842 protein-coding genes, 24 tRNA genes, 2 other RNA genes, 12 pseudogenes and 1 riboswitch (2 of these 881 running past the window's edge) are annotated in these 891,138 nt (G+C 69.0%); of the genes and pseudogenes, 391 read left to right on the top strand and 489 right to left on the bottom strand.

Features of this window, described 5'->3' with window-relative positions; genetic code table 11:
* A protein-coding gene (gene metH / locus IEX13_RS06730; protein ID WP_188662424.1) for a methionine synthase crosses the window boundary here: on the bottom strand, positions 1 to 974 show its start. Its footprint begins 2,737 nt before the window's first position; only the first 974 of its 3,711 coding nucleotides appear in the window; its start codon is at positions 972 to 974; its stop codon lies off the left edge, out of view.
* A pseudogene (locus tag IEX13_RS06725) lies at positions 974 to 1,900 on the bottom strand (ArsR/SmtB family transcription factor); the annotation flags it as partial. The gene metH and the pseudogene IEX13_RS06725, both read right to left, overlap by 1 nt.
* Before the next feature lie 133 nt (positions 1,901 to 2,033).
* On the opposite strand from IEX13_RS06725, the gene IEX13_RS06720 reads away from it, so the two are divergent.
* The 4 genes from IEX13_RS06720 to IEX13_RS06705 all read left to right on the top strand — a co-directional run bounded on the left by IEX13_RS06720 (position 2,034) and on the right by IEX13_RS06705 (position 10,034).
* Entirely contained in the window at positions 2,034 to 3,209 is a 1,176-nt protein-coding gene (locus tag IEX13_RS06720; RefSeq protein WP_425489019.1) for an acyl-CoA dehydrogenase family protein, read from the top strand.
* A 135-nt stretch (positions 3,210 to 3,344) separates the two neighbouring features.
* Positions 3,345 to 8,252 carry an NAD-glutamate dehydrogenase gene (locus IEX13_RS06715; RefSeq protein WP_188662418.1) on the top strand — a complete coding sequence of 1,636 codons (4,908 nt, stop codon included), beginning with the start codon at positions 3,345 to 3,347 and terminating at the stop codon, positions 8,250 to 8,252.
* A 33-nt stretch (positions 8,253 to 8,285) separates the two neighbouring features.
* Positions 8,286 to 9,065, top strand: coding sequence for an NAD kinase (locus tag IEX13_RS06710; RefSeq protein WP_188662416.1), 780 nt, complete (start codon positions 8,286 to 8,288; stop codon positions 9,063 to 9,065).
* 42 nt (positions 9,066 to 9,107) lie between these two features.
* Positions 9,108 to 10,034, top strand: a complete 927-nt coding sequence (locus IEX13_RS06705) for a 5'-nucleotidase (protein WP_188662415.1) — start codon at positions 9,108 to 9,110, stop codon at positions 10,032 to 10,034.
* On the opposite strand, the gene IEX13_RS06700 is transcribed toward IEX13_RS06705, so the two are convergent.
* The 19 genes from IEX13_RS06700 to asnS form a co-directional block, all read right to left on the bottom strand.
* Positions 10,031 to 11,188: an MFS transporter gene (locus IEX13_RS06700; RefSeq protein WP_188662413.1), complete on the bottom strand. Its 1,158-nt coding sequence runs from the start codon at positions 11,186 to 11,188 to the stop codon at positions 10,031 to 10,033. The genes IEX13_RS06705 and IEX13_RS06700 overlap by 4 nt on opposite strands.
* Positions 11,189 to 11,280: 92 nt before the next feature.
* Entirely contained in the window at positions 11,281 to 12,501 is a 1,221-nt protein-coding gene (locus IEX13_RS06695; protein ID WP_188662411.1) for a DUF4785 domain-containing protein, read from the bottom strand.
* A gap of 3 nt (positions 12,502 to 12,504) precedes the next feature.
* Entirely contained in the window at positions 12,505 to 13,359 is an 855-nt protein-coding gene (locus tag IEX13_RS06690; RefSeq protein ID WP_229668473.1) for a hypothetical protein, read from the bottom strand.
* 225 nt (positions 13,360 to 13,584) lie between these two features.
* Entirely contained in the window at positions 13,585 to 14,268 is a 684-nt protein-coding gene (locus IEX13_RS06685) for a DUF2461 domain-containing protein (protein WP_188662409.1), read from the bottom strand.
* Positions 14,265 to 15,701 carry an exodeoxyribonuclease I gene (gene sbcB / locus IEX13_RS06680; RefSeq protein WP_188662407.1) on the bottom strand — a complete coding sequence of 479 codons (1,437 nt, stop codon included), beginning with the start codon at positions 15,699 to 15,701 and terminating at the stop codon, positions 14,265 to 14,267. The genes IEX13_RS06685 and sbcB overlap by 4 nt, the downstream gene beginning before the upstream one ends.
* Complete coding sequence (locus IEX13_RS06675; protein WP_188662405.1) at positions 15,698 to 17,050, bottom strand: FAD-dependent oxidoreductase; 1,353 nt, start codon at positions 17,048 to 17,050, stop codon at positions 15,698 to 15,700. The genes sbcB and IEX13_RS06675 overlap by 4 nt, the downstream gene beginning before the upstream one ends.
* Entirely contained in the window at positions 17,047 to 18,330 is a 1,284-nt protein-coding gene (kynU, locus tag IEX13_RS06670; RefSeq protein WP_188662403.1) for a kynureninase, read from the bottom strand. Before kynU ends, IEX13_RS06675 begins: the two co-directional genes overlap by 4 nt.
* Positions 18,327 to 19,334 carry an amidohydrolase family protein gene (locus tag IEX13_RS06665; RefSeq protein ID WP_188662401.1) on the bottom strand — a complete coding sequence of 336 codons (1,008 nt, stop codon included), beginning with the start codon at positions 19,332 to 19,334 and terminating at the stop codon, positions 18,327 to 18,329. The genes kynU and IEX13_RS06665 overlap by 4 nt, the downstream gene beginning before the upstream one ends.
* A gap of 54 nt (positions 19,335 to 19,388) precedes the next feature.
* Positions 19,389 to 20,348: a sodium-dependent bicarbonate transport family permease gene (locus tag IEX13_RS06660; protein WP_188662399.1), complete on the bottom strand. Its 960-nt coding sequence runs from the start codon at positions 20,346 to 20,348 to the stop codon at positions 19,389 to 19,391.
* Between the two features lie 3 nt (positions 20,349 to 20,351).
* Positions 20,352 to 20,876: a 3-hydroxyanthranilate 3,4-dioxygenase gene (locus tag IEX13_RS06655; protein ID WP_188662398.1), complete on the bottom strand. Its 525-nt coding sequence runs from the start codon at positions 20,874 to 20,876 to the stop codon at positions 20,352 to 20,354.
* Complete coding sequence (locus IEX13_RS06650) at positions 20,873 to 21,307, bottom strand: RidA family protein (protein WP_188662396.1); 435 nt, start codon at positions 21,305 to 21,307, stop codon at positions 20,873 to 20,875. The genes IEX13_RS06655 and IEX13_RS06650 overlap by 4 nt, the downstream gene beginning before the upstream one ends.
* Positions 21,304 to 21,966 carry a carbonate dehydratase gene (can, locus tag IEX13_RS06645; RefSeq protein WP_188662394.1) on the bottom strand — a complete coding sequence of 221 codons (663 nt, stop codon included), beginning with the start codon at positions 21,964 to 21,966 and terminating at the stop codon, positions 21,304 to 21,306. Before can ends, IEX13_RS06650 begins: the two co-directional genes overlap by 4 nt.
* A gap of 4 nt (positions 21,967 to 21,970) precedes the next feature.
* On the bottom strand, positions 21,971 to 23,416 hold the full coding sequence (locus IEX13_RS06640; RefSeq protein ID WP_188662392.1) for an aldehyde dehydrogenase: 1,446 nt from the start codon (positions 23,414 to 23,416) through the stop codon (positions 21,971 to 21,973).
* A gap of 47 nt (positions 23,417 to 23,463) precedes the next feature.
* Entirely contained in the window at positions 23,464 to 24,279 is an 816-nt protein-coding gene (gene nei / locus IEX13_RS06635) for an endonuclease VIII (RefSeq protein ID WP_188662390.1), read from the bottom strand.
* Positions 24,280 to 24,294: 15 nt separating this feature from the next.
* The gene (locus IEX13_RS06630; RefSeq protein WP_188662388.1) at positions 24,295 to 24,606 is read right to left on the bottom strand and encodes a PilZ domain-containing protein; all 312 of its coding nucleotides are present in this window, start codon (positions 24,604 to 24,606) and stop codon (positions 24,295 to 24,297) included.
* Positions 24,607 to 24,616: 10 nt separating this feature from the next.
* Complete coding sequence (locus tag IEX13_RS06625; protein ID WP_188662386.1) at positions 24,617 to 25,405, bottom strand: SDR family oxidoreductase; 789 nt, start codon at positions 25,403 to 25,405, stop codon at positions 24,617 to 24,619.
* A gap of 34 nt (positions 25,406 to 25,439) precedes the next feature.
* The gene (locus tag IEX13_RS06620) at positions 25,440 to 25,772 is read right to left on the bottom strand and encodes a hypothetical protein (protein WP_188662385.1); all 333 of its coding nucleotides are present in this window, start codon (positions 25,770 to 25,772) and stop codon (positions 25,440 to 25,442) included.
* Positions 25,773 to 25,782: 10 nt separating this feature from the next.
* Positions 25,783 to 26,079, bottom strand: coding sequence for a hypothetical protein (locus IEX13_RS06615; RefSeq protein WP_188662384.1), 297 nt, complete (start codon positions 26,077 to 26,079; stop codon positions 25,783 to 25,785).
* A 2-nt stretch (positions 26,080 to 26,081) separates the two neighbouring features.
* A complete protein-coding gene (gene asnS, locus IEX13_RS06610; protein ID WP_188662383.1) occupies positions 26,082 to 27,482 on the bottom strand; it encodes an asparagine--tRNA ligase in 1,401 nt (466 codons plus the stop codon).
* A gap of 123 nt (positions 27,483 to 27,605) precedes the next feature.
* Here asnS and IEX13_RS06605 point away from each other — a divergent pair, with 123 nt between their 5' ends.
* The 14 genes from IEX13_RS06605 (at position 27,606) to msrA (ending at position 39,650) form a co-directional block, all read left to right on the top strand.
* Positions 27,606 to 27,947 (top strand): HesB/IscA family protein, encoded by a 342-nt coding sequence (locus IEX13_RS06605; protein ID WP_188662382.1) that lies wholly within the window; start codon positions 27,606 to 27,608, stop codon positions 27,945 to 27,947.
* A 101-nt stretch (positions 27,948 to 28,048) separates the two neighbouring features.
* On the top strand, positions 28,049 to 28,207 hold the full coding sequence (locus tag IEX13_RS06600) for a DUF3309 domain-containing protein (RefSeq protein ID WP_188662381.1): 159 nt from the start codon (positions 28,049 to 28,051) through the stop codon (positions 28,205 to 28,207).
* Positions 28,208 to 28,321: 114 nt separating this feature from the next.
* On the top strand, positions 28,322 to 28,819 hold the full coding sequence (locus IEX13_RS14220) for a CsbD family protein (protein WP_229668472.1): 498 nt from the start codon (positions 28,322 to 28,324) through the stop codon (positions 28,817 to 28,819).
* The gene (locus tag IEX13_RS06590) at positions 28,816 to 29,280 is read left to right on the top strand and encodes a hypothetical protein (protein WP_188662380.1); all 465 of its coding nucleotides are present in this window, start codon (positions 28,816 to 28,818) and stop codon (positions 29,278 to 29,280) included. The genes IEX13_RS14220 and IEX13_RS06590 overlap by 4 nt, the downstream gene beginning before the upstream one ends.
* 165 nt (positions 29,281 to 29,445) lie before the next feature.
* The gene (rpsF, locus tag IEX13_RS06585; RefSeq protein ID WP_188662379.1) at positions 29,446 to 29,862 is read left to right on the top strand and encodes a 30S ribosomal protein S6; all 417 of its coding nucleotides are present in this window, start codon (positions 29,446 to 29,448) and stop codon (positions 29,860 to 29,862) included.
* Positions 29,863 to 29,876: 14 nt separating this feature from the next.
* Positions 29,877 to 30,107, top strand: a complete 231-nt coding sequence (gene rpsR / locus IEX13_RS06580) for a 30S ribosomal protein S18 (RefSeq protein ID WP_034220475.1) — start codon at positions 29,877 to 29,879, stop codon at positions 30,105 to 30,107.
* A gap of 61 nt (positions 30,108 to 30,168) precedes the next feature.
* Positions 30,169 to 30,618: a 50S ribosomal protein L9 gene (gene rplI / locus IEX13_RS06575; protein WP_188662378.1), complete on the top strand. Its 450-nt coding sequence runs from the start codon at positions 30,169 to 30,171 to the stop codon at positions 30,616 to 30,618.
* A 485-nt stretch (positions 30,619 to 31,103) separates the two neighbouring features.
* Entirely contained in the window at positions 31,104 to 32,492 is a 1,389-nt protein-coding gene (locus tag IEX13_RS06570; RefSeq protein WP_188662377.1) for a replicative DNA helicase, read from the top strand.
* A gap of 25 nt (positions 32,493 to 32,517) precedes the next feature.
* The gene (gene alr / locus IEX13_RS06565) at positions 32,518 to 33,663 is read left to right on the top strand and encodes an alanine racemase (RefSeq protein WP_188662376.1); all 1,146 of its coding nucleotides are present in this window, start codon (positions 32,518 to 32,520) and stop codon (positions 33,661 to 33,663) included.
* Between the two features lie 45 nt (positions 33,664 to 33,708).
* On the top strand, positions 33,709 to 35,280 hold the full coding sequence (locus tag IEX13_RS06560) for a cryptochrome/photolyase family protein (RefSeq protein WP_188662374.1): 1,572 nt from the start codon (positions 33,709 to 33,711) through the stop codon (positions 35,278 to 35,280).
* Between the two features lie 32 nt (positions 35,281 to 35,312).
* A complete protein-coding gene (locus IEX13_RS06555; RefSeq protein ID WP_188662372.1) occupies positions 35,313 to 36,053 on the top strand; it encodes an SDR family NAD(P)-dependent oxidoreductase in 741 nt (246 codons plus the stop codon).
* Between the two features lie 6 nt (positions 36,054 to 36,059).
* Positions 36,060 to 37,508, top strand: a complete 1,449-nt coding sequence (locus IEX13_RS06550; protein WP_188662370.1) for a cryptochrome/photolyase family protein — start codon at positions 36,060 to 36,062, stop codon at positions 37,506 to 37,508.
* Positions 37,509 to 37,555: 47 nt separating this feature from the next.
* Complete coding sequence (locus IEX13_RS06545; protein WP_188662368.1) at positions 37,556 to 39,019, top strand: WS/DGAT/MGAT family O-acyltransferase; 1,464 nt, start codon at positions 37,556 to 37,558, stop codon at positions 39,017 to 39,019.
* Positions 39,009 to 39,650, top strand: a complete 642-nt coding sequence (msrA, locus tag IEX13_RS06540; RefSeq protein ID WP_188662366.1) for a peptide-methionine (S)-S-oxide reductase MsrA — start codon at positions 39,009 to 39,011, stop codon at positions 39,648 to 39,650. Before IEX13_RS06545 ends, msrA begins: the two co-directional genes overlap by 11 nt.
* Before the next feature lie 20 nt (positions 39,651 to 39,670).
* Here msrA and IEX13_RS06535 read toward each other — a convergent pair whose 3' ends face one another.
* From IEX13_RS06535 to aptA, 3 genes are read right to left on the bottom strand one after another with little or no spacing between them, the layout of a single operon-like run.
* Positions 39,671 to 41,173 (bottom strand): CoA-acylating methylmalonate-semialdehyde dehydrogenase, encoded by a 1,503-nt coding sequence (locus IEX13_RS06535; RefSeq protein ID WP_188662364.1) that lies wholly within the window; start codon positions 41,171 to 41,173, stop codon positions 39,671 to 39,673.
* A 3-nt stretch (positions 41,174 to 41,176) separates the two neighbouring features.
* Positions 41,177 to 42,292 carry an alanine dehydrogenase gene (gene ald, locus IEX13_RS06530; RefSeq protein ID WP_188662362.1) on the bottom strand — a complete coding sequence of 372 codons (1,116 nt, stop codon included), beginning with the start codon at positions 42,290 to 42,292 and terminating at the stop codon, positions 41,177 to 41,179.
* Between the two features lie 51 nt (positions 42,293 to 42,343).
* Positions 42,344 to 43,708: an omega-aminotransferase AptA gene (gene aptA, locus IEX13_RS06525; RefSeq protein ID WP_188662360.1), complete on the bottom strand. Its 1,365-nt coding sequence runs from the start codon at positions 43,706 to 43,708 to the stop codon at positions 42,344 to 42,346.
* 106 nt (positions 43,709 to 43,814) lie between these two features.
* Between aptA and IEX13_RS06520 the strand changes: the two genes are divergently transcribed.
* The 4 genes from IEX13_RS06520 to IEX13_RS06505 all read left to right on the top strand — a co-directional run bounded on the left by IEX13_RS06520 (position 43,815) and on the right by IEX13_RS06505 (position 47,842).
* On the top strand, positions 43,815 to 44,360 hold the full coding sequence (locus IEX13_RS06520) for a cupin domain-containing protein (RefSeq protein ID WP_188662358.1): 546 nt from the start codon (positions 43,815 to 43,817) through the stop codon (positions 44,358 to 44,360).
* A 9-nt stretch (positions 44,361 to 44,369) separates the two neighbouring features.
* On the top strand, positions 44,370 to 45,872 hold the full coding sequence (locus IEX13_RS06515; protein WP_188662357.1) for an aldehyde dehydrogenase: 1,503 nt from the start codon (positions 44,370 to 44,372) through the stop codon (positions 45,870 to 45,872).
* Between the two features lie 92 nt (positions 45,873 to 45,964).
* Positions 45,965 to 47,224, top strand: a complete 1,260-nt coding sequence (locus IEX13_RS06510) for a ferredoxin reductase family protein (protein WP_188662356.1) — start codon at positions 45,965 to 45,967, stop codon at positions 47,222 to 47,224.
* Positions 47,225 to 47,305: 81 nt separating this feature from the next.
* The gene (locus IEX13_RS06505) at positions 47,306 to 47,842 is read left to right on the top strand and encodes a hypothetical protein (protein ID WP_188662355.1); all 537 of its coding nucleotides are present in this window, start codon (positions 47,306 to 47,308) and stop codon (positions 47,840 to 47,842) included.
* 48 nt (positions 47,843 to 47,890) lie between these two features.
* Here IEX13_RS06505 and IEX13_RS06500 read toward each other — a convergent pair whose 3' ends face one another.
* Genes IEX13_RS06500 through IEX13_RS06485 form a run of 4 tightly spaced genes read right to left on the bottom strand, consistent with a single transcriptional unit; the run spans position 47,891 to position 49,737 of the window.
* The gene (locus IEX13_RS06500) at positions 47,891 to 48,358 is read right to left on the bottom strand and encodes an SRPBCC family protein (protein WP_188662354.1); all 468 of its coding nucleotides are present in this window, start codon (positions 48,356 to 48,358) and stop codon (positions 47,891 to 47,893) included.
* Positions 48,355 to 48,876, bottom strand: a complete 522-nt coding sequence (locus IEX13_RS06495) for an SRPBCC domain-containing protein (protein WP_188662353.1) — start codon at positions 48,874 to 48,876, stop codon at positions 48,355 to 48,357. Before IEX13_RS06495 ends, IEX13_RS06500 begins: the two co-directional genes overlap by 4 nt.
* Position 48,877: 1 nt before the next feature.
* Entirely contained in the window at positions 48,878 to 49,339 is a 462-nt protein-coding gene (locus IEX13_RS06490; protein WP_188662352.1) for a VOC family protein, read from the bottom strand.
* Positions 49,340 to 49,374: 35 nt separating this feature from the next.
* A complete protein-coding gene (locus IEX13_RS06485; protein WP_188662351.1) occupies positions 49,375 to 49,737 on the bottom strand; it encodes an ArsR/SmtB family transcription factor in 363 nt (120 codons plus the stop codon).
* A gap of 132 nt (positions 49,738 to 49,869) precedes the next feature.
* On the opposite strand from IEX13_RS06485, the gene IEX13_RS06480 reads away from it, so the two are divergent.
* On the top strand, positions 49,870 to 51,372 hold the full coding sequence (locus IEX13_RS06480; RefSeq protein WP_188662350.1) for an FAD-binding oxidoreductase: 1,503 nt from the start codon (positions 49,870 to 49,872) through the stop codon (positions 51,370 to 51,372).
* A 30-nt stretch (positions 51,373 to 51,402) separates the two neighbouring features.
* Here the strand turns inward: IEX13_RS06480 and IEX13_RS06475 are convergent, their stop codons facing one another.
* Together IEX13_RS06475 and IEX13_RS06470 are read right to left on the bottom strand one after the other, a co-directional pair.
* Positions 51,403 to 52,692, bottom strand: coding sequence for an NAD(P)/FAD-dependent oxidoreductase (locus IEX13_RS06475; protein ID WP_188662348.1), 1,290 nt, complete (start codon positions 52,690 to 52,692; stop codon positions 51,403 to 51,405).
* Position 52,693: 1 nt separating this feature from the next.
* A complete protein-coding gene (locus tag IEX13_RS06470) occupies positions 52,694 to 54,061 on the bottom strand; it encodes a glutamine synthetase family protein (RefSeq protein WP_188662346.1) in 1,368 nt (455 codons plus the stop codon).
* Between the two features lie 134 nt (positions 54,062 to 54,195).
* On the opposite strand from IEX13_RS06470, the gene IEX13_RS06465 reads away from it, so the two are divergent.
* The 10 genes from IEX13_RS06465 (at position 54,196) to msrB (ending at position 64,234) form a co-directional block, all read left to right on the top strand.
* Positions 54,196 to 54,966, top strand: a complete 771-nt coding sequence (locus IEX13_RS06465) for a gamma-glutamyl-gamma-aminobutyrate hydrolase family protein (protein WP_188662344.1) — start codon at positions 54,196 to 54,198, stop codon at positions 54,964 to 54,966.
* Between the two features lie 5 nt (positions 54,967 to 54,971).
* Complete coding sequence (locus IEX13_RS06460) at positions 54,972 to 56,357, top strand: glutamine synthetase family protein (RefSeq protein ID WP_188662342.1); 1,386 nt, start codon at positions 54,972 to 54,974, stop codon at positions 56,355 to 56,357.
* Positions 56,358 to 56,371: 14 nt separating this feature from the next.
* Positions 56,372 to 57,745, top strand: a complete 1,374-nt coding sequence (locus tag IEX13_RS06455; protein ID WP_188662340.1) for an aspartate aminotransferase family protein — start codon at positions 56,372 to 56,374, stop codon at positions 57,743 to 57,745.
* A gap of 60 nt (positions 57,746 to 57,805) precedes the next feature.
* Positions 57,806 to 58,939, top strand: coding sequence for an extracellular solute-binding protein (locus IEX13_RS06450; protein WP_188662338.1), 1,134 nt, complete (start codon positions 57,806 to 57,808; stop codon positions 58,937 to 58,939).
* Between the two features lie 54 nt (positions 58,940 to 58,993).
* A complete protein-coding gene (locus tag IEX13_RS06445; RefSeq protein WP_188663053.1) occupies positions 58,994 to 60,091 on the top strand; it encodes an ABC transporter ATP-binding protein in 1,098 nt (365 codons plus the stop codon).
* A gap of 5 nt (positions 60,092 to 60,096) precedes the next feature.
* The gene (locus IEX13_RS06440; protein WP_188663051.1) at positions 60,097 to 61,005 is read left to right on the top strand and encodes an ABC transporter permease subunit; all 909 of its coding nucleotides are present in this window, start codon (positions 60,097 to 60,099) and stop codon (positions 61,003 to 61,005) included.
* Complete coding sequence (locus IEX13_RS06435; protein WP_229668471.1) at positions 61,002 to 61,847, top strand: ABC transporter permease subunit; 846 nt, start codon at positions 61,002 to 61,004, stop codon at positions 61,845 to 61,847. Before IEX13_RS06440 ends, IEX13_RS06435 begins: the two co-directional genes overlap by 4 nt.
* Before the next feature lie 4 nt (positions 61,848 to 61,851).
* A complete protein-coding gene (locus tag IEX13_RS06430) occupies positions 61,852 to 63,210 on the top strand; it encodes an NAD-dependent succinate-semialdehyde dehydrogenase (RefSeq protein WP_188662336.1) in 1,359 nt (452 codons plus the stop codon).
* Between the two features lie 146 nt (positions 63,211 to 63,356).
* Entirely contained in the window at positions 63,357 to 63,785 is a 429-nt protein-coding gene (locus IEX13_RS06425; RefSeq protein WP_188662335.1) for an efflux RND transporter periplasmic adaptor subunit, read from the top strand.
* A gap of 2 nt (positions 63,786 to 63,787) precedes the next feature.
* Complete coding sequence (gene msrB, locus IEX13_RS06420) at positions 63,788 to 64,234, top strand: peptide-methionine (R)-S-oxide reductase MsrB (RefSeq protein ID WP_188662333.1); 447 nt, start codon at positions 63,788 to 63,790, stop codon at positions 64,232 to 64,234.
* Positions 64,235 to 64,285: 51 nt separating this feature from the next.
* Here the strand turns inward: msrB and ssrA are convergent.
* Positions 64,286 to 64,637, bottom strand: a transfer-messenger RNA (tmRNA) gene (gene ssrA / locus IEX13_RS06415).
* Between the two features lie 142 nt (positions 64,638 to 64,779).
* The gene (gene smpB / locus IEX13_RS06410; RefSeq protein WP_188662331.1) at positions 64,780 to 65,295 is read right to left on the bottom strand and encodes an SsrA-binding protein SmpB; all 516 of its coding nucleotides are present in this window, start codon (positions 65,293 to 65,295) and stop codon (positions 64,780 to 64,782) included.
* A gap of 66 nt (positions 65,296 to 65,361) precedes the next feature.
* On the opposite strand from smpB, the gene IEX13_RS06405 reads away from it, so the two are divergent.
* A complete protein-coding gene (locus tag IEX13_RS06405; protein WP_188662329.1) occupies positions 65,362 to 65,787 on the top strand; it encodes a type II toxin-antitoxin system RatA family toxin in 426 nt (141 codons plus the stop codon).
* Between the two features lies 1 nt (position 65,788).
* Entirely contained in the window at positions 65,789 to 66,073 is a 285-nt protein-coding gene (locus tag IEX13_RS06400; protein WP_188662327.1) for an RnfH family protein, read from the top strand.
* Here IEX13_RS06400 and IEX13_RS06395 read toward each other — a convergent pair.
* Entirely contained in the window at positions 66,070 to 66,468 is a 399-nt protein-coding gene (locus IEX13_RS06395) for an outer membrane protein assembly factor BamE (RefSeq protein WP_188662325.1), read from the bottom strand. The two genes, IEX13_RS06400 and IEX13_RS06395, sit on opposite strands and share 4 nt — an antisense overlap.
* 99 nt (positions 66,469 to 66,567) lie before the next feature.
* Between IEX13_RS06395 and fur the strand changes: the two genes are divergently transcribed.
* Entirely contained in the window at positions 66,568 to 66,975 is a 408-nt protein-coding gene (gene fur / locus IEX13_RS06390) for a ferric iron uptake transcriptional regulator (RefSeq protein ID WP_188662323.1), read from the top strand.
* A 2-nt stretch (positions 66,976 to 66,977) separates the two neighbouring features.
* On the opposite strand, the gene recN is transcribed toward fur, so the two are convergent.
* Positions 66,978 to 68,651, bottom strand: a complete 1,674-nt coding sequence (recN, locus tag IEX13_RS06385) for a DNA repair protein RecN (RefSeq protein ID WP_188662321.1) — start codon at positions 68,649 to 68,651, stop codon at positions 66,978 to 66,980.
* A 145-nt stretch (positions 68,652 to 68,796) separates the two neighbouring features.
* Here recN and hrcA point away from each other — a divergent pair, with 145 nt between their 5' ends.
* From hrcA to dnaJ, 4 genes are all read left to right on the top strand, one after another.
* Positions 68,797 to 69,846 carry a heat-inducible transcriptional repressor HrcA gene (gene hrcA / locus IEX13_RS06380; RefSeq protein WP_188662319.1) on the top strand — a complete coding sequence of 350 codons (1,050 nt, stop codon included), beginning with the start codon at positions 68,797 to 68,799 and terminating at the stop codon, positions 69,844 to 69,846.
* A 45-nt stretch (positions 69,847 to 69,891) separates the two neighbouring features.
* Positions 69,892 to 70,410 (top strand): nucleotide exchange factor GrpE, encoded by a 519-nt coding sequence (gene grpE, locus IEX13_RS06375; RefSeq protein ID WP_188662317.1) that lies wholly within the window; start codon positions 69,892 to 69,894, stop codon positions 70,408 to 70,410.
* Between the two features lie 100 nt (positions 70,411 to 70,510).
* Positions 70,511 to 72,433: a molecular chaperone DnaK gene (dnaK, locus tag IEX13_RS06370; RefSeq protein WP_188662315.1), complete on the top strand. Its 1,923-nt coding sequence runs from the start codon at positions 70,511 to 70,513 to the stop codon at positions 72,431 to 72,433.
* Positions 72,434 to 72,569: 136 nt separating this feature from the next.
* The gene (gene dnaJ / locus IEX13_RS06365) at positions 72,570 to 73,694 is read left to right on the top strand and encodes a molecular chaperone DnaJ (RefSeq protein WP_188662313.1); all 1,125 of its coding nucleotides are present in this window, start codon (positions 72,570 to 72,572) and stop codon (positions 73,692 to 73,694) included.
* A 69-nt stretch (positions 73,695 to 73,763) separates the two neighbouring features.
* Here dnaJ and IEX13_RS06360 read toward each other — a convergent pair whose 3' ends face one another.
* The 3 genes from IEX13_RS06360 to IEX13_RS06350 are packed head-to-tail and all read right to left on the bottom strand — an operon-like array spanning position 73,764 to position 77,019.
* The gene (locus tag IEX13_RS06360; RefSeq protein ID WP_188662312.1) at positions 73,764 to 74,606 is read right to left on the bottom strand and encodes a M48 family metalloprotease; all 843 of its coding nucleotides are present in this window, start codon (positions 74,604 to 74,606) and stop codon (positions 73,764 to 73,766) included.
* On the bottom strand, positions 74,603 to 75,142 hold the full coding sequence (locus IEX13_RS06355; RefSeq protein ID WP_188662310.1) for an SH3 domain-containing protein: 540 nt from the start codon (positions 75,140 to 75,142) through the stop codon (positions 74,603 to 74,605). Before IEX13_RS06355 ends, IEX13_RS06360 begins: the two co-directional genes overlap by 4 nt.
* 14 nt (positions 75,143 to 75,156) lie before the next feature.
* Positions 75,157 to 77,019, bottom strand: coding sequence for an adenylate/guanylate cyclase domain-containing protein (locus IEX13_RS06350; protein WP_188662309.1), 1,863 nt, complete (start codon positions 77,017 to 77,019; stop codon positions 75,157 to 75,159).
* A 54-nt stretch (positions 77,020 to 77,073) separates the two neighbouring features.
* Between IEX13_RS06350 and dapB the strand changes: the two genes are divergently transcribed.
* The 13 genes and pseudogenes from dapB (at position 77,074) to IEX13_RS06285 (ending at position 97,156) form a co-directional block, all read left to right on the top strand.
* Complete coding sequence (gene dapB / locus IEX13_RS06345; protein ID WP_188662308.1) at positions 77,074 to 77,814, top strand: 4-hydroxy-tetrahydrodipicolinate reductase; 741 nt, start codon at positions 77,074 to 77,076, stop codon at positions 77,812 to 77,814.
* 148 nt (positions 77,815 to 77,962) lie between these two features.
* Positions 77,963 to 79,087 (top strand): glutamine-hydrolyzing carbamoyl-phosphate synthase small subunit, encoded by a 1,125-nt coding sequence (gene carA / locus IEX13_RS06340; protein WP_188662307.1) that lies wholly within the window; start codon positions 77,963 to 77,965, stop codon positions 79,085 to 79,087.
* 21 nt (positions 79,088 to 79,108) lie between these two features.
* On the top strand, positions 79,109 to 81,016 hold the full coding sequence (locus IEX13_RS06335) for a S9 family peptidase (RefSeq protein ID WP_188662306.1): 1,908 nt from the start codon (positions 79,109 to 79,111) through the stop codon (positions 81,014 to 81,016).
* Between the two features lie 16 nt (positions 81,017 to 81,032).
* Positions 81,033 to 81,674 carry a hypothetical protein gene (locus IEX13_RS06330; protein WP_188662305.1) on the top strand — a complete coding sequence of 214 codons (642 nt, stop codon included), beginning with the start codon at positions 81,033 to 81,035 and terminating at the stop codon, positions 81,672 to 81,674.
* A 7-nt stretch (positions 81,675 to 81,681) separates the two neighbouring features.
* Positions 81,682 to 84,924: a carbamoyl-phosphate synthase large subunit gene (carB, locus tag IEX13_RS06325; protein ID WP_188662304.1), complete on the top strand. Its 3,243-nt coding sequence runs from the start codon at positions 81,682 to 81,684 to the stop codon at positions 84,922 to 84,924.
* Entirely contained in the window at positions 84,921 to 85,397 is a 477-nt protein-coding gene (gene greA / locus IEX13_RS06320; protein WP_188662302.1) for a transcription elongation factor GreA, read from the top strand. The genes carB and greA overlap by 4 nt, the downstream gene beginning before the upstream one ends.
* Before the next feature lie 10 nt (positions 85,398 to 85,407).
* Entirely contained in the window at positions 85,408 to 86,313 is a 906-nt protein-coding gene (locus tag IEX13_RS06315) for a phosphoglycerate mutase (protein WP_188662300.1), read from the top strand.
* On the top strand, positions 86,310 to 88,037 hold the full coding sequence (gene recJ, locus IEX13_RS06310; RefSeq protein ID WP_188662298.1) for a single-stranded-DNA-specific exonuclease RecJ: 1,728 nt from the start codon (positions 86,310 to 86,312) through the stop codon (positions 88,035 to 88,037). Before IEX13_RS06315 ends, recJ begins: the two co-directional genes overlap by 4 nt.
* An 85-nt stretch (positions 88,038 to 88,122) precedes the next feature.
* A complete protein-coding gene (locus IEX13_RS06305; RefSeq protein ID WP_188662296.1) occupies positions 88,123 to 91,002 on the top strand; it encodes a VIT domain-containing protein in 2,880 nt (959 codons plus the stop codon).
* Between the two features lie 109 nt (positions 91,003 to 91,111).
* A protein-coding gene (gene prfB, locus IEX13_RS06300) for a peptide chain release factor 2 (RefSeq protein ID WP_188662294.1) occupies positions 91,112 to 92,234 on the top strand; the annotation gives its coding sequence in 2 pieces (ribosomal slippage) (positions 91,112 to 91,183 and positions 91,185 to 92,234; 1,122 coding nt in all).
* Positions 92,235 to 92,246: 12 nt separating this feature from the next.
* The gene (lysS, locus tag IEX13_RS06295; protein WP_188662292.1) at positions 92,247 to 93,764 is read left to right on the top strand and encodes a lysine--tRNA ligase; all 1,518 of its coding nucleotides are present in this window, start codon (positions 92,247 to 92,249) and stop codon (positions 93,762 to 93,764) included.
* Positions 93,765 to 93,903: 139 nt separating this feature from the next.
* Positions 93,904 to 94,959 (top strand): annotated as a pseudogene (locus IEX13_RS06290) (HD domain-containing phosphohydrolase); the annotation flags it as partial.
* Between the two features lie 25 nt (positions 94,960 to 94,984).
* A complete protein-coding gene (locus IEX13_RS06285; protein WP_188662288.1) occupies positions 94,985 to 97,156 on the top strand; it encodes an ATP-binding protein in 2,172 nt (723 codons plus the stop codon).
* 19 nt (positions 97,157 to 97,175) lie between these two features.
* On the opposite strand, the gene IEX13_RS06280 is transcribed toward IEX13_RS06285, so the two are convergent.
* Both IEX13_RS06280 and IEX13_RS06275 read right to left on the bottom strand, forming a co-directional pair.
* Positions 97,176 to 98,096: a crotonase/enoyl-CoA hydratase family protein gene (locus IEX13_RS06280; RefSeq protein WP_188662286.1), complete on the bottom strand. Its 921-nt coding sequence runs from the start codon at positions 98,094 to 98,096 to the stop codon at positions 97,176 to 97,178.
* A 158-nt stretch (positions 98,097 to 98,254) separates the two neighbouring features.
* Positions 98,255 to 99,934, bottom strand: a complete 1,680-nt coding sequence (locus IEX13_RS06275; RefSeq protein WP_188662284.1) for a long-chain fatty acid--CoA ligase — start codon at positions 99,932 to 99,934, stop codon at positions 98,255 to 98,257.
* On the opposite strand from IEX13_RS06275, the gene IEX13_RS06270 reads away from it, so the two are divergent.
* Entirely contained in the window at positions 99,933 to 100,481 is a 549-nt protein-coding gene (locus IEX13_RS06270) for a hypothetical protein (RefSeq protein WP_229668470.1), read from the top strand. The two genes, IEX13_RS06275 and IEX13_RS06270, sit on opposite strands and share 2 nt — an antisense overlap.
* Before the next feature lie 91 nt (positions 100,482 to 100,572).
* Here the strand turns inward: IEX13_RS06270 and acnA are convergent, their stop codons facing one another.
* From acnA to IEX13_RS06245, 5 genes are all read right to left on the bottom strand, one after another.
* A complete protein-coding gene (gene acnA / locus IEX13_RS06265; protein WP_188662282.1) occupies positions 100,573 to 103,323 on the bottom strand; it encodes an aconitate hydratase AcnA in 2,751 nt (916 codons plus the stop codon).
* A gap of 84 nt (positions 103,324 to 103,407) precedes the next feature.
* Entirely contained in the window at positions 103,408 to 104,019 is a 612-nt protein-coding gene (gene hflD / locus IEX13_RS06260; RefSeq protein WP_188662281.1) for a high frequency lysogenization protein HflD, read from the bottom strand.
* The gene (gene mnmA, locus IEX13_RS06255) at positions 104,016 to 105,176 is read right to left on the bottom strand and encodes a tRNA 2-thiouridine(34) synthase MnmA (RefSeq protein WP_188662279.1); all 1,161 of its coding nucleotides are present in this window, start codon (positions 105,174 to 105,176) and stop codon (positions 104,016 to 104,018) included. Before mnmA ends, hflD begins: the two co-directional genes overlap by 4 nt.
* Positions 105,173 to 105,637 carry an NUDIX hydrolase gene (locus IEX13_RS06250; protein ID WP_188662278.1) on the bottom strand — a complete coding sequence of 155 codons (465 nt, stop codon included), beginning with the start codon at positions 105,635 to 105,637 and terminating at the stop codon, positions 105,173 to 105,175. The genes mnmA and IEX13_RS06250 overlap by 4 nt, the downstream gene beginning before the upstream one ends.
* Positions 105,634 to 106,098 (bottom strand): hypothetical protein, encoded by a 465-nt coding sequence (locus IEX13_RS06245; RefSeq protein ID WP_188662276.1) that lies wholly within the window; start codon positions 106,096 to 106,098, stop codon positions 105,634 to 105,636. The genes IEX13_RS06250 and IEX13_RS06245 overlap by 4 nt, the downstream gene beginning before the upstream one ends.
* A 58-nt stretch (positions 106,099 to 106,156) precedes the next feature.
* Here IEX13_RS06245 and clpS point away from each other — a divergent pair, with 58 nt between their 5' ends.
* Both clpS and clpA read left to right on the top strand, forming a co-directional pair.
* Positions 106,157 to 106,483, top strand: coding sequence for an ATP-dependent Clp protease adapter ClpS (gene clpS, locus IEX13_RS06240; RefSeq protein ID WP_188662274.1), 327 nt, complete (start codon positions 106,157 to 106,159; stop codon positions 106,481 to 106,483).
* 38 nt (positions 106,484 to 106,521) lie between these two features.
* Positions 106,522 to 108,798: an ATP-dependent Clp protease ATP-binding subunit ClpA gene (gene clpA, locus IEX13_RS06235; protein ID WP_188662272.1), complete on the top strand. Its 2,277-nt coding sequence runs from the start codon at positions 106,522 to 106,524 to the stop codon at positions 108,796 to 108,798.
* On the opposite strand, the gene infA is transcribed toward clpA, so the two are convergent.
* From infA to trxB, 4 genes are all read right to left on the bottom strand, one after another.
* Complete coding sequence (gene infA, locus IEX13_RS06230) at positions 108,799 to 109,017, bottom strand: translation initiation factor IF-1 (RefSeq protein ID WP_034220409.1); 219 nt, start codon at positions 109,015 to 109,017, stop codon at positions 108,799 to 108,801.
* A gap of 80 nt (positions 109,018 to 109,097) precedes the next feature.
* Complete coding sequence (gene aat / locus IEX13_RS06225; protein ID WP_188662271.1) at positions 109,098 to 109,844, bottom strand: leucyl/phenylalanyl-tRNA--protein transferase; 747 nt, start codon at positions 109,842 to 109,844, stop codon at positions 109,098 to 109,100.
* Positions 109,810 to 110,961 carry a GNAT family N-acetyltransferase gene (locus IEX13_RS06220; protein ID WP_188662269.1) on the bottom strand — a complete coding sequence of 384 codons (1,152 nt, stop codon included), beginning with the start codon at positions 110,959 to 110,961 and terminating at the stop codon, positions 109,810 to 109,812. Before IEX13_RS06220 ends, aat begins: the two co-directional genes overlap by 35 nt.
* On the bottom strand, positions 110,958 to 111,908 hold the full coding sequence (trxB, locus tag IEX13_RS06215; protein ID WP_188662267.1) for a thioredoxin-disulfide reductase: 951 nt from the start codon (positions 111,906 to 111,908) through the stop codon (positions 110,958 to 110,960). Before trxB ends, IEX13_RS06220 begins: the two co-directional genes overlap by 4 nt.
* A 223-nt stretch (positions 111,909 to 112,131) precedes the next feature.
* On the opposite strand from trxB, the gene IEX13_RS06210 reads away from it, so the two are divergent.
* The 3 genes from IEX13_RS06210 to IEX13_RS06200 all read left to right on the top strand — a co-directional run bounded on the left by IEX13_RS06210 (position 112,132) and on the right by IEX13_RS06200 (position 116,529).
* Positions 112,132 to 114,414 (top strand): DNA translocase FtsK, encoded by a 2,283-nt coding sequence (locus IEX13_RS06210; RefSeq protein WP_188662265.1) that lies wholly within the window; start codon positions 112,132 to 112,134, stop codon positions 114,412 to 114,414.
* 103 nt (positions 114,415 to 114,517) lie between these two features.
* Entirely contained in the window at positions 114,518 to 115,165 is a 648-nt protein-coding gene (gene lolA, locus IEX13_RS06205) for an outer membrane lipoprotein periplasmic chaperone LolA (protein WP_188662263.1), read from the top strand.
* A gap of 95 nt (positions 115,166 to 115,260) precedes the next feature.
* The gene (locus tag IEX13_RS06200; protein WP_188663045.1) at positions 115,261 to 116,529 is read left to right on the top strand and encodes a replication-associated recombination protein A; all 1,269 of its coding nucleotides are present in this window, start codon (positions 115,261 to 115,263) and stop codon (positions 116,527 to 116,529) included.
* Between the two features lie 6 nt (positions 116,530 to 116,535).
* Here IEX13_RS06200 and IEX13_RS06195 read toward each other — a convergent pair whose 3' ends face one another.
* A complete protein-coding gene (locus tag IEX13_RS06195; protein ID WP_188662261.1) occupies positions 116,536 to 118,305 on the bottom strand; it encodes a M14 family metallopeptidase in 1,770 nt (589 codons plus the stop codon).
* Positions 118,306 to 118,363: 58 nt separating this feature from the next.
* On the opposite strand from IEX13_RS06195, the gene crcB reads away from it, so the two are divergent.
* Positions 118,364 to 118,753 carry a fluoride efflux transporter CrcB gene (crcB, locus tag IEX13_RS06190; RefSeq protein WP_188662259.1) on the top strand — a complete coding sequence of 130 codons (390 nt, stop codon included), beginning with the start codon at positions 118,364 to 118,366 and terminating at the stop codon, positions 118,751 to 118,753.
* 7 nt (positions 118,754 to 118,760) lie between these two features.
* Here crcB and IEX13_RS06185 read toward each other — a convergent pair whose 3' ends face one another.
* Positions 118,761 to 119,483, bottom strand: coding sequence for an RNA pseudouridine synthase (locus IEX13_RS06185; protein WP_188662258.1), 723 nt, complete (start codon positions 119,481 to 119,483; stop codon positions 118,761 to 118,763).
* Positions 119,484 to 119,736: 253 nt separating this feature from the next.
* Between IEX13_RS06185 and serS the strand changes: the two genes are divergently transcribed.
* The 17 genes from serS to IEX13_RS14400 all read left to right on the top strand — a co-directional run bounded on the left by serS (position 119,737) and on the right by IEX13_RS14400 (position 136,034).
* Positions 119,737 to 121,017: a serine--tRNA ligase gene (gene serS, locus IEX13_RS06180; RefSeq protein WP_188662256.1), complete on the top strand. Its 1,281-nt coding sequence runs from the start codon at positions 119,737 to 119,739 to the stop codon at positions 121,015 to 121,017.
* Positions 121,014 to 121,985 carry a LysR family transcriptional regulator gene (locus IEX13_RS06175; RefSeq protein ID WP_188662253.1) on the top strand — a complete coding sequence of 324 codons (972 nt, stop codon included), beginning with the start codon at positions 121,014 to 121,016 and terminating at the stop codon, positions 121,983 to 121,985. The genes serS and IEX13_RS06175 overlap by 4 nt, the downstream gene beginning before the upstream one ends.
* 22 nt (positions 121,986 to 122,007) lie before the next feature.
* Positions 122,008 to 122,097, top strand: a tRNA-Ser gene (locus tag IEX13_RS06170).
* 70 nt (positions 122,098 to 122,167) lie between these two features.
* Positions 122,168 to 123,214 carry a tyrosine-type recombinase/integrase gene (locus tag IEX13_RS06165; RefSeq protein ID WP_188662251.1) on the top strand — a complete coding sequence of 349 codons (1,047 nt, stop codon included), beginning with the start codon at positions 122,168 to 122,170 and terminating at the stop codon, positions 123,212 to 123,214.
* Between the two features lie 446 nt (positions 123,215 to 123,660).
* A complete protein-coding gene (locus tag IEX13_RS06160) occupies positions 123,661 to 123,993 on the top strand; it encodes a hypothetical protein (protein WP_188662249.1) in 333 nt (110 codons plus the stop codon).
* A gap of 99 nt (positions 123,994 to 124,092) precedes the next feature.
* The gene (locus IEX13_RS06155) at positions 124,093 to 124,302 is read left to right on the top strand and encodes a DNA-binding protein (RefSeq protein WP_188662247.1); all 210 of its coding nucleotides are present in this window, start codon (positions 124,093 to 124,095) and stop codon (positions 124,300 to 124,302) included.
* 174 nt (positions 124,303 to 124,476) lie between these two features.
* A complete protein-coding gene (locus IEX13_RS06150) occupies positions 124,477 to 124,761 on the top strand; it encodes a hypothetical protein (RefSeq protein ID WP_188662245.1) in 285 nt (94 codons plus the stop codon).
* On the top strand, positions 124,758 to 125,033 hold the full coding sequence (locus IEX13_RS06145) for a hypothetical protein (RefSeq protein WP_188662244.1): 276 nt from the start codon (positions 124,758 to 124,760) through the stop codon (positions 125,031 to 125,033). Before IEX13_RS06150 ends, IEX13_RS06145 begins: the two co-directional genes overlap by 4 nt.
* A 4-nt stretch (positions 125,034 to 125,037) precedes the next feature.
* The gene (locus IEX13_RS06140) at positions 125,038 to 125,547 is read left to right on the top strand and encodes a DNA primase (protein WP_188662242.1); all 510 of its coding nucleotides are present in this window, start codon (positions 125,038 to 125,040) and stop codon (positions 125,545 to 125,547) included.
* Positions 125,544 to 126,638, top strand: a complete 1,095-nt coding sequence (locus IEX13_RS06135; protein ID WP_188662240.1) for an AAA family ATPase — start codon at positions 125,544 to 125,546, stop codon at positions 126,636 to 126,638. The genes IEX13_RS06140 and IEX13_RS06135 overlap by 4 nt, the downstream gene beginning before the upstream one ends.
* Before the next feature lie 165 nt (positions 126,639 to 126,803).
* Complete coding sequence (locus IEX13_RS06130) at positions 126,804 to 127,196, top strand: hypothetical protein (protein ID WP_188662238.1); 393 nt, start codon at positions 126,804 to 126,806, stop codon at positions 127,194 to 127,196.
* Positions 127,180 to 127,773 (top strand): hypothetical protein, encoded by a 594-nt coding sequence (locus IEX13_RS06125; RefSeq protein ID WP_188662235.1) that lies wholly within the window; start codon positions 127,180 to 127,182, stop codon positions 127,771 to 127,773. The genes IEX13_RS06130 and IEX13_RS06125 overlap by 17 nt, the downstream gene beginning before the upstream one ends.
* A gap of 16 nt (positions 127,774 to 127,789) precedes the next feature.
* Complete coding sequence (locus IEX13_RS06120) at positions 127,790 to 128,398, top strand: hypothetical protein (RefSeq protein WP_188662234.1); 609 nt, start codon at positions 127,790 to 127,792, stop codon at positions 128,396 to 128,398.
* 14 nt (positions 128,399 to 128,412) lie between these two features.
* On the top strand, positions 128,413 to 130,107 hold the full coding sequence (locus tag IEX13_RS06115) for a hypothetical protein (RefSeq protein ID WP_188662232.1): 1,695 nt from the start codon (positions 128,413 to 128,415) through the stop codon (positions 130,105 to 130,107).
* Positions 130,094 to 135,157, top strand: a complete 5,064-nt coding sequence (locus IEX13_RS06110; RefSeq protein WP_188662230.1) for a hypothetical protein — start codon at positions 130,094 to 130,096, stop codon at positions 135,155 to 135,157. Before IEX13_RS06115 ends, IEX13_RS06110 begins: the two co-directional genes overlap by 14 nt.
* A 292-nt stretch (positions 135,158 to 135,449) precedes the next feature.
* Positions 135,450 to 135,788, top strand: a complete 339-nt coding sequence (locus IEX13_RS06105) for a DUF1902 domain-containing protein (protein WP_188662228.1) — start codon at positions 135,450 to 135,452, stop codon at positions 135,786 to 135,788.
* Positions 135,789 to 135,800: 12 nt separating this feature from the next.
* Positions 135,801 to 136,034, top strand: coding sequence for a type II toxin-antitoxin system HicA family toxin (locus IEX13_RS14400; protein ID WP_188662226.1), 234 nt, complete (start codon positions 135,801 to 135,803; stop codon positions 136,032 to 136,034).
* A gap of 224 nt (positions 136,035 to 136,258) precedes the next feature.
* On the opposite strand, the gene IEX13_RS06095 is transcribed toward IEX13_RS14400, so the two are convergent.
* From IEX13_RS06095 to IEX13_RS06070, 6 genes are all read right to left on the bottom strand, one after another.
* Positions 136,259 to 136,747 (bottom strand): hypothetical protein, encoded by a 489-nt coding sequence (locus tag IEX13_RS06095; RefSeq protein ID WP_188662224.1) that lies wholly within the window; start codon positions 136,745 to 136,747, stop codon positions 136,259 to 136,261.
* Between the two features lie 1,009 nt (positions 136,748 to 137,756).
* Entirely contained in the window at positions 137,757 to 138,395 is a 639-nt protein-coding gene (locus IEX13_RS06090) for a hypothetical protein (protein WP_188662222.1), read from the bottom strand.
* Complete coding sequence (locus IEX13_RS06085) at positions 138,392 to 139,243, bottom strand: glycosyltransferase family protein (protein ID WP_188662220.1); 852 nt, start codon at positions 139,241 to 139,243, stop codon at positions 138,392 to 138,394. The genes IEX13_RS06090 and IEX13_RS06085 overlap by 4 nt, the downstream gene beginning before the upstream one ends.
* A gap of 368 nt (positions 139,244 to 139,611) precedes the next feature.
* Positions 139,612 to 139,797 (bottom strand): hypothetical protein, encoded by a 186-nt coding sequence (locus tag IEX13_RS06080; RefSeq protein WP_188662218.1) that lies wholly within the window; start codon positions 139,795 to 139,797, stop codon positions 139,612 to 139,614.
* 81 nt (positions 139,798 to 139,878) lie between these two features.
* A complete protein-coding gene (locus IEX13_RS06075; RefSeq protein ID WP_188662216.1) occupies positions 139,879 to 140,412 on the bottom strand; it encodes a hemerythrin domain-containing protein in 534 nt (177 codons plus the stop codon).
* Between the two features lie 218 nt (positions 140,413 to 140,630).
* Complete coding sequence (locus IEX13_RS06070) at positions 140,631 to 141,617, bottom strand: CPBP family intramembrane glutamic endopeptidase (RefSeq protein WP_188662214.1); 987 nt, start codon at positions 141,615 to 141,617, stop codon at positions 140,631 to 140,633.
* A gap of 268 nt (positions 141,618 to 141,885) precedes the next feature.
* Between IEX13_RS06070 and IEX13_RS06065 the strand changes: the two genes are divergently transcribed.
* Positions 141,886 to 142,536, top strand: coding sequence for a response regulator (locus IEX13_RS06065; protein ID WP_188662212.1), 651 nt, complete (start codon positions 141,886 to 141,888; stop codon positions 142,534 to 142,536).
* Positions 142,537 to 142,605: 69 nt separating this feature from the next.
* Here the strand turns inward: IEX13_RS06065 and IEX13_RS06060 are convergent, their stop codons facing one another.
* A complete protein-coding gene (locus IEX13_RS06060; RefSeq protein ID WP_188662210.1) occupies positions 142,606 to 145,620 on the bottom strand; it encodes an Rne/Rng family ribonuclease in 3,015 nt (1,004 codons plus the stop codon).
* A 365-nt stretch (positions 145,621 to 145,985) separates the two neighbouring features.
* On the opposite strand from IEX13_RS06060, the gene IEX13_RS06055 reads away from it, so the two are divergent.
* Positions 145,986 to 146,948: an RluA family pseudouridine synthase gene (locus IEX13_RS06055; protein WP_188662208.1), complete on the top strand. Its 963-nt coding sequence runs from the start codon at positions 145,986 to 145,988 to the stop codon at positions 146,946 to 146,948.
* A gap of 15 nt (positions 146,949 to 146,963) precedes the next feature.
* On the opposite strand, the gene IEX13_RS06050 is transcribed toward IEX13_RS06055, so the two are convergent.
* The gene (locus IEX13_RS06050; RefSeq protein ID WP_188662206.1) at positions 146,964 to 147,308 is read right to left on the bottom strand and encodes a 4a-hydroxytetrahydrobiopterin dehydratase; all 345 of its coding nucleotides are present in this window, start codon (positions 147,306 to 147,308) and stop codon (positions 146,964 to 146,966) included.
* Positions 147,309 to 147,365: 57 nt separating this feature from the next.
* On the opposite strand from IEX13_RS06050, the gene IEX13_RS06045 reads away from it, so the two are divergent.
* Together IEX13_RS06045 and IEX13_RS14215 are read left to right on the top strand one after the other, a co-directional pair.
* Positions 147,366 to 147,953 carry an NfuA family Fe-S biogenesis protein gene (locus IEX13_RS06045; RefSeq protein ID WP_188662204.1) on the top strand — a complete coding sequence of 196 codons (588 nt, stop codon included), beginning with the start codon at positions 147,366 to 147,368 and terminating at the stop codon, positions 147,951 to 147,953.
* A gap of 87 nt (positions 147,954 to 148,040) precedes the next feature.
* Entirely contained in the window at positions 148,041 to 149,570 is a 1,530-nt protein-coding gene (locus IEX13_RS14215; RefSeq protein ID WP_229668469.1) for a procyclic acidic repetitive family protein, read from the top strand.
* Positions 149,571 to 149,631: 61 nt separating this feature from the next.
* On the opposite strand, the gene IEX13_RS06035 is transcribed toward IEX13_RS14215, so the two are convergent.
* Together IEX13_RS06035 and IEX13_RS06030 are read right to left on the bottom strand one after the other, a co-directional pair.
* Positions 149,632 to 149,985: a c-type cytochrome gene (locus IEX13_RS06035; protein WP_188662203.1), complete on the bottom strand. Its 354-nt coding sequence runs from the start codon at positions 149,983 to 149,985 to the stop codon at positions 149,632 to 149,634.
* Positions 149,986 to 149,996: 11 nt separating this feature from the next.
* Positions 149,997 to 150,323 carry a c-type cytochrome gene (locus IEX13_RS06030; RefSeq protein WP_188662201.1) on the bottom strand — a complete coding sequence of 109 codons (327 nt, stop codon included), beginning with the start codon at positions 150,321 to 150,323 and terminating at the stop codon, positions 149,997 to 149,999.
* Between the two features lie 207 nt (positions 150,324 to 150,530).
* Here IEX13_RS06030 and IEX13_RS06025 point away from each other — a divergent pair, with 207 nt between their 5' ends.
* From IEX13_RS06025 to IEX13_RS06015, 3 genes are read left to right on the top strand one after another with little or no spacing between them, the layout of a single operon-like run.
* Positions 150,531 to 151,697 carry an efflux RND transporter periplasmic adaptor subunit gene (locus IEX13_RS06025; RefSeq protein WP_188662199.1) on the top strand — a complete coding sequence of 389 codons (1,167 nt, stop codon included), beginning with the start codon at positions 150,531 to 150,533 and terminating at the stop codon, positions 151,695 to 151,697.
* A 1-nt stretch (position 151,698) separates the two neighbouring features.
* Positions 151,699 to 155,133 (top strand): efflux RND transporter permease subunit, encoded by a 3,435-nt coding sequence (locus IEX13_RS06020; protein WP_188662197.1) that lies wholly within the window; start codon positions 151,699 to 151,701, stop codon positions 155,131 to 155,133.
* A complete protein-coding gene (locus tag IEX13_RS06015; RefSeq protein WP_188662195.1) occupies positions 155,130 to 158,222 on the top strand; it encodes an efflux RND transporter permease subunit in 3,093 nt (1,030 codons plus the stop codon). Before IEX13_RS06020 ends, IEX13_RS06015 begins: the two co-directional genes overlap by 4 nt.
* A gap of 6 nt (positions 158,223 to 158,228) precedes the next feature.
* On the opposite strand, the gene IEX13_RS06010 is transcribed toward IEX13_RS06015, so the two are convergent.
* The 7 genes from IEX13_RS06010 to IEX13_RS05980 all read right to left on the bottom strand — a co-directional run bounded on the left by IEX13_RS06010 (position 158,229) and on the right by IEX13_RS05980 (position 162,978).
* Positions 158,229 to 159,443 carry a TraB/GumN family protein gene (locus IEX13_RS06010; RefSeq protein ID WP_188662193.1) on the bottom strand — a complete coding sequence of 405 codons (1,215 nt, stop codon included), beginning with the start codon at positions 159,441 to 159,443 and terminating at the stop codon, positions 158,229 to 158,231.
* Positions 159,440 to 160,327, bottom strand: a complete 888-nt coding sequence (locus IEX13_RS06005) for a carbon-nitrogen hydrolase (RefSeq protein ID WP_188662192.1) — start codon at positions 160,325 to 160,327, stop codon at positions 159,440 to 159,442. The genes IEX13_RS06010 and IEX13_RS06005 overlap by 4 nt, the downstream gene beginning before the upstream one ends.
* Positions 160,324 to 161,355 (bottom strand): agmatine deiminase family protein, encoded by a 1,032-nt coding sequence (locus IEX13_RS06000; RefSeq protein ID WP_188662191.1) that lies wholly within the window; start codon positions 161,353 to 161,355, stop codon positions 160,324 to 160,326. The genes IEX13_RS06005 and IEX13_RS06000 overlap by 4 nt, the downstream gene beginning before the upstream one ends.
* Before the next feature lie 6 nt (positions 161,356 to 161,361).
* A complete protein-coding gene (locus tag IEX13_RS05995) occupies positions 161,362 to 161,706 on the bottom strand; it encodes a hypothetical protein (protein ID WP_229668468.1) in 345 nt (114 codons plus the stop codon).
* A 152-nt stretch (positions 161,707 to 161,858) separates the two neighbouring features.
* Complete coding sequence (gene ykgO / locus IEX13_RS05990) at positions 161,859 to 161,984, bottom strand: type B 50S ribosomal protein L36 (RefSeq protein ID WP_005913193.1); 126 nt, start codon at positions 161,982 to 161,984, stop codon at positions 161,859 to 161,861.
* A 100-nt stretch (positions 161,985 to 162,084) separates the two neighbouring features.
* The gene (locus tag IEX13_RS05985; protein WP_034220376.1) at positions 162,085 to 162,711 is read right to left on the bottom strand and encodes a TetR/AcrR family transcriptional regulator; all 627 of its coding nucleotides are present in this window, start codon (positions 162,709 to 162,711) and stop codon (positions 162,085 to 162,087) included.
* Positions 162,712 to 162,720: 9 nt separating this feature from the next.
* The gene (locus IEX13_RS05980) at positions 162,721 to 162,978 is read right to left on the bottom strand and encodes an acyl-CoA-binding protein (protein WP_188662189.1); all 258 of its coding nucleotides are present in this window, start codon (positions 162,976 to 162,978) and stop codon (positions 162,721 to 162,723) included.
* A 162-nt stretch (positions 162,979 to 163,140) separates the two neighbouring features.
* Here IEX13_RS05980 and IEX13_RS05975 point away from each other — a divergent pair, with 162 nt between their 5' ends.
* Positions 163,141 to 165,129: an SDR family oxidoreductase gene (locus tag IEX13_RS05975; RefSeq protein ID WP_188662187.1), complete on the top strand. Its 1,989-nt coding sequence runs from the start codon at positions 163,141 to 163,143 to the stop codon at positions 165,127 to 165,129.
* Positions 165,130 to 165,132: 3 nt separating this feature from the next.
* Here the strand turns inward: IEX13_RS05975 and IEX13_RS05970 are convergent, their stop codons facing one another.
* The 3 genes from IEX13_RS05970 to IEX13_RS05960 all read right to left on the bottom strand — a co-directional run bounded on the left by IEX13_RS05970 (position 165,133) and on the right by IEX13_RS05960 (position 168,481).
* A complete protein-coding gene (locus tag IEX13_RS05970; RefSeq protein WP_188662185.1) occupies positions 165,133 to 166,206 on the bottom strand; it encodes a restriction endonuclease in 1,074 nt (357 codons plus the stop codon).
* 191 nt (positions 166,207 to 166,397) lie between these two features.
* Positions 166,398 to 167,087: a phasin family protein gene (locus IEX13_RS05965; protein WP_188662183.1), complete on the bottom strand. Its 690-nt coding sequence runs from the start codon at positions 167,085 to 167,087 to the stop codon at positions 166,398 to 166,400.
* 119 nt (positions 167,088 to 167,206) lie between these two features.
* Positions 167,207 to 168,481: a patatin-like phospholipase family protein gene (locus IEX13_RS05960; RefSeq protein ID WP_188662181.1), complete on the bottom strand. Its 1,275-nt coding sequence runs from the start codon at positions 168,479 to 168,481 to the stop codon at positions 167,207 to 167,209.
* Between the two features lie 109 nt (positions 168,482 to 168,590).
* On the opposite strand from IEX13_RS05960, the gene IEX13_RS05955 reads away from it, so the two are divergent.
* Entirely contained in the window at positions 168,591 to 169,364 is a 774-nt protein-coding gene (locus IEX13_RS05955) for a DUF8198 family protein (RefSeq protein WP_229668467.1), read from the top strand.
* Here the strand turns inward: IEX13_RS05955 and IEX13_RS05950 are convergent.
* On the bottom strand, positions 169,309 to 169,584 hold the full coding sequence (locus IEX13_RS05950; protein WP_188662179.1) for a polyhydroxyalkanoic acid system family protein: 276 nt from the start codon (positions 169,582 to 169,584) through the stop codon (positions 169,309 to 169,311). The two genes, IEX13_RS05955 and IEX13_RS05950, sit on opposite strands and share 56 nt — an antisense overlap.
* A 98-nt stretch (positions 169,585 to 169,682) precedes the next feature.
* On the opposite strand from IEX13_RS05950, the gene IEX13_RS05945 reads away from it, so the two are divergent.
* Positions 169,683 to 170,549, top strand: a complete 867-nt coding sequence (locus tag IEX13_RS05945) for an FHA domain-containing protein (RefSeq protein ID WP_188662177.1) — start codon at positions 169,683 to 169,685, stop codon at positions 170,547 to 170,549.
* On the opposite strand, the pseudogene IEX13_RS05940 reads toward IEX13_RS05945, so the two are convergent.
* A pseudogene (locus IEX13_RS05940) lies at positions 170,488 to 171,157 on the bottom strand (protein-methionine-sulfoxide reductase heme-binding subunit MsrQ). The gene IEX13_RS05945 and the pseudogene IEX13_RS05940 sit on opposite strands and share 62 nt — an antisense overlap.
* Positions 171,148 to 172,113 carry a protein-methionine-sulfoxide reductase catalytic subunit MsrP gene (gene msrP / locus IEX13_RS05935; protein WP_188662173.1) on the bottom strand — a complete coding sequence of 322 codons (966 nt, stop codon included), beginning with the start codon at positions 172,111 to 172,113 and terminating at the stop codon, positions 171,148 to 171,150. The pseudogene IEX13_RS05940 and the gene msrP overlap by 10 nt, the downstream one beginning before the upstream one ends.
* 74 nt (positions 172,114 to 172,187) lie before the next feature.
* Here msrP and IEX13_RS05930 point away from each other — a divergent pair, with 74 nt between their 5' ends.
* The 15 genes from IEX13_RS05930 to IEX13_RS05860 all read left to right on the top strand — a co-directional run bounded on the left by IEX13_RS05930 (position 172,188) and on the right by IEX13_RS05860 (position 189,978).
* Complete coding sequence (locus IEX13_RS05930) at positions 172,188 to 175,391, top strand: PAS domain S-box protein (protein ID WP_188662171.1); 3,204 nt, start codon at positions 172,188 to 172,190, stop codon at positions 175,389 to 175,391.
* A gap of 62 nt (positions 175,392 to 175,453) precedes the next feature.
* Entirely contained in the window at positions 175,454 to 176,539 is a 1,086-nt protein-coding gene (gene serC, locus IEX13_RS05925; protein ID WP_188662170.1) for a 3-phosphoserine/phosphohydroxythreonine transaminase, read from the top strand.
* Between the two features lies 1 nt (position 176,540).
* The gene (gene pheA, locus IEX13_RS05920; RefSeq protein WP_188662167.1) at positions 176,541 to 177,659 is read left to right on the top strand and encodes a prephenate dehydratase; all 1,119 of its coding nucleotides are present in this window, start codon (positions 176,541 to 176,543) and stop codon (positions 177,657 to 177,659) included.
* Positions 177,660 to 177,661: 2 nt separating this feature from the next.
* A complete protein-coding gene (hisC, locus tag IEX13_RS05915; RefSeq protein WP_188662166.1) occupies positions 177,662 to 178,777 on the top strand; it encodes a histidinol-phosphate transaminase in 1,116 nt (371 codons plus the stop codon).
* On the top strand, positions 178,774 to 180,099 hold the full coding sequence (aroA, locus tag IEX13_RS05910; RefSeq protein WP_188662165.1) for a 3-phosphoshikimate 1-carboxyvinyltransferase: 1,326 nt from the start codon (positions 178,774 to 178,776) through the stop codon (positions 180,097 to 180,099). The genes hisC (IEX13_RS05915) and aroA overlap by 4 nt, the downstream gene beginning before the upstream one ends.
* Before the next feature lie 10 nt (positions 180,100 to 180,109).
* The gene (gene cmk, locus IEX13_RS05905) at positions 180,110 to 180,805 is read left to right on the top strand and encodes a (d)CMP kinase (RefSeq protein WP_188662164.1); all 696 of its coding nucleotides are present in this window, start codon (positions 180,110 to 180,112) and stop codon (positions 180,803 to 180,805) included.
* 152 nt (positions 180,806 to 180,957) lie between these two features.
* Complete coding sequence (gene rpsA, locus IEX13_RS05900) at positions 180,958 to 182,640, top strand: 30S ribosomal protein S1 (protein ID WP_188662163.1); 1,683 nt, start codon at positions 180,958 to 180,960, stop codon at positions 182,638 to 182,640.
* An 84-nt stretch (positions 182,641 to 182,724) separates the two neighbouring features.
* Positions 182,725 to 183,051 (top strand): integration host factor subunit beta, encoded by a 327-nt coding sequence (locus IEX13_RS05895; RefSeq protein ID WP_188662162.1) that lies wholly within the window; start codon positions 182,725 to 182,727, stop codon positions 183,049 to 183,051.
* 56 nt (positions 183,052 to 183,107) lie between these two features.
* Positions 183,108 to 183,380, top strand: coding sequence for a lipopolysaccharide assembly protein LapA domain-containing protein (locus tag IEX13_RS05890; RefSeq protein WP_188662161.1), 273 nt, complete (start codon positions 183,108 to 183,110; stop codon positions 183,378 to 183,380).
* Complete coding sequence (lapB, locus tag IEX13_RS05885) at positions 183,373 to 184,545, top strand: lipopolysaccharide assembly protein LapB (RefSeq protein WP_188662160.1); 1,173 nt, start codon at positions 183,373 to 183,375, stop codon at positions 184,543 to 184,545. Before IEX13_RS05890 ends, lapB begins: the two co-directional genes overlap by 8 nt.
* Positions 184,546 to 184,550: 5 nt before the next feature.
* The gene (locus IEX13_RS05880; protein WP_188662159.1) at positions 184,551 to 185,558 is read left to right on the top strand and encodes an MraY family glycosyltransferase; all 1,008 of its coding nucleotides are present in this window, start codon (positions 184,551 to 184,553) and stop codon (positions 185,556 to 185,558) included.
* A complete protein-coding gene (locus IEX13_RS05875) occupies positions 185,555 to 187,438 on the top strand; it encodes a nucleoside-diphosphate sugar epimerase/dehydratase (RefSeq protein ID WP_188662157.1) in 1,884 nt (627 codons plus the stop codon). The genes IEX13_RS05880 and IEX13_RS05875 overlap by 4 nt, the downstream gene beginning before the upstream one ends.
* A 10-nt stretch (positions 187,439 to 187,448) precedes the next feature.
* Positions 187,449 to 188,327, top strand: coding sequence for a UTP--glucose-1-phosphate uridylyltransferase GalU (galU, locus tag IEX13_RS05870; protein ID WP_188662155.1), 879 nt, complete (start codon positions 187,449 to 187,451; stop codon positions 188,325 to 188,327).
* Positions 188,328 to 188,344: 17 nt separating this feature from the next.
* Positions 188,345 to 189,628: an NAD(P)/FAD-dependent oxidoreductase gene (locus IEX13_RS05865; RefSeq protein WP_188662153.1), complete on the top strand. Its 1,284-nt coding sequence runs from the start codon at positions 188,345 to 188,347 to the stop codon at positions 189,626 to 189,628.
* Positions 189,625 to 189,978 (top strand): tRNA-binding protein, encoded by a 354-nt coding sequence (locus IEX13_RS05860; RefSeq protein WP_188662151.1) that lies wholly within the window; start codon positions 189,625 to 189,627, stop codon positions 189,976 to 189,978. The genes IEX13_RS05865 and IEX13_RS05860 overlap by 4 nt, the downstream gene beginning before the upstream one ends.
* Before the next feature lie 58 nt (positions 189,979 to 190,036).
* On the opposite strand, the gene IEX13_RS05855 is transcribed toward IEX13_RS05860, so the two are convergent.
* From IEX13_RS05855 to IEX13_RS05845, 3 genes are read right to left on the bottom strand one after another with little or no spacing between them, the layout of a single operon-like run.
* On the bottom strand, positions 190,037 to 191,233 hold the full coding sequence (locus IEX13_RS05855; protein ID WP_188662150.1) for an acetyl-CoA C-acyltransferase: 1,197 nt from the start codon (positions 191,231 to 191,233) through the stop codon (positions 190,037 to 190,039).
* 20 nt (positions 191,234 to 191,253) lie between these two features.
* The gene (locus IEX13_RS05850) at positions 191,254 to 193,623 is read right to left on the bottom strand and encodes a 3-hydroxyacyl-CoA dehydrogenase/enoyl-CoA hydratase family protein (RefSeq protein WP_188662147.1); all 2,370 of its coding nucleotides are present in this window, start codon (positions 193,621 to 193,623) and stop codon (positions 191,254 to 191,256) included.
* A 45-nt stretch (positions 193,624 to 193,668) separates the two neighbouring features.
* Positions 193,669 to 194,289, bottom strand: a complete 621-nt coding sequence (locus tag IEX13_RS05845; RefSeq protein ID WP_188662145.1) for a TetR/AcrR family transcriptional regulator — start codon at positions 194,287 to 194,289, stop codon at positions 193,669 to 193,671.
* A 232-nt stretch (positions 194,290 to 194,521) separates the two neighbouring features.
* Between IEX13_RS05845 and ndk the strand changes: the two genes are divergently transcribed.
* From ndk to moeB, 10 genes are all read left to right on the top strand, one after another.
* A complete protein-coding gene (gene ndk / locus IEX13_RS05840; protein ID WP_188662144.1) occupies positions 194,522 to 194,947 on the top strand; it encodes a nucleoside-diphosphate kinase in 426 nt (141 codons plus the stop codon).
* A complete protein-coding gene (gene rlmN, locus IEX13_RS05835; RefSeq protein ID WP_188663041.1) occupies positions 194,935 to 196,107 on the top strand; it encodes a dual-specificity RNA methyltransferase RlmN in 1,173 nt (390 codons plus the stop codon). The genes ndk and rlmN overlap by 13 nt, the downstream gene beginning before the upstream one ends.
* Positions 196,097 to 196,870: a type IV pilus biogenesis/stability protein PilW gene (pilW, locus tag IEX13_RS05830; RefSeq protein ID WP_188662142.1), complete on the top strand. Its 774-nt coding sequence runs from the start codon at positions 196,097 to 196,099 to the stop codon at positions 196,868 to 196,870. The genes rlmN and pilW overlap by 11 nt, the downstream gene beginning before the upstream one ends.
* Positions 196,867 to 197,736, top strand: a complete 870-nt coding sequence (locus tag IEX13_RS05825) for a RodZ domain-containing protein (protein WP_188662140.1) — start codon at positions 196,867 to 196,869, stop codon at positions 197,734 to 197,736. The genes pilW and IEX13_RS05825 overlap by 4 nt, the downstream gene beginning before the upstream one ends.
* Before the next feature lie 68 nt (positions 197,737 to 197,804).
* Complete coding sequence (locus IEX13_RS05820; protein ID WP_188662138.1) at positions 197,805 to 198,455, top strand: YfgM family protein; 651 nt, start codon at positions 197,805 to 197,807, stop codon at positions 198,453 to 198,455.
* Positions 198,456 to 198,459: 4 nt separating this feature from the next.
* Positions 198,460 to 199,683, top strand: a complete 1,224-nt coding sequence (bamB, locus tag IEX13_RS05815; RefSeq protein ID WP_188662136.1) for an outer membrane protein assembly factor BamB — start codon at positions 198,460 to 198,462, stop codon at positions 199,681 to 199,683.
* Positions 199,684 to 199,718: 35 nt separating this feature from the next.
* Positions 199,719 to 201,119, top strand: coding sequence for a ribosome biogenesis GTPase Der (gene der, locus IEX13_RS05810; RefSeq protein WP_188662134.1), 1,401 nt, complete (start codon positions 199,719 to 199,721; stop codon positions 201,117 to 201,119).
* Positions 201,116 to 201,688 (top strand): NTP transferase domain-containing protein, encoded by a 573-nt coding sequence (locus tag IEX13_RS05805; RefSeq protein ID WP_188662131.1) that lies wholly within the window; start codon positions 201,116 to 201,118, stop codon positions 201,686 to 201,688. Before der ends, IEX13_RS05805 begins: the two co-directional genes overlap by 4 nt.
* Complete coding sequence (locus tag IEX13_RS05800; RefSeq protein ID WP_188662129.1) at positions 201,685 to 202,911, top strand: molybdopterin molybdotransferase MoeA; 1,227 nt, start codon at positions 201,685 to 201,687, stop codon at positions 202,909 to 202,911. The genes IEX13_RS05805 and IEX13_RS05800 overlap by 4 nt, the downstream gene beginning before the upstream one ends.
* A 9-nt stretch (positions 202,912 to 202,920) precedes the next feature.
* Positions 202,921 to 204,021 carry a molybdopterin-synthase adenylyltransferase MoeB gene (gene moeB / locus IEX13_RS05795; RefSeq protein WP_188662128.1) on the top strand — a complete coding sequence of 367 codons (1,101 nt, stop codon included), beginning with the start codon at positions 202,921 to 202,923 and terminating at the stop codon, positions 204,019 to 204,021.
* Here the strand turns inward: moeB and IEX13_RS05790 are convergent.
* The 3 genes from IEX13_RS05790 to IEX13_RS05780 all read right to left on the bottom strand — a co-directional run bounded on the left by IEX13_RS05790 (position 204,018) and on the right by IEX13_RS05780 (position 205,678).
* Entirely contained in the window at positions 204,018 to 204,575 is a 558-nt protein-coding gene (locus tag IEX13_RS05790) for a BLUF domain-containing protein (RefSeq protein WP_188662127.1), read from the bottom strand. The genes moeB and IEX13_RS05790 overlap by 4 nt on opposite strands.
* A 68-nt stretch (positions 204,576 to 204,643) precedes the next feature.
* A complete protein-coding gene (locus IEX13_RS05785) occupies positions 204,644 to 205,141 on the bottom strand; it encodes a hypothetical protein (protein WP_188662126.1) in 498 nt (165 codons plus the stop codon).
* 87 nt (positions 205,142 to 205,228) lie between these two features.
* On the bottom strand, positions 205,229 to 205,678 hold the full coding sequence (locus tag IEX13_RS05780) for a DUF305 domain-containing protein (RefSeq protein ID WP_188662125.1): 450 nt from the start codon (positions 205,676 to 205,678) through the stop codon (positions 205,229 to 205,231).
* A 74-nt stretch (positions 205,679 to 205,752) separates the two neighbouring features.
* Here IEX13_RS05780 and IEX13_RS05775 point away from each other — a divergent pair.
* A pseudogene (locus IEX13_RS05775) lies at positions 205,753 to 205,923 on the top strand (HupB); the annotation flags it as partial.
* A gap of 69 nt (positions 205,924 to 205,992) precedes the next feature.
* Here the strand turns inward: IEX13_RS05775 and IEX13_RS05770 are convergent.
* The 4 genes from IEX13_RS05770 to IEX13_RS05755 all read right to left on the bottom strand — a co-directional run bounded on the left by IEX13_RS05770 (position 205,993) and on the right by IEX13_RS05755 (position 211,577).
* Positions 205,993 to 206,547 carry a DUF2058 domain-containing protein gene (locus IEX13_RS05770; RefSeq protein WP_188662124.1) on the bottom strand — a complete coding sequence of 185 codons (555 nt, stop codon included), beginning with the start codon at positions 206,545 to 206,547 and terminating at the stop codon, positions 205,993 to 205,995.
* A gap of 24 nt (positions 206,548 to 206,571) precedes the next feature.
* Entirely contained in the window at positions 206,572 to 208,122 is a 1,551-nt protein-coding gene (locus IEX13_RS05765) for a diguanylate cyclase domain-containing protein (RefSeq protein ID WP_188662123.1), read from the bottom strand.
* 477 nt (positions 208,123 to 208,599) lie between these two features.
* Positions 208,600 to 209,430, bottom strand: a complete 831-nt coding sequence (locus IEX13_RS05760) for an alpha/beta hydrolase family protein (RefSeq protein WP_229668466.1) — start codon at positions 209,428 to 209,430, stop codon at positions 208,600 to 208,602.
* 1,490 nt (positions 209,431 to 210,920) lie between these two features.
* Positions 210,921 to 211,577 carry a VC1465 family Xer recombination activation factor gene (locus IEX13_RS05755; protein ID WP_229668465.1) on the bottom strand — a complete coding sequence of 219 codons (657 nt, stop codon included), beginning with the start codon at positions 211,575 to 211,577 and terminating at the stop codon, positions 210,921 to 210,923.
* A 92-nt stretch (positions 211,578 to 211,669) separates the two neighbouring features.
* Here IEX13_RS05755 and IEX13_RS05750 point away from each other — a divergent pair, with 92 nt between their 5' ends.
* The 6 genes from IEX13_RS05750 (at position 211,670) to IEX13_RS05725 (ending at position 217,673) form a co-directional block, all read left to right on the top strand.
* The gene (locus IEX13_RS05750; protein ID WP_188662121.1) at positions 211,670 to 212,644 is read left to right on the top strand and encodes an acyl-CoA desaturase; all 975 of its coding nucleotides are present in this window, start codon (positions 211,670 to 211,672) and stop codon (positions 212,642 to 212,644) included.
* Complete coding sequence (locus IEX13_RS05745) at positions 212,641 to 213,660, top strand: SRPBCC family protein (protein WP_188662119.1); 1,020 nt, start codon at positions 212,641 to 212,643, stop codon at positions 213,658 to 213,660. Before IEX13_RS05750 ends, IEX13_RS05745 begins: the two co-directional genes overlap by 4 nt.
* Positions 213,661 to 213,718: 58 nt before the next feature.
* Positions 213,719 to 214,069: a CopL family metal-binding regulatory protein gene (locus IEX13_RS05740; RefSeq protein WP_188662117.1), complete on the top strand. Its 351-nt coding sequence runs from the start codon at positions 213,719 to 213,721 to the stop codon at positions 214,067 to 214,069.
* Positions 214,070 to 214,158: 89 nt separating this feature from the next.
* Positions 214,159 to 215,862 carry a TolC family protein gene (locus IEX13_RS05735; RefSeq protein ID WP_188662115.1) on the top strand — a complete coding sequence of 568 codons (1,704 nt, stop codon included), beginning with the start codon at positions 214,159 to 214,161 and terminating at the stop codon, positions 215,860 to 215,862.
* Positions 215,859 to 217,166, top strand: coding sequence for a multicopper oxidase family protein (locus tag IEX13_RS05730; RefSeq protein ID WP_229668464.1), 1,308 nt, complete (start codon positions 215,859 to 215,861; stop codon positions 217,164 to 217,166). The genes IEX13_RS05735 and IEX13_RS05730 overlap by 4 nt, the downstream gene beginning before the upstream one ends.
* 15 nt (positions 217,167 to 217,181) lie before the next feature.
* Entirely contained in the window at positions 217,182 to 217,673 is a 492-nt protein-coding gene (locus IEX13_RS05725) for a DUF411 domain-containing protein (protein WP_188662113.1), read from the top strand.
* 125 nt (positions 217,674 to 217,798) lie between these two features.
* Here the strand turns inward: IEX13_RS05725 and IEX13_RS05720 are convergent, their stop codons facing one another.
* Both IEX13_RS05720 and IEX13_RS05715 read right to left on the bottom strand, forming a co-directional pair.
* On the bottom strand, positions 217,799 to 218,125 hold the full coding sequence (locus IEX13_RS05720; RefSeq protein ID WP_188662111.1) for an antibiotic biosynthesis monooxygenase family protein: 327 nt from the start codon (positions 218,123 to 218,125) through the stop codon (positions 217,799 to 217,801).
* A gap of 63 nt (positions 218,126 to 218,188) precedes the next feature.
* Entirely contained in the window at positions 218,189 to 218,443 is a 255-nt protein-coding gene (locus tag IEX13_RS05715) for a heavy-metal-associated domain-containing protein (RefSeq protein WP_188662109.1), read from the bottom strand.
* Positions 218,444 to 218,609: 166 nt separating this feature from the next.
* On the opposite strand from IEX13_RS05715, the gene IEX13_RS05710 reads away from it, so the two are divergent.
* Together IEX13_RS05710 and cueR are read left to right on the top strand one after the other, a co-directional pair.
* The gene (locus tag IEX13_RS05710) at positions 218,610 to 221,069 is read left to right on the top strand and encodes a heavy metal translocating P-type ATPase (protein ID WP_188662107.1); all 2,460 of its coding nucleotides are present in this window, start codon (positions 218,610 to 218,612) and stop codon (positions 221,067 to 221,069) included.
* Between the two features lie 15 nt (positions 221,070 to 221,084).
* A complete protein-coding gene (cueR, locus tag IEX13_RS05705) occupies positions 221,085 to 221,534 on the top strand; it encodes a Cu(I)-responsive transcriptional regulator (RefSeq protein ID WP_188662105.1) in 450 nt (149 codons plus the stop codon).
* Between the two features lie 21 nt (positions 221,535 to 221,555).
* Here the strand turns inward: cueR and IEX13_RS05700 are convergent, their stop codons facing one another.
* The 24 genes from IEX13_RS05700 to ppsR all read right to left on the bottom strand — a co-directional run bounded on the left by IEX13_RS05700 (position 221,556) and on the right by ppsR (position 240,616).
* Entirely contained in the window at positions 221,556 to 222,239 is a 684-nt protein-coding gene (locus tag IEX13_RS05700; RefSeq protein WP_188662103.1) for a 4'-phosphopantetheinyl transferase family protein, read from the bottom strand.
* Between the two features lie 9 nt (positions 222,240 to 222,248).
* On the bottom strand, positions 222,249 to 222,686 hold the full coding sequence (locus tag IEX13_RS05695; RefSeq protein ID WP_188662101.1) for an excinuclease ATPase subunit: 438 nt from the start codon (positions 222,684 to 222,686) through the stop codon (positions 222,249 to 222,251).
* Positions 222,687 to 222,709: 23 nt separating this feature from the next.
* A complete protein-coding gene (locus IEX13_RS05690; RefSeq protein WP_188663033.1) occupies positions 222,710 to 223,942 on the bottom strand; it encodes a beta-ketoacyl-ACP synthase in 1,233 nt (410 codons plus the stop codon).
* Between the two features lie 11 nt (positions 223,943 to 223,953).
* Positions 223,954 to 224,682 carry a 3-ketoacyl-ACP reductase FabG2 gene (gene fabG, locus IEX13_RS05685; RefSeq protein WP_188662099.1) on the bottom strand — a complete coding sequence of 243 codons (729 nt, stop codon included), beginning with the start codon at positions 224,680 to 224,682 and terminating at the stop codon, positions 223,954 to 223,956.
* A complete protein-coding gene (locus tag IEX13_RS05680) occupies positions 224,679 to 225,140 on the bottom strand; it encodes a hotdog family protein (RefSeq protein ID WP_188662097.1) in 462 nt (153 codons plus the stop codon). The genes fabG (IEX13_RS05685) and IEX13_RS05680 overlap by 4 nt, the downstream gene beginning before the upstream one ends.
* Positions 225,137 to 226,321, bottom strand: coding sequence for a beta-ketoacyl-ACP synthase (locus IEX13_RS05675; protein ID WP_188662095.1), 1,185 nt, complete (start codon positions 226,319 to 226,321; stop codon positions 225,137 to 225,139). The genes IEX13_RS05680 and IEX13_RS05675 overlap by 4 nt, the downstream gene beginning before the upstream one ends.
* Complete coding sequence (locus tag IEX13_RS05670) at positions 226,318 to 226,857, bottom strand: DUF3261 domain-containing protein (protein ID WP_188662093.1); 540 nt, start codon at positions 226,855 to 226,857, stop codon at positions 226,318 to 226,320. Before IEX13_RS05670 ends, IEX13_RS05675 begins: the two co-directional genes overlap by 4 nt.
* Positions 226,845 to 228,086 (bottom strand): NAD(P)/FAD-dependent oxidoreductase, encoded by a 1,242-nt coding sequence (locus tag IEX13_RS05665; protein ID WP_188662091.1) that lies wholly within the window; start codon positions 228,084 to 228,086, stop codon positions 226,845 to 226,847. The genes IEX13_RS05670 and IEX13_RS05665 overlap by 13 nt, the downstream gene beginning before the upstream one ends.
* A 23-nt stretch (positions 228,087 to 228,109) precedes the next feature.
* A complete protein-coding gene (locus tag IEX13_RS05660) occupies positions 228,110 to 230,419 on the bottom strand; it encodes an MMPL family transporter (RefSeq protein ID WP_188662090.1) in 2,310 nt (769 codons plus the stop codon).
* On the bottom strand, positions 230,412 to 231,035 hold the full coding sequence (locus IEX13_RS05655; RefSeq protein ID WP_188662088.1) for an outer membrane lipoprotein carrier protein LolA: 624 nt from the start codon (positions 231,033 to 231,035) through the stop codon (positions 230,412 to 230,414). The genes IEX13_RS05660 and IEX13_RS05655 overlap by 8 nt, the downstream gene beginning before the upstream one ends.
* Positions 231,035 to 231,451, bottom strand: coding sequence for an acyl-CoA thioesterase (locus tag IEX13_RS05650; RefSeq protein ID WP_188662086.1), 417 nt, complete (start codon positions 231,449 to 231,451; stop codon positions 231,035 to 231,037). Before IEX13_RS05650 ends, IEX13_RS05655 begins: the two co-directional genes overlap by 1 nt.
* Positions 231,441 to 232,985 (bottom strand): HAL/PAL/TAL family ammonia-lyase, encoded by a 1,545-nt coding sequence (locus IEX13_RS05645; RefSeq protein WP_425489002.1) that lies wholly within the window; start codon positions 232,983 to 232,985, stop codon positions 231,441 to 231,443. Before IEX13_RS05645 ends, IEX13_RS05650 begins: the two co-directional genes overlap by 11 nt.
* Positions 232,975 to 233,919 (bottom strand): lysophospholipid acyltransferase family protein, encoded by a 945-nt coding sequence (locus tag IEX13_RS05640; protein WP_188662082.1) that lies wholly within the window; start codon positions 233,917 to 233,919, stop codon positions 232,975 to 232,977. Before IEX13_RS05640 ends, IEX13_RS05645 begins: the two co-directional genes overlap by 11 nt.
* Positions 233,919 to 234,668, bottom strand: coding sequence for a glycosyltransferase family 2 protein (locus IEX13_RS05635; protein ID WP_188662080.1), 750 nt, complete (start codon positions 234,666 to 234,668; stop codon positions 233,919 to 233,921). The genes IEX13_RS05640 and IEX13_RS05635 overlap by 1 nt, the downstream gene beginning before the upstream one ends.
* Complete coding sequence (locus tag IEX13_RS05630) at positions 234,665 to 236,347, bottom strand: ApeI family dehydratase (RefSeq protein ID WP_188662078.1); 1,683 nt, start codon at positions 236,345 to 236,347, stop codon at positions 234,665 to 234,667. Before IEX13_RS05630 ends, IEX13_RS05635 begins: the two co-directional genes overlap by 4 nt.
* Positions 236,337 to 236,870 carry a COG4648 family protein gene (locus tag IEX13_RS05625; RefSeq protein WP_188662076.1) on the bottom strand — a complete coding sequence of 178 codons (534 nt, stop codon included), beginning with the start codon at positions 236,868 to 236,870 and terminating at the stop codon, positions 236,337 to 236,339. The genes IEX13_RS05630 and IEX13_RS05625 overlap by 11 nt, the downstream gene beginning before the upstream one ends.
* Before the next feature lie 2 nt (positions 236,871 to 236,872).
* Positions 236,873 to 237,142, bottom strand: coding sequence for an acyl carrier protein (locus IEX13_RS05620; protein WP_188662074.1), 270 nt, complete (start codon positions 237,140 to 237,142; stop codon positions 236,873 to 236,875).
* A 34-nt stretch (positions 237,143 to 237,176) separates the two neighbouring features.
* Complete coding sequence (locus IEX13_RS05615) at positions 237,177 to 237,437, bottom strand: phosphopantetheine-binding protein (protein ID WP_188662072.1); 261 nt, start codon at positions 237,435 to 237,437, stop codon at positions 237,177 to 237,179.
* Complete coding sequence (locus IEX13_RS05610) at positions 237,418 to 238,203, bottom strand: lysophospholipid acyltransferase family protein (RefSeq protein WP_188662070.1); 786 nt, start codon at positions 238,201 to 238,203, stop codon at positions 237,418 to 237,420. The genes IEX13_RS05615 and IEX13_RS05610 overlap by 20 nt, the downstream gene beginning before the upstream one ends.
* The gene (locus tag IEX13_RS05605) at positions 238,196 to 238,930 is read right to left on the bottom strand and encodes a beta-ketoacyl synthase chain length factor (RefSeq protein ID WP_188662069.1); all 735 of its coding nucleotides are present in this window, start codon (positions 238,928 to 238,930) and stop codon (positions 238,196 to 238,198) included. Before IEX13_RS05605 ends, IEX13_RS05610 begins: the two co-directional genes overlap by 8 nt.
* Before the next feature lie 97 nt (positions 238,931 to 239,027).
* A tRNA-Glu gene (locus IEX13_RS05600) sits at positions 239,028 to 239,103 on the bottom strand.
* A gap of 21 nt (positions 239,104 to 239,124) precedes the next feature.
* Positions 239,125 to 239,200 (bottom strand) — tRNA-Ala (locus IEX13_RS05595).
* A 43-nt stretch (positions 239,201 to 239,243) separates the two neighbouring features.
* Positions 239,244 to 239,744: a DUF1249 domain-containing protein gene (locus IEX13_RS05590; protein WP_188662067.1), complete on the bottom strand. Its 501-nt coding sequence runs from the start codon at positions 239,742 to 239,744 to the stop codon at positions 239,244 to 239,246.
* Between the two features lie 50 nt (positions 239,745 to 239,794).
* On the bottom strand, positions 239,795 to 240,616 hold the full coding sequence (ppsR, locus tag IEX13_RS05585) for a posphoenolpyruvate synthetase regulatory kinase/phosphorylase PpsR (protein ID WP_188662065.1): 822 nt from the start codon (positions 240,614 to 240,616) through the stop codon (positions 239,795 to 239,797).
* Between the two features lie 84 nt (positions 240,617 to 240,700).
* Between ppsR and ppsA the strand changes: the two genes are divergently transcribed.
* Both ppsA and IEX13_RS05575 read left to right on the top strand, forming a co-directional pair.
* Positions 240,701 to 243,073, top strand: a complete 2,373-nt coding sequence (gene ppsA / locus IEX13_RS05580; protein ID WP_188662063.1) for a phosphoenolpyruvate synthase — start codon at positions 240,701 to 240,703, stop codon at positions 243,071 to 243,073.
* Positions 243,073 to 244,065 (top strand): mechanosensitive ion channel family protein, encoded by a 993-nt coding sequence (locus IEX13_RS05575; protein ID WP_188662061.1) that lies wholly within the window; start codon positions 243,073 to 243,075, stop codon positions 244,063 to 244,065. Before ppsA ends, IEX13_RS05575 begins: the two co-directional genes overlap by 1 nt.
* Positions 244,066 to 244,071: 6 nt before the next feature.
* Here IEX13_RS05575 and orn read toward each other — a convergent pair whose 3' ends face one another.
* Positions 244,072 to 244,653 (bottom strand): oligoribonuclease, encoded by a 582-nt coding sequence (gene orn, locus IEX13_RS05570; protein WP_188662060.1) that lies wholly within the window; start codon positions 244,651 to 244,653, stop codon positions 244,072 to 244,074.
* 67 nt (positions 244,654 to 244,720) lie between these two features.
* Between orn and IEX13_RS05565 the strand changes: the two genes are divergently transcribed.
* The gene (locus tag IEX13_RS05565; RefSeq protein ID WP_188662059.1) at positions 244,721 to 245,188 is read left to right on the top strand and encodes a DUF2721 domain-containing protein; all 468 of its coding nucleotides are present in this window, start codon (positions 244,721 to 244,723) and stop codon (positions 245,186 to 245,188) included.
* Here IEX13_RS05565 and tadA read toward each other — a convergent pair whose 3' ends face one another.
* The 8 genes from tadA to folD all read right to left on the bottom strand — a co-directional run bounded on the left by tadA (position 245,189) and on the right by folD (position 253,322).
* Positions 245,189 to 245,671, bottom strand: a complete 483-nt coding sequence (tadA, locus tag IEX13_RS05560) for a tRNA adenosine(34) deaminase TadA (RefSeq protein ID WP_188662058.1) — start codon at positions 245,669 to 245,671, stop codon at positions 245,189 to 245,191. It abuts the gene before it with no gap.
* A complete protein-coding gene (gene guaA / locus IEX13_RS05555; protein ID WP_188662057.1) occupies positions 245,668 to 247,236 on the bottom strand; it encodes a glutamine-hydrolyzing GMP synthase in 1,569 nt (522 codons plus the stop codon). Before guaA ends, tadA begins: the two co-directional genes overlap by 4 nt.
* Positions 247,237 to 247,244: 8 nt before the next feature.
* Complete coding sequence (guaB, locus tag IEX13_RS05550; RefSeq protein WP_188662056.1) at positions 247,245 to 248,702, bottom strand: IMP dehydrogenase; 1,458 nt, start codon at positions 248,700 to 248,702, stop codon at positions 247,245 to 247,247.
* A gap of 73 nt (positions 248,703 to 248,775) precedes the next feature.
* Positions 248,776 to 250,056 (bottom strand): TRAP transporter large permease, encoded by a 1,281-nt coding sequence (locus IEX13_RS05545; protein WP_188662055.1) that lies wholly within the window; start codon positions 250,054 to 250,056, stop codon positions 248,776 to 248,778.
* Positions 250,053 to 250,538: a TRAP transporter small permease gene (locus IEX13_RS05540; protein ID WP_188662054.1), complete on the bottom strand. Its 486-nt coding sequence runs from the start codon at positions 250,536 to 250,538 to the stop codon at positions 250,053 to 250,055. The genes IEX13_RS05545 and IEX13_RS05540 overlap by 4 nt, the downstream gene beginning before the upstream one ends.
* A 3-nt stretch (positions 250,539 to 250,541) precedes the next feature.
* Positions 250,542 to 251,528 carry a TRAP transporter substrate-binding protein DctP gene (gene dctP, locus IEX13_RS05535; protein WP_188662052.1) on the bottom strand — a complete coding sequence of 329 codons (987 nt, stop codon included), beginning with the start codon at positions 251,526 to 251,528 and terminating at the stop codon, positions 250,542 to 250,544.
* A gap of 13 nt (positions 251,529 to 251,541) precedes the next feature.
* On the bottom strand, positions 251,542 to 252,429 hold the full coding sequence (locus IEX13_RS05530) for a TRAP transporter TatT component family protein (RefSeq protein ID WP_229668463.1): 888 nt from the start codon (positions 252,427 to 252,429) through the stop codon (positions 251,542 to 251,544).
* Positions 252,430 to 252,446: 17 nt separating this feature from the next.
* Positions 252,447 to 253,322 carry a bifunctional methylenetetrahydrofolate dehydrogenase/methenyltetrahydrofolate cyclohydrolase FolD gene (gene folD / locus IEX13_RS05525; protein WP_229668462.1) on the bottom strand — a complete coding sequence of 292 codons (876 nt, stop codon included), beginning with the start codon at positions 253,320 to 253,322 and terminating at the stop codon, positions 252,447 to 252,449.
* Positions 253,323 to 253,359: 37 nt separating this feature from the next.
* On the opposite strand from folD, the gene IEX13_RS05520 reads away from it, so the two are divergent.
* A complete protein-coding gene (locus IEX13_RS05520) occupies positions 253,360 to 253,653 on the top strand; it encodes a DUF1244 domain-containing protein (protein ID WP_188662049.1) in 294 nt (97 codons plus the stop codon).
* A 64-nt stretch (positions 253,654 to 253,717) separates the two neighbouring features.
* Here the strand turns inward: IEX13_RS05520 and IEX13_RS05515 are convergent, their stop codons facing one another.
* Entirely contained in the window at positions 253,718 to 254,050 is a 333-nt protein-coding gene (locus tag IEX13_RS05515) for a hypothetical protein (RefSeq protein WP_188662047.1), read from the bottom strand.
* Positions 254,051 to 254,195: 145 nt separating this feature from the next.
* Between IEX13_RS05515 and IEX13_RS05510 the strand changes: the two genes are divergently transcribed.
* Complete coding sequence (locus IEX13_RS05510) at positions 254,196 to 255,053, top strand: tetratricopeptide repeat protein (RefSeq protein WP_188662045.1); 858 nt, start codon at positions 254,196 to 254,198, stop codon at positions 255,051 to 255,053.
* Between the two features lie 59 nt (positions 255,054 to 255,112).
* Here the strand turns inward: IEX13_RS05510 and IEX13_RS05505 are convergent.
* The 25 genes from IEX13_RS05505 to IEX13_RS14205 all read right to left on the bottom strand — a co-directional run bounded on the left by IEX13_RS05505 (position 255,113) and on the right by IEX13_RS14205 (position 275,278).
* A tRNA-Val gene (locus IEX13_RS05505) sits at positions 255,113 to 255,188 on the bottom strand.
* A 55-nt stretch (positions 255,189 to 255,243) separates the two neighbouring features.
* A complete protein-coding gene (locus IEX13_RS05500; protein WP_188662044.1) occupies positions 255,244 to 256,872 on the bottom strand; it encodes an FMN-binding glutamate synthase family protein in 1,629 nt (542 codons plus the stop codon).
* A gap of 21 nt (positions 256,873 to 256,893) precedes the next feature.
* A tRNA-Leu gene (locus tag IEX13_RS05495) sits at positions 256,894 to 256,980 on the bottom strand.
* Between the two features lie 74 nt (positions 256,981 to 257,054).
* Positions 257,055 to 257,128 (bottom strand) — tRNA-Cys (locus IEX13_RS05490).
* Positions 257,129 to 257,208: 80 nt separating this feature from the next.
* Positions 257,209 to 257,284 (bottom strand) — tRNA-Gly (locus tag IEX13_RS05485).
* 53 nt (positions 257,285 to 257,337) lie between these two features.
* On the bottom strand, positions 257,338 to 257,898 hold the full coding sequence (gene pgsA, locus IEX13_RS05480; RefSeq protein ID WP_188662043.1) for a CDP-diacylglycerol--glycerol-3-phosphate 3-phosphatidyltransferase: 561 nt from the start codon (positions 257,896 to 257,898) through the stop codon (positions 257,338 to 257,340).
* Between the two features lie 27 nt (positions 257,899 to 257,925).
* Positions 257,926 to 259,758, bottom strand: a complete 1,833-nt coding sequence (gene uvrC, locus IEX13_RS05475; protein WP_188662042.1) for an excinuclease ABC subunit UvrC — start codon at positions 259,756 to 259,758, stop codon at positions 257,926 to 257,928.
* Complete coding sequence (locus IEX13_RS05470; RefSeq protein ID WP_188662041.1) at positions 259,755 to 261,173, bottom strand: redoxin family protein; 1,419 nt, start codon at positions 261,171 to 261,173, stop codon at positions 259,755 to 259,757. The genes uvrC and IEX13_RS05470 overlap by 4 nt, the downstream gene beginning before the upstream one ends.
* 28 nt (positions 261,174 to 261,201) lie before the next feature.
* Complete coding sequence (locus tag IEX13_RS05465; protein ID WP_268235885.1) at positions 261,202 to 261,654, bottom strand: low molecular weight protein-tyrosine-phosphatase; 453 nt, start codon at positions 261,652 to 261,654, stop codon at positions 261,202 to 261,204.
* Positions 261,655 to 261,680: 26 nt separating this feature from the next.
* Positions 261,681 to 262,454, bottom strand: a complete 774-nt coding sequence (kdsB, locus tag IEX13_RS05460; RefSeq protein ID WP_229668461.1) for a 3-deoxy-manno-octulosonate cytidylyltransferase — start codon at positions 262,452 to 262,454, stop codon at positions 261,681 to 261,683.
* Entirely contained in the window at positions 262,441 to 263,460 is a 1,020-nt protein-coding gene (gene lpxK / locus IEX13_RS05455; protein WP_229668460.1) for a tetraacyldisaccharide 4'-kinase, read from the bottom strand. The genes kdsB and lpxK overlap by 14 nt, the downstream gene beginning before the upstream one ends.
* Positions 263,457 to 265,211, bottom strand: coding sequence for a lipid A export permease/ATP-binding protein MsbA (gene msbA / locus IEX13_RS05450; protein WP_188662038.1), 1,755 nt, complete (start codon positions 265,209 to 265,211; stop codon positions 263,457 to 263,459). The genes lpxK and msbA overlap by 4 nt, the downstream gene beginning before the upstream one ends.
* Positions 265,208 to 265,630 carry an ExbD/TolR family protein gene (locus IEX13_RS05445; RefSeq protein ID WP_188662036.1) on the bottom strand — a complete coding sequence of 141 codons (423 nt, stop codon included), beginning with the start codon at positions 265,628 to 265,630 and terminating at the stop codon, positions 265,208 to 265,210. The genes msbA and IEX13_RS05445 overlap by 4 nt, the downstream gene beginning before the upstream one ends.
* On the bottom strand, positions 265,627 to 266,247 hold the full coding sequence (locus IEX13_RS05440) for a MotA/TolQ/ExbB proton channel family protein (RefSeq protein ID WP_229668459.1): 621 nt from the start codon (positions 266,245 to 266,247) through the stop codon (positions 265,627 to 265,629). Before IEX13_RS05440 ends, IEX13_RS05445 begins: the two co-directional genes overlap by 4 nt.
* On the bottom strand, positions 266,135 to 268,651 hold the full coding sequence (locus IEX13_RS14210; RefSeq protein ID WP_229668458.1) for a DNA internalization-related competence protein ComEC/Rec2: 2,517 nt from the start codon (positions 268,649 to 268,651) through the stop codon (positions 266,135 to 266,137). Before IEX13_RS14210 ends, IEX13_RS05440 begins: the two co-directional genes overlap by 113 nt.
* Position 268,652: 1 nt before the next feature.
* Entirely contained in the window at positions 268,653 to 269,354 is a 702-nt protein-coding gene (gene lolD / locus IEX13_RS05435) for a lipoprotein-releasing ABC transporter ATP-binding protein LolD (protein ID WP_188662032.1), read from the bottom strand.
* A complete protein-coding gene (locus IEX13_RS05430) occupies positions 269,347 to 270,591 on the bottom strand; it encodes a lipoprotein-releasing ABC transporter permease subunit (protein ID WP_188662030.1) in 1,245 nt (414 codons plus the stop codon). Before IEX13_RS05430 ends, lolD begins: the two co-directional genes overlap by 8 nt.
* A gap of 6 nt (positions 270,592 to 270,597) precedes the next feature.
* Positions 270,598 to 270,990, bottom strand: coding sequence for a hypothetical protein (locus tag IEX13_RS05425; RefSeq protein WP_188662028.1), 393 nt, complete (start codon positions 270,988 to 270,990; stop codon positions 270,598 to 270,600).
* Positions 270,991 to 271,012: 22 nt separating this feature from the next.
* Positions 271,013 to 271,261, bottom strand: a complete 249-nt coding sequence (locus tag IEX13_RS05420) for an FAD assembly factor SdhE (protein ID WP_188662026.1) — start codon at positions 271,259 to 271,261, stop codon at positions 271,013 to 271,015.
* Positions 271,258 to 271,674: an MAPEG family protein gene (locus IEX13_RS05415; RefSeq protein WP_188662024.1), complete on the bottom strand. Its 417-nt coding sequence runs from the start codon at positions 271,672 to 271,674 to the stop codon at positions 271,258 to 271,260. Before IEX13_RS05415 ends, IEX13_RS05420 begins: the two co-directional genes overlap by 4 nt.
* 2 nt (positions 271,675 to 271,676) lie before the next feature.
* A complete protein-coding gene (locus tag IEX13_RS05410) occupies positions 271,677 to 272,459 on the bottom strand; it encodes a succinate dehydrogenase iron-sulfur subunit (protein WP_188662022.1) in 783 nt (260 codons plus the stop codon).
* An 18-nt stretch (positions 272,460 to 272,477) separates the two neighbouring features.
* The gene (sdhA, locus tag IEX13_RS05405) at positions 272,478 to 274,268 is read right to left on the bottom strand and encodes a succinate dehydrogenase flavoprotein subunit (protein WP_188662020.1); all 1,791 of its coding nucleotides are present in this window, start codon (positions 274,266 to 274,268) and stop codon (positions 272,478 to 272,480) included.
* Between the two features lie 7 nt (positions 274,269 to 274,275).
* Positions 274,276 to 274,653: a succinate dehydrogenase, hydrophobic membrane anchor protein gene (sdhD, locus tag IEX13_RS05400; RefSeq protein ID WP_188662018.1), complete on the bottom strand. Its 378-nt coding sequence runs from the start codon at positions 274,651 to 274,653 to the stop codon at positions 274,276 to 274,278.
* Positions 274,650 to 275,045: a succinate dehydrogenase, cytochrome b556 subunit gene (gene sdhC / locus IEX13_RS05395; RefSeq protein WP_188662016.1), complete on the bottom strand. Its 396-nt coding sequence runs from the start codon at positions 275,043 to 275,045 to the stop codon at positions 274,650 to 274,652. The genes sdhD and sdhC overlap by 4 nt, the downstream gene beginning before the upstream one ends.
* Before the next feature lie 56 nt (positions 275,046 to 275,101).
* The gene (locus IEX13_RS14205) at positions 275,102 to 275,278 is read right to left on the bottom strand and encodes a DUF1674 domain-containing protein (RefSeq protein WP_229668457.1); all 177 of its coding nucleotides are present in this window, start codon (positions 275,276 to 275,278) and stop codon (positions 275,102 to 275,104) included.
* 24 nt (positions 275,279 to 275,302) lie between these two features.
* Between IEX13_RS14205 and ygfZ the strand changes: the two genes are divergently transcribed.
* Positions 275,303 to 276,172, top strand: a complete 870-nt coding sequence (gene ygfZ / locus IEX13_RS05385) for a CAF17-like 4Fe-4S cluster assembly/insertion protein YgfZ (protein WP_188662014.1) — start codon at positions 275,303 to 275,305, stop codon at positions 276,170 to 276,172.
* A 66-nt stretch (positions 276,173 to 276,238) separates the two neighbouring features.
* Positions 276,239 to 277,144, top strand: coding sequence for a phosphate/phosphite/phosphonate ABC transporter substrate-binding protein (locus IEX13_RS05380; protein ID WP_188662012.1), 906 nt, complete (start codon positions 276,239 to 276,241; stop codon positions 277,142 to 277,144).
* A 47-nt stretch (positions 277,145 to 277,191) separates the two neighbouring features.
* Here IEX13_RS05380 and IEX13_RS05375 read toward each other — a convergent pair whose 3' ends face one another.
* From IEX13_RS05375 to IEX13_RS05355, 5 genes are all read right to left on the bottom strand, one after another.
* Positions 277,192 to 278,094: an adenylate/guanylate cyclase domain-containing protein gene (locus tag IEX13_RS05375; RefSeq protein ID WP_188662010.1), complete on the bottom strand. Its 903-nt coding sequence runs from the start codon at positions 278,092 to 278,094 to the stop codon at positions 277,192 to 277,194.
* Positions 278,095 to 278,110: 16 nt separating this feature from the next.
* Positions 278,111 to 280,375: a thiamine pyrophosphate-dependent enzyme gene (locus IEX13_RS05370; RefSeq protein ID WP_188662009.1), complete on the bottom strand. Its 2,265-nt coding sequence runs from the start codon at positions 280,373 to 280,375 to the stop codon at positions 278,111 to 278,113.
* A gap of 22 nt (positions 280,376 to 280,397) precedes the next feature.
* Positions 280,398 to 280,952 carry a GNAT family N-acetyltransferase gene (locus IEX13_RS05365; RefSeq protein ID WP_188662007.1) on the bottom strand — a complete coding sequence of 185 codons (555 nt, stop codon included), beginning with the start codon at positions 280,950 to 280,952 and terminating at the stop codon, positions 280,398 to 280,400.
* A gap of 28 nt (positions 280,953 to 280,980) precedes the next feature.
* A complete protein-coding gene (locus IEX13_RS05360) occupies positions 280,981 to 282,144 on the bottom strand; it encodes an acyl-CoA dehydrogenase family protein (RefSeq protein ID WP_188662005.1) in 1,164 nt (387 codons plus the stop codon).
* A gap of 124 nt (positions 282,145 to 282,268) precedes the next feature.
* Positions 282,269 to 282,952 (bottom strand): glycine zipper 2TM domain-containing protein, encoded by a 684-nt coding sequence (locus IEX13_RS05355; protein WP_308423891.1) that lies wholly within the window; start codon positions 282,950 to 282,952, stop codon positions 282,269 to 282,271.
* Between the two features lie 140 nt (positions 282,953 to 283,092).
* On the opposite strand from IEX13_RS05355, the gene IEX13_RS05350 reads away from it, so the two are divergent.
* Positions 283,093 to 283,323 (top strand): DUF6116 family protein, encoded by a 231-nt coding sequence (locus tag IEX13_RS05350; RefSeq protein WP_188662003.1) that lies wholly within the window; start codon positions 283,093 to 283,095, stop codon positions 283,321 to 283,323.
* Positions 283,320 to 284,081, top strand: coding sequence for a TatD family hydrolase (locus IEX13_RS05345; RefSeq protein WP_188662001.1), 762 nt, complete (start codon positions 283,320 to 283,322; stop codon positions 284,079 to 284,081). Before IEX13_RS05350 ends, IEX13_RS05345 begins: the two co-directional genes overlap by 4 nt.
* 3 nt (positions 284,082 to 284,084) lie before the next feature.
* Here the strand turns inward: IEX13_RS05345 and IEX13_RS05340 are convergent, their stop codons facing one another.
* Positions 284,085 to 284,873 carry a tRNA threonylcarbamoyladenosine dehydratase gene (locus tag IEX13_RS05340; protein ID WP_188661999.1) on the bottom strand — a complete coding sequence of 263 codons (789 nt, stop codon included), beginning with the start codon at positions 284,871 to 284,873 and terminating at the stop codon, positions 284,085 to 284,087.
* Positions 284,874 to 285,002: 129 nt separating this feature from the next.
* Here IEX13_RS05340 and IEX13_RS05335 point away from each other — a divergent pair, with 129 nt between their 5' ends.
* Both IEX13_RS05335 and IEX13_RS05330 read left to right on the top strand, forming a co-directional pair.
* Positions 285,003 to 285,485, top strand: a complete 483-nt coding sequence (locus tag IEX13_RS05335) for a glycine zipper 2TM domain-containing protein (RefSeq protein ID WP_188661997.1) — start codon at positions 285,003 to 285,005, stop codon at positions 285,483 to 285,485.
* A 93-nt stretch (positions 285,486 to 285,578) separates the two neighbouring features.
* Positions 285,579 to 285,977 (top strand): hypothetical protein, encoded by a 399-nt coding sequence (locus IEX13_RS05330; protein WP_188661995.1) that lies wholly within the window; start codon positions 285,579 to 285,581, stop codon positions 285,975 to 285,977.
* On the opposite strand, the gene IEX13_RS05325 is transcribed toward IEX13_RS05330, so the two are convergent.
* Positions 285,967 to 286,806: an alpha/beta hydrolase family protein gene (locus tag IEX13_RS05325; protein WP_188661993.1), complete on the bottom strand. Its 840-nt coding sequence runs from the start codon at positions 286,804 to 286,806 to the stop codon at positions 285,967 to 285,969. The genes IEX13_RS05330 and IEX13_RS05325 overlap by 11 nt on opposite strands.
* Positions 286,807 to 286,987: 181 nt before the next feature.
* Here IEX13_RS05325 and IEX13_RS05320 point away from each other — a divergent pair, with 181 nt between their 5' ends.
* Both IEX13_RS05320 and IEX13_RS05315 read left to right on the top strand, forming a co-directional pair.
* A complete protein-coding gene (locus IEX13_RS05320) occupies positions 286,988 to 287,494 on the top strand; it encodes a fasciclin domain-containing protein (protein WP_188661991.1) in 507 nt (168 codons plus the stop codon).
* A gap of 69 nt (positions 287,495 to 287,563) precedes the next feature.
* Positions 287,564 to 288,052 (top strand): DUF456 domain-containing protein, encoded by a 489-nt coding sequence (locus tag IEX13_RS05315; protein WP_188661989.1) that lies wholly within the window; start codon positions 287,564 to 287,566, stop codon positions 288,050 to 288,052.
* 3 nt (positions 288,053 to 288,055) lie between these two features.
* Here the strand turns inward: IEX13_RS05315 and IEX13_RS05310 are convergent, their stop codons facing one another.
* Complete coding sequence (locus IEX13_RS05310) at positions 288,056 to 290,551, bottom strand: ABC transporter permease (RefSeq protein ID WP_188661988.1); 2,496 nt, start codon at positions 290,549 to 290,551, stop codon at positions 288,056 to 288,058.
* On the bottom strand, positions 290,548 to 291,246 hold the full coding sequence (locus IEX13_RS05305; protein ID WP_188661986.1) for an ABC transporter ATP-binding protein: 699 nt from the start codon (positions 291,244 to 291,246) through the stop codon (positions 290,548 to 290,550). Before IEX13_RS05305 ends, IEX13_RS05310 begins: the two co-directional genes overlap by 4 nt.
* Before the next feature lie 82 nt (positions 291,247 to 291,328).
* Between IEX13_RS05305 and IEX13_RS05300 the strand changes: the two genes are divergently transcribed.
* Both IEX13_RS05300 and IEX13_RS05295 read left to right on the top strand, forming a co-directional pair.
* On the top strand, positions 291,329 to 291,943 hold the full coding sequence (locus IEX13_RS05300) for an arylesterase (protein ID WP_188661984.1): 615 nt from the start codon (positions 291,329 to 291,331) through the stop codon (positions 291,941 to 291,943).
* 24 nt (positions 291,944 to 291,967) lie between these two features.
* Positions 291,968 to 293,101, top strand: coding sequence for a PQQ-dependent sugar dehydrogenase (locus IEX13_RS05295; RefSeq protein ID WP_188661983.1), 1,134 nt, complete (start codon positions 291,968 to 291,970; stop codon positions 293,099 to 293,101).
* Between the two features lie 7 nt (positions 293,102 to 293,108).
* Here the strand turns inward: IEX13_RS05295 and IEX13_RS05290 are convergent, their stop codons facing one another.
* The 7 genes from IEX13_RS05290 to IEX13_RS05260 form a co-directional block, all read right to left on the bottom strand.
* Positions 293,109 to 293,789 (bottom strand): Rossmann-fold NAD(P)-binding domain-containing protein, encoded by a 681-nt coding sequence (locus IEX13_RS05290; RefSeq protein WP_229668456.1) that lies wholly within the window; start codon positions 293,787 to 293,789, stop codon positions 293,109 to 293,111.
* 4 nt (positions 293,790 to 293,793) lie between these two features.
* Positions 293,794 to 294,426 (bottom strand): glutathione S-transferase family protein, encoded by a 633-nt coding sequence (locus IEX13_RS05285; protein ID WP_188661982.1) that lies wholly within the window; start codon positions 294,424 to 294,426, stop codon positions 293,794 to 293,796.
* A gap of 110 nt (positions 294,427 to 294,536) precedes the next feature.
* On the bottom strand, positions 294,537 to 294,746 hold the full coding sequence (locus IEX13_RS05280) for a cold-shock protein (RefSeq protein ID WP_188661981.1): 210 nt from the start codon (positions 294,744 to 294,746) through the stop codon (positions 294,537 to 294,539).
* Positions 294,747 to 295,011: 265 nt separating this feature from the next.
* The gene (locus tag IEX13_RS05275) at positions 295,012 to 296,529 is read right to left on the bottom strand and encodes a fumarate hydratase (protein ID WP_188661980.1); all 1,518 of its coding nucleotides are present in this window, start codon (positions 296,527 to 296,529) and stop codon (positions 295,012 to 295,014) included.
* 85 nt (positions 296,530 to 296,614) lie between these two features.
* On the bottom strand, positions 296,615 to 297,208 hold the full coding sequence (locus IEX13_RS05270; RefSeq protein ID WP_188661979.1) for a hypothetical protein: 594 nt from the start codon (positions 297,206 to 297,208) through the stop codon (positions 296,615 to 296,617).
* 71 nt (positions 297,209 to 297,279) lie between these two features.
* Positions 297,280 to 299,178: an ATP-binding cassette domain-containing protein gene (locus IEX13_RS05265; RefSeq protein ID WP_188661978.1), complete on the bottom strand. Its 1,899-nt coding sequence runs from the start codon at positions 299,176 to 299,178 to the stop codon at positions 297,280 to 297,282.
* A gap of 38 nt (positions 299,179 to 299,216) precedes the next feature.
* A complete protein-coding gene (locus IEX13_RS05260) occupies positions 299,217 to 299,606 on the bottom strand; it encodes a hypothetical protein (protein WP_188661976.1) in 390 nt (129 codons plus the stop codon).
* An 83-nt stretch (positions 299,607 to 299,689) separates the two neighbouring features.
* On the opposite strand from IEX13_RS05260, the gene IEX13_RS05255 reads away from it, so the two are divergent.
* Positions 299,690 to 300,823, top strand: a complete 1,134-nt coding sequence (locus IEX13_RS05255; protein WP_188661975.1) for a sterol desaturase family protein — start codon at positions 299,690 to 299,692, stop codon at positions 300,821 to 300,823.
* On the opposite strand, the gene IEX13_RS05250 is transcribed toward IEX13_RS05255, so the two are convergent.
* From IEX13_RS05250 to IEX13_RS05230, 5 genes are all read right to left on the bottom strand, one after another.
* A complete protein-coding gene (locus tag IEX13_RS05250; RefSeq protein WP_188661973.1) occupies positions 300,773 to 302,326 on the bottom strand; it encodes an ABC transporter permease in 1,554 nt (517 codons plus the stop codon). The genes IEX13_RS05255 and IEX13_RS05250 overlap by 51 nt on opposite strands.
* A 1-nt stretch (position 302,327) precedes the next feature.
* Positions 302,328 to 303,209 carry an ABC transporter ATP-binding protein gene (locus IEX13_RS05245; protein WP_188661971.1) on the bottom strand — a complete coding sequence of 294 codons (882 nt, stop codon included), beginning with the start codon at positions 303,207 to 303,209 and terminating at the stop codon, positions 302,328 to 302,330.
* A gap of 129 nt (positions 303,210 to 303,338) precedes the next feature.
* Positions 303,339 to 303,785, bottom strand: coding sequence for a CoA-binding protein (locus IEX13_RS05240; protein ID WP_188661969.1), 447 nt, complete (start codon positions 303,783 to 303,785; stop codon positions 303,339 to 303,341).
* Between the two features lie 3 nt (positions 303,786 to 303,788).
* Positions 303,789 to 304,271: a peptidylprolyl isomerase gene (gene slyD, locus IEX13_RS05235; protein ID WP_188661967.1), complete on the bottom strand. Its 483-nt coding sequence runs from the start codon at positions 304,269 to 304,271 to the stop codon at positions 303,789 to 303,791.
* A gap of 167 nt (positions 304,272 to 304,438) precedes the next feature.
* A complete protein-coding gene (locus tag IEX13_RS05230) occupies positions 304,439 to 304,648 on the bottom strand; it encodes a cold-shock protein (RefSeq protein ID WP_034220063.1) in 210 nt (69 codons plus the stop codon).
* A 176-nt stretch (positions 304,649 to 304,824) separates the two neighbouring features.
* Here IEX13_RS05230 and IEX13_RS05225 point away from each other — a divergent pair, with 176 nt between their 5' ends.
* A complete protein-coding gene (locus tag IEX13_RS05225) occupies positions 304,825 to 305,601 on the top strand; it encodes a ferredoxin--NADP reductase (protein WP_188661965.1) in 777 nt (258 codons plus the stop codon).
* A gap of 9 nt (positions 305,602 to 305,610) precedes the next feature.
* Here the strand turns inward: IEX13_RS05225 and IEX13_RS05220 are convergent, their stop codons facing one another.
* The gene (locus IEX13_RS05220; RefSeq protein ID WP_188661963.1) at positions 305,611 to 306,093 is read right to left on the bottom strand and encodes a glutathione peroxidase; all 483 of its coding nucleotides are present in this window, start codon (positions 306,091 to 306,093) and stop codon (positions 305,611 to 305,613) included.
* A 161-nt stretch (positions 306,094 to 306,254) separates the two neighbouring features.
* Between IEX13_RS05220 and IEX13_RS05215 the strand changes: the two genes are divergently transcribed.
* Positions 306,255 to 308,414 (top strand): M3 family metallopeptidase, encoded by a 2,160-nt coding sequence (locus IEX13_RS05215; protein ID WP_188661962.1) that lies wholly within the window; start codon positions 306,255 to 306,257, stop codon positions 308,412 to 308,414.
* 78 nt (positions 308,415 to 308,492) lie between these two features.
* On the opposite strand, the gene IEX13_RS05210 is transcribed toward IEX13_RS05215, so the two are convergent.
* Together IEX13_RS05210 and IEX13_RS05205 are read right to left on the bottom strand one after the other, a co-directional pair.
* A complete protein-coding gene (locus IEX13_RS05210; protein WP_188661960.1) occupies positions 308,493 to 308,936 on the bottom strand; it encodes a PA2169 family four-helix-bundle protein in 444 nt (147 codons plus the stop codon).
* A 227-nt stretch (positions 308,937 to 309,163) separates the two neighbouring features.
* Entirely contained in the window at positions 309,164 to 309,649 is a 486-nt protein-coding gene (locus tag IEX13_RS05205; protein ID WP_188661958.1) for an NUDIX hydrolase, read from the bottom strand.
* A gap of 43 nt (positions 309,650 to 309,692) precedes the next feature.
* Between IEX13_RS05205 and IEX13_RS05200 the strand changes: the two genes are divergently transcribed.
* Positions 309,693 to 310,973, top strand: coding sequence for a TIGR03862 family flavoprotein (locus tag IEX13_RS05200; protein WP_188661956.1), 1,281 nt, complete (start codon positions 309,693 to 309,695; stop codon positions 310,971 to 310,973).
* Here the strand turns inward: IEX13_RS05200 and IEX13_RS05195 are convergent.
* Complete coding sequence (locus IEX13_RS05195; RefSeq protein WP_188661954.1) at positions 310,936 to 311,826, bottom strand: FKBP-type peptidyl-prolyl cis-trans isomerase; 891 nt, start codon at positions 311,824 to 311,826, stop codon at positions 310,936 to 310,938. The genes IEX13_RS05200 and IEX13_RS05195 overlap by 38 nt on opposite strands.
* A 49-nt stretch (positions 311,827 to 311,875) precedes the next feature.
* Positions 311,876 to 312,589 (bottom strand): pseudouridine synthase, encoded by a 714-nt coding sequence (locus IEX13_RS05190; protein ID WP_188661952.1) that lies wholly within the window; start codon positions 312,587 to 312,589, stop codon positions 311,876 to 311,878.
* 244 nt (positions 312,590 to 312,833) lie between these two features.
* Here IEX13_RS05190 and IEX13_RS05185 point away from each other — a divergent pair, with 244 nt between their 5' ends.
* Complete coding sequence (locus IEX13_RS05185) at positions 312,834 to 313,016, top strand: hypothetical protein (RefSeq protein ID WP_188661950.1); 183 nt, start codon at positions 312,834 to 312,836, stop codon at positions 313,014 to 313,016.
* 66 nt (positions 313,017 to 313,082) lie between these two features.
* Here the strand turns inward: IEX13_RS05185 and dbpA are convergent, their stop codons facing one another.
* Genes dbpA through IEX13_RS05170 form a run of 3 tightly spaced genes read right to left on the bottom strand, consistent with a single transcriptional unit; the run spans position 313,083 to position 315,550 of the window.
* Positions 313,083 to 314,453 (bottom strand): ATP-dependent RNA helicase DbpA, encoded by a 1,371-nt coding sequence (dbpA, locus tag IEX13_RS05180; RefSeq protein ID WP_188661948.1) that lies wholly within the window; start codon positions 314,451 to 314,453, stop codon positions 313,083 to 313,085.
* Between the two features lie 34 nt (positions 314,454 to 314,487).
* The gene (locus tag IEX13_RS05175; protein ID WP_188661946.1) at positions 314,488 to 315,093 is read right to left on the bottom strand and encodes a rhomboid family intramembrane serine protease; all 606 of its coding nucleotides are present in this window, start codon (positions 315,091 to 315,093) and stop codon (positions 314,488 to 314,490) included.
* Positions 315,094 to 315,118: 25 nt separating this feature from the next.
* The gene (locus tag IEX13_RS05170; protein WP_188661944.1) at positions 315,119 to 315,550 is read right to left on the bottom strand and encodes a hypothetical protein; all 432 of its coding nucleotides are present in this window, start codon (positions 315,548 to 315,550) and stop codon (positions 315,119 to 315,121) included.
* A gap of 82 nt (positions 315,551 to 315,632) precedes the next feature.
* Between IEX13_RS05170 and IEX13_RS05165 the strand changes: the two genes are divergently transcribed.
* The gene (locus IEX13_RS05165; RefSeq protein WP_188661943.1) at positions 315,633 to 316,844 is read left to right on the top strand and encodes a lytic murein transglycosylase; all 1,212 of its coding nucleotides are present in this window, start codon (positions 315,633 to 315,635) and stop codon (positions 316,842 to 316,844) included.
* Positions 316,845 to 316,880: 36 nt separating this feature from the next.
* Positions 316,881 to 317,750: a KPN_02809 family neutral zinc metallopeptidase gene (gene ypfJ, locus IEX13_RS05160; RefSeq protein WP_188661941.1), complete on the top strand. Its 870-nt coding sequence runs from the start codon at positions 316,881 to 316,883 to the stop codon at positions 317,748 to 317,750.
* A gap of 16 nt (positions 317,751 to 317,766) precedes the next feature.
* Here ypfJ and IEX13_RS05155 read toward each other — a convergent pair whose 3' ends face one another.
* The 4 genes from IEX13_RS05155 to IEX13_RS05140 are packed head-to-tail and all read right to left on the bottom strand — an operon-like array spanning position 317,767 to position 320,192.
* Positions 317,767 to 318,339: a DUF922 domain-containing protein gene (locus IEX13_RS05155; RefSeq protein ID WP_188661939.1), complete on the bottom strand. Its 573-nt coding sequence runs from the start codon at positions 318,337 to 318,339 to the stop codon at positions 317,767 to 317,769.
* Positions 318,336 to 319,277: an acyltransferase gene (locus tag IEX13_RS05150; protein WP_229668455.1), complete on the bottom strand. Its 942-nt coding sequence runs from the start codon at positions 319,275 to 319,277 to the stop codon at positions 318,336 to 318,338. The genes IEX13_RS05155 and IEX13_RS05150 overlap by 4 nt, the downstream gene beginning before the upstream one ends.
* On the bottom strand, positions 319,270 to 319,638 hold the full coding sequence (locus IEX13_RS05145; protein ID WP_188661937.1) for a DUF6164 family protein: 369 nt from the start codon (positions 319,636 to 319,638) through the stop codon (positions 319,270 to 319,272). Before IEX13_RS05145 ends, IEX13_RS05150 begins: the two co-directional genes overlap by 8 nt.
* A gap of 2 nt (positions 319,639 to 319,640) precedes the next feature.
* Entirely contained in the window at positions 319,641 to 320,192 is a 552-nt protein-coding gene (locus tag IEX13_RS05140) for an SRPBCC family protein (RefSeq protein WP_229668454.1), read from the bottom strand.
* A gap of 122 nt (positions 320,193 to 320,314) precedes the next feature.
* Between IEX13_RS05140 and IEX13_RS05135 the strand changes: the two genes are divergently transcribed.
* The gene (locus IEX13_RS05135; RefSeq protein ID WP_229668453.1) at positions 320,315 to 321,271 is read left to right on the top strand and encodes a DUF808 domain-containing protein; all 957 of its coding nucleotides are present in this window, start codon (positions 320,315 to 320,317) and stop codon (positions 321,269 to 321,271) included.
* Positions 321,272 to 321,278: 7 nt separating this feature from the next.
* Here the strand turns inward: IEX13_RS05135 and IEX13_RS05130 are convergent, their stop codons facing one another.
* The gene (locus IEX13_RS05130) at positions 321,279 to 322,613 is read right to left on the bottom strand and encodes a M24 family metallopeptidase (RefSeq protein WP_188661933.1); all 1,335 of its coding nucleotides are present in this window, start codon (positions 322,611 to 322,613) and stop codon (positions 321,279 to 321,281) included.
* A 133-nt stretch (positions 322,614 to 322,746) separates the two neighbouring features.
* Here IEX13_RS05130 and IEX13_RS05125 point away from each other — a divergent pair, with 133 nt between their 5' ends.
* Positions 322,747 to 323,583: a PhzF family phenazine biosynthesis protein gene (locus IEX13_RS05125; RefSeq protein WP_188661931.1), complete on the top strand. Its 837-nt coding sequence runs from the start codon at positions 322,747 to 322,749 to the stop codon at positions 323,581 to 323,583.
* 3 nt (positions 323,584 to 323,586) lie between these two features.
* Here IEX13_RS05125 and IEX13_RS05120 read toward each other — a convergent pair whose 3' ends face one another.
* The 3 genes from IEX13_RS05120 to IEX13_RS05110 all read right to left on the bottom strand — a co-directional run bounded on the left by IEX13_RS05120 (position 323,587) and on the right by IEX13_RS05110 (position 326,369).
* Positions 323,587 to 324,795: a GGDEF domain-containing response regulator gene (locus tag IEX13_RS05120; RefSeq protein ID WP_188661928.1), complete on the bottom strand. Its 1,209-nt coding sequence runs from the start codon at positions 324,793 to 324,795 to the stop codon at positions 323,587 to 323,589.
* Positions 324,796 to 324,881: 86 nt separating this feature from the next.
* Positions 324,882 to 325,457, bottom strand: coding sequence for a hypothetical protein (locus IEX13_RS05115; RefSeq protein ID WP_188661913.1), 576 nt, complete (start codon positions 325,455 to 325,457; stop codon positions 324,882 to 324,884).
* A 45-nt stretch (positions 325,458 to 325,502) separates the two neighbouring features.
* The gene (locus IEX13_RS05110) at positions 325,503 to 326,369 is read right to left on the bottom strand and encodes a transporter substrate-binding domain-containing protein (protein WP_188661911.1); all 867 of its coding nucleotides are present in this window, start codon (positions 326,367 to 326,369) and stop codon (positions 325,503 to 325,505) included.
* Between the two features lie 245 nt (positions 326,370 to 326,614).
* Here IEX13_RS05110 and IEX13_RS05105 point away from each other — a divergent pair, with 245 nt between their 5' ends.
* The 4 genes from IEX13_RS05105 to IEX13_RS05090 all read left to right on the top strand — a co-directional run bounded on the left by IEX13_RS05105 (position 326,615) and on the right by IEX13_RS05090 (position 332,891).
* Positions 326,615 to 327,409, top strand: a complete 795-nt coding sequence (locus IEX13_RS05105) for a histone H1-like repetitive region-containing protein (RefSeq protein ID WP_188661909.1) — start codon at positions 326,615 to 326,617, stop codon at positions 327,407 to 327,409.
* A gap of 68 nt (positions 327,410 to 327,477) precedes the next feature.
* Entirely contained in the window at positions 327,478 to 328,524 is a 1,047-nt protein-coding gene (locus IEX13_RS05100; RefSeq protein ID WP_188661907.1) for a diguanylate cyclase, read from the top strand.
* 70 nt (positions 328,525 to 328,594) lie between these two features.
* Complete coding sequence (locus tag IEX13_RS05095; RefSeq protein ID WP_188661905.1) at positions 328,595 to 330,274, top strand: dipeptidyl-peptidase 3 family protein; 1,680 nt, start codon at positions 328,595 to 328,597, stop codon at positions 330,272 to 330,274.
* Between the two features lie 64 nt (positions 330,275 to 330,338).
* The gene (locus tag IEX13_RS05090) at positions 330,339 to 332,891 is read left to right on the top strand and encodes a hypothetical protein (protein ID WP_188661904.1); all 2,553 of its coding nucleotides are present in this window, start codon (positions 330,339 to 330,341) and stop codon (positions 332,889 to 332,891) included.
* On the opposite strand, the gene IEX13_RS05085 is transcribed toward IEX13_RS05090, so the two are convergent.
* The 3 genes from IEX13_RS05085 to IEX13_RS05075 form a co-directional block, all read right to left on the bottom strand.
* Positions 332,892 to 333,524 (bottom strand): DUF6445 family protein, encoded by a 633-nt coding sequence (locus IEX13_RS05085; protein ID WP_188661902.1) that lies wholly within the window; start codon positions 333,522 to 333,524, stop codon positions 332,892 to 332,894. It abuts the gene before it with no gap.
* 52 nt (positions 333,525 to 333,576) lie between these two features.
* Complete coding sequence (locus tag IEX13_RS05080) at positions 333,577 to 333,843, bottom strand: DksA/TraR family C4-type zinc finger protein (RefSeq protein ID WP_188661900.1); 267 nt, start codon at positions 333,841 to 333,843, stop codon at positions 333,577 to 333,579.
* 89 nt (positions 333,844 to 333,932) lie between these two features.
* Positions 333,933 to 334,172 carry a hypothetical protein gene (locus IEX13_RS05075; RefSeq protein ID WP_188661898.1) on the bottom strand — a complete coding sequence of 80 codons (240 nt, stop codon included), beginning with the start codon at positions 334,170 to 334,172 and terminating at the stop codon, positions 333,933 to 333,935.
* 210 nt (positions 334,173 to 334,382) lie between these two features.
* Here IEX13_RS05075 and IEX13_RS05070 point away from each other — a divergent pair, with 210 nt between their 5' ends.
* The 3 genes from IEX13_RS05070 to IEX13_RS05060 are packed head-to-tail and all read left to right on the top strand — an operon-like array spanning position 334,383 to position 340,275.
* Complete coding sequence (locus IEX13_RS05070) at positions 334,383 to 336,143, top strand: diguanylate cyclase (protein WP_188661896.1); 1,761 nt, start codon at positions 334,383 to 334,385, stop codon at positions 336,141 to 336,143.
* Complete coding sequence (locus tag IEX13_RS05065; protein ID WP_188661894.1) at positions 336,140 to 339,181, top strand: ligand-binding sensor domain-containing diguanylate cyclase; 3,042 nt, start codon at positions 336,140 to 336,142, stop codon at positions 339,179 to 339,181. Before IEX13_RS05070 ends, IEX13_RS05065 begins: the two co-directional genes overlap by 4 nt.
* 32 nt (positions 339,182 to 339,213) lie before the next feature.
* On the top strand, positions 339,214 to 340,275 hold the full coding sequence (locus IEX13_RS05060; RefSeq protein WP_188661892.1) for a serine hydrolase domain-containing protein: 1,062 nt from the start codon (positions 339,214 to 339,216) through the stop codon (positions 340,273 to 340,275).
* Between the two features lie 12 nt (positions 340,276 to 340,287).
* On the opposite strand, the gene IEX13_RS05055 is transcribed toward IEX13_RS05060, so the two are convergent.
* The 10 genes from IEX13_RS05055 to IEX13_RS05010 form a co-directional block, all read right to left on the bottom strand.
* Positions 340,288 to 341,367: a c-type cytochrome gene (locus IEX13_RS05055; protein ID WP_188661890.1), complete on the bottom strand. Its 1,080-nt coding sequence runs from the start codon at positions 341,365 to 341,367 to the stop codon at positions 340,288 to 340,290.
* Between the two features lie 89 nt (positions 341,368 to 341,456).
* Positions 341,457 to 342,599, bottom strand: coding sequence for an NAD-dependent epimerase/dehydratase family protein (locus IEX13_RS05050; protein ID WP_188661888.1), 1,143 nt, complete (start codon positions 342,597 to 342,599; stop codon positions 341,457 to 341,459).
* Positions 342,600 to 342,692: 93 nt separating this feature from the next.
* Positions 342,693 to 343,340, bottom strand: coding sequence for a peroxiredoxin-like family protein (locus IEX13_RS05045; RefSeq protein ID WP_188661886.1), 648 nt, complete (start codon positions 343,338 to 343,340; stop codon positions 342,693 to 342,695).
* Between the two features lie 139 nt (positions 343,341 to 343,479).
* Complete coding sequence (locus IEX13_RS05040) at positions 343,480 to 344,007, bottom strand: type 1 glutamine amidotransferase domain-containing protein (protein WP_188661884.1); 528 nt, start codon at positions 344,005 to 344,007, stop codon at positions 343,480 to 343,482.
* A 126-nt stretch (positions 344,008 to 344,133) separates the two neighbouring features.
* Positions 344,134 to 345,057: a M14 family metallopeptidase gene (locus tag IEX13_RS05035; protein WP_188661882.1), complete on the bottom strand. Its 924-nt coding sequence runs from the start codon at positions 345,055 to 345,057 to the stop codon at positions 344,134 to 344,136.
* A gap of 89 nt (positions 345,058 to 345,146) precedes the next feature.
* On the bottom strand, positions 345,147 to 346,406 hold the full coding sequence (locus IEX13_RS05030; protein ID WP_188661880.1) for a PA2928 family protein: 1,260 nt from the start codon (positions 346,404 to 346,406) through the stop codon (positions 345,147 to 345,149).
* Between the two features lie 10 nt (positions 346,407 to 346,416).
* Positions 346,417 to 347,229 carry a formate dehydrogenase accessory sulfurtransferase FdhD gene (fdhD, locus tag IEX13_RS05025; RefSeq protein ID WP_188661878.1) on the bottom strand — a complete coding sequence of 271 codons (813 nt, stop codon included), beginning with the start codon at positions 347,227 to 347,229 and terminating at the stop codon, positions 346,417 to 346,419.
* Positions 347,222 to 349,498: an FdhF/YdeP family oxidoreductase gene (locus IEX13_RS05020; protein ID WP_188661877.1), complete on the bottom strand. Its 2,277-nt coding sequence runs from the start codon at positions 349,496 to 349,498 to the stop codon at positions 347,222 to 347,224. Before IEX13_RS05020 ends, fdhD begins: the two co-directional genes overlap by 8 nt.
* 58 nt (positions 349,499 to 349,556) lie before the next feature.
* Positions 349,557 to 349,937, bottom strand: a complete 381-nt coding sequence (locus tag IEX13_RS05015; RefSeq protein WP_188661876.1) for an STAS/SEC14 domain-containing protein — start codon at positions 349,935 to 349,937, stop codon at positions 349,557 to 349,559.
* A 14-nt stretch (positions 349,938 to 349,951) separates the two neighbouring features.
* Complete coding sequence (locus tag IEX13_RS05010; RefSeq protein ID WP_188661875.1) at positions 349,952 to 351,376, bottom strand: SPFH domain-containing protein; 1,425 nt, start codon at positions 351,374 to 351,376, stop codon at positions 349,952 to 349,954.
* 331 nt (positions 351,377 to 351,707) lie between these two features.
* Here IEX13_RS05010 and IEX13_RS05005 point away from each other — a divergent pair, with 331 nt between their 5' ends.
* The 7 genes from IEX13_RS05005 to IEX13_RS04975 all read left to right on the top strand — a co-directional run bounded on the left by IEX13_RS05005 (position 351,708) and on the right by IEX13_RS04975 (position 356,272).
* Complete coding sequence (locus IEX13_RS05005; RefSeq protein ID WP_188661874.1) at positions 351,708 to 352,061, top strand: DUF1428 domain-containing protein; 354 nt, start codon at positions 351,708 to 351,710, stop codon at positions 352,059 to 352,061.
* A gap of 53 nt (positions 352,062 to 352,114) precedes the next feature.
* Positions 352,115 to 353,218: a cyclopropane fatty acyl phospholipid synthase gene (cfa, locus tag IEX13_RS05000; protein WP_425488999.1), complete on the top strand. Its 1,104-nt coding sequence runs from the start codon at positions 352,115 to 352,117 to the stop codon at positions 353,216 to 353,218.
* 28 nt (positions 353,219 to 353,246) lie between these two features.
* Entirely contained in the window at positions 353,247 to 353,840 is a 594-nt protein-coding gene (trmY, locus tag IEX13_RS04995; RefSeq protein ID WP_188661871.1) for a tRNA (pseudouridine(54)-N(1))-methyltransferase TrmY, read from the top strand.
* Positions 353,841 to 353,966: 126 nt separating this feature from the next.
* Positions 353,967 to 355,034 carry a serine hydrolase domain-containing protein gene (locus IEX13_RS04990; protein ID WP_188661869.1) on the top strand — a complete coding sequence of 356 codons (1,068 nt, stop codon included), beginning with the start codon at positions 353,967 to 353,969 and terminating at the stop codon, positions 355,032 to 355,034.
* A complete protein-coding gene (locus IEX13_RS04985) occupies positions 355,031 to 355,411 on the top strand; it encodes a hypothetical protein (protein ID WP_188661867.1) in 381 nt (126 codons plus the stop codon). The genes IEX13_RS04990 and IEX13_RS04985 overlap by 4 nt, the downstream gene beginning before the upstream one ends.
* The gene (locus IEX13_RS04980) at positions 355,411 to 355,938 is read left to right on the top strand and encodes an RNA polymerase sigma factor (RefSeq protein ID WP_188661865.1); all 528 of its coding nucleotides are present in this window, start codon (positions 355,411 to 355,413) and stop codon (positions 355,936 to 355,938) included. Before IEX13_RS04985 ends, IEX13_RS04980 begins: the two co-directional genes overlap by 1 nt.
* The gene (locus IEX13_RS04975) at positions 355,928 to 356,272 is read left to right on the top strand and encodes a hypothetical protein (protein WP_188661863.1); all 345 of its coding nucleotides are present in this window, start codon (positions 355,928 to 355,930) and stop codon (positions 356,270 to 356,272) included. The genes IEX13_RS04980 and IEX13_RS04975 overlap by 11 nt, the downstream gene beginning before the upstream one ends.
* 15 nt (positions 356,273 to 356,287) lie before the next feature.
* On the opposite strand, the gene IEX13_RS04970 is transcribed toward IEX13_RS04975, so the two are convergent.
* The 6 genes from IEX13_RS04970 to IEX13_RS04945 are packed head-to-tail and all read right to left on the bottom strand — an operon-like array spanning position 356,288 to position 362,262.
* Positions 356,288 to 357,046 (bottom strand): MBL fold metallo-hydrolase, encoded by a 759-nt coding sequence (locus tag IEX13_RS04970; protein WP_188661861.1) that lies wholly within the window; start codon positions 357,044 to 357,046, stop codon positions 356,288 to 356,290.
* Between the two features lie 16 nt (positions 357,047 to 357,062).
* Positions 357,063 to 357,806, bottom strand: a complete 744-nt coding sequence (locus tag IEX13_RS04965) for a proteasome-type protease (RefSeq protein WP_188661860.1) — start codon at positions 357,804 to 357,806, stop codon at positions 357,063 to 357,065.
* Between the two features lie 27 nt (positions 357,807 to 357,833).
* Complete coding sequence (locus IEX13_RS04960; protein ID WP_188661859.1) at positions 357,834 to 358,649, bottom strand: transglutaminase family protein; 816 nt, start codon at positions 358,647 to 358,649, stop codon at positions 357,834 to 357,836.
* A complete protein-coding gene (locus IEX13_RS04955; RefSeq protein ID WP_188661858.1) occupies positions 358,649 to 359,590 on the bottom strand; it encodes an alpha-E domain-containing protein in 942 nt (313 codons plus the stop codon). Before IEX13_RS04955 ends, IEX13_RS04960 begins: the two co-directional genes overlap by 1 nt.
* Positions 359,590 to 361,014, bottom strand: a complete 1,425-nt coding sequence (locus tag IEX13_RS04950; protein ID WP_229668452.1) for a circularly permuted type 2 ATP-grasp protein — start codon at positions 361,012 to 361,014, stop codon at positions 359,590 to 359,592. The genes IEX13_RS04955 and IEX13_RS04950 overlap by 1 nt, the downstream gene beginning before the upstream one ends.
* Before the next feature lie 54 nt (positions 361,015 to 361,068).
* Entirely contained in the window at positions 361,069 to 362,262 is a 1,194-nt protein-coding gene (locus tag IEX13_RS04945) for a N(5)-(carboxyethyl)ornithine synthase (RefSeq protein ID WP_188661857.1), read from the bottom strand.
* A 216-nt stretch (positions 362,263 to 362,478) separates the two neighbouring features.
* Here IEX13_RS04945 and IEX13_RS04940 point away from each other — a divergent pair, with 216 nt between their 5' ends.
* Both IEX13_RS04940 and IEX13_RS04935 read left to right on the top strand, forming a co-directional pair.
* Entirely contained in the window at positions 362,479 to 362,958 is a 480-nt protein-coding gene (locus IEX13_RS04940) for a VOC family protein (protein WP_188661856.1), read from the top strand.
* Positions 362,959 to 363,018: 60 nt separating this feature from the next.
* Entirely contained in the window at positions 363,019 to 363,480 is a 462-nt protein-coding gene (locus IEX13_RS04935) for a hypothetical protein (RefSeq protein ID WP_188661854.1), read from the top strand.
* 36 nt (positions 363,481 to 363,516) lie between these two features.
* On the opposite strand, the gene IEX13_RS04930 is transcribed toward IEX13_RS04935, so the two are convergent.
* Complete coding sequence (locus tag IEX13_RS04930; RefSeq protein WP_188661852.1) at positions 363,517 to 364,107, bottom strand: TetR/AcrR family transcriptional regulator; 591 nt, start codon at positions 364,105 to 364,107, stop codon at positions 363,517 to 363,519.
* Positions 364,108 to 364,295: 188 nt separating this feature from the next.
* Here IEX13_RS04930 and IEX13_RS04925 point away from each other — a divergent pair, with 188 nt between their 5' ends.
* On the top strand, positions 364,296 to 365,024 hold the full coding sequence (locus tag IEX13_RS04925; protein WP_188661850.1) for an oxygen-binding di-iron domain-containing protein: 729 nt from the start codon (positions 364,296 to 364,298) through the stop codon (positions 365,022 to 365,024).
* 16 nt (positions 365,025 to 365,040) lie between these two features.
* On the opposite strand, the gene IEX13_RS04920 is transcribed toward IEX13_RS04925, so the two are convergent.
* Both IEX13_RS04920 and IEX13_RS04915 read right to left on the bottom strand, forming a co-directional pair.
* Positions 365,041 to 366,276 carry a cation:proton antiporter gene (locus IEX13_RS04920; RefSeq protein WP_188661848.1) on the bottom strand — a complete coding sequence of 412 codons (1,236 nt, stop codon included), beginning with the start codon at positions 366,274 to 366,276 and terminating at the stop codon, positions 365,041 to 365,043.
* Positions 366,277 to 366,428: 152 nt separating this feature from the next.
* Positions 366,429 to 366,653: a tautomerase family protein gene (locus IEX13_RS04915; protein ID WP_188661846.1), complete on the bottom strand. Its 225-nt coding sequence runs from the start codon at positions 366,651 to 366,653 to the stop codon at positions 366,429 to 366,431.
* A 138-nt stretch (positions 366,654 to 366,791) separates the two neighbouring features.
* On the opposite strand from IEX13_RS04915, the gene IEX13_RS04910 reads away from it, so the two are divergent.
* The 4 genes from IEX13_RS04910 (at position 366,792) to IEX13_RS04895 (ending at position 371,213) form a co-directional block, all read left to right on the top strand.
* Positions 366,792 to 368,348, top strand: coding sequence for a winged helix-turn-helix domain-containing tetratricopeptide repeat protein (locus IEX13_RS04910; RefSeq protein ID WP_188661844.1), 1,557 nt, complete (start codon positions 366,792 to 366,794; stop codon positions 368,346 to 368,348).
* A 142-nt stretch (positions 368,349 to 368,490) separates the two neighbouring features.
* Positions 368,491 to 369,642 (top strand): SPFH domain-containing protein, encoded by a 1,152-nt coding sequence (locus tag IEX13_RS04905; RefSeq protein WP_188661842.1) that lies wholly within the window; start codon positions 368,491 to 368,493, stop codon positions 369,640 to 369,642.
* Positions 369,643 to 369,648: 6 nt separating this feature from the next.
* The gene (locus IEX13_RS04900) at positions 369,649 to 370,965 is read left to right on the top strand and encodes a TFIIB-type zinc ribbon-containing protein (RefSeq protein ID WP_188661840.1); all 1,317 of its coding nucleotides are present in this window, start codon (positions 369,649 to 369,651) and stop codon (positions 370,963 to 370,965) included.
* Positions 370,965 to 371,213 (top strand): hypothetical protein, encoded by a 249-nt coding sequence (locus tag IEX13_RS04895; RefSeq protein WP_188661838.1) that lies wholly within the window; start codon positions 370,965 to 370,967, stop codon positions 371,211 to 371,213. Before IEX13_RS04900 ends, IEX13_RS04895 begins: the two co-directional genes overlap by 1 nt.
* A 62-nt stretch (positions 371,214 to 371,275) precedes the next feature.
* Here the strand turns inward: IEX13_RS04895 and IEX13_RS04890 are convergent, their stop codons facing one another.
* The 10 genes from IEX13_RS04890 to IEX13_RS04845 form a co-directional block, all read right to left on the bottom strand.
* Positions 371,276 to 372,970 carry an ATP-dependent nuclease gene (locus tag IEX13_RS04890; protein ID WP_188661836.1) on the bottom strand — a complete coding sequence of 565 codons (1,695 nt, stop codon included), beginning with the start codon at positions 372,968 to 372,970 and terminating at the stop codon, positions 371,276 to 371,278.
* Between the two features lie 490 nt (positions 372,971 to 373,460).
* The gene (locus tag IEX13_RS04885) at positions 373,461 to 374,096 is read right to left on the bottom strand and encodes a hypothetical protein (protein WP_188661834.1); all 636 of its coding nucleotides are present in this window, start codon (positions 374,094 to 374,096) and stop codon (positions 373,461 to 373,463) included.
* Between the two features lie 78 nt (positions 374,097 to 374,174).
* Entirely contained in the window at positions 374,175 to 377,816 is a 3,642-nt protein-coding gene (locus IEX13_RS04880; protein ID WP_188661832.1) for a methylmalonyl-CoA mutase family protein, read from the bottom strand.
* A 62-nt stretch (positions 377,817 to 377,878) separates the two neighbouring features.
* Positions 377,879 to 379,453, bottom strand: a complete 1,575-nt coding sequence (locus IEX13_RS04875) for a tetratricopeptide repeat-containing sulfotransferase family protein (RefSeq protein WP_188661830.1) — start codon at positions 379,451 to 379,453, stop codon at positions 377,879 to 377,881.
* Between the two features lie 42 nt (positions 379,454 to 379,495).
* Positions 379,496 to 380,146, bottom strand: coding sequence for a hypothetical protein (locus IEX13_RS04870; protein ID WP_188661828.1), 651 nt, complete (start codon positions 380,144 to 380,146; stop codon positions 379,496 to 379,498).
* 62 nt (positions 380,147 to 380,208) lie between these two features.
* On the bottom strand, positions 380,209 to 380,760 hold the full coding sequence (locus IEX13_RS04865; protein WP_229668451.1) for a group I truncated hemoglobin: 552 nt from the start codon (positions 380,758 to 380,760) through the stop codon (positions 380,209 to 380,211).
* 15 nt (positions 380,761 to 380,775) lie between these two features.
* Positions 380,776 to 381,675, bottom strand: coding sequence for a DUF3034 family protein (locus tag IEX13_RS04860; RefSeq protein WP_188661826.1), 900 nt, complete (start codon positions 381,673 to 381,675; stop codon positions 380,776 to 380,778).
* Positions 381,676 to 382,242, bottom strand: coding sequence for a COG4315 family predicted lipoprotein (locus IEX13_RS04855; protein WP_188661824.1), 567 nt, complete (start codon positions 382,240 to 382,242; stop codon positions 381,676 to 381,678).
* 71 nt (positions 382,243 to 382,313) lie between these two features.
* Positions 382,314 to 382,805 carry a cupin domain-containing protein gene (locus tag IEX13_RS04850; protein WP_188661822.1) on the bottom strand — a complete coding sequence of 164 codons (492 nt, stop codon included), beginning with the start codon at positions 382,803 to 382,805 and terminating at the stop codon, positions 382,314 to 382,316.
* Positions 382,802 to 383,410, bottom strand: a complete 609-nt coding sequence (locus tag IEX13_RS04845) for a sigma-70 family RNA polymerase sigma factor (RefSeq protein WP_188661820.1) — start codon at positions 383,408 to 383,410, stop codon at positions 382,802 to 382,804. The genes IEX13_RS04850 and IEX13_RS04845 overlap by 4 nt, the downstream gene beginning before the upstream one ends.
* 442 nt (positions 383,411 to 383,852) lie before the next feature.
* Here IEX13_RS04845 and IEX13_RS04840 point away from each other — a divergent pair, with 442 nt between their 5' ends.
* Genes IEX13_RS04840 through IEX13_RS04830 form a run of 3 tightly spaced genes read left to right on the top strand, consistent with a single transcriptional unit; the run spans position 383,853 to position 386,708 of the window.
* Positions 383,853 to 384,953 carry a Glu/Leu/Phe/Val dehydrogenase gene (locus tag IEX13_RS04840; RefSeq protein WP_188661818.1) on the top strand — a complete coding sequence of 367 codons (1,101 nt, stop codon included), beginning with the start codon at positions 383,853 to 383,855 and terminating at the stop codon, positions 384,951 to 384,953.
* A 1-nt stretch (position 384,954) separates the two neighbouring features.
* Complete coding sequence (locus tag IEX13_RS04835; protein ID WP_188661816.1) at positions 384,955 to 385,539, top strand: hypothetical protein; 585 nt, start codon at positions 384,955 to 384,957, stop codon at positions 385,537 to 385,539.
* An 11-nt stretch (positions 385,540 to 385,550) separates the two neighbouring features.
* A complete protein-coding gene (locus IEX13_RS04830) occupies positions 385,551 to 386,708 on the top strand; it encodes an isovaleryl-CoA dehydrogenase (protein ID WP_188661814.1) in 1,158 nt (385 codons plus the stop codon).
* Here the strand turns inward: IEX13_RS04830 and IEX13_RS04825 are convergent.
* Together IEX13_RS04825 and IEX13_RS04820 are read right to left on the bottom strand one after the other, a co-directional pair.
* On the bottom strand, positions 386,705 to 388,027 hold the full coding sequence (locus tag IEX13_RS04825; RefSeq protein ID WP_188661812.1) for a tetratricopeptide repeat protein: 1,323 nt from the start codon (positions 388,025 to 388,027) through the stop codon (positions 386,705 to 386,707). The genes IEX13_RS04830 and IEX13_RS04825 overlap by 4 nt on opposite strands.
* Before the next feature lie 111 nt (positions 388,028 to 388,138).
* Complete coding sequence (locus IEX13_RS04820; protein ID WP_188661810.1) at positions 388,139 to 389,908, bottom strand: serine hydrolase domain-containing protein; 1,770 nt, start codon at positions 389,906 to 389,908, stop codon at positions 388,139 to 388,141.
* A gap of 309 nt (positions 389,909 to 390,217) precedes the next feature.
* Here IEX13_RS04820 and IEX13_RS04815 point away from each other — a divergent pair, with 309 nt between their 5' ends.
* The 12 genes from IEX13_RS04815 to yeiP all read left to right on the top strand — a co-directional run bounded on the left by IEX13_RS04815 (position 390,218) and on the right by yeiP (position 403,042).
* Positions 390,218 to 391,393: a thiolase family protein gene (locus IEX13_RS04815; RefSeq protein ID WP_188661809.1), complete on the top strand. Its 1,176-nt coding sequence runs from the start codon at positions 390,218 to 390,220 to the stop codon at positions 391,391 to 391,393.
* A 191-nt stretch (positions 391,394 to 391,584) separates the two neighbouring features.
* Positions 391,585 to 391,968 (top strand): hypothetical protein, encoded by a 384-nt coding sequence (locus tag IEX13_RS04810; RefSeq protein ID WP_188661807.1) that lies wholly within the window; start codon positions 391,585 to 391,587, stop codon positions 391,966 to 391,968.
* 150 nt (positions 391,969 to 392,118) lie between these two features.
* On the top strand, positions 392,119 to 392,460 hold the full coding sequence (locus tag IEX13_RS04805) for a hypothetical protein (RefSeq protein WP_188661805.1): 342 nt from the start codon (positions 392,119 to 392,121) through the stop codon (positions 392,458 to 392,460).
* A 95-nt stretch (positions 392,461 to 392,555) separates the two neighbouring features.
* Entirely contained in the window at positions 392,556 to 394,163 is a 1,608-nt protein-coding gene (locus IEX13_RS04800) for a carboxyl transferase domain-containing protein (protein ID WP_188661803.1), read from the top strand.
* A gap of 118 nt (positions 394,164 to 394,281) precedes the next feature.
* Positions 394,282 to 395,067, top strand: coding sequence for an enoyl-CoA hydratase-related protein (locus IEX13_RS04795; protein ID WP_188661801.1), 786 nt, complete (start codon positions 394,282 to 394,284; stop codon positions 395,065 to 395,067).
* 59 nt (positions 395,068 to 395,126) lie between these two features.
* Entirely contained in the window at positions 395,127 to 395,471 is a 345-nt protein-coding gene (locus IEX13_RS04790; protein ID WP_229668450.1) for a GxxExxY protein, read from the top strand.
* A 99-nt stretch (positions 395,472 to 395,570) separates the two neighbouring features.
* Complete coding sequence (locus IEX13_RS04785) at positions 395,571 to 397,571, top strand: acetyl/propionyl/methylcrotonyl-CoA carboxylase subunit alpha (protein WP_188661798.1); 2,001 nt, start codon at positions 395,571 to 395,573, stop codon at positions 397,569 to 397,571.
* Entirely contained in the window at positions 397,568 to 398,140 is a 573-nt protein-coding gene (locus IEX13_RS04780; RefSeq protein WP_188661796.1) for a hypothetical protein, read from the top strand. Before IEX13_RS04785 ends, IEX13_RS04780 begins: the two co-directional genes overlap by 4 nt.
* Entirely contained in the window at positions 398,137 to 399,033 is an 897-nt protein-coding gene (locus tag IEX13_RS04775) for a hydroxymethylglutaryl-CoA lyase (RefSeq protein ID WP_425488998.1), read from the top strand. The genes IEX13_RS04780 and IEX13_RS04775 overlap by 4 nt, the downstream gene beginning before the upstream one ends.
* 79 nt (positions 399,034 to 399,112) lie before the next feature.
* Complete coding sequence (locus IEX13_RS04770) at positions 399,113 to 401,644, top strand: sensor domain-containing protein (protein ID WP_188661794.1); 2,532 nt, start codon at positions 399,113 to 399,115, stop codon at positions 401,642 to 401,644.
* A gap of 50 nt (positions 401,645 to 401,694) precedes the next feature.
* On the top strand, positions 401,695 to 402,462 hold the full coding sequence (locus IEX13_RS04765; protein WP_188661792.1) for an SDR family NAD(P)-dependent oxidoreductase: 768 nt from the start codon (positions 401,695 to 401,697) through the stop codon (positions 402,460 to 402,462).
* 16 nt (positions 402,463 to 402,478) lie between these two features.
* Positions 402,479 to 403,042 carry an elongation factor P-like protein YeiP gene (gene yeiP / locus IEX13_RS04760; RefSeq protein WP_188661790.1) on the top strand — a complete coding sequence of 188 codons (564 nt, stop codon included), beginning with the start codon at positions 402,479 to 402,481 and terminating at the stop codon, positions 403,040 to 403,042.
* Here yeiP and IEX13_RS04755 read toward each other — a convergent pair.
* Positions 403,005 to 403,574 carry an NUDIX hydrolase gene (locus IEX13_RS04755; protein ID WP_188661788.1) on the bottom strand — a complete coding sequence of 190 codons (570 nt, stop codon included), beginning with the start codon at positions 403,572 to 403,574 and terminating at the stop codon, positions 403,005 to 403,007. The genes yeiP and IEX13_RS04755 overlap by 38 nt on opposite strands.
* 95 nt (positions 403,575 to 403,669) lie before the next feature.
* Between IEX13_RS04755 and nhaC the strand changes: the two genes are divergently transcribed.
* Together nhaC and IEX13_RS04745 are read left to right on the top strand one after the other, a co-directional pair.
* A complete protein-coding gene (nhaC, locus tag IEX13_RS04750; RefSeq protein ID WP_188661787.1) occupies positions 403,670 to 405,157 on the top strand; it encodes a Na+/H+ antiporter NhaC in 1,488 nt (495 codons plus the stop codon).
* A gap of 30 nt (positions 405,158 to 405,187) precedes the next feature.
* Positions 405,188 to 406,543 carry a sodium-dependent transporter gene (locus tag IEX13_RS04745; RefSeq protein WP_229668449.1) on the top strand — a complete coding sequence of 452 codons (1,356 nt, stop codon included), beginning with the start codon at positions 405,188 to 405,190 and terminating at the stop codon, positions 406,541 to 406,543.
* 141 nt (positions 406,544 to 406,684) lie between these two features.
* On the opposite strand, the gene IEX13_RS04740 is transcribed toward IEX13_RS04745, so the two are convergent.
* From IEX13_RS04740 to IEX13_RS04720, 5 genes are all read right to left on the bottom strand, one after another.
* Positions 406,685 to 406,963 (bottom strand): hypothetical protein, encoded by a 279-nt coding sequence (locus tag IEX13_RS04740; protein ID WP_188661785.1) that lies wholly within the window; start codon positions 406,961 to 406,963, stop codon positions 406,685 to 406,687.
* Positions 406,964 to 407,017: 54 nt separating this feature from the next.
* Positions 407,018 to 407,329: a hypothetical protein gene (locus tag IEX13_RS04735; RefSeq protein WP_188661784.1), complete on the bottom strand. Its 312-nt coding sequence runs from the start codon at positions 407,327 to 407,329 to the stop codon at positions 407,018 to 407,020.
* 275 nt (positions 407,330 to 407,604) lie between these two features.
* On the bottom strand, positions 407,605 to 409,140 hold the full coding sequence (locus tag IEX13_RS04730; protein ID WP_188661782.1) for an alanine/glycine:cation symporter family protein: 1,536 nt from the start codon (positions 409,138 to 409,140) through the stop codon (positions 407,605 to 407,607).
* 85 nt (positions 409,141 to 409,225) lie between these two features.
* On the bottom strand, positions 409,226 to 410,572 hold the full coding sequence (locus IEX13_RS04725) for a DNA recombination protein RmuC (RefSeq protein WP_188661779.1): 1,347 nt from the start codon (positions 410,570 to 410,572) through the stop codon (positions 409,226 to 409,228).
* An 81-nt stretch (positions 410,573 to 410,653) separates the two neighbouring features.
* The gene (locus tag IEX13_RS04720) at positions 410,654 to 410,974 is read right to left on the bottom strand and encodes a high-potential iron-sulfur protein (RefSeq protein WP_188661777.1); all 321 of its coding nucleotides are present in this window, start codon (positions 410,972 to 410,974) and stop codon (positions 410,654 to 410,656) included.
* Between the two features lie 122 nt (positions 410,975 to 411,096).
* On the opposite strand from IEX13_RS04720, the gene IEX13_RS04715 reads away from it, so the two are divergent.
* From IEX13_RS04715 to mtnC, 4 genes are read left to right on the top strand one after another with little or no spacing between them, the layout of a single operon-like run.
* Positions 411,097 to 411,732 carry a methylthioribulose 1-phosphate dehydratase gene (locus IEX13_RS04715; RefSeq protein WP_188661775.1) on the top strand — a complete coding sequence of 212 codons (636 nt, stop codon included), beginning with the start codon at positions 411,097 to 411,099 and terminating at the stop codon, positions 411,730 to 411,732.
* Positions 411,729 to 412,286, top strand: a complete 558-nt coding sequence (locus tag IEX13_RS04710) for a 1,2-dihydroxy-3-keto-5-methylthiopentene dioxygenase (RefSeq protein WP_188661773.1) — start codon at positions 411,729 to 411,731, stop codon at positions 412,284 to 412,286. Before IEX13_RS04715 ends, IEX13_RS04710 begins: the two co-directional genes overlap by 4 nt.
* A gap of 8 nt (positions 412,287 to 412,294) precedes the next feature.
* Positions 412,295 to 412,669, top strand: a complete 375-nt coding sequence (locus IEX13_RS04705) for a GFA family protein (protein ID WP_188661771.1) — start codon at positions 412,295 to 412,297, stop codon at positions 412,667 to 412,669.
* A 25-nt stretch (positions 412,670 to 412,694) separates the two neighbouring features.
* Positions 412,695 to 413,384, top strand: a complete 690-nt coding sequence (gene mtnC, locus IEX13_RS04700) for an acireductone synthase (RefSeq protein ID WP_188661769.1) — start codon at positions 412,695 to 412,697, stop codon at positions 413,382 to 413,384.
* Between the two features lie 7 nt (positions 413,385 to 413,391).
* Here mtnC and IEX13_RS04695 read toward each other — a convergent pair whose 3' ends face one another.
* From IEX13_RS04695 to IEX13_RS04650, 10 genes are read right to left on the bottom strand one after another with little or no spacing between them, the layout of a single operon-like run.
* Positions 413,392 to 414,984 carry a calcineurin-like phosphoesterase C-terminal domain-containing protein gene (locus IEX13_RS04695; protein ID WP_188661767.1) on the bottom strand — a complete coding sequence of 531 codons (1,593 nt, stop codon included), beginning with the start codon at positions 414,982 to 414,984 and terminating at the stop codon, positions 413,392 to 413,394.
* 54 nt (positions 414,985 to 415,038) lie between these two features.
* Positions 415,039 to 415,653, bottom strand: coding sequence for a bifunctional phosphoribosyl-AMP cyclohydrolase/phosphoribosyl-ATP diphosphatase HisIE (hisIE, locus tag IEX13_RS04690; protein WP_188661765.1), 615 nt, complete (start codon positions 415,651 to 415,653; stop codon positions 415,039 to 415,041).
* A complete protein-coding gene (gene hisF / locus IEX13_RS04685) occupies positions 415,643 to 416,419 on the bottom strand; it encodes an imidazole glycerol phosphate synthase subunit HisF (protein ID WP_188661763.1) in 777 nt (258 codons plus the stop codon). The genes hisIE and hisF overlap by 11 nt, the downstream gene beginning before the upstream one ends.
* Complete coding sequence (gene hisA / locus IEX13_RS04680; protein ID WP_188661762.1) at positions 416,413 to 417,162, bottom strand: 1-(5-phosphoribosyl)-5-[(5-phosphoribosylamino)methylideneamino]imidazole-4-carboxamide isomerase; 750 nt, start codon at positions 417,160 to 417,162, stop codon at positions 416,413 to 416,415. The genes hisF and hisA overlap by 7 nt, the downstream gene beginning before the upstream one ends.
* Positions 417,162 to 417,758, bottom strand: coding sequence for an imidazole glycerol phosphate synthase subunit HisH (hisH, locus tag IEX13_RS04675; RefSeq protein WP_188661760.1), 597 nt, complete (start codon positions 417,756 to 417,758; stop codon positions 417,162 to 417,164). The genes hisA and hisH overlap by 1 nt, the downstream gene beginning before the upstream one ends.
* Positions 417,755 to 418,843: a bifunctional histidinol-phosphatase/imidazoleglycerol-phosphate dehydratase HisB gene (gene hisB / locus IEX13_RS04670; protein WP_188661758.1), complete on the bottom strand. Its 1,089-nt coding sequence runs from the start codon at positions 418,841 to 418,843 to the stop codon at positions 417,755 to 417,757. Before hisB ends, hisH begins: the two co-directional genes overlap by 4 nt.
* Positions 418,840 to 419,922 (bottom strand): histidinol-phosphate transaminase, encoded by a 1,083-nt coding sequence (gene hisC / locus IEX13_RS04665; protein WP_188661757.1) that lies wholly within the window; start codon positions 419,920 to 419,922, stop codon positions 418,840 to 418,842. The genes hisB and hisC (IEX13_RS04665) overlap by 4 nt, the downstream gene beginning before the upstream one ends.
* Positions 419,919 to 421,217 (bottom strand): histidinol dehydrogenase, encoded by a 1,299-nt coding sequence (gene hisD, locus IEX13_RS04660; protein ID WP_188661755.1) that lies wholly within the window; start codon positions 421,215 to 421,217, stop codon positions 419,919 to 419,921. Before hisD ends, hisC (IEX13_RS04665) begins: the two co-directional genes overlap by 4 nt.
* Positions 421,214 to 422,113, bottom strand: a complete 900-nt coding sequence (hisG, locus tag IEX13_RS04655) for an ATP phosphoribosyltransferase (protein ID WP_188661754.1) — start codon at positions 422,111 to 422,113, stop codon at positions 421,214 to 421,216. The genes hisD and hisG overlap by 4 nt, the downstream gene beginning before the upstream one ends.
* Before the next feature lie 29 nt (positions 422,114 to 422,142).
* Entirely contained in the window at positions 422,143 to 422,469 is a 327-nt protein-coding gene (locus tag IEX13_RS04650) for a YerC/YecD family TrpR-related protein (protein ID WP_188661753.1), read from the bottom strand.
* Positions 422,470 to 422,588: 119 nt separating this feature from the next.
* Here IEX13_RS04650 and IEX13_RS04645 point away from each other — a divergent pair, with 119 nt between their 5' ends.
* A complete protein-coding gene (locus IEX13_RS04645) occupies positions 422,589 to 424,400 on the top strand; it encodes a sensor domain-containing diguanylate cyclase (RefSeq protein WP_188661752.1) in 1,812 nt (603 codons plus the stop codon).
* Here the strand turns inward: IEX13_RS04645 and IEX13_RS04640 are convergent, their stop codons facing one another.
* Positions 424,401 to 426,299, bottom strand: a complete 1,899-nt coding sequence (locus IEX13_RS04640) for an HAL/PAL/TAL family ammonia-lyase (RefSeq protein WP_188661751.1) — start codon at positions 426,297 to 426,299, stop codon at positions 424,401 to 424,403.
* 1 nt (position 426,300) lies between these two features.
* Positions 426,301 to 427,674, bottom strand: a complete 1,374-nt coding sequence (gene hisS / locus IEX13_RS04635; protein WP_188661750.1) for a histidine--tRNA ligase — start codon at positions 427,672 to 427,674, stop codon at positions 426,301 to 426,303.
* 130 nt (positions 427,675 to 427,804) lie between these two features.
* Between hisS and IEX13_RS04630 the strand changes: the two genes are divergently transcribed.
* Positions 427,805 to 427,881, top strand: a tRNA-Pro gene (locus tag IEX13_RS04630).
* A gap of 71 nt (positions 427,882 to 427,952) precedes the next feature.
* On the opposite strand, the gene IEX13_RS04625 is transcribed toward IEX13_RS04630, so the two are convergent.
* The 3 genes from IEX13_RS04625 to IEX13_RS04615 all read right to left on the bottom strand — a co-directional run bounded on the left by IEX13_RS04625 (position 427,953) and on the right by IEX13_RS04615 (position 431,813).
* Entirely contained in the window at positions 427,953 to 428,864 is a 912-nt protein-coding gene (locus IEX13_RS04625; RefSeq protein WP_188661749.1) for a hypothetical protein, read from the bottom strand.
* Positions 428,861 to 430,273: a glycosyltransferase family 2 protein gene (locus tag IEX13_RS04620; RefSeq protein WP_229668448.1), complete on the bottom strand. Its 1,413-nt coding sequence runs from the start codon at positions 430,271 to 430,273 to the stop codon at positions 428,861 to 428,863. The genes IEX13_RS04625 and IEX13_RS04620 overlap by 4 nt, the downstream gene beginning before the upstream one ends.
* A 130-nt stretch (positions 430,274 to 430,403) precedes the next feature.
* On the bottom strand, positions 430,404 to 431,813 hold the full coding sequence (locus IEX13_RS04615) for a glycosyltransferase family 2 protein (RefSeq protein ID WP_229668447.1): 1,410 nt from the start codon (positions 431,811 to 431,813) through the stop codon (positions 430,404 to 430,406).
* 215 nt (positions 431,814 to 432,028) lie between these two features.
* Here IEX13_RS04615 and IEX13_RS04610 point away from each other — a divergent pair, with 215 nt between their 5' ends.
* From IEX13_RS04610 to IEX13_RS04600, 3 genes are read left to right on the top strand one after another with little or no spacing between them, the layout of a single operon-like run.
* Entirely contained in the window at positions 432,029 to 434,746 is a 2,718-nt protein-coding gene (locus IEX13_RS04610; protein ID WP_188661747.1) for a DUF2339 domain-containing protein, read from the top strand.
* Between the two features lie 4 nt (positions 434,747 to 434,750).
* Positions 434,751 to 436,091 carry a DUF3999 domain-containing protein gene (locus IEX13_RS04605; protein ID WP_188661746.1) on the top strand — a complete coding sequence of 447 codons (1,341 nt, stop codon included), beginning with the start codon at positions 434,751 to 434,753 and terminating at the stop codon, positions 436,089 to 436,091.
* Between the two features lie 27 nt (positions 436,092 to 436,118).
* Positions 436,119 to 436,922 (top strand): CPBP family intramembrane glutamic endopeptidase, encoded by an 804-nt coding sequence (locus IEX13_RS04600; protein ID WP_188661744.1) that lies wholly within the window; start codon positions 436,119 to 436,121, stop codon positions 436,920 to 436,922.
* 115 nt (positions 436,923 to 437,037) lie between these two features.
* On the opposite strand, the gene argH is transcribed toward IEX13_RS04600, so the two are convergent.
* The 8 genes from argH to IEX13_RS04560 all read right to left on the bottom strand — a co-directional run bounded on the left by argH (position 437,038) and on the right by IEX13_RS04560 (position 445,319).
* Entirely contained in the window at positions 437,038 to 438,336 is a 1,299-nt protein-coding gene (argH, locus tag IEX13_RS04595; protein ID WP_188661743.1) for an argininosuccinate lyase, read from the bottom strand.
* Positions 438,333 to 439,283: an N-acetyl-gamma-glutamyl-phosphate reductase gene (gene argC / locus IEX13_RS04590; RefSeq protein ID WP_229668446.1), complete on the bottom strand. Its 951-nt coding sequence runs from the start codon at positions 439,281 to 439,283 to the stop codon at positions 438,333 to 438,335. Before argC ends, argH begins: the two co-directional genes overlap by 4 nt.
* Positions 439,280 to 439,885 carry a GNAT family N-acetyltransferase gene (locus IEX13_RS04585; protein WP_188661741.1) on the bottom strand — a complete coding sequence of 202 codons (606 nt, stop codon included), beginning with the start codon at positions 439,883 to 439,885 and terminating at the stop codon, positions 439,280 to 439,282. Before IEX13_RS04585 ends, argC begins: the two co-directional genes overlap by 4 nt.
* Position 439,886: 1 nt before the next feature.
* On the bottom strand, positions 439,887 to 441,185 hold the full coding sequence (locus tag IEX13_RS04580; RefSeq protein ID WP_229668489.1) for an acetylglutamate kinase: 1,299 nt from the start codon (positions 441,183 to 441,185) through the stop codon (positions 439,887 to 439,889).
* 5 nt (positions 441,186 to 441,190) lie between these two features.
* Positions 441,191 to 442,282, bottom strand: a complete 1,092-nt coding sequence (locus tag IEX13_RS04575; RefSeq protein WP_425489077.1) for an acetylornithine deacetylase — start codon at positions 442,280 to 442,282, stop codon at positions 441,191 to 441,193.
* Positions 442,283 to 442,287: 5 nt separating this feature from the next.
* On the bottom strand, positions 442,288 to 443,484 hold the full coding sequence (locus tag IEX13_RS04570; RefSeq protein ID WP_188661738.1) for an argininosuccinate synthase: 1,197 nt from the start codon (positions 443,482 to 443,484) through the stop codon (positions 442,288 to 442,290).
* Between the two features lie 16 nt (positions 443,485 to 443,500).
* Positions 443,501 to 444,505, bottom strand: coding sequence for an N-acetylornithine carbamoyltransferase (locus IEX13_RS04565; protein ID WP_188661737.1), 1,005 nt, complete (start codon positions 444,503 to 444,505; stop codon positions 443,501 to 443,503).
* Positions 444,506 to 444,752: 247 nt separating this feature from the next.
* Positions 444,753 to 445,319 carry a glycine zipper 2TM domain-containing protein gene (locus IEX13_RS04560; RefSeq protein WP_188661735.1) on the bottom strand — a complete coding sequence of 189 codons (567 nt, stop codon included), beginning with the start codon at positions 445,317 to 445,319 and terminating at the stop codon, positions 444,753 to 444,755.
* 119 nt (positions 445,320 to 445,438) lie between these two features.
* Here IEX13_RS04560 and cysS point away from each other — a divergent pair, with 119 nt between their 5' ends.
* Genes cysS through IEX13_RS04545 form a run of 3 tightly spaced genes read left to right on the top strand, consistent with a single transcriptional unit; the run spans position 445,439 to position 449,000 of the window.
* Complete coding sequence (gene cysS, locus IEX13_RS04555) at positions 445,439 to 446,809, top strand: cysteine--tRNA ligase (protein WP_188663009.1); 1,371 nt, start codon at positions 445,439 to 445,441, stop codon at positions 446,807 to 446,809.
* Complete coding sequence (locus IEX13_RS04550; RefSeq protein ID WP_188661733.1) at positions 446,809 to 447,240, top strand: SufE family protein; 432 nt, start codon at positions 446,809 to 446,811, stop codon at positions 447,238 to 447,240. Before cysS ends, IEX13_RS04550 begins: the two co-directional genes overlap by 1 nt.
* A 14-nt stretch (positions 447,241 to 447,254) precedes the next feature.
* Entirely contained in the window at positions 447,255 to 449,000 is a 1,746-nt protein-coding gene (locus tag IEX13_RS04545; protein WP_188661731.1) for a DUF885 family protein, read from the top strand.
* 55 nt (positions 449,001 to 449,055) lie between these two features.
* Here IEX13_RS04545 and dksA read toward each other — a convergent pair whose 3' ends face one another.
* A complete protein-coding gene (gene dksA / locus IEX13_RS04540; protein WP_188661729.1) occupies positions 449,056 to 450,033 on the bottom strand; it encodes an RNA polymerase-binding protein DksA in 978 nt (325 codons plus the stop codon).
* 101 nt (positions 450,034 to 450,134) lie between these two features.
* On the opposite strand from dksA, the gene yidD reads away from it, so the two are divergent.
* From yidD to IEX13_RS04520, 4 genes are all read left to right on the top strand, one after another.
* Positions 450,135 to 450,371: a membrane protein insertion efficiency factor YidD gene (gene yidD / locus IEX13_RS04535; RefSeq protein WP_425488997.1), complete on the top strand. Its 237-nt coding sequence runs from the start codon at positions 450,135 to 450,137 to the stop codon at positions 450,369 to 450,371.
* Entirely contained in the window at positions 450,368 to 451,210 is an 843-nt protein-coding gene (locus IEX13_RS04530; protein ID WP_188661725.1) for a M23 family metallopeptidase, read from the top strand. The genes yidD and IEX13_RS04530 overlap by 4 nt, the downstream gene beginning before the upstream one ends.
* A 69-nt stretch (positions 451,211 to 451,279) precedes the next feature.
* Positions 451,280 to 452,836 carry a peptidoglycan DD-metalloendopeptidase family protein gene (locus IEX13_RS04525; RefSeq protein ID WP_188661723.1) on the top strand — a complete coding sequence of 519 codons (1,557 nt, stop codon included), beginning with the start codon at positions 451,280 to 451,282 and terminating at the stop codon, positions 452,834 to 452,836.
* 36 nt (positions 452,837 to 452,872) lie between these two features.
* Positions 452,873 to 454,426, top strand: a complete 1,554-nt coding sequence (locus IEX13_RS04520) for a peptidoglycan DD-metalloendopeptidase family protein (protein ID WP_188661721.1) — start codon at positions 452,873 to 452,875, stop codon at positions 454,424 to 454,426.
* Positions 454,427 to 454,451: 25 nt separating this feature from the next.
* On the opposite strand, the gene folE2 is transcribed toward IEX13_RS04520, so the two are convergent.
* From folE2 to efp, 6 genes are all read right to left on the bottom strand, one after another.
* Entirely contained in the window at positions 454,452 to 455,426 is a 975-nt protein-coding gene (gene folE2 / locus IEX13_RS04515; RefSeq protein WP_188661719.1) for a GTP cyclohydrolase FolE2, read from the bottom strand.
* A gap of 102 nt (positions 455,427 to 455,528) precedes the next feature.
* Entirely contained in the window at positions 455,529 to 456,296 is a 768-nt protein-coding gene (locus tag IEX13_RS04510) for an isoprenoid biosynthesis enzyme family protein (RefSeq protein ID WP_188661717.1), read from the bottom strand.
* Entirely contained in the window at positions 456,293 to 456,949 is a 657-nt protein-coding gene (gene gph, locus IEX13_RS04505; RefSeq protein ID WP_188661715.1) for a phosphoglycolate phosphatase, read from the bottom strand. The genes IEX13_RS04510 and gph overlap by 4 nt, the downstream gene beginning before the upstream one ends.
* The gene (gene ubiG, locus IEX13_RS04500; protein WP_188661713.1) at positions 456,946 to 457,656 is read right to left on the bottom strand and encodes a bifunctional 2-polyprenyl-6-hydroxyphenol methylase/3-demethylubiquinol 3-O-methyltransferase UbiG; all 711 of its coding nucleotides are present in this window, start codon (positions 457,654 to 457,656) and stop codon (positions 456,946 to 456,948) included. The genes gph and ubiG overlap by 4 nt, the downstream gene beginning before the upstream one ends.
* Positions 457,653 to 458,999 (bottom strand): TRZ/ATZ family hydrolase, encoded by a 1,347-nt coding sequence (locus IEX13_RS04495; protein ID WP_188661711.1) that lies wholly within the window; start codon positions 458,997 to 458,999, stop codon positions 457,653 to 457,655. The genes ubiG and IEX13_RS04495 overlap by 4 nt, the downstream gene beginning before the upstream one ends.
* 4 nt (positions 459,000 to 459,003) lie before the next feature.
* Positions 459,004 to 459,570 (bottom strand): elongation factor P, encoded by a 567-nt coding sequence (efp, locus tag IEX13_RS04490; RefSeq protein WP_188661709.1) that lies wholly within the window; start codon positions 459,568 to 459,570, stop codon positions 459,004 to 459,006.
* A gap of 43 nt (positions 459,571 to 459,613) precedes the next feature.
* On the opposite strand from efp, the gene epmB reads away from it, so the two are divergent.
* Together epmB and IEX13_RS04480 are read left to right on the top strand one after the other, a co-directional pair.
* Entirely contained in the window at positions 459,614 to 460,636 is a 1,023-nt protein-coding gene (gene epmB, locus IEX13_RS04485) for an EF-P beta-lysylation protein EpmB (RefSeq protein ID WP_188661708.1), read from the top strand.
* 98 nt (positions 460,637 to 460,734) lie between these two features.
* A complete protein-coding gene (locus IEX13_RS04480) occupies positions 460,735 to 462,810 on the top strand; it encodes a GGDEF/EAL domain-containing response regulator (RefSeq protein WP_188661706.1) in 2,076 nt (691 codons plus the stop codon).
* Positions 462,811 to 462,941: 131 nt separating this feature from the next.
* Here the strand turns inward: IEX13_RS04480 and htpX are convergent, their stop codons facing one another.
* A complete protein-coding gene (htpX, locus tag IEX13_RS04475; protein WP_188661704.1) occupies positions 462,942 to 463,829 on the bottom strand; it encodes a protease HtpX in 888 nt (295 codons plus the stop codon).
* Positions 463,830 to 463,910: 81 nt separating this feature from the next.
* On the opposite strand from htpX, the gene gluQRS reads away from it, so the two are divergent.
* Entirely contained in the window at positions 463,911 to 464,798 is an 888-nt protein-coding gene (gluQRS, locus tag IEX13_RS04470) for a tRNA glutamyl-Q(34) synthetase GluQRS (protein WP_188661703.1), read from the top strand.
* An 84-nt stretch (positions 464,799 to 464,882) separates the two neighbouring features.
* Positions 464,883 to 465,374 carry a polyhydroxyalkanoate synthesis repressor PhaR gene (phaR, locus tag IEX13_RS04465; RefSeq protein WP_188661702.1) on the top strand — a complete coding sequence of 164 codons (492 nt, stop codon included), beginning with the start codon at positions 464,883 to 464,885 and terminating at the stop codon, positions 465,372 to 465,374.
* 7 nt (positions 465,375 to 465,381) lie between these two features.
* Here the strand turns inward: phaR and IEX13_RS04460 are convergent, their stop codons facing one another.
* Positions 465,382 to 467,295: a formylglycine-generating enzyme family protein gene (locus IEX13_RS04460; protein WP_188661701.1), complete on the bottom strand. Its 1,914-nt coding sequence runs from the start codon at positions 467,293 to 467,295 to the stop codon at positions 465,382 to 465,384.
* 93 nt (positions 467,296 to 467,388) lie between these two features.
* Between IEX13_RS04460 and rnd the strand changes: the two genes are divergently transcribed.
* The 8 genes from rnd to IEX13_RS04420 all read left to right on the top strand — a co-directional run bounded on the left by rnd (position 467,389) and on the right by IEX13_RS04420 (position 473,687).
* Entirely contained in the window at positions 467,389 to 468,477 is a 1,089-nt protein-coding gene (gene rnd, locus IEX13_RS04455) for a ribonuclease D (protein ID WP_188661700.1), read from the top strand.
* Between the two features lie 41 nt (positions 468,478 to 468,518).
* Positions 468,519 to 468,594 (top strand) — tRNA-Ala (locus tag IEX13_RS04450).
* Positions 468,595 to 468,718: 124 nt separating this feature from the next.
* Positions 468,719 to 468,795, top strand: a tRNA-Arg gene (locus IEX13_RS04445).
* Positions 468,796 to 468,836: 41 nt separating this feature from the next.
* Positions 468,837 to 470,369 (top strand): L-piperidine-6-carboxylate dehydrogenase, encoded by a 1,533-nt coding sequence (amaB, locus tag IEX13_RS04440; RefSeq protein ID WP_188661699.1) that lies wholly within the window; start codon positions 468,837 to 468,839, stop codon positions 470,367 to 470,369.
* An 11-nt stretch (positions 470,370 to 470,380) separates the two neighbouring features.
* On the top strand, positions 470,381 to 470,680 hold the full coding sequence (locus IEX13_RS04435) for a DUF4190 domain-containing protein (protein WP_188661698.1): 300 nt from the start codon (positions 470,381 to 470,383) through the stop codon (positions 470,678 to 470,680).
* Between the two features lie 12 nt (positions 470,681 to 470,692).
* Positions 470,693 to 471,727, top strand: coding sequence for a quinone-dependent dihydroorotate dehydrogenase (locus IEX13_RS04430; RefSeq protein ID WP_188661696.1), 1,035 nt, complete (start codon positions 470,693 to 470,695; stop codon positions 471,725 to 471,727).
* Positions 471,724 to 472,767 carry a UDP-N-acetylmuramate dehydrogenase gene (murB, locus tag IEX13_RS04425; protein ID WP_188661694.1) on the top strand — a complete coding sequence of 348 codons (1,044 nt, stop codon included), beginning with the start codon at positions 471,724 to 471,726 and terminating at the stop codon, positions 472,765 to 472,767. Before IEX13_RS04430 ends, murB begins: the two co-directional genes overlap by 4 nt.
* Positions 472,764 to 473,687 (top strand): DMT family transporter, encoded by a 924-nt coding sequence (locus IEX13_RS04420; protein ID WP_229668445.1) that lies wholly within the window; start codon positions 472,764 to 472,766, stop codon positions 473,685 to 473,687. The genes murB and IEX13_RS04420 overlap by 4 nt, the downstream gene beginning before the upstream one ends.
* A gap of 19 nt (positions 473,688 to 473,706) precedes the next feature.
* On the opposite strand, the gene IEX13_RS04415 is transcribed toward IEX13_RS04420, so the two are convergent.
* Both IEX13_RS04415 and IEX13_RS04410 read right to left on the bottom strand, forming a co-directional pair.
* A complete protein-coding gene (locus tag IEX13_RS04415; protein ID WP_188661692.1) occupies positions 473,707 to 473,964 on the bottom strand; it encodes a hypothetical protein in 258 nt (85 codons plus the stop codon).
* 78 nt (positions 473,965 to 474,042) lie between these two features.
* The gene (locus IEX13_RS04410; RefSeq protein ID WP_188661690.1) at positions 474,043 to 476,796 is read right to left on the bottom strand and encodes a serine/threonine-protein kinase; all 2,754 of its coding nucleotides are present in this window, start codon (positions 476,794 to 476,796) and stop codon (positions 474,043 to 474,045) included.
* Positions 476,797 to 476,925: 129 nt separating this feature from the next.
* Here IEX13_RS04410 and IEX13_RS04405 point away from each other — a divergent pair, with 129 nt between their 5' ends.
* Positions 476,926 to 477,822 carry a GGDEF domain-containing protein gene (locus tag IEX13_RS04405; RefSeq protein ID WP_188661688.1) on the top strand — a complete coding sequence of 299 codons (897 nt, stop codon included), beginning with the start codon at positions 476,926 to 476,928 and terminating at the stop codon, positions 477,820 to 477,822.
* Here the strand turns inward: IEX13_RS04405 and ispG are convergent.
* A complete protein-coding gene (gene ispG, locus IEX13_RS04400) occupies positions 477,819 to 479,054 on the bottom strand; it encodes a flavodoxin-dependent (E)-4-hydroxy-3-methylbut-2-enyl-diphosphate synthase (protein ID WP_188661686.1) in 1,236 nt (411 codons plus the stop codon). The genes IEX13_RS04405 and ispG overlap by 4 nt on opposite strands.
* On the bottom strand, positions 479,051 to 480,736 hold the full coding sequence (locus IEX13_RS04395; protein WP_188661684.1) for a hypothetical protein: 1,686 nt from the start codon (positions 480,734 to 480,736) through the stop codon (positions 479,051 to 479,053). Before IEX13_RS04395 ends, ispG begins: the two co-directional genes overlap by 4 nt.
* Positions 480,737 to 480,838: 102 nt before the next feature.
* On the opposite strand from IEX13_RS04395, the gene xseA reads away from it, so the two are divergent.
* The gene (gene xseA / locus IEX13_RS04390) at positions 480,839 to 482,185 is read left to right on the top strand and encodes an exodeoxyribonuclease VII large subunit (RefSeq protein ID WP_188661682.1); all 1,347 of its coding nucleotides are present in this window, start codon (positions 480,839 to 480,841) and stop codon (positions 482,183 to 482,185) included.
* Here xseA and IEX13_RS04385 read toward each other — a convergent pair.
* Complete coding sequence (locus IEX13_RS04385; protein WP_188661680.1) at positions 482,182 to 483,639, bottom strand: diguanylate cyclase domain-containing protein; 1,458 nt, start codon at positions 483,637 to 483,639, stop codon at positions 482,182 to 482,184. The two genes, xseA and IEX13_RS04385, sit on opposite strands and share 4 nt — an antisense overlap.
* Before the next feature lie 78 nt (positions 483,640 to 483,717).
* Between IEX13_RS04385 and IEX13_RS04380 the strand changes: the two genes are divergently transcribed.
* The 5 genes from IEX13_RS04380 to IEX13_RS04360 all read left to right on the top strand — a co-directional run bounded on the left by IEX13_RS04380 (position 483,718) and on the right by IEX13_RS04360 (position 489,309).
* Positions 483,718 to 484,266, top strand: a complete 549-nt coding sequence (locus IEX13_RS04380; protein WP_188661679.1) for an RNA polymerase sigma factor — start codon at positions 483,718 to 483,720, stop codon at positions 484,264 to 484,266.
* Between the two features lie 65 nt (positions 484,267 to 484,331).
* Entirely contained in the window at positions 484,332 to 486,035 is a 1,704-nt protein-coding gene (locus IEX13_RS04375) for a vWA domain-containing protein (RefSeq protein WP_188661677.1), read from the top strand.
* A gap of 9 nt (positions 486,036 to 486,044) precedes the next feature.
* Positions 486,045 to 486,941, top strand: coding sequence for a hypothetical protein (locus IEX13_RS04370; RefSeq protein WP_188661675.1), 897 nt, complete (start codon positions 486,045 to 486,047; stop codon positions 486,939 to 486,941).
* Positions 486,938 to 487,543: an IMPACT family protein gene (locus IEX13_RS04365; RefSeq protein ID WP_188661673.1), complete on the top strand. Its 606-nt coding sequence runs from the start codon at positions 486,938 to 486,940 to the stop codon at positions 487,541 to 487,543. Before IEX13_RS04370 ends, IEX13_RS04365 begins: the two co-directional genes overlap by 4 nt.
* Positions 487,540 to 489,309: an ABC transporter transmembrane domain-containing protein gene (locus IEX13_RS04360; protein ID WP_188661672.1), complete on the top strand. Its 1,770-nt coding sequence runs from the start codon at positions 487,540 to 487,542 to the stop codon at positions 489,307 to 489,309. Before IEX13_RS04365 ends, IEX13_RS04360 begins: the two co-directional genes overlap by 4 nt.
* A 2-nt stretch (positions 489,310 to 489,311) precedes the next feature.
* On the opposite strand, the gene IEX13_RS04355 is transcribed toward IEX13_RS04360, so the two are convergent.
* From IEX13_RS04355 to IEX13_RS04315, 9 genes are all read right to left on the bottom strand, one after another.
* A complete protein-coding gene (locus IEX13_RS04355; protein ID WP_188661670.1) occupies positions 489,312 to 490,529 on the bottom strand; it encodes an FAD-dependent oxidoreductase in 1,218 nt (405 codons plus the stop codon).
* 66 nt (positions 490,530 to 490,595) lie between these two features.
* Positions 490,596 to 490,799 (bottom strand): cold-shock protein, encoded by a 204-nt coding sequence (locus IEX13_RS04350; protein ID WP_188661668.1) that lies wholly within the window; start codon positions 490,797 to 490,799, stop codon positions 490,596 to 490,598.
* Between the two features lie 99 nt (positions 490,800 to 490,898).
* Positions 490,899 to 491,642 carry an S-methyl-5'-thioinosine phosphorylase gene (locus tag IEX13_RS04345; RefSeq protein WP_425488996.1) on the bottom strand — a complete coding sequence of 248 codons (744 nt, stop codon included), beginning with the start codon at positions 491,640 to 491,642 and terminating at the stop codon, positions 490,899 to 490,901.
* A 2-nt stretch (positions 491,643 to 491,644) separates the two neighbouring features.
* Positions 491,645 to 492,196, bottom strand: coding sequence for a hypoxanthine-guanine phosphoribosyltransferase (locus IEX13_RS04340; protein WP_188661664.1), 552 nt, complete (start codon positions 492,194 to 492,196; stop codon positions 491,645 to 491,647).
* 1 nt (position 492,197) lies between these two features.
* Positions 492,198 to 493,208 carry a beta-N-acetylhexosaminidase gene (gene nagZ / locus IEX13_RS04335; RefSeq protein WP_188661662.1) on the bottom strand — a complete coding sequence of 337 codons (1,011 nt, stop codon included), beginning with the start codon at positions 493,206 to 493,208 and terminating at the stop codon, positions 492,198 to 492,200.
* On the bottom strand, positions 493,208 to 493,711 hold the full coding sequence (locus IEX13_RS04330; RefSeq protein WP_188661660.1) for a CYTH domain-containing protein: 504 nt from the start codon (positions 493,709 to 493,711) through the stop codon (positions 493,208 to 493,210). The genes nagZ and IEX13_RS04330 overlap by 1 nt, the downstream gene beginning before the upstream one ends.
* A 3-nt stretch (positions 493,712 to 493,714) precedes the next feature.
* Positions 493,715 to 495,034, bottom strand: coding sequence for a 23S rRNA (uracil(1939)-C(5))-methyltransferase RlmD (rlmD, locus tag IEX13_RS04325; protein ID WP_188661658.1), 1,320 nt, complete (start codon positions 495,032 to 495,034; stop codon positions 493,715 to 493,717).
* A 61-nt stretch (positions 495,035 to 495,095) separates the two neighbouring features.
* Positions 495,096 to 495,701: a YdbL family probable chaperone protein gene (locus IEX13_RS04320; RefSeq protein ID WP_188661656.1), complete on the bottom strand. Its 606-nt coding sequence runs from the start codon at positions 495,699 to 495,701 to the stop codon at positions 495,096 to 495,098.
* Positions 495,702 to 495,712: 11 nt separating this feature from the next.
* Positions 495,713 to 497,734 (bottom strand): intermembrane phospholipid transport YdbH family protein, encoded by a 2,022-nt coding sequence (locus tag IEX13_RS04315; protein ID WP_188661654.1) that lies wholly within the window; start codon positions 497,732 to 497,734, stop codon positions 495,713 to 495,715.
* Between IEX13_RS04315 and IEX13_RS04310 the strand changes: the two genes are divergently transcribed.
* The gene (locus tag IEX13_RS04310; protein WP_188661652.1) at positions 497,733 to 498,404 is read left to right on the top strand and encodes a response regulator; all 672 of its coding nucleotides are present in this window, start codon (positions 497,733 to 497,735) and stop codon (positions 498,402 to 498,404) included. The genes IEX13_RS04315 and IEX13_RS04310 overlap by 2 nt on opposite strands.
* A gap of 42 nt (positions 498,405 to 498,446) precedes the next feature.
* On the opposite strand, the gene recO is transcribed toward IEX13_RS04310, so the two are convergent.
* The 11 genes from recO to rpoE all read right to left on the bottom strand — a co-directional run bounded on the left by recO (position 498,447) and on the right by rpoE (position 507,970).
* A complete protein-coding gene (gene recO, locus IEX13_RS04305; RefSeq protein WP_188661650.1) occupies positions 498,447 to 499,160 on the bottom strand; it encodes a DNA repair protein RecO in 714 nt (237 codons plus the stop codon).
* Positions 499,161 to 499,163: 3 nt separating this feature from the next.
* Positions 499,164 to 500,075, bottom strand: coding sequence for a GTPase Era (gene era / locus IEX13_RS04300; RefSeq protein ID WP_188661648.1), 912 nt, complete (start codon positions 500,073 to 500,075; stop codon positions 499,164 to 499,166).
* Complete coding sequence (gene rnc / locus IEX13_RS04295; RefSeq protein WP_425488995.1) at positions 500,072 to 500,728, bottom strand: ribonuclease III; 657 nt, start codon at positions 500,726 to 500,728, stop codon at positions 500,072 to 500,074. Before rnc ends, era begins: the two co-directional genes overlap by 4 nt.
* Positions 500,721 to 501,101, bottom strand: coding sequence for a DUF4845 domain-containing protein (locus IEX13_RS04290; RefSeq protein WP_188661646.1), 381 nt, complete (start codon positions 501,099 to 501,101; stop codon positions 500,721 to 500,723). The genes rnc and IEX13_RS04290 overlap by 8 nt, the downstream gene beginning before the upstream one ends.
* 26 nt (positions 501,102 to 501,127) lie before the next feature.
* Complete coding sequence (gene lepB / locus IEX13_RS04285) at positions 501,128 to 501,940, bottom strand: signal peptidase I (RefSeq protein ID WP_425489076.1); 813 nt, start codon at positions 501,938 to 501,940, stop codon at positions 501,128 to 501,130.
* 35 nt (positions 501,941 to 501,975) lie between these two features.
* Positions 501,976 to 503,769 (bottom strand): translation elongation factor 4, encoded by a 1,794-nt coding sequence (gene lepA, locus IEX13_RS04280; protein WP_188661644.1) that lies wholly within the window; start codon positions 503,767 to 503,769, stop codon positions 501,976 to 501,978.
* A gap of 99 nt (positions 503,770 to 503,868) precedes the next feature.
* Entirely contained in the window at positions 503,869 to 505,359 is a 1,491-nt protein-coding gene (locus IEX13_RS04275) for a Do family serine endopeptidase (RefSeq protein ID WP_188661641.1), read from the bottom strand.
* The gene (locus tag IEX13_RS04270; protein ID WP_188661639.1) at positions 505,356 to 505,808 is read right to left on the bottom strand and encodes a SoxR reducing system RseC family protein; all 453 of its coding nucleotides are present in this window, start codon (positions 505,806 to 505,808) and stop codon (positions 505,356 to 505,358) included. Before IEX13_RS04270 ends, IEX13_RS04275 begins: the two co-directional genes overlap by 4 nt.
* The gene (locus tag IEX13_RS04265; RefSeq protein WP_188661637.1) at positions 505,801 to 506,733 is read right to left on the bottom strand and encodes a MucB/RseB C-terminal domain-containing protein; all 933 of its coding nucleotides are present in this window, start codon (positions 506,731 to 506,733) and stop codon (positions 505,801 to 505,803) included. The genes IEX13_RS04270 and IEX13_RS04265 overlap by 8 nt, the downstream gene beginning before the upstream one ends.
* Complete coding sequence (locus IEX13_RS04260) at positions 506,730 to 507,380, bottom strand: RseA family anti-sigma factor (protein WP_188661636.1); 651 nt, start codon at positions 507,378 to 507,380, stop codon at positions 506,730 to 506,732. Before IEX13_RS04260 ends, IEX13_RS04265 begins: the two co-directional genes overlap by 4 nt.
* Positions 507,377 to 507,970, bottom strand: coding sequence for an RNA polymerase sigma factor RpoE (gene rpoE, locus IEX13_RS04255; protein WP_188661634.1), 594 nt, complete (start codon positions 507,968 to 507,970; stop codon positions 507,377 to 507,379). The genes IEX13_RS04260 and rpoE overlap by 4 nt, the downstream gene beginning before the upstream one ends.
* A 150-nt stretch (positions 507,971 to 508,120) precedes the next feature.
* On the opposite strand from rpoE, the gene IEX13_RS04250 reads away from it, so the two are divergent.
* A complete protein-coding gene (locus IEX13_RS04250; protein ID WP_425488994.1) occupies positions 508,121 to 510,157 on the top strand; it encodes a 3-hydroxyacyl-CoA dehydrogenase NAD-binding domain-containing protein in 2,037 nt (678 codons plus the stop codon).
* Positions 510,158 to 510,759: 602 nt separating this feature from the next.
* Here the strand turns inward: IEX13_RS04250 and IEX13_RS04245 are convergent.
* Positions 510,760 to 512,226 carry an amidohydrolase family protein gene (locus tag IEX13_RS04245; protein ID WP_188661629.1) on the bottom strand — a complete coding sequence of 489 codons (1,467 nt, stop codon included), beginning with the start codon at positions 512,224 to 512,226 and terminating at the stop codon, positions 510,760 to 510,762.
* Positions 512,227 to 512,302: 76 nt separating this feature from the next.
* Positions 512,303 to 513,736, bottom strand: a complete 1,434-nt coding sequence (locus tag IEX13_RS04240) for a transglycosylase SLT domain-containing protein (protein ID WP_188661627.1) — start codon at positions 513,734 to 513,736, stop codon at positions 512,303 to 512,305.
* A gap of 127 nt (positions 513,737 to 513,863) precedes the next feature.
* Here IEX13_RS04240 and IEX13_RS04235 point away from each other — a divergent pair, with 127 nt between their 5' ends.
* Positions 513,864 to 515,360, top strand: a complete 1,497-nt coding sequence (locus IEX13_RS04235) for a helicase HerA-like domain-containing protein (RefSeq protein ID WP_188661625.1) — start codon at positions 513,864 to 513,866, stop codon at positions 515,358 to 515,360.
* A 7-nt stretch (positions 515,361 to 515,367) separates the two neighbouring features.
* Here IEX13_RS04235 and IEX13_RS04230 read toward each other — a convergent pair whose 3' ends face one another.
* Together IEX13_RS04230 and IEX13_RS04225 are read right to left on the bottom strand one after the other, a co-directional pair.
* Positions 515,368 to 517,095 (bottom strand): DUF2207 domain-containing protein, encoded by a 1,728-nt coding sequence (locus IEX13_RS04230; protein WP_188661623.1) that lies wholly within the window; start codon positions 517,093 to 517,095, stop codon positions 515,368 to 515,370.
* Positions 517,092 to 517,637 carry a LemA family protein gene (locus tag IEX13_RS04225; protein ID WP_188661621.1) on the bottom strand — a complete coding sequence of 182 codons (546 nt, stop codon included), beginning with the start codon at positions 517,635 to 517,637 and terminating at the stop codon, positions 517,092 to 517,094. Before IEX13_RS04225 ends, IEX13_RS04230 begins: the two co-directional genes overlap by 4 nt.
* Positions 517,638 to 517,761: 124 nt before the next feature.
* On the opposite strand from IEX13_RS04225, the gene IEX13_RS04220 reads away from it, so the two are divergent.
* Positions 517,762 to 519,387: an AbgT family transporter gene (locus tag IEX13_RS04220; RefSeq protein ID WP_188661619.1), complete on the top strand. Its 1,626-nt coding sequence runs from the start codon at positions 517,762 to 517,764 to the stop codon at positions 519,385 to 519,387.
* A gap of 3 nt (positions 519,388 to 519,390) precedes the next feature.
* A complete protein-coding gene (greB, locus tag IEX13_RS04215; protein ID WP_188661617.1) occupies positions 519,391 to 519,900 on the top strand; it encodes a transcription elongation factor GreB in 510 nt (169 codons plus the stop codon).
* A 26-nt stretch (positions 519,901 to 519,926) separates the two neighbouring features.
* On the opposite strand, the gene rimO is transcribed toward greB, so the two are convergent.
* Entirely contained in the window at positions 519,927 to 521,261 is a 1,335-nt protein-coding gene (gene rimO, locus IEX13_RS04210; RefSeq protein WP_188661615.1) for a 30S ribosomal protein S12 methylthiotransferase RimO, read from the bottom strand.
* A gap of 99 nt (positions 521,262 to 521,360) precedes the next feature.
* Here rimO and IEX13_RS04205 point away from each other — a divergent pair, with 99 nt between their 5' ends.
* Genes IEX13_RS04205 through IEX13_RS04195 form a run of 3 tightly spaced genes read left to right on the top strand, consistent with a single transcriptional unit; the run spans position 521,361 to position 522,622 of the window.
* A complete protein-coding gene (locus tag IEX13_RS04205) occupies positions 521,361 to 522,023 on the top strand; it encodes a dienelactone hydrolase family protein (protein WP_188661613.1) in 663 nt (220 codons plus the stop codon).
* Between the two features lie 2 nt (positions 522,024 to 522,025).
* Positions 522,026 to 522,448: an HIT domain-containing protein gene (locus IEX13_RS04200; RefSeq protein WP_188661610.1), complete on the top strand. Its 423-nt coding sequence runs from the start codon at positions 522,026 to 522,028 to the stop codon at positions 522,446 to 522,448.
* 12 nt (positions 522,449 to 522,460) lie between these two features.
* The gene (locus tag IEX13_RS04195) at positions 522,461 to 522,622 is read left to right on the top strand and encodes a LiaI-LiaF-like domain-containing protein (protein WP_188661608.1); all 162 of its coding nucleotides are present in this window, start codon (positions 522,461 to 522,463) and stop codon (positions 522,620 to 522,622) included.
* Positions 522,623 to 522,637: 15 nt separating this feature from the next.
* Here IEX13_RS04195 and dcd read toward each other — a convergent pair whose 3' ends face one another.
* The 3 genes from dcd to apbC are packed head-to-tail and all read right to left on the bottom strand — an operon-like array spanning position 522,638 to position 524,948.
* Positions 522,638 to 523,207, bottom strand: coding sequence for a dCTP deaminase (gene dcd / locus IEX13_RS04190; protein ID WP_188661606.1), 570 nt, complete (start codon positions 523,205 to 523,207; stop codon positions 522,638 to 522,640).
* Positions 523,204 to 523,860 (bottom strand): DUF1287 domain-containing protein, encoded by a 657-nt coding sequence (locus IEX13_RS04185; protein ID WP_188661604.1) that lies wholly within the window; start codon positions 523,858 to 523,860, stop codon positions 523,204 to 523,206. The genes dcd and IEX13_RS04185 overlap by 4 nt, the downstream gene beginning before the upstream one ends.
* Positions 523,860 to 524,948 carry an iron-sulfur cluster carrier protein ApbC gene (gene apbC, locus IEX13_RS04180; protein WP_188661602.1) on the bottom strand — a complete coding sequence of 363 codons (1,089 nt, stop codon included), beginning with the start codon at positions 524,946 to 524,948 and terminating at the stop codon, positions 523,860 to 523,862. Before apbC ends, IEX13_RS04185 begins: the two co-directional genes overlap by 1 nt.
* 77 nt (positions 524,949 to 525,025) lie before the next feature.
* On the opposite strand from apbC, the pseudogene IEX13_RS14395 reads away from it, so the two are divergent.
* From IEX13_RS14395 to rsxB, 5 genes and pseudogenes are all read left to right on the top strand, one after another.
* Positions 525,026 to 525,679: pseudogene (locus tag IEX13_RS14395) on the top strand (TonB-dependent receptor plug domain-containing protein); the annotation flags it as partial.
* 582 nt (positions 525,680 to 526,261) lie between these two features.
* Positions 526,262 to 527,950, top strand: coding sequence for a TonB-dependent receptor domain-containing protein (locus IEX13_RS14390; RefSeq protein ID WP_425489075.1), 1,689 nt, complete (start codon positions 526,262 to 526,264; stop codon positions 527,948 to 527,950).
* A 104-nt stretch (positions 527,951 to 528,054) separates the two neighbouring features.
* Positions 528,055 to 530,148, top strand: coding sequence for a methionine--tRNA ligase (gene metG / locus IEX13_RS04170; protein WP_188661598.1), 2,094 nt, complete (start codon positions 528,055 to 528,057; stop codon positions 530,146 to 530,148).
* Between the two features lie 7 nt (positions 530,149 to 530,155).
* Complete coding sequence (rsxA, locus tag IEX13_RS04165; protein WP_188661596.1) at positions 530,156 to 530,737, top strand: electron transport complex subunit RsxA; 582 nt, start codon at positions 530,156 to 530,158, stop codon at positions 530,735 to 530,737.
* Positions 530,653 to 531,288: an electron transport complex subunit RsxB gene (rsxB, locus tag IEX13_RS04160; protein WP_308423889.1), complete on the top strand. Its 636-nt coding sequence runs from the start codon at positions 530,653 to 530,655 to the stop codon at positions 531,286 to 531,288. The genes rsxA and rsxB overlap by 85 nt, the downstream gene beginning before the upstream one ends.
* Here rsxB and IEX13_RS04155 read toward each other — a convergent pair.
* The 6 genes from IEX13_RS04155 to IEX13_RS04130 form a co-directional block, all read right to left on the bottom strand.
* Positions 531,267 to 532,151 carry a TraB/GumN family protein gene (locus IEX13_RS04155; protein ID WP_188661592.1) on the bottom strand — a complete coding sequence of 295 codons (885 nt, stop codon included), beginning with the start codon at positions 532,149 to 532,151 and terminating at the stop codon, positions 531,267 to 531,269. The two genes, rsxB and IEX13_RS04155, sit on opposite strands and share 22 nt — an antisense overlap.
* Positions 532,152 to 532,167: 16 nt before the next feature.
* Entirely contained in the window at positions 532,168 to 533,112 is a 945-nt protein-coding gene (locus IEX13_RS04150; protein ID WP_188661590.1) for a DUF1684 domain-containing protein, read from the bottom strand.
* The gene (gene mutL, locus IEX13_RS04145; protein WP_188661588.1) at positions 533,112 to 534,914 is read right to left on the bottom strand and encodes a DNA mismatch repair endonuclease MutL; all 1,803 of its coding nucleotides are present in this window, start codon (positions 534,912 to 534,914) and stop codon (positions 533,112 to 533,114) included. The genes IEX13_RS04150 and mutL overlap by 1 nt, the downstream gene beginning before the upstream one ends.
* A 53-nt stretch (positions 534,915 to 534,967) precedes the next feature.
* Positions 534,968 to 536,317, bottom strand: a complete 1,350-nt coding sequence (locus tag IEX13_RS04140; protein WP_188661585.1) for an N-acetylmuramoyl-L-alanine amidase — start codon at positions 536,315 to 536,317, stop codon at positions 534,968 to 534,970.
* 109 nt (positions 536,318 to 536,426) lie between these two features.
* Positions 536,427 to 536,888, bottom strand: coding sequence for a tRNA (adenosine(37)-N6)-threonylcarbamoyltransferase complex ATPase subunit type 1 TsaE (gene tsaE / locus IEX13_RS04135; RefSeq protein ID WP_188661583.1), 462 nt, complete (start codon positions 536,886 to 536,888; stop codon positions 536,427 to 536,429).
* A complete protein-coding gene (locus IEX13_RS04130; protein WP_188661581.1) occupies positions 536,885 to 538,363 on the bottom strand; it encodes an NAD(P)H-hydrate dehydratase in 1,479 nt (492 codons plus the stop codon). Before IEX13_RS04130 ends, tsaE begins: the two co-directional genes overlap by 4 nt.
* Positions 538,364 to 538,386: 23 nt before the next feature.
* On the opposite strand from IEX13_RS04130, the gene queG reads away from it, so the two are divergent.
* Positions 538,387 to 539,484 carry a tRNA epoxyqueuosine(34) reductase QueG gene (gene queG / locus IEX13_RS04125; protein ID WP_188661579.1) on the top strand — a complete coding sequence of 366 codons (1,098 nt, stop codon included), beginning with the start codon at positions 538,387 to 538,389 and terminating at the stop codon, positions 539,482 to 539,484.
* A 60-nt stretch (positions 539,485 to 539,544) separates the two neighbouring features.
* Here the strand turns inward: queG and pgi are convergent, their stop codons facing one another.
* From pgi to pcnB, 5 genes and pseudogenes are all read right to left on the bottom strand, one after another.
* On the bottom strand, positions 539,545 to 541,059 hold the full coding sequence (pgi, locus tag IEX13_RS04120; RefSeq protein WP_188661577.1) for a glucose-6-phosphate isomerase: 1,515 nt from the start codon (positions 541,057 to 541,059) through the stop codon (positions 539,545 to 539,547).
* A gap of 28 nt (positions 541,060 to 541,087) precedes the next feature.
* Positions 541,088 to 541,939: a pantoate--beta-alanine ligase gene (panC, locus tag IEX13_RS04115; RefSeq protein WP_188661575.1), complete on the bottom strand. Its 852-nt coding sequence runs from the start codon at positions 541,937 to 541,939 to the stop codon at positions 541,088 to 541,090.
* The gene (panB, locus tag IEX13_RS04110) at positions 541,936 to 542,763 is read right to left on the bottom strand and encodes a 3-methyl-2-oxobutanoate hydroxymethyltransferase (protein WP_188661573.1); all 828 of its coding nucleotides are present in this window, start codon (positions 542,761 to 542,763) and stop codon (positions 541,936 to 541,938) included. Before panB ends, panC begins: the two co-directional genes overlap by 4 nt.
* 24 nt (positions 542,764 to 542,787) lie before the next feature.
* Positions 542,788 to 543,291 carry a 2-amino-4-hydroxy-6-hydroxymethyldihydropteridine diphosphokinase gene (gene folK / locus IEX13_RS04105; RefSeq protein ID WP_188661571.1) on the bottom strand — a complete coding sequence of 168 codons (504 nt, stop codon included), beginning with the start codon at positions 543,289 to 543,291 and terminating at the stop codon, positions 542,788 to 542,790.
* Positions 543,288 to 544,628, bottom strand: a pseudogene (gene pcnB, locus IEX13_RS04100) (polynucleotide adenylyltransferase PcnB); the annotation flags it as partial. The pseudogene pcnB and the gene folK, both read right to left, overlap by 4 nt.
* A 154-nt stretch (positions 544,629 to 544,782) precedes the next feature.
* On the opposite strand from pcnB, the gene IEX13_RS04095 reads away from it, so the two are divergent.
* Positions 544,783 to 544,858 (top strand) — tRNA-Glu (locus tag IEX13_RS04095).
* 93 nt (positions 544,859 to 544,951) lie between these two features.
* Entirely contained in the window at positions 544,952 to 545,275 is a 324-nt protein-coding gene (gene fdxA / locus IEX13_RS04090) for a ferredoxin FdxA (RefSeq protein WP_188661568.1), read from the top strand.
* Between the two features lies 1 nt (position 545,276).
* On the opposite strand, the gene IEX13_RS04085 is transcribed toward fdxA, so the two are convergent.
* Both IEX13_RS04085 and dapA read right to left on the bottom strand, forming a co-directional pair.
* Positions 545,277 to 545,822, bottom strand: a complete 546-nt coding sequence (locus tag IEX13_RS04085) for a hypothetical protein (protein WP_188661566.1) — start codon at positions 545,820 to 545,822, stop codon at positions 545,277 to 545,279.
* A 58-nt stretch (positions 545,823 to 545,880) separates the two neighbouring features.
* Entirely contained in the window at positions 545,881 to 546,771 is an 891-nt protein-coding gene (gene dapA / locus IEX13_RS04080) for a 4-hydroxy-tetrahydrodipicolinate synthase (protein ID WP_188661564.1), read from the bottom strand.
* Between the two features lie 115 nt (positions 546,772 to 546,886).
* Between dapA and IEX13_RS04075 the strand changes: the two genes are divergently transcribed.
* The 8 genes from IEX13_RS04075 (at position 546,887) to IEX13_RS04040 (ending at position 553,703) form a co-directional block, all read left to right on the top strand.
* Positions 546,887 to 547,447 (top strand): glycine cleavage system transcriptional repressor, encoded by a 561-nt coding sequence (locus IEX13_RS04075; RefSeq protein WP_229668443.1) that lies wholly within the window; start codon positions 546,887 to 546,889, stop codon positions 547,445 to 547,447.
* 7 nt (positions 547,448 to 547,454) lie between these two features.
* Entirely contained in the window at positions 547,455 to 547,937 is a 483-nt protein-coding gene (locus tag IEX13_RS04070) for a peroxiredoxin (RefSeq protein ID WP_188661560.1), read from the top strand.
* A 92-nt stretch (positions 547,938 to 548,029) separates the two neighbouring features.
* The gene (locus IEX13_RS04065) at positions 548,030 to 549,427 is read left to right on the top strand and encodes a PhoH family protein (protein ID WP_188661557.1); all 1,398 of its coding nucleotides are present in this window, start codon (positions 548,030 to 548,032) and stop codon (positions 549,425 to 549,427) included.
* Positions 549,424 to 550,236, top strand: coding sequence for a bifunctional hydroxymethylpyrimidine kinase/phosphomethylpyrimidine kinase (gene thiD, locus IEX13_RS04060; protein ID WP_188661556.1), 813 nt, complete (start codon positions 549,424 to 549,426; stop codon positions 550,234 to 550,236). Before IEX13_RS04065 ends, thiD begins: the two co-directional genes overlap by 4 nt.
* A gap of 88 nt (positions 550,237 to 550,324) precedes the next feature.
* Positions 550,325 to 550,579 carry a helix-turn-helix domain-containing protein gene (locus IEX13_RS04055; RefSeq protein ID WP_188661554.1) on the top strand — a complete coding sequence of 85 codons (255 nt, stop codon included), beginning with the start codon at positions 550,325 to 550,327 and terminating at the stop codon, positions 550,577 to 550,579.
* Entirely contained in the window at positions 550,576 to 552,291 is a 1,716-nt protein-coding gene (locus IEX13_RS04050; protein WP_188661551.1) for a SulP family inorganic anion transporter, read from the top strand. Before IEX13_RS04055 ends, IEX13_RS04050 begins: the two co-directional genes overlap by 4 nt.
* A 69-nt stretch (positions 552,292 to 552,360) precedes the next feature.
* Positions 552,361 to 553,119, top strand: a complete 759-nt coding sequence (locus tag IEX13_RS04045; RefSeq protein ID WP_188661549.1) for a Bax inhibitor-1/YccA family protein — start codon at positions 552,361 to 552,363, stop codon at positions 553,117 to 553,119.
* A gap of 146 nt (positions 553,120 to 553,265) precedes the next feature.
* The gene (locus tag IEX13_RS04040) at positions 553,266 to 553,703 is read left to right on the top strand and encodes a hypothetical protein (RefSeq protein WP_188661546.1); all 438 of its coding nucleotides are present in this window, start codon (positions 553,266 to 553,268) and stop codon (positions 553,701 to 553,703) included.
* 77 nt (positions 553,704 to 553,780) lie between these two features.
* On the opposite strand, the gene IEX13_RS04035 is transcribed toward IEX13_RS04040, so the two are convergent.
* The 3 genes from IEX13_RS04035 to grxC all read right to left on the bottom strand — a co-directional run bounded on the left by IEX13_RS04035 (position 553,781) and on the right by grxC (position 555,550).
* The gene (locus IEX13_RS04035) at positions 553,781 to 554,791 is read right to left on the bottom strand and encodes an isocitrate dehydrogenase (RefSeq protein WP_188661545.1); all 1,011 of its coding nucleotides are present in this window, start codon (positions 554,789 to 554,791) and stop codon (positions 553,781 to 553,783) included.
* A 109-nt stretch (positions 554,792 to 554,900) separates the two neighbouring features.
* Complete coding sequence (locus tag IEX13_RS04030) at positions 554,901 to 555,308, bottom strand: carboxymuconolactone decarboxylase family protein (RefSeq protein WP_188661543.1); 408 nt, start codon at positions 555,306 to 555,308, stop codon at positions 554,901 to 554,903.
* Positions 555,305 to 555,550 carry a glutaredoxin 3 gene (gene grxC, locus IEX13_RS04025; protein WP_188663001.1) on the bottom strand — a complete coding sequence of 82 codons (246 nt, stop codon included), beginning with the start codon at positions 555,548 to 555,550 and terminating at the stop codon, positions 555,305 to 555,307. Before grxC ends, IEX13_RS04030 begins: the two co-directional genes overlap by 4 nt.
* A 164-nt stretch (positions 555,551 to 555,714) precedes the next feature.
* Here grxC and IEX13_RS04020 point away from each other — a divergent pair, with 164 nt between their 5' ends.
* From IEX13_RS04020 to IEX13_RS03990, 7 genes are all read left to right on the top strand, one after another.
* Positions 555,715 to 557,331: a M48 family metalloprotease gene (locus IEX13_RS04020; protein ID WP_188661541.1), complete on the top strand. Its 1,617-nt coding sequence runs from the start codon at positions 555,715 to 555,717 to the stop codon at positions 557,329 to 557,331.
* A gap of 93 nt (positions 557,332 to 557,424) precedes the next feature.
* Complete coding sequence (gene phoB / locus IEX13_RS04015; RefSeq protein ID WP_188661539.1) at positions 557,425 to 558,117, top strand: phosphate regulon transcriptional regulator PhoB; 693 nt, start codon at positions 557,425 to 557,427, stop codon at positions 558,115 to 558,117.
* 14 nt (positions 558,118 to 558,131) lie between these two features.
* Positions 558,132 to 559,490: a phosphate regulon sensor histidine kinase PhoR gene (phoR, locus tag IEX13_RS04010; RefSeq protein ID WP_188661537.1), complete on the top strand. Its 1,359-nt coding sequence runs from the start codon at positions 558,132 to 558,134 to the stop codon at positions 559,488 to 559,490.
* Between the two features lie 4 nt (positions 559,491 to 559,494).
* Positions 559,495 to 561,585, top strand: coding sequence for a polyphosphate kinase 1 (gene ppk1, locus IEX13_RS04005; protein WP_188661535.1), 2,091 nt, complete (start codon positions 559,495 to 559,497; stop codon positions 561,583 to 561,585).
* 4 nt (positions 561,586 to 561,589) lie between these two features.
* Positions 561,590 to 563,110, top strand: a complete 1,521-nt coding sequence (ppx, locus tag IEX13_RS04000; RefSeq protein WP_188661533.1) for an exopolyphosphatase — start codon at positions 561,590 to 561,592, stop codon at positions 563,108 to 563,110.
* A gap of 78 nt (positions 563,111 to 563,188) precedes the next feature.
* Complete coding sequence (locus IEX13_RS03995) at positions 563,189 to 564,322, top strand: glycosyltransferase family 4 protein (RefSeq protein WP_188662999.1); 1,134 nt, start codon at positions 563,189 to 563,191, stop codon at positions 564,320 to 564,322.
* 17 nt (positions 564,323 to 564,339) lie between these two features.
* Positions 564,340 to 564,852: a phosphatase PAP2 family protein gene (locus IEX13_RS03990; RefSeq protein WP_229668488.1), complete on the top strand. Its 513-nt coding sequence runs from the start codon at positions 564,340 to 564,342 to the stop codon at positions 564,850 to 564,852.
* Positions 564,853 to 565,352: 500 nt separating this feature from the next.
* Here IEX13_RS03990 and IEX13_RS03985 read toward each other — a convergent pair whose 3' ends face one another.
* Together IEX13_RS03985 and IEX13_RS03980 are read right to left on the bottom strand one after the other, a co-directional pair.
* Positions 565,353 to 565,955: a GNAT family N-acetyltransferase gene (locus IEX13_RS03985; RefSeq protein ID WP_188661529.1), complete on the bottom strand. Its 603-nt coding sequence runs from the start codon at positions 565,953 to 565,955 to the stop codon at positions 565,353 to 565,355.
* Positions 565,952 to 567,772, bottom strand: a complete 1,821-nt coding sequence (locus IEX13_RS03980) for a DUF885 domain-containing protein (protein WP_188661527.1) — start codon at positions 567,770 to 567,772, stop codon at positions 565,952 to 565,954. The genes IEX13_RS03985 and IEX13_RS03980 overlap by 4 nt, the downstream gene beginning before the upstream one ends.
* Before the next feature lie 73 nt (positions 567,773 to 567,845).
* On the opposite strand from IEX13_RS03980, the gene IEX13_RS03975 reads away from it, so the two are divergent.
* Together IEX13_RS03975 and IEX13_RS03970 are read left to right on the top strand one after the other, a co-directional pair.
* On the top strand, positions 567,846 to 568,706 hold the full coding sequence (locus IEX13_RS03975) for a 23S rRNA (adenine(2030)-N(6))-methyltransferase RlmJ (RefSeq protein WP_188661525.1): 861 nt from the start codon (positions 567,846 to 567,848) through the stop codon (positions 568,704 to 568,706).
* A gap of 2 nt (positions 568,707 to 568,708) precedes the next feature.
* The gene (locus tag IEX13_RS03970) at positions 568,709 to 569,722 is read left to right on the top strand and encodes a zinc-dependent alcohol dehydrogenase family protein (protein WP_188661523.1); all 1,014 of its coding nucleotides are present in this window, start codon (positions 568,709 to 568,711) and stop codon (positions 569,720 to 569,722) included.
* Positions 569,723 to 569,741: 19 nt separating this feature from the next.
* Here IEX13_RS03970 and IEX13_RS03965 read toward each other — a convergent pair whose 3' ends face one another.
* Genes IEX13_RS03965 through IEX13_RS03950 form a run of 4 tightly spaced genes read right to left on the bottom strand, consistent with a single transcriptional unit; the run spans position 569,742 to position 573,611 of the window.
* Entirely contained in the window at positions 569,742 to 570,962 is a 1,221-nt protein-coding gene (locus tag IEX13_RS03965) for an ABC transporter permease (RefSeq protein WP_188661522.1), read from the bottom strand.
* Position 570,963: 1 nt separating this feature from the next.
* Entirely contained in the window at positions 570,964 to 571,659 is a 696-nt protein-coding gene (locus IEX13_RS03960; RefSeq protein WP_188661520.1) for an ABC transporter ATP-binding protein, read from the bottom strand.
* A complete protein-coding gene (locus IEX13_RS03955) occupies positions 571,656 to 572,897 on the bottom strand; it encodes an efflux RND transporter periplasmic adaptor subunit (protein WP_188661518.1) in 1,242 nt (413 codons plus the stop codon). Before IEX13_RS03955 ends, IEX13_RS03960 begins: the two co-directional genes overlap by 4 nt.
* Before the next feature lie 24 nt (positions 572,898 to 572,921).
* Positions 572,922 to 573,611, bottom strand: a complete 690-nt coding sequence (locus IEX13_RS03950; protein WP_188661516.1) for a YIP1 family protein — start codon at positions 573,609 to 573,611, stop codon at positions 572,922 to 572,924.
* Positions 573,612 to 573,799: 188 nt separating this feature from the next.
* Here IEX13_RS03950 and IEX13_RS03945 point away from each other — a divergent pair, with 188 nt between their 5' ends.
* The 3 genes from IEX13_RS03945 to IEX13_RS03935 all read left to right on the top strand — a co-directional run bounded on the left by IEX13_RS03945 (position 573,800) and on the right by IEX13_RS03935 (position 577,172).
* A complete protein-coding gene (locus tag IEX13_RS03945; protein ID WP_268235869.1) occupies positions 573,800 to 574,579 on the top strand; it encodes a DUF3667 domain-containing protein in 780 nt (259 codons plus the stop codon).
* A 214-nt stretch (positions 574,580 to 574,793) separates the two neighbouring features.
* Positions 574,794 to 576,272 (top strand): SulP family inorganic anion transporter, encoded by a 1,479-nt coding sequence (locus IEX13_RS03940; RefSeq protein WP_188661512.1) that lies wholly within the window; start codon positions 574,794 to 574,796, stop codon positions 576,270 to 576,272.
* A 15-nt stretch (positions 576,273 to 576,287) separates the two neighbouring features.
* Entirely contained in the window at positions 576,288 to 577,172 is an 885-nt protein-coding gene (locus IEX13_RS03935) for a universal stress protein (RefSeq protein ID WP_188661511.1), read from the top strand.
* A 10-nt stretch (positions 577,173 to 577,182) separates the two neighbouring features.
* Here IEX13_RS03935 and IEX13_RS03930 read toward each other — a convergent pair whose 3' ends face one another.
* On the bottom strand, positions 577,183 to 578,181 hold the full coding sequence (locus tag IEX13_RS03930) for a pepsin/retropepsin-like aspartic protease family protein (protein ID WP_188661510.1): 999 nt from the start codon (positions 578,179 to 578,181) through the stop codon (positions 577,183 to 577,185).
* A 107-nt stretch (positions 578,182 to 578,288) separates the two neighbouring features.
* Between IEX13_RS03930 and IEX13_RS03925 the strand changes: the two genes are divergently transcribed.
* Entirely contained in the window at positions 578,289 to 578,942 is a 654-nt protein-coding gene (locus tag IEX13_RS03925; protein WP_188661509.1) for a winged helix-turn-helix domain-containing protein, read from the top strand.
* Here IEX13_RS03925 and IEX13_RS03920 read toward each other — a convergent pair.
* The gene (locus IEX13_RS03920; protein ID WP_188661508.1) at positions 578,927 to 580,390 is read right to left on the bottom strand and encodes a hypothetical protein; all 1,464 of its coding nucleotides are present in this window, start codon (positions 580,388 to 580,390) and stop codon (positions 578,927 to 578,929) included. The two genes, IEX13_RS03925 and IEX13_RS03920, sit on opposite strands and share 16 nt — an antisense overlap.
* A 303-nt stretch (positions 580,391 to 580,693) precedes the next feature.
* Between IEX13_RS03920 and IEX13_RS03915 the strand changes: the two genes are divergently transcribed.
* Together IEX13_RS03915 and IEX13_RS03910 are read left to right on the top strand one after the other, a co-directional pair.
* Entirely contained in the window at positions 580,694 to 581,401 is a 708-nt protein-coding gene (locus tag IEX13_RS03915; RefSeq protein ID WP_188661507.1) for a pirin family protein, read from the top strand.
* On the top strand, positions 581,398 to 583,020 hold the full coding sequence (locus IEX13_RS03910) for a serine hydrolase (RefSeq protein WP_188661506.1): 1,623 nt from the start codon (positions 581,398 to 581,400) through the stop codon (positions 583,018 to 583,020). The genes IEX13_RS03915 and IEX13_RS03910 overlap by 4 nt, the downstream gene beginning before the upstream one ends.
* A 110-nt stretch (positions 583,021 to 583,130) precedes the next feature.
* Here IEX13_RS03910 and IEX13_RS03905 read toward each other — a convergent pair.
* Positions 583,131 to 584,057 (bottom strand): annotated as a pseudogene (locus tag IEX13_RS03905) (LysR family transcriptional regulator); the annotation flags it as partial.
* A 245-nt stretch (positions 584,058 to 584,302) separates the two neighbouring features.
* Between IEX13_RS03905 and IEX13_RS03900 the strand changes: the two are divergent.
* Genes IEX13_RS03900 through IEX13_RS03890 form a run of 3 tightly spaced genes read left to right on the top strand, consistent with a single transcriptional unit; the run spans position 584,303 to position 589,371 of the window.
* Positions 584,303 to 585,022, top strand: a complete 720-nt coding sequence (locus tag IEX13_RS03900) for an SDR family oxidoreductase (protein WP_188661503.1) — start codon at positions 584,303 to 584,305, stop codon at positions 585,020 to 585,022.
* The gene (locus tag IEX13_RS03895) at positions 585,019 to 586,188 is read left to right on the top strand and encodes an efflux RND transporter periplasmic adaptor subunit (protein ID WP_188661502.1); all 1,170 of its coding nucleotides are present in this window, start codon (positions 585,019 to 585,021) and stop codon (positions 586,186 to 586,188) included. The genes IEX13_RS03900 and IEX13_RS03895 overlap by 4 nt, the downstream gene beginning before the upstream one ends.
* 12 nt (positions 586,189 to 586,200) lie before the next feature.
* Positions 586,201 to 589,371: an efflux RND transporter permease subunit gene (locus IEX13_RS03890; RefSeq protein WP_188661500.1), complete on the top strand. Its 3,171-nt coding sequence runs from the start codon at positions 586,201 to 586,203 to the stop codon at positions 589,369 to 589,371.
* 39 nt (positions 589,372 to 589,410) lie between these two features.
* Here the strand turns inward: IEX13_RS03890 and IEX13_RS03885 are convergent, their stop codons facing one another.
* From IEX13_RS03885 to IEX13_RS03870, 4 genes are all read right to left on the bottom strand, one after another.
* Positions 589,411 to 589,659, bottom strand: coding sequence for a hypothetical protein (locus IEX13_RS03885; RefSeq protein WP_188661499.1), 249 nt, complete (start codon positions 589,657 to 589,659; stop codon positions 589,411 to 589,413).
* A gap of 133 nt (positions 589,660 to 589,792) precedes the next feature.
* The gene (locus IEX13_RS03880) at positions 589,793 to 591,067 is read right to left on the bottom strand and encodes a hypothetical protein (RefSeq protein WP_188661498.1); all 1,275 of its coding nucleotides are present in this window, start codon (positions 591,065 to 591,067) and stop codon (positions 589,793 to 589,795) included.
* A 78-nt stretch (positions 591,068 to 591,145) separates the two neighbouring features.
* Positions 591,146 to 591,853, bottom strand: a complete 708-nt coding sequence (locus IEX13_RS03875) for a DUF481 domain-containing protein (RefSeq protein WP_188661497.1) — start codon at positions 591,851 to 591,853, stop codon at positions 591,146 to 591,148.
* Positions 591,854 to 591,940: 87 nt separating this feature from the next.
* Positions 591,941 to 593,590 carry an isovaleryl-CoA dehydrogenase gene (locus IEX13_RS03870; RefSeq protein ID WP_188661496.1) on the bottom strand — a complete coding sequence of 550 codons (1,650 nt, stop codon included), beginning with the start codon at positions 593,588 to 593,590 and terminating at the stop codon, positions 591,941 to 591,943.
* A 70-nt stretch (positions 593,591 to 593,660) separates the two neighbouring features.
* Here IEX13_RS03870 and IEX13_RS03865 point away from each other — a divergent pair, with 70 nt between their 5' ends.
* The 5 genes from IEX13_RS03865 to IEX13_RS03845 all read left to right on the top strand — a co-directional run bounded on the left by IEX13_RS03865 (position 593,661) and on the right by IEX13_RS03845 (position 599,622).
* On the top strand, positions 593,661 to 594,068 hold the full coding sequence (locus IEX13_RS03865) for a VOC family protein (RefSeq protein ID WP_188661495.1): 408 nt from the start codon (positions 593,661 to 593,663) through the stop codon (positions 594,066 to 594,068).
* A 57-nt stretch (positions 594,069 to 594,125) separates the two neighbouring features.
* Positions 594,126 to 594,689 (top strand): GNAT family N-acetyltransferase, encoded by a 564-nt coding sequence (locus tag IEX13_RS03860; protein WP_229668442.1) that lies wholly within the window; start codon positions 594,126 to 594,128, stop codon positions 594,687 to 594,689.
* 13 nt (positions 594,690 to 594,702) lie between these two features.
* Entirely contained in the window at positions 594,703 to 598,167 is a 3,465-nt protein-coding gene (gene mfd, locus IEX13_RS03855) for a transcription-repair coupling factor (protein WP_188661494.1), read from the top strand.
* 65 nt (positions 598,168 to 598,232) lie between these two features.
* Positions 598,233 to 598,748: a SixA phosphatase family protein gene (locus IEX13_RS03850; RefSeq protein WP_188661493.1), complete on the top strand. Its 516-nt coding sequence runs from the start codon at positions 598,233 to 598,235 to the stop codon at positions 598,746 to 598,748.
* Positions 598,749 to 598,758: 10 nt separating this feature from the next.
* A complete protein-coding gene (locus IEX13_RS03845; RefSeq protein ID WP_188661491.1) occupies positions 598,759 to 599,622 on the top strand; it encodes a pirin family protein in 864 nt (287 codons plus the stop codon).
* Positions 599,623 to 599,625: 3 nt separating this feature from the next.
* On the opposite strand, the gene IEX13_RS03840 is transcribed toward IEX13_RS03845, so the two are convergent.
* The gene (locus IEX13_RS03840) at positions 599,626 to 600,474 is read right to left on the bottom strand and encodes a pirin family protein (protein WP_188661488.1); all 849 of its coding nucleotides are present in this window, start codon (positions 600,472 to 600,474) and stop codon (positions 599,626 to 599,628) included.
* Positions 600,475 to 600,736: 262 nt separating this feature from the next.
* Between IEX13_RS03840 and IEX13_RS03835 the strand changes: the two genes are divergently transcribed.
* Together IEX13_RS03835 and IEX13_RS03830 are read left to right on the top strand one after the other, a co-directional pair.
* A complete protein-coding gene (locus tag IEX13_RS03835; RefSeq protein WP_188661487.1) occupies positions 600,737 to 601,267 on the top strand; it encodes a GNAT family N-acetyltransferase in 531 nt (176 codons plus the stop codon).
* Positions 601,268 to 601,349: 82 nt separating this feature from the next.
* Positions 601,350 to 602,501: a polyamine ABC transporter substrate-binding protein gene (locus tag IEX13_RS03830; protein WP_188661486.1), complete on the top strand. Its 1,152-nt coding sequence runs from the start codon at positions 601,350 to 601,352 to the stop codon at positions 602,499 to 602,501.
* 12 nt (positions 602,502 to 602,513) lie between these two features.
* On the opposite strand, the gene IEX13_RS03825 is transcribed toward IEX13_RS03830, so the two are convergent.
* Positions 602,514 to 603,143: a class I SAM-dependent methyltransferase gene (locus IEX13_RS03825; protein ID WP_229668441.1), complete on the bottom strand. Its 630-nt coding sequence runs from the start codon at positions 603,141 to 603,143 to the stop codon at positions 602,514 to 602,516.
* Between the two features lie 90 nt (positions 603,144 to 603,233).
* Here IEX13_RS03825 and IEX13_RS03820 point away from each other — a divergent pair, with 90 nt between their 5' ends.
* Positions 603,234 to 603,641 (top strand): DUF6491 family protein, encoded by a 408-nt coding sequence (locus tag IEX13_RS03820; RefSeq protein ID WP_188661482.1) that lies wholly within the window; start codon positions 603,234 to 603,236, stop codon positions 603,639 to 603,641.
* A gap of 38 nt (positions 603,642 to 603,679) precedes the next feature.
* On the opposite strand, the gene rlmKL is transcribed toward IEX13_RS03820, so the two are convergent.
* Positions 603,680 to 605,815 (bottom strand): bifunctional 23S rRNA (guanine(2069)-N(7))-methyltransferase RlmK/23S rRNA (guanine(2445)-N(2))-methyltransferase RlmL, encoded by a 2,136-nt coding sequence (rlmKL, locus tag IEX13_RS03815; RefSeq protein ID WP_188661480.1) that lies wholly within the window; start codon positions 605,813 to 605,815, stop codon positions 603,680 to 603,682.
* Positions 605,812 to 606,333, bottom strand: a complete 522-nt coding sequence (locus IEX13_RS03810) for an alpha/beta hydrolase (RefSeq protein ID WP_188661479.1) — start codon at positions 606,331 to 606,333, stop codon at positions 605,812 to 605,814. Before IEX13_RS03810 ends, rlmKL begins: the two co-directional genes overlap by 4 nt.
* Positions 606,334 to 606,398: 65 nt before the next feature.
* Here IEX13_RS03810 and IEX13_RS03805 point away from each other — a divergent pair, with 65 nt between their 5' ends.
* Genes IEX13_RS03805 through IEX13_RS03790 form a run of 4 tightly spaced genes read left to right on the top strand, consistent with a single transcriptional unit; the run spans position 606,399 to position 609,496 of the window.
* Positions 606,399 to 606,974 carry an N-acetylmuramoyl-L-alanine amidase gene (locus IEX13_RS03805; RefSeq protein ID WP_188661477.1) on the top strand — a complete coding sequence of 192 codons (576 nt, stop codon included), beginning with the start codon at positions 606,399 to 606,401 and terminating at the stop codon, positions 606,972 to 606,974.
* 39 nt (positions 606,975 to 607,013) lie between these two features.
* Positions 607,014 to 607,895 carry an acyl-CoA thioesterase II gene (tesB, locus tag IEX13_RS03800; protein ID WP_188661475.1) on the top strand — a complete coding sequence of 294 codons (882 nt, stop codon included), beginning with the start codon at positions 607,014 to 607,016 and terminating at the stop codon, positions 607,893 to 607,895.
* A complete protein-coding gene (locus IEX13_RS03795) occupies positions 607,895 to 608,293 on the top strand; it encodes a pathogenicity-like protein (protein ID WP_188661474.1) in 399 nt (132 codons plus the stop codon). Before tesB ends, IEX13_RS03795 begins: the two co-directional genes overlap by 1 nt.
* Positions 608,294 to 608,353: 60 nt before the next feature.
* Positions 608,354 to 609,496 (top strand): RNA polymerase sigma factor, encoded by a 1,143-nt coding sequence (locus IEX13_RS03790; protein ID WP_188661473.1) that lies wholly within the window; start codon positions 608,354 to 608,356, stop codon positions 609,494 to 609,496.
* Positions 609,497 to 609,505: 9 nt separating this feature from the next.
* Here IEX13_RS03790 and IEX13_RS03785 read toward each other — a convergent pair whose 3' ends face one another.
* The 14 genes from IEX13_RS03785 to IEX13_RS03720 all read right to left on the bottom strand — a co-directional run bounded on the left by IEX13_RS03785 (position 609,506) and on the right by IEX13_RS03720 (position 620,743).
* Positions 609,506 to 609,865 carry a PilZ domain-containing protein gene (locus tag IEX13_RS03785; RefSeq protein WP_188661472.1) on the bottom strand — a complete coding sequence of 120 codons (360 nt, stop codon included), beginning with the start codon at positions 609,863 to 609,865 and terminating at the stop codon, positions 609,506 to 609,508.
* Entirely contained in the window at positions 609,862 to 610,860 is a 999-nt protein-coding gene (locus tag IEX13_RS03780; RefSeq protein ID WP_188661471.1) for a DNA polymerase III subunit delta', read from the bottom strand. The genes IEX13_RS03785 and IEX13_RS03780 overlap by 4 nt, the downstream gene beginning before the upstream one ends.
* Positions 610,857 to 611,483 (bottom strand): dTMP kinase, encoded by a 627-nt coding sequence (gene tmk / locus IEX13_RS03775; RefSeq protein WP_188661470.1) that lies wholly within the window; start codon positions 611,481 to 611,483, stop codon positions 610,857 to 610,859. The genes IEX13_RS03780 and tmk overlap by 4 nt, the downstream gene beginning before the upstream one ends.
* Positions 611,483 to 612,514 carry an endolytic transglycosylase MltG gene (gene mltG / locus IEX13_RS03770; protein WP_425488991.1) on the bottom strand — a complete coding sequence of 344 codons (1,032 nt, stop codon included), beginning with the start codon at positions 612,512 to 612,514 and terminating at the stop codon, positions 611,483 to 611,485. The genes tmk and mltG overlap by 1 nt, the downstream gene beginning before the upstream one ends.
* Before the next feature lie 12 nt (positions 612,515 to 612,526).
* The gene (gene pabC / locus IEX13_RS03765) at positions 612,527 to 613,339 is read right to left on the bottom strand and encodes an aminodeoxychorismate lyase (RefSeq protein WP_188661469.1); all 813 of its coding nucleotides are present in this window, start codon (positions 613,337 to 613,339) and stop codon (positions 612,527 to 612,529) included.
* A complete protein-coding gene (locus tag IEX13_RS03760) occupies positions 613,336 to 614,676 on the bottom strand; it encodes an aminodeoxychorismate synthase component I (protein WP_188661468.1) in 1,341 nt (446 codons plus the stop codon). The genes pabC and IEX13_RS03760 overlap by 4 nt, the downstream gene beginning before the upstream one ends.
* A gap of 23 nt (positions 614,677 to 614,699) precedes the next feature.
* On the bottom strand, positions 614,700 to 615,938 hold the full coding sequence (gene fabF / locus IEX13_RS03755) for a beta-ketoacyl-ACP synthase II (RefSeq protein ID WP_188661466.1): 1,239 nt from the start codon (positions 615,936 to 615,938) through the stop codon (positions 614,700 to 614,702).
* 135 nt (positions 615,939 to 616,073) lie between these two features.
* The gene (acpP, locus tag IEX13_RS03750; RefSeq protein WP_034210536.1) at positions 616,074 to 616,313 is read right to left on the bottom strand and encodes an acyl carrier protein; all 240 of its coding nucleotides are present in this window, start codon (positions 616,311 to 616,313) and stop codon (positions 616,074 to 616,076) included.
* A gap of 131 nt (positions 616,314 to 616,444) precedes the next feature.
* The gene (fabG, locus tag IEX13_RS03745; RefSeq protein ID WP_188661464.1) at positions 616,445 to 617,188 is read right to left on the bottom strand and encodes a 3-oxoacyl-ACP reductase FabG; all 744 of its coding nucleotides are present in this window, start codon (positions 617,186 to 617,188) and stop codon (positions 616,445 to 616,447) included.
* A 16-nt stretch (positions 617,189 to 617,204) separates the two neighbouring features.
* A complete protein-coding gene (gene fabD / locus IEX13_RS03740; RefSeq protein WP_188661462.1) occupies positions 617,205 to 618,146 on the bottom strand; it encodes an ACP S-malonyltransferase in 942 nt (313 codons plus the stop codon).
* Between the two features lie 73 nt (positions 618,147 to 618,219).
* On the bottom strand, positions 618,220 to 618,939 hold the full coding sequence (locus tag IEX13_RS03735; RefSeq protein ID WP_188661460.1) for a BUD32 family EKC/KEOPS complex subunit: 720 nt from the start codon (positions 618,937 to 618,939) through the stop codon (positions 618,220 to 618,222).
* Positions 618,940 to 618,941: 2 nt separating this feature from the next.
* Entirely contained in the window at positions 618,942 to 619,916 is a 975-nt protein-coding gene (locus tag IEX13_RS03730) for a beta-ketoacyl-ACP synthase III (RefSeq protein ID WP_425488990.1), read from the bottom strand.
* A gap of 106 nt (positions 619,917 to 620,022) precedes the next feature.
* Positions 620,023 to 620,217: a 50S ribosomal protein L32 gene (gene rpmF / locus IEX13_RS03725; RefSeq protein ID WP_188661456.1), complete on the bottom strand. Its 195-nt coding sequence runs from the start codon at positions 620,215 to 620,217 to the stop codon at positions 620,023 to 620,025.
* Between the two features lie 13 nt (positions 620,218 to 620,230).
* Positions 620,231 to 620,743, bottom strand: a complete 513-nt coding sequence (locus IEX13_RS03720; protein ID WP_188661454.1) for a YceD family protein — start codon at positions 620,741 to 620,743, stop codon at positions 620,231 to 620,233.
* Between the two features lie 117 nt (positions 620,744 to 620,860).
* Between IEX13_RS03720 and IEX13_RS03715 the strand changes: the two genes are divergently transcribed.
* Entirely contained in the window at positions 620,861 to 621,343 is a 483-nt protein-coding gene (locus tag IEX13_RS03715; RefSeq protein WP_188661452.1) for a hypothetical protein, read from the top strand.
* Positions 621,340 to 621,918, top strand: coding sequence for a Maf family protein (locus tag IEX13_RS03710; protein WP_188661450.1), 579 nt, complete (start codon positions 621,340 to 621,342; stop codon positions 621,916 to 621,918). Before IEX13_RS03715 ends, IEX13_RS03710 begins: the two co-directional genes overlap by 4 nt.
* Here the strand turns inward: IEX13_RS03710 and IEX13_RS03705 are convergent.
* Positions 621,862 to 623,772 carry a glycosyltransferase family 39 protein gene (locus IEX13_RS03705; protein ID WP_188661448.1) on the bottom strand — a complete coding sequence of 637 codons (1,911 nt, stop codon included), beginning with the start codon at positions 623,770 to 623,772 and terminating at the stop codon, positions 621,862 to 621,864. The genes IEX13_RS03710 and IEX13_RS03705 overlap by 57 nt on opposite strands.
* A 50-nt stretch (positions 623,773 to 623,822) precedes the next feature.
* Here IEX13_RS03705 and IEX13_RS03700 point away from each other — a divergent pair, with 50 nt between their 5' ends.
* Genes IEX13_RS03700 through IEX13_RS03685 form a run of 4 tightly spaced genes read left to right on the top strand, consistent with a single transcriptional unit; the run spans position 623,823 to position 628,181 of the window.
* Complete coding sequence (locus IEX13_RS03700) at positions 623,823 to 624,776, top strand: AAA family ATPase (RefSeq protein ID WP_188661446.1); 954 nt, start codon at positions 623,823 to 623,825, stop codon at positions 624,774 to 624,776.
* A 3-nt stretch (positions 624,777 to 624,779) separates the two neighbouring features.
* A complete protein-coding gene (locus tag IEX13_RS03695) occupies positions 624,780 to 625,748 on the top strand; it encodes a DUF58 domain-containing protein (protein WP_229668440.1) in 969 nt (322 codons plus the stop codon).
* Entirely contained in the window at positions 625,741 to 627,708 is a 1,968-nt protein-coding gene (locus IEX13_RS03690) for a transglutaminase TgpA family protein (RefSeq protein ID WP_188661444.1), read from the top strand. The genes IEX13_RS03695 and IEX13_RS03690 overlap by 8 nt, the downstream gene beginning before the upstream one ends.
* Positions 627,705 to 628,181 carry a Slp family lipoprotein gene (locus tag IEX13_RS03685; RefSeq protein ID WP_229668439.1) on the top strand — a complete coding sequence of 159 codons (477 nt, stop codon included), beginning with the start codon at positions 627,705 to 627,707 and terminating at the stop codon, positions 628,179 to 628,181. The genes IEX13_RS03690 and IEX13_RS03685 overlap by 4 nt, the downstream gene beginning before the upstream one ends.
* Positions 628,182 to 628,193: 12 nt before the next feature.
* Here IEX13_RS03685 and IEX13_RS03680 read toward each other — a convergent pair whose 3' ends face one another.
* The 4 genes from IEX13_RS03680 to dnaX are packed head-to-tail and all read right to left on the bottom strand — an operon-like array spanning position 628,194 to position 631,245.
* Positions 628,194 to 628,535, bottom strand: a complete 342-nt coding sequence (locus IEX13_RS03680) for a histidine triad nucleotide-binding protein (protein WP_188661442.1) — start codon at positions 628,533 to 628,535, stop codon at positions 628,194 to 628,196.
* A gap of 10 nt (positions 628,536 to 628,545) precedes the next feature.
* Positions 628,546 to 629,148, bottom strand: a complete 603-nt coding sequence (gene recR / locus IEX13_RS03675; protein ID WP_188661440.1) for a recombination mediator RecR — start codon at positions 629,146 to 629,148, stop codon at positions 628,546 to 628,548.
* 7 nt (positions 629,149 to 629,155) lie between these two features.
* Entirely contained in the window at positions 629,156 to 629,482 is a 327-nt protein-coding gene (locus tag IEX13_RS03670) for a YbaB/EbfC family nucleoid-associated protein (protein ID WP_188661438.1), read from the bottom strand.
* A gap of 17 nt (positions 629,483 to 629,499) precedes the next feature.
* Entirely contained in the window at positions 629,500 to 631,245 is a 1,746-nt protein-coding gene (gene dnaX, locus IEX13_RS03665) for a DNA polymerase III subunit gamma/tau (RefSeq protein ID WP_188661436.1), read from the bottom strand.
* Between the two features lie 140 nt (positions 631,246 to 631,385).
* On the opposite strand from dnaX, the gene IEX13_RS03660 reads away from it, so the two are divergent.
* A tRNA-Ser gene (locus IEX13_RS03660) sits at positions 631,386 to 631,478 on the top strand.
* 60 nt (positions 631,479 to 631,538) lie between these two features.
* Positions 631,539 to 631,635, top strand: an RNA gene (gene ffs / locus IEX13_RS03655) — signal recognition particle sRNA small type.
* A 123-nt stretch (positions 631,636 to 631,758) separates the two neighbouring features.
* Here ffs and IEX13_RS03650 read toward each other — a convergent pair.
* Genes IEX13_RS03650 through IEX13_RS03625 form a run of 6 tightly spaced genes read right to left on the bottom strand, consistent with a single transcriptional unit; the run spans position 631,759 to position 635,451 of the window.
* Positions 631,759 to 632,175: a molybdenum cofactor biosynthesis protein MoaE gene (locus IEX13_RS03650; protein WP_188661434.1), complete on the bottom strand. Its 417-nt coding sequence runs from the start codon at positions 632,173 to 632,175 to the stop codon at positions 631,759 to 631,761.
* Entirely contained in the window at positions 632,172 to 632,408 is a 237-nt protein-coding gene (locus IEX13_RS03645; protein ID WP_188661432.1) for a MoaD/ThiS family protein, read from the bottom strand. Before IEX13_RS03645 ends, IEX13_RS03650 begins: the two co-directional genes overlap by 4 nt.
* Positions 632,405 to 632,893 carry a cyclic pyranopterin monophosphate synthase MoaC gene (gene moaC, locus IEX13_RS03640; protein ID WP_188661430.1) on the bottom strand — a complete coding sequence of 163 codons (489 nt, stop codon included), beginning with the start codon at positions 632,891 to 632,893 and terminating at the stop codon, positions 632,405 to 632,407. Before moaC ends, IEX13_RS03645 begins: the two co-directional genes overlap by 4 nt.
* A 1-nt stretch (position 632,894) precedes the next feature.
* On the bottom strand, positions 632,895 to 633,917 hold the full coding sequence (gene moaA, locus IEX13_RS03635; protein WP_188661428.1) for a GTP 3',8-cyclase MoaA: 1,023 nt from the start codon (positions 633,915 to 633,917) through the stop codon (positions 632,895 to 632,897).
* A complete protein-coding gene (locus IEX13_RS03630) occupies positions 633,914 to 634,681 on the bottom strand; it encodes an MBL fold metallo-hydrolase (protein WP_188661425.1) in 768 nt (255 codons plus the stop codon). The genes moaA and IEX13_RS03630 overlap by 4 nt, the downstream gene beginning before the upstream one ends.
* Positions 634,678 to 635,451 (bottom strand): 3-deoxy-D-manno-octulosonic acid kinase, encoded by a 774-nt coding sequence (locus IEX13_RS03625; protein WP_188661422.1) that lies wholly within the window; start codon positions 635,449 to 635,451, stop codon positions 634,678 to 634,680. The genes IEX13_RS03630 and IEX13_RS03625 overlap by 4 nt, the downstream gene beginning before the upstream one ends.
* 16 nt (positions 635,452 to 635,467) lie before the next feature.
* Between IEX13_RS03625 and IEX13_RS03620 the strand changes: the two genes are divergently transcribed.
* Positions 635,468 to 636,514 carry a glycosyltransferase family 9 protein gene (locus tag IEX13_RS03620; protein WP_188661419.1) on the top strand — a complete coding sequence of 349 codons (1,047 nt, stop codon included), beginning with the start codon at positions 635,468 to 635,470 and terminating at the stop codon, positions 636,512 to 636,514.
* Between the two features lies 1 nt (position 636,515).
* Here IEX13_RS03620 and IEX13_RS03615 read toward each other — a convergent pair whose 3' ends face one another.
* The 3 genes from IEX13_RS03615 to IEX13_RS03605 form a co-directional block, all read right to left on the bottom strand.
* Positions 636,516 to 636,923, bottom strand: coding sequence for a DUF6165 family protein (locus IEX13_RS03615; RefSeq protein ID WP_188661417.1), 408 nt, complete (start codon positions 636,921 to 636,923; stop codon positions 636,516 to 636,518).
* Positions 636,924 to 637,016: 93 nt separating this feature from the next.
* A tRNA-Ser gene (locus tag IEX13_RS03610) sits at positions 637,017 to 637,107 on the bottom strand.
* A 68-nt stretch (positions 637,108 to 637,175) separates the two neighbouring features.
* Complete coding sequence (locus tag IEX13_RS03605) at positions 637,176 to 639,179, bottom strand: caspase family protein (protein WP_188661414.1); 2,004 nt, start codon at positions 639,177 to 639,179, stop codon at positions 637,176 to 637,178.
* 108 nt (positions 639,180 to 639,287) lie between these two features.
* Here IEX13_RS03605 and IEX13_RS03600 point away from each other — a divergent pair, with 108 nt between their 5' ends.
* On the top strand, positions 639,288 to 643,409 hold the full coding sequence (locus tag IEX13_RS03600) for an autotransporter domain-containing protein (protein ID WP_188661411.1): 4,122 nt from the start codon (positions 639,288 to 639,290) through the stop codon (positions 643,407 to 643,409).
* An 86-nt stretch (positions 643,410 to 643,495) separates the two neighbouring features.
* Positions 643,496 to 644,197 carry a PP2C family protein-serine/threonine phosphatase gene (locus IEX13_RS03595; protein WP_188661408.1) on the top strand — a complete coding sequence of 234 codons (702 nt, stop codon included), beginning with the start codon at positions 643,496 to 643,498 and terminating at the stop codon, positions 644,195 to 644,197.
* 6 nt (positions 644,198 to 644,203) lie between these two features.
* On the opposite strand, the gene IEX13_RS03590 is transcribed toward IEX13_RS03595, so the two are convergent.
* Genes IEX13_RS03590 through IEX13_RS03575 form a run of 4 tightly spaced genes read right to left on the bottom strand, consistent with a single transcriptional unit; the run spans position 644,204 to position 647,625 of the window.
* Entirely contained in the window at positions 644,204 to 645,709 is a 1,506-nt protein-coding gene (locus tag IEX13_RS03590) for a serine/threonine-protein kinase (protein WP_188661405.1), read from the bottom strand.
* 44 nt (positions 645,710 to 645,753) lie between these two features.
* A complete protein-coding gene (dnaQ, locus tag IEX13_RS03585) occupies positions 645,754 to 646,473 on the bottom strand; it encodes a DNA polymerase III subunit epsilon (protein WP_188661402.1) in 720 nt (239 codons plus the stop codon).
* A gap of 8 nt (positions 646,474 to 646,481) precedes the next feature.
* A complete protein-coding gene (gene rnhA, locus IEX13_RS03580) occupies positions 646,482 to 646,925 on the bottom strand; it encodes a ribonuclease HI (RefSeq protein ID WP_188661399.1) in 444 nt (147 codons plus the stop codon).
* Between the two features lie 7 nt (positions 646,926 to 646,932).
* Complete coding sequence (locus IEX13_RS03575; protein WP_188661397.1) at positions 646,933 to 647,625, bottom strand: methyltransferase domain-containing protein; 693 nt, start codon at positions 647,623 to 647,625, stop codon at positions 646,933 to 646,935.
* 75 nt (positions 647,626 to 647,700) lie between these two features.
* On the opposite strand from IEX13_RS03575, the gene gloB reads away from it, so the two are divergent.
* The 3 genes from gloB to IEX13_RS03560 all read left to right on the top strand — a co-directional run bounded on the left by gloB (position 647,701) and on the right by IEX13_RS03560 (position 650,553).
* Positions 647,701 to 648,468: a hydroxyacylglutathione hydrolase gene (gene gloB / locus IEX13_RS03570; RefSeq protein WP_188662989.1), complete on the top strand. Its 768-nt coding sequence runs from the start codon at positions 647,701 to 647,703 to the stop codon at positions 648,466 to 648,468.
* Positions 648,465 to 649,676, top strand: a complete 1,212-nt coding sequence (locus IEX13_RS03565; RefSeq protein WP_188661394.1) for a transglycosylase SLT domain-containing protein — start codon at positions 648,465 to 648,467, stop codon at positions 649,674 to 649,676. The genes gloB and IEX13_RS03565 overlap by 4 nt, the downstream gene beginning before the upstream one ends.
* Before the next feature lie 85 nt (positions 649,677 to 649,761).
* Positions 649,762 to 650,553, top strand: coding sequence for an enoyl-ACP reductase FabI (locus tag IEX13_RS03560; RefSeq protein ID WP_188661391.1), 792 nt, complete (start codon positions 649,762 to 649,764; stop codon positions 650,551 to 650,553).
* An 81-nt stretch (positions 650,554 to 650,634) separates the two neighbouring features.
* On the opposite strand, the gene IEX13_RS03555 is transcribed toward IEX13_RS03560, so the two are convergent.
* From IEX13_RS03555 to IEX13_RS03455, 21 genes are all read right to left on the bottom strand, one after another.
* On the bottom strand, positions 650,635 to 652,575 hold the full coding sequence (locus IEX13_RS03555; RefSeq protein WP_188661389.1) for a peptidyl-prolyl cis-trans isomerase: 1,941 nt from the start codon (positions 652,573 to 652,575) through the stop codon (positions 650,635 to 650,637).
* 84 nt (positions 652,576 to 652,659) lie between these two features.
* Positions 652,660 to 652,736 (bottom strand) — tRNA-Asp (locus IEX13_RS03550).
* A 14-nt stretch (positions 652,737 to 652,750) separates the two neighbouring features.
* A tRNA-Val gene (locus IEX13_RS03545) sits at positions 652,751 to 652,825 on the bottom strand.
* Between the two features lie 16 nt (positions 652,826 to 652,841).
* Entirely contained in the window at positions 652,842 to 653,114 is a 273-nt protein-coding gene (locus IEX13_RS03540; protein WP_188661386.1) for an HU family DNA-binding protein, read from the bottom strand.
* 207 nt (positions 653,115 to 653,321) lie between these two features.
* Positions 653,322 to 655,754, bottom strand: coding sequence for an endopeptidase La (gene lon / locus IEX13_RS03535; RefSeq protein ID WP_188661383.1), 2,433 nt, complete (start codon positions 655,752 to 655,754; stop codon positions 653,322 to 653,324).
* A 136-nt stretch (positions 655,755 to 655,890) separates the two neighbouring features.
* Entirely contained in the window at positions 655,891 to 657,180 is a 1,290-nt protein-coding gene (gene clpX, locus IEX13_RS03530) for an ATP-dependent Clp protease ATP-binding subunit ClpX (RefSeq protein ID WP_188661380.1), read from the bottom strand.
* 117 nt (positions 657,181 to 657,297) lie between these two features.
* The gene (gene clpP, locus IEX13_RS03525; RefSeq protein WP_188661376.1) at positions 657,298 to 657,921 is read right to left on the bottom strand and encodes an ATP-dependent Clp endopeptidase proteolytic subunit ClpP; all 624 of its coding nucleotides are present in this window, start codon (positions 657,919 to 657,921) and stop codon (positions 657,298 to 657,300) included.
* A 25-nt stretch (positions 657,922 to 657,946) separates the two neighbouring features.
* On the bottom strand, positions 657,947 to 659,248 hold the full coding sequence (gene tig, locus IEX13_RS03520; protein WP_188661375.1) for a trigger factor: 1,302 nt from the start codon (positions 659,246 to 659,248) through the stop codon (positions 657,947 to 657,949).
* 88 nt (positions 659,249 to 659,336) lie between these two features.
* Positions 659,337 to 659,421, bottom strand: a tRNA-Leu gene (locus IEX13_RS03515).
* A gap of 31 nt (positions 659,422 to 659,452) precedes the next feature.
* Positions 659,453 to 659,528 (bottom strand) — tRNA-Lys (locus tag IEX13_RS03510).
* A 52-nt stretch (positions 659,529 to 659,580) separates the two neighbouring features.
* Positions 659,581 to 659,657, bottom strand: a tRNA-His gene (locus IEX13_RS03505).
* A 38-nt stretch (positions 659,658 to 659,695) separates the two neighbouring features.
* Positions 659,696 to 659,772: transfer RNA gene (locus IEX13_RS03500), tRNA-Arg, on the bottom strand.
* 69 nt (positions 659,773 to 659,841) lie between these two features.
* Positions 659,842 to 659,918: transfer RNA gene (locus IEX13_RS03495), tRNA-Pro, on the bottom strand.
* A 132-nt stretch (positions 659,919 to 660,050) separates the two neighbouring features.
* Positions 660,051 to 660,127, bottom strand: a tRNA-Arg gene (locus IEX13_RS03490).
* A gap of 132 nt (positions 660,128 to 660,259) precedes the next feature.
* Positions 660,260 to 660,352, bottom strand: a tRNA-Ser gene (locus IEX13_RS03485).
* Positions 660,353 to 660,408: 56 nt separating this feature from the next.
* Positions 660,409 to 660,627 (bottom strand): carbon storage regulator CsrA, encoded by a 219-nt coding sequence (gene csrA, locus IEX13_RS03480; protein WP_188661372.1) that lies wholly within the window; start codon positions 660,625 to 660,627, stop codon positions 660,409 to 660,411.
* Between the two features lie 139 nt (positions 660,628 to 660,766).
* Entirely contained in the window at positions 660,767 to 663,436 is a 2,670-nt protein-coding gene (gene alaS / locus IEX13_RS03475) for an alanine--tRNA ligase (protein WP_188661371.1), read from the bottom strand.
* A gap of 108 nt (positions 663,437 to 663,544) precedes the next feature.
* Positions 663,545 to 664,027, bottom strand: a complete 483-nt coding sequence (locus tag IEX13_RS03470) for a regulatory protein RecX (protein WP_188661368.1) — start codon at positions 664,025 to 664,027, stop codon at positions 663,545 to 663,547.
* Positions 664,028 to 664,034: 7 nt separating this feature from the next.
* The gene (recA, locus tag IEX13_RS03465; protein WP_188661365.1) at positions 664,035 to 665,069 is read right to left on the bottom strand and encodes a recombinase RecA; all 1,035 of its coding nucleotides are present in this window, start codon (positions 665,067 to 665,069) and stop codon (positions 664,035 to 664,037) included.
* A 182-nt stretch (positions 665,070 to 665,251) separates the two neighbouring features.
* Positions 665,252 to 665,896, bottom strand: coding sequence for a transcriptional repressor LexA (gene lexA / locus IEX13_RS03460; protein ID WP_188661362.1), 645 nt, complete (start codon positions 665,894 to 665,896; stop codon positions 665,252 to 665,254).
* A gap of 54 nt (positions 665,897 to 665,950) precedes the next feature.
* The gene (locus IEX13_RS03455; RefSeq protein ID WP_188661359.1) at positions 665,951 to 666,457 is read right to left on the bottom strand and encodes a CinA family protein; all 507 of its coding nucleotides are present in this window, start codon (positions 666,455 to 666,457) and stop codon (positions 665,951 to 665,953) included.
* Between the two features lie 41 nt (positions 666,458 to 666,498).
* Here IEX13_RS03455 and mutS point away from each other — a divergent pair, with 41 nt between their 5' ends.
* Positions 666,499 to 669,075 (top strand): DNA mismatch repair protein MutS, encoded by a 2,577-nt coding sequence (gene mutS, locus IEX13_RS03450; RefSeq protein ID WP_188661356.1) that lies wholly within the window; start codon positions 666,499 to 666,501, stop codon positions 669,073 to 669,075.
* Here mutS and IEX13_RS03445 read toward each other — a convergent pair.
* On the bottom strand, positions 669,059 to 670,243 hold the full coding sequence (locus tag IEX13_RS03445; protein WP_188661353.1) for a trans-sulfuration enzyme family protein: 1,185 nt from the start codon (positions 670,241 to 670,243) through the stop codon (positions 669,059 to 669,061). The genes mutS and IEX13_RS03445 overlap by 17 nt on opposite strands.
* A gap of 92 nt (positions 670,244 to 670,335) precedes the next feature.
* Here IEX13_RS03445 and IEX13_RS03440 point away from each other — a divergent pair, with 92 nt between their 5' ends.
* Positions 670,336 to 670,812 carry an Lrp/AsnC family transcriptional regulator gene (locus tag IEX13_RS03440; RefSeq protein ID WP_188661350.1) on the top strand — a complete coding sequence of 159 codons (477 nt, stop codon included), beginning with the start codon at positions 670,336 to 670,338 and terminating at the stop codon, positions 670,810 to 670,812.
* Position 670,813: 1 nt separating this feature from the next.
* On the opposite strand, the gene IEX13_RS03435 is transcribed toward IEX13_RS03440, so the two are convergent.
* The 7 genes from IEX13_RS03435 to ffh all read right to left on the bottom strand — a co-directional run bounded on the left by IEX13_RS03435 (position 670,814) and on the right by ffh (position 676,033).
* Positions 670,814 to 671,230 carry an RNA-binding S4 domain-containing protein gene (locus IEX13_RS03435; RefSeq protein WP_188661349.1) on the bottom strand — a complete coding sequence of 139 codons (417 nt, stop codon included), beginning with the start codon at positions 671,228 to 671,230 and terminating at the stop codon, positions 670,814 to 670,816.
* Between the two features lie 31 nt (positions 671,231 to 671,261).
* A complete protein-coding gene (locus IEX13_RS03430; protein WP_188661346.1) occupies positions 671,262 to 672,365 on the bottom strand; it encodes an alpha/beta hydrolase family protein in 1,104 nt (367 codons plus the stop codon).
* A gap of 110 nt (positions 672,366 to 672,475) precedes the next feature.
* Complete coding sequence (rplS, locus tag IEX13_RS03425) at positions 672,476 to 672,844, bottom strand: 50S ribosomal protein L19 (RefSeq protein WP_425488988.1); 369 nt, start codon at positions 672,842 to 672,844, stop codon at positions 672,476 to 672,478.
* Between the two features lie 137 nt (positions 672,845 to 672,981).
* A complete protein-coding gene (gene trmD / locus IEX13_RS03420; protein WP_188661343.1) occupies positions 672,982 to 673,740 on the bottom strand; it encodes a tRNA (guanosine(37)-N1)-methyltransferase TrmD in 759 nt (252 codons plus the stop codon).
* A gap of 14 nt (positions 673,741 to 673,754) precedes the next feature.
* Complete coding sequence (rimM, locus tag IEX13_RS03415; protein ID WP_188661342.1) at positions 673,755 to 674,261, bottom strand: ribosome maturation factor RimM; 507 nt, start codon at positions 674,259 to 674,261, stop codon at positions 673,755 to 673,757.
* Between the two features lie 34 nt (positions 674,262 to 674,295).
* The gene (gene rpsP, locus IEX13_RS03410) at positions 674,296 to 674,553 is read right to left on the bottom strand and encodes a 30S ribosomal protein S16 (RefSeq protein WP_188661339.1); all 258 of its coding nucleotides are present in this window, start codon (positions 674,551 to 674,553) and stop codon (positions 674,296 to 674,298) included.
* A gap of 106 nt (positions 674,554 to 674,659) precedes the next feature.
* Positions 674,660 to 676,033 (bottom strand): signal recognition particle protein, encoded by a 1,374-nt coding sequence (ffh, locus tag IEX13_RS03405; protein ID WP_188661338.1) that lies wholly within the window; start codon positions 676,031 to 676,033, stop codon positions 674,660 to 674,662.
* Between the two features lie 111 nt (positions 676,034 to 676,144).
* Here ffh and IEX13_RS03400 point away from each other — a divergent pair, with 111 nt between their 5' ends.
* Complete coding sequence (locus tag IEX13_RS03400; protein WP_188661336.1) at positions 676,145 to 676,942, top strand: cytochrome C assembly family protein; 798 nt, start codon at positions 676,145 to 676,147, stop codon at positions 676,940 to 676,942.
* A gap of 504 nt (positions 676,943 to 677,446) precedes the next feature.
* Here IEX13_RS03400 and radA read toward each other — a convergent pair.
* Positions 677,447 to 678,844, bottom strand: a complete 1,398-nt coding sequence (radA, locus tag IEX13_RS03395; RefSeq protein WP_188661333.1) for a DNA repair protein RadA — start codon at positions 678,842 to 678,844, stop codon at positions 677,447 to 677,449.
* Between the two features lie 147 nt (positions 678,845 to 678,991).
* Here radA and lexA (IEX13_RS03390) point away from each other — a divergent pair, with 147 nt between their 5' ends.
* The 4 genes from lexA (IEX13_RS03390) to IEX13_RS03380 are packed head-to-tail and all read left to right on the top strand — an operon-like array spanning position 678,992 to position 684,730.
* Positions 678,992 to 679,597, top strand: a complete 606-nt coding sequence (gene lexA / locus IEX13_RS03390; protein WP_188661330.1) for a transcriptional repressor LexA — start codon at positions 678,992 to 678,994, stop codon at positions 679,595 to 679,597.
* Position 679,598: 1 nt separating this feature from the next.
* On the top strand, positions 679,599 to 680,219 hold the full coding sequence (gene imuA / locus IEX13_RS03385; protein WP_188661327.1) for a translesion DNA synthesis-associated protein ImuA: 621 nt from the start codon (positions 679,599 to 679,601) through the stop codon (positions 680,217 to 680,219).
* Positions 680,220 to 680,231: 12 nt separating this feature from the next.
* Complete coding sequence (locus tag IEX13_RS14200; RefSeq protein WP_229668437.1) at positions 680,232 to 681,650, top strand: Y-family DNA polymerase; 1,419 nt, start codon at positions 680,232 to 680,234, stop codon at positions 681,648 to 681,650.
* Positions 681,647 to 684,730 carry an error-prone DNA polymerase gene (locus IEX13_RS03380; RefSeq protein WP_308423888.1) on the top strand — a complete coding sequence of 1,028 codons (3,084 nt, stop codon included), beginning with the start codon at positions 681,647 to 681,649 and terminating at the stop codon, positions 684,728 to 684,730. The genes IEX13_RS14200 and IEX13_RS03380 overlap by 4 nt, the downstream gene beginning before the upstream one ends.
* Positions 684,731 to 684,734: 4 nt before the next feature.
* On the opposite strand, the gene IEX13_RS03375 is transcribed toward IEX13_RS03380, so the two are convergent.
* From IEX13_RS03375 to IEX13_RS03345, 7 genes are all read right to left on the bottom strand, one after another.
* Positions 684,735 to 685,265: a hypothetical protein gene (locus IEX13_RS03375; RefSeq protein ID WP_188661321.1), complete on the bottom strand. Its 531-nt coding sequence runs from the start codon at positions 685,263 to 685,265 to the stop codon at positions 684,735 to 684,737.
* Positions 685,262 to 686,077: a S1 family peptidase gene (locus IEX13_RS03370; RefSeq protein ID WP_188661318.1), complete on the bottom strand. Its 816-nt coding sequence runs from the start codon at positions 686,075 to 686,077 to the stop codon at positions 685,262 to 685,264. The genes IEX13_RS03375 and IEX13_RS03370 overlap by 4 nt, the downstream gene beginning before the upstream one ends.
* An 81-nt stretch (positions 686,078 to 686,158) precedes the next feature.
* Positions 686,159 to 686,842 (bottom strand): SOS response-associated peptidase, encoded by a 684-nt coding sequence (locus tag IEX13_RS03365; RefSeq protein WP_188661315.1) that lies wholly within the window; start codon positions 686,840 to 686,842, stop codon positions 686,159 to 686,161.
* 43 nt (positions 686,843 to 686,885) lie between these two features.
* Positions 686,886 to 687,638, bottom strand: a complete 753-nt coding sequence (locus IEX13_RS03360; protein WP_188661312.1) for a MauE/DoxX family redox-associated membrane protein — start codon at positions 687,636 to 687,638, stop codon at positions 686,886 to 686,888.
* 107 nt (positions 687,639 to 687,745) lie between these two features.
* Positions 687,746 to 688,348, bottom strand: a complete 603-nt coding sequence (locus tag IEX13_RS03355; RefSeq protein WP_188661309.1) for a hypothetical protein — start codon at positions 688,346 to 688,348, stop codon at positions 687,746 to 687,748.
* A gap of 98 nt (positions 688,349 to 688,446) precedes the next feature.
* The gene (locus IEX13_RS03350; protein WP_188661306.1) at positions 688,447 to 689,262 is read right to left on the bottom strand and encodes an FkbM family methyltransferase; all 816 of its coding nucleotides are present in this window, start codon (positions 689,260 to 689,262) and stop codon (positions 688,447 to 688,449) included.
* Between the two features lie 26 nt (positions 689,263 to 689,288).
* A tRNA-Thr gene (locus IEX13_RS03345) sits at positions 689,289 to 689,364 on the bottom strand.
* 159 nt (positions 689,365 to 689,523) lie between these two features.
* Here IEX13_RS03345 and IEX13_RS03340 point away from each other — a divergent pair.
* A complete protein-coding gene (locus IEX13_RS03340; RefSeq protein WP_188661303.1) occupies positions 689,524 to 689,961 on the top strand; it encodes an OsmC family peroxiredoxin in 438 nt (145 codons plus the stop codon).
* Between the two features lie 60 nt (positions 689,962 to 690,021).
* On the opposite strand, the pseudogene ispH (IEX13_RS03335) reads toward IEX13_RS03340, so the two are convergent.
* Positions 690,022 to 690,171: pseudogene (gene ispH, locus IEX13_RS03335) on the bottom strand (4-hydroxy-3-methylbut-2-enyl diphosphate reductase); the annotation flags it as partial.
* Between the two features lie 182 nt (positions 690,172 to 690,353).
* Here ispH (IEX13_RS03335) and IEX13_RS03330 point away from each other — a divergent pair.
* Genes IEX13_RS03330 through IEX13_RS03320 form a run of 3 tightly spaced genes read left to right on the top strand, consistent with a single transcriptional unit; the run spans position 690,354 to position 692,263 of the window.
* Positions 690,354 to 691,199: a DUF2167 domain-containing protein gene (locus IEX13_RS03330; protein ID WP_188661299.1), complete on the top strand. Its 846-nt coding sequence runs from the start codon at positions 690,354 to 690,356 to the stop codon at positions 691,197 to 691,199.
* A gap of 42 nt (positions 691,200 to 691,241) precedes the next feature.
* Complete coding sequence (locus tag IEX13_RS03325; protein WP_188661296.1) at positions 691,242 to 691,913, top strand: hypothetical protein; 672 nt, start codon at positions 691,242 to 691,244, stop codon at positions 691,911 to 691,913.
* A complete protein-coding gene (locus tag IEX13_RS03320) occupies positions 691,910 to 692,263 on the top strand; it encodes a J domain-containing protein (RefSeq protein ID WP_188661294.1) in 354 nt (117 codons plus the stop codon). The genes IEX13_RS03325 and IEX13_RS03320 overlap by 4 nt, the downstream gene beginning before the upstream one ends.
* Positions 692,264 to 692,278: 15 nt before the next feature.
* On the opposite strand, the gene ispH (IEX13_RS03315) is transcribed toward IEX13_RS03320, so the two are convergent.
* From ispH (IEX13_RS03315) to murJ, 6 genes and pseudogenes are all read right to left on the bottom strand, one after another.
* Entirely contained in the window at positions 692,279 to 693,229 is a 951-nt protein-coding gene (gene ispH, locus IEX13_RS03315; protein WP_188661292.1) for a 4-hydroxy-3-methylbut-2-enyl diphosphate reductase, read from the bottom strand.
* A 7-nt stretch (positions 693,230 to 693,236) separates the two neighbouring features.
* The gene (gene lspA, locus IEX13_RS03310; protein WP_188662986.1) at positions 693,237 to 693,740 is read right to left on the bottom strand and encodes a signal peptidase II; all 504 of its coding nucleotides are present in this window, start codon (positions 693,738 to 693,740) and stop codon (positions 693,237 to 693,239) included.
* Positions 693,737 to 693,859 (bottom strand): annotated as a pseudogene (locus IEX13_RS14385) (zinc finger domain-containing protein); the annotation flags it as partial. The gene lspA and the pseudogene IEX13_RS14385, both read right to left, overlap by 4 nt.
* A gap of 65 nt (positions 693,860 to 693,924) precedes the next feature.
* A pseudogene (ileS, locus tag IEX13_RS03305) lies at positions 693,925 to 696,502 on the bottom strand (isoleucine--tRNA ligase); the annotation flags it as partial.
* A 68-nt stretch (positions 696,503 to 696,570) separates the two neighbouring features.
* Positions 696,571 to 697,527, bottom strand: a complete 957-nt coding sequence (locus IEX13_RS03300) for a bifunctional riboflavin kinase/FAD synthetase (RefSeq protein ID WP_188661290.1) — start codon at positions 697,525 to 697,527, stop codon at positions 696,571 to 696,573.
* Between the two features lie 23 nt (positions 697,528 to 697,550).
* Positions 697,551 to 699,131, bottom strand: coding sequence for a murein biosynthesis integral membrane protein MurJ (gene murJ, locus IEX13_RS03295; protein WP_268235867.1), 1,581 nt, complete (start codon positions 699,129 to 699,131; stop codon positions 697,551 to 697,553).
* 125 nt (positions 699,132 to 699,256) lie between these two features.
* Between murJ and rpsT the strand changes: the two genes are divergently transcribed.
* Positions 699,257 to 699,526, top strand: coding sequence for a 30S ribosomal protein S20 (gene rpsT, locus IEX13_RS03290; RefSeq protein ID WP_188661288.1), 270 nt, complete (start codon positions 699,257 to 699,259; stop codon positions 699,524 to 699,526).
* A 136-nt stretch (positions 699,527 to 699,662) separates the two neighbouring features.
* Here rpsT and cgtA read toward each other — a convergent pair whose 3' ends face one another.
* The 3 genes from cgtA to rplU all read right to left on the bottom strand — a co-directional run bounded on the left by cgtA (position 699,663) and on the right by rplU (position 701,497).
* On the bottom strand, positions 699,663 to 700,736 hold the full coding sequence (gene cgtA / locus IEX13_RS03285; RefSeq protein ID WP_188661286.1) for an Obg family GTPase CgtA: 1,074 nt from the start codon (positions 700,734 to 700,736) through the stop codon (positions 699,663 to 699,665).
* 170 nt (positions 700,737 to 700,906) lie between these two features.
* On the bottom strand, positions 700,907 to 701,167 hold the full coding sequence (gene rpmA / locus IEX13_RS03280) for a 50S ribosomal protein L27 (RefSeq protein WP_188661283.1): 261 nt from the start codon (positions 701,165 to 701,167) through the stop codon (positions 700,907 to 700,909).
* A gap of 18 nt (positions 701,168 to 701,185) precedes the next feature.
* Positions 701,186 to 701,497, bottom strand: coding sequence for a 50S ribosomal protein L21 (gene rplU / locus IEX13_RS03275; RefSeq protein WP_188661280.1), 312 nt, complete (start codon positions 701,495 to 701,497; stop codon positions 701,186 to 701,188).
* A 325-nt stretch (positions 701,498 to 701,822) separates the two neighbouring features.
* On the opposite strand from rplU, the pseudogene uvrA reads away from it, so the two are divergent.
* Both uvrA and IEX13_RS03265 read left to right on the top strand, forming a co-directional pair.
* Positions 701,823 to 704,666, top strand: a pseudogene (gene uvrA, locus IEX13_RS03270) (excinuclease ABC subunit UvrA); the annotation flags it as partial.
* A gap of 11 nt (positions 704,667 to 704,677) precedes the next feature.
* Positions 704,678 to 705,076 carry an acyl-CoA thioesterase gene (locus IEX13_RS03265; protein ID WP_188661274.1) on the top strand — a complete coding sequence of 133 codons (399 nt, stop codon included), beginning with the start codon at positions 704,678 to 704,680 and terminating at the stop codon, positions 705,074 to 705,076.
* Between the two features lie 5 nt (positions 705,077 to 705,081).
* On the opposite strand, the gene IEX13_RS03260 is transcribed toward IEX13_RS03265, so the two are convergent.
* Positions 705,082 to 705,549, bottom strand: a complete 468-nt coding sequence (locus IEX13_RS03260; RefSeq protein ID WP_188661272.1) for a copper chaperone PCu(A)C — start codon at positions 705,547 to 705,549, stop codon at positions 705,082 to 705,084.
* A gap of 38 nt (positions 705,550 to 705,587) precedes the next feature.
* Between IEX13_RS03260 and IEX13_RS03255 the strand changes: the two genes are divergently transcribed.
* The 3 genes from IEX13_RS03255 to IEX13_RS03245 are packed head-to-tail and all read left to right on the top strand — an operon-like array spanning position 705,588 to position 708,195.
* Positions 705,588 to 707,057, top strand: coding sequence for a DUF4139 domain-containing protein (locus IEX13_RS03255; protein ID WP_188661271.1), 1,470 nt, complete (start codon positions 705,588 to 705,590; stop codon positions 707,055 to 707,057).
* Between the two features lie 8 nt (positions 707,058 to 707,065).
* Complete coding sequence (locus tag IEX13_RS03250; protein WP_188661269.1) at positions 707,066 to 707,815, top strand: enoyl-CoA hydratase/isomerase family protein; 750 nt, start codon at positions 707,066 to 707,068, stop codon at positions 707,813 to 707,815.
* Positions 707,812 to 708,195 carry a hypothetical protein gene (locus IEX13_RS03245; protein ID WP_188661267.1) on the top strand — a complete coding sequence of 128 codons (384 nt, stop codon included), beginning with the start codon at positions 707,812 to 707,814 and terminating at the stop codon, positions 708,193 to 708,195. Before IEX13_RS03250 ends, IEX13_RS03245 begins: the two co-directional genes overlap by 4 nt.
* Before the next feature lie 3 nt (positions 708,196 to 708,198).
* On the opposite strand, the gene IEX13_RS03240 is transcribed toward IEX13_RS03245, so the two are convergent.
* From IEX13_RS03240 to IEX13_RS03230, 3 genes and pseudogenes are all read right to left on the bottom strand, one after another.
* Positions 708,199 to 709,044: a sulfurtransferase gene (locus IEX13_RS03240; RefSeq protein WP_188661266.1), complete on the bottom strand. Its 846-nt coding sequence runs from the start codon at positions 709,042 to 709,044 to the stop codon at positions 708,199 to 708,201.
* Positions 709,044 to 709,843, bottom strand: a pseudogene (locus tag IEX13_RS03235) (CoA pyrophosphatase). The gene IEX13_RS03240 and the pseudogene IEX13_RS03235 overlap by 1 nt, the downstream one beginning before the upstream one ends.
* Positions 709,844 to 709,900: 57 nt before the next feature.
* Positions 709,901 to 710,617 carry an FKBP-type peptidyl-prolyl cis-trans isomerase N-terminal domain-containing protein gene (locus IEX13_RS03230; protein ID WP_188661264.1) on the bottom strand — a complete coding sequence of 239 codons (717 nt, stop codon included), beginning with the start codon at positions 710,615 to 710,617 and terminating at the stop codon, positions 709,901 to 709,903.
* Positions 710,618 to 710,773: 156 nt separating this feature from the next.
* Between IEX13_RS03230 and IEX13_RS03225 the strand changes: the two genes are divergently transcribed.
* From IEX13_RS03225 to nth, 6 genes are read left to right on the top strand one after another with little or no spacing between them, the layout of a single operon-like run.
* A complete protein-coding gene (locus IEX13_RS03225) occupies positions 710,774 to 711,556 on the top strand; it encodes an enoyl-CoA hydratase/isomerase family protein (RefSeq protein ID WP_188661261.1) in 783 nt (260 codons plus the stop codon).
* 17 nt (positions 711,557 to 711,573) lie between these two features.
* A complete protein-coding gene (rsxC, locus tag IEX13_RS03220) occupies positions 711,574 to 713,073 on the top strand; it encodes an electron transport complex subunit RsxC (RefSeq protein WP_229668436.1) in 1,500 nt (499 codons plus the stop codon).
* Positions 713,070 to 714,134 (top strand): RnfABCDGE type electron transport complex subunit D, encoded by a 1,065-nt coding sequence (locus tag IEX13_RS03215; RefSeq protein ID WP_229668435.1) that lies wholly within the window; start codon positions 713,070 to 713,072, stop codon positions 714,132 to 714,134. Before rsxC ends, IEX13_RS03215 begins: the two co-directional genes overlap by 4 nt.
* Positions 714,131 to 714,805 (top strand): electron transport complex subunit RsxG, encoded by a 675-nt coding sequence (gene rsxG / locus IEX13_RS03210; RefSeq protein WP_188661258.1) that lies wholly within the window; start codon positions 714,131 to 714,133, stop codon positions 714,803 to 714,805. The genes IEX13_RS03215 and rsxG overlap by 4 nt, the downstream gene beginning before the upstream one ends.
* A complete protein-coding gene (gene rsxE / locus IEX13_RS03205; protein ID WP_188661255.1) occupies positions 714,802 to 715,446 on the top strand; it encodes an electron transport complex subunit RsxE in 645 nt (214 codons plus the stop codon). Before rsxG ends, rsxE begins: the two co-directional genes overlap by 4 nt.
* On the top strand, positions 715,443 to 716,090 hold the full coding sequence (nth, locus tag IEX13_RS03200) for an endonuclease III (RefSeq protein ID WP_188661252.1): 648 nt from the start codon (positions 715,443 to 715,445) through the stop codon (positions 716,088 to 716,090). Before rsxE ends, nth begins: the two co-directional genes overlap by 4 nt.
* An 18-nt stretch (positions 716,091 to 716,108) precedes the next feature.
* Here the strand turns inward: nth and IEX13_RS03195 are convergent, their stop codons facing one another.
* Together IEX13_RS03195 and IEX13_RS03190 are read right to left on the bottom strand one after the other, a co-directional pair.
* Entirely contained in the window at positions 716,109 to 716,960 is an 852-nt protein-coding gene (locus IEX13_RS03195) for a 2OG-Fe(II) oxygenase (RefSeq protein WP_188661249.1), read from the bottom strand.
* A gap of 139 nt (positions 716,961 to 717,099) precedes the next feature.
* Entirely contained in the window at positions 717,100 to 718,404 is a 1,305-nt protein-coding gene (locus tag IEX13_RS03190; protein WP_188661246.1) for an OprO/OprP family phosphate-selective porin, read from the bottom strand.
* 243 nt (positions 718,405 to 718,647) lie between these two features.
* Here IEX13_RS03190 and pstS point away from each other — a divergent pair, with 243 nt between their 5' ends.
* From pstS to IEX13_RS03155, 7 genes are all read left to right on the top strand, one after another.
* The gene (gene pstS, locus IEX13_RS03185; RefSeq protein WP_229668434.1) at positions 718,648 to 719,664 is read left to right on the top strand and encodes a phosphate ABC transporter substrate-binding protein PstS; all 1,017 of its coding nucleotides are present in this window, start codon (positions 718,648 to 718,650) and stop codon (positions 719,662 to 719,664) included.
* Positions 719,665 to 719,749: 85 nt separating this feature from the next.
* Complete coding sequence (pstC, locus tag IEX13_RS03180) at positions 719,750 to 720,718, top strand: phosphate ABC transporter permease subunit PstC (RefSeq protein WP_188661240.1); 969 nt, start codon at positions 719,750 to 719,752, stop codon at positions 720,716 to 720,718.
* Entirely contained in the window at positions 720,718 to 721,581 is an 864-nt protein-coding gene (pstA, locus tag IEX13_RS03175; RefSeq protein ID WP_188661237.1) for a phosphate ABC transporter permease PstA, read from the top strand. Before pstC ends, pstA begins: the two co-directional genes overlap by 1 nt.
* The gene (pstB, locus tag IEX13_RS03170; RefSeq protein WP_188661234.1) at positions 721,574 to 722,392 is read left to right on the top strand and encodes a phosphate ABC transporter ATP-binding protein PstB; all 819 of its coding nucleotides are present in this window, start codon (positions 721,574 to 721,576) and stop codon (positions 722,390 to 722,392) included. The genes pstA and pstB overlap by 8 nt, the downstream gene beginning before the upstream one ends.
* A gap of 16 nt (positions 722,393 to 722,408) precedes the next feature.
* On the top strand, positions 722,409 to 723,122 hold the full coding sequence (phoU, locus tag IEX13_RS03165; protein WP_188661230.1) for a phosphate signaling complex protein PhoU: 714 nt from the start codon (positions 722,409 to 722,411) through the stop codon (positions 723,120 to 723,122).
* A 39-nt stretch (positions 723,123 to 723,161) separates the two neighbouring features.
* On the top strand, positions 723,162 to 724,070 hold the full coding sequence (locus IEX13_RS03160) for a YihY/virulence factor BrkB family protein (protein ID WP_308423887.1): 909 nt from the start codon (positions 723,162 to 723,164) through the stop codon (positions 724,068 to 724,070).
* A gap of 235 nt (positions 724,071 to 724,305) precedes the next feature.
* Complete coding sequence (locus IEX13_RS03155; protein WP_188661224.1) at positions 724,306 to 724,857, top strand: hypothetical protein; 552 nt, start codon at positions 724,306 to 724,308, stop codon at positions 724,855 to 724,857.
* 351 nt (positions 724,858 to 725,208) lie between these two features.
* Here the strand turns inward: IEX13_RS03155 and IEX13_RS03150 are convergent, their stop codons facing one another.
* Positions 725,209 to 726,654 carry an NAD(P)-binding domain-containing protein gene (locus IEX13_RS03150; protein WP_188661221.1) on the bottom strand — a complete coding sequence of 482 codons (1,446 nt, stop codon included), beginning with the start codon at positions 726,652 to 726,654 and terminating at the stop codon, positions 725,209 to 725,211.
* Between the two features lie 66 nt (positions 726,655 to 726,720).
* A complete protein-coding gene (locus IEX13_RS03145; RefSeq protein ID WP_188661218.1) occupies positions 726,721 to 727,236 on the bottom strand; it encodes a MarR family winged helix-turn-helix transcriptional regulator in 516 nt (171 codons plus the stop codon).
* 195 nt (positions 727,237 to 727,431) lie between these two features.
* Positions 727,432 to 727,532: riboswitch (glycine riboswitch) on the top strand.
* Positions 727,533 to 727,572: 40 nt separating this feature from the next.
* Between IEX13_RS03145 and gcvP the strand changes: the two genes are divergently transcribed.
* The 7 genes from gcvP to IEX13_RS03110 all read left to right on the top strand — a co-directional run bounded on the left by gcvP (position 727,573) and on the right by IEX13_RS03110 (position 739,636).
* Entirely contained in the window at positions 727,573 to 730,437 is a 2,865-nt protein-coding gene (gene gcvP, locus IEX13_RS03140; protein ID WP_188661215.1) for an aminomethyl-transferring glycine dehydrogenase, read from the top strand.
* Positions 730,438 to 730,509: 72 nt separating this feature from the next.
* Complete coding sequence (locus IEX13_RS03135; RefSeq protein ID WP_188661213.1) at positions 730,510 to 731,151, top strand: winged helix-turn-helix domain-containing protein; 642 nt, start codon at positions 730,510 to 730,512, stop codon at positions 731,149 to 731,151.
* Between the two features lie 51 nt (positions 731,152 to 731,202).
* On the top strand, positions 731,203 to 732,372 hold the full coding sequence (locus tag IEX13_RS03130) for a M23 family metallopeptidase (protein ID WP_188661211.1): 1,170 nt from the start codon (positions 731,203 to 731,205) through the stop codon (positions 732,370 to 732,372).
* Between the two features lie 448 nt (positions 732,373 to 732,820).
* Positions 732,821 to 735,862, top strand: a complete 3,042-nt coding sequence (locus tag IEX13_RS03125; RefSeq protein ID WP_188661209.1) for a CheR family methyltransferase — start codon at positions 732,821 to 732,823, stop codon at positions 735,860 to 735,862.
* A 122-nt stretch (positions 735,863 to 735,984) separates the two neighbouring features.
* Complete coding sequence (locus IEX13_RS03120) at positions 735,985 to 738,063, top strand: hybrid sensor histidine kinase/response regulator (protein ID WP_188661207.1); 2,079 nt, start codon at positions 735,985 to 735,987, stop codon at positions 738,061 to 738,063.
* Entirely contained in the window at positions 738,060 to 738,908 is an 849-nt protein-coding gene (locus IEX13_RS03115; RefSeq protein WP_188661204.1) for a response regulator, read from the top strand. Before IEX13_RS03120 ends, IEX13_RS03115 begins: the two co-directional genes overlap by 4 nt.
* Positions 738,905 to 739,636 (top strand): Crp/Fnr family transcriptional regulator, encoded by a 732-nt coding sequence (locus IEX13_RS03110; RefSeq protein WP_188661202.1) that lies wholly within the window; start codon positions 738,905 to 738,907, stop codon positions 739,634 to 739,636. Before IEX13_RS03115 ends, IEX13_RS03110 begins: the two co-directional genes overlap by 4 nt.
* On the opposite strand, the gene IEX13_RS03105 is transcribed toward IEX13_RS03110, so the two are convergent.
* Both IEX13_RS03105 and chrA read right to left on the bottom strand, forming a co-directional pair.
* Complete coding sequence (locus IEX13_RS03105; protein ID WP_188661199.1) at positions 739,633 to 740,208, bottom strand: chemotaxis protein CheB; 576 nt, start codon at positions 740,206 to 740,208, stop codon at positions 739,633 to 739,635. The two genes, IEX13_RS03110 and IEX13_RS03105, sit on opposite strands and share 4 nt — an antisense overlap.
* Before the next feature lie 74 nt (positions 740,209 to 740,282).
* Complete coding sequence (gene chrA / locus IEX13_RS03100; protein WP_188661196.1) at positions 740,283 to 741,467, bottom strand: chromate efflux transporter; 1,185 nt, start codon at positions 741,465 to 741,467, stop codon at positions 740,283 to 740,285.
* Between the two features lie 114 nt (positions 741,468 to 741,581).
* On the opposite strand from chrA, the gene IEX13_RS03095 reads away from it, so the two are divergent.
* The 10 genes from IEX13_RS03095 (at position 741,582) to cysK (ending at position 749,117) form a co-directional block, all read left to right on the top strand.
* Positions 741,582 to 741,908, top strand: a complete 327-nt coding sequence (locus IEX13_RS03095; protein WP_188661193.1) for an ArsR/SmtB family transcription factor — start codon at positions 741,582 to 741,584, stop codon at positions 741,906 to 741,908.
* A complete protein-coding gene (locus IEX13_RS03090) occupies positions 741,905 to 742,909 on the top strand; it encodes an ArsJ-associated glyceraldehyde-3-phosphate dehydrogenase (protein ID WP_188661190.1) in 1,005 nt (334 codons plus the stop codon). Before IEX13_RS03095 ends, IEX13_RS03090 begins: the two co-directional genes overlap by 4 nt.
* Positions 742,906 to 744,123, top strand: coding sequence for an organoarsenical effux MFS transporter ArsJ (gene arsJ, locus IEX13_RS03085; protein WP_188661187.1), 1,218 nt, complete (start codon positions 742,906 to 742,908; stop codon positions 744,121 to 744,123). Before IEX13_RS03090 ends, arsJ begins: the two co-directional genes overlap by 4 nt.
* A gap of 76 nt (positions 744,124 to 744,199) precedes the next feature.
* Positions 744,200 to 744,739, top strand: a complete 540-nt coding sequence (locus IEX13_RS03080; RefSeq protein ID WP_188661184.1) for an RNA polymerase sigma factor — start codon at positions 744,200 to 744,202, stop codon at positions 744,737 to 744,739.
* 51 nt (positions 744,740 to 744,790) lie between these two features.
* Positions 744,791 to 745,210 carry an HvfA family oxazolone/thioamide-modified RiPP metallophore gene (locus IEX13_RS03075; protein WP_188661181.1) on the top strand — a complete coding sequence of 140 codons (420 nt, stop codon included), beginning with the start codon at positions 744,791 to 744,793 and terminating at the stop codon, positions 745,208 to 745,210.
* 10 nt (positions 745,211 to 745,220) lie between these two features.
* Positions 745,221 to 746,075 (top strand): HvfB family MNIO-type RiPP peptide maturase, encoded by an 855-nt coding sequence (locus tag IEX13_RS03070; protein WP_188661178.1) that lies wholly within the window; start codon positions 745,221 to 745,223, stop codon positions 746,073 to 746,075.
* Positions 746,062 to 746,841 (top strand): HvfC family RiPP maturation protein, encoded by a 780-nt coding sequence (locus IEX13_RS03065; protein WP_188661175.1) that lies wholly within the window; start codon positions 746,062 to 746,064, stop codon positions 746,839 to 746,841. Before IEX13_RS03070 ends, IEX13_RS03065 begins: the two co-directional genes overlap by 14 nt.
* Positions 746,841 to 747,494 carry an HvfX family Cu-binding RiPP maturation protein gene (locus IEX13_RS03060; RefSeq protein ID WP_188661172.1) on the top strand — a complete coding sequence of 218 codons (654 nt, stop codon included), beginning with the start codon at positions 746,841 to 746,843 and terminating at the stop codon, positions 747,492 to 747,494. The genes IEX13_RS03065 and IEX13_RS03060 overlap by 1 nt, the downstream gene beginning before the upstream one ends.
* A 55-nt stretch (positions 747,495 to 747,549) precedes the next feature.
* Positions 747,550 to 748,158, top strand: a complete 609-nt coding sequence (gene rnt, locus IEX13_RS03055; RefSeq protein ID WP_188662977.1) for a ribonuclease T — start codon at positions 747,550 to 747,552, stop codon at positions 748,156 to 748,158.
* A complete protein-coding gene (gene cysK / locus IEX13_RS03050) occupies positions 748,155 to 749,117 on the top strand; it encodes a cysteine synthase A (protein WP_188661170.1) in 963 nt (320 codons plus the stop codon). Before rnt ends, cysK begins: the two co-directional genes overlap by 4 nt.
* Positions 749,118 to 749,137: 20 nt before the next feature.
* On the opposite strand, the gene IEX13_RS03045 is transcribed toward cysK, so the two are convergent.
* From IEX13_RS03045 to rnr, 4 genes are all read right to left on the bottom strand, one after another.
* Positions 749,138 to 749,608, bottom strand: coding sequence for a DUF1036 domain-containing protein (locus IEX13_RS03045; protein WP_188661167.1), 471 nt, complete (start codon positions 749,606 to 749,608; stop codon positions 749,138 to 749,140).
* A 68-nt stretch (positions 749,609 to 749,676) separates the two neighbouring features.
* Positions 749,677 to 749,976 carry a CBU_0592 family membrane protein gene (locus IEX13_RS03040; RefSeq protein ID WP_188661163.1) on the bottom strand — a complete coding sequence of 100 codons (300 nt, stop codon included), beginning with the start codon at positions 749,974 to 749,976 and terminating at the stop codon, positions 749,677 to 749,679.
* The gene (gene rlmB, locus IEX13_RS03035; RefSeq protein ID WP_188661161.1) at positions 749,973 to 750,728 is read right to left on the bottom strand and encodes a 23S rRNA (guanosine(2251)-2'-O)-methyltransferase RlmB; all 756 of its coding nucleotides are present in this window, start codon (positions 750,726 to 750,728) and stop codon (positions 749,973 to 749,975) included. The genes IEX13_RS03040 and rlmB overlap by 4 nt, the downstream gene beginning before the upstream one ends.
* Before the next feature lie 22 nt (positions 750,729 to 750,750).
* The gene (gene rnr / locus IEX13_RS03030; RefSeq protein ID WP_188661159.1) at positions 750,751 to 753,249 is read right to left on the bottom strand and encodes a ribonuclease R; all 2,499 of its coding nucleotides are present in this window, start codon (positions 753,247 to 753,249) and stop codon (positions 750,751 to 750,753) included.
* A 128-nt stretch (positions 753,250 to 753,377) separates the two neighbouring features.
* Here rnr and IEX13_RS03025 point away from each other — a divergent pair.
* The 12 genes from IEX13_RS03025 (at position 753,378) to IEX13_RS02970 (ending at position 767,916) form a co-directional block, all read left to right on the top strand.
* A tRNA-Leu gene (locus IEX13_RS03025) sits at positions 753,378 to 753,462 on the top strand.
* Positions 753,463 to 753,634: 172 nt separating this feature from the next.
* Positions 753,635 to 754,870: a tyrosine-type recombinase/integrase gene (locus tag IEX13_RS03020; RefSeq protein ID WP_188661157.1), complete on the top strand. Its 1,236-nt coding sequence runs from the start codon at positions 753,635 to 753,637 to the stop codon at positions 754,868 to 754,870.
* Between the two features lie 66 nt (positions 754,871 to 754,936).
* A complete protein-coding gene (locus IEX13_RS03015; protein ID WP_188661155.1) occupies positions 754,937 to 755,203 on the top strand; it encodes a hypothetical protein in 267 nt (88 codons plus the stop codon).
* Positions 755,204 to 755,205: 2 nt separating this feature from the next.
* Positions 755,206 to 755,766, top strand: a complete 561-nt coding sequence (locus tag IEX13_RS03010) for a hypothetical protein (protein ID WP_188661153.1) — start codon at positions 755,206 to 755,208, stop codon at positions 755,764 to 755,766.
* Positions 755,767 to 755,852: 86 nt separating this feature from the next.
* A complete protein-coding gene (locus tag IEX13_RS14195) occupies positions 755,853 to 756,083 on the top strand; it encodes a hypothetical protein (protein WP_229668433.1) in 231 nt (76 codons plus the stop codon).
* Between the two features lie 769 nt (positions 756,084 to 756,852).
* Positions 756,853 to 757,362 carry a hypothetical protein gene (locus IEX13_RS03000; RefSeq protein WP_188661151.1) on the top strand — a complete coding sequence of 170 codons (510 nt, stop codon included), beginning with the start codon at positions 756,853 to 756,855 and terminating at the stop codon, positions 757,360 to 757,362.
* Positions 757,359 to 757,832 carry a hypothetical protein gene (locus IEX13_RS02995; RefSeq protein ID WP_188661147.1) on the top strand — a complete coding sequence of 158 codons (474 nt, stop codon included), beginning with the start codon at positions 757,359 to 757,361 and terminating at the stop codon, positions 757,830 to 757,832. Before IEX13_RS03000 ends, IEX13_RS02995 begins: the two co-directional genes overlap by 4 nt.
* Positions 757,833 to 758,566: 734 nt before the next feature.
* Positions 758,567 to 760,567: a head maturation protease, ClpP-related gene (locus IEX13_RS02990; RefSeq protein WP_188661145.1), complete on the top strand. Its 2,001-nt coding sequence runs from the start codon at positions 758,567 to 758,569 to the stop codon at positions 760,565 to 760,567.
* 155 nt (positions 760,568 to 760,722) lie between these two features.
* Positions 760,723 to 764,013 carry a phage tail length tape measure family protein gene (locus IEX13_RS02985; RefSeq protein WP_188661142.1) on the top strand — a complete coding sequence of 1,097 codons (3,291 nt, stop codon included), beginning with the start codon at positions 760,723 to 760,725 and terminating at the stop codon, positions 764,011 to 764,013.
* A 211-nt stretch (positions 764,014 to 764,224) separates the two neighbouring features.
* Complete coding sequence (locus IEX13_RS02980) at positions 764,225 to 764,719, top strand: hypothetical protein (protein ID WP_188661139.1); 495 nt, start codon at positions 764,225 to 764,227, stop codon at positions 764,717 to 764,719.
* Positions 764,720 to 764,785: 66 nt separating this feature from the next.
* Positions 764,786 to 765,895, top strand: coding sequence for a hypothetical protein (locus IEX13_RS02975; RefSeq protein WP_229668432.1), 1,110 nt, complete (start codon positions 764,786 to 764,788; stop codon positions 765,893 to 765,895).
* Between the two features lie 32 nt (positions 765,896 to 765,927).
* On the top strand, positions 765,928 to 767,916 hold the full coding sequence (locus tag IEX13_RS02970; protein ID WP_188661136.1) for a BCCT family transporter: 1,989 nt from the start codon (positions 765,928 to 765,930) through the stop codon (positions 767,914 to 767,916).
* Here IEX13_RS02970 and IEX13_RS02965 read toward each other — a convergent pair whose 3' ends face one another.
* From IEX13_RS02965 to putP, 9 genes are all read right to left on the bottom strand, one after another.
* A complete protein-coding gene (locus IEX13_RS02965) occupies positions 767,917 to 768,774 on the bottom strand; it encodes a PA4780 family RIO1-like protein kinase (RefSeq protein ID WP_188661133.1) in 858 nt (285 codons plus the stop codon).
* Positions 768,775 to 768,799: 25 nt separating this feature from the next.
* Positions 768,800 to 770,095, bottom strand: coding sequence for an adenylosuccinate synthase (locus tag IEX13_RS02960; RefSeq protein WP_188661130.1), 1,296 nt, complete (start codon positions 770,093 to 770,095; stop codon positions 768,800 to 768,802).
* Between the two features lie 165 nt (positions 770,096 to 770,260).
* On the bottom strand, positions 770,261 to 770,446 hold the full coding sequence (locus IEX13_RS02955; RefSeq protein WP_188661128.1) for a DUF2065 family protein: 186 nt from the start codon (positions 770,444 to 770,446) through the stop codon (positions 770,261 to 770,263).
* Positions 770,447 to 770,449: 3 nt separating this feature from the next.
* Entirely contained in the window at positions 770,450 to 771,322 is an 873-nt protein-coding gene (gene hflC / locus IEX13_RS02950) for a protease modulator HflC (RefSeq protein ID WP_188661125.1), read from the bottom strand.
* Between the two features lies 1 nt (position 771,323).
* Complete coding sequence (gene hflK, locus IEX13_RS02945; RefSeq protein WP_425489073.1) at positions 771,324 to 772,427, bottom strand: FtsH protease activity modulator HflK; 1,104 nt, start codon at positions 772,425 to 772,427, stop codon at positions 771,324 to 771,326.
* 14 nt (positions 772,428 to 772,441) lie between these two features.
* Positions 772,442 to 773,758, bottom strand: a complete 1,317-nt coding sequence (gene hflX / locus IEX13_RS02940) for a ribosome rescue GTPase HflX (RefSeq protein WP_188661118.1) — start codon at positions 773,756 to 773,758, stop codon at positions 772,442 to 772,444.
* A 15-nt stretch (positions 773,759 to 773,773) separates the two neighbouring features.
* The gene (gene hfq, locus IEX13_RS02935; protein WP_188661117.1) at positions 773,774 to 774,049 is read right to left on the bottom strand and encodes an RNA chaperone Hfq; all 276 of its coding nucleotides are present in this window, start codon (positions 774,047 to 774,049) and stop codon (positions 773,774 to 773,776) included.
* A 91-nt stretch (positions 774,050 to 774,140) separates the two neighbouring features.
* Complete coding sequence (gene miaA / locus IEX13_RS02930) at positions 774,141 to 775,088, bottom strand: tRNA (adenosine(37)-N6)-dimethylallyltransferase MiaA (protein WP_188661114.1); 948 nt, start codon at positions 775,086 to 775,088, stop codon at positions 774,141 to 774,143.
* A 3-nt stretch (positions 775,089 to 775,091) separates the two neighbouring features.
* Entirely contained in the window at positions 775,092 to 776,579 is a 1,488-nt protein-coding gene (gene putP, locus IEX13_RS02925; RefSeq protein ID WP_188661111.1) for a sodium/proline symporter PutP, read from the bottom strand.
* A gap of 103 nt (positions 776,580 to 776,682) precedes the next feature.
* Between putP and IEX13_RS02920 the strand changes: the two genes are divergently transcribed.
* Positions 776,683 to 777,783 carry an alkane 1-monooxygenase gene (locus IEX13_RS02920; protein WP_229668431.1) on the top strand — a complete coding sequence of 367 codons (1,101 nt, stop codon included), beginning with the start codon at positions 776,683 to 776,685 and terminating at the stop codon, positions 777,781 to 777,783.
* A gap of 132 nt (positions 777,784 to 777,915) precedes the next feature.
* On the opposite strand, the gene folP is transcribed toward IEX13_RS02920, so the two are convergent.
* From folP to rlmE, 3 genes are all read right to left on the bottom strand, one after another.
* On the bottom strand, positions 777,916 to 778,815 hold the full coding sequence (gene folP / locus IEX13_RS02915) for a dihydropteroate synthase (protein WP_188661108.1): 900 nt from the start codon (positions 778,813 to 778,815) through the stop codon (positions 777,916 to 777,918).
* 68 nt (positions 778,816 to 778,883) lie between these two features.
* On the bottom strand, positions 778,884 to 780,791 hold the full coding sequence (gene ftsH / locus IEX13_RS02910; protein ID WP_188661105.1) for an ATP-dependent zinc metalloprotease FtsH: 1,908 nt from the start codon (positions 780,789 to 780,791) through the stop codon (positions 778,884 to 778,886).
* Positions 780,791 to 781,420 carry a 23S rRNA (uridine(2552)-2'-O)-methyltransferase RlmE gene (rlmE, locus tag IEX13_RS02905; protein WP_188661101.1) on the bottom strand — a complete coding sequence of 210 codons (630 nt, stop codon included), beginning with the start codon at positions 781,418 to 781,420 and terminating at the stop codon, positions 780,791 to 780,793. Before rlmE ends, ftsH begins: the two co-directional genes overlap by 1 nt.
* A 66-nt stretch (positions 781,421 to 781,486) precedes the next feature.
* Between rlmE and IEX13_RS02900 the strand changes: the two genes are divergently transcribed.
* Together IEX13_RS02900 and IEX13_RS02895 are read left to right on the top strand one after the other, a co-directional pair.
* Positions 781,487 to 781,792, top strand: a complete 306-nt coding sequence (locus IEX13_RS02900) for a YhbY family RNA-binding protein (protein ID WP_188661099.1) — start codon at positions 781,487 to 781,489, stop codon at positions 781,790 to 781,792.
* A gap of 16 nt (positions 781,793 to 781,808) precedes the next feature.
* Positions 781,809 to 782,183, top strand: a complete 375-nt coding sequence (locus tag IEX13_RS02895; RefSeq protein WP_188661098.1) for an Mth938-like domain-containing protein — start codon at positions 781,809 to 781,811, stop codon at positions 782,181 to 782,183.
* Between the two features lie 16 nt (positions 782,184 to 782,199).
* Here the strand turns inward: IEX13_RS02895 and IEX13_RS02890 are convergent, their stop codons facing one another.
* The 4 genes from IEX13_RS02890 to surE are packed head-to-tail and all read right to left on the bottom strand — an operon-like array spanning position 782,200 to position 785,086.
* Entirely contained in the window at positions 782,200 to 783,051 is an 852-nt protein-coding gene (locus IEX13_RS02890) for a peptidoglycan DD-metalloendopeptidase family protein (RefSeq protein WP_188661097.1), read from the bottom strand.
* Positions 783,048 to 783,632, bottom strand: a complete 585-nt coding sequence (locus tag IEX13_RS02885; RefSeq protein ID WP_188661096.1) for a YqaA family protein — start codon at positions 783,630 to 783,632, stop codon at positions 783,048 to 783,050. The genes IEX13_RS02890 and IEX13_RS02885 overlap by 4 nt, the downstream gene beginning before the upstream one ends.
* Positions 783,633 to 784,310: a protein-L-isoaspartate(D-aspartate) O-methyltransferase gene (locus IEX13_RS02880; protein ID WP_188661095.1), complete on the bottom strand. Its 678-nt coding sequence runs from the start codon at positions 784,308 to 784,310 to the stop codon at positions 783,633 to 783,635.
* Positions 784,307 to 785,086 carry a 5'/3'-nucleotidase SurE gene (gene surE / locus IEX13_RS02875; protein WP_188661093.1) on the bottom strand — a complete coding sequence of 260 codons (780 nt, stop codon included), beginning with the start codon at positions 785,084 to 785,086 and terminating at the stop codon, positions 784,307 to 784,309. The genes IEX13_RS02880 and surE overlap by 4 nt, the downstream gene beginning before the upstream one ends.
* An 85-nt stretch (positions 785,087 to 785,171) precedes the next feature.
* Here surE and IEX13_RS02870 point away from each other — a divergent pair, with 85 nt between their 5' ends.
* The gene (locus tag IEX13_RS02870) at positions 785,172 to 785,753 is read left to right on the top strand and encodes a Smr/MutS family protein (protein WP_188661091.1); all 582 of its coding nucleotides are present in this window, start codon (positions 785,172 to 785,174) and stop codon (positions 785,751 to 785,753) included.
* On the opposite strand, the gene IEX13_RS02865 is transcribed toward IEX13_RS02870, so the two are convergent.
* From IEX13_RS02865 to pyrG, 9 genes are all read right to left on the bottom strand, one after another.
* Entirely contained in the window at positions 785,754 to 785,957 is a 204-nt protein-coding gene (locus IEX13_RS02865) for a putative periplasmic lipoprotein (protein WP_188661088.1), read from the bottom strand.
* A 71-nt stretch (positions 785,958 to 786,028) separates the two neighbouring features.
* Positions 786,029 to 787,069 carry a tRNA pseudouridine(13) synthase TruD gene (truD, locus tag IEX13_RS02860; protein WP_188661085.1) on the bottom strand — a complete coding sequence of 347 codons (1,041 nt, stop codon included), beginning with the start codon at positions 787,067 to 787,069 and terminating at the stop codon, positions 786,029 to 786,031.
* Positions 787,066 to 787,548 carry a 2-C-methyl-D-erythritol 2,4-cyclodiphosphate synthase gene (gene ispF / locus IEX13_RS02855; protein WP_188661082.1) on the bottom strand — a complete coding sequence of 161 codons (483 nt, stop codon included), beginning with the start codon at positions 787,546 to 787,548 and terminating at the stop codon, positions 787,066 to 787,068. The genes truD and ispF overlap by 4 nt, the downstream gene beginning before the upstream one ends.
* Positions 787,549 to 787,657: 109 nt before the next feature.
* The gene (gene ispD, locus IEX13_RS02850; RefSeq protein ID WP_188661079.1) at positions 787,658 to 788,353 is read right to left on the bottom strand and encodes a 2-C-methyl-D-erythritol 4-phosphate cytidylyltransferase; all 696 of its coding nucleotides are present in this window, start codon (positions 788,351 to 788,353) and stop codon (positions 787,658 to 787,660) included.
* Positions 788,350 to 788,673: a cell division protein FtsB gene (ftsB, locus tag IEX13_RS02845; RefSeq protein ID WP_188661076.1), complete on the bottom strand. Its 324-nt coding sequence runs from the start codon at positions 788,671 to 788,673 to the stop codon at positions 788,350 to 788,352. Before ftsB ends, ispD begins: the two co-directional genes overlap by 4 nt.
* 9 nt (positions 788,674 to 788,682) lie before the next feature.
* A complete protein-coding gene (eno, locus tag IEX13_RS02840) occupies positions 788,683 to 789,969 on the bottom strand; it encodes a phosphopyruvate hydratase (RefSeq protein ID WP_188661074.1) in 1,287 nt (428 codons plus the stop codon).
* Between the two features lie 31 nt (positions 789,970 to 790,000).
* Positions 790,001 to 790,351: a hypothetical protein gene (locus tag IEX13_RS02835; RefSeq protein WP_188661072.1), complete on the bottom strand. Its 351-nt coding sequence runs from the start codon at positions 790,349 to 790,351 to the stop codon at positions 790,001 to 790,003.
* Positions 790,348 to 791,181 carry a 3-deoxy-8-phosphooctulonate synthase gene (gene kdsA, locus IEX13_RS02830; RefSeq protein ID WP_188661070.1) on the bottom strand — a complete coding sequence of 278 codons (834 nt, stop codon included), beginning with the start codon at positions 791,179 to 791,181 and terminating at the stop codon, positions 790,348 to 790,350. Before kdsA ends, IEX13_RS02835 begins: the two co-directional genes overlap by 4 nt.
* Positions 791,181 to 792,866, bottom strand: coding sequence for a CTP synthase (gene pyrG / locus IEX13_RS02825; protein WP_188661069.1), 1,686 nt, complete (start codon positions 792,864 to 792,866; stop codon positions 791,181 to 791,183). Before pyrG ends, kdsA begins: the two co-directional genes overlap by 1 nt.
* A gap of 175 nt (positions 792,867 to 793,041) precedes the next feature.
* Here pyrG and parE point away from each other — a divergent pair, with 175 nt between their 5' ends.
* The 7 genes from parE to IEX13_RS02790 all read left to right on the top strand — a co-directional run bounded on the left by parE (position 793,042) and on the right by IEX13_RS02790 (position 800,092).
* Positions 793,042 to 794,931, top strand: a complete 1,890-nt coding sequence (parE, locus tag IEX13_RS02820; RefSeq protein WP_188661067.1) for a DNA topoisomerase IV subunit B — start codon at positions 793,042 to 793,044, stop codon at positions 794,929 to 794,931.
* Between the two features lie 372 nt (positions 794,932 to 795,303).
* Complete coding sequence (locus IEX13_RS02815; protein WP_188661065.1) at positions 795,304 to 795,891, top strand: hypothetical protein; 588 nt, start codon at positions 795,304 to 795,306, stop codon at positions 795,889 to 795,891.
* A 59-nt stretch (positions 795,892 to 795,950) separates the two neighbouring features.
* Positions 795,951 to 796,601 (top strand): hypothetical protein, encoded by a 651-nt coding sequence (locus IEX13_RS02810; RefSeq protein ID WP_188661062.1) that lies wholly within the window; start codon positions 795,951 to 795,953, stop codon positions 796,599 to 796,601.
* Positions 796,598 to 797,059, top strand: a complete 462-nt coding sequence (locus tag IEX13_RS02805; protein WP_188661059.1) for a hypothetical protein — start codon at positions 796,598 to 796,600, stop codon at positions 797,057 to 797,059. Before IEX13_RS02810 ends, IEX13_RS02805 begins: the two co-directional genes overlap by 4 nt.
* Complete coding sequence (locus IEX13_RS02800) at positions 797,056 to 797,841, top strand: hypothetical protein (RefSeq protein WP_188661056.1); 786 nt, start codon at positions 797,056 to 797,058, stop codon at positions 797,839 to 797,841. The genes IEX13_RS02805 and IEX13_RS02800 overlap by 4 nt, the downstream gene beginning before the upstream one ends.
* A 65-nt stretch (positions 797,842 to 797,906) precedes the next feature.
* Complete coding sequence (locus IEX13_RS02795; protein ID WP_188661053.1) at positions 797,907 to 799,811, top strand: carboxypeptidase-like regulatory domain-containing protein; 1,905 nt, start codon at positions 797,907 to 797,909, stop codon at positions 799,809 to 799,811.
* Entirely contained in the window at positions 799,808 to 800,092 is a 285-nt protein-coding gene (locus tag IEX13_RS02790) for a hypothetical protein (RefSeq protein ID WP_188661050.1), read from the top strand. The genes IEX13_RS02795 and IEX13_RS02790 overlap by 4 nt, the downstream gene beginning before the upstream one ends.
* Here the strand turns inward: IEX13_RS02790 and hutG are convergent.
* Genes hutG through IEX13_RS02770 form a run of 4 tightly spaced genes read right to left on the bottom strand, consistent with a single transcriptional unit; the run spans position 800,023 to position 803,852 of the window.
* Positions 800,023 to 800,802 (bottom strand): N-formylglutamate deformylase, encoded by a 780-nt coding sequence (gene hutG, locus IEX13_RS02785; protein WP_188661047.1) that lies wholly within the window; start codon positions 800,800 to 800,802, stop codon positions 800,023 to 800,025. The genes IEX13_RS02790 and hutG overlap by 70 nt on opposite strands.
* A gap of 10 nt (positions 800,803 to 800,812) precedes the next feature.
* Positions 800,813 to 802,066 carry an NAD(P)/FAD-dependent oxidoreductase gene (locus tag IEX13_RS02780; protein ID WP_188661044.1) on the bottom strand — a complete coding sequence of 418 codons (1,254 nt, stop codon included), beginning with the start codon at positions 802,064 to 802,066 and terminating at the stop codon, positions 800,813 to 800,815.
* 10 nt (positions 802,067 to 802,076) lie between these two features.
* On the bottom strand, positions 802,077 to 803,330 hold the full coding sequence (locus tag IEX13_RS02775) for a DUF418 domain-containing protein (RefSeq protein ID WP_188661041.1): 1,254 nt from the start codon (positions 803,328 to 803,330) through the stop codon (positions 802,077 to 802,079).
* A gap of 42 nt (positions 803,331 to 803,372) precedes the next feature.
* Complete coding sequence (locus IEX13_RS02770; RefSeq protein ID WP_188661038.1) at positions 803,373 to 803,852, bottom strand: FKBP-type peptidyl-prolyl cis-trans isomerase; 480 nt, start codon at positions 803,850 to 803,852, stop codon at positions 803,373 to 803,375.
* A 39-nt stretch (positions 803,853 to 803,891) separates the two neighbouring features.
* Between IEX13_RS02770 and IEX13_RS02765 the strand changes: the two genes are divergently transcribed.
* Positions 803,892 to 804,464 carry a C40 family peptidase gene (locus IEX13_RS02765; RefSeq protein WP_188661036.1) on the top strand — a complete coding sequence of 191 codons (573 nt, stop codon included), beginning with the start codon at positions 803,892 to 803,894 and terminating at the stop codon, positions 804,462 to 804,464.
* Positions 804,465 to 804,474: 10 nt separating this feature from the next.
* Here the strand turns inward: IEX13_RS02765 and IEX13_RS02760 are convergent, their stop codons facing one another.
* Genes IEX13_RS02760 through IEX13_RS02750 form a run of 3 tightly spaced genes read right to left on the bottom strand, consistent with a single transcriptional unit; the run spans position 804,475 to position 805,907 of the window.
* A complete protein-coding gene (locus tag IEX13_RS02760) occupies positions 804,475 to 804,858 on the bottom strand; it encodes a YbaN family protein (protein ID WP_188661033.1) in 384 nt (127 codons plus the stop codon).
* Positions 804,855 to 805,337 (bottom strand): acyl-CoA thioesterase, encoded by a 483-nt coding sequence (locus tag IEX13_RS02755; protein ID WP_188661029.1) that lies wholly within the window; start codon positions 805,335 to 805,337, stop codon positions 804,855 to 804,857. Before IEX13_RS02755 ends, IEX13_RS02760 begins: the two co-directional genes overlap by 4 nt.
* An 18-nt stretch (positions 805,338 to 805,355) precedes the next feature.
* Entirely contained in the window at positions 805,356 to 805,907 is a 552-nt protein-coding gene (locus tag IEX13_RS02750; protein WP_188661027.1) for a YkvA family protein, read from the bottom strand.
* A 293-nt stretch (positions 805,908 to 806,200) separates the two neighbouring features.
* Here IEX13_RS02750 and IEX13_RS02745 point away from each other — a divergent pair, with 293 nt between their 5' ends.
* Entirely contained in the window at positions 806,201 to 807,538 is a 1,338-nt protein-coding gene (locus IEX13_RS02745) for a DEAD/DEAH box helicase (protein WP_188661024.1), read from the top strand.
* 63 nt (positions 807,539 to 807,601) lie between these two features.
* On the opposite strand, the gene IEX13_RS02740 is transcribed toward IEX13_RS02745, so the two are convergent.
* The 3 genes from IEX13_RS02740 to IEX13_RS02730 form a co-directional block, all read right to left on the bottom strand.
* A complete protein-coding gene (locus tag IEX13_RS02740) occupies positions 807,602 to 809,014 on the bottom strand; it encodes a M16 family metallopeptidase (RefSeq protein ID WP_188661022.1) in 1,413 nt (470 codons plus the stop codon).
* A 4-nt stretch (positions 809,015 to 809,018) separates the two neighbouring features.
* Complete coding sequence (locus tag IEX13_RS02735) at positions 809,019 to 810,401, bottom strand: M16 family metallopeptidase (protein ID WP_188661019.1); 1,383 nt, start codon at positions 810,399 to 810,401, stop codon at positions 809,019 to 809,021.
* An 82-nt stretch (positions 810,402 to 810,483) separates the two neighbouring features.
* Positions 810,484 to 811,758 (bottom strand): dicarboxylate/amino acid:cation symporter, encoded by a 1,275-nt coding sequence (locus IEX13_RS02730; RefSeq protein WP_188661016.1) that lies wholly within the window; start codon positions 811,756 to 811,758, stop codon positions 810,484 to 810,486.
* A 122-nt stretch (positions 811,759 to 811,880) separates the two neighbouring features.
* Between IEX13_RS02730 and IEX13_RS02725 the strand changes: the two genes are divergently transcribed.
* Positions 811,881 to 812,954: a calcium/sodium antiporter gene (locus IEX13_RS02725; protein ID WP_188661011.1), complete on the top strand. Its 1,074-nt coding sequence runs from the start codon at positions 811,881 to 811,883 to the stop codon at positions 812,952 to 812,954.
* A 377-nt stretch (positions 812,955 to 813,331) separates the two neighbouring features.
* Here IEX13_RS02725 and IEX13_RS02720 read toward each other — a convergent pair whose 3' ends face one another.
* Positions 813,332 to 813,751, bottom strand: a complete 420-nt coding sequence (locus IEX13_RS02720; RefSeq protein ID WP_188661008.1) for a CopD family protein — start codon at positions 813,749 to 813,751, stop codon at positions 813,332 to 813,334.
* A 22-nt stretch (positions 813,752 to 813,773) separates the two neighbouring features.
* Positions 813,774 to 814,571: a M48 family metallopeptidase gene (locus IEX13_RS02715; protein WP_188661005.1), complete on the bottom strand. Its 798-nt coding sequence runs from the start codon at positions 814,569 to 814,571 to the stop codon at positions 813,774 to 813,776.
* Positions 814,572 to 814,739: 168 nt separating this feature from the next.
* Here IEX13_RS02715 and IEX13_RS02710 point away from each other — a divergent pair, with 168 nt between their 5' ends.
* Complete coding sequence (locus IEX13_RS02710) at positions 814,740 to 816,617, top strand: DEAD/DEAH box helicase (protein WP_188661002.1); 1,878 nt, start codon at positions 814,740 to 814,742, stop codon at positions 816,615 to 816,617.
* A 6-nt stretch (positions 816,618 to 816,623) separates the two neighbouring features.
* Here the strand turns inward: IEX13_RS02710 and IEX13_RS02705 are convergent, their stop codons facing one another.
* On the bottom strand, positions 816,624 to 817,292 hold the full coding sequence (locus tag IEX13_RS02705) for a hypothetical protein (protein WP_188660999.1): 669 nt from the start codon (positions 817,290 to 817,292) through the stop codon (positions 816,624 to 816,626).
* A gap of 66 nt (positions 817,293 to 817,358) precedes the next feature.
* Between IEX13_RS02705 and IEX13_RS02700 the strand changes: the two genes are divergently transcribed.
* The 3 genes from IEX13_RS02700 (at position 817,359) to IEX13_RS02690 (ending at position 822,583) form a co-directional block, all read left to right on the top strand.
* The gene (locus IEX13_RS02700) at positions 817,359 to 818,537 is read left to right on the top strand and encodes a BaiN/RdsA family NAD(P)/FAD-dependent oxidoreductase (RefSeq protein WP_188660996.1); all 1,179 of its coding nucleotides are present in this window, start codon (positions 817,359 to 817,361) and stop codon (positions 818,535 to 818,537) included.
* Positions 818,538 to 818,601: 64 nt separating this feature from the next.
* Positions 818,602 to 820,686, top strand: a complete 2,085-nt coding sequence (locus IEX13_RS14190; RefSeq protein ID WP_229668430.1) for a VWA domain-containing protein — start codon at positions 818,602 to 818,604, stop codon at positions 820,684 to 820,686.
* A 118-nt stretch (positions 820,687 to 820,804) separates the two neighbouring features.
* On the top strand, positions 820,805 to 822,583 hold the full coding sequence (locus IEX13_RS02690; protein WP_188660991.1) for an acyl-CoA dehydrogenase C-terminal domain-containing protein: 1,779 nt from the start codon (positions 820,805 to 820,807) through the stop codon (positions 822,581 to 822,583).
* 4 nt (positions 822,584 to 822,587) lie between these two features.
* On the opposite strand, the gene IEX13_RS02685 is transcribed toward IEX13_RS02690, so the two are convergent.
* The 4 genes from IEX13_RS02685 to IEX13_RS02670 form a co-directional block, all read right to left on the bottom strand.
* Complete coding sequence (locus IEX13_RS02685) at positions 822,588 to 823,160, bottom strand: DUF1415 domain-containing protein (protein WP_229668429.1); 573 nt, start codon at positions 823,158 to 823,160, stop codon at positions 822,588 to 822,590.
* A gap of 4 nt (positions 823,161 to 823,164) precedes the next feature.
* Entirely contained in the window at positions 823,165 to 824,472 is a 1,308-nt protein-coding gene (locus tag IEX13_RS02680) for an NADH:flavin oxidoreductase/NADH oxidase family protein (protein WP_188660988.1), read from the bottom strand.
* Positions 824,473 to 824,561: 89 nt separating this feature from the next.
* Positions 824,562 to 825,467, bottom strand: coding sequence for a sensor domain-containing protein (locus IEX13_RS02675; protein WP_188660985.1), 906 nt, complete (start codon positions 825,465 to 825,467; stop codon positions 824,562 to 824,564).
* Entirely contained in the window at positions 825,464 to 825,829 is a 366-nt protein-coding gene (locus IEX13_RS02670) for a PadR family transcriptional regulator (protein ID WP_188660982.1), read from the bottom strand. Before IEX13_RS02670 ends, IEX13_RS02675 begins: the two co-directional genes overlap by 4 nt.
* Positions 825,830 to 826,016: 187 nt before the next feature.
* Between IEX13_RS02670 and ygiD the strand changes: the two genes are divergently transcribed.
* Genes ygiD through IEX13_RS02645 form a run of 5 tightly spaced genes read left to right on the top strand, consistent with a single transcriptional unit; the run spans position 826,017 to position 830,232 of the window.
* Positions 826,017 to 826,808 carry a 4,5-DOPA-extradiol-dioxygenase gene (ygiD, locus tag IEX13_RS02665; RefSeq protein WP_308423885.1) on the top strand — a complete coding sequence of 264 codons (792 nt, stop codon included), beginning with the start codon at positions 826,017 to 826,019 and terminating at the stop codon, positions 826,806 to 826,808.
* On the top strand, positions 826,808 to 827,677 hold the full coding sequence (locus tag IEX13_RS02660; RefSeq protein WP_188660974.1) for a bile acid:sodium symporter family protein: 870 nt from the start codon (positions 826,808 to 826,810) through the stop codon (positions 827,675 to 827,677). The genes ygiD and IEX13_RS02660 overlap by 1 nt, the downstream gene beginning before the upstream one ends.
* Positions 827,674 to 828,267: a class I SAM-dependent methyltransferase gene (locus tag IEX13_RS02655; RefSeq protein WP_188660971.1), complete on the top strand. Its 594-nt coding sequence runs from the start codon at positions 827,674 to 827,676 to the stop codon at positions 828,265 to 828,267. The genes IEX13_RS02660 and IEX13_RS02655 overlap by 4 nt, the downstream gene beginning before the upstream one ends.
* Positions 828,267 to 829,247, top strand: a complete 981-nt coding sequence (locus IEX13_RS02650; protein ID WP_188660968.1) for a serine/threonine protein kinase — start codon at positions 828,267 to 828,269, stop codon at positions 829,245 to 829,247. The genes IEX13_RS02655 and IEX13_RS02650 overlap by 1 nt, the downstream gene beginning before the upstream one ends.
* A 46-nt stretch (positions 829,248 to 829,293) precedes the next feature.
* A complete protein-coding gene (locus IEX13_RS02645) occupies positions 829,294 to 830,232 on the top strand; it encodes a peptidylprolyl isomerase (protein ID WP_188660966.1) in 939 nt (312 codons plus the stop codon).
* Positions 830,233 to 830,238: 6 nt separating this feature from the next.
* Here IEX13_RS02645 and IEX13_RS02640 read toward each other — a convergent pair whose 3' ends face one another.
* Entirely contained in the window at positions 830,239 to 831,132 is an 894-nt protein-coding gene (locus tag IEX13_RS02640; RefSeq protein WP_188660963.1) for a DUF2785 domain-containing protein, read from the bottom strand.
* 63 nt (positions 831,133 to 831,195) lie between these two features.
* On the opposite strand from IEX13_RS02640, the gene IEX13_RS02635 reads away from it, so the two are divergent.
* Both IEX13_RS02635 and IEX13_RS02630 read left to right on the top strand, forming a co-directional pair.
* Positions 831,196 to 831,447 (top strand): GIY-YIG nuclease family protein, encoded by a 252-nt coding sequence (locus IEX13_RS02635; protein ID WP_188660960.1) that lies wholly within the window; start codon positions 831,196 to 831,198, stop codon positions 831,445 to 831,447.
* On the top strand, positions 831,444 to 832,370 hold the full coding sequence (locus IEX13_RS02630; protein ID WP_188660957.1) for a DMT family transporter: 927 nt from the start codon (positions 831,444 to 831,446) through the stop codon (positions 832,368 to 832,370). The genes IEX13_RS02635 and IEX13_RS02630 overlap by 4 nt, the downstream gene beginning before the upstream one ends.
* Here IEX13_RS02630 and IEX13_RS02625 read toward each other — a convergent pair.
* Positions 832,367 to 832,912: a YaeQ family protein gene (locus IEX13_RS02625; RefSeq protein ID WP_188660955.1), complete on the bottom strand. Its 546-nt coding sequence runs from the start codon at positions 832,910 to 832,912 to the stop codon at positions 832,367 to 832,369. The two genes, IEX13_RS02630 and IEX13_RS02625, sit on opposite strands and share 4 nt — an antisense overlap.
* Before the next feature lie 129 nt (positions 832,913 to 833,041).
* On the opposite strand from IEX13_RS02625, the gene IEX13_RS02620 reads away from it, so the two are divergent.
* Positions 833,042 to 833,629 carry a response regulator gene (locus IEX13_RS02620; protein WP_308423884.1) on the top strand — a complete coding sequence of 196 codons (588 nt, stop codon included), beginning with the start codon at positions 833,042 to 833,044 and terminating at the stop codon, positions 833,627 to 833,629.
* A gap of 6 nt (positions 833,630 to 833,635) precedes the next feature.
* Here the strand turns inward: IEX13_RS02620 and IEX13_RS02615 are convergent, their stop codons facing one another.
* The gene (locus tag IEX13_RS02615) at positions 833,636 to 834,886 is read right to left on the bottom strand and encodes a putative bifunctional diguanylate cyclase/phosphodiesterase (RefSeq protein ID WP_188660952.1); all 1,251 of its coding nucleotides are present in this window, start codon (positions 834,884 to 834,886) and stop codon (positions 833,636 to 833,638) included.
* 16 nt (positions 834,887 to 834,902) lie between these two features.
* The gene (locus tag IEX13_RS02610; protein WP_268235865.1) at positions 834,903 to 836,096 is read right to left on the bottom strand and encodes an HD-GYP domain-containing protein; all 1,194 of its coding nucleotides are present in this window, start codon (positions 836,094 to 836,096) and stop codon (positions 834,903 to 834,905) included.
* Between the two features lie 87 nt (positions 836,097 to 836,183).
* Here IEX13_RS02610 and IEX13_RS02605 point away from each other — a divergent pair, with 87 nt between their 5' ends.
* The 3 genes from IEX13_RS02605 (at position 836,184) to IEX13_RS02595 (ending at position 840,018) form a co-directional block, all read left to right on the top strand.
* Positions 836,184 to 837,698: an esterase/lipase family protein gene (locus IEX13_RS02605; protein WP_188660948.1), complete on the top strand. Its 1,515-nt coding sequence runs from the start codon at positions 836,184 to 836,186 to the stop codon at positions 837,696 to 837,698.
* A gap of 93 nt (positions 837,699 to 837,791) precedes the next feature.
* Positions 837,792 to 838,703 carry an aldo/keto reductase gene (locus tag IEX13_RS02600; protein ID WP_188660945.1) on the top strand — a complete coding sequence of 304 codons (912 nt, stop codon included), beginning with the start codon at positions 837,792 to 837,794 and terminating at the stop codon, positions 838,701 to 838,703.
* Position 838,704: 1 nt separating this feature from the next.
* The gene (locus IEX13_RS02595) at positions 838,705 to 840,018 is read left to right on the top strand and encodes an NTP/NDP exchange transporter (protein ID WP_188660943.1); all 1,314 of its coding nucleotides are present in this window, start codon (positions 838,705 to 838,707) and stop codon (positions 840,016 to 840,018) included.
* 300 nt (positions 840,019 to 840,318) lie between these two features.
* Here the strand turns inward: IEX13_RS02595 and IEX13_RS02590 are convergent, their stop codons facing one another.
* Positions 840,319 to 841,227: a DMT family transporter gene (locus IEX13_RS02590; protein WP_188660941.1), complete on the bottom strand. Its 909-nt coding sequence runs from the start codon at positions 841,225 to 841,227 to the stop codon at positions 840,319 to 840,321.
* 101 nt (positions 841,228 to 841,328) lie between these two features.
* Here IEX13_RS02590 and IEX13_RS02585 point away from each other — a divergent pair, with 101 nt between their 5' ends.
* The 3 genes from IEX13_RS02585 to IEX13_RS02575 are packed head-to-tail and all read left to right on the top strand — an operon-like array spanning position 841,329 to position 842,963.
* Positions 841,329 to 842,225 (top strand): LysR substrate-binding domain-containing protein, encoded by an 897-nt coding sequence (locus IEX13_RS02585; protein ID WP_188660939.1) that lies wholly within the window; start codon positions 841,329 to 841,331, stop codon positions 842,223 to 842,225.
* Between the two features lie 43 nt (positions 842,226 to 842,268).
* Positions 842,269 to 842,745 (top strand): YaiI/YqxD family protein, encoded by a 477-nt coding sequence (locus IEX13_RS02580; protein WP_188660937.1) that lies wholly within the window; start codon positions 842,269 to 842,271, stop codon positions 842,743 to 842,745.
* Positions 842,742 to 842,963 (top strand): RNA-binding S4 domain-containing protein, encoded by a 222-nt coding sequence (locus IEX13_RS02575; RefSeq protein WP_188660935.1) that lies wholly within the window; start codon positions 842,742 to 842,744, stop codon positions 842,961 to 842,963. Before IEX13_RS02580 ends, IEX13_RS02575 begins: the two co-directional genes overlap by 4 nt.
* A 4-nt stretch (positions 842,964 to 842,967) precedes the next feature.
* Here the strand turns inward: IEX13_RS02575 and IEX13_RS02570 are convergent, their stop codons facing one another.
* From IEX13_RS02570 to IEX13_RS02525, 10 genes are all read right to left on the bottom strand, one after another.
* Positions 842,968 to 844,650: an ABC1 kinase family protein gene (locus tag IEX13_RS02570; protein ID WP_188660933.1), complete on the bottom strand. Its 1,683-nt coding sequence runs from the start codon at positions 844,648 to 844,650 to the stop codon at positions 842,968 to 842,970.
* A 6-nt stretch (positions 844,651 to 844,656) separates the two neighbouring features.
* A complete protein-coding gene (locus tag IEX13_RS02565; RefSeq protein WP_188660931.1) occupies positions 844,657 to 845,028 on the bottom strand; it encodes a VOC family protein in 372 nt (123 codons plus the stop codon).
* A gap of 94 nt (positions 845,029 to 845,122) precedes the next feature.
* Positions 845,123 to 845,908, bottom strand: coding sequence for a TonB family protein (locus tag IEX13_RS02560; RefSeq protein WP_188660928.1), 786 nt, complete (start codon positions 845,906 to 845,908; stop codon positions 845,123 to 845,125).
* Positions 845,905 to 847,587 carry a urocanate hydratase gene (gene hutU / locus IEX13_RS02555; protein ID WP_188660924.1) on the bottom strand — a complete coding sequence of 561 codons (1,683 nt, stop codon included), beginning with the start codon at positions 847,585 to 847,587 and terminating at the stop codon, positions 845,905 to 845,907. The genes IEX13_RS02560 and hutU overlap by 4 nt, the downstream gene beginning before the upstream one ends.
* 54 nt (positions 847,588 to 847,641) lie before the next feature.
* Positions 847,642 to 848,331 carry a molybdate ABC transporter permease subunit gene (gene modB, locus IEX13_RS02550; RefSeq protein WP_188660921.1) on the bottom strand — a complete coding sequence of 230 codons (690 nt, stop codon included), beginning with the start codon at positions 848,329 to 848,331 and terminating at the stop codon, positions 847,642 to 847,644.
* Positions 848,331 to 849,092, bottom strand: a complete 762-nt coding sequence (modA, locus tag IEX13_RS02545) for a molybdate ABC transporter substrate-binding protein (RefSeq protein WP_188660918.1) — start codon at positions 849,090 to 849,092, stop codon at positions 848,331 to 848,333. Before modA ends, modB begins: the two co-directional genes overlap by 1 nt.
* Positions 849,093 to 849,102: 10 nt before the next feature.
* Positions 849,103 to 849,861, bottom strand: a complete 759-nt coding sequence (locus IEX13_RS02540; protein WP_188660915.1) for a LytR/AlgR family response regulator transcription factor — start codon at positions 849,859 to 849,861, stop codon at positions 849,103 to 849,105.
* Positions 849,858 to 851,114: a sensor histidine kinase gene (locus IEX13_RS02535; protein WP_188660913.1), complete on the bottom strand. Its 1,257-nt coding sequence runs from the start codon at positions 851,112 to 851,114 to the stop codon at positions 849,858 to 849,860. The genes IEX13_RS02540 and IEX13_RS02535 overlap by 4 nt, the downstream gene beginning before the upstream one ends.
* 23 nt (positions 851,115 to 851,137) lie before the next feature.
* Positions 851,138 to 852,514: a serine hydrolase domain-containing protein gene (locus IEX13_RS02530; RefSeq protein WP_188660910.1), complete on the bottom strand. Its 1,377-nt coding sequence runs from the start codon at positions 852,512 to 852,514 to the stop codon at positions 851,138 to 851,140.
* Between the two features lie 111 nt (positions 852,515 to 852,625).
* On the bottom strand, positions 852,626 to 853,894 hold the full coding sequence (locus tag IEX13_RS02525) for a formimidoylglutamate deiminase (protein ID WP_188660907.1): 1,269 nt from the start codon (positions 853,892 to 853,894) through the stop codon (positions 852,626 to 852,628).
* A gap of 48 nt (positions 853,895 to 853,942) precedes the next feature.
* On the opposite strand from IEX13_RS02525, the gene IEX13_RS02520 reads away from it, so the two are divergent.
* Both IEX13_RS02520 and hutI read left to right on the top strand, forming a co-directional pair.
* Positions 853,943 to 855,103 (top strand): CaiB/BaiF CoA transferase family protein, encoded by a 1,161-nt coding sequence (locus IEX13_RS02520; RefSeq protein WP_188660904.1) that lies wholly within the window; start codon positions 853,943 to 853,945, stop codon positions 855,101 to 855,103.
* Entirely contained in the window at positions 855,100 to 856,332 is a 1,233-nt protein-coding gene (gene hutI / locus IEX13_RS02515; RefSeq protein ID WP_229668426.1) for an imidazolonepropionase, read from the top strand. The genes IEX13_RS02520 and hutI overlap by 4 nt, the downstream gene beginning before the upstream one ends.
* A gap of 78 nt (positions 856,333 to 856,410) precedes the next feature.
* On the opposite strand, the gene IEX13_RS02510 is transcribed toward hutI, so the two are convergent.
* Complete coding sequence (locus tag IEX13_RS02510; RefSeq protein WP_188660901.1) at positions 856,411 to 856,584, bottom strand: 30S ribosomal protein THX; 174 nt, start codon at positions 856,582 to 856,584, stop codon at positions 856,411 to 856,413.
* Positions 856,585 to 856,664: 80 nt separating this feature from the next.
* Positions 856,665 to 857,111, bottom strand: a complete 447-nt coding sequence (locus IEX13_RS02505; protein WP_188660898.1) for a MerC domain-containing protein — start codon at positions 857,109 to 857,111, stop codon at positions 856,665 to 856,667.
* A 74-nt stretch (positions 857,112 to 857,185) separates the two neighbouring features.
* On the opposite strand from IEX13_RS02505, the gene IEX13_RS02500 reads away from it, so the two are divergent.
* Entirely contained in the window at positions 857,186 to 859,285 is a 2,100-nt protein-coding gene (locus IEX13_RS02500; RefSeq protein ID WP_188660896.1) for a TonB-dependent receptor, read from the top strand.
* Positions 859,286 to 859,312: 27 nt separating this feature from the next.
* Here the strand turns inward: IEX13_RS02500 and IEX13_RS02495 are convergent, their stop codons facing one another.
* From IEX13_RS02495 to gltX, 3 genes are all read right to left on the bottom strand, one after another.
* Positions 859,313 to 860,584, bottom strand: coding sequence for a succinylglutamate desuccinylase/aspartoacylase family protein (locus IEX13_RS02495; RefSeq protein ID WP_229668485.1), 1,272 nt, complete (start codon positions 860,582 to 860,584; stop codon positions 859,313 to 859,315).
* Complete coding sequence (locus IEX13_RS02490; RefSeq protein ID WP_188660891.1) at positions 860,569 to 861,063, bottom strand: transcriptional repressor; 495 nt, start codon at positions 861,061 to 861,063, stop codon at positions 860,569 to 860,571. Before IEX13_RS02490 ends, IEX13_RS02495 begins: the two co-directional genes overlap by 16 nt.
* 64 nt (positions 861,064 to 861,127) lie before the next feature.
* A complete protein-coding gene (gene gltX, locus IEX13_RS02485) occupies positions 861,128 to 862,528 on the bottom strand; it encodes a glutamate--tRNA ligase (RefSeq protein WP_188660888.1) in 1,401 nt (466 codons plus the stop codon).
* A gap of 104 nt (positions 862,529 to 862,632) precedes the next feature.
* Here gltX and IEX13_RS02480 point away from each other — a divergent pair, with 104 nt between their 5' ends.
* The gene (locus IEX13_RS02480; RefSeq protein WP_188660885.1) at positions 862,633 to 863,268 is read left to right on the top strand and encodes a peptidylprolyl isomerase; all 636 of its coding nucleotides are present in this window, start codon (positions 862,633 to 862,635) and stop codon (positions 863,266 to 863,268) included.
* On the top strand, positions 863,265 to 863,993 hold the full coding sequence (gene lpxH / locus IEX13_RS02475; RefSeq protein ID WP_188660882.1) for a UDP-2,3-diacylglucosamine diphosphatase: 729 nt from the start codon (positions 863,265 to 863,267) through the stop codon (positions 863,991 to 863,993). Before IEX13_RS02480 ends, lpxH begins: the two co-directional genes overlap by 4 nt.
* Positions 863,994 to 864,002: 9 nt before the next feature.
* On the opposite strand, the gene IEX13_RS02470 is transcribed toward lpxH, so the two are convergent.
* From IEX13_RS02470 to folC, 6 genes are all read right to left on the bottom strand, one after another.
* Positions 864,003 to 864,716 (bottom strand): hypothetical protein, encoded by a 714-nt coding sequence (locus IEX13_RS02470; RefSeq protein ID WP_188660879.1) that lies wholly within the window; start codon positions 864,714 to 864,716, stop codon positions 864,003 to 864,005.
* A gap of 4 nt (positions 864,717 to 864,720) precedes the next feature.
* On the bottom strand, positions 864,721 to 865,521 hold the full coding sequence (locus IEX13_RS02465; protein WP_188660876.1) for a ferritin-like domain-containing protein: 801 nt from the start codon (positions 865,519 to 865,521) through the stop codon (positions 864,721 to 864,723).
* Positions 865,514 to 866,983 (bottom strand): amidophosphoribosyltransferase, encoded by a 1,470-nt coding sequence (gene purF, locus IEX13_RS02460; RefSeq protein ID WP_188660874.1) that lies wholly within the window; start codon positions 866,981 to 866,983, stop codon positions 865,514 to 865,516. Before purF ends, IEX13_RS02465 begins: the two co-directional genes overlap by 8 nt.
* Before the next feature lie 3 nt (positions 866,984 to 866,986).
* Positions 866,987 to 867,553 carry a CvpA family protein gene (locus IEX13_RS02455; RefSeq protein WP_188660871.1) on the bottom strand — a complete coding sequence of 189 codons (567 nt, stop codon included), beginning with the start codon at positions 867,551 to 867,553 and terminating at the stop codon, positions 866,987 to 866,989.
* Between the two features lie 5 nt (positions 867,554 to 867,558).
* Positions 867,559 to 868,551 carry an SPOR domain-containing protein gene (locus tag IEX13_RS02450; RefSeq protein WP_188660869.1) on the bottom strand — a complete coding sequence of 331 codons (993 nt, stop codon included), beginning with the start codon at positions 868,549 to 868,551 and terminating at the stop codon, positions 867,559 to 867,561.
* A gap of 62 nt (positions 868,552 to 868,613) precedes the next feature.
* Positions 868,614 to 869,870: a bifunctional tetrahydrofolate synthase/dihydrofolate synthase gene (folC, locus tag IEX13_RS02445; protein ID WP_425488978.1), complete on the bottom strand. Its 1,257-nt coding sequence runs from the start codon at positions 869,868 to 869,870 to the stop codon at positions 868,614 to 868,616.
* A gap of 74 nt (positions 869,871 to 869,944) precedes the next feature.
* Here folC and IEX13_RS02440 point away from each other — a divergent pair, with 74 nt between their 5' ends.
* Positions 869,945 to 872,623 (top strand): cation-transporting P-type ATPase, encoded by a 2,679-nt coding sequence (locus IEX13_RS02440; protein WP_188660864.1) that lies wholly within the window; start codon positions 869,945 to 869,947, stop codon positions 872,621 to 872,623.
* Positions 872,624 to 872,638: 15 nt separating this feature from the next.
* Here IEX13_RS02440 and IEX13_RS02435 read toward each other — a convergent pair whose 3' ends face one another.
* Positions 872,639 to 873,628 carry an AraC family transcriptional regulator gene (locus tag IEX13_RS02435; RefSeq protein ID WP_188660861.1) on the bottom strand — a complete coding sequence of 330 codons (990 nt, stop codon included), beginning with the start codon at positions 873,626 to 873,628 and terminating at the stop codon, positions 872,639 to 872,641.
* A 124-nt stretch (positions 873,629 to 873,752) separates the two neighbouring features.
* Between IEX13_RS02435 and mddA the strand changes: the two genes are divergently transcribed.
* Positions 873,753 to 874,499 (top strand): methanethiol S-methyltransferase, encoded by a 747-nt coding sequence (gene mddA / locus IEX13_RS02430; protein WP_188660858.1) that lies wholly within the window; start codon positions 873,753 to 873,755, stop codon positions 874,497 to 874,499.
* Entirely contained in the window at positions 874,496 to 874,969 is a 474-nt protein-coding gene (locus IEX13_RS02425; RefSeq protein WP_229668425.1) for a GNAT family N-acetyltransferase, read from the top strand. The genes mddA and IEX13_RS02425 overlap by 4 nt, the downstream gene beginning before the upstream one ends.
* Here the strand turns inward: IEX13_RS02425 and IEX13_RS02420 are convergent.
* Positions 874,966 to 876,015, bottom strand: a complete 1,050-nt coding sequence (locus IEX13_RS02420; RefSeq protein ID WP_229668424.1) for an AraC family transcriptional regulator — start codon at positions 876,013 to 876,015, stop codon at positions 874,966 to 874,968. The genes IEX13_RS02425 and IEX13_RS02420 overlap by 4 nt on opposite strands.
* Positions 876,016 to 876,220: 205 nt before the next feature.
* Here IEX13_RS02420 and IEX13_RS02415 point away from each other — a divergent pair, with 205 nt between their 5' ends.
* Positions 876,221 to 877,294 carry a class I SAM-dependent methyltransferase gene (locus IEX13_RS02415; RefSeq protein ID WP_188660856.1) on the top strand — a complete coding sequence of 358 codons (1,074 nt, stop codon included), beginning with the start codon at positions 876,221 to 876,223 and terminating at the stop codon, positions 877,292 to 877,294.
* A gap of 25 nt (positions 877,295 to 877,319) precedes the next feature.
* Positions 877,320 to 877,523 carry a nickel-binding protein gene (locus IEX13_RS02410; RefSeq protein WP_188660853.1) on the top strand — a complete coding sequence of 68 codons (204 nt, stop codon included), beginning with the start codon at positions 877,320 to 877,322 and terminating at the stop codon, positions 877,521 to 877,523.
* Here IEX13_RS02410 and IEX13_RS02405 read toward each other — a convergent pair.
* Positions 877,508 to 878,155: a histidine phosphatase family protein gene (locus tag IEX13_RS02405; protein WP_188660851.1), complete on the bottom strand. Its 648-nt coding sequence runs from the start codon at positions 878,153 to 878,155 to the stop codon at positions 877,508 to 877,510. The two genes, IEX13_RS02410 and IEX13_RS02405, sit on opposite strands and share 16 nt — an antisense overlap.
* Positions 878,155 to 879,717 carry a phosphoglycerate dehydrogenase gene (serA, locus tag IEX13_RS02400; RefSeq protein WP_188660848.1) on the bottom strand — a complete coding sequence of 521 codons (1,563 nt, stop codon included), beginning with the start codon at positions 879,715 to 879,717 and terminating at the stop codon, positions 878,155 to 878,157. Before serA ends, IEX13_RS02405 begins: the two co-directional genes overlap by 1 nt.
* A gap of 305 nt (positions 879,718 to 880,022) precedes the next feature.
* Here serA and IEX13_RS02395 point away from each other — a divergent pair, with 305 nt between their 5' ends.
* The 3 genes from IEX13_RS02395 to rapA all read left to right on the top strand — a co-directional run bounded on the left by IEX13_RS02395 (position 880,023) and on the right by rapA (position 887,247).
* On the top strand, positions 880,023 to 882,122 hold the full coding sequence (locus IEX13_RS02395) for a M13 family metallopeptidase (protein ID WP_188660845.1): 2,100 nt from the start codon (positions 880,023 to 880,025) through the stop codon (positions 882,120 to 882,122).
* Positions 882,123 to 882,171: 49 nt separating this feature from the next.
* Complete coding sequence (locus IEX13_RS02390; protein ID WP_229668423.1) at positions 882,172 to 884,274, top strand: M13 family metallopeptidase; 2,103 nt, start codon at positions 882,172 to 882,174, stop codon at positions 884,272 to 884,274.
* A gap of 129 nt (positions 884,275 to 884,403) precedes the next feature.
* The gene (gene rapA, locus IEX13_RS02385) at positions 884,404 to 887,247 is read left to right on the top strand and encodes an RNA polymerase-associated protein RapA (RefSeq protein WP_188660841.1); all 2,844 of its coding nucleotides are present in this window, start codon (positions 884,404 to 884,406) and stop codon (positions 887,245 to 887,247) included.
* Between the two features lie 39 nt (positions 887,248 to 887,286).
* On the opposite strand, the gene IEX13_RS02380 is transcribed toward rapA, so the two are convergent.
* The 3 genes from IEX13_RS02380 to IEX13_RS02370 are packed head-to-tail and all read right to left on the bottom strand — an operon-like array spanning position 887,287 to position 889,277.
* Entirely contained in the window at positions 887,287 to 888,207 is a 921-nt protein-coding gene (locus tag IEX13_RS02380) for a hypothetical protein (RefSeq protein WP_188660839.1), read from the bottom strand.
* Positions 888,204 to 888,860 (bottom strand): rhomboid family intramembrane serine protease, encoded by a 657-nt coding sequence (locus IEX13_RS02375; RefSeq protein WP_188660837.1) that lies wholly within the window; start codon positions 888,858 to 888,860, stop codon positions 888,204 to 888,206. Before IEX13_RS02375 ends, IEX13_RS02380 begins: the two co-directional genes overlap by 4 nt.
* Positions 888,861 to 888,911: 51 nt before the next feature.
* The gene (locus tag IEX13_RS02370) at positions 888,912 to 889,277 is read right to left on the bottom strand and encodes an MGMT family protein (RefSeq protein WP_188660835.1); all 366 of its coding nucleotides are present in this window, start codon (positions 889,275 to 889,277) and stop codon (positions 888,912 to 888,914) included.
* 42 nt (positions 889,278 to 889,319) lie between these two features.
* On the opposite strand from IEX13_RS02370, the gene IEX13_RS02365 reads away from it, so the two are divergent.
* Positions 889,320 to 889,727: a hypothetical protein gene (locus IEX13_RS02365; RefSeq protein ID WP_188660834.1), complete on the top strand. Its 408-nt coding sequence runs from the start codon at positions 889,320 to 889,322 to the stop codon at positions 889,725 to 889,727.
* 1 nt (position 889,728) lies between these two features.
* On the opposite strand, the gene IEX13_RS02360 is transcribed toward IEX13_RS02365, so the two are convergent.
* Both IEX13_RS02360 and IEX13_RS02355 read right to left on the bottom strand, forming a co-directional pair.
* A complete protein-coding gene (locus IEX13_RS02360) occupies positions 889,729 to 890,856 on the bottom strand; it encodes an inorganic phosphate transporter (RefSeq protein WP_188660831.1) in 1,128 nt (375 codons plus the stop codon).
* A gap of 3 nt (positions 890,857 to 890,859) precedes the next feature.
* Positions 890,860 to 891,138, bottom strand: partial view of a DUF47 domain-containing protein gene (locus IEX13_RS02355; protein ID WP_188660829.1) — the final stretch only. It continues 351 nt past the right edge of the window; 279 of the gene's 630 nt are visible here — the last part of the coding sequence; its start codon lies off the right edge, out of view; it ends in the stop codon at positions 890,860 to 890,862.

The following is an 891,138-nucleotide window of genomic DNA, read 5'->3' as shown; positions in this document are numbered from 1 at the left end:
ATATGCGCGGGCGTGGTGCCGCAGCAACCGCCGACCAGGTTCAGCAGCCCGGCCTCGGCGAACTCGCGCAGGATGCCGGCGGTTTCCTCCGGGCCTTCGTCGTAGCCACCGAAGGCATTGGGCAGGCCGGCATTGGGATGGCAGCTGACATGCGTATCGGCGACCTGGGACAGCATGTGCACGTGTGGACGCAGGTCGCGCGCGCCCAGCGCGCAGTTCAGGCCCACCGACAGCGGCCTGGCGTGGCGCACCGAGTACCAGAAGGCCTCGGCGGTCTGGCCCGACAGCGTGCGGCCGCTGCGGTCGGTGATCGTGCCCGAAATCATCACCGGCAGGCGCGCGCCCAGGGACTCGAACAGCACGTCCAGTGCGTACAGCGCCGCCTTGGCGTTGAGCGTGTCGAACACCGTCTCGACCATCAGGAGGTCGGCGCCGCCCTCGACCAGCCCGCGCGCGGCGACGGTGTAGTCGGCCACCAGGGCGTCGAAGCTGGTGTTGCGGTAGCCGGCGTCCTCGACCTTCGGGCTGATCGAGGCCGTGCGGCTGGTCGGGCCCAGCACACCCGCGACCCAGCGCGGCCGGGACGGATCGGCGGCCTCGGCCCGGGCGGCGCAGTCGCGGCCCAGGCGGGCGGCCTCGCGGTTGAGTTCCGGCACCAGGTCCTCGAGGCCGTAGTCGGACTGCGACACGGCCGTCGAATTGAAGGTGTTGGTTTCGATGACGTCGGCGCCGGCGTCCAGGTAGGCCTGGTGGATGCCGGCGATGACGTCCGGGCGCACGAGCGTGAGCAGGTCGTTGTTGCCCTTGAGGTCGCGCGGGGAGTCGGCGAAACGTTCGCCGCGGTAGTCGGCTTCGCCCAGCTCGTGGCGCTGGATCAGGGTGCCCATGGCGCCGTCGAGCACCAGGATGCGTTCGGCCAGCGCCTGCAGCAGCCGGCCGGTGCGGCCGGGGTCGTGCCAGGGCAGGTTGCTCATGGCTTGCGTGCCAGCAGGGTCAGTACTTCGAAGTGGGGCGGGCGTTTTTCACGGGTCACGGCTTCGCAGACCGTGACTTCGAGCCCGGCCTTCTCGGCATGCCGGCGCAGTTCCTTCACCGTGAAGCCCAGGTTGACGTGGCCGTAGGGCGTGACCGCGGCGCGGTGTTCGTGCTTGCCCAGGCAGGTGGCGACCAGGCGGCCGCCCTTGCGCAGGACCCGGGCGGCTTCGGCGATGGCCTGGGCCGGGCGCTCGGCGTAGGTCAGCGCGTGCATCAGCAGCACCAGGTCGAACTGGGCGGCCGGGAAGTCCAGGGCCTGCATGTCGCCTTCCAGGACCTCGACGTGGCGGTACTTGCTCAGCCGTTCGCGGGCGGCGTTGACGACGCGGGTGCTGGAGTCGACGCAGACGTAGCGGCGCGCATGCGGCGCCAGCAGCTCTCCCAGCACGCCGTCGCCGGAGGCGACGTCGAGCACGTCGCCCGGCTCGAGCAGGGGCAGGGTGGAGCGGGCCAGGGCTTCCCAGGTGCGGCCGGGGGAATAGTGCCGCTCCATGTCGCCGGCGACCGAGTCGGCCCAGTTCTGGTCGGCGGCGCGGGTGGCCAGCACGGCGGGCAGGCGTTCGGCGTCCTGGCGCAGCAGCGGGTCGTCGGTGCTGTCGCGCAGGGCTTCCCACAGGCGCGCCTCGCCCGGGTCCAGGGTGTCGCCGTTGAAGCGGTAGTAGGCCGAAACACCGGCGCGGCGGTCGCGCACCAGGTCGGCTTCCTTGAGCCGGGCCAGGTGGGTGGAGACGCGCGGCTGGGCCAGGCGGGTGATGGCCGCCAGTTCGGCCACCGTCAGTTCCTCGCCTTCGAGCAGGGCCAGCAGGCGGACCCGGGTGGGATCGGAAAGGACCTTCAAACAGGCCGACCAGGCGTCCAGGTCCATGATTTATCCTTCCATCCGGATTCAAAGATATGGCGAGGTTAGGCCGGCTTGCCGAAGGCGTCAAGCCGCGCCCGCACGCGCTTCACGCCGCGTGGACCTGCCGAGGACGGCGGCAGCCGCTACAATTGCGTTCTTGTCCGAAACGAACCGAAGGTGCCCCGTGGATTTCCGATTCACCGAAGAACAGCTGATGATCCAGGACGTCGCCCGGCGCATCTCCCGGGAGAAGATCGCCCCCAGCGCCGAACACCACGACCACACCGGCGAATTCCCGCTCGAGAACATCCGCACCCTCGGCGAAAACGGCCTGATGGGCATCGAGGTGCCGGCCGAATACGGCGGCGCCGGCATGGACCCGATCAGCTACGTGCTGGCCATGGTCGAGATCGCGGCGGCCGACTGCGCCCACTCCACCATCGTTTCGGTGAACAACTCGCTGTTCTGCAACGGCATCCTCAAGTTCGGCACCGAGGACCAGAAGCAGAAGTACGTGCGCGCCATCGCCGAAGGCAAGGAAATCGGCGCCTTCGCGCTGACCGAGCCGCAGTCGGGCTCCGACGCCACCGCCATGCGTTGCAAGGCCGTGCGCCAGGACGACGGCAGCTACGTGGTCAACGGCAAGAAGAGCTGGATCACCTCCGGCCCGGTCGCCAAGTACATCGTGCTGTTCGCGATGACCGACCCGGACAAGGGCGCCAAGGGCATCACCGCGTTCCTCGTCGACACCACCAAGCCGGGCTTCCACCGCGGCAAGACCGAACCCAAGCTGGGCATCCGCGCCTCGGCCACCTGCGAAATCGAGTTCCAGGACTACGTCGTGGCGCCGGAGGACGTGCTGGGCGAAGAAGGCCAGGGTTTCAAGATCGCCATGGGCGTGCTCGACGCCGGCCGCATCGGCATCGCCTCCCAGGCCATCGGCGTGGCGCGAGCCGCCTACGAGGCCACCCTGGAATACGTGAAGGAACGAAAGGCCTTCGGCAAGCCGATCGGCGCCTTCCAGATGACCCAGGCCAAGATCGCCGACATGAAGTGCAAGCTCGACGCCTCGCTGCTGCTGACCCTGCGGGCGGCCTGGCTCAAGGGCCAGGACCAGAAGTTCACCACCGAGGCCTCGGTGGCCAAGCTCACGGCTTCGGAAGCGGCCATGTGGATCACCCACCAGGCCGTGCAGATCCACGGCGGCATGGGTTATTCCAAGGAAATGGCCCTCGAACGTTATTTCCGCGACGCCAAGATCACGGAAATCTACGAGGGCACCAGCGAGATCCAGCGGCTGGTCATCGCCCGCAACGAAACCGGCCTGCGCTGAGGCCAGGCCCATACCCCGGCGTATCCGAAGCCCCGCTGAAGCGGGGCTTCTTTTTTGCGCCCGATTGCGCTGGCCGGGCGTAGTCCCCGCGACTACAATTCACGTTTTACCCACGCCCCTGCGAGAAAGCAGCTGATGAACGCCCACGCCCTGGCTTCCGCCGAGTCCCTTGACGCCATTGCCGCCGCCCTGGCCGGCCCCGCGTCCCAGCCCGACGGGGGCCTGCTGGAGGCGTTCACCCGAAGCTTCTACGTGCGGGTGCCCGACGACGAACTGCGCAGCCGCGACGCCGGGGAATGGGCCGCGATCGCGCGAAGCTTCCTGGGTTTCGCGCGCCAGCGCGCGCCGGGCACGGTGTCGGTGTCCATCGGCAGCCCGTCCCAGGCCGGCGACGGCTATGAAAGCACCCACACGGTCGTGCGCATCGTCAACGACGACATGCCTTTCCTGGTCGATTCGGTGCGCATGGCGTTGTCGAAGTTCGACATCACCCTGCACCAGATCGCCCACCCGGTGATCACGGTGCGCCGCGACGCCGCGGGCAAGCTGCAGGCCGTGGGCGAGGGCGAGGCCGAATCGCTGATGTACCTGGAAATCGACCGCCAGGCCGATGCCCAGGCCCTGGCCGCCATCGAGGAAGCCATCCGCGAAGCCCTGGCCGACGTGCGTTCGGCGGTGGCCGACTGGTCGCAGATGCGGGAAAAGATGCTGCAGATCGCCGGCGAGATCGAAACCCGGCCCATGCCGGTGGAACCGGCCTGCCGCACCGAAACCGAAGCCTTCCTGCGCTGGGCCGCCGACAACCACTTCACCTTCCTGGGCTACCGCGAATACGAAGTCGTGGATCGCGAGCTGCGCGCCGTGCCGGGCACCGGCCTGGGCCTGCTGCGCGGCAAGGACCAGCAGGCGCAGTCGCGCCCGATCACCGGCCTGGCCGCCGCCGACCTGCCGCCGGGCGCTTCGCTCGACGTGCTCATCCTGACCAAGACCAATGCCCGCGCCACCGTGCACCGGCCCGGTTACATGGACTACATCGGCGTGCTGGCCTTCGACAAGGACGGCCGCGCCGTGCGCGAGCAGCGCTTCCTGGGCCTGTACACCTCCAGCGCCTACAACCGCAGGCCCTGGGAAATCCCGATGGTGCGCCTGCGCCACGAACACGTCATGGCGGCGTCGGGGCTGGCCCCGACCAGCCACAGCGGCAAGGCCCTGCGGCACATCCTGGAAACCCTGCCGCGCGAAGAACTGTTCCAGTCCAGCGCCGAGGAACTCCAGCGCACCGCCATGGGCATCCTGGGCCTGCAGGAACGCGCCCGCACCCGCCTTTTCCTGCGCCGCGACCGCTACGGGCGTTTTTTCTCGGCCCTGGTCTACATCCCGCGCGACCGGTTCAACACCAGCATCCGCCACCGCATCGAAGCGGTGCTGATGCGCGAACTGGGCGGCGAGCGCCTCGACCACAGCGTGCAGATCGGTGAATCGCCGCTGGCCCAGCTGCACCTGGTCATCCGGCCCAAGGCCGGCTGCCGGGTCGACTTCGACCAGGACCAGCTGGAAGCCGAACTGGCGCGCATCGTGCGCGACTGGCACGACGAGCTGCGCGAGATCCTGGTGCGCGAAGCGGGTGAAGAACAGGGCCTCAAGCTGGCCCAGACCTACGGCCGCGCGCTGCCGGCCGGCTACGTCGAAGCCGTGTCGCCGCAGGTGGCCGCCGCCGACGTGCTGCAGGCCTCGCGCCTGGCCGGTCCGGGCGACCAGCGCATTTCCTTCTACCGCCACGGCGAGGACCTGCGCCTGAAGCTGGTGCGCCGCAGCGGCGACATCGCGCTGTCGGACGTGCTGCCGGTGATGGAAAACCTCGGCCTGCGCGTGCTGACCGAACACCCCTACGAAATGGAAGTCGAGGGCGAACGCATCTCGATCCAGGATTTCGAGGTGCAGGCCCGCCACGGCGAGATCGACGTCGACGCCGCCCGCCAGCCCTTCGAAGAAGCCTTCACTGCCGTCTGGAGCGGTGAAGCCGAAAACGACGGCTTCAACCAGCTGCTGCCCAGCGCCCGGCTGGAGTGGCGCGACATCGCCATGCTGCGCGCCTACACCAAGTACGCCCTGCAGACCGGCGTGCCGTTCTCGCAGCCGTACATGGAAGAAACCCTGCAGCGTTACCCGGTCATCGCGCGCTTGCTGTGGGAACTGTTTGCGGCGCGCTTCGAGCCAGGCCGCGAGGCGCCGCTCGACGCCGCCGGCCGCCAGGCCCTGCACGACCAGATCGCCTGGCTGCTGCCCAGCGACCGCCGCAAGGCCCTGGACACGATTCCGCAGGAAATCGCCGCGGCCCGCGTGCTCGACCGCGCCGCGCAGATCGACGCCGTCACCGACGCGCTGGAAATCCTGCTCGACAGCGCCGTGCAGAGCATCGACGACGACCGCATCCTGCGGGGCTACCAGTCCCTGATCAACGCCACCCTGCGCACCAATTTCTACCAGCGCAAGGGCGGCGCCTTCCGCGACTACATCGCCTTCAAGTTCGACCCGGCCCTGGTGCCCGACCTGCCCAAGCCGCGTCCCTACCGCGAAATCTTCGTGTATTCGCCCTGGGTCGAGGGCGTGCACCTGCGCTTTGGCCCGGTCGCGCGCGGTGGCCTGCGCTGGTCCGATCGCCGCGAGGATTTCCGCACCGAGGTGCTGGGCCTGGTGAAGGCGCAGATGGTGAAGAACACCGTCATCGTGCCGGTCGGTTCCAAGGGCGGCTTCGTGGTCAAGCGGCCGCCGGTCGGCGGCGATCGCGACGCCCAGCTGGCCGAAGGCATCGCCTGCTACAAACGTTTCATCAACGGCCTGCTCGACATCACCGACAACCTGGTGGACGGCGAGCTGGTGCATCCGCAGGACGTGGTGCGCCATGACGGCGACGACCCCTACCTGGTGGTCGCGGCCGACAAGGGCACCGCCACCTTCTCGGACATCGCCAACGGCATTTCCGCCGAACACGGCTACTGGCTGGGCGATGCGTTCGCCTCCGGTGGTTCGGTCGGCTACGACCACAAGGGCATGGGCATCACCGCCCGCGGTGCCTGGGAGTCGGTCAAGCGCCATTTCCGCGCGCTGGGGATCGACAGCCAGTCGCAGGACTTCACCTGCGTCGGCATCGGCGACATGTCCGGCGACGTGTTCGGCAACGGCATGCTGCTGTCGCGCCACATCCGCCTGGTGGCGGCCTTCGACCACCGGCACATCTTCCTCGATCCCAACCCGGACTCGGCGCGCAGCTACGCCGAGCGCGAGCGCATGTTCGCGCTGCCGCGTTCGAGCTGGGAAGACTACGACGCCTCGCTCATTTCCGAAGGCGGCGGCATCTTCCCGCGTTCGCTCAAGTCCATCCCGGTCAGCCCGCAGGTGCGCCAGGCCCTGGGCCTGGCCGAAGACGTCGAGCAGCTCAGCCCGATGGCGCTGATGAACGCCATCCTCAAGGCGCCGGTGGACCTGCTGTGGAACGGCGGCATCGGCACCTATGTCAAGGCCAGCAGCGAAAGCCACGCCGACGCCGGCGACCGCGCCAACAACGGCCTGCGCGTGAACGGCAACGAGCTGCGCTGCCGCGCGGTGGGTGAGGGCGGCAACCTGGGCCTGACCCAGCGCGGCCGCATCGAGGCCGCCATGAACGGCGTGCTGGTGAACACCGACTTCATCGACAACTCCGCCGGCGTCGACACCTCCGACCACGAGGTGAACATCAAGATCCTGCTGGCCGGGCCGGTGCAGCGCGAGGAACTGAGCCTGCCCCAGCGCAATGAACTGCTGGCCAGCATGACCGACGAAGTCGCCGAGCTGGTGCTCAACGACAATTACCGGCAGAACCAGGCCATCAGCCTGATGGAGCGCATGAGCGCGGCCCGCCTGGGTTCGTTCGGGCACTTCATCCGCGTGCTCGAAGGCCAGGGCCTGCTCGACCGCGCCATCGAGTTCCTGCCGTCCGAAGCGGAGCTGGGCGACCGCAAGGCGCGTGGCCAGGGCCTGACCCGGCCCGAGCTCTCCGTGCTGCTGAGCTACGACAAGATCGTCGTGTTCAACCAGATGCTCGATTCGGACGTGCCCGAAGATCCCTACCTGTCCAAGGAGCTGGTGCGTTATTTCCCCAATGCCCTGCAGGAACGCTTCGCGCAGGACATGGAAAACCACCGCCTGCGCCGCGAGATCATCGCCACCGCGGTCACCAACTCCACCGTCAACCGCATGGGTGCCACCTTCCTGCTGCGCATGCAGGAAGACACCGGCCAGTCGGCGGCGCAGATCGCCAAGGCCTTCACCATCAGCCGCGAAGTGCTCGACGCCCGCGAGCTCTGGGCCGGCATCGACGCCCTGGACCTGAAGGTCAGCGAGACCGCCCAGCTCGAGGCCCTGTCCAGCATCTGGCAGCTGCAGCGCAACCTCACCCGCTGGTTGCTCAATCGCCCCGGCGAAGTGCTCAACATCGCCGAAAAGGTGGAACGTTACGCCGGTGGCGTGGCCGAACTGCGCGCCTCGCTCGGCCGCGTGCTGCCCGAGGGCGCCCGCGCCGAACTGGCCGCCGACGTGGCCCGCTGGCAGGGCCACGGCTACCCGGAGGACATGGCCCGGGCCTTCGCCAGCCTGCCGTTCCTGGCCTATGCACTGGACATCGTCGAAGTGGCCATCGAACGTTCGCTGCCGGTGGTCGAGGTGGCCGCGAGTTATTTCAGCCTGTCCGATGCCCTGCACACCAAGTGGCTGATGGACGCGGTCGAGGCGCTGCCGGTGGGTGGCCGCTGGCACGCCCAGGCCCGCGGCGTGCTGCGCGACGAACTGCAGGCCCAGCAGCGGGCCCTGGTCGGCCAGGTGCTGGTGGCCGGCGCCGGGCTGCCGGCGGAACAGCGCGTGGAGCGCTGGCTGGAACGCGACGATGCCGCGCTGCGCTACACGATGGCGATGTTCGCGGACATGCGCGACCTGCGCGACCTCGACTATCCGACGCTGTCGGTGGCGGTGCGCCGCCTGGCCCAGGTCGTCGCCTCCGGCGCGGCCTGAGCACGGCGGGCTGGCTGGGGTATCCTCGGGCCCATGACGAGCCTGCCCGCCCAGCCCCGCATCGCCTTCCTCGCCAGTTCCACGCCCGAGGCGCAGGCGGCCCGGGAGCATTTGAGCGCCGGCTTTGGCCAGGTGGCGCCGGAAGACGCCGACGTGCTGTGCGTGCTGGGCGGCGACGGCTTCATGCTGCACACCCTGCACCGGCACGGTGCGCTGGGAAAGCCCGTATACGGCATGAAGCTGGGCACCGTCGGCTTCCTGATGAACCAGTACCGGCCCGAGAACCTGCTCGAGCGCCTGCAGGCCGCGCACGCCACCGTGCTGCGGCCGCTGGAAATGACCGCCACTTCGGAATCGGGGGCGACGGTGTCGCTGCTGGCCTACAACGAAGTGTCCATGCTGCGGCAGACCCGCCAGACCGCGCACCTGCGCATTTCGCTCAACGGCCAGGTGCGCCTGGACGAACTGGTCTGCGACGGCGCGCTGGTGGCGACGCCGGCCGGCAGCACGGCCTACAACTTCTCGGCGCACGGCCCGATCCTGCCGCTGGGCTCGCAGGTGATCGCGCTGACGCCCATCGCCGCCTTCCGGCCGCGGCGCTGGCGCGGTGCCCTGCTGCGTTCGGACACCATCCTGCGCATCGAGGTGCTCGACGGCCACAAGCGTCCGGTCAGCGCCACCGCCGATTCCCACGAGGTGCGCGACGTCACCGAAATCACCGTGCGCGAATCGCTCGAGCGCACGGTCACCCTGCTGTTCGACCCCGAACACAACCTCGAGGAACGCATCCTCAACGAGCAGTTCATCACCTGAGCCGTCGCGGCTGCTGAGACAGCTGCCGGCGACAATGTCCCCATGGCCCCGAATTCCGTCCCGCCCGAATCGCCCTCCGACCGCCTGGTCGTCGCCATCACGGCGCGGGCCCTGTTCGACCTCGAAGACAGCCATGCGCTGTTCCAGGCCAGTGGCCTGGAGGCCTACGCCCGGTTCCAGCGCAGCCGGGAAAAGGAGGTCCTGCCCCCGGGCATCGCCTTCACGCTGGTGCAGAAGCTGCTGGCGCTCAACGAAGGTTGCCCGCCCGAGGCGCCGCGGGTCGAGGTGGTGCTGCTGTCGCGCAACTCGTCCGACACCGGCCTGCGCATCTTCAATTCCATTCGCCATTACGGCCTGGGCATCGTGCGCGCGGTGTTCACCAGCGGCGCCGAGGTCTGGCCCTACATCCGGCCCTTCGGCGCCCAGCTGTTCCTGTCGGCCAACCCCGATTCGGTGCGCAGCGCGCTCGAACACGGCGTCGCCGCGGCCACCATCCTGCCGTCCAAGCCGCCCGAACGCACCCACGACCAGCTGCGCATCGCCTTCGACGGCGACGCCGTCATCTTCGGTGACGAATCCGAGCGCGTCTCGCGCCAGTCCGGGTTGGCGGCCTTCCACGACAACGAAACCAACCGCGTCGGCGAAGCCCTGTCGGGCGGGCCGTTCAAGGGGTTCCTGGCGGCGCTGCACAAGCTGCAGGAAGCCTTCCCGGCCGGCGAGGCCTCGCCCATCCGCACCGCCCTGGTGACCGCGCGTTCGGCGCCGGCGCACGAACGGGTCATCCTGACGCTGCGCGAGTGGGGGGTGCGCCTGGACGAAGCCATGTTCCTGGGCGGGCGCGACAAGGGTCCGTTCCTGGAAACCTTCGGCGCCGACATCTTCTTCGACGACTCCCAGCACAACGTCGACAACGCCCGCCGGCACGTCGCCACCGGCCACGTGCCCTTCGGCGTCACCAACGAAGGCTAGGCGGGCGTCGCCGCCGGCGTGGGCCGGCGCATCGCGTGGATGCCCCAGGCAACCAGGGCCACGACGGCGCCGGCCGCGAAGGCCGCGGGGCCGGCGCCCACCCGCTCCCACATCAGCGCCGCCAGGCCGGCGCCCAGCACGCCGCCGACGCCCGAGCTGAAGCCATAGAGCAGGCTCTGGCCCGCCACCGCGCGACGGCCGGGGAAGTAGTCGGTGATCAGGCGCATGCAGCAGGCGTGGAAGGTGGCGAAGCTCAGTGCGTGCGTGGTCTGCGCCAGCGCCATCACCCAGAACAGGTCGGCGAAGGCCGCCACCAGCGCCCAGCGCAGCACCGTCACGCCCAGGCAGACGCTGAGCAGCCGCCCGGCGCCAAAGCGCGCGATCAGCCTCGGCGCCTGCCAGAACATCGCGATCTCGATCAGCACGCCGATCGCCCACAGTGCGCCGATGGCGGCGCCGGAGTGGCCGGCGGCCTGCAGGTGCAGGGTGTAGAACACGTAGAAGGGCCCGAAGCCCAGCTGCATCAGCATCGCCACCAGCAAGAAGCGGCGCACGCCCGGGCGCTTGAACAGGTGGCCGGCTTCGGCGATCGCCGGGCCGGCGATTTCCGGCGGTCGGTCGTGCCGATGCGGCCAGGCCGAAACCGCCATCGCCACGAACAGGGGCAGGGTCAGCCAGGGAAAGCTGTCGGCGCCGAAACGGTCCATCAGCGCGCCGTAACTCGACGCCACCGCCAGGAAACCGACCGAACCCCAGACCCGCAGGCGGCCGTACAGCTCCGGGCTGGGGCCCAGCGCGGTCAGGGTCATGGCTTCGAACTGCGGCATCACCGCGTTGTAGAACAGTCCGAACACGGCCATCACGCCAAGCAGGGCCCAGGCCTCGCGGGTGACCAGGAAGCCAGCGAAACACAGTGCGGTGACCACGCAGCCGGCGACGAACCACTCGCCGGGCCGCGCGCTGCGGCCGGCCAGCGCCGCCCAGGCCGGCGGCGCGACGATGCGCGTGCCGTACCACAGCCCCAGCATTGCGCCGATCACGAAGCCGCCGTGGCCCAGCGCGTCCACCCAGCGGCCCACGTAGGGCGTGTAGGCCCCCAGCGCGGCGTAGTACCAGAAATAGAAGGCGGCGAATCGCCAGAGTGAGCGGGGCATGTCGGCCGGGCAGGAAAAAGAAAGGCCGGGCCCGAAGGCCCGGCCGTCACATCATCGCCGTTTCCGCGAAGCCGCGGAACCGGGTCCTGCGATCAACGCTCCCGCGGCCCGGCGATAACCGGACGCGGCCGCCGCACGCCTTCGCGCAGGGCCAGTTCGCGGGTTTCCAGCGTGCCCAGGCGGGTCTGGTCCTTGAGCTCGAGGAAGCGCAGTTCAAACGGGGCGCCATAGCCCATCGGCAGGTTGGCCGGGCCGAAGGTGAGGTCCAGCTTGCGCTGGCCTGCCTCGAGCCAGTTGGCCGAGTGCGCCTGGGCCACGGGCTGCATGACGCCGCGAGGACCCGTGGCATAGAGCACGCCACGAAGCTCGTAGCGGCCCGGGGCCGCCACCTGCACCGGCAGGCTGAAGCTCACCGCCCCCGGATCGAAGGCGTAGCCACCGCCCAGGCGGGCCGTGGGACGGCTGACTTCGATCGCGGTGCGGGCGTCACGCTGCACCGGGCCGTCCTTGCTGGCCGCACCGGCGAACAGCTGGACTTCCCACAGGCCGGGCGTCGGATCGGCATCGAGCGGCAACTGCCCCGTGGCCTTGCCGTTCCTGACCGCCAGCGGCCAGGACCGGCCCGAGGGCGACACCAACTGGGCCTGCATGACGTTGCCGGCCAGGGCCGACTTGCCCCGCTGCAGGCTGGCCGCCACTTCGATCCGGTCGCCGGCGAGCAGTCGGCTGCGTTCGGACTGGGCCACCAGCACCAGCTCGCTGTTGGGTTCGAAGACGTGCACGAGGTAGCGGCCGGACGCCTGGCCCAACTGCAGGTCGAAACGGCCCTGGCCCGTCGACGGGTCGAGCTGCACGATCGCGGTGCCGTCCGAGACGTCCATGCCCGCCTTCCTTAGCTGGTCCGTGGTCGCCAGGCGCTTGAAGGCCGTGGCCGGCAGCGGCCGGCCATTGCGCAGCAGGCGCACTTCGCCCGGATCCACCGCCGCCGACTTGGCGCCGGACTGCGGGCTGATGCGCACCAGGGCGCCCGGTGCCGTGGTGGTCAGCGGAAAACCGGACTTGAGCTGGCCGGCGTCCACCGCCGCCCAGTACTCCCGGCTTTGCACCCGGTGGGGCGGCGCGGTGGCGAGTTCCGCGGCAGGGTCCATGGCCCAGGCCACGGCCACCGGTTTGCGTTCGAAGTCGCCCTTGGGCAGCGGCGCGGCGATGAGTTGCGAAGGTTGCTGGTCGGCGGTGCCCGGTGGCAGCAGGGTGCCGGCCTGGGCCGAGGAAAAGGCGAGGGTGGCAAGGCAGGCGACAAGGGTCTTTTTCATGGCTCAGGCCCCCATGTCCGAACGCAGGATGGTGTCGAGCCCGAAGCAGGCCCGGCGGCTTTGGTTGTGCGAAAGCGGTTCGCGGCCGCGCATGCGCGCCTTGTCCTGGAACCAGACGCTGCCGGCGGCGGACTGGCTCGAACACTCCAGGAAACCGTCGGAACACGAGTTCAGCCAGTTCTGCGTGGTTTCCAGGCCGACGTTTTCGGCGTAACCGCCGCAGTAGCTGTCCGGATCCCAGATGGCCGACTCCACGTCGGTGCCGACCACGCTGCGGAAGGGCCTGGGCAGGGCCGGGCGGCCGCTGGTGCCGTAGAGCCAGCTGCTGTTGTAGCTGGCCATCCAGCTGGTCTGCTGCATGCGCACGGCGTCGTTCTGGAAGCCCAGAAGCCAGCCCAGCGCGCCTTCGAAGACGTTGCCGTTGATCACCGCGTTGGCCAGCGGCGTGCCCGCGGAGGACGGGGCCAGGGCGTTCACGCGCACGGTTTTGCTGATGATGTTCGGGTAGCGGCTGTCCCAGGTCGGGTTGGACAGGATCCAGCGCATGACGTTGCCGCCGTTGCTGTGGGTGATGACGATCAGCCGGGTGATGCCGCGGTTGTTGATGAAGGTGTCGAGCTGGCCCGCCAGGCAGCCGGCCGCCGCGCTGTCCCACATGTACTTGGTGAAGTCGCAGTTGATCACCACGTAGTTGGCCGAGTTGGGCAGCCCACCCCGGACGTTGTTGACGAAGGTGGACGTCCAGTAGTCCGCGGTGGCGTTGGTTTGTTTGCCCGTGCCATGCACGAAGGCGACGCCGGTGTTTGCGTTGCACACGCCCGAAAGTGCCGCCAAGGCAGCGAAGATTAGATAGCGCACGATCCCTCCCCAGGAATTCGATGCGAAACGTGGTGTCCCCGTCCTTGCGTAACCCCGCCCGGTGGAATCCGGCGCTCCCCTGCGCCGGCGTATGGAGACCCACCCTACGGCCAAATCCGTGATGGTCAACACATTTCGATGCTGCAATGCGGCAGCGTATGGCGCCGCAGGTCCCGCCAGGTACAGCACTGCTTACCCCGTATGGAAATCAGTAGGGTTGTGCTGTCAGAACTCCAGTTCCAGCGCCGCGCACAGGTAATCCACCAGCGGCACGACGCCCTTGAAGCCCGAAACCACGGCCTGGCGCAGGCGTGGGCCCAGCACGACCTCGTCGTCCAGGGCGTAGCCGGCGGTGAAGTCCTTGCGCCGGAGGTCGTCGATGAGCGGATGGTCGGCGGGGAAACCGCGCGGCGCCCGCACCAGGCTGTCGCCCCACATTTCGTAGCGGCGCCGGAAGGCCGCGCTGCGCACGGCCTGCGTCCAGCCAGAGGGATTGTCGACCAGGAACTCGCGGATCCGGCGCTGCACGTCCGGTTCGGGATGCCAGATGCCGCCGCCCAGGAAACTGTTGCCGGGCTGGATATGCAGGTAGAACGACGGCGCCGGCACCTGCTTGCTGCGGGCATGGAAGAAACGTGCGCCGCCCCAGGTCTTGTAGGGCGTCTTGTCGTTGGAAAAGCGGGTGTCGCGATGGATGCGGAACAACGAACCGCCATTGCCGCGCGGGTCGGCGCGGTAGTGCGGGCTGATCGCCAGCAGGTCGGGTTCCAGGTCGCCGATCAGCCGCTGGAACGGGCCTTTGAGGTGGGCCTCGTAGTCCTTGCGGTGGTCTTCGAACCAGGGCCGGTTGTTGTTGCGCGCCAGGGCCCGCAGGAACTTGAAGGTCTTGTCGCTGAAGTAGGTGCTCATGCCAGGGACCGCTGGATGTCGTGGCCCCAGGCGTCCAGGGCGTCGAGCCAGGCCTGCTTCGGGCCCGGCGGGTTGTCGGCACGCAGTCTGGCGATGGCGGCGTAATAGGAAGTGAAGTCGTATTCGCTCAGGCCGTCGCCGCCGCCCAGCCGGGTGCGGCGGTAGAGGTCCCAGCGCTCGCGCTCATCGGCATCGAGGCTGTCGGGCCAGTTGCGCGCGCGGTACCGGAACAGCAGCTCGCCGTAGCGCGGGTCGGTGAACTGCCCGGCCAGCGCAGCCAGGCCGGCAGGGGCCGTGCTGCGTACCTTCGGAAACAGGCGTTTGTCGCCCTCCGCCGGGAAACCGTCGTACAGCGCCGCATCGGCATCGGCGGGTTCACGCGCGGCTTCCACCGCAAAGGCCCGGCGCACGCGTTCGCCCAGGCCCGGGGTGGCGCGCAGGGTGTCGGCATGGGCCAGGCTGGCGGCCCGGTCAATGCCCAGGCGCTCGAAGTCGGTCCCGCGCAGGTGCGCCAGCGGCAGCAGCACCGGGCACTTGTTGGTGTGCACTTCCTTGAGCGGGATGCGGTGTTCGCCCTCGGGCAGGTCGGCTTCGCGTACGAACAGCCGCTCGGCGATGTCCTCGGGCGACATGTCCAGCCAGCGCGTGGGGTCTTCGTCCAGGCTGGCAACGATCACCCGCGACTCGATGCGCGGGTGCCGGGCGATCGGCGCCACCAGCGCCGCGCAGTGCCGGCTGGCCGGGTAGCGCGAGGATATGTGCAGCAGCGGCGTCATGTTGGCCACGTCCAGCAGGCCGCCGACCTGGCGCTTGTTGCGCAGGGAAAACGCGTAGTCCCACAGGCGCGGCTGCGCGGCCTTGAACTTGCGGGCCAGGCCGATCAGCGCGCGCACGTCGCTCAGGGCCTCGTGGGCGTCGCCCTCGCGCACGCCGTTGACCAAGGCCAGGTGTTCGAGCTTGAAGCTGGGCGCGCCGTCCTCGCGTCTGGGCCATTCCAGGCCCTCGGGGCGCAGCGCCTCGGCCAGGCGCAGCACGTCGAGCAGGTCCCAGCGCGAATTGCCGCTGCGCCACTCGCGTTCGTAGGGGTCGTGGAAGTTGCGGTACAGGCCGAAGCGCACGAACTCATCGTCGAAGCGGATCGAGTTGTAGCCCACGGCGCAGGTGCCGGGCTTGGCGAATTCCTCGTGCAGCCGGGCCATGAACTCGGCCTCCCGCAGGCCCTCGGCCAGGGCGTGCTGCGGCGTGATGCCGGTGATCATCGTCGCTTCGGGCGAGGGCAGCAGGTCGTCGGCCGGCTGGCAGAACAGGCTGAGCGGTTCGCCGACGGGATTGAGGTCGGCGTCAGTGCGCTGGGCCGCGAACTGGGCGATGCGCGTGCGCCGCGGGTCGCGGCCGAAGGTTTCTAGGTCGTACCAGAGGAAGCTGGCTGTCATGCCAGGGGAGCCAGCCTTGCCTCCACCGCGGCGTCGGCGGCGACCAGGTCCACCTGGTCCAGTCGCTGCAGGCCCTGCGTGGCCTCGACCAGGATCGCGCGCTGGACCTTGCCGCGTTCAAGCGCCACCGAATAGGGCACCCGGCCGAAACTGACCATCGAATAGCGCGGCACGAAACGTCCGGGATGGCGGTCGGCCAGCGTCACCTCGAGCTGTCGCTGCAGCAGGTAGTCGGCGTCGTCGACGCGGTCGCGCATCTCGATGTAGTTCTCCAGCGCCATCGCCTGGATGGCTTCGGCATTGGGCCGGCGTTCGGCCTCGAAGGCCGCGAAGGCCGCTTCGAAATCCGGCTCGGCGGCCAGGTGGGCATCGAGCGCCACGCAGTCCTCGAAAGCACAGTTCATGCCCTGGCCGTGGAACGGCACCATGGCATGCGCGGCGTCGCCCAGCAAAACGGCCCGGCCGTCCAGCCGCCAGTTCTGCAGGCGCAGCGTGCCCAGGCCGCCGATGGGGTTGTTGGTCCAGTCGGCGTCGAAGTCCGGCACCAGCGGCAGCGCGTCGGCAAAGTCGCGGGCGAAAAAGGCGCGGGCGCTGGCCAGGTCGGGCAGGGTGGCGAAACTGGGGTCGCCTTCGTTGGGCAGGAACAGCGTCACCGTGAAGGTCTTTTCGGTGTTGGGCAGCGCTATGCACATGTAGCCTCCGCGCGGCCAGATGTGCAGGGCATTGGGGTCGATGCGGAAGCCGCCGTCGGCCGCGGGCGGGATTTCCAGTTCCTTGTAGCCGTGGCCCAGCGGTTCGAAGCGCTCGCCCAGGTCCACGTGCGGCGCCATCGCCGCGCGCAGGCCGGAGCCGGCGCCGTCGCAGCCCAGCAGCACGCTGAAGGCCTGGTCGCGACGCTGGCGGTCGTGGTCGTTGACGAAGCTTGCCTGGCGGCTTTCGAAATCGACGCCGTCCAGGCGCTGCGAGAAATGCAGGCGGGCGCCGGCTGCTTCGGCGGCCTCGAGCATGGCCATGTTGAGCCGGCCACGGTGCACCGACCAGATCACTTCGCTGTCGTCGCGGCCATAACGCTGCAGCATGGTGTCGTCACCGAGCGGGTGCACCATGCGGCCGCGCATCATCACCGCCTGGGCCATCACCACGTCCTGAAGCCCGGCCTGGCGCAGGGCATGCAGGCCACGTTCGGCCAGCGCGAGGTTGATCGATCGCCCCCCCTCGTAACCCCGGCGGCGCGGGTCGGGGCGCTTTTCGAACACGTCCACCGACTGCCCGCGGCGGGCCAGCAGGGTCGCCAGCAGCGCGCCGGCAAGGCCGGCACCGACGAGGGTGATCGCCGGGCGCGTGCTCATGCGACGCTGCCGGCTGGGGCCGACCAGGTTTCGACGGCGGCGATGAAGCGGCTGACATCGCCGAACCGGTTGTACAGCGGCACCGGCGAGATGCGGATGACGTCGGGTTCGCGCCAGTCGCCGACGATGCCCTGGGCGACGAGGTAATCGAACAGCGCGCGGCCCTGGTCGCGGCCGCCGCGCACGCGCAGCGACAGCTGGCAACCGCGGCGTTCCGGCTGGGTCGGGGTGACGATTTCCAGCACGTTCGGCAGGCGCGCCAGCACCTGGGCTTCGAGGTAGGCGGTGAGCTTTTCCGACTTGGCACGCAGCGCCGGCAGCCCGGCCCGGGAGAACAGGTCGAGCGACACGCGCAGCGGCGCCAGCGCCAGGATCGGCGGGTTGCTCAGCTGCCAGCCGTCGGCGCCGGGCGTGGGCTGGAATTGCGGGCCCATCCTGAAGCGGCTGGCCTGGTCGTGGCCCCACCAGCCGGCGAAACGTGGCCGGTCGCTGGTGGCGTGGCGCGCGTGCACGAAGGCGCCGGAAACCGCGCCCGGACCGGAGTTCAGATATTTGTAGCTGCACCAGGCGGCGAAGTCGGCGCCGCTGTCGTGCAGGGCCAGCGGCAGGTTGCCGGCCGCGTGCGCCAGGTCGAAGCCGACCACGCAGCCCTTGGCATGCGCCAGTCGGGTGATTTCCTTCAGGTCGAAGGCCTGGCCGGTGCGGTACTGCACGCCCGGCCACATCACCAGGGCGATGCGGTGGCCGTGCTGGTCCAGCGCCGCTTCGATGGCCGCCATCGAAATGGTGCCGTTGGCCTCGTCGGGCTGGACTTCGATGACGTCCGTCGCCGGGTCGAAGCCGTGGAAGCGCACCTGCGAAGCCATCGCGTACTGGTCGGACGGAAAGGCACCGGCTTCCATCAGGATCGCCGGGCGCTGCGCCGTCGGCCGGTAGAAGCTGACCATCAGCAGGTGCAGGTTGGCAGTGAGCGAATTCATCGCCACCACTTCCGAAGGTTCGGCGCCGGCGATGTGGGCCAGGCCGTCGCGCACTTCGTTGTGGTAGGGCATCCACGGATGTTTGCCGTGGAAATGCGCCTCGACGCCCAGCGCCGCCCAGTCGTCGAGCTCCTGCAGCAGGGCCTCGCGCACGCCGCGGGGCTGCAGGCCCAGAGAATTGCCGCAGAAATAGGCCTGTTCGCCGTCGCCGTGGCGGGGGATCAGGAACTGGTCGCGGAAACTGGCCAGCGCATCGTCGGCGTCCAGGCGTTCGGCCGGGATCGTGTGCAGGTCGTTCATTCGAACCTCGAACGTGGCAGGCCCAGCCACTCCAGCGCGGTGCCGTGGTAAAGCCGCGCCTGGTCCGATTCGTTCAGGCCCAGGTTGGCGATGCCGGCGCCGGGCACCTGTTCGCCCAGTGGGAAGGGGTAGTCGGTGCCCAGCATCACCCGCGGCACGCCGACGGTGTCGAGCAGGTAGCGCAGCGCGCGGTCGTCGGCCACCCAGGAATCGAAGTACAGCCGCGGCAGGTAGCTGCGCGGATTGTGCGGGTTGTCGGTGGCCACCAGGTCCGGGCGCATGTTGAAGCCGTGTTCGATGCGGCCGATGGTGTAGGGAAAGCTGCCGCCGCCGTGGGCCAGGCAGACCTTCAGGCGCGGGAAACGCTCGAGCACGCCGCCGAAGATCAGCGCGCAGGCGGCCCGGCTTTGTTCGGCCGGCATGCCCACCAGCCAGGGCATCCAGTACTTGGGCATGGACTCGGTGCCCATCATGTCCCAGGGATGCACCAGGATCGCCGCACCCAGGTCCTGCGCCGCTTCGAAGAAGGGCTGCAGTTCGGCCGCGTCGAGGTTCCAGTCGTTGATGTGCGAACCGATCTGCACGCCCTGCAGGTCCAGCTGGTCCATGCAGCGCTCGAGTTCCTGCACGGCCAGGCGCGGCGACTGCAGTGGCACGGTGCCGATGCCGGCGCAATGCTTGCGGTGGTCGCGGCAGGCTTCGGCCATGTGGTCGTTCAGGGCCTGGTGCAGTTCCAGCGCGTGCTGGGCCTTGGCCCAGTAGCTGAACATCACCGGCACCGTGCTCAGCACCTGCACCTGCACGCCAAAGCGCGCGTAGTCGGCGATGCGCTCGGCCGGGTCCCAGGTCTTGGACCAGATTTCCCGGAAGAACTTGCCGTCCTTGTAGATGCGGGCGCGGCCGTCTTCGTGGTGGATCACCGGAAAGCGGACGTCGCCGTACTTCTCGGCAAGGTTCGGCCAGGTCCGGGGCAGGTAGTGGGCGTGGCTGTCGATCTTTAGCATGGGCGCGATTCTAGCCGCTTTGGCGCCGGGCCCGGTCCGGCGCCGGCCATGGGTTCAGGTTGCAAGCCAGCCGGAAAAGGCCGCGTACAGGGGAATGCCCAGGGCGAGGTTGAAGGGGAAGGTGAGGCCCAGCGCCGCGGTGATGCAGCGGCCGGCGTCGGCCTCGGGCAGCGAGGCGCGCACCGAGGCCGGTGCGGCGATGTAGGAGGCGCTGGCGAGCATGGCGCCAAAAACCGTGGCACCGTCCGGGCCCAGGCCGACCGCGTGCCCGATCGCCACGCCGGCCAGGCCGTGCACGACCGGCAGCACGGTGGCATACACCAGCAGGCGGCCGAAGCCGCGCCCGAGCTGGCGCAACTGGCCGGCGGCCACCAGCCCCATGTCGAGCATGAACAGCATCAGCATGCCCTGGAACAGCTGGAAGTACATCGCATCCACCGCCTGCACGCCGGCCTTGCCGGCGATGGCGCCGATGGCCAGGCCGCCGAGCAGCAGCATCGAGGTCCGTCCGGTCAGGACTTCACGCACCTGTTCCCAGTTCGGTCGCCCGCCGCCGCGCGCCAGGCCGATGCCGACCAGGATGGCCGGGATTTCCAGCGCCACCACCAGCGCGACCAATACCTCGACGGGCTGGCCGCCGGTGCGTTCGACGAACTGTTGGGCGGCGATGAAGGTGACGGCCGAGACCGAACCGTAATGCGCGGCGATCGCACCCGCCTGCAGCGGCACGTCCCGCAGCCAGGCGCGGGCCAGGAAATAGGCGGACGTGGCCGTCGCCAGGCCGGCGAGGATGGTCACGCCAAGCAGCAGCCACAGGTCGTCCGGCGGGTCCTGGCGCAGGGCCACGCCGCCCTTGAGGCCGATGGCCAGCAGCAGGAAGATCGACAGGTAGGCCTGGATGGCCGGCGGAATGTCCAGGTCGCTGCGTATGCTGCGCGCGACCACGCCCAGGGCGAAGGCCAGCACGACCGGTGAAAGCAGGTTGGCCGTGAAAAGATCCAGCTCGAAGGGCATGGCTCAGCCCGCGTCGTACTTGGCAGGGGCCGGGTTGAGGTGCTTGCAGTCCGGGCAGGTGCGGTTTTCGATGGAACCGTAGAAGCGGTCGAAGATGGCCTGGAACTGGGTCTCGATGTTCTCGAGTTCGAAATATTCCGAGAACAGGGGGTGGTTGCACTTTTCGCAGTACCACAGCAGGCCGTCCTTCTCGCCGGCGCGCCGTTTGCGTTCGATCACCAGGCCGACGCCGCCGGCCAAACGCTGCGGCGAATGCGGCACCTTCGGCGGCAGGTAGAAGACTTCGCCGGCCTTGATCGGGATGTCGCGCACCTTGCCGTCTTCCTGGATCTTCAGGACCATCTCGCCTTCGATCTGGTGGAAGAACTCCGGGCCTTCCTCGATGTGGTAGTCGGTGCGCTGGTTGGGCCCGCCGACGATCATCACGATGAAATCGCCATCCACGATGCACTTGTTGCCCACGGGCGGCTTGAGCAGGTGCCGGTGCTCGTCGATCCACTGCTGCAGGTTGAAGGCGTTGCCAATCATCGGTGCGACTCCGGGTAGGCCGCCACGCACTTGAGCTCGATGGCGATCGGCGTGGGCAGGGCGCTGATGCCCAGCGTGGTGCGGCAGGGCGCCTTGTTGATGTCGGGGAAATATTCGGCCCAGACGCCGTTGTAGGCCTGGAAATCCCGGCTCATATCGGTCAGGTAGACGGTGACGTCCACCAGCCACTCCCAGCGGCAGTGGCTGGCCTCGAGCACGGCCCGCACGTTGGCGAAGACCGAATGGCACTGGGTGACGATGTCGTAGTCGATCAGGCGGCCGGCGGCGTTGTAGACGTTGCCGGGGATGGCGTTGCTGCCCGGCGTGCGCGGGCCGATGCCCGACAGGAACAGCAGCTGGCCGACCCGTCGTGCGTGTGGGTAGGCGCCGACCGGGTTGGGCGCGGTGTCGGTGCGGAAGATGTCGCTCATGCTTCGTCCTTGAGACGGCCGCGGATGTGCTTCATGGCCAGGGCATAGGCTTCGGGCAGCTCCTGTTGGTCGTCCACGCCCATGCCCAGTTCGCGCACGCGGCCGTCGAGCAGCGAATAGACCCAGCCGTGCACGCTAAGCTTCTGGCCCCGGGCCCAGGCATCCATGACGATGGTGGTCTCGCAGACGTTGACCACCTGTTCGACCACGTTCAGTTCGCACAGGCGGGCGTGGCGCAGGGATTCGAGGTCGACCTCGGCCAGCAGCGCCTCGTGCTTGCGGGCGACGTCGCCGACATGGCGCAGCCAGTTGTCGGCCAGGCCGACGCGGGTGCCGGTCAGCGCGGCGTGCACGCCGCCGCAGCCGTAATGGCCGACCACCAGGATGTGTTCGACCTTCAGGACGTCCACCGCGAACTGGATGGTGCTCAGGCAGTTGAGGTCGGTATGCACCACCACGTTGGCGATGTTTCGGTGCACGAAGACCTCGCCGGGCATCAGGCCGGTGATCTGGTTGGCGGGCACGCGCGAATCCGAACAGCCGATCCACAGGTACTTGGGCGCCTGCAGTCCGGACAGGCGCTTGAAGAACTGCGGGTCCTCGGCCCGCACCCTCTCGGCCCACTCCTTGTTCTTGTCCAGCAGTTCCTTCAGCGGCATTGCTTCATCCCAGGTCGATGGTGACGTTCTTGGCTTCGGTGAAGAAGCGCATGGCTTCCCAGCCACCTTCGCGACCGATGCCCGACTGCTTGACGCCGCCGAAGGGCGTGCGCAGGTCGCGGTTCATCCAGGTGTTCACCCAGACCACGCCGGCCTCGATGGCCGCAGCCAGGCGATGGGCGCGGCGCAGGTCGGTGGTCCAGATGCTCGCGGACAGGCCGTAGGGCGCCGCGTTGGCCAGGGCCAGGGCTTCTTGATCGGTGTCGAAAGGCTGCAGGGTGAGCACCGGTCCGAAGATTTCTTCGGTATTGGTGCGGCAGGCGGGCCCCAGGCCTTCGATGAGGGTCGGCGCGATGAACCAGCCGTCGGCGCAGCGACCTTCCGGCCTTACCGGCTCGCCGCCGCAAAGAACACGGCCGCCTTCGGCGCGGGCCAGTTGAATGCAGCCCATCACCTTGTCGAAGTGCGCCTTCGACACCACCGGGCCGACCTGGGTGGCGGCGTCTGCGGGATCGCCGACCACCATGGCCCGCGCCCGCGTCACCAGTTCGTCGCGAAAGCCGTCGTAGATGCTGCGTTCGACCAGCAGGCGCGAACCGCACAGGCAGATCTGCCCGGAATTGAGGAAGGCCGAACGCTGCACGGTGTCGAGCAGCTTTTCCCGCGGCGCATCGGCGAAGACCAGGGTCGGGTTCTTGCCGCCCAGTTCCAGCGACACCTTCTTGAGCGAGCGCGCACAGCCTTCGGCGATGTGGGTGCCGACCGCGGTGCTGCCGGTGAAGCTGACGGCCTTGACGTCCGGGTGGTCCACCAGCGCCTGGCCGACCTCGGCGCCGCGGCCCTGCACGATGTTGAGCACGCCGGCGGGGAAGCCGATGTCGCGGGCCAGTTCGCCCAGCATCCAGGCGGTGACCGGGGTCACTTCCGACGGCTTGCCGACCACGCAGTTGCCCGCGGCCAGGGCCGGGGCGAACTTCCAGGTGAACAGGTACAGCGGCAGGTTCCAGGGGCTGATGCAGGCCACCACGCCCAGCGGCTGGCGCAGGGTGTAGTTGACCACGCCCGGGCCGGCGTGGGATTCGCTGGCGAACTGGGTGGCGGCGGCGGCGAAGAAGCGCAGGTTGCTGGCCGCGCGCGGGATGTCGAGGCTGCGCGCCAGCGCCAGCGGCTTGCCAACGTCGCGGGACTCGGCGGCGGCGAAATCCTCGAGCCGGGCTTCCAGTGCATCGGCCAGGCGGTTCATCCAGGCGGCGCGTTCGGCCGCGGGCAGCGCCGACCAGGCCGGGAAGGCCTCGCGGGCGGCCGCCACGGCGGCGTCCACGTCGTGCGCGGTGCCGGCGGGGCAGTGGGCGTAAACGCCGCCGGTGGCCGGGTCGAATACCTCCAGCCAGCCGCCGTCGGAGGCGGACCGGGCGTCACCGCCGATCAGGTGGCTCAGTCGCAGGCTCATGCGTGCAAGCTTACCCGGCCGCGTCGCCGTACGGACAGGTCAGGAGCCTAGGCCTGGCAGTGGCGGCACCAGTACAGGCGACGGCCGCCCAACTCCTGGCGAACGACCACGTCGCCACAGCGCGGGCAGGGCTCGCCTTCGCGATCGAAGACCTGGAAGCGGAAGCCCGTCGGGGTGTCGGTGAGGTAGTCGCTTTTCATGCCCGAGGCCGCTTCGATGCCGCGGGTGCGGTAGCTGGCGCGCGGCACGTCGAGCAGGGCCCGGGCCAGGCGCTTGCGTTCGGGCGCGCTGAGTTCGCCGGGCCGGCGTTCGGGCGCGATGCCGGCCGTGAACAGCACTTCCGAGCGCAGGTAGTTGCCCATGCCGGCCAGGAAGCCCTGGTCGAGCAACAAGGCCACCAGCGAACGACCGGCGAAACGCGGGTCCTGCAGGCGTTTGCCGACGGTGGCGGCGGTCAGCGAAGCGTCGAGCACGTCCGGGCCCAGCTTGGCCAGGAAGGGATGTCGGGGCAGGTCGGCGGTTTTCCACATGGCCACGTCGGACGCGGAATAAAGCAGGATCGCGCGCTCGTCCGTTTCCAGGGCCACCCGCAGCGACCGCGCGCCTTCGGCCGGGCGTTCGCCGGCGGCGGCGACTTTCCAGACGCCGTAGAGCTGGTTGTGCGAATACAGGCTCAGGCCATGGTCGAAATGGGTCAGCAGGGCCTTGCCGTGCGGCTCGATCGCGGTGATCGTGCGGCCCACCAGGGTCTTGTGGTGGCGCTTGAGCTCGGGGAAGTGGAACCAGGCCGCGGCCAGGGGGCGGCCAACCACGGCTTCGGCGAGGCGGTCGGCGGCGCGGCGGATTTCGGGACCTTCAGGCATGCCGCCAGCCTGGCCTCAGGCGCGTGCAGGCAGCGTCGTGGCTTCGGCGCGCACCGGCGGCACCTGCTGCGGGTCGTGGTATTCGAAACCCAGCAGGCCTTCCTGGACGCGGGCGACGCGGGCGCCGACCAGCACGGCCGGTCCCGGTTCATCGAAAAACACCAGCTGCACGACCTCGGCCACCTGCAGGGGGCAGCCCTCGGGCCGGAACAGGCCGCAGCCGCCTTCCGAGAGGTCGACGACCTCGCCCAGCCAGGCTTCGTCGTCGCGCACCACCATGACCCGCGCGGCGTAGGGGACCCGCGGATTGAAGCGATGGTCGTTCATCGGGCCCGCCTCACAGCGATTTCGTACGCCCGCCGTCGACCGGCAGGTTGATGCCATTGACGTAGCCAGCCGCCGGCGAGGCAAGGAAGGCGATGGCGGCGGCGACCTCGGCCGGTTCGGCGAAGCGCCCCGCCGGCACGGTGGCCAGCATGCCGCTGGCGATGTCCTGTTCGGACTTGCCGGTGGCGCGGGCGCGCTCGGCGAGGATCTGGCCAAGCCGCTGCGTGCGTGTGTAGCCGGGCAGTACGTTGTTGACCGTGATGCCGAAGGAGCCGAGTTCGCTGGCCAGGGTCTTGGCCCAGCTGGCCACCGCGCCGCGGATGGTGTTGGACACCCCGAGGTTGGCGATCGGTTCCTTCACCGAGGTCGAAATGACGTTGACGACGCGGCCCCAGCCGGCGGCCTTCATGCCGGGCAGCACGGCCTGCACCAGTACCTGGCCGGCCACCAGGTGCTGGCGGAAGACGTCCAGGTAGGCCTGCGGGTCGGCGGCGTGGGCCGGGCCGCCCGGCGGGCCGGCGGTGTTGTTGACCAGCACGTGCACCGGCCGGGTTTGGCACAGCGCGGCGACCTGCGCACCCAGGGCCTCGGTGTCACCGGCGTCGGCGGCCACGAAGCCGTGGCGCTGCGACTCATGCACGCGCGGGAGGGCGGCGGCGACTTCCGAAAGCCGGCCCGGCCGGCGCGCCAGCACCGTCACGTCGGCGCCGAGTTCGGCCAGGGCGGTGGCGGCCGCCAGGCCGATTCCTTCCGAGCCCCCACATATCAGGGCATGTCGCCCGGCCAGGTCCGTTTGCATCGGTGCTGCTCCTTGTCCGGATTGCCTTTGCCCGCTACCAGTCTTGCCCCGACAGCGGATTTTTCATCGGCTGCATCATGCGCTCGCGCAGTTCGTCGTCGCTTTCGGCCCGGGGCGGTTCGATTTCTTCCAGGTCCAGGCCCCAGGCCTCGGCATCCTCCTCGTCCATGCCGGCAAATTCGCGGAATTCGGCGTCCATCAACATGGATCGGGCGACGTCCTCGCTTTCATAGATATTGATGCGGCCGTCGCAGTCGAACACCTCGGCGACGCCGCTTTCGAGCACGCGCAGCCGGGACCAGACCAGCATGCGGGGCAGGGCGGCCAGCCACCACTGGTCGTTGTCGCGGTTGCTTTCATCGTTCATCGGGTCATCCTTATTGCAGGGCGATCAGCAGCAGGACGCCGACGCTGCCGACCAGGGCCAGCCAGCCGCTGCCGGCGGCGATGCCGCCGAAGAAGTTCAGGGACGGGTCGGCGTGCACGCGGTGTTTCCAGCGCATCAGCCACCAGCTGTAGCCCCAGCCGCCGTCCTGCGTGTCGGGCGCGAAGGCGTAGGCCTTGTCCAGCTGCTGCCGGTAGGCCAGCACGCGGAAGCCGAAATGCGCCGGCGCCGCGGATCCGGCCAGGCCCAGCATCAGGAAGATCAGCAGCGAACCGGCGCCCGTCTGCATCGTCAGAAGGTCGCCAGGCCCGGCGCGCGCGGGTAGGGGATGGCATCGCGGATGTTGGCCAGGCCGCAGGTGTAGACCACCAGGCGTTCGAAGCCCAGGCCGAAGCCGGCGTGCGGCACGCTGCCGTAGCGGCGGAAGTCGCGGTACCAGCCGTAGTGGTCGCCGTCGAGGCCGAACTGGGCCATGCGCTTGTCCAGCACGTCCAGGCGTTCCTCGCGCTGGCTGCCGCCGATGATCTCGCCGATGCCGGGCGCCAGCACGTCCATGGCCGCGACGGTCTTGCCGTCGTCGTTCAGGCGCATGTAGAAGGCCTTGATCTGCTCGGGGTAGTTCATCACCACCACCGGCCGGCCCACGTGCACCTCGGTGAGCCAGCGTTCGTGTTCGGTCTGCAGGTCCAGGCCCCATTCGACCGGATAGTCGAACTTGTGGCCCGAGTCCCGCAGCAGCTTCACGGCCTCGGTGTAGTCGATGCGCTCGAAGGGCGAGTCGATGAAGTTCTCCAGCCGGGTGACGGCGTCCTTCTGTACGCGTTCGGCGATGAAGGCCATGTCGTCGGCGCGTTCGGCCAGCACCGCTTCGAACAGATACTTCAGGAAGGCTTCGGCGAGGTCTGCGTTGGCCACCAGGTCGGCGAAGGCGATTTCCGGCTCGATCATCCAGAACTCGGCCAGGTGCCGGGTGGTGTGGCTGTTTTCGGCGCGGAAGGTCGGTCCGAAGGTGTAGACCTTGCTAAGCGCCAGGCAGTAGGCCTCGACGTTGAGCTGGCCCGACACGGTGAGGAAGGTTTCCTTGCCGAAGAAGTCCTTGGAGAAGTCCACGTCGCCCTTGCCGTCGCGTGGCAGGTTGGCCATGTCCAGGGTGGAGACGCGGAACATCTGGCCGGCGCCCTCGGCGTCGGAGGTGGTGATGATCGGCGTGCTGATCCAGTAGAAGCCCTGTTCGTGGAAGAAGCGGTGCACCGCCTGCGCCAGGCAGTGCCGGATGCGGGTGACCGCGCCGAACAGGTTGGTGCGCGGGCGCAGGTGGGCGACCTCGCGCAGGAATTCCAGCGAATGCGCCTTGGGCTGGATGGGGTAGGTTTCCGGGTCTTCGACCCAGCCGACCACTTCGATCGTGCTGGCCTGGATTTCGAAGCCCTGGCCCTGGCCCTGGGACGGCACCAGGGTGCCGGTGGCCACCACGGAGCAGCCCGCGCTCAGGCGGCGGACCTCGTCCTCGTAGTTGCCCAGCGTGGCCGGCGCCACCACCTGGATGGGCGCGAAGCAGGAACCGTCGCTGACATTGACGAAACTCAGCCCCGCCTTGGAGTCGCGCCGGGTGCGAACCCAGCCGCGGACCGTGACTTCCCCGCCCGGGGCGACTTCGCCGCCGAGCGCCTGCTGGACGCTGACCACTGCCATGCCTTGATTCCCTGCCCGTCCGGGCCCATCTGGTTAAGAGCGCAAGGATACCCGCAGGCGCGCCCCGGCGCAGCGGCGTTATACTTCGCACTGCCTCGCCCCCGACTAAGCACGGACCCCGCCATGGCCATCACGCTGACCCCCGCCGCCGCCGACCGCATCCGCAAGTTCCAGGCCCAGACGCCTGGCACGCTGGGCCTGCGCTTCGGCGTCCGCAAATCCGGCTGCACCGGTTTCGCCTACGTAGTGGACATGGCCCAGGCGGCGGCTCCCGACGATACGGTCTTTGAAACCGACGGCGTGGCGGTCTATGTCGACGCCCACAGCCTGCCCCAGGTGGACGGCACCGAGATCGACTTCGTCAGCCAGGGCCTGAACCAGCAGTTCGTGTTCCGCAATCCCAACGTCGAAGATGCCTGCGGCTGCGGCGAATCCTTCAGCACCAAGGCCGACCGCGCCGCCTGAGCCCCGTCCGGCGGGGCCGGGCCGCGCTATGTGCGCGAACGCACCGAAGCAGGTGCCACGACTGGCTAGATTGCTCCCAGGTCATCCACTGGGAGTTCGCCATGAGCGTCGCAATGATTCTTCTGATCCTGCTTGTCCTCGTGCTCCTGGGCACCTTCCCGACGTGGCCGCATAGCCGCAACTGGGGCTACGGCCCGAGCGGCGTGGTCGGCATCATCCTCGTGATCCTGCTCGTGCTGTGGATGCTCGGGAAGATCTGACCGGAGTTCGGGCGGGAAAGCGCCTCTCTCCGCTTTCCCCGACAGGCCCCGCCCGGTCACGGACGGAAAGGGCGGGGCCGCCCCGAGGCGCGCGCGTTGCCAGCGAGGTCCAGCATGGACGATCACTCCGATTCACCCAGGATTTCCGCCCAGGCCAGCGACGGCGGCTTTCGACCGCGCAGCGCGGTCGGCGGATTCCTGCTGTCCCTCAAGTCGCTGCTGTGGCCGCTGGAAGCCGGCTCCGCGCCGGTTCCGCAACGGGCGCCGGATGAGCCTCCGGCAAGATCCCTGCGTCAGCTTCGGGCCATGCCCAAGGCGCCCGGCACCGATCGCCCGGTGCCCCTGGCTTCCCCGTCCGGGGAGGACCCGCATCCGCTGCGCCGGGTCGCCGGTTCGGCCGGGCGCTGGAAGAAGCGCCTGGCCGAGGCCAGGGAAACCTGGCCGCGGGCGACGGTGGCCGAACTCATCGCCACCGATGGCCACGCAAGGCGGCTGGCCGGCCTTATCCAGGAACGTTATGGGCTGGCCCCGGAAGCCGCCGAACAGCAGGTAACCCGATTCCTCGGCGCCCACGATGGGCGCCCCCCGCCGAACCAGGAGCAAGCCCCATGATCCGTCCGCTGATTCCGCTCGCCCTCGCCATCACCCTGGCCCTGCTTGCCGGCTGCCAGGAAAGCGCATCCGAAACCTCGCGTGACGTCGCCGAGGCCCGCGTCGAGGCGGCCGAGTCCAACGACGACGCCCGCGAAGACGCCGCCCGGGACATGTCCGATGCCGGCAGCGAGCTGGCCGAGGCCCGCCAGGACTACCGCGAGGCCGAAGGCGACGCCCACGAGGACCTCAATGAATCGGAGTCCGAGGCCATGGTGGCCGCCGCCCATGCCCGCTACGACGTCATGCACACCGCCGCCCAGGGTCGCCACAAGGTCGCCATGGAACGCTGCGACGGCATGCGCCGCGGCGAAGAGCGCGACGCCTGCGAAACCGAAGCCGACGGCGTGCTGGCCGTCAGCGAGTCCGAGGCCGAGCAGGCCCGTGACCAGGCCCTGCTGGCCGCTTCGCGTAACCGCTAGGCCGGTAAATTCCTTTGTGGGTCAGCGCCTTGCGGCCGCCGGGCGAGTTCTGGCATAATGCGCGGCTCCCCATTCCGGGGAGACCTTGCTCCACGGCGGATGGCCATCCATCCCGGCCGGGGGCTGCCAGGCCGAATCCTCGGCCGCATCCACAAGGAAACAACAATGCGCCATTACGAAGTCGTCTTCATGGTCCATCCGGACCAGAGCGAGCAGGTGCCGGCCATGATCGAGCGCTACAAGTCGCTGATCGAGGGCGGTGAAGGCAAGATCCACCGTCTTGAAGACTGGGGTCGCCGCCAGCTCGCCTACGCCATCGACAACCTGGTCAAGGCCCACTACGTGCTGATGAACATCGAAGTCGGCAAGAACGAGCTGACCGAGCTGGTCGACGGTTTCCGCTTCAACGATGCGGTGCTGCGCCACATGATCATCGCCCGCGACGAAGCCGTCACCGAGCAGTCCCTGATCATGAAGAGCAAGGACGAGAAGACCGAGCGCCGCCCGCGCCGTGAGGACGAAGAGTCCGGCATCGGCAGCAGCGACAACGACAACCGCAATTCCAACGCCGACGCGGCCTGAGCCAGGAGAAACCCATGAGCAAGTTCTTCCGCCGCCGCAAGTTCTGCAAGTTCACCGCCGAAGGTGTCAAGGAGATCGACTACAAGGATCTCAACACCCTGCGCCAGTACCTGACCGAGAACGGCAAGATCGTTCCCAGCCGCATCACCGGCACCAAGGCCAAGTACCAGCGCCAGCTGCAGACGGCGATCAAGCGCGCCCGCGAGCTGGCCCTGATCCCGTACACCGACAACCACCAGAACTGATCCTGACGGACAGCCTTAGTTGCGGGGCCGCGTGCCCCGCTAACGTTACGGAGTTAAAAAAATGGAACTGATCCTCCTGCAGAAGGTCGTCAACCTCGGCGGCCTGGGCGACAAGGTCAAGGTCAAGCCGGGTTTCGGCCGCAACTACCTGATCCCCTACGGCAAGGCCGTGCCGGCGACCGCCGACAACGTGGCCGCGTTCGAAGCCAAGCGCGCCGAGTACGAAGCCAAGGCCAACGCCCAGCTGGCTGACGCCGAAGCCCGCAAGGCCAAGCTCGAGGGCGCGACGGTGACCATCGCCGCCAACGCCTCGACCGAAGGCAAGCTGTTCGGTTCGGTCGGCCCGCGCGAAATCGCCGAGGCCTTCACCGCTGCCGGCTTCCCGCTGGAAAAGAACGAAGTGGTGCTGGGCGAAGGCCCGCTGCGCCGCACCGGCGAGTTCGACATCGAAGTGCGCATGCACGCCGACGTCGGCACCACCGTCAAGGTGGTCGTCGAAGCCGAAGCCTGAGTCCGGGCTGCAAGCAATTCGCAACGGGCGCCTTCGGGCGCCCGTTGTCTTTCCGGGCCCCGGATTTGCCCCCGACCTTGCAGGAGCGCCTCCTGGCGCGAATCTTTTGCCTTGGCCTTCGGCCAAGTGTCGCCCCCGCTTGTTTCGCGGGTGGAGGCAGCGTGCATTCGCCCTGACCGCGACCGTGAACGCATTGCAGGGGGCTTCTCGTCGACATCCATGTCTCCGACGGTCGGCCAGGGCGAACGCACGCTACCTCCTTGAATGGACATCGGGGCCGCCAGGAGATCAAGCCCGAAAGCGGCGGAACTGAATCCACTGATACAGGCGACCGGGCAGTCTCGGCTGGTGAGACAGCCGGGGAGTATTGAGATTCCCACCGGTTATGCACAGGGTTATGCCTAACGCTCCCGGGGCCGGGGCCTTAGGATGACCGACCGGGCTCCAGAGGGCCCCGCCACGTCGCATCCAATAACAAGGCGAACATGTCCGCACGTCCCGAATCCTTCCGCACCGACGCCAAGATCGACGCCCTGCGCCTCCCGCCCCAGTCGGTCGAGGCCGAACAGGCCGTGCTGGGCGGGCTCATGCTCGCCCCCGACTCGCTCGACCGCGTCGGCGACTTCCTCACCGAACACGATTTCTACCGGCGCGACCACCGGCTCATCTACCGCGCCATCCGCGAGCTGAGCGAAAAGAACAAACCCTTCGACGCCGTCACCCTGGGCGAGTGGTTCGAATCGAACTCGCTGAGCGAGCAGATCGGCGGCACCGGTTACCTGATCGAACTGGCCAGCACCACGCCCTCGGCGGCCAACATCCGTGCCTACGCCGAGATCGTGCGCGAGAAGGCCGTGCTGCGGCAGCTGATCGAGGCCGGCACCGAGATCGTCAACGACGGTTTCCAGCCCGAAGGCCGCGACAGCCAGGAAGTGCTGTCGGCCGCCGAGATGCGGGTGTTCAAGATCGCCGAGCAGGGCCGCCGCGGCCGCGCCGATTTCGTCAGCCTGCGCGACGCCATGAAGGACGCCTTCCAGGTCCTGCAGGAACGCTACGAAAACCAGGGCAACGTCACCGGCCTGCCCACCGGCTTCGCCGACCTCGATGAACTCACCGCCGGCCTGCAGCCTTCCGACCTGATCATCCTGGCGGCGCGTCCGGCGATGGGCAAGACCACGTTGGCGCTCAACATCGCCGAATTCGCCGCGCTCAAGACCAAGAAGGCGGTGGCGGTGTATTCGATGGAAATGTCGTCCTCGCAGCTGGCCTTCCGCCTGATTTCCTCGATCGGCCGCATCAACGCCACCCGGCTGCGCACCGGCCAGCTCGAGGACGAGGACTGGTCGCGGGTGAACATGGCCATCAAGATGCTGTCGGAGGTGAAGGTCTTCATCGACGACACCCCGGCGCTGTCGCCCGACGTGCTGCGCTCCAAGGCCCGCCGCATCAAGCGCGAACACGACCTGGGCCTGATCGTCGTCGACTACCTGCAGCTGATGCAGGTGCCGGGCACCGGCGAGAACCGCACCAACGAGATCTCCGAGATCTCGCGCTCGCTCAAGGCCCTGGCCAAGGAACTGAACGTGCCGGTGGTGGCCCTGTCCCAGCTCAACCGCGGCCTGGAATCGCGCACCGACAAGCGTCCGGTCATGGCCGACCTGCGTGAATCAGGCGCCATCGAGCAGGACGCCGACATCATCATGTTCATCTACCGCGACGAGTACTACCACAAGGACTCGGGCGACAAGGGCCTGGCCGAGGTCATCATCGCCAAGCAGCGTTCCGGCCCCACCGGCACCATCAAGCTCAAGTTCTTCGGCGAATACACCCGCTTCGACAACCTGGCCCGGGACGGCGTCGGCAGCTTCGAATAAGCCGGCGCCGGGCTAGAATCCCGGCATGGACCCCGCCACCCACCGCGACGACATCTTCGGCCAGCGGCCCACGCGCATCCGCGTGGACCTGGACGCGATCTCGCACAACCTGCGCGCCCTGGCCGCCCACGCCGGCGTGCCGGTCATGCCCATCATCAAGGCCAATGCCTACGGACATGGCCTGGCCCGCGTGGGACTGCACCTGCAGGCACAGGGGGCCGGGCAGCTGGGCGTGGCCTTCCTGGAGGAGGGTATCGCGCTGCGGCGCGCGGGGGTACGGCTGCCGATCCTGGTGATGGGCGGCATCTTCGGCCACCAGGCGGCCGAGGTGATCGCCAACGACCTGGAGGTCACGGTATCGTCGATCGACAAGCTGCGCCAGGTCGAGGCCGCGGCCGGGTCGCTGGGCCGGCGCGCCACGGTGCACCTGAAGATCGACACCGGCATGGAACGCATCGGCGTGCACAGCTACCACGCCGGGCCCTTCATCGAAGCGGCACTGGCCTCGCGCTGGTGCGACATCAAGGGCATCTATTCGCACCTGGCCTGCGCCGACGACCCGGACTCGCCGGTGACGGCGCGCCAGCTTGAACGTTTCCTCGACGCCTGCGCCCACTTCGAACGGGTCGGCGCGCCGATGCCGCTGCGCCACCTGGCCAACTCCGGCGGGGTGCTGCATTTCCCGGGAACCCACCTGGACATGGTCCGGCCCGGCATCGCGCTGTTCGGCGTGCTGCCCGACGCCGCCTCCCGGCCCACGGTGGAGCTGCGGCCGGCGATGTCGCTGCTGTCCCAGGTCGTGTACTTCAAGGTGGTGCCGGCCGGCGACCCGGTCAGCTACGGCGCCACCTGGGCGCCGGCGACCGACACCCGCGTGGTGACGGTGCCGATCGGTTACGGCGACGGTTTCCCGCGGGCGTTGTCCTCGCGCGGGCAGGTGCTGGTGCGCGGCCAGCGCCATGCCATCGTCGGGCGCATCTGCATGGACCAGTTCATGGTCGACATCGGCCCCGACGGCACCGCCTACAACGAAGACGAGGTCGTGCTTATCGGTCGCCAGGGCGACCAGGCCATCCGCTGCGAAGACGTGGCCCTGGCCGCTGGCACGATCCCCTACGAAATCCTGGTCGGTCTCAACGGCCGCATCCCGCGCGAATACCGCGGCGGCTGAGCGGCCTTGCCGCCGCCTGCACGGCGACGGCCCGACACTGCGCGCATGTCAGAACCCCTGCGCCACCTGGTGCTGGTCCTGGGCGACCAGCTCGACCGCGATTCCGCGGTCTTCGATGACTTCGACCCGGCAACGGACGCGGTGTGGATGGCCGAAGTCCACCACGAAGCCACCCAGGTCTGGTCGGGCAAGCCGCGCATCGCGCTGTTCCTGGCCGCGATGCGGCGCCTGCGCGATCAACTGCGTGGACGCGGCTGGACCGTGCACTACCGCGCCCTGGGCGAGCATGACGCCGCCAGCCTCGACGAGGCGTTGGCGGCCGACCTGACCCGCCTGCGGCCGCGCAAGCTGGTGGCCGTGCGCCCCGGGGAATGGCGCCTGGCGCAGTCGCTGCCGGCGGTGTGCAAGGCCGCGGGCATCCCCTGGGTCGAGGTGCCCGACCGCCACTTCTACTGCGACGGCGACGACTTCGCGGACTGGGCCAGGGGTCGGCGTGAGTACCGCATGGAACATTTCTACCGCTGGCTGCGGCGGCGCGAGGGCGTGCTGCTCGACGACGGCGAACCGGCCGGCGGCCGCTGGAACTTCGACGCCGCCAACCGCGGCCGCTTCGACCGCCGCGGTCCCGGCTGGCTGCCGGCGCCGCGGTCCTTCGCGCCGGACCCGCAAACCCGCGAGGTGCTGGCCCTGGTCGAAGCCCGCTTCACGGGGCATCCCGGCAGGCTCGATGGCTTCGACTGGCCGCTGGACCCGGCCCAAGCCCGGGAAGCGCTGGATGATTTCATCGCCCACCGGCTGCCGCTGTTCGGGCGCTACCAGGACGCGATGTGGGCCGGCGAACCCTGGCTCTACCATTCGCGGCTGTCGGCGGCGATGAACCTCAAGCTGATCGGGCCGCGCGAGGTCGTCGCGGCGGTGGAAGCCGCCTGGCGCGAGGGGCAGGTGCCGATCGAAGCCGCCGAAGGCTTCATCCGGCAGGTGCTGGGCTGGCGCGAATTCGTGCGCGGCGTGTACTGGCTGCGCATGCCGCATTTCCTGGACCAGAACACGCTGGGCGCCGACCAGCCACTGCCGGCCTTCTACTGGACCGGCGAAACCGACATGGCCTGCCTGCGCGATGCGCTGCGGCATACGCTGGACCTGGGTTACGGCCACCACATCGAACGCCTGATGGTGCTGGGCCTGTTCGCGCTGCTGCTGGGCGTGCGGCCGCGGGAGCTGCACGCCTGGTTCCTGGCCGTCTACGTGGACGCCGTGGAATGGGTGGAACTGCCCAACGTACTGGGCATGGCGCTGTACGCCGACGGCGGCCGCATGGTCAGCAAGCCGTATGCGGCGTCGGGCAAATACATCCAGCGCATGTCCAACCACTGCACTGGCTGCCGCTTCCGCCCGGACGAAGCCACGGGCGAATCGGCCTGTCCGTTCACCACGCTGTACTGGGATTTCCTGGTCCGCCACCGCGAACGTTTTGAACGGCACCCGCGCACGGCCCTGCAGTGGTCGCACCTGGGGCGTCGCCCGGCGGGCGAGCTTGACGCCGTGCAGGCGCAGGCGGCCGGAATCCGGGCCCGCCTGGCCGCCGGTTCACGGCCGCAACACGGGGGCGAGGGCTAGGCTTCGGGCTGGTCAATGACGCGGAACCCACCATGCCCACCTGCCTGATCACCGGCGCCACCGGCGGCGTCGCCACCGCCCTGGCCAGCCGCCTGCGCGAGGCCGGCTGGCGGCTGGCGCTGGTGACGCGCCAGCCCGACAAGCTGTCGTCCGACCCGGCCGATCTTGTCATCGAAGCCGACGTGTCCACCGCCGCCGGCGCCGACCATGCGCTGTCGGCCGCCGAAGGCGCCTTCGGCGCACCGCCCACGGCCCTGGCGCACTGCGCCGGCGCGGTGGTGCTGGGGTCGCTGCCGCGCACCACCGAGGCGATGTACCGCGACTGCCTGGCCGCCAACCTCGACAGCGCGTTTTTCGTCGCCCAGGCCTACGCGCCGCGCGTGCAGAAGGCGGGGCAGGGCGGCAGCCTGCTGTTCTTCAGCTCCGTGGCCGCCGGCATGGGCGTGGCCAACCACGCCGCGATCGCGGCCGCCAAGGGCGGCGTCGAGGGCCTGGTGCGCGCCCTGGCGGCGGACTATTCCGCCGCCGGCCTGCGCATCAATGCCATCGCCCCGGGCCTGCTGCGCACGCCGGCCACCGCCCGCCTGCTGTCCAGCGACGCCTCGAGCAAGGCCATCCGCGCCCAGTATCCGCTGGGCCGGCATGGCGAAGCCGAGGACGCGGCGGCGCTGGGCGCCTTCCTGCTCTCGGACGAGGCCGGCTGGGTCACCGGCCAGGTGATCGCCCTGGACGGCGGCTTCCAGGCCGTGCGACCGATGGTGCGGGCGGGCTGAGCGGGCATGTCCAACGCGATCGTCTGGTTCCGTCGCGACCTGCGCCTGGCCGACAACCCGGCCCTGCAGGCGGCGCTGGATGCGGGCCACGTGCCGGTGCCGGTCTACATCCATGCGCCCGAAGAAGAAGCGCCCTGGGCACCCGGCGCCGCCAGCCGCGCCTGGCTGCATCGTTCGCTGCAGGCGCTCGACGCCGACCTGCGTGCGCGCGGTTCGCGCCTGGTGGTCCGCCGCGGCGACAGCCTGGCCGAACTGGAAAAGCTGATCAGTGAAACCCGCGCCGAAGCCCTGCACTGGAACCGCCTGTACGAACCGGCCAGCATCGCCCGCGACACCCGCATCAAGCAGGGCCTGAAATCACGCGGCCTGGAAGTGCAGAGCCACAACGCCGCGCTGCTGGTCGAACCCTGGACGGTGCAGACCGGGCAGGGCGGCCCCTACCGCGTGTTCACCCCGTTCTGGAAGAACGCCCGGCAGGTGCTCGAATCGGTGCGCGCCGCGCCGCCACCCGAGCGCCTGCCCGACCCCCCGGCCACGCTGGCCGGCCTGGACCTGAAGGACCTGGCGCTGTCGCCGCCGGCCCACGAGCCGGCCTGGGACGCCGGCTTCTGGAAGCATTGGACGCCCGGGGAATCCGGGGCGCTGGAGCTGCTGGACGTCTTCCTGGACGGCGCCCTGCACGGGTACAGGCGCCAGCGCGACATGCCGGGCCGGGTCGGCACCTCGCGGCTGTCGCCGCACCTGCACTTCGGCGAAATTTCGCCGCGGACCCTCGTGGCCGCCCTGCAGGCCGGCGACTGGCCGGCGGCGATCCGGCCCGATCTGGACCACTATCTGTCCGAACTGGGCTGGCGCGAATTCAGCCACCACCTCATTTTCCATTTCCCTGACACGCCCACGGACAACCTCAACCCGAAGTTCGGGGACTTTCCCTGGGCCGACCCCGACCCGGCGCTGCTGCAGGCCTGGCAGCAGGGCCGCACCGGCGTGCCGATGGTGGACGCGGGCATGCGCGAGCTCTGGGCCACCGGCTGGATGCACAACCGCGTGCGCATGGTGGTGGCGAGCTTCCTGACCAAGAACCTGCGGATGCACTGGCGCCACGGCGCCGACTGGTTCTGGGACACCCTGGTCGACGCCGACCTGGCCAACAACACCCAGGGCTGGCAGTGGACCGCCGGCACCGGCGCCGATGCCGCGCCGTACTTCCGCATCTTCAGTCCGGTGTCGCAGACCCAGCGTTTCGACGCCGAAGGCGCCTACCTGCGACGCTGGCTGCCGGAGCTGGCGAAGCTGCCCGATGCGGCGCTGGCGGCGCCCTGGGAACAGCCCGGCCTGATGCGCGAGAAGGCCCCCGATTACCCGCGCCAGCCGGTGGTGGACCTGCGCGCGAGCCGCGAAGCCGCGCTGGCCGCCTACGCGTCCGTGCGCGCCGACGGCCCGGCCCGGCGTTGACGCCCTGGCGCCGCGGCCGGCATCCTGCCCGGAACCGGGGAGGAAACATGGCCGTGGCGCGCAGCAAGGGTAAGAAGACGCCGATGTCCCGGGTGGACACCGCCTGGCTGCGCATGGAGCGCGCCACCAACCTGATGATGATCACCGGCGTGATGATGTTCGAGTCCCACCTCGACATCCGCACCCTGCGCAAGGTGATCGAGACCAAGTTCCTGGCCTACCCGCGCTTCCGGCAAAAAGCCGTGGACGGGCCCACGGGCGCGTTCTGGCAGGACGACACCGATTTCGACCTCGACTGGCACATCCGGCTGACCGCGCTGCCCGGCAAGGGCGGCAAGCGCGAACTCGAGCGCCTGACCAGCCAGCTGGCCTCGACGCCGCTCGACAAGTCCAAGCCGCTCTGGCAGTTCCATCTGGTCGAACGCTACGACGGCGGTTCGGCGCTGATCTCGCGCATCCACCACTGTTACGCCGATGGCATCGCCCTGGTGCAGGTGCTGTTGTCGCTGACCGAAATGGGCGAGGACGACAAGCGCAAGAAGTCGCTGGCCCGGCGCTGGCTGAAGAAGGAAGAACACGCCCCCGTGGCCAAGCGCGTGGGCGCCATCGACCGCTACGTACAGCTGGGCAACAAGATGCTCGAGAAGGGCATGGATTTTTATCGCGACCCGTCGCTGGCCGCGGTGCTGGCCAGCGAAGGCGTGGACATCGCCCGGGAAATCGGCCTGGCGCTGTCGCTTTCCGACGACCCCGACACCGTGCTCAAGGGCCGCCTGGGCGTCAGCAAGCGCGTCGCCTGGGCCGAACCGCTGGCGCTGGAGGAAGTGAAGTCGGTCAGCCGCGCCCTGCGCTGCACGGTCAACGACATCCTGCTGGCGTCGGCCACCGGCGCCCTGCGCAGCTACATGATCGAACGCGGCGAGCAGCTCGAGGGCATCACCATCCGCGCCACCGTACCGGTGAACCTGCGGCCGCTGGAGCATGCCAAGCAGCTGGGCAACCACTTCGGGCTGGTTTTCCTGGACCTGCCCGTGGGCGAAGCCAACCCGATGCGCCGGCTCGAGCGCGTGGCCGCATCCATGAAGCTGCTGCGCAAGTCGCGCCAGGCCGTGGCCACCTTCGGCGCCCTGGCGGCGGTGGGCATGGCGCCACCCGCGGTGCAGTCCTTCGCGCTGGAGATGTTCAGCCGCAAGGCCTCGGCGGTGGCGACCAACGTGCCCGGGCCGCAGATGCCCCTGTACCTGGGCGGCAGCAAGATCCGCGACCTGATGTTCTGGGTGCCGCAAAACGGTTCGATAGGGCTGGGCATTTCCATCCTGAGCTACAACGGCGCCGTGCATTTCGGACTGATCGCCGACGCCAAGCTGATGCCCGACCCGGACTCGGTGATCCGCCGGTTCCGCCCGGAGTTCGAGAAGCTGCTTTACCTGGCGCTGATGGCGCGCTGGGAGGGCGAGTTCTGTGCCGAGGCCGCCGAAGCCCTGCTGCAGGACACCACGCATGGCGAATGAATCCTGCGACATTCCCGGCCAGGGCCTGCGTGTCCCGCCTTCCGAGGTGCCCGACCCTGCCCAGGACATCGCCACCGCCGACGACCGCGGCGAAGTCGTGCTGGCCGGCGGCTGCTTCTGGTGCACCGAGGCGGTGTATCGCCAGCTGGCGGGGGTCACCGAGGTGCTGCCGGGGTATGCCGGCGGCAGTGCCGACACGGCCAACTACGAAGCAGTGTGCAGTGGCCGCACCCGCCACGCCGAAGCCATCCGCATCCGCTACGAGCCCGCGCGCATCAGCTTCGGCCAGTTGCTGAAGGTGTTCATGGCGGTGGCGCACGACCCGACCCAGAAGGACCGGCAGGGCAACGACGTCGGCCCGCAGTACCGCTCGGCGATCTTCCCGCTCGACGCCGACCAGCGTTATGTCGCCGGCGCCTACCTCGCGCAGCTCGAGCAGGCGGGCATCTACGCCGCGCCGATCGCGACCACCATCGAGGACATGGACACCTTCTTCGTGGCCGAAAGCCACCACCACGACTACGCGGCGCGCAATCCCGGGCAGCCTTACATCCAGTACGTGTCGACGCCGAAGGTGGAGAAGCTGCGACGGTATTTTGCCGACGGGCTTGGCGAAAAGATTCGCGGCTGACACCCCTGCTTCAGGGCGGCCTATTTCATCGTGGGCATGACGAACTCGGGGTCGCGCACCCCGGTCGGCCAGCGCGCGGTGATCGTCTTTAGCCGCGTGTAGAAACGCACCCCGTCCGGGCCGTGCATGTGCAGCGGGCCGAACAGGCTGCGCTTCCAGCCGCCGAAACTGTGGAAGGCCATGGGCACCGGGATCGGCACGTTGATGCCGACCATGCCGGCCTGCACCCGGTGCGCGAATTGGCGCGCGGCGTCGCCGTCGCGGGTGAACACCGCGGTACCGTTGCCGTATTCATGCGCATTGACCAGCGCCAGCGCGGCCTCAAAATCGGTCACGCGCAGCACGCACAACACCGGCCCGAAGATTTCCTCGCGGTAGATGCGCATGGCCGGCGTGACCTGGTCGAACAGGCAGCCGCCCAGGAAAAACCCGTCCGGCGCGCCGTCGACCTCCAGGCCGCGGCCGTCCACCACCAGCGTGGCGCCTTCGGCGACGCCGGCGTCCACGTAGCCGCGCACCCTGTCGCGATGGGCGGCGGTGACCAGCGGGCCCATGTCCGGTTCGCCCTGGTGGCCCGGGCCGATGCGCAGGCCTTCGACCATGGGTTTGAGGCGGGAAATCAGGGCGTCGGCGGTGGCGTCGCCGACGCACACCGCCACCGAGATCGCCATGCAGCGTTCACCGGCCGACCCATAGGCCGCGCCCAGCAGGGCCGCCGCGGCCTGGTCGAGGTCGGCGTCGGGCAGAACCACCATGTGGTTCTTGGCGCCGCCCAGGGCCTGCACCCGCTTGCCGTTGGCGCTGCCGCGGGCATAGATGTATTCGGCGATCGGCGTCGATCCGACGAAGCTGATGGCCTGCACGCGCGGGTCGTCGAGCAGTGCGTCCACCGCGGTCTTGTCGCCGTGCACGACGTTGAACACGCCGTCGGGCAGGCCGGCTTCCTTCAGCAGCCTGGCCAGGATCATCGGCGCCGTCGGGTCGCGTTCGCTGGGCTTGAGCACGAAGCTGTTGCCGCAGGCCAGGGCCACCGGGAACATCCACATCGGCACCATGCACGGGAAGTTGAACGGCGTGATGCCGGCGACCACGCCCAGCGGCGCGTGTTCGGACCACGAATCGACGTCGCGGCCGACGTCCATGGAATGTTCGCCCTTGAGCAGGTGCGGCGCGCCGCAGGCGAACTCCACCACTTCGATGCCGCGGGTCACTTCGCCGCGGGCGTCGGCCAGCACCTTGCCGTGTTCGGCGGTGATGGCGGCGGCGAGCTCGTCGGCGTGTTGCTCGAGCAGGGCCTTGTAGCGGAACAGCACCCGCGCCCGGGCCAGCGGCGGCGTGGCCGCCCAGGCCGGGAAAGCCGCCTGCGCGGCGGCCACCGCGGCCGACGCTTCCTCGGCCGAGGCCAGGGCCACCTGTGCCTGCACGGCGCCGGTGGCCGGGTCGAAGACCTCGCCCCACCGCCCCGACGTTCCATCCCGCGGCTGGCCGTGGATGAAATGCGGGATGCGGCGAGGGTCGGCCATGGCTCAGCCCTTCAGGGCCGTGGCGGCCGGCACGTAGTCGTAACCCAGGTCGCGGGCGACGGCTTCGTAGGTGATCTTGCCGGCGTGCACGTTCAGGCCGTTGAGCAGGTGCTCGTCGTCGAGCATCGCCTGCACGCCCTTGTTCGCCAGCTTCACCGCGTAGGGCAGGGTGGCGTTGGTCAGCGCGAAGGTCGAGGTGCGGGCGACGCCGCCGGGCATGTTGGCGACGCAGTAGTGGATGATGCCGTCCACTTCGTAGGTCGGGTTCTGGTGGGTGGTGGCCTTCGAGGTTTCGAAGCAGCCGCCCTGGTCGATGGCCACGTCCACCAGCACCGAACCCGGCTTCATCAGCGCCAGCTGCTTGCGGGTGATCAGCTTGGGGGCGGCGGCGCCCGGGATCAGCACCGCGCCGACCACCAGGTCGGTGTGCGGCAGCAGGTATTCGACCGTGTCGACGGTGGAATACAGGGTGTTCATGCGGTCGCCGTAGAGTTCGTCGATGTACTTGAGGCGGTCGAGCGAACGGTCGAGGATGGTCACGCGGGCGTTCATGCCCATGGCCATGCGCGCGGCATTGAGGCCGACGACGCCACCGCCCAGCACCACCACGTTCGCGGGCTTCACGCCCGGCACGCCGCCCAGCAGCACGCCGGCGCCGCCCTGGGCCTTTTCAAGCGCGTGCGCACCGGCCTGGATGGACATGCGGCCGGCCACTTCCGACATCGGCGCCAGCAGCGGCAGACCGCCCTTGCGGTCGGTGACGGTTTCGTAGGCGATCGCGGTGCAGCCCGACTTCACCAGGGCCGCGGTCTGGTCCGGGTCCGGGGCCAGGTGCAGGTAGGTGTAGAGGATCTGGCCCGGGCGCAGCATGGCGCACTCGACGGGCTGGGGTTCCTTGACCTTGATGATCATCTCGGCCTTGGCGAAGATCGCCGCCGCGCTGTCGACGATGCTGGCGCCGGCGGCTTCGTACATCTCGTCGGTCAGGCCGATGGCCTTGCCACCGTCGCGCTGCACCATCACCTGGTGGCCGTGGGAGCACAGTTCGCGGACGCCGGCCGGGGTCAGGCCGATGCGGTATTCGTGGTTCTTGATTTCCTTGGGGACGCCGATAAGCATGAAACTGCCCTCCCGGGGCGGGTCTGAACTGGTGGGGGAACGGTCCGCCGGTCAGGCGGTGGCGCGTATGGTAGCCGCCAGCCGGTCGAAAATCCGGTCTATGTGTTCCTTGTTCAGGATCAGGGGCGGGGACAGGGCGATGACGTCGCCGGTGCAGCGCACCATCAGGTTCTGCTCGAAGAAGGCCCGGTTGAAGACCTCGTAGCCCCGTTGGCCGGGCCCCTCGGGCCGTGCGGCCAGCTCCACCGCGCCGACCAGGCCGACGTTGCGGATGTCGATGACGTTGGGCAGGCCCTTGAGGGCATGGATGGCCTGCTCCCAGTAGGGGGCCATTTCGATGGCCCGCTGGAACAGGCCTTCGCTCTGGTACACGTCCAGGGTGGCCAGCGCCGCGGCGCAGGCCAGGGGGTGGCCGGAATAGGTGTAGCCGTGGAAAAGTTCGATGGCGCCTTCCGGGCCATGCATGAAGGCGTCGTGGATGGCCGCGGTGGCGAACACCGCGCCCATCGGCACCGAACCGTTGGTCAGGCCCTTGGCGGTGGTGATCATGTCGGGCACCACGCCGAAGCGCTGGGCGGCGAAGGCCTCGCCCACGCGGCCGAAGCCGGTGATGACCTCGTCGAAGATCAGCAGGATGCCGTGTTTCGTGCAGATGTCCCGGATGCGCTTGAGATAACCCTCCGGCGGCAGCACCACGCCGGCGCTGCCCGACACCGGTTCGATGATCACGGCGGCGATCGTGCTGGCGTCGTGCAGGGCGACCAGGCGTTCGAGTTCGTCGGCCAGTTCGACGCCGTGCGCCGGCAGGCCGCGGCTGAAGCCGTTGCGGGCGATGTCCAGGGTGTGCGGCAGGTGGTCGACGCCCGGCAGCATGGCGCCGAAGAACTTGCGGTTGTTGACCATGCCGCCGACCGAAATGCCGCCGAAGCCGACGCCGTGGTAACCCTTCTCGCGGCCGATCAGGCGGGTGCGCTGGCCCTCGCCGCGCACGCGGTGGTAGGCCAGTGCGATCTTGAGCGCGGTGTCCACCGACTCCGAGCCGGAATTGGTGTAGAAGACGTGCCTGAGCGGGTCCGGCGCGATCGCCGCCAGGCGCTCGGCCAGCACGAAGGGCAGGGGGTGGCCCATCTGGAACGTGGGCGCGAAGTCCAGTGTCGCCGCCTGTTTCTGGATCGCCTGCACGATGTGCGGGTGCCCGTGCCCGGCGTTGACGCACCACAGGCCGGCAGTGCCGTCGAGGATTTCGCGGCCGTCGGTGCTGCGGTAGTACATGCCTTCGGCGCTGGCCAGCAGGCGCGGCGTCTTCTTGAACTGGCGGTTGGCGGTGAAGGGCATCCAGAACGCGCCGGTGTGTTCGGGCGTCGTGGTCGCCCCGGCCAGCGGGTCGGAGAAGGCGGGTGTTTCGGAAGCGGGCATGGCGGGGCTCGGGCAAGGGTATAGGGCTGCCGGCAACGCTATCAGCGTTGAATAAACTTTACAAAGGGTGTCAAATATTCAGCAAATCCCGCGGCGAGGTGATCCATTGGATATCGGCATCCGGCTCCAGGCCGTGCGCAAGGGCAAGGGGCTCAGCCAGCGTGAACTGGCCAAGCGGGTGGGGGTCACCAACTCCACCATCTCCCTGATCGAACAGAACAAGGTCAGCCCCTCGATCAGTTCCCTGAAGAAGGTGCTCGACGGCATCCCGATCTCGCTGGCCGACTTCTTCACCCAGGACCTGGAAGACGCCGGCGACGGTCCCTTCTACGCCGCCGCGGAATTGCCCGACGTCGGCAACAACGACATCCACTACTTCCTGGTCGGCCACCGCCGGCGCAACCGCCGCATGTGCGTGCTGCGCGAAGTGATGCCGCCGGGCAGCGACACCGGCGAATCCATGATCCAGCACGAAGGCGAAGAGGGCGGCGTGGTCGTCAGGGGCCAGGTGGAGATCACCGTGGGTGCCCAGCGCAAGGTGCTGGGCCCGGGCGAGGCTTATTATTTCGAATGTCGCCAGCCGCACCGTTTCCGCAATGTTGGCAAGGATGACGCCGTGATCATCAGCGCCAGCACGCCCCCCACTTTCTAAAGGCCCGCCATGACCGACCCCAAGACCCGCGCCGACTGGGAAGCGCTTGCCAAACGCCTGGCCATCCGCAGCCAGGCCTTCGTCAACGGCCGCTACGTGGACGCCGCGTCCGGCGAAACCTTCGATTGCCTCAGCCCGGTCGATGGCCGGGTGCTGGCACAGGTGGCCTCGTGCAAGGCCGCGGACGTCGACGGCGCCGTGCGCGCCGCGCGCCGTGCCTTCGACGCCGGCGACTGGGCGAATTCCAAGCCGTCCTGGCGCAAGAAGGTGCTGGTGCGCTTGGCCGAGCTGGTGCGCGAACACGCCGACGAACTGGCGCTGCTGGAAACCCTGGACATGGGCAAGCCCATCTCCGACGCCCTGAACGTGGACATGGCCGCCACCGCACGCTGCCTGGCCTGGACCGGCGAGGCCATCGACAAGGTCTACGGCGAAATCGCCAGCACCGGCTCCGACGAGTTGGGCCTGGTGACCCGCGAACCCCTGGGCGTGGTCGCCGCCATCGTGCCCTGGAACTTCCCGCTGCTGATGGCGGCCTGGAAGCTGGCGCCGGCGCTGGCGATGGGCAACTCGGTGGTGCTCAAGCCTTCGGAAAAATCGCCGCTGACCGCGATCCGCTTCGCCGAACTGGCCATGGAAGCCGGCCTGCCGCCGGGCGTGCTGAACGTGCTGCCGGGTTTCGGCAGGGACACCGGCGAGCCACTGGCCCGGCACAGGGACGTTGACGGCCTGGTCTTCACCGGTTCGACGGCCGTCGGCAAACACCTGCTGGTCTGCGCCGGCGAATCGAACATGAAGCGCGTGTACCTCGAATGCGGCGGCAAGAGCCCGAACCTGGTCTTCGCCGACGCGCCCGACCTGGACAAGGCGGCGAAGGCCGCGGCCAGCGGCATCTTCTACAACCAGGGCGAGGTCTGCACCGCGGCCTCGCGGCTGCTGGTGGAGCGTTGCATCAAGGACGAGTTCGTCGCCCTGGTCGCCAAACACGGCCAGGCCATGCAGCCCGGGCATCCGCTCGACCCCGGCGCGCCGATGGGCGCGATGGTGGACGAAGGCCAGACCCGTCGCGTGCTCGACTACATCGCCAGGGGCCGCGAAGAAGGGGGCCGGGTGGTGATCGGCGGCGACCGGCTGGCCACGGTGGAGGGCGGCTGCTACCTGGCGCCGACGATCTTCGACAACGTGGCCGCCGGGCACACCATCGCCCGCGAGGAGATCTTCGGACCGGTGCTGAGCGTCATCGCCTTCGACGACGAAGCCGAGGCCCTGGCGATTGCGAATGACAGCGACTACGGCCTGGCCGCGGGGGTGTTCACTGCCGACCTCAGCCGCGCCCACCGCGTCGCACGCCGCCTGCGCGCCGGCAGCGTCTGGGTGAACTACTGGGACGGCGGCGACATGACCGCGCCCTTCGGCGGCTACAAGCAGTCGGGCAACGGCCGCGACAAGTCGCTGCACGCCTTCGACAAGTACACCGAACTCAAGGCGACCTGGATCAACCTCGAGCCCTGAACGAAGCTGGCATGGCTTGATGCGGGTCAAGCCGCGCCCGCACCCGCGGGGGCATGCTGGTAGCCCTTGGAACAATCGCTGGGTCCGTACGCATGCGAGTGACCACCGCGCCCTTCCTGTCCGCCCTGGCCGGGGTGTCGGCCGCCGTGCTGCTGCCCGCGCTGCCTGCCGCGACCTGGGCGAGCACTGCGACGCTGAGCCTGTTCTCCGGTGTCGCCGCCCTGGTGATGATGGCGATGGCGGCGCTGCTGGGCTCGCGCTGGCGCTGGCTCGAAGACCTGTTCGGCGGCCTGGACCGGGTCTACGAAGTGCACAAGTGGCTGGGCGTCTGGGCGCTGGTGCTGGCCTCGGTGCACCTGGTGTTCAAGGCCGGGACGCCGGCCTGGGACGTGGCCGCGATCCTGCCGCTGCCGCCTTACTGGACGCGCCTGGTGCGCCAGCTCAGTTACGTGGCGCTGGTGGTGATCGTGCTGCTTGCGCTCAACCGCAAGATTCCCTACGGCCAGTGGCGCTGGTGGCACAAGCTGTCAGGGCCGCTGTTCGTCGTGGTGGTGCTGCACTGGCTGAGCTTCAGGTCGCCGATAGCCCTGGCTTCGCCGGCGGGTGTCTGGCTGGTGCTGTGCGCGGGGCTGGGGCTGGCGGGCGCAGCCTACAAGCTGCTGCTGTATCCGTTCCTGTCCGGACACGCGGAATACCGGCTGGTGCGGGTGGAGGCCGGCGTGGATTCCGTGCGCCTGGAACTGGTGCCGGTCGGACGCGTGATTCCCTTCGAGCCGGGACAATTCGCCTTCCTGCGTTTCCTGCATCCGGGCCTGCGCGAACCACACCCGTTCACGATCGCCAGCGGAGGCGACCAGCCCGTGAAGTTCGTGGTGCGGGCGCTGGGCGACTACACCGAACGCCTGGTGGCTGGCGTCGAGCCGGGAATGCGGGCGGAGGTCTATGCGCCGTTCGGCCGATTCAATCGCCCGCCACACGGAGGCTTCGAGGTCTGGGTTGGCGGCGGCGTCGGTCTTTCGCCCTTCATAGCCTGGTTGCAGGACCCTTCGAGGCAGGACCTGGCCAAGGTGACGGTCTTCAACTTCCAGACCCCGGGACGTGGCTTCCCGGGCGTCGCCGAGATCGCGGCCGATGCCCGTCGTCGTGGCGCGGACTGGGTGGACGTGGCCGACGGCCCGCGTTCGGCCGTGTTCGAGGACCGCTTTGCCTGGCTCGTGGCTCAGGTCGGTGCCGAGAACGTGTCGGTGAGTTTCTGCGGACCGGCCGGCCTGCTCGCGATAGTGCGTGCCGCCATGGCGCGCCAGGGCATACCGGAATCGCGCCTTCACCACGAAAAGTTCGAATTCCGCTGAGTTGGCGGCCATGGGCCGGGCATGGCCGGGGCGAGGCCTGTCGCGCGTTGTGTGCTTGCAGGCAGCCAGCAGGAGCCAGCCATGTTCAGCCGGACAACCGCCGTTCCAACCCTCGTGGTCTACCTTGTGGCCCTTGGCATGCTGGTGCTCATCGCCATGGTGGTCGCCCTGGTCACCGACCGGAACCCGCTGCCGTTCCCCGACCGGGATTACCACGTGTTTTCGGCCAGCTCGCCCGAGGCGCTCGTGGCGCTGGAGCAGCTGATGAAGCAGCACGGGCATCGGCCGCGCTTCCGCATCGATTCGCAGGAGGTCGACCGCACGGTCTTCAGTAACGGCACGATCATCAATTATCCGCGTCCACAGATAATCGGCGCGCTGGGCCAACCCGGCGGTGCGCTGGGGTTCGTCGTGGATGACCCGGATGCGTCGGCGCGCGAGACTGCACGCATGCTCAAGGCTGCCGGTCTGCAAGCGGAGGTGGTGCTCAACGCCGAACCCGGCCTTCCCATCGCCTTCGTCAAGACCGACGCGCTTGTCAGCGGCGCCATCGTCTTCCGCAAGCACGTGCTGAAAATGGGACAGAAACCTCCGGCCTGGACGCCGCGCTCACCATGAGCTGTGGCTCAGGTCACACCAGGGCGTGAGCCGGGAGCAGGCCACTTTTCAACCCAGCAGCTGGTCCAGACGATTGAAGCAACTACTCCATCCGCCACGATGGTCGTCGCGTTCGAATTCGGACACGAAGCGCTGCTGGTGGAAGTGCATCCGGGTGCCATCGGCCGTATCGGACAAGGTCACCGTCACAACCGAGTCCTTGTCCGGCCGTCGCGTGACATCGTCCCAGACATGGGTGAAGACGATGCGCTCGTTGGGTTCGATCTCCAGGAACTCGCCCTGCATCCACCACTCGGTGCCACTCTCGCGGCCACGCAGGCAGACCCGGTAGCTGCCGCCGACCCGCGGGTCGAAACGCTGGAAAGGCAGGTCGCAGCCCTCCGGACAGAACCAGCGCGGCAGCATGGCCGCGTCGGTCCAGGCCTTGAACACCAGGGCCCGCGGGGCGCGGAACTCGCGGACGATGACCAGTTCGTCCCGGCCTTCCTCGACCGGGGCAAGGGCGCTCGCGCTCATGGCGTTTCCAGCACGGCGTCGAGCTTCTCGAAGCTCTCGCCCCAGCCGTCGTTCATGCCGGCCTCGACCAGGCCGTCGCGCAGGCGGTTGCTGGTGCAGGTGATCTGCATGCGCATGCGGGTGCGGCCGTCGCCCAGGTCCTCGAAGGTCGTGACGCTGGTGTTGAGGATGGTTTCGCCGCGGGCGATTTCCTCGGCGGCGTACTTTTCCAGCCACTCCGGCGGCATGCAGCTGCAGTCGTCGGTCATCACCAGGCGCGAGGGCGGCGTCACCTCGGTGTATTTCCCCTGCACCGGATAGGCATTGCCTTCGGCGTCGCGCATCACGAAGTGGTAGCTGCCGCCGGCGCGCGCCTGGTTTTCGACGATTTCGGTCTGGAAGCCATGCGGTCCCCACCAGCGCGCCAGCGCCGCCGAATCGGTGAAGGCGCGGAAAACGAGCTCGCGCGGCGCCTTGAAGTCGCGGGTCAGGATGACCTGGCGCTCGGCCAGGTCGGCTTGCAGGGTCGTGCGCGCCATGTCAGCCCTCCCGGCTGCAGTTGACCATCCAGGGCGTGCCGAAACGATCCACGCCCATGCCGAAGCGTTTGGCCCAGAAAGTTTCGCCCATCGGCATCTGGATGTCGCTGCTGCCTTCCATCAGGCCGGCGAACAGGCGTTCGGCCTCGGCTTCGTCGCTGACCTGCAGGGAGACGGTCATGTTGCCGCCTTCGCGCCACATGGCTGGCGGGCAGTCGCTTCCCATCAGCATCAGGTCACCGAGCACCAGGCAGGTGTTCATCACTTTGTCGTCGAAGCCCGGCGGCAGGTTCGGGTTGCAGCCTTCGGGAGACGAGTGCGATTTGTCGTCGGGCTCCGGCGGCGCTTCGCCGTAGCGGAAGATGCCGGTGTTCCTCGCGCCGAGCACCTTGGCGTAGTGGGCGAAGGCTTCTTCGCAGGTGCCTTGGAAGCTGAGGTAGGGGTGCAGTGCGGTGATGGCCATATCGGGCTCCTGGGGAGGGGGTGGCGGGGTTGGGGTCAGCGGGACTTGCGGGGACGGGGCGGTTTGGGCGCCGGGGACTGCGCCTGCAACTCGGCCAGGTAGGCGTCGAGGCGGTCGAAGCGTGCTTCCCACAGGCGGCGGTAGGGCTCGAGCCAGTCGGTGGCGTCCTTGAGCGGGCCGGCGTCGATCCGGCAGGGCCGCCACTGGGCCTCGCGGCCCCGGCTGACCAGGCCGGCACGTTCGAGCACCTTCAGGTGCTTGGACACGGCCGGCTGGCTCATCGCGAAAGGCTCCGCCAGCTCGGTGACGGAACAGTCGCTTTCGATCAGCCGCGCCAGGATGGCGCGCCGGGTCGGATCGGCGAGTGCGGCGAAGGTGGCGCTGAGGGGGTCGGCCATGGGGCTGTCTATAAATAACCAAGTGGTTATATAAACCTGGTCAGTCGTCCCCGTCAAGCAAGCCGTCGACGGCCGGGACAGGTCCCCTTGCGCGTTCCACCGATAAACAGAGCCCGAGGCGGGGAGAGAGTCATGCAAAGACGTCGTTTCATGCAGACTGCTTTGGGTGCCGCGGCCGTGGCCGCGCTGCCCTCGTCCACGGCGCTGGCGCAGGCCGTGCAGACACTGGCGCAAGTTGGTGGGTCCGTCGATGCCGCGAGTCGCACCGGCCGCCAGCTCACCCTGCAACAGGCCGAACTGGAGGAACTGCGCGACAGCCTCCAGGGGCGATTGCTGCTGCCGGGCCACGAGGGCTACGAACAGGCGCGGCGCGTCCTGAACCCGAGCATCGACAAACACCCGGCCCTGGTGGTGCAACCCACCGGCGCCGCCGACGTCATGCGCGCCGTGGATTTCGCCCGCGAGCGGGAGTTGCTGTTGGCGGTCAAGTGCGGTGGACACAGCTACGGCGGCAAGTCCACCTGCGACGGCGGCCTGCAGATCGACCTCTCCACGCTGCGCGGCACCCATGTGGATGCCGGCACCCGCCGGGCCCACGTCGCGGGCGGCAGCCTGCTGGCCTCCCTCGATCGCGAGGCGATGGCGCAGGGCCTGGTCACCACCGCCGGCACCGTGTCGCATACCGGCGTGGGCGGCCTGACCCTGGGCGGCGGCTTCGGTCGCCTGGCGCGGCGGTTTGGCCTGGCGCTGGACAACGTGACCGCGGTCGACGTCGTTACCGCCGACGGCAAGCTGGTGCACGCCAGCGCGAACCACAACCCGGACCTGTTCTGGGGCGTGCGCGGTGGCGGCGGCAATTTCGGCGTCGTCACACGCTTCGAGTTCCAACTGCACCCCATGGCCCGCACGATCGTCGGCGGCGATCTGGTGTTCCCGCTGTCGCAGCTGCGCGATGTGGTGCGCTTTTATGCGGACTATTCACGGCAGGCGCCGGACGAGCTGTACCTGGACCTCTTCGCGCGCTCGCCGGTCGGCAGCCCGGACGGCATCGTGGCGCTGCACGCCTGCTATTCCGGCCCGGAAGCGCAGGCCGAGAAGGTGCTTGCGCCGCTGTACAAGGCCGGTACGCCGGTGCAGGACGGCATCCAGCGGCGGGATTACGTCGCCATCCAGCGCTCGCACGACAACGCCGATCCGCGTAACCACGCCGAGTACCTGAAATCGGGGTTCATCAATGAATTCCCCGAGGCCCTGGTCGACGTCATCGCCGAGAATTTCGAAGGTTTCGTCGAACGCGGCACCATGCTGCTGTTCCAGCACTCCGGCGGTGCCATCGGCCGGGTGCCGGTTGACGCCACGGCGTTCGCGCAGCGCAAATCCCTCGCCAACATGCTGTTCTTCGTCGAGTGGCCGCTGGCGGAATCGCCGGACCAGCACGTCGCCTACATCCGGGAGCAATGGACGCGGTTCGAGCCATTCACCGACGGCTGGTATGCGAACGAAGTGGACCAGGAATCCGCCCACGTGGTCGACCGCAACTACCAGGGCAACCACGCCCGCCTGGTGCAGGTGAAGAATCGCTACGATCCGGGCAACCTGTTCCGGCTCAACGCCAACGTCGTGCCAACGACCTGAGCAATCCAGGGGCAGCCAGGCGCGGCGCGCTCACCACAGCGCGTCGCGCAGCTTGAACCAGGCCATCGCCGCCACCAGCAGTGGCGTGCGCAGCGCGCGCCCGCCGGGGAAGGGTCGGTGCGGGATACGCGCGAACACGTCCAGGCGCCCGGCCTGGCCGCGGATCGCTTCGGCGATGACCTGGCCAGCCAGTCCCGTCGCCGCCACGCCGTGGCCGCTGAAGCCTTGCGCGAAATAGACGTTGTCGCCCAGCCGGCCCCAGTGCGGGGCGCGGTTTAGGCTGATGTCGATCAGCCCGCCCCAGACCTGTTCGAAGCCCACGCCCTGCAGCTGCGGAAACACCCGCACCATGCGCCGCGCCATCACCCCGGGCAGGTTGGGCGGGGGCAGGGTGGAGTAGCTGGCGCGACCGCCGAACAGCAGGCGGTGGTCGCGGCTGAGCCGGAAGTAATCCAGCGCCCAGTTGATGTCAGCCACGGCCATGTCGTTGCGGATCAGTTCGCGCGCGCGCTCGGCGCCCAGCGGCGCAGTGGCGCCGATATAGGTGCCCACCGGCATCACCCGCGCGTCGAGCTCGGGCGCGATGCCGTGCACCAGCGCATTGCCGGCCAGCACCACGAAGTCCGCCTGCACCTCGCCGCCGCCGGTGCGCAGCAGCGGCCGGGTGCCGCGCTGCAGCGACGTCACCCGGGATTGTTCGAAGATGCGCACGCCGGCCTGCGCCGCCGCGCGCGCCAGGCCGCGCGTGTAGTTGAGCGGGTGCAGGTGGCCCGAACACGGGTCGTAAAGCGCGCCAATGTAGCGCGGGCTCGACACCACGGCCTGCAGCGGTTCGCGCTCCCACCACTGCAGCGGGTAGCCGTAGTTATCCGCCAGGTCGGCCTGCCAGGCCTTGAGTTCGGCCACGTGCCGCGGCTTGATCGCCACGTGCGCATGGCCGTCGCGCCAGTGCGCGTCGATGCGGTGTTCGATGATGCGCCGGCGCACCTGGTCGACCGCGTCGACCGACCATCTGAAGAGCTCGCGCGAGGCTTCCAGCCCCAGCATCCCGGCGATCTTCGCCTGGTCGCAGCCGTAGCCGAAGATCACCTGGCCACCGTTGCGGCCGCTGGCGCCCCAGCCGACCTCGCGGGCCTCGAGCACGATGACGTCCAGGCCGGCCTGGGCCAGTTCCAGCGCCGCGGAAAGGCCGGTCAGGCCGGCGCCCAGCACCACCACGTCGGCGGTCTCGCGGCCGGCCAGCGGCGCGAACGCCTGGCCCGGGCCGGCGCTGCGCGCATACCAGGAGTCGGCGTGCGCGGACGGTTCGCGCAGGCTCATGTCAGACCTGGCGCAGGTACCAGTCCACTTCCAGCGTGGTCACTTCGCGATGGAAGCTGCGCAGTTCCTTGAGCTTCTGCTGGCCGTAGATGTGCCGGAAGCCTTCGCCGAAGTGGCGGGCGACGAAGTCGCTGGCCAGGAAATCGCGCAGGGTGTCGCGCCAGAACAGCTCGCGGTGTTCGCCCTGTTCGTAGGCATTGCCCACGGTCGGCGGACCCGGGTCGCCCTTGTCGCGCAGGCCCTGCAGCATGCCGGCCAGCACCGCGGCGGTGACCAGGTAGGGGTTGGCGTCGGCGCCGGCGATGCGGTGCTCGATGCGCACGTTGGCCGGGTCGCTGTGCGGCACGCGCATGGCGACGGTGCGGTTGTTGAAACCCCAGGCGTCGTTGAGCGGCACGAAGGCATTGAGCACGAAGCGCCGGTAGCTGTTGGCATGCGGTGCGAACAGCAGCATGCAGTCGCCACTGGCCCGCTGCAGGCCGGCGATGGCGTGCCGCAGCGGGTCGGCCGGGGCGTCGGGCGTGCAGGCGAAGATGTTCTTGCCGCTTTCATCAAGCAGGCTGACGTGGATATGCGCACCGCTGCCGGCCTGGCCGGCGAAGGGTTTGGCCATGAAGCTGGCCATCAGGCCGCGCTTGGCTGCCACCGCCTTGACCGCGCGCTTGAGCATCAGCGCGTCGTCGCAGGCCTGCAGTGCGTCGGCGCGGTGCCGCAGGTTGATCTCGAACTGGCCCGGGGCGTATTCGGCCACCGCGGTGTCGGCCGGGATGCCCTGGGCCTGGCAGGCGGCGCTGACGTCGTCGGTGAAACCGCGGTAATCGTCCAGGTCCTGGATGTAATAGACCTGCGTGCTGTGGTTGCGTTCGCCGGTGGCCGGGTTGCGGGCGACCTGGGGCCGGCCCTGGGCATCGAGCGCGGCGTCGAGCAGGTAGAACTCCAGCTCCACCGCGACGACCGGCGTCAGGCCGATTTCGGCAAAACCGGCCAGGACCCGCCGCAGCACTTCGCGCGGGTTGGCTTCGAACAGCCCGCCGTGGCCGTCTTCCATCTGCAGCAGCAGCTGCGCGGAAGGACGGTCGTGCCAAGGCACCGGGCGCAGGCTGCCGGGAACCGGGCGGCACAGGCGGTCTTCGTCGCCGATGTCGTAGCCCAGTCCGGTTTCTTCGACGGTATTGCCGGTGATGTCGGTGGCGATCAGCGACATCGGCAGGCAGACGCCGTCGCGGTAAACCTTTTCCAGGGTGTCCCGGGTGATGCGCTTGCCGCGCAGCAGGCCGTTCATGTCCGGCAGCAGCAGGTCCACCTGCTCGCAGGCCTGCAGCTGGGCCAGGGTGGCGGCGTCTTCGGTGGGCAGGGCGAGCTGGTTCATGGCAAGGCGTCGGCGGCGGTCGCGGGAGTTTATCACCGCGGCCCCGACTGTAAAGAATAATCATCACTTTGGCCAATGCGTTGATAAAATCGAACGCCGGGCGTAATGTCGGTTTTCCCTTCGCCGAGGCCCTTATGCGTTCGAGCCCGCTGGTCGGCCTGCCTTCCGATCGCAAGCAGATCGGACCCCATCCCTTCCATGCGGTGGGCGAAAAGTACATCCGGGCGGTGGTGGATGGCGCCGGTTGCCAGCCGGTCCTGCTGCCTTCGCTGTCGCCCCCGCTCGACCTGGGCGCCCTGCTCGACGAACTCGATGGCCTGGTCCTGACCGGCGCGCACAGCAACATCGAACCGCATCACTACAGCCACGAAGCCGGCTACGAAGGCAATCCGCTCGACCCGGCCCGCGACGCCAACACCTTGTCCCTGGTGCCGCTGGCGATTGCGCGCGGCCTGCCCGTGCTGGCCATCTGCCGCGGCATGCAGGAAGTGAACGTGGCCCTGGGCGGCAGCCTGCACCAGAAGGTGCACGAGGTGCCCGGCTTCGCCGACCACCGGGAGAATCCCGATGACCCGCTGGGCGTGCAGTACGCGCCGGCGCATCCCGTGCAGCTGGCCGCGGGCGGCTGGCTTGAAGGCATCGCCGGGGCCAGCGAGGCGAAGGTCAACTCGCTGCACGGGCAGGGTATCCGCGAGCTGGCGCCAGGCCTGGTGGTCGAGGCCACCGCGCCGGACGGGCTCATCGAGGCGGTGCGCCTGGACCGCGGCAATCCCGGAACCCCCGACCCCTTCCTGCTGGCCGTGCAGTGGCATCCGGAGTGGCGGGTCACCGAGAATCCGTTTTACCTGGGCATCTTCCAGGCATTCGCCGCCGCTTGCCGGCACCGTTCGCAAAAAAGGCACTGAGCCCCATGGCCAGGAAAAAACCGAGTCCCCAGGAAGAACAGGCGCAGCAGGAAAGTGCGATCAAGCGCTGGCTCAAGGAACGCCGCATCACCGAGGTCGAATGCCTGGTGCCCGACATCACCGGCAATGCCCGCGGCAAGATCATCCCGGCCGCGAAGTTTTCCCACGACTACGGCACGCGGCTGCCCGAGGGCATCTTCGCCACCACCGTCACCGGCGATTATCCGGACGAATACGACGACCTGGTCAGCCCCTCGGATTCGGACATGGTGCTGCGGCCCGACCCGGACACCATCCGCATGGTGCCCTGGGCGACCGACCCGACCGCGCAGGTGATCCACGACTGTTTCACCAAGGACGGTCGCCCGCACGAGCTGGCGCCGCGCAACGTGCTGCGCCGGGTGCTGGCCCTGTACGAGGCCATCGGCCTGCAGCCGGTGATCGCGCCCGAGCTGGAGTTCTACCTGGTCCAGCGCAACACCGACCCCGATTTCCCGCTGCTGCCGCCGGCTGGCCGCAACGGCCGCCCGGAAACCGCAAGGCAGTCGTATTCGATCGACGCCGTGAACGAGTTCGACCCCATCCTCGACCTGATGTACGACTACTGCGAGGCCATGGACCTGGACGTGGACACGCTGGTGCACGAGTCAGGCGCCGCCCAGCTGGAAGTCAACTTCGTGCACCTCGACCCGCTGTCGCGCGCCGACCAGGTGTTCCTGTTCAAGCGCACCATGCGCGAAGCCGCGATGCGCCACGGCGTCTACGCGACCTTCCTGGCCAAGCCGATGGAAAACGAGCCGGGCAGCTCGATGCACATCCACCAGAGCCTGCACAGCGTCAAGACCGGCAAGAACGTGTTTTCCGCCGGCAAGTCGGGCGCCCACACCGAAGTCTTCCTCAACTACATGGGCGGCCTGCAGAAGTACGTGCCGGCGGCCATGGCCTTTTTCGGCCCGAACGTGAATTCCTACCGGCGCCTGGCCTTCGGCGAGGTGTCGCCCAAGAACGTGCAGTGGGGTTACGACAACCGCACCTGCGGCCTGCGCGTGCCGCTGGACACGCCGGAAAACGCCCGCGTCGAAAGCCGCTTCGCCGGTTCCGACGTCAACCCCTACCTGGCGCTGGCCGCGACCCTGGCCTGCGGCTACCTGGGCATCCAGGAAAAGCTGCAGCCCACCGAACCGCTGGCCGGCAGCGCCCATGCCAAGGGCTACGACCTGCCGCGCTCGCTTGAGGAAGCCATCGCCGCGTTGCGCGCCTGCAAGCCGCTGCGCGAACTGCTGGGCGAACGCTTCGTGCGCGCCTACACCGCCGTCAAGGACAAGGAACACCAGACCTACCTGCGCGTGATCAGCAGCTGGGAGCGTGAGTTCCTGCTGCTCAACGTCTGAACCCGGAATCCACCATGACCGAAATCGACACCGCCACCCTGCAGCGCCTGGACGCCGCCCACCACCTGCACCCGTTCAACGACAACGCCGCCCTGGCCAAGCGCGGCACGCGCATCCTGACCCGCGGCGAGGGCTGCTACGTCTGGGATGCCGAAGGGAACCAGCTGCTCGACGCCTTCGCCGGCTTGTGGTGCGTGAACATCGGCTACGGCCGCCGCGAACTGGGCGAGGCGGCGTCGCGGCAGATGACCCAGCTGGCCTACTACAACAGCTTCTTCCAGTGCACCACCGAACCCACGGTGCGGCTGTCGGCCAAGCTGGCCGAACTCACGCCGCATGACCTCAACCATGCCTTCTTCACCAATTCGGGTTCCGAGGCCAACGACACCATCCTGCGCCTGGTCCGGCACTTCTGGGCGGTGCAGGACCAGCCGGAAAAGAACATCTTCATCGGCCGCCACGACGGCTACCACGGTTCCACCGTGGCCGGCGCCAGCCTGGGCGGCATGAAGGGCATGCACAAGCAGGGTGGCCTGCCGATCCCGGGCATCGTGCACATCGATCCGCCTTACTGGTTCGGCGACGGCGGCGACATGGACGAAGAAGCCTACGGCCGGCACTGCGCGAAGCGGCTCGAGGACAAGATCCTCGAGCTCGGCCCCGAGCGCGTCGCCGCCTTCATCGGCGAACCGGTGATGGGCGCCATCGGTGTCTACATCCCGCCGCGCAACTACTGGCAGGAAATCGAGCGCATCTGCCGCAAGTACGACGTGCTGCTGGTGGCCGACGAGGTCATCACCGGCTTCGGCCGCACCGGCGAGTGGTTCGCCAGCCAGACCTTCGATTTCCGCCCCGACGTGATGACCCTGGCCAAGGGCATCACCTCGGGCTACATCCCGCTGGGCGCGGTGATGTTCAACGACCGGGTCGCGGACGTGCTGTCGGGCCGCGGTGGCGAGCTGGCCCACGGCTACACCTATTCAGGCCACCCCGTCTGCGCGGCGGTGGCCCTGGAAAACATCCGAATCCTGCAGGAAGAACACATCGTCGAAACCTGCCGCAACAACATCGGGCCCTACCTGGGCGAGAAGTGGAAGGCCCTGGCCGGGCATCCGCTGGTCGGCGAGGCCCGGTTCCTGGGCATGGTCGGGGCCCTGGAGCTGGTGCCGTCCAAGCCTTCACGGACCTACTTCCCGGACCGGGGCAGGGTGGGCCAGCTGTGCCGCGACTTCGCCCTGCAAAACGGCCTGATCCTGCGCGCCACCAACGACGCGATGCTGCTGTCGCCGCCGCTGGTGATCAGCCGGTCCCAGGTCGACGAACTCGCCGAAAAGACCTGGAAAGCCCTGGACATGACCGCCCACGCGCTGGGCATGGCGCAGGGCTGAGCTGTGGTTATGATGTTCGAGCCGTCCAACCGCTTCAGTCACCCCGAGGGGAGTGTGCCGATGAAAGCCAGGATGTCCGCCCTGTTCCTATGCCTTGCCCTGGCCGCTTGCGGCGGGGACCCGCCCGCCGGCGACACCGGTGTCGCCGCGGCACCCGCGCCTGCCGGCGACAAGGTGCTCAACGTCTACAACTGGTCCGATTACATCGGCGAGGACACCATCGCCGGTTTCCAGGCCGAGACCGGCATCAAGGTCACCTACGACGTCTTCGACTCCAACGAAGTGCTCGAGGCGAAGCTCATGGCCGGCAACACCGGCTACGACATCGTGGTGCCTTCGCTGACCTTCCTGTCGCGCCAGGTCCAGGCCGGCGTGTTCCAGGAACTGGACAAGTCACGCTTGGGCAACTACGACAACCTCGATCCGGCCTTCATGGCCCTGCTGGCCAGCAACGACCCGGGCAACACCCATTCCATCCCCTACCTGTGGGGGACGACCGGCATCGGCTACAACGTCGACAAGGTGCGCGAAGCCCTGGGCCAAGACGCGCCGGTGGACAGCTGGGCGCTGGTCTTCGAGCCGGAGAACCTGGCCAAGCTCAAGGGCTGCGGCGTCGCCATCCTCGACACGCCGTCGGAGATCATCCCGCCGGTGCTGCATTACCTGGGCGAAGATCCCAACAGCTTCGACGAGGCGGTGATCCAGAAGGGCGTGGACCGCCTGAAGGAACTGCGGCCGCACGTCACCTACTTCCACAGCTCGCAGTTCATCAACGACCTGGCCAATGGCGACATCTGCGTCGCGGTGGGCTGGTCGGGCGACATCATCCAGGCCCAGGCCCGGGCGGAGGAAGCCGGCAAGGGCGTCGACGTCGCCTATTCGATCCCGAAGGAAGGCGCGCCGATGTGGTTCGACATGCTGGCGATCCCCAAGGACGCGAAGAACGTCGACAATGCCTACCTGTTCCTGGACTACCTGCTGCGCCCGGAGGTGATGGCCGGCATCCAGAACTACGTGATGTACGCCAGCGCCAATACCGCCGCCCTGCCGATGGTGGACGCGGCGGTGCTTGAAGACCCGGGCATCTACCCGCCCGAAGACACCCGGGCCAAGCTGTTCACCCTGGCGGTGCTGCCGCCCGAGGTCGACCGGCTGTTCAACCGGCACTGGACCACGCTCAAGACGGGGCAATAAGCCACGATGGCAAGCACGGCGAGCGGCGCCCTGGCGGGCGCCCCCAAGAACGACATGCTGGGGGCCGAGGGCTACCTGCGCATCGAAGCGGTGCGCAAGGAATTCGACGGCTTCGTCGCCGTCGACGACGTCAGCCTGTCGATCCGCCAGGGCGAGATCTTCGCCCTGCTGGGTGCCTCGGGCTGCGGCAAGTCCACGCTGCTGCGCTGCCTGGCCGGCTTCGAGAAGCCCACCCGGGGCCGCATCGTGCTCGACGGCCAGGACATCACCGCGCTGCCGCCCTACGAGCGGCCGCTGAACATGATGTTCCAGTCCTACGCGCTGTTCCCGCACATGAGCGTCGAGCAGAACGTCGGCTTCGGCCTGCGCCAGGACGGCATGGCCAAGGCCGAGATCGCCCGCAAGGTCGCCGAGATGCTGGCCCTGGTGCAGATGGAAAAGTTCGCCAGGCGCAAGCCGCACCAGCTTTCCGGCGGCCAGCAGCAGCGCGTGGCGCTGGCGCGGTCGCTGGCCAAGGGTCCTAAGCTGCTGCTGCTCGACGAACCCATGGGTGCGCTCGACAAGAAGCTGCGCTCGCAGATGCAGCTTGAACTGGTGAACATCGTCGAACGCCTGGGCGTCACCTGCGTCATGGTCACCCACGACCAGGAAGAGGCGATGACCATGGCCCACCGCATCGCGGTGATGGACGCCGGCTGGATCCGCCAGGTCGGCAGCCCGGACGAAATCTACGAACAGCCCAGCTGCCGCTTCACGGCCGAATTCATCGGGTCGGTGAACCTGATCGAGGGCCGGATCCTCGAGGACGAAAACGACTACGTCACCATCTCCAGCCCGGCGCTGGCGTTCCCGGCCTACGTCGGCCACGGCGTCACCGGTTTCGAAGGCCAGGAAGTCGCGCTGGCGATCCGCCCGGAAAAGATCCAGGTGGACAAGGACGAACCCGCCCAGCCGCACAACAAGGTGCAGGGCATCATCGAGGACATCGCCTATTTCGGCAGCCACTCGGTTTTCCACGTGCGCCTGCCGGGCGGCACGAAGGTGCTGGCCAACATGATCAACAGCCAGCGCTGGGCCAGCGAGAAGTTCACCTGGAACGACCCGGTGTGGCTGAGCTGGGACGACCAGGCCGGGGTGGTGCTGACCACGTGAAAAACCTGCCGCGCTCGATCCGCAGGCGCCTGCCGGGCCCGCGCTGGCTGGTGATCGCGGTGCCCTACCTGTGGATGCTGCTGTTCTTCGCCGTGCCGTTCGCGATCGCGCTCAAGATCAGCTTCGCCAGCGCCGTCATCGCGATGCCGCCCTACACCGACCTGGTCAACTGGTCGGGCGACAAGTTAGAGCTGAGCATCAACACCGCCAACTACCTGTTCCTGGTGCGCGACAGCCTTTACGTGAAGGCCTACCTGAGCTCGCTCGAGATCGCCGTTGTCTCGACCGCGCTGTGCCTGCTTATCGGCTACCCGATCGCCTACGCGATATCGCGCATGGACCCGGCCACCCGCAACGTGGCGCTGATGCTGGTCATCCTGCCCAGCTGGACCTCCTTCCTTATCCGCATCTACGCCTGGGTCGGCATCCTCAAGAACAACGGCCTGCTCAACAACGCGCTGATCGGCATGGGGCTCATCGACGAGCCGCTGGCGATCCTGCACACGCCGGTGGCGGTGTACATCGGCATCGTCTACGCCTACCTGCCGTTCATGGTGCTGCCGCTGTACGCCAACCTGGTAAAGCACGACCACCGGCTCATCGAGGCCGCCACCGACCTGGGCGCGCCGCCCTGGAAGGCCTTCCTGACGGTCACGCTGCCGCTGTCCAAGGCCGGCATCATCGCCGGGTCGATGCTGGTGCTGATCCCGGTGGTGGGCGAGTTCGTCATTCCCGAAATGCTCGGTGGCCCCGACACGCTGATGATCGGCCGGGTGCTGTGGCAGGAGTTCTTCAACAACCGCGACTGGCCGGTGGCCTCGGCGGTGGCGATCGTGATGCTGGTGCTGCTGATCGTGCCGATAACCATCTTCCACCGCTACCAGTCGAAGGAACTGGAGTCGCGGCTGTCATGAGCCAGCCGGGGCGCAATTCCGCGTTCACCAAGGGCATGCTGGCCCTGGGCTTCGTTTTCCTCTACGCGCCCATCCTCAGCCTGATGGTGTATTCGTTCAACGAGTCGCGGCTGGTGACGGTGTGGTCGGGCTTTTCGGTGAAGTGGTACGGCGAACTCTTTCGCGACCAGCAGATGATGGACGCGGCCTGGGTCAGCATCCAGGTGGCCTTCTGGACGGCCTGGGCCTCGGTGGTGCTGGGCACGATGGCGGCGATGGTGATGACCCGTTTCCGGCATTTCCCCGGCAAGACACTGTTCGGCGGCCTTATCACGGCGCCGCTGGTGATGCCCGAGGTGATCACCGGCCTGTCGATCCTGCTGCTGTTCGTGTCCATCGGGCCGGTCATCGGCATCGGCGGCCAGCGCGGCATGCTGACCATCTGGATCGCCCACGTCACCTTCTGCATGGCCTTCGTCACGGTGGTGATCAGCTCGCGCCTGGGCGAACTGGACCGGTCGCTGGAAGAGGCCGCCATGGACCTGGGCGCCAACCGGCTGAAGGTGTTCTTCGTGATCACCCTGCCGATCATTGCACCGGCGCTCATCTCCGGCTGGCTGTTGGCGTTTACCCTGAGCCTGGACGACCTGGTGATCGCCAGCTTCGTCTCCGGTCCTTCGTCGACGACCTTGCCGATGAAGGTGTTTTCCTCCGTGCGCCTTGGCGTGAGCCCCAAGATCAACGCCCTCGCCACGCTGATGATCGCCGCGGTTTCCGTGGCCGCGGTCATCGGCTGGTGGGTCATGCACCGCGAAGAACGTAAACGCCAGCGCGACGCCCGCCTGGCGCTGCAGAAGGGTTGAAACCATGAGCCAAGCCAATCGAGATCCCTGGACCGGGGAAGTCCGCCCGTTCCCGCGCCAGACCGACGCCGAGGTCGAAGCGCGGCTTGCCGCCGCGCAAGCCGCGTTCCCGGCCTGGTCGGGGCGCGGGATCAACGAGCGCGCCGTCCTGATGCACCGCGTCGCCAAGGGCCTGCGCGATGCGCGCCGCGACCTGGCCATGACCCTGACCGCCGAGATGGGCAAGCTGCGCCGCGAGGCACTGGCCGAAGTCGAAAAGTCCGCCGCCGCCTGCGACTACTACGCCGACAATGCCGCGCGTTACCTGCAGGACCAGGCCATCGGCACCGAAGCCAGCCGCAGCTACGTGCGCTACGCGCCGATCGGCTGCGTACTGGCGATCATGCCGTGGAACTTCCCGGTCTGGCAGGTGTTCCGTTTCCTGGCGCCGGGCCTGATGGCGGGCAACGTGGCCCTGCTCAAGCACGCCACCAACGTGCCCAGCTGCGCCGACGCGATCGCCGAAGTGCTGGCCGCCGCCGGCATTCCCGAAGGCGTGTTCGGCGTGCTGCACATCGACAATGAAAAGGCCGCGGACGTGATCGCCGATCCGCGGGTGAAGGCGGTCACGCTGACCGGCAGCGAACGCGCCGGCCGCTCGGTCGCTTCGACCGCGGGTCAACACCTGAAGAAATGCGTGCTTGAACTCGGCGGCTCCGACCCCTTCATCGTGCTCGACGACGCCGACCTCGACGCCACGGTGAAGGTCGCCGTCGCCTCGCGCTTCGGCAACGCCGGCCAGACCTGCATCGCCGCCAAGCGTTTCATCGTGACGCCGGGCATCGCCGACCGCTTCGTGCAGGCCTTTGCCGACGCGGCCTCGAAGCTGGTGGTGGGCGACCCCAACGACGATGCCAGCAGCCTGGCGCCCATGGCCCGCGCCGACTTGCGCGACGAGCTGCACCGGCAGGTACAGGACAGCGTCGCCAAGGGCGCACGCGTGCTGCTCGGCGGCCAGCCGGGGCAGGGCGAAACCCACTACCCGGCGACGATCCTGGACGCCGTGAAGCCGGGTATGCCGGCCTGGGACGAAGAACTGTTCGGCCCGGTGGCCTCGGTCCTGCGGGTTGCCGACGAGGCCGAAGCGGTGCGCGTGGCCAACGACACCCGCTATGGCTTGGGTGCCAGCGTCTGGACCGCGGATGCCGCGCGCGGCGAGCGGGTTGCCCGACAGATCGACGCCGGGGCGTGTTTCGTCAACTCGCTGGTCAAGTCCGACGTGCGCCTTCCGTTCGGCGGCACCAAGGCCTCGGGTTTCGGTCGCGAACTCGCCGAACACGGCATGCACGAATTCACCAATATCCAGACCATTTACGTCGCCTGAGCCCCAGGGGGGTCGCAGACGCGGCAAAAAAAGCTAGACTCGGCCCGTTGGCGTGGTCCGAAGGGGGCGGCCTGCCTGATAACAGGAGGTGACGCTTGGATACGAAACAGACGCGGCTTCATGCCGCACGGGGTTGGGGATTGGCCGTGGCGTTTGCCCTGGCCGTGCCGGCGTGGGCACAGGTGGGCGGTGATCGCGGCGCGGTCGAGGCCCAGCTTGCGCAAGCCGCCGCGGCGGTGGACGCCGCCAGCCAGGAGGTGCAGGCCCGCCAGGCCCAGCTCGAGGCCGCACGCGAAAGCCTGTCCCGGGCCGAACGCGCCCGTGACCAGGCCGCCGACCGCTTGGCGCGGGCGGAAACGCAGGCCGCCAAGGGACGGGTGACCCGCCGGCAGGTGGACCAGGACCGGCAGTCGGCCGACCGGGCCATCGAGGCCGTGCGCCGGGCCAGCGAGGAAATCCGGGCCCTGGAGTCGGCCATGAACGACGGCCAGGCCAGCCTGCTGGCGGCCAAGTCGGCCGTGGACGCCGCCAGCGCCAGCGTGGCCAGCTACCTGGGCGACGAGCCGGGCGCCTGAGCGTGCACGACTGGCGCCTGGTGACCGAGCGGGCGGCGCGGGGCAACCCGCCGCCTGCACGCCGCGTGGAAAAGACGCCGGACCAGTGGCGCACGCTGCTGACCCCCGATGTCTTCCAGGTGACCCGCCTGGCCGGCACCGAGCGGCCCTACAGTTCGGAAATGTGCGGCCTGTTCGAACCCGGCCGCTACGGCTGCGCCTGCTGCGGCACGCCGCTGTTCGACGCCGGCACCAAGTTCGAGTCGGGCTCGGGCTGGCCCTCGTTCACCGCACCGCTCGCGGACGAGGCCGTGGCCTACAAGGCCGACGAAAGCCACGGCATGGTCCGCATCGAAATCCTCTGCAACGCCTGCGACGCCCACCTGGGCCACGTCTTCCCGGACGGGCCGGCGCCCACCGGCCTGCGCTACTGCACCAACGCGCTGTCGCTGCAGAAACTTCCCGACTGACGTGGGGACCCCAAACGACAACGCCGCCCGGGTGGGCGGCGTTGGCGTGTTTGGTGGAGGTGGGGGGAGTTGAACCCCCGTCCGAGAGCACTCGATCTCCGGCACTACATGCTTAGCTCGTTGTTGATTCTCGTACGACGGCAACACAACGTGCGAGGCACACCGTCGTCCACACCCGCTAAGTTCACTACCGGTTGGCGGGTCGCCGCCGGCAGCTGTTCCGTGATAATGACCCTACATCCACGAGCACGGGCACAAGTGGGTTCGGGGCTTACGCCTTAAGCGGCGAGAGCGTAGTTGTCGTCGTTGGCAACTAAATTTTGCAGCTGGATTAACGAGGAAAGCTACCCCCTCGGCATGCGCCAGTCGACTTCGCAACCCCCGTCGAAGCCAGGTCACCCCCGGAAACGTTGGGAACACATCGATCAACCGACGTCCGAAGTATGGGGGTCGGGAGTGCAGTCCACAAGCCGCTCGTTCATCTGCGGTTTGCCCAACCCCCCTGGTCAAGGGGCGCGCCGAAGGCGCGGGGAGACGCCGGTCGACTACGCGTCCTTGTTGTGTTTTCGCATGACGCGCTGCTTGTCGCGCTCCCAGTCGCGGTCCTTGGAAGCCTGGCGCTTGTCGTGGCTCTGCTTGCCCTTGGCCAGGGCCAGTTCCAGCTTCACCTTGTTGCCCTTCCAGTACACGGCGGTGGGGATCAGGGTGTAGCCGTCGCGTTCGACCTTGCCGACCAGCTTGTCGATCTCGTGCCGGTGCAGCAGCAGCTTGCGGGTGCGGCGGTCGTCGGCCACCACGTGGGTGGACGCCTGGCTGAGCGGGGTGACCTGGGCGCCGAACAGGAAGATCTCGCCGCGTTTGACCACGGCGTAGGCGTCGCCCATGTTCATGCGGCCGGCGCGGATGGACTTGAGCTCCCAGCCCTGCAGGGCGATGCCGGCCTCGAAGCGGTCCTCGAGGTGGAACTCGTGCCGGGCGCTGCGGTTGAGGGCGATGGTCTTGTTGCCTTCCGCCTTGGGCTTGCCGGTTCCGGTATTCTTGGCGTTGTTTTTCTTAGACATGTCCTTTCCTTGGCGGTCATTGTCGCCCATCGCGGGCCGGCTGGGGGAGGGTGCGGCAAGGAGCCCATGACAAGCATCCATCGGCACGCCCTGGTCCGGCATTCGGCGCGGCGCATGTACGACCTGGTCAACGACGTCGCGTCCTACGCGGCGCGCTTCGCCTGGTGCGAGGCCTCGGAAGTCTTCGAAGCCTCCGAGACGCACATGCTGGCGCGGCTGGACCTGCGCCTGGCCGGCCTGCGCACCAGCTTCACCACGCGCAACCGGCTCGAGGCGCCCACGCACATCCACCTTGAACTGGTGGAGGGGCCTTTTCGCAAGTTCAGCGGCCACTGGCATTTCCACACCCTGGCCGAAGACGCCTGCAAGGTCGGCCTGACCCTGGAGTTCGACGTCGCCGGCAAGGTGCTGGGCACGGCCATGGCCGTGGGCTTCCAGGGCCTGGCCGACCGCATGGTCGACGATTTCTGCCGCGAGGCCGACCGGGCCTGACATGGCCGCCGCGCCGCTGCGCATCGAAGTGGTCTGCGCCCAGCCGGGTCGTGCCTGGCGGCTGCCGGTTGAAGTGCCGCCGGGCGCCACGGTGGCCGACGCACTGGCGGCCGCCGACCTGCCGGCCAAGGTGCCGGGGCTGGTGGTGGATCCGGAGTGCCTGGCGGTCTTCGGCCGGACGGTGACGCCGGCCGAGGCGCTGCGCGACGGCGACCGCGTCGAGGTGCTGCGGCCGCTGCTGATCGACCCGATGCAGGCCCGGCGGCGCCGGGCGCGCGACGCCTAGCCGCCGCTGGGCGGACGGCGCGGCTTGTTCTTGTCGCGGGCCAGGTTGCCGAAACGGCGCATCTCGGCGGCCAGTTCGGTGTCGGCCTCGGGGAAGTATTCACCCTCCCAGCGCGCCAGCGAATCACCTTCGAACCACAGCGTCAGGTTCTTGATTTCCGTGTCGCCGGTGCGACGGCGCTCGGTGGCGACGTAGTCCCAGCGCGACTGGTTGAAGGGGTCGGCCAGCGGCGGCGAACCGAGCAGGCTGAACACCTGCGCGCGGGTCAGGCCGACCTGCAGCTGCTCGACGCTCCTGGTCTCAAGCAGGTTGCCCTGGAAAACGGGCTGGCGGTAGACGATGCCGCAGCCGGCGATCAGGGTGGTGGCGAGCAGGAGCGTGAAAGCCTTGCGCATTGCGTGGGTATCCGGGACTGTCCGGGGCCGATGATACACTACGGCCCGGCGACGCCAGCCAGGGCGGCGCCCTGCGACGGCAGGCATTCAGGAGACGACATGGAATCCCAGGACCTGCGCAAGGCCGGACTCAAGGTGACCCACCCGCGCATGCGCATCCTCGACGTGCTCGAGTCCACCGGGCGCAAGCACCTGACCGCCGAGGACATCTACCGCCAGTTGCTCGACCACGGCGACGACATCGGCCTGGCGACGGTGTACCGGGTGCTTACCCAGTTCGAATCGGCCGGCCTGGTGCTCAAGCACAACTTCGAGGGTGGCCAGGCGGTGTACGAACTCGACCACGGCCAGCACCACGACCACATGGTCGACGTGGACACCGGCAAGGTCATCGAGTTCACCAGCCCGGAAATCGAGCGCCTGCAGCACGAGATCGCCGCCAAACACGGCTTCGAAATCGAGGACCACTCGCTGGTCCTGTACGTGCGCGCCAAAAAGAAGAAGTAGCCCTACCTGGCGTTGGCCCGCGCCAGCAGCTGGCGGGCGTTGGCGCGTACCTCTTTGGTGATCTCGACGCCGCCCAGCATGCGGGCGAGTTCTTCGACGCGGGCCTTTTCCGAAAGCGCTTCGACCTGGCTGTGCGTCGCGTCGGCTTCGACCGCCTTGCTGACCCGGTAGTGGTGGTGGCCCTGGGCCGCCACCTGGGGCAGGTGGGTGACGCACAGCACCTGGCGCTCGCCGCCCAGGGCCCGCAGCTTCTGGCCCACGACTTCGGCCACGGCGCCGCCGATGCCGGTGTCGACTTCGTCGAAGACCATGGTCGGCACGGCGTCGAAGCCCAGGGCCGCGACTTCGATGGCCAGGCTGATGCGCGCCAGTTCGCCGCCCGAGGCGACCTTGCGCAGCGCCCGCGGCGGCTGGCCGGGGTTGGCCGAGACCAGGAACTCGCAGCGTTCGGCGCCCTGCGGCGTCGGGCGGGTGGTGTCCAGCGGTTCCAGGGCGACGGTGAACACGCCGCCGCCCATGCCCAGTTCGCCCATCAGGCCGGCCACGGCCTCGCCCAGCTGGGCGGCCGAACGGGCGCGGGCCTGGCCCAGGCGGGCGGCGGTTTCGTTCCATTCGCGGGCGGCGGCCTCGCGTTCGCGGCCGAGGCGGGCGGCGCGTTCGCCAGCGCCGGCCAGGCCCTCGAGCTCGGCCTGCAGCTGGTCGCGGCGGCCGGCCAGGTCTTCCAGCGGCACGCGGTGCTTGCGGGCGAGGTCGTGCAGGCGGGCCAGGCGGTCTTCCAGCGCGCGCAGGCGGTCCGGGTCGAGGTCGAAATCGTCGTGCAGGCGTTCGATGCCGGCGGCGGCTTCTGCCAGCTGGATGCCGGCTGATTCAAGCAGGGCAAGCACTTCGGCCAGGCGGGGTTCGTCGCCGGCCAGGCGGGCCAGTTCGGCCTGGGTCTGGTGCAGCAGGCGCTGCAGCGACAGGCCTTCGTCGCCGGCCAGGCGGGCCAGGGCGACTTCGCAGCCCTGCAGCAGGCCGGCGGCGTTGGCCTGGCGGCGGTGGGCGGCGGCCAGCTCTTCGAGCGATTCGGGGTCCAGGGTTTCGGCGGACAGTTCCTGGACCTGGTGTTCCAACCAGGCCAGGCGTTCGCCGACGTCGCCGGCGCGGGCCAGGTCGGCCAGCTCGCGGTCGATGCCGGCCCAGCGGCGGGCGGCTTCGCGCACGGCGTCAAGCAGGGGGCCGTGCTGGCCGAAGGCGTCGAGCAGCGCCAGCTGCTGGCCGCGGTCGAGCAGGGCCTGGTGTTCGTGCTGGCCATGGATTTCCACCAGCAGCCCGCCCAGGGCCGAAAGCTGGCCCAGCGTGGCCGGACGGCCGTTGATCCACGCCCGCGAGCCTCCGTCGGCGCGCATGACCCGGCGCAGCTGGCAGGCGTCGCCATCGTCGAGTTCGTTTTCGCGCAGCCAGGCCAGCGCCGCCGGGGCGTCGCCCAGGTCGAACTCGGCCGCCAGCTCGGCGCGTTCGGCGCCGTGGCGCACCACGCCGGCGTCGGCGCGGGCACCGGTCAGCCACATCAGCGCGTCCACCAGCAGCGACTTGCCGGCGCCGGTTTCGCCCGAAACCACGGTCATGCCCGGCCCGAAGGCCAGTTCCGCACGGCTGACGACGGCAAAATCCTGGAGGGTGAGGTGGCTGAGCATGCTGGCGGCGATTCTGCCTGAAAGCCCGAGCTTCGGCTGCCCCTGTCTCAGGAAACAAGACGCGGGCCGCCCACCGGCAGGTAGGGCATCACCCCGTCCGCCGCCACGCCTTGCGCCGGGGCGCCAGCGGCCTTATCTATGGGCCATGGACTTCGACCTCGACCCACGCGCCCGGCGCCTGCTGCGCACCCTGATCGCCCAGCACATCCGCGACGGCGAACCGGTGGGCTCGCGCACGCTGGCCAAGCGCTCGGGCCTGGACGTCAGCCCGGCCACCATCCGCAACATCATGTCGGACCTTGAAGAAATCGGCCTGGTGTCGGCGCCGCACACCTCCGCCGGGCGCATCCCCACGGCCCAGGGTTACCGGGTGTTCGTCGACAGCCTGCTGCCCATGAAGCCCCTGCAGGACACCGAGGTGCAGCAGCTGCGCGCCCTGCTGCCGGCCGGCGCCGGCACCCAGGCCCTGCTTTCGAACACCAGCGAACTGCTGTCGGCGATGAGCCAGTTCGTCGGCGTGGTCACCGTGCCCCAGCGCAGCCAGTTCGCCTTCCGCCACATCGATTTCGTGCCCCTGGACGGCCAGCGCATCCTGGTGATCCTGGTCTTCACCGACAACGAGGTGCAGAACCGCATCATCAGCCCGCGCCGGACCTATACGACCTCCGAGCTCGAGCAGACCGCGAACTACCTCAACGCCCATTTCGCCGGCCAGCCGCTGGCCGAGATCCGGGCCCGGCTGCTGCGGGACCTGCGCGACACCCGCAGCGAGATGGAGCAACTGCTGTCGGCCGCGGTCGAACTCTCCGAACAGGCCCTGGGCGGCGGCGGCTCCTCGCCCGAGGACATGCTGCTGGCCGGCCAGACCCGGCTGATGGGCGTGCAGGACCTGTCGGACATGGAGCGGCTGCGCGACCTGTTCGAGGCCTTTTCCCGCAAGCGCGAGATCCTGCAGCTGCTCGAGGGCACCCTCAAGGCCCAGGGCGTGCGGGTGTTCATCGGCGAAGAAACCGGCCTGGCCCAGCTCGATGCCTGCACCGTGGTCACCGCGCCCTACCACGCCCACGGCAAGGTGCTGGGCGTGCTGGGCGTCATCGGACCCACCCGGATGGCCTATGAGCGGGTGATCCCCATGGTCCAGGCCACCGCCGACCTGCTCGGCGCCGCCTTGAATCCCGAGCCGCCGACCCCATAGGGAGTTCCGACCCCCGCCGGACGCGGGGCAGCCACCGGATATCCCATGCAAAACCAGAACCCGAACCCGGACGCGCAGGCGCCCGACGACGTCCCCGATTTGGACACCGATTCGCTGGCCAACGAGCTCGAGCAGCTGCGTTCGGCCCTGGGCGACCTGCGCGAAGAAGCCCTGCGCGAACGCGCCGAGCTCGACAACCAGCGCAAGCGCCTGGCCCGCGACGTCGACCAGGCCCGCCGTTTCGCCAACGAAAAGCTGCTCTCGCAGCTGCTGCCGGTGCTCGACAGCCTCGAGGCCGGCCTCAAGGCCGCCGGCGACGCCACCGGCCCGCTCAAGGACGGCCTGGAGCTGACCCTGCGCCAGCTGCTGAAGGTGGGCGAGGACAACGGCCTGGCCCAGATCAACCCCGAAGGCCAGGCCTTCGACCCCGAGTGGCACCAGGCCATCAGCCAGCTCGAGTCCCCCGGGGCCGAGCCGGGCAGCGTCGTACAGGTCTTCCAGAAGGGCTATGCCCTGAACGAACGCTTGCTGCGACCGGCCCTGGTGGTGGTCGCCGCCGGCTGAGGGCTTCACGCCCCTTGAACAACCCGCGGCGGGCCCCATTTACCGAACATCCGCGGCCGCCGCCGCCAACACAGATACTGATCCTTCAGGGAGTAACACCATGGGCAAGATCATCGGCATCGACCTGGGCACCACCAACAGCTGCGTTTCCGTGATGGAAGGCGGCGTGGCCAAGGTCATCGAAAATTCCGAGGGCGACCGCACCACGCCTTCGATCGTCGCCTTCACCAAGGACGGCGAGGTCATCGTGGGCGCCTCGGCCAAGCGCCAGGCGGTCACCAACCCCAAGAACACCTTCTACGCCGTCAAGCGCCTGATCGGCCGCAAGTTCACCGACGCCGAAGTCAAGAAGGACCTCGACCTGGTGCCCTACGGCATCCTCGCCCATGAAAACGGCGACGCCTGGGTGCAGACCGCCGACGGCAAGAAGATGGCCCCGCAGGAAATCTCGGCCAAGGTGCTCGAGAAGATGAAGAAGACCGCCGAAGCCTACCTGGGCGAGACGGTCACCGAGGCCGTGATCACCGTGCCGGCCTACTTCAACGACAGCCAGCGCCAGGCCACCAAGGACGCCGGCCGCATCGCCGGGCTGGACGTCAAGCGCATCATCAACGAGCCGACCGCGGCCGCGCTGGCCTATGGCATGGACAAGAAGGGCGGCGACCGCAAGATCGCGGTCTACGACCTGGGCGGCGGCACCTTCGACGTCTCGATCATCGAGATCGCCGAAATCGACGGCGAGAAGCAGTTCGAAGTGCTGGCCACCAACGGCGACACCTTCCTGGGCGGCGAAGACTTCGACGCCCGCGTCATCGACTACCTGGTCGACGAGTTCAACAAGGAACAGGGCATCGACCTGCGCAAGGACCCGCTGGCCCTGCAGCGCCTGAAGGACGCCGCCGAGCGCGCCAAGATCGAGCTCTCGTCCAACCAGCAGACCGAAGTGAACCTGCCGTACGTCACGGCGGATGCCTCGGGCCCGAAGCACCTGAACATCAAGCTCACCCGCGCCAAGCTCGAGGCGCTGGTGGATGACCTGATCAAGAAGACCATCGAACCGTGCCGCGTGGCGCTCAATGATGCCGGCCTGCGTGCCAGCGACATCGGCGACGTCATCCTGGTCGGTGGCCAGACCCGCATGCCCAAGGTCAAGGCCGCGGTCGCCGAATTCTTCGGCAAGGACCCGCGCCAGGACGTCAACCCGGACGAGGCCGTCGCCATCGGCGCCGCGGTCCAGGGCGGCGTGCTCGCCGGCACCGTCAAGGACGTGCTGCTGCTCGACGTCACCCCGCTGAGCCTGGGCATCGAGACCCTGGGCGGCGTGATGACCAAGATCATCGAAAAGAACACCACCATCCCGACCAAGGCCTCGCAGGTGTTTTCCACCGCCGAGGACAACCAGTCGGCCGTCACGGTGCACGTGCTGCAGGGCGAGCGCGAACAGGCCCGCTTCAACAAGTCGCTGGCCAAGTTCGACCTCTCGGGCATCGATGCCGCGCCGCGCGGCATGCCGCAGGTCGAGGTGTCCTTCGACATCGACGCCAACGGCATCCTGCACGTGTCGGCCAAGGACAAGAAGACCGGCAAGGAACAGAAGGTCGAGATCAAGGCCGGTTCGGGCCTGAGCGAGGAAGAGATCGCCCAGATGGTCCGCGACGCCGAGGCGCACCGCGAAGAGGACAAGAAGTTCCACGAGCTGGTGACCGCCCGCAACGCCGCCGACGGCCTGATCCACGCCACCCGCACCGCGATCACCGAGCACGGTTCCAAGGTGCCCGGCGAGCAGCTGGCCGGCATCGAAACCGCGCTGTCGGAGCTCGAGACCGCGATGAAGGGCGACGACAAGGCCCAGATCGAAGCGAAGACCCAGTCCCTGCAGCAGGCGGCGCAGTCGCTCTACGCGGCGGCCGCCGGTGGCCAGGAAGGCGCGCCGGAAGGTGGCGCCGAGCCGGGTCCGCAGGCGCAGGCCGAGGACGTGGTGGACGCCGAGTTCACCGAGGTCAAGGACGACGAAAAGAAATAAGGTTATTCCTTGTCGCGCTTTGCGCAACGGAATAACTGCCGCCGTTCGAGCCTCACGTACGTGAGGCTCAACGCCGGCTGAGGCGGGCCGCAGTAGCGGCCCTTCCTCGTCATGTATGGGAAGGCCTGGGGATTCGATGAGCAAGCGTGACTACTACGAGGTGCTGGGGGTTTCCCGCACTGCCGCCGAGGACGAGCTGAAGAAGGCTTACCGGCGCGCGGCGCAGAAATTCCACCCGGACCGCAATCCCGGCGACAAGGCCGCCGAGGCCAGCTTCAAGGAGGCCAAGGAGGCCTACGAAGTGCTGTCGGACGGCGGCAAGCGCCGCATCTACGACCAGCACGGCCACGCCGCGTTCGAAAACGGCATGGGCGGTGGCAACCCGGGCGGCGGTTTCCACGACGTCAACGACATCTTCGGCGACATCTTCGGCGACATCTTCGGCGGCGGACGCCAGCGCGGCCCGCGCCGCGGCGCCGACCTGCGCTACGTGGTCGAACTCGACCTCGAGGAAGCCGTGTTCGGCGTCGACAAGCGCATCGAAGTGCCCACGCTGGTGGCCTGCAAGCCCTGCGACGGCAGCGGCGCGGAAGACGGCAAGGTCGAAACCTGCGGTACCTGCCGCGGTCGTGGCCAGGTCCGCATGCAGCGCGGCATCTTCGCCGTGCAGCAGGCCTGCCCGGCCTGCGGCGGCCGCGGCCAGACCATCGCCAAGCCCTGCAAGACCTGCCACGGCAACGGCCGCGTGCAGGACGAAAAGGTGCTGCAGGTGAAGATCCCGGCCGGTGTCGATACCGGCGACCGCATCCGCCTGGCCGGCGAAGGCGAGGCCGGCCCGCCGGGCGCGCAGCCGGGCGACCTGTACGTTGAAGTGGACGTGCGTGCGCACCCCATCTTCCAGCGCGAGGGCAACGACCTTTACTGCGAAGTGCCGGTGCGCTTTTCCCAGGCCGCGCTGGGCGCCGACATCGTGGTGCCCACGCTCGAGGGCGAGGCGCTCATCAAGGTCCCGCACGGGACCCAGACCGGCAAGCTGTTCCGCCTGCGCGGCAAGGGCGTCAAGTCGGTGCGCAGCCACGGCACCGGCGACCTGCTGTGCCGGGTGGTCGTGGAAACCCCGGTCAACCTGACCGCGCGCCAGCGCGAGCTGCTCAAGGACTTCGACGCCACGTTCGAAGGCGAGCACGGGGCCCGGCATTCACCGCGCTCGAGCGGTTTCCTCGACGGCGTGAAATCCTTCTGGGACCGCATGACCTCCTGACCGGGAGGTCGCGGGCAAGAACAAGGGCGCCCTCGGGCGCCCTTGTCGTTTTCGTGCCTGTCGGGCCGCCTATTGCCCCGGGCGCACCATGCGCGCCGGCGCCTCGACGGCCGCAAAGGCCTCGAGCTTGTCGCCCACGACGTTCTCCAGGTGTTCGATGCGGCTTACCGCGGTCGGATGGGTGGAGAACATCAGCGCCACGCCGGCATCGTCGGCGGCGGTGCCGTCCAGGGTGTGCAGCACCGACGCCAGGGCGTAGGGGTTGTAGCCGCCCCGGGCCGAGATGACCATGCCGTGCACGTCGGCCTGGTGCTCGTCGCCCTTGTCCAGGCCCCGCACGAAGATCTCGGTGCCGGCCTGGAAGGCCTTCTGGCCGAACATGCGCACCGCCTGGTTGTCGCTGCGGCCAGCGGCTTCGCCGGCCAGTTCGGTGGCGAAGGCCGTGCCCATTTCCTTCTTGATCGCCTTCACCTGGTGGCGTTCGACGACGTGGGCGATTTCGTGCGACAGCACCGCGGCCAGCTCGGCCTCGTCGCGCAGGCGGTCGTACAGGCCCTGGGTGATCAGGATGGTGCCGCCGGGCAGGGCGAAGGCGTTGACGTCGGTGCTGTCCATGACGCCGAAGCGCCAGGGCAGGTTCGGTCGTTCGGTCTGCAGGGCCAGCCACAGGCCGACCCGGTTCACGTACCGCTGCATGGCCTCGTCGCGCACCAGCGGGCGGGCGGCGAGCAGGCGGGCGGCGATGCCGCGGCCCAGTTCGATTTCGTCTTCGTCGGTGATCGGCGCGCTGGCGTCGGCCGCCTTCTTGCCGAAGTTAAGGAGTTTTTCGGCGTCGCCGAGGCGACCGAAGCCGGCGGCCGGCGAGGCCAGGGCCAGCGCGACCAGCGCCGCCAGGAGATATTTGGGTTTCATCGCTGCTTCCTCCGGCTGCGGCGGTCGGACTTGAGGTAGTCGACCTGGTGGGCTTCAAGGCTGGCGGACGTGGCGAACGAGCGGGCGTCGTCGGGCCCGACGGCCAGCTGGTCGAGCATCGCGACCTCGGACGGTGCCGAGCCGGCGTTGCGCAGCTTGTCCGGCGACAGGCCCTTGACGCCGGTACTGACGGTATTGCCGCTCGAACCGGTGAGGAAGGCCGCCGCCAGCTGGTTGCCGCCGCCGGCCGACTTGCCGTCGGACGTGCCCGTGCGCAGGTTCAGCACGCGGACCCAGCCGTCCAGGCCTTCGGCGTTCTTGACGCCGGCCCAGGCGCCCTTGCGACCAGTGATGTCCACGGACGCCTTGGCGCCCAGCTTGGCCACGACTTCGGCCGAGCCCAGGGGCTCGCTGCGCATTTCGGTGGCGCGCAGGGTGGTGGCGGTTTCGGCGAAGGCCAGGCCACTGGCCAGGGTGGCGGCCAGCGCAAGGGCCAGTGCCAGCCTTGGGGTGGGGTTGCTGCGTCTTGTCTTCACGGCATGCCTCCTGCTCAGGATGGGTCGGTGTTGCGTACCGGTTCGTAGAGTTCGACCGGCTCTTCGCGGCCTTTCACCTTGAATTGCCCGCGATGGTGGAAGTTGAAACGGGAATTGTTGCCGCAGGCGGACTTGGTGGCCCCCGACACCAGCACCCGGGCCACGCCCTTGGTGGTGCCCTCGATGCGGCTGCCCAGGTTCACCGTGTCGCCGATGGCGGTGTATTCCATGCGCGTGTCGCTGCCCAGGAAACCCACCACGGCCGGGCCGGTATGCAGGCCGATGCCGACGTCGAAGTCGCCCAGGCCTTCATTGTTGGCCGCCAGTTCGCGTTTGAAGTCGTCAAGGGCCAGGGTCATGTCCAGCGCCGCCTCCACCGCCTTTTCCGCGTGACCCGGGGTCTGGGTCGGGGCGTTCCAGAAGGCCATGATCGCGTCGCCCATGAATTTGTCCAGGGTGCCGCCGTGGCGGAAGATCACGTCCACCTGGCGGCTGAAATACCGGTTGAGCAGGTCCACCACCTGTTCCGGTGTGCGCGACTCGGACAGGGTGGTGAACCCGCGGATGTCGGAGAACAGGATGGTGATCTCGCGTGATTCAGGCTTGCGTTCGCGGTCGAGTTCACCGCTTTCGACCAGGCCTTCGACCACCCGGGGGTCCAGGAAACGCCCGAAGATGCCGACCGTGGCCTCGCGCTGTCGGCGTTCGAGCCACTGCGATTCGACCGTGAGCAAGCCAAAACCCACCCAGGCCAGCGCCAGTGCGGCACCCACCGGCAAGTAAAGATTGGCCTGGAACGCGAACCAGGCGGCGGCCAGGGCGCCCACGCTGGCCAGGCCCAGGCCCAGGCCCGACTGCAGCGGGCTGGCGCGACGGTGGAAGGCCAGGGCGGTGCCCCCGGCCAGGACCAGCAGCAGGGGCCAGCGTGCGGGCCAGTCGCTGAGCCAGTCGCCGGCGCGCAGGTTGGCGACGGCGGTGGCGATGATGTGCGGCCCGGGCGTGTGCTGGCCCAGCGGGGTCGGGCGGTTTTCGTGCATGCCCGGCGCGGTGGCCGCGATCAACACGATCTTGCCGGCCAGGGTGGGGGCAATCGCCGGCTCGCGCTGTTCCAGGTCCCTGAACAGGTCCACGTAGGGAATCGTCGCCGGCGGCTCGCCGAACCAGTGCAGGCGGATGCGTTCCTGGTCGGGCAGGGCGGTGCCCGAGTACCGGGCCAGGTTGGCGGCCATGGAGTGCAGGTGCCAGCCGGCGATGTCCTGGTAGAGGCGCGCGTGCCGGCCGGTTCCGTCGCGGTCGGCTTCGAAGTTGATCAGTCCCCCGCGCCAGCTTTCAGGCGGCAGCGTCGCCGGCACCAGCAGGGTGGCGCGGGCCCCGGGGTCCGCGGCGGCGGTTCTTTCGGCGCCAAAGCTGGGCGGCAGCAGCGCCAACGGGGCCTGGTTGCCGTCGACCAGGCGCAGCGAGGCGAAAAAAAGGTTGTCCAGGCTGGCCACGACCTCGCGGAAGGCGAGGTCGCTGTCGATGCCCAGCTTGTCTTCTTCGTTGAACATCAGGTCGAAGGCCACCGCACGCGGCGCGTGCGGCGCCATGCCCGCCAGCAGTTCGGCGTGGATCGCGCGCGGCCAGGGCCAGTTTCCGGCGGTTTCCTGAAGCTCGTCCAGGCTCTTTTGGTCGATCGCCACCACGACGATGTCATCGGGCGGAACCCGGGACTGGGCGTGGTGGGCCAGCAGCCAGTCGCCCAGCCGGTCGTCGGCGCGGTCCAGGGCCCCGGTGAAATGCAGCACCAGGGCAAGCACGGCCAGCGCCAGCAGCGGAAGGCGGATCGGCACGTGGCGGGCGGTGGTCGTCCGGGGCGGGACGCTGGCGCGTTCAGGCATGGCCGCGAGTGTAGCGGTTTGCCAGCGCCGGGCGCTTTCCGCTAGCGTCCGGCCATGGAAGAACCGCTCCCCATCCGCATCCTCATCCACGGCGCCAGCGGGCGCATGGGCCGGGCGCTGTTGCGCCTGGTCGCCGAACGACCCGAGCTCCAGCTTGTCGCGGCCGTGTCGCGCAGCGGCCAGCCGCTGGCCGAGGCGCCGGCCGGCGTGCCGGTGCTGCCGGTGGAAAAGCTGGCCGATGCGCCCGATTTCGACCTGGCCATCGACTTCAGCCTGCCCGAAGGCTTCGGGCCGCTGGTCGCGGCCTGCCGGGCCAAGGGGGCCGGGCTTGTCAGCGGCACCACCGGGCTGTCCGAGGCCCAGCTGGCGGCCATGGACGAGGCTTCGGAGCTGGTGCCGGTGCTGTGGTCGGCCAATTTCAGCGTGGGGGTGGCGGTGCTGCGCGCCCTGGTGCACCAGGCGGCGGCGGCCCTGCCGGGCTGGGACGCCGATATCGTCGAATCCCACCACGTGCACAAGAAGGACGCGCCCTCGGGCACCGCGCTGTCGCTGGGCCAGGCGGTGGAGCAGGGCCGGGGCAGCCCGCCGCATTACGCCAGCCTGCGCTGCGGCGACATCGTCGGCGAACACCTGGTCCAACTCACCGGCGCTGGCGAGCGCCTGGAGCTGGTGCACCGCGCCAGCAACCGCGACATCTTCGCCCGGGGCGCCCTGGAGGCGGCCGTGCGCCTGTCGGGGCGGGGCCCGGGCCGCTACGACTTCGGCGAGCTGCTGCTGGCCGGCGGCCGACCCTGAACCAGCGGCCGCCTCGTTTCCTTTTCGGGTCAGTTTCGCTAGACTTCCGGCTCGCCTGAACCCTCATCCGTCCGGACATGGTCCTGCCCAGTCCGCGGGTGTTCGCACACCCTGTGAACGGGTTCCCCCTTAGCCAAGGCGATAGCCCGTGAACCAACCCGCAATCCTCGCGCTCGAAGACGGCACTGTATTCGAGGGCTTCTCCGTAGGCGCCACCGGCAGCCGCACCGGCGAAGTGGTGTTCAACACCGCCATGACCGGCTACCAGGAGATCGTCACCGATCCCTCCTATGCCCGGCAGCTGGTCACCCTGACCTACCCGCATATCGGCAACACCGGCTTCACTGCCCAGGACGACGAGGCCGAAAAGCCCTGGGCCTCGGGCCTGATCGTGCGCGACGTGCCGCGCCGCCCCAGCAACTGGCGCAGCCAGGCCTCGCTGCCCGAATGGCTGTCGGCCCGGGGCGTGGTGGCCATCGCCGGCATCGACACCCGCAAGCTGACCCGCCTGCTGCGCGACCGCGGTGCCCAGAACGGCTGCCTGGTCGCCGGCGAGATCGACCGCGAGGCCGCCATCGAGGCGGCCCGCAAGTTCCCCGGCCTCAAGGGCATGGACCTGGCGAAGGAAGTTTGCACGCGGGAACGCTACAGCTGGACCGAGGGTTCGCTGGACCTCGACGCCAATGAATTCGCGCGGGTCGAACCGCGCTTCCACGTGGTTGCCTACGATTTCGGGGTCAAGCGCAACATCCTGCGCATGCTGGCCGACCGCGGCTGCCGGGTCACCGTGGTGCCGGCGCAGACGCCGGCCGCCCAGGTGCTGGCGGAAAAGCCCGACGGCGTTTTCCTGTCCAACGGCCCCGGCGACCCGGAGCCCTGCGACTACGCCATCGCCGCCATCCGCGAGGTGCTGGCGGCGAAGGTGCCGACCTTCGGCATCTGCCTGGGCCACCAGCTGCTGGGCCTGGCCGCGGGTGCGCGCACGATGAAGATGAAGTTCGGCCACCACGGCGCCAACCACCCGGTGATCGACCTCGATTCGCAGCGGGTGATGATCACCAGCCAGAACCACGGCTTCGCGATCGACGAGGCCAGCCTGCCGGCCGGGGTGCGCGTCACCCATCGTTCGCTTTTCGACGGATCCAACCAGGGCATCGAGCTGGCCGATGCCCCGGCATTCAGCTTCCAGGGGCACCCGGAAGCCAGTCCCGGCCCACGCGACGTGGCCGGATTGTTCGACAAATTTGCCAGCATGATGTCAGCCAGGGGCTGACCTTTACTCGGGGAAAGAACAATGCGTATTTTCGGGAAACTGCTGCTCGCCGCGCTGATCGCGCTGCCGGCGACCGTGCTGGCCAAGCCAGTGGAGCTGCCGATCGGCGACTTCTTCAAGGACCCGGAGTTCACCTCCGTGTCGTTGTCGCCCAGCGGCAAGTACATCACCGTCTCGGTGCCCCAGGGCGACCAGACCGTGCTGGCGGCCTTCGAGGTCGATGGCATGAAGCTGGTCGGCAAGTGGAACTACGGCTCCAAGAAGCACATCGACCGCGTCAGCTGGGTCAATGACGAACGCTTCCTGATGTACGTCAGCGAAAAGCTGGGCCGCTTCGATTTCCGCGTCGGCACCCCTGACGTCTACGCCAGCAACGTCGACGGCACCCAGCGCGCCGACATGCCCAACCTGGGCTTCTACGGCATCGTCGACAAGAACTGGGACGATCCGCGCACGATCCTGGTGCAGCGCTCGGTCGACTCGGCTTTCCTGTCCAAGTACGACGTCTACAACGGCCGCGTCACCACGGTCGCCACGGCGCCGGTGCGCTTCGGCAGCTTCATCCTCGACCACGACCGCAAGGTCCGCTACGTCGTCGGCCAGGAAGAAGACCTCGAGACGGTGACCATGCGCCGTGACGGCGACCGCTGGACCACCATCCACTCCTCGGAGATGGGCGGCGCCGTGCGCAACCCGGTGACCTTCGACAGCGAGAACAAGCGCGTGTTCTTCCAGGTCAGCGAGGACGGCGAACCCGCCAGGCTGGTGCTGCGCGATCCGGAAAGCCGCGAAGAAACCCCGGTGGCCTCCAACCCCAACGTCGATTCGATCGGCTACCTGTACAGCAGCGACGAACGCGAGCTGCTGGCCGTGGCCTACATGGACGGCGTGCCCAACTACGTGTTCGTCAACCAGGACCACCCGGAGTCCAAGACCTACGCCGGCCTGATCAATGCCTTCCCGGACAAGGCGGTCAGCTTCGGCGGCATCAGCCGCGACGGCCGCAAGGTCCTGTTCCGCGCCTACAGCGACGTCGACCCGGGCGCCTACTACCTGTTCGACCGCGAGACCGGCCGCGCCCAGTTCCTGCTGGCCTCGCGCGACTGGATCAAGCCCGAGCAGATGAGCGAAATGACCCCGATTTCGTTCACCGCGCGCGACGGCACCCGCGTGCACGGCTACCTCACCATCCCGCAGGGCAGCAGTGGCACCAACCTGCCGCTGATCCTGCACCCGCACGGCGGTCCGCACGGCCCGCGCGACATGTGGGGCTTCAATCCGGAAGTGCAGTTCCTGGCCAACCGCGGCTACGCGGTGCTGCAGGTCAACTTCCGCGGTTCCGGCGGCTACGGCACGGCGTTCGAGCGCATGGGCTACCGCAACTGGGGCACCACCATGATCGACGACATGACCGACGCCGTTGACTGGGCGATCGGGCAGGGCGTCGCCGACAAGGACCGCATCTGCACCTACGGCGCTTCCTACGGCGGTTACGCCGCGCTGCAGACCGTGGTGCGCGAGCCCACCAAGTACCGGTGCACCATCGGCTACGTCGGCGTCTACAGCCTGCCGCTGATGTTCAAGGACGGCGACATCCCGGAGCGCGAAGAGGGTCGCAACTACCTCAACCGCGTCATGCCCGAAGGCCTGGCGGCGCAGCAGGCGCAGTCGCCGGCCTACAACGTCGACAAGATCCGCATCCCGGTGATGCTGGTCCAGGGCGCCAAGGACGAGCGCGTGCCGATCTCGCAGTACGAACTGCTCAAGAAGAACCTCGAGAAGGCCGGCCGCCCGCCGGAAGTGACCATCGTCGAGGCCAAGGAAGGCCACGGTTTCTACGACTACGACAACCAGGTCGAGCTGTACACGGCCATGGAAGCCTTCCTCGACAAGCACACCGCGCCCGCCAAGGCCGGCGACGCACCCTGACCCGCAGGAGCCACCCATGACCCCGCGCCTGACCTCGCTGCTGCTGGCAACCCTGCTGGTCGTCGTGCCGGCCTTCGCCGGTGCGACCGGCCCAGACCGCGTCGACCGCCTCACCGACCTGGTGGTGCAGGCGATGCCGATGCACGTGGTGTTCGAGCAGTTCGCGGCCAAGGACCCGCAGTGGCCGGTCCAGGAAAATCCCGGCGCCCTCGACGCCGGGCAACTGGCCTGCCTGCGCGGCGAACTGAGTACCGCCGGTTATCGCAGGGTGCTGCGGGAAAAGGTCCAGGCCTATGCCGGGCACGGCGACGACGTGATGGACCGGTCCATCCGCCTGCTGGAATCCGGGGCCGCCCAGCTGATGGGCGCGTTCGTCATCGCCGGCGTGGAGCAGGAAATGACCGGCCGCAAGGTCGACGAGGCCGAGATCGTCGGTGCTGCCCGCCCCGAGGTCGTGCAGGCCTTCATGGAGCTGATGACCCATCCGGACAACGCGCACCTGCGCCGCCTGGTGGGCATCGGCGACGCGTTCGATCCCGGCGAGTCCGCGGAAGAAAACCACGCGCGGGGCGAAAAGGTGGGCGGCAGCCTGGCCGTCAGCCTGATGCTCGGCGGGATGGGTCGCTGCGATATCCCCACATCCGTGCTGTTCAACTGAGTCCGCCATGCCCAAGCGCACAGACATCCAAACGATCCTGATCATCGGCGCCGGCCCGATCGTCATCGGCCAGGCCTGCGAGTTCGACTACTCGGGCGCGCAGGCCTGCAAGGCGCTGCGCGACGAGGGCTACCGGGTGGTGCTGGTGAACTCGAACCCGGCGACGATCATGACCGACCCGGACATGGCCGACGCCGTCTACATCGAGCCGATCAACCCGGCCACGGTCGAGCGCATCATCGCCAAGGAAAAACCCGACGCGCTGCTGCCGACCATGGGCGGCCAGACCGCGCTCAACTGTGCGCTGGACCTGGCCGACGCCGGCGTGCTCGACAAGTACAACGTGGAACTGATCGGCGCCAAGCGCGAAGCGATCCGCATGGCCGAGGACCGCGAGCTGTTCCGCGTGGCCATGCGCGAAATCGGGCTGGACTGCCCGAAGGCCGAGGTCGCCAAGTCGCTCGACGAAGCCATCCGCATCCAGGCGACCGTGGGCTACCCGACCATCGTGCGCCCCAGCTTCACGCTGGGCGGCAGCGGTGGCGGCATCGCCTACAACCGCGAGGAGCTGGTCGAGATCGTCACCCGCGGCCTGGAGCTTTCGCCCACGCACGAAGTGCTGGTCGAAGAATCGGTGCTGGGCTGGAAGGAGTTCGAGATGGAGGTGGTCCGCGACACCGCGGACAACTGCATCATCGTCTGCTCCATCGAAAACCTCGACCCGATGGGCGTGCACACCGGCGACTCGATCACCGTCGCGCCGGCCCAGACCCTGACCGACAAGGAATACCAGCGCCTGCGCGATGCCTCGATCGCCGTGCTGCGCAAGATCGGCGTCGACACCGGCGGTTCCAACGTGCAGTTCGGCATCAACGCCGAGAACGGCCGTGTCGTGGTGATCGAGATGAACCCGCGCGTGTCGCGGTCCTCGGCCCTGGCCTCGAAGGCCACGGGTTTCCCGATCGCCAAGATCGCCGCCAAGCTGGCGGTGGGTTACACCCTGGACGAACTGCGCAACGAAATCACCGGCGGCGCCACTCCGGCCTCGTTCGAGCCGGCGATCGACTACGTGGTCACCAAGATTCCCCGCTTCGCCTTCGAGAAGTTCCCGGCCGCCGATTCGCGCCTGACCACCCAGATGAAGTCGGTGGGCGAGGTGATGGCGATAGGCCGCTGCTTCCAGGAGTCGATGCAAAAAGCCCTTCGCGGGCTGGAAACCGGCAAGGTCGGCTTCGACCCCACCGGGGACGCCGGCCGGGGCGAAGAAGGCCTGGTCAAGATCCGCCGCGAGCTGAAGGAGCCGGGTCCCGACCGCCTGTTCCAGGTGGCCGAAGCCTTCCGCGCCGGCCTGTCGGTCGACGACGTGTTCAAGCTGAGCTTCATCGACCCGTGGTTCCTCGACCAGATCGAGGAAATCGTCGCCGCCGAGAAGGACGTCGCCGACGCCGGCTTGGCCGGCCTGGATGCGGCTTCGCTGCGTCGCCTGAAACGCCTGGGCTTTTCGGACGCCCGCCTTGCCCAGCTCACCGGCACCGGCGAACCGGCGGTGCGCGCCCTGCGCCGCGCCTTCGGGGTCCGCCCGGTCTACAAGCGCGTCGACAGCTGCGCCGCCGAGTTCGCCACCCAGACCGCCTACCTGTATTCGACCTACGAGGATGAATGCGAGGCGGAGCCCACCGACCGCCAGAAGATCATGGTGCTCGGCGGCGGCCCCAACCGTATCGGCCAGGGCATCGAGTTCGACTACTGCTGCGTGCACGCCGCGCTCGCCCTGCGCGAGGATGGTTATGAAACCATCATGGTCAACTGCAACCCGGAAACGGTGTCGACCGACTACGACACCTCCGACCGCCTGTACTTCGAGCCGCTGACGCTCGAGGACGTGCTGGAGATCGTCGAGGTCGAAAAGCCCGTGGGCGTGATCGTGCAGTACGGCGGCCAGACCCCGCTCAAGCTTTCGCGCGCGCTGGAAGCCGCCGGCGTGCCGATCATCGGCACCAGTCCGGACAGCATCGACCTGGCCGAAGACCGCGAACGGTTCCAGAAGCTGGTCGACGACCTGGGCCTGCTGCAGCCGCCCAACCGCCTGGCCCGCAACCCCGACGAAGCCGTCGCCCTGGCCAACCAGGTCGGCTACCCGCTGGTGGTGCGCCCCAGCTACGTGCTCGGTGGCCGCGCCATGGAAATCGTCTATACCGACGCCGACCTGTCGCGCTACATCCGCGAGGCGGTGCAGGTTTCCAATGATTCGCCGGTGCTGCTCGACCGCTTCCTCGACAACGCGGTTGAAGTGGACGTGGACATCATCGCCGACGCCGAAGGCAACGTGCTGGTCGGCGGCATCATGGAACACATCGAAGAGGCCGGCGTGCACTCGGGCGATTCGTCCTGCTCGCTGCCGCCGTATTCGCTGTCGGCCGAAGTGCAGGACAAGCTGCGCGTGCAGGTGGGCCAGCTGGCCCGGGCGCTCAAGGTCGTGGGCCTGATGAACACCCAGTTCGCTATCACCTTCGACGAGGACGGCAAGGACACCATCTACCTGCTGGAAGTGAACCCGCGCGCCTCGCGCACGGTGCCCTTCGTGTCCAAGGCCATCGGCGTGCCGCTGGCCAAGATCGCCGCGCGCTGCATGGCCGGCAAGTCCCTGGCCGAGCAGGGCGCCACCCGCGAGGTCGTGCCCGATTATTACTCGGTGAAGGAAGCCATCTTCCCCTTCGCCAAGTTCCAGAACGTCGACCCGATCCTGGGCCCGGAAATGCGTTCGACCGGCGAAGTGATGGGCGTGGGCCGCACCTTCGCCGAAGCCTTCGGCCGCGCCGAGGAAGCCGCCAACATCCGCGCCCCGCGGCCGGGCAAGGCCTTCCTGTCGGTGCGCGACCCGGACAAACAGCGCCTGCTGCCGGTCGCCCGCGAACTGGTCGAACGCGGTTACACGCTGGTGGCCACCGATGGCACCGCGCGGTTCCTGCGCGAGCAGGACATCGCCTGCGACCGCGTCAACAAGGTGATCGAGGGCCGGCCGCACATCGTCGACCTGATCAAGAACGGCGAGATCAGCTACATCGTCAATACGACCGAGGGCAAGCAGGCCATCTCCGACTCGTTCTCGATCCGGCGCGAGGCGCTGCAGCACCGCGTCACCTATTCCACCACCATTCCGGGCGCCCGCGCCCTGATCCGCAGCACCGACACCCGTGACAATCCCCGGGTCTGGTCGCTGCAGGAACTGCACAAGGAGCTTCACGGATGAGAGCCCCCCTGACGACCCAGGGCGCTGCGCGCCTGCGCGAGGAGCTCGAGCACCTCAAGTCGGTCAAGCGCCCGGCGGTCATCAGTGCGATCGCCGAAGCGCGTGCCCACGGCGACCTGAAGGAAAACGCCGAATACCACGCCGCCCGCGAACAGCAGGGTTTCATCGAAGGCCGTATCCAGGAACTCGAATACACCCTGTCGCACGCCCAGTTGATCGACGTGTCCACGCTCAACGCCGGCAGCCGCGTGGTGTTCGGCGCCACGGTCGAACTGGCCGACTGCGACAGCGGCGACGAAGTGACCTACCAGATCGTCGGTGACCTGGAGGCCGACATCAAGAAGGGCCTGGTGTCGGTGTCGTCGCCGCTGGCGCGCGCGCTGATCGGCAAGCACGAAGGCGACACCGTCACCATCCAGGCGCCCGCCGGCACCCGCGACTACGACATCGTCGCCGTTCGCTACGAGGCCTGAGCCGCCCAGGATGAGCGCCCCGCGCCAGGCCCTGCTGCTGCCCGAACGCCGGCGCTTCGCCGGCCAACCGCTGTCGAAGCCGGTGGCCCGGGCCCTGGGCCGCGCCGACCGCCTGCCCGACGGCGAAGCCGGCGAACGTGCCCAGCTGCAGCGCTGGTTCGAGCTGCTGCCGCGCGGCTGGCCGATGGCCGCCATCACCCGCCAGCGTGACGCCGGCGATGCCGTGCTGCACTGCTGGCTGCGCGCCGACCCAGCCTACGTTCGCCCGGACATGACCGGCGCGCGCGTGCTGGCGGTCGGCGAACTGGGCCTGACGGTCGAAGAAGCCAAGGCCCTTTCCGACGCCCTGCGGCCGCTGTTCGGCGACACCGGCTTCCCGATCTCGGCACCGCACCCGGCGCGCTGGTACCTGGCGCTGCCGGTGGAAGCGCGTTTGCCCGCATTCGCCGAGCCCGAGACGGTGCTGGGCGACGACCTGTTCCTGCACCTGCCCGACGGTCCGGAAGGCCGCCGCTGGCGCGCCCTGCTCAACGAAGCCCAGGTCATCCTGCACAACCATCCGGTCAACGCTGCGCGCGTGGCCAGTGGCCGGGTGCCGGCCAACAGTCTGTGTTTCTGGGGCGCCGGGCGGTTGCCCGACCAGGTGCAGGGCCGCCTGCGCACGGTGCGTTCGGAGGAAGCGCAACTGGCCTCGCTGGCGGCGCTGGCCGCCGCCGGGCCACCGGGCGCCGAGGGCGAACTGCTGGACCTGCGCGAGACCCGCGACTGGGCCACGGTGGAAACGGTCGTGCATGAACGCCTGGCCAGCCTGGATACCGCCGGCCTGGTGCTGGATTTCGCCGACGGCGCGGCCTGGTGGCTGCGTCCGGGCCAGCGCTGGCGCCTGCTGCGCCCGGCGCTGGCCAAGCTGGCATGAGGCCACCGGCCACGCGTATCGTCCGGCGCGCCGTTCCCGCATTCGGCCCCTGGCCCGACTCGGTGCCGGCGGTGCTGCAGCGCATCTACGCCGCCCGCGGCGTACTCACGCCGGCCGACGGCGAGCTGCGGCTGGCGCGCCTGCTGCCGCCCGACGCCCTGGGCCAGGTGGACCAGGCGGCGGCGATGCTGGCCGACGCGATAGCCAGCGACGCCCACGTGGTGGTCGTGGGTGACTTCGACTGCGACGGCGCCACCGGCACCGCCGTGGCCGTGCGCGGCCTGCGCCTGCTCGGCGCCCGGCGCGTGTCCTACCAGGTGCCACACCGGGCCCGCCATGGTTATGGCCTCAGCCCGGCCCTGGTGGACGACCTGGTGCCGATGGCGCCCGACCTGCTGCTGACCGTGGACAGCGGCATCGCCTGCCATGCCGGCGTCGCCGCCGCCAAGGCGCGCGGCTGGCGCGTGCTGGTCACCGACCACCACCTGCCGGGCGAAACCCTGCCCGACGCCGACGTGATCGTGGACCCCAACCTCGGCGACGACGGCTTTCCCAGCAAGGCCCTGGCCGGCGTCGGCGTCGTGTTCTATCTATTGCTGGCCCTGCGCCGCCATCTGCGCGACGCGGGCGCGTTCACCGGGCCCGAGCCCGATCTCTCGGTGCTGCTCGACCTGGTCGCGGTGGGTACGGTGGCCGACCTGGTGCCGCTGGACTACAACAACCGGCTGCTGGTGTCGGCCGGCCTCAGGCGGCTGCGCAACGGCCAGGGCCAGCCCGGGCTGCGCGCGCTGATCGAACTGGCGAAACGCGACGAGTCCTCGCTGACCGCCGCCGACATCGGTTTCGCGATCGGGCCGCGGCTCAACGCCGCCGGCCGGCTCGAGGACATGGCGCTGGGCATCGAATGCCTGCTTTGCGACGACCCGCACCGGGCCCGCGAGCTGGCCGGCGTGCTCGAGGGCATCAATGCCGAGCGCAGGGACCTGCAGCAGCAAATGGTCGACACCGCCGAAGCCCTGGTGGCGAACCTGCCGCTGGGCGAGGGCGAGCTGCCGCCGGTGCTGTGCCTGCACGAACCGGACTGGCACCCTGGCGTCGTCGGGCTGGTGGCTTCGCGCCTCAAGGACCGTCTGCATCGCCCCGTCTTCGCCTTCGCGCCCGCCGAGCCGGGCAGCCCGCAACTCAAGGGGTCGGCCCGTTCGATTCCCGGCCTGCACATCCGCGACGTGCTGGCGGCGGTAGACGCCTGCCACCCGGATCTGATCGAACGATTCGGTGGCCACGCCATGGCCGCGGGACTGAGTTTGGACGCGGCGAAGCTCGACGCCTTCCGCGCCGCGCTTGAAGCCCGCGTGGCCAGCTTGCTGACAACGGAACAGCTCAGGTCCGAATTGCTCAGCGACGGCGAACTCGGCGTGCAGGAGCTCGCGCGCCCGCTGGCCGAACAGCTGCGCCTCGCCGGTCCCTGGGGCCAGGGCTTTCCCGAACCGGTGTTCGACGGCGTGTTCAAGGTGCTGCAGTCCAGGCTGCTTTCGGGTGGGCGCCACCTCAAGCTCAGCCTGCTGTGCGAGCGCGGCGGCGTCCCGCTGTCGGCCATCCACTTCGGCGGTGGCACCGGCGAACCGCTGCCGCCACGCATCCATGTCGCCTACCAGCTCGAGCTTGATGACTGGAATGGCCGGCAGGGCGTGCAGCTGCTGGTGCGGCACTGGCAGCCCGCCTGAGCGGAGCGGTAGCCCCGTTCCTGCCTGCGGGCCGTTAACCTAGGACAGCGTGGCCGCCGGCCGCGCCCAGACGCCCGGGGATCCCATGCGCCATTCCGCATTTGCCTTGTCCTGCCTGCTCCTGCTGGCCGCGCCCGCCGCCGCGCAGGCACCCATCGATCGGCCACTGCCGCCGCTGCTGGTGTCACCGGGCGCCGAACGACCTGTGCAGTTGCATGCCGCCCGCATTGACGTGGACGTCGCCGGTGGCCAGGCACAGACCACCATCGAACTGGTGCTGCGCAACCCGGGCAACCGAGCGCTGGAGGGCCAGCTGGCTTTCCCGCTGCAGCCCGGCCAGGAAGTGTCGGGCTTCGCGCTCGACATCGACGGCCGGATGCATGACGCCGTGCCCGTGCCCAAGCAGCGCGGGCGCGAGGTTTTCGAGGCGATCGAACGCCGCGATGTGGATCCGGCCCTGCTCGAGCGCACCGAGGGCAACTATTTCCGCCTGCGCGTGTTCCCGGTGCCGGCCGGCGGCGAGCGCCGCGTACGCCTGCAGCTGGTCGAGACCCTGGCGCGCGTGGCGGGCGAACGCCGCCTGTCGCTGCCGCTGGACTTCGCCGCCGGCCTGGCCGCGGTGCCGCTGCGGGTGCAGGGCGAACCGGCGAAGGCCGGAGGCGAGATGGGCGCGCTGGCGTTCGATGAAACTTCCGCGGGCCAGTCCGCGCTGCTCGGCCCACGCCAACTCAAGGCCGCCGGTGGCCTGGTGCTGCGCTGGCCGCTGGCCGGGGGGCCGCAGGTGCAGGTGCAGGAGCACCAGGGCCAACGCTGGTTCCATGTCGAGGTGCCGCTGCCGGGCGTGGCCGCGCCGCGCCCGCTGCCGGACCACGTCGGCCTGCTCTGGGACGCCTCGGGATCGGCGGGCGAACGCGACCAGGCGCTGGAGTTCGCCCTGCTCGACCGCTATTTCGCCGCGGTTGGTGATGCCGACGTGGGCCTGCAGGTCTTGCGCGACCGGGCCGGACCGGTTCGGCGTTTCCGGGTCCGCGGCGGCGACTGGTCGGCACTCAAGGCCGCCCTGCGCGCCGAAGTCGCCGACGGCGCCACCGCCCTGGGGGCGTGGACGGTGCAGGCGAACGTGCAGGAGTACCTGTTGGTCGGCGACGGCCTGGCCAACTACGGCGACACCGCCGTACCGACGCTGGCCGCCGGCCAGCGCCTGTATGCGATCAGCACGGCCGGGGCCCGCGCCGATTCGGTGCGCCTTCGTGCACTGGCGGAAGCCCGCGGTGGCCGCCTGGTGGAACTGGCGGCGCCGGCTGACCTGGCCCGGGCCGAAGCCGAACTGCTGCGTGACGGTCCGCGCCTGCGCAGCATCGACGCCACCGGCGCCCGGGACGTGGTCGCGGCATCTGTGTTTCCCCGTGGCGGCGTGATCAGCCTGGCCGGGCAACTGGTCGCCGGCGGCGGTGAACTCGTGCTGGGGCTGGAAGAGGGCGGCCGCGTTCGCGAACTGCGACTGCCGCTGGGCGAAGCCAGGGCGCGTCCCGGGCGGTTCCTGGCCCAGGCCTGGGCCGGCTACCGGCTGCGCGAGCTTCAGGCCGAGCCGGAACGCAATCGCACCCATATCCGCCAGCTCGGCCAGGAGTTTGGCCTGGCCACGCCGGAAACCTCGCTGATCGTGCTCGAGACCCTGGACGATTACGTGCTCTACGACATCCCGCCGCCGCAAGCATTGCACGAAGCCTTCCTTGCCCGCCGGCGCGACCTGGCCGCAGAGGAGCGGGACGCGGCGCGCGTGCATCTGGAGGAACTGGTCGCGGCCTTCGAAGAAAAGCAGGCCTGGTGGCGCACCGATTTCAGCGCCGGCTCGAGCGCGCGCGCCAGGCGGAACCGCTCCTTGCCCGAACCCGCTGCGCCGCGGATTGCCGGTGAAGTGCCTGTCCCGGCGCCCCTTGAGCCGACAATGCCGTCCAGCGCCTTCGTCGGTGGTGATGACTCCGACGTGCTGGAGACGATTGAAGTCACGGGCTCGCTGTTGAACATGGAGGACGTGGCCGACGGCGAAGGCTCGGGCGCGGTTATCGTATTGCAGCCCTGGGCGCCGGACTCGGACGTGGCGCGACGCCTGCGCGCCGCCCCGGCCGACCAGGTTTACGCGCTTTACCTGGACGAGCGCCCGGCGAACGCCGGCAGCAGCGCCTTCTTCCTGGACGTGGCCGACATCCTGCTCGAGCGCGGCCAGCGGGGCCTGGCCCTGCGGGTGCTGTCGAACCTGGCCGAGATGCAGCTGGAGAACCGCGCCCTGCTGCGCGTGCTCGGTTACCGCCTGATGCAGGCGAACGCGGCGGAGCAGGCGGTGCCGGTGTTCCGGCGCGTGCTCGAGATTGCCGGTGAAGAACCGCAGAGCTACCGCGACCTGGGCCTGGCCCTGGACGCCGTGGGACGTGCGCAGGAGGCGGTGGACGCGCTGCGGGTCGTGGTCGAACGCCCCTGGGATGGTCGCTTCGGGGGCATCGCCCTGATCGCCCTGGCCGAGCTCAATGCCATCGCCCGACGCGAGCAGGGAAGGATCGACCTCGGCCAACTCGACCCGCGCCTTCGCCACAACCTGCCGCTGGCGCTGCGCGCCGTGCTCAGCTGGGACGCCGACAACACCGACATGGACCTGTGGGTGACCCAGCCCGACGGCGAACGCTGCGGCTACAGCAATACGCGCACCGCGGCGGGTGGTCGCATATCCGAGGACTTCACCGGCGGCTACGGCCCCGAGGAGTACTCGATCCGCCGCGCCGCGCCCGGCAAATACCGGGTCGAAGTGGACTATTTCGGGGACTCGCAGGCCCTGGTCAGCGGGGCCGTGACGGTGCAGGTGTGGCTGAGCGCGGACTTCGGCACCTCGCGTCAGCGCGACCAGCGCCTCACCGTGCGCCTGGCCCCGGACGAGGACAACCTCCTGGTCGGCGAATTCGAGGTGCGCTGAGGCGGCAGGGGCGCGGGCGGCACGGCCTCGCGCCGGGCCGCCCCGGGGGCTGGGCGGGGCAGGCGGTCTGTTATCATTCGCGGCCGATCCAACACCACCGCGGAACACCATGGAACTCAATCCCATCCGCCAGCGCATCGCCGACCTCATTGGCCGGCTTGATTCGCTCAGGGGGTATCTTTGACTTCGACCTCAAGGTCGAACGTCTCGAAGAAGTAAACCGGGAGCTGGAAAGCCCCGACGTCTGGAACGATCCCGAACGCGCCCAGGCCCTGGGCCGTGAACGCGCCTCCCTGGAAAAGGTCGTCGACGGCATCCGCACGCTGACCGCCAGCCTGGAAGGCGGCGCCGAGCTGGTCGACCTTGCCGAGATGGAGGACGACGCCGACACCGTCGATTCAGTCGTCGAGGACGTCGAAAAAACCGCCCGCGAGGTCGAGCAGCTCGAATTCCGGCGCATGTTCTCCGGCAAGATGGATTCGGCCAACGCCTTCGTCGACATCCAGGCCGGCGCCGGCGGCACCGAGGCCCAGGACTGGGCCGAGATGCTGCTGCGCATGTACCTGCGCTGGTGCGAATCGCGCGGCTGGAAGACCGAACTGATGGAAGTCAGCGGCGGCGACGTCGCCGGCATCAAGTCGGCCACGTTCCGGGTCGAGGGCGAATACGCCTATGGCTGGCTCAAGCTCGAAACCGGCGTGCACCGGCTGGTGCGCAAGTCGCCGTTCGATTCCGACAACCGCCGGCACACCAGCTTCACCTCGGTGTTCGTGTCGCCGGAAGTCGACGACAACATCGACATCACCATCAATCCCGCCGACCTGCGCACCGACGTCTATCGTTCGTCCGGCGCCGGTGGCCAGCACGTCAACAAGACCGAATCGGCGGTGCGCATCACCCACGAGCCCACCGGCATCGTGGTGGCCTGCCAGACCGGCCGCAGCCAGCACGCCAACCGCGACACCGCGATGAAGATGCTGGCCGCCAAGCTCTACGAGCTCGAAATCCAGAAGCGCAACGCCGAAAAGGACGCGGTGGAAGCCACCAAGTCCGACATCGGCTGGGGCAGCCAGATCCGAAACTACGTGCTCGACCAGAGCCGCATCAAGGACCTGCGCACCGGCATCGAACGCTCCGACACCCAGAAGGTGCTCGACGGCGACCTGGATGAATTCATCGAAGCCAGCCTCAAGGCCGGCCTGGAAGTCGGCGCCAAGCGCTCCGACGCCTGAGAAACCAAGACCATGACCGACAAGCCCAGCCAGCCCGCGCCCGCCGCCGACGAAAACGCCCTGATCGCCGAACGGCGCGGCAAACTCGCCGCGCTGCGCGACGCCGGCGTCGCCTTCCCGAACGACTTCGTGCGCGCCGACTACGCCGGCGACCTGCAGGCCGAATACGCCGACAAGGACGCCTGGACCGCCGAATCCCTGGAGGCGCTGGACCGCAAGGTCTCGGTCGCCGGCCGGCTGATGGCCAAGCGCGTGATGGGCAAGGCCAGCTTTGCCCAGGTCCAGGACATGTCCGGCCGCATCCAGCTGTACCTGCAGGGCGCCGACCTGGGCGAGGCCTACGAGGCCTTCAAGGGCTGGGACGTGGGCGACATCGTGGCGGTGCAGGGCGGCCTTACCCGCACCCGCACCGGCGAACTGTCGGTCAAGGCGACGGCGCTGCGGTTGATGACCAAGTCGCTGCGGCCGCTGCCGGACAAGTTCCACGGCCTGGCCGACGTCGAGCAGCGCTACCGCATGCGCTACGTCGACCTGATCATGAACCCGGAGGCGCGCGAGGTGTTCGTGCAGCGCTCGCGCATCGTCTCGGCGATGCGCGCCTGGCTCGACGGCCGGCGCTTCCTGGAAGTGGAAACGCCGATGATGCATTACATCCCCGGCGGCGCCACGGCCAAGCCCTTCGCCACCCACCACAACGCGCTGGGCCTGGATCTGTACCTGCGCGTGGCGCCCGAGCTGTACCTCAAGCGCCTGGTGGTCGGCGGCATGGAGCGGGTGTACGAGATCAACCGCAACTTCCGCAACGAGGGCGTGTCCACCCGGCACAACCCCGAGTTCACCATGCTCGAGCTCTACGAGGCCTACGCCACCTACCACGAGGTGATGGACCTCACCGAGGAACTGATCCGCGAAGTGGCCCTGCGCGTGCGCGACACCACCCACCTGGAATGGGAGGGCATGGCCATCGACCTGGGCCCGCCGTTCCGGCGCTGGTCCATGACCGACGCCGTGCTCGAGCACAACCCCGAGATCCACCGCGAAGAACTGCGCGACCTCGCCGCCATGCGCGCGCACTGCGCCCGCCTGGGCGTGAAGGTCAAGGACGGCTACGGTTGGGGCAAGCTGCTGCTGGAGATCTTCGAGAAGACCGTCGAACACACCCTGGTGCAGCCGACCTTCATCACCGACCATCCGGTCGAAGTGAGCCCGCTGGCGCGCGCCTCCGACTGCGACCCGGGCCTGACCGACCGCTTCGAGCTGTTCATCGGCGGCCGCGAAATCGCCAACGGCTTTTCCGAACTCAACGACCCCGAGGACCAGAAGGCGCGCTTCCTGGCCCAGGTCGAGGCCAAGGAAGGGGGCGACGACGAAGCCATGCATTTCGACGCCGACTACATCCGTGCCCTGGAGTACGGCATGGCGCCGACCGGCGGCCTGGGCATCGGCATCGACCGCCTGGTCATGCTGGTCACGGACTCGGCGTCCATCCGCGATGTGCTGCTGTTCCCCTACATGCGGCCTGAATCCTGAGCATCGGCAGGGGATTTTCCCCGCCCCTGACCGGTAATCGGGTAGCAAGAATGTCCAGCAAGTCCTTGCCGGCGTTGAAAACTCAGGAGTAAGCTGGGGCTGAGCCGCGATCCGCGGCAATCACGGTGTCCGCACCCGGGAGCTTCACGTGAACGTACTGATCGTCGATGACCAGCCTTCGCAGCGGACGATGTTCCGCCACCTGCTGGAGGACATCAGCCCGGAAGTGAAGGTCACCGACTTCGGTGACCCGGTGGAGGCCCTGCTGTGGTCGCAGCGCAGTTCGCCCGACCTGCTGCTGCTCGACTACCGCATGCCCAAGCTCGACGGCCTGGAGTTCGCGCGCCGCTTCCGCCGCCCGCTGTCGCACCGCGACGTGCCCATCATCCTCATCACCGTGGTTGGCGACGAGCCGATCCGCAACGCTGCGCTCGAGGCCGGCGTCATCGATTTCCTGGTCAAGCCGGTGCGTCCGCGCGAATTGCGCTCGCGCTGCCGCAACCTGCTGGCGTTGCGCCAGCAGCAGCAGAACCTCAAATCGCGCGCGCACGAGCTCGAGCGCCAGCTGCTGGCACGCATGCACGAACTCGACGAACGCGAGCGCGAAATCCTGCATCGCCTGGCCAAGGCCACGGCCTTCCGCGACGCCACGTCGGTCGCCAGTTTCGAACGCATGGCGCGCTATGCCGGCGTCATCGCCGAAGCGATGGGCCTTTCGGAAGACGAAGTGCGCATGATCGAACTGGCGGCGCCGCTGCACGACATCGGCAAGCTGGGCATCTCCGACGCCATCCTGCGCAAGCCGGGGCCGCTGGACGAGGCCGAGTTCGCCGAAGTGCGCCGGCACCCGCAGCTTGGCTTCGACCTGCTCAGCGACAGTTCCAGCAAGTTCGTCCAGACCGGCGCCACCATCGCGCTGGGCCACCAGGAACGCTGGGACGGCAGCGGCTACCCGTCCGGCCTGGCGGGCGAAGACATCCCGCTGGCCGCCCGCATCGTCGCGGCCGCGGACGTGCTCGACGCCATGAGCTCCGACCGCCCCTGGCGCCCGGCGCATTCCTTCCAGGACGCCCTGGACTTCGTCCACAGCCACGCGGGCGTCCTGTTCGATCCGGCCGTCGTCGATGCCTTGACGGCGCGACGCGAGCGCGTGCAGGAAATCCACGCGCTGCTGGCACCGCAGCCGGCCGGCTGACCAGACCGGCCGCAGGCGCCGCCCCGTGAATTCCCCCTTGCAGGCCCTGGCCGCCCGCTTCCGGAACCGAAGCGACAGCGAGCACGGCCAGGCGATTACCCGCGTCGTGGTGACCGCGGTGATCCTGGTCTACCTGCTGGGCGTCACGTCGTCCTCGGAAGTAAGCAACGAGCCGCTTCGGCTCGTCTTCGCGTTCTTCGCCATCGAGTTCGTGGTCGGCCTGGGCATCCTGGTCGGCATCGCGCTGCGACCGGGCGTGTCGCATCCGCGCCGGGTGGTGGGCATGTTGCTCGACTACGGCATGATGGGCGCGGCCATGCACGTGCTCGGCGAATCCCTGGCGCCGGTTTACGTGGTGCTGATGTGGGTGACGATCGGCAACGGCCTTCGCTTTGGCGAACGTTACCTGGTGGCGGCCATCCTTATCGCCAGCGCCAGCTTCCTGGGCGTGCTGCTCACCACGCCCTACTGGCAGCAGAACCTGATGCTGGGCTGGGGCCTGCTGCTGGGCCTGACCGCGATCCCGGCCTACCTCACCTCGCTGCTGCGCGCGCTGACCCGCGCCACCGAAGAAGCCAAGCGCGCCAACGAGGCCAAGAGCCGCTTCCTTGCCAACATGAGCCACGAGTTCCGCACGCCGCTCAATGGCATCGTCGGCATGTCGCAGCTGCTGAGCACCACGCGGCTGAGCAAGGAACAGCGTGAATGCACCGAGGTCATCCAGACCTCGGCGCGGGCGCTGCTGGCCCTGGTCGAGGACGTGCTGGACATTTCCGCCATCGAGGCCGGCAAGCTGCGCCTGAACGTCGAGGACTTCAGCCTGCGCGAGCTCACGCGCGGCGTGCAGGTCATGCTCCAGCCCGCCGCCGCCGCCAAGGGACTGGGCTTCACCGTGCAGGTCTCGGACCGCGTGCCCGACACCCTGCGCGGCGACGTCGACCACCTGCGGCAGATCCTGGTGAACCTGCTCAACAACGCCATCAAGTTCACCGACGTCGGCCGGGTCACGCTGGACGTGGGGCCGGCGGCACCGCGAAAGCGCGAGCTGGCCGAAGCCGGCAAGGGCGCGCCGTCGGAAATCATGCTGCGCTTCTCGGTGCGCGACACCGGCATCGGCATCCCGCTCGAGGCGCAGAAGCGCCTGTTCGAGGCCTTCGAACAGGTCGACACCGCCAAGACCCGCCGCCACGGCGGTACGGGCCTGGGCACCACGATCGCCAAGGGCCTGGCTGAAACCATGGGTGGCCGCCTGGGTTTCGAGAGCGAGGAAGGGCAGGGTTCGCACTTCTGGGTCGAGCTGCCCTACGAACTGGCTTCCGCCGAAGCCGCCCGGGCGCTGCCGTCGCCGGCCAATGTCATCGCCTTCGACGACCCCTTCGTGCGCCACCGTGCGAGGGTCAAGCCGCTGCATACGCTGATCGCCGACGACCATGCCGCCAACCGGATGGTGCTGCGCCGCCTGTTGGAGAAGGCCGGCCACCACGTCGAAGAGGTCGAAACCGGGGATGAAGTGCTGAACGTGCTCACCGAACGTGACTTCGACGCCGTGCTGGTGGACCTGCACATGCCCGGCGTCAGCGGCCTGGACGTGATGCGCGAGGTGCGGGTGATGGAAGCGGGCGGCAAGCACCGCACGCCGTTCCTGGTGCTCACCGCCGACGTCACGCCCGAAGCCATCCAGGCCTGCGAACAGGCCGGCGCGCGGGCGTTCCTGCCCAAGCCCATCGTCGCCGGACGCCTGCTCGAGGCCCTGGCCGACGTCGCCCTGGGCGGCAGCGAGCCGGCGACGTCGGCCGCCGAAACCGCAGCTTCCGCGGACGCGGTCGTGCTTGACGACACCGTGCTGGGTGAACTGGCCGAACTGAACCTGGGCAAGGACTTCGTGGCCAACTTCGTGCAGCAGTGCGTGCGCGATGCGCTGCGCTGCCTGGGTTCGCTGGAAACGGCCGGCCAGGCCGGCGACTGGGATGGGTTCCGCGACCACTGCCACGCGCTCAAGGGCGTCGCGGGCAACCTGGGCATGTCGCGGGTGGCGACGCTGGGTTACGAGATCATGCAGCTGCCGAACTGGCAGTTGGCCAAGGACTGGCGCGCGCGCGAACGCCTGCTGCGCGAGCAGTTCGAACTGGCCCGGGAGGCCCTCGCCCGGCTGCCCTCCCGGTCGGGAGGGCAGCACTCGGACGACGCCTCGGGGTAGGCCCCGGGCCCGGGGCGCGTCAGAGGGCGGCGGCGAGCGAAGTGGCGGCGCCGGCTTCGCTGGCGCGACGCTCCTGCGCCCGGACCAGTCGTTCCATCGTGCGCAGGGACTTTTCACCCAGCTGCAGCGCGGTATCCACCCAGATCTCGGTGATGCGCATCAGCTCTTCCAGGGTCACCGGCTGGGCGTAGTCGCGCACCCGCTGCATCGCCAGGCGGGCGTGCGGGGCACGGCGATGGCAACGCAGCAGGTCCTGCACCGCCTGCACGCCCTGGCCCTTGGGCACCACCAGGTCGACGATGCCCATCTCGAACATCTGTTCGCTGGTGTAGACCGTGCCGTCGAGCATCAGCTTTTCGGCCTGGGCCGGGCTGACCCGGCGGCACAGGAAGGAATAGGCACCCATGCCCGGGAACAGGTCGAACAGCACCTCCGGGAAACCCATGCCCACGCCTTCTTCGGCAACGATGGTCTGGCAGGACAGGGCCAGTTCGAGGCCACCGCCCAGGGCGTCGCCCTGGACCAGGGCCACGGTGTCGACCCGGCCGCCGAGCTGGGTGTGCAGGTGGTAGACGCCTTCCACGCACATCCGGGCATAGGCCAGCAGCGAGCTGCGGTCGCGCTCGCGGATGAGCCGGGCGAACAGCTCGAGGTCGCCGCCCAGGTTGAAGGCGCTGGCGTCCGAGGTCACCACCAGGTGGTCCAGGCCCGGCTCGCGGCCATCGATGGCGGTCTGCTGGCTGCGCTGGCCGACCCCGGCCAGGTAGTCACGCATGTCCTTCATCAGGTCCAGGGTGAAACAGGGACGACGGCGCTCGCCGTCGTGGGCACGCTCGGCGTGCATGTACATCCAGCTGGTGCGCGTCCCGGGATCTTCCTGGGTGCGCAGCGTGCGGTAGGAGAAGGGGCGTGGGTTGTGAAGTTCGACTACGGGGCTCATGGGCGTGTCCTCGGGGCTCGGGGCTCTGAAGCCGCCCGCATGGCACGTGGAGCCGGGCGGCGGTTAAGGACCCGTTTAGGGCCCTGCGCCCGATTCTAGACCTCATTCAGCCCAGGTTGTAAACCGCCCCCGAGATGGTGTAGGGGCGGCCCCGGTGTTCAGGCCTTCGCGGCGGAGTCCCTGAGTTCACGGCGCAGGATCTTGCCGACGTTGGACTTGGGCAGCTCGTCCCGGAATTCGACGTAGCGCGGAAGCTTGTAACCGGTGAGGTTCTCCTTGCAGAAGGCCTTCACCTGGTCGGCCGTCAGCGCCGGATCCTTGCGCACGATCACCACCTTCACGGCTTCACCGGACTTGTCGTCGGGAACGCCGACCGCAGCGACCTCGAGCACGCCCGGCATCAGCGCAATGACGTCCTCGACCTCGTTCGGGTACACGTTGAAGCCCGAGACCAGGATCATGTCCTTCTTGCGGTCGACGATGTAGAAGAAGCCCTGCGGGTCCATCTTCGCCATGTCGCCGGTGTGCAGCCAGCCGTCGGCGTCGATCACCTTGGCGGTTTCCTCGGGACGCTGCCAGTAGCCCGCCATCACCTGCGGGCCGCGGATGCAGAGTTCGCCGACTTCGTCGACCGGCAGCATCCTGCCGTCGTCATCCTTGATGCAGGCGTCCGTGGACGGGATCGGCAGGCCGATCGAGCCGTTGTACTCGGGCAGGTCCATGGGATTGATGCAGGCGGCCGGCGAGGTCTCGGTAAGGCCATAGGCCTCGACCAGGGTGACACCGGTGGCCTTCTTCCAGCGCTCGGCGACCGCGCGCTGCACGGCCATGCCGCCGCCGAGGGTCAGGTGCAGGCGCGAAAAGTCGATCTTGTCGAAGCCCGGGGTATTGAGCAGGCCGTTGAAGAGGGTGTTGACGCCGGTGATGGCGGTGAACGGAATCCGGCTCAGTTCCTTCACGAAGCCGGGCATGTCGCGCGGATTGGTGATCAGGTAGTTGAGCCCGCCGAATTTCATGAAGACCAGGCAGTTCGCCGTCAGCGCGAAGATATGGTAGAGCGGCAGCGCCGTGACGATGACTTCCTGGCCCATCGTGGCGTTGGTGCCGATCCAGATCGACGACTGCTGCATGTTCGCCACCAGGTTTCGGTGGGTCAGCATGGCGCCCTTGGCGACGCCCGTGGTGCCGCCGGTGTACTGCAGGAAAGCGATGTCCTCGCCGCGCAGTTCGATGGCGGGCAGGGTCTTGCCAACGCCCTTGGCAAGGGTGTCGTTGAAGCGAACGTGGCCGGGCAGGCTGTATTCGGGCACCTGCTTCTTGACGTGGCGCAGCACGAAGTTGACCAGGGCCCCCTTGGGGAAGGCGAGCATGTCGCCGACGCCGGTGACGATGACCTGCTTGATCGGCGTATCGGCCACGACTTCTTCGACCACGTGGGCGAAGTTTTCCAGCACGACGATGGCGCTGGCGCCCGAGTCGGTGAGCTGGTGGCGCAGTTCGCGCGCGGTGTACATGGGGTTGGTGTTGACTACCGTCAGCCCGGCGCGCAGCACGCCGAAGATGGCGATGGGGTACTGCAGGATGTTGGGCATCATCAGGGCGACGCGGTCGCCCTTCTTGAGCTTGAGCTCGTGCAGGAGGTAGTTTGCGAACCGGGTGCTGAGCTCATCGACCTCGGCGTAGGTGATTTTCTTGCCGAAGTTGGCGAAGGCCGGGTTGTCGCGGTAGAGACGACAGGTTTCCTCCAGCACCGAGACGATGGAGGCATACTTTTCAAGGTCGACCTCCGGACCGATGCCCTTCGGATAATTGGCCAGCCAAGGACGTTCGAAATCCATGCACTTCCCCTCGATACCCGATGCCGGTACTCCCCGCAGCGCGCTGCGCGCACATGAACGGAATTGGAGTATTCGCTCGATTGGAGCATACCGTCCGGGGCCAGGCAAGGCGCATGGCGTATGGTTTCGCGCCGTCTTCACGGCCCTGGCCCTGGGGCTGCTCGCCCTGGCCGCAGGCTGTTCCAGGACGCCACCGGAACAGGCCCTGCGCGAGACCATCGCGGCCATGGAGGCGGCCGCCGAAGCGCGCGACAGCGACGCACTGGTGGAAAATTTCGCAGACGATTTCGCCGGCCCGCAGGGCATGGACCGTGACCGCTTCCGACGCTATCTGGCGTTGCTGTGGCTGCGAAACCGGCAGGTGGGGGTGACCCTGGGGCCGCTGGACGTGGAACTGGTCGGGCAGGACCGGGCCCGCGTGAATTTCACCGCCGCGGCCCGGGGCGGCACCGGCTGGATGCCCGAACGCGCCGAGGTCTACCAGGTGAAAACCGGCTGGCGCCGGGAAGGCGACGACTGGAAGCTGATCTCGGCGGACTGGGAATAATTCTCGCGTCGGCGAATACCGAAAGAAGAACGGCCCGCTTGCGCGGGCCGTTCGTTCGGGGCTGAAGCCCTCCCACCGGTGGTTGGCGGGATCAGGCGGCCTTGCGGGCCGCCAGCTGGCGCAGCACGAAGTGCAGGATGCCGCCGTGGCGGAAGTATTCGACTTCCTTCGGGGTCAGCAGCAGCACCTGCACCTGGAAGCGGATCTCGGTGCCGTCCGGGCGCGTGGCGACCACCGTAGCCTGGCGGGCCTTGCCGTCGTCCAGCCCGGTGATCTGCACCACCTCGTCGCCCTTGAGGCCAAGCGTCTTCGCGTTCTGGCCGTCCAGGAACTGGCAGGGCAGCACGCCCATGCCGACCAGGTTCGAGCGATGGATGCGCTCGAAGGATTCCGCCACCACCGCCTTCACGCCCAGCAGGTTGGTGCCCTTGGCCGCCCAGTCACGCGACGAACCGGTGCCGTATTCCTTGCCCGCGAACACCACCAGCGGCACGCCCTCGGCCTTGTACTTCATGGCCGCGTCGTAGATCGGCATCTTTTCGCCCGACGGGTAGTGGATGGTGTTGCCGCCTTCTTCGCCGCCCAGCATCAGGTTCTTGATGCGGATGTTGGCGAAGGTGCCGCGCACCATCACGTCGTCGTTGCCGCGGCGCGAACCGTAGCTGTTGAAGTCGGCCGGCTGCACGCCGCGACCCTGCAGGAACTTGCCGGCCGGCGAGCTGGCCTTGACGTTGCCGGCCGGGCTGATGTGGTCGGTGGTGATCGAATCGCCGAACAGGCCCATCACGCGGGCGCCGTGGATGTCGGTGATCGAACCGACTTCCATCTTCATGCCGTCGAAGTAGGGCGGGTTCTTGATGTAGGTGGAGGCTTCGTCCCAGGCGAACTTGGCGCCGTCCGGCGACTGGATCTCGTTCCATCGGCTGTCGCCGGCGAAGACGTTGGCGTAGTTGGCCTTGAACATTTCCGGGCCGACCGTGCGCGCGATGAAGTCGCCGATCTCCTTGTTGGTGGGCCAGATGTCCTTCAGGTACACCGGCTTGCCGTCACTGCCCGTGCCCAGCGGTTCGGTGCTCAGGTCGATGTCGACGGTGCCGGCGATGGCGTAGGCGACCACCAGCGGCGGCGAGGCCAGGTAGTTCATCTTCACTTCCGAGTGCACGCGGCCCTCGAAGTTGCGGTTGCCCGAAAGCACCGACGCCGCCACCAGGTCGTGCTCGGCGATGGCCTTGGACACTTCCTCGGGCAGCGGGCCGGAGTTGCCGATGCAGGTGGTGCAGCCGTAGCCGACCACGTAGAAGCCCAGCTTCTCGAGGTCGTCGAGCAGGCCGGCCTTCTTCAGGTAGTCGGTGACCACCAGCGAGCCCGGGCCGAGCGAGGTCTTCACCCACGGCGCGGCCTTGAGGCCCTTGGCCGCGGCGTTGCGCGCCAGCAGGCCGGCGCCCAGCATCACCGCCGGGTTGGAGGTGTTGGTGCAGGACGTGATGGCGGCGATGACCACCGAACCGTCGGTGATTTCGACGTCCTGGTCCTGGATGCGCAGCTTGCCCTTCGGGCGTGCGGCCAGGTGGTCGGCCTGCGGCTGGTGGCCGCCTTCGGCGTCCATGCGCGCCACTTCTTCGTTGGCCGGCTTGCGCTTGGCGGTCAGGCCGGCCAGGTTTTCCTCGAAGTTGCGCTTGAGGTCGGTCAGCAGCACGCGGTCCTGCGGGCGCTTGGGGCCGGCCAGTGACGGCTTCACGTCGGCCATGTCCAGGTGCAGGGTGGCGCTGTAGTCGGCTTCCGGCTGGCCGGGGGTGCGCCACAGGCCCTGGGCCTGGGCATAGGCCTTCACCAGCGCGACCTGGTCTTCGTCGCGGCCGGACAGGCGCAGGTAGGTGAGGGACTCTTCATCGACCGGGAAGATGCCGCAGGTGGCGCCGTACTCCGGGGCCATGTTGGCGATCGTGGCGCGGTCGGCCAGGGGCAGGTGGTCCAGGCCTTCGCCGAAGAATTCGACGAACTTGCCGACCACGCCCAGGCTGCGCAGCATCTGGGTGACGGTGAGCACCAGGTCGGTGGCGGTGGCGCCCTCGGGCAGCTTGCCGGTGAGCTTGAAACCCACGACCTGCGGGATCAGCATCGAGCTCGGCTGGCCCAGCATGGCCGCTTCGGCCTCGATGCCGCCGACGCCCCAGCCCAGCACGCCGATGCCGTTGATCATGGTGGTGTGCGAGTCGGTGCCGAAGACGGTGTCGGGGTAGGCGACCAGTTCGCCGTCCTTTTCGCCGGTCATGACAACGCGGGCAAGGTGTTCAAGATTGACCTGGTGCACGATGCCGGTATTGGGCGGCACGACCTTGAAGTTGTCGAAGGCCTTCTGGCCCCAGCGCAGGAAGCTGTAGCGCTCCTGGTTGCGCTGGAATTCGATCTTGCCGTTGAGGTCGAGCGCTTCGGGCTTGCCGAAGACGTCCACCTGCACCGAGTGGTCGATGACCAGTTCGGAGGGGATCAGCGGGTTGATCTGGTCGGCATTGCCGCCGAGCTTGACCACCGCGTCGCGCATCGCCGCCAGGTCCACCACGCAGGGAACGCCGGTGAAGTCCTGCAGCACCACGCGCGCCGGCATGAAGGCGATCTCGGTGTCCGGCTCCTTCTTCGCGTCCCAGGTGGCCACCGCCTCGATGTGTTCCTTGCCCACCGTCATGCCGCCGTCTTCGCAGCGCAGGAGGTTTTCGAGCAGGATCTTCATCGAATAGGGCAGGCGCTTGAGGTCGAAGCGCTGGCCCAGCTTTTCGAGGCTGTAGAAGGTGTAGGACTTGCCGTTGACGGCCAATTGGTCGCGCGTGGCGAAGGAGTCGCTCATGGACAGGCTCCGGGGGCTGGTTAGCCCCGTATTATGCCCCAAACCGTACCCTCCCGTCCGGGCCGCGACCGCGGCGCGCCGGCGTCAGGCCGTGGCCGCGAGCCACTCCCTGGTGGCCTGCGCGAGGGCACGGCGGCCGACCAGGAAGTCCCAGTAGCTGCCGCCCAGCTGGCGCCACAGCACGGCCGCGCGCAGCGCCGCCAGCAGCGTGGCGCGGACCTCGCCGACTACGTCGGGCTGGCCCAGGTAGACCGGGTTGCCCTGCACCAGCACGCGCGGACCGACCGGCGAGACTTCATTGGCGTACAGCTCGCCCAGCCGCGCCAGCACGGTGGGATGGGCCGCGCCGAAGTGTTCACGCTGGCGGGCGATGTCTTCCAGGCCGTCGTGCACGGCGCCGGGCGCCCGCGGGTGGTTGATGAACTTGCGCTCCAGGTGCAGCACGGTCATGGCCATGCGGGTCAGGGCCGCGTCGCGGCCGGCGCCGCCGTCGAGCTGGCCGATCAGGCGTTCCAGCCCGGGCCGCAGTTTGTGCGCGCCATCGAAGACGGCTTCGGGTGATTCGGCGTCGAAGCGGAACAGGCTGTCGATGCTGGCGGCCAGCGGTTCCGACTGGGCCTGGCCGGTCTGGGCCATCTGCTGGACCAGCTGCACGGCCTGCAGCAGGCCGGCGAGGGCAAGGGCGCGATCCTTCATGGCGGGGCGGTTTTCCTTTCCAGGGGGGCGTCGGTGGCGGCGATCACGGCGCCACCCAGGCATTCATCGTCGCGGTAGAACACCACGGACTGGCCGGGCGTGACCGCGCGCTGCGGGGACGCGAAGGCTACGGAAAGCGCACCGTCCGCGTCCACCTCCACCGTGCATGCCTGGTCGTCCTGGCGGTATCGGGTCTTGGCGGTGCAGTCGAAACGGGCCGATTCGGGCGCGCCGGCGACCCAGTGCGCCGGCTCCGAACGCAGCCGGGTCGAAAGCAGGTAGGGGCTGGAGCTGCCCTGGTCGACGACCAGGACGTTGTTGGCCACGTCCTTGGCCACCACGAACCAGGGCGCGGCCGAGCGGCCGCGCACGCCGCCGATGTGCAGGCCTTCACGCTGGCCCAGGGTGTAGTACCAGCAGCCGGCGTGTTCACCGACGACCACGCCGTGCGGGTCGCGGATCTCGCCGGGGCGGGCGGGCAGGTAGCGGCCCAGGAACTCGCGGAAGTCGCGTTCGCCGATGAAACAGATGCCGGTGGAATCCTTCTTGGCCGCGGTCGGCAGCCCGGCCTCGGCGGCCAGCCGGCGCACCTCGGCCTTGGGCAGGTGGCCGATCGGGAACAAGGTGGCGGCCAGCTGTTCCTGGCCAAGCTGGTGCAGGAAATAACTCTGGTCCTTGCCGGTATCGACGCCGCGCAGCAGGGCCCAACGGCCCTCGCGTTGTTCGACCCGGGCGTAGTGGCCGGTGGCGATGGCCTCGGCGCCCAGGGCGCGGGCTTCGTCGAGGAAAGTCTTGAACTTGATCTCGCGGTTGCACAGCACGTCCGGGTTGGGCGTGCGCCCGGCGCGGTATTCGTCGAGGAAATGCTGGAAGACGTCGGCCCAGTACTGGGCGGCGAAATTGCGGCTGTGGAAGGGGATGCCGAGCAGGCCGGCGATGCGCAGCGCGTCCCGGCGGTCGTCTTCGGCCCGGCAGTTACTCTTGTCTGCCGCTCCCGGCATCCTGCCTCCCGCGGCACTAGCACCTCCCTGTGCGTCGTCGTCCCAGTTCTGCATGAACAGCCCGGCCAGGGACTCGCCCTGGCGCTTGAGCAGCAGGGCGGCCACGGAAGAATCGACGCCGCCGGACAGGCCGACGATGACCCGGGCGGGAGTCATGCGACGTGGATCGTGGCGTTCAGGGGCAGGCGGCGCCCGGCCAGGAAGTCCTCGGCGACCCTCCAGACCATCGGGCTGCGGTGCCGGGCCGATTCGGCCGCCAGTTCGCCCGGCGTCAGCCAAAGCGCGCGCACGATGCCTTCGTCCAGCGGCCGGTCGGGGTGGTGCCGGCGCGGCTCGGCGGCGAAGGCCATGCGCAGGAAATGTTTGCCGTCACGCGGCGACGCCCACTGGTAGGCGCCGATGAAGGCGGTCAGTTCGACCTCCCAGCCGGTTTCTTCCAGGGTTTCGCGGCGCGCCGCCTCGTGCAGGCTTTCGTCGGGCTCGAGGTGGCCGGCCGGCTGGTTCAGCACCAGCGCGCCCTGCACCTGTTCCTCGACCACCAGCAGCCGGCCCCCGCGCACGACCACGGTGGCGACGGTGACATCCGGTTGCCAGAAGCGGCCGCTGCGGTAGTTCAAAGTTCGTCGGAACCCAGCAGCTGGCGCTCGACCGCGTCGGCCGCGGCGGCGGCCAGGTCGATCGCCTCGTCCAGGGCGTCGGCACTGGCATCGGCCGGCACCTTGATGACCAGCATGGCCACGTCGTCCTGCTTCACCCAGGCGCCCAGCTTGAGGTTGTTGCTGCGCTCGAGCAGGTCGTTGGCGATGGCGGCGGTGAAATCCCCGGTCGGCGCGCGGTAGCCCGGCGACCAGATCTCGCGGACCTTGAACTGGCCGGTGGCCTGGACCGTGGACCGGACCCAGACCAGCTGGGTGCGGTCGCCGGCGACGCGTACGGTGATCTGGAAATCGCCGTCTTCATCGATCGTGAAGGGTGTTCCCTTGGATTCGAGCTGGGCTTTCACGACGGCGTCATGGTCCGCCGCCAGGGCGGGGGCGGCCAGCAGGGCGAGGGTGATCAGGGCGAGGCGGAAAGGCATGTGGGCGCTCCGGGTCGGTTGCCGGCGGGATCCGGCCCGACCATCTTATACTTGCCCCATGTCCCAGAATCGCCCACCCGAACGCGAACACGACCATGGCGTGGCGGTCGAGACCGCCAAGCCCGAGGTTGTCCGGCCGCCCCTGTACCAGGTCGTGCTGCTCAACGATGACTTCACGCCCATGGACTTCGTGGTCGAGGTCCTGCAGGTTTTCTTTGCGCTCAACCGCGAACAGGCCACCCAGGTGATGCTGCATGTCCACACGCGGGGCAAGGGCGTTTGCGGCGTCTACACGCGCGAAGTGGCTGAATCGAAGGTAACGCAAGTCAACGAGTTCTCCAGGGAGCACCAGCACCCCCTGTTGTGCACCATGGAAAAAGCCTAGGCTGGCCCCATATCGGAGCAAACGTTCCGGAGCAGAGCATGTTCAGCAAGGACCTCGAGTACACCATCGGCCAGTGTTACAAGCAGGCCCGCGAAGCCCGCCATGAATTCATGACGGTCGAGCACCTGTTGCTGGCGCTGTTGGACAACCCGTCCGCCGCCGGCGTGCTCAAGGCCTGCGGGGCCGACCAGCCGCGCCTGGCCACCGGGCTGCGCCAGATCATCGCCGACACCGTGCCGGTGCTTCCGGCCGACGACCCCCGCGACACGCAGCCGACGCTGGGTTTCCAGCGGGTGCTGCAGCGCGCGGTCTACCACGTGCAGTCCTCGGGCAAGAAGGAAGTCACCGGCGCCAACGTGCTGGTGGCGATCTTCGGCGAAAAAGACTCGCACGCGGTGTATTTCCTCAACCAGCAGGAAATCACCCGGCTCGACGTGGTCAATTACCTTTCCCACGGCATCGCCAAGATCGGCGAAGGTCCCGAGGACAAGCCCGCGCCCGAGGCCAAGCCCGAGGGCGAGGAGGGCGTGGAAAGCAAGGGCAATCCGCTCGAGGAATTCGCCGCCAACCTCAACGATCTCGCCCGGGAGGGCAAGATCGACCCGCTGATCGGCCGCGAGGAAGAGGTCGAACGCACGATCCAGGTGCTCTGCCGCCGCCGCAAGAACAACCCGCTCTACGTCGGTGAAGCCGGCGTGGGCAAGACCGCGTTGGCCGAGGGCCTGGCCTGGCGCATCGTCGAGGGCAAGGTGCCCGAGGTGCTCAAGGACGCCACCATCTACTCGCTCGACCTGGGCGCGCTGGTGGCCGGCACCAAGTACCGCGGCGACTTCGAGAAGCGGCTGAAGGCGGTCATCCAGCAGATCAAGAAGGAGCCGGGCGCGATCCTGTTCGTGGACGAGATCCACACCATCATCGGCGCCGGTTCGGCCTCGGGTGGCACCATGGACGCCTCCAACCTCATCAAGCCGGTGCTGCAAAGCGGCGAACTGCGCTGCATCGGTTCGACCACCTTCCAGGAATACCGCGGCGTGTTCGAAAAGGACCGCGCGCTGGCCCGCCGTTTCCAGAAGATCGACGTGGTCGAACCCACCGTGGCCGAAACCGTCGCGATCCTGCACGGGCTCAAGACCCGCTTCGAGCAGCACCACGACGTCGAATACGCGTCAGACGCCCTGCAGGCGGCGGTCGACCTGTCGGTCAAGCACATCAACGACCGCCTGCTGCCGGACAAGGCCATCGACGTCATCGACGAGGCCGGTGCCCGCCAGCGCCTGCTCACCGACGAGCTGCGCAAGAAGATAGTGGACGTCGAGGAAATCGAGCTGATCGTGGCCAAGATGGCGCGCATCCCGACCAAGCAGGTCAGCGCTTCGGACAAGGACGTGCTGGAAAACCTCGAACGCAACCTCAAGATGGTCATCTTCGGCCAGGACCCGGCCATCGAGACCCTGGTGTCGGCGATCAAGCTGGCCCGCTCCGGGCTGGCCAGCCCGGACAAGCCGATCGGCAACTTCCTGTTCGCCGGCCCCACCGGCGTGGGCAAGACCGAGGTGACCAAGCAGCTGGCGATGCAGCTGGGCATCGAGCTGGTGCGCTTCGACATGTCCGAATACATGGAAGGCCACTCGGTGAGCCGCCTGATCGGCGCGCCCCCGGGTTACGTCGGCTTCGACCAGGGCGGCCTGCTGACCGAAAAGATCGTCAAGACCCCGCACTGCGTGCTGCTGCTCGACGAAATCGAGAAGGCGCACCCGGACGTGTTCAACATCCTGCTGCAGGTCATGGACCGCGGCGTGCTCACCGACACCAACGGCCGCGAAGCCAACTTCCGCAACGTGGTGCTGGTGATGACCACCAATGCCGGCGCCGCCCAGGCCTCGCGCCGCACCATGGGTTTCGTCGAACAGAACCACACCACCGACGCGATGGAAGTGATCCGCAAGGCGTTCACGCCCGAGTTCCGCAACCGCCTGGACGGCATCATCCAGTTCGGCTCGCTGGGGCTGGACCACATCCTGCGCGTGGTCGACAAGTTCCTGATCGAGCTCGAATCGCAGCTGCACGAAAAGCACGTCAGCCTGTCGGCGACGCCGGAAGCGCGGCAGTGGCTGGCCCAGCACGGATTCGACCCGCAGATGGGCGCGCGCCCGATGGCGCGGCTGCTTCAGGACAAGATCAAGAGGCCGTTGGCGGACGAGCTGCTGTTCGGCAAGCTGGCCAACGGTGGTCGCGTGTCCGTGGACGTACGCGACGGGGAGCTGGTGGTCGATTCCCAGGCCGAGCCCGAGAAGCTGCTCCCCGCTACCGTCTGATTATTTCATGCGGTAGGTGATGCGACCCTTGGTCAGGTCGTAGGGGGTCATCTCGACCTTGACCTTGTCGCCGGTCAGGATGCGGATGTAGTTCTTGCGCATGCGGCCGGAAATGTGGGCCGTGATGACATGGCCGTTCTCGAGCTTGACCCGGAACATGGTGTTCGGGAGGGTCTCGAGAACCGTACCTTCGAATTCAATGCAATCGTCTTTGGACATTCTCTGTTTCGCTGGGCGGGGGAACCGCGCTTGGAAGCCGGTGATTCTGCCATCTCCTTGCCCCACTTGCAAAAATTTGGTTAACCGCCGCTGACGCCTGCCAGTGATGCTGCCGCCAGCGGCGGTAGTGCGGACCAGTTTCCCGGGCGCCCCGGACGCCCGGCCAGGTCCGCCAGGCGCGCCAGGTAGGACGCCCGCGGCATTTCATGAGCCCCGAGCGACATCAGGTGCGGGTTGCCGACCTGGGCGTCGATCAGCGGCCAGCCCCAGCCGGACAGCCAGTGGCCCAGCGCCGCCAGCGCCACCTTCGAGCCCCCGGATTGGCCACTGAACATGCTTTCGGCGCTGAACATCTCGCCCGAGGCCACGCCGTACAGGCCGCCGACCAGGGTATCGCCGTCGAAGACTTCGATGCTGTGGGCGTGCCCGAGCCGGTGCAGGCGGCCGTAGGCCTCCTGCATCGCGGGTAGGATCCAGGTGCCGTCCTGGCCGGGGCGCGGGGCGCGCGCGCAGGCATCGACGACGGCGTCGAAACAGGTGTCGGCGCGCACCGTCCAGGGACTCTTGCGCAGCTGGCGACGAAAGCGGCCGGGCAGGCGGATGCCGCGGGTGTCGAACACGGCGCGCGGATCGGGGCACCACCACAGCGGCGGCTGGCCTTCGCTGAACCACGGGAAGATGCCCTGGCGGTAAGCGGCGCCCAGGCGTTCGGGCGACAGGTCACCGCCCCAGGCCAGCAGCCCGTTGGGTTCTTCAAGCGCCTGCGCCGCCGGCGGGAAGGCCGCGGGGTGGTCAGGATGCAGGCGGGGGATCGGCAGGAAGTTCACGGTAGGGATGATGCCGCAGCACCACCTCCCGGTGGGCCGCCACGGCGCGACGCTCCTGGTCGCACCAGTCCGCCAGCGCCGCGCCGAAGGCGGCTTCGGCCACGTGGTGGTGGCTGCGGGTGAGCACCGGCAGGAAGCCGCGGGCGACCTTGTGTTCGCCCTGGGCGCCGGGTTCGAACACCTTCAGGCCTTCGCGCAGGCAGTAGTCGATGCCCTGGTAATAGCAGGCCTCGAAATGCAGGCCGGGCGACGCCTCGACCGCGCCCCAGTAGCGTCCGTACAGGGTGTCGCCGCCGCGCAGGCACAGCGCGCCGGCGGCGATCTCCCCGTGGCGCTGCGCCAGCACCAGCACCAGCTGCCGCGGCATGGCCCGGGCCAGGTGCTGGAAGAAGGCCAGGGACAGCGCCGGGTGGTTGCCGTAGTCGGCGAAGGTGCGGCAATAGAAGTAGTACATCGCCTCGAGTTCGGCTTCGCTGGCCTCGTCGCCGTGCACGCATCGGAAGGCGAAGCCATCGCGGGCGACGCGGGCCCGTTCCTGGCGGATGTTCTTGCGCTTGCGGGGCTGCAGGTCGGCCAGGAACGCATCGAAATCGGGCCAGCCGCGGTTTTGCCAGTGGTACTGGACGTCGTCGCGCCGCAGCCAGCCTTCGCCGAAGGCCGCTGTTTCGTATTCCGGATGGAAATTCACGTGCAGGGACGACAGGCCGTCGCGTGCCGACCGTAGCCGCATCGCCTGCGCCAGCGCGGCGCGGTCTTCGGGTTCGCGGGCCAGCAGGCGCGGTCCGGTGACGGGCGAGTAGGGCACCGCCACCAGCCACTTCGGGTAGTACTCCCGGCCCAGGCGGTGGTGGGCCGCGGCCCAGGCCTGGTCGAAGACGAACTCGCCGTGCGAGTTCGACTTCAGGTAGGCCGGCGCGGCGGCGACCAGTTCGCCGCCCCGCCAGAGGCTGGCGTGCCGCGGCGTCCAGCCCCAGGCCGGGCGCAGGCAGCCGTGGCGCTCCAGCCCGGCCAGGAAGGCATGGGCGATGAAGGGGTTGCTGCCGTCGTGCAGCGAATCCCAGGCCTGCGCCGGGATGTCGTCGAGCTGGTCGTGGAGGCGGAGGGTCCCGCCGGTCATTCCTTGTCGAGGAACTTCTCGGCGTCCAGCGCCGCCATGCAGCCGAAGCCCGCCGAGGTGATGGCCTGGCGGTAGACCTGGTCGGCCACGTCGCCGGCGGCGAACACGCCCGGCACCGAGGTGGCGGTGGCGTTGCCGTCCAGGCCCGACTTGATGGTCAGGTAGCCGTTGCGCATGTCCAGCTGGCCCTCGAACAGCGAGGTGTTGGGGGTGTGGCCGATGGCGACGAAAAAGCCCTGCACGGCGATCTCGCGGGCCACGTCGTCCTTGGTCGAACGGATGCGCATGCCGGTGACGCCGGTGTTGTCGCCCAGCACTTCGTCCACCGTGTGGTCCCAGATGATCTCGACCTTGCCGGCCTGGGCCTTGGCGAACAGCTTGTCCTGCAGGATCTTCTCCGAGCGCAGCTTGTCGCGGCGGTGCACCAGGTACACCTTGCGGGCGATGTTGGACAGGTACAGCGCCTCTTCGACGGCCGTGTTGCCGCCGCCGATCACCGCCACGTCCTGGTCGCGGAAGAAGAAGCCGTCGCAGGTGGCGCAGGCCGAGACGCCCTTGCCCATGAAGGCCTGTTCGCTGGGCAGGCCCAGGTACTTGGCGCTGGCGCCGGTGGCGATGACCAGCGCGTCGCAGGTGTATTCACCGCTGTCGCCGACCAGGCGGAAGGGCCGGCGCGAAAGGTCGGCGGTGTGGATCTGGTCGAACACGATCTCGGTCTCGAAGCGCTCCGCGTGGGCCTGCATGCGCGCCATCAGGTCGGGCCCCATCAGGCCGTGGGCGTCGCCCGGCCAGTTGTCCACTTCGGTCGTGGTCATCAGCTGGCCGCCCTGCTGCAGGCCCGTCACCAGCACCGGCTTGAGGTTGGCGCGGGCACCGTAGACGGCGGCGGAGTAGCCGGCCGGGCCGGAACCGAGGATGAGCAGGCGGCAGTGTTTGGGGGCGGTCATGTATGATTCTTCAGGTTCGTGGGGAGTTGTCGCGAAGGCCACGTAGCTTGTAGGCCGCGGCCAGGCAAATCAAGGCGAACCCCCGGACCTCAGCGTTCCGGGGTCTGCCCGGGGGGCAGTGGGCGCGAAATCGCAAACTGCTGTATAAACAGCCAGCTATAACGACCTTCTGAGGCATTTTCTCTCGGTGGCGCGCACTCCAGATCGAAGCACCAACGCCGGCATGGACCGCCGCCAGAAACTCTGGCGCGAACTCGCGCTGGTCGCTCTCTCGCCGCTGCTGCTCTATCTGCTGGCGAGCCTGCTCAGTTACCACACCGACGACCCGGGCCTGTCGCGCACCGGTTCGGTGGCCGGCCCGCTGCACAATGTCGGTGGCGTCGTCGGCGCCCACCTGGCCGACCTGGCCTTCTGGTTCTTCGGCTATGTCGCCTACACGGTGCCGCTGGTGCTGGGCGGCGTCGCCTGGATCGCGCTGTTCGGGCTCGACTCCGACGGCGACGGCCGGGTCGATTTCGGTCCCGCGCTGCGCCTGGTCGGCATCGTCGGCTTCCTGGTCTCGGCCTGCGGCCTGGCCCACATCCTCGGCGGCCCCGCACCCGACCTGCCCGAAGGTTCCGGCGGCATCCTGGGCCAGCTGGTCGGCACCTCGATGCGCCGGGTGTTCGGCGGCATGGGCGGCAACCTGTTCCTGGTCTCGGTCGTGCTGATGTCGGTCACCCTGGCCACGGGGCTCAGCTGGTTCGCCCTGATGGACTGGATCGGCGGCAAGGTGCTGGCCCTGTACGAACGCCTGGGCAAGCGCACCCGCCAGGCCGCCGAATGGCAGCGTGCCCGCGCCCTGCGCGAAGAGCGCGAGGAAGTGCGCAAGGTCGATTCGGCCAAGCGCGCCAAGCGCGAGCCGGTGCGCATCGAGCCGCCAGCCAAGCCCGTCATCGAAAAATCCGAACGCGCCCAGCGCGAGCAGCAGATCCCGCTGTTCAACGTCGGCGGCGGCGAGGGCCTGCCGCCGCTGTCGCTGCTCGACGACCCCAAGGAACAGCCCAAGGGCTACTCGGAAGAAACCCTGGAAACCCTGTCGCGGCAGATCGAGTTCAAGCTCAAGGACTTCCGGGTCGAGGTGCAGGTGGTCGGTGCCTATCCGGGCCCGGTGATCACCCGCTTCGAGATGGAGCCGGCACCGGGCGTGAAGGGCAGCCAGATCAGTTCGCTCGACAAGGACATCGCCCGCGGCCTGAGCGTGAAGTCGGTGCGCGTGGTGGACGTCATCCCCGGCAAGTCGGTGGTGGGCCTGGAAATCCCCAACAGCCACCGCGAGATGATCTACCTCAGCGAGATCCTGCGCTCGAAGGAATACGACAAGCTGGCCTCGCCGCTGGCGATGGCGCTGGGCAAGGACATCGCCGGCCGCCCGGTGGTGGTGGACCTGGCCCGCATGCCGCACCTGCTGGTCGCCGGCACCACCGGCTCGGGCAAGTCGGTGGGCGTGAACGCCATGGTGCTGAGCCTGCTGTACAAGGCCAGCGCCAAGGACGTGCGCATGCTGATGATCGACCCGAAGATGCTGGAACTGTCGGTCTACCAGAACATCCCGCACCTGCTGGCGCCGGTGGTCACCGACATGAAGGAGGCCGCCAACGGCCTGCGCTGGTGCGTGGCCGAGATGGAGCGCCGCTACAAGCTGATGAGCGCCGTCGGCGTGCGCAACCTGGCCGGCTTCAACCGCAAGGTCAAGGACGCCCAGGACGCCGGCCAGCCGCTGATGGACCCGCTGTTCCGGCCCAACCCGGACCTGGACGAAGTGCCGCGCCCGCTCGAGGCGCTGCCCTACATTGTCGTGTTCATCGACGAATTCGCCGACATGATGATGATCGTCGGCAAGAAGGTCGAAGAACTGATCGCCCGCCTGGCGCAGAAAGCCCGCGCCGCCGGCATCCACCTGATCCTGGCCACCCAGCGCCCGTCGGTGGACGTGATCACCGGCCTGATCAAGGCCAACATCCCGACCCGCATCGCCTTCCAGGTCAGCTCCAAGATCGACTCGCGCACGATTCTCGACCAGTCCGGCGCGGAGACCCTGCTCGGCAACGGCGACATGCTCTACCTGCCGCCGGGCACCGCTATGCCCGAACGCGTGCACGGCGCCTTCGTCAGCGACGAGGAAGTGCACCGCGTGGTCGCGCACCTGCGCCAGAACAGCAAGGGCCCGGACTACATCGAGGGCGTGCTGGAGGAAGTGCAGTCCATGGGCGACGGCGTGGTGATCGGCCCGACCGGCCTGCCCGAGTCCGGCGCGGCCGGCGACGAGTCCGACCCGCTGTACGACGAGGCGGTGAGGGTGGTCACCGAAACCCGGCGCGCGTCCATCTCGGGCGTGCAGCGGCGGCTGAAGATCGGCTACAACCGCGCGGCCCGCCTGATCGAAGCCATGGAAGCCGCCGGCATCGTCACCCCGCCCGAACACAACGGCGACCGCCAGGTGATCGCCCCGCCCCCGCCGCGCTGAAGCGGCTTCCGGCCGGATGGTTTAAGCCACCGTTCAAGCGCCGCAAGCGCCGTTCAGGCAAGCCGCGACACACTGGCCACCAAAGCAAACCGAGGTCACTTCGATGCGCCTGTTCGTTCTCTTCCTGCTTGCCCTTGCCGCGCCCCTGGCCCACGCCGGTGCGCGCGACCAGCTAGACGCCTTCGGTGCCGGCATGACGGGCATGGCGGCGGATTTCGAGCAGCGCGTGCATGCCCCCGATGGCGAACTGCTGGAGTCGTCCAGCGGCACGCTCAAGCTGCGTGCGCCGCGTGAGTTCCGCTGGGAAGTGGTGCAGCCCTTCCCGCAGGTGATCGTCGCCGACGGCACCCACGTCTGGATCCACGACCCGGACCTGGAACAGGTGACCGTGCGCATCCAGAGCCTCGAAGAGCAGGGCAGCCCGCTGTCGGTGCTGGTGGACCCGAGCGAGCTCGACCGCCAGTTCGAGGTGGTCGAGGGCGTGCAGTCCGACGGCATGTCCTGGCTGGCGCTGACCCCGCGCAAGCCCGAGGAGTCCCCGTTCGAAAGCGCCCGCCTGGGCTTCGACGCCAATGGCCTGGTGGTGATGGAGATGAGCGACGGCCTGGGCCAGCGCACCGAGGTGCGTTTCAGCGGCTGGCAGCGCAACCCGGACTTCGATGCCGGCACCTTCGCCTTCACGCCGCCGCCGGGCACCGAAGTGGTGGGCGAAATGGCCCAGGCCGCCGAAGTGATGCCGCTGGCCGATTGAGGGAACGGGGCTAAACTGAGCCCGTGAGCCGAAAAGCCTCCCCGTCCGCCCCGCTGTTCGCACCGCCCGAGGGCCTCAAGCCCCTGGCCGAGCGCATGCGTCCGGCCAGCCTGGACGACATGGTCGGCCAGCGCCGGCTGCTGGCGCCGGGTTCGGCGCTGCGCCGCGCGGTGGAATCGGGGCGCGTGCATTCGATGATCCTCTGGGGCCCGCCGGGCTGCGGCAAGACCACGCTGGCCCTGCTGCTGGCGCGATACGCCGAGGCCGAGTTCGTCGCCATTTCGGCGGTGCTCTCGGGCCTGCCGCAGGTGCGCGAAGTGCTGGCGGCCGCCGAGACGCGCTTCAACGAAGGCCGGCGCACGGTGCTGTTCGTGGACGAGGTGCACCGCTTCAACAAGACCCAGCAGGACGCCTTCCTGCCGCACATCGAACGCGGCAGCATCCTGTTCGTCGGCGCCACCACGGAAAACCCCAGCTTCGAGCTCAATTCGGCGCTGCTATCGCGCTGCCGGGTGCACGTGCTCGAAGCCGTGTCGGTGGACGACATCGTCGCCGCCCTGCATCGCGCCCTACAGGACGAGACGCGCGGCCTGGGCGGGCAGGGCATCGCGGTGGACCAGGCGCGCCTGCGCGACATCGCCGGCGCCGCCGACGGCGACGTGCGCCGGGCGCTGACCTTGCTGGAAATCGCCGCCGAGCTGGCCGCCGACGAGGGCGGCCACATCACCGAAACCACGCTGGCCCAGGTGCTGGCCGACCGCACCCGGCGCTTCGACAAGGGCGGCGAGCAGTTCTACGACCAGATCTCGGCCCTGCACAAATCGGTGCGCAGCTCGAACCCGGACGCGGCGCTTTACTGGTTTGCGCGCATGCTCGACGGCGGCTGCGACCCGGGCTACCTGGCCCGGCGCATCACCCGCATGGCGGTCGAGGACATCGGCCTGGCCGACCCGCGCGGCCTGCAGATCTGCGTGGAGGCCTGGGACACCTACGATCGCCTGGGCAGCCCCGAAGGCGACCTGGCGCTGGCGCAGGCGGTGATCTACCTGGCCAGCACCGCCAAGTCCAACGCCGGCTACGTGGCCTTCAAGGCGGCGCAGTCCGACGTTCGCGAAACCGGCACCCAGGACGTGCCGCTGCACCTGCGCAACGCGCCGACCAAGCTGATGAAATCCTTGGGTTACGGCAGCGGCTACCAGTACGACCACGACGCGCCCGAGGGCATCGCGCTGGGCCAGACCGCCTTCCCGGACGCCATGGGCGAGCGCGTCTATTACCAGCCGGTCGAACGGGGCCTGGAAATCAAGCTCAAGGAAAAGCTCGACCGCCTGCGCGCCGACCGCGAGGCAGCGCGCAAGGGCTGAGCCGGTTCAGCGCGGGTCGCTGTCCACGCGCAGCACCGGGTAGCGGTCCAGGGCCTGGTCGTAGGACGGGTGCCGGCGGTAGAAGAAGTCCAGCCGCGCCGCCGGGCTGGCGGCGAAGGCAGCGTCTTCGGCCAGGCGCTTCCGGAAAGCCTCGCGGAGCGCCGGGTCTTTGGCCAGCATCTCCCGCGCCACGTCTTCGGCCACGTAGGCCTCCATGTATTCCTTGGCTTCGAAGTGGTTGTTGAACCAGCCCCAGGCCAGCAGGGAGTCGGGCGCCCGCGGTTCCAGCAGCGCCATCACCAGGCGCGAGCGCGGCTGGCGGATCGGGACGTACAGGGCACCCTTGCCCAGCGCCACGCGCTCGCCGGCCCATTCGCCGGTGACCGCCAGCGTCTGCCGGCCTTCCAGCGGTGTGGCGCCGAACGTCTTGCTGGCGGCGCGGAAGGACTGCACCTGGGTTTCCGCCAGCCCCGGGAGTTCATGGAAGACCAGGTCATGCAGGCGCAGCTTGGCGGCCACCCGTGCCGCATGTTCGGCCGGCACCAGGTAACCCGCGCCGGGCCGCGGCACGGTGATCGCCGGCTGCACGTCGTCGCGCAGGGGCACCTGCCAGACCTGCGGCGTGGATTCGTCGTAGCGGGTCATCAGCGCGCCGGAGACGTCCGAGGGTTCGCGGGTGTAGGCGTAACCGCGGAAGTCGATGGTGCGCAGCTTGTCGCTGGCGGCGAAGGACAGCGGTGCCGGGGTGGGGTCGGGCTGGCTGGCGGCGACGTCGGCGTCGCGCGCGGCGCGTAACCAGTCCTGCCCGTGTTCGGCGATCTGTTCGATCACCGACACCACCGTGTTGCGGGTGCTGCGCACGCGTTCGGGGTAGGTGCGCCAGGAGTGGGTTTCCACCAGCATGCCCAGGCGGTTGCGCATCCAGAAGTAGCCGGTGGAAAAACGCGGCGGCGCCACCGAGTCGGTGAACCCCGAGGCCGGGTCGTCGTAGACCACGAAGGACGGGTAGAAGGGCAGCGGCAGCGAGCCCTGTCCGGCCAGGTCGGCGATGACGGCGTCCCGCCACTGGCGGCCAATGGCCTGCAGGGCCGGGTCGCCGGCGTAGAGCGGTTCGACCATGATCGCGATGTCGTGTTCGAACTGGGCGCCGTTGGTGGCGTGCAGGTCCACCACCGCCAGCGGGTCCCAGGCGTTCACCAGGGCCAGCATGGCCTGCATTTCCGGCGCCTCGGCCTTGAGGTAGTCGCGGTTGAGGTTGAGGTTCTGCGCCGTCGTGCGCCAGCCCATTTCGACCGGACCGCGCTGGTTGGGGCGGTTCCAGGCGCTGAAGCGTTCGTGGCCGTCGACGTTGAACACCGGCACGAACAGCAGCACCTGTTTGTCCAGCGCCCCCGGCGCCGCCTCGCCTTCGAGCAGTTCGCGCAGGGCCAGGAAGCCGGCGTCCTTGCCGTCGATCTCGCCGGCGTGGATGCCGCCCTGCACAAGCACCACCGGCAGCCCTTCGCGGCGCGCGGCCAGCGGGTCGAGCGCGCCCGAGGTGGACGCCACCAGCGCCTTCATCGGCCGGCCCTGGGGCGTGGTGCCGAAGTCGAAGCAGCGCACCGCCGTCGGGTAGCGGGCGGCGAAGGCTTCGCACAGCGCTTGAACTTCCGCGTAGCGGCCTGTGCGGGTGAAGCCCGATTCTTCGGCCACCGTCGTCAGCGGCGGCGCGGCGAGGGCGGGCAGGGTGGTGAGCAGCAGCACGGTGGCGAAAAGGCGCATGGCGGTCCGGGGCAAGCGGCGGAAGCCTGAAGCGTACAAGCTTCCGCGGCCTGGATTCGATTAACCTTGGCCCATGAACTGGACCCTGCTCTGGCTGGTGATGGCCGGTGGCGCACTCGGCGCCGGTGGCCGCCATCTCATCGGCGCCTGGCTGCTGCGCCAGATCGGCGACGGCCTGCCCTGGGGCACGCTGGCGGTGAACCTGCTGGGCAGCCTGGCCGCGGGCTTCCTGTTGATATGGCTGGAAGGGCGCGGGCCGGGCGCGGCCTATGCGCGCGCCTTCCTGGTGGTCGGCGTGCTCGGCGGCCTGACCACCTATTCGGCGCTGATGCTCGAATGCCTTCTGTATGCGCGCACGGCCAAACCCGGCGTGATGCTGGGCTACCTGGCGATCACCCTGGTCGGCGGCCTGGCCCTGGTCTGGGCCGGCGCGCGCCTGGCCACGTGGCTGCGGCCGGTCTGAGTTCCGATCAGAAGCGTTCGAGCACCGGCAGGTAGCGCCACTGCCCGGCCGGCATCTTCGACAGGCCGACGCGGCCGATGCGCAGGCGATGCACGGCGGTGGCCTTCAGGCCCACCTCGGCGCACAGGTATTCAAGCAGGCCCGGGCGCACGCCCTTGATGGCGAAGCGCAGGCGCTGTTCGCTCTGCCAGCTGACCCGGAACGGCGCCACCGGCCAGCCCTGGAAGCTGGTGCCGCCGGTGAGGCGTTTCCAGCCGTAGGGGGCCAGTTCGCCTTCGACCTCGACGTTGAACTCCTGTTCGATGCGTTCGCCGTCCTGCTTTAGCTTCTGCAGCACGCGGCCGTCCTGGCTGAAGACCATCAGGCCGCTGGCTTCCGCCGGCAAGGGCATCGCCGGCTGCAGGCGCGGGAAGTGGCGCTGCAGCAGGCGCCAGCCGGACGGGTCCTGGGCCCAGCGGTTCGCGGGCACCAGCAGGGCCTCGGCCGGGTTCGCGCCCGGGCCCGGGTCGTGGCCGGCCGGCTTGTGCAGCAGCATCGTCGCCGGCTCGGCCGGGTCGGGCCGGGCGTCGGGCAGCAGGGCCACGTTTTCGACGGTGACCGGATGTTGCGGCGCCTCGACCACGACGCCGTCCACGGTCACCCAGCCGCCCTGCACGTAACGTTCGGCCTCGCTGCGCGTGCAGCCGGTGATCTCGACCACGCGGCGTGCCAGGCGGACCGGATCGGTCATGACTTGCGGGCGGCCTTCTTGAGGTCCTTTTCCGCGCGCTTTTCCTTCGGGGTTTTCTCCGGCTTCTTCTTTTCGTTCTTTTTCTGGTTCAGGCCCTTGGCCATGGGGGTGCTCCGTCATGCCGCCGCGCGGATGCGCGGCCCGGCGGGCGACAGCATGCGCCCACGGCGCCGGAATCGCCATGATTTTCGTTGCACGGGTGTCCGGCGCGGCGCGATAATGCACCGGCCTGTTTCATTTATGGAATGACCCCATGCTCGACCCGAACCTGCTGCGTGGCCATCTCGCCGACACCGCTGCGCGCCTGAAGCAGACCCGGGGTTTCGACCTCGACGTGGCCGCGTTCGAGGGCCTCGAGGCCGAGCGCAAGGCCATCCAGGGCCGCACGCAGGAACTGCAGAACCTGCGCAACACCCGTTCCAAGGCCATCGGCCAGGCCAAGGCCAAGGGCGAAGACGCGGCCCCGCTGATGGCCGAGGTCGCCGGCATCGCCGACGAACTCAAGGCCTCCGAAGCCCGCCTGGATCAACTGCGTGCCGGGCTCGAGGCCATTGCCCTGGCCATTCCGAACCTGCCCGACGCCAGCGTGCCGGCCGGCGCCGACGAAAGGGACAACCTCGAAGTGCTTCGCTGGGGCACGCCGCGCGCCTTCGAATTCGCCGTGAAGGACCACGTCGAGCTGGGCGCCCGCGACGGCTGGCTCGACGGCGACACCGCCGCCAAGCTCAGCGGGGCGCGATTCACCGTGCTGCGCGGCCCGCTGGCGCGGCTGCACCGGGCCCTGGCCCAGTTCATGCTGGACCTGCACGCCGGCGAACACGGCTACCAGGAAACCAACGTGCCGCTGATCGTCAACGCCGACAGCCTGCGCGGCACCGGCCAGCTGCCGAAGTTCGAAGACGACCTGTTCGCCACCGACCTGGGTGACGACCGCCGCTACCTGATCCCGACCAGCGAAGTGCCGCTGACCAACATCGTGCGCGACAGCATCGTCGAGGACGCCGACCTGCCGCTGCGGATGACCGCGCATTCCATGTGCTTCCGCGCCGAAGCCGGCAGCCATGGCCGCGACACCCGCGGCATGATCCGCCAGCACCAGTTCGAGAAGGTCGAGCTGGTGTCGATCGCGCGCCCGGAAGAGTCGGCCGCCGAACACGAGCGCATGACCGGTTGCGCCGAAGCCGTGCTGCAAAAGCTGGGCCTGCCTTACCGCAAGGTGCTGCTGTGCACCGGCGACATGGGCTTTTCGGCCGTCAAGACCTACGACCTGGAAGTCTGGCTGCCCAGCCAGGACACGTACCGCGAGATCAGCAGCTGCTCGAACTGCGGCGACTTCCAGGCCCGGCGCATGCAGGCGCGCTGGCGCAACCCGGCCACGGGCAAGCCCGAGCCGGTGCACACCCTCAATGGTTCCGGCGTGGCCGTTGGCCGCGCCCTGATCGCGGTGATGGAAAACTACCAGCAGGCCGACGGCAGTATCGAAGTGCCGGCCGCGCTGCGGCCCTACATGGGCAACCTGGAGCGCATCGGATGAACCACCCCGACCTCAACGACCTGCAGTTCTACGCGATGGTGGTCGAACACGGCGGCTTCGCCGCGGCCGAGCGCGCCCTGGGCGTGCCCAAGTCGCGCCTGAGCCGCCGCATCGCCCAGCTGGAAAACGAACTGGGCGTTCGGCTGTTGCAGCGTTCGACCCGCAAGTTCGCGGTCACCGAGGTCGGCCAGAGCGTCTACCGCCACGCCCAGACCATGCTGGCCGAGGCCCAGGCGGCGCGCGAGGCGGTCGACCGGGTGTCGGCCGCCCCGCGCGGCACCATCAAGGTCAGCTGCCCGGTGGCCCTGGCCCAGGAACTGCTGGCGCCGCTGCTGCCCACCTTCATGAAGACCCACCCACAGGTGCGCATCCAGCTGCACGTCAGCAACCGCCGGGTGGACGTCATCCAGGAAGGTTTCGACGTGGCGCTGCGGGTGCGGTCGCAGCTCAACGACGACGGCGAGATGGTGGCCCGAAGCTTCGGCCAGCTGCGCGAACTTCTGGTCGCCAGCCCGCGCTACCTCGACCGCATCGGTCGCCCGCAGGTGCCCGCCGACCTGGCCGGCCACACCACGCTGTCGATGAGCGACGACGACGCCCGCCAGCGCTGGACCCTGCACGGCCCCGAAGGGCAGGTGCAGCGCGTGGAGCTGACGCCGGCGCTGATGGCGCAGGACTTCCCGCTGCTGCTGGCCGCCGCGCGCGACGGCCTGGGCGTGGTGCTGCTGCCCGAACTCAGCTGCGCCGAGGCGATCCGCCAGGGCGAACTCGAGGTCGTGCTGCCGCAGTGGAGCCTGCCCCAGGGCATCTGCCACGCCATGTATCCTTCGCGCCGCGGCCTGCTGCCGGCGGTGCGGGTGTTCATCGACTTCCTGGCCGAACACTTGCCGGCGAAGATCCAGGACAGCAAGCTCAAGTGCGGCACGCCCGGCGGCGTGCCCTGCGAAAAGGGCGCCGCGGCTCCGTAGCCGCGAACGCGCGAGTTTTTACGGAAGAGTGGCCGAGCGGTTTAAGGCACCGGTCTTGAAAACCGGCGACGGGTCAAACCGTCCGTGGGTTCGAATCCCACCTCTTCCGCCATCTACAAGGCTTTCAGGCTTGCAACGGGCCTGAGCCTGTGCCCAAATGGCCATTCGTTTTGGGACAACGAATGGCCACCATCGAAAAGCGATCCGGCAAGGGCGGCACCACCTGGCGGGTGCGCGTGCGCCGCCTGGGCCAGCCCCAGCTCACCAAGTCCTTCGAGACGAAGAAGGCCGCCCAGGAATGGGCCACCGAGCAGGAGGCCAAGGTCTTCGCCGGCGAGCAGCTGGCATCGAGCGAGGCTCGCAAGCGCACCGTGGCCGAGGCGATCGACCGCTATCTCGAAGTGACCCTGCCGCGGTCCAAGCATCGGAAGAACGCATCGGAGCAAGCCAGGCTGCTGGCCGTGTGGCGCGACCTGCTGGGCCACCGTGCGCTGGCTGGCCTTACCCCTGCGGTGGTGGCCGAGGCCCGCGACGAGCTCGCCAAGCGCACTAACAAGGCGAAGCGACCGATCAGCGGCGCCACCGTCAATCGGCACCTGACGGCCCTTAGCGCCGTCCTGCGCGTGGCGTCGAAGGAATACGGCTGGCTCAACAAGAACCCGGTGGCGAACGTCTCCCGCCTGGAGGACTCCAAGGGGCGCGAGCGGTTCCTGAGCGATGCCGAGCGCGTCCGGCTGCTGCAGGCCTGCGACAAGTCCGCACTCGACGCCCTGGGCCCGCTGGTGCGCCTGGCGCTGGCCACCGGCGCGCGGAAGGGGGAGCTCGCCTCGCTGGAGTGGGCGAACGTGAACCTCGAGCGCCGCACCGTGCGCTTTGTGGACACCAAGAACGGCGAGAACCGGACCGTGCCCCTGGCGCAGACCGCGGTCGACGTCCTGCGGGAGTGGCGCAAAGGGCGCCTGCCGGTGGGTCCGGTGTTTCCCCTGTCCAAGGACCAGGTCGACAAGCCGTGGCGGGAGGCGAGGGCAGAGGCCGGCCTGACCGATTTCCGCTTCCACGACCTGCGGCACAGCGCGGCCAGCTATCTGGCGATGTCGGGGGCTTCCCTGATGGACATTGCCGCCATCCTGGGCCACAAGACCCTGGCGATGGTGAAGCGATACAGCCACCTAAGCGAGCAGCACACCACCGCTGCCGTTGACCGAATGGCCGAGAAGTTCCTCGGCTGAAAGCGGCCGGCCCGGGTGGGTTCAGCACCCGGGCGGCCTACCACCACCCGTTCTAGGAGAACGAACGATGGCCGGCAGGATTGTAATCCCCGAGGGCGCTTCCAGCGCCACGATCATTCCCTTCCCGGGCAGGGAAATAATGCGTGACCCCGATCCCTCACACCCGGACTTCATCGCCTGGGCGATGCGCGGCATCGAGCACATGCACGCCATCCGCGATTGGTGCAGGGACAACAATGGCTGCACCAACGTCCCATGCACATGCGACACCAGATTCGAACCCTGCGACCGCAACCAGCGGGGCCCCGTGATCTTGGTGCCGCGGCGCGATCCATCGATGCCCGTCGCCTGACACAATCGAACCGCCACGGCTAGGCCGGCCAGCCGAAAGCAGCGCACCTTCCGCTGTTGCCGTGGCTCCCTTTGAAGGGCGCGGAGGTGCGCGCATGCCTTACAAGAAGACCGGCGGAAAGCCTGGCCGTCCACCCGGAAAGTCCGCGCGCGCGCTCCTTGAGAAGCTGCAGATCGATGCTTCGATCCACCTGCTGCGGCTCAATGCCGGGCTGCGCGGCAAGCCGATCTCCATTGACGAGGCGCGAGCTGAGCTAGCCAAGAAGCTGGGTGTTGTGGGCAGCGGCATTGAGAAGAAGCACAAGCGACTGCTCTCCGATGAGGCGAAGCTCGCGAAGGAGGCAGAAGGTCACTTTCTGACGGGTGATTCTCCGGGAAGCCGGCAGGTTCGAAAGGGCAAACCCAAGATCTCTGGTAATAAGCCCTAGATCGACCGTAGGGGTTTTTTGGGCCCTGATTTTCGTGCAGGGGATTGCCATTGTTGGTCTCGATTGCGGGCACACGCCCAATAACGGAGACCACACCCCATGCTTCCGACCCTTTCTCGAGTTTCGCAGATCGCCCAGGACACGGGCACCACTGAGGCCCAATGGCGCTGGTGGATCCACCGCGCGCAGGAAAACGGCCTCGCGTCGTCCGGCGCTCTGATCCGCATCGGCCGCTCGGTTTTTCTTGATCGAGAGAAGGCAGCTGCCTGGCTGCAGCAGCTTGCCGGCTGCCAGGCTCGGGCTGCCTGATATGGCCAGCCTTGAACCGCACGTTTCGCAGCTGCCGCGGGCACCGCTCTGGAATCCCGAGCACCAGATGCGCACCCGCTCACGGCCGCTGAATGCCCGCGACCTGGCTGCTATCGCCACCCTCCTGGGCCCGGCGTGGCAGCCGCCGGCACGGGGTCCGCAAGGGGTAGCGGCATGAAGCCCGCCGCGGATTTCGGATGGCTTGTGGCTGACGCCCTGCAGGAAGCTGCCAAGGATGGGCTCGAGCCGCTGGGCGCCGTCACACGGGCACTGGGGGGCACGCTGCTGCTACTCGGTGACGCCGGCCGGCAGGTAACCCAACAGGCGCCGCGCGTCCCGGACGAGGCACAGCTTTCCAAGATCGGGCGCCTGGCCCGGGGTGTGCAGGGTGCTGAGCGCTGGCTCCACGCGCACACCGCCGAGGCCATGGCGAATCGCCCCAAGCGGGGCATCCATTGAACGCCGCCGCCCGCCTGCACGCCCAGCTCTACGGGCCCACGCCGGCCGAACTGGTCGCGCCCCTGCCAACCATCGCCGACGTGCTCCACGAGCGCCTGGATGCCATCCACACGGCGCCGACCGTAACGGACGTCGACGCCGCGCTGCGCGAGCTGGGCGGGCTCACCGCCTCGCTGATGAAGCTGCGGCTGGCGCTGGTTCGGGAGGCTGAAGAAAGTCAGGAAGCTGACCGCCGGAACACGGAATCATCGCCGGACGCCCAGAGGCCCTGACCCGATGAGCATCGACAGAATCCAGCATGTTCTCGACCGATTGGATGGTGTACAGCGCTCCGGCGGAGGGTGGCGCGCACGTTGCCCCGCGTGTGAGGGCCGGTCTCGGAAGCTGAGTATCAGCGAAGCCGACGAGGGGCGCGTACTGCTCCACTGCTTCGGCGGCTGCGATGCCGCGGCGGTGATCCAGGCCGTCGGCCTGACGCTCGCCGACCTGTTCCCGGAGCGCCTGGCCGCTCAGACCCCGGAAGCCCGGCGCATGGCGCAACGGATGGCCCGACTCACGCAGTGGGGCGCCGCTCTTGAGGTGCTGGCCGAGGAGTCGACCATCGTTTCGATCGCAGCGGCCGACCTGGCTCAGGGGCTCACGCTCTCTGACGAGGACCTGGCCCGCCTGGAGCTGGCTCGCCAGCGAATCGACAGCGCCCGCGGCCTGCTGCGCGACAGCCCGAAGTGGCGCCCACAGTTCGCCCCGACCAACCGCCCGAAGCCGCAGCTGGTGGTGTCCAAATGAACAACCTCCAGCAGCGCGCCGAAATGCTGCTCCTGAGGGATGAGCCCCGAAAGCCTCGCGCGCTTATCCGGTTCACGCCGGCCGCGGACCTGCTGAGCGAGCCGAAGCCGCTCGCCTGGCTGATCCGGAACATCTTCGAGCAAGACGCGGTATGCCTGGTCAACGGTGCCCCTGGGTCGTTCAAGAGCTTCTTCGCCTTCGAGATCGCCTGCTGCGTGAGCAGCGGAACCCCCTGGCACGGCAACCGGGTTCACTCCGGGCCGGTGTTCGTGATTGTCGGGGAGGGCCACTACGGTGTTCGCCGACGCCTCAAAGCCTGGGCGAATGCCAACCAGGTGGATCTGGCCGCGGCGCCGCTGTTCGTCTCCGAACGTGCCGTGACGCTCACGGACCCCGACGCATCCGGCGACCTGGCAGAGGCCATTCAGGGGTTGCGTGAGATCGCCGGCGCCGATCCGGTGTTGATCGTAGTGGACACGGTAGCCCGCGCATTCCGCGGCGACGAGAACAGCTCCCAGGACATGGGCGCATTCCTACAGGCGGTGGACGAGGTGCGCAGCCACTGGCGGGCGTCGGTGCTGCTGGTGCACCACGTCGGGCACGGAGCCAACGATCGAGCCCGCGGCTCCAGCGCACTGCGCGGCGCGGTCGATTGGGAGTACCTGGCAGAGCGGGATGGCCTGCACGTCACGCTCCGTTGCACCAAGGCCAAGGATGCACCGATGCCCGAGCCTCAGCACTTCAAGCTCCAGCAGGTCGAACTGCCCTGGCGCGACGAGGACGGCGACTTCCAGACCAGCGCGGTGCTGGTGCCGGCAGACGCTCCGGAGGGCGGGACGGAAGCCTCAGGCCGCGGGCTTGGGCAGCGGCAGCAGCGAGCGCTCGATGCTCTGGGAAAGCTCTACAGGACGCAGGGCGACACCCTGGAACGCGCAGGCCATCCGAGGGAACGAGCCCTGGTCACCGTCGAGGACTGGAAGCACGCCTGTGCTGAGTTCATCCCGGATCGCCGCGACTTCGATCGCGTCAAGAAGTCGCTCATCGAACGCAAGACCATCCACGTGGAGATGCCCCATGTTCGGCTCGTTTGACCGTCGGCAAGTGTCAGCGTCGGCTTCTGTCGGCTCCCCTAAAGGGGAGAGCCGACAAATGCCGACACCTCCGAGGCACTCGGAGCCGACGAAAGCCGACGCCTGCCGACAGAAAAAGCCGACGAATGCCGACACCGATTACCGACACCAAGCCAGGAGAACGCCATGAACCGCAAGCCCGTCACCCCCGAATCGCTGATCCCTCGGGGCAGCGCTCAGAAACGCCCAGGCCCGCGCGAGCAATTCGGCGCTCGGGTGACTAATTCCGTCGAGCAGACGGGCAAGGCTGCGGCGCAGCAGGCCAAGGCCCAGGCCGAACGAGCCCGACTGGAAAAGGCGAACGCCAGCAAGCCGGCGACCCGCGAGCAGCTCCTCGGTGCACGCATGTACCCCGGGGAGTCCAAGCCCGAGCACGTGGCCCAGGCCAGGCGGCCCGGCGCGGTGCTCTGGACCGTGACGCCACAGGCGAAGGTCGAGCCGGGCTGGAACCCGCCGCCCGACACCCGCCGCCCGACACCCGCCGGAACCACGAGGACTGAGCATGGCCGCTGCGCTTAAAAAAACCAGCAGAAAGCCGCCGCCGGCCCCTGGTCCCGGGCGGCCCAAGGGCTCCAAGAACAAGGTTCCCGCGGAGCTCAAGAAGGCTTTGCAGATGGCACTCGACGGGTTCGCCACGGAGATACCGAGTTTGTTGCGGAAGGTGGCGGCGAAGGATCCGGCACGAGCGCTGGAGCTGGTGGCGCGCCTTGGCGAGTACGTCGTTCCGAAGCTCGGCCGAACCGAACACGCCCTCAGCGGCGCCACACTCGAATCGCTGGTGGCGGGTGCTGTCGGCCCCGAGACGCCGCGGCCCGCGCTCAACGCAACGCCCAGCGGTGAGCAGGGACGCTACACCGTGCCCCTGGAGTCGAACCCGGCGGGAAACCGGGAGCCGCTCGGATACGCCCAGCTTGCCGGGCCTGTGCGGAACACCGAGAGCGCCGCGCCCACCGAGCCGCGCCCGTCGGACATCACCCCGTCGCTGCCGAATCTGCCCCGCGAGGGCCTGACCGAGAACGAACGAACCGTCGCGGACCTGAGAGCCAAGGCATGCCGGCCACTGTTCGAGCCTGATTACGACCCGCACAACATCTGACCAAGGAGATTTGACAATGCAGACCGAAGAATCGAAGGCGCCCAGCACCGCCCAGGAGGCCGTGGAAGCGGCGAAAGCCCGCCGCGAGGAGCTGGCCAAGCGTCGGCAGGAACTGACGGCACGCCGCGGCACACTGGCCCGTGAGGTGCTGCTGAAGGGGGACGAGGCCAAGCGCGCCGAGCTGCAGCAGGTGATCGTCGAGCTCAACGCCCTGGGCGCCGAGGACGAGGTGCTCGACCAGGTAACCCGCGAGGCGCAGGTCGACTGGGAGCGCGAACGCGACGAGGACACCTTGGCCCGGCTCTATGCCGGCCTGGACGAGGCCGAGGGCCTGCTCACCGAGTTGGAGGAGCTGACCGGCCTGGCCGCCAAGGCCATGACCCGGTTCCTTGAGGCCCAGCAATTGGCCGAGGACATCGGCGCCAGCGTGCAGGCTCGCCTTTACGAGGTGAGCAGCAACGCGAGCGGGCGCAGCGCCGAGCCGGTGAAGTCTGACCAGGTGACCGGCATGTGCCTGCCCGGCAGCGAAGCCACCCGCGCCACCGTACTGGCCCACGCCCGCCGCCGCATTGCCGCCCTGCGCGGTGACCTGGACCGCGGGCTCAAGGGCCCGAAGGCCGCCTGAGAGGAGATGCCCCGATGCCCGTAGTTCCCCGAGTAGAAGGTCTGAGCGTTGCGCAGGCGCCGCTGCCGAACGCACGCTTCACCGTCCGTGCCGATGGTCGTGCCGGCGAGGCGATGGCCGGTGCCTTGCGTCAAGCGAGCGCCGTTGCCGCAGAGATCGGCCAGCGTGAACAGCAGAAAGCCGACGATGCGGCCATGTTCGAGGCACGCTCCCGCTTGGCCGAATGGGAGCGGCAGCAGTTCGATTCCGAGAACCCGAAGGGCGTCACTGCCCGTCGTGGCCGGGAGGCGCTCGGGCTTGGGGATGATCAGGCCCGGGCCTACGAAGAGACCCGCTCCCGAATCGAGCAGGACCTACAGCCTCGCCAGCGCCAGGCATTTCGCAACCTCTCCGGCGAGTTCGGCCTGCGCTATCGCGAGCGTGTGGATCGCTACAGCTCCCAGCAGTACGAGGGCTATCTCGCTGCGAATGAAGAAGCGACGCTCACCTCGCTGAGCGAGCGTGCTGCGCTCGCCGGGCGCGAGGGGCGCCTCGATGCCATGGCCGACGAGCTCCTGCTCGCGGAGGCGGCGATCGAGGAACAGGCCCAGCGGCTGGGGCTTGGACCGGAGGTGGCAGCAGCCCGGAAGGCAGACTTCACGAGCCGCGCCATGGTCGCCACCACCAGCGGATTCCTGGAGCAAGGAGACTACGCCGGGGCGGTGAACTTCTACCGTGCGAATGCGGACGACATGACGGAAACCGACCGTGCCAGGATGGACGGCACGATCCGGAACGCCGAGCTGGAACTGCGCGAGGTCGAGGAAGCGGCCGGAATCATGGCCAGCCACGGGACCGGCCCGGGTGCGGTTCGGGCTGCCGAGCGCATCTCCGACCCGATGCTCAGGGATCGCGTGGTCGCGCGCATCGACGCCGAGTCTCGCCGGCGCCAGCAGGCACAGGCGCAGGCGGAAGCGGCGGTGATCGCCCAGGCTTACAACGCAGTGGCCGGCACCGACCCCGCCACGCCCATCGACCGAGCCGTGCCACCGGATCTGCTGGTGGCGATGAACCCGCGGGACCGCATGGCGCTGCACAACTTCCAGTCGGCCCGACTGCGGGGCGAAGAAATCCAGACCGACCCGAGGGTGTACACCGACCTGTCCCTGATGCCGTCGGAGAAGCTGCTCGAGGTCGACCTCAATCGCCTGGTGATCGAGCGCCAGCTGCACCCGGACCACGCCAACCGCTTCCGCGCCAGGCAGGAGGAAATCCGCAACCCGAAGGCGGCGAGCTTTCGGTGGTCGAGCGAGGAGGACATGAATCGCCAGATGGTCCACACGCTCGGGATTGCCGAGGACAAGAAGGCCCAGGGCAAGTACCGCATGGCCGTGGATGCGGCCGTCGCGCAGCGCGAGCGCGAGCTCGACCGCAGCCTCACCAAGCAGGAGCACTGGCAGCTGCTCAACGAGCTGGCCGTCCCCGTCATGCGCGAGCGGTCCTTCCTGGGCATCGAGCTTTCGCCGGCACGGGAGCGCTACTACCAGGTGCAGGGTGAGACCGAGGGCTTCTACCTCGACCCCGCCATCACCGAACGGGCACGCAACGCCCTGACGGCCTCTCGCCAGGCTGCGGGACTGCCGCCGCCGACCGATGCGGACGTGAGCACCTTCGTCCGCGCCAATGCCGAGCGCTTCAACCGGGAGGGTTTCACCGATGGCGACGAATGACGACTGGCTGGCACAGGCCGCCGAGGACTTCGTGCAGCAGCAGAAGACGCAGGCTCGCTCCAGCGCCTTCGGCCAGCAGGACATCGAGCTCGGCCCGGACGAGGCGGCCCAGGTGTGGCAGGAGGGCCAGGCCCAGGGCATCCCGCCCGAGGTGGCGCTTCGCAATGTGGACGAGATCCGCGCCGAAGCCGAGCGCAAGCGCATGGACGCACTCGCTCAGACTGCGCCCGGAGTGGCAGGCTGGATCTCGGCTCGTCCTGAGCGGCTTGCCGTGGCCCGGGACGACTTGGGCACCATGGGCGAAATCGAGAGGTTTCTGGACGCATGGACTCCCGACCGCCGAGGTGGGGGCACCCCGTGGGGTCTTTACGCCGAGCTGCAGCTGGCCGGCTTCGACAACCTGGTGCGGGCTCCACTGTCGGGGATGGCCGATTACGCGGGCATGGCGCTTTCGGGAACAGGTGACCTGCTCGACGCGGGTGCGCGCAGCCTCGATCGGGCTTTTCGCTCGGTGGCCGGTGACCAGGCGGCGGACGCCATGTGGGTCGAGGGGCCTTGGTGGATGAACCCCGCCGAGATCGTCCGCCAGCCGGGCCAGACCATACGCGAGGGCGCCGGCTTGATGGCCGTGCCGGAGGAGAGCCGTACCTTCCTGACGGACGTCACGGGAGGGGTTGGCCAACTGGGGGGCATGGCCCTGCAGTCGATCGTGGCCCCCCCGACGCTCCTACCATCTCTGTTCGGCGTCGGCGCTGCCCAGCAGAGTGACCGCGCACGCGAGCAGGGCGTGGAAGGGACCGCCGCGGCAGACCTGGCCACACTCGCCGGCGCGCCCACGACGGCTCTGCTCGAGCGCTTCGCCCTGACCAAGCTCCTGGAGCGGGTGCCGCCGAAGATCCGCAATGAGCTGGGCCGCAAGCTCACTGACCTGGGGACCGCCTTTGCCATCGAAGGCACCCAGGAAGCCGTGGAGGCGGTCGCACAGAACGCCATTACCGCGGCCACCACGAACCCGGACCAGACGCTCACCGAGGGCGTTGCTCGCGAAGCCACTGTCGCCGGCACTGCGGCCACCGTGGTGCGGACCTTGCTCGGTGTGCGCAGCCCCCTGCGCCCCGTAGTGGAATCGCAAGACGACCAGCGCACGCTCGATCAGCTCCATGCCATCGGGAGCCAGCTCAAGGTCGCTGCGCGAGCGCCAGCAGAAGCCGAGGCCCTGGTCGAAGAGATCCTCGCCCGCAGCGGTCGGGGACCACAGCACGTCTACGTCGACGCGCAGGCCCTTGCGGCGGAGTGGCAGCGCCAGGGTTTCGACCCGGTGGACCAGGCTCGGACAGTCTTTGGCAATGCCGAAGCCTTCACCGATGCGGCCACCGCAGGCCACGACCTGCCGGTGCCGATGCCGCGCTACCTGGTGCACGCCACGCGGGCGCCGACAGCCGACGCAATCCGCCACGCCTCTCGCCTGGCGCCCCAACGGCTCACGGCCACCGAACTGGACGGCCTGGACCTTGAGACCGTTCTGGCCCGGAAGCTGCCGGAGGTCACGCCGGCGCAACCCCGAGAGGAGACCGAAGCCCAACTCCGAGACCAGCTGATTGCGGCTCGTGTGGGGCCGGAGGAGGCCACAAGCCGCGCTAGGGAAGTGGCCGCCCGGATCATCGCTGCCGAAGACGAGGTGACACTGGCTGAGTCTGACTTCGCCGGCCTGGACCTGGGCCCTGAGCCGGGGAACCTAGGCATCACCGACAGCCAGTGGAACGGCTACCAGGCGCATCTGGACGCAGCCCACGAGCAGGCCCGCAGCGCCGTCATGGAACGGCTCATGTCGGCCGAGCAGCGCAAGCGCGAACGCTGGTACACCGAGGAGCAGGCCCGCGTGCGCGCCCAGGTCGAGGACGAGCTCGAACTACCGCGGACCATGCGCGCGTGGCAGATCCTTGCCGGCCGGGCCGAGGTCAATGGCGAACCCGTGCCGGCGAACCTGGCCGGGCTTAAGCTCGACCGGGCCGCCCTGGTCGAGGCCTTCGGCAAGGACTACGTGCAGACCCACCTCAAGCCGCTGGGCGTGTATCGCACGCAGGGCGGCCAGAACCCCGACGCGGTAGCGGTCGCCCTGGGCTTCCCCTCCGGTGACGCATTGGTGCGCGCCCTGGGCGAAGTGAAGGCGGCGCAGGTACGCGCCGCGGTCGAAGTCGAGCGCAAGATGCGCGGCCGCGTTCCCGACGCCCTGTTCGATGGCAGTCTGCCCGACGTGGCTGCGGAAGCACTGCACAACGATGCCCGGTTCCAAGCCTTGGACGCCGAGCTCGGGATCCTCGCGCAGCTTGCCAACGAGCCCCGCCCCGATGCCGGCAACCTGCGCCGCATGGCCGAGACCAAGGTCGACCAGGTGCAGATCGCCGACCTGAGACCCGGGGTCTACCTCGCCGCCGAACGCAAAGCGGCCAGGGAAGCGCAGCAGGCAAGCACGCGCCGTGAGTTCGCTGCCGCTCTGGAGGCCAAGCGCAGGCAGGCCCAGAACGCGGCCCTCTACGCGGCCGCACGCCGCGCTCAGTCGCAGATCGAGATGCAGGTGCGCTACGCCCGCAGCCTCGGAAAGAAGGCGGCACGCGAGCGCCTGGGCCGTGCAGGGGCGGACATGCTGGCGACCATGGACGAGGTGCTCAGCGCCTATAACTTCCGGCCGGTGTCGGATGCCCAGCGCCGGCGAGAGGGCCGGCTGCGCCGCTGGTACGACCGCATGATTCAGGCCGGCGTGCAACCGCAGGTGCCCGAGCACATGATGGCCCACCTCGATTCGGTCGACCGCGTGCACTATCGCGAGCTCACGCCCGCCCAACTGCGCGACGTTACCGAAACCCTGCAGCAGCTCGACCACCAGGCCACCACCTTGAGTGAGCTCCGCCTGGCCGGCGAGCGCCTGCAGCTGGACGAGACCGCTGCCGAGCTGGCCGGGGCAATCCGCACGAACCTCAAGGACCGCGGCCCGCCGCCGGCGTCGGATCTGCTGCGCAAGACCACGCTCCAGAAGGCCAAGCGAGCCTGGCGCATGGCGGGCGCCATTCTGACCCGGCCACGGGCTCTGGCCGCGTGGGTCGATGGCGATGGCAACGTCGAAGGCGTGTTCCACCGCCGGGTGATCCGCCCGCTCGACAAGGCCCAGGCCGACTACCTGGACGCGATGCACGAGTACGGCAACAAGGTGACCCGACTGTTCGAGACGCACCTCAAGGGTCGTGACCTGAGCCGTCCGATCTGGATCCCGACTATCGGCCAGAACATGGCAAAGGCCGACCTGCTGGCGGTGGCGCTCAACCTGGGCAACGCCGGCAACATCCAGCGCCTCCGCGACGGCCGCCAGTGGGGCGACGTGCAGCTCATGGACATGACCCGGCACCTGGACAAGGCCGACTGGGATTTTGTGCAGGGTGTCTGGGACACGCTGGAGACGCTCTGGCCGAAGATTGCCGATCAGCAGAAGCGGTTGACCGGCATCGAGCCTGGTCGCGTGCAGGCGCGCCCGGTGAACACGCCCTTCGGCACGTACCGCGGCGGGTACTACCCAATCGTGTACGACCGCGAGTCGCCCGAGTGGCGCCAGTTCGGCCGCGAGGATGCCGATAGCTGGTTCGATCAGGTGGCCATGATGGCCCTCCCGCCGAGCGGTCACACCGAGTCCCGGGTGCGCAAGGCCCGCATCCCGGTAAAGCTCGATCTGGGTGTAGTGCCCCAGCATCTTTCGAGCATCCTCAAGGATCTGACGCACCGCGAAACGGTGATCAGCCTGCGCAAGCTGGTCCAGCACCACGACGTGATCGGAGCGCTGGGCGAGACGGTAGGCGTGGAGTTCCAGGCCATGCTCGAGGACAAGCTCAAGCAGGTGGCTACCGACCAGGTGATCGAGGCGGCGCGCTCAATGGACGGCCTGCGCAAGGTATCCCGGGCGATCCGCCGGCACGTGGGGGTCATGGCCATGGGTCTGAACGTGGTCACCGGCCTCAAACAGCTGATCGGCCTGACCAACTCGGTCGAGGTGCTCACGGCTCGACACGGGGCCAAGGCGCCGCGCCTGCTGCTGCGCGGCTATCACCAGCTCCTGCAGGGTTGGGGCGGCGCCGTGGATGCGGTGACAGCGCTCTCGGGCGAGATGCGGCACCGGATGAACAATGCCGACGCCGACATTCGCCTGGCGATGGATCGCTATCTCAGCGGCAGGATGCGACCCGGCATCCGCGGTAAGGCGGGCACCGCCATCGATGGTGCCCGGGTGCATGCCCATGTGCTGATCCGCTACGCCCAGTTCTACCTGGTGGACCTCCCGCTCTGGCTGGGTGCGCACTCAGGCGCGCTGCAGCAGGGCAAGAGCGCAGCCGATGCCATCGCGGCGGCCGACGATGCGGTGATCGTCTCCCAGGGCGCAGGCGGGGCCAAGGACACGGCCTTGATCGAGGGCAACGTGCCCGGGGTTGAGCTGTTCACGATGTTCTATAGCTACGCCAGCGCCTTCCTGCAGCGACAGGTGAGCATGGGTCGCCAGCTCGGCAAGGCCCTGGAGGGCGGGCCCAAGCAGCTGGCCAGCGAACTGCCGCTGCTCTCGGCGCGCATGACCATGCTGCTGGTGCTCCCGGTGATCCTGGACGATCTGATCAGTCGGGCGGCTGGCGCGGCGGAGGAGCCGGACGAGCCCGAGGGCTGGGCCAGCTACTACTTCATGCGCGTGCTGGCCTACCAGTTCTACGGCCTGCCGGGCTTCCGGGACATCGTGGGCGCGAAGTTCGGCTATCGAGCCACCCCGGCCGATGCCATCGGCAATGCGTATCTGAGGCTTGCCAAGGACGCCGAGGACACCCTGGCGGGCGAAGACGTGGAGGCCAGGCGCGCGGCCCGTAACACGGTGACCGCAGTGGGCTACACCACGGGTCTGCCGCTGGCCGGACCCTGGCGCCATGTCGACTACATGTGGCGGGTGCTCGCCGGCGAGGAAGAGCCAGAGACGGTGCCCGAGTTCGCGGCGGCGGCGCTCATCGGCAAGCGCGAGGAGAGGTAGCGGGTGGGTCGAGGGTAGGAACCGGGGCACGCCCCGTCTAAAGGCGGGGCTGATCCTTGGGGCTACCCTTGTCCATAGGAGCGGCGGGCCCGGGAGGAAGTCAGCTTCGCCGGCGGCGGGTAGCCGCTGGTTCCACGTGAACGGATCCGGGGCCGGGGGCGCCCAACCTGAACGGCCGGCCGCCCTTAACCCCCCGGACTAGCAAGCTTTGCTATAGTCCCGCCAGCTCAGGGGAGAGCTGGGGAGGAGTGAACCGAGTCCTTGTTCCACGTGGAGGGCAGGTTCCATGGCTATGAAACACAAAGCGAAGCGACTTCGATTCGTCGCCCGTCGCACGCGTTCCGGTCTATGGATCGCGCATTGCGTCGACTTCTCGCTATCGGCCCAGGCAGACACGTTCGCGGAGGCCCGCGACAAGATCCATGCGCAGGTCACCGACTACTGTGCCTACGTGGCCGAACAGCAAGATCCCGAGTACCGCCGACAGCTGCTAAGCCGCAAGTCGCCTCTCGGCGTGCGCGCCCTTTGGCTGTTCAGCTACTTCGTGCATCGACGCTCGAAGCCCCCACAGGCCAACCCGGACGGCCAGGCCAGCGCCTGGGTGGAGCGCGGGGCAGCCATCGCCTGCTGAGAATCGGGGCGCATGGAGAGGCCTGTCACCCACAGGGAGATGGTCTCCCTCCTCAAATCGCTTGAGTTCACCAAGGTTCGATCCAATGGCTCCCACGAAATGTGGGAAGGCACGTACGGCGGACAGCGGCGCGTCGTGACCCTAGACGAGCATCACGCCCCATACCACCGCGCGCTGCTCAGGGATATCCGGAACCAGATCGGGATGTCTAAGAAGGAATTATTCGCCGCCTTGGCCAGCCTGTAGCGGCAGCGGCGCTTCGAGACTGCCATTCTTCCCCTGGGGCGCGCTGGTGAGGTCGCTACCGTCTCCGCCGTGACTTGGTCTTCCGCTTCCCTACCCAAGGCAGGTCGTCCTTGACAGGCCTGGGCCGCGGAATCACCTCGCCCTCGGGTAGCGGAGGCAGTCCCTGGTAGGTGGGCGAGGTGGATCCTGGGGCTTGTCCATTCCGGCGGAATCTGGCCGCACGCTCAGACGCTACCAATCGCGTTCTGGACCCACTGAACCGCGTTCGGCAGCTGGCGCAGTCCCGCGTCGATCGCCTGCTGCGCAACCCGCTGCATGGCGGCGGCAGGCAGGTCCTTGAGCGCGGAGACCATTCGGCCCTTCACGGATGCATCGGCCGTGGAGTCCTCTATCCTGGCGACCAGCAGATCGCGCACGGTGTCGTGATGGAGCTTCACAATCACCACGTCCAGGATCGCCCCCAATCCACCATCATCGGCCAAGAAGTCGAGCCCCTTCGCCGTGATCTGGCCGGTGAACGTCTGGAGGCTGTTGTCGAGGTAGCGCTCTAGGGTCAGCTTGGCCAGGCGGTGCTCGTGGAGGTAGGCCAGGGTGGCGTGGATCTCGTTGATGGAGCGCTCGCCGTTGTGGCCGCTGAAGTCGACCGCGGAGGGATAGGCCGCGGCCATCCGCTCAAGTAGCTCGTTTTGCAGAACACGATCGAGTGCAGACATGTTGCCTCCGAAACGCAGTTGATCCGGGCCGTGTCCCGGGAGCCACAACCATAGCCGCAGCTGGTCGCATTTCCCGAGACGGTCGCCTCAGATTGCTGGGGGTAGATTTGGGGGTACAACCCGCCCTGCCTTAGTTGGAGCCCCGTGCAGTTCGCGCCGGCAGACCGTGGGGCGAACTACGGCCTAGCGCGACTTGCGGCGCCGCTTGGGATTTCTGAGAGGGCGGCGTGCTCTAGACTTGCCCTCGCCAGGGTGGCTCTTTGTCGGCACCCTCTACCACTTCCCAAAGCTTTTCGGCAGCAGCGAGAACTGCATTCCGAGAGGCTTGAGCGCGCACAGGAATTGCGTCGGCTAACGCGATCAAATCAGCTTCATTTGCAGATGGGAGCGCCGCTAAATAGGCTTGGTCTCGGTGGATCGCTGTTGCCGCAAGGCGAACACTCCCAGTTATCTCCGCAGACAAAGCGGACAAGTCCGCATGGGCAGAGATTCCACTTATGGTTAGGCGCATGAACCCGTCACGCATCTGAATTGCAAATTCTCCCTTTGGGTCAACTCCGTGCGCCCTGACCCTTTGGTACTCAAGCATCGCTGAGATGGTGGCAGTCGCGTGATTGAACTCTGGTAGAAGGGAAGACGCACGCGCTCGCTCAGCTTCCTTGCGACTGAGTTCGCGTTCCGAACGGTCACGGTTCGCAATGCGGAAGACTCCCCACGCTGCGAAGGCGGTGGCGGCAAATCCCGCCCAAGTCGCAACGTCGCCCCAAGCGACCTCTTGAGGGCAAAACTCGATTGCCATGGTTCACCTCGCGCAAATTGGGACAAATTTGGGACAACGCCGCCCCAAACCCACATTAACGGCCAATGTTGGCTATTGCGGAAGTCCTTGATTTCTCAGTGGGCGAGAGTTGGCACAAGTTGTTGATTGTTGGGATATTTCGCTCTTGAAAACCGGCGACGGGTCAAACCGTCCGTGGGTTCGAATCCCACCTCTTCCGCCAGTTCGCCTCTAGGGTGCCTGGAAGCCGAACCTATCGCGCATTGCGGCATCGGTTGCGTGCACCGGCGCATGCCGACTGAGCCAATCGAAGATGTACTCGTCGTGGTCGACATGGTTCCTGACGGTGTCGTCGGCTATGTAGAAGTGGCCGGACGTTAGCGAGAAGCCACACAGGTCAATTCTGCTCGCGCCCGACGTAGCGGTTAGCAGTGCGGCGAGCGCGCCATTTGACGGCGCGGACGGTCCGGTCAAGCCCGGAAGTTCATAGCCCGTCAGTTGTCTAACCAATACCCGCCTGCGCTCGGAGCGAAGTACCTCAGACTCGCGCCAATCGAAACCGAAATCCCGGTAACGATCCTCGAAATCCTTCATTTCGCCTGGATGCACCCACAGCATCCGCTCGGAGTACCTGCCACCGAGGTTGCGCAGTGTATGGCGGCAGGTACGTGTGGCTGCCCTGCAGATCTGGGCCCCCATCACCGTGATGTCGGCATGCCGCTCCAGGCCAAGGCCGGAACCATTGACGCAGACGATCGTGTTTCGGGCATAGCCGGTTGGCGGTAAGCGTCCGGGCGCCGAGCCGAACACGGTGCAGTGGCGACCGGCGACGAAACCGAAAACCGAAGGCAGTGCTTCTTCCTTGTTCATGGCCGCCAGGGTTCCTGCCTTTCCATCCACCCGAACAGGGCCGCGTAATCGTAGGTCCGCCACGCCTCGCTGCGGAGGGCCCGCAATGCTTCGGGATAGCTGTCGAACACCGGTATGTCGACGCCTGACGTGGCGATCAGGCCCTCGATCTTGTGGGTGTTTCCCTTCAGGGCAATGAAGGGGGTCCGCGCGCGGCATGCGGCATATACGGCATGGTGGCGGCCGGTGAACAGCACGCCCGCGGTCCTCAAAGAGCGAACCAGCGTCGACCAGTCCCATTCGTGCATCTGCACATAAGGAACCGTGCGGGTCCATTGCGTGGTGATCCGGGCGAAGGTCGCCAGGTCCCGTGAGTAGAAGTCGGTCAGCACCGTCGTGCCGCCAAAATCATGCATTGGCCCTTCGGCAGCCACGTCAAGGAAGAAGGACTGGTCGATGCAGACATCCGAAACCACGCCGATCGCGGCGAGCTCAGCCTGCGACATGCTCTCGCGCACGGTGACCCGCTCGCATCGCCTCAGGAGGTCGGCGTGCTCTGACGGGTTTTCCTGCCACACGGTGTTGACCAGGTAAACCTTCTTGCCGGTGTCGATCGCCCGCCGGATCTCCGCCATCTTCTTTCGGAAGCTTGTCGAATCATGGTGCATCGAACCCTCGCCGTTGACGACGAGGATCTCGTAGCTGTCTTCGTTCGGGGTGATGTGGCCAAATTTCCTGCAGGAGGCAAGGATCGCCTCGAATGCCGCCGCCGATCCGCAGTGGTAGGCGGAATGGTCGCCGATGATGCGGACTCTAGGCCGATCTGCGTCCCGACGGATTTGTAACGAATCGATATCTGTATTGGGCATACTGCCTCGGCATCATCATGGGTCGGGTCGGCAATCGCGTCGTCCTGCGGAACGATGGTCAGCGCTGCCGCCGCGTGGGCCTGGCGGATGTTAAATCATCCCGGCGGAAGGGACACGCGGGAACGGAGTATTCGGTCGGTTTCAATGCCGGCCTGCCCAGCGCGGCAGCCTGACCATATTGCCGACAACAAGAGGATGGCCGAGCGGTTTAAGGCACCGGTCTTGAGAACCGGCGACCGGTCAAACCGTCCGTGGGTTCGAATCCCCCCTCTTCCGCCAGTTGATCCTGCAGGGCAGGGCACAAAAAGGGAGGCCCCGATCGGGTGATCGGGGCCTCCTGTCTGGATCAGGTGCTCAGGCGCCTGGGATCAGCGCTTTTCGTTGACCTGGGCCGGATCCTTGCGGTCCGACTCGCCGGCCTGCTTCTTGCCGCCCTGCTGGTCGTTGTGCTTCGGGTCGGTGCCCTGCTTCTTCTGGTCGGCCTGGGCCTGACCGTCACGATCCTTGTTGCCCGGGGCGTTGTGGTTGGTCTTCTGGTCGGTGTTGTTGGTCATTTCGACTTCCTCGTCGTGGGGGGATGGGCCGGCGTCATTGCTGGCCCGGTGACGCACTGCAAAGGGCCGTGCGCACGGCCCTCAATCGGTGAACTTGTCGGAAACCCTCTTCGCGGTGGCCTGAACGGCGGTCTTGACCTGGGCTGCGGCCAGCGATGCGGCGGCGACGGGTGACTGCTTCCACGCCGCGTAGTCTTCGTCGAACTGCGCAAGTTCGGCGGGGGAAAACATCTCGCGCGCCATCTTGAACATGGTCTTTTCTTCTTCCCTGGCGTGGTGGTCGACCAATTCGCCGAACACCTTCGCGCGCCCGGCGAACTCGGGCGTGCCGACATCGGAAGCCTTCACGTTGGGAATGACGGTCTGTTCGACCGAGGCGTGTTCCAGCACGGCCTCGGCCAGGGTCTTGAGGCCCTCGCGGTCCGCACGCGCCTTGAACGCCGGGTAGAACACCTGCTCTTCCCACTTGGCGTGTGGCATCAGGTTGGCTTCGATCTTCGCCAGCAGGTCGGCGCGACCCTTTTCCGCGCGATCAGTGCTGCCCTCGATCTGCTTGAACAGATCACGCAGGACGGTGTGCTCGGACTTGAGGGTCTTGAGGATGTCGCGGGCCATGGATTACCTCGCTTGGCGATGGGGGGCAGCCAAAGAGGCTGCAAGGGGCGTGCCACGACGACGACTGACGCGGCGGAGCGTCCGGAGACGCCGCTGGGTGGCGGTCCTGGGTTGGTTGGCCGGATTCCGGCAGGTTCGAGCCGCAGGCCCGGCTTCGTGCAATGTGAGCGGCCCGCCGGATCCGGATCAGGCAGAGAGCCCGACGCGGGCGCCTGGGCTCAACCTGAAACGGTGACGTGCAAGCCCAGCGCCAGTACGTTGTAGCCGCCGTGGGCGATCAGGCAGGCGGGCAGGGAGCGGGTAAGCGCATAGACGGCGGCGAAGATGGCGCCCAGCACCAGCGTGCCCAGCAGTTCGGGACCGGAGAACGGGAGGTGGATGGCGGCGAAGGCGAGCACCGACAGTGCGCAGGCCGGCCACAAGCCGACGGCACGCTCGGCGACCGGGATCAGCCAGGCGCGGAAGGCCAGTTCTTCCAGAAAGGGCACGTACACGCCCACCAGCAGGATCACCGGCAGCGCCAACGGGTCCGGCCCCAGGCCCGATATGGCGTCGCTGCCGACCGACGCGGCCGGCCAGGCCAGGCGCAGCATCCGTTCGACCAGCGTCACGGCCAGAAGCCCGGCGACGGCGCCGCCGGCACCCAGGCCCAGGGTGCGCAGCAACGGCCGGGGCAGGTGCCAGGGCGTGGGCAGGGCATGGGCCAGCCCGAAACCCCAGTAGGCGATGAGCAGGGTGCCGGTGGGCAGGAACAGCGCCAGCAGCAGCGTGACCAGGGAATCGTCCCAGGCCGTGGAGTCGAGCGGGCTGGGCAGGTCGTTGTAGATGAAGACGTGCGCATCGCAGGCACGCACGCCCGATTCGTGCACCAGTTCGTCCAGCGTTTCCTTGGCGGCGGAGAGTTCGAACTCGCGCAGTCGCGAGAAGCCGACCGCGAGCTCGTGGCCGGCACATTCGGCGGGACGGTGGTCCGCGTAGCCGCCCTGGGCGAAGTCGCCTTCCGGGAACACCGGGTGGTCCAGCACCGCCTCGCGCAGGGACGCCAGCTGCGCCGGAGTGCCCTGCACCCAGACCAGGGTGCGGTCGTGGTGGCTGAGCGTGGTCAGCGCCAGGAACCATACGGCCATCAGCCCCACCAGCAGCGCCGGGAGCAGCAGCGAGAGGGCCAGCAGGCCGAAGCGATGGGCGAGGCGGGGAGGAGTCATGCCGGGCTGGTGCTTGGAAGGAAGGCCAGTGTTCACGCGCCGGGGCGCCGGGTCTGTCGGTCGCGGGCGCTGGCGGGGGTAGGCATTTTCAGCGGCCGGGCCGGGGCCGGGGCGATCGCGGGTGCAACTTGTCCGGCAGCGATAACGAGGTTCGCGCCTTTGTCGCCGCGTAGGAAATAACCTAGCGAACAGGCGGCAAGTTGCCGTAGCCGCGCCCACGCCGCCTCGCCTAGCGTGGACATCGAACCCCGGGGGGAGGGACGAACAAATGATCCGAGTCTTCATCGTTGACGACCACGCGCTGGTGCGCACGGGCTACCGGCTCATCCTCGAGCAGGGTGGCGCCGTCGAAATCATCGGCGAAGCCACCACGGGCGAAGAGGCCCTGCCGCAGATCCGCCGGCTGCAGCCCGACGTGGTGCTGTGCGACCTGCACCTGCCGGGCATCAGCGGCCTGGACGTCACCGAACGCATCGTGCGCGCTGACATCGGCACGCGCGTGATCATCGTCTCGATCCAGGAAGACGGGCCCATGCCGCGCCGGCTGATCGAAGCCGGTGCATCGGGCTACCTGGGCAAGGGCTGCGATCCGCAGGAACTGGTTCGCGCCGTCAGCGACGTCTTCCGTGGGCGGCGTTACCTGGCCAGCGATGTCGCCCAGCGCATGGCGCTCGACGGGTTCGGCGGGCAGTCGTCCCCCTTCGACCTGCTGTCGCCGCGCGAACTGCAGGTGGCGCGCTTGCTTTGCCAGGGCCTGCGCATGGAGGAAATCGGTCGCCGCCTCAGCCTCAGCGGCAAGACCGTGGCGACGCACAAATACCGCCTGTTTGAAAAGCTGGGCATCCGCGACGCGATTTCACTGGCCCGGCTGGCCGGCCAGCACGGTATTTCCGACCCGGCGTCGGCGCTCACGGCCTGAGGCCGGACCCACCAACAACAAGGGCGCCCTGGGGCGCCCTTGTTGTTTGCGTGCGGGTTGAGCCAGGGCTCAGCCGGCCTTGTCGGTCGGCGCCTGCTTCGGCTCGTCCGGATCAGCCAGCGACCAGTCCGGGGCCGACGGGGCCTGGGCCAGTGCCGGCTCGTCTTCGGCTTCGGGCTTAGTTTCAGGCTCGGCTTCGGTCCTGGCGACCGGTGCAGGTTCTTCGACCGGCTTGCTTTCCTGCACGACCGGCGGCGCCGGGTGCTTGGGCGGCGAATCGAACTGCGCCGGCTGGGTGCGCAGGTACGGATTCACCGGCTCGGGGTCGGGGATCAGGCTCTGCTGCACCGGCGGTGGTGCCGAACGCGGGGTTTCGGCAGCCGGCGCCGGCGCAGCTTCGGGCACGACGGCTTTGGCTTCAGCGGCGACGGGCGGGGCGACGACCGGCTCGGGCATGGTCTCGATGGCCACGGCCTGCACCGCCGGCTGCGGGGCCGGTTGTGCTTCCACGACCGGCTTGGCCACGGCCTCGGCAGGCTTGGCTTCTGGCCGGGGCGCCTCGCTGGCCGGCGGCGGAACCGCCTTGTCGGGCGCCGGCACGTCCACCGACACCACGGCGGCCGCCGTGGCGGCTACCGCCGGCACGACGGCCGGGGTTGGCGGGGTGATGTCGTCGAAATCGGACTCCGCGGCGGTTACGGCAGGGGCCGAGGTGTCGGCGGACCTGCCGCCCTGGGCCGGGCTGCCGGTCTCGCCGGACTCTTCGTCGTCGTTGCCCGATTCTTCGTTGCCATTGGCTTCGGTGCCGGTGTCCGCACGACGGCGGCGACGGCCACCTCGTCGGCCACGGCGGCGGCGGCTGCTGCCCTCGGTGGCGTTCGCGGCTTCGTCGCCGTTGCCTTCCCGGCCTTCGTCCTGGTCCAACGTCGCGTCGGCCTTGTCGGCCTCGGCATCCTGGCCCTCGTCCAGCTCGGAGGCCACGCCCCCGGCAGCCAGCGCGGCCTGCCGCGCTTCGCGGGCCGCACGACGCTCTTCTTCGCGCTTGAGGTTCTCCAGGCGCTGCTGCTCGCGGCGCTCGGCTTCCTTCTTCTGGTTTTCTTCGCGGCGCTGCTGGGCCTCGGCGCGCTTGGCCTCGTCCTGGCGCTTCTGGTCTTCGCTGCGCTCGGCCTTGGGCGTCCGGGCCTTGGCCGGCTGCTGCGCGGCCTTGCCGCCGCGGTCGCGCTCGATGCGGTCGCGACGACCGCCGCGCTCGCGACGACCGCCGCGTTCGCCGCGTTCACTGCGCTCGCCGCGGTCGGGGCGTTCATTGCGATCGCCGCGGTCGTTGCGACGGGGCTTCTTGCCTTCTTCGGCCGCCGGCGCGTCGTCGCCGGCAAACAGCGCCGCCAGGCGCGCGAAGAAACCGCGCTTGGCCACCGGGGCCTGGATGGCCGCGGGCAGCGCCGCCGCCACCGGCTCCGGTGCTTCTTCGCGAACCGGTGCCGGGTTCGGCGGGCGCACGGCGGTCACGGCCGGCATGTCGGGCACGTTGATGTGGGACTTGGTCAGCGCGTGCACGGCCAGCTTGCGCGGCGTGGTGCGGTGGTAGCTGGGACGGGCACTGTCCTCGCCCAGCTCGTTGTCGCGCAGGCGGCTGATGTTGAAGTGCGGGGTCTCGAGCTGGTCGTCGGCGACCACCACCACCGGTGCGTCGTGCCGGGTCTCGATCTCGACCAGGGCACGGCGCTTTTCGTTGAGCAGGTAGTTGGCGATTTCCGGCGGGGCCTGCACCAGCACCTGGCCGGTGTTTTCCTTCATCGCGTGTTCTTCGGCCAGGCGCAGGATCGACAGCGACAGCGATTCGACGCTGCGCATGCGGCCATGGCCTTCGCAGCGCGGGCAGACCACCTGGCTGGACTCGCCCAGGCTCGGGCGCAGGCGCTGGCGGCTCATTTCAAGCAGGCCGAAGCGGGAAATGCGGCCGATCTGGACGCGGGCGCGGTCCTGCTTGAGGGCCACTTGCAGGCGTTCTTCGACCTGGCGCTGGTGCTTGCCCGAGGCCATGTCGATGAAGTCGATGACCACCAGGCCGCCCAGGTCGCGCAGGCGCATCTGGCGGGCCACTTCGTCGGCGGCCTCGAGGTTGGTGTTGAACGCGGTTTCCTCGATGTCGCCGCCTTTGGTGGCGCGCGCCGAGTTGACGTCGATCGCGGTCAGCGCCTCGGTCTGGTCGACCACGATGCTGCCGCCCGAGGGCAGGCGCACCTGGCGCTCGTACGCGCCTTCGATCTGCGATTCGATCTGGTAGCGGTTGAACAGCGGGGTGGGGTCTTCGTAGAACTTGAGCTTGCGCAGGTTCTGCGGCATCACCGACTGCATGAAGTCGCGGGCCTCGTCGTACATTTCCTGGGTGTCGACCAGGATCTCGCCGACGTCGGCGCGCAGGTAGTCGCGCAGGGCGCGGATGATCAGGCGCGATTCCTGGTAGATCAGGAACGGGGCCGGCTTGGAGAGCGCGGCGTCGGTGATCGACTTCCAGACCTGAAGCAGGTAATCGAGGTCCCACTGCAGTTCGTCGGCGGCGCGGCCGACGCCGGCGGTGCGGATGATCACGCCCATTTCCTCGGGAATGGTCAGCGCGTCCATCGCTTCCTTCAGGGCGGCGCGGTCGTCACCCTCGACCCGGCGCGAGACGCCGCCGGCGGTGGGCGAGTTGGGCATCAGCACCATGTAGCGGCCGGCCAGGGAGATGAACGTGGTCAGGGCGGCGCCCTTGTTGCCGCGCTCTTCCTTTTCCACCTGCACCACGACTTCCTGGCCTTCGCGCAGGAATTCCTTCAGGCCGGCCTTGTTCGGGTCGACGCCGGGGACGAAGTAGTCGCGGGAGATTTCCTTGAGCGGCAGGAAGCCGTGGCGCTCGCCGCCGTATTCGACGAAGGCGGCTTCAAGCGAGGGTTCGAGCCGGACGATTCGGCCCTTGTAGATGTTGGACTTCTTTTGTTCCTTCGAGGGCTGCTCGATGTCGATGTCGTACAGGTTCTGGCCATCGACGATCGCCACGCGCAGTTCTTCAGCCTGCGTGGCATTGATCAGCATACGCTTCATGGTGGATTCCTCACGCGCTCGTACCGCGAGGAACGCCGGGGTCCGCGCCCGATGTTTCTGGTCCGGGGCGCGTTGCGCACCCGGGCCTGGCAGGAACTTCCAGCGCTACAGACCTTGGGCGTACCCACGGGAGCGCTTGTTTTGTTTGTTCGGTCTTAGGGCCCGGACCCCGCCTCGCGGCGTCCGGTGTTCGCAGGCTCGCAAGCCGGCGGCAATATCCGTCCGCCTTCGGCACCGGCTAACATGGTCACCCCCGTGGGGTGTGGTAGCGGTTCCTCGGGATTCTCAGGGGTCGGCTTTTGGCCGGGGAGCCCCTGCGAAATCAGGACGTTATCTCGCCCAGTGATTGTATAGGTGCAACCCCCATGGCGGCAAACCAAGACGTCTCGACCGGCGTGAGACTGGTCCGGGTCCCGGAGGACCGGGACGGCCAGCGGCTGGACAATTTCCTGCTGCTGCAGCTCAAGGGCGCCCCCCGGAGCCTGGTCTACAAGCTCGTGCGCAGCGGCCAGGTGCGCATCAACGGCAAGCGGGCCAAGGCCGACAGCCGCCTGAGCGGGGGCGACGAGGTGCGCATCCCGCCCGTGCGCCTGGCCGAACCGGGCGAGGTCCGGGCGCCGCCCAAGGGCATGCTCGAACGCCTGGCGGCCAGCATCGTCTTCGAGGACAAGGCCCTGCTGGCGATCAACAAGCCCAGCGGCATCGCCACCCACGGCGGCAGCGGCATCAGCTTCGGCGTCATCGAGGCGCTGCGGGCCATGCGCCCGGGCGAACCCCTGGAGCTGGTGCACCGTCTCGACCGCGACACCTCGGGCGTGCTGGTGCTGGCCAAGAAGCGTTCGGCGCTGCTGGAGCTGCAGGCCCTGATGCGCGCCGGCGAGGACGACGAAGGCCCGTCCAAGCGCTACCTGGCGCTTCTGGTCGGCCGAGTGCCCAACGGCACCCTGACCGTGGACGCGCCGCTGCAGAAGTCGGTGCTGCAGGGCGGCGAACGCATGGTGCGGGTCGATGCCTCCGGCAAACCCTCGGTCAGCCACGTGAAGGTGCTCGAACGCCGCGGCGGCCACAGCTTCTGTGAAGTGCGCATCGAAACGGGCCGCACCCACCAGATCCGGGTGCACGCCGCCCACCTGGGGCACCCGGTGGCGGGCGACGAGAAGTACGGCGACCGCGAGGCCAACAAGCGCCTGGCTGAACAGGCCGGGCTGCGCCGGCTGTTCCTGCACGCCGCCTCCATCGAGTTCGCGCTGGAGAAGGGCAGCAAGCCCTACCTGCTGAACGCGCCGCTGTCGGACGACCTGGTGGCGGTGCTCGACCGCCTGGCCTGAGCAGGGGCCGGCTGCTTATTCGCCGGCCAGCAGTTCGGCCTTCGCGGCACAGGTGAAGTCGTTTTCGCTCAACCCGCCGACGTCGTGGGTGGAATAGCGCACCACGGCGCGGTCGTAGTGCACGCCCAGGTCCGGGTGGTGGTCTTCGGCGTGGGCGACATAGGCCAGGGCGTTCACGAAGGCCATGGTCCGGTAGTAGTCCTTGAAGCGGAAGGTCCTGGTGATGGCCTTGCCCTCGTCGGCCAGCGTCCAGCCGGGCAGGGCGGACAGGCGTGCGGACACGGACGGGGCGTCGAGCTGGTGCTGGGGGCCTTTGAGCGGCTGGCAGCGGCGATCGGCGAGTTCGTTGATCGTGGTCATGACAGCGTTCCGGTGCGGGGGCAGCCAAGTATAGGCCCCGGGGCTAGAATGCACGGCATGATCAACCTGTCCGAAAGCGCCCAGACCTATTTCCGCCGCCTGCTCGATACCCAGGGCGGCGATGCCGTCGGCATCCGCCTGTCCGCGGTCGAGCCGGGCACCCCGCGCGCCGACGCCCGCCTGGAGTTCTGCGACAACGGCGACCTGCTCGGCGACGAGTGGGCGATCGAGTGTGAGGGTTTCACGCTGTTCGTGGATGGCGCCAGCGTGCCCTACCTCGATTCGGCCGAGATCGACTACGCCAGCACGGCGACCGGCGGCCAGCTCAATATCCGCGCACCGCGCATCAAGGGCGAAACCCCGGCCGCCGACGCCAGCCTGGTCGAGCGCGTGCGCTGGCTGATCGAGTCCGAGATCAATCCGCAGCTGGCTTCGCACAAGGGCCGGGTGGCGCTGGATTCGATCGACGCCGATGGCGTGGTCTACCTGCGCTTCGGCGGGGGCTGCCATGGCTGCGGCATGGCCGACGTGACGCTCAAGCAGGGCATCGAGACGCAGATGATGGCCCGTTTCCCCGAGGTCACCGCGGTGCGCGATGCCACCGACCACAGCACCGGCGCCGCGCCTTACATAGCCCGGGGCTGAACGCCTCGCCGGGTCGTTCGCCGGCTTAACCGTTTTTTTTCAGGGTAGGCCGTTAGTCTCTCCGGGCCTATTACCTGCGCGTGGACCGTGACCGAAGACATCGAGACACCCGATCCCGCGCAGGCCCTGGTCGATGCCAATCACCCTTGGCGACCGATCCCCGACGCCGATCCCATGCCGATGCGCCTGCGCATCGGCTTGTGGCTGATCATCACCGGCGGCCATTTGCTGGCGTTCTGGGTCCTGGACTCGGGTCGTTGGGTGGACCCGCTGCCACCGACGCCGCGTGAAACCACGCTGGTGTTCCTGGAGCCCATCCCGGAACCCGAGCCCGAGCCGGAACTAGAGCCGGAGCCGGAACCAGAGCCCAAACCTGTTCCGGAGCCGGAACCGCAACCCGAGCCGGAACCAGAGCCGGAACCAGAGCCAGAGCCCGAGCCGCAGCCGGAACCCGAGCCGGAGCCCGAGCCGGAGCCCGAGCCCGAGCCCGAGCCCGAGCCCGAACCCGAACCCGAACCCGAACCCGAACCCGAACCCGAGCCCGAGCCCGAGCCCGAGCCCGAGCCGGTGGAACCTGAGCCCGACCCCGAGCCTGAAATCGAGGTCGAACTCCCGGCCCTCGATCGCCCGGTGCTCGACGCCGTGGAAGTCCCCGAGCCCGTTTTTGATTCCCCGGTACCGCGGCCGTCGCCGGTCACCGTGGACATCGCCGTCGAAGACGCGCCGCCGCCGCCCGAGCTGGCGCGCGTCCAGGCGCAGGCCCCGACCATCGAACCTACCCCGCGCACCGACCTGCCCAGGCCGACGCCCGGCGTTGCCCTGGCCCCGGTATTCGATGTCACCGATGTCGAACGCACCCGGCCGAGCGTGGACTTCGAGCCGCTGGACCCGGACAAGAAAAAGAAGACCCGCATCGTCATCGATCCGATCACGCTCGAGCCGATCGAAATCGACGAAGCGATGGCGGCCGGCGACCCGCCGCCGCCGCCGTCCCCGGCGCAGCAGGCGGCGGATGTCTGGGCGCCGGAATCACGATCCGGCTCACCCGCGCTGCAGGCCGTCGAACCCTCGCCCAGCCGCGGATCGCTGTCGCTCTACAACCCCGACGGGTCCCTGGCGCTGCCCGACGAGGTGCGCGAACAGATCGCCGAATCCGGCGGCGACGACCGCCGCTTCGGCTTCCGGCAGCCGGGCCTGGAAGAGTCCGCCGAGTTCATGAAGCGGCGCAAGGTGCTTGAATACGAGCCCACGCGCTTCGACGCCGCCTGGCGTCCGAACAAGGACCTGCTGACCGAACTGCTGGAAAGGGCGGTCGAGGCCTCCACCATGTACGTGGATATCCCGATCCCGGGCAGCCCGGGTTCCAAATTGCGCTGCGGCGTGGTCCTGCTCGCCGCCGGCGGCGGCTGCGGCATCGTCAACGCCAATGACAACGATGCCGTGGTCAATGCCGGAGACGACCCCAATACGCTCAGCCCGGAAGAACAGCGCCAATGCGACCAGTGGTGGGAACAGATCGTCGACCCGCAAAGCCACGCCGCCTGGCGGCGCACGCGCGCGCTGTACGAAATCGAGTGCCGCAAGCCGCCGCTCAAGGACACGATGCCCCCGGGCTAGCCGACCAAGACAAAAGGCCCCGCGATGCGGGGCCTCCTGGGTTGCGGCAGTTGCCTGGTCCTCAGCGCTGGTCGACGTCGCTCAGGTCCTGCAGGTCGCCTTCCTGGGCCGCGTAGAACGCCGACAGGTCGTCGATGTCTTCGTCGGTCAGGGCGGCGGCCATGCCGGCCATGATCGCGTTCTGGCGTTCGCCGGAACGGTAGTCACGCAGGGACTTGGCCAGGTATTCCGGGTACTGGCCGGCGAGCTTGGGGTAGGTCGGATCCAGCGATTCGTTGCCGGTCGGGCCGTGGCAGGACGCGCAGGTCTTGGACTTTTCCTGGCCGGCGGCAACGTTGCCTGCCGGGCCGGCGGCGAGCACCGGGCTGGCCAGGGCCAGCAGCGACAAGGCGGTGAGGGTGCGGATGGACTTCATATGCGTGGCCCTCACTTCTGCTTCTTCACACTGGACAGGTAGGCGGCGATGTCGGCGATCTCCTGGTCGGAGAAGGACTCGGCCTGGGCCTGCATGGTCGGGTGCTTGCGCTCACCCTTCTTGTACGCGGCAAGCGCGGCCACGAGGTAGGCCTCGTTCTGGCCGCCGACTTTCGGCACCCGGTAGGTCGGGTAGGCGTTTTTATAGTCTTCGATGCCGTGGCAGCCGGTGCAGGTGTAGAACAGGGCCTTGCCGTTCTCGGCGTCGCCACTGGCGGCGGCGGGCAGGGCGGCAAGGGCGAGCGCCAGGCTGGCGGCGGGCAACAGGATTCGCTTCATCAGGGTTTGTTCCGGCTCGATAGGGTCGGATGGTGCGGCGTAAACCGAAAGTATAGCCGGAGCATCCTTCCCGAGACGAGGGGGCAGGCCCCGGACGTGGCAACCCTTCTTCACCGGTCGGCATCCTGACTTCCGGCATGTGCGGGTCTCCGGGCCTGTCCTGTACTGTTCTATTCAACTACAACACCCCAGCCAGAAGCCGCCCCCATGAAGACTTCCCGTACCGTGCCGCCGTCCCGTTCCCTCGCCGCGCTGGCCCTGGCCATTTCCCTGGTGCTTGCGGGCTGCGGCGGCGGTGAACCGCCGGCCGAAGGCGAGGCCAGCGAAGCCAAGACCACCGCCCAGGCCGAAAAGGGCAAGACCGACGAAAAGAAGGTCGAAGCCGTGCCGGTGGAAGTCGCGGCCGTCGCCAAGCGCCCGATCGCGGCCAGCTTCACCGGCACCGCCAACCTCGAGGCGCCGGGCGAAGCCCAGGTCGTCGCCAAGACGTCCGGCGTGTTGCTGCAGCTGCTGGCCGAGGAAGGCGACCAGGTGAAGGCCGGCCAGGTGCTGGCCCGCATCGACCCGGAGCGTCCGCGCCTGGAAATGGAGCGCGCCCGCGCCACCGTGCGCAAGCTCGAGAACAACTACCGCCGCTCGCAGGAACTGCTGGAATCCAAGCTCGTCAGCGCCGAGGCCAGCGACCAGATCCGCTACGACCTCGAGGCCGCGCGGGCCCTTTACCAGCTGGCGCAGCTGGAACTGTCCTACACCAACATCGTGGCGCCGATCGACGGCGTCATCGCCGCCCGTGCGGTCAAGCCGGGCAACCTTATCCAGCTCAATTCCAGCCTGTTCCGCATCGTCGACACCTCGCGTCTGGAAGCGGTGCTCAACGTGCCCGAGCGTGACCTGGCGACGATGCAGGAAGGCCTGGTCGTGCGCATGACCGCCGACGCCATGCCCGGCGCGGTGTTCGAGGGCGTCATCGATCGTGTCAGCCCGGTGGTGGATGCCGGCAGCGGCACCTTCCGCGTGGTCACCGCCTTCCCCGGCGGCGAAGGCCTGCGCCCGGGCATGTTCGGCCGCATCGAAGTCGTGTACGACCAGCGCAGCGACGCGCTGACCGTGCCGCGCTCGGCGCTGCTGCAGGACGCCGGCGAAACGGCGGTGTTCGCCGTTCGCGACAGCAAGGCCGTGCGCGTGCCGGTCGAAATCGGGCACCTCAGCGGCGAACTGGCCGAGGTCCGCAAGGGCCTGGCCGAAGGTGACCAGGTGGTCACCGCCGGCAAGGTCGCACTGCGCGACGGCGCCGCGGTGGAAGTGTTGAATCCGCCGACCGCCGCCAGCATCGAAGCGGCCCGGGTCGCCGACGCGTCCAAGGCCGGCCGCTGACATGAGTCTCGCCGAGTTCTCCGTCCGCCGTCGTGTCACCGTGTTCATGGTGACGCTGACCTTCGTCCTGTTCGGCCTGATCGGCTTCGGCGCGCTGCCGGTCAACCTGTTGCCGGACCTGAGCTATCCCACGCTCACCGTGCGCACCGACTACACCGGCGCCGCACCGACCGAAATCGAAACCCTGATCAGCGAACCGGTGGAAGAGGCCGTGGGCGTGGTCAAGGGCCTGCGCAAGCTCAAGTCGGTGTCGCGCACCGGTCAGAGCGACGTGGTGCTCGAGTTCGCCTGGGGCACCGACATGGACCGGGCGGGCCTGGAGGTCCGCGACAAGCTGGAAACCCTGAACCTGCCGCTCGAAGCCGACCAGCCGGTGCTGCTGCGCTTCAACCCGTCCACCGAGCCGGTGATGCGCCTGGTGCTGTCCGATTCCGGGCAGGAAACCAGCGATGCCTCGCTGGTGCGACTGCGCCGCTACGCCGACGAGGAACTCAAGAAGCAGCTCGAGCCCGTCGAAGGCGTGGCCGCGGTCAAGGCCGGCGGTGGCCTCGAAGACGAGATCCAGGTGGACATCGACCAGCAGAAGCTGGCGCAGCTCAACCTCGGCATCGGCACCATCATCGACCGCCTGGGCGCCGAAAACGTCAATATCTCCGGTGGCCGAATCGAAGACGGCAGCCAGCGCTACCTGGTGCGCACGGTCAACCAGTTCGCCGATATCGAAGAAATCCGCAACATGCTCGTCACCGCGCGGACCGCCGGTGGCGGCAACTCCGCTGCCCAGGAAGCCGCGGCTGCCGCGGCGCGTGTTGCCGCGCTCACGGGTTCCGCCGAGGCATTGGCCGCGTCGGCGTCGGCGCAGAGCGCCGCCAGCGGCGGTGCGAACGTTGCCGGCGGCGGCCAGGCGATACGCCTGGGCGATGTCGCCAACGTGACCCAGGGCTTCAAGGAACGCGAGTCGATCATCCGCCTGGCCGGCAACGAAGCGGTCGAGCTGGCGATCTACAAGGAAGGCGACGCCAACACCGTCAGCGTCGCGGATGCCGTGCACGCCAACCTCGAACGCCTGCGCCGCGAGCTGCCGGCCGGCGTCGAACTGACGGTGGTCGACGACCAGGCCGTCTTCATCCGCCAGGCCCTGGCCGACGTGCGCTTCGACGCGCTGTTCGGCGGCGGCCTGGCGATCCTGCTGATCTTCTTCTTCCTGCGCGATGGCTGGAGCACCTTCGTCATCTCGCTGTCGCTGCCGATCTCGCTGATCGCCACGTTCTTCTTCATGGACCAGTTCAGCCTCAGCCTGAACGTGATGTCCCTGGGCGGGCTGGCCCTGGCCACCGGCCTGGTGGTGGACGACTCGATCGTGGTGCTCGAATCGATCGCCAAGGCCCGCGAGCGCGGCCTGGGCATCGTCGAAGCGGCGGTGGCCGGCACGAAGGAAGTCAGCATGGCCGTGGTCGCCTCGACGCTGACCAACGTCGCTGTGTTCCTGCCGCTGGTGTTCGTCGAGGGCGTGGCCGGCCAGCTGTTCAAGGACCAGGCGCTGACCATCTCGATCGCCATCCTGATGTCGCTGGTGGTGTCGCTGACGCTGATTCCGATGCTGTCTTCGCTCAAGGCCAAGCCGCCGCTGGCGTTCCCGCAGGAGGCCCCGGCCCCGCGCTGGCAGCCGCGCAACCCGGTGCTTCGCGTCGTCGCCACGATCCGGCACGTCCTGGCCCTCGTGTTGGGCTTGCTGGTGATGGCCCTGTCCTACGTGGTGATCACGTTGTTCCGCGGCGTCATGGTGCCGGCCGGCAAGCTGCTGTCCTGGGTCGGCGGCTGGGTCATGGTTCCCTACTACTGGGCCGAACGTCGTTATGCGCGCCTGCTGCCGGCCGCGCTGGCCCGCCCGGGCCGCGTGCTGGGCTTCTCCGCGCTCGCCTTCGTGCTGGCCATCGCGCTGGTTCCGACCCTGGGCCTGGACATGATCCCGCAGCTGGCGCAGGACCGCTTCGAGATGACCGTGAAGCTTCCCGCCGGCACCCAACTGCGCGACACCGACGCACTGATGCGCACGGTGCAGCGGCAGCACGCCGACGAGCCGGGCGTTCGCGCGCTCTACGGCGTCAGCGGCAGCGGCACGCGGCTCGACGCCAGCCCCACCGAATCGGGTGAAAACATCGGCACCCTGACCGTGGTGCTGGGCGAGGGCTACGACGAGGCCACCGAAGCGGCCGCGACCAACAGCCTGCGCCGGACTATGGAGCAGCGCTTCCCGGGCGCCGAAGTCAGCTTCGGCCGGCCGGAGATCTTCAGCTTCTCCGTACCGCTGGAAATCGAACTGCACGGCGCCGACCTGGGTGACCTTGAGCAGGCCGGCCAGCGCCTGGTGGCGCTGATGGAAGGCTCCGACCGTTTCGTGGACATCAAGTCCTCGGTGGCCGAGGGCTACCCGGAAATCCAGATCCGCTTCGACCAGCAGCGGGCCGCCGCGCTGGGCATGACCACGCGCCAGGTCGCCGACCAGGTCGTTCGCAAGGTGCGCGGCGAAGTGGCCACCCGCTACAGCTTCAACGACCGCAAGATCGATGTGCTGGTGCGCTCGCGTGTAGCCGATCGCGCCTCGGTCGAAGACATCCGCAAGCTGATCGTCAACCCCGAAGCCGCCGTGCCGGTGACCCTGGACGCCGTGGCCGACGTGATCCAGACCACCGGCCCCGGCGAGATCCGCCACGCCAACCAGGGCCGGGTCGCGGTCGTATCCTCGAGCCTGGCCTACGGCGACCTGGGTAGCGCGGTGGCCGAGGTCGAACGCCTGGTGGCGGAGAACCCGCTGGGCGCCGGCGTCGGCATGCGCATCGGCGGCCAGGGCGAAGAACTGGCCGCCTCCGTGGCTTCGCTGGTGTTCGCCTTCGGCCTGGCGATCTTCCTGGTCTACCTGGTGATGGCCTCGCAGTTCGAATCGCTGCTGCATCCCTTCGTGATCATGTTCACCATCCCGCTGGCCCTGGTGGGTGCGGTGCTGGCGCTGTTCATCACCGGCGCGACGCTGTCGGTGGTGGTCTTCATCGGCCTGATCCTGCTGGTGGGCATCGTGGTCAAGAACGCCATCATCCTGATCGACAAGGTCAACCAGCTGCGCATCGCCGGCGTGCCCAAGCACGACGCCATCCTGCAGGGCGCTTCCTCCCGCCTTCGCCCGATCGCGATGACCTCGCTGACGGCCTTGCTGGGCTTCCTGCCCATGGCGCTGGCCACCGGCGAGGGCGCCGAGGTGCGCGCGCCGATGGCGATGACGGTCATCGGCGGCCTGGCGGTGTCGACGCTGCTGACCCTGGTGGTCATCCCGGTGGTCTACAACCTGCTGGACCGCCGCAGCGACGAAAGTTACGTCGCCCGCGCCAAGCCCATCGTCATCGAAGAAGACGGCGGCGAACCCGAGGGTGTGCGCGCATGACCATCGCCGAACTCAGCCTGCGCCGGCCGGTGTCGGCGATCATGTTCTTCGTGTCCATGGTGGTCATCGGCCTGATCGCCGCCTTCCGCCTGCCGCTGGAACAGTTCCCCGACCTCAATGCGCCCTTCATCGCGGTCGAGCTGCCGTACCCGGGTTCGACCCCGGACGAGGTCGAACAGAGCCTGGTGCGCCCGGTCGAGGAGGCCCTGTCCACCCTGCAGGGCATCAAGAACCTCAACTCGATGAGCCGGGCCGACGGCGGCAGCGTCTGGATCGAGTTTTCCGACTGGGACCGCGACGTCGAAGTACTGGCCTCGGAGGCGCGCGAGCGCATAGACGCCATCCGCGACGAACTGCCGGACGACTTCCAGCGCTACCGGGTGATGAAGTTCTCGACCAGCGACGAACCCGTGCTGCGGGTGCGCCTGGCCAGCGAACGCGACCTGACCAGCGAATACGACCTGATCGACCTCAAACTCAAGCGCCGGCTCGAGCGCATGCCGGGTGTCGCCCGCGTCGAGATTTCCGGCGCCACGCCCAGCGAAGTGGAGGTGGCGATCGACCCCAACCGCCTGTCCGCCCATGGCCTGAGCCTCAACGAACTGGCCATGACCCTGCAGGGCGTGAACTTCTCGGTCTCGGCCGGCACCATCGAGGACGGCGCCCGCCGTCTTCGCGTGCAGCCGGTGGGCGAACTGCGCGACATCCAGGAGCTGCGCGAGCTGGTGGTCGGCGCCAACGGCCTGCGTCTGGAACAGGTCGCCGACGTGCGCCTCAAGCCCCAGCGCATGAACTACGGCCGCCGCCTGGAAGGGCGCCCGGCGGTCGGCATCGACGTCTTCAAGGAGCGCAACGCCAACCTGGTGGAAGTCTCGCGCACGGTCCTGGCCGAGATCGAGCAAATCGGTCGCGAGTCCGATTTCAGCGGCGTGCGCATGATCCTGATCGACAACCAGGGCGACAACGTCACCGGTTCGCTGCTCGAGCTCACCGAAGCCGGCATCATCGGCCTGGTGCTTTCGGTGGCGGTGCTGTTCTTCTTCCTTCGCCACTGGCCGTCCACACTGATGGTGAGCCTGGCGATCCCGATCTGCTTCATCATGACCCTGGGCTTCATGCACTTCCTGGGCGTCACGCTGAACGTGCTGACGATGATGGGGCTGCTGCTGGCGGTAGGCATGTTGGTGGACAACGCCGTGGTGGTGGTGGAAAGCATCTACCAGGAACGCGAAAAGCACCCGGGCAACCCGCGCTATGCCTCGATCATCGGCACCAAGCACGTGGCCATCGCGCTGTCGGCCGGCACGCTGTGCCACTGCATCGTGTTCGTGCCCAACCTGTTCGGCGAAACCAACCAGATCAGCATCTTCATGGTGCAGATCGCGGTCACGATCACGGTGTCGCTGCTGGCCTCGTGGCTGGTGGCGATCAGCCTGATCCCGATGCTGTCGGCGCGCATGAAGACGCCGCCGGCGGCGACGGCCCGCACCGGCATGATCGCGCGCATGCAGGACCGTTACGCCAGCTTCCTGGACTGGACGCTGCGCCATCGCTGGACCAGCGTCGGCGGCATCCTGCTGATCGTCGCGGTCAGCATCGTGCCGATGACCCAGACCAAGACCGACTTCTTCTACCAGGAGCCGGGCCGCGAACTGGACATGTTCTACCGATGGAACGGCGCCTACGCGCTGCCGCAGGTGTCCGAGGAAGTCCTGCGGGTCGAGCGCTACCTGGACCAGAACCGGGAGGAGCTGCAGATCGAGCAGATCTATTCCTGGTACAGCGAACAAGGCTGGGCCGGCACCAAGATCACGCTGCGCAGCGAGGGGCGCGGCCTGCGCGATCCGCTCGAGATCATGGAGCAGATCCGCGAGGGCATGCCCAAGTCGGCGCGCGCGACCGTTGGCTTCGAGCAAGGCGGTCGGCAGGGCGGGCAGGGCGGCGGCCAGGACACCGTGCAGGTCTCCCTGATCGGCGACTCGTCGGAACAGCTGAAGCTGCTGGCCGCGGAGATCGTGCCGCTGCTCGACCGTCGCGACGAACTGCGCGACGTGCGCGTGGATACCGGCGACGAAAACTCAGAGCTGGCGATCAGCGTCGACCGCGACAAGGCGCTCACCTACGGTTTCAGTGCCGAGGAAGTCGCCCGCTACGTGGGCACCGCCCTGCGCGGCACGCCGCTGCGCGAATTCCGCCGCGGTGAATCCGAAGTCCCGGTCTGGGTGCGTTTCGAGGGCTCGGAAAACTTCGGCGTCGAAGACCTCGCCGGTTTCACCCTGCGTGCGCCCGACGGGACCTCGATCCCGCTGCTGGCCCTGGTGCGGGTCGACACCCAGGCGGCTGCGACCCAGGTCTTCCGGCAGAACCGCCGCACCACGCTCAACATCCAGTCCAACCTGGGCGAAGGCGTGACCGCGCCGGATGCCCGCAAGGCCATGGAGGAAGTGCTGGGCGCGCTCAGCCTGCCCCCGGGCTACCACTGGAGCTTCGACGGCGTGTTCCGTCGGAACGACGAAGCCGGCGCCCAGATGGCCTTCAACACGCTGATCGCGCTGCTGATGATCTATGTGGTGATGGCGGCGGTGTTCGAGTCGCTGCTGTTCCCGGCGGCGATCATGTCCAGCATCGTGTTCTCGATCTTCGGGGTGTTCTGGTTGTTCTGGATCACCGGCACGGTGTTCACGATCATGGCGTCGATCGGGATATTGGTCTTGATGGGCGTGGTGGTGAACAACGGCATCGTGATGGTCGAGCACATCAATACGCTGCGCCGGAAGGGCATGGACCGGACGACGGCCCTGGTGCAGGGCAGCCGCGACCGCCTGCGGCCGATCCTGATGACCATGGGCACGGCGATCCTGGGCATGGTGCCGATCGCGCTCAGCACCACCCAGATGGCCGGCAGTGGCCCGCCGTACTACCCGATGGCCCGCGCCATTGCCGGTGGCCTGGCGTTCTCGACGCTGGTGAGCCTGCTGTTCCTGCCGACGATCTACGCGATCCTCGACGACTTGAGCCTGGCCGTCTCCCGCCGCATCGCCCAGGCCCGCGGTTTGGCTCCGCTGGGCGGGGCGGTGGCCCGCACCTGAGGGGATTCAGGCCAGCTTGCTGAGCAGGGTGGCACCGCCGATCCATACGGCGATGGCGGTGCCCAGGCTGGTCAGGAAGAAGTTGACCAGCACGCGCGCAACGCGGTTCTTCCACCAGCCGCTGATGTGGCCGGTGTCGTCGCGCAGGCGCAGGAAGTCGGCATAGGTGGGTTTGCGCACCCAGGCTTCGACCGCGGCGCTGACCGTGCCCGAGGCCAGGGCCGGGTGCAGCGGCGTCAGCGGTGACGACACCGCCGCGGCGACGATGCTCAGCGGATGCCCGCCGGCCGCCAGGCAGCCCAGCGCGCCGCCGGCGGCGGTGATCAGGGCCCACTGCAGCACCAGTTCGCCGCCCAGTTCGGCGCCACCCTGCCAGAAACCCCAGGCGAAGCCGCCCAGCAGGAACACCGCCAGCACGATCGTGAACCAGGGGATGTCGCTGCTGCGCGGAAGTTCGTTGAGCGCATCCAGCGCCGGCTGCGGCGCGTCGTCGTTTCCGCGCAGGTGCTCGGCCAGGCCCTTGAGGTGGCCGGCGCCGACCACCGCCAGCACCTCGCGGCCGCCTTCGGCGCCGACCTGGCGCAGGCGGTTGGCCATGTACTGGTCACGCTCGGCGATGATGGCCCGGTACAGCGGCGGGCTACCGGCGGCGAATTCGCCGAAGCTTGCCTCCAGGAAGTCGCCCTTCTTAAGGCGCTCGATTTCTTCTTCTTCCACCGACTCGTCGGCCAGCAGGCTGGCGCCCAGGCCGGCGATGAGCTTGGTGCGGCCCCAGAAGCCCAGCGCGCCGAACGCACGCCGCAGCGTGATGCCGACATCGCGATCGACCAGGGCCAGGCGCAGGCCGCGGGCCTGGGCGCCCACGGCGGCGGCCTTGAGTTCCGCGCCGGGTTCGACCTTAAGCTGTTCGGCGAGGCGGCGCTGGTAGGCCGCCAGCGCCAGGTTGGCGGCGACCAGGCCGGTCTTGCCTTCGCGCAGGATCTGGAACAGGTCGAGCCTGGACAGCGCGTCCGGGTCGGTCAGGGCGCGATGGCGCTGGGCGTCGAGTTCGACCGCGATGGTGTCGTAGCGGCCGCTGGCAAGCGCGGCTTCCACCGCGTCGATGCTGGCTTGGGACACGTGCGCGGTGCCCAGCAGCGTGTAGCGCACGCCGTCGCGTTCAACGATGGCGTGGGGCTGGTCGAGCAGGCCGTCGGGGACGGTGCCTTCGACGGCGTTCAATCCCGGTACCGCTTGAGCAGGTCGCCATAGGCGTCGATGCGGCGGTCGCGCAGGAAGGGCCAGATGCGGCGCACGTCCTCGCTGCGGGCCAGGTCGACGTCGGTGACCAGCACTTCCGGATCGTCGGTGCCGGCTTCGGCCAGGAATTCACCCTGCGGGCCGAGCACGTGGCTCGAGCCCCAGAAACGGATGCCGGAGGCGCCGATCGGCGAGGGCTCGTGGCCGACCCGGTTGCAGCTGAGCACGGGCAGGCCGTTGGCCACCGCGTGGCCGCGGTGGCTCAGGATCCAGGCGCCGCGCTGGCGGTCCTTTTCACCGGGTTCGTCGTCCGGGTCCCAGCCGATGGCGGTGGGGTAGAGCAGCAGTTCGGCGCCGGCCAGCGCCATCAGGCGCGCCGCTTCGGGATACCACTGGTCCCAGCACACCAGCACGCCCAGGCGGCCGACCGAGGTATTGATGGGTTCGAAGCCCAGGTCGCCCGGGGTGAAATAGAACTTTTCGTAAAAGCCCGGGTCGTCCGGAATGTGCATCTTGCGGTACTTGCCGGCGATCGAGCCGTCGGTTTCAAAAACCACCGCGGTGTTGTGGTACAGGCCGGCGGCGCGGCGTTCGAACAGCGAGGACACCAGCACCACGGCGTGCTTCTTCGCCAGCGCGCCCAGGCGGTCGGTGCTGGGGCCGGGGATCGGTTCGGCGCGGTCGAATTCGCTGGTGGCCTCGTGCTGGCAGAAGTAGGCGCCGTTGTGCAGTTCCTGCAGCAGCACCAGCTTCGCGCCGGCGGCCGCGGCGTCGGCAACGCGGGCCTCGATATTGGCCAGGTTGGCTTCGACGCTGCCGTGGTCGCGGTCCTGGACCAGGGCAACGCGCAGGGAGTTCTTCTTCATGCCAGCAGGCCTTCGGGTAGTTGCATGGTGACGCAGTGCAGGCTGCCGTTCTGCCAGATCAGCGGACGGCAGTTCACCGGCACGATCTCGCGGCCCGGGAAGGCGTCGGCCAGCACCTGGGCGGCGGCCTCGTCGGCGGCGTCGCCGTAGGCCGGCATCAGCACGGCGTCGTTGATGATCAGGAAATTGGCGTAGGACGCCGCCAGGCGGCGTCCTTCGTCCAGCACCGGCCGGGCCCAGGGCAGCGGGAACAGGCGGTAGGGCTGGTCGTCGGCGGTGCGCAGGGCGGCCAGCTCCGCGGCCATGGCCTGCAGCTCGGCGTAGTGGCTGTCGTCCGGGTCGTCGCAGGCCTGGTAGACGATGGCGTCGGGCGCGGCGAAACGCGCCAGGGTGTCGATGTGCGCGTCGGTGTCGTCGCCCTCGAGGTAACCACGGTCGAGCCAGAGCGTGCGCGACTGCACCAGCTCGTTCTCGAGCAGCGCGGTGATTTCAGCGCGCGACTTGCCCGGGTGGCGCTCGTGCAGGCAGCGCCAGGTGCTGAGCAGGGTGCCTCGGCCGTCGGTTTCGATCCCGCCCCCCTCCAGTGCGAAATCAACGCGGCGGTGGCTGGCATCACGGAACAGGCCGGCGGCGTGCAAGCGGGCCACCAGCTGGTCGTCGCGCCCGGCTTCGAACTTGCCGCCCCAGGCGGTGAAGTGGAAATCGAGGAGCCGGTATCCCGGGCCTTCGCGCAGGGTGATCGGGCCGGAATCACGCAGCCACGTGTCGTCGTAATCGACCTCGAAAAACCGCACCTGGTCCAGGTCCACGCCGGCGGAGGCGAGCTGGGCGGCGGCGCGCGCGCGCAGGGCCGGGCCGGCCACGCAGACCAGCGCGGGCTGGAATCGCGTGATGGCGGCCACCAGGCCGACGTAGGTCTGTTCGACCTGGGCCAGGCGGTCGGCCCAGTCGGTGCCTTCGTGCGGCCACGCGAGAAGCACGGCGGACTGGGGTTCCCATTCCGCCGGGAAGCGAAGGAGTTGTGACATTAGGCTCTACTGGATGGGCTTGGGGCCGATCTCTTCGGGCTGGCTCTTGGCGGCCACGGCGTCCACGACGTGGTCGTACTCGAAGTAGACCGAGAAGCCGGCGTAGTCCCAGCGGGTGATCGGCGGGTTGTGCTTGCGCGAGTTCGGACCCGCCACCGGGGCGTGCTTGCGAACCGGGGCGCCGTAGGCGGCCTCGATCTGCGCCATGGTCTGGCCACGGGCGGGCAGGGCGCCCGATTCGGCCCGGACGCGTTCGACCAGCAGGATGTCGGCCGAGGCCGGGGACGCCTGCAGCAGCAGGCCGGTCGCCAGGGCAAGGGCCATGGCCAAGGTGTGGGATTGGGCCTTCATGGAACACCTCCGCAGGATCGTCGGGATGACGGGTAGGGTCGGGATCATCGCAAAACCGGCCTGAACGCGCCATCCGCCCCGGGGCAAGGGGGGCCGGGAAACGAAGACGCCGGCTTTCGCCGGCGTCTTCGGATCCAACCTGGCTGCCGCGCTTAGCGCTGGCGGGCCTTGAAGCGCGGGTTGGACTTGCAGATGACAAAGACCTTGCCGCGACGGCGCACGACCTTGCAGTCGCGATGGCGGGTCTTCGCCGACTTCAGGGACGAGAGCACTTTCATGGCAGTTCCTTAAAGGGGTTGGGGCGATAAAGAAGCGGGAGTATAGCCCAGTCCAAAACGGCTTGCAATACAAGCGTTTGGGGGCAAAACCCGACCCGGATCAGCGCAGGTAGGCCTGGGTCAGGGTGTTCAGGTGCAGGCGTTCGGCGTCGCGCAGCAGGGGCGAGAGCAGCATCATCACCTGGACGATGCCGCGCCGGATGGCCTCGTTTTCGTCCTTGTCGCCCCGGACCGAGGCGTAGTTGAGCCAGAACGTGGCCAGCACCAGGATATTGGTGGCCGTGGCCTCGACCTCGGCCGCCGAGGCCCGCATCACCCCGGCCTGGACCAGGCCGCGCATGCCCGAGGTGGCGTTGTCGGCCGCACGCTTGAGGATGCGGGCGAAACGCAGGCGCAGGCGCCGGTTGCGGCTGAGGATGTCCACCAGGTCGCGGTAGAGGAAGCGGTAGTCCCAGATCGCCTCGAACACCAGGTGCAGCTGCAGCCAGATGTCCTCCAGGTCCCGCAGCCGGCCCTCGGGCGCCACCAGGGCGGTGTCCATGCGCTCTTCATAGCGCGCGAACAGCTGCTCGATGATGTCGTCCTTGTTGCGGAAGTGGTAGTAGAGGTTGCCCGGGCTGATCTCCAGCTCGTCGGCGATGTGGTTGGTCGTGACGTTGGGCTCGCCCTGTTCGTTGAACATGGCGAGCGAGGCATCGAGGATGCGCTGGCGGGTCTGCCTGGCCATCGGGCGGCGTCAGCCGCGAAGCGTCTTCACGAGGGCCACGTACTTCTTCATGGCTTCCTCCTGCTTCATGCCGGCCAGCTTTTCCCAGGCCTCGTACTTGGCGGTGCCGACAAAATCGAAGAACCCGGGCTTGGGCCCGCTGACGTCGCCTTCCGAGCCCTGCTTGTACAGCGCGTACAGGCGCAGCATGGTGTCGTTGTCGGGCCTTTCGGCCAGGTCCATCACGTCCTTGGCGGCATTTTGGAAGTCGGCTTTCAGGTCGGCCATGGTCTTGGATCCCCGCAATCGAAGCCCCGGTGATAACACGGCCCCAAGGGAAGTTCAATTGAAGTTCAACGCGGGGTTTGCCGCCCGCGCCGGGCTCTGGCAACTTAGCCCCATCGCCGGCCGCTTCGGGCCGGTCCCGGGGTCAAGGGCAGGGGAGAGGTCATGTCTTATTTCGTAACGGGCGCCACGGGTTTCATCGGGCGCTACCTGGTCAGCAACCTGCTCAAGCGCAAGGGCACGATCCACGTCCTGGTGCGCAAGGGCTCGGAGAAGAAGCTCGAGGCGATCGCCAGCTCGATGGGCTGGGACCGCAAGCGCATCGTCTTGGTCGCCGGCGACCTGTCCAAGCCCAGGCTGGGGCTGGCCCCGGCCAAGGTGAAGGCGCTGTCGGGCAAGGTGAAGCACTTCTTCCACCTGGCCGCCATCTACGACCTGTCCGCCGACGCCGCCTCCCAGCAGGTGGCCAACATCGACGGCACCCGCCACGCCATCGAGCTGGCGGCGGCCATCAAGGCCGGCTGTTTCCACCACACCAGTTCGATCGCGGCCGCCGGCCTGTACCCCGGCGTGTTCCGCGAGGACATGTTCGAGGAAGCCGAAGGCCTGCGCGACCCCTACCTGCGCACCAAGCACGAGTCCGAGGGCATCGTGCGCAAGGAGTGCAAGGTGCCGTTCCGCATCTACCGCCCGTCGATGGTCATCGGCCATTCCAAGACCGGCGAAATGGACAAGATCGACGGCCCGTATTACCTGTTCACCCTGGTCAAGAAGATGCGCCAGGCGCTGCCGCAGTGGGTGCCGACCCTGGGCATCGAAGGCGGGCGCATCAACGTGGTGCCGGTGGACTTCGTCGCCGACGCCATGGACCACATCGCCCACAAGCGCGGGCTCGATGGCCAGTGTTTCCACCTGGTCGACCCGGACCCCAAGCGCTTTGGCGAGCTGATGAACACCTTCTGCCGCGCCGCGCACGCGCCCGAGATGACCATGCGCCTGGACGCGCGCATGCTGGCGGTGGTGCCCGGCGCGGTGCGCAACGCGGTCACCAACCTGCCGCCGGTCAAGCGTTTCACGGCGATGCTGCTGCGCGACCTGAAGCTGCCGCCGGCCACCCTGTCCTTCATCACCTACCCGACCAAGTTCGACACCCGCGTGGTCGAGCGTGCGCTCAAGGGCAGCAAGATCTCGGTGCCGGACCTCGACTCCTATGCCTGGCGCATCTGGGACTACTGGGAGCGCCACCTCGACCCCGACCTGTTCGTCGACCGCACCCTGCGTGGCCACGTGACGGGCAAGGTGGTGCTGATCACCGGCGGTTCCTCGGGCATCGGCAAGGCCACGGCGATCAAGGTCGCCGAGGCGGGTGCGAAGGTGATCATCGTCGCGCGCGGCGAAGAAGAGCTGTTCTCCACCCGCGACGAAATCCTCGCCGCCGGCGGCAAATGCTGGGCCTATACCTGCGACCTGACCGACCTGGCCAGCTGCGACAAGCTGGTGGCCACGGTGCTGGCCGAGCACAAGGCGGTGGACATCCTGGTCAACAATGCCGGCCGGTCCATCCGCCGGTCGGTCGAGCTCAGCTACGACCGCTTCCATGACTACGAGCGCACGATGCAGCTGAACTACTTCGGCTGCCTGCGCCTGATCATGGGCTTCCTGCCGGCCATGACCCAGCGCCGCAAGGGCCACGTGGTCAACATCAGCTCCATCGGCGTGCTGGCCAGCTCACCGCGCTTTTCGGCCTACGTGGCGTCCAAGGCGGCGCTCGATGCCTTCAGTCGCTGCGCCCAGGCCGAGTTCAGCGGCAAGAACATCGCCTTCACCACGGTCAACATGCCGCTGGTGAAAACCCCGATGATCGCCCCGACCAAGATGTACGAGTCGGTGCCGACGCTGACGCCCGAAGAGGCCGCCGACCTGGTGGTGAAGGCGATCATCGAGCGGCCCAGTCGCGTGGCCACCCGCATGGGCATCTTCGCCGCCACGCTCAACGCCGTCGCGCCCAAGGCCTACGAAGTGATCATGAATACCGCGTTCGAGATGTTCCCGGACTCGGCCGCGGCCAAGGGCGACCGCAAGGCGCTCAGGGACGAGAAGCCGACCAACGAACAGGTGGCCTTCGCCGCGCTGATGCGCGGCGTGCACTGGTAGCACCTACTGGCACTGCCTCCAGCGCACCTGGCCGGCAGTGCCGGCCGGGGGCTCGAGCTGCAGGCGGGTGTAGCGCAGCTCTTCGTACTGCACGAGCACGGCGCAGGCCTCGTTGACCAGGCCGGTGTCGATGCCGTCGGCCCGGCTCATCCGGATCACCAGGGTCGACTGGGTGGACCAGTTGGCGTGTTCGGCTGCGTCCAGTTCGCCGACTTCGGCGGCGGCGGCGAGGCGGCGTTCGATGCGCTGCTGTTCGGTCAGCCTGGCCACCTCCTCGAGCTCGCGCAGCGCGCCTTCGGCGTCGCGCGAAGCCTGGTCGGTGAAACGCGACACCGGGGCCTCGGGTTCGCCCGCCGACGCGGCTGAAGTTTCGCCGGCGGCTTCGTTCGCGGGCCCTTCGGTGCCGGCCGCGGTCGCGGCGGGGCTCGTGTTTTCGGGCGTGCTGGCCGGCGTGCCGACCATGGCGTCGGGTTCGCCGGGCTGCATGGCGTAGCCGGCGGCGAACACCAGCAGGCCCAGCACCACGCTGGCGAAGATGCCCAGGCGCTGGCCCTTGCGGATCTCACTGGCGGCCTGTTCGCGGATCGCCAGCACCATCTGCGGCGCCGCGAAGGGCTCCACCTGCGGCCAGAGGCTGCGGCCATCGGTGAGGTCGACGCCGTAGCGGCGCGCCAGGTCGCGGGCGAAGCCTTCGGCGCTGCCCAGGGTCACCAGCATGCCGCTGGTGGCGCCCTGCAACTGCACGGCGTTGGCGAAGTCACGGACGTTGGCCTCGCCCAGCCGGTAGGCGGTGCCGTGCTTGTAGCCCAGAAGGCAGCGTTCGTCGCCCTTGACCAGCAGGAACTCCGCGCCGCCGTCGCCAGGCTGGCGGCTCGAGGGCAGTTCCTTGTAGCCCTTCTCTTCCATGGCCTGGAGCACGAGGCCGGCGCATTCACGCCACTTCATGCCGGCCAGCGCCTGGATGCCGACCTGGGTTTCGGCCAGGCGACGGCGGTGTACGCCGAACCACCAGGTGCTGCCGACCAGCGCGGCAATGGTGACGACAAGGGCGGCTACGAGGGGGCTGAGGCCGAACATCCGGTCACTCCGATTCAGGGGGGCGGGCAGGGTGCAAGAGGATAACGCGGAAAGCCGGGGGCAATGGCCGCCAAAACGCGACGGGCCCGGCAGTGCCGGGCCCGAAGGTCATCTGATTCCGTCCGCCAGCCGGGAGCCGCAAGGGGAGGGAGCGTGCGGTTTCCCGAGCTGGCTGGCGGACGGGAAGGGGGTCAGGCGCTCGGCGCCTGCGGGGCGACCGGCTTCGGGGCCTTGGGCAGGCGGCGCTTGCTGGCGGCCTTGGCGGGCTTGCGCGTGGCCTTGGCCGGGGCGGACTTGCGCGCCGGCTTGCCGGCCTTCTTCGCGGCGGGCTTGCGGGCGGCCGGCTTGGCGGCCTTCTTGCCAGCCTTCTTCGCGGCCGGCTTGCGGGTGGCCGGGGCCTTGCCGGCACCGGACTTCGCCGCCGGGCGGGACAGCTTGCGCAGCTCGCCGTTGAGTTCATGTACGCGCTGGTTCAGTTCGGCCAGGTCCTCGCGGCCGGGCACGCCAAGGCGGTTGAGGGCGCGCTGGACGCGGTCCTCGAACACCTTCTCGAGGCGGTCCCAGGTGTCCACGGCGCGTTCGCGCACCACGCCGACGCGGTCCTCGACGGCGTCACGCACGGCGTCGACGCTGCCGGTGGCCAGCTTGCGGGTGTTCTGCTCGATGCTCATGCCCTCGTGGACCAGCGCTTCGAACAGCTTCGAACCTTCGCCCTGGGCGCGGTGGAAGGCACCCATGCCGGCCATCCAGATCTGCTGGGCGGAGCCGACGATCGAACGCGACACCTGCTCGGCGCGGGCCTGCAGGTCGGCGGCGGAAGCGGCGGACGGCTTGCGCTTGGGCGAGGCCTTGGCGCGGGCGTTCTTCTTGAGCTTGGCCATGCTGCGTTACTCCATCTGTTCGGTTTGGGCACGAGTGCCGAGTGGCCCCAATCTGGGCCTTGTGTCTAGAGTTTTCACACCATTGGCGGCGCGCCGTCCGGGCGGTGTCGCCCTGGCCTTCAGCGTCGGCGGTTGCCGGCCTGGCGTCCACCCTTGGCCCGCGCGCCGGGCTGGCGTTCGCGGACCACCAGGTCGACGTCGTCCAGGGCCCGGCGCAGGCGCGCGGTGGCTTCGGTCGGCCGCGGCGGCGTGCCCAGGTCGTCCATGATCGAAACGCCGGGATCATCAAGGATTCCGGCGCGCAGCTGCAGGCCGTGCCGGGCCAGCACCGGCGCCAGTTCGGCGCGACGGCGGCGCAGGTCGTTGAGGGTCGAACGAAAGGCGTGCTCGCAAACGCGCTGGCGCGAGGAGTAGCTGAAGACGTTGGTGAAGAACATCTCGCCGTCGTCCTCGTTGGGCTCGAACACCACCTGGTCCACGTCCGGGTAGCGTTCGGCGTATTTTTCCAGCCCAACGCGCATGCGCGACTGCAGCAGGGTGCGGAAGGTCTGCGACAGCACCACCGGCAGGCCACCTTCGCTGATCATGTTCATGCCCTCGGGCGGGCGCCCGGCGGTCTTGGCGTTGAAGGGCACGAAGGGATTGACGCCCAGCATCAGGTCGATGCCGTGGTCGAGCACCGTGGAGGCATGCATCGTGCGGCGCAGCGCGCCGTCGACGAAGTGATGGCCGCGGATGTCCACCGGCGGGTACAGGCCGGGCAGGGCCGAACTGGCCTGCACCGCGCGCGAGATGCTGACGTCGTCCCAGCCCGGGCCGCCGAAGCGCACCGCTTCGCCGCTGTCGAGGTCCACCGCCACCACGTAGAGCTTTGCGGCCAGTTCACGGAAGTCGTTGCTGCGGCCGCGCATGGTGAAGACCTTGCGCAGGAAGCTTTCGATGCCGCGGTTGTCGAACAGTCCGGTCGGGATGGCCCCGCCGAAGCGGCCGACCAGTTCGCTCAAGTGCGAACCGGTGGGGTCGGTCAGCAGGTCCTTCCACCAGTCGAAGGCCAGCCGGGGAACCGAGGACGCCCGGCGCACGTATTCCATGAAGGCCGGGCGCAGGAACATCTGCGGGTGGAACTTCACCTGGTCGCTGTCGCCGCTGATGAAGATCCGGCACATCTCCGCGGTGTCGAGCCGGTTGGCCAGGCCCGCGGCCAGGAAGGCGCCGGAGCTGACGCCCACGTAAACGTCGAGCCGGGTCAGGTCCAGGCCCTCGATGGCGACGTCCAGCGCCCGCAGGGCGCCCAGTTCGTACATGCCGCCGATCGGCCCGCCGCCGGCAATGGCCAGGCCGATGCGGCGCTGGCTGGGCGGTTGGCGCTTCCGGGCTGGCTGCAGAACGAGCATGCTATGGAATCATCCTTGTATGGCGCGGCGATTGTAGCCGCATGAATACCCTGCCCAGTGTGAACCGCCTCCATTTCCCGGCCTCCGGCCCCCGTCCGGGCACCGCCCGATGAGCCAGGTCCTGCTGCGCCAGCGCCTGGCGAAACGGCTGGCCTGGCAAAAGGCCGTCAACGACCCGGTGCGCGACCCGCGCAACCGGCTGCCGCAGCTGCAGGCCCTGCAGGCCTGGCAGGCGCGGCGCCTGTCCGAGAGTTTCACCGACTTCAAGGACAACGCCCGCATGCGCCCGGCGGCGGAGTTCTTCCTGACCGACCTCTACGGCGAGCGGGACTTTTCCGGCCGCGACCGCGACGTCGCCAAGGTGATGCCGCTGATGTCGCGGCTGCTGCCCGACACCCTGCTGGTGGCCGCGGCCGACGCCATCGGCCTGGCCGTGCTCAGCCACGCCTTCGACCTGCGCATGGCCCAGCAACTGGCCGCACGCCGGCGTCCGGGCGCCCCGATCACGTTGGCCGACTATGGCCAGGCCTACCGCGCCGTGGGCTGCCCCCGGCTCCGCCGCCGGCAGATCGAACTGATCCTGGGCGTGGGCTGGACCCTGGACGCGGCGGTGAAAAAACACGGCGTCTACAAGATCCTGCGGGCATCGCGTTTCCCGGCCAGGGCGGCCGGGCTGTCCGAGCTGCAGGGGTTCCTGGAGCGCGGTTTCGGGGCCTTCGACGCCCTGGGGGGTGCCGGCGACTTCCTGGAAGCCATTGGCCACCGTGAGCGCGAGGCCTCGCGCCGGCTGTTCGCCGGCCACGCCGATCCCTTCGGCCATCCGGGCCCTAACCGAACTCGCGGTCGAGGTACTGGTGGATCTCGCGCTCGATCGGACCCTTGATCGCACCCAGCAGGAAGCCGAGCTTGGCGGTCACGTGCACGTCCTTGGCCGTGACGGCGATGTGCCCGTCGACGCCGCCGCGGGTGAAGGCCAGGGTATTGCCCTCCCAGCCGTACTCGACGTCGAACTTCTCGGCCAGGTGTTCGGCGACCCGTTCGATCGCGGCCTTGGCTTCCTTGAGCGGACGAGAATGTTTGCGTTGGATGTCGATATGGGACATGGCTTTCTCCTGGACGGCCTATTCTGCTTGGCTTCGCCGTATCCACCAAGCAGGCCCGGCGCGACGGCCATGCTAGATTCGCGGCCGGAGGAGGCCGGATGCAACTGACGTTCCCCAATGGCGAACACCCCAGCGTGCCCCTGCAGGGCGAAGTGGCCGTGGGCACGCGCCCGGGGCTGCGGGTCAGCCTGCCCGGCAGCGGCCTGGCCGCCCACCACGCCAGCTTCGTGAGCGATCGCCGCGGCCTCTGGCTGCGCGTGCCCAATGGCGCGCCGGGCGTCCACCTCAATGCCCGCCCGGTATCCAGGCTGGCCCAGCTGCGCCCGGGCGACCTGGTTTGCCTGGACAAGCTGCGCGTGGTGGTGAAGGGCGACGAGCAGCCGGCCATCGAGCAGCGCATCCCGTCCGCGGCCCCGGCCAGCCTGGGCGACGCCCAGCGCGTCGCCGCCTCGCGCGTCGTGCTTCGTGGGCTCAGCGGCCCGCATTTCGGGCGCTGCCATACGCTGACCGATCCGCGGGTCCTGGGCCGGTCGTCGGCGGCCGACATCCGGCTCGAAGACCCGGCGGTGGCCGAACGCCACGCCGTGGTGGAACTTCACGGCGACCGGGTCATCCTGCGTTCCCTGGCGCCGGGCAAGGACGCCACCTGGGTCAATGGCGTGCCGGTGGCCGATGCCGTGCTGTCGCCGGGCGACCAGGTCGTGATTGAACAGCATCGTTTCGTGCTCGAGGCCCCGGGCCTGCCGCTGCGCGGCCAGGCGGGCCTGGGCAAGTCGGCGGCGACGCCGCACACCCAGACCATGCGGGCCGTGGACGTGCCGGTGGCCCCGGACCCGCCGCCGGCGGCAGACCCGGCCGATCCCAATGCGCCCCGGGAGCGGGATCCCAACAGCCTGTGGTGGCTTATCGCCGCGGCCACGATCCTGGCGGCATCCCTGACGATGCTGCTGGTCTACGCGCCCTGAGCCCTGCGGCCGCGCCAGCGCCAGAAGCCGCGCAGCCCCAGCAACACCGTCAGGATCGCCGCGTACACCAGCGGTTCGCGCAGGTCGACTTTCACCAGCCACAGGTAGTGCGCCACCGCCAGCGCAGCGGCGCCGTAGACAAGCCGGTGCAGCTGGCCCCAGCGCCGGCCCAGCCGCCGCATCCAGCCGCGGGTGGACGTGACGGCCAGCGGCAGCAGGCACAGCCATGCGGCGAAACCCAGCATGATGTAGGGGCGCTTGACCAGGTCGTCGAACACCTGCATCCAGAAGCCGCCCAGGTCCAGCACCAGCCAGGTCGCCAGGTGCAGGCAGGCGTAGAAGAACGCATACAGCCCGACCAGTCGCCGGAACCGGATGGGCCAGGCTTGCCCGGCCAGCCGACGCAGCGGCGTCAGCGCCAGGCCCAGCAGCAGCAGGCGCAGGGCCCAGGTGCCGGTGGCGTGGGTGATTTCAGCCACCGGGTCGGCGCCCAGGCTGTCGTGCACCACGCCGCGCACCAGCAGGGCCAGCGGCAGCAGCGCCAGCGCATGGGCCAGGGCCTTGAGCCCGACCCAGCGCCAGTCGATGCCGCGCTTTCCTAGAACCACTTGCGCAGGTCCATGCCTTGGTAAAGGGACGCGACCTGCTCGCCGTAGCCGTTGAAGGGCAGGGTGGCGATGCGGTTGGCGAACACCCGGTTGCCATCGCCGGCGATGCGGCGTTCGCTGGCCTGGCTCCAGCGTGGATGGTCGACGTCCGGGTTCACGTTCGAATAGAAGCCATATTCATTGGGCTGCGACTGGTTCCAGCTGGTCACCGGCATTTGTTCGGTGAAGTGGATGCGCACGATGGACTTGATGCTCTTGAAGCCATACTTCCAGGGCACGACCAGGCGCAGCGGGGCGCCATTCTGGTTGGGCAGGTCCTTGCCATACAGGCCGGTGGCCAGCAGGGTCAGCGGATTCATCGCTTCGTCCATGCGCAGGCCTTCGCGGTAGGGCCAGTCCAGCGCCGGGTATCGGATGCCGGGCATCTGGTCGGGTTCGGCCAGGGTGGTGAAGGCGACGTAGCGCGCCCGCGAGTTCGGATTGAATCGCCTGATCACCTCGGCCAGCGGTATGCCCTGCCAGGGCAGCACCATGGACCAGCCTTCGACGCAGCGCAGGCGGTAGATGCGCTCCTGCACGGCGTGCGGTCGCAGCAGGTCTTCAAGCGCGAAGGTGCCGGTGGTCCCGGCCTCGCCGCTGACCACCACGGTCCAGGGCGCGGGCCTGAGCGTGTGGGCGTTGCGCGCCGGATCGGCCTTGCCGGTGCCGAACTCGTAGAAGTTGTTGTACGTGGTGGCGTCCTGCCAGGTGGTCAGGGTTTCGCTGGTGCGGAAACCGTCGGCCGAATCGGTGGCGGCCGGTGCCGCGGACGGTGCGGCGTCCTCGGCGCCGGCGCAGCCGGCCAGGGCCAGCAGCGGGCTGGCCAGGCCCAGGCCCATCAGCTGGCGCCGGGCACGATAGACCGGCTCGGGCGTGATTTCAGAGGCAGGTGGCTGGGGGTAGCGCGGGCGGCTCATCGTCGTCTCCGTTGTCCACGTTCGGGTGGACCAGGTGGATATACTCCCCACAGAGGTCGCCACCGGGGGGAAGGATGCGCCTGGTCGAAGCGTTTGATTCATCCACCAGCGTGGTCGCGGTGATGCGCGCCAGCGACGGGGTGTTCCTCGGCGTCAATCCTGCGTTCGAGCGTAGCACCGGCTACCGTCGCGACGAGGTGATAGGCAAGATCCCCAACGAAATCGGGCTGTGGCCCGACCCGGGCTTCCGCGCCCTTGTCTGGAGCGTCCTGCGCACCGAACACCGTGCGGCCTGCCTGCCTGCCGATATCCGCTGCGCGGACGGCCGGGTCCTGCCGGCGCAGCTGAGCTGCGAATTCGCCGAAGACCCGGAAGAGGGCACGGTCGTCTTTTGCCTGCTGCACCTGGCCGGCCAGGCCCGCGGCGACGACGAAGATTCCGCAGGGTCCGCCCCCGGCATGCCGGCAGGCTTCTACCGGGCGCTTTACCTCGCCGCCGCCGAGGGCATCTATCGCAGCCTGCCCGGCGGCGGGTTCCTGGACGTCAACCCGGCCATGGCCCGGATCCTGGGCTTCGAATCGCCGGCGCAGATGCTGCTCGAATGTGCCCGCGATGCGGCCAGCCTGTACGTGGACCCGGACCGGGCGGCGCAGAGCCACGCCCGCCTGCAGGCCGGCGAGCGCCTGGAGAGGGTGCGGGCGCGGGTCCGGCGGCGCGACGGCAGCATCATCTGGGTCAGCGAAAACGCCCGCGCCATCTACGACGAGCAGGGCAAGGTGCTGTTCTACGAAGGTTCGCTGGTCGACATCACCGCCCAGGTGGAGGCCGAAGAAGCGCTGCGGCAGTCGCGCACGCTCTACCAGGTGCTGGTCGAGAACAGCCGCGACGGCGTTTTCCTCATCCAGCGCGGCGCGGTCGCCTTCGCCAACCGGGCGCTGGCGGACATCCTGGGCTACACGGTCGAAGAACTGACCGGCATCGAATACATGTCGCTGGTCGATCCGGCCGACCTGGAAGCCCAGCAGGCGCGGCGCGCCGCGCGCGAGGCCGGGTCGGACGAGCCCCAGGTCTATGAAATCCACCTGCGCCGGCGCGACGGCCAGGTCATCCTGTGCGAAGTCCGCGCCGACGCCGTCGAATACGAAGGCGACATCGCTTCCACCGGGACCCTGCGCGACGTCACCGAAGAACGCGCCCGGCAGCGCGCCGTGGCCGAGGCCGAACTGCGCTATCGCGAACTGTTCGAAAACTCGCCGGCGGGCCTGTTCCGGACCGGGCTCGATGGCCAGATCATGGAGGTGAACCCCATGCTGGCCCGGATCATGGGCTACGACAGCGTCGCGCAATTGCGGGCGTCGGCCACCAACATGCAGTCGGTCTACATCGACCCGGGCGAACGCCAGGCGCTGGTGGCGCAGGCACTGCGCGATGGGTCGTTCGAACACTACGAAACCAGGATCCACTGTCGCGATGGCAGCCCCAAGTGGGTCAGCGCCAGCGTCCGCGTGGTATTCGACGAACACGGCCAGCCGCTGCACTTCACCGGTTCGGTGCTGGACATCGACGAACGCCAGGAGGCCCGCCTGGCGCTGGCGCGGTCGGAAAGCAAGTACCGCACCCTGGTCGAACACAGCCAGGTGGGCGTGTTCGTCATGGACGGCGAACAGTACACCTACGCCAACGGTGCCTTCGCCCGCATGCTCGGCTATCGCGAATCCGAGCTGGTCGGGCGCAGCTACCGCGACATCATGGCGCCCGAAGCGGTGGCGCAGTCCGAGCGCCGCGATGCCGACCGGCTGGCGGGCAGGGCGGTCAGTCCGGATTTCGAAAGCTGCCTGCTGCACCGGGACGGCCAGCGGGTCTATGTGCGGGTCAGCATCGGGCCGGTCCTTCTCGACGGCGTCGAACACCTCACCGGCACGGTGCTCGACATCACCCGCCAGCGCGAGGCCGAGGACCGCCTGCGCTTCCACGCCACCCACGACCCGCTGACCGGCCTGCCCAACCGCATGTTGTTCAACCAGAAGCTGGCCTCGGCGATGCTCGGCGCCAGTCGCGCCGGCGGCACGCCCTACGCGGTGCTGTTCCTGGACCTGGACGGGTTCAAATGGGTCAACGACAGCCTGGGCCATGGCGCCGGCGACCGCCTGCTGGTGCAGATCGCCCGGCGGCTCGAGGACAGCCTGCTCGCCGACGTGCTGATCGCCCGCTACGGCGGCGACGAGTTCACCCTGCTGCCCGATGGCTCCTGCGACGGTGACCGCGCCCGGCAGATCGCCCGCACCGTCATCGGGCTGTTCGAGCAGCCCTTCGACATCGGCGGCCAGCAGGTGTTCTCGTCGGCCAGCATCGGCATCGTGCTCGGGCGGCGCGACTACGAGTCGCCCGACCAGGTGCTGCGCGACGCCGACACGGCCATGTACCGGGCCAAGTCGGCCGGGAATTCCGGCTTCGTCGTCTTCGACGAGGGCATGCACCAGGAGGCCCTTAGCCGCCTGCAGCTGGAAACCGACTTCCGCCTGGCCTTTGAACGCGCCGAGTTCCGCGTGCATTACCAGCCGATCGTCGAGCTGCACGGCGGCCGCCTGGTGGGCGCCGAAGCGCTGGTGCGCTGGCAGCATCCGCGCCGCGGCCTGCTGGCGCCGGCCGAGTTCCTGCCGCTGGCCGAGGAAACCGGCCTGATCATGGACCTCGATGCCTGGGTGCTCCGGCAGGCCTGCGCGCAGCTGGCGCGCTGGCGCGCGGCGCACCCGGCGCTCGCCGACCTGTCGATGAACGTCAACGTGGACGAACGCCAGATGGTGTCGCCGGACATCGTCGACGAGGTGCTTTCGCTGCTGCGCAAGCACCAGCTGCCGCCGGCCTGCCTGCGCCTGGAAGTCACCGAAACCGCCTTCCGCGGCGGCCGCGGCCAGGCCGAACAGCGCCTGCTGGCGCTCAAGGCCCTGGGCGTGGGCCTGGTGGTGGACGATTTCGGCACCGGTTATTCGTCGCTGGAATCCTTCGCCTCGTCCCCCTTCGACGCGCTGAAAATGGACCAGGTGTTCATCCGCGACATCCAGAGCAACCCGCGCCACCGCGCCATCGTGCGCACGATCAACAGCTTCGCCACCGAGCTGGGCCTGGCGTTGACCGCGGAAGGCATCGAAACCACCGGCCAGCGCGACGCCCTGCGCGACATCGGCTGCCAGTTCGGCCAGGGCTTCCTGTTCGCCCGCGCGCTGCCGCCGGAGCAGTTCGAGCAAATGCTCTCGGGGATCGAGGGCATCGTCGGCTGACCGCCTTCCGGGGCTTCGCGGCCCCGTGATAACTTGCCGATGCACGTTTCCCGAGGACTTCCATGACACGCGCCTACAACTTCAGCGCCGGCCCCGCCGCGCTGCCCGAACCGGTCTTGCTGCAGGTCCGCGAGGAGCTGCTGGAATGGCAGGATGAACGTGCGTCGGTGATGGAGGTCAGCCACCGCGGCAAGGCCTTCGTCGCGTGCGCCGCCCGCGCCGAGGCCGACCTGCGCGAATTGATGGCCATCCCGGACGATTACCACGTGCTGTTCCTGCAGGGCGGCGCCACCACGTTGTCGGCGCTGCTGGCGCTCAACCTGGCCCGCCCGGACCAGGTGGCCGACGTCGTGCTGACCGGCCACTGGGGCGAAAAGGCCCTGGACAACATCGCGCCCTCGGTGAAGGCGAACGTGGCCGCCAGCGGCAAGGGCCAGGGTTACACCGGCATCCCCGACCGCGCCGGCTGGGCGCTGACGCCCGGCGCCGCCTTCGTGCACTACACGCCCAACGAAACCATCCACGGCGTCGAGTTCCACGACATCCCCGACACCGGCGGCGTGCCGCTGGTGGCCGACATCAGTTCCAACGTGCTGTCGCGGCCGATCGACGTTTCCCGCTTCGGCGTGCTCTACGGCGGCGCCCAGAAGAACCTGGGCCCCTCGGGCCTGGCCATCGCCATCATCCGCAAGGACCTGCTGGGCCAGCACGGCCGCAATCTGCCGCCGATCTTCGAGCTGCAGAACCAGGCCCGCAACGATTCGATGTTCAACACGCCGCCGACCTTCGCCTGGTACGTGCTGGGGCTGGTGCTGGAGTGGCTCAAGGCACAGGGTGGGGCGGTGGCGATGGGCGAGCGCAACCGGCGCAAGGCGGAAAACCTGTACGCCGCCATCGACGGCTCCGGCGGGTTCTACCGCAATCAAGTCCAGGCCGGGGCACGCTCGTGGATGAACGTGCCGTTCTTCCTGCCCGACGAGGACCGCGAGAAGGCGTTCCTGGCCGAGGCCCAGGCCGCCGGCCTGGTCGGCCTCAAGGGCCACCGCGCCCTGGGTGGCATGCGCGCCTCGATCTACAACGCCATGCCCGAGGCCGGCGTGCAGGCGCTGGTGGACTTCATGGGCGACTTCGCCCGGCGCCACGGTTGAAATGGCCGCCCGCAAAGGCAGCGCCGGCAAGTCCGCGCCGGCCACCCCCGACCTGGCCCAGGTGCGCGAACGCATCGACGGCATCGACCGCCAGATCCAGGAACTGATCGCCGAACGCGCGCGCTGGGCCCACCAGGTCGGCCGCGCCAAGGGACCGCTGCAGGCCGCGATCGACTATTACCGCCCCGAGCGCGAGGCCCAGGTGCTGCGCCGGGTGCTCGACCGCAACGAGGGCCCGCTCAACGACGAAGTGCTGCTGCGGCTGTTCCGCGAAATCATGTCCGCCTGCCTGGCCCAGCAGGAGCCGCTGAAGGTCGGCTTCCTCGGCCCGGAAGGCACGTTTTCCCAGCAGGCCCTGCACAAGCACTTCGGCCACTCGGCCAAGGGGCTGCCGCTGGCGAGCATCGAGGAAGTCTTCCAGGAGGTCGAGGCCGGCCACGCCGACTTCGGCATCGTGCCGGTGGAAAACTCGGGGCAGGGCACCATCCAGTCCACGCTGGACATGTTCCTGACCTCGCCGCTGAAGATCTGCGGCGAGGTCGAGCTGGCCGTGCACCAGTTCCTGATGTCGCGTACCGGCCGCATCGAGGACATCGAACGCGTTTATTCGCATCCGCTGTCGCTGGCACAGGCCAAGGCCTGGCTTCGGCAGAACCTGCCCAGGGCCGAGAAGATCCCGGCTTCGAGCAATGCCGAGGCGGCGCGCCGGGCGCGCAATGCCGATGACTCGGCGGCCATCGCCGGCGAGAACGCCGGCCACGTTTACGGGCTCAAGACCATCGCCGGCCCCATCGAGGACCATCCGGACAACACCACGCGTTTCCTGGTGCTGGGCCGCGAACTGCTGCCGCCCTGCGGCCACGACCGCACTTCGCTGATGGTGTTCGTGCGCGACCAGCCCGGCGCGCTCTACAACGTGCTCAGCCCCTTCGCCCGCCACGGCGTCAGCATGAACCGCATCGAGTCGCGCCCGGCGCACACGGGTCGCTGGCAGTACGCCTTCTTCATCGACGTCGACGGCCATGCCCAGGACGGCCCGGTGGCCGCGGCCCTGGCCGAACTGGGCGAGTTCGCCGCCGACATCCGCATCCTCGGGGCCTATCCCGTGGCCCTGCTCTGAGCATGGACGAGGCGGCCTTCTCCGCGCTCGCCCAGCCGGGCCTGCAGCGGTTGCGCGCCTACGATCCGGGCCTGGACCTGGTCGCCCTGCGCCAGTCCCATCCCGGCCTGGTCGAACTGGGCTCGAACGAAAACTGCTACGGCCCCAGCGCCGCCGCCCGCGCCGCGGCGGTGGCGGCGATCGACACCGCGTTTGTCTACCCCGACCCCCTGGGTGGCGCGCTCCGTCGCGCGCTGGCCGTGCATCACGGCGTCGGGCCGAACCAGCTGATGCTGGGCAATGGCTCGCACGAACTGCTGATGATGCTGGGCCAGGCCTTCGCCGGGCCCGGGCTGGACGTGGTGGCCTCGCAGTTCGGTTTTGCGGTGTATGCGCTGGCCGCGCAGGCCGCCGGCGCCACCCTGGTGCAGGCGCCGGCCCTGCCGGGCGGGCGGCCCATGGCGCGCGGGCACGACCTGGCCGCGCTGGCCGCGGCGGTCGGGCCGCGCACTCGCCTGGTCTACCTGGCCAACCCGAACAACCCCACTGGCACCTGGTTCGGCGCCGGTGAGTTCGGGGACTTCATGGCCGAACTGCCGCCGACGGTGCTGGTGGTGGTGGACGAGGCCTACCTGGAATACGTCACCGACTCGTCAATCGGCACGGCGCTGGACCTGCTGCCGCGGTTCCCGAACCTGGTCGTGACCCGCACCTTTTCCAAGGCCCATGGCCTGGCCGGGCTGCGCCTGGGTTACCTGGTGGCAGCGCCGGGCCTGGTGGCGGTGCTGGAACGGCTGCGCGAGTCCTTCAACGTCAACGGCCCGGCGCTGGCCGCGGGGGAAGCCGCCCTGGCCGACACGGCCCACGTGGCGTACGTGCGCCAGGCCAACGCGGACGAGCGCCAGGCGCTTGCCGATGCCCTGCGCGCCCGGGAACTCGGCGTATCGCCATCGCAAACCAACTTCCTGCTGGTGGATTTCGGCCGCGACGCGGCGCCGGTGGAGCAGGGCCTGGTGGCCCGTGGCGTGGTGCCAAGGCCGATGGGCGGCTACGGGCTGCCGACCTGCCTGCGCATCACCGTGGGCACCCGCGACCAGAACCGCCGCTTCCTGCAGGCCCTGGACGAGGTGCTGGCATGACGGCGCCCCGGCTGGACTGGCTGGCCGGCACCGGCGGCCCGCTGCGCGGCGACCTTCGGGTGCCGGGTGACAAGTCGGTGTCGCACCGCGCGGTGATGCTGGGTGCCCTGGCCGGGGGCACCAGCGAAGTCGAGGGTTTCCTGGAAGGCGAGGACACGCGCGCCACCGCGGCCATATTCGCCCGCCTGGGCGTGCGCATCGACGCACCTTCGCCCAGCCGGCGGGTGGTGCACGGCGTCGGCCTGCACGGCCTGCAGCCGGCCCCCGATGCCCTGGACTGCGGCAACGCCGGCACCGGCATGCGCCTGCTGGCCGGTCTGCTGGCCGGCCAGGCCTTCGACAGCACGCTGGTCGGCGACGCCTCGCTGTCGCGCCGCCCCATGGGCCGGGTCATCACGCCCCTGCGCGCCATGGGCGCGCACGTCGAGGCGGGCGAGGGCGGACTACCGCCACTTAGAATCTACGCGAATAAAGGCTTGCAAGGCATTGATTTCAAATCGCCTGTAGCGAGCGCCCAGGTCAAGTCGGCGGTCCTGCTGGCCGGGCTTTACGCCCGCGGGACCACCCGGGTCCGGGAGCCGCACCCGACCCGCGACTACACCGAACGCATGCTGGCGGCCTTCGGCTGGCCGGTCCGGTTTTCGCCCGGCGAGGCCAGCCTCGAAGGCGGGCACCGGCTGCGCGCCACCAGCGTGGTGGTGCCGGCGGACTTTTCCTCGGCGGCGTTTTTCCTGGTGGCCGCTTCGGTGGTGCCGGGATCGGACCTGCGCCTTCGCCAGGTCGGCATGAACCCGCGCCGCACCGGATTGCTAGATGCCCTGCGGGCGATGGGCGCGGACATCACCGTCGAAGCCGCCGGCGAACAGGGGGGCGAGCCGGTGGCCGATCTGCGCGTGCGCCACTCCCGCCTTCGCGGCGTCCACGTGCCCGAGTCCCTGGTGCCGGACATGATCGACGAGTTCCCGGCGCTGTTCGTGGCCGCCGCCCTGGCCGAAGGCGAAACCCGCGTGTCCGGCGCCGCCGAGCTGCGGGTGAAGGAGTCCGACCGCATCGCCGCCATGGCCGCGGCACTGCAGGCCCTGGGCGCGCGCATCGTCGAAACCCCGGACGGCGCCATCATCCAGGGCGGCCGGCTGCGGGGCGGGGAGGCCGACAGCCACGGCGACCACCGCGTCGCTATGGCCCTGGCGGTCGCCGCCCAGCGCGCAGACGGCGAAGTGCGGATCCGCGACTGCGCCAACGTCGCCACGTCCTTCCCGGGCTTCGAGGCGCTGGCCAAGGGCGTCGGCCTGGGCCTGCAGGCCGACGGCCCGGTCGGCTAGAATCCCGGCCATGCCACGCATCCCCGTACTGACCATCGATGGGCCCTCCGGCTCCGGCAAGGGCACCATCAGCCGGGCCGTGGCCGACCGCCTGGGCTGGCACTACCTCGATTCGGGCGCGATCTACCGCGCCGTCGGCCTGGCCGCCGCCTGGGAAAACGTCGACCTCAGCGACCCCGAGGCCGTGGCCCACTGCGCCGCCCGCACCGAAATCCGCTTCGAAACCGCCGAATCGGGCGAATTGCACGTCATCGTGAACGGCAAGGACGCCACCCGCCAGCTGCGCATGGAAACCGCCGGCGCGGCGGCTTCGGCCATTGCCGCCCATCCCCCGGTCCGGGCCGCCCTGGTGGACCTGCAGCACCGTTTCCGGCGCCTGCCGGGGCTGGTCGCCGACGGCCGGGACATGGGCACCGTGATCTTCCCGGATGCCCCGTACAAGGTCTTCCTGACGGCCAGCGCCGGGGAACGGGCCAAAAGGCGCCATAAGCAGTTGAAGGAAAAAGGGGTTTCGGTTAATCTTGACAGTCTGCTGCACGAAATCGCCGCTCGTGACGAGCGCGATGCCGGGCGTGCGGTGGCGCCCCTGAAACCCGCGGACGACGCGGTTGTCGTGGACTCCACCGGCACGCCCATCACCGAGGTGATCGAGCGCGTGCTGTCGGTGCTGCCGGAAAAACTCCGCCAGCCGCGACAGGCCTCCTGATCCCCCGGCGCATTCCGTTCCCCCGGGCGCGGTTTCCGAATGCAGAAAACAGCTCCCGCGCCCGATGGCGCGGGGTAAATCCACGCGCATTTGCGCCAACAGGTGGGTCGCGGCGGAGCCGCCGGCCCGTATGTCCAACCGAGTATCCAACAATGACTGAATCTTTCGCTGAACTGTTCGAGCAGAGCCAGAGCGCCCTCTCCAAGCTCAAGCCGGGTGCCATCGTTTCCGGCACCGTGGTCGAGATCCGCAACGACGTGGTCGTCATCAATGCCGGCCTCAAGTCCGAGGGCATCATTCCGATCGAACAGTTCCGTAACGAAGAAGGCGAGCTCGAGGTTTCCGTCGGCGAGACCGTCAAGGTCGCCCTCGAATACCTCGAGAACGGCTTCGGCGAGACCGTGCTGTCGCGCGAGAAAGCCAAGCGCGCCATGGTGTGGGACGAACTCGAAGCTTCCATGGAAGCCGGCGAGATCGTCACCGGCCGCATCTCCGGCAAGGTCAAGGGCGGTTTCACCGTCGACATCCGCGACGTTCGTGCGTTCCTGCCGGGTTCCCTGGTGGACGTGCGCCCCGTGCGCGACCCGGGCTACCTGGAAGGCAAGGAACTCGAGTTCAAGATCATCAAGCTCGACCGCAAGCGCAACAACGTCGTGGTCTCCCGCCGTGCGGTGGTCGAGTCCGAGTCGAGCGTGGAGCGCGAGCAGCTGATGGAGCGCCTGCAGGAAGGTGCCGTCATCAAGGGTGTCGTCAAGAACCTCACCGATTACGGCGCGTTTGTGGACCTGGGCGGCATCGACGGCCTGCTGCACATCACCGACATGGCCTGGAAGCGCGTCCGCCACCCGTCCGAAGTCGTCAACGTCGGCGACGAGCTGGACGTGCGCGTGCTGAAGTTCGACCGCGAGCGCAACCGCGTGTCGCTGGGCCTCAAGCAGCTGGGCGACGATCCCTGGGACAATATCGCCCGTCGTTACCCGACCAGCGCCCGCCTGTTCGGCAAGGTCTCGAACGTCACCGATTACGGCGCGTTCGTCGAGATCGAGCCGGGCGTGGAAGGCCTGGTGCACGTGTCCGAGATGGACTGGACCAACAAGAACGTCAACCCGTCCAAGGTCGTCCAGCTGGGCGACGAACTGGAAGTGATGGTGCTCGACGTCGACGGCGAACGCCGCCGCATCTCGCTGGGCATCAAGCAGTGCACCCCGAACCCGTGGGAAGCCTTCTCGGCCCTGCACAAGAAGGGTGACAAGGTCTCCGGCCAGATCAAGTCGATCACCGACTTCGGCATCTTCATCGGCCTCGACGGCGGTATCGACGGCCTGGTGCACCTGTCCGACATCTCCTGGAACACCACCGGCGAAGACGTCGTGCGCAACTTCAAGAAGGGCGACAACCTCGAAGCCGTCGTGCTGGCCGTGGACCCCGAGCGCGAGCGCATCTCGCTGGGCGTCAAGCAGCTCGAGCAGGATCCGGTGGGCCAGTACATGGCCGGTACCCAGAAGGGCACCATCGTCAACGGCGTCGTCAAGGAAGTCGATGCCCGCGGTGCCACCATCGAGCTCGAGGGCGGCGTCGAGGGTTACCTGCGCGCCAACGACATCGCCAAGGAACGCGTCGAAGACGCCACCACCTACCTCAAGGTCGGTGATGCCGTGGAAGCCAAGTTCATGGGCATGGACCGCAAGGGCCGCACCATGCAGCTGTCGATCCGCGCCAAGGACGAGGCCGAGCTGGCCGACACCCTGGCCGAGGTCAACAAGGCCTCCGACGCGGCTGCCGGCACCACCAAGCTCGGTGCGCTGCTGCGCGAACAGCTGAGCAAGGGCGAGTAAACCGCCCCGTTGTTGTACCGGCGCGTGGCCCGGGTTTTCCCGGGCCACGCCGCCACCCCAAGAAGACCGAGGGATCGCCCGGAGATGACCAAGTCCGAACTGATCGAGGTGCTGTCGCGGCGCCAGGCGCATCTCAAGGCCGACGACGTGGACCTGGCCGTCAAGACCCTGCTCGAAATGATGAGCAGCGCCCTGACCCAGGGCGAGCGCATCGAAATCCGCGGTTTTGGCAGCTTCTCGCTGCATTTCCGCCCGCCGCGCCTGGGCCGCAACCCCAAGACCGGCGAGTCCGTGGCCCTGCCCGGAAAGTACGTCCCGCACTTCAAGCCGGGCAAGGAACTCCGCGACCGGGTCAACGCGCGCAATGCGCCCGACGCACCCATCGCCGCAACACCGCACGCCGAAGGCTGAGCCCACCGGCCCGGATCGGCTAAGCTTTCCGCCGACCGGCACCGGGAATTCCGCGCATGCGACTGATCAAAGCCCTGCTCGCACTGCTGTTCGTCGTTTTCGGCGTGCTGTTCGGCGCGCTCAACCGCGATCCGGTCAGCATCGACCTGGGCGTCTGGCAGGTCCATAACCTTTCCCTGGGCACCAGCCTGCTGCTGGCCGTCCTGGCCGGTGCGATCCTGGCCGGCTTCGTGCTGACGGCATCGGTGATCTGGCCGCTACGCCACCGCATGCGTCGCGAGAAGCCCGCGGCCCAGGCCCCGGTCCCCGGCCCGGAAGACCATGACTGAACTGGCCTGGCTGTTCCTGCTGCTGCCGGTGGCGGTGGCCTGCGGTTGGCTGGCGGGCCGTCGCGGCGGCGAACGGCGGGGCGGGGCGCGCGTCTCGCGCCTGTCCAACACCTACTTCCGCGGCCTGAACTACCTGCTCAACGAACAGCAGGACAAGGCGATCGAAGTGTTCCTGCAGATCGCCGCCGTGGACAAGGACACGGTCGAGACCCAGTTCGCACTGGGGCACCTGTTCCGCCGTCGCGGCGAAGTCGACCGCGCCATCCGCCTGCACCAGAGCCTGGTCGCCCGCCCGGGCCTGAGCGACGAACAGAAAACCCGCGCCGTGCTGGCCCTGGGCGAGGACTACATGCGCGCCGGCCTGCTCGACCGGGCCGAAACCCTGTTCACCGACCTGGTGCGCATGGGCGTGCTTGCGCCGCAGGCGCTGCGGCACCTGATTTCCGTCTACCAGGCCGAGCGCGACTGGGCCAAGGCGATCGAACACGCCCGCAAGCTCGAAGACGCCGGCGGCGAGCCGATGGGCAAGCTGATCGCCCAGTTCCACTGTGAGCTGGCCGAAATGGCGCGTCTTGACGGCGACCTCGCCAGCGCCCGCACGCACGTGGCCGAGGCCTACGCGGCCGACAGCCACTCGGTGCGCGCCGGCCTGGTCGAAGCACGGCTGGAACTGGCCCAGGGCAACGACGCCGCCGCCATCCGCGCCTTCGAGCGCGTGGCCCGCCACGACATCGAGTTCCTGCCCGAAATCCTCGAGCCCCTGCTGGCCTGCTACGAACGCCGGGGTGAATCGGCGCGCGCGCGTGGCTTCCTGCTCGAGATGATCGAACACTACCCCGGCGTGTCGCCGGTTTTGGCCCTGACCCGCATATACGAGCGCGAGGAAGGCAAGGGCGTGGCGCTGGAGTTCCTGTCCGGCCAGCTGCGCCAGCGGCCTTCCGTGCGCGGCGAGGCCGCCTACATCGAGCTCAGCCTGCGCGATGCCGATTCCGATCCGGCCGTGGCCCTGAAGACGCTCAAGCAGATCACCGAACAGCTGGTGGTGCGCACCCCCGGCTATCGCTGCCAGCGCTGTGGCTTCGGCGCCCGCGCCCATCACTGGCAATGCCCGGGCTGCAAGAGCTGGGGCAGCATCAAGCCCGTGCATGGCGCGGTAAGCGAGTGACACCCATGGCGCCGCTGTGGCTGCTGGCGATGCTGTCGCTGGCCGGCGGATTCGGCCTGGCGCTGGGTTGGCGCGCCTGGGCACGGCACCGGGGCGTGGTCGACGCGCCCGACGAACGCCGGCTGCACGCCACGCCCACGCCGCGCGGCGGTGGCATCGGCATCGCCATCGTGCTGCTGGCCGCCGCACCCTGGCTGGGGCAGGGCAGCGCCTGGTTCGCGGCCGGCCTGGTGCTGTGCGCCGGCGCCGGGCTGGTGGACGACCTGCGGCCGCTGTCGCCCCTGGCCAAGGGCCTGCTGCAGGCCGCGGGCGCGGCCTGCCTGGCGGTCGCCTACCCGCTGTGGCCGGACCTCTGGGGCGCGGCCGTCGGGCACGTGCTGGCCGGGGTGGTGGTGCTGGTGATGGTGAACTTCTGGAATTTCATGGACGGCAGCAACGGCCTGGCGGCGAGCCAGGCCCTGTTCGCCGCGCTGGGCCTGGCGGCGCTGGCGCCCACGCTGGCACCGGCCGCCTGGCTGGCGGTGGCGCTGGCGGCGTCTTGCCTGGGTTTCCTGCCGCTGAATTTCCCGCGGGCGCGACTGTTCCTGGGTGACGTTGGCAGCCATGCCCTGGGTTTCGCGATCGCGGCACTGCTGCTGATGGTGGCCGGAACCTCCGGTGGCTCCCCCTGGCTGCTGGTGCTGCCGGTTTCGGCGATGGTGCTCGACGCCAGCCTGACCCTGCTTTCGCGCGCTCGCCGCCGCCAGGTGCTGTGGCGCGCGCACCGTGAACACCTCTACCAGCGCGCCGTGGCCCACGGCTGGAGCCATGCCGGCATCTGCGCGCTCTATGCCGCCTGGACCCTCGCAGCCACCGGCCTGGCGCTTTGGCTGGCGCGCCAGCCGGCGCCGTGGGCCATGGCGGGCAGCGGGATGGCCCTTGGTTTTGGCATCATTGCGTATTCGCTCCTGGGGCGCGCCTGGCCACGGCCGGCCGCGACCGGGCGTACCCCCCATGGAAGTCCCACCGGATGACTCGCCCGACCCGAAGCTTCACCCGCTTGCTGCCGCGGCTGCTGATCGTCCTGCACGACCTGGCGATGATCGTCTTCGTCTGGCTGGCGCTGCGTTGGCTGGCGTCCAAGGCGGGCGCGCCGGCGGCCCCGTCGCTGGGCACCGAGCTGATGGTGGCCGTCCTGGTCCAGGGCGTCGTGCTGCGCCTGGTTGGCCTCTACCAGGGGCTGTGGCGGTTCGCCAGCGTGCCCGACCTGGCCAACCTGGTGCGGGGCGCCCTGGTGGGCGTGCTGCTGATCGTCGCCATCCTGTTCCTGATCGGCCTGCTGCCGGACGTGCCTCGTCGCGTGCTGTTCCCCTATCCCGTGGCCCTGGTGGTCATGCTCGGGTTGCCCAGGGTCCTGTACCGGCTGTGGAAGGACCATCGCCTTCGCAGCACCCATGCCGACGCCAAGCGCGTGCTGGTGCTGGGCGCCGGCCGGACCGCCGAGAACCTGCTTCGCGAACTGGCCAGCGATGGCCGCTATGCACCGGTGGGCCTGCTCGACGACAACCCGGCGCTGAAGGGTGCCAAGGTGCGCGGGGTGCCGGTGCTGGGTTCGATCGGCGACCTGCCCTACATCGCCCAGGAAACCGCGCCCAACCTGATCGTGATCGCGATGCCCTCGGCCAGCGCCAGCGAAATGCAGCGCGTGGTCGAACTGTGCGACCACACCGGCCTGCCTTTCCGTGCGGCCCCGCGCCTGACCGACGTCCTTGCCGGCCGGCCGCAGCGGCTGGAACTGGCCGAAGTCCGCATCGAGGACCTGCTGGGCCGGCCGCCGGTGGAATTCGATCCGTCCCTGGGGCTTGCCTCGGTGGCCGGAAAGCGCGTCCTGGTGACCGGCGCCGGTGGTTCGATCGGCTCCGAGCTGGCTCGCCAGTGCGCCGCAGCCGGGGCTGCCGAGCTGGTCGTGCTCGAACGCGCCGAGCTGCCGATGTGCGAGATCACCGAAGAACTCCAGCGCCGATTCCCCGAGGTGCCGGTGGTGTCGCTGCTTGCCGACTGTGGCGATCCCGTGGCCTGCACCATCGCCCTGGCCGGCAAGGTCGACTATGTCTTCCATGCCGCGGCGTGCAAGCAGGTGCCCCTGCTGGAGACGCAGGTGCGCGAGGCGCTGCGCAACAACGTCGTCGTTTCCTCGGTGCTGGCCCGCGCCTGCCGCGAAGCCGGCGTCGAGAACTTCGTGTTCATCTCGACGGACAAGGCGATCTGCCCGGTGAACGTGCTTGGCGCCAGCAAGCGGTTCGCCGAGCTGGCTTGCCAGGCGGAGCTCGACGGCAGCGCGGTGCGGCTGTCGGTGGTGCGTTTTGGCAACGTGCTCGACTCGGCGGGCAGCGTGGTGCCGCTGTTCCGCCAGCAGATCGCCGCGGGCGGGCCGGTCACGGTCACCCATCCCGAGGTGACGCGCTACTTCATGACCATTCCCGAGGCCTGCCAGCTGATCCTGCATTCGGTGAGCCTGGCGAGCGAGAACGGCGCGGTTTACGCCCTGGACATGGGGCGCCCGGTGGCGATCCGTGAACTGGCCGAACAGATGATCCGCCTGAGCGGCAAGCGTCCGGGCATCGACATCGCGGTGAGTTACACTGGCCTGCGCCCGGGCGAAAAGTTGCACGAAATCCTTTTCCATCCGCAGGAGCGCTACCAGCGCACCCGCCACCCGCTCATCCTCCAGGCCAAGCCACGCGACATCGGCGTCGGCCACCTGCAAGCGCTGTTGGCACGCCTGGACGCGCTGCTCGCCGACCCGGGCGCCAACACCGCGCTGACCGACCTGCTCCGCGAGGCGGTGCCGGAATACCGGCCGGAAACCCACAATGGCGACGACCCGTACCCGGCGGACCTGAAACCCGACTGACGAGAACCGCATGACGTCCCGAATCAGAAAGGCTGTATTCCCCGTCGCTGGCCTCGGCACCCGCTTCCTTCCCGCCACCAAGACCGTGCCCAAGGAAATGCTGCCGGTGGTGGACAAGCCGCTGATCCAGTACGCGGTGGACGAAGCGATCGAAGCCGGCTGCGACACCCTGGTCTTCATCACCAACCGCTACAAGCACGCGGTGGCCGATTATTTCGACAAGGCCTACGAGCTCGAGCACAAGCTCGAAAAGAAGGGCAAGTCCGAACTGCTTTCCCTGATCCGCGACGTGCTGCCGCGCCACGTGCGCGCCGTCTTCGTGACCCAGGCCGAAGCCCTGGGCCTTGGCCACGCCGTTTTGTGCGCCGAGCCGGTGATCGGCAACGAGCCCTTTGCCGTGGTGCTGCCCGACGACCTGATCTGGAACAAGGGCCCCGGCGCGCTCAAGCAGATGGCCGACCTGGCGCAGGCCCAGGACGCCAGCGTGATCGCGGTGCAGGACGTGCCCCGCGAACAGACCGGCAGCTACGGCATCGTCGCGACCCGGGATTTTTCCGGGCGCTTTGGCGAGATCGAGGCCATCGTCGAAAAGCCGCACCCGGAGGACGCGCCGAGCACGCTGGCCGTTGTCGGGCGATACGTGCTCGACGGCAGCATCTTCGACCTGCTGCGCAAGACCGCGCCCGGTGCCGGCGGCGAGATCCAGCTCACCGATGCCATCGCCGCGCTGATGGCGAACAAGCGCACGCTGGCCTACCGCTTCCAGGGCCGCCGCTTCGACTGTGGCAGCCGCATCGGCCTGGTCGAGGCCACGATCGAGTTCGCGCTCGACCACGAGGACCTGGCCGAACCGGCGCGCGAGTACATGCGCGCCGCTCTGGCGCGCTGAACCCGGCCGCGCGCCGCATGCACGCCGACAGCTTCTACCGCGCCCGTTCGCCGGCGCCGCCGGCGCGTGCGGCGCTGGCCGGCCGGCACGAGGTCCATACCTGCATCGTCGGCGGCGGTTTCGCCGGCCTGAACACGGCGCTGGGCCTGGCCGAGCGCGACAACCGGGACGTCATGCTGCTCGAGGCCCGCGACATCGGCCACGGAGCTTCGGGTCGCAACGGAGGCTTCGTCTTCGGCGGATTCTCCCGTGGCGAAGCCGAACTGCTGGCCGAACTCGGCCCGCAGCGGGCGCAGGCGCTGTACCAGGGCACGGTGGATGCCGTCGACCTCATCCGCCGGCGCATCCAGCGCCACGCCATCCGCTGCGATGCCACCGACGCCGGGGTGATCTGGGCTAACTGGTTCCGTGACCCGGCCGTGCTGCACGGGCGCCAGCGCCTGCTGGCGGAGCATTTCGGCGTGGAGTGGCAGTGGCTGGATCGCGAGCAGATGGCGCATCGCATCGCCAGTACGCGCTACTCCGAGGGGCTGCTGGAAGCCAATGCCCTGCATTTCGATCCCCTGGCCTATGCCCGCGGGCTGGCCGACGCGGCCACGCAGCAGGGCGTGTGCGTGCACGAAGGCAGCCCGGCGCTGTCGCTGGACCGCGACGGCAGCGGCTGGCGCGTGCGCACGCCCGACGGTGAAGTGCACGCCCGTCACGTGGTGCTGGCCTGCGGCGGCTACCTGGCTGGCCTGCGCCGCGAGGTGGACGCCGGGGTGATGCCCATCGCGACCTACGTGATGGTCACCGAACCCCTGGGCCCGCGCCTGGACGAGGTGCTGCGCACGCGTGCGGCGGTCTACGACAGCCGCTTCGCCTTCGACTATTACCGGCCGCTGCCGGACACGCGGCTGCTGTGGGGCGGACGCATTTCGGTCCTGGACCGCTCGCCCGGCGCCGTGCGCCGCCTGCTGCGCCGCGACCTGCTGCGGGTGTTCCCGCAGCTGCATGACCTGCAGATCGAGCGCGCCTGGTCGGGCCTGATGAGTTACGCCCGCCACCAGATGCCGCAGGTGGGCAAGGTGGACGAGGGCCTTTGGCTGGCCCAGGCCTTCGGCGGCCACGGCGTGGCGCCGACGACGTTCGCGGGCGAGCTGCTGGCCTCGGCGATCGCGCATGGTGATCCGCGCTGGCGCGAGATGGCGGACTACGGCCTGGTGTCGGCGCTCAAGCCGGCCGGTTTTGCCGGTGCGCAGTTAAGCTACTGGTGGTACCAGGCCCGGGACGCCTGGAAGGACTGGCGGGAATCGCGATGACAGACCAGGAACAGCAGGCAGGCCTGATCAGCTGGGCCGATTTCGAGAAAGTGATGCTGTGCGCCGGCACGGTGCAGCGGGTCGAGGACTTCCCCGAGGCGCGCAAGCCGGCCTGGAAACTGTGGGTGGATTTCGGCCCGCACGGGGTGCGCAAGACCAGCGCCCAGGTCAAGACCCTCTACAGCGCCCAGGACCTGGTGGGCCGGCAGATCGTCGGCGTCATCAACTTCCCGCCCAAGCAGGTCGGCCCGGTGCGCTCCGAATTCCTGCTCACCGGCTTCCCGACCGAAGCAGGCGTCGTCATCACCACCCTCGAACGCCCGGTCCCCAACGGGACGCGGATGGCGTGAGATTGGCCAAAAAAACGGGCCCCGAAGGGCCCGTTTTCTCTCAGCGCCAGCGTATTCGTCAGAGGGCTTCGAAGATGCCCGCGGCGCCCATGCCGGTGCCGATGCACATGGTGACCATGCCGTATTTCTGCTGACGACGGCGCAGGCCATGCACGATGGTCGCGGTGCGGATCGCGCCGGTGGCGCCCAGCGGGTGCCCCAGGGCGATGGCGCCGCCCAGCGGATTGACCTTGTCCGGGTCCAGTTCGCAGGTGCGGATCACCGCCAGGGCCTGGGCCGCGAAGGCCTCGTTGAGCTCGATCCAGTCCAGCTGGTCCTGGTTCAGCCCGGCCTGCTTGAGCGCCTTCGGGATCGCCGCGATCGGGCCGATGCCCATCACTTCCGGGCGCACGCCCGCGACCGAGAAGCTGACGAAACGCGCCAGCGGGGTCAGGCCGTACTGCTTGATCGCCGATTCCGAGGCCAGCATCACCGCGCCGGCGCCGTCGGACATCTGCGAGCTGTTGCCGGCCGTCACCGAGCCGCCGTTGCGGAACACCGCGCGCAGCTTGGCCAGGCCTTCGGCGCTGGTGTCCGGGCGCGGGCCTTCGTCATGTTCAACCACCAGCTCGCGCTGCTGAACGGTGTCACCGCCCAGCACCGGCTGCCGGGAAACCACGCCATAGGGCGAGATTTCTTCCTTGAACTCACCGGCGGCCTGCGCGGCCAGTGCCTTGCGGTGCGAGGCCAGGGCGAATGCGTCCTGGTCTTCGCGGCTGACCTTCCATTCCTCGGCGACCTTTTCGGCGGTGATGCCCATGCCGTAGGCGATCGCCACGTTGTCGTCCTGGAAGACCTTGGGGCTCATGGCCACCTTGTTGCCCATCATCGGCACCATGGACATGGACTCGGTGCCGCCGGCCAGCACCAGGTCGGCGTTGCCCAGGCGGATCTGGTCGGCCGCCAGCGCCACGGCCTGCAGGCCCGAGGAGCAGAAGCGGTTGATGGTCTGGGCGGCCACCACGTCGGGCAGGCCGGCCAGCAGCACGCCGATGCGCGCCACGTTCATGCCTTGCTCGCCCTCGGGCATGGCGCAGCCGATGATGGCGTCGTCGATGCGGCTGGTGTCGATGCCCGGGCACTGTTCGACCACGGCCTTGAGCACGTGGGCCAGCATTTCGTCGGGGCGGGTGTTGCGGAAGACGCCACGCGGGGCCTTGCCTACCGGGGTGCGGGTGGTGGCGACGATGTAGGCGTCCTGGATTTGCTTGGTCATTTGTTTGTCCTCGTCGTCGCTCAGTTACGCAGCGGCTTGCCGGTCTTGAGCATGTGGGCGATGCGTTCCTGGGTCTTGGGCATCTGGGCCAGCGCGACGAAATGCTCGCGCTCGAGCCGCAGCAGCCACTCTTCGTCCACCAGGGCACCGCGATCCACGTCGCCGCCGCACATCACCGTGGCGATGCGCTTGCTGACCTCGTAGTCGTGTTCGGAAATGAAGCGGCCTTCGATCATGTTCTCCAGCATCATCCGGAAGGTGGCGATGCCGACGTCGCCGGCCACCGCGATCGCACGGGCGGGCAGGGGCGGGCGGTAGCCCGACTCGGCCAGCGCCAGGGCCTGGGCCTTGGCCACGTGAAGCAGTTCGTAGGCATTGAAGACCACCGGGTCGGCGTCGCGGGCCAGCTTCAGTTCCTTGGCCTCGAAGGCCGAGCTCGACACCTTGCCCATCGCCACGGCCTCGAAGTAGGGCTTGAGCTCGGCGAACACGTCGCCGCCCGGGCCCGCCGCCTGCGCGGCGCGCACGGCGATTTCCTTCAGGCCGCCGCCGGCCGGCAGCAGGCCGACGCCGGCCTCGACCAGGCCGACGTAACTTTCCAGCGCGAACACGCTGCGCGCCGCATGCATCTGGAACTCGCAGCCGCCACCCAGGGCCAGGCCGCGCACGGCCGCGACCACCGGCACCAGCGAATACTTGATGCGCTGGCTGGTGGCCTGGAAGGTGGCGACCATGGCCTCGAACTCGTCGAGCTTGCCGGCCTGCAGCGAGCCCAGGGCCCCGGCCAGGTCGGCGCCGGCCGAGAACGGTTCGCTGGGCTGCCAGATCACCAGGCCGCGGAAACCTTTCTCGGCGCGGTCCACGGCTTCCTGGATGCCGGCCAGCACGCCGTCGCTGACGGTGTGCATCTTGGTCTTGAAGCCCAGCACGGCGATGCCGTCGCCGTCGGTCCACATCCGCACCGCGTCCGTTTCGAAAACGGTGTCGCCGGCGCCGGTGCGTTCCCCCAGCACCGGGTCGGGGAAACGCTGGCGGTTGTAGACGGCCAGGTTCGAGCGCGGCAGCTTCTCGCCCTTGGCCGGGCTGAAGCTGCCCTCGGCGGCGTGCACGCCATCGCGGCCGTCGAACACCCAGTCGGGCAGGGGCGCGCTGGACATGGCCTTGCCGGCCACGATGTCCTCGGCGATCCATTCGGCCACCTGCTTCCAGCCGGCGGCCTGCCAGGTTTCGAACGGGCCCAGCTTCCAGCCGTAACCCCAGCGGATGGCCAGGTCGACGTCACGGGCGGTGTCGGCGATGGAGGACAGGTGGTAGGCGCTGTAGTGGAACAGGTCGCGGAACATCGCCCACAGGAACTTCGCCTGGGGGTGTTCGCTGGCGCGCAGCTGGGCGAACTTTTCGGCCGGGTCCTTGTTCTTGAGGATGGCCACCAGCTCGGGGTCGGCCGCGCCGGTGGCGGGGCGGTAGTCCTGTGCCTTGAGGTCCAGGACCTGGATTTCCTTGCCCTTCTTCATGAAGATGCCGGCGCCGGTCTTTTGCCCCAGTGCGCCCTTCTCGATCAGCGCCTTGAGCCAGTCCGGGGCCTTGAAGTAGCCGTGCCAGGGATCCTCGGGCAGGGTGTCGGCCATGGTCTTGATGACGTGGGCCATGGTGTCGAGGCCAACCACGTCGGAGGTGCGGTAGGTCGCCGACTTCGGGCGCCCCAGCAGCGGGCCGGTCAGGGCATCGACCTCGTCGAAACCGAGCTTGCATTCGGCGGTGTGGTGCAGGGTGGCCAGGATCGAGAACACGCCGATGCGGTTGCCGATGAAGTTCGGGGTGTCCTTGGCGTAGACCACACCCTTGCCCAGGGTCGTGACCAGGAAAGTTTCAAGCCCTTCAAGGACTTCGCGGTCAGTCTTCGCGCAGGGGATGAGCTCGGCAAGGTGCATGTAGCGCGGCGGGTTGAAGAAGTGCACGCCGCAGAACCGCGAGTGAAGTGATTCTGGAAGAACCTCCGCCAAGCCATTGATTGACAAGCCGGAAGTGTTCGAGGCCAGGATGGCGTGTGGGGCCACATGGTTCTCGATCTTGTCGTACAGGTCCTTCTTCCAGTCCATGCGCTCGGCGATGGCCTCGATGATCAGGTCGCAGTCCCGGAGCAGGTGCAGGTGCTGGTCGTAGTTGGCGGCGGTGATCGCCGCGACTTTCGACTTGCTGGCCAGCGGCGAGGGGGAAAGTTTTCCCAGGTTGGCGATGGCCTTGTCGACGATGCCGTTGGGTTTGCCTTCCTTGGCCGGAAGGTCGAACAGCACGGTTTCGACGTCGGCATTGGCGAGGTGGGCGGCGATCTGCGCGCCCATCACGCCGGCGCCGAGCACGGCGACCTTGCGAATGAGTAGTTGAGGCATGGGAACAGCTCCGTGGGAGGAGAAGGGAGAGGGTGGGTGCCGGGCTCAGCCGGCGCGCAGGCCGGCGGCGGCGAACCGGATAAGGGCCTGGGCGGCCTTTTCGCAGTGGGCCTTTTCGGAGACGCCCGCCGGGCGCTTGATCAGGCCGAAGTCGGCCATGGCGTAGGTGAGCGCGCCGGCGGTGAAATCCAGCCGCCAGTACAGGTCTTCCTTGGCCAGGTCGGGCAGGGCCTGGCCCAGGGCCCTGGCGAACTCGCGCAGCACGTGGCCGTAGTTGTCGGACAGGAACTTGCGCAGGCGGTCGTTCTTTTCGGCAAAGGCCCGGGCCAGCACCCGCACGAAGGCCGAGCCGCCGTGGCGGTCGATGGTCAGGGCCAGGGGCGGTTCGATGAAGGCCGAGAGGATGGCCTCCAGGTCGCCCGGCTGCTTGTCCTGGGCCTGCCGCAGCAAGGCCAGGCGACGTTCGCTCATCTCGTCCATGCGGCGCCGGAAGACCTCGTTGACCAGGTTTTCCTTGCTGCCGAAGTGGTAGTTGACCGCCGCGATGTTGACGTCGGCCCGGCTGGTGACCTGCCGCAGCGACGTGCCTGCGAAGCCGTGCTGGGCGAACAGTTCTTCGGCGGCGCCGAGGATGCGTTCCTTGGTGTTGAAATGGCTCGTGCTCATGGCTTGCCAGCGTTCGATTGAAACAGGTGTTGGCGAGTGTACCCGGAGCCGGACCAGGGTCAAATGGGCAATTCAAACGAGTGCAACACCGGAGGCTCCCCGGAGGAGGGTGAGGGCGGGGTGGCCGATACTGCTGGAAATAATCAGGGAATTGCGCTAAACCCTCGCCGTACCGGGGAATTGTGGTAAATTCATGGGCTCCCAAAACCCTTGCAACCTACGGAGTTAGACCATGGCGCTGGAGCGCACCATTTCCATCATCAAGCCCGACGCGGTCGCCAAGAACGTCATCGGCGAGATCTACGCCCGCTTCGAAAAGGCCGGCCTGAAGATCGTCGCGGCCAAGATGAAGCACCTTTCCCGCAAGGAGGCCGAAGGCTTCTACGCGGTGCACCGCGAACGTCCCTTCTTCAACGCCCTGGTCGAGTTCATGACCTCGGGTCCGGTGATGATCCAGGTGCTCGAAGGTGACAACGCCGTCGCCAAGAACCGCGACCTGATGGGCGCCACCAATCCGAAGGAAGCCGCGCCGGGCACCATCCGCGCCGACTTCGCCGAAACCATCGACGCCAATGCCGTGCATGGTTCCGACAGCCTGGAGAACGCCGCGATCGAAACCGCGTACTTCTTCAGCGCCACCGAGCTCTGCCCGCGTTGAGTGATGCCGTGACCGAGGCCGTCGCCAAGACCAACCTGCTCGACCTCGATCGCGAGGGCATGGAGCACTTCTTCGCCGACATCCTCGGCGAGAAGCGCTTCCGCGCCCACCAGGTGATGAAGTGGATCTACCACCAGCACGTCACCGACTTCGGGCAAATGACCGACGTGGGCAAGGCGCTTCGCGCCAAGCTCGAGGCGGTCGCCGAAATCCGCCCGCCGAACGTGCTTTTCGACAAGCCGTCGGCGGACGGTACCCACAAGTGGCTGCTGGGCATGGACGCCGGCAACGCCATCGAGGCCGTGTTCATCCCCGACAAGGGCCGCGGCACGCTGTGCGTGTCCAGCCAGGTCGGCTGCGGCCTGAACTGCCAGTTCTGCTCCACCGCCACCCAGGGCTTCAACCGCAACCTCAGCACTGCCGAAATCATCGGCCAGGTGTGGGTGGCCTCCAAGCACCTGGGCAACAAGACCCATCTCAACCGCAAGCTCACCAACGTGGTGATGATGGGCATGGGCGAGCCGCTGCTGAACTTCGACAACGTGGTGCGCGCCATGAGCATCATGCGCGACGACCTGGGCTTCGGCCTGGCCAACAAGCGCGTCACCCTGTCCACTTCGGGCCTGGTGCCGATGATCGACCGCCTGGCCGTCGAATCCGACGTCGCCCTGGCCGTGTCGCTGCACGCGCCCAACGACGAACTGCGCACCGAGCTGATCCCGCTCAACAAGAAGTACCCCGTGGCCGAGCTGATGGACGCCTGCGTGCGTTACCTGCGCAACAAGCGCAAGGGCGACTCGGTCACCTTCGAATACACCCTGATGAAGGGCGTCAACGATTCCCCGGCCATCGCCCGCGAACTGGCGAAGCTGATGAAGTCGTTCTCCAACAAGATGCAGTACGCGGACGCGGGCAAGGTCAACCTGATCCCGTTCAACCCGTTCCCCGGCACGCGCTTCGAGCGCAGCGGCGAAACGGAAATCCGCGCTTTCCAGAAGATCCTGCTCGACGCCGGCGTGCTCGCCATGGTCCGGCGTACCCGCGGCGACGACATCGACGCGGCCTGTGGCCAGCTCAAGGGCCAGGTCATGGACCGTACGCGCCGCCAGTCCGAATTCAAGCGCAAGCTCGAACAACAGGGGGTTTCCGATGCAGCTTAAGTCGTTCCCGTTCCTCTTCGCCGGCGCGCTGGCGCTGGTCCTGGCCGGGTGTGCCGGCACCGGGGGCGTCACGCGCGCCACCAAGGCGCAGCCGGAGATGAGCAACAAGGGCATGGCCAACCTGCAGCTGGCGCAGAACTACCTTTCCGCCGGCAAGCTCGACGTCGCCATGGACCGCGCCCAGCGCGCCCTTCGCAGCGACCCGGGCTCGGCCGACGTCCAGGTGGTCATGGGCATGATCCGCCAGGCCCTGGACGATTCCACCCGGGCCGGCGAGCATTTCGCCCAGGCCGCCAAGCTGGCCCCCGACACCGGCCACATACTCAACGCCTACGGCGCCTGGCTGTGCGAACACCGGAAGTACGACGAAGCCGATGCGGTGTTCGCCCGTGCGGTGCTCGACCCTTTCTACGAGGCCAAGGCGCAGGCGTACTTCAACGCCGGGCGCTGTTCCGTTCACGCTGGCCGGCTGGACCGGGCCGACGTTGCCCTGCGCAAGGGCCTGGCCATCGACCCAAAGAGCGCTTCGCTGCTCGAGCAGATGGCGCGCCTGCAGTACCAGCAGGGCAATTTCATGGGCGCCCGGGCCTTCTTCCAGCGTCGTGAATCGGTGGCCGAAGTGGGCGCCGAGCTGCTCGAGCTGGCCATCGCCATCGAAGAAGGTGCCGGCGACCGCGCCGCTGCCGAGCGCTACCGTACGCGCCTGCGGCAGGGTTTCCCGGACCACACGCCAACCGCCCGCAAGGAATCCCCGCAGTCATGACTACCGAAGGCCGGCAGGAAGGTTTGTTTGTAGATCCCCTTGGCCAGCGCCTGCGCGCGGCCCGCGACAAGTGTGGGCTGACCCGGGAGCAGGCCGGCCAGCAGCTGCGGCTGCCGGTCGCCATCATTGAAGCGATGGAGCGCGAGGACTGGCAGCGACTGGGTGCGCCGATCTACGTGCGCAGCTACCTGGGCAGCTACCTGCGCCTGCTGGACCTGCCGCAGGAGTTGCTGCAGCCAGTGGTCGCGCCGGCGCCGACGCCGGCCCTGGTGCCGCTGACCTCGCGGTCCGGGCTGCGCCGTACCCTGGACAAGTCCCTGCGCAACGTCGTCTACTTGGTGATGACCGCGGTGCTGGTGGTTCCCGTGGTGCTGGTCGCCCGGCACTACCAGAACGCCGACCGGCCGCAGTCGCTGACCCTTGAGCCCGATGCCTCGGTGTTGCCCGCGCTCGACCCCGCGCCGGCTGTCGCCGGCGCCGACCGCACCATCGCGCTGCCTGCCGTCACGCCTGAACCGGTCACCCCGGAGCCGGTGATGGCTTCCATGGCCCCGGTCCCGGCCAAGACCCCGGCGCCGGAACTCCCGGCTGCGATCACCGGCCAGGACGGCCTCGTGCTGCGCTTCAGCGGCCAGAGCTGGCTGGAAGTGAACGACGCCCAGGGTCGCAGCCTGGAGCGCGCGCTGCTCGACGCCGGCGCCGAGCGCCGCTACGCAGACGGGGAAGTGGGCTACATCACGCTGGGCAATGCCGCCGCCGTGGAAGTGCTGCACGATGGCCAGCCGGTGAACCTCGAGCCCTTCCGCACGGCGAACGTCGCCCGCTTTACGGTATCCTCTGGCGGCGAACCCGAGCCTGCCCGGTAATCCACCGGCGCCCCGGCCACCCGACCCACTGCCCGCGCCGTCCGTGCGCCGGCCCGAAGAAGTGATCCATGGACCAGATTGACGAATACGAACAGGGCGAACGCGTTCGCGCCTGGCTCAAGAACAACGGCTCTTCCCTGATCACCGGCGTTGCGCTGGGCCTGGCGGCCCTGGGTGGCTGGCAGTGGTGGCAGAACCAGGGGGAAGCGCGCAAGGTCGAGGCCGCCGCCGAATTCCTGGCCTACAGCCGCGCCTCGGACGGCGGGCAGACCGACAAGGCCCTGGCCCATGCGCAGGCGCTGCGCCAGAACCATCCGGAAACGCCCTACATCGCGATTGTCGCGCTCAATGAAGCGCAGCGCCTGCAGGCCGAGGGCAAGGCCGAGGAGGCGCTGGCCAAGCTCGACGCCGTGTCGCCCGAACACGTCGACCCGGCCATGGCCGAGCTGCTGCAGCTGCGCGCGATGCGCCTGCTGGCCGGCCTTGGCAGGCACGAAGACGTCATCAAACGCCTCGACGCGCATCCGCTGCCCAGTTACCCCGGCGTCGCCGGCGAGCTGCGGGGTGATGCCGAACTGGCGCTGGGCAACCGCGAACAGGCCCGAGCGGCCTACGAGCAGTCGCTTGCCGCGCTTGACCTGGCGTCGCCGACCCGCGGCATCGTCGAAATGAAGTTCACCGCGGCCGGCGGCCGCCTGCCCGATTCCCCGGAGGCCTGAGCGCATGCTGCGTCGTACCCTGATCATCGCGGCGCTACTGGCGTCCACCACGGGCTGCACCACCCTCAAGGGCTGGTTCGGCGACGACAAGAACAAGGCCAGCGATCCGGCCGAGCTGGTTGAAATCGCCAGCCCCATTGCCGTCAACAAGGCCTGGTCGCGCAAGCTCGGCGATGAAAACGCCAGGCTGGGCCTGCGCCAGCGCCCGGCCATAGAAGGCGACCGCCTGTACGTGTCCAACGACGAAGGCCGCGTGCTGGCGATCAGCGCCACCAACGGCGACGTGCTCTGGGATTCCGAAGTCGCCCCGACCCGCAAGGAGGGCAGCCGCCTGTTCTTCTGGCGCCGCAAGTCCATCGACGGTGGCCTCAGCGGTGGTCCGGGCGTGGGCAACGGCATGGTGGTCGCCGGCGGCCGCAATGGCGAAGTGGTGGCCCTGGACGCCGAAACCGGCGCCGAGCGCTGGCGCGCCAAGGTCACCTCCGAGGTGATCGCCGCGCCGCTGGTCACCCCCGATCGCATCATCGTGCGCAGCAACGACGGCCGCACCTTTGGCCTGGACCCGGCCGACGGCACCCGCAAGTGGGTGTTCGACCGCGGCATCCCGGCCCTGAGCGTGCGCGGCAACGGCGCGCCGGTCAGCGACGGCCAACTGGCCTACCTGGGGTATGACGACGGCACCGTCGTCGCCCTGCGCATCAACGACGGCCTGGTCGCCTGGACCCAACTGGTCGCCGAATCCGAAGGCCGCAACGACCTCGACCGCATGGCCGACGTCGACGGCGAGCTGGCCCTGGGCTTCTCCGAACTGTTCGCCACCAGCTTCGCCGGCCAGACCATGGCCATTTCGACCCAGAACGGCCGCCCGCTGTGGAACCGCGATACCGGCGGTTATTCCGGCCTGGCCCTGCTGGGCGACCGCGTGGTGCTGTCCGACACCGCCGGCACGGTCTGGGCGCTGGATCGCAACACCGGTTCGGCCCTCTGGCGCCAGGAAGCCCTGGCCCGCCGCTGGCTGACCACGCCGGCCATCCATGGCAACTACCTGGTGGTGGGCGACCTGGACGGCTACGTGCACTGGCTGCGCAGCGACGACGGCGTCATCGTCGGCCGCAACCGCGCCGGCAAGGCACCGATCCGCGGCACCCCCCAGGTCACCCCGACCGGCACCTTGATCGTGCTGGACGCCGAGGGTCGCCTGTCCGCTTACCCGTCGCCGGCGCAATAAGAAGCCGGTTGACGTAATCCACGGGAGAGTTCCGCGTGTTGCCATTGGTTGCTCTCGTGGGCCGTCCCAACGTCGGCAAGTCAACGCTGTTCAATGCGTTGACGCGCAGCCGTGACGCGCTCGTGCACGACGAACCCGGGGTCACCCGGGATCGCCACTACGGATTCTGCCGGCTGGTCGAAGACCGGCCCTTCGGCCTGTGCGACACCGGCGGCCTGTCCGGCGACGAAGAAGGCCTGGCCGGCGCCACCGCGCGCCAGGCCCGCGCCGCCGTGGAAGAAGCCGACCTGGTGCTGTTCGTGGTCGATGGCCGCGAAGGCCCTTCGGCCGTCGACGACGCCATCCTGGCCTGGCTGCGCAAGACCGGCCGGCGGTTTTTCCTGGTCATCAACAAGGTCGACGGCCTGGAGCTGCAGCCGGTGCTGTCCGAGTTCGCGCGCTACGGCGTCGAGAAGGTCATCCCGGTCGCCGCGGCGCACCAGCGCGGCGTGCCCGAGCTGCTTGAACAGGTCATCCCGGAGCTGCCCGAAGACGGCGACGCCGCGGTGCTGGCCGACGACCCGCATCGCATCCGCATCGCCTTCCTGGGCCGGCCCAACGTCGGCAAGTCGACGCTGGTGAACCGCCTGCTGGGCGAGGAGCGCATGATCGCCTCCGACGTGCCCGGCACCACCCGCGATTCGATCGCGGTGGACCTGACCCGCGACGGCCGCGACTACCGCCTGATCGACACCGCCGGCCTGCGCCGGCGCTCGAAAGTGGAAGAAGCGGTCGAGAAGTTCTCGGTATTCAAGACCCTGCAGGCGATCGAAAACTGCCAGGTCGCGGTGGTGCTGCTCGACGCCGGCGAAGGCGTGACCGAACAGGACGCCACCGTGCTGGGCCTGATCCTGCAGGCCGGCAAGGCGCTGGTGATCGCGGTCAACAAGTGGGACGGGCAGAGCAAATACCAGCGCGAGCAGACCGAAGGCATGCTGGTGCGCAAGCTGTCGTTCTGCGAGTGGGCCGAGCGCCTGCCCATTTCGGCGCTGCATGGCACCGGCATGCGCGAACTCTTCCGCGCCATCCACCGCGCCCACGCCTCGGCCACCAGGGAATTCAGCACCTCGGAGGTCACCAAGGCGCTGGAAATCGCCTACCAGAGCTTCCCGCCGCCGGCCGTGCGCGGGCATGTCTCGAAGCTGCGCTATTGCCACCCGGGCGGCGCCAACCCGCCCACCTTCATCGTGCACGGCACCCGCCTGCGCGTGCTCAGCGAAAGCTACCGGCGTTACCTCGAGAACTTCTTCCGCAAGCGCTTCAAGCTGGTCGGCACGCCGGTTCGCTTCATCTTCAAGGAAGGCGAAAACCCCTACGAGGGCAAGAAGAACCCGCTCAGCGACCGGCAGATCAAGGCCAAGCGCCGCCTGATGCGGCACGTCAAGCGCGGGAAGTGATCGCGGGCGCCGACGTCACCCTGGGCCTGCTGGCCGGAGGACGCGGCGAACGCGTCGGTGGCCGGGACAAGGCCTGGCTGCCGCGCGCGGGCAAACCGGCGCTGGACGCCGTGCTGCAGGAACTCGGAACTCCGGCCTTCGCCCAGCGGCTCGCCAGCGTGCGAACGCCCGATCCGCGTTGGGCCCGGCGCGAATTCACCTGCGTGCAGGACCTTCGCCCCGGCCAGCCGGGTCCACTGGCCGGCCTGGAAGCACTGGCCGCCGCCTGCCGCACGCCCTGGCTGCTGGTGCTGCCGGTGGATGTCCACGACCTGCCGGAAAACCTGTTCGACCGGCTTGCGCAGCTGGCGTCGCCGCAAGGGGCCTGGCTGCGCGATGGCGGCGGGCTGCAGCCGCTGGTGGGCCTGTGGCCGGGCGCCGGGCTGCAAGCCGCCACGCGGTCCGCGCTCGATGCCGGTGAAGCCGTCGTACACCGCGCCCTGGCGACGCTGTGCCCGGCCACGCTGGATATTTCGCCCGCCCGCCTGGGCAATGCCAATACGCCCGAGGCCTATGATCAAACCCCATGAGACCTGACTTCCCCACACGCATCAGCTTCGACGAGGCCGCCGGAATCATCGACCGGGTTGCCGCCAGTCGCCGGCTTTCCAGCGAACGCATCCCGCTGCAGCGTGGGCTGGGCCGGGTGCTGGCCGAAGACCTGGTGGCGCCGATCGCGCTGCCCAACTTCGACAATTCGGCCATGGACGGCTTCGCCGTGCGCGGCCTGCCGATGCCCGACGGCGGCTGGCAGCTGGTGGGCGAACAGTTCGCCGGCGCCGACCGGGGCCTGGCGCTGGCGCCGGGGCAGGGCAGTCGCATCACCACCGGCGCGTCGCTGCCGGCCGGCGCTGAAGCGATCGTCATCAAGGAGAACGCACGGCTGGACGGTGATCGCCTGACCACCGACCGCGCGCCGTCCGCGAACGACCATATCCGCCGCGCCGGCGAAGACGTGCAGCCCGGGACGCAGCTGCTGTCTGCCGGCGACGTGCTGACCCCCGCGCGCCTGGGCCTCGCTGCGGCGCTTGGCCTGGCCGAGCTCGCCGTTGCGCGCCGCCCGACCGTCGCCGTTTTCACTACCGGCGACGAGCTGAAGCCGCCTGGCCAGGCGCTGGCGCCGGGCGAAATCCACGATTCCAACCGCGCCCTGCTGCAGACGCTGCTGCTGGCCGAAGGCCTGGAGCCGGTGGCCTGGCCGATCCTGCCCGACGAACCGGCGCGCATAACAGCGATGCTTGAAGACGCGGCGTTTTCCTTCGACCTGGTGATCACCTGCGGCGGCGTCAGCGCCGGCGAAAAGGACCATCTGCCGGCGCTGCTGCAGGCCCGCGGTGAAACCCACTTCTGGAAGGTGCGCATGAAACCCGGCATGCCGCTGCTGTTCGGGCGCCTGGGCGAGGCGAGGCTGCTGGGCCTGCCCGGCAACCCGGTGTCGGTGCTGGCGACCTTCCTGACGCTGGGACGCCGCCTGATCGATGGCCTGCAGGGACGCAAGGAGCCACGCACGCACTGGCGCGCCAGGCTGGCCCAGCCCGTGCACAAGCGCCACGACCGGCGCGAGTTCATGCGCGGGCGCCTGCAGGTGGATGCGGGCGGCCAGCTGCACGTGGTCCCCGATGCCGCCACCGGCTCGCACCGCCTGGCCGCCGCCGCGGGCAACGACGTGCTGCTGGTGTTGCCCGAAGGTGCCGGCGAATTCGACGCCGGGACCGTGGTCGACTGCCTGCCCTGCGCGGCGGGTCGCGGCTAGACTGGCCCGATGCCCCCGATCGAAGAAATCACGCCCGCCGAAGCCCGCCGCCGCATGGCGCGCGGCAGCCGGCTGCTGGACGTACGCGAACCCGATGAACACGCGCTGGGCCTGCCCGAAGGTGCCCTGCCGGTGCCGCGGGCCGCGCTGGAAGCCGAACCTGCGCGCATCACCCCCGACACCGATGCCGAGCTGCTGCTGATCTGCGGCAGCGGACGGCGTTCGATGATGGCGGCGCAGGCGCTGCAGGCCCGGGGTTACACGCGCCTGTGTTCGGTGGCCGGCGGCTTCGAAGGCTGGTGCCGCGAAGACCTGCCCACGACGGGTGGCGCCCCCGACGACGCCGATTTCCTGGAGCGTTATTCGCGCCACCTGCGCCTGCCGCAGGTCGGGCTGGAAGGCCAGCGGCAGCTGGCGCAATCACGCGTGCTGCTGGTGGGTGCCGGCGGCCTGGGTTCACCGGCGGCGCTGTACCTGGCCGCGGCCGGCATCGGCCGGTTGGTAGTCGCCGATGACGACGTGGTGGATCGCAGCAACCTGCAGCGCCAGGTGCTGCACACCGAAGACCGCATCGGCCAGCCAAAGGTCGAGTCCGCGCGCCGGGCGCTCAATGCGCTGAACCCGCGCGTGCAGGTGCAGGCCGAACGGGTTCGTGTCACCGAGCAGACCGTGGACGCCCTGGTGCAGGCGGCCGACGTGGTGGTGGACGGTGCCGACAATTTCCCCGTGCGCTACGTGCTCAACGCCGCCTGCCTGCGCCATCGCAAGCCGCTGGTGTACGGCGCCGTGCATCGTTTCGAAGGGCAGGTGAGCGTTTTCGATGCCGGACGCCGGCGCGGCGAAGCGCCCTGTTACCGCTGCCTGTTCCCGGAACCGCCGGCCGCCGAAGACGCGCCCAACTGCGCCGAAGCCGGCGTGCTGGGCGTGCTGCCCGGTGTGATCGGCCTGCTGCAGGCCACCGAAACGATCAAGCTGCTGCTGGGCATCGGCGAACCCCTGTCGGGCCGCCTGCTGCACTTTGATGCGCTGGCGATGCGGTTCCGGGAAACCCGCCTGCGTGCGGACCCCCAGTGCCCCGGCTGCGGACCGGAAACGGCGGGCAGGGACTAGCGCAGCCAGTTCGCCGCCGCCGCACCCACGGCCGCGACCAGGCCGGTGGCCACCGCCACCCGCGCCAGCAACATGCGCCGCGCGGTGGGTTCCAGGCCGGCGACCGGTTCGCCGGGCGGCGCGACATCGGAGCGTTCAAGCAGCAGGCCGACCATGGCGTCCACCAGGGCCGGCGGGAAGGAGTGCGGATCGAAGCCGCTGCGGCCGTGGCGGGCCAGCAGCTGCTGGACTTCGGGCGCGTTGGGTACGTGTTTCATGGCCCACTCGCCGAAGCTGGGTTCGTCGATCTCGCGGCGGTCGAGCAGGCGTACGTCGCGGTGACGGTCGTCCCCGGCCAGGCGCTCGTAAAGTGCCTGCACCTCGGCCGCGCGCCCCTCGAGGCACTGGAAGAAGCTGCCGTCGGCGAAATACAGGCCGCCATAGATGCGCTGCCTGGCGTTGTTGCGCCGGGATTGCGCCAGGATGCGGGCGACTTCCGGATGGATGCCGGCCCCTTCCCGGATGGGCGGGAAGGTGGACCGGCTGGCGTAGACGAGTCGGAGATGACGGGACATGGGGCACCTGACGGCGATGGCAGGCCTGCAGCTTGCCCCGCCGTGCGCATTCGGACCGTGAAACCGGCTCAGGTCATCTGCGAGCTTTCTTCGAATGCCAGTCGGCGCGTCCCGGCCTGGACAAGCAGCGGCTCGAGCTTCGCATGGTCTTCAACGCTGGCATCCACGACCACCAGGACCCGGCCCGCCTTGACCTCGTCCTCGAACTGCTGGCGCACCGGGTCGGGCAGGGCGGAGCCCATCAGGGCCGCCGACCAGGTGCCCGCGGCCGCGCCCACCGCGGCAATGGCGGCGGCGCCCGCCAGGGTGACGCCCAGCGGGGGGATGGCCACGGCGACCAGGCCGGCGACCAGGCCGGTGGCGCCGCCGCCCAGCGCGCCCTTGACCGCCGCCGGCATGAAGTCGGTGCGCGATTCGCGGAACTCTTCGGGAATGGCTTGCATTTCCAGGTCGGAACGGGCGATCAGGGCGATGTCTTCGTCCGCGACGCCGGCCTGGCGCAGCGCGCCGACGGCGCGTGCGGCGACATCAACGTCCCGTGCAAGGAATACATGTTTGGTTCTCATGGTTCGTACCTCCACCGTGCTTGCAGTGAAACAAGCCTTGCATGGCGGCCGTTCCCCGAGGGTGAACGGCGACGATGCGCATCGTGCCTAGCGCGATTCCAGTTCATCGATGAGCGCCTTCATTTCGGCGATCTCGCGTTCCTGCGCGGCGATGATCTCGTCGGCGAGCTTGCGGACCCGCGGATCGTCGATGCGGGCGCGCTTGCTGGTGAGGATGGCGATGGAGTGGTGCGGGATCATCGCCTTCATGTACGACACGTCGTCCACCGTGGTCTGGCTGCGCAGCAGCCACAGGCTGCCGGCGAAAACCGCCAGCGCCAGGCCCAGGATGCTTACGTTCAGACGCTTGTCCTTGTACATGCCCCACATGAAGCCAAGCATCACCAAGGCCATGCCGGCGACCATGATCACCGTCATCCAGGCGCGCGTCTGGCTGAAGAAGACGTGGCTCATTTCATAGGTGTGCAGGTACATCAGCCCGTACATCAACAGGCCGGACGTGAGCAGCATCAGCGCGAAGCGGATATAGGGGTTCATGCGGTCTCCCGGGTGGCATGGTTTTTGGATTGCACCAGATGCCTTCCAAGTTCCGTACCAACAAGGAGTCCGCCATGCCACGCGGAGACAAATCCAGCTATACCGACAAGCAAAAGCGCAAGGCCGAACACATCGAAGAGAGCTACAAGGAGCGCGGTGTGTCGCAGGACGAGGCGGAAAAGCGCGCCTGGGCCACCGTCAACAAGGAAGACGGCGGCGGCAAGAAGTCCGGATCCGGGCGCAAAGGTTCATCCTGAGCGTGGAAATTGCACGACGGCCCTTGCAGCCTGCACGGGCCGCCTGGCCCCTGGCGTTCACCAGATGAGGTCGTCGGGCACCTTGAACCGCGCGTAATAAGCGTCGTCCTCGGAGGAGGGCGCATCGGCCTGGCTGCCGGCAGCCAGGCCGTGGTCGAGCACGATCAGGCTGGCGTGGCGCTCGCGAACCTTGTCGCCGGCGGCGCGCGGCAGCAATACGTAGCGGTCATCCAGGCGGGCGATGACCAGGTGGCCGGCCGAGAGCTTGCGGCGCAGTTCGTCGTTGACCAGGAGGGTGCGGATGGCGCCGTTGGCAGTGAAGCGGTATTCGCTGTCGCCGGCGGGCGGCAGCTTCTTGTCCTTGATGATCTGCCGGGCCTGGGCCTTGAGTTCGGCAGCCTGCGACTTGGCCTTGGCCTCGGCGGCGAGGGCACGGTCGCGGGCCACCTTTTCTTCGCGGACACGCTCGGCTTCACGGCGGATGTCGTCCGGGTCCTTGCTGCCCTTGGCATGGCGCGCCTTGTCCTGCGCACGCGCGACTTCGGCCATCTTGGACTTCTTGGCCAGGCCGGCCTTGAGCAACTGTTCCTGCAGGGGATTGGGTTTGGCCATGCGGGCATTGTACCCGCCGTTCGCTCAGCCCTCGACGCGGTTCCTGCCGCCGGCCTTGGCGCGGTAAAGCTGCTGGTCGGCCTTTTCCACCAAGGTGGTGGGCGCCGCATCGTGCGAGGGGGTCACGGTGGCCACGCCCAGGCTGATGGTGACCACGCCCACGGCGTCGTTGCCGTCGTGGGGCAGGGCCAGTTCCTCGACGCGGCGGCGCAGGGCCTCGGCCACGGCCCGCGCCGCCGCCGGGTCCGCGCCGGGAAGGATCACGGCGAACTCCTCGCCGCCGTAACGGGCCACCAGATCGCCGCCCTGGCGAATGCCGGCCTTGAGCGCCGCCGCCACCTGCTGCAGGCAGGTGTCGCCAGCGACGTGGCCGTACTGGTCGTTGTAGCGCTTGAAGAAATCAATGTCGGCCATGATCACCGACAGTTGGCTTTGCTGGCGGATGCCGCGTTCCCATTCGCGGGCCAGCCCGTCGTCGAAGGCCCGGCGGTTGGGGATGCGGGTCAGGCCATCGGTGGCCGAAAGTTCGCGCAGGCGGTCTTCTATTTCCTTCTGCGTCGACAGGTCCTGGAGCACGACGATGAAATGTTCGATACGGCCGTCGTCATCCCGCACCACCTCGGCCAGCGCCCCCACGGGATAGCGCGAACCGTCGTCGCGCGTAGCCCAGACTTCTTCCTGCCAATGGTCGCCGGCGGACACTGCGGCCATAACGCGCTTGTGCAGGGCAGGGTCGTGCCTGAAAGCGGGAGGCATGCCGCCCAGCACGTCGGCTTCCCGGCGCCCGGTGAGCTTTTCATAGGCCGGGTTCACGCGCCGGATCCGCATCTGCGGGTCGAGCACCATGATGGCCTCGCTGGTGTGCCGGACCACGACGTCGGCCAGGCGCAGGCCTTCCTGGGCCCGGTCCAGTTCGTGCAGGCGGTCGGCAAGCTGGTGGCCTAGGGCCGACAGCCGGTTGCCGGCCCGGCGCTGCAGCTGCAGCCCGACCAGGAACAAGGCGATCAGCGACAGCACCAGGGCCGAAATGACCAGGCCCATGCCGCGGTAGCGCGCCTGCGCGTCCAGCCATTCCTGGTGCGCGATGTCGACGCCAAGCACGGCGACCAGCCGGCCGTCGTGGTGGATGGGGGTGAGGGCGCTGACCCAGGTTCCCCATTGGTCCTCAATCGCTTCGGAGAACTGCGGGTCGCCGGTGGACGCGGTCTGGCGGAGGTAGCCGGAGGGTCCGTCATAGACGTCGCCAGGCGCTGAATAGTCCGGCGACCCCGGGTCCTCGGCGTCTGCCAGGAATACAAAGCGGTCGCTACCTGGGGCTTGAGGCCGCATCAGGTAGACGAAACGAAACTCCGGGTTGGCCGACCGGACGGCAATCAGGCGGGAGCGAACGGCTTCGTGGACGGGCGTACCGGCGTCGCTGGCATCGCCGCGCAAGGCCGCGATTTCTCCGGCGTCGAGCAGCGCCGCCGCGGTGCTGACGACGGCAACGCCGTGGCGGTGTTCCAGGGATTCACCGAAGCTTGAAAGCTGGCCGACGAACCAGAAGGCAGCCAAGACCGCCGCCGCCAACAGCATGGCGCCCAGCCAAAGCGGGCTCCGGGTTGCTTCCGGTACCTTTGGAAGAGCGGGTTCGGGGCCTGCCATGGGGGCAGTTTACAGGCCAAACCTTCCCTGGGCACCGGACTGGCGGGAGAGTTCGGAGCTAGCGCAAAGTTGTGATTAGGGCACGTTATCGGGGGTAGGGGAGGCCCGCTTCCGACCCGTAGCCGACATCTTCGCTTCCTCTTGCAGGCACTGGTCGACTCTCACCTCCGCGTCGGAAAGAGCTGACCAGCGATTCGGGTGTTGAGTGAGTCATTCCTCTAGGGCCGCGGCGACTAGTACCTCCTGGGCGTGCGAACTTCCGCTTGCGGCCAGAAACGGACATCGGGGCCAGGCAGAACGCCCGGCTAAGCTGCTGCGGCGCGCGCAGTAAGTTGCAGTCGGACTTGAGCCATTTGTTAGCTGTGACCTTACGCAGCTTGCCGCCGTAACCGAAACTACCGCTGCGGGTTAGTGACTCTGAGCTTTTTGCTTTATCCAATGTATCGCAATATCTAGGGGTTCTGTTTTATTAGTATTGTGCCCTAGCGATGGGAACAAGACATATTCAAAAGGCTTGCCCTGAGCTTTTAGAACATTAAGTTGCTCCATACACATTTTGACAGGAATCTGTATATCTTTTTCTCCAAAAAGCCAAAGACCAGGTACCGTTAGAGCACTCAAAGAAACTTTCGGATCTGTGGCTTTAAACTGGTATTTATCAGGATCATTTTCAGTGTGCTCACGTGCATCTTCATCAGTATGATTTTCCCAAAAATCTTCTCTGTTATTGGTGTAGAACTGAAATCTAAGTTGCTCTAGAGTGGTGATTGTAGGACTACTAAAAAGAACCATAAATTCTACCAACGGATTTTTATGTGCGGCGATTGGGATAATCCAGCCTGCTTGACTCGCGCCAACAAGACCAATAGGCAAATCTTTGTCATGCTGGTGAATAACATTTATCGCTGCACTTGCGTCTTTTGCTAGCAAAGTCAAATTATCAACACTTATATTGTTGGTTCCCACCTGAGGTCCAACATAAACGCCACCAGACTCTCCAACTCCGCGCTTGTCATACGTCAAAACTAGTAAGCCATTTTGGGCTAATAACTCTGCCAACTTTGTCATACGTGGTACGGGATCAGAACCATGTACTAACACCACTGCTGCTTGAGCATCTTTCGGGGCATATATGCTCCCTGCTAATTTAACGCCTTCGCTTTCAAAAACTATCTCTTTGACCAAGATAGAGTCTTCCGCTTGATTTGGAGCACGACTTCGATATTCGCTTTTTGTCATGCAGCCTGACGCAAAAAATAGTAAAAACAATAGACAGCTTATTGACTTCATATTTGAAGAACACCTTAGTAGTTTCATTTACGCAATAAGACCATAGAAAAGATAAGTTATCTGCTTAGACTAAAACAACCACTCCCAATACAGTAATGGATTTATAGATGTTGCGAACAACTAAGTAATAGTAATTTCCCATTGGGCAGCTAACACACTGAATTCAGCCGCGCCGAAGGCGTCGGCTTGAAGGATTGGTTAGGCCGAGTCAACTGGTCCTCCCGCGATGCTCTCTGCTTGTCGAGCCCGGTGCTCCCGGGAAGACCCAAACTGCGATCTGCGTGCATAGCAGAAAAGCAATTGGAAATGAGAGCGCCGCTACGGACCCGACTCGCTGATAGTACTCAATGTCGGTCCAAGGAAACGCGAAGAAGTTTGGAAGCATAACTACTAAGATTGAAGCCGCAGGAAATGGAAGCGGCGCGGCAAGCCAGGTCCCTGCAAGAACGAATATGCCGCGTTTGGCCGCACGTGAGATGGGGGCGCGCCTTAAGGCGATTCGGGCTAGGACCGCGCATAGAAATATGGTTACCAAAAAGACGACCGTCCACCAAACCACCGTGGTCACGGCATTGACGATGGTGGTCACCCAATAAGTGCGAGGATTGGAGGCGGGTGGCGGGGTCACCATCGCCACGGGTTCTCCAAGTGTTCGGCCCAGTTCGTCTTGCAGCAGTGACACGAACGCGTTTCCTTCGGCACTGAACCCACCCGGCCTGCCTTCGTAGATGCTCAGCTCGAAGTAGGGGCCAGGAGGGGGATCATATGGAAGCGCACTAGTTCTCATGCCAGGCACGGTGAAATCAATTACTTCCACACGAAGATCTCTAGCTCTATGCAGATATGTGTAGCGATTCTGAAGCTCGAAAAGGAGACGGTCATCGGAACCACGAGTCCTTCTCAAGAGACTGATCATCTGTTCATCAGTCCCAAGATCTTCAAAGCCCTGCTCGCGAAGTAGTGGACTCAAAGCGTCTAACACGGCCTCGCGCGAGGTTAGCTCGCTCCCCGAAACCGTCAAGCGTGCGGGCTCAAGGTGATACGAAACGCCGCAAGCCGCTAGCACGAACATCAAAACCAGTAGAAGGCATGGCTTGAGCATGGCGATGTGGCGCCTAACTCCCTGATGTGCGGACGCTGCGGTCAAGCTATACATGGGATCGCTCCACGGGCTGGCAGCTCGCTACCCGATGACTCTGAGGGAGTTTGGACCGACCTTGTCCGACAAACAATCCGGAGCAAACCCGGACACCATCGCTCTGGGGCGTCCGGACTCGGGGTGATCCTAGAAGCATTTGACGAGAGTACGGATGTCCGCTTCGGGACCGTGGACGCCCGCACTTGCTCGATCCGGGCCTCGGCGAGCATGAGCTCGAGCTTGCCCTTGATTCGCAGTAGGGTCACGGCGGTCACCCGGTCCAGGTTTCGCAGCATCGGGTTCATGCGTTCATCCCCGAAGCCACGCCGGATTGCGCATGCTCCACGCCACTGACGTTCCTCGTGTTCTTCACCCCGTGATTACTGGACGGGGTTCGACGGCAACGAGCAGGCACGATCGACACCCCCGCTGGCGGGGGGGTAACAGTTGGGCGGGAAGGTTGCGGCGGTTCTAACACCCCCGTGGGCGGGGGGTATTGAGCTGGGTCGGGACGATTCACCGGGCCAGCAGCAGCGCCACTCGACACTATCTCGGAACGGGTAGGCTCGCAAGCCGCCCGGGCCCGCGCCCTGGCCCTGAATTCGTCGGCCATCCGGCACGTCAACGACCACCAGGTCATGTGGCCGGGTCGGAACGCGTGGCCCTCAGGCGTCCACAGGGTATTGCCGACCACGCGGAAGCCTCGCCACGCCGGGTCGGTCAGTTCGTGGCCCCGAAGCACGCGCATGAGCTTGTAGGCGGCGTACGGGATGCGGACGCGGTCCGACTCCCAATTCTGTAACGTGCGTTCGGTGACCCGAAGAAGTTTCGCCGCAGCCGGCACGGACAGGCAGCAGGTCGAACGAGCCTCACGGAAGCGGGAAGCAGTCACGGCGCGGGTTCTGGGGCCTTTGGCGGCGTAGCCGGCTCGGGAGAGCCTACCTCGTTTACTGCGCATAATGTATATTATGTCAAGTCTGATACTAGGGGCTTTAGCCGGCCTGCGTCTATCCTGAGCGTCCCTGCCTTCCTGCCCGCCTCCGGGGTGCCATGCCTTCCGACGCGTTGCCCCCTAGCCTGAGCGACCACCGGGTCAGGCTGTCCCAGGACGCCATCGCTGCCGTGCGCAGTGTCAGCCAGGGTCGCGTGCACTGGGAGCCGGTGCGCTCACTCTGGTTTTCGGGCATGGCGCTGGGGGCCGTGGTTGGCGGCGCATTGACCTTCAGCTGGTCTGCTTTCGTGCTGTTCGTGGCCAGCACCGCCACGGTTTTGCTGCTGGGCCACTCGCTGGGCATGCACCGCAAGCTGGTGCACGACAGCTTCGACTGCCCGCGCTGGCTGGAGTACCTGCTGGTCTGGTTCGGCACGCAAGTCGGGCTGGCTGGTCCGTTGTCCATGGTCCGTACCCACGACCTGCGCGACTTCGCCCAGCGCCTGCCTGACTGCCACGACTTCCTGGCCCACCGCCGTTCGTTCCTGGTGGATGCCTGGTGGCAGCTGCATTGCGAACTTCGCCTTGAAGACCCGCCGCGGATCGAAATCGAAGCTCGAATCAGCGACGACGCATTCCTTCGTTTCCTGGAACGCACCTGGATGTGGCAACACGTGGTCGTGGCGCTGCTGCTCTTCGCGGTCGGCGGCTGGGGTTTCGTGTTCTGGGGCGTGTGCGCCCGGGTCACGGCCGGGGTCTTCGGGCACTGGCTGGTGGGCTATTTCGCGCACAACCATGGCCGGATGCACCACGAAGTCGTCGGCGCCGCGGTCCAGGGACACAACGTGCCACTGGCCTCGCTGCTGACCATGGGTGAGTGCTGGCACAACAACCACCACGCGTTTCCCGGTTCTTCGCGGCTGGGCCTGTATCCCGGCGAATGGGACCCGGGCTGGTGGGCCCTTTGCGGCCTGCGACGGCTCGGTCTCGTTTCGCAGCTGCGGCTTCCCGCCGACCTTTTGCCGCGACCGGAACTTCGCCGGTTGCCGGCAGGCGGCCACCCCTATCCTTCCAAGGTCCTGTTCACTGAATGAACTCCCCCAAGTACGACGAAATCTTCCCGCCGTCGCCCACGGCCAGGTCCATGCCCTACTCGTTCTGGTGGCCGCTGGTTTGCGGTGCCCTCGCCGGGTTGCTTATCCGCCTGGTCTACATGGGCGATCCGGGCGGGCGCTACTCGGCGATGATGGCGTCCTTTATCTATCTCTCGCCCTTCGTGGTGGGCATGGTCACCGTCTACGTGGCCGAGCGCAGCCATCGGCGAAGCTGGGGCTACTACGCCTGGGCGTCGGTCTTTGCCAATGTCATGTATGTGCTTGGCAGCCTGGTCACGCTGTTCGAAGGCATCATCTGCGCCATCGTCATCTTCCCGCTGTTCTCGCTGTTTGGCGCTTTGGGCGGACTCTTGATGGGCCTGGTGTGTCGCCTGACCAACTGGCCCAGGGGCACGGTATACAGCGTGGCCGCCCTGCCCCTGGTGCTGGGTGCCTTCGTGGGCACGCCGGCACCGAACAACGATCCACTGCTGAGCGTGCAGCGCGAAGTGCTGGTCCAGGCTCCGGCGGAACAGGTTTGGCGACACCTCATGGATGCCGACGCCATCGCCCCGGCTGAAGTCGAAGATGCGTGGATGTACCGCATTGGCGTGCCGATGCCGCTGGCCGGGGTCACTGAAGAAACGCCCGAGGGCCTGGTGCGCGACGTGCGCATGGGCAAGGGCATCCATTTCACCCAGGTGGCCCGGGACTGGGAGCCGGGTCGTCGCGTGCAGTGGCAGTACCGCTTTGCGCCCGATTCCGTGCCGCCGGGTGCCCTCGATGACCACGTGCGCATCGGCGGCCACTATTTCGACCTCGTGGGCACGACCTACACGCTGACCCCCCGGGGCGGGCAGACCCTGCTCGAGATCGACATGCAGTACCGCGTCAGCACGTCCTTCGACTGGTACGCGCAGCCTATCGCCCGCTGGCTGATCGGGGATTTCAGCGAAGTGATCCTGGACTTCTATCGCCAGCGCAGCGAACAGGCGGGCGATGCGGGGCCGGCTTGACCTTGCCCCGGGGGCAAGGCTCACGCTTGCTCCACCTGTCCGGTGTAAACTCGCGCCCATGCCCCTGTTCCGCGTCCTGAGCCGTCTGTTGCTCGCCCTGGCCCTCGTGGCCGGCGGCGTGGCGCCCGGATTTGCCCAGGACATGCATCCGGAACCCCAGACGGCGATGCAGGCGCCCTGCCATGGCATGGACGGCGAACTGCTCGATGCGGCCCCTGAAGTTGCCGGCCACGGCGACTGCTGCGACGAAGGCGAGTGCCGCTGCGACTGCCTGCAGCACACCACGGCCAGCGTGATGGTCTTGCGCCAGCTGGCACCCCTGGTATCCGGTTCCCGGCTCGCACCGCTGGCCACGGCCAGCCACGCGCCGGCACGGACACTGCCAGCTACCCGACCTCCGATCGCCTGAGGCCCCTGGCGGGCACCCGTCCGCCGCGCCTGCTGCCGCCCGGCTGATACCGGGCAAGGTCCCTTCCCGGGACGTTTTCGGAGATTTCCATGATCACCCTGCCTTCCCGCGCCCTGCTGGCGCTGGTCCTGACATCCGCGCTTGCCGGCTGCGCCTCGCTGTCGCCGCAGCCGCGCAACGCGGACATCACCGAATTGCTTGCCGAACGCGGCGGCCCCGCCGTTGATTGGTCGGCCGTGGCCGGCACCGACGAAGAGGCCGAAAGCCTCGAGCGTTGGCTCTCCGAGCCCATGACCCTCGACGCCGCCACCCGCGTGGCGATGCTGCGCAGCCCGCGCCTGCGCGAACACTACGCCCGGCTGGGCCTGGCCCGCGCCGAGGTGCTGGAAGCGGTGGAGATCGAGAACCCGCGCCTGTCCTTCCAGCGCATGTCGATCGACGGCGGCGGCCACAACCGCACGACCGGCCTGTCGATGCCGCTGCTGGACCTGCTGCTGCTGCCTGCCAAGGCGCGACTGGCCGCCACCGATTACGACCGCGCGCGCTACGACGTGGCCGGCGCGGTGCTCGACACCGTCGCCGACGTCGAAGCGGCCTGGTACGCCTACGTCACCGCCCGCCAGGTCGCGGGCATGCGCGAGGCGGTCAGCGAAGCGGCCGAAGCCAGCGCCGAACTGGCCGGGCGTTTCCACGCCGCCGGCAACATCAGCGCCCTGCAACTGGCGCAGGAACAGGCCGCCGCCAGCCAGGCCTACATCGAAGCCCTGCAGGCACGCGCCGACGCGGGTCGCCACCGCCTCGCGCTGCACACCCTGCTGGGCCTGCGCGGCGAAGAAACAAACTGGGAAGCCAGCGATTCGCTGCCGCTGCCGGTTCCGGCGGAAGATGACCCGGAGCAGCTCGCCCGACTGGCCGGCGACGGCAACCTCGGCGTCCTGGCCGCACGCGCCGAGGCCGAGGTGCTGGCCGATGCGCTGGGGCTGACCCGCAAGCTGCGCTGGTTCGGCGGCAGCGAAATCGGCTACGAGCGTGAACGTGAAGCCGACGGCGCCCGCCTGCAGGGCCCGGAAATTTCGCTGGAGCTGCCGATCTTCAACCAGGGCCAGGCCAAGCTGGCCCGTGCCGAAGCCCGGCTGATGGAAGCGCTGGCGCGCGTGCAGCAGGCCGAGCTGGCGGCCGACAACGGCGTGCGCATGGGTGCGCAGACCGTGGCCGCGCTTCGCGACGTGGTGGACATCCACCGCCAGGCGCTGGTTCCCCAGCGCGAGGCCATCGTGGCGCGCCAGCAGGAGCGCCAGAACTTCATGCTGATCGGCGTGTTCGAGCTTATCCAGGCCAAGGTCGCCGAATACGATGCCTACCAGGCCTACCTGGAAGCCGTGCGCGACTACTGGCTGGCCCGCGTCGAGCTGGCCCGCCTGGTCGGCCGGCGCCTGCCCAGCGACGCCGGCATCGAGGCCCGCACGCCGTCGCTGGAAGAAATCCTCGGCCCGGGGGAAGCGCCGGCCATGGACCACTCGGCGCATGGAGGCATGGATCACTCTACGCACGAGGACGCCAAGCCCGCCGACGCGGAAGAAATGGACCACTCGATGCACGAAGGCATGGACCATTCGATGCACAAGGCCGCCAAGCCCGCCGAAGCGGAAGAAGCGGATCATTCGATGCACGAAGGCATGGACCACTCCGGTCACGACATGCCGGCGGACCCGGAGCCCGCCGACGTGCCCGAAAAGTCCGACGACGAAGCGCCATCCGATCAACACGACCACCACCACGGAGCCATTCCATGAGCCTGTCCCGACGCAAGCTGCTGATCGGCGCCGGTGCCGGCCTGGCCGGTGCCGCCGCCCTGCCCGCCCTCGCCCAGACCGCGCCGGCCGCGCGCACGGCGACCGAAAGCGCGCCGCCGGCGCGTCGGGCCCACGGCAAGGTGCGCACCCTCAATGGCTGGTCCCTGCCCCACCGCATGAACGGCGGCGTGAAGGAATTCCACCTGGTCGCCGAAGAGTTCGAACACGAGTTCGCGCCGGGCTCCAAGGCCGTGGTCTGGGGTTACAACGGCTCCACGCCCGGTCCGACCATCGAAGCGGTGCAAGGCGACCGCGTGCGCATCTACGTCACCAACCGCCTCAAGGAAGCCACCACCATCCACTGGCACGGCCTGATCCTGCCCAGCGGCATGGACGGCGTCGGTGGCCTGTCGCAGCCGCAGATCCAGCCCGGCGAGACCTTCGCCTACGAGTTCGACCTGGTCCAGCACGGCACCCACATGTACCACCCGCACGCCGACGAAATGGTGCAGCTGGCGATGGGCATGATGGGCCTGCTGATCATCCATCCGCGCGGCGGGGACCATGTCGATCGCGACTACGCGTTGCTGCTGCACAACTTCGCCCTGCACCCGGGCACCTACCGCCCGGACCCGTCGGTGATGCAGGACTTCGACCTGTGGACCTTCAATTCCAAGGTCTTCCCGGCGATCGAACCCATGGTGGCGCGCACCGGTGAACGCGTGCGCATCCGCGTGGGCAACCTGAGCATGTGGAACCACCCGATCCACTTGCACGGCGTGCAGTTCGAGGTGACCGGCAGCGACGGCGGCCGCTGGCCGAAGGCGCAGTGGCGCCGGGAAGTGACCGAAATCATCGGCGTCGGCCAGATGCGCGACATCGAATTCACCGCCGTGCCCGGTGACTGGGCCTTCCACTGCCACATGTCCCACCACACCATGGGGCCCATGGGCCACGAAATCCCCAACACCCAGGGCGTGGACCAGTCCGGCGTCGAGCAAAAGATCCGCAAGATGCTCCCGGGTTACATGGCCATGGGCCAGCACGGTATGTCCGAACACCAGGAACACACCGACAGCGGCCACATGAAGGGCCCCGAGAACACGCTGGCGATGATGGCCGGCAAGGGCCCGTTCGGGAACATCGAAATGGGCGGCATGTTCACCGTGGTCAAGGTGCGCGACGACATCGCGCCCGGCGATTTCAGCGACCCGGGCTGGTACGCCAACCCGCCCGGCACGGTCGCCCGCCGCGTCAGCAACGATCCCTCGTTCGGCGCCCCCGTGCGCCGCAAGAACACCTGAGAAGGAGAAACACCCATGAAGATTTTCGCCACTACCCTCGCCTTGGTCGCGCTGCTTTTCGCCGCGCCGCTGGCCGCGCAAACGGCCGCCAAGACGCCCGCCAACGCCAGCCCGGTGGACAACAGCCTGCCCCTGGTCACCGTGCACAAGAGCCCCTACTGCGGCTGCTGCAAGCTGTGGGTGGACCACATGCGTGCTGAAGGGTTCGAAGTGAAGGTCGTCGAGGCCGAGGACCTGGGTCCGGTGAAGCAGCGCGTCGGGATTCCGCCGGCCAAGGGCTCCTGCCATACCGCCGAAGTGGACGGGTACTTCGTCGAGGGCCATGTGCCGGCCGACGACGTCAAGCGCCTGCTGCGTGAGCGTCCCGAGGCCCGCGGGCTGACCGTGCCGGGTATGCCGGCTGGTTCGCCCGGCATGGAAATGCCGGACGGACGCGTGCAGCCTTACACCGTCGAGCTGATCACGCCCGACGGCAAAGCCAAGGCGTTCTCCAGCCACGGCGGCTGAGACGCGGGCTTGGCGGTCCAGGAACTCAGCACCCGTCCCCGGTTCCGTCGCCCAGGAACTACACGCCCCGGCAGCCCGGCAGGCGGCCGAGCATCGGCAGCGATTGCGTCGCGGCGATGGTGGCGTCAGCCGGCGGTGTCCGCGGCCAGGTGCGGCATGCGCCCGTCGCCGTAGCTGCGCACGACTTCGGAGATGACGATCTGGTAGCCCGCATACCAGCGCGCGTACTGGCGCTTGGCCTGAAGGTGGGCGGGATCGGTTGCGAAGGCCTGGAGCGAGTCGAGGTCGCGCCAATAGTAAGTTGCGCATCGACGTGCGCCGTCGCCGCTCTGCCAGGACTCGGCACCGACGAAACCCGGGTTGGCGCGCGCGACAGCGTCGATCTGTGCGTTGAGCTGGTGGAACTGGTCGTCGTACTGGGCGGGTAGCCAATGGAACGCTGCGATGTACATGGTCGTCTCGGTTGGGCGCCGGCTGCGCGCAGGATAAACCTGGCGCAGCGCAGCGCGAAGGGATCAGACGTGGCAGGTGCCGCAGCAGTGGTCGACGATTGCCTGACCCGGATCGGCCAGGCCGTCGGCAGGAACCGCACTGTAGCCGTGTGGGGCGAGGGTCGCGGCTACCGCGGCGGCGTCCAGGCCGCCGTCGAAGTCGACGGTGCCGGCCGCCAGGTTGACCGTCACCCGGGCATCCGGGTCCACGGCCAGCAGGGCCTGCGTGATGGTGATGACGCAGCGGCCGCAAGTGAGTGGGCTGACATTGAATTTCATGGCGTTCTCCAGTGTTTGTGGGAGCCGGCCGGGGGCCGGTACGGCCGCATCGTCCGGATTGCCCCGGGGGCAAGGTCAAGGTGCCTGTCGAGCCACTGGACAAGTCGGTTGACCTTGCCATGATGGGAAGCCCCAGCCTGCATCCACCCCTTGCAGGAGCCCTGCCATGAACACGATGTTGCCCAGCCCCCCCATCGACGCCGCGTCGCACTTCCGGTTTGGCGTGACCGGCATAACCTGTGCCTCATGCGTGGGCCGGGTTGAAAAGGCCCTGGCCCAGGTGCCGGGCGTACAGTCCGCCAGCGTCAATCTCGCCACGGAGACAGCCACCGTCGCCACCGACGGCAGCACCCCGGCCGCCGCCCTTGCCACCGCCGTGGAAAAGGCGGGCTACGGCGTGGCCATCGAGGAGATTTCCATGGCGATCCTCGGCATGACCTGCGCGTCGTGCGTGGGTCGGGTCGAGAAGGCCCTGGCGCGGGTGCCGGGCGTGCAATCGGCCAGCGTGAACCTCGCCACGGAAACCGCGCGCATCCAGGTCCTGCCCGGGACCTCCCGTGAATCGCTGGTGGACGCCATCGCCGGCGCCGGCTACTCCATCGCGGCCGACGATCCCCAGGCGGCCAGCAGCGTACCCGACGATGCCGCGGCGCCGGCGACGCCGCAGGCGCAGGCGGCCGACCGCGAACGCCGGCACCTGATCATCGCCGCCCTGCTCTCCCTGCCACTGGCGCTGCCCATGGTTGGCATGGCCTTCGACGCGCACTGGGCGCTGCCGGGCTGGTGGCAGCTGGCGCTGGCGACGCCGGTGCAGTTCTGGTTGGGTGCGCGCTTCTACAAGGCGGCCTGGAAAGCCCTCAAGGCCCGCACCGGCAACATGGACCTGCTGGTCGCGCTGGGCACCAGCGCCGGCTACGGCCTGTCGGTTTACCACCTGATCTTCACCCAGCCGCACCACGGCGAACCACCGCTGTATTTCGAGGCCTCGGCGGTGATCATCACGCTGATCCTGATGGGCAAGTGGCTCGAGGCCCGCGCCAAGCGCCAGACCACCGAAGCGATCCGGGCGCTGCAGGCGCTGCGGCCGACGACCGCTCGCGTGCGCCAGCCGGACGGGCGCGAAACGCAAATGCCCGTGTCGCAGGTGCGCGTCGGCGATGCCGTCGTCGTGCTGCCGGGTGAACGTTTCCCCGTGGACGGCGAAGTGCTCGAAGGCCGCAGCCACGCCGACGAATCCCTGATCAGCGGCGAATCGCTGCCGGTCCCGAAGGAATTCGGTGACCGGATCACCGGTGGCGCCGTCAATGGCGAAGGTCGCCTGCTCGTGCGCACGACCGCGGTCGGCGCCGAATCGGCGCTGGCGCGCATCATCCGCCTGGTCGAAGACGCCCAGGCCAAGAAGGCGCCGATCCAGCGCATCGTCGATCGCGTCAGCGCGGTGTTCGTGCCGGTGGTGGTGCTGATCGCGCTGGCCACGCTGCTGGGCTGGGGCCTGGCCACCGGCGACTGGACCAACGCCGTGCTCAACGCCGTCGCCGTGCTGGTCATCGCCTGCCCCTGTGCGCTGGGCCTGGCCACGCCGACGGCGATCATGGCCGGCACCGGCGTCGCGGCCAAGGCCGGCATCCTGATCAAGGACGCCGAGGCGCTGGAAACCACCCGCGGCCTGCGCACGATCGCCTTCGACAAGACCGGAACGCTCACCCTGGGTGCGCCGAAGCTGGCGGCGCTGCAGGCCGTGGACGGCGACGACAGCCGCCTGCTGTCGCTGGCCGCCGCCCTGCAGCAGGGAAGCGAACATCCCCTGGCCCGCGCCGTGCTGGAAGCGGCATCGGCCCGCGGTGATCTGCCGGCACCGGCGGTGGATACAGCGGTGCTGCAGGGTCGCGGCATCGAAGGCGCGGTGGCCGGCGAACACGTCGTGCTGGGCAGCGCACGGCTGATGCAGGAGCTGGGCGTCGAACCCGGCGTGTTGGCGCAAGTCGGCGACGAACAGGCCAGCCAGGGGCACTCGGTGTCATGGCTGGCCGCCGGCACCAGGCAGTCATTGCGCCTGGTCGGCCTGCTGGCCTTCGGTGACCCGCCGCGCCCGGAAGCCGCCGAGGCGATTTCCCTGCTCAAGGAACAGGGCATCCGCTCGGTCATGGTGTCCGGCGACAACGCCGGCGCCGCCCGCGCCGTCGCCGCGGCGCTGGGCATGGATCCGTCCGACGTGCGCGCCGACGTGCTGCCCGCCGACAAGGCCGACGTGGTGCGCGAGCTTTCCGCCGACGGCCCCGTGGGCATGGTCGGCGACGGCGTCAATGACGCCCCGGCGCTGGCCGCGGCGGCCGTGGGCTTCGCCATGGGCGGCGGCACCGATGTCGCCATGCACGCCGCCGGCATCACCCTGATGCGCGGCGACCCGCGCCTGGTTGCCGACGCCATCGACGTGTCCCGCCGCACCACCCGCAAGATCCACCAGAACCTGTTCTGGGCCTTCATCTACAACGTCGTCGGCATCCCGCTGGCCGCGGCTGGCCTGCTCGATCCCGTCGTCGCTGGCGCCGCCATGGCACTGTCGAGCGTCAGCGTCGTGTCCAACACCCTGCTGCTGCGGCGCTGGTCGCCGCATGCGCACCACTGATCCCGGGAGACGACCATGTCACGTCACGTCATTCGTCCTGAACTTTCCGAGGCCAAGGGCCAGGGCCTGCACAACATCGGCGAGGCCTCGGCCCTGACCGGCGTGTCGGCGAAGATGATCCGGCACTACGAATCCACCGGTCTTATCCCGCCGGCCAGCCGCACGTTCGCCAATTACCGGCTGTACAACGACGCCGACCTGCATCGCCTGCGTTTCATCAAGCGCGCACGCACGCTGGGGTTTTCCATGAAGCAGATCGAGCAGCTGCTCGGCCTGTGGTCCAACCCGGGGCGCAGCAGCGCGGAGGTCAAGCAGCTGGCGCTGGTGCACGCACGGGACCTGTCCCAGCGGATCGCCGAGATGCAGGCGATGCAGCGCACGCTCGAAAGACTGGCGCAACATTGCCACGGCGACGATCGCCCCGACTGCCCTATTCTCGACGACCTGGCGGCCGGGGAAATGTAGGGGCCTGTCGCCGGGGCGGGGTCAGGCTGGCAGGTTCTCGTAGCGCCAGGCACCGGGCGCGGGAAGCGCCTGGGCGGCCTGCACGCTGATCCGGGCGCCGGGCCAGGCGGCCAGCGCCAGCACGCCTTGCCCCGGCAGGTCCCACAGCCAGGCTTCGGCGGAGGCGGGGTCGGCTTCGCGCGCCTGCATGCGCCGGGCGCGTGATGGCTGCAGGCCTTCCCCGCTTCGTTTGCCGAAGGCTTCCTTCAGGCTCCAGGTGGACAGGAACTGCCGGACCCGCTGGTCGGCCGGAGCGTTTTCGAGGCCAAGACACTCTTCCGGCGAAAACGTGAAGCCGGCCAGTGCCGCCAGGTCGCGCGGGCGGCCGGGGTATTCCAGGTCCAGGCCCACCGGCTGGTTCGCCACGGCGACAGCGACGAAGCCGCCGCTGTGGCTTATCGACGCCGACAGGCGAAGCTTGCGATGGCGGAGCGACGGCTGGCCCCGTTCGTCGTTCTGCAATTGCCAGTCGGCGGCCGCGCCGCCCCGGCAGCGTGCGGCCAGGTCGCGCACCAGCCAGTGCCCGGCCAGGAACTGGCGCCGCCGCAGCGGCGCCGTGATCTTGTCCAGTCGCTCGCGCTCGTCGGCGACCAGCCAGTCGAGGCCAACCGTGGCCAGCGACTCGATCGCTTCCAGCGCGGCCAGTTCGACGTGGCAGTCGGCCATTGCGCGGAATCAGCGCGAAACCGTGGCGTAGGTGCCCTTGAGGGCCACGCCGGCCATGATCGCCCCGGCCGCGCATTCGTACTGCGTGGGGCTGGAGAATTCCTGCTTCTTGTAGTTGCTGGTGATGTCCACCACCGCGTTGGCACCCTGCGAACGCGCCTGGTCCTGCATCGCCACCAGCACGCTCATCAGCACCCAGCGGCAGGCTTCTTGGTCGCTCTTGTTGAGCGCATTGGTCTTGCGGTTGGAGTTGGCCGCGCCGTGCCGCTTGCTGATGGCCGGGGTGGCCGCGCCAGCCAGGTGGAAACTGACCGATCCATCGAGCGTGCCGTCGGCCAGCCCCGACTTCACGGCTTCGGCGAAGTCCAGGTGCAGGCGCGAATCCCGCGCCTCGGCGGTCGTGGTGGCCAGGGCGGCGAGCAGGAACATCGGGGCGAGCAGCTTCATCAGGCGGGGTCTCCTGTGGTTGGTCAGTCGTGCCAGCGGCGCAGCACCAGCGAGGTGTTGATGCCGCCGAAGGCGAAGTTGTTGCTCATCGCGTAGTCGGTTTCCAGCAGGCGGCCGTTGCCGGTGATGTAGTCGAGCCGGCCGCAGCGCGGGTCGACGTTGCGAAGATTCAGGGTCGGGTGGAACCAGCCCTCGCGCATCATCTCGAGCGTGACCCAGGCCTCGAGCGCGCCGCAGGCACCGAGGGTGTGGCCGGTGTAGCTCTTGAGTGAACTGATCGGCATGCGCTCGCCGAATACGTCGTTGGTGGCGGTGGTTTCGGCGATGTCGCCGTGGCCGGTGGCGGTGCCGTGGGCGTTGACGTAGCCGATGGCGTCCGGTGCCAGCCCGGCATCGTCCAGGGCCAAACGCATCGCTTCGGCCATGGTTGCGGCGTTGGGCTGGGTGACGTGCTGGCCGTCGCTGTTGGTGCCGAAGCCGACGATCTCGGCGTGGATGCGGGCGCCGCGGGCCCGGGCGTGTTCCAGGTCTTCCAGCACCAGGGTGCAGGCGCCCTCGCCCACCACCAGGCCGTCGCGGTCGGCGTCGAAGGGGCGCGGCGTCAGCTCCGGGGTGTCGTTGGCGTTGCTGGTGGCGAACAGCGTGTCGAAGACGGTGGCGGCGGTGACGTCCAGTTCTTCGGAGCCGCCGGCCAGCATGGCCACCTGCCTGCCGGCGCGAATGGCTTCGTAGGCGTAGCCGATGCCCTGGCTGCCCGAGGTGCAGGCGCTGGACGTGGTGACGATGCGGCCGGTGATGCCGAAGAACACTCCCATGTTCACCGGCGCGGTGTGGCTCATCATCTTGATGTAGGTGGTGGCGTTGATGTACTGCGTGTTGAGCTCGGCCAGCATGCGGCCGAAGTCGCTCATCGACGACGGCGTGCCGGCGGAGCTGCCGTAGGAGATGCCGACCTTGCCCGACTGCAGCAGCGGGTCGCCCAGCAGGCCGGCATCGGCCAGCGCCCGTTCGCTCGCCAGCGTCGCCAGCAGCGCCACCCGCCCCATGCTGCGCGTGGTCTTGCGGTTGTAGTGCGCGGGCAGCTCGAAGTCGGCGGCCGGCACGCCCAGGCGGGTGTTGAGGCCACGGTACTTGCCCCAGTCGTCGAAGCGCTGCACGGCGTTGCGGCCCGACTTCAGGTGCGCCAGCACCGACGGCCAGTCGTGGCCCAGCGGGCTGATCGCGCCGCGGCCGGTCACGACCACGCGGTGGTCCATGGTGTGCCGGCTCACAGCATGCCCCCGTTCACCGATATCACCTGGCGGGTCACGTAGGACGCGTCGTCGGACATCAGGAAGGACACCACGGCGGCGACCTCGTCGACCGTGCCCACGCGCCGCAGCGGCACCATCTTCAGGGCTTCCTCGCGGATGCTTTCGTCCAGCATTTCCGTGTCGACCAGGCCCGGGGCCACGCAGTTGACGGTGATCTCGCGCTTGGCCAGTTCCAGCGCCAGCGCCTTGCTGGCGCCGATGATGCCGGCCTTGGCGGCGCTGTAGTTGGTCTGGCCGCGATTGCCGGCCAGGCCCGACACCGACGACAGGGTGACGATGCGCCCCGGTTTGCGACGCCGCACCATCGGCATCACCACCGGCTGGAGCACGTTGTAGAACGCGTCGAGGTTGGTGTGCACCACCGCGTCCCAGTCTTCGCCGGGCATGGCCGGGAAGGCGCTGTCGCGGGCGATGCCGGCGTTGCAGACGACGCCGTGGTAGGCGCCGTGGGTTTCGATGTCGGCGGCCAGCGCTTCGGCGCAGGCGGCGCGGTCGGCGACGTCGAAACACAGCACGCGGGCCTCGCGGCCGAGTTCGCGCGCCAGCGCCGCGACCTCCTCGGCCTGGCCGCGCTGGCTGCGGCAGTGCACGACCAGGTCGAAGCCGTCGCGGGCCAGGCGCAGGGCGATGCCGCGGCCGATGCCGCGGCTGGCGCCGGTGATCAGGACGGTACGGGCGTTCATTCGGTTGTTCTTCCCAGGTAGGCGTCGGGGTCGGGCGGCTCGAAGACCGAGACGTTGGCGACGGCGATTTCATCGTCGCCGTCGAGGATGCGGCAGGCGAACATGCCCAGGCCGTTGTCGCCCATCAGTTCGCGGCGCGCCTCGATGCGCAGGCGGGTGCCGACGGCCAGCTCCGGACGCCGGCTTTCGTATCGGCGCGTGCCCAGCAGGAAACCCGGGCTGACGGGCCTGCCTTTCGCCAGCGCCTGGCCGCCGGCCCAGGCCGCGATGCACTGGGCCATGTATTCGATGCCGACCCAGGCCGGCACGCCGGCACCGTCGAGGAAGGGATGGTCGTCGCGCACCACGGCCTCGGCCACGGCACTTTCGCCGTCGCAGGCGACGATGCGTTCAAGCCAGAGCATGCCGCCGCGATGCGGCACCAGGCGTTCCACGGCGGCGCGCACGGCCTCGTTCATGCCGCCTCCAGCACCAGCGCGGCGTTGGATCCGCCGAAGGCGAAGGACTGGCTGAGCACCCGGCGCGGTGCATGCAGCGCGCGCGTGCCGGGCGCCACCAGGTGGATCGCCGGGAATTCAGGGTCGACGGCGCCGTCCCACCAGTGCGGCGGCAGGTGGCGCCCCGGGTTGCGGGCCAGGGTGATCCAGGCGATGGCCGCTTCGATGGCACCGGCGGCGCCCAGGGTGTGGCCGGTCAGCGCCTTGGTTGAACTGCAGGGCGTGCCGGCGCCGAACACCCGCGCCATCACCCGGGCTTCCATCGCGTCGTTCTGCGGCGTGGCGGTGCCGTGCAGGTTCACGTAGTGAATGTCGCCCGGTTCCAGGCCGGCGCGCTGCAGGGCGGCGCGGATCGCGCGCTCGGGCCCCTGCCCCTCCGGCTCCGGCGCCGACATGTGGTGGGCATCGGAGCTTTCGCCCCAGCCCGACAGGCGCACCGGACCTTCGTCGCGGCTCACCACGAACAGCGCCGCGCCCTCGCCGATGTTGATTCCGCAGCGATTTCGGGAGAACGGCAGGCAGCGCGCCGCCGACACCGAACCGAGCGCGCTGAACCCCGCCACCGTGAATTCGCACAGCGAATCGGCGCCACCTGCGACCACGGCATCGGCAAGCCCGGCATTGATCAGGCGCGCGGCCGAGGCCAGGGCCTTGGCGCTGGACGAACACGCCGTCGAAATCACGTGCGCCGGCCCGGTCAGGCCCAGCCGGCTGGCGACGAATCGCGCCGGCATGCCCATTTCCTGCTGGGTGTAGTGGAAAGAATCCGGCCAGCGGCCGTTGGCCAGGTAGGCGCGATGCGCGGCTTCGCTTTCACCCACGCCCGAGGTGCTGGTGCCCAGCACCACCGCCACGCGCGAGGCGCCGTGGCGCGCAACCAGGCGCTCGACGGCCGGGCGGATCGGCGCCAGGGCCAGCTCCAGCAAGGCGTTGTTGCGGCCGCGCAGGGGCACCTCGAGCGCGGCCAGCGAAGGCAGTTCACCCGGCACGCGGCCGATGGCCAGCGGTCGTCCCGGGCTTGCGAGGTCGCTTTCGACCAGCCCGCCGGGGGCATCCGCGGCGAACAGGTTGGCGGCCACGGTTTCAAGGTCGGCGCCCAGCGCGCAGGCCATGGCCAGTTCATTGAGGAAGACCGGCTTCATGGGTGCACCGGCACGGAGCGGATGTGCAGGCGATAGCCTTCGCGAAGGTTTTCCAGGCGTGCCGCGCTGTCGCCGGTGGGGTGAACGGTCGCGACCACGTCGCCCTGGTGGACCAGGGTGCGCACGCCCTGCCCTTCGTGCAGCTGCCAGCCCGCCGGCAACGCCTGGTTGATGGCATCGGCCGGCCAGTACACCAGCTGCAGGTCGGCGAGCACGCGCTGCGCGGACAAGGCGTCCGGCAGCTGTTCGGCGCGGTCCTGCTGCAGCGCCTTGCCGTCCCAGGCCAGCCGCAGCAGCACCTGGCCCTGCCGGTGCAGCACGATGCGCACGACATGGGCGTCGGCTTCCACCAGCGCATCGACGGTATCGCGGCGTTCGCCGTGTTCGAAAACCAGCCTCTGCTCCAGTGCCAGCGTGCCGCCCAGTGCCGCGGGCGACAGCGCCAGCGCCGGCATGGCACTGGCCGGCGCACGCGTCGCCTGGGGGGCACAGCCCGCCATCACGGCCGCCAGCAGCAGGACGATCAGGCCGCGCACAGCTGCTCCAGCACGCCCAGTCGCCGTTTGGAATCGGCGACGTAGGGGTTGGACGTGTCCCAGGCGTAACCGGCGAGTATCGAGCAGATCATTTCGCGGATCGCGGGGTTGGCGTTCTCGTGGAAGATGATCTTCTGGAAACCGCCGGCGTACCAGCTTTCGACGAAGGTCCGGAAGGTGTCCACGCCCGCGCGCAGCGGGCGGCCGTACTCGGCCTCCCAGTCGACGGTCTCGCCGCCGAACTGGCGCGCCAGGCAGGCGGCGGCCAGGCTGGCCGACTTGAAGGCGATGGTGACGCCCGAGGAGAACACCGGGTCCAGGAACTCGCCGGCATTGCCCAGCAGCGCGTAGTTGCGGCCCCAGAGCGAATCGACGTTGGCCGAATAGCCTACGATCTGCCGCGCCGGCATCGACCACTGCGCGTTGGCCAGCAGCGTGGAAAGCCCGGGATCTTCGCCGACGATGGCCTGCAGGCGTTCGGTTTCGCTGCCTTCGTACCTGGCCAGGTAGGACTGCTCAGCCACCACGCCGAGCGAACAGGTGCCGTTCGAAAACGGGATGGTCCAGTACCAGACGTCGTGGTGACGCGGATGCACGGTGATCAGGATCTTGTTGCGGTCGAAGCCGGCGGCGCCCGGGGTGATGCCGTCGCGCACATGGGTGAAGATGGCGCCACGCACCGGGAACCGGGACGGACGTTCGAGGTCGAGCAGGCGCGGCAGGATGCGCGCGAAACCGCTGGCGTCGAGCAGGAAGTCGGCGACCACCTCGTAGGTTTCACCTTCCGGCGAACGCACGCTGACCCGGGGTTTGTCGCCGCTGACATCGACGGCCAGCACTTCGTGTTCGAAGCGCAGTTCGGCGCCGGTGCGTTCGGCTTCGCGCGCCAGCACATGGTCGAATTCGGCGCGCTGCACCTGGTAGGTGGTGCCCCAGCCGAGGCTGGATTTTTGCCGGAAGTCGAAGGTGGTGCTGCGGCCATCGTGGGCGAAGGCGGCGCCGTTCTTGTGCTGGAAGCCGGCCTCGACCACGGCGCGCAGCATGCCGGCCTGCTCCAAGTATTCCATGGACTGGGGCAGCAGGCTTTCGCCGATGGAAAAACGCGGGAAACGCTGCTTTTCCAGCATCAGCACCTGTCGTCCCTGCTGGCGCAGCAGCGCGGCGGCGACCGAACCGGCCGGGCCGGCGCCGACGATCAGTACCTGGGTGGTTTCGGTGCGGGCAGTCATCGGGGCAGTCTCGCAGGTCGGATTCAATGGGCCAATGCGCCGGGTTCGCGGCGCATGCGGAAACAGGGGGAAAGCAGCCAGACCAGGCCGATGCCCATCAGCAGGCTCAGGCCGAAGCTGTGCAGGGCCGGGGTGGCCGACAGCGCCAGCAGGCCGAAGGCCAGCGTGGTGCTGGCCGCGCCCAGCGAAACCGCCAGCCAGCTGGCCGGGTCGTCGTCGTGTTCAAGCAGGAAGATGCCGTAGTCGATGCCAAAGCCCAGCAGGAGCAGCTGGGCCAGCACGCCGAACAGGTCCAGCGGCACGCCCAGCCAGCCCAGCAGGCCCAGGCTGGTGGCGCCGGCCAGCGCGGTCGGCAGCAGGGCCCGCCAGGCGCGGCGGCGGAAGCGCAACGCCAGGGCCAGGCCGACGGCGGCGTAGGCGGCGAACACCAGGCCGCCCATCATGCGCCGGTAGTGCGACAGCAGGTCCGAATACGCGGCGGTGCGGTCCACCCAGCGCACGTGCGGCGAATCCGCCGCCACGCCTGCCAGCGAAGCGACCGACGCCGGCGCCAGGCCTTCGAGCAGCACGATTGTGGCCCAGCGGCCGTCCTGCTCGCCCAGCCAGAGCGGACGCAGCGGCAGCGACGCCGACGCGGCCAGCCAGGTGTCCGGCTGCAGGGTCCGCGCAGGTGCCGGCGCGAGCACCAGGTTTTCTTCCAGGACGTCCGAGGCCAGCGCGAGCGCGGCGGCGTCCGCGGCCTCGCGCAGCGCCGCGTCGCCCGCCTGCCGCGCCTGCGAAGGCAGGAAATCGGACACGGCGCGCCAGCCGCTCAGCACGCCTTGTTGGCGCAGGCCGGCAAGCTGGTCGACCAGGCCTTCTTCGGCGCGCAGCAGCGCTTCGGGCGTTGGCCCCTGCACCAGGAAATACTGCGCGGGGCTGGGCAGGGACAACAGGCGCGCGGTGTCGCGCTCGCCGGCCACCAGCGCCGCCGGCGAGGCCTGCAGGCTGCGCAGGTCGTCGCGCACCTGCAGCTGCCACAGTCCAGCGAGGATGCCGGCCGCCAGCAGCACCGCCAGCGCCAGGCCGGCCAGCCCGCGCGGCCAGCGCGGCCAGCGCGCCAGGCTCGCGGCCACCGCCCGGCTGAAGGCGCTCGGTCGCGGCGACTGCCGGTCGAGGAAGGGGAACCAAAGCACGACGGTAAGGAAGGCCGCTGTGAGCCCGGCCGCGGAAAACACCGCCATCTGCCGCAGCCCGGGAAATGGCGCGATCGCCAGCGTCAGGTAGGCCAGCACGCTGGTGGCCAGCGCCAGCGAAAGGGCCGGCAGCAAGCGTCGCATCAGCGGCCGCGGCGGCGACTGGTCCTGCTGGCGGCTGGCGAAATAGTGGATGCCGTAGTCCTCGGCCACGCCGACCAGGCTGGCGCCGAACACCAGGGTCAGCAGGTGCACCTGGCCAAACCACCAGGCGGTAACGGCGACGCCGGCGGCAACACCGACCACCAGCGAAACACCCACCAGCAGGATCGGCCGCAGGCTGCGGAAGGCCAGCCAGACCAGCAGCAGCACGGCGGCCAGCGAACCCAGGCCGATGGTGGCGACTTCCCGGCTCGCCTGCGCCGCCGCGGCTTCGGCGTGCAGCGGAACCCCGGCCTGCAGGCGCTGCAGGGGCTGGCCGGCGGCGGCTTCGGCCGCGGCATGGGCGCGCTCGAGCGCCAACTGCAGATGGCGTTCGCCGTCCAGCGCGAAGGGCGAACCGATATGTTCGAAACGTTGCACGACCCAGTGCCGGTCCGCCTCTTCGATGGCCAGCAAGCCGTCGCGGGGCACCGGCCCCTGCCCTGCCCGCGCCTGCCACCAGTCGAGTTCCAGGCCGAGCGGATCGGCGGCCCAGCCCGGCGCCGATCCCGGCGCGAACAGTCGCGCCAGCGCCTGCCGGCCCAGCGTGGCCGGATCGGTGTCCGACAGCCGCTGCCGCTGCTCGCGGGTCAGCAGTCCGCGCTGGTAAGGCGCGTAGGCCGACATCGCCGCGTCCGCCGCGCCGTCGTCGGCCAGCGCGGTCAGGCGAGGGTCCTCGTGCAGGCTGGCGCTGAACGCCTCGGCGCCGCGCCGCAGCGTGGCCCAGTCCGCGTGGCCCAGCAGCACGACCAACTGGCGGGTTCCGCCCTCGGCCAGGCGGGCATTGGCCTGCGCCAGGCGGGGGTCTTCGTGCGCGCCCGGCAGCAGCGCCAGCACGTCGCTGTCGAGCCGGCCCTCGCGCCAGAATCCGGCCTGCTGCCAGGCCAGCGCGCCAACGGCGACCAGCCAGGCCAGGGCCAGCCAGGCCCAGGCGCGCGGACGACGGGCTTCAGTCAAAACGGGCCACCTCGGCCGGGCTGGGCAAGGCCGGTTCGCTCGACAGCTCGAGCAGGCTCACCCGGGTGGTGTCGCCGCCGGCTTCCTCGATCAGCACTTCGCGCACGTGGCGGTCGCCGCTGAGTTGGAAACGGGCGAACACCCGCTGCAGCGCCGGTTCGCGGGGCTTGAGTTCAAGCTGCCAGGTGCCGTCGTCGAGCAGGGATTCTTCGATGTCGAAACGTTCCGCCAGCACGTCCAGGTCGCCGGCCACCAGGGCCATCAGCAGGCTGGCGGTGGCGCTGGCCGCCGGGCCGTCGGCGGCATCGAGCAGGGTCTGCCGGCTGCCGTCGGGCAGTTCGCTGGTCAGCTTGTCGCGGGTCAGCACCGCGCTGGAGGCGAAGGGTTCGGTGGTGTCCCAGGCGATGCCGCGCTCGCGCACCAGCAGCATCCGGCCCGCCGAACGCAGCGGGTTGCGGAAACCCTCGAGGTGTTTTTCCTGTTCGAAACGCCCGCGCAGGACCTCGGGTTGTTCCATGCGGGCGCGCACGCCGGGCAGCGCTTCGTCGCCGCGCGCCGCGGCCGGCGCCTGCGCCAGGCCGGCGGCCAGGAACAGCAGGGCGAACCAGCGCCGCATCACGTCGCCTTCCCCAGTCGCTCGAGCAACGCATTGGGCGAGGCAAAGCACATCTCGCCGGTGGCCACGTCCACGGCCACCTGGATGCTGGTGGCGCGCGTGAGCACCTCGCCGGTGTCGGCATCGCGCACCTGGTAGTCGATCTTCAGGCGGTTTTCCCACTCCACCAGCGTTGCCCGCACCACCAGCGACTGCCCGTAGCGCGCCGAACGCACGTACTTGGCGCGCAGGTCGACGATGGGCCAGGCGAAGCCCGAGGCCCGCATCTGCGGATAGTCGTAGTCGAATGACTGCAGCAGCGCGCAGCGCGCCAGCTCGAAGTATTTGACGTAGTGGCCGTGCCAGACCACTTCCATCGGATCGATGTCGTGGAAGGCCGGGGTGAGCGCCACTTCGGCGCTGAACTCAGTCTTCATACAGGCTCCAGGCGCGGTCGCGGATGGCCTGGATCAACTGCCGTAGCTCGCCGTCCAGGGCACGGTCTTCAACGACCAGCGGCACGCGCCGGCCCAGGTCCACCAGCATTTCTTCCGGGGCCGCGGAAAGGCCGGTGTCGCGCTCCAGCGCACGCCGCAGCGCCACGCCCTGGCGCGCCGTCACCAGCAGCGCCGCCGTCACCTGTTCGGTGAGTTCGATGATGCGCAGGCAGTCGCGGGCGGCGATGGTGCCCATGCTCACCTTGTCCTGGTTGTGGCATTCGGTGGAGCGCGAGAACACCGAGGCCGGCATGGTCAGCTTCAGGGCCTCGGCAGTCCAGGCCGAAGCGCTGATCTGCAGCGCCTTGAGGCCATGGTTTAGCGCGGCGCGGTCGCCCGAGGCCGCCGACAGGTTGGCCGGCAGGCCGTGGTTGTAGCGTGCGTCCACCAGCAGCGCCATCTGCCGGTCCAGCAGGTCGGCCAGGTTGGCGACCGCATTTTTCATGCAGTCCATGGCGAAGGCGATGTGGCCACCGTAGAAGTGGCCGCCGTGCAGCACCATTTCCTGGGCGGCATCGATGATGGGGTTGTCGTTGGCGCTGTTGAGTTCGTTTTCGATGTTGGCGCGCAGCCAGGGCAGCGCGTCTTCGAGCACGCCGATCACGTGCGGGGCGCAACGCAGCGAATAGCGGTCCTGGATGCGCAGTTCGTTGCGCGGCGGCCGGTCGGAGGCCAGGTCCTGGCGCAGCCGCGCGGCGACCCGCTGCTGGCCCGGGTGCGGCTTGACCGCGAACAGGGCCTGGTCGAAATGGTGGGCATTGCCGTCGCTGGCCAGCACGTTGAAGGCGGTGATGCGCGTGGCCAGGCGGCCCAGGTAGTCGGCGCGCCGCCAGGCCAGGCAGGCCAGCGCGGTCATCACGGCGGTGCCGTTCATGATCGCCAGGCCTTCCTTGGGCCGCAGCTTCAGCGGCGCCAGGCCGTGTTCGGCCAGGGCTTCGGCGGCCGGACGGATGCGGCCGCGGTGGCTGACTTCGCGTTCGCCGCACAGCACGGCGGCAACGTAGGAAAGCGGAGTCAGGTCGCCGCTGGCGCCAACCGAACCTTCCGCCGGGATCAGCGGCAGGATGTCGTGCTCGAGCAGGGCCTGCAGCTGGCGCAGCAGGCCCAGGCTGACCCCCGACATGCCCTGCGACAGCGACGCCAGCCGCGCCACCAGCACGGCCCGGGTCTCTTCGGGGTCCAGGAAGCGGCCCAGGCCAACGCCGTGGTAGGTGTACAGGCGATGCGGCAGTTCGGCGACCTGGGCCGGCGGAATGACCACCGTGCACGAATCGCCGTAGCCGGTGCTGACGCCATACACGGCGCCGTCCTCGGCGATCAGGCGGTCGACGAACTCGGCCCCGCGATTGATGCGTCCCTGGAAGCCGGCGTCGTCCGACAGGCGGCAGCGGGCATCGCCGCGGGCCAGGTCGGCCACGTCCTCGATGCGCAGCGGGCTGCCGTCGATGTCGATCGGACGCGGGTCAGTCATCACGCTTGCCATGGGGGCTGGGTTCCCAAAACGGATAGAAGTTGAACCAGTCATACGGGGATTCTCGCAGCCGCGCCGCCATCCAGTCGGCAAATCGCGCCGCGTGTTCATCCAGGCCCGCCTGCCGGTCCTGCCTGGGCAGGGCCACCCGCGCGGTCATGAATTCGATGCGGGCATGGTAGCCCTCGCCTTCGTGCTGGCAGGACAGCAGCCAGACCGGGCAGCGCAGTACGGCGGCCATCAGGTAAGGGCCGGCCGGCAGCTCGGCCTCGTGGCCCAGGAAGTTCGCCCGGGCGATGCGGTCGCCGGCCACCGGCACGCGGTCGCCGGCGATGGCGATGAACTCGCCGGCCGCGACCCGGTCGGCCAGCATCATGGCGGTGGCGGGCGAAAAGTCGCCCACCTGCAGCAGGCGCACGTTGGCCTCGGGATTGATGCGGTCGAGGATCTGGTTGAAGCGCTGCGCGTTGGCGGTGTGCACCAGGATCGAGACCCGCAGGCCTTCGCGCCAGGTGGCGGCCACCTGCATCAGTTCCAGGCAGCCCATGTGCGCGGTGACGATGATGCCGCCCTGCCCTTCGCGCGACGCTGCCAGCATGGGTTGGTAGCCGGTGAAGCGGACGCGCTCGCGCGGGATGCGGCCGCCGATGGCCAGCATCTTGTCGAGCAGGGTCTCGGCGAAAAAAGTGAAGTGGCGCAGGCTGGCGCGCCAGCCTGGCCGCCGGGCGAACAGGCCCGGTTCGGCGGCATGCAGGCGCCGCAGGTACTCGAGCGAACTGCGGCGCGCCAGCGGGCTGCCCAGCCAGTAGGCCAGCACCACCGGGTACAGGCAGGCCAGGAAGGGCCAGCGACCCAGCGCACGGTGCACGCCGTAGAGCAGCCAGGTGCCGCCGACGAAGGTCGATTCACCCACCTCGGCCCAGTGATGCGAGCGCATCAGCCGCGCACCTTGCGGGCCAGCAGCCGCGGCAGGCGCCAGAGCATGCCGAAGAACAGCCGCGTGTGCATGGCGGTGATGCGCACGTTATCGCGCAGCATCCGGAAGTGCGAGACCCCGTGTTCCGGGTAGGTCACCCGCGTCGGGCAGTCGCGCACGTCCAGGCCCTGCCAGTACAGGCGCACCAGGATCTCGGTGTCGAAATCCATGCGCGTGCCGATGTGTTCGCGATCGAGCAGCGCCAGGGTCGACGCCAGCGGATACACCCGGAACCCGCACATCGAATCGCGGATCGCCAGCGACAGCGTGTTGATCCAGACCCAGACGTGGCTGGCGTAGCGGCCGTAGAGCCGCGCCCGGGGCACCGAGTCGTCGTAGATCGGGCGGCCGTTGACGACGGCGCCCGGCGCTTCCCGCGCCATCGCCAGGAAGCGTGGCACGTCGCGGGCGTCGTGCTGGCCGTCGGCGTCGATCTGCAGCGCGTGGCTGTAGCCGCGGCGCCCGGCTTCGCGCAGGCCGGCCATCACCGCCGCGCCCTTGCCCTGGTTGTGGTCGAGGCGAAGCAGCGACACCTCGTCCGGGGACTCCGCGGCCAGGCGGGCCAGCAGCGCGGCGCACTCCGGGCCGGAACCGTCGTCCACCAGCAGGCAGGGGGCGCCCAGGCCGCGCAGGGTCTGCACCAGGCCCTCGATGGCCTGCGGGTGGTCGAAGACCGGCACGACCACCAGCGGCGAAAATTCCTGGCTCATGTGCCCTGCTCCGCCCGGAAGCGCAGCCGGCCGCTGGCGTGCACGCCGGTTTCGGAGCTGAAACGGAAGCCCAGCTGTGCCTTCGCGGCCTGCCAGGTCAGTTCGACGTCGAGCCGGTCGCCGGGGCGCACCAGGTGCTGGAACTTCACCGCGTCCATGCCTTCGAAGCCCCCCTCGATCGCAAAGGCCTGCCGGCCCAGGCGGTTCGCCCAGTCCAGCAGGGCCACGCCCGGCAGGATGGCGGCTTCGGGGAAGTGGCCGTCGAACACCGCCAGGCCCGGGTCCACGTCCAGCTGCAGGCGCACGCGCGCCGCGCTTCGTTCCTGCCAGGCGGGTGTGGGCATGTGCGGGCGGAACAGCGCCAGCAGGTCACGCTGCGGCATCTTGCCGCGGGCGTCGATGGGCAGCGCGTCGAGGAAACGCCAGCGCCGGGGCCAGGCGATCGGATCGACCCGGCCGCCCAGCGACTCGCGCAGGCGGTTGGCCAGGGCCGCCCGCCCTTCGGCGTCCAGCAGGGCCTGGCCTTCATGCGACGGCACGATCGCCGCGCCCAGCAGAATCCGGTGCCCCGGCAAGGGGACGACCCGTGCCTCGGTGACCCAGGAAGCATCGATCAGTGCCGCTTCGATGGCTTCGAGCGAGACGCGGCGCTCTTCGATCTTGACGATGCGGTCGGCGCGCCCGAGCAGCACGAAACCGCCCAGCGGCGACGCTTCGGCGCGGTCCTGCGTGGCCAGCCAGTGATCGTGGCCCAGGTGCGGCGACTGCAGGTGCAGGCGGCCCTGCTCGATGCGCCAGCGCACGCCCGGCAGGGCCTGCCAGGGCGCCTGCTCGCCGCCGGGGGCGCGCCAGGCGACCCCGCCGGTTTCCGTGCTGCCGAATACTTCGATCGCGGCCTGGCCCCAGAGCCGGCGCACCTCCAGCGCCGCGTCGGGCGGCAGCGGTCCGCCCGAAGAGAACACCGCCCGCAGGCCGCCGGCCAGGCCCGACCAGTCCTGGTTCGCCGGCAGCCGCTTGAGGTGCGCGGGGCTGGCGACCAGCGCCACCGGCGTCTTGCCCAGGGCGGTCAGTTGTTCGTTGAAGGCCAGCCGCCGCGGCGCGAAGGTTCGCCCTGACGACAGCGGCCACAGCACCCGGAACAGCAGGCCATAGATGTGCTGGTGCGAAACCGTGCCCTGCACCTGGGCCTTGCCCAGCCGCGGGCCGAAGGCGCTCTCCAGGGCTTCCACCTCGCGGTCGAGTTGTTCCAGGGACTTGCTGATCGCACTCGGTTCACCGGTGGAACCGGAGGTGTACAGCACCAGTCGGCAGCTTGCAGGATCCAGGGCGGTCAAGGTCGCCGGGTCGCCGGGGGCATCGGCCGAAAGTGCCCCGGGCAGGTCGCCCAGGCGCAGGCTTGCCTGCGTGGCGAGGCGTTCGAGCGTGGCCGGCAGCATGTCGCCCGGCAGCCAGGGCGTGCGCCCCGCCTGCCAGGCGCCGAACAGGGCGGCGGAGAACTCGCCCGCGTCTTCGGTGAACAGGGCCACGTCGCCCGGGGGCACGGCGGCCAGGGCCTGGCGCCAGGCGGCAACGCGTGCCAGCCAGTCCGGCGCCCGCAGGCCCGGCACGATCTCGCGTTCGCCGGGCAGACGGCCCGGTTGGCAAAGGCATGCCAGCGGCAGCCGCACGTCAGGGCTCATGGCGCGGGCGCAGCAGGCGTTCGCCCAGGACCAGGGCGCCGATCAGCAGGTAGGCGATCAGGCCGTTGTACAGCGCCCAGGTGGCGTCGGAGGCCGCCAGGGCCGTCCACAGGGCGATGCCGCCATTGACCAGGAAGAACCCGCACCAGACCTGGGTGACCCGGGTGACGTAAGGGATGGCTTCCGGCGGCAGGTCCGGTTGCTGGAGGCGGGCCAGGCGTTCGATGACGGTCGGCGGGCGCCACAGGCTGGTGGCGAACACGCCCAGCAACGCCAGGTTCACCAGCACCGGGTAAAGCTTGAGCGGCAGGCCGTCATTGGCCAGGAAGCTGGCCAGCACCAGCAGGCCGGCGCCGGCGGCCGCCACGCGCCAGATCGCATCGGGCGACGCCAGGGCCCTCAGGCCGGCCACCAGCAAAAGCAGCAGGGCGACCCAGCGCGCTTCCCAGTGGGCCAGGCCAAACCAGACGGCTAGCGGGTACAGCAGGGTCGCCAGCCAGGCCAGGCCGGTCGCGGCGCGCATGTTCAGCCGACCGCGGCGGAACCGTCGCCGGCGTGCATCATCGCGTGCAGCGCGTCGACGACGTCCTGCACGGTACGCACGGAACGGAACGCCTCGGGCTTGAGGTTGCCGCCCAGCAGGGGCTTGAGCTGCACGATCAGGTCCACGGCATCGATGCTGTCGATGTCCAGGTCTTCGCCCAGGCGCGAGGCCGGGGTGACCCGGGCCGGGTCGATGTCGAAGGTGTCGTGCAGGATGCCGACGATGCGTTGGAAGAGCTGGTCCTTGGTCATTTTCCTGGAACTCGTACGGCGGCCCGGGGGGGCCTTACTGCGTCTGGTTCGCCGCGACGAAGGCGCAAAGCGCGTCCACGCTGGCGAAATGCTGGCGGGTTTCGGCCGAGTCGGCCGCGAGGGTCACGCCGTAGCGCTTTTGCAGGGCCAGGCCCAGTTCCAGCGCGTCGATCGAGTCCAGGCCGAGGCCTTCGTTGAACAGCGGTGCCGACGCGTCGATGTCGTCGGGGCCGATGTCCTCAAGGGACAGGGTGGTGATGATCAGTTCCTTGATTTCAGTTTGCAGCGCCGACACGCGACAGCTCCGTCTTGAAGAAGTGGTCCAGGGATTCGGTCAGGTGCCGGGCCGCGAGGGCTTCGGAAGCGGCGCCGTCCAGGAAGGGGGCGACCGGGAAGTCGGGCAAGACCTCGATCCTGACGTGAAATCGCCGTGAAGGCACACGATACCATTTCTCGCCCTTGCCCAAGGTCCGCGGCTGGCAGGTCACCAGCACCGGCGTGACGTCGATCCGGCCCCGGATGGCGATGTTCGCGGCGCCGCGCTGCAGGGGGCCCAGGACCTCGCCGCGGGGGGTGCGCGTGCCTTCCGGGAAGATCACCAGGTTGCGGCCCGAATGCACCGTCCGGATGCAGTCCTCGACCAGGCCGGCGCCGCTGTGGTTGCAGATGTAGCCGGTGGCCTTCACCGGCCAGCGGGTGAAGGGATTGGCCAGCAGGCGCGCCTTGACCACGCAGTCGGCCTGGGGGATCAGCGACACCAGGAACACCACGTCGATCAGCGTCGGGTGGTTGGCCAGCACCAGCAGGCCGCGGCGGTCGAGTCGTTCCAGGCCATGCAGTTCGTAGCTGAGCACGCCCAGCCGGTGCATCAGCCCCACGTGCCCGGCAAAGCTGCGGCGGATCAGCGCCCGCGCGATCTCGCCCTGGCGAACCGGGTCGCGTACGAACAGCCGAAGCGGCGGGAACACCAGCAGGCCCAGCAGCAGCCCGCCCAGCCCGAAGGTCGCGAACGAAACGGCGGTGCCGACGAGGCGCCAGGCGCGGTTGATGCCATCAGGCATCGCGATTCCAGCAGCGCCCCGAAACGGGCGCAACCAGGTCGGGTTCGCCCGACAGGAACCAGCGCATGACGTCCAGGCCGTGCGGCAGCAGCGCGGGGGCGGATGCCGCCTGCGCGCCCTCCCCGGCCGGTCCGAGCGACAACGCAGCCTCGCCTTCCCCCGGCCGGCGCAGCCGCCAGGCCCAGGCGTAGGGCGCCTCGGGTTCGTCGCGATAGCAGACATAGTCCGGCGGCGTCAGGTCGTCGCAGTGCACGACCAGTACCGAAGCTTCGCCATCGGCCAGCAGGCCCAGGGCTTCGGTGACGGCCGACTCAGGCGACTCCACGCCGCCGGCGGTCGCCAGGTAGTTGCCGGTCAGGCCGCGCGCGATCGAATACTGGGCGACCACCGCGTTGTGCGTGGACAGGCCGAAGTGCGTCGGTGAAAGCGGCTCGCCGCCGGCCAGGCCGCGCAGCATCTGGAAGGTGCGGGTGATGTCGCCGTGCCGCGATGAAAACACCACCGGCACCGAAGGCTCGGGCTCCGGCTGCAGTCGCCAGGCCACCTGCAGCGCCATGCGTCCGAGCCTCTCCAGCCGGCGGCGCTGCATGGCCGGCATTTCGGCGAGTGCAGGTGCCTGTTCACCTTCCGGCAGGTGCGGCGCCCTGGCCCAGGCCAGCCATTGCTCGCGGCTTTCCAGCCCCGGCGCGAAGGCGGACCAGTCCGAAACCACGAATCGGTTGTGCATGCGCTGACGCTCCCCGGCCTACTTCCCGATGACATCCTCGCCGCAGCGGAGGCAAAGAAAAAGCCCGGCCGGAGCCGGGCTTTTCAACGACGCTAGATGGCGTCCCCACGGGGATTCGAACCCCGGTCGCTACCGTGAAAGGGTAATGTCCTAGGCCTCTAGACGATGGGGACAGCGTTCTCTAACTAAATCGGTGGTGGAGCTAATCGGGATCGAACCGATGACCTCTACAATGCCATTGTAGCGCTCTCCCAGCTGAGCTATAGCCCCACCGAAGGAAGAAGCGGAAGTTTAGACATGAGCCGCAGGTCCGTCAAGCGCAGGCGGCGTTTTTTTTCTCCGCCGCGCTCGGATCCAGGTCGGAAAGGGAATGGGGTCCGTGTCCCTGCCCTTCAAGATAGTCCAGCCACTTGTTGAGGAAACCATTCATCCTCAGGCGGTGCCCGACCAGGGCCTGCACGCTCGGGCGCAGGCCCAGCACGTCCTGCCAGTGGCGGCCGACATAACAATGCGTGGCCTCGGCCTGGCGCGCGTCGCGATACAGGCGCACGTAGGCCGAAGGATCCGGCTGGCCGGTGCGGGCGTCGATCATCAGGTAGCTCAGCCGCAGTTCGACCGTGTACGCGTGCTGGGCCAGCACCTCCACGCGCAGGTCCAGGCCATCGGGCACGCGCGACAGGTAGGCGCCTTCGGCCAGGGCCTGGGGCTGGAACATGCGGGTCAGGCGGGTGAAGTTCTCGCCGTACAGGCCCATGAGCCACTCGAAGCGGCCCAGGCGCGGCAGGTTTCGTGCGTATGGCGCGGCGGCAGGCATGGCCCGATGCTAGCACGCGGCCCGGGGGCGAAAAGGCCCGCCGGGAGGGCTCAGAACATGTGCCGGTGGATGCCCAGGTTGGCCAGGACCTTGCCGGCGATTTCTTCGATCGAGGTGTGGGTGGTGCTCAGGACCGGGATGTTTTCCTGGCGGAACAGGGCCTCGGCCGCGACCACCTCCGACCGGCAGGTGGCCAGGGTGGCGTAGCGCGAATTGGGCCGGCGTTCTTCGCGGATCTGCGCCAGGCGCTCGGGGTCGATGGTCAGTCCGAACAGCTTGCGCCGGTGGGCGCGCAGGCGCCGCGGCAGCTCGCGCCCTTCCAGGTCTTCGATGGTCAGCGGGTAGTTGGCCGCCTTCACGCCATAGTGGAGCGCCATGTACAGGCAGGTGGGGGTCTTGCCCGACCGGGACACGCCGACCAGGATCACGTCGGCATCGTCGTAGTGCACGTCCATGCCGTCATCGTGGGTCAGCGCGTAGTTGGTGGCGTTGATGCGCTGTTCGTAGGCCGCGAAATCGACCATGCCGTGGGCGTGGCCGACGCGCGGGTGGCGCTTTTGCTGCAGTTCCTGTTCGAGCGGGCTGATGAAGGGCGCGAACACGTCCAGCATCAGCGCCCCGCTTTCGGCCAGCAGGGAATTGAGGTCGGGGTCCACGACGGTGTTCACCACCACCGGGCGCAGCCCGCTTTCCTCGCCGGCCGCCCGGATTTCGGCGACGGCGGCATCGGCCTTCTCGACGCTGTCCACGAAGGCGATGCGGCGGGTGGCGAATTCGGTGCCGCTGAACTGGGTCAGCAGGCTGTGGCCGATGGTCTCGGCCGTGATGCCCGTGCCGTCGGAGACGTAAAAAACCGGCCGTACCCCTTCCATGCCCTGCTTTCCCCTGAGAATTCAAGCTTGTATGGCGTGCGCTCGGGTCGCATCATACGCAGCTTGGAGCGCATGGAGACACCCTTGAACGCCGACGTCCTTTGGCTGCACGAACTTCGCCTGTCCGACCTTGCCCAGGTTGGCGGCAAGAACTCCTCGCTGGGCGAGATGATTGGCCACCTGGCCCAGCTGGGGGTCTCGGTGCCCGGTGGTTTCGCCACCACGGCGGACGCCTTCCGGCGCTTCATCGCCCACAACGACCTGAGCAAACGCATTTTCGACCGCCTGGCCACGCTCGACGTCGAGGACGTGGACGCCCTGGTCGCGGCCGGCGGCGAAATCCGCGGCTGGGTCATCGACGCCCCGCTGCAGCCCGATCTCGACCAGGCCATCCGCGATGGCTACCGGCGCATGTGCAGCGAGGCGGGCGCCAGCGACATCGCCGTCGCCGTGCGCTCCTCGGCCACCGCCGAGGACCTGCCCGACGCCAGCTTCGCCGGCCAGCAGGAAACCTTCCTCAACGTCACCGGCGAAGACGACGTGGTGCGCAAGGTGAAGGAAGTCTTCGCCAGCCTCTACAACGACCGCGCCATCGCCTACCGCGTGCACCACGGCTTCAAGCACGAAGACGTATTCCTCAGCGCCGGCGTGCAGCTGATGGTGCGCTCGGACATCGGCGCCTCGGGCGTGCTGTTCACGCTCGACACCGAGTCGGGTTTCCGCGACGTGGTCTTCGTGACCTCGAGCTTCGGCTTGGGTGAAATGGTCGTGCAGGGCGCGGTCAACCCCGACGAGTTCTACGTCTACAAGCCCACCCTGCGCCAGGGCAAACCGGCCGTCCTGCGCCGCACGCTGGGCAGCAAGCAGCTGCGCATGGTCTATTCCGACACCCCGGGCGAACGGGTGCGCACCGAAGACACGCCGGCCGAACTGCAGCGCCAGTTCTCGATCTCCGACGCCGACGTCGAGGAACTCTCCCGCCAGGCCCTGGTCATCGAAGAACACTACGGCCGACCGATGGACATCGAGTGGGCCAAGGACGGCAACACCGGCAAGCTCTACGTCGTGCAGGCGCGCCCGGAGACGGTGAAGTCGCGTGCCCACGCCACCCAGATCGAACGCTTCCACCTGGACCAGCGCGGCGAAGTGCTGTCCGAAGGCCGCGCCATCGGCCACAAGATCGGTGCCGGCACCGCGCGCATCGTGCGCAGCCTGGCCGAGATGAGCAAGTTCCAGCCCGGCGACGTGCTGGTGGCCGACATGACCGACCCCGACTGGGAGCCGATCATGAAACGTGCCGCCGCCATCGTCACCAACCGCGGTGGCCGCACCTGCCACGCCGCCATCATTGCCCGCGAACTGGGCGTGCCGGCCGTGGTCGGCACCGGCGACGCCATGACCTCGATCCCGGACGGCGCCGAAGTCACCATCAGCTGCGCCGAAGGCGACACCGGCTACATCTACGACGGCAAGCTCGGCTTCGAGGTCACCACCACCGACCTTGGCAACATGCCGCCGGCGCCGCTGAAGATCATGATGAACGTCGGCAACCCGGAACGTGCCTTCGACTTCGCCCAGTTGCCCAACCAGGGCATCGGCCTGGCGCGCCTTGAGTTCATCATCGCCCGCCAGATCGGCGTGCATCCGCGTGCCCTGCTCGAGTATTCCAAGCAGCCGGCCGACCTGAAGAAGCAGATCGACCAGATCACCGCCGGCTACGCCGACCCGGTGTCCTTCTACGTCGAGCGCCTGGCCGAGGGCATCGCCACGCTGACGGCGGCGTTCGCGCCCAATGCCGTCATCGTGCGCCTGTCGGACTTCAAGTCCAACGAATACGCCAACCTCGTCGGCGGCAAGCAGTACGAGCCACACGAAGAAAACCCGATGATCGGTTTCCGCGGCGCCTCGCGCTACGTGCACCCCGAGTTCCGCGAGTGTTTCGCGCTCGAGTGCCAGGCGGTGCGCAAGGTCCGCGATCAGATGGGCCTGACCAACTGCTGGATCATGATCCCCTTCGTGCGCACCCTGGCCGAAGGCCGCGCCGTCATCGAAACGCTGGAAGCCAACGGGCTCAAGCGCGGCGAGAACGGCCTGAAGATCATCATGATGTGCGAGCTGCCGTCCAACGCACTGCTGGCGGAGGAATTCCTGGAGATGTTCGACGGCTTCTCGATCGGTTCGAACGATCTCACCCAGCTTACACTCGGCCTTGACCGCGACTCGGGTATCGTTGCCCACCTGTTCGACGAGCGCGACGCCGCCGTCAAGAAGCTGCTGGCCATGGCGATCTCCACCGCGAAGGCCAAGGGCAAATACATCGGTATCTGCGGCCAGGGTCCGTCCGACCACCCCGACCTGGCCGACTGGTTGATGCAGCAGGGCATCGAGTCCGTGTCGCTCAACCCCGATACCGTCATCGATACCTGGCTGCGACTGGCCAAACTCAAGGCGAATTGATGACCCAAGCGACCACGACCCCAAACACTTCCGCGCCCTCCGACGCCGCCGAACAGGCGGCGCAGGCGGCAGAATCGGCCACCGAGGCCGCCAACGCGGCGGCACGTGCCGCTTCCCGGATAGATGGGGTCGAGGCCCAGCTTGCCGACCTGCTGAACATGCCGCCCTGGGCGGCGAAGGTGATGCTGGCGGTGGCGGTCGGCCTGATCGGCTGGTTCCTGATCAAGCTGCTCACCAAGGGTGCGGACCGGGTAATGACCCGCTCGGGCATGGAACAGATCCTGCGCGACTTCCTGGGCAAGATCATCCGGGTGGTGGGCCTGGTGGTCGTGTTCGTCGCGGTGCTCGACGCGGTCGGCGTCCCCACGACGTCGCTGCTGGCGGTGCTCGGTGCCGCCGGCCTGGCGGTCGGCCTGGCCCTGAAGGATTCGCTGTCGAACATCGCCGCCGGCGTCATGCTGATCGTGCTGCGACCCTTCCGCGCAGGTGACGCCGTGGAAGCCGCCGGCCAGCAGGGCATCGTCGAACGCGTCGGCATCTTCCAGACCGTGCTGCGCGCCTACCAGAACCACGACGTGGTGCTGCCCAACAGCGAAATCACCACCGCGCCGATCATCAACTTCACCGCCCGCGGCCAGCGTCGCATCGACCTGGAAATCGGCATCGGCTACGGCGACGATGTGCGCAAGGCCCGCGAGGCCCTGCTGGCGCTGGCGCACGGTCACGACAAGGTGCTCGACGATCCCGCGCCGGAGGTGCTGGTGACGGGCCTGGGCGAATCGAGCGTGGACCTGGTGCTGCGTGCCTGGACGCAAACCCCGGACTACATCGCCACCGGCAGCGACCTCAAGGAAGCCGTGCACCGCAACTTCGGCGAAATCGGCATCACCATCCCCTTCCCGCAGCGCGACCTGCACATCTACCACCACGGCCCCGACGGGCAGGTGCTGGACTTGCCCAAGGCCGCGTTCGCGACCGTGGAGAAGGACTGACCCGTTTTATTGGCCGCCGGGGCTGGCCAGGTCCGCCAGCCCGCCCAGCCGGCCCATGTGCCGGCGGTAGTGCGCCAGTTCCTTCACCGATTCGCGGATGTCGGAAAGCGCCGTATGCGCGCCGACCTTCTCAACCCCCGCCAGCACGTCCGGCGACCAGCGCCGCGACAGCTCCTTGAGCGTGGACACGTCGAGGTTGCGGTAGTGGAAATAGCGCTCCAGCCGCGGCATGTGCCGGACCAGGAAACGCCGGTCCTGGCAGATCGAATTGCCGCAGATCGGTGACTTGCCCGCCGGCACCCAGTCGGCCAGAAAGGCCACCGTCAGCGCTTCGGCCTGGGCCATCGAGACCTGGCTGTCGAGCACGCGCTGCCACAGGCCCGAGCGGGTGTGGGTGCCGCGGTTCCAGTCGTCCATGGCTTCGAGTCGTTCCACCGGGTGCGCGATGGCAAGCTCCGGGCCCTCGGCCAGGATATTGAGCTCGCTGTCGGTGACCAGGGTGGCGATCTCGATGACCGAGTCGGTGTCCGGATCCAGGCCGGTCATTTCCAGGTCGATCCAGACCAGGTTGTTCGGGTTGGCGGGCATGCGGCTGGCGGCATAGGTGGCGGAGCCGGCATCATACCCCGCTCCCCCCACGCTCCCAGGCCCGCCCATGTTCCCCGTGGACAACCTCGACCACTACCGCATCCTGTCCTCGATGCTGGCCCCTGCCCTGTTGATGGCGGCCACCGGCTCGCTGCTGATCTCGGCCAACAACCGGCTGGCGCGCGTGGTGGACCGGCTGCGGGCGCTGCTGGGCCAGTGGGAGAACACCGGGGCCGAGCACCGGCCGGTGCTGGAGGTGCAGATCCGCCGGCACCGCGCCCGCGCCACCCATGTGATGCGTGCCTGCGTGATGCTCTACGTGTCGCTGGGCTGTTTCGTCGGCACCAGCCTGGCGCTGGCGGCGGACGCCTTCAGCGGCTTCCAGATGGGACTGGCGCCGACCCTGCTGGCCATCGCCGGCGTGCTGAGCATGCTGGCGGCCAGCCTGTTCATGGGCCTGGAGGTGGTGATGGCGGTGCGCAACTTCGACGCCGAGCTCGATATCGAGATGTCGCGGCGCGGCGGCGCCCGCTGATCACAGGCCGGGGCGCGCCCGCTTGCGGCGGAAGTAGTCGGTAAGCCGACGCCCCGCTTCGTCGCCCAGCAGCCCGCCTTCGGCGACCAGGCGGTGGTTGTGCCGTGAATCGGAAAGCAGGTTGAACACGCTTCCGGCCGCGCCGGTCTTGGGGTCGTCGGCGCCGTAAACCACCCGCGCCAGCCGGGCGTGCACCATGGCCATGGCGCACATCGCGCAGGGCTCCAGGGTGACGTACAGCGTGCAGCCGACCAGGCGGTGGTTGCCCAGTGCCTGGCCGGCACGGCGCATGGCCACGATCTCGGCGTGCGCGGTCGGGTCCTTGTCGCCGATGTTGCGGTTCCAGCCCTCGGCCAGCAGCGCGCCGTCGGGGCCGACCAGCACGGCGCCGACCGGTACCTCGCCTTCGCTTTCAGCCCGGGCCGCCAGGGCCAGGGCCTGCTGCATCCAGGTTTCGTCCTGCGGGGAGAACGTCGGTTTCATTCCCACTCGATGGTCGCGGGCGGCTTTCCGCTGATGTCATAAACTACACGAGAAATATCTCGTATCTCATTGATTATACGCCGGGAAACATTGTCCAGGAATTCGTAGGGAAGGTGCGCCCAGTGGGCCGTCATGAAGTCCACGGTCTCCACGGCGCGCAGCGCGATCACCCATTCGTAGGCGCGGGCATCGCCCACGACGCCCACGGATTTCACCGGCAGGAACACCGCGAAGGCCTGGCTGGTCTTGTCGTACCAGTCCCACTTGCGCAGCTCTTCGATGAAGATCGCGTCGGCCCGGGCCAGCAGCTCGGCGTATTCGCGCTTGACCTCGCCCAGGATGCGCACGCCCAGGCCGGGGCCCGGGAACGGATGCCGGTAGACCATCTCGCGCGGCAGGCCGAGTTCGACGCCGATGCGCCGCACTTCGTCCTTGAACAGCTCGCGCAGCGGTTCCACCAGGCCCAGCTTCATGTGTTCGGGCAGGCCGCCGACGTTGTGGTGGCTCTTGATGACGTGGGCCTTGCCGGTCTTGGAGCCCGCGGATTCGATCACGTCCGGGTAGATCGTGCCCTGGGCCAGCCAGCGCACGTCGTCGAGCTTGCTGGCCTCTTCGTCGAAAATCTCGATGAACAGGCGACCGATGATCTTGCGCTTGGCTTCCGGATCGGCGACGCCGGCGAGCGCGTTGAAATAGCGGTCCGCTGCATTCACGCGGATGACTTTCACGCCCATGTGCTCGGCGAACATCGCCATCACCTGGTCGCCTTCCTGCCAGCGCAGCAGGCCGGTGTCGACGAACACGCAGGTCAGCTTGTCGCCGATCGCCTTGTGCAGCAGCGCGGCGACCACCGACGAATCAACGCCACCGGACAGGCCCAGCAGCACGGTGCCCTCGCCCACCTGGTCGCGCACGCGCTGGATCTGGTCTTCGATGATGTTGGCCGCGGTCCACAGCGTGCGGCAGCCGCAGATGTCCACCGCGAAGCGACGCAGCATCTGCTGGCCCGACTTGGTGTGGGTGACCTCGGGGTGGAACTGCACGCCGTACCAGCGCCGCTGGTTGTCGGCCATGGCGATGATCGGCACCGACTCGGTGCGCCCGACCACCTCGAAGCCCGGGGGCACCTGGGTGACCCGGTCGCCGTGGCTCATCCACACGTCCAGCCGCGGCGGGCTGCCGGCGTGGTCCTTGAGCTCGTCGAACAGCTCGCAAGGCGCCGTGACCTCGACCTCGGCGTAGCCGAATTCGCGGTGGTGGCCGGCCTCGACCTTGCCGCCGTGCTGCGCCGCCAGGGTCTGCATGCCGTAGCAGATGCCCAGGATAGGCACGCCGGCGTCGAAGACTTCCTGCGGCGCCCGCGGCGAACCGGCTTCGGTGGTCGATTCCGGGCCGCCCGAGAGGATGATGCCGCGGGCGCCGTAGGCGGCGATTTCCGCCGGGTCGTGGTCCCAGGCCCAGATTTCGCAGTACACGCCCAATTCGCGGACGCGACGGGCGATGAGCTGGGTGTACTGCGCCCCGAAGTCGAGGATCAGGATCTTGTCGCTATGGATGTCGGTCATGGGTGGCCTTAGCCCATCCGGTAGTTCGGCGGCTCTTTGGTGATCGTCACGTCGTGCACGTGCGCCTCGCGGGTGCCGGCATTGGTGACCCGGACGAACTTGGGCTTGGTGCGCATCTCTTCGATGGTGGCGCAGCCGACGTAACCCATCGACGAGCGCAGGCCACCGGCCAGCTGGTGCACGATGTTGCGCACGGGGCCGCGGTAAGGCACGCGGCCTTCGATGCCTTCGGGCACCAGCTTGTCGGCGTCGGACGCGTCCTGGAAATAGCGGTCCTTGCTGCCCATTTCCATCGCGCCCAGCGAGCCCATGCCGCGGTAGCTCTTGTAGCTGCGGCCCTGGAACAGTTCGACCTCGCCCGGCGCTTCTTCGGTGCCGGCGAACAGGCCGCCGATCATGATGACGCTGGCACCGGCCACCAGGGCCTTGGCGATGTCGCCGGAGAAACGGATGCCGCCGTCGGCGATCAGCGGGATGCGGCCCTTGAGTGCGTCCGCGACCATGCCCACGGCGGTGATCTGCGGAACGCCGACGCCGGCGACAATGCGGGTGGTGCAGATCGAGCCCGGGCCCACGCCCACCTTCACCGCGTCGGCGCCGGCGTCCATCAGCGCCAGCGCGGCGTCGCCGGTGACGATGTTGCCGCCGATCACCTGCAGGTTCGGGTAGTTCTTCTTGACCCAGGCCACGCGCTCGATCACGCCCTGGCTGTGGCCGTGGGCGGTGTCCACCACCACCACGTCCACGCCGGCGGCCGCCAGGGCTTCGATGCGGGCCTCGGTGTCACCGCCCACGCCGACCGCGGCGCCGGCCAGCAGCTGCTCGTCGGCGTCCTTGGCGGCGTAGGGATTGTCGCGGGCCTTCTGGATGTCCTTGACGGTGATCAGCCCGCGCAGCGCAAACTGGTCGTCCACCACCAGCACCTTCTCGATGCGGTGGGTGTGCATGAGCTGCAGCACTTCGTCGTCGCTGGCGCCTTCGTGCACCGTGACCAGCTTTTCCTTCTTGGTCATGATGTGGCGCACGGGATCGTCGAGCTTCTTCTCGAAGCGCATGTCGCGGCTGGTCACCAGGCCCACCAGCTGGCCGCCGTCGACCACCGGCACGCCGGAAATGTTGCGGGCGCGGGTGAGCTTGATCACTTCGCCGATGGTCGTTTCCGGACCCACGGTGAAGGGCTCGCGGATGACGCCGGCTTCGAAGTTCTTCACCTGCAGGACGTGGGCGGCCTGCTGCTGCACGGACATGTTCTTGTGCAGGATGCCGATGCCGCCGAGCTGGGCCATGGCGATGGCCAGGCGGGCTTCGGTGACGGTGTCCATGGCGGCCGAGACGATCGGCAGGTTCAGCCGGATGCCGCGCGTGAGCTGCGTGGCGAGGCTGACGTCCTTGGGCAGGACCGCGGAATGGGCGGGAACGAGGGAGACGTCGTCGAACGTCAGCGCTTCGGCCTGGATGCGCAGCATGGAGCGACTCCGGGGGAGAGTGAAGCGCGGCATTATAGCCGGTCGGCAGGCCCGGCGGCTGGGTTGCTGTGTCCTACAGCAGCGCCAGGCTCAGCGCCGGCCACCAGGTCACCAGGGCCACGGCCAGGCCCAGCACCAGGAAGAACGGCCAGCAGGCGCGGACCAGGGTGCCGATGGGCTTGCCGAAGCGGTAGGCGGCGATGAACAGGTTCATGCCTACCGGCGGCGTGAAATAGCCCAGCTGCAGGTTGGCCAGCATCACGATGCCCAGGTGCACCGGGTGGATGCCGAAGGCCGCGGCGACCGGGATCAGCAGCGGCGTCAGGATGACGATGGCCGAGAAGATGTCCAGCAGCATGCCCACGGCCAGCAGGAACAGGTTGAGCAGGCCCAGGAACACCCAGGGGCTGTCCACATGCTGGCTGAGCCAGTCGAACAGGCGCGTCGGCACCTGCTGGTCCACCAGCCAGTTCGACAGCGCCAGGGCCGCGGCCAGGATCATCAGGATCGCGCCCACCAGGCGCATTGATTCGGCCATCACCCCGGGCAGCTTCGACCAGGCTATTTCCTTTTTGATACAGACAATTACGACGAATACATAAAGTGCCGTCACAGCCGCGGTTTCGCTGGCTGCCAGGGTGCCCGAATAGATCGCGCCCAGCACGATCACCGGCAGCGGCAGCTCCCAGGCGCAGTCCTTCAGGGCGGCGCGCAGTTCGCGGCCGTCGAAGTCGTGGCTGGCGCGCTCGATGCCCCGCCCGGCCCACATGGCGTGCACCGACAGCATGGCGATCATCAACAGGCCCGGCAGCAGGCCGGCCAGGAACAGGTCCGGGATGGTGACCGGCGTCGGCCCACCCACCTGCCCGGCCACGAAGCCGTAGACGATCAGCGGCAGCGAAGGCGCGAACAGCAGGCCCAGGCTGCCGGCCGACGTAACCAGGCCCAAGCTGTAGCGTTCGGAGTAGCCCGCCTCGCGCAGCGCCGGGTACAGCAGCGCGCCCAGGGCCACGATGGTGACGCCGGACGCGCCGGTGAAGGCGGTGAACATGGCGCAGGCGACGATGGCGACGATCGCCAAGCCGCCCGGCAGCCAGCCCAGCAGGGCATTGGACAGGCGCACCAGTCGCCGCGGCGCCCCGCTTTCACCCAGCAGGTAGCCGGCCAGCGTGAACAGCGGGATCGCCACCAGCCCGGGCAGGTCGCCCAGCCGGTAGACCTCGACGGCCACGATGATCAGGTCGTAGCCGGCCAGGTGGAAGCCCAGCAGGGCCACGGCCAGGATCACCGCGAACAGCGGCATGCCCAGCGCCGCCAGCAGCGCCACCACCAGCAGGCCCAGGCCCAGGCTCATGCGTCCATGTCCCGCGGCTCGGGCGGTTGCGCCCCTGCCGCCAGCGCAAACCGGACCGCCATCAGCCCGAAGCCCAGGGGCAGCGCCAGCATCGGCACCCAGCTGGGCACGCCGGCGATGAAAGGCATCGGCGCTTCGCGTTCAAGCTGCACCAGGCCCCAGCCCAGCCAGGCCATGCCCGCGCAGAGCACTGCCGTGGCCGCCTGCGCGATGGCCCAGGCCAGGCGCCGGGCCGGCGGCGGCAGCACCCGCGGCAGCGCATCAATGGCGATGTGGCGGTGGCCGCGGGTGGCGCCCAGGGCGCCCAGCAGCGCCAGCCAGAGCACGCCGGCGCGCCCGGCCGGTTCCGCCCAGGCCAGGCCGGTGTCAAGGAACAGGCGCAGCCCGATCTGCGCCAGCGACAGCAGCAGCAGCGACGCAAGCAGCGCCGCCAGCAGCACGTCCTCGGCCTGGTGCAGGCGCCGGACCCAGCGGCCGGGCATGGATCAGGGCGTCCCGTCCGCGGCCAGCGCCTTGCGCACGGCCGACATCACGCCGGCCGAGAGTTCGCCCCTGGCCTCCATGTCGGCAATGACCTGGTTGCCGGCGGCGCGCCAGCGCGCGGCTTCCTCGGGCGCCAGGGTGTGCACGGACAGTCCCTGCCCCTTCAGCGCCTCGAGCGCCGCCAGGTTGTCGCGCTGGACGGTCGCGTCCATGCGCGCGGCGGCCTCGCCGAAGGCTTTCGCCAGCACCTGCTGGTCGGCCGGCGAAAGCCGCTTCCAGGCCTTCTCGTCCAGCACCAGGTAACCGACGACGAAGGTCAGCGGCAGGTCCACCATGTGCTTGAGCTTGCCGTGCCACTGCAGGGCGATCGCGCCGCTGGGCGTATTGGCGACGGTATCGACCATGCCGGTCTGCAGGCTGGTGAACACGTCGCCGATGGGCAGCGGGATCGGGCTGATGCCGGCGGCCTCGAAGGTGCGGATGGCGATGACGTCGTTCTGCGGCACCCAGAGCTTGATGCCGGCCACGTCGGCTTGGCGGCGCAGCGGGCGGTCGCCCATCAGGTAGGCGAAACCCACGCCCGAGACGCCCAGCATGCGCAGGCCGCGTTCTTCGAAACCCTTGGCCAGCAGCGGATCCACCGCCGCACGTACGCGCTGCACGTCGTTCCAGTCGTCGAACAGGAAGGGCAGGCTGTAGGCCGGCGCATCGGGATAGACCATGGACAGCTCGCTGGCGGTCAGCACCCCGCCCTGCAGTTGCCCCAGGCGCATCTTGCGCAGGACCACCGCGTCGTTGCCCATCACCCCGCCGGGGTAGAACTTCACCTGCACCCGACCCTCGGTGCCCTTCCCCACCTCTTCGGCGGCGGTGCGCAGTTCGCGCATCCACGCCGAGCCTTCGGGGGCCAGGGTGGCGATCTTGATCGCCTGGGCGCCGGCGGGCAGCGACAGGGCGAACAGCAGGCACATCAACAGCGGGCGGAACATGGCGTTTCCCCGGTCAGAAAAATTCGCGGCCGCTGGCCACCAGCGCGTGGGCGCGCTCCTGGGCCAGCACGTTCATCAGGGTGAGCCCCGGCTCGGCGGGTTCGGCGGCCAGTACCTCGGCCAGCAGGCGGTCGTGCAGCGGCTGGTCGTACACCAGCCGGGCGTAGGTTTCCGCCATCAGGACCTTGGCGTAGAGATTGCGGCCGCGGGACTGTGCAATGGCGGCCTCGAAGTGTTCGCGGCCCAGCTCTGGGCGGCCGCCGACGGACTCGGGGCGCAGCGAATGCAGCACGCCCAGGTAGACCCTCACCATGCCGCGGTCGTGGCCGGGGTCGATGCCGGCCACGCGCTCGAGCAGCGCCTGCACCTTGGGCAGGTCCGCGATGGCGGCCCAGTCGTCGCGATGGGCCTGCAGGTAGCCGGCCCAGGCGGCGCCCAGGGCGTAAAGGGTCTGGATGTCATCGGCCGGCGCCGCGGCGACCTGCGCCTGGAAGGCGTCGACCGGACCCGGCATCGCGTCGCACAGGCCCGCGTTGCGCAGGCAGGTGCCGCGCCGGGCATAGTCCAGGGCCTTGGCCGACAGGCGTTGTGCGCGCACCGCGTCGTCGCCGGTGAAGCTGCCGGCGTAGGCGCCGTTCAAACCCGCGGCGGCGAACAGCAGCGGCGCGTTGCCCCGCTTGCCGGGGGTCTGGCCCTGCACCAGCGCGTCGATCAGCAGCAGGTAGGCCGGCAGGCCGTCGCGCACGGTGGCCGGATCGTTGCTGTTGTAGACCGCGTCGCCCAGCTGCCCGGCGAAACGGTCGCCGGCCCGGCCGGCGATCGCCGTGCAGCCGGCCAACAGCACCAGCAGTCCGGCGGCCAGGCAGTACATGGAAAGCGTCGGGCGCGTGTTCATCGGCATGGGCCCAGTGTGCCGGCTCAGCGTGACGATTGCGCGGCGTCGAGCGCGTCGGCGGCTTCGAGCGTGTTCTGCATCAGCGTCGCCACGGTCATCGGCCCGACGCCGCCGGGCACCGGCGTGATCCAGGAAGCGCGTTCGGCCGCGGCCGCGAAGCCGACGTCGCCGACCAGGCGGCCGTCGTCGAGCCGGTTGATGCCGACGTCGATGACCACGGCGCCAGGCTTGACCCACTCGCCCGGCACGATGCCCGGCCGCCCCACCGCGACCACCAGGATGTCGGCCTCGCCGACGTGGCGACGCAGCACGTCCTTGGGCGTGAACTTGTGGCAGCTGGTGGTGGTGCAGCCGGCGATCAGCAGTTCCAGCGCCATCGGCCGGCCCACGTGGTTGCTGACCCCGACGATGGTGGCGCTGCGGCCGCGCACGGGCTGGTCGGTGTAGGCCAGCAACGTGGTGATGCCCCGCGGCGTGCATGGCCGCAGGCCGAACTGGCGCAGGGCCAGGTGGCCGACGTTTTCCGGATGGAATCCGTCCACGTCCTTGCGCGGGTCGATGCGGTGGATCAGCCAGTTGGCGTCGCGGTTGCCGGGGAGCGGCAGCTGCACCAGGATGCCGTGGATGGCCGGATCGGCGTTGAGGCGGTCGATCAGCGCCGCGAGTTCGGCGTCGGAGGTGTCGGCCGGCAGGTCGTAGTCCACGGCGCGGATGCCCACCTTCTTGGCGGCCCGGCGCTTGTTGCGCACGTAAACCGCCGAAGCCGGATCCGCGCCCACCAGCACCACCGCCAGGCCGGGTGCGGCCTTGCCCGCGGCCAGGCGGGCCTTCACGCGCCGCGCGAGGTCGTCCAGGAGGGTGTCGGCAATGCCCTTGCCGTCGAGGATGCGGGCGCTCATGGCACGATTATCCCCGAACCCCACCCGGTACCGCCACATGAATGACAGCACCGCCCTCGAAGCCGCGGCCTTCCGACGCCTGCTGGCCCACCTGCGCGAACGCAGCGACGTGCAGAACATCGACCTGATGATCCTCGCCGGCTTCTGCCGCAACTGCCTGGCCGACTGGCTGCGCGACGCCGCCGAAGAGGCCGGCGTGCCGATGGACCGCGACCAGGCCCGGGAACAGGTTTACGGCATGCCCTTCGCGCAGTGGAAGGCCGAGCACCAGCGCGATGCGACGCCCGAACAGCTGGCAGCCTTCGAGGCCAGCCGCGCACGGCACGGATAAAAAAACGCCCCGGCCGCTGGGCCGGGGCGTTGAAGTCCCACTGACGGGATAGAGAGAGACGGTGTCAGGCGCGCTTGCGGCGGCTGCGCGGCGCGGCGGCGCGCGAGGCGCGACGGGCGCGCACCGGCTTGCCGGTGATGAAGCGCGATTCGAACTCGGCCTGGGCGCGTTCGGCGAAGGCTTCGGCCCGGGTGCGCAGGCGCGCGACCTGGCGGCCGGCCTCATTGGCGGCGACTTCGGCGCGCTCGCGCAGCTGGTCGGCATTGGCGGCCGCGGCGTCGAAGGAACGACGGGCCTGCTTGCGCGCCAGCACGGCGGCGCCCAGGCCAGCCAGCAGCAGGGTGCGCGGGCTGATTTCGATGGGGGTCTTGCGGCGACGGGGGGTCGGACGGCTCATGGCAAACCTCGCTGTCAGGGGGCGGAAGGCCCCGTATCGGCAGCGAGTCTGGTCGCCGCGCCAAGAGCTTTCACACTAGTCGGCGCCGGCTTGCGGACGGCCGTGGCTCGGGTGATGCTGGCCGCATCCCGTTCGGAGCATCTGCATGGCCGCCAAGAAGTCCGCCTGGACCCGGTTCCCCCATCCCGACAAGGCGTTTGACTACGCCGGCGACAAGTTGAAGAAGGCCTGGCCGGCCCTGCACGCCGGCGACGCCGAACCCTTCCCCGACGACAAACGTGCGGCCGCCCTGGCCAAGGCGGCCGGCAAGGCCGCGCCCAAGGGCCTGGACGCCGCGGCCCTGGCCGGGGCCCTGCAGGACGCCTGGCGCGACTTCCACCGCGGCGATTTCCAGCAGGCCTTCGAGGCCGGCTCCGCCCTGGGGCCGGTCGGCGCCTCGGTGGCCTGCAAGGCGCTGGCCATACACGCCTCCTACCTTGTTGACGACGAGGACGAGCAGCTCAAGCGCTACGAGCAGGCCGGCAAGCTGGCCGAAGCCGCCATCGCCGCCCTGCCCGGCGAAGCCAACAGCCACTACCGATTCGCGCATGCGATGGGCCGCTACAGCCAGGGCATCTCGATCGCCAAGGCCCTGAAGATGGGCCTGGCCGGCAAGGTGCGCAAGGCGCTGGACCAGGCGCTGGCGCTGGCGCCCAAACACGCCGAGGCGCACACCGCCACGGCGCTCTACCACGGCGAGATCATCGACAAGGTCGGCGCCCTGGTCGGCGGCCTGACCTACGGTGCCAAGGCCGCGGTCGCGGAAAAACACATGGCCACCGCCCTGAAGCTGACCCCGTCCTCCCCCATCGCGCACGTCGAACACGCCCACCTGCTGTTGCTGCTGCACGGCGACAAGAAGGAAGACCAGGCCGCCGCGGCGTTCGAAAAGGCCGGCAAGCTCAAGCCCCGCGACGCGATGGAGGCCCTGGACGCAGGCTTTGCCCGTGACCAGCTCGAATAGCCCGGCCAGGGCCGGACATGAAAAAAGGCCCGGCAGTGCCGGGCCTTTTTTCGGAATCCTGGTGGGCGGTACAGGACTTGAACCTGTGACCCTTGCCGTGTGAAAGCAATGCTCTACCAACTGAGCTAACCGCCCGAAGAGCCGCGAATCTTACCCAAGGGCAACAAACCGGTCAAGGCGCCGGCCGGGTTCAGCGCTGCTTGCTGGCCATCATCCGGGCCGCTTCCGGCGGGGCTTCGAAGCTGTCCGGGCGGGCCCGGTCCCAGAACACCTCGAACACCGCATGGTCCGGGATGCCCTCGAGCAGCCGGCCCTGGGCCACGAACCGGTGCAGGGTCGCCAGCGACCGCACCTCGGTCGAGGACACCCGGCGCACGATGTGCTCGGGACCCAGCTGGGACGGATGCGTCAGGCCGGCCGCGGCCAGCAGTTCCTTCAGGGCGATCACGGTGTTGCGGTGGAAGTTGTACACGCGCGTGGCCTTGTCGACCGGATCCAGCCCGGCCTGCCGGCTGGGGTCCTGGGTGGCGATGCCGGTCGGGCAGCGGTCGGTGTGGCAGCTCTGCGACTGGATGCAGCCCAGCGAGAACATGAAGCCGCGCGCGGCGTTGCACCAGTCGGCGCCCAGGGCCAGGGCGCGGGCGATGTCGAAGGCGGTGACGATCTTGCCGGCCGCGGCCACGCGCACCCGCGAGCGCAGGTCCAGGCCGACCAGGGTGTTGTGCACCAGCATCAGGGCCTCGCGCATCGGCGCGCCGACATGGTCGATGAACTCCATCGGCGCCGCACCGGTGCCGCCTTCGCCGCCGTCAACGACGATGAAGTCGGGGGTGATGCCGGTCTCGCGCATCGCCTTGGCGATGGCGAACCACTCCCAGGGATGCCCGACCGCCAGCTTGAAGCCGGTGGGTTTGCCGCCGGAAAGTCCGCGCAGTTCCTGGATGAATTCCAGCAGCCCGATCGGCGTGGAAAAGGCGCTGTGCGCCGGCGGCGAATGGCATTCGATGCCTTCGGGGATGCCGCGGGCCTCGGCGATCTCGGGGCTGACCTTGGCCGCGGGCAAAATGCCGCCCTGCCCGGGCTTGGCGCCCTGGCTGAGCTTGAGTTCGATCATGCGCACCTGGGGGTCGGTGGCGTTGCGCTGGAAACGTTCGGCGTCGAAACGTCCCGCCTCGTCCCGGCAGCCGAAATAGCCCGAGCCGATTTCCCAGACCAGGTCGCCGCCGTGTTCGCGGTGGTAGCGCGAGATCGAGCCTTCGCCGGTGTCATGGTAGAAACCGCCGCGCCTGGCGCCGGCGTTCAAGGCCAGGATGGCATTGGCCGACAGCGAGCCGAAACTCATCGCCGAGATGTTGAACACGCTCGCCTGGTAGGGCTGGGCGCGGTCCTCGCCGACCGGGATGCGGAAGTCGTGCGATTCGATGCGCGCCGGCTGCATCGAATGGTTGATCCATTCGTAGTCGTCGCCGTAGACGTCGCGCATGGTGCCGAAGGGCCGGGTATCGGTGACCGCCTTGGCGCGCTGGTAGACGATGGCGCGCTGCAGCCGCGAAAACGGCGCTTCGTGCGTGTCCGATTCGATGAAGTACTGGCGGATCTCCGGGCCGATCGATTCCAGGCCGTAGCGGAAATGCGCCGTCAGCGGGTAGTTTCGGCGCAGGGTGTGCTTGCGCTGCAGCAGGTCCCACAGGCCCACCAGCGACAAGCTGCCGAAGGCCACCGCGCCCCAGCCCGCCATGGGCAAGTACAAGGCGGCGACGCTGGCAAGCACGGTGAGCAACAGGCAGCTGGCAAAGGGCCAGTAGCGATTGGGCAGCATCGGCGTCTCCGCGGCGTCAGGTGGTGCCCGGGGTGGGGGTCGAACCCACATGGCCTTGCGGCCGGGGGATTTTAAGTCCCATGCGTCTACCAGTTTCGCCACCCGGGCATCGGGACATGGTGCCGCAAGGCCCCTCGCCTGGCCACAAAGAAAAAGCCCCGCCGGAGCGGGGCTTGAAAGCTTGGAGGCCGAGGTCGGAATTGAACCGGCGTACGCGGATTTGCAGTCCGCTGCATAACCACTCTGCCACCCGGCCGGGAAGCGAATCCGGGGCCAAGCTTAGCGCGGCGGACCCGGAAAAAACAAAACCCCGGCGAACGGGGCTTTGTCTGAAACTGGAGCGGGAAACGAGACTCGAACTCGCGACCCCGACCTTGGCAAGGTCGTGCTCTACCAACTGAGCTATTCCCGCAAGAGACGCGTATTTTGGGGATCGGGCCGGTCCCTGTCAATACTTTTTTCGCTTCAACCCTTCTTGCGCATGGTCGGCCATGCCGCCCGCAGGTAATCCCAGCCCGACCACAGGGTCAGCGCCGCGGCCACCGCCAGCAGCCATTCGCCGATGCGGAACACGGGCAGGCCCAGCAGGTCTTCCTGGAACAGCAGGCAACTGATCGCGGTCATCTGCACGATGGTTTTTACCTTGCCCAGCGCGGCCACCTTGACCAGGCCATGCGCGCCCATCTGCGCCATCCATTCGCGCAGGGCCGAAATGGTGATCTCCCGCCCGATGATGATCGCCGCGAGCATGGCCATTACCGGGGTCGGGTAGCGTTCAACGACCAGCAGCAGCGCGAAGGCGACCGTCAGCTTGTCCGCCACCGGGTCCAGGAAGGCGCCGAAGGCCGAATACATGCCGTAGCGGCGCGCGATCCAGCCATCGGCCCAGTCCGTGGCCGCCCCCAGCACGAACACCGCCGCGGCGGCGATGTTGGTCCAGCCGTAGGGCAGGTAGAACACGGCCACCAGCACCGGGATCAGCAGGATCCGGAAGATGGTGAGCATGGTCGGGATGGTCAGGGTCATCATTTCGCCGGGGACGGGATCGGCCGATTATGGCTCAAGTCCATGCAGGGCATCGTAGATGCGCTGCGCCAGCGCGGCGCTCACGCCCTGCGCACGGGCGATTTCCTCGACGCCGGCGTCGCGCAGTCCGGCCAGCCCGCCGAAGTGTTTGAGCAACGCCGCGCGACGCCGCGGGCCGATGCCCGGGATGTCCTCGAGGCGGCTGGTCTCGCGCGTCTTCTGCCGCTTGCCCCGGTGGCCGGTGATGGCGAACCGATGGGCCTCGTCGCGCACCTGCTGCACCAGCTGCAGCCCGGGCGAAGCGGCGCCTGGCCTGATTTCGCGGCCATCGGGGAAGACCAGCGCTTCGTGCCCCGCCCGCCGGGCTTCGCCCTTGGCCACGCCGACCATGGCCACGCCGGTGACGCCCAGGGCCTCGAGCACCGAACGCGCCTGCGCCAACTGGCCGGCGCCGCCGTCGATCAGCAGCAGGTCCGGCAGCACGCCGTCCTCCATGCCGCGCTTGAAGCGGCGCTCCAGCGCCTGGTGCATGGCCGCGTAGTCGTCGCCGGGTTCGATGCCGCTGATGTTGTAGCGACGGTACTGGCCGCGCACCGCGCCTTCGGCGTCGAAAACCACGCACGAGGCGACCGTCGCCTCGCCCATGGTGTGGCTGATGTCGAAACACTCGATGCGGGCCGGCGCCTGGTCCAGGCCCAGCAGCTCCTGCAGTGACTCCAGCCGGGCCCGCTGGCTGGCGCTGCTGGCCAGTTCGGTGCCCAGGGCCAGGGCGGCATTCTGGCGGGCGATGTCGAGGTAGCGGGCGCGTTCACCGCGCACCGCCGCCTTTATCTCGACCTTGCGCCCGGTCTGGCTGCCCAGCACCTCCTGCAGCAGGGCCTGGTCGGCGATGGCATGGCTGAGCACGATTTCGCGCGGCGGCCGGTGTTCGAGGTAATGCTGGGCGACGAACGCACCCAGCACCTCTTCGCAGGACTCGGCGCCGTTGGCCTTGGGGAAAAAGCTGCGCGTGCCCTGGTTGAAACCGTTGCGGAAGGCCATCAGCAGCACGCAGGCCTGGCCGCGGTCGAGCACGCAGGCCAGCACGTCCATCTCCACCTGCTCGCCCTCGACGTACTGGCGGGCCTGGATGCGCCGGATCGCGGCGATCTGGTCGCGCAGCATGGCGGCTTGTTCGAACTCCAGCCGGGCGCTGGCCGCTTCCATGGCCTGGCCCAGTTCGTCCACCAGTTCGGTGCTGCGGCCTTCCAGGAACAGCGCCGCGCGTCGCACCGTGGCGTCGTAGTCGCGGGTCGGCACCAGGCCGACGCAGGGCGCGCTGCAGCGGCCGATCTGGTGCTGCAGGCAGGGCCGGCTGCGGTTGCGGAAGACGCTGTCCTCGCAGCTGCGCAGCTTGAACAGCTTGAACATCAGGTCCAGGGTCTCGCGCACCGCCCCGGAACTGGTGAACGGACCGAAGTAGCGGCCCGCCACCGAGCGTGGCCCGCGCTGGTAGGCCAGCCGCGGCCAGGTTTCATCGGTGAGCACGATGTGCGGGTAGCTCTTGTCGTCGCGCAGCAGCACGTTGTAGCGCGGCCGCAGCGACTTGATCAGCTGGTTCTCGAGGATCAGCGCCTCGCTTTCGGTGCGCGTCACCGTCACTTCGATGCCGGCGATCTGGGCCACCATCAGGGCGATGCGCCGCGAGGGCTGTTCCTTGAGGAAATAGCTGGCGACGCGCTTGCGCAGCGACGCGGCCTTGCCGACGTAAAGCACCGTGCCGTCGGCGGCCAGCATGCGGTAGACACCCGGCGCCGGGGTCAGCTGGCGCACGAAGGCCTTGCCGTCGAAATCCCCGGCTTGCGCCGGCGCGTCGGTCATTCGCCGATCGGCAGCCGGCTGAGCTTGCCGGTGCCCAGGTCGAAGCGCAGGACCTCGTGCGCGCCGGAGTTGGCGATCCACAGCGAGCCGGGTGCCGCCGCGAGCGCCGCGGGCTGTTCCAGCGACTGCGGCAGCGCATGGGTGCTGACGTCGCCGCCGCCCAGGCGCAGGCGGCGCAGGCTGCCGTTGTAGCTGTCGGCGATCCACAGCACCGGGCTGGCCGGGTCGAGCGCGATGGCCTGGGGGTATTGCAGGCGCGCCTCGCGGCGCTGGCCGTCCTGGTCGCCGAACTCGTACAGGCCCTGCCCCACCAGGGTCTGCACCTGGCCCTGGCTGATCTGCAGCGAACGGATGGCGGAGCTGGCGGCATCGGCGATGTAGAGGGTCTGCTGCACCTGGGCCAGGGCCGCCGGGTGCGCGAACATCGCGCCGCGGGCCGGGCCGTCGGCGATGCCCAGTTCCCCGGAGCCGGCCGTGAGCTTGAGCCGGCCCTGGCCCAGTTCGTACTCCCAGACCTGGTTGGTGCCGGCCATGGCGATGTAGATGCGATCGAGATTGCCGACCACGTCCCAGGGCTGGTTCAAGGGCAGTTCCGATGCAGTGCCGCTGCCCTCGCGCGGCGTGCCCGGCCGACCGGTGCCGGCCAGGGTTTCGACCACGCCGTCGAGCAGGCGTATGCGCCGCAGGGCGTGGTTGCCGGTGTCGGCGACGTAGAGTGCTTCGCGCACCAGGCACAGGCCGCGCGGGTGCCGGAAGGCGGCGTCTTCCGGGGCACCGTCCACCAGGTCGCCGTGGCCGGTGCCGAACTCGCGCAGGACCCGGCCCGAGTGCGTGCACTCGAGAATGCGGTGGTGGCCGGTGTCGGCCACGTACAGGTGGTTTTCGCCGACCGCAAGGCCGGACGGAAACGCCAGCGGAAGCCGCGATTCGGCACCGAGCCGGCGCGGCGGTTCGGCCTGCACCAGCGCAACGCCGGCCTCGTCCATCAGGCCCTGGATGGCGGATTCCAGCCTGCCGGCCTGGTCGTCGCCGGTGAACAGTTCGCGCAGGCGACCGCGGGTATCGACCAGGGCGACCGACGGCCAGGACTGGACGCCGTAATGCTGCCAGGTGCTCCAGCCCCGGTCGTTGGCCACCGGGAAAGGCAGGCCCAGCCGGTTGGCGGCCTTGAGCGCGAGGCGGCCATCGAGTTCGGCGTCAAAACGCGGCAGGTGGATGCCGACCAGGGACAGGCCCACCGGGAATTTCGCCTGTAGCCGCAGCAGTTCGCCCAGCAGCGTGTGGCAGTAAGGCGACGCGGCATTCCAGAACACCAGGCCCAGCACCCGGCCGCGGTGGGCTTCGATGCGCTGCGGGTCGGCGTTGAGCCACTGCAGTTGTGCGGGCAATTCAGGCGCGGCGTGGGCGGCGTTCATGGGCACGGTGTCCGGGAGGTCGTGGGCATTATGCCCCTGATGCCAAACGCCGCAGCAGGCCGTCGGCGGCCTCGCTGGCGAGCTGGCAGACATGGTCGAAATCACGCTCTTGCCCGTAATACGGGTCCGGCACTTCCCCGCCGCGCTTCACTCCGCACCACTCAAGGGCGAGCACGATGCGTGGGTGCGCCGACCCGGGCGCCAGCGAACGCGCGGCTGCCAGGTTGTCGCGGTCGGCGCAAAGCAGCAGGTCGAAACGCTGGAAGTCATCGTGCTGGAGTTGCCGTGCGCGTTGGCCGGCAATGTCGACGCCGTGTCTTCGCGCGGCGGCGACGGCCCGCGGGTCGGGCGGCTGGCCGGCATGCCAGCCGCCGGTGCCGGCCGAATCCACGGTGAAGGCAACCGGGCTGTCCGCGCACCGGTGCGCCGCCCAGCCTTCAAGCAGCGGCGAGCGACAGATGTTTCCCATGCATATAAACAATATATTCAATAATTTATGGAGCTTAATTAAAGTGAAATATCCTTCAGGAAACGAGCCTCGGCGCGGGCCAGATCGGCTTCGGTGTCCACGCCCGGCGGGAACGGCACGGGCGTCAGCCCGACGGCGATGCGGTAGCCCGCTTCGAGCACGCGCAGCTGTTCCAGGGCTTCCAATTGTTCCAGGTGCCCGGGCGCCAGCTGGGTGAAGGTGCGCAGGAATCCGGCCCGGTAGGCGTAGATACCGATGTGACGCAGGGCGCTGCCGGCCACCGGGCCGACGCGGTCGCGGGCGAAGCGCTCGCGCTGCCAGGGGATCGGCGCCCGGCTGAAGTACAGGGCCAGGCCATTGCGGTCGCGCACCAGTTTCACGGCGTTGGGGTCGAACAGGGTCTCGGCGTCGTCGATGGGCGCGGCCAGCGTCGCCATGTCGGCCTGCCCGGCCGCCAGCACTTCGGCGACGGCGCGAATGCCTTCCGGCGGTGCGAAAGGTTCGTCGCCCTGCAGGTTCACCACGATGCTGTCATCGGGCCAGCCCAGCTGCGCGGCGCATTCGGCCAGGCGGTCGGTGCCGGAGGCGTGGTCCGCGCGGGTCATGCACACGCGCAGGGGCTGTCCTGCCAGCGCATCGGCGATGCGCGCGTCGTCGGTGGCGACCACCACTTCGCGGGCGCCGGCCGCCAGCGCGCGGCGGGCGGCGTGCACCACCATCGGATCTCCGGCGATCAGCCGCAGCGGCTTGCCCGGCAGGCGCGAGGCGCCGAAGCGGGCGGGAATGGCAACGATGAATTCAGGTTTGCTCACGGGCGGGTACCGGGTTGGGTTCGCGCCGGGCCTCGGCAAGGCGGCGGTGGACGGCGTCCACGAAGGCGGCGGGTAGTTCGGCCACGGCCGGCACGGCCCAGGCATCCCGCAGGCCGAGGCCGTCGCATTTGACCGCGTCCTTTTCGGTCATCAGCCGCGGCGCCGGCGGGCTGAATTCGAGCTCCCCGGCCTGGTAGGAATGATGGTCGGGGAAGGCGTGTTCCAGCACGTCCAGCCCGGCCCCGCGCAGGGCCCGGAAAAACCGCGCCGGGTTGCCGATGCCGGCAATGCCGTGCACCGGCCCGGGTGCGAACAGGCCAAGCGGCTTCGGTTCGCCGGGACCCAGCGGCCGGGCATCACCGAGCCGCAGGTCCATGCGCCATTCGCCCGGTGCCGCCGCGCCGCCGTTGATGACCCGGAAGTCCACCTCCCGGTGCGCGGGCTCGCGCAGCGGCCCGGCGGGCAGCAGCCGGCCATTGCCCAGCCGGCGTTCGCCGTCGCGCACTTCGATTTCGATGTCCCGGCCCAGGCGCAGGTGCTGCAGGCCGTCATCGGCGATGACCAGGTTGCAGCCGGCCTCTTCGACCAGGCGCCGGGCCGCGGCAACCCGGTCGCGGTCCACCGCCACCGGCAGTCCGGTCTGCCGGGCGATCAGCAGGGGTTCGTCGCCACAATCGGCGGGATCGGAGTCTGGCCGTGCCCAGGTCGGGGCGTTGCCGCGCCGGCCATGGCCGCGGCTGGCGATGCCGGGCTTCCAGCCGCGCCGCGCAAGTGCCCGGGCCAGGCCGATGGCCAGGGGGGTCTTGCCGGCGCCACCCGCCACCAGGTTGCCGATGACCAGGACCGGCACGGGCAGCCGGATTACCGTGCGTTCGCCGCTGGCGAAGGCGGCCTGGCGCCGGCGCACCAGGGCGCCGTAAACCAGGGCAAGTGACTTCAGCACCGGTCCGGGCGCTGCGCCGCCGTACCAGCGCTGCAGCAACCAGCGCTCCAGCCCAGCTTTCACCCGGCCTCCGGCTCGCGGAACTGCATGCGGTGCAGGTGGGCATACAGGCCGCCCTTTTCCAGCAGGCTGGCGTGCGTGCCCTGCTCCACCAGGCGGCCGCCGTCGAGCACCAGCACCTGGTCGGCGTGTTCGACCGTGGACAGCCGGTGCGCGATGACCAGGGTGGTGCGGTCGGGGATGAGCCGGTTCAGCGCGTCCTGCACCAGGCGTTCGGATTCGGTGTCCAGCGCGGCGGTGGCTTCGTCCAGGATCAGGATGGGCGCGTCCTTGAGGACCGCCCGGGCAATGGCCAGGCGCTGGCGCTGGCCGCCGGACAGCAGGCCACCGTTTTCGCCGATGCTGGCCTGCATGCCGCCCGGCAGGCGGTTGATGAATTCCAGGGCATTGGCCGCTTCGGCCGCGGCGAGGATGCGCGCCTCTTCGGCGCCGGCGTCGGCGCCGAAGGCGATGTTGGCGGCGATCGAGTCGTCGAACAGCATCACCCGCTGGCCGACCATGGCCACTTGCCGGCGCAGGTCGGCCAGGCGGTAGTCACCGACGGCGTGGCCGTCCACGCGCACTTCGCCCTGGCTGGCCTCGTAGAAGCGCGGCAGCAAGCGGATCAGCGTGGACTTGCCGCTGCCCGAGCGGCCAACGATGGCCGTGACGGTGCCCGGTGCGGCGCGGAAGCTGATGCCCGCCAGCGCCGGCGTTTCCTGGCCCGGGTAGGTGACGCTGACGTCGCGGAACTCGACCTCTCCCCGGGCCCGCGCCAGCGAGCGCTGGCCGGTATCGGCCTCGTCGGACTCGTCGAGGATGGAGAACAGGCGGTCGGCCGCGGCGACACCGCGCTGCACGACGCTCTGCACGTTGGCGATGCGCTTGAGCGAAGGCAGCATCGCCATCATCGAGGTCAGGATCGCGACGAAACTGCCGGCGGTCATGCGGCCCTGGCTGGCCTCGTGGCCGGCCACCAGCAGGATCACCGCCAGCGCCACCGCGGCCAGGGTCTGCACCAGCGACGAGGCGCCGGCGCGGGTTGCCTCGACCTTCACGCCCAGGCGCAGGTTCTGGCCGATCAGCTTGCGGTAGCGCGAAAGTTCGGCTTCCTGGGCGCCGTAGACCTTCACTTCCTGCTGGGCGGACAGCGCCTGCTCGGCGATCTGCGCCATGGAGGCCACGCCGTCCTGGATGCCGCGGTTGATGCGCCGGTAGCGCCGCCCCACCACGGCGGAAATGCCGCCGATCAGGGGCGCCAGGATCAGCATCACCACGGTCACCTGCGGGCTGTACCAGAACATCACCGCGAGCAGCGCGACGATCGTCAGCGAGTCGGTCAGGATGGTCTTGAGCGCGTCCGAGCTGGCCTGGGTCACCTGTTCGGTGTCGTAATTCAGGCGCGAGACCATGGCCGGCACCGGCTCGCGGTCGAAGCGTTCGCTGGGCAGGCGCAGGTACTTGGCCAGGATGTCCTCGCGCAGGTCGCGCACGACGCTGCGGCCGGTGCGGGCCATGCCGTAGTCGGTGGCGAAGGTGGCGAAACCGCGCACCACGAACAGGCTGACGATGGCCAGGGGGATGGTCCAGCGCATGCCTTCGTTCTGGGCGACGAAGGTTTCGTCGACGATGGGTTTCATCATCCAGGTGAAGGCGGCCGCGGCGCCGGCTTCGAAGACCATGCCCACGCCCGCCGCGGCCAGCAGCGGCCAGTAGCGCCGGGCGCGCTTGAGCAGCCGGCGGTAGACGGCCCAGGCCGATGCTTCCGCGCTCAAGGCGTCGCCTCGGGCGTGGTGGCGAGGTTGATGCGGGTGAAGCCCAGCTGGCCGAGGCTGTCCATCACCGTCACCAGGTGCTGGGTCTGGGACCGGGCGTCGGCGCGCACGACGATCTGGCGGGTGCGGTCGGCGCCGGCCTCGCTGGCCAGGCTGGCGCGCAGCGACGCCGGATCGGTCTTGAGCACTTCGTTGTTGCCGATGAAGATGCGGCCGTCGGCGTCGATCAGCACCGTCAGCGGCTGTTCGACCTGCACTTCGGTGCGCGAGTCGGTCTTGGGCAGCACGATCTTGAGTGCCGAACGGTGGTCGAAGGTGGTGGTGACCACCAGGAAGATGATCAGGCAGAACACCACGTCGATCAGCGACACCAGGCTGATTTCCGGTTCATCGGGAACCCGGCCGGTACTGAGTTTCACGCCTTGCTCCGCTTGGTGGCGCGCGGCGGTTTGCCCGGGCTTGCCGAGGGTTCTTCCTCCAGCGCGTCGAGCAGGGCCGTGGCCTGCTGCTCCATCTCGACCACGTAGCCGGTGATCCGGCCGCGCAGGTAACGGTGGAAGATGACCGCGGGAATGGCCACGCACAGGCCGGCGGCGGTGGAGATCAGGGCCTGGCCGATGCCGCCTGCCAGCCGGTTGGCGTCACCGACGCCGGCGGTGAGGATGTCCAGGAACATTTCGATCATGCCGAACACGGTGCCCAGCAGGCCCAGCAGCGGCGCCACGGCGGCGATCGTGCCCAGGGAATTGAGGAAGCGTTCCATGCGGTGGGCGACGTGCCGGCCGACGTCCTCGATGCGTTCCTTGATGATTTCGCGCGGGCGGTGGCGCACGTCCAGGCCGGCGGCCAGCAGCTCGCCCAGCGGCGAGTTCCGGCGCAGGACGTCGATGTGTTTGGGGTCGAGTTGGCGGCCGCGGGCCCAGTCACGGACCTCCGCGCCCAGGCCGTCGGGCAGCACTTCCCTGCGCCGAAGACTCCAGAAACGTTCCAGGATGATGGCCAGCGCCAGCACCGCCAACGCGATGATCGGCGCCATCACCCAGCCGCCTGCCTTGATCAGTTCCAGCACGCCTCACCTTTGCCGTTGGGGGGATGCCGATAGCATAGCCTGTGCCGCCAGCCGGGGCATGGCGCCAGTAGCGCGGACGGTCCCGGCGCAAGCGTTCGAGCACCTGTACGCCGTCGCGGCCAAGCCGCAGGCGCACCGCGCCCAACGACGCGCTGTCGAGCAGGCGCGTGCCGTAGCGATCGTAGCGATCGAGCACGATCTGCCTGGGCAGTCCGAAGCGGTTTCCATGACCCACCGGCAGCAAGCCCAGCGTCGGCCGCACCGCGGCCAGGAAGTCCAGGCTCGAGGACGTGTCGCTGCCGTGGTGCGGCACCACCAGCACGTCGCTGCGCACCAGCTCCGTCGGCAGTTTCGCCAGTCGCGCCTCGACATGCCGGCCGATGTCGCCCGGCAGCAGCGCGACCGCGCCGGCGGCCTCGATGCGCAGCACGCAGCTGCTGTCGTTGCCCAGGTAGGGAAAAAACGGCGTCGGATGCAGCCAGGTGAAACGTACGCCTTCCCACTGCCAGCCCTGCCCGGCCAGGCAGGCCTGCATGCCGTCATGGGCCCAGGCCTCGGGCGCGAAGGTCCGGCCGACCGGCAGCCCGGCGCGGACGGCGTCGGCGCCGCCGGCGTGGTCGTTGTCGCCATGGCTCAGCACCAGCGCGTCGATGCGCCGCACGCCGTGGGCACGCAGCGCCGGCAGCACCGCCGCTTCGCCGAAATCCAGGCCACGCGGCGGCGCCGGGCCCGCGTCGTAAAGCAGCACGTGGCGCTGGGTCAGCACCACCAGGGCAAGCCCCTGCCCCACGTCCACCAGCAGCAGGTCGGCTTCGCTGGGCCCGGGCCGGTCGGTGGCCGGCCAAAGCAGCGGCAGGAAAAGCAGGCTGGCCAATGGCTTGCCGGGCACGCCCCGGGGCAGCAGCAGCCAGAAGGCGCCGGCCAGGGCCAGCAGCAGGCTGGCCAGGCCGGGTTCGGGTAGCCAGGCCAGCGCCGCCGGCCAGCGCGCCACCCATTCCAGGCCCTGCCAGAGCGACTGCATCAGCGTGGCCGCCGCCTGCCAGGCCAGGGCGGCCGCGCCCTCATGCAGCGGGTGCAGCAGCAGCCCAAGCAGGGCCAGCGGCACCACGCCCAGGCTGATCCAGGGAATGCCGACCAGGTTGACCACCGGCGCCGGCAGCGAGGCCTGGCTGAAGAACCAGGCGCCGACCGGCAGCAGCCCGAGCATCGCCACTGCCTGGCCACCGATGAAGGGGCGCCACCAACCCTGGCCGGGTGCGCGGGGCAGGCACCACAGCAGCCAGGCCACGCCGAGGTAGCTGAGCCAGAAGCCGGGCGACAGCACGGCCAGTGGATCGACCAGCAAGACGGCGATCGTCGCCAGCGCCAGTGACTGGCCATCGCCCTGCGGCCGGCGCAGCAGGCGTGCCAGCACCACCACGGCGATCATCAGCGCGGTGCGCACCGTGGGCAGCGCGAAGCCGGCCAGCGCGGTATAGGCCAGCGACAGCGCCAGGGCCAGGGCAGCGGTGCCCAGCGGACGCGGCCAGCGTCGGGCAAGGAAGGGAAACGCGCGCCACAGCCCGTGCCCCAGCAGCGCCCCGAAACCGGCCACCAGGCCCACGTGGAAACCGGATATCGCGATCAAGTGGGTCAGGCCCGTGGCGCGCAGCACCGTCCAGTCGTAGTCGTCCAGGGCGCGGGTGTCGCCCAGGGCCAGGGCCTGCACGAACCGGGCGCGGGCGTCGGGCACGGCGCGGGCGATGGCGGCGGAAAGCGCTTCGCGCTGTCGATCCAGGGCTTGCGCGGTGGCCGGCGGCCCCTGCCGTTGGCCTTCGACGACATAGCCGGCAGCGGCGAGCCGGCGCTCCAGGGCCCGGCGTTCGACGTCGAAGCCACCCGGATTGGCCACGCCACGCGGTGGCCGCAGGCGCACGGCCATCAACCAGCGGCCGCCGGCCTGCATCGGCGGCAGGCTTTCGCCGGGGTCGGCGTACCAGGCCAGCTGCAGCCGGCGCCCCGCCAGCACGGCGGCGGCGCCTTCACCGTGCTCGACGGTGAAACCGAAACGCCAGGCGCCCTCGCCTGCCTCCGGCAAGCCACTGACATGGCCCCGGACCTGCAGCAGTTCGCCGGACAGGTCGGCGGGCAGGCGCAGGGAAAGCGAATGGGTGCCGTGGGCACACGCCAGGCCGATGCCCACCAGGCCGGCACCCAGCCAGCGCCAGCGCGTGGCCGACCGCCACAGCCACAGCCCGCAGGCCAGCCAGGCCAGGAACATGGCGGGCCCGGGCAGGCTGGCTAGCCCCTGGACCCAAAGCACGCCCGCCAGCAAGGCAGCCGCGACACCGGGCCCGAAAGGCGCCGGCGCCGGGGCGCGCTGGCCGGGCACGTCAGTCCCCGGTGGCGGGTCGCAGCTGTCCCTGGGTCAGTTCCAGGGTCCGATCCAGTCGCCGCGCCAGGCGGCGATCGTGGGTCACCATGACCAGGGCGGTGCCCAGGTCGCGGTTGAGTTCAAGCAGCAGGTCGAACACCGTGGCGGCGGTTTTTTCATCGAGGTTGCCGGTGGGTTCGTCCCCCAGCACGCAGGCTGGGCGGGTGACCAGCGCACGGGCCACGGCGGCTCGTTGGCGTTCGCCGCCGGAGAGTTCGCCCGGCTTGTGGCCCAGGCGATGGCCCAGGCCGACGCGCTCGAGCAGGGCCTGGGCGGCCGGGCGAGCCGTGCTGTCGCGGTCGCCGCGGATCAGCAGCGGCATCATCACGTTTTCCAGCGCGGTGAATTCCGGCAGCAGGTGGTGGAACTGGTAGACGAAACCCAGGGCACGGTTGCGCAGCAGGCCGCGCTCGCGTTCACCCAGGGCGGACATGCGCTGGCCGTCCACGTGCACGTCGCCCGAGCTGGCGCTGTCGAGCCCCCCGAGCAGGTGCAGCAGCGTGCTCTTGCCGGCGCCCGAGGCGCCGACGATGGCGACGGTCTCGCCGCGGTGCACGGCCAGTTCAAGGCCGTCGAAGACGGGGGTGCGCAGGTCGCCTTCCTGGTAGGTCTTGCCCAGGTTCTCGCAGCGGATGACGACGTCGTTCATGGGCTTATTCATAGCGCAGTGCCGTGGCGGGATCGGTGCGCGAGGCGCGCCAGGCCGGGTACAGGGTGGCCAGCAGGCACAGTACGAAGGCCACCAGGGCGATCATCAGCACGTCCATCGGGTCGACCAGGGTCGGCACCCCACTGATGTAGTAGACGTCCGAAGGCATCAGCTCGGTCTGGGTGGCTTCTTCGATGGAGCGCACGATGTTCGACAGGTTGCTGGCCAGCAGCACGCCGCTGGCCACGCCGATGCCGATGCCCAGCACGCCGATCACCATGCCCTGCACGATGAACACCCGCATCACCGCCCCCGGCGACATGCCCAGTGTCCGCAGGATGGCGATGTCGGACTGTTTGTCCTGCACCAGCATCACCAGCGAGGACACCAGGTTGAAGGCGGCGATGGCGATCACCAGCGACAGCAGGATGAACATGACCGTCTTCTCGAGCTTGAGCGCCCGGAAGAAGTTGGCGTGGTCGCGGGTCCAGTCGCGCACGCGGTAGTGGCCCTGCATGCGGTCGGCCAGGTCGCGCGCCACCGGCCAGGCGTCCCACAGGTCGACCAGCTTCAGGCGCACGCCGCTGACGCCGTCGCCCATGCGGCCCAGACGCTGGGCGTCTTCGAGATGCACCAGGGCCATGCCCAGGTCGAATTCCTGCGCGCCGGCCTCGAAAACGCCCACCACTTCGAAACGACGCGCCCGCGGCATCGCGCCCAGCGGCGTGACGGTGGCTTCGGAAATGTAGACATTGACCGAATCGCCGACGCCGGCACCCAGCAGCAGCGACAGTTCACGGCCCAGGATGATGTGGTACTCGCCGGGCTGCAGGTCGTCCAGGCTGCCCTGCACCATCTTGGCGCCCAGTTCGGAAACCTTGGGTTCGAGCGAAGGCAGCACGCCGCGGATGATCGCGCCGCGGCGCGAGCGACCCTGCAGCAGGGATTCGGTTTCCACGTAGGGTGCGGCGCCGACCACGCGCGGATCCTCGCCGGCCAGTTCGACCGCGCGCGGCCAGTCCTGCAGGGGGCCTCCGATGCCCGACACCGTGGCGTGCGCCACCATGCCCAGGATGCGGTCGCGCAGTTCCTGCTGGAAGCCGCTCATTACCGAGATGGTGGTGATCAGGGCCATCACGCCGATGATGATCCCCAGGATCGAAGCCATCGAGATGAAGGAGATGAAGCCATTGCGGCGTTTGGCCCGGAGGTAGCGCAGGCCGATGGCGAGTGAGAGGTTTGGGAGCATGGGGGCCTAGGCTGCCATGGAAGGCAGGTGGATTCCGGAACGGGGGCTGACGGACGCGGCGAGCCGAAGCCGGCGGCGGCCAGGGGCGGACAGCGTATCGGGCCACCAGCTGCGCGACCAGCGCTGCCCGCCGGCGGTCCGGGCCTGGATGCGCAGCAAGGGGCCCTGCTCACGCAGGGTCGGGGAGAACAGCAGCTCGCGCCGGCCGCGGGCGTCGGACACCGCCAGGGTCGCGCCCTGCCAAACCAGGACCAGCGGCGGCCGGATGGACTCGCGGCGGGCCAGGGCCAGGCCAGTCATGGCGGCGATGCCGGCGAACAGGGGCTTGAGCTGCGCCGCCAGGCCGCTGGCCATCACCGAAACCGCTGCCAGCACGGCCAGTGCGCACAGGGCACCCACCAGCCAGCGCGAGGGTCGCCAGTCAATGCGGCAGGGACAGGATGCGTTCGACGATCGTGGCAAGGCCGGTGTCCTCCGGGCGCTCGCGGCCCATGAACCATCGCCAGAGCTTATCGTCCTCGGTGTCCATCAGCTGTAGGAACAAGGCCCGTTCCGATTCGTCGGCGGCCGGCCAGCGGCCGTCGAGATAGCGCAGCATCAGCTGGTCGAGTTCGCGCATGCCGCGCCGGCAGCGCCAGCGCAGGCGGCGTAGCTCGGCGTCTTCGCTCACAGCGCTCCGGCCAGCAGAACGCCCCAGAGCACTACCAGCACCAGGCCGCCGCTCACGTAGGCCAGGAAACGATGGCGCACCTTGTTGTAGCTGCAATGGATGGCGCTGTGCACCACCCGCAGGGCCACGAAGGCCCAGGCCAGGCCCACGGTCAGCGGCGAGGCCAGGTCGAGCTGCACGCCGACCACCAGCGCCAGGTAGAACAGCACCGGCAGTTCGAACAGGTTGCGGAAGTTGTCCGCGGCCCGGGTGTCCTTGATGCGCGCGGCCATCTGCGCCGAGCTGGCCACCGCCTGCGGGTGGATGCGTTCGCGCGCCAGCTGGCCCAGGCGTTCGACGGCCATCCGGCCCATCACGATGAAGGTGAGCGCCGCCATGGCGAATGCCGGGAACAGCAGGTCGATGGCGCCCATGCTCAGGCGCCCCGCCGCTGCAGCATCAGCTTCTTGATTTCGCCGATCGCCCGCGCCGGGTTGAGGCCCTTGGGACAGGTGCGCGCGCAGTTCATGATGGTGTGGCAGCGGTAGAGCTTGAACGGGTCTTCCAGGTCGTCCAGGCGGGCGCCGGTATCCTCGTCGCGCGAATCCACGATCCAGCGGTAGGCCTGCAGCAGCACGGCCGGGCCCAGGTAGCGGTCGCCGTTCCACCAGTAGCTCGGGCAGGCGGTGGAACAGCAGGCGCACAGGATGCATTCGTACAGGCCGTCGAGCTTGGCCCGGTCTTCCTTGGACTGCAGGCGTTCCTTGGCCGGCGCCGCGCTTTGCGTGCGCAGCCAGGGCTTGATCGACGCGTACTGCGCGTAGAAATGCGTCAGGTCCGGCACCAGGTCCTTCACCACCGGCATGTGCGGCAGCGGGTAGATCGGCACTTCCTTCCTGCCGCAGTCCTCGATCGCCTTGGTGCAGGCCAGGGTGTTGGTGCCGTCGATGTTCATCGCGCACGAGCCGCAGATGCCTTCGCGGCAGGACCGGCGGAAGGTCAGGGTCGGGTCGATCTCGTTCTTGATCTTGATCAGGGCGTCCAGGACCATCGGCCCGCACGCGTCCATGTCCACCTCGTAGGTGTCGGTGCGCGGGTTGGCGCTGTCGTCCGGGTTCCAGCGGTAGACCTTGAAGGTGCGCACGTTCTTCGCGCCCTGGGCCGCGAAATGCTTGCCCTTGCCGACCTTGGAATTCTTGGGGAGGGTGAACTCAGCCATTTTCGGGTATCCAGGAGGTCAGTAGGTGCGGGCCTTGGGCGGGACGACGTCCACGTCCTTGCTCAGCGTGTACATGTGCACCGGGCGGTAGTCGAGGCGGGTCTGGCCCGCATCGTCCACCCAGCACAGCGTGTGCTTGTGCCAGTTGTCGTCGTCGCGATCGGAGAAGTCCTCGCGGGCATGGGCGCCGCGCGACTCCTTGCGGTTCTCCGCCGACACCATGGTGGCCACGGCCTGGCCGAGCAGGTTCTGCAGCTCCAGGGTTTCGATGAGGTCGGAGTTCCAGACCATCGAACGGTCGGAAACGCGCACGTCCGCGAAGGAGGCATGCACTTCGCTGATCTTCTGGACGCCCTCGAGCAGGGTTTCGCCGGTGCGGAAGACCGCGGCGTTGCTCTGCATGACCTGCTGCATGTTGTCGCGGATGACCGCCGTCGGCGTGCCGCCGCTGGCGTTGCGCAGCTTGTCGAGGTTGGCCAGCGACTTGTCGCAGGCCGACGCGCCCAGCGACTTGTGCGGCGCGCCGGGCTTGATCGTTTCGGCGCAGCGGTTGGCCACCGCGCGGCCGAACACCACCAGGTCGAGCAGTGAATTCGAACCCAGGCGGTTGGCGCCATGCACGGAAACGCAGGCCGCCTCGCCGATGGCGTACAGGCCTTCGACGACGGTGTCCGGGTTGCCGTTCTTCAGGGTGACCACTTCGCCGTGGTAGTTGGTCTGCAGGCCGCCCATGTTGTAGTGCACGGTCGGCAGCACCGGGATCGGCTGCTTGGTGACGTCCACGCCGGCGAAGATCTTGGCGGTCTCGGCGATGCCCGGCAGCTTCTCGTGGATGTCGGCCGGATTGAGGTGGGTGAGGTCGAGGTGGATGTGGTCCTTCTTCGGGCCCACGCCGCGGCCTTCGCGGATCTCGATGGTCATCGAACGGCTGACCACGTCGCGCGACGCCAGGTCCTTGGCGTTGGGCGCGTAACGTTCCATGAAACGTTCGCCCGCCGAGTTGCGCAGGATGCCGCCTTCGCCGCGCACGCCTTCGGTGATCAGGCAGCCGGCGCCGTAGATGCCGGTCGGGTGGAACTGCACGAACTCCATGTCCTGCAGCGGCAAGCCGGCGCGCAGGGCCATGCCACCGCCGTCGCCGGTGCAGGTGTGGGCCGAGGTGGCGCTGAAGTAGGCGCGGCCGTAGCCGCCGGTGGCCAGCACCGTGCCCTGGGCGCGGAACAAGTGCAGTTCGCCGGTGCTCATGTCGAGCGCGAGCACGCCGCGGCAGGCGCCTTCCTCGTCCATGATCAGGTCGAGCGCGAAATATTCGATGAAGAACTCGGCCGAGTGCGCCAGCGACTGCTGGTACAGGGTGTGCAGGATGGCGTGGCCGGTGCGGTCGGCGGCGGCGCAGGTGCGCTGGGCGGTGCCCTTGCCGTAGTGCGTGGTCATGCCGCCGAAGGGGCGCTGGTAGATCTTGCCGTCTTCGGTGCGCGAGAACGGCACGCCCTGGTGTTCAAGCTCGATGATCGCCGGGATGGCTTCGCGGCACATGTACTCGATGGCGTCCTGGTCGCCCAGCCAGTCCGAGCCCTTGATGGTGTCGTAGAAGTGGAAGCGCCAGTCGTCCTCGCCCATGTTGCCCAGCGCGGCGGAAATGCCGCCCTGCGCCGCCACGGTATGCGAACGGGTCGGGAAGACCTTGCTGATGCAGGCGGTCTTGAGGCCCTTCTGGGCCAGGCCGAAGGTGGCGCGCAGGCCGGCACCGCCGGCGCCGACGACGACCATGTCGTACTTGTGTTCGTGGATCTTGTAGGCGGACGTCATGGCGTTCTCAGGCTGTGAAGACGATGCGGCCGATGGCCAGCAGGGAGGCGATGGCGGCGATCGCGAAGGCGAACTTGACGATCACCTGCAGCAGCAGCTCGGCGCCGCCGTGCACGTAGTCCTCGATGACCACCTGCAGGCCCAGGCGGGCGTGCCAGAACAGCGACAGCACGAAGGCGGTCAGCACGGCGGCGGTGAACGGCTGCGCCAGCACCGCGCGGACCCGTTCCTGGTCCGCGCCGATCAGGCCGACCATCAGGATGACGAACCAGGGCCCCATCAGCAGCAGGGCGATGGCGCTCAGGCGCTGGTGCCACCAGTGGCCGGTGCCGTCCTTGGCCGAGCCCAGGCCCTTGGCGCGGGCGAGCGGGTTGCGCAGGCTCATGCCGCACCTCCCATCGAAAGGCCGGCCCACCACAGGCCCGCGGTGATCAGCACGGCCAGCACGAGCACCGCGTAGCCGCTGGCATAGGCCTTGGGGATGTCGTAGCCGTGGCCGGCGTCCCAGGCCAGGTGCCGGATGCCGTTCAGCAGGTGGTAGACCAGGCAGGCCGACAGCGCGAACAGCGCGATCTGCCCGAACACCGACGCCAGCACGGTCCGGGCGAGTTCGAAGGCCTCGGCGCCGCCGGCGACCGCCACCAGCCACGCGGCGAAGGCCAGCGAGCCCAGTGCAAGCACCACCCCGGTGATGCGGTGGAGGATGGACATCGTGCTGGTCAGCTGCGGCTTGTAGACCTGCAGGTGCGGGGACAGGGGTCGTTCTTGCGTCGCCATGGGCTGCGCTCGTCGGTTGGAGTGGGAAGGATGCCCCGCCGGATGTCGGCGTGGCGTCAGAAGTCGATGCAGCGGCCGTTCTTCTCCCAATCGCCGTAGCGCGTTGGGTCGGGACCGTCGCGTCCGCCGATTTCCGCGGGAGGCGCCGCGCCGGCCTCTTCCCCGCCGGCGCCGCCGGCCGGGGTTTCGGGTCGGGTGCGGGTATCGCCTATGATGCGCGGCTCCGTAGACATCCGGACATGTTAAGTCCCGCCCCCATGTCGTTCAAGCCAAATCCAGCCCCGCTCACCTGCCCGACCCTGCCCGGCATCGGCCTGCTGCGTGCTGCGGGGCGCGATGCAGCGGCTTTCCTGCAGGCCCAGGCCATGAACGACGTGAACGCGCTGGCCCCGGGCCGATGGCAGTGGAACGGCCTGCTGACGCCGAAGGGGCGCGTGATTGCGCTGTTCGCGCTGCTGCGCGAGGCCGACGACCAGTTCCTGCTGGTGCTGCCGGACTACGCCGCCGAGGACATGGCGGCGCACCTGAAGAAGTTCATCTTCCGCAGCAAGCTCAGCCTGCAGCCGCTCGACCAGTGGCGTGCCTGCGCGGGCCCGGCGCCGTCGGGCCCGGACCGCGCCCTGGCAAACGGTGACGCCGATGCCGGCTGGGTGCTTGACCTGTCCGGCGACGGGACCGACCGCGGCCTGTGGCTGCTGCCCGCCGGCGACGGGGCCATCGCCGACGAAGATCCGGAGACCACGCAGGCCTGGCGCCAGGCCGACCTGGCCCATGGCCTGCCCCGCCTGCCCGGTGACCAGCGTGAAACCTGGACCCCGCAGATGCTCTCGCTTGACCGCCTGGGAGCCTTCAGTCTCAAGAAGGGCTGCTACCCCGGCCAGGAAATCGTCTCCCGTACCCACTACCTGGGCCAGGCCAAGCGCGGCCTGGTGCGGTTGCAGGCAAAGTCAGCGCCGCCCGCCGGCACGCCGGTGCTGGACCCCCAGGGCCGGGAGTTGGGCCGCCTGGTCTGCGCGGGCGGTGACCAGTTGCTGGCGGTCCTGGCGACCGACCCGGACGCCGGTGACCTGAGCGCCGCCGGCCAGCCGCTGGTCCGGCGTGAACTGCTTAACGGACTGGCACGCTGACGCCCGGTTCGCCTTGGCCCATGGGCGTTTGTCTGTTATACCCGCTGCCACAGGGAGGAACAGAACATGATGATCAAGAAGTGTTTTTTGACGGTGGCCATGGCCTTCACGGCCGCACCGGCGCTGGCCGCGAATTACACCCTCGCGGTCGAGCCCAACTACCCACCGGCGCAGGCCGAACAGGTCTACCAGCCGCTGCTTGATTACCTTTCGGCGTCCACCGGACACACCTTCCGGATCAAGACGGCGGCGAACTACCACGTGTACTGGCGCGACCTGCGCGCCGGCATGAAGGTGGACTTCGCCTTCGAGGAGGCCCACTTCGCCGGCTACCGCATGGGCCGGCTGGGCTTCACGCCGCTGGTGCGCACGCTCGAACCGACGCGCTACTCCCTGCTGGCCGACGCGATGATCGCCGAAGAAGGCACCAGCGGCCTGATCGGCCGGCCGGTGGTTTCGATGCCCTCGCCCAGCATGGGTTACCTGCTGATGCTGGAGATCTACCGCAACCCGATCGCCGCGCCTGAAATCAAGTCGGTCGGCACCGGCTGGCGCGACGGCGTGGAGATGATCTTCTCCCAGGAAACCGACGCGGCGATGGTGCCCAACTACATCGCGCAGCTGTACCCGAACCTGGTGGTTGTCTCGGAATCGCGCGAGTTCATCGGCCGTACGCTCAGCGCCGCCGGCACCGTGCCTTCGGACGTGCAGGACGCGGTCGAGGAAGCCATGCTCAAGCTGCACGAAGACCCGGGCTCCTACGAGGTGCTGGTGGAGCTGGGCGCCACCCAGTTCGTTGACGCGCCGGCCGCCGAATACACCAACAGCGAAAGCCTGCTGGCCGGCGTGTTCGGCTACAAGCCACGCCCGGCCAAGCCCGCTGCCGAAGTCGAACCCGAGCCCGAAGCCATCGACCTCGATTCGATCAGCGACGAGGACCTGGGCGGGCTGGAAGTCACCGCGGACAACTGATCCGTGCACCGCGGCCGCCCGGCGCACGGCCGGGCGCGCCAGCGGCCTCAGCCTGCCTCGTAATGGATGACGTCGCCGCTGTTGGCGGCGAAGCTTTGCCCCAGGCTGATCGTGCCCGACTTGCGCAGGTGCACCTCGTCGCGGTGCAGCTTCAGTTCGTCGTCCTCGCCCACGCGCACGAACGTGCCGTTCGTGGACCGGTCGGTGAGCATGAAATGGCCGCGCTTGAACTCCACCATGGCGTGCGTGCGGCTGACCCAGTCGGCCTCCACCACCAGCTGGTTGCCGGGCTCGCGGCCCATCAGGAAAGGTTCGGAGTCTGGCCGCAGTTCGACCAGCTCGCCGCGGTGCCTTAGCCGGAGCACCGACTCGGCGCCCGTGTCGTCCTTGCTTCCGGCCCGCGGCCCGGCCTGGACCAGGGTCATGCCGGAGGTGTCCTCCTGCCAGACCAGGTCGACGATGGCGATGGGCAGCAACTTGCCGCTGACGCGTGCCTTGCCCAGGCTGCGGGCCTCGGGCACCTTGCCGGTCAGGCCGTCGAAGGTCGCGGCGGTGGTGACCACCTGCTCGCGCTTGGCCAGCGAGGCCATGCGCGCCGCCACGTTCACCGCGTCGCCGTAGACGTCGCCGTCGGCTTCTTCCAGGGCGTCGCCATGGTGCAGGCCGATGCGTACGGCCAGGTTGTCGCGCACGAAGACGATGTCCCGCGCCAGCCGCCGCTGCATGTCGCAGGCGGCCAGCACGCCGTTCATGGCGCGCGGGAAGGTACACATGATCTCGTCGCCGATGGTCTTGATGACCCGGCCGCCGTGCTGGGCACAAACCCCGGACAGCGCGTCCAGCACCAGCGCGATCAGGCGCCGTGCTTCGACGTCGCCCTTGCTTTCGAACAGCCGCGTGCTGCCGCTGACGTCGGCGAAAAGGATGGTCTGGGGCCGGGACTGGCTCATGACGGAAGGAACGATATCAGGGAATGTCCTCGGCCATCGAGACGATGTCGTCGTCCGAGGGGATGACCAGGAACGCGGCGCCCGCCAGAGGCGTGTAGGTGTCCTCGCCGACCACGCGCCGCAGCGGCTTGGCGCCCTGCCCGGCCTCGACCACGGCGGTGATGATGCCCTCGCCGACGCCGGCCGAACGCCGGCCCTCGTCCACCACCAGGATGCGGGCGCACTCACCGGCATGCCGGGCGATGGCGTCGGCGTTGAGCGGCTGCAGCCAGCGCAGGTCGACCACCCGCACCTTCCAGCCCTTGCCGGCTTCGATGCGGCGGGCGGCGCGCAGGCTCATCGGCACGCCGTTGCCGAAGCTGAAGATGACCAGGTCGGTGGCCTCGGGCGCGTAGACCCGCTCTTCGCCCAGCGCCATGGCCTCGCCCGGTGCCGGATACGCAGTGAGCCACTGGCCGTCGCCGGGTTCGTAAAGGTCCTTGGTCATGTACAGGGCGATCGGTTCGAGGAAGGCGCAGACGCGCCCGTCCACCTTGGCCAGCGCCATCATCGTGCGCAGCATGGTGGCCGCGTCGTCGCCGCGGCTGGGGCAGCCGACCACCAGGCCCGGGATGTCCCGCAGCGCGGTGATCGAGTTGTCGTTGTGGAAGTGCCCGCCGAAGCCGCGCTGGTAGCCCAGCGAGGCGATCCGCATCACCATCGGGTTGCGGAACTGGCCGTTGGAGAAGAACTGCAGGCTGCAGGCCTCGCCGCGGATCTGGTCGCAGGCGTTGTGGAAATAGGCCAGGTACTGGATTTCCGGCAGCGGCAGCAGGCCGACGTTGGCATAACCCTGGGCCAGGCCCAGGATCATGGTCTCGTCGAGCAGCGTGTTGAACACGCGGGCGTTGCGGAAGGCCTTGTGCAGGCCCTTGGTGACCGTATACACGCCGCCCTTCTGGGCCACGTCCTCGCCGAACAGCAAGGCTTCGGGATACTGGCAGAACAGGTCGTGCAGGGCCTGGTTGATCTGGATCGCCAGGTGTTTCGGGGCCTGGTTCTCGGGCAGGCGCGCCTCGCTGCCGAACACCGCCAGGCGTCGTTCGGCGAAATCACTGCGGGTCGCCTGCGCCTGCACCTTGTCCGGCGTGTACGGCGCCAGCGGCGCCATCACCTCGGCCAGGTCGTCGAGCTTGGGCCGGCGGTCGGCCTCTTCGGCGGCGGCGAAACAGCGGGCACGCATGGCCTCGTATTTCGCCAGCAGTTCGTCCTTGCCCATCACCCCCGATTCAAGCGCGATCGCCGCCGAGCGCAGCAGCGGGTCGCTGGCCTCGACGGCCATCAGCTCTTCGAAGCTTCGCCACTCGATCTCGAAGTCGGTGCCGGCGTGGCCCATGATGCGCGTGGTCTGCAGGTGCAGGAAGGTCGGCCGGCGGGTGCGGCGGCAGTGTTCGACCGCGGCCTGGACCTGGCCGTAGCCGTTGGCCAGGTCCAGGCCGTCGGCGAAGAAGTAGTCCAGGCCCGGGCGCTGGCGGAAGGCGTTGCCGATCCAGCCGCCGGGCGTCTTCACCGAAATGCCGATGCCGTTGTCCTCGCACACGAACAGCACCGGCGCCGGCAGCCGCTGGTAGGCCGTCCACTGGGCGGTATTGAAGGCCGTCTGCGCGGTGGCATGGTTGCTGGACGCATCACCGAAGCTGCAGATGGCGATCGAGTCGTCCGGGATCGGCAGCGCATGGCCGATGCGGCGTGCCTGCTCGATGGCAATCGCGGTGCCCAGGGCCTTGGGCAGGTGCGAAGCGATGGTGGACGTCTGCGGCAACACCCACAGTGGCTTGCTGCCCCAGACCTTGTGGCGGCCACCCGAGATCGGGTCGTCCTTGCTGGCCGCGAAGCTCAGCGCCGAGTCCATCACCGGGTCCATGTCCGGCAGCTTGCGGAAGCGTTCGGCCATGAAGCCGCCGGAGCGGTAGTGCAGGAAAGCCGGATCGGTGTGGCGCGTGAGCCGGGCGACCATCGCATTGCCTTCGTGGCCCGAGCTGCCGATCGTGTAGAAAACCTTTTGCTGCACGCGCAGCACCCGCGCCATCAGGTCCAGGTGGCGCGACACCAGCTGGGATTCGAACAGTTCCAGGAAGTCCCGGGCACTGCAGTGGCTGCCTTCGAGCACGGCTTCGTCGGGTGCCGGGCGGTGGCCGGGCCGGCCGTCCCACGCCTTCACGAACTCGACGAAATTGTCGTCGCAGACTTTGGCGCGGTTGACGTCCTTGTGACGGGCGGGGATGGGCGTGGCAACGGACATGGAGGGCTCGCGAAAGGCGGGGTCAGCGGCGCAGGCGCAGGCGGTTCACCTGCCACTGTTCACGCGTCTGGCCCCAGATCTGGACGGGTTGGTTTTCGTAGGGAGGCGGCAGTTTGCCGGGACCACGCAGGCTCGCCCCGAGCCGCCTGGCCACGGCCTGGGAGCCGGTGTTGGCCGGATCGATGGTCTGGATGATGTCGGTCCAGCCCAGGGTATCCACGGCCCAGTCGATGCAGGCGGCCGCGGCTTCGGTGGCGTAGCCCTTGCCCCAGGCGTTGCGCGCGAGCGAATAGCCGACTTCCGTGCCCGGCCAGCCTTCCGGCTGCCACGGCCCGACCCGGCCGACCCATTGGCCGGATTCGCGTTCGAAAACCGAGAAGAAGGAAAATCCCTGCACGTGCCAGGCGCCGACCGTGGCCAGGAAGGAGCGCCAGGCGATCGCCCGGGGCTGCACCCCGCCCAGGTGATGCATGGCCTCGGGGTCGGCGCAGAAGTCCGCCCAGGCTTCGAAGTCTGCGCCGCGCACGGGCCGCAGCAGCAGCCGCGCGGTTTCGAGCTTCAGGCCATCGAGGTCCATGGAAAGGGTCCGCCCGCCGGGCCGGCGGTCAGAACGCGTTGATGCCGGTGACTTCGCGGCCGATCACCAGCTGGTGCACGGTTTCCGTGCCTTCGTAGGTGATGACGGACTCGAGGTTGAGCGCGTGGCGGATGGGCGGATGCTCGGTGGTGATGCCGGCGCCGCCGAGGATGTCGCGGGCTTCGCGGCAGATGTCGATGGCCATGCGGCAGTTGTTCCACTTGGCCAGCGACACCTGCGCCGGCTGCATGGTGCCGGCGTCCTTCAGGCGGCCCAGCTGCAGGCTGAGCAGCTGCGCCAGGGTGATGCGCCGGGCCATGTCGGCCAGCTTGAGCTGGACGGCCTGGGTGGCTGCGATCGGGCGGTTGAACAGCACGCGTTCCTTCGAATATTCCAGCGCCGAGGTGTAGGCGGCGATGGCGGCGCCGATCGGGCCCCAGGTGATGCCGTAGCGGGCCTGGGTGAGGCAGCCCAGCGGGCCCTTGAGTCCCTTGACGTTGGGCAGGCGCTGGCTGTCGGGCACGCGCACGGAGTCCAAGTACAGCGCCGAGGTGACCGAGGCGCGCAGGCTCATCTTCTTGTGCACTTCCTGGGCCTCGAAGCCCTTGGTGCCCTTTTCGACGATGAAGCCCTGGATGCCTTCGTCGGTCTGGGCCCAGACGATGGCGATGTCGGCCAGGTTGCCGTTGGTGATCCACATCTTGGCGCCGTTGATGACCCAGTCGCCGCCGTCCTTCTTCGCCACGGTCTTCATGTTGGCCGGGTCGGAGCCGCCGTGCGGTTCGGTCAGGCCGAAGCAGCCGATGATCTCGCCGCGGGCCATGCCGGGCAGGTACTTCTGGCGCTGTTCTTCCGAGCCATAGGCATAGATCGGGTACATGCACAGCGAACTCTGCACGGAAACGAAGCTGCGGATGCCGCTGTCGCCGCGCTCGAGTTCCTGGCAGATCAGGCCGTAGCTGACCGCGTTGAGCTCGGCGCAGCCGTATTTTTCCGGAAGCGAGGAACCCAGCAGCCCCATCGCGGCGATTTCCGGCACCAGTTCCTTGGGGAAGCGGCCCTGGTCGAAGCAGTCGCCGATGATCGGCAGTACCTTTTGGTCGGTGAAGCGGGCGACGCTGTCCTGGATCATGCGCTCCTCTTCGCTGAGCAGGGAGCGGATGTCGAACAGGTCGGTCGGGTTCAGGGCCATGGCTGCGGTTTTCGGGCGTCGGGAAAGCCCGTGATTCTAGCCGGTTTGGCCGGCCGCTGGCATGACGAAATGGAAAGGGGCCGGACGAACCGGCCCCTTCCGGGGGTGTCGCCGCTGCCGGGGTTTAACCCTGCGGGGGCGTATCGAGGCCGGCCACGGCGATGGTGCCGTCCCGGATCGGCAGGCGCTCGCCCGGGTCCTCGGCCATCACCAGCTCGCCGGTCTGGCCCTCGTAGCGCCAGGTGACGTTGTAGCCGACGATCTTGTCGCGCTCGCCCAGCAGGAGCTGTTCGCCCGGCTTGCGGTCGGTGCGCATGCTGGCCAGTTCGCCATCGGCCCGGTAGGTGACGTCGTAGCCGATCACTTCTTCGCGCGGCTCGGTCACGGTCTGGCAGACCTGCTGGATCTCGGTGGTCTTCTTGCCGCCGACGTGGCGGCGGTCGATCTCGCGGCCTGCATAGGCGCCGCCCACGGCACCGGCGACCGTGGCCAGCTTGCGGCCGTCGCCCTTGCCCACCTGGTTGCCCAGCAGGCCACCGACGACGGCGCCGACGACCATGCCGTCCTTGTCGCCGAAGCGTTCGGGCTGGCGCACTTCGACCACGCGGTCCTCGCAGACCTGGCGTTCACCGGTGCGCATTTCGGTGATGGGCGTCGAGGCAACCACCTCGCCCCAGATCTGTTCCTTTTCGGTGATCGGGGTCGAAGACAGCACCTCGGCGTAAGGCGTTGCATAGACCTGGTAGGCGGCGATGGCGCCACCCCCGACCAGCATGCCGGCCGCGACGGCCAGGATCGTCTTGTTCATGGCGTTTTCCTCCTAGGGCGGTTTCTTGCCCGCTTGTGCGAGGGCAATTTGGGCCAGTAAACCTGAACCGGGGCATAAACGCGTGAAGGCGCCTCACCACGTGTTAATTTCAATCGAAGCGACGTTGACGGAGCCCCCCCATGCCCCACCCCATCACCGGCCCGCTGACCGCGTTCGCCGCGCGGCTGCGCTTCCCGACCCTGTTCAAGATTACGGCGGCGCTGATGCTGCTCAGCTGGCTGCTGCCCGACCCGATCCCCTTCATCGACGAAATCGTCACCGCCCTGGCGACCCTGATGCTGGCCAGTTGGCGACGCAAGGACGAGCCGCCGTCCGGCAACGTGATCGAAGGTGAATCGCGCCGCGAATGAGCCCGCTGTACGACAGCCACTGCCACCTGGACGCCGCGGAATTCGACGCCGACCGCCCGGCCGTGCTGGCCCGCGCCCGCCAGGCCGGCGTGGCCCGGCAGCTGGTGCCGGCCGTGGACCGTGCCAGCTGGGACGCCATCCGGGCCCTGTGCGCGGCCGAACCCGGCCTGCGCCCGGCTTATGGCCTGCACCCGATGTTCCTGGACCGCCACCAGCCGGGCCACTTGGATGAGCTGCGCGACTGGCTCGAACACGAGCGCCCGGCGGCCGTTGGCGAATGCGGGCTGGATTTTTTCGTCGACGAACCCGACCCGGAGTCCCAGCGGCTCTATTTCCGTCGCCAGCTCGAGCTGGCCCGGGAATTCGACCTGCCCGTCATCCTGCACGCGCGTCGGGCCGTCGAGGAAGTGATCGGCACCCTGCGCCAGGTCGGCGGCCTGCGCGGCGTCGTGCACAGCTGGTCGGGCAGCGAGGAACAGGCCCGGCAGCTGTTTGATCTGGGGTTCTGCCTGGGCATTGGCGGCCCGGTCACCTACGAGCGGGCCAGGCGCCTGCGCCGAACCGTGGCGTCGATGCCGCTGGACTGCCTCCTGCTGGAAACCGACGCCCCCGACCAGCCCGACGCCCAATGGCGTGGCCAGCGCAATGAACCCGCCCGCCTTTGCCAGGTCCTGGACGTGGTGGCGCAACTGCGCGGGCAAGCCGCGGCCAGCATCGCCGAAGCCACGTCGGCCAATGCGCTGCGCCTGTTCGGCTAGGCCCTAGCCGCCCTCGCCTGGCTTGAGCAGCAATTCCACCGCCTTGCCCGCCATCGCGAAGGCGAAGGCACCGGTGACGTGGGTGGCTGCGCCCAGGCCGGCGCCGCAGTCGAGCTTGAGCGCCGCATCCGCCCCCAGTTTCGGCCGCACGCCGCAGACGCTGCCGTCGGCCTGCGGGTACTTCACGTTTTCCATCGAATACACCGCGGGCACGCCGAAGTAGCGGTCCGGGTTGCGCGGGAAACCGAAGTCGGCGCGCAGCTTCTTGCGCACCAGGGCCAGCATGGCGTCGTGTTCGGTGCGCGAGAGGTCGCGCACGCGCACCAGGGTCGGGTCGCGGCGGCCGCCGGCCGAACCACATGTGACCAGGGGAAGCTTGCGCCGCCGGCACCAGGCGATCATTTCGAGCTTGCTGCGGAAGCTGTCGCAGGCGTCGAGCACGATGTCGTGGCCCCGGTCGAGCAGGGCCTCGAGATTGGACGGCAGCAGGAAGGCCGGCACCACGTCGACTTCGATCCCGGGATTGATGGCCCGGCAGCGCTCGGCGAGCACCTCGCCCTTGCCGCGGCCGTACTGGCCTTCAAGCGCGTGCGACTGGCGGTTGGTGTTGCTGACGCAGACCTCGTCGGCATCCACCAGCACCAGCCGCCCCACCCCGCTGCGCGCCAGGGATTCGACCAGCCAGCTGCCGACGCCGCCCAGGCCGACCACGCAGGCCTGGCGGCGGGCCAGGCGCGCAACCGCACCCTGGCCATAGAGCCGGTCGATGCCGGCGAAGCGGGGATCGTTCATCTCGACATTCTAGCCGGGCGCCGGGGAATGAACGGATTGCGAACCGGGCCGGCGACGGTCGGCCCCGGTTCAGCGCGGCAAGCCTAGCTTCGGTCCCACGTTCCCGATGCCAACTGCAAGGAGTTCCCCATGAAGACCCGCATGCTGGTCGTCGCCGCCGTCGCCGCCACGTCGCTGGCGGCCTGCGCCACCCAACCGCGCGCACCGGCCTATGGCTACGAGCGTGGCTACAACCAAAGCTACGACCGCGGCTACTCGCAGCAGCGCTGCTACAACTGCGGCCGGATCGAGCGCATCGAACAGGTCTACGGCGCCCGTCGCAACAGCCGCGCCGGCGCCGTGCTGGGTGGCCTGGTGGGTGCGGTCGCGGCCCGCGAGATCCCGACCCACGGCAGCGAAGGCAAGGAAAACACCGCCACGGTCGCGGGTGCCGTCGCTGGCGCGGTCGCCGGCAATGCCATCGAAAACAAGATGAACGAGGAGACCTTCGACATCCACGTCCGCATGGACGATGGCCGACTGGTCGTGCTCAATCGCAATCGCCTGGGCAATGGCATCCGCGAAGGGGCTTACGTGCGCGTCGACGGCAACAATCTCGAGCTGCTGCGCTAAGACCCCGCGTCACCGCGACACGGACGTCGCAGGCTTCCCGGACAGACCGCCGTGGTATCTTCCCGGCGGTCTTTCCTTGTCCGGAGCTCCTGCATGCGTTCCCTGATCCTGGTCCTGATCGGCCTGTTCGTCGGCGCCGCCTGTGCATTGATCGCCATGAGCGCGCTGCGCCAGGGCACGGCCTACCCGAACGGGGTAATGGCGGTGATGGCGGCGCAGATGCAGGGCCTGGGCGCCAACGTGAAGCAGAACCGCTGCGCCAGCACCGACCTGCTGCCGAAACTGCAGACCCTTCGCCACCTGGGCAACGACCTCGAGCCTGCGTTCCTGCCGACCGAGGACGACGAACGTTTCGTCCAGCACGCCACCGTGTTGCGCGCCTCGCTCGACGCCGCCCTGGCCACCCCGCCCGCCGACTGCGCGGCCGCCGGCGTCGCCCTGGACCGGATCCAGAACGGCTGCCAGGCCTGCCACCGCGACTTCAAGGGCTGACCGGCAGCCAGTCGGACACCGCGGCGGCGACCGCCGCGGGTTCGCGCATCCAGCGGAAGTGGTCGGCCTGCGTGCCCAGCCGGCCGCTGTCGAAACGTTCGATGCGTCGGGGCCCCGGGCCCAGTTTTTCCAGCAACTGGTGCAGGGTCGGCTCCGGGACCAGGGCGTCATGTTGGAAGTGCACGCCCAGCGCCGGGCATGAGACCTGCGCCATGGCCGCCTCCAGGTCCGTTGTTTCCCCGTAGTCGGCATAGCGGCCGCGGCGGACCGTGCGCGACCAGTCGCGCATCAGGCCGCCGGCTTCGCGCCCGGCGAAGCCCAGGCGTTCGCCCGGGTAGTGGCCGACGATGCGGGTGACCAGCGGCAGGGCATGGGCGAAACCGGCGATGCCCCAGCGCTTCGAGCCGCGGTAGCTGCGCCAGTCCGGCACGCCGGTGGCGACCAGGGCCAGGCCGGCGCAGCCCTCGGGCCGGCGTGCGGCCAGCATGGCCGCGAACTGCCCTCCCAGGCTGTGCCCACCCAGGCACCAGCGAAGGTCTCCGGGCAGCGCCCGCACGACCGTGGGCAGGTCCTGGTCGAGCAGGTGCCGATAACCCCAGTCCCGCCCCCTGGCCGCGCGCCAGTCGCTGCTGCCCGTGCCACGCCAGTCCGGCACCGCGACGGCGATGTCGTGTTTGCAAAGCGCCTGCGCGAACGCGTCGTACTTGTTCGCCGAAACGCCCAGCGCGGGCAGGAAGAGCAGACCGCCCCGGGCCTTGCGCGGGCGCCAGCGGCGCAGCCCGAAGCCGTGGCCATCGGGCGCCTGCAGCCTTGATTCGTCGACCGGCATTGGCTCACTCCCCGCAAAACACCAAGCATACCCAGCCCGCCTTGCCCTGCGCGCCTGTCCTCACGCCGGCGACACGCGCCCGACACGCGCCCCTGACGCCACCACGACGGCCCCATGACGGCCCCCCGTGGACACTGCAAACGTGCCCGAACGGGGCATCACCCCCACCCTGGAGAAACCCATGACCCTGCTTCGCAAAACTGCGCTCGCCCTGATGCTTTCCGGCCTGGTCGCGACCCCGGCGCTCGCCGGCCACCACGAAGGCAAGGAAAAGGCCGCCGGCACCATCGTCGACGTCGCCGCCGGCAATGCCGACTTCGAAACCCTGGTCGCCGCCGTCAAGGCCGCCGGCCTGGTCGAGACCCTGTCGGGCGAGGGCCCGTTCACCGTGTTCGCGCCGACCGACGATGCGTTCGCCAAGCTGCCGGCCGGCACGCTCGAGTCGTTGCTGCTGCCCGAGAACAAGGACCAGCTGGTGGCGATCCTCACCTACCACGTGGTCGCCGGCAAGGTGAAGGCCGCCGACGTGGTGAAGCTTGATTCCGCCACCACCGTCAACGGCCAGGCCGCCGACATCGAAGTGACCGGCAGCACCGTGCGCATCGACGGCGCGACTGTCACCGCCACCGACATCAAGGCCAGCAACGGCGTCATCCACGTCATCGACACCGTCATCCTCCCGGACTGACCTGTACCCTCCCCTGCGTTGTTCCTCGACGGCCCGCTTCGGCGGGCCGTCGCTTGTTATGCTCCGGCGATGGACCCGCAAACCACCTGGTACATCCTGGCCGGCGCGCTGATCGTGATCGGTCTGTTCGGCACCATCCTGCCGGTGCTGCCGGGGCTGCCGGTGATGTTCGCGGGCATGTGGCTGGCGGCCTGGGCCGACGGCTACCAGCGCATCGGCAGCGGCGTGCTGGTGGTGCTGGGCCTGCTGGTCGCCATTTCGATCGCCACGGATTTCCTTGCCAGCCTGCTCGGCGCCAGGCGCGCGGGCGCGTCGAACAAGGGCATGTGGGGCGCGGGCATCGGCGGTTTCGTCGGCATCTTCTTCGGCCTGCCCGGCCTGCTGGCCGGGCCGCTGCTGGGCGCGGCCGCCGGCGAAATGGCCCACGGCCGGGCCTGGCGCGACGCCTCGCGCATCGGCGTCGGCACCTGGATCGGGCTGCTGGTCGGCGCCATCTTCAAGGTGATGCTGGCGCTGGCGATGCTGGTGATCTTCATCGGCGCGCTGGTGATCAACTAGACCTCAGGCGTCGAGCTCGCGCAGCGTCACCGACGGCGGCACCCGGACGATGCGCCGGGTCGCCCACATGCCCGCCAGCAGGGCGGCCACGGTGCCGGCCAGCGCACCGCTGGCGGCCAGGCCCCAATCGGTTTGCCAGGGCAGGTCGAAGACTTCCTTGGCGATCACGCCGGCCAGCACCGAGGCGGCGATGGCCGCGACCACGCCCGACAGCAGGCCGATCGCCGCGAACTCGGATGCCTGTGCCAGGCGCAGTTGGCGGCCGCTGCCGCCGAGCACGCGCATGACACCGCCCTCCAGCAATCGCTCGTCCTGGCTGGCGCTGACCGCCGCCAGCAGCACCAGCAGCCCGGCCAGCAGCGAGAACCCGAAGACGGCTTCGACTACCAGGCTGACCTGCTCGACCGTGCCGCGCACCTGGTCGAGCACCGCATCGATGTCGATCACCGACAGGTTGGGGAAGGCAGACACCAGCTCGGCCGTGAAGCGCGGGCGCCCTTCCGGCACTTTCACCGCGGTGATGTGGCTGCCGGAAAATTCATCAAGCGAACCGGGCGAGCCGATCACGAAGAAGTTCGGCCGGAAACTCTCCCAGTCCACCTTGCGCAGGCTGGTGATGCGGCCGGCGTAGCGCGAGCCGGCCACGTCGAAAGTGACCTGGTCGCCAACGGTCCAGCCCATCGATTCGGCGAACTCCTCCTCGACCGACAGCTCGGTTTGCGCCGGCACGCCGGTCCAGAACCGTCCCGAAGTCACCTGGTTGTCGGCGCGCAGTCCGTCGGCACTGGAGAGGTTGAACTCGCGCTCGGCCATGCGCCGCCCGCGGCTGCCTTCGGGGAAGCTGTCGCCGGTGGCCACTTCGCCGTTCACTTCGACCAGGCGGGCGCGGATCATCGGGTAGAGCTCGGGTTCGGCCACGCCCTGCGCGGCGAGGAAGTCGCGCACCGGCTGCACCTGGTCGGGCTGGACGTTGACGATGAAACGGTTTGGCGCATCGGCAGGCATCGCATTGCGCCAGCGGTCGAGCAGGTCGGTGCGCACGAAGGTGAGCAGCAACAGCGCCATCAGGCCCAGGCCCAGGGCCGAGACTTGCGCGATGGACGCGCCGGCGCGCCGGCTGACGTTGGCCAGGCCATAGCGCAGTGGTCCGCGCAGGCGGGTGCGCAGCCGGCGCATCAGCAGGATCAGGCCCCAGGCCAGCAACGCCAGCACGCCTACCGTCACCACGATGCCAACCAGCATGGCCGTGCCCAGCGTCGCCGAGCCGGCCTTCCACCACAGCAGGGCGGCCAGGCCAGCCAGGCCGGCCACGCCCACCACCCAGGCGGCGGGTTCGGTGGGGTCGAGGTCGCGGCGCAGCACGCGCAGGGCCGGCACGCGGCGCAGCGCCAGCACCGGTGGCACCGCGAAGGCCAGCAGCACGGTCATGCCCACGCCCAGGCCTTCCAGTGCGGGACGCAGGCCGGCCGCCGGCAGGTCCAGCTTCAGCGCACTGGCCAACCAGCCGGCCACGCCCCATTGCAGCCCGTAGGCCAGCACCACGCCCAGCAGGCTGCCCAGCAAGCCCAGCAAAACCAGTTCGCCCACGTGGATGCCGACCAGGGTGGCCTGGCTGGCCCCCAGGCAGCGCATCACCGCGGCGCCCTGCAGGTGGCGGGCACTGTGCCGGCGCGCGGCCATGGCCACGGCGACCGCGGCCAGCACCACGGAAACCAGGGCGGCCAGTCCAAGGAACCGGTCGGCGCGGTCGAGGGCCCGGCGGATTTCGGGCCGCGCCTCGGCGGCGGTTTCCAGGCGCTGCCCGCGACCGAGGTTTTCGCCGGCGACCGTCGTGAAACGTTCCACCGAGGACGCATCACCCGCCACCACCAGGCGATAGGAAATGCGGCTGCCCGGCTGCACTAGGTCGGTGGCCGGCAGGTCGGCCAGGTTGAGGAAAACGCGCGGCGCGGTATTGAAATAGTCGAGCGCGGCGTCGGGCTCCTGCACCACCAGCGCCGCCAGGCGCAGCTGGCTGCTGCCGATGCCGACGCTGTCGCCGATGCGGGCATCCAGGGCGTCGGCGCCGGCGCGGCTCATCCAGATCGTGCCGGGCGCGGGAATACCGGGCGCCACGGACTCCGGGCCGCCGGCGCTTTCAAGCACGATGAACTGACCGCGCAGCGGAAAGCCTTCGGCCATGGCCTTGAGATCGCCCAGGCGCAGTGAATCACCCACGCGCACCATGCTCGGGAAGGACCAGGTTTCGGTGCTGGCCAGGCCGGGGGCCGCGGCGAGGCTGCGCAGCGGCTCTTCGATCGGCGAATCGGCGCGCACCACCACGTCGCCGCCCAGCAGGCGGTTGGCTTCCTGGGCCAGGGCCCGTTCGGCGCGGTCGGTGATGAATCCCACCGCGCACACGGCCGTCACCGCCAGCACCAGCGCGGCCAGCAGGATGCGTACGTCGCCCGAGGCCAGGTCGCGGCGCAGCTGGCGCAGGGCCAGTGCCGGCGAGATCACGCCGCCACCAGCCGGCCCGAATCGAGCCGCAGCTGGCGGCCGCAGCGCGCGGCCAGGGCTTCGTCGTGGGTCACGAGCACCAAGGTGGTGCCGGACTCGCGGTTCATGCGGAACAGCAGCTCGATTATGGCCTGGCCGGTGCGGGTGTCGAGGTTGCCGGTGGGTTCGTCGGCGAACAGCACCGCCGGCCGCGTGACGAAGGCCCGGGCCAGGGCGACGCGCTGCTGTTCACCGCCCGAGAGCTGGCGCGGGTAATGGCCGAGGCGTTCGGCCAGGCCCACCTGCCCCAGCATCGAGCGCGCGGGCCCTTCGGCGTCGGCGTCGCCGCGCAGTTCCAGCGGCAGCATCACGTTCTCCAGCGCCGTCAGCGACGGCAGCAGCTGGAAACTCTGGAAAACGAAGCCGACCTTTTCGCCGCGGATCTTCGCCCGGCCATCCTCGTCCAGGCCCGACAGCGCGCTGCCGTCGAGCCGGACCTCGCCGACGCTGGGGGTGTCCAGGCCCGCCATCAGCGACAAAAGCGTGCTCTTGCCTGAACCGGAGGCACCGACAATCGCGACCGCTTCACCCTGTTGAATGGTAAAACCGACCCCATCAAGGATGGTCAGGTCCCCGGAGGGCAGGGGCACCCGCTTGCCGAGGTTTTCAACCTGCAGCGAGGTTCGGGTGTCGGGCGTTCCGCGGCTGTCGGCCATAAGTCACTCGTGAGGATAAAAGGTGATGAAGCGTCTCGGGTCAGTATATGGAGCTTGCACCCGCGGGGTTCAACGCTCAGTCATGGCCGCGCTGCTGGCGCTGCTGGCGCTGCTGTGGCTGGCGGCGGCGTCGCCGGCCCTCGCCGCCGAGCGCACCGTGCTGGTGATGGGCGATTCGCTGTCGGCCGCCTACGGGCTGGCTCCCGAACAAGGCTGGGTGGCGCTGCTGGCCGAGCGCCTGCGTGCCGAAGAGCCGGGCTGGCGCGTAGCCAATGCCAGCATCAGCGGCGAAACCACGGCTGGCGGTGCCAGCCGCATCGCCGGCGAGCTCAAGCGCCACCAGCCCGACGTGGTGGTGATCGAACTGGGCGCCAACGATGGCCTTCGCGGCCTCGACCTGGACCAGACCCGCGCAAACCTCGAGCGCATGGTCACCGCCGCCAAGACCGCCGGCGCACAGGTGCTGCTGCTGGGCATGCGCATCCCGCCCAATTACGGCCCCGACTACACCCGGGGCTTCGAGCGCAACTACACCGCGCTGGCCGAAGAACACGGGGTCGCCCTGCTACCCTTCCTTCTTGAGCCCATCGCCACGGACCGCGAGGCCTTCCAGGCCGACAACCTGCACCCGGTCGCCGACGCCCAGCCCAAGCTGCGCGACCATGTCTGGCCGGCCCTGGTGCCGCTGCTCGACTGAACCCACATCCCAAGGAGCCCGCGCATGAAGACGCCCCTCGCCCTCGCCCTGATGCTTTCGGTCGGCGCCTGCACCGCCAAGGACGGCGAACCCGCCGGACGCAGCTTCGCCAGTGAGCACGGCCAGGTCGAAGTCAGCACCGTGGCTTCGGGGCTTGAACATCCCTGGGGCCTGGCTTTCCTGCCCGACGGCCGCATGCTGGTCACCGAACGCCCGGGCCGGCTGCGCATCGTTGAGGCCGATGGCGACCTGTCCGAGCCCCTGGCAGGAATTCCCGAGGTCTGGTCGCGCGGCCAGGGCGGCCTGCTCGACGTGGCCATCGACCCGGATTTCGCCAGTACGCCCTGGGTGTACTTCAGTTTTTCCGAGCCCGGTGAAGGCGGCGCGGGCACCTCGGTCGGCCGCGGCAAGCTGGCCGGCAACGCACTCGAAGACGTGGAAATCATCTTCCGCCAGGCGCCCAAGCTCGATGCCGGCCAGCACTTCGGCTCGCGCCTGGTCTTCGACCGCGAAGGCCGCCTGTACGTGACCAGCGGCGACCGCGGCAACTGGGACAACCCGCAGCTGCTGGACAAGGGCCAGGGCAAGATATTCCGCATCAACAAGGACGGTTCGATCCCCGCCGACAATCCCTACGTCGGCCGCGACGACGCCAACCCGGCGATCTGGTCCTACGGGCACCGCAACGTGCAGGGCGCGGCGCTGCATCCGGGCACCGGCAAACTCTGGCAGACCGAACACGGCGCCCGCGGCGGCGACGAGCTCAACATCCCCGAACCCGGCAAGAACTACGGCTGGCCGGTGATCACCCTGGGCGTGAACTACAGCGGCGCCCCGATCGGTTCGGGCAAGCAGGAAATGGAGGGTATGGAACAGCCCATCCACCACTGGACGCCGTCCATTGCGCCCAGCGGCCTGGCCTTTTACACGGCCGATCGTTTCCCGGCCTGGCAGGGAAACCTGTTCGTCGGCGCCCTCGCCTTCCAGCGCGTGGTGCGGCTGGAACTCGACGGCGACAAGGTGGTCACCGAAGAACCGCTGCTGGTGGACCTGGGCGAACGCATCCGCGACGTACGCCAGGGCCCGGACGGTTACCTCTACCTGCTCACCGACGACGCCGACGGCGACATCCTGCGCGTCGGCCTGAAGACCGAATAGACCTGGGCTATCTGCCCGCCAGGGCCTTGATCGCGTCGTGTTCGTGGACGTGGCGGCCCTCGCCGGCGCGGCCGCACAGGTTCACCAGCGCGGCCGCGACCTCGTCCGCGGCGATCGCCCGGTAGCGGCGCAGCGGCCCCAGCGCCAACAGGTTGGCCACAGGCGCCAGGCGCTGGCCCATCGCTTCGGCCGGCCGGCGCTCGCCGCGCTCGCCCAGCAGCAGGCCCGGGCGCAGGCAGTCCACGCGCTCGAAGCCCAGTGCGCACAGGCCCCGCTCGGCCTCGCCCTTCACCCGCAGGTAGAAATTGCCGGACTGGGCGCTGGCCCCCACCGACGACACCAGCAGCGCCTGGCGCGCGCCCAGGCGATGGGCAAGTCCGCCAAGGGCCAGCACCAGGTCGCGGTCGACTTCGAGGAAAGCCTCGCGCGAACCCGCCTTGCGGATCGTGGTGCCCAGGCAACAGGCGTAGGCGTCCAGGCTGGCGCCATGGCTTTCCAGCGCCGTTCGGATCGATGTTTCGTCCCAGCCGCCGGGCAAGGCCAGCAGGCGCGGATGGGTGACTCCAGGGGACCGGCGCACGGGTGCCAGCAGCAGCGGGCCGTCGGCCTTCGCCAGCCAGCGCTGCAGCGCCAGGCCGCCCACCAGCCCGGTCGCCCCGGCCAGCAGCACCGCCGGGCGCGGGTTCACGGGCTCAGGCCCACTCCTGCAGGCCTTCGCGTTCGTAGAGCAGGCGGAAGCCCGGACGCGCCTTCATGCGCTGCGCCAGCGCGCCAAGCTGCGGGCAATCGGTGGCCGGGCGCGGCAGGTTGCGCGACCAGCGCATCAGCATGGTCAGCAGGAAATCGGCGGCGCTGACCGAGGGGCCCAGCAGGTAGGGGCCACGTCGCACCAGGTGCGCTTCGACCTGGTCCCAGGCCGCGTCGATGGTTCTGGCGGCGTGGGTTCGCACGGCATCGGCATGCTCGGGGCCCGCGGCCTCTTCCGGGTAATAGAAGTGGCGGAAAGCCGGCTGCAGCGTATTGGCCAGGAATACGATCCACTGGTAGTAGCGCGCCCGTTCGACCGTTCCCGGGGGCGGCGCCAGTCCGAAGTTCGGATGGGCATCGGCCAAGTGCATCACCATGGCCGCCGCTTCGGTCATGGGCTCGCCGTGGATCAGCAGGGTGGGCACGCGGCCAGCGGGATTGAGCGCCAGGTACTCGGGGCGCTTGTGCTCGCGCGCCGCCAGGTCGAGCTTGCGCAGTTCGTGGCGGGCGCCGATTTCGATAAGCAGCCAATGCACGACGAGACTGGCGGTGCCGGGGGCGTAGTACAACGTGTACATGCGTCCATCCAAACGGGGGGTCAGCGGCAAGCATACGACGGGCACCGACGCAAAAGAAAAGCCCCGGGTGTCGCCACCCGGGGCTTCGCAAAAGTCCGTGGGGACTTCAATTACATCGGCTGCACTTCGTCAGCCTGCATGCCCTTCTGGCCCTTGACGAGCTTGAAGGAGACCTGCTGGCCTTCCTGCAGCGACTTGAAGCCGGTGCCCTGGATGGAACGGAAATGGACGAACACGTCCTCGCCGTTCTCGCGGCTGATGAAGCCGAAGCCCTTGGCATCGTTGAACCACTTTACGGTACCGATCTGACGATCCGACATTGCTAACTCCTTGGAACAATTAAATGGATATCGCTGACGGGGACATCCCGCCGCGCGACTGGGGTTGCAAGGAGAAGCGAGGTGAAAAGATGTAGCGGATCTTTCTGGATCTACCGCATCAGGCCACGATTCACAGTGACCCTTCGCAAACACAGTCGGGCGCACCCTACACCTTTCCAGCCAGGAAAGCCAACGATTTCGGTGCCTTGGGGCGATTTGCGCCCCCGCGGCGCACCCGTGGTTCAGGTTGGCCGCCACGGGAAGGTCACTCGACGGCGACCGGGATCTTGCCGATGCGCGCCTGCCATTCCCGGGGTCCGGTGCGGTGCACCGACTCGCCCTGGGCGTCCACGGCCACGGTGACCGGCATGTCCCGGACCTCGAATTCGTAGATGGCCTCCATGCCCAGGTCGGCGAAGCCCACCACCCGGGAGGCCTTGATCGCCTTGGACACCAGGTAGGCAGCCCCGCCCACGGCCATCAGGTAGGCCGAGCGGTGCTTGCGGATGGCCTCGATGGCGGCCGGGCCGCGCTCGGCCTTGCCGACCATGCCCATCAGGCCGGTTTGTGCCAACACCTGCTCGGTGAACTTGTCCATGCGCGTGGCGGTGGTCGGGCCGGCCGGGCCCACCACTTCGTCGCGCACCGGATCGACCGGGCCGACGTAATAGATGAAACGACCCCTCAGGTCGACCGGCAGCGGCTCGCCCTTGTTGAGCATGTCGACCATTCGCTTGTGCGCGGCATCGCGGCCGGTGAGCAGCTTGCCGTTGAGCAGCAGCACTTCGCCTGGTTTCCAGCTGGCGACCTCGTCGCGGGTGACCGTGTCCAGGTCCACGCGCCGGCCCTTGGAGGCGTCGTAGGTCAGCTTCGGCCAGTCGTCCAGCGAAGGCGGGTCGAGCTGCACCGGACCGCTGCCGTCCAGGGTGAAATGGGCGTGGCGGGTGGCGGCGCAGTTGGGGATCATCGCCACCGGCAGGTTGGCGGCGTGGGTCGGGCAGTCCTTGACCTTGATGTCGAGCACCGTGGTCAGGCCGCCGAGGCCCTGGGCGCCGATACCCAGCGCATTGACCTTTTCGTACAGCTCGAGCCGCAGTTCTTCGGCGCGGTTGGCCGGGCCACGGGCCTGCAGGTCGGTGATGTCGATCGGCTCCATCAGCGATTCCTTGGCCATCAGCATCGCCTTTTCGGCGGTGCCGCCGATGCCGATGCCCAGCATGCCCGGCGGGCACCAGCCGGCGCCCATCGTCGGCACGGTCTTCAGGACCCAGTCCACGATCGAATCGGAAGGGTTGAGCATGGCGAACTTGGACTTGGCCTCGCTGCCGCCGCCCTTGGCCGCGACGATCACGTCCACCACGCCCCCGGGCACGAGCTTCATGTTCACGACGGCCGGGGTGTTGTCCCGGGTGTTGGTGCGCTTGCCGGCGGGGTCGGCCAGGACGCTGGCGCGCAGCTTGTTGTCGGGGTGGTTGTAGGCCCGGCGCACGCCTTCATTGACCATGTCCTCGATGCCCATGGTGGCGTCGGGCCACTGCACCTGCATGCCGATTTCCAGGAACACCGTGACGATGCCGGTGTCCTGGCAGATCGGTCGGTGGCCCTCGGCGCACAGGCGCGAGTTGATCAGGATCTGGGCGATCGCATCCTTGGCCGCCGGGGACTGCTCGCGCTCGTAGGCCGCAGCCAGGTTCCGGATGTAGTCGACCGGGTGGTAGTAGGAAATGTACTGCAGCGCGTCGGCGACGGACTGGATGAAGTCTTCCTGCTTGATCTGGCTCACGGCGGGCACGGGGCTGGCGAAGAAGCGCGCATTTTACCCCAGGGTGTCCGGGCCGCGCCCCTGCGGCGCGGCCCGGTTCGCCCCGCTATTGGGCGCCGGTCGGTCCGCCGACGGCGGCCGCCTGGTTGGCACGCAGGTAGTCCGCCGCGAGGGTTGCAACGCGTGCGAGCATGGCCTTGTCGGCACCACCGAAGCTGTAGGCACCCGCCATGCCCGCGGCGTGCTGGTAGAACTCGGGTTCGGCGATGACCGCGCCGGTGGCCGCGTCCACGATCCGCAGCTTGAGCAGCACCCGCGACTTCCCGGCGAACGCGCCGGCGAACACGCGCTTGCCGCCGCTGATGTAGCGGATCCCCGCCACGTAGGGTTCGATGCGCAGGACCCGGGGATCGGCCGTGGGCGCCGATGCCGCATTGAACTGCTCGACCCACGGCCCGAGTCGTTCGTCGAGGTTGGCCTGCAGGTTGTCCCGCGCAGCCTCGTTGGCCTTCTGTCCGGCCCAGGGAGCGTCCATCGCGATCTTGTCGACCTCGACGCGCGTAAACGCGCCGAAGGCTTCGAGCGGCGCCGGGTTGGTGGCCGAGGAGGCCTCGATTTCGACCTCGGACTTGGCCAGGGCTGCCGGTGCCAGCAGGCTGAGGCCCAACACAATGGTTTGCAGCGTGCGCAGTACAGACATGCGTCGACTCCTGGTGGTGGTGGGCGGCGGCCGCCCGGCGGGCGCCGTCCCCGCAGTCTAATCCGGCGCCGCTATTCCAGCTCGTTCCAGCGGGCGTAGGCCTGTTCCAGCTCGGCCTGCAGGGCGGCCAGGCGGGCGTTGGTGGCGGTGACCTCGTCGGCGGGCTGGCGGTAGAAGGCCGGATCCTGGATCTGGGCCGTCAGGGCCGCGATATGTCCGTCCAGGGCTTCGATGCGCGCCGGCAGGTCGTCGAGCTCGCGCTGCTCCTTGAACGAAAGTTTGCGTTTGGCGGGCGCCGGGGCGGCGGGCGGTGGCGCTGCCTTGGGCAGGGGCGCCACCTGCGGGGTCAGCTTCGGCGCGGACTGGGCCGCGGCGGCGGCGATGCGGTCGGCGATGGGACGCTGGCGCAGCCAGTCGGAATACCCGCCCACGTATTCCCCCACGCGGCCCCTGCCCTCCATCACCAGCGAGCTGGTGACGACGTTGTCGATGAAGGCGCGGTCGTGCGAGACTAGGATCAGCGTGCCCGGGTAGTCGGCCAGCAGTTCCTCGAGCAGCTCCAGCGTTTCCACGTCCAGGTCGTTGGTGGGTTCGTCCATCACCAGCAGGTTGGAGGGCTTGGCGAAGAGCTTGGCCAGCAGCAGGCGATTGCGTTCGCCGCCGGAGAGTTTGGTGATTGGCGCCAGCGCCCGGTCGGGGCTGAACAGGAAATCCTGCAGGTAGCCCATTACGTGCTTGCGGGCGCCATTGATCTCGATGAACTCGCGGCCTTCGGAGACGTTGTCGAGCGCGTTCCAGTCCTCGCGCAGGGCGCCGCGCAGCTGGTCGAAGAAGGCGACCTCGAGGTTGGTGCCGATGCGGATCTCGCCGGCATCGGGCTGCAGCTGGCCCAGCAGCAGCTTGAGCAGCGTGGTCTTGCCCGACCCATTGGGGCCGATCAGGCCGACCTTGTCGCCGCGCTGGATGACGGTGCTGAAGTCGCGCACCAGCACCCGGTCGCCAAAAGCGAAATCGACGTGTTTGGCTTCGAATACCCGCTTGCCCGACTTCTCGGCGCCGGCGGCGGCCAGCTTGACGTTGCCTTGCTGCTCGCGGCGCTCGGCGCGCTCGCTGCGCATCTTCTTGAGCGCGGTGACGCGGCCTTCGTTGCGGGTGCGCCGGGCCTTGATGCCCTGGCGGATCCAGATTTCCTCCTGCGCCAGCTTCTTGTCGAACAGCGCATTGGCCTGGGCTTCGGCGTGCAGGCGTTCTTCGCGGCGGCGCAGGAAATTGTCGTAGTCACCCGGCCAGCTGCTGACCTGGCCGCGGTCGATCTCGATGATGCGGGTGGCCAGGTTGCGCAGGAACTGGCGGTCATGGGTGACGAAGACCACGGAGCCGCCGAAGTTCTTCAGGAACTCCTCGAGCCAGGCGATGGACTCGATGTCCAGGTGGTTGGTGGGTTCGTCGAGCAAAAGCAGGTCGGGTGCCGCCACCAGGGCCTGGGCCAGCAGCACGCGGCGCTTCATGCCGCCCGAGAGCGCGGAGAACTCGGCGTCTTCGGGCAGGTCGAGCTTGCTGATGACCTGTTCGACGCGCTGTTCGATCTGCCAGCCGTTGCCGGCGTCGATGCGCGCCTGCACGTTGCCCAGCTCGGTCATGTCGATGTCGTCGCCGTCGTGAAGCATGTGGTGGTAGCGGGCCAGGTCGGCGCCGACCTCGCCCAGGCCCAGGGCGACCACGTCGAAGACGCTGCCCGCCAGGCCCTGCGGCACCTCCTGGGCCAGGCCGGCAACCCGGCCTTCCCGGCGCAGCACGCCGTCGTCGGGCACGATGTCGCCCGCCAGCAGGCGCAGCAGGGTGGATTTGCCGGCGCCATTGCGGCCGACGATGCAAACGCGCTCGTTGGGCTCGATCGCCAGGTCGACGGCTTCAAGCAGCAGCGGGCCACCGACGCCGTAGTCGACGCCTTGCAGGGTTATCAGGGACATGGGCCAATTCTATCGCGGGCGGCGGGCGCCGCGTGGATTCAGGCCGCGCCGTGGCGCAGCCAGCGTTCGGCCACCGAGGCCGAGCCGAACACCCGGCCCCGGGCGCCGCGCTCAAGGGCCAGGATCTCGCCGTGCTCCATGTGGGCCACCAGCTCGATGCGACCGACCACGAAGGCGACCTGCAGCTTGTCCATGCCCAGTTCGAACAGGTAGTCCACGGTCCGGGCCATGTCGCGCTCGCCCTCGTAGTCGCCGAGGTTCTCGACGACCATCAGCTTGCGGGTGTTTCGGCGTTCGCATTCGGCGGCGATCTGGCGCCAGTAGGCCATGGAGATTTCAAGGCTGTCGCGGGGACCGGTAACGGCGGCGTAGAGGTAGTCGGCGCGGTCTTCGAACACGAGCCGTATATCGGGAGGCAGTGGTTTCACGGGACATCAGGCATCGGGGGGACGCGCATTCTAGCCTCTCGTCCCCGCTTGCGTCCGGGCGCCGGGTGGTTATGGTGGCCGACATGGCCGCCCCCCGTTCATGGACCGCCCACATCGCCGCCCTGCTCGGGCTTTCGAGCCTGCTGGGCGTGCTGTGTTTCCACTTTCCCGCGCTGCTCACCAGCCGGGAGTTCCGGCAGGTCTATACCGAAGGCTTCGCGCGAGGCCTGCTCCTGGTCGGGCTGGTCGCCGCGTTCGCGCTGGGCACCCTGGCCATACTGCGCGGCCGCGACCGGCGCGTCGCCCTGGTGGGCGTCGGCGCGGCCACGCTGGCGGTGCTGGGTGGCGGCGCCCGCGTGGGCTTCACCGACATCGGCGACAGTCCCTGGTCGCTGGGACTGGACTGGTTCGTGGTGTCGCTGTTCTTTTCGGCCCTGGTCTTCGTGCCCATCGAACGCCTGCTGGGCCGGATCCCGCAGTCGCCGCTGCGCCCGGAGTGGCGGACCGACCTGGCCTACTTCTTCGTCGGCCATGTCGGCATCCAGTTCATCCTGATCGCCGTCACCGCCTGGACCGCCGGCGTCGCTTCGCTGGCGGCGTTTCCGCCGCTGCAGGCGGCGATCCAGTCGCTGCCGCTGTGGGTGCAGTTCCTGCTGGCGGTCTTCTGCGCCGACCTCGCCCAGGCCCTGCTGCATCGTGGCTACCATCGCTGGGGGCCGCTCTGGCGATTCCACGCCGTGCATCACTCCAGCCGGCACCTGGACTGGCTGGCCGGCTCGCGCATGCACCTGGTCGAGATCCTGCTGACCCGGGCGATGGTGCTGTTGCCGCTGGTGCTGCTGGGCTTCGCGCCTGCCGCGATCAATGCCTACGTCATCCTCGTGGGGCTGCAGGCGGTGGTCGCGCACGCCAACCTGGGCCTGCGTTTCGGCTGGCTCGAATACGTGCTGGTGCTGCCCCGCTACCATCATTGGCACCACGCCCGGCGCGCCGACTACGTGGACGCGAACTACGCCATCCACCTGCCCCTGGTGGACATGCTGATGGGCACGTTCCGGCTCCCCCGCGACGGCAGTTGGCCCGAGGAGTACGGCGTGATGGAGGCCGGAAGCGTGCCAACCGGGATCTGGCGCCAGCACCTGGCGCCTTTCCTGCCGCGGCGCGGATCAGCGGCGGCGCAGGCCCAGGAACCAGGCGACCAGCAGCAGCAGCGCTGAGGCCGGCAGCAGCCAGGCGTGGCGCGCCAGGTTGGCCGCCGGATCGGCCAGCGTGTTCAGGAGGGGGTCGCCCTGGATGCCGATGTAGGCCAGGAAAACCATCGCCAGCTCGAAGGGCCGGGGGTTGCGGCAGCCCGCGCCCAGGGCCAGGCCGGCCACGGCCACGCTGGCGCCGGTGGCCAGCAGCGGCAGCGGGCCCGGGTCCGTGCCCAGGCTGCGCAGCAGTGCCGGCAGCACCACCGCCCAGGCCAGTCCCAGCGCAAGGCCGAGCCGGGCCACCAGGATGCGCCGCCCCGCGCCCGCGGCGCTGAAAACCAGGCTGGCGGTGCCGGTGTCGCGTTCACGCAGCGCGGCGCGGGCGAAGACATCGACGCACAGCAGCCAGGCCAGGATCGCCGCGACCGCCATGCCCTTGGGCGCCGCGAAGGCCTGCACGGCCAACAACACCAGCAAGGCCAGCCACCAGGTGATCCGGCGCTGGCGAAGCACCAGGCGCACTTCGGCGGCCGCCAGTCGGCCGGCGGGAAACAGTTCGAACGGACGCAGCAGCCAGTCCAGCCAGCGCAGGCGCAGGCCCGCCCGTTCGCTGCGCCCACCTGCCCGCGCTTCGGTGCGCGCCGCGGCCCAGTCCAGCGCCGGGGCCAGCGCCAGAACGCCGCCGGCCGCGGCTGCCAGCCAAAGCGCCCTGCCAAGCAGGTCGATGGCGCGGGGTTCCCAGGCGTTCCAGGCAAAGGTCTCGATGCCGCCTTCCATGACGCTCATGCCGATGCTGAATCCGGACAGGGCGCGTTCGGGCTGGGTCTGCGCCAGCCAGGCCTGGATGTCGCGCATCGCCAGCGAGATGCCCGAAGGTTCGCTGAGCCAGGTGGAGGCCGCCCAGGCGGATTTTTCGGGGTCGAAAAACTGGGCCAGGCTGATGAAAACGAAGATCCAGAGGAAAAAATACAGCACGTTGCCGCCGGTTCGACGCAGCCAGGGCAGCAGGTCGAACAGCACCGCGAAAAACGCCGCGACGGCCAGCGCCGGCATGGCAAACACCAGGGACGGCAGCAGCAGCTGCCACAGGTCGATGCCGCTTGCCTCGGCGTGGTGCCACTGGGCCACCAGGCCGATGCCCAGGCCCACCGCGACCAGCAATGCGAACACCAGCATGTGGCTGGTCCACTTCGCCAGCAGGTAGCCCGGCCGCGTCATTGGCGTCGCCACCAGCAGCTGCCAGACCCGGGTCTCGAAGTCGCGCGCCAGGGTGCCACGCACGATGTAGAAACCGAACAGCGACAGGGTGCTGGCGTAAAGCAGGCCGAGCACCATGCCGACCCAGGCGCTGGAGTACAGGCCACGCGCGCCGCCGACGCCCACCGTGACATAACCGGCGTCCGCGGTCGGGAACAGCCACCAGGTCGCGATGCCGACGCCGCACAGCACCACCCAGAAGCGCGTGCTCCGGCTGCGCTCCCGGAAGTCGGCGTGCACGATCGCGGCGAAGCGTCTGAGCGCGTCCATGTCAGCGCGCGCCATGGCGCTCGAGCAGCCACAGGTAGGCATCCTCGAGGTCGGGCTCGACGACCGTCGCCCCCTGCCCCGGCGATTGTTCCGACACCAGGCGCAGACGGATGCCGTCGGCACGGCGCAGCGAACTGCTGATGGCGAAACGAGCACGCGCGTCGGCCAGTTCGGACTCGGGCACGGTCCATTCCCAGGCATGGCCGCTGGCCTGGGCCATCAGCTGCTCGGGTTCGCCGTGGAAAAGCCGCTTTCCGCGCGCCATCACCGCCAGCGAGGTCGCGCTGGCCTCGATGTCGGACACGATGTGCGTGGACAGGATCACCAGGCGCTGGCCGGCCAGGTCGGTGATCAGGTGGCGGAAGCGCAGGCGTTCCTCCGGGTCCAGGCCGACCGTGGGTTCGTCCACGATCAGCAGGCGCGGATCGTTGAGCAGGGCCTGGGCGATGCCCACGCGCTGGCGCATGCCGCCGGAAAAACCGCCCAGGCGCCGGTCGGCCGCCTCCGAGAGGCCGACCAGGGCCAGGCATTCGTCGACGCGATCGCGGGCCCGCTTCAGGGGCAGGCCCTTCACCGCAGCCAGGTAGGCCAGGAATTCGCGGGCGCTCAGCGCCGGATAGACGCCGAAATCCTGCGGCAGGTAACCCAGTTCGGCGCGCAGGGCGTCGGGCTGGCGGGCGATGTCGGTGCCGTTCCAGGTGACCCTGCCGCTGCCGGGCCGCGACAGCGTCGCCAGGATGCGCATCAGGGTGGATTTGCCGGCGCCATTGGGGCCCAGCAGGCCCAGGATGCCCGGCCCCAGGGCCAGGTCGACGCCGGCCAGCGCCTCATGGCCGTTCGGATAACGGTAACCCACGCCTTCGACGCGCAATTCGCAGTGCATTGTCCTACCCACGCCAGGAAAAGATGGAAATTTGGCGGGGCGGTCGTGGCCGCCCGGCCTTGGCAGGAGATTGCGGCAGGGCGCGGGTCCGGCACGCGTGCCGGAGCGCAGGGTGACTTTAGGCGGGGATCACTCCGCCGCCAGCAGGCGGCGGTGGTCGACCAGGATGCAGCGGTCCTGCACCACGTCGATGCCCTGGGCCACCAGGGCGGCAGCGAAGGCGTCGTCGCGGATGCCCAGCTGCAGCCAGACGGCCGCCGGCCGCTTGGCCAGGATGTCGTCCAGGTGCGGCGCCAGGTCCTTCGGGCGACGAAAGACGTTCACCAGGTCCACGCCGCCCGGGATGTCCTGCAGCCGCCGGAACACCGGCTGGCCCAGGATCCGCTCGACCTCGGGGTAATACACCGGCACCGGCACGATGTCGTAACCGACCCGTTCCAGGTAGCGCGGCACGTCGATGGCCGGCTGGCCACGCTGTGACTCGGTCTTGATGCCGAGCACGGCGATTCGCCGTACCCGGCCCAGCAGCGCCCGCAGGCCGTCGTCGTCGTCGATCAATCGGCCCGGGGTCGCCATGGCTTAGTGCTCGTGGCCGCCGGCGCCATGCACGTGGCCATGCGCCAGCTCTTCGACGCTGGCGTCGCGCACGTCCATCACCTCGACCGCGAAGTGCAGGCTCTGGCCGGCCAGCGGATGGTTGCCGTCGACGGTGACCATGCCGTCTTCGATCTTGGAAATGACGACCGAGATGGCGCCCTGCGGGGTCTGGGCCTGGAAGTGCATGCCGACCTCGATGTCGTCGACGCCCTGGAAGGCCTCGCGCGGCACGGTCTGGACCAGCATTTCGTTGGGGCTGCCGTAGCCTTCTTCGGGGCTGACCACGACGTCGAACTTGTCGCCGGCGCTGCGGCCTTCCAGGGCCTTTTCCAGGCCCGGCACGATGTTGCCGGCGCCGTGCAGGTAGGCCAGCGGCTGGGCGCCGGACGAAGAATCAATCACCTTGCCGGCATCGTCGGTCAGCGTGTAGTGGAAAGTGGCGACGGTGCGCTCGGCGATCTGCATGGTTGGAAATCCTTGGGGAATCGGGCCGGCCGGGAAACCAGGCGGCGTGGGGGAATGAAGGGGGCATAGGCTAGGCGATGCGCCCGATGGGCGCAAACCGGCGACCCCTAAAACGCGGGGCCCCGGTCGTTTCCGACCGGGGCCCCGGGTTTACGCGGGAAGGCGCCTTATTCCGGCTGCACTTCGTCCGCCTGCATGCCCTTCTGGCCCTTCACGACCTTGAAGGAGACCTTCTGGCCTTCCTGCAGGGACTTGAAGCCGGTGCCCTGGATAGAGCGGAAGTGGACGAACACGTCCTCGCCACTTTCGGGGGTGATAAAGCCAAAGCCCTTGGCGTCGTTGAACCACTTCACGGTGCCGGTCTGACGGTCAGACATATCTCATTCCTTGTAACAATTAAGGTTGGGTACCCACGATCGGCCATACCGGGCAACCGTAGTTTGCTGAACATACGCGCTTACGGCCGGGAAAGCGAATGCTTTAGAATGGCGGGTTAACGGATCGCCGCCCGCCGGCCGCCGATCCCCCCTGAAAAGCCTTCCCTGGGTCAGCCATGTCCGCCTTCGCCACCGAGCGGGTCCTGTCCGTACGGCACTGGACCGACGCCTACTTCAGCTTCACCACCACCCGCGACGACGGGCTGCGCTTTGACAACGGCCAGTTCGTGATGATCGGGCTGGAGGTCAACGGCCGGCCGCTTATGCGGGCCTATTCGATCGCCAGCGCCAACTGGGAAGAGCACCTGGAGTTCTTTTCGATCAAGGTGCCCGACGGCCCGCTCACCTCCCGGCTGCAGCACATCCAGCCCGGCGACGACCTGCTGGTCAGCCGCAAGCCCACCGGCACCCTGCTCATTTCCGACCTGCATCCGGGCCGGAACCTTTACCTTCTGGGCACCGGCACCGGCCTGGCGCCCTTCCTGGGGGTGGTGAAGGACCCCGAGACCTACGAACGCTTCGACCGGGTGATTCTGACCCACGGCGTGCGCAACATCGCCGACCTGGCCTACCACGACTACATCACCCGCGAACTGCCCCGCCACGAATACCTGGGCGAGGTGATCAGCGAGAAGCTGCTGTATTACCCGGCCGTCAGCCGCGAGCCCTTCCGCCACGCCGGCCGCCTGACCAGCCTGATGGAATCGGGCCAGATGATGCGCGACCTGGGCCTGGACGCCCTGGACCCGGACAAGGACCGCGCCATGATCTGCGGCAGTCCGCAGATGCTGGCCGACTTCCGCGCCCTGCTCGACGGCCGCGGCTTCAGCGCCGCGCCGCGCATCGGCACGCCGGGCCAGTACGTGTTCGAGCGGGCTTTCGTCGAGAAGTAGCCGCCAGGCTCAGCCCAGGGCCTTCTCGATGTCCTTGCGCATCGATTCGGGCTTGTCGGTCGGCGCGTAGCGTTTGATCACCTGCCCGTCGCGGCCGACCAGGAACTTGGTGAAGTTCCACTTGATGCCTTCCAGGCCAAGCAGGCCGGCCTTTTCCGACTTGAGCCACTTCCACAGCGGATGCGCGGCCGCGCCGTTGACCTGGACCTTGTCGAACATCGGGAAGCTGACGTCGTAGGTGAGCGAACAGAAGCTGCGGATTTCCTCGGCGTCGCCCGGCTCCTGGTGGCCGAACTGGTCGCAGGGAAAACCCAGCACCACCAGGTCGCGGTCCTTGTAGTCGCGCCACAGCTGTTCCAGGCCTTCGTACTGGGGCGTGAACCCGCACTTGCTGGCCGTGTTGACCACCAGCAGCACCTTGCCGCGGTAGGCGTCCAGTGACTGCGGGCTGCCGTCGATGGCCTGGGCGGAGAAGTCGAAAGCACTGGTCATGGCGGTCTCCTGGCGGGGCGATCAGCCTAGCGCAAGGCAGGCGGCGCTGCGCGGTTTTCACGCGGCCTTTACGAGACCGGCCCGCGCCATGCCTTTCGTCACGGTCGGCTTCAGGAGCCATGCGGTAGTCTCGATGGTCTACCGCCACGCAAGGATTCCCGATGAACCACAAGCTTTCCCTCGCACTTGCTGCCGCCCTGGCCGCCGCCACCCCGGGCCTGGTGCTTGCCCAGGCCGAACAGGCCGCCGACTCCGCCGTCGAGCCGGTATCGGGCAATCCTTTCTTCGTGGTCAGCAACCTGCCCTACCAGGCGCCGCGCTTCGACCTGATCAAGGACGAGCACTACCAGCCGGCGCTCGAGCGCGGCATGGCCGAGCAGCGCGCCGAAGTCGCGGCGATCGCCAACAACCCGGATGCGCCGAGCTTCGTGAACACCATCGTCGCGATGGAAAAGACCGGCGCCCTGCTCAACCGCGCCGGCGCGGTGTTCGGCAACCTGGCCGGCGCCCACACCAACCCCGAGATCCAGAAGGTGCAGGCCACGCTGGCGCCGAAGTTCGCCGCCCACCAGGACGCGATCGTGCTCGACGGTAAGCTGTTCGCCCGCATCAAGTCGCTCTACGACCAGCGTGATTCGCTGGGCCTGGACGACGAATCCAAGCGCCTGCTCGAGCGTTACCACACCGACTTCATCCGTGCCGGCGCCAATCTGTCCGACGCCGACAAGGAAACCCTGAAGGCGATGAACTCCGAGCTGGCCAGCCTGGCCACCACCTTCAGCCAGAACGTGCTCAAGGAAGTGAACGACTCGGCCGTGCTGGTGGACGACGTGGCCCTGCTCGACGGCCTGTCCGACCAGGCGATCACCGCCGCCGCCGCTTCTGCCAAGGAAGCCGGCCACGAGGGCAAGTACCTCATCGCCCTGCAGAACACCTCCGGGCAGCCGCCGCTGACCAGCCTCACCAATCGCGACCTGCGCAAGAAGATCATGGCCGCCTCGCTGGTGCGCGGCACCCGCGGCAACGAATGGGACAACACCGGCATCGTCGCCCGCGTCGCCACCCTGCGCGCCGAACGCGCCAAGCTGCTCGGCTACGACACCCACGCCCAGTACGTGCTCGAGGACGAAACCGCCGGCACCGTCGCGGCGGTGAACAAGCTGATGTCCGACCTGGCCCCGGCCGCCGTCGCCAACGCCCGCAGGGAAGCGGCCGAGATGCAGGCGATCATCGATGCCGAAGGCGGCGACTTCCAGCTCGAGGCCGCCGACTGGGCCTTCTACGCCGACAAGGTGCGCCAGCAGAAGTACGCCTTCGACGAAGCGCAGCTCAAGCCCTACTTCGAGATCAACAACGTGCTCGAGAAGGGCGTGTTCTACGCGGCCAGCCAGCTCTACGGCCTGAGCTTCAAGGAGCGCAAGGACATCCCGGTCTACCACCCCGACGTGCGCGTCTGGGAGGTCTTCGAGGCCGACGGCAGCAAGCTGGGCCTGTTCTACGGCGACTTCTATGCCCGCCCGAGCAAGCGCGGCGGCGCCTGGATGAATGCCTACGTGCCGCAGAACGGCCTGACCGGCACCCAGCCGGTGGTCGCCAACCACCAGAACATCCCCAAGCCGGCCGACGGCCAGCCGACCCTGATGAGCTTCGACGAAGTCACCACCATGTTCCATGAGTTCGGCCATGCCCTGCACGGCCTGTTCTCGGACGTGGAGTACCCGCAGTTCGCCGGCACCTCGGTGCCGCGCGACTTCGTCGAATACCCGTCGCAGGTCAACGAGATGTGGGCGACCTGGCCGTCCATCCTGGCCAACTACGCCAAGCACCATGAAACCGGCGAACCGATCCCGCAGGAACTGCTGGACAAGGTGCTGGCCGCCGAACAGTACGGCCAGGGCCATGCGACCACCGAATACCTGGCCGCGGCCATGCTCGACCAGGCCATCCACCAGCAGACCGCCGGCAACGTCGCCACCGACACCCTGGCCTTCGAAGCCAAGGCGCTCGACGCCGCCGGCCTGGACTACGCACCGGTCCCGCCGCGTTACCGCAGCGCCTACTTCTCGCACATCATGGGCGGCTACTCGGCGGGTTATTACGCCTACCTGTGGTCGGAAGTGCTGGACGCCGAGTCGGTGGAATGGTTCAAGGAAAACGGCGGCCTGAGCCGCGAGAACGGTGACCACTTCCGCAAGACCCTGCTTTCGCGCGGCGGCAGCGCCGACGCCATGCAGATCTTCCGCGACTTCCGCGGCCGCGACCCGGAAGTCGGTCCCCTGCTCAAGCGCCGTGGCCTGGAAGCCAAGCCCGACGCCGAATAAGTAGCGGCACCGGACAAAAAGAAACCGCCCGGATCGCTCCGGGCGGTTTTTTTGTTGTGCGGTTGCGTTGCGCGTGGATCAGGCGTTGCGCTGGCAGGCGCGCAGTTCCTTGTTCAGGACTTCCGCCTTGGACACGTACTGCTTGGCCAGCACGCGCACCACGAAGCTGTGGTCGCGGTCCAGGACGACCTTCTGGAAGGTGGTCTGGAACTGGCCTTCGATCTCGGCCATGCGGGTGAAGCGTTCGACCGGGGATTCGGGCCACTGCTTGCGCATGCCGGCGTAGACCTTGCTCAGCTCGACCAGGCTGCTGACCGGCTTCTTCGCGGGCTTCTTGGACTTGGGCGCCGGCTTGACCTCGCCGGAGAGTTCCGCCGCCAGTTCGGACTTGGCCTTGGCCAGGCGGGCGAACAGCGTGCTGACCTTTTTGTCTTTCACCTTCTGCGCCGCTTCTTCGTAGAACGCGGTGCCATCCTCGCTGATCTCGATCAGGTCGGAAATGCTGCTGGTGGTGTCGGTCATGCGTCGCTCCTTGGCGTGATGGAAGGACAGCGCGATCGTGCCGCGGCCCAAACCAGGCAGCGGTGCGTCCCGGAACCGGGACCCGGCGATCGCGAAGGAAAGCTCTTGCGGTAGCCCGGCAAGGATACGCGACGAGGCGTAAAAATTAGGTTATCCACAGGCCGAAGGGCATGCAAAGACCGTTCAAGGTCCCGTTTGCCGACGTTGGCTGCATGTTAGCCGATTTTCTAACGCGAATAGGCCCAGGACAGCATTTGACCATTCCGGTAGGGCATCACCCCGTGGAACGGCCGTGGATCATCGTCGAAAACCAGGGGCAGGAAATGCCGGTCGCCCTCCCACAGCGGCAACCCGGCCAGCTGGTCCAGCGGCACCCAGTGCAGGTCGCCCTCGGCGTTGTGGGCCGGCGGTTCGCCGCTGAAGCCCTCGACCAGGAAAATGAAACCCAGCCAGTCTTCGCCGTGCTTGCCGAAGCCCGGCCAGCTGATCGTGCCGCGCAGGCGCAGGGACAGGCATTCGATGCCGGCCTCTTCGCGGATTTCCCGGCGCATGCCGGCCATCACGTCCTCGCTGGGTTCGAGCTTGCCGCCCAGGCCGTTGTACTTGCCCAGGTGGTTGTCCCCGGGCCGGGCGTTGCGGTGGACCATCAGGCAGCGCTCGCGATCGGCGGACAGTACGTAGCCCAGGGTGGCGACGATCGGGGTGTAGGGCACGCGGACCTCGGCAGGACGGGGGACCTGCAAGCATAATCGCCCCATGCCACCGACTCCCCTCCCCGGCCTGGCCGTCATCGGCGGCGGGCCCGCCGGCCTCATGGCGGCCGAAACCGCCCGCGCCGCGGGTATCGAAGTCGATCTGTTCGATGCGAAAGGCTCGGTCGGCCGCAAGGTGCTGATCGCCGGCAAGGGCGGCCTGAACCTCACCCACAGCGAAGCCTTCGGCCCGTTCTGTCGCCGCTTCGGCGAACGCAGCGGCGACGTGTCCCGCTGGTTGCAGCACTTCGGGCCGGACCAACTGCGGGAGTGGGCCGCCGGACTGGGCGTGGACACGTTCGTGGGCTCCTCGGGACGCGTGTTTCCCACCGACCTCAAGGCCGCCCCGCTGCTGCGCGGCTGGGTGCGGCGTCTGCGCGAACAAGGCGTGCGGTTCCACGTCCAGCACCGGTGGCTGGGCCTGGACCCGACCGGCGCCCACCGTTTCCAGACGCCCGATGGCCAACAGCGCTTCCTGGCTGGCGCCACGGTGATGGCCATGGGCGGTGGCAGCTGGCCGCAGCTCGGTTCGGACGGCGCCTGGACCCAGCCCCTGGCCGACGCCGGCGTCGACATCGCCCCGCTGCAGCCGGCCAACTGCGGCTTCGACGTCGGCTGGAGCGAACATTTCGCCCAGCGGTTCGCCGGCGCCCCGATAAAACCACTGCGCCTTGCCCTGGCCGGCAAGGACCCACCGCAATGGCGCCAGGGCGAATGCGTCGCCACCGCCACGGGCCTGGAAGGCAGCCTGGTCTACGCGCTGTCGGCCGCACTGCGCGACACCATCGCCCGCGACGGCGAGGCGGTGCTGCTGGCCGATCTGGTGCCCGGACGCGCAGCCGGGCGCCTGGCCGCCGACCTGGCGCGACCACGCGGCGGCCGCAGCCTCAGCGAGCACCTGCGCCGACACGCCGGCATCAGCGGCGTGAAGGCCGGCCTGCTGCGCGAAGTGCTGCCGGCCAACGTCCTCAATGGCGACCCGGCGGCCCTGGCGGCGGCGATAAAGGCCCTGCCCCTGCGGCTGCGCGCGGCCCGCCCCCTGGCCGAAGCCATCTCCAGCGCCGGCGGTATCCGGCTGGAGGCGCTGGACGAGGGCCTGATGATCGCCGGCCACCCGGGTCTGTTCGCCGCGGGCGAAATGCTCGACTGGGAAGCCCCCACGGGCGGTTACCTGCTCACGGCGTGTTTCGCCAGCGGCCGGCTGGCCGGTGCGGCCGCCGCGCGCTGGCTGCGTCGCGACGGCGCGCCTAGCCTTCCGGAAGCACGTCCGGGTCCGCCTTCGTGACATCACCGTCCGGCGCCTGGGCCGGACTGGCGAAGCCATAGAGCGTGATGTCGAACACAAGCATGCCCAGCGGCGCACCGGGCACGGGCGCAGGGTCGTAGGCCAGGGCACCCGGAACCCAGAAGCGGAAGCGGTCGCCACGCGCCATCAGCTGCAGGCCTTCCTGCCAGCCGGGGATCACGCGATCGAGCGGCAGCGAGGCCCGGCTTCCGCGGGTCACCGAACTGTCGAACACGCGGCCATCGGGGGTCCATCCGGTGTAGTGCACCAGCACGATGTCGCCCGGCGACGGGCGCGCGCCGCCCGGGCCACTGGCCAGCACCTTGTAGGCCAGGCCGCTGGGCGTGCGAGTGGCTTCTTCGGGCACGGCGGCGACGTCCGGCGGCGCCTTGGTCGGGTCGCTGCCGCCGACGACGGTGACGTCCAGGACGTGCGCGAGCGCGGGCATGCCGGGATAGCCCGGCGCCATCGCCGCGCTGCTCAGCCACCAGCGGCGGGTCTCGCCGACGGGCGTGGTCAGCAGCGCGCGGGCCAGGCCCGGCTGGAACCGCACCAACTCACGAATCGGTGCCGTCGTGGTGCCCGTCTCGCGGGAGTTGAATCGCGTCACGCCGTCGGCGCTCCAGCCGTCGAGCCGGTACTCGATGACCGGCTCGCGCACGAAGGCCGAGGGATCGGGTCCCGCCTTGAGCACCAGGTAGGCCATGCCCGTGGCCGTGCCCGTGGCCTTCGGCGGCGGGGCATCGAGCGGGGCCGGCGCCGGCAGGGACGCCACCTGCGCGCCCGCGCCGGCGCAGAGCAGCATCAACACGAGGGCGGCGGGCAGCCAGACGCGGAAACCTGGGCGGATCATTCGATGCCTCGACGGTACTTGCGGGACGCGCAGCGTAACAAAGCCGGCATTACCAGTCGGCTTCGCCCGGTACCAGGCCGCGCAGTTCCACGTCGGTCAGGTTCCGCCAGCGGCCGGGCTTGAGCTCGCCGAGTTTGACGTTGGCGATACGGATGCGCCGCAGCTGGGTCACGCGGTAGCCGAAGGCGGCGGCCATCAGCCGAATCTGCCGGTTCAGGCCCTGGGTAAGCACGATCGAGAAGCCATAGCGCGCGATCTTGCGGGTGCGGCAGGGCAGCGTCATCTGGTTGTGGATGCGCACGCCCTTGGCCATGCCACGCAGGAAATCCTCGGTGACGGCCTTGTTGACGCCGACCAGGTATTCCTTCTCCTTCTTTTCTTCGGCGCGAAGGATGCGGTTGACGATGTCGCCGTTGCTGGTCAGCAGGATCAGGCCTTCGCTGTCCTTGTCCAGCCGGCCCACTGGGAAGATGCGCTGTTCGTGGCCGACGAAATCGACGATGTTGCCCTTCACCGAGGCATCGGTGGTGCAGGTGATGCCCACCGGCTTGTACAGCGCGATGTACACGTGGCGGCGCCGCCCCGGCCGTGCCTCCCGGGCCTTGAGCGCCTGACCGTCCACCTGGACCTCGTCCTCGGGACCGACCTGGGTGCCGATGCCCGCCCGAACGCCGTTGACGCTGACCCGGCCCTCCGACACCAGGCGGTCGGCCTCCCGGCGGGAGCAGTAGCCGGTTTCGGCGATGTGCTTGTTGACTCGCATGGGTGCCGCGCCGCGTCAGAAGTGGCGCGCATGCTGGCACGGCGGGCCGGGCAAGTCATCCCGTCCACCCGTGGCCGGGACTGGCCCGGACCCGAATATATGGGGGTCCGGAGGACCGCGGATGTCCCCCGCTGGGGGTGGCTGCCGTTCTAATCGCACACGGGTCGGGATCCCCCGGGACATGGCACGGAATATGCAGCGCTTTGCCTGCAAGCCAATCCCCCGACTGCAACAGGAGAACACCATGGGCATTGTCATCCCCTTCCCCGCCAAGCAGGTCATGGACGACGAACTGGCCATCCAGCTCTGGGAGCTGGTGATGGCAGGCGATATCGGCAGCCCCGAGTACCGCCGCCTGGACGCCGAGATCAACCGCCGCCGCGCCGCACGCGCCCCGGCCGCCAGCGTCGCCATGCCGGCGCGCTGAGCCCGTGGTCGTGCATTTTGAAACGCGCTGGGCGGGCCGGGGCCGCGCCCGGCGCCGCCATCGGCATCAGCCCAGCTTCCGGATCCGGAAGCTGCGGCCCTTGACCTTGCCCGTGCGCAGCCTGTCCATGGCCTTCTGGACCTGGCTGCGTTCGATGGCGACGTAGGTCCGGGTCGCAAACCCGGCGATCTTGCCGATCGCCGCCGCGTCCAGCCCACCGGCGCCGGTCAGCGCGCCCACCACGTCACCCGGTCGCAGCTTGTCCTGGCGGCCGGCGTCGATCACCAGGGTCTGCATCGCCGGCAGTGGCGGTCGCGCCGGCTTGCGCGACAGGTCGATGCGCTCCCAGCGCACCGCCCCGCCCAGCGCCTCTTCGATGGGAATCACCCGGCGACGCTCATCGCCCGACACCAGGGCCAGGGCACGCCCGGCCAGGCCGGCCCGGCCAGTGCGGCCGATGCGGTGGGTGTGGATGTCGGCATCGCTGGCCAGGCCGTGGCTGATGACCAGCGGCAGGCCGGCGATGTCCAGGCCACGCGCGGCCACGTCGGTGGCGACCAGCACCCGGCAGCTGCCGTTGGAGAACTGAACCAGCACCTCGTCGCGTTCGCGCTGGTCAAGGTCGCCGTGCAGGGCCATGGCCGCGAAACCGCGCTGCTGGAGGTCTTCGTGCAGCTGCGCCACGTCGCGGCGGGTATTGCAAAAGACCAGGGCCGATTCGGGCGCCAGGTCGCCCAGCAGCAGGGCCACGGCGTCGGCCTTGCGTGGTGCCTCGACTTCGTAGAAGCGCTGCTCGATGGCCTCGCCCTCCGGGTCGGCCACTTCGATCCATTCCGGATCGCGCTGGTAGCGCGCGCCCAGGTCACGCACCGCTTCGGGCAGCGTGGCCGAAAACAGCAGGGTCTGGCGCGAGGCCGGCGCCTGGCCAAGGATGCCGGCGATGGCGTCGGCGAAGCCCATGTCGAGCATGCGGTCGGCTTCGTCGAGCACGGCCACGCGTAGCCCGTCGAGCCTGAGCGCCCCTTCGTCCATCAGCTCCTGCAGTCGCCCCGGCGTGCCCACCACCACCTGCGGCGGATGCACCAGCGAAGCCAGGTGCGGGCGCAGCGGCACGCCGCCGCAGAACACGGACACCTTCAGGTTCGGGAGCTGGCGGCCCAGGCGGCGGATTTCCTTGCCCACCTGGTCGGCCAGTTCGCGCGTGGGGCACAGCACCAGTGCCTGCACGCCGCCGGCCGCGGCATCCACCCGCGCCAGCAGCCCCAGGCCGAAGGCCACGGTCTTGCCGCTGCCGGTGCGGGCCCGGGCGCTGACGTCGCGCCCCTCCAGCAGGGCCGGCAGGCTGGCCGCCTGCACCGGGGTCGGGGTGTCAAAGCCCAGCGACGCCAGGGTTTCGGCCAGGGCGGCGGGCAGCGCGAATGCGGAGAAGGAAGTCATGGCGCATTCTCGCACGCCGCCGTGGAGCTTCCGCTCAGGGGCTGAGCAGGGTCTGCCAGAAATGGCCCAGCACCCGCGGCTCCATCAGCACCGTGAACAGCACGCCGTAGGCCGCGCCGGCCAGGTGGGCACTGTGGTTGATGCGGTCGGACTGCTTGCGTTCGGCGTAGATCGAATAGCCCACGTACAGCACCGCGTAGATGATGGCCGGCACCGGGATCACGTACACGTAGATGATCTGCCAGGGCTGGAGCAGGATGAAGGCGAACAACACCGCCGACACCGCGCCCGACGCGCCCAGGGTGGCGTACTCGGGATCGTTGCGGTGGCGCAGGTAACTCGGCAACGCCGACACCACCAGCGCCGACAGATAAAAGCCGGCGAAGCCCAGCGGACCCAGGTAGTCGCCGTAGAAGCCTTCCATCAGCCGGCCGAAGAAGTACAACGTGATCATGTTGAAGGCCAGGTGCATGAAGTCGCCATGCACGAAGCCGTAGGTGACGAAACGGTGGAATTCGCGCCCGCGCGTCACCGCCGGCGGCCACAGCAGCAGCCGCTGCAGCAGTTTTTCGTTCGAGAAGGCCAGCCACGACACCAGGCCGGTGACGGCGATGATGCCGATCGTGAAGTTCAGTTCCATGGGAGTCCCTTCCTGTGCGGACAGCTCAGTCCTGGTCGAGTTTGATGCTTTCGCCGTCCGCCGTGATCACTTCGCAGCTGCCGGTCCATGCCGGTTGTTCGCCGGTTCCGCCGCTCATGCGGCCCTCGGCCAGCTCCCGGAATTCGGCCGCCAGGCCAACGCGTGCCGGCTCGTCGAGCTCGCAGGCCATGCGCATGTCGCCCGGCATGGTCTGGCTGTAGCCACAAAGTTCACCGTCCATGCCGCTGACGGTGTGTTCGATGACGAAATCGCGCACGAAAGGATGCGGCGACTGGTGGCTGGCCTCCACGCAGGCTTCCAGCGCGGCTGCGAACGCCAGGTTGGCCGCGGCCGGGTCGGCAGCCGGCGCGGCGGGCGCCGGCGCGGGGCCGGCAAGCGCCAGCGAAGGTAGCAACATCAGGGCGGGCAACAGGCCGGCCTTGCGGGGACGGGACATGGCGAGACTCCGTACGAGGGGGCGGGCCAGCATAACGCGAGCCATGGCGACGATTCAGACGCGGGCTGGCAAAGTGGCGGCCATGCGAAGCCCCCACGTGCTGTCATCCCTGCTGCTGGCCATGGCCGCCCTGCCCGCCCTGGCGGCGGACGACCTGTCTGCCTGCCTCGACCGCCTGGCGCCCAAGGCCCGCGCGGCCGGAATCGGCGAAGCCCTGTTCCGCGAACACACCCAGGGCCTGGTGTCCGACCCGTCGGTGCTCGAGGCGCTGGACTACCAGCCGGAATTCCGGACGCCGCTCTGGGACTACCTGGCCGGGTTGGTGGACCAGCAGCGCGTGGATGACGGCCGTGCCCTGCTCGAAGAACATGCCGACCTGCTCGAACGCATCGACGTGCAGTACGGCGTCGATCCGGCCACCGTGGTGGCGGTGTGGGGCGTGGAAAGCGACTACGGCCGCACCTTCGGCAGCAAGTCCCTGCTGCGCTCGCTGGCGACGCTGTCCTGCGCCGGCCGGCGCCAGGACTTCTTCCGGGGCGAGCTGTTCGCCGTGCTCAAGCTCATCCAGTCCGGGGACCTTTCGGCCACCGGCCTCACCGGCTCCTGGGCCGGGGCGTTCGGGCACACCCAGTTCATGCCCTCGACCTATGCGCGCATCGCCGTGGACGGCGACGGCGATGGCCGGCGCGACCTGGTCGGTTCGGTGCCCGACGCCCTGGCCTCGACGGCCAACTACCTCAAGCGTTCCGGCTGGCGCCCCGGCCAGGCCTGGGGCCACGAAGTCACGCTGCCCAAGGGTTTCGACACATCGGTGAACGGCCGCACCGCGCGCCGGCCGCTGTCTGCCTGGCGCAGCCGCGGCCTGGTCCGCGCGGACGGCGGCGAACTGCCTGCCGACGACCGCGCCGCCGCCCTGTTGCTTCCGGTTGGCGCCGAGGGCCCGGCCTTCATCGTCTTTCGCAATTACGACGCGATCTACTCCTACAACGCCGCCGAAAGCTACGCGCTGGCCATCGCCCTGCTGGCACAGCGCCTGCGCGGCGACGAGGGCCTGCGGGCGGCCTGGCCCACGGACGACCCCGGCCTTTCACGAGCGCAGCGGAGGGAACTGCAGCAGATCCTGGTGGACCTGGGCCACGACATCGGCCCGGTGGACGGCATGGTCGGCAAGCTCACGCGCGAAGCCCTGGCGCGTGAACAGGCCCGCCTGGGCCTGCCGGCGGACGGACGCGCCGGCCAGAAGGCGCTGCAGGCACTGCGCGCAAACCGCCCCTCGCCCGCCCCGGCCCGATAGCCCACAATCCATCCATCCCCCCGCGGAGACACGTCCATGAAATGGCGCAGCGCACGGCGTAGCAGCAACGTCCAGGACATCCGCGGCCGTCGCGGCGGCGGCGGCGGTGGCATGAAGCTGGGCCTGGGCGGCATCGCCGCCGTGGTGGTTATCGGCCTGCTGCTGGGCAAGAGCCCGATGGAACTGCTGGGGCTGGTGACGCAGGTGCAGCAGCAGATGCCGGCCGACTCCGCCGGCCGGGGCGACGCCCCGCCCGTGGACGACGAAGCCTCGCAGTTCGTCGCCAGCATCCTTGGGGAAACCGAGGATGTCTGGGGCGCGATCTTCGAAGCCAGCGGCACGCAGTACACGCCGGCCCGGCTGGTGCTGTTCAGCGGCCAGGTGCAGTCGGCCTGCGGTGGCGCCAGCGCCGCGGTCGGTCCGTTTTATTGCCCGGCCGACCAGAAGGTCTATATCGACCTGAGCTTCTTCGACCAGATGGAACGCCGGCTGGGCGGCGGCGGTGACTTCGCCGAGGCCTATGTCATCGCCCACGAAGTGGGCCACCACGTGCAGACGCTCACCGGCATCTCCGGCCGGGTGAACGCCATCCGCCAGCGCGGCGGCAACGTCGAAGGCGCCGAAGGCCCGCTGGTTCGCCAGGAACTGCAGGCCGACTGTTATGCCGGGCTCTGGGCCCACCACGCCCAGCGCCGGCATGCCTGGCTCGAGGACGGTGACCTCGAAGAAGCGATGAACACCGCCACCGCCATCGGCGACGACACCCTGCAGCGCCAGGGCCAGGGCCAGGTGGTGCCCGATTCGTTCACCCACGGCAGCGCCGCGCAGCGTGTTCGCTGGTTCCGGATCGGTTTCGAATCGGGCGACGTGAAACGCTGCGACACTTTCGCGGCCAGCCAGCTTTGATGTTCCGCGCCCTGCCCTAGAGCACGGCGCCTTGCGCAATGCCGTGGCGCGTGCGGCGTTCGTAGGCACCATCGCGCACGGAGTGGCGCAGCTGGGCGCGGAAAAACAGCCGCTGCGCCTCGCGCCGCAGCGACTGGCAGTCCTTCTGCACGCCCAGGGCCAGCAGGCCCTTGTGCAGGTAGTCCGCACTGTCCAGGGCGATATCCCGGTGGCCTTCTTCGTGGCGCTCCAGGGCGTCGCGCATGCGGGTCCAGCTCTCGACCAGCGATTCCCGGGGCCTGCCGGCAGGCTCCCATTCGGGCAGGTGGATGGTCACCGACAGGCTGACTTGCAGGTCCTTGAACCGGCAGCCGCCGGCCACGGGCTCGAGTTCGTAGCGCATGCCCAGGTCCTGGGACGTCCGGGCGACCGACCCGCCGCTGCCGTCGATTTCACGGGTCCGCGCGTGTCGCAGGGCCGCCACCAGTTCGCGACGGGTGCTGGCGTGCACCGGGTAGGTCTGGCGCTTCTCGACGTAATCGAAGGCGGGCGACGCACTGATGCCAGGGTCCACGGTGGCCAGCATCAACCCGGCCAGCAGCCCCATCATCGGGAAGCCTCCGTTTCCCAGCCCTGCAGGCACAGGTCCTTCTCGATCCACATCTGGTTGAGCCAGGCCTGGAAGCGACGGCGGTAGTCCCGGTCGCCTTCGTAGTCGGCGCCGACGAATCCTTCGGGAATCGGCCGTTCCACCACCCGCACGCGCACGGTGCGGATGCGGTCCGCGAACAGGTCGGCCAGGCTGGGCTGCGCGCGGTCGTAGTGCACGGTGACGTCAAGCACGCCGTCGAGCGCATCGCCCATGGCGCCAAGCACGAAGGCGGCGCCGCCGGCCTTGGGCCGCAGCAGGTGGCGATACGTGCTGCCCTGGCTGGCGTGCTTGGCGGGCGTGAACCGGGTGCCCTCGACGAAGTTCATGATCGAAACCGGCAGGTGCCGGAACTTCTCGCAGGCACGTCGGGTGGCCGCCAGGTCGCGACCGGCGAGTTCCGGACGGCGCGCCAGCTGGCTCTTGGTCGCCCGCTGCATGAACGGGAAGTCCAGGGCCCACCAGCAAAGGCCAAGCACGGGCACCCAGATCAACTGCCGCTTGAGGAAGAAGCGCAGCAGCGGGATGCGCCGGTTGAAGATCTTCTGCAACACCGGGATATCCACCCAGCTGCGGTGGTTGGCCAGCACCAGGTAATGGCCGCCGGGCCGCAGGCTTTCCAGGCCTTCCACCAGGAAGCGGGTCCGCGTGAAGCCGTCGATCATGGCGCTGTTCATCGCGATCCAGCTCTCGGCGATGCCCGGCAACCGGCGTTCGAGCCAATGCTGCAAGGCCGGAACCGGCAGCAGTTTCACCAGGGCCGCGACGATGAGCACCGGGCCGTGGACCAGGGTGTTGGCGATGAAGCCCAGGGCCGCCATCGGCACGCGCAGCGCCGACGGCAGGCGCAGGAAAAGCGAGCGGGTTTCCGGCGCGGCCGGGCCGGACGACTCAGCCACGGGTGAAGAACAGGAAAGGCAGCGTGGCCAGGCCCAGCATCAGCAGGATGCCCAGCACGGTGGCCAGGGCCCGCAGCGGGTCTTCGCGGAACGCCGACCACGCGCTGGGCGCCCGCCCCTGGGCAATGGCCTCGGCACGCTCACGGCGCATGCGCTCGCCCCGCTGCGCCTGGTAGCTCGCCAGGTGCGCCTTGGCGACCGCGGCCTGGCGGTCGTCGGGCAGCCACAGGCCGCCGCCGGACACGCCCCAGAGACTGGGTTTGGTTTCGTAATAATCGATGTCGTGGCCTTCCAGCAGCGAACGCACCTCGTCGGCTTCGTCCTCGGGCACGTTGCGCAGGTTCAGGAGCAGGGTCGGCATGATCAGTCGCCCTGCTCCGCGTCGGTGCCCGGATGCCGGGCCTTGATGAACTGCACCAGGCCGTCGAGCTGCTGCGCCTGCACCCGGTCCACCACCGGAGCGAACGCCGACAGGTCGTCCGGGCTGTATCCGCCGGCCCGGTACCACAGCGTGACCAGGGTGCCGCCTTCGTCGGCCGGCGCCAGGCGGAACTCCAGGATTCCATCCAGCCCCATGCCCTGCAGTGGGCCCAGGCCGCCGGCCAGGCGCAGGGTCTTGCCCGGATCCACGAAGACGACCTCGAGGTGCCGGGCCTGCCGGTCTCCAGCCCGCTCGCAGAAACAGCCGCCGGCGCGGGCTTCGATGCTCAGCTTGCCCGGGTCGCCCCACCAGGTGTGGCTCGCCGGCCACCAGCGCCCAACGTGGTTGACCAGGGCATCCCAGGCCAGGTCGGCCGGCGCAGGCACCCAGGCGCTGTTTTCGAGGGTGAAGCCGTCAGGCTGGCTGTCCTTGACCTCGCCAGCCGCGGGCAGCGGCAGCAGGCAGGCCAACAGGGCGATCACGGGCAAACGCATGACTGGTCTCCAGCGGGATGCCGCCATTTAGCCCGGCCCGGCCCGGCGCTGGCAAGCCCGCGACGGGACGGCGTGTCGCAGGGATGCCAGAATCACGGCCTGGTTTCCCGCGGACTTGTTCAATGGCCTCGAGCCTGCTCGCCCTGCTTGACGACATCGCCACCCTGCTAGACGACGTGTCGGTGATGACCAAGGTCGCCACCAAGAAGACCGCCGGCGTGCTGGGCGACGACCTGGCGCTCAATGCGCAGCAGGTGTCGGGCGTGAAGCCCGATCGCGAACTGCCGGTGGTCTGGGCCGTCTTCAAGGGATCGGCGCGCAACAAGCTGATCCTGGTGCCCGGGGCCCTGGCCATCGCGGCGCTGGAGGCCTGGTTGCGCAAGCAGGGGTGGGACTTGCCGATCATCGTCAGCCTGATGCTGCTCGGCGGCGCGTTCCTGTGTTACGAGGGCGTGGAAAAACTGGCGCACAAGTTCCTGCGCTCGCCGGAAGAAAAGGAAGCCGAAGTCGCCCAGCTCCTTGAAGCCGCCTCGGACGAGAAGATCGACCTGGTCGCCTTCGAAAAGAACAAGATCAAGGGCGCGATCCGCACCGACTTCATCCTTTCCGCCGAGATCATCGTGCTGACCCTGGGCACCGTGGCCGGCCGGGAGTTCAGCGTCCAGCTCGGCGTGCTGGTGGCGATCGCGGCGCTGATGACCGTCGGTGTCTATGGCCTGGTCGCCGGCATCGTCAAGCTCGACGACGCCGGCCTGCACCTGAGCAAGCGCCCGGGCAGCGGCGGGTTCGGCCGGTCCGTCCGCGCCTTTGGCCGCGGCATCCTCTACAGCGCGCCGTGGCTGATGAAGTTCCTGTCGGTGGCCGGCACCGCCGCGATGTTCCTGGTCGGCGGCGGCATCTTCACCCACTCCATCCCGGTGCTGCACCACCTGGTCGTGGGCTTGATCCCCGAAGGCGCCATGGCCCTGCCGGTCACCCTGCTGGTGGACGCCGTGGTGGGCATCCTGGTGGGCATCGTCGCGGTGGCGGCGATCACCGCCTGGGGCAAGCTGCGCGGCAAACCCGCCGCGACGCACTGAACGCCGCTCAGCGCACCACGTGCCAGCGGGTTTGCCGGCCCGCCGGAAACTCGAGCGTTTCACCGTCGAAGTACCCGCCCTGCTCCAGCTTCACCTGCACCCAGGTGTCGTCCCATTCGGGCACGGGTGAACGTACGTTGCCTTCGATGGCGTAGGCCGTCGACGGATGCAGGGCCCACTCGCTGCCCGGCGTGCCGCCCTGCTGCGCGTCCCACATGCCGATGGTCGGACCGGCGGCGTGGCCGAAGAAGCCCAGGGGATGGGTATAGGTGCTGGCGGCCAGGCCTTCCTTTTCCACCGCGGCATGGGTGGCGTGCAGGATATGGTCTCCGCTGCGGCCGGCGACGAAATTCGCGGCCAGCAGGTCCTGCCAGCGGTTGCCCGCGGCCAGGGCCTTGCGCAGGCTTCGTGGCACTTCGGTTTCGCCTTCGCGCAGCACGTAGCCCATTTCCTGGGTGTCGGTGCACAGCTTGAGATAACAGCCGCCGATGTCGGTGTGCAGCACGTCGCCACGTTCGATGATGCCGGTGCTGCCGCAGAAAACGCTGTCGCGGGTGCAGTCGTCGCCGGCGCGCTGGCGGTTGACGTCGGGATGGAACCAGACCGGCATGCCCAGGGATTCGAGCCGCTTGCGGATGTACCAGGCCACGTCGTCGGTGTGGGTCTTGCCGGGCTCGATCACCTGGTTCGAAAAGGCTTCGGCGATGATCGCGCGGGCCGCGGCCATCGCCGCTGCGTGGTGCGTGCGCTCGGACGCCAGCCGCGTTTCGGTCCAGCGCACCACCAGGTCCTGCGCCGACACCAGGCGGCTTTCGTGGCCGTCCGGCAGCACCGCCAGCAGGCGCTGGTGCAGCGCGTGGCTCAGGCCGTCGGCGATGGCCCAGTCGCGGGACACGTTGATGCCGATGCGCCCGGGATCGCGGTCGGCGATCAGCTGGCCCAGGGCCTGCCACTGTTCATCCAGGTCACCGCCCGCCCAGGCCGATTCGTAGGGACCGCCCAACGGGTAACGATTGACCGCCAGGCGCTCGACCGTGCCGTCCGCGCGGCGATGGAAGGCCAGCAGCGTGGTCCGGCGCGCCGCGAAGCTGGGCTGCGGCACCAGGGTGAAATAGACCGGGTCTTCGGCGTATTCGCGCGACAGCACCAGCCACATGTCCAGGTCGGTCTCGGCCATCAGGCGCGGCAGCAGGGATCCAAGCCGCTCCTCGAGAATCTGGTTCTCGACCGCGATGCGTGCCTCGGGCGCCAACAGGGTCGGCATCGGCGGCGAATCCGGGGCGGCCAATACGGGCGCAGGCAGGAAAAGCAGCAGGGCCAGGCCCCAGGGATGGCGATGCATGGTGTCGTGGTTCCCCCGTCGAACGTTGGCGCTGAGCATACCTTCGGCGGGCGCCGGCGTCGGGACTTCCGGCCCATGCGGGGCCGGCGCCGGCCGGGGCAGCATCAATCCCTCCCCTGGCCGGCCCTTCCTGGTGCACCTGCAGCGAATATCCGCCTTCTCCGAGTCCGGCCGTGGCGGCAATCCCGCCGGCGTGGTGCTGGCCGACGTGCTGCCCGACGAGGCCACCATGCAGTCCCTGGCCACCGAGGTGGGCTATTCGGAAACGGTCTTCGCCGCACCCACCGGCGATGCCTGGCGGGTGCGCTATTTCTCGCCGCTGGCGGAAGTGCCCTTCTGCGGGCACGCCACCATCGCCCTGGGCGCGGCCCTGGCCGGGCGCGACGGCGACGGCGTATACGCCCTGCAGCTGAACCAGGCGCGCATCCAGGTCGAGGCCTGGCACGAAGACGGGCAGTTGCTGGCGGCGCTGCAGTCGCCACCCACCCGCAGCCAGGCCCCGGACCCCAGCCTGTTCGCCGCGGCCATGGCCTTGTTCGACCTGGGGCCGGCCGAGTTCGACCCGCGCCTGCCGCCGATCCTGATGCATGCCGGCGCCGACCACCTCCTGCTGCCCTTGCGCGAACGCCGCCGCCTTGCCCGCATGGACTACCCGCTCGAAGCCGGCCGTTGCCTGATGCAGGACGCCGGCCTGACCACGATTGCCCTGGTCGTCGCCGAAACGCCGCGCCTGTTCCACGCCCGCAATGCCTTCGCCGTCGGCGGGGTGCTCGAAGACCCGGCCACCGGCGCGGCGGCGGCGGCCCTCGGCGGCGCCCTGCGCGACCTGGGCTGGCCCCATGGCGGCAGGGTTGAAATCCTGCAGGGGCATGACATGGGCGTGCCCTCGCGCCTGCACGTGTCCATCGGACCCGGCTCGGGCGCGCCGGTACGGGTCAGCGGCGCGACGCACCGCATCCAGGCCGCCTGAACCCTACTTCTGCAGGAACTCCACCAGCTGCTTGCGCTGGTTGGGTCCGAGCAGCCGCAGCAAGGGCAGCAGCCGCCCGATCACCGCCGGCAGCTTCGGCACCACGTCCTGCACGCGGCCGGCCTGCAGTTGTTCAAGGACCTCGTCAACGCTTGCCACCGTCCTGGCCGGTGCTGCCGCGGCGGGTGCCGGCGCCGAGGGCGCCACGGGTTCGGCAGCCACGGGCTTGGCAGGCGAGGGCTGGGCAACGTTGGCTTCGGTTGCTTCGGTCGCTGCAGACGCTTCAGTGGCAGCGGGCGCCGCCGGTGCCAGCACCGCCAGGCCAGACTCACGCGCCACGTCCAGGCGTGCCTGGCAGGCATCCATCGCCTCGTCCGGCCCCAGGCTGGCATCGGTCAGCGGGCTGAGCACCGCGGCGTGCAGCACCACCGCCACCGGTTCTCCCTCGTGCATCGGCGGGCTGGCCATGATCTCGGCCTGGACCCTCTCGACCATGGCGGCGATGCCGGCTTCCTCGCCGCCCGGCAGGCTCAGCGCGAAGCTGCCCAGGCCGACGCGCGCGGCGGTGTCTTCCTTGCGGATCCGGGCGCGCAGCAGGCGGGCCACCTGCAGCACCAGGGCTTCGGCGACATCGCGGCCGTTGTGCAGGAAGAACCGCTGGAAGTCCTCCACCTCCAGCCGGACCAGGCAAAGCGCCTGCCCGTGCCGGCGCGCATAGGCCATGTCCTGGCGCAGCCGGTCCATGAACCCGGCCTTGTTGGCCAGGCCGGTCAGGCCGTCCAGCATCACCTGCGACTGCAGCTGGCGGGTGACGCGCTGGTAGGTGGAATGGGCGCGGGCCCGCGCCACGAGGTCGGAGGTGGTGAAGGGTTTGGTGATGAAGTCGGTGGCTCCCAGCTCCAGTGCCTTCATCCGCGCCGTTTCGTCGTTCTCGGCGCCGGTGACCACGATCACGGGCAGGCCCTGGATGCCCGCGTCCTGCGCACCGCGGATTTCGCGAAGCAATTCGTAGCCGTCCATGTTGGGCATGTTGAGGTCGGTGAAAACCACCTGGATGCCGGTGTCCCGGCCAACTTGTCCCCAGGCGTCCTGGCCATCGTCGGCGGTGATGACGTCGAATTCGTCGCCCAGCATCTTGTGCGCCGCCTTGCGCATCAGCTTGGAATCATCCACCACCAGGATGCGGGCCTTGCCCGTGCCCTCGACGCTCATTGGCTGCCCCTGCCGTGACGGTCCCGCCCCACGTTACCGCAAGCCCGCCGGGGTACCCAAGAGCGGCATCACAGTTCCACGCCCGCTCAGGGCTGCCAGTGGAAGTCCAGCGTCCCGGTGACCGGCGCGGCCGCTGCTTCCCGGAACAATCCGTCGCCGCGGGTTTCGAAGCGCACCCGCAGCCTGCCCGACCGCTGCTCGACCACGATCACGCCGCTGCCGCTGGGCAGCATGCGCCGGCCCCGCGACGGATTTGCTTCTTCGGCCAGCACGACCTCCCCCACCCCGGCGCGGGCATGCTGGTCAGGGTCGCCCAGCGACACCGCCGCGTATTCGCCGGACAGGTCGGCAAGGTCTTCGGCCACGTTCAGGACCATGCGGGCGTAGAGGCTGTTGTCGGGGTTGGCCAGTTCGAAGCTGTGCGCCACCACCTGTTCGCCGACCCGCGACCGGCTGTGCCTGACCTCCGGCGTCCGGAAGGCGTAGGCCTGCCCGTCAACTTCGAAATGGACCTGGTTGCCGCCAGCCAGCGTTTCCCCCACCGGGGCCGGCAGCACCTGCGGCGCGACGGTGCCGGGCGCGCCGCCACCCCCGTTTCCGCCGCCGACGCAGCCGGAAAACGCCAGCAGGACACCCAGGACCACCTGCTTTGGAATCGCCATCGAACCCGACCCACGGCCACGCCCCGAAAGGCCACTACCCTGGAGTTACGCAGGCCTGCGCCCCACCCGGCCACGTGCCGCGCGCCGCCCGGCAACCAGGTACACCAGCCCCGCAAGCAGCACGGGCACGGCCGGCAGGAGCCACCACGACGACCAGCTCGCGTCGTCGCGTCCGGCCTTGGGTTCCAGCCAGCGGCTGCGCAGCGCCTGGATCTCCCCTTGTGCTTCCAGGTGCGCCAGGCCGGCATCAAGCCGTGCCACCAGGTCGGGGCGGGCCGGATTGATGCCGAAGGCATAGTCGCGCTCGAGCCAGGGCGCGCTGACCGGCTCGACCCCTTCCAGGCCCTGCATGGCGATGGCGTACTGGCCGATGTCGGCCGGCAGCAGGGCGAAATCCGCGTCGCCGCGCGCCACTTCGGCCAGCACCAGGGATTCTTCGTTGACCGGGTGCAGCTCGGCGTCCACGCGCTCGTTGATCAGCCACTCCCAGGCCATGCCGCCGAACTGCACGGCCACCCGCCGGCCGGCCAGCTGCGAAGGATCGTCTATCCACTCCCCGCCGCGGCCAAAGAGCAGGTGACTGCGGCGAAGGAAAGGCTTGCTGAACAGGAAACGCTGTTCGCGGTCGGCCGAGATGAACATCGGTACGACGTCCAGCTCACCGCGCTCAAGCCGGTCCAGGGTGCGGCCCCACTCGCCGAACTCGAAGCTCAGCTCGAGGCCCTGCTGGTTGGCGATGCCGCGCAGCACGGCCATGTCGAAGCCGGCCGCTTCGCCGTCGACGCCCAGGTAGTGATGGGGCGGATAGTGCGGATCGCCACCCACCCTGACCGGCACCGTGGCCTGGACCAGGGTCGCCAGCCCCCAGAGGACGCAGGCGGCCAGTAGCCGGCAAAGACGATTCACCGGCATGCCCGGCCGTTTGGATTCAGGGGTTCGCCGTTGAAGGTGCATTTAGGAAAGACGGCTCCGGCCGGCACGGACCGTGTCGTGGCACCGCTCGGGAAAATCACGTGCAGCAGGCCTCTCATGGGCTGGCAATCCGTTTGAGGAGACTTTGATCATAGGTTACGCGGACCGGCAGGCAAGCCGGCCGCGTGTGGGCGGCTTTGGTCTAGACTGGCCGTGACCGCTTCCCCGAAGCCAAGGAGGTTGCAATGGCCAGTACCGCACGCAAGTCCCCGGCCCGCAAACCGGCGGCGAAAAAAGCCCCCGCGAAGAAGAAGCCTGCCAGGAAGGTAGCCGCAAAGAAGACCGCTGCGAAGAAGAAGCCCGCGAAAAAGACGGCCGCCAGGAAGACCGTGGCGAAGAAGACCACCGCAAGCAAGCCGGCCGCGAAGAAGAAGGCAGCAAAGAAGACCGCGACCAGGAAGGCAGCGACGAAGAAGGTCGCCGCGAAGAAGTCCCCGGCCAGGAAAGCCGCGGGCAAGAAGGCCGCGGTGAAGAAGTCTTCGGCGAAGAAGTCCCCGGCGAAGAAGTCGACTGCAAAGAAGACGACTGCAAAGAAGGCCACTGCGAAGAAGTCGGTGGCGAAGAAATCCACGGCTAGGAAGGCGTCCACCGGCAAGCCCGCCGCCAGGAAGGCCACTGCGAAAAATTCTCCCGCGAAAAAAGCGCCCGCCCGCAAGCCCGTCGCGAAGCCCGCAGCCCGCAAGCCCGTCGCGAAGCCCGCAGCCCGCAAGCCCGTCGCGAAGCCCGCAGCCCGCAAGCCCGTAGCGGCCAAGGCGCCGGCGCCCAAGGCCGCCGCGCCGACACCGATGACCGCGGCCGCGGCACTGGCCCCGGCCCTGCCCGTCGCGGCTGCGGCGGCCAACGAAACCGGCAAGGGGCCGCAGCAGGCCCGTTCGCAGAAGGCGCACATCCCGCTGCAGCGTGAACTGCCCGGCCCGCACGGCTCGAAGTTCAAGCCCAACAACGGCCATCGCTACATGCACCGCAAGATCCCGCGCTGAACCCGCCGGCCGGGCGGCCCACGCCGCCCGGCCCACCCGGTCGCGGCCAGATGTGGTGAGATGCACCCATGTCCTTCCGCCCACGGTACCTCCACCGGCTCACCTACCCGTTCCGCGTGCTCGGCATGGGCCTGGCGGCGCTGCCGATCGGCGTGGTCCTGTACGACCTGCAGGCCGGATGGCCCGCCTGGACCTGGCTGGTGCTGAGCTGCGGGATCTGGCCGCACCTGGCCTACCTGTGGGCGCGCCGAAGCGCCGATCCCTACGCGGCCGAAGCCCGCAACTTCCTTATCGATTCGATCCTGGCAGGCAGCTGGGTACCGATGATGCACTTCAACTTGCTGCCTTCCGCCGTGCTGGTGATCGTGGTCACGGCCGACAAGGTCAACTCGGGCATTCCCCGCCTCTGGCTGCGCGCCCTGCCGGCCATGCTGCTGGCAACGCTGGTGGTCGGGATGGCCACGGGGTTCGAAGTGGACCTGGCCAGCCGCACCGCCGTCATCCTGGCCTGCCTGCCTATCCTGGCCATCCACACCCTTGCCGTCAGCTCCAACATCTACCGGCTCATGCGCCGCGTGCAGGCGCAGAACCTGCAGCTCGAGGAAATGACCCGCCGCGACGGACTCACCGGCGTCGACAGCCGCGGCCACTGGGAACAGCAGGCCCGCCGCCTGCTCCAGCGCCATCGCGAGGAATCGGTGCCGGCCAGCCTGCTGCTGCTGGACATCGACCACTTCAAGACCATCAACGATCGCCACGGCCACGGCGTCGGCGACGACGTGCTGCGGGCGCTGGCCCAGCGCATGCGCGACACCCTGCCCGCCGACGGCATCCGCGGCCGCCTGGGCGGTGACGAATTCGTGGTCGCGCTCGCGCTTCCGACCGACCAGGCGCTTGCGCACGCCGAACGCCTGCGCGCGGCCGTGCAGGCGCTCGAGTTCCCCGACCAGCCCGGCCTGGAGATCTCGATAAGCGTCGGCCTCGCCGCGCCGCCCGCGGCCGGCGACCTGCGCGCCTGGCTCGAGGCCGCCGACGCCGCGCTCTACCGCGCCAAACACGGCGGCCGCAACCGGACCGAACAGCTGCAGCCGCGCGAAACCAGCCACGCACCCTGACCGACGGCAGGACGCCCGCGGCGCGTGATTGCACTACGATGGGCCCAGTCTGACGCCTACGGAGCCTGCCATGACCCGCCGCCTGCCCCTCCTCGCCGCCGCGACCGCCCTGGCCCTGGGACTGGCCACCTGCCAGCCCGCCAACGAAGCGCCCTCGCCCGCCTCAGGCGAATCGGCCGGCGAAACGAGCGCCGCCGATTCCGATGTCGCCGCCAAGGTCGCTGCCTACGCCGAAGTCCCGCTGACGGCCGATCTCTCGCACCTTGCCGCCGGTGACCGCGAGGCCATCCGCCTGCTGCTCGACGCCGGGGCGATCATGGACGCCCTGTTCTGGGAGCAGGTCTACAGCGACAAGGACCTGCTGCTGGCAGGCATCGACGACCCTGCGACGCGCCGGTTCATCGAAATCAACTACGGCCCCTGGGACCGCCTGGACGGCGACGCGCCCTTCATCGACGGCGTCGGCCCACGCCCGCCCGGGGCGCGCTTCTATCCGCCGGACATGGACAAGGCCGAGTTCGAAGCCGCCGACCTGCCCGGCAAGGACGGCCTGTACACCCTGGTCCGCCGTAACGACGCGGGCAAGCTGGTCGTCGTGCCCTACCACGTGCAATGGGCCGACGAACTGGGCAAGGCCGCCGACCTGCTGCGCCAGGCCGCCGAGGTCGCCAGCGACGAAGGCTTCCGCACCTACCTGCGCCTGCGCGCCGACGCCCTGGTGTCGGGTGACTACCAGCCCAGCGACATGGCCTGGATGGCCATGAAGACCAGCCCGATCGACGTGGTGATCGGTCCGATCGAGAGCTACCAGGACGCGCTGTTCGGAACCAAGACCGCCTTCGAAGCCTTCGTTCTGGTGCGCGACATCGAATGGAGCGAACGCCTGTCGCGGTTCGCCGCGCACCTGCCGGCGCTGCAGCGCGGCCTGCCGGTGGACGAGGCCTACAAGTCCGAGCGACCCGGCTCCGACGCCGATCTCAACGCCTACGACGCCATCTACTACGGCGGCGATGCCAATTCGGGCGCAAAGACCATCGCCATCAACCTGCCCAACGACGAACAGGTGCAACTGGCCATGGGCTCGCGCCGCCTGCAGCTCAAGAACACCATGCGCGCCAAGTTCGACAAGATACTGGTGCCGATTTCCGACGAGCTCATCGCCGACGACCAGCAGCAGCACATCACTTTCGACGCATTCTTCGAAAACGTGATGTTCCACGAGGTCGCGCACGGCCTGGGCATCAAGAACACGCTCGACGGCAAGGGTACGGTGCGCGAGGCGCTGACCGACCTCACCAGCGCCTACGAAGAAGGCAAGGCCGACATCCTGGGCCTGTACATGATCGGCGCGCTGGGCGACATGGGCGAGCTGGACAAGCAAAAGCGCATGGACAACTACGTCACCTTCCTGGCGGGCATCTTCCGCTCGGTGCGCTTTGGCGCTTCCAGCGCGCACGGCAAGGCGAACATGGTCGCCTTCAACTGGCTGCAGCGCGAGGGCGCGTTCAGTCGCGACCCGGCCACCGGCGCCTACCGCGTGGACTACGACAAGATGGAAGCGGCGGTTGACTCACTGTCGGCGAAAATCCTCACCCTGCAGGGCGACGGCGACTACGACGGCGCGCAGGCCCTGCTCGATGAAATGGGCGTCATCGGCCCCGACCTGCAGGCCGATCTCGACCGCGTCGAAGCCGCCGGCATTCCGGTGGACATCGTGTTCAAGCAAGGTCCGTCGGTGCTGGGGCTGTAAGCCCCGGCACGTGGCGGGCGAGGCCTCTGGCTTGCGTAACACCTCCAGTCACGGAGACCGCCACATGCCCCGACACTTCGCCGCCGTTCTTGCCGCCATCTCGCTGGCCTGGCCCCTGGCGGGGACCAGTGCCGAGCCGACAAGCGAAGAACTTTGGCGCCGCCAACCGCCGCCCTTCAAGCTTTACGCCGATGGCATGTCGGCACCGGCCGATGGCAGCGCGGCGCGGGAAATGCGCGGCTTCGTGCTGCCCTGGCTGCTGCCGCCGCTGGACCCGAGCCCACGGCGGGTTGCCGCACTGGAGGCGGCCGCGTCGCACAGCGCGATGCGCATGGCCGCCATCGGGCTCCGGGCGCCGCGGATCCACCGCCGCGACGGCGTATACCCGATCTATCTGGTCCGCGACCTGGGCGGCTCCGCCGCGCAGTACGGACCCGGCTTCGGTGAGGTTGGCATCACCGAACTCCGCCGCATCTACAACGATGACTGGGACCGGGTGGTGATCGTCGGCGAGGCCGCCGGATTCGGCAGCGACATGCCCATTTTTCCGGAGCAGGTCGCCAGCTCCGTGGCCCATGAACTCTTCCACGGCGTCCAGGCCAGCTATGCCCACTGGAGCGGCCACGACAAGAGCGATGCGCACGAACAAAAGTGGGTGACCGAGGGACTGCCCGAAGCCATCGGCGAATGGTCGATCCAGGGACTTTCGTTCATGGGTGGCCCGCCATTCGACCCGCGCCGGCGCTTCGCCAGCGGCAACCCGCGCTTCGGCATGTCGCTGGGCATGCGCCCCTACGACTACCCCCTGGACATGCGCGTCGCACCGATGCGCATGCCGATCTACCCGAATGGCGACACCCCGGAAAAACGCCGTCAGATGGCGTCTTACATGACCAGCTCGTTCTGGAGCTACGCCTGGGACCACAGCATGCCCGCGGGAAAGGCATGGACGCCGATGTCGCGGGCGTTGCTGCTGCGCACGCCGCAAACCGGCACCGCCAGCCTGCGCGAAGACTCCGTGACCTGGACCAACCAGACCCTGGCCCGGTACCACCCCGCGTGGACGCGTGGACTGTATGACGCCCTGCCTGCCTTTATCCCCTGGTGGGTGGCGTTCCCCGACGAAGTGATGCGCAGTCGCCGGGGTGAGTTCGCCCATTCGCGATGGCTGGGACATGCCTTCATCGACGGCTGCCCGTTGTACGAATTGAACGAAGCCAACCCCACGGCCTCGTTCAAGGCGCCCATTCGTGAACTGGCCGCTTACTGCGTGCGGGTGAGGTGGACCGGGGCATCGGTCGGCAGGAGTGGCTGGCCAGCGGCCGCCCTGGTCGTGGTGCCCGCCGACGGAGGTGGCGAGGCCGCCCTGTCCGACCTGCACCTCGGCCTGCACGGCACCAACCTGGGCAAGTCCGACCCCTACAACGACCCGAAATCCGGCTTGCCCAGCCTGGCTTGGGGCGGCCTGTCGCTCGACCCGCTGCATCCGATGGAAACCGACGGCGAAGCCGTAATCACCTTCACCAATGTTGCCCGGGACCCACTCGCGACCACCCGCCGCATTTACGAGATCCACGTGGGAATGGCGACCGCCACGGTGACCGGCCAGCTCGACAAACCCGCCGAGGAAGGCTTCCGGCCGGCGTCCCGCGTGCGCGTCGGCTCGCGCCGCTCGGTGCAACCCGGCACGGTGGTGCCCTTGCCGCCCGGTGATTCATTGTCCTTGGCGCTGACGCCGTCGCCTGCCGCCGGCAAGGACGATTGCAGTAATGCCACCGCCAAGACCGCCGGCCAGGTGGCCCTGGGCATGGACAAGGCAGGCCCGGCAACGGGCACCGGCAACCTGATGTCGATCTGCCTGGAGGTGGCCGCCACCGCCACGCGGGCAAGCCTCCGGCCTGCACGCCAGCCCGATGTCGAGCTCAAGCTTCCGGCGGTAGCCGACGGCCATTCCGGCCCTATCGATGGCGGCGAGGTCGTTGCAACCTGGACCGACCCCGATCTGGGCAAGCCTGGCGTGCAGCATGTCCACGCCCGGACCCGGGACGTGCAGCTGCAGATCGAGCAAGCCAACCCGGCATTCGTGCGCGGTCGTTTCGTCGCCCGTTTCACTGCGCCTGCCGACACCGCCAACGGTGAGCTGCGCGGGGATTTCGTCACCTGGCGGGCGCCGACGGACCAGCGGCTGGCCGTCTCCGACCCCCTTGACTACGCGTCCAGCGACCTGTTGCAGACCTTCGCCGCCATGGGCAGGAGTCCCGAAGAAATGCGTGCGCAGCTCGGCCGGCGCAAGCCGCCCCGGCAGCGCAGCCCGTCACCGCCGCCGGACGGCGCCGGGGAAGCCTGCCCGATGGACTGCGCCGCCCTGAGGACCGGCAAGGTCAGCCAGGCCTGTCGCCAGCTGATGCCGGCCGTCTACGAAGCATGCCCACAGGAAGGCGAAACGCGTCAGGACGAAATCCTTTCACTTGCTACCTGGCTGTACCGGGATCTGCCCGAACCGACGCGCTCGGAACTGGTCGGCGGTTCAGTGGACGCCGTGATGGCGATGCCAAGCGCCCTGCGCGAGGACTGGGCGCGCAAGATCAGGGCCCAGCGCGAAGCCGCCGGCGACTGATCAGGCTTGGGCGTTGTAGGACGGCGCCTGGCCCGCCGAGGCGAAGAACATCAGGTAGATCAGCCGGCCGTTTTCGAGCGAGTCGCCGAAGGCTTCGCCGGCGGTGTGCCACAGCCAGGGCCGCAGCAGCACCAGGCGGTTGAAGCGCATCGGTACGCGCATGGTCATTTCCCAGGCGTCGTCGTTCATCGTGTCGCGCTCGAGGATGTCCGCGATCATCTGCCTGGCGCTGGGATAGCCCTGTGCCCGGGCTTCGTCGTCGCTGATCGGGCCGCGGTCGCTGTGGGTGGCCCGGTGCCGGAAAAATTCGGTGCCGCCGCGGCAATCTTCGGGCCGGCTCAGGTAAAGGATGCCCGACCAGTGCGCGGTGTCCACGTGCACCTTGGCGCTGCCCTGGTCGCCCGCCGTGGCGATGCGGAACTTGCCGTGCGCCTGCGGCGGCGGCATCGCCACCAGCGGTTCGCCGACCAGGCGTGAAACCTCCTGGTCCAGCCCTTCAAGCTGCAGGCGCTGCTGCGAATTGCGGCCCGGGAACTTACCCGGCACCTGGGGATAGTCGAGCCGCAGCGCCGCCTCGCGCAGCTGCACGGCGTTGTCGAAGAAGTCGTCGACGATGATCGTGGTCGTAGGCATGGCGAAGCAGGCTAAAGCGTTCGCCCGCCGCCGTAAACGGCCGACGCAGGGATCAGCGCAACTGGCTGTCCTTGCTGCCGCGGCGGTTATAGGTGCCGCCGGCGGCCTGGTCCTTGTCCGAGGCCTCCTGGCAGGGCACGCACAGGCGGACGCCCGGCAGCGCGCGACGCCGCGCCTCGGGGATCGGCTCGTCGCACTCTTCGCAATGCGCCAGGCTCGGGCCCTTGGGCAGCTGGCTGCGGGCGCGCTTGATCGCGTCCTTCACGGTCGCGTCGATCTGGTCCTGGACAGCGCCGTCGCCGGCCCAACCGGTCGCCATGGCGGTCTCCTGGGGAGGGGTCAAGAAGGGCCGCCATTATAGTCCGGCGCCGGTGGGCGCGCCCCGCGGGCTTCAGCCGCGGGCCAGCTTCAGCCGCCGCAGCCGCCGCAGCACACCGAGGGCTGGGGCTGGATGGCGGTCGGACCGACCGGGTAGCCCGCTTCCGCCAGCAGCCCGGCCAGTTCGCCGGTGGTCAGCTGCGCGGCGACGCGCAGGCCGGCGTGCAGCGGATCCAGGTCGACCAGGGCCGCCGGATCCACCTCGCACAGCGCCTTTCGCAGCGCGTCCAGGTCCACGTCGGCCTGCGGCATTACTACATTGAATTCCATGTTCGTTTTCCTGCGCGTGGGCCCTTTGGCCGCCAGGTGCCCAGCGTCGCCCACCCGGCCCGGGCACGCCCTGACCCCGGTCAAGTCGCCGTCACGCGCCCTTGTCAGTAAGCATTACTAACATTGCTTGAGCCGCCGACTCGCAACCATGCAGACTTCAAAAGGTTTAATTACTATCGGGTACCAACTTTGGACCCGTGGCCCGCCCCGTTGAGCGCCGCCTGCTGCAGGACCGCACCGCCGGAAACCCTGTACGCCGGGTTCTGCCGAACCCTGGCGACCGGCGTGCTTTGGCTGGTGCTGGCCGCGGCCGCCGTGGCGGCCCCGCCGGTAGCGCAGCTCGGCCCCGGCGTGCAGGAACTGGACCTGCTGCCGCATCTTTCGGTGCTCGAGGACCCCGGACAGGAACTGCAGCTCCGGGACCTGCTGAAACCCGAGGCTGCCCGCCGCTTCGTACCGCTGGGCGGGCGCACCGCCAGCTTCGGCTACAGCCGGTCGGCCTGGTGGCTGCGCGGCTCGGTGACCAACACCGGCGACCAGCCGCGCGACCTGGTTTTGCGCCAAAGCTACGTGCTGCTTGACTATTTCGACCTGTACCTGGTCGACCAGGGGCGCGTGCTGCAGCGCTGGACCACCGGCGACACCCTGCCCTATTCCACCCGGCCGATCCCACATCGCGACTATCTGTTCCCGTTGACGATCGCGCCGGGTCAGTCGCTGGACATCTACCTGCGGGCCCGGTCCGAGGGTCCCGTGAACGTCACGCTGGCGCTGTACGCGCCCGAGGCCCTGGTGCCGGGGCTGGGTGCCGAACAACTGGCGATGGGTGCGCTGTTTGGCAGCTTCGTGCTGCTCGCGATGTGCACCGCCCTGCTGTACGGCTTCGTTCGCGACGAAGCCTTCGCCTATTACCTGTGCTACGTGCTTTGTTACGGCGGTTACATGGCCGTGTTCAACGGCATCGCCCAGCAGCACCTGTGGCCTGAGACGCCTTCGCTCTGGGGTGTGGGCCAGGTGGTGCTGCTTATGCTGGCGCTGCATTTCCTGCTGCTGTTTTCGCGCAGCCTGCTGCGCGCCAAGGGCCGGTCGCGATGGCTTGACCGTGCCTTCGGGGCACTGCAGGTGGCCATCTTCACGCTGATGCTGGCGTCGCCCTTCGTGTCCTATGGCTCCTTGGTGAAGCCGATCACGGTCATCGTTGCGATCACGGTGTTCATGGTGGTGGCGATCGGCATCAGCGGGCTGCGGGCACGGCAGGCGGCGGCCGGCTATTTCCTGCTGGCCTGGTCGGTGTTCCTCGGTGGCGTGCTGCTGTACCTGGTCAAGTCGGTGGGCCTGCTGCCACACACCTGGCTGACCCAGTACGGCTTCCAGATCGGCACCATCTTCGAGTTCGTGCTGCTGTCGGTGGCCCTGGGCATTCGCGTCAAGGAAATCCGCCAGCAAAGCCGCACCGACAGCCTGACCGGGCTGGCCAACCGGAGCCGCTACGACGAACTGGTCGAACACGCCTTCGCCCAGGCCGCCAGCGCCGGCACCACGCTGGGGCTGCTGGTGATCGACGTCGATCACTTCAAACACGTCAACGACACCCACGGCCATGCCGTGGGCGACCGGGTGCTTGAAGGCGTGGCCGAATCCCTGCGCCGCCAGCTGCCGCCGCAGGCCGTGGCAAGCCGCTACGGCGGCGAAGAGTTCGTCGTGCTGGTGCCGCGCACCGACGGCCCTGCCCTGATGACGCTCGCCGAGCAGCTGCGCCGCGCGGTCGCCGCCAGTTCACCGGCCATCCCGGTCACCGCCAGCATCGGCGTGGCCAGCACCGAGGACCACGCCTTCGCCGATCCGCGCGGCCTGTTCCGCGCGGCCGATGAAGCGCTCTACGCCGCCAAGCGCACGGGGCGCGACCGCGTGGTGGGCTGGAACGACGACCTGCCCCGGCACCCGGCGACGCCGGTGGCGGTCGCTCCGTGAAGTTCGGCGTCGTCGCCGCGCTGCGCGTGCTCGCCTTGCTGCTGGCCCTGGCGCCGCTGGCCGCGGCGCAGGACTCTTCCAGCGGCATCGGCGCGAACCTTTCGCCGCTGAAGGTGCCCGCCGGCAACCCGCCGACGTTCACTACCTTCACTCCGCGCGACGGTCTGGGCGACGAAATCTGGAGCACCGTCGGCCAGGGCCCGGACGGCTTTGTCTGGGCCGGCTCGGCGTCCACCCTGTCGCGTTTCGACGGCTACCGCTGGCACGAGGTTCCCGATGCCCCGGGCCGCAGCCTGGTGCGCGACATGGCCAACGACCGCCAGGGCCGGCTGTGGGTCATCTTCGAACGCGAAGGCCTGGCCTACTACGACGGCAAGGGCTGGCACCGGGTCGGCGAGGCGCGTTTCCACCAGCGCTTCTCGACCGTGGGTGAGGGCGATTCGCGCGAACTCTGGGTGGCCCACAACGACGGCCTGGCGCGGCTTGAAGGCGACACCTGGGTCGAAGACCCGGGCAACCCCGTGGGCAATCTTGGCCGCGCCATCGCTTTTGCGCGGACGGCTAGCGTGGGCGGCGAACCCCGCGAATGGCTGGCCACCGCCGATCGCGGCCTCTGGTACCGACGCGCCAGCAGCGAAGCCTGGCGCCGCCACGAACACCCGACCCTGGCCAACCTGGCGCTGACCGATATCAAGCGGGTCGAGGACAGGGGCGTGGAGTCGCTGTGGGTGGTCAGTTACGGCGGCGGCGTGGCGCGACTGCGCGGCAACCAGCTGCGCCTGTGGCGCGCCGAAACCGGTGAGCTGCCCACCGAAGCCGTGTATTCGGCCGTCGCCACCCAGGATGCCGATGGCGAAGCGCAGGTGTGGATGGCGTCGCGCGCGGGCTTGCTGCGTTTCCGCGGCGAACGGGTCGATGTGTTCGACCGTCGCCACGGCCTGCCCGCGGAAGCCGTGCGCGGCATCAAACTCCAGCACGGCAGCGACGGGGTCGAATCGCTGTGGCTGGCCACCGAAGGCGGTGTAGCCCGCGCCACGCTTGCCGCCAGCCCCTGGAACACCGTGTCCCTGCTTGGCGCCGCCGACAACGGCAGCTTCGGCGTGCTGGTCGAACCCGACGGCCGCGGCGGCGAACGCCTGTGGGTGGGCTCGTCACGCGACGGGCTGGCGCTGCTTGAACAGGGCAACTGGCGCTATTTCCGGCAAGGCCCTGGCGGGCTGCCGGCCCGGTCGGTGCGCGGCCTGTGGCGCATTCCCGGCGACGACGGCCGCCTGCATCGGGTGCTTGCCCAGCCCGGGGCACCCCTGCTCGAAATCGACGGCGATTTCGAATTCCGCCCCATCGACGTGCCCTGGCCGGTACAGCCGGAAACCGGCGCCAACCACGTCATCGCGCGTCGCATCGACGGCCAGGTGGAATGGTGGGCCGCCACCAACCATGCCGGCGTGCACCGGCTTCGCGGCGGCGAGTGGACCAGCTTTCGTTTCCTGGGCGAGGAAGGCCACAGTTCGGTGCACTGGCTGCTGGCGCAAACCGACGCCCAGGGGCGCGAATGGCTGTGGGCCGCGGACTCGCGCGGTATCGCCCGCTTCGACGGCCAGCGCTGGCAGCGCCTGAACGGCGACCTGGGCCTGCCCCGCGACGGCTTCCGTTCGCTGGCGATCCACGAGGAAAACGGCCGCGACGTGCTCTGGGGCAGCAGCACCCACCACGGCATCGTGCGCCTGGACGTGCACGATCCCCTGCGCCCGCTTCGGATCACCCGGGACGCGCCCCCGCCGCCGCCCGACCCCACCATCTACAGCACCCTGCGCGACAGCCAGGGGCGCATCTACGTGTGCACCAACAATGGCGTGCAGCAACTCATCCCGCGCGCGGACGGCGGCTGGAACGAGCGCGTGTTCCGCCGACGCGATGGCCTGGTACACGACGAGTGCAACACCAACGCGCAGTTCATCGACAACCACGACCGCTACTGGGTCGGCACCCTGGGCGGCCTGTCCATGTACGACCCGAACCTGAGCCTGCCCGGCCCGGCGCGTTCGCCCAAGCCGCTGCGCCTCACCGCCCTGTACCTGGCCGGCGACACCGTGCCCCTGCCGGCCGACGGCACGCTGCGCCTTCCCTCGGGCCGGCATGAGCTTCGCGTCGAATACAGCCTGCTCACCGGCCTGCGCGAACGCGAGTCGATGTACCGAACCCAGATGCTTGGAATGGAACGCAATCCCGGTGCCTGGACCACCCAGCGCGACCGGACCTTCTCGGGACTGGCGCCGGGTGACTACCGGCTCCGCATGGAAGCGCGCGACTTCGCCGGCATCGAGGCAACGCCGATCGAACTGGCGGTGACGGTGCCGCCGCTGTGGTGGCAGCAGGCCTGGTTGCAGGGACTGGCCGTGGTCGCGCTGCTGCTTGCGAGCCTGCTGCTGGTGGCGCTGTACAACCGAGGCCTGCGCCGGCGCCAGCGACAGCTGCGCCAGGAAGTGGCGGACCGCACCTCCGCGCTCAACGACGCCAACCAGCGCCTTACCGAACTGTCCTACCTGGACCCATTGACCGGCATCGCCAATCGCCGGCGCCTGGTCGAGGCCATGAAGGCGGAACTGCAGCGCGCCCTGGAACAGCAAAAGCCACTGGGCCTGATCGTCGCCGACGTCGACCATTTCAAGCAGTACAACGACCGCTTCGGCCACCTCGCCGGCGATGCCGCGCTGCGCGCCATCGCCACCGCCATGGGCAGCGCCATGCGCGAACAGGACCTGGTGGCGCGTTTTGGCGGCGAGGAGTTTGCCTGCCTGATGATCGACGCCGACCTTGCCACCGTGCAGCGCGTGGCCGAACGCATGCGCCTGCTCGTCGAAGCATTGCCGCCGCGCGCCCTGGGCAACGACACCCAGACGCTGACCATCAGCGCCGGCGTGCTGAGCCGGGTTCCGCTACCCGATGACACGCCCGAAAGCCTGTTGCACGATGCCGACCTGGCCCTATACGGTGCCAAATCGGCAGGCCGCAATCGCGTCCGCGCAGCGGCCACCTGACGGATTCCATCCAACGCAGGGAACCATACATCGTGGGAAAAAATTGCCTCGCCTGGCTGCTCGCGGCCTGCACGTGCCTGGCGGCGGACGCCGCCAGCGCCGAAACCTTCGAACGAATCACGCCCGCGCAGGCGGGCTACGACGCGGACCGGCTTGAGCAGCTCCGGTTGCTGCTAAGCGAGCGGGGATCGGAAGCGATGCTTCTGCTCAAGGATGGCAAGGTCTTCTTCGAATACGGGGACATCGACGCCAAGCGACTCGTGCACTCGATGCGCAAGCCCCTGCTCAGCGCGCTCATCGGCACTGAACTCGGGCGCGGCTGCCTGGACCTGGACAAGACGCTTGCCGACTACGGCATCGACGAACGCCCACCAGGTCTCAGCGAAGCAGAGAAGTCCGCGACCTTGCGGCAAGTGCTGCAGTCGAGGTCCGGTGTCTACCATCCGGCGACCGCCGAAACCGAGGACATGGCGGCTGCCCGGCCGGCCCGGGGAAGCCACGCCCCGGGCACGCACTACTACTACAACAACTGGGACTTCAACGTCGCCGGCGCCATCTTTGAAAAATGCGCAGGCCAGGGCGTGCACGAGGCTTTCGCGGAACGAATCGCGGCCCCTCTGGGCATGCGCGACTTCACGGGTCGCATTGTTTCGCTGCCCGACGTCGCCGCCCTGCCCGTCTGGGCGGATGGCTTCCGCCAGCTGGAACCGGACGTCTCCCGCTACCGGGCCTACCATTTCCGCCTTTCCGCACGTGACCTGGCGCTGTTTGGCCAGCTTTACCTGCAGCGTGGCCAGTGGCAGGGGCGTTCGCTGGTGCCGGCGGACTGGGTGGACGAAAGCACGGCGCCCGCGTCGGTGACCAATGCCGATTATGGGCTGGCCTACGGCATGCTCTGGTCATCACTGGTGCCCGGTCCGGACCAGAAACGGCCGTCGTTCTACCACGCCGGCGTCGGGGTGCACATGCTCGGCGTCTACCCAGACCTGGACCTGGTGATGGTGCACCGGGTGAACACCGAACAACCCTACTCTTTCAACGGCGGCGACCTGTACGCCGTGATCCGGGCCATGCACGGCGCCCGGAACGATTGAACCGCCCGCGGATTACGGGTCGGCGCGCCCCACCGAAGTCGGATAACCCAGGGCCACCCAGCCGCCGATGCCTTCCCACAGCACCGCCGTGTTCTTGAAGCCTTCCTCGCGCAGGAACCTGTTCACCGAATCGGCGGCGGCGCGCGGGCATTCGCAGTAGCTGATGATCCAGGTGCCGTCCTTGGGCAGTGACCCGATCACGGCCTCCGGGTCGGAGTAATACGGGATCGGCACCGAGCCCTTGATGTGGGCCAGTTGCCACATGGACGCCACGCGGGTGTCGAGCAGCACCAGCCGGCGCTTTTCCTTCAGGATGCGGTCGAGGTCGGCGGCGGTGATGTAGTGGCCGTTCTTGAACTCGAACTCCGGCGCCTCGCCGTCGGGGTTGAGCACCGCATCGGCCAGCGCCGGCGGCGGCACCAGCGGGCGCGGCTCGGCGTTCCAGCCGGTGGCGCGGCTGCGCAGGAAGGCGGTGACGTCGTCCATCTGGGTCGGCGACAGCGTACCGGCGAAGCCTTCCATCGGCGTGCCGTCGCGGCCGTGTTCGATGGCATGGCGAAGGAATTTGTCCGGCGTGGTGGCCAGCATGGCCGGGTTGCCCAGGGCCGTGCCGGTGCCGCCCTCGCCTTGCCCGCCGTGGCAGCTGGCGCAGTGCTGCGCGTAAACGGCCGCGCCGGCCTGGGCATCCCCCGCCACGCGTTCGCTGCCCAGCCGCAGCGGTTCCGGGCTGCCGCCCTTCTCGCGCAGCCAGATCACCATGCGCCGCACCTCGTCCAGGCTCATCGGGCCGCCGACTTCGTCCAGGTAGCCGCCCATCGGCGTGCCGGGGCGGCCATAGGCGATGGACTCGCGCAGCAGCCAGGGAAAGGCCGTGCGCAGGAGCGATTCGGACTTGAGCGATGGCGCGTGGTCGTTGGCATGCCCGGCCCGGTCGGCGCCGTGGCACAGGGCGCAGTAGCGCTGGTAGTCGGCCTCCGCGGCTGCGGCATCTTCGGGCAGCAGCGGCGGAATGGGCCGGGGAGCGGCGGCCTGGACCAGCGGCGAGGCCAGCAGCAGGGCCGCCAGCAGGAAGCTGGGACGTGATGTGTTCATGCCGGTCTCGCGCTCCGCAGGGACGGACCCCTACTGTGCCATACGGCCGGTCCGCGATGGACCGGCCATGGGCCGGCGAAGCACGGGCCTCAGGCCGCGCTTTCCGCCCGCCAGGCAGCCAGCAGCTCCGCTTCGCGTTCCCGGGAAATGCCGGCGCGCACCTCGGCCTGGCGTTCCGCCGGCAGGCCCTGGTACCAGGCCAGCAGGTCGGCCACGGTCGTGGCCAGCGGCCGGAACGTCAGCCCGGCGGCGATGGCGCGGGCATTGCTGACCGTGCCGTAGCCCGAGTACGGCGAGCCGGCGCGCGGCACCCAGATCGGCAGCGCGACTTCGTTCTTTTCAATGAACTCCAGCGGCACGTGGGTGAAGCTGGCCGGCCCGCCGGTCACCGCGTGGCAGCCGTGCACGGCGGCGTCCATGGTCAGCGTGTAGTCCGGGCCGCAGGCATTGAACACGCCGGTGGTGCCGTTTTCGGCCAGGCGGATCATCCACTCGCCCAGGTCGCGGCCATCGATGATCTGGATCGGGTCGTCGCCGTCCCCGGGCACCATGATTTCGCCACCCTGGGCGATGCGCCTGGGCCAGTAGGTGAATCGGTCGGTTTCATCGCGCGGGCCGACGATGTAACCCGGGCGCACGATGGTGACGTTCCTGCCGAACTGCTTGTGTGCCTCGGCTTCGCTCAGGGCCTTGAGCTGGCCGTAGAGCTCCATGTTCGCGCGCATGGTGTCCCAGGTTTCGGCCATGGCGTCCTTGCCGGCGTACTGCGCCAGCGCCGAGTCTTCGTCGATGCCGTGTTTGCTGCCGTCGGCGTACACCGAAATGGTGGAGATGAACAGGTACTGCCCGACGTTGCCGGCCAGCACCTTGCCGGCGTCGCGCACCCAGTACGGCAGGCTGGTGGGGTTGTCGATGCACACGTCCCACTTGCGGCCTTCCAGTGACTTCAGGTCGCCCGTGGTGCGGTCGCCCACCAGCTGTTCCACCTGCCCGGCCCACTCCAGCGCCGGGCGCTTGCCGCGATTGAAGGTGGTGACCTTGTGGCCACGCGCCAGCGCGTAGGCCACCTGGAAAGGCCCGGTGAAGCCGGTGCCGCCCAGGATCAGGATGTCCAGGGGCTTTTCCGCCTTGGGGACGTCCGCCACGGCCGCGGACGCGGCGGCGAAGGACGGCAAGGCGGCGCCGGCGGCCGCGAGGGCCCCGAGCTTGAGCAGGTCGCGACGGGTGGTCATGGTGTTCCCCAGGGTTGGTTGGCACGGCGCCAGGCTCGCACAGTGGCAGGCCCCGGGGCCGGCCGCACATGGCGAAAGTTGGGGGCCCGCCCGTCAGCGCCTGGGCTGCAGGTGGTCGCGGCGTTCGGCGATGGCCTTGGCCGCGGCCAGGATCACGTCGCCGGGGATGCGTACCGTGTAATCCGGATGGCTGTAGCCGAACTGCAGCGTGCCTTCGGCATCGACGATGAAGACCGACGGCACCGGCAGGGCACGGTGGCTGGCGCCCGACGCGGCTTCCAGATCGATGCCGAACTCCCTGTACTGCGCCGTGGTGGCATCGTCCACGCGGAAGCCGATGCCGAAGGCGCGCAGGGCATCGGCCTGGCTGTCGGACAGCAGCGTGTAGGTCAGGTCACCGGCGTCGAGCGACTTCGACAGCTCCTCCGGGCGGTCGGGGCTGATGGCGATCATCTGGTAGCCCAGCGCCTTGGCCTGGTCCTCGACCAGGCGCAGTTCGCTCAGCTGCAGGTTGCAGTACGGGCACCAGCCTCCGCGGTAGAAAACAAGGATGGCGGGCTTGCCACCGACCTGCTTGGCCAGCGTGGTGGGCTTGCCCTCGACGGTGCGCAGGGCGACGTCGGGCATCTTCGAGCCCAGCAGGATCGGGCGGATTTCAGTGGCCGAGGCGGCGATTTCTGCGGCGGCGGCCCAACCGCTGGCGGCGGTGAGCATGAGTACGGCAAGGGCATGGCGGATCATGGAGGTCTCCAGCGTGGGTTCCCTTTGCCAGAGTGCCGCAAAGGGCAAAAGGATGCGCGAATCCTTCAATTGGCGCCGAAGCGGGCCGACTTCAAGCCGGCCCTGGCCGGTCCGGGGCCGTCCCTGGCCCCGGTAAGCATCAGGCCAGGCTGTCGATGACGGCCTGGGTAAAGGCCGGGATGTCGTCGGGCTTGCGGCTGGTGATGAGGTTGCCGTCCACCACCACGTCCTTGTCCTGCCAGCGGCCGCCGGCGTTTTCCAGGTCGGTGCGCACCGACGGCCAGGAGGTCAGGTCGCGGCCCTTGGCGATGCCGGTTTCGGCCAGCAGCCAGGGCGCGTGGCAGATGGCGGCGATGGGCTTGTTGTCGGCGTCGAAGCTGCGCACGAAATCCAGCGCCGCCTTGTTGACGCGCAGCTGGTCGGGATTGATGACGCCGCCGGGCAGCACCAACGCGTCGTAGTCCTGCGCCCTGGCGCCGGACAGCGCGACGTCCACGTCCACCGATTCGCCCCAGTCCTTGCCCTTCCAGCCCTTGATGCTGCCCGACTCGGGCGACACCACGTCGACGGTGAAGCCGGCCTTCTTGAGCTTCTCGCGCGGGTCCATCAGCTCGGACTGTTCAAAGCCGTTGGTGGCGAGTATCGCGATGCGCTTGTTCGTGCTCATGCGTGGGCTCCTGATTCTTTGGGGGGAGCCCGAGTATCCCGACCCGGGTCTGGCCCTGCAGTGAACAGGGAAAGCAGCACGCGACCGACAGGGCGAAGAGACCGGAAGCGCAACGGGCCTTCGCTTTCAGCAGTGGGCCAGGGCGTAGTCCAGGGCCGCGCGCACCGCGGCGACCTGGGCGTCGTTGCACTGCTGCGGCGTCGCCCGCGGGCTGTCCGGATAAACCTCGGTGGTGCTGCGGTATTTCGCGCGGGTGATGCCGGCACACAGGCCGAGGTCGCGGCAGGGGTAGTTGATGACGCCGTGCGCCACCACCTTCGACCCGATGATCTCGCCTTTTTCGTCGGCCGGGGCGATGTGGGTCACCTTCTCCACCTCGGCGATGATGGCCTGCTGGAACGCCGGCTGCGGGTCCTCGGTGTCCCCGACCAGGTAGAAACCGTCCGGAATTCCCTCGGGCTCGGTGCCCTTGCCGTCGCGGGCGGCCTTGGCCGGGCGGAATTCGGAATCGTCGGAATCAGTCGTTTCGTGCAGGTCGATGTGCAGCACGAACCGGTCGGCCATCGGCGCAATGAAGTTCAGCAGCGCCGCCGATTCGGCGCAGGGACTGTCGGCCACGAAGTTGCGGTTGGGGTCGATGGCATGGGGATTCCAGCGCTGCACGCGCTCGTAGGCCCAGGGGCTGACGCAGGGCACCACCAGCACGTTGATCCGGCCGTCGTAATCGGCCAGGTGGCGTTCGACGAACTGCAGCGCGCCGTGCACGCCGCTGGTTTCGTAACCGTGCACGCCGCCGGTGACCAGCGCGGTGGGCAGCGCGTCGTCCCACTGCTTGCTGCGCAGCGCGTACAGCGGATAGCTGCCGTCGGGGCCATGGTCGATCGCGGCGTAGGCCACCACGTCGGTGCTGTCGCGCAGCTTTTCGATGCGCGCCAGGACGTCGGCGGCGTAGCTGCGGCTGGCCTTCTGGCTGGCGCGCCACTGGGCGCGTTCGTGCTCGCCCCAGGGCTGGCCCGGGGTTCCGATCGGATAAAAACGGGGGATGGTCACGTGCTGGTTCACCGTGGGTCTGGATTCGCGGCCAACGATATCACCCGCGCCCGTAACGCCCCGCGAACGGGCTCGCGGCCCGGCCGCGCCTACTGCGCCCGTTCGGCGAGGTTGCGCGCAACCACGCGGCCGTCCGCCAGGGACACGCTGACCACGTGCGGCCTGCGGTCGAGCACGTGGTTCTTGACGGTGGTCTTCCAGCCGTAGAACACCAGGTGGTCGCCCGCCGGCCAGAAACGGGCGCCGAACCCGCTTTCGTCGCCCAGCGGCAGCGCCGCCTGCCAGCGCGGCTGCAGGTCCTGGCCCAGGCGCGCCAGCTGCAGCGTGCCGGCGTCGTCCACGCGGTCGGTGTGCAGCACCAGCAGGTCGCCGTTGTCGGTGGGCATGGCTTCGCCGGTGAACGGGTCGCGCACGAAGCGGGCGCGCAGCAGCACCGGCGAATCCGGCACGGACTCGGCGGCGACGATGCGCAGCAGGCGCTCTTCGAAGCGCACGGTTTCGTCCAGCCGGACCTCGTGGAACCGGCGCCGCGCCATCGGCCCCTGGTCGGCGATCGAATACGGGTAGCTCGCCTTGTTGCCATTCTCGTCGTTCACGGCGTCCAGGGCTTCGCTGTCGGCGAGCAGGGCCAGCCAGCGGCGGTCGTCGCGCGGCACGTGCCGCACCTTGGGCTGCATCGGCGGCGTGGGGATGATCCGCGGCATGCCGTTGGCCCGGGTGGGCAGCTCGACCTTCTTCGCCGGTGGCGGCGCCCAGTCTTCGATGGCCAGCGATTCGCCCGCCAGGCGCACCGTGCGGCCATCGGCCAGGGTGACCACCGGGCCGCGGTCGAATTTCCAGAAGCGCGCATCGGTGGGCAGCAGGCCTTCGAGCGAGGGCTGCGCGTCCAGCAAGGCGTCCGGACCCAGGACAAGTTCACCGCGGGTGGCGTCGACCACGTAGGGGGCGCTGTCGATCAGCAGCCAGATGCGATTGCCGTCCTTGCCCAGCATGCGGCCACTTACCGACGAGCCCACCACCTTCGAAGGGTAACGCTGGAACGGCTTGAGGTCGGGGTCGCCGTAGGTCGCCAGGCGCAGGGTCCAGCTGGGTTCAAGCGTGGCGCCGTCGTAGGCGCTGAGGTCGAAATGGAAGTAGGTGTCCTTGCGGAACATCGTGATGCTGTGGCGGCCCCCGCCCACCTTCACCTCGCGCACCTCCTCGAGCTGGGTGAGCACCACGAAGTCGGCCCCCTCGTCGTGCTGCACCAGGCCCGGGTTGCCCTGGATCTCGGGTTCCTCGTAGTGGCTGCTGTTGCAGCCCGCCAGGAACAGCGCGACCACCGCCAGCCACGCGTACTTCACGCCCATGGACTTCCCCTCACGCCGGACCGGCGCCCTCGAAACGTTGTGGATGGCTGTAGAGGACCTGCCGCCCCGGCCGCGCGAAGCCGACCAGGGTCAGCCCGCAGGCCCGGGCCAGGTCGACCGCCAGGGCCGTGGGCGCCGACACCGCGGCGATCAGTGTGATGCCCGCAGCCGCCGCCTTCATGGCGATTTCATAACTAGCGCGGCTGGTGATCACGGCAAAACCGTCCGTCGTTGAGAGTGACTGGCCCTGCATCGCCCCCACCAGCTTGTCGAGCGCGTTGTGGCGCCCAATGTCTTCACGTACAAGCTGCAGGCGTCCGGCCACGTCGCACCAGGCCGCGGCGTGCAGGCCGCCGGTGGCGGCGTTCATCGGCTGGCGACGCTGCAGGGCGTGCAGCGCGGTTTCCAGGGCTCCGGCGCTGATGACTGGCCCCTGCCCCACCAGCCCCGGGCGCCGCAGTACGTGCTCCAGGTCGCGGCTGCCGCACAGGCCGCAGCCGCTGCGGCCGAGCAGATGGCGGGCCTGGAAGGCTTGCGGTTCGCGCGTGCCAATCCGGATGCGCCAGCCTTCGAGTTCGGGCTGGACTTCGATGCCCAGCAGGTCGTCGGTGCCCAGTCCAAGCTCGGTCAGCGAGAAGCCGTGGGCGAAGTCCTCCAGGTCACCCGGCGAAACCATCATCACCGCGTAGGGCACACCGTCGAATTCCAGGGCCACGGGCACTTCCTCGGCCAGTTGGTCCTGACGCGGGCTGACCTGCCCGCCCTGCAGGTCCAGCACGCTGCGTTCGGCCAGGCCCTCGCGGCGGCGGCCGGCCTCAGACATCGGCAGTCGCGCGGATGCGCACGGGAACGGACTTGTAGCCGGGCGTGCCGGAGTGGGCATCGTGGCAGTCCAGCGGCACCAGCACGTTGCCTTCGGGGAAGTACATGGCCACCGATCCGCGCGGCAGGTCGTATTCCACCGCCGTGAAACCGCGCACGGCGCGGACGCCGGGGTCTTCGGCCGATTCCAGGCAGGACTCGACGTCGATGCGGTCGCCATGCGCCAAGCCTCGGTCGCGCAGGTCCTGGGCGCTGATGAGAACGATGTCGCGACGGCCCTCGACGCCGCGATAGCGGTCGGAGTAGCCGTAGATGGTGGTGTTGTACTGGTCGTGCGAGCGCACGGTGGTCAGCGTAAGCACGCCGTCGCCCTGCAGGCGCAGGTCTTCGTTCAAGCCAGGGGAAACCAGGAAACGGGCCCTGCCGCCCTCGCCCCAGTCGCGCACCGAAGCGCCCACGTAAAGCCGGAAGCCGCCGGGCTCGCGCACGCGCCGGTTGAAGTCGTGGAAGATCGGGAACACCGCTTCGATGCCGTCGCGGATGCGGTCGTAGTCGGCCACCAGGTGGTCCCAGTCCACCCTAGAACCAGGCAGCAGGGCCTTGGCGATGCCGGCGACGATGGCCGGTTCGGACTTGAGCCACGGCGAGGCCGGCTTCAGCCCACCCTGCGAGGCATGCACCATCGACATCGAATCTTCGACGGTGACGAACTGCGGCCCGCGGGCCGTGAGGTCCACTTCGGTGCGGCCCAGGCAGGGCAGCAGGATTGATTCTTTCGCCGTGATCAGGTGCGATCGGTTGAGCTTGGTGGCGATGTGCACCGCCAGGTCGAGCTTTCGCATCGCCTGGAAGGTGATGTCCGGGTCGGAGATCGCCACCGCCAGGTTGCCGCCCAGGCAGACCAGCGCCCTGGAACGACCGTCGCGAATGGCGCGCACCGCCGCCACCGAGTCGTGGCCATGGGCCAACGGGACGTCGAAGCCGTAGGTGCGCCTGATGGCTTCGGCCAGAGCCGGCGTCGGCTTTTCTGTAATGCCCACCGTCCGGTCGCCCTGCACGTTGGAATGGCCGCGGATGGGCGCGATGCCGGCCCCGGGCTTGCCGATGTTGCCGCGAAGCAGCAGCAGGTTCGCCAGTTGGTGCACGTTGCGGGTGCCGAAGCGGTGCTGGGTCATGCCCATGCCGTAGCAGACGATCACGCGTTCGGCGCTTGCGTAGACCCTGGCCGCGGCTTCGATGTCATCGCGGGCCAGGCCGGAGGTGGCGACGATGTCGTCCCAGGACGTGGCATCGAGGTCCTGGCACAGCGCTTCGATGCCGTTGGTGTGTTCGGCGATGAAGGCGTGGTCCAGGGCGTTGTTGGCCACCAGCCACTTCATCATGCCCTTGAGGAAAGCGACGTCGCCGCCGATCTTCACCTGGTAGTAGGTCTGCGCAATGGGTGTGCCCTGCCCGCCCAGCATTTCGGTCGGATGCTGGGGCGAGGCGAAACGTTCCAGGCCGCGCTCGCGCAGCGGGTTGACGGCGATGATCGGCACGCCGCGCAGCGACAGTTCGCGCAGCGTGGACAGCATGCGCGGATGGTTGGTGCCCGGGTTGTGGCCGAAGCTGAAAAGCGCGTCGCACAGCGCGAAATCGTCCAGCGTCACCGTGCCCTTGCCGACGCCGATCGACTGCGGCAGCGCCACCGAGGTGGCCTCGTGGCAGAGGTTCGAACAGTCGGGGAAATTGTTGGTGCCGAACTCGCGCACCATCAGCTGGTACAGGAAGGCGGCCTCGTTGGAGGTGCGGCCCGAGGTGTAGAACTCGGCCATGTCCGGGTCGGGCAGCGCCCGCAGCGCCGTGCCAATGCGGGCAAAGGCCTCGTCCCAGCCGATCGGCAGGTAGCGGTCGCTGGCGGCGTCGTAGGCCATCGGCTCGGTCAGCCGGCCGGCATCTTCGAGCGCGTGGTCGGTCCACTGCCATAGCTGCGACACCGTGCTTTTCGCGAAAAGCGCCGGCGTGGCGCGCTTGCCGGTGGCTTCCCAGGCAACGGCCTTGGCGCCGTTCTCGCAGAACTCGAAGGACGAGGTGTGTTTCGGGTCGGGCCAGGCGCAGCCGGGGCAATCGAACCCCGCAGGCTGGTTGACCTTGCGCAACGCGGCGGTCTCGCGACCCACCGCCATCTGGTCCTTCAGCACCCGCGCCACCGAGCCCAGCGCCGACCAGCCCCCGGCCGGGCCTTCGAAGGGCTCGATACCAGGCACCTTGGATTTGAGGTCTTTCGCCATCTCGGACCGCCAGCGGCTTGGGTGGCCAGTCTAGCGCCGCCCGCGACCAGGGTCTGCGCTAGAACTCCGGCGGCGAGCCAGTCCAGAGCGAAGGCGTCTGCTCAAGCCAGTGGCGGGCGTCTTCCTCTTGTTCGAAAACATCGCCTTCGAAGGCGAGGGACCGGGCCAGCACGACGTCGAAGCGTTCACCGTCGTTGAGCTCGGCGGGGCTAACGAAGGCCACCTTGACCCGGCCCTGTGCCGTGGCCGCCCAGCGCCGCACCATGCCCAGGCGCGCCACGACGTCGGGCTTCCTGAATCCCGACATCCCGCGCAGGTCCACGAGCAGGCGCCGGACACCTTCCTCACGGGCCTGGCGGATGCACGCATCGACGTCGTCCACGGCCTGCGCGAAGGTCATTTCACCGTCGATCTGGATGGCGCGGATCTGGTCGGCCACGGACGCTCCCGGCCCTACTTCTTCTCTTCAGGCTTGTTGACGAACTTTTCCAGCATCTTCTTGCCTTCGGGTGACTGCGCCAGGCCCTCGAGCATGCTGGCGATGGCGGTGCCGCCGTCGGCGGAGAACAGGTCCATCACGCTCGACAGGCCCTTGCCCGGCGAACCGGCGTTGGAGATCACCTTGACGTCGGCGGACTTCAGGGCCTCGGCCTGGGCCATGCCCACGGCCTGGGCGGCTTCGATGTTGCGGATGCCCAGCAGGTAGTTCTGGTAACCCTGGTCGGCGCCGATCTTCTCGGCCAGCTTGATCTGCGCGTCCACCGGCGCCATCAGGATGGCGGTTTCGGCGGCACCCTTGGCGTGGCCCTCGGCGGTGATGCCCTCGGCGTTGCGCTTGGCGGCCTCAAGCTGGCCTTCGGCGGTAAGCACGGTCTGCTGCTTGTTACCTTCCGCCGAAACGATGGCCACCTGCTTGCTGGCTTCGGCCGAGACCACGGCCACCTGCTTGGCGGCGTCGGCCTGCACGATGGCCACGTCCTTGGCCTGGGCGGCGGCGATGACCGCTGCCTCGCGGGCGATTTCGGCGCCGCGCACGGTGTTCACCTGCACCACGTCCATTTCCTTGGCGGCGGTTTCGCGCTGCTGCACCTTCACCTGCTGCGAAGCCTGCTCGTTGGCGACGCCGACGTTCTTGTCCTTTTCGGCCGTGCGCAGGCCCACCTGTTCGGCGGCCAGCTGGCGGGACATCTCGATCTCGCGCTTGGCGGCGATTTCGGCCATCTCGGCCTGGCGGCTGTTGTCGGCCACGACCAGGCGCGATTCACGCTCGATCCCCGAGGTGCGCTTGGCCATGATGTTGTGGATGACGTCGCTGTCCTTGGAGTCGCGGATGTCCATCAGTTCGATGTTCTTGATCGCCTCCACGCCCCAGCCACCCAGCTGCGGCTGCACTTCCTTGGTGAAGGCTTCGCCGAAGCGGCTGCGGTCGAGCATGATCTGGTCGATTTCGTGCGCGGCCAGCACGGTACGCACCGAACCCTGCACGATGGCGGTGAGCTGCTGCTTGAGCTCTTCGAACGAAGCGACGCGCTGGGCGGCGGTATTGGAATCGCTGATGCGGAAGAAGGCCATCACATGCACCAGGAAGGGCACGCGTTCCTTGTCGTAGGCGGCGTAGTCCGGCAGGTCGATGGCGAAGTTCGACACCGGCAGCGTGACCCGGGTCAGGCCGATCATGGGCAGGCGCGACGGCCACTCGTAGTAGGTGTTTGAATCGAAGCCCTTGCCGTAGGACACCGTGTTCTTGCGCGTCTGCACGATGTGCACTTCGTTCACCGGCACCACCCGGCGCAACGCGATGACCCAGAAGAAGGCCGTCACCAGGGCGATGCCCGCGGCGGAGGCCAGACCGATGAGAATCAGGGACGAAGTGAGCATGAAGGATCCGAGGCAGGTGGAGTCGCGGAAGTATAGGGTCGGAATGCACGGCCAGAGGCGACTTTTTCGCCCCTGTGGCTAACTGGGCACCGTTGGGCACCTCGGGCAGCGACCGCATCCAGGCCACGATGTCGCGCACCTCGCGCTGGCTCAGGTGCTGCCCCGAACCTTGTGATACCCCTGAGGCCGCTTCAACCAGGGCAGTTAGCGGTATTGAACAAGTGAAACGGATCGATGGCCTGAATCCGGCCGCAGGGACTTCCGGTGCCCGCCGCCCGGCAGTAGGCTGGCCATCCGACCCGCGCCCCCGCGCTATGGCAGGAGAAACCCCATGAGTTATGTCGACGGCTTTGTTCTGGCGGTACCCAATGCCAACAAGCAGGCTTTCCTGGATTTCGCCGGCAAGTTCGACCCCATTTTCAAGGAGTTCGGCGCCCTGCGCGTGGTCGAGTGCTGGGGCGACGACGTGCCCGACGGCAAGCAGACCGATTTCAAGCGCGCCGTGCAGTGCAAGGACGACGAAACCGTGGTGTTTTCCTGGATCGAATGGCCCGACAAGGAAACCCGCGACGCCGGCATGAAAAAGATGATGGAAGACCCGCGCATGGATCCCAAGACCAATCCCATGCCGCTCGACGGTGCGCGCATGATCTACGGCGGGTTCCGCCCGGTGCTGGACATCTGAACCGGCTTTTGCGCTAGCCTGAGGCAACTTCCCACGCAATATTGGGAGGGCATATGCAAGCCCGAGTCTCCGCCTTGCTGCAACGGGCGGACGTGCAACTTGACGGCGACAGGCCCTGGGACCTGCAGGTACGGAACCCGAGGATGTTCGCCCGCGTCCTGGCCGAGGGCTCACTGGGACTGGGTGAGTCCTATATGGACGGGGACTGGGATACCGGTTCCCTGGACGGGCTGCTTGCGCGCCTTCTGGCCGCCCGGCTCAATCGCCAGGTGCTGGGCTGGGGCGATTATTGGGTCTCGTTGCGCGCCTGGCTCATCAACGTGCAATCACGACGACGCGCCTACGTGGTCGGCAAGCGCCATTACGACCTGGGCAACGATCTCTACCAGCTGATGCTGGGCAAGCGGCTCGTCTACAGCTGCGGCTATTGGCGCACGGCGGCCAACCTCGACGCTGCCCAGGAAGCCAAACTGGACCTGGCCTGCCGGAAGCTGGAACTCGCCCGGGGACAGCGACTGCTCGACATAGGCTGTGGCTGGGGCGAGGCGCTGAAGTTCGCCGCCGAACGCTACGGGGTGAGCGGCATCGGGCTGACGATCTCCCGGGAGCAGGCCGACTATGCCCGCGAGCTGTGCCGTGGCCTTCCCGTCGAGATCCGGCTGCAGGACTACCGTAGCTTCGATGAACCCGTGGACCGGATCCTGTCGATCGGCATGTTCGAACACGTTGGCGTGCGCAATTACCGGCGCTTCTTCCAACTCGCCGCACAGTGCCTGCCGGCCGACGGGCTGGCGCTGCTGCACACCATCGGCACGAACGTCTCGACCAACCACACCGACCCGTGGATCGACCGCTACATCTTCCCCAATTCCATGCTGCCCTCGGCCGCACAAATAGCCGCTGCCAGCGAGGGTCTGTTCGTGCTGGAAGACTGGCACAACTTCGGCACCGACTACGACCGCACCCTGCAGGCCTGGCGGGACAATGTCGAAGCCGGTTGGGACCGCCTGCCGGCCCGCTACGACCAACGTTTCCGGCGCATGTGGCGTTACTACCTGGCCGCCAGCATGGCGGCCTTCCGGGTCCGCAACATCCAGCTTTGGCAGATCATGCTTTCGCCCCGCGGCCGGCCCGGGGGTTACGTGGCCCCGCGCTGACAAACCCGCAATCGTGGACAATGGGCCCATGCGAACCTTCGTACTCAGGGCCCGGGCGGCCCCCACGGACAGCGCCAAACTACTGGCTTCGGTCGGCGGCGACGCGCATGCGGAGATCCTGGCCCATACGCTGATGAACGCCATTTTCGTGGCCCAGTCGCACCGGCCCGACGTGGTGGTGTACCTGGTGCTGGAAAGCACCCAGGACTATTCGCGCACGATCCGGTTCGAAGCCAGCGCCATGCACGAGATCGGTGGTTTCAACGAAGCCGCCCTGCTGGCCAAGGTCGCCAAGGCGCTGGACGCCTCCCGGGGCATGGGCAAGGAAGAAACCCGCCCGGTGGAAAGCGGCGTCACCGTGCAGACGATCAGCTTCGAACGGCTGGTGCAGCAGCTGGCGGAAACCCACCCGCTGTACGTGATGGACAAGAAGGGCAAGCCGATCCGCGAGCAGGCCTTTCCCGGCAACCCCTGCTTCCTGCTGACCGACCACATCCCGATGCCCAAGAACACTTTCCACACCCTGGACCGCCTTGGCGCGGTGCGGATAACGCTGGGCAAGACCATGCTGTTCGCCTCCCAGTGCGTGGTGCTGATCCACCACGAACTCGACCAGCGCTGACGAAACCCGCTGCCGGCTGCATCCAAACACCCCTGTCCTGCCCTCCAGTCAACACAAGCAGCGCCGACGTGGCGCCGCGCAAGGCTGATGGAGTGAGTTATGCGACGGGGACGACTGGTGATGGCAATGCTTTTGGTGGCAAACCCGGGACTGGCCCCGGCGGCCGATGAGGCCAGGGAAACACTCGCCGGACAGATGCCGCAGTGGCTGGCGCAAAGCGGCACCCCCAGCGCCGGCGTGGCGTTGATCCGGGATGGCCAGGTGCAGTGGACCCTAGTGCGGGGCGAGCAGGCCGAAGGCGTGCCCGCGACGAAGGACACGCTCTACAACGTGGCCTCGCTGACCAAGCCGGTTACCGCCGAAGTGGCCCTGCGGGCGGCGAGCGAGGGGCTGGCGGCTCTGGACGCGCCCATGACCGGACACTGGACCGACCCCGACATCGCCGCCGACCCACGGCGCGACGAACTGACCGCCCGCCTCTGCCTGTCGCACCAGTGCGGCTTTCCCAACTGGCGCCACGAAACCGACGACGTGCTGGCCATCCAGTGGCCGCCCGGATCCCGGCCCAGTTATTCCGGCGAGGGCTTCGAGTACGTCGCGCGCTACCTGCAGCACGCCGCGGGCATGCCCCTGGAAGCCCTGGCCGAGCGCCTGGTCTTCAAGCCGGCCGGCATGCACCGCACGGCGTTCACCGGGCAAGCCTGGTTCGAAGGCCATGTCGCCGCCCCCCGCGGCCCGGACGGCAGCGGGGGCGAACCCGATGTCCGCCAGCAGGCGTCCGCGGCCGACGACCTGCACAGCAGCATCGGCGATTACGCCCGCTTCGCCGCCAGCGTGGTCCGCGGCGACGGCCTTTCGGCCGACGTGGCACAAAGGCGATGGCTGATCGACCACGACGTTTCCTCGCAGCTGTGCCAGCCCGGCCGGCTGGAGGGTGACGCCTGCCCACGGCGCATGGGTTTCGCCCAGGGCTGGGTGAGATACGAAACCAAGCGCGAAACCGTGTTCTTCCACGGCGGCGGCGACTGGGGCGAGCGCGCTTTCGTGCTTATCGTCCCCGAGCGCCAGTTTGGCATCGTGGTGCTTACCAATGGCGCAGGCGGCATGGCGGTGGTCCGCGATACCGTCGCCGCACTGTATGAAAACCCCGCCGTCCACGCCTTCCTGCAGATGCAGGCCGGAGCAAACCCATGAACATCACCGAGTTCAACCCCGACATCCTGGTCCCGATGACGTTGCTGGTCGTCGCCCTGTTCGCTTTCAGGGCCTGGCTGGTGCACCGCGACCAGGGCCGAAAGGCCCTGCAGCAAACCCTGCGCGCCGCCATGGACGGCGGCGCCGAGCTTCCCGCCGAGGTCTGGTCGCGGCTGGTGGCCGCCGTCGACCCGAAGCGCCTCGACCTGCGGCGCGCCATCGTCTTTGGCGTGCTGGCGGTCGTGGTCGCGGCCCTGGGCTGGCTGCTGCCGCTGCAGGACCCCGCAGGCCGGCAGGCCTTCCTGGCGGTGTCGGTGATGCCGGCGGCGCTGGGCCTGATGCACCTTGTCTTCTGGCGCTTCTGGCACCGCGGCTGATGGACGACGATGCGGGCCTTGATGCCCGCCTGGTCGAAGCGGCCGCCCTGGGCGACATGCCCGCGTTCGAGTGCCTGGTGCGACGGCACCAGGGCGTGGTCCGCGCCCTGATGCGGCGGCTGACCGACCATGCCACGGCCGACGACCTGTGCCAGGCCACCTTCCTGCTGGCCTGGCAGAAGCTGGCGGGCTTTCGCGGCGGCAGCTTCCGCGCCTGGCTGTGCACCATCGCCTACCGGCTCAATGCGAAGCAGCAACGCCGCAGGAAGCAAGGGCAGGATGACGAAACCGACCTGCCGGACCCGGACCAGGCCCAGGCGCTGGGGCCACGCATCGACCTCGACCACGCCATCTCGGCCCTGCCCCCGGCGCAGCGCCACGCCATCGTGCTGTCGAGCCTCGGTGGCCTGAGCCACGGCGAAATCGCCGACCTGACCGGCTGGCCGCTTGGCACGGTCAAATCACACGTACAGCGCGCCAAGCGGCGCCTGCGCGACGCCCTGGAGGGCTATGCCGATGAACAATGACCCCGATCGCCGCGACGATCTTGATCTCGCCCTGGATGCCTGGGCGACGCGCGTACAACGAAGTGAATACGACGAAGCCTTCGTCCGCGCCACCCTGGACCGCCTGCGCCGCCGGGAACGGGCGCGCAGGCTGCTCAGCCTCGCTGTCGTGCTGGTGGCCGGCGTCACGGCCCTGGCCCTGCCCGGGATCAGCGTGCTGGCGCAGGCGTGGCCGCAACTGCAGGCACTGCCCGATTCGGCCTGGCTGGGCGCGCTGCCCTACGTGCTGGCCGCCGCCCTCCTGGTCGCCGGAACGCTGTCGCTTGCCGGCGACACGCTGGGGCTCGACGCCTGACGCCGCCGCCCGACCCTAGCCGAAGCGCTTGCGATGGCGGTCCAGGACGTCGGCGACTTTCGCCAGCGCATCTTCCACTTCCTTCTTGAAGCCGCCGGCGGGCAGCTCCCGCACGGCGGAATGGGCGGCGCAGACGATGGAGGTCTTCGACCAGGCGGAGGCCAGCCAGCGCGCCCAGCCGGCGTAGGCGTCGGCGGCGCCGGCGCTTTGCGTCAGCGCACGCGACAGCATGGGGTGCATGCGCAGCGACGACTGCGGCAGGATCTTGCCCAGCGTTCCGGACGCGGCCATCACGTTGAAGGTGTCGTCCACGTGCACGATGCCGCTTTGCCGGTGGCGCACCAGCACCGAGGCCACGTGCACGCGCTCGTCGGCGCAGACGAAGTCAACGCCCTCGGGCACGGACAGGTTGAGCAGGTCGGCCAGCGGATGGTCGTCTCCCCAGGTTTCGACCGGCGTCTGCGACCACGGCAGCGCCGGCGCCTTTTCGCGATGGCGTGCGGTGCCGTACAGCGCCGCCGCCGGGAACAGCGCGTGCATGGCCTCCACGTACATCGTGTGGAACGGATGCACGTGGACCACCGCATCCACCTTTTCGCCGTTGCCGGTGAGCGCCATCAGCTGCTGGCGCTGGGCGTCGTCGAGGTCGCAGCCGTCGATGATGACGAAGCGGCCATTGCCGCGCCTGACCACCGACATGTGCGTGCCGATGTTGATGCCAACGACGCGGAACACGCCGCGGATGTTCCAGAAAGTGTCGGCCAGCTGCTTCATTGTTTTTGTCCGGAGATTACGGCGACAGCCAGTCAGGCGCCGGGATTTGTTGGTGTGCCTCGACCAGCGCCTTCGACCAGCGTTCGCGGACCATGGCGAAGTAGGCATCGTCTTCGTCCAGCCGCTGCTCCACGATGTCGTCGATGCTGTCGTTGCGGTAAACCAGCAGGTCCAGCGGCATGCCGACGCTAAGGTTCGAACGCAGGGTCGAGTCCATGGAAATGAGCGACAGCTTCACGCCCTCCTCCAGCGACGTGCCGCGGGTGACGGCGCGGTCGAGCATGGGCTTGCCGTACTTGTGCTCGCCGATCTGCAGGTAGGGCGTGTCGGCCGTGGCTTCGATGAAATTGCCGGCGGCGTAGATGTGGAACAGGCGCAGCGTGCGGCCGGCGATCTGGCCGCCCAGCATGATCGAAACATCGAAGGACACGTCCTGCTGCTTCATCGCCTCGCCGTGGGTGCGGTGCACCCGGCGCACGGCCTCGGCCACCAGCGCCGCGGCGCGGAACATGGTGGGCACGGTGTAGATGGTTTCGACGTTGCCGGTTTCCGGGTCGGGCAAGCCGTCCTGGATGAGGTTGATGACGGCCTGGGAAATCGCCAGGTTGCCGGCCGTCAGCGTCGCCATCAGGCGCTCGCCCGGCACGTGGAACTTCTGCAGCTTGGAAAAGCAGGAAATGTTGTCGAACCCGGCATTGGTGCGGGTGTCGCCCAGCATCACCAGGCCCTCGTCAAGCAGCAAGCCAACGCAATAAGTCACTTAGGGATTCTCCATCGAACGCGAACGCTATTGGCTAGTCTGCGCCAATTGCGTGATGTTCACACTGACATCCAGGGTTTCGTCGTCGCCACCCCGGCGCAGGCCGCGCACGGGGGCGGCGTCGCGGTAGTCGCGGCCGCAGGCCACGCGCACGTAGTGTTCGTCCGGCGACACCCGGTTGGCCGGGTCGAAACCCACCCAGCCCAGGCCATCGACGAACAATTCGGCCCAGGCATGGCTGGCGGCCGGGTAACCGACCTCCATCGGGCACAGGTAGCCGCTGACGTACCGGGCCGGGTAGCCCAGGTGGCGGGCCGCGGCGATAAGCACCTGGGCGTGGTCCTGGCAAACGCCGGTACCGGCGGCGAAGGCCTCCGCGGCGCTGGTTTCGGCGTGGGTGGTGTCGCTTACGTAGTCCACCTGGTCGCGCACGGCATTGACCAGCCGGTGCACGCACTCCAGGCCGCCGCCCTCGCCCGCCGCGGCGTCGGCCAGGGCGATGATGCCCGGCGAAGGCAGGGTCAGCGGCGTGGGCTTGAGGAAGAACATCGGCGGCAGGCCGCCGGCGTCCTCGCCGTGCACGCCGCTCTTGTCGAGCGTGCGCACCTGGGCGCGCACCGACAGGTGCAGGTCGCTGATCTGGCGATCGATGGCGTGCGTGGCCACCGGGTTGCCGAAACCATCCACCCCGGTGGACGGCAACAGCTTGCCGTTGACCTCCACCCGCCAGGACTTCACCTGCTGGCTGGCGCTGGGCGCCGGCCACAGCCGCAGGGCCTGCACCACCAGCCAGGCAGGCTGGCCGTAGTGGTAACGCGTGTCGTGGGCGATGGTGAGCAGCATCAGAACAAGTGTCCCTTGGCGATCTCGGCCCCCAGGTCGCGGGTGCGGTCGATCACATCGGTAAGGTATTCGTGCAGGCCGTCTTCGATAACCGTGTCGATGTTGGCGAAGCGGAGGTGGGCATACATGGCGTGCGCGTGGCGCTTGGCGTCGGACGCCAGCTGCGGGTCCTGGGCCTTGATGGCGTCCAGGTGCTGGGTGATCTGCTCGTAGCAGAACGCCAGCGAACGCGGGAAGACATCCCGCGAGATAAGCAGCTCGGCCACGTGCGCCGGCTGCACCCTGCCCTTGAACAGCACCCGGTAGGCGCGGCGGGCGCCGACCACGCGCAGGATCGCCAGCCACTGGTAGTAGTCGACCACGCCGCCGACGTCGCTGACGTCGGGCAGCTGCACGTGGTACTTCACGTCCAGCAGGCGGGCGGTATTGTCGGCGCGCTCCAGGAACTGCCCGGTGCGGATGAAGCAGAAGCTGTCGCGCCGCAGCATGCCGTTCGAGCACACGCCGTGGAACAGGCCCACGCGCGCCTTCACCCAATCCAGGAACTCGGCCAGGCGGTCGGCGTCGAGCGGGGTCTGGATGAAATCGGTCAGTTCGATCGAGGTCTGGTTCACCGCTTCCCACATCTCGGTGGTCAGCGAGGTGCGCACCGAGCGCGCGTTGCGGCGGGCGGTTTCGATGCAGTTGACGATGGACGAGGGATTGTCGCGCTCGAAGGCCAGGAAGCGGATGACGCTTTCTTCGTCCGGGGTGTCGCCGGCGGCGTTGAAGCTTTCCCGGCAGCCGGACGCGACGATGGCCGATTCCCATTCGCTGCTGCGGTTGGTGTCCACGCGCACGGCGTTCATGTGCCCGGCCACCTGCAGCAGCCGCGCCACGTAATCGGCCCGCTCCATGTAGCGCGCCAGCCAGAACAGGTCGCCTGCGGTCCTTGCGAGCATCATTCCTCCAGCACCCAGGTGTCCTTGGTACCGCCACCCTGGGACGAATTCACCACCAGGGACCCTTCCTTCAGCGCCACGCGGGTGAGCCCGCCGGGCACCACGCGCACCTTGTCGCTGCCCGACAGCACGAAGGGGCGCAAATCAACATGGCGCGGCGCCACGCCCGATTCCACGAAGGTGGGCACGGTGGAAAGCGCCAGCGTGGGCTGGGCGATATAGGTTTCAGGCTTGGTCTTCAGCAGGTCGCGGAACTCCTGCAGCTGCGCCTTGCTGGCCTGCGGGCCGACCAGCATGCCGTAGCCGCCGGAGCCGTGGACGGCCTTCACCACCAGTTCGTCCAGGTGTTCAAGCACGTACTTGAGTTCGTCGGCCTTGCTGCAGTCGTAGGTGGGCACGTTGGAAAGTAGCGGCTCTTCGCCCAGGTAGAAGCGGATCATTTCCGGCACGTGGATGTACACGGCCTTGTCGTCGGCGATGCCCGCGCCCACGGCATTGGTGAGGGTGAGGTTGCCGGCCCGGCTGGCGAAATGCAGGCCGGGCGCGCCCAGGGCCGATTCGGGGCGGAATACCAGCGGGTCGAGGTAGTCGTCGTCGATGCGGCGGTAGATGACGTCCACGCGTTCGAGGCCGGCGGTGGTGCGCATGTAGCAGATGTCGTTGCGCACCAGCAGGTCGGCGCCTTCGACCAGGTCGATGCCCATTTCGTCGGCCAGGAAGGCGTGTTCGTAGTAGGCGCTGTTGTGGATGCCGGGCGTCAGCAGCACCACGGTGGGCTCGCCGTGGCAGTTGGCGGGCGCGACCGAGCGCAGGGTTTCCAGCAGTTCGTCGGCGTAGTGCGCCACCGGCGCCACCCGCGCCCTGCGGAACAGATCGGGGAACAGGCGCTGCATCACCTCGCGGTTTTCCACCATGTACGACACGCCCGACGGCGTGCGGCAGTTGTCCTCGAGCACGTAGTAGTCGTCGGGCCCGGTGCGCACCATGTCGATGCCCGAGATGTGCGAATAGATGTGGCCCGGCAGATCCAGCCCGTTCATTTCCGGGCGGAACTCGGCGTTGTGCAGGATCAGCTTCTCGGGGATACGCCCGGCGCGGATGATGTCGCGGTCGTGGTAGACGTCGTGCAGGAAGGCGTTCAGGGCCTTGGCGCGCTGCTCCAGGCCCTGGCGCAGGCGCTGCCATTCGGCCTGGGCCATCACGCGCGGGATCAGGTCGAAGGGGATGAGTCGTTCGGCGTCGCCACCTTCGGTGTACACCGCGAAGGTGATGCCGATGCGGCGGAACAGGACTTCGGCCTCACGGCGCTTGAGCGCCAGCTGTTCAGGCGTGGCGGATTTGAGCCACGCATCGATCATCGCGTAAGGCGGCCGGATCTGGTCGGGCCAGCCCATTTCGTCGAACGGCGGCGCTTGCGGCGTCATCCTGGCTCCTTCAACGAATGAAAGCTCAGGGTAACACCTCGACTTTTCGCGGATTCACGCAATCTTAAGGCCGATGAACGGTTCAGCCGCCGCAAGATCGGCTGCCGGCCCATGCGGATACACCGCCGCGCGGCCCTGGAACGCGAGGATGCCGGGCTTCTGCACCACGCCCCGGTCGATGTTCAGCGCCCGGCTGAGGGTTCCGTCGTGCTCCCAGCCTTCGCGGCCGCGGGCCATGGTTTCCATGTACACCACCAGCGCGGCGGAAATCGAGCGCGTCGCGCTTTCCCACAGGTAGCTGGGCGTGTGGTCGACGGCGTAGTAGTCCACCGTGCCCACCTTGAACATGGGCTCGGCGAAGGTCGTCGGCTTGGCGAAATGGAAGCCCATGCCTTCATCGCAGCTGACATCAATGACCAGGCTGCCCGGCCGCAGGCAGCCGGCTTCGTCTTCGGTGACGAAGTCGAAGGGGCTGGCGGGGTTCTGGAAGGTGCCGTTGATCAAGATGCCGGCTTCGCTGATCAGTTCACCCAGCGGGCGGCGCGAGCCGTCGTGTTCGACCACCACCACGCGGGCCTCGCCGGCCAGGCCGGCTTCCAGGCGCACGTAGTGGCAGTCCAGCACTTCCTCGCGCACTTCGTGGTCGGGGCGCTGGATGCAGATGGTGATGTCGCGGAAGCCATGCGCCTTCAGGGCGTAGATGGCGCCACGACTGACCGCACCGAAGCTGAAGATGATCACCTTGCGCTGGTTGCCGTAGTGGCCGTCGATGCCCTTCAGGGCCAGCGCGTGCAGCACGGCGCAGTAGCCGGCCATTTCGTTGTTCTTGTAGAAGGTGTGCCGGCCGATGCGCCCGTCCGGACCCCAGACGAACATGTCTTCGAAGGCGATCAGCGTCAGCTTGCGGTCGATGGCGGCCTGGGTGATGGCGCGCTGCTGGGCGCAGTGCACGTAGCCCCACAGCAGGCCGCCGGGTCGCAGTTCCTGCAGGTCGGCCACGGTGGGCTTGGCGATGACCACCGTGCCGGCCTCCGCCAGCAGCTGCGCCCGCGGCGCCACGCCGCCGGACTGGGCGGCGAGTTCGCCGTCGGAGACGTCGAAAGCGTCGCCATAGCCGGTTTCGAACACCATCTGCCGCCGCACCGCCTCGGGCAAGCGCGGCAGGTGGTCGGGATGCACGGGAAACCGGCGTTCGTCGGGCTTGCGGGACGTACCCACAATGCCGATGGAATTCGGACTAAGGCTCATGGCGGGTCCTTGATAAGGCGCGCCACGGGCAGCCAAGCGGGAGGCGGGAGTACGGCGGACGTGCGGCACCGGCGGGCCGGTGGCAGGGGGCGGCAGCGGGCCGAAGGCCCGTGCAACGGACAGAGTGCGCCTTCGGGCGTTAGTCGGGCGTGAGGTGCACCCAAACTCAGGTTCCGCTATATACGAAGCCCCCTGCTTTCCAACAGGAGCCCCCCCATGATCCCCAAGAACCTGATCTGCCTGTGGTACGACGGCACCGCGCTCGAGGCCGCGCAGTTCTACGCCGCCACATTCCCCGACAGCGAGGTCAAGGCCGTGCATCGCGCGCCCGGTGACTACCCCTCCGGCAAGCAGGGCGACGTGCTGACGGTGGAGTTCACCGTCATGGGCATCCCCTGCCTTGGACTGAACGGCGGCGACACCTTCAAGCACAGCGAGGCCTTCTCGTTCCAGGTGGCCACCGACGACCAGGAAGAAACCGACCGCTACTGGAACGCCATCGTCGGCAACGGCGGCCAGGAAAGCGAGTGCGGCTGGTGCAAGGACAAGTGGGGGTTGTCGTGGCAGATCACCCCGCGCGTGCTCACCGAGGCCTATACCGACCCCGACCCGGCCGTGGCCAAACGCTGTTTCGAAGCCATGATGACCATGCGCAAGATCGACATCGCCGCCATCGAGGCCGCCCGCAAGGGCTGACTTCGGCTGCCCGGGCGTCTCTGGCACACTGGGCTCCACCCACCAGCCGAGGAAGCCGACATGAGGATTGCGACGTCACTGAGCGCCCTTATCGTGATCACGGCGCTGGCCACCGGCTGCGGGCGAGGCGGTGAAACGGAAGGCAGCGCCAGCGAGGCCCCGGCGACGCAGGCTCCGGCCACTCCACAAGCCCCGGCCCCCGCCGGCTTCATCGAAATCGACGGCCAGACCTGGACCGTGATTACCGACGTGCAGTGCATGGTGGCCCCCGGCCCGGTGGTGGCCATCGCCGGCCACGCCGCCGAAGATGAAGGCACCGAAATCGTGGTTGATTTCAACCTGCCCGACGGCCCGACCGGCGTCAGCGTCAGCCCGTCCAACGGCACCACCGAGTGGCACGCCGAAAGCGCGATGAACTTCGACATCACGGGCAAGCGGGTCAGGGGTGCCGGCTACTTCGCCGGGAGCCTGCGCGGTGCCATGCGACAGGCCCAGGGGCGCTTCGAGATCACCTGCCGTTAGTCGACCTTCGGGCAGCCGGACGTTGCCCCACCCTGATCAACGCATGACTCCTTCGAGCCATGCTTCGACCAACGCAAGCTTTTCCTTGTCGTCCAGGCCCTGGCCCTGTAGCGACTCCCAGGTCGGGAACGAGAGCGCGTGCCGGATCGTGGCCACGGCACGCTTGTGTGCTTTGCTACCGCGGCGCCCCGGCGCCAGTGCCGCAGCCTGGTCGGCCAGCAGGTGGTCGTATTCGGCCAGCACGGGCTGCAGCACGGGCACGTCGGGCGCCTCGCGATGGGCTACCGACCACATGCGCCGGGTCGCGGCGTAGTAGGCGTAGAAAGCCGCCAGGGCCGCGGATATCCGCTTCGCCGGGTCGACCACGCTTTCCCATTGGGACGGATCGGGCGGCGGATTGCGCCGGCCCCACTCCCCGGTGCACGCCGCGAACACCGCCGCTTCGTCCGGGAAATGCCGGTAAACGGTGAGCCGCTGCACGCCGGCCCGATCGGCAATGGCGCTGATGCTTGTCGCCCGGGGCCCCAGCTCTTCGTGCAGCTGCATGGTGGCCTCGACGATGCGCTGGCGGGTTTCTTCCTGGCTCTCGGCGCGCCGCCGCATCCGGTAGTTTCGCTTTTCGTTCATTCATGAATCATAGGTGTTCACTGAATACTTGACAAGCCCGCCGGACCGGATTTAGGCTGCTTTTCCCTAAACAGCCATGTTCACTGATTATGACTTCCGACACCCCCGCCCCCTCCCTGGCCCCGATCCAGGCCCTCGGTTCCGAATGGACGGCCCTTCCCGCATGGGCCGAGATCCCCGGCCTTGGCATGCTTGCCAACAACGCCTTCGTCCACGCCGGACGCGAGCCGATGCTGGTCGACACCGGCATGGCGCCGTTCGGCGACAGCTTCATCAACGCGCTGGGCAGCGTGCTCGACCCCGCCGACCTGCACTGGATCTGGCTCAGCCACGCCGACCCCGACCACACCGGCAACCTGCAGCGCATACTGGCGCTTGCGCCCAAGGCACGCGTGCTCGTGGGCATGCTTGGCCAGGCGAAACTGCAGCTGGCCGGCATGGACGTTTCCCGCACCCAGGTGGTGATGCCCGGTGACGAACTGACTCTCGGCGACCGCCGCCTGCGTGCGGTGCGCCCGCCCACCTACGACGCCCCGGAAACCCTGGGCTTCATCGACGACGCCGGTGCCATGTATGCCGTGGACAGCTTCGGCGCGATCCTGCCGGGCGCGACCCCGAGCCTGGACGACGTCAGCGAGGACACCTTGCGCGATGGCCTGGTCACCTGGGGAGCCATCGATGCGCCCTGGCAGGCCGACCTGGATGCCGGGCTGCGCAGCCAGCGCTTCGGCGCGGTGGAGCGCCTGTCACCCTCCCTGCTGCTGACCGCACACCTGCCGATCGGCACGCGCAGCGGACGGCGGCTGGCACAGGCCGCGCTGGCCGCCTCGGCCAGACTTCCCGCCGACATGGCCGCGCTACACGCCGGCGTAGCGGCCGCGACGGCCGGCGTGTCCGACCAACTGGCCCTGGCGTGAAGCCTTCGGGCCGCCGTCAGGCGCGGTCGCGCCGGCGGCGGTCCAGCCAGCCCATCACCGCGCTGGCGGTCAGGCCGTGGAACAGGATCGACAGCACCACCACCATCACCACCACCGCCCACAGCTCGCGTGAATCGCGGAAGTAGGCGTGGTTCATGGCGAAGGCCAGGTAATAGAACGAGCCGATGCCGCGCACGCCGAAGATGGCAATGGCCCAGCGGTCGCGCGGCGGCACCTTGGCGCCGATCAGCCCCAGCCAGCCGGCGACGGGGCGGACCACCAGCACGAACACCAGCGCGAAGACGACGCCTTCCCAGCTAAGGGCCGACAGGATGCCGCTGGCCAGCGCGCCACCCAGCAGCAGCAGCATCAGGGCCATCAGCAGCTTCTCGCACTGCTGGGCGAAGGTGTCGAGCACGCCGTGGAACTTGCTGGTTTCTTCCTTTTGGCGGATGACCAGCGCGGCCACGAACACCGCCAGGAAACCGTAGGTGTGGCATAGCTCGGCCACGCCATAAACGATAAGCGTGATGGCCAGGGCGGTGAGGCCTTCGCCACTCTTGGACAGCGTGGGCTCCTTTTCGCTGCGGAAAATCAGCAGCATCAGCGCGTAGCCCACCAGGATGCCGATCGCCGCGCCGCCCAGCACGCGCCACAGCACGTCGATGGTGATCCATTTGTTCCAGTCCACCGGCGCGCCATCGGTGGCCAGGGCCAGGGCCACCGCCAGCCAGACGAAGGGAAAGGCCAGGCCGTCGTTGAAGCCGGCTTCCGAGGTCAGCGCGAACCGCACCGGGTCTTCGCCGCCCTCGCCGGGCGCATACACCTGCACATCGCCGGCCAGCACCGGGTCGGTGGGCGCCAGCACCGCACCCAGCAGCATCGCCGTGGCCACGCTGTAGCCCAGCCAGGCCTGGCCCAGCCACAGCCCGGCCAGGATGGTCAGCGGCATGGTGATACCCAGCAGCCGCCAGGTCAGCGACCAGCGCTTCCAGCCAAAGCGGGTGTCGATGCGCAGGCCCACGCCCACCAGCGCCACCAGCACGGCCAGTTCGGTCAGGCGTTCGGTGATCAGCGGGAAACGCACCGGATTGGCCGGCACCAGCGGCAACGGCAGCGTGTACACGAAGGCGCCCAGCGCCACATAAAGGATGGGCAGGGTCAGCGGGTTGCGCTTGACCAGGTGGGGCACCCAGGCGGCGCCCAGAAGCGCGAGCCCGACCAGCAACAGCGCGAATTCGTAGGCGTCCATGCGGTCTCCGACAATGCCGCCCCGAAGGCCGGCATGGCCTTCGGACTTGTCGGTCTAGAGTAGCCCGTTGCGGCGATCGCCGCGCCGGAATCCGCCGGGCACGGGGCGACAGGCCCGGCAGGCGCCGCCGCCCCGCCCCGGTTTGCCGGGCGTCAGGCGGCGTTGGCCTTGGCCATGGCGTGCACGTCCTTCGCTGCGAGCGGCTGGCCGCCGATGGCCCAGTCGCCGCCTTCGAACTCCTTGATGCGCACCCAGGTGACGCCGCGCAGGGCTTCGCCTTCCACGGCGACCACGGCTTCGGTGACCTTGTTGATCAGGGCCTGCTTCTGCTGCGGGGTGAAAACGTCCTTGATGACGTCGATGGTGACCAGGGGCATGGGTTTCTCCTGCTTGGGTTGGGGAGGTGCCAGTTCACACCCGCCCGGCCGGCAAGGCTTGGAGGTTTCCTGGAGAAGTGCTGGAGATATGACATTCCACACTGCCTGGCAGCGCCTTTGGCGGCCCTATACTGCGCCATGATCTACCGTTTCGACGGCTTCGAGCTGGATCTGGCCAGGCTGGAACTGCGCGCCGGCGGCGCCGTGCGCCCGCTGGAACCGCAGGTGTTCGCCCTGCTCGCGCTGCTGGTGGCCAACGGCGAGCGCGTGGTGTCCCGCGACGAAATCATCGAAAAGGTCTGGGACGGCCGCGTGGTGTCCGATTCCGCCATCGACAGCCGGGTCAAGACCGCGCGGCAGGCCCTGGGCGACGACGGCCGGACCCAGCGTTTCATCAAAACCCTGCACCGCAAGGGCTTTCGTTTCGTCGCGCAAGCGCGGGTGGTTCGCGCCGAGCCTTTGGTGACGGTGGCGGCTGCCGATGACGAACCCGCGGCGGCGACGCCGGGCGTCCGGCCTTCCATCGCCGTGCTGCCCTTCCGACTGATCGGCCAGAACGCCACCTACGCCACCCTGGCCGATGCCCTTGCCCACGAGCTGATCGCCGACCTGGCCCGGCTGCACTGGCTGTTCGTCACCGCACGCGAGTCCTCGTTCCGCCTGCGCGGCGCCGAAGCCGACCCCGGCGAAATCGGCCGGCTGCTGGGCGTTCGTTATTACCTGTCCGGCAGCGTCGAACAAACGGGGAGCCGCCTGGCCGTCATGGTCGAGTTGACCGATACCCGCGACGGCGGCGTCGTTTGGGCCGAAAACTTCGTGGTGCCCCTCGGCGACGTGCACCCGCTGCGCGAAGACATCCGCGCCAAGACCCTGTCCGCACTGGAAATACGCATCCCCGCGCACGAAGCCACGCGGGCGCGCCTGTCGGTCAGCGAAAACCTGGACGCCTGGTCGGCCTACCACCTGGGCCTGCAGCATATGTACCGCTTCAACCGCAGCGACAATGCGACGGCCCTGGCCCTGTTCCGGCAATCGATCGCCAAGGACCCCGGTTTCGCCCGCGCCCATGCCGGGCTGTCATTCGTGCACTTCCAAAGCGCCTTCCTGCGCCATAGCGAAGACATTGCCGGCGAAACCGCCCTGGCCCGCCAGCTCGCCGAACGCGGCGTCGAACTCGACCCGCTGGACCCCTTCGTAAACTTCGCCATGGGCCGCAGCTACTGGCTGGAAAGCGACCTGCACGGCAGCCTGGGCTGGCTGGAGCGCGCCACCGCGCTGAGCCCGCACTACGCACACGGGCTTTACGCGCGGGCCTGGGCCGAGTCGCTGTCGGAGCGCGCCCTGGAAAGCCGCGAACACGTGGACCTGGCCATGCGCCTGAGCCCGATCGACCCGATGCACTACGCCATGGTCGGCACCCGCGCCTTCACCCACCTGGTGCAGGGCGAGGATGCCGAGGCGGCGGATTGGGCGGATCGGGCGGCACGGGCGCCGGGAGCCCATGTGCTGATCGCCCTGATCGCCGCCGTGGCGCATGCGCTGGCCGGCAATGCCAGCCAGGCCCAGGCCTGGGTCCGCAACGTGCAGTCCCGGAACCCGGCCCTGCGCAGCGGGGACTTCTTCCGGGCCTTCCCGATGCAGTCGGCATCGGCGCGGGCGCGGGTTTCGACGGCGCTCGGCGATCTGGGCTTCTAGAGCCCAGCCCCCTGCACCATCGGCGGCCAGCGATGGGCACAGACACCCATTACCAATGATGCTGGCGCCCCAGGCGTCGCCCCGGTATGTTTTTGAAACACATGGCCGGTACTGTTCCGGCCACGAATCGGGGAGAAAAGACATGGGTCTTGTGCAGGCGGTGGTGGGTTCGGTCGGTGGCGTGCTGGCCGACCAGTGGAAGGACTTCTACACGGTACCAAGCGGCCTGCCGGCCACGGCCGCGCTGTTCGCCGCCGTGCCGCAGGGCACCAATGCCGGGCGCGGATCGAATACCAGCGCCTCGTCCAACATCATCACCAACGGCTCGAAGATCGTCGTGCCCGAAGGTTACGGCCTGCTGCTGATGCAGGACGGCGCCATCACCGGCTTCGCCGCGGAACCGGGTGGCTACGAGTGGCGTTCGGACGACAACAACTCCAAGTCCGTGTTCGCCGGCGACGGCCTGGTGTCTTCGCTGATCAAGCAGAGCTGGGAGCGCTTCAAGTTCGGCGGCCAGCCGGGCTCGCAGCAGCGCGCCTTCTTCGTCTCCCTGAAGGAACTGCCGGACAACCGCTTCGGCACCCAGTCGGAAATCTACTGGGACGACGGCTTCCTCAATACCCAGGTCGGCGCGGTGACGCGTGGCTCGTACACGCTCAAGATCACCGACCCTATCCTGTTCGTGAAGAACTTCGTGCCGGCCAAGTACCTGCAGCCCGGCCAGGTGTTTGATTTCACCGACATCGACAACGCCGCGGCCAGCCAGCTGTTCAATGAAGTGGTGGGTTCGCTGGCGCCGGCCTTCAGCCTGTATACGAACGACCCGGGCAAGGGCAACCGCATCACCAAGCTGCAGCAGGACTCGGTGGGTTTCGCCAAGAGCCTTTCGGCGGCGGTGGAACACGCCTACCAGTGGAGTTCCGACCGCGGCCTGGCCATCGTCAAGACCGCCATCATTTCCATTGAATACGACGCAAACACCAAGGAACTGCTCAAGACCGTGCAGCGCGCCGATGCGCTGACCGGCAGCCGCGGCAATTCCAACCTGCAGGCCAGCGTGGCGGCCGGCATGCAGTCGGCCGGCGAGAACAGCGGTGCGGCGGGCCTGGTGGGCCTGGGAATGGCCGGCGGCATGATGGGTGGCGTGGGCAGCCTGCAGCAGCCGGTGGCGCCGGCCGCGCCGGCGGCCGATGACCCCATCGCCAAGCTGAAGAAGGCCAAGGAGATGCTGGACCTGGGCCTGATTACCCAGGACGACTACGACGCGCTCAAGGCCAAGGCCCTGGGCCTGTAAGCGACGATGGCCAACGACAAGGCTTCCACGCCACCGCCGCTGCCGCCCGGCATCGGACCCGGTTCGCCGCAGGACGTACCGCCGCCACCGGGAAGTTTCCCGGTGGACCCGGCCACCCTGCCCGACGCCATCCGCGAGGAAATCGAGGCGCCGGACCCGGTCGCCATCGACACCGCATCCGACGAGCTCAAGGACGGCCAGAACCACTGCCCCAAGTGCGGCGCCACCGACATCCGGCACCGGCCTGGCACCGACATGCTGATCTGCCTGTTCTGCCGCAATGAATGGCATGGCGAGGGCGTGGAAGAAGCCTTCGGCCTCGGCGAGGGCCTGGACGAGCTGTCGGGCACGATCATCGCCTCCGGCGCGCAGGCCATCGCGGCCGACGCCGCCACCCTGATGAGCTTCAAGTGCACCGGCTGCGGCGCCGAGGTCACCGTCAACACACAAAGCACGATGACGGCGCGCTGCCACTGGTGCCGGCACGTCTTCGGCGTGAACGAACAGGTGCCCAACGGCGCCGTGCCCGACGCCCTGCTGCCCTTCCGCATCAAGAAGGAAGACGCGGTCGAGCGCATCCGCCAGTTCGTGGGCAAGCGCAAGCTGTTCGCGCTGAAGGAATTCAAGGAACAGTTCACGCCCGAGAACGTGGTGGGCGTCTACATGCCCTACATGATCGTCGACGGCAGGGCGAGCGCCGACGTGGCCGGCAAGGGCGAGATCGAAACCCGGCGCTACACCAAGGGCACCGGCGACAAGAAAAAGACCTACTACGACGCCGACGTCTACCAGGTGCAGCGGCACGTGGACTTCACCGTGGACGACCTGCCGCTGGAATCCTCGCGCGAACGCAGCAAGATGGACACCAAGGTCAACACCAACAACATCATCAACACCATCCTGCCCTTCGACACCAAGAACGCGGTGAAGTGGAACGCGTCCTACCTGTCGGGCTTCACGTCCGAGAAACGCGACAGCGACGTCGAGCACCTGCGCCCGCGCCTGGAAGACCAGCTGCTGTCGATCGCCCGCTGCGAAGTGGAATCGTCGGTAAGTGGCTACGACCGCGGCGTGCGCTGGGAAGAAGAAAGCCTGCAGGTGCACGGCACCCGCTGGGTGGCGATGTACCTGCCGGTGTGGCTCTACTCCTACCACCAGCCCGGCGCCAACGGCGGCATGCTGCACTACATCGCCGTGAACGGCCGCACCGGCGAAACCATGGGCAGCATCCCGATCCAGCACTGGAAGCTGCTGCTGGCCGCGCTGACCGCCGGCACCTTCATCGAAACGGCCGTCATCGCCGTCCTGATAGGAATGAACTGATGAGCGACGACAGTGGACTCTGGCTGCTCGCCCTGGGCCCCGCCGGCGCCGGCGCCCTGTACTGGGCGATTTACCGGTACTACCGCAACACCGACAAGTCGCATGCGTTCGAACGCGAGACGACCGTGGATGCCGGGCCGGTTACGGGCTCGGAGCACAAGGTGGGCGAAGTGAAGGGGACGCGGAAGACGCGGATTGCTGGGGACAATGTGCGGGCGTATCGGGAGAGGGTTAAGGGAGTTGGATAGCAACAGTCAGGTGCGCTGCAAAGGCTAAGCACACCATCTGGGCTCAGCGATCGTCTGAAACCCTACAAAAGCATGCGACGCTGTCGCTCCGCATATGCCGAACTAGCTTCGACAACCTGCTGAAGCACGCCATAGAGGTTGGAGAGCGCCTCCGGGCGAACCAGCGTAGTTACACGCTTGGCAAGACGAGACTTGGCTCTACTGAGCTCGCCTGCGGCAACAGACCAAGGGCAGCCAGGGTCTTTCGGGAAGCCAACGACCAACTCGCCTGCCTCATGCGCACTTTTGATTACGACCTCCGGATAGTACCTCTCCAGCCCACGAAAAGACTCGCCGAGAAGAGGATTCACGAAGGTGCGATTACATCTAACTACGTAGTCCTCTGAGCCATCGCCATATGCCAAGCGAATTTTCTTAAGTTGCTCATTAGATGCTTCCCAGTCGAGAAGTATGATGAGTGGCGCATCCTTCTGCCTCTTTGAGAGCAGCTTCTGATTGTTCTTGAGATAAGGAGCAAACGCATCGAGACCCGTAGGCTCTCCGGACTCAATTCTTGGGAGAGTTACAAACCTCAAATTTGCTCGGCCGTAGATCCTAGCAACGTGATTGAGAACCAACTCATCAGTCTCTCCCTCAACTATCACTACAGGGTTGAACGGGAACGCAAGCGCCGGATGCAAATACGTAGTTACCCCTCGATCCTCCGCCTGCCTCACAAGTTCAGGAACCGGCATCGCGGTCAGCACTGAAGTGGTATCCGCAAGCTCGACAAGACACCCAGAATCGGCAGACATCGCTATCACTGGAGAGTGCGTTGTTGTAAAAATCTGAAGACGTCTAGCGCCATCCCCAACCCATTCATAGAACTGCCTGGCAATTCGGGTCTGAAGATCATGATGGAGACCAGATTCGGGCTCTTCCACGGCCCAGATACATGCTTGCCGCCAACCAAACTGCCGGCTGTAGTCAGTGTCTATCTCTCGAAGGAGATTCATCAGAAAAAAGGCTTGATGACCAGAGCCCCAGTCCTCGTCCCTAACACTAGCGCCGTTGAGACCTTTGGCTTGAAAGCCAGCCATACGAAGCATTTCGCCCAATGTGGCTGAGGTCATGATGTTGGGCTCTTGAAGTGGCGCCCCCGCCACCTTAAAGGCTTCCGACGTGGCGTTCAGCAGCTTTCCCGCCGAGTCGGACATTCCGCGGAGCACATCGTCAGCCTTGCTGGACTCCTTCATCTTCTTGAAGATAGCACCAGCTATGACCTGGCTCTCGTCTTTGAGAAGTTCTGCAGGAATAGTTCGATTCGGAATGTATCTAAACCTAATCAGGGCTAAGAAGTCGCGGACTAGGGTTTCATTTGCCAATTCAGAACCATCGAACCGAACAATTTTCGCAGACTCCTGAACGCGACGGAGACTGTCGAGCTCCCATGACTTCGTGACTGAGAACTCTCTACCCAGATCCTCAAGCTCGCGTAGTTCTTTTCGAAAGTTGAAGTTGCTTGGCAACTCAAAGCCCACCGAAATGGCGATTCGCTTCTTTTGCTTTCGAAGTGGTCTGAAATAGACATCCCTTTCGAAGTCCAACGGATCTCCCGGAGAAGTCTCACCGTTGAAGAACACATTCAGAGCTCGCAACGCATTCGATTTGCCGCATGAATTTCGCCCGACGAAGACAAAGTGCTCTCCGCAGTCTGGCAACGACTCTTCCAATATCGATCGGAAACCCGCAATCCGAACAGACTTGACGAGTCTCATATCACTCTACCTTGTCTCCAATCGAAGGAACTCACTCGCGCGTCCCGCCTCTCAGGCTTGATCCTACGCATCTGAGCGCGCCCCAGGCCCCCTGGAGCGGATCAACTTGGTCAACTCTGAAACAAGCCTTTCAATCGAACTCGACTCAACCACTTGGACGCCTTGACTACTTAACTCACCGCGAAGAAGGCTTCCAATCTTTCTTGTCGTAGCCAGCACAAGCACTGCATCCCGAGCAGATCTCGCAGTTTTCCACAACTTGAAACTGTTCAAGACGCTATACGGAACCTCATAGGGACTCTTCCCAGTCTTTAACTCAATCAGAAACAAGGGCTCTCCATCGCCGCTAACGGACCTAACTACAAGATCAATCCGACTACCGAGGCTACCTAGCTGCTGGAAGTCATCAACTGTCATATCCGCGCCAACTTCGAACTTTCCACCAAGTTCGAGCTGCAGCTCCTTCGATAATTGTTCCGCGACTTGGTGTTCAAGACCCATTCTGTATCTCCTCGAGCTGCAGCTCATCCGCCTTCAAGGCTACGGCCAACGAATTCACTAACACCGTCAGGGTAGATGACGTAAAAATTAGGATAGATATCGGAGCCGAAAGCGAAAGCAACGGGCCAACTAGAATGCTCACCACTGGCCCAACAAGCCGGGTCAACCCATCTTTCTCAATATCTCGCCACAACCTCACTCTAAAGCTTCGCGTTATTCCGAGCATTACTTCGCGCTCGCCGAAGGACATCGCGATATCAACTTTCTGCACCTTTACGCCAATCCGATCACCGAATCGCCTGCTCTTTGCAATCCAAGTTCTAATGTCTCTGACAAACCGCTCTCTTTGCTCCCGATACACTCGATAGTCGTCTCTATGGCTAAACTCCGTCTCTCGAATGTCAGATACGAATATTTTTATTGCTGTATCTTCTTCCTCGGCAATTAGTATTACTGACGTGTCATTGCGTTGCGCAAAAAGTGATTTTGAATGGACATGAGTTCTCTCTTCAAAGGTCGTACCCACTGCCGCCGCTGCGGGCTTCACAGAGGGTCCGAGCTGACCGACTAACTCCTCAACAAGGCTCGCCCGATCCGGCAACGGCGATTTGAACTGAATCGTCATGATTGCCGAGAATCTACTCACCGCAGCCCCCGAGGATTTTGGCACGCCATAAGAGCCCCCTAAACTTGGCTACTCCTACTACATATTCCGCCGATACTCCCCACCCACCTCATACAGCGCATGGCTGATCTGGCCGAGGCTGTGGGTCTTCACTGCTTCCATCAACGCGGCGAAGATGTTTTGGCGGTCACGGGCGGTGTGCTGAAGAATTCTCAGGGGGGTGGTGCCCTCTCCCCGGCCCTCTGCCACAAGCTGGAGAGGAAGAACGGCCTCGTTCCGGACGGCCTGGAAGGTGCGGACGTTGGCGATCTGGGCGCCCTTTTCTTCCGGGGTCGAGCGGATGAGCTCGATTTCGGTCATCACTTCGCCGGCGTGGTCTTTGGGCAGGAAGGTGTTGACGCCGATCAGGGGCAGGCTGCCGTCGTGCTTCTTGTGCTCGTAGTACAGGCTTTCTTCCTGGATCTTGCCGCGCTGGTACATGGTGTCCATGGCGCCGAGCACGCCGCCGCGTTCGCTTAGGGCTTCGAACTCCTTGTAGACGGCCTCTTCCACCAGGTCGGTCAGCTGTTCGACGGCGAAGCTGCCCTGCCAGGGGTTTTCGTTGAAGTTCAGCCCCAGCTCCTTGTTGATGATCATCTGGATGGCCACGGCCCGGCGCACGCTCTCTTCCGTCGGCGTGGTGATGGCTTCGTCGTAGGCGTTGGTGTGCAGGCTGTTGCAGTTGTCGAACAGCGCGTACAGAGCCTGCAGGGTCGTGCGGATGTCGTTGAACTGGATTTCCTGGGCGTGCAGGCTTCGGCCGCTGGTCTGGATGTGGTACTTCAGCATCTGGCTGCGTTCGTTGGCGCCGTAGCGTTCGCGCATGGCGCGGGCCCAGATGCGGCGGGCGACGCGGCCGATCACGGTGTACTCCGGGTCCATGCCGTTGCTGAAGAAGAAGCTCAGGTTGGGCGCGAAGTCGTCGATGTGCATGCCGCGCGCCAGGTAGTACTCGACGATGGTGAAACCGTTGCTCAGCGTGAAGGCCAGCTGCGAAATCGGGTTCGCCCCGGCTTCGGCGATGTGGTAGCCGGAAATGGACACCGAGTAGAAGTTGCGGACCTTGTTGTCCACGAAGTACTGCTGGATGTCGCCCATCATGCGCAGGGCGAATTCGGTGCTGAAGATGCAGGTGTTCTGCGCCTGGTCCTCCTTCAGGATGTCGGCCTGCACGGTGCCGCGCACGGTGGCAAGGGTGTGCTTCTTGATGCGCTCGTAGGTTTCGGCGTCCACCAGCTGGTCGCCGGTGACACCCAGCAGGCCCAGGCCCAGGCCTTCGTTGCCTTCGGGCACTTCGCCGCCGTATTCGGGGCGCTTCTTGCCTTCGAAGAACTTCTCGATCTTGGCGTGGGCGTCGTCCCAGCGCTTCTGGTCCTCGCGCAGGTACTTTTCCACCTGCTGATCAATGGCGGTGTTCATGAACATCGCCAGGATCATCGGCGCCGGGCCGTTGATGGTCATCGACACGCTGGTGGTCGGCGCGCACAGGTCGAAGCCCGAATACAGCTTCTTCATGTCGTCCAGGGTGGCGATGGACACGCCGGAGTTGCCGATCTTGCCGTAGATATCCGGGCGCTCGGCCGGGTCTTCGCCGTACAGCGTGACCGAGTCGAAGGCCGTGGACAGGCGCGCGGCCGGCTGGCCCTTGCTCAGGTAGTGGAAGCGCCGGTTGGTGCGCTCGGGCGTGCCCTCGCCCGCGAACATGCGGATGGGGTCTTCGCCGGTGCGGCGGTATGGATACACGCCGCCGGTGTAGGGGTAATGGCCGGGCAGGTTTTCCTTGCCCAGGAAGACCAGCAGTTCGCCCCAGCTCTTGAACCTGGGCGCGGCGATCTTGGGGATCTTCTGGTGGCTCAGGGACTCGCGGTAGTTTTCGACCTGGATGACCTTGCCGCGCACCGAATATTCGGTCACGTCGTCGGTGACGGACTTGAGGCGGTCGGGCCATTCGCGCAGCAGGTTCACCGATTGCGCGCTGAGCGACTTCACCGCGTCGTTGTAGCGCTGGCGCAGGGTGATCAGGCTGCGGTCGATCGCCACCTGCGCGGCCTGCGGGTTGTCGCCGGCGGCGGCGCCCTGGCGGCGCTCCCACTGGAACACCATCTTGCGACGGTCGGGGATGCCGTGGCGACGTTCACCGCAGTCGGGCCACTGCGCGGCGTCGCGGGCGGCGGCGGCCGAACCGGGGCTCGGCACCACCAGGTGGTGCGGGTCGTACAGGCCCAGGGCCTTGGGCATCTCCGGGTCGCCCAGCTCACGCAGGGATTCCCAGTAGTGCTGGGCGCGCTCGGCGGCGTCGGCCTGCTTTTCGATGCTGGCATTGACCTGCCGGCCCTGCTCGGCGATTTCGGCCAGGTAGCGGGTGCGGTTGCCGGGGATCAGGATGGTGGCGCGGGGGGACTTCTCGCCTTCTTCGATGTCCGGCTTGAAATCGCAGCCCGGCGACTTGGCCGACAGCTTCTCGCGCAGCAGGCGGCAGAGGTTGGCGAACATCCAGGTCACGCCCGGGTCGTTGAACTGGCTGGCGATCGTCGGATACACCGGCACGTCTTCGTCGGCCAGCTTGAAGGCGGTGCGGTTGCGCTTCCACTGCTTGCGCACGTCGCGCAGGGCGTCTTCGGCGCCGCGCTTGTCGAACTTGTTCAGCACGATCAGCTCGGCGAAGTCGATCATGTCGATCTTCTCCAGCTGGCTGGGCGCGCCGAAGTCGCTGGTCATCACGTACATCGGGAAATCGACCAGGTCGACGATTTCCGAATCGGACTGGCCGATGCCGGCGGTTTCCACCATCACCAGGTCGTAGCCCTGGGCGCGCAGGAAGGCGATGCAGTCCTTGAGCACCGCATTGGTGGCCACGTGCTGGCGGCGGGTGGCCATGGAGCGCATGAAGACGCGGGATGACCTCAAGGAATTCATGCGGATGCGGTCGCCCAGCAGGGCGCCGCCGGTGCGGCGGCGGGTGGGGTCGACCGAGATCACCGCGATGCGCATGTCCGGGAAGTGCTGCAGGAAGCGGTTCATGAGTTCGTCTGTCACTGACGACTTACCCGCGCCGCCGGTGCCGGTCAGGCCGACCACCGGGGTCTTGCCGCCGGCCAGCTGCCATTCCTTGCGCAGGGCTTCGAGCTGCTTTTCTTCCAGCAGGCCCTCTTCGATGGCGGTCAGCATCTTGCCGATGCTGATTTCGTCGCTGGGGTCGACCTTGTCGGGCTTGCCGGCGGGCACGCGGTGTTCGTTCGTGCGGCGCACCAGGTCCTCGATCATCGCCACCAGGCCCATCTGCATGCCGTCGTTGGGGTGGTAGATGCGTTCGACGCCGTAGGTCTGCAGGTCCTTGATTTCTTCCGGCGTGATGGTGCCGCCGCCGCCGCCGAACACGCGGATGTGGCCGGCGCCGCGCTCGCGCAGCATGTCCACCATGTACTTGAAGTATTCGGTGTGGCCGCCCTGGTAGCTGGAAAGCGCGATGCCGTCGGCGTCTTCCTGCAGGGCCGCGCGCACCACGTCTTCGACGCTGCGGTTGTGGCCCAGGTGCACCACTTCCACGCCCTGCGACTGGATAAGCCGGCGCATGATGTTGATGGCGGCGTCGTGGCCGTCGAACAGGCTGGCGGCGGTGACGAAGCGCAGGGGGCTGCGCTCGGGGTCGCGGTCGGGAAGCTGGTTGGCGGGGGTGCTCATGGGCGGTCTCTTAAAGCTAAAGACGGAATCGCCCGATTGTAGCGCCGACCGTATGGTCTGCCCTAACCGGCCCCGGCCGGGCCGGAACCGGCCCCCAGCGCGTCTTGCAAGGGCTGCAGATGGCGTTCATACCGCCGCCACTGCCCCACGAAACGCCGATGCACCGGCTCACGCAGCTGCACCGCACTGGCGGTGGCCACCGCCCCCTGGCGGCCGGCGATATCGGCCAACCCGGCCTGCGCCGGCAGGCCCAGGAAATCGAGCACGCGCCGGGCCGTGGCCTCGGGGTCGGTGACGAGGGCGTCGTAGGCCACGTCCAGGATCCGGCCCGGGAAGGCCGCGTGCCAGTGCGCCATCAGCGCCTGGTACCGGCGCAGGTGGCCGGCCATCTCGACCTGGTCGTAGCTGTGCGGGTAAGCGTCGGCGAACAGTTCCTTGAGGTTGGAAAAGCCCACGTCCATCGGGTCGCGCACCAGGTGCAGGAAACGCGCCTGCGGCAACGCCCGGGCGATATGGCCCAGCCACAGGAAGTTGGCCGGCAGCTTGTCGGTGTACAGGCGTTTGCCGCGGGCCTGCCACTGGGTGTGGCCGAGGTAGCGCTGGCCGAGTTCGGCCGGGTCGATCTTCTCTGCGGCCTCGAGCAGCGCCAGGTCCGGGCCGGGCCGGCCCATCGTGTTCGCGCACCAGCGCACCTGGAAGCCGAAGTCGCGCAGTTCGCCGGCATCGGCCACGTCGTCGGCGCCGGCCAGGATGCGTTCCAGCAAGGTAGTGCCCGAGCGCGGCTGGCCCAGGATGAACACCGGGGCCGGACCCTCTTGCGCCTGCGTGTTGGCGCCCTGCCCGTCCACCAACATCAGGCGGTCGAACACGGCCTGTTCCTGCGCCGGATCAAAGCTGACCTGGCGGCGGCGCGACTGCATGCCGGCTTCCAGCGCCGCCCAGGCGGCCTCGGTGTCGCCCAGGTCGTCGAGCTCCTTGAACAAGGCGTAGTGCAGCGGCGGTGCGTCGGGGTAATCGGCCGGCACGGAGGCAATCGCGGCGCGCAGGCGGGCGACATGGTTGGCCTCGGGCGTGGCCCGGCGCAGCTTGGCCAGCTGCCGGTGCGCGGCGGCGTGCAGCGGCTGGCGGGCCAGGCAGGCTTCGAAGGCGGTGTTGGCTTCGTCGTGGTCCCCGGCGTACAGCGCCGACAGGCCCAGCTGGTAGTGCAGGCCCGGGCTGTCGCCGCCCAGGGCGCGGGCGCGCTTGAGGAAAAACCGGGCTTCGGCCGGAAAGCTCTGGTCCTGCAGGCGCTGGCCCACGCCCATCTGCACGGCCGGGTCCGGCGCATTGGCCAGGGCCGGCGACTGCGCCAGCGACAGCGCCGCCTCGAGTTCGCCCACCTGGCACAGCAGTTCAACGATGGCTTCCAGCACCACCGGGTCGGATTCGTCGGCGTCGCGGGCCAGCAGGGCCTGGGCCACGCCTTCGCGCAGGTCGCCGCGGGCCAGGGCCAGCTGGGCCAGGCGTAGTCGCGCCGGGGCCTGCCAGTCGGCATGGGCGGCCAGGCGGGTGTAGGCGGCGCCGGCTTCGGGCAGCTGGCCGCGGCTGCGGAAGGTTTCGGCGGCCTGCCAGGTGGCCAGTGCGTCGTCGGCGGTCATGCGTGCAGTGTCGGCCAGCCGGCGGCGGGCTGGCAATCGCCGCTAGCCGCCCAGGGCCTTGCAGAAGGCCCTGGCGAAGGCGCTGCGGCGGATGTCGGCGTCGTCGCGGGTGTCACCCGGCACGCGGCTGAGGCTGGCTTTCTCCAGGCGGTCGATGTCGGCGCCGCGGCGGAAGGCCACCTCGCGCTGGATGCGCGCCCGCTGGTGGTCGGAAAGCCCCGATCGCAGGTTCAGTTGATTGTCGGCCAGCACCCGCCAGGGCACGAACACCGCGTGCAGCTGGTCGTCGGCGATGGTGAAAAAGCCGGCGCCGAACAGGTCCACGTGCACCGCATGCGCCTGCAGCATCCAGTCGCCGCCGTCGCGGTAGCGCAGCGTGCTGGTGATGGTGCCGGTGGGTGCCACCGGCGTGCGGCCCAGCCGGGCTTCGCCGCTTAGCAGGATGCCGCGCAGGTCGGAAAGTGGGTTGGAAAGGGTTTCGCCTTCGGCGCGCAGGATGACGTTGCCGCCTTCCCAGTCCAGGCCAGTCAGGTGCCCGTAGAGGATTTCGCCACCGGTCATCAGCAGCAGCACCTTGCGCAGGTCCGGGCCCACCTCGCCCATCCAGCGCGGCGGCTGCGGCAGCCCGTACAGCACCCCGGCGCCGTAGCCGAAGCTGCCCGGAAGGTCGTCGACGCGGGTGAGGTCGCCCATGGGCCGCAGTCTAGACCACCCGGCTTTTCGTGGGAGGGACTCCGGCCCCTCCCACGGGGTCCCTATTCAGTGACGATTTCGCGGTGCATCGGCGCCAGCTTGGCCAGCAGATTGTTCTGGGCGCGGAACGGCACCTTGTGTTCGTTCATCGCCACCTGCAGCACTTCCACCAGCCGGTTGAAGTCGGCGCGGTCGATGCCCAGGCCGGCGTGCGAAGACTTCATGTCGCGGCCGCTGTATTCGCAGCCGCCGCCGAGGATGGCGCAGAACTGTTCGGCCAGCTGGCGCTTCACCCGTTCCTGGTCGGAATTGGCGAAGAACGGGCCCATGCGTTCGTCGGTCAGCAGGCCGGCCATGAAGGTGTCCATCAGGCGGTCCAGGCCTTCGCGGCCGCCGAAGTCTTCAAGCACGGGGCGAAGCTCCGGGAACGCCGGCGCCGGGTCGGGCGCGTTCGGGTCGAGGCGCGGCGTGTCGTCCAATGCGGCTTCTTCGGCTTCCAGGCGCGCTTCTTCCTCCAGCATCGCCTGCTCTTCGGCGCTGACGGTCTGCTGGGCGAAGGTGGGCGCAGCGAACGCCAGCAGGCAGGCCAGCGCCAGGGTCTTGGTCGTAGTCATTTTGTTCTCCATGGCTCAGAAGCCCACCTGCAGCGAGGCGTACACGCCGCGCTGGTCGTCGGCGATGACGATGTTGCCCAGGTCCACGTAGGCCAGGGTCAGCGACACGTTCTTGACCGGTGCCCAGGCAACGAACACGTCCCAGGCGTCGTTTTCCTCGGCGATGCCCAGGTTGTCGGGCTTCATGCGGTATTCGCCGCCGATCGCCAGGTTGCGGGTCAGCAGGTAGGCAAACGAGCCCTCGAGCTGGGCCTCGTAGTCGTCGTTGAGGTCGCCGCCGAAACCCAGGATGCCGAACTGGTTGGCCTTGGTCAGGCGCAGCGTGGTGTTTAGCAGCAGGCTCTTGTCCAGGTACAGCTTGGTGGCGCTGACGTAGTAGTCCACACCACTGTCGTCGCGGGCGCCGACGAAGGCCAGCACGCCGGGCTGGTCGTTCTTCTTGTACTGCGCGCCGACGGCGATCTGCGGCAGCCAGCTGTCCTGCTCGAGCACGGCGTCGCCGGCGACCTTCAGCTTCACGCCGATGGTGTCCTGGGTGAAGGTGAAGCCATTGCCCAGGCCCAGCGCGCCGCCGATGGCCTGGGTGTCGAAGGCCTGGCGCGAAAAGCTAAGCTCGACCCGGTCGTACAGGCCGACCAGCACGCCGTAGCTGTCGAGCGAATAATCGTCCACGTCCACGCGGGTGAAATAAGCGTTGCCACCGATCTGGTCGCGGGTGCCGTAGCCGCCGATCACGGCCCAGGGCGTCAGGCCGCCGCCGGCCGAACCTTCGACCTGACTGACGCCGCCGGTCAGCAGCAGCTTGCCGCTCAGGTCGGCTTCATCGTCGCCCGACTGGGCGTGGGCCAGGCCCAGCGGCAGGCACAGGGCCAAGGCCAGCGCGGAGCGCGGCAGGGAATGGGGTTTGGCTGTCATTTACGGCGTCCTCGGTCGGGGCAAAGTGGCAGGGGCATCGGCGCTGCGCCGGGGCATGGGCATCGGGAAATACGGCACGACGTAGCCGTCGAGTTCGGGCGGCACCTGCACCAGGAACCAGACGTCGGCCACGCCGTCGCCGCCGGCCGAACCGCGCTTGCGGTCCGACAGCCAGCGGTAAAGCGGCTTGCCTTCCCAGGCCCACATCGGCCGGCCGTCGTGGCTGCGCGCGATGGTGAAGGGGCCGTGCGGGCGGGCGGTTTCTTCGGCGAACAGCGGCGGCCACAGGCGTTCGCACTTGCGGTCGCAGCGGCTTTGGCCGGGTTCGTCTTCGGTGAAGATGTAAAGCGCGCGACCGCCCTGCTCGACCAGGATGCCGCGGCGCTGCCAGATCGGCACCGGGCTGTTGAGCGCGATCTCGCGCGGGGACAGGCGCGGCGGGGTTTCGGCGATCGGGGCCTTGGCGGGCGCCGAAGCCGGCACGGCGGCCGGTGCCGGTGTCGCGGCGGCGACGGGCAGCGCGCAGGCGAACAGGCAGGCGAACAGCAGGCGGGACGGCAGCTTCATGGCATCGTCGGGATGACGCACGCGGCTTGCGTACCTGTTCCCTTACGCCGGCAAGGTGCCGGCTGGATGCATCAGGCGTCCGGCGGGTTTTCCAGCAGGGCGCGGACGCGCGCCGGGTCGGGCAGCAGCTCGCCGCGGATCAGCAGCAGCGCGCCTTCGGGTGAAGTGAAGGCCTGGTGACGTTCGCCCGGCGCGGCCAACAGATAGTCGCCGCTGCGGTATTCGACGCCGTCGTGCACCACCGACCCCGACAGCACCAGGCATTCTTCCTCGCTGGCGTGGGGATGCGGCGGGATCACCGCGCCCGCCTCGATGCGCCAGAGGCTGGTCTGGGTGCGCGAGTGCGGGTCCCGGCGCAGGCTCTTGATGTGGATGCCGGGCACGAACGGGATCCAGTCGCCTTCCCCGGCGCGAACCACCTGGGTGCGGCTGCGGCGGGCGGTGTCGAGGATGCGCGCGCGCAGGGCCGCGGCCCGCGCGGCCCCGGGCGGGTCGTCAGGCAGCAGGCCGGCCAGGGCGGCGGCCAGCAGGGCCTTGTCGTCGTTGTCCTTGCCGCTGCTCATGGCGCGTGGTCCTCGCCGTCCATCGCCAAACGCAGGCTCGCCAGCCCGCGACGGGCATGCGATTTCACGGTGCCCAGGGGCAGTCCGGTGCGTTGGGCGATCTGGGCGTGGGAAAGGTCCTCGTAAAAAGCCAGTTCAAGCACCCGGCGCTGGCCGGGGGCCAGGGCGTCCAGCGCCTGGCGGACCCGGGTGGCCAGGGCCTGGCTTTCCGCCAGATGCTCCGGGGCCGGGTCTTCACTTTCTGTATACGCCAGGACCGCGTCGTCCGGATGCAGTCCCGGCGGGGAACGACGCAGGCGCCTGCGCTTGTGGTCGATCGCCCGGCTCCAGGCCAGGGTCTGCAGCCAGGCCATCACCGCGCCACGCTGCGGGCAGTAGCTGACGGCCCGGTCCCAGACCTGCAGGAAGACGTCGGCCACCACCTCTTCGGCATCCTGGCGGTTGCCCAGCACGCGCAGGGCCAGGCCGTGCACCTGGCCCAGGGCCTGGTCGTACAGCTGGCCCAGGGCCTCGGCGTCGCCGAAGCGGATGCGGCCCAGCAGGGCCACCAGCGCGGCTTCGTCGCAGCGGGTTCGCAGGCGCGTGGGGCTGTGCAGCTGGGGCATGGGCGGTCCGCGGGGGAAACGCCGCCATTAACCGCTGCCGGGGTTGCAGGGGGCGTGAAAGCCGCGGACAAAAAAAGGGCGACCACGTGGTGGTCGCCCAATGAACCCTGCTCTAAAGGGTTGGAGGCTGGCGGTTCTCCGGGGAGAGATAAAACCGCCAAGCACTAATACCAACGCCGGCCCCGGAGCCGACCGGCCACGCCGGCCCGCGCACCCGCCGGACGGCCCTTCCCGGCCGACGGACGTGGGCCGCCGGGGCATGACGCCCGGCCCTGCCCGACTAGAGCGTTTGCTTTACACTACGCCGCGCCGGAAACCGGCGAGGCCCTGCGTCTCAAATATGCAGGCCATTCAAATCAATAACTTGCGGACGCTTGTTAATCCAATCTCGCACGAGGCCCACACCCCCGGCCCCGCGCAGTCCGCCAGACCGGAGCCTTCCATGATCTTCGAAACCATCTCGACCTCGAACCACGAGGAAGTGGTGTTCTGCCACAACAAGGACGCGGGCCTGAAGGCCATCATCGCGATCCACAACACCGTTCTGGGCCCGGCCCTGGGCGGTACGCGCATGTGGCCGTACGCCAGCGAGGAAGAGGCCCTGAAGGACGTGCTGCGCCTTAGCCGCGGCATGACCTACAAGGCGGCCGTGTCGGGCCTGAACCTGGGCGGCGGCAAGGCGGTGATCTGGGGCGACCCGAACAAGGACAAGTCCGAAGCGCTGTTCCGCGCCTTCGGCCGTTTCGTCAACTCACTGGGCGGCCGCTACATCACCGCCGAAGACGTGGGCATCGACGTCAACGACATGGAATACGTGCTGCGCGAAACCGACTACGTCACCGGCGTGCACCAGGTGCACGGTGGCTCGGGCGACCCGTCGCCGTTCACCGCCTACGGCACGCTGCAGGGCCTGATGGCCTCGCTGCAGGTCAAGTTCGGCAACGAAGAAGTGGGCAACTACTCCTACGCCGTGCAGGGCGTGGGCCACGTCGGCATGGAGTTCGTGAAGCTGCTGCGCGAGCGCGGCGCCAAGGTCTTCGTCACCGACATCAACAAGGACGCCGTGCAGCGCGCCGTCGACGAGTTCGGCTGCGAGGCCGTGGCCCTGGACGACATCTACGACGTGGATGCGGACGTCTACTCCCCGACCGCCCTGGGCGGCACGATCAACGAACAGACCCTGCCGCGCCTGAAGTGCAAGGTCATCTGCGGCGCCGCCAACAACCAGCTGGCCAACGACGAGATCGGCGTCGAGCTCGAGAAGCGCGGCATGCTTTACGCCCCGGACTACGCCGTGAACGCCGGCGGCCTGATGAACGTCTCGCTGGAAATCGACGGCTACAACCGCGAGCGCGCCATGCGCATGATGCGCACCATCTACTACAACCTGGGTCGCATCTTCGAAATCGCCAACCGCGACAAGATCCCGACCTACAAGGCCGCCGACCGCATGGCCGAAGAGCGCATCATCGCCATCGGCAAGCTGCGCCTGCCGCACCTGGGCGCCGCCGCCCCGCGCTTCCAGGGCCGCCGCGGCAACTGAAATGGACGGCCGCCGACGAATTGAACCCACGTTCGGCGGCGGCCCGCCGCCGCTGCCGCCGCCGTTGCCGCTGGCGGAAGACCTCCCGGTCCCCGCCAGCGATTTCGTCGTCGTCCGCCAGAAGCACATCCGGCACGAGCGGCAGCTGAAGTCGGTCGGATTGCTGTTCGGGCTCGCCGCCCTGGTCTCGCTTGGCTCCGTGGCCATGGGCATCTCCTACGGGGCCCTCGAGGCGCAAGTGCTGGATCGATCGGTGCCGCTGATGGCCACGCTGACGATCCTTGGGCTGTTTTTCGGGGCGCTGGCTTACGGCTACCGGACGCTGCGTCCCTGGGTTAAGTACGTGGGCACGCCGGTGTCCTGCCTGGGCCTGTTCGCCGTCCCCGTCGGTACCCTGCTCCATGGCTACATCCTGTACCTGATCTGGTGCGGGCAAGGCCAGCGCATCCTGCAGCCCGACTACGCCGCCATCATCCGTTCGACACCGGACGTGCGCTATAAGGCGACCACGGGCGACAAGGTCGCGACGGTGCTGTTGATCCTGCTCGTCGTCGGCCTGGTCGCGACGATCTTCCTCGCAACCTAATTCGGACAAGCATGCGAACCTTTCCCCTGGGCGAAGACCTCGATGCGCTGCGTGACGCTGTCAGGCGCTTCGCCGACAGCGAAATCGCCCCGCGCGCGGCGCAGATAGACCACGACAACGCGTTCCCGCAGGACCTGTGGCCCAAGCTGGGCGAAATGGGCCTGCTGGGCCTGACCGTGCCCGCCGAATTCGGCGGCTCGGAAATGGGCTACCTGGCGCACCTGGTGGCGATGGAGGAAGTCTCCCGTGCCTCGGGTTCGGTCGGCCTTAGCTACGGCGCGCACAGCAACCTGTGCGTGGCCAACCTGTACGCCAACGGCAGCGACGAACAGCGTCGCAAGTACCTGCCCAAGCTGTGCAGCGGCGAAGCCAAGGGCGCGCTGGCGATGTCCGAGCCGGGCGCCGGTTCGGACGTGGTGGGTTCGATGAGCTGCCGCGCCGAACTCCGCGACGGGGTCTGGGTCGCCAACGGCAACAAGATGTGGATCACCAACGGCCCCGAGGCAGACGTGCTGGTCGTGTACATGCGCACCGCCGGCAAGGACGCGGGCTCGCGCTGCATGACCGCCTTCATCGTCGAAAAGGGCATGAAGGGTTTTTCCACCGCCCAGAAGCTCGACAAGCTGGGCATGCGGGGTTCGAACACCTGCGAACTGGTGTTCGAAAACTGCGAAATCCCGGCCGAAAACGTCCTCGGCGAAGTGAACCAGGGCGTCAAGGTCCTGATGAGCGGCCTGAACACCGAACGCCTGGTGCTGACCGGCGGCCCGCTGGGTCTGATGCAGGCTGCGCTCGACATCGCCCTGCCCTACGTGCGCGAGCGCAAACAGTTCGATGCCGCAATCGGCACCTTCGGCCTGATGCAGGGCAAGATCGCCGACATGTACACCGCGCTGCAGTCGTCCCGCGCCTTCGCCTACCAGGTGGCCCGCGACTTCGACGCCGGCCACGCCAGCCGCGTGGATTCGGCCAGCTGCCTGCTGCACGCCAGCGAAAGCGCCGTGCAGGTGGCCCTGGAAGGCATCCAGGCCTTGGGCGGCAACGGCTACATCAACGAATACGCCACCGGCCGGATCCTGCGCGACGCCAAGCTGTACGCCATCGGCGCCGGCACGAATGAAATCCGCCGCATGCTGATCGGTCGCGAGCTCTTCGAAGACCGCGGCTAAGCCGCCTGGTTCCACACCCGCTTGAGGAAACCGGCCGTGCTCGCGCGGCCCGGCTTCATCGCCGCGCGCTCGGCGACGATGGCTTCGGCCAGGGCCCGGTCACCGCTGCCCAGGGAGGCTTCGATCAGGCTCAGGTCGATCAGGTCGCGCTGGGCGTGGCTGCCGCCGAAGTGGTGGGCTATGCGGCGGACGTCGCGCAGGCCGCGGGCCGCGGCGCGGTGCTCGCCCCGGGCCAGCACCACCAGCGATTCAAGCAGCGGGTTGCCTACCTCGGCGGTGAACATGACGTTGTCGCCCTTGCCGGCCATCGCCCGGCGCTGGCCTTCGCGCACTTGCTCGAGCAGGTCGTCGCGACCGGCGCAGACGAAGGCCAAGGCGGCATGCACGTCGTTGAAGGCATACCAGCCGGCACCGGCCTGCGGGGCCCAGGCGGCGGCCACCCTGGCCCAGCGGTCACCCACGTCGACGCCGCGCAGCTGGAGGCGCCAGAGCATGGCCGAGGCGTCCACCAGCTCCAGCGCCGAGGCCGGGCCGTGGCCGAAGATCGGGCCGTCGAAGAGTTCCAGCACGCGTTCGATTTCATCGCGTTCCAGGTGGTAAAGCGCCAGGTGCCACCAGTTGTGCACCGCGAAGAAGCTTTCTTCCGACCAGGCCGCCGGGTCCTGGCCCAGCCAGGCGATGCCCTCGTCCACCCGGTCCTGCATCTCCATCACGTGCGCCACCGCGTGCCAGGCCCAGCCATCGTGGCGGTTGAGCTCGACGGCGCGGCGGCCGGCCGCTTCGGCCTTGTCGTACTGGCCGGCTTCCTCGAAGCCGAAGGCATGCATGCCCAGCACGGCGTGGTAGCCCGGCATCGCTTCGGACCAGGCCGGCATGGCGCGGCTGATGCGGTCGCGCAGCAGGCGCGAGTTGCCGTTGAAGAAGTCGAGCAGGTGGCCCATCTGCAGCGCCAGCGCGTCGCGGGGGTGGGCGATGTTCAGGTCTTCAAGGCGGCGCGAGGCTTGGTGCCAGGACCCATCCAGCCAGTCGCCGGCGGCCTGCAGGTGGGCCTGTTCGCGCGGCGTCGCCGGCAGGGCCCGGGCGGTCTGCAGCGACTCGCGCGCCAGCGCCAGCGGCGCCGTCTCCGAGGCCGTGAGATACAGCCAGGCCAAAAGCGCATGGCCCATCACGAAGCCCGGGCTGTCCTGCACGGCCTCGGTGGCCGTGGCGACCGGGTCGCCGCGGTAACACTGCAGCTGCGCCAGCGCGGCGTCGTAAAGCGCCGCCGCACGGGGCGAGGCGCCGGAAAGGGGATGACCGAGGGAATCGAGGGCCGTCATGGGAAACTTCCTGCCTTTGGGGGGATGCGCATTCAAGCGCACCCGGCAGGCCCGGCGCGGCTCCCGGAAGTGCCAGTGACCTTCGGTACACCGCCGCCGACCCCATTTCGCTTACCGGGCCTGGAATATGTATTCCTGCTGGTTGGTGCGGAAGGCCAGTCGCGTGGCCTTGCCATCAACTTTCTCGACCACCACGAACGCCCGCCCCATGAAGAACGGACGCAACATCACGTAGGTCTGGGCGCCGTCGGATTCGACGCGCGAGCCCACTTCGCTCGACCATTCCCCGAAGTCGAACACCAGCCGTCCGTCGGGTTCCCGCCTGACCGCCAGTTCGCCCAGGGCCGGATGGTGGTAGCGGTTGGCCAGTGCCGCGGCGGCCTCCTGGCCGGCCGGCCGTTCCACGCCCGCACGCTGCGAGGCCAGGTACTCCTGCTCGGTTCGCGCGGCGGCTTCAACCTCGGCCGCGGCCTCAGGGACCCCGTCGAACAGCAGCTCGATCAGCCGCCGCTGGAACGGGCCCAGCAGCGGACTGGCCTGGTCGGAGTTGGCCAGGATCACCGCGCCCACCCCGTGTTCGGGCAGCCACACCATGTTGCTCTTGTAGCCAAACAGGCTGCCGCCGTGGCCAACCGCCTCCAGGCCCCAGCGACGGTCAACGATCAGGCCCATGCCGTAAGCGCCTTCGTTGCCGATGGCGACCTTGGCCTTGCGCCGTTCATCGATCACGGCCTCTGAAACCAGCCGGCTGCCATCGGGCAGCAGCCCACGGTCGAGTTCAAGCTGCACGTAGCGCAGCATGTCGTTGACGCTGCTCCAGGCGCCGCCCGCGGGCCGCATCGGCCTGATCGCGTAGTTGACGTCCATGCCGGTGACCACGTTCACCGCGTCGATGTCCAGGGCATGCGGACGGGCGTGGTTGCCGGCCTGGGCCTGGGAGAAATCGAAGGTGGTCCGGGTCATGCCCAAGGGATTGAACACCAGTTCCTGCATGGCCCGGTCATAGGCCGCGCCCTTTTCCACGCCGGGGGAATACACGTGGCCACCCACGTAGCCGCCAGCCGAAGCCAGCGGATTGGAGTACTGGTAAAGCTCGCCAAATCCGCTGGTCGGCTGCATCTTCGCCAGCGAAGCCAGGGTCGAATCGGCGCTGGCGTCGCGGAACTCCATCAGCCATTCGTAGTCCTGGCGGGGCAGTCCGGTGCACGCGCAGACCAGGTGTTCGACCCTCACCCTGGCCGTGGTGGCGGCGTCGCCCAGCGCGAAGCCCGGCATGAGCCCGAGAACCGGGTCCTGCCACTGCAGCTTGCCGGCATCCACCAGCCGTCCCAGCATCAGGGTGGTCATGGCCTTGGTGGTCGAAGCCACCAGGTACAGCGTGTCGGCATCCACAGGCGCGTCCTTGCCCAGCTGGCGCACGCCGAAGCCTTCGGCCATCACCACCTCGCCGTCCTGCACGATGCCGATGCTGATGCCGGGAATCTGCAAGGCCGCCTGCGATTCGCGGACGAACGCGCGAAGCTGGTCCAGCCGGGCCTGGTCGAGCCGGTGCGGCCGCCGGTCCGCGAAGTTTTCGCGCTCGTAGCCCTTGGGCAGGAACTGGTCGCCGATCGTCGCGATCTCGCCGCCGCGTTTCTCCAGTACGGCGCGGTCCATGCTCAACAGCACCACGGTCCATTGCCCGGCGGCCCGGTGGGCGGCGGCCGTCACGAAACGGCGCTCGTTCTTGGGCACGTCGTAATCAAAGATATGGATCAGGTCCCAGCCGTCGTAAGGGGCCTGTTCGGCGGACAGCTTGACCGGCCAGGGCATTGCCAGCCCCGACCCTTCCCAGGCGGCCGCCACGGCCTCGCCGGCATCGGCGCCGGGGACGTCGATCACCACGATGTGCGACCCGTCCTCCGGCGGAGCCAGGACGAGCCCTCCCTCGATACGGACAAGGCGCCAACCGGCCGGCGCCATGAACCGGGTTCCTGCGGGCGTGGCCTCCTGCCGGCTCTCCGACAAGCGCTCCGGTCCGGCAGGAGCGTCAGCGGCCCCGACACTCATTGACGCCAGAGCAAGACCAAGCAGACCGAGCCATCGCATATTCAGCCCCTCCCCGGAAGCACTCCCCGGAAAACGCCAAGCCCCACCCCGCCCGGCCACCCATTTATAATGTCCGACTACCTCAACGATTCCGGAGTCACCATGTCCAAGGTCGTCATCGCAGGTGCCAAGCGCACCGCCCTCGGGGCCCTGCTGGGCCAGTTCACCGGCGTGCCCGCCACGCAGCTGGGCAGCACCGCCATCAAGGCGGCGGTTGAACAGGCCGGCGTCGCCGGCGACAAGGTCGACGAGGTGATCATGGGCTGCGTGCTGCCCGCCGGCCTGGGCCAGGCCCCGGCCCGCCAGGCGGCGCTGGGCGCCGGCCTGCCGATCTCGGCCGGCTGCACCACCGTCAACAAGGTCTGCGGTTCGGGCATGAAGGCCATCATGATGGGCCACGACCTGATCAAGGCCGGCTCGGCCAGCGTCGTCGTCGCCGGCGGCATGGAGTCGATGACCAACGCCCCGCACCTGCTGATGAACTCGCGCACCGGCACCAAGTTCGGCAGCACCGAGATGCTTGACCACATGGCCTGGGACGGCCTGGTCAATCCCTACGACAAGCAGGCCATGGGCGTGTTCGGCGAGATGTGCGCCGACAAGTACAGCTTTTCCCGCGAGCAGCAGGACGCCTACGCCGCCGAATCGGTGCGCCGCGCCCTGGCTGCCCAGGCCGAGGGCAGCTTCAAGGATGAAATCGCCCCGGTCACGGTCGCCGGCCGCAAGGGCGACACCGTGATCGACACCGACGAACAGCCGGGCCGCTGCAACATCGAAAAGATCCCGAGCCTGCGCCCGGCCTTCAAGAAGGACGGCACCATCACGGCCGCCGCCTCGTCGTCGATCAACGACGGCGCCGCCGCCGTGGTGCTGGCCTCCGAAGAAGCCGCCAAGGCCCAGGGCCTGGCACCGATCGCCACGATCGTCGCGCACGCCACCCATTCGCAGGAACCCGAATGGTTCACCACCGCACCGGTGGCGGCCATCCAGAAGGTCCTGGACAAGGCCGGCTGGAAGGTCGGGGACGTCGACCTGTTCGAGGTCAACGAAGCCTTCGCCGTCGTCGCCATGGCGCCGATGAAGGAACTGGGCATCGCCCACGACAAGCTCAACGTGCACGGCGGCGCCTGCGCCCTGGGCCACCCCATCGGTGCTTCCGGCGCGCGTTTGGTCGTTACCCTGGTCAATGCGCTCAAGCGCCGCGGTGGCAAGCGTGGCGTCGCCGCCCTGTGCATCGGCGGTGGCGAGGCGACCGCCCTGGCGATCGAGCTGGCCTGAGCCCGCGGGCCCCGGCACGCCCCGGGGCCACTCAGAAACCTTGTTTCCCCGGCATCACGGATTCGTTCAAATTTAGTTAAAACAAACGAATGCTTGACTCCCGTTCAGTTCCTGACATGATTTTGCCGACGTGTCCGTGTGCTGAAGGACACGTTTCAGATTTCCCATACGTCCAGACGAGGAATTCACCCATGTCCCTGAACAAGATCCTGCTCGCCACGGCCCTGGGCCTGGCCCTGGCGGCTTGCTCCAACCAGGCTGAGCAGGCGGCCGACTCGGCCGAAGAAGCCGCTGCTTCCGCTTCCGCCGCCGACGCCTCCGCCGACGCCGCTGACGCCGCCGCTGCCGCCACCGACGCTGCCACCGACGTCGCCGCGGACGCTGCCGCCGATTCGGCCGATGCCGCTTCCGATGCCGCCGACGTGGCCGCCGAAGCCGCTGCCGACGCCGCTGCTGCCGGTACCGAAGAAATGGCTGACGCCGCTGCCGACCTGGCCGAGCAGGCGGAAGAAGTGGCCGAAGACGCCGCCGACGCCGCTGAAGAAGCGGCCGACGAGGCTGCCGACGAGTACTGAGCCTGGCTCGGCCGTCGCGTTGAAGAACGGGTGCGACCAAGGTCGCACCCGTTTTTTTTGCCGGAATTGCACCGAGGGCGGCCGACACGGGTATGCTGCACGACGGCGACCGTGACGGTCGCGACAACCACCTATATGGGGAGATACACCATGCGTAATCCGACTTTTGCCCTGGCCACCGCCATCGCCCTGGCCTTTGGCCTCGCTGCCTGCAGCCCGCAGACCGAGCAGGAAGCCGACGAAGCCGGCGCCGCCATCGAGAACGCCGCTGAGGAATCCGCGGACGTGATGGAGTCTGCCGCCGACGAGGCCGCCGCCGACATGGACGCCGCTGCCGACCGCACCGAAGTCGCCATGGACGAAGCTGGCCAGAACATCGAAGACGCCGCCGAGGCCGTTGGCGATGCCACTGCCGAAGCCGTCAATGACGCCGCCGAAAGCATCGACGAGTCGATCACCACCGACGAAGAGGCCGCCACCGGCGACGAATAATCCCGCCAGGGCCTGAAAAAACCGCCGGCCCCGTGCCGGCGGTTTTTTTTTGCCGGGGCGCTTAAACTCCGGGGATTGCCCAACGACCGCCGCGCATGAGCATCCTCAGCAGCCACATCGATCCCCGCGACCCGCAGTTCCAGGAAAACGACGCGCAACTGCGCGCCGCCGTCCGGGACCTCGAAGCCCGCCTGGCCCAGGTGGCCGAAGGCGGCGGCGAGAAGGCCCGCAAGAAGCACACCGAACGCGGCAAGCTGCTGCCGCGCGAACGCGTGGCCGCCCTGCTCGACCCCGGCTCGCCCTTCCTTGAACTCTCGGCCCTGGCCGCCGGCGGCATGTACGACGACGCCGCGCCCGCCGCGGGCGTCATCACCGGCATCGGCCGCGTGCATGGCATCGAAGTCGTGGTCGTGGCCAACGACGCCACGGTCAAGGGCGGCACCTATTTCCCGATGACGGTGAAAAAGCACCTTCGGGCCCAGGAAGTGGCGCTGGAAAACCACCTGCCCTGCATCTACCTCGTCGATTCCGGCGGCGCCTTCCTGCCGCTGCAGGACGAGGTCTTCCCGGACAAGGAACACTTCGGCCGCATCTTCTACAACCAGGCCCGGCTGAGCGCGAAGAACATCCCGCAGATCGCCGTGGTGATGGGCAGCTGCACCGCCGGCGGCGCCTACGTGCCGGCGATGTGCGACGAATCGATCATCGTCAAGGAACAAGGCACGATCTTCCTGGGCGGCCCGCCGCTGGTGAAGGCCGCCACCGGCGAAGTGGTGGACGCCGAATCCCTGGGCGGCGCCGACGTGCATACCTCGGTTTCAGGCGTGGCCGACCATTTCGCCGAAAACGACCGCCACGCGCTGCAGATCGCCCGCGACGTGGTTCGCCACCTCAACCGCCGCAAGCAGCTGCCGGTGGCCGTGCAGGCGCCGCGCGAACCCCTGTTCCCGGCCGAGCAGCTCTACGGCGTCATTCCCAAGGACACCCGGCGGCCCTTCGACATCCGCGAAGTCATCGCCCGCGTGGTCGACGGCAGCGAGTTCCAGGAGTTCAAAGCGCGCTACGGCAAGACCCTGGTCTGCGGTTTCGCCCACATCCACGGCTACCCGGTGGGCATCATCGCCAACAACGGCATCCTGTTCGCCGAAAGCGCGCTCAAGGGCGCGCACTTCATCGAACTGTGCAACCAGCGCGACATCCCGCTGGTGTTCCTGCAGAACATCACCGGCTTCATGGTTGGCAAGAAGTATGAAAACGCCGGTATCGCCAAGGACGGGGCCAAGATGGTCACGGCGGTGGCCTGTTCGCACGTGCCCAAGTTCACCGTGGTCATCGGCGGCAGTTTCGGCGCCGGCAACTACGCCATGTGCGGCCGCGCCTACGGCGGCCGCTTCCTGTGGATGTGGCCCAATGCCCGCATCAGCGTGATGGGCGGCGAACAGGCCGCCAGCGTGCTGGCCACCGTCAAGCGCGACGGCATCGAAGGCGCCGGCAAGACCTGGAGCGCCCAAGAGGAAGAAGGCTTCAAGGCACCCATCCGCGACCAGTACGAACGCCAGGGCCACCCCTACTACGCCAGCGCCCGCCTCTGGGACGACGGCATCATCGACCCCGCCGACACCCGCCGCGTGCTGGGCCTGGCCATTTCCGCCAGCCTCAACGCCCCCATCGAAAAGGACCGCTTCGGCGTCTTCCGGATGTAGGCCGGCTTTGGCTGCGAATGATTCGCATTATTTGATCGGCCCCGCCCCTGCGACACACCCGGGGTGCCGGCCGCCGCAGGCCTGCCGGTATCATGGTGGCTTGCCCCGAGGAGACCGCATGCCCTCTGCCATCCGACTTGACCGCGAAGGCGCCGTCGCCCGCCTCACCCTGGACCGGGCGTCCGTGCACAACGCCTTCGACGATGCCCTGATCGCCGACCTCACCGCCGCCCTGGAAGACGCCGACGCCAACCCGGACGTGCGCGCCGTGGTGCTGACCGGCGAAGGCAGCACCTTCTCGGCCGGCGCCGACCTGGGCTGGATGCGCCGCATGGCCCAGGCCAGCGAAGACGAAAACCGCGCCGATTCCCTGCGCCTGGCCCGGCTGATGCGCACCCTGAACTTCCTGTCCAAGCCCACCTTGTGCCGGGTGAACGGCTCGGCCTACGGCGGCGGCGTTGGCCTGGTGGCCTGCTGCGACTACGCCATCGGCGTGGACCAGGCCAAGTTTTCACTGTCGGAAGTGAAGCTGGGCCTGGTGCCGGCGGTGATCTCGCCCTACGTGGTGCACGCCATCGGCGGCCGCCACGCGCGTCGCCTGTTCACGGGCGCCGAGGTCTTCGAGGCCCGCGAAGCCCTGGCCATCGGCCTGCTGCACGAGGTCGTTTCGCCCGACCAGCTTGATGAACGCCTGGACCGCACCCTGCACTTCTGGCTCAAGGGCGGCCCGGTCGCGCAGCGCGAAGCCAAGCAGCTGGCGCTGCGCATGGCCGGCATGACCCCCGAATCGGCCGCGGAAACCGACATCCACAACGCCGCCCTCATCGCCCGCCTCCGCGTCTCCCCCGAAGGCCAGGAAGGCCTGACCGCCTTCCTCGAAAAGCGCCGGCCTTCGTGGTCTTAGTTTTTAGCCACGGATGAACACGGATGGACACGGATGAGAGCGGATTACTGGAAGAGTCCGTGACCGAGACCGTCATCGGAGCCTTTTTCACTGTCTACAAGGAACTGGGCTACGGATTCCTGGAAAGCGTGTACGAGAATGCCCTGGCACACTTGCTACGAATCCAGGGTCTAAACGTCATTCAACAGCCGGCGCTGGACGTGTACTTCCGGGGCTGTCGGGTAGGCGAATACCGCGCCGACCTACTGATCCCAGGAAAACTGATTATCGAGGTAAAGGCGGCTTCCGTTCTCGCCTCCTCCCACGAAGCCCAACTCATCAACTACCTGAGGGCAACTGGAGTACGGGTCGGTCTATTGCTCAATTTCGGCCCAAAACCCCAGTTCAAACGCCGAATCCATTAAATTCGCTCTTATCCGCTCTTATCCGCTCTTATCCGCTTTTATCCGCCTTTATCCGTGTCCATCCGTGTTCATCCGTGTTCATCCGTGGCCAAAAACAGAATGTTTGAAAAAGTACTGATTGCCAACCGCGGCGAGATCGCCTGCCGGGTCATCCGCACCTGCCGCCGGCTGGGCATCCGCACGGTGGCCGTGTATTCGGAAGCCGACGCCGGGGCGCAGCATGCGCGGCTGGCCGACGAAGCCTGGCCGATCGGCGGGCCGCGGCCGCAGGACAGCTACCTGCGCGGCGACGCCATCCTCGAGGTCGCGAAAAAGAGCGGTGCCCAGGCGATCCATCCCGGCTACGGCTTCCTAAGCGAAAACGCCGACTTCGCCGAAGCGGTCGAAGCCGCCGGCCTGGTCTTCATCGGCCCGCGCGCCGCGTCCATGCGCAAGATGGGCAGCAAGGCCGGCGCCAAGCAGCTGATGCAAGCCCGCGGCGTGCCCGTCGTGCCCGGTTACACCGGCGAGGACCAGGACCCCGGCCGCCTGCAGATCGAAGCCGACGGCATCGGCTACCCGCTGATGATCAAGGCCGCGCACGGCGGCGGCGGCAAGGGCATGCGCATCGTGCGCGCCAGCGAGGATTTCGCCGCGTCCCTGGAAAGCTGCCAGCGCGAAGCCACCAGCGCCTTCGGCCGCGACCGCGTGCTGCTCGAGCGTTTCGTCGAAACCCCGCGCCACATCGAAATCCAGGTCTTCGGCGACAGCCACGGCCAGGTCATCCACCTGGGCGAACGCGAGTGTTCGGCCCAGCGTCGCTACCAGAAGGTCGTGGAGGAATCGCCCTCGCCCTTCGTCACGCCCGACCTGCGCCAGCGCATGGGCCAGGCCGCGGTAGAAGCCGCGCGCGCCATCGACTACGTCAACGCCGGCACCGTCGAATTCATCGTCGGCCCCCGGGGTGATTTCTACTTCATGGAAATCAATACCCGCCTGCAGGTCGAACACCCGGTGACCGAACTGGTGACCGGCCTGGACCTGGTGGAATGGCAGCTGCGCGTGGCCGCCGGCGAGCCCCTGCCGCTCGCCCAGGACGCCATCGAACGCCAGGGCCACGCCATCGAAGTTCGCCTGTACGCCGAAGACCCGTCGCAGGGTTTCCTGCCCGGCTCCGGCAAGCTCGAGGTGCTGCGCCTGCCGGCCGCCAGCGAACACGTGCGCCTGGACACCGGCGTGGTCGAAGGCGACACGGTCACCATCCACTACGACCCGATGATCGCCAAACTCATCGTGCACGACGCCGACCGCCCGCGTGCCCTCGCCCGCCTGCGCGAAGCCCTGGCCGACTGCGAAGTGGTCGGCCCCAAGTCCAACATCGCCTTCCTGGAAAAACTGGTGCGCCACCCGGAAGTGGTGAACGGCACCATCCACACCGCCTACCTCGACCGCCACCTCGAAGACGTGCTGCCCAAGGAAGACCCGCTGCCGCCGGCCCTGCTGGCCCTGGCCGCCACCGCCTGCCTGCTGCACGACGAAGACGCCACCCACGCCCGCACCGCCGCCAGCCCCGACCCGCATTCACCCTGGGGCATCGCCGACGGCTGGCGCCTGGGCCACGGCGGCGAACGCCTGCTGAGTTTCCTCTACCGCGGCGAACGCCTGGAACTGCGCGCCCACGGCAGCGCCGGCGACTACACCCTGGAAAGCGGCGGCGACACGCTGCGCGTGGGAGGCGCGGCGTTCGTCGCCGGCCGCCTGGTCGCGCGCGTGGGCGACCAGCAGCAGCGCGTACGCGCCCGCGCCGACGACCAGCGCGTGCTGGTGCACGACGGCGACCAGCGTTTCACGCTCGAGCGCGTGCCCGCCTTCCTTTTCGACGAAGCCGACGCCGCCGCCGGCGCCGACCGCCTTACCGCCCCGATGCCCGGCCGCGTGGTCGTGGTGAAGGCCCAGCCCGGCCAGGCCGTCGAAGAAGGCCAGGAACTGCTGGTGATGGAAGCCATGAAGATGGAGCTGAGCCTGCGTGCCCCGCGCGCCGGCACGGTCGCCAAGGTGCAGGCCGCGGAAGGCGAGTTCGTCGAGGCCGACGCCGTGCTGCTGACGCTGGAGGAGCCATGAAGAACCTGATCGCCGCACTCCTGGTGCTGCTGCTGGCCGGCTGCACCGCCACGTTCTTCGAAACCCCGCCCCTGGCGTCGCAGGGCTGCGATCCCGAGGCCGTGGGGTCCTGGCTTTCGGTCCCGGAAGAGTCCGACGCCGAAGGCGAACACAGCCGGCTTCGCATCGACACCGATTGCCGCCTGCTGGTCGACGAAGTCCGTGGCACGGACGTCAGCACCAGCGCCCCCGTGCAGCTGCACCTTGGCCAGCACGCGGGCGAGCATTACGCCTGGTTCGACGCCAACTGGATGCTTGAAGTCGCCAGCGCCGACGCGCGCGTCGAACCCACCGATGTCGTCGTCGTGCGCTATCGCCTGCGGGGCGAACGCCTGGACATCTGGCCGGTCAACGACGAGGCGGTCGACCGGCTGCACGACCAGGGCAGGCTGGTGCGCCGCTTCGAACAGCCTGAGGAATACGAAAAGCTCCGCTGGATCACCGGGCCGGCCAACCCGGCCGTGCTGGAGCTCGACGGCCTCTTCGGCAGCGAACCCAAGCGGTTCAGCCGCGAGGAGCGCCAACCGTGACCGGCCTGCCCGCCGACGTGCGCATCGTCGAAGTCGGCCCGCGCGACGGCCTGCAGAACGAAAAGGCCCTGGTCCCCACCGCCGACAAGATCGAACTCATCGATCGCCTGTCGGCCACCGGCCTGCGCTGCATCGAGGCCACCAGCTTCGTCAGCCCCAAGTGGGTGCCGCAGATGGCCGACGCCGCCGAGGTCTTCAGCGGCATCGCCAAGGCGCCCGGCGTGGCCTACCCCGTGCTGGTGCCCAACCTGCAGGGCTACGAACGTGCGCTGGCGGTCGGTGCCACCGAAGTCGCCGTGTTCAGCGCCGCGTCGGAAGCCTTCAACCGCAAGAACATCAATGCCTCGATCGACGAAAGCATCGAACGGTTCCTGCCCGTGCTCGAGCGCGCCGGCGCCGACGGCGTGAAGGTGCGCGGCTACGTCTCGACCGTGCTGGGCTGCCCCTACCAGGGCGACGTGCCGCTGGCCGACGTGGTGCGCGTGGCGCGGCGCCTGCACGAGGCCGGCTGCTACGAAGTCTCGCTGGGCGACACCATCGGCATCGGCACGCCCGGCAAGGCCCGGGCCATGCTGCGCGCGGTCGCCGCCGACGTTCCGATGGCGGCGCTGGCCGTGCATTTCCACGACACCCGCGGCCAGGCCCTGGCCAATATCCTGGCCTGCCTGGAGGACGGCGTGGCGGTGGTGGATTCGTCCGTCTCGGGAACCGGTGGCTGCCCCTACGCACCCGGCGCCAGCGGCAACGTGGCGACCGAAGACGTGGTCTACATGCTCGACGGCCTGGGTGTGAAGACCGGCGTGGACCTGGCGAAGCTGGTCGAAACCGGCCGCTGGCTGGCCGGCAAGCTGGGCCGCCGCTCCGGCAGCAAGGTCACCCTCGCCTCCGCCTGACCCCGCGCCGCGGGGGTGTGCATTGCGCCCGGCGGTGTATTCTCGGCCTTCACTGCTTGGGGCGGCGAGTCGCGACGGCATGGATGAGGGCAGGCACGACGACGAAACGATGCTGGCCCAGCTCGAGGCCCTGCTGGCCGACGGCCAGGGTTGCGACGACCCGGTCCTGCTTTCCGAGCTGCTGGCGATGCTGCACGAACTGCGGCGCGAAGCCGACAGCGCCAGCATGCGCTACCAGAAGCTGTTCAACGCGGTGCCCGATCCGGTCAGCCTGATCGACGCCGACGGCCGCATCGTCGACCTCAACACCGCCGGCGAGATGGCCTACGGCCTGCCGCGCGACCAGATCGTCGGCAAGCTCATCCACGTCATCAACCCCGACCTGCCGCCCGACCACATGGCGCCGGTGCTGGAAACCCTGGCGCGCAAGCGCACCCACGTGGTCGAGGTCTACAACAAGCGCGCCGACGGCAGCCGCTTCCCGGTGGAAGTGCACTCGGCGCGTTTCGTGGACGGCCCGAACCAGTTCGTCATCGCCGTGGCGCGCGACCTCACCGGCCGGCGCGAGGCCGAGGAAAACCTCAACACCCTGCTGTCGGTGATGGACAAGGGCGTGCTGGTGCAGGACCAGGACGGCAACGTCCTCTCCGCCAACGCCGCCGCGATGCGCATCCTGGGCCTGCCCGAGGACGAAGGCATCGGCACCAGCCTGCGCTGGCAGGAATGGCTGGTGGTGGACCACCGCGGCTGGCCGCTGCGTTTCGGCGACCTGCCCTCGCTGCGCGCCGCGCGCACCGGGCGCATCATCGAATCCACGCTGATGGGCGTCTACCACACCGGTCGCAAGCAGCTGACCTGGCTGTCGGCGACGTCGGTGCCGCAGTTCCGCGCCGGCGAGAGTTCACCTTCGCGGGTGATTTCGCTGTTCTCCGACGTCACCGACCTCAAGCGCGACAGCGCCCTGTTCCTGCGCACCCAGGCCCTGGCCCGCATCGGCGGCTGGGAGTGGGACGGCGGCCGCGAGCGCCTGTACCTGACCGACGAAGCCCTGCGCATCATCGGCCGCCGCGAGGACCCGCCGCGCACGCTCGAAGACGCGCTGGCGCAGGTGGACGGCGCCGACCGCGACCGCGTCGAGGAAGCCCTGCAGAGCGTGCTGCGCGACGGCGGTGCCTTCGACATGGAAATCCAGCTGCGCCGGCCCGACGGCCGGTCGAACTGGGCGCGCCTGATTGGCCAGTCCGAAGGCCGGGCGCCGATGACGGCGCGCATCACCGGCATCCTGCAGGACATCACCCAGCGCCGACAGATCGAAGAAGCCCTGCGCAGCCAGGCCCGCACCGACGCCCTGACCGGCCTGTTCAACCGCGACGGCGCGCTGACCGAACTCGAGCGCCGCGTCATGGAAGGCGAAGGTGGCCTGACCATCGTCTACATCGACCTGGACCGCTTCAAGCTGGTCAACGACCTGCTGGGCCACGCCGCCGGCGACCAGTTGCTGGTGAACGCCGCGCGCCGGCTGGAAAGCTGCACCGGCGAACACGACATCCTGGCGCGTTTCGGCGGCGACGAATTCCTGGTGCTGGCCGATACGCGCGAAGACCCCGGCGCCGCCGAGGCCCTGGCCACGCGCATCACCCGGGCCTTCGGCGACAGCTTCCGCTACGCCGGCGAGGAGTTCACCATCACCACCAGCGTCGGCCTGGCGCGCTACCCCGAACACGGGGCCACCGTGCAGCAGCTGGTGAACAACGCCGACGCGGCCATGTACGACGCCAAGCGCCGCGGCCGCAACACCTGGCAAACCTTCACCCCGGAGCTGGCGCGCCAGCAGCACGACCGCGTGCAGGTCGAGGCGCAGCTGCGGCGGGCGCTAGAAAACGAAGAATTCCGGCTGGTGTTCCAGCCCCTGGTGAACCTGGCCGACGGCCGCGTGCGTTCGGCCGAGGCGCTCATCCGCTGGCGCAACCCGGCCCTGGGCGAACTAAGCCCCGACCTGTTCATCACCCACGCCGAAACCACCGGCGACATCGTGCGCATCGGCGCCTGGGTCATCCAGTCGGCCTGCCGGCAGATGGCCGCCTGGCGCAAGGCCGGGCTGGCCCCGGCGCGCATGGCGGTGAACGTGTCCTACCGGCAGTTCCTCACCGAAGACCTGGTGCCGCTGGTGGCGCAGTGCCTGAAGGACAACGACCTGCCCGGCGACCTGCTGGAACTGGAGTTCACCGAACGTGTGCTCATCGAGGACGCGCCCGACACCCACCGCACCTTCGAAGGCTTGCGCCAGCTGGGGGTGGTGCTGACGATCGACGACTTCGGCGAAGGCTACAGCGCGCTCAACTACCTGCGCCGGCTGCCGATCCACGGCCTGAAGCTGGCCCAGGCCTTCCTGCATGGCGTACCGGGCAATGAGTCCGACGCCGCCATCTGCCAGGCCGTGGCCGGCATCGCCCAGGCCCTGGGCCTGGACCTGGTCGCCGAGGGCGTGGAAAGCAGCGCCCAGCGCGACTTCCTGCTGGGGCTGGGCGTGCGCACCGGCCAGGGCTTCCTGTTCAGCCCGCCCATGGACCCCGACGCCTTCATCGCCTACCTGCGCCGGACATCCCCGTAGTAGCGCCGCAACCGGTTAAAATCCCGGTTTTCGCATCCCCAGGGACACCGATGAATATCCAAGACACCCGCGCCGTCATCACCGGCGGCGTTTCCGGCCTGGGCCTGGCCGTGGCCAAACACCTGGTCGGCGCCGGCGGCAAGGTCGCGCTGCTGGACATCAACGACGAAAAGGGCGCGGCCGCCGTTGCCGAGCTGGGCGAGGCCAATGCCCGCTACTGGCGCACCGACGTCACCGACGAAGCCCAGGTCGCCGCCAACCTGGCCGCCGCGAAGGACTTCATGGGCGGGCTCAATGCCGCCGTGAACTGCGCCGGCATCCTGGGCGCCGGCCGCGTGCTGGGCAAGGAAGCGCCGATGCCCCTGAAGAACTTCGCCACGACCGTCATGGTGAACCTGGTCGGCAGCTTCAACGTGGCCAAGGCCGCGGCCAACCTGATGCAGCACAACGAAGCCGACGAAGGCGAGCGCGGCGTGATCGTCAACACCGCCTCGGTCGCCGCCTACGAAGGCCAGATCGGCCAGGCCGCGTATTCGGCGTCCAAGGGCGGCGTGGTCGGCATGACCCTGCCGATGGCGCGCGAACTGGCGCGTTTCGGCATCCGCGTGAACACCGTGGCACCGGGCATCTTCTGGACCCCGATGGTCGACGGCATGCCCGAAGCCGTGCAGCAGTCGCTGTCGGCGTCCATCCCCTTCCCGTCCCGCCTGGGCCGCCCGGAAGAGTTCGCCGACCTCGTGGCCTACATCGTCGGCAACCGCTACCTCAACGGCGAAACCATCCGCCTCGACGGCGCCGTGCGCCTGGCCCCCAAGTAACCCCCGAGCCCAATCCATGAAAGCTTCCGACATCAAGAAAGGCAACGTCGTCGAACACAACGGCACCGTCTACCAGATCCGCGACATCGAACGCAGCTCGCCGCAGGGTCGCGGTGGCAACGTCAAGTTCCGCTTCACCATGTACAGCGTGCCGGGCGGGGTGAAGTACGACCTCAGCGTCGGCGGCGACGATGAACTGCGCGAAGTCGAGCTCAGCCGCCGCGCCAGCACCTTCAGCTACAAGGACGGCGACGCCTTCGTGTTCCTCGACGCCGAGGACTACACGCCCTACCAGCTCGATGCCGACGTCATCGGCGACGACGCCGGTTACATCACCGACGGCCTGGAAGGCTGCTACGTGCAGCTGATCGAAGACGCCCCGGTGGCCGTGCAGCTGCCGCCGAGCGTGGTGCTGGAAGTCGTGGACACCCCGCCGGAACTCAAGGGCGGCACCGCCACCAAGCGCCCGAAGCCGGCCAAGCTCAACACCGGCATCGAGATCATGGTGCCGGAGTACATTTCCAACGGCGAGAAGATCCTGGTCAGTACGACGACGGGTGAGTTTGGCGGTCGCGCCTGATCCACTTCGCGGCCATCCGGCGCAGCGATTCGTCCGCCGCCGGATCGGCCGCGATTTCGCTGATCGGCTTCCACGCCAGGTCCAGCGATTCCTCGCCCACGGCGAATTCCTCGCTGCCCGTGGCCCGTACGACGAAGCGCACGTCGTAGTGCCAGTGTTCCGGCTCCTCGCCGCGGGCCGGGATGGCGTGCCGGTCCAGGTCGAGGATCACCGGTTCCACCACCAGGTCGGGCAGCCCTGACTCTTCCTGGGCTTCCTTCAGCGCCACCGCCGCCAGGTTGGCGTCCCCGTCGGCGTGCCCGCCCAGTTGCAGCCAGCGGCCCAGCTTGCGGTGGTGGGTCAGCAGCACCCGTTGCCCGGCCGCGTCCACCAGCCAGGCCGAGCCGGTGAAATGCCCGGCCAGGCGGCGCCGTTCGTAAACCGGGCCCGGGTCGGCCAGCAGGGCCTGGAACAGGTCCACCACGGCGGCTTCCCCGGGGTGGCGCCGGCGGTAGCCGGCCAGGGCGGCGGCGAGGTCGAATTCAGGGGGCATGGGCCACGGATGTACCAGAAAGAGGCCGCCAGTCTACCCACGACGCCCCGCCCGCTCGGGTAAACTCGGCCGATACCTCTGGGGAGAGAGTGTTCATGTCCGAGACCTCGCCGGCCCGCCCGGGCCGCGAACCGAGCCTGCTGCAGGCCCTGTTGCCGCTGCTGGTGCTGTTCCTGCTGCTGCCGCTGGCGGTTTACCTGTACGCCGATAATTCGTCCTACGGCGCCAACCAGATTTCGCTGCTGCTGGCGGCCGGCGTCGCCGCCATCGTCGGCCTGCGCAACGGCATGCGCTGGGACGACATCCAGGAAGCGATCATCAACGGCATCGCCATTTCCGGCACCGCCATCCTGATCCTGCTGGCGGTCGGTGCGCTCATCGGCACCTGGATCCTCTCGGGCGCCGTGCCCACGATGATCCATTACGGCCTGGCGATCCTGCACCCGTCCTTCTTCTACCCGGCCGTGTGCCTGGTCTGCGCCATCGTCGCGATCACCATCGGCAGTTCCTGGACCGTGGCCGGCACCCTGGGCGTGGCGCTCATCGGCGTGGCCCAGGGCCTGGGCCTGGACGTGGCGATCACTGCCGGCGCGATCATTTCCGGCGCCTACTTCGGCGACAAACTTTCGCCGCTGTCCGACACCACCAACCTCGCCCCGGCCGCCGCCGGCGGCGAACTGTTCGCCCACGTGCGGCACATGACCTGGACCACCCTGCCCAGCCTGGCCATCGCCCTGGTCGGCTTCGCCTTCCTCAGCCTCGGCGGCAAGGCCGGCGACGCCGCGGTGGGCTTCGGCGACCTGTCGAACGAACTGCAGAAGCAATTCGCCCTGGGCCCGCACCTGTTGATCCCGCTGGTGGTGGTGTTCGCGCTGGCCATCCGGCGCTTCCCGGCCTTCCCGACCATCTTCATCGGCGCCTTGCTCGGTGCCGTGTTCGCCGTCATCTTCCAGCCCGAACTGGTCGTGGCCCTGGCCGGCAACGAAGCCCTTTCCCGCCCCATGGCCCTGCTGTCGGGGGCCTGGACGGCACTTTTCGACGGCTACAAGGGCGAAAGCGGCAACGCCGCCGTCGACGACCTGCTCAACCGCGGCGGCATGTCGAGCATGCTCAACACCGTCTGGCTGATCGTCTGCGCGATGACCTTCGGCGCGGTGATGGACAAGGTCGGCCTGCTCGAGCGGCTGATCCGCAGCGTGCTGAAGATGGCGCGCTCCACCGGTTCGCTGATCGTCGCGACCCTGGTAACCGCCTTCGGCACCAACATCCTGGCCGCCGACCAGTACCTGGCCATCGTGCTGCCGGGCCGCATCTACAAAAGTGAATACGAAAAGCGCGGCCTGGCGCCCGAGAACCTCTCGCGTGCGCTCGAGGACGCCGGCACCATCACCTCGCCGCTTATTCCCTGGAACACCTGCGGCGCCTACATGGCCGCCACCCTCGGCGTGGCCACGCTCGACTACCTGCCCTACGCCCTGTTCAACCTGGTGAACCCGATCCTGGCCGGCATCTTTGCCTACATCGGCTTCAAGATCCTCAAGACCAGCCCTAGGGTCGTGGTCGAACACCGCCGTCCCGGCTGATCCCCCCATCCAAACCGGAATACGAACCTGATGGACACCAAATCAATCCACGGCATGTGGTCCTCGCGCCTGGCCTTCATCCTGGCCGCCAGCGGTTCGGCGGTGGGCCTGGGCAACATCTGGCGCTTCCCCTACCTGGCCTCGGACAACGGCGGCGGCGCCTTCGTGCTGATCTACCTGGGCTGCATCCTGCTGGTCGGGCTGCCGATCATGGCGGCGGAAATCCTGATGGGCCGCGAAGGCCGCATGAGCCCGGTGAACACGCTGCGCAAGCTCACCCGCGAAGGTGGCCACAGCGGCGGCTGGACCGTCATCGGCTGGATCGGCATGCTCGCCGCGGTCGCGATCCTCAGCTTCTACAGCGTGGTCGGCGGCTGGACCCTGCACTACGTCTGGCTGTACGTGGCGCAGATGTTCGGCGGCGCGCCCATCACCGACCCGGGCGCCACCTTCGGCGCCTTGCTCGCCAGCCCGTCCACCCTGGTCTTCTGGCACAGCATGTTCATGCTGGTGACGCTGGGCGTGGTGGCGATGGGCGTTGAAAAAGGCCTCGAGCGTGCGGTGAAGTTCCTGATGCCGCTGCTGTTCCTGATCCTGCTGGGCCTGCTGGCCTACGGCATCAGCACCGGCAAGATCGGCCAGGCCTTCGAGTTCCTGTTCAAGCCCGACTTCAGCGAAGTCACCGGCGACACCCTGCTGGCGGCGCTGGGCCAGGCCTTCTTTTCGCTGAGCCTGGGCATGTGCGGCATCATGACCTACGGCGCCTACCTGCCCCGCGACATCTCCATCCCGCGCGTGGCGGTGACCGTGGCCGGCATGGACACCACCATCGCGCTGCTGGCCGGCCTGGCGATCTTCCCGGTGCTGTTCGCCTTCGGCCTGGATCCGGCGGGCGGTGGCCCGGGCCTGATCTTCACCTCGCTGCCGCTGGCCTTCAACGACATGTCCTTCGGCATCCCGTACGCGGTCGCCTTCTTCGGCCTGCTGTTCGTGGCGGCCTGGACCTCGTCGATTTCGCTGCTCGAGCCGCCCACGGCCTTCCTGGTCGAGAAGGGCAACATGTCGCGCAAGACCTCGGCGATCATCGCGGCGCTGGTGATCTGGGCCATCGGGCTGGTGACGGCGCTGGGCTTCAACGTCTGGCAGAACGTGCGGGTGTTCGGCCGCGACCTGCAGGGCGCCATCGAGTTCGTGGCTTCCGACATCATGCTGCCGGTGGGCGGCCTGCTGATCGCGATCTTCGCGGGCTACGTGCTCAGCCGCAGGATCACCCGCGAGCAGCTTTCCCACCTGGGCGACTTCGGCTTCCAGGCCTGGCGCTTCCTGATCTGCATCATCGCCCCGGTGCTGGTGCTGATCGTGCTGGCGGCCAAGATCCTCGGCTGACCCGACACCCCAGCAGGAGCGCCTTCAAGCGCGAAGAACGGCCTGCGAAAGCGGGCCGTTTCTTCTGGTTCGGGCAGCAGGGATCATCAAGCTGGAACGCACCACGTCACCAGGTCCTGCGCATCCGGCCTGGGCGATGGCTCAGCCGTCGCCACCCGAGCGCCACCAGGGACCGATATGACGTATCCAGGCGCGCCATCCAAACAGGGAAAGTCCGACGGCGAGCAAAAGATAGAACGCGGCCAGGACTGGAGTAAGCCCTGTCGGATGACTGAGCGTGATCGACCGATGGCCAACTTCCACGTCAAACCCCGGAATGATGTAGAAGACCAGAAGCGCCGCTGCCAGGGCAAGCGAAAAGCGCAGCACGAACGTGGCCAATGGGTGGAAGGCCAAGGAACGCTTCTGCAAGTCAGTCATGACGCCCGACACCCCGGGCCAGGCGGAGCCAAGGGCGCCGGCCGGAAGAAATGGCTAGGCCGCATACGCCGGCCACCCGAGGTACCAGAACAGCGACCCCCGCGGCGGGATGAAACCCGTGGATTCGCCTTCCTCCTGGAGCGCCTGAGGATCACACCCCTTGGCGACTGCCCAACTTCGCCACCGGCGAAAAAGCACGATCCAAATGAGGTACCAGACAGGAATGGCGAACACGTAAATCGACCACTTCGGCAAGTCCTGGATCAGATAGGCCGGTATGAAGAGCAAAACGACCATCAACACAAGAAAATGGGAAATCGCCTCCACGCACTTTTCGCCCCGACCAATGGCAACTTCGGCAGTCATTGGCTCGGGATCCCCCGCCTCATCGAACATCCCCATTCTTCGCCCCAATGACCTCAGGAACGGACCCCGGGGTCCGGTGGCCTATCGCAACGCCCTGCCAGACTGAGTGGCCCGCGCCCCGATGATTCTGCCGGATTCTAGGCACTGCCTGGCCGGGCAACAAGAACGACATCAACCCGGCAAGGGCCGCGAATTCCCCGCCGCCCCGGCCAACAAAAACGGCCCGCTTTCGCGGGCCGTTTTTTCGCGCCCGGAGGCGCTCCCACAGGAGCCGGTCAGGCGACCTTGTGGATTTCGCCGGACTTGAGGCGGGACCAGTACGAGTCCAGGGCCCTCTTCACCACCGGCATCAGCAGGTAGACGCCGATCAGGTTCGGGATGGCCATGATGAACAGCAGCGCGTCGGCGATGTCCACGATGCTGCCCAGCGGCATCGTGCAGCCCACCACCGCCATCACCAGGTAGAAGAACTTGAAGCCGTACAGCGCCACCTTCGATTCATTGAACAGGAAGCTGCAGGCCTTCGCCCCGTAATAGGCCCAGGTAATCGTGGTCGAGAATGCGAACAGCAGCACGATCACCGCCAGTGCATAGGGCGTCCAGTCACCGATCGTCGCGAACGCGTTCGAGGTCAGCTGCACGCCGTCGGCGCCGCCGACGATGTGCTGGTTGGTGATGATGATCACCAGCGCCGTCATCGTGCAGATGACCACCGTGTCGATGAACGGTTCCCAGAGCGCGACGAAACCCTCCGTCAGCGGCTCCTTGGTCTTCACCGCCGAGTGGGCGATCGCCGCCGAACCCAGGCCGGCTTCGTTCGAGAACGCCGCGCGGCGGAAGCCCTGGATCAGCGCGCCGATCACGCCGCCGGTGACGCCTTCGGCGGTGAACGCGCCGTCGATGATCGCCCCGAAGGCTGCCGGCACCTGGCCAATGTTCGTGAAGATCACGAACAGCGCGCCGATGATGTACAGCGCCGCCATGCCCGGCACCAGGCGTGCCGTCACCGAACCGATGCGGGTGATGCCGCCGATGACCACCACGCCGCCCAGCACCGCGTACAGCAGGCCGAACCACAGGCTGCCGTTGCTCATGCCGCCGGTGACGTTTTCGATCTGCGCATAGGCCTGGTTGGCCTGGAACATCGCGCCGGCGCCGATCGCGCCCATCATGGCGCACAGGGCGAAGATGATCGCCAGCGCGCTGCCGAAATGGCGCAGGCCCGGGTAGTTTTCGGTGATGCCGCGGCTGAGGTAGTACATCGGGCCGCCCGAGATCGTGCCGTCGGGCTTTTCAAGCCGGTACATCACGCCCAGCGTGCACTCGACGAACTTCGTGCTCATGCCCAGCAAGCCGGCCAGGATCATCCAGAACGTGGCGCCCGGGCCGCCGATGGTGATGGCCACGGCCACGCCGGCGATGTTGCCCAGGCCCACCGTGCCGGACACGGCCGAGGTGAGCGCGCGGAAATGGCTGACTTCGCCGGCGTCTTTGGACTTCGGGTCGCTGTACTTGCCGCGGATCAGGTCGAAACCGTGCTTGAAGCCGCGCACGTTGATGAAGCCGAAATACAGCGTGAAGATGAAACCGGCCAGGATCAGCCAGCCCACGATCAGCGGGAATTGAACGCCGCCAACCGGCACCGAATAGAAGATGCCGCCCGAAACCGCATCGGCGACCGGCCGCACGGCCGCGTCGATGCGCTCGGCGACGGTCGGTTCGGCGACCGTTCCCTCGACGGCCTCCTGCGCGACGGCCACGGTTCCCACGGCCAGCCACATCAGGGCGACCATCAAAAGACGTTTCAGCATTGTTGCAGCTCCTCCCTAGCCAGCGCGCAGCCTAACCCGAGCGGCTGCCCGCTGCCCACAGGGCGGCGTGAAGGCCGGGGCGGGATCAGCCCGCCGGCGGGGCCGGCGCCTCGTCGCCCTCGCCCTCGTCGGGCGCCGAGGCGTCCTGCAGGGCGGCCGGCAGCTTCTTGGACGGGGCCACGCCCAGCTGGCGCAGCATTTCGGCCTGGCGGACCAGGTTGCCCCGGCCCTGGGACAGCTTGCCCAGGGCATCCTGCTGGGCCTTCTGGGCACGATCGAGGTGTTCGCCGACGCGGCCCAGGTCTTCGGTGAAACCGACGAACTTGTCGTACAGGGCCGCGCCGCGATCGGCGATGGCCTTGGCGTTGCGGGTCTGGGCCTCGGTGCGCCAGATCTGCGCCACCAGCCGCAGCGAGGCCAGCAGGTTGCTGGGCCCGACCAGGATGATCTTCTTGCCGAAGGCGAAGTCGTAGAGGCCCGGATCCCGGCGCAGGGCCTCAAGGAAAGCCGCCTCGACCGGCACGAACATCAGCACCAGGTCGGGGCTGGTCAGGCCCTTGAGGCGGCTGTAGTCCTTGTCGCCCAGTTCGCGCACGTGGTTCTTCAGGGCCGCCGTGTGCTGGCCCAGGAAACGTTCGCGATCGCCGTCGTCGATGTCGGCGGCGCAGGCGCGCTGGTAGTCGAGCAGGACCACCTTGGCGTCGATGACGATGTGGCGGTCTTCGGGCAGCAGCAGCAGGGCGTCGGGGCGGTAGCGGTCGCCGGCTTCGTCCTTGAAGCTTTCCTGGGTGAGGTACTGCTGGCCTTTTTCCAGGCCGGCGCTTTCGAGCAGGCGTTCGAGCTTGAGCTCGCCCCAATAGCCCTGGGTGCGGTTGTCGGTGGTCAGGGCCCGGGTGAGGCTGCCGGCCTCGTCGCTGAGCTGGCGGTTGAGTTCCAGCAGCTGCTTGAGCTCGGCCTGCAGGGTGACGCGCTCGCGGCCTTCCTTTTCGTAGGTGTCGGAAACCACCTTGCGGAAGTCCACCAGCTGTTCGCGCAGCGGGTTGAGCAACTGGCCCAGCTGGTTGGCGTTCTGTTCGCCGAAACGGCGCGACTTGTCTTCCAGGATTTCCGCCGCCAGGGCCTGGAACTCGGACTTGAGGCGTTCGCGGGCGCCTTCGAGGTCGGCGTAGCGCTGCCGGGCGGCGGCCTGCTCGGCCTGCAGCCGGGCCTCGAGCGCGGCGGCGCGGGTATCGGCGCCGGCGGCCCGGGACTCGCTGGCTTCGCGGGCGGCGCGGGTTTCGCGCAGTTCGGCTTCGAGCCGGGCCTGGGCCTCGCGGTGTTCGGCCTGCTGGACCTCGCGCTGGCGCCGGCCGCCGGCGGAAACCAGCAGGAAAGCGAGCACGGCGCCCACCAGCACGCCAATCAGGAGAAAAACAAGCTGCGTCGCGGACAAAAGAAAACCCCGGCATCGGTCGATGCCGGGGATTCTAGCCTCCGGGGCGTCTCACCGGCCGAGACGGCCGGCGACGCGGCCTCAGGCGGCCTTCTTGGCCCAGGCGCTGCACCAGGCTTCGGCCGGGACCGAGAAGCCCGGGAACAGGGTGCAGGCACCGTTGGAAGCCGTGAAGAACTGGCAGTTGGCGCAGTTGCTGTCGGGCTTGAAGCTCGGGTGCTTCACGGTCTTGTAGTCCAGCGCGTAGGCCAGTGCCTTGGCCTGCGGGTTGTCCAGCGGCAGCGGCTTGAGTTCCTGGGCGTAGGCCCGGCCGACCAGGGCCGGGGCCACGAAGGGCGCGGCGACGGCGAGCAGGGCGGCCTTGACCAGGAAGCCGCGGCGGGAAGTGTTCGGGGTGTTCATGGGATGCTCCTTGGCTACGGAGGGTTTCCGTTGGCTGGCGGCAGTTTACGCGCACCGGGTGAATGCTGCGTTGATGCAGGTCAAGCCCACCCACCCTGGCCCCATCGGCTAGACTTTGGCCCATGGACACCCTGCCCTACGACCCCGCCGAGCTGGCCAACCGGGCCGACGAGATCGTCGCCGCCACCCGCGAACTATCCGCCCTGGGCTGGACGCCGGCCACCAGCAGCAATTTTTCGATGCGCCTGGACGCGCGCCACGCCGCGATCACCGTGTCGGGCCGCGACAAGGGCCGGCTGATGGCCACCGACATCATGGTGGTGGACATGGCCGGCAAGGCCGTGGCCACCGAGCACCGTCCTTCGGCCGAAACCCTGCTGCACACCCAGCTTTATTCCCGCTACCCGGACGTTGGCTGCGTGCTGCACACCCATTCGCACGTGCAGACGGTGGCCTCGCGCCTGTATGCCGCCCAGGGCCACGTGCACCTGGAAGGCTACGAGCTGCTCAAGGCCCTGGCCGGCAACCAGACCCACGAAATGGCCGTCGACGTGCCGGTGCTCGCCAACACCCAGGACATGGACGAACTGGCCGGATGGGTCGACACCCTGCTCGACCGGCAGCCCATGTGGGGCTACCTGATCAACGGCCACGGGCTATACGCCTGGGGCAAGGACATGGCCGAAGCCCGCCGGCACCTGGAAGCCTTTGAATTCCTGCTGTCCTGCGAACTCGACCTCCGGAGACTGCAAGCATGAGCCGCCTTCGCATTTTCGACCACGACGACCCGTCCACCCCGCTTTCGAGCACCGAGGACCTGGCGCAGATCGCCGAACGCCTGAAGCCGATCGGCGTGCGCTTCGAGCAATGGCAGGCCAGCGCGCAGGTGCAGCCGGGCGCTTCGCCGGAGGACGTGATGGCCGCGTACCGCGCCGACATCGACAAGCTGGTCGCCGAGAACGGCTTCAACAGCGTCGACGTGGTGTCGATCTCGCCCGACAACCCGGCCAAGGACGCGGCCCGCGCCAAGTTCCTGGACGAGCACTACCACAAGGAAGACGAAGTGCGCTTCTTCGTCGCCGGCTCGGGCCTGTTCTCGCTGCACGTGGGCGACAAGGTCTACGAAATCCGCTGCGAGGCCGGCGACCTGGTCGGCGTGCCCGACGGCACCACGCACTGGTTCGACATGGGCCCGGAACCTAGCTTCATCGCCATCCGCTTCTTCACCGAAGCCGACGGCTGGGTCGGCCACTTCACCGGCACCGACATCGCGCGGCGCTTCCCGCGCTACGAACCCGGCCAGGCGGGGTGAAGGAAATCATGCGGACCGAAAAAGGAAGCTGCCACTGCAAGGCCGTGCGATTCGAAGTTGATCTCGAGAACGGCTTCGAGAACATCCGACGATGCAATTGCTCCATGTGCAGCCGGAAGGGCGCGATCATGGCAGGCGTGCCGCTGGAACGGCTGAGGGTGACCCACGGGGCCGACAAGCTTTCGCTCTACCAGTGGAACACCAAAACGGCCAAGCACTACTTTTGCAGCGTTTGCGGCATCTACACCCACCACCAGCGCCGCAGCGTGCCCACGGAGTACGGTTTCAACCTGGCCTGCATCGAAGGCGTTGACCTGTCGGCCATCGGGCCCATCGGCGCCAGCAATGGCGCCGCCCAGTCCCTGGTCGAGGCCGGGTCCTGACCGTCCACCCAACTCCGGCAGTCCCATGAAGAGCATCCTCACCGACATCGAAGGCACCACGTCCAGCATTTCGTTCGTAAAGGACGTGCTGTTTCCGTATGCGCGGCGGGCCCTGCCGGGCTTCGTCGCGACGCGTGGCAAGGACCCGGACGTGCGCCGCTGGCTGGACCAGGTGGCGGCGGAAACCGGCGGCGTCTGCCAGGACGAAATGATCGTCGAGACGCTGCAGGGCTGGATCGACCAGGATCGCAAGCACACGGCGCTCAAGGCGCTGCAGGGCATGATGTGGAAGGACGGTTACGGCCAGGCCGACTTCACCGCCCACATCTACCCCGATGCCGTCGAGGCGCTGCGGAAGTGGCATGCGGCCGGGCATTCGATCAGTGTTTATTCGTCCGGCTCGGTGCCGGCGCAGAAGCTGTTTTTCGGGCATTCCGACGCCGGCGACCTGACCGGGCTGGTCACCGATTGGTTCGACACCGAATACGGCGGCAAGCGCGAAGCCGACAGCTACCGGCGCATCGTGCAGGCCCTGGACGTGCCGGCGGCGCAGGTGCTGTTCCTGTCGGACGTGGTCGAAGAGCTCGACGCCGCCCGCCAGGCCGGCCTGGACACCGTGCTGGTGGACCGCCGCCAGGACTACCCGACGCCGCGAACCGGCGATGCCACCCACGGCCATGCCCGCGTCGAGGATTTCTCCGCCATCACGCCCTGAACCGGCGTCAGGGCGCCGCTGTTTCCAGGCGGTAGGACGTTGACGCCCTGATTTCCCCGCGCCAGCGGTCGAAGGCGCGCACCTCGATCAGGTATTGCCCCGGACCCAGGTCGGTCGGCAGCGTGCCGCGCCAAAGATGCGTGGTCTCCGCGGCTTCCGGCAGGCGGTCGTAGCCGCGCAGGTTTCCGGCGGCATCGTCGAGCAGGTTCTGCGTGCGCAGGGCCGGGTCGGGCTGGTCGCTCAGGCGCATCGGCTGCCAGTCGCCGCCGTTGACGCGATATTCGACGCGGCTGTCGGCTTCGCCCATGTAGACGTTCGCGTACACGCCCGTGCCCGGGTAGGCGCCGGCGCGCAGCACCCGCGGCGCGTGCAGGTGCATCGCGGCGTCACCGCCGCGGGCGACGTGCCAGCGCAGGTCATGGCTGCCGTCGGCCGCGAACCTCGCCGTGGCATAGCCGTTGGGCGTGCCGTCGGACATGCGCGAATCCGGGATGCCGTCGGCGTCCTTCACCCCGCTCCAGTAACCGCCGCAGGCGGCGCCGACGTTGTATTCGTGCAGCGGCGTCGCGCCGAACCAGCCGTCGGCGGGGCCGTGGCGGTGGTGGCGCTGGACGTGGCCGTGGGCGGTCAGCAGCAACACCCGGGTGAAGGGCCGGAGCAGTTCGAACAGCCGCTCCCGGTCGGCACGGCGGAACGTCTCGCGGCTCGGCTCGTCGAAGAACGGGATGTGCGCGGCAATCACCAGGCGGCGGTCGCGCGGCAGTTGATCAAGGTAGGCCGCGAGGAAGCTGAACTGGTCCTCGCGCAGGCCACCGACATAGGGCTTGGCGGCGCCGGGCTGGTAGATGACGTCGTCGAGCACGACGAAGCTGGCCTGGGCCTCTTCCCAGGCGAAGGTGTCGGGCCCGAAGTGGCGGCGGAAGGTATCGAGCGAACGCGCGTCGCCAGCGGCATCGAAGTCGAGGTCATGGTTGCCGGCCACGTGCAGCCAGGGCGTGCGCAGGGTCGCCGTATGGCGGTTCATGGCCGGGTACAGCGACAGGTCGTCGCTGACCACGTCGCCCAGGGTCAGGCCCAGGTCGGCCGCCGGGGCGCCACCGGCGGCCTCAACGATCGGCGCTACGATGTCGCGCGCGTAGTAGTCGACATCAACCGAGGTCTTGGGCTGCGGGTCGCCGAACACCAGCACCTTCAGGGATTCGTTGGCCGGCGCGGACTTCGGCAACAGCGCGAAGTCGTGGCAGCGCGGCGTCGACCTGGGCAGCCCGCCGTAGCGCAGCGCCCGCTGCCGGCTTCGCACCACGTGGCGCCAGAACACCGGCAGGCCGTCGGTGCCGGTCGGGAAATCGTGGCTGGCCGGCTTGATCACGAACACGGTGTGGTCGGGCGACAGCGGCAGCGACCAGCGCCCTTGCACATCGGTGCGAACGATGCGGCGGCCATCCGAGACCTGCACGCCGGCCAACGCCGGCTCGCCGCGATCACGCCTGCCATTGCCGTCGGTGTCTTCGAACACCACGCCGGCGTTGCAGGTACGCGCCCCCGCTTCCGGGGCCAGGCCCGCCAGCAGCAGCAGACAAACGAACAAGGACAGGCGCATGCACGGCTCCAGGAAGGACGCCGCGATTATCGCCAATCCGCGACCGCCCCGCCCTCAGCGCGCCGCGGCGGCGTGGCGGTCGCGCAGCACGGCGTCCACGTCCGACAGCCCCAGGCCGCGCGAACGCAGCAGCACCAGCAGGTGGAAGACCAGGTCGGCGGCCTCGCCCAGCAGCGCCGGGTCGTCCTGCGCCACCGCCGCCAGCGCGGTTTCCACGCCCTCCTCGCCCACCTTCTGGGCGATGCGACGGGTGCCGTCGGCGAACAGGCGGCTGCTGTAGCTGCCCGCGGGGCGCTCGCGCTCGCGGCGGGCCACCAGCGCGTCGAGCTGCGGCAGGAAGGCGGCGGGCGCGGCCGGGAAGCAGCTGGCACGGCCCAAGTGGCAGGTGGGCCCCGCGGGTCGCGCCTGCACCAGCAGGGTGTCGGCGTCGCAGTCGGCTTCCACGGACACCAGCGCCAGCACGTGGCCGGTGGACTCGCCCTTCATCCACAGACGCTGCTTGCTGCGGCTGTAGAAAGTGACGCGGCCAGTGGCCAGGGTGGCGTCCAGCGCCGCGCGGTCCATGTAGCCCAGCATCAGCACGCGGTGGTCGTTGGCGTCCTGCACGATGGCGGGCAGCAGGCCCTGCTGCTTGTCCCAGGCCAGGGCGTCGATCTGTTCAGGCGTCATCACGCACCTCGATGCCGCGCGAACGCAGCGTGGCTTTCAGTTCCCGGATCCGGACGGTGCCGGCATGGAAGACGCTGGCGGCCAGGGCCGCGTCGGCGTCGGCCTGTTCAAAGGCGGCGGCGAAATGCGCGGCTTCGCCGGCACCGCCGGAGGCCACCAGCGGCACCCGGCAATGGGCGCGCACCGCCTGCAGCTGTTCGATGTCGTAACCGCTGCGCACGCCGTCGGCGCCCATGCAGTTGAGCACGATTTCACCGGCGCCCAGGGCCTGCACCTCTTCCACCCAGTCCAGGGTGCGGCGCGGCAGCGCCCGGGTGCGCTCGGGGTCGCCGGTGTAGGCGCGCACCCGCCATTCGCCATCGGCGTCGCGCAGGCTGTCGATGCCGACCACCACGCACTGCACGCCGAACTCGGCCGCCAGCTCGGACACCAGTTCCGGGCGGTCCAGGGCCGGCGTGTTCACCGACACCTTGTCGGCCCCCGCATGCAGCACGGCACGCGCCTGTGCAACCGAACGGATGCCGCCGGCGACGCAGAACGGGATGTCCAGCAGCCGGGCCACGCGTTCGACCCAGGCAACGTCCACGCCGCGGCCCTGCGGGCTGGCGGTGATGTCGTAGAACACCAGTTCGTCGGCGCCTTCGTCGCGGTAGCGCAGCGCCAGGTCTTCGATGGCGCCCATGACCACGTGGTCGCGGAAGCGCACGCCCTTGACCACCTGGCCGTCGCGCACGTCCAGGCAGGGAATGATGCGGCGGCTCAGCATGGCGCGACCTGCGCCAGGGCCTCGCCCAGGTCCAGCTTGCCGTCGAGCAGCGCCTTGCCCAGCACGATGCCGCTGCAGCCCGCCTCGCGGGCGGCAGCAACGTCGGCCAGGTCGCGGGCGCCGCCCGAGGCCTGCACGGCCAGCCGTGGGAAGCGCTGGCACAGGTAGCGGTAGAGTTCGATGTTCGGGCCCGACAGCATGCCGTCGCGGCTGATGTCGGTGCACAGCAGGTGGCGCAGGCCGACTTCGTCATAGGCCGCGGCCAGCACGTCGAGTTCCTTGCTGCCGTCTTCGGTCCAGCCGTGCACCGGCAGGCGCCAGCGGCCTTCGGCGTCGCGGCGGGTGTCCAGCGCCAGGGTCAGGCGCGCGGCGCCGTAGCGCGCCACCCAGGACGCCACGCGGCCGGATTCGCGCACGGCCAGCGAGCCGACCACGACGCGGTCGGCGCCGGCTTCGAGCAAGGCATCCACGTCGGCTTCGCTGCGCACGCCGCCGCCGGTCTGCACCTTCAGCGGGGTTTCGGCCTTCAGCCGACGCAGCAGCGGCGCCAGCGTGTAGCCACCCGCGCGGGCGGCGTCCAGATCGACCAGGTGCAGCCAGCTCGCACCGGCCTGCGCATACTGTCGTGCCAGTTCGAAGGGATCGGCCGGATAGCGGGTTTCCTGGGCGTAGTCGCCCTGGCGCAGTCGCACGACGCGGCCGTCGCGCACATCGATGGCGGGATAGAGAAGGAAATCGGACATCACAGGCCCCGCTGAATGAAGTTGGCCAGCAGGCGTGCGCCGAAAGCGGCCGAACGTTCCGGGTGGAATTGGGCGCCGGCGACGCGGCCGCGCTGCACGACGGCGGAGAACGCCTCGCCGTGCTCGCTGCTGGCGACGGTGTTGGCGTCCACGGGCGCGGCGTAACCGTGCACGAAATAGACCTGGGCGCCGTCGGGGATGCCGTCGAGCAGCGGGCTGTCGCCGCACGGCGCCAGGCGGTTCCAGCCCATGTGCGGCACGCGCAGGCCGGCGGCCGGCCGCATGCGGCGGACACGGCCGGGCAGCAGGCCCAGGCAATCCACCTCGCCTTCTTCCGACGACTCGAACAGCAGCTGCATGCCCAGGCAGATGCCAAGCAGCGGCTTGTCCAGCGCCCGCAGGGTCGGCACCAGGTCCAGTTCGCGCAGGCGGGCCATGCCCGGCGCGGCGGCGCCGACGCCGGGCAGGATCACGCGGTCGGCGGCCGAGATGACCGCCGGATCACCGCTGACCACCGGCGCCACGCCCAGGCGTTCGAGGGCATAGCGCACGGAGCCGAGGTTGGCGCCGCCGGAATCGACCAGCACGACCTTCACAGCACCCCCTTGGTGCTGGGCAGGTCGCGGCCTTCGCGGCGCATGGCCTTGCGCAGCGCGCGCGCTACGGCCTTGAAGCAGGCCTCGACCTGGTGGTGGCTGTTTTCGCCCTGCACGCGCAGATGCAGGCTGATGCGCGCCTCGTCGGCCAGCGACCGAAAGAAGTGCGGCACCAGCTCGGTCGCCAGGCCGCCGACTTCGCTGCGGGCGAAGCTGCCTTCGAAGACGAAGTACGGCCGCCCGGAAAGATCCACCGCCGCCCCGGCCAGGGTTTCGTCCATGGGCAGGGTGATCGCGCCGCGGCCCACCGAGTCGCCGTAGCGGCCGACGCCGCGCTTGTCCTGCAGGGCTTCGCGCAGGGCCTGGCCCAGGGCCAGGGCGCAGTCCTCGACCGTGTGGTGTTCGTCGATGTGCAGGTCGCCCTGGCAGCGGATATCCAGGGCGAAACCGCCGTGCTTTCCAAGCTGTTCGAGCATGTGGTCGAAGAAGCCCAGGCCGGTGCTGACCTTCGGGTCGGCGGGCCGGTCCAGGTCCACCGCGACGCGGATGCGGGTTTCCTTGGTGGTGCGTTCCACCACGGCCGTCCGCGGACCGTTGGCCAGTTCGTGGGCGATGCCGGCCCAGGTGTCCGGGCCCGGTGCCAGGCGGAAGCCGCGGCAGCCCAGGTTGCGCGCCAGCTGCAGGTCGGTTTCCCGGTCGCCAACGACGGCCGAGTTGGCCAGGTCGATGGACCGGTCGCGCAGGTAGTCCATCAGCAGGCCCAGTTCGGGTTTGCGGGTGGACTTTTTTTCGTGCTCGAAGCTCTCGTCCACCAGCACGTCGCGGAACTCGATGCCCTGCGAGGCCAGTACCTGGATCACCAGCGCCTGCGGGCCTTCGAACTGCTCGCGCGGAAATGATGACGTGCCCAGGCCGTCCTGGTTGGTGACCATGACGAACTGCCAGCCGGCGTCGCGCAGCTGCAGCATGGCCGGGATCACGCCTTCGACGAAACGCACCTTTTCGAAGGCGTCCACCTGGAAATCGGACGGTTCTTCGATGATGGTGCCGTCGCGGTCGACGAACAGGATGCGCTGGCCGCTCATGCCGCCGCCCTCCCCGCCCGCAGTGCGGCAAGCACCGCGTCGTTTTCCTCGGCCTTGCCGATGCTGATGCGCAGCGCGTCGGCCAGCTGCGGCGAGGCGCGCATGTCGCGCACCACCACGCCGGCCGCCAGCAGGCGCGCGAAGGCCAGGCCGGCGTCTTCGAACCGGGCCAGCAGGTAGTTGCCCTGCGAGGCGTAAACACGGCGCACGCCCGGGCAGGTCGCCAGTTCGGCGCGCAGGCGTTCGCGTTCGGCGCGAACGGCCTGTACCTGCTGGCGGGTCAGGGCCAGTGCCTGGTCGGAAAGCCCGGCCAGCGCCAGCTGCACGCAGGGCGAAGGCAGCGGGTACGGCGCCTGGCAGTTGCGCAGCACCTGCACCAGGCTGGCGTCGGCGAGCAGGCAGCCGATGCGCGCCGCCGCCAGTGCGTGCGCCTTGGACAGCGTGCGCAGCACGGCCAGGTTGGGCTGGTCATCGATGTCGCGCGCCAGCGACGGCTGGTCGCTGTATTCGCCGTAGGCCTCGTCCACCACCACCAGCGCGCGCCCGGCCAGGCGCCGGGCCAGGTCGCGCAGGTCGGCGGCGGCGATGGCCTGCCCGGTCGGGTTGGCCGGCGAACACACGAACACCAGCTTGGCGCCGTGGGCGATGGCGGCGCTGGCCATCGCATCGAGGTCGGATTCAAAGCCGTTGGCGCCGTCGCGCAGGGGCACCTCGACCAGCGGCGCCCCCTGCAGGCGCGCGCTGACCGCGTACATGCCGAACACCGGCGGCGCGACAACCACCGCGTCCTTGCCCGGGCGGCACAGGGCGCGCACCAGCAGGTCGATGGCTTCGTCGCTGCCGCGGCCCACCAGCACCTGGTCGGGGCGCACGCCGTACAGCAAGCCCAGCCGGGCGCGCAGGGCTTCGGGCTGGGGGTCGGGATAGCGGTTCGCGCCCAGGCCGCCATCGGCCGGATTGCGCCAGGCGCTTTCGTTGGCGTTGAGCCAGATGCTGCCGCTGGTGCCGCTGCGGCGCGCCGAGGCATAACCGGCGAAGGAACGCAGGTCCTCGCGCACCAGCTCGAGCAGCGCGTTCATGCCACACCTTCCAGGCGGCGCAGCACCGACTGCGCGTGCGCTTCCAGGCCTTCGGCGCGCGCCATCACGACCGCGCAGGGGCCGATGGCGGCCAGGCCGGCCTGGCTGACTTCCTGGTAGCTGATGGCCTTCTGGAAACTGGCGACGCTGACGCCGCTCCAGGCGCGCGCGGCGCCATGGGTGGGCAGCACGTGGTTGGTGCCGGAACAATAGTCGCCCAGTCCCTCGGGCGCGTAATCGCCCAGGAACACCGAACCGGCGCTTTGCACCTTGTCGAGCCAGGCGCGGGGTTCGCGCAGGGCCAGGATCAGGTGTTCGGGCGCGTAGTCGTTCGACAGCGCGAAAGCTTCGTCGAGGTTGGCCACCTGGAACAGGCGGGCGTGCTGCAGCGCCTTGCCGGCGATGTCGCGGCGCGGAAGTTCGGCCAGCTGGCGGCGCACCTCGAGTTCGACGGCATCGAGCAGGGCCAGCGAATCGGTGGCCAGGATCACCTGCGAATCCGGGCCGTGTTCGGCCTGCGACAGCAGATCGGCGGCCACGTGCGCCGGCGGCGCGCCGGCGTCGGCGATCACCAGCACTTCGGACGGGCCGGCGGGCATGTCGATGGCCGGGCCACCGGCCATCATCGCGGCGTACTGCTTGGCCGCGGTGACGTAACGATTGCCCGGGCCGAACAGCTTGTCGCAGCGCGGCACGCTGTCGGTGCCCAGGGCCATGGCGGCGATCGCCTGGGCGCCGCCGAGCTTGTACACCTGGCCCATGCCGCACAGCTTCGCCGCCACCAGCACCGCCGGGTCGGCGCGGCCGTCGGCGCGCGGCGGCGTGCACAGCACCACCTGCGGGCAGCCCGCCAGCGCGGCCGGCACGCCCAGCATCAGCGCGGTGGAAGGCAGCGGCGCCGTGCCCGCGGGCACGTAGAGGCCCACGCGCGCGATCGGCCGCAGCAAACGACCACAGGCAACGCCCGGCGCGGTTTGGACTTCAAAACCCTGGCCCATGCCGGCGCTGTGCCAGGCCTTCAGGCGACCGATGGCTTCGATCATCGCCGCACGCAGCACCGGGTCGAGGCCGGCTTCGGCTTCGGCGAACTCGGCGTCGCTGACCGCGAAGTCGGCGACTTCGACGTTGTCGAAGCGCCGGGTCAGCGCGCGCAGCGCGCCGTCGCCGTCGGCCCACACCTGGTTGAAGATGCGGCGCACGGCGGCCTCCAGGCCGTCCTGTTCGCCGCCGCCGGGGCGGTCGAGCGCACGGGCGCGGTTGCCGGAGTCCATGGCCGTCCAGTCCAGTCTTTTCATTGCAGCATCTGCTCCACCGGAAGCACCAGCAGGCCCGTGGCCCCGGCGCGTTTCATGTCTTCCAGCCGCTGCCAGGTCATGGCGCTGCGGCACAGGGCCTGCAGGGCCACCTGGTCGCGCTGGCCTTCGATGGCCATCACGGTGGGCGGTTCGGCGTCGGGCAGCAGCTTGAGCAGGCCGGGCACGGCCTCGCGCGCGGCCTGGAACAGCACCAGTTTGCTGGCACGCACGCTCAAGACGGCGTCAAGACGACGCAGCAGCATCGCCGCCAGCTCGGCGCGGGCATCGCCGAAGTGCTGCGCCGGCGCGGCCAGCACGGCCTGGCTTTCGAACACGATGGCGGCTTCCTTGAGCTGGTTGGCCATGAGCGTGGCGCCGGTGGATACGAGGTCGCAGATGGCCTCGGCCTTGCCCAGGCGCGGGGCGATTTCCACCGACCCCGACAGCACCACCGGATCGGCCTGCACGCCCTGCCCCTGCAGCCAGCGCGCGAGCAGCTGCGGGTAGCTGGTGGCGATGCGCAGGCCGGCCAGGCGTTCGGGGCCCGGCCATTCCCATTCGTTGGGCACCGCCACCGACAGGCGGCAGCGGCCGAAACCCAGGTCGCGGATGGCGCGGTAGGCCTCGGGCTGGCCGCTGGCGGCGCGTTCTAGGGCCTGTTCCTCCAGTACGTTCTGGCCGACCACGCCCAGGTCGCAGGTGCCTTCGGCGATCAGGCCGGGGATGTCGTCGTCGCGCACCAGCAGCAGGTCGATGGGCAGCGATTCGCCGTAGCAGAACAGGCGGTCGCGGCTTTCCCGGAACGCCAGGCCGGCACGCGCTAGCAAGTCGCGGGCCGGGTCGGACAGGCGGCCGGATTTCTGGATGGCAATGCGCAGTCGGTCGTGCGTCCTCATGACGCCTCCGTTTACTTGAAAGGGGGAATTCAGTGCGCCGCGTCGTGCGGCAGGTTCTGTTCGTGACGTTCCGCGGCCAGGCGGTAGCCGCCGGCGCCGCGTTCAAGGCAACGGGCGACGCGACCGATGGTCGTGACGCTGACGCCGGTGCGGTCGTGGATTTCCCGGTAGGGAACGCCCTGCTGCAGCAGCGGGATGACCCGCCAGCGGTCGCACAGGGCTTCGAGCTCGGCGGGGGTGCACAGGTCGTCCAGGAAGGCGCGCAGCTCCGCCGGCTCGCGAAGGCTGAGCAGGGCGCCGACCAGGGCGTCCAGGTCGGCGTCATCGGGGCGGGTGGCGGGGTCGCGGCGCTTCATGGTCGGGCTAATGTAATAACGCGCTATTACATTGTCAAGAGTAAAAGCGGGACCGGTTCGGCTGGCCATCCCCCTCCCCGCGGACTACAGTGAGCCCGACTCGGGGGAATCTGGCCGCTATGCGTCTAATCACGGTGTTCCTGGCGCTGCTGCTGGCCGCCGTGGCCTCCCCGGCCCGGGCCCAGCCGGCGCTGCTGGACGAGCACACCGACCTGGTCCGGCTGACCCCCCACCTGGGCTACGCCGTGGACCCCGACGGCCGGGCGGACGCCGCCGCCATGTTCGCCCGCGCCGGTCGCGGCGAGTTCCAGCCCCTGCCCGACGGCAGCAGCACCTTCGGCTTCACCGACGGCGCCTACTGGTTCCACGCCGAACTCTTCAACAGCCACGCCGACCTCAAGCGCTGGCTGCTGGTGCTCCACTACCCGCTGCTGGACAACGTCGACCTGTACCTGCGCTACCCCAACGGCCGCGTCGAACACATGGCCTCGGGCGACAGCCTGCCGTTCTCGGCGCGCAGCATCCGCTACCGGCACCCGAACTTCTGGCTCGACCTGCCCCAGCGCAGCCGCGTGGAGGTGATGGTGCGCGTTTCCAGCCGCAGTTCGCTGCAGGTGCCGCTGGTGCTGTACACGCCCACCGCCTTCGCCGAGATGGAGCGTGACTCGCAGTTCGGCATCGGCCTGTTCTACGGCATCCTGGTGGCGCTGTTCTTCTACAACCTCGTGCTGTGGATGTCGCTGCGCGACGCCAGCCACTTCTGGTACATGTTCCACGTCGCCGGCTTCGGCCTGGTCATGTTGTGCCTGAACGGCCTGTCCTTCGAGTACCTGTGGCCCAACTCGCCCTGGCTGGCGAACCACTCGATCCCGCTTTCGATGGCGATTTCGCAGATCGCCATGCACCAGTTCTGCCGGGTGTTCCTGGAACTTCGCGACCGCCTGCCCTGGGCCAATCGCATATCGCTGGCCATCATCGCCTTCTACGCGCTGATGGGACTGGGCTCGCTGGTGCTTGAGTACCGCACCGTGGTGCTGCCGATGACGCTGGCGGTGTTCCCGGGCGCGATGTTCATCCTGGCGCTGGCCGTCATTTCGCTGCGGCGCGGCTATGCCCCGGCCAAGATCTTCCTGATGGCCTGGGGTTCCCTGTTGCTGGGGACGGCGCTGTACGCCTCGGTGTCGTTCGGCCTGCTGCAGAAGAACTTCTTCACCGAATACGGCATCCAGATCGGTTCGGCGCTGGAAATGATCCTGCTCTCCTTCGCCTTGGCCTACCGCTACGCCCGGCTGCGCAGCGAAAACGAAACCCTGGTGCGCGAACACAACGAGCAGCTCGAACGCCACGTCGCCCGCCGCACCTCGGAGCTGAGCACCGCGCTTGAACAACTGGCCGAAGCCAACCAGCGCCTGCGCGAGTCGAACCGGCGCGACGCCCTGACCGGGCTGTTCAACCGCCGGCACTTCCGCGACGTGTTCGAGCACCAGATGCACCACGCCGCCGAACACCGCCAGGCGCTGGGCGTGCTGCTGATCGACCTGGACCACTTCAAGCGGGTCAACGACACCTATGGCCACCTGGCCGGCGACGAATGCCTGCGCTGGCTGGGGCGCTGCCTGGGCGACACGCTGTCGGTGCACGGCGCGGTGACCGCGCGTTTTGGCGGCGAGGAGTTCGTGGCGGTGATCCCCGACATGCACGGGGACCGCCTGCTGCACCTGGCCGAACAGCTGCGCGTGCGCATCTGCAGCGAACCGGTGCGCTACGCCGGCAACAACATCGGCATCAGCGCCAGCATCGGCGCCTTCGTGCTGCATCCGGGCACCGGCATCGGCGTGGACGAAGCCCTGCACCGCGCCGACGACGCCCTGTACGCCGCCAAGGACCGCGGCCGCAACTGCGTGCACGCGGCCGAAGACATCACGACCTGATCAGAGCAGCGAATGCCGCGCAGCGGTAAGCAGCTTGCCGCTGCGCACCAGCTGCACGGCGGTGGCCACGTCACCGTCCATCGCCCGGTCCCGGGGCATGAAGGGGATGGCTTCGCGCAGCGCGGCCCAGGCGGCGCGCACGGCGATGCCGGGTTCGAACTCGGCCGATTCGGCCAGCTCCCGGCGCAGGCCTTCGACTTCCTCCAGGAACGGCGCGCGGTCGGCGTGGCCGGGCAGCGGCGCACCCTGCACCTTCGCCGCCAGGCCCTCGGCGTCGGAAGCACGCGCCAGGGCACGGGCGGCGTTGATCATGTCGCGGCGGTAGTCCAGCGCCTGCGCGGCGGTGTAGAGCTCCAGCGCCAGCACGTGGGCCAGGTCTTCCACCATTTCCAGCACGTGCCGGCCTTCGTTGGCGCCCATGGACACGTGGTCTTCGGCGTTGGCCGAAGTCGGGATGGAATAGACGCTGGCCGGATGCGCCCGGCTGCACAGGTCGTTCACCAGCGCCGCCGCGGTGTACTGCACGATCATGAAGCCGCTTTCGGTGCCGTCTTCGTTGCCGATCAGGAAGGCCGGCAGGCCGTCGTTGGTGGCCGGGTCGACCAGCTTGTTCAAACGACGCTCGGAAATGGACGCCAGCACCGGGATCGCTGCCTTGAGGTAGCTCATGGCCAGGGCCAGCGGCATGCCGTGGAAGTGGCCGGCCGACACCACCTGGTCTTCGATTTCCCTGGCGCCTTCCAGGCCCGGGAACAGCAGCGGATTGTCGGTGACGGCGTTGAGTTCGATGTCCACCACGCGCTTGGCCTGTTCCAGCGCGTCGCGCACGGCGCCGTGCACCTGCGGGATGCAGCGCAGCGAGTAGCTGTCCTGCGGCTGGTGCTTCTTGCCGCCGCGGAAGGGCCGGAAACGCTGGTAGAAACGCTCGCGGCCGTGGCGCTGGGTCAGCGGCACCCAGTCCCAGCCGATGTCGAAGCCCAGGGCCTGCTGTTCCGGGTCGGTCCAGCTTTCGGGCAGCCAGGAACGGAACCGGGGCACCAGGTGGTAGGCGATGTCCGACAGCGTGGAGCCGGACAGCAGCCGGCGCAATTGGTGCGCCACGTGCACCTGGCCCGGGTGCGGACGCAGCGCGTGCACGTGCGGGTCGAAGGCGCGCAGGCGGCCGGCGAAGGCGTCGAGCGTCATCGCCGCGGCCAGGTCGGCGGTGTCGAGCAGGTCTTCGAGTTTTTCGATCGCCAGCACCGCGGTGGCCAGCATCTGGGCGGTGCCGTTGTTCAGCGCCAGGCCTTCCTTGTGCGACAGGGTCACCGGTTCAAGCCCGGCGCGGGCCAGGGCTTCGGCGCCGGGGATGCGTTCGCCGTCGTAGAAGGCTTCGCCGCCGCCGAGCAGCACGATGGCCAGGTGCGACAGCGGCGCCAGGTCGCCGCTGGCGCCGACGCTGCCCTTGCGCGGCACCACCGGCACGATGCCGGCATTGAGCATCGCGGCCAGCGCTTCGAGCACCTGCGGGCGGATGCCCGAGTGGCCCATCATCAAGGTGTTGATGCGGATCGCCAGCATGGCTCGCACGACGTCGGGCCCGAAGGGTTCACCCACGCAGACCGCGTGGGTGACGATCAGGTTGCGCTGCAGTTCCTCGAGCACGGTTTCGTCGGTGTCGGCCGCGCCCGGCATGCCGTGGCGCACGCGGCGCGAGCCCAGCAGCTTGTCGGCATTGGATCCGAACCCGGTGGAGACGCCGTAGATCGGCTCCTGCTTCTTGACCTGGTCGGCCAGGAAGTCGGCGGCGCGCTGCACGGCCTGCATCTGGCCGGCGTCGAGCGTGACCGGCGCGCCGTGCGCGATTTCGGCGACCTGGGCGCGGTTGAGGCTGCGGCCGTCGAGGGTGATGGGTTTCATGTCAGACGCCTCCCATGGCGCGCTGTTGTTCGATTTCCACGCGCAGGGTCCTGGCCAGGTCGTCGCGGGCGACTTCGAACTGTTCCTTGGCGCGCAGGTCCTTGACGGTGACCACGCTGCGCGCCGCTTCGTCTTCGCCGTAGAGCACCACGAAGCGGATGCCGGCCTTATCGGCGTACTGGAATTGTTTCGCCAGCTTCTTGCCCTCCATCTGCACTTCGGCATTGATGCCGGCGCCGCGCAGCTGGCGGGCGATGTCGAGCGAATCTGCCAGGCGTTCTTCGTCCATCAGGCCGACCATGACGTCGACCGAACTTTCGGCGCCGGACAGGATGCCGGCCTCGCGCAGCTGGAAGAACAGGCGCGTGGCGCCGATGGAGATGCCCACGCCCGGCAGCCTGGACTTGGTGTAGTGGCTGGCCAGGTTTTCGTAGCGCCCGCCCGAGCAGACCGAGCCGATCTGCGGGTGCTCGTCGAGCGTGGTTTCGTAGACGGTGCCGGTGTAGTAGTCCAGGCCGCGGGCGATGGAGAAGTTCACCGCGTAGTCGGTTTCCGGCACGCCCTGGGCCTTGAGCAGCTCGATGACTTCGCGCAGCTCGGCCACGCCTTCGGCCAGGGTGGCATTGCCAGTGCCCAGCGCATCCAGGCGCGCCAGGGCGTCGGCGTGCGAGGTCGAACGCACCTGCACGAAGGCCATGATCCTGTCGGCGACGTCGTCGGCCAGGCCGAAATCCTGCCCGGTGAGCGTGGCGCGCACCGCATCGGCGCCGCGCTTGTCGAGCTTGTCGATCTCGCGCAGCACCAGCGCCTGGCGCTCGCCTTCGGCGATGCCCAGGCCTTCGAAGAAGCCGCGCAGCAGCTTGCGGTTGTTCAACTGGATGGTGAAATCACCCACGCCCAGCTCGGAGAAGACCGCGTGGATGACCGCAGGCATCTCGGCGTCGTGGCGCACGCTGAGCGTGTCCTTGCCGATCACGTCGATGTCGCACTGGTAGAACTCGCGGAAGCGGCCGCGCTGGGCACGTTCGCCGCGGTACACGCGCTGGATCTGGTAGCGCCGGAACGGGAAGGCCAGGTCGTGTTCGTGCTGGGCCACGTAGCGGGCCAGAGGCACGGTGAGGTCGAAGCGCAGGGCCAGTTCGGGCTGGCCGCCCTGCTCGAGGGCGCCGGTGGACTGCACGAAATACACCTGCCGCTCGGTTTCGCCGCCGGTCTTGGTCAGCAGCACCTCGGACAGTTCGAACACCGGCGTTTCCACCGGCAGGAAGCCGAAGCGTTCATAGTTGCGACGGATGACGTCCAGCATGCGCTGGAAGGCAATCTGGTCACGGGGCAGCAGCTCCATGACCCCGGGCGTGGTGCGGGGCTTGATCAAGGCGGGCACTCCAGGGCGAACCTGCGCATTCTAGCGGCTGCGGCCGTCCAGGCGCGTCCCCGGGGCCGCCGCCGGCACGCCGGGCTTGCCGAATCCGGCCCGAGTCCCTAGAATTGCCGGCTCGATCCCTCGGGGTGTAGCTCAGCCTGGTAGAGCGCTACGTTCGGGACGTAGAAGTCGCAGGTTCAAATCCTGTCTCCCCGACCATCGATCGCAAGAAGGGCTGCCCGCAGGCAGCCCTTTTTATTGCCCGGCGCCCTGCCCCGGCCCGCGCCGGGTCAGAACTCCCAGACGCCCTCGACCCGCACGTAGCGGTAGCTGTAGCCGGTGCCCACGCTGGCGCCGTCGCCCGGGGCGTCGGTGTAGCCGGCGGTGGCCCGCAGGAAGTGGCCGCGGTCCTTGGGGGTCTGGAAGTCCACTTCCAGCAGGCGCGAGGGGTGGCTGTCGACGCCCGTGAAATCCTGGCGGCCGTAGCCGGCCGTGGCCCGCAGCTGGTAGCCGTCGCCGAAGAACCTGCGCATCGACACCACGCCCAGGGCCTGGCGGTAGCGGCCCGGCGCGAAATAGTCGGCTTCCCGCGGATCGCTGTCGTTGAACTGGCGCAGGCGCAGCTGCAGGCTGATGCCCTGCTCCGGCAACACCGCGTAGATCAGGTTGGCGCGCAGGTGCCGGCGCAGGTTGTCGCCACCGAAGTCCTGCAGGCCGACCAGGCCCGTGGCGGTCCAGCGTTCGGACAGCGGCAGGTCGATGGCCGCGCCGGCATAGGTGTGCACCAGGCCCTGTTCCACGCCCTGGCGGGTTTCGAGAACGTCGCGCTCGAGGAAGAATTCCTTGCGGCGCTTGTCGGTGCTGTACACGCTGGCGCTGCCCAGCAGGTCGTCGCCGTTGGTGCCGGCCTCGCCCATCCAGCGCCAGCCGCCTTCACCGCCGGCGGCGCGCAGGAAGACGCGTTCTTCCTCGTGGCTCCAGCCATCGCCCGAGAAGCGCGCGTGTTCGACCCGCATGCCCCACCAGTGTTCGATGTCCCGGCGCGAAAAGTCCCAGCCCAGCGACGCGCGCTGCACGTCGTTGCCGTCGGAGTCGGAGGAAACGAAGCCCTCGGCGCGAAGCGCCGGGTTCGATTCCTGCGCCGCGGCCGGAAGCGCGGCCAGCAGCGCCGACGCGAGAAGGGTGTAAACGTAGCGATTCATTTCGTACCCCAGGTCTTGCGGAAGCCCAGCAGCTCGGAGCCGTATCCAAGGACGCAGATCGGCTGCAGCAGCAGGGTGTAACCGAGCGAATAGAACAGGAAACCCCCGACGTTGCGGCGAACCGCCAGCCCCTGGGTTTTGAACATGCGCTGCTGCGCATGGAAGATGATGGCGTTCCACAGCATGGCCAGCGGCAGCACCAGCAGGGTCATCAGGCCCACCACCCAGAAGTAGCCGAAAAACGCCGCGATGATGCCCGGAATGAAGACCAGGGTGAACACCAGGTCCATGGGCAGGAACATCAGGTTCCACCAGATGAAGAACGTGCTAAGGCGCGGCTTCACCAGCAGGCTGCCGTGGCGGCCGAAGGCTTCCATCAGGCCGCGCGACCAGCGCTGCCGCTGCCGGGCGAACTGGCCCAGGGTCTCGGGCACGTTGGTGAACAGGCAGGCTTCCTCGCAGTAGCCGATGCGGGCGCCGGTCTTGAGCATCGCCCAGGACAGCACGATGTCCTCGCCCACGCAGTCCGGCCAGCCGCCCACCTGTTCCAGCGCATCGCGGGTGTAGAGCGAAAAAGCGCCCTGCGCCACCAGGGTGCCGTGGAACATGCTCTGCATGCGCTTGACCGCGGCGATGCCGTGGAAGTAGTCCCATTCCTGGGCGCGGGTCAGCCAGTTTTCACGCGAGTTGCGCACCAGCACGGCGCCGGCGACGGCCACGGTGTTGGGCGGGTCCGACAGGAAACGTTCGACCAGCTTGCGGATGGCGTCGGTGCGCAGGTAGGAATCGCCGTCCACGGTGATCACCAGCGCGGCGTCGGTGGCAGCCAGGCCCTGGTTGAGCGCCCCGGCCTTGCCGACGTTGGTGGCCAGCGAATTGGTCTGGAAGAAGATGTCCGGCGTCGACAGGCGCGCGCCCTGCCGGCGCGCGATGTCCTGGGTGTCGTCGGTGGACCCGTCGTCGATGACGGTGACCCGGATCCGGCCCGGGTAGTCCTGCAGCGACAGGCTCTGCAGGGTGTCGGCGATGTTCCCGGCTTCGTTGAAGCAGGCCACCAGCACGTCCAGGTCGGGGTAATGCTGGATGGCCAGGCGCCGGGGCCGGCGGTCGCTGAGGATCGAACCGGCCAGGAACGCGTTCATCAGTCCCGGCAGGTAGGCGATGAAGGCGATGGCGACGATCGCCAGCGGCAGGCCCGCCAGCAGGCTCAGTTCGCGCAGCCAGGGCTGGGACAGCCAGATGCTGAAGGCCATCCAGGCCAGGGCGAAAACCAGCAGCAGGACGAACTTGACGGTCACCGGGACGTAGAAGCCGGGTCGTTGCGTGGCCGTCCCGCTGGGCACGGGCGGACGCGGCAGAACGCCGGCGCCCTCGGTGTCGAGGACCGGCGTCCGGGAATTGTCCAGCATCAGGTGATCGCCTTGAACTTGGGAAAGATCCCGCGGGGGTTCCCGCGGTTCGTGCACGCTGAGGGCAAGGCCCTGAACCCGGCCCCACCCCGCGGACAAGGTTCAGGTTCGCGGCCGGGCGCGCGCGCCTTCATTTGGTGCCCCAGGTCTTGCGCAGGCGCAGGAGCTCGGCGGCGTAGCCCACCACGCAGACCGGCTGCAGGATGGCGGTATAGCCCAGCGAATAGACCAGGAAACCGCCGATGTTGCGGCGCACGCTCATGCCCTGGCCGTTCAACATGCGGCGCTGGACGCGGAAGATGATGGCGTTCCAGATCGCGGCCAGCGGCAGGACCAGCAGGGTCATGATGCCGACGATCCAGTAGTAGCCGAAGAACGCCGCGATCACGCCCGGGATGAACACCAGCGTGTACACCAGGTCCATCGGGACGAACAGCAGGTTCCACCAGATGAACAGCGTGCTCAGGCGGCGCTTGAACAGGAGCCGGCCATGGCGCGCGAACGCTTCCATCAGCCCGCGCGACCAGCGCTGGCGCTGCCGGGAAAACTGGCGCAGGCGGTCGGGCACCTTGGTGAACAGGCAGGCTTCTTCGCAATAGCCCAGCCGGGCCCCGGTTTCGAGCAGGGCCCAGGACAGCACGATGTCTTCGCCCACGCAATCGGGCCAGCCACCCACCTGTTCCAGCGCATCGCGGGTGTAGAGCGAAAACGCGCCCTGCGCCACCAGGGTGCCGTGGTACATGCTCTGCATGCGCTTCACGGCCGCGATGCCGTGGAAGTAGTCCCATTCCTGGGCGCGGGTCAGCCAGTTCCGGCGCGAATTGCGCACCAGCACGGCGCCGGCCACCGCCACCGTGTTGGGCGGATCGGACAGGAAACGCTCGACCAGCTTGCGGATGGCGTCGGCGCGCAGGTAGGAATCGCCGTCGACGGTGATCACCAGCCCGGCCGAGGTGCCGGCCAGGCCATGGTTGAGCGCGCTGGCCTTGCCGCCGTTGCGTGGCATGGCGATGACGCGCATTTCCACCGAAGCACTCGCCAGGCGACGGGTTTCGGCCCGCGCCACGGCCAGGGTGTCGTCGGTGGAGCCGTCGTCGATCAGGGTGACGCGGATGAGGCCGGGATAGTCCTGCGCGGCCAGGCTGGCCAGCGTGTCGGCGATGTTGTCGCGTTCGTTGTAGCAGGCCACCAGGACATCCACCTTGGGGTAGTGGATAACGAGGCGCCGTTTCGGGCGGCGGTCGCTGAGGATCGAACCGACCAGGAAGGCATTCATGAACCCGGGCACGTAGGCGATGAAGCCGATCGCGACCAGGGCCAGCGGCAGGCCCGCCAGGCGGCTGAGCTCGTGCAGCCAGGGCAGCGACAGCCAGACGCTGGCCGCCATCCACGCCAGGGCCAGCACCAGCACCAGGACGAACTTGGCGGGCACCGGCAGGTAGAAGCCTTGGCGCAGGGGCCGCGCATTCGAATCGTCGGCCTGCAGCATGTCGCCGGCGTCGCCCTCGAAACGGGCTGGCGCCTGGGATTGATCCAGCATTGATGAAGCCCCCTGAGTTGTCGCGGGAGTAGATGCAATTCCCGTGCCAGCCTGGGTTACAGCCAAATGACAGCGGCATGGCAGCCAGGCCGCCCTTCACGCGGGCCGGCCGGGGCGCAGCAGGGTCAAAATGTGACGCGTTTGGCGATATCGGACCCGGCACCTGGGGCCATGGGGTTGGTTACACTCGCCCGACTGGTCGCTGGGGGAAGCGGATGAGTTGGATCCTGGGGTTTGTAGGGGCGCTGCTGGGTGCGCTGATCGCCGACGAGAGCCGGATGTTCTTCGGCTTCCTGGCCGGAGCCGGCCTGGGCCTGCTTTCCGGCAGCCTGCTGCTGCTGCGCCGCCGGGTCGGCCTGCTAGAACAGCAAGTGCTCGCGCTGCGTGGCCAGGCCGCTTCAACGGCGGCCCAGGCCCGGCCCGCGCCGGCACCCCTGCCAGAAACGGACGTGGGCACCCCTGGCCTGCGCCCCGAAGTGGACGCCCCGGCCCCGGCTCCCGCCGCCGCCCCGGCGCCGCAGCCACCCCCGGTTCCTGCCCAGGCGCAGCCCGCCCAGCCCGGACCCACCCCGGCCCGGCCCGTCGCCGCCGCCGCGCCTGCGCCGCGCATCGAAAGCCCGGCCGAACCCGCCAGACCGGCGGAACCCGACCCGTTCACCCGCGCCATCCTGGTCGCCAAGGCCTGGCTGTTCGAAGGCAACGTGCCGGTGAAGCTGGGCGTGCTGGTGCTGATGTTCGGCGTCGCCGCCGGCATCAAGTACGCCGCCGACGCCGGCTGGCTGGTGGTGCCGATCGAACTGCGCCTGGCCGGCATCGCCGCCGCGGCCATCGCCCTGCTGGTCTGGGGCCTGCGCAACGCCGCCGAACGCCCGGCCTTCGGCCTGAGCCTGCAAGGTGGCGCGATCGGCATCCTGTTGCTGGTGGTGTTCGCGGCCTTCCGCAATTACCACGTGCTGGCCGCCCTGCCGGCCTTCGTGCTGGTGGTGGTCCTGGTCGCCGGTGCCAGCGTGCTGGCGGTGAAGCAGGACGCGCCGGCCCTGGCCGTGCTCGGCTTCATCGGCGGCTACCTGGCGCCGGTGTTGCTTTCCACCGGCAGCGGCAACCATGTCGCGCTGTTCAGCTATTACGCCGTGCTCAACGCCGCCGTCTTCGCCATTGCCTGGAAAAAACCGTGGCGGGCGCTGAACCTGGTGGGCTTCGTGTTCACCTTCGCCATCGGCGGGGTCTGGGGCGCGAAGTATTACCGGCCCGAGCTGTTCGCCAGCGTCGAACCGTTCCTGGTGCTGTTCTTCCTCTTCTATGTGTCCATCCCGGTGCTGTACGCCCTGGCCGGGCGGCAGAAAAACGGCAAGGTGGACGGCACCCTGCTGTTCGGCACGCCGCTGCTTGCCTTCCCGATGCAGGTGGGCCTGCTCGAAGGCGACCGCTTCGGCCTGGCCACCAGCGCCGTGGTGGTGGCCGCGATCTTCGCCGGCCTGGCGCTTTGGGCGCAGCGCAACCAGCGCCTTCGCGACCTGGCGCAAAGCGCCGCCGGCATGGGCGTGGTGTTCGCGACGCTGGCCATTCCGCTGGCGCTGTCGGCGCGCTGGACGTCCGCGGCCTGGGCGATCCAGGGCGTGGGCATGATCTGGCTGGGCCTGCGCCAGAGCCGCCGCCTGACCCACTGGTCCGGCCTGGTGCTGCTGGTGCTGGCCAGCGGTGCCTGGTTCGCCAGCTTGTTCACATGGAACCTGGACTGGCAGGACCGCTTCGTGTTCAACGGCCACGCCATGAACCTGGGCCTGCTTGCCTTCGCCTGGCTGGCGGCGTCCTTCCTGTACATGCGCGCCGGTGCCAGCCGCGTGCTGCAGATCATCCTGTTCCTGGTCGGCCTGGGCTGGTGGGCGCTGCTGGGCATGCGCGAGATCGGAGTGAACCTGTCGCCGCGCTTCGACGCGCTGTACTACGCCGGCTTCTGCGTGCTGACCGCGGCGCTGGCCGCGGCGCTGCGCAAGCCGCTGGTCTGGCCGCGTCTGTCGTGGCCGGTGGCGGTGTCGGTGATGCTGCTGCTGCCGCTGTCGCTGGCCTCGCAGGACCATTGGGACACCACGCTGTTCGACTGGCCGCTTGTGCTTTGGTGGCCGCTGCTGGCCGGCGCACTGGTGACGCTGCGGGCGCTGCGCAGCCCGCGCTCGCTGGGGCTGGCGTTCGCCCACGTCGCCTGGCTGCTGACCGTGTCCCTGGCCGGCGGCATCACCCTGTTGCGGGTGCTGGCCGACCGCAGCCAGCTGGCCGACGGCTGGCTGCTGCCGGCGGTGTTGGCGCCCTTGGCCGTCCTGTTCGTGCTGGCCTGGAAGCGCCCGGCCATCGGCGGCTGGCCGGTGGCCGACCAGTTCCCGCGCTGGCGGAAGGTCTGGCTGGTGATGGCTGGCCTGGGCCTGGGCCTGGGCTGGCTGTTCGGCCACTTCCTGCCCGGCGACAGCGCGCCGCTGCCCTGGCTGCCGCTGCTCAACCCGCTGGAGCTGTGGCTGCTGCTGGGCCTGGTGATGGCGGCGCTGTGGCTGCGCAGCCACAGCGACCCGCACCGCCTGGGCTGGCTGGCCTGGGCCGGCGCGGCGCTGTTCATGCTGTCAATGAGCGTGCTGCGGGCCTGCCACCAGCTGGGCGGCCTGCCCTGGTCGCCCGACCTGCTGGGCGAAACCGCGGCGCAGGCCAGCCTCACCATCGCCTGGGGCCTGGCCGGCGTCACCGCCTGGGTGATGGGCTCGCGCCGCGGGGACCGGGCGCTGTGGTGGTTCGGCGCCGCGTTGCTGGGCGTGGTGCTGCTGAAGCTGCTGTTCGTGGACCGCCATTTCGTCGGCAACGTCGCCGGCATCGTTTCCTTCGTGGTCGTGGGCCTGCTGCTGATCGTGGTCGGCCGCATCGCCCCCACCCCACCCCGTCGTTCGGAGTAACTGCATGCGTGCTTGCTTCCTGATAACCGCCGCCCTGGCCACCGTGATGGCCAGCCCCGCCCGGGCGGCTTCGCCGCAGGACTACGCCTGGCAGTGGCCGATCCAGACCGAAGGCGAAGGCGCCGCGCACGTGCTCGAGCTCGACGCCGAAGTGCTGCAGTACGTGACCCGCGGCGACCTGCGCGACCTGGCCGTGTTCAACGCCGACGGCGAACCCGTACCCTTCGCACCCTGGCCGCCCAAGGCCCGGGACGAGGAAGAGTTGGATGCGATTCCCTGGCTGCGCGTGCCCCTGCCCGCCCCCGGCCAGCCCGAAAGCCTGGCCCTGCGCCTGGAACGCGACGCCGACGGCACGCTGCGCGGCCTGGACCTGCGCACGACCGACGACACACCGCCGCCCGAAGAACGCCACGACCTGCTGCTCGACCGCGGCGAAGACCCGCCGGCGATTTCCGTGCTGCACGTCGAGCTGGCCGAAGCCGCGCAACTGCCGGTGAACCTGCGCGTGCGCATCAGCGCCTCGGATGACCTGGCCGACTGGCAGCGCATCGGCAGCGGCCTGCCGCTGGTGGCCCTGGACGACAACGGCCTGCGCATCGAACGCCTGCAGCTGGCGTTCGACGCCACCCAGGCGCGCTACCTGCGCCTGGCCATCGAAGGCAACGGCAACTGGCCGATGCTGGCCGCGCTCAAGGGCGAACGCCGCGTGGACGCCGGCGACGGCCGCCCGTGGCTGCAGATCGAACTGGCCGGCACCCAGGCCGGCGCAGAGGCCGGCGTGTACGACTTCACCACCCCGGGCCCCATCGCCGTCGAACGCGTGGACCTGACCCTGGCCGACGCCAATTCCGTGGCCGCCGCCCAGATAGGCGCAAGGAACCCCGGCGAAGACTGGTGGCGCCCCGTGGCCAACTTCGCCGCCTTCCGCCTGGGCAATGGCAAGGACGAAGTGCGCCACATTGCGCCCCGCATCGACCCCCGCCGCGAGCGCGAATGGCGCCTGACCACCCAGCCCGCGCTGAGCAAGGCCCCGAAGCTGGTGCTGGGCTATCGCCCAGAACGTTTCGTGCTGCTGGCCCAGGGTCCGAGCCCGTACACCCTGGCCGCCGGCAGCGTGCGCGCCGAGCGCGAGGACTATCCCGTCAAGGCCGCGCTGGAAGCCGCGAGCGCGCCACCGGTGCCCGCGACGCTGGGCATGCGGACCGAAGCCGGCGGCGAACAGGCCCTGGCGCCGAAGCGCGGCGAGGACTGGCAGCGTTGGTTGCTGTGGGCGGTGCTGGCAGTGGGGGCAGCCCTGGTGCTGGCGGTGTCGCTGAAGGTGCTTCGGCATCCGAAGGCGGACTGATTGCCTTCCGAGATGCACGACACCCAAATGACCGCCGTTCCCACAAGGTGGCGCACGCTCGCCGCAGTCGCGCTCTTCTGGCTCGCCACGATCGGCATCCTCATTGGATTCGGCATGGTCAGTCACATCGCACCGGCCCCGTTCTCGGCCATGGCGTGGGGCGCCACCAGCAGCATCGGTCTCCTGGCGCTCACTGCCGCCTTCCTGCACTGGGAACGACGTGATGCGGGTAGCGCAGGCTTACGCTTTGAGCGCCGCAGCATCGGTCGCTTCGGCATCGGCGCCGCCATTGGAGGCGCCCTATACGGAGGTCATTTGCTCGTCCTCCTGAGTCTTACCGACGTTCGTATCGTGCCCGCACCCGTAATACCCACGGCGACTCTCCTGCTCGCGTTGGCTACGTACTTGGTGCTGGCCATGATGGAGGAGATTGGGTTCCGGGGGTACGCGCTTCGCCGGCTCGAAGAAAGGACGGGTCGTGCCTTGGCGCTTGTTTTGGGAGCATTGGCGTTCGGCGCCTTGCACCTCGCGTATGGCTGGACACTCGGCGCGGCTATGCTTGGCGCCGGCGCTGGTGCGCTGCTGTTCGGCATCGCTGCGTTGGTTACTCGTGGCTTGGCGGTGCCGATCGGTGTACACGCCGCGTGGAATTTGGCGGGATGGAGTGTCGGCGAGAAGGACGGGGCAGGACTATGGCATCTGGTGATTCCCGAGCCTGCTGCTCGCGCTGTAACCGTCGGGTCGCTCAGCTATATGCTCGTGATGGCGCTTGGCTTCATAGGATTCTGGCAATTCGGCCGCGTTCGTGCACGACGCGAGGGTGCGACTTGATTCAAGCGTGTCGAGCCAGCTTGCCGGGTCTTCTATCGGCCCGATGGCATCCGGATCATTGTCGTCCACGTCATGCGAACCGACCGTCTGCTCAGACGCAGCGTACTCAAGCGCCTCAGGCCGAAGCCGTAATCGTTCCCAGCCGCTGTTTGAGCACCGCCAGCTGCAACTCCCCCGCCCCACCCGGCGACACCCGCGCATCCAGGCTCGCCTGCGCATCCGCCCCGGACTTTGGCAGCGGCTCAGCGGCGGCCTGTTTGTAGGCCTCGCGAAACGGAAGGCCAGCCAGGGCCAGCTCGACCGCCTTGTCGGTGGCATACATGCCGTCATCGAAGGCGCCGGCCAGCCGGTCGGTCTTCCATTCCAAACCACGAAGCAGGTCCGGCAGCAGCGCCATCGCACCCAGGCCGCGGCCGAATGCGTGGAACAGCGCGCCCTTGGTGAACTGCAGGTCGCGGTGGTAGCCGCTGGGCAGCGACAGCAGTTGTTCAAGTTCGGTGCGGGAAGCCGCGATGCTGGCGTAGGTCGCGCGCAGCAATTCCACCAGATCCGGGTTGCGCTTGTTGGGCATGATCGAACTGCCGGTGGTGTACTGCGCCGGCAGGCTGACGAAGCCGAACTCGGCCGTGGTGAACAGGCTCAGGTCCCAGGCCAGGCGGCGCAGGTCGAGGGCGGCTGCGCCGAGGGCATCGACGGCCGCGATTTCGAACTTGCCGCGGCTCAGCTGGGCGTAGATGGGGCTCACCTGCATGCGGGCGAAGCCGAGTTCCTTCGTGCTGCCCTCGCGGTCCAGTGGCAGGTTGACGCCGTAGCCGGCGGCGGTGCCCAGCGGGTTGGCGTCTATCCAGTCGTGGGCCTGCCCGGCGCGCACGGCGTTGTCGATGAAGGCCTCGGCGAAGCCGGCCCACCACATGGCGGTGGACGAGACCACGGCGCGCTGCAGGTGGGTGTAGCCCGGCATGGGGATGGCGTCGGCTTCGGCGCGCTGCAGGCAGGCTTCGGCGGTTTCGCGGCACAGGGCCTGCAGTTCAAGCAGCTTGCGCTTGAGCCAAAGGCGCGTGGCCACCAGCACCTGGTCGTTGCGGCTGCGGCCGGTGTGGATCTTGCGGCCGGTGTCGCCCAGGCGTTCGATCAGCCGAGATTCGATGGCCGAATGGCCATCTTCGAAGCGGTCGTCCAGTACGAAGGCGCCGGACTTCAGGTCTTCCGACAGGGCATCCAGCTCGCGGCAAAGCTCATCACACTCCGACGCGGTCAGGATGCCGATGCGCGCCAGCCCGCGGGCGTGCGCGGCCGAGGCGGTGATATCGTCCTGGATGAACTCGCGGTCCAGCACCACGTCGTCGCCGGCCAGGAAGGCCTGGATGCGCGGGTCGACTTGCACGCCGGGTTTTTGCCACAGCAGGTCGCTCATGTCGGGATCCCCAGGGTTTCGGGCAGGCCGAAGGCCAGGTTGAGGTTTTGCAGGGCCTGGGTGGCGGCGCCCTTCAGCAAATTGTCCAGCGTCGACACCACCACCAGCCGCCGGCCGTCGACCGACAGCGTGAAGCCGCCGACCTCGGCGCCGTGGCGGCCGGCGATGCGGCTGACCCAGGGCGCGTCGTCCACGACGGCCACCAGCGGTTCGTTGGCGTAGGCGTCGCGGTAGCGCTGCTGCACTCCATCAAAACCGAAGGCGCGCTGCAGGTGCAGGTTGGCGGTCATCGTGATGCCACGGAAGTGCGGCGCCACGTGCGGCATGAACTCCACCGCGTGCCCCAGCTGCCGGGTCACTTCACGTTCGTGGATATGGTTCACCAACGCATAAGGCATCAGGTTGTCGCGCAGCTTGTCCGGGTCGTTCTTGTCCGAAGCACTGGTGCCGGCGCCGGAATAACCCGACACGCCGAAACACTGCACCGGCCCGGCCAGCACCTCGCGCATCGGCGCCACGGCCAGCTGCATTGCGGTGGCGTAACAGCCCGGGTTGCTGATGCGGCGGGCGCCGCCGGCATGGTGGCGGGTAAGTTCGGGCAGGCCGTAGTGCCAGTGGTCGTCGAAGCGGAAGTCGGCCGAAAGGTCCACCACCACCGGGTCGGCACCGGCTGCACCGAGCGCCGATACGAAACCCGCCGCCATGCCGTTGGGCAGGGCCAGCACCAGGGCATCGACGCCCTGCCCGGCCACCGCGTCGGGGCCGAGGTTGGTGTAGCGCAGTTCGCCCGTGTAAGCGGCTTCATGGTCGGCCAGACGCTGGCCGTCGCGTTCACGCGACGATACGAAGGCCAGCTCGAAGCGCGGATGCGCCGCCACCAGCTTGATCAGCTCGGCGCCGACGTAACCGCGGGCGCCGACCAGGCCCAGGGACAGACGCTCGCTCACGCCCTGCCCCCGTGTTCGAGCTTGAAGTCCAGGCCGCGGCGCACCACCGGCCATTCGGTGTCCAGGATCGAATACACGGCGGTGTCGCGCAGGTGGCCGTCGGGCATGCGCATCTGCCGGCGCAGGATGCCGTCGAAGTGCGCGCCCAGGCGCTCGATCGCCGCGCGCGAGCGGTGGTTCATCACGTGGGTGCGCAGTTCGACCACGCTGCAGCCCATGGCGTCGAAGGCGTGGCCCAGCAGCAGGCGCTTGGCTTCGGTGTTCAGGGCGCTGCGCTGCACCCGCGCCGAATACCAGGTGAAGCCGATCTCCAGGCTGGGGATCACCGGGTCCATGCGGAAGAAGCGGGTGCAGCCCACCGGATCCCCGGCGGCGTCGCGCACCAGGAAGGGCATGGCCGTGCCGGCTTCGCGGTCGGCCATGGCACGGGCCATGTAGCCGCGGATGGTTTCCGTGTTGGGCACGCTGGTGTACCAGAGGTTCCACAGCTCGCCGTCGGCGGCCGCGGCCAGCAGGTCGTCGCCGTGGTGCGGCTGCAGCGGCTCGAGGGCGACGTGGGTGCCCTCGAGGATGGGGGGAATCGTCCAGTGCAGGTTCTGCATGTCAGCCCTTCAAGGTGGCGGGACGCGCCAGGCAGTGGTCCACGGCGTAGCGTATCTGGTCCCAGCCCTCCAGGCCGTACCAGAACACGTTCCATTGTTCGCCTTTCAGGCAGCCGTCGGCTTCGTCGAAGTAGAAGTCGTTCACCGGATTGCCGCTGCGGGCGCGCCAGAACAACTGCGGCGTGTCGGCGCGCATCACCTGCCAGGCGGCGCGGCCCAGGCCTTCGCCCTGGGCGTCGTCGCTGACGGCGAACTTGTCCAGGTGCGGCAGGCCGTCCTCGTCGGTGATCAGCAAAGCGGCGCGATAGTGTTCACTGACGAAGGCCTTGAGCAACGGGGTCTTTTCGAAATAGTCCGGCGCCAGCTTGCGGCCGAAGCCGCGTTCCACCAGGGCGCGCACGCGGGCCAGGTCCAGTTCGTCCCAGCGCGTGACCTTGCGCACCTGCTCGCCGCGCCGCACCAGGGTGCCCGAGCCGCGGTGGGTGAACAGTTCCTTGGCCAGTTGGTCGGGCCGGGTGATCGACACCGAACTCGACAGCGGCAGCTGCATCAGCAGGTCGTGGATCTGCTGGATCTTCACCCGCATGCCCGAGTGCAGCCAGGGCTGGGCCAGCAGGTCTTCGTATTCGGTGCTCAGGTTGATCGAATCGATCACGTCACCGTCGCCGTCGAGCAGGCCGCCGGTGCCGGTGAGGAAGATGATCTTGTAGGGCTGCAGCGCCTTCACCAGGTCGTTGGCGGCCCAGTCGGCGTTGACGTTGAGGATCTGGCCGCCGGTGGTTTCGCCCAGCGAGGCGATCACCGGGATCGAGCCGACCTTGATCGCGGCCTGGATGCCGGCGTCGTCCACGCGCTGCACCTGGCCGACCAGGCCGAACCTGGCCTGGTCCAGGTAATCGCACTCGAACACGCCGGCGGTGATGGACGTGGCGCGCACGCCCTGCGCCTGCAGGGCCTCGACCAGGCGCAGGTTTTCGCGCTGGGCGACCCGGCGCACGATGGCCAGGCCCTCGCTGTCGGTGAACCGCAGGCCGTCGACCACCTTCTTGCCGATGCCGGCGGCGGTCATTTCTTCGTCCAGCTGCGGGCCGGCGCCGTGGATGACGATCGGCGTCAGGCCCACCTGCTGCAGGAAGGACAGCGAGGACACCAGCGCGTCGAGTTCGTCGCGCAGGATGGCGCCGCCCACCTTCACCACGGCGAAGCGCGCGGCGTCGACCTGGGAAAAGCGCTTGAGGTATTGCTGGATCTCCTTGGCGCTGGCCATGTTCGACAGCAGCCGGACGATCGTGGTGCGCATCTCGGTCACGCGGTTTGCTCCAGCAGGCGGGTGTAGGTGGCGGCGGCGGTGGCCAGTTGTTCCAGCGTCACCCATTCGTCGGCGGTGTGGGCCTGGGCGATGTCGCCGGGGCCATAAACGAAGGCGGTCAGGCCGGCGGCGGAGAACAGCGAGGCTTCGGTCCAGAAATCGACGGCATTGCCGATCGGCAGGCCCAGTTCGTCGGCCAGGTCGCGGGCCGCCAGGCGATTTTCTTCGGCGCGGGCGATGTCGCCGGCCGGCAGCGAGGGGCCGCGGAAGGTTTCTTCGTAGTGGGCCAGGGCCTTGGCGTCGGCCAGTCCACGGAACTGTTCGTGCATGGCGTCCATGTCCATCGACGGCAGCGGCCGGAAGCCGAAGCGCACTTCGGCCGCGGGCGCGATCATGTTGGCCTTGATGCCGCCTTCGACCCGGCCGATGTTGAAGCGCAGGCCGGTGAGGCCGCCAAAACGCGCATGCGACTGCGCCCTGGCGTGGTCCAGGGCCTGGGTGCCCCAGCGCATGGCCTGGTGCACGGCGCTCAGTTCGAAGGCATCGGCGCCCGAGGCGTGCCCGGCCTGGCCCTTGAAGCGCATCAGCACCGAGCTGATGCCGCGGTGGGCCAGCACGGCTTCGCACAGCGTCGGCTCGGCGATGATCGCTTCCCTGAAGCCGTGCCCGCTGGCCAGGAAGGCGGCGATGCAGCGGGCGTCGTTGGCTTCTTCGTCGCTGCTGAACAGGAAGGCGGCGTCGCCCTTCGTGGCATTGGCGGCGGCCACCAGGCCGGCGGCGGCGCCCTTGATGTCGCAGGCGCCCAGGCCAATGGCCTTGTCGGCGGTGACGCGCAGCGTGTGCGGGTCGGCGCTCCAGTCCGGCGAGCCGGGCACCGTGTCCAGGTGCACGTTGAACACGCGCGTCGGGTTTCCGCGCACGGCGAGCATGGATACGGCACCGGCGCCGTGGTCGGTCACCCGCACTTCGAAGTCCGGCAGCTGCGCGCGCAGGTAATCGAAGATGCCGCCGGTGCCGATGGCCCGCGGCGGGTTGCGGGTGTCGAAGCCGACCAGGGCTTCGAGGTGCTTGAGGACGTCGGGCAGCATCGCGCTCACTTGCGGTTGACCTCGGCCCACAGGGTGCTGGACATGCCGAACAGGCGGATGAAACCTTCGGCCTCCTCCACGCCCCAGTCGGCGGACTGGGCGTAGGTGGCGCCCTTGGCGTGCAGCAGGTGCGGGCTGCGCACGGCGACGGCGTCGACCTTGCCGCCCTGGGTTTCGATCACCACCTCGCCATTGACGCAGCGCTGGCTGGAGGCCAGGAAGGCTTCCAGGTCGGTCTTCAGCGGGTCGTTGTAGAAGCCCTCGTACACCAGCTCCACCCATTTGCGGGCGACGTCGGGCTTGAATCGGTTCTGGTGCTTGGTCAGCACGGCTTCTTCCAGCGCGCGGTGCGCGGCCAGAAGCGCGGCCAGGCCGGGAGCTTCATAGATGATCCGGCCCTTGAGGCCGATGGTGGTGTCGCCGGTGTACATGCCGCGGCCGACGCCGTATTTCGCGAACAGGCCGTTCAACTTCGCCAGCAGCCTGGCGCCGGGCATGGCCTCGCCGTCCAGGGCCACGGCTTCGCCGTCCCTGAAGGTCAGGGTCACGCGCAGGGCCTCGGCCGGCCACTCGGCGCGCGGCGCGCACCAGCCGCGGGCACCCTCGCCCGGCACTTCCCAGCGATCGATCTCGCCGCCGGAAAGCGTCACGCCCAGCAGGTTCTCATTGATCGTGTAGCTCTTTTGCCTGGCGCGCACTTCGAAGCCGCGCTCTTCCAGGTAGGCCTGTTCGTAGGCGCGGGTCTGGGTGTGTTCCTTCTGGATCTCGCGTATCGGCGCGACGATCTGGTATTCGCCAGCCGCCTTCACCGCCAGGTCGAAGCGCACCTGGTCGTTGCCCATGCCGGTGCAGCCGTGGGCGATGGCGCGCGTGCCCAGCTCGGCGGCGCGCTTCAGGGAGGCGTCGACGATCAGGTAGCGGTCGGACACCAGCAGCGGGTACTGGCCCTGGTAGCCCTCGCCCGCCATCACGAAGGGTTTGACGAAGCCGTCCCAGATGGCAGGACCGCCGTCGACGGTGACGTGGCTGGCGGCGCCCAGTTCGGCCGCGCGGGCTTCGATGGTGGCGCGCTCCCCGGCATCCACGCCGCCGGTGTCGGCGAAGACGGTATGCACGGCCCAGCCGCGTTCCTGCAGCCAGGGTATGCAGAAACTGGTGTCGAGGCCGCCGGAGAAGGCAAGGACGATGTGTTTGTCGGTCATGGTGGTTTCCAGGGAATTATTGGTTGGCCAGCTTGGCCATCACGGCCTTCTGCACATGCAGCCGGTTCTCGGCCTCTTCGATGGCGATGCACTGCGGCGAATCCATCACGCCGTCGGTCGCCTTCACGTTGCGGCGCAGCGGCAGGCAGTGGCTGAACACGCCGTTGTTGGTCAGGGCCATCTTGGCCTCGTCGACGATGAAGTGTTTATGCGCCTCGCGGATGGGCTTTTCCTGCTCCCAGCGGCCGAAATACGGAATCGCGCCCCAGCTCTTGGCGTACACGACGTCGGCGTCCGTGTAGGCAGACTCGATGTCATGGCCCATACGGAACGAACCCCCGCTTTCGGCGACGTTGTCGCGGGCCCAGCCCAGGTAACGCTCGTCCAGCGCGTACTCGGGCGTCGGGCACAGCAGGGTCACGTCCATGCCCAGGCGGGTGGCGATGGTCAGGGCGGAATTGGCCACGGCCGTGTTCAGCGGCTTGGGGTGGTAGGTCCAGGTCAGCACGAACTTCTTGCCGCGCAGGTCGGTGGTGCCAAAGTGGGTCTGCAGCGCCAGCGCGTGCGCCAGCTCCTGGCAGGGGTGGGTAATGGTTTCGAGGTTGATCACCGGCACCGTCGAATAGCGGGCGAAGCTGCGCAGCACCCGGTCCTGGCGGTCCACCGACCAGTCCTGGAACTTCGGGAAGGCGCGCACGGCCACCAGGTCAACGTAGCGCGACAGCACCCGCGCCACTTCGGCGATGTGCTCCTCGGCCTCGCCGTCCATCACCGTGCCCAGCTCGAATTCGATCGGCCAGGCGTCCTTGCCCGGCTGCAGCACCACCGCATGCCCACCCAGCTGGAAGGCGCCGATCTCGAAGCTGGTGCGCGTACGCAGCGACGGGTTGAAGAACACCAGGGCAATGGACTTGCCGGCCAGCTGGCGCCCGGCCTCCCCGCGTTTGAAGGCGGCGGCCTGGGCCAGCACGGCGTCGAGTTCGGCGCGGCTCCAGTCCTGGGTGTTCAGGAAGTGCTTCATGGGGTGGGTCCTGGCGTGAAGGGAAAGGGGTTGGCGGAAGCGGAAAAACAAAAAAGCCCAGCACTAGGCTGGGCTTTCATCAGCGGACAGGCAAACGCCCCCGGCTACCCAGCGGAAAGGTGGGCTTCCGGTCGACGCGCACGCGAGGTCATGCCCGCCGCCATCCAGGCGGAGGTCATCACGGCGGCGGTGGGCGCGGTGCAGGTCATGGGGCGGGAGTATGCCGGGGGGCCGGGATGGCCGCAACTCAGCGGGCGTAGCCGGTCTGGTCCGGGCTGACGGCCACGCGGATGCGCAGGCGGTTGCCGGGGTCGTAGGGCAGGCGCGACATGTACTTTTCGCCCTTGTACATGTATTCGACGTCGTAGCCGACCACCTGGGTCTCTTCCCGCTCGACCTCGACGATCCGGCAGCCACGGGCTTCGGCTTCGGCCTTGTTGCGCGCGATATTGTTGCCGATGGCACCGCCGGCGACGGCGCCAGCCACCGTGGCGGCCTTGCGGCCATTGCCCTTGCCGACCTGGTTGCCGATGGCGGCGCCGACCAGGGCGCCGATGACCGTGCCGCCGGTGGTCTGGCCGCCCTGGCGGTATTCGACGTCGTCGCAGCGCTCTTCCGGGGTGCGGGTGCGGACGATTTCGGTCACCTCGTCGGCGCGCAGCACCTGGGCATAGCCATAGCTGACGTTTTCGGGCACCGCGGTCGCCGCGTACTGGTCGTAGTCCTCGTCCTGGTAGGGCTCGGACGGGTACTGGGCCAGGGCGGGCGCCGCGGCCAGGGCCAGCAGGGGGAACAGACGCAGGACAAACGACATGATGGGTCTCCGGACGGACCCGGGAATTCAAGCATCGCGACGCTGAACCCCGGCCTAAGATTTTCGTTAAACGGGGGGCATCCGTTGGTAGACTCCGGACTTTGACTGCCTGCCCCGCCATGGAACTGCGCCTCTACAACACCCTGACCCGCCAGTTGGAGGTTTTCGAACCCCAGGATCCCAACCGGGTCACCATGTACGTCTGCGGGCCCACCGTCTACAACTACGTGCATATCGGCAATGCCCGGCCACCGGTGGTGTTCGGCGTGCTGGCCAACCTGCTGCGCCGGCGCTACGGGCGCCTGGTCTATGCCCGCAACATCACCGACGTGGACGACAAGATCAACCAGGCCGCCCGCGAACAGGGCGTCCCGATCTCGGCCATAACCGACCGCTTTGCCCAGGCCTACGCCGAGGACATGGCCGGCCTGGGCGTCGAAGCCCCCGACCTGACCCCGCACGCGACCGCGCACATCCCGCACATCATCGCGATGATCGAGCGGCTCATCGACTCCGGCCACGCCTATGCCGCCGAAGGCCACGTGCTGTTCTCGGTCGCCAGCTACGCCGACTACGGGCGGCTGTCGGGCCGCGACCCCGAGGAAATGCTGGCCGGGGCCCGGGTCGAGGTGGCGCCCTACAAGCGCGACCCCGGTGACTTCGTGCTCTGGAAGCCGTCCACGCCCGACCTGCCCGGCTGGGACTCGCCCTGGGGCGTGGGCCGCCCGGGCTGGCACATCGAGTGCTCGGCCATGGCCGAGGCGCACCTGGGCGACAGCATCGACATCCACGGCGGCGGCATTGACCTGCAGTTCCCGCACCACGAAAACGAAGTCGCCCAGTCCACCTGCGCCCACGGCGGCCAGGTGTTCGCGCGCTACTGGCTGCACAACGGCCTGCTCAATTTCGGCGGCGCGAAGATGTCCAAGTCGCTGGGCAACGTGGCGCTGGTGCACGAACTGCTGACCCTGCACCCGCCCGAAGCCCTGCGTTACGCCCTGCTGTCGGCGCACTACCGGCAGCCGCTGGAGTGGTCGGACGCGGTCATCGAACAAAGCGTGCGCACGCTCGACCGCCTCTACGGGACCCTGCGCGACCTCGCCGGCGTGCCGGCCACGGAACCGATCGTGCCGGTGGCGGTGGAATCTGCCCTGTGCGACGACCTCAACACCCCGGCGGCCCTGGCCGAGCTGTCGCGCATCGCCGGCGAAGCCCGCAAGGCCGAGTCGCCCATAGCCCGCGCCAGCCTGAAAGCCGAACTGCTGGGCGCCGGCCTGCTGCTGGGCCTGCTGCAGCAGGCGCCGGAAGCCTGGTTCAACCGTGGCACCGACGCCGGCGACGACGCCCGCATCCAAGCCCTGGTCGAGGAACGCAACGCCGCCAAGGCCTCGCGCGACTTCGCGCGCGCCGACGGCATCCGCCGCCAGCTGGCCGAGGAAGGCATCCTGCTCGAGGACACGCCCCAGGGCGTGCGCTGGAGGCGCGCCTGATGCGCCCGACCGAAGCCACCGCCGCCGAAGCCCAGGCCGCGATCGCCGAGGAATTTTCCTTCTTCGGCGACTGGTCGGAACGCTACCAGTACCTGATCGACCTGGGCCGCAAGCTGCCGCCCTTCCCGGAAGAGTGGAAAACCGAGGAAAACCGGCTGCAGGGCTGCCAGTCGATGGTCTGGATCGTGCCCGAGGGTGATGCCGCCGACCTGGCCTTCAAGGCCGTCAGCGATTCGAGCATCGTCTCGGGGCTGATCTACCTGGCCCTGCGCGTCTACTCCGGGCGCAGCGCCGAAGAAATCCTGGCCACCACGCCCGACTACATCGCCGACATCGGCCTGGCCAAACATCTTTCGCCCACCCGCAGCAACGGCCTGGCCGCGCTGCTGCAGTTCATCCAGGACACTGCCCGCCGGCACCTGCCGGCCTGATCCCAGGAGCTTCCATGCCGCACCGCCGCCTGCTCGCCAGTTGCCTGGCCGCCGCCCTCGCCTTCCCCGCCGTGGCCGGCGCGCTGCCCAGCCTGGCGCCGCCGCTGGCGCAGATGCCGGTGCAAACCCAGGTGATGGCGCCGGTGGTGGCCCGCTTCCGCGCCGACCTGGGCAGCCTGGAGCGTGTGCACGACACCACTGCCGGCACCCGCCGCGAAGCCGCGCTGCGCCGCCTCTACACCGACTGGCAGCAGCGCCTGGCCCAGATCGACCCGGCCGGCCTCTCCGGCGAAGACCGCCTCGACCACGCCCTGTTCCGCCGCGACCTGGCCTACCGCCTGGAACAGCTGGACTTCCGCCGCGGCCGCTTCACCGACGCGGCGCCGCTGCTGCCGGGTGTCGCCGCCCTGGTGGATCTGGCCGAAGCCCGCCGTGCGCTGGAGTACCCGGACGGCCGGGCCAGCGCCGCCACGCTCGACAGGACCCGGCAGCAGCTGGCCGACCTGCAGGCTCGCCTGGAAAAGGACCCCAAGGCCCTGGGCACCTCGCCGATCCTGGCCTACCGTGCCGCCGGCCTGGTCGATGGCGTGCGCAAGGACCTGAAGGAATGGCACGGCTTCCACGCCGGCTACGACCCGGAGTTCACCTGGTGGACCCGCCAGCCCTACGAAGCCCTGGACAAGCAGCTCGAGGCCCACGCCAAGCTGCTGCGCGACAAGCTGGCCGGCGCCAGCGACCCGGAAACCATCATCGGCGACCCGATCGGCCGCGATGCGCTGCTGGCCGCGCTCCGGCACGAGCTGATCCCCTACACGCCCGAACAGCTGATGGACCTGGCCGAACGCGAACTGGCCTGGTGCGAAGCCGAACTGGCCAAGGCCGCCGCCGAGATGGGCGCCAGGGACTGGAAAGCCGCGCTTGAACAGGTGAAGGCGCTGCATCCGGCGCCCGGCGACCAGCCCAGGCTGGTGGTCGAACTGGCCGACGAAGCCATCGACTACCTGGTCGCCAACGACCTGGTCACCGTGCCCGAACTGGCCAAGCGCGACTGGCGCATGACCATGCTGTCGCCCGAATTCCAGCTGCAGGCGCCGTTCTTCCTGGGCGGCCAGGACGTCTGGGTGGCCTATCCCACCGACACCATGCCGCACGAAAAAAAGCTGATGGCCCTGCGTGGCAACAACCGCCACTTCTCGCGCGCGGTGGTGCACCACGAGCTCATTCCCGGCCACCACCTGCAGTATTTCTACAATTCGCGCTACCAGACCCACCGCGAACTGTTCGACACGCCGTTCTGGACCGAAGGCTGGGCGCTGTACTGGGAGTTCCGCCTGTGGGACCGCGGCTTCGCGAAGACCCCCGAGGACAAGATCGGCATGCTGTTCTGGCGCAGCCACCGCGCCGCGCGCATCCTGTTCTCGCTGGGCTTCCACCTGGGCAAGATGACGCCGGACCAATCGGTCGACCTGCTGGTCGAACGCGTCGGCCATGAACGCGAAAACGCCCGCGCCGAAGTGCGCCGAAGCTTCGCCGGCGACTACGGCCCGCTCTACCAGATCGCCTACATGATCGGCGGGCTGCAGTTCCGCGCCCTGCACGAAGAATTCGTCGTCTCGGGCAAGATGACCGAACGCGAGTTCCACGACAGCATCCTGATGGGCGGCCCCATGCCCGTGGCGGCCGTCCGCGCCCGCCTTTCGGGCGACGTCCCGGTGCAGGACCTTCGCGCCGACTGGCGCTTCTACGACTTCCGACGGTAGGCAAAAAAGAAGCCCCGGTCTCCCGGGGCTTCTTGGATGAACCACGCAGCGGGTTTTACTCGCCCATTTGTTTCTGGCGGTGTTCCCAGCGTTCCTGCGCGTCGATGGTGCGTTCGGCGGTGAGGCGGGCTTCGAGGCGTTCGAGGCCGATCTCTTCGCCGGTGTCCACGCAGTAGCCGTAGCTGCCGTCCTCGATGCGCTTGAGCGTGCTGTCGATCTTGCTGATCAGCTTGCGGTAGCGGTCGCGGGTGCGCAGTTCCAGGCTGTTTTCGGACTCACGGCTGGCGCGCTCGGCTTCGTCGCCGACGTCACGCACCTCTTCCTTGAGGTTCTCGATGGTCTGCTTGGACTCCTCGACCAGGTCTTCCTTCCACTGCAGCAGACGCTGGCGGAAGTATTCCAGGTGCATCGGGCCCATGTATTCCTCTTTCGCGCTGGGCTTGTAGCCCGCCGGCAGGTCCACGCGCACGGTGCGCGCCGTCGCCGGCTTGATGCGCTCGGGGCGCGGGGTCGTCGGCTTGACGTAACCCGCCACCACGCCGCTGTTGCGCTTGACCACCGGCTTGGGGGCCGGTGCGGGCGCCGGAGCCGCCTTGGCCGCGGACTTGGCCGAAGCCTTGGTCGCGGTCTTGGCAGCCGGCTTCGCGGTCGGCTTCGGGGCCGGCTTGGCAATGGGCTTCGCAGCCGCCTTCGGCGCCGGCTTGGCCGCCGCTTTCCTGGCGGCCGGCTTGGCCGACGGCTTCGCAGCCGCCTTCTTGGCCGGCTTGGCGGCCGGCTTGACCGCCTTGACGACCTTCTTGACCGCCTTGACGGCCTTCTTGGCGACCTTGGCAGCCGCCTTCTTGACCGGTTTGGCCTTGGCGGCCGCCTTCTTGACCGGCTTGGCCGCCGGCTTGGCCGCCTTCTTGGCCGGTTTGGCGGGCGCTTTGGCCTTTGCCGCCGTCTTCTTGGCGGGCTTTACGGATTTGGCCGCCTTGGCGGGCTTCTTGGCGGCCGGCTTGCCGGCCTTCTTGATGGTTTTCTTAGCGGCCACTAGGGCAATTCCTCTCTTTCCTTGAGGCTCGAAGGCGGCGTGTTATAGCCTAGTCCTTCTCCAGCGGCAACCTTATGCCGACGGCCCCGCCGGCGCAATCAGTGAAAAAACCCGTCCTGCTCCTCCTGCGCGGCTACAAGGTGGCCATCAGCCCCCTGCTGGGCCAGCGCTGCCGCTTTTACCCCAGCTGTTCGAGCTACACGATGGAGGCGATCGAACGCTTCGGCGTGCTGCGCGGCGGCTGGCTGGGCGTCAAGCGCATCGGCAAGTGCCACCCGCTGCACCCCGGCGGGCCCGACCCGGTGCCCGAGACCTGGAACAAAAAAGGACCTGAATGAATCGACCACTTCTGAAAATCGCCGCGTGCCTGGGGCTGCTGCTGCCCCTGCTGGCGGCCGCCTGGGACGCCGCGCCGGTGCAATTGCCTGACAACCTGGCCCAGGGCGACCTGGTCATGGGCCGCACCCAGCCCGGCAGCGAAGTGGTTTACGGCGACCGCAGCCTGCGCGTGGACGCCCAGGGCCACTTCGTCTTCGGCCTGGGCCGCGACGAGGCCGGCCCGGTCAGCCTGCTGGTGAAACTGCCCGACGGCCGCCTGGAAACCGTGCAGCGCCCCGTGGCCAGCCGCGAGTGGAAGATCGAACGCGTGGACGGCGTGCCCCAGCAGACGGTGACGCCCGACCCCGCCAACGCCGCCCGCATCGCCCGCGAACAGGCCAGGGTGGTCGCCGCCCGCGAACGCGACGACGACCGCAGCGACTACGCGGCGGGCTTCCGCTGGCCGCTGCAGGGGCGCATCAGCGGCGTCTACGGCAGCCAGCGCATCTACAACGGCACGCCGCGTTCGCCGCATTCGGGCCTGGACGTCGCCGCACCCAATGGCACGCCGATCCGCGCCCCGGCGGCCGGCGTGGTCACCTTCGCCGACCCCGGCCTGTACCTCACCGGCGGCACCGTGCTGCTCGACCACGGCCACGGCGTCAGCTCCAACTTCCTGCACCTGAGCAAGATCGACGTCGCCGTGGGCGACCGGGTCGAGGCCGGCCAGGTGATCGGCCAGGTCGGCGCCACCGGCCGCGCGACCGGGCCGCACATGCACTGGGGCATGAACTGGTTCGGCGTGCGCGTCGATCCACGCGCGGTCCTGGAGAAGTGGCCGGCCCCCGACGGCCGATAGCTTACTTTTGGCCCGCGACGTCCGCGGCGGCGCGGGTATGCTGGCCTGGCCCGTCGACGGAGCCCGCGCATGAACGCTGCTTTCCTGAAGTCCGGCCGCCAGGCCCTGACGCTCCTGCTGCTGGCCGTGGCCCTGCCGGTGGCCGCCATCGCGCCGCAGGGCCGTCAGCTGCTGGCCGACGACACCGCCGCCGACCACGTATCCCCGGAGCTCGACCGCCAGATCGTCGAGGCCGTGGATCGCAATCTTGAAATGCTGCGCCGCGAAGGCCGCCTGCCGCCCAAGGTGCAGACCAAGGTCTCGGGCCTGTTGTGGCCAATGGGGCCCGGCACGGGCGAGGCCGGCGAATGGCACGCGACCTCGGGTTTCGTCGACCTCAATCCGGCCTTCCCGGGCCAGCTGCGCGACTACACCTGCGGCACCCGCACCTACGACACCGCCGCCGGCTACAACCACCGCGGCATCGACTACGTGCCCTGGCCCTTCCCGTGGTTCCTGATGGACACGGCGCCGGTGGACATCCGCGCCGCCGCGCCCGGCGTGCTGGTGGAAAAGCGCGACGGCGCCAATGACCGGGCCTGCAACTGGGACGGCCCGGACAACGCCAACTACGTGATCATCCGGCACGCCGACGCCACCATCGCCCGGTACCTGCACATGAAGCGCGGCAGCGTCACCGCCCGCCCGATCGGCAGCCAGATCGCCGCCGGCGAAGTCATCGGCAAGGTCGGCAGTTCGGGCATTTCCAAACTGCCGCACCTGCATTTCGAACTTCGGGCCAGCAACCTGATAAACGCGGCGGTTATCGAGCCCCACCAGGGCGCCTGCAACGCCAGCAACTCGACCTGGGCCAGCCAGCGGCCCTACCGCGAACCGCGGCTGACCCGCCTGTCCACGCACTCGGGCGAGCCGCACTACCCCAGCTGCCCGGACACCACGGAAATCCCGCGATTCAGCGACCGCTTCCAGCCCGGCCAGACGGTCACCTTCCTGGCGTCGTACCGCGACGTGCGGCGCGGCCAGGCCAGCCAGTTCCGGGTGGTCGACGCCAACGGCGCCGAATTCACCCGCTGGAGCTTCGACACGGCCAACGACCCCGAAGTGACCACCGACTACGTGGCCGGCGCCTACTGGACCTGGACCCACGTCCTGCCGGCCAGCGCGCCGGCGGGCCTGTGGACCTTCGAGGCCGACTTCGAAGGCGAAACCCGCCGCCATGCGTTCCGCGTCGGCAACACCACCGCCATCGCCGACATGCGTGGCCTGGTCGGCGCCTGGTACGAACCGGCGACCTCCGGACAGGGTTTCGAGCTGCACTGGATCAACGACGACATGGCCCTGCTGTTCTTCTACGGCCACCACGACGACGGCCGCAATTTCTTCGTGCTGGGCCAGCGCAGCGGCCGTTTCGATTTTGGCCAGGAAGTGGTGTTCGACCTCTACCAGACGCTCGGCGGCCGCTTCAACGGGCTGGATCCGGACCAGATCGAGCGCCCCGCCTGGGGCCAGGCGCGCATCACCTTCGTCAACTGCGATACCGCGGTGGCCGAACTCGACGGCCTGGACGGCACCCAGGTGCTCAACCTCGAACGCCTTGGCCGCACCGACGGCCTGGACTGCCAGTAGGCGTATCATCAAACGGCAACCCCGGAGGAAGTCCCCATGCGCCGCCACTGCGCCCTGCTGGCCCTCGCCGCCGCGTTCGCCCTGCCCGTCTTCGCCGTTCCGCCCGACGGTGGCCAGGGACTGGACGACGGCGCCTTCTCCGACCACCTGACGCCGGAACTGGACAAGCGCCTGGCCGATGAAGCGATCGCCAACATCGCGATGCTGCGCCGGGAGGGGCGCCTGCCCGAGGCGCAGGCCAAGGTCTCCGGGCTGGTCTGGCCGCTGGGCCCGGTGGATGGCGCCGGCACCGACCTGCACGGCATCTCCAACTTCGTCGATCTCGACGCGGCCTACCCAAGCCACCTGCGCGACTACAGCTGCGGCACCCGCACCTACGACACCACCAGCGGCTACAACCACCCCGGCATCGACTACTTCATCTGGCCCTTCGCCTGGCACCTGATGGACCAGGGCGCGGTGGACGTGCGCGCCATCGCGCCGGGCACGCTGATCGCCAGCGGCGACGGCAACAACGACCGTTCGTGTTCGATGAACGCGCCAAACACGCCCAACTACGTGGTCATCCGCCATGCCGACGGCACCGTCGCGCGCTACCTGCATTTCAAGAAGGATTCGGTCACCACGCTGCCGATCGGCTCGGCGATCGCCGCCGGCCAGGTCATCGGCAAGGTCGGCAGCTCGGGCATTTCCACCGGGCCGCACCTGCACGTGGAGATCCGGGCCAGCGAAATCGCCGGCGCCGCGGCCTTCGAACCGCATGCGGGCGACTGCAACAGCGTCGCCTCAGGCTGGGTCGACCAGCGCCCCTACCGCGACTCGGCCATCAACCAGCTTTCAACCCATTCCGCCACGCCGACCCTGCTCGGCTGCCCGACCGTCGGCACCATCCAGCACAACACCGACCAGCCGCGCTACAAGGACCACTTCCAGCCCGGCGACCCGATCACCCTGATGGCCGCCTACCGCGACCAGGGCCGCGGTCAGGTGACGCAATTCCGGGTGCTGCGCCCGGACCAGAGCGTATTCACCAGCTGGAACTTCGACATGTCCGAACAGGGCGCCACGCCGCAGTACTACAGCGCCGCCTACTGGTATTGGTCCCATTCGCTGCCCCTGGATGCGCCGGATGGCCTGTGGACCTACGAAGCCACCTTCGAGGGCGAAACCAAGCGCCATTTCTTCCGCGTCGGCGACACCACCACCGCCGTGGGCGACATGCGCGGCCTGATCGGCGCCTGGTACGAGCCGGCGACCTCCGGCCAGGGGTTCGAACTGCAGTGGATCAACGGCAATACCGCGCTGCTGTTCTTCTACGGCCACCGCGACGACGGCAGCAACATGTTCCTTATCGGCCAGCGCGACGGGGCCTGGGACTTCGGCCAGGAAGTCGTGTTCGAGCTCTACGAAACCCGTGGCGGACGCTTCAACGGCCTCGACCCCGGCGCGATCCAGCGGCCGACCTGGGGCCAGGCCCGGGTGACCTGGGTAAGCTGCGAAACCGCCGTCGCCGAACTCGATGGCCCCGACGGCACGCAGGTGCTTACCCTCGAGCGACTGGGGCGCACCACCGGCCTGGACTGCAACTAGCGCCCCGGTCGCCGGCAGGCGCGAATCAGCGGGGCGCGAGGCCTTCGGGCAGGGCCGAATAACCGCCCGCCACGCCCTTGGTGGCCACGGCCACGGCGTCGTGCGGGTGCAGGCTTTCCAGGTGCGAGGCACGCAGCCAGAAGTCGGCGATGCGTTCGTCGTCCTGCAGGGCGGCCTTGATGCGGCGGGCGGCGTCCTCGCAGAACATCAGGTTCTGGCCGTTGAGCAGGGCGAAGGCCTGTTCGTCCACGCGCTTGACCGCCGTCTGCACCGGGGTCTTGAGCGCCGCCTCGATGCGGTCGATGACCTCGATGATCGGGAAGTCCTGGAACGAGGGCACCAGCCGCAGCTTCACGTCGGCGTGGCTGCGCTGGCTGTGCGGGGTGGCGCGGATGCCCTGCTCGGTGCCCAGCCAGGCCAGCACGGCCTCGCGGTCGAGCGGCTTGCCGGCGGCGAAATCGGCCTCGAACTGTTCCTGGATCAGCTGGCGCGCCAGCGCCGCCGAGCACGGGCAAGTGCTCGAATACGCCACCGACAGCCCCAGCTCGAGCGCGAAATGGCCGCGGTCCATCACCGCGGTTATCGTCACCGGATAGGCCTTCCAGCCGCTGTTGTCGCTGGCCAGGGCCGGGCGGCGCACCAGGTGTTCGAAGCGCAGGCTGACCATCGCCCGGTCGGAAAGTCCCGCGTGCGAATCCAGGAAGTCCTTCAGCAGCCGGCGCAGCGAGGCCGGCGTCGCCGGTTCGCTGGAAAGCATCTTGTCCACGTGCAGGTACAGGCGCGACATGTGGATGCCGCGCACGTCCGGCTGGGTCAGGTTGACGAAGGCGTTGACGCGCGCGGCCGCACTGGCCTGGCGGCCGTGTTCGCCCTGCAGGCTCACCGGCATCTCGATTTCGCCCATGCCCACCCAATCGAGCGCACCCGCCAGGGCGACGCGGGGCTGATTGGCCACGTCGGGCAGGACGCGGGCGGTGTTTTCGAAGTTGCTGGGGGCCAAGGTGGCTCTCCTTATCGGTGTCGCGGACAAGCTAGGTGGGGGGCAGTGCAGGCTACGTCAAGTCGCGTGGCCGGCCGGAGCGTTCAGGCGCAACAGTGCATCTCAACCTTGCCGCGCCAGGCGCCAGGCGCGCAGCAGGGTGGCGAAGGGACCGGGCGGTTGAAAGCCGCGGCCCGCGGCCAGGCGCGCCAGCCGGGCCCGGTCGAAGCCGCCGCGCAGGCGGCGGAACAGGCCCGGATGCGAGGACGCCGGCGGCAGCGCGGCCAGCAGTTCGCCGGCCCAGTCGCGCAGCAGGGGCTCGCCCTGCCCGGCTGAGACCTGGGCGGCGGTCAGGCCGTGGCGGGCCAGCAGGTTCATCGGCAGGCCGGCCTGGTCGTCGGCGGCCAGGCCTTCGGGCAGGCGATGCAGCAGCAGGTGCACGGCCACGGCGTCGGCATCGCGCGGGCCCGGCGTGCTGTCGAACACCTGCGCTTCGGCCTGGGCAATCGCCGCCGCGATGACGTCGAAACGCGCCAGCGCCGCCGCGGTGTCCCCCGGACGCGCAGGCTGCGCCGGCAGCGCCACCAGGGCACGCACCAGGGCCGGCCAGTCGGCGGGCGTACCGGCCAGCGGCGCGGTCACCGGATGCCGGCTGCGGCCCTCGGCCAGGCCCAGCAGTTCTTCGGCCCACCACTGGCTTTTGACTTCCGCCACGCGCGGGTCGCTGAGTTCGAAAGCGGCCTCGCGCAGTTCATGCAGCAGGCTGCCCCAGGCGCGGTAGCGCGGGCGCATCGGCGGCGGGCAGAACACTTCGGCCTGGGCCATTTCCGGCTCGCGCCGCTGCCACTTGGCCACGAAGTGTTCGATGGCCTCGCCGCGCGCCGCGCTCACGGCAGGTGCTCCAGCACCTCGCTGGCGTGGGCGGCGACGAAATCGGCCTGCCAGCGCAGCGGGTCGTCGCCGTCCTCGCGATAGCCCCACAGGGCCGCCACGCAGGGCATGCCGGCGGCTTTCGCGGCCTGCACGTCGCGCAGGTCGTCGCCGACGTAGAGGGCGTCCCCGGGCGACACGCCCAGCTGGCCGCAGGCGTGCAGCAGCGGCGCCGGGTCGGGCTTGCGCGTGGGCAGCGTGTCGCCGCCGACCAGCACGGCGCAGCGCTGGCGCCAGCCGAAACCTTCAAGCACGCCGCGGGCCAGGCCCTCGGGTTTGTTGGTGACGATGCCCCAGCGGATGCCGCGCGCATCCAGCGCCGCCAGCAGGGCGTCGACGCCGTCGAAGAGCGTGCTGTGCACGGCCAGGGCCTCGCCGTAGAAGCGCAGGAACACCGGCAGCAGCGGCTCGCGCTGCTCGTCGGACAGGTCGGGGAAGGACACCGCCAGCATGGCGCGACCGCCCTTGGACACGACCTGGCGCAGGCGTTCGTAGGCAACCGGCGGCCGGCCATGGTCGGCGAGCACCCGGTTGGCGGCCTGCGCCAGGTCCGGGGCGCTGTCCACCAGGGTGCCGTCGAGGTCGAACAGCACGACCGCCGGCCGATGGCTCATCCGGGCTTCACCGCACTGGCGAGGTAGTTCACCGCCGTCGGGCCACCCACCCAGGCCTTGCGGCGCAGCGGGTCGTAGGCCAGGCCCGAGACGTCCTGCAGCTGCAGGTCGGCCGCGCGCAGCCAGGCACCGAGCTCGGACGGTTTGATGAACTGCTTGTAGTCGTGGGTTCCCCGCGGCAGCAGCCGGGCCACGTATTCGGCGCCGACGATGGCCAGCGCGAACGCGGCCGGCGTGCGGTTGAGCGTGGACAGCAGCAGCACGCCGCCGGGCTTGAGCAGCCTGGCGCAGGCGCGCAGCACCGAGCCCGGGTCGGGCACGTGTTCGAGCATTTCCATGCAGGTGATGGCGTCGAAGCTGCCGGGCACTTCGTCGGCCAGCGATTCCACCGACTGCAGGCGGTAATCGACGTCCAGGCCGGATTCGAGCAGGTGCAGGCGGGCGACTTCGACCAGCTCGGGTGCCAGGTCGAGCGCGGTCACGCGCGCACCCTCGGCCGCCATGGCCTCGCTGAGCAGGCCACCGCCGCAGCCGACATCAAGCACGCGGGCGCCGGCCAGCGAAACGTGCCTGGCGACGTAGCCAAGGCGCGCCGGGTTGAGTTCGTGCAGCGGCCGCTGCGGGCCCTGCGGGTCCCACCAGCGGCGCGCCAGGGCGCCGAACTTGTCGAGCTCGGCCTGGCTGACGTTGGCGCCCGCGGCATTCATGCGCCGCCCCGCAGGCCGGCGATGCGATCGCGCCAGCGCCGGGCCTTGGCGCGAATGGCGTCGGTGTCCATGTCCAGCAGCTTGCCGCCGGCCAGGCGCGCCTTGCCGGCGATCCAGACGTCGGACACCTGCTGGCGGCCGGTGGCGTAGACGAGCTGGGAAACGACGTTGTGCAGCGGCTGGGTTTCCAGCGGCGACAGGTCGACGCAGGCCAGGTCGGCCAGCTTGCCCGGTTCGATCGAACCGATGTCCTCGCCCAGGCCCATGGCGCGGGCGCTGCCCAGCGTGGCGGCGCGCAGGGCGCTGGCCGCATCCAGCGCCGACGGGTCGCCCGACACGCCCTTGGCCAGCAGGGCCGCGGTGCGCATTTCGCCGAACATGTCCAGGTCGTTGTTGCTGGCGCAGCCGTCGGTGGCGATGCCGAGGTTGACGCCGGCCTTCTGCAGCTTGGCCACCGGGCAGAAACCCGAGGCCAGCTTGAGGTTCGATTCCGGGCAGTGCACGACCGAGACGCCGCGTTCGGCGCACAGGGCGATCTCGGCGTCGGTGACGTCGGTCATGTGCACGGCCATCAGGCGGTCGTTGACCAGGCCCAGGCGGTCGAGCCGGGCCAGCTGGCGCATGCCGTGGGCCTTGATGGCGTCGGTGTTTTCCTGCGCGGTTTCGTGGATGTGGCAGTGCACGACCAGGTCGAGCTGGTCGGCCAGCATGCGGATGCGTTCGAAGGCCGCGTCGTTGACCGTGTAGGGCGCGTGCGGCACGAAACACAGCGACACCAGCGGGTCGCGCCGCCAGTTGTCGTGCACTTCCAGGCCCTTGTCGAAATATTCGTCCTGGGTGCGGGCCCAGGCGGTCGGGAAATCGATGACCGGCAGGCCGACCAGGGCACGGAAGCCCAGGCGCGAATAGGTGCTGGCCTGCACGTCGGGGAAGAAGTAGTTCTCGGCGCAGGCGGTGGTGCCACCGCGCAGCATCTCGGCCACGGCCAGTTCGATGCCGTCGGCGACGAACTCCGGGCCGATCACCTGGCCTTCGACCGGCCAGATGTGTTCCTGCAGCCAGACCATCAGCGGCAGGTCGTCGGCGACGCCGCGCAGCAGGGTCATCGGGTTGTGGCAGTGGCTGTTGACCAGGCCGGGGATGAGCGCGGCCTCGGGCCGCGACACCACTTCGGCGGCGCTGAAGCGCGCCCGCGCCTGCTCGCGCGGCAGCACGGCCAGGATGCGGCCGTCGCTGACGGCAACGGCATGGTCTTCAAGCACCACGCCGGCAGGCTCGACCGGGACCACCCAGCCGGCTTCGATCAGCAGGTCGCAGGCCTGCGGCGCGGTGCTCGTGGTCATCCGGTCACTTGACCCGGGAGACGTATTCGCCGGAGCGCGTGTCCACCTTGATGACTTCGTCCTGGTTGACGAACAGCGGCACGCGCACCACGGCGCCGGTCTCGAGCTTGGCCGGCTTGCCGCCGCCGCCCGAGGTGTCGCCGCGCACGCCCGGGTCGGTCTCGATGATCTTGAGCTCGACGAAGTTCGGCGCCTGCACGGAGATCGGCGTGCCGTTCCACAGGGTGACCACGCAGTCTTCTTCGCCCTTGAGGTAGTTCCTGGTCTCGCCGATGCCGGCTTCGTCGCACTGCACCTGCTCGAAGGTGTCGGGGTCCATGAAGTGCCAGAACTCGCCGTCCGCATACAGGAAGCGCATGTCGGTATCGACGACGTCGGCGGCCTCGAGGCTGTCGGTGGCCTTCATGGTCAGCTCGACGGTGCGGCCGGACTTGATGAAGCGGTACTTGATGCGGGTGAAGGCCTGGCCCTTGCCCGGCTTGACGTACTCGGTGTCGGTGATCACGCACGGCTCGCCGTTGACGATGATCTTCATGCCGTTCTTGACGTCGTTCATGCCATAGCTGGCCATGCGTTGCTCCTGGAAGTCCCGGTTACAATGGGTGAAGCCGAATATGATACCCGTCCCCGCCCCTGCCCTGCAGCCTGTCCCGCCGGCCCCGCCCGCGCGGTGGCAGCAGCTCTGGCGCGATGCGATCCGCGATCCGGCGCAGCTGCTGGCCCTGCTGGACCTGCCGGAGCTGGCCGGACGCCTGTCCCCGGAGGCCATGGCCGGCTTCCCCCTGCGGGTGCCGCGCGGCTTCGTCGACCGCATGCGCCGCGGCGACCCGCACGACCCGCTGCTTCGCCAGGTCCTGCCCCTGGACGACGAAGACCGCCCCGCCCCCGGCTTTGGCCTGGACGCCGTCGGCGACCTGGCCGCCAGCGGCGGCACCGGGGTGATCCACAAATACCGCGGCCGGGTGCTGCTGGTCGCCACCGGCAGCTGCGCCATCCACTGCCGCTACTGTTTCCGCCGCCACTACCCCTATGCCGAACAGACCGCGGCCGCGGCCGGCTGGCGCGAAGCCCTGGACTACCTGGCCACCGACACCAGCGTCAGCGAGGTCCTGCTGTCGGGCGGCGACCCGCTATCGCTGTCGACGGCCAAGCTGGCCGAGTTCACCCGGGCCCTGGCCGGCCTGCCGCACGTGCGCCGGCTACGCCTGCACACGCGCCTGCCGGTGGTGCTGCCCGAGCGCGTGGACGAAGAACTGCTGGCCTGGCTGGCCGGCCTGCCCTGGCCGGTGGTGGTGGTCATCCATGCCAACCACGGCAACGAAGTCGACGCCTCCGTGGCCGCCGCGGTCTCGCGCCTGCGCGCAACCGGGGCGCAGGTGCTCAACCAGGCGGTGCTGCTGAGGGGCGTCAACGACTCCCTGCCGGCCCTGGCCGACCTGTCCGAACGCCTGTTCGCCGCCGGCGCACTGCCCTACTACCTGCACCAGCTCGACCGCGTGGCCGGCACCGCCCACTTCGAGGTGACGGACGACCAGGCCCGGTCCCTGCACGAAGCCCTGGCCGCCCAGCTCCCCGGTTACCTGGTGCCCCGACTGGTGCGCGAGGTGGCCGGGGCCCCCGCCAAGACCCCGCTGTAGCCGACCCGTCCCACGGCCCAGGATGTTGCCCCCGCCGGCATTCTGGTATTGTCTCAATCCCCCCGTGCAAGCCATTGATACGTAAAGGAGTGCCCCGGATGGCACAGCAGGATGCCGTGATCCGTTTGCTCCTGGTGGAAGACCGCCTGGACGACGCCGAACAAATCATCAGCCACCTGCGCAATGGCGGCATGGCGGTGCGTCCGCAGCGCCCTGAATCCGAGGACGAACTCGTCGAAATCCTCGGCAAGCAGAGCATCGACATCGTCATCGCGGCCTTCGAGGCCAGTTACCTGCCGCTGGCCACCGTGCTCGAGCGCGTCACGGCCACCGGCAAGGACATCCCGGTCATCGCTTCGGTGACCACGCTCGACGAAAAGGTGGCGCTGGCGGCGCTGGCCGCGGGCACCCGCGACGTCGCCATCCGCGGCCGCGCCGAACACATGCAGGCCGTGGTGCGCTCGGAGTTCTCCGCCCTGCACGCCCGCCGCGGCCTGCGCCACCTCGAGGCCGCGCTGCGCGAGACCGAACGCCGCTGCGACGCGCTCATCGCCTCCTCGCGCGACCCGGTCGCCTACGTGCACGAAGGCATGCACATCCGCGCCAACGACGCCTACCTGGAAATGTTCGGCTTCGAGGACTTCGAGGAAATCGAAGGCCTGACCGTGCTCGACCTGATCGCGCCGCAGCATGCCGACAACTTCCGCCAGGTCCTGAAGAAGATGAGCAAGGGCGAGGCGCCACCGCGCCAGCTCGAGCTGCAGGCCCAGCGCACCGACGGCAGCACGTTCGACGCCGTGATGGAATTCACCCCGGCCACCTACGAAGGCGAAAGCTGCCTGCAGATCGTCTTCCGCCAGCAGACGGTGGACGCGGACATGGTGGCCGAGCTCGATTCGCTGCGCCAGCGCGATGCGCTCACCGGCCTGTTCAACCGCCAGCACTTCATGACCGAACTCGAAAGCGCCGTGATGCGCGCCACCGAGGGCAAGGGCAAGCAGGCGCTGCTGCTGGTCGAACCCGACCATTACGAAAACCTGCTTTCCGAAGTGGGCCTGGCCACCGCCGACGACCTGATCAAGGGCGTGGCCGAACGCCTCAAGGGTGCGCTGGACGAAAACACCCTGGTGGCGCGCATGAGCGACCACGGGTTCGCCGTGCTGTGCCAGGACCACGACCACAACCAGAGCCAGGCCCAGGCCGACCGCATCCGCGAAGCCTTCAAGGACCACATCCTCGAGCTGGGCGAACGTTCGGTGAACCTCAGCGTCAGCGTTGGCGGCGTGCAGATCGGCGAACGCATCGCCTCGGTCACCCAGGTGATGGCCAAGTCCAGCCAGTGCCTGGCGTCCTGCGAAGGCATGGGCGGCAACCGCACCGAAATCTTCGACCCGGCCGCGCGCGACCGCGCCGAAGAAGAACGCATCCAGGCCTGGGTGCAGCGCATCCGCGAAGCCCTGGCCGGCGACCAGTTCGTGCTGCACTACCAGCCCATCATCAGCCTGACCGGCGCCGAGGAAGAAAACTACGACGTCTACCTGCGCATGAAGGGCCCGGCCGGCGAAGTCATCCCGCCGGTCACCTACCTGTCGATCGCCGAAGAGCACGGCCTGCTCGACGACATCGACCGCTGGGTGATCAGCCACGCCATCGGCGTCATCGCCGAGCGCGCCAAGGACGGGAAGGTCACCAACCTGTTCGTCAAGATCACCCCGGCCTCGCTGGTCGAAGGCGGCCTGGAGACCCACATCGCCGAACAGCTCAAGGCCCACGGCGTCGCCGGCGAACGCCTGGTGCTGCAGATCCCGGAATCGAAGGTGTTCACCCACCTCAAGTCGCTGCAGTCCTTCCAGAAGGCGGTGTCGAAGCTGGGCTGCCGGGTCGCGCTGGAACAGTTCGGCACCGGCCTGAACTCGTTCCAGATGCTCACCCACTTCGAACCGGCCATCCTGAAGATCGACCGCAGCTTCATCACCGAGCTGGGCAAGAACGCCGACGTGCAGAAGCAGGTGCGCGAGATCGTCGAAAAAGCCCACGAAGCCGGCAAGCTGGCCCTGGCCGAGTTCGTCTCCGACGCCGGCACGATGAGCGTGCTGTTCGGCATGGGCGTGGATTTCGTCGAGGGCAACTTCCTCGCCGCCCCCGGCCCGCAGATGAACTACGACTTCGGATAAGTGCGTTTTTGCCACGGATGAACACGGATAGACACGGATAGAGCAAGATCAAAATTCGCTCTATCCGCTCTTATCCGTGTCCATCCGTGTCCATCCGTGTCCATCCGTGTTCATCCGTGGCTAAAACCGCTTTAGATCGTCGCCGGCATGTTGCGCAGGGCCTGGATGCGTTCGGCCAGCGGCGGGTGGGTCATGAAGAGTTTGCGCAGGCCGTGGCCGACGGCGCCGGAGATGCCGAAGGCGCGGACTTCCTTGGGCAGCGTGCTTTCACCGTAGGTCTGCGACAGGCGTTCGAGCGCGGCGATCATCTTCTCGCGGCCGGCCAGGCGGGCACCGCCGGCGTCGGCGCGGAATTCGCGCCAGCGGCTGAACCACATCGCCACCACCGAGGCGAACATGCCAAAGATGATGTCCAGCACCAGCACCGTGATGAAGTAGAACGGGCCGGTGCCGCCATCGCGGTTGCCGCTGAGCGCCGCGTCGATGACCCGGCCGACGATGCGCGACAGGAAGATCACGAAGGTGTTCAGCACGCCCTGGATGAGCGCCATGGTGACCATGTCGCCGTTGGCGACGTGGCTGACTTCGTGGGCCAGCACCGCTTCGGCCTCGTCCCGGCTCATCGCCCGCAGCAGGCCGGTGGACACCGCCACCAGTGAATTGTTGCGGCTGGGGCCCGTGGCGAAGGCGTTGATCTCCGGCGCGTCGTAGATGCCGACTTCCGGCATCGCGATGCCGGCGGCCTCCGACTGGCGCTTCACGGTGGCCAGCAGCCAGGCTTCGCCTTCGTTGCGCGGCTGGGTGATCAGGTGCAGGCCGGTGGTGCGCTTGGCCATCCACTTGGAGATGGCCAGGGAAATGAAGGCGCCACCGAAGCCAAACGCCGCGGCGAACAGCAGCAGGACCCCGTTGTTGCCCAGGCTGATGCCGAAGACGTTCTGCAGCACGCTCATCACGATGCCCAGCAGGACCAGCACCGCCAGGTTGGTGGCAAGGAACAGGGCGACTCGCTTGAACATGGGGGCTTCTCTCGTAGGGGTGGCGGCCGGGCCGCCGTTCTGGGGTTAAATGTACGCAGTGACGGTTAAATTCAAGTGGTGATGCAAACCGAGCCTTCCTACCGCGGCCGCTTCGCGCCCTCGCCGACCGGACCCCTGCATTTTGGTTCGCTGGTGGCGGCCCTGGGCAGCTGGCTGTTCGCGCGACAGGCCCGGGGGCAGTGGCTGGTCCGCATCGAAGACCTCGACCCGCCGCGTGAAGTTCCGGGCGCGGCTGAACGGCAGCTCGAAACCCTGGCGGCCTTCGGCCTCGTGCCCGACCAGGCGCCCTGGTTCCAGTCCACCCGTGGCGGCGCCTATGCGCTGGCCCTAGACGCCCTGCTGGCCTCGGGGGATGCCTTCGAATGCCACTGCAGCCGCGGCGACCTCGAAGCCAGCGGCGGCGTGCATCGCCGCTGCGTCGGCCGGCCGCGACCCGGCCGCCTTCCGGCGATCCGCCTGCGTTTGCCCGACGGCGAACGGGCCTTCCATGACCGCATCCAGGGCGACGTCCGGCAGGACCTGGGCCGCGAGGTCGGCGACGTCGTGCTCCGGCGCGCCGACGGTTTCTGGGCCTACCAGCTGGCGGTGGTGGTGGATGACGCCGACCAGGGCATCAGCGACGTGGTGCGCGGCGCCGACCTGCTCGATTCCACGCCCAGGCAGGTTTACCTGCAGCAGCGGCTGGGGCTGCCGACGCCGGCCTACGCACACCTGCCGCTGGTGCGCGACGCCGACGGGCGCAAGCTGGGCAAGTCACTGGCGGCCTTGCCGGTGGACGGCCAGGACCCACTGCCCGCGCTGCACGCGGCCTGGCGGTTCCTGGGCCAGGATCCGGCGCAACTGCCCGCCCGCGGCACGCCAAAGCAGGTGCTTGCGGCCGCCGTCGCAGGCTTCGACGCGACCCGCATTCCTCGCCAGAACCACTGGTCGCCCGTGCAGGAAAAGTGAAGGCATGGCCTGCTGCTTGCATCCCACAGTCGCGTGGGGGATGCTCCGTGACCCGTCCGTCGTCGCGAACTTCCGGTGCCCTGCATGTCGCATGTCCGCATCATCAAGAAGTACCCGAACCGTCGCCTGTACGACACCGACATTTCCAGCTACATCACGCTCGAGGATGTCCGCCAGCTGATCGTGGACGGCGAGGCGTTCGTGGTGCGCGACGCACGCAGTGGCAACGACATCACCCGGCCCGTGCTGATGCAGATCATCGCCGAGCACGAAGAGCACGGGCAGCCGATCTTCACCACCGAACTGCTGACCCAGGTCATCCGCTTCCGCGGTGATTCCATGCAGGGGCACCTGGGCAGTTTCCTCGAGCGCAGCCTGCAGTTCTTCCTGGAACAGCAGCAGCAGATCCGCGGCCAGATCGGCAACCTCGTCGGCCAGGCACCCTGGGCCCTGCTCAACCAGCTTGCCGAGCGCAACCTGGACCTGTGGCGATCCTTCCAGCAGGGCCTGGGCAGCGGTGGCGTCACCCCGCCGACCCGCAAATCCCCGCGCACGCCGAAGTCGCGGGCGCGCTGAAGCTTTCCTAGAGGTCGCGCACCACCCGGAAGCCGACGCGGGCGTTGGTCGTGTCGGCCGGCGTTGATTGCCGGTAGGCCGAACGTGCGCGGTCGAGCGAACTGGCCCAGGACGCGCCGCGGATCACCCGGTCGCTGCAGCCCGGGTTGACCCAGGCACTGCCGTCGCGCGGCGCACGCCGGTAACTGTCGTGCCAGCAATCGAGCACCCACTCGCTGACGTTGCCGACCAGGTCGAAGGTGCCGAAGGCTTCGGCCGGGTAGGTGCGCACCGGCGCAGGGCCCCAATGGCCGTCGCTGTAGCCGGGAATGGCGTTGGCCCACTGCCGCTTGAGCCGCGACTGGTCGCCGTCGCCGGTGAGGTTGCCGACGACCCGCGTGGGCGCCCCGCTGCCCCAGGGCCAGGGTTCATCGCGGCCGGCACGCAGCGCATACTCGAATTCGGCCTCGCTGGGCAGGCGGTAGCGCTGGCCGGTCTGCGCCGACAGCCAGGCGGCGTAGGCCTGCGCGTCCTCGAACGAAACGTGCACCACGGGCAGGTCCGGCGTGGCCGGCGCGCCGGCGTAATCGCGCCGCCAGTCGACGCGGCCGTGTTCGCCCATCACGCCGCCCTTTTCATCGTAGACGGTCGAACGCCCGCGGCGCGTGGCCAGGGAACGGTGGCCGCTGGCTTCGACGAAGGCGCGGAACTCGGCCACGGTGGTTTCGTTGCGGGCGATGGCGAACCCACGTTCGAACGCCACCTCGTGGCGCGGGCCTTCGTTGTCCAGACGGCCCGGCTCGTCCTCGGGCGAACCCATCTTGAAGCTACCGTAGGCCAGCACCACCATTTCCGGCGCCTCGCCGCCAATCGCGAGCGGTTCGCGGAACACCTGGCCCGGCCGGAAATGGCCGTAATGGCGCGCCAGCTCGATGCGTTCGCGCAGGCCGTCCAGGCCCTGGGCCTGCAGGGAGACCTGTTCGGCTTCGGCCAGGCGGCGTGCGGCGAGCTCGAGATCGAGCGCATCCACGGCCGAATGCCCCTGGGCCAGCAGCGCTTCGGTGCGCGCCTGCCGCAGTTCGACGATGCGCGCGATCATGTCCTGCAGGGCCGCCGATTCGGGAATGATGCGGCCGGCCTCGGCCTGCAGGCGTTCGGACGCCAGGTAATCGCCCTTCTGCGCCGCGGCCAGCGCACGGTCCAGGTGCCGCGCCTGCAGACGGGCCAGGCCGTCGCTGGCGGGCAGGTAGTCGGGGTAGTTGCGCAGCGCATCGCGATAGGCCGCCACCGCGCCCTCGCCTTCGGGTTTGAAGATGCGGTTGGCCACGGCGCGGGCCTCGGCCAGGCGGACCGCTTCCTGGGCGCGGCGCGCGGCCGCCAGCGCTTCGCGGTAGGCGGCCAGGTCCGGATGCTGGGGCTGGGCCCGCGAGGACACGCGCTCCACCTGCTCGGCGTCGGCAAAACGACCTTCGGACAGGGCGATGCGGCCGCGCTGCATCAGTTCGGCCAGGATGCGCTCGACCCCGGCGAGTGCAGCGGCGTTGTCGCCTTCGGTGGCCAGGACGCCCAGCAGCAGTTCAAGGGCCCCCGGCCCGGGCGCGGCCGGCTCGTCGGCTTCGGGGTCGTCTGAGGGAACCGCCCCGGTCGCGGCCGGAGTGTCGACGAACAGTCGTCCGGCTTCCTCGGCGTCTTCGGCGGCGGCCAGGGCCTTGCGGATGCCCGCGGCCGGCACCGGCGTGATGTCGGGTGCCCAGGCCGGCACGGGAGCTTCCTCCGTGCGCGGGGCCAGGACGACTTCGCGTTCGAGATCCTCGGGGTCCACGGTGACCGGCGCCGCCGGGCTGTCCGCGGCCACGCCGTCGGGTTCCGACGAGCCGCCACAGGCCACCGCCAGCAGGGCGGCCAGCAGCCCGACCGGCAGGATTTTCGCATGCTTGCTCATCGTGGTCGGGCGCGGGCGCCCCGGGGCCTCGGTTCGGTCTGGCGAGCCGAAGTTAGGCTAAGGTGCCGGCTCCTGGCAACCGAATGGACCCCCGTGACTTCCTGGATCGACCGCCCCGACGACCTGTCCGACCGCCTTTCGCGCTGGACTGGCCAGCCCCTGGTGGCGCTGGACACCGAATTCATCCGCGAACGCACCTACTACCCGCAGCTGGCCCTGGTGCAGTTGGCCGTCCCGGGGGAAATCCTTCTGGTGGACCCGCTGGTCGCGGGCATGGACGCGGCGCTTCGCCCCCTGCTGGAGGACCCGGCCATCACCAAGGTCATGCACAGCGCCAGCGAGGACCTGCAGGCGCTCCAGCGCGGCTGCGCCGCCCTGCCCGCGCCGCTGTTCGACACCCAGGTGGCGGCGGCGATGTGCGGCCTGGGCGCGGGCCTGGGCTACCAGAAGTTGGTGGAACAGGTCACCGGCGTGCAGCTGGCCAAGGGCGAAACGCGCTCGGACTGGCTGCGTCGGCCGCTGAGCGATTCGCAGAAGGAATACGCCGCCGACGACGTGCGCCACGTGCACGCCCTGCACGAATACCTCGACCGCGAACTGGCCGCGCGCGGCCGGCATGCCTGGCTGCGCCAGGACGCCGAGCGCGCGCTGCACAACGCCGCCGATGATTCCGACGACCCCTTCCCGCACCTGGCGCTGCGCAGCGCCCAGACCCTGGACGCCGAAGGCCAGGCGCGGCTGGCCCGGCTGCTGCGCTGGCGCGAGGTGCAGGCGCGGCGCAGCGACAAGCCCAAGTCCTGGGTGCTCGACAACGAGCTGGCCGTGGCGCTGTCGCGGCGACCGCCGCGCAGCCTGTCGGAGTTCCACGCCACCCTCGACCGCCACCCCAAGGCCCCGCGCAAGGCGCGCGGCGAACTCTGGGACGTGCTGTCGGCACCATTGGCCGAGGGCGAACGGGATATTCCGCTCGCCCAGGGCGACAGCCTGGACAAGGCCCGCATCAAGGCCATGCAGCAGGCGGTGGCGGCCGTGGCCGCCGAACACGAGATACCCGAAGGGCTGCTGTGCGCACGCAAGCACCTCGAGGCCCTGCTGGCCGGCCGCGGCTGGCCGGCGGCGCTGGAAGGTTGGCGCCGGGGCTTGCTGGAACCCGCCCTGGGGCCGCTGCTGGCCGACGGCTAGCCTTCGCCGCGACATGCCCCTATAATTTCCGGACCTTCCGTGGGGGGGTAGCTCAGCTGGGAGAGCGCATCGTTCGCATCGATGAGGTCGTGGGTTCGATCCCCATCCTCTCCACCACGATTCCTGAAAGGGCCGGACCCGGTGTCCGGCCCTTTCTTTTTGCCCGCCCGTTGGCCCCGGCCCGGTCGCCCGTGAGACAATCTCGGGGTTAAGCCGCTGGCCCGCCCCCGGCGGGCCGCAAGGCCCCGTAGCTCAGCTGGATAGAGCATCCCCCTCCTAAGGGGAAGGTCACACGTTCGAATCGTGTCGGGGTCGCCATTCCCAAGGCCGCACCGCGGCCCCAGTACCTGGAGCAAACAATGACCCACGCAGTCCTCACTTCCCTTGGCCTCACCGGCCAGGAATCCGGCACCTACCTCGGCCACGGCGAGTGGTCGCAGACCCGCGATGCCGGCGTCATCGAACCCGTGAACCCGGGCAATGGCGAAGTGCTGGGCAAGGTCTATGCGTCGTCGCAGGCCGACTACGACAAGATCCTCGAGCGCGCCCAGGCGGCGTTCAAGGTCTGGCGCAGCACCCCGGCCCCGCGCCGCGGCGAAGCCATCCGCCTGTGCGCCGACGCGCTGCGCACCCACAATGACGCGCTGGGTTCGCTGGTCGCGCTGGAAATGGGCAAGTCCAAGCCCGAGGGCGACGGCGAGGTCCAGGAGATGATCGACATCGGCGAATTCGCCGTTGGCCTGTCGCGCCAGCTCTACGGCCTGACCATGCACTCCGAGCGCCCGGGCCACCGCATGTACGAGCAGTACCACCCGCTGGGCATCGTCGGCATCATCTCGGCCTTCAACTTCCCGGTCGCGGTGTGGGCCTGGAACGCCTTCGTGGCCGGCGTCTGCGGCGACATCTGCATCTGGAAGCCCTCGCCCAAGACCCCGCTGTCGGCGATCGCCTCGATGAAGATCTGCAACGAAGCACTGCGCAAGGGCGGCTTCCCGGACATCTTCTTCCTGTTCAACGACGGCGGCACCGACCTGGCCCAGGCCTTCGTCGACGACAAGCGCGTCGCCCTGGTCAGCTTCACCGGTTCGACCAAGGTCGGCCGCCACGTCGGCGAGCGCGTCGCCCGCCGCATGGGCCGCAGCCTGCTCGAGCTGGGCGGCAACAACGCCATGATCGTCGACGCCACCGCCGACCTGAAGCTGGCGATCCCGGCCATCGTCTTCGGCGCCGTCGGCACCGCCGGCCAGCGCTGCACCTCCACCCGTCGCGCCTTCATCCACGAATCGATCTTCGACGACGTGCTGGCCAAGCTGGTCGCCGGCTACAAGCAGGTCGAAAAGAAGATCGGCGACCCGACCGACCCGGCCAACCTGATGGGCCCGCTCAACAGCAAGGACGGCGTGCAGGCCTACCTCGACGCCGTCGCCAAGGCCAAGGCCGCCGGCGGCAAGGTCGAGACCGGCGGTGCCGCCATCGACCGCCCGGGCAACTTCGTGCTGCCGACCATCATCACCGGCCTCAAGAACAGCCACGAAATCGTCCAGCACGAGACCTTCGCGCCGATCCTCTACGTCATGCCCTACTCCGACCTGGACGAAGCCATCGCCATGCAGAACGACGTGCCGCAGGGCCTGTCGTCGGCGATCTTCACCCAAAACCTCAAGGCGGCCGAGCAGTTCCTGGCGGCCTGGGGTTCGGACTGCGGCATCGCCAACGTCAACATCGGCACTTCCGGCGCCGAGATCGGCGGTGCCTTCGGCGGCGAGAAGGAAACCGGCGGTGGCCGTGAATCCGGCTCCGACGCGTGGAAGGTCTACATGCGCCGCCAGACCAACACCATCAACTACTCCGACGCGCTGCCGCTGGCACAGGGCATCAAGTTCGACATCTGAGGTTTACGCCCATGAACATGGCTCCCCGGCAGACCAGCGCCCTTGCGATCACCAGCCTCGTCAGCGGTTTGCTGGGCTGGACCTTCCTGCCCCTGGTGGGGAGCCTGGTCGCCATCGTCACGGGCCACATGGCCCGTGCCGAAATCCAGCGCAGCAACGGCCAGATCGATGGCGATGGCCTCGCCATCGCCGGGCTGGTGCTGGGCTGGCTGGTGATCGCCATCTCGGTGCTCACCCTCCTGGTCTTTGTTGTTTTCCTGGGCGGGCTGGCGGCACTGTTCGCCCTGCTGGGCATCAGCGGCCAGCTCTGACAGGCAGGCACCATGTATTCGCTGGCAAGACCCTTCCTGTTCCACCTTGACGCGGAACAGGCCCACGGCGTGGGCCTGCGCGCCATCGAGGCCGCCTACCGCACGGGCATGAGCCCGCTGCTGGCCGGCCGGCCCAAGCCGCTGCCGACCAAGGCCTTCGGGCTGGTGTTCCCCAACCCCGTCGGCTGCGCCGCCGGCCTGGACAAGGACGGCGCCCACGTCGACGCCCTGCTCGCCCTGGGCTTTGGTTTCGTCGAGGTCGGCACCACCACGCCCCGGCCGCAGGAAGGCAACCCGCGGCCGCGCATGTTCCGCCTGCCCGAACACAATGCCGTCATCAACCGCCTGGGCTTCAACAACCTGGGGGTGGACGCGCTGGTGAAGAACGTCTCGCGGGCGCGCCGCCGGCACGGCCTGCTGGGCATCAACATCGGCAAGAACAAGGACACCCACAACGAAGACGCCGCGGACGACTACCTGTACTGCCTGGAACGGGTGTATCCGCTGGCCGACTACATCACCATCAACATCTCCTCGCCCAATACCGCCGGCCTGCGCGAGCTGCAGGAAGAACAGCAGCTGCGCCGCCTGGTCGGCGAACTGCGCGATGCCCAGGAAAAACTCGGTGCCCAGCACGGCAAGCGCGTCCCGATGCTCGTGAAGGTGGCGCCCGACCTGTCCGACGACGACGTCGACGCCTGCGCGCGCGTGCTCAGCGACATGAAGGTGGACGGCGTCATCGCCACCAACACCACGCTCGACCGCCTGCCCATCGAAGGCCACAGGCTGGCCAAGGAAGCCGGCGGCCTGTCGGGCGCGCCGCTGTACGGCAAGTCCACCGCGGTGCTGCGCCGGCTGCGTGGCCGCCTGGACGAAACCATCCCGATCATCGGGGTGGGCGGCATCCTCAGCGGCGCCGACGCCGCCGGCAAGATCACCGCGGGCGCGCTGATGGTGCAGTTCTACACCGGCCTGGTCTATCGCGGCCCCGAGCTGATTGCCGAGTGCGTGCAGTCGATCCGGCGCCGCCGCGAGGGCGTTGCGTGACGGGTTACCAGCTGGCCGACAATGTTTCCCTGGCCGGCCGCAATACCTTCCGGGTCGCCGCCCGCGCGGCGATGATGGCCGATGTCTCGCGCGCCGATGCGCTGGGCGAACTGTTCGAGTTCGCCATGCTGCGCGAGGGCCCCGTGCTTGTGCTCGGGGAAGGCAGCAACCTGCTGTTCGTCGGCGATTTCCCCGGCGTGGCCATCTGCCTGACCATGGCCGGTGCAAGCATTGTCCGCGACGACGGCGACAGTGCCGTGGTGCGCGCCGAAGCCGGCATGAACTGGAACGACCTGGTTGCCTGGACCCTGGCCCGCGGCCTGTGCGGCCTGGAGAACATGGCCCTGATCCCGGGCACGGTGGGCGCCGCGCCGATCCAGAACATCGGCGCCTATGGCGCCGAGGTCGGCGAGTTCGTCGAAGCGGTCGAGGCCTTCCAGCGCGACACCGGCCAGGTCAAGCGCCTGCCTGCCGCCGACTGCGGCTTCGCCTACCGCGACAGCCTGTTCAAGCGCGAACCCGAGCGCTGGGTGGTCACCGCGCTCGAACTGCGCTTGCCGCGCCAGCGCGCGCTGCGGCTCGATTACGCAGGCGTGCGCGAGGAGCTGGCAGCCATGGGCATCGACACCCCGCGCGCCGTGCACGTGGCCGAGGCCATCAGCCGCATCCGCACCCGCAAGCTGCCCAACCCGGCCCTGCTGGGCAACGCCGGCAGCTTCTTCAAGAACCCGGTAGTGGACGCCGGGACGGCCGCGGCCCTGAAGGCCGACCACCCCGCCCTGCCCGTCTTCGCCGGCCCCGACGGTGGCCACAAGCTTTCCGCCGCCTGGCTGATCGAAGCCTGTGGCTGGAAGGGCAAGCGCGAAGGCGATGCCGGCGTCGCCGAACAGCACGCCCTGGTGCTGGTCAACCACGGCAATGCGACCGGCCAGCAGCTGCTCGAACTGGCCCGCCGTATCGCCGGGTCGGTGCGCGAACGTTTCGGCGTCAGCCTGGAGCCGGAACCGCGCATCATCGGCGCCCGCTTCGACCCGGCTTGAACGCCCCCGCCGCCCCGGCTTCGCAGGTAGGCCGCGCCGTCGGGCTGATGGCGCTGTCGACGGTGCTGTTCGGCTTCATGGCGGTCTGCATCCGCCTGGCGTCCGAACAGCTGCACCCGTTCGAGATCGCGTTCTTCCGAAACTTCTTCGGCTTCGTCATCCTGCTGCCGATCCTGTTCCGGCACGGCCCGTCGCTGCTGCGCACCGACAAGCTTGGCTTTTACATCGGCCGCTGCAGCATCGGCATGGTGTCCATGCTGGCCGGCTTCTGGGCGATCGTGAACCTGCCGCTGGCCCAGGCCATCGCCCTGTCGTATTCGACGCCGCTGTTCGTCACCATCGCCGCGGTGCTGGTGCTGGGGGAAGTGGTCCGGGCGCGCCGCTGGACGGCGGTGATCGTCGGTTTCCTCGGGGTGATGCTGATCGTGCAGCCCTTCGGCCAGTCCTTCACCGCCGCCAGCCTGGTGGCGGTGCTGGCGGCCGTGGCCAGCGCCAGCGCCGCGATCAGCATCAAGTTCCTCTCGCGCACCGAACACCCCGACGCCATCGTGATCTGGACGACGATGCTGTGGATCCCGATGTCGCTGGTGCCGGCGCTGATGGTCTGGGAAACGCCGGTGGGCATCACCTGGCTGTGGATCGTGCTGGCCGGTTCGCTGGGCAGCATCGCGCACATGTTCTGGACCCGCGCCCTGCGCCTGGGCGATGCCTCGATGCTGACGCCGATCAGCTTCCTGCAGATCATCGTGGTCGGCGCGTTCGGCTGGTGGCTGTTCGGCGAAACCCTGGACCGCTGGACCGTGGCCGGCGCCGCGATCATCTTCGGCTCGAACGTCTACATCGCCCGCCGCGAGGCCAAGCTGGCCCGGCAGGCGGTGACCGACCCGGAAATCAACCCGGAAACGCCGGCGCCGCGCTAGGCGGCACCAGCTCGGATCCTCAGTTGTTCGGAAAAAAATCGTACTCGACGCTGGGGAAGCTGCTGGTGGATCCACCCCCTCCGGTCGGCGGCGGCGGCGGGGGCGGCGGGGGCGGGGGCGGCGAAGTGCTCAGGGTGCCGGCACCCGCGCCGATGGCCTGGCCGGTCATCTGCGCCCAGGCCAGTTCCTGCGGCGAGGGCTCCGCGGCGGACGCGGGGGACGCGGCGGCGATCAGGGCCAGTGCGTAGGCGGGGATCAATGCGATGGGCGTGCGCATCGGGTTCTCGGTTGGACAGGGAGCGGCGAGTATAAAAATTGCCTCCCGGCCCGCACAGAGACCTTATCGCTGTCGGGTTTAGCGCTGCTTACCCAGGTGCCCTGCTTCTTCGGCGATGATTTCCAGCGCATTACGATCATCGGCCGTGAGCGCCTGCTCCGGACGTTCATACAGCCAGTCAACATCGCTGGCGCGGATGCGGGCCGCTTCTTCAGGCTGGCCGCTTCGTTCCAGGGCGGTCGCCAGCCCCCAGCCGATCTGGGCCTTCGGAGGGTCACCCGGCTTGCGTTCGGCCTGCCCCTTTTCCCGCAGCGCCTTGAATTGCTCCACGGCCTCGGACCATCGTCCGGCACGCAGGTCGCTGTAGGCCTGGATGCGATCGATGGCTTCGGTCTGCGGATGCTTCTTGCCCAGGACGTCCAGGGCCAGCGATTTGGCGCGATCGATCTGGGCCTGCACGACGGGTTTGGGCCGGTTGGCGCGATGCAGGGTTGCGGCGTGGTTGACTTCGACAAACACGGTGTCGGGATGTTCCGGGCCCAGCACGCGCCGGCGCGCCTGCAGCAGGTCGGCTTCCATCACCAGCGCTTCGTCGAACCGGGATCGTCGTGCCAGCAGGGCCGCGAGATTTAGCTTGGTTCGCAGGGCCCCGGGGGAATCGGCGCCATACAGCCGCTGGCGTGCCTCCAGCACCTCGCGCATCAGGGCTTCGGCTTCGTCGAAGTCGCGATGCGAAAGCAGCATGTTGGCCAGGTTGCCCCGCTCGACCAGGGTCCGCGGATGTTCGGCGCCGAACTTCCGTTCGCTGACGGCGGCCAGCTCGCGCTGCAGCGTGACGGCGGCCTCCACGTCTTCAGCGATCGCCCGCATCACCGCCAGCCGGCCCATCGTCGTCAGCGTGGCCGGGTCTTCGGGCCCCAGGGCCTGTCGGCGCCGTGCGAAGAGGTCCTCGAATATTTCGCGGGCTTCGTCGGCCTCACCCATGCGCCCCATGCTCAGGCCCAGGTCCTCGGCCAGGTCCAGCAGCACGGGATCGTCCTCCGCCCGCATTTGCCGTTCGCGCGCCAGCAGCGCCTGCTGCATCGCCAGGCCACGCGGCCGGTCCCCCTGGGCGAAGACTGCCCGCGCCTGCTGGCGTTCGGTCTCGACCCGGACCGGATCGCCCGGCGGCAGTGATTGCGCAAGCGCCAGGGTGGCTTCGACCGCTTCAAGCGTCTGCCCGGAACCCCGGACCCAGAACATCGCCTCGGTTTGCAGGTTGCGGGCCTCCAGCGTCTCGCGCGCCGCGGGGCCCTGGGTTTGGGCGAAATAGCCGGCGACCTCCGCGAACAGCGTTTCGGCCTGCTCGTGCAGGCCCAGGGCAAGCTGCACCCGGGCCACCGACCGCCGCAGCTGGGCTGCCAGTGACGGCTGGTCGGAAAAATCACGGGCGATGGTTTCGCGGGCGCTTTCAAGGATCTCCAGGCCCACCAGGCTGCGTGCCAGGTCGGCGGGACTGGCAGCGGCAAGCGCCTGTTCCAGCGGCGCCAGGGCGTCGGGGTCGGCCTTGCCCACCTGATCCCGAAGGCCGTTGGCGATCCCCAGGCCCATGGCCTCGACGTCGATGTCCTCGAGCATCGACTGCTGGAACGCCGCCACGCGTTCAAGATCGGCGCTGCGCTGTTCGGCCAGCGCGCGCTGCTCGCGCGCCTGCTGCAGGCCATACAGCGACAGGCCAAGCCCGACCAGCACCGCCAGCGACACCGCGCCGGCGGCGGCGACGGCCAGCCGGTTCCGGCGCAGGTACTTGCCCAGCGCATACCGACGGCTTGGCGGCACCGCCTGCAGGGGCTGGTCGTCGAGGAAACGCTGCAGTTCCTGGGCCAGCTCGGCCGCCGAGCTGTAGCGTTCGGCGCGGTCGCGGCGCATGGCCTTGAGCACCACCCAGTCCAGTTCCGAGCGCAGCACCTGGCGCAGGCGCGGCTGGCTCAGGCCCAGCTGGCCGGCGCGCGCGGCGGCATTGCCCGGGGCCAGGGTTTCGATCTGCGCCGACGGCGGGCGGACCGTCGTGCTGGCCGTGTGCGCCGCCGCCGGGGTGTCGTCGCCAACGCCGGGACGGCGCCCTGCCAGGAGTTCGTACAACAGCACGCCCAGCGAATAGACGTCGGAACGGGTGTCGACCTCGACGCCCTCCATCCCGGCCTGCTCCGGGCTCATGTAATCGGGCGTGCCGGCGCGCTCGAGTTCGCCGGCGCGTTCACCGGCGGCCAGGGAGCGACTGGCCGCGGTGGCGATGCCGAAATCGATGATCTTGGGCAGCGGCCGGCCGTCCACTTCGGCCACCAGGATGTTGCCGGGCTTGAGGTCGCGGTGGATGACGCCCTTCTGGTGTGCGTGCTGCACGCCTTCGCAGACGCGGATGAACAAGGCCAGCCGTTCGCGCAGCGGCAACCCGCGCTGTTCGCAGAAACTGGTGAGCGGGCTGCCCTCGATGAACTCCATCACGAAATAAGGGAAACCCTCGGGCGTGGCGCCGGCGTCGTAGACCTGGGCGATGGCCGGGTGCTTCATCTGCGCCAGCAGCTGGCGCTCGATCTCGAAGTAGGCCAGGTGGCGGGCATCCAGGCGCCGGGCGTGCAGCAGCTTGATCGCCACGGTGCGCCGGACCGGTTCGAGCTGGCCGGCGCGGTAGACCTCGCCCATGCCGCCCCGGCCCAGCAAGGTTTCGATGCGGTAACGACCCAGGCGGGCGCCCGGCGCCTGCGCGGCGCCGGCGGCATCCGCGCCCAGGTCGCCGGCGCGCGTCTGCAGGCCTTCGGTTGGTGCCAGGTCCTCGTCTTCGGTGCCCGCCATGCCCCCTCCCCCTTGCTGCCCGCGATGTTAGCGCATGGCAAAAGCCGGCCGGCCCCGGCCCGGGCTAGCCGGCCAGTTTCCCGGACAATTGCCGTTAAACTCGCTGTCACGCCCGCTCGCCTGCCGACGATGAGCCAGAACGACCAGGACCCCGTCACCACGCAGCTGACCCTGCTCAGCGACGGCCCGCGCAGCACCGGGCCACGTTCGGCCTGCGTGGTCGTCATCCACGGTGAAGGCCTGGGAAAACGTGCCGACCTGGCCGACGAAACCGTGGTCGTTGGCCGTTCGCAGGACTCCGACCTGCATATCCCGCACAAGTCCGTGTCCCGGCACCACTGCGAGATCTGGCGGGACGGCGACCACTACCGCATCCGCGACCTCGACGCGACCAACCGCACCCGGGTCAACGACCAGCCGGTGACCGAATCGCTGCTGGCCGACGGCGACCACATCACCCTGGGCGAATCGATCCTCAAGTTCATCAGCCATTCCAGCGTCGAGGCCCGCTACCACGAGGAGGTCTACCAACTTGCCACGCACGACGCGCTGACCGAACTCTACAACCGACGGCACTTCGTCGAACTGGTGGACAAGGAGATCGCCCGCGCCAACCGCCATGGCCGGCCGCTGGTGATGTGCATCATCGACGTGGACCTGTTCAAGCCGGTCAACGACCGCTTCGGCCACATCGCCGGCGATGGCGTGCTTCGCCAGCTGGCGGCGATCGTGCGCGGCTTCGTCCGGGGCGAGGACATCGCCGCGCGCATCGGCGGCGAAGAGTTCGCGGTGATGCTGCCGGAAACCGACATCGAGGCCGCCCGCGCTTTCGCCGACCGCCTGCGCGAAGCGGTGGCCGCCGACACCTTCGTCCTGGAGGGCGAGCCACACCGCCTGACCATCAGCATCGGCATCGCCGGCCTGGTGCCGGGCCGCGAAGAACGAAGCGACCTCATGAAGGCCGCCGACCTGGCCCTTTACCGGGCCAAGGACGAAGGCCGCAACCGGGTCTGCGTCGAAGCCTAGGCGCCCGAGCCGCCGTATCGCCGGGCGACGTACTGGTCGATGACGCCGACGAGTTCATCGGCGATGTTTTCGCCGCGCAGGGTCATGGCCTTCTGGCCGTCGATGAAGACCGGCGCCGACGGCGCTTCGCCGGTGCCCGGCAGCGAGATGCCGATGTCGGCGTGGCGCGACTCGCCGGGGCCGTTGACCACGCAGCCCATCACCGCCAGCGACAGGTTTTCAACGCCGGGGTACTTGAGCTTCCAGACCGGCATCTGGCCACGCACGTGTTCCTGCACCTTCTGCGCCAGCACCTGGAAGAACTCGCTGGTGGTGCGGCCGCAGCCCGGGCAGGCGGTGACCAGCGGGGTGAAGGCGCGCAGGCCCATGGTTTGCAGCAGTTCCTGCGCGACCTGCACTTCAAGGGTGCGTGCGGCGCCGGGCTCGGGCGTCAGCGAGATGCGGATCGTGTCGCCGATGCCTTCCTGCATCAGCACGGCCAGCGCGGCGCTGGACGCGACCATGCCCTTGCTGCCCATGCCGGCCTCGGTCAGGCCCAGGTGCAGCGGGAAGTCCGAGCGCGCCGCCAGGTCGCGATAGACCGCGATCAGTTCCTGCACGCCGCTGACCTTGGCCGAAAGCACGATGCGCTCGCGCGCCAGGCCGATCTCGACGGCGCGTTCGGCCGATTCCAGCGCCGACACCACCAGGGCCTCGCGCAGCACGCGGGCGGCGTCCCAGGGTTCGGCGCGGGCGGCGTTTTCGTCCATCAGGCGCGCGGCCAGGGCCTGGTCGAGCGAGCCCCAGTTGACGCCGATGCGGACCGGCTTGCCGTATTCGATGGCCTTCTCGACGATCGCCGCGAACTGGGTGTCGCGCTTCTTGCCGAAGCCGACGTTGCCCGGGTTGATGCGGTACTTGGCCAGCGCCTCGGCGCAGGCCGGCTCGGCCGCCAGCAGGCGGTCGCCGTTGTAGTGGAAGTCGCCGACGATCGGCACCGGCACGTTCATCATGGCCAGCTTGTCCCGGATGCGCGGCACCGCGGCGGCGGACTCGGGGTTGTTCACCGTCACGCGCACCAGTTCGGAGCCGGCGCGCCAGAGTTCGGCCACCTGCTTCACCGTCGCGTTCACGTCGGCGGTGTCGGTGTTGGTCATGGACTGCACGACCACCGGGGCGCCGCCGCCGATGCGGACCGGACCCACCGCCACGGCGCGGGTTTCGCGCCGCGGCATCGCCTTCGCCTCGCTCATGCCGGTTCGCCTTCGCGGGCTTCGCGGGCGTCGGCGTCGCCGCCCTCGGTCGACGTCGGCAGGCGTTCGCCAAGCAACACGTAATCGCCGGCGTTGAGCAGCACTTCGACATCGTCAAGCAGGTCGGGACCGCGCATGCCCACTTCCGGGAAGTGGCTGGCGGTGTCGTGGATCACTTCGACACGGCTGCCCGATTCGATGGAGGCACTGCAGACGAAACACCGGCCCACGCTGCCGTCGATCGGGAATACTTCGACCGCGCGCTGCACCTGCCGGCTGCCGCCGTCGGCGCTGACCACGCGCAGGGCCACCGGGCTTGAACGCCGTGACAGCAGCTCGACGCCGGCGGACAGGCTGCCGTCGGTTTCGTAGCGCAGCCAGCGCATCACGCCGACCATCCAGTCCGGGTCGTCACCCCCTTCGCCGAAGCCCAGGCCGACCAGTTCGCCGACCTTGGCGCGGGCCTGCTCGGCGCTGTCCCAGGCCATGCGGTATCCGCCCAGGCTCTGGTCGAGAACCCGCGCGGTGAAGCGCGGCACGCGGGTCATGCTGGCGCTGCCCTGGGTCCAGGCGGCGCCGGCGATCACGTGCACGGTGCCCTGGGCCGACTGGCGCATGAAGGTGTCGAAGTCGCGCTGGCCTGCGAGCAGGTAGTGCAGCCCGCTCAGGCCCAGCACGGTGTCCAGCGAATGCCCGGCCGGCAGGCGCATCAGGCCGCGCGCCGCCATCTGGCCAAAGGCGCGGCGCAGCCGGATCAGCAGGTCGTTGCCGACCGCGACCGACAGGCCCGGCGTCGGCGCCAGCTGGCCCTGGCCGTCGCGAACGCGCTCGAGCGCGCGGTCCACGTCGGCCGCGAAGGGCGCCAGGTCCAGCCAGGTTGAGGGGGCTTCTTCGGGGACGCCGCCGCCGGGGCCGCGGTCGGCGTCCTCGGGCACCACCGGTGCGATGCCTTCCGGGGCACGGGGTACCAGGCTGCAGCGCGCGGCGTAACCGCGGGATGCCGGCCATAGCGCGTCCTGTTCCGACTGCGCGAAGGCATAGGGATTCACCGAGGCCATCAGCAGTGCCTGCAGGTAAAGCGTGTGCACGTCATGGCTGCCGCCGGCGGCCTTGTCTTCGACCGACTTGCGCTCTAGCTTGAGCGCGCTGGCGAAACGATGCAGCCGGTGCAGTCCCTGCCAGGCGCCGGCCGGCGCCGGGCGATAGACGCGCCAGGCCATGGCCAGGGCGCGGACGTAATGCCAGGCCGAACGTTCCAGCGCCGCCAGCACGTTGCCGCCACGCAGGAAGGGCACGCTGCCCGAGGGCGCACAAAGTTCGCAGGCGGCCTGCCGGTAGCCCAGGGCCAGGTCGAGATGGAACTTGCCGGCGGAGGCGGCCGAGCGGGCCTTGTCCGGCGGCAGCGGCAGGGAGCTGCCGGAAAAACCGCCTTCGAGCAGCGCGATCGCTTCGAGCGCGGTGCCACGCAGTTCTTCGAGCGCGGCGAACCGCTGCCCGCCGTCCAGGCGCTGGCCGGCCAGGCCTTCCAGGGCGCGGGCGATTTCCTGCTCGGCGGCCTGGGGGTTGGCGCGCGGCAGGGCCGCGACCCAGGCCTTCACCTTTTTCGGGTCAGCCGGGAAACGCACGGCACCCCCCACGGCGGGTGGCAGGTCCTGGCACAGACGGCGGTAGCTCTCGCTCATTCGGGATCCTCGTGGCGGGCACAGTTTAGACCGGGCCGGGGGCCGGCCCCACCCCCCTTGAACGGCAGCGGGTATCCTGTGGGGCCGTCCCCGGCCCGAGCCATGTCCACCCTAGCCCGCGAACGCCAGGTCCTGCGTCCGTCCCAGCTCAATGCGCTGGCGCGGGATCTGCTCGAGGGCAGCTTCCCGCAGGTCTGGGTCGAGGGCGAAATCAGCAACTTTTCCCGGCCGGCGTCGGGCCACGCCTATTTCACGCTCAAGGATGCGCGTGCCCAGGTGCGCTGCGCCCTGTTCCGGTCCAATGCCGCCCGCCTGCGCTTCGCGCCGCGCGACGGCATGCAGGTGCTGGCCCGCGGCCGGCTGACGCTTTACGAGGCGCGGGGTGACTACCAGCTGGTGCTCGACCACCTGGAGGAGGCCGGCGAAGGTGCCCTGCGCCGGGCCTTCGAGGAACTCAAGTCCCGGCTCGCCGCCGAAGGCCTGTTCGATGCCGGCCGCAAGCGCCCGCTGCCGGCCTACACCCGACGCCTGGCCGTGCTCACCTCGCCGCGCGGCGCGGCGATACGCGACGTACTGAGCGTCCTGGGGCGGCGTTTCCCACTGCTCGACGTCGAGGTGCTGCCGGTGCCCGTGCAGGGCGACGGTGCCGCCGCGCAGATCCTGGACATGCTGCAGCGGGCCGGGCGGAGTGGTCGTTACGACCTGATCCTGCTCACCCGCGGCGGCGGCTCGCTCGAAGACCTCTGGGCCTTCAACGACGAAGCCCTGGCCCGGGCCATCGTCGCCTCGCCGGTGCCCGTGGTGGCTGCCATCGGCCACGAGGTCGACGTCAGCCTGGCCGACTTCGCCGCCGACCTGCGTGCGCCCACGCCCTCGGCGGCCGCCGAACTGCTGGTGCCCGACCGCGGCGAGCTGATCGACCGGCTGCGCCGGGACCGCCAGCGCTTCGACGCCCTGCTTGCCCGCGCCCTGGGCGCCCAGGCCCAGCGCGTGGACCAGGCTTTCCTTAAGCTGCAGGCCCTGCGTCCGCAGCTGCGGCTCGAGCGCGGACGCCACCGGCTCGATGCCCTGCGCCATCGCCTCGACCAGGCCTGGCAGGCGCCGTCGGCCCGGCGCGGCGAACGCCTGTCCCGCCTGCTGCGGCGACTGGACCAGGCGCATCCGCGCCGCCGCCTGGAAGCGCACCGCCATCGCCTGGCCCTGCTCCAGCGCGCCCTGGCGACCCTGCCGGCGCGTCTGCTGGAACCGCGCCGGCAGCAGCTGCGCGGACTGGGGCGGGCACTGGAAAGCGTCAGCCCGCTGGCGACCCTGGCACGTGGTTACGCCATCGTGTTCGACAAGGAAGGCCAGGTGCTTCGCCGGGCCGCCGACGCCCGCGACGGCGATCGCCTGCGGGCACGGCTGGCCGACGGCGACCTGACGCTGAAGGTGGAGTCCGGGGACGACTAGTCGCCGGCCCGGGGCGGTTGCCCCAGCGGCAGGGAGTGCGCGAACTCGACGCCGGCCGCCCGGTCGTTCTTGGCCCGGTACATGGCTTCGTCGGCGCGCCTGAGCAGGCTTTCCGAATCGTCGCCGTCCTCGGGGAAGCGGGCGATGCCGATGCTGGCGCCCACCACCACCCAGTGGCCTTCTATGGGGACCGGCCGGCTGATCGCCGCCTGCACGCGCGCCGCCACCGCACGCAGCCAGTGTTCGTCGTCACCGCTCTGGACGGTGACGATGACCAGGAACTCGTCGCCGCCCATGCGCGCCACCAGGTCGCCCGGCCGCACCGAATCGCTGAGCCGGCGGCCGATCTCCGCCAGCAGCATGTCGCCGGCGGCATGGCCATAGGTGTCGTTGACCGGCTTGAAGCCGTCGAGGTCGAAACTAAGCAGCGCGAACCGGGTATCGCCCCGGCGCCCGCGGGCGATCATCCGGGCCAGGCTGTGCAGGGCGAGGCGACGGTTGGGCAGGTTGGTCAGCACGTCGCGTCCCGCCAGGCGGCGGATTTGCTGGCGGTCGTGCAGGATGCGCGTGATCGCCAGGGCCGCCAGCAGGCTCAGGCCCAGGCGGGCCGGGAACCCCGGTGTCTGCCACCAGGCGCGTGCATCCCAGCCTTCCAGCGGCACCGCCGAAATCAACCAGCTGCCGCCGGGAAGGAAGGCCGGCACGCGCACCGCGTCCGCCGACGCCGGCAGGCGCGCGCCGCGGATGATGTCGCCGCCCGGGCCGGCGGCGTCGCGGCCGACGATGCTGAGCTGCAGCTCCTTTTCCAGGTTGAGGATGCCGGCATCGCGCATCACCCGTTCGTGGTCGAGCACCAGGCTCACCGCGCCCCACAGCCGCGGCACGCCATCGCGCTCGACCCACAGCGGAATGCGGATGGCCAGCGCGCGGCCGCCCTGGCGCAGTTCGAAGGGTCCGGCCAGCAGCGGACCGTCCTCGCGGATGGCACGCAGGGTGGCGTGTTTCTGCACCGGGTCCGCGAGCAGGTCCAGGCCCAGGGCCGCCTCGTTGCCCGCTTCCGGATAGACCGAGGAAATGACGAAGCCGGGAGCGAGGCTCAGGTCGCGGATCTGCGGCTGGCCGCGCACCAGCTCGGCGGCGATGGCCTTGAACTCGGCGTCGGAAATGCCCTCCTGGCGGATCACCTGCACGGCCAGGCCGCGCACCAGACCCACGTGGGCATAAACCTGGGTTTCGAGCTGGGCGCGGAAGTCCGAGAGTTCACGCTGCACCCGCGACTGGCGTTCGCTGAGGTAGCGCTCGCGCTCGAGCTGCGCCGTGCTGATGCTCAGGTAGACGCCCAGCGCCAGCACCAGCAGCCCCACGAACAGCGGCTTGCCCGGTCGCAGCCAGCCGCCGGCCAGGTCGGCGCCGGTGGCGGGAAACGATTCGGTAGTGGCGTCGGGGCCAGCCATCGCGGCAATGTACAACGCCTGCGGCGGGCCCGCCCGGATGCGCTTCACCCGCCCGGGGAAAGACCGTACCCTCAGCCCATGCAGGGTGAGCCGACCGACGAGGATCTGATGCTGGCCTTTGGTGCCGGCGATGCCGGCGCCTTCGAGACCCTCTATTCCCGGCACCGGCTGCGCCTGTTCCGGCACCTGCAGCGCCAGGTCCGCGACGCCAGCCTCGCCGAAGAGCTGTTCCAGGACGTCTGGCAGCGGGTCATCGCGGCCCGCGAACGCTACCGGCCGGAAGCCAGGTTCAGCACCTGGCTGCACCAGGTCGCCCACAACCGCCTGACCGACCACTGGCGCGCCAAGTCGCACCGGCCCGACGCCCCGGATGACGCCCGCGAGCTGGCCGAACGCTTGCCCGACCCCGACACGCCCGAGCGCCAGCTTTCCGCCTTCGAGGAGCGCCGGCGCCTGCAGCTGGCGCTCGAAGAACTGCCGCCCGACCAGCGCCAGGTGCTGCTGCTGCGCCTGGAGCAGGAGCTGAGCCTGGAGGAAATCGGCGAAATCACCGGCGTCGGCCGGGAAACCGTCAAATCCCGCCTCCGCTACGCCATGGACAAGCTGCGCGCGAGGCTGCGGCCATGATCCGTCAACCCCGTTCCAGCCGGTGGCCCGTTGGAAGCCTTGCCCATCCCAACCGGAGCCACCCCATGCGCCAGATCGCCGTCACCGCCCTCGCCCTCGCCATCGCCGCCGGCTGCGCCCACCGCGCCGACGACAGCGCCGCCCACCAGGCCGCCAGCGCCGACGCCCAGGAACAACGCCGCGAACAGGACCGCAGCCGCGCCAAGCGCGCGGAACTCGAAGCCGTGGAAGTGTCCGGCAGCCGCCTGCTCAGGGACCCGGTCGCGGCGGCGCCCGCCGCGCCTCCCGTCCCGACCAGCTACATGGCGATGCCGCGGCCGGCGGTCGAACGCAATACGGAAAACTATGCCGCCTTCGAAGACAACGGCATCCAGCGCACCGCCGAACAGCCGGTATCGACTTTCTCCATCGACGTCGACACCGGCAGCTACAGCAACGTTCGCCGCATGCTGGCGCAGGGCATGCTGCCGCCGCGCGACGCCGTGCGGGTCGAGGAAATGATCAACTACTTCGACTACGGCTACCCGGCGCCCACCGACCGACGCCAGCCCTTCCGCGTCAGCACGGAACTTGCGCCCGCGCCCTGGGACGACAAGCGCGTGCTGATGCAGGTGGGCCTGAAGGGTTACGAGGTGGCGCGCGAGCAGATTCCCGCCAGCAACCTGGTGTTCCTGATCGACACCTCGGGTTCGATGAACTCGCCCGACAAGCTGCCCCTGCTCAAGGAAAGTTTCCGGCAGATGGTGCCGCGCCTGCGTGCGCAGGACCGGGTGTCGATCGTCGTCTACGCCGGCAGCGCCGGCCTGGTGCTGCCGCCGACCCCGGGCGACCACCACGGCGAGATCCTGGCGGCGCTGGGCCAGCTTGAAGCCGGCGGTTCGACCAACGGCGGCGAAGGCATCGACCTGGCTTATGCGATGGCCCGGCAGGGCTTCGTCGAAGGCGGCGTCAACCGGGTGATCCTGGCCACGGACGGCGACTTCAACGTCGGCGTCTTCGACCAGCGCGCGCTCGAGACCAAGGTCGAGGCGGGCCGCAAGGCCGGCGTCGCGCTCACCACGCTGGGCTTCGGCCAGGGCAACTACAACGACGCGCTGGCGGAGAAGCTGGCCGACGTCGGCGACGGCAACCACGCCTACATCGACAACCTGATGGAAGGCCGCAAGGTGCTGGTCGAGGAGATGGGCTCGACCCTGCTGACCATCGCCAGCGACGTGAAGATCCAGGTCGAGTTCAACCCGGCCCAGGTCGCCGAATACCGCCTGGTTGGCTACGAGAACCGCCAGCTGGCGCGCGAGGACTTCAACAACGACCAGGTCGATGCCGGCGAGATCGGCGCCGGGCACGACGTCACCGCCCTGTACGAACTTTGCCTGGTCGGCATGGGCTGCGAATCCAGCGACGCGCTGCGCTACGCCGCGCCCGCGCCGCAGGCGGCAGGCACCGGCGAAATCGCCTTCCTCAAGCTGCGCTACAAGCAGCCCGGCCAGGCGCGCAGCGTGCTGGTCGAACAGCCCATCCGCCGCCAGGACCTGCGCGCGAAGGCCGGCGAAAGCCTGCGTTTTGCGGCGGCGGTCGCCGCCTACGCCGACCTGCTGCGCGGGGGGCGTAACATGTCGGGCTTCAGCTGGGACCAGGTGGACGCCCTGGCGCGTGGCGCCCGCGGCGACGACCCCTGGGGCTACCGCGGCGAGTTCCTGCAGCTTGTGGCGCAGGCCCGTTCGCTGGCGCCGGCACCGGGCCCCGACACCCACATCAGCCAGGACTGACGCATCCCGATGAACAGCCCGCAGGACCCGCGCAAGGACCCGCTGCAGGACGATGAAGTCGCCCTGGCCCGGGTTCTGCGCGCCCTGCCGGGCGGCGAACCCTCGCCGCAGGTGGATGCCGCCATCCTGGCGGCGGCCCGCAACGCCACCGCGGCCTCGCCGGCGCAGCCACACCGCCGCCGCGGCCTTCCCGGCTGGGCGCTGGGCACGGCGGCCGCGGCGGTGCTGGCGGTGGGCATCGGCCTGCAGCTGCAGCCCGGACGCAATGCCCTGCCCGATGGCGTCAACGCTGAAGCGCCGGCGTCGGCGTCGGCCACGGACGCCGAACTGGAACAGGTCGAAGTGACCGGCTCGCGCCTCAAGCGCACCGAGACCGACGAGGCAGGCACGGTCGAGCCACAGGCCAAACCCCTTGAATCGCCCCGGTTCGTGGAGCCACCTGCGCCAGCCGCGGTGGTTGCTCCCCCGCCCCCGCCTCCGGCGGCGCCGCCGGCACCGCCACGGCCAACCGCGCCGCCCGCGGAACCTGGACGCGAAGCCGAAGCCGCTGCCGCCCGGGTCCTGGCGGACGACGTCCGCTCCCGCGAAGACGCGGCCTCGGCCGAACGCGAACGCGGCGCAGCCCGCAGGCAAGAAGCCCGCGTGGCCGCGCCGGTGGCCGCGCCCGCGCCGACCCGGGAAATGGCCGAAAGCGCGGGCGCCGCACCGCCTTCGGCCTTCGGCGCCGACGAGGTGCTGCCGCCGGTGGCCGACGACAGCCGGCTTGCGCCCGACGCGTGGCTTGAGCGCATCCGCGACCGAATCCGCCAGGGCGACCGCGCCGGCGCCAGAGCCAGCCTGCAGCGCTTCGAACGCGCCCATCCCGACATCACGCTGCCGCCAGACCTGGCCGCGTTCCGGCCGTGACCGCGGCACAAACGCTTGCCGGCCCGGCCACGTTCGAGCTGGAGGCCAAACGCAGTCGCTTCCTGGCCCGTGCCGCGCCGGTCGAATCACCCGAGGCCGCGCTGGCTTTCCTGCACGAGGTCGCCGACCCGCAGGCCACGCACAACTGCTGGGCCTACCGGATCGGCGCCGACTACCGTTCCTCCGACGACGGCGAGCCCGGCGGCAGCGCCGGCCGCCCCATCCTGGCCGCCATCGAAGGCCAGGGCGTGGACCAGGTGGTGGTGGTGGTCACCCGCTGGTACGGCGGCACCAACCTGGGCGTGGGCGGGCTGGTGCGTGCCTACGGCGGCGCCGCGGCCGAGTGCCTGCGCACCGCCGCGCGGCGCGAACTGGTGCCCTGGGTCGGGGCCGAACTGGCCTGCGGCTTTGAACTGGCCAATGCCGTGCATGGCCTGCTGGCCGAGTTCGGCGGCGAAAAGCTCGACGAGGCCTTCGACGAAGCCGGCCTGCGCCTGCGGGTGCGCCTGCCCGACTACACTGTCGATTCCCTGGCCCGGCGCCTGCGCGACATCAGCCGCGGCACCGCCAGCCTGCGCCCCGACGAGACCCCTTCCCCATGACCGCCACTCCGGCCCAGAAGCCGCCCGTGAATTCGCTGCGCGAACTGCTGCCCTTCGTGCGGCCGCACCGCGGCCTGGTGGCGGCCTGGCTGGGCGCGCTGGCGCTGTCGTCCAGCGCCACGCTCGCCCTGCCGGTGGCGGTGAAGTACATGATCGACCAGGGGTTCACCGGCGGCAGTGAAATCGACCGCTGGTTCGCCCTGCTGTTCGGCGTGGCGGTGGCGCTGGGCCTGGCGACGGCGGCGCGCTTTTATTTCGTCACCCTGCTGGGTGAACGCGTGGTCGCCGACCTGCGCCGGGCCCTGTACGCGCACCTGCTGTCGCTCGACCAGGCCTTCTTCGAACGCACCCGCGCCGGCGAACTGCTGTCGCGGCTGTCCGCCGACGCCGAACTGCTGCGCAGCGTGGTCGGGTCCAGCATGTCAGTGGCGCTGCGCAGCGGCATCACGGTGCTGGGCAGCGCGGTCATGCTGGCGGTCACCAGCCCGCGGCTGGCGCTGTTCGTGCTGCTGGGCATCCCGCTGATCGTGCTGCCGATGGCGTTTTCCGGCCGGCGCGTGCGCAGCGTCGCCAAGGCTGCCCAGGACCGCGTCGCCGACGCCAACGCCCGCGCCGGCGAAACCCTGGGCGCGATGCACACCGTGCAAAGCTACGCCCGCGAATCCTACGAGGCCGGGCGCTTCGACCAGGCCGTGGCGCTGGCCCTGGGCGTGGCCCGCAAGCGCATCCGCCTGCAGGCGGCGCTGACCGCCCTCGTCATCGTGCTGGTGTTCGGTTCGATCACGGCGGTGCTTTGGGTGGGCGCGCGCGATGTCATCGCCGGCGAGATGACCGCCGGCACCCTGGGCCAGTTCGTGCTCTACGCACTGATCGGTGCCGGCTCGGTGGGCGCGCTGGCGGAAGTGTGGACCGAAGTGCAGCGCGCCGCCGGCGGCATGGCGCGCATTTCCGAACTGCTGGGCGAACGTTCCCTGCTGCCGGTGCCGGAGACGTCCGAACCGCTGCCGACGCCGGTGCAGGGCCGCCTTTCGCTGCGCGGCGTGCGTTTCCACTACCCCACCCGGCCCGACGCGCCGGCGCTGGACGATTTCAACCTGGACCTGCAGCCCGGCGAAACCGTGGCCCTGGTCGGTCCCTCGGGCGCCGGCAAGAGCACGGTGCTGCAGCTGCTGCTGCGTTTCCACGACCCCGAGGCCGGTTCGATCACGCTCGATGGCCACGACCTGCGTGGCATCGCCCCGATGCAACTGCGTGCACACATCGCCCTGGTGCCGCAGGACCCGGTGATCTTCGGCACCACCGCCCGCGAAAACATCCGCTACGGCCGCCTGGACGCCACCGACGAACAGATCCAGGCCGCCGCCCGCAGCGCCGAAGCGCACGACTTCCTGGCCAGCCTACCCCAGGGTTACGACAGCGAACTGGGTGAACGTGGCGCCCGCCTGTCCGGCGGCCAGCAGCAGCGCCTGGCGATTGCCCGCGCCCTGCTCAAGGACGCGCCGGTGCTGCTGCTCGACGAAGCCACCAGCGCGCTGGACGCACAAAGCGAACGCGCCGTGCAGCAGGCGCTCGAACGCCTGATGCGCGGCCGCACCACCCTGGTCATCGCGCATCGCCTGGCGACGGTGCTCAAGGCCGATCGCATCGTGGTGATGGACCAGGGCCGCATCGTCGCCCAGGGCACGCATGCGGAACTACTGGCGCGCGGCGGCCTCTACGCCGACCTGGCGCGCCTGCAGTTCGACCACGGCCCCGCCGCGGACTGAATTCAGCCCAACGCGTCCAGGAAGCCTGGCGGCAGCCCATGACGCCCCAGCCAGCCGCGCTGGGTACCGGTCAGCACCCGCAGCATCTGGCCACGCCCACCCGGCAAGCGGCCCATGGGCAGGAAGAAGCGGTCGCGCAGCCAGGCCAGGCTGTCGGCCTCGGACTGGAACACCGGCGTCAGCCAGCGGCTCCAGAACTGGTAGATCGCCACGTGCCGGCGGCGTGCGGCGCCATAGGCGGCCAGCGCGGTTTCGACTTCATCCGAACCACGCAGTGCATCGCGCAAAGCCAGGGCATCGAGCAGCGCCATGTTCACGCCCTGCCCCAGCTGCGGGCTCATCGCATGCGCGGCGTCACCCAGCAGGGCCAGGCGACCGCGCGACCAGGCGCCGGGGATGGCGTCGCGGTAGCGGGCCTGCGCCAGCTGGGCGGAGTCCTGAATCGATTCGAGCATCGGTGCCAGCGCTGGCCAAAGCGAGCTTGCCCGGTTTTTCCAGGCCGGCAGCCCTTCACGCGACCAGTCCGGCAGGGCCGCGGCCGGCAGGCTCCAGAAAAAGCTCAGGCGCGGCGTGGCATCACCCGGGCGCGCGCCCACCGGCAGCATGCCGGCCATCTCGCGGGCGCGGCGGTAGCGCTGCCGGAGCTCACTGCGCCAGGGCCAGTCGGCTTCGGGCAGCAGGCACCAGAGCGCACCCCAGGGATAGGGCCGGTCCAGGCGCGGCGCACCCACCGAAGCCCGCAGGCAGGAGGCCGCGCCGTCGGCGGCCACGATCAGGTCGTAGGGGCCATGGCGGCCACCTGATTCGTCGAGCAGTTCGCGGCCACCGGGCGCCAGCGCGCGGATGCGCCTGCCGACGCGCACGTCGCTCGCGCCCGGCCAGGCGTCCCGCAGCAGTTCGAACAGCGCGTTGCGCTGCAGGCCCAGCCCGAAAAGGCGCGGGTCGAGGCCGGCATAGGCCATGTCCATGACCGCCCGGCCGCCCTCGTTTTCGCCATACAGGCGATCGACCCGGCGGCCCAGCGCCAGCGCCGGCGCCAGCAGGCCCAGTTCCCACAGCGCCGACAGCCCGGTGGGCTGCAGAAGGAAACCGGCGCCGACGGGCCGCAGCGCGGGTGCCTGTTCGAACACCTCGACCCGGTGGCCGTCGCGCGACAGCGCCAGCGCCGCGGCCTGGCCGCCGCTGCCGTATCCGACGATGGCGATGTCGAGCGCTTGCATGGAGCCCCCTTCAAAAAACGAAGCCCCGCACGCGGCGGGGCTTCGAAGTCTTCGCGTTGGCGTGGTTCAGACCGGCGACACGTTGGCGGCCTGCGAGCCCTTCGGACCCTGCACCACCTCGAAGCTGACCCGCTGGCCTTCCTGCAGGGAACGGAAACCCTGCGAGCTGATGGCCGAATAATGCACGAACACGTCGGCGCTGCCGTCTTCGGGGGCGATGAAACCAAAACCCTTGGCGTCGTTGAACCACTTCACGGTACCGAAACTCATGTCTTGCCCTCACTTGCTGTAGGAACTGTCGTGCTCCGCGTGCCGATGGCTCGGTCCCGTGCACGGCCCGATTATGAACAAGGGCAAAACGGCTGACAATTACCCCAGCAGGGCTTCGAGCAGGCCCGGCAGGCCCGCACTGGCGGCCTCGACGTTGGCCAGCACCTCTTCGAGCGTGATTTCGGCGGCGTCACCGCAGCCCGCCGCCCAGTTGGCCACGATGGCCAGGCAGGCGTAGTCCAGGCCCAGTTCGCGGGCGAGGCCGGCTTCGGGCATACCGGTCATGCCGACCAGGTCGCAGCCGTCGCGGCGCATGCGGGCGATTTCGGCGCGGGTTTCCAGGCGCGGCCCCTGGGTGGCGCCATAACAGCCGCCGTCCACCAGCGCCACGCCGGCCTTGTTGGCCGCGGCCAGCACCGCGGCGCGCAGTGACGGCGTGTAGGGCTCGCCGAAGTCCACGTGCAGCACCTCGCCGCCCTCGCCGTCCCAGAAGCTGGACGTGCGGCCCCAGGTGTAGTCAATCAGCTGGTCGGGCAGGCCCAGCACCTGCGGGCCCCAGGCGTCGGTGATGCCGCCGACGGTGTTCACTGCGAGCACGCGGCGGGCGCCCAGGTCCTTCAGGCGCCAGAGGTTGGCGCGGTAGTTCACCCGGTGCGGCGGCAGCGAATGGCCTTCGCCGTGCCGGGCCAGGAAGCCCACGCGGCGTCCGGCCAGCTGGCCCACGCGCACGGGCCCGGAGGGCGCGCCATAGGGCGTGTCGCCCTCGACGGCCTGAACGCCGGTCAGCGCCGCGAGGCGGTAGAGGCCGGTGCCGCCTATGACGGCCAGGTCGAGTGGCGGCATGTTCATTCCTTGAGCGCGTAGATGCCCGGCAGGTTGCGGCCCTGCTCGTAATAATCCATGCCGTAGCCGAACACGTAGCGATCGGGCACTTCGACGGCGACGTGCTGGGCTTGCACGCCGGCAACGCGGCGATCGTGCAATTTGAGCGACATGACCGCGACGCGGATTTCTGCGGCGCCCTGCTCCTGGCACCAGCCGATGATGGCCTTGAGCGTGTGGCCTTCGTCCAGGATGTCGTCGGCCACCAGCACCCTGCGGCCCTGCAGCGGCGTCGCCGGCCGGTGTTTCCATTCCAACCCGCCGCCCTGGGTGGCGCCGCGATAGCGGGTGGCGTGCAGGTAGTCGAACTGCAGGTCGGTTTTCATCGCCATGGCCAGTTGCGCAGCAAACGGCAGCCCGCCGTGCATCACTGTGAGCAGCAGCGGACGTTCGCCGCCGGTGCCGGCATAGGCCTGGTCGATTTCGCCGGCGATGCGGTGGATGCCGGCTTCCAGCGTTTGCCGGTCGAACAGCAGGTCGGACAGGGCCAGCGCGGCGCCAAGGTCGTGGGACATGTCAGGCAACTCCATGGTCGAGGCGCCGCAGCGCTTCGCGGGCACCATCGTAACGTGCGTGCGCCAGCAGCGTGTCCCAGGCCGGGAACTGGCGCGCGAACAGCGGCGACAGCAGCCCGGCCGGCGCCGGTTCGCGGTCGGCGACCGCGCGCAGGGAATCGGCGACCAGCGCCGGCGCACACACCAGCACCGCGTCGCAGCCGGCGTCGAGGTGGGCATCGATGCGCGCCTTCACGCCGCCGGCGGACTCGGCCGCGGCCATGCCGATGTCGTCGCTGAAGACGATGCCGCCAAAGCCCATGTCGCGGCGCAGGATGTCGCGGATCCAGCGCGGCGAATAACCCGCCGGCTCGGGCGCGACCGCCGGGTATTTCACGTGCGCCATCATCACCGCCTCGGCGCCGGCCTCGATGCCGGCGGCGAAGGGCACCAGGTCCAGTGCCTGCAGCTCGGCCAGCGGGCGCGGATCGACGGCGTCGTCGAAGTGGGTGTCCTCGAGCACCGAACCGTGGCCCGGGAAATGTTTGATGGTCGCGGCCATGCCGGCCTCGTGCAGGCCGGCCACGTAGGCACGGCAGAAGTCGGCGACGATGCCCGGCTCGGCGTGGAAGGCGCGGTTGCCGATCGCCAGGTTGCCGCGGCCCAGGTCCACCACCGGTGCAAAACTCAGGTCCAGGCCGGTGGCCAGGATTTCGCTGGCCATCAGCCAGGCGTGCTCATGGGCCAGGGCCAGCGCGGCGTCGCGGTCGGTGGCGTAGATATGGCCGAACCCCTCCAGTGCCGGCAGCTCGGAATAACCCTCGCGAAAACGCTGCACGCGTCCGCCTTCCTGGTCCACGCACAGCAGCTGCGGCCGCTGCGCGGCTTCGCGGATGGCCTGGCACAGTTCGCCGGCCTGGGCGCGCGAGGCGAAGTTGCGCTTGAACAGGATCACGCCCGACACCCGCGGGTCCTGCAGCCAGTCACGCTCTTCGTCCGACAGCACCAGGCCGCCGACTCCAATCACCAGCATCAGGTTTTCTCCTGCGCGTTCCAGCGCGAAAACGGGCGCTCGGCCAGCGCCAGGTTGTACCAACGGGTCTCGTCGGTGACTTCCCGGCCCAGCCAGGCGGGACGTTCGAACACTTCGTCGGCGGCCGCCAGTTCAATCTCGGCCACCACCAGGCCGGCATTGTCGCCGGCGAATTGGTCCACTTCCCAGGTGTGGCCGGCGTGGCCGACGTAATGGCGCACCTTGTCGATGCGGCCGCCCACGCACAGCGCCAGCAGCGCTTCGGCGTCGGCCACCGGGATGGGGTAGTCGAACTCCTGCCGCGTGTGCCCGGGCTCGCGCGACTTGAGGTTGAGGAAGGCGGCGTCGCCGGCGATGCGCACGCGCACCGAGGCGTTCTGCCGGGCCTCGCGCAGCGCGGCCATGTCGTTGATGTAACCCTGGGCCATGCGCACCGACTTGAGCACGCCCTCGCGCCAGCGCTCGTCGGTGACCAGGAACTTGCGTTCGATTTCGATGCCCATGCCCTACTTCTCGAACAGTGCGATCGATTCAACGTGCGCCGTCTGCGGGAACATGTCCATCGCGCCCGCCGCCACCAGGCGATAGCCGCGCTCGCGCACCAGGAAACCGGCGTCGCGCGCCAGCGAGCCCGGGTGGCAGGACACGTACACGATGCGGCGGATGCCCTTGAGCGGCAGCTGGGCCAGCACCTCGGCGGCGCCGGCACGCGGCGGGTCGAGCAGCAGCTTGTCGAAGCCGGCCTTCATCCAGGGTTCGCCGGCAAGGTCCTTGGCCAGGTCGGCGGCGTGGAACTCGACGTTGGCGACCTGGTTGCGGGCGGCGTTTTCCCGCGCCCGCGCCACAAGCCCGGCGTCACCCTCGACGCCGACCACGGTTCCTGCCCGGCGCGCCAGCGGCAGGGTGAAGTTGCCCAGGCCGCAGAACAGGTCCAGCACGCGGTCTTCGGGCCGCGGGTCGAGCAGTTCCAGCGCGCGCCGGATCATCTTGTCGTTCAGGCCGGCGTTGACCTGGATGAAGTCCAGCGGCCGGAAGGCCAGGTGCAGGTCGAAATCGGGCAGCGCGAACGACAGCTCCAGCTGTTCCGGCCACAGCGGCCTGACCGTGTCGATGCCGCCGGGCTGCAGGAACACGGCGAAGCCGGTTTCCTTCGCGAAGGCCACCAGTCGCGCCTGGTCGTCGGCGGACAAGGGCTCGAGATGGCGGAACACCAGGGCCACGCCCTGTTCGCCGGCGATGAATTCGATCTGCGGCAGCGTGCGCTTGCCGTCCAGGCTGTCCACCAGGGCCGACAGCGCCGGCAGGCGTTCGCCGATTTCCGGGATGACGGTGTGGCAGACCGACAGGTCGGCGACGAAACGCGGGTTGGTTTCCCGGAAACCCACCACCGCCTTGCCCTTCTTTTCGACGAAGCGCACCGAAAACCGGCCCTTGCGCCGGTAGCCCCAGGCGGCGTCCACCAGCGGTTCAAGCACCTGGTCGGGTGCCACGTGGCCGATACGCTGCAGGTTGTCCATCAGCACGCCGTGTTTGGCGGCGATCTGGCGCGGTTCGGCCAGGTGCTGGAGCACGCAGCCGGCGCAGGTACCGAAGTGCGGGCAGCGCGGCTCGATGCGGTGGGGCGAAGCGACCAGCACCTCCAGGGTGCGTCCTTCGTCGAAATGGCGGTTGCGGCCGGTCTGTTCGACCCGCACGGTTTCACCGGGAAGCGCGCCGGTGACGAAGACCGCCTTGCCCTCGCGGTGGCCGACCCCGCGGCCGTCGTGGCTCAGGTCGGTGATTTCCAGGTCGAAGGGAGGACACTGCTTGAAACGGGTACGGGCCACGGGTGATGCCGACAACAAGGGGGCGCGGATTGTCGCAAATCCGCGCCCCCGGCGCTCGGGCTTACTTCTGCTTCCAACTGCCGTCGGCGGCCTGGTACCACCAGCCGGCGCGGGCGCTGGCGACCCACTGGCGCGAGAAGGTCTGGCGGATCTGGGCTTCCCACTCAGGGTGGTTGTTGGCCACGGCGATCTCGCGGTACACCGCGTTGCGGTCGCGGTTGTCCTCGGCCACCAGCTGGTTCACCGACACCCGGTCCTTTAGCGGCACCTTGGCCGGGTCGCGCAGCACCACCAGGCCGTCGTTGCCGAAGCCAAGGGCGCCGGAATCGAAGTGGGCCTGCAGGCCAGACTTGAATCGTTCGGCCATGCGGTTCTGGATGGCCTGGATGGCCGGCGTGCGGATGGTGATGTCGGCTTCCTGGGCGTGGGCCGAGGAAATGAGCAGCGACATCGGACTCCAGCGCGGGCGGCTGGCGGGCACGAAGGCCTGTGGTTCGCCTTCGGCGGCCGCGGCGTCTTCGCCCAGCACCTTCTCGACGAATTCTTCGGCCGCCTCCTGGGCCTCCGCCGCCGGGAAATAGACGTTGATGGTGACGCAGGCGCCCAGGGCCAGCATCGCCAGCGCCGCGGTGGGGGCCAGCAGCAGCCGCTTGAATGTTTTGCCCATTGTCTTGCCCTCTATTGAATGACCGGGGTTTGCCCTTCGGTGGCCGCCTTCAGGCGGTCCACCAGCGTGGGCCAGTCGACGCGGCGGCGGAAGCCCACCACCTGGATACGCGGCAGGCCCGCACCCTGCACGATGGTATAGCCATCACCCGCTGAATCCACGCCGTCCATCTGGCAGACGTTGTCGCGCAGCCGGCAGGCCAGGCCCAGCCGGGCATAGCGGAAGTCGTCGAACAGGCGCAGCGCCTGCGCCTGCAGGCCGCCCATCAGCCCACCGCCACCACCGACCTTGGAAATGTCCTCGACCGCGCGCTGGCTGATCCGGCGCCGGCCTTTCCAGTCCGGGTCCGACTGCAGGCGCGCATCGAAGGCCACCGGCGACCAGTCCACCATGCGCAGTCCGTCAATGCGGCCATCGAGCCGGCCGGTGATCGACCCAAAGCCAAAGGCGGCCGTCAGCGGTTCAAGGTCGATGTCCTCGATCACCACGTCCGCCGACAGCGTCGGCGCCACGCCGAAGGGACGTTCCATCTCCAGGCTCGACAGCGCCACCGAGCCACCGAAGAGCTGCATCGTCAGGCCGCCGTCGAGGGTGAGCCGGTTGTCCTGGTAGCGCGCCGCCGGGATGCGGCCGCTGATGCTGCCCTCGAAGGCAGGCCAGCCCAGGCGCTGGGACAGGCTGCCCAGGTCCAGGTCCTGCAGCGTCGCGCCCAGCGCGAAACGGGTGCCCTGGCCGTCGCCTGGCGGCTGCCAGCGCAGGTGGTCCAGACGCACCTGGCCGTCGAGCACCGGGATGGGCACCGGGGCGGCCAGCTGCAGCTGGCCGTCGGCGCTGGTGAAACCCAGCCGGGCATGGCCCAGGCCGATGCCGAACAGCGCGGCGCTGTCCCAGGCCAGTTCGCCCGGCGCCGGCGCGTCGCCGGTGTTCCAGCGCAGGTTGCCGTGCAGGCCGGCCAGGGTGAAACGCTGGCGCGGATCGATCGCGTTCAGGCGCTCCAGGCCGAGCGCCAGCGATCGCCACTGGCCGTCGGCCATGCGCAGCTGCGCCTGCATGCCGCCGGTCAGCACCAGGTCGCCGAAGCCGGCCGGGGCAAGGAAGCCGGCCAGATAACGGTCGCGGGCCGGCGCCAGGTCGTCCAGGGCAAGCCTGATGTCCAGGTCGGTGGGCGCGTTGTCCGCGCCCAGCCGCGCCGAGCCGCTGGCCTGCAGCACCTTGCCATCGCGCCAGGAGAACGCCGGCAGGTCCCAGCCGCCGCCATCGCGCGCGAACACTTCGACGTCCACCTGCACCGGCGTTGCGGGCAGGGGCACGTACAGGCTGCCGACCAGGAATTCGCCACCACGCGCGGTGTATTCGATCGCCGTGCGCGGGCGCGGCGCCACGCCGTCGTAGTCCACCTGCAGGCGGCCCTGCATGCCGGCGGCGGCCAGCCAGCCGTCGGGGGTTTCCAGGCCGACATCCGCGAGCCCGAGGTCGGCGTCCACGGACACGGCCTCGCCGGTGCGAACCGACACCCGGCCGTCCAGGCGGCCGCCGGTCCACTGCCCGTCTTCCCACAGCGTCGCCAGGAAGGCCCGGAGCCAGGCCACAGGCACCGCGCGCAGGTCCACTTGGTGGCGGTCGGGCGCGCCGGCGTGCCAGGCGTAGCCGAGCCCGCTGCCGCGCGTGGCCAGCAAGGCGTCGATGCGGGCCGCGGACAGCGACACGGCCAGCGATCCGCTGCCACCCGCCGCGCCGACCGGGCCCTCGCATTGCCACTGGCCGTCGGCGTCCCGCGACAGCGGGCAGCGCCAGCGCACTGCGCGCAGGTCCTGGCCCAGCGACGGCACCTGCAGGCGCGACGCTTCCAGCGCCAGTTCCCCGGCGGCGGCACCGTCGGGCCAGGCCAGCGTCACCCGCACGTCTTCAAGGCTGGCCGCTTCATTGCGCACGGCCCCGACCTGCAGCTGCAGTTCGCGGGCTGCCGCCGGCGTCAGCGCCAGCGCCAGCAATCCGCCACACAGGAACTTGCCGAGTCGGTTGGGTCGCCGCATGCTTGCCAGCATAGTGCCTTTGATCCCGCACCTGCTGCTGCTCGAAGACGACCCCACCAGCGCGGCCGCGCTGCGGGCCGGGCTTGAATCGCTCCCGGCGCGGGTAGACCACGCCGCCAGCGTCACCGAAGCGGCCGACCTGGCGGCCGGCGGCGGGCACGCGCTCTGGCTGTTCGACCTGCAGTTGCCCGATGGTCGCGGCGATGCGTTGCTGGCCCGGCTGCGGGCGGCCGGATTGGCGACGCCGGCCCTGGCGCTGAGCGCCGACCCGGATGCCGCCGTGGACGGATTCCTGCGCGTGCTGGCCAAGCCCCTGGCCCTGGCCGATCTGCGAACCGCGGTGGCGGCCGTATTGCCGGCCGGGCTGCTGCCGCCCTGGGATGATGCCGCGGGACTGGCCGCGGTGGCCGGCCAGGCGGCGGCGCTGCATACCTTGCGCCAGCTGTTCCTGGACGAACTGCCCGAACAGCGCCGACAGGTGCTGGCCGCCTGCCGCGCGGGCGACCAGGCCGCGGCCCGCGCGCAGCTGCACCGGCTCAAGGCCGGCTGCGGGTTTGTCGGCGCCCTGCCCCTGCTGGCCGCCGTAGGCGCCCTGCATGCGGCACCGGACGATGCCGTCGCCCTGCAGCGGTTCGATGCCTGTTCGGCGCGCCTGCTTGCCGGCGCCTGACCGGCCCTGTTCGCGGCCCTGTTCGCGGCCCTGGTCGCGGCCCTAGTCGCGGCCCAGTCGCGCCAGTTCCGACAGCAGGCCCCAGGACTTGAGCCCGGTCGGCCCCAGGTGCGCGGCCAGTACGCCGCGCAGGGCGCCGCGCAGTTCCTGCAGCTGGTCCGGCGGGGGCTGCCGGTCCTGGGCCAGCGCCAGCAGGGCCGCCCCGGACGTGGAGCCCGGCGCGTGGCTGCGGTCGCGCAGTGCGCCACGCTCGGCGTCGAGCAGGTAGCGGGCGGCCGGGTCGAGCGGCTCGCCGTCTTCGCCCTCTTCGAAGGACAGGCCGTAGCCCAGGAGCTCTAGCAGGTCGCGCTCGAAGCGCCGCAGCTGCCAGGCCGGCCCCGCCTCGTCGCCAAGCCGCGAGCGCAGCTCGCCGTAACGCTCGAACAGTTCCGGCGCCGGGTCGTTGCGCGGCAACAGCCGCAGAACCAGCTCGTTGACGTAGAACGCCGCCATCAGCGCGTCGCCGGCCAGGCGCGGCGCCGCGTCGACGGCTTCGGCCTGCAGCAGACGCGCCAGCTCGCCGCGCGGCAGGAAATCGGCGCGCAGGCATTGCAGGGGCTGCAGGGCTGCGCGCAGCGGGTGCCGCTTGGCGCCCTGCACGCCGCGCGCGACCACGCCGACCCGGCCGTGGTCGCGGGTCAGCAGTTCAACGATCAGGCTGGTTTCGCGCCAGGGGCGCGCATGCAGCACGAAGGCCGGCTGCGCGAGCACGCGCATGGGTCAGTCCGAATAACCAAAGCGCCGCAGCGCGGCCTCGTCGTCCGACCAGCCCTCGCGCACTCGGCACCAGGTTTCCAGGAAGACCTTGCGGCCGAATAGGCGCTCCATGCCGATGCGGGCGCCGGTGCTGATGGCCTTCATGCGCTCGCCGCCCTTGCCGATGACGATGGGCTTCTGGCCTTCGCGTTCGACCCAGACGATGGCGGCGATGCGCAGCATCTCGCCGTCTTCCTCGAAACGCTCGATCTCGACGGTGGTCGAATAAGGCAACTCCTCGCCCAGGCGCAGCATCAGCTGTTCGCGCACCAGTTCGCCGGCCAGGAAACGTTCGCTCCGGTCGGTGATCTCGTCTTCGCCGTAGATCGGCGCCGATTCCGGCATCAGGAAAAGCAGGTCCTTGACCAGGACATCGAGGCCCTTGGACTTGAGCGCCGACACCAGCTGCACCGAGGCGAACACGCGTTCGCGGGTGACTTCGGCGATGAAGGGCAGCAGGGCCGTCTTGTCCGGCATCTTGTCGACCTTGTTGACCACCAGCACCACCGGCACGCCGGCGGCGTGCAGGGCGCCGTAGGCCAGGGCGTCTTCTTCGGTCCAGCGTCCGGCCTCGATCACCAGCGCGGCGGCGTCCACCCCTTCGACGGCGCCGCGCGCAGCACGGTTCATCATGCGGTTCATCGCCCGCTTCTGCTCGCGGTGGATGCCCGGCGTATCCACCAGCAGCAGCTGGCCGTTGTCAAAACTGGCGATGCCCAACAGGCGGTGGCGGGTGGTCTGCGGCCGCGGCGAAACGATGCTGACCTTGGCCCCCACCAGGGCATTGACCAGGGTGGACTTGCCGACGTTGGGGCGGCCCAGCACGGCGACGGTGCCGGCGCGGTAGGCGGTCTGCGGGGACTCGGGGGGATTCACTTCTTCTCCAGCGTCGCCAGCACGCGTTCGGCGGCGAGTTGTTCGGCGGCGCGCAGGGAGCTGGCCTGGGCCTGCTCCTCGAGCGGGGGATCGGTGGTTTCGCAGGCGACGTGGAACACGCGGGCGTGGTCGTCGCCGGTGGTTTCGACCAGACGATAGGTCGGACGCGGCAGCTGGCGACCCTGAAGCCATTCCTGCAGGCGGGTCTTGGGGTCCTTTTCCGCCTTGCCGGTGGGCAGTTCGTCCAGCGACGCATCGAACCAGCCCAGCACCATCTCGCGACAGGCCTCGAAGCCGGCATCAAGATGCACGGCGCCGATGATCGCCTCGACGGCATCGGCCAGGATCGAGTCGCGGCGATGGCCACCGCTCTTCATTTCGCCGGGACCCAGCTCGAGCCGGTCGCCCAGCTCCAGCCGCCGCGCCAGTTCGGCCAGCGAGGATTCGCGGACCAGGCTCGCGCGGGCGCGGGTCAGGGTGCCTTCGTCGGCCTTGGGCCAGCGCTCGTAAAGCGCCTCGGCGACGACCAGGTTGACCAGGGCGTCGCCGAGGAATTCAAGGCGTTCATTGTGCGGCGATCCGGCGCTGCGGTGCCGGAGGGCCTGTTGCAGCAGTTCGGGTGATCTGAATCGATGGGTGATCGGGTCAGTCACTCGCAGGACGGCCGGTCAGGTCGACGGTGTTGTCGAACTTGCCAACCACGTCGAGGTTTCCGAACAGCGGCACGCGCACTTCGTAGGCGATGTTGAGCTTGGCAACGCCACCTTCGCGGAAGACCTTGACGTGCTCCTTCTTCACCGAATTGACATAGGCGATGTCAAGACGGCGCTCGAGGTCACGGAAGATCGTCGCAGGTGGCGTGGACCCGGAGTTCGGCTGCGCCGCGAACTCTTCCATCACCCCCTTGAGGTTGAGGTACTCGCTGTACATCGGGAACAGCTTCATGATGATCAGGGCGAAGAAACCGACCACCACCAGGACCATCAGGAAACTCATCAACGTCATGCCACGCGGCTTGCTAACCATGTCCACTCCCCCGGGGATCGCCCCTTTCAGCGGATGGTATCGCCAATCCGGGTGTAGTCAAACGCCCCGGAGCAGAACCAGCCCTCGCAGTTGAGCCAGATGGTGAACGCCTTGCCCACCAGGTTCTTCTCCGGGACGAAACCCCAGTAGCGGCTGTCCTCGCTGCGGTCCCGGTTGTCGCCCATGGCGAAATAGTGCCCGGCCGGCACTTCCCATACGCCTTCGGCGCGCGGGCTGGAGAAGGGGCTGGTTTCCAGGGTGGCGTGCAGCCGGCCATCGAGGTCCACTTCGAAGCGGGTGGCGCCGGTCATGGCGCGGCCCTGGCCGGACCCCACGTAGACACCGGCGGCCTGCTTGGGCACGGGCTGACCGTTGACCAGCAGCGTCTGGTCGCGAAACGTGATCTGGTCGCCCGGCAGGCCAACGATGCGCTTGATGTAGTCGGCGCCGGCGTTGGGGTCGTCCGGCCCCATGCCCGGGTAGCGGAACACCACCACGTCGCCGCGCTCGGGCGCGCCGACGTCGATGATCTTGGTGTTGAGCACCGGCAGCCGGATGCCGTAGGCGAACTTGTTGACCAGGATGAAGTCGCCGACCAGCAGGGTCGGCATCATCGAACTGGACGGGATGCGGAAGGGTTCGGCCAGGAAGCTGCGCAGCACCAGCACGATGAAGATGATCGGGAACAGCTGGCGGGCGTAGTCGACCACCACCGGCTCGTGCACTTCCTCGCCCTCGGCCTGCATCAGGCGGCGCTTGGGCGCGAACAGCAGGCGGTCGAGAAGCCAGACGAGTCCGGTAAGGGCCGCCAGGGACGTCAGGATCAGGGCAAGGTCGATTTTCACGCGTGTGGCTTCCTCGCGGCGGGGGCCGCTTATTTATTGTCTACCTGGAGCACGGCCAGGAAGGCTTCCTGCGGGATTTCCACGCGGCCCACCTGCTTCATGCGCTTCTTGCCTTCCTTCTGCTTCTCCAGGAGCTTCTTCTTGCGGGTGGCGTCGCCGCCGTAACACTTGGCCAGCACGTTCTTGCGCATGGCCTTGACCGTGGAACGCGAGATGATCTGCGAACCAATGGCGGCCTGGATGGCGACGTCGAACATCTGCCGCGGGATCAGCTCGCGCATCTTCTCGCAGATGTCGCGGCCGCGGCGGTCGGCGTGACTGCGGTGCACGATGGACGACAGCGCATCGACCTTGTCGCCGTTGATCAGCGTGTCCACCAGCACGAACGGACCGGCCTCGAAGCGTTCGAAGTGGTAGTCGAGCGAGGCGTAGCCCCGCGACACCGACTTGAGCCGGTCGAAGAAGTCCAAAACCACCTCGGCCATGGGCAGTTCGTAGCTGATCTGCACCTGGGATCCAAGGTAGTTGATGCCGACCTGGCGGCCGCGCTTTTCTTCGCACAGCTTGATCACGTTGCCGACGTAATCGGGCGGCGTGAGGATGTTGGCGCGGATGATCGGCTCGCGGATCTCCTGCACCTTGGTCGGCGGCGGCAGCTTGGCCGGGTTGTCCAGCGGCAGCGTCGTGCCGTCGTTCATCAGCACTTCGTAGACGACGGTGGGCGCGGTGGTGATCAGGTTGAGGTCGTACTCGCGCTCAAGGCGCTCCTGCACGATCTCCATGTGCAGCATGCCCAGGAAGCCGCAGCGGAAGCCAAAGCCCATGGCCTCGGAACTCTCCGGTTCGAAGCGCAGCGCGGCGTCGTTTAGCTTGAGCTTCTCCAGCGCCTCGCGCAGGCCCGGGTAGTCGTCGGCGTCCACCGGGAACAGGCCGGCGAACACGCGCGGCTGCATTTCCTGGAAACCGGGCAGCGGGCCCGGCGCCGGGTCGTTGGCCAGGGTCAGGGTGTCGCCGACCGGTGCGCCATGCACGTCCTTGATGGAGGCGTTGATCCAGCCCACCTCGCCGGCGCCAAGCTTGGCCAGCTCCTTGCGCTTGGGCGTGAACACGCCGACCTTGTCGACCAGGTGGGTGCGGCAGGTGGACATGACCAGCATCTTGTCGCCGGGCTTGATCTCGCCCTGCATCACCCGCACCAGCGACACCACGCCCAGGTAGTTGTCGAACCACGAGTCGATGATCAGCGCCTGCAGCTTGTTGGTTTCGCGCGGCTTCGGTGGCGGTATGCGCTTGACGATGGCTTCGAGCACGTCCACCACGTTCAGCCCGGTCTTGGCGCTGATGGCGATGGCGTCTTCGGCGTCGATGCCGATGACGGCCTCGATTTCCTTCTTCACCTTGTCGATGTCGGCCGTGGGCAGGTCGATCTTGTTGAGCACCGGCACCACTTCCAGGCCCTGCTCGACCGCGGTGTAGCAGTTGGCCACCGACTGCGCCTCGACGCCCTGGGCCGCGTCCACCACCAGCAGCGCGCCTTCGCAGGCCGCCAGCGACCGGCTGACTTCGTAGCTGAAGTCCACGTGGCCCGGCGTGTCGATGAAGTTGAGCTGGTAGGTGACGCCGTCCCTGGCCGTGTAAGGCAAGGAGACGGACTGGGCCTTGATGGTGATGCCACGCTCGCGCTCGATGGGATTCGAGTCGAGCACCTGGGCCTCCATCTCGCGCGCCTGCAGGCCGCCGCACAGCTGGATGATGCGGTCGGCGAGCGTGGACTTGCCGTGGTCCACGTGGGCGATGATGGAAAAATTGCGGATGTGCTGCATGCGGGGCGGTCGGATTACCGGTACGTGGCCATAAACGGGCCATTATCGCACAGCGACCCCGGCCCGGCCCGCACGGGCCGGCCGGGGCACGCCAGGGGTTCAGCGCAGCACGAAGCTGACGAACCCCGTGCTGCGGGCGTTGCGGACCAGCAGGCGGACCTCGTCGCCCGACTTCATGCCGCCGGTGGCGGCCTCGAACTCGGCCACCGAGCCGACCTCGTCCTGGCCAACGCGCAGGATGACGTCGCCCGGGGCCAGCCCGGCCTGGCGGGCCGCCAGACCGGTCACCCGGGACACCAGCACCCCCTCGCCCGCGCCCAGGCCCATGGCCGAGCGGGCCGCGGCGTCCAGGGCCTCGACTTCCAGGCCCAGCGGGTTGGTGGCCGCCTCCGGGGCCGCCGGGCGGCCGGCGGGGCCCGTCGGGTTCACCGAGGCCACGTCCAGCGCCGACAGGGTGACCACAAGTTCCCGGGCCTTGCCTTCGCGCATCACCGTCACCGTGGCGCGGCTACCCGGCGGCAGCGCGCCGACCATCGGCGGCAGCGAGGACGAACGCAGCACCTCGCGGCCGTTGAAGCGGGTGATCACGTCGCCGGGGCGGATGCCGGCCTTGTCGGCGGCGCTGCCGTTTTCGACCGAGTCGACGAAAGCGCCGGTCGGACGGTCCAGGCCGAGTTCGGCCAGGCGCTCGCGATCTACGTCCTGGATGCGCACGCCGAGCTGGCCGCGGGTGACCGTGCCGGTTTCGCGCAGCTGGCGCACCGCGTTCATGGCCACTTCGATCGGTATCGCGAAGCTCACGCCCATGTAGCCGCCGGAATTGGAGAATATCTGCGAGTTGATGCCCACCACTTCGCCGCGGGTATTGAGCAGCGGGCCGCCCGAATTGCCGCGGTTGATCGCCACGTCGGTCTGGATGAAGGGCACGTATTGCTGGCTCGGGTCGAGCGAACGGCGGCCGACGCCGCTGACGATGCCGGCGGTGACCGAATGTTCGAAGCCGAAGGGCGAGCCGATCGCCAGCACCCACTGGCCGGCCTTGAGATTGCGCGAGTCGCCGGTCTTGAGCACCGGCAGGCCCCGGCCTTCGACCTTGAGCAGCGCGACGTCGGACAGCGGGTCGGAGCCGACCAGCTCGGCCTCGAGTTCGTTGCGGTCGCTCAGGCGCACGATGATGCGGTCGGCGCCGGCGACGACGTGGTGGTTGGTCAGCACGTAACCATCGCTGGAAATGATGAAGCCGCTGCCCTGCGAGGTGCCGCCGCGCGGGATGCGGTCGGGCATGCCCGGCATGCCGGGCTGGCGGAAGAAGCGGCGGAAGAACTCGGGCATGTCCTCCGGCGTCGGCTCCGCGCCACCGCGCGCGCCGGCGGCTTCCCGGCCGCCGTTGCCACCGCTGCTGGCTTCGATGTTGACCACCGCCGGACCGACGGCTTCGACCAGGCGGGTGAAGTCGGGGAGGTTCACCACCGGGGTTTCCAGCGTCGCCTGCCCGGCCGGCGCCGCGTCGCGTGTCTGCGCGACCAGGCCCGGTGATACCGCGGCAAGCGCCAGGGCCAGCAGGAGGCTTCGGGGAATGGAATTTTTCATGGCTGTGTTTTCCCTCGTGGATCGGAATTTGGTTCGGCCCCAAGGCTCAGGATTTCCGGCTCGGGCAGGCGCGGCTTGGAGAAGCGCGCCGCCAGTAAAGTTCCCGACAGCAGGCCGGCAAGCGTGAGCAGGTCGCCATGGCGGCCCCAGGCCAGGCCAATCAGGTGCCCGGCCACGGCGCCGGCCAACAGGCCCAGCAGCACGCGTCCATAGCCCCGCCAGGCCGCCCGGCGCAGGGCCTGGTCGTCCAGCCGCAGGCGCAGGCGCCGACCCGGTTCAAACGCGGCGCTGTCGTCGACGTCGAGTTCGAACGCATCGCGGCCGGCGCCGGCAAACAGGCTGCAGCGGCCGCCACAGCCACCGGCGCAGCCGTCGCAGGCGCTGCCCAGCAGGCGCAGCGACAGCCGCCGACCCTGGGCGCCGATGACTTCGGCGTCGCGCTCAGCCATCGACCGGCACCGCCCGCACGGTGCGCGCGAACCGGTCCACCGTCGCCGCCGGCACCTTGCCGATGGCCAGCACCTGCCAGCCATCGAGCCAGAACGACCGTGCATGCACGGCGCCACGCTGGCGACGGGCATCGCCGCGCAGGCCACCGCCGACGCGTTCGACGTAGACCGAAACGCTGGCCAGCCCATCGCTGTAAAGCAGATGCACCCCGTCGTCGGGCAGTGGCCGCGTCGCCCGCAGCCGGAACCCGGCCGGCGGCGCCGGCACGCCCCAGCCCGCCGGTTCGCCGGCGTGAGAAGGCAGGGCCGACACCTGCTCCAGTTCGGCCGGCGCGGACGGCGCCAGGTCGGCGTCGGAAGGTCGCTGGTCGAGGCTGATGTCGGTGAAGGCCACCTGTTCGATGGTCCGGCCGCGGCCGTCGAGCAGGTCCACGCGCAGCGGCAGGCCGGTGCGCGTTTCCAGCCAAAGGCGATAGCCGTAGCGCCAGGGATCGGTGGCCAGCACTTCCACCCGCTGCACGGCGTGTCCGGCCACGCGGCCCGCCCCGCCCAGGCGGGCCCGGTAGCCGGCCAGGCCGGCGGCTTCGGAAATCGCCAGGGCCTCGCTCCAGCGTCCGGCCTGGCCCATGTCGTAGGCCACCGGCGCATCACCGGTGCCGATGCACATCACCCGGCTGCCATCGCGGATCACCTCGCGCGGCGGGCCGCTCAGCGCCACCAGGCGCTCGCGCTCGCGGCCCCCGTCGACGCGGTGGAAAACCCGCAGCGTGTCCACGCGGCCATCGGCCACCACCACCAGGGTGCCCTGGTAGTCCAGGCCGCGAAGCGCGGGCCCCACCCGGGCCAGCCAGCTGGCCGCGTCCGCGGCGGCCAGCGCCGCAGGCGCAAGCAGGACCAGGGCGGCGGTCAGCAGGAATCGTTTCACTGGCGGTCTTGTTCGCTGTCCTGCTCGACGGCGCCCGGCTCCCCGTGCGCGACGACGTCCACGTAAGGCATGAAACCGCCCAGGCCGTCCGACGCCATCAGCGCGTTGTGCCGCACCAGGTAGGCCTCCATCGCCCGGTCGTCCTGGCCCAGCGGCGAACGTGGCCACGGACGCGCGGACGGCTCGCCGGCCAGGCCGGCGGCCAGTTCGCGGATGTCCTCGCGCGGCACCGGGGAAACACGGGTGGCCGGCACGTCCAGCAGCGGCGGCCGCACGCTGGCTTCATTGCGCGCCAGCTCCGGCGCCGGCGGCAGGCCCGGTGAGCCGCCCTGCCCGACCAGGCCCGGCAGCAGCGCCAGGCCCAGCACCGATGCCGCGATGCCCGCGGCCCAGGACCAGCGATGGCGCGAACGCGGCGCCGGCTCGGCGCGCACGGCTGCCGCCACCCGGTCGGCGAGGTCGCCTGGCATCAGGCGCAGCGGCTGGCCACGCAGGCTGGCCGAGGCCAGCTGCCAGCGTTCGACCTGCGCCCGCAGCGCCGGTTCGTTGGCGATGCGGCGTTCGAGGAAGCGGGCCTGGTCGGGCGGCAGTTCGCCGTCGATCCAGGCGCAGAGGTCTTCAAGCAGTGTCTGGTCGGGCGGGCTCATGGGCGGACTCGCTCTGTGTCCATCAGGGGGCGCAAGCGGGCGTCGATCGCCTCGCGGGCGCGGAAGATGCGGGATCGCACGGTGCCGATCGGGCACTGCATCAGCTGAGCGATTTCTTCGTAGCTCAGGCCGTCCACCTCGCGCAGGGTGATGGCCTGGCGCAGTTCCTCGGGCAGCGCCGCGACGGTGTCGGTCACGGTCTGCTCGATTTCGCCGCGCAGCAGCTGGTGCTCGGGGGTGTCGTGGTCGTGCAGCCGGCCGGCGCTGGCGTGGTGTTCGGCGTCTTCCGCGGCGATGTCGGCGGTGGGCGGGCGGCGCTTGGCGGCGGCGAGGTGGTTCTTGGCGGTATTCACGGCGATCCGGTAGAGCCAGGTATAGAACTGGGCGTCGCCACGGAAGCCCGCCATCGCGCGATACGCGCGGATGAAGGCCTCCTGGGCAATGTCCTGGACCTCGGCGTGGTCGGGCACGAAGCGATAGATGACGGCGCCGATCCGGTGCTGGTACTTGCGCACCAGAAGGTCGAAAGCCGCGTTTTCGCCTGCCTGAACACGCTTGACGAGGGCCAGGTCCTGTTCGTTGTCGCCCATCCGGGCCGCTGCTCCTGCGGCCATCCGGGCCGCTACATGGACATCCGTGACCCGGGAAAGTTCCGCCCGGCCCGCGGCCGACGTTGACCCCCCGGGGTCCCACCGGGATGATACGGGCTTCCTTCCCTACCCCCACGTATGGAGCCCGCCATGTTCGACGGACTTCGCCTTGCCCATTGGCAGGCCGACCCACGCCCCGACGGCATCCTGGTGCTGACGCTCAACCGCGCCGACCAGAACGTCAATGCCCTCAGCCGCGCCGTGCTCGACGAACTCGAGGCCATGGTCGAGCGCATCGCGCTCGAGCCACCCAAGGGCGTGGTCATCATTTCCGGCAAGGCCGCAGGATTCATCCCCGGCGCCGACATCAAGGGTTTCGAGGACATCGCTGCCAAGGGCCAGACCGAAGCCTGGATCCGCCACGGCCAGCTGGTGTTCCAGAAACTTGCCGAACTGCGCTGCCCCACCGTCGCGGCCATCCACGGCCACTGCATGGGCGGCGGCACCGAAATTTCCCTGGCCTGCCGCTACCGCGTCGCCAGCCGCGACGAAAAGACCCGCATCGGCCTGCCCGAGATCAAGCTGGGCATCTATCCCGGCTGGGGCGGCAGCGTGCGCGCCCCGCGCCTGGTCGGCGCCCCGGCGGCCATGGACCTGATGCTGACCGGCCGCAGCCTGTCGGCTTCGGCGGCCAAGGCCATGGGCCTGGTCGACAAGGTGGTCGAGCCAGCCCTGCTGCTCGACGAAGCGGTGAAGCTGGCGCAACGCGGCGCCAAGCGCCCGTTCAAGCAGCGCTTCCTGGCCTGGGCCACCAATACCGGCCCGGCCCGCGCCATCCTCGCCCCGCAGATGCGCAAGCAGGTGGCCCGCAAGGCGCGCAAGGAGCACTACCCGGCGCCCTACGCGCTTATCGACACCTGGCGCCGCAGCGGCGGCCTGGGCGTGCACGCCGCGCTCAAGGCCGAAGCGAAGTCGGTGGTGAAACTGGCCGGCACGCCGACCGCGCACAACCTGGTGCGGGTGTTCTTCCTGATGGACAGGCTCAAGAGCCTGGGCGGCAAGGACCATGGCATCCAGAAGGTGCACGTCATCGGCGCCGGGGTGATGGGCGGCGACATCGCCGCCTGGTGCGCGCTGCGCGGCTTCGAGGTGACGCTGCAGGACCGCGAGATGAAATACGTGCAGCCGGCGCTCGACCGCGCCGCCAAGCTGTTCGAGCGCAAGGTCAAGGACGAGGGCAAGCGCAAGGCCACCAGCGAACGCCTGAAGGCCGACATCGAAGGCGCCGGCGTGGCCCAGGCCGACCTGGTGATCGAGGCGATCTTCGAAAACCTGGAAGCCAAGCAGGCCCTGTTCGCGAAAGTCGAAGAAACCCTGAAGCCGGGTGCGCTCCTGGTCAGCAACACCTCGTCGATTCCGCTGGAACAGCTGCGCGAGGGCCGCAAGGATCCGTCGCGTTTCGCCGGCCTGCACTACTTCAACCCGGTGGCGCTGATGCCGCTGGTGGAGATCGTGCAGCACGACGCCATGGCCGAAGACACGCAGCGCCGGCTGGCGGCGTTCTGCCGCGCGATCGACAAGCTGCCGGTGCCGGTGGCGGGCACGCCGGGCTTCCTGGTCAACCGCATCCTGGCGCCCTACATGCAGGAGGCGATCATCGCGTTCTCCGAAGGCATCCCGGGCCCGGTGATCGACAAGGCGGCGCTGAAATTCGGCATGCCGATGGGGCCGATCGAACTGGTGGACACGGTGGGCCTGGACGTGGCGGCGAGCGTGGGCAAGATCATGGCCGACTTCCACGGGCAGGCGCTGCCGGATGCGTTCAAGGTCGAAGAAGGCAAGCGCGGCAAGAAGGACGGCCAGGGGCTGTACAAGTGGGAAGACGGCAAGCCGGTGAAGGCACCGGTGCCGGCCGACTACACGGCGCCCGACGACCTCGAGGACCGGCTGATCCTGCCGCTGCTCAACGAAGCGGTGAGCTGCCTGCACGACGGGGTGGTGGCCGACGCGGACCTGCTGGACGCAGGCGTGATCTTCGGCACCGGCTTCGCGCCCTTCCGCGGTGGCCCGATCCAGCACATCCGCGCAGTCGGCGCGGCCAAGCTCAAGGCCCGCCTGCAGGAACTGGCCGCCAAACACGGCGACCGCTTCACTCCCCGCCCCGGCTGGGACTCCCTCGCGGACTGACCGGAAGCGCTCCTGCACATTTTTGTAGGAGCGCCTTCAGGCGCGAAGCTTCTGCCCTTGACCTTCGGCCAAGTTCAGGGCCGGCCGCATTCGCGGGTGGAGGCAGCGTGCATCCGCCTTTGCCGACACGCCGCAAGTACATCCATGTAGGCTCATCGTCGACATCCATGTCTCCGATGGTCGGCAAAGGCGGATGCACGCTACCTCCTCGACAGACTGTCGGGGCCGACAGGAATGCCGGCGCGGTGCCCGCGCCGGGAAGCAAAAGCCCGAGAAGCCAAAAGAAGACCGCAATCATCAGGCGGTGCATTGGCTTTCGCTCTTTGGCTGTCGCTCTTTGGCTGTCGCTTTTCACCTCGCCAACGACGCCCTTTCCGGGAGGTGTCGCGCATTCGCCCCGGCCGACCATCGGAGACATGGATGTCGACGATGAGCCTACATGGACGTACTTGCGGCGTGTCGGACGGGGCGAATGCGCGGCGCCTCCACTCGCGAAAGCACCGAGGGCGACGCTTTACTTGGCCAAAGGCCAAAGGCCAAAGGCCAAAGGCCAAAGTCAAAGGCTTCGCGCCTGAAGGCGCTCCCGCAAGACCCCGGCGGGGTCAGCCGCCCCAGGCCTTGAAGTTGAGGAACTCGCGGCGGGTGCGCGGGCCGTGGGTGAGGAAACTGGGGTCCGGGTCGTTGCGATAGTTTTCGCGGGCGCGGGCCACCGCGTCGCCGCGCAGGTGCTGGTCGAGCACCTCGCGGGCCACCGGATAGATCCTGAGCGCGTTGAGCCCGAAGATCTTCGCCCGGATCGCCGGCGTCAGCTCCGGATACCCGTGCTTCTCTCGCAGTTCCGCGCTGATCTGGAACGTCCGGAACGCCTGGATCTGGTCCTGCGGACTGCCGTACCAGATCGAATCCGTGCCCCACAGGATGTTGTCCTCGCCCAGGTGCAGCAGCAGCTTGCCCAGCGCGTGCGCCGCCGAATCCGGGTCGCGCATCAGGAACCGCCAGGTCGAACCCAGCTCCGCGTACACGTTGCTGCCCTTGCCCAGCCCCGCTTCCCGCACCGACGTCACCAGCGCATCGATCCCGTCCTTGCGCGCCGGGTCGTAGGGGCCCTCGGCCTTGTCCGTCACGAAACCCGAGTGGTAGATCAGGAAGTTCACGTCCGGGAAGCGTTTGCCCACCCGCCCCACGTCCGCACAGGTGCTGTACTCGTAGCTACGCGGCCCGAACGGCAGTCCCTTGTGGATCGCAATGTTGCGCACGTCCAGCTTGCGGGCCTTTTCGATCATCGCCAGGCCGGCGTCGTCGTCCATCCAGAAACCGCGTTCGCCGTTCGGCCCCCACTGCGTATAGGTCTTCCAGGCGCTGATCCTGAACTGCGAGGCCAGCCGGTCCATGTCCTCCAGGTCGCCGGCCTGGTTCGGGTTCACGCGGCCGTGCAGGAACAACCGGTGCGTGCCCTGCATCGTTTCGACGATCGCCGCGGTCGCCGCCGCCTCCTCGATCGTCAGCGGCTCGCCCTCGCGCGTCGACGGCACGAAGCTCAGCACCATCAGCGAGGTGTCCGAGTCCAGGAAGATGTCCCGCAGGAACGCATCCGGGCCGAAACACTGCAGGTGGTCGAGCCGGCCACCCAGCGCCGCCGCGGCGCAGCCCTGCGTCCCGAACCCCGACAGCGGCCTCGCGGCCTCGGGCAGCGCCCGGGTCCAGGCGCCGGTCGGGTTCACGAAATGGCCCTGCACGTCGAAGATGAATTCCTTGCCCGACACCGCCGCTTCGGCGGCCGCCGGTTCCAGCGCCGCCTCGGCCGGCACCTGGAAGAAGCCGCCGCGCTTGCCGGCCGCGGCATAGGCCGCGTTCATCGCCAGCAGGCTGCTGGCGGCGCCGCAGGCCGAGACCAGGAAGCCGCGTCGCGACACGCCCAGCCGGCGTGCGTTGAGCTCGGCCTGGTCGTGCGCCAGGGCGTTGGCGTGGTGGTGTTCGGGCGCCAGCGGCACCGGCGTGAACTCGCCGTTGCTGGTGCTGTCGAGTTTGACCGGCAGGCGGCGCCCGTCCGGATCCTGGCGCTGGCTCATGGCGTTCCCCGGGAAGCTGACCCGCGGAATAGTAGCCCTGCCCGACCTTAAATCCGCGTGCAGGTGGCCAGCCGGCTCAGCTGCAGCCGACCAGGCGCAGGCGCTGGCCGGAACGGATGACATACGGCGCCCGCAGGCCATTGGCCTTGGCCAGGGCCACCGGGCCTTCGCAGTTGTGCCGGCGCGAGATGCCGCTGAGCGTGTCGCCGGACTTCACCTGGTAGGTCCTGGCCGGCTGGCGCGTGGCCGTCGCCACCGTAGTGGGCTTGCTGGCCGCCATCAGGTTCGAGGCGATCTGCGCGCGGGGACCAGCCACGCAGTGGGCCTGGTACTCGGGCGGTACCGCCACCGGTACGCGAAGTTCGGTGCCGGCGGCGATGGCCGCGTGCGGTTCATGGCGCGGATTGAGATTGCGCAGCGCGCGGAAGTACCCCTCGCGCGGGCCTCCCAGGCAGATCGACAGCTGGTAGATCGACGCCGGCGCCTGCAGCTTCATCACCGTCGCGGCCCCGTCCACGGCCGGGAACTCGAGGCCATAGTCTTCCGGGTGCAGGAACAGCCAGGCCGCGGCCAGCACGTAGGGCACGTAGTCGCGGGTTTCCGGCGGCAGTTGTCCGTACACCTGCGGATCCCAGAAGGACTTGTCGCCGGCCTCGCGCTTGAGCCGCAGCGCCCTGCCCTCGCCGCCGTTGTAGGCGGCCACGGCGAAGGCCAGGTCGTCGCCCAGTTCGGCGAAACGTTCGTTGAAATACAGCACGCTGGCGCGCGCGGCCAGCTGCGGGTCGTAGCGGGTGTCGAAGCCGTCGCGCCAGCCCAGGCCGAAGCGTGCCCCGGTGGCCGGCATGAACTGCATCGGCCCCGCGGCGCCCGCGCGCGACACCGCATGCACGCGGCCGTTCGATTCCTTGGCCAGGATGCCGAACAGCAGCGCTTCGGGCAGGCCAGCCTGTTCGTACTCGGGCCACATCAGGAATCGCATCTGCTGGTAGTTTTCCCAGCTGGTGATCAGCTGCGGGCGCATCCAGGTCAGCCATTCGGCCATGGCCGCGCGCACCGGCTCGTTGAGCTCGATCACCTCGCGCAGGTCGCGGCCGTTGAGCATCGCCACGGCGCGGCCGGACGCCGGCATCGTCGCCAGCACGCCGCCTTCGCCCTGGCTGGTGCCGGCCTCGCCCGTGGCGCCGAAGCCTTCGCCGTCACCGGCCAGCTGGGTCGCGCCGTGCTGAAGCAGGGCGTCGTAGGCACCGATGAAACGTTCGACGTCGCAGCCGCGGGTGTGCTGGCAGCGGCGCGCGCCATCCATCAGGGCCGCGGCGGCCTGGCGCATCGCCTCGCGGCCGGCGTCGGTTTCGCCGGCGCGCAGCTGCTCGAGCCCGGACCGGTAAGCCTGGTTGGCCTGGTCCAGCCCCTGGTAGAGCACGTCGACGCGTTTGGGCGTGCGCTTGGCCTCGGCCCCGGTAGCGGCGGAAAGGGACAGCAGCAGGGCCGCCAGGATCAGGGAACGGGGCATCGGGGCTCACGGGCAAGGCGGATCAGGCGCGCAGCCTAGCGGCCCGGACGCGGTGCCGGCAAGGCGCGGGCAGCTGCCGGCTGTCAGCGGCTAGAATCGGGCCGACCCCCAGCGGAGCTCCAACCGGATGAGCGACCTCCTGATCGGCAAGGGCGAGCTGCCCGTGCACCTGCTTGGCAAGTACGGCAACCGCCACGGCATGGTCGCCGGCGCCACCGGCACCGGCAAGTCGGTCACCCTGATGGTGATGGCCGAAGGCTTTTCCCGCCTGGGCGTGCCGGTGGTGATGGCCGACGTGAAGGGCGACATCGCCGGCCTGGCCATGCCCGGCACGATGAACGACAGGATCGCCGCCCGCGTCCAGCAGATCGGCATCCAGGGCTACGCCAACGAAGCCAGCCCCGTGGTGTTCTGGGACCTGTACGGCAAGCTCGGCCATCCGCTGCGCACGACGGTGTCCGAAATCGGGCCGCCGCTGATGTCGCGCATGCTCGAGCTCAACGACATCCAGTCGGGCGTGATGGACATCGCCTTCAAGATGGCCGACGACCACGGCCTGCTGCTGCTCGACCTCGACGACCTGCGCGCCCTGCTGAACTTCGTCACCGAAAACCGCGCAGAGATCTCCAGGCAATACGGCCTGGTGAGCCCGCAGTCGGTGGGTGCCATCCAGCGCGCCCTGCTGCGCCTGGAACAGGACGGCGGCAAGCAGTTCTTCGGCGAACCGGCCGTGCAGCTGGCCGACCTGATGCGCCAGGACATGTCCGGGCGGGGCGTCATCAACCTGATCGCCGCCGACCAGCTGATCCTGCGGCCGCGCCTGTATTCGAGCTTCCTGCTGTGGCTGCTGAGCGAACTGTTCGAGACCCTGCCGGAAGTGGGCGACCTGGACGTACCCAAGCTGGTCTTTTTCTTCGACGAAGCCCACCTGCTGTTCGACGACTGCCCGCCGGCGCTGCGCCAGCGGGTGGAACAGGTCGTGCGCCTGATCCGGTCCAAGGGCGTGGGCGTGTATTTCTGCTCGCAGAATCCCGACGACGTGCCCGACGAAGTCCTGGGCCAGCTGGGCAACCGTGTCCAGCACGCCCTGCGTGCCTACACCCCGCGCGACCAGAAAGCCGTGCGCGCTGCCGCGGAAACCTTCGTGCAGAACCCGAAGGTGGACGTGGCCAAGGCCATCGGCGAACTGGGCGTCGGCGAGGCCCTGGTGTCGATGCTGATGGCCAAGGGCGTGCCGATGCCGGTCGAGCGTGCGCTGATCTGCCCGCCGCGCTGCCGCATGGGCGCGATCACCGATGAGGAACGCGCACTGGTGCGCTCGCGCAGCCCGGTCGGGGGGAAGTACGACACCGCTGTGAACCGCGAATCGGCCTTCGAGATGCTGGCCGCGCGCGCCGAGCAGGCAGCGGCGACCGAGGCCCCCTCGGCGAAACCGGGTGGCCCGGCGGCGAAGGGCGAGCCGGAGAAGAAGTCCCGCTTCGAAGAATTCCTCTGGGGCACCAAGCGCCGGCAGGGCGCGGTCGAGGCCGCCGCCAAATCGGCCACGCGCACGGTGGCCAACGGCATCGGCCGGCAGATCCTGCGTGGCCTGCTGGGCGGATTGATGGGCGGGAAGAAGCGCTGAGGCGGGCTTAACGCCCGCCACCGCCGCCACCGCCGCCACCACCGCCCGACGAACCGCCACCACCGCCACCGGAACTCGATCCCGGCGGCGACGACGAGGACGATATCTGCGAACTGAGCGCATTGCCCAGCGAACTGCTCATCGCCCCCAGGCTGGCCATGGACGCCGTCGAGCCCCGGTACCAACCCATCGAGCGCGCGGTTTCCTGGGCCTGGGCCGCACCGACCGCGGCGGTGAAGTGTTTGGTCCACGCCTCTTCCACGTCCAGCGCCAGCGCATAGGGCAGCAGCGCCTGGTAGCGTTCGGGATCCGGCGACGGCGCCGCGGGGCCACCCGGCTTGGCCAGCCGGGCCAGCTCGTCGCGCTCGGCCACGCCCAGGTACAGGCGCAGGCCTTCGATGGCGTCCAGCAGCTCGCGGCCATCGGGCGTCGGTGCCTTCATCAGGTAGGCGAACAGCAGGTGGGCAACCAGGGCCAGGGCAAGCAGCAGGATGATGAAGGGTATGCCGCTGCCGCCCGCCACCACGAAGGCCAGCCAGCCATAGCCGAAGGAAAACAGCCAGCCCAGCAACAGCGGCAGGCCGTTGCGCTTGAAGTAGGCCGGGTGCATGCGCTTGTCCAGGGCGGCGATGTGTTTCATGCGCGCGCCGCCGATCACCGAGGCGTTGGTGTTCTCCAGCTCGACCCGGTTGCCCTTGGAGAACAGCTTGTCCAGCAGCTGGCGCTGCGCTTCCGAGGCGATCGGCTCGGCGCTGGCGCTGCGTTCGAGCACCCAGTCCTTGGCCCCGTCCTGCTGCACCAGGACGTGCCCGTGCACGCCCAGGTCAACGATGTCGGCGGCGAAACAGCGGTCGGTGTAGGCCTGTTTCCACAGGTAGCGCAGTTCGCCCGGGGTGAAACCTTCCGGCGCCTCGTAGCGCGGGAAGATCGAACCCGGCGGCGGGTCGCGGCCGACGCGGTGCCAGCTGCGCAGGTACCAGGCCAGCAGCAGCATGAGGCCGGCCAGCGCCACCAGGATGCCGCCGTTGTCACGCAGCAGCCAGGCAAGGCGCTGGCTCGTCGACGGCTGTTCGACCAGGCCCTTCGGGAACCCGACCACCAGGGTAAGTCCTTCGTAGCTCCCCAGCGTCCGCGTGGTTTCGAATTCGGCCACCCCCGGACCGGCTGCACGGGCAACGTAATCACTGCCCTGTTCGCCGCCGCGGCCGGTGTAGGCCTCCAGCCGCATGTCCGCGGGCGCGACCGGCGCCGGCAGCTTCACCGTGGCGCTGGCGCGTTCGATGCTGAAGTCCCAGCCCAGGCCGGTGACGTTCCAGTAAAGCTCGTCGTGTTCGTCGAAAAAGCCAATCTGGCGCGTGGTCCGGTAGCGAATGGAGAAGGTGTAGTCGGCCGGCACCGGCAGGAAGTTGTCGCCGCCGGTGTTCACGCGCACGCCGTTGGACTGCTTTTCGGTGAACCAGGCCTCGGGCTCGCCGTCACGCTTGACGCCGAGCACCTCGAAATCCACCACGTAGCGGTTGCCAAGGTGGTCCTTGTAGCGCGTGGGGAAATCCCGGTAGATGCCGCGGCGGATGCGCTTGCCCTCGGCGCGCACGGTGATGTTTTCGGTGACCTCCATCGACCCATCGGCCAGCACGGTGATGTCGGCGTGGTAGACCTTGATGCGTTCCTGCGCGGCCACCGGGGCGACCCAGGCCAGCAGCAGGCAGGCGGCCAGCGCGAACAGGCGGCTCATGCCGACACCCGCGGCGCCGCGCGCGAGCCTTCGTCGGCTTCGTAGAATTCCGCTTCGCCGAAACCGAAGCTGCGGGCCACCACCAGGTCCGGGAAACGCTGCACGGCGTCGTTGTTGGCGCGCACCGCGCCGTTGTAGAAGCGCCGGGCGTACTGCAGGTGGTCTTCGACCTCGACCAGGTCGTTCTGCAGCTTCAGGAAGTTTTCGCTGGCCTTGAGGTCGGGGTAGGCCTCCTTGAGCAGCATCAATCGGCCCAGGCCCGCCTCGAGCTGCCCCTCCAGCCCGGCCAGGCGCGCCGGCGACGAGGTCTGCATGGCCTGGGCGCGCAGCTCGGTGACGTTCTCGAGCACGGCCTTTTCATGGCCGGCGTAGGCACGCACCGCTTCGACCAGGCGCGGCACCAGGTCGTGGCGGCGCATCAGCTGCACGTCGATGTCGCTCCAGCCGGCCCGCACCTGGTTGCGCAGGCGCACCAGCCGGTTGAACGTGAATACGGCCCAGAGCACCAGCACCAGGCCAGTGATGGCCAGGAACATCGTCATGTTCGGTTCCCCCTGCGAGACCTGGCAGATTATCCACATCCCGGGCGATGGCTGCCCACCCTCGGTTATAGTCGGGCGCCCCGGGCCGGTCATGGCGGCCCACCCACGATTCCCGGAGAGTTGAATGGCCGATTTCGCGACCAAGAAGCGCAGCCTCATGGACCGCTTCCTGACCATCGTCGAGCGCGGTGGCAACGCCCTGCCCCATCCCGCCACCCTGTTCGCCCTGCTGGCCCTGGGCGTGGTGGTGCTGTCGTGGGTGACGTCGATGGCGGGCCTGAGCGCGGCGCACCCATCCACCGGTGAGCCGGTCACCCCGGTGAACCTGCTCAGCATCGACGGCCTGCACCGCATGCTCACCGGCACGGTCACCAACTTCACCGGCTTCGCGCCCCTGGGCGTGGTGATGGTCGCGCTCATCGGCATCGGCGTGGCCGAACACAGCGGCCTGATCAGCGCCGCGCTGCGGCGCCTGGTGCTGGCGGCCCCGAGGCACCTGCTGACGCCCGTACTAGTATTCGCAGGCGTGATGTCGAACATCGCCAGCGAGATCGGCTATGTGCTGCTGATCCCGCTGGCCGCCCTGATCTTCATCTCGGCGGGCCGCCATCCGATCCTGGGCATGGCCGCGGTGTTCGCCGGCGTTTCCGGCGGCTATTCGGCCAACCTGGCCATCGGCACCATCGATCCGCTGCTATCCGGCCTTTCGCAGGAAGCCGCCCGCATCATCGATCCGACCTACACGGTCAGCGCCGCGGCGAACTGGTACTTCATGATCGCCTCGACCCCGGTGATTACGCTGCTGGGCTGGTTCGTGACCGAAAAGGTGATCGCCCCCAAGTTCCCGGACCCGCCGGAAGGCTCGGCGCTACCGATGGCCGATGGGGCCACCCCGGACTCCCAGGCCCTGAGTCCGGCCGAACAGCGAGGGATGCGCTGGGCGTTCTGGGCGGTGATGGTCTTCAGCGTGCTGCTGTTCTGGGGCGGCTACCCGGCACATGGCCCGCAGTTCGAGCTCTTCGGCGCGGTCATCCACCTGCCACAGATTCCTGGCTCGGGCTGGTTGCTCTATGCAGACCAGGACATCTTGCGTTCGCCCCTGCTCAAGGGCGTGGTCGTCGTCATTTTCCTGTATGGCGTCATCGCCGGCGTCGCCTTCGGCGTCGGTGCCGGAACGATCCGCTCTGACAACGACGTGCTCAAGGGCATGTCGGTCAGCATGAGCACGCTTGGCAGCTACATGGTGCTGGTGTTCTTCGCGGCTCAGTTCGTAGCCTATTTCAACTGGAGTCAGCTGGGCCTGATCTTCGCGGTCGAGGGCGCGGACCTGCTGCGTGCATGGGACCTGCCGACCATCCCGCTGTTCATCTGCTTCATCCTGCTCACCGCCGTGGTGAACCTGTTCATGGGTTCGGCGTCGGCCAAGTGGGCGCTGATGGCGCCGGTGTTCATCCCGATGTTCATGCTGCTGGGCTATTCGCCGGAAATGACCCAGGTGGCCTACCGCGTCGGCGACAGCGTCACCAACATCATCTCGCCGATGATGAGTTATTTCGCGCTGATCATCGCCTTCTTCCAGCGTTACGAACCCAAGGCCGGCATCGGCACCCTGGTGGCGACGATGCTGCCGTATTCGATCGTGTTCCTGCTGGGCTGGAGCATCATGTTCGGCTTCTGGATCTGGTTCGAACTGCCGATCGGCCCCGACTCGCCGCTGATCTACGTGCCGGCGACGCCCGTCGCGGGCTGAGCCATGTCGCGCTGGCGTCCGCCGGGGGAAAAATCAACGGCGATCATCACCCGCGCCGGCTTCGACCGCCTGCGCGCCGAACTCGACGAGCTCTGGCGCGTGCGGCGGCCGGTGGTGGTGAAGGCCCTGGCCGACGCCGCGGCCGAGGGCGACCGCAGCGAAAACGCGGAATACACCTACCGCAAGAAGCAGCTGGGCGAAATCGACCGTCGCGTGCGCTACCTGACCAAACGCATCGAGGTCCTGAAGGTCGCCGAAGGCCCGCCGTCCGACCCGGGCGCGATCTTCTTCGGCGCGATGTTCGAGATCGAAGACGTCGAAAGCGGCGACAACGTGCGCTACCGCATCGTCGGACCGGACGAAACCGATGCCAGGGCCGGCTGGATAAGCGTCGATTCCCCCCTGGCGCGCGCGGCCCTGCGCAAGCGCGTGGACGATGAATTCGAAGTACAGCTGCCGGCGGGGCCGGCGCGTTACCTGGTCATCGCCGTGACCTACGAAGTCATCTCGTAGGAAGCCCGCAAGGGGCACCTACGGGTTCACTCCTCGTCGTCGCCCACCAGGCCGAACAGGTCGTGCTCGTCGCTGCCCATGATGCGCACGTCGCAGAAGTCGCCGGCCCTCAGGCCCGCGGCTTCACCGTCCTGGATCTGCACCAGGCCGTCGATTTCGGGCGCGTCGGCCATCGACCGGGCGATGGCCAGTTCGCCATCGATGGCGTCCACCAGGCAGCGCTGCACGGTGCCGACCTTGCGCTCGAGCTTCTCGGCGCTGATCTCCGCCTGCAGGGCCATGAAGCGTGCGAGCCGTTCCTGCTTCACCTCTTCCGGCACCGGGTCCGGCAGGGCGTTGGCCGCCGCGCCGTCGACCGGGGAATAGGCGAACGCGCCGACCCGGTCGAGTTCGGCCTGGTCGATGAAGGCCAGCAGCTGTTCGAAGTCTTCCTCGGTTTCGCCGGGGAAGCCCACGATGAAGGTGCTGCGGATGGTCAGCTCGGGGCAGATGGCGCGCCAGCGCTGCACGCGCTCGAGGGTCTTTTCCACCGCGCCGGGACGCTTCATCAGCTTCAGGATGCGCGGGCTGGCGTGCTGGAACGGGATGTCCAGGTAGGGCAGCAGCTTGCCCTCGGCCATCAGCGGGATGATGTCGTCCACGTGCGGGTAGGGGTACACGTAGTGCAGGCGCGTCCACAGGCCCAGTTCGGAAAGGCCCTCGCACAGGCCCTTCATGCGGGTCTGGTAGGACTTGCCGCGCCATTCGCGCGCGGCGTAGCGCAGGTCGACGCCATAGGCGCTGGTGTCCTGGGACACCACCAGCAGCTCCTTCACGCCGCCGCGCGCCAGCTTTTCGGCCTCGCGCAGCACCTCGTCCACCGGGCGCGAAACCAGGTCGCCGCGCATCGAGGGGATGATGCAGAAACTGCAGCGGTGGTTGCAGCCTTCGGAAATCTTCAGGTAGGCGTAGTGCTTCGGCGTTAGCTTGAGGCCGTAGTCCGGCACCAGGTCCACGAAGGGGTCGTGCTTGGGCGGCAGGGCCGCATGCACGGCCGACATCACGCTGGCGTAGTCCTGCGGGCCGCTGATCGACAGCACGTCCGGGTGCGCCTGCAGGATCTGCTCGGGGCGCTTGCCCAGACAGCCGGTGACGATGACCTTGCCGTTTTCGGCCAGGGCTTCGCCGATGGCGTCCAGGCTTTCGGCGACGGCCGAATCGATGAAGCCGCAGGTATTGACCACCACCACGTCGGCGTCGTCGTAGCTGGGCACAATGTCGTAACCCTCGACCCGGAGCTGGGTGAGGATGCGTTCGGAGTCGACGAGGGCCTTCGGGCAGCCGAGGCTGACGAAGCCCACCTTGGGCTGGCTGGCGGACATGGGCGCGGGTTCGGGGCGGGGGCGCGGAGTATACCCTCCCCCGGCGCCCCGGCCGGTGTAGGCTAGGCGCCGGGGACAGCTGAACCGGGGGAAGCGGCGATGGGCCAATCGATTTCCATCAACACCCGCCACGGGCGGATTTCCGGCTACCAGGCCAGGCCGCACATCACGCCGCGCGGCGCCATCATCCTGGTGCATGAAATCTTCGGCGTTAACCACTACATCCGGGCCCAGGCCGACCGGTTCGCCAACTACGGCTACATCACCGTCGCCCCGGCCCTGTTCGACCGGGTGCACCCGGGCACCGAACTGGCCTACGACGAAGAATCGGTGGCCAGGGGCCGGGCGATCGCCGAAGAGCTGGGCTTCAACGGCGCCCTCGACGGCGTGCGCGGGGCCTACGACATGCTCGAAGCGGAAAACCGGGTCGCGGTGGTCGGCTACTGCTGGGGGGGCTCCGTCGCCTACCTGGCCAATACCCGCCTGGGCCTGCCCGCCGTCAGCTACTACGGCGGACGCACCGTGCCCCTGCTGGGCGAACGCCCCAAGGCGCCGCTGCTGCTGCACTTTGGCGAAGACGACCCGATCATCCCGCCCGAAGACGTGCAAAAACACCGCGACGCGCTGGCGGGCGCCGAAATCCACGTCTGGCCGGGTGCCGGCCATGGCTTCGACTGCGACCAGCGCGCCGACTACAACGCCGAGGCGTCCCAGCAGGCCCTGCAGCGCACCCTGATGTTCCTGCAGAAGAACCTGCGCTGACCATGCCCGGCGGCTTCCGCCTCGACCCGCGGCTGGCGGGCGACTCGGTGCTGGTCGCGGACGGCCCGCTTTCACAGCTGCGGCTGATGGACGATGCCCGCTTCCCCTGGCTGGTGCTGGTGCCGCGCCTGCCGGACGCCGAGGAATGGCTGGACCTGGACGGCGACGCCCAGCGCCTGCTGCTGGCCGAGATCAACCTCGCCGGGCGCGCCCTGCGCGCGCTTGGCCCGGTGCACAAGCTCAACATCGGCGCGCTGGGCAATATCGTGCGCCAGCTGCATGTGCACGTGGTGGCGCGCCGGAAAGGCGACGCCGCCTGGCCGGGCCCGGTCTGGGGCAGCGGCCCGCGCCAGCCCTATCCTGACGCGGCGCGCGAAGCGCTGGTATCGTCCCTGCGCAAAGGCCTGGACGATCCCGGCCGCTGAACCGGACCCCGCATGAAAGCCAACCTCATCCCCGCCATCATCCTGATCGTGCTCGGCGTCCTGCTCCTGGCCAACAACCTCGTGCCCAATTTCCGCGTCTGGGAAATGTTGCTCGACTGGTGGCCGCTGGTGCTGGTGGCCCTGGGCATCAACATGCTGGTCAGGAAGACCTGACCCCGGCGCCAGGCCTCAGGTGCGCGGCAAGGTGACGCCGGTCTGGCCCTGGTACTTGCCGCCGCGGTCGCGGTAGCTGGTTTCGCAGACTTCGTCGGACTGGAAGAACAGCATCTGCGCCACGCCTTCGCCGGCATAGATCTTGGCCGGCAGCGGCGTGGTGTTGCTGAACTCCAGGGTCACGTGGCCTTCCCACTCGGGCTCGAGCGGGGTGACGTTGACGATGATGCCGCAGCGCGCATAGGTGCTCTTGCCCAGGCACACCACCAGGGTGTCGCGCGGGATGCGGAAGAACTCGACCGTGCGCGCCAGCGCGAAGCTGTTGGGCGGGATGATGCAGACGTCCGACTCCACGTCCACGAAGCTCGACGGATCGAAGGCCTTCGGGTCGACGATCGTCGAGTTGATGTTGGTGAAGATCTTGAATTCGCGCGCGCAGCGCACGTCGTAGCCATAGCTGGACGTACCGTAGCTGACGATGCGGTGGCCGTCGGCGGCGTGTTTGACCTGGCCCGGTTCGAAGGGCTCGATCATGCCCTGCTCGGCGGCCATGCGGCGGATCCACTTGTCGGCTTTGATGCTCATTCTCGGGTCCTGGGCGAAAGCCGGGATTCTACTGGCTCCGGCGCCCCCGTGGCCGCCGGCACGTCGCGGAACAGGCGGAAGTGCCCCACCACCGGCCAGGCCAGCAGCACGTCCTCGACCCGGGTGCCGGCGCCGATGTTGTGCACGACCAGCCATCGCCCCGACCCGTCCTCGGCGCGCCGGTCCGAGACGATGCCGATATGCGGCAGCCCGTTGGGCAGGCGCCAGCTGACCAGGTCGCCGGGACGGAAGGCGCCGGCTTCGTTGCCCACCGGCAGGGCATGGCCCTGGCGCCGCAGCCAGGTTTCGAGGTTCGGCACCCGCCGGTGGTCGATGTTGCGGTCCGGCCGCGACAGCCCCCACAGGGCCGGATAGGCGGAAAACGCCCGGCGCATGTCCTCGTGCACCGCCTGCTGCAGGTCCAGGCCGGCCGCGCGCAGGGCCCGGACCACCACGTCGGTGCACACGCCCCGGTCCGCCGGCACGTCCCCGCCGGGGTAGTCGAGCCGGCGGTAGCTGCCGTCGTAATGAAGGGTCGTGCCGACCTGGCCATGGGCGGCGGCCAGCACGCGTTCGACCTGGCCGGCCTGGGCCAGGCAGGGCCCGGCCAGCAGGACCAGCAGGCACGGCAGCAGGCGCAGGATGGCGGGCATCAGGTGTTCTGGATGACGATGTTGGGCAGGCCGATGGCCTTGTTGCGCGCCTCCAGCGACAGCCGGGCCGCCGTGCGCCGGGCGATGTCCCGGTAGACCAGCGCCAGCGGGGATTCCGGATCGGCGGCCACGGTGGGGGTGCCCGAGTCGGCCTGTTCGCGGATGCGGATGTCCAGCGGCAGGGCCCCCAGCAGCGGCACGTCGTACATGGCGGCCATGCGCTCGCCGCCGCCGGCGCCGAAGACGTGCTCGGTATGGCCGCAGCTCGAACAGGTGTGCACGGCCATGTTCTCGACGATGCCCAGCACCGGCACCTCGACCTTGGCGAACATCTGCAGGGCCTTGCGCGCGTCCAGGGTGGCGATGTCCTGGGGCGTGGTGACGATGACCGCGCCCGATACCGGCACGCGCTGGGCCAGGGTCAGCTGGATGTCGCCCGTGCCGGGCGGTAGGTCGATGACCAGGTAGTCCAGGCCGTCCCAGCGGGTGTCGTTCAACAATTGCTGGAGCGCCTGGGTGACCATCGGGCCGCGCCAGATCATCGGGGTGTCCTCGCCGACCAGCAGGCCGATCGACATCGCCTGCAGGCCGTGGTTGCGCTTGGGTTCGATGGACTTGCCGTCCGGGCTGTCGGGGCGGCCTTCCAGGCCCAGCATCTTGGGGATGGACGGGCCATAGATGTCGGCGTCGAGCACGCCGACCGTGGCGCCTTCGGCCTGCAGGGCCAGGGCCAGGTTGACCGCCGTGGTGGACTTGCCCACCCCGCCCTTGCCCGAGGCCACGGCGATGATGTTGCGAACGCCCGGCAAGGGGGTCAGGTCCTTCTGCACCTTGTGGGCCTGGACCCGGGACGCCACCGAGACCGTTGCCCGGGCCACGCCGGGCAGGGCTTCCAGGGCCCCGCGGACCTGGCTGGCCAGGGCGTCGTGCCAGCCGGCCGCCGGATAACCCAGCAGCAGCTCGACCGCCACCCGGTCACCGTCCAGGCCGATGCCCCGCACGCTGGACTGGGCGACCAGGTCGCGACCCGTGTGCGGATCAACGATGGCGGCCAGTGCGGCGCGGACGGATTGTTCGTTCAAGGGCATCTCAAGCTCCTGTTTTTCCGGCACTTCGTGACGGATTTGCGCTTCCGGGGTTCAGCTTTGCGAATAGGCCGGAAGTCATGATGCAATTCGGCCCAGCCTTGTGTTACGTTCCGGTTAAGGCAGCGCCGGGGTTGGGCAATGCCGGACAGCAACATTCACCAGATCCATATAACAACGTGTCCATTCTAGGGGGTCCAATGACTACTGCTCCAATTGCCGGGTACCGTCGTTCGGTGCTGGCGCGTTCCCTTGCCCTTGCCCTGACCATCCCGTTCGCCTGCGGCGCTGCGTTTGCCCAGGAAGCGGCCGATGAGGAAGAAGAGGGTTCCGCGGAAACCACCCAGCTCGACACCGTCGAGGTCGTGGGTTCGCGCATCAAGCGCGCCGAGATCGAGGGTCCGTCGCCGGTCACCGTCATCACGGCCGCCCAGATCGAGGCCGAGGGTTTCAACACCGTCTATGACGCGTTGAACACGCTGACCCAGACCACCGGTTCGATCCAGAACGAACTCTTCCAGAACGGCTTCACCCCGAACGCCCAGGTGCTGAACCTGCGCGGCCTGGGCCCGGGCCGCGTGCTGACCCTGATCAACGGCCGTCGCGCCGCGGACTATCCGCTGCCCTACAACGGCCAGTCGAACTTCGTGAACCTGTCGTCGGTCCCGACCGCGGCGGTCGAGCGCATCGAGCTGCTCGCCGGCGGCGCATCGGCCATCTACGGTTCCGACGCGGTCGCGGGCGTGATCAACATCGTGCTCAAGACCAATTTCGAAGGTCAGTACCTGTCCTACCTGACCGGCCGGCCGACCCGCGGTGGTTCGCCGACCAACAACATCCAGTGGGTGGGCGGCAACACCGGCGACCGCTGGAGCCTGACCTACGCCGTGGAGTACTACGAGCGCGGCGAGATGTTCGCCTCCGAGCGTGACTTCATGGACTCCTACCGCGACGACCCGACGGTTGATCCAGCCAATGCCACCGCCGTGCAGGGCATCCGCCTGCGCGACCGCCTGGTCGGCACCGGCCCCGGCAGCCAGGTCTGGCAGCCCGGCCAGACCCTTGAATCCACCTGCGACCGCTGGGGCGGTGATTTCGAACCCGACACCCGCACCGGCAATGCCAATCCCGCCAACAACGGCACCTGGTGCGGCTACTACGGCTACCCGGCGACCCAGGCCATCCGCAACGCCGACGAGAACATCTCGGGCTACATCTACGGCACCCTGGACATCACCGACAACACCCAGGGCTTCGTCAGCCTGAACGTCTGGGATTCGAAGGCCTCCACCGCCTCCAACACCCAGTTCTGGTCGGTGCCGCTGTTCTACGACCCGAACTTCGGCTCGATCCTCGACGGCCAGCGCATCTTCACCCCGAACGAAACCGGCGGCGTCAACGCCCAGCGCACCATCTACAACGAGCAGGCGATGGACTTCGCGGCCGGCCTGCGCGGCTCCTTCGCCGACGACCGCTACTCGTGGGACCTGGTGCTTAGCCATTCGCGCTATGAAACCGACAGCGACCGCCCGCGCTTCCTGGCCCAGGCCCTGACGGACTTCTTCCTCGGCCCGCAGCTGCCGGGCGCGGATCCGTTCTTCGGTGCCTACCCGGTGTATGAACTCAACCAGGATCGTTACTTCAACCCGATCACCCCGGCCGAGTTCAACGCGCTGTCCACGATCGTCAAGACCCGCGCCGATTCCAGCGCCACCAACGCACAGTTCGTCGTCAGCGGCGACCTGTTCGAACTGCCGGCCGGTCCGCTGGCGTTCGCGGCGGTGCTCGAGATGGGCACGCAGGAATACGAGCTCAACGCCGACCCGCGCATCCTCCCGGGCCAGAACATCATCTACAACCTGACCGGCACCGGCGGCGGCGGCGAGCGTGATCGTTACGCCTTCGGCACCGAGTTCGCGATCCCGCTGCACGACACCTTCAAGGCCACCCTGGCGGCGCGCTACGACCTGTACGACGACATCACCCAGGTCGACGACGCGTTCACCTGGAACGCCGGCCTGGAATGGCGTCCGTTGGACAACCTGCTCATCCGCGGCGCCTACTCCACCTCGTTCCGCGCCCCGGACATGCACTTCGTCTTCGCCGACGAAAGCGGCTTCTTCTCGGGCATCTTCGACGAGTACACCTGCCGCAACGCCGGCTTCACGGTCACCCAGTGCGGCAACCAGGCGGCCTACAACTACACGGCCTTCGGTGTTCGCCAGGGCAACCCGAACCTCGAGGAGGAAGAGGGTCAGTCCTACACCTTCGGTTTCGTTTGGGACGTCGTGGACAACCTGTCGCTGACGGTTGACTACTACAAGGTCGAACTCGAAGGCGTGGTCGGCGACATCAGCTCGGCCTACATCCTGCAGAACGAAGCCGACTGCCGCCTGGGCGTCGACCGCCAGGGCAACCCGGTGGACGGCAGCTCGACCTTCTGCCAGTTCATCATCAGCAGCGTGATCCGCACGGTGGGCGGGCCGAACGACGGCCGCATCGAGCAGGTGAACCGCGGTCCGATCAACCGCTCCTACCTGTCCAACGAAGGTATCGACGCGAGCCTGCGTTACACGATCGACACCGACCGCTGGGGCAACTTCGGCTTCCAGCTTGGCTGGTCGCACGTGCTGGACCAGAAGTTCGCCGAGTTCCAGGGTGAGCCGCGCGACAGCTACCGCGACGACCTGACCAACTTCGACTTCCGCAGCCGCATGCGTGGCAGCGTGTCGTGGGAGTACAAGGACCTCGACGTCACCGTGTTCGGTACCCGCTACGGCTCGCTGCCGAACTGGGCGGAAACCGGCCGCATCGCCCCGTACCACGTGTACAACCTCAACGTTGGCTACGAGTTCACCGAAAACTTCCGCGCCAGCCTGATCGTGAACAACGTGCTCGACAAGCTCGCCCCGAAGGACGACACCTACTTCACCTACCCGTTCTTCTGGCGCGCCTACAGCCCGATCGGCCGCGAGGTCTTCGTGCAGGCCGAGTTCACCTGGTAATACCTGCTGCACTGGTCGCATGACCAAGGGCCCGGCGAAAGCCGGGCCCTTTTTTTGCCCGCGCGCGTGGGATAATGGCGGCCCGCTGACCGACCCGAGCCCCGATGACGCCCCGTCCCGCCCTCGTCACCACCGCCCTGCCCTACGCCAACGGCCCCCTGCACCTTGGCCACCTGGTGGGCTATATCCAGGCCGACATCTGGGTGCGGGCCCGGCGAATGGCCGGCGGCGAAGTGCACTTCGTCTGCGCCGACGACGCCCACGGCACCCCGATCATGCTGGCCGCCGAAAAGGCCGGCATGACGCCGGAGGACTTCATCCGCGGCATCCAGGCCGGGCACGAGGCCGACTTCGCACGTTTCGGCGTCGACTTCGACCACTACCACTCGACCCATTCCGACGAAAACCGCGAGCTTGCCAGCCTCATCTACACGCGCCTGCGCGACGGCAGCCACGGGCCGAAGGCGATCACCAGCCGGTCGATCAAGCAGCTGTTCGACCCCGAGCGGCAGATGTTCCTGCCCGACCGCTACATCAAGGGCGACTGCCCCAACTGCGGCGCCGCCGACCAGTACGGCGACAACTGCGAGGTCTGCGGCAAGGCCTATGCGCCCACCGACTTGAAGAACCCACGTTCGGTGGTGTCCGGCGCCACGCCGGAACTGCGCGACTCCGAGCACTACTTCTTCGAACTGGGCCGGTTCGAAGCCTTCCTGCGCGAATGGCTGGCCGGCGACGTCGCCCACCCGGCGGTGAAGGCCAAGCTGGCGGAATGGCTCGAGGGTGGCCTGCGCGACTGGGACATCAGCCGCGACGCGCCCTACTTCGGCTTCCCGATTCCCGATGCACCGGGCAAATATTTCTACGTCTGGCTCGACGCACCCATTGGTTACCTGGCCTCGTTCAAGGCCCTGTGCGCGAAGGCCGGCCTGGACTTCGGCGCCTTCACCGACGAGGCGCGCAACCCGGCCGGCGCCGCGCCCACGGAAATGCACCACTTCCTGGGCAAGGACATCATCAACTTCCACGGCCTGTTCTGGCCGGCCATGCTGCACGGCGCCGGCCTGCGGCCGCCGACCGCGCTGCACGTCAACGGCTACCTCACGGTCAACGGCGCCAAGATGAGCAAGTCGCGCGGCACCTTCGTGATGGCGCGCACCTACCTCGACCAGGGCCTGGACCCGGAGGCGCTGCGCTACTACTTCGCGGTCAAGACCGGCGCCGGCGTCGTGGACCTGGACCTGAACCTCGAGGACTTCGTCGCCCGCGTCAACGCCGACCTGGTCGGCAAGTTCGTCAACATCGCCAGCCGCTGCGCCGGTTTCATCAGCAAGCGTTTCGATGGCCAGCTGGCCGCCACGCTGCCGGACCCGGCGATGTACGCGCGCTTCGTCGCCGGGGCGCGCGACGTCGCCGCCAGCTACGCGCGCGACGAATACGGCCAGGCCATGCGCCAGGTCATGGCGCTCGCCGACGAAGCCAATCGCTACATCGACGAAAACAAGCCCTGGGTCATCGCCAAGCGCGAAGGCGCCGATGCCGAGCTGCAGGCCGTCTGCAGCCAGGGCCTGAACCTGTTCCGCGTGCTGGCGGCCGCGCTCAAGCCGGTGCTGCCTGGCACGGTGGCGCGCGCCGAAGGTTTCCTGCGCGCCCCGGTGGAGCACTGGGACGACGTCGCCGCGCCGCTGCTCGGCCACGCGATCGAGCCCTTCCAAGCACTTATGACCCGAATCGACCCCAAGAACATTGAAGCCATGACAGACGCCAGCAAGGAAGACCTCAAGCCCGCCGCGGAGCCGGCCACGGCCGCCACCAGGGCCACCGCGTCCGCGCCCAAGGCCGATGCCAAGCCGGCCGGCGGGGCCGCCACCATCGGCATCGACGACTTCGCCAAGCTCGACCTGCGCATCGGCAAGGTCATCGAATGTGGCTACGTGGAAGGTTCGGACAAGCTGCTGCGCTTCCTGCTCGACGCCGGCGACCTGGGCCAGCGGCAGATCTTCAGCGGCATCCGCGCCAGCTACGGCGAACCGGAAAGCCTGGTCGGCCGCCACGTGGTGTTCATCGCCAACCTGGCGCCGCGCAAGATGCGCTTCGGCCTTAGCGAAGGCATGATCCTCTCGGCCGGCCACGACGGCGGCGCGCTGGCCCTGCTGGGCGCCGACGCCAGCGCCGAGGCCGGCATGCCGGTGCGCTGAGGCCGCCATGGACGACATCGCCCTGCTGCTGGTCGGCGCGGTGTTCGTCAACAACTTCGTGCTGGTCAAGTTCCTGGGCCTGTGCCCCTTCATGGGCGTCTCGCGCCGGCTCGACGCCGCCTACGGCATGGCCCTGGCCACCGGCTTCGTGCTTACCCTGTCGGCGGCGCTGGCCTGGTGCGTGCACCACTGGCTGCTGCTGCCGCTGGGCCTGGAACACCTGCGCACCCTGGGCTTCATCCTGGTCATCGCCGCGGTGGTGCAGTTCACGGAAACCGTCATGAACCGCCAGAGCCCCCGCCTTTACCGCGTGCTGGGCCTGTACCTGCCGCTGATCACCACCAACTGCGCGGTGCTGGGCGTGGCCCTGCTGAACGTGCAGGCGCGCCGCGGCCTGTTCGAAGCCGTCTGCTACGGCTTCGGCGCGGCGGTGGGCTTCGGCCTGGTGCTGGTGCTGTTTTCGTCGATGCGCGAACGGCTCGAGGCCGCCGACGTGCCCGCGGCATGGCGCGGCACGCCGATCGCCCTGGTCACGGCCGGGCTGATGTCGCTGGCCTTCATGGGCTTCACCGGCATGGTGCCGGCCTGATGGGGCTTTCGGTGCTGGTGGTGGTGGGCCTGGCGGCCCTGTTCGGGGCGATCCTGGGCTGGGCCACGGTTCGCTTCCGGGTGCAGGCCGACCCGATGGTCGAACGCATCGACCGCCTGCTGCCGCAAACCCAGTGCGGCCAGTGTGGCTACCCGGGCTGCAAGCCCTACGCCCAGGCCATCGCCGCCGGCGAGGCCGATATCGATCAATGCCCCCCTGGCGGCGAAGCCGGCGTGCGCGCATTGGCGGACCTGCTGGGGCGCGAGCCGAAACCGGTGAATCCGGAAAACGGCGCCATCAAGCCGCCGCTGCTGGCGCTGATCGTCGAGCAAGACTGCATCGGCTGCACCAAGTGCATCCAGGCCTGCCCGGTGGACGCGATCATCGGCGCGCCCAAGCGCATGCACACGGTGATCCCGGAACTGTGCACGGGCTGCGAACTGTGCCTGCCGCCCTGCCCCGTCGACTGCATCGAACTGGTGCCGCCGCCGCCGCGGGCCAGCGAGTACCGCTGGCCGCGGCCCGTGGTTCAGAGCCGCTCGACGGTGTAGCCGGCTTCGCGCATCAGCTGCACCAGGCCGTCGTCGCCCAGCAGGTGCAGGGCGCCCACGACCACCAGCACGTCTTCGTCCTTGCCGCCGCCATCCAGGCGCTGGCTGAGCACCGGCAGCCAGGCCAGGTTGCGGTCGCGATTGATGCGGGCGTAGAGCTCGGGGTATTCGTCGCGCATGCGCTGGTTGGCTTCCGCTTCCATGCCGTCGACGTCGCCGCGCCGCCAAAGGTCGTGCAGGCGGTTGATGTTCTCCTCCATCTTCTCCGCGTCCAGCAGCACGTCTTCCAGGGACTGCTGCTGCAGGGCTGGATCCATGCCCTCGAACAGCGCGATCTGCTGGGCGCCGGTCTCCAGGCCCTGCGTGGCCTTGCCGGCGGCGGTGGCGCGCCGGGCGAAATGACGGTCCAGGCCAAGCTGCGGATCCAGGCCCAGGGCCTGCATTTCGAGCAGGGAGATGGTGAGGCTGACGAACCAGGCGTCGAACCCTTGCAGGTTTTCCAGTGGCACGTCGCGACGCGCCGACCAGGCCTCGAGCCGCCTCCAGGTGTCCGCGTCCACGGTGTCCTGCAGGCGCTTGCCGTCGTCGCGGCGCGCCGCGGCCCCCATCAACTGGCCCAGCGCCGGGTCGTTCATTTCGGCCGGCGACAGTTCGAACACCAGCGACTCGGCGTCTTCGAAGGCCAGGTCGGTGCTGGCCGCCAGCGGGTAGTCGCCCTTGCGCAGCAGGTGGAAGGAACCGAGCAGGTAAACGCTGTTGTCGGCGTCGCTGACCTTCCACAGCAGCGGACGCGGCGGTTCGGCGCGGGCGCAGCCGGCGGCGACGGTGAGGGACAGCAGGCAGGCGATCCAGGCCAGGCGCATCGGGGGGTGTCCTAGGTTATCGGGGGAAAGGCAGCGGCTTCTTTTCGCCGGCCTCGATCCGCAGGTCCAGCCGGTTTTCCGGCGGCGGCATCGGGCAGGTCGAATAGGCGGTGAAGGCGCAGGGCGGGTTGTAGGCGCGGTTGAAGTCCAGCACCGTCAGACCGTCGGCTCCGGCGGGTTCGGCATACAGGAAGCGCGAGGCGGCATAGGTTTCGTGGCCGCTGGTGCGGTCGGCGAAGACGAAGAACAGCCGGCCGTCGCCTTCGTCCAGGGCCTCGAGGCTGTAGGACACGCCGTCCTTTTCGAACGACACCCGGCCCGGGTTGGCCATCGGTTCGACCATGCCGAGCATGTTGACGATGTCCAGGGTCTTGCCCGGCGGATGCGCCTGGAAGCGCGCCTGGAAGCGGAACGCCGGATCGATGTCGAAATAGTCGATGCCCGGGAACCCGGTGCGGGTGCTCGCCATGGCATTGCGCACGCGCAGGGCGTGCCGGCCCGAACGTTCGATCAGCAGGAAACTGGCGTCGCCGCGGTTGAAGGCGACCACGGTGGGCTTGCCGCGGGCATCGGACACCAGCTCGACGCTGCCTGTGGCCGGTTCGCCGTCCACCCAGACCTCGGCGCCCTCGGCGATGTCCAGGCGGGCACGGCCGTCCTTTTCCAGATGGAGCATGCCCAGCTGCGGCGGACCCAGGGTGAGCCGGGTGCCGTTGCTCTTGGCCGATCCGACGAAGGTGCTGCCGGGGCCGACCCAGTGCAGGCCCACCAGCGACAGGAAGCCATCGGGCCGCACCAGGCGCTCGACGCGTTCTTCGCGCCACGCGCGGATTTCGCGTTCGTAGGCGTTGCGCGCGGATTGTTCGGCGCCGGCGCTGCCGGCGGTGCTTTCACCGTCGCCACCGCCGCAGCCGGCAAGCGCGGCGGAGAGGGCCAGTCCAGGCAGCAGGATCGATCGCATCAGCGTCCCCTGAGGAAAAGTCGGTCGAGTTCGGCCTTGCTCAGCTGCACCCAGGTGGGCCGGCCGTGGTTGCATTGCCCGCTGCGCTCGGTGGCTTCCATGTCGCGCAGCAGGGCGTTCATTTCCGGCAGCGTCAGCCGCCGGTTGGCCCGCACGGAGGTGTGGCAGGCCAGGGTGGAAAGCAGTTCGTTGCGGGCCTGTTCGAGCTTGCGGCTGCTGCCGTGTTCGCGCAGGTCGGCCAGCACGTCCAGCGCCAGGCTGCGCGGGTCCAGGTCGGCCAGCAGGCTGGGCACGGACCGGATGGACAGGGCCTGCGGCCCGGCGCGGCGGATCTCGAAGCCGTAGTCTGCCAGGGCCTGGGCATGCTGTTCGGCGGCATCGGCCTCGCGTTCGCTCACTGCCAGCGACACCGGCACCAGCAGCGGCTGGCTGCGGATCCCTTCGCCGTCGAGCGCGGACTTCAGGCGTTCGTAGGTGATGCGCTCGTGCGCGGCGTGCATGTCCACCAGCACCAGGCCGTGGTGGTTTTCCGCCAGCACGAAGATGCCGTGCAGCTGCGCCAGCGCGTATCCCAGCGGCGGCGCCTCGCCTTGGTTGGCCGCCTCCGCCGGCGCCGCGGCCACGCCAGCCTGGCCCGGTTCCGGCGCACGGTACAGCGACGCGTAGGCCGACATCGCTTCGCGCACCGGCAGTCCCAGCCCATCCTGGCGCGGTGACCAGCCGCCACCACCGGGCGAAGCGGCGAAGCCGGAAGGCATGGCCAGGGCCGGCGATTGAGCGGCCGCGGCCGCCGCCGCCACGCCGGCGCGGGTCGAGGCCAGCGCTTCGTGCAGCGTGCGGTAGATGAATTCGTGCACCAGGCGCTGTTCGCGGAACCGCACCTCGTGCTTGGCCGGGTGCACGTTGACGTCCACCTGGCGCGGGTCGCATTCCAGGAACAAGACGAAGGCCGGATGCCGGCCGTGGAACAGCACGTCCGAGTACGCCTGGCGCACCGCGTGGGCAACGGTGCGGTCGCGCACGGCGCGGCCGTTGACGTAGAAATACTGCTGGTCGGCGCTCGAGCGCGCGGCCGTCGGCAGGCCGACCCAGCCGTGCAGGCGCAGCCCGGCGGCGGCGTGTTCGATGGCCAGGCACTGTCGGGTGAAATCCTCGCCCAGCGCTTCGGCGACGCGGCGCAGGCGTTCGCCGCCGTCGCGCACCGGTTTGTAGTGGCGGCTGGCGCGGCCGTTGTGGCTGATGCGCAGTTCGACGCCGGGGCGCGCCAGCGCCAGCGAACGCAGCCATTCTTCGATGTGGCCCAGTTCGGTGCGTTCGGCGCGCAGGAACTTGCGCCGCGCCGGCACGTTGAAGAACAGGTCGCGCACCTCCACCGTGGTGCCTTCGGGATGCGGATGCGGCACCACCTCGCCGACGCGGCCACCATCGACCTCCAGCCGCGCGCCCTGGTCTTCGCCGCGAGGCCGCGCACTGATCGCGAAGCGGCTGACCGAAGCGATCGACGGCAGCGCTTCGCCGCGGAAGCCCAGGGTGGCGACTTCCTCGAGGTCTTCGATGGACGTGATCTTGCTGGTGGCGTGGCGCGAGATGGCCAGCGCCAGTTCCGACGACGGAATGCCGCCGCCGTCGTCGCGGATCCGGATCAGGCGCACCCCGCCTTCTTCAAGGTCGATGTCAACGCGGCGGGCGCCGGCGTCGAGCGCGTTCTCGACCAGTTCCTTGACCACCGACGCAGGGCGTTCGACCACTTCGCCGGCGGCGATCTGGTTCACCAGGGTGTCGGGCAGGGCTTGGATCGGCACGTCGCGCGGGGCCTGTACGGGAACAGGCCCGATGATAACAGCGGCGGCGTGGCTTACTCGGGCAGGCCGGCCAGCGTGGCGCTGGCCACCGGGATGGTCAGGCGTTCGCCCACCTTCACGGTGTCGCCCTGGAGGCGGTTGGCGGCGCGGATGGAGTTCATCGGCACGCCATGGCGCTGGGCGATCAGGCTGAGGGTTTCGCCGCGGCTGACCACGTGCTGGCGGCTGCCGCCCAGGGTGCCCTGGCGTGCGGCATACCAGGTGCCCGGGGGCGCCTGGTTGGCGAAATAATTGCGCACGCCCGAGACGATGGCGGTGGCCATGCGGCCACGGTAGGCCGGGTCGGACAGCCGTGTTTCTTCACCGGGGTTGGTGATGAAGCCGGTCTCGACCAGCATCGAGGGCACGTCGGGTGAACGCAGCACGACGAAGTTGGCGCGCTCGATCTGCTTCTTGTGGGTCTTGCCCATGCCCTTGAGCGCCGACAGTACTTCGTCGGCGACGTCGTCGGACACGCGCATGGTGGCGTTCTGGGACAGGTCGAGCAGCACCGCGGCCAGGTTCTTGTCGCGCGCGTCGAGCGAAACCCCGCCCACCAGGTCGGCGGCGTTTTCCTGGTCGGCCAGCCAGCGCGCGGCTTCGGACGAGGCGCCGCGCAGCGACAGCACGTACACCGAAGCACCGCTGGCGGCCTTGTTGTGGGCGGCGTCGGCGTGCACGGAGATGAACAGGTCGGCCTGGGCCTCGCGCGCCTTCTGATAGCGCTCGTGCAGCGGGATGAAGACGTCGCCGTCGCGCACCAGGAAGGCTTCCATGCCCGGGTCGGCGTTCACCTGGCGGGCGAGTTCGCGCGCCATCGCCAGGGTGATGTCCTTTTCGTACTTGCGGCTCGGGCCGATCGCGCCCGGGTCCTTGCCGCCGTGGCCGGCGTCGATGGCGATGACCAGCTTGCGCTCGCCCGGGCCGATGACGTCCTCGAGCGTGCGCGCCACCGCGGGCGTGCCGCTGGGGCGGTCGTTGGAAATCAGTTCGACGATCAGGCGGGCCGAATCACCTTCGCGTTCGATGCGGCTGCGCGGCTGCACGGCGCTGCCCAGGTCGAGCACGACGCGCAGGTCGCCTTCGGCGGGTTTGCCGATGCGCACGCCCGAAACCAGGCCGTTGGGCGACGGCGCCCGGAATCCGCCGGCCACCGTCGAGTCCGACAGGTCCAGCACCAGGCGGTGCGGGTTGGCCAGGGTGAAAACCTTGTAGTCGGCCGGGGCCGACAGATCGAGCACCGCGTGCGTGCCGGTCTCCCCTTCGACCAGGGTGACGCCGCGCAGCTGCGCGGCCTGGGCCGCGAAGGCAGCGCCGCCCAGCAGGGCGGCGAAAGAAATGGCAAGGACCCGGTTCCGGCGCATGGGGCCGATTGAAGCACCGCACCCGGGGGAATGCAAGGACTTTTTCCTTTGGAATCCGGGACCTGCCCCACCTTCCTAGGAAATGGGTAAGAAGGTGGCCCCAAACCCACTATCCGGGGATGGCGGCCAGCCAGGCCTCGCCTCGGGCGCTGGTGGCCTGCAGCCGGGCCGAACGCCCCGGCCCGGCCAGGGCCAGGCGGATCCGCAGGTCGGGCGGCGGCAGGCCCAGCGCAGCCCGTTCGGGCCACTCAACCAGCCAAAGGCGGGCGTCGGCCAGTTCATCCAGGGCCAGGAAGTCCAGTTCGCCGGCCTCGGCAAGGCGGTAGAGGTCCAGGTGGGCCGCTTCGCCGCCGGCCGGCAACGGGTAACGTTCGACCAGGGTGTAGGTCGGGCTCTTGATGGCGCCGGTGACCCCCAGGGCGCGCAGCCAGGCCCGGGCCAGGCTGGATTTGCCGGCGCCCAACGGGCCGTCGAGGAACACCACGGCGCCCGGCGGCTGGCTGCCGGCCAGCTGCCGGCCCAGGGCGTCGGTGGCCCCGGCGTCGGCCAGGAAGATGTCGCGTTCGCTCATGCGGGGTTGGCCAGGCGGCGCAGGTGCGGGAAGAGGTCGGAGGGAAGCAGGCCGCGCTCGCCGTCCACGCGGGCGGCGGCATCGCCAGCGGTCGCGTGCAGCAGCGCCCCGGCGACGCCCGCTTCAAAGGCCGGCAAGCCCTGCGCCAGCAGCGAGGCGATGACGCCCGACAGCACGTCCCCCATTCCCCCCGTGGCCATGCCGGGATTGCCGGCGCCGATGACCACCGGCACGCGGCCCGGCGCTGCGACGAGGCTGCCGGCGCCCTTGAGCACCACCACCGCCTGGTAGCGCATGGCGATGGCGTCGGCGGCCGCGAAACGGTCGGCCTGGACATCGGCGGTGCTGCATCCGAGCAGCCGACCGGCTTCGCCGGGATGCGGGGTGAGCACGGCCTGGGGAAGGGTTGCCGGTGCCGCAGCCAGCAGGTTCAGGGCATCGGCATCGAGAACGACCGGCTTGCCGGTGGCGACCGAAGCCGCCAGCAGCGCGCGGCCCCACGCCCCCTGCCCGAGCCCGGGCCCCACGGCCAGCACGCTGGCGCGCTCAAGCAGCGGCGCCAGCGCCTGGGCGTCTTCGACCGCATGGGTCATCGCCTCGGGGCGGGCGGCCACCAGGGCGGCGACGCCGGCGCTGCGGGTCGCGACGCTGGCCAGGCCGACGCCGGTGCGCAGCGCGGCTTCGGCACACAGGCGCACCGCACCGCCCATGCCCACTTCACCGCCGATGCACAGCACGTGGCCGTGTTCGCCCTTGTGCGCGTTGGCATGGCGCGGTGCCAGCCAGGCGGAAAGATCCTTGTCGCGAACCAGCCAGGCCGCGGGCGGGTCCTGGTCGGTGTCGATCGGCGGCAGGCCCAGCCGGTCCACGCGCACGTCGCCATCCACGTCCCGTGCCTGCCCGGTGTACAGGCCGCGCTTGCCGGCGACGAAGGAAAGGGTGGTATGCGCCTGGACCACCACGCCGGGGGCATGGCCACGGTCGGCATCCAGGCCCGAGGGAACGTCCAGCGCCAGCACGGGCCGGCGACTGGCGTTGATGCGCTCGATCAGCGCGCGCACGGCATCTGCGGGCGGGCGCGACAGGCCGATGCCGTAGATCGCATCCACCCAGACGTCCACGTCCGGCAGCATGCCGTCGAAGGAATCGACCCGGCCCCCGGACGAACGCCAGGCCGCCAGCGCGGCGCGGGCCGGATTCCGGCGCGGGCTGCCCCCGGGCGCCGACACCAGGTGCACCTGGCAGCCGGCGTCGCGCGCCAGCCGCGCCAGCACGTAACCATCGCCGCCGTTGTTGCCCGGGCCACAGGCCACGCCGATGCGACGCGCCTGCGGCCACTTCGCCTGCAGCAGCGCCCAGGCGGCGGCGCCGGCCCGGGTCATCAGCTCGAGCGCGGGGATGCCCCACTGCTCGATCGCGCGTCGGTCCATCGCGCGCACCTGGTCGGCGCGGTAAAGGGGGAACATGTCGGCCATGCCGGGATTCTATACTTGCCGGCATGCACGACCCGGCCGACATGTTTGCCCTGGCCCAAGACATCAAGGCCTGGGGCGCCGAGCTTGGCTTCCAGCAGGTCGGCATCGCAGGCGTCACGCTGGACCAGGATGCCGAGCACCTGCGCGACTGGCTGGCCAAGGGCCAGCACGGGCGCATGGCCTACATGGCCCGCCACGGCGACAAGCGATCGCGCCCCGCCGAACTGGTGCCGGGCACCGTGCGCGTGGTGTCCGTGCGGCTCGACTACGGCACCGGCGAGGACGACGCAGCCTGGCAGACCCTTGCGGAAGGCGAGCGCGCCTACGTTGCGCGTTACGCCCTGGGCCGCGACTACCACAAGCTGATGCGCAACCGCCTGCAGAAGCTGGCCGACCGCATCGCCGGACAAACCGGGCCCTTCGGCTATCGCGCGTTCGTGGATTCAGCACCGGTGCTTGAACGTGCGCTCGCCCGCGACGCCGGCCTGGGCTGGATAGGCAAGCACAGCTGCCTGATCAACCGCGGCGCCGGCAGCTGGTTTTTCCTGGGCGAGATCTACACCGACCTGCCGCTGCCGGTGGATGCCCCCGCCAGCGCACACTGCGGCACCTGCACGCGCTGCATCGAGGTCTGCCCGACCGGCGCCATCGTCGCGCCCTACCGGGTGGATGCGCGCCGCTGCATCAGCTACCTGACGATCGAACTGCGCGAGGCGATCCCCGAGGAACTGCGCCCGCTCATCGGCAACCGCATCTTCGGTTGCGACGATTGCCAGCTGGCCTGCCCCTGGAACAAGTTCGCCGTGCGCCACGACGAACCGGATTTCCGCGCCCGCAATGGCCTGGACCAGGCCAGCCTGGCGCAGCTGTTCGCCTGGGAAGAGGAGGAGTTCCTGCAGCGCACCGAAGGCTCCGCGATCCGCCGCACCGGCCACGAAGGCTGGCTGCGCAACCTTGCCGTGGCCCTGGGCAATGCGCCGACCACCCCGGAGGTACTGGCCGCGCTTGCCTCGCGCCGCGACCACCCCAGCGCCCTGGTCCGCGAACATGTCGCCTGGGCCCTGGCCCACCACGAAAACCGGGGTTGGAGTCGACTTCCACCGCCTGAGCGTAGGCGGTGAAACCGAGGTGTCGGTCGGCGGCAGAGTCGACCCCGACACCGGTTTTCATGACCCCGGTTTTCAGCGACGCGAGCGGATTTCGTTGACCAGGGCGCGGGTCACCGGGTCCGCTGGCTCCGCATCCCCCGCGACCGCGGGCAGCAGCTCGCCGGCGACTTTCTTGCCCAGCTCGACGCCCCACTGGTCGAAGGCATTGATGCTCCACATCACCGACTGCACGTAGACGCTGTGTTCGTACATGGCCAGCAGCGCGCCCAGTGAATACGGCGTCAGTTCGTCGAGCAGCAGCAGGGTGTTCGGCCGGCCGCCGGGATAACGCTTGTGCGGGTCGTCCGAGGGCGAACCGTTGGCCAGTGCTTCGGATTGCGCCAGCAGGTTCGCCAGCAGCGCATGGTGGTTGTCGTCGAAACCATGCGCCGGCCGCACCACGCCGATGAAATCGGCCGGCAGGATGTCGGTGCCCTGGTGCAGGGCCTGGAAGAAGCTGTGCTGGGCGTTGGTGCCCGACCCACCCCACAGCACCGGCACGGTGTGGACCGGCACCGGGCTGCCGTCGATGCGCACCGACTTGCCCAGGCTTTCCATCACCAATTGCTGCAAGAAGCCCGGCAGCAGCGCCAGCCGCTGGTCGTAGGGCATCACGGCATGGCTGGCGGCGCCCAGCGCGTTGCGGTTCCAGACCGCGAACAGGCCGTGCCAGGCCGCGAGGTTCCGCGCCGGCGGCGCGTCGCGCACGTGCTTGTCCATCATCGCCGCGCCCTCGAGCAGGCGCGCGAACCCGTCGTGGCCGATCGCCAGTTGCAGCGCGAAACCCACCGCCGACCACAGCGAATAGCGCCCGCCGACCCAGTCCCACATCGGCAGCACCCGGTCGGGCGCGATACCGAAGGCTTCGACGCGCGGGATGTTGGCGCTGACCGCGTACAGGCGATCGGTGCCGCCCAGCCAGTCACGCAGGATGCCGCCGTTGAGCAGGGTTTCCTGGGTCCCGAAGCTCTTGGACACCAGGATGCCCGCGGTGCGTGCCGGGTCCAGGTCGGCCAGCAGGTGGCGTGCGGCGCTGCCGTCCACGTTGGTCAGGAAGTGCACGCGGAAGCGGCCGTCGTGGAAATCACGCAGGGCGTCCACGGCCAGGCGCGGCCCCAGGTCGCTGCCGCCGATGCCGACGCTGACGATGTCGGTGACCGGGCTGTCCGCCAGGCGGGCATGCAACTGGTCCACCCGCTCGCGGGCTTCGCGGGCCTGGGCGGCGGCGGCGCGCGCGGCCTGGCCGCGGCCGACGTCGCCGCGCAGCGCGCTGTGCAACGCCGGGCGGCCTTCGGTGGGGTTGACGATTTCGCCGTCGAACAAGGCCGCCAGCGCAGCACCCAGCCCGGCCACGTTCGCCAGCGACTGCAGCTGCGCCCAGGCGGCGTCGTCGATGCGCTGGCGCGCGAAGCTGGCGTGGATCGGACCCACGCGCAGCGCCCAGGTGCCGGCCCGCGCCGGCTCCGCGGCCATCAGTTCGGCCAGCGGCTTGGCCGCCAGGCGCTCACCGTGCTGCTTCAGGGCCTGCCAGTGTCCGTCGGTCAGCATGCGTGCATCCAGGAGGTGACGTACCGTCTCATGCGTCGTCGAAGGCCAGGTTGTCGATCAGGCGGGTGCGGCCCAGCCGCGCCGCGACCAGGGCCAGCAGGCCCGGCTCGTCCGGCGAACGTGGCCGCGACAGGTCGGCGCGCCGCACCTCGACGTAGTCCACGTCGAAGCCGGCGGCTTCGAGCCGCGACAGCGCCTCGTCCTCGATGCCGCGCACCGGCAGGCCCTGGCGGGCGGCGTCGCGCATGAACAGCAACGTGCGGTGGATGTGCGTGGCGGTCTGGCGCTGGTCGCCCTGCAGGTACTGGTTGCGCGAACTCATGGCCAGGCCGTCGGGTTCGCGCAGCGTCGGCGCCGGGATGATCTCGACCGGGAAGCTCATCTCGCGGGCCATGTAGCGGACCACCTGCAGCTGCTGGTAATCCTTGCGGCCGAACACGGCCAGGTCGGGCTGGACCATGTTGAACAGCCGCGCCACCACCTGGGCAACGCCGTTGAAATGGCCCGGCCGGTGGGCGCCGCACAGGATGTCGGTGATGCCGGGCACGTGCATCTGCACGCAGCCCATGGTGCCGAAGGGATACATCTGCTCGACGTCGGGCAGGAACAGCGCGTCGCACTTGTGCGCCGCCAGTGCGTCGATGTCGCGCTGCGGCGTGCGCGGATACAGCGCGTAGTCCTCGTTGGGACCGAACTGGGTGGGGTTGACGAAGATGCTGGCCACCACCTTGTCGGCGTGCTTGCGCGCCAGTTCGACCAGCGCGAAGTGCCCGGCGTGCAGGTTGCCCATCGTCGGCACGAAGCCGACGCTGGCACCTTCCCGGCGCCACTGGCGAAGCTGCGCGCGCAGGGACGCCAGCGTGTCATGGGTTTGCATCATGCGTATCCGTGTTCGGGGGCGGGGAAACTGCCGTCGCGCACCGCGTCGGCATAAGCGCGCAGGGCGCCTTCGATGGAACCGCCTTCGGCCAGGAAGTCCTTGACGAAGCGCGGGCGCCGGTGGCCGCTGTTGAGGCCGAGCAGGTCGTGCAGCACCAGGATCTGGCCGTCGCAGTCGGGGCCGGCGCCGATGCCGATGGTGGGTATCCGGATGTCGGCGGTGATGCGTTTGGCCAGGGCCGAGGGCACGCATTCGAGCACCAGCATGTCGGCGCCGGCTTCGGCGACCGCATGGGCGTCGGCGACAAGGCGGTCGGCGGCGGCTTGTTCGCGTCCCTGCACCTTGTAGCCACCCAGGCGCAGCACCGATTGCGGGGTCAGCCCCAGGTGCGCGCAAACCGGGATTTCACGCTCGGCCAGGAAGCGGATGACCTCGAGCTTGGGCCCCGCGCCTTCGAGCTTGACCATGGCCGCGCCCGCCTGCAGGAATCGCGTGGATGCCTCCAGCGCAGCCCCAGGCGTGGCGTCGGCCTGGAACGGCAGGTCGGCGACCAGCAGGGCCGACGACAGCCCGCGCGCCACGCAGGCCACGTGGTAGGCGATGTCGGCCACGGTGACCGGCAGGGTGCTGTCGTGGCCCTGGCAGACCATGCCCAGCGAATCGCCGACCAGGACAAAATCAAGGCCGGCGCTGTCCACGCAGCGCGCGAAACCGGCGTCGTAGGCGGTCACCGAGACGATGCGCCGGCCTTCGGCCTTCATCTTGCGCAGGCCGGGTACGGTCAGGCGCGGTCGCGGCGCGGCCTTTTGCTCGTTGGCGTACATGGCGGCGTCCAGGGTGGGGAACGCCTAAGGTATCGCTTCGATGCCCGAGGCATCCACCTTCGCGAGCAAGCCGTCCACCCTGCCCCGCCCGGGCACGACCAGGCCGGGGCTGATTTCAGCCAGCGGCACCAGGACGAAGGCACGTTCGTGCAGGCGCGGGTGCGGCAGGCTCAGGCCGGGCAGCTCCAGCACCTGGTCGTCGTAAAGCAGCAAGTCGAGGTCGAGCGTGCGCGGTCCCCAGCGCCCGGCGTCTTCGTCGCGCAGGCGACCGAACCGCCTTTCGATGCCGAGCAGGTTCCCCAGCAGGTCGGGCGCGGCAAGCCCGGTTTCGACGGCAATCACGCCGTTGATGAAGTCCGGCTGGTCGGTGCGGCCCCAGGCCGGCGTGCGGTAAAGCGTCGAGCGCTGCAGCACCCGCGTGCCGGGCAGCGCGTCGACGGCTTCGATGGCCGCCTCGAGCGTGGCCCGGACCTCGCCCTGGTTGCCGCCGATCGCGATCCAGGCCGGCACCGGGGCAGCGGGATTCACTCGGGACTGCCGCCCGCGGGCTTGCGCCGGCGGCGGCGGGGCCGGCGCCGCGGTCCGCGGTCGTCGTCCCCGGCGTCGCCAGGTTCGCCGTCCACTTCGTCGTGGGCGCCATGCGGCAAGGTCTTGGGCGAAAGCCGGCTGGCCAGTTGTTCCGGCGCCTGGGCCTGGGCTTCGCGCCAGAACGCCAGGTCCTCGGCGACGTCCGGCGCGGCGCTGGCGCGAAGCTCGAGGAAATCGAAGGCGGCGCGGAAACGCGGGTGCGCAAGCAGGCGGAACACCCGCTTGCGCACGCGCTGGGTGAAGCGCGTCTGCAGCAGCCAGATTTCCTGCATCGGCAGCGAGAACCGCCGCGGCAGGGCAATGCGCTGGGCCTGGTGCAGGGTGACCCGGTCGGCGGCACGCTGCTGGGCGACGGTGCTGTCCACGCCCTGGGCCTGCAGCAGGGCCAGTTCCCGGCAATAGGCCGGCCACAGCAGCGCGGCGAACAGGAAGGCCGGCGTGACCGGCTTGTCCTGGGCGATGCGCGCGTCGGTGTTGCGCAGGGCCTGGAGCAGCATCGAACGCAGCGCACCGCTGCGGTTGGTGGCAAGGGCCTTGGCGGTTTCGGGGAACAGCGCCGGCATCAGGCCGAGCTGCTCGAGGACCAGGAAACTTTTTTCCGCATGCCCGGCCAGGAACATCTTCAGGCATTCGTCGAACAGGCGCGCTGGCGGCGCCGAGGACAGCAGGCCGGCCAGTTCGGGGATCGGTTCGGCGGCTTCGGGCGCGATGCTGAAACCCAGCTTCGCCGACAGTCGCGCCGCGCGCAGCATGCGCACCGGGTCTTCGCGGTAACGTTCGACCGGATCGCCGATCAGGCGCAGCACGCGGTCGCGGACGTCGGCATAACCACCGACATAATCGCGGACCGAAAAGTCCTCGACGGTGTAATAAAGCGCGTTGGCGGTGAAGTCGCGGCGAACGGCATCGTCTTCGATGCTGCCGTAGACGTTGTCGCGCAGCAGGCGACCGCCGTCGTCGGTTTCGCGGTCGTCGGTGTCGTTGGAGCTGTTCGCCCGGAAGGTGGCGACTTCGATGATCTCGCGGCCGTAGACCACGTGCGCCAGGCGGAAGCGGCGACCGATCAGCCGGCAGTTGCGGAACAGGTGCTTGACCTGTTCCGGCGTGGCGTCGGTGGCGACGTCGAAGTCCTTGGGGTGCCCGCCGGCGAGCAGGTCGCGCACGGCGCCGCCGACCAGGTAACCCTGGAAGCCGCCGTCGCGCAGCCGGTACAGAACGCGCAGCGCGTTCGGGCTGATGTCCTTGCGGGAGATGCCGTGCTCGGCGCGCGGCACGACCTGGGGCGGGTTCAGGCTGGGAATGGCGGTGTCCGTCATGGGCTGAAGGCGGCGCGGGATCCTTGCGCGGCGGGCGGCGCCCGGGGGCCTTGCAGCTTCCCGCGGGCGGTCAAGCCCGCTATACTAACGCCCGCTTCATCGCTTCGCCATCCGCGCTCCCTTCGTCTAGTGGCCTAGGACACGGCCCTCTCAAGGCTGGAACAGGGGTTCGAGTCCCCTAGGGAGCGCCACCCATTCCGAAGGCCCGGCCATGCCGGGCCTTCTTCGTTGCAGTCCCGGGGCGCTAGAATCGCGGGCCAGACTCGCAAGAACCGGGAAAACCCATGCCCTTCGTCGTCACCGAGAACTGCATCCGCTGCAAATACACCGACTGCGTCGAGGTCTGCCCGGTGGACTGCTTCCACGAGGGCCCGAACTTCCTGGTCATCGACCCCGAAGAGTGCATCGACTGCACCCTGTGCGAACCCGAATGCCCGGCCAAGGCCATCTATCCCGAGGACGACGTGCCCGCCGGCCAGGAAGGCTACATCGCGCTCAACGCCGAGCTGTCGAAGGACTGGCCGGTGATCACCACGCGCAAGGATCCGCTGCCCGATGCCGCCGAATGGGACGGCAAGACGGGCAAGCTGGGTGAACTGAAACGCTGAATCAGCCCAGGCGGGCCTTGAGCACGGCCAGCAGCTCCGTCGCGACGCCGCTGCGCACCGGCTGGCCGTCCGGGCCCAGGGCGACGACGCGGGTCTGGCCGTCGACCGCTTCGGCCCGCAGCAGCACCGTGACGCCCTTGTAGGTGACTTCGTAGCTGTTGAGCAGCTGCGCGCGGTCGCCGATGGTGGCGCCCTCGATCTTGTCCAGGGCGATGCCGATGCGGCGATAGCTGCTGGCCAGCGAGTCGGCCAGCATGAAGGACTCGATGCCTTCGACGTAGGCCTGGCCGGACGAGGCCGAGGGCACGCCCTGGCCTACGGCCGCCGTCGGCGCGTTGGGGTTGGCCGCGGGCACGGTGACGGCGCCGGCGGTGGATGGCACGTCCAGGCCCGGCGGCACTTCCAGTGGCTGGTTCTGGCGACTGGCCTGGTATTCGGCCTCGTTGCCCCACTTGTTGCGGATCCAGCTGCAGCCGCTGGAGGCGAGCACCGCCACGGCCAGGGTGGCGACCATCAGCGGGCGGAAGGAAAGGGTGGCGGCGGTCATGGGGTTCTCCTGGGGAGCGGCGCGGTGGTCCGCGCTCGCGGGGATTCAATCGGCAAGGTTACTTCAGTTCGGATTCGATCTGCTCGCACAGTGCCGCCATGGCGTCGGCGGCGGCGGCGTGCGCCTGTGAAAGGGGCAGCAGTGGCAGGCGCAGCCCGTGGCCGATGCCCTGGCGGGCCAGGATGGCCTTGACCGGGATCGGATTGGGTTCGACGCCGAGGAAGTCGTTCAGGCCGGCCAGCCGGGCGTCCAGCGCCCGGGCCTGGTCGGCTTCGCCGGCCCGGGCCAGGCGGCAAAGCCGGGCGAAGGCCCGCGGCACGACGTTCGAAGCCACCGAAATGACGCCCGCGGCGCCGCCCAGCATCGCCCGCACGAACGTCGGGTCGTCGCCGCTGAGCAGCGCGAAGTCCTTGCCGGCCAGCGGATACAGGGCCTGCCAGCGCTCCTCGTCGCCGCGCGCTTCCTTCAGGCCGATGATGTTGTCGTGGCTGCACAGCTGCGCCACCACGCCCGGCGACATGTCGCAGCCGGTGCGGCCGGGCACGTTGTAAAGCACCACCGGCAGCCCACCCTGGTCGGCGACGGCGCGGTAGTGCGCCACCAGGCCTTCGGGCGTGGGCCGCACGTAGGGTGGCGTGACCACCAGGGCGATGTCGGCGCCGCCGTCCCGGGCCAGGCGCGTCTGGGTGATGGTCTTGGCGGTGTTGGAGTGGCCGGTGCCGGCCAGCACCGGGATGCGCCCGGCCACCTGCGCGACGGCGGCGCGAAGCAGCGCCATGTACTCGGCATCGGTCAACGCGGCGGCTTCGCCGGTGGAGCCGGCGACGACGATGCCGGCGGTGCCGGCTTCGATCTGGCGGTCGATCAGGCGCGACCAGGCCGGGAAGTCGGGTTCGCCAGCGGCCGTGAACGGCGTCGCCAGCGCGGTGATGCTGCCGGAAAGTTGCAAAATGAATGCCTTGCAGGGACTGCCTGCGATCTTACTTGCGGGCTCAAAGCGGCGGCAAGTATGCTGGCCGGGACCTCCAGGCGCGCCCCCTGCCGCGCCCCCTTGGACCTTCGCTTTGACCGACCCTGCCGCACGCCCGACCGCCAACGAGAACCACCTGCTGATCAGCGCGTACACCACGCATCCGCAGTCACCGCTGTTGTCGGTCAGCCGCCGCATTTCGGACAGCGGCTGCAACCTGGTCGATGCCCGCCTCACCACCGTCGGCCGCGACGTCTCGGTCACGGCGCTGGCGGTGGGCTCCTGGGACGCCGTGGCCAAGCTCGAGGCCATGCTGGGCCGGCTTGAGCGCGAGGACGGCTACAAGCTCGTCTGGTACCGCACCGGCCCCAAGGCCCCGCAATCGAACCTGCTGCCCTACATCGTCGAGGTGGTGGCGGCCGACAAACCCGGCATCCTGTTCCAGCTTGCCGACTTCTTCGACCGCCAGGGCATCACCGTCGAGAACCTGCACAGCTCGCGCTACCGGGCGATGCAGACCGGCGCCGACATGTTCTCGGCCCAGGTCACCATCGGCATCCCGGCGAACATGCACATCGCCGCGCTGCGCGACGACTTCCTCGAGTTCTGCGACCACCTCAACCTCGACGCCATCATGGACCCGATGAAATTCTGAGGACGCGATGACCGGAAACGGCGACAAGATCCCCGATCTCCCGCTCACCCTGGGCAGCGGCAAGGCCGCGAAGCTCTCCGATTACCGCGGCAAGTGGCTGGTGCTGTACTTCTACCCGAAGGATTCCACGCCCGGCTGCACCACCGAAGGCCTGGATTTCAACGCCCTGCTCACGAAATTCCGCCGCGCCGGCGCCGAGGTGCTGGGCGTGTCGCGAGATTCGGTGAAATCGCATGCGAACTTCTGCGAGAAGCAGGGCTTCCGCTTCGACCTGGTGTCCGACGCCGACGAGGCCCTGTGCAAGGCCTTCGACGTCATCAAGGAAAAGAACATGTACGGCCGCAAGGTGCTGGGCATCGAGCGCAGCACCTTCCTGCTCGATCCGCAGGGCCGCGTCGCCGACGAGTGGCGCAAGGTGAAGGTGGCCGGCCACGCCGACGCCGTGTACGAATCGCTCAAGCAGCACCAGCAGGCCAACAAGGCAAAGTGACCTTGCTCCCGAACATTTCCGTCGCCGACTCGCCCCGCGAGCTTCGGCGGCCCTGTCCTTTCCGGGGCCCGCGCCCCTAGCCCGAGAAGCCCATGACCCGATCCAAGCGAATCTACGTCCTGGACACCAACGTGCTGATGCACGACCCCACCGCCCTGTTCAAGTTCGAAGAGCACGACGTCTTCATACCGATGATGGTTCTCGAGGAACTCGACAACGGCAAGAAGGGCCACTCCGAAGCCAGCCGCAACGCCCGCCAGGTCAGTCGCTTCCTCAACGAGATCATCGTCGCCCACGGCAGCGACAGCATCGACGAAGGCGTCAAGCTGGTGCGCCCGCAGGGGCTGCAGCTGCGCTCGGCCGAAGCCATCGGCCGCCTGATGTTCCAGCTCAAGCCGGTCGAGGTCGGCAAGCGCTTCGGCACCGTGCTGCCGGACAACCAGATCCTGGGCTCGATCCTGCAGCTGATCGAAGACCACCCCGGCGTGCCGGTGGTGCTGGTGTCCAAGGACATCAACCTGCGCATCAAGGCCTCGATCTGCGGCGTCAAGGCCGAGGACTACGAAAACGACCGCGCGATCGACGACTTCAACCTGCTCTTCACCGGCGCCACCGAACTTCCGGAGGATTTCTGGGAGCTGCACGAAGGCAGCCTGCGCAGCTGGACCGACCGCGGCCGCACCTTCTACGAAGTGGCGCGCAAGGACGACGACGGCTGGTACCCGAACCAGTTCCTGTACATGCCCGGCGACGACGAAGTGGAAATGAAGGTCGCGCGGCTGGACGATGAGAAGGCGGTGCTGCAGATCGTCGACGACTTCCGCAACCCGCAGCACCAGGTCTGGGGCATCAACGCGCGCAACCGCGAGCAGAACTTCGCCTTCAACGCGCTGATGGACCCCGAGATCGACTTCGTCACCCTGCTCGGCACCGCCGGCACCGGCAAGACCCTGCTGGCCCTGGCCGCCGGCCTGACGCAGACCATGGACGTGCAGCGCTACCGCGAGATCATCATGACCCGCGCCACCGTCAGCGTCGGCGAGGACATCGGCTTCCTGCCCGGCACCGAGGAAGAAAAGATGACGCCCTGGATGGGCGCCCTGACCGACAACCTCGAGGTGCTGACCCACACCGAGGACCACGGCAGCTGGGGCCGCGGCGCCACCAACGAACTGCTGGCCAGCCGCATCAAGATCCGCTCGATGAACTTCATGCGCGGGCGCACCTTCCTCAACCGCTGGGTGATCGTGGACGAGGCGCAGAACCTCACGCCCAAGCAGATGAAGACCCTGGTCACGCGCGCCGGCCCGGGCACCAAGATCATCTGCATGGGCAACGTCGAGCAGATCGACACGCCCTACCTCACCGAAACCACCTCGGGACTGACCTACGCCGTGGACCGCTTCAAGAACTGGAATCACAGCGCCCACATCACACTGCGCCGCGGCGAGCGTTCGCGCCTGGCCGACTACGCTTCGGAAGTGCTTTGACCGGCAATGCCCGCCCCGTTTGTGCGCTGACCATCGCCGGATCCGATTCCGGCGGTGGTGCCGGCATCCAGGCGGACCTCAAGACCTTCGCCGCCCACGGCGTGCACGGGCTGAGCGCGCTGTCGGCGCTCACCGCCCAGCACACGCGGGCGGTGACGGCCGTGCACGTGCCGCCCGTGGATTTCCTGCGCGAACAGATCGATGCCTGCTTCGCCGATTTCGACATCGGCGCGGTGAAGATCGGCATGCTGGCCAATGCGCGTGTGATCCGCGCCGTGGCCGACGCGCTGGAAACCCATCGCCCGCGGGCGGTGGTGCTGGACCCGGTGATGGTGGCCACGTCCGGCGCCAAGCTGCTCGACGACGGGGCCCTGGACATGCTGCGCTCGCGGCTGCTGCCGCTGGCGACGGTGCTCACGCCCAACATCCCCGAAGCCGAACTGCTTCTGGGCCATGCGATTGCCGACGACGAAGCCGCGGAAGCGGCGCTGGTGGAACTGCTCGCCCTCGACGCCAGCGCCGTGCTGCTCAAGGGCGGCCACCTGCCCGGCAGCGGCGACATGGTGGATCGCTTCGACGACGGCGAAGCGCTGATCGAATTCGTCAATCCGCGCCTGGATGTCGAAGGCCATGGCACCGGCTGCACCCTGGCCTCGGCCATCGCCGCCAACCTGTGCCGCGGCATGCCGCTGCGCGAGGCCTGCTCGGCCGCGACCAACTACGTGCACGGCGCGCTCAAGCACGGGTTTGCCCCGGGCAAGGGGCCGGTGCGGGTGCTGGCGCACTTCTGGCAGCGCACGCAGGAATGATGTCTGGAACATCACTAAAGATATCCTGAGCTTGTCTTAAGACGTTCCGGGTCCTAAAGTTCGCCCAGGCTTTTGCGAGGGAACCCGGATGATCAGCGCCGCCCAGCTGCGTGCCGCCCGCGCCTTGATCGGCATCGACCAGCGCCGCCTGGCCGAACTGGCCGGCGTGTCCCTGCCCACCGTGCAGCGCATGGAAGCCAGCGCCGGCAACGTGCGCGGCAAGATCGACACCCTGACGCGAATCGTCGAGGCACTCGACGCCGCCGGCGTTGAACTGATCGGCAACGGCCAGCCCAGCCAGGGCCAGGGCCGCGGCGTGCGCCTGAAGGAGCCGCAGCAGTGAGCCTGCGCGAGCGGATCGCGCGCCATTTCCACCCCAAACTGCTGACGGTATTCGCCGAGGGCTACCGGTGGTCGGACCTGCGCGCCGACAGCGTGGCCGGCCTGACGGTAGCCATCGTCGCCCTGCCCCTGGCCATGGCCCTGGCGGTGGCCAGCGGTGCCGACCCGGCCACCGGCTTGCTTACCGCCATCGTTGCCGGGTTCCTGATATCCGCCCTGGGCGGCTCGCGCGTGCAGGTGGGCGGCCCGACCGGCGCCTTCATCCCGGTCATCTACGCGATCATCGCCACCCACGGTTACGACGGCCTGGTCATCGCCACCCTGATGGCCGGCCTGATCCTGGTGGTCGCCGGCCTGCTCAAGGTCGGCACGCTGATGAAGTACCTGCCGCAGCCGCTGGTCACCGGTTTCACCGCCGGCATCGCGGTCATCATCTTCGCCAGCCAGCTCAAGGACCTGCTGGGCCTGCAGGTCGACGGGGTGCCGGCCGAATTCCTGCCCAAGCTGGGCGTGCTGTGGGCGCACCTGGACAGCTTCAATGGCTGGGCCCTGGCACTGGCCCTTGCCTGCGTCGGGCTGATCGTCGGACTGCGCAAGCTGGCGCCCAGCGCGCCCGGCTTCCTGGTGGCGGTGGTGCTGGCCTCGGGCGCGGTCGCGCTGTTCGGTTTGCCGGTCGACACCATCGGCAGCCGTTTCGGCGGCGTGCCGTCCAGCCTGCCCCTGCCCGCGCTGCCCTCGCTCGACCTGGCGCGCTGCATCGCGCTGCTGCCGGCGGCGCTGACCATCGCCTTCCTGGCCGGCATCGAGTCACTGCTGTCGGCGGTCGTGGCCGACGGCATGACCGGCCGGCGACATCGTTCGAATACCGAACTGATTGGTCAGGGCATCGCCAACGGCGCCTCGGCCCTGTTCGGCGGACTGCCGGCCACGGGGGCGATCGCCCGCACCGCCACCAATATCCGCGCCGGCGCCCGGACCCCGGTGGCCGGCATGCTGCATGCGGCCTTCCTGCTGGCCTTCGTATTGCTGGCGGCCGACCTGGCCAGCTACGTGCCGCTTCCGGCGCTGGCGGGCCTGCTGGTGGTGGTGGCCTGGAACATGAGCGAACACGGCCACTTCCGCCACACCCTGCGGTCGGCGCCGCGCGGCGACAAGCTGGTGCTGCTGCTCACCTTCGGCCTGACCGTGTTCGTGGACCTCACCGTGGCCATCGAGGTGGGCATGGTGGTGGCGGCCTTCGCCTTCATGCACCGCATGGCCGGCCTGGTCGAGGTGACCGCCGGCGTGCAGCTGATCGAAGACGACTCGGACGGTGAATCTGCCACCGATGCGACCCAGCGCGAACAGCTGCCGCCGGGCGTGGAGGTCTACCAGATCCGCGGGCCGCTGTTCTTCGGCGCCGCCAACCGGCTCGACAACCTGCTCGACCAGCTGTTCACGCGCCCGAACGTCTTCATCCTGCGCATGCGGCTGGTGCCGCTGGTCGACGCCAGCGGCGTGCACTCGCTGACCACCCTGGCCGAACGCTGCAAACGCCAGGGCATCGTGCTGGTGATCTCCGGCATGCAGCCCCAGCCGATGGCGGTGGCCCGGCGCCTGGGCCTGGTCGAGAGGCCGGGCGAGCTGCACTTCGCCGCGGATTTTCCGGCCGCCCTGCGCCTGGCCCGGTCATTGACCGGTGAAGGCCTGGTCCGGGACATCGCCGGGGTCTGACGGACTGGCCCGGGCGGCCCCGGCTCCGGTAGCATCGGCGGCAGTCCAGAACCCTTCACGGAGCCAGCCATGCGCAGCGGCAATCCCGCCCTGAACCAGAACACCTTCCTCGACGTCGGCAGCGGCGAAGTCGTCTCCCGCGACGCCAGCCAGGTGATGACCCTGGGCGGCACGGTCAACAAGACCGGCCTGCTGCTGCTGTTGTGCGTGGCCACGGCCGCCTACACCTGGAACCTGTTCGACCCGGCCAACCCGGGCGCGATGATGCCCTGGATGCTGGTGGGCGGCATCGGCGGCTTCATCGTCGCCATCGTCACGGTCTTCAAGAAGACCTGGTCGCCGGTCACGGCGCCGGTCTACGCGCTGCTCGAGGGCCTGTTCCTGGGCGGCATCTCGGCCTTCTTCGAAGCGCAGTTCCCCGGCATCGTGATGCAGGCGGTGATGCTGACCCTGGGCGTGCTGGCCGCCATGCTGATGGCCTACAAGTCCGGCCTGATCAAGGCCACCGAAAACTTCAAGCTGGGCGTGGTCGCCGCCACCGGCGGCATCGCCCTGCTCTACGTGATCAACATCGGCATGCGCATGTTCGGCTTCGAGGGCATGGGCTTCATCCACGACTCGGGCGCGATGGGCATCGCCTTCAGCCTGTTCGTGGTGGTCATCGCCGCCCTGAACCTGGTGCTGGACTTCGACTTCATCGAAGCCGGTGCCGAAGCCGGTGCGCCCAAGTACATGGAATGGTACGGCGCCTTCGGCCTGGTCGTGACCCTGGTCTGGCTGTACCTGGAGATCCTGCGCCTGCTGGCCAAGCTGCAGTCGCGCGACTGACGCGCAGGCGTTCCGGTCCGCGGCCGGAACCCTGAACCAGGCACATCACCCGGACGCCCTACACCGCCAGGGCCGGCGCATCGTGGCCGAAGCCGTGCGACCATCGGCGCTGGCGGCATGTGCCGCCAGCGCCGGAGTCTTTCGCCATGGCCAGGATTGCTTTCACCCTCCTGTCGGTCTTGCTGTTGCTGGCGGGCTGCGCCAGCACCCAGCGTTTGATGCTGGGCCCGGCCCGCGCGCCCATCGACCCGTCCGAGGTGCGCATCTACCGCGCGGCGCCACCCGGATCCGTGGACGTGGCCCAGCTTGAAGCCGCCAGCGGCATCGGGTTCGGCACCCCGGGCCAGGAACGTGCCGTGATCGATCGCTTGCGCACCGAGGCCGCCGCCCTGGGGGCCAACGGGCTGGTCATCGTCGGCGTCGGCCAGGCACGCTCGCCCGTGGGCATGTCGGTCGGCGGCGCCAGCTACGGCAGGAACAGCGCCGTCGGCGTCGGCCTCGGCATCCCCACCAGCCGCAAGAAGGCGCACGCGGTGGCTATCTATGTGCCGCCGGCTTCGCGGGACGTTCCCGCCTCGGACTGATTGCCGGCGACTTCAGGCCAGCAATGAAAAGGGCGCCTTATGGCGCCCTTCCTGTTTCACGCCGGAACGCCGGGACCTCAGGCCCTGGCGCGGTTCGCGATGGCCTGGGCGAAAGACTCGGTGGTGCCGCTGCCCCCCAGGTCGGGCGTCAGGTTGTCCTTGGCCGTCATGGTCTCGACGATGGCCTGGCGCAGGCGGCGGGCGGCGTCGTTGTGGCCCAGGTGGTCGAGCATCTGGGCGGCGCCCAGCAGCAGGGCCACCGGGTTGGCGATGCCCTTGCCGGCGATGTCCGGCGCCGAGCCATGCACGGCCTCGAAGATCGCCGCCTCGGTGCCGATGTTGGCACCCGGGGCCAGGCCCAGGCCGCCGACGAGGCCGGCGCACAGGTCGGAAATGATGTCGCCGAACAGGTTGGTGGTGACGATGACGTCGAACTGCTCGGGACGCATCACCAGCTGCATGCAGGTGTTGTCGACGATCATGTCGTTGCACTGGATGTCCGGGTACTCGGTGGCCACCTGGCGCGCCACCTTCAGGAACAGGCCCGAGGTGGACTTGAGGATGTTGGCCTTGTGCACCACCGTGACCTTCTTGCGGCCGATGCGGCGCGCCAGGTCGAAGGCGTAGCGCACGATGCGCTCGGAGCCGCGGCGGGTGATCTTCTGCGTGAGCGTGGCCGTTTCACCGTCGGCGGTGAGGTTCTGGCCCTCGCCGATGTAGGCGCCTTCGGTGTTTTCACGCACCGTGATCAGGTCGATGTTCTCGTAGCGCGACTTGGTGTTCGGGAAGCTGATCGCCGGACGCACGTTCGCGTACAGGTCGAAGCGCTTGCGCAACTCGACGTTGATCGACGAGAAGCCCTCGCCCACCGGCGTGGTCAGCGGGCTCTTTAGCGCCACGCGGTGCTTGCGGATGGCGTCCATGGTGGCGGCGGGAAGCAGTTCGCCCTGCTTTTCGTAGGCGACCAGGCCGGCCTCGACGAAGTCGTAGGACAGGCCCAGGTCAAGGGCGTCGAGCACCTTGAGGGTGGCATCCATGATCTCCGGGCCAATGCCGTCGCCGCGGATCACCGCAATCGTCTGGGTCATAAGTTCTTGTTCTTCCAAAGGGTTCTGGCGGCCAGGCGGCCGCCGGAGGCGCAATATTATGCCTCAATCGCCCTGCCCCTGCCCGATTGGACCTTGGTCGTAGGCCGGCTCAGTGGCCGTGGCCGGCCGGTTCGGCGGCCGCGCCGGCGTCGCCGCCTTCGAGCTGGTCGAGGAAGTCCACCGCCCGCCGCAGGTGCGGGATGACGATCGAACCGCCCACCACCAGGGACACGCTGAAGGCTTCGAAAAGCTCGTCCCGGCTGACCCCGGCCTGCTTGCACTGGGCCACGTGGTAGGCGATGCAGTCGTCGCAGCGCAGCACCATCGACGCCGCCAGGCCCATCAGTTCCTTGGTCTTCACGTCCAGGGCGCCGGCGCGGTAGGTCTGGGTGTCGAGCGCGAAGAAGCGGCGCACCACCTGGTTGTCCTCGGCCAGGATGCGTTCGTTCATGCGCTTGCGGAAGGCGCTGAATTCAGCGACGCGATCATCGCCGCCCTTGCCCTTGTCCGCACTCATGCCTGGCCCTCGAGCAAGGGCTTGAGTCCACCCGCACGGTCCAGGGCCACCAGCTCGTCGTAACCGCCCACGTGGGTGTCGCCGATGAAGATCTGCGGCACCGAGGTGCGCTCGGTGCGCGCCATCATCTCGCGGCGACGCTCCAGGTCGAGGTCGACGCGGACCTCTTCCCACTGGGCACCGCGCGACTTGAGGAAATTCTTGGCCGCCACGCAGAACGGGCAGACGGCGGTGGTGTACATCAGGACCTTGGACACGGGACTCTCCGGAAGTTCAGCCCGCAGTGTGGGGCCCGGCGACCGCCTTTTCCAGCCAGCGCCTGCAACGCTGCGGCACGGGGCGCGCGGGTTAACCGCGGGTTCACCCGCGGCGCCCGCCGCAGCCGCTATGCTTCGGCCACCCCTGCATGGAGTCCGCCTTGCGCATCCTCGCCACCGCCGCCCTCAGCCTGGCCATCACCCTGGCCTGCGGTGCCCGCGCGCAGGACGCCAGCCTGCCCGACATCGGATCGTCGGCCGCCGGGATGATCGACCCGGCCACCGAGGCCGAATACGGCGCCTACCTGCGCTACGAACTGCGCCGCCTGAACATGCTGGTCGAAGACCCGCTGGTGGATGACTGGCTGCAGTCCATGGGCTACCGCCTGGCCGCGGCCAGCGACGTGCCCATGAACGACTACACCTTCTTCATGATGCGCGACCGGCAGATCAACGCCTTCGCTACGCTCGGCGGCTACATCGGCATGAACGCCGGCCTGGTGCTCACCGCTGAAACCGAAGCCGAGGTCGCCGGCGTGATGGCGCACGAAATCGCCCACGTCACCCAGCGCCACGTGCTTCGCGCCTACGAACGCGCCAGCAAGGACCAGGTGCCGATCATGCTGGCCATGCTCGGCGCCATCGCCGCCGCCCAGGCCGTGGGCGACAGCGGTGGCCGCGACAGCTCCAGCGGGAACGCCTCGATGGCGGCCGTCGCCGGCGCCATGGCCCTGATCCAGCAGCGCCGGATCGACTACACCCGGTCGAACGAGTCGGAAGCCGATCGCATCGGCATCCAGACCCTGGCCCGGGCCGGCTACGACCCGAACGGCATGGCCGACTTCTTCGAGCGCATGCAGCGCGTGAACCGCGGCAATTCCGGGGGCTACCAGCTGCCCGAATACCTGCGCAGCCACCCGGTCACCACCACGCGCATCAGCGAAACCCGCCAGTTGGCCAGCCGCATGCAGGGTGCGTCGGTGCCGGGCCCGGTCGCGGCGCCCGTGCGGACCTCGCTGCTGCTGCCCGGCGAACTGAGCCTGGCCGCCCACGGCGCCGCCGCGCTCGACCGCGACGACATCTTCCCCTGGGCGCGCGAGCGCCTGCGCGTGCTCAGCGCCAGCAGCCCGCGCCAGTCGGTGCTCGAATACGAAGCCCTGGCCAAAGCCCCGGGCCAGCAGGACAACGACGCCCTGCGTTATGGCCTGGCCCTGGCCCAGCAGCGCGCCGGCCGGCCGCGCGAGGCCGCCGCCACCCTCGACGCGCTGATCGCCAGGCACCCGGGTGACCTGTGGCTGGAGCTGGCGCGCGCCGAAACCGCGGCCCACTACCGCCAGCCCGCCGAAGCCACGGAGCTGTTCGAGGCCCTGCTCAGGCGCCACCCGGAAAGCCGGGCCGTGCGCCTGGCTTATGCCGAGGTCCTGGGCGAACGGGCCACGGCCGAAGCCGGCCGCCGCGCCCAGGACGTGCTGCGGCCACTGCTGCCGACCGCCGGCGACGATCCGCTGTTCCAGCGCAACTTCGCCCGCGCCAGCGAACTGGCCGGCGACGAAGTCCGGGCCAGCGAGGCCTACGCCGAGGCCGCCTTCCTCAACGGCCGGGCGGTGGACGCGCTCAACCAGCTCGAGCGCCTCAAGCAGCGCGAGGACCTGAGCTATTACCAGCGCGCCCGCATCGAGGCGCGCATGGCCGCGATCACCCCGGTGGTGCTGGAAATGCGCCGCCAGGGCATCCGGGCCGAGGAACAGCGCCCCGACCGGCGCTAGGGGCGGCGAGGCCCGCCGGAACGGGCTGTCACGGGGAGGTCACAAAAGTTTTATCTACTTGCACCCGACCCCACCCGATGACACGGTACGCCAGTGCAGAAACGCATCCTCATCGTCGACGACGAACCCGCCATCCGGGAGATGGTGGCCTATGCCCTGCGCAAGGCCGACTACGAGCCCGCCCACGCCGGCGACGCCCGGGAAGCCCAGGTCGCCATCTCGGAGAAGGTCCCCGACCTGATCCTGCTCGACTGGATGCTGCCCGGCACGTCCGGCCTGGAACTGGCCAGGCGCTGGCGCAAGGACGAACTGACCCGCGACGTGCCGATCATCATGCTCACCGCCCGCGGCGAGGAAAACGACCGGGTCTCTGGCCTGGAATCGGGCGTGGACGACTACGTGGTCAAACCCTTTTCGGCCCGCGAACTGCTGGCCCGCATCCGGGCCGTCATGCGCCGGGCCCGGGACGACGAGGATGACGGTTCCGTGGCCGTCGGCGGCCTGCGCATCGACGGCGCCGCCCACCGGGTCTTCGCCGGCGACCAGCCCCTGCACGTGGGCCCCACCGAGTACCGCCTGCTGCACTTCTTCATGACCCACGCCGAACGTGTCTACACCCGCACCCAGCTGCTCGACCACGTCTGGGGCGGCAACGTCTACGTGGAGGAACGCACCGTGGACGTTCACATCCGCCGCCTGCGCAAGGCGCTTGAGCCCTTCGGCCTGGACAACATGGTCCAGACCGTGCGCGGTGCCGGCTACCGCTTTTCCGCGGCAACCGGCTGAGGTCGGGCCCGCGGATGACCGTATCGATCCTGCTGCGGCTGGCCTGGCGCCAATCCCTGATCCGGCTGCTGCTGTTCTACGCCGTGGCGGCCGGGCTGGGCCTGTGGCTGGGCGAGGTCTGGTGGGCGCTGGGCCTGGCCACCGCCGTGGTGGCCGCCCGGGCCTACTGGCGCCTGTACCGCGTGCTGCGTTTCCTGGACTGGCGCAAGCAGCTGCGCACCGTCGACGGCCAGGGCCTGTGGGCGGCGCTGGAAACCCTGATCCACCGCCGCCAGACCGAAAACCGCCGGCGGGGCCGGCGCCTGGTGCAGTTGCTGCGCGCCTATCGGCAGGCGGCCACCGCGATGCCCGACGGCGCGCTGGTGATCGGCCGTCGTGACGGCCGCCTGGTCTGGTTCAACAAGACCGCCCGGCACCTGCTCGGCCTGCGCTACCCGCAGGCCCTGGGGCAGCCGCTGTCGGAAACCTTCCTGGCCCAGCCGCGGGTCCAGGCCTGGCTGGCCGCCGGCGAAACCGACGAACCGCTGACCGACCTGGCCAGCCCGGCCGACCCGATGGTGCGCATCAGCCTGCGCCTGATCCCCTACTCCAGCTCGCAGTGGCTGGTGGTGGTGCGCGACGTCACCAAGCTGATGCGGCTCGAGCAGGTGCGCCGGGACTTCGTCGCCAATGTCTCGCATGAACTGCGCACGCCATTGACCGTGGTGCACGGCTACCTGGACATGATCGAGCCCGGGGAACACCCGGAGCTGGCGACCATGGTCGAGGAAATGCGCCGACAATCCCAGCGCATGACCCAACTGGTCGAGGACCTGTTGACCCTGTCCCGCCTGGAAGCCCAGGAGTCGCTGCCCGAGGAACCCCTGGCCATGGCGCCGATGCTGGTCACGCTGCGCCGCGAGGCCGAGGCCCTGAGCCAGGGCCGGCATACGGTGCGCGTCCAGGACACCGCCGGCTGCGATCTCACCGGATCGACCAAGGAGCTGCACAGCGCCTTCTCCAACCTGGTGTCCAACGCCATCCGCTACACGCCCACCGGCGGCAGCGTGCTGATCCGCTTCGAGCCAGTGGCCGGCGGCGGCGTGCGCCTGGCCGTGCAGGACACCGGCTACGGCATCCCCGAACAACACCTGCCGCGCATCACCGAGCGCTTTTACCGGGTTTCGACCAGCCGTTCGCGCGAGTCCGGCGGCACCGGCCTGGGGCTGTCGATCGTCAAGCACGTGCTCAGCCTGCACCAGGCCCGGCTCGAGCTTGAAAGCGAGGTCGGCCGCGGCAGCACCTTCGCCTGCGTGTTCGGCCCGGCCCGGGTGCGCATGCGCGGCCCGGCGGGCAACCCGGGCGCCGACGAAGGCCCGGACGTCGTAAGCTAGGCGCATGAGTCCCGACAGCCCCGAAGCCGGCACCAGCCCGCCCGACCTGCACGCACCCGAGCTTTACCTCAACCGCGAACTGTCGCAGCTGGAGTTCAATTTCCGGGTCCTGGCCCAAGCCAAGGACCCCCGGGTGCCGCTGCTCGAACGCCTGCGCTACCTGTGCATCAGCTGCACCAACCTCGATGAATTCTTCGAGATCCGCGCCGCCACCGTGCGCACCGCGCTGCAGTTCGGCGGGCCGCTGCCGCCCGACGGCATCCCGCCCTCGCGGGCGCTGGAGCTGATCCACGACAAGGCCGCCGAACTGGTGGCCGAACAGTACCGCTACTGGAACGAATGCCTGCGCCCGGAGCTCAACGGCGCCGGCATCCGCATCCTGGCGCACTCGTCCTGGAACGCGCGCCAGCGCAAGTGGCTGCACCGCTATTTCCGCGACGAACTGCTGCCGGTGCTCTCGCCCCTGGGCCTGGACCCGGTGCATCCGTTCCCGCGCATCCTCAACAAGTCGCTCAACGTGGTGGTGGTGCTGGAAGGCAAGGACGCGTTCGGCCGCAATGGCGGCATGGCCATCGTGCGCGCGCCGCGCTCGCTGCCGCGCATCATCCAGCTGCCGCCGGAAATTTCGGGCGGCGAACACGACTTCGTGCTGCTCTCGGCCGTGCTCACCGCCTTCGTGGACGACCTGTTCACCGGCATGCGGGTCAAGGGCGCCTATCAGTTCCGCGTCACCCGCAATTCCGAACTGTTCGTCGACGAGGAGGAAGTGGAAAACCTCGCCAGCGCGCTCAAGGACGAACTGGCCAGCCGCGGCTTCCGGCCGGCGGTGCGCCTGGAGATCGCCGAACACTGCCCGAAGCCCATCGTGCGCACCCTGCTGCAGAACTTCGGCCTGACCGAAAACGCCGTGTACCGCATCAACGGCCCGGTCAACATCAACCGCGTCACCCAGGTCTACGACCTGGTCGACCGCCCCGACCTGAAGTTCCCGGCCTTCAAGCCCGGCGCCGTGGCGCTGGACGCCGAGGCGCCGTTCGAGACGCTGCGCCAGCGCGACGTGCTGCTGCACCACCCCTACCAGAGTTTCCAGTCGGTGCTCGACCTGCTCCAGCATGCCGCCCACGACCCCGACGTGCTGGCGATCAAGCAGACGCTCTACCGCACCGGCAAGGACAGCAAGATCATCGACCACCTGATCACGGCCGCCCGCAACGGCAAGGACGTGACGGTGGTGGTGGAACTGCGCGCCCGCTTCGACGAAGAAGCCAACATCCGCCTGGCCGACCAGCTGCAGGAGGCCGGCGTGCAGGTGATGTACGGCGTGGTCGGCTACAAGACCCACGCCAAGATGATGCTGATCGTGCGCCGGGAAGGAAAAAAGCTGCAGCGCTACGTGCACCTGGGCACCGGCAACTACCACGCCGGCACGGCCCGGGCATACACCGACATCGGCCTGATGAGCTCGGACCCGGACATCGCCGCCGACGTGCACGACATCTTCCAGCAGCTCTCCGGCCTGGCGCCGTCGATCAAGCTGCGTCGGATGATGCAATCGCCCTTCACCCTGCACAAGGGCATCCTGATGCGCATAGAACGCGAGGCGAAGCTGGCGCGCGCGGGCAAGGGCGGGCACATCATCGCCAAGATGAACGCGCTCAACGAAGCCAGCGTCATCCGGGCCCTGTACGAAGCCTCGCAGGCCGGCGCGAAGATCGAACTGATCGTGCGCGGCGCCTGCTGCCTGCGTCCGGGCGTGCCGGGCGTGTCGGAGAACATCACCGTGCGCTCGGTGGTGGGGCGTTTCCTTGAACACAGCCGCGTGTACTGGTTCGGCAACGGCGGCAAGCCCGAAATCTTCTGCTCGAGCGCCGACTGGATGGAACGCAACCTGCTGCGCCGCGTCGAGACCTGCTTCCCGATCATCGACCCGCGCCTGGCCGAACGCGTGTACGACGAGGAGCTGGCCAACTACCTGGCCGACAACCAGCAGGCCTGGGAACTGCGCGAGGACGGCAGCTACGACCATGTTTCGCCCGCCGAGGGCGAGATGCCCTATTCTGCGCAGGGCGCGCTCCTGGCCAAACTCTGCGGATGACCTGATGCCGACCGAAGCCACGCCACCGCTCAAGGACGGCGACATGCTGGCGGCCGTGGACCTGGGCTCGAACAGCTTCCACATGGTCGTGGCCCGCTACCTGCTGGGCCAGCTGCGCATCGTCGACCGCATCAAGGAAACCGTGCGCCTGGCCGAGGGCCTCGATGGCCACGGCGGGCTCGACCCGTCGGTGATGCCGCGTGCGCTCGACTGCCTGGCCCGCTTCGGCCAGCGCATCCGCACCCTGCCGGCGCCGCGCGTGCGCGCGATCGCCACCAACACCGTGCGCCAGCTGGCCAACCCGCAGGCCTTCCTGATGCCCGCCGAAACCGCGCTGGGCCATGGCATCGAAGTCGTGGCCGGCCGCGAGGAAGCGCGCCTGATCTACCTGGGCGTGGCCCACGGCAACCCGCCCGAACCCGGGCGCAGCCGGCTGGTGATGGACATCGGCGGCGGCTCCACCGAGGTCATCATCGGCGAAGGGTTCGAAGCGCTCGAGCGCGAAAGCCTGCAGATGGGCTGCATCGCCACCACCCGGCGGTTCTTCGGCGACGGCAGGATCAACCGCAAACGCTGGAAGGAGGCCCGCACCGAACTGGCCGCCGAATTCCAGCAGTTCGCCGAAGCCTACCGCCGCCGCGGCTGGCACGAAGCCATGGGCTCCTCGGGCACGATCAAGGCCATCTGCGACGTATCGGTGAAGATGAAGCTCACCAAGGTGTCGGTCACCAGCGACAGCCTCGCCGCGATCCGCGACAAGCTGCTCGACTACGACACCATCGACTCGATCAAGCTGCCCGGGCTGTCGTCCGAACGCCGGCCGATCTTCGCCGGCGGCCTGTTGGTGCTCGACGCGGCCTTCGGCGCGCTGGGCATCGAACGCATGTACGTCAGCGACCATGCGATGCGCGAAGGCGTGCTCTACGACCTGCTCGGCCGCGACCGCCAGCAGGACCCACGCGACGAATCGATCCGGGCGCTGCAGTCGCGCTACGTGGTCGACACCGAACAGGCGGCGCGGGTCGAAGCCACGGCAATGAGCCTGTTCGACCAGGCCGAACTGCCCTGGCGCCTGGACGCCGACAACCGCCGCCTGCTGGCCTGGGCCGCGCGCATCCACGAAATCGGCCTGGTCATCGCCCACAGCCAGTACCACCAGCACGGCGCCTACCTGGTCGAGAACTCGGACATCGCCGGCTTCTCGCGCACCGAGCAGCAAACCCTGGCGGCGCTGGTGCGCAACCAGCGCCGAAACCCCAACCCGGCCAGCTTCGACAAGGTGCCCGACCGCCTGGTCGCCAACGTGCAGCGCTGCGCCCTGCTGCTGCGCCTGGCGGTGCTGATGCACCGCAGCCACGACCGCGACCCGCTGCCTGTGGTCGAACTGGACGTGGATGGCAACGACCTGCTGCTGCGCTTGCCCAAGCGCTGGCTGGAAGGCCACCCGCTGACCCGGCTCGACCTGGAAACCGAGCGCGATCTCCTGCCCGGCTACGGCCACCGGTTGCTGCTGCGCACGACCTGACCGCCGTAACGCCGGCGTCATGCCCCGGTCATGGGCCTGGCACACGAGGGCGGCAATCTTCGGCGCATGGACAAGCGCCTGCACATCGAACTGGTCACAGAAACCTACCCGCCCGACGTCAACGGCGTCGCCCTGACCGTGCAATCACTGGAGCAGGGGCTGCGTGGCCTGGGCCACGCGGTCGGCGTGGTGCGCCCCGAACGCGAGCACGACGGCCCGCGGCCGGATCCGATGCTGTTGCTGGTCGAAGGCGCGCCGATCCCGCGCTACCCGGGCCTGCGCTTCGGCCTGCCGGCCGGCCGCCGGCTGCAGGCGCGCTGGCGGGCCCAGCGTCCAGACGCCGTCTACATCGCCACCGAAGGCCCGCTGGGCTGGTCGGCGCTGCGCGCCTGCCGCCAGCTCGGCATCCCGGTCGCCACCGGTTTCCATACCCGCTTCGACGATTACGTGGGCCGCTACGGCGCGGGCTTCCTCAGCCCCTGGGTGTTCGCCTGGCTGCGCCGCTTCCACAACCGCGCCGACGCCACCCTGGTGCCCACCGCCGAACTGCGCGACCAGCTGGCGCAGCAGGGCTTCCGCCGGGTCGCGCACCTGGGCCGGGCGGTGGACACGAACGGCTTCCATCCCGACTTCCGCGACCCGTCGCTTCGCGCCCGCTGGGGCGCCGCCGACGATGCGCCGGTACTGGTGCACGTGGGCCGCATCGCCCCGGAAAAGAACCTGCCGCTGGCGGTGCGCGCCTATCGCGAACTGCAGAAGCTCAGGCCGGATGCACGCTTCGTCTGGGTCGGCGACGGGCCGGCGCGCGCGGGCCTGCAGGCGGCCAACCCCGACTTCCTGTTCGCCGGCGTGCTGCGCGGCGAAGACCTGGCGCGGCACTTCGCCAGCGCCGACCTGTTCTGTTTCCCCAGCCTGTCGGAAACCTTCGGCAACGTCACGCTAGAAGCGATGGCCAGCGGCATCGCCACGGTGGCCTTCGACTACGGCGCCGCGCGCGAACACCTGCGCAACGGCCTGCACGGCGCGGCGGTGGATTTCGGCGACGAACCGGGTTTCGTGCAGGCACTGGTGGCCACCGCCACCGGCGACGGCCTGCGCCACCAGGGCGAATCGGCTCGGCGCGCCGTGCACCACCTGCACCCGGGCCAGGTGGCGCGCGACTTCGCCACGTTGCTGGCCGGGCTGGGTGGCCGCCGGGAGCAGGCGGCGTGAACGTCCGGGTCCGTCGATTGTCGGACCGCGAACAAGCCTGGTGCCTCGTCGCCAACCGCTGGGGCACGCGCAGCATCGTGCGCGCCTGGTTCCGCGCCGTCAGCCGCCTGGGTGACGGCGCGTTCTGGTATGCGCTGATGGCCGCGCTGATCGTCTTCGACGGCTGGCGCGGCCTGGCGGTGTCGGCGCAACTGGCGGCCACCGGCCTGGTGGCGCTGCTGCTGTACCGCAAGCTCAAGCGCTGGACCCGGCGCCCCCGCCCTTTCGCCGCGGACGGGCGCATCCGTGCCTGGGTGGCGCCGCTGGACGAGTTCAGTTTCCCGTCCGGCCACACGCTGCACGCGGTGGCCTTCACCATGGTCGCCCTCGCCCACTACCCGGGCCTGGCGCCGCTGCTGCTGCCCTTCGCCGCCAGCGTCGCCGCTTCGCGCATCGTGCTGGGCCTGCACTACCCCAGCGACGTGCTCGCCGCCACCGGCATCGGGCTCGCCCTGGGCACACTGTCCCTTTGGATCGTCGCTCCGGCGTGACGCCGTGGGAGGGTCCTCAGTGCCTCTGCTCTTGGCCTTCGGCCAAGTGTCGCCTCCGCTCGTTGCGCGGGTGGAGGCAGCGTGCAGTCGCCCTGGCCGACACGCCGCAAGTACGTCCCTGTAGGCTCTTCGTCGACATCCATGTCTCCGAAGGTCGGCCAGGGCGACTGCACGCTACCTCCTGGAATGGACGTCGGGGCCGCCAGAAGATCAAAGGCGGGATGCGGGCTTGCCTGTCTGCAACGAACGCGCTGAGGTTGCGATCTGCTGAAAGACTGCTCTCCCGTCCGTCACTACGTGGCGTTGAGGAGGTGTCGCGTCTTCGCCCCGGCCGACTCTCGGAGACATGGATGTCGACGAGAAGCCCCCATGGATGGGTTCACGGCGTGTCGGTCGGGGCGAAGACGCGGCGCCTCCACCCGCGGCAGCTGCAGTTGCGACGCTTTGCTTGGCCGAAGGCCAAGGGGCAAGAGACTGAAGTCCCTCCCACGCGGGGTGCATCAGTGTCCGAGCGGGCGCAGCCAAAAGGTCAGCGGCTTTTCCGATGGTTCGTCTTCGCCGATCTCGCGCCAGGCCAGGCGCACGGTGAGTCCCGGCTGCCGGACGTAGCCGCGTTTTTCCCAGAAGGCTTCGTTGCCCCGGTGCCCGGGCGGGCGGCGCGGGTCGGTCGGGTCGCGATCCACGGCGCAGAACGCCGTGAAGTCGAATCGACCCAGGGATGCGGCGTGCGCCTCGCGTTCGTCGAAGAACCGGTGGCCGAGGCCCTGGCCGCGGTATGCCGGCAGCAATACGGACTCGCCGAAATAGAACACTTCCTCCACCGACCGCCCCGCGTCCAGGAAGGGCTTGCGGAACTCGGCGCTGTCGTCGGCGAGCGGCAGCCCGGTCGAGGCGCCGACCACCCTGTCGCCGTCGAAGGCGAGCACCACGGCGCTGTCGGCCGAGTTCGCGTAGGCCTGCAGGTACTCGCGTTCGTAGGCCGGGTCGCCTTCGTACAGGTAGGGCCAGTCGCGGAACACCGCCACGCGCAGCCGCGCCACGTCGTCCAGCCAGGGGCCGATGCCGGCGCCCGCCAGGCGCCGGACCGTGATGCCGGGACTCACTGGCCGGCCTGCTCCGCGATCCAGGCATCGACCCGCTGTTCGAGCAGGGCCAGCGGCAGGTCGCCGCCGGTCAGCAACAGGTCGTGGAAGGCCGCCAGGTCGAAGCGATCACCGAGCCTTGTTCTTGCCCGTTCGCGCAGTTCCAGGATCTTCTGCATGCCGACCTTGTAGGCCAGCGCCTGGCCGGGCATCACCAGGTAGCGCTCGATCTCGGCCACCACGTCGGTTTCCGGCATGCCGGTCTTTTCCAGCATGTAAGCGATGGCCTGTTCGCGGGTCCAGCGCTTGTCGTGCAGGCCGGTGTCCACCACCAGGCGCACCGCACGCATCATCTCGCCCTGCAGGCGGCCCAGGTTGTCGAGCGGTTCGTCCTGGAAGCCCAGTTCCCAGGCCAGCTGTTCGGTGTACAGCGCCCAGCCCTCCGAGAACGCCGTGAACGGCAGCACCTTGCGGAAGGTCGGCACCCCGGTCAGTTCCTGCTGGATGGTGGTCTGGAAATGATGGCCGGGGATGGCTTCGTGGTAGGCCAGCGTGCGCATGCCGAAACGCGCCACCTCGGCGGTGTTGCGCAGGTTGATCGAGAAGATGCCGGGCCGCGAACCGTCGAAAGCGGGGGGATTGTAGTAGGCGCCCGGCGCGGTCTTTTCGCGGAACTCGGGTACGCGCTCCACCACCACGCCCTGTTTCGGACGGACATTGAAGGCGTCCCCAAGCCCGGCGTCGATCTCTTCGATGATGGCCGTGAAGTCCGCGATGATCGCCGCGCGACCTTCGTCGGTGTCCGGGTAGAGCTGGTCGGGCCGCGTGGCGATCACCTGCACGCGTTCGCCGATGCTGCCCTCGGCCAGCCCTTCGGCCACCAGGATCGCGTGCATCTCGGCTTCGATGCGGGCGACCTCGTCCAGGCCCAGCTGGTGGATCTGCGCGGGCGTCATGTCGGTGCTGGTGTGCATGCGCGCCGCCCAGGCGTAATACGCATCGCCATCGGGCAGCGACCAGACGCCGTGGTTGCCCTTGGTGCGGGGCAGCAGCTGCGCGTAGTAATCGATGAACTCGCGGTAGGCGGGCTGCACGCTGCCGGTGATGGCGGCCTGGGCCCGTTCAAGCAGCGACTCGCGCGACTTGTCGTCGATTTCGCCTTCGGGAAGCTTCGCCAGCTTTCCTTCGAACGAGGTGTACAGGATGTTCTGCGTCGCCGGCGCCTGTTCGAAGGCGCGCATTTCCGCCAGCACTTTCTCCACCACGAAGGTCGGCGGCAGGATGCCGGCCTGTTCGCGCTCGCGCAGGCCTTCGAGCACCTGCCCGGCCATTTCCGGGAACTTTCCCAGCCGCGCCAGGTAATCCTCGGCGTCGCCCTCGGAATTGACGGCATGCTGCACGGCCAGAAAGGTCGGCAGGCCGTTCTGGACGCCGAACAGGGGGTTGAGCGGATAGTCGTGCCGGGCGAACCGCTCGCCTTCGTGCTGCACGGCCAGGAAATACTCGAGGATGTCGTAGGACAGCTGGCTGGATTCGTCCAGCTCGGCGCGGTCGTAGCTGCGCAGGGTGGCCAGGTCCTCGCGCAGCTTTTCCTGCATGGCGCGCGCCTGCGCCGGCGACCGGTCGGTGAGGTCGTCGCCGTACCAGTTCAGCCAGGGCGGCAGCATGCGCAGGGAGGTCAGCATCTCCGGGTCGTCGAGCGCGTACTCGATGAACACCCGCTCGTAGAACCAGCCGATCTTCAGGGGCTTGCCGTAGGCGGTGTGCAGGCCCAGCGCGACGGCGGCCAGGATCAGGGCGAGCAGGGTCCAGGCAAGGAACTTGAACAGGGTCTTCATGGGGCCTCCGGGAATGCCCGGAACCTTAGCAGAGCCCGCGCCGCGCGGTCCGCCGGGCGCTACACTGGCGACCATGAACTACCGCCACGGATTCCATGCGGGCAACCACGCCGACGTGCTCAAGCACCTGGTCCTGGTCGCCCTGCTCGATGCGCTCAAGCGCAAGGACGCTCCCTTCTTCGTGCTCGACACCCACGCCGGCCGGGGCCAGTACGACCTGGCCGCCAGCCAGGCCCAGCGCACCGGCGAAGCCGAGGCCGGCATCCGCCGGCTGTGGGCCACGCGGCCGTCCGAGCCGCCGGCCCTGGCCGCCTACCTGGCGGCGGTGGCGGCCTGCTGGACGCCGGGTGCCGACACCTACCCCGGTTCGCCGCTGCTGGTGGCCCGCGCCCTGCGCGAACAGGACCGCCTGGCCGCCTGCGAGCTGCAGCCCGAGGAAGCCGAGGCCCTGAAGTCGCTGCTGCACGGCGACCCGCGCTGCCACGTGCACCAGCGCGACGGCTACGCCGCGATCAAGGCCCTGCTGCCGCCGCGCGAAGGCAGCACCCGCTTCGCCCGGGCACTGGTGCTGGTGGACCCGCCCTACGAATCGCAGGCCGAGGAATACCCGCTTATCACCGCCGCCCTGCGCGACGGGCTGGAACGATTCCCGCAGGGCATTTTCGCCCTGTGGTATCCGATCAAGCAGCGCGCCCCGCTGCAGCCGCTGATGCGCAAGCTGGCCAACCTGCCGATGAAGTCGGCGCTGGCGATCGAGCTGCTGGTCCGCCCCGACGACTCCCCGCTGCGCCTCAACGGCAGCGGCATGGTGGTGATCAACCCGCCCTGGCAGTTCGAACGCACGGTCGAACCGGCCCTGCGTCCCCTCGCCCAGGCCATGGGCGAATCCGGTGCCTCCTGGCGCCTCACCTGGCTCAAGCAGGAAAAACCCTGACCATGTCCACGCCCAAGCAAGCGCGCTACGAGTCCCGCGGCCCGGTGCCGCACGAGGTCATCCGTGCCGTGGAGTTCGAGCTGCCGCCGCCGGCCGCCGGCGAAAGCCGGGTGGCGGTGCTGGCCGCGCCGGTGAATCCATCCGACGTGCTTACGCTGACCGGTGAATACGGCCAGCTGCCGCCGTTGCCCGCGGTCGGCGGCAATGAAGGCGTGGGCCGCGTCGAAGCCATCCGGGGCGAAGCCCACGGCCTGACCGAAGGCGACATCGTGCTGCTGCCCGTGGGCTGCGGCAGCTGGACCACGCACCTCAACCTGCCCAGCAAGACCCTCGTGAAGCTGCCGCACGACGTCGACCCGGTGCAGCTTTCCATGCTGACGGTGAACCCGCCCACCGCGGCGCTGATGCTTTCGGACATCATCGAACTGCAGCCGGGCGACTGGGTGGTGCAAAACGCCGCCAACTCCGCCGTCGGCGGCTACCTGCTGCAGCTGGCGCGCCGGCGCGGCATCAACGTCATCAACGTCGTGCGGCGCAGCTCGGCCGTGCAGGCCGTGCACGACCTGGGTGGCGAACACGTGCTGGTGGACGCCGAAGACCTGCCCAAGCGCGTGCGCGACGCCGTCGGCGACGTGCACGTGCGGCTGGGCATCGACTGCGTCGGCGGCGTGCACACCGAGCACCTGGCGCGCTGCCTGGTGCCGGGCGGCACGGTCGTGAACTACGGCGCCATGGGCGGCGACCGCTGCATGCTGTCGCCGCGTTACCTGGTCTTCAACGACATCCACCTGCGCGGCTTCTGGCTGGCGCAGTGGTTCCGCAAGGCAAGGCCGGAGCGGCGCCAGGCGCTGTTCGCCGAACTCGCCGGCCTGGTGGCCGACGGCACCCTGCACGCCCGCATCCAGGCCAGCTACGGCATCGACCACGTGCGCGAAGCGGTGCAGGCGGCCGCGTCCGGTGCCCGCGACGGCAAGATCGTGATCGAACCCAACGGCCCTTCGCGGGCCGCCATCTGAAGGCCGCTGCCGCGCTGCGCTACTCGTAGCGCAGCGCCTCGATCGGGTCCAGGCCGGCGGCTTTCGACGCCGGCATGATGCCGAACACCACGCCCACCAGCGCCGAGAAGCCCGCGGCCGCGGCGACCACCCACAGCGGCACCTGCGCCGGTGGGAAGTTGGGGATCATCGAGGACACCAGGGTGCCGGCGCCGTAACCGAGCGCGATGCCGATCAGTCCGCCCAGCAGGGCCAGCAGGCCGGCCTCGAGCAGGAACTGCACCAGGATGTCCCGGCGCGTCGCGCCCAGCGCCTTGAGGATGCCGATTTCGCGGGTCCGCTCGGTCACCGACACCAGCATGATGTTCATGATGCCGATGCCGCCGACCAGCAGCGAGATGCTGACCACGCCGCCCACCACCGCGGTGGCGGTGCCGGTGATCTGCTCGAACTGTTTGACGAACGAATCCGCCGCCTCGACCTTGAAGTCGTCGTCCTGGCCCGGCTTGATCCGGTGCGAGGCCCGGATGGCACGCTTGACGCGCTCGCGCAGGGGTTCGACCCCTTCCAGGTCCTGGGCCGTGAACGAAATGGACATGCGCGGGCGCACTTCGTTGCCGGTCATCGCACGCCCCACGTCGAAGGGAATGACGACGTAGTTGTCCTGGCTCATGCCGAGCAGCTCGCCGCGTTTTTCCATCACGCCCACGACCTTGAACCATTCGTTGCCCAGGCGGATGTATTCGCCCACGGGGTCTTCGGGCAGCTCAAGGTCCTCGATGGCCTTGGTGCCGACCACCGCCACCCGGCGCCGGCTCTGGTCGTCGCTTTCGACGATGAAGCGCCCGCTCTGCGGGTAGATGCCGCGCACGGCGGTGAAGTCGGCCGTGGTGGCGATGACCGAGGCCATGGCGGTGCGGCTGCGGTAGCCGACGCCGTTGATCGGCACCATCATCATCGGCACCACGTCGCCCACGCCCGCGATGCGGTAGCGCAGCAGGTCGACGTCGTCGAAGCTCAGGCGGTTTTCCTTGCCCAGGCTGGCGTCGGCGAACGACGTGTAGGGCTGCAGCGTGAGCGTGCTGCCGCCCAGGTCCGAGAACTGGTCGGAAATCGAACGCGAGAACCCCTGCACCAGCGACACCACGGCGATCACCGAAGCGGTGCCGATCAGGATGCCAAGCGTGGTGAGGAAACTGCGCATCCGGTGCGCCATCAGGCTGGTCAGCGCGGCGCGGAAGGCTTCGAGGAAGGCGTACATGTCAGGCCACCTGCGCGGGCGAGGGATTGACGGTGTCCTCGACGATCTTGCCGTCGGAGACGCGGATGGTGCGGCGGCAATGCGCGGCGATGTCGGGTTCGTGGGTCACCACCACGACGGTCTGGCCGGCGCGGTGCAGTTCGTCGAACAGGGCCATGATCTCGGCCGACGTTTTTGAATCGAGATTGCCGGTGGGTTCGTCGGCCAGCAGGATCGAGGGCCGCCCGACCAGGGCCCGGGCCACGGCGACGCGCTGGCGCTGGCCGCCGGAAAGCTGGTTCGGGCGGTGGCCCATGCGGCTGCCCAGGCCCACCTGTTCCAGGGCCCGGGTCGCCAGCACCTTGCGCTCGGCGCGCGGCATGCCCCGGTACACCAGGGGCTGCATCACGTTCTCGAGCACGGTCATGCGCGGCAGCAGGTGGAAGGACTGGAACACGAAGCCGATTTCCTTGTTGCGCACCTGCGCCAGCTCGTTGTCGTTGAGGGTCGAGGTGTCGCGGCCGTTGAGCTCGTAGGTGCCTTCCGAAGGCGAATCCAGGCAGCCGATGAGGTTCATCAGCGTGGACTTGCCCGAGCCCGAGGGGCCGATGAGCGCCACGTATTCATTGGAACCGACGAACAGGTCGACGCCGTTTAGCGCCAGCACCTCTTCCTCGCCCATCATGTAACGCTTGACGATGCCGGTGAGGCGGATCATTCGGAAGCGTCCCCGTCCTCGTCTTCGTCGTCTTCCGCGTCGGCCTTGGCCTTGGCCTTGGCCTTGCCGTCGCGCAGCTCGGCGTCGATGGCGGCGCCGTCGCGCAGGATGCGCAGGGTCTTGGCCGGGCCGACGATGACCCGGTCGCCGGCTTCCAGGCCGGAAGCAACCGCTTCCCAGCGGTCGTCCGACAGGCCGGTTTCAACTTCGACCTTGCGGGCGCTGCCGTCGCGGTCGATCCAGACGAAACGCTTCACCTGCCCGTCCTCGGACTCCTCGGTGACCACGGCTTCCACCGGCACCGCCAGGGTCTTGCCGCCGTCGCCCAGGAAGATGTCGGCGCGCGCGCTCATGCCCGACCGCAGGCCCAGGTCCTCGGGCACGTCCAGCAGCACGTCCACCTGGTAGGACCGGCCCTGGCTGCCCGGTTCCAGGCTCGGCGCCAGCGCGATCTGCGCGACCGTGCCCTGCAGCGGCGTGTCCTGGTGCGCGGCCGCGACCACTTCGGCCTGCTGGCCCAGGCGGATGCGGGCGATGTCGGCCTCGTCGACCTTCAGTTCGGCCTGGATCGCCGAGGTATCGGCGATCTTCATCAGGCTGGCGCCGGCCAGGGACATGGTGGACGGGATCGCGGTTTCGCCGACCTTGATCGGCAGGGCCACGATGGTGCCCGCGATCGGGGCGCGGATGTCGGTCTTCTGCAGCTGCTCGCGGGCCTCGCTGAGGATGGCTTCGGCCCGGCGCAGTGATTCCTGGGTGCTGCGAAGCTCGACCCGGGCCAGGTCGCGGGCGTTGCGCAGGTCGTCGAAATCGGCCTGGCCGATCATCTGCCTGCCCAGCAGCTCCTCGCCCCGCTTGAGCCGGGTTTCGGCCAGCGCCAGCGCCAGCCGCTGGCGCTCGATGCTGATCTGGCCCTGGCGCTGGCTGGCCTGCTCGCGTTCGATGGCGTTGCGGTAGGTCTCGGGGTCAAGGCGCAGCAGCAGCTGGCCCTTCTCCACCTGGTCGCCTTCCTTGACCAGGATTTCCTCGACCTTGGCCACCAGCTCGGCGGTCAGGTTGACCTCGTCCAGGTAGGCCAGCAGGCCCGAGGCCAGGATCGAAGGGCGGATGTCCTGTTCGGACGCCAGCACCACCTCGACCTCGGTCCGGGACTCGCCGCGCAGCGACTTGACCACCAGCAGCAGGGCCATCACGGCAAGGATCGCGCCGCCAATCAGCCACTTCTTGTTGAGCTTCATCAGGACAGGTTTCCAGGAATCGAATCAGAGGATCGCGAACAGGGCCATTACCCCGTAGATGACGATCGAAGGCAGCAGAACCACGACCAGCGCCTGGCCCCAGCCAGTGCGGAACCAGGTCTTCCAGCCCAGCGCGGCCAGGAACCAGACCCAGAAGTTGAGCAGGCTGAAGCTCTTGGCCAGCATGGACCAGTCATGGTCCATCGGCAGCTGCACCAGCAAAGGGTCGATGTTGGTCAGCTGCATGCTTTCGAGCGGCGTCTGCGGGGAACTGGTCAGCACGGCGCCGATGACCACCAGGCTGCCGAGCACCATCGGCATGGTCGACCAGCTGACCAGGGCCAGGCCGTGGCGGAAACCCACCGCCTGCCCGGTGATCTTGCCGGCCAGCAGGTAGTACACCGCGTAGACCAGGAACACGATGGCGATGACAAACAGGGCGCCGGCGGCCGCGATCCAGCCCATGGTGCGGGCACCGGGCATGAAGGACTGCATCTGGGCCAGCTCCGCGCTGGTCATTTCCGGGTTCTGCAGCAGCACCTGCGCCGACTGGTGCTCGGCGAACCAGGCCGGGTCGACGGTCATGAAGTACAGCAGGGTGGAGACCGCCGTTAGCACCGCCATCAGCAGCAACGGCACCCAGAAGGTGGGCTTTTCGCGCAGGTCGGCGAATACCTTGGCCGGCTCGAGGAAGATGTTGATCAGGTGGGACATGCAAGGCTCCTGGCTGGTGTGACCGCGACTCCCCTTGAATCGCAGCGTGAATGGTAGGCGATTGCCGGCCCCGTTGGCCGGGAATGGGACGAAAGCCCCTCCGGCGGGGATAAAACCCCAGACGCGACGACGAAGCAAAACGTGACAGGGAGGCTGGGATAGACTGCCGGCAGCGACGGGGAGGCGCGATGCCAGCACGAGCTTGCTCCAGCTGTGGACGGCCGGCGGAAGGGGACTGGTGCGCCGCGTGTGGCCAGCGACAGCCCAGGGCGGGCGATTTCAGCCTGCGCAGGCTGGCCGGGGAGGCCCGCGAAGCCCTCACCGACGCCGACTCACGCCTCTGGCGCAGCCTCGTGGGCATTTTCCGGCCAGGGCTGCTGACCCGGGCTTACCTGGACTACCAGTGGCAGCGCTACATGCCACCCCTGCGTTTGTTCCTGGTGGCTTCGGGCGTGTACTTTTTCCTGGCTTGGGACCCCTACTTCGCGCTCAACGCCTCGCAGATGCAGGCCGCGCCGGATGCCGCGGTACCGCCCCAGGTCAAGGCGATCTTCGCCGACCCTGCCGCTTCCGACCGGATGAGCGACCTGACCTCCGTGCTCAAGTTCCTGTTCGTGATTCCGATGGGCCTGTGGATGGCGCTGCTGATGTGGGGCAACCGGCGGCCCGTGGGCGAGCACATGGTCTTCTCCCTGCACTACACCACGGCGGATTTCGTGCTGTTTTCGCTGGCCTCGCCCTTGCTGGCTTTCTCCCCGCCGGCCATGGCCACCGCGGTGTTCAACGGCATCCTGGCCACGGTCGTGCTGATGTTGCTGGCGTGGGCGGTCATCGGGGTGCGGCGGGTCTATTCCCGCGGCTGGCTTTCGAGCGTGTTCCGGGGCCTGGCCATCGTCGCGATGGACCTGGTCCTGAGCCTGCTGGCCGCACAGCTCGCGACGAGCTATGTCGTGCTGTTCCCCTATTGACCCCGTCGGTGTGCGCGCCGGCACGCAGGTACGGCATGTGCCGGACCGGCGCCGCGGGTATACTTCCCGCCCGATGAGCCCGACCCTGCCTCTCCTGACGCCACCCTAGGCCCGGCGCCTCGCGTCGGGCGATCCCGGTGGCCGCGCGTCGCGGCGCCCCCGCCCATTCCCTTCTTCCATGACCCGGCTCCCGGCCGGGTCGGACGCAGACTTCATGTTCAAGAATTTTCGCGGCGACTGGTTCGCCAACGTCAAGGGCGACGTGCTCGCCGGCCTGGTCGTGGCCCTGGCCCTGATCCCCGAGGCCATCGCCTTTTCCATCATCGCCGGCGTCGATCCCAAGGTCGGCCTGTACGCCTCGTTCTGCATCGCGGTGGTGATCGCCTTCACCGGCGGCCGGCCGGGCATGATCTCGGCCGCCACCGGCGCCATGGCGCTGGTGATGGTGGACCTGGTCGCCGACCATGGCCTGCAATACCTGCTGGCGGCTACCCTGCTGACAGGCGTGCTGCAGATCGTGGCGGGCGTGTTCAAGCTGGGCAGCCTGATGCGCTTCGTGTCGCGCTCGGTGATCACCGGCTTCGTCAATGCGCTGGCCATCCTTATCTTCATGGCCCAGCTGCCCGAACTGATCGGCGTGCCGTGGCTGGTGTATGCCCTGGTCGTCGCCGGCCTGGTGATCATCTACGGCCTGCCCTATCTCACCAAGGTCGTGCCCTCGCCGCTGATCTGCATCGTGCTGCTTACCGGGCTTGCGGTGTGGTTCGGCTGGGACGTGCGCACGGTCGGCGACATGGGCGAACTGCCCGACAGCCTGCCGGTGTTCCTGTTCCCGCAGGTGCCGCTGACGCTGGAAACGCTGTGGATCATCCTGCCGGTGTCGGCGACGCTGGCCGTGGTCGGCCTGCTCGAGTCGCTGCTCACCGCGGCCATCGTCGATGACCTGACCGACACCCCCAGCAACAAGAACCGCGAAGCCGCGGGCCAGGGCGTGGCCAACATCGCCTCGGGCCTGGTCGGCGGCATGGCCGGCTGCGCGATGATCGGCCAGTCGGTGATCAACGTGAAGTCCGGCGGCCGCGGTCGCCTCTCGGCCCTGGTGGCCGGCGTCGTGCTGCTCGTGCTGGTGGTGTTCGCCGGCCCCTGGGTGAAGCAGATCCCGATGGCGGCGCTGGTGGCGGTGATGATCATGGTCTCGATCGGCACCTTCAACTGGGGCTCGATCCGCAACCTGCGCGAGCATCCCGGGAGTTCCAGCCTGGTGATGATCACCACCGTCGTGGTCACCGTCGCCACCCACGACCTGGCCAAGGGCGTCGGCGCCGGCGTGCTGCTTTCGGCGCTGTTCTTCGCGCGCAAGGTCGGGCGCGTGCTGCACGTGGGCTCCACGCTTTCCGCCGACGGCGACCGCCGCGACTACGTGGTCACCGGCCAGGTGTTCTTCGCCTCGGCCGACAGCTTCATCGCCGGCTTCGACTTCAGGGAAGTATTGGCGCACGTCAGCATCGACGTCAGCCGCGCGCACTTCTGGGACCTCACGGCGGTCGGCGCGCTGGACAAGGTGGTGCTCAAGTTCCGCCGCGAAGGTACCGTGGTCGAGATCATCGGCATGAATCAAGCCAGCGCCACGATCGTGGACAAGCTAGGCCTGCACGACAAGCCCGACGCCGTCGAACGGCTGATGGGCCACTAAGGGAGACACCTGGCCATGAACGACACCCGCCCGCTCATCCACGCCGACGGCGAGGTCCTGGCCGCGCTCGACCCGTCGGTGTATGCCGACTCCGTCGCCGACCACGCCGGCTGGGCCGCGTCCCGGCTTCAAGCCCCACTGGAACTGATGCACGTGATCGACCGCCGCCACGGCGCCGCCGCCGGCACCAACCTCAGCGGCAGCCTGTCCTTGGGCGCACAGGAAAACCTGCTGCAGGAACTGGCCGACCTGGACGAACAGCGCGGCCGCGTCGACCAGGCCCGCGGCCGCCTGCTGCTCGACCAGGCGCGCGATCGCGTGCAAAAGGGCTTCGGCCTGGCGTCCCAGGCCCGGCAGCGCCAGGGTTCGCTGGTCGACACCCTGCTCGAACTTGAAGCCGGCGTGCGCCTGTTCGTGCTCGGCAAGCGCGGTGAACACGCCGACTTCGCCAGCGGCCACCTGGGCAGCAATCTCGAACGCGTGCTGCGTTCGGTGCACCGGCCGGTACTGGTGGCCTCGCGGGCGTTCAAGCCGCCCGCGCGTTTCCTGATCGCCTACGACGGCAGCGCCACCACCCGCCGCTGCGTCGAAATGGTCTGCGCCAGCCCGCTGCTGCAGGGCCTGGCCTGCGACGTGCTCACCGCCGGCGAAGCCAGTCCGGAAGCGCAAGAACACATGGACTGGGCGCTGGCGGCGCTGCGCGGGGCAGGCTTCAGCCCCGGGGCGTTGTTCCAGGCCGGCGCCGCCGACGCGGTAATCGCCGAGGTCAGCAAGGCACGCGGCAGCGACCTGCTGGTGATGGGCGCCTATGGCCACTCGCGCATCCGCAACCTGATCCTGGGCAGCACCACCACCCAGGTCCTGCGCAGCTGCCTGCTGCCGGTGCTGCTGCTGCGCTGATGGCCATCGGCTAGGGGGCAGCCTGTTCGCCCGCCGTGCGCGGCGAGAGAAACAGGCGTTCGCCGGGAAAGTCGTAGACCACGTTGAAGCGCGCCAGGTAGCGGGCCCCGATGCGGCCGTGCTGGCCGGTATCAATGATCTCGTCCCCCAGCGAATAGCGCGCCGGCGTTTCCACCCCGGGCGCGTCGCCAAGCCCCAGGGTCACCGAACTTCCCGTCTGGTAACGCGCCAGGCCACCGACAAAACAGGCCACGGTCTCTTCGCCGCCTGCCGGCACTTCGATGGCCTCGTGGGTTTGCGGGAACAGGCTCAGGTCGATCCCGGCGCCGCTGTCGACGTGCAGGCGTGCCTGGTAGTCCGCACCCCCGGGGCCGTGCACCCGCGCCTTCGCGTAGGCATGGCGGCTGCTGATGTCCAGCGGCACCAGGTGGCCCATGCCGGTGTAGCGGTAGGTGGCCGGGTCGTGCAGCACCACTTCGCCGCGTGCATGGTCGATTTCCACGACATAGCGGTGGAAGAGTTCGTGGCCGATCACGCCCTGGAACGGCGGCTCCTGGATCGACGCATCGCAAAGCACCGTATCGAGCGGCACCGCCAGCGCGGTCTGGCCCAGCAGCGTCACCGGACCAAAATCGATGTCCAGGTCCTGCTGCACGGCGGCGCTGATGCCCGCCACGCCGTCACCGCCAATCCTGCGCACCTGGCTCATGTCGAAGGGCAGCGCGGCGGTCTTGGGCCCGGTGAGCACGGTGAGCATGCCGGCGCCGGTATCGAGCACGAAGTCCAGCGGCGGCGCGCCGTTGATGCTGGCCTTCACCACCACCCAACCCTGGTGTTCACGGAAGGGAATACGCACCGGCAAGGGCTGGTCGAGGCGGGCCTGGGTGCCCGAGTTGGCGAAATACAGGCGAAGCATCTCGGTCTGGCTGCAGCCAGCCAGGCCCTGCAGCAGCAGGATCAACAGGCATGCAAGAACCGTACGGCGCGCAGTGGCTCTGGGCTTGTTCATGGCGACCTCGTGGACTCGGACAGGGCCGGACCGAAGGCCGGCACTTGCCAGGGCGCGGCAAGTGCGTTGAAATTTGCTCCTGTTTTTCAACACAGGCAAGCCAACCGATGGCACGGTCCCCACTCCCCCGTCCGCCCCGGAAGCGCCGCTACCAGGACGTGGCCGACCCGGCCGGGATCGGCCTGCTGGCCAGCCCGGTGCGCCAGGACATCGTCGACACCCTGGCCGCCCTCGACGGGGAAGCCGACGTGGCGACCGTCGCCGGCGAGCTCGGGCGGGCCGCGGACGGGCTCTACTACCACTTCGAACTGCTGGCCGACGCAGGGCTGATCACACGCGTGCAAACCGAAGGGGACGCCCGCCGCTACCGCATCGGCACCCGGCCCGGCACGGCGCTGCGCCTGGCGTATGAACCTGGCGGTGAAAGCGCCCAAGCCGTGCAGGCCGTCGTCGCCCGGCAACTTCAGGCCGCCGGCCGCGACTTCCGCGCTGCCCTGGCCCGGGACGGCGTACGCACCCGCGGACCCGATCGAGAACTCTGGGCCGGCCGCAGCCGCGGCTGGCTGGACGAGGCCGGCCTGCGCGAAGCCAATGAACTGCTTGAACGCCTGCAGGCCCTGCTGCAGGGCCCGCGCCAACCCGGCCAGGACCAGCTTTTCAGCCTGTCCTTCGTGTTGGCGCCCACGCCCGGACGGCCGGCGCGACGGGGCAAGCCGGAATCAGCCGAGCCGGATCACGCGACAAATCAGCGGCGCGGATAAGGTCCCGCCGACGCCATGGCCGCCGCCTGCGCCTTCATGCGCGCTGCGGTCCGGGCATCCAGGCCGGCACGCGCCACGGCGTCCTCGATACCGGCAAAGGCAGCCCCGGATCGCCGGCTTGCCAGCAGCTGCGAGACGGCCTGGTCGGACAGCCCCAGCGCCGACAGCTGCGCCGCTTCGGCGCTGTTGAGGTTCACCGCGGTGCCCTGTTCGCCATCGGCCAGCAGCCACAGGCCGGGGCCCAGGGCAGCATCCAGGCGGGACGGATCGGACAGCGCGGATTCACGTGCCGCCGCCAGCGCATCGCGCGCCGGCTTCAGGCGGCTGACGTAGGCTTCGATATCGCCGGTCGCCCCGGCCAGGGCCAGTTCACCCGCCTGGCGCGGAAGTGCCGGATCCACGGTCGCCCCGTAGGTTGTATCGATGAAGATGCCGATGGCGTGCCGACCTGCCGCGGCGTCGCGGGCGTGGAGTTCACGCAGCAGCAGCACCGGCAGCGGCGAGTCCGCCTGCAGCGGCCTGGCCTGCATCGCGGCCATGGCCTCGAACCAGGGCCGGTAGGCCGCCGCCAGGCCATCGGCCGGGGCTTCACCGATCCAGCGGTGGAACAGCGTCGCGACCACGCCTTCCGAACTGAGCATCTGCTGGCCGTTGCGCAGGCGCGTGGCGTCGAACTCCGGGCTCAGCTGCTCGGCGGCCAGCACGTCGGCGACGCCCTGCATCGGGCGCTGTGCCTGCACGAACAGGTTCGCGCGAACGCCCTGGATGCGCAGGCTGCGGTCGCGATGGCTGAGCCACCAGGGCAGGAAAGGCCGGGTGTCGAAGCCGTGGTCGATCGCCTGCAGCCGGGCGTTCGCGGTCAGCCGGCGCGCAAGCAGCTGGAAGTGGATGGCGAAGCCCTCGTCGAACGCGGTCGGGTAATCGGTGAGGCTGAAGGCATGGTGCGGCGCGCGCGAATAGCCCGCCGGCAGCGACGGCAGCAGCCGGCGCAGGAATACATGCCCCATCTCGTGCGCGAAGACCTCCTCGAAGCCGCCGTCGGCCAGGCTGTCCGCGTCCACCACCAGGTCGATGTAGGGCGCGTCCACGTAGCGCTCGCCGCCTTCTTCGAGCAGCCAGAAACCATGGCGCGCGAAACCGCCGTCTTCGGGCGACAGATACAGCCACGTTGGCTCCCGGCGCGACGGCGCCGCCAGCCCGCGCGCCAGCGCATCGAGCTCGAGCATTCGCGCGGTGAATCCCTCGCGCGCCTCGCGCTGCACGGCGGCATGCACTTCCCCGTCCTGCACCCGCGAGACCACCGGCACGGCGCGGCCGGCGGGGTCGGGGCGTTCGCGCACCCGGCCATCCTCAAGCACCGGCGCCAACACACCCAGGGCGTCGGCGGCCAGCGCCGGCAACGCCGGCAAGCAAAGGAGGAAAACGAGGGCGAGACTAATCCGGCGCATGGGAGGATCCTGGTCCGGACGGCCCGGACATGGCCACGGGAATGGATTTCGGGACGCAGTCTAGGCAGGCGCGAAGGCGCCGGCATGGGCCGGAAGGTGGTGACGCTGGTGCAACGATAGGTTTCCATTCGGCGTCTTTGTCCCACCTGCATTACCAACGACAATGGCCACCTCATCCCACCCCGGAGGCAGCATGACTTCCCTGGCCACCCTCACCGCCCGGCTCGGCCTGGCCCTGATCTTCATCATCGCCGGCTCGCTGGGGCCGGACAGCTGGCTGGGCGAGCGCCAGGCGGGTGTCCGGTGATCAGCCTGCGCCCGGCCCGCGAACGCGGGCATGCCAACCACGGCTGGCTGGATTCCTGGCACAGCTTTTCCTTCGCCGGTTACCACGACCCCGAGCACGTGCACTGGGGTCCGCTGCGCGTGATCAACGAAGACCGCGTGGCCCCGGGCCAGGGATTCGGCACCCACGGCCACCGCGACATGGAGATCATCAGCTACGTGCTCGAAGGCGCGCTGGGGCACAAGGACTCGATGGGCCACGCCGCCAGCATCGTGCCGGGCGAAGTGCAGCGAATGAGCGCCGGCACCGGCGTCACCCACTCCGAGTACAACCACAGCGCCACGGGCGAAACCCACTTCCTGCAGATCTGGATCATCCCGCGCACCCTGGGCGTGCAACCCGGCTATGCGCAGAAGACCTTCACCGACGCGGACAAGCGTGGCCGCCTGCGCCTGATCGCCAGCGGCGACGGCGCCGACGGCTCGGTGCCGATCAACCAGGACGCACGTTTGTACGCGGGCCTGTTCGACGGCGACGAATCCGCGGAGCTGGCGATCGCCCCGGGCCGGCTTGCCTACGTGCACCTGGTGCGCGGCGAACTGGAGGTCAACGGCCGGCGGCTGCAGGCCGGCGACGCGCTGAAGTTCCGCGACGAGCCGCGGGTGCAGGTGGCCGCGGGACGCGGCGCCGAAGTGCTGGTGTTCGACCTGCCGCCCTTGGAATGACGCGCTTGGGCATAATCGGGCGGCCCCCCCCTCAAGGAGCCGCCCGCTTGCGCACCCTCGCCTTCGCCCTGCTCGCTTTCGCACCGGCCGCGCTGGCCGTTCCACCCCAACTGGCCGACGTGGTCGAAAACACGCGCCTGGCCTTCGACGTGCCGGGCATCGCCATCGCCATCGTCAAGGACGGCGAGGTCGTCGCGGCACGAGGATTCGGCGTGCGCGACATCCGCAGCGGCGAACCGGTGACGGCGCAGACCCGGTTCGCCATTGCATCCCAGACCAAGGCCTTCACTTCGGCGGCCCTTTCGATCCTGGCCGACGAAGGCAAGCTGGCGCTGGACGACCGGGTGATCGACCACCTGCCCGGCTTTCGCATGAGCGATCCCTACGTCACCCGCGAAATGCGGGTGCGCGACCTGCTCACCCATCGCAGCGGCCTGGCCTTGGGTGCCGGCGACCTGATGTTCTGGCCAGGCAGCGACCTCCCGACCGAGGAAATCGTCCGCCGCCTCGCGCACGTCCCCCTGGACAACAGCTTCCGCTCTGACTACGCCTATGCCAACGCGCCTTACGCCGTCGCGCAGCGCGTGATCGAAAGCGTTTCAGGCCAGAGCTACGCGGACTTCGTGCGCGAACGCATTTTCGTCCCGGCCGGCATGTCCGGGGCCGTGGTCAACAGCGACCTGCTGCCCGAAGGCGCCAATGCCGCCATGGGACACGCCAAGCCGGGCTTTGCGGGCGAGCTGGTGACCGTGGCGCCGATGTCCTGGTCTAACAACAATGCCGCCGGTGGGATCTATGCCAGCGTCGACGACTTGGCGCGCTGGATGCAGCTGCAGCTCGATGGCGGCGTGCTTGGAAAAAACGAAGACGGCAGCGAACGGCGCCTCTTCAGCGCCGAACGCCATCGCGGCATGTGGGAAGTGGTGACGCCGATCCGCATTCCGGCCGAACCCAGCGTGCCCGCCCTGGCCCCGGCGATGCCCCAGTTCCTCGGCTACGGCGAAGGCTGGTTCATCAGCGAATATCGCGGCCACCGCGTGGTCACGCACAGCGGTGGCTGGCCGGGCATGGTGTCGCGCGTCACCCTGGTGCCGCAGCTCGACCTGGGCATCGTGGTCCTGACCAACCAGGAGGTGGGCGCCGCCTTCCAGGCGGTCACGCTCGAAGCGCTGGACCATTACCTGCAGGCCCCGGACACCGACTGGCTGGCTGCCTACGCAGCCGCCGTCGCCAAATCGCGGAAAAAGGCCGACGAGGCCTGGGAAAAACACCAGGCGGCACGCGATCGGCGCAGCCGGCCCTCGCTGCCGCTGGAAGAATACGCAGCAACCTATCGCGACGCCTGGTACGGCGACGTCACGCTTTCCGTGGAGGGCCGCAGGCTGGTGATGCGCTTCGCGCACACGCCGGCCCTGGTCGGCACGCTGGAACACTGGCAGCACGACACCTTCCTGGTGCGCTGGCACGACCGTGCGCTCAATGCCGACGCCTTCGCCAGCTTCGCGCTGGACCCGGATGGCAAGGTGCGTGAACTGCGCATGCAGGCGGCGTCCTCGCTGACCGACTTCAGCTTCGACTTCCACCACCTGCGGCTGCTGCCACAGGTCGGCGAAGACTAGGCCGCGACCGGTTTCGACCGCGGCCTGGCCGGCGTCGCCGGCGCGGGCCGGGACTCCTGCAGCACCGGCAGTTCAAGCGCCCGGCTTTCGCAGCTCAAGCCGCTGCCCTGCGGGCAGGTCTTGAGCATGTAGTTGACGTCGAAGCTAAGGCGCTCGACCAGGAAATCAACGAAGGCGCGGACCTTCGGCGACGGCACCCGGCCGCGGGTGAACACGGCATTGAAGTCCACCTGCGGCCCGGTCCAGCCGGCCAGCACGCGCACCGCGCGCCCTGATTCGATGAAGGGTTTGATGCTGACGTCGGTGGACATCAGCAGGCCTTCGCCGCAAAGCATCGCGCCCTGCAGCGGCGCCGGATCGTTGGCGACGAAAATGGGGTTGACCACGTATTCCTGCGTCGCCTGTTCGCCCGCCGCGACCAGCGGCCAGCAATAGCGGTTGCCGTGGCGGTGCTTGGAAAACGCCAGCACGCGGTGGTGCTGCAGGTCGTCCGGATGCAGGGGCTCGCCGTGGCGCGCGACGTATTCGGGGCTGGCATACACCTGGGTGCGGAAGCTGTGCAGCCGGCGCGCCACCAGCGACGAGTCGGGCAGGCTGCCGATGCGCAGGGCCACGTCGGTTTCGGTGGCGATCAGGTCCAGCTTTTCGTTGCCCAGGTTCATGTCGATGCGCACTTCCGGGTGACGCTGGTGGAACTCGCTGAGCAGAGGCGCGATCCACATCACGCCGATCGAATACGGCGCGGTGATCCGCAGCCAGCCGCGCGGCCCGCCCTGTAGCTGGCCGACGGCACTCTCGGCCTCCTCGAGTTCACGCGCGATGCGCACGCTGTGGTCGTGGTACACCGCGCCCGCTTCGGTCAGGCCAAGCCTGCGCGTGGTGCGATTGAGCAGCTGCGCACCCAGGCGCTCTTCAAGCTCCTGCACCTTCCGGCTCACCGTGGTCTTGGGCAAACCCAAGGTGCGGGCGGCGGCCGTGAAGCTGCCCTGCTCAACCACCTTGGCGAATATCAGCGTGTCGTTCAGATCGCGGGCCATGCCTGTCTCCTGTTCCGGGCAATTGGCCCGCTGGCGGGACAATTATTCCCTTCTTCACGGACTTATCAAGTGCCATCGGGGCGCCTAGATTGTGCACCTCGGATCCGGGCCCTGCCGCCAAACCCTCCCCCCTGGCAAGGTTCGGATCCCCCTCGATTCCAGGCCCGGCCATGAGCATTGTCCCGATTCGTACAGATAATGGGCTATACCGTCCCACCCGCGGGACAATAGCGCGTCCGGCCCTGGTGCTCGACGCGGCGGGAGAAGCTGGCGCGGCGATTGTTTCGGCCCTGCTGGCCAGCGGCCGGCCGGTGATCGCGGCGGCGGCCTCAGCGCACGCCCTCGCCGAACTGCCGACGCCGCCGCCCGGCGCTCCGGACCTACTGCGCGTGCAGGGAAGCACACACACCGAAACCGCCGGCGCTGCCCTGGCCAACGCCGTGCGCCTGCTTCGGCGTCCCCCGGGCGCCGTGGTGGCCCTGCTGGGCGGCGAACTCATGCCGGGCCGGCTGCTCGACCAGGACACGCGCTTCCTTCGCGAGGCGCTCGACGCAGGCGTCTTCCCGCACCTGGTCGCGGCGCGCCACCTGCTGCCCCTGCTTTCCGAAAGCCCGTTCGCCAGCCACTACCTGGTCGTCGGCGGACCCGCCGCCGACATGCCCTGGGCCGGCTATGGCCATGCTTCGGTGGCCTCGGCGGCGCTGCGCATGTTCAGCCGGGCGCTGCGCGAAGAAACCCTGGGCACGCCGGTGCGCGTGCAGCAGCTTTCGGTCTGCGCACCCTTGCGCACCCGCCAACGCGGCAACGCCGCCTGCCCCGACTGGCCGGAACCTTCCGAACTGGGCCTGCAGGTGGTCGAACTGCTGGCATCGCCCGGCACCGAGCCGGTGGTCCGCTTCGACCGCCGGCAGGCACTCAGCCGGTCGTCCCCCTCCCCTGATCTGCAATCCGAGAACTCGCCATGAACGCACGCCCGATCACCCGCCTGCTCCACCTCGCCGGCTTCGCCCTGGCCGTCGCCATCACCGCCGCCTGCGGCAGCCAGGCCCAGGAACACGGCGCCATCGCGCCGGCCCAGGTGTCCGTGGCACCGGTCGAGTCGCGCAGCATCACGCCCTGGGACGAGTTCACCGGCCGGGTGGCCGCCATCGAAACCGTGCAACTGCGGCCGCGGGTTTCAGGCTACGTCGAAAGCGTCGAGTTCACCGAGGGCCAGGAAGTGAAGAAGGGCCAGGTGCTGTTCGTGCTCGACGACCGCAGCTACCGCGCCGCGCTCGACCGCGCCGAAGCCGAACTCAGCCGCGCCCGCAGCCATGCCGCGCTGGCCGACAGCGAACTCAGGCGCGCGCGCCAGCTCGCCGCCGAACAGCTGATCTCGGCGGAACTGCTTGAACAGCGCCGCGCCGCCACCGCCCAGGCCGCATCGGAGGTTCGTTCGGCGCAGGCACTGGTGGCGCAGGCCCGGCTGGACCTGGACTTCACCCGCGTGCGCGCGCCGATCGACGGCATGGCGGGCCGGGCCCTGGTGACCACCGGCAACCTGGCCGCGCCCGACAGCACCGTGCTCACGACGCTGGTGTCGCTCGACCCGGTCCACGTGTATTTCGAAAGCGACGAACAGACCTACCTGCGCCACGCCAAGAACGGTGGCAACGTGCGAGGCGCCCGCAATCCGGTGCACGTGGGGCTGGCCGGCGAAAGCGGCCACCCCCACGAAGGCGAGCTGGACTTCATCGACAACCAGGTCGATGCCCGCACCGGCACCATCCGCGCCCGCGCCGTGCTGCCCAACCCCGACCGGACGCTGACGCCCGGCCTGTATGCCCGGGTGCAGCTGGTGGCCAATTCGCCCGAGCCGGCGCTGCTGGTCGACGACAAGGCCGTGCTGACCGACCAGGACCGCAAGTACGTCTACGTGGTCGGCGAAAACAACACGGCCGAACGCCGCGACGTGAGCCTGGGCCGCCTGGTTGACGGTCTGCGCGTGGTCGAACAGGGCCTGTCCGAAGGTGACCAGGTGGTGGTTGGCGGCGTGCAGCGCATCTTCTTCCCGGGCATGCCGCTCGATCCCAGGCCGGCGGGCGAACCCGCCAGCATCGCCACCGCCGCCGCGGTTGCCAGCGCGCACTGACCCGGAGCTTCCATGGACTTTTCCCGCTTCTTCATCGACCGGCCGATCTTCGCGGCGGTGCTGTCGATCATCATTTTCGCCGCCGGCCTGGTCGCCCTGCCCTCCTTGCCGATCGGCGAGTATCCCGAAGTGGTGCCGCCGTCGGTGGTGGTGCGCACGGTCTATCCGGGTGCCAATCCCAAGGTGATCGCCGAAACCGTGGCCACGCCGCTGGAAGAAGCGATCAACGGCATCGAGGACATGATGTACCTCAAGTCGGTCGCCGGCTCCGACGGCGTGCTGCAGCTGACGGTCACCTTCCGCCCGGGCGTTGATCCCGATGAAGCCGCCGTGCGCGTGCAGAACCGCGTCAGCCAGGCGCTGGCGCGCCTGCCGGAGGATGTACGCCGCCAGGGTGTCACCACCCAGAAGCAGTCGCCGGTGTTCCTGATGGTGGTGCACCTGGTGTCCACCGACGGCAAGTACGACTCGCTGTACCTGCGCAACTTCATGCGCCTGCACGTCAAGGATGAACTGGCGCGCATTCCCGGCGTCGGCGACGCCCAGGCCTTCGGCGGCGGCGACTATGCCATGCGCCTGTGGCTGGACCCCGAGAAGATCGCCGCGCGCGGGCTGACCGCCGGCGACGTGCTGCGCGCCGTGCGCGAACAGAACGTGCAGGTCTCCGCCGGCCAGCTGGGCGCCGAACCGATGGCCAACGGCAGCGACTTCCTGCTGCCCATCCACGCCCGAGGCCGTCTGGAAACCCCGGAGGAATTCGGCGCCATCGTGCTCGAGGCCGGACCCGACGGCGAAATCGTGCAACTGGCCGACGTGGCCCGTATCGAGCTCGCGGCGGGCGACTACACCCTGCGTTCGCGCCTGAACGGCATGAACGCCTCGGCGATCGGCATCTTCCAGGCCCCGGGCGCCAATGCGCTGGACATCCGCGACGCCGTGGTGGCGAAGATGGAAGAAATTTCGCCGCGCCTGCCGCCGGGCGTCGAGATCAAGTCGGTTTACGACACCACCGTCTTCGTCCGCGATTCGATCAAGGCGGTGGTGACCACCCTGCTCGAGGCCACCTTGCTGGTGGTGTTGGTGGTCATCCTGTTCCTGCAGACCTGGCGCGCCTCGATCATCCCGCTGATCGCGGTCCCGGTGTCGGTGGTCGGCACCTTCGCCGTGCTGCACCTGCTGGGCTTTTCGATCAACACGCTGACCCTGTTCGGACTGGTGCTGGCGATCGGCATCGTCGTGGACGACGCGATCGTGGTTGTGGAAAACGTCGAACGCAACATCGCCGAAGGCCTGGCACCGCTGGCCGCCGCCCACCAGGCCATGCGCGAAGTGTCCGGGCCGATCATCGCCATCGCCCTGGTGCTGTGCGCCGTGTTCGTGCCGATGGCCTTCCTGGACGGCGTCACCGGCCAGTTCTACAAGCAGTTCGCGGTCACCATCGCCATTTCGACAGTGATCTCGGCGATCAACTCGCTGACCCTGTCGCCGGCGCTGGCGGCGCGGCTGCTAAAGCCCCACGGCGCGGCGCCCGACGCTCCGACCCGGCTCATCGATCGCCTGTTCGGCTGGATCTTCCGTCCCTTCAACCGCTTCTTCGGGCGCAGCTCGGAGGCCTATGGCCGCTCGGTGTCGCGCATCCTCGGCCGGCGCGGCGCGGTGTTCGCGGTTTACGGCGCGCTGCTGGCGGCCACGGTGGCGATTTCGTCGGCGGTGCCGGGTGGCTTCATTCCGGTGCAGGACAAGCTGTACCTGATCGCCGGCGTCAAGCTACCCGAAGGCGCGTCCATCGAACGCACCGACCGGGCCCTGGCCAAGCTGGCCGACATCGCGCTGCAGATCGAAGGCGTGGAAAGCGAAGTGGCCTTCCCGGGCCTCAACCCGCTGCAGTTCACCAACACCCCCAACAGCGGCGTGGCCTTCTTTTCGCTGACCCCGGCCAACGAACGCTCGCTGAGCGCCGCCGAGATCACCGCCCGGCTCAACCAGCAGATCGCCGGCATCGAAGAAGGATTCGCCTTCGCACTGATGCCGCCACCGATCCAGGGCCTGGGCAATGGCTCGGGCTATTCGCTGTTCATCGAGGACCGGGCCGGGCTGGGTTATGGCGCGCTGCAGGACGCCGTCGCGGCGTTCCAGGGCGTGGCCTCGCAGTCACCCGGAATGGGCTTCCCCATCACCAGCTACCAGGCCAACGTGCCCCAGCTCGAGGCCGTCGTCGACCGGGTGAAGGCAAAGGCGCAGGGGGTGCCGCTGACCGAAGTCTTCGACACGCTGCAGACCTACCTGGGCTCGGCCTACGTCAACGACTTCAACCTGTTCGGCCGCACCTGGCAGGTGATCGCCCAGGCAGACGGCAATTTCCGCGACGACGTCGAGGACATCGCCAGGCTGCGCACGCGCAACAACCGCGGCGAGATGGTGCCGATCGGCAGCGTGGTGGACGTCCGGCGGACCTTCGGCCCCGACCCGGTGATCCGCTTCAATGGCTATCCGGCCGCCGACATCCTCGGCGAAGCCGACCCGCGGCTGCTGTCCTCGGCCCAGGCCATGGCCGAGGTCGAAAAAATCGCGGCGCAGGCGCTGCCCCCGGGCATGGCTTTTGAATGGAGCGACCTGAGCTACCAGCAGGCGACCCAGGGCGATGCCGTGCTGGTGGTGTTCCCGCTGGCGGTGCTGCTGGCCTTCCTGGTGCTGGCGGCCCTGTATGAAAGCTGGACCCTGCCGCTGGCCGTGATCCTGATCGTGCCGATGACCCTGCTTTCGGCGCTGGCCGGCGTCTGGCTGACCGGCGGCGACAACAATGTGTTCGTCCAGGTCGGGCTGGTGGTGCTGATGGGACTGGCCTGCAAGAACGCCATCCTGATCGTCGAATTCGCCCGCGAACTGGAGCTGCAGGGCCGCGGAATCGTCGAAGCGGCGCTGGAAGCCTGCCGCCTGCGCCTGCGGCCGATCGTGATGACCTCGATCGCCTTCATCGCCGGCACGGTGCCGCTGGTATTCGCCTCCGGGGCAGGCGCCGAGGTGCGTTCGGCCACGGGCATCACGGTGTTCGCCGGGATGCTGGGCGTGACGCTGTTCGGACTGCTGCTGACGCCGGTGTTCTACGTGGCCCTGCGCAAGCTGGTGACGCGCCGGGCGGTGGAACCGGCGACCGGCGCGGCGGCCGCGACGATCGCCGGCTGACCTGGCCGGCCGGCCCCAGGCCGGCCGGTCCGGGCGACTTCAGCCCACCCGCACGAGGCGGTGGCTGGAGTCGTTGGCGTAGCTGCGGTCCTGGGCGTAGCCGCTGCTGCGGCCGTAGCCGGTGCCGAAGTCACGCCGGCGATAGCGGTCGGGACGCATGGCTTCGGCGACTTCGATCGCCACCGGGGTGGCGGTCGGCAGCAGCCTGGCGGCGGACGCCCGGGTCACCGGCACGGACGCGACCGGCGGGGTCGGGAACAGGCGGTAGAGGGTGTTCAGGGCATTCATGGCCGGGGCCTCGTGAGTTGGTGTGCTGGTAATCTACAACACCTAATCGCAGGCGCCATGGGCCGGAAGTCATGTTCCGTAAAATATTGAATTCCTGAAGCTTTCCCCGGGCGGTCGGCAAGCCCGCCCAGGCTCAGGGGCGACCGGGCGTGGCCGCGATGACCTGCTCCAAGGCCGCCAGCTGGGCCCGGGCCGACGCCGCCAGCGGATGCCCGGGATGGGTGTCCAGCAGTGCCCTGAGCCGGTCCCGGGCCTGCTCGTCCTGGCCCAGGCGTTCGCTGAGCAGGGTCGCGGCGGTCACCACCACCTGCGGCAGGTCCGGGCTGTCGGGAAATCGCGCCTCGAAATCCTGCGCCAGGGCCACGGCCCACTGCGCCTGGCCCAGGCGCGCGGCCAGGGCCACCAGCCTTGCGATCTGGTCCGGCAGGTCCAGCGCGAATCCGGGCACCCGACCGGCGGTGTCGGCGTAGACCGCCAGGGCCCGCTTGTCCTTGTCGGTGACCACAAGGCTGGAGATGTACTCGCGGTCGTGCGCGGCAAGGCGATCCAGGTCGCCTTCGGCGATCAGCAGTTCCCGGTAACGCTCGTGCACCGGGTCCGATGCGCCGCGGCCCCGGAACAAGCCGGCCAGCAGCTCCGCCGCGGCCGCCTGCCTGCCCTGCCCGGCCAGTTCCGCGGCGCGGGCCATGGTTTCATCCTCGATGGGATTGCCGTAGGTCGCACGCGCCACCGCCGGCGTGATGTCCAGGCCCAGCACCTCGTGGTTGCGGTGCAGCGCGTCACCCAGCACGTGGTAGCTGGCCACCAGCGCATACAGCGCGATGAAGCTGCCGGGGATCTGGCCAGGCCCTCCGAAAGCGGCCTGGAGTCCCCACTGCAGGACCTCGGACAGCAGGCCAAGGATCGCGAACACCAGCACCACGCCGAAATAGGCACCACCCAGGCGGCTGATCAGTTCGAACCAGGCCAGCGGGTTCAGGGCATTGAGGTAGTGGTGGTTGATCGCCAACAGCATCACCGCCGCCGGCATGAACAGGAAAACGGCCAGCAGCGCCGCGGCCGTGGGCAGCAGCCCCAGGAACATCGCCACCAGCGTCACTCCCACGCCGACCAGCACGCCCAGCACCATCTGTTCGATCGCGTCGCCGTCGGTGGCCAGCATGTCTTCGCCGTGCAGGGCCTGGTAGCGGCCGTGGGCCGTGTTGGTCAGGGCCTCGACCGCCATCTTGAAGCCCATGACCCAGAAGGCCAGTTCGAACAGCAAGCCCATGATGTTGGGCAGGTTCGACAGCAGGCGGAAGAAGGCCAGGCCCGCGAACATCAGCATCATGTCCTTGCTGGCGGGATAGGCCAGCATGCGTGGCAGTCGCTCGATGAAGGAACCGCCAGCCGGGGGATTGTTGGCCATCTGCCTGCCTTGTTCGGAAAAGAAGTTCCCGAGGCTAGGCCGCGGGCCGGCCGGGGGTCAATCCGGCCGGCCCCGCCACTAGTTCGCGGCGGGCGTCCAGACGATGTTCACCGAAGTCAGCGTATCGGTGCGTTCGGTGCCCACCGGCACGTCGGTGTTGTGGCGGGCCTGGAAGGCGGCCTTCAGGGCCAGGGTCTTGTTGATGCTTACCGCGATGCCGATGTCGTTCTGGGCGAAGGTGTTGTCGCTCGTCGCCTCGACCAGCGTGGTGTTGAAGAAGCGGGTGCTGTCGGTGACCTGGTGCTGGTAGTCGGCGAAGCCGCGCAGCAGCGCGCCGGTTTCCACTTCGCCGGTACCTGCCAGCCGCGCCCGACGGATGCCCGGACCCCCTTCGATCTTGAAGCTGTGGCCCTCCTCGCGCAGCAGCCAGCCGCCGTAGTTCAGGGCCAGCGTGGCCTGGTAGTCGTAGGAGGAAAAGTCGTCGTTTTCATAGCGCGCGGCGGCGCCCAGGTAGCTGCGTTCGGTGAGCTTGCGGTCGGACTTGGCGCCCAGCTCGTAGCGGTTGGCGGTCAGCTCGTCGTCGCTTTCCGAGCGCAGGGCGGCCAGGTGATAGTCGTGCGACCACAGGTCTTCTTCGGCCTTGAGGCCAAAGCGGCCGTTGATGCTGGTGGTCTCGGAATTGCCGGTGGTGTTGACGATGCCGAGCTCGGCGCTCGGCTGCCAGGTCGCGGCCGTGGCCGCGGCGGGGCTGGCCAGCACGGCCAGCACGAGGAGGGTTCGGTTCATGGGCACCTGCGTCTTTTCGGTTCGAATTGGCCGACTATTTAAACGTCGGCAACATGAACACGCCGCAAAGGCGACCCGGCATCGTGCTCAGGGCAAGGCGCGCGCCAGCAGCTCCTGCCAGCCGTCCTGGCAGCGCAGGCTGCCCAGGGCCAGGCCACGGCCGTCCCCGAGTCGCGCGCTGCAAAACGCCTGCGCCACGGCTTCGGGCCCGCCGCGCAGCAGCACGCTGGCCTGCAACGCCAGGGCCATGCGTTCGGCCAGTTCGCGCGCCCGCGGGACCAAGGCGTCGGCGGGCTGACGCAGCAGGCTTTCGATCGCGCCGGCCTCCGCGTCCAGCGCGGCGTTGGCGCCGCGTGCCGCGGCGAGTTCGGTGAAGAAGGCCTGCGCGCACCCGGGCTCCCGGCCCAGCGCGCGCAGCACGTCCAGGCACTGGATGTTGCCGCTGCCTTCCCAGATCGAGTTCAGCGGTGCTTGCCGGTACAGGCGCGGCATGCCGGTTTCTTCGACGTAGCCGATGCCACCCAGGCACTCCATGGCTTCGCCAAGGAAGGCCGGCGCGCGCTTGCACACCCAGTACTTGCCCAGGGCGGTGGTGAGCCGGGCCAGCGCCGCTTCGGCCGGATCGCGGCCGCTGGCATCGACGGCGCGCGCCACCCGGAACGCCAGCGCGGTGGCGGCCTCGGACTCCAGCGCCAGGTCGGCCAGCACGTTGCGCATCAGCCCGTGTTCGACCAGCGGCGCACCAAACGTACGGCGATGGCGCGCGAAGTGCAGCGCCCGCGCCAGCCCCTGGCGCATCAGGCTGGCTGAACCCAGCAGGCAATCGAGCCGCGTCAGTGCCACCATCTGCAGGATGGTCGCGACGCCACGGCCCTCGTCGCCGATCCGCCAGGCCACGGCGCCCTGGAACTCGACTTCGGCGCTGGCATTGCTCCAGTCGCCGAGCTTGTCCTTCAGACGCTGGATATGGACGGCATTGCGGCTGCCGTCGGGCGCGAACCGCGGCAGCAGGAAACAGCTCAGGCCGCCGGGCGCCTGCGCCAGCACCAGGAAGGCGTCGCACATCGGCGCGGAAAAAAACCATTTGTGGCCGACCAGGCTATACAGACCCTCGTTGCCCGGCAGCGCCGTCGCCCGGGTCGTGTTCGCGCGCACGTCCGAACCGCCCTGCTTTTCGGTCATGCCCATGCCGATAGTGACGCCGGCCTTCTCCCAGCCGGGTCGGTGCGCGGGATCGTAGCTGGCCGAACGGATCCGCGGCAGCCAGTCGTTCGCCAGCGCCGGCGCGTGCGCCAGGGCCGGCACGCTGGCGTAGGTCATGGTCAGCGGGCAGCTGCTGCCCTGGTCGGCCTGGTTGTGCAGGAACATCAGCGCCGCGCGCGCCACGTGCGCGCCGTCGCGGCCGTCGTGTCGCCAGGCGAAACCAGGCACGCCATGTTCCACGGCCGTGCGCATCAGCTGGTGGTAGGCAGGATGGAACTCGACCTGGTCGATGCGCTGGCCGCGTGCGTCGAAAGACAGGAAACGCGGCTTGTTTTCGTTGGCCAGCCGGCCCAGCTCCTGCAGCTCGCCGCCGGCCAGCGCCCCGTAGGCCGCGAGGACATCCGCGGCCCAGCCGCCACCTTCGCGCGCGACGGCTTCGCGCAGCGCGACGTCGCCCTGCCACAGGTCGCTGGGCGCCAGCGGCGGCGGCTGGTTTTCCACGTCGTGGGTACGGAAACGTTCGCCGATGTCCATGCGCCACCTCCTGGTTCCGGCCATTGTGCCTGCGCGTATGATCAGGGACACCTGACCACGGGAGCCCGCGATGAAGCCCCAGCTCAAGCGCATCACCGCCGTCCTGCCTGTCGACGCCATCGAGCCCTGCCTGCCCTTCTGGGAAGCCGTGGGCATGGTGCGCACGGTGGAAGTGCCACACGGCGACCGGCTCGGTTTTGTCATCCTGGCCGGCCATGGGCTGGAAGTGATGCTGCAGACCTACGATTCCATCGCCGACGACGTGCCGGCGCAGGCCGAAGAAGCCCGTGCCGCCAAGGCGTACCTGTTCATCGAAGTCGCCGACATCAACGCCATCGAACGCGCACTGGCGGCCTTCACGGTGCTGCTGCCGCGCCGGACCACCTTCTACGGCGCCACCGAGGTGGGCTACCGGGAGCCCGGCGGCCACGCGGTGACCTTCGCACAGTTCAGCGGCACTGACCCGGACCCGGCGTGAACGGCAGCCAAGGCGTTTAGAGCAAGCCTGCAACACCAGGCAGGGACACTGGGCACCGTGGAAAAAAAGCGCCGCCGGAAAAAGCCCGCCGCCGCGCCCGACCCCGGGCGCTGCGAGGCCGTGCGGCTGCCCGACGGCCGGGAACTGTGGCTGCGGCCGGTGCATCCGGGCGATGCCGGACCGATCGCCGGGGCCTTCGACCTGCTCAGCGAAGACGAGGTTCGCCGCCGCTACCTGCACCCGGTGAAGGCTTTGGCGCCGGTCTACCTGGCCCAGCTGGTGGCGCCCGATCCCGGCCGCTCCTACGTGGTGGTGGCGGCTGAACCACTGCCGCCGGGCGAAGCGCTGGTGGGCGCGGTCGCCCGCGTCGACCTGGACCCGGGCACCGAAAGCGCCGAGTTCGCCATCCTGGTCTCGCACTTCGTGGCCGGCCAGGGCCTGGGCAAGCTGATGATGAAGCGCATCGTCGAATGGGCCCAGGCCCATGGCCTCAAGCGTCTGTGGGGCGACGTGCTTGAGGACAACGCCGCGATGCTGGCCCTGGCCCAGGCCGTGGGTTTCCGGCGTGAACACATCCCGGGTTCAGGCGGCCAGGTCCGCGTCACGCTCGACCTCCGGTAAAATCCCGGGTCTGATGACCCAAGACTCCCTCCCCAGCGCGCCCCGCCCCCGGGCCGGCCAGCAGCGCGCCCTTTGGCGCGCCCCCACCAGCGCCAGCCTCCAGGCCCTGGCCCTGGCCGAAGCCGCGCGCCAGCACGATGGCCTGGTGCTGGCGATCACCCGCGACAGCCACGGTGCCCAGGCCCTGGAACACGACCTGCGCGTGTTCGCCGGCGAAGGCGCGGATGCGCTGCCGGTGCTGCATTTCGCGGATTGGGAAACCCTGCCCTACGACCTGTTCAGCCCACACCCGGACATCGTGTCCCAGCGCGTGGCGGCGCTGTACCGCCTGCCCACCACGCGCAAGGGCGTGCTGGTGGTGCCGGTCGCGTCGCTGATGCAGCGGCTGGCGCCGCCAAGCTGGATCGCCGGCAACACCCTGGACCTGCACAAGGGCCAGCGGCTGGACATGGACGCGGAAAAGCGCCGGCTCGAAGCCGCCGGTTACCGCAACGTGCCGCAGGTGCTCGACCCGGGCGATTTCGCCGTGCGCGGCGCCCTGCTCGATCTCTACCCGATGGGCGCCGACCGGCCCTACCGCGTCGAACTGTTCGACGATGAAATCGATTCGCTGCGCAGCTTCGACCCCGAAACCCAACGCTCCGACCACCCCGTGGACAGCGTGCGCCTGCTGCCGGCGCGCGAATTCCCGCTCGACGAGGCCAGCACCAAACGCGTGCGCGAACGCCTGAGCGAACGTTTCGACTTCGACCCGCGCCGCTGCCCGCTTTACCAGGACCTGAAGGAAGGCGGCACGCCGGCCGGCATCGAGTACTACCTGCCGCTGTTCTTCGAACAGACCGCCAGCCTGTTCGACCACCTGGGCGACGACACCCTGCTGGTGCTGGGCAATGGCGTCGTCGAAGCAGCCGAAGCGTTCTGGGCGCAAACCGGCGACCGCTGGGAACAGCGCCGGCACGACCTGGAACGACCGATCCTGCCGCCCGGCGAGCTTTACCTCTCGCCCGAAGAGCTGCGCGCCCGCTGGAACAAGGCCAGCCGCATCGACGTGCTCGACCCCGGCCATGCCCAGGCCGGCAAGGCCATCGCGCTGCCGGAACAGCCCGCCCCCGTCCTGCCCTGGAGCCAGAAAGGCGGCGAACCGGGCAGTGCGCTGCTGGGTTTCCTGCGCGCCTATCCGGGCCGCGTGCTGCTGGCCGCCGATTCCGCCGGTCGCCGCGAAGCCCTGCTCGAACTGCTGGCCTCGGCCGACCTGCGCCCGGCCGTGGTCGCGGACTGGGCCGCCTTCCTGGCCGGCGACCAACCCTTCGCCATCACCGCCGCGGCGTTGGAGGACGGCTTCGCGCTGAGCAAGCCGGCACTGGCGGTGCTGACCGAACGCCAGCTGTTCCCGGAACGTGCCGAACAGTCGCGCCGCCGCCGCAAGGCCGTGCGCGACCCGGATGCGGTGCTGCGCGACCTGAGCGAAATCCAGGTCGGCTCGCCGATCGTGCACGAAGACCACGGCGTCGGTCGCTACCAGGGCCTGGTCACGCTCGACACCGGCGGCGTTACCAGCGAATTCCTGCAGATCGAATACGCCAAGGGCGACAAGCTTTACGTGCCGGTGTCCCAGCTGCAGCTGGTGAGCCGCTATTCGGGCGCCTCGCCCGAACACGCGCCGCTGCATTCGCTCGGCGGCGAAGCCTGGGAAAAGGCCAAGCGCAAGGCCGCTGAGAAGGTGCGCGACGTCGCGGCGGAACTGCTGGAAATCCAGGCCCGCAGGCAGGCCCGGAAAGGCCTGGCGCTGCCGTTGGACCGCGCCATGTACGAACCCTTCGCGGCCACCTTCCCGTTCGAGGAAACGCCCGACCAGCTGGCCGCGATCGACGCCGTGGTCGCCGACCTGGGCAATACCCAGCCGATGGACCGCGTGGTCTGCGGCGACGTGGGCTTTGGCAAGACCGAGGTCGCCGTGCGCGCCGCCTTCGTCGCCGCCGTCGCCGGCAAGCAGGTGGCCGTGCTGGTGCCGACCACGCTGTTGGCCGAACAGCACTACCGCAACTTCCGCGACCGCTACGCCGACTGGCCGATCCGGGTGGAGGTGCTTAGCCGCTTCAAGTCCGCCAAGGAAATCAAGGCGGCGCTGGCCTTGTTGGCCGACGGCAAGATCGACGTCATCGTCGGCACCCATCGCCTGCTGCAGCCGGACGTGAAGTTCCAGGACCTGGGCCTGGTGATCGTGGACGAAGAACAGCGTTTCGGCGTGCGCCAGAAGGAAGCCCTGAAGGCGCTGCGCGCCGAGGTGCACCTGCTCACGCTCACCGCCACGCCGATCCCGCGCACCCTGAACATGGCCATGAGCGGCCTGCGCGAACTGAGCATCATCGCCACGCCGCCGGCGCACCGCCTGGCGGTGCAGACGGTGATCACGCCATGGGACGCCAACCTGCTGCGCGAAGCCTTCCAGCGCGAGCTGGCGCGCGGCGGCCAGATCTACTTCCTGCACAACGAAGTCGACAGCATCGAGAAGATGGCGCGCGACCTGGCCGAGCTGGTGCCGGCCGCGCGCGTGCGCGTGGCCCACGGCCAGATGCCCGAGCGCGAACTCGAACAGGTGATGCTCGACTTCCACCGCCAGCGCTTCAACGTGCTGGTGTGCACGACCATCATCGAATCGGGCATCGACATCCCCAGCGCCAACACCATCATCATCAACCGCGCCGACCGCTTCGGCCTGGCCCAGCTGCACCAGCTGCGCGGCCGCGTCGGCCGCAGCCACCACCGCGCCTACGCCTACCTGGTGGTGCCGGACAAGAAGTCGCTGACCTCCGACGCCGGCAAGCGCCTGGAAGCCCTGGCCTCGCTGGAGGAACTGGGCGCCGGCTTCACCCTGGCCACGCACGACCTGGAAATCCGCGGCGCCGGCGAACTGCTGGGCGAGGACCAGAGCGGCCAGATGGCCGAGATCGGATTCTCGCTGTACACCGAGCTGCTCGAGCGCGCGGTGAAGTCCATCAAGTCCGGCAAGCTGCCCGAACTCGACCCGGCCCAGCGCCACGGCGCCGACGTCGAACTGCACGTGCCGGCGCTCATCCCGGAAGACTACCTGCCCGACGTGCATGCCCGCCTGACGCTGTACAAGCGCATCGCCTCGGCGCGCAACACCGACGCCCTGAAGGAACTGCAGGTCGAGATGGTCGACCGATTCGGCCTGCTGCCCGACCCGGCCAAGCAGCTGTTCGCCATCGCCGAACTCAAGCTCGACGCCACGCCGCTGGGCATACGCAAGCTTGAACTTGGCCCCACGGGCGGTCGCTGCCACTTCCTGCCCCAGCCCAACATCGACCCGATGTCGGTGATCCGCCTGATCCAGTCCCAGCCCAGGGTGTATTCGATGGACGGGCCGGACAAGCTGCGCATCCGCATGGAACTTCCCGACGCCGGCTCCCGCCTGCGCACCGCGCGCGGCCTGCTGGCCCTGCTGGTGCACGGCTGAGCCCCGGTGCTGCCGCCCCGCGCCGGGGCGGCTAGACTTGGCCCGTCGCCCCTGAGGAACCGGCCATGTCACTGATGCCCCTGCTGCTGCTCTCGATCTCGCTCGCCGCGCCTGGGCCCGCCAATGCCAACGACAGCGTCGCCGTGGTCGTGGTTCGGCACGCTGAGAAGGACGACGACGACAAACACGACCCGTCCCTGGCCGGCGACGGCGAAGTGCGCGCACAGGCGCTGTCGACCACGCTCGCAGGCGCCGGCCTGGACCGGGCCATCACCACCCAGTACCGGCGCACGCGCCAGACCGCGGAACCTGCAGCCGCGGCCGCGGGCATCGCGGTTGAAGTGCGCGAGATCAACGCCGGCAATGCCGCCAGCTACGCCGCCGACCTGGCCAGCGACCTGCGCGCCATGCCAGCCGGCAGCACGGTGCTGGTGGTCGGCCACAGCAACACCGTGCCGGACATCGTGCTGGCCCTGTCGGGCCAGGCCGCGGAAGCCATGCCGGAAACCGAATACGATCGATACACCCTGGTGCTGCTCGACGCCGACGGTGGCGCCCGGGTCATCACCACCCGCTACTGAGGAGCCCGCCATGACCCTGGTCGTTCCCCCGCGCGTTCATGACCTGGGCGGTGGCTTCACGGTCAAACGCCTGATCCCGCACGCCAGCTGCCGCAGCGTTGGCCCCTTCGTGTTCTTCGACCACATCGGCCCGGCCGAACTCGGCCCGGACACGCCGCTGGACGTGCGCCCGCATCCGCACATCGGCCTGGCCACGGTCACCTACCTGTGGGAAGGCGCGATCATGCATCGCGACAGCCTGGGATCGGCCCAGGAGATCCAGCCCGGCGACGTCAACTGGATGACCGCGGGCCGCGGCATCGTGCACTCCGAACGCACGCCCGAACGCCTGCGTGGGAAATCCCACCGCATGCACGGCCTGCAGACCTGGGTGGCGCTGCCGCGCGCGCACGAAGAAACCGCGCCGGACTTCGCCCACCACCCCGCCGCCACCCTGCCGGTGGTGGAACTGCCCGGGGTCCGGATGCGCGTGGTCGCCGGCGACGCCTTCGGCGAAACATCACCGGTGCAGGTGCTGGCGCGCACGCTGTACGTGGCCATCGACCTGTCCGCCGAAGCCTCCCTGGTGCTGCCGGCCGATCATGCCGAACGGGCGATCTACGCCGTCGAGGGCGAACTCACGCTCGACGGCGAACCCGTGCCGCTCGAACACCTGGTCGTGCTCGACCCCGGCAGCGAACCCCTGCTCAAGGCCCGCTGCGACGCCCGGGTGATGCTGTTGGGCGGCGACCCGGTCGACGGCCGCCGCCATGTCTGGTGGAACTTCGTGTCCAGCTCGCGCGAGCGCATCGAACAGGCCAAGCAGGCCTGGCGCGAGGACCGCCTGGGCCAGGTGCCCGGCGAAACCGAGCGCATCGAACTGCCCGAACGCTGACGCTCAGAAGCGGCCGGCCTGGTAGTCCTCGAAGGCCTGGCGCAGTTCGGCCTGGGTGTTCATGACGAAGGGGCCATAGCGCGCCACCGGTTCGCGCAGGGGCTGGCCGGCAACCAGGATCAGCCGCGTGTCGGCCTCGCGACCTTCCAGCACCACCGCCTCGCCTTCGCCCAGCACCGCCAGCTCGCGCGCCTGCACGGTGGCCGCACCCTGGCCGTCGCCTACGCGGGCGCTGCCTTCGTAGACATAGGCAAAGGCCGTGTGGCCCGCGGGCAACGGGTGCTGGTAGCGGTCGCCGGCGCCCAGGCGCAGGTCAAGGTAGGTCGGGCGGGTCGCGGGCTGCTCGATCGGACCGCGCACGCCGGCCACTTCGCCGGCGATCACCTTCGCACGCACGCCCGGCGCCGCCTCCACTTCCGGGAAACGCTCCGGGCCGTACTCCTGGTACTTCGGGGCGGTCATCTTCTCGCGTGCCGGCAGGTTCACCCACAGCTGGAAGCCGCGCATGCGGCCCTCTTCCTGCTCGGGCATTTCCGAATGCACGATGCCGCGGCCCGCGGTCATCCACTGCACGCTGCCGGGCACAAGCACGCCTTCGTTGCCGTGGTTGTCGCGATGGCGCATGCGGCCGTCGAGCATGTAGGTGACGGTTTCAAAACCCCGGTGCGGGTGTTCGGGAAAACCCGCCAGGTAATCCTCGGGCCGGTCGGTGCCGAACTCGTCGAGCATCAGGAAGGGGTCGAGGTCGGGCAGCTGCGGGCTGCCGATGACGCGCGTGAGCTTCACGCCGGCGCCATCGGAGGCAGGCTGGCCGCGCAGGGTGCGCAGGACGGGACGGATGGACAGGCTCATGGTGACTCCAGGCGGGGCCTCGTGGCGAGGCGATGGTGCAACTATGGGGGCTGCCGGTGGCCGGCACGAGGTGCCGGCGCCGCAACGCTGGGTTTCCCGGACGTCGGGACGGCCGGAATCACCCCCGTCACGCGTTCTCATCCGGTAGCCCGCCGACGATAGCGCCACCCCCCAGACGATGGCCCTGCACGACATGCCCACCGCCCGAAGACGCCCGTCGCCCGGCCCCGCTCCGACCCAACCGGACCGGCTGCCGACCCTGGTGGCACCCCGCCTGCAGCTTCGCTGGATCGAGGCCCGTGACCTGGACGGGCTTTACGCCGTGTTTTCCGACCCGGACGTGATGCGCTACTGGAGCCACGTCGCCTGGCCGCACCGGGACGAAGCGGCCATCTATCTCGAGTCCATCCATCGGGGCTTCGAACAGGGCGACCTGTTCCAGTGGGGTATCGCCCTGCGCGGCGACGACCGCCTGATCGGCACCACCACCCTCTACGCCATCGACCACGCCCAGGGCCGGGCCGAGCTCGGCTTCGCGCTGGCGCGCGACCACTGGGGCCGGCGCTACGCCCGCGAGGCGCTGACGGTGCTGCTCGACCACGCCTTTGGTGGCCTCGGCCTGCGCCGCATCGAAGCCGACGTCGACCCGCGCAACCAGGGCTCGCTCAATACGCTCGAAGCCCTGGGATTCCGCCGCGAGGGCTACCTGCGGCAGCGCTGGCGGGTGGCCGGGGAACTCCAGGACAGCGTGCTGATGGGTTTGCTGGCCAGCGAATGGGCCGGCCCGGCCTGAGCCCACGCCGGCGCCGGCGGACGCATTGACAGCCACCGGGCCCGCCAGGACCATGAAGGCCCCGCTTCGCCCGGAGTCGAACATGTCGAGCCTGTCCCTGCGCCTGGGCCTGATGGCCTCCGCCCTGCTGCTGGCCGCCTGCAGCCCGTCCCAGGAATCCGGCGACGCCGGCGCCCCGGCCGGCACCCCCGAAACCGGCGGCGGCGACAGGTTGGTGTACGTCTACAACTGGTCGGACTACATCGCCGAGGACACGCTGGCCAACTTCGAGGCGCAGACCGGCATCCGCGTGGTCTACGACGTCTACGACAGCAACGAGATGCTGGAAACCAAGCTGATGGCCGGCTCGTCGGGCTATGACGTGGTGTTCCCATCGGCGCGGCCCTTTGCCCAGCGGCACATCCAGGCCGGTGTCTACGCGCCGCTGGACAAGGCCCGGCTGGGCAACCTGGGCAACCTCGACGCCGCCCTGCTGGCGGGCCTGCAGGACGTCGACCCGGGCAATGCCCACGCGCTTCCCTACATGTGGGGCACCACCGGCCTGGGCATCAACGTCGGCAAGGTGAAGGAGATCCTGGGCGAGGACGCGCCGCTGGATTCGTGGTCGCTGCTTTTCGACCCGGCCAATGCGGAAAAGCTCGCCGCCTGCGGCATCAGCGTGCTTGACGACGAGCAGGAAGCCTTCGCCGCCGCGCTGATCTGGAAGGGCCGCAACGCCAATGCCCTGGAAGGTGACGAAACCGGGGTCGTCAGCGAGGTTTATGCCGGCATCCGCCCGCACGTGCGCTACTTCAATTCCTCGCGTTACATCGACGACCTGGCCAACGGCGACCTGTGCCTGGCCATGGGCTATTCGGGCGACATCTTCCAGGCCCGCGACGGCGCGGTGGACGCGGAGAACGGCATCGAGATCGCCTACATCATCCCGAAGGAAGGCGCCGTGCGCTGGGTGGACATGATGGCCATCCCCAGGGACGCGCCGCACCCGGAAAACGCCCACGCCTTCATCAACTACCTGCTTGAGCCCGAGGTGGCGGCCGGCATCGTCGACTACGTGTCCTACGCCAGCCCCAACACCGCCGCCATGGCGCTGGTGGATCCGGAGATCGCCGGCGACCCGGGCGTTTACCCGCCGGCGGACGTCATGGCCAAACTGGTGGACCCGGTGACGCTGCCGGCCCAGACCACGCGCGAGCGCGTCCGGGCCTGGACGACGATCAAGACCGGCCAGTAGGGCCGGAAGCCTTCAGCGCATCGAACGGGGCGTGATGGCGCGAGACACGCGCCGCGTATAGACGTACACCGTCGCCGGCGGCACGTTCCACCAGGTGAAACTGCCGCGCCGGGCGGTGAGGTCGAGCGCTTCAAGCACCTCCTTGGCCACCGGATTGGCCGGGCCGTAGGTGAACTGCACGAAGCGTCCCTGCGGCTGCAGGCACTCGAAGGCCGACGACAGGATGGCCTGCTGGGTCGGGCGCGGCATCGACAGCAGGCCCAGGCCCGAGACGATGGCATCGGCCGGCGTTTCACCGTGGAATCCATGGGCGCGGGCAACGTCGGCCAGGTCGCGGGCGTCGGCGCAGGCCACGTGCACCTGCGGGAAATGCCGCTGCAGGTGCTGGTGGAGTTCTTCGTTGAGCTCGAGCACCAGCAGGTCGGCCGGGGCGATGCCCTGCCCGAGCAGGGCCCGGGTGAACACCCCGGTGCCGCCGCCCAGTTCGATAACCCGGCGCGAGCCGCGCGGCAGCTCGGACATCATCTGCCGGGCCAGCTGCTGGCTGGAGGGCGAGATGGCGGCGACGCCACGGGGGTTCTTCAGCCACTGGCGAAAGAAGGTCCAGGTCTGTGCCAGCGCGGAATGGGGATTACGATCCATCATCGAAGGATAATGCCGGCCCGGTCGTTTCGTGCAGGTTAAGTGATTCCCGACAACACTGGGGCATCGACCCCGATCGAGGCAACCGCCATGCGTCACGTCCTGTCCCTGCTGGCCCTGATTCCCCTCGCTGCCTGCACCGGCACCGGTACCGGCAGCGGACCGGCCCCGTCGCGGGCGGGCGTGGTGGCCCATCCCAGCGAATGCCTTGATCCGGACCGCGCGCGCGGCTGGACGCATATCGACGACAGCACCCTGCTGGTCGATGCCGGCAACCGCAAATACCGCGTGGTGCTGGCCGAATCGTGCTTTTCCCTGGGCACCTCGCCCGAGCTTCGCTTCGAAGGCGACAGCATCAACAACCGCGTCTGCGGCCACGTCGGCGAATACGTGGTCTCGGGACGCCAGCGCTGCCGGATCCAGCGCGTCGAGCGCCTGGACGATGCCGCCTACCTGGACGCCGTGCAGGCCGGCGACGGCCGGCGCGGCGACGACTGAGCCCGGGACCGGACCGCGCGCCGGCCTCAGGGCCGGCCTCAGGGCCGGCGCAGTTCCCAGCAGCGGTGGATGCGCGGGTTGCGCCCGAAGTCCGCCGCGATCGTCTCCGGGGTGATTTCCCTGGCCAGCGCGAACTCCGCCACCGCCGGTTCGTCTAGCCGGAAGCGGCGGTAGTTGTTCGAGAACAGCAGCACGCCGCCCGGCGCCAGCCGGGCCATGGCCGCGCGCAGCAGGCGCACGTGGTCGCGCTGGGTGTCGAAATCCTCGGCGCGCGCGGAGTTGGAAAACGTCGGCGGGTCGCAGAACACCAGGTCATACTGGCCGCGGTCGGCATCAAGCCAGGCCATGGCGTCGGCCTGCACCAGGCGATGCTGGCGGCCGGTGGCGCCGTTGAGCGCCAGGTTGGCGGCGGCCCATTCCAGGTAGGTGCCCGACAGGTCCACGCTGGTGGTTTCCGCCGCCCCGCCCACCGCCGCCTGCACGCTGGCGGCGCCGGTGTAGCAGAACAGGTTGAGGAATCGTTTGCCTCCGGCCTCGGCGGCGATGCGCCGGCGGATCGGGCGGTGGTCCAGGAACAGGCCGGTGTCGAGGTAGTCGAACAGGTTCACCCGCAGGCGGGCGCCACCCTCGCGCACGACGAAGGTTTCGCCGCGGCGGTCCATGTTGCCGTACTTGCTGCCGCCCTTGCCGCGCGCACGCGTCTTGATCGACACCTGCGCCGGCGGCACGGCGAAGGTGTCGCGCACCGCGTCGAGCAGTTCGCCGAAGCGGCGCCGGGCGTCGGCCTCGGGAATGCTGCGCGGCGCTTCGTATTCCTGCACGTGCACGAACAGCCGCGCCTCGCCGCCGTCTTCGTTGTAGACGTCCACGGCCGCGGAATATTCGGGCAGGTCGGCGTCATAGGCGCGGAAGCAGGACACGCCCTCGCGTTCGCGCCAGGACCTGAGGTGCTTGAGGTTCTTGCGCAGGCGGTTGGCCACCATCTGCGCGCCCTCGCCCAGCGGCCTGGCCTCGCGCGGCGCGCGCTCGGGCGGCCGCACCGGGTCGCACAGCAGCAGCGTGCATTCGAGCGCACCGTTGAAGAAGGCATACCGTTTGCTGGCGCGCAGGCCGGTGGCCTGGGCAAGTTCCTGCGACCCGCACAGCAGTACCGCGCGCCAGTCCGGCACCGCCGAACGCAGCGCGTCGCCCAGGGCCCGGTACAGCGCCGGGTCGGCGGCAAGCCGGGCGTCGTAGGGCGGGTTGCACACGACCAGGCCACGCGCCGCCCCGGGTGCGGCCAGCGCGGTGATGTCGCGGCGTTCAAGCGAAATCCACTCGGCGACGCCGGCGCGGTCGGCATTGGCCACCGCCGACTGCAGCGCGCGCGGGTCGAGGTCGGCGCCGAAGAACACCTGGCGCAGGGCCGCCCGGCCCGCTTCGGCGCGCTGCCGGGCCTGGGTTTCAATCCGCGACCACAGCGCTTCGTCGAACTGTTTCCAGCGCGTGGGCAGCGTGCCGGCAAGCCGGCGCAGGCCGGGCGCTTCGTCGGCGGCCATCAGCACGCCTTCGATCAGCAGCGTGCCGCTGCCGCACATCGGGTCGAGCAGGGCGCCGCCTTCGGCGTAGATTTTCGGCCAGCCGCCGCGGACCAGCATGCCGGCGGCGAGGTTTTCCTTCAGCGGGGCCTCGCCCTGCGACTGGCGCCAGCCGCGGCGGTGCAGCGGACCGCCGCCCAGGTCGATCGAGACGATGCCGCGGCCCTTGCGCACCACCAGGCTGACGCGCAGGTCGGGGCTTTCGGTGTCCACCGAAGGGCGCACGCCGTGGGCGGCGCGCATGCGGTCGACGATGGCGTCCTTGGTGCGCTGGGCGGCGTAGCGTTCGTGCGTGAGCGCCGGGCCGGACACGTGCGCGTCCACCGCCAGCGTGCCTTCCGCGTCCAGGTGCGCAGGCCAGTCGATGGCGTGCACGCCCTGGTAGAGGTCGTTTTCGTTGGCGCAGTCGAACTCGGCCAGCGGCCAATGCACGCGGCTGGCCAGGCGCGAGAACATGACCGCGCGGTAGGCGACCTCGGGCTCGCCTTCGAAGTTGGCGCCGGCCAGCGCGGCGCTGGCGCGGGTCGCGCCCAGGGCCAGCAGTTCGTCGGCCAGCAGGTATTCCAGACCCTTGGCGCAGGCGGCGAAGAACTTCATGGGGACAGCATCTGCAGGAAGCGGCCGAATTCTTCGGCGCAGTACTCGACGTGCGCGGCCAGGCGGTGGCTGTCGGGCACCAGCACCAGCGGGTCGAGCCGGCGCTGGGCCCAGCGGGCCACGTCCATGGCCGGGATCAGCTCGTCTTCCCAGCCGTGGATGATGCGGGTCGGCACCATGGCGGCCTTGAGCTGGCGGGGTTCGACTTCCAGCGCCACCGGCGGCGCCATCAGGAACAGGCCCCCGACCGGCACTTCGCGCGAAACGTGCGCGGAAATGTAGGCGCCCATGCTCGAACCCGCCAGCACCAGCGGCCGGCGGCTCGCCAGGTGGGCGCGTTCGGCCAGGCGGCGGATGCGGCCCTGTACGTCGCCCAGGGGACCCAGGACGTCGAGGTCGCGGTAGTCGGGGCGTTCATGGGTCCAGCCCAGCTCGCCGGCGACCCGCGCCAGGGCAGCGGCCTTGCTGGCCCCGGGGCCGCTTTCGAGACCGTGCGAGATGATGGCGTGGCCGGTCATGGCGCGAGGTCGGCGGGAAACGGCATGGGGGACTCCGGAAACGGCCGCGATGTTAGCATGCGGGCATGACCCCGGACCTGCCGCCAGAGCCCGTCTTCACCCCCTGGCCCCTGCCCTACGAAGAGCGTCTGCAGACCCGGCCCCGCGCCAGCATCGACCTGGTGGTGATCCACTGCACCGAGCTGCCCGACCTCGCCAGCGCCCGCGAGTTCGGTGAACGCACGCTCTACGACAGCGGCACCGGCAACAGCGGCCACTACTACATCGACCGCGACGGCAGCATCCACGTCTTCGTTTCGCCCGACCGCATCGCCCACCACACGCGCAGCTACAACGAACGATCGGTGGGCATCGAACTGGTCAACCGCGGCCGCTATCCGGACTGGCTCGATTCACGCCGGCAGACCATGGAAGAGCCCTACACCGAGGAACAGGTCGCCGCCCTGCTGGGCCTGCTGGCCTGGCTGCGCCGGGAAATCCCCTCGCTGGAATTCATCGCCGGCCACGAGGACCTGGACCTGACCCGGGTGCCCGCCAGCGACAACCTGCACCAGCAGGTCTTCCGAAAGCGTGACCCGGGGCCACGCTTCCCCTGGTCGAAGGTGCTCGACGCGGTGCCGCTCGAACGCATCCGGCCCTAGGCGGCCGGGTATAATCGGCGGCCGAACCCCGGAGTCACCATGACCGCTTCCGTCGCCGCCGAACTGGTGGACCTGCTGCGCCTCGAGCGCCTTGAAGACAACCTGTTCCGCGGCCAGAGCCGCGACATCGGCACCAAGTACGTCTTCGGCGGCCAGGTGCTGGGCCAGGCCCTGTCGGCCGCCCAGCAAACGCTGGCCGGCGATCGCCACGTGCATTCGATCCATGCCTACTTCCTGCGCGCCGGCGACGTCGAGAATCCCATCGTCTACGACGTCGACCGCACCCGCGACGGCAACAGCTTCTCGGTGCGCCGCGTCACCGCCATCCAGCACGGCAAGCCGATCTTCGTGTTCGCCGCGTCCTTCCAGGAAGACGAGCCCGGCAACGAACACCAGCTGGCCATGCCGACGGTGCCGCCACCCGAAGACATCGAGCCGGTCCCCGCCCCCACCGCCGAACAGCTGGCGCAGCTGCCGGCCAAGGCGCAGCGCTGGCTGTCGCGCATGGGGCCCTTCGAAATCCGCCCGGTGTACCCGCGCGACGAGGTCAAGCCGCCCAAGCGGCCGCCCTACCAGCAGGTCTGGTTCCGGCTGACCGGCGAAGTGGGCGATTCACGCGTGCTGCACCAGGCCCTGCTGGCCTACGCCTCGGATTTCCACCTGCTGGGCACCGCCACCTTCCCGCATGGCATCAGCTACTACCAGCCGAACGTGCAAATGGCCTCGCTCGACCATGCCATGTGGTTCCACCGTCCCTTCCGCGCCGACGACTGGCTGCTGTATTCCCTCGACAGCCCCAGCGCCCAGGGCGCCCGCGGCCTGGCCCGCGGCCAGATCTACGCGCGCGACGGCCGCCTGGTGGCGTCCACCGCCCAGGAAGGCCTGATCCGCGTGCTTCCCGAAGCATGGAGCCCCAACTGATGCGCCAGGTATTCACTTCCGTGCGGCTGGAAAACGTCGAGGCCGTCGAGCGCATGCTCAACGAGGCCGGCATCCAGACCAAGGTCAATGGCGGCCGCACCTGGAAGGGCAACAGCCGCCGCGAATTCAGCTACTCGAACAAGAACCACGACCCCAGCCAGCAGCCGTCGGTGTGGGTGGTCCGCCCGGACGACTTCAAGAAGGCGCGCGAAATCCTGCACGATGCCGGCCTGCTCGAAACCACCAGCCAGGCCGGCGGCTACGTGCCCGCGCCGCTGCAGTTCCGCGGCGCCGCGGCCAACGACCCCGGCCGCAAGGTGTCCAAGCTGCGCATCGTGCTGCTGGTGGCCGTCCTGCTCACCGGCGTGGTGATGACGGCCAGGACCTTCCTGGCCTGATTCCGGTCACACCCTTCCCGCGCGCGGCGTCCCGGGTTCGAACACAAGCCGGAGTACGCCATGAGCACCGACCTCGTCGAAAGCCTGATCCACGCCCAGCTGCCGGCCGCCGCCCGCGGCGACCGGGAAGCCTATGGCCGCATCGTCGCCGGCTGCCAGGGCACCGTGGCCTCGATCGCCCTGGCGATCGTCCGGGACGTGCCGGCCAGCGAAGACGTGGCCCAGGAAGCCTTCCTGTCGGCCTGGCAGAACCTTCGAAAACTGCAGAACCCCGACAGCTTCCTGCCCTGGCTGCGCCAGATCACCCGCAACCTGGCCCGCGACCACCTGCGTGCGCAGGCCCGGCGGCGTGAGCCCGGCGGTGACGTCGAGGCGCTGCTGGCCCAGGTCGCCGACCCGCATCCGCAGCCCTGCGAACAGGCCGCCGAGCACGAGGAACACGACATCGCCGCGGCCGTGATCGACAGCCTGCCCGAGGAGAGCCGCGAAGTACTGCTGCTGTATTACCGCGAAGGCCAGAATTCGCGCCAGGTCGCCGGCCTGCTGGGCCTGCAGGACGCCGCCGTGCGCAAGCGCCTGCAGCGAGCACGCGACCGGGTGCGCGGCGAACTGCTGGAACGCCTGGGCACGTTCGCCCGCGGCACGGCGCCGGGCCTGGCCTTCACCGCCGCCGTGGCGACGGCGCTCACGATCGCCGCGCCGCCGGCCGCCGCGGCCACCGCCCTGGGCGCCGGCGCGCTCGGTGGCGCCAAGGGCCTGTCCAAGCTGGGCCTGGGCGCGTTCGGGGCGGCGGCGCTGGGCATCATCGGTGGCCTGATGGGGCTGTGGTTCGGCGTGCGCCGCTACCTGCGCGAGCCTTTCGACGAGCGCGAGCGCCGCGGCGTCTTGCTCTACGTGGCCGTGGGCACGGTGCTGGTGGTCGGTTTCAGCGTCGGCATCAACCTGCTGGCGAAGGTGCCCGGCTGGGTGCCACACCTGGCCCTGTCGCTGGCCTTCATGGCCGGCATCACCCTGCTTTGCGCGGTGTGGCTGCCGCGGGTGCTGGCCCCACGTCGGGCGCGCGAACGTGAACTCGACCCGGTGGGCGCCGCGAAACGGCAGGCGCGCGAACGCCGCAACGGCCGCGTCGGCGCCATCGCGGGCCTGCTGCTGGGTTCGGCGGGTCTGGTGCTGGGGCTGTGGCTCAGCGGCCGGATGGGCTGAGCCCGGCGCCTACATCGTGTGCGTGGGCTTGTCGGCTTCCAGCGTGCCGGCCAGGAAGGTTTCGATCTTGCCCTTCACTGCTTCGGCTTCGGCGGTGTCGGCGAACTGCACGCCGATGCCGGCGCCGCGGTTGCCCTGTGCACCCGCCGGCGTGAGCCAGACGACCTTGCCGGCCACCGGCAGGCGGTCCTTCTCTTCCATCAGCGACAGCAGGATGAACACCTCGTCGCCCAGGGAATAGCGCTTGGTGGTGGGCACGAAGATGCCGCCGCCCTTCACGAAGGGCATGTAGGCGTTGTAGAGCGCCGCCTTGTCCTTGATGGCCAGGGACAGGATGCCCTGCCTCGCGCCCGCGCCGCCTCCGATCATCGTCGTGCTCCCGTCCTTGCCGTGTCCTTGAACATGCTACGCCATTCGAGCAGCAGCCCGGCCAATGCCAGGTCGTGGCGCAGGGCCGGCAGGCTCAGCTGGTTGCGCAGCCGGTTGGCGGCATCGAACCATGCCGAGAGCTTCTGGAAATCGTCGGGCAGGGTCAAGCCCGGTGCCGGCGCCGCCGCCAGGCGGTGCGAAAGCCCGTCGAGCACGGCTTCGGCGGCGAAGCGCAGGCGCAGCGGCGCCAGTTCGTCACCCAGCCACGCGCCTGCCAGTTCGACCGGGGCCCGCCGGCCCTCGGCCACGGCGCCCAGCTCCTTCATCACGTCGCCGCGCAGCGCCAGGTGGCCGCCGTCGAGCCAGTCCGCGGCCAGGCCCGGGTGGCCGCGGGCGGCGTCCAGGGCCCGCTGGCGCGCCTGCGGGCCGTGGCCCTTCGCGGCAAGCCAGGCCTCGGCCTCGTCGCGCGGCGGCAGCCGGAACTCCAGGCGCTGGCAGCGGCTGCGGATGGTCGCCGGCAACCGGCCGGGCTGGTCGGTCACCAGCAGCAGGTAACGCCCGGGCGCCGGCTCTTCCAGGGTCTTGAGCAGGGCGTTGGCGGCGGCGGTGTTGAGCGCGTGCGCTGGTTCGACCAACGCGACCTGGGCGCCGCCCAGCTGCGGCGTCAGCGCGAACCAGTGGCCGAGGGCCCGCATCTGGTCGACCACGATCTCGCTGCGCAGCTTGTCGCCCTTGTCGTTGGGAATGAAACTGACGTGCTTGAAGTCGGCGTGGGTGCCGGCCTCGAACTGGCGGCAGCCGCGGCAGGCGCCGCAGGCCTGGCCGTCCGCGCCGGGCGTGGCGCACAGCAGGCGGCGCGACAGCCGCAGCGCGACCTCGCGCTTGCCCATCAGCGCCGGTCCCATCAGCAGCAGGGCGTGGCCCAGGCGGCCTTCCGCCAGCGCGGCGATGGCCTGGTGGTACGGCCGCTGCTGCCAGGGCGCGAGTTCGCTCACGGTGCCCGCCCCAGCCAGGTGCGCAGGGCGGCGACGGCGGCGTCACGCACGGCGTCGGCGGACTGGCTGGCGTCGATCACCCGGAAGCGCTCCGGTTCGGCGGCGGCGCGGGCCAGGTAGGTACGGCGCACGCGTTCGAAAAAATCCTCGCGTTCCGATTCGATGCGGTCCGGCTCGCCGCCGCGCGAACGGGCGCGTTCCAGGCCTTGGGCGACGCCGACATCGAGCAGGAAGGTGAGGTCCGGCCGCAGGCCGGCGGCCCAGCGTTCGAGTTCGGCGATGTGGCCGGCATCCAGCCCGCGGCCACCGCCCTGGTAGGCGAAACTGGCGTCGGTGAACCGGTCGGCCAGCACCGCGGCGCCGCGTCCGAGCGCGGGCCGGATGACCCGGCGCACCAGCTGGGCACGCGCCGCGAACATCAGCAGCAGTTCGGCTTCCGGCACCAGATCGCGGCCGGGGGCCAGCAACAGTTCGCGGATGGCTTCGCCCTCGGGCGTGCCGCCGGGTTCCCGGGTGCAGACCACCTCGCGCCCGCCTTCGGCCAGCACCTCGCGAAGCGCCGCGAGCACGGTGGACTTACCGGCGCCCTCGCCGCCCTCGAGGCTGATGAACAGGCCGGGCATCAGCGGCACCGCTTGAGCTGGTGGCAGGCCACCGCGCGGTTGTGTTCGGCCAGCGTGGACGAAAACACGTGGCTGCCGTCGCCGCGCGAGACGAAGTACAGCGTATTGCCGGGCAGCGGGTTCGCGGCCGCTTCCAGCGCGGCGCGGCCGGGCATGGCGATCGGCGTCGGCGGCAGGCCGCCGCGGGTGTAGGTGTTGTAGGGCGTGTCGGTGGTCAGGTCGCGGCGGCGGATGTTGCCGTCGTAGGCGCTGCCCATGCCGTAGATGACGGTCGGGTCGGTCTGCAGGCGCATGCCCAGCCTGAGGCGGCGCACGAACACACCGGCGATCTCGGGCCGTTCCGAGGCCTTGCCGGTTTCCTTTTCGATGATCGAGGCCAGCGTGAGCAGCTGGTCCGGCGTTTCCAGCGGCAGGTCGTCCAGACGGCTTTCCCAGGCTTCGGCCAGGGCCTTGTCCATGGCCAGCAGCGCGCGCCGCAGCAGGTCGAGGTCGCTCATGCCACGGGTGTAGTGGTAGGTCTCGGGCAGGAAACGCCCCTCCGGATGCACGCCCTCGCGGCCCAGGGCCGCCATCAGCGCCGCGTCGTCGGTGTCGGCCAGGGTCTGGCGGATGCGTTCGTCACGGGCCAGCGCCGCGCGCAGTTCGCGCAGGCTCCAGCCCTCGACGACGGTGAAACGGTAGTGGATGACGTCGCCGCGTTCGAGCTTGCGCAGCAGTTCGGCCGGCGTGATGCCGTGGCGGATGGTGTAGTCGCCCACCTGCAGGCGCGAGACCACCTTCATTTCGTGGGCCAGCGCCTTCCATTCCAGGTCGTGGCCTTCATCCACGCCCAGGTCGCGGAGCTTGTCGAGGATGTCCTGGAAACCATCGCCCGATTCGACCACCAGGATGCGCTCGGACTGGGCCAGGGCGATCGGCGTATTGGCGAAACCCTCGTAGCGCTGCCAGAACCAACCGCCCAGGGCGACCGCGACCAGCAGGGTAAGCGCCACCAGGGCCTTGAGCAGTTTGTGCGACGAAGACTTCGGCAAGGGGGGCTCCGGTCAGGCGGCCGACAGTTCGCGGCCCAGGTCCCGGCGCAGGGTTTCGGTCGCCGGGTGCGATGGCCAGCAAATATCGTCGAGCTGGCCGACCGGCAGGATACCGCGCACGGCATTGCACAGGAAAAGCGCTTCGGCCGAAGCCAGGTCGTCCGGCCGCAGCGTGGCCTGGGCGGCGTCGGCTGCGTTGGCCAGCACCCAGGCCCGGGCCAGGCCGGCCACGCCGCCGTCGGCCAGTGCGGGCGTCAGCCAGCGGCCATCGATGCGCGCGAACAGGTTGGCCGACGTCGCGCAGGCCACATGGCCGCGGGCGTCGAGCATCAGGCCGTCGTGGATGCCTGGGTCCTGCCACTCGGCGCGGGCCAGCACCTGGTCGAGCCGGTTGAGGTGTTTGATGCCGGCCAGCGCCGGCTGCAGCGACAAACGCGTCCTGCACCAGCGCAGGTGCAGCGCTGCAGGCGTCGGCGGCAGGGCATGCAGGGACAGCAGCAGGGCGGGTTCGGGCGCGGCGGGCGGCGCGTAACCGCGGCCACCGGCGCCGCGGGTCAGCACCAGCTTCAGCACCGCCTGTTCCGGTGCGCCTTCAAGCAACGCCCTGGCCTGTGCCTGCAGCCAGCCGGCCTCGGGCGCCGGGAAACCCAGCACGCGGGCGCCCAGGGCGAGGCGCGCGAGGTGCGCGTCCCACCAGGGAACGTGCCCGTCGGCGACCCGCATGGTTTCGAACAGGCCGTCGCCGTAGGCGAGGCCCCGGTCGGCGGGGTCCAGCGCCGGCACGCGCTCGCGACCGCGGAACAGGCGGGTGGCGAGCGCGCTCACCCGGCGGCTCCCAGCGCGCGCAGCAGGCCCCGGGCCTTGGCGCGGGTTTCCTCGAGTTCGTGGTCCGCGTCGGAATCCACGACGATGCCGGCGCCGGTGCGGAACTGCAGCTGGTCGCCGTCCAGCCAGGCGCTTCGGATCAGGATGTTCAGGTCCATGTCGCCATCATGGCCCAGGTAGCCGAAGGCACCGGTATAGGCGCCCCGCCCTTCGCCTTCGAGCTCGGCGATGATTTCCATGCAGCGCACCTTGGGCGCGCCGGTGATGGTGCCGCCGGGGAAGACGGCGCGCACGATCGCGCCGGGCGTGGCGTCATCGCGCAGCCTGCCGGTGACGTTGGAGACGATGTGATGCACGTGGGCGTAACTTTCCACGCCCATCAGCTCGTCCACGCGCACGCTGCCGGGCTCGCAGACGCGGCCCAGGTCGTTGCGCTCGAGGTCGATCAGCATCACGTGTTCGGCGCGTTCCTTGGGGTTGCCGACCAGGTCGCGGATGCGGGCCTGGTCGTCGTCGCCCGGGAAACGCGGCCGGGTGCCGGCGATCGGGCGGGTGTCGACGCGGCGGCCACGCACCGACACCAGGCGTTCGGGCGACGAGCTCAGCAGCGCCGCGCCGCCGAATCGCATCAGCCCGGCGAAAGGCGCCGGGTTGTTTTCGCGCAGGCGGGCGTAAACCGCGGCCGGGTCCGGCGCCTTGTCGAAACGCGCGCGCCATGCGCGCGACAGGTTCACCTGGAAAACGTCGCCGGCGCGCAGGTAGTCGTGGATGCGGGCGACCCCGTCGGTGAATCGGCCGGGCCGGTCTTCTTCGAGCACGGGCGGCGCGAATCCGCCGGCTTCCGGTGCCATCGCCGCGCCGGCCAGGTCATCGAGCCAGTGCGCCGACCCGGCTTCGGCGACAGCCAGGCACTGGCCGCTGTCGCGGTCGCGCAGCACGGCGGCCGGGCAGTGCCAGGCGACCGCCACCGGCAGCGGGCCCGGCGCCAGCGGCAGCCGAAGCCGCGCTTCCACCTGCGCCGCCAATTCGTAGGCCAGGAACAGGGCCCAGCCGCCCTGGAACGGGATGTCGTCGTCCACCCGGGGCTGCCGCGCCGCCGACCAGCGCGCGTCGAGTTCGCGCAGGAAATCCAGGCCGACCACGGCGCCATCGGACAGCGAACGCACCTGGCCGTCGACGTCCAGGCGCAGCCCTTCGCCGTTCGTGGCCAGCAGCAGGTCCCAGCGGGAGAGCGCGTTGCCACCCGCCACGCTTTCAAGCAGCAGCGGGAAGCGGGCCGGGTCGGCCGCCTGCAGGCGCAGCAGGTCGGTGCCCGGCGGCAGCGCGAGGGTGTTCATCGCTCAGGCCGGGCCTGCCGGGTTCAGAGCCGCTTGAACACCAGGCTGCCGTTGGTGCCGCCGAAGCCGAAACCATTCGACACGGCCACGTCCACCTGCCTCTGGCGCGCGGTGTTGGGCACGTAGTCGAGGTCGCAGCCTTCGCCGGGCTCGTCGAGGTTGATGGTCGGCGGGATGACGCCGGTGTGCAGCGCCATCACCGTGAACACCGCCTCGACGCCGCCGGCGGCGCCAAGCAGGTGGCCGGTCATGGACTTGGTGGAGCTGACCATGGTCTGGAAGGCGTGGTCGCCCAGCGCACTCTTGATCGCCAGGGTTTCGCCCAGGTCGCCCAGCGGGGTGGAGGTGCCGTGGGCGTTGAGGTAACCGACCTGTTCGGCATTGACGCCGGCGTCCTTCAGGGCGGCGCGCATGCAGCGTGCGGCGCCGTCGCCCGATTCGCTGGGCGCGGTCATGTGGAAGGCGTCGGAGGTGGCGCCGAAGCCGGCGAGCTCGCAGTAGATGCGGGCGCCGCGGGCCTTGGCGTGTTCGTATTCCTCGAGGATGAGGATGCCGGCGCCGTCGCCGAGCACGAAACCGTCGCGGTCCTTGTCCCACGGACGGGAAGCGCGGGTCGGGTCGTCGTTGCGGGTGGACATGGCCTTCATCGAACAGAAGCCGCCCACCGAAGTCGGCGTGCAGCCGTGTTCGGCGCCGCCGGCGACCATGATGTCGGCATCGCCGTACTGGATCATGCGCATGGCCATGCCGATCGAATGGTTGGCCGTGGCGCAGGCCGAGACCGCCGAGAAGTTGGGGCCCTTGATGCCCTTGAGGATCGTCAGCTGGCCCGGAAGCATGTTGATGATGGTGCTGGGCACGTAGAACGGCGAAATCTTGCGCGGGCCGCCCTCGTGCAGGGCGATGGCGGTGTCTTCGATGCCACGCACGCCGCCGATACCCGAACCGACCAGGACCCCGATGCGTTCGGCGTTTTCGTCGGTGATCTCCAGGCCGGCGTCGTCGAGCGCCTGGAAGCTGGCGGCCAGGCCGTAGTGGATGAAGGTGTCCATCTTCTTGACGTCCTTCGGCGGCAGGAAGGACCTGGCGTCGAAGTCGCGCACCTCGCCGGCGATGCGGGTGGCATAGGCCGAGGCATCGAAGTGGGTGATCTGGCCGATGCCGCTGCGGCCGGCCTCGATGCTTTCCCAGGCCGCGGCCAGGGTGTTGCCGATGGGCGAGACGATGCCCATGCCGGTGACGACGACGCGACGATGACTCATGGCGAAACTCCGCGATGGATTCAGGGTGCGCGGCCAGGCCGCGCGTGCGCCGGCGATCATGCCGACATTTGGACCGGATGCCGCAAACGCGCAGGGCCGCGCAAGCGCGGCCCCGGCGTAACTTCCGTCAGGCGATCAGGCCTTGACGTGGGCCTTGATGTAATCAATGGCCTGCTGGACCGAGGTGATCTTCTCAGCCTCTTCGTCCGGGATCTCGCACTCGAACTCTTCCTCGAGGGCCATGACCAGCTCGACGGTGTCCAGCGAGTCGGCGCCGAGGTCGTCCACGAACGAGGCGTTCACGGTGACTTCTTCTTCCTTCACGCCCAACTGCTCGATGACGATTTTCTTGACGCGTTCTTCGATGCTGCTCATGGATCTGTCTCCTCCCGGAGGGATGTTTGCGGGCGCATTGTAATCAAATGCCGGCCGCGGCGGGCGCCGGTCGCGCCGCGGCCTGGGATCGGGTAGCGGGATTCTAACGCAAATCCAGCCGCCACAAGGGCTTAGGGCATGTACATGCCGCCGTTTACATGCAGGGTTTCGCCGGTGATGTAGGCCGCGGCCGGGCTGGCGAGGAAGCCAACCGCCCGGGCGATGTCGGTCGGCTCACCCAGGCGGCCCAGGGCGATCTGGCCCACCAGCGCCTCGCGCGAGGCCTCCGGCAGGTCCTTGGTCATGTCGGTCTGGATGAATCCGGGCGCCACGACATTCACCGTGACGCCGCGGCTGCCGATTTCCTTGGCCAGCGATTTGCTGAAGGCGATGATGCCGGCCTTGGCCGCCGCGTAGTTGGCCTGGCCGGCATTGCCGGTGACGCCGATGACCGAGGCGATGTTGATGATCCGGCCCTTGCGGGCCTTCATCATGCCGCGCATGACCGCCTTGGACGTGCGGAACACCGAGCTGAGGTTGGTGTCGAGGATGGCTTGCCAGTCCTCGTCCTTCATGCGCATCAGCAGGTTGTCGCGGGTGATGCCGGCGTTGTTGACCAGGATGGAGATGGCGCCGAAGGACTTGGCGATCTCATCGAGCACGGCTTCGACGTCGGCGCTGCTGGAAACGTCGAGCCTGCGCCCCGCCCCGCCCGACGCGGCCAGGCGCTCGCCGATCGCGGCCGCGCCGGCGTCGCTGGTCGCGGTGCCGATGACGGTGGCGCCCATGGCGGCCAGTTCGTCGGCGATCGCCGCGCCAATGCCCCGGCTTGCACCCGTCACCAGCGCGATCTCACCCTTCAGGACTTCAGACATCTGCAGTTCTCCAGAATCAGCTTTTCCAATCCGACAGGGCCGCGTCGAAGTCGGCGGGGGTGCCGAGGGCGCGGGCGTCGAGGGTTTTGTCGATGCGCTTGGCCAGGCCGGTGAGCACCTTGCCGGGGCCGCATTCGGCGATCCGGGTGGCGCCCTTCGCGGCCAGGGCCTGCACGCACTCGGTCCAGCGCACCGGCAGGTAGAGCTGGCGCACCAGCGCGTCGCGGATGGCCTGCACGCCTTCGTGCACTTCGCCGTCCACGTTCTGCACCACCGGCAGCTGCGGCTCGCGCCAGTCCATGCCGGCCATGACCTCGGAAAGGCGGTTCGCCGCCTCGCGCATCAGCGGCGTGTGCGAAGGCACCGACACCGCCAGCTTCACCAGCTTGCGCACGCCGCGCGCCTGCAGCTCCGCGATGGCGCGGTCCACCGCGGCGGCGTGGCCACCGATGACCACCTGGCCCGGTGAGTTGAAGTTCGCCGGCACCACGATGTCGTCGCCGGAAACGGCGGTGCAGACTTCCGCAACCAGTTCGTCTTCGGTGCCCAGCACCGCGGCCATGGCGCCGGTGCCTGCGGGCACCGACTGCTGCATCAGCCGGCCGCGCTCGCGCACCAGGCGCGCGGCGTCGGCAAGCGCCAGCGAACCGGCGGCGACCAGCGCCGCGTATTCACCCAGGCTGTGGCCGGCCAGCAGCTGCGGCCGGGCGCCGCCGCGCGCGCACCAGGCGCGCCAGGTGGCCACGCCGGCGGCAAGCAGGGCCGGTTGGGTGAACTCGGTCTGGTTGAGCCGGTCCTCGGGACCCTGCTGCGACAGCGCCCACAGGTCCACGCCGGCGCCTTCCGAGGCTTCGTCGAAAGCGGCGCGCGCCTCGGGGTGGGCGGCGGCGAGTTCGGCCAGCATGCCCAGCGACTGGGAACCCTGGCCGGGAAACACGAAAGCGATGGTCTGGCTCATCGGCGGTCCGGTGTGCGTAATCGGAGAATGATAAGCGAGGCAGCCGCAAAAACGTCTGTACCGCCGCGTAGGGTCAGGCGGTGGCGCGCGCCAGGCTGGCCAGGGCTTCGGCGACGTCGCGCGAGCGCCGGCCGAAAGGTTTGGCCAGGGGCGCCAGCCAGGCGAGCCTCGACGCCGTGCGCGCGACCTCACGGCGCACCTCGGGGGCTTCGCGCGCCAGGTGGGCCTGCAGCAGGCGGGCGTGTTCGCCCGGCTGGCCGGAAAGGAAACGCGCGGTCGAGTGTGCGTAGAACAACACGTCGCGCGCCTGCGCCGCCGGCAGCGACATCATCGTGCAGGGATCTTCCTCGAGGTCGATGAATCCGATCCGGCCGTCGCGCAGGGTCATGTTGCGGGCGAAGGCCTGGCTCAGGTAGCCGCCGCTTGCATGCAGGGACGCCAGTGCGTCCAGGCCAAGCTGCACGAGCTCGCGACGTTTGCCGGCGTCGGCCTCGGCGCGGCAGGCCACGGCCAGGGTCGGCCCCAGGTCACCGAGCAGGAGTTCGCGATCTGCAACGGCCAGCAAGGGCGGCACGTGGGCGCCCAGCGCGGCGAGGCGGTTGATCATCGCCTGCTCGGTACGGCAGGCCAGTTCGGGCGACAGCGGCATGGGCGCCAGCAGCGCGTTCGCACCCAGGCGTCGCGCCACCCAGCGCAGCGCGGCGACGCGGCGGCGACGGCCGCCCTCGGCATAGGTCTTGCGCCAGGCGACCTGGCCCTGCCAGCTTTCGCGCTGGACGCGCGTGGCCGCCATGGTCAGTAGCGGATGAGCGCCGAGCCCCAGGTGAAGCCACCACCGAAGGCCTCGAGCAGCAGCAGCTGGCCCCGCTGCACCTTGCCCGAGCGCACGGCTTCGTCCAGCGCCAGCGGCACCGAGCCCGAGGACGTGTTGCCGTGCTTGTGCACGGTGACGATGACCCGGTCCATCGGCATTTCCAGCCGCTTGGCGGTGGCCTCGATGATGCGCAGGTTGGCCTGGTGCGGGATCAGCCAGTCCAGGTCGGACTTGTCCAGGCCATTGGCGGCGAGGGTTTCATCAACCACCGCGTCCAGGGCCTTGACGGCATGCTTGAAGACCTCGTTGCCGGTCATCAGCACGCGCACGCCGGCGTTCTTCTCTTCGGGCTTGAAGCCGACGGACACGCCAACGGGGTTGTACAGCAGGTTCTTCTTGCCACCGTCGGCATGCAGGTGGGTCGAGAGGATGCCGGCCTCGGCATCGGCCTTGAGCACCACCGCGCCGGCGCCGTCGCCGAACAGCACGCAGGTGTTGCGGTCGGACCAGTCGAGCATGCGGGTCAGGGTTTCGGCGCCGATCACCAGCACGGTGCGGGCATTGCCCGAGCGCACAAAGGCATCGGCGACGCTGAGCGCGTAGATGAAGCCCGAGCAGGCGGCGTTGACGTCGAACGCGGCGCAGCCGTTGGCGCCCAGGCGGTGCTGCACCAGGCAGGCCGTGGACGGGAAGATCAGGTCGGGCGTGGTGGTGCCCAGGATGATCATGTCCAGCTGGTCGGCGGTGACGCCGGCCGCTTCCATGGCCGCACGCGCGGCGCGCTCGGCGAGGTCGGCGGTGGTTTCACCCTCGGCCACGACGTGGCGCTGGCGGATACCGGTGCGCGACGCGATCCACTCGTCGGTGGTTTCGACGAACTGTTCGAGGTCCTTGTTGGTCAGGACCTTTTCGGGCAGGGCGCTGCCCGTCCCTGCAATACGCGAGAACACGGCCATGGTCACTTCCTCTGCCAACCGTCAGAAACACACGCGGCGGGCCTGGCCCGCCGCGCAAGGCTCACGTGGGGCCACTCCCTGCGACGGCAGGGCGCAGCCAACGGCCTCAGTCTTCCTCGACCACCGAGGTCTTGGTGGCGATGACCTTGCGACCGCGGTAGTAGCCGTCCTTGGTCACGTGGTGACGCAGGTGGGTCTCGCCCGTGGTCGGGTCGGTGGCCAGCTGCTTGGCGGTGAGGGAGTCGTGCGCGCGGCGCTGGCCGCGGCGGGACGGGGAAACACGGGACTTCTGGACGGCCATGGCTTGTCTCCAACTACTTCTTCTGTTCCTTCAACGCGGCGAGCGCGGCGAAAGGGTTTGGTTTCTCATCCTCTTCGGCTTCATCGGGCCAGTTGGCCTCGATTTCCGCAGAATCGGGGTCGATCGGTACCACCGGCACGGCAAGGATGAGTTCGTCCTCGACCAGGCCGGCAGGGTTGAGCTCGCCACTGGCGTCGAGCAGGAGGGGTTCGACGCCCTCCGGCAAGGCTGCTTCCTGCGACTCGTCGGTGATCAGGCCCAGGCGCTGGTCTATGCGCACCGGATGCAGGAACCTTTCGAGCGTACGCTGGCACAGCAGCGGCAATTCGGCCTCGGCACGCACTTCGACGTAGCGCATTCCCAACGCGTCCACGCCGAATTCGACCTCGAACCGGCAATCTCCCTCGGCATCCGCCAGCACCGGCCGCAGCCGGGGCATCCCGGAAAGCGGCAGGCGGCCATCGAACAGCCGTTTGGCCGCAACCATGCGCCAGGCATCAAGCACAGGGGGCAAGGGAGCGGACATAAGCGCGGGATTTTAGGCTCCGCTGCTACCGATGTCAAACCCAAGTGGTTGCAGCGACAGGGGTTTGCCGCCCGCCGCGGGGCTGGTGCAGACTGCCCCCAGCCAACGGAAAACCGCATGGATACCCTCATAACCCTCGGGCTGGCCTGCCTGGCCCTGGCCGTCGCCTTGCTCTGGTGGATCCTGCGCGGGCGGCGACGGGACCGCAGCCTGGTGCGCCTGCTCGACCTCGCCGACGAAATGGAAGGCCTGCTCGACCGCAGCCAGGTGCACATGCAGTCCCTGCAGGCCGTGGTCGGGCGGGTGCCGGCCGACATGGCGGCCGTGGCCCAGGCCTCGCTGGGAAGCGCCCTGCCCGTGCGCGAAGCCAAACGCGACCTGCTCCAGCACCGCCTGTGGATCAAACACCACGGCCAGGAGGCCCGCCAGGCCGAACTCGACGCTGCCTGCGCCGCCCTGGACCGGGCCCGCGAACGCCTGGCCAGCGGCCTGGCGGAGCTTGAACGCGCCGGCGCCGAACTGGCCAAGGCCACCGAAGCCAGCGAGCGCGCCGCCGAACGCGAGCCGCCCACCCTGCGCCGGCCAGCATCGAAGCCGTGACGCCCCTCGTCCTGGCCTCTACTTCGCGCTACCGGCGCGAACTGCTCGAACGCCTCGCCCTGCCCTTCAGCGTCGAGCGCCCGCACGTGGACGAAAGCCCGCTGCCGGGCGAAAGCCCGCTGGCCCTGGCCCGCCGACTGGCCGAAGCCAAGGCCCGCGCGGTGGCGGCGGCCCATCCCGGGGCCTGGGTCATCGGATCGGACCAGGTCGCCGAACGCGACGGCCAGCCGGTCGGCAAACCCGGCGACGACGCCGCGGCGGTGGCCCAGCTGCTGGCCGCCTCGGGCCGGGAGCAGCACTTCCACACCGCTTTTTGCCTGTTCCGGCAAGCCGATGGGGGGCTGTTCGCGGGCGAAGACCTCACCGTGGTCCGATTCCGCGACCTGGACCCCGACGAAGTCGCGCGCTACGTGGCCGCCGAGCAGCCGCTGGACTGCGCCGGCAGCTTCAAGTGCGAAGGCTTGGGCATCTGCCTGTTCGAAGCGATCCAGACCCAGGACCCCACGGCCCTGGTCGGCCTACCGCTGATCAGCCTCTCGGCCGCCCTGCGCCGCGCCGGCTTCCGATTGCCCTGACGGGCGCCACCGCACCGGCTGCGCCGGCCAGTCCTCGACCCCGCCATCGGCGGTGTACAGCCGCAGCGCCAGCCAGGCCCGGCCCGCGGGCACGCCGGGGACAGCAGGCATCGCGAAGCGAAAGCCGAACCGGTCGCCGTCGTCCGGGCCCAGCCCCCAGTAAGCCGCCACGTCCGGTCGCGGCAAGTCGGGCTCCAGCCCCGCCACGACCTCTCCGCCGAGCCGCAGCTCGACCCGGGTGATGCCACTGCCCGACGCTAGCGCCCAGCCGCGGACCTCGTCGCCCGGCGCCAGGGTATCGCCGCGTGCCGGCGTCTCGAGCCAGGCCAGCGCGGGCAACCTGCACCCGCCCGCCGGCCCCGTCGCGACGGCCTCCCCGAGCACGAAACGCAGGAAGCGCTTGCGGCCGTGGTCCACGTTCAGCACGCGGGGCACCGGCAGGCGGCCGACGCGGTCGCACAGTTCCCGGTAACCCGCCAGCCGCTGGCGCAGCGGCCGCGCCGTGTCCTCGAGCACCAGCAGGACCGGCCGACCCGCCCAGTCCTGCGCGCCATCGTCGAGCAGGCCCCAGGTCGCAAGCTGCACCTCCCGGCCGTGCTTTTGGTTGATCGGATGCGGCAGCACACGCACGTCGTCGCGCCCCAGCGCCAGCCGCAGCTGCGCGGCCAGCATGAAGTTGTCGGCCACCAGCAGCGTGTCGTCCGGCATGGCGCGCAGATCGTCGCGCACCGCCGTCGCGACTTCCGACCAGCCGCTGAAGTTGTCGGCGTATGCCGGGCCCGCAGCCAGCGAACTGCGTCCTTGTGCACTGGCAAGCAGGGCCAGGTAGGCCAGCATCGCCGCCAGACCCAGCCCCGCGGTGGCGTGCAGCAGGCGGCGCGCCCGGGACGGCCAGCGCGCCAGCACCGGCGGCGCCACGCAGCACAGCGCCAGCCAGCCCGCCAGCGGCCAGTGGAAGGTCACGCGTTCGGCGTCGGTGAAAAATCCGAAGACGAAATAGCCGGGCACCGCCACCAGGCCCAGGCCCAGCATGAAAGCCCAGGCCGGTTCGCTGTCGCGCCGGCGACGCCAGCACTCAAGCAAGGACCGGCCCAGCAGCCAGGCCAGCAGGGGCGTCAGCAGCAGCCCCTGCACCAGTGGCCACCACAGGCCTCGCCACTGCGGCTGCCAGGGATGGCGGTCGACGAACTGGAAGCCCAGGCCGGCGCCCGCGTGCGACAGGTTCCAGGCAAGCACCGGCGCCCAGGCCAGCGCCCCGATCGCCAGCGCAAGCCATAGTCCCGGATGTCGCAGCAGGGCGCGACCCGCGGGCGTGCAGGCCAGGCCAGCGGCACCGGCCAGCACCACCAGGGCGAAACGGTAGTGCGCAAACGCACCCATCGCCAGGGCAAGCGCCAGCTGCACGAGGCCCCAGACCGTGACCCGGCGCATCAGCGACGCGAACGCATCCAGGCACAGCAGCGCCGCCACCAGCATCGGCACGTCCGGCAAGGCCAGCAGGCCCATCAGCCCACCCAGCGGCATCAGCAGCGCCAGCAGGCCCGCCTGCCAGCCGGCCTCGGCGCCGAACCAGCGCCGCGTGATGCGCACGACCAGCCAGGGCAGGGCCGCGCCAAGCAGCACGAACGGCAGGCGCAGCGCGAACACGCCCGGCCCGCCGACTTGCGCGCCGAGCCACGCGATCCAGGCGGTCAGCCCGGGCAGGTCGGAATAGACCCAGGCCGGGTGCCGCGCTTCCCAGGCATAAAAGGCTTCGTCGCCGAATGGCTGCAGCGTGGCCGCCAGCACCAGCTTCGCCAGCAGCAACAAAGCCCACAGCACAAGGAACTTCACGCGTTTCGAACTGGTCCGCATGCCAGCATCCACAAGGTATCCTTCCTTCAACTCAACGCCGGGACGCACGCATGCACGCGCAGGCCAAAGACGCCGACATCCTACCCGAGCGCACCCGCCAGGCCCTCGACGACGCCCTGGCCCAGGTCAACCAGCTGGTGCTGGGCAAACCCCGCGAAGTGCGGCTGGCGTTCACCACCTTGCTTGCCGGTGGCCACCTGCTCATCGAAGACCTGCCGGGGCTGGGCAAGACCACCCTGGCGCGGGCCATGGCCGCGACCCTGGGCCTGGAATTCCAGCGCATGCAGTTCACCTCCGACCTGCTGCCCTCGGACATCATCGGCGTGTCCATCTACGACCAGGCGGCGCGCGAGTTCCGGTTCCACCCCGGCCCCGTGTTCACCCAGCTGCTGCTGGCCGATGAAATCAACCGCGCGCCGCCGCGCACCCAGAGCGCCCTGCTCGAAGCCATGGCCGAACACCAGGTGACGCTCGACGGCACCACGCATTCGCTGTCGCAGCCGTTTTTCGTCATCGCCACGCAAAACCCGGTGGACCTGGCCGGCACCTTCCCGCTGCCCGATTCCCAGATGGACCGCTTCCTGCTGCGCCTGCACCTGGGCTATCCCGATGCCGGCGCCGAACGCGAGATGCTGGCCGGCGCCGACCGCCGCGACCTCATCGCCCACTCGATGCCGCGCCTGTCCGCCGACGAGGTGCTTGCCCTGCGCACCGCGGTGGGCAACGTGCATGCCAGTGACGCCCTGGTGGCCTACGTGCAGGCGCTGCTACAGGAAAGCCGCCGGCACCCGGGCGTGCAGGTCGGGCTTTCGCCGCGCGCGGGCCTGGGCCTGCTGCGCGGCGCCCGCGCCCTGGCCCTGCTTGACGGTCGCGACCACGCGCTTCCCGAAGACGTGCAGGCCCTGTTCGCCGCTGTTTCAGCGCACCGGCTGGTGCCCGAATCGGAAGCCGAGGGCCGCGATTCGCTCGCCCACGGCATCCTTCGCGCGGTGGCCGTGGACTGAGCCGTGGCGCGCACGCCCGACCTGGTCGACCGCTTCAGCGAACGGCTCGCCCGCCTGCCGCTGGTCAAACCGCGCCAGGTCGAGGACCTGCCGGTGCACATCGACCGGCGCCGCATCTACGTGCTGCCCACGGGCTTCGGCCTGTTCCTGTCGCTGATGCTGCTGGCCATGGTCCTGGGCGGCCTGAACTACAACAACAATCCCGCCCTGCTGCTGGCCTTCGTCACCATCGCGGTGGCGCACAACAGCCTGGTGCAGGCCCACCTGACCCTGTCGGGCCTGCGGCTGGTGGCGCTGCATGCCGAACCCGTGTTCGCCGGCCAGCCCCTCGCGGTGCGCGCCGCCTTCGAAGCCACCGGCCAACGCCGCCGTCCCGGCCTGGAGCTGCGCGCGGGCGAGGCCGAAGGTTTCCTCGACCTGGCTCCCGGTGAGCGGGCCGAAATCACCCTGCCCCTGCCCACGCAGCGCCGCGGCTGGTTCGACGTCGGCCGGCTGCGCCTGTCCACGATCCGGCCGCTGGGCCTGGCCCGGGCCTGGACCTGGCTGCTGCCACGCACCCGGCTGCTGGTCTACCCCTGCCCGGAATCGGGCGAGGTGCCGCTGCCCGACCACGGCGGCGACAGCACCTCGCGCCGCACCCGGCAGCACGGCGAACAGCCGCACCACCTGCGCGAATACCGGCCCGGCGACGCGCTCAAGCAGGTGGCCTGGAAGCCGTCCGCGCGCACCGATCGCCTGCTGGTGCGCGAATACGAAGCAAGTGCCCCGCGCGAACTCGAGCTCGACTGGCAGGCGCTGCACGGCATGGCCCATGAAGCCCGCATCCGCCGCCTGGCACGCTGGGTGGTGGACGCCGAACGCCTGGGCCACCGCTACCGGCTGCACCTGCCGCCGGCCACCCTCGGCCCTGGCCGCGGCCCGGAGCACCGCCACGCCTGCCTGCGCGCCCTGGCGCTGATGCCCCATGGCTGAGCCGGTGCCGCTGCCGCCGTCGCTGCGCCGCTGGTGCATGGCCGCCGCCGGCGCCTGCCTGCTGCCCCTGCTGCTGCAACTCCCCACCGGACTCACGCTCGCGCTGGGCGTGGTCGCCGGGCTGGGCTATTCCTTCGATCGCCGCTGGCCGGGGCTGCTGCGGATCGCGGTGATTGCGATGGTGATGGGCTACATGCTCTTCACCTTCGGCTTCAACCTCGGGCGCGACACGGGCACCGCGCTGCTTGCCACCCTGCTGGCGGTGAAGCCGGGCGAAACCCGCAGCCTGCGCGATGCCCGCAGCCTGTTGGGATTTTCGCTGTTCGCGCCCTTCGCCGCCTTCCTGCAGGACCAGGGCCCGCTGGTGCTGGTGCTGGCGATGCTGGCGCTGGGCCTGCTGCTGGTCGGGCTGGCGATGCTGGCCGAACACCGCCCCGGTGCCGCGCCGCCCCGTCTTGACCGGGACCGCGGCTGGACCACCGTGCGCGCGGTCGCAATCGCGCTGCCCCTGGCGCTGGCGGCGTTCTGGCTGTTTCCCCGCCTGTCCACGCCGCTGTGGGGCATGCCCGAGAACGTGCTTGGCCAGGGTGGCCTCGATGAACGCATGACGCCCGACCAGTGGGTGGACCTGTTCGCCGACGACGCCCCGGCCTTGCGCGTGCGATTCCTGGACCCCGCGCCGCCGCCGCGGCAGATGTACTGGCGCGCCCAGGTGCTGTGGAACTTCGACGGCGGCAGCTGGACGCGTGAACGGGGCATCCAGGAGCTGGCAGGCGCGCAGGTGGAGGCGGGCACCAGCCAGGTGCGCTACGAAGTCACGCTGGAACCGACGGACCAGAGGTACCTGGCCGTGCTGGACCTGCCGCTGCAGTCGCCCGACGGCGGCCGACTGCTGGCCGACGCCAGCGTGGTCACGCCTTCGCCGGTCAGCCGCATGCGCAAGTACGAGGCCGTGTCTTCCCCCGATGGCCGGCTCGGCGCGCAGATGGACCCGAGCCTGCGCTGGCTGGCGACCCGGCTTCCGGCCGGCTTCAATCCGCGCGCGCTGGCGCTGGGCCGCCAGTGGCGCGCGGAAGCGGGCGACAACGACGTGCTGGTGGTCAGGCGCGCGCTGGACTGGATCGAGCAGGAATTCAGCTACAGCCTGTCGGTGCCACCCACCGGTCGCCACGGCGTCGACGAGTTCCTGTTCGAGACCAAGGTCGGCTTCTGCCAGCACTACAGCTCCGCCTTTGCGGTGCTGATGCGCTCGGCCGGCATCCCCACCCGCGTGGTGCTCGGCTACTCGGGCGGCTACCGCAACCCCTATGCCGACTACTGGGTGGTGCGGCGCATGGACGCCCATGCCTGGAACGAGGTCTGGCTCGAAGGCCGCGGCTGGGTGCGGGTGGACCCGACCGCGGCGGTGGCACCGGCGCGCGTGCTCGACACCATCGCCGACCGCCAGCGCAGCGAGGCGCTGCTGCCCGAGGGCCTGGCGCCGCTGCGCGACCTGGCCGACTGGGCCCGCCGCGGTTGGAACGACCTGGTGCTGGCCTTCGATGCCGAACGCCAGGCGCAGCTGTTCCGGCCCCTGGGCATCGACCAGGCCAGCGCCATGCAGCTGGGCATGGCCTTTGCGATCGGCGCCGGGGCGACGATGCTGCTGACCCTGTGGTACCTGATGCGCGGCCAGCCCGCCAGCCGCGACCCGCTGGTGGCGGCCTGGCTGGGCTTCACCCGGCGCCTGCGCCGTGCCGGCCTGGCCAAGCAGCCCTCGGAGCCGCCGATCGCTTTCGGTCGCCGTCTGTCAGCGGCCTTGCCCGCCCGGTCGGCGGAACTCGAATCACTCAGCCGGCGTTATGCCGCCGGCCGATACGCTCGCGGGGGATTGCCCGAGGCAGAAAGACGCCAGCTGATATCCGAACTGCGCGCCTTCCGGCCCGGAAAACCACCCCGCCCCACCGGAGACTCCCGATGACCCGTATGCCGACCCGCCTGCTTCCCGTGTTCGCCGCGCTGGCCCTGGCCGGCTGCGTTACCGCGCCCAAGGTGCTCGAGGGAGCCTACGCCCCGGTGCAGCCGGGTGAAGTGGCGCGTTCGGGCGCCACCGGCGACATCGTGCGCTGGGGCGGCCGCATCGTCCGCGTCGATCCGCTGGCGACGCAGAGCTGCTTCGAAATCGTCGGCGTGCGCGTGGGCAGCGATGGCCGCCCGCTGGCGCGTGACCAGAGCGACGGCCGCTTCATCGCCTGCCGCGCCGGCTTCTACGACCCGGAAGTGTTCCTGGCCGGCCGCGAGGTCACCATCACCGGCCGCGTCACCGGCTTCGAAACCCGCAAGGTCGGCGACTACGATTACCGCTATCCCAGCGTCGACGCCGACGTCATCTACCTGTGGCCCGAGCGCAAGGACGTGGACGTCATCGTCGAACGTCACCCGTTCTGGTGGTGACAGCCGCCGGCCTCAGCCGGGCGGCCAGGCCATGGCCCGCCCGGCCAGCAGGTGCAGGTGGATGTGGTACACGGACTGGCCGCCGTCGCCGTTGCAGTTGATCACGACGCGGTAGCCACTGTCCGCGAATCCTTCGGCCTTCGCGTACGCCGCCGCGGCGGTCACCAGCCGTCCCACCACCACTTCATCGCCGGGCGCCAGGTCGTTGAGCGTGGCAACCGGCCGCTTGGGAATGAAAAGCACGTGCACCGGCGCCTGCGGATTGATGTCGCGGAAGGCCAGCACGTTCTCGTCCTCGTGGACGATGTCGGCGGGAATCTCCCGGGCGATGATCTTGTCGAAGATCGTGGCCATCTTTCGCTCCTCAGGAAGTTATCTGCGTGCGCGACCCGAAGGCGTGCGCCAGGGTGCCGCGGTCCACGAATTCAAGCTCGCCGCCCAGCGGCACGCCGTGGGCCAGGCGGCTGGGACTGACGCCGGCCTGGTGCGCCAGCTGCGCCAGGTAGTGCGCGGTGGCTTCGCCTTCGACGGTGGGGTTGGTGGCGATGATCAGCTCGCGCACCTCGCCCTGGGCCAGGCGCGCGGCCAGCCGGTCGAGCCCCAGTTCGCGCGGGCCGATGCCGTCGAGCGGCGACAGCCGCCCCTGCAGCACGAAATACAGGCCGCGGTAGCCGGTGGCGGCTTCGATCGCCAGCCGGTCGGCCGGGGTTTCTATGGCGCAAAGCAGGCCGCGTTCGCGCGAGCCGCTGGCACAGATCGCGCAGACCGGCGTTTCGCTGAAATCACGGCAGGTGTCGCAGTGCCCCACGTTTTCCACCGCCTCGGCGAGCGCGGCGGATAGACGCAGCCCGCCTTCGCGGTCGCGTTCAAGCAGGTGGTAGGCCATGCGCTGCGCCGACTTCTGGCCGACGCCGGGCAGGCAGCGCAGGGCCTCGATCAGCTGCGACAGCAGCGGCGAGGCGCTCACGGACGGCTCAGAACATGCCCGGGATCTTCATCCCCGGCGGGATCGGCATGCCCGCGGTGGCCGCCGACATGCGCTTCTGGCTTTCTTCATTGGCCTTGTTCACCGCGTCGTTGAAGGCGGCGGTGACCAAGTCTTCCAGCATTTCGGCGTCGGCCAGCACCGAAGGATCGATGCGCACGGCGCGGCACTCCATCTTGCCGGTCAGGGTGATCTTGACCATGCCGCCGCCGGACTGGCCCTGCACCTCCAGTCCGCCCAGTTCTTCCTGGGCCTTCTTGAGGTTGTCCTGCATGCGCTGGGCCTGCTGCATGAGTTGGGCGATGTTGCCTCGCATGGTGGTTTCCTTTGCTGTCAGTGTTCGTCGAGGGGACGGACGGAATCGGGAACAAGCCGGGCGCCCTGCTGCACGAGCCGGGCGACCACGGGGTCGGCCAGGAAATCGGCCTCGGCATCGGCCTGGCGCTCGCCGCGCTGGCGTTGCGTGCGTTCGTGCAGGGTTTCGGTGCCGGCGGCGGCGCGCGCGGATTCGAAGCGCACCTGAGGCAGTTGGCCCAGTGGCCCGGCCAGGGCCTGGGCCAGCTGGCGCACCAGCGAATCGCTGCGCAGGTGGTCGAAGCTGTCGGGCAGCGACAGCGACAGCACGCCGTCGGCGAAGCCGCAGAAGGCGCAGTGCGCCGCCAGCTCGCGCACCGGCCCGCGCAGCCCGGCGTCGGCCACCAGGTCCAGCCAGTCTTCGACCGTGGCCAGGCGCGAAGGGGCTCCCGCAGTGGCGGGCACGGGCGCGGCCGGCGCTGCATGGTCCGGTTCGGGTGCGGGCGCCGGCACCAAGGCAGGCGCGGGCTCGGCCACCATGGCGACGGGTTGCTGCATCGGCGGCCTCGGCGGAGCCGCTGCCGGTGCCGCAGCCGTCGGGCGCTGGCTGGCCGCGGAGGCTGCCGGGGCCGGGGCCGGGGCCGGTGCCGACGCCGCCGAAGCCGTGCCCTGGCCGATGGCGGCAGGGCGCGGGCCGCCGCCCTGCCCGGCCGGCCGGAAGGCCAGCATGCGCAGCAGGGTCATTTCAAAGCCGGTGCGCGGGCTGGGCGCCAGGCCCAGGTCGCGACGGCCGGTGACGGCCATCTGGTACCAAAGCTGCACCAGTTCGGCCGAATGATCGGCCGCCAGCGCAGCCCAGGCCGCGGGCAGGTCGTCGCCGGCGGCGCCGGGCACCAGCTGCTGCAGCTGGATGCGGTGCAGGGCGACCGCCAGGTCTTCGAGCACGTGGCCAAAATCCGGGGAGTAGGCCGCCAGCGCCTCGATGCGCTGCATCAGCGCGGCACCGTCGCCGGTGCCCAGCGCGTCGAGCAGGCCGCCGACCTGGCCACGATCGACGGTGCCGAGCATGGCGATCACCGCCGCTTCGCCCAGCTGGCCACCGGTGTAGGCGATGGCCTGGTCGAGCAGGGAAAGGCCGTCGCGCAGGCTGCCATCGGCGGCGCGCGCCAGCAGTTCGATCGCGGCGGGTTCGGAGGCGATGCCCTCTGCTTCGAGGATGCGCTGCATCTGCCCGGAAATCTGGCCCAGCTCGAGCCGGCGCAGGTTGAACTGCAGGCAGCGCGAAAGCACCGTCACCGGCAGCTTCTGCGGGTCGGTGGTGGCCAGCAGGAACTTGACGTGGCCGGGCGGCTCCTCGAGCGTCTTCAGGAGCGCGTTGAACGCGCTCTTGGACAGCATGTGCACTTCGTCGATCAGGTAGACCTTGGTGCGGCCGCGCGCCGGCATGTACTGGGCGTTGTCGATCAGCTCGCGCACGTCGTCGACGCCGGTGTTGCTGGCGGCGTCGATCTCGAGCAGGTCGACGTAGCGGCCGGCGTCGATGTCCACGCAGGCGCCGCATTCACCGCAGGGTTCGGCGCCGCTGCCGCGCTCGCAGTTGAGCGACTTGGCGAAGATGCGGGCGATGGTGGTCTTGCCGACGCCGCGGGTGCCGGTGAACAGGAAGGCGTGGTGCACCTTGCCGGTTTCCAGGGCATTGGAGAGCGCACGCACGACGTGTTCCTGTCCGACCAGTTCGGAGAAGCGCCGGGGGCGCCATTTTCGGGCAAGGACAAGATAGGACATGCGAGGCTCTGCAGCGGGTCGGGACCGACCCCGCCATTGTGCCAACCCCCCTGCCCCCCGGCCAGCGGCCCCACGCGGCGCTTGTGGCCGGACCCGCCGGCCGGTATCATTTCCTGCTTGATTCAGTCAGTTACCTCTGCGGAGAGGTGTCCGAGTGGTTGAAGGAGCACGCCTGGAAAGTGTGTAAGCGTCTAAACCGCGCTTCGGGGGTTCGAATCCCCCTCTCTCCGCCAAAATCCAGCGGCGCGCCCGGCCAGCACGGCCCCGGCGCGCCGTTTGCTTCAATGGTGGCCCCGTCGGCCTCCCGCGACGCTAGTCCGAAAACTCCGCCAGGGCCGGAAGGCAGCAACGGTATTGGATGACGCGGGTGCCGGGACCAGCCGGCGGGGCCACCGCCATTTGGGCGCAGCCCAAACGGCGGCCCAGGATTTGCTTCGCAAACCCCGGGGCCCGGCCTGCACTCCCAATCCCCCGCGCCTGTCGGCGCGCCCCCCTTACCAAGGGGGGCTAAGGCTATTCGGGGTGTAGCCAGTCGCTTGAGCCATCGGCGTAGCGTTCGTGTTTCCAGATGGGGACGCGGGATTTGACCTCGTCCAGGATCCAGCGGCAGGCGTCGAAGGCCGGGCCGCGGTGGGCGGCGCTGACGCCGACCCAGACCGCCATCTCGCCGGGGGCCAGGCCGCCCACGCGATGCACGCAGGCCGCGTCCGCGATGTCGAAACGGCGCGTCGCCTCGGCGATGATGCGCAGGCCCTCGGCCTCGGCCAGGGCAGCATAGGCTTCGTAGCGCAGTCCCAGCACGGCCCGGCCGGCATGGTGGTCGCGCACCCAGCCTTCGAAGCTGGCGAAGGCACCCGCCTGCGGCGACTGCAGCCGCCGGCGCAGGGGCGCCGGATCGAACGCGGCGTCGCTGAGCGCAAAACGGGTCATCCGCCCGACACCGGCGGGATGAAGGCGATCTCGGCGCCTTCGCGCGGCGCCGCGTTCCAGTCGACGAACTCACCGTCCATGGCCACGCGCAGGCGCTGCGCCGGCAGGCTGAAGCCGTGTTTTTCGCGCAGGTTTTCGTACAGGGCCGGAAGTGAGGCCGGCAGCGGCAGGGTTTCGCTGGCCACGCCGGCGGCGTCGCGCAGGCTGGCGAAATAAAGCACGGTCACGCTCATGCCCGCGCCTTTCCCACGTCGCGCCTGCCGCCGGATTTGGCCAGCAACTTCGCGGGTCCGATGACGATGGCGTGCGACAGCGCCTTGCACATGTCGTAGACCGTCAGCGCGGCGATGGTGGCGCCGGTCAGGGCCTCCATTTCAACGCCGGTGCGGTGCGTGGTGCGTACCGCGCACTCGATGCGCAGCACATTTTCCGAGTGCCAGGCCAGGTCGAAGCGGCAGCCTTCGATCGGCAGCGGGTGGCAGAACGGCACCAGTTCGTGCGTGCGCTTTACCGCCATCGTGCCGGCGATGATCGCGGTGTCCATCACCGCGCCCTTGGCGGTTTTCATGCCGCCCTTGCGCAGCGCCGCGGCCACCGCCGGCGGAAAGCGCACCCGGCATTCGGCGACGGCCTCGCGCGCCGTCACCGGCTTGCCGGTGACATCCACCATCGCCGGACGTCCGTCCGCGTCCACGTGCGTGAGTTTTTTCTTCGCCATCTCAGCCGCCTATGAAATACATTTCGATGCGCCGGCCCTTGCCGGCCCCGGCCGCGCGCTGTTCGCTGTAGCGGTCGGCGCGGGCCAGCCAGGCCTCGCGCAGGCGTTCGGCGACGGTGTCTTCGCCGGCCGCGATCGCCTCGCGCAGCGGAAGGCCCCTGCCGGCGAACAGGCAGGTGAACAGCTGGCCGTCGGCCGACAGCCGGGCGCGGTGGCAGTCGCCGCAGAAGGGTTCGCTGACCGAGCTGACGAAACCCACTTCGCCGGCGCCGTCCGCGTAGGCGTGGCGGCTGGCCACCTCGCCCCGGTAGGCCTCGCGCAGCGGCCGCAGCGGCCAGCGCGCGGCGATGGTGTCGTGCAGTTCGCGCGAGGGCACCACGTTCGCCGCCTGCCAGCGGTTGCAGTTGCCCACGTCCATGAACTCGATGAAACGCAGCACGTGCGGCGTGCCGCGGAAGTGGCCGGCCAGCGCCAGCACCTGCGATTGATTGACGCCGCGCTGCACCACGCAGTTGATCTTGAGCGATTCAAAGCCCGCGGCTTCGGCGGCGGCGATGCCGGCCAGCACGTCGGCCAGTTCGCCGCGGCCGCCGGTAAGTTCGCGAAACAGCGCCGGATCGAGCGCGTCCAGGCTGACCGTCAGCCGGCTCAGGCCGGCCTCGCGCAGCGCCCGCGCCTGCCCGGCGAGCAGCGCGCCGTTGGTGGTCAGCGCCAGGTCGGTGATGCCCGGCACCCGCACCAGGCGCGCCACCAGGTCGGGAAGGTCCTTGCGCAGCAGCGGTTCGCCGCCGGTCAGGCGCAGCTTGCTGACGCCCAGGCGGGCGAACGCGCGCACCGCGGTCTCGATTTCATCGAAGTCCAGGCGCCCGGCGCGGCCCAGCGTGCCGTCCGGCGGCGTGCTGTCGGCCGGCATGCAGTAGGGGCAGCGGAAATTGCAGGTTTCGATGACCGACACGCGCAGGTCGCGCAGCGGTCGGCCCAACCGGTCGCGCGGGGCCGGGGCGTCGGCGGTCAGCGCGTTCATGGCGCCTCCGGCCGGCCGGGCGACGGCAAGGGCTCGGCCAGGGCCAGTACATCGCCGGCCTTCGCCACCCGATGGCCCCGTTCGCGCATCGCCGCGCCGTCGGCCGGCGACGCGTAGTGGTAGAGCACGCAGCGCGACAGCAGGCCGACCGGGTATTCGCGCTCGAGATCGTCCAGGCCGCTGTGCGAAGGATTGCCCTGCAGCGCGCAGTCGTGGGCGACGATTTCGCCGGCGCCGGCGAACTTCGCCAGCATTTCCGGAATCGGCCGGGTGTCGCCGGTCCAGACCAGGCTGCCCGGCAGGCGCAGTGCGAAGGCCGTGTCGGGCAGGTGGTGGCGCACCGGGAAGACGTCGTACCACTGGCCGGCGTGCCAGAAGCCGCGGCTCACCGGCACCAGCTGGAACGCGTCCCACCAGTTCGCATCGCCTTCGGCGACCACGCCCGGATAGTCGGCCAGCCGTGCCTGCAGGTGTGGCAGCACGCCGACCGGCACGTACAGGCGCACCTTGCCGCGCCGCGCCGGATCGAAGTACGTGGCGAAGAACAGCCGCTCCAACCCACCCACGTGGTCCATGTGCACATGCGTGATGAACAATGCGTCGGGCAACCGGCCGTAGGCGCTTTCGTAGGCGGTCAGGGCTTCCTGGCCGCAGTCGACCATCAGCAGCGGCTCCCCGTCGCGCTCGAGCACCGCCGAGGACGAGCCCAGCTGCACGGCCGACTGCGAATTGCCCACGCCCAGGAAGCGCAGCGACCAGCTCATCGGGACAGCTCCACGGCGGTTCCGGCCACGGTGCCGGCGAGGGTTTCCGCATAAGCCTGGCGCAGGCGCGTGAAGCCGTCGCGCCAGGCGTCGCGTCCCGGGCCGGACAGCTTGGCCAGCGAGCGCGACAGCCGGGCGAGGTTGGCTTCGCGCCAGCCTGCCGCCGGCCGGCGCAGCCGGCCCCGGTCGAAATCGATCAGCCAGGCCTTGCCGCCGGCGTCCAACAGCACGTTGTGGGCGTTGAGGTCGGCATGGTCGACGCCGGCGGCGTGCAGCCGCGCGATGCTGCGGCCGGCGCTGGCCCAGGCGGCGGCGGCGGGGTCGTCAAGGTACCCGGCCAGCGCGGTGGCGCTTTCGATGCGTTCGACCACGATCGCCGCCCGGTAGCCCAGGCCGCGGCGCCAGTAGCCGGCCAGCAGCGGCGCCGGCACCGGCAGCCCCTGCGCGCGCAGCGCGGCCAGCAGGTGAAACTCGGCGAAGCTGCGGACGCGGCTTTCGCCCAGCCACAGGTAGCTGTCGCGGCTGGCGCGTGCCGCCAGGCCACCGCGGCGATAGCGGCGCAGCACGCCGCGGCCGAAAGCGCCTTCGACGAACCAGGCCGCGCCGCGTCCGCCGGCGGCGACCGGGCTTGCCGCGGGATTCCAGGTGCTCGGCTCCAGCGCGTCGGCCGTGGCTTGCGGCCAGCGCGCGGCGTCGAACACAATCGCCCCCTCCCCTCGCGCATCGCGGATCGGCTGCCTGGTCGCGGCGATGGCGGTGGTGTTTCCCATTCGTGCAGTCTAACCAATGCCCGTGAAGCCCGCGCCGCGATCGATCTGCCTGCTGCGCCTGTCGGCGCTGGGCGACGCCGTGCACGCGGTGGCCCTGGTCCGCGACCTGCAGCACGCTTTCCCCGGGGTGCCCATCACCTGGGTCATCGGCAAGGGCGAGGCCAAGCTGCTCGAGGGCCTGGACGGCGTCGAACTCGTGGTCTTCGACAAGAAGGCCGGACTGGCGGCCTGGCGCGAGCTGCGCGCCCGCCTGGCCGGCCGCCGCTTCGACGTGTTGCTGAACATGCAGCTGGCCCTGCGCGCCGGCCTGGCGTCCACCGCCATCCGCGCCGGGCGCCGCATCGGCTTCGACCGCGGCCGCAGCAAGGAAGGCCACGGCCTGTTCGTCAACGAACGCATCCCGCCCGGCGGCCACCACGTGCAGGACGCTTTCCGGCAGTTCCTGCTGCCGCTGGGGGCGACGCCGGGGCCGGTGCAGTGGCGGCTGCCGGTGCCCGAAGACGCGCATCGCTGGGCGGCCGAACAATTGCCCGGCGACGCGCCGACCCTGCTGGTCTCGCCGTGCTCGAGCCACGTACTGCGCAACTGGCGGCCCGAACGCTACGCCGCGGTCGCCGACCACGCGGCCTCGAAGGGCTGGCGGGTGGCGCTGTGCGGCGGGCGCAGCACGCTCGAACGCGAGACCGCCGACGCCATCCTGGCCGCGATGCATGTGCCGGCGCTGGACCTGGTGGGCAAGGACACGCTCAAACAGCTGCTGGCCCTGCTCGGACGCGCCAGGCTGGTGCTGAGCCCCGATTCCGGGCCGGCGCACATGGCCAACGCCATGGGCACGGCGGTGCTGGGCCTGCACGCCTGCACCGACGCCGAACGATCCGGCCCCTATTCGGACCGTCGCTGGACGGTGAACCACTACGACCAGGCAGCGCGCCAGTTCCTGGGCAAACCGGCCTCCGCCCTGCCCTGGGGCAAACGCGTGGAGTTTCCCGGCGTGATGGACCTGGTGCAGGTGGACGAGGTGGTCGCCCGCTTCGACGCCTTCTGCGCGCAGGCCGGCGCCTGACTCAGGGGCGCGGGCCGGACCGGTAGTCCTGGTAGGACTTTTCCTCGACGTAGGCCGAGCCCAAGGCCAGGTTGATGTCCTTCTTGATGCGCGCACGCTCGTCGTTCTCGAAATAGACGGCGCGCGCCAGCCGGATGAATTCCTGGTCGAAGGCCTGGGCCTTTTCCTTGAGCCGGATGTCGTCCTCGATCACCCACAGGCGCTCGTTGACGGCCTTGAGCTCGGCGCGAAGGCGGGCGATGTCGTTGCCGGCGGCGGGGTGTGCCATCCAGGTGGATTCGAGCGCGGACAGTTCGGTGCGCACATTGGCCAGCTTGGCCGGGTCGGACATGCGCTCGGACTTGATCTGCAGGATGGCGATCTTGTCGAGCAGTTCGCCGAAGGAAACGGGGACGTGGATTTCGGACATGACGGGCTCCGTGGCAAGGCCGGAAGTGTAGCGCGGGCGGCGCGGCGGCCATGAAAAAGGGGCCCTTTCGGGCCCCTTCTGGCTTGCTGAATCTGGCGGAGAGGGAGGGATTCGAACCCTCGAGGCGCTATAAACGCCTGCCTGATTTCGAGTCAGGTACATTCAACCGCTCTGCCACCTCTCCGGACCCGACGCTGCCTTGGCTGGCGCCGGGCCCGCGATTATAGGGGCAGCGGGGCCGGCCCGCCAGCCTCAGGGGCCGGTGGCGGCACCGCCCCCCTTGGGCATGAAGAAGAACTCGCCGCTTTCGTGGCCGGCGTAGCGGATCGGCGCGTATTCGGGCATCTGCGCCAGCGGCGCGTCCATGGCGCCCAGGGCCAGCGAGGTCGCCACTTCCTGGAACAGGCGCTGTCCCTCGAGCAGGCGGTCGTTGTCCTGCAGCACGTTCAGGAACGCGCGCGCGAAATAGCTGTGCTTGCCGCTGCCGGTATCGGGCACCGGCATCACCCCGCCCGAGGTGAGCGCCGTGCGGCTGCGGCCGTCGGCCATGGCCTTGACCCAGGCGTTCCACTTGTCGGGCGGCATGGTGCCGGTGGCGAAGGTCGGCACCGAAGCGCGCGTCATCGTGCCCGAGTAGCAGGAATCGGCGACAACCAGCACGTGCTTCGCGGCGACGGTGTTGAGGATGTCGCTGACGACGGCGTTGGAAACCCAGGACTTCGGGTTGCCCTGCACGCCGTCGGTCGGCACCCAGTATCCCTGGCCCTGCGCGTCGATTTCGCCGTGGCCGGCGTAGTAGATCAGCAGGTTGTCTTCGGGCTTGAGCTTCTCGCGCATTTCATTGAGCGCGGTCAGCAGTTCCAGCCGGGTCGCGTTGTGCACGACGGTGGTTTCATAGCCGTAGCGGCTGCGCAGCATGTTGGCGACGGCGTTGGCGTCGTTCACCGCGCTTTGCAGCGTCGGGTAACCCGCGTCGCGGTAGCTGTTGTTGCCCACGACGACCGCATGGTAGCGGCCCAGCTTGACGCCGCGCGGCACCGTGCCCGCCGTCGCCGGGGCCAATGTCGTCGGCGCGCTGCCGCCGCCCGCCTGCGGCAGCAGGGTGAAGTCGAGCTGGGCGCGGGCGCCGCCGGTGTCCATCGCCGCCACCTGCACCTGGGCACCCCCGGCCGGCACGTCGACTTCGGCGCTGAAGGCGCCGTTGGCGCCGATCGGCGCCGGCTTGCCGTTGATGGTTATCTCGCGCACCAGCTGCGGCGCGGTGACGCGGCCGACGATCTTGCGGGTGCCGGGGCCGCCCCGGTAAACGGCGGTGTTGCGGCCGCGGGTGGCCACGAACACCGGGTCGAGGATTTCCAGTCGCGGCGCGCCCGCCAGCATCGCGCCGCCGCTGCCGGCCTCGCGTTCAAGCGCGGCCAGCTGGGTGCGCTGGTCGTTGATCTGCTCCTGCTGGGTCAGCAGCTGGTTCTCCAGCAATTGGGTGAGCTGGTCGTCGCGGCTGGCGCGGGCATCGGCCAGGCGCTGCTCGGTGCGCGCCAGTTCCTGGCGGGTCTGCTGCAGGGCGCTGCGGCGCTGCACGAGTTCCTGTTCAAGCTTGCGCACTTTTTCGCGCAGCGCGGCCGATTCGGCTTCACCCTCTTCCACCTGCTGCTGCAGGCCGGAAATCCGCTCGTCCTTGGCGCGGATCTCGACCTGCACCACCGAGGCGTAAAGCAGCTCGTCCTCGATGCCCGAGGCTTCGCGGTAGAGGTTCAGTGCCGCCGCCTGGTCCTGGGCCACGCCCAGGCCCTGTTCGTACAGGAAACCCAGGTTGATCTTGGCGCGTCCGTAGCCCTGCTCGGCGGCCTTCTTGAACCACTGGAAGGCCATGCCGTAGTCGGGCGCGGTGCCCAGGCCCTTGGCGTAGATTTCGCCGACGTTGTTCTGGGCCTCGGGGCTGCCGGCCATGGCGCCTTCGAGCCAGACCTTCAGTGCGGTCTGGTAGTTGGCGCGATCGTAGGACACGTATTCGCCGCCGCGGATTTCGCAGTCGGCCTGGGTCGTGCGCACGGGGCGCCGGGCGCTGAGGTAGGTGGCCTGGCGGCCGAGTTTCCGGATCTGCCCGGGAAGCAGGCAGTCGACGATCATCAGGTCCTCGGCGTTGCGCACCGCGGCCTGGGCCGGACTGGCCGGCCAACCGGCCATCAACACCAGGCCAAAACCAAAAGCGAAAACGAAGAGTCGGGACAGGACCGGACAAGCGCGGGACAGGTTCATTTGGCATGGCTCCCAAGAAAGCAATGCGACCCGCGCCGAGGCACTTGCAGCGGCGCGTCAGCCGCTATACTCGTGCCGCCGTTATAGCGGTAAACCAGGGGAAATGCGATGTACGCGAATGGCAGCGTCGCGACGGGCCGACGGACGGTCGATTCCTTTCTTCGGCAGGCCTGGCAATGGGCGGTCGTCATTTCGCTCGCCGCCCTGGCCATGGCCTGGAGCGGGGCGGCGAACGCCCAGACCTGCGACTTCGTCGCCATCGGCCCCACCAGCCAGCTCTCCCCGGCAGGCAGCACCGTCAGCTTCACGATCGAGGCGCAGACCGCCTGCGCGACCACGGTGGACGTCTCCCTGGTGGTCGACGCGCCGGACAACACCGGCGGCGCGACCATCGTGCCACCGGCGAACCCGACCATCGCGCTCGACACACCCTATACATTCGACGTCACCCTGGGCCCGAACCCCGGCGGCGGCGGCACCGTCACCGCCACCTGCCTCAATGGCGGCTGCGCGGGCGACACCCTGGTTTTCAGCTTCACCACCAACAACCAGTTCACGTACACCAACTCCACCGCCGCCACGGTGGTGACCAACCAGATCCAGGACTTCACGGTTGCGACCAGCCTGCAGATCAACGGCAATCCCGGCGGACTGGCAACCAACTACAACAACCTGACCGATGCCACGGCCTACGGGACGCGCCCCGCCGACACCTTCGGCATAGCGACACTGACCGACACCATCACCGCCGCGGGCAACTACACCGTACGCGGCAACGTGGTCTGCCCGACCGCCTTCTTCCTTGAAGGCTGCGGCGCGGTGCCGCCGGTGGATTTCACCGTGCAGGTCGAAGCCGTCGCGCTCGATCCGGTGACGCCGCTGACGGTTGCGATGACGGCCGGTGACATCGAAACCCTTACCGTGTACTTCGGCAGCCCCAGCTTCCCGGGGCCCGATGGCACGGCGGTGTCGTGGGTCCTGACCGGCCAGCCAGGCGGCGGCGACGGCGCCGTCACCGGAAGCGTCCTGGCGGCCGGCGAAAGTGACGCCACGTTCACCGCCACCGTACCGGGTGTCTATACGGTCGAGGCCAGCGTCGTCTGCGTGCCGTGCGCGGTGAACACGCGAACTTTCCAGGTGACCGTCGCCGCGCCCCTGCCCTTCACCCTGGTCGCCGCCAGCGCCAACCCGGCGACCGGCACGGTGGGGGTGGCGCAAACCTTCTCCGTGCAGCTGGACCAGGGCGGCGTGCCGGTGCCGGCCGAATCGATCCAGTGGACCGCCGCCGCCGCGCCCTTCGGCCCGGCCAGCACCACCAGCCTCACCGACGCCGCGGGCACGGCCAGCGTCACCCTGACGCCCACCGCGGCCGGCACCTTCCCCGGCGCCCTGACCGCCAGCTACGACCCCGACGGCGTTCCGGCCAGCGGCGACGAGGTCAGCGTCGATTTCGACGCCACCATCGCCGCCGTGCCCGGGCTGGCCATCGCCAGCGGCGACGGCCAGCAGGCCGACACCGGCCAGCCCTTCGCCCAGCCCCTGGTCGTGCTGGCCGACGACAGCGGCGTGCCCGCAGCGGGCATCGGCATCACCTGGACGGTGACCGGCGACGCCGTGGTCACTCCCGGCGGCGCCACCGATGGTGCCGGCCAGGCCAGCGCCACGGTCACCGCCGGCGCCACCGCCGGGCCGGTCACCGTGACCGCCACCCGCCAGGACGCACCCGCCGTCAGCGTCACCTTCAACCTGACCACCACCGCCTTGCCCTTCACCCTGGTCGCCGCCAGCGCCAACCCGGCGACCGGCACGGTGGGGGTGGCGCAAACCTTCTCCGTGCAGCTCGACCAGGGCGGCGTGCCGGTGCCGGCCGAATCCATCCAGTGGACCGCCGCCGCCGCGCCCTTCGGCCCGGCCAGCACCACCAGCCTCACCGACGCCGCGGGCACGGCCAGCGTCACTCTGACGCCCACCGCGGCCGGCACCTTCCCCGGCGCCCTGACCGCCAGCTACGACCCCGACGGCGTGCCGGCCAGCGGCGACGAGGTCAGCGTCGATTTCGACGCCACCATCGCCGCCGTGCCCGGGCTGGCCATCGCCAGCGGCGACGGCCAGCAGGCTGACACCGGCCAGCCCTTCGCCCAGCCCCTGGTTGTGCTGGCCGACGACAGCGGCGTGCCCGCAGCGGGTATCGGCATCACCTGGATGGTGACCGGCGACGCCGTGGTCACCCCCGGCGGCGCCACCGATGGTGCCGGCCAGGCCAGCGCCACGGTCACCGCCGGCGCCACCGCCGGGCCGGTCACCGTGACCGCCACCCGCCAGGACGCGCCCGGCGCCAGCGTCACCTTCAACCTGACCACCACGGCGATTCCCGGCCTGGCCATCGAAAGCGGCGACGGCCAGGTGGTCACCACCAGCCAGCCCTTCGCGGCGCCCCTGGTCGTGGTCGCAGACAACAGTGGTTTGCCCGCGGTGGGCGTGGGCATCACCTGGACGGTGGCCGGCGATGCCACGGTGACCGCGGGTGGCCCTACCGACGCCAATGGCCGCACCAGCGCCACCGTCACCGCCGGCGCCACGGCCGGGCCCGTGGTCGTTACGGCCACCCGCCAGGACGCACCCGCCGTCAGCGTGGCGTTCACCCTCGCCGTCGATCCGGCCGGCACGCTGGAGCTGGTGTCCGGCGACGACCAGCTGATGCGGGCCGGCCAGCCTTCCGAACCGCTGGTGGTGAAACTGGTGGACGCCGGTGGCCTGCCGGTGGCCGGCGCCAGCATCGCCTGGACCAGCAACAATGGCAGCCTGGATACGGCAACCAGCACCACCGACGCCAACGGCGAAACCAGCAACTTCGTCACGCCGGATATCGCTGGTGGCGCCGAGATCGTCGCCACCTCGCCCCTGGCCCAGGCGCCCCTGGTGATCTCGCTCAAGGGCGCCCTGGCCGGGCTGACCGGGCTGGACGCCACCACCGCGGAAGTCGCCAATGCCGTGGACAGCCTGTGCCCGGCCCTGGCGGCGTTGCCGGCCCGGAATGCGGCACAGCAGGACCTGCTGGACCGCTGCCTGGAGTTGATCGAGGCGGCCGCCCTGGACCCGGCCGCGACGGTGCTGGCGCTCGACCAGCTGATGGCCGACCTGGCGCTGGCCCAGGGCAACGCCGCTTTCGCGGCCGCGCAGTCGCAGTTCCAGAACCTGCGGGCGCGCATCGCCGCGCTGCGCAGCGGCACCCAGGGCACCGACTTCGGCGGCCTGGCCCTGACCACGCCCCAGGGGCTGTTCTCCCTGGGACTGGTGGCGCAGGCGCTGGGGGACGAGGAGCCGGCCATGGAGGTCGGCACCGACTTCAGCCGTTGGGGCTTCTTCGCCTCGGGCACCCTGGGCCGCGGCGAAGTGGAGCCGGGCCAGGTCGATCCGGCCTACGACACCGACATCGAAGGCGTGACGGCGGGCTTCGACTACCGCATCAGCGACCGCTGGATCCTCGGCGGCGCCGTCGGCATGACCCGCCAGGACACCCGCCTTCCCGACGGCCGCGGCGAGGTGGAAACCTCGGGCTGGAGCGTGTCCGGCTACACCACCTTCTACCAGCCCGACAGCTGGTACGTGGACGGCGTGCTGACCTGGGGCCGGAACGACTACGACATGCTGCGCCATATCCGCTACACCCTGCCCCTGGCGGGCGGTGGCACGCAGACCATCGACCAGAGCGCCGTGTCCTCGTCCGACGGCGACATGCTGTCGATGGCGGTCACCTTCGGCCGCGATTTCAACCGCGGCGCCTGGGGCCTGGGGCCCTATGGCCGGTTGCTGTTCACCCGGCTCGACTTCGACGCCATCGAAGAAACCCTGCAGCCGGGGCCGGGTTCGGGCCTGGGCCTGCGCATCGAGCAGCGTGAACTCGAGTCCCTGGCCAGCGTGCTCGGCGGCAAGCTCACCTACACCCACAGCGCCAGCTGGGGCGTGCTGATGCCCCACCTGCAACTGGAATGGGAGCACGAGTTCCGCGACGACCCGCAGGCGGTCGAGGCGCGTTTCCTCAACGACCCCACCGGAACGGCGATGAGGCTGCGCGGCGATCCGCTCGATACCGACTATTTCCGGATCGGCCTGGGCTTGTCGATGGTGCTGACCAAGGGCCGCTCGGGTTTCTTCTACTACGAACGCCTGATGGGCAAGGACCGCAGCTCGCAGTACAACCTCGCGCTTGGCTTCCGGATGGAGTTCTGAGTGGCCGCTTGCAGCCCGGCGCGGGGCGAACGCATGATGTCGCGAATGGACCCGACCCCCACGCCGGCCAACCACGGACAGCGCGCATGATCGAATTCGGCCACCTGAGCCACGTCGGCCTGCGTCGCGAGCTGAACGAGGACACCTATTACGGCGACGCCGAGCTGGGCCTTTGGCTGGTGGCCGACGGCATGGGCGGCCACGAGTTCGGCGAAGTCGCCAGCGCGCTCGCCCGCGACGCGGTGGTGCGCGAGGTGCGCGCCGGGCGGTCCCTGGCGGACGCCATCCGCCGCGCCGACGAAGACATCATCCGGCACAGCAAGCAGCGTGCGGAAAGCCTGCCCATGGGCACCACCATGGTGGCCCTGCGCATCGCCGAAAACCGCTTCGAGGTGGGCTGGGTCGGCGACAGCCGCGCCTACCTGTGGAACGGCGAACTGCGCCAGCTCTCGGCCGACCACAGCTACGTGCAGGAACTTATCGACCAGGGCGCCATCACCGCCGAACAGGCACGCGTGCACCCCCACCGCAACGTGGTCACCCAGGCCCTGGGCGTCACCGACCCGCAAAGCCTGAAGGTGGAAACCCTGTCCGGGGAACTGCGCCCCGGCCAGCAGCTGCTGCTGTGCAGCGACGGCCTGACCGAGGAAGTGGACGACGCCACCATCGCTTCCCTGCTGGCGCGCACCGAACTGTCGGCCCAGGAATGCGTGGACCACCTGGTGTCGGCCGCGCTCGACGGCGGCGGCTCGGACAACGTCACCGTCATCCTGCTGCGCCGCCGCTAGGCGGCTTCAGCCCGCGGGCGGTGCCGGCAGCGCCGGGTCTTCGCCGTTCTTCCCCGCCACCGCGGCGTCCTGCAGCTGCTGCAGGAAGGGGTCGGCCGGGTCCACCGCCTGCCCTTTCATCACCAGCACCTGGCACTGCACCCAGCGGCCCAGCTTGCAGGCTTCGTAGGCATTGCTCCGGTAGAAGGCGACCACGTTCGCCACCCCGGCCCGGGCGCGGGCATTTTCGGAGTCGACGGCCAGCGCCTGGCGGTAGTAGCCCAGTGCACTGTCGTCGTCGGGATAGTCGAGCTTTCGCCCGAAGTCGGGACCGGGCTTGATGGCGTTTTCGTAAAGCGCGTCGCCGGCGTTGAGCAGCCTCTCAAGCCGGTCGTCGGCCGGCGCATCCACCGGCGCCGGCAGGCTGAACCCTTCGGGCAGCGGACCATCGGCCGCCGAAGCGGCCGTCGTGGGCATCTGCACCGTGGCCGGCGAGGCGGCGACTTCGGGCGCAGACGGCGTCATCAGCCACCAGGCCAGCACGGCGACCACAAACGCGCCGCCCGCGCCCGCCACCGGCAGCAACCAGGCCGGCCGCGCGGCCTTCTCGCTGGCGCGGATGCGGGTGCGCTGCTGGGTGGCGCCGGCGATGCGGTCGTTGCCGGGACGCCGCGCCCGCGTTTCCACGCCCACGGCGCCGGCCGGGGCGCCGGCCACGCACTTGTGCATGGCTTCCACGAAGGCCGCGCCGGTGTTGAACCGCTGCGCCGGGTCCTTCGCCATCAGGCCCTCGACCAGCGGCTGCAGCCAGGCATGTTCTTCGGGCAAGGCCGGCACCGGGTGGGTGACGTGCATCAGCGCCACGGTGAAGGCGTCGCTGGCCTGGTAGGGCGGCTCGCCGGCCAGCATCTCGAACAGCACGGCGCCCAGGCTGTAGAGGTCGGAGCGCCCGTCCACCGATTCGCCGCGCGCCTGCTCCGGGCTCATGTAGTCCGGGGTGCCGATGGACGTACCGGCGACGGTGGAACTGTTGCTGCCGTCCATGGCCTTGGCGATGCCGAAGTCGGCCAGCACCACGCGGCCGTCGTTGCGGAAAAGCACGTTGCCCGGCTTGACGTCGCGGTGCACGAAACCCTTCTGGTGGGCGAAGTCCAGGCCGTGGGCGATGTCGGCGGTGATGTCGAGGATCTGGCCGACGCTGAGCCCGCCTTCTTCGATGCGGTCCTTGAGCGTGCCGCCCGGGATGTATTCGGCCGCCAAGTAATAGACGTTGCCGTGGTTGCCGATGTCGTAGACCGTCACCAGGTTCGGGTGCTGCAGCTTGGCGGTGATCTTGCCTTCGGTCAGGAAGCGGTGCGCGAACTCGGCGTTGGCCGCCAGCGCGGGCGCCATGACTTTCAGCGCCACTTCGCGGTCCAGCGATTCCTGCACCGCCAGGAACACCGAGGCCATGCCGCCCTCGCCGATCGGCCGCAGGATGCGGTAGCCGGGGATGTCGATGTCAACCGAGGTAAGCAGGACAGTGGCGTTCAAGGCGACCTCGCGGGTGGAAACCCTTGGCTCATCCAACAACGGGCTCAGGCGCCGGATGCGGTCCCGGGCCAGAGCAGTTTGCCGGCTTTTGCGGCGATTTTCGCCATCCGTTCGGCGTGGGCGGCCTCTTCGGCGGCGCTGGCGAGCCGCAGCACCCGCGGCACCGTCGCGCTGGCCAGGCGGGTGGCGGTGGCCGCGGCGGCGGCACCGTCGCCTTCGCCGCTCGCGGCCAGGCCCAGGTCGCCCTGGCCCGAGGTCATGCCCAGGTACACCTCGGCCAGCAGCTCGGCGTCGAGCAGCGCGCCGTGCAGCTTGCGGTGGCCATTGTCCACGCCCAGGCGACGGCAAAGGGCGTCGAGTGAGTTGCGCTGGCCCGGGTAGCGTTCGCGCGCCATCGCCAGGGTGTCGAGCACGCCGGCGTGGTCGGTGATGCGGCCGAAGTGTTTTCCCGCCAGCGACAGTTCGTAGTCCAGGAAGCCGACGTCGAAGCTGGCGTTGTGGATGATCAGCTCCGAATCGCGGATGAATTCGATGAACTCATCGACCGCGGTTTCGAAGCGCGGTTTGTCCTGCAGGAACTCCAGGGTCAGGCCGGTGACTTCCTGCGCACCCGGTTCCATTTCGCGACCGGGGTTGAAGTAACGGTGGAAATGCCGCCCGGTCGGCCGCCGCTCGACCAGTTCGATGCAGCCAATCTCGACCACGCGGTTGCCCTTTTCCCAGGACAGGCCGGTGGTTTCGGTGTCGAGAACGATCTGGCGCATGCGGCGGTTCAACTCCTGAATTTTTCGGCTTCGGCGCGGGCAAGCTTGTCCACGCGTTCGTTTTCGACGTGGCCGGCATGGCCCTTGACCCACTTCCAGCGCACCGTGTGCGGCCTGGCCGCGGCGTCGAGCCGGATCCAGAGGTCCTGGTTCTTCACCGGCTGGCCGGCGGCGGTCTTCCAGCCACGGCGGATCCAGTTGGGCAGCCATTCGCCGATGCCCTTCTGCACGTACTGCGAGTCGGTGGACAACTCGACCTCGCAGGGCGACTTCAGCGCCTCGAGCGCCATGATCGCCGCCATCAGCTCCATGCGGTTGTTGGTGGTTTCGGACTCGCCGCCGGCCAGTTCACGCTCGCGGCCGGCATGGCACAGCAACGCCGCCCAGCCGCCCGGCCCGGGGTTGCCCAGGCAGGCACCATCGGTGTGGATTTCAACGATCTTCTTGCTCAAGTAGGGCTCATCCAGCAGTGATTCCCGGCCGCAGGGCCATGGTCGGGGTGCCGGCGCGAAGCGGCGTCATGCCGGGCTCGCGCCGGCGCGCGACGATAAGGTGGGCCGCCCGCAGGCCGGCAAACAGGCCCTGGCCACGTGGTTCGCGCAGTTCAAGTCCCGACACCGGTGCCCAGACCGGCCCCAGCCAGTGCTGGCGCTCGATCTCCAGGCCGTGGTCGACCACTTGCTGGCCCAGCCGCACCGGATCGATGCCGCGCAGTCCGCGCAGGGCCCAGCGCAGGCGCGCCAGGCTCCAGGGATTGAGGCTGGCCAGCAGGGCCACGCCGCCAGGCTTGAGCACGCGGGCGATTTCGCCCACCAGGGCGTCCGGGGCGGGCGAGGTTTCCAGCACGCACAGCGCGTAGACCAGCGACAGGCTGCCGCTGGCCAGCGGCAGGGCTTCGTCCCGGCAGGCCAGCGCACCCTGCAGGTGGTCCTCGTGTCGGTAAAGGCCCAGTACCTGCGCCAGCATGTTGCCCGACAGGGTTTCCGGCAGCGCCTGGCAGGGGCGCAGGTACAGGCCGCTGTGCCCGAATACGCGCGTAAGCTCAGGTATGGCCTCGCGCTGGATCTGGTGCAGCAGGGCCAGGCCGGGGTCCCGGCAGAACCAGGAGTCGGCGCTGCCTTCGTGTTGACGGGGGGTGGGAGCCGCGGGCATGTTTCCGATTCTGCGTCATTCACGCCATCGAGGTCACCCCGCTTGCCCGAAGTCCCGGAAAACCCCGCCAGCCCCTTGGAAGTCATCGCGCTGCCGGCATTCCAGGACAACTACATCTGGCTGCTGGCCGGCCCCGGCGGCGACTGCATCGTGGTCGATCCGGGCGACGCGGCGCCGGTCCTGGCCGCCGCCTCGCGCGGCCTGCGGCCGGTGGCGGTGCTGCTGACCCACCACCACCCCGACCATGTCGGTGGCGTCCAGGCAGTGCTGGAAGCGTTCCCCGTTCCCTGCCACGGCCCGGACGACCCGCGCATGCCCTCCGGCACCACGCAGGTCGCTGACGGCGACCAGGTGAAGGTACCTGCCCTGGGCGCCAGCTTCGACGTTATCGCCGTACCGGGCCACACGCGCAGCCACATCGCCTTCCACGGCGCCGGCCTGCTGCTCTGCGGCGACACCCTGTTCAGCCTGGGCTGCGGCCGGCTGTTCGAAGGCAGCCCGGCGCAGATGCTCGCCTCGCTCGACCGGCTGGCCGCCCTGCCCGGCGATACCCGGGTCTGCTGCGCCCACGAGTACACCGAAGCCAACGGGCGCTTTGCCAGGGAGGCCGAACCCGGCAACCCCGACCGCGACCAGCGCCTGGACGACGTACGTCAGCTGCGCGCCCGCGGCGAACCCAGCCTGCCGGTGTCCCTGGCCAGCGAACGTGCCTGCAATCCCTTCCTGCGCGTGGACACCCCGCAGGTGCGCGAAAGCATCGGCCGGCGCCTGGGCCGCCCGCCCCGGGACCGGCTCGAGACCTTCGCCGAGCTGCGTGCCTGGAAGGACGGGTTCGCCGGATGAGGTCCTTGAAGGCGCTGTTGCTGATGCCGGCCCTGCTGCTGGCCGCTTGCCAGCTGCCGGTCAAACCGGTGGCGACGCAAGACGATGCGTCGCCGCCCGCCGCGGTCGCGCCGGCCGCGGAAGCCGGGCCTGCCGAGCCGACGCCCCGCGCGGACGCCGTCGCGCGCGGCGCGCCCCCGGCGCTGGCGGCGCCCGAACCCCCACCGCCGCCCGACCCCATCGATACCGGCGCCGAACTGTTCGACCACCTGGCCGAAAACTTCCAGTCGCCCGTCTGCATCAAGGGCGAGGCCAACCGGGCCTGGCGCAAGCGCTACGCAGGGCACCCGGCGTCCTTCGCCCGGCACCTGGAGGAAGTCCTGCCGCTGATGGCCTACGTCGCCACGGAAGTGGACCGGCGCGGCCTGCCGGCGGAGTTCGCGCTCATCCCCATCGTCGAAAGCTGGTATCGCCCGGCCGCCATCGGCCCGGGCGGGCCGGCGGGCATGTGGCAGATGATCGCCAGCACCGCGCGCAACCACGGCATCCGCATCCAGTCCGGCTATGACGGCCGCCTTTCGCCGGTGGCGTCCACCGACGCCGCGCTGGACTACCTGGTCGACCTGTCGGCCCGTTTCGACGGCGACTGGCGAGCCACGGCCATGGCCTACAACGCCGGCGAATACAGGATCCTGCGCGCCTTCAGGTCCAACGGGCACCGCAACGCCTCGGGCGAACGCAGGCTGCCGCAGGGGTTGTCGCGCATCACCTACGACTACGTGGCCAAGCTGCGCGCCCTGGCCTGCCTGATCGCCAAACCCGAACGGCACGACCTGGAACTGCCGCGCGATGCGCGCTTCGTGCCGCTGGCGCGCCTGCCGCTGCCGCCCGGCACCAGCAGTCTCGACCAGGCGGCGCTGAAGCTGCTGGTGGATGCCCGCGAACTGCGCCGGCTCAACCCCGCCTACCGGGGTGGCCGCCTGCCCGCAGGTGCCCCGCGCGAAGTGCTGGTGCCCGCCAACCCGGCCATGCTGCTGGCGGCACGCGACCTGCCCGCGGCCCCGCCCGCCGGCGACGCGCCGGCGCGCAGCCACCGCGTGCGCAGCGGCGACACCCTGTCGGGCATCGCCCGCAAGTACGGCGTTGGCCTGCGCCAGCTCTACCGGCTCAATGACATGGATGCCCGGTCCGTGCTGCAGGTCGGCCAGGAGGTGCAGGTGGACCCCTGATACGGCTCCATGCTTGGCGGTATGGCCCGCGCCGGGCGAAACTAGGGCGTTCGCACCGCCGACACGGCGGCATCAGGAGGAGAACATGGGATTTCTGACGGGCAAACGTGCCCTGATCGTAGGTATCGCCAGCCAGCGTTCCATCGCCACCGGCATCGCCGAGGCCATGCACCGTGAAGGCGCCGAACTGGCTTTCACCTACCAGAACGACAAGCTCAAGTCGCGCGTCGAAGACGCCGCGCGCGAAAACGGTTCGGACATCGTGCTGCCGCTGGACGTGGCCGACGATGCCCAGATCGACAGCGTCTTCGCCGAACTGGGCAAGCGCTGGGACGGCCTGGACATCCTGGTGCACTCGGTCGGCTTCGCGCCGCGCGAGGCCATCGAGGGTGAATACCTGCAGGGCCTGAGCCGCGAGAACTTCCGCATCGCCCACGACATCTCCAGCTACAGCCTGGCCGCCCTGGCCAAGGCCGCCCGGCCGATGATGAAGGGCCGCGGCGGCAGCATCCTGACGCTGAGCTACCTGGGCGCCCAGCGCGCGCTGGTGAACTACAACGTCATGGGTGTGGCCAAGGCCAGCCTTGAAGCGAACATGCGCTACCTGGCCCTGAACCTGGGCCCCGAGGGCACCCGCGTGAACGCGATCTCGGCCGGGCCGATCAAGACCCTGGCGGCGGCGGGCATCGCCAACTTCCGCAAGATGCTTGGCCACGTCGAGGAGTACGCCCCGCTGCGCCGCAGCGTCACGATCGAGGACGTCGGCAACGTCGCCGCCTTCCTTTGCTCGGACCTGGCCTCGGGCGTCACCGGCGAAGTGACCTACGTGGACGCGGGTTACAACATCCTGGGCATGACCGGCATCGAAGGGGTCTGAACCAGCGACCGGGACCGTCCGGCGGCACCAAGAAAAAGGCCCGGAAAATCCCGGGCCTTTTTCGTGGGCGGCGTGCCTGGCTCAGAGCCGGTCTTCGGCCACCGTGACGGTGTACTGGCGGCGCAGCGCCCGCACGTAGGCCTCGGCCTCGACCACGGCCCGTGCCTGGGCCAGCTGCTGGCGCAGGGCGTCGCGGGTGGCGTCGTCGAGTTCACCGACCTCCCCTTCGCGCACCGCGGTCACCCGCACCAGGGCATGGCGATCGGCGCCCAGGCGCACCATGCCGACGCTGGGGGCGTCCCCGGTAGGCGCCGACAGGCGGAAGGCCTCTTCAAGCAGCATCGGCGGCAGCGGCGACTGGCGGGTCAGCGCCGGCAGCTCGGCCACGGTGCGGCCAACGTCGCTGGCCAGGTCGGCGAAGGACTCGCCGGCACGGGCACGTTCAAGCAGGGCCTGGGCCTGCTTCTCCGACGCCTTGGACAGGCTGTCGGCGACCAGGTCGGCGCGTACCTGCTCACGCACCTCTTCGAAGGGAATCAGCGCGGCCGGCTCGACTTCGACCACGTGCAGCACCACCAGGTGGTTGGGGCCGATCTCGACGGCATCGCTGACCTGGCGGTCGACCCGCTGGGCGTCGGCAAAGGCGGCCTGGCGCACTTCCGCCATGGCCGCGATGCCTTCGCCGGCATCGCGGGCGAACAGGCCGGTGCGCTTGACCTCCAGGCCCACTTCCTTGGCTGCCGGCGCGAGCGCGGTGGGGTCGCGGTAGATGCGCTCGATCAGGCGGTTGCCCAGGTCGCTGTAGACGCGGTCGCGCTCGGTGGCCAGGTATTCGGCTTCGATCTCGCCGCGCACTTCGTCAAAGCTGCGTTCGCTGCCCGGCTCCAGGTCGGCGAGCTGGATGACGTGCCAGCCCTCGGGCGTGCGCGCTGGGTCGGCCACCTGGCCGACTTCGTCCAGGCCGAACAGCGCGTCCTGGAACGGACCCTCGAACACGCCGGCTTCGATCGGGCCGAGCATGCCGCCGTCGGCCCTGGAGCCGACGTCATCGGAGTTTTCGCGGGCCAGCGCGGCGAAATCGGCACCGGGTTCGCGGGCCTGGTCGGCCAGGGCCTGGGCGCGTTCGCGCGCGGCCTCGACTTCGGCCTCGTCGGCGTCGGCCGGCACGGAAACCAGGATGTGCGCCGCCGTGCGAACCGGCTCGGTGACGTAGCGACGGCGCTGTTCGTCGTAGCGCTGGCGCAGGGTCTGCTCGTCGACCACGGTCGGCACCTCCAGGGTGGCGCCGTCGATTTCGACGTATTCCACCGCGACCTGTTCGGGCTTGGTGTACCGGTCGCCGTGGCTGTCGTACCAGGCCTTGAGCGCTTCGTCGGTCGGCGCCTCGGGCGCGGCCGGGGTCGGCAGGTCGATCAATTCGACGTCGCGCTCCTGGCGCGCCAGGACCAGGTAGGCCTCGAGCTCGGCATCGGTGGCCAGGCCCGTGGCGGCGACTTCACCGGGCACCGTGCGGCTGGCCATGTCGGCGGCGACCGTGGCCATGAACTGGCCGTGGGTCATGCCACGCGCGGCCAGGCCCAGGCGGTACTGGTCGGCGCTGTACTGGCCGTTGACCTGGAATTCTTCCATCTGCTTGAGCTCGGCGGCGACTTCCGCCTCGCCGATGGTGATGCCGTCGCGTTCGGCGGCCATCGCCAGCACTTCTTCGTCGATCAAACGATCGAGCACTTCGCGCTTGCTTTGGATGGCTTCGAATCTGGCCGAGTCGAAAGCGTCGCCCTGCCGGCTGCGTTCGGCCTGGCGCGCCTGTTCGAAGCGGCGCTGGAAGCGGTCCTGGGGGATTTCCCGGACCTGCTTGCCCCATATCCAGAACTTGGCCGGACCTTCGATCTTGGCCGAGTAGGTTTCGATTTTCGGGGAGAAATAAGATTCGACGCCGAAGAAGGCCATCGTGATGATGACCAGGCCCAGGATGGTGAATGCCATCCAGCCTGAAGACTTGTCGCGAATGGTCTGGAGCATGTGCGCTATGCCGTCCGAGTGGGACCCCGGGTTTTCCGGGGCCGGAAAAAACGAGGGCGCCCTTTTGGGGCGCCCTCGGGGATATGGCGGAGTGGACGGGACTCGAACCCGCGACCTCCGGCGTGACAGGCCAGCATTCTAACCAACTGAACTACCACTCCGCGTATCACTTACCTGGTGGGTGCTGAGGGTTTCGAACCCCCGACCCTCGCCTTGTAAGGGCGACGCTCTACCGCTGAGCTAAGCACCCTTCCCAAGGAAGACGCTCAGTTTACAGCATCCTTCAGGGCTTTGCCAGCCTTGAACGCAGGATTTTTCGAGGCCTTGATCTTGATGGTCTCGCCGGTCTGGGGGTTGCGGCCCTGGCGGGCAGCACGCTTGCGGACCGAGAAGGTACCGAAGCCGACCAGCGTGACCGTGTCACCCTTCTTGAGGGCCTTGCTGATGGTCTCGATCATCGCGTCGACGGCGCGCGCGGCGTCGGCCTTGGACATCTCGGCGGCGTCGGCGACGGCACCCGTGAATTCGGCTTTGTTCATTATTGACTCCCTGAGCGAGTTGAACCCGCGTGTTTGAAAACCGGGGGCGCCCGGCTTGGCCTGGGCTCGCCCCGATCCACCTGTACCGCCACTGCCCGGAACCTGCTCCGTGCGGCGGTTGAACGATTTATACCAGCGGCATTTTGCATGCGCAACAAGCGAAAGCCTTTTATTTCGCGGCTTCCAGCCATTGTTTCGTGCAAATACTCAATGCCGCAGCGGGGCACCTCCGGTGTCCTTCTGGTCCTGCCCCTCGGCCGCATCGGGCGTGGGCTCGGGCGTTGACTCCGGCGCCAGGGTGCGCACCAGGGCCACGTCCAGCACTTCGTCGATCCACTTGACCGGGATGATCTCCAGGCCCTGGGTGACGTTCTTGGGGATGTCCACCAGGTCCTTGCGGTTCTCTTCCGGGATGATCACCGTGCGGATGCCGCCACGCAGCGCGGCGAGCAGTTTTTCCTTGAGGCCGCCGATGGGAAGCACGCGGCCGCGCAGGGTGATTTCACCGGTCATCGCCACGTCCGCACGGACCGGCACGCCAGACAGCACCGACACCAGGGCCGTGACCATCGCGATGCCGGCGCTCGGCCCGTCCTTGGGCGTGGCGCCCTCGGGCACGTGCACGTGGGTGTCGAACTTCTGGTGGAACTCGGCGTCCAGCCCAAGGCGTTCGCTGCGCGAACGCACGACGCTGTAGGCGGCTTTCACCGACTCCTGCATCACGTCGCCCAGCTTGCCGGTGAGGATCAGCTGGCCCTTGCCCGGCAGCAGCGTGGCTTCGATCTGCAGCAGTTCGCCGCCGACCTCGGTCCAGGCCAGGCCGGTGACCAGGCCGACTTCGTTTTCCTGCTCGGCGCGGCCGAAATCAAAGCGCTGCACGCCCAGGTACTTGTCGAGGTTCTTGGAGGTGACGTTGATCCCGCCCTTGCCGGCCTTGCGTGGCCCGGCAAGCGCGATTTCCTTGACCACCTTGCGGCAGACCTTGGACACCTCGCGCTCGAGGTTGCGCACGCCCGATTCGCGCGTGTAGTAGCGCACGATGTCGCGCACCGCGCTCTCGCCGATCTTGAGTTCGGCCGGCTGCAGGCCATTGGCCTTGAGCTGCTTGGGAATGAGGTAGCGCTGGGCGATGTGCAGCTTCTCGTCCTCGGTGTAGCCGGGGATGCGGATCACTTCCATGCGGTCGAGCAGAGGGCCCGGGATGTTGAGCGAATTGGCCGTGGCGATGAACATCACTTCGCTCAGGTCCAGGTCGACCTCGAGGTAGTGGTCATTGAAGGCGCTGTTCTGCTCCGGGTCCAGGACCTCGAGCAGGGCCGACGACGGGTCGCCGCGGAAGTCCATGCTCATCTTGTCGAGTTCGTCGAGCATGAACAGCGGGTTCTTGCTGCCGACCTTGCTCAGGTTCTGCACGATGCGACCCGGCATCGAGCCGATGTAGGTGCGGCGATGGCCGCGGATCTCGGCCTCGTCGCGCACGCCACCCAGCGACATGCGCACGAACTTGCGGTTGGTGGCCTTGGCGATGGACTGGCCAAGCGAGGTCTTGCCCACGCCCGGCGGTCCGACCAGGCACAGGATCGGGCCACGCATCTGCTTCACGCGCGACTGCACGGCGAGGTATTCAAGGATGCGTTCCTTGACCTTCTCCAGGCCATAGTGGTCGGCGTCGAGAACGTCCTGGGCCGCCTTGAGGTCCTTGCGCACCTTGCTGCGCTTCTTCCAGGGCACCCCGACCAGCCAGTCGATGTAGTTGCGCACGACGGTGGCTTCGGCCGACATCGGCGACATCTGCTTTAGCTTGTTGAGCTCGGACTTGGCCTTGGTTTCCACGGCCTTGGGCATGCCCGCCTTGGCGACCTTCTTGGCCAGTTCCTCGAGTTCGTTGGGCGCCTCGTCGAGCTCGCCGAGCTCCTTCTGGATCGCCTTCATCTGCTCGTTGAGGTAGTACTCGCGCTGGCTCTTCTCCATCTGCGACTTGACACGGCCGCGGATGCGCTTCTCGATCTGCTGGACGTCGATTTCGCCGTCCACCAGGCCGATCAGCATTTCCAGGCGCTGGCCGACCTCGAGGGTTTCGAGCAGCTGCTGCTTGTCGGCCAGGCGCGCGCCCAGGTGGGCCGAGATGGTGTCGGCCAGGCGGCTGGGGTCCTCGATGCCCGACAGGGTGGTCAGCAACTCCGGCGGCAGCTTGCGGTTGGTCTTGACGTACTGCTCGAACAGGCTCATCAGCGAACGCAGGGTGACCTCGAGCTCGCGTTCGTCGCGCTCGTGCACCGAGTCCACTTCCTCGCCGGTGGCGGTCAGCGCGCCTTCGCGCTCGCCGTAGCCGTCGATGGCCACGCGCCCGGAGCCTTCCACCAGCACCTTGATGGTGCCGTCGGGAAGCTTGAGCAGCTGCAGCACCTGGGCCAGGGTGCCGACCGAATAGAGGTCCCCGGCGGCCGGGTCATCGGTGTCCGGGCTCTTCTGGGCGACCAGCAGGATCTGCTTGTCCCCGGCCATGGCCAGGTCCAGCGCCTTGATCGACCGGTCCCGGCCCACGAACAGCGGGATCACCATGTGCGGGTACACGACCACGTCGCGCAGGGGCAGCACGGGCAGGTCGACGCGGAGGGCGATCTTGGGGGTGTCTTGCATGTGAAGGCTCCTCGGGGGCCAGGCCCCGGTATGGCTCAGGTTATGGGGTCCCGGGGGGCTGCTTGCAAGCTTTGCCGCGCAAACGCACACGGGCCGGAAAAACCGGCCCGTGTTTCAAGGACTTGCGTGCCCCCGTTCAGTCCGCGGAAGCGGCCTTGGGGCTGGCCTGGGGGCCCGAGCTGTAGATCAGGTAGGGCTCGGTCTGGTGGTTGATGACCGACTCGTCCACGACGACCTTGCTGACGTTTTCCAGCGACGGCAGCTCATACATCGTGTCGAGCAGCACCGACTCCATGATGGTGCGAAGGCCTCGGGCACCGGTCTTGCGCTTGAGCGCCCGGCGCGCGATCGCCAGCAGGGCGTCCGGCCGGACCTCGAGCTCGACGCCCTCCATCTCGAACAGCTTGCGGAACTGCTTGGTGATGGCGTTCTTGGGCTCGGTGAGGATCTTCACCAGGGCCGCTTCGTCGAGTTCCTCGAGCGTTGCGACCACCGGCAGGCGGCCGACGAACTCGGGGATCAGGCCGAACTTGACCAGGTCCTCGGGCTCGACCTCGGCCAGCAGCTTGCCGACCTCGATCTTGCGCTCGCTGGACTTGACCTTGGCACCGAAGCCGATGCCGCCGGCGTCCGTGCTGCGCGCCTGGATGATCTTGTCCAGGCCAGCGAAGGCGCCGCCGACGATGAACAGGATGTTCTTGGTGTCCACCTGCAGGAATTCCTGCTGCGGGTGCTTGCGGCCACCCTGCGGCGGCACCGAGGCGACCGTGCCTTCGATGAGCTTGAGCAGGGCCTGCTGCACGCCCTCGCCCGAGACGTCGCGGGTGATGGACGGGTTCTCGGACTTGCGCGAGATCTTGTCGATTTCGTCGATGTAGACGATGCCCTGCTGCGCCTTGTCGACGTCGTAGTCGCACTTCTGCAGCAGCTTCTGGATGATGTTCTCGACGTCCTCGCCGACGTAACCGGCCTCGGTGAGGGTGGTGGCGTCGGCGATCGTGAAGGGCACGTTGAGCAGGCGCGCAAGCGTTTCGGCCAACAGGGTCTTGCCCGAGCCGGTGGGACCGACCAGCAGGATGTTGGACTTCGACAGTTCGATGTCGTCGTTCTTGATCCGGCTTTCGATGCGCTTGTAGTGGTTGTACACGGCCACCGACAGCGTCTTCTTCGCGCGGTGCTGGCCGATCACGTACTGGTCGAGGACCTCGAGGATTTCCTTGGGCTTGGGAAGGTGGCTGCGCGCGGCATGGGCCTTCTCCTCGAGCTCCTCGCGGATGATGTCGTTGCACAGCTCGACGCATTCATCGCAGATGAACACGCTGGGGCCCGCGATCAGCTTGCGCACCTCATGCTGGCTCTTGCCGCAGAAGGAGCAGTAAAGGATCTTGCTGCTGTCGCCGGAGCGGCCCTGGCGGTCTTCGGTCATGCTGTCTGGGCCCTGGTGAAGTGGGTCGGGAGCGAGAATATCACAGGCCGGCGCGGGTCAAGCCCCGGCCCCTGGCGGGGGCCGGAGCGCGCGTGAAGGCCGCGTGGGGACGGGCGTTCAGCCCGCCTGGATGCTGTCTTCAGGGCGGCGGTCGAGCACTTCGTCGACCATGCCGTAGGCCTTGGCGGTCTCGGCGTCCATGAAGTTGTCGCGATCGGTGTCCTTGGCGATGCGCTCGACCGGCTGGCCGGTGTGCTTGGACAGGATGGCGTTGAGCCGGTCGCGCATGGTCAGGATTTCGCGGGTGTGGATCTCGATGTCGCTGGCCTGGCCCTGGAAGCCGCCCAGCGGCTGGTGGATCATGACCCGCGAGCTGGGCAGGCAATAGCGCTTGCCGGCGGCGCCGGCGGCCAGCAGCAGCGAGCCCATCGAAGCCGCCTGGCCGACGCAGATGGTGCTCACGTCGGGGCGGATGAACTGCATGGTGTCGTAGATCGCCATGCCGGAAGTGACGATGCCACCCGGCGAGTTGATGTACAGGCTGATGTCCTTCTCGGGGTTGTCGGCCTCGAGGAAAAGCAGCTGGGCGACGATGACGTTGGCCATGTAGTCGTCGATGGGACCGACCAGGAAGATGACGCGTTCCTTGAGCAGCCGCGAGTAGATGTCGTAAGCGCGTTCACCGCGGCTGGTCTGTTCGACCACCATCGGCACCAGGTTCAAGCCCTTGATCGGATCCATTCGCGATTCCTCCTTGGTGACCGCCTCAGGCGGCCGGACGCATCAGTTCGGTGAAGCTGACGCTTTTTTCGGTGGCCTTGGCACGCTCGGCGATCCAGTCGATCACCTGCTCTTCCATGACGCGGTTGCGCAGGCCGGCCATCAGGTTGGCGTCGGTGCGGTAAAGCTCGACCACCTGCGCCGGGTCCTCGTAGGTCGAGGCGATCAGCTGCAGGGTTTCGGTCAGGCGCTTGTTGTCGAGCGTGAGCTTGTTCTGGCGGGCGATTTCACCCACCAGCAAGCCGGCGGCGACGCGCTTGTGGGCGGCGTCCTTGAACTGCGCGGCTTCAAAGGTGGCGTTGGCCTGGCCCTGCTGGCGCGCCTGCTGCTGGGCGCTGGCGGCCATGTTGCGGGCTTCGGCCTCGACCATGCGCGGCGGCAGTTCGACGTCGGCGTAGGCGGCGACGAGCTTGCTGGCCACTTCCGCGCGCAGGCGCTGCATCAGGTTGCCCTTGAGCTCGCGCTCGAGGTTGGCGCGCACTTCCTTGCGGAACACTTCCAGCTTGCCGCCCTTGATGCCGAAGCTCTTGATGAAGGCTTCGTCGACCTCGGGCAGCTTGGGCGCCGACACCTTGATCGCCTTGACCGCGACCTTGGCGGCCTTGCCGGCCAGGTCGGCATTGCGCCAGTTTTCCGGGAAGGTGACCTCGAACTCGGCCTCGTCGCCGGCCTTCATGCCGGCCAGGCGCTGCTCGAGCTCCGGGTACATCACGTTCGAACCGATCACCGTGGCGCCGCGCTCGACGCCCTCGGCGGGCACGCGGCCGGCGTCGGTGGTGGCGGAGGTTTCGACCTGGACCAGGTCACCGGCCTGCGCGGCGCGCTCGACCGGCTCCCAGCTGCGGCGCTGCTGGCGCAGGGTCTCGATCATCGTGTCGATGTCGGACTCTTCGATGGTGGCGGTGACACGTTCGATCTCGAGCTTGGCCGGATCGATCTCGCCGAATTCGGGGACCACTTCGAAGGTGGCGGTGTAGCGGATCTCGCCGCCCTCGCCTTCCGGCTCGGCCTTGATCTCCGGGTTTCCGGCGACCTGCAGCTTCTCCTGGCGGATGGCTTCGCCAAGGCTTTCACGCACCAGGTCGCCGTAGGCCTCGGACCGGACCTGCGGGCCGAAGCGCTGCTCGATCACCTTGGTCGGGACCTTGCCCTTGCGGAAGCCCTTGATGTTGGCCGTGCGCGCGATTTCGCGCAGGCGGTTGCCGACGGCACCCTCGAGACGGTCGGCCGGCAGGCTGACGGTGAGGCGACGTTCCAGGTTGGCGGTGTTCTCAAGCGAGACTTGCATGTTCACTCCTGCGACGCGCCTTTGGATGGGGCGCGAAAATGAAAAAACCCGCGGAGCTTCGGCTCGTCCCCGCGCCTCCGTTGCCGGATGGTGCGAAAGGAGAGACTCGAACTCTCACGGGTTGCCCCACTGGAACCTAAATCCAGCGCGTCTACCAGTTTCGCCACTTTCGCAACGCCGCGCGGGTTCGATTCTTGGGGAAGATGGTGGGCCGTGTAGGATTCGAACCTACGACCTATTGATTAAGAGTCAACTGCTCTACCAACTGAGCTAACGGCCCGTTATCTTCCCGCCGAAGCGGCTGCGACGCGACATTATGCCGCGCTTGGAACTGGGGTGGAAGACGGGACTCGAACCCGCGACCCTCGGAATCACAATCCGATGCTCTAACCAACTGAGCTACATCCACCAATGTAAAACCACCCTGCCTCCGCCACCTTGCCCACCTGGCGCGCCCGGCAGGACTCGAACCTGCAACCGCCGGCTTAGAAGGCCGGTGCTCTATCCGGTTGAGCTACGGGCGCCTGGCCGGGATGATACCGGTCTGGTGCACGCCGCATCCATGCGGATCGCAGGTCCGGGGCAGAACGGCCTGGTCGGGGCAGAGGGATTCGAACCCACGACATCCAGCTCCCAAAGCTGGCGCTCTACCAGGCTGAGCTATACCCCGGCGGTGAAGCCCGACGCCCGGACCGGCACGCCTTGAGGAGTCTCACTGTACGGCCGGCGGGGATTCGGGCGCAATGCGCCGTGGCCCCGTCGTCCGAACAAAAAGGGTGCCGAAGCACCCTGTTTGCATTAGTGGCGCGCCCGGAGAGATTCGAACTCCCGACCACCAAGTTCGTAGCCTGGTGCTCTATCCAGCTGAGCTACGGGCGCGCAGAAGCGAAATTATGGGGCACTGCAGTGAAACCGTCAATACTTTCGTAACAACTTTTTCGCACTACCAGGCTGCCACCACCTGCTGCCGGGGCGAAAAAATCGCCGCCCTGGGGCGGCGATCCATCGACCTGGCGGAGTGAGAGGGATTCGAACCCTCGATAAGGCTTTTGACCCTATACTCCCTTAGCAGGGGAGCCCCTTCAGCCACTCGGGCATCACTCCGGAAACAGTTCCCGGCAATCACCCTGCGGGTGAAACCGGCCGCATAGGATAGCCCTTCAGCCCGGCTTAGGTAAACCCGCATCGGCGTCGCCCGATCCGGTCGCCGGTACGTCGTCCTTCTGGATCCGCTGGAAGATTTCCTCGCGGTGCACGGCCACGTCCTTCGGCGCAGTAATGCCGATCCGAACCTGATTGCCCTTGACGCCCAGCACCGTCACGGTGACCGAGTCACCGATCATCAGGGTCTCTCCCACCCTTCGCGTCAGAATCAGCATCCCTTTCCCTCCCGATACGTCCCTGCACCGGCCCGCATGGCGCGTGACCCGCGGTTCCCCGACCGCGCACGACGCGCGGCATGTCCCGGAGGATAGTTCTCCGCCGCCCGGGGCGCAACGAAGGCCCGGGCGGGCGCGATCAGTCGCCCAGCCGCCCTGCGACCCAGGCCGGCACGTCGGCCAGCGCGGCAAGCAGTTCGGGGCCGTCGCTGCCGCCGCCCTGGGCCATGTCGGGCCGACCGCCACCCTTGCCGCCGATTCGGGCGGCAACGTGCGCCAGCAACTCGCCCGCCTTCACCTTGCCCAGCGCGCCGCCCTGCACGCCCGCCACCAGCGACGCCTTGCCGTCCTGGGCCGAGGCCAGCAGGATCACCGCGTCGCCCAGGCGCGACTTGAGCTGGTCCACCGCTTCGCGAAGGGACTTGGCATCCAGGCCTTCCAGGCGTGCGGCGACGACTTTCACGCCGGCCACTTCCGGGGCGGAGGCGGCCAGGTCGGCGGTGGCGCCGGCGGCGGCCCTGGCCTTGATCGATTCGAGCTCGCGTTCGAGCTTCTTCTGGCGATCGAGCAGCTGCGAGAGCTTGTCGAGCACGTCGCGCGGGCTGCCGCCAAGCAGGCCGGCCACCTGGGCCAGGCGGCGCTCTTCCTCGGCGATGTGCGCGAGCGCGCCTTCGCCGGTGACCGCTTCGATGCGGCGAACGCCGGCGGCGACGCCGCCTTCGCTGATGATCTTGAACAAGCCGATGTCGCCGGTGTGGTGCACGTGGGTGCCGCCGCACAGTTCGGTCGAAAAATCGCCCATGCGCAGCACGCGTACGCGTTCGCCGTATTTTTCACCGAACAGGGCCATGGCACCGAAGTCCATGGCTTCCTGCATGCCCATCTGGTGGATCTCGGCTTCGGCGTTGCCGCGGATTTCCGCATTGACCATGGCCTCGATGCGCGCCAGCTCCTCGGGCGTGATCGCCTGGAAATGCGCGAAGTCGAAGCGCAGGCGGTCGGGAGCGACCAGCGAACCCTTCTGGGTGACGTGTTCGCCCAGCACCTTGCGCAGCGCCGCGTGCAGAAGGTGGGTGGCCGAATGGTTGAGCACGGTGGCCTGGCGGCGGGCGGGGTCGACGCGCGCGGACACCAGGTCGCCGCGCTTGAGGCTGCCGGCGACCAGCTTGCCGACGTGGCCATGGAAAACGCCGGATAGTTTCAGGGTGTCGGCGACCACGAAGCGGATGCCGCGCGAATCGAGCAGCGTGCCGGTGTCGCCGACCTGGCCACCGGACTCGGCGTAGAAGGGCGTGCCGTCGAGCAGCACCACGGCCTCGTCGCCGGCGGCGATTTCTTCGACCGGCTTGCCGTCGCGCACCAGTGCGACCACGCGGCAGCCGTCGGCTTCCAGCTCTTCATAACCGCGGAATTCGCTGGGCTTGAGCCCCGAGACCAGTTCGGCCGGCAGCACAACGCCGCCGGCGAACTTGCTGGCGGCGCGGGCGCGGTCGCGCTGCTGGTCCATCAGCGTGTCGTACTCGTCCAGCGCGCCCTCGGCCAGGGCCCAGCCCTTGTCGGCGTTCTCGCGCAGCAGGTCGGCGATCAGGTCGGGCGGGCAGCCGTAGGTGTCGTGCAGCTGGAACAGCTGGTCGCCGCGGATGCGGTTGCCCGAGGCCGCCAGGTAGTCCTGCAGTCGGGTCATGCCGGCGTCGAGCGTCTGCGCGAACGCGGCTTCCTCGCCCTTGAGCGCCTGCTCGACCAGCTTCCGCTTGGCGACCAATTCCGGATAGGCCTCGCCCATCACCTCCACCAGCGGCTGCACCATGCGCCAGAACTTGCCCTCGGGAGCCAGGCCGTCGAGCTTCCAGAAGTGGCGGATGGCGCGGCGGATGATCCGGCGCAGCACATAACCGCGGCCTTCGTTGGACGGCAGCACCCCGTCCACCACCAGGAAGCTGCAGGCGCGCACGTGGTCGGCGATGACGCGCAGCGACTTGTTTTCCAGGTCGTCCTGCTTGCCGGTCAGCGCGGCCGCGGCCTTGATCAGGTGCTGGAACAGGTCGATTTCGTAGTTGCTGTGCACGTGCTGCAGCACGGCCGAAATGCGTTCCAGGCCCATGCCGGTGTCGACGCAGGGCGCGGGCAGCGGCAGCAGGGCGCCGTCGGCCTGGCGGTCGAACTGCATGAAGACGTTGTTCCAGATCTCGATGAAACGGTCGCCATCCTCGTCCGGGCTGCCCGGCGGGCCGCCGGCGATGTGCTCACCGTGGTCGTAGAAGATTTCGCTGCAGGGGCCGCAGGGGCCGGTGTCGGCCATCTGCCAGAAGTTGTCGCTGGCGAACGGCGCGCCCTTGTTGTCGCCGATGCGGATGATGCGCTCGGCCGGCAGCCCGACGTCCTTGTGCCAGATGTCGAAGGCTTCGTCGTCGGTGTGGTAGATGGTGACCAGCAGGCGCTCCTTCGGGAGTTTCCAGACCTCGGTCAGCAGCTCCCACGCCCAGGTGATGGCTTCGCGCTTGAAGTAGTCGCCGAAGCTGAAGTTGCCCAGCATCTCGAAGAAGGTGTGGTGGCGCGCGGTGTAGCCGACCTGGTCGAGGTCGTTGTGCTTGCCGCCGGCGCGCACGCAGCGCTGCGAGGAAACGGCGCGCGTGTAGCTGCGCTTCTCGGCGCCCAGGAAGACGTCCTTGAACTGCACCATGCCGGCATTGGTGAACAACAGGGTCGGGTCGTTGCCGGGCACGAGCGGGCTCGAAGGCACGACCTGGTGGCCCTTGGACTGGAAGAAGTCGAGGAAATCCTGGCGGATCTGGTGGCTGGTCTTGGTCATGGGCTGGCTGGCAATAATGTCGGGGGCCACGCCTGAAAGGTGCGGCCAGACCCACAAGATTACCAGCCCGGAGCGCGCAGCCGTCCCCACCCTGCCCAGCTGAATCGTCTAAGACCCGTCCTCGTCTTCAGCCCGGGCCCGGCCGCGCACCGCCGCCCAGGCGCTGTCCTGGTCGAAACCCCGCCGCAGCAGGAATTCGACTGCCTTGCGGCGGCGGTTGGGATCGGCCAGCACGGCGGCCGTCCAGCGCCGTTCGACCTGGCGCCGGGCGGACGCCGGCCAGTCGGCCTCGCAGGCGTCCAGGGCCACCTGGATGGCGTCTTCTCCCAGGCCATGGCCGGCCAGCTCCACCCGGATGCGGACCGGCCCGTAACCCGAACCGGCGCGGTCGCGGGCAAAACTGGCGGCGAAACGGCTGTCGTCCTGGTAACCCTGCTCGGCCAGCCGCTCGACGGCGGCGTCGGCCTCGGCGGGCTCGACGCCGCGCTGCGCCAGCTTGCGGGACAGGTCGCGGCGGGAATGTTCACGCCTTACCAGCAGGCCCAGGGCCCGCTGGTAGGCGTCGGCGGCTTCGCCGCGCGGCCGGCCCATGCCGGCCTCAGCCCTCGACGGCCTCGGCGTTTTCGTCGCCGATCACCAGGCCGGGCACGAACTTCTCGCGCAGCTTGGCTTCCAGGTCCTTGGCCACGGCCGGGTTGTCCTTGAGCCACTGGCGGACATTTTCCTTGCCCTGGCCGATGCGCTCGTCGTTGTAGCTGTACCAGGCGCCCGCCTTGTCGATCAGCTTGGCGTCCACGCCCATGTCGATCAGCTCGCCTTCGCGGCTGATGCCCTGGCCGTAGAGGATTTCGGTAACGATGATCTTGAACGGCGGCGCCATCTTGTTCTTGACCACCTTGATCTTGGTCTGGTTGCCGATGATTTCGTCGCCCTTCTTGACCGCGCCGATGCGGCGGATGTCCAGGCGCACCGAGGCGTAGAACTTGAGCGCGTTGCCACCGGTGGTGGTTTCCGGACTCTGGCCCGGCATCATGATGCCGATCTTCATGCGCAGCTGGTTGATGAAGATGACCATGCAGTTGCTGCGCTTGATGTTGCCGGTGAGCTTGCGCAGGGCCTGGCTCATCAGGCGGGCCTGCAGGCCGGGCAGCTGGTCGCCCATTTCGCCCTCGATTTCGGCGCGCGGGGTAAGCGCGGCGACCGAGTCGACCACGACCATGTCCACCGAATTCGAGCGCACCAGCATGTCGGCGATTTCCAGCGCCTGTTCGCCGGTGTCGGGCTGGCTGACCAGCAGGTCGTCGACGTTGACCCCCAGCTTCTGGGCGTAGGTGGGGTCGAGGGCATGTTCGGCGTCGATGAAGGCGGCGGTGCCGCCGGCCTTCTGGCACTCGGCGATCGCCTGCAGGGTAAGCGTGGTCTTGCCCGAGGATTCCGGCCCGTAGATTTCGATGACGCGCCCCTTGGGCAGGCCGCCGATGCCCAGCGCGATGTCGAGCATCAGCGAGCCGGTACCAATGACTTCGGCCGCCTCGATGGCCTTGTCGCCCATGCGCATGACCGCACCTTTGCCGAACTGCTTTTCGATCTGGCTCAGGGCGGCGGTGAGGGCGCGCTTCTTGTTCTCGTCCATGGGTTTGGTCCTTGGTGTCTTGTTGTCGGTGGTCGCCAGGTTAGCGGGGCCGGGTCTCACGGATTGAGAAGGCTCCGGCGCCCCTGAATCTGCCTGCCCCGCCGGAGCGGCGGCAGCCTCTTGTGCCTCGATGCGCAGTAGGGAATTGGACTTCTTCCTGCCGGCCTTTTTCTGGCCCAGGCTCAACGGTTCGGCCTTACGAGGCCGCAGTACAGACCTTCGATGGCGAAGTCCTGGTCGGGCTGGACGACAATGGGGGCGAAGTCGGGGTTGCGCGGCAGCAGGCGGATGCCTTCCTTGCCGATCTTGAGCAGTTTCACGGTGATTTCCTCATCGATTCGGGCGACCACGATCTGGCCGCTGCGAGCGTCATTGGTGCGGTGCACGCCGATCAGGTCGCCGTGCAGGATGCCTTCGTCGCGCATGGAGTCGCCCTTCACCCGCAGCAGGTAGTCGGGCGCCGGGGAAAAGAAGACACGGTCGAGCAACACCATGTCGTGAAGGCCGGCGTCGGCGCCGATCGGCAGGCCGGCGGCGACCTGGCCCAGCACCGGCAGGCGCAGGGGTGCGTCCCCGGCCGCCGGGACGAGGTCGGCGGCCGGGGACGACGAACCGGGGGACACCGCCAGGCGGATGCCGCGCGCCTGCCCGGGCACGCGGCGGATGGCGCCGGCCTGCTCCAGGGCTTCGAGGTGGTATTGGGCCGCGCGCACGCCCTTGAAGCCGAAGGCGTGGGCGATCTCGACCTGGGACGGCGGCACGCCGTCGGCCTCGATGCGCTCGGTGATCATGGCCAGGATGGCCTGTTGGGTGTCGGTGATGTCCATTAGTAGTAATACTACTAACGAACCCCTCCGGGCTGTCAAGCCCCGCGTGCGGCGCTAGCCGGCGAGGGCCATCAGGCCATGCAGGGCGGCGGCCACGGTTTGCCGGCGCACCGCGTCGCGGTCGCCGTCGAAGTGGAAAAGTTCGGCCTTGGGGTAACCGCCGCGGCGCTTCCAGCCTATCCAGACCGTGCCGACCGGCTTGTCCGGGTTGCCGCCGGTGGGGCCGGCGATGCCGGTCACCGCCACGGCGATGCTGGCGCCCGACGTCACCAGGGCCCCGGACACCATTTCCATCACCGTTTCCCGGCTGACGGCGCCGTGTTCGATCAGGGTTTCGGGCCGCACGCCCAGCAAGGCCTGCTTGGCCTCGTAGCTGTAGGCCGCCATGCCGCAGTCGAACCAGGCCGAGCAGCCCGGGATGTCGGTGATCATCTTGGCGATCCAGCCGCCGGTGCAGCTTTCGGCGGTGGCCAGCATCAGGTGGCTGGCCTGCAGGCGCACGCCCACGTCTTCGGCCAGGGCATGCAATTGATCGTCGGTCGGCAGGGCGTCGGTGGCCATGGCCGCTAGACTATAGGGCCGCCCCCGCCATTGCCATCCGGATGCCCGCCTCGGAAACGCCCCAGCACACGCCGCTGATGAAGCAGTTCTTCGCCGCCAAGGCGGAGTACCCCGACATCCTGCTGTTCTTCCGGATGGGCGACTTCTACGAATTGTTCTACGACGACGCGCGCAAGGCGGCGCGGCTGCTGGACATCACCCTGACCCAGCGCGGCAGCTCCGGCGGCGCGCCGATTCCGATGGCCGGCGTGCCGGTGCATGCCTACGAGGGTTACCTCGCGCGCCTGGTCGCGCTGGGCGAGTCGGTGGCCATCTGCGAACAGATCGGCGACCCAGCCGCCAGCAAGGGCCTGGTCGAACGCAAGGTCGTGCGCATCGTCACTCCGGGCACGGTCACCGACGAAGCCCTGCTGCAGGAACGCCGCGACACCCTGCTGATGGCTCTCAGCCGCGGCCGCAGCGGTTTCGGCCTGGCCTGGGCCGACCTGGCCGGCGGCCGTTTCCTGGTCTCTGAAGTCGCCGACGAGGACCAGCTGGCCGCGGAAATCGCCCGCCTGGATCCGGCCGAACTGCTGCTGCCCGACGAAGACGGCTGGCCGCCCTTCCTGGCCACCCAGCCCGGCCTGCGCCGCCGCCCGCCCTGGGGTTTCGACGCCGACGCCTGCCGGCGCCAGCTGCTGAAGTTCTTCAAGCTCCACGACCTCAGCGGTTTCGGACTGGAAGACAAGGCGCTGCCCACCGCCGCCGCCGGCGCCCTGCTCGCCTACGTCGAAGAAACCCAGAAGCAGCAGCTGCCGCACCTGACCGCCATCGCCTTTGAATCGGCCGGCGACGGCATCGCGCTCAACGCGGCAACGCGCCGGCACCTGGAACTGGACAGCCGCACCGACGGCCGCAGCGAACACACCCTGCTGGGCGTGCTCGACACCAGCGTCAGCCCGATGGGCGGACGCCTGCTGCGCCGTTGGCTGAACCGGCCGCTGCGCGACCGCGGCGTGCTGGGCCAGCGCCACCACGCCGTGGCCACCTTCATCGATTCCGGCGCCCACGAAACCTTGCGCGAAACCTTCCGCGGCCTGGGCGACATCGAACGCATCCTTTCGCGCGTGGCCCTGCGCTCGGCGCGCCCGCGCGACCTGTCCACCCTGCGCGACGGCCTGGCCCTGCTGCCGGGCGTGCGCGCCGTGCTGGCACCGCTTGATTCCCCGCGCCTGGACGCCCTGGCCGCGGCGCTGGGCGAACACGAGACCACCGCCGACCTGCTGGCCCGCGCCATCGTGCCGCAGCCGCCGGTGCTGATGCGCGACGGCGGCGTGTTCGCCGAAGGCTTCGACGCCGAACTCGACGAATTGCGCACGCTGTCCACCACCGCCGACCAGTTCCTGGTCGACCTGGAGGCCCGCGAACGCGCCGCCACCGGCATCGCCACGCTCAAGGTCGGCTACAACCGCGTGCACGGCTATTTCATCGAGATCAGCAAGGGCCAGTCGGTGAAGGCGCCCACGCACTACACGCGCCGGCAAACCCTGACCGGCGCCGAGCGTTACATCACCGAAGAACTGAAGGCTTTCGAAGACAAGGTGCTCAGCGCCCGCGAACGATCGCTGACGCGCGAAAAGGCCCTGTACGAAGAATTGCTGGAAACCCTGAACCAGTCGCTGGAACCGCTCAAGCGCTGCGCCGCCGCCCTGAGCGAACTCGACGTGCTGGCGGCCTTCTCCGAACGCGCCCAGGCCCTGGACTGGTCGCGCCCGGAGCTGACCGACGCGCCCGGCCTGTGCATCGAACGCGGCCGGCACCCGGTGGTCGAAGCCGTTCGCGACGAACCCTTCGAACCCAACGACCTGGTGCTGGACGAAAACCGCCGCATGCTGGTGATCACCGGCCCGAACATGGGCGGCAAGAGCACCTACATGCGCCAGAACGCGCTGATCGTGCTGCTGGCGCACATCGGCAGCTTCGTGCCGGCTTCACGCGCTGTGATCGGCCCGGTGGACCGGGTACTGACGCGCATCGGCGCCGGCGACGACCTGGCGCGCGGCCAGTCCACCTTCATGGTGGAAATGGCCGAAACCAGCTACATCCTGCACCACGCCAGCGCCCAGTCGCTGGTGCTGATGGACGAAATCGGCCGCGGCACCTCGACCTACGACGGCCTGGCCCTGGCCGAAGCCTGCGCGCGCCACCTGGCGCAGGCCAACCGCGCCTACACGCTGTTCGCCACCCACTATTTCGAGCTCACCGCGCTGGCCGAACCGGGCAGCGGCATCGCCAACGTGCACCTGGACGCGATCGAACACGGCGACCGGCTGGTGTTCATGCACGCGGTGAAGGACGGCCCGGCCAACCGCAGTTTCGGCCTGCAGGTGGCGGCGCTGGCGGGCCTGCCGCGCAGCGTGGTCGAACAGGCCCGCCGCACCCTGGCCAGCCTGGAACAGCGCGGCGCTCCGCATGCCGTGGCGGAGATGAGCCCGGCGGCGCTGGATGCGCCGCAGCAATTCGGCCTGTTCGCGCCGCAGCCTTCGCCCGCGCTCGAGGCGCTGGACGCGATCGACCCCGACGAACTGACGCCGAAGCAGGCGCTCGAGGCGCTCTACCGGCTCAGGCAGCTGCGCTGAGGCGAGAGCCTTCCAGGGCCTGGGCCAGGTCGGCCCAGAGGTCTTCGACGTTTTCGACGCCCACCGACAGCCGCAGCAGGCCCGGGCCAATGCCGCTGGCCAGGCGCGCCTGCGCGTCCACCACGCGGTGGGTCAGCCCGGCCGGGTGCTGGATCAGCGTATCCACCGAACCCAGGCTCACGGCCGGCGTCATCAGCCGCACGCGCGACATCACCGAAGCCGCGGCTTCGTGGCCGCCGTGCAGGTCGAAGGCCATCAGCGCGCCGGGGCCGGCCATCTGCGTGCCCACCAGGTGCGCATTGCGCACCGTGCCCAGGCCCGGGAAAAAAACCCGCGCCACGGCCGGATGCCCAGCCAGGCGTTCGGCCATGGTGATGGCATTGGCCTGCGCACGTTCGACCCGGATGGCCAGGGTCGGCAGGCCGCGGTGCAGCAGGTAGGCACCCAGCGGATGCAGCAGCGCGCCGGTGGCCGCGCGCACGGTGCGCAGCGGCCGGGCATGTTCTTCGCTGCAGCAGACCACGCCGGCGATGACGTCGCCGTGGCCGCCCAGGAACTTGGTGGCGCTGTGCATCACGTAGGTGGCGCCCAGCGAGGCGGGCTGCTGCAGCACCGGCGTGGCGAAGGTGGAATCGACCAGCACCGGCACCTCGCCGGCGGCGGCCACCACGGCGCGGATGTCCACCAGGTCCAGCGTCGGGTTGGCCGGGGTTTCGATGATCACCAGGGCGGTGTCGGGACGGCGGCGTGCGGCGATTTCGGCGGCGTCCACGAACTCTGCTTCCAGCCCGCACAGGCCCGAGGCCAGCAGGTGGTCGGAGGTGCCGTACAGCGGCCGCACCACCAGTACGTGGCTCCCGCGCGAGCGGGCGTCCAGCAGCACCGCGGTCAGCGCGGCCATGCCCGAGCCGTAGGCCACGCAGGCTTCGGTGCCCTCGAGGCGGGCCAGCGCGTTTTCGACCCGGCCCACGGTCGGGTTGTGCAGGCGCGCGTAGATCGGGTTGGCGGCGCTGGCGGCGCCACCGACCAGCGCATCGAAACTTTCGGTGCCCGCATCCAGGTCGGCCACTGGGTAGGTGGTGGACAGGTCGATCGGCGGCGCGTGCACGCCCAGGCGGGCGAAGTCTTCGCGGCCGGCGTGCACGGCGAGGGTGTCGAAATGCGTCATGGCGGGCTCCGGGGACGGCAGGCGGCCACTATGGCGTAGACTTCGGCCTGGTTCGGGCCGACCGAACACTATTTCCGAATCAGGGGCCAAGCATGCATCTTGACCGAACAGACTTCGCCATATTGCGGCTTCTGCGAAAGAATGCGCGGCTGCCGAACAAGGACCTGGCCGCCCGGGTCGGCGTGGCCCCGTCCACCGCGCTCGAGCGCGTGCGCCGGCTGCGCGAAGCCGGGGTGCTGCAGGGTTTCCACGCCGAAGTCGCGCCCGCCGCGATCGGCATCGGCCTGCAGGCCATGGTGGCCGTGCGCCTGGCACGGCATTCGCGGCCGCAGGTGGAGGCCTTCCACGCCCACCTGCTGGCGCTGCCGGAAGTGCTTAGCCTCTACCACGTGGCCGGTGCCGACGATTTCCTGGTGCACGTGGGCGTGCGCGACAGCGACCACCTGCGCGACTTCGCGATGGCCGCCCTGACCAGCCGCGAGGAAGTGGCGCACATCGAAACCCACCTGATCTTCGCCTTCAAGCGCAGCACCGACCTGCCCGTTTACCTCGACGGCGACGAGCCCTGACCTACAGCGAGTCCAGGTCGCCCAGGGCCTGGATAAGCCGGCGCGCGCGTTTGTCGGGTTTGCCGGCCGGCGGCCGGTAGCCGGCGACGGCGGCGCGGCGTTCGGCGGCCAGCCGCAGGCGTGTTTCGCGCGCGGCCTCGTCTTCGGCGTACAGGCCCTGGGCGACGCTGGCCGGGCCGCGCCGGGCGCTGGTGCCCAGCACCTGCAACTCGAAGACGTCTTCGCCGCGGCGCACCTGCATGGTTTCGCCCACGCGCACGCTGCGCGCCGCCTTGGCACCCTGCCCGGCCACCTGTACCTTGCCGCCCTCGATGGCCTCCTTGGCCAGGGCGCGGGTCTTGAAGAAGCGGGCCGCCCACAGCCAGACATCAAGCCGCACGGGGGCGCCCGCATCGGCGGACGGGGATTGTTTTGCCATGCGCCATGCTACGTCCGGGCGCGGCCCGGGCTCAACGTGCCTGGGCTGCCAACGCGGCTTCGATGGCGCGGGCAAGATCGAGCGAACGCGGCACGGCCAGGCCTCCGTAGCGGTCGTCCAGCGCCACCAGCGCATCGCGCGCGGCAACCACCTGACCGGCCTCGAGCCGGGCCTGGACCTCGTCCAGCGCGCCCGCCACGGCGGCGTCGAGATCGCGCCGGCAGGCTTCGATTTCCGGGGTGGCTTGCGCCGGGGCTTCCAGCCGGTCGAGTGCCTTGGCGAAGCCGCGGGCGTCGGGCACCCAGTGGTCCAGGCGCGCCGGGCCGAAACTGCGCACGCCGGCGAAGCACAGGGCCTCGAAGCGTTCGCGCGCCAGCGCGTCGTTGCGACGGTTGGGCAGGTCCTGCCCGCCGGAAACCAGCACGAAGCGTCCGTGCATCCGGGCCTGGTCGAACAGTTCACGCTGCGGTGGCGGCATCAGGCTTTCGCCCACCACCACGCTGCCGGCGAACTGCAGGCTGCCCTGGAAAACATCGGGCCAGGCCAGCGCCACCCGCTGGGCCAGGCGCGCGCCGCCGGAAAACCCGCCGACGTAGCGCCGCGCGGGATCAAGCCGGTACGTGGACGCGGCATGGGCCTGCGCGTGCAGCACGGCCGGGATGCGCCGGCCGAACACGTCGGCATCATTGCCGGCGCCGCGCGGCATCACCAGCAGCAGGCCGCGCTGTTCGAGCACGCGCTTCCAGTCCGAAGGGATGGCGAACTCGTCCATCGGCGGCACGAACACCAGCAGGCCATAACCTGCCTCGGGCTGGCGTTTGGGCACGTACAGGTCAACCGCGAAATCACCCGGCGCGAATGGTTCGGCGGCGAGCCGCCTGCCTTCGGCGGCCAGGAAACGCGAGACGTCGCGGCCCGACAGCGGGCTCAGCAAACGCCGTGCGAATTCCGCGCCTTCGACGCGGTTCGACGGGCGCTCCACCGGCTGGTCTTCCAGCAGGCCCGTGGCGGGTGTTTGCGCGGTCGCCGGGGCGGGAACCGCGCAGGCGAGCAGCAGCGCCAGGGCCGGAACCGCAGCGCGTGCACGCGACATGGCGCGGCAAGGTGCGATCGGCATTTTGCAGGCAGCGACCATGGGGCGATCCTGCTACTCCCGGCTCCACCGGGCAAGTGCGGGCGCTGCCGGCATCGCAAACGCGAACGGCCGCCCTGGGGCGGCCGTTCGCTTCAAGCTTGCAGTGCGGATCAGCTGTTCGAACGCGCCGCCAGGTCTTCCTTGATGCGCGCCTTCTTGCCCTGCAGGCCGCGCAGGTAATACAGCTTGCTCTGGCGGACCTTGCCGTGGCGCTTGACGGTCACCGAGTCGATGATCGCGCTGTGGGTCTGGAACACGCGCTCGACGCCGAAGCCGTGCGAGATCTTGCGCACGGTGAAGGCGGAGTTCAGGCCGGCGTTCTTGATGGCGATGACCACGCCTTCGTAGGCCTGCACGCGCTCGCGGTTGCCTTCCTTGACCTTGACGTTGACGACGATGGTGTCGCCCTGGGAAAACTTCGGCATTTCCCGGGTGGCCTGTTCGGCCTCGAACTGCTGCAGCAGCTTGTGGATGCTCATGATATTTACGCCTGTGATGTTTGTTTTGAGTGCGCGCCAGAGGCCCGGGAACCGTGCGTGGCTATCGTGGAACTGGTCGGTGGGCTGACCGTGGAGCCGCGCAGTATACCCGCGCAAGCCCTTGAAAGGGAAGCGGTTCAGCCCCCCGGAGGGTGGCTGGCCCGCCACTGGGCGATGAAGTCCGCCAGCAGGGCCCGGTCGGCGGCGTCCAGGCGGGCCCGGGCCAGCAGGTCCGGGCGGCGCAGCCAGGTCCGGCCCAGGCTTTGCTGGCGGCGCCAGCGGGCGATGGCGGCATGGTCCCCGGACAGCAGCACCGCCGGCACGCCCTCGGTGCCCGAGGTCTCCGAGCGGGTGAAGTGCGGGCAGTCCAGCAGGCCGTCCTCGAAGCTGTCCTGGGTGGCCGAGTCGGCGTGGTTCAGGGCGCCTTCCTGCAGCCGGCCAACGGCGTCGACCAGCACCGCCGCGGCCAGCTCGCCGCCGGACAGCACGTAGTCGCCGATCGAGAGTTCTTCGTCCACTTCGCGCTCGATGAACCGCTCGTCCAGGCCTTCGTAGCGCCCACACAGCAGCAGCAGGCGCGGCAGCGCGGCCAGTTCCCGGACTTTGGCCTGGGTCAGGCGCGGGCCCTGGGGGCTGAGGTAGATGACCCGGGCCGGCGCCGGATCGGCGGCCTTTGCCGCCGCCAGGCAGGCGGAAAGCGGCTCGGCCAGCATCAGCATGCCGGGGCCGCCGCCGAAGGGGCGCTGGTCGACCCGGCGGTAGTTGTCGGTGGCGTAATCACGCGGATTCCAGGCCTGCACGGCCAGCAGGCCCCGCTCCTGCGCGCGGCCGACCACGCCCAGCGCGGCGCTGTCGCGGATGAAATCGGGGAACAGGCTGATGACGTCGATGCGCATGGGCGGCACCGGGCTCAGAAGTCCGGGTCCCAGTCGACCACGATGCGGCCGGCTTCGAAATCCACGGAAACGATGTACTGGCCGGTGACGAAAGGCAGCAAACGCTTGCGATCCCCCTCGACCACCATCACGTCGTTGGCACCGGTTTCGAACAGGTGCGAGACCTTGCCCAGGGACACGCCTTCGGTGGTTTCCACCGCCAGCCCTTCCAGGTCGGCCCAGTAGTACTCACCGGGGGCCGGGGGCGGCAGCCGGTCGCGCGGCACCCAGATTTCGGTGCCGGCCAGGGCTTCGGCCTGTTCGCGGGTTTCCACGTCCGGGAAACGGGCGATGACGGTCTTGGTGGTGTCCCGGCCAGACACGCCCGTGATCTCGCGTTCGGACTCGCCGGAACGCAGGATCCAGGGTTGGTAGCGGAACAGGGCGTCGCGGGGCTCGGTCCAGGAGAAGAGCTTTATCTCGCCCCGGACGCCAAAGGCGCCGGCGACCCTGCCCAGCAGGATGCGGCGCCCGTTGGTCATGTGATCAGGCCTCGCGCGGGGCGAGGCCGGGGCCTCAGGCCGCAGCCTTGGCCGTGGAGACTTCCTTCACCAGCGCACTGACCTTTTCGGTCAGCTGGGCGCCGTGGGAAACCCAATGCTCGACGCGCTCGGTGTTGAGCTCGACGCGCTTTTCGTTGCCCTGGGCGACCGGGTTGTAGAAACCCAGGCGCTCGATCGAGCGGCCGTCGCGCTTGTTGCGCGAGTCGGTGACGATGATGTGGTAGAAGGGGCGCTTCTTGGCGCCGCCGCGGGTCAGACGGATCTTGACCATGTGGGTTAGCTCTTTATGCAGTTCTGGGACGGTGGTCCAGACCGCAAGCGGCCCGGGGAATCGCGGATTATAGCGGGATATTGCCGGAGTTGGGAAGGCTGGCGGCTCAGCGGCCCGGGAAGCGGCCCGGGAAACCCCCGCCCATCATGCCCTTCATGCCCCGCATCAGGCCCTTCATGCCGCCCTGGGACAGCTTGGACATCATCTTTTCCATCTGCTGGTGCTGCTTGAGGACCTTGTTCACATCCGCCGGGGTGGTGCCCGACCCCCGGGCCACCCGGGCCCGGCGCGAGCCGTTCAGGAGGCCCGGGTTGCGGCGTTCCTTCTTGGTCATCGAGTTGATGATGGCCACCATGCGCGGCACTTCCTTGCCGGTCACCTGAGCCTTCACGTGCTCGGGCATCTGGCCCATGCCGGGCAGCTTGTCCATCAGGCCCGACAGGCCGCCCATGTTCTGCATCTGCTCGAGCTGGTCGCGCATGTCGTTGAGGTCGAACTTCTTGCCCTTAGCGACCTTCTCGGCCAGCTTCTGGGCCTTGTCCTTGTCGACCTTCTGTTCGACCTCCTCGACCAGGCTGAGAACGTCGCCCATGTCCAGGATGCGGCTGGCGGCGCGGTCGGGGTGGAAAACGTCTAGGCCGTCGGGCTTTTCGCCGACGCCGACGAACTTGATCGGCTTGCCGGTGATGTAGCGAACGCTCAGCGCGGCGCCGCCGCGGGCGTCGCCGTCGGTCTTGGTCAGCACCACGCCGGTCAGCGGCAGCGCCTCGGCGAAGGCCTTGGCGGTGTTGGCCGCGTCCTGGCCGGTCATGGCATCGACCACGAACAGGGTTTCGACCGGGTTGACCGCGGCGTGCAGGGCCTGGATCTCGGCCATCATGGCCTCGTCGATCGTGGTGCGGCCGGCGGTGTCCACCAGCAGCACGTCGACGAAGCTCTTGCGCGCGGCATCGATGGCGGCAAGCACGATGGCCTCGGGCTTCTGGTCGGCGCTGGACGGGAAGAACAGCACGTCCACCTGCCTGGCCAGGGTCTCGAGCTGGGCGATCGCGGCCGGGCGGTAGACGTCGGCCGACACCACCATCACCTTTTTCTTCTTGCGTTCCTTCAGGTGCTTGGCGAGCTTGCCGACCGTGGTGGTCTTGCCCGCGCCCTGCAGGCCGGCCATCAGGATGACCGCCGGGGCCGGCACGTTGAGGTTGAGTTCGCTGGCCGAGGAACCCATCACCGCGGCCATCTCGTCGCGCACGACCTTGATCAGGGCCTGGCCCGGGGTGAGGCTGGTCAGCACTTCCTGGCCGACCGCACGCGCCTTGATGCGTTCGATCAGCGCCGAAACCACCGGCAGGGCGACGTCGGCTTCGAGCAGCGCGATGCGCACCTCGCGGGTGGCTTCGCGGATGTTCTCCTCGGTCAGGCGGCCGCGGCCGCGCAGTTTCTGGAGGGTGCCGGACAGGCGCTGGGTCAGCGACTCGAACATGGGCCAGGGGTCTTTTCCGAAGGGGGGCGAAGTATAACGCGGGGCCGCCGGCGGCCCCCGGCCAGTCGAGAATGGTTCTCGGCTGGCCCGCCGCTGTGCCAAACTCGGCCGATGCCCGCCCTCGTCCTCGCCCTGCTCGCGACCCTCCTGTACGCCTTCGCCAGCCAGCAGCTGGCCGGGCATGCACAGGCCCCACATCCGGCGCCGCGCCGCTGGCTGTGGCTGGCGCTGCCGGCCGTGGCCCTGCATGCGGCGGTGCACGGCTGGGCCTGGCAGCAGACGGGGGCCGCCGACCTGCACTTCTTCCCGGCGCTTTCGCTGGTGGGCCTGGGCATGGCGGCGCTGACCACGGCGCTGGGACCGGCCCAGCGCATCGAAGCCCTGGGCATCATCGTCTTCCCGCTGGCGGCCGGGGTGCTGCTGGCCTATGCCCTGCTGGGCGGCAGCATCGCCCGCACGGACCTGGACTGGCGCCTGCAGCTGCACGCCCTGATGGCGCTGCTGGCCTACGCGACGCTGGCGGTGGCGACGCTGCTGGCGCTGATGCTGTGGTTCCAGGACCACGCCCTGCGCCAGCGCCACCTGGGCGGCTGGATGCGCCTGCTGCCGCCGCTGACGCAGATGGAAACCCTGCTCTTCCGCAGCCTGGTGGCCGGCTTCGTCCTGCTCAGCCTGACCCTGCTGACGGGCGTGCTGTTCGTGGACGACCTGTTCGCCCAGGACCTGGGCCACAAGACCCTGCTTTCGATCCTGTCCTGGATCGTGCTGGCGGTGCTGCTGTTCGGCCGCTGGCGCTGGGGCTGGCGCGGGCCACGCGCGGCCAAGCTGACGCTGTTCGCGATGGTCCTGCTGCTGCTGGCCTTCTTCGGCAGCAAGTTCGTCTACGAACTGGTGCTGCACCGCCCCTGAGTTTTCTTGTGGGAGGGATTTCAGTCCCTTTGGGCTTGGCCTTCGGCCAAGTGTCGTTCCCGGTTGTTTCGCAAGTGGAGGCAGCGTGCAGTCGCCCTGACCGCGACCGTGAACGCATTGCAGGGGGCTTCTCGTCGACATCCATGTCTCCGAGAGTCGGCCAGGGCGACCGCACGCTACCTCCTTGAATGGACGTCGGGGCCGCCAGGAGATCAAGAGCGGCAGGCGCCCTCGCGCCGCAAGCTCTGGCCATCGCCCCGAGTTGCCGGGAAGCTGCTTTCCCATCGGCCACCACGTGGCGTTGAGGAGGTGTCGCGCATTCGCCCCGGCCGACCATCGGAGACATGGATGTCGACGATGAGACTACATGGACGTACTTGCGGCGTGTCGGCCGGGGCGAATGCGCGGCGCCTCCACTCGCGGCAGCTGCGGTAGCGGCGCCCTGCTTGCCGAACGGCAAGGCAAAAGATTCGCGCCTGAAGGCGCTCCTACAAAAGGCGACATCTACTCGGCGGCGGCTTCGAGGGCTTCGGAGAGGCGCTCGACGGCGATGACTTCCATGTCCTTGTAGGCGCCCTTCTTCGGCGCGTTCGCCTTGGGCACGATGGCGCGGCGGAAGCCGTGGGTGGCGGCTTCCTTCAGGCGTTCCTCGCCGTTGGGCACGGGGCGGATTTCGCCGCTGAGCCCCACTTCGCCGAAGGCGATGGTTTTTTCGGCCAGCGGCCGGTCGCGCAGCGAGCTGAGCACCGCCAGCAGCACCGGCAGGTCGGCGGCGGTTTCCTGCACGCGGATGCCGCCGACCACGTTGACGAACACGTCCTGGTCGAACACGCCGACGCCGCCGTGGCGGTGCAGCACCGCCAGCAGCATCGCCAGGCGGTTCTGTTCCAGGCCCAGGGCCACGCGCCGCGGGTTGGCCAGCGGCGACTGGTCGACCAGCGCTTGCACTTCCACCAGCAGCGGCCGCGTGCCTTCGCGCGTCACCATCACCGCGCTGCCCGGCTGCGCCGTGCTTGAACCCGACAGGAAGATCGCCGACGGGTTGGGTACTTCGCGCAGGCCCTTGTCGCCCATCGCGAACACGCCCAGTTCGTTCACCGCGCCGAAGCGGTTCTTGAACGCGCGCAGCACCCGGAAGCGGCTGCCCGCTTCGCCTTCGAAATACAGCACCGCGTCGACCATGTGTTCGAGCACGCGCGGGCCGGCGATGCCGCCTTCCTTGGTGACGTGGCCGACCAGGAAGACAGACGTGCCGGTTTCCTTGGCGAAACGCACCAGCTTGGCGGCGCTTTCGCGCACCTGGCTGACCGAACCCGGCGCGGCGGTCAGCAGTTCGCTCCACAGCGTCTGGATGGAATCGGCCACCAGCAGGCGCGGCGCCGGCTTGGTGGCCGCGGCTTGGGCCAGGATCTTTTCCACGCAGGTTTCGGCCAGCGCATGCAGGTTGTCGAGCGGCAGGCCCAGCCGCTGCGCGCGGCCGGCGACCTGGGCCAGGCTTTCTTCGCCGGTGACGTACAGCGCCGGCAGCCGCGCCGACATCAGCGCCAGCGCCTGCAGCAGCAGGGTGGACTTGCCGATGCCCGGGTCGCCGCCGACCAGCACCACCGAACCTTCGACCATGCCGCCGCCAAGCACGCGGTCGAGTTCGCCGATGGTGGTGGACACGCGCACCTCGGCGTCCTGGCTGACGTCGCGCAGGGCGGTGACGCCGGCGGCTTCCGGACGCCCGACCCAGCTGCCGTGGCGCACCGCCGCCGGCGCCGCGGCCTTGGCGCTGCTGGCCGGCTCGACCACGAAGCTGGTGAGCGTGTTCCAGGCGCCGCAGTCGCCGCACTGGCCCTGCCACTGGGTGGTGGAGGCGCCGCAGTCGCTGCAGACGTAGGCGGTCTTGGCTTTGGCCATGGGGCGGGGGCTCGCTGGGGGAATCGGACGGGAAACAAAGGGTAGCCGGGCCGCGTCTCAGGCCGTGAGCCTGCCCGGGGGCAGGCTGCCCCCACGCCCGGCGACGGGGGACTGGCCGGCCACAGGAATACCACATATATTTGTGTCATGGATACCCTCACCGACCGCCAGCAGGCCATCCTCGACTTCGTCACCGCCCAGGTCACGCGCGAGGGCCGCCCCCCCACCCTGGCCGAAATCGCCCGCCACTTCGGCTTCCGGCAGGCGCGCTCGGCGCAGGCGCACCTGCAGGCGCTCGAGGCCAAGGGCGCGCTCACCCTGCTGCCGGGCCAGGCCCGCGGCATCCGCCTGGCCACGCTGCCGGCACCGGCGCATTCGCTGGCGCTGCCGGTGCTGGGCAAGGTCGCCGCCGGCGAACCCATCGGCGACCCGGACTTCGAAGGCCACCTGCTGCTCGACCGCGCGCTGTTTTTTCCGCGGCCCGATTACCTGCTGCGGGTGAAGGGCGATTCGATGCGCGACGACGGCATCTTCGACGGCGACCTGATCGCCGTGCACCGCACGCCCGACGCCGGCGACAACCAGATCGTGGTCGCGCGCCTGGACGGCGAACTCACGGTCAAGCGCCTGCGCCGGCGCAAGGACCGCATCACCCTGCTGCCGCGCAATCCCGACCACGCACCCATCGAGGTGCCCGTTGGCGCCGTGTTCGCCATCGAAGGCGTTTACTGCGGCCTGGTGCGCCGGGGCTGACATGGGCGCCGTGCTTTCCCTCGACACCCTGCTGGCCCAGCGCCGGCTCTGGCGCGGCCAGCCCCGCGGCCAGGCCCAGGCCACGCGCGAGCCCACCGGCCACGCCGCGCTCGACGCCGCCCTGCCCGCCGGCGGCTGGCCCGAGGCCGCGCTCACCGAACTGCTGCTGCCGGCCGACGGCGTCGGCGAACTCTCGCTGCTGCTGCCCACCCTGGCCCGGCTCAGCCGCGCCGGCCGCGACATCGCTTGGGTGGACCCGCCCTACCGGCCCTACGCGCCGGCGCTGGCCCGCGCCGGCATCGACCTGGCCCGCCTGCACATCGTCGACACCGGCGGCCGGCAGTCGGCCTGGGCGCTGGAACAATGCCTGCGCAGCCAGGCCTGCGGCGCCGTGCTGGGCTGGCCCCAGCGCGCCGACGACAAAACCCTGCGCCGGCTGCAGGTGGCGGCCGAAGCCGGCCAGGCCATGGGCTTCCTGTTCCGGCCGCTGTCGGCGGCGCGCAATCCTTCGCCGGCGGCGCTGCGGCTGCAGTTCGAAAGCGGCGGGCTGCGGGTGCTCAAATGCCGCGGCAGCCATCCCCCGGCGTTGCCGGTGCCCTGGGCACCGGCCCTTCGGCACTGATGCCGGCACGCCGTGCTCTGGGCCGCCATCCATTTGCCGCGACGGGCGCTCGACGCCGCGCTCCGGCGCCAGCCTGACCCCGGCGCCCCGCTGGCCCTGGCCGACGGGCCACCGCAGCGGCGGATGGTCGTGCAGGCCAATGCGTCCGCGCTGGCCGTCGGCGTGCGCGCCGGGCAGCCGCTGGCGGCGGCGATGGCGCTGTGCCCCACCCTGGCCTGCGTGTCCTTCGACGCGGGCGAAGCCAGCCGTTTGCTCGACCTGGCCTGCGCCTGGGCCTACCGCTATTCCGGCCAGGTCTGCCGCGACGGCGCCGACACGCTGTGGCTGGAAGTCGGCGGCAGCCTGGGCCTGTTCGGGCCCTGGCCCCGCTTTGAACGCCTGCTGCGCGACGACCTGCGCGAACTGGGCCTGGCGCATACGCTGGCGGTGGCGCCGACGCCGCTGGGCGCGCTGTGCCTGGCAAAACAGCAGGACGGCCTGATGGTGCGCGACAGCATCCAGCTGCGCCGCGCGCTGGATGCGCTGCCGATGGCGCTGGCGCCCTTCGATCAAGGCACGCACGAAGCCCTGGCCAGCCTGGGCCTGCGCCGCATGCGGCAATTGTTCGCGCTGCCGCGGCCGGGCCTGCGCCGGCGTTTTGGCGTCGGGCTGCTCGACACCCTCGACCGGCTCACCGGCGACGCGCCCGACCCGCGGCCGTGTTACCAGCCGCCGGACATCTTCGAGGCGCGCTTCGAGTTCGACGACGAAATCCGATACCACACCGGCCTGCTGTTCCCGCTCAAGCGATTGCTCGGCGATCTCTGCGCCTTCCTGATCGGTCGCGACGGGGGCGTACAGGGCTTCGAGTTGGTCTACGAACACGACCTGCGCCCGCCCAGCGCGCACGTGGTCGGCGCGGTGGCGGCCGAACGCGACCCGGCGCGCTTGTTCGAGCTGGCGAAGCTGGTGCTCGAACGCGAACCGATCCCGGCGCCGGTGCGCGCCTTCGGCATCCGCGCCACCGACCTGCCGCCCTTCGTGCCGGCCGGGCGCGATCTGTTCGAAGCCCGGCCCGCCGGCGCGATGGACTGGCCGGCCCTGCAGGCGCGACTGCAGGCCCGCCTGGGCGACGACGCCGTGCACCAGTGGGCGCCGCACGCCGACCCGCGCCCCGAACACGCCCAGCGACGGGTGCGCGAACTGCGCGGCCGTTACCTGCTGCCGCCGGCCCTGCCCCGCCCGACCTGGCTGCTTGAACGCCCCATCCCGCTGCGCGGCGCGGCGCCCCGTTTGCTGGCCGGGCCCGAGCGCATCGAATCGGGCTGGTGGGACGGCGACGACCTGCGCCGCGACTACTACGTCGCGCTCACCGCCGAAGGCCAGCGCGCCTGGATCTTCTGCGCCGCCGGCGAACGCGGGCCCTTCATGCTGCACGGCTGGTTCGCGTGAGCACCCCCGGCTACGCCGAACTGCACTGCCTGTCGCCCTTCAGTTTCGGCCGCGGGGCATCGGGCGCACGCGACCTGTTCGAACGCGCCAGGCAGCAGGGGTACACCGCGCTGGCGATCACCGACGAATGCACCCTGGCCGGCATCGTACGTGCCTGGGAGGCCTCCAAAGCCACCGGCGTGCCGCTGATCACCGGCAGCGAACTGCGCCTGGACGACGGCCTGCGCTGCGTGCTGCTGGTCGAAGATGAAACCGGCTACCGGCGCCTGTGCGAACTGGTCACCACCGGCCGTCGGCGCAGCGCCAAGGGCGAATACCGCCTGCACCGCCACGACCTTGAAGCCGACAACAGCGGCCTGCTGGCGCTGTGGCTGCCCGGCGCCGAACCCGACCCGCGCGAAGGGCAATGGCTGCACGGCCGGTTTCCCGGCCGCTGCTGGCTGGCGGTGGAACTGCACCGGGGTCCCGACGACGACGCCCGGCTGGCGAAGCTGCAGGCGCTGGCCACCACGCTGGGCCTGCCGGCGGTGGCCAGCGGCGACGTGCACATGCATGTGCGCGGCCGGCGCGCGCTGCAGGACGTGCTTACCGCCACCCGCCACCATCTCAGCGTGGCCGACGCCGGCGCCCACCTTTTCCCCAACGGTGAACGCCACCTGCGCACGCGCGGCGCGCTGGCGGCCATCTATCCACGCGAGCTGCTGGAAGAAACCCGCCGCATCGCCGCCCGCTGCACCTTCGACCTGGGCACGCTGCAATACCGCTACCCGCGCGAACTGGTGCCCGAGGGCCACACGCCGTCGAGCTGGCTGCGCGAACTGACGATCGAAGGCATGGCGCGGCGCTGGCCCGGAGGCACGCCGGAAAAAGTGCGGACGCAGATCGAACAGGAACTGCGGCTGGTCGCCGAACTGCAGTACGAAGCGTTTTTCCTGACCGTGCACGACATCGTGGTGTTCGCGCGCAGCCAGGGCATCCTGTGCCAGGGCCGCGGTTCGGCGGCCAATTCGGCGGTGTGTTTCGCGCTGGGCATCACCGAGGTGGACCCGGCGCGCATGAACCTGCTGTTCGGGCGCTTCCTGTCGAAGGAACGCAACGAACCGCCCGATATCGACGTCGATTTCGAACACGAACGCCGCGAGGAAGTCATCCAGTACGTGTTCCGCAAGTACGGCCGCGACCGCGCCGCGCTGGCGGCCACGGTCATCTGCTACCGCGGCAAGAGCGCCGTGCGCGACGTCGCCCGGGCCCTGGGCCTGCCGCCGGACCAGGTGGACCAGCTCAGCCGCTGTTTCGCCTGGTGGGACGGCGAATCACCCATCGAAGACCGCCTGCGTGAACGTGGCTTCGACCCCGGGGCGCCGGTGATGCGGCGGGTGCTGGCGCTGACCCGCCAGTTGCTCGACGCGCCCCGGCACCTGAGCCAGCACGTCGGCGGCTTCGTCATCTCCGGCCAGCCCCTGCACCACCTGGTACCGGTGCAGAACGCAGCGATGCCCGACCGCACCCTCATCGAATGGGACAAGGACGACCTCGAATCCCTGGGCCTGCTGAAGGTCGACTGCCTGGCGCTGGGCATGCTCACCGCGGTCAGCAAATGCCTGGCGCTGCTGCGCGAACACCGCGGCCGCGACCTGACGCCCGCCACCATTCCCGCCGAAGACCCGGCCACCTACGCGATGATCCGGAAGGCCGACACCGTCGGCGTGTTCCAGATCGAATCGCGCGCGCAGATGGCCATGCTGCCGCGCCTGAAGCCGCGCACCTTCTACGACCTGGTGGTGCAGGTGGCCATCGTCCGCCCCGGCCCGATCCAGGGAAAGATGGTGCACCCCTACCTGCAGCGCCGGCAGGGCCTGGAGCCGGTCACCTACCCGTCGGCGGCGCTGGAAGAAGTCTTCCGGCGCACCCTGGGCGTGCCGCTGTTCCAGGAACAGGTGATGCAGGTGGCGATCGTCGCCGCCGGTTTTTCCGCCGGCGAAGCCGACGAACTGCGGCGCGGCATGGCCGCCTGGAAACGCCGCGGCGGCCTGGAACACTTCCGCGACCGCCTGTTCGCCGGCCTGGCGAAGAACGGCTACGACACCGACTTCGCCGAACGCATCTTCGAACAGATCCGCGGCTTCGGCAGTTATGGTTTCCCGGAATCGCACGCCGCCAGCTTCGCGCTGATCACCTACGCCAGCTGCTGGCTAAAGTGCCACGAGCCGGCCGCCTTCACCTGCGCGCTGATGAACTCGCAGCCGCTTGGCTTCTATTCCAACAGCCAGCTGGTGCAGGACGTGCGCCGCGGCGGCATCGTGGTGCGGCCGGTGGACGTGCGCCACAGCCACTGGGACAACACGCTGGAAGCCTGGCCCGGCGATGCCGCCCGGCAGCCGGCCATTCGCTTGGGGCTGCGTGAAATCACGGGGCTTTCGCGGGTTGCCGGCGAAGCGCTGGCGGCGGCGCGCGCGGCCCGGCCCTTCGACGACGTCGCCGACCTGTGCCATCGCGCCGGCCTGGACGAACGCACCCGCGCCCTGCTGGCCGAAGCCGGCGCCCTGAAGGGCCTGGCCGGCCACCGGCACCGCGCGCGCTGGGCCGTGGGCGGGGTCGAGGCGCAGCTGCCGCTGTTCGACGGCTCGCCGGCCGAAGACGCCGCCAGCCTGCCCGTGCCCAGCACCGGCGAAGACCTGCTGGCCGACTACGCCCGCCTGGGCCTGACCCTGGGCCCGCATCCGCTGTCGCTGCTGCGCCGCCAGCTGGCCAGCCGCCGCTACCGGCGTTCGCGCGAGCTGCGCGAACTGCCGCACGGCAGCCGCGTGCGCGCCGCCGGCCTGGTGACCATGCGCCAGCGCCCGGAAACCGCCAGCGGCACCACCTTCATCACCCTCGAGGACGAAGACGGCATGGTCAACGTGGTGGTCTGGCGCGACCTCGGCGAACGCCAGCGCCGCGTGCTTATCGAATCACGCCTGCTGGGCGTCGAAGGCCGCTGGGAAACCGTCGACGGCGTGCACCACCTCATCGCCAGCCGCCTGCACGACGAAAGCGCGCTGGCGCGGCAGCTCAATGCGCGATCTCGGGATTTCCGCTAGCAGCTTACTTCCGTTTGTGGCGGAAAACACGCTGCACGAACAGCCAGGCCTTGCGCCACAAGGACGCTTCGAATGCCATGAACTTTGCCGCCCATGGCGGCATGCCCTCGGACTCGAACGTTTGCTGCGCATCGGACTTCGACTGGCCGGAGAAAACCACGGCCTTGTAAACCATGATCCCGAGCTTGATCTCAAGGGCCAGCAGACCGGCCAGGCCAACGTAGCGAAGCCAACCGACCGAGTCGATGAGATACCGGTGCTCGTTGGGGATGAGCTTCCCGGTGCACCAGATCGCGAAGCACGCAAGGGCCACGGCCTGGACGACAGCCGCCCGGCCCTTCCTGCGATAGCACCACCAGTAAAGACAGGGCAAAAGGACCACGAAATCAAAGAGGAGCGCGGCTTCGACCAGCCTGGCGTCCGTCCATCCAGCGAAGTACACCGAGCTCAGGTCACCGAGCGCAACAGCAAGCGCGACTGGAAGAAACCAATGCCTTGACAGCCAGCTTCGGATGGCGAGGTTCGTGCCGATCACGATTCTTCGTCCAGGGCCATCGTGGTCTCGATCCATTCGGCGTAGTGGTCGAGATGCAATCCGTAGTTTATCTGTCCGTACTTGCCGGGCCAGTAGGTCGCGGGATCTCCGTCAACATGTTTCCAGGAGGTAAGCCCGGCAACCTGCCACTGGTCGCCAACTGCAACCAGCAGGGGCCCGCCACTGTCCCCATTGCCCGCCGATCCTTCCAGGGGATGGGCGGCGGGCGGGCGGTCAAACACATAACCGATCCACCTGCCGTCTGACGTGGAGACCACGTTGAAGGCATGGCGAAGGTCGGTGCGGTTGGGCCCATGGGGATGATGTCCGGCCTCGCCGGTACCGGTGGCACCCTTGCCCAGTATCCGTATCACTTTCCCCAGTGGCGAGCCCCTGTAGATCTTCGCCGGCACCACATCGGCCACCGGATGGGCGAGCCTTACCAGCGCGATATCGTCCGAATCAACCAGGAATTCCATCGCGGCAGTGGCATCCTTCTCCTTCATCACCGCATCGATGAGCGACTGCGGCAACTTCTTGAAGCCGGGATGGAAAATGACCTTGTCCACATCACGAGGCTCGCCATTGAGCACGATCACGTCGACCTGCGATTGCCATGCGACGGCATGGGCGGCGGTCACCACCCATCGAGGGGCGATCAGCACGCCATGCCCTTCGGCCGGGACGTCCGCGAGCGCAGGAAACGACGAGGCTGCCGCCCGGTACTGGGCGTCCTGAACATCATCCCGGATAACGATGGCACCCGCATTGGAAGCGACGGCAAGAAGCAGAAAAAACACGAGACGCAGCATCCATGGGTCCTTGGGTTGCGAATGATCTGGCCGCCGGTTTCGGGGCGTAGACTATGGTAGCCGGACCGCGGCTCCATTGTGTCAGCTTGCATCGGCCAGGCGTTCCACCAGCGACGGCCCCTGGTTTCGCGGATTGCCCACGTCCGAACCCACTGGGTGGATGCGCAGCGCGGTCACGATGGGCTGCAGCAGCGCCGCGGCTTCGGGCACCGGCGCCTGCAGCCAGGTGTCCCAGGCCTCGGAAGGCAGCACCTGCGGCTGGCGGTCGTGCACGCGGCGGACCTCGCCCATGGCTTCGGTGGTGACCACGGTGTAGGTGGCCACCTGCTTGCCGTCGGCGTCGGTCCAGCGTGACCACAGGCCGGCGAACATCATCGGGTTGCTTTCGTCGGCGGCGCGCAGGAAGTACGGCTGCTTGCGCTTGCCGCCCTGGTCCACCCATTCGTACCAGCCGGTGACCGGCACCAGGCAGCGCTGGCCTCGGCGCCAGGCGTCGCGGAAGGCGGGTTTATCGACCAGGGTTTCGGCGCGGGCATTGATCGTGGAATACGCGATCTTCGGGTCCTTGGCCCAGTGCGGCAGCAGGCCCCAGCGCATGGACTCCAAGCCAGGGCCGCCGCCACCGGCCACCACCACCGGGTTCACCAGGCTCGGCGCGATGTTGTAGTGGGCGAAACCGGCGAGCGGGTTGATGACGTGCTCGACGAAACCCGGCACCAGGTTGCCCGGGCTGAAGGGGCCGAACAGGGCGTAGCGTGCGCACATGGCTGTCAGTCTACCGCCGCCCTGCCCGGGCGGGCGCCGGGCCCTAAAGCGCCGGCAGCAGGTAGCGCCAGCCCATCCAGGCGCCCATGGCCAGCATCATCAGGTTCTCCGTAAGCGAGACAAAGCCCAGCGGCACCTGGCTGCTGCCGCCGACGCAGGCGCAGCGCAGCTCGCGCTTGTCCACGTATACCGCCTTGAACACCGACGCCGCGCCGACGCCGCCGATGAACAGCGCCAGCGGCACCGACACGACATGCAGCGCGCCAGCCAGCATCAGCACGCCCGCCGCCAGTTCGGCGAACGGATAAAAATAGGCATAGGGCACGAAGCGCCGGCCCAGCAGGTCGTAGTTGAGGAACATGCTGGAAAACTGCTCGACGTCCTGCAGCTTCAGCATGGCCAGCAGGCACATGCCGATGGCGATGAACCGTTCGGCCAGCGGCACCGCCGCCAGGGCCGGCCACAGGCTGGCGATGGCCAGCAGCGCCGCCACGGCGAAAACCGCCACGACGGGCGTGTAACTGGTGTCGTCATCCCCGCGCACCTTCAATTCGAAATGTTTGCGCAGGTCGTCGTAACCGCCCACTCGGCGGCCGTCGATGAAGGTCTGCGGCGTGGTTTCCACGCCGTGTTCGTCCTTGAACGCGTCGGTTTCCGCCCGCGTGGTGAGCAAGCGGTCGTCAACGTCGAAACCTTTGCGCCGCAGCAGCCAGCGCGACTTCAGGCCATAGGGGCAAACGTGACCCGGCATGACCATGCGGTGCAGCCGTGCGCGTCGTTCGGTGTCCTGTGGCATGGGGAACTCCGTCGGCGATCACGGCACCCAGCTTAGCCCCGGCAGCGGCGGTGCAGCCGAACCTCGCCTGACCGGGGCGGGCCACCTGCCCGCCCCGGCCGCCGCACCTACTCCTTGCCGTCGCGTGGCTCCTTGCCTTCTGCCGGCTCCTTGCCCACCTGGCAGGTGACCACGAACTCCTCGCGCACCGACTTGACGCGCCAGGTGCCGTTGATGCGCTCGTACACGACTTCGCGAAATACATTGCCCTCGCAGGTCCAGATCGCCATGGTCGACCCTTCCGGCGCCGTCCAGCCCGGCAGCGGGTCCTCGCAGTCGACTTCGCGGCAGTCCTTGGTCGAGACGCCGGAATGGGTGCGCAAGGTTTCGCCGGCGAGCGGACCTTGCACGGCATCACAGCGTGCGTGGTCCAGGCGCAGGCCGAATTGCGTGGCATTGGCCGGGATACGGTGGCCGGCGGCCTTCCTGAAATTGCCCGCCGGATCCTGCGGCACGCGGGCCAGGGTGGCATTCAGCTGGTCCCGCACCCAACCAAAATCAGCGTCGGCCAGGGTGAAGTGTTTGGACACCGACATCGCCGAACACACTTCGGCCGGTTTCGGCGCCAGCCGCGCCGGCCCCTTGCCCACGCCCGCCGCGGGCGCCGCCAGCGCCAGGCCGCCACAGCCGGCCAACAGGCATCCGATCACCATCGTCTTGAGACTGCTCATCATTCCTCCCTCGCCCGTCATTGGACGCGACTAGGGTGGCAAGGCAGCAGCCGGGGCGCCGTAGGAAATCGGCCCGCAAGAACGAAGGAAGAAGCGCCTCAGGCGCGCGCTTTGAGGAAACCCACCGTGGCCTGGCCGGAGAATTCGCGAAGCCCGGCGAAATCCGGCACGGCGCCCGGCTGGTCCCAGGTGTCGGGCACGAAACCGGCGCTGGCGATATCGTCCAGCGCCTGCGTCACGTCCAGGCCACCGGCGCGCGACAGCGCCGGTGAAAGTTCGACCAGCAGCGCCCGGGCGCGAGCCAACGCGCCCTGTGCGCCCTGCATCACCAGCGGTTCGTAACCTTCAACGTCAACCTTGATCGCCGCCAGCGGCGCCTGCGCCAGACCAAGGCGGTCGAGCAGCGCGTCGAGCGATTCCACCGGCACCCAGGTGCCGCCCTGGCCGTGGTCCACGGCCAGGGAATGTTTGCCCAGGTTCGAACCCTTGTAGCGGCTCAGCAAGGCCAGGCCACTGCCCTTGCCCACCGCGCAGGCCACCGCGTCCACGCGCGATGCCAGGCCGTTGCGATCGAGGTTGGTTTGCAGCAGGCGATGGTTGCCCACGTCCGGCTCGACCGCGACCACGCGCTGGACCTTCGCCAGCCGCGCCGCCTGCAGCGTGAACCAGCCCAGGTTGGCGCCGACGTCCACGAACACCCCGCCAGGACCGGCGTTGATCGCGGCCAGCAGCCAGTCGGTAAGGCCGGGTTCGTAGCCATGGCGCCGCATGATGGTGCGGCCGACCACGTCGCGCGGGGACACCAGGAACCGCAGCCCGGTGGCCCGGTGCGTGGCCCAGGCCGTCTGCACCCAGGGCATCAGCCGCAGCGCGGCGTGCTTGATTGAGCCCGGGAGGTCCAAGGCAGCGCGCATTGGACCGGATCCCATGGCGTCGAAGGTGGTGCCGGAAACAGGAGTCGAACCTGCGACCTACGCATTACGAATGCGCCGCTCTACCAACTGAGCTATTCCGGCGGAAGGCGCGAATTCTAGGGCGACGGGCCCCTCGCGGTCAATTTGCCGGCTGGATCCGCGAGCCGCCGGGCCCCGGTGGCACGCGACTTGCTGCCTCTTGCTCGTGTCCTGTCGCACGTCCCGCGCCAGGGCCTCCCCCAGGACCGAAGGAGCGAGAGCATGAGCGAGAAAAAGGCAAACGTGCAGTGGCAGGGTGCCGGCAAGGAAGGATCCGGCAAGATCAGCACCGAAACCCAGGCGCTGCAGGCCTACCCGTATGGTTTCGGCAGCCGCTTCGGCGACGACCGCACCGGCAGCAACCCCGAGGAACTGCTGGCCGCCGCGCATGCCGCCTGCTTCACCATGGCCTTTTCCTTTGGCTGCAAGGAAGCGGGCTACGACACCAAAACGGCCAGGACCGAGGCCCGGGTACGCCTGTCCAAGGACGGCGACGGCTTCGTGATCGACCGTATCGAGCTGACCTTGCACGCGAGCGTGGAAGGGCTGGACACGAAACGTTTCGAGGAAATCGCCCAGGACGCCAAGACCAACTGCCCCTTGTCCAAGGCCCTGGCCTCGGTGCCCGAGATTTCGCTCGAGGCCCACCTGGAAGGCTAGCCGCCGGGCATCCTGCATGATCGCAGCGGGGGGATTGCACGATCACTCCGCAGCCCGGGCTCAACCCACCAGCTGGATCCGCCGCTCCTTGGGCAGGGCGAAGACCACGTCCTCGCGCTTGCCCTCCAGGTGTTCCACCCCGGTGGCGCCCAGGTCGCGCAGGCGCTGGACCACGTCCTGGACCAGCACTTCCGGGGCCGAGGCGCCGGCTGGAACACGCAGGCCGGGTCGCCAGCGACCGCGCACCGTGGGCAGCGATAAGACTTTTTCTCAAGAGAGCCGTAATTGGTGCCGACCATCATCCCCGGCTGTAGAAAGTGACGCAGCGGTCCCGGAAAATCTGCCGCTAAAAGGGGGGCGGGAAACACGGCCGCCACAAAAGGGGAAAGTCCATGGCGTTGATTCGCATTTTGGGCGGCATCATCGCCGCACCATTGATGTTCGTTGCACTGACCAGTCACGCACAGGAGGCGGAAGCCGACCCGATTGGCTCCCTGGACTGGACGATCGGCCCGGCAACGGTGTCCGTCCCCGGCGGGGCCCAGTTCGAGGTGCCCGAGGGCTTCGCCTTCCTCGATGCCGACGAGACCGTGAAGTTCCAGGAAATCAACCAGAACATCCCGGGCAACCGTCAAACGGTGTTCGCGCCGCTCAATCTCGAATGGTTCGCCCTTTTCGAGTTCGAGGACACGGGATACATCCAGGACAACGAGGAGATTGACGCCGACGCCATCCTGGAAGGCATTAGGGAAAGCCAGCGCGAAGCCAACGAGGAGTTGAAAAAGCGCGGCTGGGCCACGATGACCATCGACGGCTGGTCCTATAACCCCCGCTATGACCCCGAAAGCAACCGGCTTGAGTGGGCACTAACGGCCACCAGCCACCCCACGGGCCAGAAGGTCGTCAACTTCAATACACGTATCCTCGGCCGCAGGGGCGTCATGAAGGTGACCCTGGTGACGGAACCGGTACACCTGGAAGCGGACGTGCCGGGGTTCAAGGCGGCTCTGGCGGGGTTCGGCTTCTTGCCTGACGAGCAATACGCCGCCTTCCGTGAAGGGGACAAGGTCGCCGCATACGGGCTCGGCGCACTGATTCTCGGAGGGGCTGCCGCGGCAGGTGCCAAGTCGGGCCTGCTCAAGTCAGTGGGCAAGTTCATCCTGTTCGGTGTTCTCGCGCTGTTCGCGGGCCTTTGGAGCCGGATCAAGGGGCTTTTCGGGAGCAAGAAGGCCGAATGACGCAACCGGGCCGCCGGAAGGATCAACCGGGAGCACATTCCGATGGTTGACCTGCCCATTTCCGTCCTGACCGCCTGTGCCCTGTTGGCGCTATATCTGGCCGACTGCTTCGTCCTGGTGGAAGGCAACACCGTGCTCTGCCGTTGCGGATCGGAGGGGCGCCCCTTCGCCCTGGTGTCACCGGGACGGGTAACGATCGTGGCAGGAAGGATCATCTACCTGCTGCCGCCGATTACGCCTTGGTTCCCGGTGCGTCGCGCCCACTTCGCTTCGGGCCAGGCAGTGCACGCGGAAAGGTCGACACCTGGAGCGCCGTGGGTGCTACTGACGATTTGCCTGACCTTCGGTCACCTGGCGAGCACGGTAGCCATCGCGGTTTGGGGCGGCTCCAACATTGTGCTTCTAATTGCGTTGGGCTGGCTCTACCTCAGCACTTGGACATACTGCTTGCTCGTGGCGTTGAAAGGCGACGGCTTGCCGCGGACACATCTGTTTTCCTCCATTATCTGCCCCCCAAATGCTCTCAATCTGTTGCGGCGGGCAGTGCTCGATCGACGAGCTCTGGACTTCGCACAGGTCTACCGCAGCTGCTTGAGCCGGCAGGAGCGGCATGCCGCAATGAGAACACTCGAACCCTACATGCGCTCACTGCAGGACGAAGACCGCGAAGCGTTCCTGGCGGCCACTTCCCACACGGAGGGGCTGGCCCGGTGAGCACCGTTGAGATTGTTGTGGGACTTGGTGGCCTGTTGGCGGGCTACTGGCTGGTCAGCGCCTTCATAGACGGATCGCGGCGCCGCACACCGTCAGCCGATGAAGATGCCTCTACCCTCCACAAGACGTGGGAAGCAGCCGAAACCGTCTGGTGGGACGTGCTGGGAGTGACCGAGTCGGCAACCGACGCGGAGGTCCGGCTGGCCTACAAGCGGGGCATGGCCTTGTGCCACCCGGATCGGGTGGCGCACCTTTCCACTGACATGCAAGTGCTGGCAAACAGGCAGGCCCAGGCGCTGAACGCGGCACTCGCGGACTATGAGGCGCAGGCACCCAAAGACCTGTCCTGAATTTCACCCCGGCGGTCAATTCACCAGCTGGATCCGCAGTTCCTTGGGCAGGGCGAAGACCACGTCCTCGGGCTTGCCCTCCAGGTGTTCCACCCCGGTGGCGCCCAGGTCGCGCAGGCGCTGGACCACGTCCTGGACCAGCACTTCCGGCGCCGAGGCGCCGGCGGTGATGCCCACCCGGGCCACGCCGGCCACCCAGTCGGGGTTGATGTCGGAGGCGCCGTCGATCAGGTAGGCGCGGGCGCCCTGCTTCTCGGCCAGCTCGCGCAGGCGGTTGGAGTTGGAGCTGTTCACCGAGCCGACCACCAGCACCACTTCGGCCTGCCCGGCCAGCACGCGCACGGCGTCCTGGCGGTTCTGGGTTGCGTAGCAGATGTCGTCGTGTTTCGGACCCTGGATGGACGGGAAACGCGCCTGCAGGGCTGAAATGATCTCCTTGGTGTCGTCCACCGACAGCGTCGTCTGGGTGGTGTAGGCCAGGTTGTCGGGTTGGGTGGGCTGCAGCGTCGCCACGCCGGCCACGTCTTCGACCAGGTGGATGTGGTTTTCGCCGTGTTCGCGGCGCCACTGGCCCATGGTGCCCTCCACTTCCGGGTGCCCGGCGTGGCCGATCAGCACCACGTCGCGGCCGGCGCGGCAGTGGCGCGCCACTTCGATGTGCACCTTGGTGACCAGTGGGCAGGTGGCGTCGAACACCTTCAGGCCGCGGCGGTCGGCTTCGGCGCGCACCGCCTGCGACACGCCGTGGGCGCTGAAGATGACCGTGGCGCCGGCCGGCACTTCGTCGAGCTCTTCGACGAACACGGCGCCGCGCTGGCGCAGGTCTTCGACCACGAAGCGGTTGTGCACCACTTCATGGCGCACGTAGATCGGCGCGCCCAGGGAATCGATGGCGCGCTTGACGATCTCGATGGCGCGGTCGACGCCGGCGCAAAAGCCACGGGGATTGGCGAGCAGGATGTCCATGGCCGGATTATCCGCCCTTGCCGGCCGCTGCCGGCGACCTGAAGCTGAACAGCACCATCAGCACCGCGCCCACCACGATGGCTGAATCGGCCACGTTGAAGGCCGGCCAGTGCCAGGTGCCCGCGTACCAGTCGACGAAGTCCACCACGTAGCCGAAGCGGATCCGGTCGATGACGTTGCCGATGGCGCCGGCGATGACCAGCGCGAACGGCAGCGCGGTGCGCCAGTCGCTGCGCGGCGTGCGCGCCAGCCAGACCACCAGGCCGGCGCTGATGCCGAATGCCAGCACGGTGAAGAACCAGCGCTGCCAGCCGCCGGCATTGGACAGGAAGCTGAAGGCGGCACCGTAGTTGTGCACCAGGGTCCAGTTCCAGAAGCCCTCGATGAAGGGCACCGGCTTGCCGTACTCCAGCTTGGCCATCGCCAGCCACTTGCTCCACTGGTCCACGACCACCAGCACGGCCGACAGGCCCAGCCAGGCCAGCGCGTTCGGGCGCGGGGCAGCCATCAGAACCACCGCCGGGCTTCGCCGGCCCCGTTGACGTTCACCACGCAGCGGCCGCAGAGCTGCGGGTCGTCGGCGTGGCTGCCGACGTCGGCGCGGTAGTGCCAGCACCGCACGCACTTGCCGTGCTCGCTGGCCTTGGCGTCCACCCGGGTGGCGCCGGCGCCGGACCTGAGGTCCAGGCGCGAGGTGATGAAGAAGAAGCGCAGCTCGTCGGCCACCGGCGCCAGCTTGGTCGCCAGCGCCGGGTCCACCGACAGGTCCACCTCGGCCTCCAGCGAGGCGCCGATGTCGCCACCGGCGCGCATCGGCTCGAGCACCTTGCTCACTTCTTCGCGCAGTTCGAGCAGGCGGTCGAAGTCGGCGGCCGACAGCGTTGCGTCGGCCGGCATCGGCGCCAGCCCCTGGTACCAGGTCGCGAACAGCACGTGTTCTTCGCGCTTGCCGGGCAGGAATGCCCAGGCCTCGGCCGCGGTGAAGCTGAGCACCGGCGCGATCCAGCGCACGAAGGCTTCGGCGATGTGGAACATGGCCGTCTGCGCCGAACGCCGGCCCAGGCTGTCCACCGGCATCGTGTACAGGCGGTCCTTGGTGACGTCCAGGTACACCGCGCCCAGGTCGTTGGTGCAGAAGTTCTGCACCTTGGCCACCACGGCGGCGAAGTCATAGCGCGCATAGGCGGCGGTGATGTCGGCCTGCAGGGCGTGCGCGCGGTGCACCGCCCACTGGTCGAGCAGCAGCAGCTGGTCGTGGGCCACGGCGTTTTTCGCCGGGTCGAAGCCGTGCAGGTTGCCCAGCAGGAAGCGCAGCGTATTGCGGATGCGGCGATAGCTGTCGGCGGTGCGCTTGAGGATGTCATCGGACACCGACATTTCGTTGCGGTAGTCCGCCGACGCCACCCACAGGCGCAGCACGTCGGCGCCCAGGGCATCGTTCACCTTCTGCGGGTCGACCACGTTGCCGACCGACTTGGACATCTTGCGACCCTGCGCGTCCACGGTGAAGCCGTGGGTCAGCACTTCGCGATAGGGCGCCGCGCCGTCCATCGCGATGCCGGTCAGCAGCGAACTCTGGAACCAGCCGCGATGCTGGTCGCTGCCCTCCAGGTACAGGTCGGCGGGCTTGCACAGGCCGTCTTCCGGGCGCGCGGCCAGCACGGCCTCGTGGGTGACGCCGGAATCGAACCAGACGTCGAGGATGTCGTTGACCTTCTCGTAGTCGCCGGCCTCGTCGCCAAGCAGCTCGGCCGGGTCCAGTGAATACCAGGCGTCGGTGCCCTGCTCCGCCACACGGTCGGCGACGGCGCGCATCAGTTCGACCGACCGCGGATGCGGTTCGCCGCTGACCGTGTGGATGAACAGCGCGATCGGCACGCCCCAGGTGCGCTGGCGGCTGATGCACCAGTCCGGCCGGCCTTCGATCATGCCGGCGATGCGCGCCTGGCCCCAGTCCGGCACCCAGCCCACCTGGCCGATCGCCGCCAGGGCGTCCTTGCGCAGGTTCGCCTGGCTCATCGAGATGAACCACTGCGGCGTGGCGCGGAAGGCCACCGGCGTCTTGTGGCGCCAGCAGTGCGGGTAGCTGTGCTCCATCTTCCCCGACGCCAGCAGCACGCCGCGTTCGGCAAGCAGCGCGGTGATGGTGTCGTTGGCCTTCCAGATGAACTGGCCTTCGAAAAGCGGCGTGCCCGGCAGGTAGACGCCGTTGCCGCCGAGCGGGTTGAGCTGGGGCTGGGTGTACTTCTCCAGCAGGCCGTATTTCACGCCGACCTGGTAGTCCTCCTGGCCGTGCCCGGGCGCGGTGTGCACGGCGCCGGTACCGGCTTCGGTGGTGACGTGGTCACCCAGGATCAGCGGGATGTCGCGCGCGTAGAACGGATGCGACAGCACCCCACCTTCGAGGTCGGCGCCGACGGCGCGGCCAAGCACCACCGGGCTTTCAATGCCGTAACGCTTGAGCGCGGCTTCGTGCAGGGCGTCGGCCAGCACCAGCAGCACGCGCCTGCCGGCACGCGCCGGGCCTTCGACCAGCACGTAGTCGATTTCGGCGCCCAGGGTGACCGCCAGCGAAGCCGGCAGCGTCCAGGGCGTGGTGGTCCAGATGGGCACGGCGACGATGGCGTCGCCGGCATCGGCGCCGAACTTCGCCGCCAGCGCCGCCGGTTCGTGGGCGTCGTAGGCCACGTCCACTTCCGGCGACACCTTGTCGGCGTATTCGATCTCGGCCTCGGCCAGGGCCGAACCGCAGTCGAAGCACCAGTGCACCGGCTTGACGCCGCGCGTGAGGTGCCCGCGCTCGACGATCTTCGCCAGCGAACGCAGCATGTCGGCCTCGAAGCGGAAGTCCATGCTGCGATAGGGCTTGTCCCACTGGCCCAGCACGCCCAGGCGCTGGAAGTCCTTGGACTGCCCTTCGATCTGTTCGGCGGCGTATTCGCGGCACTTGGCGCGGAAGGCGGCGGCGTCGAGCTTGGTGCCGACCTTGCCGTGCTTCTTTTCCACCACCAGCTCGATCGGCAGGCCGTGGCAGTCCCAGCCCGGCACGTAGGGCGCGTCGAAGCCCGACAGCAGCTTGGACTTCACCACCAGGTCCTTGAGGATCTTGTTCACCGCGTGGCCGATGTGGATCGAACCATTGGCGTACGGCGGGCCGTCGTGCAGCACGAACAGCGGCCGGCCCCGGGCCTTTTCGCGCACGCGCTGGTACAGGCCCATCTGCTGCCAGGCGGCCAGCATGCCCGGCTCGCGCCTGGGCAGGTCGCCGCGCATCGGGAACGCCGTCTCGGGCAGGCTGATGGTGTGCTTGTAGTCCTTGCCGCCAGTGTCGGTCACTTCGCTCACGCACTTACTCCGGATGTTTCCTTGTCGTGGCGCAAAGCGCGCCGGGCCTGCCGGGAATCCTCGTCCATCTGTCGGACCAGGGACGGCAGGTCGTCGAATTTTTCCTCGTCGCGCAGCTTGGCGACGAACTCCACTTCGATGCGGCTTCCGTAGAGGTCGCCGTCGAAGTCGAACACATGCGCCTCGAGCAGGGGCTCGACGCCCTGCACCGTCGGCCGCGTGCCCAGGCTGGCCACGCCGGCGCGCGGTACGGGGCCGATGCCGTGTACCCAGACCGCGAAGATGCCGCCCAGCGGCGCCCGCTTGCCGGCCAGGCGGATGTTCGCCGTAGGGTAGCCGAGCCGGCGGCCCAGCTGCTTGCCGCGCACCACGGTGCCGGCGATGGCGTAGCGGCGGCCCAGGGCACGGGCGGCCGCGTCGAGGTCGCCGGCGGCCAGTTGGGCGCGCACGGCGCTGGCCGACACCCGTTCACCGCCGTCGGCCACGACCGCGACTTCGGTTGCCTTGAACCCGTGCACTTCCCCCAGCGCCTGCAGGGTCGCCAGGTCGCCGGCACGGCGGTTTCCGAAACGGAATCCCGGCCCCACCCAGACCTCGCGCGCGGCCAGGCGTTCGACCAGCACCTTTTCAACGAAGGTTTCCGGCGACATCGCCGCCATCGCCGCGTTGAAGCGCAGCAGGCCGACGGCGTCCATGCCCAGCCGGCACAGGCCCTCGAAACGGGCCCGCGGCAGCAGCAGGCGCGCCGGCGGGTCGGCGGGGGAAAAATACTCGCGAGGCAGGGGTTCGAAGCTCAGCGCCACTGCCTTCAGGCCCAGGGCGCGCGCACGCGCCCGCACGTGGCCGACCAGGGCCTGGTGCCCCCGGTGGAGGCCGTCGAAGGCGCCGATGCAAACCACGCTGCCCTGCGGGGCGATGCATTCGCCCTCGACGTCCCGGAACAGCTTGTCCATCAGGGAATTATAGCCGGGCCCGGTCACGGCCCGCGCAGTTCGCGCGGCCGCCAGCCCGTGGCCAGCAGCCCCAGCCCGTAGGCGCCGGCACCGGCACCGACCACGGCCAGCAGCAGGCCCCAGCGGGCGATACCGGCCCATTCCCGCCAGTCGCCGATGGCCTGCAGGCAGGCCAGCACCGCCGCCGCCAGCGCCACGCTGGCCACGCCCACGCGCAGCAGGTGCCGGCCCCAGCCCGGCGAAAGCACGAACGTGCCCTCACGACGCAGGGCCCGCCACAGCAGGACGGCATTGGCCAGGCCGGCCAGGCCGGTGGCCAGGGCGATGCCGGCGTGCGCGCCAGGAACGTCCCACAGCCACAGCGGCGTGGTGATCGCGGCCGTCAGCGCCACGTTGATAAATACTGTGCGCACCGCGGCACGCATCGGGGTGCGGGTGTCCTGGCGCGCGTAAAAGGCCGACAGCAGCACCTTGGTCGCCATGAACCCCGGGATGCCGATGCACATCGCCATCAGACTCAGCGAGGTCATGCGGGCATCGCCGGCGCTGAAGGCGCCGCGTTCGAAGATGGTCAGCACCAGCGGTTCGGCCAGCAGCACCAGGCCCAGGGCGGCCGGCACCGCCAGCAGCAGCACGCTGCGCAGGCCCCAGTCCAGGGCGCTGGCATAGCCGGCGGTGTCGATGTCGGCGTGGCGACGCGCCAGGTGCGGCAGGATCACCGTGGCCAACGCGACGCCGAACAGGCCCAGCGGGAATTCCACCAGGCGGTCGGAGTAATAGAGCCAGCTCTGGCTGCCGTCGATCAGCAGCGAGGCGAACATGGTGCCGACGATCAGGTTCAGCTGCGCCACCGACGACGAAAACAGGGTCGGCAGCATCAGCGCGCCGACCCGGCGAACGCCCGGGTGCCGGAAGTTCAGCCGCAGCCTCGGCCGCAGCCCCAGCCGCCCCATCGCCGGCCACAGCAGCACCAGCTGCAGGAAACCGGCGGCCAGCACGCCCCAGGCCAGGGCGTGGATGGGCACGGCCAGCATCGGCGCCAGCAGCAGCATGGCGGCGATCACCGACAGGTTGTGCAGGACCGGCGTCACCGCCGGCAGGGCGAACCGCTGGAAACTGTTGAGCACCGCGCCGGCCAGGGCCGTCATGGACACCAGCGCCAGGTAGGGGAAAACGATGCGCAGCAGGTCGGAGGTAAGCGCGAACTTGGCCGGGTCGTCGAGCTGGCCCGGGGCGATGACCGCCACCACCAGCGGCGCCGCCAGCAGGCCCAGGCCGCTGACCACCAGCACCACCGCGCACAGGGCGCCGGCGACGTGGTCCAGGAAATCCTTCAGCGCCGCCTGGTCGCCGCGCTGGCGCAGTTCCGACAGCACCGGCACGAAGGCCGAGGCGAACGAACCCTCGGCGAAGATCCGGCGCAGGTAGTTGGGGATGCGGTAGGCGACCGCGAAGGCATCGACGATGCCGCCGGCGCCAAAGACATGCGCCTGCACCACGTCCCGGGCAAAGCCGGCGATGCGCGAAAGCAGGGTCATGGCGCTGAAAACCGCGGTGGAACGCAGCAGGCCGCCCTTGGGCTGGGTCGCCTCCGGCGGGCTCACGGGCACCCCCCGGGGGGTATTTGACTCAAGCTACTGAATCCCCCATAATTTCGGGTCTTTCGACCCCCTATTCCCGGCCGGGAACCCAACGCCCGGCCCTCGTCCAACGTTTTCAGGAGCCCTCCGTGGCCAACATCAAGTCCGCCAAGAAGCGCGCCAAGCAGACCGTCGTCCGCAACGCCCGCAATGCCAGCCAGCGTTCCATGCTGCGCACCGCCGTGAAGAAGGTCCTCAAGGCCCTGGAAGCCAAGGACGCCCCGGCCGCCGAGGCCGCCTTCGCGACCGCGCAGCCGATCCTCGACCGCTACTCGGCCCGTGGCCTGATCCACAAGAACAAGGCGGCCCGCCACAAGAGCCGCATCACCGCCCACATCAAGGCGCTGAAGCAGGCCTGAGCCCGCGGCGCCCCTGGTCACCCAGGCAGGCGCCCTGGCCAGCGCACGAAGGCCGGCGAAAGCCGGCCTTTTTGCTGCCCGCGATTTGCCGGCCCACGGACTGCAGCGACGGCTGCAGCGGCCGGCGGCCGCCGCCTCAGCCATTGCGCGCCATCTCCGCCCGGGCCGCGACGTCTTCGGCGGCCTCCAGGGCCGCGGCCTTCTGGTCGTCGAAGAACTGCTGCACCTTCAGCACGATCGGCCAGGTGCCCTCGCGGCCGATGGCCGAGGAAATGAACCACGGCTCCTTCCAGTCCAGCGCCTTCACCAGCGCTTCGGCGCGCGCCTGGCGCTCGTCCTCGGGCAGCAGGTCGGCCTTGTTCAGCACCAGCCAGCGGGGTTTTTCCAGCATCGCCGGGTCGTGCTTGCGCAGCTCGGCCTCGATCGCGCGCACCTGGTAAACCGGGTCGGTGCCTTCATCGAAGGGCGCCATGTCCACCAGGTGCAGCAACAGGCGGGTGCGCTGCACGTGGCGCAGGAACTGCGCGCCCAGGCCGGCGCCGTCGGCCGCGCCTTCGATCAGGCCGGGGATGTCGGCGATGACGAAGCTGCGGTCCACTTCGACGCTGACCACGCCCAGGTTCGGATACAGGGTGGTGAAGGGGTAATCCGCCACCTTCGGCGTGGCCGAGGACACGGCGCGGATGAAAGTGGACTTGCCGGCGTTCGGGAAACCCAGCAGGCCGACGTCGGCCAGCAGCTTCAGCTCCAGCCGGATCTCGCGCTCTTCGCCCGGGGTGCCGGTGCCGGCCTTGCGCGGCGCCCGGTTCACCGAACTCTTGTAATGCACGTTGCCCTTGCCGCCCAGGCCACCCTGGGCCACCAGCAGGCGGTCGCCGTGGTCGGTCAGGTCGCCGATGATCTCGTCGGTGCCGACGTTGATGACCTCGGTGCCGACCGGGACGCGGATGACCACGTCGTCGCCGGCCTTGCCGAACATCTGCCGGCCCATGCCGTTCTGGCCGCGCTGGGCCCGGTACTGGCGCTGGTGGCGGAAGTCGATGAGGGTGTTGAGGTTTTCGTCGGCCTGCAGCCAGACGCTGCCGCCGTTGCCGCCGTCGCCGCCGTCCGGCCCGCCCAGCGGGATGAACTTCTCCCGCCGGAAGCTGATGCAGCCGTTGCCGCCGCTGCCTGCGGACACGGTGATGGTGGCTTCGTCAACGAATTTCACGAGGTGTTTCCCTGGCGGGGCCCGGGGCCGTCCGCGCTGATTGTGGGCCGTCCGCGCCGCGCCGTGAAGGGCGCAGGCCGGTCTGGCCGGGGTTTTGCCGGAAATTGGCCGTCATGCGGAAACGAAAAGCCCCGCCGAAGCGGGGCCCTTCAGGCGGAACCGGGCGGGTTTCAGGCCGCCGGGACCACGCTCACGGTGCGGCGCTTCTTGGGGCCCTTGACCGAAAAATCCACCACGCCGTCCACCAGGGCGAACAGGGTGTGGTCGCGGCCGAGGCCGACGCCCGGACCCGGATGGAACTCGGTGCCGCGCTGGCGCACGATGATGTTGCCGGCGTCGATGGCCTGGCCACCGTACATCTTGACGCCCAGGTACTTCGGGTTGGAATCGCGGCCGTTGCGGGACGAGCCTACGCCTTTTTTCTGTGCCATGACGCTGTCTCCTCTGGCTTAGCCGGCGATGCCGGTGATTTCGATTTCGGTGTAGTACTGCCGGTGGCCCATCTGCTTGCGATGGTGCTTGCGGCGACGGAACTTGACGATGCGGACCTTGTCCAGGCGGCCGTGCGACTTGATGGTCGCGGTGACCTTGGCACCATCAACGAGGGGCGCGCCAACGGTGACCTTGTCGCCGTCGCCGAGCATCAGCACCTTTTCGATGTCGAAGCTCTTGCCTTCCTCGAGGTCGATCTTCTCGACCTTCAGGGTCTCGCCCTGCATAACGCGGTACTGCTTACCGCCGGTAACGATGACTGCGTACATGACCGGAATTCCTCTAGTAGTTATTTTGGACACACCTGCCCGCGGTCACGGGACAGAAGCGGAATTCTAGGTGAAAAAGCCCTTTTGCGTCAAACCCTTCCGACACCCCGGCATGGCGGGCGCGGGCCGGGCCCGGGCGAGGCGCCCGCCCGCGCCTGCGCAAGGCCGGCGTCCGGGCTGTGGAACCGGCGCGCCGGCTGCTCCCAAGTGATTGACGAGGCAGGGTTTTATACCCGGCCCAGCCGGGGTCACGGCCCGTGCAGTCCAGACTGCTAGACTGCCCGGTTCCCGTTCCCGCCCGTCAAAAAGGAGCGCTCCCCGGCGCATGGATACGATCCGCATCCGCGGTGCACGCACCCACAATCTCAAGAACATCGACCTCGACCTGCCCCGGAACCGGCTGATCGTCATCACCGGCCTGTCCGGCTCGGGCAAGTCGTCCCTGGCTTTCGACACCATCTATGCCGAAGGCCAGCGCCGATACGTGGAGTCGCTGTCGGCCTACGCGCGCCAGTTCCTGAGCGTGATGGAAAAGCCGGACGTGGACCATATCGAGGGCCTGTCCCCGGCCATCTCGATCGAGCAGAAGTCCACCTCGCACAACCCGCGCTCGACCGTGGGCACGATCACCGAAATCTACGACTACCTGCGCCTGCTTTTCGCGCGGGTGGGCACCCCGCGCTGCCCGGACCACCACTACCCGCTCGAGGCCCAGACCGTGGGCCAGATGGTCGACCAGGTGCTGGCCCTGCCCGCCGACCGGCGCTACATGCTGCTGGCCCCGGCGGTGCGCGAGCGCAAGGGCGAACACGCCCAGGTCTTCGACCAGCTGCGCGCCCAGGGTTTCGTGCGGGTCCGGGTCAACGGCGAACTCTATGAACTCGACGCCGTGCCCACCCTGGCCCTGCGCCAGAAGCACACCATCGAAGTGGTCGTTGACCGCTTCAAGCCCCGCGAGGACCTCAAGCAGCGCCTGGCCGAAAGCTTCGAGACCGCGCTGAAGCTGGGCGACGGCCTGGCCCAGGTGCAGGACCTGGACGACCCCTCGCAGGCGCCGCTGCTGTTTTCGTCAAAGTTCAGCTGCCCGGTCTGCGACTACGCCCTGCCCGAGCTCGAGCCGCGGCTGTTCTCGTTCAATTCGCCGGTGGGCGCCTGCCCGGGCTGCGACGGCCTGGGCATCACCCAGTTCTTCGACCCCTCGCGCGTGGTCGTGCACCCGGAACTGAGCCTGGCGGCCGGCGCCGTGCGTGGCTGGGACCGCCGCAACGCCTACTACTTCCAGTTGATCGCCTCGTTGGCCAAGCACTACGGCTTCGACCCCGACGTGGCCTGGCAGGACCTGGCCGAACCGGTGCGCCAGGCGGTGCTGTACGGCAGCGGCGACGAAATCATCACCTTCACCTACCTCACCGAATCCGGTGGCCGCACCCAGCGCAAGCACAAGTTCGAAGGCATCGTGCCCAACCTCGAGCGCCGCTACCGCGAAACCGAATCGCAGGTGGTCAAGGAAGAACTGGCCAAGTTCATCTCCGACCGCCCCTGCCCCGACTGCGGCGGCGCCCGGCTCAACCGCGCCTCGCGCAACGTTTTCGTCGCCGAACGCAACCTGCCGGAAATCACCAGGCTGCCGGTGGACGAGTCGCTGGAGTTCTTCTCGCACCTGTCGCTGTCGGGCTGGCGCGGCGAAATCGCGGTCAAGATCGTCAAGGAAATCCACGACCGCCTGCGTTTCCTCGTGGACGTTGGCCTGGATTACCTCACGCTCGAACGCAAGGCCGACAGCCTGTCCGGTGGTGAAGCCCAGCGCATCCGCCTGGCCAGCCAGATCGGCGCCGGCCTGGTGGGCGTGATGTACGTGCTCGACGAACCCTCGATCGGCCTGCACCAGCGCGACAACGAGCGCCTGCTGGGCACGCTTACCCGCCTTCGCGACCTGGGCAATACCGTCATCGTGGTCGAACACGACGAGGACGCCATCCGTCTGGCCGACCACATCGTCGACATCGGCCCCGGCGCCGGCGTGCACGGCGGCGAAGTCGTCGCCCAGGGCAGCTATGCCGACGTCCTGAAGGCGCCGCGTTCGATCACCGGCGACTACCTGTCGGGACGCCGCTGCATCGAGATCCCGAAGCAGCGGCACAAGCCCAACCCGAAGATGATCCTGCAGCTCAAGGGCGCCAGCGGCAACAACCTCAAGGACGTCGACCTGTCGATTCCCGCAGGGCTGTTCACCTGCATCACCGGCGTGTCGGGTTCGGGCAAGTCCACCCTGGTCAACGACACCCTGTACCACCTGGCCGCGAACGAGCTCAACGGCGCCTCGCACACGGCCGCGCCGCATCGCGAAGTGATCGGCATGGACCTGTTCGACAAGGTCGTGGACATCGACCAGAGCCCGATCGGCCGCACGCCGCGTTCGAACCCGGCCACTTACACCGGCCTTTTCACGCCGCTGCGCGAACTTTTCGCGCAGGTGCCGGAAGCGCGCGCCCGCGGCTACGCGCCGGGGCGCTTCAGCTTCAACGTGCGTGGCGGCCGCTGCGAGGCCTGCCAGGGCGACGGCCTGATCAAGGTCGAGATGCACTTCCTGCCCGACGTCTATGTGCCTTGCGATGTTTGCCACGGCAAGCGCTACAACCGCGAGACCCTGGAAATCCGCTACAAGGGCTACTCCATCCACGACGTGCTGGAGATGACGGTCGAGGACGCGCTGACCCTGTTCGACCCGGTGCCGGCGCTGTCGCGCAAGCTCGAAACCCTGGTGGACGTGGGCCTGAGCTACATCAAGCTGGGCCAGTCGGCGACCACGCTTTCAGGCGGCGAAGCCCAGCGCGTGAAGCTCTCGAAGGAACTGAGCCGCCGCGACACCGGGCGCACGCTCTACATCCTCGACGAGCCCACCACCGGCCTGCACTTCCACGACATCGAACACCTGCTGGCCGTCCTGCACAAGCTGCGCGACGACGGCAACACCATCGTGGTCATCGAACACAACCTGGACGTGATCAAGACCGCCGACTGGGTCATCGACCTCGGCCCCGAAGGTGGCCACCGCGGCGGCATGATCATCGCCGAGGGCACGCCCGAACAATTGGCGGCGAACAAGAAATCGCACACCGGCCAGTTCCTGGCCAAGCTGCTGGCCGCGTCCGCGCCGGCCCCGCGCAAGAGGAAGAAGGCATGAACCCGGTCGTCTACGGCGTTGCGCTGGAAGTTCGGTGGCGCGACCTGGATGCGTTCAACCACGTCAACAACGCCAGCTACCTGGGCTACATCGAAGAGGCGCGCGTGCGCTGGTTCAAGTCGCTCAGCAGCGACTGGGCCGGCGAAAGCGCGGCACCGATCATGGCCGCCGTCCAGCTCAACTACCGGCGGCCGGTGAACTGGCCGGAAACGGTGCGCGTGGAACTGTTCGCCGAACGCATCGGCACCAAGAGCCTGACCCTGGGCCACCGCATCAGCTCGGCCAGCGAAGACGGCGTGCTCTATTGCGACGGCCATACCGTGCTGGTGTGGGTCGATCGCAGCGGCCAGTCGGTGCCGCTGCCGGACGCCGTGCTCGCCGCCTGCGCGGGCTGAGTCCTTCAGGGCGCTGAACGGCGCACCGGGAATTGAGCGAACAAACGCCTGCCATCGGCCAGCACCAGCCGCACGCGCGCCACGTCACCCTCGGCCAGCGGCCGCAGCGGCTGCATCAGCATCAGGTGCAGGCCACCGGGTTCGAAGCGCAGCGATTCGCCCGGCGCCAGCACCAGTTTTCCCGCGGGCCGCATGCGGCTGACGCCGCCTTCTTCGACCGTGCGGTGGATCATCGGCGTGCCGAAGTCCAGGCTTTCCACGTCCACCACTTCAACCGCGGTCCCGCAGCCGTTGCGCAGCACCAGGTAGGCCGCCAGGGACTTTGCCCCCGGCGGCGCGGCGCGCACCCAGGGGGATTCGATGGTTGGCCGGCAGGTTTCATCGTTGGCTGCCGCCGCCGGGGCGGCCAGGGCCGCGGACCCTGAAGCCAACATCAACAGCGGCAACCCCATCAAGAAGCGTCGTGCGTTCATGGGCCTATGATAATCCGACGACTGCATGGGAGCACTGAATGAACCGCCACCTGCTTGCCCTGGCCACCGCCGCCGCCCTGGCCTCGCCCGCCATCGCCGCCGAACCGACCCGCCTGACCATCTACAGCGGCGATTTCGACGCCGTCGCCCGCTCCGGCGGATACCCCGCCAATGCCGGCCATGCACTCGTCGACACGACGCTGGCCTGGGACCTCAAGCCCGGCGACAACGCGGTGCGCTATTCGCGCCTGCCGCAGGCCCTGGACGCCAGCTCGGTGCGCCTGGAACCGCGCGGCAAGGCGAGCGTGCGCGGCCAGCGCTACGACTTCGCCCTCGCCGACCAGGACGCGCTGCTGCGCCGGGCGATCGGCCAGACCGTCACCGTTGAACAGGGCGTCGGCAACGGCCTCGAACGCCATACCGGCACCCTGCTGGCGGCCGGCAACGGCCTCACCCTGCAGCTGCCCGATGGCCGCGTGAAGGTGCTGTCGAACTACGCCAGCTTCGAACTGCCGGCCCTGCCCGAAGGCCTGGCCGCCGAACCCGGCCTGGCCTGGACGATCGCTTCCCCCGCCGCGGGCCGCGAAAGTTTCGACCTCAGCTACGCCACCGGCGGCCTGGCCTGGCGCGCCGAATACCAGGCCACGCTGCGCGGCCAGGGCAAGGCCTGCCGCATGGCCTTCGACGGTGCCGCGATGGTGGCCAATACCTCGGGCATGGACTTCAGGGACGTCGGACTGAGCCTGGTCGCCGGCCAGCCCAACCGCGTCACCGACGCCGGCTATGCCGCACCCATGGCCGCCAAGTCCGAACGCATGATGGTGGTGGCCGACGCTGCGCCTTCGCCGGAGGCCTCCGGCGAATACCACGCCTACCGCCTGCCCGGCACCGGCGACCTGCCCACCGGCAGCGTGCAGCGCCTGCCCCTGGTGGACGCCGCCACCGGCGTCGCCTGCGAACGCCGCTACGAAACCCGTTCGCCGATGGGCGAATGGCAGCCGCCGCAGCCGATGATCGACCCGAACTACAACCGCCAGGAAGGCGAACAGCCCGTCATCGCGAACCTGCTTTTCGAAAACGCGAAGTCCGGCGGGCTTGGCGTGCCCCTGCCCGCCGGCCGGGTGCGCGTTTTCGACGGCAAGGACTTCCTGGGTGAAGCCGCGCTGGGCCACACTCCTGCGCAAGCGAACGTGTCGCTGGCGCTGGGCACCGTCTTCGACATCACCGCCGAACGCGAACGCGCCGATTTCCAGCTCGACCGCAGCGGTCGCACGATGACCGAAACCATCGTGCTGACGCTGCGCAACGCCAAGGACGAGGCCGCCACCGTGCACGTGCGCGAAGTGCTGTCGCGCTGGACCGACTGGGAAGTGACGCAGAGCAGCGTGCCGGCGAAGAAGCTCGACGCCCAGGCCGCCGGCTTCGAAGTCGCGGTACCGGCGGGTGGCCAGGCCCAGCTGCGTTACACGGTGCGTTATCGTTGGGCACCTGACGTCCGCCTGCCCTGAGGTGACCCATGCTCCAGATCCATCGCCACGGACCCATCCATGAGATCCAGCTGGCCCGCCCGCCGGTCAACGCGCTGACGCCGGAACTGCTGTCGGCCCTGCGCACCGCGGTGGAGGCGGCGCCCGCGGACGGTGCGCAGGGCATCATCCTTTCCGGCGGTGCCAAGGTCTTTTCCGCCGGCATGGACGTCCCGCACCTGATGTCCCTGGATGCCGCCGGCCTGAAGGCCGGCTGGGCTTCGCTGTTCGCGGCGGCGCGCGCCATCGCCGCCTCGCCGGTGCCGGTGGCCGCCGCCCTGGCCGGCCACAGCCCCGCCGGTGGCTGCGTGCTGGCGCTGTGCTGCGACTACCGCATCATGGCGCGCGGCCCCTTCCGCATCGGCCTGAACGAAGTCCAGGTGGGCCTGGTCGCACCCGACGCCATCCAGCACCTGATGCGGCGCGTGGTCGGCACCTACCGGGCCGAACGCCTGCTGGTGTCCGGCGAACTGGTCGAGTCCGAACAGGCCCTGGCCTGCGGCCTGGTCGACGAACTGACCGACGCCGAACACGTCAGCCAGCGTGCCCTGGTCTGGCTGCAGGAGCTGCTGAAGCTGCCCGCGCAGGCGATGCTGGCCACCCGCGCCCTGGCCAGGGCCGACCTGGTCTCCGCGCTCGCTTCCTTCCGCGACGACGACCTCGACGGCTTCCTGGACGAGTGGAATTCGCCGCAAACCCAGGCCGCCCTGCAGGCGCTGGTCGCCCGGCTGGGCAAGTGAGGGCACGCCGCTGGCTGATGCCGGCGGTCCTGGCCTGGGCCTGCCTGGCCCTGGCGGCCTGCCGGGAGCCGGTCCCGGCGGACTACTCCCAATACATCGGCCACTGGCGCGGCGACGGCGTTCGGCTGGTGCTGCAGCCCGATGGCCAGGCCAATTACGAACGCGTCAGGGACGGCTCGCGCACCCGCATCCAGGGCCCGGTGCATGGCTTCAACCAGGAGGGCTTCAGGATCGGCGTCGGTTTTTTCAGCGCGCGATTCAAGGTGCAACAGCCGCCGCACCTGTCGGACGGGCGCTGGCGCATGACCGTGGACGGCCACGAACTGGTGCGGGTCGAGGTACTGCCCGGACGCCCGGACCGCGACAGTTATTCGCTGTAGGCCTCAGGTGCCGGTCGCGACCGGCCGCGAACGATCGGCCACCCAGCCGCTCCACGAAGCCGGATAGATGCGCGCACCGTGCAGGCCGGCATGTTCCATCGCCAGCAGGTTGTGGCAGGCGGTGACGCCGGAGCCGCAGGAAAGCACCACGTCCCCGGGCTTCCGACCCTGCAGCAGCGCGGTGAACTGGCGCAGCAGCTCGTCGGGCGGCTGGAAGCGGCCTTCGCACAGGTTGGCCGGGAACGGCCGGTTTCCGGCGCCTGGAATATGGCCGGCAACCGGATCCAGGGGTTCGACCTCGCCGCGAAAACGTTCAGGCGACCGCGCATCGAGCAGCCAGCCCGGGGCTTCGCCCAAGCGCGCCTGCACCTGGTCCGTCGACACGCAGGCGTCGCTGTCGAAGCGGCCCGGATAAGCCGGCACCGGCGTGGGTTCGCGGGTGTCCAGCGGCAGGCCCAGTGCACGCCAGTGCGCAAGGCCACCATCGAGCACGGCCACGCGCGCATGGCCAAACAGGCGCAGCAACCACCAGAACCGCGCCGCGGCCATGGCGCCACTATCTTCGTCGTAGGCCACGACCTGGTCGCCGGGCGTGACGCCCAGGCGGCCCAACAGCGCGGCGAACTGCGCTTGGGAAGGCATCGGGTGCCGCCCCTCGGACGCCGGACCGGGTCGCGACAGGTCGCGCTCGAGGTGGGCATGCCCCGCGCCGGGCAGATGGCCCCGGGCCCAGGCGGCTTCGCCGGCGTCGACATCGGACAGCGCGTGCCGGCAATCCACCAGCACCAGGCCTGGCTTGCCCAAGTGCGCGGCCAGGTCCTGCGCGGAAACCAAGGTGGTCCAGTGCATCAGCCCTGCTCCAGTCGTTGCCTGAAATTGACCAGCATCGCGGCGGTGGCGCCCCAGATGCGGTGCCCCCCGTAGCGGAACTCAAGTATGCGCCGCTGGCGGCCCTGGAAGTCCACGTCCAGCGCGTGCACGTTGCCCGGGTCGAGCAGGAACTGCAGCGGCACTTCGAAGGCTTCGGCCACCTCGTTCGGATCGGGCGTGGCCCGGAAAGCGCCCCGCACGCTGGCCACCACCGGGAACACGTGGAATCCGGTGATGGTGACGAAGGGATCGAGGTAACCCTGCGGCGTGGACAGCGCGCCCGCCAGGCCCACTTCCTCGTGGGCTTCGCGCAGGGCGGCCTCGACCGGGTCGGCGTCGCTGTTTTCGATGCGGCCACCGGGAAAGGCGATCTGGCCGGCGTGGTGCCGAAGGGCTTCGGTGCGGCGGGTCAGCAGCACCTGCGGGCCGCCCGGGCGTTCGACCAGGGCCACCAGCACCGCGGCCTGCCGCAGCGGCAGCCCGGCGGGCAGCAGGTCGGCCAGTTCGGCATGGTTCCAGCCCGGGCCGGGCGGAGGCCGGTCCAGCGGATGCAGGGCTTGGGGTATCCGTTCGAGCAGTTCGAACGGCGGGGTCACACGCGCAGCGCCTCGCGGGCCGGCAGCACGGTTTCCATGATCTGCAGGCGTTCGTCGTCGCCCATCTGCGACCAGCGGGCGATTTCGGCCACGCTGCGGTGGCAGCCTTCGCAGAGGCCGCTGGCGTCGAGCGAACAAATACCGATGCAGGGACTGAGCACGGCGCGGTAACCGGGGGTCATGGACATCGTGTCAAGACGCAGGGGCCGCGCCGTCGCCGGCGCGGCCCCGCGGGTTGCTTACTGGACGCCTTCGAGCTTGATGTCGAAGACCAGCGCCTGGCCCGGGCCGACCGGCGAACGCGGGTCGTTGCCGAAGGCCTTGTCCGAGGGCAGGAACACTTCCCAGCGCGAGCCGGCCGGCATCATCACCAGGACTTCCTGGATGCCGCGGATCGGGAACTCGCTGACCTTGAACGAGGCCGGGGTCGGGTTCTGCTGGGCGTAGGTGTTGGCGAACTCCTGGCCGGTGGACACCGAACCACGGTAGTGCATGGTCACGGTGCTGGCCTGGGTCGGCTTGGCGCCCGAACCGGTTTCGATCACGCGGTACTGGATGCCGCTGGGCAGCACGGTGATGCCCGGCTTGCCGCGGTTGGCGGCCAGGAAGGCGTCGGACTTGGTCTTGTTTTCGTTGGCGACCCGCTCGAACTCGGCGCGGGCCTGGGCGACCATGCGCTGCTGCAGGCCGGCCAACTGGCCGTCCATCTGGTCCTGCGGGTGGGCCGGCGCGCGCTTGGCGAAGCCGTCCTGCAGGGCCTTGATGACCTGGTTGATGTCGACGTCAACCTTCTGGTCCGCGAGGTCCTTGCCCAGGTCGTAACCGATGGCGTAGCTCAGCACCGGCTTGTTGGCCGGCGGGGGCGTCGGCGCATTGGCCGGGGCGGACTGGGCCAGCGCAACGCCGGCACTCAGACCAAAAGCCGCCAGGCAGGCAGCGATCAGACGCAACTTCATCAGGGAATCTCCGTTGGTTGGATGGGGCGATGTGGTGCCCCGAATGCCGCGCTAGGATAGCCCCCGCGCGGCTGAACCGCCACTGACATCACGCCACCGGCCCATCTGCGACCGGTGCGCACGCCCCGAGTTCCCCGCTTAACGGAGTTTTACGAAATGGCCTTCAATACCCTGCTCGTCGAGGACAAGGACGGGATCCGTCGCATCATCCTCAATCGCCCCGACAAGCTCAACGCGCTCAACCGCGAAACCCTGACCGAACTGCACGCCGCGTTTTCCGATGCCGCCGCCGACGCTTCGGTGCGCGTGGTCGTGCTGACCGGCGCCGGCCCCAAGGCCTTCGTCGCCGGCGCCGACATCGCCGAGATGAACGGCCTCAGCCCGGCCCAGGCGCGTGATTTCTCCGCCCACGGCCAGGCCCTGATGACCCGCATCGAACGCCTGGGCAAGCCGGTCATCGCGCGCCTGAACGGGTTTGCGCTCGGCGGTGGCCTGGAACTGGCCATGGCCTGCCACCTGCGCATCGCCGCCGACAGCGCCAAGCTTGGCCAGCCCGAGATCAATCTGGGCCTGGTGCCCGGTTTCGGTGGCACCCAGCGCCTGCTGCGCCTGGCCGGACGCGGCGTGGCCCTGGAGCTGTGCCTGCTGGGTGCGCCGATCACGGCCGCGCGCGCGGCCGAGCTTGGCCTGGTCACCCGGGTCGTGCCGGCCGACCAGCTCGACGCCGACGTGGATGCCCTGGCCACGCAGCTGGCCAATTCGGCGCCGCTGGCGCTGCGCGGCATCCTCGACGCCATCGTACTGGGCGGCGAAGCGCCGATCGATTCCGGGCTGGACCACGAAACCCAGGTCTTCGCGGTCACCTTCTCGACCCAGGACATGAAGGAAGGCACCGACGCCTTCCTGGCCCGCCGCAAGCCCAGCTTCACCGGCCGCTGACCGGACCCGGGCCGGCCGTGCACCTGCATCGCTTCCACGGCGGCCTGGACCTGCCCGGCCACAAGGCCGAGTCCACCGCCGGCGGGCTGCGCCGGCTGCCGCCGTCGGCACGGCTGTACCTGTCCGTGTTGCAGCACGCCGGCCTGCCGGCCGAACCCTGCGTGGCCCCGGGAGACAGCGTCGCGCGCGGGCAACGCATCGCCATCGCCGAAGGCGGCGCCGGCGCGGACCTGCATTCACCGGTGGCCGGGCGGGTAATTGCCATCGAAGCCCTTCCGCTGCCGGGCACCCCGGGCATCGAAGTCCCCCACGTCGTGATCGAACCCGCGCCGGACGGCGCGCTGCAGGCCCAGCCCGCCCTGCCGGAAGACGCCGACGCCGATGCCCTGCGTGCGCGCATCCGCGACGCCGGCATCGTCGGACTGGGCGGCGCCGGCTTTCCGACCGCCGGCAAACTCGCGGCCGCGCGCGCCACGCTGGTGATCAACGGCGCCGAATGTGAACCCTGGATCGCCTGCGATGATGCCCTGCTGCGCGAACATGCCGACGAGGTGGTGCGCGGCGCCCGGATGATGGCCCGTGCCAGCGGCGCGTCGCGCGTGCTGCTGGCGGTCGAGGACAGCATGCGCGAGGCGATCACCGCCTGCGGCGAAGCCGTGCAGGCGCATGGCCAGGACCTGGTTGAACTGGTGGTGGTGCCCACGCGTTACCCCGAAGGCGGCGAGCGCCAGCTGATCCAGGTGCTGACCGGCCAGGAGGTGCCGCGCGGCGGCCTGCCGCGCGACATCGGCGTCATCGTGCTCAACGTCGCCACCGTGCGCGCGGCCTGGCGCGCGGTGGTGCTGGGCGAAGCGCTTTGCGAACGCGTGGTCACCGTCACCGGTCCGGGCGTGGCCAGGCCGGGCAATTTCATCGTGCCGCTGGGCACGCGGGTCTGCGACCTGGTCGCGCACGCCGGCGGCTACACGCCGGCCGCGCGCCGACTGATGCTGGGCGGCCCGATGATGGGCACCGCCCTGCCCCACGATGGATTCGCGATCGGCAAGACCCACAACTGCGTCCTGGTGCTGGGCGACGCCGACCTTCGCACGGCTGGCGATGAAATGCCCTGCATCCGCTGCGGCGACTGCGCCACTGCCTGCCCCTCGCGCCTGCTGCCGCAGCAGCTGCACTGGCAGGCGCGCGCCGGCCGGCTGGATGAAGCGCGCGGGCAGGGCCTCTTCGATTGCATCGAATGTGGCTGCTGCGACCTCGCTTGCCCCAGCCACATCCCGCTGACGCAGCAGTTCCGCCTGGCCAAGGGCGAACTGCTGGCACGCGACGCCGATGCCGCCAATGCCGAAGCCGCGCGCCAGCGCTTCGAAAGCCGCCGCGAGCGCCTTGAACGCGAAGCGGGCGAACGCGAGGCGCGCCGCGCCGCGCGCAAGGCCGCCGCCAGCCCGGATGCGGTGGCGGCTGCCCTGGAACGCGCCCGGGCCAAACGCGCCGCATCCGACGACGCCGGCGACCGCCCGTGAAGACTTTCGAAACCGCCCCGGCCCCGCACCTGCCGCCGCGACGCAGCGTGCGCGGCACCATGGGCCTGGTGCTGCTGGCGCTGGTGCCGGGCGTGCTCGCGCATGGCTGGTTCTTCGGGCCCGGCATTTTCGTGCAGATCCTGCTGGCGGCCGCATTCGCGATGGCATTTGAAGCCGCGATGCTGAAACTGCGCGGCAAACCGATGCGGCCTTTCCTTACCGACCTCAGCGCACCGCTCACCGCCGTGCTGTTCGCGCTGTGCCTGCCACCGCTGGCGCCGTGGTGGCTGGCGGCGATCGGCATGCTGGCGGCGATCGTGTTCGCCAAGCATCTCTTCGGGGGCCTGGGCCACAACCTGTTCAATCCGGCCATGGTCGGCCTTGCGGTCGTGCTGCTGGCCTTCCCGCGCGTTTTCACGCAGTGGCTGGCGCCGGCGGGGCTGGACCAGGCCATGGGCACGCCGGGCCTGGGCGACAGCTTGATCGCCATCCTCACCGGTCAGCTGCCCGCCCCCTGGGGCTGGGACACGCTGGCGCAGGCGACGCCGCTCGACACCGTGCGCACGCTCGGCAGCCAGGGCGCGACCCTGGCGGAGATCCGCGACGTGCCGGTGTTCGGTGATTTCGGCGGCCGCGGCTGGGAGTGGGTCGCCAATTTCTTCGCGCTGGGCGGTTTGTTCCTGCTGTTCAAGCGGGTCATCCCCTGGCAGGTGCCGGCGGCGACCCTGGGCACGGTGGTGCTGCTGGCGCTGCCGTTCTGGCTGGCCGACCCGGACCTGCATCCCTTCCCGCTGCAGCATGTCTTTTCCGGCGGCCTGGTGCTGGCGGCGTTTTTCATCGCCACCGACCCGGTCAGCGGCTGCACGACGCCGCGCGGGCGCCTGGTGTTCGGCGCCGGCGTGGCGCTGCTGACCCTGGCGATCCGGCGCTGGGGCGGATTCCCGGACGGCGTCGCCTTCGCCGTGCTGCTGATGAACTGCGCGGCGCCGTGGATCGACGCCCACACCCGCCCGCGCATCCTTGGCGAAGGCCGCGCGCCCGGCGGGGACGCCACGCCATGAAAACAAGCCTTCGCGAATCCCTGCGCGCCGGCGCCCAGTTGGCCCTGGCCGGCCTGGCCGCGGCGGTGCTGCTGGCCGGCACTTGGGCGCTTACCCGCGACCGCATCGCACAAAGCGAACGCCAGGCGCGGCTGCAGGCACTGGAAATCGTGCTGCCCGCCAACCGCTACGACAACGATCCCATTGCCGACAGCGTGCAGGTGCAGGCCCCTGCGTGGCTGGGCCAGCCCGCGGCCACGGTCTACCGGGCGCGCCTGGCAGGTGCAGATTCCGCGCTGGTGATCGAAGCCACGGCGCCGGACGGCTATTCGGGCCCGATCCGCCTGCTGGTGGCGGTGGACCGGTCCGGCACGGTTCTGGGCGTACGCATCACCGCCCACCAGGAGACCCCGGGCCTGGGCGACGATATCGAAGCCGGACGCAGCAACTGGATCTTCGGCTTCGAAGGACGGTCTCTGGCCGACCCAGCGCGCGAGCGCTGGCGCGTGCAGCGCGACGGCGGCCATTTCCCGCAGTTCGCCGGCGCCACGCTGACGCCGCGCGCGGTGGTGTCCGCGGTGCGTCGCGTGCTCGACTTCGTCGCCGCGCACGGCGACGCCGTCCGCGCCGCCGATGCCGGCGCTACACTTTCCTTCGACGACGCCCCGATCGATCCCCCGCCTGCCCGATGAGCTCCGCCACGCCCCGCGCCATCCTCGAATACGGCCTGTCCAGCGGCAACGTCGGTCTGGTGCAGCTGCTTGGGCTGTGCCCGCTGCTGGCGGTCAGCAACAACGCAGTCAATGCGCTGGGCCTGGGCCTGGCCACCGTGCTGGCATTGCTGGTCACCAACACCGCGGTCGCGTCCATCCGCAAGCTGACCCGCCGCGACGTGCGCATTCCCGCCTTCATCATGGTCATCGCCGCGGTGGTGACCTCGATCGAACTGGCCATGCGCGCCTTCCTGCCGCAGCTGCACGCGGTGCTGGGGCTGTTCATCCCGCTGATCGTCACCAACTGCGCGCTGATGGGCCGGGCCGAGGCCTTCGCCTCGCGCAACAACCCCGGCCGGGCCGCACTGGACGGACTGGCGATCGGCCTGGGTTTCCTGTGGGTGCTGCTGCTGATCGGCGCGCTGCGTGAACTGATCGGCGAAGGCAGCCTGTTCGCCGGCGCGGGCGCGCTGCTCGGCCTGCCCGGCCTGGAACTGGCGGCGGTCGGGTACCCGGGCTTCGTGCTGGCGATCCTGCCGGTCGGTGCGTTCGTTGTGCTGGCCGGGCTGGTGGCGATCCGCCAGGCCTGGCGCCTTCGGGCGGCGGGTGGCGCGGCATGAAGCTGGCCGATCGCCAGGAGCTGTTTTCGCGACTGGCCGAACTCAATCCCAAGCCCACCACTGAGCTCGAATACTCCACGCCCTTCGAGCTGCTGGTGGCGGTCACCCTTTCCGCGCAGGCCACCGACGTCGGCGTCAACAAGGCGACGCGCAGGCTGTTCCCGGTGGCCAATACGCCGCAGGCGATCCTGGCGCTTGGCGAGGAGGGGCTGAAGTCCTACATCTCCACCATCGGCCTCTACAACGCCAAGGCCGCCAACGTCGTCGCCGCCTGCCGGATCCTGGTGGAAAAACACGGCGGCGAGGTCCCGCGCGACCGCGAATCGCTCGAAGCCCTGCCCGGCGTCGGCCGCAAGACCGCCAACGTGGTGCTCAACACCGCCTTCGGCGAACCCACGATCGCCGTGGACACGCACATCTTCCGCGTGGCCAACCGCACGGGGCTGGCACCCGGCAAGACCGTCCGCGCGGTCGAAGACAAACTGATGAAGGCCGTGCCGGCGCAATACCGGCTCGACGCCCACCACTGGCTGATCCTGCACGGCCGCTACGTGTGCAAGGCACGCAAGCCCGATTGCCCCAATTGTGTCATCCGGGACCTGTGCCGCTATCGCGACAAGACGCCGGGCCCCGCCGGCCGGTGATGCCGGCCCGGGCGGGGCCTAGTGGAACTCGCCCAGCCGGAGCCACTTGGTGACCACCCATTTCTCGCCCGCCACCACCGGCGCGCCGCCATGGCGGGTCCCGGTCATCGGGTGCGGACGGTCGTAGCTGAAGAAGACGGCATTGCCTTTCACGGGCGCCACCTTGAAGCCCGCGTCAGGGAAGGTCGTCTCGCCGCCCGCGTCGGGCGTGTTGAGGTACATGACAATCGAGGCCACGCGCTGGCCGCCATTGGCCAGGATGCCGGCCGTGCCGGACTTGGCCGGGTCGAAATAGTCGAAATGCGGCTTGTATTCGGCACCGGGACCGTACCGCAGCACCTGCAGGCCTTCACCGAATTCAACGGGCCACGCGCAAAGCTTGGCCAGCCTGGCTTCCAGGCGGCGGCACAGGGCGTTTTCGCCGCGGGTGAAGAACATGCCCTCGCTCGTCCGGGCCTCGTGGACCTGGCTGACGCCTTCGTCGAGCAGGAAGGTTTCCGAGCGCTGCAGGCGGGTCCGGGCCAGCGCGATGAACTCGTCGCATTCCTCGTCCGACAGCAGGCCGCCCAGCACCACCACGCGCGGATGCCGCAGGTAGGCCAGCACCGGCACCTTGCGGTCGCCACCGTCGAGCAGGTGCGAACCGCCGGCTTCCATGGGTTCGGGCACGGGAGTGGGTTCCGGCAGGCCATTGGCGCGCGCGTGTTCCACCAGCAGGCCGTGCAGGACGTCCTGCACCACGGTGATGGCCTCGTCCTGCTGCCAGCCTTCGGCGACCATCGCGGCCACCACCTCCAGCGGCTCCCGGCCCGCGCGGGCCTGTTCGGTGATCCATTCCCGCACGGGCGCGGGCGATTCGAGCGTGCTCATCAATTCTCCGGGGCTTCGGACCTGGCCGCCCCATGGTAGCGCCACGGGCGGGCCCCGGAAGTCCCGGAATCGACGGTCCCGGAAAAAAAAGACGGGTGCGACCAGGCGAACCCGGTCGCACCCGTCCGGTCGGAACGGATCAGAAGTTGAACTGCGTGCGCAGCGCGAACTGGCCGGTCTCGTCGCCGCTGAAGTCGTTGTCACCCTGGGTGTAGTTGAACATCACGCGCAGGTTGGAGTTGACGTAGTAGTTCATGCCCAGGATCCAGGCGCTGGCCTCGAGGCCAGGGATGTCCTGGTTCTCGATATGGTCGTAGCGCGCGGTCAGCTCCCACAGCCCCCGGTCGGTGACCTTGGGCGAACCGAACACGCCATTGCCCGCCTTGTAGACCTTGCGACCACCGTTGAGCATCACGCTGCCCTGCAGGTAGAAGGTCTGCACGTCCTGGTCGGCGCCCAGCGGCTGGCCGAAGCTGGCGTTGGCGAATTCGGACTGGAAGAAGACCGGGCCGAACAGTCCGGCCACTTCCAGGCCCAGCGCACCGACCTGCTCGCCACCGGCCCCCGGGGACGTGGCGATGCCCAGGCTCGGGCCGCGCCGACCGGCGTAGTTGGCCGAAGCCGAGAGGCTGGCCGAGCCCTGGTTGATGTTTTCGTGGCTGTACCAGGCACCCAGGTGCAGGACCTGTTCTGTCCCCATCATCGGCGCCCAGGTCGTACGGCCGGCAAAACCCATGCCCTCGTTGCGCGGGCCGGTGGCGCCGCGCAGGTTGAACGCGGTGCCACCGGCGGTCCAGTTGTCGCCGGCCACCAGGTAGCCCACGCCCTGCTGGAACTGGCGGCCGCTGAACAGGCCGGTGGCCGATGCGAACGGGCGCTCCATCATCAGGATCTCGTTGGAGCTGGTCAGCTCCTCCATCGACCGGTAGGGCTTGAAGTGGCCAATGGTCAGCTTGCCCGGGCCCAGGTTCCTGGCGATGTAGAGGTCGCGCAGGCCGTCGAGGTTGGTGCCGCCGGCGAAGTCCTGCTCCATCTTGTATTCCCAGCCCGCGACCGTACCGCCCAGCGTCAGGCGGGCGCGGCGGAATTCGGTGGTGCCGGTGGTGGCGGCCAGGTCGCGGTCCCAGGCGTAACCATCGAAGTGGAGCCGGCCACCGAGGCTGAAGGAGGCCTTGCCGTCCGCCGACGTCACTTTCAGGCCGCCCTTGGTCTCGACCTTGGGCTGGCTGGCCTGCATTCCCTTGATGGCTTCCGCGGTGTCCACGTTCACGGCCGACTGGGCGTCGTCACGGGCCTCGAGCTGCTCGATCCGGTTCATCAGCATCGACACCTGGGCCTTGAGTTCGGCGATTTCCTGGTCACTTGCCTGCTGGGCGTGGGCGGTGGCGGGGCTGAGGCCCGCGATGGCGGCCGCGAGCGACGCGGCCAGGATGGTCAAACGCATGACATGAACTCCTTGGAGAATGGACAACCGTTAGAGGGCGGTTAAGCGAGCACAGACTGACGCGCCATTGTGACGGCAACTTGTGGGTTTCATGACAGCCAGGTGACGGTGGCCGCCTGGCCTGCGGCCGGCTTGTCACACGAATGTCATGAACAGGAAACAAGCTTGTCACCGGTCCGGCCTGTAATGGCCCGGCATCGGGGCACGCCCCGTCGCCGCACCCACCTTCCAAGGAGTCGCAACGTGCTCAAGACCTTCAAGTGCAGCCTGGCCACCATCGCCCTGGCCGCCGGCCTGGCCCCCGCCATCCATGCCGCCGAAATCACCGGCGCAGGCGCCTCGTTCGTGTTTCCCACCATGTCCCGCTGGTCGGCCGACTACAACACCGCCACCGGCCACCGCGTGAACTACCAGTCCATCGGCTCGGGCGGCGGCATCGCCCAGATCAAGGCCAACACCGTCGACTTCGGTTCCTCGGACGCCCCGCTCAAGCCCGAGGACCTGGCCGCCTCCAACCTGGCCCAGTTCCCGTCCGTGATGGGCGGCATCGTGCCGGCCTTCAACGTGCCGGGCATCAATGCCAACGACCTCAGGCTCGACGGTGCCACCCTGGCCAACATCTACCTGGGCAAGATCACCAAGTGGAACGACCCGGCCATCGCCGGCCTCAACCCCGGCCTGGCCCTGCCGGACCTGCGCATCACCGTCGTGCACCGCTCGGACGGCTCGGGCACCACCTTCAATTTCGTCAACTACCTGTCCAAGGTGTCGCCGGAATGGCAGACCAAGGTCGGTGAAGGCACCTCCGTGCGCTGGCCGACCGGCGTGGGTGGCAAGGGCAACGAAGGCGTGACCGCCTACGTGAAGCAGATCAAGGGCGCCATCGGTTACATCGAGCTGTCCTACGCGCTGACCAACAAGGTCGCCTACGCCAGCATGAAGAACGCCAACGGCAAGTACGTGCAGGCCTCGGACGCGTCGATCCAGGCCGCCGCGGCCAGCGCCGAGTGGGGCAAGGCCAAGGACTTCTACCTGGTGGTGACCAACGCCCCGGGCGACGAGGCCTGGCCGATCGCCGCGACCAACTTCATCCTGATGTCCAAGCGCCCGAAGAACGCCGAAGGCAACAAGGCCGCCCGCGAGTTCTTCGACTGGGTCTACGAAAACGGCGACGAGTCGGCCACCCAGCTCGGCTACGTGCCGCTGCCGGACGCGCTGGTCGAGCAGATCGAAGCCTACTGGGCTGCCAGCTTCAAGTAACTGACAAACCGCTGTTCCGGCCCGCGCGCCACCCGGCGCGCGGGCCTGCTTACGAACGCAGGCCCCCAACACTAGAGCGCCGCGCATGCACACCGCTTCCGCCCCGAATCCCGTCGACCGTCCGCACCGCGCCGATGCCTTCCGCGACTGGGCGTTCCGGAACATCGTCACCCTGGCCGGCTGGTTCGTACTGGCCGCCCTGGGCCTGGCCGCACTCTCGATGCTCTGGGGTGGCCGCGAAGCCTTCATGGAGTTCGGCCCAGGCTTCCTGACCTCGACGGCCTGGAACCCGGTCACCGAAGAGTACGGCGCGCTGGTCGCGATCTACGGCACGGTGGTCAGCACGATCATCGCGATGATCATCGCGGTGCCGGTGAGCTTCGGTATCGCCCTGTTCCTTACCGAAGTGGCGCCGGCCTGGATCCGGCAGCCGCTGGGCACCGCCATCGAACTGCTGGCCGGCATCCCGTCGATCATCTACGGCATGTGGGGCCTGTTCGTACTGGCGCCCTTCCTGGCCGACAACGTCTACCCCTGGGTCGACGAGAACATGGGCGCACTGCCCTTCCTGGGCGTGCTCTTCCGCGGCCCGCCGCTGGGCATCGGCATGCTGACCGCCGGCATCGTGCTGGCGATCATGGTCATTCCCTTCATTTCTTCGGTGATGCGCGACGTCTTCATGACCGTGCCCAACCGCCTGAAGGAATCGGCCTACGCACTCGGCTCGACCACCTTCGAAGTGGTCTGGGACATCGTGCTGCCCTACACCCGTTCGGCGGTGATCGGCGGCATCTTCCTGGGCATGGGCCGCGCGCTGGGCGAAACCATGGCCGTCACCTTCGTGCTGGGCAACTCGCACAACATCCATGCTTCGCTGCTGATGCCCGGCAACTCCATCGCCGCGTCCATCGCCAACGAGTTCGCCGAGGCCACCACGCCGATGTACCAGTCGGCGCTGCTGGCGCTGGGCTTCGTGCTGTTCATCGTGACCTTCGTGGTGCTGGCGATCGCCAAGCTGATGCTGATGCGCCTGGCCAAGCGGGAGGGCAACTGATGAATACCGCCACCCGCAACCTGTACATCCGTCGCCGGCTGGTCAACGGCATGGCCATGGTGTTCTCCGGCGCCGCGACCATCTTCGGCCTGTTCTTCCTGGTCTGGATCCTCTGGGTGACGATCAGCAGGGGCATCGATGCGATGAGCCTGCAGCTGTTCACCGAGATGACGCCGCCGCCGGGCCAGGACACCGGCGGCCTGAAGAACGCCATCGTCGGCTCGCTGATGCTGAGCGCGCTGGCCGTGCTCATGGGTGCGCCGGTCGGCATCGCCGCCGGCACCTACCTGGCCGAATACGCGCGGTCCAGGAAGATCGGCGAGGTGATCCGCTTCGTCAACGACATCCTGCTGTCTGCACCCTCGATTGTGCTGGGCCTGTTCATCTACACGCTGGTGGTGCGCACGACGGGCAGCTTCTCGGGCTGGGCCGGCGCGGTCGCCCTGGCCTTCATCGTGCTGCCCGTGGTGGTGCGCACCACCGACGAGATGCTGCGCCTGGTGCCCAGCCAGATGCGCGAGGCGGCGCTGTCGCTGGGCATCCCGCAGTGGAAGGTGACCACGCAGATCCTCTACCGCGCCGCGCTGCCGGGCATCATCACCGGCGTGCTGCTGGCGCTGGCGCGCATCTCCGGCGAAACAGCGCCGCTGCTGTTCACCGCCTTCAACAACCAGTACTGGAACACCGACCTGGGCAGCGCCATGCCCAACCTGCCGGTCACCATCTTCCAGTTCGCCATGAGCCCCTTCGAATACTGGAACCAGCTGGCCTGGGCCGGCGCCTTCCTGATCACCCTGTTCGTGCTGACGGTGTCCCTGCTCGCACGCTTCCTCCTCCTGCGAAACAAGACCCAACATGACTAACGCCCCGATCACCTTCGCCACCGCCGTGCCGAAAGCGGCCGTCGACGATTCGCCGCTGGAGGTCAAGCTGGCCGCACGCGACCTCGCCTTCCATTACGGCGACTTCGCCGCGCTCAAGGACATCAACCTCGATGTCCCCAAGAACAAGGTGACCGCGCTTATCGGCCCTTCGGGCTGCGGCAAGTCGACGCTGCTGCGCGTGTTCAACCGCATCTACTCGATCTATCCGGGCCAGCGTGCCAGCGGCCAAGTGCTGCTTGACGGCGAGGACGTGTTGGACCCGAAGTACCCGCTCAACAAGCTGCGCAGCAAGATCGGCATGGTGTTCCAGAAGCCGGTGCCGTTCCCGATGTCGATCCACGACAACATCGCCTACGGCATCGGCCACTACGAAAACCTGTCGAAGGCCGACATGGCCAACCGCGTCGAGGAAGCCCTGCGCCAGGCGGCGCTGTGGGACGAGGTGAAGGACAAGCTCAAGCAGACGGCCCTTGGACTTTCGGGTGGCCAGCAGCAGCGCCTGTGCATCGCGCGCGCGGTGGCCCTGAAGCCGCAGGTGATCCTGTTCGACGAACCGACCTCGGCGCTCGACCCCATCGCCACCGGCAAGATCGAGCAGCTCTTCGCCGAGCTCAAGCAGCAGTTCACCATCCTCATCGTCACCCACAACATGCAGCAGGCGGCGCGTTGCTCGGACTTCACCGCCTTCATGTACCTGGGCGAACTGGTCGAGCATGGCCCGACCACCACCATCTTCACCAAGCCCACCAAGCAGCAGACCGAAGACTACATCACCGGTCGTTTCGGCTGAGCCAAGGACCCCTGCCATGCCCACTTCCCACGACCACATCGTCAAGAGCTACGACGAAGAGCTCACTCGCCTCGACGGCGAGATCATCCGCATGGGCCAGATCGCCGTCGCCCAGCTCGACGCCGCCATCGACGTGCTGCAGCGCCGCGACACCCAGGCCGCCATGCGCGTGGTGGCCAACGACGAGGCCATCGACACGCTCGAACACGAAGTCAGCCACGACGTGCTGCGCCTGCTGGCCCTGCGCCAGCCGATGGCACGCGACCTGCGCGAGGTTTACGCCGCGCTGCGCATCTCGTCGGACATCGAACGCATCGGCGACTACGCCGCCAACGTCGCCAAGCGCAGCATGGTGCTCAACCAGACCGCGCCGGTATCGGCCGCCCGCGGCCTGCCGGCCCTGGCCAAGCTGGCCAACGCCCTGGTGACCGAGGCGCTGGAAGCCTACCGCGAGCGCGACGCCGACCGCGCCCTGGCCGTGCGCGGCCGCGACGTGGAGATCGACGCCGAATACACCGGCCTGTTCCGCGAACTGCTGACCTACATGGCCGAAGACCCGCGCCAGATCACCGCCTGCACCCACCTTTTGTTCATCGCCAAGAACATCGAACGCATCGGCGACCACGCCACCAACATCGCCGAGAACACCTGGTTCCTGGTGCACGGCGAACTGCCGGAAGGCGATCGCGAGAAGGGTGACCTGACCAGCCAGGTAACGGCCGGCCAGTAAGGCGCGACCCACGGCGTCATGCCCGCCATAATGGCGGGCATGAGCCCAGTCCCAAAGCAAAACCGCGCCGTCGCGGTCCTGCGCAGCTGGCGGAAGCTGCGCGAGGGCCTTGCGTCCAGGCTGTCGCCCTTGCGCGAAAGCCTGCCGGCCGAAGCGATGCGGCGTTTCGTCGACATCGACCTGCTGACCCACGCGGCTTCGCTTTCCTTCTACACGATGCTGTCGATGGCGCCGCTGCTGGTGCTGGTGCTTTGGCTCACCGCCTCGCTCTACCCGCCCGCCCAGGACGCGCTGATGGAGCAGATCGGCGTGGTCGCCGGCGACAACGCGCGCGAGGTCGCCCGCACCGTGATCAAGAACGCCCAGTACCAGCCCGACATCGGTTCGCTGGCCGGCTGGTGGAGCATCCTGCTGCTGTTCATCGGTGCCACCGCCGTCTTTGCCCGCCTGCAGGCCACGCTAAACCGCATCTTCAGCACCGACGCCACGAACCTGCCGCGCGGGCTGATGCCCTGGCTGCGCAAGCGGGTGTTTTCCTTCGGCGTGGTCTTTGCCCTGGGCTTCCTGCTGCTGGTGTCCATGCTGCTGGCCACCGCGCTGCAGGTGGTGCTGGCGCATGCGCCGTCCCTGCTGCCGCTGCTGGGCAACGTGGTCACGCTGCTGATGTACCTGATGGTTTTCGCCCTGCTCTATCGGTTCCTGCCCGACCGCCCCGTGCCCTGGCCGCGGGCCTTCATCGGCGGCGCGATCACCGCCGCGCTGTTTGTCCTGGGCCGCTGGGCCATCGGCCTGTACCTGGCCGAGGCGACCCCGGGCAGCGCCTATGGTTCCTTCGGAACCCTGGTGCTGCTGCTGGTGTGGATCTACTACGCCGCGCTGGTGTTCTTCTGCGGCGCCCTGGTCACCGCCGTGATGGACGACCGCCTGCGCCGACAGGCGAACCGCTGAAGGCAGCAGGGAAAGCAGGACCACGGCCAGCGCCAGCAGGATCCACCGCGGCTCCACCAACACCCCCGCCAGCGCCGCGGCAACCGGCGTCAGGGCACGCCCGATGCCCTGGCTCAGGGCCACCTGGCCGTTGCGATGGCCGGCGTCCGCGCCGAAGCGCAGCTGCACCAGCCACGGCCTGGCCAGGGTATGCAGGCCGGCACCCAGGCCGAACAAGGCCACGCCCAGGGCGGCGATGAAGGTCGAATGGGCGAAGGCCGCCGCGGCAAGCCCGGCGGCCTGCATCACCATCGGCCAGACCGTGAGCACGGCGACCGAAGGCAGGCGGCCGCCGCGCAGCAGCCACATCCTTCCCGGCAACTGCGCCACGCCGAAGGCCGACAGCACCAGGGCCGCCTGCGCCAGCTCGATGCCGCGCGCGACGAGCAGCGGCACGAACAGCGTGATCAGGGCCATGCCGGCGACGGTGCCGGAAGTGAATACCGTCGCGAGCGCGGTGATCGAACCCCGCGGGCGTGGGTGCTGCGCCGGCGGTGGCGCCGGGTGTTCCGGCACGGCGGGCAGGCCCGGCAGCACCTTGCGCTCCACCAGCCAGCCGGCTGCGAGCACCGCCACGGCACCGGCCAGCAGCGACGTCCGCAGGTCGGCGTATTCGACCAGGGTCCCGAGCAGCGGCAGGAAAATCGTGCTCGCCAATCCCCCCATCACCGTGACCGCCGCGAGTCCGCGAAGGCGGGGCGCCGGGTCGGCGATCGCCCGATGCACGAGGGCAAAAGCCGTTTCGTAGAGCGTGAGCGCCATGCCCGTTCCGATGCCCAGCCAACCCAGGAACAGGGCCGCCGGATGCCGGAGGAAGGCAAGCACCAGCAAGCCCGATACCCCCGCCAGCAGCCCGACCCGGAACAGCGCCGCACCGTGGCCGCCGTCGAAACCCTTCCCGACCCGCGGGGCCACCAGGGCCGCCACCAGCAAGGCGGCGGAGTACGCCGCCGCCACCCAGGCCATCGACAGCCCGAACTGCGCCTGCATGGGCAGTTGCCAGACGGGGAAGCCGTAATACAGCACGCCCCAGGCCACGCACTGCGCCAGACCCAGCCACCACACTGCCGCACCGCCGCTTCGCGACATCGCCAGGACCTCAGCCGCAGCAACCTGCCGTGGTCTGGACGGGCGGCTTGTCTACCGGGGCAGCCGGCTTCGGGGACCCGCAGCCGCAGCCCGTCTTTCCTTCGGCCTTCGCGTCCTCGTCGGCGACGCAGCAGGCCGAGCTGTCCTGGACAGGCGCGCCGCCGCAGCACCCCCCGGCGGCTTTCGCCGGCAGGCCGGCAGCAGTGGCTTCATCGGCAAACTGGGTGATGCAGACGCCGGTTTCCGGCAACACCAGTTCGACCCGGCGCGCGGCCTCCCAGTCACCCGCCAGGGCGGCGGTGACCGAGCGCACCTGTTCGTAGCCGGTGAGCAGCAGGAAGGTCGGGGCGCGGCCATAGCTCTTCATGCCGACGATGTAGATGCCGTCGTCCGGATGCCGCAGTTCTTGCGCACCGTGCGGGCGAACGCTGCCGCAGCTGTGCTGGTTCGGGTCGATCAGCGGGGCCAGCGCGGCCGGGCTTTGCGTGCCCGCGTGCAGCTTCAGCCGCACTTCCGACAACAGCGACAGGTCCGGGCGGAAGCCGGTGGCCGCGACGATCTCATCCACGGCAGGCAGGCTTCGTTCGCCGGCGTGGGCGACGATGCCCGAGGCCGTGTTTTCGAGCGCGTCGATCTCGACGCCGGTGTGCACGGTCAGCATGCCCTCGCCCACCAGCCGGGCGATGTCCTGGCCGAGCCGGCCGCGTTCCTTGAGCTGGTCGTTGTCGCCGCCCCCGAGCACGCGTGCCAGCGCATTGCGGCGCAGCGCCCAGTGCACGTGCATGCCCGGCGACAGCGTGGACAGGCGCGCCAGGTCCTTGAGCACGTTGAAGGCCGAATGGCCGCTGCCCACCACCAGCACGCGCTTGCCGGCGTAGCGCCCGCGTGCGCTGCCGAGAACGTCGGGGATGCCGTAGCTGATGCGCTCGCCCAGCGCACGCTCGCCCAGGGCCGGCAGGCCGGAAGCGCCCAGGGGGTTGGGGTTTTCGATGGTGCCCGAGGCATCGATCACGCCCTGGGCCCGCACCTCGTGTTCACCGCTGGCGTCCTGGTACTGCACCACGAAGGGCTGCGCCTCGCGGCCGGCGTCCTTCATCAGGTCACGTCGGTGGCGGGCCACGCCCAGCACGCGCGCACCCAGGCGCAGCCGCGGCGCTATCTCCGGGGTGGCGGCCAGGGGCCGCAGGTAATGGTCGACCACCTCGCCTCCGGTCGGGAAAGCGGCGAGCTCGGGTTGCTTCCAGCCGTTGGCCGCCAAGACCGCGCGAGCCTGGCTGTCGATGGTGAACTCCCAGGGCGAAAACATGCGCACATGGCCCCAGCGCTGCATGCCGGCGCCGACGGAATCACCCGCCTCGAGCACCAGCGGCTCCAGGCCGCGCGAAAGCAGGTGGGCGGCGGCGGCCAGGCCAACCGGGCCGGCGCCGATGATGACAACGGGAAGCGGGGTGTTCATGACGATCTCCTGTGGACTCCCGGACCGGGATTTGATTGGTAGAGACAACTATTCGGGCAAAAAAACTCAGCCGCAGCCCGGGCCGGGTTCGCCCGGGGCACAGCGGGACGGGGCGCAGGCGCCCGGAACAAAACGTTGTTCGGCGGCCCGGGCCAGGCGCTGGATCAGCTCGGTGGCGCCGGCGCGCACCTCGGGGGCCAGGTCGCCCAGCAGGGCCGCCTGCTGCTGCACCAGCTCTTCGTCGATGCGCTTGAACAGGTCGCGACCGGCAGGCGTGATGCGCAACGACTGGGCGCGGGCGTCATCGGGGTCGGGCAGGCGTTCGACGTAGGCCTTGCGCACCAAGGCATCGACCACGCGGGTGACGGTGCTCTTGTCCAGCCTCAGGGCCTCGGCCAGGGCCTGGGCGCGCATCGGGCCGCGTGCCACCAGGACTTCCAGGGCATGGCACTGGGTGACCGAGATGTCGTGGCAGCAGATGCGGTCGCGGTCGCGGACCTGGTAGATGCGCACCAGTTCGGCCACGGCGGCCTGGAGGCTGCGGGCGTCCTGCATCAGCTTGGTGTTGGCGGTGCTTGCCATGGGGTGCGGCCCTTTAGTTGCGTGTGCCAACCATATTCCCCTGCCCGGACCAGGTCAAGCCCCGGGATCAACAACCCGCCTTCACGGCCATCGGGTAGAATGGCCGGGCTCGATGCGCGGAGCGGGAGAGGCTGGCCATGGCCAGCGCCGAAGGCGTAACGCCCGTAATCGCTCAGGACCCGGAACCGCAACCGCGCGAGCGACTCTGGAGAGACCGGAACCAGCCGGCGCCGAAGGGGCATGGCCGCATTCAGATGCGGGCCAAAACTCTCAGGCAAAAGGACAGAGGGGCGCCCCGTGCGGCATGCACGGACCCTTCCCTCGTCCGGATCGACCATGAATCGCGACAGCCTGCGCCAGCTCGAGCACCACGACGCCTTCCTCGAACGCCACATCGGCCCCAACGACGCCGAGATCGCGCACATGCTGCGCACCATCGGCCACGATTCGCTTGAATCGCTGACCGACGCCATCGTGCCCGGCAGCATCAAGTCGGCCGCGCCGCTGGCACTTCCCGAAGCGATTTCCGAGGTCGAGGCGATCGCCAAGATCCGCGCCGTCGCCAGCCGCAACCAGGTCTTCCGCAGCTTCATCGGCCAGGGTTATTACGGCACCCACACGCCGCACGTGATCCTGCGCAACATCCTGGAAAACCCCGCCTGGTACACCGCCTACACGCCCTACCAGGCCGAGATATCCCAGGGCCGCATGGAAGCGCTGATCAACTTCCAGACCATGTGCGCCGACCTCACCGGCATGGAGATCGCCAACGCCTCCCTGCTCGACGAAGCCACCGCCGCCGCCGAGGCCATGACCCTGGCCAAGCGTTCGGGCAAGTCCAAGTCGAACGTATTCGCGGTGTCCAACGGCGTGCACCCGCAGACGCTGGAAGTGTTGCGCACCCGCGCCGAACCCCTGGGCATCGAACTGGCCATCGCCGCCGACGCCGAGCTGGCCGGCGTCGAAGCCTTCGGCGTGCTGCTGCAGTACCCCGACACCTACGGCCACGCCAACGACTACCGGGCCCTGGCCGAGACCGTGCACGCGCGCGGCGGCCTGGTCTGCGTGGCCACCGACCTGCTCGCCCTCGCCCTGCTCACCCCGCCGGGCGAATGGGGCGCCGACATCGTGGTCGGCAATACCCAGCGGTTTGGCGTGCCCTTCGGCTTCGGCGGCCCGCACGCGGCCTTCATGGCCTGCCGCGACGCCTTCAAGCGCTCGATGCCGGGCCGCCTGATTGGCGTTTCGATCGATGCCGAGGGCAAGGCCGCCTATCGTCTCACCCTGCAAACCCGCGAACAGCACATCCGCCGCGAGAAGGCCACGTCCAACATCTGCACCGCCCAGGTGCTGCTGGCCGTGATGGCGTCCATGTACGCCGTCTACCACGGCCCCGATGGCATCCGCCGCATCGCCACCCGCACCCATCGCCTGGCCGCGCTGCTGGCCACGGCGCTGCGCAAGGCCGACGTCGAAGTGGGCACCGGCTTCTTCGACACCCTGCACGTCACCGGCGTCGATGCCGACGCCGTGCACGCCCGCGCCGCCGCCGCGCGCATCAACCTGCGCCGCATCGACGGCCGCAGCCTGGCGATCAGCCTGGACGAAACCAGCACCCGCGCCGACGTGCTGGCCCTGGCCAAGCTGTTCGGCGCCCGCATCGAAGACATCGACGAACTCGACGCCACCACCGCCGACGCCCTGCCGGCGCCGCTGCGCCGCGAGTCCGACTTCATGATCCACCCGGTGTTCAACACCCACCACAGCGAACACGAGCTGCTGCGCTACATGCGTTCGCTGGCCGACAAGGACCTGGCCATGGATCGCACCATGATCCCGCTGGGCAGCTGCACGATGAAGCTCAACGGCACCGCCGAGATGATTCCGGTGACCTGGCCGGAGTTCGCCAACATCCATCCGCTGGCGCCGGCCGACCAGACCGGCGGCTACCGCGAACTGGTGGACACCCTGGAAGCGATGCTGGTCGAGTGCACCGGCTACGACGCCGTCAGCCTGCAGCCCAATTCCGGTGCCCAGGGCGAATACGCCGGCCTGCTGGCGATCCGCGCCTACCACCGCGCCAACGGCCAGCCCGAACGCGACATCTGCCTGATCCCGGAATCGGCGCACGGCACCAACCCGGCCTCGGCGCAGATGTGCGGCATGACCGTGGTGGTGACCAAGTGCGATGCCAACGGCAACGTCGACCTGGCCGACATCCGCCGCAACGCCGAGAAATATTCCGACCGCCTGGCGGCGCTGATGATCACCTACCCGTCCACCCACGGCGTGTTCGAGGAAGACGTGGTCGAAATCTGCGAAGTCGTGCACCAGCACGGCGGCCAGGTCTACACCGACGGTGCCAACATGAACGCGCTGGTCGGCCTGGCCAAGCCCGGCAAGTGGGGTTCGGACGTCAGCCACCTGAACCTGCACAAGACCTTCTGCATCCCGCACGGCGGCGGCGGCCCGGGCGTCGGCCCCTGCGCGGTGAAGGCGCACCTGGCGCCCTTCCTGCCCAAGGCCCTGGGCGGCCGCGGCGACGTCGGCATGGTCAGCGCCGCCACGTTCGGCAGCGCCTCGATCCTGCCGATCAGCTGGATGTACATCACGCTGATGGGCGCCGCGGGGCTGCGCAAGGCGACCCAGGTCGCCCTGCTCAACGCCAACTACATCGCCCGCCGCCTGGCGCCGCACTACAAGACGCTCTACACCGGCCGCAACGGCCTGGTGGCCCACGAATGCATCCTGGACCTGCGCCCGCTCAAGGACAGCACCGGCATCAGCGCCGAGGACGTGGCCAAGCGCCTTATCGATTTCGGCTTCCACGCGCCGACGCTGAGCTTCCCGGTCGCCGGCACGCTGATGGTCGAACCGACCGAAAGCGAATCCCTGCACGAACTCGACCGCTTCATCGACGCGATGATCCAGATCCGCGACGAGATCCGCGCCGTCGAGGAAGGCAAGCTCGACCGCGACGACAACCCGCTGCGCAACGCCCCGCACACCGCCACCGCGGTGACCGCCAGCGAGTGGACCCATGCCTACCCGCGTGAACTGGCCGCCTTCCCGCTGGCCAGCCTGCGCCAGCAGAAGTACTGGCCGCCGGTGGCGCGCGTGGACAACGTCTACGGCGACAAGAACGTGATGTGCGCCTGCATCCCGGTCGACGCCTACAAGGACGACCCCGCAGAAGCCTGATCGCCGGGAGGCGATCGGCCCCCTGTCTTCCGGCCTATTCCAACGGGTGAAATTTTCCATGATATTTCACCCATGGCGACCTTCCGAAAACCCAAGGACCCACCGGCGTACACCGCCGTCGAAACGCCACGCCAGCTGCGGGCACTTGCCTCCACGCTGCGACAGGAACTGGTCGACCTGGTGCAGGCACTGGGCCAGGCATCGATACCCGAACTGGCAGCGCAGTTGCAGCGACCTGCGGACGCGCTCTATTACCATGTACGTGCGCTTGAACGCGCCGGCCTTCTGGTGACGGTCGGCAGCCGACAGCGCGGCCGGCATGTCGAGAAGCTTTATTCCACGCCCGAGCCGGCCAGTCGGCTGAAGCTGCGGTACCGCAGCGGCAAGCCCACCGCAACCAAACCTCTGCGGGACCTGGTGGCCTCGATGCTGCGCGGCGCCCGCCGCGATTTCGACCGCGCCATCGCCGACCCCGACTGCGTGCTCGACGGTGAGTTGCGTGAGCTCTGGGCCGGTCGCGCCGTGGGTTGGGTGACACCTTCGGAGCTGCGCCGGCTCAACCAACTGCTGGAAGAAGCGGGCGCGCTGCTTTCGTCGGCACGCAGTCCCGCCCGCAACCGCATGTATGCCCTGCAGTTCCTGCTGTCCCCGTCGGACCTCCCTCGCAGACCTGCCCCGCCTATGAAGCGTGGGCGCAAGTCCATCCAAACCTGAGCGACGGCCCACAAGCTGGCTGGCCGCCCCATGCACCCCCGGAGTCCCACCATGAACCTGCCCCCGAAATTGCTCGCCCTTGCGCTCGCCGCGCTGCTGCCATCGGCCGCCGCGGTTGCCACCGACCTGGACATCCGCTTTCACCCGTCCGCTGCCGTCTGGTCTTATCCGCTTGAGGACGCCCGCAGCCTCAACGGCGTACTGGTGCAGAACACCGCCTTGGTCAATCGCGAAGATCATCCGGTCACCGTGCAGGGCGTCGAGGTGCAGGCCCTGCGCCAGGGCCAGGTCCTGTCCAGCGTGCGCCTGGGTGCGCCCGAATTGGCGAGGATGGCGGCCCAGGGCCAGGCCATGTCGCAGGCAGGCATGCTGGATGCGCTGGCCTTCCAGTTTGCGCCGGAACACCTGTTGGGCACCGGTACGCCCCTGGCGGCGACGGCGACGCTCGCACCGGGCGAGGCGCTGATGCTGCCGCAGCAGTTCGTTGCCTACCGGGGGCCCGGAGACACCCTGCGGGTGGTGATAACGACCCAGGGCGACCCGACGCCGAGTGTCCGCGAACTGCCGATCCGGAACGGGCAGGCCCCCGGCGAATTCCGTTTCCCCTTGGAAGGACGCTGGTTCGTCGGGGCCGCGGCCAGTGCCCACGGCCATCACCGCTGGGTGGTGCCGCAGGAGTTCGCGCTGGACATTTCCCGCCTGGGCGAAGGCGGACTGACATACCGCGGCGATGGCAGCCGCATGCAGGATTACCACGCCTACGGGGCCACCGTGCTGGCCAGCGCGGATGGCGAAGTGGTGAAGGCGGTGGACGGTATCGCCGACAACGTGGCGATGTTGCGAGCTCCCGGTGAAGCCCTTCCGGACTACATTGGGCGCCTGCACGAGAGCCAGGCGCAACTGCTCGCCGGCGGCCTGGACCAGATCTCGGGCAATCATCTTGTTATCCGCCACGCCGAGGGCGTCTACTCGGTTTACGCACACCTGTCGCCGGGCAGCCTGAAAGTGGCCGTGGGGGACCGCGTGCAATCGGGACAGGCCATCGGCCTTCTCGGCGGGTCGGGCAACTCCACTGAGCCACACCTGCACTTCCACCTCTGCGATGGCCCCGATCCTTTGCAATGCGCCGGCCTGCCCGTAGCCTTCAGCAACATCGAATTGCCGTTCAGCGAGGCGCCGCGCAGCCTCCAGAGCGGCGACATGGTCGATACCCATCGGTGACCCGGATGCGCAAGACGATGCTGAAGCATCTACCTGCTGGCCTATCGCGGTTACGGGGCCAGCGACGGCGCGCCGCGTGAATCCCTGCTGTTCGAAGATGCGCTGGCGCGTGATCGCTACGACTCGGCGCGCCACCTGGCCGAGTTCAATGGCCCCGTGATGGTGCTTCAGGCCGCCAATGACCGTGTCATCCCCGCGGCCAGCACCCGGCGGCTCGTCGCTTCATTGCCGCGTCCGCCACGCCTGAGAGTGCAGGAAGGCGCCGACCACGACTCCGCGCTCACGACCGAGGCGGAATGGGACGCCCTCGTCCGGTTCCTGGAGGATGTCTCCAGGTAAGCGACCTGCGCTTTCGCGGGATTTCCATCTCCTCCCAAGCCAAGATGCAGCCGGGCCGGCAAGGTGTAACCTGTCCCAAAGGCACTCTTTCAGCTGCCGGGATGGAAGCATGGCCACCGGCAAGACCAGCAAGAACAAGCGCCCCGTGTCCATCGCGGCCGGGGTCGGTGCGGCCGCCACGGCGGACAGCCCGGAATCGCCTCCCGATGCGGCTTTCCCGGTGGTCGGCATCGGTGCGTCGGCGGGCGGGCTGGCGGCGTTCGAGGCCTTCTTTTCCGGCATGCCCGCGGGCGGGGAGCCGGGCATGGCCTTCGTGCTGGTCCAGCACCTGGCCCCCGACCACAAGAGCCTGCTCACCGACCTGATCCGGCGCTACACACCCATGCAGGTCTTCGAGGTCGATGACGGCATGGTGGTGCAGCCCGACTGCGTTTACATCATTCCGCCCAACCACGACATGGCGTTCCTGAACGGAACGCTTCAGCTGCTTGAACCTTCGTCCCCGCGTGGCCAGCGGCTGCCGATCGATTTCTTCTTCCGGTCCCTCGCCCAGGACCTGGGCCAGCGCGCGATTGGCATCGTTCTCTCGGGCACCGGCAGCGATGGCTCCCAGGGCGTGCGCGCCATCAAGGGCAGCGGCGGCATGGTCATGGTGCAAAGCCCGGACTCCACCGAGTTCGACGGCATGCCGCTCAGCGCCATTGCCACCGGCCTGGTGGACTACCAGCTGCCCCCGGCCGAGATGCCCGCCCGCCTGGCTGCCTTCGCCAAACATGCCTTCGGCCAAACGCGGGTTCCGGCCGCGGTTGAAACACCCCTGGCCGAAACCACGCTCAAGAAGATATTCGTCCTGCTCCGGTCCCAGACCGGGCACGACTTTTCCCAGTACAAGCCCAGCACCATCAACCGCCGCGTCGAACGGCGCATGGCCGTGCACCAGATCGACCTGCTGGAGAGTTACGTGAGGTTCCTGCAGCAGACGCCAGCCGAAGTCGAGGCGCTGTTCCGCGACCTGCTGATTGGCGTCACCAATTTCTTCCGCGACCCCGACGCCTTCAAGGTGCTTGAAGAACACGTCCTGCCCAAGCTGTTCGCCAACAAGCCGGTGGGCTCGGCCATCCGCGTCTGGTGCGCCGGCTGTTCCACCGGTGAAGAGGCCTATTCGATCGCCATCCTGCTGCGCGAATGCATGGAAAGGCTGAAACAGCACTACGCCGTGCAGATCTTCGCCACCGACATCGACAGCCGCGCCATCGCCACGGCCCGGGCCGGCATTTACCCGGCCAGCATCGCCGCCGACATCAGCCCCGAACGGCTGGCCAGGCACTTCAGCGCCGACGCCGACGGCAGCACCTACCGGGTGCACAAGAGCCTGCGGGACATGCTGGTGTTCTCCGAACACGACATCATCAAGGACCCGCCGTTCTCCCGTCTCGACCTCCTCACCTGCCGCAACGTGCTGATCTACCTGAACGTATCGCTGCAGAAGAAGATCATCCCGCTGTTCCACTACGCCCTGCAGCCTGGCGGCGTGCTTTTCCTGGGCACGTCCGAAGGCGTGGGTGAGTTCAGCGAATCCTTCGCCGTGCTCGATCGCAAGGCAAAGATCTACCAGCGCAAGCACTTCGCGCCGACCAGGGAGCGCGGCGGGGTGGGCCGGCTGCTGCCGCCGATGGCGGCGATGGAGCCGATGCCCGCGCCCAGGGCCGGTGGCCAGCGGCCAGCCAGTCCGGCCAAGCTGCCCATGCGCGAGCTCACCGAGCAGGCGCTGCTGCGCCAGCTCGCCCCCACCAGCGCACTGGTCAATGAACAGGGCGACATCTATTACCTGTACGGCCGCACGGGCATGTTCCTGGAACCGGCTCCCGGCGAACCCGGCACCAGCAACATCCTGAAGATGGCCCGGGAAGGCCTGCGGCGCGAACTCGCCAAGGCACTGAAGAAGTCGGCCAGCAACCGGGAAACCGTGCGCTGCCCCGGCCTGCGGGTGAAAACGAACGGGCACTTCACTTTCACCGACCTGACGGTTTGCCCGGTTCCCGTGCCAACGGGGGCCTGTCTCTACCTGGCCATCCTGGAAGACGCGCCGGAGCCGGAAGCCCCGACGCAGGCGGCCGCGCAGCCGGGCACGCCAGGCACGGCCGGCACCCCGGAAACGGAGACCGATGCCGAAATTCGCATCTCGGAACTCCTGGCCGAGCTGCGCAGCAAGGACGAAGCCCTTCGAAGCGCCCAGGAGGAACTGGACATCTCGACCCAGGAGCTGAAGTCCTCGATCGAGGAAATGCAGTCGGTGAACGAAGAACTTCAGTCCACCAACGAGGAAATGGAGACCTCGAAGGAAGAGCTGCAGTCGGTCAACGAAGAACTGAACACCGTCAACATCGAGCTGCAGACCAAGGTTGCCGACCTGTCGCGGGCCAACAACGACATGAACAACCTGCTGGCCGGCACCGGCATCGGCACCGTGTTCGTGGACCACGACCTGCGCATCCTGCGTTTCACCCCGGCCGCCAGCGCCATCATCAACCTGATACAGGGCGACATCGGCAGGCCGGTCAGCCACATCGTGTCGAACATGGTCGGCTACGACAGCCTGTCGGCGGACGTGCGCGAAGTGCTGGACTCGCTGACACCCAAGGCGGTGGACGTGCGCACCACCAACGGCAAATGGCACACGATGCGGATCCTGCCCTATCGCACCCTCGACAACGTGATCGAAGGCGCGGTCATTTCGTTCATCGACATCACCGAAGCGGTGCAGATCCGGGAGCAGCTGCACAAGGCGAACGAGCACCTGCGCCTGGCCGTGGTCGTGCGCGACGCACACGATGCGATCACGGTGCAGGACCTCAGCGGCCGCACCCTGGCCTGGAACCCCGGTGCCGAACGCATGTACGGCTGGACCGAAGCCGAGGCGCTGCAGATGAACGTGAGGCAGCGCATTCCGGAGCCCCTGCGTGACAAGGCCCTGGCCACCCTGCGGCAGCTCAGCCAATCCGAGGTGATCGAACCCTACCTGACCGAGCGCCTCAACAAGAAGGGGTCGGTGATGAGCGTCTCCATCGTCTCCACCGCCCTGCTGGATGAGTCCGGCGAGATCTACGCCATCGCAACCACGGAACGGACCATGGCTGGGGAAGCACGGTGACCAACAAGCGCAAGCACGCCGGCCCACAAGGCCCGCCCGCGAAGGACGGCGCCGTGACCGCGATATCGCCACAGGCTCTGCGGCGGCAGGCGGAGGCGCGCCTGCTCAACACACCGGCTCCCATGCTGGCCGACATCGACTCGCTTAGCCAGGAAGAAGCCCGGAAGGTGCTGCACGAACTGCAGGTCCACCAGATCGAACTGGAGATGCAGAACGAGGAGCTTCGCGATGCCCACGTGGCCCTGGACTTCGAACGCGCCCGCTATTTCGACCTCTACGACCTGGCCCCGGTGGGCTACTGCACCGTCAGCAGGCAGGGCCAGGTGATCCATGCCAACCTCACGGCCGCCAGCCTTCTGGGAACGACCCGCAGCGAACTGCTGGGTCGTCGCTGGAGCCAGTTCATCCATGAGCTGGACGCCGACCGCTACTACCTGCAAAGCAGGAAGCTGCTCGGCAGCGGCGAATCCCAGTCCTGCGAATTCCGGATGGTCCGCAGGGACGGCCGCTCGCTGTGGGTGCAATGGTCGGCCACCACCTCGGTCAACCTGGAGGGTGAAACCGAGCTGCGGGAAGTCTTCAGCGACATCACCGCCCGAAAGGTGGCCGAACAGGCCCTGATCGAAAGCGGCGAGAACTACCACAAGCTGTTCACGTCCATCGACGAGGGGTTCTGCATCATCGAGATGGTCTTCGACCGGCAGGGCAACCCGGTCGATTACCAGTTCCTGCAGACCAACCCCAGCTTCGAGAAGCAGTCCGGCCTGCTCCGGGCAACGGGCAAGCGGATCCGTGAACTCGACCCCGGCATGGCGGAGCGCTGGTGCGAGATCTACGGCGAGGTGGCGCTGACCGGTGAACCGGTCCGCATGGTGGACGAGCCCCGGGAGCCCGGTGGCCACTGGTTCGACGTGCATGCCTCACGCCTGGGCGGGCCGGAAAGCCGCAAGGTCGCCATCGTGTCCAACGACATCACCGAGCGCATGCAGGTTGAGATCAGGCTTCGCGAGGCGAAGGCCGTGGCGGACAAGGCCAACCGGGCCAAATCGGAGTTCCTGTCCAACATGAGCCATGAACTCCGTACGCCGCTCAATGCGGTGCTGGGTTTCGCACAACTGATCAAGTCCGGCTCACCGTCGCCGACGCCTGTCCAGGAACGCAACGTCGACTACATCCTCAAGGCGGGCTGGTACCTGCTGGCGCTGGTCGACGAAATCCTGGACCTGGCGGTGATCGAATCGGGGCGGCCGTCGCTGGCCATGGATTCGGTGTCCCTGGACGAAGTCATGCGCGAATGCCAGGCCATGGTGGAACAACAGGCGCAGACCCGCGGGATTCGCATGCGTTTCCCCGTTGACCCCGCCCCGCTGCCGGTGCACGCCGACCGCAAGCGGGTCAAGCAGGTGCTGAACAACCTTCTCTCGAACGCCATCAAGTACAACCGTCCCGAGGGGTCGGTGCAGGTGGACTGGCTGGTGGCCGAGGACGGCCGGGTTCGCATCAGCGTTACCGACACCGGCCAGGGCCTGTCCGCCGACCAGATCGGCCAGCTCTTCCAGCCCTTCAATCGCCTCGGGAAGGAAGCCGGCCGCGAACAGGGCACCGGCATCGGCCTGATGGTGTCCAAACTCATCGTTGAAATGATGGGCGGCGCCATCGGCGTGCAAAGCACGGTCGGCGAAGGCAGCGTGTTCTGGCTTGAACTGAACCCGGCGACCGGCGCGCCCGGCAACGCAGTTCCTGCCCAGGACGAGTCCGCGCGCGCGATGCATGGACGCGTCTACGCACCACTGCGCAAGCTGCTGTACGTGGAAGACAACCCGGCGAACCTGGCCCTGGTGGAGGCCATCATCGCGCGACGGCCTGACATCCGGCTGCTGACGGCGACCGACGGCGACGCAGGCATCCTGCTCGCGCGCGCCAACCTCCCCGACGTCATCCTGATGGACCTCAACCTGCCCGGCATCGATGGCACTCAAACCATGAACGTGCTGGCCGGGGACCCGGCCACGGCGCGGATCCCGGTGGTGGCCCTGAGCGCCGACGCCAGCGCCGACAACATCGAGCGCGGCCTGCAGGCCGGATTTTTCGCCTACGTCACTAAGCCGATCAAGGTGGATGAATTCATGGACACGCTGGACAAGGCGCTGGCTTTCGACAGCGCCGCGGCGGGTCGCACAACCGGAAAGGAACGGCCATGAAGGTTTCGGAATCCGACATCCTCGCCGCCCGCGTCCTGCTCGTGGACGACCAGGAGGACAACATCGCCCTGCTCAGCCAGCTGCTGGGTGACGCCGGCTACACGCACGTGGAATCGACCACCAATCCGCAGGAGGTCTGCGCCCTGCATCGCAGGCACCCCTACGACCTGATCCTGCTCGACCTTCAGATGCCGCGCATGGACGGCTTCCAGGTCATGGAAGCACTCAAGACCAACGATGCCGACGACTACCTGCCGGTGCTGGTGGTCACGGCCCAGCCCGGCCACAAGCTGCGCGCCCTCGAGTGCGGCGCCAGGGATTTCATAAGCAAACCCTTCGACCTGGTCGAAGCCAGGACACGCATCCGCAACATGCTCGAGGTCCGGCTTCTGTACAGGAAACTCGAGGACCTCAACCGGGATCTCGAGGAGAAAGTGCAGGAGCGCACGGCCGAACTGCGCGAAAGCGAGGCTCGCTTCCGAAGCCTCACCGAACTGGCCACCGACTGGTACTGGGAGCAGGACGAACAGGGGCACTTCGGCAAGGTCTCGGGCCCGGTGCTGGAAATGCTGGGCCTGCAGGTCGAGCCCCTGGCCGCAGACGCGGCCGCCGCGCCGGCCAACGGGTGGGACGAGGCGGAGCGCAAGGCCTTGCTCGACGCCATCTCCGCGCGACAGCCCTTCCTGGACTTCCTGCTGCACCGGGTCAACGCCGATGGTTCGCGGCAACAGTTCCGCGTGAGCGGCGAACCCATGTTCAACCGGTCCTGCACCTTCATCGGCTACCGCGGCGTGGGCGTCGAGGTCCTGGCCGATGGCCACGTGCACGGCATCAAGCGGCGATGATCGCCCCCTGCCCCCTGGCCACAAAGAGCAGCCTTGGGCGCAACAGCCTGCTGGCGGCGCTGCCCGCGGCCGAACTCGACGCCCTGGCGGAACACCTGGTGCTGGTGCCGCTGAGGGTGGGCGAAACGCTTCATGGCCCCCATGCCCGTTCGCATTTCGCCTATTTCCCCACTACCGCGATCGTGTCCCTGCACTACCTGACCTGCTCCGGGGCCTCCTGCGAAGTCGCGGGGGTCGGCAACGAAGGCATCGTGTCGGTTCCGCTGTTCCTGGGCGGCGACTCCACCACGACCTCGGCCGTGGTGCAGACGGCGGGCCATGCCTACAGGATCGAGGCCCGCCTGCTCCGGGAGGCGTTCGGCGAGGCCGGCGAACTGCAGCGCTTGCTGCTGCTCTACACCCAGGCGCTGATCGTTCAGATCAGCCAGACCGTGGTCTGCACGCGGCACCACTCGATCGAACAGCAGCTGTGCCGCTGGCTGCTGATGACGCTTGACCGCCTGCCTTCAAGCGAACTGCTGATGACCCAGGAAATGGTCGCCGGCATGTTCGGCGTTCGCCGCGAGTCGATTACCGAAGCCGCGGGGAAGCTGCAGCGCGCCGGGTTGATCAGCTATCGCCGCGGCCATATTTCGGTGCTCGACCGGGCCGGCCTGGAGGCCAGTGCCTGCGAGTGTTACGCCCTGGTCCGGCGGGAAATGCACCGCCTGCTGGCAAACCCGGGCTAGGCTTCCGCGCTCGCGATCCGCACCAGCTCGACCGTGATTTCCTCGGGCGACAGGACCAGGTCGATGCAGCCACTGGCGATGGCGCTCTCGGGCATGTCCGGCTGTTTCGCCGTGTTCAGCGACTGGGCGATGGTGATGCCACCGATCTGCTGGATGCCGCACAGGGCGTCGGCGCCGTCGCCGTCGTAGCCGGACACGATGACGGCGACCAGCTTGCCGTCCCAGCAGCGGGTCAGGGAACGCAGGAACACCGTGATCACGTCTGGCCAGCCCCGGGGCTTGGAGATCGGCTTGAGGATGAATTCCCCGTCGGCGACATGCAGGTCGCGATTGGCCGGGATGATGTAGACGTGGTTGGGCTCGACGTCCAGCCTGTCGGTGATCAGTTCGACCGGCATGCGCGTGTAGCTGGGCAGGATTTCATGCAGCCGGGTCGGCAGGCTGCGCATGTGGTTGACGATGACGATCGCCGCGCCCAGGTCGGCTGGAAGATTCGTAAGCAGCCGGATATAGGCGTTCAGGCCGCCTGCCGAGCCACCCACGCAGACGATGGGAAACGTTTTCTCTCGCATGGTTCGACTCTACGCCGCATCTGCCCTGCCAGCGTGCGGTACACAACACATGCCGCAGCCGGGTCACCCGCGATTCACGCAGGGCCCGCCAGGAATTGAAGCACGACGTGGCTGCCCACGAGGGCAGCCACCACCCACAGCACGTTGACCCGCCCGGACGCCAGCAGCGCCAGGCCCAGCACGGCCAGGGCCGCATCGGCACCACCGTGCACCCCCGCCGGCAGCACGATGCCCAGGAAGGCGGCCGCCAGCAGTCCCACCACCGCGGCATTGATTCCGGCGATGGCGGGAGGCGCCCACGACCGGCGCGCCAGGCCGGACCAGAGCGGCAAAAGAGCCGCCATCAGCAGCAGACCCGGAAGGAAAATCGCGAGCAAGGCAATCGTGGCGCCGGCCAGGGGCGCCTGCCCGGTCGGCACGATCGCGCCCAGGTAGGCCGCCAGCGCGAACATCGGCCCGGGCACCGCCTGCGCCGCGCCGTAGCCTGCCAGGAAGTCCTGCTCCCCGACCCAGCCCGTCGCCACCGTCGACTGCTCGAGCAGGGGCAAGACGACGTGGCCGCCGCCGAAAACCAGTGCGCCGGCTTCGTAGAAGGCGCCGGCCAAGGCCACTGCCGACGCCGGGCCACCCGCGACGGAAAGGGCCAGGACAAGGCCCAGCGCGAACACGGCAAGCAGCAGCCAGGCCATCCGCCGGCCGTAGCCGACGGCCAGTTCACCCGCGGGAAGGCGTGGCACCCGCCGGCACAGCCACAGGCCCAGGATGGCACCGGCCAGGATCACCACGAGCTGCCGCCAGGCGGGTCCACCGGCCAGCATCACCACCAGCGCAAGCCCGGCCAGTAGCGCGCGCGGAAGGTCCGGCACCAGGCTGCGGATCATGCCGGCCAGGCCATGCGCCACCACGACCACCGCCACTCCCTTCAGGCCATGCAGCACCGCCAGCGCCATGGGCCCTTCAAGACGCGGCGCCAGCAAGGCCAGCCCGAACAGCAGCAGCGCCGACGGCAGCGTGAATCCGATGAAGGCCAGCAGGCCGCCGGCCCAGCCACCGCGCAGCAGGCCCACCGCAAAACCCAGCTGGCTGCTGGCCGGCCCCGGCAGCGCCTGCGCGATGGCCAACAACTGGGCGAACGTGGCCTCCGACAGCCAGCCCCGCCGCACGACGAACTCTTCGCGGAAATAGCCCAGGTGCGCGATCGGACCCCCGAAGGACGTCAGCCCCAGGCGCAGGAAGGTGGTGAATATTCCGGAGGACATGCGCGGGCAGTCTAGCCGTCCCGTCCGCGCCCTTGGGCATGGCCCGGCGATTCCATCTGCACAGGCGCATGTCGTTGACTTGGAACGGTCAAATACTTTCATTATTCTGGAACAATGAAAACAACAGATGCCCTCGCTGCCCTGTCCGCCCTGGCCCAGCCGCACCGGCTGGCGATCCACCGCTGGCTGGTCGAACGCGCGCCGGAAGGCGCCTTCGCCGGCGAGATCGCCGAACAGCTGGACCTGCCGGCCACCACGCTTTCCTTTCACCTGAAGGCCTTGCAGCAGGCCGGCCTGATCGTGCCCGACCCGCAGGGGCGCTTCATCCGCTACCGGGCCGACCTGGACACCGTGCAGGGCCTGGTCGCCTACCTCACCGAAAACTGCTGCGGCGGCGACGCTGCCCGCTGCGCCCCCGCCCCCAGGAAAAACTGCCCATGACCCTGAAGATCGGCATCAACGGATTCGGCCGCATCGGCCGCCTGGCGCTGCGCGCCGCGTTCGGCGACAAGGACCTGCAGTTCGTGCAGGTCAACGACCCGGCCGGCGACGCGACCACCCTCGCCCACCTGCTGAACTTCGATTCCGTGCACGGCCGCTGGTCGCACGAGGCCACGGCCGAGGGCGAGGCCATGCTGATCGACGGCCAGCGCGTCCCGGTCACCTGCAACAAGGCCATCGCCGACACCGACTGGTCGGGCTGCGATGTCGTCATCGAAGCCAGCGGCAAGATGAAAACCACCGCCGCGCTGCAGGCCTACCTCGACCAGGGCGTCAAGCGCGTGGTCGTGACCGCGCCGGTAAAAGAGCCCGGCGTGCTGAACGTGGTGATGGGCGTCAACGACCACCTCTACGACCCGGCCGTGCACCGCATCGTCACCGCGGCCTCGTGCACCACCAACTGCCTGGCGCCCATCGTGAAGGTCATCCACGAAGGCCTGGGCATCCGCCACGGCAGCATCACCACCGTGCACGACCTGACCAACACCCAATCCATCCTCGACCAGCCGCACAAGGACCTGCGCCGCGCCCGCGCCTGCGGCATGAGCCTGATCCCCACCACCACCGGTTCGGCCACCGCCATCACCGAAATCTTCCCGGAGCTCAAGGGCCGGCTGAACGGCCACGCCGTGCGCGTACCGCTGGCCAATGCCTCGCTCACCGACGCGGTGTTCGAGGTCAGGCGCGAAACCACGGTCGAAGAAGTGAACGCGCTGCTCAAGGCCGCCGCCGAGGGACCGCTGAAGGGCATCCTGGGCTTCGAAATCCGCCCGCTGGTGTCGATCGACTACCGCACCGATCCGCGCAGCAGCATCGTCGATGGCCCGTTCACGATGGTCGTGGCCGGCACCCAGGTGAAGGTCTTCGCCTGGTACGACAACGAATGGGGCTACGCCAACCGCACCGTCGAACTGGCCCGCAAGGTCGGCGCCGGCGGATGAACCCGCTGACCCGCCAGTACCTGCTGGTGACGGCCAACTACTGGGCCTTCACCCTCACCGACGGCGCGCTGCGCATGCTGGTGGTGCTGCACTTCCACCAGTTGGGCTATTCCCCGCTGCAGGTGGCGATGCTGTTCGTGTTCTACGAAATCTTCGGTGTTGTCACCAACCTGGTCGGCGGCTGGCTGGGCGCGCGCCTGGGCCTGAACCGCACGATGAACCTGGGCCTGGTGCTGCAGGTCGGTGCGCTGGCGATGCTGGCCGTGCCCGCGGCGATGCTGGCCGTTCCCTGGGTGATGGCGGCGCAGGCCTTGAGCGGCATCGCCAAGGACCTGAACAAGATGAGCGCCAAGGGCAGCATCAAGCTGCTGGTGCCCGGCGACCACCAGGCCCGCCTTTACCGCTGGGTGGCGCTGCTGACCGGCTCGAAGAACGCGCTCAAGGGCGTGGGCTTCTTCCTCGGCGCACTGCTGCTGGCCTGGCTGGGCTTTGCCGGTGCGGTGCTGGCCATGGCGGCGGCGCTGGCGCTGGTCTGGGTGGGCAGCCTGCTGTTCCTGCAGGCCGACCTGGGGCGTGCCAAGGCCAAGCCGAAGTTCCGGGAACTGCTGTCCAAGAGCCCGGCCATCAACCGGCTGTCGGCGGCGCGGCTGTTCCTGTTCGGGGCCCGCGACGTCTGGTTCGTGGTCGCGCTGCCGGTGTTCCTGGCCGAGGTCCTGGGCTGGCCGCACGCGCAGGTCGGCGGCTTCATGGCGCTATGGATCATCGGCTATGGCGGCGTGCAGGCCCTGGCCCCGGCCATCACCGGCCTGCGCCGGGGGCCGGTGCCCGACGGCCGCGCCGCCTTCGGCTGGGCCCTGCCCCTGGCCGCCCTGGCCGCGGGCATGGCGGCGGCGCTATGGGCCGGCTGGCCGGCCCAGACGGTGCTGGTGACCGGCCTGCTGGTATTCGGCGTGCTGTTCGCGCTGAACTCGGCCCTGCACAGCTACCTGATCGTCAGCTATGCCCGCGAAGACGGCGTCTCCCTGGACGTGGGCTTCTATTACATGGCCAATGCCGGCGGCCGCCTGCTGGGAACGGTGCTGTCGGGCGCGGTTTACCAGGCCTGGGGCCTGGCGGCCTGCCTGGCCATCTCGGCGGCCTTCGTGCTGGTGGCGGCCCTGGTTTCCCTGGGCCTGCCGCGGCACGAGCGCGCCGCGCCGGCGACGATAAAATAAACGGCGCCTGAACAGATCGACCTCCCCGCGCATCCTTTCACCTGCGGCTAGCCACTTCAGGGGTATGACCACAGCAATGTGCCCCAGCCCGCCGACCCCCGCCGCCGCAAAGCCCTGGCAGGACGACCTGCACGCGGCCCGCGCCGGCGACTGCCTGGCCCTGGAGCGGGTGCTGGCCCGTTCGCGCCAGGACCTGCGGCGCTACGCCGAACACCACTGCGTGGTGAACGACGTCGAGGACGCCGTGCAGGAGTCGCTGTTCACCGCTTCACGCAAGCTGGCCGACCTGCGCCAGCTCGAATCCTTCACGTCCTGGCTGTTCCGCATCGTCAAGCGCGAATGCAACCGCATGAAACGCGGCTGGCGCAGCCTGCGGCAGGAAGAGATCACCGAAGACATCGCCGGCCCCTGCGCGCAGGCGCCGGCCGGGCTGGCGCGCGACCTGGCGGCGGCGCTGGAGTCGCTGCCGCCGCACTACCGCGAAATCATCCTGCTGCGCGACGTGCAGGGACTGACCATCGGCGAACTGGCCGACACCCTGGCCCTGACCCGCGAAGCCACCAAGGCGCGCCTGCACCGGGCGCGTGCACTGGCGCGCGAATACCTTCAGGATTAAACCCGCGGGTCCGCCCGCATCACTGCAAGCAACCCAAGAGGGAGCCACACCATGTCCAAGAAGACCCTGAAACCCGTCGTCCTCGCCGCCAGCGCCGCGCTGCTCGGTTCGATGGCCCTGTCCACTTCCGCCTTCGCCATGGATTCCCTGGCGCAGGGTTACCTGCTTTCCGCCAGCGACCACAAGGGCGAAGAAGGCAAGTGTGGCGAAGGCAAGTGCGGTTCCGACAAGGCCGAAGAAGGCAAGTGCGGCGAAGGCAAGTGCGGCTCCGACAAGGCCGAGGAAGGCAAGTGCGGCGAAGGCAAGTGCGGTTCCGACAAGGCCGAAGAAGGCAAGTGCGGCGAAGGCAAGTGTGGCGAGGGCAAGTGCGGTTCCGACAAGGCCGGCGAGAAGGCCGAGGAAGGCAAGTGCGGCGAAGGCAAGTGCGGCTCCGACAAGGCCGAAGAAGGCAAGTGCGGCGGCAACGCCTGATCGTCCGGTGATGTCCGCGCGCACGCTCCCTCGAACGGCTGCGGGCCTCGGCCTGCGGCGGACCCTGCTGGGTCCGCTGCAGGCAGCGGCGCCGGGTGATTTTGATTTCCTGGAATGTGCGCCGGACAACTGGATCGGCGTGGGCGGGCGCTTCGGCGCCGCCCTGCGCGACCTGAGTTCCCGGCACCCGCTGGTCTGCCACGGGCTGTCGCTATCGCTGGGTTCCACCGACCCCTTCGACGACACCTACCTGCGCAAGCTGCGGCGGTTCCTGGACGAACACCGGGTGCCGATCTTCAGTGAACACCTGAGCTACTGCAGCGACCAGGGCCAGCTCTACGACCTGCTGCCGATTCCGTTCACCGAAGAAGCGGTCCGGCACGTCGCCGGGCGCATCCGCCAGGTGCAGGAAGCCCTGGGCCGGCGCATCGCGGTGGAGAACATCTCGTATTACGCCGCGCCCTACCAGGCGATGCCCGAGATCGAATTCATCAATGCGGTGCTGGCCGAGGCCGACTGCGACCTGCTGCTGGACGTCAACAACATCTACGTCAACGCCATCAACCACCGCTACGACGCGCGCGACTTCCTGGGCAAACTGCCCGGCGAACGCATCGCCTATTTCCATATCGCCGGCCACTACGACGAGGCCGACGACCTGAAGGTCGACACCCACGGCGCGCCGGTGAAACCCGACGTGTTCGCGCTGCTCGACGACGCCTGCCGGCGCTTCGGTCCGCGGCCGACCCTGCTCGAGCGCGATTTCAACATCCCGCCCTACGCCGACCTGGTGGCCGAACTGGGCCAGGTGCGTGCCGTTCTGGACCAGCACGCCGCGTCCGCGGACCGCCATGCCCGCGCCTGACCGCCTGCGCGAACAGCAGGCGCGCCTGGCCGCGCACGTGCGCGACCCCGAGCACCAGGCCCCGCCGCCCGGCATCGAGGACCGGCGGCTGAAGGTTTACCGCGAACTGTTCTACAACAGTTTGCAGGGCCTGCTGGCCGCCAACTTCCCGGTGATCCGCAGGCTGCTGGCCGACGACCGCTGGCACGCGCTGGTGCGTGACTTCTATCGCGACCACCGCTGCAGCACGCCGCTGTTCCCGGAGCTGCCGCGCGAATTCATCCAGTACCTGCAGGAGCGCGAGGATCCGGACGATGCCGACCCGCCCTGGCTGGTCGAGCTGGCGCACTACGAATGGGTGGAGCTGGCGCTGGACCTGAGCGAAGCCAGCGACGGGCAAACCCCGCACGACCCCGACGGCGACCTGCTGGCCGGCGTGCCCGTGCCCTCGCCCCTGGCCTGGCCGCTGGCCTATGCCTGGCCGGTGCACCGCCTGGCGCCGGACTACCAGCCCACCGAAGCGCCGGGCGCCCCGACCCTGCTGCTGGTGCGCCGCGGCGCCGACCTGCGCGTGCATTTCCATTCGCTCAGCCCGCTCACCTTCCGCCTGCTGCAGCGCCTGTCCGAACAGCCCGGCCTGGCCGGCCGCGCCCAGCTCGAAGCCCTGGCCGCCGAAGCGTCCGCGCCCGACGTGGCCGCCTTCGTCGCCGACGGCCGCCGCATGTTCGACCAGCTTCGCCGCGACGGCGTGCTGCTGGGCACCCACCCCGATCCGGAGACCCGCTGATGGCCCACGATTCCACCACGCGCTGGCTGGCGCTCACCGAACGCCTGGAAGGCACCGGCCGATGGCTGGCGCCACTTGGCCTTCGCCTGCTGCTGGCCTGGGAATTCTGGGAAGCGGGCATGCAGAAGCTGCGCGGCGACAACTGGTTCGCCGGCATCCAGGACAAGTTCCCGGCGCCCTTCAACCTGGCGCCCGTGGACCTGAGCTGGACCCTGGCGACCTGGGCCGAACTGCTGGGTGCCGTGGCACTGCTGCTGGGCCTGGGCACGCGTTTTTTTGCTTTCACGCTGCTGGTGCTGACGGCGGTGGCGACGGTGTCGGTGCACTGGCCCGCCGACTGGGGCAGCCTGTCCGAGCTCTGGCGCGGCTATGCGATCACCGACAAGGGCTTTGGCAACTTCAAGCTGCCGCTGCTGTTCATGGCCATGTTGCTGCCGCTGGTTTTCCACGGCGCCGGCCGCTTCAGCCTCGACGCGCTGCTGGCCGCGGGCAGCGGCACCACGCCGCGCCAGCCGCTGGCCGACCCCCAGGCCTGGGCGCTGGCGCTGGCCGTGATGGCGTTGCCGGCGCTGATGCTGGTGCCGGTGGCGGGGCTGGTGCTGGCGATCCTGGCGGTGCTGCTGCTGGCGGCAGGGTGGCTCTGGCCGGCCTGAGCCCCCGGCGGGCCCTGTTATCCTGCGCGGCATGGAAAACAGCCCCCCGCCGCGCATGCCCGAGCGATTCCGCGGCTTCCTTCCCGTGGTCGTCGACGTCGAAACCGGCGGTTTCGACTGCACGCGCCACGCGCTGCTGGAAATCGCCGCGATTCCGATCGAACTCGACGACGACGGCTACTACGTGCCCGGCGAAGTCGCCACCAGCCACGTCGAGCCCTACGAGGGCAGCGAAATCGACCCCAAGTCGCTGGAAATCACCGGCATCCGCCTCGACTGCCTGCTGCGCGGCGCCCTGCCCGAACGTGAAGCCCTGGACCACGTCTTTGCCAAGGTGCGTGCCGCGGTGAAACGCAACGGCTGCCAGCGCGCGATCCTGGTTGGCCACAACGCCCACTTCGACCTCGGTTTCCTGAACGCTGCGGTGTCGCGGGTGGGACACAAGCGCAATCCTTTCCACCCCTTTTCCACCTTCGATACGGTTACGCTGGCCGGCATGGCCTATGGCCAGACCGTGCTCAGCCGGGCCGTGCAGGCCGCCGGCCTGGCGTGGGACGGCGACCAGGCGCATTCGGCGGTGTACGACACCCAACGCACGGCCGAATTGTTCTGCGCGGTACTCAATACATGGCGGCGGTTTTCCGTGAAGGAGTCAGGCTCATGATCCACGACAGCATCCTGGGCACCGTCGGCGACACGCCGATCGTGCGCATCAACCGGCTGGCCCCCGAAGGCGTGGCGATGTACGCCAAGCTGGAGTACTTCAACCCGATGTCGTCGGTGAAGGACCGCCTGGCCACGGCGATCATCCTCGACGCCGAAGCCTCGGGCGCCCTGCAGCCCGGCCAGATGGTGGTCGAGGCCACGTCGGGCAACACCGGCATCGCCCTGGCGGCGGTCTGCGCGGCGCGCGGCTATCCCTTCGTCGCCTTCATGGCCGAAACCTTCTCGATCGAGCGGCGCAAGCTGATGCGCGCCCTGGGCGCGAAGGTGATCCTGACCCCGGCGGCCGAACGCGGCAGCGGCATGGTGAAGCACGCGAAGGCGTTCGCGGAAAAACACGGCGCCTTCCTGGCCCGGCAGTTCGAGAACCCAGCCAACCCGGCCTGGCACCGCGCCACCACCGGCCCGGAGATCCTGCAGGATTTCGCCGGCAGGCGGCTGGACTGGTTCGTCACCGGCTACGGCACCGGCGGCACGCTCACCGGCGTCGGCGAAGTACTGAAGCTGGCGCGCCCCACCCTGAAGATTGCGGTCACCGAGCCCGAGGGCGCGGCCCTGCTTTCGGGCAGCGACTGGCAGCCACACAAGATCCAGGGCTGGACGCCGGACTTCATCCCGGACGTGCTCAACCGCGACATCTACGACCTGATCGTGCCGGTGAACGACGTGCTGGCGCGCGACACCGCGCGCGACCTGGCCACCCGCGAAGGCATCTTCTGCGGCATTTCCGGCGGCGGCACCTTCGCCGCGGCCCTGGAGGTCGCCCGCACCCTGGACCCGGGCAGCGTGGTGCTGGCCATGATCCCGGACACCGGCGAACGCTACCTGAGCACCTTCCTGTTCGAAGGCATCAACGAAGGCAGCGACGACGACTGGCTGGCTTCGCTGCCGGCGGGCTGATCACCCGCCGGGCCGGCGGCTCAGGGATCGAGGTTCCAGGTGTAGGTGCCGGGTTCCTGCGTGCTGGCGGCCACGAACTTGCGCACCTCCTGGTGCTCCGCGCAGTAGTCGGAGCTGCCCGAATAGAAGTTGTAGGGCCCCGGGTACTCCACGCACAGCGTGTGGTTACCCGCCCAGCGGCGGTCGCTTCCCACTACGTCGGCATAGAAGTAGAAATTGGCGTTGGAGGTTTCGACCAGGTTCTTGCATTCGCCATCGTTCACCCGGAACCAGCCACGGTTGTAAAACCGGGTCTGGTCAACGGGAACGTAGGATATGGCCACGAGAGCGTCCTTGCCGCTGCGATTGCATACCCGCAGTTCGATGACCGCTGGCTCGGCGGACGTCGTGCTTTCATCGTCCTCGCCCCAGCCGCCGCCATACTGCGCCGACGCGGACGACGCCAGCACAGCGCCAAGCACCGCCAACGCGGACCAAGTGAGTTTGTTCATTTCGGATCCCCCCGGATGTCCGGCCCGAAGGTAACAAGGTCCGGCGCTCCCGAAAAGAGGAAGACGTCTCAGTCCGGGCCGGACGCGCCAGCCTGGGGCCTTCGCGAGAACCGGGCCCGCAGGCCCCGCCACAGCCCGTAGAGGCTGATGACAATCCACGCCAGCTGCATGATGGTGGCGGAGATGACGTCGCGGAAATCCGGACCTGCCGCGAAGATCGAGATCAGGATGAAGATCGCGCCGAACAGGTTGGCCAGCTGGTAGCCCAGCGAATCGCCTTTGAGCTTGCCGGCCTGGAGCAGGAAGAACGCGCCCAGCACAAAGGCCACGCCGGCCAGTCCCACGAAGTCATACCACTGCAGGCTCATTGCTGGACTCCCCGTTGGCGAACGACTTCGAACAGCGCCACGCCGGTGGCGACCGAGACGTTCAGGCTTTCCATTTCACCCGGCATCGGGATGCGCACCAGGCCGTCGCAGGTTTCGCGGGTAAGCCGGCGCATGCCTTCGCCTTCGCCGCCCATCACCAGTCCGATGTTGCCGGTGAAGTCGGTGGCGTGGATCGTCGCCTTGGCTTCGCCGTCGAGGCCATAAAGCCAGACGCCCATTTCCTGCAGCGCCCGCATGGTGCGCGCCAGGTTGGTGACGCTGACCACCGGGATGCGGTCGGCGGCGCCGGCCGAGGTCTTGCGCACGGTGGCGTTCACCGGTGCGGCCTTGTCCTTGGGGATCACCACCGCGGTGACCCCCGCGGCCGCGGCACTGCGCAGGCAGGCGCCGAGGTTGTGCGGGTCCTGAACGCCGTCGAGCACCAGCACCAGCGCCTTGCCGGCGGCGGCTTCGACCAGGCCGGGCAGTTCCTTTTCGTCGGTGGCCTTGGCCGCTTCGTAGCGGGCCACCGCGCCCTGGTGGCGCAGGCCGCCGGCGATGCCTTCGAGCGACTGCAGCGCCACCCGGCGCACCGGGACGTCGCGGCGGCGGGCCGTTTCCTCGATTTCGGTGATGCGCGGGTTCTTGCTGCCGGCCTCGAGCAGGACCTCGCGCACGTGCTCGAGGTCGTGTTCCAGCGCCGAGGCCACGGCATTGATGCCGGCGACCCAGTTGTCCTTCCTGGTGCTCATGTCCGTTCTTTCCTCGGCAGGCTCAGTGCGAGCCGGCCTTCTTCTTTTTCTTTGGCGCGCCTTCCGGCACCACCAGCCTGAAATCAATGCGCTTGTCCTCGACGCTGGCCTTGAGCACCAGCACCCGCACCGGGTCGCCCAGGCGGAAGCGCAGGCCGGTGCGTTCACCGGACAGGCTGCGCCGCAGCGGGTCGAAGTGGAAATAATCGTGCGGCAGCTGGGTCACGTGCACCAGGCCATTGACCTTGGAGCCGGCCAGTTCGACGAACAGGCCGAAGTTGGTGACGCCGCTGACCACGCCGTCGAACTCGTCGCCGACGTGTTTTTCCATCCAGGCGCTGCGGTAACGTTCGTCCACCTCGCGCTCGACTTCGTCGGCGCGGCGTTCGCGTTCGGAGCAGTGCACCGACAGCGACGCCATTTCCTTGGCCGAATAACGGAAGCCGTCCGGGCCGCCGCTTTCGAGCAGGTGCTTGATGGCCCGGTGCAGCAGCAGGTCCGGATAACGCCGGATCGGCGAAGTGAAGTGCGAATAGGCGTCCAGCGCCAGGCCGAAGTGGCCCAGGTTCTCGGTCTGGTACACGGCCATGGACTGCGAACGCAGCAGCACGGTTTCAAGCAGGGCGGCGTCGGGGCGAACGCGGATCTTGCGCAGCAACTGCGTGAAGTCGCGCGGCTGCACCTTGTTCCAGGGCGGCAGGCTCAGGCCGAACTCGGACAGGTACTCCAAAAGGTCGGCGTACTTGGCCTCGGGCGGCCGCGGGTGCACGCGGAACGGCGCCGGCACCTGCTTGGCGGTGACGAAACGCCCGGCTTCGACGTTCGCGGCGATCATGCATTCTTCGATCAGCTTGTGCGCGTCGTTGCGCTCGAGCATGCCGGCCTGGATGACTTCGCCGTCGTTGTCGAGCACGAAGCGGACTTCCGAGGACTCGAACTCGATGGCGCCGCGGCGCGAGCGCGCCTTCGAAAGCACCTTGTACAGCTGGTGCAGGCGCTGGAGCTGGGGCATCAGCGAACCGACCTGGGCGATGGCTTCCTTGCCGGCGTCGGTGTCGCCCTCGCCCACGGCCTTCCAGACCTGGGTGTAGGTCAGGCGCGCGTGCGAACGCATGATCGCCTCGTAGAACTTCGAGCGCACGACGTTGCCGTCGAAATCCACCTGCATGTCGCAGGCGAAACACAGGCGTTCGACCTTGGGCATCAGCGAACAGATGCCGTTGGACAGGGTCTCGGGCAGCATCGGCACCACGAAGCCGGGGAAATACACCGACGTGGCGCGCTTCACGGCCTCCTCGTCGAGCGCGGTGCCCGGGCGCACGTAGTGCGAAACGTCGGCGATGGCGACGATCAGGCGGAAGCCTTCGGCATTGGGCTCGCACCAGACGGCGTCGTCGAAATCCTTGGCATCCTCGCCGTCGATGGTGACCAGGGGCAGCTTGCGCAGGTCGACGCGGCGGCTGGCTTCGGCGGCCGGCACGTCCAGCGGCACCTCGGCGGCTTCGGCCAGCGCTTCGCGCGGGAACTCATGCGGCAGGTCGTGGCCGTGGATGGCGGCCTGGACCACCAGCGACGGGGTCAGGCGGTCGCCCAGGACCAGCAGGATGCGGCCGACCGGCGGACGGCCCTTCTCGGGCGGCTGGGTGATCTCGACCACCACCAGCTGGCCTTCGCGGGCGCCGTTGTTGTCTTCCGGCGGGATCAGCACTTCGGTCAGCACGCGGCGGTCGTCGGGGACCACCATGCCGATGCGCGCGCGTTCGCTGTAGCGTCCGGTCAGGCGGGTCAGGCGGTGTTCGAGTACTTCGACGATGGCGCCTTCGCGGCGGCCGCGGCGGTCGACGCCGGCGATGCTGGCCAGCACGCGGTCTCCATGCAGCGCCTTGCGCAGCTCGCCCGGGGGCAGGAACAGGTCTTCGCCGCCGTCGTCGCACTTCAGGAAACCGAAGCCGTCGGGGTTGGCGATGACCGTGCCGGCCACCAGGTCGAGCTTCTGGGCCACGGCGTAGCCACCGCGGCGATTGCGCAGCAGCTGGCCGTCGCGGACCATCGCGCCCAGCCGGCGCGACAGGGCATCGAAGCGGTCTTCGGCCAGCAGGTCCAGGGCCTCGCCGACTTCTTCGGCGGTCAGCGGGCCGGGGCTGTCCTGCAGCAGGTTGGCGATGGCCTCGCGGCTGGCGATGGGGTTTTCATAGCGGGCGGCTTCGCGCGCGGCCATCGGGTCCTTCAGGCCCGCGGGATGGCCGCCGGCGGCCTGGCCCGGGCGGCGGTCGTTGCCGCGGCGGGGCTTGCCGGCAGCCGTCGAGGGCGGACCGGACCGGCCTGGTTTTGCGGTACCGCCGGACTTGCCGCCGCGAGGCGGCTTTGGCGCCGCCGCAGCGGTTTCCGCGCGGGGTTTACGGGCACGTTTGGCGGCTTCGGGCTTGCCTTTCGCAGGCGCCTGTTCACGCATCGAATCGGGCATCCAGGGCGGGAGCGTGGCGCCCGGTGTCTTTTTCTTGCTCTTTGGGGCTTTTGTCATTCGGCCATGGTACACCGGGGCCCCTGACTGCCGGCGTCACGGCGGCCCGGGCTGGCCCCGGAGCCGTTGACAAAGCCAGGACCTGGCCTTAAATTACGCGGCTCTTGTCGCGCTGCGCCAAGACACCTGCCCAGGTGGCGGAATTGGTAGACGCACTAGTTTCAGGTACTAGCGGGTAAAACCGTGGAGGTTCGAGTCCTCTCCTGGGCACCATCGGATAGTTCGCGGCAGTTCGTACAAGGCCGCCGAAGTTCACTAAAACCCCGCTACGGCGGGGTTTTTTGTTGCTTTCGCGTTCGTCCCAGTTCGCCCCGGGACGCTTGCAGTCGGCCCGAATTAGGGGTAGAAACGCTGGTAAGTTAATTCGAGTCCAATTGGGGCGCCGATGGCCGCCAGGCTGACCGACACCGAGGCACGGACCGCAGCGCCCCGCGACAAGCTCTATCGCTTGTCCGCCGGCGAAGGCCTGACGCTGGCCGTGACACCTGCAGGCGCGAAGTACTGGCAGCTGCGCTACCGCTACGGCGGCAAGCCCAAGACCTACTCGATAGGCGTCTATCCCCTGGTGAGCATTGCGGAGGCGCGGGCGAAAGCTGCAGCGGCCAAGAGTCAGCTGCTCAACGGCATCGACCCTTCCGAGCACAAGCGGCAAAACAAGCTGGCCCTACGCCTGTCCGTGGCCCGCACCTTTGGCGACGCCGCGGCCCGCTGGGTCGAGCACAACACGCCGCGATGGAAGCCAGCCACCTTGGAAAAGGTGCGGCAGTACCTGGACAAGGATTTGCTGCCCCCGCTCGGCAAGCGGCCGCTGGCCAACATCACGCCGCTCGAGCTCGGCTTTGTGGTCGAGAAGATCGAGGCGCGCAAGGCTTTCAACGTGGCCAAGAAGACGCGGCAATGGCTTAGCGCGATCTTCGACTATGCGATCGCCAAGGGCTTGGCCGATGCCAACCCGGCCGAAAAGCTGGGCTCCGTGGCCACCTACGCGCCGCCCAGCGAGAACCATGCGCACCTGACCCTGGACGAGCTACCTGGCTTCCTGCGCGCCCTGGACGAATACCAGGGCTCTCCCTTGACCAAGGGCGCCACCTGGCTGGCCATCTGGACGGCGAACCGCCCAGGCGTCACGCGCACCCTGCGCTGGTCGGAGCTCGACCTCGACAACGCTTTGTGGACGATCCCTCGTGGCCGCGCCGGCATGAAGCGCGGCTACTCGCACCTGACGCCGCTCCCGCGCCAGGCCGTCGCCCTGCTCAAGGACCTGCACAAGCTCAGCGGCAGCTATGAGTACGTCTTCATCGGCCGAAACGACCCGCGCCAACCCATGAGCGATGGCGCGATCAATTCCGCGCTCAAGGTGATGGGCTACGGCGGCAAGCAAACCGCGCACGGCTTCCGCCACCTGGTAAGCACGGCGCTGAACGATCAGGGGTGGGAGGCCGACTGGATCGAGCGGCAGCTTGCGCACGGCGACCCGGACGAAATCCGCGGCACCTACAACAAGGCGCACTACCTGGACCAGCGCCGCAAGATGATGCAGGCCTGGGCCGACTACCTGGACAAGATCAAAGCGGGAGGCGAAGTACTTCCCTTCCGCAAGAAAACCGGCACCCGCCGGTAAAGCGGCCGGCCCAGGTGATTGCACCACCTGGGCCGGCCTCCACAACCGTTCAATAGGAGAACGATCATGGATACCAACAATTCTACCGCCAAGCTCACCACCGCCGTCGGCTTCGACGATTTGCCCGTTGAAGACGAATTCCTGATGGAAGTTCGGGCCGGGCTCGACGTCGATTTTGCGGAGCGCAAGGCCAGCTGCCTGGAAGGCTCAGTGCGGAGGCTGCTGCACATGGGCGTTGGGAATAACGGGCTTGATGCCGACACCCTATTCCTCTGCAGCTTCGCACTTGAGACCGCCTCGGCCTTGCGCCAGGCAGCTGGCCAGGAGGCCTAGCCGTGGCTCGAAAGCTGAAGGCGAGTGACGATGCCGCAGAGCAGGGGGAGGGACTGGTCCGCATGGGAAAGGCCAGGATCAATTTCCTGGCCGACCTCGAGGCCCGATTCGATGCTGCCGCCAAGGCAGGACCAAGCGCCTCTGAGAGCTGCAGGGCTATCGCGTTCGAGGCAGTTGCACTCTGCCTAGCGGCCGGCATCCCGCCGCCGGCGTGGGCTGCGGACAGCTTCGTGGAGAGTGCCGAGGACTACTTCACGCTCAAAGCCGACACGCTAGATCACGCCTTCCGAACCAGACTTCGCAGGCAACGCGAGGCGAAGCGAAAGCTTCTGGATGCCTATGGGGCTTTCTTCGAGGTTCAAGAGTTGGAGCGCGCGGGCATCAAGCGCTACGGCGTCAAGGGCGAGGAGTCCGGGCTAGAGATCGTGGCGAAGCGGCGACGAGTCAGCGTAAAAACGCTCGAGGCGAACTTTACACGCCTGCGAAGAGCCTTTGAGAATGGCGACGCGGCCACGATTCAAATGCTCCGACTCTTCACCATCTTTAAGACCCCTAGAGAATAGGGCGAAAAATAGGGAGACAGGCCGGGAGTTGCCACCTAGATTCCATTCCAGAACCCGCGCGAGTTCGCGCAAGGCTGGAGCGGATGATGAAGGCAGCAGACATTGACGCGCCCGAGGGCGCAGGTGTAGTCCCGACCTACGCGCCGCTAGTACTCGCATGCGCTAAGCACGGCATCGGGAAAACCACCGCTTTCCAACTGGCCAAGGAAGGCAAGCTAAACACGTTCAAGATCGGCAGCCGGACATTCGTCATGCTCGACAGCCTCGCGCAGCTGCCCGTTGCGCTGGCCAAGCAGGCGAACACCGCGCATGGCTGACCAGCGGCAGTTGCCATTGGAGCTGCCGCTGCCTGCACAGGGAACCGTGGTGATCCTCCGCATGGATGATCTGCAACGGCTCTTCCTGGGCGCGCTCCCGTTCGACCTCGCTGGCAACGCACGATCGAGCGCGCCGGCACCGAGGGCAGGCCTGGCGCCTGACGCGGAGCGCGAGCAAGTCGCACGGCCAGGCCGAGACTGCTGGCATGACCAGGTGCGCCAGTGGATTGAAGGCAGGGCAAGCGATCGCTGCTACGAGAGATTCAACCTCGCGGATCGAGGGAAGGACGGCGAACCCCTTGAGTTCAGCATTGCCGACGTGCTTACCTATGCACTGCAGATCGAGCCATCGCGACAAGGTAGGCAAGAAGCTACCCGCGTCGGCTCAATACTGCAGGGTCTTGGGTGGCGCAACTACAGGACCACTCGACGCGGCAAGCGCGTTCGCTTGTACTACCGGCCATCGAGGGGGCCTGGTAGTGATTAGGTCCAACCTCGTCCAACCTCCGTCCAACCTCGGTCCAACCTCAAACGCAGGCGGGGCACGGGCGGTCCAACCTCGTCCAACCTCCGCGCCTCTCGCACACGGGAGTAGCTGCCACTCCAGCCCTTCTGTTCTCTATACATACGGAAACAGGTTGGACAAGGTTGGACGGTTGGACGCGGCCAGTAGTGATGCGGCTCTTAGCGCGTCCAACCTCCGTCCAACCTCCGGACAGGTCGGACGGGCCTTGGATAAGCAGACCAAGGCGAGCCGACTGCAGGGCTCGTGGAACATCTCCGTTCCACGCGGGTCCTCCCGTCAAGACGGCCATTGCGGGCGGAGGTCACGCAATCCACGCGCAGTTCCAGCCTGTCCTTTTTGGTTAATATCAAAGGGTTACAGGTGAAAGGGCGCATTCAACAGGCTGAAATCGGCGCCGGCCCGCAGAATCCGGACCACTCCCAGCGCAGGGAGCCAGGCATCACCCTGAACGCCTACGCCCAGCGCCGCGATGTTTCGCCCCGGCAGGCATCGCACTGGCAGAGCCTCGACCTCCTGGTGTTGGACACCGCCGGCCTGGTGCTGCCGGTCGCCTCTGACTCCCGCGTGGATGACTACCTCAATTTCGGCCGCGAGGCATCCGCCTGCGGCGCGCCGGGTGGCGGCCGGCCGTCTGACCTCGGTCGTGGCGCCAATGCGGAGGCGATCGCCCCGCCTGCGCCCGCTGAGGGCGCGCAGGGCGGCAAGCCGCAGCGCCAACCCGAGTTGTTTAACCCCGATGGAGATACCGCATGAAGCTCGCGACCTACATTCGCGCCGCCAAAGCATGGCTGCGCCAGTTCCGCGTTCACTGGTTCGGCGTCACCTGGAGATTGAACCCTCCGCCTGGCGCCGCCGCGCTTGGCCTCCAGGCACCCTTTCGCTGCTTCGCATACCGCGACCATCGCGGAATCTGGATCGGTCACTGCGTTGACCTGTCCCTGGCGGCGCAGGCGGGCAACATGGCCCAGCTCCAACGCAAGCTCTCGGAACAGATCAGTGGATTCCTGCGCTACGTGGAATTCATCGACGATGAATCGATTCGCGACCAGCTGCTAAGCCGCACTGCGCCCATGGAGACTCGGCTTCGGCATCAACTCACCAGGATCTTCGGCGCGCCGCTCACGATGGGAATGATCGTTACCCTGTCCGCCGGCGGCAGGCCACGCCGATCAAAGTGGCCCGACAGCGACTTGCCGAACGAAGAGCGGGGTCGTTGGTCATGAGATGGCTCACGCTGAGCGAAGCATTTCCGGCTCTGCCTGGGCCCGAATTTTTCGCTGACGAAGAGAAAACCATCTTGACAGCTGACCGGCGAGCGTTCCTGTCTTTCGATTCGGAATCGAACACGGGAATCATTCTTTTCGTTGAGACAGGCCAGTGGCTAATCCGATCGCCGATCGCTTTCGTGGATTTCGCGGTCTACGCGCACGACGCGGGTCTCCTGTTGGCGGAGGGTGAAGAGTCGACCCGATGGGCCCGGGCCTGCGCGTCAAGGCCAGCCGCTGGCGTTAGGCACTAGGGCCGACGCCAGATGCCTGCCAGAGCCGAAGACACGCTTGCCCGGCTCCGTGTTTGCCGGGATGCGAATCGCGGCGTGCCTGCTGACCTGGTGAGCGATACGATCGAGATTATCGAGGCGTTGGTCGAGTCTGAGTCTCTGCGCGCAAGGCGGGACGCACTCATTCGCCGCGCTGCCCTGCTGCTTCCTGCCGATCGACCTTACGCGCAGGCGGCCAGGCTCTTGGAAGAGCAGCGCACCATGAATCGGACCTGGCATCTACTTCGAGGGACGCAACCCTCCCCCACACCCGACACACCTCGCGCCTGCCTGCACGCGGCTGCGCTATACGCCCCGCTACCTCGATCCCAGCGACACTTCTACCGAATCCTGGCGAAGTCGCCCGACTGACAAAAACCGCTATGGCTATGTCAGTACAAGCGACCTGACCATGCGCTCATGGTCACAATCTACCTGTACGAACCGATCGAAAAAGGCGCAGCTGCCGAAGTCATCGAGCAGCTTCGCAACGTCGGCAATCGCGAGCTGTCCGTGCGAATCAACTCCCCGGGCGGGGATGTCGCTGAGGGAATCGCGATCTACAACGCCCTCAAGCCATTCCGCCCCACCGTCTTCATCGACGGTGTCGCCGCGTCTATCGCCAGCTTCATCGCAATGGCGGGCGGCCACATCATTGCGGCGGAGAACGCTCTGGTCATGGTTCACAACCCGTGGACTCAGGTCTGCGGTGACTCGACACAGATTCGCCATGCGGCGGATGCGCTGGACAAGCACCGTGATGCCCTCCTGAGTGGCTATGCCCGAACCGGCATCGCGCGCACTTCTCTCTTGGAACTTCTCGCGTCTGAGACCTGGATGACGGCCGATGACGCGCTCGCCATGGGCTTCGTCGATGAGATCGCCGAACCCTTGCGCTTTGCCGCCCACGCGCCGGAGCACTTCGCCGGCTTTATCAATACACCCAAGGAACTGCTCATGAAAAGGAACACTGCTCGGAAGCCGGTGAAGCCGGCCAGCAACGCAAACTCGAACGACAACGACAATGACGATGGCGCCGGCGGCAACCCGGGCAACGACAACTCCGGCGAACCGAAGAAGGCCGCCGATTTCCAGGCGCTTCGGACTCGGAATGAAGGCATCATTTTCGCGGCCCGTTCTTTCGCCCACGTCGAAGGGGTCCAGGATCTCGCGATGGCCGCACTTTCGGATACGGACGCCAGCCTCGAAGACTTCCAGGCGAAGGTCATGGCGCTCGCGGGAAAAGACATCTCGCCGCTCGCCCAGGTTTTTTCCCTTGATTCCGCCGCGAATCGCGATCTCTCGAACGCCAGGTTCAGTGGCGGCAACCCGGCCGGCAGTGACTTCGTGCTCGCCGTCAGCGACGCGATGCTGATCCGCGCCGGGATTGCCGTCGAGAAGCCGCACGCCGGCGCTCGTGACGTCATGGGCATGGGCCTGCAGGAAGTGATGCGAAACTGCGTGGCACGCTCGGGCGGCCAGGGCAACTGGGCTGGCGGCGACTCGCGCCGGTCTTTCGTTCGCGCTGCTCTCAGCACCTCCGATTTCCCGGCCATCCTCGAGAACTCGCTCGGCAAGGCGCTTCGCACGGGCTATGAGGCCGAGCCGGCGACCTTTGAGGCATGGACTCGCAAGGTCCTGGTACCCGACTTCAAGGAACAGTCCCGCGTCATCCTGGGTTCGGCGCCGTCGCTCAAGAAGGTGCTGGAAGGTGCCGAGTACGAATACGGCCCGATGGATGAGGACAAGTCGCTGCCCTACAAGGTCGACAAGTTCGGCCGGATGGTGCAGCTGACCTGGGAAACGTTGGTCAACGATGACCTGGGCGCGTTCGTTCGAATCGTCCAGGCCATGGGCCAGGCCTCGCTTCGTGCAGAAGCGGACCTGATCTATCAGACCTTCGCGGCCAACGCCGGCGCCGGTCCGACCATGCAAGATGGCGTCACCCTGTTCCACGCGGATCACGGCAATCTCGCCGCCAGTTCCGTCGCCCTGGACGCCGGCGCGCTTGGCGCAGCCCGACTGCTGCTCCGCAGGCAGACTGCTCTGGGCGGCGGCATGATGAACCTGACGCCCCGTTTCCTGATCGTGGCGCCCGAGCATGAGCAGACCGCAGAGATCCTGCTCGCCGCCGCGGGTCGGGCCATGTCGCAGGGTGAGAGCAATACGCTCACGCCGGCCTGGATGGCAAAGCTCGAGCTGGTGGTCGAGGCCCGTCTCACCGAAGACGCCTTCTACCTGGCCACCTCGCCCGACAACGTGGACACGCTGGAGCGCGCCTGGCTGGAGCAGGACGATGGTCCGAACATCCAGGAGGCCGACTCTTTCGCGGTCGATGCCAAGACCTACAAGATCCGCCATGTCTTCGGCTCCCGCTGGCTCGACTGGCGCGGCGTGGTCAAGGGCCCGATCAGCGGCTAAGAATCCGCGCAGCGTCCTACCCGGGGACTTCCGGTTTCAGGTAGGACGCTGCGCGATTGGTGGGCTGCCACCCGGACAAGCCGGGAGTGTCCGCAACAACCCCGGCAGGACGGGCGCACTCATGGGGGCGTGACCGTCCAACACTGGAGAACCGGATGAGCAACCGCGACTTCACCATTGAAATGCGCATGCGCGCTGAGTTCGCCTCGGCGCAAAAGGGCCTGAAGGGGATCGAAGGCAACCTGGAGAAGATCCAGGGAGCCGCCGCTGCCGCCAGCGCCGAGCTTTCCAAGGTCGGCACCAGCGCCGAATCGCCTTCCGGCAAGGCGTACGCGCAGGCCAGTCGCCTCACTCAAGAGGCTGTTAAGGCAGAGATCGGCCTTATCAGCGAACTGCAGACGCGCCTCGCTGCCGGCGCTCGATCGTTCGATGACCTGGCCGACACCGAAGCCCGCCTGGACGCCGCCATGTCTCGCGGGCTCATTACGGCCGAAGAGTACGATGATGCCCTGCTGCAGCTGGACAAAACGCACAAGCAACTGGAGAACAGCACCGATCGCCAGCAGAAGGCGCTCGATGGAACCGTTGCGCGCTACGATCGCGCCGGTGCGCAACTGGCAAAGCTTCAACAGGACGAGGCGCGACTAAAGCGCGCAGTTGACGAAGGCCGCATCAGCCGCGAGCAATACAACAAGGCGATGGCGGGCATCTCGTCGCAGCGACGTGCCGTCCAGAGTATCAACAGCCAGGCGACTGCGGTTCGGGCACTCAATCTCCAAACTGCGGGGGCCCAGCGAAACCTCACTCAGCTGCTGACCTACACCGCAACTGGCGATTGGAGCATGGCAGGCCGCCAGCTAATCCAGCTTGGCAACGGTGCAGGGCTGGCCAGGATCGCCCTGACGGGCGTGGGCGCAGCTGCAGGCGCCGCCGCGGCTGGCATCGGCGTCGTGACGATCGCAGCCGTCAAAGGCTACTTGGAGATGCGCGCCTACGAACGTGCCTTGATTGCTACGGGCGGCGCGGCAGGCAAGACCGCCGGCGAGCTGGTCGATCTGGCGCAGAGCATCGGCACCGACGACGGCCAGTTCGCGGAGGCTCAAGAGGCACTGAAGGGACTGGTTTCGTCGGGTCAGATCGCCGGCGATTCGCTGGCCGCTGCCACGGCAGCGGCTGTGAATCTGTCCACCTTGACCGGCAAGAGCATCGAAGACACCACGCGGGACATCATCAGGCTTTCCAAGGAACCCACTTCGTTCCTGGTGGAGATGAACAAGCAGTACCGCTTCCTTACTCGCGAGGTCTACGAGCAAGTGCGGGCGCTGGAGGCCGAGGGAAAGCAAGCCGAAGCAACCCAAGTGGCCTACGAGTTCCTGGAATCTGCATCGGCGCAACGTGTTCGCGAGATGCGCGAGCAAGCAGGAACGCTGGAGAAAGCGTGGCACGACGTCAGCACGGCTGTCACCGGTGCGTTTGGCCAATTCAAAACTCTCATGGCCAGCGTTGGTCGCGCCGACCCGAGCGCGCAGATTCGGCTCATTGAATCCGAGCTAGCCGCAAGGAACAGCCGGACCATAAACGCGCTGGGCGCCATCCCGGGCGTCGGCCAGCTGGCGAACACCTTTCGAGACAAGCGCCCGACGCGAGAGCTGCTGGAACAGCTCAAGATCCTGTATGCGCAAAAGCAGGCAGTCGAAGAGCGCGCCATCGCAGAGGGGAAGGCGGCCGCGGCCCAGGAAGCCTCAGTTTCAGCTGCAGCGGCCATCGATGCCCGCATCCTCGCGGCGGACAAAGAACTTCAGAAGCGCCAGGAGATTCTGAAGCTCGAAAAGGAATACGCAGCTCTGGCTGCAGACGATCCCCGGCGATCGGACGGATCTATGGAAACGGCTCGGGCGGCGATCGAGGCGCGCTTCGCAGTCCGTGAAAAGGCGGTCAAGGAAGCCAAGGACCTCGAAGAGGCCGGCAAGCGGGAGCTGGACAATCTATGGGAGCGGATTTCGCTGCTGGGTCTGGTTGACGAAGCCACCGGCAAAGTGTCCGAGACGGCCCGGATCTACTACGAGGTCACTGAGGGCGGATACAAGGCCTACAGCGAGGGCACGAAGCAGGCCCTGCTTGACGCGGCACAGTTGCTCGACAGTGAGCGCGCCAAGATCGAGATGGCGAAGGAGTTCGTTGCTGCGCAGTTGGAGATTGCCGCACTGCAGGGACGGGCCGGCGACGCCGAGTTCGAAGCTGCAAAGAAGCGCCTGCTGCAGCTCAAGCAGGAAGCCGAAAACCTTGGTCGGACTGAGCAGGCGTCGAGCTTCAGCCAGTTGCTGGGGCTGAAGCAAGCGGAGAGGGACCTTCGCCAGCTTGAGGCCACCTGGCAGCAGGTGATGGGCGAGATCCAGCGCCGGCAGCAGGCCATCCAGGTGCAGCAGCAGTCGGGGCTACTGACCGAGGCCGGCGCCCAGCGCGCCATCGTTGACCTGTACCGTGAGCAGTCTGTAGTCCTCGACGCGCTGCTTCCGAAGATGGAAGCCGCGGCGATCGCGCTGGGAAATCCGGAGGCCGTGGCCAACGTGCAGCGCATGCGCCTTGAGCTGGAGTCTATGGCTGCGGCCACTGATCTACTCAGCACCACCATTGCCAACACCTTCGAGAGTTCGTTCTCGAATTCGCTGGTGAGCCTGGTCACGGCGACGAACAGCCTGCGGGAGGCGGCGGAGCAGTTCTTCCTCTCGATGGCCCGAGGCATGGCCGAGTTCATCGCCCAGGAATGGTCGCAGCAACTGGCAGGCAAGCTGCAGGGCTTCCTTGGCAGCCTGGGTGGCGGTGGAGAGGAATCGCAGGGGCAGGCTGCCGCTGCGACAGCCGCTGCGGCTTCCGCGCTGCAGATCGCTGCAGGAACACTGAGCACCGGCGCCACGGCGCTAACGGCGCCTGCCGCGCAGCTCGGCATTTCAGCCGGCGCCATGACGCCGGGTGCAGCTGCAATTTCACGAGCAGCCGCGCAGCTCCTGTTCGCTGCGCAAGCGATGGCCACCGCCAACGCCGCTGGGTCTGCTGGCGGAGGTGGATTCGCAGGGGGTGGCTTCACCGGACCTGGTGGCAAGTACCAGGTCGCCGGCACGGTCCACCGCGGCGAATACGTGATGCCTCAGGAGACGGTCGCAAAGTACGGCCTCGGCTACCTGCAGAAGATCCATGCCGGCGAGATGCCCGTCGAGAAGTTCGCTCGCGTGCCACCGCCCGCCCAGGTGCGCTCACCCCAGTTCAGTTTCGCAGATGGCGGGCTGGCCACCGGCGGCGGCATGCCGGGCGTCACGTTGCGCAACTACACCCTCTTCGACATCGATGACCTGGTTCAGCGCCTGGCTGCGGCGCCGGCCTTCGAGAAGGTTGTGGTGAACAAGGTACTGGACAACAGCGGGACGGTGCGGCAAGGATTGCAGGACTAGGCGCACCACCGTCCCCAGCGCAGGGTAAATGGTGGTGTAAATGCCGCGCTTGGTTGGCCGCAAGCCAGCAGCGGCGCGGGGTCCAGGCTCTGGTTCGAGTCCTCTCCTGGGCACCAGATCAAGAACAAGACAAAAGGCCCGCTTCGGCGGGCCTTTTGTTTTTCCGGCGCGGCTGGCTAGTATCGGGGTTTGCCGCCAGGAAGCCCCGAACGTGCCCCATTTGCCCCGCATCGCCCTCCTGCTTGTCTGTTTCCTGTCCGCACCGGCGCTGGCCAAGCAGGCCGACCAGCCCCGCCTGGCCCTGGAAGCCGGCACCAGCGCGTCGGAGCTTGCCGAACAACGCGCCCTGATCGAGGCGGCGGTCAAGACCGAGGCCTATCGGGAAATGGGCCGAACCCAGCGCACTGAACTTCGCGAAGACCTCGACGCCATCCAGGCCGGCATGCCCGCGCAAGGAACGCTCGGGCAGGCAGCGCCGGGCGACCAGGCCAGGCTGGCCGCGCTGGGCGACGACGTGAACGAGTTGCTCGACCGGGCCTATGCGGACAGCCGCGTCACCTGTTCGCGCCAGCAGCAGATCGGCAGCTCCTTCTCGCGCAAGGTCTGCACCACGGCGGCACAGCGGCGTCGCGCCCAGACCGGCGTAAGCGAGATGGCCCGCGGCGGCCGTTCCTCGCCTGAAGTGGGCCCAGCCCCGTCGAATTGACGCCAGCGCCGCGTCCTCCCGCCGGCGCGGGTGGACTTGCCCGCGCGTGGCTCGTAATGTCCGGGCATGGCGACCCGGCCCTTCCTCCAAGGCTGCCTGGTGGCCCTTGGCCTGGTTCCCGGCCTTGGGTGTGCACCCGCGTGGGCCGACGAGGCGCGTGAAGACCCCAGCCTCGACCTCGGTGGCGCCGTGCGCTTCAACGTCGGCTGGCGAGACTACGGCGACCCGGCCGGCAACGGCGACATCGACCTGGAGCTGCTGCGCGTGGACGCCAAAGGCTCGCGCGGGCCGCTGTTCTTTTCCCTGCAGTACCGCTGGTACGACGGCTTCGATGCCGTGCACCACGCCTGGGCCGGCTGGCGCCTCGATGCGGACCGCGACCTGAAGCTGGGCATCCAGCAGGTCCCCTTTGGCCTGCTGCCCTATGCCTCGCACAGTTTCTGGTTCGGCTCGGGCTACTACCTGGGCCTGGAGGACGACTACGACACCGGCCTGGTCTACCGCCACGGCGCGGGTGGGCACAGCTTCCACGCCGGTCTTTTCCTGGGCGACGAATACGGCGACGCCGCGCGCTTCGACCGCTACTCCTTCGACCTGGCCGACGACGGCAACCTGCGTTACCGCGAGCGCGAACGACTCAACCTGCGCTGGGCCAGGCAGTTCGAAGGCAGGGAAACAAGCACGGAGTTCGGCGCCTCGGCTTTCAGCGGCCGGGTGCAGGACCAGGCCAGCGGACGTCGCCACGGCCATCACGGCGCCGCGGTGCACCTGCAGCACCAGCGCGGCGCCTGGACCTGGCAGGGACAGTGGGCCTGGTACCACTACGACGTGCCCGGCGGCCGGGTCGCGCTTTCGGCCTTCCTTTTCCCGTTCGAGATCGCCGCCGAAGCGCACGTGCTGAGCGCGAACGTCGCCTGGGCATTGCCGCGCAGCGGCTGGTTCGACGGCATCACCTGCTACAACAACCTCAGCAGCACCCGGGGCGTGGGCGCCGCCAGCGGCGACTCGTGGCAGAACGTCGCCGGCTGCAGTTTCGCCAAGGGCAAGTCCTTCTCCTACGTGGACCTGATCAGCGGCCGCAACATGTGGTTCATCGGCGGCCCCGGCATCGGGCTCGACCCCGGCGACGACGCCTGGCGTACCCGGCTGAACATCAATATCGGCTTCTATTTCTGAGCCGCCGCGCCACCCACCCAGGAGACGCCCGCATGCACAAGGACACGACGGACCCGGTACCGCGCCGACGCATCGTGATGAACCCGCCGGTGTTCATCACCTCGGGCGCCATCGTGGTGCTGTTCGTGGCCCTGGCGGCCCTATGGCCGGAGGCCGCGGAGAAGCAGTTCGCCGCCATCCAGGCCTGGGTGATCGCCCAGGCCGGCTGGTTCTACGTGCTGGCGGTGGCGGGTTTCCTGGTGTTCGTCGTGGGCGTGGCGATGTCGGGGTATGGCCGCATCCGCCTGGGACCCGACCACAGCCGGCCCGACTACAGCTACCGGTCCTGGTTCGCGATGCTGTTTTCGGCCGGCATGGGCATCGGCCTGATGTTCTTCGGCGTCGCCGAACCGGTGATGCACTTCAGCAGCCCGCCCGTGGGCGAGCCCGGCACCGCCGAGGCCGCGCGGCAGGCGATGCGCATCACCCTGTTCCACTGGGGCGTGCACGCGTGGGCGATCTACGCGGTGGTGGGACTGTCGCTGGCCTACTTCGCTTTCCGGCACGGCCTGCCGCTGACGATCCGCTCGGCGCTGTACCCGCTGATCGGCGACCGCATCCACGGCATCGCCGGGCATACGGTCGACACCTTCGCCGTGTTCGGCACCATCTTCGGCGTGGCGACCTCGCTGGGTTTCGGCGTCATGCAGGTCAATGCCGGCCTCAACCACCTCTTCGGCGTGCCGGTGGGCATCGGCGTGCAGATGCTGCTGATCGCCGTCATCACCGGGCTGGCCACCATCTCGGTGGGCCTGGGCCTGGACGGCGGCATCCGCCGGGTATCGGAGCTGAACATGGCGCTGGCGGTGATCCTGCTGGTGTTCGTGCTGGTGGCGGGACCGACGGTCTTCCTGCTGCAGACGCTGGTGCAAAACACCGGCATGTACATTTCCAACCTGTTTTCGATGACTTTCAACCTCTACGCCTACGAACCCAGCGGCTGGATCGGCGGCTGGACGCTGTTCTACTGGGGCTGGTGGATCGCCTGGTCGCCGTTCGTGGGCATGTTCATCGCCCGCGTGTCGCGCGGCCGCACGATCCGGGAGTTCGTGGTGGGCGTGCTGCTGGTGCCGCTGGGCTTCACGTTCATGTGGATGACCTTCTTCGGCGACACCGCCATCCACATGATCCTGATGCAGGGCATCACCAGCCTGGCCGACGCCGTGGCGGCGGACACCACGGTGGCCCTGTTCGAATTCTTCAGCCACCTGCCGCTGTCGTCGATCACGTCCCTGCTGGCGACGCTGCTGGTGATCACATTCTTCGTGACGTCCTCGGATTCGGGGGCGCTGGTGGTGGACATGCTGACCACCGGCGGCAACGAGGAATCACCGACCTGGCAGCGCATCTTCTGGTCGGTGCTGATGGGCGTGGTGGCGGCAGTGCTGCTGCTGGCCGGCGGCCTGAGCGCGCTGCAGACCGCGTCCATCGCCAGCGCCCTGCCCTTCACCGTGGTGATGGTCCTGGTCTGCTGGGGGCTGCTGCGCGCCCTGCGCACCGACGCCGCCAAGCGCAGCAGCCTGCAGTTCGCCCGCACTACCCAGGCCACCGGCGACGGCGTTGGCTGGCAGCAGCGCATCCGCACCCTGGTGCACCAGCCAAGCCGGGCCGAGGTCGGGCTGTTCCTGGACCAGGTGGCGCGCCCGGCACTGCGCGAAGTCGCGGACGAACTGCGCGGTCGCGGCGTCGAAGCCGAGGTGCTGGACGGCGAGGATGGCCGGCTCACGCTCAAGGTGATCCACGGCCAGGAACTGGACTTCCACTACGTGGTGCGGCCCCGCCCCTACGAACCACCGAGCTTCGTGCTTGGCGACACCCGGGCGAAACGGGCCGCGACCCTGCGCTACTACCGCGCCGAGGTGCACCTGAGCGAAGGTGGGCAGGACTACGACGTGATGGGCTGGTCAAGCGGCGCGCTGATCAACGACGTGCTCGACCAGTACGAACGCCACCTGCACTTCCTGAGCGGCCAGCGCGCCTAGTCAGTCGTCCTGCGCCGCCGCTTCCCTGCCCTGCTGCCGGATCACGGCTTCCTGGCGGGCGTCCTCGATCGACATCAGCACGGCGTCAATGTCGGCATCGTGCTCACTGAAGGTGAACGCCCCGGTGAGTTCGGTCTCCGGGCCCAGGTCGCCCTTTTCGAACAGCGCCCACATCTCTTCGCCGTAGTGCAGGTTCACGAGATCGGGGGCGAACCGGGCCAGGGCGGTACGCAGGCGGTTCACGTCGCGCAGCAGCATGGTCCGCGCATTGTTGTTGCCGGCGGCGCTGACCGCCTGGGGCAGGTCGATGATGACCGGGCCCTGGGGATCCACCAGCACGTTGTATTCGGACAGGTCGCCATGGATGACGCCGACGCAGAGCATGCGCACGACCTGGCGCACCAGGAACCGGAAGTATTCGCGCGCCTGTTCGGCATCAAGCTCGACCTCTCCCAGGCGCGGGGCGCTATGGCCCTCGCTGTCGGCGATCAGCTCCATCATCAGCACGCCGTTGAAATAGCCCAGGGGCCGTGGCACGCGCACATTCGCCACCGACAGCTGGTAGAGCACATCCACTTCGGTGTTCTTCCAGGCGGACTCCAGTTCCTTCTTGCCGAACTTGCTGCCCTTGTCCATGGCACGCGCCTGGCGGCTGCCACGGACCTTGCGCCCTTCCTGGTATAACGAGCGTGCCTGGAAGCTGCGCTGCCCCAGATCCTTGTAGACCTTCGCGCACAGGATCTCGTCGCCCCTACGGACGACGAAAACAGAGGCTTCCTTGCCGCTCTTGAGCTGGCGCAGCACGGCGTGAACCACGCCGTCGTCAACCAGGGCCTGCAGCCCGGCGGGAGTCTTCATTGGACAGCTCCGCCGGTCGGCCGGGTCAGGAGGCGTAGGGGTCCTGCAGCACGATCGTGGACTCGCGGCCCGGGCCGGTGCTGACGATGGCCAGCGGGCAGCCGGCCAGTTCCTCGAGCGCGCGCAGGTAGGCGCGGGCCGCCGGCGGCAGCTTGTCCCAGTCGGTGACGCCGGCGGTGGACTCGTCCCAGCCCGGGAACTCCAGGTACACCGGCGTGCACTCGTCCCAGCCGGCGGCATCGAGCGGCGCGTATTCGGTGCGCTTGCCGCGGTATTCGTAGGCGATGCAGATCTTGAGCTTTTCCATCCCGTCCAGGATGTCGAGCTTGGTGATGCACAGGCCGGTGATGCCGTTGATGGCAACAGCGCGCTTGAGCGCGACGATGTCCATCCAGCCGCAGCGGCGCGGGCGGCCGGTGGTGGCGCCGTACTCCTGGCCGCGGTCGCGGATGCCCTGCCCGACCTCGTCGTGCAGCTCGGTCGGGAACGGGCCGCCGCCGACACGGGTGGCGTAGGCCTTGGCGATGCCCAGCACGTAGTCGATGGCATCGGCGCCGACGCCGGTGCCGGCCATGGCGCCGCCGACGGTGGTGTTGGACGAGGTGACGTAGGGATAGGTGCCGTGGTCGATGTCGAGCAGGGAGCCCTGCGCGCCTTCGAACATCACCCGCTTACCCTGCTTGCGCAGCTCGTGCAGGATGCCGGCGACGTCGGCCTTCATCGGGTCGACGTACTTGCCGAATTCCAGGGCTTCGTCGAGGGTCTTCTGGAAGTCCACCGCTTCGACGCCCAGGTATTTGGTGAGCACGAAGTTGTGGTAATCCATGGTCTCGCGCAGCTTGTCGGCGAGTTCCTTGGGGTAATTGAGGTCGGCGACGCGGATGCCGCGGCGCGCCACCTTGTCTTCGTAGGCCGGGCCGATGCCGCGGCCGGTGGTGCCGATGGCCTTGCCGCCGGCGGCCTTCTCGCGCGCCTGGTCCAGGGCGATGTGGTACGGCATGATCAGCGGCGTCGCCGGGCTGATCTTCAGGCGCGAACGCACTTCGACGCCGTTCTCCTCAAGCTGGGCGATTTCCTTCTGCAGGGCCGCGGGGCTAAGCACCACGCCGTTGCCGATCAGGCACAGCGCGCCTTCGCGCAGGATGCCCGAGGGGATCAGGTGCAGCACGGTCTTCTTGCCCTTGATCACCAGGGTGTGGCCGGCGTTGTGGCCGCCCTGGAAGCGCACGACCGCGCCGATTTCCTCGGTGAGCAGGTCGACGATCTTGCCCTTGCCCTCGTCGCCCCACTGGGCACCCAACACCACGACCGACTGACCCATGACCTGCACTCCGAATAAGGATTGGCGACGGGGCGACGGTATCGGGCCGCTTGCCAGGGCCCAGACACGGAAAAAGCCGGAGGTCGCCCCGGCTTTGGGAAATTATCCGCGATTTGTTGGGCCGGGGCTAGCCCGGCCTGGCCGGGGCCCTGGCCGGGCCGGGATTCAGGCCCGGACCCACTGCAGGGCCAGCAGGCCCAGCCCGATCATCACGGCCCCGGCGATGCGCAGGGGCCCGTCGCCCATTTCCATCAGCTGGGCCACGGCCCGCTTCCAGGCCCCCGGGGCCGCGAACAGCAGCAGCCCCTCCAGCACCAGGACCAGGCACAGCGCCGCCCAGAGGTCAGGCATGGCTCAGCGCCCGCTGTTTTCCATGTAGCGCAGGAACTCGGAGTCCGGGTCGAGCACCAGCACCGTCTGGCCGTCGGCCATGGCGTTGCGGTACAGCTCGAGGCTGCGATAGAAGGCGTAGAACTCCGGGTCGCCGCCATAGGCCGCCGCGGCGATCTCGGCGGCGCGGGCATCGCCTTCACCGCGCAGCTTCTGGGCGTCGCGCTCGGCTTCGGCCACGGTGACCACGCGCTGGCGGTCTGCTTCCGAGCGGATGGTTTCGCTCAGCTCCACGCCTTCGGCGCGCAGCTGGTTGGCCACCTGGGTGCGCTCGGTGCGCATTCGGCTGTAGACGGTGGTCAGGATGTTGCTGTCGTCGGGCAGGTTGATGCGCTTGATGCGCACGTCCACCACCTCAACGCCCAGCGAACGGGCGCTTTCGTTGACCTTCTTGAGGAAGGCGCCCGAAAGTTCGGCGCGGCCGGCCGACACCACTTCCTGCAGCGTGCGCTGGTTGATCTCGTTGCGCAGGGCGTTCTTGACGATCGGGGTCAGGCGCTGGCGCGCGGCCTCTTCGCTGCCGCCGCTGGCGGCGCGGTAGTAGGTGGCCACGTCCTGGATGCGCCACTTGACGAAGAAGTCGACGCTGACGTCCTTCTTCTCGGACGTGAGGTAACGTTCGGGCTGGTCGTCGAGCGAGAGGATGCGCTGGTCGAACTTGCGCACCTCTTCCACCAGCGGCCACTTGAAGTGCAGGCCGGGCTGGATGTCGGCGCGCACCACGCGGCCGAGGTTGAGAACGATGGCCGTCTGGCTTTCGTTGACGACATAAACCGAACCCATGGCCGCCAGCAGCGCGGCGATGACGACGAAGATGATCACGGCGAAACGGTTCATGTCAGCGGCCTCCCTGGCGGCGGGTGTCGCGGGTTTCGGGCTCCGGCTCGGACGCCGCCTGGGTCGCCGGCAGGCGCAGCACCGGGGCTTCGGTCGGGATGCGGGTGCGGTTGGTTTCGCCCCCCAGCGGCAGGTACAGGATGTTGTCCTCGCCGGCGATCACCTTCGGGTTGGCCGAAAGCACTTCCTGCATGGTTTCCAGGTACAGGCGCTTGCGGGTGACTTCCGGCGCCTTGCGGTACTCGTCCACCAGCAGCGTGAAGCGTTCGGCGTCACCCTCGGCGCGCGCGATGGCCTGGGCGCGGTAACCCTCGGCCTCGGTGCGCATGCGCGCCGCGACGCCGCGGGCTTCCGGCACCACCTTGCTGGCGTAGGCGCGGGCTTCGTTCTGGATGCGGTCCTTGTCCTCGCGGGCGGCGATGGCGTCGTCGAAGGCCTGCTTCACCTCCTCCGGCGGGCGCGCGTCCTGCAGGTTGAAATTGATGACGGTCAGGCCGGTCTGGTAGAAGTCCAGCGACTCCTGCAGGCGCTCCTGCGCCGCGATCACCAGCTGGGCGCGGTCGAACAGCACCGTGTCCATGGTGTTGCGGCCGACCACTTCGCGCACGGCGCTTTCGGCCGAATCCTTGAGCGTCTGCTCGGGATTGACCGAGCCGAACAGGAAGGTGCGCGGGTCGGTACGACTGAACTGCACGTTGAACTTGATGTCGATCAGGTTCTCGTCCTGGGTGAGCACGCGCACCTGGTCGGTGATCTCCACGACCTCGGTCGCCGGCACCACGTAGACCGACTCGATCGGCCAGGGCCACTTGAAGTTCGGGCCCGGCATCATGATGCGATTGAATTCGCCGAAGCGCAGCACGACGCCGCGCTGGCGTTCGTCCATCAGCTTGAAGCTGTTGAACACCAGCCAGATGCCGAACAGGCCGATGATCCAGGGCACCGGGTTGAAGCCGCCCGACGAATTCGATCCGCGGCCGCGGTTGCCACCGCCGCCGCCACCGAACATGCCCTTGAGGCGGTTCACGAAGGCTTCGACCTCGTTGCCGGGGTCCTTGCCTTTCCAGGGATCTTGGTTGCCTTTTCCAGGCTGGTTCCAGGCCATTGCTTGCTCACGCATCAGTTGGTCTCGGGATTGTAGGTAGGGGCGGCGGGGGCCACAAGCAAGAGGGCGGACAACAAATCGCCTCCGGGCTCGGCCGCCAGGCGTTCGGCGACGGCACGCGGCAGGTCGAGTTCGAGCCGCCAGCCGGCTTCGTCGCTTGACTCGGCCTTCACGGCGCCGACCTCGTGAAGACGGGCACGCAGGCGGCCCTGGGCGGGACCCAGGGCCAGTTCGCCGGCCACGCGGCGGTCCAGGAAGCGGTCGGTCAGCAGGTCGCGCAGGCCGTCGAGACCGTCACCGGTTTTGGCCGACAGCCAGACCCGTTCACGGCCTTCGACTTCCGGATCACGCCGGGGCACGGCGCCTTGAATGCGGTCAATCTTGTTGAAAACCAGCACCTGGGGGATGTCGCCGGCGCCGATTTCGGCCAGCACCGCGTCGACCTGGCCGATGCGTTCGTCGCGCAGTTCGTCGGCGGCGTCCACCACGTGCAGCAGCAGGTCGGCGTCGCGGGCTTCGGAAAGCGTCGAACGAAAGGCGGCGACCAGCTCGTGCGGCAGGTCGCGAACGAAGCCGACCGTGTCCGACAGCACCAGCGGCGCCACGCCCTCGATCCGGCGCGTGGTCGGATCGAGGGTGGCGAACAGGCGGTCGTCGGCGTAAACGCCGGAATTGGTCAGGATGTTGAAGAGCGTGGACTTGCCGGCATTGGTGTAACCGACCAGGGCCACGCGCGGGATGTCGTTGCGCAGGCGTGCCCGGCGCATCTGGGTGCGCTGTACCTCGACCTTGTCCAGGCGCGCGCGCACCGATTCGAGCTTCTTCTGCAGCATGCGCTTGTCGAGCTCGAGCTGGGTTTCACCGGGGCCGCGCAGGCCGATGGCGCCGCCGCGCTGGCGTTCGAGATGGGTCCAGCCGCGCACCAGGCGCGTGGCCCAGTGCTTGAGCTGGGCCAGTTCGACCTGCAGCTTGCCTTCATGGCTGGCCGCGCGCTGGGCGAAGATGTCCAGGATCAGGCCGGTGCGGTCGACGACGCGGCGCTTGAGCACGCGCTCGAGGTTGCGCTCCTGGGCCGGCGACAGCAGTTCGTTCACCAGCACCAGGTCGGCCTCGGTGGCTTCGCAGGCGGATTTCACTTCCTCGAGCTTGCCGGTGCCGATGTAATACGCCGGGTTCGGCCGCTCCACGCGCGCAGGCACGGTGCCGACCACGGTGGCGCCGGCCGAGTGGGCCAGCTCGGTGAATTCCTCGAGGCGGGACGGGTCCTGCATGCCCGGCGGGTGCGGCTGCACCAGCAGGGCGCGTTCGCCCTTGCGGGCACGCTCAAACATCAGCGGTCACGTGGGTCAATCGTCCTGGCCCACGTCGTCTTCGTCGCCGTTGCCGGGCGCGACCTGGCCGCCGCCGGGACCGATGCGCACGTTGCGCGCCGGAACGACGGTGGAGATGGCGTGCTTGTAGACCATCTGGCTGACCGTATTGCGCAGCAGCACCACGAACTGGTCGAAACTTTCGATCGTGCCCTGCAGCTTGATGCCGTTGACCAGGTAGATCGAAACCGGGATGCGCTCGCGGCGCAGGGCGTTCAGGAAGGGATCCTGGAGGGATTGGCCTTTGGACATCGGTGGACTCCGTCTTCTTATTGTGGCGCGCCAGCGGGGCGCGATTTGCGGCCAAAGGGTCCGGGGCCGCGAATGCCCGGAAGTCTAGCAGCTACCGCCCGGCCGGGCGGGCCAGGAAGGCCGCCAGGCGCTGGTCCGCGAGGGCCCGTTCAGCCTGTGGATCCACCCACAGGGCCTCCGTGCGCGCGCGCAGCCAGGTGAGCTGTCGCTTGGCCAGTTGCCGGGTGGCGGCGATCGCCTGCTCCCTGAACGTGGGGGCGTCGATGCGCCCTTCAAGGTAGGCCCAAGCCTGCCGGTAGCCTACCGCCCGCATGGACGGCAGGTCCGGGTGCAGGCGCGGATCGGCGCGCAGCCGCCGCACTTCGTCCAGGAAACCCTGCCCCAGCATCTGGTCGAAGCGTTGTTCTATGCGTGCGTGCAGCACGGTGCGGTCCGCGGGCGCCAGCACCAGCCGCAGCACCCGGAACGGGAACCGGCGGCGTTCGCCCGCCTGCTGCCAGTCGCTGATCGGCCGGCCGGTAAGGCGCCAGACCTCCAGGGCGCGGGTGATCCGCTGGCTGTCGCCGGGTTTTATTCGTACACCGGCCGCCGGATCGCTGGCCGCCATCTGCGCATGCAGCGCCGGCCAGCCCTGTTCGGCCGCCTCGGCGATGATGCCGGCGCGGATCCCGGGGTCGGCCTCGGGAAGCTCCGACAGGCCGTGCAACAGCGCGCTGAAATACAGGCCGGTGCCGCCGACCAGCAGCGGCACCCTGCCCCGGTCGGCCAGGGCCTGCATGGGCGGCAGCGCTTCGCGGGCGAAATCGGCGGCCGAAAACACCTCGTGCGGGTCGCGCACGTCCACCAGGTGGTGCGGTGCCCGCGCCAGCGTCGCGGCATCGGGCTTGGCCGAACCGATGTCCAGGCCGCGGTACACCAGCGCCGAATCGACGCTGATCACCTCGGTGTCCAGGCGCTGGCACCAGTCCACCGCCAGCGCCGTCTTGCCCGAGGCCGTGGGCCCCATCAGGGCAACGGCCAGCGGGCGGGTGTCGCGCATCGGTCAGTCCTCGCTGCGCCGCAGTTCGGCGTGCACGGCGTCGAACTGGCCCAGCATCGCCGGCGACGGCGCGCCGCCGAAGCGGCTGACCAGCACGATCGCCAGCGTCGCCAGCGCCACGCCCGGCACCATTTCGTACAGGCCGGTGTCGAGCTGCTTCCAGCCGATCACCACCAGGGCGCCGACGATCATGCCGGCCAGGGCGCCGTTGCGGGTGGTGCCCTTCCAGAACAGCGACAGCACCACCACCGGGCCGAAGGCGGCGCCAAAGCCCGCCCAGGCATAGCTGACCAGCCCCAGTACGCGACTATCGGGATCAGCCGCCAGCCAGATCGCCAGGATCGCCACCGCCAGCACCGACAAACGGCCGACCCAGACCATCTCCCTTTGGCTGGCCTTGGGCCGCAGGAAGCCCTTGTAGAAGTCTTCGCTGACCGCACTCGAGCACACCAGCAGCTGGCTGCTCAGGGTGCTCATCACCGCGGCCAGGATCGCCGACAGCAGGAAGCCGGCCACCCAGGGATTGAACAGCAGCGTCGAGAGCTCGATGAACACGCGCTCGGGATTGCCCGCGACTTCCGCAGAGCGCGCCGGGTTCGCCTCGAACCAGGCGATGCCGAAGAAGCCAATGCCCATGGCACCGGCCAGGCACAGGATCATCCAGGTCATGGCAATGCGCCGCGCGGGCTTGATGGTGCGTATCGATTCCGCCGCCATGAAACGCGCCAGAATATGCGGCTGGCCGACGTAGCCCAGGCCCCAGGCCAGCAGCGACACCACGCCCAGCACGGTGGCACCCTTGAAGAACTGCAGGTTTTCGGGATTGACCTGCTCCACCAGCGCGATGCTGGCCTCGGGACCGCCGAGCTTGAGCACCACCAGGACCGGCGTCAGGATCAGGGCGAAGAACATCAGCGTCGCCTGCACCGCGTCGGTCCAGCTCACGGCCAGGAAGCCGCCCACGAACGTATAGAGAATGGTCACCGCGGCGCCGTACCAGATCGCCTGGCTGTAGGGCACCTCGAAAACCGATTCGAACAGGCGCGCGCCGGCGACCATGCCCGCGGCGCAGTACACCGCGAAGAAGACCAGGATGATCGCCGCCGAGACCGATCGCAGCACCTTGTTGCGGTCCTCGAAGCGGTTCGTGAAGTAGTCCGGCAGGGTCAGCGCGTTCTGGCTGCGCTCGGTGTACAGGCGCAGCGGCGCGGCGATGTAACGCCAGTTGGCCCAGGCGCCGATGACCAGGCCCACGGCGATCCAGGCTTCCGAGAAGCCACCGAGGTAGAAGGCGCCGGGCAGGCCCAGCAGCAGCCAGCCGCTCATGTCCGAGGCGCCGGCCGAAAGCGCAGTGACGAAACTGCCCAGGGAGCGGCCGCCCAGGATGTAGTCGTCGAAATTCTTGGTGGAATACCAGGCCACGAAGCCAATCCCGACCATGCCAAGGAGATAGATGGCAAAGGTGATGTGCAGCGGGGACGTCCAGTCCATGGGGGCTCCTGGGAGTGCGGGTGGCCGCCTAGCTTAACGGCTTCGCCAACGCCCTGCCCCCTTGAAGACCACGCCTTCCGGGGTATGCTGGGGCCCGGTTACCGTGGGTCCGACCGCCGTGCCGAACCGCAAACGCCTCGCCTTCCTGCTGGTCTTCGTGGTGCCCGCGCTGATGCCGCTGGCCGCGTGGCTGGGCGCGCTGACGGGCTGGCCCGGACTGATGGCCTGGTTCCCGCTGTTCTTCCTTTTCGTGTTGCTGCCGCTGGCCGATTACGCACTGGGCCACGACCCCGTGAACGTGCCGCCGGAGCGCGAGCGCGAGCTTTCCCAAAGCCCCTGGTTCCGGGGCCTCACACTCGCCTGCCTGCCGGTGCACCTGGCCGTGCTGGCCTGGTCGGCGCACTGGTTCGTGCACGCCGGCTTCGGTTTCGGCGGCAGCGCCGGCTGGCTGCTGTCGCAAGGCCTGGTCGGCGGCATCCTGGCCATCAACACCGCGCACGAACTGATCCACAAGGACGGCCGGCTCGAGCCCTTCGTCGGCGGCCTGCTGCTGGCCAGCGTCGGCTACCACGGCTTCAAGATCGAACACCTGCGCGGCCACCACGTGCACGTGTCCACGCCCGAGGACGCGTCCAGCGCGCGTTTTGGTCAGTCGCTCTGGCATTTCCTGCCGCGCGCGCTGTGGCGCAATACGCTCAATGCCTGGCGGCTCGAGGCGCGGCGCCTGCGGGGCCTGGGCCTGCGGCCCTTGCACTGGCGCAATGAAATGGTCGGCTGGACGCTGGCCTGGCTGGCGCTCGCGGCCCTGTGCCTGGCCTGGCTCGGGCCCGTGGGCCTGGCGTTTTTCCTGCTGCAGGGCCTGTTCGCGGCGGGCTCGCTGGAAATCATCAACTACATCGAACACTACGGCCTTGAACGCCGGCGTGGCGCCGACGGCCGCTACGAGCGCACCACCCACCTGCACAGCTGGAACTCCGACTACGCACTGTCGAACCTGCTGCTGTTCCAGCTGCAGCGCCATTCCGACCACCACGCCTTCCCCAAGCGCCGATACGCCATCCTCCGCCACCATCCCGACAGCCCGCAGCTGCCCGGCGGCTATGCGGCGATGTTCGTGCTGGCGCTGCTACCGCCGCTTTGGCGGCGCGTGGTCGATCCGCGCGTGCTGGGGTTTCGCGCGGCCCGGGAAGCCAGCGGCGCCTGAGGCCGGCGGACCGGTCGACAATCCACAGGCCCTGTGGACAACCCTGGGAGAACGCCTGTGGATGAAACGCCACGAGGCAGGCGGGGCAAGGGCGCCAGCCCCTTTGGTCAACCAGTGACCATGCCCCCGGCGTCAGTCGTCGTCGGGCCAGCGGATCGATGGTTTGGCTGATTCGCTGGGACGCGGCTCGGGCATCGCGGCGACGGCGGTCCAAAGCTTCAGGGCATCCACGGTGGCCGCGACGTCGTGCACGCGCAGGATGCGGGCGCCGTATTCGGCGGCCAGCACCGCGGCGGCCACCGAGGCATGCAGGCGGTCGCCGACCTCGCGGCCGGTGACCTCGCCCAGGAACCGCTTGCGCGAGAGCCCGGCCAGCAGCGGCAGCCCCAGGTCGAGCAGGCGCGATTGCTGGCGCAGCAGCAACAGGTTGTGCGCGCCGGTCTTGCCGAAGCCGTAGCCCGGGTCGAGCACGATGCACTTCTTCGGGATGCCGGCCATTTCACAGGCGAAGATGCGTTCGGCCAGGAACCGGTGCACCTCGCCGACCAGGTCGTCGTAATCGGGGGCGTCCTGCATCGTGCGGGGCTCACCCTGCATGTGCATCAGCACCACCGGGACGCCGGCCGCCGCGGCCGCGTCGAGCGCGCCTTCGCGGCGAAGGGCGAAGACGTCGTTGATCAGGCCGGCGCCGGCGGCGGCCGCGGCGCGCATGACTTCGGGCTTCGACGTATCCACCGACACCGGCAGCGAGGTTTCCGCCACCAGGCGCTCGATCACCGGGATCACCCGGCGCAGCTCTTCCTCGACCGGCACCTCGCCCGCCCCGGGGCGGGTGGACTCGCCGCCGACGTCGAGCAGGTCGGCGCCTTCCGCGGCCAGCTGCAGGCCATGGGCCACGGCGGCGTCGGTGGAGTCGTGGGCGCCGCCATCGGAAAACGAGTCCGGGGTGACGTTGACGATGCCCATCACGCGTGGCGCGTCGAGCTTGAGCAGGCGACCGGCACAGTCGAGTTGGGGCGTCAGGTCGAACATCGGGACTCCAGGAACGCAAAAGGCCAGAGTTGGACTCTGGCCTTTTGCAGTTAAGCCGGCAAGCGCGATCAGGTCTGCGGCATCGGGCCGCCCAACGGGCCGGGGGCCGGGCCAGGGCCCGGGTCGTCCTTGGAAATGCGGCCGGACTTGGCCCAGTCGGCCGGCGGGCCGGGGCGGCGGCCTTCCATGATGGCGTCGATCTGGTGGGCGTCGATCGTTTCGTAGGTCAGCAGCGCCTCGGCCATCACGTGCAGCTTGTCCATGTTTTCCGTCAGGATTTCCCGGGTGCGCTGGTAGGCACGGTCCAGGATGCTGCGCACGACCTCGTCGATCTTGCGGGCGGTGTCGTCGGAAACCGACTTGTGCTGGGTGACCGACCGGCCCAGGAACACCTCGTCCTCTTCGTCGCTGTAGGCGATCGGGCCCAATTCGTCCGACAGGCCCCACTTGGTGGCCATGTTGCGGGCCATCTTGGTGGCGCGCTCGATGTCGTTGCTGGCGCCGGTGGTGACCTTGTCGGCGCCGAAGATCAGCTCTTCGGCCACGCGGCCGCCATAAAGCGAGCACAGCATCGATTCGATGTGGGTGCGGTTGTAGGAATACTTGTCGCCCTCTGGCAGGTACATGGTGACGCCCAGCGCGCGGCCGCGCGGGATGATCGTCACCTTGTAGACCGGGTCGTGCTCGGGCACGACGCGGCCGACGATGGCGTGGCCGGCCTCGTGGTAGGCAGTGAGCTTCTTTTCGTCCTCGCTCATGGCCATCGAGCGGCGCTCGGCGCCCATCAGGATCTTGTCGCGGGCCCGGTCGAAGTGCTCCATGCGCACCGACTTGGCGTTTTCGCGCGCCGCGAACAGCGCCGCCTCGTTGACCAGGTTGGCCAGGTCGGCGCCACTGAAGCCCGGCGTGCCGCGGGCGATGGTCATGGCCTCGACGTCGTCGTCGATCGGCACCTTGCGCATGTGCACCTTGAGGATCATCTCGCGGCCGCGCACGTCCGGCAGGCCCACCGTGACCTGGCGGTCGAAGCGGCCCGGGCGCAGCAGCGCCGGGTCCAGCACGTCGGGGCGGTTGGTGGCGGCGATGACGATCACGCCTTCCCCTCCCTCGAAGCCGTCCATTTCGACCAGCAGCTGGTTCAGGGTCTGCTCGCGCTCGTCGTGGCCGCCGCCCAGGCCGGCGCCACGATGGCGGCCGACGGCGTCGATTTCGTCGATGAAGATGATGCAGGGCGCGTGCTTCTTGGCGGTTTCGAACATGTCACGCACGCGGCTGGCGCCGACGCCCACGAACATTTCGACGAAATCCGAGCCGGAAATCGAGAAGAACGGCACCTTGGCCTCGCCGGCGATGGCGCGCGCCAGCAGGGTCTTGCCGGTGCCAGGCGGGCCGACCATCAGTACGCCGCGCGGGATCTTGCCGCCCAGCTTCTGGAAGCGGCCCGGGTCGCGCAGGAATTCAACCAGCTCGCCGACTTCTTCCTTGGCTTCGTCGCAGCCGGCGACGTCGGCCAGGGTGACCTTGACGTCGTTCTCGCCCTGCAGCTTGGCCCGCGACTTGCCGAAGCTCATCGCGCCCTTGCCGCCGCCTTGCTGCATCTGCCGCATCATGAAGAACCAGAAGCCGATGATCAGCGCCACCGGCAGCAGGTTGAACAGGATGCTCAGCAGCAGCGAACGCGGCTGGGGTTTTTCCTGGGTGATCTCGACGTTGTTCTCGAACAGGGTGTCGAGCAGGCGCGAGTCGTCCGGCGCCGCGGTGGTGAACACCGAGTTGTCGGTGCGCTTGCCGGTGACCGAGATCTGGTCCTCGGCGATGTTCACCTCGGACACGCGGCCGCTCTTCACCTCTTGGATGAACTGGTTGTAGCTCAGTTCGGAAGTGGCTGCCCCCGGCGTCGAAAAACTGTTGAACACCGCCATCAGTACGACGGCGATGACCAGCCAGAGCAGGAGGTTTTTTGCCAGGTCGTTCATCACTTGCTTCCTCGTCGCTTGCCGGTGGCCAGCGCATAAACTTCGTTTGAGCGGCGCCGTGACGCCGCGGGCTTGCGGATGACCAGCTTGTCGTAGCGCGTCCTGAGCTCCTTGACGTAGGCATCGAAACCTTCGCCCTGGAACAGCTTGATCAGGAACGCACCGCCAGGCTTGAGGTGCTTGTCCGCGAAATCGCGGGCCAGTTCGGACAGGTACATCGCCCGGGCCTGATCCACGGTGTCCACGCCAGTCATATTGGGGGCCATGTCGGAAAGCACAAGGTCCACCGGGGCACCGCCAAGCAGGGATTCCAGTTCGGACAATGGCCCGTCCTCTCTGAAATCGCCGTGAATGAACTCGACCCCGGCGATCGGGGGCATGTCCAGGATGTCCAGGGCCAGGACCCGGCCCCGGTCGCCCAGGTCCCGGCGCACCACCTGCGACCAGCCGCCCGGAGCGGCGCCCAGGTCGACCACCACCATGCCCGGCTTGAGCAGGCGGCCGCGTTCGATCAGCTCCTCGAGCTTGTAGGCCGCACGCGAACGCATGCCTTCGGACTGGGCCTTCTTCACGAAGGGGTCGTCGAAGTGCTCCTTGAGCCAACGCTGGCTGCTGCGGCTGCGGGCCATGGCCTTTACTGGGGGGGGCGGGCCACCATGATACCCTAGCGCCCCTTTCGAGCCGCCTGCGAGACCATGGCCACCGCCCTGAGCAACACCCAGAAACGATACCTGCGCGGCCTGGCCCACGACCTCAAGGCCGTGCTGATCGTGGGCGCCAAGGGCATCACCGACGCCCTGGTGGCCGAGGCGGCCCTGGCCCTGGACCACCACGAGCTCCTGAAGGTGAAGATCCACGCCGGCGACCGCGAACTGCGCGACGAGTGGATCGGCGAGCTGGCCTCGCGCACCGACGCGGCCCTGGTCACCCGCATCGGCAACGTCGCCGTGTTCTACCGGCGGCGCGCCGAAAACCCGCTGATCGTCCTGCCCAGGAACTGACACCCCGGGGAACGCCGTGCAGCTTTCGCAGGAAAACCCGGATTTCAGCTACGTGCTTCGCGGCACGACCGCCAGCACCGTCCTGGTGAACCAGCAGGCGCTGGACGCCAGCTTCGTGCTGGCCCCCAACCAGCTGCTGGAGAACTGGGGCCCGGCTTCGGTCGACGAGCTCGAGCCCTCGCACATGGACGCCCTGCTGTCCCTGAAGCCTTCGGTGGCGATCCTGGGCACCGGGCCGCGCCAGCGCTTCCCCTCGCCCGCGGTGATGGCCGCCATGCTCACGCGCGGCGTCGGCCTGGAAGTGATGGACAATGCCGCCGCGGCGCGTACGTTCAACGTGCTGGCGACCGAAGGCCGCACCGTCGTCGCCGCCTTCCTGCTGCCGGGCTGAGCCCCGCCGCGGCGGATCACTGCCTGGGCAGCACCTGCATCGGATCCACCGGCTTGCCGTTGCGGCGCACCTCGAAGTGCAGCATGTCGCGGCTGGTGCCGGTGCGGCCGAGTTCGGCGATCTGCTGGCCGGCCTTGACCTGCGCGCCCTCGCCCACCAGGCGGCGGCGGTTGTGGGCATAGGCCGACAGCCACTCGTCGCTGTGCTTGACGATGATCAGCTCGCCGTAGCCCACCAGGCCCGAGCCCGAATAGACGATGACCCCGTCGGCCGCCGCGACCACCGGCTGGCCGGCGCTGCCGGCTATGTCCAGGCCCTGGCGCTTCGGGTCTCCGGACACGAAGCGGCCAATGACCTGGCCCTGGGTCGGCCAGCGCCAGGTGCCGCTGGCCGGCGCCGCGTCGGGCACGGCCGGCAGGGCCGGCGCCGCCACCGGGCGGGCAGGCGTGGCGACGGGTGTGGCGGGTGTGGCGGGCGTGGCGGCGGGCGTGGCGGGCCGGGCCGGGGTGGTGCCGCGCGAACCCGACGGCGGCGGCGTGCGCGGCGACGGCATGCTGGTGACGGCGCGGGCCGGGGCCGCACGCTGCTGGGAACTCAGGCGCAGCGTCTGCCCCGGGTAGATGGTGTAAGGCGGCCCGATGCGGTTGAGGCTGGCGACCTCGCGGTAGTCCAGGCCATGCCGGAAGGCGATGCCGTAAAGCGTGTCGCCGCGTTTGACCTTGTAGTCGCCGCTGCTGGGCAACGACTGCGTGGCGCGATCGGGCGCCGGACGCGAGCCTTCGCGCTTGACCACGCGCGAATGGCCACAGCCGGCGACCAGGGCGATCGCCAGGATGCACACCAGGCCGCGGGCGAAGGACGTCTTCATGAGCGCATATTCAACCAGACAATGGCACCCAGGATCACCACGGCGACGATCCAGCCAACGATTTCGATGTAGCGCCGGAAAACGGGCTCCACCTTCGGTCCGCCCCAGGCGACCACGCCGGCCACCAGGAAAAACCGGATGCCGCGCCCGACCAGCGAGGCCAGCACGAACGGAATCAGCGGCATCGCGGCGGCGCCGCCGGCCACGGTGAACACCTTGAAAGGAATGGGCGTGAACGCGGCGACGAACATGATCCAGACGCCGTAATCCCGGAACAGGCCCTGCACCTTGTCGTAGGTGTCGCCATAACCGGCGCGTTCGATCCAGGGCATCACCGCGTCGATGGCGAAATAACCCAGGCCATAGCCGACGATGCCGCCCAGGACGGAGGCGAGCGTGGCCAGCAGGCCCAGCTGCCACCACCGGTCGGGCCTGGCCAGCGCCATCGGCGCCAGCATCACGTCGGTGGGCACCGGGAAGAAGATCGACTCGATGGCGGAGATGAAGCCCAGGTACCAGGGCGCGTGGCGATGGGCGGCGAGCCGGCGGCAGCGGTCGTAAAGCGGCCCGAACAGCTTCATTCAGAGGGTCCCGGGCAGCAGGGGCACGAACACCACGCCACCCAGGTCTTCCTGCACCAGCTGCCCGTCCAGGCGGCGGATGCGCAGCAGGCGCTGGCCGCTGGGGCCGCCGACGGGGGCCACCAGGGTGCCGCCCTCCGCCAGTTGTTCAAGCAGCGCCGGTTCGATCGCGGCGGCGCCGGCGGTCACCAGGATGCCGCCGAAGGGCGCGTACTCGGGCCAGCCGGCGCGGCCATCGTCGTGGCGGGTGCGAACGTTCAGGCCCTGGTGGCGGAAGCGGCGGCGCGCGACGCGCAGCAGTTCCTCGATGCGCTCGACGCTATAGGTTTCCAGGCCCAGGGTCGCCAGCACCGAGGCCTGGTAGCCCGAGCCGGTGCCCACTTCGAGCACGCGTTCGGGCAGGCCGTGTTCGACCAGCGCCTCGGTCATGCGCGCGACCACCCAGGGCTGGCTGATGGTCTGGGCGTTGCCGATCGGCAGCGCCGTGTCGTCGTAGGCGCGGCTGGCCAGGGCTTCGTCCAGGAACAGGTGGCGCGGCACCGTGCGCATCGCGACCAGCACGCGTTCGTCGGTGATGCCGCCTTCGTTGCGCAGGCGCTCGACCATGCGGTCGCGGGCGCGCTGCGAGGTCATGCCCAGGCCCTTGGCTTCGGGACGGATTTGGTAACGGGGCATCATGCCTTGAGGTTCATCCCTTCACCCAGGGCGCCCACCCAGCTGGCGACTTTCTCCAGCGCCTGGTAACGCGTCAGGTCGACGTGGATGGGCGTGATGGATATGCAGCCTGTGCGCACCGCGTGGAAGTCGGTGCCGGGGCCGGCGTCCTGTTCGGGGCCGGCCGGGCCGATCCACCACATCGGGCGCCCGCGCGGGTCGACCTGTTCGATGCAGGGTTCGGCGCGGTGGCGATGGCCTAGGCGGGTGACTTCGTAGCCGCGCAGGGACTCCCAGGGCAGGTCGGGCACGTTGACGTTGAGGATGGTGTCGGCCGGCAGCGGGTCGACCAGCAGGCGGGCGGTGATTTCCAGCGCCGCGCGCGCCGCGGTGGCGTAGTGGCGCGGCGAGTTTTCGTCGGTGACCAGCGACAGCGCGACCGCCGGATGGCCCAGGAAGCGGCCTTCCATCGCCGCGGCGACGGTGCCGGAGTAGATGACGTCGTCGCCGAGGTTGGCGGCGGTGTTGATGCCCGAAAGCACGATGTCGGGATCGGCTTCCAGCAGGCCCGTCAGCGCCAGGTGCACGCAGTCGGTGGGCGTGCCGGTGACGCGCCAGGTGCGGTCGGCGACCTGCCGGACCCGGATGGGGCGGTCGAGGGTGAGCGAATTGCTGGCGCCGGAACGGTCGCGGTCGGGCGCCACCACCGTCACTTCGTGGCCGGCGGCGCGCAGGCCTTCGGCCAGGACGCGGATGCCCGGGGCTTCCACGCCATCGTCATTGCTTACCAGTACGCGCATCAGGGGTCCCGCGGGAAGAACCCCAATGATAACGGATGCACCGCCCGCGGCATCACCCTCACCCGCGCTGGGTTAACCTGCGTGCATGGCCAAGCGCAAGCCGCCCGCACCGGTCACCGAAGACGATGCCGCCCTGTTCCGGGAGGCGATCGGTGAAGTTCGCCGGCTTGAAGCGCCGCCACCGGTGCCCGAACGACCGCGACCGGCGCCCCGCCCGCGCATGCGCGAGCATGACGAGGCACTGGCCCTGCTGCAGTCCCGGCAGACCGGCTGGTTCGAGGCCACCATCGAAGCCGGCGAGGCCCTGTCCTACCGTCGCGACGAAGTGCCCGAGAAGGTGCTCAAGGCACTCAAGCGCGGCCAGTACAGCATCGGCGGCGAGCTCGACCTCCACCAGATGCGCGCCGCCGAAGCCGAACGCTGGCTGCGTGAATTCCTCGCGCAGTCGCGTGCCGGCGGCCATGCCTGCGTGCGCATCATCCACGGCAAGGGCCTGCGGGCCGCCGCCGGCGGCTCGGTGCTCAAAGCGCTGGTGGACCGGATGCTGCGCCAGCGAGCGGACGTACTGGCCTACGCCTCCGCGCCGGAAGCGATGGGGGGCACGGGCGCGGTGCTGGTGCTGCTGGCCCGGAAACGTCCGGGCGAACAGGGTCCGGGCACCGGCTGATCAGTCGTCCTTGCGTTCCTTGGGCGGATTGACCCAGACCACGCGGACACCGGCCGGCTTGGCGGCCTGCTCAACGGCGGCCATGTAGTCGTTGTCGTTTGTGATCGTGGCCTTTCCCGCCAGGCCGGCGGAATCGGTGCTGGCGCAGGCGCCGAGCAGCAGCGTCGCGGAAGCAAGGAACAGACACTTGCGGGCGGTGTTCATGGCGACCTCCTGAAGTCTGGAAAACCGCAGGGCCAGATTACTCCTCGCCGGTGCCCACGCAAGTGCCGGGATCAGCCCCCCGGGCCCGCCCCGGCGTGCGCGTCCCGGACCTCGCCCAACTCGGCCAGCAGCCCCGTGGCGTAGGCGCCCGGCGGCAGCTCGAAACGCAGCACCAGCCGATCGTCCCCGGGCCAGTCCCAGTCCAGCCCGGCCACGCGCACGCGCAGGGCGCGACGTTCCTGCTTCAGGCCGGCTTCCTCCAGGCCCTGGCGCAAGTCCGGGAAGGCTTCGACGACCGCCAACTCCAGGTCCCGGCAGTCGCCGGTGCAGCGCAGTTCACCGCGGCCCCACAGCGGCCCGGTGGGATGGATGTCCAGGCGCCCGGCGCGGTCGGCCAGCGCCCCGTCGGCGGCTTCGGGGCCGAACACCGACTGGCTGCCCTCGAGCATCCAGACCTCGCCTTCCCGACCCGTCGCCCAGTCGCCGGCGCCGACGCGGGCCGACAGCACGGCGTTGAACATGGCCGAACGTGCGGCCGAAAGGTAGATCGAGCGCTGTTCGCGGCGCACGCGCTGGCCAGCGAACATGCGCCGGGCCGACTCGACGTTGTCGCCGTCGCGACCAAAACGCTGTTCGCCGAAATAATTGGGCAGGCCGCCGCGCGCGATCGCCTCCAGGCGCCGGTCCACGGCCTCGCGCTCGCCCTTGACCTGCCGCAGCACCAGCTCGAAACGGTTGCCGCACAGGGCGCCGCGCGGCAGCTTGCGGTGGTGCCAGGCGTGTTCGAGCACCCGCAGCGATTCGTCCTGCAGGGTCGCCAGGTCCGGCGCCACGCGCTTGGGCAGGTGCACGGAGAATCGCTGGCGGGTCACCGCGTGGCGGTCCTTGAGGCCGGCATAACCCACGCCGACGTCCGGGATGCCGGCCCACCGGGCGAGGCGGCGGGCGGCATGCACGGTATTGAGGCCGCGCTTTTCAACGGTGAGCAGCAGGTGTTCGCCCTGCCCGGCCGGTTCGAAGCCGGCCAGTTCCTCGACCAGGAAGTCTTCCGTGCGGCTGCGGAAGTCCGCCGCCAGCACCGGCGCCCCGTGGCCGCCGGGCAGGCGGCTCACGAACGCACCAGCAGCGCCACCGCCATCGCCGCCAGGCCTTCGCCGCGGCCGGTGAAACCCAGCTTTTCCGAGGTGGTCGCCTTGACGCTGATCGCCCCGACGTCGACGCCGAGGTCGGCCGCGAGGTTCGCACGCATCGCCGGCGCGTGCGCCGCGACCCGCGGTCGCTCGCAGACGACGGTGAGGTCGGCATTGCCCAGCCGCCAGCCGCGCTCCGACAGCAGCGCGGCGCAGTGGCGGAGGAAAACGCGGCTGTCGCAGTCCTTCCAGCGCTCGTCCGAAGGCGGGAAGTGCACGCCGATGTCGCCCAGCGCCAGCGCCCCCAGCAGGGCGTCGCACAATGCGTGGATGACCACGTCGCCGTCGGAATGCGCCAGCACGCCGCGATCGTGGGCAATGCGAACGCCGCCCAGCACGACGTGGTCGCCGTCGCCGAACGCGTGCACGTCGTAACCCTGGCCGATTCGGATGTCAGTCATATTTTTTTGCCACGGATGAACACGGATGGGCACGGATAAGAGCGGATCAAGCACAGACTAAAGCACTTACAAACAGGGACAGCTTCGCTCTATCCGTGTTTATCCGTGTTCATCCGTGGCCAATTGCTCTTGAGAGTATGAACTCCGCGAGCGCGAGGTCGGCTGGCGTGGTGATCTTGAGGTTGTCGTCGCGGCCTTCGACCAGGCGGGGCTTCAGTCCCAGGCGTTCGATGGCCATGGCTTCGTCGGTGACCTTGATGCCGCTGCGCTGGGCCGCGGCCAGGGCGCGCTCGAGGCTGCCGCGGCGGAAAAGCTGGGGCGTCAGCGCCCGCCAGAGCGATTCGCGTGGCTCGGTGCCCAGGCAATGCTGGCGGTCGTCGGCACGCTTGAGCGTGTCGCGCACCGGCGCCGCCAGCAGGGCGCCGACGGCATCCTCGCGGCCCTCGGCCAGCAGTCGCGCCAGGTCCTGCCGATGCAGGCAGGGCCGCGCGGCGTCGTGCACCAGCAGCCACTGGTCTTCGCTGATCGTGGCCGGCAGCGCCTGCACCGCCGCCAGCACCGAATCGGCGCGTTCGCCGCCGCCGACGCAGGTGAGCACCGGCTTGCCGCCGATTTCGCGCCAGCCCGGCCAGGCGCCGTCGTCCTGGGCAAGGGCCACCATCACCCCGTCCACGTCGGGATGGTCGAGCACGGCGCGCAGGCTGTGTTCGATCACGCTGCGGCCGGCCAGCGGCAAGTACTGTTTCGGCGTCGCGCCGCCGAAGCGGCTGCCGCGGCCGGCGGCGGGCACGATGGCCCAGGTCATCGGTCCTGCCCCTGGCCGTCCCCGGCGTCGGTGGCCGGCGCGGCGGGTTCGACCACCCGGTAGAAGACTTCGCCCGGCTTGACCATGCCCAGTTCGCTGCGGGCGCGGTCCTCGACCGCCGCTTCGCCCGACTTCAGGTCCTCGACTTCGGCCGAGAGGGCGTCGTTGCGCTGCTGCAGGCGGGCGTTTTCGCGCCGCTGTTCCTCCACCCGGGTTTCCAGCGCACGCGCCTCGCGCAGGCCGCCGTCACCCCACCAGAACTTGAGCTGCAGGCCCAGCAGGGCCAGCAGCAGGAGGGCGAATGGCCACCAGCGGCGCAAGGACCGGGCTCAGCGCTTGAGGCTGACGAACGCGTTGTTGCCGGCGTAACGCGCCTGGTCGCCCAGCGCCTCCTCGATGCGCAGCAGCTGGTTGTACTTGGCCACGCGGTCGCTGCGGCACAGCGAGCCGGTCTTGATCTGGGTGGCCGTGGTGGCGACCGCGATGTCGGCGATGGTGGTGTCCTCGGTTTCGCCCGAACGGTGCGAGACCACCGCCGCGTAGTGGGCGGCGTCGGCCATGGCGATGGCTTCCAGGGTTTCGGTCAGCGTGCCGATCTGGTTGACCTTGATAAGGATGGCGTTGGCGACGCCCTGGTCGATGCCCTCGCGGAAGATCTTCGGGTTGGTGACGAACAGGTCGTCGCCGACCAGCTGCACCTTGCCCGACAGGCGCTCGGTGAGCAGCTTCCAGCCGTCCCAGTCGTCTTCGGCCATGCCGTCCTCGATGGTGATGATCGGGTACTGGGCGCTCCAGCCGGCCAGGAAATCGACGAACTGTTCCGGCGAAAGGCGCTTGCCCTCGCCCACCAGGTTGTACTTGCCGTTGTCGAAGAACTCCGAGCTGGCCACGTCCAGGCCCAGCAGGATGTCTTCGCCGGCGCGGTGGCCGGCCTTGCCGATGGCCTCGAGGATGACCTCGATGGCTTCTTCGTTCGAACGCAGGTCGGGCGCGAACCCACCCTCGTCGCCGACCGCGGTGCCCAGGCCCTTGGCCTTGAGCACGGCCTTGAGCGCATGGAAGACCTCGGTGCCGGCGCGCAGCGCCTCGGAGAAGCTGTCGAAGCCCACCGGCAGCACCATGAACTCCTGCATGTCGACGTTGTTGTCGGCATGCGCGCCGCCGTTGATGATGTTCATCATCGGCACCGGCAGCACCGGCGCGCGATCACCCGCCAGGTGCTTCCACAGCGGCAGGCCGCGCGCGGCCGCCACCGCGTGGGCATTGGCCATGGACACGCCCAGCAGCGCGTTGGCACCCAGGCGGCCCTTGTTCTCGGTGCCGTCGAGGTTGATCAGCTTGCGATCCAGGCCTTCCTGGTCGGCGCCGTCGAAGTCCTTCAGCGCGTCGGCGATCGTGGTGTTGACGTTGGCCACCGCCTTGCGCACGCCCTTGCCCAGGTAGCGGCTCTTGTCGCCGTCGCGCAGCTCCACCGCCTCCTTGGTGCCGGTGGACGCGCCGGACGGCACCGCGGCGCGGCCGACGTGGCCGCTGGCCAGGGTGACCTCGGCTTCAAGCGTGGGATTTCCGCGGCTGTCGAGGATCTCGCGGGCGTGGACTTTGCTGATGATGGTCATGGCTTCTTGTTTGCAGTGTGTTTGGCGGGGCTCAGGCGGTCATCGCCAGGCCGAGGATGACGAGCGCGATGCCCAGCAGCAGCGGCAGCACGTTGAGCACCAGGCCCAGCCAGGCGAACAGCCGCTTGCGGGTGCCCGCGAACAGGCCCACCGCGCCCAGGATGGCGCCCAGCACCAGCATCGCCATGGCCGCCAGCATGCCGAAGCCGATCATGATCGCGCGCGGATCGGTTTCGGAAAGTTCGCCGCCCGGTTCGTTCATGCCGACGTAGCCGGCGTAGCCGAACACGGCCAGCAGGCCCAGGCCGGCCACGACCGCGATGATGGTGGCCGCGATGCCGAGGCCGGAATGCTTCAGGGGTCCAACAACCGTCGTGTTCATGCGTCTTGCTCCAGGAATCCGTTCTTCTTGGTTATGCGGTCGAGTTCGACCAGGGTTTCCAGCAACGCCGCCATCTTGGGCAGCGGCCAGGCGTTGGGGCCGTCGGACAGGGCTTTTTCGGGATCGGGGTGGGTTTCCATGAACAGGCCGCTGATACCCACCGCCACCGCCGCGCGCGAAAGCACCGGCACGAACTCGCGCTGGCCGCCGGACTTGCCGCCGGCGCCGCCGGGCAGCTGCACGCTGTGGGTGGCGTCGAACACCACCGGGCAGCCGGTGTCTCGCATGACGCTGAGCGAGCGCATGTCGGAAACCAGGTTGTTGTAGCCGAAGCTGACGCCGCGCTCGCAGGCCATGATCTGCGTATTGCCGGTGGCGCGCGCCTTGTCGGTGACGTGCTTCATTTCCCAGGGCGAAAGGAACTGGCCCTTCTTGATGTTCACCGGCTTGCCCGCGCTGGCGACCTTCTGGATGAAGTCGGTCTGGCGGCACAGGAAGGCCGGGGTCTGCAGCACGTCCACCACCGACGCCACTTCGTCCATCGGCGTGTATTCGTGCACATCCGTAAGCACCGGCACGCCCAGCTGGCGTTTGACTTCCGCCAGCACCTTCAGGCCGGCTTCCAGGCCGGGGCCGCGGAAACTGGTGCCCGAGGTGCGGTTGGCCTTGTCGAAGCTGGACTTGAAGATGAAGGGAATGCCGAACTTGCCGGTGATTTCCTTGAGCCGGCCGGCGGTTTCCATCTGCAGTTCCAGCGACTCGATGACGCAGGGGCCGGCGATGAGGAAGAACGGCTGGTCGAGGCCCACCTTGAAACCACAGAGCTCCATCAGTTCACTCCCGCAGCTGATTTGAGCGTCGGCGACACGTCGGCGAGCAGCTTGCCGCCGGCCTTGTGTTCGCGTGCGGCGCGGATGAAGCCGATGAACAGCGGGTGGCCGTCGCGCGGCGTGGAAAGGAATTCCGGGTGCGCCTGGCAGGCGATGAACCACGGGTGGCCGGGCAGTTCCACCATTTCCACCAGCAGGTCGTCCATGGACTTGGCGCTGATCACCAGGCCCGCGTCCTCGAGCTGGCTGCGGTAGCGGTTGTTGAACTCGTAGCGGTGGCGGTGGCGTTCGCCGACCACGTCCTTGCCATAAATTTCGCGCGACCGCGTGCCGGGCTTGAGCCGCTGCTCCTGCAGGCCCAGGCGCATGGTGCCGCCCAGGTCGGAGGTTTCGTCGCGGCGCTCGATCTCGCCGCTGGCGGTGCGCCATTCGGTGATCAGGCCGATAACCGGGTGGGCGCAGTGGCGGTCGTTTTCGGTGCTGTTGGCGCCTTCCAGACCGGCCACGTGGCGGGCGTAGTCGACCACCGCCGCCTGCATGCCGTAGCAGATGCCGAAATACGGCACGCCGTGTTCGCGCGCGTACTGGGCGGTGAGCACCTTGCCCTCGAAGCCGCGGTCGCCGAAGCCGCCGGGCACCAGGATGGCGTCGACGTCGGAAAGCACGGCGTCGCCGTCCTTTTCGACCTGCTCGGACTCGAGCCACTTGAGCTTCACCCGCGTGCGCTGGCGCAGGCCGCCGTGCTTGAGCGCCTCGGACAGCGACTTGTAGGCGTCCTGGTGGTCCACGTACTTGCCGACCACGGCCACCGTGACCTCGTCCACCGGGTTTTCCACGGCGTCCACCACCGCTTCCCATTCCGACAGGTCGGCGGGCGCCGCCTTGTCTTCCAGGCGCAGGCGTTCGACCACGATTTCATCGAGCTGCTGCTGGTGCAGCCACAGCGGCAGCTGGTAGATGTTGGCCACGTCCACGCAGCTGATGACGGCCTTTTCCGGCACGTTGGTGAACAGGGCGATCTTGCGGCGCTCGGAGTCCGGCAGCGGCTTTTCGCTGCGGCAGACCAGGATGTCGGGCTGGATGCCGATCGAGCGCAGTTCCTTCACCGAGTGCTGGGTGGGCTTGGTCTTGAGCTCGCCGGCGGCGGCGATCCAGGGCACCAGGGTCAGGTGCATGAAGATGGCCTGGTCGGGGCCACGTTCGGTGCGGATCTGGCGGATGGCTTCGAGGAAGGGCAGCGACTCGATGTCGCCGACGGTGCCGCCGATCTCGACCAAGCCGACGTCGAAGCCGTCGGTGGCCTCGAAGATGCAGCGCTTGATTTCATCGGTGATGTGCGGGATCACCTGCACGGTTCCGCCCAGGTAGTCGCCGCGGCGCTCCTTGCGGATGACGTTTTCGTAGATGCGGCCGGTGGTGACGGAATTCTTGCGGCTCAGGCGCACGCGCAGGAAACGTTCGTAGTGGCCCAGGTCGAGGTCGGTTTCGGCACCGTCGTCGGTGACGTAGACCTCGCCGTGCTGGAACGGGCTCATGGTGCCCGGGTCCACGTTGATGTACGGGTCGAGCTTCATCATGGTGCACCGCAGGCCGCGGGCTTCCAGGATGGCCGCCAGCGAGGCCGCGGCGATGCCCTTGCCAAGCGAGGACACCACGCCACCGGTTACGAATATGAGACGGGTCATGGGATATGGGGGCGCTGGAAAACCGTATTCTACCGGCTGAGGCCGCCCGGGGCGAGAAACTTCTTTGCATCAAGGGCTTGCATTTCGGCCCGGGACGCCCTGGCTTGACCGGCCCCGGGCCGCCGCGCATCCTGCCCGCCACCGCAAGACCCCGCCAGGAAGGCCCTTCCCCCGCATGAACACCCGCTACAACGCCGCCGACATCGAAGTCCTGTCGGGCCTGGACCCGGTCAAACGCCGCCCGGGCATGTACACCGACACCACCCGGCCCAACCACCTGGCCCAGGAGGTCATCGACAACTCGGTGGACGAGGCCCTGGGCGGGCACGCCAGGCTGATCGAGGTCGTGCTGCACGCCGACGGCAGCGTCGAGGTCTCCGACGACGGCCGCGGCATGCCGGTGGACGTGCACCCCGAGGAGCGCATCCCGGGCGTCGAACTGATCCTCACGCGCCTGCACGCGGGCGGCAAGTTCAGCGGCAAGAACTACACCTTCTCCGGCGGCCTGCACGGCGTCGGCGTCAGCGTGGTCAATGCGCTGTCGAAGAAGGTCGAGGTGTTCATCAAGCGCGACGGCCAGGAACACCGCATGGAGTTCCGCGACGGCGACCGCAGCTCGGCCCTGGACGTGGTCGGCACGGTCGGCAAGCGCAACACCGGCACCCGCCTGCGCTTCTGGCCCGACCCGAAGTACTTCGACTCGCCGAAGATTTCCATCCGCGCCCTGCGCCACCTGCTGCGCGCCAAGGCGGTGCTTTGCCCGGGCCTTACGGTGAAGCTGCACGACGCCGCCAGCGGCGACAAGGACGAGTGGTACTACGAGGACGGCCTGCGCGACTACCTGCGCGGCGCGCTGGCCGACCGGGAGCTGCTTCCGTCCGAACTGTTCGTCGGCCACCTGTCCAAGGACACCGAGATCGCCGACTGGGCGGTGGCCTGGGTGCCCGAGGGCGAGCTGGTGCAGGAGAGTTACGTCAACCTCATCCCCACCGCCCAGCACGGCACCCACGTCAATGGCCTGCGTTCGGGTTTCACCGACGCGCTGCGCGAGTTCTGCGACTTCCGCAGCCTGCTGCCGCGCGGCGTGAAGCTTGCGCCCGAGGACGTCTGGGACCGCATCAGCTTCGTGCTGAGCCTGAAGATGACCGATCCGCAGTTCAGCGGCCAGACCAAGGAACGCCTTAGTTCGCGCCAGGCCGCCGCCTTCGTCGAAGGCGCGGCGCACGACGCGTTTTCGCTGTGGCTCAACCAGCACGTCGAACTCGGCACCCAGATCGCCCAGCTGGCGATCGACCGTGCCTCGGCCCGGCTGAAGTCCGAAAAGCAGGTGGTGCGCAAGAAGATCACCCAGGGCCCGGCCCTGCCCGGCAAGCTGGCCGACTGCATCAGCCAGGACCTGGGCCGCACCGAACTGTTCCTGGTGGAAGGTGACTCGGCCGGCGGCAGCGCCAAGCAGGCCCGCGACAAGGAGTTCCAGGCCATCCTGCCCCTGCGCGGCAAGATCCTGAACACTTGGGAAGTCGAATCCGGCGGCGTGCTGGCCTCGAACGAGGTGCACGACCTGGCCGTGGCCATCGGCTGCGACCCGGGCGTGGACAACATCGACGGCCTTCGCTACGGAAAAGTGATCATCCTGGCCGACGCCGACTCCGACGGCCTGCACATCGCCACCCTGCTGGCCGCCCTGTTCCTGCGCCACTTCCCGGCCCTGGTGACGGCGGGCAACATCTTCGTGGCGATGCCGCCGCTGTTTCGCGTGGACGTGGGCAAGCAGGTGTTCTACGCGCTGGACGAAGAAGAAAAGCGCCTGCTGCTGGACCGGATCGAGCGCGAGAAGATCCGCGGCCAGGTCAGCGTCACCCGCTTCAAGGGCCTGGGCGAGATGAACCCCTCGCAGCTGCGCGAGTCGACCGTGCACCCCGATACCCGCCGCCTGGTGCAGCTGACGGTGGACGACGCCGACCAGACCCGGTCGCTGATGGACCTGCTGCTGGCCAAGAAGCGCGCCAGCGACCGCAAGGCCTGGCTGGAATCGAAGGGCGACCTGGCTTCGCTGGAAGTCTGAACCGGCCGGCCCGGGCCGGGAACAGGGCCATCCCGGCCCCGGATTGCCGCGCAAACCGTGACGAACCTCCCGGAAAGGTGACGTGTTGCGTCACATTTTCACCCCGCCTGCCCGGGCCAGGCTGCCGTTCGTCGGCCGGACGGCCGGTGTTGGCCCCGGTTTGCGTGCGGCCATGCCTTCACATACTGTGAACCAGTGCACGCTTTTGGGCGCCAGCTCGCCGTGGCTTCCCGGCGGCAGCCAGGTTGGCACGCTTCCTGCTTCAGTCCTTTCGCCCGCAGTTTGCGAGCCCCTGGTCGGTGATCCGGCCCGGAATGTCGACCAAACAGTCCAGTCGTTTCACCCAAAGCAAACTTCAAAGGAAACCTGCTCATGAAGAACGTCCGTAGCATCCGAGGCCTCGCCCTCACCGGCGTGGCGGCCCTCGGCCTGATCGCGATGACCCCGGCTGTGGCCGATTCCGAATTCGACATCGGCAACGGCGCCCTGACCGCCAACGCCGACCTCGACTTCGAGATCGTCATCCCGCGCTTCCTTTACCTGCAGGTCGGCTCCGCCGGCACCACCGTCGACACGGTCACCTTCGACCTCTCCGGCGTTGCCAGCATCGCCGACGTCGACAGCCAGATCGGCAACGGCACCGCCGTGGACGGCGACATCACCGTCGGCGTGCGCCTGGTCAGCAATGCCGGCGACGTGGATCTCGAGGCGGTCGGCTCGGGCACCGGCCTGACCAATGGCACCGAAACCATTCCCTGGTCGCAGATCACCGGCACGGCCGCCACCGGCGGCGCCACCGGCCTGGACGTCCCGGTCGTGGGCGCGGCCGCGGTCACCATCCCGGCGACCAACGGCGTCGTGAACCGCAGCGACACCTGGTCGTTCGATTACGAGAATGACCTGCTGGTCAGCGGCGGCACCTACACCGGCACCGTCACCTACACCGCGACCGCCCCGTAAGCGACGCGAAGCCGGGCGGGACCGGCAACGCCGGTCCCGCCCCCTCCGCCTGGCCTCCCATGCGCATCATTCCCGCCATCGCCCTGCTCCTGGCGCTCCTGGTCCCCGGGTCCGCCCTGGGCTTCCAGGTGCCGATCGACGCCGGCGACCGGTCGGTCTACCTGCGGGTGGGCGACGGTGAGTTCGAGAACTATCCGTGGTGGGTCAACGGCGGGGGCATCCGGCCCTGGACCTCGGGCGGCTCACCTGAAAGCGGCGGCGCCGTCAGCCAGGTGCGGGTGGTGCTCAGCCCGCTGGATATCGGCAACGGCGTGCCGCAGCCGATGACCGGAAACGGCCGCACCAGCAGCGACTACGACGGCTTCCAGTTCTGCAATGCCGGCCAGATCTACGTCGGCGGCTTCTTCCGCCGGCCCGGTGCCTCCAACAACTTTGCCGCCCAGCTGAGCGTGCTTTCACCGCCGACGCTCAACAGCGCGCAGGGCAACACCATTCCCGTCTCCGAGATCAGCTGGACCACCAGCGGCATCGGCGACAGCGGCGCGCAGCCGGTCCCCCCGGGGCAGCTGGCCGCCGGCTCAAACCCGCTGACCACCTTCCAGCAAAACACCTGGAACGAAAGCTGCCTGAGCTTCAGCTACGCCAACAGCCAGGTGGTCGCCGCGGGAACCTACACCACCACCGTCACCTTCACGCTGGTGACGCCGTGAACCGGCTGCTGCACTGGGCCTGCCTTGCCCTGCTGGCGCTGGCGCCGGCGGTTTCCCTGGCCAACAATCCGCAGCGTGTCGACGACAGCGCCAGCCAGGTGCTGGGCGGTCTTGTGCGCATGCAATGGCTGGACGCCGCGCCCGGCAACGGCAACCTCATGGCCGGCCAGGTCACCGTGCTGGTTCGCCTGGACACCTCGCCCTGGCTGGGCCGCAACGTCCGCATCTACCAGGTGCTGGCCAAACAGGCGACGCCGGTGCGGGTGGAATGGAGCGCGCGCGGCCCGCTGCTGCCCGGCGCCTTTTCCGACGGCGAGCGGGCCCTGGTGTATGCCGGCCCGGTCACCGAGGGCAGCCTGTCGGACACTTTCGTGCTGACGATCTTCGCCGACGGCAACCTGCTCGAGCGTCCCGAGGTGCTCGACTTCTATTTTGAAATCGAGCTGGAGGGCCAGTGAGCCGATACCTCGTCCTTGCGGTGATGGCCGCCCTGTTCCTGGCCACGCCCCCGGCCGTACTGGCGCAATTCTCCGCCCAGCTTTCGCCGCCCCGCTTCGAAGAGCAGGCGAAGGCCGGCAGCGTCTACCGCGACGTCGTCGAGGTCTACAACACCTCGAACCTGCCGCTGCGCCTGAAGGTCGGAACCGCCGACTGGTCGCTCGACGCCAGCGGCAACGCCGAGTTCTCCAAGTCCCTGGAAGAAGGCAGTTGCCGGCCGTGGACGGCGATCGAAGCCCAGGAAATCGAAGTCGGGGCCCGCTCGAAGCGGCGCTTCCGCTTCGAAGTCCGGGTGCCCGAGGGCACGCCCGACGGCCAGTGCCGCTTCGCGATCCTTTTCGAAGGCGAGCCGGTGCGGGTGCCGAACATGCCCATGCCGGTCGCCGGGCGCATCGGCATCATCGTCTACCTCGACATCGGTGCCGGCGCCGCGCGCCTGGTGCTCGACGGCAGCGGCGTGCGTGAGGAAGGTGGCCGCAAGCTGCCCTACCTGACCGTGCGCAACGACGGCAACGCCCACGGGCGCCTGCAGGGTTTCCTCGACGCCCGCGATGCCGCAGGCCGCAAGTGGACCTTCTCGCCGGCCGGCCACCCGGTGCTGCCGGGCGCCCGTCGCGACATCGTCCTGTTCCCGGTGCTGGCCGAAGGCGAAACCGCCGACCTGGCCTTCCCGCTGGCCATCAGCGGCCGCACCGAATGGAAGGGCTCGCCCTTCGCCGTCGACACCCAGGCCGCGGAATGAAGCGGCTCCGCCAGCCAACGAGGACGTGCCTTGCCGTCCTCGTCGCCCTCGCCTATGCCAGCCCGGTGGCCGCGCAGGACGAGGCGGCGCTCGAGGGTGAGCCCTGGCAGGACAACGTCATCGCCGAAGAAGACCTGGCGCCGCTGCCCGACGACCCGGAAGTCGACTTCGACCCCAGCGGCCTGCCGCGTTCGTTCCGCGCCGAACTCACCGCCAGCCACACCCAACGCGGCGACGACGACTTTTCCGAGTTCGGCCTGTCCTTCGGTGGCTTCCGGGAAACCGAAGCGCACGGCACCTTTTCACTCAACGCCACCCTGCTGCAGGCCGACGTCGGCCCCGGCGGCGACTCCGAACTCGGCGGCACGGCCACGCTCTGGCAGCGTGGCCTGTACCTGCACGGCGGCTGGCGCGGCAACAACGGCCTGGGCGTGGTGAACACGCCCACCAGCGCGGTGTTGCAGGAACAGTTCCGCATCTTCCTGCCCTCGGTCGCCATGGCCGGCCTGAGCACCCAGTGGACGCGACCCGAGGATGGCCTGCAGTGGTTCGCCGGACTGGGCCGCAGTGGCCTGTTCAGCGGCGCCCGCGTGGTCGGCTTCGAACTCGGTGACGGCAACGTCGGCACCGTCGGCGGCCAGTGGCAGTTGGGCGAAAGCCTGACCACGGCCGTTTCCCTGCTAAGCACCGAAGGCCAGATCGTTCAGACCCCGGCCGGCGTGCCCGTGCTGCTGCCCGAGAGCACCGACGCCGTGCACTGGGCCAGCCGCTGGCAGCACGGGGACCACCGGGTCAACGCGAACCTGCTCAGCAGCCGCAAGGACGGCGTGGATGCCTGGGGCCTGTGGCTCGACGGTTCGCTGCGGGCCGGGCGTTATACGCACCGCTACGGGCTGTTCAACCTCGAACCCGACATGGCCTGGGGCGCGCAGCCGGTGATCAACGATTCGCGGGGCGCTTACTACCGCCTTGCCTACCAGCACGCTCGCTGGAGCTGGAGCGGCGGACTGGACCGCATCGAAAGCGTCAGCGGCCGTTCCTTCGATGGCTGGTACGGCACCGGCTACGCGCGCTACCAGTCCAGCCCCTCGCTGGCCTATGGCGGCAGCCTGGCGCTGCGCACCTCGACGGGCACGGAATCGACCTCCACCCAGCTGTTCCTGGACAAGACCCTGCGCTGGGGCCAGACCCGCCTGCAGATCGAACACGCGACCAGCCGCAGCGGCGGTGGCGACGACGACAGCTGGCAGGTCGGCGTCGACCACGCGCTGCCCCTGCGCAAGGGCCGCCGCCTCAGTTTTTCCGCGGCCTATGGCGAGCTTTCCTACGACAGCCGGCCGGCAGAGGCGGTGGCGACGGTGTCCGCCTACGGTGGCCTGGACCTGGGCGAACGGGTGACGCTCGACGGCAGCGCCCGCTGGACCGGCGGCGACCAGTTCCGTGGCGCCGACCTCAATATCAACCTGGCCTGGCGCGTGGCAAGCCACTGGTGGCTGGTCGGCAGCCTCTACGAAAACCAGGGTTCGCGACGCTCGCCGTTCATCATCGACCCGCTGGCGACCGAACAGCCCTTCGTCACCCTTCCGCGCGACCGGTCGGTGTTCGTCAGCCTGCGCTACGAGCGCCAGGCGGGCACCAGCGCCGGGGTGCTGGGTGGCCAGCCGGGGGCGGCCGCCGGCTCGATCCGCGGCAGCGTGTTCCTGGACGAAAACGGCGATGGCGAACGTTCGGCGTCCGAACTGCCCGCGGCCAATGTCACCGTGCTGCTCGATGGCCGCTACGCGGTGCGTACCGACAGCCAGGGCGAGTTCGAGTTCCCGCGCGTCGCCACCGGCGCGCATACGGTGGAAGTGGTGCCCGACAACCTGCCGCTGCCCTGGTTCCTGGCCGAGGACGGCGAAAGCCGGGCCATCGAGGTGCGGGTGCGCGACACCACCCGCGTGGACATCGGCGCGAGGCGCCAGCGATGACGGCTCACGCGCGCTCCCTGCCACGCAAGCGCGGGCTGATGCTGCGCCTGCTGGTGCTCTTCCTGGCCGTGGCGCTGGCGGTCGGCCTGCAGGCGGGGGAAGGCCAGGCGGCTGGCCATCACGATTCCGGCCCGGCCTCGCACCCGGCGGCCCGTGAACCAGACTGCGCCTCGCCGGTGGCGTTCACGCACCCGGCCCTGCCCGGCCTGGCTCAGCCCAGGGAGGCGCGCAGCAGCGAAGCCAACAGCGGCTGCAGCCGGCCGGCGCGTTCGGGCTGGTAGCGCCCGGCGTCCTCGTCCATGTAGCAGGGCTGGGCGATCTCGAGCTGGATCGCCTCGACGCCCTGGCCGGGCTGGCCGTAGTGGCGGGTGATGTAACCGCCCTTGAACCGTCCGTTGGCCACCCAGGTGTAATCGGACTGCGCCGCAAGCACCGCCTCCAGGCGCGCCTGCGTCGCCGGCATGCAGCTTTCGCCGGCGGCGGTGCCCAGGTTGAGGTCGGGCAGCCGGCCCTCGAACAGGAAGGGCAGCACGCTGCGGATCGAATGGCCTTCCCAGAGCACGGCGCGGCCGTGCGCCCGCCGCAGCCGCTGCAATTCTTCACCCAGGGCGTCGTGATAGGGCCGCCAGTAGCGCTCGACCCGCATCGCGATCTCGTCCGGCCCGGGCTCCTGGCCCGGCAGGTAGATCGGGTCGCCGGTGAACCGGCGCGCCGGGCACAGCCCGGTGGTGTTCTGGCCGGGGTAGAGCGACACGTCGTCCTGCGGGCGGTTGAGGTCGACCACGTAGCGCGAATAATTGGGCACCAGCACCGACGCACCCAGCGCCCGCGCAAAGTCGTACAGGCGGCTCACGTACCAGTCGGTGTCGGGCACGCCCCGGGCCGCGTCGGTGACCCGCGCGGCGATGTCCTCGGGCAGCGCGATGCCGTCGTGCGGCAGGCTGACCAGCAGCGGCAGTTCACCGCGGTGGAGGCTGAAGACGTCGCTCATGCCGGCCAGTCTAGCCGGCGAAGCGCGAAGGTGCGTAAGGCGCGGGGTCGATGGCCGGCGTGCGGCCGGTCATCAGGTCGGCCAGCAGGCGGCCGGTACCGGCGCTCATGCCCATGCCCATCATGCCGTGGCCGGTGGCCAGGAACAGGTTGTTGTGGCCCGGCGCCCGGCCCAGGATCGGCAGGTCGTCCCAGGTCATCGGACGCCAGCCGTGCCACTCTTCGCGCCGCGCCGGACCGGTGGGTTCACGCAGGTATTGGGCGGCGCCGCGCTCGAGCGCGGCCAGCCGGCGCGGGTTGGCGCCATCGTCGAAACCGCTGAATTCCATCGTGCTGCCGAGCCGGTAGCCGTCGTCCCAGGTGGTGACGCAGACGCTGCGTTCCTTGAGCACCAAGGGCCGGCGCGGTGCCAGCGCCGGGCGGTCGTAGGTTATCGAATAGCCCTTGCCGGGCTGGATCGGGATCGGCAGGCCCAGGTTGGCGGCGAAACCCGCCGACCAGGCGCCCATCGCCACCAGCACGCGGCCACCGCTGCGCCGGCCTTCGCTGGTCTGCACGCCTTCGATGCCGTTGCGGCCGCGTTCGAAGCCGGTGACGCGCACGCCTTCTTCGATGACGCCGCCGGCCGCGCGCACCACGCGCGCCAGTTCGGCGGTGAAGCGGTCGGGCCGCAGCTGGGCGTCGCCGGGGAAATGGATGGCGCCGGCCAGGCCGGGTTTGAGCGCGGGTTCGTCGGCCGCCAGGGCCGCGCCATCGAGCACCTGCGCCGCGATGCCCAGCTCGGCCAGCAGCGGCAGCTCACGCTGGTAGCGGGCCAGCGCGCGCGGCTTGCGGAATACGTAGTGCAGGCCGCCGGCCTCGAAGCCGCAGTCCAGCCCCTGGCCATAGACAAGGTCTTCGACCAGCACGCGGGAATACTTCAGCAACGCGCCCTTGGCCAGGGCCGACGCATGCCAGTCCCGGCGATTGCAGCGGCCCGCCACCTTGGCCAGCCAGCGTGCCAGCGCCGGGTCCCAGCGCGGGCGGATGTAGAGCGGTGCGTCGGGTCGCAGCATCCAGCGCAGGGCCTGCCCGACCATGCCGGGCGCCGCCAGCGGTGCCGCGTGGCTGGGCGTGAGCGTGCCGCAATTGCCCCAGGACGTGGCGCCACCGACCTTGCCGGCGTCGAGCACGCGAACCGAACGCCCTTCGGACAGCAGGTAATGCGCGCAGGCCAGGCCAACCACGCCCGCGCCCAGCACCAGTACATCGGCATCGTGGCTCATGCCGCGCAGTTTACCCGCGGCGCATCGCCGGAAGGTTCAGGTAGGTGGCGGCGCGCCAGGCCCACTCGGCCGGGCCGAAGCGGAAGCGCGCCATCCACCAGTGGCTCAGGGCCACCTGCAGGGCGAAGAAGGCGAACACGCAGACCGGCTGCCAGGCGCGCGGCAATTGTTCGAAATAGCCCAGGCCGTAGCCGAAGAAGACCAGGCTGGCCACGATCGACTGCAGCAGGTAGTTGGTCAGCGCCATGCGCCCGGCCGGACCAAGCAGGCCGAACAGGCCCGCGGTCGCGGGTGCTTCCAGGGCGCGAACCACCCAGGCCAGGTAGCTCAGGGCCATCACGGCGCCGCCCAGCATCTGCAGGGCTTGGGCCGTGGAAGCGCGGATATCGAGCCGGCCGAAGTCCATGGCCGGCTCAAGCCAGTACGACACCAGCACCATCGCCAGCCCGACCGGCAGCGCGACCCAGCGCAGGCGGGTGAACAGGCGGGCATGTTCGGCCGGGCGCGCAATCGCACCACTGCGGGCGAACCAGGCGCCGATCAGGAACAGGCCGAGAATGAAGGCGCCATAGATGACGATGAAGCCGATCATGCTCAGGAAATCGTCGATCCGCTGGGTGGTGGCCTCGGCGAAGCTGCCGCTGCCGTAGGCCTGGCGCTGGGCCTCGATCTGGGCCGCCATGGCCTGGGCCTGTTCGGCCATGGAGGCCTCGAAGCCGGCGCGGGCCTCTTCGGGCATGGCCTGCATGGCGCTGCCGAGCAGGCCGAAGGCCAGGCTCAGCATCACCGGGGCCAGCATCAGGGCAATGCCCCACTTGGGCAGCCTGGACTGGGGCGTGCCGCGGAAGAACAGCAGCATCACCAGCGCCATCAGGGCGTAGGTGACCAGGATGTCGCCCGACCAGACCAGCAGCGCATGCGCCAGGCCAATGGCCAGCAGCGCCAGCACCCGGCGCAGGTAGACGCCGACGAACGGCCGCCCGGCGGCCTGCGCGCGCGCGAGCATGATGGCGAAACCCATGCCGAACAGCATCGAGAACAACGGGAAGAACTTGCCCTGCACCACCAGGTAAATGGCCGTGTCCACCCAGCGGTCGGCGCCGGAAAGCGCCGGGTCGACGCCGCTCATGGACGCCATCAAGGGGCCGGCCATGCCCTCGATGTTCATCAGCAGGATGCCCAGCAAGGCGAAGCCGCGGATGGCGTCGAGGGCCTGGATGCGGTCGGCGCTGGTCACTGGCGCCAAGGGGATCGTCTGGTTCATGGCAAGGGGCCTCCCCGCCCCGTGCCCCACTTTAAACCAGAATCAGTGCTGTACGCCGCCATCGCCGTGCACGTGGCCGTGTTCGATCTCGACCGCCTCGGCTTCGCGCACGCCGACGATCTCGACCTGGAACTGCAGGGTCTTGCCGGCCATCGGGTGGTTGAGGTCGACGTCCACCACGGTGCCGCCGACCTTGACGACGGTGACCGCGCGCGGGCCCATCGAGGTTTCCAGCACGATCTGGTCGCCGGGCCGCACGCGGGCATTGCGCAGGTGCTTCTTGGGCACGCGCTGGACGAAGTTGTCGCGGCGCTCGCCGTAGGCTTCCTCCGGACCGACGGTGACGTCGAACGAATCGCCCTCGGCCTTGTCCATCATCGCGGCCTCCAGGCCCGGGATGATGTTGCCATGGCCGACCAGGATGGCCATCGGATCGCGGTCACGCGAGGTCTCGACGGGATCCTGGCCCGGTTCGGAAACGGTGTAATGGAAGCGGACGACGCGGTTCTTCTCGATCTTCATGGGAAACCTGGGAAAGGGCCGGTGACGCGACCGGCGGGGATGGGGCAAACTGCACCCGTGAAAGCGAGCGCGCATTATCCCGGCCCCGCCTGCCCGGCGCCAGTTCCGCGCAGTGCGGCGTGGTTGGTGCTGCTGCTGGCGGCCCTGCTGGCCGCCTGCGGGTCGTCGCCGCGTCGCGCCCAGGCACCGGCCGCCCCGGCGCTGAAGGTGGTGGACGTGGCGCCGGCCGACCCCCTGCTCGCCAACGAGGTGCTGATGCGCGCCCTCGGCCTGGTCGGCACGCCCTACCGCTGGGGTGGCAATACGCCCGACGGCGGCTTCGACTGCAGCGGCCTGGTGGGTTACGTGTTCCTGGACGCGGCGCGCATCTACCTGCCGCGCACCACCCGCGACATCGCCCGCTTCGACGCCAGCAAGCCACCGCGCGACCGCCTGGCGCCCGGCGACCTGGTGCTGTTCGGCGACAAGGGCGCGATCTTCCACGTCGGCATCTATGTCGGCGACGGTCGATTCGTGCATGCGCCCAGCACGGGCGGCACCGTGCGGCTCGACCGCCTGGACGGACCTTACTGGAGCCGCCACTACACCGGCGCGCGACGCATCCTGGACTGAACCGGCGACGTCAGCCGGCCGGCGGCTCCGGCCGCAGCCAGAGCCACAGGCCCACCACCGCCATGATCCCGGTGCCGATGCCCGCCATCCACCACTTGGGCGCGGTGGCGAACATGATCGCGCTGCTCGCCGCCATCATGCCGATCGCCCAGGTCTTCGCCCGCCGGTTCACCGCGCCGGTGGCCTGCCATTCGCGGATCATCGGCCCGAAGGTGCGGTGCGCCAGCAGCCGGGCATGCAGGCGTTTGGAGCCACGCGCAGCGGCGAACGCCGCCAGCAGCACGAAAGGCGTGGTCGGCAGGCCGGGCAGGAAGATGCCGACGATGCCCAGCCCCAGCGCCACGTAAGCCAGCAACAGCCAGAGCCAGCGCCGGGCGTGGTGGAGCGGGCTCATCCGTTGAGCTGGGCGACGGCCTGCTCGATGTCCTTGCTCAGCGACATCACGTTGAGCGCGTAGTCGGCGAGGCGCCGGTCGGACTCGTCCGAGGGCGTCCAGGCCGGGACGGGCACGGGCTTGCCCTCGGGGCCGTCGAGCGCGACGAAGACGATCATGCAGTGCGTGCACAGGCGGCCATCGTCGTCGGTCATCGGGTCGCGCGCGAACACGTCAACGTAGAAGTGCATGCTGCTGGTGCCGGTGTAGACGAGCTTGGCGCTGATGGTGACCATGTCCGAGGTGCGGATAGGCGCCACGAAGCGGATGCCGCCCACGGCCACGGTGACGCTGTAGCGACCGGCCCAGCCCACCGCCGCCGCGTAGCCGACCTGGTCGATCCACTTCATCACCACGCCGCCGTGCACCTTGCCGCCGTAGTTGACGTCGGTGGGCTCGGCCAGGAACCGGAAGGTCAGTTCACGCTGCTCGCCGCTCATCTGTCTTTCTCCTGGGGTTCAGGCGCCGACGCCGGTACTGCCGGCGCGGGTGACGGCCTCGCGCACGCGGCGACGGCGCATGCGCGCCTGCAGCTGGTCGCGGCGGCGCGCCAGGTCGCGGGCGCGGCTGATGCGGCCGGCTTCGTCGGCGGCCGCGCCCAGGTCGTCCCTGGCCCGGCGGAAATCGTCGTAGGCCGCCACGACATGGCGGATCTCGCGCAGCAGCAGCTCGAGCATGATGGCGTCGTCGAGCAGGCCGATCACGGCGACGTCGTCGGGGATCAGGTCCTCGGGGTCGCTGAAGTAGGCCAGCAGCTTGAGCACCTCGCGGCGTTCGAGCTGCGGCAGGGCCCAGGCTTCGTCCTCGAGCATCTCCAGCAGCTCCACGACCTGCAGCAGCCGCTGACGGATGTAACCGGGGGCCGTTTCGATCGGCAGGGTCTGCAGGCTGTGCCGGGCCGCGGCGACGATGTCGCACTCTTCGGCGCAGGCCACGCGACGTTCGGCCCGTTCAAGGGCTTCGTGGAAGCGTTCGATGTCCCCGGGCTCTAGTTCGAAGCTGATCTTCATGCCGCCATCCTACGCCAGCCTGAACACGGCATTCACCTGCCGAAAGGCCGGGGGATGGCCCGCAGGGCCCGCATAGCGTAGAGTGCGCAACGTTTGCTGCACCGGCTGACCGTTTTCCCCCGGTATGCCCCGCCGCCAGGCCTCCGTTCCATCGGACCTGCGCCAGGCCCCACTCCGCACGCCTTTCGTTGCGCAAACACGCCCAGGCCGCCCCGGCCTGGCGAAAAATCAGAAGCAAGACTCGCAGCGCGGTTTCAGGGAACGCTCCGGGTTACACCACGGAGCACTACTTGATGAATTTCCAGTCCCTTGGGCTCGCGCCCGAGCTCGTCCGCGCGCTGGCGGATGTCGGCTACACCACCCCCACCCCGATCCAGGCCCAGGCGATCCCGCTGGCCCTGGCCGGCCACGACCTGATGGGCGGCGCCCAGACCGGCACCGGCAAGACGGCCGCGTTCGCGCTGCCGCTGCTGCACCGCCTGGCCGAAGCCGGCCCCCAGCGTGGCCCGCGCAAGCCACGCGCGCTGGTGCTTACCCCCACCCGTGAGCTGGCCGTGCAGGTCAACGACAGCCTGCGCACCTACGGCAAGCACCTGCGCATGAACACCGCCACCGTCTACGGCGGCGCCGGCATGCAGCCGCAAATCGAAGCCCTGCGCCGCGGCGTGGACGTGCTGGTGGCCTGCCCGGGCCGCCTGCTCGACCATCTGCAGCAGCGCACCGTCGACCTGTCCCAGGTCGAGATCCTGGTGCTCGACGAAGCCGACCGCATGCTCGACATGGGCTTCCTTCCCGCGATCAGGCGCGTGCTTTCGGCGCTGCCGCGCAAGCGCCAGACCATGCTGTTCTCGGCCACGTTCGAAGAATCGATCAAGAAGCTGGCGCTCGATTTCCTCACCAACCCGCAGCAGGTGCAGGTGACGCCGCAAAACGCCACGGCCGCCAGCGTCAGCCACGTCGTGCACCCGGTCGACACGTCGCGCAAGCGCGAGCTGCTGATCGAAATCCTCAGCAAGCGCCACCAGGACCAGATCCTGGTGTTCGGCCGCACCAAGCACGGCTGCAACCGCCTGGCCGAACAGCTGGAGAAGTCCGGCATCAGCGCCGTCGCCATCCACGGCAACAAGAGCCAGGGGCAGCGCCTGAAGGCGCTGCGCGACTTCAAGTCGGGCCAGGCCCGCGTGATGGTCGCCACCGACGTGGCCGCCCGCGGCCTGGACATCCCGCTGCTGCCGCTGGTGATCAACTTCGACCTGCCGATGGTCGCCGAAGACTATGTGCACCGGATCGGCCGCACCGGCCGCGCCGGCGCCAGCGGCGAGGCGATCTCGCTGGTCGCCCAGGACGAAAGCGGCCTGCTGCGCGCCATCCAGCGCGTGCTCAAGGCCGACATCACGGTGGTCGAAGTCGAAGGCTACACCCCGACCAAGACCCTGCGCATGGGCAACGACAGCCCGGCCCGCGGCCGCCCGGCCGGCAACCGTCCGCCGGCGCGCCGCGAAGGCGCCGCCCCGCGCGGTCGTCGTCCGCACGCCGGGACCGGCGAACGCCACGCGCACGCCGGCCCCAAGGGCCACGGCCCGCGCGGTGGCGGCGAGCGTCGCCAGGGCACCACCGACAGCGCCCGCTGATCGGCGCCTGCTGAAAAAAAAGGGCCGCCCAATGGGCGGCCCTTTTTCATGCAAGGCCGGAACTCATTCGGCGACCGTGAACTCGCCGTACTGGCCCAGCTGCTCCAGCACCGCCTTGTCGCCGACCACCACGATCGACTGCTGCGCCGGCTGGAAGTACTTGCGGCCCATCGCCTGCACCTGCTCGGCGGTGACCTCGCGGATGCGCGGCACGAACTCGCCGATGTATTCCGGCGGCAGGCCGTTCAGCCAGTTGCCGGCCAGGGTCCCGGCCACCGAACGCTGCAGCTGGTTGGAGATCAGGTAGCTGCCGGCGACGTAGCGCTTGTTCATGTCCAGCTCGCGCGGCGGCACCGGTTCATTGGCCAGGCGATCGAACTCGGCGAAGAACTCGCCGATCGCGGCGCCGGTCACTTCGTTGCGCACGTCGGCGCTCGACACCAGGGCCCCACCGACGGCCTGGCTGCGCTGCCCGAGACGGGCGCCGTAGGTATATCCCTTCTCCTCGCGCAGGTTCTGCATCAGGCGGCTGCTGAAGCTGCCGCCCAGCACGGTGCTGGCCAGCTGCAGCGGGATGTGGTCCGGATGGGTGGCGCGGATGGCCGGACGGCCGATGCGCACGGTGGACTGCACGCTGCCTTCGCGATCAAGCAACACGCGCGTCGGCATGGCACCGGTGCGGGCGGCCGGCGTGGCGGCCGGCGCATCGCCCTGTGCCTGCCAGTCGCCGAAGTGGCGCTGCGCCAGGGCCATCGCCTCTTCTTCGCCGATGCGACCGGCGATCACCAGCAGCGCATTGTCCGGGCGCAGGCGGCGGGCGTGTTCGGCCACCAGGGTGTCGCGATCCACCGCTTCGATGCCGGCTTCGGTGGCCTGGGTGCGCGCATAGGGATGGTCGCCGTAGAGCGCCGCCAGCATGGCCCGCTCGGCCCGGAAACCCGGCTGCGCTTCGGCGGCCTTCAGGCCCTGCAGGGCATTGGCTTTCGCCAGCCGGATCTCGTCCTCCGGGAAGCTGGGGCTGCGCGTCACTTCGGCCAGCAGCGCGGCCATGTCGGCCGCCTTCGAAGGCAGCGCATTGGCGTTGATCGCCAGCCCGTCGGTGGCCGCGTAGCCACCGATGCCGCCGCCCATGCCCTGGGCGGCTTCGGCGATCTGCCGCGAACTGCGCTGGTCCGTGCCTTCGGCCAGCAAGCCGGCAAGCATGGAGGCGAAGGCCGGGGTCTCCGGCGCGTCCGCGGCCAGGCCAGCGTCGCGGAAGACCATCACGTAGTCCACGCGCGGCACGCCGTCGCGCGGCACCACCCAGACCTGCAGCCCGTTGTCGAGGGTGCGACGTGCCACTTCGGGCACGGGCAGGGGTTTGTCGGGGGCGAAGTCCGGCAGGCCGGCCGGCATCGCCGCGATATCGGACGCCAGGGCGGCCGGGGCGAGCACGGCCGACACCAGCAGGGCGGTCAAGGTTCTGCGAAGGCTCATGGTCTTACTCCTGGCCGGCGTTGTTGGCGGCCGCTTCGAGCATCGCGGCCGGCTTGCGGTCGATCACGGTGCGGTTTTCGGCGCTGAGGTACCTGGCGGCGACGCGCTGGATGTCGGCGGAATCGACGTCCCCGATCCACGCCGGGATCTGGTTCGCCACCGCGGCGTCGCCCCAGATCGCCTGCAGGCGCGCCAGGTTGTCGGCGCGCGAGATCAGGCTTTCCATGCCGTTGTTCCAGTCGGCCAGCATCTGGGTCTTCACCCGGGCCAGTTCTTCGTCGCCGACGCCGTCCTTGGCGATACGGGCGATTTCCTCGTCCAGCGCCGCCAGCAGCTGGTCGGCGGTGAACTGCGGCTTGTAAAGCGCGAACAGGGTCAGCAGGGTCGGGCCGTCGAACTCCCAGGGGCTGGTCAGGCCGAACAGGTACTGGCCGTTGATGGCCATTTCCCGGCCCTTCACCAGGCCCTGGTACATGCGCGAAGCGTCGCCGCCGGCCAGCACTTCGGCCAGTACGGCTGTGGGCGCGTGGTCGTCGCTGCCGCGTTCGGCGATCTTCCAGCCCACGGCCAGCGCCGGCACCTGGGCCAGTGCGTCGGGCTGGGTGATGCGCTTTTCGCCGGTGTTGATGGGTTCGGAAACGTCCGGGCGCTCCGGCGTCGGCCGCGCCTGGATGCCGCCGAAGTATTTTTCGGCCAGCGCGAAGCCTTCTTCCGCCGTTACGTCGCCGGCGATCGACAGCACGGCGTTGTTGGGGCCGTAGTAGTCACGATGGAAGGCCGCGACGTCCTCGACCGTGGCGCCTTCGAGGTCCTCGAAGCTGCCGTAGCCGTCGTGGTTGTTTTCCCACTTCTGGAAGGCCTGCTGGTTAATGTCGAGCCACATGAAGCCGCCGTAGGGCTGGTTCTTGACGTTGACGCGGATTTCTTCCTTCACCACGTCCTGCTGGTTCTTCAAGGTGCGCTCGTTGAAGTCGAGCGTGGTCATGCGGTCGGCCTCGAGCCACAGGATCGGTTCGAGCGCGGAGGCCGGCGCCACTTCGATGTAGTTGGTGAAGTCGGGGCGGGTCGAGCCGTTGTTGCGGCCGCCGCCGGAGGTGATGACCTTGTCGAACACGCCCTCGCCCGCGTTCGGGGTACCTTCGAACATCAGGTGTTCGAACAGGTGGGCGAAGCCGGTGCGGTTGCGCGGCTCCTGGCGCATGCCGACCTTGTAGACCACGCTGACGCCGACGACCGGCGCGCTGTCGTCGGGCGAAACGACCACGGTCAGGCCGTTGTCGAGGGTGCGGGTCTGGACCGGGATTTCCCACTGGTCCGAGGCCTGGGCGAATACGGGCAGGGCCAGCAGCAGGCCAAGCGTCAGCAGGCGTCGCGGTTGCGGTTTCATCGGGGGCCACTCGTGGTCGGGGAAGCCCCGAGCCTACCTGCCCCGACGGCCCCCGCGCACCGTGACGAAGGTCATGGCCGCGTCAGCGCCCGGCTTCACCCGCTTCCATGCCCACGTTGCTGCCGGCGTTGCGGTAGGCGTCAAGGTCCAGCAGGCCCCGTTCGCGCGCCACCAGCACCGGCACCAGCACCTGGCCGGTGACGTTGGTCATCGTGCGCATCATGTCCAGCACGCGGTCGATGGCGATCAGGTAACCCAGGCCTTCCAGCGGCAGGCCGGCCGAACTGAGCACCACCGTGGCCATCACGATCGCGGTGCCGGGCACGCCGGCGGTGCCGAAGCTGCCCAGCACCGAAGCCAGCAGGATGATGAAGTATTGGGTGGCGCTGAGTTCGATGCCGAAATACTGGGCGATGAACACCGACGTAAGCGCCGGGAAGATGGCGCCGCAGCCGTCCATCTTGATGCTGGCCCCCAGCGGCACGGCGAAAGCGGCGTATTCCTGCTTCACGCCCAGGTTGTGCACCGCCGAACGCAGCGAGGCCGGCAGCGCCGCGAAGCTCGACGACGTGGCGAAGGCCACCTGCATCGCCGGCGCCGCGCCACGGAAGAACTTCAGCGGGCTCAGCCCGTGCGCCGCGAGCAGGCCGCCGTAGACCACCACGATGTGCACCGCGCAGGCCAGGTAAAGCGCGACCACGAAACCACCCAGCGGCAGCAGCCGTTCGAAGCCGTAGGTACCGACCAGCGCGGCGATCAGGCCGAAGGTGCCGATCGGGGTGAACTCGAGGACGAAGCGCGTCACCTGGATCATCGTTTCGCTGGCCTCGCCGGCCAGGGCGCGCAGCCGCGCGGTCTTCTCGCCCAGCTTCACCAGCGCGAAGCCGAGCAGGCCGGCGAAGAAAATCACCTGAAGGATCTTGCCGTCGGCCAATGCCCGGAACGGATTGGCCGGCACCACGTCCAGCAGCACCTGCACCGGGCCCGGCACGTCGCGGACCTGGTAGTCCGGCGCCATCACCAGTTCGCCCAGCCCCAGGCCGGGCTTTAGCAGCCAGCCGGCACCCAGGCCGACCAGCACCGCCAGCGCCGCCGTGGCGGCGAACCACAGAAAGGTGCGCGTGCCCAGCGCGGCGATCGACTCCTGCCCGGCCAGGCTGGACACGGCGTTGATGACCGCGAAGAACACCAGCGGCGTGGCGATCATCTTGATCAGGGTGACGTAGAGCGTGCCCAGCGGCTGCAGCCAGGTAGCCGCCGCCTCGCCCATCAGCCAGCCGGCCAGGGCGCCCAGCACGAAACCGGCGAGCACGCGCTGCCAGAAGGGAATGCGGAACCAGCGGGAAACCAGGGCCATGCGGGCAGCCGGACGGGACGGGAAGACCCGAAGATAGCCGCGCCCCGGCCCGGGGTCATCCCCTTCGTCGCCGACGGGAACACATCGTTGCGCGATAATGGCCGTCTGATGCCGGAGAGCCCATGACCATCCTGCTTTTCATTGTCGGCCTTGCCCTGCTGATCCTGGGCGCCGAACTGCTGGTGCGCGGCGCCTCGCGCCTGTCGCTGTCCCTGGGCATCGCCCCGCTGGTGGTGGGCCTGACGGTGGTGTCCTTCGGCACCAGCGCGCCGGAGCTGGCGATCTCGATCAAGGCCGCCCTGGACGGCCAGACCGACCTGGCCCTGGGCAACGTGGTCGGCAGCAACATCTTCAACATCCTCTTCATCCTGGGCCTGTCGGCCCTGGTGGCGCCGCTGGTGGTGGACCGGCAGCTGGTGCGGCAGGAAGTGCCGATCCTGGTGGGCCTGTGCCTGCTGGTGGGCTGGATGGCGCTGGACCGGGAAATTTCCTTCGGCGACGGCCTTGTGCTGGTGGCGCTGATGCTGGCCTATACGGGGCTGCTGTATTACGTCGGCCGCAGTTCCGCCCCGGGCGCCGTCTCCGACCCGCTGGTGACCGGCGCCGACTCACCCTGGCTTTCGAAGCTGTGGGTGCAGCTGCTGCTGATGGTGCTTGGCCTGGTGATGCTGGTGTTCGGCTCGCGCTGGCTGGTTCAGTCGGCGACGGTGTTCGCGACGATGCTGGGCGTCAGCCCGCTGGTGATCGGCCTGACCATCGTCTCGGCCGGAACGTCGCTGCCGGAGGTGGCGACGTCGGTGATCGCGGCGGCGCGCGGCGAACGCGAAATCGCGGTCGGCAACGTGATGGGCAGCTGCATCTTCAACCTGGTCTGCGTGCTGGGCATCAGCGCACTGGTCGCGCGCGACGGGCTGGTGGTGCCGGGGGCGCTGCTGGCCTTCGACCTGCCGGTGATGTTCGCAGTGTCGCTGGCCTGCCTGCCGGTGCTGTTCACGGGGCACCTGATCGCGCGCTGGGAAGGCGGGCTGTTCCTGGCCTACTACGTTTTCTACACGACCTACCTGGTGCTCTGGACCCAGGACCACGACAGCCTGGACGAATACACCTGGGTGATGCGCACCGTGGTCATCCCGCTGACCGCCATCACCCTGAGCGTGGTCGCCTGGCGCGAACTGCGCCAGCGCCCGCGCGCCTGATCACCGCCTTTCTTGCCTTGCCCTTGTGGGAGGGACTTCAGTCCCGCTGCGCTTGGCCTATGGCCAAGTAGGGCGCTGCAACCGCAGCAACCGCGAGTGGAGGCGCCGTGCATTCGTGGCAGGCAAGCGAGCGCGCGTCCCGCTCTTGCGCTCTTGATCTCCTGGCGGACCCGACGTTCATTCCAGGAGGTGGCGTGCAGTCGCCCTGGCCGACTCTCGGAGACATGGATGTCGACGAGAAGCCTACATGGACGTACTTGCGGCGTGTCGGCCAGGGCGACTGCACGCTGCCTCCACCCGCGAATCAACCGGGCGCGACACTTGGCCAAGGGCCAAGCGCATCTGGACTGAAGCCCCCCCCACAAACCCAGCTGGAATCAGAAGGGTTTGAAGTAGACGAGCCAGAGGATGGCGATGGCGAGCAGCAGCGGGATTTCGTTGAACCAGCGCAGGGTCGTCGGCGACGGCAGCTTGCCGCCGGCGGCCGCGCGCTTGAGCCAGCGGCCGGTGATGATGAAGTGCGCCAGCACCAGCAGCACCACCGTCAGCTTCGCGTGCAGCCAGGGGCCGACGATGCCGAAGTGGAACCACAGCGCCAGCCCCAGCGCGAACGCGATGCCGAACATCACGTGGCCGAAACGGTAGAGCCGCTTGCCCATCAGCGCCAGCCGGTCGCGCACCGCCGGCTGGTCGCCCACCTCGGCCAGGTTCACCAGGAAACGCGGCAGGTAGAACACCGTCGCCATCCAGGCAATCACGAACAGCACGTGGAAGAGCTTGGTCCAGAGGTAGGCCATCTTGGTTCGGGTCCTCGCCGGGTCAGCGGCAGTTGGGCGCGCGGCCCGCGGCGCGGGCCTGCTGGTAGGTTGGCATCAGGCCCGGCGCCGAGGCGCGCAGCGACTGAACGCGCGACGCCGGGTCCGGATGGGTCGACAGCCAGGCCGGGGGCCGGCTGCCGCTGGTCGCACGGATCATGTTTTCCCAGACCGCCGGCGCGCCCTGCGGGTTGAAGCCGGCCTGGGCCATGTAGCGCTGGCCCAGCACGTCCGCCTCGACTTCATGCTGGCGCGAGAACGGCAGCAGCACGCCGGCCTGCGCACCCACGCCCAGCAGGCCCAGCAGCTGCTGGCGCTCGCCGCCGGTCGCCGAGTTCAGCGCCTGCATCGCCGCTTCCGTGGCGTAGCGCTGCGACACCCGTTCGGCCGCGTGCCGCGAAACCATGTGGCCCATCTCGTGGCCGATAACCGCCGCCAACTCGTCCTGGTTGGTCGCCACCTTGAACAGGCCGGTGTGCACGCCCACCTTGCCGCCGGGCAAGGCGAAGGCATTGGGGCTGTCGTCCTGGATCACCACGATCTCCCAGCGCTGCTGGCGCTCGTTCGCGGGCAGCACCTTCACCAGTGCGTCGGCGACGCAGCGCACGTAGCGGTTCGCCGCCGGGTCGTTGGCCAGGCGGCCGCTGGACTTGATCTGGTCGAACGCGCTGGCACCCATGCGGTCCATGGCCGCCTCGTCGACGAGCATCAGCTGGCTGCGGCCGGTGGGGGTGGTGGCGCAGGCGGTGGCCAGGGCCGCGAAGGCCAGGGCAATCGGGAAGCTCGAGCGGATGGCGCGCATCGTCGTTCTCCGGGGGGTGCGGGAGGCCCATGATTCAGGTATCGGTCCCCGGCCGCAATACCGAAGCGGTTCAGGCGTTTGCGTGCCATTTAGGCTATAATCCGCGCGCCTTCTTCGTGTCCGTGGTGTGCCGGAATGCGAAGCACCCCGAATTCCAACGGACTTCCCATGACCGACCCCACGAACGTGGCGCCGACCGCGCCCCTGCTTTTCAGCGACCTCGACCTCGGCGAGCCCCTTCTCAAGGCCCTGGCCGACGTCGGCTACGAGTCACCTTCGCCCATCCAGGCCGCGACCATCCCGCACCTGCTGGCCGGCAAGGACGTGCTGGGCCAGGCCCAGACCGGCACCGGCAAGACCGCCGCCTTCGCCCTGCCCCTGCTGGCGCGCCTGGACCCGGCGGTGAACTCGCCCCAGGCCCTGGTCCTGTGCCCCACCCGCGAACTGGGCATCCAGGTCGCCGAGGCCTTCCAGAAATACGCCGCCCACCTGCCCGGCTTCCGGGTGCTGCCGATCTACGGCGGCCAGGGGTATGGCCCGCAGCTGCAGGCCCTGCGCCGCGGCGTGCACGTCGTGGTCGGCACTCCCGGCCGCATCATCGACCACCTGGACAAGGGCTCGCTCGACCTCTCGCACCTGCGCACCCTGGTGCTGGACGAAGCCGACGAAATGCTGCGCATGGGCTTCATCGACGACGTCGAGGCCATCCTCAAGAAGATGCCGGCGGTGCGCCAGACCGCGTTGTTCTCGGCGACCATGCCGCACGCCATCCGCCGCATCGCCCAGACCTACCTCAAGGAACCGGTCGAGGTCACGATCGAGGCCAAGACCCGCACCGCCGACAACATCCGCCAGCGCAGCTGGGAAGTCAGCGGCATGCACAAGCTCGACGCGCTCACCCGCATCCTCGAAGCCGAACCCTTCGATGCCATGATCGTCTTCGCCCGCACCAAGCAGGCCACCGACGAACTGGCCGAAAAGTTGCAGGCGCGTGGCTTCTCCGCCGCCGCGATCAACGGCGACGTGGTGCAGGCGCAGCGCGAGCGCACCATCGCCCAGCTCAAGGACGGCAAGGTCGACATCCTGGTGGCCACCGACGTGGCCGCCCGTGGCCTGGACGTGGACCGCATCAGCCACGTCGTCAACTACGACGTGCCCTACGACACCGAAAGTTACGTGCACCGCATCGGCCGCACCGGCCGCGCCGGACGCAGCGGCGAGGCGATCCTGTTCATCGCCCCGCGCGAGCGCAGCATGCTGCGCGCCATCGAACGCGCCACCCGCCAGCCGATCACGCCGATGGAGCTGCCCACCGTGGCCGCCGTCAACGACGTGCGCATCGCCAAGTTCAAGCAGCAGATCACCGACACGCTGGCAGCCGGCGAACTGGCCGAGTTCCGCAAGCTGATCGAGGACTACGAGCGCGAGATGAACGTGCCGGCCATCGAAATCGCCACCGCGCTGGCCAAGATGGCCCGCGGCGACGTGCCGCTGCTGATGCAGCCGCCGAAGTTCGAGGCCAAGAAGCGTGCCTTCGACCGCGACGTGCAGGACGCCACCGACCGCTACGCCAAGCCGGCCCGCTTCGAGCGCGGCGACCGCCCCGAGCGCCCGGCCTTCGCCAAGAAGGTGCGCGAACCGCGTACGCCCGACGAGGGCAAGGCCACGTTCCGCATCGAGGTCGGCTACGACCACGGCGTGAAGCCGGGCAACATCGTCGGCGCCGTCGCCAACGAAGCCGGCCTGGACGCCAAGCACATCGGCCGCATCGAGATCTTCGAGGACCACACCCTGCTCGACCTGCCCGACGGCATGCCGGCGGACGTGATGACGCACCTCAAGACGGTCTGGTGCGCCGGCCAGCAGCTGCGCATCACCCGCGACGGCGAGCCGCCGGACACCGCCGGCAAGGTGCCGGGCAAGAAGCCCTTCGGCAAGAAGCCCTTCGGTGGCCCGAAGAAAGACTTCGGCGAGCGCAAGCCGTTCGGCCCGAAGAAGTCCTTCGGCCCGAAGAAGCCGCACCGCAAGGGCCCCGGCCAGGACTGAGCCGGCTCAGGGCACGGTAGGCATCGCGCCCAGCGTCTTCTCCAGCAGGGGCAGGTGCGGGCGCAGCAGCGTGGCGTTGTGCCGCGCCGCGGCCAGGGCCGCCTCGTCGTCCGGGTCGGGTCCCGTGAAGGACGGCAGGCCCGGCAGGCCTGCCATGCCGGCCATGTCGGCGGCGCCGGGTAGCGCCACCAGCTCGGACATCGCCGCGACCGACTGCCGGCGAACCCAGGCGTACTCCTGTCGCGACATGCCCGCCTGGTTCACGCCCTTGGCCTGGGCCGCGCGCAGGCGCGACAGCAGCGCCGACGTCTCCCCGAACACCTTGCCCAGGTCCTGCAGCGACGGTTCGCGCGCCCCGCTGGCACGTTCGCTGGCCGCGGCCTGGCTCTCGCGCGCCAGCCGCGCCAGGTCGGGGCCCATCTCGGCCGCCACCACCTTTTGCACCTGCACGAAGGCTTCGACCTGGGCCGGCGTCATGCGGCCGTCGGCGGGTGGATCGTAGGGCGCCTGGTTGCGGATGTCCTCGCCCAGGTCGACGGCGCTGATCCAGGTCTTGGCCCCCTCCACGCCGGCGCTCCACATCGGCCGCAGCACGAACCACCACGCCGCCACCGCGCCCAGCGCGAACAGCAGCAACACCACCAGGCATCCCACCAGGATCTTCTTCGCCGCCATGTCCGACTCCCCCTGTCCGGGGCCGAGGATAGTCGCGGGCGCACGTGAACGGCTAGAGTCCGCGCCATGGAACACGACGTGGTCATCATCGGCGGGGGCGCCGCGGGCCTGATGTGCGCGCTCACCGCCGGGCGGCGCGGGCGCCGCGTGCGCGTGCTCGAACACGCCAACCGCTGCGGCAAGAAGATCCTGATGTCCGGCGGCGGGCGCTGCAACTTCACCAACACCGGCACCACGCCGGCCAATTTCCTGTCGGCCAACCCGCACTTCTGCAAATCGGCGCTGGCGCGCTTCCGGCCGGAGCACTTCATCGCCATGGTGGATGCGCACGGCATCGCCTGGCACGAGAAGGAACTGGGGCAGCTGTTCTGCGACGACTCGTCCAAGCAGGTCGTCGCCATGCTGCTGGCCGAATGCGCCGAGGCCGGCGTGCTCATCGAGACGTCGTGCAGCGTCGAAACGATCCGCGCCGCGCCCGCGGGCGGCTTCGCGCTGCGCACTTCCGGCGGCGCGATGGCAACGGAATCGCTGGTTATCGCCACCGGCGGGCTGTCGATACCGAAGATGGGCGCCACCGGCTTCGGCTACGACATCGCCCGCCAGTTCGGCCACGCCGTGCTGCCCACGCGCGCCGGCCTGGTGCCGCTGACGCTCAGCGGCAAACATCAGGAACACTACGCCGACCTCGCGGGCGTGTCGGTGCATGTCTCTGCGCGCTGCGGCAAGGCGCGCTTCGACAACGCCATGCTGGTCACCCACCGCGGGCTCAGCGGCCCGGCGATCCTGCAGGTGTCCTCGTACTGGGAGCCGGGCAAGGAACTGTTGCTCGACCTGCTGCCCGAACACGACATCGAAGCCTGGCTGCTTGAACGCCAGCGCGAGCAGCCCGCCGCGGAGCTGCGCACCGTGCTGGCCGACGTTTTCCCGAAACGATTCGCGCAGCGCCTGTGCGAGGTCTGGTTCACCAGCAAGCCGATGCGCCAGTACAGCCACGGCGAACTGCCCGCCATCGCCCGCCAGCTGGCGCACTGGCCGATCGTCGCCAGCGGCACCGAAGGCTATCGCACCGCCGAAGTGACCCTGGGCGGCGTGGATACCGGCGGCGTGTCGTCGAGCCGCATGGAATCGACCACCGTACCCGGCCTGTTCTTCATCGGCGAAGTGCTCGACGTCACCGGCTGGCTGGGCGGCTACAACTTCCAGTGGGCCTGGGCCAGCGGCCATGCGGCAGGCGCGGTCGCCTGAGTGGCGCAATCCGCCTCCGTTTCGCGTTAACTTGCCAATATCCCCGGAAAACAGGAGCTTCCGCATGCCCCGGACCACGCGCCGCGCCACGCTACCCGCGCTCGCCCTGCTCTGCCTGGCCCCCGGCCTGGCCCAGGCCCAGGCTCCCGCCCAGGAACAGGCCATCATCGTGCTCGATGCGTCCGGTTCGATGTGGGGCCAGATCAACGGCAAGCCCAAGCTCGAGATCGCCCGCGAAACCCTGGCCACGGTGCTCAAGGACACGCCGGACACCATGGCGCTGGGCCTGATCGCCTATGGCCACCGCGAAAAGGGCAACTGCGACGACATCGAACTGGTCGTGCCCGTGCGCACCGGCAGCGCCGGCGACATCGCCGATGCCGCCGCCAAGATGAAGTTCCTGGGCATGACCCCGCTGTCCGAATCCGTGGCGCGCGCCGCGAACGAACTGCGTTTCACCGAACAAAAGGCCACCGTCATCCTGATCACCGATGGCCTGGAAACCTGCAAGGCCGACCCCTGCGCGCTGGGCAAGGAGCTCGAGGAATCGGGCGTGGATTTCACCGCCCACGTGGTTGGCTTCGGGCTCAGCGCCGAAGAGGGAAAGCAGGTCGCCTGCCTGGCTGAAAACACCGGTGGACGCTATATCGCCGCCAACGATGCCGACGGCCTGGCCGCGGCGCTGACCCAGACCGTGGTCTCGGCACCGGCGGCGCCCCCCGCCCCGGAGGCCACCCTGGACGCGCCGGACAGCGCACCGATGTCCTCGCGCATCCTGGTCAGCTGGACCGGTCCCGGGCACCAGTACGACGAAGTTCAGGTCTTCGCGCCCGAAGAACGTGGCGGTCGCGGCAAGGTGATCGACAACCAGCGCGTGCTGTCCGACAAACGCGCCGGCCAGAAGCAGGTGGAACTGGTCGCACCCGCCAAGCCCGGCGACTACCTGCTGCGTTATTACCACGGCGCCCAGAGCAAGGTCATCGCCACCCGGCCGATCAGCATCACCGAGGCGGAGGTGGGGCTGCAGGCGCCGGCGGAAGTCAGCATCGCCAGCCGGTTCGACGTCACCTGGACCGGCCCGGGCGAGCAATACGACGAAGTGCAGGTCTGGGATCCACGCGCCCGCGCCGGCAGCGGCAAGGCGGTCGACAACCAGCGCGTGCAGAGCGACAAGGGCTACGACCAGCGCCGGGTCAGCCTGACCGCCCCGGCCGTGCCCGGCGACTACGAGCTGCGCTACTACAACGGCCACAACAGCGCGGTCCTGGCCACGGTGCCCCTGAAGGTCCTGGACGCCGAAGTGGCGCTGCAGGCGCCGGAGCAGGTCGACATGGCGTCGAGCTTCACCGTCACCTGGACCGGCCCGGGTGCGCAATACGACGAAGTCCAGGTCTGGGACCCGCGCGCCCGCGCAGGCAGCGGCAAGGCCGTCGACAACCAGCGCGTGCAGAGCGACAAGGGCTACGACCAGCGCCAGGTGACGATGACGGCCCCGGCAAGCCCGGGCGACTACGAACTGCGCTATTGGAACGGCGACAACAGCAAGGTCCTGGCCACCGTGCCGCTGCGCGTGGTCGCCATCGACGTGGCGCTCGATGCACCGGCGTCGGTGCCCATGGCCTCCGACTTTTTGGTGACCTGGACAGGTCCGGGCGCCCGCTATGACGAAGTGCAGGTCTGGGACCCGCGCGCGCGCGCCGGAAGCGGCAAGGCCGTCGACAACCAGCGCGTGCAGAGCGACAAGGGCTACGACCAGCGCCAGGTGACGATGACGGCGCCGGGCAAGCCGGGTGACTACACGCTGCGCTACTGGAACGGCGACAACGCGTCGCTGCTGCACGAACAGCCGCTGAAGGTGACGGCCGTCGAGGTCGCGCTGGACGCGCCCGCAAGCGCTCCGGCCGGCCAGTACGTCACCATCACCTGGACGGGCCCCGGCGCCCGCTACGACGAAGTGCAGGTCTGGGACCCGGCCGCCCGCGCCGGCCGCGGCAAGTCCCTGGTCGGCAAGCGGGTCCAGTCCGACAAGGCCTATGACCAGCGCCAGGTGACCCTGAAGCTGCCCGACGCCCCGGGCGACTACGAACTGCGCTACTGGAACGGCGACAACTCGCTGCTGCTGCACAGTCAGCCCTTCCGGGTCGAATGACCCCGGCGCCGGTCCCGCCCCCGCGGCGGGACTGGCCGCCACGGTCCGGCCTCGGGCATACTCCGGCATCACATACGCACCGGTATGGTGCGCCTGAAGCCCGACCCGAGAGCCCGCCATGCCCCACTACACCGCCCCGCTGCGCGACATGCAGTTCGTGCTGTTCGACCTGCTGCAGGCTGAAACCGAGCTGGCCGCCCTGCCCCGCCATGCCGGCCTCGACCGCGACACCATCGAAGCGGTGCTGGAAGAAGGCGCGAAGTTCGCCAGCCAGGTCATCCAGCCGCTGAACCAGGTCGGCGACCGCGAGGGCTGCACGTACCACGGCGACGGCGTGGTCACGGCGCCGCCGGGCTTCAAGGAGGCCTACCGGCAGTACGTCGACAATGGCTGGCCGTCGGTGTCCTGCGACCCGGACTGGGGTGGCCAGGGCCTGCCGACGCTGGTGAACAACCGCCTCTACGAGATGTGGAACTCGGCCAACCAGGCCTGGCTGATGTACGCGGGCCTGTCGCACAGCGCCTACGAATGCCTGATGGCCTTCGGCACCGAGGAACAGAAGCAGGTCTACCTGACCAGGATCGTGTCCGGCGAATGGACCGGCACCATGTGCCTGACCGAACCGCACTGCGGCACCGACCTGGGCCTGCTCAAGACCCGGGCCGAAGCCAACGACGACGGCAGCTTCGCCCTGACCGGCACCAAGATCTTCATCAGCGCCGGCGAACACGACCTCGCCGAGAACATCCTGCACCTGGTGCTGGCCCGACTGCCCGGCGCGCCTGCCGGCACCAAGGGCATCTCGCTGTTCCTGGTGCCCAAGTTCCTGCCCGACGCCGACGGCAACGTCGGCGGGCGCAACGCCATCAAGGCCGGCTCGATCGAACACAAGATGGGCATCCACGGCAACGCCACCTGCGTGATGAACCTCGACGGCGCCACCGGCTGGCTGATCGGCGAAGCCAACAAGGGCCTGGCCGCGATGTTCGTGATGATGAATTCCGCGCGCCTGGGCGTGGGCATGCAGTCGCTGGGCCAGGCCGAAGTCGCCTACCAGAATGCCGCAGCCTACGCGAAGGACCGCCTGCAGGGGCGCGCCGCCACCGGCCCGGCCTCGCCGGACAAGGCCGCCGATTCGATCCTGGTGCATCCGGACGTGCGCCGCATGCTGCTCACCGCGCGCGCCTGCAACGAAGGTGGCCGCGCCCTGGCCACCTGGACCGCACTGCTGCTCGACCGCGAACACGACCATCCGGATCCGGCCGTGCGCGAGGAAGCCAGCGAACTGATGGCGCTGCTGACGCCGGTGGTGAAGGCCTTCCTGACCGACAATGGTTACGAAACCGCCACCCTGTGCCAGCAGGTGCTGGGCGGCCATGGCTACATCAGCGAATGGGGCATGGACCAGTACGTGCGCGACGCACGCATCAACATGATCTACGAAGGCACCAATGGCATCCAGGCGCTGGACCTGCTGGGCCGCAAGGTGCTGATGGACGGCGGCGCGAAGTTCGCTCGCTTCGCGGCGCTGGTGCAGGCCTTCCTCGATGAGAACGCCGGCCGCCCGGAGCTGGCCGAGTTCACCGCGCCGCTGGCGAAGCTGCTGGCCGACACCGTTGCCCTGACCCAGGAGATCGGCGTGAAGGCCAAGGCCGACCCCAACGAGGTCGGTGCGGCGGCGGTGCCCTACCTGCGCATCACCGGCCACCTGTGTTTCGCCTGGCTGTGGGCGCGCATGGCGGCGCTGGCGATCGGCAAGGACGATCACTTCCACGCGGCGAAGGTCGCCACGGCGCGTTTTTACTTCGCCTGGCTGCTGCCCGAAGTCGAGCAGCGTTTCCGCGAGGCCCGTGCCGGCGCACCCAGCCTGATGGCGATGCCCGCCGACGCGTTCTGAGCCGCTATTTGCGCCACAGCGCCCGCCAGCCGTCGGGGCCCAGCCTGCGCAGGGCCGCGATGTTGGTTTCGTAGATGCGGTCGGCGTCGGGGAAGGCCTCCACGGCCTTGTCCACGCTGTCCTCGCGCAGCAGGTGCAGGGTCGGGAACGGCGCCCGGTTGCTGAAGTTGGCCATGTCGTCGGGCGCACTTTCGGCGAACTGGTACTGCGGGTGGAAACTCGCCACCTGCAGCACGCCGTCGAGTTCAAGCTCTTCAACCGCGGCGTCGGCGATGTCCAGGAAGTCGTTGTAGTCCAGGAAGTCGCGCAGCACGTAGGGATGCACCAGCAGCGTGGTCTCGATGTCGCCCGGGTCGGCCGAGGCCAGCAGCTGCAGTTCGTGCAGCAGGTCCTGCAGCAGGCCTTCTTCGTCGGCGGCCTGGCTGACCACGTAGCGGACCTGCCGTTTTGCGTGCACGGCCTTGGCGAAGGGGCACAGGTTGAGGCCGATCACGGCCTTCTCCAGCCATTCCTGGGTGGCCGCGACCACGGCCTCGTCGGTCAGCGGCTCGTCGCCATGCATCGGATCGTGGCTCATCTTCCTACTCCCGGCGCCGCAGCGCGGCGGCCTTGCTCAGGTCATTCCACCAGTAGCGCACGAACGAGCGCAGCATGCCGCGGCGCGGGTCGACGCGCCGGCCGTCGGCCAGCCGTTCCATCTGCTGGTAGTACCAGCCCTGCGCCCCGAGCACGTTGACCATCTTCGCCAGCAGCCAGGGGCTGGCCGGCGACAGGCGGCCGCGCGCGCGCAGGTGCAGGCGGTCTTCGAACGCGGGCAAGGTGTCGATCTCGCGTGCCAGCAGCCGGCGGGCCACGTCCGGGTGCGTGCAGAAGGGCCGGGCGATGCCGATCAGGTCGGTGTCGCCACCGGCCAGCGCCGCCTCCATACCCTCGCGGCTGCGGAAGCCGCCCGTCACCATCAGCGGCATTCGCGCCACCCGCCGGATGGCGGCGGCATAGTCGAGGAAATAGGCCTCGCGCACCCGGGTGCTGGGCCGCACCTGCACCGCATCGACGTCGCGGCCGGCGATGCCGAGCAGGCGCGGCTGTTCGTAGTTGCCGCCGGAGATTTCCAGCAGGTCCACGCCTTCCCCGTTTAGCAGTTCCACCACGCCCAGGCAGTCGGCGTGGCTGAAGCCGCCCTTGCGGAAATCGTCGGAATTGAGCTTCACCGATACCGGGAAATCGGCGCCGACGGCCTTGCGCACCGCACGCACGGTTTCGACCAGGAAACGCGCGCGGTTGGGCAGCGACCCACCCCAGGCGTCGCTGCGGCGATTGGTGACCGGCGACAGGAAGCTGCTCAGAAGGTAACCGTGCGCGCCGTGCACCTGCACGCCGGTGAAGCCGCAGTCGCGCGCGATCACCGCGACGTCGGCGAAACGCCGCACCAGGGCCAGGATCTCGTCTTCGCGAAGTGCCCGGGGCCGGGCGTAGTTGCCCAGCAGGTCCAGCTGCACGTCCGAAGGGCCGACCGGTTGGCGGGTGACATACCGCGGCGATTGCCGGCCGGCGTGCGAAATCTGCATCCACAGCGCGTTGCCCGCCCGCGTGCCGGCGCTGGCCCAGCGGCGGAGCCGTTCCCGGGCGGTGTCGTCGACGCTGGGCGCGAAACCGGGATCGATGGCGACGTTGCCGGGGCGTTCGAGCACCCGGTGGTCGATCATCACGTTGCCGGTGATCAGCAGCCCGGCGCCGCCGTCGCTCCAGGCGCCGTAGAGCTGGTCGAGCCGGGACGTGGCGCGCAGCCGGGAGTCGCCCAGGCCTTCGGTCATCGCCGCCTTGCACAGGCGATTGCCGAGCGTCGTGCCGCAGGGCAGGCGCAGCGGCTGGGCCAGGGGATCGGACATCGGCGACTCCAGCGGTGGTTCCGGTCGCCCACCATACTGCAATGGCCCGGCGCCGGACCGTGATGCCGCGGCCCGGCGCCGTCCGGTGCTCAGTGCTGGGCGGACTTCACCAGCAGGTTCTTGGCCAGGGCGCCGTGGCCCCGGCCGACCAGCCGCGCCAGGTGCAGCATCGCGAAGAACAGCAGGGTGCCCAGCATCATCACCAGGCCGGCCTGCCAGGGCGCGCCGAAGGACATGCCGTCCCAGTCGGTGCCCACCGGCAGGCCGAAGCTGCCGAGCAGCGCCGCGATGCCGCCCACCACCAAGCCCACCGACAGCACCATGCCGGTGACGGTGACGGTGAAGTAGACGATGCCCAGCGGCAGCATCAGCAGCTGGTAGAGCATGGTGCTCCAGGTGCGCGGGTCGGTGAACATGGCGCCGATGCGCTCGAGCCAGGGCTGGCCGCGGCCCTGGTACAGCGGCCGGCGCGGCATGCGTTCACCCAGCAGCACCTCGACGATCCGGCCTTCCACCAGCGACAGCACGCGCACCAGGCCAATGAAAAGGATCACCACCGGCACGCCGATGATCATCAGCGCCAGGCTGGCCGAGAGGCTGAAACCGGTGACCACGGCGGTGAAATAGACGATGCCCGTGGCCAGCGAAAGCAGCATGTAGAACAGCGCCGCCCAGGCCCGGGTGTCGGTGGCGACCCCGAAGAAGCGGCCGGCGGCGCTTTCGCGCGGCGGCGCCGGCGGCGTGCGCAGCGCCCGCGTCACCTGCACTTCGGTATCGCGGTAGATGTCGGCCACTTCCTCGGGCGCCCCGTAGCTGGTGGCGACGCTGGCGATCAGGTCGGCCTCGGCCATGCCGGGGTTGGCGGCCATTTCCGAGCGCAGGTATTCCTCCGCGTCGTAGAGGGCGTCCTGCACCAGGGCCGGGTCGGCGCCGCGCAGGGCCGCACGCAGCTGTTCGAGGTAGTCGGGGATGGTTTTCGGGGTGGCGGCGGTCATCGCAGGTTTCCTTCCAGCACGGAATCGACGGAGTCGCGGGTGGTGCGCCAGCTGCCGGTCCAATCCGACAGCGCCTGGCGGCCCAGCGTGGTGATGCGGTAGTAGCGCCGGGGCGGGCCGCTGACCGAAGGCACCACGTGGCTTTCGGCCAGGCCGGCGGCGCTGAGGTTGCGCAGCACCGGGTACAGCGCGCTTTGTTTGCCACCCAGCAGCGGGTCGCCGGTCAGTTCCAGCCGCTTGGCGATCTGGTAGCCATAAAGCGGTTCGTCCGACCGGGCCAGGACCGCCAGCAGGACCAGGGAAACGGTCCCGGCGCTGAGCTCTTTCTGGAACTTCTTCAGGTGCGGCTCGGTGTCCTGCATGGTCCTGTCCCGGCCTGCGCGATACAGGCCTGTTGTGGATAGTGTTGAGTCAATACTAGTCAGTCCTGGCGCGGCTGGCAGTGCCGCAAGTCACGGTCGCGACGCGCAGGCCGGGGCTCGCCCGTCTTGCATCCCTCGCGGCCTTGGTTAATGTGGGGGCCACTGCCCCCTGTCGGAGAGTGTCTCGATGAGCCCGTCCATGCCTGGCCCGATGCCCGCCCTGTTCGTCGGGCACGGATCACCCATGAACGCCATCGAGGACAACGCCTGGCGTCGCAGCTGGCAGGCATTGGGTAAACGCCTGCCCCGTCCCAAGGCCATCCTGTGCATCTCGGCGCACTGGGAAACCGAAGGCGTTTTTGTCGGCAGCGCCGAGAAGCCCGATACCATCCACGACTTCCGCGGCTTTCCCAAGGCGCTATTCGACGTGCGCTACCCGGCGCCGGGCAGCCCGGACCTGGCCCACCGCGTCGCCGAACTGGTGGACGATCCCCGGGTGCATTTCGACTCGCACCGCGGCCTGGACCACGGCGCCTGGAGCGTGCTGCAGCCCATGTTCCCCGACGCCGACATCCCGGTGGTGCCGCTGAGCCTTTCGATCCTGCAGCCCGGCGCCTGGCACTACGACTTCGCGCAGCAGCTCGCGCCCCTTCGCGACGAAGGCGTGCTGGTCGTGGGCACGGGCAATATCGTGCACAACCTGCGCTACTGGCGGCAGGGCCAGACCGAACCGCTGGACTGGGCCCAGCGCTTCGACGAAGACATCGCCGAACGCATCGCCGAGGGCCACCACGAAGGCATGCTCGGTTACGAAACCCTGGGCCCCGACGCGCTGATGGCCATCCCCTCGCCGGAACACTACCTGCCGCTGCTGTACGTGCTGGCCCTGCAGCGCGACGACGACCCGGTCGAGTTCTTCAACGAGGATGTGGTTGGCCCCATCTCCATGCGCTCGGTCATCATCGGCAAGCTGGACTGATGTCCGACAACCCGGTCCTGATGCTGTTCCTGCCGGCGGCGCTGGCCGTGGTGATGGCCGGGCTGGGCCTGCACCTGACCCTGGCCGATTTCCGCCGCGTCCTGGCCATGCCGCGCGCCGTGGCCGTGGCGCTGGCCGTGCAGGTGCTGCTGCTGCCGCCCGTCGCCTTCGGCCTGGCCATGGCCTTCGGCCTGCCCGGCGAACTGGCCCTGGGCCTGGTGCTGCTGGCCGCCTCGCCGGGTGGCGTCACCGCCAACCTGTTCAGCCACCTGGCGCGCGGCGACGTCGCGCTCAACATCAGCCTGACTGCCATCAACAGCCTGCTGGCGCTGCTGACGCTGCCGGTCTGGACCGCGCTTGCGCTGTCGGTGTTCCTGGGCGCCGAAGGCAGCGTGCCGCCGCCGACCCGGAAGATCGTCGAGGTCGCGGTGCTCGTGATCGGCCCTGTGGCCCTGGGCATGGCCCTGCGCGCCTGGCGCCCGGCCCTGGCCGCGGCGGCGGAAAAGCCGGTGCGGATCCTGTCCTCGCTGCTGCTGGGCGCGCTGATCGTCATGGCCTTCGCATCGGAGTGGGACATCGTGCGCCTGTACGCACCGGTGGTCGGGCTGGCCTGCGTGCTGTTCAACCTGGTCAGCTTGCTGTCGGGCTATTTCGTGGCGCGTGGCGTGCGCCTGGCCGAACCGCAGGCGATCGCCATCGCCTTTGAGATCGGCATCCACAACGGCACCCTGGCCATCTTCATCGCCATCGAAGTGCTGGGCCGCGACGCCGCCAGCATCGCGCCGGCGATCTACGCGCTCAGCATGTACCTCACCGGCGCGATCTTCGCCGCCTGGCTGCTGCACCGGGCCAAGGCGCGGCCGGCGTGAAGAAGGTCTACGACCGCGATTATTTCGAGAACTGGTACCGCCGCCGCGACCTGGGCGGCGCCGCCGCGCTGGGCCGCAAGGTGGCGCTGGCCGTGGCCACCACCGAATACCACCTCGGGCGCCCGCTGAAGTCGGTGCTGGACGTCGGCTGCGGCGAAGGCGCCTGGCGGGCACCGCTGCTCAAGCTCCGGCCCGGCCTGAACTACCTGGGCCTGGACAGCAGCGACTACGCCATCGACCGCTACGGCGCCAGCCGCAACCTGCACTGGATGCCCTTCGGCGACCTGGCCGCCGTTGGTTTTTCGCGGCCGGTGGACCTGCTGGTGTGCTCGGACGTCATGCACTACCTGGCCGACGAGGAACTGCAGCGCGGGCTGAAGGAGTTCGCGCGCCTGTGCCACGGCGTGGCCTTCCTGGAAGTGTTCGCCGACGGCGACGACATCGTCGGCGACCTCAGGGAACTGCATCGCCGGCCCGCCACCTGGTACCGCAAGGCCTTCGGCAAGGCCGGCTTCACGCCCCTGGGCTCGCACCTGTACCTGTCCGCGCCCCTGGCCGCGCGCGCGACCGCGCTGGAACTGCCCCGCTAGTGGGCGCCGAAACGCCGTTCGCCGACCTCGACCCCGACCGCATCCTCGACGCCGTCGAGTCACTGGGCCTGCAAAGCGACGGCCGCGTGCTGGCGCTCAACAGCTACGAGAACCGCGTCTACCGCATCGGCATGGAACAGGGGCCGGCGCGGGTGGCCAAGTTCTACCGCCCCGGCCGCTGGACCGACGAAGCCATCGGCGAGGAACACCTCTTCTCCGCCGAACTAAAGGCCGCCGACCTGTCCGTGGTCGCGCCGCTGGAAATCAGGGGCCGCACCCTGCACCCTTTCCAGGGCCACCGTTTCGCGCTGTTCGAACTGCGCGGTGGCCACGCGCCCGAACCCGGCAATCGCGAGGTCCTGACCCACCTGGGCCGCGTACTGGGCCGCATGCATGCGGTCGGCGCTTCGGGACGCTTCGCGCACCGCGGCGCCATCGGCATCGAAAGCCATGGCGAGGACCCGGTTCACTACCTGCTGGAGAATCGCTGGCTTCCTCCCGAGCTCGAAGGCAACTTCGAACGGCTCGCCGAAGCCCTGTTCGACGCCATGGACGCCTGCTACGAACGCGCCGGCGACACCACCACGCTGCGCCTGCACGGCGACTGCCACCCGGGAAACATCCTGTGGCGCGACGACCAGGCGCACTTCGTCGACCTCGACGACTGCCTGTCCGGGCCGGCGGTGCAGGACCTGTGGATGCTGGCCGGCCGGCGCGAGGACAGCCGCGAGCCCTGGCGCTGGCTGCTCGAAGGTTACGAAACCTTCCGCGCCTTCAACCGCCGCGAGCTGCACCTGGTCGAAGCCCTGCGAACGTTGCGCCTGTTGCACCACAACGCCTGGATCGCACGCCGCTGGCACGACCCGGCTTTCCCGGTCGCCTTTCCCTGGTTCGAGGCGCCAAGGCACTGGGAGTCGGTAATCACCCAGATGCAGGAACAGCTGGCCGCCCTGCAGGAACCGCCGCCCGACCCCGACTGAACCGGCTTGCGTTACGCTGCCGTGCAATGGAAACCGAGGACACCGCATGCGCCCGACCCTGCCCCTGACCCTGCTGGCCCTGTCCCTGTCGGCGTGTGCGAATGCGCCGATACAAGCCGGCGCCCCTGCCGCAAAAGCGCCGACCACGCAGGAGGTCATCGACGCGTCCACGGCCGCGGACTGGCGCCCGCTCGACCCCGTGAACACGGTCTACCTGCAGCTGCCGTCCGGCATGGTGGTGATCGAACTGGCGCCGGAATTCGCGCCCGAACACACCGCCAACATCCGGACGCTAGTCAAGGGACGCTACTTCGACGGCCTGTCCGTCAACCGTTCGCAGGACAACTTCGTGGTGCAGTGGGGCGACCCGGCCGGCGACGAGCTGGCCCTGCGCCGGCCGCTGGGTGAGGCCAGGGCGACCCTGCCGGCTGAATTCAGCCGCGCCGCGGATGGCCTGGATTTCCACGCCCTGCCCGACCCCGACGGCTGGGCGCCGCAAACCGGCTTCGTCAATGGATTCGCCGCGGCGCGCGATCCGAAAGCCGGCAAGGCCTGGCTGGCGCACTGTTACGGCACCGTCGGCGCCGGCCGCGCGATGGAACCCGACTCCAGCAACGGCAGCGAACTCTATGTCGTCACCGGCCAGTCGCCGCGCCAGCTCGACCTCAACATCACCACCGTCGGCCGGGTGGTGGTCGGCATGGAACGACTGAGCGTGCTGCCGCGCGGCAGTGGCCCGCTGGGCTTTTACACCGACGCATCCCAGCGGGTGCCGATCCTGGCCGTGCGCCTGGCTTCGGAAATCGAGCCGGACCAGCGCGCGCAGATCGAAGTGATGCGCACCGGCACGCCGACCTGGGACGCCTACGTCGAATCGCGCCGCAACCGCAGCGACGAGTGGTACCTGCACCCGGCCGGCCACATCGACGTGTGCAACCTGTCGGTGCCGGTGCGGCCCATACCGAAACCTGCCGCCGCGGGCTGACGCCGGCTACTGGCTCGCGCGCAACGCGTCTTCCACCGCCGGCCGGTAGCCGGACAAGCTTTCCTGGCTGCTGATGCCGGCATGCAGGGCCAGCAGGAAGGCGCGCAGGTTGTGCCGTCGCGCCAGTCCGGCCTCGTTTTGCCAGGCTTCGTCCCAGGACGCCATCGGCGCGGGCGACGCCACGCCGTCCAGCCAGGCTTTCCAGCTTTCCTGGTCGAAGCTGTCCAGGCCCAGCGCCAGCAGCACCGGGCGCGCCAGGCGCTCGGATTCGGTGTGCACGTAGGGCGGTGCGCCCACCGGGGCGACCTGGGTGGCCACCGCGTCGAGCAGGCGACGGCGCGCGGCGGCGTCCAGCGCCGGATTGAGCACCAGCTGCATCACGAAGTCGGCGCCGTGCGCCACGCCGTGGCGCCAGCCCTGGCCATCGGTGAAACCGCGGTAGTCGCGCACGCCCGACAGGTAGTCCGCCGCGGCTGACACCAGCGTTTCGCGTTCTTCGACCGACAGCCAGGCGGCCACCCGGTCGGTGCGCGCGACTTCGGCGAGCACCAGGGCCGCAAACGGCGCCTGGAACCCTGCGGGGTCCGGACGGTCTGGCGCCAGGTCGCCCAGCAGCGTTTCCATCAGCCCGGCGCGGACCACCGGCGACACGGCGTCGGCCCGCAGCCAGGTGGCCAGGCGGGTGTAGGCCAGCGCGTCGCGAACCTCCGGATCCGGGTGGGCCAGGCAAGCCGCCAGGTTCGGCACGAGTTTGTCGCGCTCGAGCCGGTCGGCGGCGGCCTGGCCGGCCGCTTGCACGGCCTGGGCGAAGCCGGACGTGCCGGGACAAATGGGCGCCGGAGGTGCCGCGAGGACGGGCACCGGCAGCGCGAGCAAAACCGCCCCCAGGAAACAACGCATCGTTCCTCTCCTCCCTTGCCCGGGCCGCGCGATTTTTGCCGGCTGCATGGGAGAATGCCGCCCATGCCCTGGTTCGTCTACCTGATCGAATGCCTGGACGGCAGCGTCTATACCGGCGTGGCCGTGGACGTCGATCGCCGGTACGCCGAGCACGCCGCCGGCAAGGGCGCGCGTTACACCCGGTCGCACCCGCCGCGCCGCCTGCTGGCCCGCTTCGAACACCCGGACCGGTCCAGCGCGCTCAAGGCCGAACACGCCATCAAACAACTTTCCGCCCTCCAGAAACGCGCACTCGCCCAAGGCCAGCCCCGATGACCCCGACCACCAAGGCCTACTGGCAGATGCATTTTTGCGTGCTGCTTTGGGGCTTCACCGCCATCCTGGGCAAGGTGATCACGCTGCCGGCCATGGCACTGGTGGTCTGGCGCATGGCGATCGTGGCGCTGGCGCTGCTGCTGGTGCCCCGGGTCTGGCGCGGCCTGCGCGCGCTGCCGCCGCGGCTGTGGCTCATCTACTCGGGCATCGGCACCCTGGTGGCGCTGCACTGGCTCACCTTCTACGGCGCCATCAAGCTGGCCAATGCTTCCGTGGCGGTGACCTGCATCGCGCTGGCGACGGTGTTCGTGCCCATGGTCGAACCCTGGATCACCGGCCGCAAGTTCGAACCGCGCGAACTGCTGCTGGGCGTGGCGGTCGTGCCGGGCGTCGCGCTGGTGGTGGGCGGCGTTCCCGACGGCATGCGCCTGGGCATCGTGGTCGGCACGATCTCGGCGGTTCTGGTGGCGCTGTTCGGTTCGCTCAACAAGCGTTACGTCGAACGCGCCGACCCGCTGACGGTCACCGGGCTCGAGCTGGGCGCCGGCGGGCTGGTGCTGGCCCTGCTGACCCCGCTGCTGCCCTGGTTCGGTTCGCCGCTGGTGATTCCCGGGGCCATGGACATGGTCTGGCTGCTGGTGCTGGCCCTGGCCTGCACGCTGCTGCCGTTCGCGCTTTCGCTGGTGGCGCTGCGGCACCTGAGCGCGTTTTCTGCGCAGCTGGCGGTGAACCTCGAGCCGATCTACGCCATCGTGCTGGCGATCGTGCTGCTGGGCGAACAGCACGAACTGGGCGGCATGTTCTATGCCGGCGTCGTGGTCATCCTGGCCGGGGTGTTCGTGCACCCGCTGCTGTCGCGACACCCCATGCCCAAGCCCGAACCGGCGAACCTGGGCACGGCCGAAGGCAAGGTGCTCGACTAGGACCGGCTGCGGCGAATCCGCGGCGTCAGTTCCAGCGTGCCGGCCTCGTCGATCCACTGCAGCACGCCGTCCTGCATCACCACCTGCACGTCCATGCCGCGCACCAGGCGCTGGCCCAGGGCCATGACCTGATCGGGGGCGACGTCGACCACGATGAGGTTGCCGAAGCGCGCCAGCGCGGCCTCGTGTTTTTCCCACCACAGGTCGGCGCCGCGGCCGCCGTAGGTCAGCACCACCGCTTCACCGGCGCGGCCACAGGCCTTGCGCACGCGTGATTCGTCGGGCTGGCCCAGGTCGATCCACTGTTCGATGACGCCGGTGAGGTCCTTGCGCCACAGGTCGGGTTCGTCGTCGGTGCTCAGGCCGCGGCCGAACTCCAGGCGTTCGTCGGCGAACAGCGCGAAGGCCAGCAGCCGCAGCATCAACCGCTCGTCGGTCTCGGAAGGGTGCTGGGCCAGCACCAGGTCGTGGCTGGCGTAGTAATGCCGGTCCATGTCGCTGATCTGCAGCCTGGCCTTGTGCACGGTGGACTTGGGCGCCATCGCGGGATCCGGGGAAGTCTGGGCCCGGCAGCCTGGGCCATGCCGGCCGGGCTGTCCAGTCGCCGCGCATTGCCAGCCGGGGGCGTGGCGTGGACACTGTGCGCCGGGGAAATGGCAGGGGAGCAGGGCGTGGACGTTTACGAGAGGATCAAGCGGCTGTTCGGCTGGGGCAAACCGGCCGCGCCGGGCGCCCGCGCCGACGCACCCGACAGCCCGGACGACAAGGCCACCAGCGCCGGCCCGGAACGCCGCGGCAAGGCCCGCACCAACGCCCGTCCCGGCACCCGCATGCTGGTCATCGACGATTCGGCGACCATCGTTGCCCTGCTCTCGCGCATGCTGCGCCAGAACGACTACCACGTGCTCGAGGCCAGCGACGCCGAACAAGGCCTCGAAATCGCCCGCACCGAAAGCCCGGAGCTGGTGTTCCTGGACATCGTGCTGCCGGGCATGGACGGCTTCGCCGCCCTGCGCCAGCTGCGCCGCGACCCGTATACGCGCGACATTCCCGTGATCATGATCAGCGGCAACGAGCAGGCCACCGAGCAGTTCTACGTCCACCGCATCGGCGCCGACGACTTCATGAAAAAACCCTTCTCGCGCGCCGAGGTCTTCGCGCGCATCGAACGCCTGCTCGACGCCAACCGGGTGCCCAAGCGCCTGCCGCCGGCGGCTCGCACCACCGCAGGCACCGGGGACGACGCGGAAACCAGCTGAGCACGATCAGCCCGGGGCAGGCGCCTTGAGCTCGGCCAGGAATTCCGCCGCCGGCTTGGGCTTGCCGATCGCCCAGCCCTGGGCCAGGTTGCAGTTGAGGTCGCCCAGCGCTTCAAGGGTGGCGTCGTCCTCGACCCCTTCGGCGACCACGCGCATGCCCATCTGGTGGGCGAAGACGATCATCGCCTTGACGATCTGCAGCGAACGCAGGTCGCCCAGCATGCCGGTGACGAAGGACTGGTCGATCTTCATCTCGGTGGCAGGGAATTCCTTGAGGTAGGACACCGAGGCATTGCCGACGCCGAAGTCGTCGATCGACACCCGCACGCCCGCCGCGTTGAGCTGGCGCAGCTGGTTCGCGCCACGCCGCACGTCGGCGACGATGGCGGTTTCGGTGACTTCCAGGACCAGGTCGCGGGGCGCCACGTCCCACAGCTTCAGCCCACCCAGCAGCTGCTCGACCAGGCCACGTTCGGCGAAGGCCGTCGCGGAGAGATTGAGCGCGATCGGGAAGTCCAGGCCCAGTTTTCGCGCCTCGGACACCTGCTGCAGGCAGGCGTTGATGGACCAGCGGGTGAAGTGCGAAATCATGCCCGAGCCTTCCGCCACGGGAATGAAGACACCGGGACTGACGAAGCCCTTTTCGGGATGCTCCCAGCGCGCCAGCGCCTCGGCGCCTACGATGTTGCGGCGGCGCACGTCGAGGATGGGCTGCAGCCACATCGACAGCTGGCCTTCGTTGATCGCCGTCATCACGTCGGCCGGATCCACGCCCATCGGCGTGATGCGCGTCTTGCAGACCAGCATGCGGTCGGGTTCGTAGCGCGCCTGCAGCATCGCCTGTTCGGCCTGGCGGCAAAGCAGTTCGGGTTCGTCGCCGTGTTCGGGGCACATGGCCACGCCGACCGACACCATGGCCAGCACCGGCTGGCCGGCGGCTTCGAAGGGCTGTTCGAACTGCCGCTGCACGCGCGCCGCGGCCAGCAGGGCGTGCTGGCTGTCCTTGAGGTCCGCCAGCAGCAGGCCGTAGTCGCCGGAGCCGAGTTCGATCATTTCGTCGCCCGGGCGAAGGATCGCACGCAGGCGTTCGGCGGCCTGGCGCAGCAACTCGTCCACGGCGCGGAAACCGGCGTGGATGCGCAGCCGGCGCAGGCCCTGCATGCCGATGCAAAGAATGCCCAGCGACCGGCTTTCGGCCAGGGCCTCGGCGACCTTGGGCGCCAGCACCTCGGCCATGGCGCCGTTGCGGGTGATCATGGCCGGGCTCCCGGCGTCACAGGAACAGCTCTTCCGGCCGCAGGCCGTAGGCGCCCGGCTCCAGGGCCTGGGCGATCTTGACCCCGCCGTCGGCCAGGTCGAAGCCGTACTGCATCAGGTCCACGTCCCGGAACGGTTCGTAGGGCTTCTTCTCGCTGTCGAGCAGCAGCATCAGCCGGGGCCGGAGCCGGCGCACCTGGTTCTGGGCCATCACCACCCCGACCTCGCCGGTATTGAGTTCAACCAGGGACCCGGTCGGGTAAACGCCCAGGCACTGCAGGAACTGTTCGACCACCTCGCCCTGGAACATGCGGTCACGCGCCCGGTAAAGGGCCTGCAGCGCGCCATGCCGCGATTCACCGTTGCGGTGCGGGCGGTCGCTGCGCAGGGCGTCGTAGGTGTCGACGACCCCGCCCATGCGCCCGGCCAGCGGCACGCGGTCGCCGGCCAGGCCTTCGGGATAACCGGAGCCGTCGTGGCGTTCGTGGTGGCCCGAGACCAGTTCGCGGGCCCACTTGCCGGTGACGCCGGCCTGGTCGAGCACGTCCATGCTGCGCTGCACGTGGCCGCGCATCTGCTTCATGGCCTCGGCGTCGAGCTTGCCGTCGTGGTGGACCACGTCGCTGGGCAGCGTGGCCATGCCGGCGTCGAGCAGGAAGCCGCCGGTGGCCAGTTCCACCAGCACTTCCCGCGGCAGCGCCAGGTGCCGGCCGAACGCGGCGGCGAGGGCGCTGCAGTTCACCGCGTGGCTGTACATGTAGTCGTCGCGCTTCATCAGCGCCATCAGCCAGAACAGGGCGTCGGAATTGCGCAGCAGGCTCTCGACCATCGGCTCGATCGCTTCCCGGACCACGCCCGGCTCGAGCCGGCGTCCATTGCGCACGTCGTCGGCGATCCGCTCGGCCAGCGCGCGCAGGTTGGCGTGGATCTCGCGGGCCCGCGGGATCTCTTCCTTGATGTCGACGGTGTTCTGGTATTCGGGACCACGCGGCGGGAAGACATTGCGCGACGTCGAGGCCACGCGCAGCGAGGGCCGGGCGTTGATCAGGCTTTTCTGGACGTCGATGAAGACGCTGGTGCAGTACGCCGACAGCAGTTCGATGTCTTCGTCCGACTTGATTTCGAAGCCCTGGAAAGGAAACGGCGTACCCACCCAGTCGCGGTCCAGGCGACTGATGTACATGCCTTTCTCAAGCAGACCGACAAGCATCTGCCGTTCTTCCAGCACCATCGGTGGGCACCCCATCGTTTCCCGGGGCTAAGTTAGCATGGGTTCCCCTCCCGTCAGGTGCCCCCCATGGCCAAGCCCCTGCTGGTATTCGTGCATGGCTGGTCGGTGACCAGCACGGCCACCTACGGCGACCTGCCGGCGCGGCTCGGGCGCGAGGCCGCCCGCCGCGGCGGGCCCGGCCTGGACGTGGCCCACGTCTACCTGGGCCAGTACGTCAGCTTCCGGGACGAAGTGCGGGTGGGCGACATCGCCCGCGCCTTCGACCACGCCATCCGGGGCGTGCTGGCCGGCGCCGGTCGCGACCGCCGCTTCGCCTGCATCACCCACAGCACCGGCGGCCCGGTGCTGCGCGAATGGCTCGACCGGTTCTACGTGCGCCCCGGACGCCTGGCCGACTGCCCGCTGTCGCACCTGGTGATGCTGGCACCGGCCAACTTCGGGTCGGCCCTGGCGCAACTGGGCAAGGGGCGCCTGGCCGGCATCCGCGCCTGGTTCAACGGCATCGAACCCGGCCAGGGCGTGCTGGACTGGCTGGAGCTGGCCAGCCCGGAGTCCCTGGCGCTAAACCTGCGCTGGATCCACGACTACCCGAAGCTGCACCTGACCCGCGGCCCCCGGCCGGTATTCCCCTTCGTCCTGAGCGGCGACGCCATCGACCGCAAGCTCTACGACCACGTCAATGGCTATACCGGCGAAACCGGCGGCGACGGCGTGGTGCGCCTGGCGGCGGCCAACCTCAACGCCCGCCACGTGGTGCTGGAACAGCCTGCTCCGGTGCCGGGCGAAGCCTTGCCCAGTGCCCGCAAGCGGCTGCGCGACCTGACGCTGGCGGGCAACACCCGCTCGGCGCCCACGCCCTTTCGCATCCTGCCGGGGCTTTCGCACAGCGGCACCGACATGGGGATCATGGCCAGCGTGCCCAACGACGATCGGCCGCATCCGACCGTGGACGCGGTGCTGCGCTGCCTGGCCGTGGCCGACGAACCGGGCTATGTCGCCCTGGGCCAGGCCTTCGCCGCCGAAAACCGGCTGCACCAGCAGCCCGGGCGCCGGGTCGAGATCGAAAAGATTCCCGTGCTGCCCGACCGCCGCTACGTACACGACCCGCATTCGATGGTCATCTTCCGCCTGATGGACGACACCGGCGTGCGACTGGGCAACCTGGACCTGCTGCTGACCGCCGGACCGGCCGCCGACCCCAACCAGCTCCCCGAGGGCTTCCTGACCGACCGCCAGGGCAACCGGCGCGCGCCCGGGCACCTGTCGTTCTTCCTCAACCATTCGGCGCTGGCGGGCTCGCCGCCCATCCCCGGCCCGGACGGCCGGATCGTGCTGCCCGAACGCCTGCCCCGCCCGCCCTATGGCCTCAAGCTGCAGCCGCGCGGCGGCGAACAGCTGGTCGAACACTGGGCCGCGCAAATGGGCGCCGACCTGGGCGGCCTGCTCGACATCATCGAACCCAACCAGACCACGATCATCGACATCGTCATGCGCCGGGTCGTTCGCGAGGGCGTGTTCCGCCTGGGCCGCAGCCTCACCGCCCGGGACTTCCGCGACGACCCGCCCGGCGGCGCCCTCTGAGGCCCCTGACCACCGGCAGGGGCCGGTGAACGGAAAGTTCACGTAGCCTGCGACACCATCGCCGTCACGCCCCGTCCTGCCGAGGTCCGAGCCATGACCAGCCGCCGCGAGTTCCTTTCCGCCGCCGTCGTCGCCGCGGGCGCCGTCGCCCTGCGCCCTGCTTTCGCGCTGTCGCCGCCGTTGCCGGCGGGCATGCAGATGCGTGCGATACCGTCCACGGGCGAAGCGATCCCGATCATCGGCATGGGCACCTCGGGCAGCTTCGAAGTGGACGCAGCCGGCCGCGAACCGCTGAAGGAAGTGCTGCGGCGTTTCGTCGCCGGCGGCGCCAGCGTCATCGACACCTCGCCCAACTACAGCAATGCCGAGGACGTGCTGGGCGACCTGCTGGCCGAACTGGGCCTGCGCGACCAGGTTTTCCTGGCCACCAAGCTGGCCGCCGACAACCGCGCCGCCGGCGAAGCCCAGTTCGCCGATTCCCTGCGCCGGCTGCGCACCGACAAGGTGGAGCTGCTGGCCGTGCACAACCTGCGCGACTGGAAGACCCAGCTGGCGCTGGCGCGCGAACTCAAGGCCCAGGGCAAGGTGAAGTACGTCGGGCTCACGCATTTCCGCGACGAAGCCCACGACACCCTGGCCGACATCGTCGCCGCCGAAAAACCCGACTTCGTCCAGATCAACTACGCCGTGGGCGCGCCTAACGCCGAGAAGCGCGTGCTGCCGACCGCCGCCGACAACGGCGTGGCGGTGATGATCAACCGCGCCTTCGACGACGGCAAACTGTTCTCGCGCGTCGCCGGCAAGCCGCTGCCGGGCTGGGCGGCCGAGGCCGGCGTCAGTTCCTGGGCGCAGATGTTCCTGAAATTCGCGCTCAGCCATCCGGCGGTGACGGTGGTGATCCCGGCCACCGGCAAGCCCGACCGGCAGTCCGACAACCTGCGCGCCGGCAGCGGCGGCACGCTGGACGCAGCGCAGCGCGCCGAACTGATCGCGATGTTCGCCTGACATGGCCCCGTCGCCGGGCGGCATCAGGCCACTGGTCGCCCGGCTCTTCGGCATTCAGGCCGAGGAAGTCCCGGCGGTGCTTGCCGGCATGGCGATGTTCCTGCTGCTGTTCGCCGGCTATTTCATGCTGCGGCCGGTGCGCGAGACCATGGGCATCGCCGGCGGCGTGCGCAACCTGCAGTGGCTGTTCACCGGCACTTTCATCGCCACGCTGGTGGCGATCCCGCTGTTCGGCGTCGTCGCCAGCACGGTGCGCCGCCGGCGGATCCTGCCCTGGACCTACGGTTTTTTCGCGCTGAACCTGCTGGGCTTCGCCGCGGCAATCCACGCCGCGCCCGAGAACCCCTGGCTGGCCCGCGCGTTCTACATCTGGCTGTCGGTGTTCAACCTGCTGGCGATCTCGGTGGCCTGGAGCGTCCTGGCCGACCTGTTCCCGGCAGTCCAGGCCAAGCGCGTCTTCGCATTGATGGCCGCGGGCGCCAGCGCGGGCGGCCTGCTGGGTCCGCTGCTGGGCCTGCTGCTGGTTCAAACCCTGGGCCATGGCGGCCTGATGGCGCTGGCCACGGTATTCCTGCTGGGCTCGGCGGGCGCCGCGCTGTGGCTGCAGGGCTGGCGCGACCGCCACCCGCTGGACCAGGCCGAGGTCCTGGCCCGACGTGCACCGCTGGGCGGCAATCCGTTCCAGGGCATCGGCACCGTGCTCGCCTCGCCCTACCTGCTGGGCATCGCCACTTTCGTGGTGCTGCTGGCGACGGTGACGACCTTCCTGTATTTCGAACAGGCGCGCCTGGTGGAACTGCATTTCCCCGACCCGACCGACCAGACCCGGGTCTTCAGCCTGCTCGACACCGTGGTGCAGACGATCGCCATCCTGACCCAGCTGTTCCTCACCGGCCGCATCGTCCGGCGCCTGGGCCTGGTGGTGCTGCTGACCACGGTGCCGGTGGTGATGGTCGGTGGTTTCCTGTGGCTGGCGATGGCGCCCACCTTCGCCGTGCTGGCCATCGTCATGGTGACCCGGCGCGCCGGCGAGTACGCCCTGGCCCGGCCTGGCCGGGAGATGCTGTTCACGGTCGTGGCGCCTTCGGCCAAGTACAAGGCCAAGAACGTCATTGATACCGCGGTCTACCGCGGCGCCGATGCGGTCAGCGGCTGGGTGAAGGCCGGCATCGATGCCTTCGCCGCCAGTCCGGCAGTGGTGGCCGTGGCCGGTGCGGGCGTGGCCCTGGCCTGGGCCTTCACCGGCGCGGGACTGGCGCGGGCACAGGCCCGGCGGGAAGCGTCCACGACGCCGTCGGACAAGATAGCTAACTAGGTAAGCATTACTCTCCGCACCTTGTCCGGATTTGCTCATTCCCGGTCAGCGACGCCTGTCGCTTCAAGGACCTGCCGCAAGCCTGTTAGCGCGGCTTAGCAATGCCCGGTGTGACTACCACCCTGCCCGCCTTGCACCCCCGGCGCCGGAATGGTCCAGTGGCCACGTCCGGACGGGTTCTCCTCCTCGTCGATTCGCCCGGAATCCAGTTTCAGTCAACCGCCCCCTGGCGTTGACACCCTTTGGCAGGGCAATCGGCTGTTTTCGGGACAGTCGGCCCTGCCTTCTTTTTGCCTGGGGTCAGGCTTTGGCCAGCGGCGCGCGCTGGCTGACCGCCACGCTGCCCAGGATCAGGGCGCAGGCCACCGCCATCGGCCAGGTAAGGGCTTCGCCCAGCAGGCTCCAGGCCCAGGCCACGGCCATCAGGGGCACCAGGTAGGTCACCGTGACCGCCCGGGCGGCGCCCACCCGCTGGATGAGCCGGTAGAACATGGCGTAGGCCCAGCCCGTGCTGAGCACGCCGACCGCGATCGCCGAGCCCCAGGCCGCCGCCGAGACCGGCGCGACGGGCCAGGACGCCAGCGCGAACGGCAGGGCCATCACCGATCCGCACAGCAGGGTGGCCGCGGCCACGGCCACCGGCGGCAGGCCGGCGAACCAGCGCGGCACGAGGTTGGCGCCCACGCCATAAAGGAAGGCCGCGAGCGCCCCGGCCGCGGCAGCCGCACCGATGTTGCCGCCCCCGGTCTTGTCGCTCGCCAGCACCACCACGCCGATGAAGCCCAGGACCAGGGCGAACCATTTGCGCGGCGCGATGCGCTCCTTGAAGAACAGGAAGGCCACCAGGGCCGTGAACAGCACCGCCATCGCGTTGGTGATGGCCCCCACCCCGGCCGGCGCCTGCTGCGCCGCCCAGGCGAACAGGGCGAAGGGAATGGCGGAATTGATCGCGGCGACCAGGGCCAGGCGCGGCCAGAGCCGCCGCGGCAGCTGCGCCCTTGCGAGCCAGAGGAAGGGCAGCAGCACCAGCGCACCGAAGGCCAGGCGCATCTCCACCAGCGGCGCCGTGCCGAACTCCGGGGCGGCGACCCGCTGGAACAGGAAGGAAGCGCCCCAGACAGCCGACAGCAGCAGCAATTCCAGCGGCGTCAGCCAGACCCGGGTTTCCGAGGGCACGGCGGGGGACACCAGGGGCGGCGGGTTCTTCATGGCGGGGGCAAACCTGTTGTTGGCTGCAGCCATTATCGATGGCCCGGAAAAGCCCACAAGCGCATACTTTCCGGCATTGCCACAAACTTGGCTTGAGGCTCATGACACGCGTCCGGTCCGACCTGCTGCCTGCCCTTGCCGCCTTCGAATCGGCGGCGCGCCACCAGAACTTCACCCACGCGGCGGAAGAGCTGCACCTGACCGCCAGCGCGGTCAGCCACCACGTGCGCAAGCTCGAGGCCCGGCTGGGCGTCGCCCTGTTCCAGCGCCACGCCCGGGGCGTCACGCTGACCCAGGAGGGCCGCCAGCTGGCCGACGCCGCCGGCAACGCGCTCGCCGACATGGAGGGCGTGCTCAACAGCCTGCGCCCGCGCCGCCTGCAGGCCGCGAAGGTTCGCATCACCACCCTGCACTCGGTGGTGCACACCTGGCTGCTGCCGCGCCTGGGACGCTTCGTGGACCAGCATCCCGACACCGAACTGGTGTTCGACACCGAAGCCACGCTCAGCCGCTTCGAGGACGGCGGCCACGACCTGGGCATCCGCCACGGCCCCGGCCAGTGGCCGGGCCTTGCCGCCGTGGCGCTGATGGACGACACCATGCGGCCCGTGGCCGCACCCGACATGCCGGGGCTGGCGAGCGTGCACTCGCCCGCCGACCTCGCCGCGCTGCCCCTGATCGCCGACAAGGCCCGCCAGGGTTGGCACGACTGGTTCCGTCATGCCGGCGTGCACGGCGCGACGCCGCGCGAGCGCTACCAGTTCAGCGACACCACCGACGCCATGCTGGCCGCCGCCCTGGGCCTGGGCGTGGCCCTGGCCCGCGAGCGGATCCTGACGCCCTTCCTTGCCGACGGCCGCCTGCGGCTGCTCGACCTGCCGGGCATGCCGGCGCGCTGGAGCTACTTCGTGGTGTATCCGGCGCATCGCCAGCCCAGCCCCGCCGCCCAGGGATTCATCGACTGGCTGCTGGCGGACGTGGCGCACTTTGGCCCCTGAACCCGGCGGCGTATCCTTTGCGTTTGCACCGGGCCACGCACGCATGCACATCTGGGTCGACGCCGACGCCTGCCCCAACGTCATCAAGGACATCCTGTTCCGCGCCGCCGAGCGCACCCGGGTGCCGGTGACGCTGGTGGCCAACAGCTGGATCCGCACGCCGCCCTCGCGGTTCATCAAGTCGGTGCAGGTGTCCGGCGGCTTCGACGTGGCCGACGGCGAAATCGTCGAACGCTGCGCGCCGGGCGACCTGGTGGTGACCGCCGACATCCCGCTCGCCGCCCTGGTGCTGGAAAAAGGCGCGCTGGCCCTGAACCCGCGCGGCGAGCTCTACACCGCCGACACCATCGCCCAGCGGCTGACGATGCGGAACTTCATGGACGAACTGCGGGGTTCGGGCGTCGACACCGGCGGCCCGGCCGGCTTCCACGCCCGCGACCGCCAGGCCTTCGGCAATGCCCTCGATCGCTGGCTGGCCAGCCAGCCGCGGCCACCTTCACCTGCCAGGGACACGGCATGACCACCATCGATTTCGAACTCGACCGCGATTTCGTCGCGCTCAACGACCTGCTCCGCCTGGCCGGACTGTGCGACAGCGGCGGCATGGGCAAGGCCATCGTCGCCAGCGGCGAAGTTTCCGTGGACGGCGTGGTGGAGCTGCGCAAGACCGCCAAGATCCGCGCCGGCCAGGTGGTGCGCTGGGGCGACGCCGAGATCCGCGTGCGCGCCGCGGGCTGAACCCTCAGCGCCCGCCGCCGCTGCGCCAGATCGTCCACACCAGCCAGACGCCGCCCACGGCCGCGCCCAGGAAACCGAGCAGGCCGAACAGCGGCAGGCCCAGCAGGGTCGGCCCCCCTTCGACGGTCATCACGATCGACGAGCCGATGATCAGCGCCGCCACCACGATGCCCACCGTCAGGCGGTTGGCCGAGTGCGCCACCTGTTCGCCGAAGGCCTTCAGGCGCTCCACGTCCAGGTTGAGGTTGAAACGCCCCTGGCGCAGCGCCCGCAGCGCATGCCGCAGCTGGCCGGGCAGCGACGAAAGCAGGCTGATCGTGTCGCCGGCCGCGCGGCGGCCGCGCCTGGCGATCGCCTTCGGGGAATAACGCGCGCGCATGGCCCGGCGCAGGTAGGGTTCGGCTTCGCTGGCCATGTCGAAGTCCGGGTCAAGCCGGCGCCCCACGCCCTCGAGCGTGACCAGCACCTTGACCATCATCGCCAGGTCGGCCGGAAGCACGACCGCGTGTTCGCGCAGCAGCGCGGTGATTTCGGTGAGCACGGTGCCCAGGCGCAGTTCGCCCAGCGGCACGCCGTGGTAGTGGTCGATGAACGCGTCCACTTCCTGCAGCAGGGCGGCTTCGTCCATCTGGTCGTCGGCGGCCCATTCAAGCAGCACTTCGGCCACCTGGCCGGCGTCGCGGCGCACCAGGCCGTCGAACAGGTCGAGCACCTGGTAGCGGCGCGATTCGGAAAGGCGGCCGACCATGCCGAAATCAAGCAGGGCCAGCCGGTCGCCGGGAAGCCGGATGACGTTGCCCGGGTGCGGATCGGCGTGGAAGAAACCGTCCTCGAACATCATGCGCATGCCGGCGCGGGCGCCGATGCGGGCCAGTTCCGGCAGGTCGGCTCCGGCGGCAAGCAGGGCCTCGGTGTCACCGAGCGCAATGCCGTCGATGAACTGCTGCACGTTCATGCGCTCGCAGGTGTGGTCCCAATAAACCCGCGGCACGACCAGCGCCGGCTCGTCGGCGAGGCTGGCGGCGATGCGTTCGGCGTGGCGGCACTCGGCGGCCAGGTCGAGTTCGCGCGACAGCGAAGCCTGCAGCTGGCGCACCAGGGCCTGCGGCTGGAAGCGGCGCAGGTCGGGCGATTCCGATTCAAGGACGCGCGCCAGTCGCTGCAGCAGGCGCATGTCGGCCTCGACCTGCGGGCGGATGCCGGGACGACGCACCTTGACCGCGACTTCGCTGCCGTCGACCAGCCGCGCCCGGTAGACCTGGGCAATGGAAGCGGCCGCGATCGGAACTTCATCGAATCCGGGGAACACCGATTCGATGGGGCCGCCGAGGTCCTGTTCGACCTGTTCGCGCACGGCTTCGAAATCGGCCGCCGGCACCTGGTTCTGCAGCTTCTCGAACTCGGCGATCCATTCGGGCGCGAACAGGTCCACGCGCGTGGCCAGCAACTGGCCCAGCTTGACGAAGCTCGGGCCCATTTCCTCGAAGGCGCGGCGCACGCGCTCGGGTGGCGACAGTGTCGCCAGCTCGGCGGTGGCTTCCGAATGCAGCAGGTGGCCAGCCCGCTCCAGCGCGCCCGCCAGGCCAATGCGCCGCACCAGGTCGCCAAACCCGTAGCGCGCCGCCACCGAGGCCACCTCGTTGAGGCGGCCGAGGTCGCGCGCGGCGCTGAGGGTTTCCCAGAGCACTACCGGTCAGGCCCCCATGCAGAAGAAGTTGAGCTTGTTGCCGTCCGGGTCGCGGAAATAGGCCGCGTAGAATCCCTTGAAGCGTTCGCCAGGCGCGCCTTCGTCGGTGCCGCCCAGCTCAAGCGCCCTGGCGTGCAGGGCCTCCACCTGGGCCGGCGTGCGCACGACCAGCGCGACCATGGTGCCGTTGCCGCGGCAGGCTTCCTTGCCGTCGTAGGGGGTGATCACGCCCAGGCTGGGCGACTGCATGTCGGTGCCCCAGGCGACGAAACGCTCGCCTTCCATGATGCGCTTGGCGCCGAGTTCGGCCAGCAGTGCGTCGTAGTAGGTGCAGGCCCGCGCCATGTCGTTGGTGCCGAGGGTGACGTAGCCGATCATGTGCTGCACTCCGTTGGGGTTCTGCGATCAAGCATGGTCGGTTGCACACCGGCGCGCCAGCGTCGAAGCCGCCAGCGGCGTCGGATTCCGCCCTTCAGTGGCGACGCGCCTTCGCGAAAGGAAGGCCCTCGAACAGGAAAGTCTCCAAACGCCCGCATTCGTCGGCCGAACGTTCGCAAAGGATAGCCAACCGCACGACGGGCACACCCTGCTCTTCCACCAGCCGGTATCGCGCCACGCCCACCCTGATGTTCTCCGGCAGTGGCGCGGTGGGCGACGCGGGACGCGGGGGCTGCACGGTATAGCGAAACCAGAAGACCAGCGGATCGCGCGCATCCGGCACGAGGCTGGTATGGATGAATCCGATTTGCGGATCCCGGCCCATGGCATACGGAGGCGTGTACACCTTGTCCCCGGAGTCGGGAGCTGCCGCCTGGAAGGCCTGGATCGACTCGAACGGGAAAGGTTCGTCGTCCTTGAGGTACACGGGCCGGCGATGCGAACGCGGCCAGGGGATGCTGACGGGCACCACGGTGCGGAATCCACCGAACTTGACCGGCGCCTGGATCCAGCCATCGCTGGCCTTGGCCCGCTGCCCGGCCGACAGCACGTAGGCGGCGACCGACGCGAGCGCGGACTCGTCGAAGGCGGTGATTCCCGAGCTCTTGTCGATGCGGGTTTCGGTGACGCGGCCGCAATCGTCGAAGCGGGCCCCGACCAGCACGAGGCCGGTCTTGTTCGCGCGCGCTTCCTTGACCGGGTAGCGCGGCTGCACCATTCGCGTCGCCGGGCAGTCTTCGGCAGGGGCCTGGTCCGGCGCAGGTGCGTCCGGGGGCGGCGCCGGCATGGCCAGCGCCAGCGCGAACAGGACGCCGATCACTTGCCCGCCTCCAGCATCGGCAGCTTCAGTCCCTGCTCGCGGGCGCAGGCCTTGGCGATCTCGTAGCCGGCGTCGGCGTGGCGCATGACGCCGGTGCCGGGGTCGTTCCACAGCACCCGGGCCAGGCGCGCGTCGGCGGCCTCGGTGCCGTCGGCGACGATCACCACGCCGCTGTGCTGGCTGTAACCCATGCCGACGCCGCCGCCGTGGTGCAGCGACACCCAGGTGGCGCCGCCGGCGACGTTGAGCATGGCGTTGAGCAGCGGCCAGTCGGAGACCGCGTCGCTGCCGTCCATCATGGCTTCGGTTTCGCGGTTGGGCGAGGCGACGCTGCCGCTGTCGAGATGGTCGCGGCCGATCACGATCGGCGCGCTCACCTCGCCGGTGCGCACCATTTCGTTGAAGGCCAGCGCCAGGCGGTGGCGGTCGCCCAGGCCAACCCAGCAGATGCGCGCCGGCAGGCCCTGGAAGCTGATGCGCTCGCGCGCCATGTCCAGCCAGCGGTGCAGGTGCGGGTTGTCGGGGATCAGTTCCTTGACCTTGGCATCGGTCCTGTAGATGTCCTCGGGATCGCCGCTGAGCGCGACCCAGCGGAAGGGGCCGATGCCGCGGCAGAACAGCGGCCGCACGTAGGCCGGCACGAAGCCCGGGAAGTCGAAGGCGTCCTTGCAGCCCACGTCGAAGGCCATCTGCCGGATGTTGTTGCCGTAGTCGAAGGTGGGCACGCCCATGTCCTCGAAGTTCAGCATCGCCTCGACGTGGGTGCGCATCGAATGCTTGGCGGCGTCGATGACCTTCTGCGGGTTGTTCTTCTGTTCGCTGAACCACTCTTCCAGCGACCAGCCGGCCGGCAGGTAGCCGTGCAGCGGATCGTGCGCGGAGGTCTGGTCGGTGACCGCGTCGGGACGCACGCCGCGGCGCACCAGTTCGGGCAGGATTTCCGCGGCATTGCCCAGCAGCGCGATGGACTTGGCCTGGCCGCCGCTGGTGTAGCGTTCGATGCGGGCCAGGGCGTCGTCGAGGTCGGTGGCCTGTTCGTCCACGTACTTCGTGCGCAGGCGCATGTCGATGCGCGACTGCTGGCATTCGATGTTCAACGAACAGGCGCCGGCCAGCGAGGCCGCCAGCGGCTGCGCGCCGCCCATGCCGCCCAGGCCGGCGGTGAGTATCCAGCGGCCGGTCAGGTCGCCCTTGTAGTGCTGGCGGCCCATCTCGACGAAGGTTTCGTAGGTGCCCTGCACGATGCCCTGCGAGCCGATGTAGATCCAGCTGCCGGCCGTCATCTGGCCGTACATCATCAGGCCCTTGGCATCGAGTTCGTGGAAGTGGTCCCAGGTCGCCCAGTGCGGCACAAGATTGGAATTGGCGATCAGCACGCGCGGCGCGTCGGGGTGCGACGGGAACACGCCCACCGGCTTGCCCGACTGCACCAGCAGGGTCTGGTCGTCTTCCAGGGTGCGCAGGCTGTCGAGGATGGCGTCGTAGCTGGCCCAGTCGCGGGCGGCGCGGCCGATGCCGCCGTAGACCACCAGCTCGGCGGGGTTTTCCGCCACCTCGGGGTCGAGGTTGTTCTGGATCATCCGGTAGGCGGCTTCGGTCAGCCAGGACTTGCAGCTGAGCTGGCTGCCGCGCGGCGCGGCGATCTTTCGCGAGGGGTCTTTGCGGTTGGCGGCAGGCATCGTCGGCTCCCAGGACAAGGCCCTGATTATAAGCCGCCCGACCCGCCGGCCCGCCTATTCGCTGGCACGGCGGACCCGCGAGCGCCGCGCCAGCCATTCCGAGGCCAGCAGCGCGCCCAGGGCGAGCAACAGCGACACGATCGCCAGCCGGGTGATGCCGGCCTCGCCGCCGGGCTGCTGCATCAGCTGGTGCATGGCCAGCGACAGGGTGCGGGTCTCGCCGGGAATGCTGGACACGAAGGTGATGGTGGCACCGAACTCGCCCAGCGACTTGGCGAAGGCCAGCGCCGCGCCGGCGGCAAGCCCGGGCAGCGCCAGCGGCAGATCCACCTGCGCAAACGTGGCCCAGCGGCGCGCGCCCAGGCTGGCCGCCATTTCTTCGTATTCGCGCGGAATCGCCTCGAACGACAGCCGGATCGCGCGCACGAACAGGGGGAAGGCCATGACCGCCGCCGCCAGCACCGCGCCGGTCCAGCGAAAGGCCAGCTCGATGCCGAAGGTTTCGCCCAGCCAGTGGCCGACCGCGCCCTGGTTTCCAAAGGCCACCAGCAGCACGTAGCCCGTCAGCACCGGCGGCAGCAGCAGCGGCAGGTGCACCAGCGCGTCGAACAGCGACTTGCCGGGAAACCGGAAACGCGCCAGCACCCAGGCCACCGCGACCGCCGGCACCAGCGAGCCCAGCACGGCCAGCAGCGCCACGCGCAGGCTGAGCAGCACGACCTCGATTTCGGCGGGCTGGAGCATCAGGGCACCATGAATCCACGCGCACGCAGGGCGTCGCGCATTTCGTCGCCCCGCAGGAAGGCCAGGAAGCCGGCGCTGCGCGCGGCCGGCGCCATGCCGGCGCGCGCCACCGGATAGCGCACGGCATCGTGCGAACCGGCCGGCAGGCGTGCCACCACCACCACCCGCGGTTCGACCCGCGCGTCGGTGGCGTAAACGATGCCCAGCGGTGCTTCGCCGCGTGCCACGAAAGACAGCGCGGCGCGCACGCTGTCGGTTTCCGCCCGCCGGCCATGCAGGGCCTGCCACAGGCCCAGCGTGCGCAGCGACTGCCGGGCGTAACGACCCGCGGGCACGCTGCCGGTGTCGGCCAGTACGAGCCGGCCGCGGGGGCCCAGTGCCGCCAGCAGTGCTGCCGGCTCCAAGGCCACGGCGGCTGGCCGGTCGCGCGGTGCCACCAGCACCAGTGCATTGCCGGCCAGGTCGAAGCGGCTGGCCGGGTCCACCAGGCCACGTGCCTGCAGGTAGTCCATCCAGGCGGCGTCGGCCGACACGAACACATCCACCGGCGCGCCGCGTTCAAGCTGTCGCGCCAGCGCCGCGCTGCCGGCATAGGACACGCGCACCCGCTGGCCGCTGCGCGCCTGCCAGGCCGCGCCGGCGTCGTCCATGGCTTCCTGCAGGCTGGCGGCGGCAAACACCAGCAGTTCGTCGCCGGCCCGGCCGGACGCCAGGCCCGGGGCCGGCAGCGCCAGGAGAATCAGCAGCCACCAGGATTTCATGCCCCGCAGCCTACATGCCGCGGAAGCGATGCAGGAAGGCGGCGCTGACCGGCAGGGTTTCGCCGCGCCCGCGCAGGCTGATCCGGGCCTTGCCCAGCTCGTCCTTGCGCAGGCGGTCGATGGCGGCCACGCGCACGACCACGCCGCGGTGCACCTGCCAGAACTCGTCCGGGTCCAGGCCGGCCAGCAGGTCCTTGAGCGGCGTGCGGATGACCGCTTCGTCGTCGCCGGTCACCACCCGCACGTATTTGTCCTGGGCCTGGAAATACAGCACCTCGTCGATGCCGATCATGCGCACGTTGTCGCCGATGCTGGCGCTGATCCAGCGGAACTGGCGCTCGCCGCGCGGGCGCAGCCGCGATTCGAGCTCTTCGATGCGCGCGTGCAGGCCGTCGTCGCCGCTGGCCAGCTGTTCCTTCAGTCGTTCGATGGCCAGCGCCAGCCGCGCCGGCGCCACCGGCTTGAGCAGGTAATCCACCGCCCCGGCCTCGAAGGCGCGCAGGGCGTAGTCGTCGTAGGCGGTGGTGAAGACCACGCGCGCGCCGGCGGCCACCGCCGCCCGGGCCACGTCCAGGCCGCTAACGCCGGGCATGCGGATATCGAGGAAAGCGACCTGCGGGCGGTGTTCGGCCACCGCGTCGAGCGCGGCCAGGCCGTCTTCGCAGGCCGCCAGTACCTCGAGTTCAGGCCACGCGTCTTCCAGCATCTCCAGCAGGGCGGCACGCTGCGGCGCCTCGTCTTCGGCCACGATGGCGGTGACGCGGCTCACGGGCGCGCCTGCGCGACCGCGCCAGCGTCGTCGGCGAGCGGCACGGTGATTTCAGCCACGGCGCCGCGGCCGCCGGCCAGGCCGCGAAGGCTGAAGGTCGCCTCGCCGCCGAACCGGGTGGCCAGCTGTTCGCGCACGTTGGCAAGGCCGACGCCGCTGCCCAGGCCCGGCTGCAGGCCGACGCCGTCGTCGACCACGCTCAGCACCAGGCGGTCGCCGCGCAGGCTGGCGCGCACCTCGACCCGGCCCGGGCCGGGCTGGGGTTCGATGCCGTGCTTGATGGCGTTCTCGACCAGGGTGATCAGCAGCAGCGGCGGGAATGGCCGCTGGCGCAGCGCGGGTTCCGCCACGACGGCATAGGCCAGGCGACCGCCCATGCGCAGGCGCATCAGCTCCAGGTAGCTCGCGCAGATGTCGAGCTGCTGCCCCAGCGTCGAGTGCAGCAGGCTGTCGCCATCGCGCAGCTTGGGAATGGTGGCGCGCAGGTGTGCCACCAGCGCGTCGAGCGTGGCCTCGGCCTGGGCCGGGTCCTGGCGCACCAGGGCGCGCACCGAGGCCAGGGTGTTGAACAGGAAGTGCGGCTCCACCTGTGCCTGCAGCAGGCCCAGCCGCAGGTCGGACTGCTGCTTCTGCGCGCGCAGGGCGGCCAGCTGCCGGCCACGCTGGTCGGTGGCCCAGCGCCGGCGTTCGCTGAAGTAGGCACGCAGCGCCAGGCCGCCGCCGAACACGCCGTAGATCACCGCCAGCACGACCAGGTTGACCACCAGGGCCGGGGTCTTGAAGGCCGGGTCTATTTCCGGGTTCTTGCTGGTCGCCGCGCCCGCTTCGACCAGGGCCTGGCGCACCTCGCCTTCAACATACGTGGACGCCCACTGGTCGGCGAAAAAACTCGCCACCATGCCCACCAGCACCGCCAGCACCACGAACACCCGCTCGCGTCGCACCGGCCAGCCCCGGTGGCGCGCGAACGTCGCCAGGGCGGGACCGGTGGTGGCCATCAGGAAAAACGCCACGAACATGTGCACGCCGGCCAGCGCGCCGATGCCCCAGTCGCGCACGGTCACCGCCGTGCCGAAACACACCACCAGGGAAAAGGCCGCGATGACGATCCCGAACAGCAGGCTGCGGCCGCGCAGCCACGGCCCGCTGAACACCGGGTAGCGGTGGTAGCGGCTCCAGACCGTGTTGCCGCCCACCAGCACGTCGGCGGGCAGCGGTCGGGCCAGGCTGTAGGTTTCGGCGGATTCGTTCATGGCTGGCGCAGCATATCGGCCGCTCAGGGGGTTTTGCCACGCGCACCGATGCGCTGCGCCGGCATGGCGCCGCCGCCCTGGACCCAGACGAAGGACTGGCTGCCGTCCGGCTGCCTGACCGGCTTAAGCAGCGCGTCGAAGGCCAGCGGATAAAAATCGCCGGCGCTGTCGTGGCCCAGCTCGAAGGCCGGCTGGCCCTGGGCCTGGACTTCCAGCGCCCCGCCCTTGCGCCGCAGCGTCAGCTTCATCGCGCCCTGCAGCTGGTAGTCGCCGACCAGCGCATCCATCAGCGCCTCCGGCGCCGGCGTGGCCACCCGCGGCTGGCCCAGCGGCACTTTCGGGTCGAGCAGGTGAAGGCCAATGCTGCCCAGCCCGCCCAGCGAATGCAGGGCCGTGTCGGACAGCACCACGACGCCGCGGCCGGCTTCGCGGTCGAAGGCCACCAGCGAAGAAAAACCGCCGGTGCCGCCTTCGTGCACGTGCACCGGGCGGCCGTTGAGCGGCGCGATGATCCAGTTCATGGCCATGCTTGGCTGGCCATCGGTCCACACCGGCTGCTGCGAAAGTTCCAGCGCCGGCACCAGTGCTTCGGGCGCGTCCCCCAGCTGGCCCTGCACGTAGGCCACCATGTCGTCGAGCGTCGCGCGCACGCCACCCACGCCGGCCAGGCCGGGCTTGAAGGTCCAGGCCGGCACCGGCTGGGTGTTGGGCGCATGGCCGCGCGCGGCGGTGACGCCCTCGGGACGCCGGTCGACGTATGCGCCTTGCATGCCCAGCGGCGTGAACAGGCGCTGGTCGAGCAGCGCCTCGAAGTCCTGGCCGGTGCGGCGCGCCAGCGCGTCTGAAAGCAGCATCAGCGCGAAGTTGGAATATTCGAAGGCCGTGCCCGGCGCCCGCGGCAGCTGCACCCGGCCCAAGGCCGCGTGCAGCATTTTCGCGTTCATGCCGGCGTAGGGATTGGCCGGATCGGCGATGGCCACGCCCGGCGGCAGCGCCGGCAGGCCGCTGGTGTGGGTGACGACGTGGCGCAGCAGGATCGGCTGCCCTTCGAAGTCCGGCAGCTTGGTGCCTTCGGGCAGCCAGGCGGCCAGCGGGTCGTCGAGCGAGCCGCCGCCCGCCAGGATCTCCTGGGCCAGCACCGCCGCGACCATGGTCTTGCTGACCGAGCCGATTTCAAATGCGGTGCCGGCGCCAACGCGCGGCTCGCCTTCGGCGCTTGCGCAGCCGTACGCGCGCGAAACGCCCGCGGCCTCCACCACGGCCACGGCCAGGCAGGCACCGGTGCGGTCGCCTTCCAGCCGCTGCTTCAGCGCCGCGGCAACGCCGGCATCATCCAGGGCGAAGGCCGGGCCGGACAGGCCAACGGCGAACAGGGAAACAAGCAGGGTCTTGGGACGCATGGTGGGGCACCTCGGGCTGGGGACGCTGCCACCATGCCCCGGCCCGAGGCCACGGGCGGCGGCGTGCGACGAAGCCGGCCCTGCCGCCGACGAAACCCGGGCTGGCGGGAATCAGTCGGCCAGCAGGCGCGCGAGCGTGGTGCGGTAGCGCGCCGCGACGGCATCGTGGTCGCGGTGCCGGCCATCGGCGACGACCCGCTGCCCGTCGACATGGGTTTCCCGCACCAGCGGGCGGTTGCCCGCGAAGACGTAGCGGTCGAGCACGTCGGCCGCGCGCGCACCCGCCAGCGCCGGCAGGCCGCCGTCGAGCAGCACGTGGTCGGCCGCCGCCACCCCGCCCTGCCCGCAGGCGCGCAGGCCACCGGCCAGGGCCTGGGTGTAGAGCAGCGTGCCGGTGCTGGGCTGGCCTCCGGACACGGCGATGTTGCGCCGGCGCGTGGCCAGGCGCTGGCCGTATTCAAGCCAGCGCAGTTCCTCCACCGCAGACACCGACACGTGCGAATCCGAACCCACGCCCCAGTGGCCGCCGGCCGAAAGGAACTCGCGCAGCGGGAACAGGCCGTCGCCCAGGTTGGCTTCGGTGGTCGGGCAGATGGCCACGGTGGCGCCGCTGGCGACGATGCCCTGTACTTCCGCGGGCACCAGGTGCGTGGCGTGCACCAGGGTCCAGTCGGGCCCGACCGGCGCATTGTCGAGCAGCCATTGCACCGGACGCGCGCCGCGCAGCGACTCGCATTCCTGGACTTCGCCGATCTGTTCGGCGATGTGGATGTGCACCGGCAGCGACTGGCCTTCGACCGCCGCCAGCAGCGCCGCCATCGCGTCGGCCGGCACGGCCCGCAGGCTGTGCAGGGCCACGCCGACCTCCACCGTCGGCCCGCGCAGGGCCTGCAGCGACTGCAGCAGGGCCAGGTAGGCGTCGAGCGAATGGCCGAAGCGGCGCTGGCGTTCACCCAGGACCCGGCCGTCGAAGCCGCCACGCATGTACAGCACGGGCAGCATCGTCAGCCGGATGCCGGTGTCGCGCGCGGCGGCGACCAGCGACTTCGACATGGCCGCCGGGTCGTCGTAGGGACGACCGTCGGGCTGGTGGTGCAGGTAGTGGAATTCGCAGACGGTGGTGAAGCCGGCTTCCAGCATTTCCGCGTAAAGCTGGCAGGCCACGGCGTACTGGCTGTCGGGATCGAGCCGCGCCGCGAAGTGGTACATCAGCTCGCGCCAGGTCCAGAAGCTGTCTTCGGGCTTGCTCTGGCGTTCGGCCAGCCCGGCCATCGCACGCTGGAAGGCGTGCGAATGCAGGTTGGGCAGTCCGGGGATGCGCCAGTGCCCGTCCGGGCTCGCGACGGGGACGACGGCGGTGGCATCGGCGGGCGTGGTCATGGCCAAAGTTTCGCATGCAGCCGGCGCGGGCGCATACAATGCCTCGCCATGGGCGCCCTCTCCGGCATCACCGTGCTTGAACTCTCCCGCGTGCTGGCCGGCCCCTGGTGCGGCATGACGCTGGCCGACCTGGGCGCAGACGTCATCAAGCTCGAATCCTTCGAAGGCGACGACACCCGCGGCCTGGGCCCGCCCTTCCTGGACGGCATGTCGGCCTACTTCGCCTGCTGCAACCGCAACAAGCGTTCGCTGGCCATCGACCTGCGCGCACCGGCGGCGCGACCCCTGCTTGAAGCCCTGGTGCGCAGCGCCGATGTCATGGTCGAAAACTACCGCACCGGCGGCGCCGAATCCCTGGGCGTCGGCTACGAGGCCATGGCGTCGATCAACCCGCGCCTGGTGTACTGCTCGATCTCCGGCTACGGGCGCGACGGCCCGGGCGCGATGCGGCCCGGCTACGACTACGTGGTGCAGGCCGAGGCCGGGCTGATGTCGATCACCGGCCCGGCCGACGGCGAGGCCAGCAAGGTCGGCGTGGCCGTGGCCGACCTGGCCACCGGCCAGAACGCCGCCACCGCCATCCTGGCGGCGCTGCTGCAGCGCCAGCGCGACGGCCGCGGCCAGCGCATCGACGTGTCCCTGTTCGACACCCAGCTTTCACTGCTGGCCAACGTCGCCGGCAATGCGCTGTTCACCGGCGTGGATGCGCCGCGCTTCGGCAATGCCCATCCCAGCATCGTGCCCTACCAGGCCTTCGCCGCCAGCGACCAGTCCTTCGTGCTGGCGGTGGCCAGCGAGAAACTGTGGGCCCAGCTTTGCCGCGCGCTCGGGCAGCCCGGCTGGCTGGAAGACGAACGCTGGCGCAACAACGCCGCGCGGGTCCGTCACCGCGACTCCATCTGCCAGGTGCTGGCCGACCTGTTCAAGGCCAAACCCGCGGCGCACTGGCTGGCCCTGTTCGAGCGCGCGGGCATTCCCGCGGCTCCCATCAACAGCGTCTGCCAGGCGCTGGAACACCCCGTGGCCCACGCCCGCGGCATGCGCTACGAACTGGGCGGCATCCCCATGGTGGGCAGCCCGATCCGCCTTTCCGGCTCGCCGACGCGACGCGAACTGCCGCCGCCGCGCCTGGGCGAACACAGCGACCTGATCGTGCGCGCGGCCGGTTTCGAGCCCGATGAGCTGCGCGCCGCTGGAGCGATCCGGTGATTGGCCGCCTCGCCCCGCCCTGGGACAGGCTGCTGCTCGACGCGCGCCTGGCGACGCTGCGCGACGACCTGGGCGCCTACGGCGTCATCGAATCGGCGGCGCTGGCCTGGAAGGATGGCCTGGTCGCCTTCGCCGGCCCGGCCAGCGAACTGCCCGGCGAAGCCGCCGCGCTGGCCGCACGCGTGGAATCGGCCGAAGGCCGCTGGATCACCCCGGGCCTGGTCGACTGCCACACCCACCTGGTGTTCGCCGGCGACCGCGCCCAGGAGTTCGAACGCCGCCTGCAGGGCGCCAGCTACGAGCAGATCGCCCGCGAAGGCGGCGGCATCCTTTCCAGCGTGCGCGCCACCCGCGCCGCCGGCGAGGACGCCCTGCTTGCGGCATCGTTGCCGCGGGCACGCTCGCTGTGCGCCGACGGCGTGACCACCGTCGAGATCAAGTCCGGCTACGGCCTGGACTTCGACAACGAACGCAAGATGCTGCGGGTCGCGCGCCGCATCGGGGAAGAGCTCGGCATCACCGTACGCACGAGCTACCTCGCCGCGCACGCCCTGCCCGCCGAGTTCGCCGGCCGCGCCGACGACTACATCACCGGGGTGGTCGATTGGCTGCCGCGCCTGCACGCGGAAGGCCTGGTGGACGCCGTGGACGCCTTCTGCGAAGGCATCGGCTTCACGCCCGCGCAAACCCGGCGGGTGTTCGAGGCGGCCCGCGCGCTGGGCCTGCCGGTGAAGCTGCACGCCGACCAGCTAAGCGACCTCGGCGGCGCCGCGCTGACGGCCGAATTCGGCGGCCTGTCCGCGGACCACATCGAATGGACCAACGACGAGGCCGTGCGCGCGATGGCGGCCGCGGGCACGGTGGCCGTGCTGCTGCCCGGCGCCTTCCACGTGCTGCGGGAAACGAAGCTGCCGCCGCTCGATTCACTGCGCGCGCATGCGGTGCCGATGGCGGTGGCCACCGACCTCAATCCCGGCACCGCGCCGCTGCAGTCGCTGCGCCTGGCGATGAGCCTGGCCTGCACGCATTTCCGCCTGACCCCCGAGGAAAGCCTGCGCGGCGCCACCGTGCACGCCGCCCGCGCCCTGGGCCTGCACGACCGCGGCCGCCTCGTGCCCGGCCAGCGCGCCGACTTCGTGCAGTGGCGCGTCGGCCACCCGGCCGAACTGGCCTACTGGCTCGGAGGCGACCTCGTGCACTCCGTCCACGTCGCCGGCCGCCGCCTGTAAAAACGGGGCCAGGGAACGAAAAAACCCCGCCGGGGCGGGGTTTTCAGCGATGGGGCCGGGGCCCCACGTGTCGCATGCTTACTTGGCAGCTGCCTTCTTGGCCGCGGCCTTCTTCGCCGGAGCCTTGGCCGGGGCCTTCACCGAAGCGGCGGCCTTGCCGGCGGTCGGCTTGCTGACGGTCTGCGCGCGGGCATTGCCGTGGCTACCGGCGAAACGCTTGCCCTTGGCGGTCTTCTTGTCGCCCCTACCCATGGTGTTTCCTTGAAAGTGTGTGTACGTGGGGCGCGTAGCCTAACACCGCGCGAGGCGGTCACCAAGGCGCGCCGGCGGGATCAGTGGCTGTGGCCGTAGGAAAGCCGCAGGTTGACCAGGTGGGCGATGGCGATAAGCACGCCACCAGTGGCCATCGCGGCCGCGTGCGGCAGCACCGAATCGTGCAGCGGCGGATACAGCAGGGCCAGCCAGACCAGGGCCAGGCCCGGTGCCACCATCAGCCAGGCATGGTAGGCGCGGTGGCCGCGGTAGCCCAGGTAAAGACTGACCACGGCCAGCACGGTGGCCAAGCTGGTAAAGGCCCATTCGACGCCATGCCAGGCCACCAGGCCCAGGCCCAGCGCCGGCAGCAGCGCCAACGCCACTGGCACGAGCAGGCAATGCAAGGCGCAAACGAAGGCACCAAAGGCCCCCAGGCGATCAGCCCAGGCGGGCAGGTGCAGGCGGCGGCGGACCACCGGTGCGGCGAGGGATTCGGGGGTTGCGCTGGGGGGCGTTGCAGGCATGGGCGGATGGTATAACATTTCGGATTGGAACAGTATAACATTCCCTAAATCACAACCCGGAGCCTGATCCGCCCATGTCCCGACTGCCCCGCTTCGCACCGCTTGCCCTGGCGCTTGCCGCCGCCCTGCCCGCCCTGGCCCTGGCCCAGGACGCCGCCCCGGACCCCGAGCACGCCCACGAAGTCGCAAAGACCCTGGATGTCGTCGAAGTCACCGCGTCGCCGCTGCGCCAGGGCATCGAGGACCTGGCGCGCCCGGTGGACGTGCTGACCGGCCAGGAACTCGACGCCCGCAAGTCCGGCACCCTGGGCGAAACCCTCGAGCGCCAGGCCGGCGTGCAGTCGGCCAGCTTCGGCGTCGGCGTCGGCCGGCCGGTGATCCGGGGCCTGGAAGGCGCGCGCGTGCAGGTACTGGCCAACGGTGGCAGCGCCCTGGACGTCTCGACGGTCAGCGCCGACCACGCCATCGGCATCGAACCCTTCCTGGCCGACCAGATCGAAGTGCTAAAGGGTCCGGCCAGCCTGCTCTACGGCAGCGGCGCCATCGGCGGCGCGGTCAACGTGGTCGATGGCCGCGTACCCACGGCCCAGGTCGGCCGGGCAATGGCGGGCCGCGCCGAGCTGCGCCACTCCAGCGTGGACGATGGCACCGTGGGCATGGCCCGCGTGGACGCCGACGCCGGCGCGCTGACCCTGCATGCCGATATCTTCCGCCGCGACAGCGGCGACGTCCGCATACCCGGCTACGCGTTTTCACCGGGCCTGATCGCCGAAGAAATCGAAGAAGGCGAAGACCCGGATCATTTCGCCCGTGGCCGCCTGCCCAACAGCGCGCTGACCACCGAAGGCGGCGCCCTGGGTGGCAGCTGGTTCGGTGAACGCGCCTGGTTCGGCGTGGCCGCCAGCACCTACCGAAGCGAGTACGGCATCCCGCCGGGCGCGCATGCGCACGAAGAAGAAGAACACGACGAGGACCATGACGAAGACCACGACGAGCACGACGAAGAAGAAGAAGTCGTCCGGCTCGACCTGCGCCAGGACCGCTTCGAGGCCCGCGGCGGCGTCCGCGACGTCGGCGCCTTCGCCGAACTGAACTGGCGCGTGCAGCGCAGCCTCTACGAGCACACCGAACTCGAGGGCGACGAAGTCGGCACGGTCTTCAGCAACACCGGCACGGAAGCACGCTTCGAGGCCGTGCAGCGCGAGATCAACGGCTGGCGCGGCGCGTTCGGCCTGCAAATGTCCCACCGCGACTTCGAGGCCATCGGCGAAGAGGCCTTCGTACCGCCGTCGATCACCCGCGACCTGGGCGTGTTCGCGCTGCAGGAAAAGGACTTTGGCCAGTTCAAGCTGGAACTGGGCGCACGCCACGAACGCGTCAGCGTTTCGCCCCAGTCCGGCGCGGACGCCGATCGCAACGCGACCAGCCTTGCGCTCGGCGGCCTGTGGCGGTTTTCCGAAGCAGCCCACCTGAGCCTTAACCTCAATCGCGCCGAACGCGCGCCGTCGGCCGAAGAACTGTTCTCCGACGGCGCCCATGTGGCGACGCAGTCCTACGAGCTGGGCGACGCCTCGCTCGACGCCGAGGTGGCGCTGGGCGCCGAACTTGGCCTGCACCTGCACCACGGCCGCTTCGACGGCAAGGTGGCGGTGTACCGCACGGCGTTCGACGACTTCATCTACCTCGCCGACACCGGCCTGGAGCAGGACGGGTTGCCGCTGCGCGCCTGGACCCAGGCCGACGCCACGTTCTCCGGCTGGGAAGCGGAGCTGGACGTCGAACTGGCCGACAACGCCAGCGGCCTGTGGAGCCTGCGCCTGTTCGCCGATTCCGTGGATGCCAGGCTCGACGGCGGCAGCCGCCTGCCGCGCATCGCCCCGGGCCGCGCCGGCGCCGACCTCGTCTGGAGCCGGGGCGGCTGGCGCGCGCGCCTGGGCGCGGTGCGCGTACAGCGCCAGGACGAGGTTGCGCAGTTCGAAACGGCGACCGACGGTTACACCCTGGTCGACGCCGGCGTTGCCTATCACTGGGACACCGCACTGGCCGGCTGGGAAGCCTTCGTCGAAGGACGCAACCTGGGCGACCGGGAGGCCCGCGCCCACACGTCCTACCTGAAGGACTTCGCTCCCCTGCCTGGCCGCAACGTGATGGCCGGCATCCGCGTGAACTTCTGATCCGCGCCGACCGAGCCGGCGGGCAGGCTATTCGTAGTCTTCGCCGGCCGTCGGGTCGGGCGCGTCCGGGCGTTCTTCCGGGTCGGGGTCGTCTTCGACCACCGTGTCGGGGTCGGCGGCTTCCTGCACCGCCTGCTGTTCGCTGGTCTCGGTGCCCAGGTGGAAGGCCGCGTAACCCGGCAGCACCGCCTGGTTGAGCGCCATGCCGATCACCCGGCCGGCGACCGGCGCCAGGATGTAGCGCTCGACGTTGGCCACCGGGTCGATCACCCGGCCCAGGCGCTGGCCCGACTGCACGCGCTGGCCCAGCGTGACTTCGCTGATCAGCAGGCCGCCGGAGTTGGCGCGCACCCAGCGCGAATCGAGGAAGATCGGCGCCGGGTCTGGGCGCCTGGCGATCACTTCGGGATCGAGCGGCATGCCGGCACCTTCGGCCGCGGCCGGGTCTTCGCGCATGCTGGTCTGCACCATCAGCCGTTCGATGGCGGCGACGGCCTGGGCGATTTCCTCGGGCTCAAGGCGGGCCGGCGCGCCGGCTTCGAAGGTAACGGCCGGCACCCCCACCGCCGTCGCAGCGACGCGCAGCATGCCCTTGTTGCCCGGGCTGTGCAGCACGACGGTGTTTCCGAAGTGGCGGCTGAACTCCAGCACCTCCGGCCGGGTCAGGTCGGCGCGCACCTGCGGCAGGTTGCTGCGTTCGAACGAGCCGGTGTGGAAGTCCACCAGCATGTCGCAGTGGCTGACGATGTCCTGGAAGAACGCGTTGGCGATGCGCGAGGCGATCGAGCCGCTGCGCGAGCCGGGGAAATAGCGGTTCAGGTCGCGACGGTCCGGCAGGTAGCGGGTGCCGCGCGAATACCCGTGCACGTTGACGATGGGAACGCCGATCACCGTGCCCGACAGCCGGGTCGGGTCGATGCCGTGGGAAAGGCGGCGCACGATCTCGACGCCGTTGATCTCGTCGCCGTGCACGCCCGCCACCAGGCACAGCACCGGCCCCGACAGGGCGCCGCGCGTCACCACCACCGGGCTGGGGATTTCCGCGGCGCTGATGCCGCCGCCCGGGCGCCATTCGAGCTGCATGCGCGTGCCGGGCACGACCAGCCGGTCGAGGATGGCCAGCGGCGTCACCAGGTCGGACGGCGGCGCCAGGAAGTCCTCGGGCAGGGCCAGGCCGATCGGCGGCGGCGGACTGTCGTCGCCACCCGGCGGTTGAACCGGGAAATCCTGCGCCCAGGGCGTTCCCGCCGCGAGCAGCAGGGCCAGGCCGGCGGTGGCGCGCTTCACGCCGCGGCGCATCGGGCGCACAGGCCGTGCACCTCCAGGGTTTGCGCGCGCGGGGCGAAACCCAGCGCACGCGCCTGTTCGTCGAGCAGGCCGCAGATGCGTTCGTCCTCGAGCTCGGTCGCCGACTGGCAGTTGTCGCAAATCAGGAACGGCACCGAGTGGCGCAGGTTGGGGTGATGGCAGCCGATGAAGGCGTTGACCGAGGCCAGGCGGTGGATGAAACCCTGCTCGAGCAGGAAGTCGAGCGCGCGATAGACGGTGGGCGGCGCGCTGGAGCCGTTTTCTTCCTTCATCGCGTCCAGCAGGTCGTAGGCCTTCACGGGCTTGCCGGCGTCGGCGATCAGGCCCAGCACCTGCGCCCGCAGGGGCGTCAGGCGCAGGCCGCGATCGGCGCAGGCCTGTTCCACCGCCCGCACGTAGGCACCGGCGTCGTGGACGTGGTGGTCCGGGTCGGTGCAGTCGTGGACGGCGTGGCTTCGGCTGCGGGGCATGGGTCTAGGTTGGGGCCTGCAAGGCGCGAAATCAACGCTTCCCGGCCCCTTGGTGGGAGGCGCTTCAGGCAGGGAGTTTTTCCAGCGCGGCGTCGATGCGCGCCAGGGCCTCGGCCTGCCCGGCCAGGAACACCGTGTGGTCGATCGACGGGCTGACCTGGGTGCCGGTGATGGCCACGCGCAGCGGCTGGGCGATCTTGCCCAGGCCCACGCCCAGGGCATCGGCGGTGGCGCGCAGGGCGGCATCCACGCCGGCCGGGCTCCAGTCTTCGACCGCCGCCAGGCGCGTGCGCACTTCCGACAGCGGCGCGCGCGCGGCCGCCGTGAAGTGCTTGGCCACCGCGGCCTCGTCGTAGGCCTTGAGCGGGCAATACCAGACGTGGGCGCGTTCGGCCATTTCCTTCAGGGTCTGCACGCGGTCGCGAAGCGCCACCACCACGTCGGCCGGTTTCGGCCCCTTCGACAGGTCGTAGCCATGGGCGACGAGCTGCGGTTCGAAGTGCCTGGCGACGTCCGCCGGGTCGTCGGTCTTGAGGTAATGCTGGTTCAGCCAGCCCAGCTTGGCCGGGTCCAGGCGCGAGGCCTTCTGGTTCACGTCCTCGATGGCGAACAGGGCCTTGAGCTCGTCGCGGCTGAATATCTCCTGGTCGCCGTGCGACCAGCCCAGCCGCGCCAGGTAATTGACCAGCGCGTGCGGCAGGTAGCCTTCATCCCTGTACGACATGACGTTGGCCGCGCCCGAGCGCTTGGACAGCTTGGCGCCCTCGGGGTCGAGGATCATCGGCATGTGCGCGAAGTGCGGCACGGTCGCGCCCAGGGCCTTGTAGATGTTCACCTGGCGTGGCGTGTTGTTGACGTGGTCGTCGCCGCGGATGACGTCGGTGATGCCCATGTCCAGGTCGTCCACCACCACCGCGAAGTTGTAGGTGGCGTAACCGTCGGAGCGGAAGATCACCAGGTCGTCGAGTTCGTCGTTGCTCCACTCGATGCGGCCCTTGATCTTGTCCTCGAACACCACGCTGCCGCCGATCGGGTTCTTGAACCGGATGACCCGGTTCGGATCGTCGCGTTTGGGCTCGTTGCGGTCGCGGTAGTAGCCGTTGTAGCGGGGCTTGAGGTTGGCGGCCATCGCCGCCTCGCGCATGGCCTCGAGCTCTTCCTTGGTTTCGTAGGCGTAATAGGCGGTGCCGTCGGCGACCATCTTTTCCGCGACCTCGCGGTAGCGGTCCAGGCGCGCGGTCTGGAAGACCGGGCCTTCGTCGTAGTCCAGGCCCAGCCAGTCCATGGCTTCCAGGATGGCGTCGATGGCGGCCTGGGTGCTGCGCTCGCGGTCGGTGTCTTCCACGCGCAGGATGAACTGGCCGCCGCGGCGACGCGCCTCCAGGTAGCAGTACAGCGCCGTGCGGGCGCCGCCGATGTGCAGGAAACCGGTCGGGCTGGGGGCGAAGCGGGTGCGGCAGGTCATCGTGGGGGCCGGGTCGGGACGGTGGGCCGCGCATTTTACGGCAAAAGCCCGGCCGGGCCGGCCGGCTGCGCTACCATGGCGCCGTTCCCCCGCGATCCGACCCGATGTCCCTGCGCCTTGCCCTGATTTCCCTGCTGCTGCCGCTGGCCGCCTTTGCCTCGCCCACCCTGCCGCCGGCCGTGCCGGAACCGGCCACGGAAGCGACGCCGGCGCCGCCGGCCCCGCGCGTGCTGCTGGTGACCACCCTGGGCGAAATCACCCTTGAACTGGACGCCGCCGCGGCGCCGCGAACGGTGGAAAACTTCCTGGCCTACGCCCGCGACGGCCACTACAACGGCACCATCTTCCACCGCGTGGTGCCGGGGCTGCTGGTGCAGGCCGGCGGCTTCACGCCCGACCTGCAGGCCAAGCCCGCGCGCGCGCCGGTGCCCAACGAAGCCGGCAATGGCCTGTCCAACCAGCGCGGCACCATCGCCGCCGCCCGCGACCGCGGCGTCTCGGACTCGGCCACCACGCAGTTCTTCATCAACCTCGCCGACAACCCCGCCTTCGACCGCAAGGACGACGCCGGCCCTTATACCTCCGGGTACGCGGTGTTCGGCCGCGTGGTGCAGGGCATGGACGTGATCGAGCGCATCGCGGCCATGCCGACCGGATCGCAGGGCCCGTTCAATGGCTGGGTGCCGACCACGCCGGTGGTGATCGAACGCGTGCAGATGCTGGAGCCGTCCGAGCCGTGAGTCTGCTTTTTGTTTCCGACCTGCACCTCGACGTCGCGCGCCCGGCCACCACCCGGGCCTTCCTGGACCTTCTCGAAGGCGATGCACGCCGGGCCGAAGCCCTGTACATCCTGGGCGACCTGTTCGAAGCCTGGGTCGGCGACGACGACCCGGGCGAGCCGGGCGCCAGCGTGTGCGCCGCGCTCAAGGCATTGTCCGAAAGCGGCGTGCCGGTCTTCCTGATGCGCGGCAACCGCGACTTCCTCTACGGCCAGCGCATGGCCGAACGCTGCGGCGCCACCCTGCTGCCCGACCCCTGCGTGGTCGACCTGCACGGTCTTCCCACGCTGCTGATGCACGGCGACCTGCTGTGCCTCGACGACACCGCCTACCAGGCCTTCCGCCGGCAAGTGCGCGACCCGGCCTGGCAGCAAGGCTTCCTGGCCCAGCCGCTGGCCGCGCGCCAGGCCTTCGCCGCGCAGGCGCGCGCCGCCAGCCGCGAACACCAGCAGGGCGCCTCGGAATCGATCATGGACGTCACGCCCGCCGCGGTGGCTGAAACCATGGCCCGCCATGGCGTCAGCCGGTTGATCCACGGCCATACCCACCGGCCGGCGATGCATACGCTGTACGTGGATGAACGGCCCGCCCTTCGCGTGGTCCTGGGCGACTGGTACGACCAAGGCTCGATGCTTTGGCTCGACCCGGACGGCCTGCGCCTGGAAACCCTACCCGTCGCGGACTGAAACCCCGGCTCAACCGCCGCGGTAGAGTTCGGACCGGTAACCGCCGACCTCGAACTCGAAGGTTGGCACCAGCACGTCGTTGCGCGGCAGCTCGATGCGCACGCGTTCGGCTTCCGACATGGCCTTCAGGAAACCCGGCTCGTCCTTGATGAACAGGGCGGGGCCGGTGCCGGTGTCGGCCGGCTCGCCGGCGAATTCGCGGACCGGGCCGTCGTCGAAACGGATCTTGAGCCGGCAGGGCGGGCCGCAGCGCAAGTTGGACATCTGCAGCACCAGGTAGGCGCTTTCGCCCCACTCCGGATGCCGGCGCAGCACCAGCCGGGCCTCCGGGCGCGGCGCGGGGCCGCCTTCTTCCATCGAGTGCCGGGGCACCTTGCTGTAGATGGCGGCCGAGTGCTGGGTGCCGCCGTCGACGGCCACGGACTGGTAGTCCCACAGGCCAAGCAACCGGCGGCGTTCCCGCATGGCGTCGGCCTGCTCCACCACTTCGTCGAAGCTTTCGCGCATGGTCGCCGCGGCCTGGGTCTCGCGGTGCGACTGGTCGAGCTGGTTGCCGTGCATCTCGGCGATTTCATGGTCGCCGTCGGCGCGCGCGGCTTCGTACAGCGCCAGCAACTTCGCGCCGGCCGCCTCGTCGGTGGCCGGATCCACCGGCTCGGGCTGGCAGGCCGCCAGCAGCAGGAACACCAGCATGGCCAGCAGTCGGGTCGGCAAACTCTTCATCGTCCTACTCCATGGTTTCCAGGCTGCGGATCTCGTCTTCCTCGAAGCCGGCGGCCAGGCGGGCCGGCCGGTTGAACGGCCCGCGCATGCCGCCGCGCACCGTTTCGCGCACCAGCCGGATGAACTCGCGGCCAGGCGACAGGCCCGCGCGTTCGCAGTGCCAGTGGTACCAGCGGGTGCCCGCGGCCACGTGGGCCACTTCTTCGGCCAGTATCACTTCCAGGATGGCCGCCGAGGCCGGGTCGCCGTTCGAGCGCAGGCGCGCGATCATGCCCGGCGTCACGTCCAGGCCGCGGGCCTCGAGCACGCGCGGCACCAGGGCCATGCGCCTGAGGCCGCTGTCGGCGGTTTTTTCGGCCATTTCCCACAGGCCGTTGTGGGCGTCGAAGTCGCCATAGGCGAAGCCCAGTTCGCCCAGCCGCGCCGACAGCATGGCGAAGTGGCGCGCCTCGTCGTCGGCAACGCCCACCCAGTCCTGGTAATACGCCTGCGGCATGCCGCGGAACCGGTATACCGCGTCCCAGGCCAGGTTGATGGCGTTGAATTCGATGTGGGCGATGGCGTGCAGGAAGGCCGCCCGTCCCTCGACGCTGCCCAGGCCACGCTGCGGCACCTCGCGCGGCAGCACCAGCCGCGGCCGCTCCGGCCGGCCGGGTGCGCCGATCACCGCGGGCGCCGGTGCATCATCGGGCACCGCCAACTCCCCCGCCCGGAACGCCGCCGCCGCCGCATGCGTCAGCCGCAGCTTTTCGACCGGGTCGGACGCGGCGATGCACGATGCCGCGGCCTGGAGGAGATCAGGCACCCCGGCGCTTCCGCTTGGCGTCGTCGGAGCGCAGTTGCTGCAGGCGCTCGAAATAACCCGGTTCGACGCCGGTGACGTATTCGCCGCTGAAGCAGGAGCTGTCGAAGCGGCGGCCGGGGAACTTCGGGCCGGCGACGGCGGCCTCGAGATCGGCCAGGTCCTGGTAGATGAGCCAGTCGCAGCCCAGCAGTTTTTCGATCTCGGCTTCGCTGCGGCCGTTGGCCACCAGTTCGTCCACCGACGGCATGTCGATGCCGTAGATGTTCGGGTGCCGCACCGGCGGCGCCGCCGAGGCCAGGTAGACCTTGCGCGCGCCGGCGTCGCGCGCCATCTGCACGATCTGCTGGCTGGTCGTGCCGCGCACGATCGAGTCGTCGACCAGCAGCACCACGCGGTCCTTGAACTCCAGCGGGATCGGATTGAGCTTGCGGCGCACCGACTTCTTGCGCTCGCCCTGCCCCGGCATGATGAAGGTGCGGCCGACGTAGCGGTTCTTGATGAAACCTTCGCGGTATTTCACGCCCAGCACGTTGGCCAGCTCCAGCGCGGCGTCGCGCGATGTGTCCGGGATGGGAATGACGGTGTCGATGTCGTGGTCAGGGCGCAGGCGCAGGATCTTCTGGCCCAGGGTCACGCCCATGCGCATGCGCGCCTTGTGCACCGAGATGTTCTCGATCATCGAATCCGGGCGCGCGAAATACACGTACTCGAAGATGCACGGCGCCTGCGGCTGTTCCTGCACCACGGCCTCGGCGTAAAGCTGGCCTTCGGGGGTGATCACCACCACCTCGCCCGGCAGCAGGTCGCGTTCGCGGCGGAAGCCCAGGATGTCCAGGGCCACCGACTCGGACGCGACGGCGTATTCATCGCGGCCGTTGATCTCGCGCTTGCCCAGCACCAGCGGACGGATGCCGTGCGGATCGCGAAAGGCGACCAGGCCCAGGCCCAGCACCATCGCCACCGCGGCGTAACCGCCCTTGCAGCGCCGGTGCACGCTGGCCACGGCCGTGGCCGCCGCCTTGGCGTCCAGCCGGCCCAGCACCTGCAGTTCGTGCGCGAACACGTTCAGCAGCACCTCGGAATCGGACTCGGTGTTGATGTTGCGCTTGTCCTGTTCGAACACCATCTGGCGCAGGGCGTCGGTGTTGATCAGGTTGCCGTTGTGCGCCAGCGCGATGCCGTAGGGCGAGTTGACGTAGAACGGCTGCGCTTCGTCGGTGCCCTCCGAACCCGCCGTCGGGTAGCGGCAGTGGCCGATGCCGACCGCGCCGGCCAGCAGCGCCATCGCGCGTTCGTCGAAAACGTCCTTCACCAGGCCGTTGCCCTTGTGCACGCGCAGGCGATGGCCGTCCATCGTGGCGATGCCGGCCGCGTCCTGGCCGCGGTGCTGGAGCACCATCAGGCCGTCGTACAGGGCCGCCGCGACGTCGCTCGCGCCGGCGATTCCGATGATGCCGCACATGGTTCAGGTCTCCGGAAGGGTCTGGCCGGCCGCGTCAGGCGGCGGGCCGTTGGAAGGTTCGGGCAAGGTCATGCCGGGCACCGGGAAAAACAGCTCCTGCGCGGCCATGGGCGGCAGGAAGCCGGCCATCCATTCCGCCCCCTGCTGCACCGACGGCATGAAGCGCGACTGGGTCCACCAGTCGTCGCGCGGCACCGGGGTGAAACCGAGCAGCATCACTGCCACGCAGGCCAGCACCACGCCACGGGCCAGGCCGAAACCCAGGCCAAGCACGCGGTCGGTGGCCGAAAGCCCGGTGTTGGCGATCAGCTTGCCGATCGCCCAGGTCACCAGGCCACCGAGCAACAGTACGCCCAGGAACACGCTGGCGTAACCCAGGAACAGCTGGGCCGACGCCGCGCCGACGCCGATGAACAGCCCCGAGGCCTGGGCGCCGAACGCGATCGCCAGCCAGAAGGCGGCGACCCACACGGTCAGCGACAGCACCTCGACCACGAAGCCCCGCCACAGCCCGATGGCCATCGAGACCGCCAGTATCAGCAGCAAGGCATAGTCGGCCCAGTTCAGCATCAGCGTCAGGGATGGGACACGATGATCGTTTCGCGCAGGCCCAGCTTGGCGGCGATCGATTCGCGCAGTCGTTCGGCGGCGGCGCGGTCGGCCTCGGGGCCCACGCGGACCCGCCAGACCAGGCCGTTGTCGGTGGCGATGCGCTGGTGGAACGCAACAAAACCCGCGGCCCGCGCCCGGTCGCGCAGCGCGTTGGCATCGGCTTCGGTGCTGAAGGCGCCCAGTTGCACGGCGAACCCGACGGTGGCCGCGGCCGCCGGACGGGTCGTGGTCGCCGCCGCCGGGGAGCGGCCGGCGTCGAGTGCAATGACCACCGTGCGCGTGCCCGACACGCTTTCGGCGCGCAGGCGCGCGGCTTCGGCAACGGTGCGCTCGGCGTAGGGACCCACGCGCACGCGGGTGGCTGGCTTGCCGTTGACGTCGACCGACTCGCTGGTGACCGGCAGCCCGGCGGCGCGCAGCTTGTCGGCCAGGGCGCGGGCATTGGCCTGGTTGGAGAAGCTGCCGACGTTCACCGCGTAGCGGCCGCCCGCGCTGCTGGCCGGAAGGGGTTGCTTGGGTGTGGCGGGTTCGGGGGTGGCAGCGGGTTCGGGTTCGGGCGCCGGCTGCGCGGCGGGCGCGGCGGCCAGGGCTTCGCCGCTGGCGGCGTCCACCGCCTGCAGCGGTCCGCCGTCGTCGGCCGGCGCGCCGACGTCCGGGGCGTCGATCCGCGGCGCGGCGTTGCCCTCCACATCCACCGTGGCCACGGCATTGGGATCGTCACTGGCCGGCGCGGAAGGCCCGCCCAGCACCGAACCCTCGCCGGCCGGCTGCGGCACGGCCAGCGGCAGTTCGCGGGTCTCGAATTCCTGGTCGGGCGCGGCCGGCATCGAAAGCGGCACCTGCGCGGCGTCGGGCTCGCCGACGTCGGGGCCCTGCAGCAGCATGGGCAGGAAGATCATCGCCAGCGCCACCAGCACGGCGGCGCCGATCAGGCGCTGTTTCAGGGCGGAATCCATCGCGAGTTCGGTCCGGCCGGAGGAGTGGCGCGAATTATAGCCGGGATGCCCGCCCGGCCGGGTCAGGCCGATGCCAGGGCTTCAGCCACCGTGTGGAAAGAGCCGAACACCAGCACGCGCCCGTCTTTTCCCGCCGCCGTGGCCGCGGCGTGGCGGGCGTCGGCCAGGCTGCGATGCGCGAACAGGATGTCGGCCGGCAGTTCATCACCGAGCCGACGCGCCAGTTCGTCCACCGCCAGGCCGCGCGCACCGGCGTCGGTGATCGGACCCAGGTGCCAGGCCCGCAGCCAGGGGGCGAGCGGCCGGCAGATGCCGGCCAGGTCCTTGTCGGCCAGGGCGCTGAACACGGCCACGGTCGGTTTGGGGTTCGCCGCCAGCCAGTCGGCGAGCTGGCGGGCGCCCTGCGGGTTGTGCGCCACGTCCAGCACCATTTCGGGCGAGCCGGGCAACACCTGCAGCCGCCCCGGCGCGCGCGCCGTCGCCACGCCCTCGCGCAGGGCCTGGTCGGGCACCGGCAGGTCCAGCGCGCGCAGCGCGGCGATGGCGGCCGCGGCGTTGCCGCGCTGGGCCGGCGCCGGCATCGCCGGATCGGGCAGGTCGATTTCATACCCCGGTTCCCGCCAGCGCCAGCCCGCGTCCAGCTCATCAACCAGGTAATCGGAATAACCGCGGATGGCGAAGGCGCCGATGGCATAGGCGTGCCGCAGCACCGACGACGGCGGGTCTTTTTCGGCCAGCACGCAGGGTTTGCCGGCGCGCAGGATGCCGGCTTTTTCGAAGCCGATGCTTTCGCGGTCGTCGCCCAGGTAGTCCTGGTGGTCCAGGTCGACGGTGGTGATGACCGCGCAGTCGGGGTCGACGATGTTGGTGGCGTCCAGGCGCCCGCCCAGCCCAACCTCGAGCACGGCCAGGTCGAGTCCGGCGGCTTCGAACAGCATCAGTGCGGCCAGTGTTCCGAACTCGAAATAGGTCAGCGGCGTTTCACCGCGCGCGGCCTCGATGCGTTCGAAAGCCGCCACCAGCGCGGCGTCGCCGGCATCGGCGCCGTCGATGCGCACGCGTTCGTTGTAGCGCAGCAGGTGCGGCGAGGTGTAGGCGCCGACCTTCAGGCCCGCCGCGCGCGCGATCGCCTCGATGAAGGCCACCGTCGAACCCTTGCCATTGGTTCCGCCGACGGTGATGACCCGGCGCGCCGGTCGGCCCAGGCCAAGCCGCCGCGCCACCTCGCCCACGCGTTCAAGGCCCATGTCGATGGACCTGGGGTGGACCTGCTGCTGGTAGTCCAGCCATTGCTCGAGGGTGCGTTCCATGGGCTGCATTATCCGGCCGGCGCCGGCGATGTGACAGCGGACCCGGATGGTTCGTGGACCGGGTTTCCCCTAACCTGCGGGGCATGGGCCAGTGGCATGCGACTTCAGGACCGGATGCGACGCAGGCTCTGGATGCCTCGCCGGACGGGCTGGCCGCGCCCGAGGCGGCACGCCGGCTCCGGGAACACGGGCCGAACCGGCTGCCGGAACCGGCACGCACCCACCCCCTGCTCCGCCTCCTGCGGCAGTTCAACAACATCCTGATCTACGTACTGCTGGGCGCCGCCGCGGTGACGGCCGCGCTGGGCCATGGCGTCGACACCGCGGTCATCGTGGCGGTGGTGCTGGCCAACGCGATCATCGGCTACGTCCAGGAAGGCAAGGCCGAGCGGGCGATGGAAGCGCTGCGCGGCCTGCTGGCGCCGCGCGCGGCGGTGCTGCGCGACGGCCGCCGCCTGGGCGTGGACGCCGGCACGCTGGTGCCGGGCGACGTGGTGCTGCTGGAAGCCGGCGACCGGGTGCCGGCCGACCTGCGCCTGCTGCAGGTGCGCGGGCTGCAGGTCCAGGAGGCCCTGCTCACCGGTGAATCACTGCCGGTGGACAAACAGCTGGACGCGGTCGCGGCCGATGCCCCGCTGGGCGATCGCAGCTGCCTGGCATTCAGCGGCACGCTGGTCACCGCCGGCCAGGGCCGCGGGTTGGTGGTTGGCACCGGCGCGGACACCGAGATCGGTCGCATCAGCGGCCTGCTGACGCGGGTAGAGACGCTGGAGACGCCGCTTGTCCGGCAGATGGACGCCTTTGCCCGCGGCCTGAGCTTCGTGATCCTGGCCGCTTCGGCGCTGCTGCTGGCCGCGGGCCACTTCATCGGCGACCGGCCCTTCGACGAGGTGTTCATGGCCGTGGTCGGCCTGGCGGTATCGGCCATCCCCGAAGGCCTGCCGGCGGTGCTGACCATCACCCTGGCCGTCGGCGTGCAGGCCATGGCCCGGCGCAATGCGATCGTGCGCCGGCTTCCGGCCATCGAAACCCTGGGCGCGGTGTCGGTCATCTGCACCGACAAGACCGGCACGCTGACCCGCAATGAAATGGTGGTGGCGACCGTGGCGCTCGCCGGTGCCAGCTATCGGGTGGAAGGCGAAGGTTATGCCCCGCTGGGATTGCTGGTGCGCGAAGGCGGAGGCGAAGGGCCAGCGGCGGCGCTCGCCGATCTCGCAATGGCGGCCGCCCTTTGCAACGACGCCGCCCTGCACAGCCGCAATGGCGAGTGGCAGGTTGAAGGCGACCCGATGGAAGGCGCCCTGCTCGCCTTCGCCGGCAAGGCCGGCATCGACCTGCAGCAGGTTGGCGCCGACTGGCCGCGCGTGGATGCCATCCCCTTCGACGCCCGCCACCGGTTCATGGCCAGCCTGCACCACGACCACGACGGGCACGTGGTCGCCGTGGCCAAAGGGGCTCCGGAGCGCATGCTGTCGATGTGCGCATGCCAGCGCGGCGAGGCCGGTGACGAATCGCTCGATGCCGTGGCCTGGCGCGAGGCCGCGGAGGCCATCGCCGCACGCGGCCAGCGGGTCCTGGCCTTCGCCACGCGCGACATGCCGCCCGGCAGCACGTCCCTGGATTTCGCCGACGTCGAGGGCCCGCTGGTGTTCCTGGGCCTGGTCGGCCTGATCGACCCGCCGCGGCCGGAGGCGGTGGCCGCCGTCGCCGAGTGCCGCCGCGCCGGTATCCGCGTGAAGATGATCACCGGCGACCACGCCGGCACGGCCGCCGCCATTGGTGCCCAGGTCGGGCTGGAAGCACCGGACGCGGTGCTCACCGGCGCCGACCTGGACGAACTCGACGACGAAGCCCTGCGCGCCGCGGTCGAACGCACCGACGTTTTCGCCCGCACCAGTCCCGAACACAAGCTGCGCCTGGTGATGGCGCTGCAGTCGCTGGGCCGCGTGGTCGCGATGACCGGCGACGGCGTCAACGACGCGCCTGCGCTCAAACGGGCCGACGCCGGCATCGCGATGGGCCGCAAGGGCAGCGAAGCGGCGAAGGAGGCCTCGGAACTGGTGCTGGCCGACGACAACTTCGCCTCGATCGCCGCCGCCGTGCGCGAAGGGCGCACGGTCTACGACAACCTGCGCAAGGTCATCCGCTGGACCTTGCCCACCAATGCCGGCGAGGCCGGGACGATCATCGTGGCCCTGCTGGCCGGCCTGGCGCTGCCGGTGACGCCCGTGCAGATCCTGTGGGTGAACCTGGCCACGGCGGTCACCCTGGGCCTGGCCCTGGCCTTCGAACCGACCGAGCCCAACACGATGCGCCGGCCACCGCGCCGGCCCGACGAACCCCTGCTCGACCGCAGCCTGGCCTGGCACATCGCGTTGGTGGCCAGCCTGTTCATGCTGGCGGTGTTCGGCATCTTCGAGTGGACGCTTGCACGCGGGCATTCGATCGAACTGGCGCGCACGCTGGCGGTGAATACGCTGGTGGTGCTGGAGATCTTCCACCTCTTCCACGTACGCAACCTGCACGGCACGTCGTTCAACCTGCAGGCGATCAAGGGCACCCCGGTGATCTGGCTGACGATCACGCTGGTGACTGTGGCGCAGTTCGCGATCACCTACGTGCCGGTTCTGCAGCAGGTCTTCGGCACCACCGCCGTGCCGCTGGCGGACGGCCTGGTGGTGGTGGCGCTGGGCGTCGTCCTGCTGGTGGTGCTGGAAGCCGACAAGGCACTGCGGATTCGCCGGCAACAAGGCAAGCACTGACCCGGGAACGGCAACTCAGCGACCGGCCTGCTGCCGGCGCCACAGCGCGGGCGACGTGCCCTGGCAGCGCTTGAAGGCCCGGCTGAAGGCCGCTTCCGACTGGTACCCCACCGCCTCGGCGATGCGCACCAGGGAGGCCTGGCTGCCGGCCAGCATTCCGGTGGCCAGCTGCATGCGCCAGTTCGCCAGGTAGGCCATGGGCGACAGTCCCAGCTGGCCGCCGAAACGTTCCACCAGCACCGTTCGCGACATGGCGGCGCGGCGCGCCAGTTCGGCCAGGGTCCAGGCCGTGGCGGGCTCGCCGTGCATCAGGTGCAGCACACGCCCCAGCTGAGGGTCCGCCAGGGCGCCGAACCAGCCCTTCTGCCCCGGCGGCAGCGCCTCGAAATGGCGCCGCACCACCTCGATGAACAGCAGTTCGCTCAGGCGCGAAAGCACGCCGGCATGGCCGGGCCGGCGGACGCGGCTTTCGGCCACCGCGGCCTGCACAAGCCGCGGCAGGACATCGTTCTCGCCGGCCGGCAAGGCACTCACGTGCAGCATGCGCGGCAAGGCCTGCACGACCGGATTGAAGGGCGACAGGTCGCAGCCCAGGAAACCGCAGACCAGGCGCGCACGACCCGCCTCTTCGTCGGCATCGGCCTGGCCTTCGCCCAGGTAGAACGGCAGCGGTTCACCGCGGAGCGACTGGCGCACCACCCCGTGGCCCGGGCCTGGCTGGCAGGCCGGGTCGCTGGACATCACGTGGGCGTCGCCGTGCGGGAACACCACGACGCTGCCGGCTTCAAGCGCCACGGCGGTATCCCGCTCGTTCTCCAGCGCCACCCAGCAACGGCCGCGGGAAACAATGTGGTACTCCATGACGTGCTGGAAACCCGGCATCACGTCCGGCGCCTGTTCCAGCGCGGGCCGGGCGGAGGCCACCCAGGGCGCCTGCGCTTCGACTTCGTAGAACACCGCGCCGGAAAGCCGCACGGCCTGCAGCACGTCCGAAAGCACGTCCATCGTTGTGCTCCTTCTGGCTCGGGCCGCTTTTCCGGCCGCACGGTCATGTCAGGCGGCCGCCCGGGCATGTCGCGCCCGGACCGCCGGTCCTAGAGTTGTGCTGTCATCACGAAGGATGCCCCCAATGCCCCGCCTGCTCTACCCCCTTTATGCACTGGTCGCATATGCGATCGGCCTGGCTTCGATCCTGTACCTGGTGGGCTTCATGGCCGACCTGTGGGTGCCCAAGACCATCAACGGCGGCCCCGCCGCGGCGCTGCCCGCCGGCGCCTGGACCAACGTGGCCGTGCTGGCCGCCTTCCTGGTGCTGCACTCGGTGATGGCCCGGCCTGCCTTCAAGGCCAGGTGGACCCGGCTGGTACCCGAGTCCCTGGAGCGCGCGACCTACATCCTGGTGTCAGGCCTGACCACCTTCGCCCTGGCCTGGGCCTGGCAGCCGATGCCGGCGGTGGTCTGGGACGCCGGCGACGGCGCGGTGGGAATGAGCCTGTACGCCGTGCAGGCGCTGGGCTGGCTGACGATCGTGCTGGCGACCTTCAACATCGACCACTTCGCTTTCTTCGGCCTGCGCCAGGCCTGGGACCGCTTTCATCAGCGCCGGCACCAGCCAGCGCCCTTCACGGCGCGCTTTCTGTACGGCCTGGTCCGTCATCCGATCAGCCTGGGCTGGCTGCTGGTGTTCTGGTCAACCCCGCGGATGACCGAAGGCCACCTGCTTTTCGCGGGCGTCATGACGGCCTATATCGCCCTGGTCACGCCGCTCGAAGAACGTGATCTGGTCGAGGCCATCGGTGACGACTACCGCCGCTACCGACGTCGGGTGCGGGCCTTCCTGCCCTGGCCGCGCACGCGTCGGGCGGCCGACGCGTGATCCGCCTGCGTACAGGCGGCGCCGGCGACGCCCGGGAGCTTGCCGCCCTGTTCACCGCATCAGTCCACGAACTGGGTAAGGCGTACTACGACGACGAGCAGCGCAGGGCCTGGGCGTCACCGGAACCGGACCTGGCCCGGTGGCAAGATCGCCTGGCGGCGCTGAACGTCCTGGTGGCCGGGCGCAACGGTCAAACCGCCGGATTCATCGCCTTCACGCCGGACGGCTACATCGACCTGCTGTTCACCGCGCCGGCGCACGCCCGGCACGGCGTGGCTCGGGCCTTGTTCCTCGCGGCGGAGCGGCACCTGCATGCACTCGGCACGTATGACCTGCATACCCATGCCAGCCGGGTCGCGCGGCCGTTCTTCGAGCAAGTCGGGTTCACGGTGCTTGCCCCGGAAACCGTGGACCGGGACGGCGTCGCGCTTGAACGCTTCGCCATGCGCAAATGTGCCGCACCGGCCTAGCTGGCGATCCGGACCTGCTCGCGGCGCCAGGTCGCCGGCGGGCGCCCGGTTTCGCGTCGGAAGGCCCGGCTGAAGGACGCCTCCGATTCGTAGCCGACTTCCTGGGCGATCGAAGCCACCGTAGCCGCGGAATGGCGCAGCAGGCCAGCGGCAACCTGCATTCGCCAGCGAGCCAGGTATTGCATGGGCGCGTGCCCGGTGAACTGTCCGAAGCGCTCGTGCAGCGCCGAGCGCGACAGCCCCACCCGGTCTGCCAGGCGATCAATCGTCCAAGCTTCACCCGGATTGGCGTGCAGGCAGGACAGAGCGCGCCCGACGTAACGATCGCGCAATCCGGCGAGCCAGTTGTTCTGGTCTTCGGGCAGTTCTTCCAGGTAGCGCCGCACCAGCTCGACGAACATCGTCTCGCTCAGGCGCTCGAGCAGCGCCTCGCCACCCGGACGCTTCTCCACCGATTCGGCCACGGCGAAACGCACAAGCTGGCTGATGCGGTCGTCTTCACCGTCGCGCGCGCGGATGTGCAGCAGCTCCGGCAGGCTGGCCAACAGCGGGTTGAATGGCCTGGCGTCACAGCCGAAAAAGCCGCAGACCAGGGTGGCCGACCCCGGTGCAGGCGGGGAATCGGCGCAACCGAGCCGCACGTCGCCACCCACCCGGCTGGAGAAAACGGGCAGTTGCTGGTCGCGCGGCTGCGCGTAGGCCGCCATGTCCACCACGCCGCGCAGTCCCGGGTGGCTGGTCACCGAATGCGGTGCGCCGCGCGGGTAAACCACCACGTCACCCAGCTCCAGTCGGACTGCTTCGCCGTCGATCAGTCCGGTCCAGCACGCGCCCTCGGTCACGACGTGGTAGGCCATGACATGTTCGATGCCAGGCATGACGTAGCGGGCGATCTCGCTGGCGTGTGGCGCCTCGCTGGCCCAGCGGTCGCGGCCTTCGACGTGGAAAAACAGCGCACCGCGCAGCCGCACGCTGCGAAGCACCTCGGAAAGGGTGTCCTTGCTCATGGTCGGCAGCCAGGTCCACGAGGGGGAACGGGCGAACATCTTGGACCTTTTGCCGCCTTCGCTCCACCCGGGCGGACGCCCGGACAAAAACGCCGGAGCCTGGGTCAAGTCGCGGCGCCAAGCCGGATGAACGGTCAAATCGCAAGGAGCCTGTGCACGGCACGTGCGGTCCCGGGTGACCAGACTTCGGTTGCGGCGGGGCAATGCCCGCCTTCCCCCCGAAAACGAATCAAGAGGCAACACAATGGAACACGCGGCAACTTTCGATGAAAACAAACTCAATGCCTTCATGGGCCAGGTCATCGGCGATCTCGGCGGTGCCTACAGCGTCTCGATGGTCAAGCTCGGCGACCGGCTTGGACTTTACCGCGCCCTGCGCGACCAGGGCCCGGCCACGGCGTCCGAACTATCCCGGCGCACCGGCTGCGACGCGCGCTACCTGCGCGAGTGGCTGTGCCACCAGGCGGCTTCGAACTACCTGCACTACGACGCCGGCGACGGCCGCTTCTCGCTGCCCGTCGAGCAGGCGATGGTGTTCGCCGATGAAAACAGCCCCGTCTACATGATCGGCGGCTTCGAGAACGCGGAATCGACGATCGAGAACTACACCAAGGTCGCCGCCGCCTTCCGCAGCGGCGACGGCGTCGCCTGGGGCGACCAGGCCCACTGCATGTTCTGCGCGGTGGCAAAGTTCTTCCGCCCCGGCTACGAGCACAATCTGGTGCAGGCCTGGTTGCCGGCGATCGAAGGCATGGTGCCGCGCCTCGAGGCCGGCGCCCTGGTGGCCGACGTCGGATGCGGCCACGGCCACTCCACCCTGATCATGGCCCAGGCCTTCCCGAACTCACGCTTTGTTGGCCTGGACTTCCACCCGGGCTCGATCCAGGACGCGATCCGCCATCGCGACGCGCTGGGCATCAGCGCGGACCGCGTCGACTTCCGCGTTGCCACCGCCACCGACTTCGATGGCGGACCCTATGACCTGGTCACCTGCTTCGACAGCCTGCACGACATGGGCAATCCGGTCGGCGCGGCCAGCCATGTCCGCAGCCAGCTCAAGGACGACGGCAGCTGGATGGTGGTCGAGCCGATGGCAGGTGATTCGGTCCAGGACAACCTGCACCCGGTCGGTCGGCTCTTTTATGCCGCGTCCACCCTCATCTGCGTGCCCACTGCCCTGGCGCAATCCCCCGGACTGGCGCTGGGCGCCCAGGCCGGGCTGCGCGAGCTGAGCCAGGTGATCGGCGCCGGCGGCTTCAGCCGGGTCAGCCAGGTCGCCACCACGCCGTTCAACCAGGTGCTCGACGCGCGCAAGTAGCGCCGGCACGTTCATGGAGAGTCCCATGCTGAAGCGTTACGTGATCGAACGCAGTATTCCCGGCGTCGGCACGCTGCCCGCCGAAGCCATGTCGGGCGTCGCCGCCAACGCGCGGCTGGCGCTCGAGGCGCTCGGCCCCGGCGCGCGCTGGCTGCAGTCCTTCGTCACCCACGACAAGACCTACTGCATCTACCTCGCCCGGGGCGATGGGGCTCACAGCGCCCGGTGAACCGCCTCGCCGAACAGCGGCGTGTGGTGGTTGCAGTCGTTCAGGCGCACCACTTCCAGCGCGTCGGCGCCGGGGCCTTCGAGCAGGTTGAGCGTGGTCGGCGCCTGCCGGAAGGACCACAGGCGCGACAGCGGCAAGCCCAGGATGCGGCACAGGATGACTCGGTTGACCGCGTCGTGCGCCACCACCAGCAGCGTGTCGCCCTCGCCCAGGCCGTCGCAGGCGCGCGCGAAGGCCGGCCAGGCGCGGTCGAAGACCTGCACGATCGATTCGCCGCCGCCGGGCATCTGCACGGTTTCCGGGGAATCACGCCAGGCGCGCAGGCGGTTGGGGTCGCGGGCGCGGATCTCGCTGGCCAGCAGGCCTTCCCAGTCGCCGTGGGCGATTTCCTGCAGGTCGCGGTCGAGCTGCAGCAGGTCGGCGCGCTCCTGGCCCAGGGCCAGTTCGGCCGTGCGTCGTGCGCGCGAAAGCGGCGAGGCGACCGCGCGCGTGATCGGCAGCTCGCGCAGCCTCTCGCCCAGCAGCCGGGCCTGGCGTTCGCCGGTTTCCGAAAGTGCGATGTCGTGTTGGCCCTGGTAACGGCCTTCGGCGTTCCAGGGGGTTTCGCCGTGGCGGGCAAGCAGGATGCGCATCACAGCTGCTCCATGGAAACGATGCCGGGGATGCCGCGCAGCGACTGCAGCTGCGGCATGGCGACCTCGCGGTCGACGGTGATCGCGGCGACGGCGCCACCGTCGCCGGTGGCACCCAGCGAGAAGTTGACGATGTTCACGCCGGCCGCGCCCAGGTGCGAGCCGACCAGGCCGATGACGCCGGGCTTGTCTTCGTTGCGCATCAGCAGCACGTGCGCCAGCGGGTCGAAGTCGAGCTCGACGCCGTCCAGTCGCACCACGCGCGGACCACGGTGCAGGGTGGCCTCGATCTCGCGGGACTGGCCGCCGCCTTCGACGCGGATGCGCAGCAGGCGGTCGAAACCGTCGCCGTCGCCGCCCAGGGTTTCGGCGACTTCCAGCCCGCGCGCCGCCGCTTCGTGCAGCGCGTTCACCGGCGTCACCCGGCCCGAGGCCGGGCCCAGCAGCGCGGCCACCAGCAGGCGGGTCAGCGGCCGGGTGTCCAGGCCCTCGGTGCGGCCGGCATAGGTGACGTGCAGCTTCACGGGCGCCGGCACCAGCCGGCCGGCCAGCTTGCCCAGCGCGGTCATCAGCGGCATCCACGGGCCGACTTCGCGCGCGGTTTCCGGCGTGAGCGGCGGCAGGTTGACGCAGCCGGCGACGGCGCCGGTGGCGACGAAGTCGATGATCTGCCGCGCCAGGATCGTGCTGACCGCCTGCTGGGCCTCGCCGGTGCTGGCACCCAGGTGCGGGGTCAGCACCAGGCGCGGGTGGTTGCGCAGGGCCGAGTCCTTGGGCAGCGGCTCGGTGGCGAAGGTGTCGAGCGCGGCGCCCGCCAGATGGCCTTCGTCGAGCAGCCGCAGCAGCGCCTGTTCGTCGAGCAGGCCGCCGCGCGCGGCGTTGATCACGAAGGCGCCGGGCTTGAGCAGGCGCAGCCGGGTTTCGTCGAGCAGGTTGGTGGTGTCCTTGGTGCGCGGGATGTGCAGCGTCACCACGTCGGCCCAGGCCAGCAGGTCGTCGAGCGCCATCAGCGGCACGCTGCCCTTGCCGGCGGCGGAAGCCGGCAGGAAGGGGTCGTAGGCGGCGACTTCCATGCCGATGCCCAGGGCCTTGCGCGCCACGGTGGCGCCGATGCGGCCCAGGCCGATGACGCCGAGCTTCTTGCCTTCGAGCTCGAAGCCGGTGAGGCCGGCCTTGGGCCATTCACCCGCCTTCATGCCGGCGTCGGCACGCGGCACGTGCCGCGCCAGGGCGAACAGCAGCGAGATGGCGTGTTCGGCGGCCGCCAGGGTGTTGCCGTCGGGCGCGTTCATCACGGCGATGCCGCGGGCGGTGGCGGCTTCGACGTCGATGGTGTCGACACCGGCGCCGGCGCGGCCGATCACCTTCAGTTGCCCGGCCTTGGCCAGGGCCTCGCCGGGCACCGGGGTCGCCGAACGCACCAGCACGGCGTCGAAGCCGGCCAGCTTGTCGGCCAGGGCCTTGGGGTCTTTTATCGGTTCGCTGGTTTCGACCGTCCAGCCAGCCTTGCGGAACAGGTCCAGGCCGTCTTCATGGATGCCATCACAGGCCAATACGCGCATCGCCACACTCCTCGTTCACGGTTCATGGGGGGCCGGGACGGCCAGGCGATCGCCGGGGCGAGCGCGTTCATGCACGTGAAGGGGGCGGCGCTAGGACCATCAGAAAGCCGATGCGTGACGACGCCACCGGCGTGACTGCGGGTCTGGAGACGGGGCTTCATGAGCATGGGAGTCCAAGACCAACGCCCCGACCGTAGCAGAGCCGCCGGTCCGGCCGCCAGTCCCGACCCATGACCTCTGGCCTACCCGCCGGCGGGCCGCATGCCCTACGCTCGGCAGCTTCGTCCCACGCAAAGGTTCCGCCCATGACCCGCCTCAAGCCGCTTGCCCTGGCGCTCAGTGTTTCCCTCGCCCTGGCCGCCTGCCAGAAAGCCGAAGAACCCGCCGCCAACGCCGCGGCGCCGGAGGCACCGAAGCTGCAGGTCGACCTGGCCCAGGTGCAGCAGCAGCCGATCTCGCTCAAGGCCGAGGACCTCGACACCAGCATCCAGGCCTGCCAGGACTTCAACGGTTTCGTGAACGCCAAGTGGCTCGCCGCCAACCCGGTGCCGGGCGACCGCACCACCTGGGGCGCCTTCCCGGCGCTGGGCGAACGTTCCCTGCAGGTGCAGCACGAAATCGCCAAGGCCGCCGCCGACGGCGAATGGCCGCAGGGCAGCATGGAACAGAAGGTCGGCGACTTCTTCGCCGCCGGCATGGACGAAGCCGCGATCGAGGCCGCCGGCCTGGCGCCGGTGCAGCCCGAACTCGACCGGATCGACGCACTGGCGTCGAACGCCGACATCCCGGCGTACATCGGCGACGCCTATGCCCGCGGCCAGGGCATGCTGTTTGGCTTCTACGCGATGGCCGACTACAACGACTCCACCACAAACATCGCCTACGCCAGCCAGGGCGGCCTGTCGCTGCCCGAGCGCGCCTATTACCTGGAGGACCGCGAGGACTACAAGGCCGCCCGCGCCGCCTTCGTCGAACACGTGGCCGCGCTGATGCAGCTGGCCGGTTCGGACGAAGAAACCGCGAAGGCCCAGGCGCGGGACGTGCTGGCCTTCGAGACCCGCCTGGCCGAAGCCTCGCTGGGCCGCCTGGAGCTGCGCGACCCGGCCAACCGCTACAACCCGGTGTCGCTGGCCGACGCCGACGCCAGCACGCCGAACTTCAGCTGGACGCAGTTCTTCACCGCGCTCGACGTCGACGCGCCGCAGAGCTTCTCGCTGCCGATGCCCAGCTTCTTCAAGGAAGTGGACGCGATGCTGGCCGACGTGCCGCTGGAAACCTGGAAGACCTGGCTGCGCTTCCGCACCATCGACGAAGCCTCGCCCTACCTGTCGAACGCCTTCGCCGAACGCAACTTCGAGTTCTACGGCAAGACCCTGCGCGGCCAGAAGGAAATGCAGGAGCGTTGGAAGCGCGTGCTTGGCGCGCTCAATGGTTCGATGGGCGAAGGCTTCGGCCAGCTTTACGTCGAACAGGCCTTCCCGCCCGAATCCAAGGCCAAGATGGAAGAGCTGGTCGGCAACCTGATGGCGTCGCTCAAGACCCGCCTGGAAAACCTGGACTGGATGAGCGAGGACACCAAGGCCAAGGCCATCGAGAAGTGGTCCTCGTTCACGCCCAAGGTCGGCTACCCGGACAAGTGGCGCGACTGGAGCGGCCTGGAGGTTTCGGATGAAAGCTACGCCGGCAACCTGCTCGCCGCCTCGGCCTTCAACTACCGCTACATGCTCGACAAGATCGGCAAGCCGGTCGACCGCAGCGAATGGGGCATGAGCCCGCAGACGGTGAACGCCTACTACCGCGCCACCGCCAACGAGATCGTGTTCCCGGCCGCCATCCTGCAGCCGCCCTTCTTCGACGTGAACGCCGACGACGCGCTCAACTACGGCGGCATCGGCGCGGTGATCGGCCATGAAATGCTGCATGGCTTCGACGACCAGGGCAGCAAGTTCGACGCCCAGGGCAACATGGCCAACTGGTGGACCGACCAGGACCGCGAGAAGTTCGAGGCCGCCACCACCAAGCTGGCCGACCAGTACAGCGGCTACGAAGCCCTGCCGGGCCTGTTCGTGAACGGCAAGCTGGGCCTGGGTGAAAACATCGCCGACCTGGGCGGCGTCACCGTCGCCTACGACGCGCTCCAGCGCGCCCAGGGCGAAGGTTTCACCGACCCGATGATCGACGGCTACAGCCAGGACCAGCGCTTCTTCATGAACTGGGCCACGGTCTGGCGCATCGCCTTCACCGAAGCCCAGCTCAAGCAGCAGATCACCGTCGGCCCGCACAGCCCGGGCATGTTCCGCGCGATCGGCGCCCCGTCCAACCTGCCGGCCTTCGCCGAGGCCTTCGAGTGCAAGGAAGGCGACAAGATGGTGCGTTCGGGCGACGACCGCGTCGTGATCTGGTAAGCCCCCCCCCTTCCACCTGATGCCCCCTTCCCGGGGGCTGGAGAACACCGTGAATCTTCGTTCCGCGAAACCCCTGGCGCTGGCGCTTGCCGTCACCGTCGCCCTGGCCGCCTGCCAGCAGTCCGACGCCCCGGAAACGACGGCGGTGGAGACCGCCGGCGAAACCGCCGCGCCCGCGATCGACATGTCGGCCATCAAGGCCCCGATGATCGCCCTGCAGGCCGCCGACCTCGACACCAGCGTCCCGGCCTGCACGGACCTCGACCAGTTCGTCAACGGCAAGTGGCTGGCCGCCAACCCGGTGCCCGCCGACCGCACCACCTGGGGCAGCTTCGAAGCCCTGGCCGAACGTTCGCTGGAAATCCAGCACGCCCTGGTTGAAAACCTCGCCGCCCGCCCGGACGCCGACGGCACCGCCAAGCTGATCGGCGATATCTGGGCCACCGGCATGGACGAGGCCAGCATCGAAGCCGCCGGACTCGCGCCCCTGCAGCCGACGCTCGACGGCATCGCCGGGCTCGACTCCGGCGACGCCGTCGCCCAGTGGCTGCGCGACAGCTACGCCAAGGGCCAGGCCTTCGTGTTCGGATTCGGCCCCGAGGCTGATTTCAAGAACTCGACCATGAACATCGCCTACGCCACCCAGGGTGGCCTGGGCCTGCCGGACAAGGGCTATTACTTCGACGAAAAACACGCCGCCATCCGCGAGGCCTACGTCGCGCACGTCGCCAGGGTGCTGGAACTGGCCGGCGCCGACGCCGCCACCGCCGCCACCCAGGCCCAGGCCGTGATGGCCTTCGAGACCCGCCTGGCCGGCAAGTCGCTGTCGAGCGAAGAACTTTCCCGCGACGTGTCCAAGTACTACAACCCGGTCAACCTGGAGCAGGCCGACGCGGTCAGCCCGAACTTCGCCTGGTCGCGCTTCTTCGACTCCCAGGGCGTGCCGGCGCCGGCCATGTTCTCCCTGGCGCAGCCCGACTTCCACGCCGAGGTCAGCAAGATGCTGGCCGACGTGCCGGTCGGGGACTGGCAGGCCTACCTGCGTTTCCACGCCGTCGACAACGCCGCGCCCTTCCTGGCCAGCGCCTTCGCCGAGGAAAACTTCAACTTCTACGGCAAGACCCTGCGCGGCCAGCAGGAAATGCAGCCGCGCTGGAAGCGCGTGCTCAACACCATCAACGGCCAGATGGGCGAGGCCCTGGGCCAGGAATACGTGGCCGTGGCCTTCCCGCCGGAAGCCAAGGAACGCATGCAGGACCTGGTCGGCAACCTGTCGGACGCGCTCAAGACCCGCATCGAGGGCCTGGAGTGGATGGGCGCGGAAACCAAGGAAAAAGCGCTGGAGAAGTGGGCCGCATTCACCCCGAAGATCGGCTACCCGGACAAGTGGCGTGACTGGAGTGCCCTGGCCACCAGCCGCGACGGTTACGTGGCCAACCTGATGGCCGCCAACGCCTTCAACTACCGCTTCAACTTGGCCAAGATCGGCAAGCCGGTGGACAAGACCGAGTGGGGCATGAGCCCGCAGACGGTCAACGCCTACTACAACCCGCTGGCCAACGAGATCGTGTTCCCGGCCGCGATCCTGCAGCCGCCCTTCTTCGACATTGACGCCGACCCGGCCCTGAACTACGGCGGCATCGGCGCGGTGATCGGCCACGAGATGATCCACGGCTACGACGACCAGGGCAGCCGCTTCGGAGCCTCCGGCAACTTCGAGAACTGGTGGAGCGACAAGGACAAGGAAGGCTTCAAGTCCCGCACCGACCAGCTGGTGGCGCAGTTCGACGCCTATGAATCCATCGACGGCCTGCACGTCAACGGCAACCTGACCCTGGGCGAGAACATCGCCGACCTGGGCGGCCTGGCCGTGGCCTTCGACGCCCTGCAGCGCGACCTCGAGAACAAGAAGGTCGGCGAGATCGACGGTTACACCCAGGACCAGCGCTTCTTCATGAACTGGGCCACCGTCTGGCGCCGCAACTTCAAGGACGAGGAACTGCGCGTGCGCCTGCAGACCGATCCGCACGCCCCGGCCCGCTTCCGGGCCATCGGCGCGCCCTCGAACCTGCCGGTTTTCGCGGCCGCCTTCAGCTGCCAGGAAGGCGACGCCATGGTGCGCTCGCAGGCCGATCGCGTCTCGATCTGGTAAGCCGCCAGGCAGTGCGTGACCAGGACGGCCCGGGCTTGCCCGGGCCGTTCGCGTTCAGGCACGGGGAACGTGATTGGGCCAGCCTGCCGCGGGGGCTGTAGAATCGCCCTCCCCCGAGTGGAGCTGCGCATGCTTTTTACCCCCGGCCAACGCTGGTTTTCCAGCGCCGAACCCGAACTGGGCCTGGGCACGGTGCTGCGCCTGGCCGGCCGCCAGGTGCAGATCGTCTTCACCGGCACCGGCGTGGTGCGCATGTATGCCCTGGGCTCGGCGCCGCTGCTGCGCGCCGTGTTCCGCCCCGGCGAGCGCGTGCGCGTCGAGGGCAGCGACAAGACCGTCGAACAGGTCGAGGACCGCGAAGGCCACGTGCACTACCTGTGCGACGGCCAATGGCATCCCGAAGGCGCGCTCGACGCCGAACAGCCGGTATCGCAGGCCGATTCCCGCCTACTGTCGGGCCGCGTGGACCGCAACGACCAGTTCGAATTCCGGGTCGAATGCCTGCGCCGCCGCGCCGAGGCGCGCGCGCACCCGGGCTGGGGCGTGCTGGGCGCGCGCATCGACCTGGTGCCGCACCAGCTGCAGGTGGCCGAGGCCGCCGCCGCGCGCCGGCCCCCGCGCCTGCTGCTGGCCGACGAGGTCGGCCTGGGCAAGACCATCGAAGCCTGCCTGGTGACCGCGCAGATGCTGGCCTCGGGCCGCGCCCGCCGGGTGCTGGTGCTGGTGCCCGAGAGCCTGGTCAACCAGTGGTTCGTCGAACTGCTGCGCCGCTTCAACCTGCCCTTCGCCATCTACGACGAAGAGCGCTGCGAATCGCTGGAGATGACCGAACCCAAGGCCAACCCCTTCGAGGACGAACAATGCGTCATCGCCTCGGTGGACTGGCTGGCCAGCCACGAGAAGCGCGCCCGCCAGGCCCTGGCCGCGGGCTGGGACCTGCTGCTGGTCGACGAAGCCCACCACCTGGTCTGGACCCCTGAGTTCACCAGCCCGGGGTATGCCCTGGTCGAGTCACTGTCGGCGCGCGCGCCGGGACTGCTGCTGCTGACGGCCACGCCGGAACAGCTGGGCCTGGGCGGCCACTTCGCCCGCCTGCGCCTGCTCGACCCGGCGCGCTACACCGACCTGGACGCCTTCCGCGCCGAAACCAAGGGTTACCTGGGCCTCTCCGCACTGGCCGGCCGCCTGCTCGACGACCAGGCCCTGACCACCCGGGACATGGAAACCCTGGCCGGCCTGTTCCCCGAGGACGGCGACCACCTGGCCCAGCGCCTGGCCCGCATCGCCGCCGGCGACGCCGCCGCGCGCGACGCGCTGCTGGCCGACCTGGTCGACCGCCACGGCACCGGCCGGGTGATGGTGCGCAACCGCCGCGCCGCCGTCGGTGGTTTCCCGCAGCGCATCCCGCACCTGGCCACCCTGCCCGCGCCCGAAGACCCCACCGTGCTGGGTACGCTGCGCGCCGAATTCGCGCACGACGTCGGCGAAACCGACGACGAGCCCGCGCACGACTTCACCCGCGACCCGCGCATGGACTGGCTGCTGGAAACCCTGGACGCGCTCGCCCCGGCCAAGGTGCTGCTGCTGTGCCGGTCGCGCGCCAAGGTGCAGGCCATCGAAGAAGCCCTGCGCCTGCGCAGCGGCCTGCAGGTGGCGCGTTTCCACGAAGACATGAATCTGCTGCAGCGCGACCGCAACGCCGCGTTTTTCGCCGACCCCGAAGGCGCGCGCCTGCTGGTCTCGAGCGAAATCGGCGCCGAGGGCCGCAACTTCCAGTTCGCCCAGCACCTGGTGTTCTGGGACCTGCCGCTGCACCCGGACATGCTTGAACAGCGCATCGGCCGCCTCGACCGCATCGGCCAGACTGGCGACGTCAACCTGCACGCCGCTGCGGTGGCCGGCAGCGCCCAGGAAGTCCTGCAGCGCTGGCTGCACGAAGGCCTGGACGCCTTCCGCCAGGTCCTGGCCGACGGCCGCGAGATGCTGCGCGGCTTCGGTGCCGAATTGCTGCAGCTGGCGGCCATGGATGCCGACGCCCGCGAGCCCGCATTCGGTGAACTGCTCGAACACACCCGCGCGCGCCACGCCGAAGTCGCGCGACTGATCTCCGAGGGTCGCGACCGCCTGCTCGAACTGGGCAGCCGCGGCCTGGGCGAACGCGACGCGCTTCGCCAGGCCCTGGTCTCCGACGACCTGCACGCCGCCCTGGACGACTACCCGCTGCGCCTGCTGGAAAGTTTCGGCGTGCACAACGAACCGCTGGGCCCGAACACCTGGCTGCTCGATCCCGAACACCTGTCCGTGGACGGCTTCGAGGAGCTGCGCCAGGGCATGCGCGCCTGCACCACCGACCGGGCCACCGCGCTGGCCCGCGACGACCTGCTCTACCTGCGGCCCGACCACCCGCTGATGCTGACCGCCACCGACCTGCTGATCTCGGGCGAAAGCGGCAACGCCGCCTTCCTGGTCGACGACGTGCTGCCGCCGCGCACGGTCGTGCTTGAAGCGGTGAACGTCATCGAATGCGTCGCCGACGCGCGCCTGGACATCGAACGCTGGCTGCCGCCGACGCCGCTGTCGGTGGCCGTGGACACCCGCCTGCAGCCGCGCCCCGGCTTCGCGCCCGGCGACCGCGCCCGCCACCGCGCCGGCGACCGCGTGTTCGACCTGGGACCGCAGCGCAAGGTGCTGGCGGCGCTGGTGCCGCCCATGCTCGAGCGCACCCGCGACGCGGCGATGGCCGCGGCACGGGAACGCATCGACGAAGCCCTGGCACGCGCCGACGCGACCCTGTCGGCCGAGATCCAGCGCCTGCGCGCGCTCGCCCACGTCAACCCGGCGGTGCGCCCCGCCGAGATCGCGGCCCTGGAGGCCGAGCGCGAGGCCGTGCTGGCGGCGCTGCCCACCGCGCGCCCGCGGCTCGACAGCCTGCGCCTGGTGGCGAGCACCGACTTCCTGCAACTGCGGCGCTGACGGGCCCGGGGTCCCGCAGCCCGCCGCCCAAGGGTGGCGTCAGTCGCGGAACTTCACCGAGTGGTCGTCGAACGACATCGGCAGCAGCACGACGCGGATCGGCGCGTCTTCATCGACCGCATTGAACCGCAGCCGCATCACCGAGCGCATCAAACCCTTGCCGGCGGCTGGCCCGGGCAGGCTCTCGACGACCATGGCCCGGACGACCTCGCCGGAAGGCGAGACATGCAGCTTGTAAAGCGCCAGGCCGGGCTCGTACATGCGGTAGCGGTTGACGGTGTTGCGTCCGCCGGCCAGCGGCACGCGCGGTTGATCAAGTTCGAGCTGGGTCGTGTAGACCTCGTGCACCGGGCGGCAGTCCGGCGCCGGCCCGCCACCATCATCGCCGCCGGGGACCAGGGCCGCGTCGATCTGTGCGCCGTACGTCGCCAGGAACCCGCCCGTTTGCGCTTCGATCTCCTGGGCCGTCCTGTCCCCGCGGGGCAATGCGTCGAAGGCGCGCCTGAGCAGGTCCGCCTGGTAGGCCCGGAACCGGGTGGGAAACTGGCGCTGCATGTAGTGGGCGTAGAGCTGGGCCCAGACCATGCCCGCCATCGGATCGCCGTTCTCAAGCTCGAGTTCGGCCGATGCGGCCATCGCGGTCAGCTGTCCGCCCAGCGCGGCATGGGCCAGGAGCGCGCGCGCCTTCGCGGTGTCACGCTCGAGAAGTGCCGCCGGATGGCTCCGCCCCAGCCGATAGAACGAACCCAGCTGCAGCTTCTCGAAGGAGTTCGCCTGGGCGCCTTCCGCCTCCCAGCCGGCGGCCGTCGCCAGGCGCAGGGCCCTGTCCCCGTCCGGATTGATCGGCTGGGCCGTGAGGTCCTCGGGAGCGCAGAATGGCAGGGCCGCGTCGTCGGCACGGGCCGGGGACAGGCAGGCCGCCAGCGCCAGCGCCACGGTGCAAGCGAACAGCCGCTTCATCGCACCGCCCTCGGGCCGCGCGGCCGGAACGGTGGCTGGCCGCGCCAGTAGCGGATCATCAGCCAGCCGAACAGCATGCCGCCCAGGTGCGCGAAATGGGCGATGCCCGAGGCGGTGTTGAACACGCCCATCAGCAGCTCGATGGCGCCAAAGACGATGACGAAGGTGCGCGCCTTCATGGGGATCGGCGGGATCAGCAGCATGACCTGGCGGTTCGGGAACAACATGCCGTAGGCCAGCAGCAGGCCGAAAACGCCGCCCGAGGCACCAACCGTCGCATAGGCGCCCTGGCCGGTGACGTCGCTGGTGACCACGATCAGCTGGATCAGGCCGGCACCGGCGACGCAGACGATGAAGTACGACAGGTAGCGCCGCGAACCCCAGGTCTGCTCCAGCGAAGCGCCGAACATGTAGACCGCCAGCGCATTGAAGAACAAATGCCCGAGGCTGCCGTGCATCAGGCCATAGCTGAGGATCTGCCAGGGCAGGAAGCCGACCGTGACCGGCAGGCCATCCGCGCCGGTGGCCAGGGTGTGTTCGCCCAATGGCCACAGCGCGAAATAGAGGTATGCAAACTCCGGCGCCATCATCTGCGCCAGGTAGGCGACGGCTAGCGCAATCAGCAGGGCCTTGGTGACCGGCGGCAGGTACATGCGGACTTCCCGGGAAAAGACCGGCACATCATAACGGCTGGCGGTGCAAGGTCAGCGGGGTCCGCCCGGCGGCGACCAGAGCATTTCATCGAGGCTGGGGGCGGCCCGCTGGCCGCGAACCCGCCCACCTTCCACCCGCACGCCCTCGGCCCGCAGGCGCTGCACCTGTTCGGCGAAAGCCGGCGAATCGGGCGGAAAGGCGATGCGCCCGTCCGAACGCAGCACGCGGTGCCAGGGCAGGCCGGGCTCGTCGCCGGCGGACAGGATCCGCGCCACCAGGCGGGCACGGCCCGGCAAGCCCGCACGGCGGGCGATTTCGCCATAACCCGCGACCTGCCCGGGCGGCACCGCGCGCACGGCTTCCAGCACCTGGCGGCGCTGCTCCTGGACCCGGCTTTCCTTGGGCTTTGCTGGCATGGGCGCTAGGATAGCCCTCCCCCAAGCCAGCAGTACGCAACCATGCAGAACTTCGAACAGATCCGCGGCCACCTCCAGGGCAAGTACAAGCTGACCGCCAGCGAGCCCTACCTGGCCTGCGTGCAGCTGTCGCTGGACAAGGGCAAGCGCCACCAGAGCATCTTCCTGTCGGAAATGATGGACGAGACCGAGCGCCCCTACCTGCGCGTGAGCACCGTCATCGCGCCGATGACCGGCGTGGACGCCAAGCGCATGCTGGCCTTCAACTGGCAAAGCCCGGTGGGCTTCCTGGCGGTCGGCGAACTCGACGGCATGCCCTACCTGCAGCTGTGCGAAAACCGTCCCTACGACACCCTGACCGCCGCCGAGATCGACCGCCTCGTGCTGGAAATCGGCGGCCTGGGCGACCAGATGGAGCGCATGCTTTCGGCCGGCGGCGACCTGCTGTAACTCAGGTCCAGCCCACCCACTGGGCGCCCTTGTACAGCGCATAGGCCAGGCCCCCGGCCGCGGGGAAGGTGAGGATCCAGGCCCAGATTATTTTCTGGATCACGGTCCATCGCAGCGCCCGCGGGTTCTTGGCCACGCCCACGCCCATGATGGCCGTGGAAATGCTGTGCGTGGTCGACACCGGCATGCCGAAGTACGCGGCCAGCGACAGGATCGTGGCCGAGCTGGTTTCCGCCGCGAAGCCGTGGATCGGATGCAGCTTCACCACCTTGTGGCCCAGCGTCTTGACGATGCGCCAGCCCCCGGCCGCCGTGCCCGCGGCCATGACGATGGCGCAGGTGACGATGATCCAGGTGTCGATGCCGCCCTCGGCGTCGCCCGGGTGCAGGAAGGCCAGCATCGGCGGCAGGCTGTCGAGCGTGCCCGAGGCCTCGGCGCCGATCAGGGCCAGGGCGATGATGCCCATGGTCTTTTGCGCGTCGTTGGTGCCGTGGGCATAGCCCATGTAGGCGGCGGAAACGACCTGCGCCTTGCCGAACACCGCGTTGACCCAGCGCGGCCGCGAAATGCGCGCCAGCCAGCCGCCGGACCCGTTCATGGCGCTGATGACGGCGATCAGGGCCCCCATCATCACCAGGCCCAGGGTGAAGCCGGCCAGGGGTGAGCTGACCATAGGCACGATGACCTTCCAGAAGATGCCTTCGTTCCGGGTCCAGTGTTCGGCCTCGCGGGCCCAGATCAGCGCGTCCGGGTCGTTGCCGGCCGCGGCCAGCGCCGCGCCCACCAGGCCACCGATCAGGGCGTGGCTGGACGAGGACGGCAGGCCGAACCACCAGGTGATCAGGTTCCAGACGATGCCCCCCGACAGGGCGCAGATGATCAGTTGCGAGCTGACCAGCACCACCTCGGCGTCGATCAGCCCCGAGGAAATGGTCTTGGCCACCGCCGTGCCCATCAGCGCGCCGACCAGGTTCATCACCGCGGCCAGGGACACCGCCTGCATCGGGGTCAGCACCTTGGTGGCGACCACCGTGGCGATGGAATTGGCGGTGTCGTGGAAGCCGTTGATGTACTCGAAGACAAGCGCGACCAGCACCACGACCAGCACCAGGACCAGGGCGGCGGTCATGGATCAGGCGTTCTTGAGCACGATGTTGTAGATGACGTTGCCAGCGTCGCGGCAGCGGTCGATGGCCTTCTCCAGGATCTCGTAGAGGTCCTTGAGGATCAGGTAGCGCATCGGGTCGGTTTCGTTGGTGTAGGTGTCGCGGTACATCTCGAGGATAAGCCGGTCGGCTTCGGCTTCGATCGCCTGCAGCTTGTCGTTCAGTCCCTTGGTGGTTTCCAGGGCCATGCCCCGGCGCAGCTGGCCGACCATTTCCACCAGCACGCTGCAGGCACGTTCAAGCAT

The organism is Arenimonas soli (assembly GCF_014643775.1).
Lineage (GTDB): Bacteria > Pseudomonadota > Gammaproteobacteria > Xanthomonadales > Xanthomonadaceae > Arenimonas > Arenimonas soli.
Note: the sequence above shows the minus strand (reverse complement) of the source record. Positions and strands in the feature narration are given on the sequence as shown.

Excerpts from the sequence above, each read along its gene's own strand:
- IEX13_RS05145 (WP_188661937.1), bottom strand. The coding sequence starts at position 319,638 with ATGCCGACCCTGCTCCTGAACCTGCGCAACGTGCCCGAGGACGAAGCC.
- IEX13_RS05800 (WP_188662129.1), top strand. The coding sequence starts at position 201,685 with ATGAGACCTGACTTCCCCACACGCATCAGCTTCGACGAGGCCGCCGGA.
- pstC (WP_188661240.1), top strand. The coding sequence starts at position 719,750 with ATGCACACCGCTTCCGCCCCGAATCCCGTCGACCGTCCGCACCGCGCC.
- fabG (WP_188661464.1), bottom strand. The coding sequence starts at position 617,188 with ATGTCTGAAGTCCTGAAGGGTGAGATCGCGCTGGTGACGGGTGCAAGC.
- IEX13_RS06625 (WP_188662386.1), bottom strand. The coding sequence starts at position 25,405 with ATGCAAACGGACCTGGCCGGGCGACATGCCCTGATATGTGGGGGCTCG.
- IEX13_RS06590 (WP_188662380.1), top strand. The coding sequence starts at position 28,816 with ATGATCCGTCCGCTGATTCCGCTCGCCCTCGCCATCACCCTGGCCCTG.
- IEX13_RS05895 (WP_188662162.1), top strand. The coding sequence starts at position 182,725 with ATGACCAAGTCCGAACTGATCGAGGTGCTGTCGCGGCGCCAGGCGCAT.
- IEX13_RS03975 (WP_188661525.1), top strand. The coding sequence starts at position 567,846 with ATGAACTACCGCCACGGATTCCATGCGGGCAACCACGCCGACGTGCTC.
- IEX13_RS05470 (WP_188662041.1), bottom strand. The coding sequence starts at position 261,173 with ATGAACGCCGCCCACGCCGCGCCTGAATTGCCCGCACAACTGCAGTGG.
- ypfJ (WP_188661941.1), top strand. The coding sequence starts at position 316,881 with ATGAAATGGCGCAGCGCACGGCGTAGCAGCAACGTCCAGGACATCCGC.
- dnaQ (WP_188661402.1), bottom strand. The coding sequence starts at position 646,473 with ATGCGCCAGATCGTTCTCGACACCGAAACCACCGGCCTGTCCTGGGAA.
- IEX13_RS05090 (WP_188661904.1), top strand. The coding sequence starts at position 330,339 with ATGCCCCGACACTTCGCCGCCGTTCTTGCCGCCATCTCGCTGGCCTGG.
- IEX13_RS03090 (WP_188661190.1), top strand. The coding sequence starts at position 741,905 with ATGACCCTGAAGATCGGCATCAACGGATTCGGCCGCATCGGCCGCCTG.
- cysK (WP_188661170.1), top strand. The coding sequence starts at position 748,155 with ATGATCCACGACAGCATCCTGGGCACCGTCGGCGACACGCCGATCGTG.
- IEX13_RS03615 (WP_188661417.1), bottom strand. The coding sequence starts at position 636,923 with ATGTCCGAAATCCACGTCCCCGTTTCCTTCGGCGAACTGCTCGACAAG.
- IEX13_RS02585 (WP_188660939.1), top strand. The coding sequence starts at position 841,329 with ATGACACGCGTCCGGTCCGACCTGCTGCCTGCCCTTGCCGCCTTCGAA.
- fabF (WP_188661466.1), bottom strand. The coding sequence starts at position 615,938 with ATGAGTCATCGTCGCGTCGTCGTCACCGGCATGGGCATCGTCTCGCCC.
- IEX13_RS04070 (WP_188661560.1), top strand. The coding sequence starts at position 547,455 with ATGACCGGAAACGGCGACAAGATCCCCGATCTCCCGCTCACCCTGGGC.
- amaB (WP_188661699.1), top strand. The coding sequence starts at position 468,837 with ATGACCCACGCAGTCCTCACTTCCCTTGGCCTCACCGGCCAGGAATCC.
- IEX13_RS06125 (WP_188662235.1), top strand. The coding sequence starts at position 127,180 with ATGGCCGCTGCGCTTAAAAAAACCAGCAGAAAGCCGCCGCCGGCCCCT.
- IEX13_RS03890 (WP_188661500.1), top strand. The coding sequence starts at position 586,201 with ATGGACTTTTCCCGCTTCTTCATCGACCGGCCGATCTTCGCGGCGGTG.
- IEX13_RS06640 (WP_188662392.1), bottom strand. The coding sequence starts at position 23,416 with ATGAGCCTGCGACTGAGCCACCTGATCGGCGGTGACGCCCGGTCCGCC.
- IEX13_RS06570 (WP_188662377.1), top strand. The coding sequence starts at position 31,104 with ATGTCCGCACGTCCCGAATCCTTCCGCACCGACGCCAAGATCGACGCC.
- IEX13_RS06650 (WP_188662396.1), bottom strand. The coding sequence starts at position 21,307 with ATGAGCGACATCTTCCGCACCGACACCGCGCCCAACCCGGTCGGCGCC.
- IEX13_RS03785 (WP_188661472.1), bottom strand. The coding sequence starts at position 609,865 with ATGATCGGAGGCGGCGCGGGCGCGAGGCAGGGCATCCTGTCCCTGGCC.
- IEX13_RS03015 (WP_188661155.1), top strand. The coding sequence starts at position 754,937 with ATGGATACCAACAATTCTACCGCCAAGCTCACCACCGCCGTCGGCTTC.
- rapA (WP_188660841.1), top strand. The coding sequence starts at position 884,404 with ATGCTTTTTACCCCCGGCCAACGCTGGTTTTCCAGCGCCGAACCCGAA.
- IEX13_RS04740 (WP_188661785.1), bottom strand. The coding sequence starts at position 406,963 with ATGACTGACTTGCAGAAGCGTTCCTTGGCCTTCCACCCATTGGCCACG.
- IEX13_RS03075 (WP_188661181.1), top strand. The coding sequence starts at position 744,791 with ATGTCCAAGAAGACCCTGAAACCCGTCGTCCTCGCCGCCAGCGCCGCG.
- IEX13_RS05245 (WP_188661971.1), bottom strand. The coding sequence starts at position 303,209 with ATGCACTGCGAATTGCGCGTCGAAGGCGTGGGTTACCGTTATCCGAAC.
- IEX13_RS06150 (WP_188662245.1), top strand. The coding sequence starts at position 124,477 with ATGAAGCCCGCCGCGGATTTCGGATGGCTTGTGGCTGACGCCCTGCAG.
- IEX13_RS04925 (WP_188661850.1), top strand. The coding sequence starts at position 364,296 with ATGCTTGCCAACAACGCCTTCGTCCACGCCGGACGCGAGCCGATGCTG.
- hisF (WP_188661763.1), bottom strand. The coding sequence starts at position 416,419 with ATGCTGAGCCGCCGCATCATTCCCTGCCTGGACGTGCGCGACGGCCAG.
- IEX13_RS05575 (WP_188662061.1), top strand. The coding sequence starts at position 243,073 with ATGACCCAAGCGACCACGACCCCAAACACTTCCGCGCCCTCCGACGCC.
- hutU (WP_188660924.1), bottom strand. The coding sequence starts at position 847,587 with ATGCCTGCCGCCAACCGCAAAGACCCCTCGCGAAAGATCGCCGCGCCG.
- IEX13_RS05655 (WP_188662088.1), bottom strand. The coding sequence starts at position 231,035 with ATGCGGCGCTGGTTCGCCCTGCTGTTCCTGGCCGCCGGCCTGGCGCAG.
- IEX13_RS04870 (WP_188661828.1), bottom strand. The coding sequence starts at position 380,146 with ATGGGCGACCTCACCCGCGTCGACGACCTTCCGGGCAGCTTCGGCTAC.
- IEX13_RS04575 (WP_425489077.1), bottom strand. The coding sequence starts at position 442,282 with ATGCTGCCCGACGTCCTCAAGCACCTCGAAGCCCTGGTCGGCTTCGAC.
- IEX13_RS03895 (WP_188661502.1), top strand. The coding sequence starts at position 585,019 with ATGAACGCACGCCCGATCACCCGCCTGCTCCACCTCGCCGGCTTCGCC.
- IEX13_RS04525 (WP_188661723.1), top strand. The coding sequence starts at position 451,280 with ATGAACGCTGCTTTCCTGAAGTCCGGCCGCCAGGCCCTGACGCTCCTG.
- ppsR (WP_188662065.1), bottom strand. The coding sequence starts at position 240,616 with ATGGAAGGGGTACGGCCGGTTTTTTACGTCTCCGACGGCACGGGCATC.
- slyD (WP_188661967.1), bottom strand. The coding sequence starts at position 304,271 with ATGCAGATCGCCGAGCGCACCGTCGCCACTTTCCACTACACGCTGACC.
- htpX (WP_188661704.1), bottom strand. The coding sequence starts at position 463,829 with ATGTTCAAGCGAGTCGCCCTGTTCCTTGCCACCAACCTGGCGGTGCTG.
- IEX13_RS05360 (WP_188662005.1), bottom strand. The coding sequence starts at position 282,144 with ATGGCCCTGAACCCGACCGACCTGTTCGACATCCGCTCCCTGCTCAGC.
- sbcB (WP_188662407.1), bottom strand. The coding sequence starts at position 15,701 with ATGACAGCCAGCTTCCTCTGGTACGACCTAGAAACCTTCGGCCGCGAC.
- IEX13_RS03920 (WP_188661508.1), bottom strand. The coding sequence starts at position 580,390 with ATGCGCCGGATTAGTCTCGCCCTCGTTTTCCTCCTTTGCTTGCCGGCG.
- IEX13_RS06705 (WP_188662415.1), top strand. The coding sequence starts at position 9,108 with ATGGCCCCGAATTCCGTCCCGCCCGAATCGCCCTCCGACCGCCTGGTC.
- IEX13_RS06280 (WP_188662286.1), bottom strand. The coding sequence starts at position 98,096 with ATGAGCCCCGTAGTCGAACTTCACAACCCACGCCCCTTCTCCTACCGC.
- rimM (WP_188661342.1), bottom strand. The coding sequence starts at position 674,261 with ATGACCAACGGGCGCCGCATCCTGCTGGGCAGGGTCGCCGGCGCCTTT.
- IEX13_RS03880 (WP_188661498.1), bottom strand. The coding sequence starts at position 591,067 with ATGGCCAACAATCCCCCGGCTGGCGGTTCCTTCATCGAGCGACTGCCA.
- acnA (WP_188662282.1), bottom strand. The coding sequence starts at position 103,323 with ATGAGCGACTCCTTCGCCACGCGCGACCAATTGGCCGTCAACGGCAAG.
- hisG (WP_188661754.1), bottom strand. The coding sequence starts at position 422,113 with ATGAGGACGCACGACCGACTGCGCATTGCCATCCAGAAATCCGGCCGC.
- lon (WP_188661383.1), bottom strand. The coding sequence starts at position 655,754 with ATGCAAGACACCCCCAAGATCGCCCTCCGCGTCGACCTGCCCGTGCTG.
- IEX13_RS03825 (WP_229668441.1), bottom strand. The coding sequence starts at position 603,143 with ATGGATCGTAATCCCCATTCCGCGCTGGCACAGACCTGGACCTTCTTT.
- ykgO (WP_005913193.1), bottom strand. The coding sequence starts at position 161,984 with ATGAAAGTGCTCTCGTCCCTGAAGTCGGCGAAGACCCGCCATCGCGAC.
- tig (WP_188661375.1), bottom strand. The coding sequence starts at position 659,248 with ATGCAAGTCTCGCTTGAGAACACCGCCAACCTGGAACGTCGCCTCACC.
- phoR (WP_188661537.1), top strand. The coding sequence starts at position 558,132 with ATGACCGTATCGATCCTGCTGCGGCTGGCCTGGCGCCAATCCCTGATC.
- hisB (WP_188661758.1), bottom strand. The coding sequence starts at position 418,843 with ATGAGCGGCCAGCGCATCCTGTTCGTCGACCGCGACGGCACCATCATC.
- IEX13_RS05040 (WP_188661884.1), bottom strand. The coding sequence starts at position 344,007 with ATGAGCACGAACAAGCGCATCGCGATACTCGCCACCAACGGCTTTGAA.
- lolA (WP_188662263.1), top strand. The coding sequence starts at position 114,518 with ATGCGCCTGTTCGTTCTCTTCCTGCTTGCCCTTGCCGCGCCCCTGGCC.
- IEX13_RS03240 (WP_188661266.1), bottom strand. The coding sequence starts at position 709,044 with ATGCACTGGACCACCTTGGTTTCCGCGCAGGACCTGGCCGCGCACTTG.
- IEX13_RS02700 (WP_188660996.1), top strand. The coding sequence starts at position 817,359 with ATGGAACACGACGTGGTCATCATCGGCGGGGGCGCCGCGGGCCTGATG.
- IEX13_RS05115 (WP_188661913.1), bottom strand. The coding sequence starts at position 325,457 with ATGGCGATTCCAAAGCAGGTGGTCCTGGGTGTCCTGCTGGCGTTTTCC.
- IEX13_RS06115 (WP_188662232.1), top strand. The coding sequence starts at position 128,413 with ATGCCCGTAGTTCCCCGAGTAGAAGGTCTGAGCGTTGCGCAGGCGCCG.
- sdhA (WP_188662020.1), bottom strand. The coding sequence starts at position 274,268 with ATGACGTCCGCCTACAAGATCCACGAACACAAGTACGACATGGTCGTC.
- clpP (WP_188661376.1), bottom strand. The coding sequence starts at position 657,921 with ATGGATCCGATCAAGGGCTTGAACCTGGTGCCGATGGTGGTCGAACAG.
- IEX13_RS05330 (WP_188661995.1), top strand. The coding sequence starts at position 285,579 with ATGCGTTCCCTGATCCTGGTCCTGATCGGCCTGTTCGTCGGCGCCGCC.
- rlmB (WP_188661161.1), bottom strand. The coding sequence starts at position 750,728 with ATGAGCACCAGGAAGGACAACTGGGTCGCCGGCATCAATGCCGTGGCC.
- IEX13_RS05110 (WP_188661911.1), bottom strand. The coding sequence starts at position 326,369 with ATGCCGGTGAATCGTCTTTGCCGGCTACTGGCCGCCTGCGTCCTCTGG.
- rpoE (WP_188661634.1), bottom strand. The coding sequence starts at position 507,970 with ATGGGCGACAACGAACAGGACCTGGCCCTCGTCAAGCGTGTTCAGGCA.
- IEX13_RS05680 (WP_188662097.1), bottom strand. The coding sequence starts at position 225,140 with ATGAACGAGGCCGTGCGCGCCGCCGTGGAACGCCTGGTGCCGCATCGC.
- parE (WP_188661067.1), top strand. The coding sequence starts at position 793,042 with ATGAACACCCGCTACAACGCCGCCGACATCGAAGTCCTGTCGGGCCTG.
- IEX13_RS04545 (WP_188661731.1), top strand. The coding sequence starts at position 447,255 with ATGCCGCACCGCCGCCTGCTCGCCAGTTGCCTGGCCGCCGCCCTCGCC.
- tesB (WP_188661475.1), top strand. The coding sequence starts at position 607,014 with ATGACCGCTTCCGTCGCCGCCGAACTGGTGGACCTGCTGCGCCTCGAG.
- IEX13_RS04185 (WP_188661604.1), bottom strand. The coding sequence starts at position 523,860 with ATGCCCGCCATCCTGCGCCTGCTGCCGTGCCTGCTGGTCCTGCTGGCC.
- cmk (WP_188662164.1), top strand. The coding sequence starts at position 180,110 with ATGCCACGCATCCCCGTACTGACCATCGATGGGCCCTCCGGCTCCGGC.
- serC (WP_188662170.1), top strand. The coding sequence starts at position 175,454 with ATGACACGCGCCTACAACTTCAGCGCCGGCCCCGCCGCGCTGCCCGAA.
- IEX13_RS04885 (WP_188661834.1), bottom strand. The coding sequence starts at position 374,096 with ATGACGATTCAGTTCAAATCGCCGTTGCCGGATCGGGCGAGCCTTGTT.
- IEX13_RS05185 (WP_188661950.1), top strand. The coding sequence starts at position 312,834 with ATGGGCATTGTCATCCCCTTCCCCGCCAAGCAGGTCATGGACGACGAA.
- IEX13_RS03135 (WP_188661213.1), top strand. The coding sequence starts at position 730,510 with ATGGCGACCTTCCGAAAACCCAAGGACCCACCGGCGTACACCGCCGTC.
- IEX13_RS04200 (WP_188661610.1), top strand. The coding sequence starts at position 522,026 with ATGCCCGGCGGCTTCCGCCTCGACCCGCGGCTGGCGGGCGACTCGGTG.
- serS (WP_188662256.1), top strand. The coding sequence starts at position 119,737 with ATGCTCGACCCGAACCTGCTGCGTGGCCATCTCGCCGACACCGCTGCG.
- IEX13_RS03650 (WP_188661434.1), bottom strand. The coding sequence starts at position 632,175 with ATGACCCGTTTTGCGCTCAGCGACGCCGCGTTCGATCCGGCGCCCCTG.
- IEX13_RS03225 (WP_188661261.1), top strand. The coding sequence starts at position 710,774 with ATGGCCTTCAATACCCTGCTCGTCGAGGACAAGGACGGGATCCGTCGC.
- IEX13_RS05135 (WP_229668453.1), top strand. The coding sequence starts at position 320,315 with ATGGCCTCGAGCCTGCTCGCCCTGCTTGACGACATCGCCACCCTGCTA.
- IEX13_RS04205 (WP_188661613.1), top strand. The coding sequence starts at position 521,361 with ATGGGCCAATCGATTTCCATCAACACCCGCCACGGGCGGATTTCCGGC.
- IEX13_RS06095 (WP_188662224.1), bottom strand. The coding sequence starts at position 136,747 with ATGTCTGCACTCGATCGTGTTCTGCAAAACGAGCTACTTGAGCGGATG.
- IEX13_RS06430 (WP_188662336.1), top strand. The coding sequence starts at position 61,852 with ATGAGCCAAGCCAATCGAGATCCCTGGACCGGGGAAGTCCGCCCGTTC.
- IEX13_RS06090 (WP_188662222.1), bottom strand. The coding sequence starts at position 138,395 with ATGAACAAGGAAGAAGCACTGCCTTCGGTTTTCGGTTTCGTCGCCGGT.
- IEX13_RS05865 (WP_188662153.1), top strand. The coding sequence starts at position 188,345 with ATGCACGCCGACAGCTTCTACCGCGCCCGTTCGCCGGCGCCGCCGGCG.
- IEX13_RS04435 (WP_188661698.1), top strand. The coding sequence starts at position 470,381 with ATGAACATGGCTCCCCGGCAGACCAGCGCCCTTGCGATCACCAGCCTC.
- IEX13_RS06455 (WP_188662340.1), top strand. The coding sequence starts at position 56,372 with ATGACCGAAATCGACACCGCCACCCTGCAGCGCCTGGACGCCGCCCAC.
- IEX13_RS04895 (WP_188661838.1), top strand. The coding sequence starts at position 370,965 with ATGAGCGACGACAGTGGACTCTGGCTGCTCGCCCTGGGCCCCGCCGGC.
- IEX13_RS05210 (WP_188661960.1), bottom strand. The coding sequence starts at position 308,936 with ATGACCGACACCACCAGCAGCATTTCCGACCTGATCGAGATCAGCGAG.
- trmY (WP_188661871.1), top strand. The coding sequence starts at position 353,247 with ATGCGAACCTTCGTACTCAGGGCCCGGGCGGCCCCCACGGACAGCGCC.
- nei (WP_188662390.1), bottom strand. The coding sequence starts at position 24,279 with ATGCCTGAAGGTCCCGAAATCCGCCGCGCCGCCGACCGCCTCGCCGAA.
- IEX13_RS04020 (WP_188661541.1), top strand. The coding sequence starts at position 555,715 with ATGGAGTCCGCCTTGCGCATCCTCGCCACCGCCGCCCTCAGCCTGGCC.
- xseA (WP_188661682.1), top strand. The coding sequence starts at position 480,839 with ATGTCCACCCTAGCCCGCGAACGCCAGGTCCTGCGTCCGTCCCAGCTC.
- IEX13_RS04290 (WP_188661646.1), bottom strand. The coding sequence starts at position 501,101 with ATGGTTAGCAAGCCGCGTGGCATGACGTTGATGAGTTTCCTGATGGTC.
- mtnC (WP_188661769.1), top strand. The coding sequence starts at position 412,695 with ATGAAGAGCATCCTCACCGACATCGAAGGCACCACGTCCAGCATTTCG.
- IEX13_RS06480 (WP_188662350.1), top strand. The coding sequence starts at position 49,870 with ATGCAAAGACGTCGTTTCATGCAGACTGCTTTGGGTGCCGCGGCCGTG.
- IEX13_RS05515 (WP_188662047.1), bottom strand. The coding sequence starts at position 254,050 with ATGAGCCGTCCGACCCCCCGTCGCCGCAAGACCCCCATCGAAATCAGC.
- recA (WP_188661365.1), bottom strand. The coding sequence starts at position 665,069 with ATGGACGAGAACAAGAAGCGCGCCCTCACCGCCGCCCTGAGCCAGATC.
- IEX13_RS05755 (WP_229668465.1), bottom strand. The coding sequence starts at position 211,577 with ATGCGCAGTAAACGAGGTAGGCTCTCCCGAGCCGGCTACGCCGCCAAA.
- IEX13_RS05715 (WP_188662109.1), bottom strand. The coding sequence starts at position 218,443 with ATGAAATTCAATGTCAGCCCACTCACTTGCGGCCGCTGCGTCATCACC.
- IEX13_RS05975 (WP_188662187.1), top strand. The coding sequence starts at position 163,141 with ATGTCTTATTTCGTAACGGGCGCCACGGGTTTCATCGGGCGCTACCTG.
- IEX13_RS06360 (WP_188662312.1), bottom strand. The coding sequence starts at position 74,606 with ATGAAACCCAAATATCTCCTGGCGGCGCTGGTCGCGCTGGCCCTGGCC.
- IEX13_RS05285 (WP_188661982.1), bottom strand. The coding sequence starts at position 294,426 with ATGTACACGTTGTACTACGCCCCCGGCACCGCCAGTCTCGTCGTGCAT.
- IEX13_RS04850 (WP_188661822.1), bottom strand. The coding sequence starts at position 382,805 with ATGAGCAGCGGCAAGGACAACGACGACAAGGCCCTGCTGGCCGCCGCC.
- dapB (WP_188662308.1), top strand. The coding sequence starts at position 77,074 with ATGGAAGAACCGCTCCCCATCCGCATCCTCATCCACGGCGCCAGCGGG.
- gcvP (WP_188661215.1), top strand. The coding sequence starts at position 727,573 with ATGAATCGCGACAGCCTGCGCCAGCTCGAGCACCACGACGCCTTCCTC.
- lysS (WP_188662292.1), top strand. The coding sequence starts at position 92,247 with ATGACCGACAAGCCCAGCCAGCCCGCGCCCGCCGCCGACGAAAACGCC.
- IEX13_RS02985 (WP_188661142.1), top strand. The coding sequence starts at position 760,723 with ATGAGCAACCGCGACTTCACCATTGAAATGCGCATGCGCGCTGAGTTC.
- IEX13_RS04570 (WP_188661738.1), bottom strand. The coding sequence starts at position 443,484 with ATGACCGACAAACACATCGTCCTTGCCTTCTCCGGCGGCCTCGACACC.
- IEX13_RS02675 (WP_188660985.1), bottom strand. The coding sequence starts at position 825,467 with ATGACCGCCGCCACCCCGAAAACCATCCCCGACTACCTCGAACAGCTG.
- mddA (WP_188660858.1), top strand. The coding sequence starts at position 873,753 with ATGCCCCGCCTGCTCTACCCCCTTTATGCACTGGTCGCATATGCGATC.
- IEX13_RS03400 (WP_188661336.1), top strand. The coding sequence starts at position 676,145 with ATGCCCGCCCTCGTCCTCGCCCTGCTCGCGACCCTCCTGTACGCCTTC.
- IEX13_RS04900 (WP_188661840.1), top strand. The coding sequence starts at position 369,649 with ATGGCCAACGACAAGGCTTCCACGCCACCGCCGCTGCCGCCCGGCATC.
- IEX13_RS06060 (WP_188662210.1), bottom strand. The coding sequence starts at position 145,620 with ATGAAGCGTATGCTGATCAATGCCACGCAGGCTGAAGAACTGCGCGTG.
- guaB (WP_188662056.1), bottom strand. The coding sequence starts at position 248,702 with ATGCTGCGCATCCAGGCCGAAGCGCTGACGTTCGACGACGTCTCCCTC.
- IEX13_RS02790 (WP_188661050.1), top strand. The coding sequence starts at position 799,808 with ATGACGGCTCACGCGCGCTCCCTGCCACGCAAGCGCGGGCTGATGCTG.
- rplU (WP_188661280.1), bottom strand. The coding sequence starts at position 701,497 with ATGTACGCAGTCATCGTTACCGGCGGTAAGCAGTACCGCGTTATGCAG.
- lapB (WP_188662160.1), top strand. The coding sequence starts at position 183,373 with ATGACTGAACTGGCCTGGCTGTTCCTGCTGCTGCCGGTGGCGGTGGCC.
- apbC (WP_188661602.1), bottom strand. The coding sequence starts at position 524,948 with ATGCCCTTGAACGAACAATCCGTCCGCGCCGCACTGGCCGCCATCGTT.
- IEX13_RS04550 (WP_188661733.1), top strand. The coding sequence starts at position 446,809 with ATGCGCCCGACCGAAGCCACCGCCGCCGAAGCCCAGGCCGCGATCGCC.
- IEX13_RS04845 (WP_188661820.1), bottom strand. The coding sequence starts at position 383,410 with ATGCCCCAGCTGCACAGCCCCACGCGCCTGCGAACCCGCTGCGACGAA.
- IEX13_RS05845 (WP_188662145.1), bottom strand. The coding sequence starts at position 194,289 with ATGAGCACGAGCCATTTCAACACCAAGGAACGCATCCTCGGCGCCGCC.
- IEX13_RS03130 (WP_188661211.1), top strand. The coding sequence starts at position 731,203 with ATGAACCTGCCCCCGAAATTGCTCGCCCTTGCGCTCGCCGCGCTGCTG.
- IEX13_RS02605 (WP_188660948.1), top strand. The coding sequence starts at position 836,184 with ATGGCCAAGCCCCTGCTGGTATTCGTGCATGGCTGGTCGGTGACCAGC.
- IEX13_RS04310 (WP_188661652.1), top strand. The coding sequence starts at position 497,733 with ATGCTTGCCAGCATAGTGCCTTTGATCCCGCACCTGCTGCTGCTCGAA.
- IEX13_RS04950 (WP_229668452.1), bottom strand. The coding sequence starts at position 361,014 with ATGACGCCGCAAGCGCCGCCGTTCGACGAAATGGGCTGGCCCGACCAG.
- IEX13_RS04940 (WP_188661856.1), top strand. The coding sequence starts at position 362,479 with ATGATCCCCAAGAACCTGATCTGCCTGTGGTACGACGGCACCGCGCTC.
- sdhC (WP_188662016.1), bottom strand. The coding sequence starts at position 275,045 with ATGGCGACGCAAGAACGACCCCTGTCCCCGCACCTGCAGGTCTACAAG.
- IEX13_RS02890 (WP_188661097.1), bottom strand. The coding sequence starts at position 783,051 with ATGAAGACGTCCTTCGCCCGCGGCCTGGTGTGCATCCTGGCGATCGCC.
- IEX13_RS14195 (WP_229668433.1), top strand. The coding sequence starts at position 755,853 with ATGAAGGCAGCAGACATTGACGCGCCCGAGGGCGCAGGTGTAGTCCCG.
- IEX13_RS02410 (WP_188660853.1), top strand. The coding sequence starts at position 877,320 with ATGCTGAAGCGTTACGTGATCGAACGCAGTATTCCCGGCGTCGGCACG.
- IEX13_RS02730 (WP_188661016.1), bottom strand. The coding sequence starts at position 811,758 with ATGGCCCTGGTTTCCCGCTGGTTCCGCATTCCCTTCTGGCAGCGCGTG.
- IEX13_RS05365 (WP_188662007.1), bottom strand. The coding sequence starts at position 280,952 with ATGGACCTCGATGGCCTGAAGCTCGAAACCGCGCGGCTGCTGCTGCGG.
- IEX13_RS05345 (WP_188662001.1), top strand. The coding sequence starts at position 283,320 with ATGAGCCCGCTGTACGACAGCCACTGCCACCTGGACGCCGCGGAATTC.
- IEX13_RS05045 (WP_188661886.1), bottom strand. The coding sequence starts at position 343,340 with ATGATCCGCCATGCCCTTGCCGTACTCATGCTCACCGCCGCCAGCGGT.
- IEX13_RS03260 (WP_188661272.1), bottom strand. The coding sequence starts at position 705,549 with ATGAACGCACGACGCTTCTTGATGGGGTTGCCGCTGTTGATGTTGGCT.
- IEX13_RS06120 (WP_188662234.1), top strand. The coding sequence starts at position 127,790 with ATGCAGACCGAAGAATCGAAGGCGCCCAGCACCGCCCAGGAGGCCGTG.
- IEX13_RS05985 (WP_034220376.1), bottom strand. The coding sequence starts at position 162,711 with ATGGCCAGGCAGACCCGCCAGCGCATCCTCGATGCCTCGCTCGCCATG.
- IEX13_RS04605 (WP_188661746.1), top strand. The coding sequence starts at position 434,751 with ATGCGTGCTTGCTTCCTGATAACCGCCGCCCTGGCCACCGTGATGGCC.
- IEX13_RS05650 (WP_188662086.1), bottom strand. The coding sequence starts at position 231,451 with ATGAAGACTGAGTTCAGCGCCGAAGTGGCGCTCACCCCGGCCTTCCAC.
- phaR (WP_188661702.1), top strand. The coding sequence starts at position 464,883 with ATGTCGCATGTCCGCATCATCAAGAAGTACCCGAACCGTCGCCTGTAC.
- IEX13_RS05725 (WP_188662113.1), top strand. The coding sequence starts at position 217,182 with ATGAAGATTTTCGCCACTACCCTCGCCTTGGTCGCGCTGCTTTTCGCC.
- IEX13_RS03850 (WP_188661493.1), top strand. The coding sequence starts at position 598,233 with ATGTCACTGATGCCCCTGCTGCTGCTCTCGATCTCGCTCGCCGCGCCT.
- metG (WP_188661598.1), top strand. The coding sequence starts at position 528,055 with ATGACGCCCCGTCCCGCCCTCGTCACCACCGCCCTGCCCTACGCCAAC.
- IEX13_RS04230 (WP_188661623.1), bottom strand. The coding sequence starts at position 517,095 with ATGAGCCGCCTGTTCGCGCTGGCCGCCTGCCTGCTGCTGGCCTGGGTC.
- IEX13_RS03685 (WP_229668439.1), top strand. The coding sequence starts at position 627,705 with ATGACCCGTATGCCGACCCGCCTGCTTCCCGTGTTCGCCGCGCTGGCC.
- IEX13_RS03565 (WP_188661394.1), top strand. The coding sequence starts at position 648,465 with ATGAGGTCCTTGAAGGCGCTGTTGCTGATGCCGGCCCTGCTGCTGGCC.
- IEX13_RS04780 (WP_188661796.1), top strand. The coding sequence starts at position 397,568 with ATGAAGAACCTGATCGCCGCACTCCTGGTGCTGCTGCTGGCCGGCTGC.
- ald (WP_188662362.1), bottom strand. The coding sequence starts at position 42,292 with ATGCTTATCGGCGTCCCCAAGGAAATCAAGAACCACGAATACCGCATC.
- IEX13_RS06470 (WP_188662346.1), bottom strand. The coding sequence starts at position 54,061 with ATGAACCAGCTCGCCCTGCCCACCGAAGACGCCGCCACCCTGGCCCAG.
- IEX13_RS06490 (WP_188662352.1), bottom strand. The coding sequence starts at position 49,339 with ATGGCCATCACCGCACTGCACCCCTACCTCAGCTTCCAAGGCACCTGC.
- IEX13_RS06245 (WP_188662276.1), bottom strand. The coding sequence starts at position 106,098 with ATGCCTTTCCGCCTCGCCCTGATCACCCTCGCCCTGCTGGCCGCCCCC.
- hisIE (WP_188661765.1), bottom strand. The coding sequence starts at position 415,653 with ATGACGCCTGAACAGATCGACGCCCTGGCCTGGGACAAGCAGCAGGGC.
- IEX13_RS04945 (WP_188661857.1), bottom strand. The coding sequence starts at position 362,262 with ATGAGCCTTAGTCCGAATTCCATCGGCATTGTGGGTACGTCCCGCAAG.
- lexA (WP_188661362.1), bottom strand. The coding sequence starts at position 665,896 with ATGGACATCACCGACACCCAACAGGCCATCCTGGCCATGATCACCGAG.
- crcB (WP_188662259.1), top strand. The coding sequence starts at position 118,364 with ATGAACTGGACCCTGCTCTGGCTGGTGATGGCCGGTGGCGCACTCGGC.
- IEX13_RS02995 (WP_188661147.1), top strand. The coding sequence starts at position 757,359 with ATGAAGCTCGCGACCTACATTCGCGCCGCCAAAGCATGGCTGCGCCAG.
- ygfZ (WP_188662014.1), top strand. The coding sequence starts at position 275,303 with ATGTCGTTCAAGCCAAATCCAGCCCCGCTCACCTGCCCGACCCTGCCC.
- IEX13_RS05075 (WP_188661898.1), bottom strand. The coding sequence starts at position 334,172 with ATGGAATTCAATGTAGTAATGCCGCAGGCCGACGTGGACCTGGACGCG.
- IEX13_RS03575 (WP_188661397.1), bottom strand. The coding sequence starts at position 647,625 with ATGCCCGCGGCTCCCACCCCCCGTCAACACGAAGGCAGCGCCGACTCC.
- IEX13_RS03120 (WP_188661207.1), top strand. The coding sequence starts at position 735,985 with ATGCTGGCCGACATCGACTCGCTTAGCCAGGAAGAAGCCCGGAAGGTG.
- recN (WP_188662321.1), bottom strand. The coding sequence starts at position 68,651 with ATGCTCAGCCACCTCACCCTCCAGGATTTTGCCGTCGTCAGCCGTGCG.
- IEX13_RS04810 (WP_188661807.1), top strand. The coding sequence starts at position 391,585 with ATGTCCCTGAACAAGATCCTGCTCGCCACGGCCCTGGGCCTGGCCCTG.
- tmk (WP_188661470.1), bottom strand. The coding sequence starts at position 611,483 with ATGCCCGGCCTGTTCATCAGCCTCGAGGGCGGCGAGGGCGCCGGTAAG.
- IEX13_RS02970 (WP_188661136.1), top strand. The coding sequence starts at position 765,928 with ATGCACAAGGACACGACGGACCCGGTACCGCGCCGACGCATCGTGATG.
- IEX13_RS05625 (WP_188662076.1), bottom strand. The coding sequence starts at position 236,870 with ATGCGCGCCGCGACCGGCCTGGCCTGGCTGGCGACCCTGCTGTACCCG.
- IEX13_RS05105 (WP_188661909.1), top strand. The coding sequence starts at position 326,615 with ATGGCCAGTACCGCACGCAAGTCCCCGGCCCGCAAACCGGCGGCGAAA.
- infA (WP_034220409.1), bottom strand. The coding sequence starts at position 109,017 with ATGTCCAAAGACGATTGCATTGAATTCGAAGGTACGGTTCTCGAGACC.
- IEX13_RS05760 (WP_229668466.1), bottom strand. The coding sequence starts at position 209,430 with ATGACAAAAAGCGAATATCGAAGTCGTGCTCCAAATCAAGCGGAAGAC.
- IEX13_RS04620 (WP_229668448.1), bottom strand. The coding sequence starts at position 430,273 with ATGCTGGACAATTCCCGGACGCCGGTCCTCGACACCGAGGGCGCCGGC.
- IEX13_RS04730 (WP_188661782.1), bottom strand. The coding sequence starts at position 409,140 with ATGCTGAAACGTCTTTTGATGGTCGCCCTGATGTGGCTGGCCGTGGGA.
- purF (WP_188660874.1), bottom strand. The coding sequence starts at position 866,983 with ATGTGCGGCATCATCGGAATCGCCGGCGCGAGCGACGTCGCGGCGGCC.
- IEX13_RS03370 (WP_188661318.1), bottom strand. The coding sequence starts at position 686,077 with ATGCTGCGTCTCGTGTTTTTTCTGCTTCTTGCCGTCGCTTCCAATGCG.
- IEX13_RS03125 (WP_188661209.1), top strand. The coding sequence starts at position 732,821 with ATGGCCACCGGCAAGACCAGCAAGAACAAGCGCCCCGTGTCCATCGCG.
- IEX13_RS05860 (WP_188662151.1), top strand. The coding sequence starts at position 189,625 with ATGACAGACCAGGAACAGCAGGCAGGCCTGATCAGCTGGGCCGATTTC.
- ftsH (WP_188661105.1), bottom strand. The coding sequence starts at position 780,791 with ATGAACGACCTGGCAAAAAACCTCCTGCTCTGGCTGGTCATCGCCGTC.
- IEX13_RS03255 (WP_188661271.1), top strand. The coding sequence starts at position 705,588 with ATGAACCGCCACCTGCTTGCCCTGGCCACCGCCGCCGCCCTGGCCTCG.
- IEX13_RS04035 (WP_188661545.1), bottom strand. The coding sequence starts at position 554,791 with ATGACCCAGACGATTGCGGTGATCCGCGGCGACGGCATTGGCCCGGAG.
- IEX13_RS06330 (WP_188662305.1), top strand. The coding sequence starts at position 81,033 with ATGACCCCGCGCCTGACCTCGCTGCTGCTGGCAACCCTGCTGGTCGTC.
- dnaX (WP_188661436.1), bottom strand. The coding sequence starts at position 631,245 with ATGTCCTATCTTGTCCTTGCCCGAAAATGGCGCCCCCGGCGCTTCTCC.
- IEX13_RS03355 (WP_188661309.1), bottom strand. The coding sequence starts at position 688,348 with ATGAGCAGTCTCAAGACGATGGTGATCGGATGCCTGTTGGCCGGCTGT.
- IEX13_RS02750 (WP_188661027.1), bottom strand. The coding sequence starts at position 805,907 with ATGAAGATCAGCTTCGAACTAGAGCCCGGGGACATCGAACGCTTCCAC.
- IEX13_RS06055 (WP_188662208.1), top strand. The coding sequence starts at position 145,986 with ATGGCGGCAAACCAAGACGTCTCGACCGGCGTGAGACTGGTCCGGGTC.
- IEX13_RS05430 (WP_188662030.1), bottom strand. The coding sequence starts at position 270,591 with ATGCTCCCAAACCTCTCACTCGCCATCGGCCTGCGCTACCTCCGGGCC.
- ispD (WP_188661079.1), bottom strand. The coding sequence starts at position 788,353 with ATGACCTGGGCCATCGTGCCCGCCGCCGGCCGCGGCAGCCGCTTCGGC.
- guaA (WP_188662057.1), bottom strand. The coding sequence starts at position 247,236 with ATGACCGACATCCATAGCGACAAGATCCTGATCCTCGACTTCGGGGCG.
- IEX13_RS03645 (WP_188661432.1), bottom strand. The coding sequence starts at position 632,408 with ATGAGCGTGACCGTGCTTTATTTCGCCAGCCTGCGCGACGCCGCCGGC.
- IEX13_RS05930 (WP_188662171.1), top strand. The coding sequence starts at position 172,188 with ATGCGCCTGGTCGAAGCGTTTGATTCATCCACCAGCGTGGTCGCGGTG.
- tadA (WP_188662058.1), bottom strand. The coding sequence starts at position 245,671 with ATGAAACCGACGTTCTCCCCGCAGGACGAAACCTGGATGCAGCAGGCC.
- imuA (WP_188661327.1), top strand. The coding sequence starts at position 679,599 with ATGGGCGCCGTGCTTTCCCTCGACACCCTGCTGGCCCAGCGCCGGCTC.
- IEX13_RS02685 (WP_229668429.1), bottom strand. The coding sequence starts at position 823,160 with ATGAGCCACGATCCGATGCATGGCGACGAGCCGCTGACCGACGAGGCC.
- IEX13_RS03300 (WP_188661290.1), bottom strand. The coding sequence starts at position 697,527 with ATGGACAAGCTGTTCCGGGACGTCGAGGGCGAATGCATCGCCCCGCAG.
- IEX13_RS06350 (WP_188662309.1), bottom strand. The coding sequence starts at position 77,019 with ATGCCTGAACGCGCCAGCGTCCCGCCCCGGACGACCACCGCCCGCCAC.
- IEX13_RS04890 (WP_188661836.1), bottom strand. The coding sequence starts at position 372,970 with ATGAGACTCGTCAAGTCTGTTCGGATTGCGGGTTTCCGATCGATATTG.
- IEX13_RS04315 (WP_188661654.1), bottom strand. The coding sequence starts at position 497,734 with ATGCGGCGACCCAACCGACTCGGCAAGTTCCTGTGTGGCGGATTGCTG.
- IEX13_RS03620 (WP_188661419.1), top strand. The coding sequence starts at position 635,468 with ATGCCCGTGAAGCCCGCGCCGCGATCGATCTGCCTGCTGCGCCTGTCG.
- IEX13_RS03560 (WP_188661391.1), top strand. The coding sequence starts at position 649,762 with ATGGGATTTCTGACGGGCAAACGTGCCCTGATCGTAGGTATCGCCAGC.
- IEX13_RS05850 (WP_188662147.1), bottom strand. The coding sequence starts at position 193,623 with ATGCCTCAACTACTCATTCGCAAGGTCGCCGTGCTCGGCGCCGGCGTG.
- IEX13_RS03625 (WP_188661422.1), bottom strand. The coding sequence starts at position 635,451 with ATGGGAAACACCACCGCCATCGCCGCGACCAGGCAGCCGATCCGCGAT.
- IEX13_RS02975 (WP_229668432.1), top strand. The coding sequence starts at position 764,786 with ATGGCGACCCGGCCCTTCCTCCAAGGCTGCCTGGTGGCCCTTGGCCTG.
- ndk (WP_188662144.1), top strand. The coding sequence starts at position 194,522 with ATGGCGCTGGAGCGCACCATTTCCATCATCAAGCCCGACGCGGTCGCC.
- IEX13_RS03115 (WP_188661204.1), top strand. The coding sequence starts at position 738,060 with ATGAAGGTTTCGGAATCCGACATCCTCGCCGCCCGCGTCCTGCTCGTG.
- IEX13_RS06335 (WP_188662306.1), top strand. The coding sequence starts at position 79,109 with ATGCGTATTTTCGGGAAACTGCTGCTCGCCGCGCTGATCGCGCTGCCG.
- dnaJ (WP_188662313.1), top strand. The coding sequence starts at position 72,570 with ATGAGCAAGCGTGACTACTACGAGGTGCTGGGGGTTTCCCGCACTGCC.
- IEX13_RS06605 (WP_188662382.1), top strand. The coding sequence starts at position 27,606 with ATGGCCATCACGCTGACCCCCGCCGCCGCCGACCGCATCCGCAAGTTC.
- IEX13_RS06695 (WP_188662411.1), bottom strand. The coding sequence starts at position 12,501 with ATGAAAAAGACCCTTGTCGCCTGCCTTGCCACCCTCGCCTTTTCCTCG.
- IEX13_RS02680 (WP_188660988.1), bottom strand. The coding sequence starts at position 824,472 with ATGTCCGATCCCCTGGCCCAGCCGCTGCGCCTGCCCTGCGGCACGACG.
- IEX13_RS06560 (WP_188662374.1), top strand. The coding sequence starts at position 33,709 with ATGTCAGAACCCCTGCGCCACCTGGTGCTGGTCCTGGGCGACCAGCTC.
- folD (WP_229668462.1), bottom strand. The coding sequence starts at position 253,322 with ATGAGCGCCCGCATCCTCGACGGCAAGGGCATTGCCGACACCCTCCTG.
- hisA (WP_188661762.1), bottom strand. The coding sequence starts at position 417,162 with ATGTCCGATTTCCTTCTCTATCCCGCCATCGATGTGCGCGACGGCCGC.
- IEX13_RS05620 (WP_188662074.1), bottom strand. The coding sequence starts at position 237,142 with ATGACCAAGGACCAGCTCTTCCAACGCATCGTCGGCATCCTGCACGAC.
- IEX13_RS06435 (WP_229668471.1), top strand. The coding sequence starts at position 61,002 with ATGAGCCAGCCGGGGCGCAATTCCGCGTTCACCAAGGGCATGCTGGCC.
- IEX13_RS05565 (WP_188662059.1), top strand. The coding sequence starts at position 244,721 with ATGTTCCCCGTGGACAACCTCGACCACTACCGCATCCTGTCCTCGATG.
- IEX13_RS02535 (WP_188660913.1), bottom strand. The coding sequence starts at position 851,114 with ATGAACGAATCCGCCGAAACCTACAGCCTGGCCCGACCGCTGCCCGCC.
- IEX13_RS05500 (WP_188662044.1), bottom strand. The coding sequence starts at position 256,872 with ATGCTGCCCAATCGCTACTGGCCCTTTGCCAGCTGCCTGTTGCTCACC.
- rsxB (WP_308423889.1), top strand. The coding sequence starts at position 530,653 with ATGGCGCGGCACGCCGATCGCCCTGGTCACGGCCGGGCTGATGTCGCT.
- IEX13_RS02690 (WP_188660991.1), top strand. The coding sequence starts at position 820,805 with ATGCCCCACTACACCGCCCCGCTGCGCGACATGCAGTTCGTGCTGTTC.
- can (WP_188662394.1), bottom strand. The coding sequence starts at position 21,966 with ATGCCGCTGAAGGAACTGCTGGACAAGAACAAGGAGTGGGCCGAGAGG.
- IEX13_RS05265 (WP_188661978.1), bottom strand. The coding sequence starts at position 299,178 with ATGTCCCTGATAACCCTGCAAGGCGTCGACTACGGCGTCGGTGGCCCG.
- IEX13_RS03940 (WP_188661512.1), top strand. The coding sequence starts at position 574,794 with ATGTTCAAGAATTTTCGCGGCGACTGGTTCGCCAACGTCAAGGGCGAC.
- IEX13_RS02880 (WP_188661095.1), bottom strand. The coding sequence starts at position 784,310 with ATGATGCCCCGTTACCAAATCCGTCCCGAAGCCAAGGGCCTGGGCATG.
- IEX13_RS06505 (WP_188662355.1), top strand. The coding sequence starts at position 47,306 with ATGTTCAGCCGGACAACCGCCGTTCCAACCCTCGTGGTCTACCTTGTG.
- IEX13_RS03080 (WP_188661184.1), top strand. The coding sequence starts at position 744,200 with ATGTGCCCCAGCCCGCCGACCCCCGCCGCCGCAAAGCCCTGGCAGGAC.
- rplI (WP_188662378.1), top strand. The coding sequence starts at position 30,169 with ATGGAACTGATCCTCCTGCAGAAGGTCGTCAACCTCGGCGGCCTGGGC.
- IEX13_RS06620 (WP_188662385.1), bottom strand. The coding sequence starts at position 25,772 with ATGAACGATGAAAGCAACCGCGACAACGACCAGTGGTGGCTGGCCGCC.
- IEX13_RS04065 (WP_188661557.1), top strand. The coding sequence starts at position 548,030 with ATGACCCGATCCAAGCGAATCTACGTCCTGGACACCAACGTGCTGATG.
- trmD (WP_188661343.1), bottom strand. The coding sequence starts at position 673,740 with ATGCGCATCGACGTCATCAGCCTGTTCCCCGATTTCATCCGCGACAGC.
- IEX13_RS03605 (WP_188661414.1), bottom strand. The coding sequence starts at position 639,179 with ATGAACCTGTCCCGCGCTTGTCCGGTCCTGTCCCGACTCTTCGTTTTC.
- epmB (WP_188661708.1), top strand. The coding sequence starts at position 459,614 with ATGATACCCGTCCCCGCCCCTGCCCTGCAGCCTGTCCCGCCGGCCCCG.
- moeB (WP_188662128.1), top strand. The coding sequence starts at position 202,921 with ATGCCCCCGATCGAAGAAATCACGCCCGCCGAAGCCCGCCGCCGCATG.
- IEX13_RS05200 (WP_188661956.1), top strand. The coding sequence starts at position 309,693 with ATGCCACCGACTCCCCTCCCCGGCCTGGCCGTCATCGGCGGCGGGCCC.
- miaA (WP_188661114.1), bottom strand. The coding sequence starts at position 775,088 with ATGCGCGACACCCGCCCGCTGGCCGTTGCCCTGATGGGGCCCACGGCC.
- IEX13_RS02600 (WP_188660945.1), top strand. The coding sequence starts at position 837,792 with ATGACCAGCCGCCGCGAGTTCCTTTCCGCCGCCGTCGTCGCCGCGGGC.
- IEX13_RS02640 (WP_188660963.1), bottom strand. The coding sequence starts at position 831,132 with ATGCGTTGTTTCCTGGGGGCGGTTTTGCTCGCGCTGCCGGTGCCCGTC.
- tsaE (WP_188661583.1), bottom strand. The coding sequence starts at position 536,888 with ATGAGCGAACGCGACATCTTCCTGGCCGACGCCGGGGCCACCGACGCC.
- IEX13_RS03600 (WP_188661411.1), top strand. The coding sequence starts at position 639,288 with ATGTACGCGAATGGCAGCGTCGCGACGGGCCGACGGACGGTCGATTCC.
- ppx (WP_188661533.1), top strand. The coding sequence starts at position 561,590 with ATGCCGACCGAAGCCACGCCACCGCTCAAGGACGGCGACATGCTGGCG.
- lexA (WP_188661330.1), top strand. The coding sequence starts at position 678,992 with ATGGATACCCTCACCGACCGCCAGCAGGCCATCCTCGACTTCGTCACC.
- IEX13_RS03350 (WP_188661306.1), bottom strand. The coding sequence starts at position 689,262 with ATGCGCGCTGCCTTGGACCTCCCGGGCTCAATCAAGCACGCCGCGCTG.
- radA (WP_188661333.1), bottom strand. The coding sequence starts at position 678,844 with ATGGCCAAAGCCAAGACCGCCTACGTCTGCAGCGACTGCGGCGCCTCC.
- IEX13_RS06675 (WP_188662405.1), bottom strand. The coding sequence starts at position 17,050 with ATGAGCACGCGCCCGGCGATCACCCTCGTCGGTGCCGGCCTTGCCGGC.
- IEX13_RS03935 (WP_188661511.1), top strand. The coding sequence starts at position 576,288 with ATGAACGACACCCGCCCGCTCATCCACGCCGACGGCGAGGTCCTGGCC.
- IEX13_RS04705 (WP_188661771.1), top strand. The coding sequence starts at position 412,295 with ATGCGGACCGAAAAAGGAAGCTGCCACTGCAAGGCCGTGCGATTCGAA.
- IEX13_RS06035 (WP_188662203.1), bottom strand. The coding sequence starts at position 149,985 with ATGAAGTCCATCCGCACCCTCACCGCCTTGTCGCTGCTGGCCCTGGCC.
- IEX13_RS02365 (WP_188660834.1), top strand. The coding sequence starts at position 889,320 with ATGCAGAACTTCGAACAGATCCGCGGCCACCTCCAGGGCAAGTACAAG.
- IEX13_RS05530 (WP_229668463.1), bottom strand. The coding sequence starts at position 252,429 with ATGCCGATGAACACGCGCCCGACGCTTTCCATGTACTGCCTGGCCGCC.
- mutS (WP_188661356.1), top strand. The coding sequence starts at position 666,499 with ATGCCCGCCTCGGAAACGCCCCAGCACACGCCGCTGATGAAGCAGTTC.
- IEX13_RS03730 (WP_425488990.1), bottom strand. The coding sequence starts at position 619,916 with ATGGCCGTGTTCTCGCGTATTGCAGGGACGGGCAGCGCCCTGCCCGAA.
- IEX13_RS04430 (WP_188661696.1), top strand. The coding sequence starts at position 470,693 with ATGTATTCGCTGGCAAGACCCTTCCTGTTCCACCTTGACGCGGAACAG.
- IEX13_RS06450 (WP_188662338.1), top strand. The coding sequence starts at position 57,806 with ATGAAAGCCAGGATGTCCGCCCTGTTCCTATGCCTTGCCCTGGCCGCT.
- efp (WP_188661709.1), bottom strand. The coding sequence starts at position 459,570 with ATGGCCAGCTATGGCATGAACGACGTCAAGAACGGCATGAAGATCATC.
- IEX13_RS05785 (WP_188662126.1), bottom strand. The coding sequence starts at position 205,141 with ATGAGAACCAAACATGTATTCCTTGCACGGGACGTTGATGTCGCCGCA.
- IEX13_RS02720 (WP_188661008.1), bottom strand. The coding sequence starts at position 813,751 with ATGGCCTACCTCTGGACCAAGCTCTTCCACGTGCTGTTCGTGATTGCC.
- kynU (WP_188662403.1), bottom strand. The coding sequence starts at position 18,330 with ATGAACGACCTGCACACGATCCCGGCCGAACGCCTGGACGCCGACGAT.
- IEX13_RS06710 (WP_188662416.1), top strand. The coding sequence starts at position 8,286 with ATGACGAGCCTGCCCGCCCAGCCCCGCATCGCCTTCCTCGCCAGTTCC.
- IEX13_RS03455 (WP_188661359.1), bottom strand. The coding sequence starts at position 666,457 with ATGGCCACCGACGCCCTGCCGACCGACGATCAATTGCATGCCCTGGCC.
- IEX13_RS04645 (WP_188661752.1), top strand. The coding sequence starts at position 422,589 with ATGCGTCTAATCACGGTGTTCCTGGCGCTGCTGCTGGCCGCCGTGGCC.
- IEX13_RS04385 (WP_188661680.1), bottom strand. The coding sequence starts at position 483,639 with ATGGCTGGCCCCGACGCCACTACCGAATCGTTTCCCGCCACCGGCGCC.
- hisC (WP_188662166.1), top strand. The coding sequence starts at position 177,662 with ATGGACGAGGCGGCCTTCTCCGCGCTCGCCCAGCCGGGCCTGCAGCGG.
- IEX13_RS05825 (WP_188662140.1), top strand. The coding sequence starts at position 196,867 with ATGACTACCGAAGGCCGGCAGGAAGGTTTGTTTGTAGATCCCCTTGGC.
- IEX13_RS03925 (WP_188661509.1), top strand. The coding sequence starts at position 578,289 with ATGGCACGGTCCCCACTCCCCCGTCCGCCCCGGAAGCGCCGCTACCAG.
- IEX13_RS03040 (WP_188661163.1), bottom strand. The coding sequence starts at position 749,976 with ATGAGCCTGCAGTGGTATGACTTCGTGGGACTGGCCGGCGTGGCCTTT.
- fabG (WP_188662099.1), bottom strand. The coding sequence starts at position 224,682 with ATGAACGCCCGTACCGTCCTGATCACCGGCGCCAGCCGCGGCATCGGC.
- moaC (WP_188661430.1), bottom strand. The coding sequence starts at position 632,893 with ATGGCGAAGAAAAAACTCACGCACGTGGACGCGGACGGACGTCCGGCG.
- IEX13_RS06465 (WP_188662344.1), top strand. The coding sequence starts at position 54,196 with ATGCGTTCGAGCCCGCTGGTCGGCCTGCCTTCCGATCGCAAGCAGATC.
- IEX13_RS04410 (WP_188661690.1), bottom strand. The coding sequence starts at position 476,796 with ATGGCGGGCACCGAAGACGAGGACCTGGCACCAACCGAAGGCCTGCAG.
- IEX13_RS05875 (WP_188662157.1), top strand. The coding sequence starts at position 185,555 with ATGACTCGCCCGACCCGAAGCTTCACCCGCTTGCTGCCGCGGCTGCTG.
- IEX13_RS05880 (WP_188662159.1), top strand. The coding sequence starts at position 184,551 with ATGGCGCCGCTGTGGCTGCTGGCGATGCTGTCGCTGGCCGGCGGATTC.
- IEX13_RS04245 (WP_188661629.1), bottom strand. The coding sequence starts at position 512,226 with ATGAGCCAGCGCCAGGATCCGGACGGGCGCCGCCTGCCGGTCAAACTC.
- IEX13_RS02870 (WP_188661091.1), top strand. The coding sequence starts at position 785,172 with ATGGCCAAGCGCAAGCCGCCCGCACCGGTCACCGAAGACGATGCCGCC.
- IEX13_RS05640 (WP_188662082.1), bottom strand. The coding sequence starts at position 233,919 with ATGCGCTCGCATCACTGGGCCGAGGTGGGTGAATCGACCTTCGTCGGC.
- hutG (WP_188661047.1), bottom strand. The coding sequence starts at position 800,802 with ATGAGCGACGTCTTCAGCCTCCACCGCGGTGAACTGCCGCTGCTGGTC.
- IEX13_RS04380 (WP_188661679.1), top strand. The coding sequence starts at position 483,718 with ATGCAGGGTGAGCCGACCGACGAGGATCTGATGCTGGCCTTTGGTGCC.
- IEX13_RS06025 (WP_188662199.1), top strand. The coding sequence starts at position 150,531 with ATGAAGACTTCCCGTACCGTGCCGCCGTCCCGTTCCCTCGCCGCGCTG.
- IEX13_RS06140 (WP_188662242.1), top strand. The coding sequence starts at position 125,038 with ATGAGCATCGACAGAATCCAGCATGTTCTCGACCGATTGGATGGTGTA.
- IEX13_RS06655 (WP_188662398.1), bottom strand. The coding sequence starts at position 20,876 with ATGATTGGCAACGCCTTCAACCTGCAGCAGTGGATCGACGAGCACCGG.
- pheA (WP_188662167.1), top strand. The coding sequence starts at position 176,541 with ATGGCCGCCCGCAAAGGCAGCGCCGGCAAGTCCGCGCCGGCCACCCCC.
- IEX13_RS06085 (WP_188662220.1), bottom strand. The coding sequence starts at position 139,243 with ATGCCCAATACAGATATCGATTCGTTACAAATCCGTCGGGACGCAGAT.
- IEX13_RS05325 (WP_188661993.1), bottom strand. The coding sequence starts at position 286,806 with ATGCCGGTCGACGAATCAAGGCTGCAGGCGCCCGATGGCCACGGCTTC.
- IEX13_RS02705 (WP_188660999.1), bottom strand. The coding sequence starts at position 817,292 with ATGGCGGCGAAGAAGATCCTGGTGGGATGCCTGGTGGTGTTGCTGCTG.
- IEX13_RS04560 (WP_188661735.1), bottom strand. The coding sequence starts at position 445,319 with ATGTCGTTTGTCCTGCGTCTGTTCCCCCTGCTGGCCCTGGCCGCGGCG.
- IEX13_RS04825 (WP_188661812.1), bottom strand. The coding sequence starts at position 388,027 with ATGACGGCCCTCGATTCCCTCGGTCATCCCCTTTCCGGCGCCTCGCCC.
- hfq (WP_188661117.1), bottom strand. The coding sequence starts at position 774,049 with ATGTCCAAAGGCCAATCCCTCCAGGATCCCTTCCTGAACGCCCTGCGC.
- IEX13_RS04405 (WP_188661688.1), top strand. The coding sequence starts at position 476,926 with ATGAGCCAGAACGACCAGGACCCCGTCACCACGCAGCTGACCCTGCTC.
- IEX13_RS04240 (WP_188661627.1), bottom strand. The coding sequence starts at position 513,736 with ATGCCCCGTTCCCTGATCCTGGCGGCCCTGCTGCTGTCCCTTTCCGCC.
- IEX13_RS02885 (WP_188661096.1), bottom strand. The coding sequence starts at position 783,632 with ATGAAGCTGTTCGGGCCGCTTTACGACCGCTGCCGCCGGCTCGCCGCC.
- IEX13_RS04040 (WP_188661546.1), top strand. The coding sequence starts at position 553,266 with ATGGCCAGGATTGCTTTCACCCTCCTGTCGGTCTTGCTGTTGCTGGCG.
- IEX13_RS02775 (WP_188661041.1), bottom strand. The coding sequence starts at position 803,330 with ATGAACCAGACGATCCCCTTGGCGCCAGTGACCAGCGCCGACCGCATC.
- IEX13_RS06155 (WP_188662247.1), top strand. The coding sequence starts at position 124,093 with ATGCTTCCGACCCTTTCTCGAGTTTCGCAGATCGCCCAGGACACGGGC.
- ppk1 (WP_188661535.1), top strand. The coding sequence starts at position 559,495 with ATGAGTCCCGACAGCCCCGAAGCCGGCACCAGCCCGCCCGACCTGCAC.
- IEX13_RS04355 (WP_188661670.1), bottom strand. The coding sequence starts at position 490,529 with ATGCAAGCGCTCGACATCGCCATCGTCGGATACGGCAGCGGCGGCCAG.
- IEX13_RS03810 (WP_188661479.1), bottom strand. The coding sequence starts at position 606,333 with ATGACCGGCCACGCCATCATCTCGCACGGTCTCGAAAGCGGCCCCGGG.
- rlmE (WP_188661101.1), bottom strand. The coding sequence starts at position 781,420 with ATGGCCCGCAGCCGCAGCAGCCAGCGTTGGCTCAAGGAGCACTTCGAC.
- IEX13_RS04195 (WP_188661608.1), top strand. The coding sequence starts at position 522,461 with ATGAAAGCCAACCTCATCCCCGCCATCATCCTGATCGTGCTCGGCGTC.
- IEX13_RS06305 (WP_188662296.1), top strand. The coding sequence starts at position 88,123 with ATGCGCCATTCCGCATTTGCCTTGTCCTGCCTGCTCCTGCTGGCCGCG.
- greB (WP_188661617.1), top strand. The coding sequence starts at position 519,391 with ATGTCGCGCTGGCGTCCGCCGGGGGAAAAATCAACGGCGATCATCACC.
- IEX13_RS06700 (WP_188662413.1), bottom strand. The coding sequence starts at position 11,188 with ATGCCCCGCTCACTCTGGCGATTCGCCGCCTTCTATTTCTGGTACTAC.
- IEX13_RS04330 (WP_188661660.1), bottom strand. The coding sequence starts at position 493,711 with ATGGGCATCGAAATCGAACGCAAGTTCCTGGTCACCGACGAGCGCTGG.
- IEX13_RS05410 (WP_188662022.1), bottom strand. The coding sequence starts at position 272,459 with ATGGCTGAGTTCACCCTCCCCAAGAATTCCAAGGTCGGCAAGGGCAAG.
- IEX13_RS14205 (WP_229668457.1), bottom strand. The coding sequence starts at position 275,278 with ATGTCTACGGAGCCGCGCATCATAGGCGATACCCGCACCCGACCCGAA.
- phoU (WP_188661230.1), top strand. The coding sequence starts at position 722,409 with ATGCCCACTTCCCACGACCACATCGTCAAGAGCTACGACGAAGAGCTC.
- IEX13_RS02765 (WP_188661036.1), top strand. The coding sequence starts at position 803,892 with ATGGGGCAAACTGCACCCGTGAAAGCGAGCGCGCATTATCCCGGCCCC.
- IEX13_RS02990 (WP_188661145.1), top strand. The coding sequence starts at position 758,567 with ATGGTCACAATCTACCTGTACGAACCGATCGAAAAAGGCGCAGCTGCC.
- IEX13_RS02670 (WP_188660982.1), bottom strand. The coding sequence starts at position 825,829 with ATGCAGGACACCGAGCCGCACCTGAAGAAGTTCCAGAAAGAGCTCAGC.
- IEX13_RS04580 (WP_229668489.1), bottom strand. The coding sequence starts at position 441,185 with ATGCGCACCACGATCGTCCGGCTGCTGTCGAACATGGCCAGCGCCAAG.
- IEX13_RS02500 (WP_188660896.1), top strand. The coding sequence starts at position 857,186 with ATGTCCCGACTGCCCCGCTTCGCACCGCTTGCCCTGGCGCTTGCCGCC.
- pgi (WP_188661577.1), bottom strand. The coding sequence starts at position 541,059 with ATGCTGACCGACGGACACTGGCAGGCCCTGAAGCAGCACGGTGAGCGC.
- IEX13_RS03105 (WP_188661199.1), bottom strand. The coding sequence starts at position 740,208 with ATGCGAGAGAAAACGTTTCCCATCGTCTGCGTGGGTGGCTCGGCAGGC.
- IEX13_RS03720 (WP_188661454.1), bottom strand. The coding sequence starts at position 620,743 with ATGTCCGCTCCCTTGCCCCCTGTGCTTGATGCCTGGCGCATGGTTGCG.
- IEX13_RS05820 (WP_188662138.1), top strand. The coding sequence starts at position 197,805 with ATGGACCAGATTGACGAATACGAACAGGGCGAACGCGTTCGCGCCTGG.
- ffh (WP_188661338.1), bottom strand. The coding sequence starts at position 676,033 with ATGTTCGAGTCGCTGACCCAGCGCCTGTCCGGCACCCTCCAGAAACTG.
- IEX13_RS04930 (WP_188661852.1), bottom strand. The coding sequence starts at position 364,107 with ATGAACGAAAAGCGAAACTACCGGATGCGGCGGCGCGCCGAGAGCCAG.
- IEX13_RS06665 (WP_188662401.1), bottom strand. The coding sequence starts at position 19,334 with ATGCTAAAGATCGACAGCCACGCCCACTACCTGCCCCGGACCTGGCCG.
- IEX13_RS04055 (WP_188661554.1), top strand. The coding sequence starts at position 550,325 with ATGATCAGCGCCGCCCAGCTGCGTGCCGCCCGCGCCTTGATCGGCATC.
- yeiP (WP_188661790.1), top strand. The coding sequence starts at position 402,479 with ATGAAAGCTTCCGACATCAAGAAAGGCAACGTCGTCGAACACAACGGC.
- IEX13_RS03340 (WP_188661303.1), top strand. The coding sequence starts at position 689,524 with ATGAGCGAGAAAAAGGCAAACGTGCAGTGGCAGGGTGCCGGCAAGGAA.
- IEX13_RS05590 (WP_188662067.1), bottom strand. The coding sequence starts at position 239,744 with ATGCCTGCCGCCGCGCCATACGCACGAAACCTGCCGCGCCTGGGCCGC.
- IEX13_RS14220 (WP_229668472.1), top strand. The coding sequence starts at position 28,322 with ATGGACGATCACTCCGATTCACCCAGGATTTCCGCCCAGGCCAGCGAC.
- IEX13_RS03095 (WP_188661193.1), top strand. The coding sequence starts at position 741,582 with ATGAAAACAACAGATGCCCTCGCTGCCCTGTCCGCCCTGGCCCAGCCG.
- IEX13_RS04345 (WP_425488996.1), bottom strand. The coding sequence starts at position 491,642 with ATGCCGCCACTCGACCTGGCCGTCATAGGCGGCACCGGCCTCTACCGC.
- IEX13_RS04530 (WP_188661725.1), top strand. The coding sequence starts at position 450,368 with ATGAATCGACCACTTCTGAAAATCGCCGCGTGCCTGGGGCTGCTGCTG.
- rpmF (WP_188661456.1), bottom strand. The coding sequence starts at position 620,217 with ATGGCCGTCCAGAAGTCCCGTGTTTCCCCGTCCCGCCGCGGCCAGCGC.
- aroA (WP_188662165.1), top strand. The coding sequence starts at position 178,774 with ATGACGGCGCCCCGGCTGGACTGGCTGGCCGGCACCGGCGGCCCGCTG.
- IEX13_RS04600 (WP_188661744.1), top strand. The coding sequence starts at position 436,119 with ATGACCGCCGTTCCCACAAGGTGGCGCACGCTCGCCGCAGTCGCGCTC.
- rplS (WP_425488988.1), bottom strand. The coding sequence starts at position 672,844 with ATGAGCATCCACAAGCTGCTGCAGCAGTTCGAGGCCGAACAGGCCACC.
- IEX13_RS05740 (WP_188662117.1), top strand. The coding sequence starts at position 213,719 with ATGCCCCTGTTCCGCGTCCTGAGCCGTCTGTTGCTCGCCCTGGCCCTC.
- IEX13_RS04975 (WP_188661863.1), top strand. The coding sequence starts at position 355,928 with ATGAACAATGACCCCGATCGCCGCGACGATCTTGATCTCGCCCTGGAT.
- IEX13_RS04805 (WP_188661805.1), top strand. The coding sequence starts at position 392,119 with ATGCGTAATCCGACTTTTGCCCTGGCCACCGCCATCGCCCTGGCCTTT.
- IEX13_RS02580 (WP_188660937.1), top strand. The coding sequence starts at position 842,269 with ATGCACATCTGGGTCGACGCCGACGCCTGCCCCAACGTCATCAAGGAC.
- IEX13_RS02965 (WP_188661133.1), bottom strand. The coding sequence starts at position 768,774 with ATGAAGACTCCCGCCGGGCTGCAGGCCCTGGTTGACGACGGCGTGGTT.
- pyrG (WP_188661069.1), bottom strand. The coding sequence starts at position 792,866 with ATGACCCGTCTCATATTCGTAACCGGTGGCGTGGTGTCCTCGCTTGGC.
- IEX13_RS05960 (WP_188662181.1), bottom strand. The coding sequence starts at position 168,481 with ATGCTCGTTCTGCAGCCAGCCCGGAAGCGCCAACCGCCCAGCCAGCGC.
- IEX13_RS03065 (WP_188661175.1), top strand. The coding sequence starts at position 746,062 with ATGCCCGCGCCTGACCGCCTGCGCGAACAGCAGGCGCGCCTGGCCGCG.
- IEX13_RS02740 (WP_188661022.1), bottom strand. The coding sequence starts at position 809,014 with ATGAGCCTTCGCAGAACCTTGACCGCCCTGCTGGTGTCGGCCGTGCTC.
- IEX13_RS04880 (WP_188661832.1), bottom strand. The coding sequence starts at position 377,816 with ATGAGCACCCCCGCCAACCAGCTTCCCGACCGCGACCCCGAGCGCAGC.
- IEX13_RS05335 (WP_188661997.1), top strand. The coding sequence starts at position 285,003 with ATGAAGACCCGCATGCTGGTCGTCGCCGCCGTCGCCGCCACGTCGCTG.
- hisC (WP_188661757.1), bottom strand. The coding sequence starts at position 419,922 with ATGAACGCGCTGCTCGAGCTGGTGCGCGAGGACCTGCGTTCCTTCGCC.
- IEX13_RS06000 (WP_188662191.1), bottom strand. The coding sequence starts at position 161,355 with ATGTCACAACTCCTTCGCTTCCCGGCGGAATGGGAACCCCAGTCCGCC.
- IEX13_RS02770 (WP_188661038.1), bottom strand. The coding sequence starts at position 803,852 with ATGAAGATCGAGAAGAACCGCGTCGTCCGCTTCCATTACACCGTTTCC.
- IEX13_RS03955 (WP_188661518.1), bottom strand. The coding sequence starts at position 572,897 with ATGAAGCTCAACAAGAAGTGGCTGATTGGCGGCGCGATCCTTGCCGTG.
- rpsF (WP_188662379.1), top strand. The coding sequence starts at position 29,446 with ATGCGCCATTACGAAGTCGTCTTCATGGTCCATCCGGACCAGAGCGAG.
- IEX13_RS05540 (WP_188662054.1), bottom strand. The coding sequence starts at position 250,538 with ATGCCCGGCCGCTGGGTCCGGCGCCTGCACCAGGCCGAGGACGTGCTG.
- IEX13_RS03715 (WP_188661452.1), top strand. The coding sequence starts at position 620,861 with ATGGATACCCTCATAACCCTCGGGCTGGCCTGCCTGGCCCTGGCCGTC.
- IEX13_RS05690 (WP_188663033.1), bottom strand. The coding sequence starts at position 223,942 with ATGGACCACCGCGTGGTCGTGACCGGCCGCGGCGCGATCAGCCCGCTG.
- IEX13_RS06445 (WP_188663053.1), top strand. The coding sequence starts at position 58,994 with ATGCTGGGGGCCGAGGGCTACCTGCGCATCGAAGCGGTGCGCAAGGAA.
- serA (WP_188660848.1), bottom strand. The coding sequence starts at position 879,717 with ATGCGCGTATTGGCCTGTGATGGCATCCATGAAGACGGCCTGGACCTG.
- dcd (WP_188661606.1), bottom strand. The coding sequence starts at position 523,207 with ATGAGCATCAAAGCCGACAAGTGGATCCGCCGCATGGCCGCCGAGCAG.
- IEX13_RS06405 (WP_188662329.1), top strand. The coding sequence starts at position 65,362 with ATGACAAGCATCCATCGGCACGCCCTGGTCCGGCATTCGGCGCGGCGC.
- IEX13_RS04735 (WP_188661784.1), bottom strand. The coding sequence starts at position 407,329 with ATGACTGCCGAAGTTGCCATTGGTCGGGGCGAAAAGTGCGTGGAGGCG.
- IEX13_RS06495 (WP_188662353.1), bottom strand. The coding sequence starts at position 48,876 with ATGGCGCGCACGACCCTGCAAGCCGACCTGGCCGAGCGCCAGGTCATC.
- IEX13_RS02380 (WP_188660839.1), bottom strand. The coding sequence starts at position 888,207 with ATGAAGCGGCTGTTCGCTTGCACCGTGGCGCTGGCGCTGGCGGCCTGC.
- recO (WP_188661650.1), bottom strand. The coding sequence starts at position 499,160 with ATGCGCGTGCTCGCGCAGCCGGCCTTCGTGCTGCATGCGCGCCCCTGG.
- panB (WP_188661573.1), bottom strand. The coding sequence starts at position 542,763 with ATGTACGCCAACGAGCAAAAGGCCGCGCCGCGACCGCGCCTGACCGTA.
- IEX13_RS06685 (WP_188662409.1), bottom strand. The coding sequence starts at position 14,268 with ATGAGCACCTACTTCAGCGACAAGACCTTCAAGTTCCTGCGGGCCCTG.
- IEX13_RS14400 (WP_188662226.1), top strand. The coding sequence starts at position 135,801 with ATGGAGAGGCCTGTCACCCACAGGGAGATGGTCTCCCTCCTCAAATCG.
- IEX13_RS05165 (WP_188661943.1), top strand. The coding sequence starts at position 315,633 with ATGCGAAGCCCCCACGTGCTGTCATCCCTGCTGCTGGCCATGGCCGCC.
- IEX13_RS05730 (WP_229668464.1), top strand. The coding sequence starts at position 215,859 with ATGAGCCTGTCCCGACGCAAGCTGCTGATCGGCGCCGGTGCCGGCCTG.
- hflK (WP_425489073.1), bottom strand. The coding sequence starts at position 772,427 with ATGGCCTGGAACCAGCCTGGAAAAGGCAACCAAGATCCCTGGAAAGGC.
- IEX13_RS02735 (WP_188661019.1), bottom strand. The coding sequence starts at position 810,401 with ATGAAACCGCAACCGCGACGCCTGCTGACGCTTGGCCTGCTGCTGGCC.
- IEX13_RS04370 (WP_188661675.1), top strand. The coding sequence starts at position 486,045 with ATGAACAGCCCGCAGGACCCGCGCAAGGACCCGCTGCAGGACGATGAA.
- sdhD (WP_188662018.1), bottom strand. The coding sequence starts at position 274,653 with ATGAGCCTGCGCAACCCGCTCGCCCGCGCCAAGGGCCTGGGCTCGGCC.
- IEX13_RS04520 (WP_188661721.1), top strand. The coding sequence starts at position 452,873 with ATGCGCCGCCACTGCGCCCTGCTGGCCCTCGCCGCCGCGTTCGCCCTG.
- IEX13_RS03325 (WP_188661296.1), top strand. The coding sequence starts at position 691,242 with ATGGTTGACCTGCCCATTTCCGTCCTGACCGCCTGTGCCCTGTTGGCG.
- hisD (WP_188661755.1), bottom strand. The coding sequence starts at position 421,217 with ATGAAAAGACTGGACTGGACGGCCATGGACTCCGGCAACCGCGCCCGT.
- IEX13_RS06080 (WP_188662218.1), bottom strand. The coding sequence starts at position 139,797 with ATGACCAACAACACCGACCAGAAGACCAACCACAACGCCCCGGGCAAC.
- IEX13_RS06210 (WP_188662265.1), top strand. The coding sequence starts at position 112,132 with ATGGACCGCCGCCAGAAACTCTGGCGCGAACTCGCGCTGGTCGCTCTC.
- putP (WP_188661111.1), bottom strand. The coding sequence starts at position 776,579 with ATGGACTGGACGTCCCCGCTGCACATCACCTTTGCCATCTATCTCCTT.
- IEX13_RS03430 (WP_188661346.1), bottom strand. The coding sequence starts at position 672,365 with ATGGTCGCTGCCTGCAAAATGCCGATCGCACCTTGCCGCGCCATGTCG.
- carB (WP_188662304.1), top strand. The coding sequence starts at position 81,682 with ATGCCCAAGCGCACAGACATCCAAACGATCCTGATCATCGGCGCCGGC.
- IEX13_RS05175 (WP_188661946.1), bottom strand. The coding sequence starts at position 315,093 with ATGGAACTGAACTTCACGATCGGCATCATCGCCGTCACCGGCCTGGTG.
- IEX13_RS04785 (WP_188661798.1), top strand. The coding sequence starts at position 395,571 with ATGTTTGAAAAAGTACTGATTGCCAACCGCGGCGAGATCGCCTGCCGG.
- greA (WP_188662302.1), top strand. The coding sequence starts at position 84,921 with ATGAGAGCCCCCCTGACGACCCAGGGCGCTGCGCGCCTGCGCGAGGAG.
- IEX13_RS04045 (WP_188661549.1), top strand. The coding sequence starts at position 552,361 with ATGCGCAGCGGCAATCCCGCCCTGAACCAGAACACCTTCCTCGACGTC.
- IEX13_RS05695 (WP_188662101.1), bottom strand. The coding sequence starts at position 222,686 with ATGAAGCTGCTCGCCCCGATGTTCCTGCTCGCCGCCCTGGCCACCACG.
- pstA (WP_188661237.1), top strand. The coding sequence starts at position 720,718 with ATGAATACCGCCACCCGCAACCTGTACATCCGTCGCCGGCTGGTCAAC.
- IEX13_RS05140 (WP_229668454.1), bottom strand. The coding sequence starts at position 320,192 with ATGCGTTTGCCCGTGATCGCCCTGTTGGCCTGCCTGCTGCCGCTGCCC.
- IEX13_RS06165 (WP_188662251.1), top strand. The coding sequence starts at position 122,168 with ATGGCCACCATCGAAAAGCGATCCGGCAAGGGCGGCACCACCTGGCGG.
- IEX13_RS03705 (WP_188661448.1), bottom strand. The coding sequence starts at position 623,772 with ATGCGGACCAGTTCGAAACGCGTGAAGTTCCTTGTGCTGTGGGCTTTG.
- IEX13_RS03840 (WP_188661488.1), bottom strand. The coding sequence starts at position 600,474 with ATGAGCCTGTCCATCCGTCCCGTCCTGCGCACCCTGCGCGGCCAGCCT.
- IEX13_RS02745 (WP_188661024.1), top strand. The coding sequence starts at position 806,201 with ATGAATTTCCAGTCCCTTGGGCTCGCGCCCGAGCTCGTCCGCGCGCTG.
- IEX13_RS03045 (WP_188661167.1), bottom strand. The coding sequence starts at position 749,608 with ATGAACAAACTCACTTGGTCCGCGTTGGCGGTGCTTGGCGCTGTGCTG.
- IEX13_RS06270 (WP_229668470.1), top strand. The coding sequence starts at position 99,933 with ATGCACTTCCCCTCGATACCCGATGCCGGTACTCCCCGCAGCGCGCTG.
- IEX13_RS05050 (WP_188661888.1), bottom strand. The coding sequence starts at position 342,599 with ATGACCACCCGTCGCGACCTGCTCAAGCTCGGGGCCCTCGCGGCCGCC.
- IEX13_RS05605 (WP_188662069.1), bottom strand. The coding sequence starts at position 238,930 with ATGCACAACCGATTCGTGGTTTCGGACTGGTCCGCCTTCGCGCCGGGG.
- gltX (WP_188660888.1), bottom strand. The coding sequence starts at position 862,528 with ATGACCTGCCGCACCCGCTTCGCCCCCAGCCCGACCGGTTTCCTGCAC.
- IEX13_RS05375 (WP_188662010.1), bottom strand. The coding sequence starts at position 278,094 with ATGAGCCAGTCCCGGCCCCAGACCATCCTTTTCGCCGACGTCAGCGGC.
- IEX13_RS05100 (WP_188661907.1), top strand. The coding sequence starts at position 327,478 with ATGTCCTTCCGCCCACGGTACCTCCACCGGCTCACCTACCCGTTCCGC.
- IEX13_RS02760 (WP_188661033.1), bottom strand. The coding sequence starts at position 804,858 with ATGAGCCCGCTCCACCACGCCCGGCGCTGGCTCTGGCTGTTGCTGGCT.
- IEX13_RS02955 (WP_188661128.1), bottom strand. The coding sequence starts at position 770,446 with ATGCCTGACCTCTGGGCGGCGCTGTGCCTGGTCCTGGTGCTGGAGGGG.
- IEX13_RS04835 (WP_188661816.1), top strand. The coding sequence starts at position 384,955 with ATGGACGGCCGCCGACGAATTGAACCCACGTTCGGCGGCGGCCCGCCG.
- IEX13_RS02625 (WP_188660955.1), bottom strand. The coding sequence starts at position 832,912 with ATGGCGCCCAAGTCCACCGTGCACAAGGCCAGGCTGCAGATCAGCGAC.
- asnS (WP_188662383.1), bottom strand. The coding sequence starts at position 27,482 with ATGGCAGTGGTCAGCGTCCAGCAGGCGCTCGGCGGCGAAGTCGCCCCG.
- IEX13_RS04260 (WP_188661636.1), bottom strand. The coding sequence starts at position 507,380 with ATGAGCCCGCCCGACCAGACACTGCTTGAAGACCTCTGCGCCTGGATC.
- IEX13_RS02835 (WP_188661072.1), bottom strand. The coding sequence starts at position 790,351 with ATGAACACGACGGTTGTTGGACCCCTGAAGCATTCCGGCCTCGGCATC.
- IEX13_RS02660 (WP_188660974.1), top strand. The coding sequence starts at position 826,808 with ATGTCCGACAACCCGGTCCTGATGCTGTTCCTGCCGGCGGCGCTGGCC.
- IEX13_RS02630 (WP_188660957.1), top strand. The coding sequence starts at position 831,444 with ATGACCCCGACCACCAAGGCCTACTGGCAGATGCATTTTTGCGTGCTG.
- IEX13_RS06015 (WP_188662195.1), top strand. The coding sequence starts at position 155,130 with ATGACCATCGCCGAACTCAGCCTGCGCCGGCCGGTGTCGGCGATCATG.
- IEX13_RS06135 (WP_188662240.1), top strand. The coding sequence starts at position 125,544 with ATGAACAACCTCCAGCAGCGCGCCGAAATGCTGCTCCTGAGGGATGAG.
- IEX13_RS05545 (WP_188662055.1), bottom strand. The coding sequence starts at position 250,056 with ATGAGCCTGGGCCTGGGCCTGCTGGTGGTGGCGCTGCTGGCGGCGCTG.
- IEX13_RS03970 (WP_188661523.1), top strand. The coding sequence starts at position 568,709 with ATGTCCACGCCCAAGCAAGCGCGCTACGAGTCCCGCGGCCCGGTGCCG.
- IEX13_RS04235 (WP_188661625.1), top strand. The coding sequence starts at position 513,864 with ATGAGCGACCTCCTGATCGGCAAGGGCGAGCTGCCCGTGCACCTGCTT.
- IEX13_RS02755 (WP_188661029.1), bottom strand. The coding sequence starts at position 805,337 with ATGAGCGGCGAGCAGCGTGAACTGACCTTCCGGTTCCTGGCCGAGCCC.
- IEX13_RS03195 (WP_188661249.1), bottom strand. The coding sequence starts at position 716,960 with ATGAGCACGCTCGAATCGCCCGCGCCCGTGCGGGAATGGATCACCGAA.
- IEX13_RS03470 (WP_188661368.1), bottom strand. The coding sequence starts at position 664,027 with ATGGGCCGGCCGCGCGGCGAAGCCGCCGACGCCTACCAGCGGGCCCTG.
- dbpA (WP_188661948.1), bottom strand. The coding sequence starts at position 314,453 with ATGACTTCCTTCTCCGCATTCGCGCTGCCCGCCGCCCTGGCCGAAACC.
- panC (WP_188661575.1), bottom strand. The coding sequence starts at position 541,939 with ATGATGCAAACCCATGACACGCTGGCGTCCCTGCGCGCGCAGCTTCGC.
- IEX13_RS05510 (WP_188662045.1), top strand. The coding sequence starts at position 254,196 with ATGGCCGCCAAGAAGTCCGCCTGGACCCGGTTCCCCCATCCCGACAAG.
- IEX13_RS04755 (WP_188661788.1), bottom strand. The coding sequence starts at position 403,574 with ATGCCCCCTGAATTCGACCTCGCCGCCGCCCTGGCCGGCTACCGCCGG.
- IEX13_RS02435 (WP_188660861.1), bottom strand. The coding sequence starts at position 873,628 with ATGGACGTGCTTTCGGACGTGCTGCAGGCCGTGCGGCTTTCCGGCGCG.
- IEX13_RS04625 (WP_188661749.1), bottom strand. The coding sequence starts at position 428,864 with ATGAATCGCTACGTTTACACCCTTCTCGCGTCGGCGCTGCTGGCCGCG.
- rnr (WP_188661159.1), bottom strand. The coding sequence starts at position 753,249 with ATGACAAAAGCCCCAAAGAGCAAGAAAAAGACACCGGGCGCCACGCTC.
- IEX13_RS04745 (WP_229668449.1), top strand. The coding sequence starts at position 405,188 with ATGGACACCAAATCAATCCACGGCATGTGGTCCTCGCGCCTGGCCTTC.
- IEX13_RS02575 (WP_188660935.1), top strand. The coding sequence starts at position 842,742 with ATGACCACCATCGATTTCGAACTCGACCGCGATTTCGTCGCGCTCAAC.
- IEX13_RS06315 (WP_188662300.1), top strand. The coding sequence starts at position 85,408 with ATGAGCGCCCCGCGCCAGGCCCTGCTGCTGCCCGAACGCCGGCGCTTC.
- IEX13_RS02635 (WP_188660960.1), top strand. The coding sequence starts at position 831,196 with ATGCCCTGGTTCGTCTACCTGATCGAATGCCTGGACGGCAGCGTCTAT.
- IEX13_RS04865 (WP_229668451.1), bottom strand. The coding sequence starts at position 380,760 with ATGACTACGACCAAGACCCTGGCGCTGGCCTGCCTGCTGGCGTTCGCT.
- IEX13_RS06615 (WP_188662384.1), bottom strand. The coding sequence starts at position 26,079 with ATGCAGACGGGCGCCGGTTCGCTGCTGATCTTCCTGATGCTGGGCCTG.
- fur (WP_188662323.1), top strand. The coding sequence starts at position 66,568 with ATGGAATCCCAGGACCTGCGCAAGGCCGGACTCAAGGTGACCCACCCG.
- clpS (WP_188662274.1), top strand. The coding sequence starts at position 106,157 with ATGTCCCAGAATCGCCCACCCGAACGCGAACACGACCATGGCGTGGCG.
- IEX13_RS04955 (WP_188661858.1), bottom strand. The coding sequence starts at position 359,590 with ATGCTCGCAAGGACCGCAGGCGACCTGTTCTGGCTGGCGCGCTACATG.
- IEX13_RS03865 (WP_188661495.1), top strand. The coding sequence starts at position 593,661 with ATGAAGCCCCAGCTCAAGCGCATCACCGCCGTCCTGCCTGTCGACGCC.
- IEX13_RS03790 (WP_188661473.1), top strand. The coding sequence starts at position 608,354 with ATGAGCACCGACCTCGTCGAAAGCCTGATCCACGCCCAGCTGCCGGCC.
- argH (WP_188661743.1), bottom strand. The coding sequence starts at position 438,336 with ATGAGCGACCTGCTGTGGCAAAAACCCGGCGTGCAAGTCGACCCGCGC.
- lepA (WP_188661644.1), bottom strand. The coding sequence starts at position 503,769 with ATGCAGCACATCCGCAATTTTTCCATCATCGCCCACGTGGACCACGGC.
- IEX13_RS02900 (WP_188661099.1), top strand. The coding sequence starts at position 781,487 with ATGGCCACCGCCCTGAGCAACACCCAGAAACGATACCTGCGCGGCCTG.
- IEX13_RS02440 (WP_188660864.1), top strand. The coding sequence starts at position 869,945 with ATGGGCCAGTGGCATGCGACTTCAGGACCGGATGCGACGCAGGCTCTG.
- IEX13_RS05250 (WP_188661973.1), bottom strand. The coding sequence starts at position 302,326 with ATGGACGCGCTCAGACGCTTCGCCGCGATCGTGCACGCCGACTTCCGG.
- uvrC (WP_188662042.1), bottom strand. The coding sequence starts at position 259,758 with ATGACCGACGCGCCGGCGCAAGCCGGGGATTTCGACGGCAAGGCCTTC.
- cueR (WP_188662105.1), top strand. The coding sequence starts at position 221,085 with ATGTCACGTCACGTCATTCGTCCTGAACTTTCCGAGGCCAAGGGCCAG.
- IEX13_RS05700 (WP_188662103.1), bottom strand. The coding sequence starts at position 222,239 with ATGGCCGACTGCCACGTCGAACTGGCCGCGCTGGAAGCGATCGAGTCG.
- IEX13_RS04460 (WP_188661701.1), bottom strand. The coding sequence starts at position 467,295 with ATGAGCAAGCATGCGAAAATCCTGCCGGTCGGGCTGCTGGCCGCCCTG.
- IEX13_RS05750 (WP_188662121.1), top strand. The coding sequence starts at position 211,670 with ATGCCTTCCGACGCGTTGCCCCCTAGCCTGAGCGACCACCGGGTCAGG.
- pstB (WP_188661234.1), top strand. The coding sequence starts at position 721,574 with ATGACTAACGCCCCGATCACCTTCGCCACCGCCGTGCCGAAAGCGGCC.
- IEX13_RS04350 (WP_188661668.1), bottom strand. The coding sequence starts at position 490,799 with ATGAGTTTCGGTACCGTGAAGTGGTTCAACGACGCCAAGGGTTTTGGT.
- IEX13_RS02615 (WP_188660952.1), bottom strand. The coding sequence starts at position 834,886 with ATGATCACCCGCAACGGCGCCATGGCCGAGGTGCTGGCGCCCAAGGTC.
- IEX13_RS02370 (WP_188660835.1), bottom strand. The coding sequence starts at position 889,277 with ATGCCAGCAAAGCCCAAGGAAAGCCGGGTCCAGGAGCAGCGCCGCCAG.
- IEX13_RS02415 (WP_188660856.1), top strand. The coding sequence starts at position 876,221 with ATGGAACACGCGGCAACTTTCGATGAAAACAAACTCAATGCCTTCATG.
- ispG (WP_188661686.1), bottom strand. The coding sequence starts at position 479,054 with ATGAGCGAGGCGAAGGCGATGCCGCGGCGCGAAACCCGCGCCGTGGCG.
- galU (WP_188662155.1), top strand. The coding sequence starts at position 187,449 with ATGACGTCCCGAATCAGAAAGGCTGTATTCCCCGTCGCTGGCCTCGGC.
- rimO (WP_188661615.1), bottom strand. The coding sequence starts at position 521,261 with ATGTCCGCCAGCCAGCCCAAGGTGGGCTTCGTCAGCCTCGGCTGCCCG.
- IEX13_RS03950 (WP_188661516.1), bottom strand. The coding sequence starts at position 573,611 with ATGTCCCACCTGATCAACATCTTCCTCGAGCCGGCCAAGGTATTCGCC.
- IEX13_RS04715 (WP_188661775.1), top strand. The coding sequence starts at position 411,097 with ATGGACACCCTGCCCTACGACCCCGCCGAGCTGGCCAACCGGGCCGAC.
- IEX13_RS05080 (WP_188661900.1), bottom strand. The coding sequence starts at position 333,843 with ATGGCGACCGGTTGGGCCGGCGACGGCGCTGTCCAGGACCAGATCGAC.
- clpX (WP_188661380.1), bottom strand. The coding sequence starts at position 657,180 with ATGACCGAAGACCGCCAGGGCCGCTCCGGCGACAGCAGCAAGATCCTT.
- IEX13_RS05055 (WP_188661890.1), bottom strand. The coding sequence starts at position 341,367 with ATGAACACATCACGTCCCAGCTTCCTGCTGGCGGCCCTGCTGCTGGCC.
- rsxG (WP_188661258.1), top strand. The coding sequence starts at position 714,131 with ATGAAAACAAGCCTTCGCGAATCCCTGCGCGCCGGCGCCCAGTTGGCC.
- IEX13_RS05305 (WP_188661986.1), bottom strand. The coding sequence starts at position 291,246 with ATGGCCGACAGCCGCGGAACGCCCGACACCCGAACCTCGCTGCAGGTT.
- IEX13_RS05675 (WP_188662095.1), bottom strand. The coding sequence starts at position 226,321 with ATGAAGCCGGTCTTCCTCAATGAACTGGCCATGGCCTGCGCGCTGGGC.
- IEX13_RS05095 (WP_188661905.1), top strand. The coding sequence starts at position 328,595 with ATGACCCGCCGCCTGCCCCTCCTCGCCGCCGCGACCGCCCTGGCCCTG.
- IEX13_RS02590 (WP_188660941.1), bottom strand. The coding sequence starts at position 841,227 with ATGAAGAACCCGCCGCCCCTGGTGTCCCCCGCCGTGCCCTCGGAAACC.
- IEX13_RS05855 (WP_188662150.1), bottom strand. The coding sequence starts at position 191,233 with ATGACCAAGCAAATCCAGGACGCCTACATCGTCGCCACCACCCGCACC.
- IEX13_RS06395 (WP_188662325.1), bottom strand. The coding sequence starts at position 66,468 with ATGCGCAAGGCTTTCACGCTCCTGCTCGCCACCACCCTGATCGCCGGC.
- IEX13_RS05890 (WP_188662161.1), top strand. The coding sequence starts at position 183,108 with ATGCGACTGATCAAAGCCCTGCTCGCACTGCTGTTCGTCGTTTTCGGC.
- IEX13_RS03930 (WP_188661510.1), bottom strand. The coding sequence starts at position 578,181 with ATGAACAAGCCCAGAGCCACTGCGCGCCGTACGGTTCTTGCATGCCTG.
- IEX13_RS03845 (WP_188661491.1), top strand. The coding sequence starts at position 598,759 with ATGACCCTGGTCGTTCCCCCGCGCGTTCATGACCTGGGCGGTGGCTTC.
- IEX13_RS04795 (WP_188661801.1), top strand. The coding sequence starts at position 394,282 with ATGCCCTCTGCCATCCGACTTGACCGCGAAGGCGCCGTCGCCCGCCTC.
- IEX13_RS04340 (WP_188661664.1), bottom strand. The coding sequence starts at position 492,196 with ATGTCCCACGACCTTGGCGCCGCGCTGGCCCTGTCCGACCTGCTGTTC.
- IEX13_RS06110 (WP_188662230.1), top strand. The coding sequence starts at position 130,094 with ATGGCGACGAATGACGACTGGCTGGCACAGGCCGCCGAGGACTTCGTG.
- IEX13_RS03330 (WP_188661299.1), top strand. The coding sequence starts at position 690,354 with ATGGCGTTGATTCGCATTTTGGGCGGCATCATCGCCGCACCATTGATG.
- ubiG (WP_188661713.1), bottom strand. The coding sequence starts at position 457,656 with ATGAATGCCGCGGGCGCCAACGTCAGCCAGGCCGAGCTCGACAAGTTC.
- folC (WP_425488978.1), bottom strand. The coding sequence starts at position 869,870 with ATGCAGCCCATGGAACGCACCCTCGAGCAATGGCTGGACTACCAGCAG.
- IEX13_RS02530 (WP_188660910.1), bottom strand. The coding sequence starts at position 852,514 with ATGCGTCCCAAGACCCTGCTTGTTTCCCTGTTCGCCGTTGGCCTGTCC.
- nhaC (WP_188661787.1), top strand. The coding sequence starts at position 403,670 with ATGTCCGAGACCTCGCCGGCCCGCCCGGGCCGCGAACCGAGCCTGCTG.
- IEX13_RS03680 (WP_188661442.1), bottom strand. The coding sequence starts at position 628,535 with ATGGCCACGATCTTCGACAAGATCATCGCCCGGGAGATTCCCGCCGAC.
- IEX13_RS05190 (WP_188661952.1), bottom strand. The coding sequence starts at position 312,589 with ATGCGAGTCAACAAGCACATCGCCGAAACCGGCTACTGCTCCCGCCGG.
- IEX13_RS06105 (WP_188662228.1), top strand. The coding sequence starts at position 135,450 with ATGAAACACAAAGCGAAGCGACTTCGATTCGTCGCCCGTCGCACGCGT.
- IEX13_RS04770 (WP_188661794.1), top strand. The coding sequence starts at position 399,113 with ATGGATGAGGGCAGGCACGACGACGAAACGATGCTGGCCCAGCTCGAG.
- IEX13_RS05720 (WP_188662111.1), bottom strand. The coding sequence starts at position 218,125 with ATGTACATCGCAGCGTTCCATTGGCTACCCGCCCAGTACGACGACCAG.
- IEX13_RS04990 (WP_188661869.1), top strand. The coding sequence starts at position 353,967 with ATGCTTTTGGTGGCAAACCCGGGACTGGCCCCGGCGGCCGATGAGGCC.
- IEX13_RS05765 (WP_188662123.1), bottom strand. The coding sequence starts at position 208,122 with ATGCTGTTGGCGGCGGCGGTCTTGGCTGCCTTCTGGTTCGTCGGCCAG.
- recJ (WP_188662298.1), top strand. The coding sequence starts at position 86,310 with ATGAGGCCACCGGCCACGCGTATCGTCCGGCGCGCCGTTCCCGCATTC.
- IEX13_RS02610 (WP_268235865.1), bottom strand. The coding sequence starts at position 836,096 with ATGCTTGTCGGTCTGCTTGAGAAAGGCATGTACATCAGTCGCCTGGAC.
- alaS (WP_188661371.1), bottom strand. The coding sequence starts at position 663,436 with ATGACCAAGACCAGCCACCAGATCCGCCAGGATTTCCTCGACTTCTTC.
- IEX13_RS04250 (WP_425488994.1), top strand. The coding sequence starts at position 508,121 with ATGTTCGACGGACTTCGCCTTGCCCATTGGCAGGCCGACCCACGCCCC.
- IEX13_RS06475 (WP_188662348.1), bottom strand. The coding sequence starts at position 52,692 with ATGAGCCTGCGCGAACCGTCCGCGCACGCCGACTCCTGGTATGCGCGC.
- IEX13_RS02645 (WP_188660966.1), top strand. The coding sequence starts at position 829,294 with ATGCGCCCGACCCTGCCCCTGACCCTGCTGGCCCTGTCCCTGTCGGCG.
- IEX13_RS06220 (WP_188662269.1), bottom strand. The coding sequence starts at position 110,961 with ATGACCGGCGGGACCCTCCGCCTCCACGACCAGCTCGACGACATCCCG.
- IEX13_RS02865 (WP_188661088.1), bottom strand. The coding sequence starts at position 785,957 with ATGAACACCGCCCGCAAGTGTCTGTTCCTTGCTTCCGCGACGCTGCTG.
- IEX13_RS05220 (WP_188661963.1), bottom strand. The coding sequence starts at position 306,093 with ATGACCAGTGCTTTCGACTTCTCCGCCCAGGCCATCGACGGCAGCCCG.
- IEX13_RS04720 (WP_188661777.1), bottom strand. The coding sequence starts at position 410,974 with ATGAACACCCCGAACACTTCCCGCCGCGGCTTCCTGGTCAAGGCCGCC.
- IEX13_RS04695 (WP_188661767.1), bottom strand. The coding sequence starts at position 414,984 with ATGCGCCTGTCCTTGTTCGTTTGTCTGCTGCTGCTGGCGGGCCTGGCC.
- IEX13_RS04815 (WP_188661809.1), top strand. The coding sequence starts at position 390,218 with ATGTCCAAGGTCGTCATCGCAGGTGCCAAGCGCACCGCCCTCGGGGCC.
- IEX13_RS06485 (WP_188662351.1), bottom strand. The coding sequence starts at position 49,737 with ATGGCCGACCCCCTCAGCGCCACCTTCGCCGCACTCGCCGATCCGACC.
- IEX13_RS04985 (WP_188661867.1), top strand. The coding sequence starts at position 355,031 with ATGAACATCACCGAGTTCAACCCCGACATCCTGGTCCCGATGACGTTG.
- IEX13_RS04830 (WP_188661814.1), top strand. The coding sequence starts at position 385,551 with ATGCGAACCTTTCCCCTGGGCGAAGACCTCGATGCGCTGCGTGACGCT.
- arsJ (WP_188661187.1), top strand. The coding sequence starts at position 742,906 with ATGAACCCGCTGACCCGCCAGTACCTGCTGGTGACGGCCAACTACTGG.
- IEX13_RS03540 (WP_188661386.1), bottom strand. The coding sequence starts at position 653,114 with ATGAACAAAGCCGAATTCACGGGTGCCGTCGCCGACGCCGCCGAGATG.
- ygiD (WP_308423885.1), top strand. The coding sequence starts at position 826,017 with ATGAGCCCGTCCATGCCTGGCCCGATGCCCGCCCTGTTCGTCGGGCAC.
- IEX13_RS03435 (WP_188661349.1), bottom strand. The coding sequence starts at position 671,230 with ATGGCAAAACAATCCCCGTCCGCCGATGCGGGCGCCCCCGTGCGGCTT.
- IEX13_RS05005 (WP_188661874.1), top strand. The coding sequence starts at position 351,708 with ATGAGTTATGTCGACGGCTTTGTTCTGGCGGTACCCAATGCCAACAAG.
- IEX13_RS03360 (WP_188661312.1), bottom strand. The coding sequence starts at position 687,638 with ATGCCACAGGACACCGAACGACGCGCACGGCTGCACCGCATGGTCATG.
- IEX13_RS02470 (WP_188660879.1), bottom strand. The coding sequence starts at position 864,716 with ATGAAGAGTTTGCCGACCCGACTGCTGGCCATGCTGGTGTTCCTGCTG.
- IEX13_RS05340 (WP_188661999.1), bottom strand. The coding sequence starts at position 284,873 with ATGAACGATCCCCGCTTCGCCGGCATCGACCGGCTCTATGGCCAGGGT.
- gluQRS (WP_188661703.1), top strand. The coding sequence starts at position 463,911 with ATGCAAACCGAGCCTTCCTACCGCGGCCGCTTCGCGCCCTCGCCGACC.
- IEX13_RS03960 (WP_188661520.1), bottom strand. The coding sequence starts at position 571,659 with ATGATCCGCCTCACCGGCATCGTCAAGCGTTACATGATGGGCGAGGAA.
- IEX13_RS04980 (WP_188661865.1), top strand. The coding sequence starts at position 355,411 with ATGGACGACGATGCGGGCCTTGATGCCCGCCTGGTCGAAGCGGCCGCC.
- IEX13_RS02710 (WP_188661002.1), top strand. The coding sequence starts at position 814,740 with ATGACCGACCCCACGAACGTGGCGCCGACCGCGCCCCTGCTTTTCAGC.
- IEX13_RS06065 (WP_188662212.1), top strand. The coding sequence starts at position 141,886 with ATGATCCGAGTCTTCATCGTTGACGACCACGCGCTGGTGCGCACGGGC.
- dctP (WP_188662052.1), bottom strand. The coding sequence starts at position 251,528 with ATGTTCCGCCCGCTGTTGATGTGCCTGCTGTTCGCCCTGTCGCTGCCC.
- IEX13_RS04610 (WP_188661747.1), top strand. The coding sequence starts at position 432,029 with ATGAGTTGGATCCTGGGGTTTGTAGGGGCGCTGCTGGGTGCGCTGATC.
- IEX13_RS05770 (WP_188662124.1), bottom strand. The coding sequence starts at position 206,547 with ATGGCCAAACCCAATCCCCTGCAGGAACAGTTGCTCAAGGCCGGCCTG.
- IEX13_RS06185 (WP_188662258.1), bottom strand. The coding sequence starts at position 119,483 with ATGACCGATCCGGTCCGCCTGGCACGCCGCGTGGTCGAGATCACCGGC.
- IEX13_RS06545 (WP_188662368.1), top strand. The coding sequence starts at position 37,556 with ATGGCCGTGGCGCGCAGCAAGGGTAAGAAGACGCCGATGTCCCGGGTG.
- IEX13_RS03870 (WP_188661496.1), bottom strand. The coding sequence starts at position 593,590 with ATGGACATCGGCGAACGTTTCCGTACCCACGACGTGGAAAACCAGCCG.
- IEX13_RS05380 (WP_188662012.1), top strand. The coding sequence starts at position 276,239 with ATGATGATCAAGAAGTGTTTTTTGACGGTGGCCATGGCCTTCACGGCC.
- IEX13_RS03630 (WP_188661425.1), bottom strand. The coding sequence starts at position 634,681 with ATGAGCTGGTCGCTGCGCTTCCTGGGCGTGGGCAATTCGCAGTCGGCC.
- nth (WP_188661252.1), top strand. The coding sequence starts at position 715,443 with ATGAAGCTGGCCGATCGCCAGGAGCTGTTTTCGCGACTGGCCGAACTC.
- IEX13_RS02405 (WP_188660851.1), bottom strand. The coding sequence starts at position 878,155 with ATGCGCATCCTGCTTGCCCGCCACGGCGAAACCCCCTGGAACGCCGAA.
- IEX13_RS03875 (WP_188661497.1), bottom strand. The coding sequence starts at position 591,853 with ATGAACCGAACCCTCCTCGTGCTGGCCGTGCTGGCCAGCCCCGCCGCG.
- IEX13_RS05965 (WP_188662183.1), bottom strand. The coding sequence starts at position 167,087 with ATGGCCAAGCTCAAGAAGAACGCCCGCGCCAAGGCCTCGCCCAAGCGC.
- IEX13_RS05170 (WP_188661944.1), bottom strand. The coding sequence starts at position 315,550 with ATGTCCCGTCCCCGCAAGGCCGGCCTGTTGCCCGCCCTGATGTTGCTA.
- IEX13_RS05320 (WP_188661991.1), top strand. The coding sequence starts at position 286,988 with ATGACCCTGCTTCGCAAAACTGCGCTCGCCCTGATGCTTTCCGGCCTG.
- acpP (WP_034210536.1), bottom strand. The coding sequence starts at position 616,313 with ATGAGCAGCATCGAAGAACGCGTCAAGAAAATCGTCATCGAGCAGTTG.
- IEX13_RS04225 (WP_188661621.1), bottom strand. The coding sequence starts at position 517,637 with ATGACGATGTTCCTGGCCATCACTGGCCTGGTGCTGGTGCTCTGGGCC.
- IEX13_RS04320 (WP_188661656.1), bottom strand. The coding sequence starts at position 495,701 with ATGGGCAAAACATTCAAGCGGCTGCTGCTGGCCCCCACCGCGGCGCTG.
- IEX13_RS02375 (WP_188660837.1), bottom strand. The coding sequence starts at position 888,860 with ATGTACCTGCCGCCGGTCACCAAGGCCCTGCTGATTGCGCTAGCCGTC.
- IEX13_RS03060 (WP_188661172.1), top strand. The coding sequence starts at position 746,841 with ATGGCCCACGATTCCACCACGCGCTGGCTGGCGCTCACCGAACGCCTG.
- IEX13_RS05030 (WP_188661880.1), bottom strand. The coding sequence starts at position 346,406 with ATGGGCGTGAAGTACGCGTGGCTGGCGGTGGTCGCGCTGTTCCTGGCG.
- IEX13_RS04565 (WP_188661737.1), bottom strand. The coding sequence starts at position 444,505 with ATGAAGCACTTCCTGAACACCCAGGACTGGAGCCGCGCCGAACTCGAC.
- hflD (WP_188662281.1), bottom strand. The coding sequence starts at position 104,019 with ATGAAGGATCGCGCCCTTGCCCTCGCCGGCCTGCTGCAGGCCGTGCAG.
- IEX13_RS05195 (WP_188661954.1), bottom strand. The coding sequence starts at position 311,826 with ATGATCCGCCCAGGTTTCCGCGTCTGGCTGCCCGCCGCCCTCGTGTTG.
- IEX13_RS04270 (WP_188661639.1), bottom strand. The coding sequence starts at position 505,808 with ATGGCTGAGCGCGACGCCGAAGTCATCGGCGCCCAGGGTCGGCGGCTG.
- orn (WP_188662060.1), bottom strand. The coding sequence starts at position 244,653 with ATGCCCGCCAACCCGAACAACCTGGTCTGGATCGACCTGGAAATGACC.
- IEX13_RS05610 (WP_188662070.1), bottom strand. The coding sequence starts at position 238,203 with ATGCCTGATGGCATCAACCGCGCCTGGCGCCTCGTCGGCACCGCCGTT.
- IEX13_RS04480 (WP_188661706.1), top strand. The coding sequence starts at position 460,735 with ATGGCACAGCAGGATGCCGTGATCCGTTTGCTCCTGGTGGAAGACCGC.
- IEX13_RS02510 (WP_188660901.1), bottom strand. The coding sequence starts at position 856,584 with ATGGGTAGGGGCGACAAGAAGACCGCCAAGGGCAAGCGTTTCGCCGGT.
- IEX13_RS05440 (WP_229668459.1), bottom strand. The coding sequence starts at position 266,247 with ATGGCGCCGATCATCGCGTTGGCGGTGCTGGCGCTGGCCATCATCCTG.
- IEX13_RS03365 (WP_188661315.1), bottom strand. The coding sequence starts at position 686,842 with ATGTGCGCACGCTACGCCCTGTTCGGCCCCTTCAGCCCGGGCAACCTG.
- IEX13_RS05315 (WP_188661989.1), top strand. The coding sequence starts at position 287,564 with ATGGACCCGCAAACCACCTGGTACATCCTGGCCGGCGCGCTGATCGTG.
- IEX13_RS03980 (WP_188661527.1), bottom strand. The coding sequence starts at position 567,772 with ATGAAGACCCTGTTCAAGTTCCTTGCCTGGACCCTGCTCGCCCTGATC.
- chrA (WP_188661196.1), bottom strand. The coding sequence starts at position 741,467 with ATGTCCTCCGGAATATTCACCACCTTCCTGCGCCTGGGGCTGACGTCC.
- IEX13_RS06020 (WP_188662197.1), top strand. The coding sequence starts at position 151,699 with ATGAGTCTCGCCGAGTTCTCCGTCCGCCGTCGTGTCACCGTGTTCATG.
- IEX13_RS04860 (WP_188661826.1), bottom strand. The coding sequence starts at position 381,675 with ATGACAGCCAAACCCCATTCCCTGCCGCGCTCCGCGCTGGCCTTGGCC.
- IEX13_RS03265 (WP_188661274.1), top strand. The coding sequence starts at position 704,678 with ATGAACCCGGTCGTCTACGGCGTTGCGCTGGAAGTTCGGTGGCGCGAC.
- IEX13_RS04765 (WP_188661792.1), top strand. The coding sequence starts at position 401,695 with ATGAATATCCAAGACACCCGCGCCGTCATCACCGGCGGCGTTTCCGGC.
- grpE (WP_188662317.1), top strand. The coding sequence starts at position 69,892 with ATGCAAAACCAGAACCCGAACCCGGACGCGCAGGCGCCCGACGACGTC.
- IEX13_RS02480 (WP_188660885.1), top strand. The coding sequence starts at position 862,633 with ATGTCCCTGCGCCTTGCCCTGATTTCCCTGCTGCTGCCGCTGGCCGCC.
- IEX13_RS04710 (WP_188661773.1), top strand. The coding sequence starts at position 411,729 with ATGAGCCGCCTTCGCATTTTCGACCACGACGACCCGTCCACCCCGCTT.
- IEX13_RS05950 (WP_188662179.1), bottom strand. The coding sequence starts at position 169,584 with ATGTCCCATATCGACATCCAACGCAAACATTCTCGTCCGCTCAAGGAA.
- IEX13_RS06555 (WP_188662372.1), top strand. The coding sequence starts at position 35,313 with ATGCCCACCTGCCTGATCACCGGCGCCACCGGCGGCGTCGCCACCGCC.
- IEX13_RS04220 (WP_188661619.1), top strand. The coding sequence starts at position 517,762 with ATGGCCGATTTCGCGACCAAGAAGCGCAGCCTCATGGACCGCTTCCTG.
- IEX13_RS06510 (WP_188662356.1), top strand. The coding sequence starts at position 45,965 with ATGCGAGTGACCACCGCGCCCTTCCTGTCCGCCCTGGCCGGGGTGTCG.
- IEX13_RS03760 (WP_188661468.1), bottom strand. The coding sequence starts at position 614,676 with ATGAACACCCTCGCGCTGCCGCCGGGCACCGACCTGCTGCGCCTGCAG.
- eno (WP_188661074.1), bottom strand. The coding sequence starts at position 789,969 with ATGACCATCATCAGCAAAGTCCACGCCCGCGAGATCCTCGACAGCCGC.
- hflX (WP_188661118.1), bottom strand. The coding sequence starts at position 773,758 with ATGTTTGAGCGTGCCCGCAAGGGCGAACGCGCCCTGCTGGTGCAGCCG.
- IEX13_RS04150 (WP_188661590.1), bottom strand. The coding sequence starts at position 533,112 with ATGCGATCGATCCTGCTGCCTGGACTGGCCCTCTCCGCCGCGCTTGCC.
- IEX13_RS04615 (WP_229668447.1), bottom strand. The coding sequence starts at position 431,813 with ATGCTGGATCAATCCCAGGCGCCAGCCCGTTTCGAGGGCGACGCCGGC.
- IEX13_RS03190 (WP_188661246.1), bottom strand. The coding sequence starts at position 718,404 with ATGCGTTTGACCATCCTGGCCGCGTCGCTCGCGGCCGCCATCGCGGGC.
- cysS (WP_188663009.1), top strand. The coding sequence starts at position 445,439 with ATGGAACTGCGCCTCTACAACACCCTGACCCGCCAGTTGGAGGTTTTC.
- IEX13_RS03020 (WP_188661157.1), top strand. The coding sequence starts at position 753,635 with ATGGCCGCCAGGCTGACCGACACCGAGGCACGGACCGCAGCGCCCCGC.
- IEX13_RS06535 (WP_188662364.1), bottom strand. The coding sequence starts at position 41,173 with ATGGCCGACCCTCGCCGCATCCCGCATTTCATCCACGGCCAGCCGCGG.
- IEX13_RS06200 (WP_188663045.1), top strand. The coding sequence starts at position 115,261 with ATGCGTCCGGCCAGCCTGGACGACATGGTCGGCCAGCGCCGGCTGCTG.
- IEX13_RS02395 (WP_188660845.1), top strand. The coding sequence starts at position 880,023 with ATGACCCGCCTCAAGCCGCTTGCCCTGGCGCTCAGTGTTTCCCTCGCC.
- IEX13_RS03945 (WP_268235869.1), top strand. The coding sequence starts at position 573,800 with ATGCCAGCACGAGCTTGCTCCAGCTGTGGACGGCCGGCGGAAGGGGAC.
- IEX13_RS05295 (WP_188661983.1), top strand. The coding sequence starts at position 291,968 with ATGAAGACGCCCCTCGCCCTCGCCCTGATGCTTTCGGTCGGCGCCTGC.
- IEX13_RS03555 (WP_188661389.1), bottom strand. The coding sequence starts at position 652,575 with ATGCTCCAGACCATTCGCGACAAGTCTTCAGGCTGGATGGCATTCACC.
- IEX13_RS02360 (WP_188660831.1), bottom strand. The coding sequence starts at position 890,856 with ATGACCGCCGCCCTGGTCCTGGTGCTGGTCGTGGTGCTGGTCGCGCTT.
- IEX13_RS03595 (WP_188661408.1), top strand. The coding sequence starts at position 643,496 with ATGATCGAATTCGGCCACCTGAGCCACGTCGGCCTGCGTCGCGAGCTG.
- rpmA (WP_188661283.1), bottom strand. The coding sequence starts at position 701,167 with ATGGCACAGAAAAAAGGCGTAGGCTCGTCCCGCAACGGCCGCGATTCC.
- IEX13_RS04910 (WP_188661844.1), top strand. The coding sequence starts at position 366,792 with ATGATCTACCGTTTCGACGGCTTCGAGCTGGATCTGGCCAGGCTGGAA.
- modA (WP_188660918.1), bottom strand. The coding sequence starts at position 849,092 with ATGAAATCCTGGTGGCTGCTGATTCTCCTGGCGCTGCCGGCCCCGGGC.
- IEX13_RS03795 (WP_188661474.1), top strand. The coding sequence starts at position 607,895 with ATGCGCCAGGTATTCACTTCCGTGCGGCTGGAAAACGTCGAGGCCGTC.
- IEX13_RS05780 (WP_188662125.1), bottom strand. The coding sequence starts at position 205,678 with ATGAACCCCTATATCCGCTTCGCGCTGATGCTGCTCACGTCCGGCCTG.
- IEX13_RS03145 (WP_188661218.1), bottom strand. The coding sequence starts at position 727,236 with ATGGCAAGCACCGCCAACACCAAGCTGATGCAGGACGCCCGCAGCCTC.
- pgsA (WP_188662043.1), bottom strand. The coding sequence starts at position 257,898 with ATGACCCTGACCATCCCGACCATGCTCACCATCTTCCGGATCCTGCTG.
- IEX13_RS06600 (WP_188662381.1), top strand. The coding sequence starts at position 28,049 with ATGAGCGTCGCAATGATTCTTCTGATCCTGCTTGTCCTCGTGCTCCTG.
- IEX13_RS02520 (WP_188660904.1), top strand. The coding sequence starts at position 853,943 with ATGGGCGCCCTCTCCGGCATCACCGTGCTTGAACTCTCCCGCGTGCTG.
- fdhD (WP_188661878.1), bottom strand. The coding sequence starts at position 347,229 with ATGTCTGAGGCCGGCCGCCGCCGCGAGGGCCTGGCCGAACGCAGCGTG.
- IEX13_RS04875 (WP_188661830.1), bottom strand. The coding sequence starts at position 379,453 with ATGACCGCCGACGACGCACTGGCCACCTGGCAGGCCGCCGAAACCTTC.
- IEX13_RS03670 (WP_188661438.1), bottom strand. The coding sequence starts at position 629,482 with ATGCGAGGCAACATCGCCCAACTCATGCAGCAGGCCCAGCGCATGCAG.
- IEX13_RS05970 (WP_188662185.1), bottom strand. The coding sequence starts at position 166,206 with ATGTTCGGCCTCAGCCCCCTCGTAGCCGCCCTTGTCGTCACCATTGCC.
- IEX13_RS05120 (WP_188661928.1), bottom strand. The coding sequence starts at position 324,795 with ATGAGCGTCGAGGGCACGGGCAAGGCCCGCATCCTGGTGGTGGATGAT.
- IEX13_RS06175 (WP_188662253.1), top strand. The coding sequence starts at position 121,014 with ATGAACCACCCCGACCTCAACGACCTGCAGTTCTACGCGATGGTGGTC.
- IEX13_RS04840 (WP_188661818.1), top strand. The coding sequence starts at position 383,853 with ATGATCTTCGAAACCATCTCGACCTCGAACCACGAGGAAGTGGTGTTC.
- IEX13_RS06515 (WP_188662357.1), top strand. The coding sequence starts at position 44,370 with ATGACCGACCCCAAGACCCGCGCCGACTGGGAAGCGCTTGCCAAACGC.
- IEX13_RS02450 (WP_188660869.1), bottom strand. The coding sequence starts at position 868,551 with ATGGATTCCGCCCTGAAACAGCGCCTGATCGGCGCCGCCGTGCTGGTG.
- fabD (WP_188661462.1), bottom strand. The coding sequence starts at position 618,146 with ATGAGCCAGACCATCGCTTTCGTGTTTCCCGGCCAGGGTTCCCAGTCG.
- IEX13_RS05665 (WP_188662091.1), bottom strand. The coding sequence starts at position 228,086 with ATGACTGCCCGCACCGAAACCACCCAGGTACTGATCGTCGGCGCCGGC.
- IEX13_RS04495 (WP_188661711.1), bottom strand. The coding sequence starts at position 458,999 with ATGACCACGAGCACCGCGCCGCAGGCCTGCGACCTGCTGATCGAAGCC.
- bamB (WP_188662136.1), top strand. The coding sequence starts at position 198,460 with ATGCTGCGTCGTACCCTGATCATCGCGGCGCTACTGGCGTCCACCACG.
- IEX13_RS04415 (WP_188661692.1), bottom strand. The coding sequence starts at position 473,964 with ATGCGCACGCCCATCGCATTGATCCCCGCCTACGCACTGGCCCTGATC.
- IEX13_RS04140 (WP_188661585.1), bottom strand. The coding sequence starts at position 536,317 with ATGCGCCGGAACCGGGTCCTTGCCATTTCTTTCGCCGCCCTGCTGGGC.
- ispF (WP_188661082.1), bottom strand. The coding sequence starts at position 787,548 with ATGACTGACATCCGAATCGGCCAGGGTTACGACGTGCACGCGTTCGGC.
- IEX13_RS06005 (WP_188662192.1), bottom strand. The coding sequence starts at position 160,327 with ATGAAGAAGAACTCCCTGCGCGTTGCCCTGGTCCAGGACCGCGACCAC.
- IEX13_RS05255 (WP_188661975.1), top strand. The coding sequence starts at position 299,690 with ATGGCCGCCCCCCGTTCATGGACCGCCCACATCGCCGCCCTGCTCGGG.
- IEX13_RS04970 (WP_188661861.1), bottom strand. The coding sequence starts at position 357,046 with ATGAAGCAGCTGGCCGACACTTTCTGGAACATCCGCGGCGTGTTCCGC.
- IEX13_RS06550 (WP_188662370.1), top strand. The coding sequence starts at position 36,060 with ATGTCCAACGCGATCGTCTGGTTCCGTCGCGACCTGCGCCTGGCCGAC.
- IEX13_RS06050 (WP_188662206.1), bottom strand. The coding sequence starts at position 147,308 with ATGACCACGATCAACGAACTCGCCGATCGCCGCTGCCAGCCGCTCAAA.
- IEX13_RS04640 (WP_188661751.1), bottom strand. The coding sequence starts at position 426,299 with ATGAAACCCATCACCCTCGACGGCCGCAGCCTCAACCGCGCCCAGGTC.
- clpA (WP_188662272.1), top strand. The coding sequence starts at position 106,522 with ATGTTCAGCAAGGACCTCGAGTACACCATCGGCCAGTGTTACAAGCAG.
- queG (WP_188661579.1), top strand. The coding sequence starts at position 538,387 with ATGCACGACCCGGCCGACATGTTTGCCCTGGCCCAAGACATCAAGGCC.
- IEX13_RS02815 (WP_188661065.1), top strand. The coding sequence starts at position 795,304 with ATGAAGAACGTCCGTAGCATCCGAGGCCTCGCCCTCACCGGCGTGGCG.
- IEX13_RS06130 (WP_188662238.1), top strand. The coding sequence starts at position 126,804 with ATGAACCGCAAGCCCGTCACCCCCGAATCGCTGATCCCTCGGGGCAGC.
- IEX13_RS05995 (WP_229668468.1), bottom strand. The coding sequence starts at position 161,706 with ATGAAGGCCCAATCCCACACCTTGGCCATGGCCCTTGCCCTGGCGACC.
- IEX13_RS03735 (WP_188661460.1), bottom strand. The coding sequence starts at position 618,939 with ATGGCGGCCACGCGCGTCCAGCGCGAAAGCTGGCAGGGCCAGGTCGCC.
- IEX13_RS06715 (WP_188662418.1), top strand. The coding sequence starts at position 3,345 with ATGAACGCCCACGCCCTGGCTTCCGCCGAGTCCCTTGACGCCATTGCC.
- pilW (WP_188662142.1), top strand. The coding sequence starts at position 196,097 with ATGCAGCTTAAGTCGTTCCCGTTCCTCTTCGCCGGCGCGCTGGCGCTG.
- IEX13_RS05350 (WP_188662003.1), top strand. The coding sequence starts at position 283,093 with ATGCCCCACCCCATCACCGGCCCGCTGACCGCGTTCGCCGCGCGGCTG.
- IEX13_RS05635 (WP_188662080.1), bottom strand. The coding sequence starts at position 234,668 with ATGAGCCAGGAATTTTCGCCGCTGGTGGTCGTGCCGGTCTTCGACCAC.
- IEX13_RS02565 (WP_188660931.1), bottom strand. The coding sequence starts at position 845,028 with ATGATCGGCTACGTCACCCTCGGCACCAACGACATGGCGCGGGCCTGC.
- IEX13_RS03805 (WP_188661477.1), top strand. The coding sequence starts at position 606,399 with ATGACCCCGGACCTGCCGCCAGAGCCCGTCTTCACCCCCTGGCCCCTG.
- IEX13_RS06460 (WP_188662342.1), top strand. The coding sequence starts at position 54,972 with ATGGCCAGGAAAAAACCGAGTCCCCAGGAAGAACAGGCGCAGCAGGAA.
- csrA (WP_188661372.1), bottom strand. The coding sequence starts at position 660,627 with ATGCTGATTCTGACGCGAAGGGTGGGAGAGACCCTGATGATCGGTGAC.
- IEX13_RS06630 (WP_188662388.1), bottom strand. The coding sequence starts at position 24,606 with ATGAACGACCATCGCTTCAATCCGCGGGTCCCCTACGCCGCGCGGGTC.
- IEX13_RS04030 (WP_188661543.1), bottom strand. The coding sequence starts at position 555,308 with ATGAGTGCGGACAAGGGCAAGGGCGGCGATGATCGCGTCGCTGAATTC.
- mfd (WP_188661494.1), top strand. The coding sequence starts at position 594,703 with ATGACCCAAGACTCCCTCCCCAGCGCGCCCCGCCCCCGGGCCGGCCAG.
- IEX13_RS04130 (WP_188661581.1), bottom strand. The coding sequence starts at position 538,363 with ATGGCCGACATGTTCCCCCTTTACCGCGCCGACCAGGTGCGCGCGATG.
- IEX13_RS05735 (WP_188662115.1), top strand. The coding sequence starts at position 214,159 with ATGATCACCCTGCCTTCCCGCGCCCTGCTGGCGCTGGTCCTGACATCC.
- trxB (WP_188662267.1), bottom strand. The coding sequence starts at position 111,908 with ATGACCGCCCCCAAACACTGCCGCCTGCTCATCCTCGGTTCCGGCCCG.
- IEX13_RS05155 (WP_188661939.1), bottom strand. The coding sequence starts at position 318,339 with ATGATGGGGCTGCTGGCCGGGTTGATGCTGGCCACCGTGGACCCTGGC.
- fdxA (WP_188661568.1), top strand. The coding sequence starts at position 544,952 with ATGCCCTTCGTCGTCACCGAGAACTGCATCCGCTGCAAATACACCGAC.
- surE (WP_188661093.1), bottom strand. The coding sequence starts at position 785,086 with ATGCGCGTACTGGTAAGCAATGACGATGGCGTGGAAGCCCCGGGCATC.
- hflC (WP_188661125.1), bottom strand. The coding sequence starts at position 771,322 with ATGAACCGTTTCGCCGTGATCATCTTCGTCGTCATCGCCGCGCTGCTG.
- mnmA (WP_188662279.1), bottom strand. The coding sequence starts at position 105,176 with ATGACTCCCGCCCGGGTCATCGTCGGCCTGTCCGGCGGCGTCGATTCT.
- IEX13_RS04585 (WP_188661741.1), bottom strand. The coding sequence starts at position 439,885 with ATGCAGAACCTGCACTGGACGATTCCCCCCATCCTCGAGGGCACCCAC.
- IEX13_RS04920 (WP_188661848.1), bottom strand. The coding sequence starts at position 366,276 with ATGGACGCCTACGAATTCGCGCTGTTGCTGGTCGGGCTCGCGCTTCTG.
- modB (WP_188660921.1), bottom strand. The coding sequence starts at position 848,331 with ATGCTCCAGCCCGCCGAAATCGAGGTCGTGCTGCTCAGCCTGCGCGTG.
- rsxA (WP_188661596.1), top strand. The coding sequence starts at position 530,156 with ATGGACGACATCGCCCTGCTGCTGGTCGGCGCGGTGTTCGTCAACAAC.
- IEX13_RS06400 (WP_188662327.1), top strand. The coding sequence starts at position 65,789 with ATGGCCGCCGCGCCGCTGCGCATCGAAGTGGTCTGCGCCCAGCCGGGT.
- IEX13_RS05230 (WP_034220063.1), bottom strand. The coding sequence starts at position 304,648 with ATGTCTGACCGTCAGACCGGCACCGTGAAGTGGTTCAACGACGCCAAG.
- IEX13_RS06275 (WP_188662284.1), bottom strand. The coding sequence starts at position 99,934 with ATGGATTTCGAACGTCCTTGGCTGGCCAATTATCCGAAGGGCATCGGT.
- IEX13_RS03155 (WP_188661224.1), top strand. The coding sequence starts at position 724,306 with ATGAAGGTCGAATGGGCGAAGGCCGCCGCGGCAAGCCCGGCGGCCTGC.
- dnaK (WP_188662315.1), top strand. The coding sequence starts at position 70,511 with ATGGGCAAGATCATCGGCATCGACCTGGGCACCACCAACAGCTGCGTT.
- IEX13_RS03110 (WP_188661202.1), top strand. The coding sequence starts at position 738,905 with ATGATCGCCCCCTGCCCCCTGGCCACAAAGAGCAGCCTTGGGCGCAAC.
- IEX13_RS05020 (WP_188661877.1), bottom strand. The coding sequence starts at position 349,498 with ATGGCGAAAGACCTCAAATCCAAGGTGCCTGGTATCGAGCCCTTCGAA.
- IEX13_RS03070 (WP_188661178.1), top strand. The coding sequence starts at position 745,221 with ATGTCCGCGCGCACGCTCCCTCGAACGGCTGCGGGCCTCGGCCTGCGG.
- IEX13_RS05010 (WP_188661875.1), bottom strand. The coding sequence starts at position 351,376 with ATGCTCACTTCGTCCCTGATTCTCATCGGTCTGGCCTCCGCCGCGGGC.
- IEX13_RS03440 (WP_188661350.1), top strand. The coding sequence starts at position 670,336 with ATGCATCTTGACCGAACAGACTTCGCCATATTGCGGCTTCTGCGAAAG.
- IEX13_RS02780 (WP_188661044.1), bottom strand. The coding sequence starts at position 802,066 with ATGAGCCACGATGCCGATGTACTGGTGCTGGGCGCGGGCGTGGTTGGC.
- IEX13_RS02960 (WP_188661130.1), bottom strand. The coding sequence starts at position 770,095 with ATGGGTCAGTCGGTCGTGGTGTTGGGTGCCCAGTGGGGCGACGAGGGC.
- IEX13_RS05355 (WP_308423891.1), bottom strand. The coding sequence starts at position 282,952 with ATGAACAAGACGATCCTGGCCGTCGCGGCCGGCATGCTGGTCGGGGGT.
- IEX13_RS03445 (WP_188661353.1), bottom strand. The coding sequence starts at position 670,243 with ATGACGCATTTCGACACCCTCGCCGTGCACGCCGGCCGCGAAGACTTC.
- IEX13_RS04935 (WP_188661854.1), top strand. The coding sequence starts at position 363,019 with ATGAGGATTGCGACGTCACTGAGCGCCCTTATCGTGATCACGGCGCTG.
- IEX13_RS05270 (WP_188661979.1), bottom strand. The coding sequence starts at position 297,208 with ATGTCTGTACTGCGCACGCTGCAAACCATTGTGTTGGGCCTCAGCCTG.
- IEX13_RS03230 (WP_188661264.1), bottom strand. The coding sequence starts at position 710,617 with ATGAAGTTGCGTCTGATCGCTGCCTGCCTGGCGGCTTTTGGTCTGAGT.
- smpB (WP_188662331.1), bottom strand. The coding sequence starts at position 65,295 with ATGTCTAAGAAAAACAACGCCAAGAATACCGGAACCGGCAAGCCCAAG.
- IEX13_RS05520 (WP_188662049.1), top strand. The coding sequence starts at position 253,360 with ATGAATGACAGCACCGCCCTCGAAGCCGCGGCCTTCCGACGCCTGCTG.
- IEX13_RS03250 (WP_188661269.1), top strand. The coding sequence starts at position 707,066 with ATGCTCCAGATCCATCGCCACGGACCCATCCATGAGATCCAGCTGGCC.
- rlmKL (WP_188661480.1), bottom strand. The coding sequence starts at position 605,815 with ATGAAGTTCTTCGCCGCCTGCGCCAAGGGTCTGGAATACCTGCTGGCC.
- IEX13_RS02595 (WP_188660943.1), top strand. The coding sequence starts at position 838,705 with ATGGCCCCGTCGCCGGGCGGCATCAGGCCACTGGTCGCCCGGCTCTTC.
- IEX13_RS04855 (WP_188661824.1), bottom strand. The coding sequence starts at position 382,242 with ATGAAGCTGCCGTCCCGCCTGCTGTTCGCCTGCCTGTTCGCCTGCGCG.
- IEX13_RS05945 (WP_188662177.1), top strand. The coding sequence starts at position 169,683 with ATGCAACTGACGTTCCCCAATGGCGAACACCCCAGCGTGCCCCTGCAG.
- IEX13_RS04650 (WP_188661753.1), bottom strand. The coding sequence starts at position 422,469 with ATGAAGCGCCGCGACCCCGCCACCCGCCCCGATGACGCCGACCTGGAC.
- IEX13_RS03150 (WP_188661221.1), bottom strand. The coding sequence starts at position 726,654 with ATGAACACCCCGCTTCCCGTTGTCATCATCGGCGCCGGCCCGGTTGGC.
- IEX13_RS06160 (WP_188662249.1), top strand. The coding sequence starts at position 123,661 with ATGCCTTACAAGAAGACCGGCGGAAAGCCTGGCCGTCCACCCGGAAAG.
- IEX13_RS06030 (WP_188662201.1), bottom strand. The coding sequence starts at position 150,323 with ATGAAGCGAATCCTGTTGCCCGCCGCCAGCCTGGCGCTCGCCCTTGCC.
- IEX13_RS05415 (WP_188662024.1), bottom strand. The coding sequence starts at position 271,674 with ATGGGCGCCATCGACCTGCTGTTCCCGGCATTCGCCATGGCGGCGCTC.
- msrP (WP_188662173.1), bottom strand. The coding sequence starts at position 172,113 with ATGAGCCGCCCGCGCTACCCCCAGCCACCTGCCTCTGAAATCACGCCC.
- folP (WP_188661108.1), bottom strand. The coding sequence starts at position 778,815 with ATGTTCGACCTGACGCCCCAACTCGACTGTGCCGGTCGCCTGCTCAAG.
- IEX13_RS04375 (WP_188661677.1), top strand. The coding sequence starts at position 484,332 with ATGCGCCAGATCGCCGTCACCGCCCTCGCCCTCGCCATCGCCGCCGGC.
- IEX13_RS02495 (WP_229668485.1), bottom strand. The coding sequence starts at position 860,584 with ATGCGCCGCGGCGTGAAGCGCGCCACCGCCGGCCTGGCCCTGCTGCTC.
- IEX13_RS03700 (WP_188661446.1), top strand. The coding sequence starts at position 623,823 with ATGCACGCGCAGGCCAAAGACGCCGACATCCTACCCGAGCGCACCCGC.
- IEX13_RS04275 (WP_188661641.1), bottom strand. The coding sequence starts at position 505,359 with ATGAAAAATTCCATTCCCCGAAGCCTCCTGCTGGCCCTGGCGCTTGCC.
- IEX13_RS02725 (WP_188661011.1), top strand. The coding sequence starts at position 811,881 with ATGACCATCCTGCTTTTCATTGTCGGCCTTGCCCTGCTGATCCTGGGC.
- alr (WP_188662376.1), top strand. The coding sequence starts at position 32,518 with ATGGACCCCGCCACCCACCGCGACGACATCTTCGGCCAGCGGCCCACG.
- IEX13_RS05955 (WP_229668467.1), top strand. The coding sequence starts at position 168,591 with ATGAGCCAGGTCCTGCTGCGCCAGCGCCTGGCGAAACGGCTGGCCTGG.
- ispH (WP_188661292.1), bottom strand. The coding sequence starts at position 693,229 with ATGGACATCCTGCTCGCCAATCCCCGTGGCTTTTGCGCCGGCGTCGAC.
- IEX13_RS02525 (WP_188660907.1), bottom strand. The coding sequence starts at position 853,894 with ATGACCACGCCCGCCGATGCCACCGCCGTCGTCCCCGTCGCGAGCCCG.
- rnt (WP_188662977.1), top strand. The coding sequence starts at position 747,550 with ATGCCCGAGCGATTCCGCGGCTTCCTTCCCGTGGTCGTCGACGTCGAA.
- IEX13_RS04800 (WP_188661803.1), top strand. The coding sequence starts at position 392,556 with ATGAGCATCCTCAGCAGCCACATCGATCCCCGCGACCCGCAGTTCCAG.
- IEX13_RS02455 (WP_188660871.1), bottom strand. The coding sequence starts at position 867,553 with ATGCTGAACTGGGCCGACTATGCCTTGCTGCTGATACTGGCGGTCTCG.
- rpsP (WP_188661339.1), bottom strand. The coding sequence starts at position 674,553 with ATGGTCAAGATCCGTCTGACCCGCGGCGGCGCCAAGAAGCGCCCCTTC.
- IEX13_RS04155 (WP_188661592.1), bottom strand. The coding sequence starts at position 532,151 with ATGCGCCTGGCCTGGATCGCCTGCCTGCTGTCCCTCACCGTCGCCGCC.
- msrA (WP_188662366.1), top strand. The coding sequence starts at position 39,009 with ATGGCGAATGAATCCTGCGACATTCCCGGCCAGGGCCTGCGTGTCCCG.
- IEX13_RS03160 (WP_308423887.1), top strand. The coding sequence starts at position 723,162 with ATGAGCCCAGTCCCAAAGCAAAACCGCGCCGTCGCGGTCCTGCGCAGC.
- nagZ (WP_188661662.1), bottom strand. The coding sequence starts at position 493,208 with ATGCTGGTGATTGGAGTCGGCGGCCTGGTGCTGTCGGACGAAGAGCGT.
- rpsA (WP_188662163.1), top strand. The coding sequence starts at position 180,958 with ATGACTGAATCTTTCGCTGAACTGTTCGAGCAGAGCCAGAGCGCCCTC.
- IEX13_RS04960 (WP_188661859.1), bottom strand. The coding sequence starts at position 358,649 with ATGCTGCTCACCATCGCCCACGACACGCGTTACCACTACGGCCAGCCT.
- IEX13_RS05300 (WP_188661984.1), top strand. The coding sequence starts at position 291,329 with ATGGCCGCGCTGCTGGCGCTGCTGGCGCTGCTGTGGCTGGCGGCGGCG.
- IEX13_RS05745 (WP_188662119.1), top strand. The coding sequence starts at position 212,641 with ATGAACTCCCCCAAGTACGACGAAATCTTCCCGCCGTCGCCCACGGCC.
- kdsA (WP_188661070.1), bottom strand. The coding sequence starts at position 791,181 with ATGGAGCTCTGTGGTTTCAAGGTGGGCCTCGACCAGCCGTTCTTCCTC.
- rsxE (WP_188661255.1), top strand. The coding sequence starts at position 714,802 with ATGAGCTCCGCCACGCCCCGCGCCATCCTCGAATACGGCCTGTCCAGC.
- IEX13_RS02810 (WP_188661062.1), top strand. The coding sequence starts at position 795,951 with ATGCGCATCATTCCCGCCATCGCCCTGCTCCTGGCGCTCCTGGTCCCC.
- IEX13_RS05130 (WP_188661933.1), bottom strand. The coding sequence starts at position 322,613 with ATGCATCGCCATCCCTGGGGCCTGGCCCTGCTGCTTTTCCTGCCTGCG.
- IEX13_RS05240 (WP_188661969.1), bottom strand. The coding sequence starts at position 303,785 with ATGGCGACCCCGGGCCGATTGATCGACGACGACGACGGCCTGCGGGCG.
- IEX13_RS06045 (WP_188662204.1), top strand. The coding sequence starts at position 147,366 with ATGATCAACCTGTCCGAAAGCGCCCAGACCTATTTCCGCCGCCTGCTC.
- IEX13_RS06075 (WP_188662216.1), bottom strand. The coding sequence starts at position 140,412 with ATGGCCCGCGACATCCTCAAGACCCTCAAGTCCGAGCACACCGTCCTG.
- IEX13_RS03690 (WP_188661444.1), top strand. The coding sequence starts at position 625,741 with ATGGCTGAGCCGGTGCCGCTGCCGCCGTCGCTGCGCCGCTGGTGCATG.
- IEX13_RS04085 (WP_188661566.1), bottom strand. The coding sequence starts at position 545,822 with ATGACCGCCGCCACCCTTTCCTTCCGCCCGCTGATGGTCGCCACCCTG.
- lolD (WP_188662032.1), bottom strand. The coding sequence starts at position 269,354 with ATGAATAAGCCCATGAACGACGTCGTCATCCGCTGCGAGAACCTGGGC.
- IEX13_RS05280 (WP_188661981.1), bottom strand. The coding sequence starts at position 294,746 with ATGTCGGATCGTCAGATCGGTACCGTAAAGTGGTTCAACGATGCCAAG.
- IEX13_RS04915 (WP_188661846.1), bottom strand. The coding sequence starts at position 366,653 with ATGCCCCTGGTCACCATCGACGTCATCAAGGACGTTTTCACCCCGCAG.
- IEX13_RS14190 (WP_229668430.1), top strand. The coding sequence starts at position 818,602 with ATGCCCCGGACCACGCGCCGCGCCACGCTACCCGCGCTCGCCCTGCTC.
- IEX13_RS06070 (WP_188662214.1), bottom strand. The coding sequence starts at position 141,617 with ATGACTCCTCCCCGCCTCGCCCATCGCTTCGGCCTGCTGGCCCTCTCG.
- IEX13_RS02715 (WP_188661005.1), bottom strand. The coding sequence starts at position 814,571 with ATGCGCGCCATCCGCTCGAGCTTCCCGATTGCCCTGGCCTTCGCGGCC.
- IEX13_RS05225 (WP_188661965.1), top strand. The coding sequence starts at position 304,825 with ATGTCCGCCTTCGCCACCGAGCGGGTCCTGTCCGTACGGCACTGGACC.
- grxC (WP_188663001.1), bottom strand. The coding sequence starts at position 555,550 with ATGTACACCACCGCCGTCTGCCCGTTCTGCGTGGCGGCCAAGAATTTC.
- IEX13_RS05710 (WP_188662107.1), top strand. The coding sequence starts at position 218,610 with ATGAACACGATGTTGCCCAGCCCCCCCATCGACGCCGCGTCGCACTTC.
- IEX13_RS04395 (WP_188661684.1), bottom strand. The coding sequence starts at position 480,736 with ATGAGCGAGAGCTACCGCCGTCTGTGCCAGGACCTGCCACCCGCCGTG.
- IEX13_RS03820 (WP_188661482.1), top strand. The coding sequence starts at position 603,234 with ATGCGTCACGTCCTGTCCCTGCTGGCCCTGATTCCCCTCGCTGCCTGC.
- IEX13_RS05790 (WP_188662127.1), bottom strand. The coding sequence starts at position 204,575 with ATGTCCCGTCATCTCCGACTCGTCTACGCCAGCCGGTCCACCTTCCCG.
- gph (WP_188661715.1), bottom strand. The coding sequence starts at position 456,949 with ATGAGCCATCGGCCGGCGGTCGTGCTGTTCGACCTCGACGGCACCCTG.
- IEX13_RS03830 (WP_188661486.1), top strand. The coding sequence starts at position 601,350 with ATGTCGAGCCTGTCCCTGCGCCTGGGCCTGATGGCCTCCGCCCTGCTG.
- IEX13_RS06500 (WP_188662354.1), bottom strand. The coding sequence starts at position 48,358 with ATGAGCGCGAGCGCCCTTGCCCCGGTCGAGGAAGGCCGGGACGAACTG.
- IEX13_RS05980 (WP_188662189.1), bottom strand. The coding sequence starts at position 162,978 with ATGGCCGACCTGAAAGCCGACTTCCAAAATGCCGCCAAGGACGTGATG.
- IEX13_RS05215 (WP_188661962.1), top strand. The coding sequence starts at position 306,255 with ATGAACCACAAGCTTTCCCTCGCACTTGCTGCCGCCCTGGCCGCCGCC.
- IEX13_RS03885 (WP_188661499.1), bottom strand. The coding sequence starts at position 589,659 with ATGAATGCCCTGAACACCCTCTACCGCCTGTTCCCGACCCCGCCGGTC.
- moaA (WP_188661428.1), bottom strand. The coding sequence starts at position 633,917 with ATGAACGCGCTGACCGCCGACGCCCCGGCCCCGCGCGACCGGTTGGGC.
- IEX13_RS04905 (WP_188661842.1), top strand. The coding sequence starts at position 368,491 with ATGGGTCTTGTGCAGGCGGTGGTGGGTTCGGTCGGTGGCGTGCTGGCC.
- IEX13_RS02420 (WP_229668424.1), bottom strand. The coding sequence starts at position 876,015 with ATGTTCGCCCGTTCCCCCTCGTGGACCTGGCTGCCGACCATGAGCAAG.
- aptA (WP_188662360.1), bottom strand. The coding sequence starts at position 43,708 with ATGCCCGCTTCCGAAACACCCGCCTTCTCCGACCCGCTGGCCGGGGCG.
- IEX13_RS05370 (WP_188662009.1), bottom strand. The coding sequence starts at position 280,375 with ATGTCCGTTGCCACGCCCATCCCCGCCCGTCACAAGGACGTCAACCGC.
- hrcA (WP_188662319.1), top strand. The coding sequence starts at position 68,797 with ATGGACTTCGACCTCGACCCACGCGCCCGGCGCCTGCTGCGCACCCTG.
- IEX13_RS05085 (WP_188661902.1), bottom strand. The coding sequence starts at position 333,524 with ATGCCTACGACCACGATCATCGTCGACGACTTCTTCGACAACGCCGTG.
- IEX13_RS03910 (WP_188661506.1), top strand. The coding sequence starts at position 581,398 with ATGACGCGCTTGGGCATAATCGGGCGGCCCCCCCCTCAAGGAGCCGCC.
- IEX13_RS04360 (WP_188661672.1), top strand. The coding sequence starts at position 487,540 with ATGACCGCCACTCCGGCCCAGAAGCCGCCCGTGAATTCGCTGCGCGAA.
- cfa (WP_425488999.1), top strand. The coding sequence starts at position 352,115 with ATGCAAGCCCGAGTCTCCGCCTTGCTGCAACGGGCGGACGTGCAACTT.
- IEX13_RS02490 (WP_188660891.1), bottom strand. The coding sequence starts at position 861,063 with ATGCCCCGCAGCCGAAGCCACGCCGTCCACGACTGCACCGACCCGGAC.
- IEX13_RS02505 (WP_188660898.1), bottom strand. The coding sequence starts at position 857,111 with ATGCCTGCAACGCCCCCCAGCGCAACCCCCGAATCCCTCGCCGCACCG.
- IEX13_RS05630 (WP_188662078.1), bottom strand. The coding sequence starts at position 236,347 with ATGAGCCCTGACGTGCGGCTGCCGCTGGCATGCCTTTGCCAACCGGGC.
- IEX13_RS03965 (WP_188661522.1), bottom strand. The coding sequence starts at position 570,962 with ATGTACGCCTTCCTCGAAGCCTTCCGCGCCGCGCTGACCAGCCTGATG.
- IEX13_RS06660 (WP_188662399.1), bottom strand. The coding sequence starts at position 20,348 with ATGCCCTTCGAGCTGGATCTTTTCACGGCCAACCTGCTTTCACCGGTC.
- rpsR (WP_034220475.1), top strand. The coding sequence starts at position 29,877 with ATGAGCAAGTTCTTCCGCCGCCGCAAGTTCTGCAAGTTCACCGCCGAA.